This window comes from Cellulomonas sp. Y8 (assembly GCF_008033115.1).
In the GTDB taxonomy this organism is placed as follows: domain Bacteria; phylum Actinomycetota; class Actinomycetes; order Actinomycetales; family Cellulomonadaceae; genus Cellulomonas.
In genome coordinates this window covers 2002355-2919659 of sequence record NZ_CP041203.1, presented here as the reverse complement: position 1 = coordinate 2919659, position 917305 = coordinate 2002355, and the positions used below count along the sequence as shown (strand labels likewise).

Annotated in this window: 818 protein-coding genes, 10 tRNA genes, 31 pseudogenes and 5 riboswitches (1 of these 864 only partly in view); of the genes and pseudogenes, 338 read left to right on the top strand and 521 right to left on the bottom strand. The window is 75.2% G+C overall.

What is annotated here, in order from left to right; translation table 11 throughout:
- Window positions 1–68 precede the first annotated feature (68 nt).
- The gene (locus FKM96_RS13240; RefSeq protein WP_147795629.1) at window positions 69–509 is read right to left on the bottom strand and encodes a very short patch repair endonuclease; all 441 of its coding nucleotides are present in this window, start codon (window positions 507–509) and stop codon (window positions 69–71) included.
- Here FKM96_RS13240 and FKM96_RS21635 point away from each other — a divergent pair.
- A pseudogene (locus tag FKM96_RS21635) lies at window positions 508–1338 on the top strand (NaeI family type II restriction endonuclease); the annotation flags it as partial. The gene FKM96_RS13240 and the pseudogene FKM96_RS21635 sit on opposite strands and share 2 nt — an antisense overlap.
- A gap of 126 nt (window positions 1339–1464) precedes the next feature.
- Here the strand turns inward: FKM96_RS21635 and FKM96_RS13230 are convergent.
- Both FKM96_RS13230 and FKM96_RS13225 read right to left on the bottom strand, forming a co-directional pair.
- On the bottom strand, window positions 1465–2601 hold the full coding sequence (locus FKM96_RS13230) for a DNA cytosine methyltransferase (RefSeq protein WP_210417270.1): 1137 nt from the start codon (window positions 2599–2601) through the stop codon (window positions 1465–1467).
- A gap of 145 nt (window positions 2602–2746) precedes the next feature.
- Window positions 2747–3973 (bottom strand): aldose epimerase family protein, encoded by a 1227-nt coding sequence (locus tag FKM96_RS13225; protein ID WP_210417269.1) that lies wholly within the window; start codon window positions 3971–3973, stop codon window positions 2747–2749.
- A gap of 349 nt (window positions 3974–4322) precedes the next feature.
- Between FKM96_RS13225 and FKM96_RS13220 the strand changes: the two genes are divergently transcribed.
- The 9 genes from FKM96_RS13220 to FKM96_RS13180 all read left to right on the top strand — a co-directional run bounded on the left by FKM96_RS13220 (window position 4323) and on the right by FKM96_RS13180 (window position 15025).
- Entirely contained in the window at window positions 4323–5117 is a 795-nt protein-coding gene (locus FKM96_RS13220) for a protein NO VEIN domain-containing protein (RefSeq protein WP_147795627.1), read from the top strand.
- 65 nt (window positions 5118–5182) lie between these two features.
- A complete protein-coding gene (locus tag FKM96_RS13215; protein WP_147795626.1) occupies window positions 5183–6391 on the top strand; it encodes a DNA cytosine methyltransferase in 1209 nt (402 codons plus the stop codon).
- 41 nt (window positions 6392–6432) lie between these two features.
- Window positions 6433–7545: a hypothetical protein gene (locus FKM96_RS13210; protein WP_147795625.1), complete on the top strand. Its 1113-nt coding sequence runs from the start codon at window positions 6433–6435 to the stop codon at window positions 7543–7545.
- Complete coding sequence (locus tag FKM96_RS13205) at window positions 7542–8459, top strand: hypothetical protein (RefSeq protein WP_147795624.1); 918 nt, start codon at window positions 7542–7544, stop codon at window positions 8457–8459. Before FKM96_RS13210 ends, FKM96_RS13205 begins: the two co-directional genes overlap by 4 nt.
- A 205-nt stretch (window positions 8460–8664) precedes the next feature.
- A complete protein-coding gene (locus tag FKM96_RS13200) occupies window positions 8665–9840 on the top strand; it encodes an ROK family transcriptional regulator (protein WP_147795623.1) in 1176 nt (391 codons plus the stop codon).
- 16 nt (window positions 9841–9856) lie between these two features.
- Window positions 9857–10663, top strand: a complete 807-nt coding sequence (locus tag FKM96_RS13195; RefSeq protein WP_147797112.1) for an ATP-binding cassette domain-containing protein — start codon at window positions 9857–9859, stop codon at window positions 10661–10663.
- 258 nt (window positions 10664–10921) lie between these two features.
- The gene (mmsA, locus tag FKM96_RS13190) at window positions 10922–12469 is read left to right on the top strand and encodes a multiple monosaccharide ABC transporter ATP-binding protein (RefSeq protein ID WP_147795622.1); all 1548 of its coding nucleotides are present in this window, start codon (window positions 10922–10924) and stop codon (window positions 12467–12469) included.
- A gap of 32 nt (window positions 12470–12501) precedes the next feature.
- Entirely contained in the window at window positions 12502–13797 is a 1296-nt protein-coding gene (mmsB, locus tag FKM96_RS13185; RefSeq protein ID WP_147795621.1) for a multiple monosaccharide ABC transporter permease, read from the top strand.
- Window positions 13798–13915: 118 nt separating this feature from the next.
- Entirely contained in the window at window positions 13916–15025 is a 1110-nt protein-coding gene (locus FKM96_RS13180) for a sugar-binding protein (RefSeq protein ID WP_147795620.1), read from the top strand.
- Window positions 15026–15128: 103 nt separating this feature from the next.
- Here the strand turns inward: FKM96_RS13180 and FKM96_RS13175 are convergent, their stop codons facing one another.
- Window positions 15129–15851: a hypothetical protein gene (locus tag FKM96_RS13175; RefSeq protein WP_147795619.1), complete on the bottom strand. Its 723-nt coding sequence runs from the start codon at window positions 15849–15851 to the stop codon at window positions 15129–15131.
- The gene (locus FKM96_RS21085; protein WP_210417268.1) at window positions 15848–16480 is read right to left on the bottom strand and encodes a helix-turn-helix domain-containing protein; all 633 of its coding nucleotides are present in this window, start codon (window positions 16478–16480) and stop codon (window positions 15848–15850) included. Before FKM96_RS21085 ends, FKM96_RS13175 begins: the two co-directional genes overlap by 4 nt.
- Window positions 16481–16681: 201 nt before the next feature.
- On the opposite strand from FKM96_RS21085, the gene FKM96_RS13165 reads away from it, so the two are divergent.
- Window positions 16682–17308 carry a hypothetical protein gene (locus FKM96_RS13165; protein WP_147795618.1) on the top strand — a complete coding sequence of 209 codons (627 nt, stop codon included), beginning with the start codon at window positions 16682–16684 and terminating at the stop codon, window positions 17306–17308.
- Between the two features lie 54 nt (window positions 17309–17362).
- Here FKM96_RS13165 and FKM96_RS13160 read toward each other — a convergent pair whose 3' ends face one another.
- From FKM96_RS13160 to FKM96_RS13115, 12 genes and pseudogenes are all read right to left on the bottom strand, one after another.
- The gene (locus FKM96_RS13160) at window positions 17363–18094 is read right to left on the bottom strand and encodes a hypothetical protein (protein WP_147795617.1); all 732 of its coding nucleotides are present in this window, start codon (window positions 18092–18094) and stop codon (window positions 17363–17365) included.
- A gap of 26 nt (window positions 18095–18120) precedes the next feature.
- Window positions 18121–20367 carry a hypothetical protein gene (locus FKM96_RS13155; RefSeq protein WP_147795616.1) on the bottom strand — a complete coding sequence of 749 codons (2247 nt, stop codon included), beginning with the start codon at window positions 20365–20367 and terminating at the stop codon, window positions 18121–18123.
- Window positions 20364–20630, bottom strand: a complete 267-nt coding sequence (locus FKM96_RS13150) for a hypothetical protein (protein WP_147795615.1) — start codon at window positions 20628–20630, stop codon at window positions 20364–20366. Before FKM96_RS13150 ends, FKM96_RS13155 begins: the two co-directional genes overlap by 4 nt.
- Before the next feature lie 254 nt (window positions 20631–20884).
- Window positions 20885–21334, bottom strand: a complete 450-nt coding sequence (locus FKM96_RS21840) for a low temperature requirement protein A (RefSeq protein ID WP_256375917.1) — start codon at window positions 21332–21334, stop codon at window positions 20885–20887.
- Window positions 21335–21407: 73 nt separating this feature from the next.
- A pseudogene (locus tag FKM96_RS21835) lies at window positions 21408–21578 on the bottom strand (low temperature requirement protein A); the annotation flags it as partial.
- A gap of 106 nt (window positions 21579–21684) precedes the next feature.
- A pseudogene (locus FKM96_RS21830) lies at window positions 21685–22038 on the bottom strand (low temperature requirement protein A); the annotation flags it as partial.
- A 452-nt stretch (window positions 22039–22490) separates the two neighbouring features.
- A complete protein-coding gene (locus tag FKM96_RS13140) occupies window positions 22491–23813 on the bottom strand; it encodes a hypothetical protein (RefSeq protein ID WP_147795614.1) in 1323 nt (440 codons plus the stop codon).
- The gene (locus FKM96_RS13135) at window positions 23810–26071 is read right to left on the bottom strand and encodes an NACHT domain-containing NTPase (RefSeq protein ID WP_147795613.1); all 2262 of its coding nucleotides are present in this window, start codon (window positions 26069–26071) and stop codon (window positions 23810–23812) included. The genes FKM96_RS13140 and FKM96_RS13135 overlap by 4 nt, the downstream gene beginning before the upstream one ends.
- Window positions 26072–26215: 144 nt before the next feature.
- A complete protein-coding gene (gene uxuA, locus FKM96_RS13130) occupies window positions 26216–27388 on the bottom strand; it encodes a mannonate dehydratase (RefSeq protein ID WP_147795612.1) in 1173 nt (390 codons plus the stop codon).
- A 95-nt stretch (window positions 27389–27483) separates the two neighbouring features.
- Window positions 27484–28788, bottom strand: coding sequence for an ABC transporter substrate-binding protein (locus FKM96_RS13125; protein WP_147795611.1), 1305 nt, complete (start codon window positions 28786–28788; stop codon window positions 27484–27486).
- 78 nt (window positions 28789–28866) lie between these two features.
- Window positions 28867–29667 carry a carbohydrate ABC transporter permease gene (locus FKM96_RS13120; protein ID WP_147795610.1) on the bottom strand — a complete coding sequence of 267 codons (801 nt, stop codon included), beginning with the start codon at window positions 29665–29667 and terminating at the stop codon, window positions 28867–28869.
- Between the two features lie 2 nt (window positions 29668–29669).
- The gene (locus tag FKM96_RS13115) at window positions 29670–30539 is read right to left on the bottom strand and encodes a carbohydrate ABC transporter permease (protein WP_147795609.1); all 870 of its coding nucleotides are present in this window, start codon (window positions 30537–30539) and stop codon (window positions 29670–29672) included.
- Between the two features lie 196 nt (window positions 30540–30735).
- Here FKM96_RS13115 and FKM96_RS13110 point away from each other — a divergent pair, with 196 nt between their 5' ends.
- A complete protein-coding gene (locus tag FKM96_RS13110) occupies window positions 30736–31746 on the top strand; it encodes a LacI family DNA-binding transcriptional regulator (RefSeq protein WP_246854972.1) in 1011 nt (336 codons plus the stop codon).
- Window positions 31747–31853: 107 nt separating this feature from the next.
- Here FKM96_RS13110 and FKM96_RS21630 read toward each other — a convergent pair whose 3' ends face one another.
- Together FKM96_RS21630 and FKM96_RS21625 are read right to left on the bottom strand one after the other, a co-directional pair.
- Window positions 31854–33095, bottom strand: coding sequence for a beta-galactosidase domain 4-containing protein (locus FKM96_RS21630; RefSeq protein WP_246855383.1), 1242 nt, complete (start codon window positions 33093–33095; stop codon window positions 31854–31856).
- 187 nt (window positions 33096–33282) lie between these two features.
- Window positions 33283–34740 (bottom strand): annotated as a pseudogene (locus tag FKM96_RS21625) (glycoside hydrolase family 2 TIM barrel-domain containing protein); the annotation flags it as partial.
- A gap of 265 nt (window positions 34741–35005) precedes the next feature.
- Here FKM96_RS21625 and FKM96_RS13100 point away from each other — a divergent pair.
- Entirely contained in the window at window positions 35006–36523 is a 1518-nt protein-coding gene (locus tag FKM96_RS13100; RefSeq protein ID WP_147795608.1) for an alpha-N-arabinofuranosidase, read from the top strand.
- Between the two features lie 155 nt (window positions 36524–36678).
- On the top strand, window positions 36679–37053 hold the full coding sequence (locus tag FKM96_RS13095) for a hypothetical protein (RefSeq protein WP_147795607.1): 375 nt from the start codon (window positions 36679–36681) through the stop codon (window positions 37051–37053).
- A gap of 29 nt (window positions 37054–37082) precedes the next feature.
- Here FKM96_RS13095 and FKM96_RS20730 read toward each other — a convergent pair whose 3' ends face one another.
- On the bottom strand, window positions 37083–37235 hold the full coding sequence (locus FKM96_RS20730; RefSeq protein ID WP_168216978.1) for a hypothetical protein: 153 nt from the start codon (window positions 37233–37235) through the stop codon (window positions 37083–37085).
- A gap of 252 nt (window positions 37236–37487) precedes the next feature.
- Here FKM96_RS20730 and FKM96_RS13090 point away from each other — a divergent pair, with 252 nt between their 5' ends.
- On the top strand, window positions 37488–39620 hold the full coding sequence (locus tag FKM96_RS13090) for a serine hydrolase (RefSeq protein ID WP_246854971.1): 2133 nt from the start codon (window positions 37488–37490) through the stop codon (window positions 39618–39620).
- Window positions 39621–39740: 120 nt separating this feature from the next.
- Here FKM96_RS13090 and FKM96_RS13085 read toward each other — a convergent pair whose 3' ends face one another.
- From FKM96_RS13085 to FKM96_RS13065, 5 genes are all read right to left on the bottom strand, one after another.
- Window positions 39741–41204, bottom strand: a complete 1464-nt coding sequence (locus FKM96_RS13085) for a glycoside hydrolase family 1 protein (RefSeq protein WP_147795605.1) — start codon at window positions 41202–41204, stop codon at window positions 39741–39743.
- Window positions 41201–43141, bottom strand: a complete 1941-nt coding sequence (locus FKM96_RS13080) for a glucose PTS transporter subunit IIA (RefSeq protein WP_147795604.1) — start codon at window positions 43139–43141, stop codon at window positions 41201–41203. The genes FKM96_RS13085 and FKM96_RS13080 overlap by 4 nt, the downstream gene beginning before the upstream one ends.
- Window positions 43142–43202: 61 nt before the next feature.
- Window positions 43203–44027 (bottom strand): PRD domain-containing protein, encoded by an 825-nt coding sequence (locus FKM96_RS13075; protein WP_168216977.1) that lies wholly within the window; start codon window positions 44025–44027, stop codon window positions 43203–43205.
- A 249-nt stretch (window positions 44028–44276) separates the two neighbouring features.
- Entirely contained in the window at window positions 44277–46442 is a 2166-nt protein-coding gene (locus FKM96_RS13070) for a DEAD/DEAH box helicase (RefSeq protein ID WP_147795602.1), read from the bottom strand.
- Between the two features lie 248 nt (window positions 46443–46690).
- Window positions 46691–46763: transfer RNA gene (locus tag FKM96_RS13065), tRNA-Arg, on the bottom strand.
- A 339-nt stretch (window positions 46764–47102) separates the two neighbouring features.
- Here FKM96_RS13065 and FKM96_RS13060 point away from each other — a divergent pair.
- The 3 genes from FKM96_RS13060 (at window position 47103) to FKM96_RS13050 (ending at window position 51388) form a co-directional block, all read left to right on the top strand.
- Entirely contained in the window at window positions 47103–47996 is an 894-nt protein-coding gene (locus FKM96_RS13060; protein ID WP_147795601.1) for a ribokinase, read from the top strand.
- Window positions 47997–48220: 224 nt separating this feature from the next.
- Window positions 48221–48595: a hypothetical protein gene (locus tag FKM96_RS13055; RefSeq protein ID WP_147795600.1), complete on the top strand. Its 375-nt coding sequence runs from the start codon at window positions 48221–48223 to the stop codon at window positions 48593–48595.
- A gap of 252 nt (window positions 48596–48847) precedes the next feature.
- Window positions 48848–51388, top strand: coding sequence for a metallophosphoesterase (locus tag FKM96_RS13050; protein WP_210417267.1), 2541 nt, complete (start codon window positions 48848–48850; stop codon window positions 51386–51388).
- Window positions 51389–51476: 88 nt separating this feature from the next.
- Here FKM96_RS13050 and FKM96_RS13045 read toward each other — a convergent pair whose 3' ends face one another.
- On the bottom strand, window positions 51477–52799 hold the full coding sequence (locus FKM96_RS13045) for a threonine/serine exporter ThrE family protein (RefSeq protein ID WP_246854970.1): 1323 nt from the start codon (window positions 52797–52799) through the stop codon (window positions 51477–51479).
- A 139-nt stretch (window positions 52800–52938) separates the two neighbouring features.
- On the opposite strand from FKM96_RS13045, the gene FKM96_RS13040 reads away from it, so the two are divergent.
- From FKM96_RS13040 to FKM96_RS13015, 6 genes are all read left to right on the top strand, one after another.
- A complete protein-coding gene (locus tag FKM96_RS13040; RefSeq protein WP_147795599.1) occupies window positions 52939–54516 on the top strand; it encodes an MFS transporter in 1578 nt (525 codons plus the stop codon).
- A gap of 41 nt (window positions 54517–54557) precedes the next feature.
- Window positions 54558–55634: an aminopeptidase P family protein gene (locus tag FKM96_RS13035; protein ID WP_147797109.1), complete on the top strand. Its 1077-nt coding sequence runs from the start codon at window positions 54558–54560 to the stop codon at window positions 55632–55634.
- Between the two features lie 12 nt (window positions 55635–55646).
- A complete protein-coding gene (locus FKM96_RS13030) occupies window positions 55647–56990 on the top strand; it encodes a dipeptidase (protein ID WP_147795598.1) in 1344 nt (447 codons plus the stop codon).
- 165 nt (window positions 56991–57155) lie between these two features.
- Window positions 57156–59318 carry an Ig-like domain-containing protein gene (locus tag FKM96_RS13025; RefSeq protein WP_147795597.1) on the top strand — a complete coding sequence of 721 codons (2163 nt, stop codon included), beginning with the start codon at window positions 57156–57158 and terminating at the stop codon, window positions 59316–59318.
- Between the two features lie 61 nt (window positions 59319–59379).
- Complete coding sequence (locus FKM96_RS13020; protein WP_147795596.1) at window positions 59380–60423, top strand: LacI family DNA-binding transcriptional regulator; 1044 nt, start codon at window positions 59380–59382, stop codon at window positions 60421–60423.
- 311 nt (window positions 60424–60734) lie between these two features.
- Window positions 60735–61112 carry a hypothetical protein gene (locus FKM96_RS13015; protein WP_147795595.1) on the top strand — a complete coding sequence of 126 codons (378 nt, stop codon included), beginning with the start codon at window positions 60735–60737 and terminating at the stop codon, window positions 61110–61112.
- A gap of 180 nt (window positions 61113–61292) precedes the next feature.
- Here FKM96_RS13015 and FKM96_RS13010 read toward each other — a convergent pair whose 3' ends face one another.
- The 6 genes from FKM96_RS13010 to FKM96_RS12985 all read right to left on the bottom strand — a co-directional run bounded on the left by FKM96_RS13010 (window position 61293) and on the right by FKM96_RS12985 (window position 72240).
- Window positions 61293–64724 carry a GH92 family glycosyl hydrolase gene (locus FKM96_RS13010; protein WP_246854969.1) on the bottom strand — a complete coding sequence of 1144 codons (3432 nt, stop codon included), beginning with the start codon at window positions 64722–64724 and terminating at the stop codon, window positions 61293–61295.
- The gene (locus FKM96_RS13005; RefSeq protein ID WP_147795594.1) at window positions 64721–65956 is read right to left on the bottom strand and encodes a glycosyl hydrolase; all 1236 of its coding nucleotides are present in this window, start codon (window positions 65954–65956) and stop codon (window positions 64721–64723) included. Before FKM96_RS13005 ends, FKM96_RS13010 begins: the two co-directional genes overlap by 4 nt.
- Window positions 65953–69021, bottom strand: coding sequence for a glycoside hydrolase family 38 C-terminal domain-containing protein (locus FKM96_RS13000; RefSeq protein ID WP_147795593.1), 3069 nt, complete (start codon window positions 69019–69021; stop codon window positions 65953–65955). The genes FKM96_RS13005 and FKM96_RS13000 overlap by 4 nt, the downstream gene beginning before the upstream one ends.
- Window positions 69022–69087: 66 nt before the next feature.
- A complete protein-coding gene (locus tag FKM96_RS12995; protein ID WP_147795592.1) occupies window positions 69088–69999 on the bottom strand; it encodes a carbohydrate ABC transporter permease in 912 nt (303 codons plus the stop codon).
- Window positions 70000–70004: 5 nt separating this feature from the next.
- The gene (locus FKM96_RS12990) at window positions 70005–70961 is read right to left on the bottom strand and encodes a carbohydrate ABC transporter permease (protein ID WP_147795591.1); all 957 of its coding nucleotides are present in this window, start codon (window positions 70959–70961) and stop codon (window positions 70005–70007) included.
- Window positions 70962–70971: 10 nt separating this feature from the next.
- Window positions 70972–72240 (bottom strand): ABC transporter substrate-binding protein, encoded by a 1269-nt coding sequence (locus FKM96_RS12985; RefSeq protein ID WP_147795590.1) that lies wholly within the window; start codon window positions 72238–72240, stop codon window positions 70972–70974.
- A gap of 248 nt (window positions 72241–72488) precedes the next feature.
- Here FKM96_RS12985 and FKM96_RS12980 point away from each other — a divergent pair, with 248 nt between their 5' ends.
- Both FKM96_RS12980 and FKM96_RS12975 read left to right on the top strand, forming a co-directional pair.
- Complete coding sequence (locus FKM96_RS12980) at window positions 72489–73163, top strand: helix-turn-helix transcriptional regulator (protein ID WP_147795589.1); 675 nt, start codon at window positions 72489–72491, stop codon at window positions 73161–73163.
- Window positions 73164–73166: 3 nt separating this feature from the next.
- A complete protein-coding gene (locus tag FKM96_RS12975; protein ID WP_147795588.1) occupies window positions 73167–73400 on the top strand; it encodes a hypothetical protein in 234 nt (77 codons plus the stop codon).
- Window positions 73401–73540: 140 nt separating this feature from the next.
- Here FKM96_RS12975 and FKM96_RS12970 read toward each other — a convergent pair whose 3' ends face one another.
- The 3 genes from FKM96_RS12970 to FKM96_RS12960 form a co-directional block, all read right to left on the bottom strand.
- Window positions 73541–74221: a response regulator transcription factor gene (locus FKM96_RS12970; RefSeq protein WP_308281612.1), complete on the bottom strand. Its 681-nt coding sequence runs from the start codon at window positions 74219–74221 to the stop codon at window positions 73541–73543.
- Complete coding sequence (locus FKM96_RS12965) at window positions 74209–75459, bottom strand: sensor histidine kinase (protein ID WP_147795587.1); 1251 nt, start codon at window positions 75457–75459, stop codon at window positions 74209–74211. The genes FKM96_RS12970 and FKM96_RS12965 overlap by 13 nt, the downstream gene beginning before the upstream one ends.
- 127 nt (window positions 75460–75586) lie before the next feature.
- Window positions 75587–76807 carry an EAL domain-containing protein gene (locus FKM96_RS12960; protein WP_147795586.1) on the bottom strand — a complete coding sequence of 407 codons (1221 nt, stop codon included), beginning with the start codon at window positions 76805–76807 and terminating at the stop codon, window positions 75587–75589.
- Window positions 76808–77006: 199 nt separating this feature from the next.
- Between FKM96_RS12960 and FKM96_RS12955 the strand changes: the two genes are divergently transcribed.
- Both FKM96_RS12955 and FKM96_RS12950 read left to right on the top strand, forming a co-directional pair.
- Window positions 77007–77486 (top strand): OsmC family protein, encoded by a 480-nt coding sequence (locus tag FKM96_RS12955; RefSeq protein ID WP_147795585.1) that lies wholly within the window; start codon window positions 77007–77009, stop codon window positions 77484–77486.
- Entirely contained in the window at window positions 77486–78226 is a 741-nt protein-coding gene (locus FKM96_RS12950) for a hypothetical protein (RefSeq protein ID WP_147795584.1), read from the top strand. Before FKM96_RS12955 ends, FKM96_RS12950 begins: the two co-directional genes overlap by 1 nt.
- Before the next feature lie 140 nt (window positions 78227–78366).
- Here the strand turns inward: FKM96_RS12950 and FKM96_RS12945 are convergent, their stop codons facing one another.
- Window positions 78367–79359, bottom strand: coding sequence for an aldo/keto reductase (locus FKM96_RS12945; protein ID WP_147795583.1), 993 nt, complete (start codon window positions 79357–79359; stop codon window positions 78367–78369).
- 192 nt (window positions 79360–79551) lie between these two features.
- On the opposite strand from FKM96_RS12945, the gene FKM96_RS12940 reads away from it, so the two are divergent.
- The 3 genes from FKM96_RS12940 to rocD all read left to right on the top strand — a co-directional run bounded on the left by FKM96_RS12940 (window position 79552) and on the right by rocD (window position 82385).
- Entirely contained in the window at window positions 79552–80100 is a 549-nt protein-coding gene (locus tag FKM96_RS12940; protein ID WP_147795582.1) for an SRPBCC family protein, read from the top strand.
- Window positions 80101–80247: 147 nt separating this feature from the next.
- Window positions 80248–81078 (top strand): dimethylargininase, encoded by an 831-nt coding sequence (gene ddaH, locus FKM96_RS12935; RefSeq protein ID WP_147795581.1) that lies wholly within the window; start codon window positions 80248–80250, stop codon window positions 81076–81078.
- Window positions 81079–81137: 59 nt separating this feature from the next.
- A complete protein-coding gene (gene rocD / locus FKM96_RS12930; protein WP_147795580.1) occupies window positions 81138–82385 on the top strand; it encodes an ornithine--oxo-acid transaminase in 1248 nt (415 codons plus the stop codon).
- A 40-nt stretch (window positions 82386–82425) separates the two neighbouring features.
- Here rocD and FKM96_RS12925 read toward each other — a convergent pair whose 3' ends face one another.
- The gene (locus tag FKM96_RS12925; protein ID WP_147795579.1) at window positions 82426–83715 is read right to left on the bottom strand and encodes a hypothetical protein; all 1290 of its coding nucleotides are present in this window, start codon (window positions 83713–83715) and stop codon (window positions 82426–82428) included.
- A gap of 325 nt (window positions 83716–84040) precedes the next feature.
- Here FKM96_RS12925 and FKM96_RS12915 point away from each other — a divergent pair, with 325 nt between their 5' ends.
- Window positions 84041–84517, top strand: coding sequence for an Lrp/AsnC family transcriptional regulator (locus FKM96_RS12915; protein ID WP_147795577.1), 477 nt, complete (start codon window positions 84041–84043; stop codon window positions 84515–84517).
- Between the two features lie 52 nt (window positions 84518–84569).
- Here FKM96_RS12915 and FKM96_RS12910 read toward each other — a convergent pair whose 3' ends face one another.
- The 4 genes from FKM96_RS12910 to FKM96_RS12895 all read right to left on the bottom strand — a co-directional run bounded on the left by FKM96_RS12910 (window position 84570) and on the right by FKM96_RS12895 (window position 88275).
- Window positions 84570–85541: a universal stress protein gene (locus FKM96_RS12910; protein WP_147797106.1), complete on the bottom strand. Its 972-nt coding sequence runs from the start codon at window positions 85539–85541 to the stop codon at window positions 84570–84572.
- A 127-nt stretch (window positions 85542–85668) separates the two neighbouring features.
- On the bottom strand, window positions 85669–86178 hold the full coding sequence (locus tag FKM96_RS12905) for an HNH endonuclease (protein WP_246854968.1): 510 nt from the start codon (window positions 86176–86178) through the stop codon (window positions 85669–85671).
- Window positions 86179–86399: 221 nt separating this feature from the next.
- Window positions 86400–87182 (bottom strand): C40 family peptidase, encoded by a 783-nt coding sequence (locus tag FKM96_RS12900; RefSeq protein ID WP_147795575.1) that lies wholly within the window; start codon window positions 87180–87182, stop codon window positions 86400–86402.
- A gap of 2 nt (window positions 87183–87184) precedes the next feature.
- Window positions 87185–87353, bottom strand: a riboswitch (cyclic di-AMP (ydaO/yuaA leader).
- A gap of 223 nt (window positions 87354–87576) precedes the next feature.
- Window positions 87577–88275 carry a metal-dependent transcriptional regulator gene (locus FKM96_RS12895; RefSeq protein ID WP_147795574.1) on the bottom strand — a complete coding sequence of 233 codons (699 nt, stop codon included), beginning with the start codon at window positions 88273–88275 and terminating at the stop codon, window positions 87577–87579.
- Between the two features lie 88 nt (window positions 88276–88363).
- Here FKM96_RS12895 and serC point away from each other — a divergent pair, with 88 nt between their 5' ends.
- Window positions 88364–89503, top strand: coding sequence for a phosphoserine transaminase (gene serC, locus FKM96_RS12890; RefSeq protein WP_246854967.1), 1140 nt, complete (start codon window positions 88364–88366; stop codon window positions 89501–89503).
- A 51-nt stretch (window positions 89504–89554) separates the two neighbouring features.
- Here the strand turns inward: serC and FKM96_RS12885 are convergent, their stop codons facing one another.
- The 4 genes from FKM96_RS12885 to FKM96_RS12870 all read right to left on the bottom strand — a co-directional run bounded on the left by FKM96_RS12885 (window position 89555) and on the right by FKM96_RS12870 (window position 94326).
- Window positions 89555–90307 (bottom strand): LPXTG cell wall anchor domain-containing protein, encoded by a 753-nt coding sequence (locus FKM96_RS12885; RefSeq protein ID WP_147795573.1) that lies wholly within the window; start codon window positions 90305–90307, stop codon window positions 89555–89557.
- A 154-nt stretch (window positions 90308–90461) separates the two neighbouring features.
- A complete protein-coding gene (locus FKM96_RS12880) occupies window positions 90462–92480 on the bottom strand; it encodes a DUF4012 domain-containing protein (RefSeq protein ID WP_147795572.1) in 2019 nt (672 codons plus the stop codon).
- Between the two features lie 84 nt (window positions 92481–92564).
- Window positions 92565–93887, bottom strand: coding sequence for an MFS transporter (locus FKM96_RS12875; RefSeq protein WP_147795571.1), 1323 nt, complete (start codon window positions 93885–93887; stop codon window positions 92565–92567).
- Between the two features lie 10 nt (window positions 93888–93897).
- Window positions 93898–94326: a MarR family winged helix-turn-helix transcriptional regulator gene (locus FKM96_RS12870; protein WP_147795570.1), complete on the bottom strand. Its 429-nt coding sequence runs from the start codon at window positions 94324–94326 to the stop codon at window positions 93898–93900.
- Between the two features lie 218 nt (window positions 94327–94544).
- Here FKM96_RS12870 and FKM96_RS12865 point away from each other — a divergent pair, with 218 nt between their 5' ends.
- Window positions 94545–95459 (top strand): endonuclease domain-containing protein, encoded by a 915-nt coding sequence (locus FKM96_RS12865; RefSeq protein ID WP_147795569.1) that lies wholly within the window; start codon window positions 94545–94547, stop codon window positions 95457–95459.
- 114 nt (window positions 95460–95573) lie between these two features.
- Here the strand turns inward: FKM96_RS12865 and FKM96_RS12860 are convergent, their stop codons facing one another.
- From FKM96_RS12860 to FKM96_RS12635, 46 genes are all read right to left on the bottom strand, one after another.
- Window positions 95574–96899 (bottom strand): UDP-glucose/GDP-mannose dehydrogenase family protein, encoded by a 1326-nt coding sequence (locus tag FKM96_RS12860; RefSeq protein ID WP_147795568.1) that lies wholly within the window; start codon window positions 96897–96899, stop codon window positions 95574–95576.
- 147 nt (window positions 96900–97046) lie between these two features.
- Window positions 97047–98531: an NCS2 family permease gene (locus FKM96_RS12855; protein WP_147795567.1), complete on the bottom strand. Its 1485-nt coding sequence runs from the start codon at window positions 98529–98531 to the stop codon at window positions 97047–97049.
- A gap of 122 nt (window positions 98532–98653) precedes the next feature.
- Entirely contained in the window at window positions 98654–99142 is a 489-nt protein-coding gene (locus FKM96_RS12850; RefSeq protein WP_147795566.1) for a hypothetical protein, read from the bottom strand.
- Window positions 99139–99501, bottom strand: coding sequence for a response regulator (locus tag FKM96_RS12845; protein WP_147797104.1), 363 nt, complete (start codon window positions 99499–99501; stop codon window positions 99139–99141). Before FKM96_RS12845 ends, FKM96_RS12850 begins: the two co-directional genes overlap by 4 nt.
- 67 nt (window positions 99502–99568) lie before the next feature.
- The gene (locus tag FKM96_RS12840; protein ID WP_147795565.1) at window positions 99569–100024 is read right to left on the bottom strand and encodes a chemotaxis protein CheX; all 456 of its coding nucleotides are present in this window, start codon (window positions 100022–100024) and stop codon (window positions 99569–99571) included.
- Window positions 100021–100404 carry a response regulator gene (locus FKM96_RS12835; protein ID WP_147795564.1) on the bottom strand — a complete coding sequence of 128 codons (384 nt, stop codon included), beginning with the start codon at window positions 100402–100404 and terminating at the stop codon, window positions 100021–100023. Before FKM96_RS12835 ends, FKM96_RS12840 begins: the two co-directional genes overlap by 4 nt.
- Complete coding sequence (locus FKM96_RS12830; protein WP_147795563.1) at window positions 100401–101411, bottom strand: protein-glutamate O-methyltransferase CheR; 1011 nt, start codon at window positions 101409–101411, stop codon at window positions 100401–100403. Before FKM96_RS12830 ends, FKM96_RS12835 begins: the two co-directional genes overlap by 4 nt.
- Window positions 101408–102601 (bottom strand): chemotaxis response regulator protein-glutamate methylesterase, encoded by a 1194-nt coding sequence (locus tag FKM96_RS12825; protein WP_147795562.1) that lies wholly within the window; start codon window positions 102599–102601, stop codon window positions 101408–101410. Before FKM96_RS12825 ends, FKM96_RS12830 begins: the two co-directional genes overlap by 4 nt.
- 103 nt (window positions 102602–102704) lie before the next feature.
- Window positions 102705–104342, bottom strand: coding sequence for a methyl-accepting chemotaxis protein (locus FKM96_RS12820; protein ID WP_147795561.1), 1638 nt, complete (start codon window positions 104340–104342; stop codon window positions 102705–102707).
- A complete protein-coding gene (chvE, locus tag FKM96_RS12815) occupies window positions 104342–105463 on the bottom strand; it encodes a multiple monosaccharide ABC transporter substrate-binding protein (RefSeq protein ID WP_147795560.1) in 1122 nt (373 codons plus the stop codon). Before chvE (FKM96_RS12815) ends, FKM96_RS12820 begins: the two co-directional genes overlap by 1 nt.
- 276 nt (window positions 105464–105739) lie before the next feature.
- Entirely contained in the window at window positions 105740–107344 is a 1605-nt protein-coding gene (locus FKM96_RS12810) for a methyl-accepting chemotaxis protein (RefSeq protein ID WP_147795559.1), read from the bottom strand.
- Between the two features lie 234 nt (window positions 107345–107578).
- Window positions 107579–109309 (bottom strand): methyl-accepting chemotaxis protein, encoded by a 1731-nt coding sequence (locus tag FKM96_RS12805; RefSeq protein ID WP_147795558.1) that lies wholly within the window; start codon window positions 109307–109309, stop codon window positions 107579–107581.
- 169 nt (window positions 109310–109478) lie between these two features.
- Complete coding sequence (locus FKM96_RS12800) at window positions 109479–111080, bottom strand: methyl-accepting chemotaxis protein (RefSeq protein WP_147795557.1); 1602 nt, start codon at window positions 111078–111080, stop codon at window positions 109479–109481.
- 229 nt (window positions 111081–111309) lie between these two features.
- Complete coding sequence (locus FKM96_RS12795; RefSeq protein ID WP_147795556.1) at window positions 111310–111726, bottom strand: chemotaxis protein CheW; 417 nt, start codon at window positions 111724–111726, stop codon at window positions 111310–111312.
- Window positions 111723–114071, bottom strand: coding sequence for a chemotaxis protein CheA (locus tag FKM96_RS12790; protein WP_168217082.1), 2349 nt, complete (start codon window positions 114069–114071; stop codon window positions 111723–111725). Before FKM96_RS12790 ends, FKM96_RS12795 begins: the two co-directional genes overlap by 4 nt.
- A gap of 260 nt (window positions 114072–114331) precedes the next feature.
- Window positions 114332–114631, bottom strand: coding sequence for a carbon storage regulator CsrA (csrA, locus tag FKM96_RS12785; protein ID WP_147795554.1), 300 nt, complete (start codon window positions 114629–114631; stop codon window positions 114332–114334).
- Window positions 114632–114807: 176 nt separating this feature from the next.
- Window positions 114808–116106 carry a hypothetical protein gene (locus tag FKM96_RS21970; RefSeq protein ID WP_147795553.1) on the bottom strand — a complete coding sequence of 433 codons (1299 nt, stop codon included), beginning with the start codon at window positions 116104–116106 and terminating at the stop codon, window positions 114808–114810.
- Window positions 116084–118147: a flagellar biosynthesis protein FlhA gene (gene flhA / locus FKM96_RS12775; protein WP_147795552.1), complete on the bottom strand. Its 2064-nt coding sequence runs from the start codon at window positions 118145–118147 to the stop codon at window positions 116084–116086. The genes FKM96_RS21970 and flhA overlap by 23 nt, the downstream gene beginning before the upstream one ends.
- Window positions 118148–118205: 58 nt before the next feature.
- Complete coding sequence (locus FKM96_RS12770) at window positions 118206–119363, bottom strand: flagellar biosynthesis protein FlhB (RefSeq protein WP_147795551.1); 1158 nt, start codon at window positions 119361–119363, stop codon at window positions 118206–118208.
- Entirely contained in the window at window positions 119363–120118 is a 756-nt protein-coding gene (locus FKM96_RS12765; RefSeq protein WP_147795550.1) for a flagellar biosynthetic protein FliR, read from the bottom strand. The genes FKM96_RS12770 and FKM96_RS12765 overlap by 1 nt, the downstream gene beginning before the upstream one ends.
- Before the next feature lie 7 nt (window positions 120119–120125).
- Window positions 120126–120398: a flagellar biosynthesis protein FliQ gene (gene fliQ / locus FKM96_RS12760; protein WP_147795549.1), complete on the bottom strand. Its 273-nt coding sequence runs from the start codon at window positions 120396–120398 to the stop codon at window positions 120126–120128.
- Window positions 120398–121201: a flagellar type III secretion system pore protein FliP gene (fliP, locus tag FKM96_RS12755; protein WP_210417449.1), complete on the bottom strand. Its 804-nt coding sequence runs from the start codon at window positions 121199–121201 to the stop codon at window positions 120398–120400. Before fliP ends, fliQ begins: the two co-directional genes overlap by 1 nt.
- A gap of 131 nt (window positions 121202–121332) precedes the next feature.
- On the bottom strand, window positions 121333–121926 hold the full coding sequence (gene fliO, locus FKM96_RS12750; protein ID WP_147795548.1) for a flagellar biosynthetic protein FliO: 594 nt from the start codon (window positions 121924–121926) through the stop codon (window positions 121333–121335).
- Window positions 121926–122639: a flagellar motor switch protein FliN gene (gene fliN / locus FKM96_RS12745; protein WP_147795547.1), complete on the bottom strand. Its 714-nt coding sequence runs from the start codon at window positions 122637–122639 to the stop codon at window positions 121926–121928. The genes fliO and fliN overlap by 1 nt, the downstream gene beginning before the upstream one ends.
- Entirely contained in the window at window positions 122639–123574 is a 936-nt protein-coding gene (locus FKM96_RS12740) for a FliM/FliN family flagellar motor switch protein (protein ID WP_147795546.1), read from the bottom strand. Before FKM96_RS12740 ends, fliN begins: the two co-directional genes overlap by 1 nt.
- Before the next feature lie 200 nt (window positions 123575–123774).
- Entirely contained in the window at window positions 123775–124296 is a 522-nt protein-coding gene (locus FKM96_RS12735) for a flagellar basal body-associated FliL family protein (RefSeq protein WP_147795545.1), read from the bottom strand.
- Between the two features lie 5 nt (window positions 124297–124301).
- Window positions 124302–125222: a flagellar motor protein MotB gene (locus FKM96_RS12730; protein WP_147795544.1), complete on the bottom strand. Its 921-nt coding sequence runs from the start codon at window positions 125220–125222 to the stop codon at window positions 124302–124304.
- The gene (locus tag FKM96_RS12725) at window positions 125219–125986 is read right to left on the bottom strand and encodes a motility protein A (RefSeq protein ID WP_147795543.1); all 768 of its coding nucleotides are present in this window, start codon (window positions 125984–125986) and stop codon (window positions 125219–125221) included. Before FKM96_RS12725 ends, FKM96_RS12730 begins: the two co-directional genes overlap by 4 nt.
- Before the next feature lies 1 nt (window position 125987).
- Window positions 125988–126311: a flagellar FlbD family protein gene (locus FKM96_RS12720; RefSeq protein WP_147795542.1), complete on the bottom strand. Its 324-nt coding sequence runs from the start codon at window positions 126309–126311 to the stop codon at window positions 125988–125990.
- A 213-nt stretch (window positions 126312–126524) separates the two neighbouring features.
- Entirely contained in the window at window positions 126525–127718 is a 1194-nt protein-coding gene (locus FKM96_RS12715; RefSeq protein WP_147795541.1) for a flagellar hook protein FlgE, read from the bottom strand.
- Between the two features lie 36 nt (window positions 127719–127754).
- A complete protein-coding gene (locus FKM96_RS12710; RefSeq protein WP_147795540.1) occupies window positions 127755–128237 on the bottom strand; it encodes a flagellar hook assembly protein FlgD in 483 nt (160 codons plus the stop codon).
- Window positions 128238–128252: 15 nt separating this feature from the next.
- A complete protein-coding gene (locus FKM96_RS21965) occupies window positions 128253–129665 on the bottom strand; it encodes a flagellar hook-length control protein FliK (protein WP_147795539.1) in 1413 nt (470 codons plus the stop codon).
- Window positions 129662–130924 carry a C40 family peptidase gene (locus tag FKM96_RS21610; RefSeq protein ID WP_246854966.1) on the bottom strand — a complete coding sequence of 421 codons (1263 nt, stop codon included), beginning with the start codon at window positions 130922–130924 and terminating at the stop codon, window positions 129662–129664. Before FKM96_RS21610 ends, FKM96_RS21965 begins: the two co-directional genes overlap by 4 nt.
- Window positions 130921–132372, bottom strand: a complete 1452-nt coding sequence (locus FKM96_RS12695; protein ID WP_147795538.1) for a FliI/YscN family ATPase — start codon at window positions 132370–132372, stop codon at window positions 130921–130923. Before FKM96_RS12695 ends, FKM96_RS21610 begins: the two co-directional genes overlap by 4 nt.
- Entirely contained in the window at window positions 132369–133055 is a 687-nt protein-coding gene (locus FKM96_RS12690) for a FliH/SctL family protein (RefSeq protein WP_147795537.1), read from the bottom strand. The genes FKM96_RS12695 and FKM96_RS12690 overlap by 4 nt, the downstream gene beginning before the upstream one ends.
- The gene (gene fliG / locus FKM96_RS12685; RefSeq protein ID WP_147795536.1) at window positions 133045–134052 is read right to left on the bottom strand and encodes a flagellar motor switch protein FliG; all 1008 of its coding nucleotides are present in this window, start codon (window positions 134050–134052) and stop codon (window positions 133045–133047) included. The genes FKM96_RS12690 and fliG overlap by 11 nt, the downstream gene beginning before the upstream one ends.
- On the bottom strand, window positions 134052–135650 hold the full coding sequence (gene fliF / locus FKM96_RS12680) for a flagellar basal-body MS-ring/collar protein FliF (RefSeq protein ID WP_147795535.1): 1599 nt from the start codon (window positions 135648–135650) through the stop codon (window positions 134052–134054). The genes fliG and fliF overlap by 1 nt, the downstream gene beginning before the upstream one ends.
- Window positions 135650–135991: a flagellar hook-basal body complex protein FliE gene (locus tag FKM96_RS12675; RefSeq protein ID WP_147795534.1), complete on the bottom strand. Its 342-nt coding sequence runs from the start codon at window positions 135989–135991 to the stop codon at window positions 135650–135652. The genes fliF and FKM96_RS12675 overlap by 1 nt, the downstream gene beginning before the upstream one ends.
- Window positions 135988–136392: a flagellar basal body rod protein FlgC gene (locus FKM96_RS12670; protein WP_147795533.1), complete on the bottom strand. Its 405-nt coding sequence runs from the start codon at window positions 136390–136392 to the stop codon at window positions 135988–135990. The genes FKM96_RS12675 and FKM96_RS12670 overlap by 4 nt, the downstream gene beginning before the upstream one ends.
- Window positions 136392–136733 (bottom strand): flagellar basal body protein, encoded by a 342-nt coding sequence (locus FKM96_RS12665; RefSeq protein WP_147797101.1) that lies wholly within the window; start codon window positions 136731–136733, stop codon window positions 136392–136394. The genes FKM96_RS12670 and FKM96_RS12665 overlap by 1 nt, the downstream gene beginning before the upstream one ends.
- Window positions 136734–136972: 239 nt before the next feature.
- Window positions 136973–137416, bottom strand: coding sequence for a hypothetical protein (locus tag FKM96_RS12660; RefSeq protein WP_147795532.1), 444 nt, complete (start codon window positions 137414–137416; stop codon window positions 136973–136975).
- Window positions 137406–137849 carry a flagellar export chaperone FliS gene (fliS, locus tag FKM96_RS12655; protein ID WP_147795531.1) on the bottom strand — a complete coding sequence of 148 codons (444 nt, stop codon included), beginning with the start codon at window positions 137847–137849 and terminating at the stop codon, window positions 137406–137408. The genes FKM96_RS12660 and fliS overlap by 11 nt, the downstream gene beginning before the upstream one ends.
- 25 nt (window positions 137850–137874) lie before the next feature.
- Window positions 137875–139230 carry a flagellar filament capping protein FliD gene (gene fliD, locus FKM96_RS12650; protein ID WP_147795530.1) on the bottom strand — a complete coding sequence of 452 codons (1356 nt, stop codon included), beginning with the start codon at window positions 139228–139230 and terminating at the stop codon, window positions 137875–137877.
- Window positions 139231–139424: 194 nt separating this feature from the next.
- A complete protein-coding gene (locus FKM96_RS12645; RefSeq protein ID WP_147795529.1) occupies window positions 139425–140600 on the bottom strand; it encodes a flagellin in 1176 nt (391 codons plus the stop codon).
- Between the two features lie 113 nt (window positions 140601–140713).
- Window positions 140714–142267: a glycosyltransferase family 2 protein gene (locus FKM96_RS12640; protein ID WP_147795528.1), complete on the bottom strand. Its 1554-nt coding sequence runs from the start codon at window positions 142265–142267 to the stop codon at window positions 140714–140716.
- 196 nt (window positions 142268–142463) lie between these two features.
- Window positions 142464–143339 carry a sigma-70 family RNA polymerase sigma factor gene (locus FKM96_RS12635; protein ID WP_246854965.1) on the bottom strand — a complete coding sequence of 292 codons (876 nt, stop codon included), beginning with the start codon at window positions 143337–143339 and terminating at the stop codon, window positions 142464–142466.
- 376 nt (window positions 143340–143715) lie between these two features.
- On the opposite strand from FKM96_RS12635, the gene flgN reads away from it, so the two are divergent.
- The 6 genes from flgN to FKM96_RS12605 are packed head-to-tail and all read left to right on the top strand — an operon-like array spanning window position 143716 to window position 148591.
- The gene (gene flgN, locus FKM96_RS12630; protein WP_147795527.1) at window positions 143716–144201 is read left to right on the top strand and encodes a flagellar export chaperone FlgN; all 486 of its coding nucleotides are present in this window, start codon (window positions 143716–143718) and stop codon (window positions 144199–144201) included.
- A 49-nt stretch (window positions 144202–144250) separates the two neighbouring features.
- Window positions 144251–145687 (top strand): flagellar hook-associated protein FlgK, encoded by a 1437-nt coding sequence (gene flgK, locus FKM96_RS12625; protein ID WP_147795526.1) that lies wholly within the window; start codon window positions 144251–144253, stop codon window positions 145685–145687.
- Window positions 145684–146601 (top strand): flagellar hook-associated protein FlgL, encoded by a 918-nt coding sequence (gene flgL, locus FKM96_RS12620; protein ID WP_147795525.1) that lies wholly within the window; start codon window positions 145684–145686, stop codon window positions 146599–146601. The genes flgK and flgL overlap by 4 nt, the downstream gene beginning before the upstream one ends.
- A complete protein-coding gene (locus FKM96_RS12615; RefSeq protein ID WP_147795524.1) occupies window positions 146598–147023 on the top strand; it encodes a flagellar assembly protein FliW in 426 nt (141 codons plus the stop codon). Before flgL ends, FKM96_RS12615 begins: the two co-directional genes overlap by 4 nt.
- A 31-nt stretch (window positions 147024–147054) precedes the next feature.
- Entirely contained in the window at window positions 147055–148305 is a 1251-nt protein-coding gene (locus FKM96_RS12610) for an EAL and HDOD domain-containing protein (RefSeq protein WP_147795523.1), read from the top strand.
- 43 nt (window positions 148306–148348) lie between these two features.
- The gene (locus FKM96_RS12605; RefSeq protein WP_147795522.1) at window positions 148349–148591 is read left to right on the top strand and encodes a DUF2530 domain-containing protein; all 243 of its coding nucleotides are present in this window, start codon (window positions 148349–148351) and stop codon (window positions 148589–148591) included.
- A gap of 62 nt (window positions 148592–148653) precedes the next feature.
- Here the strand turns inward: FKM96_RS12605 and FKM96_RS12600 are convergent, their stop codons facing one another.
- The 7 genes from FKM96_RS12600 to FKM96_RS12570 form a co-directional block, all read right to left on the bottom strand.
- Window positions 148654–149898 (bottom strand): MFS transporter, encoded by a 1245-nt coding sequence (locus FKM96_RS12600; RefSeq protein ID WP_147795521.1) that lies wholly within the window; start codon window positions 149896–149898, stop codon window positions 148654–148656.
- On the bottom strand, window positions 149895–153260 hold the full coding sequence (locus FKM96_RS12595; RefSeq protein ID WP_147795520.1) for a sacsin N-terminal ATP-binding-like domain-containing protein: 3366 nt from the start codon (window positions 153258–153260) through the stop codon (window positions 149895–149897). The genes FKM96_RS12600 and FKM96_RS12595 overlap by 4 nt, the downstream gene beginning before the upstream one ends.
- The gene (locus FKM96_RS12590) at window positions 153257–154129 is read right to left on the bottom strand and encodes a DUF3027 domain-containing protein (RefSeq protein ID WP_147795519.1); all 873 of its coding nucleotides are present in this window, start codon (window positions 154127–154129) and stop codon (window positions 153257–153259) included. The genes FKM96_RS12595 and FKM96_RS12590 overlap by 4 nt, the downstream gene beginning before the upstream one ends.
- 2 nt (window positions 154130–154131) lie before the next feature.
- A complete protein-coding gene (locus FKM96_RS12585) occupies window positions 154132–154515 on the bottom strand; it encodes a cold-shock protein (RefSeq protein WP_147795518.1) in 384 nt (127 codons plus the stop codon).
- A gap of 130 nt (window positions 154516–154645) precedes the next feature.
- On the bottom strand, window positions 154646–155923 hold the full coding sequence (locus tag FKM96_RS12580; protein ID WP_168216974.1) for an EAL and HDOD domain-containing protein: 1278 nt from the start codon (window positions 155921–155923) through the stop codon (window positions 154646–154648).
- A gap of 152 nt (window positions 155924–156075) precedes the next feature.
- Window positions 156076–157293 carry a M20 family metallopeptidase gene (locus tag FKM96_RS12575; RefSeq protein ID WP_147795516.1) on the bottom strand — a complete coding sequence of 406 codons (1218 nt, stop codon included), beginning with the start codon at window positions 157291–157293 and terminating at the stop codon, window positions 156076–156078.
- A gap of 1 nt (window position 157294) precedes the next feature.
- Window positions 157295–158626: an MFS transporter gene (locus FKM96_RS12570; protein ID WP_147795515.1), complete on the bottom strand. Its 1332-nt coding sequence runs from the start codon at window positions 158624–158626 to the stop codon at window positions 157295–157297.
- 72 nt (window positions 158627–158698) lie between these two features.
- On the opposite strand from FKM96_RS12570, the gene FKM96_RS12565 reads away from it, so the two are divergent.
- From FKM96_RS12565 to FKM96_RS12550, 4 genes are all read left to right on the top strand, one after another.
- The gene (locus tag FKM96_RS12565; RefSeq protein ID WP_147795514.1) at window positions 158699–161203 is read left to right on the top strand and encodes a helicase-associated domain-containing protein; all 2505 of its coding nucleotides are present in this window, start codon (window positions 158699–158701) and stop codon (window positions 161201–161203) included.
- The gene (locus tag FKM96_RS12560) at window positions 161200–162894 is read left to right on the top strand and encodes a DNA repair helicase XPB (protein ID WP_147795513.1); all 1695 of its coding nucleotides are present in this window, start codon (window positions 161200–161202) and stop codon (window positions 162892–162894) included. Before FKM96_RS12565 ends, FKM96_RS12560 begins: the two co-directional genes overlap by 4 nt.
- Window positions 162895–162964: 70 nt before the next feature.
- On the top strand, window positions 162965–165076 hold the full coding sequence (locus tag FKM96_RS12555) for a TPM domain-containing protein (RefSeq protein WP_246854964.1): 2112 nt from the start codon (window positions 162965–162967) through the stop codon (window positions 165074–165076).
- Between the two features lie 42 nt (window positions 165077–165118).
- Window positions 165119–165883 carry a PspA/IM30 family protein gene (locus FKM96_RS12550; RefSeq protein WP_147795512.1) on the top strand — a complete coding sequence of 255 codons (765 nt, stop codon included), beginning with the start codon at window positions 165119–165121 and terminating at the stop codon, window positions 165881–165883.
- Window positions 165884–165950: 67 nt separating this feature from the next.
- Here FKM96_RS12550 and FKM96_RS12545 read toward each other — a convergent pair whose 3' ends face one another.
- The gene (locus FKM96_RS12545) at window positions 165951–166679 is read right to left on the bottom strand and encodes a type 1 glutamine amidotransferase (RefSeq protein WP_246854963.1); all 729 of its coding nucleotides are present in this window, start codon (window positions 166677–166679) and stop codon (window positions 165951–165953) included.
- Between the two features lie 121 nt (window positions 166680–166800).
- Here FKM96_RS12545 and FKM96_RS12540 point away from each other — a divergent pair, with 121 nt between their 5' ends.
- The 4 genes from FKM96_RS12540 (at window position 166801) to FKM96_RS12525 (ending at window position 170348) form a co-directional block, all read left to right on the top strand.
- The gene (locus FKM96_RS12540) at window positions 166801–167532 is read left to right on the top strand and encodes a response regulator transcription factor (protein ID WP_147795510.1); all 732 of its coding nucleotides are present in this window, start codon (window positions 166801–166803) and stop codon (window positions 167530–167532) included.
- Entirely contained in the window at window positions 167529–169169 is a 1641-nt protein-coding gene (locus FKM96_RS12535) for a HAMP domain-containing sensor histidine kinase (protein ID WP_246854962.1), read from the top strand. The genes FKM96_RS12540 and FKM96_RS12535 overlap by 4 nt, the downstream gene beginning before the upstream one ends.
- Before the next feature lie 85 nt (window positions 169170–169254).
- Entirely contained in the window at window positions 169255–170073 is an 819-nt protein-coding gene (locus tag FKM96_RS12530) for a hypothetical protein (RefSeq protein WP_246854961.1), read from the top strand.
- Entirely contained in the window at window positions 170070–170348 is a 279-nt protein-coding gene (locus FKM96_RS12525) for a DUF4031 domain-containing protein (RefSeq protein ID WP_147795509.1), read from the top strand. Before FKM96_RS12530 ends, FKM96_RS12525 begins: the two co-directional genes overlap by 4 nt.
- 283 nt (window positions 170349–170631) lie before the next feature.
- Here FKM96_RS12525 and groL read toward each other — a convergent pair whose 3' ends face one another.
- Window positions 170632–172257, bottom strand: coding sequence for a chaperonin GroEL (groL, locus tag FKM96_RS12520; protein ID WP_147795508.1), 1626 nt, complete (start codon window positions 172255–172257; stop codon window positions 170632–170634).
- Window positions 172258–172522: 265 nt separating this feature from the next.
- Here groL and FKM96_RS12515 point away from each other — a divergent pair, with 265 nt between their 5' ends.
- On the top strand, window positions 172523–173812 hold the full coding sequence (locus FKM96_RS12515) for a glycoside hydrolase family 15 protein (RefSeq protein WP_147795507.1): 1290 nt from the start codon (window positions 172523–172525) through the stop codon (window positions 173810–173812).
- A gap of 81 nt (window positions 173813–173893) precedes the next feature.
- Here FKM96_RS12515 and FKM96_RS12510 read toward each other — a convergent pair whose 3' ends face one another.
- From FKM96_RS12510 to FKM96_RS12500, 3 genes are all read right to left on the bottom strand, one after another.
- A complete protein-coding gene (locus FKM96_RS12510; protein WP_147795506.1) occupies window positions 173894–174097 on the bottom strand; it encodes a cold-shock protein in 204 nt (67 codons plus the stop codon).
- A 119-nt stretch (window positions 174098–174216) separates the two neighbouring features.
- Entirely contained in the window at window positions 174217–174846 is a 630-nt protein-coding gene (locus tag FKM96_RS21960) for a LytR C-terminal domain-containing protein (protein ID WP_147795505.1), read from the bottom strand.
- Between the two features lie 83 nt (window positions 174847–174929).
- Window positions 174930–175256 (bottom strand): DUF3263 domain-containing protein, encoded by a 327-nt coding sequence (locus tag FKM96_RS12500; RefSeq protein WP_147795504.1) that lies wholly within the window; start codon window positions 175254–175256, stop codon window positions 174930–174932.
- A gap of 158 nt (window positions 175257–175414) precedes the next feature.
- On the opposite strand from FKM96_RS12500, the gene FKM96_RS12495 reads away from it, so the two are divergent.
- Both FKM96_RS12495 and FKM96_RS12490 read left to right on the top strand, forming a co-directional pair.
- Entirely contained in the window at window positions 175415–176092 is a 678-nt protein-coding gene (locus FKM96_RS12495) for a uracil-DNA glycosylase (protein ID WP_147795503.1), read from the top strand.
- A gap of 55 nt (window positions 176093–176147) precedes the next feature.
- Entirely contained in the window at window positions 176148–177026 is an 879-nt protein-coding gene (locus FKM96_RS12490; RefSeq protein ID WP_371300423.1) for an SGNH/GDSL hydrolase family protein, read from the top strand.
- A 25-nt stretch (window positions 177027–177051) separates the two neighbouring features.
- Here FKM96_RS12490 and FKM96_RS12485 read toward each other — a convergent pair whose 3' ends face one another.
- From FKM96_RS12485 to FKM96_RS12465, 5 genes are all read right to left on the bottom strand, one after another.
- Complete coding sequence (locus FKM96_RS12485) at window positions 177052–177489, bottom strand: hypothetical protein (protein ID WP_147795502.1); 438 nt, start codon at window positions 177487–177489, stop codon at window positions 177052–177054.
- Between the two features lie 447 nt (window positions 177490–177936).
- The gene (locus FKM96_RS12480) at window positions 177937–179025 is read right to left on the bottom strand and encodes a hypothetical protein (protein WP_147795501.1); all 1089 of its coding nucleotides are present in this window, start codon (window positions 179023–179025) and stop codon (window positions 177937–177939) included.
- On the bottom strand, window positions 179022–179696 hold the full coding sequence (locus tag FKM96_RS12475; protein WP_147795500.1) for a S24/S26 family peptidase: 675 nt from the start codon (window positions 179694–179696) through the stop codon (window positions 179022–179024). The genes FKM96_RS12480 and FKM96_RS12475 overlap by 4 nt, the downstream gene beginning before the upstream one ends.
- Window positions 179697–179774: 78 nt before the next feature.
- Window positions 179775–180245 carry a hypothetical protein gene (locus FKM96_RS12470; protein ID WP_147795499.1) on the bottom strand — a complete coding sequence of 157 codons (471 nt, stop codon included), beginning with the start codon at window positions 180243–180245 and terminating at the stop codon, window positions 179775–179777.
- A gap of 253 nt (window positions 180246–180498) precedes the next feature.
- A complete protein-coding gene (locus FKM96_RS12465) occupies window positions 180499–181248 on the bottom strand; it encodes a sensor histidine kinase (RefSeq protein ID WP_246855380.1) in 750 nt (249 codons plus the stop codon).
- A gap of 677 nt (window positions 181249–181925) precedes the next feature.
- Here FKM96_RS12465 and FKM96_RS12460 point away from each other — a divergent pair.
- Both FKM96_RS12460 and FKM96_RS12455 read left to right on the top strand, forming a co-directional pair.
- On the top strand, window positions 181926–182423 hold the full coding sequence (locus FKM96_RS12460) for a response regulator transcription factor (protein ID WP_246854960.1): 498 nt from the start codon (window positions 181926–181928) through the stop codon (window positions 182421–182423).
- 98 nt (window positions 182424–182521) lie between these two features.
- Window positions 182522–182893 carry a nuclear transport factor 2 family protein gene (locus FKM96_RS12455; RefSeq protein ID WP_147795497.1) on the top strand — a complete coding sequence of 124 codons (372 nt, stop codon included), beginning with the start codon at window positions 182522–182524 and terminating at the stop codon, window positions 182891–182893.
- Between the two features lie 141 nt (window positions 182894–183034).
- Here the strand turns inward: FKM96_RS12455 and FKM96_RS20725 are convergent, their stop codons facing one another.
- The 8 genes from FKM96_RS20725 to FKM96_RS12420 form a co-directional block, all read right to left on the bottom strand.
- Window positions 183035–183199, bottom strand: coding sequence for a hypothetical protein (locus FKM96_RS20725; RefSeq protein ID WP_168216972.1), 165 nt, complete (start codon window positions 183197–183199; stop codon window positions 183035–183037).
- 184 nt (window positions 183200–183383) lie between these two features.
- On the bottom strand, window positions 183384–183920 hold the full coding sequence (locus tag FKM96_RS12450) for an alpha/beta hydrolase (RefSeq protein WP_147795496.1): 537 nt from the start codon (window positions 183918–183920) through the stop codon (window positions 183384–183386).
- 5 nt (window positions 183921–183925) lie between these two features.
- Entirely contained in the window at window positions 183926–184897 is a 972-nt protein-coding gene (locus FKM96_RS12445; RefSeq protein ID WP_147795495.1) for an acetylxylan esterase, read from the bottom strand.
- A 50-nt stretch (window positions 184898–184947) separates the two neighbouring features.
- Window positions 184948–186534, bottom strand: a complete 1587-nt coding sequence (locus tag FKM96_RS12440) for a glycoside hydrolase family 43 protein (RefSeq protein WP_147795494.1) — start codon at window positions 186532–186534, stop codon at window positions 184948–184950.
- Window positions 186531–188942, bottom strand: coding sequence for a glycoside hydrolase family 3 N-terminal domain-containing protein (locus FKM96_RS12435; protein WP_147797096.1), 2412 nt, complete (start codon window positions 188940–188942; stop codon window positions 186531–186533). The genes FKM96_RS12440 and FKM96_RS12435 overlap by 4 nt, the downstream gene beginning before the upstream one ends.
- A gap of 175 nt (window positions 188943–189117) precedes the next feature.
- Complete coding sequence (locus tag FKM96_RS12430) at window positions 189118–190008, bottom strand: carbohydrate ABC transporter permease (protein WP_147795493.1); 891 nt, start codon at window positions 190006–190008, stop codon at window positions 189118–189120.
- Window positions 190008–191027: a carbohydrate ABC transporter permease gene (locus tag FKM96_RS12425; protein ID WP_147795492.1), complete on the bottom strand. Its 1020-nt coding sequence runs from the start codon at window positions 191025–191027 to the stop codon at window positions 190008–190010. The genes FKM96_RS12430 and FKM96_RS12425 overlap by 1 nt, the downstream gene beginning before the upstream one ends.
- Window positions 191028–191034: 7 nt before the next feature.
- On the bottom strand, window positions 191035–192330 hold the full coding sequence (locus FKM96_RS12420) for an extracellular solute-binding protein (protein ID WP_147795491.1): 1296 nt from the start codon (window positions 192328–192330) through the stop codon (window positions 191035–191037).
- A 223-nt stretch (window positions 192331–192553) separates the two neighbouring features.
- Here FKM96_RS12420 and FKM96_RS12415 point away from each other — a divergent pair, with 223 nt between their 5' ends.
- Window positions 192554–193561 carry a LacI family DNA-binding transcriptional regulator gene (locus FKM96_RS12415; protein WP_147795490.1) on the top strand — a complete coding sequence of 336 codons (1008 nt, stop codon included), beginning with the start codon at window positions 192554–192556 and terminating at the stop codon, window positions 193559–193561.
- 157 nt (window positions 193562–193718) lie between these two features.
- Here the strand turns inward: FKM96_RS12415 and FKM96_RS12410 are convergent, their stop codons facing one another.
- Both FKM96_RS12410 and FKM96_RS12405 read right to left on the bottom strand, forming a co-directional pair.
- The gene (locus FKM96_RS12410) at window positions 193719–194438 is read right to left on the bottom strand and encodes a GPP34 family phosphoprotein (RefSeq protein WP_147795489.1); all 720 of its coding nucleotides are present in this window, start codon (window positions 194436–194438) and stop codon (window positions 193719–193721) included.
- The gene (locus FKM96_RS12405; RefSeq protein WP_147795488.1) at window positions 194435–195211 is read right to left on the bottom strand and encodes a MerR family transcriptional regulator; all 777 of its coding nucleotides are present in this window, start codon (window positions 195209–195211) and stop codon (window positions 194435–194437) included. The genes FKM96_RS12410 and FKM96_RS12405 overlap by 4 nt, the downstream gene beginning before the upstream one ends.
- Window positions 195212–195316: 105 nt before the next feature.
- Here FKM96_RS12405 and FKM96_RS12400 point away from each other — a divergent pair, with 105 nt between their 5' ends.
- Window positions 195317–195919: a sugar O-acetyltransferase gene (locus tag FKM96_RS12400; RefSeq protein WP_147797095.1), complete on the top strand. Its 603-nt coding sequence runs from the start codon at window positions 195317–195319 to the stop codon at window positions 195917–195919.
- A gap of 13 nt (window positions 195920–195932) precedes the next feature.
- Here the strand turns inward: FKM96_RS12400 and FKM96_RS12395 are convergent.
- From FKM96_RS12395 to FKM96_RS12375, 5 genes are all read right to left on the bottom strand, one after another.
- A tRNA-Thr gene (locus FKM96_RS12395) sits at window positions 195933–196006 on the bottom strand.
- Between the two features lie 43 nt (window positions 196007–196049).
- Window positions 196050–197333, bottom strand: coding sequence for an MFS transporter (locus tag FKM96_RS12390; RefSeq protein WP_147795487.1), 1284 nt, complete (start codon window positions 197331–197333; stop codon window positions 196050–196052).
- A gap of 147 nt (window positions 197334–197480) precedes the next feature.
- Window positions 197481–198344, bottom strand: a complete 864-nt coding sequence (locus FKM96_RS12385) for a thioredoxin domain-containing protein (protein ID WP_147795486.1) — start codon at window positions 198342–198344, stop codon at window positions 197481–197483.
- Between the two features lie 38 nt (window positions 198345–198382).
- The gene (locus FKM96_RS12380) at window positions 198383–198934 is read right to left on the bottom strand and encodes a hypothetical protein (protein WP_147795485.1); all 552 of its coding nucleotides are present in this window, start codon (window positions 198932–198934) and stop codon (window positions 198383–198385) included.
- 94 nt (window positions 198935–199028) lie between these two features.
- Window positions 199029–201056 carry a serine/threonine-protein kinase gene (locus FKM96_RS12375; RefSeq protein WP_147795484.1) on the bottom strand — a complete coding sequence of 676 codons (2028 nt, stop codon included), beginning with the start codon at window positions 201054–201056 and terminating at the stop codon, window positions 199029–199031.
- A 165-nt stretch (window positions 201057–201221) separates the two neighbouring features.
- Here FKM96_RS12375 and FKM96_RS12370 point away from each other — a divergent pair, with 165 nt between their 5' ends.
- The 5 genes from FKM96_RS12370 to FKM96_RS12350 all read left to right on the top strand — a co-directional run bounded on the left by FKM96_RS12370 (window position 201222) and on the right by FKM96_RS12350 (window position 207776).
- The gene (locus FKM96_RS12370) at window positions 201222–202655 is read left to right on the top strand and encodes a trehalose-6-phosphate synthase (protein WP_147795483.1); all 1434 of its coding nucleotides are present in this window, start codon (window positions 201222–201224) and stop codon (window positions 202653–202655) included.
- Between the two features lie 11 nt (window positions 202656–202666).
- Window positions 202667–203539 (top strand): trehalose-phosphatase, encoded by an 873-nt coding sequence (otsB, locus tag FKM96_RS12365; RefSeq protein WP_246854959.1) that lies wholly within the window; start codon window positions 202667–202669, stop codon window positions 203537–203539.
- Between the two features lie 9 nt (window positions 203540–203548).
- Entirely contained in the window at window positions 203549–205138 is a 1590-nt protein-coding gene (locus tag FKM96_RS12360) for a PQQ-binding-like beta-propeller repeat protein (RefSeq protein ID WP_147795482.1), read from the top strand.
- Between the two features lie 159 nt (window positions 205139–205297).
- Window positions 205298–206422, top strand: a complete 1125-nt coding sequence (locus tag FKM96_RS12355) for an ABC transporter ATP-binding protein (RefSeq protein WP_147795481.1) — start codon at window positions 205298–205300, stop codon at window positions 206420–206422.
- Between the two features lie 82 nt (window positions 206423–206504).
- Window positions 206505–207776: a DUF4032 domain-containing protein gene (locus FKM96_RS12350; RefSeq protein ID WP_147795480.1), complete on the top strand. Its 1272-nt coding sequence runs from the start codon at window positions 206505–206507 to the stop codon at window positions 207774–207776.
- On the opposite strand, the gene FKM96_RS12345 is transcribed toward FKM96_RS12350, so the two are convergent.
- From FKM96_RS12345 to FKM96_RS12330, 4 genes are read right to left on the bottom strand one after another with little or no spacing between them, the layout of a single operon-like run.
- Complete coding sequence (locus FKM96_RS12345) at window positions 207777–208262, bottom strand: pyridoxamine 5'-phosphate oxidase family protein (RefSeq protein ID WP_147795479.1); 486 nt, start codon at window positions 208260–208262, stop codon at window positions 207777–207779. It lies immediately after the preceding gene.
- Window positions 208263–208317: 55 nt separating this feature from the next.
- A complete protein-coding gene (gene rlmB, locus FKM96_RS12340) occupies window positions 208318–209316 on the bottom strand; it encodes a 23S rRNA (guanosine(2251)-2'-O)-methyltransferase RlmB (protein WP_147795478.1) in 999 nt (332 codons plus the stop codon).
- Window positions 209316–210755: a cysteine--tRNA ligase gene (gene cysS / locus FKM96_RS12335; protein WP_147795477.1), complete on the bottom strand. Its 1440-nt coding sequence runs from the start codon at window positions 210753–210755 to the stop codon at window positions 209316–209318. The genes rlmB and cysS overlap by 1 nt, the downstream gene beginning before the upstream one ends.
- Before the next feature lie 11 nt (window positions 210756–210766).
- Window positions 210767–211702, bottom strand: a complete 936-nt coding sequence (locus FKM96_RS12330; RefSeq protein ID WP_147795476.1) for a LysR family transcriptional regulator — start codon at window positions 211700–211702, stop codon at window positions 210767–210769.
- Window positions 211703–211774: 72 nt separating this feature from the next.
- Here FKM96_RS12330 and FKM96_RS12325 point away from each other — a divergent pair, with 72 nt between their 5' ends.
- On the top strand, window positions 211775–212704 hold the full coding sequence (locus FKM96_RS12325; RefSeq protein ID WP_147795475.1) for an EamA family transporter: 930 nt from the start codon (window positions 211775–211777) through the stop codon (window positions 212702–212704).
- Window positions 212705–212837: 133 nt separating this feature from the next.
- Here the strand turns inward: FKM96_RS12325 and ispF are convergent, their stop codons facing one another.
- Window positions 212838–214127: a 2-C-methyl-D-erythritol 2,4-cyclodiphosphate synthase gene (gene ispF, locus FKM96_RS12320; RefSeq protein WP_147795474.1), complete on the bottom strand. Its 1290-nt coding sequence runs from the start codon at window positions 214125–214127 to the stop codon at window positions 212838–212840.
- Window positions 214128–214166: 39 nt separating this feature from the next.
- Window positions 214167–214649 (bottom strand): CarD family transcriptional regulator, encoded by a 483-nt coding sequence (locus FKM96_RS12315; RefSeq protein WP_147795473.1) that lies wholly within the window; start codon window positions 214647–214649, stop codon window positions 214167–214169.
- Between the two features lie 368 nt (window positions 214650–215017).
- On the opposite strand from FKM96_RS12315, the gene FKM96_RS12310 reads away from it, so the two are divergent.
- Window positions 215018–215635, top strand: a complete 618-nt coding sequence (locus tag FKM96_RS12310) for a hypothetical protein (RefSeq protein ID WP_210417266.1) — start codon at window positions 215018–215020, stop codon at window positions 215633–215635.
- Window positions 215636–215773: 138 nt separating this feature from the next.
- Here the strand turns inward: FKM96_RS12310 and pstB are convergent, their stop codons facing one another.
- From pstB to FKM96_RS12280, 6 genes and pseudogenes are all read right to left on the bottom strand, one after another.
- Window positions 215774–216553 carry a phosphate ABC transporter ATP-binding protein PstB gene (gene pstB / locus FKM96_RS12305; protein WP_147795472.1) on the bottom strand — a complete coding sequence of 260 codons (780 nt, stop codon included), beginning with the start codon at window positions 216551–216553 and terminating at the stop codon, window positions 215774–215776.
- Window positions 216554–216600: 47 nt separating this feature from the next.
- Entirely contained in the window at window positions 216601–217557 is a 957-nt protein-coding gene (gene pstA / locus FKM96_RS12300) for a phosphate ABC transporter permease PstA (protein WP_147795471.1), read from the bottom strand.
- A gap of 1 nt (window position 217558) precedes the next feature.
- Entirely contained in the window at window positions 217559–218569 is a 1011-nt protein-coding gene (pstC, locus tag FKM96_RS12295) for a phosphate ABC transporter permease subunit PstC (RefSeq protein WP_147795470.1), read from the bottom strand.
- Window positions 218570–218705: 136 nt separating this feature from the next.
- Complete coding sequence (pstS, locus tag FKM96_RS12290) at window positions 218706–219824, bottom strand: phosphate ABC transporter substrate-binding protein PstS (RefSeq protein ID WP_147795469.1); 1119 nt, start codon at window positions 219822–219824, stop codon at window positions 218706–218708.
- A gap of 164 nt (window positions 219825–219988) precedes the next feature.
- Window positions 219989–220709, bottom strand: a pseudogene (locus FKM96_RS12285) (response regulator).
- A 4-nt stretch (window positions 220710–220713) separates the two neighbouring features.
- Complete coding sequence (locus tag FKM96_RS12280) at window positions 220714–221961, bottom strand: cell wall metabolism sensor histidine kinase WalK (protein WP_147795468.1); 1248 nt, start codon at window positions 221959–221961, stop codon at window positions 220714–220716.
- 208 nt (window positions 221962–222169) lie between these two features.
- On the opposite strand from FKM96_RS12280, the gene phoU reads away from it, so the two are divergent.
- Window positions 222170–222832, top strand: a complete 663-nt coding sequence (gene phoU / locus FKM96_RS12275; protein ID WP_147795467.1) for a phosphate signaling complex protein PhoU — start codon at window positions 222170–222172, stop codon at window positions 222830–222832.
- 177 nt (window positions 222833–223009) lie between these two features.
- Here phoU and FKM96_RS12270 read toward each other — a convergent pair whose 3' ends face one another.
- A complete protein-coding gene (locus FKM96_RS12270; RefSeq protein WP_147795466.1) occupies window positions 223010–223750 on the bottom strand; it encodes a phosphoglyceromutase in 741 nt (246 codons plus the stop codon).
- A gap of 89 nt (window positions 223751–223839) precedes the next feature.
- Between FKM96_RS12270 and FKM96_RS12265 the strand changes: the two genes are divergently transcribed.
- On the top strand, window positions 223840–224280 hold the full coding sequence (locus FKM96_RS12265; protein WP_147795465.1) for a nitroreductase family deazaflavin-dependent oxidoreductase: 441 nt from the start codon (window positions 223840–223842) through the stop codon (window positions 224278–224280).
- A gap of 4 nt (window positions 224281–224284) precedes the next feature.
- Here the strand turns inward: FKM96_RS12265 and mshA are convergent, their stop codons facing one another.
- From mshA to FKM96_RS12245, 4 genes are all read right to left on the bottom strand, one after another.
- The gene (gene mshA / locus FKM96_RS12260; protein WP_246855378.1) at window positions 224285–225520 is read right to left on the bottom strand and encodes a D-inositol-3-phosphate glycosyltransferase; all 1236 of its coding nucleotides are present in this window, start codon (window positions 225518–225520) and stop codon (window positions 224285–224287) included.
- Window positions 225521–225668: 148 nt separating this feature from the next.
- A complete protein-coding gene (locus tag FKM96_RS12255; RefSeq protein ID WP_147795463.1) occupies window positions 225669–227048 on the bottom strand; it encodes a sugar porter family MFS transporter in 1380 nt (459 codons plus the stop codon).
- A 47-nt stretch (window positions 227049–227095) separates the two neighbouring features.
- The gene (locus FKM96_RS12250; protein ID WP_246854958.1) at window positions 227096–228160 is read right to left on the bottom strand and encodes a lactonase family protein; all 1065 of its coding nucleotides are present in this window, start codon (window positions 228158–228160) and stop codon (window positions 227096–227098) included.
- A 58-nt stretch (window positions 228161–228218) separates the two neighbouring features.
- Complete coding sequence (locus tag FKM96_RS12245; RefSeq protein WP_147795462.1) at window positions 228219–229526, bottom strand: ROK family protein; 1308 nt, start codon at window positions 229524–229526, stop codon at window positions 228219–228221.
- A gap of 79 nt (window positions 229527–229605) precedes the next feature.
- On the opposite strand from FKM96_RS12245, the gene xylA reads away from it, so the two are divergent.
- The gene (gene xylA, locus FKM96_RS12240) at window positions 229606–230793 is read left to right on the top strand and encodes a xylose isomerase (protein WP_147795461.1); all 1188 of its coding nucleotides are present in this window, start codon (window positions 229606–229608) and stop codon (window positions 230791–230793) included.
- 125 nt (window positions 230794–230918) lie between these two features.
- Window positions 230919–232349 (top strand): xylulokinase, encoded by a 1431-nt coding sequence (xylB, locus tag FKM96_RS12235; RefSeq protein WP_147795460.1) that lies wholly within the window; start codon window positions 230919–230921, stop codon window positions 232347–232349.
- A gap of 78 nt (window positions 232350–232427) precedes the next feature.
- Here the strand turns inward: xylB and FKM96_RS12230 are convergent, their stop codons facing one another.
- The 19 genes from FKM96_RS12230 to dacB form a co-directional block, all read right to left on the bottom strand.
- A complete protein-coding gene (locus FKM96_RS12230) occupies window positions 232428–232769 on the bottom strand; it encodes an Lsr2 family protein (RefSeq protein WP_147795459.1) in 342 nt (113 codons plus the stop codon).
- 119 nt (window positions 232770–232888) lie between these two features.
- Window positions 232889–233065 carry a hypothetical protein gene (locus FKM96_RS20720; protein ID WP_168216971.1) on the bottom strand — a complete coding sequence of 59 codons (177 nt, stop codon included), beginning with the start codon at window positions 233063–233065 and terminating at the stop codon, window positions 232889–232891.
- A gap of 78 nt (window positions 233066–233143) precedes the next feature.
- Window positions 233144–234595, bottom strand: coding sequence for a lysine--tRNA ligase (gene lysS, locus FKM96_RS12225; RefSeq protein ID WP_246855377.1), 1452 nt, complete (start codon window positions 234593–234595; stop codon window positions 233144–233146).
- A gap of 122 nt (window positions 234596–234717) precedes the next feature.
- Window positions 234718–235635 carry a carboxylating nicotinate-nucleotide diphosphorylase gene (nadC, locus tag FKM96_RS12220; protein ID WP_147795457.1) on the bottom strand — a complete coding sequence of 306 codons (918 nt, stop codon included), beginning with the start codon at window positions 235633–235635 and terminating at the stop codon, window positions 234718–234720.
- Between the two features lie 70 nt (window positions 235636–235705).
- Window positions 235706–237409 (bottom strand): L-aspartate oxidase, encoded by a 1704-nt coding sequence (locus FKM96_RS12215; protein ID WP_147795456.1) that lies wholly within the window; start codon window positions 237407–237409, stop codon window positions 235706–235708.
- Window positions 237406–237981, bottom strand: a complete 576-nt coding sequence (gene panD / locus FKM96_RS12210; protein ID WP_147797092.1) for an aspartate 1-decarboxylase — start codon at window positions 237979–237981, stop codon at window positions 237406–237408. The genes FKM96_RS12215 and panD overlap by 4 nt, the downstream gene beginning before the upstream one ends.
- Window positions 237982–237983: 2 nt before the next feature.
- Entirely contained in the window at window positions 237984–238874 is an 891-nt protein-coding gene (panC, locus tag FKM96_RS12205; protein ID WP_147795455.1) for a pantoate--beta-alanine ligase, read from the bottom strand.
- Complete coding sequence (locus tag FKM96_RS12200) at window positions 238871–239974, bottom strand: Rossmann-like and DUF2520 domain-containing protein (RefSeq protein ID WP_147795454.1); 1104 nt, start codon at window positions 239972–239974, stop codon at window positions 238871–238873. Before FKM96_RS12200 ends, panC begins: the two co-directional genes overlap by 4 nt.
- Complete coding sequence (locus FKM96_RS12195) at window positions 239971–241587, bottom strand: PH domain-containing protein (RefSeq protein WP_246854957.1); 1617 nt, start codon at window positions 241585–241587, stop codon at window positions 239971–239973. Before FKM96_RS12195 ends, FKM96_RS12200 begins: the two co-directional genes overlap by 4 nt.
- Complete coding sequence (locus FKM96_RS12190; RefSeq protein ID WP_147795453.1) at window positions 241584–242180, bottom strand: PH domain-containing protein; 597 nt, start codon at window positions 242178–242180, stop codon at window positions 241584–241586. Before FKM96_RS12190 ends, FKM96_RS12195 begins: the two co-directional genes overlap by 4 nt.
- 76 nt (window positions 242181–242256) lie before the next feature.
- Complete coding sequence (locus FKM96_RS12185) at window positions 242257–242754, bottom strand: DUF3180 domain-containing protein (protein ID WP_147795452.1); 498 nt, start codon at window positions 242752–242754, stop codon at window positions 242257–242259.
- Window positions 242754–244106: a 2-amino-4-hydroxy-6-hydroxymethyldihydropteridine diphosphokinase gene (folK, locus tag FKM96_RS12180; RefSeq protein ID WP_147795451.1), complete on the bottom strand. Its 1353-nt coding sequence runs from the start codon at window positions 244104–244106 to the stop codon at window positions 242754–242756. The genes FKM96_RS12185 and folK overlap by 1 nt, the downstream gene beginning before the upstream one ends.
- A complete protein-coding gene (gene folP / locus FKM96_RS12175; RefSeq protein WP_371300422.1) occupies window positions 244103–244987 on the bottom strand; it encodes a dihydropteroate synthase in 885 nt (294 codons plus the stop codon). The genes folK and folP overlap by 4 nt, the downstream gene beginning before the upstream one ends.
- Window positions 244988–245040: 53 nt before the next feature.
- On the bottom strand, window positions 245041–245643 hold the full coding sequence (gene folE / locus FKM96_RS12170; RefSeq protein ID WP_210417265.1) for a GTP cyclohydrolase I FolE: 603 nt from the start codon (window positions 245641–245643) through the stop codon (window positions 245041–245043).
- A gap of 2 nt (window positions 245644–245645) precedes the next feature.
- On the bottom strand, window positions 245646–247673 hold the full coding sequence (gene ftsH / locus FKM96_RS12165; RefSeq protein WP_147795450.1) for an ATP-dependent zinc metalloprotease FtsH: 2028 nt from the start codon (window positions 247671–247673) through the stop codon (window positions 245646–245648).
- A gap of 130 nt (window positions 247674–247803) precedes the next feature.
- Entirely contained in the window at window positions 247804–248358 is a 555-nt protein-coding gene (gene hpt / locus FKM96_RS12160; RefSeq protein WP_147795449.1) for a hypoxanthine phosphoribosyltransferase, read from the bottom strand.
- Window positions 248355–249476: a tRNA lysidine(34) synthetase TilS gene (gene tilS / locus FKM96_RS12155; RefSeq protein ID WP_147795448.1), complete on the bottom strand. Its 1122-nt coding sequence runs from the start codon at window positions 249474–249476 to the stop codon at window positions 248355–248357. Before tilS ends, hpt begins: the two co-directional genes overlap by 4 nt.
- 1 nt (window position 249477) lies before the next feature.
- Complete coding sequence (locus tag FKM96_RS12150; RefSeq protein WP_147795447.1) at window positions 249478–250551, bottom strand: zinc-dependent metalloprotease; 1074 nt, start codon at window positions 250549–250551, stop codon at window positions 249478–249480.
- 44 nt (window positions 250552–250595) lie between these two features.
- On the bottom strand, window positions 250596–251984 hold the full coding sequence (gene dacB, locus FKM96_RS12145) for a D-alanyl-D-alanine carboxypeptidase/D-alanyl-D-alanine-endopeptidase (RefSeq protein ID WP_246854956.1): 1389 nt from the start codon (window positions 251982–251984) through the stop codon (window positions 250596–250598).
- A gap of 191 nt (window positions 251985–252175) precedes the next feature.
- Between dacB and FKM96_RS12140 the strand changes: the two genes are divergently transcribed.
- Complete coding sequence (locus FKM96_RS12140; RefSeq protein WP_146835884.1) at window positions 252176–252673, top strand: inorganic diphosphatase; 498 nt, start codon at window positions 252176–252178, stop codon at window positions 252671–252673.
- Window positions 252674–252774: 101 nt separating this feature from the next.
- Here FKM96_RS12140 and FKM96_RS21080 read toward each other — a convergent pair whose 3' ends face one another.
- Window positions 252775–254142: an NlpC/P60 family protein gene (locus tag FKM96_RS21080; RefSeq protein ID WP_147795445.1), complete on the bottom strand. Its 1368-nt coding sequence runs from the start codon at window positions 254140–254142 to the stop codon at window positions 252775–252777.
- 536 nt (window positions 254143–254678) lie between these two features.
- On the opposite strand from FKM96_RS21080, the gene FKM96_RS12130 reads away from it, so the two are divergent.
- The 5 genes from FKM96_RS12130 to FKM96_RS12110 all read left to right on the top strand — a co-directional run bounded on the left by FKM96_RS12130 (window position 254679) and on the right by FKM96_RS12110 (window position 260280).
- Complete coding sequence (locus FKM96_RS12130) at window positions 254679–255998, top strand: bifunctional o-acetylhomoserine/o-acetylserine sulfhydrylase (RefSeq protein WP_147795444.1); 1320 nt, start codon at window positions 254679–254681, stop codon at window positions 255996–255998.
- An 86-nt stretch (window positions 255999–256084) separates the two neighbouring features.
- Entirely contained in the window at window positions 256085–257290 is a 1206-nt protein-coding gene (locus FKM96_RS12125; protein WP_147795443.1) for a homoserine O-acetyltransferase, read from the top strand.
- A 47-nt stretch (window positions 257291–257337) separates the two neighbouring features.
- Entirely contained in the window at window positions 257338–258162 is an 825-nt protein-coding gene (locus FKM96_RS12120) for a maleylpyruvate isomerase N-terminal domain-containing protein (protein WP_147795442.1), read from the top strand.
- 154 nt (window positions 258163–258316) lie between these two features.
- Window positions 258317–259279 (top strand): zinc-binding dehydrogenase, encoded by a 963-nt coding sequence (locus FKM96_RS12115; RefSeq protein ID WP_147795441.1) that lies wholly within the window; start codon window positions 258317–258319, stop codon window positions 259277–259279.
- Window positions 259280–259311: 32 nt separating this feature from the next.
- Entirely contained in the window at window positions 259312–260280 is a 969-nt protein-coding gene (locus FKM96_RS12110) for an alpha/beta hydrolase (RefSeq protein WP_147795440.1), read from the top strand.
- An 18-nt stretch (window positions 260281–260298) separates the two neighbouring features.
- Here the strand turns inward: FKM96_RS12110 and FKM96_RS12105 are convergent, their stop codons facing one another.
- Both FKM96_RS12105 and FKM96_RS12100 read right to left on the bottom strand, forming a co-directional pair.
- Entirely contained in the window at window positions 260299–261414 is a 1116-nt protein-coding gene (locus FKM96_RS12105; RefSeq protein WP_147795439.1) for a hypothetical protein, read from the bottom strand.
- 202 nt (window positions 261415–261616) lie between these two features.
- Window positions 261617–261910: an MTH1187 family thiamine-binding protein gene (locus tag FKM96_RS12100; RefSeq protein WP_147795438.1), complete on the bottom strand. Its 294-nt coding sequence runs from the start codon at window positions 261908–261910 to the stop codon at window positions 261617–261619.
- 191 nt (window positions 261911–262101) lie between these two features.
- Between FKM96_RS12100 and FKM96_RS12095 the strand changes: the two are divergent.
- A pseudogene (locus FKM96_RS12095) lies at window positions 262102–262479 on the top strand (DUF4383 domain-containing protein); the annotation flags it as partial.
- A gap of 559 nt (window positions 262480–263038) precedes the next feature.
- Window positions 263039–263272, top strand: coding sequence for a hypothetical protein (locus tag FKM96_RS20710; RefSeq protein ID WP_168216820.1), 234 nt, complete (start codon window positions 263039–263041; stop codon window positions 263270–263272).
- 293 nt (window positions 263273–263565) lie between these two features.
- Here FKM96_RS20710 and rplA read toward each other — a convergent pair whose 3' ends face one another.
- From rplA to FKM96_RS12070, 5 genes are all read right to left on the bottom strand, one after another.
- Window positions 263566–264285, bottom strand: a complete 720-nt coding sequence (gene rplA, locus FKM96_RS12090; protein ID WP_147795437.1) for a 50S ribosomal protein L1 — start codon at window positions 264283–264285, stop codon at window positions 263566–263568.
- Between the two features lie 110 nt (window positions 264286–264395).
- Entirely contained in the window at window positions 264396–264827 is a 432-nt protein-coding gene (rplK, locus tag FKM96_RS12085) for a 50S ribosomal protein L11 (protein ID WP_147795436.1), read from the bottom strand.
- Between the two features lie 94 nt (window positions 264828–264921).
- On the bottom strand, window positions 264922–265734 hold the full coding sequence (gene nusG / locus FKM96_RS12080; protein WP_147795435.1) for a transcription termination/antitermination protein NusG: 813 nt from the start codon (window positions 265732–265734) through the stop codon (window positions 264922–264924).
- 71 nt (window positions 265735–265805) lie between these two features.
- Complete coding sequence (gene secE, locus FKM96_RS12075) at window positions 265806–266090, bottom strand: preprotein translocase subunit SecE (protein WP_246854955.1); 285 nt, start codon at window positions 266088–266090, stop codon at window positions 265806–265808.
- Window positions 266091–266204: 114 nt separating this feature from the next.
- Window positions 266205–266277: transfer RNA gene (locus FKM96_RS12070), tRNA-Trp, on the bottom strand.
- 178 nt (window positions 266278–266455) lie between these two features.
- Here FKM96_RS12070 and FKM96_RS12065 point away from each other — a divergent pair.
- The 6 genes from FKM96_RS12065 to FKM96_RS12040 all read left to right on the top strand — a co-directional run bounded on the left by FKM96_RS12065 (window position 266456) and on the right by FKM96_RS12040 (window position 272699).
- On the top strand, window positions 266456–267694 hold the full coding sequence (locus tag FKM96_RS12065; RefSeq protein ID WP_147795433.1) for a pyridoxal phosphate-dependent aminotransferase: 1239 nt from the start codon (window positions 266456–266458) through the stop codon (window positions 267692–267694).
- 98 nt (window positions 267695–267792) lie between these two features.
- Complete coding sequence (locus tag FKM96_RS12060; protein WP_147795432.1) at window positions 267793–268695, top strand: ABC transporter ATP-binding protein; 903 nt, start codon at window positions 267793–267795, stop codon at window positions 268693–268695.
- On the top strand, window positions 268692–269531 hold the full coding sequence (locus FKM96_RS12055; RefSeq protein WP_147795431.1) for an ABC transporter permease: 840 nt from the start codon (window positions 268692–268694) through the stop codon (window positions 269529–269531). The genes FKM96_RS12060 and FKM96_RS12055 overlap by 4 nt, the downstream gene beginning before the upstream one ends.
- Before the next feature lie 19 nt (window positions 269532–269550).
- Complete coding sequence (locus FKM96_RS12050) at window positions 269551–270852, top strand: sensor histidine kinase (RefSeq protein WP_147795430.1); 1302 nt, start codon at window positions 269551–269553, stop codon at window positions 270850–270852.
- Window positions 270853–270932: 80 nt separating this feature from the next.
- Window positions 270933–271499: a response regulator transcription factor gene (locus FKM96_RS12045; RefSeq protein ID WP_246855376.1), complete on the top strand. Its 567-nt coding sequence runs from the start codon at window positions 270933–270935 to the stop codon at window positions 271497–271499.
- Window positions 271500–271658: 159 nt separating this feature from the next.
- The gene (locus FKM96_RS12040) at window positions 271659–272699 is read left to right on the top strand and encodes an adenosine deaminase (protein WP_147795429.1); all 1041 of its coding nucleotides are present in this window, start codon (window positions 271659–271661) and stop codon (window positions 272697–272699) included.
- Between the two features lie 138 nt (window positions 272700–272837).
- Here FKM96_RS12040 and FKM96_RS12035 read toward each other — a convergent pair whose 3' ends face one another.
- The 3 genes and pseudogenes from FKM96_RS12035 to FKM96_RS12025 all read right to left on the bottom strand — a co-directional run bounded on the left by FKM96_RS12035 (window position 272838) and on the right by FKM96_RS12025 (window position 276729).
- Window positions 272838–273821, bottom strand: coding sequence for a UDP-N-acetylmuramate dehydrogenase (locus tag FKM96_RS12035; RefSeq protein ID WP_371300421.1), 984 nt, complete (start codon window positions 273819–273821; stop codon window positions 272838–272840).
- Window positions 273822–274050: 229 nt separating this feature from the next.
- A pseudogene (locus tag FKM96_RS12030) lies at window positions 274051–275163 on the bottom strand (MFS transporter); the annotation flags it as partial.
- A 66-nt stretch (window positions 275164–275229) separates the two neighbouring features.
- A complete protein-coding gene (locus FKM96_RS12025) occupies window positions 275230–276729 on the bottom strand; it encodes an MFS transporter (protein WP_246854953.1) in 1500 nt (499 codons plus the stop codon).
- A 986-nt stretch (window positions 276730–277715) separates the two neighbouring features.
- On the opposite strand from FKM96_RS12025, the gene FKM96_RS22255 reads away from it, so the two are divergent.
- Window positions 277716–278087, top strand: coding sequence for a substrate-binding domain-containing protein (locus tag FKM96_RS22255; protein ID WP_371300420.1), 372 nt, complete (start codon window positions 277716–277718; stop codon window positions 278085–278087).
- A 157-nt stretch (window positions 278088–278244) separates the two neighbouring features.
- Here the strand turns inward: FKM96_RS22255 and FKM96_RS12015 are convergent, their stop codons facing one another.
- The 6 genes from FKM96_RS12015 to FKM96_RS11990 all read right to left on the bottom strand — a co-directional run bounded on the left by FKM96_RS12015 (window position 278245) and on the right by FKM96_RS11990 (window position 279832).
- Window positions 278245–278667, bottom strand: coding sequence for a MaoC family dehydratase (locus FKM96_RS12015; protein ID WP_147795427.1), 423 nt, complete (start codon window positions 278665–278667; stop codon window positions 278245–278247).
- Window positions 278667–279116, bottom strand: coding sequence for a MaoC family dehydratase N-terminal domain-containing protein (locus FKM96_RS12010; protein WP_147795426.1), 450 nt, complete (start codon window positions 279114–279116; stop codon window positions 278667–278669). Before FKM96_RS12010 ends, FKM96_RS12015 begins: the two co-directional genes overlap by 1 nt.
- 17 nt (window positions 279117–279133) lie before the next feature.
- Window positions 279134–279304, bottom strand: coding sequence for a 50S ribosomal protein L33 (gene rpmG, locus FKM96_RS12005; RefSeq protein ID WP_147463597.1), 171 nt, complete (start codon window positions 279302–279304; stop codon window positions 279134–279136).
- 83 nt (window positions 279305–279387) lie between these two features.
- Window positions 279388–279461: transfer RNA gene (locus FKM96_RS12000), tRNA-Met, on the bottom strand.
- Between the two features lie 48 nt (window positions 279462–279509).
- Window positions 279510–279581: transfer RNA gene (locus FKM96_RS11995), tRNA-Thr, on the bottom strand.
- Between the two features lie 169 nt (window positions 279582–279750).
- A tRNA-Tyr gene (locus FKM96_RS11990) sits at window positions 279751–279832 on the bottom strand.
- Between the two features lie 126 nt (window positions 279833–279958).
- Here FKM96_RS11990 and FKM96_RS11985 point away from each other — a divergent pair.
- The 5 genes from FKM96_RS11985 to FKM96_RS11965 all read left to right on the top strand — a co-directional run bounded on the left by FKM96_RS11985 (window position 279959) and on the right by FKM96_RS11965 (window position 283822).
- A complete protein-coding gene (locus FKM96_RS11985) occupies window positions 279959–280459 on the top strand; it encodes a YajQ family cyclic di-GMP-binding protein (protein ID WP_147795425.1) in 501 nt (166 codons plus the stop codon).
- A gap of 159 nt (window positions 280460–280618) precedes the next feature.
- Window positions 280619–281089 (top strand): WXG100 family type VII secretion target, encoded by a 471-nt coding sequence (locus FKM96_RS11980; RefSeq protein ID WP_147795424.1) that lies wholly within the window; start codon window positions 280619–280621, stop codon window positions 281087–281089.
- On the top strand, window positions 281086–281907 hold the full coding sequence (locus tag FKM96_RS11975; RefSeq protein ID WP_147795423.1) for a hypothetical protein: 822 nt from the start codon (window positions 281086–281088) through the stop codon (window positions 281905–281907). The genes FKM96_RS11980 and FKM96_RS11975 overlap by 4 nt, the downstream gene beginning before the upstream one ends.
- Window positions 281904–283406, top strand: coding sequence for a hypothetical protein (locus tag FKM96_RS11970; protein ID WP_147795422.1), 1503 nt, complete (start codon window positions 281904–281906; stop codon window positions 283404–283406). The genes FKM96_RS11975 and FKM96_RS11970 overlap by 4 nt, the downstream gene beginning before the upstream one ends.
- Window positions 283403–283822, top strand: a complete 420-nt coding sequence (locus FKM96_RS11965; protein ID WP_147795421.1) for a hypothetical protein — start codon at window positions 283403–283405, stop codon at window positions 283820–283822. Before FKM96_RS11970 ends, FKM96_RS11965 begins: the two co-directional genes overlap by 4 nt.
- A 22-nt stretch (window positions 283823–283844) precedes the next feature.
- Here the strand turns inward: FKM96_RS11965 and htpX are convergent, their stop codons facing one another.
- Entirely contained in the window at window positions 283845–284720 is an 876-nt protein-coding gene (gene htpX, locus FKM96_RS11960; protein ID WP_147795420.1) for a zinc metalloprotease HtpX, read from the bottom strand.
- Between the two features lie 118 nt (window positions 284721–284838).
- On the opposite strand from htpX, the gene FKM96_RS11955 reads away from it, so the two are divergent.
- Genes FKM96_RS11955 through FKM96_RS11945 form a run of 3 tightly spaced genes read left to right on the top strand, consistent with a single transcriptional unit; the run spans window position 284839 to window position 287383 of the window.
- Window positions 284839–285696 carry a transporter substrate-binding domain-containing protein gene (locus FKM96_RS11955; RefSeq protein WP_246854952.1) on the top strand — a complete coding sequence of 286 codons (858 nt, stop codon included), beginning with the start codon at window positions 284839–284841 and terminating at the stop codon, window positions 285694–285696.
- Window positions 285697–285722: 26 nt separating this feature from the next.
- Window positions 285723–286610 carry an amino acid ABC transporter permease gene (locus FKM96_RS11950; RefSeq protein ID WP_147797086.1) on the top strand — a complete coding sequence of 296 codons (888 nt, stop codon included), beginning with the start codon at window positions 285723–285725 and terminating at the stop codon, window positions 286608–286610.
- Window positions 286607–287383, top strand: coding sequence for an amino acid ABC transporter ATP-binding protein (locus FKM96_RS11945; RefSeq protein WP_147795418.1), 777 nt, complete (start codon window positions 286607–286609; stop codon window positions 287381–287383). Before FKM96_RS11950 ends, FKM96_RS11945 begins: the two co-directional genes overlap by 4 nt.
- Before the next feature lie 90 nt (window positions 287384–287473).
- On the opposite strand, the gene FKM96_RS11940 is transcribed toward FKM96_RS11945, so the two are convergent.
- Window positions 287474–288889, bottom strand: coding sequence for an FAD-dependent oxidoreductase (locus tag FKM96_RS11940; RefSeq protein ID WP_147795417.1), 1416 nt, complete (start codon window positions 288887–288889; stop codon window positions 287474–287476).
- A 123-nt stretch (window positions 288890–289012) separates the two neighbouring features.
- Between FKM96_RS11940 and rarD the strand changes: the two genes are divergently transcribed.
- Window positions 289013–290008, top strand: a complete 996-nt coding sequence (gene rarD / locus FKM96_RS11935; protein ID WP_147795416.1) for an EamA family transporter RarD — start codon at window positions 289013–289015, stop codon at window positions 290006–290008.
- A gap of 37 nt (window positions 290009–290045) precedes the next feature.
- Here the strand turns inward: rarD and FKM96_RS11930 are convergent, their stop codons facing one another.
- From FKM96_RS11930 to FKM96_RS21595, 4 genes and pseudogenes are all read right to left on the bottom strand, one after another.
- Complete coding sequence (locus FKM96_RS11930) at window positions 290046–291317, bottom strand: S8 family serine peptidase (protein WP_168216970.1); 1272 nt, start codon at window positions 291315–291317, stop codon at window positions 290046–290048.
- On the bottom strand, window positions 291314–292714 hold the full coding sequence (gene eccB, locus FKM96_RS11925) for a type VII secretion protein EccB (protein WP_147795414.1): 1401 nt from the start codon (window positions 292712–292714) through the stop codon (window positions 291314–291316). Before eccB ends, FKM96_RS11930 begins: the two co-directional genes overlap by 4 nt.
- 3 nt (window positions 292715–292717) lie before the next feature.
- Complete coding sequence (locus tag FKM96_RS11920) at window positions 292718–293608, bottom strand: hypothetical protein (protein ID WP_246854951.1); 891 nt, start codon at window positions 293606–293608, stop codon at window positions 292718–292720.
- 256 nt (window positions 293609–293864) lie between these two features.
- Window positions 293865–294068 (bottom strand): annotated as a pseudogene (locus FKM96_RS21595) (EsaB/YukD family protein); the annotation flags it as partial.
- Between the two features lie 377 nt (window positions 294069–294445).
- Here FKM96_RS21595 and FKM96_RS11915 point away from each other — a divergent pair.
- From FKM96_RS11915 to FKM96_RS11890, 6 genes are all read left to right on the top strand, one after another.
- Window positions 294446–294757 (top strand): WXG100 family type VII secretion target, encoded by a 312-nt coding sequence (locus FKM96_RS11915; RefSeq protein ID WP_147795413.1) that lies wholly within the window; start codon window positions 294446–294448, stop codon window positions 294755–294757.
- An 18-nt stretch (window positions 294758–294775) separates the two neighbouring features.
- On the top strand, window positions 294776–295060 hold the full coding sequence (locus FKM96_RS11910) for a WXG100 family type VII secretion target (RefSeq protein WP_147795412.1): 285 nt from the start codon (window positions 294776–294778) through the stop codon (window positions 295058–295060).
- A gap of 149 nt (window positions 295061–295209) precedes the next feature.
- Complete coding sequence (locus tag FKM96_RS11905) at window positions 295210–295581, top strand: hypothetical protein (protein WP_147795411.1); 372 nt, start codon at window positions 295210–295212, stop codon at window positions 295579–295581.
- Window positions 295581–296873 carry a S8 family serine peptidase gene (locus FKM96_RS11900; RefSeq protein WP_147795410.1) on the top strand — a complete coding sequence of 431 codons (1293 nt, stop codon included), beginning with the start codon at window positions 295581–295583 and terminating at the stop codon, window positions 296871–296873. The genes FKM96_RS11905 and FKM96_RS11900 overlap by 1 nt, the downstream gene beginning before the upstream one ends.
- On the top strand, window positions 296866–298326 hold the full coding sequence (locus FKM96_RS20705) for a hypothetical protein (protein WP_168216969.1): 1461 nt from the start codon (window positions 296866–296868) through the stop codon (window positions 298324–298326). The genes FKM96_RS11900 and FKM96_RS20705 overlap by 8 nt, the downstream gene beginning before the upstream one ends.
- Before the next feature lie 28 nt (window positions 298327–298354).
- A complete protein-coding gene (locus FKM96_RS11890) occupies window positions 298355–299713 on the top strand; it encodes a S8 family serine peptidase (protein ID WP_168216968.1) in 1359 nt (452 codons plus the stop codon).
- Between the two features lie 145 nt (window positions 299714–299858).
- Here FKM96_RS11890 and FKM96_RS11885 read toward each other — a convergent pair whose 3' ends face one another.
- Together FKM96_RS11885 and FKM96_RS11880 are read right to left on the bottom strand one after the other, a co-directional pair.
- Window positions 299859–301310: an RDD family protein gene (locus FKM96_RS11885; protein ID WP_168216967.1), complete on the bottom strand. Its 1452-nt coding sequence runs from the start codon at window positions 301308–301310 to the stop codon at window positions 299859–299861.
- A gap of 85 nt (window positions 301311–301395) precedes the next feature.
- Entirely contained in the window at window positions 301396–302763 is a 1368-nt protein-coding gene (locus FKM96_RS11880) for a hypothetical protein (protein ID WP_147795407.1), read from the bottom strand.
- Window positions 302764–303023: 260 nt separating this feature from the next.
- Here FKM96_RS11880 and eccCa point away from each other — a divergent pair, with 260 nt between their 5' ends.
- Window positions 303024–307001: a type VII secretion protein EccCa gene (gene eccCa / locus FKM96_RS11875; RefSeq protein ID WP_147795406.1), complete on the top strand. Its 3978-nt coding sequence runs from the start codon at window positions 303024–303026 to the stop codon at window positions 306999–307001.
- A gap of 640 nt (window positions 307002–307641) precedes the next feature.
- Here the strand turns inward: eccCa and FKM96_RS11870 are convergent.
- The 19 genes from FKM96_RS11870 to FKM96_RS11780 all read right to left on the bottom strand — a co-directional run bounded on the left by FKM96_RS11870 (window position 307642) and on the right by FKM96_RS11780 (window position 329584).
- On the bottom strand, window positions 307642–308100 hold the full coding sequence (locus FKM96_RS11870; protein WP_147795405.1) for an FHA domain-containing protein: 459 nt from the start codon (window positions 308098–308100) through the stop codon (window positions 307642–307644).
- A gap of 22 nt (window positions 308101–308122) precedes the next feature.
- The gene (locus FKM96_RS11865) at window positions 308123–309472 is read right to left on the bottom strand and encodes an RDD family protein (protein ID WP_147795404.1); all 1350 of its coding nucleotides are present in this window, start codon (window positions 309470–309472) and stop codon (window positions 308123–308125) included.
- A 28-nt stretch (window positions 309473–309500) separates the two neighbouring features.
- Complete coding sequence (locus tag FKM96_RS11860) at window positions 309501–310508, bottom strand: polyprenyl synthetase family protein (protein ID WP_147795403.1); 1008 nt, start codon at window positions 310506–310508, stop codon at window positions 309501–309503.
- Window positions 310509–310612: 104 nt separating this feature from the next.
- Window positions 310613–312361 (bottom strand): NADH-quinone oxidoreductase subunit NuoN, encoded by a 1749-nt coding sequence (nuoN, locus tag FKM96_RS11855; protein ID WP_147795402.1) that lies wholly within the window; start codon window positions 312359–312361, stop codon window positions 310613–310615.
- Entirely contained in the window at window positions 312358–313977 is a 1620-nt protein-coding gene (locus FKM96_RS11850) for an NADH-quinone oxidoreductase subunit M (RefSeq protein ID WP_147795401.1), read from the bottom strand. The genes nuoN and FKM96_RS11850 overlap by 4 nt, the downstream gene beginning before the upstream one ends.
- A 10-nt stretch (window positions 313978–313987) precedes the next feature.
- Window positions 313988–315898: an NADH-quinone oxidoreductase subunit L gene (gene nuoL, locus FKM96_RS11845; protein ID WP_147795400.1), complete on the bottom strand. Its 1911-nt coding sequence runs from the start codon at window positions 315896–315898 to the stop codon at window positions 313988–313990.
- A gap of 13 nt (window positions 315899–315911) precedes the next feature.
- Complete coding sequence (gene nuoK / locus FKM96_RS11840; RefSeq protein WP_147795399.1) at window positions 315912–316211, bottom strand: NADH-quinone oxidoreductase subunit NuoK; 300 nt, start codon at window positions 316209–316211, stop codon at window positions 315912–315914.
- Window positions 316208–317125, bottom strand: a complete 918-nt coding sequence (locus FKM96_RS11835) for an NADH-quinone oxidoreductase subunit J (protein WP_147795398.1) — start codon at window positions 317123–317125, stop codon at window positions 316208–316210. The genes nuoK and FKM96_RS11835 overlap by 4 nt, the downstream gene beginning before the upstream one ends.
- Window positions 317122–317874: an NADH-quinone oxidoreductase subunit NuoI gene (nuoI, locus tag FKM96_RS11830; RefSeq protein WP_147795397.1), complete on the bottom strand. Its 753-nt coding sequence runs from the start codon at window positions 317872–317874 to the stop codon at window positions 317122–317124. The genes FKM96_RS11835 and nuoI overlap by 4 nt, the downstream gene beginning before the upstream one ends.
- Window positions 317867–319279 carry an NADH-quinone oxidoreductase subunit NuoH gene (gene nuoH, locus FKM96_RS11825; RefSeq protein WP_371300419.1) on the bottom strand — a complete coding sequence of 471 codons (1413 nt, stop codon included), beginning with the start codon at window positions 319277–319279 and terminating at the stop codon, window positions 317867–317869. Before nuoH ends, nuoI begins: the two co-directional genes overlap by 8 nt.
- Complete coding sequence (locus FKM96_RS11820) at window positions 319276–321945, bottom strand: NADH-quinone oxidoreductase subunit G (protein ID WP_147795396.1); 2670 nt, start codon at window positions 321943–321945, stop codon at window positions 319276–319278. Before FKM96_RS11820 ends, nuoH begins: the two co-directional genes overlap by 4 nt.
- Complete coding sequence (nuoF, locus tag FKM96_RS11815) at window positions 321945–323285, bottom strand: NADH-quinone oxidoreductase subunit NuoF (protein WP_147795395.1); 1341 nt, start codon at window positions 323283–323285, stop codon at window positions 321945–321947. The genes FKM96_RS11820 and nuoF overlap by 1 nt, the downstream gene beginning before the upstream one ends.
- Window positions 323285–324208, bottom strand: coding sequence for an NADH-quinone oxidoreductase subunit NuoE (gene nuoE / locus FKM96_RS11810; RefSeq protein WP_147795394.1), 924 nt, complete (start codon window positions 324206–324208; stop codon window positions 323285–323287). Before nuoE ends, nuoF begins: the two co-directional genes overlap by 1 nt.
- Window positions 324208–325557 carry an NADH-quinone oxidoreductase subunit D gene (locus FKM96_RS11805; protein WP_147795393.1) on the bottom strand — a complete coding sequence of 450 codons (1350 nt, stop codon included), beginning with the start codon at window positions 325555–325557 and terminating at the stop codon, window positions 324208–324210. Before FKM96_RS11805 ends, nuoE begins: the two co-directional genes overlap by 1 nt.
- 52 nt (window positions 325558–325609) lie before the next feature.
- On the bottom strand, window positions 325610–326407 hold the full coding sequence (locus tag FKM96_RS11800) for an NADH-quinone oxidoreductase subunit C (RefSeq protein WP_147795392.1): 798 nt from the start codon (window positions 326405–326407) through the stop codon (window positions 325610–325612).
- On the bottom strand, window positions 326404–326955 hold the full coding sequence (locus FKM96_RS11795; protein ID WP_147795391.1) for an NADH-quinone oxidoreductase subunit B family protein: 552 nt from the start codon (window positions 326953–326955) through the stop codon (window positions 326404–326406). Before FKM96_RS11795 ends, FKM96_RS11800 begins: the two co-directional genes overlap by 4 nt.
- A 1-nt stretch (window position 326956) precedes the next feature.
- The gene (locus tag FKM96_RS11790) at window positions 326957–327325 is read right to left on the bottom strand and encodes an NADH-quinone oxidoreductase subunit A (RefSeq protein WP_147795390.1); all 369 of its coding nucleotides are present in this window, start codon (window positions 327323–327325) and stop codon (window positions 326957–326959) included.
- Window positions 327326–327440: 115 nt separating this feature from the next.
- On the bottom strand, window positions 327441–328748 hold the full coding sequence (locus tag FKM96_RS11785) for a geranylgeranyl reductase family protein (protein ID WP_147795389.1): 1308 nt from the start codon (window positions 328746–328748) through the stop codon (window positions 327441–327443).
- A gap of 134 nt (window positions 328749–328882) precedes the next feature.
- On the bottom strand, window positions 328883–329584 hold the full coding sequence (locus FKM96_RS11780; RefSeq protein ID WP_147795388.1) for a demethylmenaquinone methyltransferase: 702 nt from the start codon (window positions 329582–329584) through the stop codon (window positions 328883–328885).
- Window positions 329585–329641: 57 nt separating this feature from the next.
- Between FKM96_RS11780 and FKM96_RS21825 the strand changes: the two are divergent.
- Window positions 329642–330978 (top strand): annotated as a pseudogene (locus FKM96_RS21825) (isochorismate synthase MenF).
- A gap of 147 nt (window positions 330979–331125) precedes the next feature.
- Here FKM96_RS21825 and FKM96_RS11770 read toward each other — a convergent pair.
- From FKM96_RS11770 to FKM96_RS11755, 5 genes are all read right to left on the bottom strand, one after another.
- Window positions 331126–332910, bottom strand: coding sequence for a trypsin-like peptidase domain-containing protein (locus FKM96_RS11770; RefSeq protein WP_210417263.1), 1785 nt, complete (start codon window positions 332908–332910; stop codon window positions 331126–331128).
- A 117-nt stretch (window positions 332911–333027) separates the two neighbouring features.
- Window positions 333028–334854 carry a 2-succinyl-5-enolpyruvyl-6-hydroxy-3-cyclohexene-1-carboxylic-acid synthase gene (gene menD / locus FKM96_RS11765; RefSeq protein ID WP_246854949.1) on the bottom strand — a complete coding sequence of 609 codons (1827 nt, stop codon included), beginning with the start codon at window positions 334852–334854 and terminating at the stop codon, window positions 333028–333030.
- Window positions 334851–335801, bottom strand: coding sequence for an o-succinylbenzoate synthase (locus FKM96_RS11760; protein WP_246854948.1), 951 nt, complete (start codon window positions 335799–335801; stop codon window positions 334851–334853). The genes menD and FKM96_RS11760 overlap by 4 nt, the downstream gene beginning before the upstream one ends.
- A 5-nt stretch (window positions 335802–335806) precedes the next feature.
- The gene (locus FKM96_RS20700) at window positions 335807–336409 is read right to left on the bottom strand and encodes a TetR family transcriptional regulator (protein ID WP_168216966.1); all 603 of its coding nucleotides are present in this window, start codon (window positions 336407–336409) and stop codon (window positions 335807–335809) included.
- The gene (locus FKM96_RS11755) at window positions 336409–336732 is read right to left on the bottom strand and encodes a multidrug efflux SMR transporter (RefSeq protein ID WP_147795387.1); all 324 of its coding nucleotides are present in this window, start codon (window positions 336730–336732) and stop codon (window positions 336409–336411) included. Before FKM96_RS11755 ends, FKM96_RS20700 begins: the two co-directional genes overlap by 1 nt.
- 117 nt (window positions 336733–336849) lie before the next feature.
- Between FKM96_RS11755 and FKM96_RS11750 the strand changes: the two genes are divergently transcribed.
- Window positions 336850–337818, top strand: a complete 969-nt coding sequence (locus FKM96_RS11750) for a 1,4-dihydroxy-2-naphthoyl-CoA synthase (RefSeq protein WP_147795386.1) — start codon at window positions 336850–336852, stop codon at window positions 337816–337818.
- A 42-nt stretch (window positions 337819–337860) separates the two neighbouring features.
- On the opposite strand, the gene FKM96_RS11745 is transcribed toward FKM96_RS11750, so the two are convergent.
- Complete coding sequence (locus tag FKM96_RS11745; protein ID WP_147795385.1) at window positions 337861–338922, bottom strand: DUF3048 domain-containing protein; 1062 nt, start codon at window positions 338920–338922, stop codon at window positions 337861–337863.
- Between the two features lie 85 nt (window positions 338923–339007).
- On the opposite strand from FKM96_RS11745, the gene menE reads away from it, so the two are divergent.
- Both menE and FKM96_RS11735 read left to right on the top strand, forming a co-directional pair.
- Window positions 339008–340210: an o-succinylbenzoate--CoA ligase gene (gene menE / locus FKM96_RS11740; RefSeq protein ID WP_147795384.1), complete on the top strand. Its 1203-nt coding sequence runs from the start codon at window positions 339008–339010 to the stop codon at window positions 340208–340210.
- A gap of 100 nt (window positions 340211–340310) precedes the next feature.
- Entirely contained in the window at window positions 340311–341180 is an 870-nt protein-coding gene (locus FKM96_RS11735) for a 1,4-dihydroxy-2-naphthoate polyprenyltransferase (protein ID WP_147795383.1), read from the top strand.
- Here FKM96_RS11735 and FKM96_RS11730 read toward each other — a convergent pair.
- A complete protein-coding gene (locus FKM96_RS11730; RefSeq protein ID WP_147795382.1) occupies window positions 341177–341470 on the bottom strand; it encodes a DUF4229 domain-containing protein in 294 nt (97 codons plus the stop codon). The genes FKM96_RS11735 and FKM96_RS11730 overlap by 4 nt on opposite strands.
- A gap of 139 nt (window positions 341471–341609) precedes the next feature.
- On the opposite strand from FKM96_RS11730, the gene FKM96_RS11725 reads away from it, so the two are divergent.
- Window positions 341610–341999 carry a PLD nuclease N-terminal domain-containing protein gene (locus tag FKM96_RS11725; protein ID WP_147795381.1) on the top strand — a complete coding sequence of 130 codons (390 nt, stop codon included), beginning with the start codon at window positions 341610–341612 and terminating at the stop codon, window positions 341997–341999.
- A gap of 354 nt (window positions 342000–342353) precedes the next feature.
- Here FKM96_RS11725 and ccsB read toward each other — a convergent pair whose 3' ends face one another.
- The 6 genes from ccsB to FKM96_RS11695 form a co-directional block, all read right to left on the bottom strand.
- Window positions 342354–343469, bottom strand: coding sequence for a c-type cytochrome biogenesis protein CcsB (gene ccsB / locus FKM96_RS11720; protein WP_147795380.1), 1116 nt, complete (start codon window positions 343467–343469; stop codon window positions 342354–342356).
- 6 nt (window positions 343470–343475) lie between these two features.
- Window positions 343476–345185, bottom strand: a complete 1710-nt coding sequence (locus FKM96_RS11715) for a cytochrome c biogenesis protein ResB (RefSeq protein WP_147795379.1) — start codon at window positions 345183–345185, stop codon at window positions 343476–343478.
- A 1-nt stretch (window position 345186) separates the two neighbouring features.
- Window positions 345187–346089 (bottom strand): cytochrome c biogenesis CcdA family protein, encoded by a 903-nt coding sequence (locus tag FKM96_RS11710; protein WP_147795378.1) that lies wholly within the window; start codon window positions 346087–346089, stop codon window positions 345187–345189.
- Entirely contained in the window at window positions 346089–346706 is a 618-nt protein-coding gene (locus FKM96_RS11705; RefSeq protein ID WP_147795377.1) for a TlpA disulfide reductase family protein, read from the bottom strand. Before FKM96_RS11705 ends, FKM96_RS11710 begins: the two co-directional genes overlap by 1 nt.
- Complete coding sequence (locus FKM96_RS11700) at window positions 346703–347359, bottom strand: histidine phosphatase family protein (RefSeq protein WP_147795376.1); 657 nt, start codon at window positions 347357–347359, stop codon at window positions 346703–346705. The genes FKM96_RS11705 and FKM96_RS11700 overlap by 4 nt, the downstream gene beginning before the upstream one ends.
- Before the next feature lie 63 nt (window positions 347360–347422).
- A complete protein-coding gene (locus tag FKM96_RS11695; protein WP_147795375.1) occupies window positions 347423–347968 on the bottom strand; it encodes a MarR family winged helix-turn-helix transcriptional regulator in 546 nt (181 codons plus the stop codon).
- A gap of 135 nt (window positions 347969–348103) precedes the next feature.
- Here FKM96_RS11695 and FKM96_RS11690 point away from each other — a divergent pair, with 135 nt between their 5' ends.
- Window positions 348104–348661 (top strand): YceI family protein, encoded by a 558-nt coding sequence (locus FKM96_RS11690; RefSeq protein WP_147795374.1) that lies wholly within the window; start codon window positions 348104–348106, stop codon window positions 348659–348661.
- A gap of 161 nt (window positions 348662–348822) precedes the next feature.
- Here the strand turns inward: FKM96_RS11690 and FKM96_RS11685 are convergent, their stop codons facing one another.
- A complete protein-coding gene (locus FKM96_RS11685; RefSeq protein WP_147795373.1) occupies window positions 348823–349557 on the bottom strand; it encodes a redox-sensing transcriptional repressor Rex in 735 nt (244 codons plus the stop codon).
- A gap of 9 nt (window positions 349558–349566) precedes the next feature.
- A complete protein-coding gene (locus FKM96_RS11680) occupies window positions 349567–349887 on the bottom strand; it encodes a glutaredoxin family protein (protein ID WP_147795372.1) in 321 nt (106 codons plus the stop codon).
- A gap of 34 nt (window positions 349888–349921) precedes the next feature.
- Between FKM96_RS11680 and FKM96_RS11675 the strand changes: the two genes are divergently transcribed.
- Complete coding sequence (locus FKM96_RS11675; protein ID WP_147795371.1) at window positions 349922–350758, top strand: HAD family phosphatase; 837 nt, start codon at window positions 349922–349924, stop codon at window positions 350756–350758.
- Complete coding sequence (locus tag FKM96_RS11670) at window positions 350755–351405, top strand: N-acetyltransferase family protein (protein ID WP_371300418.1); 651 nt, start codon at window positions 350755–350757, stop codon at window positions 351403–351405. The genes FKM96_RS11675 and FKM96_RS11670 overlap by 4 nt, the downstream gene beginning before the upstream one ends.
- 49 nt (window positions 351406–351454) lie before the next feature.
- Here the strand turns inward: FKM96_RS11670 and FKM96_RS11665 are convergent, their stop codons facing one another.
- Together FKM96_RS11665 and FKM96_RS11660 are read right to left on the bottom strand one after the other, a co-directional pair.
- On the bottom strand, window positions 351455–352534 hold the full coding sequence (locus tag FKM96_RS11665) for an arabinan endo-1,5-alpha-L-arabinosidase (protein ID WP_147795370.1): 1080 nt from the start codon (window positions 352532–352534) through the stop codon (window positions 351455–351457).
- Entirely contained in the window at window positions 352527–354035 is a 1509-nt protein-coding gene (locus FKM96_RS11660) for an alpha-N-arabinofuranosidase (RefSeq protein ID WP_147795369.1), read from the bottom strand. The genes FKM96_RS11665 and FKM96_RS11660 overlap by 8 nt, the downstream gene beginning before the upstream one ends.
- A gap of 288 nt (window positions 354036–354323) precedes the next feature.
- Here FKM96_RS11660 and FKM96_RS11655 point away from each other — a divergent pair, with 288 nt between their 5' ends.
- The 6 genes from FKM96_RS11655 to FKM96_RS11630 all read left to right on the top strand — a co-directional run bounded on the left by FKM96_RS11655 (window position 354324) and on the right by FKM96_RS11630 (window position 361138).
- Window positions 354324–355676: a sugar ABC transporter substrate-binding protein gene (locus tag FKM96_RS11655; protein ID WP_147795368.1), complete on the top strand. Its 1353-nt coding sequence runs from the start codon at window positions 354324–354326 to the stop codon at window positions 355674–355676.
- A gap of 93 nt (window positions 355677–355769) precedes the next feature.
- Window positions 355770–356759: a carbohydrate ABC transporter permease gene (locus tag FKM96_RS11650; protein ID WP_210417262.1), complete on the top strand. Its 990-nt coding sequence runs from the start codon at window positions 355770–355772 to the stop codon at window positions 356757–356759.
- 17 nt (window positions 356760–356776) lie between these two features.
- Window positions 356777–357637, top strand: coding sequence for a carbohydrate ABC transporter permease (locus tag FKM96_RS11645; protein WP_210417261.1), 861 nt, complete (start codon window positions 356777–356779; stop codon window positions 357635–357637).
- Window positions 357634–359031 (top strand): arabinan endo-1,5-alpha-L-arabinosidase, encoded by a 1398-nt coding sequence (locus tag FKM96_RS11640; protein WP_147795367.1) that lies wholly within the window; start codon window positions 357634–357636, stop codon window positions 359029–359031. Before FKM96_RS11645 ends, FKM96_RS11640 begins: the two co-directional genes overlap by 4 nt.
- The gene (locus tag FKM96_RS11635) at window positions 359028–359714 is read left to right on the top strand and encodes a YesL family protein (protein WP_147795366.1); all 687 of its coding nucleotides are present in this window, start codon (window positions 359028–359030) and stop codon (window positions 359712–359714) included. Before FKM96_RS11640 ends, FKM96_RS11635 begins: the two co-directional genes overlap by 4 nt.
- 146 nt (window positions 359715–359860) lie before the next feature.
- Complete coding sequence (locus tag FKM96_RS11630; RefSeq protein ID WP_168216965.1) at window positions 359861–361138, top strand: glycosyltransferase family 4 protein; 1278 nt, start codon at window positions 359861–359863, stop codon at window positions 361136–361138.
- Window positions 361139–361304: 166 nt separating this feature from the next.
- Here the strand turns inward: FKM96_RS11630 and FKM96_RS11625 are convergent, their stop codons facing one another.
- Genes FKM96_RS11625 through FKM96_RS11610 form a run of 4 tightly spaced genes read right to left on the bottom strand, consistent with a single transcriptional unit; the run spans window position 361305 to window position 365432 of the window.
- Entirely contained in the window at window positions 361305–362165 is an 861-nt protein-coding gene (locus tag FKM96_RS11625; protein WP_246854947.1) for a glycosyltransferase family 2 protein, read from the bottom strand.
- Window positions 362162–363184, bottom strand: coding sequence for a glycosyltransferase (locus FKM96_RS11620; protein ID WP_147795364.1), 1023 nt, complete (start codon window positions 363182–363184; stop codon window positions 362162–362164). The genes FKM96_RS11625 and FKM96_RS11620 overlap by 4 nt, the downstream gene beginning before the upstream one ends.
- Window positions 363181–364299 (bottom strand): glycosyltransferase, encoded by a 1119-nt coding sequence (locus tag FKM96_RS11615; RefSeq protein WP_147795363.1) that lies wholly within the window; start codon window positions 364297–364299, stop codon window positions 363181–363183. Before FKM96_RS11615 ends, FKM96_RS11620 begins: the two co-directional genes overlap by 4 nt.
- The gene (locus FKM96_RS11610; protein WP_147795362.1) at window positions 364296–365432 is read right to left on the bottom strand and encodes a glycosyltransferase; all 1137 of its coding nucleotides are present in this window, start codon (window positions 365430–365432) and stop codon (window positions 364296–364298) included. Before FKM96_RS11610 ends, FKM96_RS11615 begins: the two co-directional genes overlap by 4 nt.
- Window positions 365433–365548: 116 nt before the next feature.
- Here FKM96_RS11610 and FKM96_RS11605 point away from each other — a divergent pair, with 116 nt between their 5' ends.
- Window positions 365549–366637: a hypothetical protein gene (locus FKM96_RS11605; RefSeq protein WP_147795361.1), complete on the top strand. Its 1089-nt coding sequence runs from the start codon at window positions 365549–365551 to the stop codon at window positions 366635–366637.
- Window positions 366634–367905 carry a glycosyltransferase family 2 protein gene (locus FKM96_RS11600; protein ID WP_246854946.1) on the top strand — a complete coding sequence of 424 codons (1272 nt, stop codon included), beginning with the start codon at window positions 366634–366636 and terminating at the stop codon, window positions 367903–367905. The genes FKM96_RS11605 and FKM96_RS11600 overlap by 4 nt, the downstream gene beginning before the upstream one ends.
- A gap of 5 nt (window positions 367906–367910) precedes the next feature.
- Here the strand turns inward: FKM96_RS11600 and FKM96_RS11595 are convergent, their stop codons facing one another.
- The 9 genes from FKM96_RS11595 to FKM96_RS11555 all read right to left on the bottom strand — a co-directional run bounded on the left by FKM96_RS11595 (window position 367911) and on the right by FKM96_RS11555 (window position 376716).
- The gene (locus FKM96_RS11595; protein ID WP_147795359.1) at window positions 367911–368612 is read right to left on the bottom strand and encodes an NADPH-dependent F420 reductase; all 702 of its coding nucleotides are present in this window, start codon (window positions 368610–368612) and stop codon (window positions 367911–367913) included.
- The gene (locus tag FKM96_RS11590; protein ID WP_147795358.1) at window positions 368609–369649 is read right to left on the bottom strand and encodes an LLM class flavin-dependent oxidoreductase; all 1041 of its coding nucleotides are present in this window, start codon (window positions 369647–369649) and stop codon (window positions 368609–368611) included. The genes FKM96_RS11595 and FKM96_RS11590 overlap by 4 nt, the downstream gene beginning before the upstream one ends.
- A gap of 110 nt (window positions 369650–369759) precedes the next feature.
- A complete protein-coding gene (locus FKM96_RS11585; protein WP_147797078.1) occupies window positions 369760–370797 on the bottom strand; it encodes a LacI family DNA-binding transcriptional regulator in 1038 nt (345 codons plus the stop codon).
- Window positions 370798–370949: 152 nt separating this feature from the next.
- On the bottom strand, window positions 370950–371876 hold the full coding sequence (locus tag FKM96_RS11580; protein WP_147795357.1) for a carbohydrate ABC transporter permease: 927 nt from the start codon (window positions 371874–371876) through the stop codon (window positions 370950–370952).
- Window positions 371866–372837 carry a carbohydrate ABC transporter permease gene (locus FKM96_RS11575; protein WP_147795356.1) on the bottom strand — a complete coding sequence of 324 codons (972 nt, stop codon included), beginning with the start codon at window positions 372835–372837 and terminating at the stop codon, window positions 371866–371868. The genes FKM96_RS11580 and FKM96_RS11575 overlap by 11 nt, the downstream gene beginning before the upstream one ends.
- 17 nt (window positions 372838–372854) lie before the next feature.
- Window positions 372855–374147, bottom strand: a complete 1293-nt coding sequence (locus FKM96_RS11570; protein WP_168216964.1) for an extracellular solute-binding protein — start codon at window positions 374145–374147, stop codon at window positions 372855–372857.
- 515 nt (window positions 374148–374662) lie between these two features.
- Window positions 374663–374761: a 30S ribosomal protein bS22 gene (locus FKM96_RS11565; protein WP_003792170.1), complete on the bottom strand. Its 99-nt coding sequence runs from the start codon at window positions 374759–374761 to the stop codon at window positions 374663–374665.
- A 179-nt stretch (window positions 374762–374940) separates the two neighbouring features.
- On the bottom strand, window positions 374941–375189 hold the full coding sequence (locus FKM96_RS11560; protein ID WP_147795354.1) for a helix-turn-helix domain-containing protein: 249 nt from the start codon (window positions 375187–375189) through the stop codon (window positions 374941–374943).
- A gap of 345 nt (window positions 375190–375534) precedes the next feature.
- Entirely contained in the window at window positions 375535–376716 is a 1182-nt protein-coding gene (locus FKM96_RS11555) for an acetoin utilization protein AcuC (protein WP_147795353.1), read from the bottom strand.
- Window positions 376717–376850: 134 nt separating this feature from the next.
- Between FKM96_RS11555 and FKM96_RS11550 the strand changes: the two genes are divergently transcribed.
- The 5 genes from FKM96_RS11550 to FKM96_RS11530 all read left to right on the top strand — a co-directional run bounded on the left by FKM96_RS11550 (window position 376851) and on the right by FKM96_RS11530 (window position 382696).
- Window positions 376851–378227, top strand: a complete 1377-nt coding sequence (locus tag FKM96_RS11550) for a TrkH family potassium uptake protein (RefSeq protein ID WP_147795352.1) — start codon at window positions 376851–376853, stop codon at window positions 378225–378227.
- Between the two features lie 109 nt (window positions 378228–378336).
- Window positions 378337–378972, top strand: a complete 636-nt coding sequence (locus FKM96_RS11545) for a TrkA family potassium uptake protein (RefSeq protein WP_147797077.1) — start codon at window positions 378337–378339, stop codon at window positions 378970–378972.
- Window positions 378969–380210 carry an ROK family transcriptional regulator gene (locus FKM96_RS11540; RefSeq protein ID WP_246854945.1) on the top strand — a complete coding sequence of 414 codons (1242 nt, stop codon included), beginning with the start codon at window positions 378969–378971 and terminating at the stop codon, window positions 380208–380210. The genes FKM96_RS11545 and FKM96_RS11540 overlap by 4 nt, the downstream gene beginning before the upstream one ends.
- Before the next feature lie 272 nt (window positions 380211–380482).
- Complete coding sequence (locus FKM96_RS11535; protein ID WP_147795351.1) at window positions 380483–381619, top strand: PP2C family protein-serine/threonine phosphatase; 1137 nt, start codon at window positions 380483–380485, stop codon at window positions 381617–381619.
- 48 nt (window positions 381620–381667) lie between these two features.
- The gene (locus FKM96_RS11530) at window positions 381668–382696 is read left to right on the top strand and encodes a magnesium and cobalt transport protein CorA (RefSeq protein ID WP_210417260.1); all 1029 of its coding nucleotides are present in this window, start codon (window positions 381668–381670) and stop codon (window positions 382694–382696) included.
- Window positions 382697–382870: 174 nt separating this feature from the next.
- On the opposite strand, the gene mmsB (FKM96_RS11525) is transcribed toward FKM96_RS11530, so the two are convergent.
- The 18 genes and pseudogenes from mmsB (FKM96_RS11525) to FKM96_RS11440 form a co-directional block, all read right to left on the bottom strand.
- Window positions 382871–384052: a multiple monosaccharide ABC transporter permease gene (gene mmsB / locus FKM96_RS11525; RefSeq protein WP_147795350.1), complete on the bottom strand. Its 1182-nt coding sequence runs from the start codon at window positions 384050–384052 to the stop codon at window positions 382871–382873.
- Window positions 384049–385587 carry a multiple monosaccharide ABC transporter ATP-binding protein gene (gene mmsA / locus FKM96_RS11520; RefSeq protein ID WP_147795349.1) on the bottom strand — a complete coding sequence of 513 codons (1539 nt, stop codon included), beginning with the start codon at window positions 385585–385587 and terminating at the stop codon, window positions 384049–384051. The genes mmsB (FKM96_RS11525) and mmsA (FKM96_RS11520) overlap by 4 nt, the downstream gene beginning before the upstream one ends.
- A gap of 110 nt (window positions 385588–385697) precedes the next feature.
- On the bottom strand, window positions 385698–386840 hold the full coding sequence (gene chvE / locus FKM96_RS11515) for a multiple monosaccharide ABC transporter substrate-binding protein (RefSeq protein WP_147795348.1): 1143 nt from the start codon (window positions 386838–386840) through the stop codon (window positions 385698–385700).
- Window positions 386841–387256: 416 nt separating this feature from the next.
- Window positions 387257–388765, bottom strand: coding sequence for an L-arabinose isomerase (gene araA, locus FKM96_RS11510; protein ID WP_147795347.1), 1509 nt, complete (start codon window positions 388763–388765; stop codon window positions 387257–387259).
- A complete protein-coding gene (locus tag FKM96_RS11505; RefSeq protein ID WP_147795346.1) occupies window positions 388762–389508 on the bottom strand; it encodes an L-ribulose-5-phosphate 4-epimerase in 747 nt (248 codons plus the stop codon). Before FKM96_RS11505 ends, araA begins: the two co-directional genes overlap by 4 nt.
- A gap of 26 nt (window positions 389509–389534) precedes the next feature.
- Entirely contained in the window at window positions 389535–391148 is a 1614-nt protein-coding gene (locus FKM96_RS11500; RefSeq protein ID WP_147795345.1) for a xylulokinase, read from the bottom strand.
- 265 nt (window positions 391149–391413) lie between these two features.
- A complete protein-coding gene (locus FKM96_RS11495) occupies window positions 391414–392454 on the bottom strand; it encodes a LacI family DNA-binding transcriptional regulator (RefSeq protein WP_371300417.1) in 1041 nt (346 codons plus the stop codon).
- A gap of 7 nt (window positions 392455–392461) precedes the next feature.
- Window positions 392462–393172 (bottom strand): pyrroline-5-carboxylate reductase, encoded by a 711-nt coding sequence (gene proC, locus FKM96_RS11490; protein WP_371300416.1) that lies wholly within the window; start codon window positions 393170–393172, stop codon window positions 392462–392464.
- 215 nt (window positions 393173–393387) lie between these two features.
- A pseudogene (locus FKM96_RS11485) lies at window positions 393388–393721 on the bottom strand (YnfA family protein).
- A gap of 123 nt (window positions 393722–393844) precedes the next feature.
- Window positions 393845–396052 (bottom strand): biotin/lipoyl-binding protein, encoded by a 2208-nt coding sequence (locus FKM96_RS11480; protein WP_147795344.1) that lies wholly within the window; start codon window positions 396050–396052, stop codon window positions 393845–393847.
- Window positions 396045–396935 (bottom strand): hypothetical protein, encoded by an 891-nt coding sequence (locus FKM96_RS11475; RefSeq protein WP_147795343.1) that lies wholly within the window; start codon window positions 396933–396935, stop codon window positions 396045–396047. Before FKM96_RS11475 ends, FKM96_RS11480 begins: the two co-directional genes overlap by 8 nt.
- A 50-nt stretch (window positions 396936–396985) precedes the next feature.
- Entirely contained in the window at window positions 396986–398218 is a 1233-nt protein-coding gene (locus FKM96_RS11470; RefSeq protein WP_147795342.1) for an ABC transporter permease, read from the bottom strand.
- Window positions 398215–398946 carry an ABC transporter ATP-binding protein gene (locus FKM96_RS11465; RefSeq protein WP_147795341.1) on the bottom strand — a complete coding sequence of 244 codons (732 nt, stop codon included), beginning with the start codon at window positions 398944–398946 and terminating at the stop codon, window positions 398215–398217. The genes FKM96_RS11470 and FKM96_RS11465 overlap by 4 nt, the downstream gene beginning before the upstream one ends.
- Complete coding sequence (locus FKM96_RS11460) at window positions 398939–400216, bottom strand: efflux RND transporter periplasmic adaptor subunit (protein WP_147795340.1); 1278 nt, start codon at window positions 400214–400216, stop codon at window positions 398939–398941. The genes FKM96_RS11465 and FKM96_RS11460 overlap by 8 nt, the downstream gene beginning before the upstream one ends.
- 286 nt (window positions 400217–400502) lie before the next feature.
- Window positions 400503–402065 carry a methyltransferase gene (locus tag FKM96_RS11455; protein ID WP_147795339.1) on the bottom strand — a complete coding sequence of 521 codons (1563 nt, stop codon included), beginning with the start codon at window positions 402063–402065 and terminating at the stop codon, window positions 400503–400505.
- Window positions 402066–402107: 42 nt separating this feature from the next.
- Window positions 402108–402770 (bottom strand): histidine phosphatase family protein, encoded by a 663-nt coding sequence (locus FKM96_RS11450; RefSeq protein WP_246854944.1) that lies wholly within the window; start codon window positions 402768–402770, stop codon window positions 402108–402110.
- Window positions 402767–403219 carry a hypothetical protein gene (locus tag FKM96_RS11445; RefSeq protein ID WP_147795338.1) on the bottom strand — a complete coding sequence of 151 codons (453 nt, stop codon included), beginning with the start codon at window positions 403217–403219 and terminating at the stop codon, window positions 402767–402769. The genes FKM96_RS11450 and FKM96_RS11445 overlap by 4 nt, the downstream gene beginning before the upstream one ends.
- A 107-nt stretch (window positions 403220–403326) precedes the next feature.
- A complete protein-coding gene (locus tag FKM96_RS11440; RefSeq protein ID WP_147795337.1) occupies window positions 403327–405621 on the bottom strand; it encodes a sodium-translocating pyrophosphatase in 2295 nt (764 codons plus the stop codon).
- Window positions 405622–405884: 263 nt separating this feature from the next.
- Here FKM96_RS11440 and FKM96_RS11435 point away from each other — a divergent pair, with 263 nt between their 5' ends.
- The 4 genes from FKM96_RS11435 (at window position 405885) to FKM96_RS11415 (ending at window position 410005) form a co-directional block, all read left to right on the top strand.
- Window positions 405885–406418 carry a SigE family RNA polymerase sigma factor gene (locus FKM96_RS11435; RefSeq protein ID WP_147795336.1) on the top strand — a complete coding sequence of 178 codons (534 nt, stop codon included), beginning with the start codon at window positions 405885–405887 and terminating at the stop codon, window positions 406416–406418.
- On the top strand, window positions 406415–407827 hold the full coding sequence (locus tag FKM96_RS20695) for a hypothetical protein (protein ID WP_168216963.1): 1413 nt from the start codon (window positions 406415–406417) through the stop codon (window positions 407825–407827). The genes FKM96_RS11435 and FKM96_RS20695 overlap by 4 nt, the downstream gene beginning before the upstream one ends.
- Before the next feature lie 256 nt (window positions 407828–408083).
- Window positions 408084–408620, top strand: coding sequence for a SigE family RNA polymerase sigma factor (locus tag FKM96_RS11420; RefSeq protein WP_147795334.1), 537 nt, complete (start codon window positions 408084–408086; stop codon window positions 408618–408620).
- On the top strand, window positions 408617–410005 hold the full coding sequence (locus tag FKM96_RS11415; RefSeq protein WP_147795333.1) for a hypothetical protein: 1389 nt from the start codon (window positions 408617–408619) through the stop codon (window positions 410003–410005). The genes FKM96_RS11420 and FKM96_RS11415 overlap by 4 nt, the downstream gene beginning before the upstream one ends.
- A gap of 34 nt (window positions 410006–410039) precedes the next feature.
- Here FKM96_RS11415 and FKM96_RS11410 read toward each other — a convergent pair whose 3' ends face one another.
- The 4 genes from FKM96_RS11410 to FKM96_RS11395 form a co-directional block, all read right to left on the bottom strand.
- Complete coding sequence (locus FKM96_RS11410) at window positions 410040–410990, bottom strand: diguanylate cyclase domain-containing protein (RefSeq protein ID WP_147795332.1); 951 nt, start codon at window positions 410988–410990, stop codon at window positions 410040–410042.
- Window positions 410991–411486: 496 nt separating this feature from the next.
- On the bottom strand, window positions 411487–411834 hold the full coding sequence (locus tag FKM96_RS11405) for an STAS domain-containing protein (protein WP_147795331.1): 348 nt from the start codon (window positions 411832–411834) through the stop codon (window positions 411487–411489).
- A gap of 68 nt (window positions 411835–411902) precedes the next feature.
- Window positions 411903–413726: an urea amidolyase family protein gene (locus FKM96_RS11400; RefSeq protein ID WP_246854943.1), complete on the bottom strand. Its 1824-nt coding sequence runs from the start codon at window positions 413724–413726 to the stop codon at window positions 411903–411905.
- A 13-nt stretch (window positions 413727–413739) separates the two neighbouring features.
- Window positions 413740–414513 (bottom strand): LamB/YcsF family protein, encoded by a 774-nt coding sequence (locus tag FKM96_RS11395; protein WP_147795330.1) that lies wholly within the window; start codon window positions 414511–414513, stop codon window positions 413740–413742.
- A 91-nt stretch (window positions 414514–414604) separates the two neighbouring features.
- On the opposite strand from FKM96_RS11395, the gene FKM96_RS11390 reads away from it, so the two are divergent.
- Entirely contained in the window at window positions 414605–417259 is a 2655-nt protein-coding gene (locus tag FKM96_RS11390) for a DEAD/DEAH box helicase (protein WP_371300415.1), read from the top strand.
- Between the two features lie 156 nt (window positions 417260–417415).
- Here FKM96_RS11390 and FKM96_RS21580 read toward each other — a convergent pair.
- The 7 genes and pseudogenes from FKM96_RS21580 to FKM96_RS11355 form a co-directional block, all read right to left on the bottom strand.
- Window positions 417416–417625 (bottom strand): annotated as a pseudogene (locus tag FKM96_RS21580) (Rv3654c family TadE-like protein); the annotation flags it as partial.
- Window positions 417626–417738: 113 nt separating this feature from the next.
- Entirely contained in the window at window positions 417739–418056 is a 318-nt protein-coding gene (locus tag FKM96_RS11380; protein WP_246854942.1) for a TadE family type IV pilus minor pilin, read from the bottom strand.
- Between the two features lie 35 nt (window positions 418057–418091).
- Entirely contained in the window at window positions 418092–418304 is a 213-nt protein-coding gene (locus FKM96_RS11375) for a DUF4244 domain-containing protein (protein WP_246854941.1), read from the bottom strand.
- A gap of 252 nt (window positions 418305–418556) precedes the next feature.
- Window positions 418557–419099, bottom strand: coding sequence for a type II secretion system F family protein (locus FKM96_RS11370; RefSeq protein WP_147795326.1), 543 nt, complete (start codon window positions 419097–419099; stop codon window positions 418557–418559).
- Window positions 419092–419874, bottom strand: coding sequence for a type II secretion protein F (locus FKM96_RS21075; RefSeq protein WP_210417259.1), 783 nt, complete (start codon window positions 419872–419874; stop codon window positions 419092–419094). Before FKM96_RS21075 ends, FKM96_RS11370 begins: the two co-directional genes overlap by 8 nt.
- A complete protein-coding gene (locus tag FKM96_RS11360; RefSeq protein ID WP_147795325.1) occupies window positions 419871–421121 on the bottom strand; it encodes a TadA family conjugal transfer-associated ATPase in 1251 nt (416 codons plus the stop codon). The genes FKM96_RS21075 and FKM96_RS11360 overlap by 4 nt, the downstream gene beginning before the upstream one ends.
- Complete coding sequence (locus FKM96_RS11355) at window positions 421118–421855, bottom strand: pilus assembly protein FlpE (RefSeq protein ID WP_147795324.1); 738 nt, start codon at window positions 421853–421855, stop codon at window positions 421118–421120. Before FKM96_RS11355 ends, FKM96_RS11360 begins: the two co-directional genes overlap by 4 nt.
- A gap of 181 nt (window positions 421856–422036) precedes the next feature.
- Between FKM96_RS11355 and FKM96_RS11350 the strand changes: the two genes are divergently transcribed.
- Window positions 422037–422912 (top strand): HAD family phosphatase, encoded by an 876-nt coding sequence (locus tag FKM96_RS11350; RefSeq protein WP_147795323.1) that lies wholly within the window; start codon window positions 422037–422039, stop codon window positions 422910–422912.
- Between the two features lie 311 nt (window positions 422913–423223).
- Here the strand turns inward: FKM96_RS11350 and FKM96_RS11345 are convergent, their stop codons facing one another.
- Window positions 423224–424147, bottom strand: a complete 924-nt coding sequence (locus tag FKM96_RS11345) for a Fic family protein (RefSeq protein ID WP_246854940.1) — start codon at window positions 424145–424147, stop codon at window positions 423224–423226.
- 88 nt (window positions 424148–424235) lie between these two features.
- On the opposite strand from FKM96_RS11345, the gene FKM96_RS11340 reads away from it, so the two are divergent.
- The 8 genes from FKM96_RS11340 to FKM96_RS11300 all read left to right on the top strand — a co-directional run bounded on the left by FKM96_RS11340 (window position 424236) and on the right by FKM96_RS11300 (window position 433947).
- Window positions 424236–425681, top strand: a complete 1446-nt coding sequence (locus FKM96_RS11340; protein ID WP_147795322.1) for an NAD-dependent malic enzyme — start codon at window positions 424236–424238, stop codon at window positions 425679–425681.
- A 61-nt stretch (window positions 425682–425742) separates the two neighbouring features.
- Window positions 425743–426867 (top strand): 23S rRNA (uracil(747)-C(5))-methyltransferase RlmC, encoded by a 1125-nt coding sequence (gene rlmC, locus FKM96_RS11335; protein WP_147795321.1) that lies wholly within the window; start codon window positions 425743–425745, stop codon window positions 426865–426867.
- 62 nt (window positions 426868–426929) lie between these two features.
- Entirely contained in the window at window positions 426930–427772 is an 843-nt protein-coding gene (locus FKM96_RS11330) for a formate/nitrite transporter family protein (RefSeq protein WP_147795320.1), read from the top strand.
- Between the two features lie 233 nt (window positions 427773–428005).
- The gene (locus tag FKM96_RS21955) at window positions 428006–429343 is read left to right on the top strand and encodes a hypothetical protein (protein WP_147795319.1); all 1338 of its coding nucleotides are present in this window, start codon (window positions 428006–428008) and stop codon (window positions 429341–429343) included.
- 243 nt (window positions 429344–429586) lie between these two features.
- Entirely contained in the window at window positions 429587–431536 is a 1950-nt protein-coding gene (gene acs, locus FKM96_RS11320) for an acetate--CoA ligase (protein WP_147797070.1), read from the top strand.
- A 281-nt stretch (window positions 431537–431817) separates the two neighbouring features.
- Window positions 431818–433239 (top strand): dicarboxylate/amino acid:cation symporter, encoded by a 1422-nt coding sequence (locus FKM96_RS11310; protein ID WP_147795318.1) that lies wholly within the window; start codon window positions 431818–431820, stop codon window positions 433237–433239.
- A gap of 25 nt (window positions 433240–433264) precedes the next feature.
- Entirely contained in the window at window positions 433265–433513 is a 249-nt protein-coding gene (locus FKM96_RS22250) for a type II toxin-antitoxin system HicA family toxin (protein ID WP_371300414.1), read from the top strand.
- A 26-nt stretch (window positions 433514–433539) separates the two neighbouring features.
- On the top strand, window positions 433540–433947 hold the full coding sequence (locus tag FKM96_RS11300; RefSeq protein ID WP_210417257.1) for a hypothetical protein: 408 nt from the start codon (window positions 433540–433542) through the stop codon (window positions 433945–433947).
- Between the two features lie 160 nt (window positions 433948–434107).
- Here FKM96_RS11300 and FKM96_RS11295 read toward each other — a convergent pair whose 3' ends face one another.
- The 4 genes from FKM96_RS11295 to FKM96_RS11280 all read right to left on the bottom strand — a co-directional run bounded on the left by FKM96_RS11295 (window position 434108) and on the right by FKM96_RS11280 (window position 438495).
- Entirely contained in the window at window positions 434108–435295 is a 1188-nt protein-coding gene (locus tag FKM96_RS11295) for a glycoside hydrolase family 1 protein (RefSeq protein WP_147795315.1), read from the bottom strand.
- 64 nt (window positions 435296–435359) lie between these two features.
- Window positions 435360–436253: a carbohydrate ABC transporter permease gene (locus FKM96_RS11290; protein ID WP_147795314.1), complete on the bottom strand. Its 894-nt coding sequence runs from the start codon at window positions 436251–436253 to the stop codon at window positions 435360–435362.
- Between the two features lie 8 nt (window positions 436254–436261).
- Window positions 436262–437218 (bottom strand): carbohydrate ABC transporter permease, encoded by a 957-nt coding sequence (locus tag FKM96_RS11285; RefSeq protein WP_147795313.1) that lies wholly within the window; start codon window positions 437216–437218, stop codon window positions 436262–436264.
- 5 nt (window positions 437219–437223) lie between these two features.
- Window positions 437224–438495: an extracellular solute-binding protein gene (locus FKM96_RS11280; protein ID WP_147795312.1), complete on the bottom strand. Its 1272-nt coding sequence runs from the start codon at window positions 438493–438495 to the stop codon at window positions 437224–437226.
- A gap of 168 nt (window positions 438496–438663) precedes the next feature.
- On the opposite strand from FKM96_RS11280, the gene FKM96_RS11275 reads away from it, so the two are divergent.
- Window positions 438664–439758 carry a LacI family DNA-binding transcriptional regulator gene (locus tag FKM96_RS11275; RefSeq protein WP_246854939.1) on the top strand — a complete coding sequence of 365 codons (1095 nt, stop codon included), beginning with the start codon at window positions 438664–438666 and terminating at the stop codon, window positions 439756–439758.
- Between the two features lie 19 nt (window positions 439759–439777).
- Here the strand turns inward: FKM96_RS11275 and FKM96_RS11270 are convergent, their stop codons facing one another.
- Window positions 439778–440671 carry a LysR family transcriptional regulator gene (locus FKM96_RS11270; protein WP_147795310.1) on the bottom strand — a complete coding sequence of 298 codons (894 nt, stop codon included), beginning with the start codon at window positions 440669–440671 and terminating at the stop codon, window positions 439778–439780.
- 116 nt (window positions 440672–440787) lie between these two features.
- Between FKM96_RS11270 and FKM96_RS11265 the strand changes: the two genes are divergently transcribed.
- Window positions 440788–442104 carry an MFS transporter gene (locus FKM96_RS11265; protein WP_147795309.1) on the top strand — a complete coding sequence of 439 codons (1317 nt, stop codon included), beginning with the start codon at window positions 440788–440790 and terminating at the stop codon, window positions 442102–442104.
- Here FKM96_RS11265 and FKM96_RS11260 read toward each other — a convergent pair.
- Entirely contained in the window at window positions 442089–443378 is a 1290-nt protein-coding gene (locus tag FKM96_RS11260) for an NAD(P)-binding domain-containing protein (RefSeq protein WP_147795308.1), read from the bottom strand. The genes FKM96_RS11265 and FKM96_RS11260 overlap by 16 nt on opposite strands.
- A 220-nt stretch (window positions 443379–443598) precedes the next feature.
- Between FKM96_RS11260 and mshD the strand changes: the two genes are divergently transcribed.
- The 3 genes and pseudogenes from mshD (at window position 443599) to FKM96_RS11245 (ending at window position 448015) form a co-directional block, all read left to right on the top strand.
- The gene (gene mshD, locus FKM96_RS11255) at window positions 443599–444498 is read left to right on the top strand and encodes a mycothiol synthase (protein ID WP_168216961.1); all 900 of its coding nucleotides are present in this window, start codon (window positions 443599–443601) and stop codon (window positions 444496–444498) included.
- A 324-nt stretch (window positions 444499–444822) separates the two neighbouring features.
- Window positions 444823–447032 (top strand): annotated as a pseudogene (locus FKM96_RS11250) (RNA degradosome polyphosphate kinase).
- Window positions 447029–448015, top strand: a complete 987-nt coding sequence (locus tag FKM96_RS11245; RefSeq protein ID WP_147795306.1) for an NUDIX hydrolase — start codon at window positions 447029–447031, stop codon at window positions 448013–448015. The pseudogene FKM96_RS11250 and the gene FKM96_RS11245 overlap by 4 nt, the downstream one beginning before the upstream one ends.
- Before the next feature lie 78 nt (window positions 448016–448093).
- On the opposite strand, the gene FKM96_RS11240 is transcribed toward FKM96_RS11245, so the two are convergent.
- Window positions 448094–448582, bottom strand: a complete 489-nt coding sequence (locus FKM96_RS11240) for a septum formation family protein (protein WP_147795305.1) — start codon at window positions 448580–448582, stop codon at window positions 448094–448096.
- A gap of 170 nt (window positions 448583–448752) precedes the next feature.
- Between FKM96_RS11240 and FKM96_RS11235 the strand changes: the two genes are divergently transcribed.
- Window positions 448753–449076, top strand: coding sequence for a hypothetical protein (locus tag FKM96_RS11235; RefSeq protein WP_147795304.1), 324 nt, complete (start codon window positions 448753–448755; stop codon window positions 449074–449076).
- A gap of 5 nt (window positions 449077–449081) precedes the next feature.
- Complete coding sequence (locus tag FKM96_RS11230; RefSeq protein WP_147795303.1) at window positions 449082–449840, top strand: hypothetical protein; 759 nt, start codon at window positions 449082–449084, stop codon at window positions 449838–449840.
- On the opposite strand, the gene FKM96_RS11225 is transcribed toward FKM96_RS11230, so the two are convergent.
- From FKM96_RS11225 to FKM96_RS11215, 3 genes are all read right to left on the bottom strand, one after another.
- Window positions 449815–450819, bottom strand: coding sequence for an inorganic phosphate transporter (locus FKM96_RS11225; protein ID WP_147795302.1), 1005 nt, complete (start codon window positions 450817–450819; stop codon window positions 449815–449817). The genes FKM96_RS11230 and FKM96_RS11225 overlap by 26 nt on opposite strands.
- Window positions 450820–450825: 6 nt before the next feature.
- Window positions 450826–451446, bottom strand: coding sequence for a DUF47 domain-containing protein (locus FKM96_RS11220; RefSeq protein WP_147795301.1), 621 nt, complete (start codon window positions 451444–451446; stop codon window positions 450826–450828).
- 350 nt (window positions 451447–451796) lie between these two features.
- The gene (locus tag FKM96_RS11215) at window positions 451797–452402 is read right to left on the bottom strand and encodes a hypothetical protein (protein WP_147797069.1); all 606 of its coding nucleotides are present in this window, start codon (window positions 452400–452402) and stop codon (window positions 451797–451799) included.
- Window positions 452403–452665: 263 nt separating this feature from the next.
- Here FKM96_RS11215 and FKM96_RS11210 point away from each other — a divergent pair, with 263 nt between their 5' ends.
- Entirely contained in the window at window positions 452666–454123 is a 1458-nt protein-coding gene (locus FKM96_RS11210; RefSeq protein ID WP_147795300.1) for a sugar porter family MFS transporter, read from the top strand.
- Window positions 454124–454273: 150 nt separating this feature from the next.
- A complete protein-coding gene (locus tag FKM96_RS11205; RefSeq protein WP_147795299.1) occupies window positions 454274–455035 on the top strand; it encodes an ABC transporter ATP-binding protein in 762 nt (253 codons plus the stop codon).
- Between the two features lie 28 nt (window positions 455036–455063).
- Here the strand turns inward: FKM96_RS11205 and FKM96_RS21570 are convergent, their stop codons facing one another.
- Entirely contained in the window at window positions 455064–456941 is a 1878-nt protein-coding gene (locus FKM96_RS21570; RefSeq protein WP_168216960.1) for an ATP-binding cassette domain-containing protein, read from the bottom strand.
- Window positions 456938–458011, bottom strand: a complete 1074-nt coding sequence (locus FKM96_RS11195; protein WP_147797068.1) for an ABC transporter permease — start codon at window positions 458009–458011, stop codon at window positions 456938–456940. Before FKM96_RS11195 ends, FKM96_RS21570 begins: the two co-directional genes overlap by 4 nt.
- A 117-nt stretch (window positions 458012–458128) precedes the next feature.
- Here FKM96_RS11195 and FKM96_RS21060 point away from each other — a divergent pair, with 117 nt between their 5' ends.
- Window positions 458129–458758, top strand: a complete 630-nt coding sequence (locus FKM96_RS21060; RefSeq protein WP_147795297.1) for a TetR/AcrR family transcriptional regulator — start codon at window positions 458129–458131, stop codon at window positions 458756–458758.
- A gap of 34 nt (window positions 458759–458792) precedes the next feature.
- Here the strand turns inward: FKM96_RS21060 and FKM96_RS11185 are convergent, their stop codons facing one another.
- From FKM96_RS11185 to esaA, 8 genes are all read right to left on the bottom strand, one after another.
- A complete protein-coding gene (locus tag FKM96_RS11185; RefSeq protein ID WP_147795296.1) occupies window positions 458793–459164 on the bottom strand; it encodes a hypothetical protein in 372 nt (123 codons plus the stop codon).
- Window positions 459161–459571 carry a hypothetical protein gene (locus FKM96_RS11180; RefSeq protein WP_147795295.1) on the bottom strand — a complete coding sequence of 137 codons (411 nt, stop codon included), beginning with the start codon at window positions 459569–459571 and terminating at the stop codon, window positions 459161–459163. The genes FKM96_RS11185 and FKM96_RS11180 overlap by 4 nt, the downstream gene beginning before the upstream one ends.
- 189 nt (window positions 459572–459760) lie before the next feature.
- On the bottom strand, window positions 459761–460054 hold the full coding sequence (locus tag FKM96_RS11175; protein WP_147795294.1) for a WXG100 family type VII secretion target: 294 nt from the start codon (window positions 460052–460054) through the stop codon (window positions 459761–459763).
- Between the two features lie 82 nt (window positions 460055–460136).
- Complete coding sequence (essC, locus tag FKM96_RS11170) at window positions 460137–464651, bottom strand: type VII secretion protein EssC (RefSeq protein WP_147795293.1); 4515 nt, start codon at window positions 464649–464651, stop codon at window positions 460137–460139.
- Window positions 464648–465874, bottom strand: a complete 1227-nt coding sequence (gene essB / locus FKM96_RS11165) for a type VII secretion protein EssB (protein ID WP_147795292.1) — start codon at window positions 465872–465874, stop codon at window positions 464648–464650. Before essB ends, essC begins: the two co-directional genes overlap by 4 nt.
- On the bottom strand, window positions 465874–466122 hold the full coding sequence (locus tag FKM96_RS20685; protein ID WP_168216959.1) for an EsaB/YukD family protein: 249 nt from the start codon (window positions 466120–466122) through the stop codon (window positions 465874–465876). The genes essB and FKM96_RS20685 overlap by 1 nt, the downstream gene beginning before the upstream one ends.
- The gene (locus FKM96_RS20680) at window positions 466115–466540 is read right to left on the bottom strand and encodes a hypothetical protein (RefSeq protein ID WP_168216958.1); all 426 of its coding nucleotides are present in this window, start codon (window positions 466538–466540) and stop codon (window positions 466115–466117) included. The genes FKM96_RS20685 and FKM96_RS20680 overlap by 8 nt, the downstream gene beginning before the upstream one ends.
- 52 nt (window positions 466541–466592) lie before the next feature.
- Window positions 466593–469454, bottom strand: coding sequence for a type VII secretion protein EsaA (esaA, locus tag FKM96_RS20675; RefSeq protein WP_168216957.1), 2862 nt, complete (start codon window positions 469452–469454; stop codon window positions 466593–466595).
- Window positions 469455–469903: 449 nt separating this feature from the next.
- Between esaA and FKM96_RS11145 the strand changes: the two genes are divergently transcribed.
- Both FKM96_RS11145 and FKM96_RS11140 read left to right on the top strand, forming a co-directional pair.
- Window positions 469904–470959 carry a hypothetical protein gene (locus FKM96_RS11145; RefSeq protein WP_147795289.1) on the top strand — a complete coding sequence of 352 codons (1056 nt, stop codon included), beginning with the start codon at window positions 469904–469906 and terminating at the stop codon, window positions 470957–470959.
- The gene (locus tag FKM96_RS11140; protein ID WP_147795288.1) at window positions 470956–472935 is read left to right on the top strand and encodes a DUF2974 domain-containing protein; all 1980 of its coding nucleotides are present in this window, start codon (window positions 470956–470958) and stop codon (window positions 472933–472935) included. The genes FKM96_RS11145 and FKM96_RS11140 overlap by 4 nt, the downstream gene beginning before the upstream one ends.
- A gap of 31 nt (window positions 472936–472966) precedes the next feature.
- On the opposite strand, the gene FKM96_RS11135 is transcribed toward FKM96_RS11140, so the two are convergent.
- The 3 genes from FKM96_RS11135 to FKM96_RS11125 all read right to left on the bottom strand — a co-directional run bounded on the left by FKM96_RS11135 (window position 472967) and on the right by FKM96_RS11125 (window position 477507).
- Entirely contained in the window at window positions 472967–473662 is a 696-nt protein-coding gene (locus tag FKM96_RS11135) for an alpha/beta fold hydrolase (protein WP_168216956.1), read from the bottom strand.
- A 17-nt stretch (window positions 473663–473679) separates the two neighbouring features.
- Entirely contained in the window at window positions 473680–474717 is a 1038-nt protein-coding gene (locus FKM96_RS11130; protein ID WP_147795286.1) for a LacI family DNA-binding transcriptional regulator, read from the bottom strand.
- A 207-nt stretch (window positions 474718–474924) separates the two neighbouring features.
- Window positions 474925–477507 (bottom strand): ATP-dependent Clp protease ATP-binding subunit, encoded by a 2583-nt coding sequence (locus FKM96_RS11125; protein WP_147795285.1) that lies wholly within the window; start codon window positions 477505–477507, stop codon window positions 474925–474927.
- A gap of 157 nt (window positions 477508–477664) precedes the next feature.
- On the opposite strand from FKM96_RS11125, the gene FKM96_RS11120 reads away from it, so the two are divergent.
- A complete protein-coding gene (locus FKM96_RS11120; RefSeq protein ID WP_147795284.1) occupies window positions 477665–478033 on the top strand; it encodes a DUF488 family protein in 369 nt (122 codons plus the stop codon).
- 32 nt (window positions 478034–478065) lie between these two features.
- Here the strand turns inward: FKM96_RS11120 and FKM96_RS11115 are convergent, their stop codons facing one another.
- Window positions 478066–479685 carry a methyl-accepting chemotaxis protein gene (locus FKM96_RS11115; RefSeq protein ID WP_371300413.1) on the bottom strand — a complete coding sequence of 540 codons (1620 nt, stop codon included), beginning with the start codon at window positions 479683–479685 and terminating at the stop codon, window positions 478066–478068.
- Between the two features lie 166 nt (window positions 479686–479851).
- The gene (locus FKM96_RS11110; protein WP_147795282.1) at window positions 479852–480673 is read right to left on the bottom strand and encodes a hypothetical protein; all 822 of its coding nucleotides are present in this window, start codon (window positions 480671–480673) and stop codon (window positions 479852–479854) included.
- Window positions 480674–480882: 209 nt separating this feature from the next.
- On the opposite strand from FKM96_RS11110, the gene FKM96_RS11105 reads away from it, so the two are divergent.
- Window positions 480883–481752, top strand: coding sequence for a Cof-type HAD-IIB family hydrolase (locus FKM96_RS11105; RefSeq protein WP_147795281.1), 870 nt, complete (start codon window positions 480883–480885; stop codon window positions 481750–481752).
- Between the two features lie 34 nt (window positions 481753–481786).
- Here FKM96_RS11105 and FKM96_RS11100 read toward each other — a convergent pair whose 3' ends face one another.
- The 3 genes from FKM96_RS11100 to FKM96_RS11090 form a co-directional block, all read right to left on the bottom strand.
- Window positions 481787–482260, bottom strand: a complete 474-nt coding sequence (locus FKM96_RS11100; protein WP_246854937.1) for a thioesterase family protein — start codon at window positions 482258–482260, stop codon at window positions 481787–481789.
- 28 nt (window positions 482261–482288) lie between these two features.
- Window positions 482289–482768 carry a VOC family protein gene (locus tag FKM96_RS11095; RefSeq protein ID WP_308161104.1) on the bottom strand — a complete coding sequence of 160 codons (480 nt, stop codon included), beginning with the start codon at window positions 482766–482768 and terminating at the stop codon, window positions 482289–482291.
- A gap of 68 nt (window positions 482769–482836) precedes the next feature.
- The gene (locus tag FKM96_RS11090; protein WP_147795280.1) at window positions 482837–483463 is read right to left on the bottom strand and encodes a TetR/AcrR family transcriptional regulator; all 627 of its coding nucleotides are present in this window, start codon (window positions 483461–483463) and stop codon (window positions 482837–482839) included.
- A gap of 187 nt (window positions 483464–483650) precedes the next feature.
- On the opposite strand from FKM96_RS11090, the gene FKM96_RS11085 reads away from it, so the two are divergent.
- Together FKM96_RS11085 and FKM96_RS11080 are read left to right on the top strand one after the other, a co-directional pair.
- Entirely contained in the window at window positions 483651–484661 is a 1011-nt protein-coding gene (locus tag FKM96_RS11085; RefSeq protein ID WP_147795279.1) for an ATP-binding cassette domain-containing protein, read from the top strand.
- Window positions 484658–485500: an ABC transporter permease gene (locus tag FKM96_RS11080; RefSeq protein WP_147795278.1), complete on the top strand. Its 843-nt coding sequence runs from the start codon at window positions 484658–484660 to the stop codon at window positions 485498–485500. Before FKM96_RS11085 ends, FKM96_RS11080 begins: the two co-directional genes overlap by 4 nt.
- A gap of 39 nt (window positions 485501–485539) precedes the next feature.
- Here FKM96_RS11080 and FKM96_RS11075 read toward each other — a convergent pair whose 3' ends face one another.
- Together FKM96_RS11075 and FKM96_RS11070 are read right to left on the bottom strand one after the other, a co-directional pair.
- A complete protein-coding gene (locus tag FKM96_RS11075; RefSeq protein ID WP_147795277.1) occupies window positions 485540–488809 on the bottom strand; it encodes a BTAD domain-containing putative transcriptional regulator in 3270 nt (1089 codons plus the stop codon).
- Between the two features lie 28 nt (window positions 488810–488837).
- Window positions 488838–490415, bottom strand: a complete 1578-nt coding sequence (locus tag FKM96_RS11070; protein WP_147795276.1) for a methyl-accepting chemotaxis protein — start codon at window positions 490413–490415, stop codon at window positions 488838–488840.
- Between the two features lie 298 nt (window positions 490416–490713).
- Between FKM96_RS11070 and upp the strand changes: the two genes are divergently transcribed.
- The 3 genes from upp (at window position 490714) to FKM96_RS11055 (ending at window position 493015) form a co-directional block, all read left to right on the top strand.
- Window positions 490714–491349: a uracil phosphoribosyltransferase gene (gene upp / locus FKM96_RS11065; protein ID WP_147795275.1), complete on the top strand. Its 636-nt coding sequence runs from the start codon at window positions 490714–490716 to the stop codon at window positions 491347–491349.
- 274 nt (window positions 491350–491623) lie between these two features.
- Entirely contained in the window at window positions 491624–491935 is a 312-nt protein-coding gene (locus FKM96_RS11060; protein ID WP_147795274.1) for a hypothetical protein, read from the top strand.
- 414 nt (window positions 491936–492349) lie between these two features.
- The gene (locus tag FKM96_RS11055; RefSeq protein WP_147795273.1) at window positions 492350–493015 is read left to right on the top strand and encodes an NAD(P)H-binding protein; all 666 of its coding nucleotides are present in this window, start codon (window positions 492350–492352) and stop codon (window positions 493013–493015) included.
- A 129-nt stretch (window positions 493016–493144) separates the two neighbouring features.
- Here FKM96_RS11055 and FKM96_RS11050 read toward each other — a convergent pair whose 3' ends face one another.
- The 7 genes from FKM96_RS11050 to FKM96_RS11020 all read right to left on the bottom strand — a co-directional run bounded on the left by FKM96_RS11050 (window position 493145) and on the right by FKM96_RS11020 (window position 500437).
- Entirely contained in the window at window positions 493145–493444 is a 300-nt protein-coding gene (locus tag FKM96_RS11050; RefSeq protein ID WP_147795272.1) for a DUF1540 domain-containing protein, read from the bottom strand.
- A 180-nt stretch (window positions 493445–493624) separates the two neighbouring features.
- Entirely contained in the window at window positions 493625–495985 is a 2361-nt protein-coding gene (locus FKM96_RS11045) for an HAD-IC family P-type ATPase (protein WP_147795271.1), read from the bottom strand.
- Window positions 495986–496015: 30 nt separating this feature from the next.
- Window positions 496016–497296: a YihY/virulence factor BrkB family protein gene (locus FKM96_RS11040; RefSeq protein ID WP_147795270.1), complete on the bottom strand. Its 1281-nt coding sequence runs from the start codon at window positions 497294–497296 to the stop codon at window positions 496016–496018.
- 93 nt (window positions 497297–497389) lie between these two features.
- A complete protein-coding gene (locus FKM96_RS11035; RefSeq protein WP_147795269.1) occupies window positions 497390–497962 on the bottom strand; it encodes a TetR/AcrR family transcriptional regulator in 573 nt (190 codons plus the stop codon).
- 3 nt (window positions 497963–497965) lie between these two features.
- Complete coding sequence (locus FKM96_RS11030; protein ID WP_147795268.1) at window positions 497966–498550, bottom strand: sugar O-acetyltransferase; 585 nt, start codon at window positions 498548–498550, stop codon at window positions 497966–497968.
- 97 nt (window positions 498551–498647) lie between these two features.
- Entirely contained in the window at window positions 498648–499697 is a 1050-nt protein-coding gene (locus FKM96_RS11025) for a zinc-binding dehydrogenase (RefSeq protein WP_210417254.1), read from the bottom strand.
- 110 nt (window positions 499698–499807) lie between these two features.
- Window positions 499808–500437: a Type 1 glutamine amidotransferase-like domain-containing protein gene (locus FKM96_RS11020; RefSeq protein WP_147795267.1), complete on the bottom strand. Its 630-nt coding sequence runs from the start codon at window positions 500435–500437 to the stop codon at window positions 499808–499810.
- A gap of 85 nt (window positions 500438–500522) precedes the next feature.
- Between FKM96_RS11020 and FKM96_RS11015 the strand changes: the two genes are divergently transcribed.
- From FKM96_RS11015 to FKM96_RS11000, 4 genes are all read left to right on the top strand, one after another.
- Window positions 500523–500885 (top strand): PadR family transcriptional regulator, encoded by a 363-nt coding sequence (locus FKM96_RS11015; RefSeq protein ID WP_147795266.1) that lies wholly within the window; start codon window positions 500523–500525, stop codon window positions 500883–500885.
- Window positions 500878–501633, top strand: a complete 756-nt coding sequence (locus FKM96_RS11010) for a hypothetical protein (RefSeq protein ID WP_147795265.1) — start codon at window positions 500878–500880, stop codon at window positions 501631–501633. The genes FKM96_RS11015 and FKM96_RS11010 overlap by 8 nt, the downstream gene beginning before the upstream one ends.
- Before the next feature lie 80 nt (window positions 501634–501713).
- Window positions 501714–502349, top strand: a complete 636-nt coding sequence (locus tag FKM96_RS11005) for a DedA family protein (RefSeq protein WP_246854936.1) — start codon at window positions 501714–501716, stop codon at window positions 502347–502349.
- Between the two features lie 99 nt (window positions 502350–502448).
- The gene (locus FKM96_RS11000) at window positions 502449–502754 is read left to right on the top strand and encodes a hypothetical protein (protein ID WP_246854935.1); all 306 of its coding nucleotides are present in this window, start codon (window positions 502449–502451) and stop codon (window positions 502752–502754) included.
- A 222-nt stretch (window positions 502755–502976) separates the two neighbouring features.
- Here the strand turns inward: FKM96_RS11000 and FKM96_RS10995 are convergent, their stop codons facing one another.
- From FKM96_RS10995 to nrdH, 5 genes are all read right to left on the bottom strand, one after another.
- Complete coding sequence (locus FKM96_RS10995) at window positions 502977–503801, bottom strand: TIR domain-containing protein (RefSeq protein ID WP_147795263.1); 825 nt, start codon at window positions 503799–503801, stop codon at window positions 502977–502979.
- 439 nt (window positions 503802–504240) lie between these two features.
- On the bottom strand, window positions 504241–505215 hold the full coding sequence (gene nrdF / locus FKM96_RS10990; RefSeq protein WP_147795262.1) for a class 1b ribonucleoside-diphosphate reductase subunit beta: 975 nt from the start codon (window positions 505213–505215) through the stop codon (window positions 504241–504243).
- A gap of 134 nt (window positions 505216–505349) precedes the next feature.
- Window positions 505350–507494, bottom strand: coding sequence for a class 1b ribonucleoside-diphosphate reductase subunit alpha (gene nrdE / locus FKM96_RS10985; protein ID WP_147795261.1), 2145 nt, complete (start codon window positions 507492–507494; stop codon window positions 505350–505352).
- Entirely contained in the window at window positions 507491–507907 is a 417-nt protein-coding gene (gene nrdI, locus FKM96_RS10980; protein ID WP_147795260.1) for a class Ib ribonucleoside-diphosphate reductase assembly flavoprotein NrdI, read from the bottom strand. Before nrdI ends, nrdE begins: the two co-directional genes overlap by 4 nt.
- 81 nt (window positions 507908–507988) lie before the next feature.
- Window positions 507989–508234: a glutaredoxin-like protein NrdH gene (gene nrdH / locus FKM96_RS10975; RefSeq protein WP_147795259.1), complete on the bottom strand. Its 246-nt coding sequence runs from the start codon at window positions 508232–508234 to the stop codon at window positions 507989–507991.
- A 765-nt stretch (window positions 508235–508999) separates the two neighbouring features.
- Here nrdH and FKM96_RS10970 point away from each other — a divergent pair.
- The 7 genes from FKM96_RS10970 to FKM96_RS10945 all read left to right on the top strand — a co-directional run bounded on the left by FKM96_RS10970 (window position 509000) and on the right by FKM96_RS10945 (window position 515979).
- Window positions 509000–509743, top strand: a complete 744-nt coding sequence (locus tag FKM96_RS10970; protein ID WP_147795258.1) for a GntR family transcriptional regulator — start codon at window positions 509000–509002, stop codon at window positions 509741–509743.
- Window positions 509740–511419 (top strand): allophanate hydrolase, encoded by a 1680-nt coding sequence (gene atzF, locus FKM96_RS10965; RefSeq protein WP_246854934.1) that lies wholly within the window; start codon window positions 509740–509742, stop codon window positions 511417–511419. Before FKM96_RS10970 ends, atzF begins: the two co-directional genes overlap by 4 nt.
- Entirely contained in the window at window positions 511313–511579 is a 267-nt protein-coding gene (locus tag FKM96_RS22245) for a hypothetical protein (RefSeq protein WP_371300532.1), read from the top strand. The genes atzF and FKM96_RS22245 overlap by 107 nt, the downstream gene beginning before the upstream one ends.
- Before the next feature lie 94 nt (window positions 511580–511673).
- A complete protein-coding gene (locus tag FKM96_RS10960; protein WP_246854933.1) occupies window positions 511674–512639 on the top strand; it encodes an ABC transporter substrate-binding protein in 966 nt (321 codons plus the stop codon).
- Between the two features lie 61 nt (window positions 512640–512700).
- Window positions 512701–513624 (top strand): ABC transporter permease, encoded by a 924-nt coding sequence (locus tag FKM96_RS10955; RefSeq protein ID WP_147795256.1) that lies wholly within the window; start codon window positions 512701–512703, stop codon window positions 513622–513624.
- A 31-nt stretch (window positions 513625–513655) separates the two neighbouring features.
- Window positions 513656–514471 carry an ABC transporter ATP-binding protein gene (locus tag FKM96_RS10950; protein ID WP_147795255.1) on the top strand — a complete coding sequence of 272 codons (816 nt, stop codon included), beginning with the start codon at window positions 513656–513658 and terminating at the stop codon, window positions 514469–514471.
- A 77-nt stretch (window positions 514472–514548) separates the two neighbouring features.
- On the top strand, window positions 514549–515979 hold the full coding sequence (locus FKM96_RS10945) for an ATP-binding protein (protein ID WP_147795254.1): 1431 nt from the start codon (window positions 514549–514551) through the stop codon (window positions 515977–515979).
- Here the strand turns inward: FKM96_RS10945 and bla are convergent.
- From bla to FKM96_RS10915, 6 genes and pseudogenes are all read right to left on the bottom strand, one after another.
- Entirely contained in the window at window positions 515967–516962 is a 996-nt protein-coding gene (gene bla, locus FKM96_RS10940) for a class A beta-lactamase (protein WP_147795253.1), read from the bottom strand. The two genes, FKM96_RS10945 and bla, sit on opposite strands and share 13 nt — an antisense overlap.
- Window positions 516952–517402 (bottom strand): annotated as a pseudogene (locus tag FKM96_RS10935) (heat shock protein transcriptional repressor HspR). Before FKM96_RS10935 ends, bla begins: the two are co-directional and overlap by 11 nt.
- A 64-nt stretch (window positions 517403–517466) precedes the next feature.
- Window positions 517467–518477 carry a DnaJ C-terminal domain-containing protein gene (locus FKM96_RS10930; RefSeq protein ID WP_147795252.1) on the bottom strand — a complete coding sequence of 337 codons (1011 nt, stop codon included), beginning with the start codon at window positions 518475–518477 and terminating at the stop codon, window positions 517467–517469.
- 127 nt (window positions 518478–518604) lie between these two features.
- Window positions 518605–519234 (bottom strand): nucleotide exchange factor GrpE, encoded by a 630-nt coding sequence (locus FKM96_RS10925; protein WP_147795251.1) that lies wholly within the window; start codon window positions 519232–519234, stop codon window positions 518605–518607.
- Window positions 519231–521100 (bottom strand): annotated as a pseudogene (gene dnaK, locus FKM96_RS10920) (molecular chaperone DnaK). Before dnaK ends, FKM96_RS10925 begins: the two are co-directional and overlap by 4 nt.
- 205 nt (window positions 521101–521305) lie before the next feature.
- Window positions 521306–521737: a MarR family winged helix-turn-helix transcriptional regulator gene (locus tag FKM96_RS10915; protein WP_147795250.1), complete on the bottom strand. Its 432-nt coding sequence runs from the start codon at window positions 521735–521737 to the stop codon at window positions 521306–521308.
- A gap of 95 nt (window positions 521738–521832) precedes the next feature.
- Here FKM96_RS10915 and FKM96_RS10910 point away from each other — a divergent pair, with 95 nt between their 5' ends.
- The gene (locus FKM96_RS10910; protein ID WP_147795249.1) at window positions 521833–522717 is read left to right on the top strand and encodes an alpha/beta hydrolase; all 885 of its coding nucleotides are present in this window, start codon (window positions 521833–521835) and stop codon (window positions 522715–522717) included.
- A gap of 16 nt (window positions 522718–522733) precedes the next feature.
- Here the strand turns inward: FKM96_RS10910 and FKM96_RS22240 are convergent.
- The 4 pseudogenes from FKM96_RS22240 to FKM96_RS22225 all read right to left on the bottom strand — a co-directional run.
- Window positions 522734–522865 (bottom strand): annotated as a pseudogene (locus FKM96_RS22240) (cold-shock protein); the annotation flags it as partial.
- A 159-nt stretch (window positions 522866–523024) separates the two neighbouring features.
- Window positions 523025–523231 (bottom strand): annotated as a pseudogene (locus tag FKM96_RS22235) (cold-shock protein); the annotation flags it as partial.
- A 105-nt stretch (window positions 523232–523336) separates the two neighbouring features.
- Window positions 523337–523459: pseudogene (locus FKM96_RS22230) on the bottom strand (cold-shock protein); the annotation flags it as partial.
- Window positions 523460–523489: 30 nt separating this feature from the next.
- Window positions 523490–523693: pseudogene (locus FKM96_RS22225) on the bottom strand (cold-shock protein); the annotation flags it as partial.
- Between the two features lie 101 nt (window positions 523694–523794).
- Here FKM96_RS22225 and FKM96_RS10900 point away from each other — a divergent pair.
- The 8 genes from FKM96_RS10900 to FKM96_RS10865 all read left to right on the top strand — a co-directional run bounded on the left by FKM96_RS10900 (window position 523795) and on the right by FKM96_RS10865 (window position 530229).
- Window positions 523795–524178: an HNH endonuclease gene (locus FKM96_RS10900; RefSeq protein ID WP_147795247.1), complete on the top strand. Its 384-nt coding sequence runs from the start codon at window positions 523795–523797 to the stop codon at window positions 524176–524178.
- Between the two features lie 40 nt (window positions 524179–524218).
- Window positions 524219–525253 (top strand): hypothetical protein, encoded by a 1035-nt coding sequence (locus FKM96_RS10895; protein ID WP_246854932.1) that lies wholly within the window; start codon window positions 524219–524221, stop codon window positions 525251–525253.
- A gap of 112 nt (window positions 525254–525365) precedes the next feature.
- Entirely contained in the window at window positions 525366–526916 is a 1551-nt protein-coding gene (locus FKM96_RS10890; RefSeq protein ID WP_147795246.1) for an SDR family NAD(P)-dependent oxidoreductase, read from the top strand.
- Between the two features lie 28 nt (window positions 526917–526944).
- Complete coding sequence (locus tag FKM96_RS10885; protein ID WP_147795245.1) at window positions 526945–527802, top strand: arginase family protein; 858 nt, start codon at window positions 526945–526947, stop codon at window positions 527800–527802.
- A gap of 82 nt (window positions 527803–527884) precedes the next feature.
- Window positions 527885–528292 carry a PadR family transcriptional regulator gene (locus tag FKM96_RS10880; protein ID WP_147795244.1) on the top strand — a complete coding sequence of 136 codons (408 nt, stop codon included), beginning with the start codon at window positions 527885–527887 and terminating at the stop codon, window positions 528290–528292.
- A 1-nt stretch (window position 528293) separates the two neighbouring features.
- Window positions 528294–528659, top strand: a complete 366-nt coding sequence (locus FKM96_RS10875) for a DUF1048 domain-containing protein (RefSeq protein WP_147795243.1) — start codon at window positions 528294–528296, stop codon at window positions 528657–528659.
- The gene (locus FKM96_RS10870) at window positions 528656–529456 is read left to right on the top strand and encodes an ABC transporter ATP-binding protein (protein WP_147795242.1); all 801 of its coding nucleotides are present in this window, start codon (window positions 528656–528658) and stop codon (window positions 529454–529456) included. The genes FKM96_RS10875 and FKM96_RS10870 overlap by 4 nt, the downstream gene beginning before the upstream one ends.
- Window positions 529453–530229, top strand: coding sequence for an ABC transporter permease (locus FKM96_RS10865; RefSeq protein WP_147795241.1), 777 nt, complete (start codon window positions 529453–529455; stop codon window positions 530227–530229). The genes FKM96_RS10870 and FKM96_RS10865 overlap by 4 nt, the downstream gene beginning before the upstream one ends.
- A gap of 14 nt (window positions 530230–530243) precedes the next feature.
- On the opposite strand, the gene FKM96_RS10860 is transcribed toward FKM96_RS10865, so the two are convergent.
- The 5 genes and pseudogenes from FKM96_RS10860 to FKM96_RS10840 all read right to left on the bottom strand — a co-directional run bounded on the left by FKM96_RS10860 (window position 530244) and on the right by FKM96_RS10840 (window position 534380).
- A complete protein-coding gene (locus FKM96_RS10860; protein ID WP_147795240.1) occupies window positions 530244–531083 on the bottom strand; it encodes a class II glutamine amidotransferase in 840 nt (279 codons plus the stop codon).
- 95 nt (window positions 531084–531178) lie between these two features.
- The gene (locus FKM96_RS10855; protein WP_147795239.1) at window positions 531179–531397 is read right to left on the bottom strand and encodes a hypothetical protein; all 219 of its coding nucleotides are present in this window, start codon (window positions 531395–531397) and stop codon (window positions 531179–531181) included.
- 126 nt (window positions 531398–531523) lie between these two features.
- A complete protein-coding gene (locus tag FKM96_RS10850) occupies window positions 531524–532192 on the bottom strand; it encodes a TetR/AcrR family transcriptional regulator (RefSeq protein WP_168216955.1) in 669 nt (222 codons plus the stop codon).
- Window positions 532193–532390: 198 nt separating this feature from the next.
- Window positions 532391–533630: pseudogene (locus FKM96_RS10845) on the bottom strand (Nramp family divalent metal transporter).
- Window positions 533631–533726: 96 nt separating this feature from the next.
- The gene (locus FKM96_RS10840; protein WP_147795237.1) at window positions 533727–534380 is read right to left on the bottom strand and encodes a hypothetical protein; all 654 of its coding nucleotides are present in this window, start codon (window positions 534378–534380) and stop codon (window positions 533727–533729) included.
- Window positions 534381–534507: 127 nt separating this feature from the next.
- Between FKM96_RS10840 and FKM96_RS21945 the strand changes: the two genes are divergently transcribed.
- The gene (locus FKM96_RS21945) at window positions 534508–535635 is read left to right on the top strand and encodes a GNAT family N-acetyltransferase (RefSeq protein ID WP_147795236.1); all 1128 of its coding nucleotides are present in this window, start codon (window positions 534508–534510) and stop codon (window positions 535633–535635) included.
- 37 nt (window positions 535636–535672) lie between these two features.
- Window positions 535673–536134: an SRPBCC domain-containing protein gene (locus FKM96_RS10830; protein WP_147795235.1), complete on the top strand. Its 462-nt coding sequence runs from the start codon at window positions 535673–535675 to the stop codon at window positions 536132–536134.
- Window positions 536135–536256: 122 nt separating this feature from the next.
- Here FKM96_RS10830 and FKM96_RS10825 read toward each other — a convergent pair whose 3' ends face one another.
- The 3 genes from FKM96_RS10825 to FKM96_RS10815 all read right to left on the bottom strand — a co-directional run bounded on the left by FKM96_RS10825 (window position 536257) and on the right by FKM96_RS10815 (window position 540236).
- Entirely contained in the window at window positions 536257–537267 is a 1011-nt protein-coding gene (locus FKM96_RS10825; RefSeq protein WP_246854931.1) for an ABC transporter ATP-binding protein, read from the bottom strand.
- A gap of 68 nt (window positions 537268–537335) precedes the next feature.
- The gene (locus tag FKM96_RS10820) at window positions 537336–539108 is read right to left on the bottom strand and encodes an iron ABC transporter permease (RefSeq protein WP_147795233.1); all 1773 of its coding nucleotides are present in this window, start codon (window positions 539106–539108) and stop codon (window positions 537336–537338) included.
- A 15-nt stretch (window positions 539109–539123) separates the two neighbouring features.
- Window positions 539124–540236 carry a thiamine ABC transporter substrate binding subunit gene (locus FKM96_RS10815; RefSeq protein ID WP_147795232.1) on the bottom strand — a complete coding sequence of 371 codons (1113 nt, stop codon included), beginning with the start codon at window positions 540234–540236 and terminating at the stop codon, window positions 539124–539126.
- A 73-nt stretch (window positions 540237–540309) separates the two neighbouring features.
- Window positions 540310–540443: riboswitch (TPP riboswitch) on the bottom strand.
- A gap of 113 nt (window positions 540444–540556) precedes the next feature.
- Between FKM96_RS10815 and FKM96_RS10810 the strand changes: the two genes are divergently transcribed.
- The gene (locus tag FKM96_RS10810) at window positions 540557–540841 is read left to right on the top strand and encodes a DUF4235 domain-containing protein (protein ID WP_147795231.1); all 285 of its coding nucleotides are present in this window, start codon (window positions 540557–540559) and stop codon (window positions 540839–540841) included.
- A gap of 152 nt (window positions 540842–540993) precedes the next feature.
- Window positions 540994–541731: a class I SAM-dependent methyltransferase gene (locus tag FKM96_RS10805; RefSeq protein ID WP_210417253.1), complete on the top strand. Its 738-nt coding sequence runs from the start codon at window positions 540994–540996 to the stop codon at window positions 541729–541731.
- Between the two features lie 7 nt (window positions 541732–541738).
- On the opposite strand, the gene mnhG is transcribed toward FKM96_RS10805, so the two are convergent.
- From mnhG to FKM96_RS10775, 6 genes and pseudogenes are all read right to left on the bottom strand, one after another.
- Window positions 541739–542143 carry a monovalent cation/H(+) antiporter subunit G gene (gene mnhG, locus FKM96_RS10800; protein WP_147795230.1) on the bottom strand — a complete coding sequence of 135 codons (405 nt, stop codon included), beginning with the start codon at window positions 542141–542143 and terminating at the stop codon, window positions 541739–541741.
- Entirely contained in the window at window positions 542140–542763 is a 624-nt protein-coding gene (locus tag FKM96_RS21545; protein WP_246854930.1) for a monovalent cation/H+ antiporter complex subunit F, read from the bottom strand. The genes mnhG and FKM96_RS21545 overlap by 4 nt, the downstream gene beginning before the upstream one ends.
- Window positions 542760–543341 carry a Na+/H+ antiporter subunit E gene (locus FKM96_RS10790; RefSeq protein ID WP_147795229.1) on the bottom strand — a complete coding sequence of 194 codons (582 nt, stop codon included), beginning with the start codon at window positions 543339–543341 and terminating at the stop codon, window positions 542760–542762. Before FKM96_RS10790 ends, FKM96_RS21545 begins: the two co-directional genes overlap by 4 nt.
- Window positions 543338–544888, bottom strand: a complete 1551-nt coding sequence (locus FKM96_RS10785; RefSeq protein WP_147795228.1) for a Na+/H+ antiporter subunit D — start codon at window positions 544886–544888, stop codon at window positions 543338–543340. The genes FKM96_RS10790 and FKM96_RS10785 overlap by 4 nt, the downstream gene beginning before the upstream one ends.
- Window positions 544885–545427 carry a Na(+)/H(+) antiporter subunit C gene (locus FKM96_RS10780; RefSeq protein WP_147795227.1) on the bottom strand — a complete coding sequence of 181 codons (543 nt, stop codon included), beginning with the start codon at window positions 545425–545427 and terminating at the stop codon, window positions 544885–544887. The genes FKM96_RS10785 and FKM96_RS10780 overlap by 4 nt, the downstream gene beginning before the upstream one ends.
- Window positions 545424–548527 (bottom strand): annotated as a pseudogene (locus FKM96_RS10775) (Na+/H+ antiporter subunit A). The gene FKM96_RS10780 and the pseudogene FKM96_RS10775 overlap by 4 nt, the downstream one beginning before the upstream one ends.
- Before the next feature lie 308 nt (window positions 548528–548835).
- On the opposite strand from FKM96_RS10775, the gene FKM96_RS10770 reads away from it, so the two are divergent.
- Entirely contained in the window at window positions 548836–551064 is a 2229-nt protein-coding gene (locus FKM96_RS10770; RefSeq protein ID WP_371300531.1) for a (Fe-S)-binding protein, read from the top strand.
- Between the two features lie 219 nt (window positions 551065–551283).
- Here the strand turns inward: FKM96_RS10770 and FKM96_RS10765 are convergent, their stop codons facing one another.
- Complete coding sequence (locus FKM96_RS10765; protein ID WP_147795225.1) at window positions 551284–552834, bottom strand: MFS transporter; 1551 nt, start codon at window positions 552832–552834, stop codon at window positions 551284–551286.
- A gap of 82 nt (window positions 552835–552916) precedes the next feature.
- On the opposite strand from FKM96_RS10765, the gene FKM96_RS10760 reads away from it, so the two are divergent.
- Together FKM96_RS10760 and FKM96_RS10755 are read left to right on the top strand one after the other, a co-directional pair.
- Window positions 552917–553435 carry a TetR family transcriptional regulator gene (locus FKM96_RS10760; protein WP_147795224.1) on the top strand — a complete coding sequence of 173 codons (519 nt, stop codon included), beginning with the start codon at window positions 552917–552919 and terminating at the stop codon, window positions 553433–553435.
- A 482-nt stretch (window positions 553436–553917) separates the two neighbouring features.
- Window positions 553918–557265, top strand: a complete 3348-nt coding sequence (locus FKM96_RS10755) for an HAD-IC family P-type ATPase (RefSeq protein ID WP_210417252.1) — start codon at window positions 553918–553920, stop codon at window positions 557263–557265.
- 63 nt (window positions 557266–557328) lie between these two features.
- On the opposite strand, the gene FKM96_RS10750 is transcribed toward FKM96_RS10755, so the two are convergent.
- The 9 genes from FKM96_RS10750 to FKM96_RS10710 all read right to left on the bottom strand — a co-directional run bounded on the left by FKM96_RS10750 (window position 557329) and on the right by FKM96_RS10710 (window position 565116).
- Window positions 557329–558129: an SDR family NAD(P)-dependent oxidoreductase gene (locus tag FKM96_RS10750; RefSeq protein WP_147795223.1), complete on the bottom strand. Its 801-nt coding sequence runs from the start codon at window positions 558127–558129 to the stop codon at window positions 557329–557331.
- A gap of 71 nt (window positions 558130–558200) precedes the next feature.
- Window positions 558201–560081, bottom strand: a complete 1881-nt coding sequence (locus FKM96_RS10745) for a glycoside hydrolase family 15 protein (protein WP_147795222.1) — start codon at window positions 560079–560081, stop codon at window positions 558201–558203.
- A 13-nt stretch (window positions 560082–560094) separates the two neighbouring features.
- Window positions 560095–560988 (bottom strand): SDR family oxidoreductase, encoded by an 894-nt coding sequence (locus FKM96_RS10740; RefSeq protein WP_147795221.1) that lies wholly within the window; start codon window positions 560986–560988, stop codon window positions 560095–560097.
- Window positions 560989–561134: 146 nt separating this feature from the next.
- The gene (locus FKM96_RS10735) at window positions 561135–562232 is read right to left on the bottom strand and encodes a hypothetical protein (protein WP_246854929.1); all 1098 of its coding nucleotides are present in this window, start codon (window positions 562230–562232) and stop codon (window positions 561135–561137) included.
- A 7-nt stretch (window positions 562233–562239) separates the two neighbouring features.
- Window positions 562240–562815, bottom strand: a complete 576-nt coding sequence (gene dcd / locus FKM96_RS10730; protein ID WP_147795220.1) for a dCTP deaminase — start codon at window positions 562813–562815, stop codon at window positions 562240–562242.
- Between the two features lie 112 nt (window positions 562816–562927).
- Window positions 562928–563185 carry a hypothetical protein gene (locus FKM96_RS10725; RefSeq protein ID WP_147795219.1) on the bottom strand — a complete coding sequence of 86 codons (258 nt, stop codon included), beginning with the start codon at window positions 563183–563185 and terminating at the stop codon, window positions 562928–562930.
- A complete protein-coding gene (locus FKM96_RS10720) occupies window positions 563182–564417 on the bottom strand; it encodes a toxin glutamine deamidase domain-containing protein (RefSeq protein ID WP_147795218.1) in 1236 nt (411 codons plus the stop codon). The genes FKM96_RS10725 and FKM96_RS10720 overlap by 4 nt, the downstream gene beginning before the upstream one ends.
- Window positions 564414–564731, bottom strand: a complete 318-nt coding sequence (locus tag FKM96_RS10715) for a type VII secretion target (protein ID WP_168216953.1) — start codon at window positions 564729–564731, stop codon at window positions 564414–564416. Before FKM96_RS10715 ends, FKM96_RS10720 begins: the two co-directional genes overlap by 4 nt.
- 4 nt (window positions 564732–564735) lie before the next feature.
- Window positions 564736–565116 (bottom strand): YbaB/EbfC family nucleoid-associated protein, encoded by a 381-nt coding sequence (locus FKM96_RS10710; RefSeq protein WP_210417251.1) that lies wholly within the window; start codon window positions 565114–565116, stop codon window positions 564736–564738.
- 186 nt (window positions 565117–565302) lie between these two features.
- Here FKM96_RS10710 and FKM96_RS10705 point away from each other — a divergent pair, with 186 nt between their 5' ends.
- The 3 genes from FKM96_RS10705 to FKM96_RS10695 all read left to right on the top strand — a co-directional run bounded on the left by FKM96_RS10705 (window position 565303) and on the right by FKM96_RS10695 (window position 568917).
- Window positions 565303–567795: a GH36-type glycosyl hydrolase domain-containing protein gene (locus FKM96_RS10705; RefSeq protein WP_147795216.1), complete on the top strand. Its 2493-nt coding sequence runs from the start codon at window positions 565303–565305 to the stop codon at window positions 567793–567795.
- 121 nt (window positions 567796–567916) lie between these two features.
- Window positions 567917–567987 (top strand) — tRNA-Gly (locus tag FKM96_RS10700).
- Between the two features lie 177 nt (window positions 567988–568164).
- Complete coding sequence (locus FKM96_RS10695) at window positions 568165–568917, top strand: hypothetical protein (protein WP_147795215.1); 753 nt, start codon at window positions 568165–568167, stop codon at window positions 568915–568917.
- Here the strand turns inward: FKM96_RS10695 and FKM96_RS10690 are convergent.
- Window positions 568879–569391, bottom strand: a complete 513-nt coding sequence (locus FKM96_RS10690) for an Lrp/AsnC family transcriptional regulator (protein ID WP_147795214.1) — start codon at window positions 569389–569391, stop codon at window positions 568879–568881. The genes FKM96_RS10695 and FKM96_RS10690 overlap by 39 nt on opposite strands.
- 134 nt (window positions 569392–569525) lie before the next feature.
- Between FKM96_RS10690 and FKM96_RS10685 the strand changes: the two genes are divergently transcribed.
- Complete coding sequence (locus FKM96_RS10685) at window positions 569526–570056, top strand: DUF2000 domain-containing protein (RefSeq protein ID WP_147797059.1); 531 nt, start codon at window positions 569526–569528, stop codon at window positions 570054–570056.
- Window positions 570057–570928: 872 nt separating this feature from the next.
- Here FKM96_RS10685 and FKM96_RS10680 read toward each other — a convergent pair.
- Complete coding sequence (locus FKM96_RS10680) at window positions 570929–571489, bottom strand: DinB family protein (RefSeq protein WP_147795213.1); 561 nt, start codon at window positions 571487–571489, stop codon at window positions 570929–570931.
- A gap of 176 nt (window positions 571490–571665) precedes the next feature.
- Between FKM96_RS10680 and FKM96_RS10675 the strand changes: the two genes are divergently transcribed.
- The 3 genes from FKM96_RS10675 (at window position 571666) to FKM96_RS10665 (ending at window position 574487) form a co-directional block, all read left to right on the top strand.
- Entirely contained in the window at window positions 571666–572367 is a 702-nt protein-coding gene (locus FKM96_RS10675) for a heme oxygenase (biliverdin-producing) (protein ID WP_147795212.1), read from the top strand.
- An 82-nt stretch (window positions 572368–572449) separates the two neighbouring features.
- Window positions 572450–573085 carry a TetR/AcrR family transcriptional regulator gene (locus FKM96_RS10670; RefSeq protein WP_147795211.1) on the top strand — a complete coding sequence of 212 codons (636 nt, stop codon included), beginning with the start codon at window positions 572450–572452 and terminating at the stop codon, window positions 573083–573085.
- Between the two features lie 76 nt (window positions 573086–573161).
- Complete coding sequence (locus FKM96_RS10665) at window positions 573162–574487, top strand: diguanylate cyclase (protein WP_246854928.1); 1326 nt, start codon at window positions 573162–573164, stop codon at window positions 574485–574487.
- A gap of 130 nt (window positions 574488–574617) precedes the next feature.
- On the opposite strand, the gene FKM96_RS10660 is transcribed toward FKM96_RS10665, so the two are convergent.
- Both FKM96_RS10660 and FKM96_RS10655 read right to left on the bottom strand, forming a co-directional pair.
- Window positions 574618–576666 carry an NHL domain-containing thioredoxin family protein gene (locus FKM96_RS10660; protein WP_147795210.1) on the bottom strand — a complete coding sequence of 683 codons (2049 nt, stop codon included), beginning with the start codon at window positions 576664–576666 and terminating at the stop codon, window positions 574618–574620.
- Between the two features lie 135 nt (window positions 576667–576801).
- Entirely contained in the window at window positions 576802–577032 is a 231-nt protein-coding gene (locus FKM96_RS10655) for a DUF6458 family protein (RefSeq protein ID WP_147795209.1), read from the bottom strand.
- 156 nt (window positions 577033–577188) lie between these two features.
- Here FKM96_RS10655 and FKM96_RS10650 point away from each other — a divergent pair, with 156 nt between their 5' ends.
- Window positions 577189–577479: a hypothetical protein gene (locus FKM96_RS10650; protein WP_147795208.1), complete on the top strand. Its 291-nt coding sequence runs from the start codon at window positions 577189–577191 to the stop codon at window positions 577477–577479.
- Between the two features lie 58 nt (window positions 577480–577537).
- Here FKM96_RS10650 and FKM96_RS10645 read toward each other — a convergent pair whose 3' ends face one another.
- The 3 genes from FKM96_RS10645 to FKM96_RS10635 form a co-directional block, all read right to left on the bottom strand.
- A complete protein-coding gene (locus FKM96_RS10645; protein WP_147797057.1) occupies window positions 577538–579583 on the bottom strand; it encodes an alpha/beta fold hydrolase in 2046 nt (681 codons plus the stop codon).
- 96 nt (window positions 579584–579679) lie between these two features.
- The gene (locus FKM96_RS10640; protein ID WP_147795207.1) at window positions 579680–581785 is read right to left on the bottom strand and encodes a cytochrome c oxidase assembly protein; all 2106 of its coding nucleotides are present in this window, start codon (window positions 581783–581785) and stop codon (window positions 579680–579682) included.
- On the bottom strand, window positions 581785–582567 hold the full coding sequence (locus FKM96_RS10635) for a copper resistance CopC family protein (RefSeq protein ID WP_168216952.1): 783 nt from the start codon (window positions 582565–582567) through the stop codon (window positions 581785–581787). Before FKM96_RS10635 ends, FKM96_RS10640 begins: the two co-directional genes overlap by 1 nt.
- A gap of 222 nt (window positions 582568–582789) precedes the next feature.
- Here FKM96_RS10635 and FKM96_RS10630 point away from each other — a divergent pair, with 222 nt between their 5' ends.
- From FKM96_RS10630 to FKM96_RS10615, 4 genes are all read left to right on the top strand, one after another.
- Entirely contained in the window at window positions 582790–583479 is a 690-nt protein-coding gene (locus FKM96_RS10630; protein WP_147795205.1) for a RadC family protein, read from the top strand.
- 5 nt (window positions 583480–583484) lie between these two features.
- A complete protein-coding gene (locus FKM96_RS10625) occupies window positions 583485–583892 on the top strand; it encodes an NUDIX domain-containing protein (RefSeq protein WP_168216951.1) in 408 nt (135 codons plus the stop codon).
- A 79-nt stretch (window positions 583893–583971) separates the two neighbouring features.
- Window positions 583972–584898 (top strand): DUF2207 domain-containing protein, encoded by a 927-nt coding sequence (locus tag FKM96_RS10620; RefSeq protein ID WP_147795203.1) that lies wholly within the window; start codon window positions 583972–583974, stop codon window positions 584896–584898.
- Between the two features lie 74 nt (window positions 584899–584972).
- Window positions 584973–585449 (top strand): PPOX class F420-dependent oxidoreductase, encoded by a 477-nt coding sequence (locus tag FKM96_RS10615; protein WP_147795202.1) that lies wholly within the window; start codon window positions 584973–584975, stop codon window positions 585447–585449.
- A gap of 152 nt (window positions 585450–585601) precedes the next feature.
- Here the strand turns inward: FKM96_RS10615 and FKM96_RS10610 are convergent, their stop codons facing one another.
- The 7 genes and pseudogenes from FKM96_RS10610 to hisC form a co-directional block, all read right to left on the bottom strand.
- On the bottom strand, window positions 585602–587155 hold the full coding sequence (locus FKM96_RS10610) for a dihydrolipoamide acetyltransferase family protein (protein WP_147795201.1): 1554 nt from the start codon (window positions 587153–587155) through the stop codon (window positions 585602–585604).
- 78 nt (window positions 587156–587233) lie between these two features.
- Window positions 587234–588211, bottom strand: a complete 978-nt coding sequence (locus FKM96_RS10605; RefSeq protein ID WP_210417441.1) for an alpha-ketoacid dehydrogenase subunit beta — start codon at window positions 588209–588211, stop codon at window positions 587234–587236.
- 11 nt (window positions 588212–588222) lie between these two features.
- A pseudogene (gene pdhA / locus FKM96_RS10600) lies at window positions 588223–589354 on the bottom strand (pyruvate dehydrogenase (acetyl-transferring) E1 component subunit alpha).
- A 231-nt stretch (window positions 589355–589585) separates the two neighbouring features.
- Window positions 589586–589963: a response regulator gene (locus FKM96_RS10595; protein WP_254630915.1), complete on the bottom strand. Its 378-nt coding sequence runs from the start codon at window positions 589961–589963 to the stop codon at window positions 589586–589588.
- Between the two features lie 65 nt (window positions 589964–590028).
- A complete protein-coding gene (locus FKM96_RS10590; protein WP_246854926.1) occupies window positions 590029–591567 on the bottom strand; it encodes an ATP-binding protein in 1539 nt (512 codons plus the stop codon).
- A 75-nt stretch (window positions 591568–591642) separates the two neighbouring features.
- Window positions 591643–592878: a PP2C family protein-serine/threonine phosphatase gene (locus FKM96_RS10585; RefSeq protein ID WP_246854925.1), complete on the bottom strand. Its 1236-nt coding sequence runs from the start codon at window positions 592876–592878 to the stop codon at window positions 591643–591645.
- 114 nt (window positions 592879–592992) lie between these two features.
- A complete protein-coding gene (hisC, locus tag FKM96_RS10580; protein WP_147795197.1) occupies window positions 592993–594057 on the bottom strand; it encodes a histidinol-phosphate transaminase in 1065 nt (354 codons plus the stop codon).
- Window positions 594058–594170: 113 nt separating this feature from the next.
- Between hisC and FKM96_RS10575 the strand changes: the two genes are divergently transcribed.
- The 3 genes from FKM96_RS10575 (at window position 594171) to FKM96_RS10565 (ending at window position 597622) form a co-directional block, all read left to right on the top strand.
- Window positions 594171–594554, top strand: coding sequence for a phage holin family protein (locus FKM96_RS10575; protein WP_147795196.1), 384 nt, complete (start codon window positions 594171–594173; stop codon window positions 594552–594554).
- A gap of 173 nt (window positions 594555–594727) precedes the next feature.
- Complete coding sequence (locus tag FKM96_RS10570) at window positions 594728–595993, top strand: hypothetical protein (protein WP_147795195.1); 1266 nt, start codon at window positions 594728–594730, stop codon at window positions 595991–595993.
- 108 nt (window positions 595994–596101) lie between these two features.
- Complete coding sequence (locus FKM96_RS10565) at window positions 596102–597622, top strand: DUF320 domain-containing protein (protein WP_147795194.1); 1521 nt, start codon at window positions 596102–596104, stop codon at window positions 597620–597622.
- Window positions 597623–597838: 216 nt separating this feature from the next.
- Here the strand turns inward: FKM96_RS10565 and FKM96_RS10560 are convergent, their stop codons facing one another.
- The gene (locus FKM96_RS10560) at window positions 597839–599392 is read right to left on the bottom strand and encodes a methyl-accepting chemotaxis protein (RefSeq protein WP_210417249.1); all 1554 of its coding nucleotides are present in this window, start codon (window positions 599390–599392) and stop codon (window positions 597839–597841) included.
- Window positions 599393–599652: 260 nt separating this feature from the next.
- Here FKM96_RS10560 and purB point away from each other — a divergent pair, with 260 nt between their 5' ends.
- Window positions 599653–601119: an adenylosuccinate lyase gene (purB, locus tag FKM96_RS10555; protein ID WP_147795192.1), complete on the top strand. Its 1467-nt coding sequence runs from the start codon at window positions 599653–599655 to the stop codon at window positions 601117–601119.
- Between the two features lie 121 nt (window positions 601120–601240).
- Here the strand turns inward: purB and FKM96_RS10550 are convergent, their stop codons facing one another.
- Window positions 601241–602482 (bottom strand): glutamyl-tRNA reductase, encoded by a 1242-nt coding sequence (locus tag FKM96_RS10550; RefSeq protein WP_246854924.1) that lies wholly within the window; start codon window positions 602480–602482, stop codon window positions 601241–601243.
- A gap of 64 nt (window positions 602483–602546) precedes the next feature.
- Here FKM96_RS10550 and hemE point away from each other — a divergent pair.
- From hemE to FKM96_RS10500, 10 genes and pseudogenes are all read left to right on the top strand, one after another.
- Window positions 602547–603702: pseudogene (gene hemE, locus FKM96_RS10545) on the top strand (uroporphyrinogen decarboxylase).
- Between the two features lie 52 nt (window positions 603703–603754).
- Window positions 603755–605272 carry an NAD(P)/FAD-dependent oxidoreductase gene (locus tag FKM96_RS10540; RefSeq protein WP_147795191.1) on the top strand — a complete coding sequence of 506 codons (1518 nt, stop codon included), beginning with the start codon at window positions 603755–603757 and terminating at the stop codon, window positions 605270–605272.
- Between the two features lie 66 nt (window positions 605273–605338).
- A complete protein-coding gene (hemC, locus tag FKM96_RS10535; protein WP_147795190.1) occupies window positions 605339–606325 on the top strand; it encodes a hydroxymethylbilane synthase in 987 nt (328 codons plus the stop codon).
- Entirely contained in the window at window positions 606322–607269 is a 948-nt protein-coding gene (locus FKM96_RS10530; protein WP_147795189.1) for a uroporphyrinogen-III synthase, read from the top strand. The genes hemC and FKM96_RS10530 overlap by 4 nt, the downstream gene beginning before the upstream one ends.
- An 89-nt stretch (window positions 607270–607358) precedes the next feature.
- Window positions 607359–608315, top strand: coding sequence for a porphobilinogen synthase (gene hemB / locus FKM96_RS10525; protein WP_246855371.1), 957 nt, complete (start codon window positions 607359–607361; stop codon window positions 608313–608315).
- A complete protein-coding gene (gene hemL, locus FKM96_RS10520) occupies window positions 608312–609649 on the top strand; it encodes a glutamate-1-semialdehyde 2,1-aminomutase (RefSeq protein ID WP_371300412.1) in 1338 nt (445 codons plus the stop codon). The genes hemB and hemL overlap by 4 nt, the downstream gene beginning before the upstream one ends.
- A 296-nt stretch (window positions 609650–609945) precedes the next feature.
- A complete protein-coding gene (locus FKM96_RS10515) occupies window positions 609946–611613 on the top strand; it encodes an ABC transporter substrate-binding protein (RefSeq protein WP_147795187.1) in 1668 nt (555 codons plus the stop codon).
- A gap of 73 nt (window positions 611614–611686) precedes the next feature.
- On the top strand, window positions 611687–612820 hold the full coding sequence (locus FKM96_RS10510; protein WP_147795186.1) for an ABC transporter permease: 1134 nt from the start codon (window positions 611687–611689) through the stop codon (window positions 612818–612820).
- A 1-nt stretch (window position 612821) separates the two neighbouring features.
- A complete protein-coding gene (locus tag FKM96_RS10505) occupies window positions 612822–613895 on the top strand; it encodes an ABC transporter permease (RefSeq protein WP_147795185.1) in 1074 nt (357 codons plus the stop codon).
- Window positions 613892–615613 carry an ABC transporter ATP-binding protein gene (locus FKM96_RS10500; RefSeq protein WP_147795184.1) on the top strand — a complete coding sequence of 574 codons (1722 nt, stop codon included), beginning with the start codon at window positions 613892–613894 and terminating at the stop codon, window positions 615611–615613. Before FKM96_RS10505 ends, FKM96_RS10500 begins: the two co-directional genes overlap by 4 nt.
- 97 nt (window positions 615614–615710) lie before the next feature.
- Here the strand turns inward: FKM96_RS10500 and FKM96_RS10495 are convergent, their stop codons facing one another.
- Both FKM96_RS10495 and FKM96_RS10490 read right to left on the bottom strand, forming a co-directional pair.
- Window positions 615711–616100: a VOC family protein gene (locus FKM96_RS10495; RefSeq protein WP_147795183.1), complete on the bottom strand. Its 390-nt coding sequence runs from the start codon at window positions 616098–616100 to the stop codon at window positions 615711–615713.
- Between the two features lie 32 nt (window positions 616101–616132).
- Window positions 616133–616906: a hypothetical protein gene (locus FKM96_RS10490; protein ID WP_147795182.1), complete on the bottom strand. Its 774-nt coding sequence runs from the start codon at window positions 616904–616906 to the stop codon at window positions 616133–616135.
- 205 nt (window positions 616907–617111) lie between these two features.
- Between FKM96_RS10490 and FKM96_RS10485 the strand changes: the two genes are divergently transcribed.
- Window positions 617112–618032: a nuclease-related domain-containing protein gene (locus FKM96_RS10485; RefSeq protein ID WP_168216950.1), complete on the top strand. Its 921-nt coding sequence runs from the start codon at window positions 617112–617114 to the stop codon at window positions 618030–618032.
- A gap of 102 nt (window positions 618033–618134) precedes the next feature.
- Window positions 618135–619259 carry an NADH:flavin oxidoreductase/NADH oxidase gene (locus FKM96_RS10480; RefSeq protein ID WP_371300411.1) on the top strand — a complete coding sequence of 375 codons (1125 nt, stop codon included), beginning with the start codon at window positions 618135–618137 and terminating at the stop codon, window positions 619257–619259.
- 41 nt (window positions 619260–619300) lie between these two features.
- Here the strand turns inward: FKM96_RS10480 and FKM96_RS21055 are convergent, their stop codons facing one another.
- The gene (locus FKM96_RS21055; RefSeq protein ID WP_210417248.1) at window positions 619301–620023 is read right to left on the bottom strand and encodes a DUF2510 domain-containing protein; all 723 of its coding nucleotides are present in this window, start codon (window positions 620021–620023) and stop codon (window positions 619301–619303) included.
- A gap of 182 nt (window positions 620024–620205) precedes the next feature.
- On the opposite strand from FKM96_RS21055, the gene FKM96_RS10470 reads away from it, so the two are divergent.
- The 4 genes from FKM96_RS10470 to FKM96_RS10455 all read left to right on the top strand — a co-directional run bounded on the left by FKM96_RS10470 (window position 620206) and on the right by FKM96_RS10455 (window position 624895).
- A complete protein-coding gene (locus tag FKM96_RS10470; protein WP_147795180.1) occupies window positions 620206–622401 on the top strand; it encodes a glycoside hydrolase domain-containing protein in 2196 nt (731 codons plus the stop codon).
- 56 nt (window positions 622402–622457) lie between these two features.
- The gene (locus FKM96_RS10465) at window positions 622458–623783 is read left to right on the top strand and encodes a glycosyltransferase (RefSeq protein WP_147795179.1); all 1326 of its coding nucleotides are present in this window, start codon (window positions 622458–622460) and stop codon (window positions 623781–623783) included.
- Window positions 623784–623928: 145 nt separating this feature from the next.
- Window positions 623929–624129 carry a hypothetical protein gene (locus FKM96_RS20670; RefSeq protein ID WP_168216949.1) on the top strand — a complete coding sequence of 67 codons (201 nt, stop codon included), beginning with the start codon at window positions 623929–623931 and terminating at the stop codon, window positions 624127–624129.
- Window positions 624122–624895: a hypothetical protein gene (locus FKM96_RS10455; protein ID WP_147795178.1), complete on the top strand. Its 774-nt coding sequence runs from the start codon at window positions 624122–624124 to the stop codon at window positions 624893–624895. Before FKM96_RS20670 ends, FKM96_RS10455 begins: the two co-directional genes overlap by 8 nt.
- A gap of 38 nt (window positions 624896–624933) precedes the next feature.
- Here the strand turns inward: FKM96_RS10455 and FKM96_RS10450 are convergent, their stop codons facing one another.
- Window positions 624934–625389: a hypothetical protein gene (locus FKM96_RS10450; protein ID WP_147795177.1), complete on the bottom strand. Its 456-nt coding sequence runs from the start codon at window positions 625387–625389 to the stop codon at window positions 624934–624936.
- A 184-nt stretch (window positions 625390–625573) separates the two neighbouring features.
- Here FKM96_RS10450 and FKM96_RS10445 point away from each other — a divergent pair, with 184 nt between their 5' ends.
- From FKM96_RS10445 to FKM96_RS10435, 3 genes are all read left to right on the top strand, one after another.
- Window positions 625574–625999, top strand: a complete 426-nt coding sequence (locus FKM96_RS10445; RefSeq protein WP_147795176.1) for a hypothetical protein — start codon at window positions 625574–625576, stop codon at window positions 625997–625999.
- Window positions 626000–626072: 73 nt separating this feature from the next.
- Window positions 626073–627131, top strand: a complete 1059-nt coding sequence (locus FKM96_RS10440; protein WP_147795175.1) for a TIGR03885 family FMN-dependent LLM class oxidoreductase — start codon at window positions 626073–626075, stop codon at window positions 627129–627131.
- Window positions 627128–628888 carry an alpha-amylase family protein gene (locus tag FKM96_RS10435; protein ID WP_147795174.1) on the top strand — a complete coding sequence of 587 codons (1761 nt, stop codon included), beginning with the start codon at window positions 627128–627130 and terminating at the stop codon, window positions 628886–628888. The genes FKM96_RS10440 and FKM96_RS10435 overlap by 4 nt, the downstream gene beginning before the upstream one ends.
- Window positions 628889–628993: 105 nt before the next feature.
- Here the strand turns inward: FKM96_RS10435 and FKM96_RS10430 are convergent, their stop codons facing one another.
- Window positions 628994–630274: an alpha/beta fold hydrolase gene (locus FKM96_RS10430; RefSeq protein ID WP_210417440.1), complete on the bottom strand. Its 1281-nt coding sequence runs from the start codon at window positions 630272–630274 to the stop codon at window positions 628994–628996.
- Window positions 630275–630409: 135 nt separating this feature from the next.
- Here FKM96_RS10430 and FKM96_RS10425 point away from each other — a divergent pair, with 135 nt between their 5' ends.
- The 3 genes from FKM96_RS10425 (at window position 630410) to FKM96_RS10415 (ending at window position 632892) form a co-directional block, all read left to right on the top strand.
- Window positions 630410–631234, top strand: a complete 825-nt coding sequence (locus FKM96_RS10425) for an SDR family NAD(P)-dependent oxidoreductase (protein WP_147795173.1) — start codon at window positions 630410–630412, stop codon at window positions 631232–631234.
- 164 nt (window positions 631235–631398) lie between these two features.
- A complete protein-coding gene (locus tag FKM96_RS10420) occupies window positions 631399–632484 on the top strand; it encodes a phosphotransferase enzyme family protein (RefSeq protein ID WP_147795172.1) in 1086 nt (361 codons plus the stop codon).
- A gap of 30 nt (window positions 632485–632514) precedes the next feature.
- Window positions 632515–632892: a nucleotide pyrophosphohydrolase gene (locus FKM96_RS10415; protein ID WP_210417247.1), complete on the top strand. Its 378-nt coding sequence runs from the start codon at window positions 632515–632517 to the stop codon at window positions 632890–632892.
- A 7-nt stretch (window positions 632893–632899) separates the two neighbouring features.
- Here FKM96_RS10415 and FKM96_RS22220 read toward each other — a convergent pair whose 3' ends face one another.
- The 8 genes and pseudogenes from FKM96_RS22220 to FKM96_RS10385 form a co-directional block, all read right to left on the bottom strand.
- Window positions 632900–633388: an MBL fold metallo-hydrolase gene (locus FKM96_RS22220; RefSeq protein ID WP_371300409.1), complete on the bottom strand. Its 489-nt coding sequence runs from the start codon at window positions 633386–633388 to the stop codon at window positions 632900–632902.
- A 127-nt stretch (window positions 633389–633515) separates the two neighbouring features.
- Window positions 633516–633791, bottom strand: a pseudogene (locus FKM96_RS22215) (MBL fold metallo-hydrolase); the annotation flags it as partial.
- A 132-nt stretch (window positions 633792–633923) separates the two neighbouring features.
- Window positions 633924–634385, bottom strand: a complete 462-nt coding sequence (locus FKM96_RS10405; protein ID WP_147795171.1) for an HIT family protein — start codon at window positions 634383–634385, stop codon at window positions 633924–633926.
- A 61-nt stretch (window positions 634386–634446) separates the two neighbouring features.
- Entirely contained in the window at window positions 634447–634911 is a 465-nt protein-coding gene (locus FKM96_RS10400) for a hypothetical protein (RefSeq protein ID WP_147795170.1), read from the bottom strand.
- A gap of 178 nt (window positions 634912–635089) precedes the next feature.
- Window positions 635090–635473, bottom strand: a complete 384-nt coding sequence (locus FKM96_RS10395; RefSeq protein WP_246854923.1) for a hypothetical protein — start codon at window positions 635471–635473, stop codon at window positions 635090–635092.
- Window positions 635474–635540: 67 nt separating this feature from the next.
- A pseudogene (locus tag FKM96_RS21540) lies at window positions 635541–635657 on the bottom strand (TetR/AcrR family transcriptional regulator); the annotation flags it as partial.
- Complete coding sequence (locus FKM96_RS10390) at window positions 635657–636124, bottom strand: nuclear transport factor 2 family protein (protein WP_147795169.1); 468 nt, start codon at window positions 636122–636124, stop codon at window positions 635657–635659. The gene FKM96_RS10390 and the pseudogene FKM96_RS21540, both read right to left, overlap by 1 nt.
- Window positions 636125–636354: 230 nt before the next feature.
- The gene (locus FKM96_RS10385; RefSeq protein WP_147795168.1) at window positions 636355–636777 is read right to left on the bottom strand and encodes a DUF2809 domain-containing protein; all 423 of its coding nucleotides are present in this window, start codon (window positions 636775–636777) and stop codon (window positions 636355–636357) included.
- Window positions 636778–636885: 108 nt separating this feature from the next.
- On the opposite strand from FKM96_RS10385, the gene FKM96_RS10380 reads away from it, so the two are divergent.
- Window positions 636886–637653 (top strand): HNH endonuclease family protein, encoded by a 768-nt coding sequence (locus FKM96_RS10380; protein WP_147795167.1) that lies wholly within the window; start codon window positions 636886–636888, stop codon window positions 637651–637653.
- Window positions 637654–637675: 22 nt separating this feature from the next.
- Here FKM96_RS10380 and FKM96_RS10375 read toward each other — a convergent pair whose 3' ends face one another.
- The 4 genes from FKM96_RS10375 to FKM96_RS10360 form a co-directional block, all read right to left on the bottom strand.
- Complete coding sequence (locus tag FKM96_RS10375) at window positions 637676–638269, bottom strand: PIN domain-containing protein (RefSeq protein WP_147795166.1); 594 nt, start codon at window positions 638267–638269, stop codon at window positions 637676–637678.
- 48 nt (window positions 638270–638317) lie between these two features.
- Window positions 638318–638740, bottom strand: coding sequence for a helix-turn-helix domain-containing protein (locus FKM96_RS10370; protein ID WP_147795165.1), 423 nt, complete (start codon window positions 638738–638740; stop codon window positions 638318–638320).
- A gap of 75 nt (window positions 638741–638815) precedes the next feature.
- Window positions 638816–639559, bottom strand: a complete 744-nt coding sequence (locus tag FKM96_RS10365; protein ID WP_246854922.1) for a M50 family metallopeptidase — start codon at window positions 639557–639559, stop codon at window positions 638816–638818.
- The gene (locus FKM96_RS10360) at window positions 639556–640263 is read right to left on the bottom strand and encodes a DUF2993 domain-containing protein (RefSeq protein ID WP_168216948.1); all 708 of its coding nucleotides are present in this window, start codon (window positions 640261–640263) and stop codon (window positions 639556–639558) included. Before FKM96_RS10360 ends, FKM96_RS10365 begins: the two co-directional genes overlap by 4 nt.
- Window positions 640264–640504: 241 nt before the next feature.
- On the opposite strand from FKM96_RS10360, the gene FKM96_RS10355 reads away from it, so the two are divergent.
- The 3 genes from FKM96_RS10355 to FKM96_RS10345 all read left to right on the top strand — a co-directional run bounded on the left by FKM96_RS10355 (window position 640505) and on the right by FKM96_RS10345 (window position 644194).
- Window positions 640505–642436 carry an FAD-dependent oxidoreductase gene (locus FKM96_RS10355; RefSeq protein WP_147795163.1) on the top strand — a complete coding sequence of 644 codons (1932 nt, stop codon included), beginning with the start codon at window positions 640505–640507 and terminating at the stop codon, window positions 642434–642436.
- A 97-nt stretch (window positions 642437–642533) separates the two neighbouring features.
- Entirely contained in the window at window positions 642534–642773 is a 240-nt protein-coding gene (locus FKM96_RS10350; protein WP_147795162.1) for an antitoxin, read from the top strand.
- 8 nt (window positions 642774–642781) lie between these two features.
- The gene (locus tag FKM96_RS10345) at window positions 642782–644194 is read left to right on the top strand and encodes a glucose-6-phosphate dehydrogenase (RefSeq protein ID WP_147795161.1); all 1413 of its coding nucleotides are present in this window, start codon (window positions 642782–642784) and stop codon (window positions 644192–644194) included.
- On the opposite strand, the gene FKM96_RS10340 is transcribed toward FKM96_RS10345, so the two are convergent.
- Together FKM96_RS10340 and FKM96_RS10335 are read right to left on the bottom strand one after the other, a co-directional pair.
- Window positions 644181–646721, bottom strand: a complete 2541-nt coding sequence (locus FKM96_RS10340) for an ABC transporter permease (protein WP_147795160.1) — start codon at window positions 646719–646721, stop codon at window positions 644181–644183. The two genes, FKM96_RS10345 and FKM96_RS10340, sit on opposite strands and share 14 nt — an antisense overlap.
- Complete coding sequence (locus tag FKM96_RS10335) at window positions 646721–647515, bottom strand: ABC transporter ATP-binding protein (RefSeq protein WP_147795159.1); 795 nt, start codon at window positions 647513–647515, stop codon at window positions 646721–646723. Before FKM96_RS10335 ends, FKM96_RS10340 begins: the two co-directional genes overlap by 1 nt.
- Window positions 647516–647702: 187 nt before the next feature.
- Between FKM96_RS10335 and FKM96_RS10330 the strand changes: the two genes are divergently transcribed.
- Entirely contained in the window at window positions 647703–648146 is a 444-nt protein-coding gene (locus tag FKM96_RS10330; protein WP_147795158.1) for a hypothetical protein, read from the top strand.
- 51 nt (window positions 648147–648197) lie between these two features.
- Here the strand turns inward: FKM96_RS10330 and FKM96_RS10325 are convergent, their stop codons facing one another.
- The 4 genes from FKM96_RS10325 to FKM96_RS10310 form a co-directional block, all read right to left on the bottom strand.
- Window positions 648198–651287, bottom strand: a complete 3090-nt coding sequence (locus FKM96_RS10325) for an AAA family ATPase (protein WP_147795157.1) — start codon at window positions 651285–651287, stop codon at window positions 648198–648200.
- A complete protein-coding gene (locus tag FKM96_RS10320) occupies window positions 651287–652480 on the bottom strand; it encodes an exonuclease SbcCD subunit D (protein ID WP_147795156.1) in 1194 nt (397 codons plus the stop codon). Before FKM96_RS10320 ends, FKM96_RS10325 begins: the two co-directional genes overlap by 1 nt.
- Before the next feature lie 76 nt (window positions 652481–652556).
- Window positions 652557–652916, bottom strand: coding sequence for an STAS domain-containing protein (locus FKM96_RS10315; protein WP_147795155.1), 360 nt, complete (start codon window positions 652914–652916; stop codon window positions 652557–652559).
- Between the two features lie 213 nt (window positions 652917–653129).
- The gene (locus FKM96_RS10310; protein ID WP_147795154.1) at window positions 653130–653642 is read right to left on the bottom strand and encodes an aminoacyl-tRNA deacylase; all 513 of its coding nucleotides are present in this window, start codon (window positions 653640–653642) and stop codon (window positions 653130–653132) included.
- 440 nt (window positions 653643–654082) lie between these two features.
- Between FKM96_RS10310 and FKM96_RS10305 the strand changes: the two genes are divergently transcribed.
- Window positions 654083–656815 (top strand): glycoside hydrolase family 3 C-terminal domain-containing protein, encoded by a 2733-nt coding sequence (locus FKM96_RS10305; protein WP_147795153.1) that lies wholly within the window; start codon window positions 654083–654085, stop codon window positions 656813–656815.
- A gap of 155 nt (window positions 656816–656970) precedes the next feature.
- A complete protein-coding gene (gene hrpA / locus FKM96_RS10300; RefSeq protein ID WP_147795152.1) occupies window positions 656971–661515 on the top strand; it encodes an ATP-dependent RNA helicase HrpA in 4545 nt (1514 codons plus the stop codon).
- 140 nt (window positions 661516–661655) lie between these two features.
- Here the strand turns inward: hrpA and FKM96_RS10295 are convergent, their stop codons facing one another.
- Window positions 661656–663044, bottom strand: a complete 1389-nt coding sequence (locus FKM96_RS10295) for an MFS transporter (protein ID WP_147795151.1) — start codon at window positions 663042–663044, stop codon at window positions 661656–661658.
- A gap of 237 nt (window positions 663045–663281) precedes the next feature.
- Here FKM96_RS10295 and FKM96_RS10290 point away from each other — a divergent pair, with 237 nt between their 5' ends.
- Window positions 663282–663887, top strand: coding sequence for a DNA-3-methyladenine glycosylase I (locus FKM96_RS10290; RefSeq protein ID WP_147795150.1), 606 nt, complete (start codon window positions 663282–663284; stop codon window positions 663885–663887).
- A gap of 533 nt (window positions 663888–664420) precedes the next feature.
- On the top strand, window positions 664421–664744 hold the full coding sequence (locus tag FKM96_RS10285) for a helix-turn-helix domain-containing protein (protein ID WP_210417246.1): 324 nt from the start codon (window positions 664421–664423) through the stop codon (window positions 664742–664744).
- A gap of 13 nt (window positions 664745–664757) precedes the next feature.
- On the opposite strand, the gene FKM96_RS10280 is transcribed toward FKM96_RS10285, so the two are convergent.
- Window positions 664758–665687: an SMP-30/gluconolactonase/LRE family protein gene (locus FKM96_RS10280; protein ID WP_168216947.1), complete on the bottom strand. Its 930-nt coding sequence runs from the start codon at window positions 665685–665687 to the stop codon at window positions 664758–664760.
- A gap of 136 nt (window positions 665688–665823) precedes the next feature.
- A riboswitch (SAM riboswitch) is annotated at window positions 665824–665932 on the top strand.
- On the opposite strand from FKM96_RS10280, the gene FKM96_RS10275 reads away from it, so the two are divergent.
- Together FKM96_RS10275 and metE are read left to right on the top strand one after the other, a co-directional pair.
- Window positions 665926–666987, top strand: a complete 1062-nt coding sequence (locus FKM96_RS10275; protein WP_147795148.1) for a methylenetetrahydrofolate reductase — start codon at window positions 665926–665928, stop codon at window positions 666985–666987. (Overlaps the previous riboswitch by 7 nt.)
- 8 nt (window positions 666988–666995) lie before the next feature.
- Window positions 666996–669344, top strand: coding sequence for a 5-methyltetrahydropteroyltriglutamate--homocysteine S-methyltransferase (gene metE / locus FKM96_RS10270; protein WP_147795147.1), 2349 nt, complete (start codon window positions 666996–666998; stop codon window positions 669342–669344).
- A 91-nt stretch (window positions 669345–669435) separates the two neighbouring features.
- Here metE and FKM96_RS10265 read toward each other — a convergent pair whose 3' ends face one another.
- The 6 genes from FKM96_RS10265 to FKM96_RS10240 form a co-directional block, all read right to left on the bottom strand.
- Window positions 669436–669894, bottom strand: a complete 459-nt coding sequence (locus tag FKM96_RS10265) for an Hsp20/alpha crystallin family protein (protein ID WP_147795146.1) — start codon at window positions 669892–669894, stop codon at window positions 669436–669438.
- A 162-nt stretch (window positions 669895–670056) separates the two neighbouring features.
- Window positions 670057–670500 carry a (deoxy)nucleoside triphosphate pyrophosphohydrolase gene (locus FKM96_RS10260; protein ID WP_147795145.1) on the bottom strand — a complete coding sequence of 148 codons (444 nt, stop codon included), beginning with the start codon at window positions 670498–670500 and terminating at the stop codon, window positions 670057–670059.
- A 119-nt stretch (window positions 670501–670619) separates the two neighbouring features.
- Window positions 670620–671963, bottom strand: coding sequence for an ABC transporter substrate-binding protein (locus tag FKM96_RS10255; protein WP_246854921.1), 1344 nt, complete (start codon window positions 671961–671963; stop codon window positions 670620–670622).
- Window positions 671964–671993: 30 nt separating this feature from the next.
- Window positions 671994–672905, bottom strand: coding sequence for a carbohydrate ABC transporter permease (locus tag FKM96_RS10250; protein WP_147795144.1), 912 nt, complete (start codon window positions 672903–672905; stop codon window positions 671994–671996).
- On the bottom strand, window positions 672902–673801 hold the full coding sequence (locus FKM96_RS10245; protein ID WP_210417245.1) for a carbohydrate ABC transporter permease: 900 nt from the start codon (window positions 673799–673801) through the stop codon (window positions 672902–672904). Before FKM96_RS10245 ends, FKM96_RS10250 begins: the two co-directional genes overlap by 4 nt.
- Before the next feature lie 330 nt (window positions 673802–674131).
- On the bottom strand, window positions 674132–675154 hold the full coding sequence (locus FKM96_RS10240; protein WP_147795142.1) for a YeiH family protein: 1023 nt from the start codon (window positions 675152–675154) through the stop codon (window positions 674132–674134).
- A gap of 123 nt (window positions 675155–675277) precedes the next feature.
- Between FKM96_RS10240 and FKM96_RS10235 the strand changes: the two genes are divergently transcribed.
- Window positions 675278–676192 carry a LysR family transcriptional regulator gene (locus FKM96_RS10235; protein ID WP_147795141.1) on the top strand — a complete coding sequence of 305 codons (915 nt, stop codon included), beginning with the start codon at window positions 675278–675280 and terminating at the stop codon, window positions 676190–676192.
- On the opposite strand, the gene FKM96_RS10230 is transcribed toward FKM96_RS10235, so the two are convergent.
- The 13 genes from FKM96_RS10230 to FKM96_RS10170 all read right to left on the bottom strand — a co-directional run bounded on the left by FKM96_RS10230 (window position 676189) and on the right by FKM96_RS10170 (window position 688954).
- Entirely contained in the window at window positions 676189–676557 is a 369-nt protein-coding gene (locus FKM96_RS10230; protein ID WP_147795140.1) for a hypothetical protein, read from the bottom strand. The two genes, FKM96_RS10235 and FKM96_RS10230, sit on opposite strands and share 4 nt — an antisense overlap.
- Window positions 676558–676611: 54 nt before the next feature.
- On the bottom strand, window positions 676612–676851 hold the full coding sequence (locus FKM96_RS10225) for a helix-turn-helix transcriptional regulator (RefSeq protein ID WP_147795139.1): 240 nt from the start codon (window positions 676849–676851) through the stop codon (window positions 676612–676614).
- A complete protein-coding gene (locus FKM96_RS10220; protein ID WP_147795138.1) occupies window positions 676851–677459 on the bottom strand; it encodes a hypothetical protein in 609 nt (202 codons plus the stop codon). Before FKM96_RS10220 ends, FKM96_RS10225 begins: the two co-directional genes overlap by 1 nt.
- 164 nt (window positions 677460–677623) lie before the next feature.
- Window positions 677624–677863 (bottom strand): helix-turn-helix transcriptional regulator, encoded by a 240-nt coding sequence (locus tag FKM96_RS10215; protein WP_147795137.1) that lies wholly within the window; start codon window positions 677861–677863, stop codon window positions 677624–677626.
- A 250-nt stretch (window positions 677864–678113) separates the two neighbouring features.
- Complete coding sequence (gene gcvH, locus FKM96_RS10210; protein ID WP_147795136.1) at window positions 678114–678485, bottom strand: glycine cleavage system protein GcvH; 372 nt, start codon at window positions 678483–678485, stop codon at window positions 678114–678116.
- 71 nt (window positions 678486–678556) lie between these two features.
- On the bottom strand, window positions 678557–679639 hold the full coding sequence (gcvT, locus tag FKM96_RS10205; protein ID WP_147797047.1) for a glycine cleavage system aminomethyltransferase GcvT: 1083 nt from the start codon (window positions 679637–679639) through the stop codon (window positions 678557–678559).
- Window positions 679640–679725: 86 nt separating this feature from the next.
- Window positions 679726–682740 carry an aminomethyl-transferring glycine dehydrogenase gene (gene gcvP / locus FKM96_RS10200; protein WP_210417410.1) on the bottom strand — a complete coding sequence of 1005 codons (3015 nt, stop codon included), beginning with the start codon at window positions 682738–682740 and terminating at the stop codon, window positions 679726–679728.
- A gap of 200 nt (window positions 682741–682940) precedes the next feature.
- Window positions 682941–683054: riboswitch (glycine riboswitch) on the bottom strand.
- 78 nt (window positions 683055–683132) lie between these two features.
- The gene (locus FKM96_RS10195) at window positions 683133–683654 is read right to left on the bottom strand and encodes a hypothetical protein (protein ID WP_147795135.1); all 522 of its coding nucleotides are present in this window, start codon (window positions 683652–683654) and stop codon (window positions 683133–683135) included.
- Window positions 683651–684736: a lactate dehydrogenase gene (locus FKM96_RS10190; protein ID WP_147795134.1), complete on the bottom strand. Its 1086-nt coding sequence runs from the start codon at window positions 684734–684736 to the stop codon at window positions 683651–683653. The genes FKM96_RS10195 and FKM96_RS10190 overlap by 4 nt, the downstream gene beginning before the upstream one ends.
- A 53-nt stretch (window positions 684737–684789) precedes the next feature.
- Entirely contained in the window at window positions 684790–685218 is a 429-nt protein-coding gene (locus FKM96_RS10185; protein WP_147795133.1) for a zf-TFIIB domain-containing protein, read from the bottom strand.
- Between the two features lie 100 nt (window positions 685219–685318).
- Window positions 685319–686503 carry a pyridoxal phosphate-dependent aminotransferase gene (locus FKM96_RS10180; protein ID WP_147795132.1) on the bottom strand — a complete coding sequence of 395 codons (1185 nt, stop codon included), beginning with the start codon at window positions 686501–686503 and terminating at the stop codon, window positions 685319–685321.
- 284 nt (window positions 686504–686787) lie between these two features.
- Window positions 686788–687300, bottom strand: coding sequence for a low molecular weight protein-tyrosine-phosphatase (locus tag FKM96_RS10175; protein ID WP_147797045.1), 513 nt, complete (start codon window positions 687298–687300; stop codon window positions 686788–686790).
- A 106-nt stretch (window positions 687301–687406) separates the two neighbouring features.
- A complete protein-coding gene (locus tag FKM96_RS10170) occupies window positions 687407–688954 on the bottom strand; it encodes a SulP family inorganic anion transporter (RefSeq protein ID WP_147795131.1) in 1548 nt (515 codons plus the stop codon).
- A gap of 154 nt (window positions 688955–689108) precedes the next feature.
- Here FKM96_RS10170 and FKM96_RS10165 point away from each other — a divergent pair, with 154 nt between their 5' ends.
- Window positions 689109–689993 (top strand): SDR family oxidoreductase, encoded by an 885-nt coding sequence (locus FKM96_RS10165; protein WP_147795130.1) that lies wholly within the window; start codon window positions 689109–689111, stop codon window positions 689991–689993.
- 238 nt (window positions 689994–690231) lie between these two features.
- On the opposite strand, the gene map is transcribed toward FKM96_RS10165, so the two are convergent.
- The 3 genes from map to FKM96_RS10150 are packed head-to-tail and all read right to left on the bottom strand — an operon-like array spanning window position 690232 to window position 692508.
- Entirely contained in the window at window positions 690232–691002 is a 771-nt protein-coding gene (map, locus tag FKM96_RS10160; protein ID WP_147795129.1) for a type I methionyl aminopeptidase, read from the bottom strand.
- Window positions 691003–691034: 32 nt separating this feature from the next.
- The gene (locus FKM96_RS10155) at window positions 691035–691640 is read right to left on the bottom strand and encodes a TetR/AcrR family transcriptional regulator (protein WP_147795128.1); all 606 of its coding nucleotides are present in this window, start codon (window positions 691638–691640) and stop codon (window positions 691035–691037) included.
- Window positions 691633–692508 carry an alpha/beta fold hydrolase gene (locus FKM96_RS10150; protein ID WP_147795127.1) on the bottom strand — a complete coding sequence of 292 codons (876 nt, stop codon included), beginning with the start codon at window positions 692506–692508 and terminating at the stop codon, window positions 691633–691635. The genes FKM96_RS10155 and FKM96_RS10150 overlap by 8 nt, the downstream gene beginning before the upstream one ends.
- A gap of 63 nt (window positions 692509–692571) precedes the next feature.
- Between FKM96_RS10150 and FKM96_RS10145 the strand changes: the two genes are divergently transcribed.
- Both FKM96_RS10145 and FKM96_RS10140 read left to right on the top strand, forming a co-directional pair.
- The gene (locus tag FKM96_RS10145; RefSeq protein ID WP_147795126.1) at window positions 692572–693147 is read left to right on the top strand and encodes a GNAT family N-acetyltransferase; all 576 of its coding nucleotides are present in this window, start codon (window positions 692572–692574) and stop codon (window positions 693145–693147) included.
- 376 nt (window positions 693148–693523) lie between these two features.
- Window positions 693524–694159 (top strand): NADPH-dependent F420 reductase, encoded by a 636-nt coding sequence (locus FKM96_RS10140; RefSeq protein WP_147795125.1) that lies wholly within the window; start codon window positions 693524–693526, stop codon window positions 694157–694159.
- 43 nt (window positions 694160–694202) lie between these two features.
- Here the strand turns inward: FKM96_RS10140 and FKM96_RS10135 are convergent, their stop codons facing one another.
- Window positions 694203–694598, bottom strand: coding sequence for a winged helix-turn-helix domain-containing protein (locus tag FKM96_RS10135; protein WP_147795124.1), 396 nt, complete (start codon window positions 694596–694598; stop codon window positions 694203–694205).
- 238 nt (window positions 694599–694836) lie between these two features.
- Here FKM96_RS10135 and FKM96_RS10130 point away from each other — a divergent pair, with 238 nt between their 5' ends.
- Together FKM96_RS10130 and FKM96_RS10125 are read left to right on the top strand one after the other, a co-directional pair.
- Window positions 694837–697356: an Ig-like domain repeat protein gene (locus FKM96_RS10130; RefSeq protein ID WP_147795123.1), complete on the top strand. Its 2520-nt coding sequence runs from the start codon at window positions 694837–694839 to the stop codon at window positions 697354–697356.
- Between the two features lie 186 nt (window positions 697357–697542).
- Complete coding sequence (locus FKM96_RS10125) at window positions 697543–699822, top strand: Ig-like domain-containing protein (RefSeq protein WP_147795122.1); 2280 nt, start codon at window positions 697543–697545, stop codon at window positions 699820–699822.
- Window positions 699823–699988: 166 nt separating this feature from the next.
- On the opposite strand, the gene FKM96_RS10120 is transcribed toward FKM96_RS10125, so the two are convergent.
- Together FKM96_RS10120 and FKM96_RS10115 are read right to left on the bottom strand one after the other, a co-directional pair.
- The gene (locus FKM96_RS10120; protein ID WP_147795121.1) at window positions 699989–700897 is read right to left on the bottom strand and encodes an endo alpha-1,4 polygalactosaminidase; all 909 of its coding nucleotides are present in this window, start codon (window positions 700895–700897) and stop codon (window positions 699989–699991) included.
- Window positions 700894–701841 carry an LLM class flavin-dependent oxidoreductase gene (locus FKM96_RS10115; protein WP_147795120.1) on the bottom strand — a complete coding sequence of 316 codons (948 nt, stop codon included), beginning with the start codon at window positions 701839–701841 and terminating at the stop codon, window positions 700894–700896. The genes FKM96_RS10120 and FKM96_RS10115 overlap by 4 nt, the downstream gene beginning before the upstream one ends.
- 93 nt (window positions 701842–701934) lie before the next feature.
- Between FKM96_RS10115 and FKM96_RS10110 the strand changes: the two genes are divergently transcribed.
- Entirely contained in the window at window positions 701935–702498 is a 564-nt protein-coding gene (locus FKM96_RS10110; protein WP_147795119.1) for a dihydrofolate reductase family protein, read from the top strand.
- Window positions 702499–702560: 62 nt separating this feature from the next.
- Here the strand turns inward: FKM96_RS10110 and FKM96_RS10105 are convergent, their stop codons facing one another.
- The 3 genes from FKM96_RS10105 to FKM96_RS10095 form a co-directional block, all read right to left on the bottom strand.
- Window positions 702561–703157, bottom strand: a complete 597-nt coding sequence (locus tag FKM96_RS10105; RefSeq protein ID WP_147795118.1) for a dihydrofolate reductase family protein — start codon at window positions 703155–703157, stop codon at window positions 702561–702563.
- A 70-nt stretch (window positions 703158–703227) separates the two neighbouring features.
- A complete protein-coding gene (locus tag FKM96_RS10100) occupies window positions 703228–704850 on the bottom strand; it encodes a methyl-accepting chemotaxis protein (RefSeq protein WP_147795117.1) in 1623 nt (540 codons plus the stop codon).
- A 201-nt stretch (window positions 704851–705051) separates the two neighbouring features.
- Window positions 705052–705822, bottom strand: coding sequence for a DUF1206 domain-containing protein (locus FKM96_RS10095; protein WP_147795116.1), 771 nt, complete (start codon window positions 705820–705822; stop codon window positions 705052–705054).
- Window positions 705823–706029: 207 nt separating this feature from the next.
- Between FKM96_RS10095 and FKM96_RS10090 the strand changes: the two genes are divergently transcribed.
- Window positions 706030–706467, top strand: a complete 438-nt coding sequence (locus FKM96_RS10090; RefSeq protein ID WP_147795115.1) for a hypothetical protein — start codon at window positions 706030–706032, stop codon at window positions 706465–706467.
- A gap of 3 nt (window positions 706468–706470) precedes the next feature.
- On the opposite strand, the gene FKM96_RS10085 is transcribed toward FKM96_RS10090, so the two are convergent.
- From FKM96_RS10085 to FKM96_RS10065, 7 genes are all read right to left on the bottom strand, one after another.
- The gene (locus FKM96_RS10085; RefSeq protein WP_147795114.1) at window positions 706471–707049 is read right to left on the bottom strand and encodes a YdeI family protein; all 579 of its coding nucleotides are present in this window, start codon (window positions 707047–707049) and stop codon (window positions 706471–706473) included.
- Between the two features lie 36 nt (window positions 707050–707085).
- Window positions 707086–708042: a universal stress protein gene (locus tag FKM96_RS10080; RefSeq protein ID WP_168216946.1), complete on the bottom strand. Its 957-nt coding sequence runs from the start codon at window positions 708040–708042 to the stop codon at window positions 707086–707088.
- Window positions 708039–708185, bottom strand: coding sequence for a hypothetical protein (locus FKM96_RS20665; protein ID WP_168216945.1), 147 nt, complete (start codon window positions 708183–708185; stop codon window positions 708039–708041). Before FKM96_RS20665 ends, FKM96_RS10080 begins: the two co-directional genes overlap by 4 nt.
- Entirely contained in the window at window positions 708179–708337 is a 159-nt protein-coding gene (locus tag FKM96_RS20660) for a hypothetical protein (RefSeq protein ID WP_168216944.1), read from the bottom strand. The genes FKM96_RS20665 and FKM96_RS20660 overlap by 7 nt, the downstream gene beginning before the upstream one ends.
- A 34-nt stretch (window positions 708338–708371) precedes the next feature.
- Complete coding sequence (locus tag FKM96_RS10075) at window positions 708372–709100, bottom strand: GTP pyrophosphokinase family protein (protein WP_147795112.1); 729 nt, start codon at window positions 709098–709100, stop codon at window positions 708372–708374.
- Window positions 709101–709262: 162 nt separating this feature from the next.
- Window positions 709263–709865, bottom strand: coding sequence for a response regulator transcription factor (locus FKM96_RS10070; RefSeq protein ID WP_147795111.1), 603 nt, complete (start codon window positions 709863–709865; stop codon window positions 709263–709265).
- Complete coding sequence (locus tag FKM96_RS10065) at window positions 709862–711103, bottom strand: sensor histidine kinase (protein WP_147795110.1); 1242 nt, start codon at window positions 711101–711103, stop codon at window positions 709862–709864. The genes FKM96_RS10070 and FKM96_RS10065 overlap by 4 nt, the downstream gene beginning before the upstream one ends.
- 152 nt (window positions 711104–711255) lie before the next feature.
- On the opposite strand from FKM96_RS10065, the gene FKM96_RS10060 reads away from it, so the two are divergent.
- A complete protein-coding gene (locus FKM96_RS10060) occupies window positions 711256–711753 on the top strand; it encodes a small multidrug efflux protein (RefSeq protein WP_147795109.1) in 498 nt (165 codons plus the stop codon).
- Between the two features lie 87 nt (window positions 711754–711840).
- A complete protein-coding gene (locus FKM96_RS10055; protein WP_147795108.1) occupies window positions 711841–712611 on the top strand; it encodes an SRPBCC family protein in 771 nt (256 codons plus the stop codon).
- 48 nt (window positions 712612–712659) lie between these two features.
- Here FKM96_RS10055 and FKM96_RS10050 read toward each other — a convergent pair whose 3' ends face one another.
- Genes FKM96_RS10050 through FKM96_RS10035 form a run of 4 tightly spaced genes read right to left on the bottom strand, consistent with a single transcriptional unit; the run spans window position 712660 to window position 717564 of the window.
- Window positions 712660–714360 carry a glycoside hydrolase family 13 protein gene (locus tag FKM96_RS10050; RefSeq protein WP_147795107.1) on the bottom strand — a complete coding sequence of 567 codons (1701 nt, stop codon included), beginning with the start codon at window positions 714358–714360 and terminating at the stop codon, window positions 712660–712662.
- A 59-nt stretch (window positions 714361–714419) separates the two neighbouring features.
- Window positions 714420–715310: a carbohydrate ABC transporter permease gene (locus FKM96_RS10045; RefSeq protein ID WP_147795106.1), complete on the bottom strand. Its 891-nt coding sequence runs from the start codon at window positions 715308–715310 to the stop codon at window positions 714420–714422.
- Window positions 715310–716236: a carbohydrate ABC transporter permease gene (locus FKM96_RS10040; RefSeq protein ID WP_147795105.1), complete on the bottom strand. Its 927-nt coding sequence runs from the start codon at window positions 716234–716236 to the stop codon at window positions 715310–715312. The genes FKM96_RS10045 and FKM96_RS10040 overlap by 1 nt, the downstream gene beginning before the upstream one ends.
- Complete coding sequence (locus tag FKM96_RS10035) at window positions 716233–717564, bottom strand: extracellular solute-binding protein (RefSeq protein ID WP_147797044.1); 1332 nt, start codon at window positions 717562–717564, stop codon at window positions 716233–716235. Before FKM96_RS10035 ends, FKM96_RS10040 begins: the two co-directional genes overlap by 4 nt.
- A gap of 117 nt (window positions 717565–717681) precedes the next feature.
- Here FKM96_RS10035 and FKM96_RS10030 point away from each other — a divergent pair, with 117 nt between their 5' ends.
- The 3 genes from FKM96_RS10030 to FKM96_RS10020 all read left to right on the top strand — a co-directional run bounded on the left by FKM96_RS10030 (window position 717682) and on the right by FKM96_RS10020 (window position 721778).
- A complete protein-coding gene (locus tag FKM96_RS10030) occupies window positions 717682–718905 on the top strand; it encodes an ROK family protein (protein ID WP_147795104.1) in 1224 nt (407 codons plus the stop codon).
- 85 nt (window positions 718906–718990) lie between these two features.
- On the top strand, window positions 718991–720235 hold the full coding sequence (locus tag FKM96_RS10025; protein ID WP_147795103.1) for a hypothetical protein: 1245 nt from the start codon (window positions 718991–718993) through the stop codon (window positions 720233–720235).
- A 193-nt stretch (window positions 720236–720428) separates the two neighbouring features.
- On the top strand, window positions 720429–721778 hold the full coding sequence (locus FKM96_RS10020) for an acyltransferase (RefSeq protein ID WP_168216943.1): 1350 nt from the start codon (window positions 720429–720431) through the stop codon (window positions 721776–721778).
- A gap of 98 nt (window positions 721779–721876) precedes the next feature.
- Here FKM96_RS10020 and FKM96_RS10015 read toward each other — a convergent pair.
- Window positions 721877–721959 (bottom strand) — tRNA-Leu (locus tag FKM96_RS10015).
- Between the two features lie 235 nt (window positions 721960–722194).
- Here FKM96_RS10015 and FKM96_RS10010 point away from each other — a divergent pair.
- The 8 genes and pseudogenes from FKM96_RS10010 (at window position 722195) to pknB (ending at window position 731071) form a co-directional block, all read left to right on the top strand.
- On the top strand, window positions 722195–722908 hold the full coding sequence (locus FKM96_RS10010; RefSeq protein ID WP_147795101.1) for a DUF3662 and FHA domain-containing protein: 714 nt from the start codon (window positions 722195–722197) through the stop codon (window positions 722906–722908).
- A gap of 21 nt (window positions 722909–722929) precedes the next feature.
- Complete coding sequence (locus FKM96_RS10005; RefSeq protein WP_147795100.1) at window positions 722930–723430, top strand: FHA domain-containing protein; 501 nt, start codon at window positions 722930–722932, stop codon at window positions 723428–723430.
- Window positions 723431–723546: 116 nt separating this feature from the next.
- Window positions 723547–724071, top strand: a pseudogene (locus FKM96_RS22210) (PP2C family serine/threonine-protein phosphatase); the annotation flags it as partial.
- A 527-nt stretch (window positions 724072–724598) separates the two neighbouring features.
- A complete protein-coding gene (locus FKM96_RS22205) occupies window positions 724599–724775 on the top strand; it encodes a hypothetical protein (RefSeq protein ID WP_371300514.1) in 177 nt (58 codons plus the stop codon).
- A complete protein-coding gene (locus FKM96_RS09995; protein ID WP_147795099.1) occupies window positions 724775–726250 on the top strand; it encodes an FtsW/RodA/SpoVE family cell cycle protein in 1476 nt (491 codons plus the stop codon). The genes FKM96_RS22205 and FKM96_RS09995 overlap by 1 nt, the downstream gene beginning before the upstream one ends.
- The gene (locus tag FKM96_RS09990) at window positions 726247–727704 is read left to right on the top strand and encodes a penicillin-binding protein 2 (protein WP_147795098.1); all 1458 of its coding nucleotides are present in this window, start codon (window positions 726247–726249) and stop codon (window positions 727702–727704) included. Before FKM96_RS09995 ends, FKM96_RS09990 begins: the two co-directional genes overlap by 4 nt.
- A complete protein-coding gene (locus FKM96_RS09985; protein ID WP_147795097.1) occupies window positions 727701–729083 on the top strand; it encodes a serine/threonine-protein kinase in 1383 nt (460 codons plus the stop codon). Before FKM96_RS09990 ends, FKM96_RS09985 begins: the two co-directional genes overlap by 4 nt.
- A complete protein-coding gene (pknB, locus tag FKM96_RS09980) occupies window positions 729083–731071 on the top strand; it encodes a Stk1 family PASTA domain-containing Ser/Thr kinase (protein ID WP_147795096.1) in 1989 nt (662 codons plus the stop codon). Before FKM96_RS09985 ends, pknB begins: the two co-directional genes overlap by 1 nt.
- 187 nt (window positions 731072–731258) lie before the next feature.
- Here pknB and FKM96_RS09975 read toward each other — a convergent pair whose 3' ends face one another.
- The 5 genes from FKM96_RS09975 to FKM96_RS09960 form a co-directional block, all read right to left on the bottom strand.
- A complete protein-coding gene (locus FKM96_RS09975; RefSeq protein WP_147795095.1) occupies window positions 731259–732173 on the bottom strand; it encodes a hypothetical protein in 915 nt (304 codons plus the stop codon).
- 364 nt (window positions 732174–732537) lie between these two features.
- Entirely contained in the window at window positions 732538–733161 is a 624-nt protein-coding gene (locus FKM96_RS09970) for an aminodeoxychorismate/anthranilate synthase component II (RefSeq protein WP_147795094.1), read from the bottom strand.
- A 2-nt stretch (window positions 733162–733163) separates the two neighbouring features.
- Entirely contained in the window at window positions 733164–733325 is a 162-nt protein-coding gene (locus FKM96_RS20655; RefSeq protein WP_166938077.1) for a hypothetical protein, read from the bottom strand.
- Complete coding sequence (locus FKM96_RS09965) at window positions 733325–734176, bottom strand: class E sortase (RefSeq protein WP_147795093.1); 852 nt, start codon at window positions 734174–734176, stop codon at window positions 733325–733327. The genes FKM96_RS20655 and FKM96_RS09965 overlap by 1 nt, the downstream gene beginning before the upstream one ends.
- A complete protein-coding gene (locus FKM96_RS09960) occupies window positions 734173–735174 on the bottom strand; it encodes a DUF881 domain-containing protein (protein WP_246855300.1) in 1002 nt (333 codons plus the stop codon). The genes FKM96_RS09965 and FKM96_RS09960 overlap by 4 nt, the downstream gene beginning before the upstream one ends.
- 121 nt (window positions 735175–735295) lie before the next feature.
- Here FKM96_RS09960 and FKM96_RS09955 point away from each other — a divergent pair, with 121 nt between their 5' ends.
- Window positions 735296–735544: a cell division protein CrgA gene (locus FKM96_RS09955; RefSeq protein ID WP_147795092.1), complete on the top strand. Its 249-nt coding sequence runs from the start codon at window positions 735296–735298 to the stop codon at window positions 735542–735544.
- 258 nt (window positions 735545–735802) lie between these two features.
- Here the strand turns inward: FKM96_RS09955 and FKM96_RS09950 are convergent, their stop codons facing one another.
- Together FKM96_RS09950 and FKM96_RS09945 are read right to left on the bottom strand one after the other, a co-directional pair.
- Complete coding sequence (locus FKM96_RS09950; protein WP_371300513.1) at window positions 735803–736498, bottom strand: rhomboid family intramembrane serine protease; 696 nt, start codon at window positions 736496–736498, stop codon at window positions 735803–735805.
- Window positions 736499–736661: 163 nt separating this feature from the next.
- Window positions 736662–737204, bottom strand: coding sequence for a peptidylprolyl isomerase (locus tag FKM96_RS09945; protein ID WP_147795090.1), 543 nt, complete (start codon window positions 737202–737204; stop codon window positions 736662–736664).
- Window positions 737205–737353: 149 nt separating this feature from the next.
- Here FKM96_RS09945 and FKM96_RS09940 point away from each other — a divergent pair, with 149 nt between their 5' ends.
- A complete protein-coding gene (locus FKM96_RS09940) occupies window positions 737354–738274 on the top strand; it encodes a hypothetical protein (protein WP_147795089.1) in 921 nt (306 codons plus the stop codon).
- 121 nt (window positions 738275–738395) lie between these two features.
- Here the strand turns inward: FKM96_RS09940 and FKM96_RS09935 are convergent, their stop codons facing one another.
- The 12 genes from FKM96_RS09935 to dnaA all read right to left on the bottom strand — a co-directional run bounded on the left by FKM96_RS09935 (window position 738396) and on the right by dnaA (window position 751482).
- Complete coding sequence (locus tag FKM96_RS09935; RefSeq protein WP_147795088.1) at window positions 738396–738953, bottom strand: hypothetical protein; 558 nt, start codon at window positions 738951–738953, stop codon at window positions 738396–738398.
- Window positions 738954–739071: 118 nt separating this feature from the next.
- Window positions 739072–739147 (bottom strand) — tRNA-Ala (locus FKM96_RS09930).
- A gap of 65 nt (window positions 739148–739212) precedes the next feature.
- Window positions 739213–739332 carry a DLW-39 family protein gene (locus tag FKM96_RS21050; RefSeq protein ID WP_210417409.1) on the bottom strand — a complete coding sequence of 40 codons (120 nt, stop codon included), beginning with the start codon at window positions 739330–739332 and terminating at the stop codon, window positions 739213–739215.
- A gap of 25 nt (window positions 739333–739357) precedes the next feature.
- Window positions 739358–739431 (bottom strand) — tRNA-Ile (locus FKM96_RS09925).
- Between the two features lie 69 nt (window positions 739432–739500).
- Window positions 739501–740247 (bottom strand): DUF3566 domain-containing protein, encoded by a 747-nt coding sequence (locus FKM96_RS09920; RefSeq protein WP_210417408.1) that lies wholly within the window; start codon window positions 740245–740247, stop codon window positions 739501–739503.
- Window positions 740244–742859: a DNA gyrase subunit A gene (gene gyrA, locus FKM96_RS09915; RefSeq protein WP_147795087.1), complete on the bottom strand. Its 2616-nt coding sequence runs from the start codon at window positions 742857–742859 to the stop codon at window positions 740244–740246. The genes FKM96_RS09920 and gyrA overlap by 4 nt, the downstream gene beginning before the upstream one ends.
- Window positions 742860–742931: 72 nt before the next feature.
- Complete coding sequence (gene gyrB / locus FKM96_RS09910) at window positions 742932–744932, bottom strand: DNA topoisomerase (ATP-hydrolyzing) subunit B (RefSeq protein WP_246855370.1); 2001 nt, start codon at window positions 744930–744932, stop codon at window positions 742932–742934.
- 278 nt (window positions 744933–745210) lie between these two features.
- Window positions 745211–745819 (bottom strand): DUF721 domain-containing protein, encoded by a 609-nt coding sequence (locus FKM96_RS09905; protein WP_246855299.1) that lies wholly within the window; start codon window positions 745817–745819, stop codon window positions 745211–745213.
- Window positions 745820–745823: 4 nt separating this feature from the next.
- Window positions 745824–747086 (bottom strand): DNA replication/repair protein RecF, encoded by a 1263-nt coding sequence (gene recF, locus FKM96_RS09900; protein ID WP_147795085.1) that lies wholly within the window; start codon window positions 747084–747086, stop codon window positions 745824–745826.
- A 10-nt stretch (window positions 747087–747096) separates the two neighbouring features.
- Window positions 747097–748029: a phosphogluconate dehydrogenase (NAD(+)-dependent, decarboxylating) gene (gnd, locus tag FKM96_RS09895; RefSeq protein ID WP_147795084.1), complete on the bottom strand. Its 933-nt coding sequence runs from the start codon at window positions 748027–748029 to the stop codon at window positions 747097–747099.
- Window positions 748030–748193: 164 nt separating this feature from the next.
- Entirely contained in the window at window positions 748194–749324 is a 1131-nt protein-coding gene (gene dnaN, locus FKM96_RS09890; RefSeq protein ID WP_147795083.1) for a DNA polymerase III subunit beta, read from the bottom strand.
- A gap of 721 nt (window positions 749325–750045) precedes the next feature.
- Window positions 750046–751482, bottom strand: a complete 1437-nt coding sequence (gene dnaA / locus FKM96_RS09885) for a chromosomal replication initiator protein DnaA (RefSeq protein ID WP_246855369.1) — start codon at window positions 751480–751482, stop codon at window positions 750046–750048.
- A gap of 499 nt (window positions 751483–751981) precedes the next feature.
- On the opposite strand from dnaA, the gene rpmH reads away from it, so the two are divergent.
- The 8 genes from rpmH (at window position 751982) to FKM96_RS09845 (ending at window position 759917) form a co-directional block, all read left to right on the top strand.
- On the top strand, window positions 751982–752119 hold the full coding sequence (rpmH, locus tag FKM96_RS09880; RefSeq protein ID WP_010849920.1) for a 50S ribosomal protein L34: 138 nt from the start codon (window positions 751982–751984) through the stop codon (window positions 752117–752119).
- A gap of 13 nt (window positions 752120–752132) precedes the next feature.
- Window positions 752133–752513, top strand: a complete 381-nt coding sequence (rnpA, locus tag FKM96_RS09875; protein ID WP_147795081.1) for a ribonuclease P protein component — start codon at window positions 752133–752135, stop codon at window positions 752511–752513.
- Entirely contained in the window at window positions 752510–752833 is a 324-nt protein-coding gene (gene yidD / locus FKM96_RS09870; protein WP_147795080.1) for a membrane protein insertion efficiency factor YidD, read from the top strand. The genes rnpA and yidD overlap by 4 nt, the downstream gene beginning before the upstream one ends.
- A 19-nt stretch (window positions 752834–752852) precedes the next feature.
- Entirely contained in the window at window positions 752853–754109 is a 1257-nt protein-coding gene (gene yidC / locus FKM96_RS09865; protein ID WP_147795079.1) for a membrane protein insertase YidC, read from the top strand.
- 50 nt (window positions 754110–754159) lie between these two features.
- Window positions 754160–754672, top strand: coding sequence for a R3H domain-containing nucleic acid-binding protein (locus tag FKM96_RS09860; RefSeq protein ID WP_147795078.1), 513 nt, complete (start codon window positions 754160–754162; stop codon window positions 754670–754672).
- Between the two features lie 2256 nt (window positions 754673–756928).
- Entirely contained in the window at window positions 756929–757705 is a 777-nt protein-coding gene (gene rsmG, locus FKM96_RS09855) for a 16S rRNA (guanine(527)-N(7))-methyltransferase RsmG (protein ID WP_246855298.1), read from the top strand.
- The gene (locus tag FKM96_RS09850) at window positions 757702–758691 is read left to right on the top strand and encodes an AAA family ATPase (RefSeq protein ID WP_305764248.1); all 990 of its coding nucleotides are present in this window, start codon (window positions 757702–757704) and stop codon (window positions 758689–758691) included. The genes rsmG and FKM96_RS09850 overlap by 4 nt, the downstream gene beginning before the upstream one ends.
- Complete coding sequence (locus FKM96_RS09845; RefSeq protein WP_147795077.1) at window positions 758688–759917, top strand: ParB/RepB/Spo0J family partition protein; 1230 nt, start codon at window positions 758688–758690, stop codon at window positions 759915–759917. The genes FKM96_RS09850 and FKM96_RS09845 overlap by 4 nt, the downstream gene beginning before the upstream one ends.
- A gap of 130 nt (window positions 759918–760047) precedes the next feature.
- On the opposite strand, the gene FKM96_RS09840 is transcribed toward FKM96_RS09845, so the two are convergent.
- The 8 genes and pseudogenes from FKM96_RS09840 to FKM96_RS09810 form a co-directional block, all read right to left on the bottom strand.
- The gene (locus FKM96_RS09840) at window positions 760048–761010 is read right to left on the bottom strand and encodes a D-alanine--D-alanine ligase (RefSeq protein WP_147795076.1); all 963 of its coding nucleotides are present in this window, start codon (window positions 761008–761010) and stop codon (window positions 760048–760050) included.
- Window positions 761011–761145: 135 nt separating this feature from the next.
- Window positions 761146–762486 carry a PLP-dependent aminotransferase family protein gene (locus FKM96_RS09835; protein WP_246855297.1) on the bottom strand — a complete coding sequence of 447 codons (1341 nt, stop codon included), beginning with the start codon at window positions 762484–762486 and terminating at the stop codon, window positions 761146–761148.
- A gap of 129 nt (window positions 762487–762615) precedes the next feature.
- Window positions 762616–762882: pseudogene (locus FKM96_RS21535) on the bottom strand (thioredoxin family protein); the annotation flags it as partial.
- Window positions 762883–763044: 162 nt separating this feature from the next.
- A pseudogene (gene trxB / locus FKM96_RS09830) lies at window positions 763045–764028 on the bottom strand (thioredoxin-disulfide reductase); the annotation flags it as partial.
- Between the two features lie 97 nt (window positions 764029–764125).
- Entirely contained in the window at window positions 764126–766927 is a 2802-nt protein-coding gene (locus FKM96_RS09825; protein ID WP_147795075.1) for a protein kinase family protein, read from the bottom strand.
- Window positions 766928–767070: 143 nt separating this feature from the next.
- The gene (gene murJ / locus FKM96_RS09820; protein WP_147795074.1) at window positions 767071–768783 is read right to left on the bottom strand and encodes a murein biosynthesis integral membrane protein MurJ; all 1713 of its coding nucleotides are present in this window, start codon (window positions 768781–768783) and stop codon (window positions 767071–767073) included.
- On the bottom strand, window positions 768780–771089 hold the full coding sequence (locus FKM96_RS09815) for a DUF6049 family protein (RefSeq protein WP_147795073.1): 2310 nt from the start codon (window positions 771087–771089) through the stop codon (window positions 768780–768782). Before FKM96_RS09815 ends, murJ begins: the two co-directional genes overlap by 4 nt.
- The gene (locus FKM96_RS09810) at window positions 771086–771634 is read right to left on the bottom strand and encodes an NUDIX hydrolase (RefSeq protein ID WP_147795072.1); all 549 of its coding nucleotides are present in this window, start codon (window positions 771632–771634) and stop codon (window positions 771086–771088) included. Before FKM96_RS09810 ends, FKM96_RS09815 begins: the two co-directional genes overlap by 4 nt.
- Before the next feature lie 242 nt (window positions 771635–771876).
- Here FKM96_RS09810 and FKM96_RS09805 point away from each other — a divergent pair, with 242 nt between their 5' ends.
- On the top strand, window positions 771877–773325 hold the full coding sequence (locus tag FKM96_RS09805) for a CCA tRNA nucleotidyltransferase (RefSeq protein ID WP_246855366.1): 1449 nt from the start codon (window positions 771877–771879) through the stop codon (window positions 773323–773325).
- Window positions 773326–773337: 12 nt separating this feature from the next.
- Here the strand turns inward: FKM96_RS09805 and FKM96_RS09800 are convergent, their stop codons facing one another.
- Complete coding sequence (locus tag FKM96_RS09800) at window positions 773338–774633, bottom strand: MFS transporter (protein WP_147795071.1); 1296 nt, start codon at window positions 774631–774633, stop codon at window positions 773338–773340.
- Window positions 774634–774694: 61 nt separating this feature from the next.
- Between FKM96_RS09800 and FKM96_RS09795 the strand changes: the two genes are divergently transcribed.
- Complete coding sequence (locus tag FKM96_RS09795; protein ID WP_147795070.1) at window positions 774695–775171, top strand: hypothetical protein; 477 nt, start codon at window positions 774695–774697, stop codon at window positions 775169–775171.
- 25 nt (window positions 775172–775196) lie between these two features.
- Here FKM96_RS09795 and FKM96_RS09790 read toward each other — a convergent pair whose 3' ends face one another.
- The 4 genes from FKM96_RS09790 to FKM96_RS09775 form a co-directional block, all read right to left on the bottom strand.
- Window positions 775197–775769 (bottom strand): hypothetical protein, encoded by a 573-nt coding sequence (locus tag FKM96_RS09790; RefSeq protein WP_147795069.1) that lies wholly within the window; start codon window positions 775767–775769, stop codon window positions 775197–775199.
- Entirely contained in the window at window positions 775766–776107 is a 342-nt protein-coding gene (locus FKM96_RS09785; RefSeq protein ID WP_168216940.1) for a DUF4333 domain-containing protein, read from the bottom strand. Before FKM96_RS09785 ends, FKM96_RS09790 begins: the two co-directional genes overlap by 4 nt.
- A gap of 100 nt (window positions 776108–776207) precedes the next feature.
- On the bottom strand, window positions 776208–777302 hold the full coding sequence (locus FKM96_RS09780) for an inositol-3-phosphate synthase (protein WP_147795067.1): 1095 nt from the start codon (window positions 777300–777302) through the stop codon (window positions 776208–776210).
- Window positions 777299–777955, bottom strand: a complete 657-nt coding sequence (locus FKM96_RS09775; RefSeq protein WP_147795066.1) for a PadR family transcriptional regulator — start codon at window positions 777953–777955, stop codon at window positions 777299–777301. Before FKM96_RS09775 ends, FKM96_RS09780 begins: the two co-directional genes overlap by 4 nt.
- Window positions 777956–778296: 341 nt before the next feature.
- On the opposite strand from FKM96_RS09775, the gene FKM96_RS09770 reads away from it, so the two are divergent.
- From FKM96_RS09770 to FKM96_RS09745, 6 genes are all read left to right on the top strand, one after another.
- Window positions 778297–780663, top strand: coding sequence for a transglycosylase domain-containing protein (locus FKM96_RS09770; protein WP_147795065.1), 2367 nt, complete (start codon window positions 778297–778299; stop codon window positions 780661–780663).
- A 191-nt stretch (window positions 780664–780854) separates the two neighbouring features.
- Entirely contained in the window at window positions 780855–781148 is a 294-nt protein-coding gene (rpsF, locus tag FKM96_RS09765) for a 30S ribosomal protein S6 (protein ID WP_147795064.1), read from the top strand.
- A 69-nt stretch (window positions 781149–781217) separates the two neighbouring features.
- A complete protein-coding gene (locus tag FKM96_RS09760; protein ID WP_147795063.1) occupies window positions 781218–781757 on the top strand; it encodes a single-stranded DNA-binding protein in 540 nt (179 codons plus the stop codon).
- 113 nt (window positions 781758–781870) lie between these two features.
- Entirely contained in the window at window positions 781871–782107 is a 237-nt protein-coding gene (rpsR, locus tag FKM96_RS09755) for a 30S ribosomal protein S18 (protein ID WP_013772910.1), read from the top strand.
- A gap of 14 nt (window positions 782108–782121) precedes the next feature.
- Complete coding sequence (gene rplI, locus FKM96_RS09750) at window positions 782122–782571, top strand: 50S ribosomal protein L9 (RefSeq protein ID WP_147795062.1); 450 nt, start codon at window positions 782122–782124, stop codon at window positions 782569–782571.
- Between the two features lie 132 nt (window positions 782572–782703).
- Entirely contained in the window at window positions 782704–782979 is a 276-nt protein-coding gene (locus FKM96_RS09745) for a hypothetical protein (RefSeq protein WP_147795061.1), read from the top strand.
- A gap of 31 nt (window positions 782980–783010) precedes the next feature.
- On the opposite strand, the gene FKM96_RS09740 is transcribed toward FKM96_RS09745, so the two are convergent.
- Together FKM96_RS09740 and arsM are read right to left on the bottom strand one after the other, a co-directional pair.
- On the bottom strand, window positions 783011–783442 hold the full coding sequence (locus FKM96_RS09740) for an arsenate reductase ArsC (protein ID WP_147795060.1): 432 nt from the start codon (window positions 783440–783442) through the stop codon (window positions 783011–783013).
- Window positions 783439–784224, bottom strand: coding sequence for an arsenite methyltransferase (arsM, locus tag FKM96_RS09735; RefSeq protein WP_147795059.1), 786 nt, complete (start codon window positions 784222–784224; stop codon window positions 783439–783441). Before arsM ends, FKM96_RS09740 begins: the two co-directional genes overlap by 4 nt.
- 101 nt (window positions 784225–784325) lie before the next feature.
- Here arsM and FKM96_RS09730 point away from each other — a divergent pair.
- Window positions 784326–784574: pseudogene (locus tag FKM96_RS09730) on the top strand (metalloregulator ArsR/SmtB family transcription factor); the annotation flags it as partial.
- Between the two features lie 143 nt (window positions 784575–784717).
- On the opposite strand, the gene FKM96_RS09725 reads toward FKM96_RS09730, so the two are convergent.
- Window positions 784718–786034 carry an MATE family efflux transporter gene (locus tag FKM96_RS09725; protein WP_246855296.1) on the bottom strand — a complete coding sequence of 439 codons (1317 nt, stop codon included), beginning with the start codon at window positions 786032–786034 and terminating at the stop codon, window positions 784718–784720.
- A 342-nt stretch (window positions 786035–786376) separates the two neighbouring features.
- Between FKM96_RS09725 and dnaB the strand changes: the two genes are divergently transcribed.
- Window positions 786377–787747, top strand: coding sequence for a replicative DNA helicase (gene dnaB, locus FKM96_RS09720; protein WP_147795057.1), 1371 nt, complete (start codon window positions 786377–786379; stop codon window positions 787745–787747).
- 22 nt (window positions 787748–787769) lie between these two features.
- Here dnaB and FKM96_RS09715 read toward each other — a convergent pair whose 3' ends face one another.
- Window positions 787770–788216: a MarR family winged helix-turn-helix transcriptional regulator gene (locus FKM96_RS09715; protein WP_210417407.1), complete on the bottom strand. Its 447-nt coding sequence runs from the start codon at window positions 788214–788216 to the stop codon at window positions 787770–787772.
- An 87-nt stretch (window positions 788217–788303) separates the two neighbouring features.
- On the opposite strand from FKM96_RS09715, the gene FKM96_RS09710 reads away from it, so the two are divergent.
- Complete coding sequence (locus tag FKM96_RS09710; protein WP_147795056.1) at window positions 788304–789185, top strand: alpha/beta fold hydrolase; 882 nt, start codon at window positions 788304–788306, stop codon at window positions 789183–789185.
- Between the two features lie 77 nt (window positions 789186–789262).
- On the opposite strand, the gene FKM96_RS09705 is transcribed toward FKM96_RS09710, so the two are convergent.
- Complete coding sequence (locus FKM96_RS09705) at window positions 789263–789865, bottom strand: TetR/AcrR family transcriptional regulator (protein WP_147795055.1); 603 nt, start codon at window positions 789863–789865, stop codon at window positions 789263–789265.
- A 96-nt stretch (window positions 789866–789961) separates the two neighbouring features.
- On the opposite strand from FKM96_RS09705, the gene FKM96_RS09700 reads away from it, so the two are divergent.
- Window positions 789962–790984: an NADP-dependent oxidoreductase gene (locus FKM96_RS09700; RefSeq protein ID WP_147795054.1), complete on the top strand. Its 1023-nt coding sequence runs from the start codon at window positions 789962–789964 to the stop codon at window positions 790982–790984.
- A gap of 109 nt (window positions 790985–791093) precedes the next feature.
- On the top strand, window positions 791094–792086 hold the full coding sequence (locus tag FKM96_RS09695; protein ID WP_147795053.1) for an SDR family oxidoreductase: 993 nt from the start codon (window positions 791094–791096) through the stop codon (window positions 792084–792086).
- Between the two features lie 413 nt (window positions 792087–792499).
- Here FKM96_RS09695 and FKM96_RS09690 read toward each other — a convergent pair whose 3' ends face one another.
- Window positions 792500–793132: a nucleotidyltransferase domain-containing protein gene (locus FKM96_RS09690; protein ID WP_147795052.1), complete on the bottom strand. Its 633-nt coding sequence runs from the start codon at window positions 793130–793132 to the stop codon at window positions 792500–792502.
- Window positions 793133–793297: 165 nt separating this feature from the next.
- Here FKM96_RS09690 and FKM96_RS09685 point away from each other — a divergent pair, with 165 nt between their 5' ends.
- From FKM96_RS09685 to kdpC, 6 genes are all read left to right on the top strand, one after another.
- Window positions 793298–794191: an aldo/keto reductase gene (locus FKM96_RS09685; RefSeq protein WP_147795051.1), complete on the top strand. Its 894-nt coding sequence runs from the start codon at window positions 793298–793300 to the stop codon at window positions 794189–794191.
- 94 nt (window positions 794192–794285) lie between these two features.
- Window positions 794286–794459, top strand: coding sequence for a hypothetical protein (locus FKM96_RS21530; RefSeq protein ID WP_168216938.1), 174 nt, complete (start codon window positions 794286–794288; stop codon window positions 794457–794459).
- Window positions 794456–794545 carry a potassium-transporting ATPase subunit F gene (locus FKM96_RS21525; protein WP_147795050.1) on the top strand — a complete coding sequence of 30 codons (90 nt, stop codon included), beginning with the start codon at window positions 794456–794458 and terminating at the stop codon, window positions 794543–794545. The genes FKM96_RS21530 and FKM96_RS21525 overlap by 4 nt, the downstream gene beginning before the upstream one ends.
- Entirely contained in the window at window positions 794545–796215 is a 1671-nt protein-coding gene (kdpA, locus tag FKM96_RS09675) for a potassium-transporting ATPase subunit KdpA (RefSeq protein WP_147795049.1), read from the top strand. Before FKM96_RS21525 ends, kdpA begins: the two co-directional genes overlap by 1 nt.
- 5 nt (window positions 796216–796220) lie before the next feature.
- A complete protein-coding gene (gene kdpB / locus FKM96_RS09670; protein ID WP_147795048.1) occupies window positions 796221–798398 on the top strand; it encodes a potassium-transporting ATPase subunit KdpB in 2178 nt (725 codons plus the stop codon).
- Between the two features lie 25 nt (window positions 798399–798423).
- Complete coding sequence (gene kdpC, locus FKM96_RS09665; protein ID WP_147795047.1) at window positions 798424–799032, top strand: potassium-transporting ATPase subunit KdpC; 609 nt, start codon at window positions 798424–798426, stop codon at window positions 799030–799032.
- 107 nt (window positions 799033–799139) lie between these two features.
- Here the strand turns inward: kdpC and FKM96_RS09660 are convergent, their stop codons facing one another.
- Complete coding sequence (locus FKM96_RS09660; protein ID WP_147795046.1) at window positions 799140–800024, bottom strand: DMT family transporter; 885 nt, start codon at window positions 800022–800024, stop codon at window positions 799140–799142.
- A 39-nt stretch (window positions 800025–800063) separates the two neighbouring features.
- On the opposite strand from FKM96_RS09660, the gene FKM96_RS09655 reads away from it, so the two are divergent.
- The 8 genes from FKM96_RS09655 (at window position 800064) to FKM96_RS09620 (ending at window position 805888) form a co-directional block, all read left to right on the top strand.
- On the top strand, window positions 800064–800564 hold the full coding sequence (locus tag FKM96_RS09655; RefSeq protein WP_147795045.1) for a MarR family winged helix-turn-helix transcriptional regulator: 501 nt from the start codon (window positions 800064–800066) through the stop codon (window positions 800562–800564).
- A gap of 92 nt (window positions 800565–800656) precedes the next feature.
- On the top strand, window positions 800657–800983 hold the full coding sequence (gene fdxA, locus FKM96_RS09650) for a ferredoxin (protein WP_147795044.1): 327 nt from the start codon (window positions 800657–800659) through the stop codon (window positions 800981–800983).
- 1 nt (window position 800984) lies between these two features.
- Window positions 800985–802364 carry an FAD-dependent oxidoreductase gene (locus FKM96_RS09645; RefSeq protein ID WP_147795043.1) on the top strand — a complete coding sequence of 460 codons (1380 nt, stop codon included), beginning with the start codon at window positions 800985–800987 and terminating at the stop codon, window positions 802362–802364.
- A 1-nt stretch (window position 802365) separates the two neighbouring features.
- Window positions 802366–802920, top strand: coding sequence for a redox-sensitive transcriptional activator SoxR (gene soxR / locus FKM96_RS09640; protein ID WP_305764247.1), 555 nt, complete (start codon window positions 802366–802368; stop codon window positions 802918–802920).
- 35 nt (window positions 802921–802955) lie between these two features.
- Window positions 802956–803516: a hypothetical protein gene (locus FKM96_RS09635; RefSeq protein WP_147795041.1), complete on the top strand. Its 561-nt coding sequence runs from the start codon at window positions 802956–802958 to the stop codon at window positions 803514–803516.
- A 1-nt stretch (window position 803517) separates the two neighbouring features.
- Entirely contained in the window at window positions 803518–804621 is a 1104-nt protein-coding gene (locus FKM96_RS09630) for an amidoligase family protein (RefSeq protein ID WP_246855295.1), read from the top strand.
- Complete coding sequence (locus FKM96_RS09625) at window positions 804618–805217, top strand: RNA polymerase sigma factor (RefSeq protein ID WP_147795040.1); 600 nt, start codon at window positions 804618–804620, stop codon at window positions 805215–805217. Before FKM96_RS09630 ends, FKM96_RS09625 begins: the two co-directional genes overlap by 4 nt.
- Window positions 805214–805888 carry a hypothetical protein gene (locus tag FKM96_RS09620; RefSeq protein WP_147795039.1) on the top strand — a complete coding sequence of 225 codons (675 nt, stop codon included), beginning with the start codon at window positions 805214–805216 and terminating at the stop codon, window positions 805886–805888. Before FKM96_RS09625 ends, FKM96_RS09620 begins: the two co-directional genes overlap by 4 nt.
- Before the next feature lie 9 nt (window positions 805889–805897).
- Here FKM96_RS09620 and FKM96_RS09615 read toward each other — a convergent pair whose 3' ends face one another.
- From FKM96_RS09615 to FKM96_RS09605, 3 genes are read right to left on the bottom strand one after another with little or no spacing between them, the layout of a single operon-like run.
- Complete coding sequence (locus FKM96_RS09615; RefSeq protein WP_246855294.1) at window positions 805898–806605, bottom strand: glycosyltransferase; 708 nt, start codon at window positions 806603–806605, stop codon at window positions 805898–805900.
- A complete protein-coding gene (locus FKM96_RS09610; RefSeq protein WP_147795038.1) occupies window positions 806602–807960 on the bottom strand; it encodes a bifunctional PIG-L family deacetylase/class I SAM-dependent methyltransferase in 1359 nt (452 codons plus the stop codon). Before FKM96_RS09610 ends, FKM96_RS09615 begins: the two co-directional genes overlap by 4 nt.
- Window positions 807954–809021 carry an acyl-CoA dehydrogenase family protein gene (locus FKM96_RS09605; protein WP_147795037.1) on the bottom strand — a complete coding sequence of 356 codons (1068 nt, stop codon included), beginning with the start codon at window positions 809019–809021 and terminating at the stop codon, window positions 807954–807956. Before FKM96_RS09605 ends, FKM96_RS09610 begins: the two co-directional genes overlap by 7 nt.
- Window positions 809022–809305: 284 nt before the next feature.
- Between FKM96_RS09605 and FKM96_RS09600 the strand changes: the two genes are divergently transcribed.
- A complete protein-coding gene (locus tag FKM96_RS09600; RefSeq protein ID WP_147795036.1) occupies window positions 809306–809800 on the top strand; it encodes a peptidase S9 in 495 nt (164 codons plus the stop codon).
- Window positions 809801–809899: 99 nt separating this feature from the next.
- Here FKM96_RS09600 and FKM96_RS09595 read toward each other — a convergent pair whose 3' ends face one another.
- The gene (locus tag FKM96_RS09595; protein ID WP_147795035.1) at window positions 809900–810886 is read right to left on the bottom strand and encodes an aldo/keto reductase; all 987 of its coding nucleotides are present in this window, start codon (window positions 810884–810886) and stop codon (window positions 809900–809902) included.
- A 72-nt stretch (window positions 810887–810958) separates the two neighbouring features.
- A complete protein-coding gene (locus FKM96_RS09590) occupies window positions 810959–811870 on the bottom strand; it encodes a helix-turn-helix transcriptional regulator (RefSeq protein WP_147795034.1) in 912 nt (303 codons plus the stop codon).
- 146 nt (window positions 811871–812016) lie between these two features.
- Here FKM96_RS09590 and FKM96_RS09585 point away from each other — a divergent pair, with 146 nt between their 5' ends.
- On the top strand, window positions 812017–812427 hold the full coding sequence (locus FKM96_RS09585) for a cupin domain-containing protein (RefSeq protein WP_147795033.1): 411 nt from the start codon (window positions 812017–812019) through the stop codon (window positions 812425–812427).
- Window positions 812424–812804 (top strand): DUF2255 family protein, encoded by a 381-nt coding sequence (locus FKM96_RS09580; RefSeq protein ID WP_147795032.1) that lies wholly within the window; start codon window positions 812424–812426, stop codon window positions 812802–812804. The genes FKM96_RS09585 and FKM96_RS09580 overlap by 4 nt, the downstream gene beginning before the upstream one ends.
- Before the next feature lie 32 nt (window positions 812805–812836).
- Here the strand turns inward: FKM96_RS09580 and FKM96_RS09575 are convergent, their stop codons facing one another.
- Window positions 812837–813259 carry a GNAT family N-acetyltransferase gene (locus FKM96_RS09575; protein WP_168216937.1) on the bottom strand — a complete coding sequence of 141 codons (423 nt, stop codon included), beginning with the start codon at window positions 813257–813259 and terminating at the stop codon, window positions 812837–812839.
- A 124-nt stretch (window positions 813260–813383) separates the two neighbouring features.
- On the opposite strand from FKM96_RS09575, the gene FKM96_RS09570 reads away from it, so the two are divergent.
- Together FKM96_RS09570 and FKM96_RS09565 are read left to right on the top strand one after the other, a co-directional pair.
- On the top strand, window positions 813384–814868 hold the full coding sequence (locus FKM96_RS09570) for an amidase (RefSeq protein WP_147795030.1): 1485 nt from the start codon (window positions 813384–813386) through the stop codon (window positions 814866–814868).
- Between the two features lie 39 nt (window positions 814869–814907).
- Complete coding sequence (locus FKM96_RS09565) at window positions 814908–815495, top strand: sugar O-acetyltransferase (RefSeq protein WP_147795029.1); 588 nt, start codon at window positions 814908–814910, stop codon at window positions 815493–815495.
- 187 nt (window positions 815496–815682) lie between these two features.
- On the opposite strand, the gene FKM96_RS09560 is transcribed toward FKM96_RS09565, so the two are convergent.
- The 5 genes from FKM96_RS09560 to FKM96_RS09540 all read right to left on the bottom strand — a co-directional run bounded on the left by FKM96_RS09560 (window position 815683) and on the right by FKM96_RS09540 (window position 819571).
- Window positions 815683–815880: a hypothetical protein gene (locus FKM96_RS09560; protein ID WP_147795028.1), complete on the bottom strand. Its 198-nt coding sequence runs from the start codon at window positions 815878–815880 to the stop codon at window positions 815683–815685.
- Between the two features lie 360 nt (window positions 815881–816240).
- A complete protein-coding gene (locus FKM96_RS09555; protein ID WP_246855293.1) occupies window positions 816241–817713 on the bottom strand; it encodes an HNH endonuclease signature motif containing protein in 1473 nt (490 codons plus the stop codon).
- Window positions 817710–818147, bottom strand: coding sequence for a hypothetical protein (locus FKM96_RS09550; protein ID WP_147795026.1), 438 nt, complete (start codon window positions 818145–818147; stop codon window positions 817710–817712). Before FKM96_RS09550 ends, FKM96_RS09555 begins: the two co-directional genes overlap by 4 nt.
- Before the next feature lie 114 nt (window positions 818148–818261).
- Entirely contained in the window at window positions 818262–818756 is a 495-nt protein-coding gene (locus tag FKM96_RS09545; RefSeq protein WP_246855292.1) for an NUDIX domain-containing protein, read from the bottom strand.
- 2 nt (window positions 818757–818758) lie between these two features.
- On the bottom strand, window positions 818759–819571 hold the full coding sequence (locus FKM96_RS09540) for a DeoR/GlpR family DNA-binding transcription regulator (protein WP_147795025.1): 813 nt from the start codon (window positions 819569–819571) through the stop codon (window positions 818759–818761).
- Between the two features lie 271 nt (window positions 819572–819842).
- Between FKM96_RS09540 and FKM96_RS09535 the strand changes: the two genes are divergently transcribed.
- From FKM96_RS09535 to FKM96_RS09510, 6 genes are all read left to right on the top strand, one after another.
- The gene (locus tag FKM96_RS09535) at window positions 819843–821138 is read left to right on the top strand and encodes a sugar ABC transporter substrate-binding protein (protein WP_147795024.1); all 1296 of its coding nucleotides are present in this window, start codon (window positions 819843–819845) and stop codon (window positions 821136–821138) included.
- A gap of 78 nt (window positions 821139–821216) precedes the next feature.
- Window positions 821217–822200, top strand: a complete 984-nt coding sequence (locus FKM96_RS09530; RefSeq protein WP_246855291.1) for a carbohydrate ABC transporter permease — start codon at window positions 821217–821219, stop codon at window positions 822198–822200.
- Between the two features lies 1 nt (window position 822201).
- Window positions 822202–823086, top strand: coding sequence for a carbohydrate ABC transporter permease (locus tag FKM96_RS09525; protein ID WP_147797031.1), 885 nt, complete (start codon window positions 822202–822204; stop codon window positions 823084–823086).
- A 58-nt stretch (window positions 823087–823144) separates the two neighbouring features.
- Window positions 823145–824011 carry a ketose-bisphosphate aldolase gene (locus FKM96_RS09520; protein ID WP_147795023.1) on the top strand — a complete coding sequence of 289 codons (867 nt, stop codon included), beginning with the start codon at window positions 823145–823147 and terminating at the stop codon, window positions 824009–824011.
- Between the two features lie 587 nt (window positions 824012–824598).
- Window positions 824599–825345 carry a hypothetical protein gene (locus FKM96_RS21515; RefSeq protein WP_371300511.1) on the top strand — a complete coding sequence of 249 codons (747 nt, stop codon included), beginning with the start codon at window positions 824599–824601 and terminating at the stop codon, window positions 825343–825345.
- A gap of 5 nt (window positions 825346–825350) precedes the next feature.
- Window positions 825351–826376 carry a class I mannose-6-phosphate isomerase gene (locus FKM96_RS09510; RefSeq protein ID WP_147795022.1) on the top strand — a complete coding sequence of 342 codons (1026 nt, stop codon included), beginning with the start codon at window positions 825351–825353 and terminating at the stop codon, window positions 826374–826376.
- Window positions 826377–826386: 10 nt separating this feature from the next.
- Here FKM96_RS09510 and FKM96_RS20645 read toward each other — a convergent pair whose 3' ends face one another.
- The 6 genes and pseudogenes from FKM96_RS20645 to FKM96_RS09480 form a co-directional block, all read right to left on the bottom strand.
- Complete coding sequence (locus tag FKM96_RS20645) at window positions 826387–827106, bottom strand: hypothetical protein (protein ID WP_168216936.1); 720 nt, start codon at window positions 827104–827106, stop codon at window positions 826387–826389.
- Between the two features lie 64 nt (window positions 827107–827170).
- Window positions 827171–828027, bottom strand: a pseudogene (locus tag FKM96_RS09500) (PhzF family phenazine biosynthesis protein).
- Between the two features lie 41 nt (window positions 828028–828068).
- Entirely contained in the window at window positions 828069–829046 is a 978-nt protein-coding gene (locus tag FKM96_RS09495) for a MerR family transcriptional regulator (protein WP_147795021.1), read from the bottom strand.
- The gene (locus FKM96_RS09490; RefSeq protein WP_147795020.1) at window positions 829043–830353 is read right to left on the bottom strand and encodes an MFS transporter; all 1311 of its coding nucleotides are present in this window, start codon (window positions 830351–830353) and stop codon (window positions 829043–829045) included. The genes FKM96_RS09495 and FKM96_RS09490 overlap by 4 nt, the downstream gene beginning before the upstream one ends.
- 126 nt (window positions 830354–830479) lie before the next feature.
- Window positions 830480–831337 (bottom strand): hypothetical protein, encoded by an 858-nt coding sequence (locus FKM96_RS09485; RefSeq protein ID WP_147795019.1) that lies wholly within the window; start codon window positions 831335–831337, stop codon window positions 830480–830482.
- 99 nt (window positions 831338–831436) lie between these two features.
- Window positions 831437–832258, bottom strand: coding sequence for an alpha/beta fold hydrolase (locus FKM96_RS09480; RefSeq protein WP_147795018.1), 822 nt, complete (start codon window positions 832256–832258; stop codon window positions 831437–831439).
- Between the two features lie 160 nt (window positions 832259–832418).
- Between FKM96_RS09480 and FKM96_RS09475 the strand changes: the two genes are divergently transcribed.
- Together FKM96_RS09475 and FKM96_RS09470 are read left to right on the top strand one after the other, a co-directional pair.
- Window positions 832419–834839, top strand: a complete 2421-nt coding sequence (locus FKM96_RS09475; protein ID WP_168216935.1) for a helix-turn-helix domain-containing protein — start codon at window positions 832419–832421, stop codon at window positions 834837–834839.
- A gap of 10 nt (window positions 834840–834849) precedes the next feature.
- Window positions 834850–835842, top strand: a complete 993-nt coding sequence (locus FKM96_RS09470) for a Gfo/Idh/MocA family protein (RefSeq protein ID WP_147795016.1) — start codon at window positions 834850–834852, stop codon at window positions 835840–835842.
- A gap of 9 nt (window positions 835843–835851) precedes the next feature.
- On the opposite strand, the gene FKM96_RS09465 is transcribed toward FKM96_RS09470, so the two are convergent.
- Both FKM96_RS09465 and FKM96_RS09460 read right to left on the bottom strand, forming a co-directional pair.
- Entirely contained in the window at window positions 835852–836451 is a 600-nt protein-coding gene (locus tag FKM96_RS09465; protein ID WP_147795015.1) for a DUF664 domain-containing protein, read from the bottom strand.
- A gap of 49 nt (window positions 836452–836500) precedes the next feature.
- Window positions 836501–837766, bottom strand: coding sequence for an APC family permease (locus FKM96_RS09460; protein ID WP_147795014.1), 1266 nt, complete (start codon window positions 837764–837766; stop codon window positions 836501–836503).
- Between the two features lie 154 nt (window positions 837767–837920).
- On the opposite strand from FKM96_RS09460, the gene FKM96_RS09455 reads away from it, so the two are divergent.
- The gene (locus tag FKM96_RS09455; RefSeq protein ID WP_147795013.1) at window positions 837921–838409 is read left to right on the top strand and encodes a nucleotidyltransferase domain-containing protein; all 489 of its coding nucleotides are present in this window, start codon (window positions 837921–837923) and stop codon (window positions 838407–838409) included.
- Window positions 838410–838512: 103 nt separating this feature from the next.
- Here the strand turns inward: FKM96_RS09455 and FKM96_RS09450 are convergent, their stop codons facing one another.
- The 4 genes from FKM96_RS09450 to FKM96_RS09435 form a co-directional block, all read right to left on the bottom strand.
- Entirely contained in the window at window positions 838513–839808 is a 1296-nt protein-coding gene (locus tag FKM96_RS09450) for an MFS transporter (protein WP_210417404.1), read from the bottom strand.
- Between the two features lie 284 nt (window positions 839809–840092).
- On the bottom strand, window positions 840093–841127 hold the full coding sequence (locus FKM96_RS09445) for a phage tail protein (protein WP_147795011.1): 1035 nt from the start codon (window positions 841125–841127) through the stop codon (window positions 840093–840095).
- Between the two features lie 9 nt (window positions 841128–841136).
- Complete coding sequence (locus FKM96_RS09440; protein WP_147795010.1) at window positions 841137–841634, bottom strand: phage tail protein; 498 nt, start codon at window positions 841632–841634, stop codon at window positions 841137–841139.
- Window positions 841635–841649: 15 nt separating this feature from the next.
- Window positions 841650–842006 (bottom strand): hypothetical protein, encoded by a 357-nt coding sequence (locus tag FKM96_RS09435; protein ID WP_147795009.1) that lies wholly within the window; start codon window positions 842004–842006, stop codon window positions 841650–841652.
- Between the two features lie 114 nt (window positions 842007–842120).
- Between FKM96_RS09435 and FKM96_RS09430 the strand changes: the two genes are divergently transcribed.
- Window positions 842121–843767, top strand: a complete 1647-nt coding sequence (locus FKM96_RS09430; protein ID WP_147795008.1) for a right-handed parallel beta-helix repeat-containing protein — start codon at window positions 842121–842123, stop codon at window positions 843765–843767.
- A 2-nt stretch (window positions 843768–843769) separates the two neighbouring features.
- On the top strand, window positions 843770–845830 hold the full coding sequence (locus FKM96_RS09425) for a hypothetical protein (protein WP_147795007.1): 2061 nt from the start codon (window positions 843770–843772) through the stop codon (window positions 845828–845830).
- Between the two features lie 11 nt (window positions 845831–845841).
- On the opposite strand, the gene FKM96_RS09420 is transcribed toward FKM96_RS09425, so the two are convergent.
- The 5 genes from FKM96_RS09420 to FKM96_RS09400 form a co-directional block, all read right to left on the bottom strand.
- Window positions 845842–846765: a cation transporter gene (locus FKM96_RS09420; protein ID WP_210417403.1), complete on the bottom strand. Its 924-nt coding sequence runs from the start codon at window positions 846763–846765 to the stop codon at window positions 845842–845844.
- Between the two features lie 26 nt (window positions 846766–846791).
- Window positions 846792–848171 carry a UTP--glucose-1-phosphate uridylyltransferase gene (locus FKM96_RS09415; RefSeq protein WP_147795006.1) on the bottom strand — a complete coding sequence of 460 codons (1380 nt, stop codon included), beginning with the start codon at window positions 848169–848171 and terminating at the stop codon, window positions 846792–846794.
- An 87-nt stretch (window positions 848172–848258) separates the two neighbouring features.
- Window positions 848259–848540, bottom strand: a complete 282-nt coding sequence (locus FKM96_RS09410) for a hypothetical protein (RefSeq protein ID WP_147795005.1) — start codon at window positions 848538–848540, stop codon at window positions 848259–848261.
- Entirely contained in the window at window positions 848537–848794 is a 258-nt protein-coding gene (locus FKM96_RS09405) for a hypothetical protein (protein WP_147795004.1), read from the bottom strand. Before FKM96_RS09405 ends, FKM96_RS09410 begins: the two co-directional genes overlap by 4 nt.
- A 173-nt stretch (window positions 848795–848967) precedes the next feature.
- Window positions 848968–849558 carry a TetR/AcrR family transcriptional regulator gene (locus tag FKM96_RS09400; RefSeq protein WP_246855289.1) on the bottom strand — a complete coding sequence of 197 codons (591 nt, stop codon included), beginning with the start codon at window positions 849556–849558 and terminating at the stop codon, window positions 848968–848970.
- A gap of 143 nt (window positions 849559–849701) precedes the next feature.
- Between FKM96_RS09400 and FKM96_RS09395 the strand changes: the two genes are divergently transcribed.
- The 5 genes and pseudogenes from FKM96_RS09395 to FKM96_RS22195 all read left to right on the top strand — a co-directional run bounded on the left by FKM96_RS09395 (window position 849702) and on the right by FKM96_RS22195 (window position 855081).
- Window positions 849702–851354: an ABC transporter substrate-binding protein gene (locus FKM96_RS09395; protein WP_246855288.1), complete on the top strand. Its 1653-nt coding sequence runs from the start codon at window positions 849702–849704 to the stop codon at window positions 851352–851354.
- Window positions 851351–852409 (top strand): ABC transporter permease, encoded by a 1059-nt coding sequence (locus FKM96_RS09390; RefSeq protein ID WP_371300530.1) that lies wholly within the window; start codon window positions 851351–851353, stop codon window positions 852407–852409. Before FKM96_RS09395 ends, FKM96_RS09390 begins: the two co-directional genes overlap by 4 nt.
- Complete coding sequence (locus FKM96_RS09385; RefSeq protein ID WP_371300510.1) at window positions 852406–853323, top strand: ABC transporter permease; 918 nt, start codon at window positions 852406–852408, stop codon at window positions 853321–853323. Before FKM96_RS09390 ends, FKM96_RS09385 begins: the two co-directional genes overlap by 4 nt.
- Window positions 853230–853994: pseudogene (locus tag FKM96_RS22200) on the top strand (ATP-binding cassette domain-containing protein); the annotation flags it as partial. The gene FKM96_RS09385 and the pseudogene FKM96_RS22200, both read left to right, overlap by 94 nt.
- A gap of 301 nt (window positions 853995–854295) precedes the next feature.
- Window positions 854296–855081, top strand: coding sequence for an ABC transporter ATP-binding protein (locus FKM96_RS22195; RefSeq protein WP_371300509.1), 786 nt, complete (start codon window positions 854296–854298; stop codon window positions 855079–855081).
- 105 nt (window positions 855082–855186) lie between these two features.
- On the opposite strand, the gene FKM96_RS09375 is transcribed toward FKM96_RS22195, so the two are convergent.
- Window positions 855187–856110, bottom strand: a complete 924-nt coding sequence (locus FKM96_RS09375; RefSeq protein WP_147795003.1) for an NADP-dependent oxidoreductase — start codon at window positions 856108–856110, stop codon at window positions 855187–855189.
- A 181-nt stretch (window positions 856111–856291) separates the two neighbouring features.
- Between FKM96_RS09375 and FKM96_RS21510 the strand changes: the two genes are divergently transcribed.
- Window positions 856292–856738: an SHOCT domain-containing protein gene (locus FKM96_RS21510; protein WP_246855286.1), complete on the top strand. Its 447-nt coding sequence runs from the start codon at window positions 856292–856294 to the stop codon at window positions 856736–856738.
- A gap of 10 nt (window positions 856739–856748) precedes the next feature.
- On the opposite strand, the gene FKM96_RS09365 is transcribed toward FKM96_RS21510, so the two are convergent.
- The 3 genes from FKM96_RS09365 to FKM96_RS09355 form a co-directional block, all read right to left on the bottom strand.
- A complete protein-coding gene (locus FKM96_RS09365; protein WP_168216934.1) occupies window positions 856749–857348 on the bottom strand; it encodes a potassium channel family protein in 600 nt (199 codons plus the stop codon).
- Between the two features lie 65 nt (window positions 857349–857413).
- Window positions 857414–857821 (bottom strand): ATP-binding protein, encoded by a 408-nt coding sequence (locus tag FKM96_RS09360; RefSeq protein WP_147795000.1) that lies wholly within the window; start codon window positions 857819–857821, stop codon window positions 857414–857416.
- A gap of 85 nt (window positions 857822–857906) precedes the next feature.
- Window positions 857907–859250, bottom strand: a complete 1344-nt coding sequence (locus tag FKM96_RS09355; protein WP_147794999.1) for a hemolysin family protein — start codon at window positions 859248–859250, stop codon at window positions 857907–857909.
- Window positions 859251–859551: 301 nt separating this feature from the next.
- Here FKM96_RS09355 and FKM96_RS09350 point away from each other — a divergent pair, with 301 nt between their 5' ends.
- Together FKM96_RS09350 and FKM96_RS20640 are read left to right on the top strand one after the other, a co-directional pair.
- Entirely contained in the window at window positions 859552–861486 is a 1935-nt protein-coding gene (locus FKM96_RS09350; protein WP_246855285.1) for a penicillin-binding transpeptidase domain-containing protein, read from the top strand.
- A 171-nt stretch (window positions 861487–861657) separates the two neighbouring features.
- A riboswitch (cyclic di-GMP riboswitch) is annotated at window positions 861658–861733 on the top strand.
- A 13-nt stretch (window positions 861734–861746) separates the two neighbouring features.
- The gene (locus tag FKM96_RS20640; RefSeq protein WP_168216933.1) at window positions 861747–861917 is read left to right on the top strand and encodes a hypothetical protein; all 171 of its coding nucleotides are present in this window, start codon (window positions 861747–861749) and stop codon (window positions 861915–861917) included.
- An 88-nt stretch (window positions 861918–862005) separates the two neighbouring features.
- Here the strand turns inward: FKM96_RS20640 and FKM96_RS09345 are convergent, their stop codons facing one another.
- Complete coding sequence (locus tag FKM96_RS09345; protein ID WP_147794998.1) at window positions 862006–864573, bottom strand: lysylphosphatidylglycerol synthase transmembrane domain-containing protein; 2568 nt, start codon at window positions 864571–864573, stop codon at window positions 862006–862008.
- Window positions 864574–864763: 190 nt separating this feature from the next.
- Between FKM96_RS09345 and FKM96_RS09340 the strand changes: the two genes are divergently transcribed.
- Complete coding sequence (locus tag FKM96_RS09340; RefSeq protein WP_246855284.1) at window positions 864764–865369, top strand: HdeD family acid-resistance protein; 606 nt, start codon at window positions 864764–864766, stop codon at window positions 865367–865369.
- 4 nt (window positions 865370–865373) lie between these two features.
- On the opposite strand, the gene FKM96_RS09335 is transcribed toward FKM96_RS09340, so the two are convergent.
- Complete coding sequence (locus FKM96_RS09335) at window positions 865374–866114, bottom strand: CPBP family intramembrane glutamic endopeptidase (RefSeq protein WP_168217076.1); 741 nt, start codon at window positions 866112–866114, stop codon at window positions 865374–865376.
- A gap of 291 nt (window positions 866115–866405) precedes the next feature.
- Here FKM96_RS09335 and FKM96_RS09330 point away from each other — a divergent pair, with 291 nt between their 5' ends.
- The 4 genes from FKM96_RS09330 to FKM96_RS09315 are packed head-to-tail and all read left to right on the top strand — an operon-like array spanning window position 866406 to window position 869150.
- Window positions 866406–867113 carry a hypothetical protein gene (locus FKM96_RS09330; protein WP_246855283.1) on the top strand — a complete coding sequence of 236 codons (708 nt, stop codon included), beginning with the start codon at window positions 866406–866408 and terminating at the stop codon, window positions 867111–867113.
- On the top strand, window positions 867110–867412 hold the full coding sequence (locus FKM96_RS09325; RefSeq protein ID WP_147794996.1) for a transcriptional regulator: 303 nt from the start codon (window positions 867110–867112) through the stop codon (window positions 867410–867412). Before FKM96_RS09330 ends, FKM96_RS09325 begins: the two co-directional genes overlap by 4 nt.
- The gene (locus FKM96_RS09320; RefSeq protein ID WP_147794995.1) at window positions 867409–868350 is read left to right on the top strand and encodes an ABC transporter ATP-binding protein; all 942 of its coding nucleotides are present in this window, start codon (window positions 867409–867411) and stop codon (window positions 868348–868350) included. Before FKM96_RS09325 ends, FKM96_RS09320 begins: the two co-directional genes overlap by 4 nt.
- The gene (locus FKM96_RS09315; RefSeq protein WP_147794994.1) at window positions 868347–869150 is read left to right on the top strand and encodes an ABC transporter permease; all 804 of its coding nucleotides are present in this window, start codon (window positions 868347–868349) and stop codon (window positions 869148–869150) included. Before FKM96_RS09320 ends, FKM96_RS09315 begins: the two co-directional genes overlap by 4 nt.
- A 31-nt stretch (window positions 869151–869181) precedes the next feature.
- Here the strand turns inward: FKM96_RS09315 and FKM96_RS09310 are convergent, their stop codons facing one another.
- The 11 genes from FKM96_RS09310 to FKM96_RS09260 all read right to left on the bottom strand — a co-directional run bounded on the left by FKM96_RS09310 (window position 869182) and on the right by FKM96_RS09260 (window position 880001).
- Window positions 869182–869937, bottom strand: a complete 756-nt coding sequence (locus FKM96_RS09310; RefSeq protein ID WP_147794993.1) for a copper homeostasis protein CutC — start codon at window positions 869935–869937, stop codon at window positions 869182–869184.
- Between the two features lie 103 nt (window positions 869938–870040).
- A complete protein-coding gene (locus tag FKM96_RS09305) occupies window positions 870041–872551 on the bottom strand; it encodes a cation-translocating P-type ATPase (RefSeq protein ID WP_147797021.1) in 2511 nt (836 codons plus the stop codon).
- A gap of 74 nt (window positions 872552–872625) precedes the next feature.
- A complete protein-coding gene (locus tag FKM96_RS09300; RefSeq protein WP_147794992.1) occupies window positions 872626–872859 on the bottom strand; it encodes a heavy-metal-associated domain-containing protein in 234 nt (77 codons plus the stop codon).
- Between the two features lie 32 nt (window positions 872860–872891).
- On the bottom strand, window positions 872892–873173 hold the full coding sequence (locus FKM96_RS09295) for a metal-sensitive transcriptional regulator (protein ID WP_147794991.1): 282 nt from the start codon (window positions 873171–873173) through the stop codon (window positions 872892–872894).
- A gap of 50 nt (window positions 873174–873223) precedes the next feature.
- Window positions 873224–873523, bottom strand: a complete 300-nt coding sequence (locus FKM96_RS09290) for a type II toxin-antitoxin system Phd/YefM family antitoxin (RefSeq protein ID WP_147794990.1) — start codon at window positions 873521–873523, stop codon at window positions 873224–873226.
- A 511-nt stretch (window positions 873524–874034) separates the two neighbouring features.
- Window positions 874035–875165 carry a type 2 isopentenyl-diphosphate Delta-isomerase gene (fni, locus tag FKM96_RS09285; RefSeq protein ID WP_147794989.1) on the bottom strand — a complete coding sequence of 377 codons (1131 nt, stop codon included), beginning with the start codon at window positions 875163–875165 and terminating at the stop codon, window positions 874035–874037.
- Window positions 875162–876286: a phosphomevalonate kinase gene (locus tag FKM96_RS09280; RefSeq protein ID WP_246855282.1), complete on the bottom strand. Its 1125-nt coding sequence runs from the start codon at window positions 876284–876286 to the stop codon at window positions 875162–875164. The genes fni and FKM96_RS09280 overlap by 4 nt, the downstream gene beginning before the upstream one ends.
- Entirely contained in the window at window positions 876283–877278 is a 996-nt protein-coding gene (gene mvaD, locus FKM96_RS09275; RefSeq protein WP_147794988.1) for a diphosphomevalonate decarboxylase, read from the bottom strand. Before mvaD ends, FKM96_RS09280 begins: the two co-directional genes overlap by 4 nt.
- Window positions 877275–878297, bottom strand: coding sequence for a mevalonate kinase (gene mvk / locus FKM96_RS09270; RefSeq protein WP_210417402.1), 1023 nt, complete (start codon window positions 878295–878297; stop codon window positions 877275–877277). Before mvk ends, mvaD begins: the two co-directional genes overlap by 4 nt.
- A complete protein-coding gene (locus FKM96_RS09265) occupies window positions 878294–879646 on the bottom strand; it encodes a tripartite tricarboxylate transporter permease (protein WP_147794987.1) in 1353 nt (450 codons plus the stop codon). Before FKM96_RS09265 ends, mvk begins: the two co-directional genes overlap by 4 nt.
- A 94-nt stretch (window positions 879647–879740) precedes the next feature.
- The gene (locus FKM96_RS09260; protein WP_147794986.1) at window positions 879741–880001 is read right to left on the bottom strand and encodes a hypothetical protein; all 261 of its coding nucleotides are present in this window, start codon (window positions 879999–880001) and stop codon (window positions 879741–879743) included.
- 226 nt (window positions 880002–880227) lie between these two features.
- On the opposite strand from FKM96_RS09260, the gene FKM96_RS09255 reads away from it, so the two are divergent.
- On the top strand, window positions 880228–881121 hold the full coding sequence (locus tag FKM96_RS09255) for an SDR family oxidoreductase (protein ID WP_147794985.1): 894 nt from the start codon (window positions 880228–880230) through the stop codon (window positions 881119–881121).
- Between the two features lie 6 nt (window positions 881122–881127).
- Here FKM96_RS09255 and FKM96_RS09250 read toward each other — a convergent pair whose 3' ends face one another.
- From FKM96_RS09250 to FKM96_RS09235, 4 genes are all read right to left on the bottom strand, one after another.
- Complete coding sequence (locus FKM96_RS09250; protein WP_305764245.1) at window positions 881128–881877, bottom strand: uracil-DNA glycosylase; 750 nt, start codon at window positions 881875–881877, stop codon at window positions 881128–881130.
- 5 nt (window positions 881878–881882) lie between these two features.
- On the bottom strand, window positions 881883–882503 hold the full coding sequence (locus tag FKM96_RS09245) for an L-threonylcarbamoyladenylate synthase (RefSeq protein WP_147794984.1): 621 nt from the start codon (window positions 882501–882503) through the stop codon (window positions 881883–881885).
- A gap of 58 nt (window positions 882504–882561) precedes the next feature.
- On the bottom strand, window positions 882562–883161 hold the full coding sequence (locus FKM96_RS09240; protein ID WP_147794983.1) for a bifunctional 2-polyprenyl-6-hydroxyphenol methylase/3-demethylubiquinol 3-O-methyltransferase UbiG: 600 nt from the start codon (window positions 883159–883161) through the stop codon (window positions 882562–882564).
- An 81-nt stretch (window positions 883162–883242) separates the two neighbouring features.
- Window positions 883243–883707: a hypothetical protein gene (locus FKM96_RS09235; protein WP_147794982.1), complete on the bottom strand. Its 465-nt coding sequence runs from the start codon at window positions 883705–883707 to the stop codon at window positions 883243–883245.
- Between the two features lie 107 nt (window positions 883708–883814).
- On the opposite strand from FKM96_RS09235, the gene FKM96_RS09230 reads away from it, so the two are divergent.
- Together FKM96_RS09230 and FKM96_RS09225 are read left to right on the top strand one after the other, a co-directional pair.
- Window positions 883815–884837, top strand: coding sequence for an aldo/keto reductase (locus FKM96_RS09230; protein WP_147794981.1), 1023 nt, complete (start codon window positions 883815–883817; stop codon window positions 884835–884837).
- 19 nt (window positions 884838–884856) lie between these two features.
- The gene (locus FKM96_RS09225) at window positions 884857–885273 is read left to right on the top strand and encodes a MerR family transcriptional regulator (protein ID WP_246855281.1); all 417 of its coding nucleotides are present in this window, start codon (window positions 884857–884859) and stop codon (window positions 885271–885273) included.
- 14 nt (window positions 885274–885287) lie between these two features.
- Here FKM96_RS09225 and FKM96_RS09220 read toward each other — a convergent pair whose 3' ends face one another.
- The 3 genes from FKM96_RS09220 to FKM96_RS09210 form a co-directional block, all read right to left on the bottom strand.
- Window positions 885288–887369, bottom strand: coding sequence for an elongation factor G (locus tag FKM96_RS09220; RefSeq protein ID WP_147794979.1), 2082 nt, complete (start codon window positions 887367–887369; stop codon window positions 885288–885290).
- A 123-nt stretch (window positions 887370–887492) separates the two neighbouring features.
- Window positions 887493–888422, bottom strand: a complete 930-nt coding sequence (locus tag FKM96_RS09215) for an FKBP-type peptidyl-prolyl cis-trans isomerase (RefSeq protein ID WP_217614810.1) — start codon at window positions 888420–888422, stop codon at window positions 887493–887495.
- Window positions 888423–888516: 94 nt separating this feature from the next.
- Window positions 888517–888912, bottom strand: a complete 396-nt coding sequence (locus FKM96_RS09210; protein ID WP_147794977.1) for a helix-turn-helix domain-containing protein — start codon at window positions 888910–888912, stop codon at window positions 888517–888519.
- Window positions 888913–889032: 120 nt separating this feature from the next.
- On the opposite strand from FKM96_RS09210, the gene FKM96_RS09205 reads away from it, so the two are divergent.
- The 5 genes from FKM96_RS09205 (at window position 889033) to FKM96_RS09185 (ending at window position 893714) form a co-directional block, all read left to right on the top strand.
- Window positions 889033–889896 carry an SDR family oxidoreductase gene (locus FKM96_RS09205; protein WP_147794976.1) on the top strand — a complete coding sequence of 288 codons (864 nt, stop codon included), beginning with the start codon at window positions 889033–889035 and terminating at the stop codon, window positions 889894–889896.
- Between the two features lie 57 nt (window positions 889897–889953).
- Window positions 889954–890964 carry a TIGR03557 family F420-dependent LLM class oxidoreductase gene (locus tag FKM96_RS09200; RefSeq protein WP_147794975.1) on the top strand — a complete coding sequence of 337 codons (1011 nt, stop codon included), beginning with the start codon at window positions 889954–889956 and terminating at the stop codon, window positions 890962–890964.
- Window positions 890965–891025: 61 nt separating this feature from the next.
- Window positions 891026–891391 carry a hypothetical protein gene (locus FKM96_RS09195; RefSeq protein WP_147794974.1) on the top strand — a complete coding sequence of 122 codons (366 nt, stop codon included), beginning with the start codon at window positions 891026–891028 and terminating at the stop codon, window positions 891389–891391.
- A 161-nt stretch (window positions 891392–891552) separates the two neighbouring features.
- The gene (locus FKM96_RS09190) at window positions 891553–892683 is read left to right on the top strand and encodes a VIT1/CCC1 family protein (protein WP_147794973.1); all 1131 of its coding nucleotides are present in this window, start codon (window positions 891553–891555) and stop codon (window positions 892681–892683) included.
- A gap of 89 nt (window positions 892684–892772) precedes the next feature.
- The gene (locus tag FKM96_RS09185) at window positions 892773–893714 is read left to right on the top strand and encodes a siderophore-interacting protein (RefSeq protein WP_147794972.1); all 942 of its coding nucleotides are present in this window, start codon (window positions 892773–892775) and stop codon (window positions 893712–893714) included.
- Between the two features lie 60 nt (window positions 893715–893774).
- Here FKM96_RS09185 and FKM96_RS09180 read toward each other — a convergent pair whose 3' ends face one another.
- Together FKM96_RS09180 and bsh are read right to left on the bottom strand one after the other, a co-directional pair.
- Window positions 893775–894281: a hypothetical protein gene (locus tag FKM96_RS09180; RefSeq protein ID WP_147794971.1), complete on the bottom strand. Its 507-nt coding sequence runs from the start codon at window positions 894279–894281 to the stop codon at window positions 893775–893777.
- Between the two features lie 61 nt (window positions 894282–894342).
- A complete protein-coding gene (gene bsh, locus FKM96_RS09175; RefSeq protein WP_147794970.1) occupies window positions 894343–895290 on the bottom strand; it encodes a choloylglycine hydrolase in 948 nt (315 codons plus the stop codon).
- Between the two features lie 185 nt (window positions 895291–895475).
- Between bsh and FKM96_RS20635 the strand changes: the two genes are divergently transcribed.
- Entirely contained in the window at window positions 895476–895652 is a 177-nt protein-coding gene (locus FKM96_RS20635; RefSeq protein WP_168216932.1) for a hypothetical protein, read from the top strand.
- Window positions 895653–895683: 31 nt separating this feature from the next.
- Here FKM96_RS20635 and FKM96_RS09170 read toward each other — a convergent pair whose 3' ends face one another.
- From FKM96_RS09170 to FKM96_RS09150, 6 genes are all read right to left on the bottom strand, one after another.
- The gene (locus FKM96_RS09170) at window positions 895684–895863 is read right to left on the bottom strand and encodes a hypothetical protein (RefSeq protein ID WP_147794969.1); all 180 of its coding nucleotides are present in this window, start codon (window positions 895861–895863) and stop codon (window positions 895684–895686) included.
- A 63-nt stretch (window positions 895864–895926) separates the two neighbouring features.
- A complete protein-coding gene (locus tag FKM96_RS09165) occupies window positions 895927–896856 on the bottom strand; it encodes a sensor histidine kinase KdpD (RefSeq protein WP_210417401.1) in 930 nt (309 codons plus the stop codon).
- Window positions 896853–897578 carry a response regulator transcription factor gene (locus tag FKM96_RS09160; RefSeq protein ID WP_147794968.1) on the bottom strand — a complete coding sequence of 242 codons (726 nt, stop codon included), beginning with the start codon at window positions 897576–897578 and terminating at the stop codon, window positions 896853–896855. Before FKM96_RS09160 ends, FKM96_RS09165 begins: the two co-directional genes overlap by 4 nt.
- The gene (locus FKM96_RS09155) at window positions 897575–897859 is read right to left on the bottom strand and encodes a DUF4190 domain-containing protein (protein ID WP_147794967.1); all 285 of its coding nucleotides are present in this window, start codon (window positions 897857–897859) and stop codon (window positions 897575–897577) included. The genes FKM96_RS09160 and FKM96_RS09155 overlap by 4 nt, the downstream gene beginning before the upstream one ends.
- 58 nt (window positions 897860–897917) lie before the next feature.
- A complete protein-coding gene (locus FKM96_RS20630; RefSeq protein ID WP_168216931.1) occupies window positions 897918–898478 on the bottom strand; it encodes a DUF3060 domain-containing protein in 561 nt (186 codons plus the stop codon).
- Window positions 898475–899680, bottom strand: a complete 1206-nt coding sequence (locus FKM96_RS09150; RefSeq protein ID WP_147794966.1) for an OmpA family protein — start codon at window positions 899678–899680, stop codon at window positions 898475–898477. The genes FKM96_RS20630 and FKM96_RS09150 overlap by 4 nt, the downstream gene beginning before the upstream one ends.
- A gap of 192 nt (window positions 899681–899872) precedes the next feature.
- On the opposite strand from FKM96_RS09150, the gene nhaA reads away from it, so the two are divergent.
- From nhaA to FKM96_RS09115, 8 genes and pseudogenes are all read left to right on the top strand, one after another.
- Window positions 899873–901159, top strand: a complete 1287-nt coding sequence (nhaA, locus tag FKM96_RS09145) for a Na+/H+ antiporter NhaA (RefSeq protein WP_147794965.1) — start codon at window positions 899873–899875, stop codon at window positions 901157–901159.
- 57 nt (window positions 901160–901216) lie between these two features.
- Complete coding sequence (locus FKM96_RS09140; RefSeq protein WP_147794964.1) at window positions 901217–902254, top strand: LacI family DNA-binding transcriptional regulator; 1038 nt, start codon at window positions 901217–901219, stop codon at window positions 902252–902254.
- Window positions 902255–902422: 168 nt separating this feature from the next.
- Window positions 902423–903682: an ABC transporter substrate-binding protein gene (locus FKM96_RS09135; protein ID WP_147794963.1), complete on the top strand. Its 1260-nt coding sequence runs from the start codon at window positions 902423–902425 to the stop codon at window positions 903680–903682.
- A 70-nt stretch (window positions 903683–903752) separates the two neighbouring features.
- Window positions 903753–904721 (top strand): carbohydrate ABC transporter permease, encoded by a 969-nt coding sequence (locus tag FKM96_RS09130; RefSeq protein WP_147794962.1) that lies wholly within the window; start codon window positions 903753–903755, stop codon window positions 904719–904721.
- On the top strand, window positions 904721–905620 hold the full coding sequence (locus tag FKM96_RS09125) for a carbohydrate ABC transporter permease (protein WP_147794961.1): 900 nt from the start codon (window positions 904721–904723) through the stop codon (window positions 905618–905620). Before FKM96_RS09130 ends, FKM96_RS09125 begins: the two co-directional genes overlap by 1 nt.
- Window positions 905617–906924: a family 1 glycosylhydrolase gene (locus FKM96_RS09120; protein ID WP_147794960.1), complete on the top strand. Its 1308-nt coding sequence runs from the start codon at window positions 905617–905619 to the stop codon at window positions 906922–906924. The genes FKM96_RS09125 and FKM96_RS09120 overlap by 4 nt, the downstream gene beginning before the upstream one ends.
- Window positions 906912–907139: pseudogene (locus FKM96_RS21505) on the top strand (alpha-N-arabinofuranosidase); the annotation flags it as partial. The gene FKM96_RS09120 and the pseudogene FKM96_RS21505, both read left to right, overlap by 13 nt.
- Before the next feature lie 121 nt (window positions 907140–907260).
- Window positions 907261–907944 (top strand): family 43 glycosylhydrolase, encoded by a 684-nt coding sequence (locus FKM96_RS09115; RefSeq protein WP_246855280.1) that lies wholly within the window; start codon window positions 907261–907263, stop codon window positions 907942–907944.
- A gap of 156 nt (window positions 907945–908100) precedes the next feature.
- Here the strand turns inward: FKM96_RS09115 and FKM96_RS09110 are convergent, their stop codons facing one another.
- Entirely contained in the window at window positions 908101–909204 is a 1104-nt protein-coding gene (locus FKM96_RS09110) for a DNA glycosylase AlkZ-like family protein (protein ID WP_147794959.1), read from the bottom strand.
- 117 nt (window positions 909205–909321) lie between these two features.
- Between FKM96_RS09110 and FKM96_RS09105 the strand changes: the two genes are divergently transcribed.
- Genes FKM96_RS09105 through FKM96_RS09095 form a run of 3 tightly spaced genes read left to right on the top strand, consistent with a single transcriptional unit; the run spans window position 909322 to window position 912478 of the window.
- Entirely contained in the window at window positions 909322–910389 is a 1068-nt protein-coding gene (locus FKM96_RS09105) for a DUF418 domain-containing protein (protein WP_147794958.1), read from the top strand.
- A gap of 40 nt (window positions 910390–910429) precedes the next feature.
- On the top strand, window positions 910430–911911 hold the full coding sequence (locus FKM96_RS09100; RefSeq protein WP_147794957.1) for a gluconokinase: 1482 nt from the start codon (window positions 910430–910432) through the stop codon (window positions 911909–911911).
- A 3-nt stretch (window positions 911912–911914) separates the two neighbouring features.
- Window positions 911915–912478, top strand: a complete 564-nt coding sequence (locus FKM96_RS09095) for a putative glycolipid-binding domain-containing protein (protein WP_147794956.1) — start codon at window positions 911915–911917, stop codon at window positions 912476–912478.
- 18 nt (window positions 912479–912496) lie between these two features.
- Here FKM96_RS09095 and FKM96_RS09090 read toward each other — a convergent pair whose 3' ends face one another.
- Window positions 912497–912922, bottom strand: coding sequence for a pyridoxamine 5'-phosphate oxidase family protein (locus FKM96_RS09090; protein ID WP_147794955.1), 426 nt, complete (start codon window positions 912920–912922; stop codon window positions 912497–912499).
- A 149-nt stretch (window positions 912923–913071) separates the two neighbouring features.
- Here FKM96_RS09090 and FKM96_RS09085 point away from each other — a divergent pair, with 149 nt between their 5' ends.
- The 4 genes from FKM96_RS09085 to nirB all read left to right on the top strand — a co-directional run.
- Complete coding sequence (locus FKM96_RS09085) at window positions 913072–913638, top strand: pyridoxamine 5'-phosphate oxidase family protein (RefSeq protein ID WP_168216930.1); 567 nt, start codon at window positions 913072–913074, stop codon at window positions 913636–913638.
- A gap of 50 nt (window positions 913639–913688) precedes the next feature.
- Complete coding sequence (locus FKM96_RS09080; RefSeq protein WP_147794953.1) at window positions 913689–914249, top strand: dienelactone hydrolase family protein; 561 nt, start codon at window positions 913689–913691, stop codon at window positions 914247–914249.
- A gap of 33 nt (window positions 914250–914282) precedes the next feature.
- On the top strand, window positions 914283–915209 hold the full coding sequence (locus FKM96_RS09075; RefSeq protein WP_147794952.1) for a pseudouridine synthase: 927 nt from the start codon (window positions 914283–914285) through the stop codon (window positions 915207–915209).
- A 92-nt stretch (window positions 915210–915301) separates the two neighbouring features.
- Window positions 915302–917305, top strand: the 5' portion of a protein-coding gene (gene nirB / locus FKM96_RS09070) for a nitrite reductase large subunit NirB (RefSeq protein ID WP_147794951.1). It continues 588 nt past the right edge of the window; only the first 2004 of its 2592 coding nucleotides appear in the window; its start codon is at window positions 915302–915304; its stop codon lies beyond the right edge, outside the window.

Here is a 917305-nt window from a genome sequence, read left to right as displayed (position 1 = left end):
GGCTTGCTATGCGTCTCGAGAACCACCGTCAACCTCGGCGGGCGCGGGCGCATGACGCTTTCGACGCTTCACGACCCACCGCAACACGAACATGCCGTCTGCAGCTCCTGCTTGGCTCGGGTCAACTCAGCCTCTACGCGGTCGCAAGCGGACGCCACACCCTCGTGCTCCCACACACGCACAACGCGCCACCCGGCATGGTGGAGATCCGCGTCAGTTTGACGGTCGCGGGCGACGTTCCGAGCTAGCTTCTGCGCCCACCACTCGGCGTTCGTCTTCGGCGTGGAAGCATGCTGTGGGCACGAGTGCCAGAAGCAGCCGTCCACGAACACGACGACGCGGAGGCGCGGGAAGACGAGGTCGGGCCTACGGCGGCCCGGGAGTACAGCTCGCTGGACGAAGAAGCGACGTCCGCGGCGATGCAGCTCACGGCGGATCGCCATCTCCGGAGCCGTGTCGCGGTTTCGAACTCGCGCCATCCGGGCACTGGTCGCCTGGTCTGTCTTCATGGTCCCATCGCCCCGCGGCTCCGTCAGATACGGTCCACTCGTGACCCTCCCATCGACCTCAAGGGTGCCACCGGCTGCGCCGGGCCATGTCTGCACGCCGGACCCGCGCCCGGGACGCGAGCGCGAAGCGCACTCGATCTCGGCTCCTGGGGAAGATCTCGAGCTGCAACGCGTACTCTCCTGGCTCGCCCCGTCTCCGCTCGAGGATGCGTTCACTCGAGCGGTGGATGACGCGGTCAAGTACGTGCTCGATGGATCTCGAACCGGTCGATTCGATCTGATGAGCCCTGACGTGGACTCGGACGAGCGCGCTTCCGTGGGTACGAAGCTCCAGTATCGCGTGCTCAACGAGCTGAGTCTCATTAAGGAACCACCGCTGGACACCACGATCATGGGCGTCCCGGTTGAGTTGAAGGCCACCGTCGGCTCCAGTTGGATGATTCCGACCGAGGGGCAATGCGAAATCTGCCTGCTGCTCCAGGTCGACGCACGGGAGGCCAGACATAGGGCCTTCCTTATGCGCACCCATAGGGCATGGCTTCGCGAAGGAGCGAACAAGGATGGCAAGCGCGGCATCATGAGTGCCGCCCTCGCGCGATACGCCATACGGCTGCTCGATTGGACACCGCTTCCACCAGAGCCGCTCAAACAGCTCACTCGTTCGCAGCGAGACGTCGTCTTCGCGCCGCGAGTTGGTCAAACCGAGCGCCTCACTGAGCTGTTCGGGTTCCTGCCCAATGTCGTCATCCCGCGGTCCTCAATCGAGACGGTCTGCGCGGGCAACCGCGATCCCATGCGCCGAGCGCGTCAGGCGAAGCCACTCGTGGCACAGCGGCATGGCCTCACGTTGCTTTGTGGCACCTGGAAGCAAGATGTCGAGACAGCGTCTGCTCGTGGCTTCGACATCTCCGGGGATGCGTGGGTGGCCCTCACGCCTGTCGCCCTCGAGCGGGGCCTACATCAGATAGGGCTTGACCTGCCGAGCGATCGCTCGGGCAAGGCCGCCAGGCACGGCGTTGCCGATCTGCCGCGCGATCTGGATCTTCGTCCCCACCCACTGGTAATCCTTGGGGAAGTCCTGGATCAGTGACGCCTCGTAGTGGGTGATCACGCGGTCGACGCTGCGGGACACGTCGCCCTTGATCCACCGTGATTCGGGGTCCTGCACCGCAGCCGGCTCCCACTGCGGGTGGAGGTACTGACCCTTCTCCGGCTTGAAGAACTCGGTCCTGATGGTGACTGACGGAGCGTCCCAGCGCCCGCGCCCCATGACATCGGTGGTTCCCGTCGGCTTCTCCCTCCAGCAGCGCGGGAGCAGATCCGTCGGTACGTCGAAGCGTCCCCCACCGGGCGGAACGTACGAATAGCGCTCTCGACTCTTGGGAAGCGGGTTGCGCTTGATGTGGATGTCGCGCGCCTTGAAGGTGCCAGGCATCGACTCGCCGAAGAACGTCGTCGTCGACGCGGGCAGCTCGGTCGACGCCGGGTCCACGGGGAGCCCACCGATCACGTCACGAAGCGTCCTCCACGGAGCGAGGCCGCTGCCGTCGACCGGCTTCTGCGCGTGAGTCGGGGTCGGCATCTCGATCTTGCCGACTCGGGATCCGATGACGATCGTTCGCTTCCGCCTCTGCGCGACGCCGTAGTCCGCTGCGTTGAGCACGGCGTGGGTCAGCTCGTAGCCCTGGAGCGCACCGTGGTCCTGCTCGGCGAGCAGCATCTGGAACTCGGGGCTCTTGGAGAAGCGATCGACGTTCTCGATCACGAACACCTCAGGATTCGCGGCAGCCACGAAGCGCATGTACTCGCGCCAGAGCTGGTTCCGCGGGTCGTTGAGATCCTTCAGCCCGAGATTGCTGAACCCTTGGCAGGGCGGGCCGCCGATGACGACTCGCGCCTCCGGGATCTGCGCGGTGGGTACCTGGGCGATGTCGCCAGCGATCACGTGATCCTCGCCGAAGTTCGCCGCATACGTGGCCGCAGCTGCTCTGTCCCACTCGACGGCGAGCAGCGGTTCGAACCCCTCATCGACGAACCCCTGAGTCATGCCGCCGCAGCCAGCGAAGAGGTCGATCATGGGGATGCCGGTCATGGCGATGATCGTACGTGCCCCCACCGACACATCCGAGTGCTCACGCCTGGGTGATCGACAAGTGGCCCGGCCCGATCACCTCGGAGGGGCTCCCGGGGTCATCCGATTCGTAACGGATGACCCCGGGAGCCGGAGATGAGCCTGCCTACCGCCGCCCGCGCGACAGGTCGAACACGGTCGTCGTGTCGTACGTCTCCCCCGGCCGCAGCGTCGTGCTCGGGAACTGCGGCTGGTTCGGCGAGTCCGGGAAGTGCTGCGTCTCGAGCGCCAGCCCGTCCGACTGCCGGTACACGTGCCCGCCGGTGCCGACGAGCGTCGCGTCCAGGAAGTTGCCCGAGTAGAACTGGATGCCCGGCTCGGTCGTCCACATCTTCAGCGTCCGCCCGGAGTCCGGGTCACGGAGCTTCGCCGCCAGCTGGAGGCTGCCGTCGTCGGGCCGGTCGAGCACCCAATTGTGGTCGTAGCCCTGCCCGAACAGCAGCTGCTCGAACGGCTCGCGGATGCGCTCGCCGATCGGCGTCGCCGACCGGAAGTCCATCGGCGTGCCCGATACGTCGGCGATCTCGCCGGTCGGGATCAGCGTCGAGTCGACCGGCGTGTAGCCGCTGGCCGGCAGCGTGAGCTCGTGGTCGAGGATCGACGACGTGCCCTCGCCCTGGAGGTTCCAGTACGTGTGGTTCGTCAGGTTCACGACCGTCGGCGCGTCCGTCGTCGCGGTGTAGTGGATCTCGAGCTTCTGGTCGCGGGTCAGCGTGTAGGTGACCTGGACGTCGAGGTTGCCCGGGTAGCCCTCCTCGCCGTCGGGGCTCAGGTAGTTGAGCTGGAGCCCGACGGTGCCATTGTTCTGGATCGGTGTCGCGGTCCAGACCTTCGTGTCGAAGCCGTTGAACCCGCCGTGGAGGCTGTTCGGGTCGTTGTTGATGGGCAGCTGGTAGGTGGCGCCGTCGAGCTCGAACTGGCCGTTCGCGATGCGGTTGCCGTACCGGCCGATGAGCGCGCCGATGTACGGGCCCGGGTTGTTGTTGTCGAGGTAGCCCTGCAGGTCGGCGAAGCCGAGGACGACGTTGACCGGGTCCTTGCGCCCGTTCGGGACCTCGAGCGACTGGATGATGCCGCCGTAGGTGAGGATCCGGACGGTCATGCCGCGGTTGCTGAGCGTGTACCGCTCGACGGCTGTGCCGTCCTCGGTGGCGCCCCACGGCTCGGAGGTGATGGTGGCGGTGTCGTGGTGGCCGCCGCCCTTGTCACCGCCCCAGCGGTCGGTGGTGTCGTCGGCCCCCAGTGCGGCGGGACCGCCCGAGACGAGCAGTGCGGCGACCGCGAGCGGGGCTACCACGCCCACGAGGCCGCGACGGAGTTGACGCATGCGCATGTGACTCCCCCTGTCCACGTCGGCCGGCGCCGCCCCCTGGGACGTCGGTGTCCCGCGGCGCGGCGACCCTGGCGCGTGACGTGGATGGGGTCGGGCGCCCGGAGGGGCGGTGCGGTCGGGATCGACGCTAGGGACCCACGTCCCTCACCGTCAACGACAGCCACTCGCGGGCACGCCCCGCAGGTATCCATCGCCTCCTCCGCGGCGTGGTGACCAGACAGTCCCGCCTTGATGGGAGGCCGGCGCCTGCGGAGCCAGTAGAGTGCTCCAACATCTCAAACCTCTCAAACCGGGCACGCGCGCCTGTGAGACAGGCGCGGCACCAATCCGGCTGCCCGAACGGAGCGCTATGCCCATCGTGCTGACCACCGGAGCTCCCACGGCGTCCGGTCGCACATATCGCGATATTGTCGGGAAGCAGTACGAGTTCCCAATTCGGTATCGACACCTTGTCGTCACCGGGACGCCGTTCGTCTATTATCGCGGTCGGCGCGGGACCAGGCTCGGAGAACCTCAATATTTCGGAGACGGCGTCGTCTCCTTTATTGAAGAGCCTGACGCAACCTCGGACACCATGATCGCCCACCTGGCCGACGTCAGACTATTTGACACCCCTATAGCCGCAAAGAACCGTGATGGAACCTATATCGAGACTGGAACATCCAAAGGAACGAACTGGGCGAATGGCGTCCGAAAAATAGATTCAGGCACTTACCGATATCTCATCGCGAGGACATCGAATTCGCAGCCCGACGCCATTCGATCCAAAGCCACCCCAGACCACGCCTCGAGGCTTGAAAGATATTCGGTGAATGTTGCCCTTCAGATGCTCGCGACAGAGTTCGGGCGCGATAGCGTGGAAGAAATGCCCCCGGGGAACCCGGGGTACGACATTGCCGTCAAATCCGGCCCGTCCGTATTGCACGTAGAGGTTAAGGGGACGGTCCTACCAAGTCCCGTTTTCCATCTTTCCGAGGGGCAAAGGCGCCACTCGGAACTGCTGGGCGACCGATTCATGCTCGTCGTTATCTATGACGTCGATCTGCACCGATCGACTCACAAAGTGGTGACGCTTCGCGGCAGCCTCGATAGGCAAGATCTCGACCTGCAGCCGGACTCCTGGATCGGCCGACTGATGGTCTAAGATGTCCGCCGATCGCCCAGTTGGTTGACGGTCTCCCCTCAGCGTCATCACGAACGAAGGATCGCATGACCCACCTCGCCCTTTCCTGCTTCAGCGGAGCTGGCGGCATGGACATCGGGCTTGAAGCAGCAGGCTTTACTTCCGTTGGCGCAATCGAACTCGATCATCTTGCCCGACAGACTCTAGCGGCAAATCGGCCCGAATGGCCGATTCTGGACCTTCATGACGTAGTTGAGGCTGGCGAAGTGCTCATGCCGGCCGACCTCGGCATGGAACCGCGGGAACTCACCGTGCTCGCAGGCGGCCCGCCGTGCCAACCTTTCAGCATGGCTGCGCAGTGGAGCCAGCCAAAGCGGGGAATCGACGACGACCGCGGCAAGACTGTCGGTGGTATGCTCAAAATCGCGGAGCGCTTCTTGCCACAAGCGATCCTCATCGAGAATGTCACCGGCTTCCTCCAGGGCAGGAATTCCGCGGCAACGATCATTTCAGATCACCTCGATCGAATCAACGTGGCGCACGGCACGCACTACCGCCTTAACCACTGGGTCCTGAACGCGGCCGACTTTGGGGTGCCCCAGAACAGAAGGCGGGCGATCGGGGTAGCGTTCCGCGACCTAGACGAGAGCGACGCGATTCCTGCCCCTATCGGCCCATTCGAGGGCGCTCATCTGACCGCTTGGGACGCCATCGGGCACCTTCGTCCTTCGGAAGTGCCCGCCGCGGAAGGTGGCTATTCTGACTTGCTTCCATCCATCCCGGAGGGCGCGAACTATCAGTACCTCACGGCGCGCGGCGGGGGACCCGAAGTTGAACTTTTCGGGTATCGGACGCGATACTGGTCGTTCCTGCTCAAGCTTCGGCGCGACGCTCCTGCGTGGACTCTTCCGGCCAGCCCGGGCCCGTCCACTGGACCGTTTCATTGGGACAATCGGCCCCTCGCCATCGAGGAACGCCTGGCTCTGCAAGGGATGCCTCACACCTGGAAGCTCGCCGGCACACACCGTGATGCGGTAAAGCTCACCGGCAACGCGACACCCTCCCCGCTCGCCGAGTCCATGGGGCGCTACATCCTCGCAAAGCTGGAGAGTCCAGCACTCGCGCCTTCGCCCGATGAGATCCGCCCGACGCTCGCTCCGAAGCGGCGCAGCGGTCCACCAGCTCCGACACCACCAACCGCGCTTCCCGACAGGTGGAGGTCGCAGGTCGGGTCAAAGGCTGCGCACCCCGGAGCAGGTGCGGGACCGTCCCGGCACCTGCGCCCATCCGAGTGACGGGAGCGCCGCCACAGCCGTGAACGTGACAGTCTAGTCGCGTGATCGGACTGGGCGAAGTGCCGCTTGTCGAACTCGAACTCGACCCTGAAAACCCCCGGTTGCCGGAAGAGGTCCAGGGCGCACCGCAGGCCGAAATACTCGCCTACTTATTCGAGCACGACGTTCTGACCGAACTCGCGGAGAGCTACCTAATTAACGGGTTCTTCGCGAATGAGGCCCTCCTCGTACTTCCGCCGGACGATCGCGGAATTCGAGTCGTCGTCGAGGGCAACCGTCGGCTCGGCGCGCTCAAGTACCTAACTCGAGACGCGACGGCCGTTGAAGGCAAACTTCCCGAGCACCAGGTTGATCCAGCACCGGATCCGGCCCTGATTGCTTCGCTCAGGAGCGTGCCTGCCATCGAGGTAGAAGACCGCGATGAGCTATCATCCTATCTCGGCTTCCGCCATATTAGCGGCTTGAAGACTTGGGCTCCTGAAGCGAAGGCCCGCTACCTCTACTCGGAGGTGGAGAAGGCTCACGCACAAGGCGTCACCGACCCATTCTATGTGATCGGACGGCGCGTCGGAAGCAACGCTCTCGGCGTTCGCAATGCGTACTTTGCATACAACGTCCTCCGAGTCGCGCGTGACCATCTCGGTTTGAGAGGGCTCGCGAGTCACGTCCTCAACGAACGCTTCGGCGTATGGACGCGTCTTCTCGGCACCGCGAACGTCTCCAAATACGTTGGTATCAGGCCTGCCGCGAACACATATTCCGAGGTATCAAGTAGCACTGACGGGATCGACGTCAATCGTCTTCGCGAAGTCCTGCAGGACCTAACGCCTGTCGAAGGCTCTAAGAGGGCATTGCTGCACGACAGCCGCGATGTAACCGACTACTCGGCAGTTCTCGCCAACCCCTCGGCCCTTGAGGTAATGCGGCAATACGGGCGCCTAGACATAGCTGCAGAGGCTGCAAACGGATCCGATTTCGACAACCGTGTTCAGCGGATCCTCGAGATGGTGCAAGTAGCCACTCAAGAAGTATTGTCGGGAGTTACAGTCACGCCCGAGTCGGCACGAATAACTGCTGAACTCGCGAAAAGCGCTCGCGGCTTAAACGTCCTAGTGCAGGCCGAGGTGTCCGACGACGACGGCGGCGATGCATGACCGTCCTGGAGCAGCGGATCGATCCACGCATCGACATCTACGGAGGTGACGGCAGGTCCGGGGCGCTAGCTGACTTCGTGGAATTTCGCGCGCTGAATGGGGTCCACAACTCCGTTGCCGATCTCGCCGACCTCGTCAAGGACATGGGTTGGAGCTCGCGGCCACTTCGTCAGATCATCACGACGCCTGACGATGAAGGCGATGACCCAGACAGCATGGCGGAGCAGGCGTTCGGCCTCCTTGCGGAGCGTCTGGACGTTCTTCAGGAGCGCTATCCGTTTGAGTTTCGATCTGGCCGACTGTACGTTCGCGCGCTGTTCGACGTGCGAGAAAGCTCCTATATTCAGCTTCTGGCGATCACGATGGCACACGCGTGGAAACTCGACTCGGGAGAGGCCAAGCCAACCGAGGTCCTCGAGTTTGTTGTAAGGGATGCACTCACCACCCTGGTGCCAGCTGTGAGCATGGGGACAGCCGACCGCAACGGAAAGACGTTCAAGGAAAATCTGAGGGAGAGCGCTTCTGCGCTCGGACTTACTGCGACCCCGAACCCAACGCCGATCCGGGTGAAAGCGAAGGACGCGGGTGTTGACACGCTGGCGGGGCAGGTTTGGCGGGATGGTCGGCCGGGTCACTGGGTGTTCATCGGTCAGGTAACTTGTGGCCAAACTGGGACCTGGGCGGCCAAGCTCGGAGAGCCTAAGTCCGCGATCTGGCGAGATTACCTCCAGGAGCGCCTGCTGCCCCAGCGCTTTCTCGCTGTCCCTCACCATGTTGACGCGAGGGTGCTGTATCTCCTTCATTCGAGCGAAGAGGGAGTCGTTCTCGATCGCTTGAGGCTGGTCTTGATGAGTGACTCGGTGGTTCCACAGGCCGCGCCAGTCATCGATTGCTTCTTGAGTGCTTCGGCGTAGTTTGCTGAAGCCAAGCGACCGGATGGCCGGCGCATCACTTCGACCCTCCTTGCGGCTCCGTCCTTTCGCGTCCGGACGCGCCCCGGGCCGTACGTAGGATGACTGGACGGTCGCAGGCGTCGACCCCAGATCCCGAATCGTGCCTGGAGTACCCTCCCCCCAGCACACAGCGACGGCGCAGCAGGACGGGAGGGCCCACACCCACATGGCCGGCTCCCAGACAGCCCTGCGCGAGGCCAACCGCGCCACAGTCGTCGACACGATCCGCCGCTACGGCGGCCTCACCCAGGTCGAGCTCGCCTCCACCACGGGCCTGAGCGCCGCGACGGTCAGCAACATCGTCCGCGAGCTCCAGCAGGCGGGCGAGGTCGACGTCCGCGCCACGATCCACAACGGCCGCCGCGCCATGCTCGTCACGATGGTCCACCGCACGGGCCTCGCGGCGGGCGTGCACGTCGGCACCCGCCACATGAGCATCACCCTCACCGACTCGGCCCACCAGGTCCTCGTCGAGCAGGCCCTCCCCCTCCCCCACGAGCACCGCGCCGACACCAGCCTCGACCGCGCCGCCCTGCTCATCGTCGAGATCCTCGAGCGCGTCGGCTCCGGCCTCGACGAGCTGCTCGGCATCGGCATCGGCCTGCCCGCCCCGGTCGACGCCGCCACCGGCACCGTCTCGGTCCCCGGCATCCTCCGCGGTTGGGACGACGCCCCCGTCGCCCAGGTGATGTCGAAGCGCCTCGGCGTCCCGGTGTTCGTCGACAACGACGCCAACCTCGGCGCCCTCGCCGAGAGCCGCCTCGGCGCGAGCCGGCACTTCCAGGACTCCGTCTACGTCCGCGCCTCCCACGGCACCGGCGCCGGCATCTCCCTGCACCAGAACCTGCACCGCGGCTTCGCAGGCACCGCGGGCGAGATCGGCCACGTCCAGGTCGACGCCCAGGGCCAGGTCTGCCTCTGCGGGAGCCGCGGCTGCCTCAACACCGTCGTCGGCGCCCCGGCGCTCATCGAAGTCCTCCGGGCCAGCCGCGGCAGTCTCACCCTCCGCGACATCGTCGCCCTCGCCAACGACGGCGACCCCGGCTGCCGCCAGGTCGTCGAGGACGCCGGCGCCACCATCGGCGCGGTGGTCGCGGGCCTGGCCATCGCCGTGAACCCGCAGTGCGTCGTGGTCGGCGGCGAGCTCGCGGAGACCGGCGAGCTGCTGATCGGCCCGATGCGCGAGGCGATCCGCCGCCGGGTGCCGCTCAACCACATCGCGCCGCTCGAGGTGGTCGCCGCGGAGCTCGGCCCGAACGCCGAGGCCATGGGCGCGGTGCTGCTCGCGCTGGAAAACACCCGCACCACCCTCGCCACATACGCCCGGCCGGACGGAGACTGAGACCGTGGCACTCGACGTGGAGTGGACGACGACGCAGCAGCAGGGCCGATCGAAGCCCGGCGGCCCGCCCCTGCTCGCCCTGCGCACGGTCACCAAGCGGTTCGGCGCCGTCGAGGCGCTGACCGACGCCGACCTCACCGTGCACGCGCACGAGGTCGTCGCGCTGGTCGGCGACAACGGCGCCGGGAAGTCGACGCTCGCCCAGATCATCTCCGGCGTGCTGCAGCCCGACAGCGGCACCATCGAGATCGACGGCGACCCCGTCGCCATCCCCAACCCCGCCAGCGCGCACGCCCTCGGCATCTCGACGGTGTTCCAGGACCTCGCCCTGTGCGAGAACCTCAGCGTCGCGGCGAACATCTTCCTCGGCCGCGAGCTGCGCGCCTCCAAGCGCAGCCCGATGGACATCGACGGCATGGAGCTGGCGTCCGCGCAGATCCTCCGGGACCTGACGATCACGGTGCCGTCGGTTCGGACGCCGGTACGCGAGCTGTCGGGCGGGCAGCGGCAGGCTGTCGCGATCGCCCGGACGCTGACCACGCGGCCGCGGATCCTCGTGCTCGACGAGCCGACCGCCGCGCTGTCCGTCGTGCAGACCGCCGAGGTGCTGATGCTGGTCGAGCGGCTGCGCGAGATGGGCCTCGGCGTCGTCATCATCAGCCACAACCTGGCCGACCTGCGGGCGGTGTCCGACCGGATCGAGGTGCTGCGGCACGGCCGGAACAACGGGTCGTTCGACGCGGCGACGTCGGCGCCGGAGGAGATCATCGGGGCCATCGCCGGGGCGACCCGGGCCGTCCGCCCGGCGTGGGCGACGCGCTAGCCAGGCTTCAATCACAACACCAAATTGCCTTCAGAGGTTGTCGGCAATCGCCCAGCCGGGCCCGCGACCACGCCCGAGCCGCCCCGGTTCGCCCGCATCCCGACCACCCGAACCGCATTCGGTTGCGGTTTGGTCACGCCAAGGCGCGGCGTTGCCTTCAGAGGTTGACGCGTAGGCCTCGGCGGTCCTAGCGTCCACCCGAGCTCGACAGACCGGCACCGACGCCGGCCGTGCAGCGCGGCACAGAGAGCAGGCACGATGCTGGACACCCCCGTCGTCCTCGAGATGAGGTCGATCACCAAGACCTTCCCCGGCGTGAAGGCGCTGGACCAGGTCCGGATGACGGTGCGCGAGCGCGAGATCCACGCGATCTGCGGCGAGAACGGCGCCGGCAAGTCGACGCTGATGAAGATCCTGTCCGGGGTGTACCCGCACGGGACCTACGAGGGCGAGATCGTCTACCGGGGCGAGGAGGTCCGGTTCAAGGACATCAAGTCCAGCGAGCGGGCCGGCATCGTGATCATCCACCAGGAGCTGGCGCTCATCCCCGAGCTGTCGATCGCGGAGAACATCTTCCTCGGCAACGAGGTCGCCGGGCCGCTCGGCATCGACTGGGACGCCACCCGCGAGAAGGCGGCGGAGCTCCTGGCCCGGGTCGACCTGAACATCTCCCCCGACGAGCAGGTCAAGAACATCGGCGTCGGCCAGCAGCAGCTCGTGGAGATCGCCCGGGCGCTCGCCAAGGACGTCAAGCTGCTCATCCTCGACGAGCCGACGTCGGCGTTGAACGAGGAGGACTCCGCGCACCTGCTGGACCTGCTGCGCGACCTCCGCGCGAAGGGCATGACCAGCATCATGATCAGCCACAAGCTCAACGAGATCGCCGCCATCGCCGACTCGATCACGATCATCCGGGACGGCAAGACCGTCGAGACGCTGGACGCCGGCGCGGGCGAGGTCGACGAGGACCGGATCATCCGCGGCATGGTCGGCCGGTCGCTCGACCACCGGTTCCCGGACCACACGCCGAACATCGGCGAGACGTTCTTCGAGGTGCGGGACTGGTGGGTCGAGCACCCGACGGTCGCGGACCGGATGGTCTGCAAGGGGTCGGCGTTCGAGGTCCGGCACGGGGAGATCGTCGGCTTCGCCGGGATCATGGGCGCCGGCCGCACCGAGCTCGCGCGGTCGATCTTCGGCCGGTCGTACGGGCGGTTCCGCGGCGGGGAGATCCTCATCGACGGGAAGCCGGTCGAGCTGCACACCGTCCAGCAGGCCATCGACCACAAGATCGCGTACGTCCCGGAGGACCGGAAGGTCCAGGGCCTCAACCTGCTGGACAGCATCCTCGACACCATCGTGTCGGCCGACCTGCGGCGGATCACCAAGCGCCGGGTCCTCGACACCGACCTGGCGTTCCTGGCCTCCGAGCACTACCGGAAGTCGCTGAACATCCGGACGCCGTCGGTCCGGCAGGGCGTCGCCAAGCTGTCGGGCGGCAACCAGCAGAAGGCGCTGCTCGGGAAGTGGATGTTCCCGGAGCCGGACCTGCTCATCCTCGACGAGCCGACCCGCGGCGTGGACGTCGGCGCGAAGTACGAGATCTACGGCCTCGTGCAGCGCCTCGCCGACGCGGGCAAGGGCGTCGTCGTCATCTCCTCCGAGCTGCCGGAGCTGCTCGGCCTGTGCGACCGGATCTACACGATCTTCGAGGGCCGGGTCACCGGCGTCCTCGACCGGGAGCAGGCCGACCAGGAGGCCCTGATGCGGCTCATGACCGGCACCAGCCCGGCGCTCACGAACTGATCCAGCGGAACCCGACGAAGGACTACCGGACGATGACGTCTCTCAAGCAGCTGTTCGGCGGCGGCGCCCGCCAGTTCGGCATGGTGTTCGCGCTGATCGCGCTGGTGATCATCTTCCAGATCGCCACCGGCGGGAAGGTGCTCACGCCGACCAACGCGCAGAACATCATCAACGGCAACTCGTACGTGCTGATCCTGGCGATCGGCATGGTGCTGGTGATCATCGCCGGGCACATCGACCTGTCGGTCGGGTCGGTGGCCGCGGTGGTCGGCATCATCGTGGCGCTGGCGATCCGCGACTGGGGCATCCCCTGGTGGGCGGGCATCCTGCTCGGCCTGGCCGTCGGCGCGGTGATCGGCGCCTGGCAGGGGTTCTGGGTCGCCTACGTCGGCATCCCGGGCTTCATCACCACGCTCGCCGGGATGATGTTCTTCCGCGGCGCGAACCAGTACATCGGCAAGTCGAACACCGTCCCGGTCCCCGAGGAGATCCAGACGCTCGGCGCCGGCTACCTGCCCGAGTGGGGCCCGAACACCGGCCTGAACAACTGGACGCTGCTGCTCGGCATCCTCGCCGTCGCGGGCGTCGTCTACGGCGAGCTCCGCAAGCGCCGGTCCGCCCGCCGCCTCGGCGGCACCCCGGTCCCGCTGTGGGTGTCGATCACGCGGATGGTCGCCCTCGGCGCCGTCATCGCCTACGCCACCGTCCTGTTCGGCAGCGGCCGCGTCGGCACCTCGTTCCCGGTCTCCGGCGTCATCCTCGGGGTCCTGGTCCTGCTGTACGGCTTCGTCTCGAGCCGCACGATCACCGGTCGGCACGTGTACGCGGTCGGCGGCAACAAGGTCGCGGCGGCGCTGTCCGGCGTCAACATCCGCCGCACCAACTTCTTCGTGATGATGAACATGTCCGTGCTGGCGGCGCTGGCGGGCATCGTCTTCATCGGTCGGTCGACCGCCTCGGGGCCGTTCGACGGCACCAACTGGGAGCTCGACGCGATCGCCGCGGTGTTCATCGGCGGCGCGGCGGTCTCGGGCGGCGTCGGCACCGTCGTCGGGTCGCTCATCGGCGGCCTGGTCATGGCGGTGCTGAACAACGGCCTGCAGCTCATGGGTGTCGGCTCCGACAGCACCCAGATGATCAAGGGCCTGGTGCTGCTCGCCGCGGTCGCCTTCGACGTCTACAACAAGGTCCAGGGCCGGCCGTCCATCGTCGGGCTGCTGATGAAGGGCGCCCGGCGCGGCCGACCCGAGGGACCCGGGCCCGACGACAGCAACGCGGGAACCGGCGCGGTGCCGGTGTCGCAGAACGAGACGCTGGCGCGGAGCTGAGCGGGCGCCGCCGGCGCCGACCCCTAAACCCACACCTGTACCCCATCGTGCCGACCCCCGGCACGACGCTCGACCGCACCCAACGACGGGTGCCCAACCAGGAAGAGTGACACCACCCATGAAGAAGCTGACTGCGGCGCTGGTCGCCGCCGGGGCCGCCGGAGCACTGCTCCTGTCCGGCTGCTCGTCCGAGCGTGGCGGGTCGTCCACCGAGGAGACCGCCGGGTCGTCCGAGAGCGGCGGCGGCTTCGCGGCCGACGCCACCATCGGCGTCGCCCTGCCGCAGAAGACGTCGGAGAACTGGGTGCTCGCCGAGCAGCTGTTCAAGGACGGGCTGACCGAGGCCGGGTACAACCCGATCGTGCAGTTCGCGAACAGCGGCGTCACCGAGCAGCAGAACCAGATCCAGGCCATGACCGAGCAGGGCGCCAGCGTGATCGTCGTCGGCGCCATCGACGGCTCGCAGCTGGGCTCCCAGCTCGAGGCGGCGGTCGACTCCGGCGCCCACGTCATCGCCTACGACCGCCTGGTGAAGAACACCGACGCCGTCGACATGTACGTGGCGTTCGACAACTACCAGGTCGGCGTCCTGCAGGGGCAGGCGCTGCTCGAGGGCCTCGCCGAGCGCAAGGGCGAGGGCCCGTACAACATCGAGCTCATCGCCGGCTCCCCCGACGACGCCAACTCCACGCCGTTCTTCGAGGGCGCGATGAGCGTCCTGCAGCCGAAGATCGACGACGGCACCCTGGTCGTCGTCTCCGGCCAGACGTCGTTCGAGCAGGTCGCGACGCAGGGCTGGAAGGCCGAGAACGCGCAGAAGCGCATGGACACGATCCTCGCCGGCTCGTACGGCTCCGAGGAGCTCGACGGCGTCCTGTCGCCGAACGACACCCTCGGCCGCGCGGCGCTCACGTCCGTGTCGCAGGCCGGCAAGGAGACCCCGGTCGTCACCGGCCAGGACTCCGAGGTCGAGTCGGTGAAGTCGATCATGGCCGGCGAGCAGTACTCGACGATCTACAAGGACACCCGCGAGCTCGTGGCGCAGACGATCAAGGAGATCCAGGCGCTGCAGAAGGGCGAGGAGCCGGAGATCAACGACACCGAGTCGTACGACAACGGGGTCAAGGTCGTGCCGTCGTTCCTGCTGACGCCCGTGATCGTGACGAAGGAGAACGCGGCCGACGTGTACAAGGACGACGACACGCTGGCGCCGCTGACGCAGGGGTGACGAGGGTCGGCGTCCGGTAGGGCGGCGGTCGAGGCGAGGGGCGGGCCCGTGCGGTGGGTCCGCCCCTCGCGGCGTGCGGGCGGGGGGCGCCGGGCGTGCGGGGTCAGGCGTCGAGGACGTCTCGCAGCGTGGCGACGCCCTCCGCCGCGCCGTCCACCCGGAGCACCGTCCGCCGGTCGTCCGCGAGCGCCGCGAGCATGCCGCGGAGGTAGCGGCGGTCCCGCGGGCCTGCCTCGTCGATCCGGTCGGACGGCGCGATCAGCGTCGTCAGGACCGCGAAGTCCGCGCGGTGCCGTGCCCGCGCCTGGTCGAGGACCACGGTGTGCGCCGCCGCCTTCGCGACGAGGGCGCCGAGGAGGCTCGGCCTCCGGACCTGCCCGGAGACGCCGGCCACCTCTACCGCGACGGCGGCGCTCCGGTCCAGCGCCTGCTGCGCGGCCGGCGTCTCGAGCGTCGTCCCGCCGTGCACGCCGCGGCGCGCGGCCGCGCGCTCCCCCACCCGGCGCGGGATGAGGACATCGATCTGCGCCGGCCCGCGCGTCCAGCGGTGCTGGTGCCCGGCCGGGCTCGTCCCCGCCGACGAGAACCCCAGCGCGACGAGCACGCTGGTGAACCGGTGCAGGATCCGGCCGTCGGCCCGGACGTCCAGCACCGCGTCCAGGTCGTCGGTGGGCCGCGCCGGGGCGGCGCCCCGCTCGGCGCAGTGCAGGTGCACCATCTGGCCGCCGACGAGCGTCCAGCAGCCGGGCAGCCGGTCGTGCACCTCCAGGAGCGCGTGCCACCCGGCCGTCTGCGCGACGGTCGTGGGCGGCAGCGCGATGGTCACGCGGCCCGCACCGCCTGGGCGATCAGCTCGCTCGCACGGGCCAGCTCGCGCGGGCCGTCGTGCTCCGCGAGGTCGGCGGCGAGCACCAGCGGCGGGACCGGGTCGGCGGGGAGCACCGCGACGACGTGCAGGACGACGTCGGGACGGCCGGTCGCGGGGCGCAGCAGGTGTCGCCGGCGGACCGCGTCGAGGTCGTCGCGGCGGACGTAGCCCTCGGCGAGGTCGGTGGCGCTGATGCCCGCACGGGGGTCGGAGAGGCCGGAGCGGACGACGGCCGGGTCGTCGAGCAGGCCGCCGGGCTCGCGGGTGGCGAACAGGAGCCGGTCGCCGCGCGCCGCAGCCCAGGACGCGAGGAGGGTCTCCGGGGACGGATCGGTCCGGAGCCGGTCGCGGCGGTCGCGCCACCTGCCGGGCCGTGCGCCGGACGCCTGGTCCGCCGCGAGCAGGAGCCACGCCTCGGTCGGACTGAGCGGTCGGCTGCGGCGCGGCGCGATCGGGAGGGAGGCGCCGTCGACGAGCCACTGCGATCCCACGCGGCGGGCGCGGATGCGCCCCGAGGCGACCAGCTGGCGCACGCGGCGGTCGCTGACGCCGAGCGCGTCGGCTGCCTCGCGGACGGACACTTCCATGACCACATGTCTACCGGGTGCGGAAGGGAAGTGGCAACGCCTCTTTCGCCGCGCACGGTGCGGCTGCTCGGGCGGTGCGGGCCCCGGCCCCAGTTGCACCCGCCCCTGGTCTCGTTACGTTCGAGGTGAGGGGCGTGCCGAGCGCCCCTCGCGGCTACCACCGATCGAGCAGCGGTCGGGCCGACCCGCTGGAGGACCACCGTGATCACGACCCCCACCCGCCGCCCGCGCACCCACGCCCGGACGTTCGCGCTCGCCCTCGCGGCCGGCGCCCTCGTCGTCGGGACGTCGGCGTGCACCGGCGGCACCGCGGAGGCCGAGGACACCACCGACACCGCGCCCGCGCCGGACCCGGTCGCGACGACGGCCGACGCCGGGGCCGGCGACGACGCCACCGTGGGCGGCGACCTGCTGGACGGCACCCACCAGGTCGACATCCAGGCCTACGGCGGCGAGTGGGTCACCACGACCGCCGAGGGCGGCGTCACCACGGTGGCCGACCCCGCCGAGGCGGGCGGCGTCCCGACGACCTGGGTGTTCCAGCCCACCGGCACGACGTTCCAGGTGCGGACCACGGCCACCACCGACGGGCAGCCGTCCTGCCTGAGCCTGCCCGGCGACGACGTCATCACCGTGGCGCCGTGCGACCCGGCGGCGCCGGACCAGCAGCTCGACGTCACGGCGCTGGACCAGCCAGAGCAGGTGAACGTCTCGTCGGCCGCGGGCGTCGTGGTGGCGGACCAGGAGGGCGGGCTCGCGCTCGACCCGGACCCGTCGAGCCCGGCCAGCGTGTTCACGCTGGTGGACCGAGGCGCGGCGGAGGGGTGATCGCGCGCCGCCGGCGGCGTGAACGCACCGACAGGCGCTCACTGGAGTCGCCGTTCACGGCTCCTCCTCCAACGGCCGGGCGAAGCTGTCGAGCAGACGCTCCCGCACCGACCGCGGCTCGACCACCCGCCCGTCCGGACCGAGCACGGCGTCGAGCGGCTCACCATACGGCGGCGCAGGGTCGAAGTACCCCACCACGGCACCGGCGATCGGGCAGCGGTCGTACATGTCTCCCGTGAACGTGACGTCGACGACGCGGCGGGTGCCGTCCGCCCGCCGTTCGAGTTCCCAGGTCACGTCGCTCCCGCTCCCGGACCGGAACTCGTCCAGCTGTGAGACGTACTCCTCCTCGGTGGTTGTCCACGACCAGGCACTGCAGACCCTGACATGCGCGGTGTCCGCGTGAGAACGGACCTCGAGCACGACGAAAGGTCTCGGTCCGGGCATGTAGTAGGCCGGGTCGGCTGACTGCGCGGTGTCTCGGGCGTCGCGCCTCAGGAGCTCGACGGAGAACGCCTCGGCCAACAGCTCGCTGGAGTAGTCGCCCTGGTTGTTCGCGGCCGCACGCAGCACCTGAGCGTGGCGCAGCGCGATCACCCACGGGTCCCTGTCCCAACGACCGGTGCCCCGCCCTTCAGGCCAGTACACGGACGGCACGTGCAGCTCACCGGTGATCGGTGGATCGGTGACCGGTGCTCGGGCACGCTGGTGGCGCCACAGACCGGTACCAACCACCACGAGAACCACGACCAGCGCGGCGACGAACCATCTCAGGCGAGGGCGCATCCGTGCGCCTCCACGGTCGGAAGCCGTCACTCCGATCCCCGAGCCTGAGTCGCCGCGTCCCTGTACAGCGAGCGGTAATCGGCCAGCAGCGAATCGACGTACTGCTCCGTGTGCCCGCCGTGCTCCGCGAGGCGGTCAGACCCGAGGATCTCCACCCATTTCTCCAGCGAGTCGCGTAGCTGCTCCTCGCGATCGGACCTGTCCGACGTGTCCGCCGTGCTCTCGCTGTAGGTGCTGGCCCACGCGTCGCTCGCCCGGTTCGCGAGACCGTCAGTGATCCTGTCCCGCGCCAGGTCGACCGCGGCACCACCCGCCCACGAAGCCACGCCACCCCGACGCAGCCCCATGGCTTCCCGCGCCAGTACCTCCGCTGCCTTGCCCACCCCCGGGAGGGGAACGAGGCCCGCCGCCGTGACGGCTGCGTCGATGAGCGACTGGACGCGCTCGTCGTGCCGCAGCGCGACACCCTCAGCCGAGCCCTTGAGTGCTCCGTCGAGCATCGCCTGCAGAGCTGCCACGGCACTGAACGCCGTGTCCGTGCTGTACCCGCTCCCGTCGGAGGCAGCACCGAGGAACGCGCTCTGCATGAGCGACGTCGAGCGGCGCAGCGCGTCAGCGCCCGCGTCGGACCCGCCAGCCAGTCCGAAGAGAACCGCGAGGTCGTCGCGGGTGATGTTCGCGAGCGCCATGTTCCGGTCGTGCTCGACCATGAAATCGGCGACGGCCAGGTCCTCCGTCTCACGGATCAAGCGCATCAGCGGCACCTCGCACAGCAGCGGCAGCTGCCGGGTGATCGCCACGACGAGGTTGATGCGCGCCTCGTCGCAGAGGTGCTCGGGCAGCACGTGCGGGTTGCCGATGAACGCCGCCGTGAACGCGGAGTTCGCCTCCGCCAGGGCCTTCCAGGCGTCGTCCTTCCAGCCTGCCGGGTCGTTCGGTCCGCCGGTCGCCAGCTGCATGCCGGCCCACAGCGCGGTGACCGCGGTGTACCCGTCCGCCTCGGGCCAGACGCGTTCGCCCACCCAGTAGGCGATCCGGGGGAAGGCACCGGCACGGTCCGCACCAGCGACCGGACCGCCGGCGGTGAGCCAGGACAGCGCGGCGTCGGGGTAGTTCCCCAAAGTCTGCAGGACCGCCCCGGCGGGGTCGGCTCCTCTCCCGGGCCGGTCGGGGAACTGCAGGTTGCTGAGGGTGAGGGCGCCGGAGGCGAGCGCGGCACCCCACTGCCCCTCTCCGAGCCGTTCGCGCCGATCGACGAGGTCGGCCATCGCCACCGTGAAGTGCTCGCCCATGGGGGCGGTCCACGGGTTGCCGAACAGGAACCCGACGACCGCAGCGCCGTCGGAGGCACCGACGAGGTCGCGGGCGAAGACCCGCGCCCGCCCCGCAGTCCACAGCGACGAGGCGGCCGACAGCGCCGACTGCAGGGTGACGGCCAGCCGCAGCCCGTCCGCATCGTCGATCTTCCTGGTGATCACAGCGGTCCCGATCCGGGAGACCAGGTCGGCGGTGCCCTTGCCGCCCAGGCGCTGGAAGAACGCGCCGAGCAGTGCGGGTTCGTCGGCGCAGGCGTCCAGCAGGCTCTGCAGAGCAGCGAGCGTCGCGGCCGAGGAGTCGCCCTGCAGGATGTCACGGGCGAGGTCGAGCAGGGCGTCGCGCAGACCGGCCGTGCTCAGGTCGCTCGGTCGGTGCACGCCGGCCGCGGTGAGCCCCGCCCCGACGGCGGACCAGTCCGAGATCTCGGCGAGCCCGTGCAGGTCGAACAGCAGGCGCGCGTCCGCACTCGCACGCTCGTCCGCCAGCGCCTGCAGCGTGTGCCCGGCGGCCGTCAGCCGCTCCTTGGCCGCGTCGCGCGCGGTCCGCTGCGCGGCGATGCTGCGGTCCGACACCGTGCCGGAGGGCACGGAGGTGTACTGCGAAATCAGGCGCAGGGCCCTTGCGTGGTCGCTCGCGGCCTCGTCGCGCCGGGCACGGGCCAGGACGGCGTCCTCGGCGATGCGCTGCACGGCGCCCGCGTAGACGTACATCGCGCTGGCGCACGGCCCGACGGTGTCGACGAGGCGGGTGAGGTCCGCGAGGTGCCGCGCGCTGGTGCTCCGGAGCGCGTCAGCCGCGCTCCCCGTCCACACGTCGGGGCCGAGCGCCTCGCAGTGTCGGCGGAGGACGGAGCAGGCCTCGGCCAGCTGCCGCGTGAGGCTGTCCAACCGGGCGCCCTGGACCCGCAGGCCGTCGGGGTCGCCGGCGCCCGGGTCGTCGACCGTCCACTGCGTCATCGCGTCGTCCCCAGCGCCCGGTCGGCGGCGGCGTACTCGGCGCTGGCGTCGAGCACCCGCTGACCGACGCGGAACATCTCAGCGGCGGCGCCCAGCACCTGCCGCGACACCAGCGCCGCGGCGTGCTCGATCGTCACGGCCACCTGGTGCGACCCCGGATCGGACGTCGCGACCCAGCCGGATCCGGGCAGCGACTGCGCGCACGTCTGGATGCCGCTGCCGGCGGTCCTGAGCGAGGCATGGTCCACCACGAGCTCGGCCACGAGCTGCCCTCCCCTGCGGATCACCGCGAGGCCAGGTCGACCTCGGCTCCAGCGCCCGTCCCTCTGCGGACGACGCCCGACCGACGCTAGGAGCCCGTTGCGTGGAGTCGGTGGTGCTGAGTGGGCGACCCGGCGTCACGGGGCCGGGGAACTGAGTGGTCCCGGACACGGAGGATGAGTGCCGCGCTGCGCGTCGGACGACGCCGGGGAACGAGCTCGTCCTCAGCGACCACCCAGATCCGGGGTTTGCGCGATCAGCGGCCGCCCTCGTCAGCCTCGGTCACGGACGTCGCGCCCAGCACCTGGCTCTCGCGGCGGCCGGCCAGCCCGTGCCCGACGACGGTCACCCACGGCGTCGCCGCGAGCACCAGCAGGCACCACACCAGCGCCACCCCAGCGGCCGCCAGCGCCACGCTCGCCAGCACCACCACCGCCGACACCCCGACGAGCACCACGTGGAACCGGGCGTGCGCCCGGCTCAGCACGGCGAACAGCGCGTAGAACGTCCCCACGTACACGGCCACCGGCACGGCGACGGTCAGCGCCGTCCCCACGGCGGACAGCGAGCTCTCCCCCTGCAGGTAGAACGCCCCCGCGTGCAGCCCGCCGCCGATCGCGATGATCGCCCCGAACAGCACGATGTGCCCGTACCCCCAGGTGAACGACCGCCGGCTGCGCGCGGCCAGCAGCTCGCCGCTCGGCATCACGTCGTACGCCCCACCACAGCCCGAACGTCAGCGCCACGCCCGCCAGCCCGAGCAACGCCGTCTCGACGGTCCAGCCGGACTCCTCGATGAGCGCCGCCAGCGCAAACGTCGTGCCGGTCAGCCCCTCGCCCACGGCGATGATGACGACCAGGCCGTAGCGCTCGGCGATGTGGTGCGGGTGCCACGGGGTGCCACCGTGCACGCGCTCGGCGACGACCGGCCCGACGAGCTCCAGCAGCACCAGCGGGACGACGAAGGCGAACGTCGTCGTGGTCGGCAGATCGAGCAAGGGCGAGCGTCACCCAGCCCACCTGCGCCGCGAGCAGGGTCGTGATGAACACGGCGACACTCGGCCGGCGGGCGGGGTCGGCGACCGCGGCGCGCGCCCACTGCAGCACCATCGGCACACGCATGACGACGTACCCGAGCACCAGCACCCGGTTGTCCAGGTGCTCGCCGGCGGCCAGCGACTCGAACATCGGCGGGACGCCCAGCGCGAGGATCAGCACGCCGACCATCTGCACCATCGTGGTGAGCCGGAACAGCCAGTCGTCGGTGTCGTAGGCCGAGGCGAACCACGTGAAGTTGATCCACGCCCAGGACACGGCGAACGTCGCGAAGGCGAACCCGATGATCGCCGGGCCGACGTGGCCGTCCGCCACCAGGACGGCCAGCTCCTCCGCGGTGCGGCCGAAGGCGATGACGAAGGTGAGGTCGAAGAGGAGCTCGAGCGGGGTGGCGGCGCGGCGTTCCTCGCGGGGGGTCGCGGCCGGTCATGCGGATGCGCAGGGGGGCGACGCGGGGGCGCATGATCGGTGCGGCGGGCCTCGTCACGAGTCGGATCTTGCCACGCGCCGTGGACGCGCGAACTGACGCACGCACGATCACCTGTACCGCCTGCGCTGCAATGCAGACGCGAGCTGCGGTGCGAGCATCGACCGCGTGGCCCACTTCGGACACGAGGAAGCAGACACGCAACCCACTCATCAGCCGGCGCGCAACCCATGCACCCTCCCCGGCTACCTCAGCCGAAATCTCCACGAGCGAGTGCGAGTTCGTGTCCGACGCGGTCAAGCACAACACCGCCGACCATGGGCGGCGCGCGATCCGCGCCACAGATCTTATCGAGGCGCCCCTCAGCTGCCGAAATACCTCATCTCGCGCACAGGTGAGGCCTGAAGACTGGCGTCACCGAGACCATCATTTCGCTAATCTGCAGCACGCCCAACTCGCACAGCGTCTGGACCAAGTTCTCGTCAACCTCCCTCAGCGCGCTCACAGCTTCGTGAGCGAGTTCGCCCTGAGGCAGAGTTGGAAAACGTGCAAGCACGTCTTCGAAGAGCCCAGCAACTTTCGGATTTTCGGCCACGAATGCGGTTTCGTACTTCTCAGATGCGAAAGCGCGAAGCGCCGCCGTCAGCACCCCCGAGCGCGGCAGTGTGAGCGCCTCGTCCGCGGATCTACCGGTGGCCCTGTGCGCAGAGAGCGTCAAGCGCTGCACGTGCGACAAAACCTGGAGCGCATCACGAGGATTTACACCGAGGCTGCCATTTCCAAGATGTTGGTCGGCAATCGAGGCCACCGAGACGCCGCCCAGGCACAGTTCACGGAACGCATCCGAGGAGTCCCCGAGGCGGATTTCGCAGACAGCCTCCACTTCACTCGGGGTCCAGTCGAGTGGGTATAGGTAGGGCAGCACATGTGATGCCTCTGGCCACCCTTGACGACGACACGCGTAGAGCACCTCGGAGCGAACTGGTACGTAAGTCGACACTACTCCCGCTTGGTGCAAACCAATAATCGCACGAAGTGCGCCAGGAAGCACCGATATGAGCAGGTCCGACCCGAGAGCGTCGAGGCGATCGAGCAATACGACCAGTCGACCACTATCACACAACAGGCGCCTCAGTTCAGCACAGTAAGCTATCAATCCGGAAAGAACGTCCTCAGAAGGATCGTCATTCGAGAGATCACCGGCTCCTAGCCCGAAAACAGGTTGCCCCTGATCGTCGAATTGCATCTCGACACGGAGCGCTTTGACGAGACTCGCGAGCGAGTTCCTTCGCCTTCCAACCGGGGAGGCGAATCGGGCTCCATCGGCTTGCAGCTTTTTCGGGACGGTGATGTTCAGATCGCGGACACACCAGCCAAGAATCAGCATTTCCCATACGGCTTGCGCGGCCGCCCCTTCCAAACCGGCGAGGGCTTCGAGGACAATGGGGTCAGAGAACTCAACCGAGTTTGCGATAGTCACCACAGTGGCACCCCGAGCCAACTCTTGTTGTTGGAGATCGAGAAGCAATCGGGACTTGCCCACGCCTTTAGACCCTGTTACGACGAGATACTCACCATCGAGAACATCAACGGCCGCGCCCGAGTTCCAGTACGAAACCGGGTCCGCGTCGACCCCTTGTGCTTCCGTGAGCCCTTTACCGAAACGAATTCCCCGCAGTTCGCGCGCGGTCAGCGGACTCACCGGCCAACCTCGACGATGTTGACGTCGATCGCCGCCCAAAAATCGATCACACGACCACGCAAGTCGCTGGAAAGGTGATCAAGATTGGCACTGAGCGCGAGAGCAGCAGCTAGCCCTTCCTGTGGCCGAAAAGCCAATGAAGACGTACCCGCTGACGAAACGTTTACTCTCGCGACTAGGCCGTTGTCGTCCAAGGCCTCAACGACGTCTCGCACACCACGCCCAAGGCGATCCAACTCGCTGTCTACGCCGCCGTGGAGGATCGAGGACCGGTCGAAGTGCCGCCTCAGAGATTGCAGGGCACGCGTTACCACTGGCGGGGCTTCGATCACGAACTCCGGCGCAGCCGCTGCAGGCAGGCCACACGCAGCAAGCAACCGACGACCTTGGTCACTCGTACCCGGCTCCAGAACCGTGCGCCCGTCTCGATGCATGTACCGAAGCCGAGCGAAATTCTCGCATTCTGCGCCTCGTATCTCCAGACGCGTATACTCGGTAAGCGTCACGGAAGTGAATGAGACATCCTCCGCCGTGCAGTCAACGAATACCGTGCCCTGCAGATCCGTGCTATCAAATGTGACACGCTGCATGTCGCATGAGACAACGGATCGTCGCTTCATTGCCACATCGCCGAGGTAGATATCGCGGACGTCGAGACGAGACTCATCAGATTGTTGGCGCGCGCACATCACTTCCGACACGATCGAGGCACGCAACAGCGGAAGCGGCATATCGACCATCCCGTCGACCAAGTCCTGTCGTGACATGGTCTTGAGGAGACGGCGCGCAGCAACAGCTCCGCTGTCGATCGGGATGCGACGCTCCGGGATCCCGAACAGCTCACTCCCGGAATCTTGAAAGAGCACCGCCGAAACCTCGCGCCCCAAGAACACGTTCTGGAAGAGTTCGTGCTCGAACGCCACCGTGTGGGGGCGCGGTCCCGCCTGCAAGCACGCCCGCGAGACCGCAATTTCGCGGAAAGCCCCGCGCCCCTCTTCGGTGAACTCGAGCATCTCCGCCCAGATCTCCGCGACCTCATCGACTTCGGTCTGGGAGAGGAATGTCGTCTCCTGTGTCCACATCGTCCGTGCGAGCTCCTGAAGAAACCCGGCGAACTCGCCGAGTCCAATCTTGTCGCGCTCTCCGACTGCAATCTTGCTTTCAACTTCTCGACGGATGTAGGAATCAACCAGCGATTCGATCGGATCGTCAGGCCCAGTTAGTGGCGGGAGGGCGTCACCCGAAAGCGCCATCTGATTGACAAAGAGCGGCTTCTTGAGCACCTCACGCTCGCCTGGCAGATCGCGGTAGAAATGCTTGAGCGACTCCGCGCGTTGACTCGGGATCACACCCGCTTCGACGACACGATCGAGATAAATCGAGATGTCGTCGAACGACCAGTCGATCACCTCCGCTGGCTCGAACGCCAGCGTGGCAGCAACCTTCTCGGAGTCCAGCCGGTCAACCTCGTCTATGAACTTTTGCTCGTAGTATGACGACCGAGCAGCAGCCACAAGGGATCCCGAGCCGTCGAGTTGATCGATCAGCGAAGCAAGCGAACCGAACGCTTCGGCGTACGTCCCCTGCCCCCCGACCATCTCGTCAAATCCGTCCACCACAAGGCGAATGAGGCGCGCGCGGACCAATACGACGAGTCGGCTATAATTGATATATCCGACGTCGAGGTCATTGGCCAGAACGGACGTGATCGCGTCGCTCATCTGCACGAGCGCTCGGTCCTTTGCGCTGACAATGAGGAAGAGATGCTCGGCGGTGCCGGAGAGGAAGTCAGTGGCCGCTTGCCTAGCAACCTCTTCCAACAGGTAGCTCTTCCCCACACCCGGATCGCCCATCAGGAACAGAAGGCGTGTGGAATCGCCCCTCGGCTCCGTGAGCTCCAAGATCGCCTGAGATCCGGTAAGGAGTTGCGGTCGGCCATTTTCGTCGGTGGATCGAATGGGCGGATCGACGAACACACGAGATCGGTCGGGAGAATCCCCAAGCATCTGGCGTGCCACCTTCTCCAGGTTACCCATGTACCGATGGGCAAGGAACTGCTGGTACGTCAGCAAGTCGCCGCAGAAGCTGATGGCCGGCGTCGCTTCATCGACGTCGAGGATGTTTGCCTTGAGGCGTCGATCACGAAAAGTCCATGACAACTCGACACCCTCGGCCGTTGTCGCGTACTCGACTGCGGTTCCACGGTCCGCAAACCGCACCACGTCGTCCCGCACCCGCTCGATGAGTGAAACCGTCATGGCCGGATCGTATCGGTTCCAGCCGTTCTCGTGGCCGGATCCATTACGACCTCGCTGGCGAGTGCGCACCGAGGCCGAGAAGACTCCTCGTCGGTCCCCATACGCCGTATGGACGGTAAGTCGCCCGGAGCCGACTCCGCTCGGTCATCGAGTCGCCGTCCGCACCGCCCGCTCCACCCCCCGCAGCTCCGCCAGCCCCCGCATCCGCCCGTACAGCGAGTACCCCGGGTTCGTCACCCGCGCCCGGTCGTCCAGCAGCACGTGCCCGTGGTCCGGCCGCATCGGGATCGGCGCGGCACCAGGCCCCCGCCGAGCCTCCTCAGCCACCAGCTCCGAGATCACCGCCACCATGTCCGCGTCCCCGTCCAGGTGCGCCGCCTCCGTGAACGACGCCCCATCCGCGTCCAGCCTCACCGACCGCAGGTGCGCGAAGTGGATCCGCGACGCGAACCGCAGCGTCATCTCCACGACGTCGTTGTCCGCCCGTGACCCGTACGACCCGACGCACATCGTCAGCCCGTTGAACTCCGACGGCGCCGCCTCCAGCACCGCAGCAGCATCCGACGCCGTCGACACCACCCGCGGCAGCCCGAACATCGGCCGCGGCGGGTCGTCCGGGTGGATCGCCATCCGCACGCCGACCTCCTCGGCCACCGGGATGACCGCCGAGAGGAACGACCCCAGCCGCGCCCGCAGCACCGACGCCGGCACGTCGTCGTACGTCGCCAGCGCCTCCCGGAACCGCCCGAGGTCGTAGTGCTCCTCGGCCCCCGGCAGGCCGGCCAGGATCGTCGAACGCAGCCGCGCCCGCGCCCCATCGTCGAGCCCGTCCCACAGAAGCGCAGCCGCCTCGGCCTGCGCCGCCGTCCAGTCCCCCGCAGCCCCCGGCCGCGCCAGGTCGAACAGGTCGAACGCCGCCAGCGCCACCGCGTCGAACCGCAATGCCAGCGCCCCGTCCGGCATCTCGTAGGACAGGTCGGTCCGCGTCCAGTCCAGGACGGGCATGAAGTTGTAGCAGACGACGTCGAGCCCGCACGCGGCCAGGTTCCGCAGCGTCTCCTGGTACGCCTCCACCGCCGCCGAAGCCAGCGGCCCGCCCGTCTTGATGTCCTCGTGCACCGGCACGCTCTCCACCACGTCCCACGACAGCCCGGCCGCCTCGATCTCGGCCTGCCGCGCGCGGATCTCGTCAACGGGCCACACGGAACCGTTCGGGATGTGGTGCAGCGCGGTCACGATCCCGGTCGCGCCGGTCTGCCGGACCTCGGCCAGGGTGATCGGGTCGGCGGGGCCGAACCATCGCCAGGTGTGCTTCATCGCAGTTCCCTCCACTGGTTCACAGGACAGACAAAACGGCAGCCCGGGGCCCCAGCACACAGGGACCCCGGGCCGTCGTCACGCACGGAACGCGCTCACATGTTCAGCGTCGCGAGCTCCGTGGCCGGGTCCGCGCCGTTCGCGATGTTCTGCAGCACGACCCCGAGGTCGTTCTCCAGGCCGTCGTTCTCCGAGGTGAGCTTCCGCGGGAACTCCGCGTCGGCGAGCGCGTCGGTGACGATCTGCACGGACTCCAGCGCGACCGGGTTCTCGTCGGCCGACAGCTCGGCGGACACACCCTCCGCGGCCGGGAAGCCCTGCATCGTGTTGACCCAGATCTGCTGGCCCTCGCCGACGGCCAGGAACTCCGCGAACTTCTGCGCGGCCTCGAGCTTCGGGCCCTCGAGCTCGGCGCTCAGCGCGATGGAGTAGTCGACGCCGGAGACGGCCTTGGCCTCGTTGTCGCCGAGGGTCGGCATCGGCGCCATGCCGAGCACGTCGTCCGCGACCGCGGAGCCCGGGGTCTCGGCGTTGCCGGACAGGGTGGCCGACACGTGCCACGAGCCGGTCGGCATGGCGAGCGCCTTGCGGGCGAGCAGGTAGTCGTCGCGGGCCGACGGGTAGATGGTCGTCGACGTCGCTCCCTCCTGGAAGACGCCGTTGTTGAAGAGCTCCGCCCAGCGCTCGGCCGCGGCGACCAGCGGCTCCGCGTCCCACGAGCCCTCGCCCGACGCGGCCTCGTAGATCGCCTCGCCGTCGCCGAACTGCGTGCTCAGCCAGACGAAGAAGTCGTCCGCGTGCCACGCGTCGGCGGCCCCCATCGCGAACGGCGTGTAGCCGGCGGCGCGGGCGGCCTCGGACACGGCGAGCAGCGACTCGTAGTCGGTCGGCAGCTCGAGGCCGAGCTCGTCGAACAGCGTCTGGTTGTAGAGGTAGAACTCGGAGCCGGCGGTGAGGATCGGCACCGCGGCGACGACGCCGTCGGAGGTGGTGACCGAGTCGAGCAGCTCGGGCTTGATGCCGTCGATCCACTCGCTCGCGTACTCCTCGGTGTCGAGCGCGTAGTCGGCGTAGTCGTCGAACGCCGAGCCGACCTGGATGCCGTAGATGTCCGGCACCTCGCCGGCCAGGATCAGGTTGTCGAGCTCGCCCAGGTAGTCGCCGGCGCCCTCGGCACCCTCGTACTGGATGGTGATGTCGGGGTTCTCGGCCTCGAAGGCGTCGATGATGTCGGCGGCCTGGTCGACGGTCGGGATCCACGACCGGTAGACGAGGGTGACGGAGCCGTCGTCGGCCACGCCGTCGTCGCCGCCCGAGCCGCAGCCGGCGAGGAGCAGGGCCGCGGAGGCGGTGGCCGCCCCGGCGAGGAGGAAACGCCGGGAGGTGCGGGTGGTGCGCATCGGTTCTCCTGAGGGGTTCGACGTTGAACTGCAGGTCAGCGCGCCGCGTGGGTGCGGCGCTGGGAAAGGAAAGGAGCGTCAGCTCTTCACCGCGCCGGCCGTGAGGCCCGACTGCAGGTAGCGCTGGCTGAACAGGTAGACGATCACGGACGGGATCGTCATGAGGACGAGGCCGGCGTACAGCTGGCCGATCTGCTCCTGGGACATCCGCTCGTACTGCAGGAGAGCGACGGCCGCGGTCACCGGGAACTTCGACTCCGAGGACAGCAGCAGGTTCGGGAGCAGGTACTCGTTCCAGCAGTACACGAACGACAGCACGGAGACGTTCGCGAGCACCGGTCCGGAGAGCGGCAGGAAGATCTTCGTGAACACGCCGAACGGCCGGGCGCCGTCGATCGTGGCCGCCTCGACCAGCTCGGCCGGGATGCCGTCGAAGTGGTTCTTCATCAGCAGCAGCATCACGAGCACGTTGAACGCGACCAGCGGGATGATCACGCCCACGTAGGAGTCGCGCAGGCCGAGGTCGTTCATGGTCGCGAACAGCGGGGTCACCACGGACGCGACGGGGATGGCCATGCAGGCGAGCAGCGCGCGGTACAGGAACGTCCGCCCGCGGAACCGCATCCGCGCGAACGCGAACCCGGCGAGCGAGGAGATGATCACGATGATCACCGTCGAGCCGCCGGCCAGCAGGAAGCTGTTCCCGATCGCCGACCAGTAGTCGAACCGCGGGTGGTTCAGGACCGCCTCGTAGTTGCCGGCGCCGCCGACCTTGAACGACTCCACGAACGCGATGACGATCGGGTAGATCCACATCGCGGCGAGGACGCACAGGACGGCGTACATCACCGTCCACATGAGGGTCTTCTGGTTGCGCACGACTACTTCTCCCTGCTGCTCAGGCGGGTCTGGACCAGGGACAGGACGAACGCGGCGACGAGGATGAAGATCCCGATGGCCGACGAGTAGCCCGCGTCCCGGTTGAGCCGCTCCTGGTAGAGGAACGTGCTGAGGAAGTGCGTCGAGACGCCGGGGCCGCCCTGGGTGGTGAGCCAGACCGTGTCGAAGGTCTTCAGCGAGCCGACGATGCCGAGCAGGATCAGCACGCCGGTCGTGCCCTTGAGCGACGGGACGGTGATCGAGAACAGCCGCCGCCACCAGCCGGCGCCGTCGAGGGACGAGGCCTCGTAGAGCTCGTCGGGGATCGACATCAGGCCGCTGAAGTAGACCATCATCGAGAAGCCCATCCAGGCGAACACGTTGATGACGACGATCGACCAGACGCCGAGGTCGGCGCCGAGCCACAGGATCGAGTCGTTCTCGCCCAGCACGCCGAGCGCCCGCAGCGTCTCGTTCAGCGAGCCGTAGTTCGCCTCGAACATGTACTTGAAGACCGTCGCGATGATCGCGGGGGCCATGGCGATCGGCAGGAAGAAGATCGCCTTGAAGAAGTTGGCCCCGGGCATCCGCTCCTTGGCGATGACCGCGATCAGCAGGCCGAGGACGGTCTGCAGGAAGACGGTCGCCACCATGAACACGAGCGTGTTCCGCAGGGCGATGTAGAACGTGCGGTCCTGGAACAGGCGCTCGTAGTTCTCGAGCCCGATGAAGTCCATCCGGGTCAGGCCGTTCCAGTCGGTCAGGCTGGCCCAGACGGCGAAGCCGACCGTGTAGTACAGGAGCGCGCCGGCCAGCACGACGATCGGGGCCACGTACAGGTAGGGGGCCCATCGGCCGCCGAACTGCCGCATCGCGGTTCTCCTAGGTCATCGTTGAACTAAGGCCTCCCGGCCGAGGCGCGGGAGGGTGGGTGGTTCAACGTCGTAGTTCGACGTTGAACGTTGGGACCGTAGCACAGGTACGATCAGCCCGACGAGCCCGCCGCCGGGTGGTTCCACTGGTCGAGCAGACCGGGACGAACCGGCACCGATCGGGCGCAGGGGCACGATGACGAGGGGATTCTCGATGGCGCGAGTGCGGCTCGCCGACGTCGCCGAGCGGGTGGGCGTCAGCACCAAGACGGTGTCGAACGTGGTGAACGGCACCGGCTGGGTGAGCGCGCCCGTGCGCGAGCGGATCCTCGCCACGATCGCCGAGCTCGGGTACCGGCCGAACCTCGCCGCGCGGCAGCTGCGCAGCGGGCACAGCGGGCTGATCGGCCTGTGCGTGCCGAGCCTGCGCGAGCCGTACTTCGCGGAGTTCGCGTCGGAGTTCGTGTCCGCCGCGGAGGCGCGCGGGTCGACGGTCCTCGTCACGCAGTCGAAGGGCAACCGGCAGGTCGAGCTCGCGATGCTCGAGAACGAGGATCTGCCGGCCATCGACGGCCTGGTGTTCAGCCCGCTGACGCTGACCCGCGAGGACACCGAGGCGCGCCGGTCGACGATCCCCCTGGTGCTGATCGGCGAGCACGGCGAGGCGCTCGCGTCCGACGCCATCGCGCACGTCGGGCCGGACAACGCCGCGGCGGCCGAGGTCGCGACCCGCCACCTGATCGAGCAGGGCCGCACGCGGATCGCCGCGGTCGGCCTGCAGCAGGGCGACGAGGACACCACCGGCCACGTGCGGTTCGAGGGCTACCGGCGCGCGCTCGCCGCCGCGGGGATCCCGCTCGACCCGGCGCTGCTGGTCGAGGTCAAGGACTACCACCGGTCCGAGGGCTCCGCCGCGATCGAGCAGCTGCTGGCCGACGGCATCGACTTCGACGGGGTGTTCTGCTTCAACGACTCGCTGGCGTTCGGGGCGCTCTACACGCTCGGCGTACACCGGGTCGCAGTGCCGGACAAGGTCGCCGTCGTCGGGTACGACAACATCGAGGAGGGCGGGTTCCTGGTCCCGCCGCTGACGACGATCGACCCCGGCCTGGCGACGTCGACCGGGCTGATCCTCGACCTGCTGATCGGCGCACGGAAGGGCGAGGGCGGGCACATCGGGACGCCGTTCAGCCTCGTGGAGCGCTGACCGCACACGCCCCAAACGCCGAGCGGGCAGTTGATGTCGCCTTCCGGGGTGCGGAAAAGACATCTACTGCCCGCTCGGCGAGCGGGGCGCGGGACGGGCGCGGGGCGTCAGCCCGCGGTCAGGCGCAAGGTCAGCTCGGCCGGGGCCGGGCGCAGGACCGCGTTCGGGAGCACGCCCGGGCCGCACGCGGCCGAGCCCAGGCCGTGCTGGGCGGCGTCCAGGTGCACGTAGAGCTTCCCGTCCGGGGTGAGCTCGTGCGGGTGCGCCGCCACGTCCAGCGCGCGGTCGGACCACGGCCGCAGCGACAGCTCGACGCCCGCGCGCGGGACCCCGCCGTAGACGGTCGGGCCCGCGTCGAGCGTCAGCGACGAGCCGTCCGCGAACGCCAGCGCCGCGTGCGTGACGCCCCGGCGCGCGCCGTTCTCCTGCGGGTGCGTGTACCGGGTCTGCAGGTCGCGCACGGTGTGCGACCACGCGCCGGCCACGGCGGCCTTCGCGGAGTCGGCGTACGACTCGTCCGGACCCAGCCCGAGCCACGAGACCGCCACGTCCTCCGCGGCCGCCTCGTCCAGCGTCAGCAGCAGGCCCAGCCGCGCGATCGACCCGTCCCACCGCCCGTCGGGCACGATCCGCACCCGCAGGTCGACCGACCCGGCGGCCCCCGACGACCACACGTACGTCGTCCGGAACCCGTTCCGGGTCCGCGGGCCGGCCGTGCGCGCCTCGACCACGAGCGCCCCGTCGGCGTCGAGCGCCGCCGAGATCTTGCGCTCGGCGAGCAGGTGCAGGCCGTGCTCCTTCCAGACCGCCTCGTCCGACGGCCCGACCCACATGCCCGACCGGCGGTCGTTGTCGGTCGGCGCGCGCCAGGCGTCGACCCGCAGCTCGGCGACCCGGCGGCCGTGCAGGGCGACCAGGTTGCCGACCTCGTCGAACCGCGCGGGCCCGACGACGTACGAGCCGTCCGCCTCCTCCCGCGCGCCGCCCGGGGCCACGTCCGCGAGCGGCACCGCCGGGACGACGGCCACCTGCCCGGTCGCGACGGTCCACGGGCCGCCCTCGAACCAGGACGCGTCGAGGTCGTCGGCCGCGTGCTGGACCGCGCGCAGGGTCCAGGAGGTCGGCGTGTGGTCGGCGGCGGGGAGCGGAAGGTCGACCGGCGGCCGCACCTCGCGCGACTCCCCCGGGGCCAGCGCGCCCAGGTCGAGCACCCCCGTCGCCAGGACGTCGGCTCCGTGCGCCAGCGTCCACTCGAACGCCAGGTGCGCCGTGTGCCGGAACGCGTACCGGTTCCGCACCAGCAGCGCGTCGCCGCCGTCGACGGCGTCGATCCGCACCGGCGCGAACACCGCCGCGACCTCGCGCAGCGACGGCGACGGGGTCCGGTCCGGCAGGACCAGCCCGTCCGCGACGAACGTGCCGTCGTGGAACAGCTCCCCGAAGTCGCCGCCGTACGCCGCGAACTCGTGGCCCTCGGGCGTCGCGCCGGGACAGGCCGTGGTCGATCCACTCCCAGATGAACCCGCCCATGAGCCGCGGGTAGCGGTCGAACAGGTCGTCGTAGTCCGACAGCCCGCCCGGGCCGTTGCCCATCGCGTGGGCGTACTCGCACTGCACGAACGGCATCAGCCGGCGGCGCGCGTCGGCCTCGGGCCGGGCCAGCTGCGGGTCCACACCGCGGCCGATGAGCTCGGTGTGCTCGCTCGTCGCGTACATCCGGGAGTAGACGTCGACCTCGTCGGACGACCAGTCGCCCTCGTAGTGGATCGGCCGAGTCGGGTCGAGCGCCCGGACCGCGCGGGCCATGGCGCCGACGTTGCAGCCGCCGCCCGCCTCGTTGCCGAGCGACCACAGGATGATGCTCGGGTGGTGCGCGTCGCGGCGGACCATGCGGGTCACGCGGTCGACCAGCACGTCCTCCCACGCCGGGTCGTCCACCGGGTTGCCCGGCCAGCGCCCGTCCTCCTGCTCGAACCCGTGCGTCTCGAGGTCGTTCTCGTCGATGACGTACAGGCCGTGCCGGTCGCACAGGTCGAGGAAGTGCGGGTGCGGCGGGTAGTGGCTGGTCCGCACGGCGTTGACGTGGTGCCGCTTCATGAGCAGCACGTCGGCCTCCATGAGCTCTGCGCCGACGGACCGGCCGCGCAGCGGGTCGAACTCGTGCCGATTGACCCCGCGCAGCTTCACGGGCGCGCCGTTGACCAGGAAGACGCCGCCCTCGATCGCGATGGTCCGGAAGCCGGCGTGCAGGACGATCCGCTCCCCCGGTGCCTGGACGACGACCTCGTACAAGTGCGGGCGCTCGGCGCTCCACGGCTCGACGGCGGCGGTCGCGGTCTCCCCCGGCGCCAGGTCGAGCCCGAGCGCCGGGACGGTGACCCGCGTGCCGGGGGCGGCGTCCTCGACGTCGACGCGCAGCGTGCCGGTGCCGGTCGCGTGGTCGTAGTCCGCCGTGATCCCGACGTGGCCGAGCCCGGCGGTCGGGCGGTGCTCCAGGGTCACGCTGCGGAAGATGCCCGACAGCCACCACTGGTCCTGGTCCTCGACGTACGAGTACGCCGACCACTGGGTGACCCGCACGGCGAGCAGGTTCTGCCCGGGCTGCAACGCGTCGGTGAGGTCGATCTCGGTCGGCAGGCGCGAGCCGTGCGACGTCGCGACGACCGTGCCGTTCACCGCGACCTCGAACCAGGAGTCGACGCCCTCGAACCGCAGGTAGGTGCGGCCGTCGACCGGCCAGTCCTCCGGGAGCTCGATCGTCCGGCGGTACTCGCCCGTCGGGTTCTCGTCCGGCACGAACGGCGGGTCGATCGGGAACGGGAACAGCTTGTTGCTGTACGCGGGCGTCCCGTACGGCCAGGCGTCCGGCGCCTGCGCGAGCTGCCAGTGGCTCGGCACCGCGATCGTGTCCCAGTCGTCGCCCGGGTCCTTGGGGTCGGCGCCGGTGCGAGCGGTCGGGTGCAGCCGGAACCGCCAGGGGCCGTCCAGGCTCACGCTGCGGGCGTCGGACGCGCCGGCCGGCGGCCGGAACCGCGCGGGGACGACGCCGGTGGGCGGTCGGACGGTGACGTGGTCGGTCACGGGCACTCCTCGTCGGGTGGGGTCGCTGCGGTGCGATCCGCCTCCGCAGTGTGCCAGCGGTCGGCGTCGTCGCGCTGTCTCGGCACCTAGGGTGGCCGGGCTAGTTCAACGATGGACTATAGTCGCCGGTGCCGCCGTAGTTCAACGCTGAACGCATCTCGACGAAGGGTCTCTCCCCATGCACTCCGCCACCGTCGTCATCGACCCCGCCTTCACGGTCGCCCCGGTCCGCCGCGGCACCTTCGGCACGTTCGTCGAGCACCTGGGCCGGTGCGTCTACACGGGCATCTTCGAGCCCGGCCACCCCACCGCGGACGCCGACGGGTTCCGCGGCGACGTGCTCGCGCTCGCCCGCGAGATGGGCGTCTCGACCGTGCGCTACCCCGGCGGCAACTTCGTGTCCGGCTACAACTGGGAGGACGGCGTCGGCCCGGTCTCCGACCGCCCGGAGCGGCTCGACCTCGCGTGGCACTCGACCGAGACCAACGCGTTCGGCCTGCACGAGTTCATGAAGTGGACCGAGGCGGCCGGCGTCGAGCCGATGATGGCGGTCAACCTCGGCACCCGCGGGCTGCCCGAGGCGATCGAGCTGCTGGAGTACGCGAACCAGCGCCGCGGCACCGCCCGCGCCGAGCAGCGCCGCGCCAACGGTGCCGACGAGCCGTTCGGCATCTCGTTCTGGTGCCTCGGCAACGAGATGGACGGCCCCTGGCAGCTCGGCCACAAGACCGCCCGCGAGTACGGCCGGCTCGCCGCCGAGACCGCGCGCGGCATGCGGCAGATCGTCCCCGACCTGACGCTGGTCGCCTGCGGGTCGTCGTCCTCCGGCATGCCGACGTTCGGCACCTGGGAGCGCGAGGTGCTCGAGGAGTGCTACGACCAGGTCGACCTGATCTCGGCGCACGCGTACTACCGCGAGCAGGACGGCGACCTCGGCTCGTTCCTCGCGTCGGCGCAGGACATGGACCACTTCGTGGCGACCGTCGCCGCGACGGCGGACGCGGTGGGCGCGGCGCGCAAGACCGCCAAGCGGATCAACATCTCGTTCGACGAGTGGAACGTCTGGTACCACGAGGACGAGTCCAAGCTCCCGAAGGGCGAGGACTGGCCGGTCGCCCCGCGGCTCGAGGAGGACGTCTACACCGTCGCCGACGCGGTGGTCGTCGGGAACCTGCTCATCTCGCTGCTGCGGAACTCGGACCGGGTGCACTCGGCGAGCCAGGCGCAGCTCGTCAACGCGCTCGCGCCGATCATGACCGAGCCCGGCGGCCCGGCGTGGCGGCAGACGACGTTCCACCCGTTCGCGCTGACGTCGCGGTACGCGCGCGGCGAGGTGCTGCGGGTGGCGGTGGACGCGCCGACGTACGAGAACGCGCGGTTCGGCTCGTCGGCCCTCGTCGACGCGGTGGCGACGTACGACGCGTCGACCGGGGACGTCGCGGTCTTCGCGGTGAACCGGGCCGTCGACGGGCCGACGACGCTGCGGGTGGACCTGCGGGGCGTCGGGGCGGTCGAGGTCGTGGAGGCGCTGACCTACGCGCACGACGACGTGCACTGGCGCGCGACGCAGGAGGACGCGGAGACGGTGCTGCCGCGGGCGAACGCGAGCGCGGCTCTCGGGGAGGACGGCGTCCTGACGGTCGAGCTGCCGGCGGTGTCCTGGTCGGTCCTGCGCCTGCGCGGCGCGGGCGCCTGACGCCCGCGGCACGGCGGCCGCCGCCGGCCGCGCGCCGCGGCTGACGCCGAGTGCCTATCGGACACGTCGAGTGCCTATCCGCTGGATAGGCACTCGACGTGTCTCATGCGCACTCGCCGCCGCCCGCGGCAACCGGCCACCGCTAGCCTGGCGCGATGCTGCCCGCGGACTGGATCGAGCACCGGCGCGCCGACGACCGCGAGCTGCTGGGCTGGATCCGCCCGGCGGGCGAGGAGTTCGTCGCGGTCGACCGGCTCGGGCGCGAGGTCACCGGCGCCGTCGACTGGCTCGCCGCCGAGGAGGCCCTCGACGAGCGCGGGCTGCGGTGGCTCGCGGAGCGGTGGTCGCTGATCCTCGACGACGGGACCGAGCAGCGCGTGCGGTTCGCGGAGGTCAGCCCGGAGCAGGTGGTGGTCGTCGCGGAGCAGTGGGGCGCTGTGCTGCCGGGCGCGCCGACCTGGACGCTGCCGTTCCCGGCGCCGGACACGCTGCGTCCGTTCGAGGGTGACGCGCACGTGTACGACGCCTGACCCCGCGGGCGCGGCGCCCCGTCGGCGCGTCAGGCGCGGCCCGCGGCACCGCCCCGCTTCGTGACCCGGCCCAGCAGCTCCTTGGCCTTGCGCTGGTTCTCGGGCTTCGACATCTCCCGGATCGCGACCTGCGCCGCCTTGGCCACGACCGCGCTCTTCAGCAGCTTGCCGACGTATCCCATGTCGTGCCTCCGATCGTTCGAGGGAGCGGCGACCGTAACCCGCCCTGCGCCCGAGCGCCCGCCGGGCGACGGGCTCCCCCGCGACCACCGGAACGTCCCTCCTCCGGCGCAGCGTTGCGTCCAAAGGCGCAACCTGCGGACCCCGCCCCGCGCCCGATGTGCCGCGCCGGCCCGCTCACGAGGCTGGAGGTGCAGGCCAGGGGTGCCGCCACCGGGACCTCCCGGACACCGCCCGGCCGCGAGGAGGCCGCCGTGCGCACCATCGACCGCGCGACCACACCCGGCGACGAGACCGCCGCACCGTCCGATCGTCGGCGCCCGGCCCGCCGCCGTACCGCTGCCGCCGCTCTCGCCGGTGCCGCGCTGCTCGTGGGGCTCACCGCGTGCGCCCCGGCCGCCCCGGCGCCGACCCCGGCCCCTGCGCCCGAGGCACCGGTCGCCGGCACCGCGCCCGAGACCCCTGCCGACCCCGCAGACCCCGCCGCGGACGCCGGCGCCCCGCCCGAGAGCCCCGCGACCCCCGCGCTCACCCGCGCCGACGTCGACGCCTGGCTCGACGGCTTCCTGCCCGCCGCCCTGGAGCGCACCGACATCCCCGGCGCGGCCGTCGCGGTCGTGCACGACGGCGAGGTCGTCACCACCCGTGGCTACGGCTGGGCCGACACCGGCACGGAGTCCGGCGAGGCCGTCCCCGTCGACCCCGACCGCACGCTGTTCCGCCCGGGCTCGGTGTCGAAGCTCGTCACCGCGACCGCGGTGCTGCAGCTGGTGGAGTCCGGCGACGTGGACCTGGACACCGACGTCGGCGCGTACCTCGACATCGACGTCCCCCGGTCGTTCGACGACCCGATCACGCTGCGCCACCTGCTCACGCACACCGCCGGGTTCGAGGAGCGGATCCGCGGGCTGATCGGCGCCGAGGGGACGCCGGTCGACCTGCGCGCCGCGCTCGCCACCGACCCGCCGGAGCAGGTGTACCGGCCCGGGACCGTGCCCGCGTACTCGAACTACGGCAACGCGCTGGCCGGGTACGTCGTCGAGCGGGTGAGCGGCGAACCGTTCGAGCAGTACGTCCAGGAGCACGTCCTGGCGCCCGCCGGGATGACGACGGCGACGTTCGACCAGCCGGTGCCCGAGGACCTGCGCGACCGGCTCGCGCTCGGGTACGGCACGGCGTCCGGCCCTGCGACGGGGTTCGAGGTCGTCGGGGTGCCGCCCGCCGGTGCCCTGTCGGCGTCGGCCGCGGACATGGCCCGGTTCATGCTCGCGCTGCTCGGCGAGCCCGCGACCGGCGAGCAGGTGCTGGCCGCCGGCTCGCTCGCGCTCATGCAGGAGCCCGCCCTCGACCAGGACGAGCTGGGCACGCTGGCCGGGGGCGCCCGGATGGGCCTCGGGTTCTTCCAGGAGGACCGGAACGGGCACCGGATCGTCGGCCACGGCGGCGACACCAACGCCTTCCACTCGCACCTGCAGCTGTACCCGGACGAGCGCACGGGCGTCTTCGTCAGCGTCAACGGCTCGGGCGCAGGGGCGCTCGACAGCATGGAGCTGCGCGAGCAGCTGACGCACGGCTTCGCGGACCGCTACTTCCCGCCGACCGACGCCGCCGACGCGACCGCCACCGACGCGACCGCCACCGCCGTCGACGCCGGCACCGCCCGCGAGCACGCCGCCGCCCTCGCCGGCGCGTACACCGACTCCCGGGCGATGCGCAGCACGTTCCTGCACGCCACCGAGCTGCTCGCGGTCACCCAGGTCACGGCCCAGGACGACGGCCGCGTGCTGGTCGCTCCCGGCCCGCTGACGGACCGCCCGGTCCTCTACGAGGAGGTCGAGCCGTGGGTGTGGCAGGAGGTCGGCGGCCAGCGGACCATCGCCGCGCGCGCCGAGGACGGCCGGGTCACGGCGATCGGCTACGACTCCGCGTTCACGCTGCTGCCCGCGGGCGCGGCGACCGGCGTCACGCTGCCGGCGCTGGGCGTCGCCACCGTGGTGCTGCTGGTGGGCGCGCTCGCCGGGCCGGTGGCCGCGCTGGTCCGCCGCGTCCGGCACCGCGCGCCCCGCGACCGGGCCGGGCGTCCCGCCCGGGTGCTGACCCGGATCGCCGCGGCGAGCGCCGTGCTCGCCGTCGCCGGCTGGGCGGTCGCGATCACGACGATCATGGGGCTGGTCGACCTGCCCGAGGGCGGCCTGCGCGTGCTGCAGGTGCTGCAGGGCGTGGGGATCCTCGGGCTGGTGCCGGCGACGGTCCGCGTGGTGGGTGACGTGCGGCGCCGCGCCGGCGGCTGGCGGGTGGCCGGCGGGGTGCTGGTGCTGCTCGCGCTGGGCGTGGTGGCGTGGTTCGCGGTGACGTACCGGCTGGTCGCGCCGAGCCTGTCGTACTGAGCGCCCGGGGCCCGCGACGCACGAAGCCCTACGGTCTCCGGCCGAGCCACCCGCGACAGGCGGTGGGCTCGCCGGAAACCGTAGGGCTCGCGGCCTGGGACGGGCAGCAGCGGCCGCGCGTCAGCCGCGCAGCGACTCCCCGTTCGTCCGGATGACCTCCTGGTACCAGTCGAACGACGCCTTCGGCGTGCGGGCCAGCGTCCCGTGACCCTCGTCGTCCTGGTCCACGTGGATCAGGCCGTACCGCTTGGACATCTGCGACGTCGACGCCGCGATGATGTCGAGCCCGCCCCACGCGGTGTACCCGAGCACCTCGACGCCGTCCTCGATGGCCTCGCCGATCTGCTCGATGTGCGTGCGCAGGTAGTGGATCCGGTACGGGTCCTCGACCCGCCCGTCGGGCCCGACCTCGTCCTTCGCGCCCAGGCCGTTCTCGACGACGAACAGCGGCACCTGATAGCGGTCCCACATGTCGCGCAGCGCGATCCGCATGCCGACCGGGTCGTGGTGCACGCCCCAGTCGGTGACCTCCAGGTGCGGGTTGCGGATGCTGGAGAAGATGTTGCCGCCGGTGATGCCGTACTTCGACGGGTCGGCCGCCGACACCAGCGACATGTAGTAGCTGAACGACAGGAAGTCGACCGTGCCCGCGGCCAGCTCCTCCGCGTCGCCCTCCTCCATCGCCACCGTGATGCCCTTGCGGGCCAGCAGCCGCGGCACGAACGTCGGGTACGCGCCGCGCACCTGGACGTCGGTGTGCAGCAGGTTGAGGTCGTTCGCCTCCAGCGCCTCCAGCACGTCGTCGGGGGCGCTGGTCGCCGGGTAGTGCAGCATCCGGGCGAGCATGCAGCCGACCTGCGCCGTCGGGTCGATCGACTTGATCAGCCGCACGGCGCGCGCGCTGGCCACGAACTGGTGGTGCAGCGCCTGCCAGGCCTTGGCCTCGGTGTGCTCGCCCTCGCGGGTGACGACGCCGCCGCCGGTGTACGGCTCCAGCAGGGTCGTGTTGATCTCGTTGAACGTGAGCCAGTAGGTCACCAGCGGGTGCAGCTCGCGCACGACGGTCTCGACGTACCGGGTGTACATCTCGATGACGCCGCGCTCGGACCAGCCGCCGCGGCCGTCGGCCACGAGCGCCAGCGGCATCTCGTAGTGCGACAGCGTGACGATCGGCTCGATGCCGTTGTCCCGCAGCCGGGTCAGCAGGTCCCGGTAGTAGTCGATCCCGGCCTGGTTCGGCTCCGCGTCGTCGCCGTTCGGGAAGATCCGGGTCCACGCGATCGAGATGCGCAGGGCCTTGATCCCGAGCTCGGCGAACAGCGCGATGTCCTCGCGGTACCGGTGGTAGAAGTCGACGCCGTACCGCTTCGGGTAGCCCTGGCCGCCCTCGACGGTCCGGGCGACGGCGATCTCCTCGTCCGAGGCCCGCATGAGCGCCTCGAGCGCGGTGTAGTTGCGCGCCTCCGGGGAGCGGAACGGCACGACGTCGGCGGTGGACAGCCCCTTGCCGTCGGCGTCGAAGCCGCCCTCGACCTGGTTGGCGGCGAACGCGGTGCCCCAGAGGAACCCGTCGGGGAAGGTCATCGGGTGGTCTCCAGTGCGTGCTCGAGGGTCTCGACGGCGAGCAGGCCGGCGCCGGCGGCCACGGTGCCCGCGGCGATCGGCTCGACGCCCGCGTACGCGGTCGCGTTGGTGACGACGACGACGGTGGTCGTGTCGTGGGTGGCCGCCACGGCGGGCAGGTCGACGGTGAGCAGGCGGTCGCCGACGGACACGCGGTCGCCGTCGGCGACGTGGGCCGTGAAGCCGCGCCCGCCGAGGTTCACGGTGTCGACGCCGACGTGCACCAGCACCTCGACGCCCTCGTCGGACTTCAGCCCCACGACGTGCTTGGTCGGGAACACCGTGACGACGGTGCCGGACACGGGGGCGACGACCTCGCCGTCGGTCGGCAGGACGCCGACGCCCTTGCCCATCGCGCCGCTGGCGAACGCACCGTCGCCGACCTCGGCCAGCGGGACGACGGTGCCGGCGACCGGGGAGGCGACGACCGGGCCGCCGTCGAGGGCCACGGCCGCGCCGGTCGCGGCGGCGGGGGCCGGGTCGGCCACGCCGGTCGAGCCGGCGGCGGCCGCGCCGCGGGTCAGCGGCGACTCGTCGAAGCCGATCACCAGCACGGCCACGAGCGCGCCGACGAACGACACCGCGATGGCGGCGACGGACCAGCCGAACGCCGGGCCGGCGAGCCCGGGCAGGCCCGGCAGGCCGGAGTTGCCCACGAGGGCGTACGCCTTCGCGCCGAACCCGAGCGCGATCGCGCCGCCCGCGGCGCCGCCGATCATGCTGGCGAGGAACACGCGGCGCATCGGGAGCAGCAGGCCGAACAGGCCGGGCTCGGACACGCCCATGAGGGCGGTGAAGCCGGTCGACAGCGACGTGGCGCGCACCTGGCGCGAGCGGGCGCGGATCGCGACGCCGAACAGCGCGCCGGCGACGGAGAAGATCTGCACGTAGGTCAGCGGCAGGAACGGGTCGTTGCCGAGCGTCGCGAGGTTGCCGAGGATGAACGGCACCAGGGCCGCGTGCATGCCGGTCATGATGATGAGCGACATGACGGCGCCGAGGAGGATGCCGGAGAACACGCCGCCGTGGGTGAGGAGCCAGTTCAGGCCGCCGGAGATCTGGTCGCCGATGATGGCGCCGAGCGGGCCGAGGGCCACGAGCGTGACCGGGCCGACGACGAGCATGCTGACCAGCGGGACCACGCTCAGGTGCAGGGCCGCGGGCAGCACCTTCTTGAGCCCGCGCTCCACCCAGGACAGCGCCCACACCGCGAGCAGCGCCGGGATCACCGTGTACGAGTAGGTCGTCGCGGTCACCGGCAGGCCGAGGAACGTGACGGGGTCGCCCGCCGCGAGCAGCGCGGCCAGGTTCGGGTATACCAGCGCCCCGGAGAGCGCCGCGGCCACGAACACGTTCGTCTGGAAGACGCGCGCAGCCGAGATCGCGATCATCACCGGCAGGAAGAAGAAGAACGCGTCACCGAGCGCGAACAGCAGCTGGTAGGTCTGCGTCTCCGTCGACATCCAGCCGAGCCACACGGCGAGCGCCAGGAGGCCCTTGATGAGGCCCGCGCCGGCGATGGCCGGCAGCAGCGGCGGGAAGGTCTTCGACAGGAAGCCGAAGAACCGGTCGCGGATGGTGCCGCCCGACGCGGCGGGGGCGCCCGCGGCGTCCGCGTCGTCCGCGTTCGGGTCGTTCACCTTCGCCACGAGGCCCGGGTGGGTCTCCTTGACCGCGGCGAACACCTTCGGCACGTCGTTGCCGATGATGACCTGGAACTGCTGCCCGCTGTCGTTGATCGCCTGCACGGCGCCGACGGCGCGGACCGCGGCCTCGTCGACGCGCGCGCGGTCGACGAGGCCGAACCGCAGGCGGGTGACGCAGTGGTAGAGCGAGGTGATGTTGTCCTCGCCGCCGACCGCCGCGACGATCGCGGCAGCGTCCTTCTCGTATGTCACGGTGCTCTCCTGAGCTGTCCCCGCGGGTCGCCGGAGGGGCGCCGCGGGGTGGGAGGGGGTGTCAGAGCAGGTTCGACAGGTGCAGACCGAGGTAGGTCCGCTCCTGCAGCGTCATGACGTGTCCGTGGCGCTCCTCGACGACCGCCGCCACCTTGTCGACGACCGCGAACGCCCGGGGCTGCTGCTCCACGAGGAACGCGTGCAGCGCGGGGTCACCGCCGTCCTCGACCTCGCCGTCGACGACCCGCTGCGCGAGGAAGCGCAGGTGGGTCGCGAACCGGAGGTAGGCGTGGCGCTCGTCGTCGTCCGCGATGGCCAGCTCCTCGCGCACGACGCCGAGGACGTCGCGCATGAACTCCATGAGCCGGGCGGTCTTCTCCGACGAGCCGCCGACCGTCGCGTTCACGAAGTGCAGCGCGATGTTCACGGCCTCGTCGTCGGTGAAGGTCACCCCGAGGTGCTTGTTGAGGATCATCACGGCCGACCGCGCGAAGAGGTACTCCTCGCGGTGGATCGTGCGGACCTCGACGGCCAGCGGGTTCGCGAGGGAGATCCCCTCCCGCACCCGCTGCACGGCGTAGACGAGGTGGTCCGCCAGGGACGCGAAGATGCCGTCGCCGAACTCACGGCCCAGCGACCGGCGGGCGACCGTGACGATGTCGGCCGTGACCTGGAGGATCTCCGGCGGCACCGTGCCCACGATCGAGGCGAGGTGGTTGCCCACGGCGTCGTCGCGGATCCGGAAGACCGACTCCACGCGCTTCTCGTCGATCGTGTCGCCGGGCTTGCCCTGGAAGCCGATGGCCTTCCCGACCACGATCACGTCGCGCCCGGCGGCGTCGACCGCGGACACGACGTTGTTGTTGAGGATGCGCCGCACCTTCACGCTGTACACCTTCGTTGCAGACCTGCTCTACCGGGGCCCTCTTTGGCCTCGGCGGTGGTGTTGCCTGCAAGAGCAGTGACAAGCCGAGCGGGACGCTAGCACCGGGATCTGTGCGAAAACAACAGACCTGGTCAGGATCACCCGGTCCCCGTGCCCGGGCCCGCGCCCGGGCCAGGCGGCGACTGGAACGTCGTGACCGACACGCCCACGGCGTGTCGGTCACGACGTTCCACTCCAGAAGCCCCGCCGTCAGGCCGCTGTGGCGCCGCCCTCCGCCGCCAGCGCGTCGGTCAGCAGCCCGACCAGCGCCTCGAGCTGCACGTCCGCGGCCGCCCCGTCCTCCACGTCGGCCCCGTCCAGCGCCCGCGCCGCGAGGCCGGACTTGCTGTCGATCAGCTCGGCGATCCGCGAGTCGACGGTCTGCGCCGCGATGACCCGCCACGCGGTGACCGGCTCGGACTGCCCGATGCGGTGGATGCGGTCGATCGCCTGGGTCTGCTCGGCGTCGGTCCACGACAGCTCGGCGAGCACGAGGTTCGACGCGACCTGCAGGTTCAGCCCCACGCCTGCGGCGGTGAGCGAGCAGACGACGATCTGGACCTCGGGGTCCTCGACGAAGGCCTTGACGTTCTTGTCGCGCTGCCGGGTGGTCTGGTCGCCGCGGATGGACGCGTACTTGATCCCGCGCTCCGCGAACGCCTGCTCGGCGTGGTCCATCACGTCGACGTGCTTGGCGAAGAACACCACCTTGCCGACGTTCCGGGCCAGCTGGGCGGCGTAGTCGGCGGCGGGCGCGGCCTTGGCCTGCCCGATCCGGCGGACCATCGCGAACACGTTGTCGCCCTTGGTCTTGCCGCTGGAGTCCTTCAGCTCCGCGGCGGCGACGCGCCGGGCGATCTCGTGGTCGTTCCCCAGGACCAGGCCGGACTCCCGCGCCTCGACCGCGCTGCGGAACCGCTGCATCAGCCGCTCGACCAGGGCGGCCTCGGCCTCGCGGATCGACCGGCCCGCGGCGCCGTCGAGCTCGACCAGCAGGTCGGCGACCCGGCGGGCCGGGATGTCGGCGACGACGTCGGCCTTGCGGCGGCGCACGATGCCCATGTCGACGACGCACTGCCGCGCGGCGGCGGAGAAGCCACGATCGGCGGGCGTGAGGCCGATCTCGTCCAGCGCGGTCATCAGGCGGCCGAGCGGCTTCTCGTCGTCGATCCAGCCGAGGTACTGCCAGATCGCGCGGAAGTCCTCGATGTCGTTGATCAGCGGGGTGCCGGTCAGCGCCATGAGCAGCGGGCGGGCCGCGCGCTCGCGGATCTTCTCGGCGATCGACAGCACGTGCTGCGAGCGCTGGGAGCGCTTGTTCTTGATGAAGTGCGCCTCGTCGACGACCATCCCGCGGAAGCCGTGCTCCCCCAGCCAGCCGACGTGTCGGTCGAGGATCTCGTAGTTCACGATCACGACGTCGGCGAACCCGTCGACCCGCTCCCCGTCGCCGTGCACGACCGTCGCGCGGCGCTCGGGGGTCCACAGGCCGACCTCGTGCGCCCAGTTCGTCTTCACGACGTTGGGGACGACGACCAGCAGCGGGTACGCGCCGGCCGTGCGCGCGGCGAGCAGGGCCTGCGCGGTCTTGCCGAGGCCGGGCTCGTCGGCGAGCAGGAACGTGCGGTGGCCCTCGGCGGCCGCGGTGACGACCTGCGCCTGGTGCGGCATGAGCTCACGGCCGGGCGGCGTCGGCACGTGCGCCGGCTCGGGCAGCGGCATGCAGGCGGGCACGCCGTCGCCGGACTGCTCGAACGACCGGAACAGCGGCTCGAGCAGCTCCCAGCCGGCCAGCCGGCGGGGCTTCGCCGCGACGCGCTCGGCGGCGGCCTCGAAATCGGGGGCCAGGAAGGGGTTCGCGAGCCGGCGGGAGATCACGGACTGCGGGACGACCTGGCGGTCGGCGCCCGGCGCGGGGGCGACCGGGCCGGGCGCCTCCTCGGGCTCCGGCTCGGCCGGGACGTCCATGCCGGCCGCGCGCTGGACGGTCGCCTTGTAGGCGCGGGCGGCGTCCGACACCTTGGCGTCGTCGGCGAGCAGCGCCAGCAGCGTGGTGTCCCGCGCGGCGATCCGGGCCAGCTGCGTGGCCACGCCGTCGAGTCGCTTCATCAGCTCGGTGCGCTTGGCCTGCGACAGCTCGCCGTCGGCCATCGCCCGCGCGCGCTCCTCGCGGACCAGCAGCGCCACGACCTGGAACTTCGTCCGGACGGCCGGCCGCACCGGCGGGCGCTGCACGGCGCCCTCGATCTCGCGCACCACCCCGGCGAGGACGGGGATCAGCCCCTGCTCGCTCGGGCGGGCGGTGCGGCGGCGCTGCCCGCCGGGGGCGGTGCTGCTGCCCCCGCGGGCGGGTCGGCGCTGGCCGGTTCGTGCCACTTCGTCTCCTTCGTGCCTGCGTGCCGCGGCGAGGGCACGCGGGCGTGGTGCCGTCGCCGCGCGGGTCCGGCGCGGACGCCGGGTGCGCGCGACGCGTCGCCGCGTGCGCCGCCCGCGGGCCCCGGGCTCGCGCCGGGGGCGGCGGGCGCCGGTGCTGCGGGCGCGCCGTGGGGCGTCCCCGCCTTGTCACGGCGGGGTGCCTCGGCGGACGACCGCGGGCCGCTGGCGGCGCACGCGGACGTCCGTTGTGCGCCTGGGCAGATTCGAACTGCCGACACCCGCTTTAGGAGAGCGGTGCTCTATCCACTGAGCTACAGGCGCGCCGCCGGGACCCTCGGGCCGGCCGGCCGGCCGCCGTCCCGTCGTCGGTTCGACGGGGCGGACGCGCCCACCTTACCGGGGCGCGGCGCGGTGGCGCTCCGGGCGCGCGGGGTGATCGGCCTCCGCGGGGCGGGCGCGGGGAGCTCCGGGGTGGGACCGGCCCGGCCGTCCGTCCGGATTCCCACCCGGTTCTCGCGCCGCACCCTGATCCATCGGGGGGCGTCGCGAGAATCCGCGGGGGATCCGAGCGGGGCGCCGGCCGTCCGCCGCCCACGGGCGGGCGCGGAGGGGCAGGATGGGCGGCAGGCACCCGGGACCGCAGCGTGGGGGGAGACGGACGTGGCGCGAGACGTCGTCGTCGTGGGGTCGGTCAACGCGGACCTCATCGTGCAGGTCGAGCGCCACCCGCACCCCGGGGAGACCCTGCTCGGGCACACTTCGAGCGTCCTGCCCGGCGGCAAGGGCGCCAACCAAGCGGTGGCGGCCGCGCGGCTCGGCGCCGAGGTGGCGCTGGTCGCCGCGGTCGGCGACGACGTGAACGCCGGGATCGCCCTCGCCGGTCTGCGCGACGCGGGCGTGGACCTGGACCACGTGACCGCGGTCGACGCGCCCACCGGCCTCGCCGTCGTGACCCTGGCGGACGACGCGGAGAACACCATCGTCGTGGTCCCGGGTGCCAACGCGTCCGTCTCCCCGCGGCTCGTGGACGCCGCGGCCGACCTGATCGCCGGGGCGCGCGTGTGCGTCGTGCAGGCCGAGATCCCGCTCGCCACCGTCGCGCACGTCGCCCGGGTCGCCGCCGCGGGCGGCACCCGGCTGCTGCTGAACGTCGCCCCCGCCGCCGAGCTCCCGACCGAGACGGTGCGCGCCGCCGACCCGCTGGTGGTCAACGAGCACGAGGCGGCGATCCTGCTCGGCCGGCGCGACCGGGAGCCCGCGGACGCCGCCGCCGAGCTCGCGGCGCTGGGCGTGCGGTCGGTCGTCGTGACGCTCGGGGCGGGCGGGGTCGTCGGCATCGAGGACGGCGAGGCGTGGTCGCTGCCGGCGCGGCGGGTCGACGCGCTCGACACGACCGGCGCGGGCGACGCGTTCGTCGGGGCACTCGCCGCGGGGATCGCGGACGGGCTGCCGGTCCGGCAGGCGGCGGCGCTGGCGACGCGGGTGGCCGCGGCGTCGGTGACCCGGCTCGGCGCGCAGCCGTCCTACCCGTGGCAGGGCGACGACCTGCCCTGACCGGCGCGGGCCGCTCCCCCGCCCGCGTCGAGCGCGGTGGTTCCTGCCGAGCGCGGTGGTTCTCGTCGAGGGCGGTGGCAGGAAGTCCCGCGCTCGACGGGAACGGCCGCGCTCGGGCGCTCAGGACGGGTTCGAGACGGCGCGGGCGCTGCGCGGGCGGAGGGCGCAGCGCGCGCGGGCCGGGCGCAGCGCGGGCCGGATCGACGCGCCGCTATCGTCGTCCGGTGCCCGAGACCCCCGACGCGCCCGGCCCCGACGGCGACGTCCCCGGGCTCACGGCCTGCGGGCTGTGCGCGGGCGAGACGCTCGGCGTCGACGACCCGCTGCCCGGCGGCCAGCTGGCCCGCCTGCGCGCGCTGGCGGCCCGCGGCGCCGCCCGGCTGACCGAGGTCGACTGCCTCGACGCGTGCGAGCGCGGCGACGTGGTCGTCGCGCGCCCGACCGGGGCGGCCCGGCGCGCGGGCGCGGGTCCGGCGTGGTTCGAGCGGCTGTGCGGCGACGCCGACACCGCCGCCCTGGAGGCGTGGCTCCGCGCGGGCGGCCCGGGCGGGGGCGCGCTGCCGTCGCCCCTGCCCGAGCGCGTGATCCGTCGCGGCTGACCGCGCACCGCCGCCGCCCACCCCGCGCACAGCCCGCCCTCAGCCACCGTTTCACCCGCGGGCCACGCACGGGTCCGCCGGACGTCACGCGGAGTTCAGAACCGCTGGCCACGGTGGTGCGGCGCGGCCGGACCGGCGCGCCCACCCCCACCCACCGGAGACCCTCCCGTGCGACCTCACCCTGCCCCGACGCCCCCGCGCGCGTCGCGGCGCGCCCCTGCCCGCGCCCTCGCGACGCTCGCCGCCGCAGCCGTGGCCGGCACCCTGCTCGCCGCCGCCCCGCCGGCCGCGAGCGCCGCCGTCCCGGCCGCGGCGTCGGACGAGCCCGGCTCGCGCTTCACGCTCGCCGTGCTGCCGGACACGCAGTTCTACTCGCGGTACTCGGCGGACCAGTTCCTCCCCCGCTACGGCACGGACCCGTTCCGCGAGCAGACGCGGTTCCTCGTGGAGCACGCCGACGAGCTCAACATCCCGTTCGTGGCGCACCTCGGCGACGTCGTCGACCGCGTCGGGCAGACCGGGGAGTGGCAGGCGGCCGACACGGCGATGCGGACGCTCGAGCAGGGCGGGCTGCCCTACTCGATCCTCCCGGGGAACCACGACGTCCGGAACTCGGACGACACCCTGGACGACACCGACTACGACCCCGCGAACGAGCCGTTCCTGCAGTACTTCGGTCCCGCGCGCGCGGCTACCCAGGCGACCTACGGCGGCAGCGACCCGACCGGGCTGAGCCAGTACCACGTCTTCGAGGCCGAGGGTCAGGAGTTCATGGTGCTCGCGCTCGCCTGGCGGGTGTCGGACCAGACGATGCAGTGGGCGAAGGACACCATGGCGGCGCACCCCGACGTCCCCGTCATCCTGACCACGCACTCGCTGCTCAACATCGGCCCCGACCAGACCTCGCCGCGCGACACGGAGTACGGCGAGGAGCTCTGGGACAAGCTGATCCGCAGCAGCGACCAGATCTTCCTCACGTTCAACGGCCACTTCCACGGCGCGACCCAGCAGACCCGCACCAACGACTTCGGGCACTCGGTCACGAACGTGCTGATCGACTACCAGATGGCCTACGAGGGCGGGAACGGCTACCTCGGCCTGGTCGAGTTCGACCTCGCGCACGACACCGTGACGATGCAGACGGCGTCGCCGTGGGTCACCGCCAAGCCGCAGGAGACCCTGACGAGCTACGACCAGCCGTTCCTGGACGGTCCGAACCAGCGGTTCACGCTCGACCTCGACTTCTCGGAGCGGTTCGGCGGCTTCGACCCCGACTTCGGCCCCGGCGCGGGCGTCTGGCCGTCGCTGACCCAGCGGGCGCGCGACGTGCTGCTCGACGGCTTCGTCGGCCCCGACCCCGTCACCACGGAGCTGCCCGGCAACGCGCTCGACTTCGCGGAGGCGGAGGGCACCGTCGCGCACTGGCGCATGAACGACCTCCCCACCGGCGTGCTGCCCGAGGGCGGCACGATCCCCGACGTCGCGGCGGGCAACGACCTGACCCGCGCGACGATCGCCGGCTCCGGCTCGGCGACGGCGCAGGCCGGCGACGTGACGATCGTCCGGGACGACGTGCACGGCTACTCGTCCGACGGCGCCGCGGTGTGCTTCGCGAACTCGTCGGCGGCCCGGTTCAGCTACCTGACCACGGCCTCCGACGCGCCCGTGAACGCCGAGACGTTCCCGGAGGGCTACACGATCGAGACGTTCCTCCAGCTCGACCCGTCCTGGGACGCGGGGGTGAACGGCTGGTCGAAGGCCGTCGTCCGCTCGGGCGACCGCTCGCAGCTCCCCGGCATGCCCTGGTCGCAGTGGGACTACACCGCGTCCCCGGTCGCGCTCGGCATCTCGAACCTGCGCGAGTTCCAGTTCACCGAGGTCCCGATCGCCACGACCAAGGGCGACCGCACCGCGTGGTCCGGCGAGATCATGGTCGACAGCTGGTCGCACGTCGCGATCGTCAACGACCCGGCGTCGTCCACGACCACGATGTACATCGACGGCGCGCCGGTGCTGCGCAACGCCACCGACACGCTCGGCCACTCGGTCCAGGCGGACATGCCCTGGCTGCTCGGGTCGGACTGGGTCGACGGCGCGGCGCGCAACGGCTGGAACGGCTGCATCGGCGAGACCCGCGTGATCGACCGGCCCACCGGCCCGGCGGAGTGGCTGACGCAGCGCGCCGACCTCACCGGCCTGGCCGTCACCGACGCGCCCGCCGGCGACCTCCCGGCCGGGGCGCAGGTCACCTCGCTGTCCGGCACCGGGTTCCCCGGCGCCGTGGTGCGGGTCGCCGACGTCGCGACGGCGGGCGGCGCCGAGCTCCGGACCGCCGCGCTGGCCGCGGCGGCCGCGGCGCCGGCCTCGCTCGCCGGCGAGACCGTGGTCGGCGCGGACGGCCGGTGGACGCTCGCGTACGCCGGGGCGCTGCCCGCGGGCCGCTACGCCGGCTCCGTCGTGCAGGCGCTCGGCGCGCGCGAGTCCGCGCCGGTCGGCGTGGCGTTCGCCGTCTCGGCGGCGCCGGCACCGGGCGCGCCCGACCCGGTGGACCCGCCGGTCGGCGGCGGCACCGGCGGTGGTACCGGCGCCGGCACGGGCGCGGGGGCCGGGACCGGCACCGGCACCGGCACCGGCACCGGCACCGGCAGCACGTCCGCCGGCGGCCGCGGGGCGCTCGCGACCACGGGCGCCGAGGTGTCCGCCGCCGTCGCGGCCGCGCTCGCCCTGCTGGCGCTCGGCGCGGGCGGTGTGGCGCTGCGGCGCCGGTCGGTGCGCGAGGCGCACGAGGACTGAGCTCCGCTCGGGCCGGGCGCGGTGGTGCGGGCCGGGGGCGGCGGCTGCGGCTGCCGCACCCGGCCCGCGCCGCACCCGGCACCCGCCGTCACAGCCCCCGCCACCCCCCGGTCGCCCGGCCGACGCGCTCCGACACCGCACTCCCCACCAGCACCCCCGCGGCGATCGCCACGATCGTCAGCAGCGCGTTGAGGAAGTCCCCCAGCCCGGCGGCGGCGTCGGCCCCGACGATCTCGGTCACCCCCTCCAGCCCCAGCGCCCCGGGCACGAGCAGCCAGAACGCCGGCAGGAACGTCACCGGCACCGGTGGCCCGCTGGGCCGCTGCTGGATCGCGTACGCCACCGGCAGCACCACGACCCCGGCGGCGAACGACGCCCCGAGCGGGTTCAGCACCAGCCCTGCCCCGGCCTGCACCCCGTACGCGACGCCGAGCACGGCCAGCAGCCACGGCAGCGAGCGCGGCGGCACCGCGGACGACAGGAACACCCCGAGCCCGAACACCGCCACCCCGACCCACGGCGCCCACGCCCCCAGCGGCGCCTCCGCCTGCGGCGGCGGCCCCGGCAGCCCGGCGAACTCCACCCCGAGCGCGATGCCGAACGTCAGCAGCAGCAGCCGCTCGAGCCCGTAGACCAGCCGCGCCGAGCCCGACAGCATCGACCCGGACGCCAGCTCGATGGTCGCCATCGTCAGCGCGGCCCCGGGCAGCATCGTCACGAGAGTCGGGATCACGATGTCGAGGGGCGCGGACCCGAGCACGGGCTCGGAGAGCCGGAACACCAGCCAGGTGACCACGCCGGCGGTCAGCATCGGCAGCACGACCGCGACCGCGTGCGACCGCTCGCCCCACAGCGTCAGCACACCGACCAGCACGCCGAGCACCAGGTACGCGGGCAGGGCCGACGCCGTGGGGTTGAGCAGCAGCCCCAGGCCGAGCACCATCACGCTCGTCCCGGCGACCCGCAGCCAGGCCGGCAGCCGCGGGCGCGTGCTGAGCAGCGCCTGCAGCCGACCGACGGCCTCAGCGACGCCGAGCTTCGCGTGCCGGATGTCGTCGATCAGCCGGTACAGCGCGTCGACCTGGTCCAGCCGCAGCGAGGCGTTGGGTGCGGGCGCGAAGTCGACGCGGGTGGAGTCGCCGGCCACGATCCGGACGAACACGCCGGTCGGGAGCACGAAGAACCGCACCCCCGACGCCGCGTAGACGGCCGCGACGTCGTCGAGGATCGCGGTCACCCGGTCCGCGGCGTCGCCGGCCCGCTGCATCGCGACGCCCAGCCGCCGCAGCAGGTCGAGCACGGCCTCGGGCGGCTGCTCGGGGACCCGCGGCGCCTCGGCGGGCAGCGGCGACAGGCGCCGGGCCAGGGCGGCCCTCGCCCGTGCGAGCCCTCGACGCCCCGGGTCGGCCACCTGACCAGGATGTCGACGACCGCCGGTGGAGCGCTCACCCCCGCGGGGTGATCGGCGGCGGGGTCCGGCGGCCTACGGTCGAGCCAGCGAGCCACCGGGCCGCCGCAGGGGCGCGGCCCGCCGGACGTGGGGGTCGACGATGAGCGGTGCGACGGCGGGGACCGCCGGGGCGGGCACGACGGCACGGGGCGCGCGGAGCGTGCTCATCGCGACCTGCCTGTCCACGCTGGTGGTGAACGCGAACACCTCGGCGGTCAGCATCCTGCTCCCGGCGATCAGCGCCGACACCGGGACCTCCGTCGACACCCTGCAGTGGGCCGTCACCGGCTACTCGCTGGTCGGCGCGGCCGTCATCATCACGGCCGGGTCGCTGGGCGACGTCTTCGGGCGCAAGCGGGTGTTCCAGCTCGGCCTGCTGCTGTTCGTGCTGTCCTGCGTGCTCATCGCGCTCTCCCAGGACGGCACCGGGGTGATCGTCGGCCGGCTGATCCAGGGCGCCGCGGGGTCGACGATCCTGGCGTGCGGGCTGAGCCTGCTGTCGGTGGCGAGCGACGGCGAGGACCAGCTGCGGTCGGTGTCGCTCTGGGGTGCCGCCGCGGCGGTCGGGGCGGCCGCGGGGCCGCTGCTCGGCGGGGTGCTGGTCGACCTGACCGGGTGGCAGGGGCTGTCCTGGATCGACGCGGGGGTGGGCGTCGTCTGCATGGTCCTGACGTACCTCACCGTCGCCGAGTCGAAGGACCCGAACCGCCCCCGCACCATCGACTACCTCGGCACCGTCCTGATCGCGCTGACGCTGGCAGCCCTGATCCTCGGCGTGAGCAAGAGCGGCGACTGGGGCTGGCTGTCCGCGGCGACGATCGGCTGCCTCGCGGTCAGCGTGGTCGCCGGCTGGCTGTTCGTCGTGGTCGAGAAGCGGGTGGCGGTGCCGCTGCTCGACCTGGCGCTGCTGCGGAACCGGATCCTGGTCGGCGCGACGCTGGCGATCCTCATCGGCGCGGGCACGATCAACGGCCTGATGTACCTGCTCAGCCTGTACTTCCAGGACCCGGCCGCGCTCGGGTTCTCGTCCTTCCAGGCCGGCCTCGCGACCCTGCCCGCGACCGTGGGCCTCGTGGTCGTCGCGCCGCTGGTGCCCCGGATGACGAAGCGGGTCGGCGGCCGGCAGGTGATCGGCGTCGGGTTCCTGCTGACGACGGCCGGGTTCGTGATCGTCGGGTTCGTCCAGGCCGGCTGGGGGTACGGGGCGTTCCTGCTGCCGCTGCTCGCGATCGCGGTCGGCATGGGCCTGTCGAACGGGCCGTCGTCGTCCGCCGCGACCGCCGTGGTCCCCGAGGAGCAGGTGGGCGCCGCGTCCGGCGTGTCCAACATGGCCCGGTATGTCGGCGCCGCGGTGGCGACCGCGATCGCGGCCACCGTGTACGCGTCGGTGGGAGCGGACCGCACCTCCGCCGGCGCGTCGCCCTCCGACGCGCTCGCGTCCGGTCTCGCCGCCGCGGCGTGGGTCATGGCGGTGCTGAGCGCGCTCGGCATCCTGCTCGCGGTCGTCGCGATCCGGCGGCACCGCGCGGCGCAGGGCACCGTGCAGGACGCGGCAGCGGCCGCCGCGGCGCACCTCATCACCATCCCGACCTCGGCCGCCGGGGCGGCGTCCCGGCCCGCGGCCGGCCCCGCCGTCGGCGACCGCCCCGCGCCCACCTCCCCGGGAGACCCCTCGTGACCGACCCCGCCCCGTTCACCCGCGACGACTACGCCGCCCGCATGGCCCGGGTCGTCGCCGACGCCGGCGCGGCCGGCCTGGACGGCGTGCTCGTCACCCCCGGCCCCGACCTGGTGTGGCTCACCGGCTACCAGCCGACCGCGATCACCGAGCGGCTGACCCTGCTCGCGCTCACCGCCGACCGCGAGCCGACGCTGGTGGTGCCGGCCCTGGAGCGCCCCGACGCGGAGGGCGCCGCGGGGACGGCCGCCACGGCGGTCGTCGACTGGTCGGACGGCAGCGACCCGTACGCGGCCGCGAGCGCCGTGCTCCGCCCCGGCGCGCGGTACGCCGTGTCCGACAGCGCGTGGGCGCTGCACCTGCTCGGGCTGCAGGCCGCGCTGCCCGGGACCGGCTTCCACGCCGTCACCGAACGGCTGCCGATGCTGCGCGCGGTCAAGGACGCCGACGAGCTCGCGCGCCTCGCCGCCGCGGGGGCCGCCGCGGACGCGACCTACGAGGAGATCGTGCACGTGCGGTTCGCGGGCCGCCGGGAGACGGACGTCGCCGCCGACCTCGCCGACCTGCTGCGGCAGCACGGGCACGAGCAGGTCGACTTCACGGTCGTCGGGTCCGGGCCCAACGGGGCGAACCCGCACCACGAGGCCGGCTCCCGGGTCGTCGAGGACGGCGACTGCGTGGTGCTCGACTTCGGCGGGCTGCTCGCCGGCTACGGCTCGGACACCAGCCGGACCGTCAGCGTCGGCGAGCCGTCCGCGGAGGTCCGCGAGGTGCACGAGCTGGTCCGGCTCGCGCAGCAGGCCGGGGTCGACGCGGTGCGGCCGGGGGTCGCGTGCCAGGAGATCGACCGGGCGGCGCGCGCCGTGATCGCGGACGCCGGGTACGGGGAGCGGTTCATCCACCGCACCGGGCACGGCATCGGGGTCACGACGCACGAGCCGCCCTACATGGTGGAGGGCGAGGAGCTGCCGCTCGTCCCGGGGATGTGCTTCTCCGTCGAGCCCGGGGTCTACCTGCCGGGCCGGTTCGGCGTGCGGATCGAGGACATCGTGACCGTCACCGCCGACGGCGTGCGGCGGCTGAACACGACGACGCGGGAGCTCCGCGTCGTGGAGTGAGGGGAGCACGACGTGGACCTGAGCGAGCGGGTGGCCGAGCAGATGCCGCGCGTCCGAGAGGAGCTCGCCGCCCTGGTGGCGATCCCCTCGGTCGCCGACCCGCGGCAGTTCCCGCCCGAGGCGTGCGCGGAGGCGGCGCGGTGGGTGGCGGACGCGTTCCGCGAGGTCGGGTTCGCGGACGTCGCGCTGCACCGCACCGCCGACGGCAGCGACGCCGTCGTCGGCTCGCGGCCGGCGGCGGACCCGGGTGCGCCGACCGTGCTGCTGTACGCCCACTACGACGTGCAGCCGCCGCTCGACGACGCCGCCTGGCGGACGCCGCCGTTCGAGCTGACCGAGGTCGGCGGGCGCTGGTACGGCCGCGGCGCCGCGGACTGCAAGGGCAACATCCTCATGCACCTGGCGGCACTCCGGGCGCTCGGCGACGACGTCCCGGTGAACCTGCGGCTGGTGGTCGAGGGGTCCGAGGAGCAGGGCACCGGCGGGCTCGAGGACTTCGTCCCGGGGAACGCCGACCTGCTGCGCGCGGACGCCGTGCTGGTCTGCGACACCGGGAACGCCGCCGTGGGGGTGCCCGCCGTGACCGTCAGCCTGCGCGGCATGGTCAACGTCGTGGTGCGGGTCGACGCGCTGCCGACCGAGCTGCACTCGGGGATGTTCGGCGGTCCGGCGCCGGACGCGCTGGCGGCGCTGGTCGCCGTCCTCGCGTCCCTGCGCGCCCCGGACGGCGACACCACCGTGCGGGGCCTCGACCACGCCCAGACCTGGGGCGGCGCGCCCTACGACCCGGACACGTTCCGCGCCGACGCCCAGGTCCGGCCGGGCGAGGCGCTGCTCGGCTCCGGGACCGTCTCGGACATGCTCTGGGCCCGGCCCGCGCTGACCGTGCTCGGCATCGACTGCCCGCCGGTCGTCGGGTCGACGGCCGCGATCGTGCCGCGCGCCGCGGCCCGGCTGAACCTGCGCATCCCGCCGGGGACCGCGCCGGCCGACGCGCTCGCGGCGCTCACCGCGCACATCACCGAGGCGGCGCCGTGGGGGGTCGCGGTGTCGGTGGACGTCGAGGCGACGGGGTCGCCGTTCCGGGCCGCGACCGACGGGCCCGCGTACGACGCGATGCGCTCGGCGATGCGGGAGGCGTTCGGGCGGGACATGGTGCTGCTCGGGCAGGGCGGGTCGATCCCGCTGTGCACGGTCTTCGCGTCGACGTACCCGGACGCGGAGATCCTGCTGATGGGGGTCGAGGAGCCGCAGGCGCTCATCCACGCGCCGAACGAGAGCGTGGATCCGGCGGAGATCGAGCGGCTGGCGACGGCGGAGGCGCTGTTCCTGACCCGGTACGCAGGGCAGGGCTAGCCGAGGGGTGACCGAGGTCCCTGGCGCGGGCCGCCTGCGTCCGATAGGGGGAAGCCCCTGCTCACGGGTGCACCCGCCGACGTACGGTGACCGCACCCCCGCACGCCGCCGCGACCCGCCCGGGTCGACCCGCGGCCTGCGACGACCCCGAACGGGACCCGCCGCATGCGCCGCACCCCCGCCGCCGTGACCCTCGCGCTCGCCCTCGTGGCCGCGCCCGTCCTCGCCGCCTCCCCCGCCGCGGCCGCGCCGCCGACCGCCACGATCCGGGTCGAGACGACGAGGCTGAAGGCCGGTGACACGTCGGTCGTGACGTTCACGTTCTCCGAGCCGGTCGAGGGGTTCGACCGGGACGACCTGGCCGTGTCCCGGGGGACGCTCTCCGTCCCGACCACCTCGGACGGCCAGGTATTCACCGCGGTGCTCACCCCCCAGGACGGGGTCACGTCCTCCGGCGTCGTGGTGCTCGACAACGCCGGGGTCACCGACACCCAGGGCACCCCGGGGAGCGGCACCACCACGTCGAACACCTTCGACGTCGACACCGCACGACCCACCGCGACGGTCTCCGTCAGCCAGAGCTCGTTCCGTTCCGGGACCACGGGAACCGTCACCCTGACGTTCTCCGAGGCGGTCATCGACGTGACCACCGCGGCTCTCACGGTCGATGCCGGCACCGTGTCCTGGCTCGCCAGCACCGACGGCGGCCTGACGTGGACCGCGACGCTCACCCCCGCCGGCGACACCGAGATGTTCGGGGCCGTGGTGACGCTGAACCTGGCCCTCGTCCACGACGCGGCGGGGAACACCGGCCAGGGGACCGCGTCCTCCGCGGCCTACGCCGTCGACACCCGCCGACCGACGGCGACGGTCGGCCTCAGCACGACGACGCTGGGCATCGACGGATCCGCGACGCTCACCACGGTCTTCTCCGAGCCGGTCCTCGGGTTCGACCTCGGCGACGTCACCGTGCGCGGCGGCACGGTGGGCGCCCTGACCACGGCCGACAACATCACCTGGACCGCGACGTTCGTCCCGGCCGCCGGGACGAACGTCAGCGGCCAGGTCGTCACCGTCGACCTGGCGGGTGTCATGGACCAGGCGGGCAACGTCGGCTCGGGCACCGTCGACTCGCCCGCCTACACGGTCGACAGCGTGCGGCCGGTCGGGACCGTCAGCGCCGACCGGGCCGTCGTCCGCGCGGGCGAGACGGCCACCGTGACGATGACGTTCTCCGAGCCCGTCCGCGGGGCGGGCGGCGCCGGCCCCGGGCTGTCGCTGGTCGCGGGCGGCGGCACGCTCACTGCGCCGACCTCCTCGGACGGGGGCCTGACCTGGACGGCGACGTTCACGCCCGACGCGGCCGCGCGCACCACCGCCGACCTGGTCCTGGACCTGACGACGGTCGTCGACGTGGCGGGCAACGCCGGCACCGGGAGCGCGGTCGGCCCGTCGCTCACCGTGCGGACGACGCGCCCGACCGCGACCGTCTCCGTCTCCGAGCCGGTGCTGACCACCACCACCGACGCCGTCCTCACGCTGACGTTCTCGGAGCCGGTCTCCGTCGGCCTGTGGCGGGCCCTCAGCACGCCCGGCGCCTCCGTGCCCGTGCTGACCTCGTCCGACGGCGGGGTCACCTGGACCGGCCGGCTCACGGGCGCGGCCGGCACCGAGTCCGGGCCCGCGGCGGTCACGCTCGACCTCGCGCAGCTCGTGAGCGACGACGGCGACGCCGGGGTGGGCACGGCCACGTCGGGGGCGTACACGGTGGACACCGTCCGGCCGACGGCGACGCTCGCGCTCGCGGCGACCCGGGTGACCGGGCCGACGACGCTGACGATCACGTTCTCGGAGCCCGTGCCGACCCTCGCGCTGACCGACCTGGTCGCCGACGCGGGCACGCTGTCCGGCCTGGCGACCGCCGACGGCGGGCTGACCTGGACCGCGACCTACACGCCGGACGCCGGCGCGCGGGTGGGGGCGGCCACGATCCGACTGGCGCTGGCGGGGGTGACGGACCTGGCGGGGAACGCCGGGGTCGCCGCGGCGCTGTCGGTGCCGTTCGCCGTCGAGGCGCCGGCCGCGCCCGGGACGCCCGTGCCCGCGGTGCCGCTCCCCGGGGCTCCGGTCGTGCCCGGCGTACCCGCCGCCGTCCCGCCGGCGGGTACGGCCGTCACGGCCCCGGTCGTCGCGGCCCCGGCCCGGACCCTCCCGCGCACGGGGTCCGAGGCCGGCGCGGCGCTCGCCGTCGCCGCGGGCCTGCTGCTCGCCGGTGCCGCCGCCGTCGGCGCCCGCGGCCTCGCCCGGTCGCGTCGCGGACGGGCGTGACGGTCCCGCCGGCCGCCCCCTAGAGTCCGCAGACAGCACCACTGCGGCGGGAGGACCACCGATGGCCAGGACGCGGCGCCCGAGCACCCGGCCTGCCCGGACGACGATCGCCGACATCGCCCGGCACGCCGGGGTCTCCCCCACCGCGGTGTCGTTCGCCCTGAACGACCGCCCCGGCCTCAGCGACGAGACCCGGCAGCGCATCCTCGACGCCGTCGCCGAGCTGAACTGGCGCCCGAGCATCGCGGCCCGCGCGCTGACCGGGATGCGGTCCGACACCGTCGGCCTCGTCGTCGCCCGGCCGGCGCGCACGCTCGGCATCGAGCCGTTCTTCGCCCAGCTGACCTCGGGTCTGCAGGCCCGGCTGTCGACGCACGTGGTGGCGCTGCACCAGCTCGTCGTCGAGGACGTCGCCGCGGAGCTCGAGGTGTACCACCGGTGGGCCGCGGAGCAGCGGGTCGACGGCCTCGTGCTGGTGGACCTGGAGCAGGGCGACCCCCGGCCCGAGGCAGTCCGCGGCCTCGGTGTCCCCGCCGTCGTGCTCGGCGGGACCGGCGAGCCCGGGCCGCTCCCCGCGGTGTGGGTCGACGACTACGCGGCGATGGCGCAGATCGCCGAGCACCTCGCCGGCCTCGGCCACCGGCGGATCGGGCACGTCGGCGGCATCCCGGCGTACGAGCACTCGGTCCGGCGGGTCGCCGCCCTGCACGACGCCTCGGGCCGGCTCGGGATCACGGTCGACCACGAGGACACCGACTACTCGGAGCGCGCCAGCGCGGCCGCGACCCGACTGCTGCTGGACCGCCCCGAGCCGCCGACGGCGATCGTCTACGACTCCGACGTCGCCGCGCTGGCCGGCCTCGGCGTCGCGTCGACGCTCGGGGTGCGGGTGCCGGACGACCTGTCGGTCGTGTCGTTCGACGACTCCGAGCTGGCCCGCCTCGTGCACCCGGCGCTCACGGCGCTGAGCCGGGACACCCACGCCCTCGGGATGCTGGTCGCCGACACGCTGCTGGACGTCGTCGCCGGCCGGGAGGTCCCGCCAGTGGTGGTCGCGCCCGGCCCGGTGCTCACGCCGCGGGCGAGCACCGCGGCACCCCGCTGAGCGCGACTCATCGGTCTCTTGTGCCGCGGCGGCGGACGCGAGACGTGGTTCTCGCACGTGCGCGACGTGCTCCGCGCGCCGGCGGCGGTCGAGCCCGGGACGATCGCCGTCGAGCACGGGACCGTCGCGCCGGGCGGTGCGCAGGCCGTTATGGGCCGGGGGTTCGTGCCCGGCGAGGAGGTCGCGCTGACGGTGACCGGGCCGGGGCGGGTGGCACGGCGGCCGACGGCACGGCTGCCGACGGTACGGCGGCGGACGGCACGAGGGCGGAGGCCACGGGGTCCGACGGCACGCCGGCGGACCTCGCGACGGTGACCGCCGACCCGGACGGGGCGTTCCGGCTCGGGTACGGGGTCCCGGCCGACGCCGTGCCCGGTGCGTACACGGTGACCGCGACCGGAGCCGGGGGCGCGGCGCGCGCCGCGTACACCGTGTACGCCGCCCCGGTGCCGGACCCCGACCCGGGCGACAGCGTCCCCGGACCGGGTGACGGCGTGCTCGACCCGGGCGGCGAGGCCGCCGGTGCCGGCGTCGCGCCCGGCGACGGCCCCGCCGCCTCGGGCGCCGACCCGGCCGGTCGGCTCGCGCGCACGGGCATCCCGGCGGGTGCGTGGCTCGGCGCCGCCGCCGCGCTGATCGCCGCGGGGACGACACTCCTGCGCCGAGCCCGCCGCCCCGAAACGGCCTGACGGCCGGATCCCGCGGATCTCGGCCGGACCTCGCCGAGATCGGTGCTTCTCCCCGAGATCGGTGGTTGCACGCACCGATCTCGAGCGAAGGCACCGATCTCGGCGCCCGCAGGCGTGGCACCGATCTCGGCGCCCGCAGGCGTGGCGGCGGACTCGCCGCGGCCGCCAGGCCCGGTCGGGTCAGCGGTGCGGAGCCACCAGGAGCTCCAGCTGGGCCAGGTGGCCCGGCGGTCCGACGACGACCAGGCGGACCTCGCCGAGCGGCGTCGGGGAGTCGAGCACGAACGGGCGGAGCTGTCCCGGCCACGGGAACTCCTCCCCGGTGCGCTCGTCGAGCACGCGCCACGTGCCGGACGACGCGTCGCGGGCCTCCAGCCGCCACGCCGTCGGCGCGAGGGCGCCGTCGGCCGCCGATGTCAGCGTGTAGGCGACCAGCGGCGCGCCGCTCGCGGCAGCGGAGACCCCGGACGGCCCGGTCCCGGGGGTCGGGGGGTCCCCCTGCTCCGGGGTCCCCGGCGACCACGTCAGCGCACCCTCCCCGTCCAGCACCGCGGCCAGGTCGACCGCCGACCCGAGGTCGTCGTCGCTCAGCCCGGGGACCGCCCCACCCGCACCACGCCACGGCCCCCCGCCGTCGGCCGGCGCCGTCGCATCGCGCCACGGCGCGGGCACCCGGGTGGCGCCGGGCCACCCCGCACCCCAGCGCGTCGGCTCCGGACCGGTCGTGAACCGCAGGGTCGTCCCGCCGAGCAGGTCGCCGTGCGCGACCCACGGCTCCGTCACCGCCCGGCCCCCGACCGTCAGGCCGTGCACGTACGGGGTCTGCCGCCCGGCGTCCGGTGCCTCGACCACGAGGTCGCCCGACGGGTGGTGCACGACGGCCCGGCGGAACAGGGGCGTCCCGATCGCCCACCGGTCGGTGCCGGCCTGCAGCGGATACAGCCCGAGCGCGGACAGCACGTACCAGGCGGACATCTCGCCGTTGTCCTCGTCGCCGTGGTAGCCCTGCCCGATCTCGCTGCCGGTCCACAGCCGGTCCAGGACCTCCCGCACCACCTCCTGCGTCCGGTCCGGCCGACCCGCCGCGAGCCACACGTAGGGGATGTGGTGCGAGACCTGGTTGCTCTGCCCGAGCTGCCCCAGCCGGACGTCGCGCGCCTCCACCATCTCGTGGATCGTCTGACCGTAGCCCCCGGGGCGGTCCGCGCGCTCGGGGGTCGCGAAGAACCGGTCCAGCACGGCGGCGAGCCCGTCGGGGCCGCCGTGCGCCGCCGCGAGGCCCGCCGGGTCGTGCGGGGCGTGGAACGCGAAGTTCCACGCGTCGGACTCGGTGTAGTCGCCGCCCCAGTCCCGGGGGTCGAAGCCGGCCGGGTCGGCGAACGCCCCGGACCGGTCCCGAGCGCGGAAGAAGCCGGTGGCCGGGTCGAGCAGGTGGACGTAGCCCGCGCCGCGCTGCGCGAGGTACGCCGCCTCGTCGGCGAGCGCGCGACGGCGAACGGCAGGCGTGCGCGGGTCCTCGGCGAGGCGGCGCGCCATGCCCGCGAGCGCCGCGTCGTTCACGCAGCCCTCCAGGTGCCAGGAGACGCTCTCCTCGACGTCGCCCGGCACGTACCCGTGCACCAGCGCGTGCGCCTGACCCTTGCGGCCGACCCCGGGTCCGGTGGGCAGCGCGGTGGCGTTCCGCAGCCCGGCGTCGTAGGTGCCGAGCGGGTCGCGCAGGCCGACGCCGCGCGCGTGCAGGTCGGCGAACGCGACGTCCGAGGAGGTGCCGGTCATCAGGTCCGCGTACCCCGGGGACGACCAGCGGGCGACCCAGCCGCCCTCCCGGTGCTGCTGCACGAACCCGTCGGCCAGCTCGGCCGCGATCTCCGGGTGCAGCAGCGCGTACGCCGGCCAGCAGGTGCGGTAGGTGTCCCAGAAGCCGTGGTCGACGTACACCCGGCCGGGCAGGACGGCGGCGCCGGTGTGCTCGGCGGTCGACGACCCGGCGGGCACGGCGACCGGCGACGCGTGCCACGGGTCCGGCGCGCCGGGTCGGCCCGCGTCCTCCCACTGCGACGACGGGTAGAGGTTGAGCCGGTACAGGCCGCCGTACAGCGTCGCGCGCTGCGCCTCGGTCGCACCCTCGACCTCCACGACCGCGAGCCGCCGCTCCCACGCCGCCCGCGCCTCCTCCTCGACCTCGGCGAACGTCCGGTCGGCCAGCTCGAGCCCCCACGTGTGCCAGGCCTGGTCGAGGCCGATGAACGACGTGGCCACGCGGAGCTCCACCACGGGGTCGTCGCCGAGGTCGAACGTCGCCGCCCGCGCGCGCGGCCGGTCGCCCGCGGCCGGGCGCACCGTGCGCGGGGCGCGCGAGAACCGGCCGACGACGTACATCCGGCTGCGGCCCACGGACAGCCCGCTGCCGGTCTCGACCCAGCCGGTGAGGGCGCCGTCCGGGTCGACCGCCACGTCGAGCGGCCCGTCCGGTCCGGCGCCCTCGGTGCTCACCGCGTCGAGGAGCACGTGCCCCGTCGTCGACCCGGGCGGGAAGGCGAACCGCAGGACGCCGCCGTGGTCGGTCGGCGTCACGTCCGCCCGGAGCCCGCCGTCCAGCGCGACGCCGTAGTGGTGCGGGCGGGCGAGCTCGTCGTCGTGGTCGAAGGCCGCCGCCCGGGCGGGGAGCGACGCGTCCGGCTCCCGGTCGCCGGCCACCGGGTGGAACGCGACCTGGTTCCGGTCGCCCATCCAGGGGCTCGGCTGGTGCGACACCGCGACGCCGTGCAGGCGCGGTCGGTTGTCGGGACCGTTGTGCCCGGCCCACGAGTAGAGCCACCGGTCGGTGGCGCCGTCGGTCAGCGGGGTCCAGGAGACGAAGCCGTTCGGGACCGAGGTCGCCGGGAAGGTGTTGCCCCGCGAGTAGGCGCCGCTGGAGTGCGAGCCCCGCCGGGTGTCCACCTCGTCGACGAGGCCGCGCCGCGCCGGCTCGGCCCGGACGCCCAGGGCGACGTGGTCGAGCCACGCCTCGGCCGGGCCGGCACCGTGGCCGTGCGCGGCCACCGTGACCGCGAGCGCCCGGACCCGCCGTCCGGCGAGCGCACCGAGCGCGACGCGGACCAGGTTCCAGTGGTCCGGGAGCAGGATCCGGGCGCTCCCCTGACCGCCCGCCGACGCAGGAGCGCCGTGCTGGTCGGTGAGCGGGTGCACGTCGGACCAGGTCCCGTCGTCCAGCTGCGCGGCGACGGCGACGGCGGTGGACCGGTAGGAGAGGTCGGCGTCGAGCACGGGGCAGACCGCCCAGCGCAGCTCGGTGCCTGCCTCGACCTCGACGTCGAGCCCGTCGAGCAGCACCCGCCGGCGCGGCGCCTCGGCGGTCCCGCCGCCGTCGACGCCGACCCGGAGCGCCCGGGTCCCCGTGAGGCCGACGCCGGGCCGGCCCGCGGGGACGTGCGCCGGGCCCGGCCCGATCTCGACGCGGAGCCCATCGCCGGGCACGACCTCGTCTGCGGGCAGCGGGTCCCCGGCGGCGAAGTCCGTCCCCGCGTCCACCCGCGCCAGCGCGTACCCGTGCCCGGCGTCGCCGCACGGCGCGGCCGGACGGTCCGGCCCGAGCCCGGTCCGCGCCGTCACGCCGGCCCTTCCTCGACCACCGCGACGGCCCCCTCGGGCACCGCGATCCGCGGCGGCACCCCGGCGACCGCACCGTCCAGCCACGCCGCGAAGAACGGCGACCCCGGTGCCGTGTCCGAGCGGCGCACGAGGCCGTCCACGCTCGGCACCGTCAGCACGTCGCGCGCCGCGGGGGCGCGCGCCGCGGCCGGGACCCCGGACTCCCGCAGCCCCGCGACGGTCTCGGCGACCGCCCGCCCGAGGGGCTTCACCCGGCGCTCGGCGTCGAGCAGGCCCAGGGTGTACTCCAGCTCGGGGAAGTCGGCGAGCGACCGGTCCACGTCGTGCGAGCACCACCACGTCACGCCCCACAGCATGTCGTGCTCCGCGGCGCGCCGCACGGTCTGCTCGGCGAACCCGGCGATCCGGTCCGCCCCGAGGTGCGGCAGGGGCGCCCCCACCTCCTGGAGCCAGGTCGCGCGACCGGGCGGGCCCCAGGCGGCGGCGAGCTCCAGGAGGTACCGCGCGAACCAGTCGTGCGCGGGGTGCTCGGGCGGGTAGTGCGCGGCGACCCCGGTGAACACCCAGGAGTGCACGGTGGTGACGTCGCCGATCCCGACGGCGTGCGCGGGCGTCACCGCGCTGTCGTCCACGAACCACACGTCGTCGTCGAACGAGTGCGCGTGCATCCGGCCGGGCGCGGAGCCCGCGGCGGCGGCGAGCAGCCGGCCGAGCCACGCCCCGGCGGTCGCGGGGTCGAGCGGCTGCGGATCGGGGTGCCGTCGCTTGGCGAACTGGTTCGTCTCGTTCCCGACGGTCAGCCCGAGGAACGCCGGGTGCCCGGCCAGCGCGCCGCCGAGCGCCCGGACCAGCCGTTCCTGCGCGTCGACCACGTCGGGGTCCGTGAACAGCCCGCGCCGGTGCCAGGACAGCAGCCAGGCCGGCAGGAAGTCGTACGACGACAGGTGCCCCTGCAGCACGTCCACGCTCGCGTCGAGGCCCGCGGCGGCGGCCGCGTCGACGACCGCGACCACGTCGGCGACCGCGCGCGCCCGGATCATCGTCCGGTTCGGCTGCAGGACCTCCCACAGCGGGAGCACCCGGACGTGGTCCAGGCCCAGCGCGGCGATCGAGTCCAGGTCCCGCCGCACCTCGTCCAGGTCGAGGTCGTGCCAGGAGTGGAACCAGCCGCGGCTCGGGGTGTAGTTCGCGCCGAACCGCAGGCCCCCGGCGCCGGCGCTCCCCGCCGTCACGGCGCCGCCACCCGCAACGTGACGACCTGGAACGGCCGCAGCGCGAGGGCGAGCGGCCCGGCCGTCCCGTCCCGCCCCAGCAGCGCCGCCGGCTCGCCGAGCGGCCGCTCCAGCAGGTCGCACTCCCGGACCACGCCCGCCGGCAGCGCCAGCCGGGCGCCCCCGCGGCGCCCCTCGGCCTCGTAGAGCCGGACGACCACGTCGCCGGAGCGGTCGTCGGCCAGCTTCACCGCGGACAGGACGGCGGACCCCTCCGCCACGCGCGCCAGCGGCTCGACCACGCCCTCGGCCCCCGCGGTGACGGAAGCCGCGCCCGGCGCCGGGCGCAGCGGCAGGCTGAGCCCCCACCCCTCGCGCACCGCGTCCCGGACCTCGGCGCCCGGCGCGATCGCGTACGCGAACTCGTGCCGGCCCCGGTCGGTGTCCGGCTGCGGGAACTGAGGCCCCCGCACGAGCGACAGCCGGACCGTCGTCGTCGTGCCGCCCCCGTCCCGGGCCTCGCGCCGCACGTCGTGGCCGTAGGTGTCGCGGTTGACGACCGCGACGCCGTACCCCGGCTCCGCGACGTGCACGAACCGGTGCGCGACCACCTCGAACCGCATCGCGTCCCACGAGGTGTTCTCGTGCACCGCACGGCGGTGGTGGCCGAACTGGGTCTCGAACGCCGCGTCGAGCGCGTGCACGTCCAGCGGCACGGCGACCTTCAGCAGCCGCTCCCGCTCCTGCCAGTCGACCTCGGTGCGCAGGTCGACCCGCCGCGCGCCCGACCGCAGGGTGACGTCCTGCACGACGGTCGAGGCGCCGAACGACCGCCGCACCCGCACGGTCGCCGTGTCCGGCCCGTCGAGCACCTCCACCGCGTCGGCCGTCGTCAGGTCCTCGACGACGTTCCGGTAGTACCGGTCGACGTCCCACGCGTCCCACATCACCGGGAAGTCCGGGTGCACCTGGAGCAGGTTGGCTCGGGCGCCGGGCGGCAGCACCTCGCGGTCCGCGACCAGGTCCCGCAGGCCCGCGACCAGGCCGTCGGCGTCGACCTCGACCCGCAGCAGCCCGTTGTCGAGCACGGTGCCGCCGCCGGGCACGGGCGCCACCGCGACGGCGCCCCGCTCGACCGCGGGGCCGGCGCCGAGGGCGGGCACGCCCGCGCGGTCGTGCGGCGCGGCGTTGAACGCGAGCGCGTCGCCCGCCCCCGCCGCGGCCGCCAGCGCGCCGGTCGCCCGGTCCACCAGTGCCGTCAGCCGGTCCCGCATCGCCGCGTACTGCTCCGCCGCCTCCCGGTGCACCCACCCGATCGAGGTGCCCGGCAGGATGTCGTGGAACTGCAGCAGCAGGTGCTGCTTCCAGATCGCGTCCAGCTCCTCGTACGGGTAGTCGACCAGCCCGCGGGCCGCGGCGGTGGCGGACCACAGCTCGGCCTCGAACAGCAGGTGCTCGCCCCGGCGGTTTCCCTGCTTGGTCGCGACCTGCGAGGTGAACGTGCCCCGGTGCAGCTCCAGGTACAGCTCGCCGACCCAGACGGGGGCGTCCGGGTACTCCGCCTCCGCGGCCTCGAAGAACGCGGTCGGCGCCTCGACGGCGACCCGCGGCGACCCCTCGAGGTCCGCGGTGCGCCGGGCGCGGGCCAGCATCTCGCGCGTCGGCCCGCCGCCGCCGTCGCCCCAGCCGAAGGGGGCGAGCGACCGGGTCGCCCGACCCTTGTCCCGGAAGTTCCGCGACGCGTGCGCGAGCTGGGTGCCGGACAGCTCGGCGGCGTAGGTGTCGATCGGCGGGAAGTGCGTGAACACCCGGCTGCCGTCGATCCCCTCCCAGCGGAACGTGTGGTGCGGGAACGGGTTGACCTGGTTCCAGGAGATCTTCTGGGTGAGGAACCACCGGGACCCCGACAGGTGGATGAGCTGCGGCAGCGCGGGCGAGTAGCCGAACGAGTCCGGCAGCCACACCTCGCGGGTCTCGATGCCGAAGGTGTCCAGGAAGTAGCGCTTGCCGTGCACCAGCTGCCGCGCCAGCGCCTCCGAGCCCGGCATGTTGGTGTCCGACTCGACCCACATGCCGCCCACCGGGACGAACCGGCCGCCCTCGACGTGCTCCCGGACCCGCGCGAACACCTCGGGCCGGTGCTCCTCGATCCAGGCGAACTGCTGCGCCGAGGACATCGCGAACACCAGGTCCGGGTCCTCGTCCAGCAGGTTCACGACGTTCGACGCGGTGCGCGCCACCTTGCGGACCGTCTCCCGCACCGGCCAGAGCCAGGCGGAGTCGATGTGCGCGTGCCCGACCGCGGAGATCCGGTGCGCGGACGCGGCGGCCGGCCGGGACGCCACCTCCACCAGCTCCCCGCGCGCCGCGGCCGCGGTGCCGGCGACGTCGGCGAGGTCCAGCGCGTCCAGCGACCGCTCCAGCGCGCGCAGCACCTCGTGCCGCCGCGGGTCGCCGACCGCGAGCTCGCGCGCCAGCTGGTCCAGCACCTCCAGGTCCTGCACCAGCTCCCAGACGTCCTGCTCGACCACGCACACGTCGGCCCGCGCCAGCCGGTAGAGCGGGGCGTCACCGGCGGTCGCCTTCTCCCCCAGCGTCGTCGGCCGGAACGGGTCGTAGCCGAGGATCAGCGGGTTCGCCGCGGCCTCGACGAAGAGGTCGACCGCGTCCTCGTCGACCGGCACCCAGACGTTGCGGGGGTTGAGCCCCTTCACCACCGACCCGTCCGGGCGGTAGACCAGGCCCTCGGCCTGGAAGCCCGGCGAGTGGTCCTCCCACCCGAGGTCGACCACGAGCTCGACCCGGTGACCGGCCGCCTCCGCGGGCACGGTGCCGGTCAGGTGGAACCAGGTGGTGCCCCACGCCGGCCCCCACGGGTCGCCGACGCGGAACGGGCGGTAGTCGACGTCGGCCCCGCGCCCCGGGCCGGGAAGGGCGTGCGCCGGCTCGACCGGCTCCCCCTGGCCGCCGGCGACGTGCCAGGCCTCGACGTCGAGGGGGCCGACCGTGCGGAAGACGGCGGGGCGGAGACGGTGGGCGAGGACGCGCTCGAGGCGCCCCTCGACGAGGGTGCGGTCGTCGTGCACTGGGGTGGTCCTTCCGGGGTGGAGCGGGCGTGCGGGATCGTGGAGGTGGGCGAGGGGCGGCGCGCGTCAGCCCTTGATGGCGCCCTGGTCGACCCCGCGGAAGAAGTACCGCTGCAGGACCGCGAAGAAGATCACGATCGGGATGAACGCGATCATGGTCCCGGCGGCGATCACGCGGGGGTTGGCGGAGAACGTGCCGGACAGGTACTGCAGGCCCACGGTGAGCGTGAACTTGTCCGGCGTGGTGAGGACGATCAGCGGCCAGAGGAAGTCGTCCCAGGCGCCGATGAACGCGAAGATCGTGACGACGGCGAGCATGCCCTTGGCGTTCGGCAGGCCGATCCGCCAGAACCGCTGCCAGACGTTCGCGCCGTCGACGATGGCGGCCTCGTCGAGCTCCTTCGGGATCGCGAGGAACGCGGTCCGCATCAGCAGCACGTTGAGCATCCCGACGGCGCCCGGCAGGGCCACCCCCAGCAGGGAGTCGGCCAGGCCGATCTGCCGGATCGTCAGGTACTGCGCCACGATCGTCGCCTCGCCGGGCAGCAGCATCGTCGCGAGCATCGCGCCGAGCAGCAGCTTGCGGCCGCGGAACTGCAGCCGGGCCAGGGCGTAGCCGGCCATCGTGGTGCCGATCGCGTTGCCCAGCACGACGATCCCGGCGACCACCAGCGAGTTCCGCATGAAGCCGAGGATCGGGACGGTCTGCGCCGCCTTGACGTAGTTGCCGAGCGTCGGCTCGGCCGGGATCAGGACCGGGGTGGCGGTGTAGATGTCCTCGCCCGGGCCCTTGAGCGACGTCGAGAGCTGCCAGAGGAACGGCCCCACCGTGATGACGAGGACGAGCAGGAGCAGCAGGTAGCGGACGACCAGCTCGCGCCGGCCGATGCTGGAGAACCCGCGGCCGCGGCGCCGGCGGGGCGCGGGCGTGCGCGTGGCGACCCGCGGCGCGGGCGCGCTGACGGTCGGTGCGGCCATCGCCCTCACCCGGCCTTCCGGTTGATGCGGGCGATGAGCAGCAGCGGCCCGAGGGTGATGAGGAACAGCAGGATCGACAGCGCCGAGGCGTAGCCGAGGTTCCCGTTGAACCCGCGGGCGTACATCTGGATGAGCATCACGACGGAGACGTTCGCCCCGCCGATGCCGCCGGTCCCGTTGGTGAGGATGAACAGCTCGGAGAACACCCGCAGGGCCGAGACCGTGATGAGCACGGAGACCAGCAGCATGGTGTTCCGGACGCCCGGGACCGTCACGCTCCAGAACCGGCGCCAGGCGGACGCGCCGTCCACCGCGGCGGCCTCGTGCAGCTCGCGGCCGACCCCGCCCAGGGCGGACAGGTAGATGATCATGTAGTAGCCCAGCCCCTTCCAGATGGTGAGGCTGATGGCGCTGAACAGGATCAGCCAGCGGTCCGTGAGGAACGGGATCGACTCGGTGATGATCCCGAGCTGCTTGGCCATCCCGTTGATCACGCCGCGGTCGTCGAGCATCCAGCCCCACATGAGGGCGACGACGACCGCCGAGGCCACCACCGGGGTGTAGAAGGCGGTCCGGAAGAACGAGATGCCGGGGATCTTCTTCTCGACCAGCAGCGCCAGCGCCAGCGGCACCAGCAGCAGGAACGGCACGCAGACGAGCATGTAGACGATCGAGTTGAGCAGCGCCGTGGTCAGCTGGTCGTCGCCGATCATCCGGCTGAAGTTGGCGAACCCGACGAACTCGCCGCCGCTGAGCGGCTTCACGTTGGTGAACGCGAGCATGACGCCGTTGATCGACGGCCAGAGGTTGAACGCCAGCAGGAACACGACGGCGGGCAGGCAGAGCAGCCACGGCGCGAACCACGCGTGGGTGCGGGTCGCCCCGGTCGCCCGGACCCGCCGGCCGCGAGGGCCGGCGGGCGCGGGGACCGAGGCGGCGGTCGCCTCGGGTGCGGTGGTCATGGCGGACCGGTCAGTCGGCCAGCAGCTGGTTGCACTTGGCGACCGCGGCGTCGAGGGCCTGCTGGGCCGTGATCTGCCCCGCGATCGCCGCCGCGACCTGCTGGTCGAAGTACGTGGACATGGCCTCGGTGACCTCGACCGGCTGGAGCACCTCCGCGTCCGGCAGGCCGGTGAACGCGATCACCTTGGCGTCGCCCTCGGCCGTGCCGTCGCTCTCGGAGAACGACGGGTTGTCCTGCGACGCGACCGTGGACGGGAAGATGCCGGGCACCAGCTCGGCGAACGCCTCCTGGTTCTCGGCGTTCGTGAGGAAGCGCGCGAGCGCCAGCGCCGCGGGCAGGTTCTTCGACGCGGCGGGCACCGAGACGCCCTGGACGTACATCGGGGTGATCCCCATGTACGGCGACGGCACGATCGTCCCCTCCAGCGACGGGTTGTTCTCGAGGACGCCGGCGATGAAGTTCCCGCCGCCCGTCGACCACGCGGCCTCGCCCTTGGTGAACAGCTCGCTGTTGCCGAGGTAGGCGTCGGTCAGCACGTCCTGGGGCATGAGCCCGTCGGCGTAGGCCTCGGCGTACCGCTCCACCAGGGCGACCGCCTCGGGGCTGTTGAACACGAACTCCTCGCCGTCGTCGGACAGCACCGGGATGCCGTTCGACACCAGGTCGTTCATGCCGGGCTTGCGGCTCATGAGGTACGCGCCCGTGGCGTCCTTGAGCGTCCGGGCCTGCTCGACCAGCTCGTCGAAGCTCGTCGGCGGGTCGGCCGCGTCGAGCCCGCCGGCCGCCATCATGTCCGCGTTCCAGTAGTTCAGGTCGGTCGTCAGGTACCAGGGGTAGCCGTACGTGCCGTCGAGCCCCGCGAACGCGTACGCGCCGAGACCGCCCTCGACGTACGTCGCCGCCAGGTCGTCCTCGACCTGGCCGAGGTCGAGCAGCACCCCCTCGCGCGCCAGCGGCAGCGCCATGTCCGGGGGCAGGTTGGTGACGTCGGGGAGCTCGCCGGCCGTCGCCTGCGACAGCACCTTCTCGGAGTAGCCCTCGCCCGGCTGGTCGAGCCAGGTCACCGAGGTGCCGGGGTACTCCTCCTCGAAGGCGGCGATCACCCCCTCGACGTACTCGGTGAACCGGGGCTTGAGCGCCCAGGTCTGCAGCGAGACCTCGCCGGTGACCTCGCCCTCGGCGTCGACGGGATCGCGCGTCTCGGTCGTCGTGCCGGACAGCGCGCAGGAGGAGAGCAGGAGCCCGGCCGCCAGGGCCAGGCCGATCGTGCGCCTCATCAGGAACCTCTTTCGGTGTGCGTCGTTGCATCACGGTCAGGGGACTAAAGCGTTTTAGTAGCATCGAACTGTGCCGCCATCGGTGTCAAGAGCGACTTGGTGCGGCCTGCCGCGGCGTCGTTCCACGGTGCACGGTGAGTGCGGGCACTCATGCCACCGAGGGCGGGGCCTGGGTGGACCACTCACGCACAACAGGTCTTGCGCAACACCTCTTGCGCAAGACCTGTTGTGCGTCTACGGTTGCTGCCATGAGCACCGCCGAGCACGACGCCTCCGAGGCCGGCACTGCGCCGGACCCGGCCACCCGGCCCGCCACCCTGCGGGTCACCGACCCGACGCGGGTCCGGGCCCTCGCCCACCCGGTGCGGATGGACCTGCTGTCGTTCCTCGACGACGTCGGCGAGGCGACCGCGACGGAGTGCGCCGCGCACCTCGGCCAGACCGTCGCCAACTGCTCGTTCCACCTGCGGACCCTCGCGAAGGCCGGGTACATCGAGCCCGCCGAGCCCCGCGGCCGCGAACGCCCCTGGCGCGTCGTCGCCCGCGAGCGCAACATCACGCCCGACCCGCTGGACCCGGCCTCGCGGCGCGCGGTGCTGGAGCTCGGCGAGATCTCGGTCCGCCGCGAGGCCGAGCGCTACATCGACCACCTCCGGCACGTCGACCACGACGGCGCCGTCGACCCCGGGCTCATCCCGCTGACCCAGCTCACCACGTCCGCGTTCTGGGCCACCCCGGAGGAGACGGCGGAGCTGATCGAGGGCATGCACGCGCTGATGAAGCGGTTCGACGGGCGGACCGTCGACCCCGCGATCCGACCCGGTGGCGCCCGCCTGATGCGGCTGTTCACCGCGATCAACCCCGACATGGCCGTCGAGCCCCACGCCGAGGCCACCCCGACCGCACCGCAGCAGGAGGACTGAGCCATGACCACGGTGACCTTCGACGTCAGCTACGGCACCCGCGCGGTGCCGCTCCGCCTCCCGTACCTCTCGGTGCGCCGCCGCCGGGCCGCCGCCGCGGTCGCCCGGGCGGTGGCCGTCCCGGCAGCGGTCGACCCGCACGCCGCGGCCCGCGCCCGGTCGACGGCCCGCGCGCTCGCCGACCGCGAGGCCGCGGTGGACCGCGCGCTGGCCCTCCGCGCCGGCATCGGCGTCTAGCCGAACGGCCCCGCTGACTTCGCCGGGTGATCAGCCCGCGAGCGGGTAACCGACGCGCCGAGCGAGTAGTCCGCGACTGCTCGGTCGGCGTGTCGGTTGCCCTCTCGCGCCTCGCTGGCCGGCGGCGCGCGCCCGCGCGGTCAGCCCAGGCCCGCGTCGTGCACCAGGCGCGCGATCTGCACCCGGTTCGCCACGCCGAGCTTGGCGAACAGGTGCGCCACGTGGGTCTTGACCGTCGCCAGGCCGAGGAACAGGCGCTCGGCGATCTCCTGGTTCGACAGCCCCTCGGCCACCGCGACCGCCACGTCCCGCTCGCGCGGGGTCAGCACCTCCAGCGCCCGCAGCGCGTCCGCGCGCCGCTCGGCGTCCTCGGGCTTCGCGACCGACGCGATGAGCTGGGCGGTGACGGTCGGCGACAGGATGGGCTCCCCCGCCGCGACCCGGTGGATCCCGTCGACGAGCTGCGCCGGCGGGGTGTCCTTCAGCAGGAACCCGGCGGCGCCCTCGCGCAGGGCGCGCAGCACGAGCTCGTCCGCGTCGAAGGTCGTCAGCACGATGACCCGGGCCGTCGACCCGGCCGCCGCCAGCGAGCGCAGGGCGGTCAGCCCGTCCACCCGCGGCATCCGGACGTCCATCAGCACGACGTCGGGGCGCAGCCGCTGCACGACCGTGACGGCCTCCGCGCCGTCACCGCACTCGGCGACCACCTCGAGGCGCGGGTCGCCGCCGAGGATCATCCGCAGGCTCGCCCGGACCAGGGCGTCGTCGTCGACGACCACCACGCGCACGACGTCGGCGGGGGTCGGGGTCAGCTCGGCCACGGCAGCCACACTCTCACGGCGAACCGCCCGTCCTGCTCGATCCCGTGCTCCAGCGACCCGCCGAGCAGCTCGGCGCGCTCGGCGGCGCCGATGAGCCCCAGCCCCGCCCCGGGGGCGGTGACCCCGGCCGCCACACCGACGGGCACGGCGTTCCGCGCCTCGACGAGCAGCCGCTCCCCCGGCGCCCCCGCCAGCCGCACCCGGACCTCCTGCCCCGGTGCGTGCTTGCGGGCGTTCGTCAGCGCCTCCTGCAGCACCCGGAACGCCGTGCGGGACGCGGTCTCGGGCAGGGCGGCCAGCGCCGAGCGGTCGCCGCCGGGCAGGCCGGACACGTCGAGGCGGGCGGGCGTCCCGGCCTCGTCGGCGTCGGCGAGCAGGGCCGGCAGCTCGGCGAGCGTCGGCTGCGGCGCCTCGTGCTCGGTCGGGACCACGGTCTCGTCGTCGGCGCGGAGCACGCCGAGCACCTCGCGGAGCTCGCCGAGCGCCCGGTGCGCGCTGTCGCGGATCGTCTCGGCGGAGGCGGTGATCTGCGCGCGGGTCAGGTCCTCCCGGTACGCGAGGCCGCCGGCCTGCATCGCGACCAGCGAGATGCGGTGCGCGAGCACGTCGTGCATCTCGCGGGCGATCCGGGTGCGCTCGGCCTGGCGCGCCTCGGCGGCCCGCGACTCCTGGGCCCGCTCGGCGGCCTCGGCGCGCAGCCGCAGCGTCTGCAGCAGCTCCCGGCGGGCGCCGATGTAGAACCCGGTGGCGACGAGCAGGCCGAGGAACAGCAGGCTCAGGCCGATCGCGAGGAGCAGCAGCGGCACCCCCAGGTCCTCGGACGCCGAGGTGCCCTGGTAGGTGAGCTCGTACGCCACGGTGGCGAGCGCCCAGACAGCACCGGCGACCGCGACCTCGCGCCACCGCCGGCGGGTGGCGAGCGAGACCAGCGCGAGCATGCCGGGCCCGACCGCGAACGACGACAGCGAGGTGAGCGCCGCGATCAGGACCGCGGTCAGCAACGGGCGCCGGCGCCGCATCGGGAGCAGCCCGACCGCCACCAGCCCGAGCAGGAGGTCGAGCAGCACCATCGCGCCGACGACGCCCTCGTCGGCGACCGGGGAGCCGGTGACGTCGGAGGCGACGAACACCCAGATCACGAGGCCGGCGCCCACGGCGACCAGGTAGCGCCAGGTCCGGGACCACGGTCCGAGACGGGGAGGCGCCAGGGCGGGGTCGGGCGCGGGGTCGACGGGCATGTCGTCGAGCGTAGGGTCGCGGTCGCGGCGGCCGGATCGGCCGTCGGGCTGGACCTCCTCCACCCCACGGCGGAGGCGCACCCACCCGGGCCCGAGGTGTCCGCCGGGCACCGCCGAGCCGCGGCCCTCAGCCGCGCGGGACCCCGCGCAGCGCGTCCGCCAGCGCCGCCGGCCGCCCCAGCAGGTACCCCTGCCCGTAGTCGACCCCGAGCTCGCGCAGCGCGGTCCGCTCGTGCTCGGTCTCCACGCCCTCCGCGACCAGCCAGGAGTCGATGCCGCGCGCGAACTCCGCGACGGCCCGGATGAGCGCGCGCCGCACCGGGTCGAGGTCGCAGCCGCGCACCAGCGCCAGGTCGAGCTTGATGGCGGTCGGCCGGAGCTGCAGCACGTGCCGCAGGCTGGCGAACCCGGCGCCGGCATCGTCGACCGCGACCTGGTGGCCCGCGGCGCGCAGCCGGTCGGTCACGGAGGTCAGGGCCTCGTAGTCGTGCACCGGCGTGTGCTCGGTGACCTCCACCGCGACCGCGGGGCCGTGCGCGAGCAGCAGGTCCGTGGTCCGCGGGTCCGCGAGCGCCTCCGCCGACAGGTTGATCGACATCCGCACGCCCGGGGGCAGGTCGCCGAGCCGGGCGAGCGCGCACTCCGCGGCCAGCAGCTCCAGCTCGACGGCCTTCCCGGCCGCCGCCGCGGCGGCGAAGGCGTGCACCGGGGTCGGGAACCGCTCGGGGTCGAACCGGGACAGCGCCTCGACGGCGACCACCTCGCCGGTGCCCAGGTGCACGACCGGCTGGAACACGGTCCGGACGGCGCGCTCCGCGAGCACGGACCGGATCCAGCGCACCCGGTCGGAGACCGCGGGCCGGTGCGGCAGCCCGAACGCGCCCATCCGGTCCTCGACGAGCGCCGCCGCCAGGCCGAGCACCCGCAGCGCGTCCTCGTCGAGCAGCGGGTTCACGCCCCGGGCCAGGCAGCAGAGCATCCCGACGGGCTCGCCGTCCGGGCCGCGGAGCGGGGCGCCGAGGTACGCGCCGATGCCGAGCTCCGCGGTCACCGCGAGCTCGCGGGCGACGGGGTGCCGGCGCGCGTCCGGCAGCACCGGCGGGATCAGCCCGGACAGCACGCGCACGCAGTAGGTGTCGTCCAGGTCGTGCTCGTCGCCGACCGCCATCTGCATCGGTCCGGTCTCGGTGCTGGTGGCGAGGACGACCTCGGCCGACGTCGTCAGGCCGGAGAGGAACGCGATGTCCATGCCGAGGTGCTCGCGCACCCGGTCGAGGATCTGCCGCACCCCCGGCTCGCCGGGCGCGCCCGTCGTCGGCGCCACGTCCCGGTCCTCGTCCACGCTCATGCGGCCCCCGCTCGCCCCCGCCGGGCCCGCCGCTGGACCCGGCACGACGTCGGCCAGCCTAGTGAGCGCCGCCCGCGGTGCGCCCGCCGGACGGGCGACGTCGCCCGCCGAACCACCCGTCCGGGCGAGCGGGCGCCACGCCGTCCGCCCACGGCTGATCCCCGCTGCCGACCGGCGGGCCGCGTGACAGGATCGGCCCATGGAGTCCCCGAACACCGGGCTCGCGCCGGAGACCGACGTGCCCGTCACCCCCGCCTCCCCCGCCGCCCCGCCGTCCCGGCTCTGGGTCGAGCGCACCGGCACCCGCACCTACACCGGGCGCAACGAGCGCGGCGCCGAGGTCCTGATGGGCCCGGCCGAGGCCGGCGCCGTCTTCACCCCGGGCGAGCTGCTGAAGGTCGCGCTCGCCGGCTGCTCCGGCATGTCCGCCGACACCGCGCTCAGCCACCGGCTCGGCGACGACGTCGAGGTCACCGTCGAGGTCAGCGGCGACAACTACAAGCCCGAGGACCGGTACCCCGAGCTGCACGAGCGGATGGTCGTCGACCTGTCCGGGCTCGACGAGGCCACCAAGGAGCGGCTGCTGCGCGTGGTGCACCGCGCCGTCGAGCAGCACTGCACGGTGGGCAACACGCTCAAGGCCGGGGCGACCGTCGACCTCGAGATCACGGGCGAGTGATGGCGCTGCGCCGGACCCCGATCGTCGACGCGGCCCTGGACCGGGCCGTGACGATCCCGTCCGCCACGATCCACGCCCACGTCGACTCCGTCCGGCGCCGCAACCCCGAGGGCACGCCCGCGGAGATCATCGGCCTGCTGGAGCGCGAGTACCTGCTGGTCGTCCAGGGCACCGGCGGCGCGGTCGGCGCGGCCGCGGCGGCGCCCGCGGTCGGCACCGGCGTCGCCATGGCGCTGACGATCGGCGACGTCGCGACGTTCTTCGGCGCGTCCGCGGCGTTCTCGCTGGCCGTCGCGAGCGTGCACGGCATCGACGTCGAGGACGCCGAGCGCCGCCGCGCGCTGCTGCTCGCGACGATCCTCGGCGAGTCCGGGGCCAAGGCGGTCACCGACGTCGGCGAGCTGACCGGCCTGCGGGGGCTCAACGTCGCGCGGGCGCTGCTCACCCGGATGCCGACCGGCACGATCCGGCGGGTCAACGCACGGCTCACCCGGCAGCTGTTCCGCAAGCAGCTCGCGCGGCAGGGCGGCCTGGCGCTGGGCCGCATGGTGCCGTTCGGCGTCGGCGCGGTCATCGGCATCACCGGCGGCCGGGCCCTGGGACGCACGGTCATCCAGGGCGCGCGCAAGGCGTTCGGCCCCGCGCCCGACCGCTGGAGCGACAGCGTCCTCGTGGTCGAGGCCACGGAGGGCACCCCGCGCGTGATCGAGCACCCCCGCAAGCAGCTCCCGCACCGCTGACCCCCCGCGCCGAGGGGCTTCCCCGCCGGGCATCGGACTCGCCGAGATGGCAACTCTCGGCTGCCCGAGCACGTCGCACGACAGCCGAGAGCTGCCATCTCGGCGCACGGGAGGGCGCGGCGCGCGTCAGCGCCTGCGGGTCACCAGCGGTCGTGGACGTGGGGGCGGATGCGCTCGTCGTAGATCTCGCGGAAGCGGTCCAGGGTCCAGTCGTCGAGGGACGGGATCCGGGCCGCGTCCGCGTTGCCCCGGGCCTGCTCGGCGTTGCGGGCGCCCGGGATGACCGTCGAGACGCCCGGCTGGTCCACGATCCACCGCAGCGCGAGCTGGGCCGTCGTCGCACCCGCCGGGGTCAGCGCCGCCACCTCGCGGGCGGCGGCCACGCCGACCTCGAACGGCACGCCGGAGAACGTCTCGCCGACGTCGAACGCCTCGCCGTGCCGGTTGAACGACCGGTGGTCGGTCGCGGCGAACTCGGTGTGCTCGTCGTACTTCCCGGACAGCAGCCCGGACGCGAGCGGGACGCGGGCGATGATGCCGACGCCGGCCTCCGCGGCCGCGGGCAGCACGCGCTCGAGCGGCTTGCGACGGAAGGCGTTGAGGATGATCTGGATCGTCGCGACGTGCGGGCGGGCGATCGCGGCCAGCGCCTCGTCGACGGTCTCGACCGAGACGCCGTAGGCGGCGACCCGACCCTCGTCGACCAGGGTGTCCAGCGCGTCGTACGTCGCGTCGCGGTCCAGCACCTCGCTCGGCGGGCAGTGCAGCTGCACCAGGTCGAGGGTGTCGACCCCGAGGTTCGCCCGGGACCGGTCGGTCCAGGCGCGGAACGCGTCGAGCGTGTAGGCCCCGGCCACGTGCGGGTCCGCGCGGCGGCCCATCTTCGTGGCGACCGTGATCCGGTCGGCGCCGGCGGGGCGCTCGCGCAGGAACCGCCCGATCAGCGTCTCGCTGCGGCCGTCGCCGTAGACGTCGGCGGTGTCGAAGAACGTCACCCCCGCGTCGGCCGCGGCCGCCAGCACGGCCAGCGCGTCGTCCTCGGCCACCTCGCCCCAGTCGGCGCCGAGCTGCCAGCAGCCCAGCCCCACGACCGAGACGTCCCGTCCTGTCCTGCCCAGCGTCCTCGTCTGCACGGCCCCGAGGCTACCCCGGGTCTTTCACCCGGGCGCGCCTGGGTGCCTGCACCCAGCACGGACCCGCGGGACCGCAGTTCACCGCGACGGGTGACGATCCCAGAGGGGACGATGTCGGGACGCGCCCGGGGCCGACGCGGGGCGAGTGGCCCCACCCCGTCCGCGACGCACCGACCGGGGACGAGGGCGACGATGATCACGCGAGACCGGGACCGCACGCCGTGGGCGCGCGCGTCCCGCGTGCTGCCCCTGGACGCCGAGCGCGCCTGGGACCTCGTCGCCGACGCCCGGCACCACACCCGGTGGGTCCCGCTGACCCGGGTCGACCTGACGCGCCCGGGCGACGAGGCCGCGGGTCCCGGCTGGGAGCGCTGGCCCGGCCGCACGGCCCCCGAGGTCGGCGACGAGATCCTCGCGGTGAGCGGCCCGACCGCGCGCCGCGGCGGGCCCGGCCTGGTCGACCGGATGCGGATCGAGCGCTACGAGCGCCCGCTCGGCGCCGTGCCCGGCGTGGCGGTGTTCCAGAAGCTCGGCCCGGTGCTGCTCGGCACCGCGCGGATCGAGGTCGAGGCGGCCGGCTCGTCGGCCCGCGTCACCTGGAGCGAGTCCGTCCACCTGCGCGGTCTGCCGCCGGGGGCGACGCGCTGGCTCGGCGCACTGCTCGTCGACGCGATGCTGCGGCTCGTCCTGGACCGCGCCGTGCGCGAGGCCGAGGGTGGCACGCAACGAACCGCCGCCTGAAGGCTTCATCGCGCAACGAACCGGTGGTGGCTGCGCAACGTCGCGCCATGATGCTCCGCTCGGGCGGCTCGTAGGCTTGCCCGGACGCGCCCCGACGAGGCGGCCCGACGTCCGACCACGCCGTCCCCGGACACCTCGAGGAGCACCATGCCCGCGACCCCGCAGCAGACCCGCCGCCACTACCTGATGTGCGAGCCGACGTTCTACACGGTCTCCTACGAGATCAACCCGTGGATGGACTCGACGCGGTACACGGACGCGGGCCTCGCGGTGCAGCAGTGGACGGTGCTCAAGGACACCTTCGAGTCCCTCGGCCACACGGTCGAGACGATCGACCCGATCCCGGGCCTGCCGGACATGGTCTACGCCGCCAACGGCGCGACGATCGTCGACGGCCTCGTGTACTCCGCGAAGTTCCGGTACCCCGAGCGGCAGCCCGAGGGCCCGGCGTACGAGAAGTGGTTCGCCGACCACGGCTACGTCACGCACACCGCCGAGCAGGTCAACGAGGGCGAGGGCGACATCCTCGGCGTCGGCGACGTGCTGCTGGCCGGCACCGGCTTCCGCACCGACCGCGCCTCGCACGACGAGCTCGCGAAGGTCACCGGCCGCGAGGTCGTGACGCTGGAGCTCGTCGACGCGCACTACTACCACCTGGACACCGCGCTGGCCGTGCTCGACTCGACGGCCGGCCGCGAGCAGGTCGCCTACTACCCGCCGGCCTTCTCGGACGCCTCGCGCGCCGAGCTGGAGCGCCGCTACCCCGACGCCGTCATCGCCTCCGAGGCCGACGCCGCGTGCCTCGGCCTCAACGCGGTGAGCGACGGCCTGAACGTCGTCGTCGCCCCCGGCGCGACCGCCCTGGCCGCCCAGCTGACCGACCGCGGCTTCCGCCCGATCCCCGTCGACACCAGCGAGCTGCTCAAGGGCGGCGGCGGGGCCAAGTGCTGCACGCTGGAGATCCGTCCCGCGCGCTGACCCCCCTCGGCCGGCCGGGGTCCCCCGGCCGGCCCCGCCCCGGCCGGAAGGTGACCGCCATGACCGCCACGATCCCCAGCCGGGACGCCGAGCGCGCCGCCGCCGGCCCGCTCGCGCCGAACTACCACCCGCTGCCCGTCACGCTGACGACCGGCGAGGGGGCGTGGGTCCGCGACACCGAGGGCCGGACGTACCTCGACCTGCTCGCCGGGTACTCGGCGCTGAACTTCGGGCACCGGCACCCCGCGCTGATCGGGGCCGCCCAGGCGCAGCTCGACCGGCTGACGCTGTCGTCCCGGGCGTTCGACCACGACCTGCTGCACCCGTTCGCCGAGGCGCTGTCCGACCTGGCGCGGCCGGTGGTGGCGGGCGTCGCCGGCGCGCCGCACCCGCAGCCGATGGTGCTGCCGATGAACACGGGCGCCGAGGCCGTCGAGACCGCGATCAAGGCCGCCCGGAAGTGGGGCTACGACGTCCGCGGCGTGGCGCCGGAGCGCGCGACGATCGTCGTGGCCGCCGGGAACTTCCACGGCCGCACGACGACGATCGTGTCGTTCTCCACCGACCCCGAGGCGCGCGACGGGTTCGCCCCGCACACCCCCGGCTTCCGGGTCGTGCCGTTCGGAGACGCCGAGGCGCTGCGGGACGCGGTCGACGAGACGACGGTCGCCGTGCTGCTCGAGCCGATCCAGGGCGAGCAGGGCGTCGTCGTGCCGCCCGCGGGCTACTGGCCCGCCGTGCGGGCGATCTGCGACGACGCCGACGTGCTGCTGATCGCCGACGAGATCCAGTCAGGGCTCGGCCGCACCGGCACGACGTTCGCGCTCGAGCTCTGGGGGGTCCGCGCCGACCTGGTGACGCTGGGCAAGGCGCTCGGCGGCGGGGTGCTCCCCGTGTCCGCGGTCGTCGGGCGGCCGGACGTGCTGGGCGTGCTGACGGCCGGCACCCACGGGTCGACCTTCGGCGGGAACCCGCTCGCGTGCGCGGTCGGGATCGCGGTCGTCGACCTGCTGCGGCCCGGCACGTTCCAGGAACGGGCCCGCACGCTCGGCGCCCACCTGCACGAGCGGCTGGCGACGCTGGTCGACACGGGCCTGCTCGTCGGCAGCCGGGGCGTCGGCCTGTGGGCCGGCCTCGACGTCGACCCGGCCCGGATGACCGGACGGGAGCTCTGCGAGCGGCTGCTCGGCCTGGGCGTGCTCGCCAAGGACACCCACGGGTCGACGATCCGGCTGGCCCCACCGCTCGTGGTGGAGGCCGACGACCTGGACCTGGCGCTCGACCGCCTGACGCAGGCGCTGCGCTGACCCGGGCGGCGCGCCCCGATGCCGGGGCGCGCGCCCGCGGTCAGGAGAACCGCATCGCGGTGTAGAGCCGGCCGTCGATCGTCACGGCGCCGATCGACACCGACGACCTGCCCTCCTTGAGGATCCACGCGCGGTGGCTCGGCGAGTTCATGTACGCCGCGATCATCTGGCTGTCGCTCGCGGGCTGCACCCACCCCACGATGTGGTCGCTGCCGGAGTGCCAGATGCTGCCGGCCGCGGCCATCGCGGCCGCGTGGTTCGCCAGCGACGACGAGCCCGACACCGAGAGCGCCGGCAGCCCGTTCGCGGCACGGGCGGCGTTGAGCGCCGCGCCGAGCCCGCCGACCCCGTAGGAGGAGACGCCCGGCGCCCAGGCGGACGCGGCGGGGGCGGCCGCGGCGGGTGCGGACGCCCCGCCTCCGGAGGACGCCGGGGCGGCGGCCCGGTTCGACCGGGCGGTGGTGGAGCGCGGCGACGCGGACCGCTGGGCGGCGGCACGCTGGGCGGCCTCCGCGGCGGCCCGCTCGGCCGCGGCGCGCTCGGCCGCGATCCGGGCGGCCTCCGCGGCCTGCCAGGCGGCCTCGGCGTCGACCGCGGCCTGCTGCGGCGCGGCGACCGAGGCGGTGGCCGCGGCGAGGGCGGCCGGGCTCACGCCGGTGCCGGTGCCGTCGGCGGCACGCTGCGCGACGTCGGCCGCGGTGCGCAGGGCGGCGAGGGCGGCGTCGCCGGCGTGCGGGGACGCGTCCGCCGCGGTGCGCGCGGCGGTCACGACGGCGCCCGCGTCCCGCACCGCGTCCGCCACGAGCGCGTCGTACCGGGCCGTCGCCTGCGCGGCGCGGGCATCGGCGAAGAACGCCTCGTCCGCGAGCTGCGCCGCGTACTCGACCGCCACGCGCTCCCGGGCATGTGCCCACGCGGTGGCGCGTGCGTCGGCGCGCAGCTGCAGGACCACGCCGGCGGCGACCCCGCCGACCAGGGCGAGGGAGAGCGCGGTGACGGCGACCGCGCGGCCGCGGGCGGTGCCGGGGCGGGCACCGCGGGCCGTCCGGGCCGCGGGGCGACCGGGCGCGCCGAGCGCGAACGGCGCACGGGCGGCAGGGACCTCGGCGGGAGGGGCGTCGAGCACGGGGACCGCCGGAGCGGGCGGCGCGTCGAGCACCGCGGTCGCCGCGCGCGCGGTCGCCGCCGCGCGCGTGCGCTGCGTCGGGATCGTGCCGGGCGCGGCCTCACGACGCAGGTCCTCGTCGCGCGGGCGCGGCTCCGCGGCGGAGCGGGCGGGCGGCGGCGTCGTGGGGTCCGGCGTCGTGGGGTCCGGGCGTCTGCCGGTCACCGGCATGACTGGTCCTTCCTCGGTGCGGTCGCTGGGCCCCCCTGTCCCCGCTCCCATCGACTCCCCGCGGGGGGCGCTGAACGCCCGGCCTCGGCGTTCACCCCCGCCTCGTCGTGAACCCGCAGGTCAGGCGCTCCAGGTCCCCCGCACGGGTGAACCGGCCACCCGGGTGGCCGTCACCCGCCCGCCCCCGGGCTCATCCGCGCCGGGACCCGTCCGCGGCGGTCGCGGCTCCGGTCCCGCGCCCCCGCCGGCCCCGCGACGCGGCCGCGCCCCGGGCCGGCACGTGCCCACCGCGGCGCGCGCCGTGCGCGAGGATGGGCCCGTGCCCCCCACCCGTCCCGGCGACCTCGACCCCATCGACGAGGCGATCCTCCGCGAGCTCGCCGTCGACGCCCGGGCGTCGTACGCCGACATCGGGCACGTGGTCGCCCTGTCCGCGCCCGCGGTGAAGCGCCGGGTCGACCGGTTGCGGGAGCGCGGCGTCGTGCGGGGGTTCACGGTGCTGCTCGACCCGGCCGCGCTCGGCTGGGAGACGGAGGCGTTCATCGAGCTGTTCTGCCACGGCTCGACCAGCCCCGCGACGATGCGGGCGGGCGTCGAGCGCTACCCCGAGGTCGTCGCGGCGAGCACCGTCACCGGCGACGTCGACCTCGTGGTCCAGGTGCGCGCGCGGGACATGCGGCACCTCGAGCAGGTGGTCGAGCGCCTCGCGGCCGAGCCGTTCGTCGCGCGGACGCGGTCGACCATCGTCCTGTCGGCGCTCGTCCGCCGCCCGGACGTCCCCCCGCCCCCGGCCTGACCCGGCCCGGGTGCCCGCCCGGACCGGCCCCGCGCCCGGCCGGCCCCGCACCTCAGCCCGCGGCCTGCTCCGCCGACCCGCCGCCCGCCGCGGCCATCCGCTCCTGGCACCGGTTCGTCACGACCATCACCGGGCACGCGGCGTGGTGCAGCACCGCCTGGCTGGTGGACCCGAGCAGCAGCCCGGCGAACCCGCCGCGGCCGCGCGACCCGACGACGATGAGGTCGGTGGCCGTGGAGAACTCGGTCAGCAGCTCGGCGCCGGTGCCGTCGAGGACGACCCGCTTGACGGTCGTCCCGGGCCGGTCGGCCAGCGCGCGGTCCACGACCACGTTCAGCCCCTCGGTGACGTCCGCCAGCACCTGGGTCTGGTCGATCGTCGCCGGCAGCCACGCCATGACCCCGGAGCCGCTGCCGACGGGCACGCCGGCGACCGCGGTGAGCTCGGCGCCCCACGCCTCCGCCTCGTCGATCGCGTGCCGCAGGGCGAGGTCGGCCTGCGGGCTGCCGTCGACGCCCACGATCATCCGTCGCACCGGCCGCACGACCGGGGTCGACTCGTCGGCCGGGACGACCCCGCCGCGGCGCTGGTCGCGCAGCGGGACCACCACGGTCGGGCAGTAGGCGTGCGCGGGCAGCGTGGAGGACACGGTGCCGAGCAGCCGGTCGGCGAACCCGCCCTTGCCCCGGGTGCCGACGACGGCGAGCGACGCGTCCCGGGACATCTCGACGAGCACGGCCGCGGCGTCGCCGGTCGCGACGGTCGTGACCACCTCGAGGCCCGGCGCCTCCGCGCGCTGCCGCGCCTCGGACAGCACGGCGCGCGCGCCCTGCTGGATGGCGGTGTCGTCCAGGGCGGCGTACCCGCCGTCCAGCGACGCCGCCGTGAACGACGGCAGCGTGTACGAGCACACGACGTGCAGCGTCCGGCCCCGCGTCCGGGCCTCCGCCGCGGCCCAGTCGAGGGCGTGCATGCTCGCCGCCGACCCGTCCACGCCGACCAGGATCTCCGCGTCCCGCTTCATCGCCACGACCTCCTTCGGTGCACGTCCCAGTGTGCCCCCGATCATGCCCGTTCCGCACTCGCCGTGGGGTCCGGCGTGGCGTGGGCTTGACGGAGGCTTGGGGCGACGGGGCGAGCGGCGCGGCGCGTCAGGCGGCCAGGTAGGGCGACCAGGCCGGCTCGTCGACCGCCGCCCCGTGCAGGAACGCCGTCGCGCCCCGGGGGGCGGACGGCGTCCAGGCGAGCTCCCAGCCGATCTCATGCAGGAGGTGGTCGGCCTTGCGGTGGTTGCACCGGCGGCAGGCCGCGACGACGTTGCCCCACTCGTGCCGCCCGCCGCGCGAGCGCGGGTGCACGTGGTCGACCGTGTCGGCGTGCGCGCCGCAGTACGCGCACCGGTGGTCGTCGCGCTGCAGCACCGTCCGGCGGGTGGGCGGCAGCGGTCGGCGCATCGGCACGTGCACGTAGCGGGTCAGCGACAGCACGACCGGCAGGGGCACCGCGACGTGCTCGGAGTGCAGCACGCGGCCGTCGGACTCGAGCACGGTGGCCTTGCCGGACATCACGAGCGTCACGGCGCGGGGCAGGCCGACGACGCAGAGGGGCTCGAGGCTGGCGTTCAGGAGCAGCGTCCTGGGTGGGGCGGGCAGCAGCAGCACGGCGTCACTCCTGGGTCCTCGGGGACCCGCCTGGCTGGCGGGCCCGCTGGGGGAGGCAAGCAAGAGCAGGGTACGCGCACCTGGCCGGAGTGACCCCATCGTTTGTGCCGCACGTCACGTCGCCGGCCCGGCGCCCGGCGCGGCCGCGCGGCCCGGGGACGACGCGACCCCCACGGCCGCGCGGGCCGTGGGGGTCGGGTCGGGAGAGGCTGCGGAGCGTGTCAGCCGATGCGGATGAACGTCGGGTTGCTCTGCCAGATGCTGCGGAACTGGATCGTCTTGCCCGGGCGGGGCGAGTCGATCTGCTGGTCGCCGCCGGCGTAGATCGAGATGTGGCCGGGGCTCCAGATCAGGTCGCCGGGCTGGGCCTCGGACGCGGAGATCACGGTGCCGGCCGCCTTGATCGCGGACGACGTGCGCGGCAGGGAGATGCCGAGCTGCGCGTAGACGTAGGACACGAAGCCGGAGCAGTCGAAGCCGGCCGGGGTGGTGCCGCCGGAGACGTACGGGACGCCCACGTAGCGGGCGGCGACCTCGAGCACGGCGTTGCCGGCGACCGACTGCGGGACCGCGGCGGCGGCGACCTCGGTCGCGGCGGCGGTCTCGACCGTGGCGCGCTGCGCCGAGCGGGAGGTGGTGGTGCGCACCGGCTCCGGCTCGGGCTCGGGCTCCGGGACGACGGCCGTGACGGCCGGGGTCTCGAACGACCACGCGGCGTCCGCGGGGGCCGTGACGACCGGCGCGGTCTCGAGGACCGTCTTCGCCGAGGCCGTCAGGGCGGCGGTGTCGACCGACGGCAGCGCGGCCTGGTCGCCGGAGGCGGTCGCGGCGCTGGCGGCCGGGACGGCGACCGCGGAGACCATGAGCCCCGTGGTGGCCGCGACGACGGCGGTGCGGCGACCGGCCAGGGCGAGCGTGCCCGTGGCGGCGGTGGCGAGATCGGTCAGGGGGGTGACGGGGCGACGCGCGGAACGGTGTCGAGCGCGCACAGCACTAGCGGTCACGTACAGCCTCTCCTGGCGCCTACGAGGTGAGCTGTCGGGTTCGGGTCGGAGATACCCGGCCGCGATCCGCTCCCGGTCACCCGGTCGCGTCACGCGGCTTCACCCCAAGGACACCGTCTCCGGTGCCCGCATGTGGTTCCCCCGCCCCTGCCGGCGAAGTGTGTACGGAACCTCGGGCGGCGGCAGGGCTCGGCGTACCGTCCAAGGGCTCGCACGGAGGAGGGTTCCGACGAGCAGGACCGAAGGTACCCGACCCCCGAGCCGATTGTCACGTTCCGGTCACGGGCTGTTTCCCGGCTCCGGGAGAACGCTCACATCGCCCAGCAGGTCACCGACGCACGAGGGCCCCGCGGGTGGCGTGCGCCACAACCCACGGGGCCCTCGGGGACGTCGGTCAGGAGGTGCGGAGGGACACGTGCCGCGCGACCTCCTGCGGCAGGTCCAGGACGGTCTCCGCGCCCGGGGCGCCGACCGTCACGGTGTTGCCGGTCTTCTCCACCGCGATCTCGTTCCCGGGCCGGACGCCGGCCTGGGACAGCCGCGCGAGCAGCTCGACGTCGGTCTGGATCGGCTCGCCGATCCGGGCCACGACGCCCTTCGTCGCGCCGCCGGCCTCGACCGCCACCGCGACCACCGGGGCGACGCCGTCGAGGAACCCGACGGGGGTGCGCTCCTCGCCGATCTCGTCGAGGCCCGGGATCGGGTTGCCGTACGGGTCGAAGTGCGGGTGGTCGAGCAGCCCGGCCAGGCGCCGCTCCACGCGCTCGCTCATGACGTGCTCCCAGCGGCACGCCTCCTCGTGCACGTACTCCCAGTCGAGCCCGATGACGTCGGTCAGCAGGCGCTCGGCCAGGCGGTGCTTGCGCATCACCCGCATGGCCTTGCTCTGGCCGGTCTCGGTCAGCTCGAGGTGCCGGTCGCCGGACACGACCAGGAGCCCGTCGCGCTCCATCCGGGCGACGGTCTGCGACACCGTGGGGCCGCTGTGCCCGAGGCGCTCGGCGATGCGGGCGCGCAGCGGGGTGATGCCCTCCTCGGTGAGCTCGTAGATCGTCTTCAGATACATCTCGGTCGTGTCGATCAGGTCACTCACGCCGGTGCCCTCCTGTCGTGCGCGGACGTCCGTCCACAGGCTAGTCGGCTCCGGCCCCGCGCGGACGCGCCTGGGTATCGTGCGGCTCGTGACCGCGACCACGCCGCCCGCCGTGACCATCCCGGACCACCTGCTGCCCGCCGACGGACGGTTCGGCTCCGGCCCCGCCAAGGTGCGCGACGCGCAGGTGCGCGCGCTGGCCGCCGCCGGGCGCACCCTGCTCGGCACGTCGCACCGCCAGCCGCCGGTGAAGCACCTCGTCGGCCGGGTGCGCGCCGGGCTCGGCGAGCTGTTCTCGCTGCCCGACGGCTACGAGGTCGCGCTCGGCAACGGCGGGTCGACGGCCTTCTGGGACCTCGCGACGCTCTGCCTGGTCGAGCGCCGGTCCGCGCACGCGGTGTTCGGGGAGTTCGGCTCGAAGTTCGCCGCCGCCGCGGCGCGCGCGCCGTTCCTCGACGAGCCGGTGCTGACGTCGGTCGCCCCGGGGACGTCGGCGGTCCCGGCCCTCGCCGAGGGCGTGGACGCGTACGCCTGGCCGCACAACGAGACGTCGACCGGCGCCGTGGCCCCGGTCCGCCGGGTGCCGGGCTCGGCCGACCAGGGCGCCCTGGTGCTCGTCGACGCGACCTCGGGCGCCGGCGGGCTCGCCGTGGACGTGTCGCAGACGGACGCGTACTACTTCGCGCCGCAGAAGTCGTTCGCCTCCGACGGCGGCCTGTGGCTCGCGGTGCTGTCCCCCGCCGCCGTGGACCGCGCCGCCCGGGTCGAGTCGTCGGGCCGCTGGGTGCCGGAGTTCCTGTCGCTCACGACCGCCGTGCAGAACTCGCGCGCGGACCAGACGCTCAACACCCCGGCGCTCGCGACGCTCGTGCTGCTGGCCGAGCAGGTCGACTGGATGCTCGCGAACGGCGGCCTGGCGTGGTGCGCCGAGCGGACCGCGACCTCCGCCGGCCACCTCTACGGCTGGGCCGAGGCCCGCGACTGGGCGTCGCCGTTCGTCGCCGACCCGGAGCAGCGCTCGCCCGTCGTCGGCACGATCGACCTGGCCCCCGAGATCGAGGCACCGACCGTCGCGAAGATCCTCCGTGCGCACGGCATCGTCGACGTCGAGCCGTACCGGAAGCTCGGGCGGAACCAGCTCCGGGTCGCGATGTTCCCCGCGGTGGAGCCGGACGACGTGCTCGCGCTCACGGCCTGCCTCGACCACGTGGTCGACCGCCTGGTCTGACCCGGCCGCGGCGGAGGGCGCCGGGCCGGCCCCGGCGCCCTCCCGCCCGCGTCAGCCCTCGTGGTGCCGGCGGCGCACCGGGATCGCGACCAGCACCCCGCCGACCAGCAGGAGCAGGCCCGCCGCGAGCAGCAGCGGCGTCGCGTCCGCGCCGGTGACCGCGAGCACCGCCGAGGCCGCCTGCACGTCCTCGGGTGCGGCGAGCACGTCCGACGTGACGACCACGCCCGCGACCTGCTGCTGCGGCGGGTTCGCGCACACCGCGGAGGCCGGCGGGTACGAGACCACCGTCGAGGCGCTCGGGTTGACCTCGAAGGTCACCTCGATCTGCGGCCGGCTGTAGTCGTACGCGTCGTGCTCGGTCCACGACCCGTCCGGCAGCTGCGTCCAGCCCGGCCAGTCGACGACCACGCCGTCCACGACGACGGTCCCCGGCCAGTACACCTGCCCGCTCAGCGGCAGCCCGGACTGCACCAGGTCCTCGCCGCCGGGGTTGTGCCAGGTGATCGTCACGGTCGAGCTGGACGTGCCGACGGGCTCGACCGCGTAGGACAGCGCGGGCGCCGACGCGAGGCACACCGCCTCCGCGCGGGCGATGCCGAGCTCGCACCGGGTGGGCGGGGCGTAGCCGTCGGCGGGGACGTCGGTCGGGGTCTCGCAGTCGCCGATCGGCACCGCGGGGACCGGGGCGGCCGGGGCCGCGACGGCGGGGGCCGTGGGCGCCGCGAGCGCCGGGGCGACCGGGCCCAGGACGGCGGCGGCCGCCGCGACCAGGCCGATCAGGATGCGTCGCCGGTGTGCCATGTGCTCCCCCAAGGACCGGGCGCCCGGCGTCGTTGCCGGACTCGGGCCCGATTCGTACAAATCGGACATTTCGGTCATGGTAGGCACGCGTCGGGCGGGGCCGCGCGGCCGCCAGGGGGTGGAAGTTCCGCGTCATCACGCGGATGTCGCGGGGTCAGGGGCGGCTCGACGCGTCGACGGGCGGCCTGACCTGCGCGGAGGCCCGGACGGCGGGGCCGCGGGGTGCCGCCGGGGCGGCGAAAGGGCGGCGGGTGAAATCACGCCGACGGGCGACGGCGCGGGGCGGGCGCGGGCGGGCGCGGGGCGGTGCCGAGCGCAGCACCGAGCGCACCGCGGACCGATGGCGGGGGCCGACCGCGGCACGACGCGCGCCCCTCGGCCCCGGGCGCGTCAGCCGGCCGGGCACTCCCCCGTCACCACGCCCGGCCCTGTGAGCGTCGGCGTCGTCCACACCGTCAGCGCCCCGCCGGGCGCGGGGGACGCGCACGCTGTGCGTCTCCGCGGACCCGGGCGCGAGCCGGGACGTCAGCACCGCCACGTCCCGCCGCGCGGCGGACGCCTGCTGCCCGCCGACCACGACCCCGTCGCGGGACACGGGACCCACCCGGCCGTCGCGCGGCGACCAGAACGACACGTTGGTCGCCAGCCAGCCCGCGGGCACCCCCGACCGGCCGTCGCCCAGCACCTGCGCCGGGTAGCCCGCCACGTCGGCCGGCGGCCGGTAGTCGAGCGCGAGGTCCACCCGGGCCGTCGGCTCGGCGGTGCCGCAGCCCTCCATCGTCACGGTGACCGTCGTGGTGAGGTCGTAGTCGAGCTTGCCGGCGGTGGCGTCGTCGAGGAACACCCCGAGCGCGCCGCCGACCCGCCCCGTGGGCGTCGCGGCGTCGCCGGTGAGGAACGCGCCGCCGAGCGGGGTGCGCGCGAGGACGGTCTGGTCCGCGGGATCGGCGGTCCACAGCGCCACCCGGCGCTCGTCCACCGCGTCGAGCAGGGTCTGACCCGCCACCCGCGCGGTCGCCGGGTCGGCGGCCGCGTCGCGCAGCACCGCGAACGCCGCCGTCGCCACCTGCGCGTAGAACGCGTCGCCCCACCGCGGGTCGCCGTACGCCAGGTACGCGTCGCGCAGCAGCGCCTGCAGCAGGGTGTCCCCACCCAGCTCCTCGCCGTCGGCCTGCACCGTGCGCCCGGTCGCGGACAGCAGGTCGGCCACCACGACCGGGTCGGTCGCGATGACGCCGTCGACCACCTGGCCCGTCGACCGCTGCCAGAAGGCGGCCGCGAGCGCCGCGGCCCGCGGGAAGTCGGGGACGAGCACGGAGTCCTGCACCCAGCGCCCCGGCCGGTCGCCGTACAGCGCGGCCTCGGCGTCGGACAGCGGCAGCGCGGGCGCGGCGAGCTCCGGCAGGTCGACGGTGCTGCGCTGGCCGACCAGCCCGACCGCGCCGTCCGCGACCTGGAGCACGGCGACCGCGCCGACGATGCCGCCCTGCGCCCGCAGCTCCGCCGGGTTGAGCGACAGCAGCAGGTAGGTGCGCGGGCCGTCCGCGCCGAGCAGGTCGGGCAGCACGGCGGCGACCTCGCCGACCGCCTGCAACGACCCGGACGCCCCGTCGAGCGCGGCCTGCAGCTGCGCGACCGGGCCCGCGACCGGGCCGACGAGCCGGTCGGGGTCGATCGTCGCGAGCTCCGCGCGCAGCGTGTCGACCACCGTCGCGGCCCGCGCGGCGGCCGGGGCGGCGGTGGCGACCGGGGCCAGGTCGACCCAGCCGGCGGGCACGGCCTTCGCGGGCTGCGCGCCCGTGTCGACCACCGCGCCGAGGGCGGTCAGCAGGTCGGGCGCGGCGTCGTGGGCGAGCCGGTCGGCGGCGGTCGCCACGACGGCCACGGCCCGGAGGTCGTCGCCGAGGAGCGGGAGGTGCTCGGCGAGCCGCCACACCGGGTCGTCCACCGCGTCGGCGGCGCGGGCGGCGGCGTCCTGCGCCCCGGGCAGCCGGGCCTCGAGCGCCGGCACGTCGAGCGCGTCGGCCTCCCCGCGGGCGCCGTCCGCCGCGGCCTGCAGGTCCCGCAGGGCCGTGCCCGCCTGGTAGACCCGGAACGCCAGCCAGCCGCCGAGCAGGAGCGCGCCCGCGAGCAGCGTCGCCACCGCGAGGAGCACCCGTCGTCGGACTGCCATCCGTCGATCGTCACATATCGGACAAATCGGGCAAGGGGTCGGGCGCGGGTTCACCCGCTCGGGACGGCGCGGAGCCGCGGGCGGCTACAGCGCCGCGTCCGCCGCCTCGCGCGCCGCCACCTGGTCGACCCCGCGCCGCGGTGCCGGGACCTCCGGGTGCAGCACCTCGAGGTGCGGGCGGCTGAGGAGCCGGTACCGCACCTGCACCTGCCAGCGCTTCCGCGCCCACAGCGCCGCCGCGACCGACACCAGCAGCGCCGTGATGGAGCCGATGCCGATCGACCAGCGCGGGCCGAAGTGCTCCCCGATCCAGCCGACGATCGGCGACCCGATGGGCGTCGCCCCGAGCATGACGATCATGTAGAGCGACATCACCCGGCCGCGCACCACCGGGTCGGTCGACATCTGGATGGTCGTGTTCGCGGCCGTCATCATCGTCAGCGAGGCCAGGCCGACCGGGATGCACGCCACCGCGCAGGACACGTAGGTCGGCATGAGCGCCTGGACGCCCGTCGCGACCCCGAACGCGAACGCCGCGCCGATCACCAGCCGCACCCGGGGCCGCTCGCGCCGGGCCGCCAGCAGCGCGCCGGCCAGCGAGCCGATCGCCAGCACCGAGCCGAGGATCCCGTACTCCCCCGCGCCCTTGCCGAACTCCGCCCGGGCCATGAGCGCGCTGGTCATCTGGAAGTTCAGGCCGAACGTCGAGACGACGCCGATGACCGCCATGATCACGAGGATGTCGCTGCGCCCCCGGACGTACCGGATGCCCTCCCGGATCTGGCCCTTCGCGCGCGGGGCGACCGGCATGGTGTGCAGCTCACCGGTCCGCATCAGCATCAGCGCCAGGATCGTCGCCGCGAACGACACCCCGTTGATGACGAACACCCAGCCGGTGCCGACCGCCGCGATCGCGAGACCCGCGACGCCCGGGCCGATCAGGCGGGCGGCGTTGAAGGACGTGCTGTTGAGGCCGACCGCGTTCGACAGCCGGTTCGCGGGCACCAGCTCCGCCACGAACGTCTGCCGCACGGGCTGGTCGAGCGCCGCGACCGCCCCGAGCGCCAGCGCGAACAGGTAGACGTGCCACAGCTGCGCGTGCCCGGACAGCACCAGCGCACCCAGCCCGAATGCGAGCACGCCCTGGGCGCCCTGCGTGATCATCAGCAGCTTGCGGCGGTTGACCCGGTCGGCGAGCACGCCCGCCCACGCGGACAGCAGCAGCGTCGGGGCGAACTGCAGGGCCGTCGTGATGCCGACCGCGAGGCCGGAGTCGTCGGACAGGTCGGTCAGGACGAGCCAGTCCTGGGCGACGCGCTGCATCCAGGTGCCGACGTTCGCGACGAGCGCGCCGGCGAACCACAGCCGGTAGTTGAAGTAGCGGAGCGACGCGAACGTCGAGTTCATGCGGGCGGCCTCATCCTGCCGCGATCCGGCGCAGCAGCACGGCGGCCTGCGCGAGGGTCCGGCGTTCGTCGTCGGTCAGGGTGTCGAGCTGGGCGGCGAGCCACGCGTCGCGGCGGCGGCGGGTCTCGCGGACCTCGGCCTCCCCCGGCGCGGTCAGGCTCACGACGACCTGGCGCCCGTCGGTCGGGTGCTCGGACTTCTGCACGAAGCCCAGCTCCACCAGCGCGTTCACGGTGCGGGTCATGGAGGGCGGCTGCACGTGCTCGGCGTCGGCGAGCGCGCCCGGGCTGAGCGGGCCCTCCCGCAGCAGGATCGCGAGCACGTTGAACTGCGGGTCGGGCAGGTCGGCGCCGCCGCGCCGCGAGCGGATCCGTCGCGTCGACTTGGCGAGCGCGACCCGCAGGTCCCCCGCGAGCTCCCCGGGGCTGTCGCTGGTCATAACAGTTACCTTACGTCATTACCTTCGCTAACAAAACCGGCTCGCCCCTCGCCCGGGCCGTCCTCGCCGAGATGGCAACTCTCGGCTGCACGAGGGGGCGCAGACACAGCCGAGAGTTGCCATCTCGGCGAAGGGTCGGGCGCGAGGGGCAGGCATCTGTCCACAGGCGGCCGGGCGAGGGGTGCGGCGCCAGTCCGCGAGAGGGCACCGTGGCTGACATGCCCCGTCCCCCGCGCACGCTTCCGGCCGTCCTGCGTCGCGGGCCGTTCACGGTCACGGACGGCCTCGCCGCCGGCACTCCCGAGGACGCGCTGCGCCGCGCCGGCCTTCGCGTCCCCACCCCCTCCGTGCGTGCTGCTGGTCCCGCACCCGCTGCGAGCGACGTCCTGGCGCGGTGCCAGGAGTTCGCGCCGGTGCTCCCTCCGGACGCGGTGTTCTGCCACGGCACCGCGTTCGCCCTCCTCGGCGCCGACCTGCCGTTCGACGTCGACGCGACGGGCGACCTCCACGTCGAGGTGGGCCCGGGCCGGTCGCTTCCTCGTCGGCGAGGCCTGGTCGGCCATCGCCGATCGTCGACCGGTGTCCCCTTCCTCCGGTTGCCCCTCGGCGTGCGTGTCACGCTCCCCGAGGCCGCGTGGATTCAGCTCGCGACCGCGGTCCCTCCGCGCGAGCTCGTGGTCGCCGCGGACGCCCTCATGCGCCGCCGGACCCCGCTGTGCCGACCCGAGCACCTGGAGCGCGCCGTCTCGGCCCTGCCGGCGGGCGCCCGCGGTGTCCGCCGGCTGCGCAATGCGCTCGTCCACGCACGCGCCGGCACGGACTCGTCCATGGAGACGCGGCTGCGCTGGACCCTGACGGACGGCGGCCTTCCTGCCCCGTCAGTCAACGCCCTCGTCCGCGACACCGACGGACAGGTCGTCGCGATGCCCGACCTGTCGTACGAGGAGGAGCGCGTCGCGATCGAGTACGACGGGGACGTCCACCGGACGGACCGCCGTACGTGGTTGCGCGACGGGACGCGCCGCGCCGCGCTGGAGTCGCTCGGCTGGCGCGTGATCAGCTGCACCGCCGACGACGTGCTCCGCCACCCCGACCGACCCGTCACGTGGGTCCGTCGCGCCCTCCGCCGATGACCCCCGCCGAGATGGCAACTCTCGGCTGCACCCGAGGGTCCTCGCAGAGCCGAGAGTTGCCATCTCGGCGAACGGGAGGCGGCAAGCAGGGGCGGGCGCGGAGGAGCGCGCGGGTCAGGGGCGGCCCAGGGCGCGGTAGGTCCAGCCCGCGGCGCGCCACGCGCGTGGGTCGAGGACGTTGCGGCCGTCCAGGACGGCCCGGCGCGCGACCAGGGCGCCCAGCGCCACCGGGTCCAGCGCGCGGTACTCCGCCCACTCCGTCGCCAGCAGCACCACGTCCGCGCCCGCGACCGCCTCCTCGACCGTCGCCGCGAACGCGAGCCCGGGCCACGCGCGCCGCGCGTTCTCCACCGCCTGCGGGTCGGTCACCACGACCTGCGCGCCCTGCAGCTGCATCTGCGCGGCGACCGACAGCGCGGGCGAGTCCCGGATGTCGTCCGAGTCCGGCTTGAACGCCGCGCCCAGCACCGCGATCCGCCGGCCGACGATCGAGCCGTCGCACACCTCGCGGGCCAGGTCCACCATCCGCACCCGCCGCCGCATGTTGATCGCGTCGACCTCCCGGAGGAAGGACAGGGCCTGGTCGACGCCGAGCTCGCCCGCGCGCGCCATGAACGCCCGGATGTCCTTGGGCAGGCAGCCGCCGCCGAACCCGAGCCCCGCGTTGAGGAACCGCCGCCCGATCCGGTCGTCGTACCCGATGGCGTCCGCGAGCCGGGTGACGTCCGCACCGGTCGCCTCGCACAGCTCGGCCATCGCGTTGATGAACGAGATCTTGGTCGCCAGGAAGCTGTTGGCCGCGACCTTCACCAGCTGGGCGGTCGCGTAGTCGGTGACCACGAGCGGCGTGTGGTCCGCGAGCGGCGCGGCGTACACCTCGTCGAGGACCCCACGGGCCCGCTCGCCCTCGGCGGTCGGGGTGCCGTCCTCGTCGGCCGGCAGGCCGTAGACGAGGCGGTCGGGGTGCAGCGTGTCCTGCACGGCGAAGCCCTCGCGCAGGAACTCCGGGTTCCACACCAGCGTGGCGCCGGTGCCCTCGAGCCGCTCCGCCAGCGCCTCGGCGGTCCCCACCGGGACGGTCGACTTGCCGACGACCAGGTCGCCCGGCTGCAGGTGCGGCAGCAGCGCCGCGAACGCGTCCTCGACGTAGGTGAGGTCGGCGCGGAACTCGCCGTGCTTCTGCGGGGTGCCGACGCACAGGAAGTGCACGGTCGCGCCGGCGACCGCGGCCATGTCGGTGTCGAACACGAGGCGCCCGTCGCCGCCGACCTCGGCCAGCAGCTCCGGCAGGCCCGGCTCGAAGAACGGCGCGGTGCCCGAGGCGAGCAGGGCGACCTTCGCGGCGTCCACGTCGACCCCGACCACGGTGTGCCCGAGCTTCGCCATGCTCGCGGCGTGCACCGCGCCGAGGTAGCCGCAGCCGATGACGGAGACGCGCATGGGGAACCCTTTGTCAGATCGCGGAGGACGTGTGTGAACCTACCGCGGCCCGCCACCTACCGCCGGGCCCCACCGAGCCCCCACCCACGACGACGCCCGCCCGGACGCGAGGTCCGGGCGGGCGCGGTCAGGGTGAGACGCGGCTGGTCAGACGCCCAGCCAGGACTTGATCGGGCCGATGAGGAAGTACACGACGAACAGCGCCGCGGCGACCCACATGAGGGGGTGCACCTTGCGCACCTTGCCGAGCGCCAGCTTCAGCACGACGAACGAGATGACGCCCGCGCCGATGCCGACCGTGATCGAGTACGAGAACGGCATCAGGACGATCGTCAGGAACGCCGGGACCGCGACCTCGAAGTTCTTCCAGTCGATCCCGGACACCTGCATGACCATGAGGAAGCCGACGACGACCAGCGCCGGGGTGGCCGCCTCGAACGGCACCATGCCGACCAGCGGCGCGAGGAAGGTCGCGAGCAGGAACGCGACGCCGGTCGTGACCGACGCCAGGCCGGTGCGCGCGCCGTCGCCGACGCCCGCGGCGGACTCGACGTACGAGGTGTTCGACGACACCGAGGCGGCGCCGCCCGCGGCCGCGGCGATCGAGTCCACGACCAGGATCTGCCGGGTGCGGGGCGGGTTGCCCTCCTTGTCGAGCAGGCCCGCCTCGCCGCCGACGGCGACCATCGTGCCCATCGTGTCGAAGAAGTCGGCGATCATCACCGAGAACACGAGCAGGATCACCGCGACGACCCCGATCTTCTCGATCGAGCCGAACAGCGAGAACTGCCCCAGCAGCGAGAAGTCCGGCGCGGCGACGACGGAGTCCGGCACGGCCGGGACGGCCAGCGACCAGCCGTCGGGGTTGTCGGCCGAGCGCTCGCCGAGGTTGCCGACGGCCTCCACGACGATCGCCAGCACCGTCGAGGTGGCGATGGCGATGAGGATCGCGCCGTGCACCTTGCGGGCCATCAGGATGATCGCGAGGAACAGGCCGACGACGAACACCAGCAGCGGCCAGGAGCCCAGCGAGCCGCCGATGCCCAGCTCGACCGGCGTCGCCTGGCTGAACGGGATGCGCACGAAGCCGGCGTCGAACAGCCCGATGAACGCGATGAACAGGCCGATGCCGACGCTGATCGCGGTCTTGAGCTCCATGGGGACCGCGCGGAACACGGCCTCCCGGAACCCGGTGAGCACCAGGACGAGGATGATCAGGCCCTCGAGCACCACGATGCCCATCGCGTCGGCCCAGGTCATGTCGGGCAGCGAGGCGATCGAGTACGCGACGACGGCGTTGAGGCCGAGGCCCGCGGCGAGCGCCAGCGGGAAGTTGGCCACGACGCCCATGAGGATCGACATGACGCCTGCGACCAGGGCGGTGGTCGCGGCGATCATCGGGATGTTCGGCTCGGAGCCGCCGCCCAGGAAGTTGCCGGAGCCGTCCTGGACGGTCCCGAGGATGAGCGGGTTCAGCACGATGATGTAGCTCATCGTGAAGAAGGTGACGAGACCGCCGCGGATCTCGGTGCCGATGGTCGACCCGCGCTCGGAGATCTTGAAGAACCGGTCGACCGCGTTCTTCGGCGCGGCGGACGCCGGAGCGGTCGCCCGCGGGGAGGTGGTGGACATGGGGGGAAGTATGGCGGACGGGTGACCCCTCGGTCGCCGGTGTCCGGGAAGCGTTCACCGGCCCGGAACACGCGACGGCCCGGGCCCGTCGCCGGACCCGGGCCGCGTCGCGGCGGGAGGTGTCAGATGACCAGCACCGACGCCGTGCCCTTGCCGTAGCCGGACACCTCGACCTCCAGGTCGAGCCGGCGCACGTACGCCAGCACCCACTGCGCCACGTCGGCCGGCAGCGGCTCGCGCGGGGCGTACCACTTGTCCAGCTTGAGGTGCGGGGCGTCGCCGACGTTGAACAGCGCGGCGGTGACGTTGAGGATCTCGCCGGCGTTCTCGGCCAGGGCCGAGGGCAGCTGCTCCTCCTCGACGGCGGTCTGCGCGGTGCGGGCCGGGACCAGCGCGATCGACGCGCCCAGGTGGGCGGCGAGCGGCAGGTCGAACAGCACGAGCGCGGACAGCTTCATGAGCTTGTCGACGTAGACGCCGACCAGCGCCCCGCCGTTCAGCACCGGGTCGACCATCGGGCCGCCGGTCGTGACGGTGATGTCCCGCCCGACCAGGCCCTCCCAGTGCTCGCGCACCTCCATGGCCGCGGGCAGCGGCGTGGCGTCGCTCATGCCAGCACCGGGTCGATCGCCTCGCGGAAGGTGTCCGCGGTGAACGGCTTGGCGATGAGGAACAGCGCGCCGGCCTCCTCGGCCGTGGTGCGCATCTCCTCGGAGCCCTCGGAGGTCACGAACCCGAGCGGGGTGCCGAACCCCTCGGCGCGCAGGGCGCGCAGCAGGTCGATGCCCGTCAGGTTCGGCATGTTCCAGTCGGACAGGATGACGTCGGGCTCGTCGGCCCGCACGGCCTCGAGGGCCTCCTGGCCGTCGGACGCCTCGCGGACGTCCCAGTCGTAGCCGGCCTGGCGCAGCGTGCGGATCACGATCTGCCGCATCACCCGGCTGTCGTCGGCGATGAGCACGCGGATCATGCTCGTCACTTCCCTTCGGTGGCGGGTCCCGCGACGGTGGACGCGGGGGTCTGGGTGGTGCCGGGGCTCACTGGAACAGCGAGACCACGACGACGATCGGACGGCCGCGCCAGTCGAGGCGCAGCTCGTGCGTGAGCGACCCGGCGGGAGCCGCGGGGAGCGCCGACTCGACCTGGGGCAGCCCGAGGGTGCCCTGGGTCGGGAGCAGCGCCTTGATGTTCCCGCCGACGACGTTGGCGACCTCGCCGAACGCGTCCTGCAGGTCCTCGGGGCCGACGGGCTCGTCCGCGCCCATGCCGAGCAGGGCGCGGGTCAGCTCGTGCGCGGTGGGGACGTCGGTGGTGACGGCGGCGCGCCCGGCGAGCTCGCCGTGCACGTCCACCCAGGCGGCCAGGGGCTCCGCGGGGGCGGGCACCTCGCCCTCCCAGGGGCGGAGGTAGCCGGGCTCCCCGTCGATCATCGCCGCGAACACCTCCTCGGCGATCGCGAACACCTGGTCCTGCTCCACGGCGGCGGCGGTCATACGGGCTCCTCGGCGGGGACGAGCCCGAGCAGGTCGAGCTTGTCGCGGATGGCATCGGTGGTGAACGGCTTGATCAGGTACTCGTGGGCGCCCGCCGCGAGCGCGCGCACGATCTGCCCGTGCTCGCTCTCGGTGGTGACCATCATCAGCGTGATGTTGCGCCAGGCCGGGTTGGCCCGGACCTTCGTGACGAACGTGAGGCCGTCCATGACCGGCATGTTCCAGTCGATGCAGGCGAGGTCGACCTCCTCCCCGGACTCGAGCAGGTCCAGCGCCTGCTGCCCGTCCCCGGCCTGGACGGTGCTGAACCCCAGGTCCTCCAGGGCGCCCGCGACGATGCGTCGCATCGTCCGCGAGTCGTCGATGACCAGTGCTCTCATCGCGTCACTCCTTGTTCGAATGCCGGTCCGGCAGGGCGCCTCGGCGCGGTGGGCAGGGTGGTGGCCGGTCGGGGCTGGACGGGCCAGGTGGTCGTGGGGGTCGCGGCGACGGGCACGCGGGGTGCCGCCGCCGGGACCGCGACGGCGGCGCCGGTGAGGGTGCCGAGGGCCGGCCGGGGGGCCGGCACGGCGCCGGCCTGCACCGGGCGGTACACGGACCCGCGCTCGACGGGGACCCGCTCCCAGTCGCCGTCGACGCCGATGGTGGTCTCCGCGGCGCCGAGCACCAGGTACCCGCCGGGGCGGAGGGCGCGGTGCACCCGGCCGAGGATCGAGCGCTTGGTCTCGAGGTCGAAGTAGATGAGCACGTTGCGCAGGAACACGATGTCGAACGGGCCGGGGGGCGCCGGGTCGAGCAGGTTGTGCTTGGTGAACGCGATCGTGCGGCGCAGCTCGTCGGCGATCTGCCAGTCGTGGCCGTTGCGCTGGAACCAGCGGACCATCATCGGCGCGGGAAGGCCCCGGTTGACCTCGAGCTGCGAGTACCGGCCGGACCGGGCCTGCGCCAGCACCTGGTCGGACAGGTCGGTGGCGGTGATGTCGAACCGGGCGCCGGGGCCGAGCACGTCGGTCAGGGTCATCGCGATGGAGTACGGCTCCTGCCCGGTGGAGCAGGCGGCGGACCACACCCGCAGGCCGTCCAGCACCGTGCGCTCGGCGCGCAGGCCCGGGACGATGTGCGTCCGGAGCGCGGAGAACGGCGTGTTGTCCCGGAACCACGAGGTCTCGTTGGTGGTGAGCGCCTCGACGATGTCGGCCAGGTCGGACTCGCGGCGCGCGGCGCGCACCTCGCGGACGTAGGCGTCGACGCCGGCGTGGCCCCCGTCGCGGGCGAGCGGCAGCAGCCGGCTCTCCACGAGGTACTCCTTGCCTGCCTCCAGCTGGATGGCGCTGCGCCGCCGCACGACGTCGGCGACGAAGGCGAAGGTGTCCTGGGTCAGGCTCACGGCCGACCTCCGATCGGGGCTGCTGCGGGGCGTCCGGAGCCGGCGCGGGCCAGCACGGACTCGAGGGTGGGGGCGACCTCGCCCAGGGGGAGCACGCGGTGGGCGAACCCGGCGGTCGCGACCGCACCGGGCATGCCCCAGACGACGCTGGTGGGCTCGTCCTGCACCACGACGGTGCCGCCGGCGCCGACGACGTCCTCGCACCCGGTGCGGCCGTCCGCGCCCATGCCCGTGAGCACGAGGGCGAGCAGCTGGCCGCCGAGCTCGCGGACCGCCGACCGGAACAGCACGTCGACGGCGGGACGGCAGAAGTTGACCGGCGGGCCGTCGGTGAGCTTCACGCGGAGCTGGCCCGCGGACCGGCTCAGCTCGAGGTGGTGGTCGCCGGGGGCGATGTAGACGGTGCCGGGCTGCAGCAGGTCGCCGTCGGCGGCCTCCACGACGGTGGCCGGGCCGAGCCGGTCGAGCCGGGCGGCGAGCTGGCGGGTGAACACCGGCGGCATGTGCTGCACGACGAGCACGGGCACCGACGGCGGCGCCGACAGGGCGCCGATGACCTTCGACAGCGCCTCGGGGCCGCCGGTCGACGAGCCGATGATCACGGCGCTGACCGGGTGCGGCGCGGGTGCCTGCCGGGTGACGACCGGGCGGCGGGCGTTCGCCGAGGAGGCGATCGGGGCGGCACCCGCGGCGAGGCGGGCGCGCGGCGCGGGGGCACCGGCCGGTGCCGCGCCCCCGGCCGGGCCGGCGGCGGACGGGAGCGCCCCTGCGGCCCCCGCCCGGTGCGGCACGAGCGCCTTGATCTTCGGGATGAGCTCGCTCGCGACGCGGTCCAGCGACTCCTGGACGCTGCCGACGTTCGCGGGCTTGGTCACGTAGTCCGTCGCGCCGGCGACGAGGGCGTCCAGGGTGGCGGACGCGCCGCGCTCGGTGAGCGTGGAGAACATGATGATCGGCATGGTGTGCCGGTTGCGGCGCAGCGCGCGCACCGCCTCGATGCCGTTCATCTCCGGCATCTCGATGTCCATGGTGACGAGGTCGGGGGCCAGCTGGTCGACCTTCGCGAGCGCGATGCGCCCGTTGGAGGCGAAGCCCACCACCTCGATGTCGGGGTCGCGCGAGAGCGAGTCCGTCACCAGCCGGCGGACGACGACCGAGTCGTCGACCACCAGCACACGGATCCTGGTCACGTCGTTCCCCTCACATGCGGACCGGCCGCACCGGCCGGGTTCGTGGTTCTGATCGGTCGGTGCGGCCGGTTCCTGAGCCGCCGGGGCGGCCCGGTGGGTGCCGTCAGTAGGTGAAACGCGCGACCCGCTCGTGCAGGTCGGCGGACAGCGACGCGAGGTCGTTGACCTGCGAGGACACCCCTCCAAGGACGTCCGCGGAGCGCGCCGCGGCGCCCGCGACGCCGGTGATGTTGCTGGCGATCTCACCCGACCCCGTGGCGGCCTCCTGGACGGACCGCGACATCTCGGTCGTGGTGGCCGTCTGCTCCTCCACCGCGCTGGCGATCGTCAGCTGGTAGTCGTTGATCGACGCGATGATCTGGGAGATCTCCCCGATCGCCGTGACGGCCGCCGTGGTGTCGTTCTGGATGGCCTCGACCCGGCGGGCGATGTCCTCCGTGGCCTTGGCGGTCTCCTGGGCGAGCTCCTTCACCTCGCCGGCGACGACGGCGAAGCCCTTGCCGGCCTCCCCCGCCCGGGCCGCCTCGATCGTCGCGTTCAGCGCCAGCAGGTTGGTCTGCTCGGCGATGCTCGTGATGACCTTGACGACGTTGCCGATCTCCTGGCTGGACACGCCCAGGCGGGCGACCTGGTCGTTGGTCGCGGCGGCGACGTCGGTCGCCTGGCTGGCCACCTTGGCGGCGTGCGAGGCGTTCTGCGCGATCTCCCGGATGCTGGCGCCCATCTGCTCCGCGCCGGCGGCGACCGCCTGCACGTTGCGGGACACCTGCTCGGCCGCCGCGGCGACGACGCCCGCCTGGGCCGAGGTCTCCTGGGAGCCCGCGACCACGTCGCCGTTCGACGCGGTGAGGCTGGCGGCGGTGGTCTCCACCGAGCCGGCGGCCTCCACCACGCCCGCGAGCGTCGTGCGCAGCGACTCCTGCGCCTGGTCGAGCGCCTCGGCCATCCGACCGGTCTCGTCCCGCCACGGCACCGCCGTGGTCACGGTGAGGTCGCCGTCGGCCATCGCCTCGAGCGAGCCCTGCACGCTGCGCACCGCCCGGGTGATCCGGCGGATGACGAGCACGGCAAGCAGGCCGGACAGGGCCGCGCCGACGACGAACGCGGCGATCAGCGCGAGGATCGTGCGGTCCACCTCCGCGCGGCTGTCGGCGAGGATCTGGTCCACCTGGGCGTCGACCTGGCCCTGCGCCAGCGCCAGCGCGCGGCCCGCCCAGTCGGGGTCCGCCGAGGCGTCGGCCGCGAGCGCGGTGCGCAGGCCGGGCAGGTCGCCCGCCTGCACGAACGGCAGCAGCGTGCCGTCGCGGTAGGCGGTCCACGCGTCCCAGCGGGTCACGAAGTCGGCCCACTGCCGGGTGTCGGACTGCGGGTAGGCGTCGATGGCGTCGATCTGCGCGGCGACGTCGCGGTCGTTCCACGCCGAGGACTCGAGCAGCTGCGCCTTCACCGAGTCGTCGGTCGCCTCGGCGGCGCGGTGCACCAGCAGGTGGCTGCGGGTCTGGGCGGTGCGCAGCTCGGACATCGCCGACTGCAGGTCGCCGGTCAGGCCGGACATCTCCTCCAGGTGCTGGCCCGCACGGTACAGCGCCACGGCTCCGACGCCACCGACGAGGGCGAACGTGCCGCCCAGGACGAGCAGCGAGACGGAGATCTTGAGCGCGATCGGGCGGTCCCAGAACCAGGACGCGCGGCTGCGCCGGGTGCCGGCCGGGGCGTCCGGGGTGTGGTCGGTGGTGCGCATCAGCCCAGCTCCTCCGGCGAGTAGTAGCCGCCGTCCACGAGGACCTGGCGGTAGTTCTGCGACGTGACCACCTGCGGCGACAGCAGGTACGACGGGACGACCTTCACGCCGTTGTCGTACGAGGCGTTGTCGTTGGTCTCGGGCTCGGCGCCGTCCAGCAGCGCGCGCACCATCGAGACGGCGACCTCCGCGAGCTGGCGGGTGTCCTTGTAGACCGTGCCGTACTGCTCGCCCGCCGCGATCGACTTGGCGGAGGCCAGCTCGGCGTCCTGGCCGGTCACGACCGGCAGCGGCTGGTCGACCGAGCCGTAGCCGATGCCCTTCACCGCGTCGAGGATCGCGATCGAGATGCCGTCGTACGGCGACAGCACGCCGTCGAGCCGCCGGTCCGCGTACCGCGGGAGCAGGGTCTGCATCCGGGCGGTGGCGTTCTTCGGGTCCCACGCGGCGGTGGCGATCGTCTCGAAGTCGGTCTCGCGCGACGGGACGACCAGCACCCCGGCGTCGAGGTACGGCTGCAGCACCTGCATCGCCCCGCTGTAGAACACCGACGCGTTGTTGTCGTCGGTCGACCCGGCGAACAGCTCGACGTTGTAGGGGCCGGTCGCGCCGGTGGGCTCGCCGCCGGCGTCCAGGACGCCGAGGCCCTGGAGCAGCTGCGTGGCCTGCAGGACGCCGACCCGGGCGTTGTCGAACGTGGCGTAGTACGCGACGTCGGGGGACTCGCGGATCAGGCGGTCGTAGGCGATCACCGGGATGTCCGCCGCGGCCGCCTCCGCGAGCACGTCCTTGAGCGCGACGCCGTCGATGGAGCCGATCACCAGCGCGTCCGCGCCGGCCGCGATCATGTCCTCGAGCTGCTGCACCTGGGTGGGCACGTCGTTCTCGGCGTACTCGAGGTCGACGTCGTAGCCGAGCGCCTGCAGCTGGTCCTGGACGTTCTCGCCGTCCGCGATCCACCGCTCCGACGTCGTCGTGGGCATCGCCACGCCGACCAGCGGGCGCGCGTCCGCGCTCCCCCCGGCGTCCACGGACCCGCAGCCCGCGACCGTCACCACCGCCGCCAGGGCGAGGGACGCGGCGAGCGCATTCCCCGCACGGCGACGCTTCCCGTGCCTCATCTCGACTCCCTCGTCCGATCCGGCGTGGGCGCCCCCTGGCGCCGCCGTGCCCCCTGGATCGACCGGGATCACGCGGATGTGAGCGCTCCCGCCGGGGGAAACGCCGGGTGAACACGCGGCGTCCGGCCCGGCCGGCGCCGGCACCGGCGTCCCGCGAAGGCGCCGCACCTCTCCCGCGAGTGGGGAGGAGACACGTCGAGTGCCTGTCCGGTGGACAGGCACTCGACGTGTCGGATGTGCACTCGGCGCGGGCCGGGCCGGTCGGGCCCGGTGGCGTCAGTACGTGAAGCGGGCCACCCGGCCGCGCAGGTCCTCGGACATGCGCGCGAGCTCGCCGATCGAGTCGCCCATCTGGCCGAGCGTCTGCGAGGACGTCGCGGTCGCGGACGCGACGCCGGTGATGTTGGTGGCGATCTCGCCCGAGCCGGTCGCGGCCTCGGCCACCGAGCGGGACATCTCCGTGGTGGTCGCGGTCTGCTCCTCGACGGCCGACGCGATGGTCAGCTGGTAGTCGTTGATGCTCGCGATGATGTGCGAGATCTCGCCGATCGCGGTCACGGCGGCGCCGGTGTCGGCCTGGATCGCCTCGACGCGCCGGACGATGTCCTCGGTCGCCTTGGCGGTCTCCTGGGCGAGCTCCTTGACCTCGCCGGCGACGACGGCGAAGCCCTTGCCCGCCTCGCCCGCGCGGGCCGCCTCGATGGTGGCGTTCAGCGCCAGCAGGTTGGTCTGCTCGGCGATGCTGGTGATGGCCTTGACGACGTTGCCGATCTCCTGGCTGGACTCGCCGAGCCGGGTGACCTGGTCGTTCGTGGCGGCCGCGACGTCGGTGGCCTGGCCGGCGACCTTGGCCGCCTGCGACGCGTTCTGGGCGATCTCGCGGATGGAGGCGCCCATCTCCTCGGCGCCGGCCGCGACGGTCTGCACGTTGCGGGACACCTGCTCGGCGGCGGCCGCGACGACGCCGGCCTGCGCCGAGGTCTCGTCGGAGCCGGCGACGACCTGGTGCGAGGCCACGGACAGCTCCTCGGCGGCCGCGGCCACCGTCTGGGCGGTCTCGACGACGCCCGACACCAGGCCGCGGAGGCTGGTCTGGGTGCGCTCGAGGTCGACCGCGAGGGTGCCGATCTCGTCCCGCCCGGTGACGCCCGACGGCACGGTCAGGTCGCCGTCGCCGGCCGCGGCGAGGGCGTGCGAGACGCCGCCGATCCGGCGGACGATGCCGCGGGCGACCACCCAGGCCAGGGCGGTCGCGGCGAGCGCGCCGACCAGCGCGACCAGCACCGTGATCCACACCGACCGGGCGCCCAGGGCGTCCGTCTCCTTCGCGAGCGCAGCCGCCTGGTCGCCCTGGGACGTGGTCTCGACCTGCATCGCGTCCATCACCGCGGTGGTCAGCGGTCGCACGGTGTCGTTGAAGTACGTGCCGAACTCCTCGGTGTCCCCCGCGTCGGCCATCGGGAACAGCGTGTCCTCGGCCGCCGCGTAGTAGTCGTCCAGCGCCGCGACCATCGTGTCGACGTCGTCCTGGCTGACCGCGTTGGCCCGGTACTCCTCGATCAGCGCGGCCAGGTCGCCCTGGCGCTCGGTGAGCTCGTCCGCGAGCGTGGCGCGGGTCTCGGCGTCCGCGATGCCGTACTGGATGACGCGGGCGCGGTCGCCCTGGAACGAGCGCTGGATCTCGGTGAGCTGCTGCAGCGGCGTCACGTTGCCCGTGTACATCTCGGCCGCGTCGGCACGCAGCGTGCGCAGCGAGCCGATCGCCACGGCGGTCACGACCGCGGTCATCGCGACCATCACGAGCACCGCGGTGAGGATCTTGACCAGCACCGGGCGGTCGGCCCAGAGCCGGCGCGGGGAGCCGTCGTGCTGCACGCTCATCTGTCGTTCCTTCGTCGAGAGGGGGACCTTCGTCCTCTCCATCGGCCGCGACGGCGGGCGCGCGAGCGGTTCTGCCGCTCAGCAAGCGGGTGGAATGCGCGTCACCCGTCCGCTCCTGGCACGCCGAGGGGGCAACCGACACGTCGAGCGAGCAGCCGGTGGCTGCTCGCTCGACGTGTCGACTGCTCGCTCGGCGCGGGGCCTGGGCAGGGACCGGGCGGGGCCCGGGCGGGGTCAGTAGCGGAAGCCCGCCACCCGGGCGCGCAGGTCCTCGGACATCCGGGCGAGCTCGCCGATCGAGCCGCCCATCTGGTTGAGCGTCTGCGAGGACTCCGCGGCTGCGGCCGCGACCCCGGTGATGTTGGTGGCGATCTCCCCCGAGCCCGTGGCCGCCTCCGCGACGGACCGCGACATCTCGTTGGTGGTCGCCGTCTGCTCCTCGACCGCGCTGGCGATCGTCAGCTGGTAGTCGTTGATCGACGCGATGATCTGGGAGATCTCGCTGATCGCGGCCACGGCGCCGGTGGTGTCGCCCTGGATGGCCTCGACGCGGCGGGCGATGTCCTCCGTGGCCTTGGCGGTCTCCTGGGCGAGCTCCTTGACCTCGCCGGCGACGACCGCGAAGCCCTTGCCGGCCTCCCCCGCGCGCGCCGCCTCGATCGTGGCGTTCAGCGCCAGCAGATTGGTCTGCTCGGCGATGGTCGTGATGACCTTGACGACGTTGCCGATCTCCTGGCTGGACACCCCGAGGCGCGCGACCTGGTCGTTGGTCGTCCGGGCGACGTCGGTGGCCTGGCCGGCGATGCGCGCGGCCTGGGTGGAGTTCTGCGCGATCTCGCGGATCGAGGCACCCATCTGCTCGGCGCCCGCGGCCACGGTCTGCACGTTGCGGGACACCTGCTCGGCCGCCGCGGCGACGACGCCCGCCTGCGCGGAGGTCTCGTCCGAGCCGGCGACCACCTGGTGGGACGCGGCGGACAGCTCCTCGGCCGCGGCGGCGACCGTCTGCGCCGTCTCGACCACGCCCGACACCGTGGCGCGCAGGTTCTCCTGGGCGCGGGTCACGGCCCGGGCCATCTGGCCGAGCTCGTCGGCGGAGTCGACGGCGGGGACGACCGTCAGGTCGCCGTCGGCCATCGCCTCGACCGCGCGCTGCACCTCGGTCACCTGGCGGCGGATCACCTGGGCGATCACGAGGCCCACCGCGGCGACCAGCAGGACGCCGGCCGATAGCACGAACAGCAGCACCCGGGCACCCGAGGTGGCCTGAGCCGCGGCGCTGTCCGCGGTCTGCCGCAGGAAGTCGTCCGCGCTCTTCTCGGCGGCGTCGAGGCCGGCGATCATCGCGTCGACCGCGGTCCGGGCCTCGCCCTCGTTGACGGCGTCGAACGCGGCGTCGTCGCCGGCGAACGCCGCCGGCACCAGCTGCTCGTCCCGGATCTGCCGGTACTGCGCCCACGCGGCCTGGAAGTCGGCCCACCCCGGCACCTCGATGCCGCCGAGGCCCTCCTCGAACGCGTCCGCCGCGGCCTGCAGGTCCGCGTCCGTCGCGGCGATCTCGTCCAGGGCCTCCTGCTGGTCGGCCTCGGTGGTCGACTCGCCCGCGCCCGCCTCGGCGATGACCATGCGCGCCTTGATCTCCTCCTGGTGCACCAGGGCCAGCGGCGCGATGACGTCGGAGGCCACGCCCTGCACGGTCCCGGTCTCGTCCGCCAGGGCTCCCATGCGCACGGAGGCGAAGGCGCCCGTGCCGGCGACCACCGCGACCACGAGGGCCAGCAGCAGCAGGATCTTGGTGCGCACCCCCCGGTCGACGAACAGGGCCGCGGTGCGGCCGGTACGGCGACCCGGCGAGGCCGGCGTGCCGGCGGTGCGTGCGGGCACGGACCCGCCCGGGCCGCGCGGCGTGGGCACGCGGTCGAGGGCGGCCGTCGACGGCTTCCTCGACGTCGTGGTGACGCTCATGGTGGCTCCTCAGAACTGGGCGTTGTCCCCTGCTGCGCCTCCGATCGTCCGGCGGGGGCCGCGCGTGAGGCCCGGCCCGGGGTGAACCCGGGATGAAGGCCCCCTGAACCACCGCCGGCCGCGGCGCCCCCTCGTCGGGGGTGCCGCGGCCGGGTCGGGGGCGGGGGGCTCAGTAGGTGAAGCGGGCCACGCGTCCGCGCAGGTCCTCGGACAGCCGGGCGAGCTCGCCGATCGAGTCGCCCATCTGGTTGAGGGTCTGGGAGGACTGCGTCGCGGCCGACGCGACACCGGTGATGTTGGTGGCGATCTCGCCCGAGCCGGTCGCGGCCTCGGCCACCGACCGGGACATCTCCGTGGTCGTCGCCGTCTGCTCCTCGACCGCCGACGCGATCGTCAGCTGGTAGTCGTTGATGCTCGCGATGATGTGCGAGATCTCGCCGATCGCGCCGACCGCGCCGCTGGTGTCGGCCTGGATCGCCTCGACCCGGCGCGCGATGTCCTCGGTCGCCTTCGCCGTCTCCTGCGCCAGCTCCTTGACCTCCCCGGCCACGACCGCGAAGCCCTTGCCCGCCTCACCCGCGCGCGCCGCCTCGATGGTGGCGTTCAGCGCCAGCAGGTTCGTCTGCTCCGCGATGCTCGTGATGACCTTGACGACGTTCCCGATCTCCTGGGACGAGGTGCCCAGGCGGGCGACCTGGTCGTTCGTGACCGCCGCGGCGTCGGTGGCCTGCCCGGCGACCTTGGCCGCCTGCGAGGCGTTCTGCGCGATCTCCCGGATGCTGGCGCCCATCTGCTCCGCGCCCGCCGCCACCGTCTGCACGTTGCGCGACACCTGCTCCGCGGCCGCCGCGACCACGCCCGCCTGCGCGCTCGTCTCGTCGGAGCCGGCGACCACCTGGGTCGACGCCGCCGACAGCTCCTCGGCCGCCGCGGCGACGGTCTGCGCCGTCTCGACGACGCCGGACACGACACCGCGCAGGCTCTCCTGGGCGGTGGCGAGCGAGCGGGCCATGTCGCCCAGCTCGTCGGCCGTGCGCACGTCGGCGCGGACGGTGAGGTCGCCCTCGGCCATCGCCTCGAGCGCGTGCCGCACCTGGCCGGCGCCCTGCGCGAGCCTCCGCGACACGGCGAACCCGATCGCCAGGACGAGCGCCAGGCCCACGACCAGCAGCACGACCACGGTGACCAGGGTGCGGGTCACCGTGGCGGACGCCTCGTCGGTGCTCGCGTCGGCGACCTCGGCCACCGACTGGTTCTCGAGCGCGATCGCGTCCGCGGCGATCGTCGTCTGCGGCAGGATCTCGGCGCGGTAGAACGCCGCCGCGCCGGTCACGTCGCCCTCGTCGGCCATCGGGAACAGCTCGTCCTGCGCCAGGCGGACCATCTCGTTCCAGCCCGAGTCGAAGTCGGACCACGCCTGGTCGTTCACCGCGAGGTCGTCGTACGCGGCCTGCTGGTCCTGGATCTTCGTCACGTACTCCGCGAGCTGGTCGCGCAGGTCGGCGCGCACGTCGGTCGACGCCGCCGGGTACTCGACCATCCGCGCGCGGCCCGCCTGGAGCGCCCGCTGCAGGTCGCTGACCTGGCCGAGCTGGGCGACGTACGCGCCCTCCTTGGCGACCTCGTCGCGCAGCTGCACGAGGCTGGTCGCCGCGGCGACCACGACGAGCACGGCCACGAGGCCGGCGGCCGCGAGCAGGCCGAGCACCTTGCCGGCGATGGACAGCCGCAGCCCGCGGGCGCGGGACGGGGCGGTGGCGGTTCGGGACATGGACGCTCCAGGCGCGTGCGGGGCGACGCGACCCGCGCGACTGCGCGCGGGCCGGGCGCGTCGCCGGGTCGCCCCTCCCATCGGCAGGCCGCTGACCTGCATGACCATCGTCCCGGGTGAAGCCGCGCCGACCGGGGGACGCGGACGGGCCGGCCCACCGCGGCCGGGCAGCACGACGGCCCTGCCGGGCACGCGTGCTGCGTGCCCGGCAGGGCCGTCGTGCTGTCGGTCAGGCCGCGGTGGCCTGGTCGACGTCCAGGACCAGCAGCAGCCGGCCGTCGAGCTTGTGCGCCCCGAGGATCAGCGGGCGCAGCGCGGCGTCGAGCGTCTCCGGCGGGGCCTCGAACGTCTCGGGGCCGACCTCCATGACGTCGCCGATCTCGTCGACCAGCAGGCTCACGGGCTCCCCCGCCACCTGCACGACGACCATCATCGGCTCCGCGTCCTCGCCCAGCGGCTCCAGGCCGAGGCGGGGGCGCAGGTCGACCGTCAGGACGACCTGGCCGCGGAGGTTCACCAGGCCGGCGACGGCCGGCGGGGACAGCGGCACGCGGGTGCGGACGTGCGAGCGCAGCGCCTCCTGGACCCGGGTGACGTCGACCCCGTACAGGCTCCCGCCGAGGCTGAACGTGACGTACTGGCTCATCGGGTGGCTCCCACCAGCTCGGACCCGCCGACCTGCGTCGGGAGGTCGTCGTACGTGGAGCGGTGCTCGGGCCGCTCGTCGTAGAACGCCGCGTCCGCGGCGAGGATCGCGCGGCGCACGTCCAGCAGCTCCGTGACCTTCTCCCCGAGCACCGTGGAGCCGACCAGGCCGGCGTCCTCGATGTCGGAGTGCCGGGCCGAGTCGTCGTCGACGATGTCCACGATCTCCTTGACCACCAGGCCGACGCTGCGGCCCGCCCGGCTGTAGACCACCAGCAGCAGCTCGGACGACTCCTCGGACCCGTAGGCGCCGAGGATCCGGTCGAGCCGGGCCAGCGGCAGGATCGTGCCGCGGTACTGCACGACCTCCCGGCCGCCGACGTACTCGACCTGGTCCGCCTGCACGTGCTCCAGGCGGGCGACCGACGCGAGCGGCATCGCGACCTGGCGGCCGCCGCCGATCCCGACCACCAGGACCTGCTGGGTGTCGCGGATCGCGGTGGCCGCGGCCTTGTCGTGCGCGTCGCGGGCGGCGACGTCGAGCTCGCCGGCCAGGGCGCGGCGGGCGATGGCCTGCACGTCGAGGATCAGCGCGACGTGGCCGTCGCCGAGGACGGTCGCGCCGGAGTACGCGCCGATCGCCTTGAGGCGGGCGGACAGCGGCTTGACCACGATCTCCTCGGTGTTCAGCACCCGGTCGACCAGCAGGCCGAACCGCTGCTGGTCCGACTGGACGACGGCGATGACCGCGTTCTCGGGGCGCTCGCCGCCGACCTCGAGGACCTCCGAGAGCGACACCAGCGGCAGCAGCTCCCCGCGCAGCCGGTACACGGCCGCCTCGTGGATGTGCTCGATGCCGGACTCCGAGCGCTGCGAGTCGAGCGCCACGAGCTCCAGCAGGTTCACCTGCGGGATCGCGTACAGGTCGCCGCTGCACTCCACCGTCAGCGCCGGCATGATCGCCAGCGTCAGCGGGATGCGCAGCCGCCACGTCGTGCCGCGGCCCACGACCGAGTCGACCTCGACCGCGCCGCCGATCGACTCGATCTTGGTGCGGACGACGTCCATGCCGACGCCGCGGCCGGAGACGTTGGACACGACCTCGGCCGTCGAGAAGCCCGGCAGGAACAGCAGCTGCAGCAGGTCGGCCTGGCCCATCGACGCGACCTGGTCGGCCGTGCGCAGGCCCTTCTGGACCGCCTTGGCGCCGATCTTCTCCGGGTCGATGCCCCGGCCGTCGTCGGCGACCTCCACGACCACCTGGCCGGACGCGTGGTACGCGCGCAGGCCGAGGACGCCCTTCGGCGCCTTGCCGGCCGCGACGCGGTCCGCCGACGCCTCGATGCCGTGGTCGACCGCGTTGCGCACCAGGTGCGTCAGCGGGTCCTTCACGGCCTCCAGCAGGCTGCGGTCGAGCTCGGTGTCACCGCCGGACAGCTCCAGCTGCACCTCGCGGTGGCACGCGGCCGCGACGTCCCGCACCATGCGCGGCATCTTCGACCACAGGTGCTCGATGGGCTGCATGCGGGTCTTCATGACCCCCTCCTGCAGCTCGCCGGCGATGAGGTTGAGGCGCTGCGCGGAGCGGGCGAGGTCGACGTCGTCGGTGCCCGTCGCGAGGCGGCTGATCTGGTTGCGGGCCAGGACCAGCTCGCCGACCTGGCGCATGAGGGCGTCGAGCAGGTCGACGTCCACGCGGATCGACGCGTCGGCGGCACCGCCGCGGAGCGAGCCGAGCTCCTCGGTCGGGGCCGCGGGCGCGGCGGCGGCCGGGGCCGGGGCCGGGGCCGGGGCGGGCGCCGGGGCGGGGGCCACGGCCTCGACGGCGGGGGCCGGCGCGGGCGCCGGGACCACGGCCGCGGGCGCGGCGGCCACGGGGGCGGCCGGCGCGGGCTCGGGCTCCGGGGCGGCGGGCGCGGGGGCCGCGGCTGCCGGTGCGCCGGCCTCGGCGGCCGGCTCGGCGCCGGGCTCGGTCGCCTGGATCGCCTCGATCGCGGCGATGACCGCGTCGATCTCGACCCCGCCCTCGCCGCCCTCGACCTCGATCGCCCGCAGGATCTCGCGGATCGTGTCCACCAGCCGCAGCAGCACGTCGGTGGTCGCCTGGTCCATCGACCGGCGGCCGTCGCGCAGCTCGACCAGCAGGTTCTCCCCCGCGTGGGCCACGCGCTCCAGGCGCGAGAACGCGAGGAACCCACTGGTCCCCTTGATCGTGTGGATCGTCCGGAACACGCTCGCGATGAGCGAGCGCGACCCCGGTTCGCTCTCCAGGGCCACCAGGTCCTGGTCGAGCTGGTCGAGGTTCTCGTGGCTCTCCACGAGGAACTCGCGGACGATCTCGTCCATGTCCTCCACTGCTGCCTCCTACCGGGTGCGGACCCGTCTGAGGTGAGGATCGGCGGGTCCGGGGGCGGCGTGAGGCTTTTGGCGGGCGACGGGGCCCGTACGCCGGGTGAAGGCGCGGCCGTCACCCGGACGGGTGGCCGCCGGGGCCGGTCGCCGGAGCGCGGTGGAGCGCTCTGCCCGACACGCACCGGCGCGTCGGGCGGATCGCTCCACCCGCGACCGGTCGGCCGGTCCGGGCGCCGGCGGGGCGGTCGGGCGCGTCAGCGGCCGGGGCGGTCCTCGTCCGAGGGCGTCGGCTCCGGCGCGGCGGCCGGGGCGGGCTGGCCCGCGACGAGGCCGCGCAGGGACTCGACGGCGTCGTCTCCGGCGTCGGTCGCCGCGTCGGTGGCGGCGAGGTTGGCCGCGGTGACGGCCTCCAGCACCTCGGCGCGGTGCACGGCGACGGAGCGCGGGGCGTCGATGCCGAGGCGGACGCCGTCGCTGCGCACCTCGATCACGGTCACGACGATGTCGTCCCCGATCACGAGGCGCTCGCCGACCCGTCTGCTCAGCACCAGCATGGCGCCGACCCTACCTTCCGCACGCAAGCGGCCGGTGCACCGCCCACCCGCGCGGCCCTTCCGGCTGGGTGGATCCACCCGACCGTCCCGGCAGTGGAAGGTTCTGCCCGACACGCCGCCGGCGTGTCGGGCAGAACCTTCCACCCTCGGACGGGCCGAGCCCGCGCGGGCCGGGGTCAGCCCCAGACGGTGCCCTCGGGGAGGTGCTCGCCCAGGGCCGCGGCCCAGGCGACGCGCGAGGCCGGGACGCCGTCGATCCACGCGACCGGGACGCCGAGGCCCAGGACGGTGCCGGGCTCGCTGGTGTCGAACAGCCCGCCGACGGCGAGCGCGTCGAGCGGCCGGCGCGCGCCGACGCCCGCGATCCACCGCGCGCAGTCCCGGGTCTTGCTGCGCGCGTCGACGACGCCCCACGCCTGGTCGGGCGCCAGCGCGGCCAGCAGCTCGGCCGCGGCGTCCTCGCGCGCGCGGCCCGGGCGGACCCCGAGCGCGACGACGGTGACGCCGTCGCCGGCGACCAGCTCCGCGCGCCACCGGGCGGCGGCCGAAGCGGTCGTCAGCCGGCGCCCGGCCGCACCGGCCGCGCCACCCCCGCCGACACCGCCGCCACCGGCACCCGCCTCCGCGTCCCCGGCGACCACGACCGGGCCCGAGCCCGATCGCAGCGCCAGCAGCTCCGCGACCCGCGCGGCGTCCTCCGGCGGACCGGCCACGACCAGCACCGTCCCCGGGTCCCTCGGGACCGGCGGGGCAGCGGGCACGGCGGCCAGCAGCCGCGCGAGCTCGACCGGGCCGTCCCCGACCGCGGCCAGCAGCGGCGCGGGCACGCCGAGCTCGGCGAGCGCGTCGCGCGGCACCCCGCCCGTCGCGGGCCGCGCGTCGGCGGGCACCCGCTCCACGGCCGGCGCCGGCGCGGGCGCGGGCAGCACCGGCGGGGCGGCGGGCTCGAACGCCCGCCCCGCGGCGCCGGGGGCCTGGGCCGGGACCCCCGCCGGCGCCGCCGGGGCGGGCACCTCCAGCTGGTGGTCCGGCGCCACGGCCCCGGTCATCGCCCGCATCTGCTCGAGCACGGAGGCGAACGCCTCCTCGCCGGTCGACACCCGCGGCGGCGCCTCGGGCACCGCGCCCCCGCGCGCCGGCGCGAGCACGTCGGACCCGGGCGGCCCGTAGCCGTCCAGCCCGGTGTCCGCGGCGTCGGCGGCCGCGAGCAGCGCGTCGATCCCGCCGGCGCCCGCACCGGCCCCGGCCGCCGGCACCGGCACGCCCCGGCGCCGCAGCAGCCCGGTGGTCGGCGCGGCCGGGGCGTCCGGCACGTCGATCGTCAGCTCGTACCGCTCGCGCGCGAAGAACCCCGCGAGCCCGCCGGTGCGCACGCGCTCGGCCCGCACGATCCGCGCGGTCGGCCCGAACTCGGCGCGCACGTGCACCATGAGCTCGGCCAGGTCGGCGCCCTCAAGCAGCAATCGCGTGGGCACCGCTCACCACCCCGACGGTCTCGATCCGGACGCCGCCGCCGGTGACCTCGGCGTACGACAGCACGGGCAGCCGGTCGAGCGCGAGGATGACGACCTTGCGCAGGGCGGGCCGCAGCGCCGGGGCGCAGACGAGCACGACGGACCGGCCGGTGGCCTCGGCGTCGGCGACCTGCGCACGCAGCCGCTCCAGCATCGCCTCCAGGCGGGTCGGGTCGGTGACGATCTGGGTGCCCGACTCCGACGGCCGCAGGGCCTCGACCAGGGACTGCTCGAAGACGGGGTCGAGCGTGAGCACCCGCAGCGCGCCGTCCTGCACGTACTGCGCCGACAGCGCGGGGCCGAGCGCGCCGCGCGCGGCCTCGACCAGGCCCTCGGGGTCGGTGCTGACCTTGGCGCGCAGGGTGAGCGCCTCGTAGATGCGGCCCAGGTCGCGGATCGGCACCTCCTCGGCCAGCAGCCCCTGCAGCACCCGCTGCACCTCGCCGAGCGTGAGCAGCCCGGGCACGAGCTCCTCGACCACGGAGGGGTTGACCTGCTTGACGCCCTCGGTGAGGACGCGGACGTCCTCGCGGCCGAGCAGCCGGGGCGCGTTCCGCGTGATGATCGAGCCGAGGTGCGTGATGAGCACGGACACCCGGTCGACGACGGTGGCGCCGGCCATCTCGGCGGCGTGCCGGAGCTCGGCGGCGACCCACTTGCCCGGCAGGCCGAACACCGGCTCGACGACGGACTGCCCGGGCAGCGCGGCGAGGTCGTCGCCGAGGGCCAGGATGCGCCCGGGCGGCACCTCGCCGCGGCCGACCTCGACGCCGGCGATCCGCACGACGTAGGTGGACCGGGGCAGGTCGACGGAGTCGCGGGTGCGCACCGGCGGGACGACGATGCCGAGCTCCATGGCGATCTTGCGGCGCAGGCCGCGCACGCGGTGCAGCAGGTCCTGGTCCGGGCCGTTGCCGACCATGTCGACCAGGTCGGGCGCCAGCAGGATCTCCAGGGTGTGCACGCGCATCTGCTCGATGAGCGCCTCGGGGGTGTCGTTGCTGGTGGGCGCGGCGGTCGCGGTGGACGCGGCGGCGAGCTCGGCGGCGGCGGCCTCCTTGGCCTCGGCGGCCTTGATCCGCTGCGCGACGATCAGCAGCGACGCGCCGACCAGCACGAACGGCAGCTTCGGCATGCCGGGCAGCAGGGCCAGGGCGAGCGCGCCGCAGCCGGCGATCAGCAAGGCCGTGCGGGACTGGGACAGCTGCTTCGACGCCGCGGTGCCCATGTCGCCCTCGGCCGTGGCCCGGGTGACGACGATGCCGGTGGAGACCGAGAGCAGCAGCGCGGGGATCTGGGTGACCAGGCCGTCGCCGATGGTCAGCAGGCTGAACCGCTCGAGCGACTCGGTGACCGACAGGCCCATCTGGACCATGCCGATGACGAACCCGCCGATGAGGTTGATCAGCGTGATGATGATGCCGGCGATGGCGTCGCCCTTGACGAACTTCGAGCCACCGTCCATGGCGCCGTAGAAGTCGGCCTCCGCGGTGACCTCCGCGCGCCGCTTGCGGGCGGTGTCCTCGTCGATCAGGCCGGAGTTCAGGTCGGCGTCGATGGCCATCTGCTTGCCGGGCATCGCGTCGAGGGTGAACCGCGCGCCGACCTCGGCCACGCGGCCGGCGCCGTTGGTGATGACGACGAACTGGATGACGACCAGGATCAGGAAGATCACCAGGCCGATGACCAGCGACCCGCCGACCACGAAGTGCCCGAACGCGTCGATCACGGCGCCGGCGTAGCCGTCGCGCAGCACCAGCCGGGTGGACGCGACGTTCAGGCCGAGCCGGAACAGCGTGAACACCAGGATCAGCGACGGGAACACGCTGAAGTCCAGCGGCTTCTGCACGTACATGCTGGTGAGCAGGATGACGAGCGCGGCCGTGATGTTCACGGCGATCAGCACGTCGAGCAGCGCCGCGGGCAGCGGCACCACCAGGAGCAGCACGATGCCCACGACGCCCACCGGGACGGCGAGCTGGGAGATCTGCCGGTTCTTCATCGGAGGTCCTCGTCAGTGGTGTGCGGTACTGCTCTGGTCATCGGCAGGTGCGTCGGGTTCATGCGGCCTTCTCCTGCCGGGCTCGACGCCGGGCGGCTGCCACGGTGGTCGGTGCGTCGTCCGGGGCGACCGAGCCGCCCGGCATCGTGTGCCTGCCCATCGCCGCGCCGCGGCGCTTCAGCTGCATGACGAAGGCCAGCACCCGGGCGACGGCGGTGAACAGGTAGGCGGGGATCTCCTGGTCGACGGCGCACGCGGCGTGCAGCGACCGGGCGAGCGGGATGTCCTCGACCATCGGGACCCGGTGCTCGGTGGCCTGCTCGCGGATCTTCGCGGCGACGGCGCCCGCGCCCTTGGCGACGAGCCGCGGGGCGCCGGTTCCGGCGACGTACTTCAGCGCGACGGCGACGTGGGTCGGGTTGACGATCACCACGTCCGCGTCGGCGACCGCGGCCATCATCCGGTTCCGGCTCATCGCCATCTGCTTGGACCGGATGTGCCCCTTCACGAGCGGGTCGCCCTCGGTGCGCTTGTTCTCCTCCTTGATCTCCTGCTTGGACATGCGCGTCTGCTTGCGGTTGCGGCGCACGACGACGAGCAGGTCGATCGCGGCGAGCAGCACGCCGGCCCCGATGCCCCAGACGATCAGCTGCTTCACGCCCGCGCCCGCGACGCCGAGCATGTGCTCGAGCGGGATGCGGCCGGTGCCCATGAGCTGCGGCACGAGCGCCTGCACGGCGAGGTAGAGGACGAGCCCGACGACGGCGGTCTTGAGCAGCGTCTTGGCGCCCTCCCACCAGGCGTTCGCGCCGAACAGCCGCTTGACCCCGGACACCGGGTTGAACTGCTTGACGTTCGGCTTGAACTTCTTGACGTGCACGCCGCCCTGGGCGACGGCCACCGCGATGATCACGCCCGCGACGACGGCCATCAGCGGGCCCAGCGTCGCCACGGTCGACCACAGGCCGTCGCCGAGCAGGTCGACGACCGTGCCGGCGTCGGGCGCGGCGATCGCCTCCCGGACGGCGGCGAGCTGGTCGCGGGCGGCGTCGGCCGCGCGGGTGGCGGTGCTCGGCAGCATGACGGCGGCGGCGGCCAGGCCGACCCACGCGGTGAGGTCCTGGGACCGGGAGAGCTTCCCGTCCTTGTGGACCTCCTTCATCCGCTGGGCTGTGGCCTTCTCGGTCTTCTCCCCGGCGTCCCCTCCCCCGGCCATCAGGCGACCCCGAGGACGGCCTCGACGGCCCGGCGCGCGAGGTCGTCGACCACACCCGGCAGGGCCAGGTACGCGAAGCCGGCGAACGTCACGGTCATCAAGATCTTGAGCGGGAAGCCCATCGCGAATGCGTTCAGCGCGGGCGACACCCGGGTCAGCAGGCCGAGGCCCACGTCGGTGAGGAACAGCACGACCAGCAGCGGGCCGGCGATCTGCAGCGCCGCGAGGAACATGTCGGACAGCCCGGTGGTGACCACCTGGGCCATCGCCGCGAGGTCGAGCCCGGCACCCGGCGGCACGGCGTCGAACGACCGGGCCAGGCCGCCGATGAGCAGCTGGTAGGCGCCGGAGACGAACAGCAGGACCAGGCACGTCATGTTGTAGAGCCGGGCGAACTGGGCGCCGGAGGTCATGTTCTGCGGGTCGAACGCCTGCGCGAGCTGGAAGCCGCCGAACAGGTCGATGAGGTTGCCCGCGGCCTGCACGGCCGAGAACACCAGCGACACGAGGAAGCCGAGCGCGGCGCCGACGACGGCCTCCAGCACCAGGTCCCCGACGAACTCCCCCGTCGACTCCGTCGCGACGAGGTCGAGGCGGGGCAGCACGGCGAGCGCCAGCCCGACCGCGAGCATCGCCTTGACGGCGCCGGGGATCCCGCGGTGCGCGAACGGCGGCGCGATCATCAGGAACGCGGCGAACCGGACGCCCGCGAGCATCGCGGTCTGCACGGCGGCCAGGGAGAGGGTCACGTCCATCGCGCGGTCAGCCCCCGAGCAGCGCGGGGATGCGCTCGAACAGCTGGTGCGTGAAGGTCACCAGCTCCGCGATCATCCAGTGCCCGCAGACCAGCAGCGCCACGGCGGCGGCGATGGCCTTCGGCACGAAGGACAGCGTCACCTCCTGGATCTGGGTGACCGACTGCACGAGCGAGACGGAGAACCCGACGACCAGGGCGGTGATGAGCACCGGCGCCGAGAGCTTGGCGGCGATGATCAGGGCGTCCAGCCCGATGTCGAGGACGGCCGAGGTGTCCATCAGCCACCCCCGCCCGACGCGGCGCCGACCAGGGCGGTGACGATCAGGCCCCATCCGTCGACGAGGACGAACAGCAGCAGCTTGAACGGCAGCGACACCATGACGGGCGGCAGCATCATCATGCCCATGCTCATCAGGACCGAGGACACGACCAGGTCGATGACGAGGAACGGGATGAAGATGACGAACCCGATGATGAACGCCGACCGCAGCTCCGAGAGCATGAACGCGGGGATGAGCGTGAGCATCGGGACCGACGCCGGGTCCTCCGGGTTGGGCTGGTCGGCCGCCCGGGTGATGAGCGCCAGGTCGGCCTCGCGGGTGTGCCCGAGCATGTACTCGCGCAGCGGGGCCGAGCCGGCGTCGAGCGCCGTGGTGAAGTCCATGCTGCCGTCGAGGTAGGGCTGCACCGCGACGGTGTTCACGTCGGACAGCACCGGGGCCATCACGAACAGGCTGAGGAACAGCGCGAGGCCGGCGATCACCTGGTTCGGCGGCACGGTCGTCAGGCCGAGGGCGTTCCGGGTGAGGGACAGCACCACGAAGATCTTGGTGAAGCCGGTCATCATCAGCAGCAGCGACGGCGCGACCGACAGCAGCGTGATGCCGATGAGCACGACGATCGAGCTGCTCGGGGTGCCGTTCACGCCGTTGATCGCGACCGACACCTCGCCGGTGCCGGGGTCGGCCGGGCCGGTCGGTGCGGCGGGGCCCTCCGGCGGGACCGGCGCGGCGTGCGCGCTGCCCGAGCCGAGCACGACGAGCGCGACGACCAGGCCGAGGACGGCGAGGACGACGAGCAGCCAGCGGCGGCGGTCGGCGGCGTCGGCGGCCGCGAGGGCCTCGGCGCGGGGGCCGGACAGGACGAGGTCCACGTCGGCGGTCTCGGTGGCGGGGCGCGCGGGACGCGCGGGGCCCGCCGTCAGGGCGGCGGTCACCGGCGCACCGTCCGCTCACGCAGGACCGCGACGGCCTGCTTCCAGGTGGACGGCGCCAGCACGGAGCCGTGCAGCGCGCCCTGCGCGGCGGGCGCGGCCATGCGCTCGAGGCGGGCGGCGTCCACGTCGGCGACCTCGAGGCCCACGAGACCCGGGACCGGGGCCGCGGCGGCCTCGGCGAGGGCGTCCTCGAACACGGGCGCCGGCGCGGCCGGGGCGGCAGCCGGCTCGGCCGCCCGCGTCCGCCGGGGCGTCGGCAGCACGGCGGCGGCGAGCGCCCCGAGCGTGAGCGGCGCGGCCGGGGCGGCGGCCTCCTCGTCGGAGGCCTCCTCCTCGGCGACGGCGTCGAGCTCGGTGAGCATCGTGACGTGCTGCTCGCCGTAGCCGAGCAGCAGCCGGCGGTCGCCGACCGCGACCACGACGACCCCGGCGTGGCGGCCGAGCGCCTGGCGCCCGACCACCTCGACGGCCGGGCCCGCGGGCCGGCGACGGCCCTTGCCCCACCCGGCGCGGCGCGCGAGGACCCAGATCAGGCCGATCACGCACGCGAGCGCCAGGAGGACGCGCAGGCCCAGGACGAGGGTGTCCATCAGATGGTGCCGTCCTCGCGCGCGATCTCGGTGATGCGGATGCCGAACTCCTCGTCGATCACGACGACCTCGCCGCGGGCGATGAGCCGGCCGTTGACCATGACGTCGGCCGGGCTGCCGGCGGCGCGGTCGAGCTCCAGGACGGCGCCCGGGGTCAGCTCCAGGACCTGGCGGACCGGCAGCTTGGTGCGGCCGAGCTCGGCGGTCAGGGTCATCTCGACGTCGTAGAGCACGTTGAGGCTCGCGCGCTGGGTCGGGACGCCCGGCGCCTTCGCGCTCGGCTCGGTGCGCAGGCGCAGGCCGAACCAGGCCTGGACGCCCTCGTCGGTGCCGAGCGCGACGAGGTGCGCGTCGGCGGGCAGCGCGGTGGCGACCGTCTCGGTGCGGGCGGCCTCGAGCACGCCGGCGCCGAGCTCGGCCACCGCGGCCTCCAGGGCCGGGCGCAGCGCGGCGGCCAGGTCGAGCGGGCTGCCGTCGGGGGCGCCGGCGGCGAGCGCGTCGCGCACGGCCTCGTCGGCGACCAGCACCACGTCGGCGCTGTTCGGGCCGACGAACGAGGCGACGACGGCGAGCGCGTCGGCGTCCGGACGGGCGCCGGCGGGGGCCGGGGCCGGCACCAGCGGCGCGGCGGCCGGCAGCAGGCGGGCGGCGGCGGTGGCCGCGGCGAGCGCGACCGCGGCGTCGGTGGTCTCGGCGGTGGGGACGGCGTTCATCAGTGCTTCTCCTCGACGGTGACGACCATGCAGGCGAGGCGGGAACCGTTGTTCCCCGCGGCGGCTCGCGCGAGCACGACCCCGTCCACCACCACGTCGAGCGGCTGGGACGACGGGTGGGACAGGGGGACGACGTCGCCGACGGCCAGGCCGACGACGTCGCGGGGGCGGACGACGACCGGCGCGAACCGGACGGCGACCTCGACGGGCACGTCCTCGACGGCGGCCTCCAGGTCGAGCACCGCGAGCTCGTGGGCCCGCTGGTCCTCGACGGAGCGGCTGCCGACGCCGTCGGCCTGCCGCACGGCGGCGAGCAGCACCTCGGCGGGGAACATGACGGAGGCGACGTCCTCGCGCTCCCCGACCCGCATGAGGAACGTGGCGACCAGCACCGCGTCGGAGGCGGGGACCGCCTGCACGAACTGCGGGTTGTACTGGACGGAGCGCAGCGTGACGTCGAGCGGCGTCAGCGAGGAGAAGGCGTAGCCGAGGTCGCCGAGGGCCGCGCCCATGACGCCGCGCAGCAGCGTCAGCTCGATCTCGGTGAGCTCGCGGTCCTCGCGGACGTCGCCCGTGCCGGGACCGCCGAGCATGTAGTCGATCCAGACCATCGTGGCGCTGACCGGGACCTGCACGACGGCGGTCTGCCGGGTCTGCTCGATGGTGCACAGCATCATCGCCGTGGTGCCCGGGAGGCCGCGCACGTACTCGTCGTACGTCTGCAGGCTCAGCCCGTCGAGCGTCACCTGGGCCATCGCGCGGAGGCGGGCGGTGAGCTGGTTGCCCCACTGGCGGGCGAACGTCTCGAACGCCATCTCGAGCACGCGGGCGTGCTCGCGCGCCATCGTCATGGGGCGGCGGAAGTCGTAGGGCTCGGGCACGTGCGTGCGCCGCCTGGAGCGCGCGGGGGCCTGACCCGTGGTGTGGACCGTCACGCCCACCCTGATCGGCGCGCGACCGGGTGATGTGAGAGGTCGCGGCCGGACTTTCTCCGCCCTCGGCCCGTCGTGGGCCGGCGTGCTGCGGAGCGATGTGGCGCCCTCCGTGGCGCCGTGGTTCACCGGATCGGGTGACGCCCCTGGTCAGGGGCCCCGGAAGGTCCGGTCGGACGGGGCGCGCGTCGCCGCGCGCGCCGTCACTGGGTGACGTAGTTCGTCAGGAAGACGTCGTACACCTCCCCGTGGTAGAGCTCGTCGAGCTGGGTCTTGAACTCCGCCTTCAGCTCCTCGCGCTTCGCGGGGTCGCTGACCTCGGACACGCTCCGGCCGGAGAACAGGGCGATCGCGGCGTCGACGGCCGGGCCGGTCTCCGGGTCGCCGTGGCCCGCGGCCTCGACGGTGAACTGCAGCTCGAAGCCGAGCCGCAGGTAGTGGCCGTCGGCCAGGTTCAGGCTCACGGGCTCGACCGCGACCACCGCGCCGGGCTCGGGCTCGGGCTCCGCGGCGGGTTCGCCGCTCCCGCGGCCCAGCAGCAGGTACGCCGCCGCCCCGGCCGCCACCAGGACGACCGCCCCGATGATCAGGAGCAGCTTCTTCTTGCCGCCGCCCTTCTTCTTCTCCGGCTCCGCGGCGGGCGCCGGAGCCGGGCTCCCGCCGCCGATCTTCTGGCCACCGCCGATCTTCTGACCGCCGCCGACCACGCGCTGCTCGATGGGCATCGCCCCTACCCTCCCGTCGTGCTTCCGGCTGCCACCGCGGGCAGCAGGGCGCGCACCGCCTCGGGTGCCGCGCTGAGAATGACCATGTCGACCCGCCGGTTGGCGGTCATCGCGTCCTCGCCGGTCCCCTGCACCAGGGGCCGGGTGTCGCCGTAGCCCACCGCCTGGATGCGGGTGCCCGGCATGCCGTCGCGCTCCACCAGGTACCGCAGCACCTGGGTGGCGCGGTCGGAGGAGAGCTCCCAGTTCGTGGCGTAGCGCCCCGAGATCGGGATGGTGTTCGCGTGGCCCTCCACCGAGATCTGCTCCTGGAGGGCCACGAGCGTGGGCGCCGCCAGGTCCAGGACCTGCCCCGCGGTGGGGGTCAGCGTCGCCGACCCCTGCGCGAAGAACACGTCGTCCGCGACCAGCCCGAGCACCAGACCGCGCTCGTCCACCCGGAACCGGACCTGGTCCTGCAGGCCGGCGCCGGTCAGCGCCTGGAGGATGTGCTCGCGCACCTCGTCGAGGTGGGCCGCCTCGGCCTGGGCCGCCGCGAGCACGCTCGGGTCGACCTGGGTCGGGTCGGCGGAGGTCTGCGGCGCGGGGTCGGACGCCTGCAGGCCGAGGCCCTCGTCGGCGTCCACGATCCCGGAGGTGCCCGCGTCGGGCTGGTCCTCGGTGATCGAGAGCCCGTCCAGCGTGCCGTCCGTGCCGTCGAGGACCGACTGGTTCACCGACCCGTCGCCGAACCCGGCCGCCAGCGACGCCTTGAGGGCGACGTACTTCTCCTGGTCGACCTGGCTGATGGCGAACAGGACGATGAACAGCGCCATGAGCACGGTGATCATGTCCGAGTAGGACACGAGCCAGCGCTCGTGGTTGACGTGCTCCTCCTCGTGCCCCCCGCGGCGGCCGCGGCCGCGGCCGCCGTGGCCGGAGCTCACGCGGCTTCCTTGGCCGCGGGCTCGTCGGGCAGCAGGCTGCGCAGCCGCTCACCCACCAGGCGCGGGTTGGCGCCGGCCTGGACGGCCAGCAGGCCCTCCAGCGTGACCTCCATCTGCGCGCACTCCAGGTCGGAGAACCGCTTGATGCGGGCGCCGATCGGCAGCCAGACGACGTTGGCCGACAGGATGCCCCAGAGGGTGGCGACGAACGCCGCGGCGATCGAGTGGCCGAGGGAGGCCGGGTCCGAGAGGTTCTCCAGCACGTGCACCAGCGAGATGACCGTGCCGATGATGCCGATGGTCGGCGCGTAGCCGCCCATGTCGGCGAAGTACTTGGACCAGACCTTCTCCTTGGTCCGCTTCGTCGCGATCTTGTCCTCGAGGATCATCCGCAGGTCGTCGGGGTCCGTGCCGTCGATCGCGGCCTGCAGGCCGCCGCGCAGGAACGGGTCGTCGATGTCCTTGGCGGCGTCCTCGAGCGCGAGCAGGCCCTCGCGCCGGGCGCGGTCGGCCAGGTCGACCAGGGTGTCCACGGTCGTGGTCGGGTCCGGCACCTTCTTCAGGAAGGACCGCGGCACCGCCTTGTAGGACTCGATGACGTCCTTCAGCGTGTGACCGGCGATGCCGACGCCGATGGTGCCCAGCCACACCAGGATGAGCGGCGGCAGGAGGAAGATCGACATCGGGTCCGCCCCCTCCATGATGAGGGCGGTGAAGATCGCGCCGAAGGCGACGACCAGTCCGATGAAACCGGCGGGATCCATGTCAGCGGCTCCTCGGTCGCAGGGGGACGGGGTCGGCGAGCGGCTCGTCGCCGTCGTCCTCGGCGGGGCCCGGCGCGCCGCCGGCGGCGGTGTCGCGGACCAGCTCGACCGTGGGCGTCGGCGCGGCCTGGATCTCCTGGGCGCGGGCCAGGAGCTGGGCGCGGTGCTCGTTGACCCGCGCGATGACCTCGGCCATCGACTCGCGGACGATGTACTTCGTCCCGTCGATGAGGGTCAGGATGGTGTCGGGCGCGCTGTCGACGCGCTGGAGCAGGTCGGGGTTGACCCCGAACTGGGCCCCGTTGAGGCGCGTCACGATGATCACAGCGGTGTCCCGTCCCTGGTGGTGCGTGTGCGGCGTGGCGCCGCCGCGGCCCGTCCGTGTGCCGCTCCCCCTGCCCATCGGACGCGGGGCCCGGTCGCTGAGGGGTTCTGCGCGGTTCGGAGGCTGGATTCCGGGGCCGTGCGGCCCGCGGTGGAGGCACGCTCCCGGCCCCGCCGACCGCGTGGGTCGGCAGGGCACGGGCGGCGGTGCGCGTCAGCGCTTGAGGTTGACGAGCTCCTGGAGCACCTCGTCCGAGGTGGTGATCACGCGGGAGTTCGCCTGGAAGCCGCGCTGCGCGATGATCAGCTGCGTGAACTCCGTGGACAGGTCCACGTTGCTCATCTCGAGCGAGCCGGACGACATGGTGCCGCGGCCGCCGGTGCCGGCGGAGCCGATCTGCGGGTCGCCCGAGTTCACCGTGGTGGTGAACAGCGAGCCGCCCGCCTTCGACAGGCCGGAGGGGTTGGTGAACGACGCCATGGCGATCCGGCCGAGGTCCTGCTTGAGGCCGTTGCTGAACGCGCCGTTGATCGTGCCGTCCGAGCCGAGGGTGAACGACTCGAGGATGCCGGCGGCGTAGCCGTCCTGCTTGTCCGCCGCGATGGTGTCGACGCCGGCCATGCCCGTGATGCCGGTGAGGTCGACGGTCACGCCGCCGAGCGCGAACGTGGTGTCGGCGAACGTCGGGTTGCCCGCGGCGTCGAAGGTCAGCGCCACGGAGCCCGTCGCCGGGTAGGTCGCGGTGCCGTCGGTCGCCGTCATGGTCCAGCCGGTGGCGCCCTTGACGAACTCGAGCTCGACCTCGCGGGCGTTGCCCAGCGCGTCGTACGCCTTGACCGAGACGGTCTTGGTCTTGCCCGTCTCGGCGTCCGCCTGCAGGTTGCCGGAGAACGGCGTGCGGGTGGTGGCCTTGGCCGGCATGACCGTGCCGACGCCGACCTTGATGTCGCCGACCGCGCGGGAGGTGTCGATGACGCCGTTGGCGTCCGCGGCCCAGCCCTGGACCATCGCGCCGTCGCCCGGCAGCACCATCTGGCCGGTCGAGTCGAAGTCGAACGAGCCGGCGCGCGTGTAGTACTGCTGCGTGCCCTGGCGGACGACGAAGAAGCCGTCGCCGGAGATCATCATGTCGGTGCTGCGGCCGGTGAGCTGCGCGGCGCCCTGCGTGAAGTTGGTGGTGATGCCCGCGACCTGCACGCCGAGGCCGACCTGCGCGGGGTTCTGGCCGCCGACGCCGTCCTGCGGGCCGGAGGCCGCGTTGAGCATCTGGCTCAGGGTGTCCTGGAACTGGATCTGGGACGCCTTGAAGCCGGTCGTGTTGACGTTGGCGATGTTGTTGCCGGTGACGTCGAGCATCGTCTGGTGGCTGCGCAGACCGCTGATGCCGGAGAAGAGGGAGCGGAGCATGGTGGTTCCCTTCGGGTGGGGTGGGCCGGACCGCGGTCAGGCGGTGGTCGTGGAGTCGGTGGGGGTGGTCGCGTCGTCGTCCGCGGCGGGCGGCGTGCTGCCGGCCGGGGTGACGGTCGCGACGGCGTCGAGCGGGAGCTGGGTCTTCCCGACGGTCAGGGTCGGCACGCTGGCGGAGTAGTCGACGCCGGAGACGACGCCGGTCTGGGTCTTCCCGTCGGCGTCCTTCCAGGTGACCTGCTGGCCGACGAGGTCGGCGGCGGCCATCCGCATCTGGAGCCCGAACTGCTCGCGGGACGACGCCTGGATCTCCGAGAGGGACTCCATCATCGACAGCTGCGTGGTCTGCGCCATCATGTCGCTGGTGTCCATCGGGCTGCTCGGGTCCTGGTTGGACAGCTGCGCGACCAGGAGCTTGAGGAACGTGTCCTTGTCGAGCGTCTTGCTCGGGGTGCTGGTGGTCGCCGCGGTCGCGTCGGCGGTCGAGCCACCGATGTACGAGACGGGGATGGCGGTCACGGGGGATCCCTCCGGTCAGACGAGCAGGTCGAGGCCGCCGGCGTGCGCCGACGTGCGGGTGGGTGCGGGGACGTCGGCCGCCGGGGCGCCGGGGCGGGCGCCGTCCGGCAGGCCCGCCGCGCGGCGGCCGGCGGCGTCGGTGCCGGCGCGGTCGCCGGCGCCGGAGCCCGCGCCGTCGGCGCCGAGCCGGACGTCCGAGGACAGGCCGGTGGCGGCGAGGTCGCGGCGCAGGTCGGGCAGCGACTGCTTGAGCGCGTCCCGGGCGGCGTCCGTCGCGCCGACCAGCTCGACGCGCACGGCCTCGGCCGTGATGTGCGCGACGACCTTGACCGGCCCGAAGTGCTCCGGGTCGACGTGGAGCGTGAGCACGTGCTGGCCGTTGCCCGCGGCGCGGAGCGCGGGGAGCTGCTCGCCGATCTTGGCGGTCAGCTGGTCCGACAGCGGGGCCGGCGCGGCGGCGGCCGCGGCCACCCGGTGCTGGACGGTGCCGACCTGCAGCGCCGCCGGGGCGGCCGCGGGGGCGGTCGGCGCCGGCGCGGGGGCCGCGTCGTCCGCCGGTGCGGCGGCGCGGGCGGGCTCGGCGGCCGACGCGGTCGCCGGGGTCTCGACGGCCGGTGCGGCGGGCGCGGTGGCCGTCGCGGCGGCCGCGGCGTCGGCGGGACGGCCGGCGGGAGCCGGGGTCACGGGGGCCGCGGCGGGCGCGGCCGCCGGGGCACCGGCGGGAGCCGGGCTCGCCGGGGCGGCGTCGGCGGCGGCCGGCTCGGCGGACGTCGCGGCCGCGGGTGCGGCGGGGGCGGTCGCGGGGACCGGGCCGGCGGCCTGCGCGACCGGGGCCGGGCCCGCGGAGGTCGCGGTACCTGCCGTGGCCGCGGGCGCCGGCGTGGCCTCGGCGTCGGCGGGGGCGGCGGCGGGCGCCTGGGCGGCGAGCGCGGCGGCGACCTCGGGGGCGACCGCGGCGGCCGGTGCCGGGGCCGCGGCGGCCGGCAGCACGACCGGCTGCGCGGCGGTCGCGGCGGCGGGGTCGACGACGGTCGCGGCGTCGGCGGCGGCCGGGTCGGCCTCGGCGCCGGCGTCGGGTCCCGCGGCGGCGTCCGTCGCGGGCTCCGTGCCGGCGCGGTCGGCGCGGTCCGTGCCGTGCCCGCGATCGGGGCGGCCGGCGCGGTCCGTGCCGCGCGTCCGGTCGGCCCCGGCGCGGTCGGCGCCCGGGCGGTCGGCGGGCCGGCCCGCGGTGCGGTCGGCGGCGGTGCGGTCGGCGGCGGGGCGGTCGGCGGACGACCGGTCCGGCTGCGCGGCCCGGTCCTGCGGGCCGGCGGCGAGCGCACCCTGCAGGACGGCGTCGAACCCGGTCGAGGCCGAGCGCCCGGCGGCGCCGGCCGACGCGGCGCCGGCGGCGCGCGCCGGGGCGGCGGGAAGCGTGCTGATGGTCACGAGGCGGCCCCCCAGAGGGACGTGAGCAGGGACGAGGTCGAGGTGCCGGCGCCGGCCGAGCCGGAGCCGAGGGCGCCGAGCGCCTGGGTGAGCGAGCCGGTCGCGCCCGACGCGGCGGTCGAGCCGGCGGAGCCGGTGAGCAGCGCCAGCGCGTTCTGCCCGGCGGCGGTGCTCGCGAGCGCGGAGGACAGCGCGGCGGAGGCCGGGGCGGCCGTCGGGGTGGCGGCGGCCTGCGGCAGGACCCGCCGGATCGTGGTCGGCTCGGCGTACACGTCGCGGATGGTCACCGACTTCCCCGGCTTCGGGGCGTCGATCATCTTCCCGTCGCCGACGTAGATGCCGATGTGCTTCCCGCCGTTGAGCACGACCAGGTCCCCGGGGAGCGCCTGGTCGAGCGACGGCACCGACTCCCCGAGGGTCGCCTGGTCGCGGGCGACCCGGGGCACCCCGGAGGTGATGCCGAGGTCGGCGAGCGACCGGAGCACCAGCCCGGAGCAGTCCAGGCCGCCCTCCGCGAGCGACTCGCCGCCCCAGACGTAGGGCGTGCCGAGGTACTTCTTCGCGGCCTCGACCAGGTCCTGGCCGGTGACCGTCGTGGACAGCGCGTTCTTGGGCACGGTGCCGAGGTCGGCGCCGGCGGCGCCGGTGAGCTGCGCGAGCGCGGTGGCGAAGTCGGTGCCGGCGGTCACGGACCCGGAGGCCGACGTCGCCGAGGACGCCGTCGAGGACGTCGACGCGACCGCCACTGCCGCCGGCTCCACGTACGCGCGGATCTCCGCGATGCGGGCCTGCACCGCCGCCACTCCCCCGGTCACCGGTCCCCCTCCGCGTCGGCCCCGGCGGGCACCGCGGCGCGGCGGCGGCCGGCGACCTCGTCCAGCACGACCTGCTCGGCCCCGCTGCTCCTCGGCGCGGACGACCGTCTCGTGCTTCTCCTGCAGCTTCTCGAGCGTGCGGGTCTGCGTGCGCGCGGCGGACCACGCCGCGTCGGCGGCGACCTCGTCCTGCGCGACGAGCACCTGCGCGCGCCGGTCGACCAGCAGCGCGGACAGCGCGAGCCGGCTGGCGACGACGGCCTGCACGCCGCGGGGGTCGGCGCCCTGCGGGAACACCGCGGAGCCGAGCGCGGCCTCGGTCGCGGCGGCGCGCGCCACGGCGGCGTCGCGGCCGCGGGCACTGGTCGCGCGCTGGGCGGCGGCCTGCTCCTCGGCGAGCGCGCGGAGGCGCAGCAGCCCGGCCAGCCGGAAGGCGCGGCTCACGGCAGGTCCCCCATCGCGGCGACGAGCGCACCGAGCCGCGCCCAGGAGTCGGCCGACGGCGCGCGCTCGTCCATGCCCTGCCGGAGGAAGGCGTCGATGTCCGCGCCGTGCGCGACGGCGGCGTCCACCAGCGGGTTCGACCCGGCGACGTAGGCGCCGACGTCGAGCAGGTCCTGGGCCTGGCGGCGCGCGGCCATCACGCGGCGGAGCCGGGTGGCGGCGGCCTTCTGGTCCGGGCCGGTCACGCGGGAGGCGACGCGGGAGATCGAGGCCAGCGCGTCGACGGACGGGAAGTGCCCGGCGACCGCGAGCGACCGCTCCAGCACGACGTGGCCGTCGAGGATGGACCGCGCGGCGTCGGCGATCGGCTCGTTGTGGTCGTCGCCGTCCACCAGCACGGTGTACAGGCCGGTGACCGAGCCGGTCGCACCGGTGCCCGCGCGCTCCAGCAGCTGGGCGAGCAGCGCGAACGTGCTCGGCGGGTAGCCGCGGGTGGCCGGGGGCTCGCCGACGGACAGACCGATCTCGCGCTGCGCCATGGCGACGCGGGTCAGCGAGTCCATCATCAGCACGACGTCGTCGCCGCGGTCGCGGAACCACTCGGCGATCCGGGTCGCGACGAACGCGGAGCGCAGCCGGACGAGCGGCGGCTCGTCGGAGGTCGCCACGACGACGACCGACCGGGCCAGGCCCTCGGGGCCGAGGTCGTCCTCGAGGAACTCGCGCACCTCGCGCCCGCGCTCGCCGACCAGGGCGATCACGGAGACCTGCGCGTCGGTGCCGCGGGCGATCATCGACAGCAGGGACGACTTGCCGACGCCGGAGCCGGCGAACAGGCCGAGGCGCTGACCGCGGCCGGCGGTGACCAGGGTGTCGAGCACCCGCACGCCGAGGTCGAGCGGCTGGGCGACGCGGGCGCGGGCCAGCGGGTGCGGGGCGTGCCCCGTCACCTCGGCGGCGCCGACGCCCAGCAGCGGGCCCTTGCCGTCGATCGGCCGGCCGAGCCCGTCGAGCACCCGGCCGAGCAGGCCGGGGCCGACCGGCGCCGTCAGCGCGGTGCCCCGCGGGCGCACCGGCATCCCGGCACGCAGGCCGTGCGTCGGGCCGAGCGGCATCGCCTGCGCGGAGCCGTGGCCGGTCGCGACGACCTCGGCGGGCACCTCGGTGCCGTCGCCCGGGTCGATGGCGACGAGCTCGCCGACGGCCGCACCGGTGCCGGCGACCTCGACCGTCAGGCCGACGACGCCGCGGACGGTGCCGACGCGCTCCGGCCGGGCGGCGCCGAGCGCCGCGCCCCACGCGGGGGTGCGCAGCAGCGCGGCGTCGTGCGCGGCGGGCGCCGGGGCGACGACCGGCGCGGTGCCGGCGGTCCCGGGCGCGGCGGCCGCGGGCGCGGCGGCCCCGTCGCGCGGGGTCGGCAGCACGGCGGCGGCGGTGGGCGTGCTCATGCGGCTCCGGCCTCCCCGGCGCCGGCGGCGAGGGCCGCCCGGGCGCGGTCGAGCGCCGCGCCGAGGCGCGCGTCGAGGTAGCCGTCGGGGAACTCGCCCACGGCGTCGCCGGGCGCGAGCGACGGGTCCGCGACGAGCTCGACGCCGGTCAGGTCGGGCAGCCCGGCCAGGACGTCGCCGCCGGCCGGGGCCTCGCCCTCCGGGAGCCCGCCCACGAGCGCCGCGCGCAGCACCGCGAGGTCCCGCGGGTGCAGCCGGACGGTGTGCACCTCCCGCGCCGGGTCCAGCGTGCGGACCCGGGCGAGCGCCGCCGCGGCGGACGTCGGCGCGTCCGACAGCTCGGCGCCGAGCAGGGCCGCGGCCAGGTCGAGCGCGGCCGCGTGCAGCGCGTGCTCGGCGGACGCGAGCACCGGCGCGCTGCGGTCGGCCGCGGCCCGGGCGCTCCGGGCCAGCACGGCGAGGGCGTCGGCGTGCTCGGCGGCGCGCCGCGCGTCGGCCTCGGCGCGCTCGCGCTGCACGCGGGCCGCCTGGGCCTCGGCGGCACGGGCGGCCTCCCGGGCGCCCGCGGCGTAGCCGGCCGCGTACCCCGCGGCGTAGCCCTCGGCGCGCGACGGCTCGGCCGTCGCGAGCCCGGCCGCGGAGCCGCCGAACGCCTGCGTGAAGGTGCGGGGCTCAGGAGACATACTCGTCCTCGCCCTCGCGCCGGATCACGATCTGGCCCGACTCCTCGAGGCGGCGGATCGCCTGGACGATGCCCGCACGGGCCTCCTCCACCTGCGAGAGGCGGACCGGGCCGAGCAGCTCGATCTCCTCCTCGAGGTTCTCCCGGGCGCGCTCGGACAGGTTGCGCAGGATCTTGTCCCGCACCTCGGGCGACGCGCCCTTCAGGGCGACCGACAGCTCGTTGGTCTCGACCTGGCGCAGCACCAGCTGCATCGCGCGGTCCTCGAGCAGCACGATGTCGCCGAAGACGAACATCCGGCTGCGCACCTCGTCGGCCAGCGCCTCGTCGCGGCTCTGCAGCCCCTCGAGGATGAGCTTCTCGGTGGTCGGGTCGGCGCGGTTGATGATCTCGACCAGCGGCTGCACGCCGCCGACGGCGGACAGCTCGTTCGGGGTCAGCACGGTGGAGGCCTTGCGCTGCATCGACTCGGCGATGACCGCGACGACGTCCGGGGACGCGCGCTCCATCAGGGCGATGCGGTGCGCGACCTCGGACTGCTGGTCCGACGGCAGGCCGGCCAGGATCGCGGACGCGTGCTCGGGGCGCAGGTGCGCGAGCACCAGCGCGACGGCCTGCGGGTGCTCGCCGTTCAGCAGGGACAGCACCTGGCGGGCGTCGGCGTGCTGCAGGAACTCGAACGGCTGGCCGGCCATCGAGGTCTGCAGGCGCTCGATCATGCCCGCGGCCTCGTCGCGGCCGAGGGCGCCCTCCAGCAGCTGGGTGGCGTAGCCGAGGCCGCCGTTGACGCTCGGGCCGATGGCCGACGCGGCGTAGAACTCCTCGACGACCTCGTCCGCGACCGTCGCGTCCACGCGCTCCAGCCGCATGATCTCGGCGGTGAGCTCCTCGATCTCGGCGGTCTCGAGCTTGGCCATGACCTTGGCGGCGCGCTCCCGGCCGAGCTGCAGCAGCAGCATGGCGGCCTTCTGGGTGCCGGTCAGCGTGGCGGTGGACATCAGCGCCGCCCGGCGGGGGTCAGCCAGCCGCGCAGGAGGTCCGCGACCTCCTCGGGCTGCTCGTCGGCGAGCGCGGCGATCTCGGCGCGCTTGACCGCGAGCGACTCGGCGACCGGGTCGATCTCGGCGGGCCCGGGCAGGGCCGGCGGGATCTCGGGCAGCTCGTCGAGCTCGGCGGCCGGGTCGGGGCCGTCCATCAGCGGGAGCTCGCCGATGTCCAGCGCCTCGCGCTTGCTCCGCCGCGAGCGACGGGCCAGCACGATCGCGACCACGATCACGACCAGCAGCAGGGCGCCGGCGATCACCGCCTGCCGGAGCAGGTCCGCGCGGCGGTCGGCCTCGGCCTGGGCGTCGGCGGCCGCGAGGGCCTCCGCCGCGGCGTCGGCGCCCGTGGTGTCGAAGGCCATGGCCTGCACCGCGATGGTGTCGCCGCGCGTCGTGTCGATGCCCGCGGCGGCGGTCAGGGTCGCCGTGAGCTGGTTCAGGTCGATGCCGGCCGCGGCGTTCTGGTCGACCAGCACCGCGAGCGACTGCTTCTCGACCGTGCCCGGGGCCACCGTGGTGACCTCGGTGACCTTGTTCACCGCGTTGCTGACGTCCTCGGTGGTGTTCGTGTAGGAGCCGGTGCCGTCGCCCTCGCCCGTGGGCACCGCGATGTTGTCCGGGCCGAGCACGCCGGTGGCGGTGCCGGAGCCCGAGCCCGTGTACTCCTCGGTCGTCGTCGAGGACACGAGCGGCGGGGTGTTCTCGGTGGCCGAGAACTCCTCGGAGGTGCGCTGGGTCTGGTCCTGGTTCAGCGAGGCGGTGACGGTCACGGCGGACTTGCCCGCGCCGACGACCTGGTCCAGCAGCGCCTGCACGGCGCCGGTGACCCGCTGCTCGTAGGCCGAGGTGGCCTCGTCGCCGGTGCCGCCGGTGAGCCCGGTGCCGACCTCGGACAGCACCTTGCCGGTGGAGTCGACGACGGCCACGTCGGTGGCCTTCATGCCCTCGATGCCGGCCGACACCAGGTGGACGATCGCCTCGACCTGGTCGTTGCTGAGCTGGGTGCCGGTCTTGGTGCGCACGAACACCGACGCCGTCGGGTCCTGCTGCTGCGAGACGAACACCGAGTCCTCGGGCAGCGCGAGCTTGACCGTGGCGGCCTCGACGCCGGACATGGCGCCGACCGTCTTCGCGAGCTCGCCCTCCAGGGCGCGGGTGTAGGTGGTCTGCTGCTGGAACTCGCTGGACGTCATCGACATCCCGTCGAGCAGCGAGTAGCCGTCGCCCTCGGCGTTGGCGGGCAGCCCCGCGGCGGCGAGCTTGAGCCGCATCGAGTACAGCTTGTCCTGCGGCACCATGACCGTGCCGCCGCCGTCGGTCAGCTCGTAGGACACGCCCTCGGCCGACAGCTGGTCGACCACGGCCGACGCGTCGGTGGCGGACAGCCCGGAGAACAGCGGGGCCAGCGTGGGCTTCGAGGCCCACGAGTAGATCGCGAACCCGCCGAGCAGGATCGCGGCGACAGCGATGATCGCGAAGGTCTTCTGCGGGAGCGAGAACTGCTTCACCGCGCCGCTCATGCGGCCGAACAGGGACTTCACCTGGGCGGGCATCAGGCCTGCATCCTCATGATCTCGGTGAACGCGTCGACGGCCTTGTTGCGCACGGCGGCGGTGAGCTCGAGGGCGAGCTTCGCCTCGGACGACGCGATCGTGTAGTCGTGCACGTCGTCGAGGTCGCCGGTGACGGCCTGGACGGCGAGCGCCTGGCTCGTGGACTGGAGCTGCTGGACGTGGTCGACGGCGCCGAGCGCCGCGGCGAACCCGCCGTCGGCCCCGGCGGTGCCGGTCGCGCCGGTCGCGCCGAGGCCCTGCAGGCCGGCGAGGTCCGACAGCTCGGAGAGGGAGGAGGGTCCGGTCACGCCGGACACCCCGCTGACGGGCTGGATGCTCACGAGTTCCGTCCGATCTGCAGCGCCGCCTCGTAGGACGACTTCGCGCGGTCCACGACCGCCGCGTTCGCCTGGTAGCCGCGCTGCGCCATGATCAGCTGCGTCATCTGGGAGGCCATGTCGACCTCGGGGTACCGCACGTAGCCGTCCTCGTCCGCGAGCGGGTTGGTCGGCTCGTAGACCACGCGGCCCTCGGCGGGGCCGAGCGCGATGCCGGACACCTGCGCGCCACCGCCGTTCGCGGAGGAGATCTCCGACGCCACGACGTACTTGGCCTGGTAGGCGGCCTCCGAGGTGGCGGTCGCGTTGTTCATGTTGGCGAGGTTGTCGCTGACCGCGTCGATCCACTTGCGGTACACGGTCATGCCGGTGCTGGCGATGCCGATCGCCCCGAACGTCGTCATCAGGAGGTCCTCATCGCGGTGCGGACGCCGGAGAACGTGCCGTCCACGGCCTGGGTCGCGAGCTGGTAGCGCAGCTGGGTGTCGACGTTCAGCAGCGTCTCCTCGTCGAGGTTGACGTTGTTGCCGTCGAGGCGGGTGGGCTCGAGGGAGCGGGCCGTGGTGGCCGACGCGGCGCCGGTGCCGGCGGAGACCGCGCGGGCGAGGGCGTCCTCGAACTGGACCTTCTTGGCGTGGTAGCCAGGGGTCTGGATGTTCGCCACGTTCTCGGCGATGGCGCGCTGGCGCGCGGCCAGGCCGTCGAGCGCGCTGTTGATCGCGACGTAGCTGACGGAGTCGAACATGCCCATGCAGGGTCACCCTCACCCGAGGTTGGTCCTGGTCGGCCTAATCCGTGGCCTGCTGCGCGAGCGATCCGTGCTCACGCGTCCCATCGGCGGGGCGCGGGTCGTGCTGAGGCGTGCGCCCGAGAAATGTCGCGGATCACTCGCGCGGCGGACGCGATTCGAACGGGTTGTCCGAATTTGCCGGAGAATGTCCGGCGGCCTTTGTGGGTGCTGGCACCCAGGCCCGCGGGCCGGTCTCAGCCCTCGACGTCGAGGTAGGCCGGGGCCGGGGCCGGGCGCGTGCGCAGCCCGTCGGCGGTGCGCAGCCGGCGGCGGTGCTCGGCGAGCTGGTCGGCGGTCCGGCGCACGAGGTCGCGCTGGCGCTCGACCAGCGCGGCGGCCCGCGGCGCGAGCGCGACGGGCAGCGGGCCGAGCCCGCGGGGGGTGCGCCAGGGCGCGGTGAGGGCGACGTCGGCCTCCGTGGGGGCCTCCGCGCTCTGGGCGCCGGCCAGCAGGACCTCGGCGCGCTCGGCCTCGAGCTCCATCTCGGCGAGCGCCGCCACCCAGGCGGCCTCGCGGCCGGCGCGTCCGGGGTCGGGCGCCTCGCGGTCGGCCGCGTGCTGCGCGGACCGGCCGTCGGCGTCGAGGGCGGTCCCGGCGGTGCTGCGCTCGACGGGCGCGACCGCCGTGTCAGCCGACACCGAGCACCCCGGTGCCGGTCTCGGCCGTGTCGAAGGCGGGGGCGCGACGCTGCGTCGGGACGTCGTTCGCGACCGTGAGCGCGGCCTCGCGCCAGGCGTCGGCCAGCGGCGCGACCAGGCCGCGGCACGCGGCGGCGCGGTCGGCGTCGCCGGCCATGCTCGCGCCGATCATCTCGGAGAGCAGGAACGTGTAGACCGAGAGCAGCCGGTCGCCGCCCTCCCACTCGGCCACGTTCAGGTTCGCGATGAACTCCGCGACGATCTCCTGCGCGTGGGCCAGCTGCTGCGTCCCCGTGGCGCGGTCGCCCGCGCGGAGCGCGACCTCCGCGCGCTCCAGATCGAGCAGCAGCCGGTCGTACAGCATGGTGAGGAGCTTCGCCGGTCCCGCGGTCGCGACCGCGTCGGCGAGGAACCGGGTCCGGGCGTCGTACACGGCGGTCCTTCCTGCAGGGCTCGGGTCAGTCGGAGGAGCCCGAGAGCTGCTTCAGCTGGGTGGTCAGGTAGTCGGACTGGGAGTTCAGGTTCGACAGCTGGACCTCCATCGCCGCGTACATCTGGGTCAGCGAGGCGCGTCGCGCCTCCAGCCGGATGTCCCAGTCGGCGATGCGGTCGGTGAGGTCCTTGACCTCGCTGTCGTAGCTCTGGACCTGCAGGGTCAGCGTGCCCTTGGCGGAGTCGGACGCGACCTCGCCGATCTTCTGCAGCGAGCCGGCGACACCCTGCACGGCCTTGCTCACCGCGTCGGGGTCGTTCGTGAGCGCCGTCTGGAACACGGTGGCGTCGAACGCGAAGGTGCCGTCCTTGCCGAGCGAGATGCCGATGCCGGCCAGCGAGGTGTTGCTCGCGGAGTTCGACCCGGCGGCCAGCAGCGACTGCTGCAGGGCGCGCACCGTCGCGTTCCCGGAGAACAGACCCGCGGTGACGATCGCGGTGCCCTCGTCGTTCGTCCCGGTCTTGCTGGTCGTGTAGGACGTGATGTCGCCCAGCACGGCGTTGAGGTTGTTCACCAGTGCCTGCGCGAGCGCGGACAGCTTGGAGTCGTCCCGGGTCACGTCGACGGTCACCGGGTCGGTCGTCTTGGCGGTCACCGTGACGTTGACGCCGGTGACGAGGTTCTCGAAGACGTTCTTGGACGACTTCACCTTCTGCTCGGCGCCGCTGCCGGGCCACAGGACGATCTCGGCATCCGAGGCGGGGCGGATCGTCTTCTCCTCGAACGTCGTGTCCGACCCGGCGTTGTCCACCGTCATGCTGAAGGTGTTCCCCTTGCCCGTCTCGGTCCCGGTCAGCTGCAGCCGGTACTCCGGCGCGGCGGCGGTGCCGACGTTGAGGGCGGACGCCTTGACGCCGGTGCCCTCGGCGTTGAAGGCGGCGACGATGTCGCCGATGTTGCTGCTCAGCGCCTTGACCGAGACGGTCTCGCCGTCGGCACCGGTCAGCGTGAAGGTCGGGGTGTCCGAGGAGTAGGCCGTCGGCAGCGTGTACAGCGTCGACTGCGACGCCGCGACCGAGTCGACCCGGAACGAGACGCTCGACGGGCGGGCGTCGGAGGTGGTGGTCGCGGTGACCGACTCGGCGGAGGACTTCGCCTTGACGGCCTCCCAGGACGAGGCGGTCGCCGCGGCCTTGGCGGCGGCGGTCAGCGACGCGACCTTGGTGTTGAGGGCCTGCAGCGCGGTGGACTGCGACGACAGCGTGCTCTTCTTCTTCGAGAGCAGCGTCTGCTGGTTGGCCTCCAGCGCGATGGTGGAGTCGATCAGGTCTGCCGTGGGGAAGTTGCTGATCAGCCCGGTGCTGAAGGTGATGCCGGCCATCGGGGGGTGTCCTCCTGGTGCGGGGTCCTGCGGGTGCCCCGGGGATCGGGGCCGAGATGCGACGCGGGCGGCGGTGGACGGTGCGTCCACCACCGCCCGGGTCGGTCGTGCTGGTCCTGCTTCACGTGCGCCCTCGGCGGGACGCCGACCCCGGCCCGCTCACCGCGAGGGTGGACGGGCCGGAGCCGGACGGCTCACTGGAGGAGCTGGAGCACGCTCTGCGGGATCGACTTGGCCTGCGCGAGCATCGCCGTGCCGGCCTGCGAGAGGATCTGCGCCCGGGTGAACGAGACCATCTCGGACGCCATGTCGGTGTCGCGGATCCGGCTCTCCGAGGAGGTCAGGTTCTCGACCGCCACGTTGAGGTTGTTGATGGTGTGGTCGAAGCGGTTCTGGACCGCACCGAGCTGCGAACGCACCTTCGACACGTCGGTGATGGCCGCGTCGATCTTCTGGATGGCCTCGGTCGCACCGGACTTCTGGCTGAAGACCGGGGACGCCGCCGCGACCTCGGAGGCCGTGGCCCCGGTGGCCGGGGTCTGGCCCGTGAAGGAGACGCCGGTGGTGCCGGCGGCCGCCACCGTGACCGAGGTGCCGAACACCTTGGCCGCCGCGGCGGTGATCTTCGTCAGCGCACCGGCCGCGTCCGTGACGCCGGTGTAGTCCACCGAGGCCAGGTCGAAGGACTTGGAGCCGACCGTCACGGTGCCGTTCAGCGCCTTCAGGGCCTCCAGGTCGGTCGGGTCGGCCGTGACGGCGACCGAGCCGGCGGTGCCGACGACCGCGTTGGTCACGACGGCCGAGCTCGCGTCCGTCGCGACAGCGGTCACGTCGATGCCGTTGACGTCCAGGCCCGTGGCGGACAGGCCGCCGGTGCGCTTGAGGTCGACGGTGATCTTGTCCTGGTCGGACGTGTTGGCGCCGACCTGGAACGTGCCCGAGTAGTTGCCGTCCAGCAGCTTGGTGCCGTTGAACTGCGTGGTGTCGGAGATGCGGGTCAGCTCGGTCTTGAGCTGGTCCATCTCGTCCTGGATGTTGCCCTTGGCGGTCTCGGAGAGGCCACCGTCGTTCGCCGCCTGCACGGACAGGGTCCGCATGCGCTGCAGGATCGAGTGCGTCTCGGTGAGCGCGCCCTCAGCGGTCTGGACGACGGAGATGCCGTCCTGGGCGTTGCGCACGGCCTGCTTGGTGCCGCCGATCTGGGCACGCAGGCCCTCGGAGATCGCCAGACCAGCAGCGTCGTCCGCCGCGCGGTTGATGCGCAGGCCGCTCGACAGCTTCTCGAGCGACTTGCTCAGGTCGTTCTGCGTGTTGGACAGGTTGCGGTACGAGTTCAGCGCCGCGATGTTCTGGTTGATCGAGAGAGCCATGATGGTTCTTCCTCCGTGAGTGGGCTCAGGGGCGGCCCGTCCGTGGGCACACCCTGGTCATCGGATGCCCGCCGGGACCTCTGAGAAGTTTTCCGCGACGGATCCGAAGTTCGTCAGGCGGCGGCGCCGACCAGGCCGGGGGCCACGATCTGCAGCTCCGCCAGCAGCTCCGCCTCGTCCTCGGCACGCACGTGCGCGAGGGCGTCCTCCAGGCCCGCGAGGCCGCGCTCGTCGCCGTAGGCGCTGTACGCCAGGGCGCCGGCCAGCGCGCGCTGGCGCGGGTCCCCCTGCGGGTCGGCCGCGATCAGCACCAGCGGGCACGCCTCGGCCCGGCCGGCGCCGCGCAGGTCCGCGGACCACTCGGCCGCCTCCTCGAGCGGCATGGTCGGCGCGAGGTGCGCCGCGCCGGCCGCCACGGCGGCGTCGCCGGGCCGCACCTCCTGCATCCAGCCGAGGAATGTGCGGGCCTCGGCGGTCGCGTCCATGGCGCACCATGTCACGTACTGCCGCCACATCGCGTCGGGCATCTCGGCCAGCAGGCACCGGCACTCGTCCGGGGTGAGCACGCGCACCAGCCCCCCGGCCGCGCCCGGGGCGACGCCGCGCCGGATCGCGTGCAGCGCCGCGAGGACCGCGCGCCGGCGGTCACCCGTGACCGTGCGCGCCCACAGCTCGGTCGTCACCAGAGTCGCCCGGTCGACCCGTTCGCCGTGGCCGTTGACCGTGGTGGTCGGGATCCGCTCGAGCGCGGCGAGCGCGCCGACGGCGTCCCCGCGCTCCGCCAGCACCTGCGCGCGGGTCGCGAGCGCGAACGCCGGGTTGTCGTCGTTCGCCTCCCAGACGCCGAGCCAGCGGTCCGCGGCAGCGTCGTCGCCCAGCACGACACCGGCCAGGTAGACCGACCGCGCGAGGAGCACCGCGTTGCGCGGGGAGGCGAATCCCGCGGCGCGCAGCGCGTCCGCCTCTGCCAGGGCACCGGCGTGGTCCCCGGACATCTGCAGCGAGCGCGCGAGGTCGACCCGGTGCAGCTCGAGCGCGACGGCGTCGCCGGCCTCCCGCGCCGCGGCGACCTGCGCGCGGGCGAGCTCGACGTTCCGGGCACCCTTGTCCTTCTCCGCGACGACGTCAGGCCGGTAGCCGCTGTGCCGCAGCTCGATGCCGGCGGCGGGGCGCTGGACGTCGGCGGGGCGCCCCGTCGCGAGCAGCACGGGCTGCTCGTGCAGTCGGCCCGCCCAGGCGTGCAGGTCGCGCCGGAACACGCGGGACCCGGCCAGCACGGTGTCCGCCGCGCCCAGGCCGAGCGGCAGCGCGGGGCCCGCGGCCAGGTTCCGGATCAGCACGGTGTGCGCCACCCCGCCGTCCCGGCCGAGCGCGGCGCGGAACGCCTCGGCGTCGCCCGTCACCACCTCGTCCGCGTCGACGGAGAGCACCCAGTCGCCGGTCGCGTGCGCGAGCGCGCGGTTGCGCGCGGCGCCGAAGTCGTCGTCCCAGTAGCCCTCGACGACGACGCCGGTGTGCCGCCGGGCGATCTCGACGGTGCGGTCCGAGGAGCCGGTGTCGTAGACGACGACCTCGTCGGCCCAGGCGACGGACGCGAGGCACTCGTCCAGCACGGCCTCCTCGTCCTTGACGATGAGGACGGCGGAGACGGTGGGGCGTGCAGGCATGACGTTCCTCCGGTCGGGTGACTGCCCTGCCGATCGGCGCCGTCACGCGGCTCCTGAGCGTTCGGACGGGGCACGCCCGGCCCCGGCGGTCCCCGGACGCGACGAGGGCGCCGCCCGCGTGCTGCGGACGGCGCCCTCGGGCGTGCGTGAACGTGCTGCTGCTGCTGCGCGCCGGCGGCCCGGCGCGCGGGCGGTCTCAGACCGCGGCGGTGGTGATGCGGTCGGAGCCCTCGAACGGCGTCGGGACGGTCCGGGCCTCCTCGGCGCGGTGGCCGGCGGCGGTCATGGCGGCGCGCGAGGCGACCGCGGCGAAGTAGGTCCGGCGGCGACGCTCGGCGACACCGTCCGGGCGCTCGGCGACCGGGACCAGCTCGGGGTCGAGGCTGGCGTTCAGCCCGTCGCGCATCAGGGCCAGGCCCTCGGTGCGCAGCTGGCTGATCCGGGACTGGGTGACGCCCAGCTCGTCGGCCAGCTCCGCGACCGACCGGTCCTGCAGGAACAGGCCCTCGATGACGGTGCGCAGCCGGTCGGGCAGCGTGTCGACCGCGGCGCGCAGGTAGCGCAGCCGCTCGCCGATGATCACGTTGTCCTCCGGGCCGGGCGCCTCGTCGCGGACGAGGTCCGCGACCGGGTGCACGGTGGCGTCCATCGACAGCACGCGGCGCTCGGCGTCCTGGCGGGCCTGGTCCACCGCGGCGAGGTCGGTGCCCAGCGCGCTCGCCAGCTCCTCGCGGGTCGGGGTCCGGCCCAGCGTCGCGGTGAGGCGGTCGCTCGCCGCGGACAGCTCGCGGGCGCGGTGCCGGGCGCCGCGGGACGCCCAGTCCATCGAGCGCAGCTCGTCGATCAGCGCGCCGCGGATGCGCAGCGCGGCGTACCGGGGGAAGGGGACGCCCGTCTCCGGGTCGTACGCGCGGGCGGCGAGCACCAGCGCGAGGTGGCCGGCGGACACGAGGTCCTCCCGGCTGACGGTGGCGGGGACCCGGGAGAGGACCTCGCTCACGTGGTACCCCACGATCGGCATGTGCGCGACGACGAGGTCGTCGGCGGCGGGGGTGGCTGCAGAGCTGTTCACGAACCGGTTCTCGGCGGGGGTGAAACCCGGCTTGAGCCTTTGTTCTGAAGTTCCTGAGGACCCGATCTATGCGACTTCCGCGGCCATTTCGGACGTACCGGAAAGACAAATCGGACATCCGCCGACATAGTTCCGGCCACAGATGAGGAGTTGTGACACACGTCACACTCTGGACATCGCTGTCCTGTCAGATACACGGACTGACCAGTCGGTTCAACCCGGCCCGCCGGGGCGGCGACGCGCGGGTGACCACGAGGTGTCCGGTTTCGCTCAGGACCCCCCGCCCCGTCCCGATAGGAGAGGCATCACGCCGCGGCCGGCACCCCGAGCCGGGCGTCCCGACCGCACCACCGCTGCTTCGAAGGGGGAACGCCCGATGGCCCTGAGCCAGCTGTCCGACGTCCTGTGGACCGAGCGCCGCCTGCTCGAGCTGCTGCTGTTCAAGCTCGAGGAGGAGCAGCTCGTGCTCACCAGCGGGCGCACGCGGTGGCTGGCCCACGCCACGCGGGAGGTCGAGACGGTCCTGGAGCAGATCCGGGACGCCGAGCTCGGCCGCTCCGTCGAGGCCGACGCCGTCGCCCTGGAGCTCGGCCTGGAGCCGGGCGCCACGCTGCGGACCCTCGCCGAGCACGCCCCCAGCCCGTGGGACGACCTGCTGCAGGCGCACCGCGACGCCTTCGTGCAGCTCACCACCGAGATCGGCCAGCTGGCTGACGGCAACCGCGAGCTGCTCGCCATGTCGCACCGCGCCACGCAGGAGACGCTCATGTCGCTGCAGGAGTCGGTGCAGACGTACGACCCCCAGGGCCACACCACGGCCGAGGCCGACCGCAGCGCGCAGCTGCTCGACCGGTCCTTCTGACCCGGCCGCCTAGGCCACCCGACCTGAGACACCCGAGGAAGAGGACCCGTTGAGCACCTTCTCCGGACTGGGCACCGCCCTCAGCTCCCTGATCGCGCAGCGCCAGGCGCTCGAGGTGTCGGGGCAGAACATCGCGAACGCGAACACCGTCGGGTACACCCGGCAGCGCGCCGCGATGGCCTCCCTGCCGGCCGCCACCGTGCCGTCGATGTTCTCGACGAGCAACGGCGTCGGCATCGGCACCGCCGTGACCGGCATCGACCGGCTCGGGGACGCGTTCCTCGACGCCCGCGTCCGCAACGAGACGTCCGGCGCCTCGCGGCTCGCCGCGGTGGCCACCGAGTACAAGACGCTCGAGACCACGATCGGCGAGCCGAGCGCCACGGGCTTCTCCAAGGACCTGTCGGCCTTCTGGAGCTCCTGGTCCGACGTCGTGAACGACCCGACCTCCGACTCCGCGCGCTCCGTGCTGCTCCAGCGCGGCAAGGCCGTCGCCGACCGGCTCTCGACGATGCACCAGGACATCGGCACCCAGTGGCAGCAGGCGCTGACCACCACCTCGGCGCTCGTGACCCAGGTCAACACCACCGCGGCCAACGTCGCGGACCTGAACACCCGCATCCTCGCGATCACCAACGCGGGCGGCTCGGCGAACGAGCTGATGGACCAGCGCGACCAGCTCGTCACGCAGCTGTCCGGCCTGGTCGGGGCCTCCGCGCGGATCCGCGACGACGGCTCCGTCGACGTCATGGTCGCCGGCAACGCCCTGGTCTCCGGGAGCACCGCCAACCAGCTCGCCGTCTCGGGCAAGAGCCCCGCGTCGCTCGGCGACGCGATGAAGGCCGGCGCCGAGCCCGTGTCGATCGTCTGGGCCCGCAACGACAACCCCGCCGGCATCGAGGGCGGGCGTGTCGCGGGCCTGCTGACGACGCTCGCCCCGCAGAGCGAGGGCGGCGTGCTCACCAGCGCCGCGGCGCAGGTCGACGCCGTCGCCCAGACCCTCGCCGACTCGGTCAACAAGATCCACACGACCGGCTACACGATCGACGGCTACGGCGGCCCGACCACGGGCGGTGCCTTCTTCACGTACGACACGACGAACCCCGCCCGCAGCCTGGCCGTCGCCATCACCGACCCCGCCGGCGTCGCGGTCGCCGCGGCCGGCAAGGGCGCGCACGACAGCAGCGTCGGCCGGGAGCTGGCCGCGCTGGCGAAGTCCACCTCCGGCGCCGACGCCACCTGGGCCGCCTTCGTGGTGGACCTCGGCGTCCAGTCGGCCAGCGCCTCCTCGCGGGCCACCGTCGCCGAGGCGGCGCGGTCCACCGCGTCCGCCGCGCAGCTCGCGCAGACCTCCGTCGACACCGACGAGGAGACCGTCAACATGCTCGCGTTCCAGCGGGCCTACGAGGGGGCGGCCCGCGTGCTCACGGCCGTCGACGAGATGCTCGACACGCTGATCAACCGGACGGGGGTGGTGGGCCGATGACCACGATCGGCCGCGTCACGCACTTCACGGTGCGGAACTCGACGCTCAACAACGTGCAGGGCAACCTGCAGCGGATGGCGGACCTGCAGGCGCAGATGTCCTCCGGCAAGAAGATCAACGCCGCGTCCGACGACCCGTCCGGCACCGCGGACGTGCTCCGCCTGCAGGGCGAGCAGCGCCAGCTGGCGCAGTACGACCGGAACGCCTCCGACGGCGAGGCGTGGCTCACGACGATCAACGACGCGCTCACCACCTCGCTGTCCACGCTGCGCAAGGCCCGCGACCTCACGGTCCAGGGCGGCAACGGCGCGCTCGGCATCAACTCGCGGGTCGCGCTCGCCCAGGAGATCGAGGGCCTGCGGGACAACCTGCTGGCCCAGGCCAACACCACCTACCTCGGGCGCTCCGTGTTCGCGGGGACGACCGCGGGCACCGCGTTCACCGACGGCACCACGCCGGTCGGCGCCCCGGACCCCGCGTACACGTTCTCGGGCGCCGGCGTCGACGGCACGGTCACCCGCACGGTCGCCAGCGGCACGAACATCCGGGTCGACTCCTCCGGGGCGGCCGTGTTCGGCGAGGGCACGGACTCCGTGTTCGCGCTGCTGGACTCCATCGCGGCCACGCTCCGCGCCGGCGGCGACCCGTCGGACCAGCTGGACGCGATCGACGGCCACCTCGACGCGATGACGACCGAGGTCGCCTCGGTCGGCGCGCGGCAGAACCAGATCGACGCCGCCCAGGACCTCATCTCGCAGAGCACGCTGACCGCGACCACGCGGCTCAGCGCGGTGCAGGACATCGACCTCGCCCAGATCATCCTGGACCTCGGTGCGCAGGAGGTCGCCTACAAGGGCGCCCTCGCCGCGGGCGCCAAGGTCCTCCAGCCGACTCTCCTGGACTTCCTCCGATGACCGCTGAGCTCGCCGACGCCCCGCGTCGCACCCACCTGCCCGAGCACCTCCACCTGCGCGCGCCCATGCCGGGCCTCGCGGGGTACGAGGACTTCACGCTCACCCCGCTGGACGACGTCGGCGTCCTGTACGCGCTGCGCGCCGAGCCCGCGGGCGCCCGCCCGGTCCGGCTGTTCGTCGTCGACCCCGACGCGTTCTTCCCCGAGTACGCCCCGGCGATCGCCGGCGACGTCCTCGCCGCGATCGGCGCCGACCGCGAGCACGCCGTGCGCCTGGTCGTCGTGCGCCCGGCCGACGGCGGCGAGCCGCCCACCGCGAACCTGCTGGCCCCCCTCGTCGTCGACCCGGTGACGGGCGCCGCCGTGCAGACCGTCCTCACCGAGGACTGGCCGCTGCGGGCACCGCTCGCGCCGGCCGCCTGACCCCTCGCCCCGACCCGACCTGGAGATCGTGATGACCTCGACCCTCGGTGCCGACGCCGGGTCCCCGCGCGCCGCGAGCGGCAGCCCGATCCCCATCGGCGGCGGCGAGACCACCGTGCTGCGGCAGCCGGTCGTGCACCACGACCGCTCCGTGTACGGCTACGCCGTGCGGGTCCTGGTCAGCGGGCCGACCGGCGCGTCGCTGCCGGACGAGAGCACCGAGGTGGCCGTCGAGGCCGCCTACCGGCGCCTCGACCTGACCGGCCTCGCGGGCGACAAGCCCGTGCTGCTCCGCGCGACCGCCGGGCTGCTGTCGGGCACCGCGGCCGTCTGGTACGACGCCGACCGGCTGATGCTCGAGATCACCCCGTCGCTCGCCCGGCGCCCCGACGTCGACGAGCTGCTCGCCGCCGCCACGGCCCGCGGCAGCCGGCTCGCGCTCGCCGACTACGACGGCTCCCTCGCCCAGGACCGGCTCCTGGACCGGGTGCAGATCGTCAAGGTCGACCTGCAGCGCGGCGCCGACCACTGCGCCGAGCTGGTCGCCCGCGCGCACGCCGCCGGCGCGACGGTCGTCGCCGAGCACACCGACACCACCGAGCGGCTCGAGATCGCCCAGTCCATCGGCGCCGACCTGCTCCAGGGCCCGATGTTCCACCGCGACCCCCCGGTCACCCGCCGGTCGTTCTCCGCGGGCGAGCTGCAGTGCCTCGAGCTGCTGCGCGTGCTGTCCGAGGAGCAGGTCGACCAGCAGACCGTCGTGCGCACCGTCGCCTCCGACCCCGAGCTGTCCATGCGGGTGCTGCACCTGGTGAACTCCTCGGCGTTCGGGCTGCGGCGCGAGATCGACTCGGTGCTGCAGGCCGTCGTCCTGGTCGGCCCGCGGCAGCTGCACGCGCTCGCCATCGCGTCGCTCATCGACGCCAAGCCCGCCTCGGTCGGCACGCTGTGGTCGATCCTGACCCGCGCCATGACCTGCCACACGATCGCCGCGGACGACGCCGGGTACACCGTCGGACTGCTGTCCGCGGTCGCCGCCCAGCAGGGCATCGACCTCACCGAGCTCGTCGCGCGCACGGGCGTCTCCGACGCGCTGAGCTCGGCGCTGCTGCGGCGCGAGGGCCGGCTGGGCCAGGTGCTGGCCGCCGTGCTCGCGCACGAGGAGAACGACACCGCGGCCGTCGCGGCCACCGGCCTGGAGCCGTGGGACGTCGCGCACGCGTACCTCGCCGCGGTCCCGAGCGCCCTGGCGACGGCGACGGCCCTCGCCTTCGGCGAGTAACCGCCCGGTTCCGGGCTCCACCGGAGCGCATAGGGTGGTGGCCGTGCCGTCGTTCATCCACCTCGCCCTGCGCCCGGAGAGCCGCAAGCCCGCCCCGGAGCCGGTGCCGGTGAGCATGCGGCCGGTGTTCCTGGTGGGCATCGCCGCGTGGCTGGTGGCCCTGGTCGTCGCCGTCGTGCTGTGGCTGACCGACGCCGCAGGCCCGCACGGCGTCTGGGCGTGCGTCACCGGCGCCGCGCTGGGCGGGCTGGGCCTCGCCTGGACCCGCCGTCGCCCGGGCCGCTGAACCCGGCACCTCCTCCGCCGAGCGGACACTCGACGTCCCCACCCGGGCCGCGGTAGCGACGTCTACTGCCCGCTCGGCGGGTCCGTCGCCCCGGCGCGCGCGGCGGCTGCGCGGGCCGCGGCCGCGCGGGCCCGGGTGCGGGCAGTGGCGTGCTCGGACCAGCGCGGCACGGTCGCCGCGAGGGCGCCCGCCGCCAGCAGGCCGGCCGCGCCCATCGTGACGATCCCCGCCGCCAGGCTGCCCGCGGCGGCGACCGCCGACACCACCAGCGGACCGGCCGCGGCCCCCGAGTCCTGGAACACCCGCCACACCCCGAGGAACTGCGCCCGGGCGTCCGGCGGCGCGACGTCGGCACCGAGCGTCATGAGGATGCCGGATCCGATGCCGTTGCCGAACCCCATGACCATCGCCACGACCGCCAGGCCCCCGAGCGTCGACGTCAGCGGCAGCACCGCGATCGCGCCGCCGAGCACCAGCATCGACGGCACCGCGACCCACAGCCGACCCCGCCGGTCCATGACCTTGCCCGCCGGGTAGAACAGCAGCATGTCGACGGCGCCCGAGATGCCGAACACGAGGCTCGTGGTCGCGGGGGCGAAGCCCAGGTGCTCGGACCAGAGCGGCAGGACGACCTGCCGGGTGGCCCGCACGGCACCGACCAGCACGACCGCGAGCCCGAGGGTCGCGAGCAGCCGCCGGTGCCGGCGCACGAGCCCGGCGGTCGACACCCGGGGCCGGCCCCGCGGGGCGGGGTGCCGGTCGTCGACGTCCCGGGCCAGCCCCACGACCGCCGCGGCCGCGACCGTGGTGCCGACCGCGAGCCAGAACACCGCGCGCAGGTCCGCCACGTGCAGGACCGCCGCGCCGAGGAACGGCCCGAGGAACACGCCGATCCGGGACACCCCGCCCAGGGTGGACAGCGCCCGCGCCCGGTTCACCACCGGCACCACCTCGGTCAGGTAGGCCTGCCGGGCGAGGTGGAACACCGCGGACGCGGCACCGGTCAGCAGGACGCCGACCGCGAGCACCGGCAGGGTCGGGGCCAGCGCGCCGATCGTGAGCGCGACGCAGGCCACCAGCGCGGCGACGAGCATGGCCCGCCGGTCGCCGACCCGGGCGGCGAGGGCGCCCGCGGGCACGTCGCCGAGGATCTGGCCGACGCCCACCAGCGCCACGATCAGCGCGGCCTGGTCGAGCCGGGCCCCCATCCCCGCGGCCACGAGGGCGACGACCGGGGTGACGGCACCGAGGCCGGTCTCGTAGAGCAGGGCGGGCAGGTAGGCCGAGGTGAGCAGGCTGCGGTTCATCGGCCGTCCATCATGCCCCCGTCGTCGGCGACCTGCTCCACGGCGAGCTCGGCGGCCCGCGCCGGCTCCACCAGGGCGAGCTCGGCGGCGTGCCGGAGCCGCCACGCGCCGCACGCCTGCGCCAGCCCGCGCGCGAGGCCGGCCAGGTGGGTGGCGTGCACGATCGCGTCCGGCCCGGAGCCGTCCACCCACCAGTCGACCGGGACGCCGTCCACCCGCAGCTGCTCGTGCTCGATCCAGGTGTCCGGCGCCCCGGGCAGCAGCACCCGCACCGCGTCGGGGGTCGCGGACAGGGTGCCGGCGTCGTCGCCGTCCCGCTCGTCGACGACGCCGTCCGCGAGGTCGCCCGCCACGGGGACGCCGAGCAGCTCGGCCAGGTCCTCCGGGTCCGCCGGACCGGTCACCGGCACCATCGCGGCGACGTCGGTGCGCTGCCACCACATCGGCGCCGGGGCGACGGCGGCGTCCTCCGCGTGCACCAGGACGACCCGGTCGGGCGCGACGAGGGCGGGCAGCACGTCGAGGTCGGGCAGCGCGTCCGCGTCGGCGTCCGCGGCCGCGAGCCCGGCCCAGGCGGACCACACCGCCGCGGCGAGGTCGAGGTCGACGCGCCCGCCCACCGGCGCGGCGGCCCGCAGCAGCGCGTCCCATGCGCCCGGCGGGACCGCGGCCAGGGTCGTGACACCGCCCAGCGCCGCCTGCGCGGCGGGGTCGAGCCCGGAGACCTCCGCGGGCGGCGGCGGCAGCAGCCGGGCGACCGCGGGCTCCGCCCCGTCGACCGCGAACCGCGCCGCCAGCGGCAGCCCGGACCGGTGCCGCAGCCACCACGCGGTGTACCCGGGGGCGCGGCGCCCGGCGGGGCCGCGCACCTCGTCGAGCAGCGCGCGGCGCAGCGGCCCGGGCTCGGCGAGCCGGGCGAGCACGGCGGGCCAGGCGCCCGGGTCCGTGGCGTCGAGGTCGGCGACCGCCAGGACCTCGGGCAGCGTCTCCCCCTCCCCGACGACCGCGGCGACCTCGGCGATCCAGGCGTCCCAGCCGTCCAGGGCCTCGGTGACCAGGTCGGCGTCGTCGTCTGCGTACGGGTCGTCCGGCGCCGCCGCGACGTCGGTGAGCAGCAGCGGCACCAGGTCCGCGCGGACGCCCGCGGCGGCGAGGACGTCGGCGCCCCACCGCTCGACGGCGTCCGCGGCGACCGGGGCCAGCACGCGCGGGTCGAGCAGCCGCTCGGCGCGCGAGCCCGGCAGCACCAGGCCGTGCGCGGGCGTCGGCTCGTCGTCCGCCGCGCGCAGGGTGAGCAGCCCGAGGACGGCCCGCCCGGGCGCGACCGGCTCGCCGTCCGGCGCGACCGACCCGTCCGCCACGGCCGCGTGCACCAGCGCGAGCACCGCGTCGCTGACCTGCTCCGCCACGGCGACGTCGTCCTCGTCGGCCTGGTCGAGCACGGCCTGCCGCACGCCGGGGTGCGCGAGCAGCGCCGCGGGGTCGGCGGGCGCCGCACCGAGCCGCTCCAGCACCTCGTGGGCGGCGGCCGGGTGCACCAGGCGCACGCCCCACCGGCCGAGGACTGCCAGCGCGCCGGCCACCGGGCCCGCGGCGTCGAGCGCCCCCGCCACCGGGAGCAGCAGGCCACGGGCGCCCCGGACCACCCGGCCGTCGGCCAGCGGGACCGGCAGCGCCGCGAGGGCCTCGCGCGCGAGCGGGTCGCCCGCGGCCGGGGCGAGCGCGGCGTACAGGGCGCGCCACCGCGCGGGCGGCAGGCCGGAGGCGGCGGGCAGCTCCTCGACGTACTCGGCGGCCTCCCGGACCTCGACGCCCAGGGCGCGGGCCGCGGCGAGGCGGCCCTCGGGCAGCACGACGAGGCCGGCGAACCACGGGGCGAGGGCGCGGGTCAGCTCGGGCGCGTGCGGGCCGGCGAGCGCGACGGCGCGGTGCGGCTCGACGAGGTCGGCGGCGTCCGGCGCGGCAGGGCGGTCGTCGTCCGGGGCCGCTCGGTCGTCCCCGCGGTCGGGGTCCGGCACGTCGTCGGCCGGGGCGCCTCCGGCGGGGGCGGCGGCGTGCGCGGGCGGCAGCAGCGGCGTGCGGGACAGCGCCTCGACCAGCCGCCCCCGCAGCGCGGCGTCCAGGTCGCCCGCCGGCAGCCCGAGCGGGACCAGCCGCAGGGCGTCGTCGCCGTCGACGGCGCACGCGGCGGCGAGCCGGGCGTACGCCTCGGCGGCGACGTCGAGCAGCGCGTCGGTCGCGGGGCCGCGGGCGGCGCGCCGCCGGGTCGGGTCGAGCGGGACGGTCGCGACGAGCAGCGCCGGCAGGTCGAGGGCGTCGTCGGTGGGCGTGGGCGCGTGCAGCACCCGCGCCCAGGCCGCCTCGCCGCCGGCAGCCCCGGTGAGCGCGGCGAACAGGTCCCCGGCGGCCCCGGTGCGGTCGTCGGGCCCGTCGCCGCGGACCGGCAGCGCCCACGTCACGCGCCAGCGGCGGCGGGACCGCTCCTCGACGGGGCGGTCCGCGACCAGCGCGGGGTCGAGCTCGCCCTCGACGGTGAGGCGCCGCCAGCGGCGGTCGACGTCGGCGACCCGGCGGCGGTGGCCGGCGAGGTCGTCCTCGACCACCACCTCCGTCAGCCCCGGCAGCGCCAGCAGCAGCGCGTCGCCGACCTGGGCGAGCATCGACCGCACGGCGTCCACCGCCGCGTCGTCGCGCAGCGCGAGCACCACGGCGGTGTCGTACCCGCCCGGCGGGCGTCCCTCGTCCTCCCGGGGCAGCCGGAGCGCGGGCAGCGACCCCTCGCGGCGGGCGACCTCGTCGGCCAGCCGCGGCTCGTCCCCGGCGGCGAGCGCGAGGTCCCGGCGGGTGTCGTCGAGCGAGAACCGCACCGCGCCGGACGTGGACAGCACCCGGACGTCGTCCGACACCGCCCGCACGGCCGCGAAGCCGACGCCGAACCGGCCGACCAGGCCCGGGCCGCCGGCCCCGGCGCCGTCGTGGCCGGGCCAGTCCCGGCTCGCCGAGGCGCGCATGGCCGCCATCGAGTGCACGCCGGCGGCGTCCAGCGGGGCGCCGGTGTTCGCCGCGACCAGGACCGCGCCACCCGGCGCCGCCGCGCCGCCCCCGGCGACGCCCGGGCCGTCGCCGCCCGCCTCCGCGGCGCCCGCCGTCGTCAGCCGCAGCAGCAGCCGCCCCGGCGTCCCCGCGCGCACCGCGGCGTCGGCGGCGTTCTGCGCGAGCTCGACCACCACCCGGTCGCGGTAGTAGCCGCGGGCGTGGTCCTCCTCGGTGTTCGCGTCCTCGCGCAGGCGCGCCGGGTCGGCGCGCCACGTCCCCAGCACCCGCTCGCGCAGCGCGCGCGTGCCGAAGACGTCGCCGGTCACGACCGGGGCTCGTCCTCCGCGGGCGGCGCGTCCTGCGCCGCGTCGTCGGTCGCGACCTCGTCCTCGGCCACCTCCGCGACCGGCGCGTCCTGCGCCGGCGCGTCGACCGCCCCGGACCCGACGACCTCGGCGGTCGGCAGCACGTCCAGCTCCCGCGCGACCGGCACGTCCGGCCACTCGGACGGCCGCGGCTCGACGTCGGTCTCGGAGTGCGCGCCGCAGCCGTGCTCCAGCGCGACGACCTTGCCGTCGTCCGGGGACCACGCGTTGACGCACACGCCGAACACGGTGCCCAGCGCGCCCTGCAGGGGCACCAGGAACCCGCAGGTCATGCACGGCTCGGCGGACGCGACGGCGCCGGCGGACGCCGGGCCCTGCTTCGAGCGGTACCAGCGCTCGGCGGCCTCGGAGATCCCCACGGGCGACAGCACCCGGTTGCGGGCCAGCGCGAGCTCGCCGATCGCGACCTCGTCGACCTCGGGGTCCCCGGTCGGGGTGAAGCCGGGCTCCAGGCGCGGGTCGTCCGCGCGGAACGGCAGCACGTCGCCGGGGCCGAGGTCGCCCGGGCGCAGCCGCTCGTCCCACGGCACCCAGGCGGGCGCGAGGACGGCGTCGTCGCCGGGCAGCAGCACGGCCTCGCAGACGGTCGCCTTCCGGGCGCGCGGCACCCGGGACAGCGTCACGGTCCACACCCAGCCGCGGTAGCCCTTGGCGGTGCAGGCGAACCGGTGCGAGACGAGCCGGTCCGCGTCCACGGTCCAGCCGAGGTGCTCGCCGACGTCCTGGGGGTGCTCGGCCAGCTCGAGGGCGGCCTCGCGGGCGAGGTCGACGGCGCCGCCGAGCACGGCGTCCTGGGTCGCGGTCGCCATGCTCAGGCCTCGAGGTCGTCGGCGACGGCGCGCAGCAGGGTGGCGACCTGCTCGGCGCGGGACTTCTCCGGGCGGCGGCCGCGGCGCAGGTCGTTGCCGACCCGGTCGAGCACCTTGATCAGGTCCTCGACGATGACGGCCATGTCGTCGGCCGGCTTGCGCTGGACCGCGGCGACCGAGGGCACCGGGTCGAGCAGCTTGACCGCGAGCGCCTGCGGGCCGCGGCGGCCGTCGGCCACGCCGAAGTCCACCCGGGTGCCGGGCTTGGGCGTGCCGATCCCCGCGGGCAGCGCGGACGCGTGCAGGAACACCTCGGTGCCGTCGTCGGCGGCGATGAAGCCGAAGCCGCGATCGGTGTCGAACCACTTGACCTTGCCGGTGGGCACTGCGATCCCCTGTGCTCGTCGGAACTCGCGCGGCGTCGCGCCGCACGTCACCAGGCTACCGGTCGCACCGCCCGCGCAGCGCGCCGCTCCGCGGCCGGCGAACCCCTCCCGGGACCCCGCCGCGCCCGGCTCAGCCGAACGCCACGTCCTGGACCCCGCCCGGCACGGCCTGCAGCCGCGGCACGGGCTGGTAGACGGTCGCGAGCAGGGCCCGCGCCTCGCGCAGCGCGGTCAGGTAGACGAGCGACACGTGCAGCGCGGAGTACGGCGACCGGATCGACGGCACCGCCTCCTCCGCGATGGCGTCCAGGTACGCGTCGAGCACGTCGCACGCCGCGACCACGCGGGCGCTCGGCTGGGACCGGTGCAGCTCGGGGTCGAGCTCGGACACGGGCACGTCGAGCAGCTCGGACACGATGCGGACCAGCGCCTCGGTGGACGCCTCCAGCGGGTCCTGCGGCGCGAGGATCTCGGCGGCGCGGGTGCGGGCGAGGGCCATGAGCGGGATCTCGTCGTCGTGGTGGCCCGCGGTGGCGAGCACCTCGAGCACGAGCATCGCGCGGAACCGCTCGCGCCCGAGCAGCACCAGCGCCTGGTGCAGGTTGCGCACGGTGCGCCCGGCGCCGGACACGGAGTTCACGACCCGGAACACCTTGAGCGCGATCGCCGGGTCGGCGGCGGTGAGCCGGGCCAGCCGGCGGTAGGACACCTGCGGGTCGCCCAGCTGCACGAGCAGCCGGCCCGCGACCATCGCGTGGTGCGCGAGCGCGGGCCGGGTCAGCACGGTCGGCCGGCGGAAGTGGTAGCCCTGGAACAGGTCGAAGCCCGCGTCCTGGGCGGCGAGGAAGTCGGCCTCGTCCTCGACGTGCTCCGCCACGAGCGCGGCGTGCGGGGCGACCGCGCGCAGCTCGTCGGCGAACTCGGCGAGCCGGTCGCCGACGTCGGACATGTCGACCTTGACGTAGTCGCACAGCGGGAGCAGGTCCCAGCGCTGGTCCCCGGGCACGAAGTCGTCGAGCGCGATGCCGAACCCGAGCCGGCGCAGCCGCTCGACGCCCGCGACCACCTCCTCGTCGGCCGGGACCTTCTCCAGGACCTCCAGCACGACGCGGTGCGGGTCGAGCGCCACCGGCAGCTCGTCGACGATGAACGACCGAGGGACGTTGACGAACAGGTCGCCGTTGCCCGCCAGGTCCTCGACGCCGAACTCCGTGAGCGTCGCGACGATGACGGTCGCGGTGGCGCGGTTGTCGTCGATCCCGGGCCGGACGCCGGACTCGAGGGCGTCCGGGCTGGCCCGGAACAGCAGCTCGTGCCCGATGGGCCGGCTCAGCACGTCGTAGATGCCCTGGCGCGCGACGCACACCTCGCGCGTGGCCGGGGGCAGGTGCCCCGCCGTGATCGACATGCGTGTCCCTTCGGCTCGAGAGCGCGGGCGCCCGCCCACGGGCGCGTCGAGACCTGTCATCGGCACAGGTGAAGCGGACCTGAGCGCTCGGGCGGGTGGAGCCGCTGATCAGGCGGGGATCCGGACCCGATCGGGTGTCGGGAGGGCGCGTCTCAGCCCTCCGCGAGCCGGTCCAGCGCCAGCGCCGCGAGCACCGCCGGCCCGACCGCGAGCGCCCCGTCCTCGAACCGCGCCTGCGCGGAGTGGTTGTACGGCGCGGTCCGCGGGTCGGCGTCGGCGGGCGTCGCCCCGACGCCCAGGTAGGTGCCGGGCACCTCCTGCAGCACGTAGGAGAAGTCCTCGGAGCCCGCGAGCGGCTGCGGCGCGTCGACGTAGGACCGCTCGCCGAACAGCCCGGCCGCCAGCCGCGCCAGGCGCGCGACCTCCTCCGGCCGGTTCGACGTGACCGGGTACCCCCGCCGGTAGTCGACGGTGACGGACAGCCCGTGCGCGGCGGCGACGCCCTCGCACACCCGCGCGATCCGCTCGGGCACCACGCCGTGCACCGCCTCGGAGAACGTGCGCACCGTGGCCTCGATCCGCGCCTCGGCGGGGATGACGTTGTCGGTCGTGCCCGCCTCGATCCTGCCGACGGTGACGACGACCGGGTCGAACACGTCGAACTGCCGGGTCACCATCGCCTGCAGCGCGAGCACGATCTCGGCGGCGACCGGCACCGGGTCCTGCGCGAGGTGCGGCATCGACCCGTGCCCGCCGCGCCCGTGCACCGTGACGTGCACGGTGTCCGCGGCGGCCAGCAGCGTGCCGGGGCGGCTCGTGATCGCCCCCGTGGGCAGGATCGCGGACAGCACGTGCAGGCCGTACGCCGCGACGACCCGCTCCCCCGCGGCGTCGAGCACGCCCTCCTCGATCATGAGGCGCGCGCCGTGGTCGCCCTCCTCGCCGGGCTGGAACATCAGCACGACCGAGCCGGCGATCTCCTCGCGCCGGGCGGCCAGCAGACGGGCGGCGGCGACCAGGCCGGCGACGTGCAGGTCGTGGCCGCAGGCGTGCATCGCGCCCGGCACCTCGCTGGCGAACGGCTCGCCGGTCTCCTCGGTCACGGGCAGCGCGTCCATGTCGGCCCGCAGCAGCACCGCCGGCCCGGGGCGCGCGCCGCGGAGCACGGCCACCACCGACGACAGGCCGGTGCCGGTGCGGACCTCCAGGCCGAGCGGCTCCAGCGCCTCGAGCACGAGCGCCTGGGTGCGGGGCAGGTCGAGCCCGATCTCCGGGGTGCGGTGCAGGGCGTGCCGGAGCGCGGCGGTGTCGGGCAGCAGCGCCCGGGCGTCGGCGCGCAGGGCGTCCAGGGCGGGGTGGTCGAGCGGCATGTCAGACCTCCGTGGGGTGCGGTGCTGCCGGGCCGGCGGGGCGCGGCGCCGGGGACGGCTCGGCCCGGGTCCCCGCGAGCGTCTCGACGGGGTAGAGCAGCCGCTCGCCCACCAGCCACGAGCCGACGGCGGACACCGTCAGCCCCGCCGCGGCCCACACCGGGACCAGGCGCAGCGCGTCGCGGGAGATCAGCCACTCGGCCACGAACAGGAACGTACCGCCGAACAGCGCGATGGCGGCGCCCGCGGGGACGCCCAGCGCGACGGCCCGGATCGGCACCGGGAACAGCCGCGCACCGGCGACGGGGGTGACGCCGAGCTGCAGGCCGACGCAGATCGTGAACAGCGGCGCGGCCACCAGGTACGGCACGGCGCCGGCCGCCAGCCCGAGCATCAGCGGGACGACCAGCACGGCCGCGGCGGTGAACCCGGTGCGGATCAGCACCAGCGGCCCGAACCGGTCGGCGAGGAACCCGGAGGCGATCATCGCGACCAGCAGGCAGATCAGCGCCACGGTGTGCTGCGACGCCGCCTGGGTCTCGGTGTACCGCCCGGTGTGCCCGGCGAACTCCGGCAGGTACACCGACCCGAAGTAGACGCCCATCGTGGACCCGATGGTGAGCATGAACGCGAGCGCCATCCGCCCCGCGTGCCGGCGGAGCAGCGGGCCGGTGGGCTCGACCCCGGCGTCCCGCGCCCGCTCGAACACCTCCGACTCCGGCACCCCGCGCCGGATCCACAGCGCCAGCAGCCCGCACAGGGCGGCGATCACGAACGCGATCCGCCAGCCGCCGTCGCGCAGCCCGTCCGGGCCGAGCACGCCGAGCAGCACCGCGAGCACCACCGTGCCGCCGAGCGTGCCGAGCGCGTCGCCGGAGTACGCGAACGCGCCGTACCGGTGCCGGCGCTCCGGCGGGGCGACCTCGACGACGTAGGTCGCCGCCGTGGCGACCTCGCCGCCCATCGCGATGCCCTGCAGCATCCGGGCGAGCACGACCACGACCGCGGCCCACCAGCCGGCGACGGCGTAGGTCGGGGCGGCGGCGATGACCGCGGCACCCAGGGCGATCAGCGACACCGACGCCAGCAGGCCGGTGCGCCGGCCCTTCGTGTCCGTGATCCGGCCCATGACGTACGACCCCAGCGGCCGGACCACGAAGCCGACCGCGAACACGACGTACGCGCCGAGCACCCGGGTCACCGGGTCGTCGCCCGGGAACACCTGCCCCGCGAAGTACGGCGCGAGCAGCGCGTACATGGTCCAGTCCAGCGACTCGACGAAGATCCCCGCGGTGCTCGCCACCACGACCCGTGCCCTGCGCACCCGTGCCATCGCTGCCTCCCGGCGGCTCGCCCCGGCGGACCCGGCCCCGCGCCGGACCCGCCGGAACGTATCGTGGTGCGGATGGCCACGTTCAGCGAGCACCTGCGCGGCAGGTCGGACGACGAGCTGGTGCGCCTGCTGCTGCGGCGCCCCGACCTCGCGCACCCGTCGCCCGCCACGCTCGCCTCCCTCGCCGCCCGCGCCACGAGCCGGCCGAGCCTCGAGCGCGCGCTCGCCGGGGTGGACGCGGCGGTGCTGCAGGCGGTCGAGGCCGTCGTCGCGCTGCTGGCGGGGTCGTCCGACCCGGCGACCGGGGTGCGCGCGCGCGACGTGGTGGCCGCGGTCGGCGCCGGACGCCCGGAGGCCCCCGCGGTCCGCGCGGCGCTGGCGACGGCCACCGACCTGGCCCTGGTGCACCCCGCGGGCGGGCGCGCCGCCGACCCGCTGCTGCGCCCGGCGCCCGGCGTCGCCGAGCTGCTCGGCTCCGCGACCGCGGGGCTGGCCGCCCCCGCGCCGCACGACCCCGACCCCGCCGCCGTCCCCGGGCTGCTCGCCGACGCCCCCGCCGCCGGCCGCGCCGTGCTGGACGCGCTGACCTGGGGGCCGCCCGTCGGCGTGCGCCCGGCGTCCGGGCCCGCGGCGGAGGCCGTCACGGAGCTGGTCCGCGCCGGGCTGCTGGTCCGGGCCGACGAGCGGCACGTCGTCCTCCCCCGCACGGTCGCCCTCGCGCTGCGCGACGGCCGCACGCACCGCGCCCCGGCCACGCCGCCCGCGCCGGAGGACCTGCCGCGCCGGGACGCCGCGCTGGTCGAGGCCGAGCACGCCGCGGGCGCGGAGCGCGCCGTCCGGCTGGTCGCGGGGCTGCTGCGGCTGTGGGGCCAGGCCCCGCCGCCCGTGCTGCGCGCCGGCGGGCTCGGCGTCCGCGACCTCCGGCGCACCGCGAGCGCCCTGGAGGTCACCGAGCAGGAGGCGGCGTTCGTCGTCGAGCTGGCCGGCGTGGGCGCCCTGGTCCGGGACGACGGCGAGGAGTCGCCGCACCACGTCCCGACCACGCTCGCCGACGAGTGGCTGGCGCTGGACCTCGCCGACCGGTGGGCGCGGCTCGCGTCCTGGTGGGCCGCCACCCCGCGGTGGCCCGCCCTGGTGGGTACCCGCGACGAGCGCGGCGCGGTGCGCCCCGCGCTCGGCCCCGAGCTCGGCCGGCCGTGGGCGCCGCGGCTGCGGCACGTGGTGCTGGGGCTGCTCGCCGACGCCGGGCCGGGCGCCGCGCCGGACGCCGCCGCGGTGCGCGCGGGCCTGGCCTGGCGCACGCCCCGGTCGGTGCCGCCGCTCGAGGCGGTCGCCGCGGTGCTGCGCGAGGCGGGCTGGCTCGGCGTGCTCGGCGCGGGCGCCCTGCCGGTCGCCGGCCGCGCGCTGCTGGACCCCGACACCGACCCCCGCCCCGCGCTGGCCGCCGGCCTCGGCGCCGCGCTCCCCCCCGCCGTCGACGACCTGCTGCTCCAGGCGGACCTCACGGGCATCGTCCCCGGCCGCCCGAGCCAGGAGCTCGAGGCGCTGCTCGACGCGTCCGCCCGGGTGGAGTCCCGCGGCGGCGCCGTCACCGTCCGGTTCACGCCCGAGTCGGTCCGGGACGCGCTGGACGCCGGTTCCACCGCCGACGACCTGCTCGCCGACCTCGCCTCGCACGCCCGCGGCGGGGTGCCGCAGCCGCTGGAGTACCTGGTCCGGGACGCGGCCCGCCGGCACGGCCGGCTGCGCACCGGCGCGGCGTCGTCCTACGTCCGCACCGAGGACCCCGCGCTGCTGGCCGGGCTCGCCGAGGACCCGCGGCACGCCGACCTCGGGCTGGTCCGGCTCGCGCCGACCGTGCTCGCCGCGCAGGCGCCGCTGCACGAGCTGCTCGCCGCGCTGCGGGCGCACGGGCTGGCGCCGGTCGCCGAGACGCCGGACGGCCAGGTGCTGCACGCCGCACCCACCGTGCGCCGGGTCGCGGCCGCGCGGCCGCGGTTCGCCCCGGAGGACGGCGGGCGCGGGGCGCAGCCGCCGGCCGAGCGGGCGGCGGCGCTCGTGGGCGTGCTGCGCCGGGCCGAGGAGGCGCGGGCCGCGGGCGGGTCGACGGGCGGCGCGGGAGCCGTGGTGCGCGGAGCGGCGGCGGAGGTCGCGGGGGCCGCGGCGCGGGCCGAGGCCGACGGCTCCCCCACGCTGCGCGACCGCGCCTCCGGCGTCGCCGCGGCCACCGCGGCCGCGCGCGCGGACCGCCCCACGACCGGGACCCGCGGCGGCCCGCGCCCCGCCGCGGGAACAGCCGACCCCGCCGAGGCGTTGGGGCTGCTGCGCGAGGCGGCCGCCGGGCACACCGAGGTGTGGCTCGACGTGGTCGGCTCGCGCGGCGCCCTGGAGCGGCGGCGGGTGCTGCCGGTCCGGGTCGACGGCGGACGGGTGCGCGTGGTGGACACCGCCCGGGACGCCGAGATCGTGGTCGCGGCCCACCGCGTCGCCGCGGTCACCCCGGTCGACGCGGCGGGTACCGAGCCGGCCGCCGACGACGACGCAGCAGCCGACCCCCGGAGGACGGACACCGCATGACCGACGGACCCCTGATCGTCCAGAGCGACAAGACCCTCCTGCTCGAGGTCGACCACGACCAGGCGGAGGCCTGCCGCCGCGCGATCGCCCCGTTCGCGGAGCTGGAGCGCGCGCCCGAGCACGTGCACACCTACCGGCTGACCCCGCTGGGCCTGTGGAACGCCCGGGCCGCCGGGCACGACGCCGAGCAGGTCGTCGACACGCTGCTGGAGTACTCGCGGTACCCGGTGCCGCACGCGCTGCTGGTCGACGTCGCCGAGACCATGTCCCGGTACGGGCGGCTGCAGCTCGTCGCGCACCCCGTGCACGGCCTGGTGCTGCACGCCCTCGACGCCGCCGTGATGGCCGAGGTGCTGCGGTCCAAGCGCACCGCCGGCCTGGTCGGCGAGCGGATCGACGAGCACGACGTCGTGGTGCACGCCTCCGAGCGCGGCACGCTCAAGCAGGCGCTGCTCAAGCTCGGCTGGCCCGCCGAGGACCTGGCGGGCTACGTCGACGGCGAGGCGCACCCGATCGACCTCGACACGTCCGGCGAGTCGAACGTCGGCACCGACGGCGCCCCGCGCCCGTGGCAGCTGCGGCCGTACCAGGCCGAGGCGGCCGACGGGTTCTGGCACGGCGGCTCCGGCGTCGTCGTCCTCCCCTGCGGCGCGGGCAAGACGCTCGTCGGCGCGGCCGCGATGGCCCGGTCCAAGACCACCACGCTCATCCTCGTCACCAACACCGTGTCCGCGCGGCAGTGGCGGGACGAGCTGATCCGGCGCACCTCGCTGACCCCGGACGAGATCGGCGAGTACTCGGGCTCCCGCAAGGAGATCCGGCCGGTCACGATCGCGACGTACCAGGTCCTCACGCTCAAGCGGAAGGGGATCTACCCGCACCTCGAGCTGCTCGACGCCCGCGACTGGGGCCTGATCGTCTACGACGAGGTGCACCTGCTGCCGGCGCCGATCTTCCGGATGACCGCCGACCTCCAGGCGCGCCGCCGCCTCGGCCTCACCGCCACCCTGGTGCGCGAGGACGGCCGCGAGGACGAGGTGTTCAGCCTGATCGGCCCGAAGCGGTACGACGCCCCGTGGAAGGACATCGAGGCGCAGGGCTACATCGCGCCCGCCGACTGCGTCGAGGTGCGCCTGACCCTGCCCGAGCGCGACCGGATGCTGTACGCGACCGCCGAGCCGGAGGACAAGTACCGCCTCGCGGCCAGCGCGCCGGGCAAGACCGAGGTGGTCAAGCGGCTGGTGGCGAAGCACCGCGGCGAGCCGCTGCTGGTCATCGGCCAGTACATCGACCAGCTCGAGGAGCTGGCCGCGGACATCGACGCGCCCGTCATCACCGGCGGGACGTCCGTGACCGAGCGGCAGCGGCTGTTCGACGCGTTCCGCGCCGGGGAGATCTCGACGCTCGTGGTGTCCAAGGTCGCGAACTTCTCGATCGACCTGCCCGAGGCGTCGGTCGCCATCCAGGTGTCGGGGTCGTTCGGCTCCCGCCAGGAGGAGGCCCAGCGCCTCGGCCGGCTGCTGCGCCCCAAGGGCGACGGCCGCACCGCGCACTTCTACGCCGTGGTCGCGCGGGACACCGTCGACCAGGACTTCGCGGCGCACCGGCAGCGGTTCCTCGCGGAGCAGGGATACGCGTACCGGATCGTCGACGCGGAGGACCTCGAGCAGGCGACGGAGGAGCCGGCCTGACGCGCTGACGGGAACCCGGCGCGTGCGCCCCTCGTTGCGAGGGGTGCACGCCCTGAGAAAGGATCGTCGGGTGCCGTCGTCGTCCCGTGGCTGGTCAGCCGCCGTCCCGCTCCTCTCCGCGCTGCTCGCCGCCCCGCTGCTCGCCGGGGCCGCCCCGGCGGTGGCCGCCGCGCCGGCCGCGGTGCCGGCCTCCGCGCCCGCCGCGACGCCGCTGCCCGCGGCCGACCCGCAGGCCCTGACCGGCGAGATCACCGACCAGGTCGGCGCGCTGTCGGGCGGCGACGAGGCGACCGTGCAGGCGGCGCTGGACCAGCTGTCGGACGAGACGCAGTACCAGCTGTACGTCGTGTACGTGGACGAGTTCAGCACCGAGCGCATCTCCTGGGTGGACCAGACCGCCGAGCTGACGGGCCTGGGCTCGAACGACCTCGTGCTCGCCGTCGCCACGGACCAGCGGTCCTACGTGCTCGCCCCGCAGGAGGTCCCCGGCCTGTCGGGCGGCGACCTGGACCGGATCGCCGCGGACGTCGAGGACCACCTGAGCGAGGACGACTGGGCCGGCGCCGCGGTGACCGCCGCCGACGGGGTCCGCGAGGCCGCGACCGGCGGGGGCGGCGGCTCCGCACTGGGCTGGCTGTTCGTCGGCGGCCTGGTCGTGATCGCCGCGATCACCGCGGTGGCCTGGGCGTCGTCGCGCCGCCGCGCGTCCCGGCAGACGATCGCCGCCGGCGCACCCGGCCGGTTCCCGGGCGGCCCGCAGGTCCCCGGCGGCCCGGCCGGCGCGCTCGCCGCGCTGCCGACCGCCGAGCTCGACCGCCGCTCGGCCTCCGCGCTGGTCGGGATCGACGACGCGCTGCGCGCCTCGGAGCAGGAGCTCGGCTTCGCCCAGGCGCAGTTCGGGCCGGACGCCACCCGCGAGTTCGAGCAGGTGCTCACCCGCGCCAAGGCGGACGTGACCGAGGCGTTCCGCCTGCGGCAGACCCTCGACGACGACGTCCCGGACACCGAGCCGCAGGTCCGGGACACCGCGACCCGGATCCTGCACATGGTCGGCTCCGCCTCGGCGGCGCTCGACGCCCAGAAGGACGCGTTCGACCGGCTGCGCGACGTCGAGTCCCGCGCCGGCGAGGCCCTGGACGCGCACGAGCGGACCGCGACGGAGCTGCGCGCCCGGGTCGAGGCGGCCCGCACCACCCTGGGCACGCTCGCCGCGCAGTACCCCGCGGACGCGCTCACCTCGGTGCAGGGCAACCCGGACCAGGCGCTCGCGCTGCTGGCCGAGGTCGGCACCGCGATCGAGCAGGGGCGCGCGGCCGTCGCGGGCGGGGACCGCGGGGTCGCCGTCCGGTACGCCCGCGCCGCCGAGGAGGCCCTCGGTCAGGTCACGAAGCTCCTCGACGCCGTGGACCGCGCCGGCACCGAGCTCGCCACGATCGGCTCGCGGCTGGACGCGGCGATCGCGTCCATCTCCTCTGACGTCGACGACGCCCAGCGGCTCGCCCCGCGGCACCCCGAGGTGTCCGCCCGCGCCGAGGCCGCGCGCGCCGCGATCGCCACCGGCCGGGCCGCGCGCGCCGGCGACGGCGACCCGCTGGCCGCCCTGGCCGGGCTCACCGACGCCGAGGCCGCGATCGACCGCGCGCTGGCCCCGATGCGCGAGGCGCAGGACCGCGCGGGCCGCGCCCGCCAGCTGCTCGACCAGACGCTCGGCCGGGTCGACTCCGCGCTGCGCGGCACCACCGACTACATCGAGACCCGGCGCGGCGCCGTCGGCCCCGAGGCGCGCACCCGGCTGGCGGAGGCGGGCCGGATGTTCCGCGCCGCCGTCGACCAGCGGGACACCGACCCCGAGGCCGCGCTCGGCCAGGCGCAGCAGGCCGACCGGCTCGTGCGGGAGGCCCAGCAGCTCGCCCAGCGCGACGTCGACTGGTACGACCAGCAGCGGCGCGGCGGCCCGGGCAACCGCGGCGGCGGTGGCGGGCTGGGCGACATCGGCGGCATGGTGCTCGGCGGCATCCTCATCGACTCGATCCTGCGCGGCGGTGGCGGCGGCTGGGGCGGCGGCGGCGCGCACGGCGGCGGCTGGGGCGGCGGTGGCGGCGGCTTCGGCGGCGGCGGTCGCGGCGGCGGCTTCGGCGGCGGTGGCGGCTTCGGCGGCGGTGGCCGCGGGGGCGGTTTCTAGGACATGTTCGGCAGACGCAAGACACGAGAGAGGCACCAGGCGATGACCGAGAAGCAGAGCATCTTCGGCCGGATCACCCAGCTCGCGCGGGCGAACATCAACGCCCTGCTGGACCAGGCCGAGGACCCGCAGAAGATGCTGGACCAGCTCGTCCGGGACTACACGAACTCGATCGCCGAGGCCGAGAAGGCCATCGCGCAGACGATCGGCAACCTGCGCCTCGCCGAGCAGGACTACAACGAGGACGTCGCCGCGGCCCGCGAGTGGGGCAGCAAGGCCCTCGCCGCGTCCGCGCGCGCCGACCAGTACCGCCAGGCCGGCGATGCCGCCAACGCCGACAAGTTCGACAACCTGGCCAAGGTCGCGCTCGGCAAGCAGATCACCGCCGAGGGAGAGGTCCGCGACGCCGAGCCGCTCATCGCCTCGCAGCGCGAGACGGTCGACAAGCTCAAGTCCGGCCTGGCCCAGATGAAGGACAAGCTCGGCCAGCTCAAGCAGCGCCGCGACACCCTGGTGGCCCGGCAGAAGTCTGCCCAGGCGCAGCAGACGGTGCAGACCGCGATCTCGTCGATCAACGTGCTCGACCCGACCAGCGAGCTCGCCCGGTTCGAGGAGAAGGTGCGCCGCGAGGAGGCCCTCGCGATGGGCCAGGCGGAGATCGCCGCGTCCTCGCTCGACTCGCAGTTCGCCGAGCTCGAGGCCGACGGCGCGCAGATCGAGATCGAGGCCCGGCTCGCCGCGCTCAAGGGCGGCGGCCAGCCGCAGCAGCTCGGCAGCACCCCGGTGACGCCGCAGATCGAGGCCTGAGCCCGGCGCACGCACGACGGCCCGGCACCCCGCTCGCAGGGTGCCGGGCCGTCGCGTCGTCGGGGGGTCAGGCGGCGGTGCGCTCCACGGAGCGCACGGCCACCAGGCCGGCGAACGCCCGCGCGATCCGCGCGCCCTCGGCGCGGACGACCTCGTCGGCGGCCGTGACGGCCTCGGCGATCGCGGCCCGCTCCTCCGGCGCGTCGCCCGCGTCCGCGGACCAGGCGTCCATCAGCTCGGGCGAGGCCTCCGGGTGGAACTGCACGCCCCAGGCGGAGTCGCCGATCCGGAACGCCTGGTACGGGTAGACGCGCGAGGCGGCCAGCCAGGTGGCGTCCCGCGGCAGGTCGACGACCGCGTCCGCGTGCATGGTCGGCATCGGGGTGCTGCGGGTCCCGGCGCGCTCCGCGTCCGCCGCCAGCGGGCCGAGCAGCGGGTCGGCCACGGCCTCGGGGCGCCAGCGCACGTCCACGACCCCGGCCTCGCGCCCGGGAGGGGCGGCGACGTCGACCCGGCCGCCGGTGGCGACCGCGAGCAGCTGCGCACCCAGGCAGATGCCGAGCGTCGGCACGCCGGTCCGCGCGGCGTCGGCGAGCAGGGCGCGGGTCGCGGGGATGCCGGGCTCGTGCTCGTCGTGGGCGGACATGTTCCCGCCCAGGACGATCAGGCCGTCGAGGCGGTCGGCGGCGCCCGGCTCCTCGCCCGCGTACGCGCGGACCAGGCGGACGTCCACCCCGTCGAGGTGGTCGGCGAACCGGTCGAGCGGCACCGCGGCGTCGAGCTGGACGACGGTCACGACGGGCGTCAGGGAACCGGTGGGAGAATCGGCTGCACTCACGGGGCGGTACGGTACCGCGAACCCGGCACGACCAGTTCGCTCCCAGGAATCCTCCAGGGTCGAGGGGCACACTGGGACCGTGACCGCAGCAGACCGCACCCCCGAGGCGACGCTCCTCGTCGTGGACGACGAGCCGAACATCCGCGAGCTCCTCGCCACCTCGCTGCGCTTCGCCGGCTTCGAGGTGCACGCGGCCGCCGACGGCGGCGCCGCGCTCCGCCTCGCCAAGCAGGTGCAGCCCGACCTGCTGGTGCTCGACGTCATGCTCCCCGACATGGACGGGTTCACCGTCACCCGGCGGCTGCGCGACAAGGGCCAGCACGTCCCGGTGCTGTTCCTCACCGCGCGCGACGACACCGCCGACAAGATCACCGGCCTGACCGTCGGCGGCGACGACTACGTCACCAAGCCGTTCAGCCTGGAGGAGGTCGTCGCGCGGATCCGGGCGATCCTGCGCCGCACCCAGGCCGAGGTCGCGTCCGCCAGCGTGCTGTCCTACGAGGACCTCGAGCTCGACGAGGACAGCCACGAGGTGCGCCGGGCCGGGCAGGTCGTCGACCTGTCCCCCACCGAGTTCAAGCTGCTGCGCTACCTGCTGCTCAACCCCGGCCGCGTGCTGTCCAAGGCGCAGATCCTCGACCACGTGTGGCAGTACGACTGGGGCGGCGACGCCAACATCGTCGAGTCGTACATCTCCTACCTGCGGCGCAAGGTCGACCAGGTCGAGCGCCCCGACGGCTCCAAGGTGGACGCCCTCATCCAGACGAAGCGCGGCGTGGGGTACATGCTGCGCCGGCCGAGCGGGTCGTGACGACGACGTCGGAGCAGCAGGCGACGTCCGAGCGCCCCGGGGACGACGCCCCGGCGGAGACCGGGCTCCCGCGGCAGGGCCTCGCCGACGGCGTGGTCCGCCGGGTCCGCGACGTCTGGACGCGGACGCCCCTGCTCGCGCGGCTCGTCGGGATCACGACGGCGCTGCTCGCCCTGGGTCTCTCGTTCGCGGGCGCGATCACCACGACGTCGCTGTCCGGCTTCCTCGTCGAGCAGGTCGACGACCGCCTGCGGGTGCAGGCCGAGACGTCCCGCGAGGGCCTGTACAAGGCCTACCAGGAGGGCGGCAACAGCCTCGACGGCGTCACCCTGCAGTCCTGGGGCGACCGCGACTTCGCCCTCGCCGTCCGGATCCTCGGGTCGTCGACCACGTTCACCCCGCAGGGCACGACGCTCGACACGGAGGGCTCGCCGCGGCTCCCGGCGGTCGACCTGGACGCGCTGGACCACACCACGACGACCACCGTCGGCAGCTCGGAGCGGGGCGCGACCTGGCGGGTCGCCGTGGCGCCCATGCGCCTGAACGGGACGACGATCGGGTACGTGATGTACGCCGAGCCGCTGGCGGACGTCCAGAAGACCGTCCGGCAGGCGGCGTTCCTGCTGTGGACCAGCGCGCTCGCGATCCTCGTCATCGGCGCCGTCGTCGGCACCTGGGCCGTGCGCCGCTCGCTGCGCGGGCTGCGCGAGATCGAGGGCACCGCCGCCCAGATCGCCGCCGGCGACCTGTCGCAGCGCGTCCCGCCCGCCCCGGAGACCACCGAGGTCGGCCGGCTGGGCGCGGCGCTGAACTCGATGCTCGCCCAGATCGAGACCGCCTTCGACGCCCGCACCCGGTCCGAGGAGCGGATGCGCCGGTTCGTCGCCGACGCGTCGCACGAGCTGCGCACCCCGCTGGCCGCGATCCGCGGCTACGGCGAGCTGTACCGGATGGGCGCGCTCACCGAGAAGGACCAGGTCGACGACACGATGCGGCGCATCGAGCAGTCCGCGACCCGGATGGGCGGTCTGGTCGAGGACCTGCTGTCGCTCGCCCGCCTGGACGCCGACCGGCCCGCCCGCACGGAGCCGGTCGACCTCGCGGTGCTCGCGACCGACGCCGCGCACGACCTCCGGGCGATCGACCCCGCACGGGAGGTGCGGGTGGGTCCGCTGCCCGACGGGGCCGCCCCGAGCCCCGACGGCGCCCAGCCCGCCACGGTCGTCCCCGGCGACGAGGCACGGCTGCGCCAGGTCGTCGCGAACCTCGTCGGCAACGTCGCCCGGCACACCCCCGCCGGCACGCCGGCCGAGCTCGGCGTGGGCCGCGTCGGCGACCGCGTCGTCCTCGAGGTCCGCGACCACGGTCCCGGCATCGCCCCCGAGCACGCCGCGCGCGTGTTCGAGCGGTTCTACCGGGTGGACGCCAGCCGCACCCGCGAGGGCGACGGCACCGGCGGCGGCGCGGGCCTCGGGATGGCGATCGTCGCGGCGATCGTCGAGGCGCACCGCGGCGACGTCGCGATCACGCAGACCCCCGGCGGCGGGGCGACGATCCGGGTCTCGCTGCCCGCGACGGGTGGCGGACCGGGCGGGACGGCGCCGTCGGACGCGGCCGAGGACCACCCGGTCGGCTGACGGCGACCGCGTGGCGGAACCCCGTCCGGATGGGTCTACGATGGCGCGTCCGAGCAGGGTCGTCTGTCGCAGTGAGGCTGTTCCCATGGGCGTCTACGACGCGCCACAGTGGCTGTTGTCCGCGTTCGTCCGCAGCGCGAAGGGGGCGGGAGCGACCGCGCCCGAGGACGCGGTCCGGGCGGTCGGCTCGGACCTCGTGGAGCGCTGGACCGGCCCCGGCCGGACGTACCACAACCTCCGGCACCTGACCGACGTGCTGGCCCGGGTGGACGAGCTCGCCGAGGAGACCCACGAGCCCGACCTGGTCCGGCTGGCCGCCTGGTACCACGGCGCCGTCTTCGACGGCCGGCAGGTCGCGGCGTACGCGAACCGCGGCGGCGAGGACGAGGTCGCCTCGGCCCGGCTGGCGCGCGAGCAGCTCACCGACCTCGGCGTCCCCGCCGGGCGCGTCGAGCGCGTGCACCAGATGGTCATCGCCCTGGTGCGGCACGTCGCCGACCCGACCGACTTCGACTGCGCGGTGCTGTGCGACGCCGACCTGGCGATGCTGGCCGCCGAGCCGCAGCGCTACAAGGCGTACCTGCACGACGTGCGCGAGGAGTACGCCGACATCCCGGTGCAGGACTACCTGCGCGCCCGGGAGCGGATCGTGCGCAAGCTGCTCAAGCGGCCCAGCCTGTTCGTCAGCCCGCTGGGCGCGGCGTGGGAGGAGCCCGCGCGGCAGAACCTCGGCGCCGAGCTGCACAAGCTGGAGAAGGTGCTGGCGGAGCTCGACGCGGCGGGCGAGGGTCCGGGCGAGGGTCCCGCGACCTCGCCGACCGAGCCGCCCGGCCCGTCCGACGCGCCCGGGAGCGCCCGGCCCGCGCAGCCCGCCGAGCGGCACCCCGTCCGGCCCGGGGCGTGACGGTCCTCGTCGACCCGCCGCTCTGGCCCCGGCACGGCCGGTCCTGGTCGCACCTCGTCAGCGACGCCTCGCTGGCCGAGCTGCACGCGTTCGCCGAGCGCGCCGGCCTCCCCCGCCGCGCGTTCGACCTGGACCACTACGACGTCCCGGACGAGATGCACGCGGACCTCGTCGCGCTGGGCGCGGTCCCGGTGTCGGCCGGCGAGCTCATCCGCCGCCTGCGCGCGAGCGGCCTGCGCATCCCGGCCCACGCCCGCCCGCGCCACACGCACTGACCGCGCGCACCCGCGCGCCCCCGCGCCCCGCCAGCCTCCTTCGCCGACTCTCCACCGTGCGCCTGCGCGCGACCCGTCGCGCACAGTCCGACTCTGCAGGTTCGCCGAGATGGCAACTCTCGGCTGTGCGGGTGCGGGTCGGCACAGCCGAGAGTTGCCATCTCGGCGGGGTGGCGGCGCGCGGCGAGCGGCGCGTGGATGCAGAACGGGCCGGTCACCCCGGAGGGTGACCGGCCCGTTCAGGCGCGGTGCGGAGCGCTCACGCGCCCCGCTGCGGCGGGACTCAGAAGTCCATGCCGCCCATGCCGCCGGCGTCCGGAGCGGCCGGGGCCGACTTCTCGGGCTTGTCGGCGACGACCGCCTCGGTGGTGAGGAAGAGCGCCGCGATGGACGACGCGTTCTGCAGCGCGGAGCGCGTGACCTTGACCGGGTCGTTGACGCCCGCGGCCAGCAGGTCCTCGTACACGCCGGTCGCGGCGTTCAGGCCCTGGCCGGCGGGGAGGTTGCGCACCTTCTCCGCCACGACGCCGCCCTCGAGGCCCGCGTTCACGGCGATCTGCTTGAGCGGGGCGTCGATCGCGACCTTCACGATGTTCGCGCCGGTCGCCTCGTCACCGACGAGCTCGAGCTTCTCGAACGCCACGGCACCGGCCTGGATGAGCGCCACGCCACCACCGGCGACGATGCCCTCCTCGACGGCCGCCTTCGCGTTGCGCACGGCGTCCTCGATGCGGTGCTTGCGCTCCTTGAGCTCGACCTCGGTCGCCGCGCCGGCCTTGATGACGGCCACGCCGCCGGCCAGCTTCGCGAGGCGCTCCTGGAGCTTCTCGCGGTCGTAGTCCGAGTCGGAGTTCTCGATCTCGGCGCGGATCTGGTTCACGCGGCCCTGGATCTGCGCCGCGTCGCCCGCACCCTCGACGATCGTGGTCTCGTCCTTGGTGACGACGACCTTGCGCGCCTGGCCGAGGACCTCGAGGCCCACGGTGTCGAGCTTGAGGCCGACGGTCTCGGAGACGACCTGGCCACCCGTGAGGATCGCCATGTCCTGCAGCATCGCCTTGCGGCGGTCGCCGAAGCCCGGGGCCTTGACGGAGACCGACTTGAAGGTGCCGCGGATCTTGTTGACGACGAGCGTGGCCAGGGCCTCGCCCTCGACGTCCTCGGCGACGATGAACAGCGGCTTGCCGGACTGGATGACCTTCTCCAGCAGCGGCAGCAGGTCCTTGACGTTCGAGATCTTCGACTCGACGAGCAGCACGTAGGCGTCCTCGAGGACGGCCTCCTGGCGCTCCGGGTCGGTCACGAAGTACGCCGACAGGAAGCCCTTGTCGAAGCGCATGCCCTCCGTGAGCTCGAGCTCCAGGCCGAGGGCGTTGGACTCCTCGACCGTGATGACGCCCTCCTTGCCCACCTTGTCGAGGGCCTCGGCGATGAGCTCGCCGATGGCGGTGTCGCCGGCGGAGATGGACGCGGTGGCGGCGATCTCCTCCTTGGTCTCGATCTCCTTCGCCTGCTCCAGCAGGGCGGCGGTGACGGCCTCGACGGCCTGCTCGATGCCGCGCTTGAGGGCGATCGGGTTGGCGCCGGCCGCGACGTTGCGCAGGCCCTCGCGCACGAGCGCCTGGGCGAGCACGGTGGCGGTGGTGGTGCCGTCGCCCGCGACGTCGTCCGTCTTCTTGGCGACCTCCTTGACGAGCTCCGCACCGATCTTCTCGTACGGGTCCTCGAGCTCGATCTCCTTGGCGATGGAGACACCGTCGTTGGTGATCGTGGGGGCGCCCCACTTCTTGTCCAGGACGACGTTGCGGCCCTTGGGGCCGAGGGTGACCTTGACGGTGTCGGCGAGGGTGTTGAGACCCCGCTCGATGCCGCGACGGGCCTCCTCGTTGAAGGCAATGATCTTGGCCATGGGGCTATCGATCCTTCACTCTGGCTCGTGGTTCGGCCGGTCGGTGCCCGCGACGGACGGCCGCGCCGGCCCGGCGGTCATGTCCCGTCGGGCGGCGGACCTCACCGGGTCGGCCTGGGTTGTCATTCTGTCACTCTCGACCCGAGAGTGCTAAGCACATGGTTAGCACTCGACCCCATCGAGTGCAAGGCGCTCCGCCCTCGGCGGACAGCCGCCCGCCGGACCCGCGGCCGCCCCCGGCGCCCGGCCGGATAGCCTGCCGGGCATGCACCGCCGCCCCCTCGTCGCCGCCGTCGTGCTGGCGTCCCTCGCGGCGGGGCTGGTCGCCTGGGGCGCGACCGGTCCGCGCACCCGCACGATCGACCTGTACAGCGAGGGCGTCGTCGCGACGCCGGCCGGCCCGGAGCTCGTCCCGGCCGGCGGGCAGCCGCTGCTGCACGAGGGCACCCGCGTCGAGGTCGACCCCGCGACGACCGCCGACGACGACCTCGCCGCCGAGCAGCGCGCGTGGCTCGCCGCGGGGACGGTGCCCGGCGCGGACGGGCCCTACGCCGGCATGGTCACCGACGCGCTGCTGGACCTGCGCACGCTCGTGCAGGACGGCGGCGCCGCCGTCGCGGCCTGGACGCCGTACTGGCGGTACGTGTGGCCGCGGGACGCGTCGTTCGTGGCCGTCGCCCTCGCCCGGACGGGCCACCTGGCCGACGCGCGCGAGGTCCTGGGATTCCTGACCCGCGTGCAGGCCGCGGACGGGTCCTTCGAGGCCCGGTACCTGCCCGACGGCTCCGGGGCCGTGCCGGACGACCGGGCGCCGCAGACGGACGGCACCGGCTGGTCGCTGTGGGCGGCGGGCCAGGTGGTGGCCGCCGCGCCCGAGGCGGAGCAGGCGGCGGTGGCGGCCGAGCTCGCGCCGCTGGTCCGACGGGGCGCCGCCCACGCGGTCGCGCTGGTCGCGGGCGACGGGCTGCCGCCGGCGTCGCCGGACTACTGGGAGGTCGCCGAGGACGAGCTGACCCTCGGCACGGTGGCGCCCCTCCTGGCCGGGCTGGAGGCCGCGGGGCCGGTGCTCGACCTGCTGGGCGACGACGCCGCCGCGCAGGACGCGCGCGACGCCGCCGAGCGGACCCGGGCGGCGGTCGAGCGCGAGTTCGGCGACGACTCGGACTACGGCCGGTACGCGAGCAGCAGCGTGGCCGACGCGGCGAGCGCGTTCGTGCTGCCGCCGTTCCAGCCGACGGCGCTCGACGGGGCGGAGGACGCCTGGCGGGCGTCGGCGGCGGCGATGGCGCGACCCGCGGGCGGCCTGGCCCCGGGCGCGGGCTGGCGGCAGGACGGCATCTCGTGGACGCCGCAGACGTCGCTGTACGCGCTGACCGCGGCCGCCGCCGGCGACGACGTCCAGGCGCACGCCCGCCTCACCTGGCTGGACGCGCACCGCACCACGATGGGCGCGCTGCCGGAGAAGGTGCTCGCGGACGGGTCGCCCGCGGCCGTCGCCCCGCTCGCCTGGACCGCGGCGTGCGTGGTCCTCGCGGTGGCGGCGCTCGACGGCTGACGCCGCGCGCGCCGGGAGACGGGCGCGGGACCGGGACGGCGTGCCCCGGTCCCGCGGCGGCGCCTCAGCGCGCGGACCGGCTCAGAGCGGGCGGACCTGCTCGGCCTGCGGGCCCTTGGTGCCCTGCCCGACCTCGAACTCCACCGACTGCCCCTCCTCGAGGCTGCGGTACCCGTTGGTCTGGATGGCGCTGAAGTGGACGAACAGGTCCTGGCCGCCGTCGGCCGGGGTGATGAACCCGTAGCCCTTCTCGGCGTTGAACCACTTGACGGTTCCCTGCGACATGCGTGCTCCTGAAGAAGGCGTGATCGGTGCGACGCAGGGGCCGTGGCCTCCCCCGGTTCTGGAGAGCGGTCACCGCGACGCGGCCGACACTAGCCCCGCCCCCCGACCTGCGGAAGGGGTCAGCGCCCGAAGTCCGCCAGCAGGAGGACGACGACGCCCTCGGGCGCGGTCCCCGCGTCCTCGACCACGTTCGTGATGCCGAGCGAGTCCGCGACCTGCTGCGCCGTCGGCGCGAGGTCGGCGCTCCCGTAGAACACCGTCGTCTGCTGCAGCCCGCCGGCGTTGCCGTTGCCGGTCGTGACGGCGGTGAACCCGGCGTCCTCGAGGTCGCCCGCGGCACCGGCCGCGAGGCCCGAGCGGTTCGACGCGTTGAGCACCCGCACGTCCGTGGTGAGGTCGGCCGTGGGGGCCGGCTCCTCCTCGACCGGCGGCTCCTCGGTCTCCACCGGGGCCTCGGCGCCGGGGTCCTCGGTGGCCGGGGTCTCCTCGGCGGGGGCGGACGACTCCGGCTCGCTCGGCGCCGCGGCGGCGGGCTCCGTCGAGTCGCCGAACCCCGGCAGGCGCCCGTCCCAGGACGACGCCCACGCGACGAGGCCGACCGTGACGGCGGGCACCAGGACGACCACCGCGACGAAGGGCCACCACCGGCTCCACCAGGTGCGGGGTGCACGGTGCACGCCGATCGGCGCGTCGGGCGCCGGCTCGGCGTCGAACTCGTCCTCGGGGTACCGGTCGCTCGCCTTGGTCACGGCGGACAGGCTAACGGCTCGGCCTGTCCACCCCGGCACGCACGGCGCGCCGCGGTGCCGGTCACCGGCCGGTCACCGGCCGGTCAGGCGTCGGTGCCGAGCCGGCGGGCGCTGCGGGCGCGCTGCCGGGTGGACCGCATCCGGCGCAGCCGCTTGACCAGCATCGGGTCGTGCGCGAGCGCGGCGGGCGCGTCGATCAGGGCGTTCAGCACCTGGTAGTACCGGGTCGCCGACATGTCGAACAGCTCGCGGATCGCCTGCTCCTTGGCGCCCGCGTACTTCCACCACTGCCGCTCGAACGCCAGCACCTCGCGGTCGCGCTCGGACAGCCCGGTCGCCGCGTCGTCCGCGCCGCCCTCGACCGCCACCAGGGCGGGCCGGTCGGCAGTGCGCTCAGCCGTCGCGTCCATCGGTGCCCGTTCCTCCCGCTCGCCCGTCGTCCGTGCGGCGCCATCGTACGGCCGGAATCACAGGCGTGTCATTCCTCGCCGGGCGGTGTCCCGCGACCCTCCTGGGTGGCGCTCGGGCCCCGGTGGGCGCCCGCCGGGGTCCGCTAGCCTCGGGCCCCGTGACGTCCGCACCCCTGTCCGAGCTGGTGGCCCCCGACTGGGCGGAGGCGCTCGCCCCGGTCGAGCCCCTGGTGCACGCCGCGGGGGAGTTCCTGCGGGCGGAGGTCGCCGCCGGCCGCGACTACCTGCCGGCCGGCCCGGACGTGCTCCGCGCGTTCACCCGGCCGCTCGCCGACGTGCGCGTGCTCGTCGTCGGGCAGGACCCCTACCCCACCCCCGGGCACCCGATGGGGCTGTCGTTCTCCGTCCAGCCCGACGTGCGCCCCGTGCCGCGGTCGCTCGCGAACATCTTCACCGAGCTGCGCGCCGACCTCGGCGTGCCGCAGCCGAGCACCGGCGACCTGTCGCCCTGGGCGGACCGCGGCGTCATGCTGCTCAACCGCGTGCTCACGGTGCGGCCGGGCGAGCCCGCGTCGCACCGCGGCCGCGGGTGGGAGGCCGTCACGGACCGGGCGATCGCGGCCCTGGTCGCCCGGGGCGGGCCGCTGGTGGCCGTGCTGTGGGGCCGGGACGCGCAGTCCCTGACCCCCGCGCTCGGCGACGTCCCGGTGGTCGCGAGCCCGCACCCCAGCCCGCTGTCCGCGAGCCGCGGGTTCTTCGGCTCCCGCCCGTTCTCGCGCGTGAACGCGCTGCTCGTCGAGCAGGGCGCGGAGCCGGTCGACTGGTCGCTTCCCTGACGCCTGCCGGGGATCTCCCTGGAACCGCGGGCCGCGGCGGGGGCACACTGCGGGGGTGACGACGCACGAGGGGGCCGGGGCGACGGCCCCGACGCAGGACAGCACGCAGCACCGCAGCACGCCGGGCGGCACGACGCCCGACCCGGCCGGCGCCCCGCCGTGGCGGCGGTACGTCGCGGTGGGCGACTCGTTCACCGAGGGCCTGTGGGACACCCCGCACGGCGAGGACGGGCCGGTGCGCGGCTGGGCCGACGTGCTCGCCGGGCTGCTGTCCGAGCGCCGGCGGGCCGCGGGGGCCGAGCCGCTGCAGTACGCGAACCTCGCGATCCGCGGCCGGCTGCTGCGGCCGATCGTCGTCGACCAGGTGCCCGAGGCGCTCGAGATGGAGCCCGACCTGGTCAGCCTCGTCGGCGGCGGCAACGACATCCTGCGGCCGACGGCGGACCCGGACCGGCTCGCGCACGGCCTGGAGCAGGCGGTCGCCCGGATCCGCGCCACCGGCGCCGACGTGCTGCTCGCGACCGGCTTCGACGCGTCCGGCTCGCCGATCGTCTCCACCACCCGCCCGCGGGTCGGCGTCTACAACGCGCACATCTGGTCCATCGCCCGGCGGCACGGCGCGCACGTGCTCGACCTGTGGGGCATGCGGCACCTGCACGACATCCGGATGTGGGCGCCGGACCGGATCCACCTCACCTCCGAGGCGCACGCCCGCGTCGCGCAGGGGGCGCTGGTCGCGCTCGGGCTCGAGCCGGACGACCCGGGCTGGGACTCCCCGCTCACGCCGCTCCCCCGGCCGTCCCGGGCCGTGCAGGCGCGCCAGGACGCGCAGTGGCTGCGGCTGTACGCCTACCCGTGGGCGACCCGGCGCCTGCGCGGCACCTCCTCCGGCGACACCCGGCGGGCGAAGCTGCCGACGCTGACCGAGGTCTGAGGCCCGGGCGCCGGCGCGCGCACCGTCAGCCGGCGGGCAGCAGCCCCGCGCCCGGTCCGGCGTCGCCGTCCGTGACCAGCGCGAGCGACACCCCGCCCAGCTGCTCGACCGGCACCGGATCGCCCGGCACCCGCACGGTGGTCGTCGGGGCCGTCACCGGCGCGCGCGCCTCCGCGAGCGCCGCGTCGTCCGACCCGTGCAGCGTGACGGCGACCTCCCGCCCGGCGCAGTCGTCCGGCACGTCCGAGAGCGACGTCGCGACGACGCCGTAGCCGCCGAGGCCCGGGACGTAGTCGACGTCGTAGTCCACCGAGATCCGGCTGACCACGCACGCGCCCGCGGGGGCGTCGTCGCCGCCCTCCCAGGTCATCGCGCGCGCCATCGAGACGGCGAGGCCGGCGCAGCCCAGCCACGCCAGCGTGACCCCCGCCGCGCGGCGGGCCCGGACGTGCTCGTGCGCCATCGGCGCCCCCTCCGTGGACGTGCCCCGGTCGATCCGTCGACCTGTGGCGCCCCCATCGTCGGGCGGGGCGCGCGGTTGAGCATCCGGGGCGGCGCTCCACCCGGACGGGCGAACGCCCGGCGCCCGGCTCACCCGCCCGCCGCGCCGCCGCACCCGGCGCCCCGCCACCGGCGCCCCGCACCGCGCGCTCCCCTCGCCCGGACCCGCGCGCGCACCCCGTCGCGCGCACCCCGTCGCGCCGAGTGAGTACCCGACACGTCGAGCGCCTATCCCCTGGATGCCCTCTCGAGGTGTCGGTTACCCACTCGCGGTGGCGGCGGTCAGGGGTGCCGGCGGCGCGGCGGGGCTGTCGACGCGCGCGGACGAGGTCGCTCGCGGCGGTCGGGCGCGCGCCCGGCCTCAGGTGCGCGTGGGGTCAGGTGCGGGCGGCGTCAGGTGCGCGCGGGGTCAGGTGCGGGCGCAGAGCTGGAACGTGCGCGGGGTGTCGTCGCGGACGCCCCAGGTGTCCCAGGCGGTCGGGGTGACGCGGTACGTCGTGCCCCCCTGGGTGGCGAGCGCGTAGTTGCCCTGCGGGGTCAGCGTCGTGAGGTCGGCCCGCATCCCGCGGGCGGTGAACCAGGCGACCAGCGGCGCGACGTCCACGTCCGCGCGCCAGCCCGCGTAGAACTGCGAGGTCCCGGCGACGCGGACCGTGGTGCTCTGGCACGCCCAGGCGCCCGTGCCGGTGACCGCGCCGGCGGTCTGGGTGTACGTGAGGGCCGGGTCGTACGCGGGCGCGGGCAGGGCGTAGTGGCAGATGGTCACGGTCGCGGACGCCGTCGCGAACGCCGCCTGCGCGGGCCGGGCGCCGACCGAGACCACGCCGTCGACGGGCGTCGGGTCGAGCACCCCGGCCCACCACGGGCTGACCGAGAGGCCGGACCCCGAGACGACCCCGTTGAACGGCCGCTGCTGGAGGTGCAGGTCGATCCGCCAGGAGGTGCCCGAGGCCCCGGAGACGTCGACCGTGACGCAGGCCTGGGTCCCGGACGACGCCAGCTGGGACCAGGTGAGCGTGCCGAAGGTCGTGCCCGAGCCGGGTGTCACCGGGCCGCTCGCGGTGCCGGCGGGCGCGGTCCAGGTCACCGGCAGCGACCAGGTGCCGACGGTGACGGCGACGCCCGCCACGCGGGTGGCGGCGTAGGAGGGGACGGCCACGGCGGTGGTCGAGGACGCGGCGAGCGTCGCGGAGGCGTCGGTGGTGGCCAGCGCCGTGCCGTCGGCGGCGTAGAGCCGCAGCGTGGCGACCTGGCCGCGGCACGCCGCCGGGACGCCGGACAGCACCACCTGGGTGGCGGTGCCGGACGCGGTCGCGGTGCCGGCGGCGGCGGCGAGCGCCGTGGCCGCGCACGGGGCGGCGCTGCCGGTCGTGACGGAGGGGCCGCGCACGGCGAGGCCGGCGGCGCTCGCCGGGGCGAGCGCGAGGGCGGCCAGCACGGCGACGACCGCCAGGACCAGGACGACGGGGGCCGCGGCGCGCCGGGCGGCGGGGCTCACGGGGTCGCCCCCGCGGGCGTGCGCGCGCCCTCGGCGGTCGGCACGTCGTCGGCCGCCGGTCCCGCGTCCGCGGTCACGGCGTCCGCACTCGCGCCGTCGGCGTCCGCGCCGCCCACGGCCACCGCGTCCGCTCCCGCGGCGTCGACCGGCTCCGGGCGCGACGGCCACAGCAGCACCCCCGCGGCGACGACGAGCAGCGACGCCCACGCCCACGGGTCGAGCAGGATCGAGGCCACCCGGCCGAGCCCCGGGACGTGCAGCCGGGCGATGCCGAGCACGTCCGCCGCGTGCGGCCGCCACGGGTCGAGGAAGTCGTTGTTGTCGCCCTGGATCACCCAGCCGTCGTCGGCGTCGCCGCCGACCACCCGGTGGATGATCCGGCCGCGCTCGAGCCCGGGCGGGGTGTAGACGACGACGTCGCCGGCGGCGGGCGTGCCGCAGCGGGAGACCACGAGGTCGCCCGTGTAGTACGTGGGCTCCATCGAGTGGCCGGACACGATGGTCAGGGTCGTGCAGCCGCCCAGGGTGCTGGGCCAGCCGAACCAGACCAGGACCCCGACGAGCACCGCGGTGCCGGCCCAGCCGAGCACGCTCCGGGCGCGCTCGCGCCGGCTCCGCGGGGCCCGCTCCCCGGGCGCGGGCCGGCGCGGCCGGAGGATGCCCGCGGGCACGCCGAGGCGCCGGCGCGGGGCAGGTGTGCTGCCCGCGCCGGCCGCCTCGACGGGCCGGTCGTGGATGGTGCGCTCGCGTCAGCCCGCGATGACGACGGCGACGCCCTTGACGTCGGCCGCCTTCACCGAGCCGGTGACGGAGAGGGTGACGCTGCCGCCGCCCTGGGGGACGGTGCCGGTGAGGTGGCTGACCGAGGCGCCGGTCGAGCCGTCGGTCGGGTCCGTGTTGAGCAGGTCGATCCCGATCGTCTGGCCCTGGCAGCCGGCGGCGACGTCGTTCAGCGTGACCTGGCTGACCGTGTAGCCCTTGACCGACGCGGTGAACGCGTTGGTGAACGCGACGGCCACGCCGTTGGAGTCGCAGGACGCCACGACGGTGGTGCCCGCGCCGAGCGCGCCGGCGGTCAGGTTGAGCTGCGCGGCGGACGCGAGGCCCAGGCCGGCGATGCCGAGGCCGGCGACGGTCAGGGCGACGACCTTGCGGCGCACGGAGCGGCGCGGGGCGGCGGGGGCGGCCGGGGCGACGGCGGGGGCGGTGGCGACGGACATGGCACTCCTGGACGGGCGCGGCTCGGCGGGTCCGGCGCGGCCCGCGGAGCCGGGAGGCGGGGGCGCTGGTCCGCGTCGTCGGAGCAGGGGGTCCCGGCGGTCGCGGCTCGCGCACACTAGGGCCGCCGCAGCACCCCCTGGAACGCGCTTCCTGGGTGGCAGCACCCCCGTGACTGCACGTCAACACCGACCTTGCAACATTTAGCAGGACGAATCGGACAAACCGGGTGGGTGAAAAACAGAACCCCCCAGGTCAGAGCGCCGCGTCCCGGATCGATTCCACCGGAAGGTGAGCGACCACCTGGGTGCCGTCGCCGGGCACGGAGGTGACGCGGAGGTCGCCGCCCACCAGCCGCAGCCGGTCGGCCAGCCGGGCGGTCCCCGACGGCGTCCCCGCGTCCTCGCCGAAGCCGTGGCCGTCGTCGGAGACCCGCACCTCGAGCGCGTCGCCGACCAGCGAGACGCGCACGTCGACCACCTCCGCCTGGCCGTGCCGCAGCGCGTTGCTGATCGCCTCCTCGACGACGCGGACGGCCAGCAGCCGCTCGCTGCGGGTCAGCCGCGGGTCCGCGGGGTCGTCGACGACCCGCACCTCGTCCGAGACGCCCAGCCGCGTGTTGACGCTCCGGGGGATGCGCCCGAGCAGCGCGCGGATCGCGGGGACCATGCCGACCTCGAGCTGCTCGGGGTAGAGCATCCGGCTGGTGGTGCGGACGTCGGCCTCGCGCACGGTCTCGATCTGCTCGCGGACCTCGCGCAGCAGAGCGACGTCCTCGGCGGTGACCGCGCGCCGGTCGCCCGCCTCCCCGAGCTCCGCGACCAGCGCGTCGAGCCGGGCGACCACCAGGACCAGCCGCTGCTGCATGCTGCCGTGCAGGCCCTCCGCGACCTCGCGCCGGACCCGCACCTCCTCGTGCTGCAGCGCGGCGAGCGCCAGCTCGATCTGCAGCCGCGCCTGTGCGCGCTCGGCGACCTCCGTGCGCAGCCGGCGCTGGGACAGCATCGCCACCAGCCCCATCGTGGCCGCGATCCACGCGACGACGGCCCCGCTGGCCAGCTCGGCGCTGATGACCTGCTGGGACGGGGTCCACGTAGACGTCGAGCAGCAGCTGGAACGCGAACCGCACGCCGGACGCCGTCACCCCCGCGCTCAGCACGCCGACGACGACGGCGAGCGGCCCGCGCTGGGGCAGGGACACCCCGGTCACCGCCAGGATCACGAGCATCGACGCGACGGCCGTCAGGTTGGCGAGGATCCGGGTGCCGACCGGCACCACCCCGCCCTGGTTGCCGTACACCCAGGCGGTCTGCGCGGCCGCCCCGATCGCGAACACCGTCATGATCGTGCCCGCCGCCAGCAGCAGCGTGCGGCGGTCGGCGCGGACCGCGGCGGCGTCCCGCGTCAGGGCCGTGGGCATCGCGTGCGGTCCTCCCGCGGTCGTCCGGGCGCGGGTCGTCCGCGTGCCGTCGCCCGCTCCGCGGGCCGGGCCACCATACTGTCCGCGATGTCCGATTCCGCAGCCCGAACGACCCGCGTGGTGGTCGTCGAGGACCAGCCCCTGTTCCGGTCGATGCTCGAGCTCACCCTCGGGGCGGCCGACGACGTGCGCGTCGTCGCCTCCGTGGGCACCCGTCAAGGAGGGCGCCGCCGCGCTGCGGCCCGGTGCCGCCGACGTCGCCGTGCTCGACATCGACCTCCCCGACGGCAACGGCATCGCGCTGGGCGTGACGCTGCGCCGGAACCAGCCCGACCTCGGCATCCTGCTGCTGTCCGCGCACGACGCGATGGACCTGCTCCTCGACCTGCCCCCGGATGTCGCGGCCGGCTGGTCGTACCTGTCGAAGACCTCGTCGACCGACGCGGCCACGCTGGTCGCCGCCGTCCGGGCCGCGGCCGAGGGGCGCACGACGCTCGACCCCGCGCTGCTCGACCGGGTCGCGCCGCGCGCCGGCTCGGCCGTCTCGCGGCTCACCGACCGGCAGTACGCCGTGCTGCGCCTCCTGGCGCAGGGCCTGTCCAACGCCGGGATCGGCGAGGCGCTGCGGATCACCGAGAAGTCGGTGCAGAACCACATCAACGGCATCTACGCGACGCTGGGCATCGACGCGGACCCGTCGCGCAACCCCCGGGTCACGGCCGCGCTGCGGCTGCTGGAGGAGACCGGCCCCGTCTCCTGAGGACCGCGCCACCGCCGCCCGCCTCGCCCCTGCCCCCTCGACGCCGCCCCGCACCGCGGCGCACGATGGTCCGGCTGCACCGACCACGAGGGGGACGCATGGACCGCGCCGACGTCATGGGCTGGGTCGCCGCCTACGAGCGGGCGTGGCGGGAGGACGACGCCGGGTCGCTCGGCACGCTGTTCACCGACGGCGTGCGGTACCTGCGCTCGCCCTACGAGCCGGCGCTCGAGGGGCTGGCGGCGGTGCAGGAGTTCTGGCCCGACCCGACCCCGTTCACGCTGGACGCGCAGGTAGTCGCCGTCGAGGGCGCGGACGCCGTCGTGCGCGCGGAGGTGCGGTACGGCGGCGACGAGCCGCAGGAGTACCGGGACCTGTGGGTGCTGCGGTTCGCCGCCGGCGGACGGGCCGAGCACTTCGAGGAGTGGGCGTACTGGCCGGGGAAGTCGTTCACCGCGAGCGACGGCTGACCCACCGGTCGGGATCGTTGGCGTCCGATCGGGTGAGCCGGTTGGCCCCGGCCGCCGGACCTGGCTAGAGTGGGCAGCGCCCTCGGTCGCCTGCCCCCTGCGCGGCCGAGGGCTTCTTCGTGCCCGGGACGCGCAGGCGGCTCAGCGCTCGCGCCACTCCACCGCACCGCACAGCGTGCAGCGCGCGACGACCATCCCGAACCGCAGCGGGCTCGTGTCGAGGTGCCAGCCGGGGCGGGTGCACGACGGCGCGTGCTCGGCGGGGTCGAGCGGGTGCAGCGGGCGGCGCGCGAGGGTCGCGGTCATGGTGGCCTCCAGTGGGTGTCGACCGCCATGTTCGACCGCCGCGGCGCGGATGTGAGCGGTCCGCGCCGCGTGTCCGGGTGCTGGCACCCAGCCGCCCCGGAACCGCCATCCCCCGGACACCGCGCGGCCACCCGCGGGCCGCGCACCGGCCGCGCGGCCACCCGCGAACCGCGCGCCGCCCGCGTCAGAGCACCAGACGCTCCAGCAGGCCGAACTCCGGGTAGGGCTGGTCCCAGTCCCCGAAGTGCCCGTCGTCGCGGACGACGAGGGTGCCGCCCAGCCGGTCGAGGAGCTCGCGCCCCTGGGTCGCGTCGCAGCCGTACGGGTCGACCACCGAGTTCACGTAGACCAGGTCGCCGGCGTGCGCGCGGATCCGGTCCCAGTCGTACGTCTCCTGCAGCACCGGCTCCTCGGCGTCGTCCGGCCGCCGCCAGTACCCCGCGACCAGCACCGCCTGCGCCACGGGGGCGTCCAGGTGCTCCAGCAGGGCCAGCAGCAGCGCCGCTCCCCCGGAGTGCCCGACCAGGACGGTGTCGGCGTCGAACCGGTGCGCCGCGAGCACCCGCGGCAGGAACGTCGCGACGGGCTCCACGTTGAGCGCCGGGTACGCGGGGCGCTCGACGGCGTAGCCGCGGGCCTCCAACCGGTCGGCCAGCCACGGGTACCAGACGTTCTCGGGGTTGCCGCCGGTGCCGTGGAACACGATCGCGCGCGTGGGCATGGCGCTCAGTGTGGCCCGGCGCCCAGCTCCCGCGCCACGAACTCGACGGCCTCGCGGTCCTGCTCCGGCCCGCCGGACTCGTGCCCGTTGTACCGCCAGACCCGCAGCTCCTTCGGCCCGCCCCACGCGCGGTGCGCCGCGACGACGGTCGACGGCGGCACGATCACGTCCATCAGCGCGACCGAGAACCGCGCCGGGGCCCGCCCGCGCCGCGCGAGGCCGACCCCGTCCACGTAGGACAGCGTGCGCAGCACCCGGTCCTCCGCGCCGCGGTGCACCCGCAGGTACTCGACCACCTCCGCGAACGGCCGGTTGTCGGTGATCCCGACGGCCCGGGCGACGTCGCACAGGAACGGCACGTCGGCGACGACGGCGGAGACGTCGGCGAGCGCGCCGGCCGCGATCGCCATCGCGCCGCCCTGGCTGCCGCCGACCACCGCCACCCGGTCCGGGTCGACGCCGGGCAGGGCGCGGGCCGCGTCGACGGCGCGCACGGCGTCGGTGAGCAGCCGCCGGTAGTAGTAGGTCTCGGGGTCCTCGATCCCCCGGGTCATCACGCCGGGCGCCTGCGGGCCGGTGCCCCACGGGTCGGGCGTCTCGCCGCGGCTCCAGCCGGAGCCCTGGCCGCGGGTGTCCATCTGCAGGTGCGCGAAGCCGGCCGACGCCCACAGCAGGTTCTCCCACGGCGCGCCGCGGCCGCCGCCGTAGCCGACGTACTGCACGACGACCGGCAGCGGGCCGACGACCCCGGCGGGCCGCCGGTACCAGGCGCGCACCGGGTCGCCGCCGAAGCCGGGGAACGTCACGTCCCAGACGTCGAGCGTGGTCAGCGGCGTCGGCTCCGCGACGAGCACGGGCGGCGCGTCGTGCCGGCGGCTCTCCGCGAGGGTGCGGGCCCAGAACTCGTCGAGGTCGGCGGGCTCCACCAGCGCGCTCGCGTGGTCCCAGAGGGCGGGCTCGGGCAGGTCCTGGAACACGGGTCTCCTGTCGGTGGTCCGGGGCGCGGCGGTGCGGTCGTCCGGGTGCGTCAGCGCACGGGCGAGTACACCACGGACCGCACGTGCGCCACGGTCGTCGTCGCCCGGCCCGCGCTGGTGGCGAGCACGCCCGCCCAGAGCCCGAGGAACCCGCCGGTGGCGACGCTGTCGAGGGTCCGGGCGTCCGCGGTGGCGACGAGCACCGGGGCGTCGTCCCCGGCGGCGACCAGCAGCCGCAGCTCGGGCCCGCGGGCCTCCAGCCGGAGCGTCAGGTCGGCGTCGGCCGCCCCGTCGAGCGCGACCTCGCCGAGCACGCGCTCCGCGGCGCCGCCCCGCACGTGCCGCACCCGCGCGGTCCGCGCACCCGCGGGACCGGCCGTCACCGCGAGCAGCACGTGGTCCTTCTCCGACTGCCGGACCGCGAGCGCCACCTCCTCGCCCTCGACGAGGTCGGCCGCGACCCGGACCGCCAGGTCGGCGTCCGGGTGCTCGAGCCGCAGCCCGAGGTAGGCGGGCACGTCGAGGTCGGCGAGGGTCGCGGGGCGCAGGGGCAGGTGCCAGCCGTCGCCGGCCGGCGTCGCGACGTCCTCGGGCAGCGCGCGCACGGCCGTCCACCGGAGGTCGCCGGGCGGCACCGGCCCGGACTGCCGGCCGGAGACCACCCGGTCGCCCGGCCAGCCCGGGACTGCCGGGACGTCGACCACCGGCGGGATCCGGCCCACGCCGGGCGCGAGCACGGGCCAGCCGTCCTCCCAGGCCACGGGCACCAGGAACGTCTCCCGGCCGAGCGGGTAGTGGTACCCGCCGGAGGTGCGCATCGCGAGCAGCACCGCCCACCAGGACCCGTCGGGCGCCTCGACCAGGTCGGCGTGCCCGGCCGCCACGACGTCGACGCCCCGACCCAGGTGCCGGTGGGTGAGCACCGGGTTCGACGGGTTCCCCCGGTACGGGCCCTCGACCGTGTCGGCGCGCGCGACGCACACCGCGTGGTGCACCTCGGTCCCGCCCTCGGCGGCGACCAGCAGGTACTCCCCGCCGACCCGGTACAGGTGCGGGCCCTCGGCCCAGACCGCGCCGCGCACCGCCCCGGTCCAGATGACGTGCTCGGGGCCGACCAGCGCGCGGGCCACGGGGTCGAGCTCCCGGAGCCACACCTCGGTCTGGCCCGGCCACTCCGGCTCCCGCGCGGGGCGGGTGGCCAGCACCCAGGCGCGCCCGTCGTCGTCGAAGAACAGCGACGGGTCGATGCCGTCGCCGCCCAGCCACGCGGGCTCGGACCACGGGCCGGCCGGGTCGGCCGCGGTCACCAGGAAGTGGCCGAGGCCGGGCCGCCGCTCGTCGGCCGCCGCGCCGTCGGCCCGCTGGTCCACGAGCGTGCAGACGACCCAGAACAGCCCGTCGTGGTGCCGGATCGTCGGCGCGTACAGCCCGCTCGACGACGGCAGCCCGGACAGGTCGAGCTGGCGCCGCACCGCGTGCCCGACCGGCTCCCAGTGCGCCAGGTCGCGGCTGCGGAACACCGGCAGGCCGGGGAGGTACTCGAAGGTCGACGTCACCAGGTAGTAGTCGTCGCCCACCCGGCACACCGACGGGTCCGGGTGGCAGCCCGGGAGCACCGGGTTGGCGACGGCCGTCACGGGGCGGTGACCTTCACCTCGACGACGCGCGGGTCGGCGGCGGTCACCTCGTGCACGCCGCCGGTCACGGCGACCGCGCGACGCTCCGTGGCGGTGCCGGCGACCGCGCGCTCGGCGCGGGCGCGGGCCATCCGGATCGCGCCGTTGGTGCCGGCGACCTCGGCCGAGCGGGCCGCCGCCTCGGCGTGCGACGCCACCCACACCTGCACGTCGCCGGGCTCGACCACCCGGGTCAGCCGGCGGTCGGCGAACGCGAGCCGCGTCGTCGGCACCCGGAACGTCACGCGGCGCGACTCCCCCGGCGCGAGGTCGACCCGCGCGTAGCCGAGCAGCTGCGCGACCGGGCGGGTCACCGTCGCGACGACGTCGTGGCCGTACAGCTGGACGGTCTCCGTGCCGGCGACCGCACCGACGTTCGTCACGGTCACCGCGGCCTCGAACGAGCCCGCCGAGTCGACGGACGGGTCCACGGCGAGGTCCCCGTACGCGAAGTCGGTGAAGCCGAGCCCGAAGCCGAACGGCCGCACCGGGGTCGGGTCGGTCGACGTGACGTCGGACGGCCCGCCGAGCACCGGGTGCAGGTAGCGGTACGGCTGCGTGCCCGCGGACCGCGGCAGCGACACCGGCAGCCGGCCGGACGGGTTCACCGCGCCGGTGACCACGTCGGCGATCGCGTCGCCGCCGCCCTCGCCCGGGAAGAACGCCTGCAGCACCGCGGCCGGGCGGGGGCCCTCGCCGTCCAGCGCCCAGCCGATCGCGTACGGGCGGCCGGTCAGCAGCACCAGCACGACCGGGGTGCCGGTCGCCACCAGGGCCTCGACCAGCTGCCGCTGCACGCCGGGGAGCTCCAGGGACTCGGCGTCGTTGCCCTCGCCGACGGTGCCGCGGCCGAACAGCCCGGCCTGGTCGCCGACCACGACGACCGCCACGTCGGCGCCCGTCGCCGCCTCGACCGCCGCCGCGAAGCCGGAGGTGTCGTCGCCCTCCACGGCGCAGCCCTCGGCGTGCACGACCTCGGCGCCGTCGGCGCCGTCGGTTCCGCCCGCGAACGCCGCCGCGAGCGCCTCGCGCACGCTGCGGATCTCGAAGCCCAGCGGCACACCGGGGTGGTGCGCGAGCACGTGGTTCGCGAACGAGTAGCAGCCCATCAGCGCCTCGGGCCGGTCGGCGTTCGGGCCGACGACGGCGACCCGTCGTGGTGCACCCGGGGCGCCCGCGGGCGGGAGCGGCAGCACGCCGTCGTTCGCCAGCAGCACCACCGACTCCTGCGCCAGCCGCCGCGCGAGCTCGCGCTGCCGGGGCGAGTCGAGGTCGACCTCGGCCGGCGGCTCGTCCGCGAACGCGTCCGGGTCCAGCAGGCCGAGCTCCTCCTTCTGCGCCAGCACCCGGAGCACGGCGCGGTCGACCAGCCGCTCGTCGGTCAGGCCCGCGCGCAGCCGCTCGATCAGCGGCTCCAGGTACGCGTCGCCGGTCGGCAGCTCGACGTCGATGCCGGCCTCCAGGGCCAGCGCCGCCGCCTCGCCGCGGTCGGCCGCGACCCGGTGCATGACCTCGAGGAACGCCACGGCGAAGTAGTCGGCGACCACGACGCCGTCGAAGCCCCACTGCTCGCGCAGCAGGTCCGTGAGGTACTCGGCGCTCGCCGCCAGCGGGACGCCGTCCACGTCGACGTAGGAGTTCATCACCGAGCGGGCGCCGCCGTCCCGGACCGCCATCTCGAACGGCGGCAGGTACACGTCGAGCAGCTCCCGCGGCCCGGCGCTCACCGGGGCGTGGTTCCGGCCGGCCGCCGACGCCGAGTAGCCCACGAAGTGCTTGAGGGTGGCGTGCACCCCCGCCTCCTGGAGCCCGCGCACGTAGGCGGTGCCGATGGTGCCGACCAGGTACGGGTCCTCGCCGATGCACTCGTCGACGCGGCCCCACCGCGGGTCGCCGACCACGTCGAGCACCGGCGCCAGGCCCTGGTGGATCCCGAGCTCGCGCATCGAGTCGCCGATCGCCCGGGCGGCCTCCTGCACCAGCTCGGGGTCGAACGACGCGCCCCACGCCAGCGGGGTCGGGTAGGTCGCGGCCTGCCAGGCGGCGAGGCCGGTCAGGCACTCCTCGTGCACCAGCGCGGGGATGCCGAGCCGGGTCTCCCGCTGCAGCCGTCGCTGCTCCGCCCAGAGCCAGGCGGCGCGCTCCACCGGGTCGACCGGGCGGGTGCCGTACACCCGGGTGTAGTGGCCCAGGCCGTGCCGGGTGATCTCCGGCAGCTGCCCGGAGTCCTTCTGGCCCGCGGCCATCTCGGACTGCATCGGGGCGACGGTGCCGTTCTGGTCGAGCCAGTAGCCGACCAGCTGGGCCAGCTTCTCCTCGAGCGTCATCCGGGCGTGCAGGTCGCGGACCCGGTCGGAGACGACGGGCATCGCGGGGACGGGCGGGGCGGCGGGCGCGGGCGCGGCGTCGGGGCGGGCGGAGGCGGGCGCCGCAGCCGGGGCGGCGGTGCCGGTGGTGTCGGACACGCGGGGGTGCTCCTGTTCGGGGACGTACGGGTGGCGGGCGGGGCGGCGGGGCGGCGCAGGGGGCGCCCCGCCGCCGGCCTCAGCCCTTGACGGCGCCGGTGAGCCCGCCGACGATCCGCCGCTCGAAGAGCGAGAAGAAGATCAGCGCGGGGATCATCGACAGCGACGTGAACGCCAGCACCCGGGCGGTGTCGACGGAGTACTGCGAGGCGAACGCCTGGACGCCGAGCGGCAGCGTGTACTGCCCCTCGTCGTTCAGGATGAACAGCGGCAGCATGTAGCTGTTCCAGCTCGCGACGAACGCGAGGATGCCGACCGTCACGACGCCCGGGACGGACAGCGGCACGACCATCCGGAAGAAGAACCCGAGCCGGCTGGCGCCGTCGATCGACGCGGCCTCCTCGAGCTCCTTCGGGATGGCCCGCAGGAACGGCACCAGGATGATGATCGTCGTCGGCAGCGCGAACGCGATCTGCGGCAGGATGATGCCGGCCAGGCTGTTCATCAGCCCGAGCTGGCGGATCATGATGTACAGCGGCGTGATCGCGACCGTCATCGGGAACATGAGCCCCGCGGCGAACAGCGAGTACATCGCGCCGCGGCCCCGGAACTCGTACCGGGCGACGACGAAGCTGGCCATGACACCCAGGATGACGACGCCGATCGTGGTCGCGATGCCGCAGATCGCCGAGTTCGCGAACTGCTGCCAGAACAGCGAGCTGGTCAGCACGTCGACGTAGTTGCCGAACTCCCACGTCGTCGGGAAGCCGGACGGGTCGACCGTGATCTGCGAGTTGGTCCGCAGGCCGCCGAGCACGATGTACGCGACGGGGCCGATGCAGATCCCGACGAGCAGCCACGCGACGACGTAGACCAGCGGGTTGACGCGCTCGAGCGAGCGGCCGCGGCGACGGCGGGGCTCGGGGCGCGAGGCGGGCAGCGGCGGCGCCTGGAGCGCGGTGGCGGCCATCACTTCTTCCTCTCGGTGAGCGCGCCCTCGGTGTCCCGGCGGAGCACGAAGCGCTGGTAGGTCAGCGCGATGACCAGCGAGATGAGGAACAGCACGACCGCGACGGCGTTGCCGAAGCCGTAGTTCCCGGCCAGGCGCCCGTTGGACACCATGTAGGTGGCCATCGTCGACGTCCCGGCGGTGGCGGAGACGTACTGCCCCCAGATGATGTAGACGAGGTCGAACAGCTGCAGCGAGCCGATGATCGACAGGAACGCCCAGATCCGGATGGTCGGGCCGAGCAGCGGCAGGGTGATCGCGCGCTGGGCCTGCCAGTAGGACGCGCCGTCGATGGCCGCGGCCTCGTGCAGCTCCTCGGGGATCGACTGCAGGCCCGCGAGGAACAGGATCACCGCGAAGCCGATGTACTTCCAGGTGATGATGAGCATCAGCGACCAGATGGCGATCTTCGGGTCGGACAGCCAGTCGACCGCCCAGCCCCCGAGCCCGATCTTCTCGAGCAGGTCGTTCACGGCGCCCGTGGTCTGGAGCATGAGGCTCCAGCCGGTGCCGACGATGACCTCGGAGATCACGTAGGGCACGAAGATCAGCACCCGGATCAGCGAGCGGCCTCGGATCTTGCGGTTGAGCAGCAGCGCCAGGATCACGGCCGCCGGCCCCTGCAGGACCAGGGACATCACGACGATGAACCCGTTGTGCCGCAGCGCGTCGTGGAACGTCGGGTCCTTGAGGATCGCGACGTAGTTGTCGAGCCCGACGAAGTCGGTGGGCGGGCCGAAGCCCTTCCACTTGAAGAAGCCGTAGTACGCCGCCATCACCACGGGGAAGATGACGAACGCCAGGAAGACCAGGATGGCCGGCCCGGACAGGAGGCCGATCTCGAGCCGCTGACGCCAGCTCCCGCGCCGCCGGCGCGGGCGGGGCGCCGGGGACGGTGCCGCGACGGCACCGCCCCCGGTCGCCGAGCGACCCTCGGGCGACGAGATGACCAGCGGGCCCACGCCCTGCGAGTCGCTCATGGTGCTGCTACTCCTTGGCCGCCGCGGCGTTGACAGCCTCGACGATCTTGTCGGGGCTGCCGCTGCCGGCGAGCATCTCGACCACGCTGGTGTTGAGCGCGTTGCCGATGTTCTGGCCGAACAGCGTGTCGAGCCAGACGGACACGTAGGCCGCGTCGTTGTAGGACGCCAGGACGTCCTGCAGGGCCGGGTCGGTCACGACCGACTGCGCGTCCTTGCTCGCGGGCAGGGTGACGAACGCCTCGGCGTAGCCCTCCTGGTTCTCCTTCTCCGCGATGAAGTTGAGGAAGTCGGCGCACGCGGCCGGCGCGTCCACGAAGCAGGTGAAGCCGTCGACGCCGCCCATCATGGCCGTGGCGTCGCCGTCACCGCCGTCGACCGCCGGGAACGGGAACCAGCCGAGGTCGGCCAGCGGCTGCTGGTCCGGCGTGAGCGAGGCGATGACGCCCGGGTCCCACGCGCCCATGAGCTCCATCGCGGCCTGGTGGTTCGCGATGAGGCCCGCCGACGAGCCGGCGCCCTGCTGCGCGGTCGTGGTCAGGTAGCCGTCGTTGAACGGCTCCGTGCCCGCGAAGTCCTGCAGGTCCTCGCCGGCCTTCGTCCAGCACGCGTCGTCGAAGGACATGTCCTTGGCGGCCTGCGCCATGGTGTCCTGCGAGCACTCGCGCAGGGCGAAGAAGTAGTACCAGTGCGCGGCCGGCCACGCGTCCTTGGCGCCCAGCGCGATCGGCTGGATGCCCGCGGCCTTGAGCTTGTCGACCGCGGCGCTCAGCTCGTCGACGGTCGTCGGGGTCTCGGTGATGCCGGCCTGCTGGAACAGGTCCTTGCTGTAGTAGATGCCGCCGGGGAGCACGGCGGTCGGGACGCCGTACACGCCGCCGTCGACCGTGAACGCCGCCAGGGACGCCTCGCCGAGCGCGTCGCGCGTCTCCTGGGTGAGCGCGTCGCTCAGGTCCATGGCCTGGCCGGCCTCGACGACGTCGGCCAGCTTGCCGCCGCCGCGCGCCATGAAGATGTCCGGCGCGTCGCCCGAGTTCAGCGCCGTCTGGAGCTTGCCGTCCATGTCCTCGTTCTGGATGGACTGGATGTTGATCGTGACGCCCGGGTTGGCCTCCTCGAACGCCGCGACGGTGTCCTCCCAGTAGGCCTTCCCGTCGCCCGTCGTCGAGTTGTGCCAGAACGTCATGGTGACGTCCCCGCCGTCCTCGCCACCGGACCCCGAGTCGCCGCCGCCGCAGGCGGCCAGGGTCATGGCCGCGACGATCGCCGCGGCCGTGACCGCCAGCGTCTTCCGTGCCTTCATGATCTGCCCTCTTCGTTGAGTTGACCGTGGTCCTCCCCGCCGGGGCCGGACCGGTTCGCCGTCGGCGGGTGACCGCCGCGCGTCGTGCTCCTGACGCCGGTCCCCGCGTCTGCGCCGGGGCCGGACCTGCTCGTCATCAGTGACTGCACGAGGGACTCTGGCAGCCGTCGCGACGACGTGTCAACCGTTGTCGATAACGTTTTAGCAACCTAGGATCACGGCCATGGCACAGCGGGTGACGATCACCGACGTCGCCCGCGAGGCCGGTGTCTCGGTGGCGACGGTCTCGAAGGTGGTCAACCAGCGGGACGGCATCGCGGCCGGCACCGCGACGCACGTGCGCGCCGTCGTCGACCGGCTCGGCTACGAGTCGAGCCTCGTCGCGCGCGGGCTCCGCTCGCACCGCACCGGCGTCATCGGGGTGCTGGTCGCGGAGTTCGAGCCGTTCAGCTCGGAGATCCTCAAGGGCGCGGGCGCGGCCCTCCGGGACACCGAGCACGCGCTGCTCGCCTACACCGGCGGCGGCTCCGGCCGGGCCGGCTGGGAGCACCGCTACCTCGCGCGCCTCAGCGGCACCCTCATCGACGGCGCCGTGCTGGTGACCCCAACCGTCCTGCACCCCGGGTCCCCGGTGCCCGTGGTCGCCGTCGACCCGCACGCCGGCCCGGGCGGCCTGCCGACCGTCGACTCCGACAACCTGCACGGCGCCGTCCTCGCCGTCCGGCACCTGCTCGGGCTGGGGCACCGGCGGATCGGGTTCCTCGGCGGGCGCACCGACCTCGAGTCCTCGCGGCTGCGGGAGGCGGGCTACCGCGCGGCGCTCGCCGAGGCGGGCATCGCCGTCGACCCGGCGCTGGTGCACGTGGCCGAGTACCGCCGCGACGCGGCCGACGCGCCGACCGCGGCGATGCTCGCGCTCGACGACCCGCCGACCGCGCTGTTCGCGGCCAACGACCTGTCCGCCATGGGCATCCTGGACGCCGCCGCGCGCCTCGGGGTCCGGGTGCCGACCGACCTGTCCGTGGTGGGGTTCGACGACGTGCCCGAGGCCGCCGCGACGACGCCGCCGCTGACGACCGTGCGGCAGGAGATCCAGGGACTCGGGCGGGCCGCGGTGGCGATGCTGCTGGAGCTGCTCGGGCCAGCCGGGGGCCCGGCTGCGGCGGCGGAGCACCAGCGGCTGCCGACGCAGCTGGTGGTCCGCGGCACGACGGCGGTCCCGCGCCGCTAGGTGGTGCCGGCGCCGCCCGCCCGGCGCCGGCGGCGCACCCGCGCCCGGCACCGCCGGACGTCGAGTGCCTACGCGACACGTCGAGTGCCTATCCGCTGGATAGGCACTCGACGTGTCGGCTACTCACTCGCGGCGGGCGCGGGTGGGGCGGGGTGGGTCAGCGGGCCTGGCCGGCGGCGGTCGCGGTCACGACCATCGTCGCGAGCGCGGCGACCACGGTGCGGCGGACCGCCTCCGCGGCCTCGGCGGTCCCGCGGTCGGCCTCCTGGAGGGCGCGGCCGCGGTCGTGCACCGCGCCGGACCACGGGATCTCGCGGTGCAGCGCGGGCAGGGAGCCGCTCGCGGAGAGCAGCCCCGCGAGCGCGGCGGTGCGGGCGTCGGGCTCGGCGCCGTCGACCAGCGTGGCGCGCACGGCGGCGACCAGCTCCGCGCGGCGGGGCGTCCCGCCGTCCGCGAGCGCCGTCACGGGCAGCAGGCCGAGCACCTTGCGCCGCTCGCGCCGCAGGTGCCCGCGCTCGACGAGCCGGTCGACGGTCGCCGGCCGTAGGACGGGCCCGGTCTCGACGATCAGCTGCTGCACGTCGACGGGCGAGCGGGCGACCCGCTCCCAGGTGGGCCGCAGCAGCGCGTCGGCGGGCGGGGCGTCGCCGCGGGCCGTGACCGGGCGCCCACGCCAGGTCGGCGTCGCCGCGACCTCCACCCGGTCCTGCTCGGCGAGGTCGACGAGCACCGCGCCGGCGAGCACGTGGAACAGCGGCACCCCCTCGCCGTGGAACACGCCGTTGCGCGGGTCGAACAGCAGCAGGAGCAGGTCCTCGGCGAGCGTCGGGGACGCCGGGTCGGTCGGGTCGGACGGGTCGGTCGGGACGGTGCTCATCGGTCCTCCTCGGTGGGCGGCGCGAGGTCCTCCGGCGCGCTCTGCGCCCGGATCTGCTCCGCGCGGGCCAGGGTTCGCAGCTGCGCGGGGTTGTAGAGGTGCGCCATCGCGGGCAGCACGGTGCGGCGGGCCTCCTCGGCGCCGCGCAGGCCGAACGCGCCGGGGTCGCGCACGGAGACGTACCGCTCGCGGGCCTGCGCGATCACCCGGGCGAGCCGGACGGCGAGCGCCTCCACCGTCGCGTCGTCCGCGTCCGGGGGCAGCGCGTCGAACTCGTCGTCGCCGTCGGAGCGGGTCTGCATCATGTCCCGCAGCTCCGCCATGGCCCGCTCGTCGAGCACGCGCGACCAGATGAGCAGCATGGCCCGGTCCGCCTCCGACAGCGGGCCGGCCACCTCGGCGAACCCCTCGGGCACGTCGACGGGGGCGCGGTCGCGCAGGACGACGGCGAGCTCCGCCCGGACCCGCTGCAGCCGCTCGATCGTCGCGGCGAGCTCGGCGTCCAGCACGCGGATGGCGTCGTCGGGCCGCTGGTCCGCGCGGCACAGCGCGGCGATCTGCGCGAGCGGCAGGCCGAGGTCGCTCAGCCGCTTGATCTGCAGCAGGCGCACCAGGTGCGGCACGCGGTACTGCTTGTAGCCGTTGCCGGCGCGCTCGGGCTCCTCGAGCAGCCCCACCTCGTGGTAGTACCGCACGGCCTTCACGGTCGTGCCGGCCAGCTCGGCGAGCTGCCGGGTGCTCCACGCACGGCCGACGGCCTCGGATGCGTCCATCGGGACCAGTGGAAACCGTGCCCCCGGGGCAGGGTCAAGAGGTCCCGGGCGGGCGGCCGCCGCAGGCTGGGAGACTCGTCGCTCACGACGAAGGAGGACCCTGTGGTGGATCTCGACCTGGCGGCCGCGCTCGCGGACGGCCGCACGGAGTACGAGAAGATGGTGGCCGGAGACTGGTACCGCTACCGGTCGGGCCCCGAGCTGGCGGACCTGACGACGAGCACCCAGCGCACCTGCCGCCGGATCACCGCCCTCTACGACGAGGACCGGGCCGCGGCGGAGGCGCTGTTCCGCGACCTGCTGGGCACCGTGGGCGAGGGCGTCGACTTCCGGCCGCCGTTCTACCTGGACTACGGCCACCGCCTGCACCTCGGCGACCGGACCTTCGTGAACGCGGACTTCCTGACCCTGGGCGGCGGGGAGATCCGGGTCGGCGCGGACGTGCTGATCGGCCCGAGCGTGCGGCTCTACACCCCGACGCACGTGCTGGACCCGGAGCTGCGCCCGCAGGGCTGGGAGCGCGTCTCGTCGATCACGATCGAGGACGGGGTGTGGCTGGGCGGCAGCGTCGTGGTGTGCCCGGGCGTCACCATCGGGGCGCGGTCCGTGGTGGGCGCGGGCTCGGTCGTCACGAGGGACGTGCCGCCGGACGTGGTCGTGGCGGGGAACCCGGCGCGGGTCGTGCGGTCGCTGCTGCCCGAGGGCTGAGCGGGCGGTCCGGAGCCCCCTGTCGGATTCGAACCGACGACCTGCTGTTTACAAGACAGCTGCTCTGGCCAGCTGAGCTAAGGAGGCGTCGCGCTCCCGCGGGAGCGCGGCGCCCAGCCTACCGGCCGGGTCAGGGCTGCGGGTCGAGGGCGTCGTACCGCCAGAACCCGCGCTGCGCCCGCACGAGCACCCACAGGATCACGACGCAGGCGAGGCCCCCGACGACGGCCGCCCCGCCCTCGCCGAGCGTGCCCGACAGCCAGCCGAGCAGCAGCTCGCCGAGCCGGGGCCCGCCCGCGACCACCACGACGAACACGCCCTGCAGCCGGCCGCGCATGTCGTCCGGCGTCGCGGTCTGCAGGATCGTCTGCCGGAACACCGCGCTGACGGCGTCGGCCGCGCCGGCGGCGGCGAGGGTGACCACGGCCAGCGCGAGCGCGGCCCACAGCACGTGGTCCGGCCCGGACCGCCCGGCGGCGACGAGCACCGCGCCGAACGCCGCGACGGCGAGGCCCCAGATCGTGATGGCGACGACGATGATCCGCCCCTGCCAGCGCACGCGCGCGAGCCCCCCGGAGAACAGGCCCGCGAGCATGGCGCCCGCGGCGACCGCCGCCGTCAGCACGCCCGCCGTCGTCTCGCCGCCGCCCAGGTAGACCAGGCCGACCGCCGGGAACAGCACGCGCGGCGACGACGTGATCATGGCGACCAGGTCGACCAGGAACGTCATGCGGACGTTCGGCCGGGTGCCCAGGTACCGCAGGCCGTCGAGGACGGACGCGAGCCCGGCCCGGGACCGGCGGGTCTCCGACGGCTCCGGGAGGATCGGCGGGAGCCGCAGCAGCGCGGTGAACGCGAACGTGAACAGCAGCGCGTCGAGCGTGTAGACGATCCCGTAGTCGAGCAGGGCGACCAGCCCGGCGCCGAGCAGCGGGCCGAGCGTGAGCGCGACGTTCCAGCCGACCGTCTGCAGCGCGTTCGCGGCGGGCATCAGCCGGGGCTCGAGCAGGCGCGGGATGATCGCCGACCGCGCGGGGCTGTTCACGGCCCCGGCGCCGGACTGCAGCGCGACCAGCGCGTACAGCACGCCGACGTGGGTGTTGTCCGACCAGCCCTGGATCGCCAGCCCGACGGTGGCGACCCAGCTCACCGCGGACGCGACCAGCGCGACCTTGCGGCGGTCGGCGTGGTCGACGATCGCGCCGCCGTACAGGCCGAACACGACGAGCGGGACCAGCGCGCACAGCCCGACGACGCCGACCGCGAAGGTCGACCGGGTCAGCTCGTACACCTGGAGCCCCACCGCGACGACGGTGAGCTGCGCGCCGAGGTTCGCGACCGAGAGGCCCCACCAGAGCCGGCGGAACTCGGGGCTGACGCGCAGCGGGGTCACGTCCACGAGCAGGGAGGGCACCGCGGGAGTCTACGTGCGGTCTACAGCGATCCGCCCCGGGGCGTCCCGCGGGCCGGGACGCGCGAGGCCCCGGCGCCCGGGTGCGTACCCGGGCCGCCGGGGCCTCGCGCGGTGGCGCACCGTCCGGCGCGCGGGATCAGGCCCGGGTCAGGAGCCGACCGCCTGCAGCAGGGCGTTCGGGTCGGTCCAGTTCTCGGTCCAGATCTCGCCGTCGACGGTGATCGTCGGCGTGCCGAAGCTGCCGTTGGCCTCGTTCACCAGGTCCGGGTTCGCCGTGACGTCGTTGGTCGCGGAGGTCACCCACTGCCCGAACCGGTCGAGCGCGCTGCCGTCGGAGATCTTGTCCGCGACGCTGCCGGACACCCCGGCGTCGCGCGCGATCGAGGCGATCTCCGCGTTGGTCAGGCCGTCGGTGCCCTCGTCGGGCTGGCCCGCGAACAGCTGCTCGTTGAACGCGGCGAACTGGTCGGGCGCCTCGTCGGCGACGAGCGCGGCCGCGGAGGCGGCGCGGGTCGAGTAGCCGGTGCCGTTCGAGTACCGGTTGAGGATCGCGATCGGGTGGTAGACCACGGTGGCGGCGCCGTCGGAGGCGAGCGCGATGAGGTTGTCGCCGTTGGTCTCCTCGAAGGCGCCGCAGGCGGGGCACATGTAGTCGAGGTAGACGTCGACGCGGGTCGCGCTGTCGTCGACCTCCCCGCCGACGCCCGAGGCGCTCACGGGGATGCCGCCCTCGGGCAGCGCCGTGCTCGGCACGTCGGCGACCTCGCTCAGCGGGGTGTCCGGGTAGTCCGGCAGGGCCTCGTCGCTGCTGCCGCCGCCCTGGGTGAGGACCCAGACGAGGACGCCGCCGAGCGCGAGGACCGCGACGGACAGCATGCCGATGCCCAGGAACCTGTTGCGGCGGTCGCGCTTGGCCTGCTGCTCGCGCAGGGCGCGCGCCTGCTCGCGGGCGGCGTCGCGCCGCTCGTTCTTCGACGGCCGGCCCTTGCCGGGGCTCGGGGTGGTGCTCATCTGTCCTGCTCTCCTTCGGTCGGGTCTGCTGCGGGTGCTCAGGCGAGCGCCGCAGGCGGACCCCGGTGCGGGTGCAGGGCGCGGGCCAGGACGGCCGGGCGCGGGTGGTGGGAGGAGCCCGCGGGCGCGGGGCGCGGGGCGCCGGCCGGGCGGGGGCGCACCGCGCGGGGCAGCGCGTGCAGCACGGCACCCAGCACGGCCCGCACGGGGCCGGCGGCGCGGAGCAGCAGGGCGACCAGGCCGAGGCCGAGCGCCCCGAGCGCCGCGTGCAGGGCGACGACGGGCAGGACGAGGCCGAGCGCGAGCACCGCGCCGTGCGACGCGGCGGGCGTCAGCGCGACACCGGTCGGGCAGTCGGCCGCGTCCTGGAGCACCGAGAGCCGGACGCCCAGGACGGCGAGGGGACCGTCGATCGTCACGCACGGGTGCACGACGGTGCGCGCGGCCCCGAGCCAGGCGGCGCCACCGAGCACCGCGAGCGACGCGGCCGCCGTGAGCAGCGGCGCGAGGGCGGCGCGGTGCGCCCGGCGCCGGGACTCGGATCCGGGCGCGACGGGGCCGGGCACGCGCGGGGCGGCGGTCCCGGTCATGCCGGCCAGCGTACGGGGTGCGGCTGGACCGGACCTGGGTCTTCCCGTGACCGGCCTGCGGCGATCCGGGGCAGACACGCCGTCGGCGCGCCGGTCAGGCCCCGACGGGCAGCGCCGGCGCCGCGAACGGCGCCCAGTCCACCAGCGTCCCCGTGGCCGCGAGCGCGACCAGCGCCCCCGCGCCGAGCAGCGCGAGCAGCACGACGACGGTCGCCCCGCCGCGCCGGGGCGCCACCCCGCCGAGCAGCCAGCGCGCCCCGTCCCGCGTGGTCCGGGCGGCGGGTCCCCACCACAGCCCGGCGAGCCCGGCGGCGGCCGCCACCACCAGCAACGTCGCCACCGACTCCGGGGCGGGCGCGTCGCCCACCGCGCGCAGCGGCCCGGCCTCCAGCGCGCCCGAGCCGACGAGCCACCAGCCGACGCCGAGCAGGATGACGACGAGGCTCGCGGCGACCAGCAGCGAGGGCAGCAGGGTCACGACCGCGCGCAGCAGGTGCCACGGGCTCGACGCGACGGCGCGGAGCGCGTCCGACCGCCGGGCCCCGACCCGCTCGCGCCGGCGGCCGACCGCGTCCGCCACCGACCCGACCGTCCGGGCGAGCAGCAGCAGCGGCACCAGCACGAGCAGCGTGGCACCCGGGCGCACCGCGGCGCCGGTCAGCGCCAGCAGCGCGAGGGCGAGCAGGGTTCCGGTGCGCCGCGGCGGCTCCGGGGCGGGCGGCGGTCCGGCGTCCTCGCCGTCGGGCCACGCGCCGGGGTACGGCTCGGGGTGGTCGCCGGACGCGGGTCCGCCGTGCCCGGCCCCGCCGTACCCCTCGCCGTACGGCCGGGTGTCCCAGGCCTGCGTCGGCGACTCGCCCGTGGCCCACCGGTCGTCCTCGCCGGTCGCGTCCCAGGACGGCGGCGCGGCCGAGGGCGGCACGGCCGGGCGCGGCGGCACCGACGGCGGCGCGGGCGCGGCGGCGGGCGCGCCGAACGCCCGCGTGCTCCCGTCCTGCGCCGACGCGCCCCACGTCCCGCCGGGCGCGGGGAGCACGGCCGTCCCGTCCTCCCCGGCCCCGAGCACGGCCGTCCCGTCGCGCCCGAGCACGGCGGTCGCGCCGGTCGCGGCCGCGGCCCCCGCGGGCAGCGGGCCCGTCCCCGCGGGCTGCGCCAGGGTCGGCGTGCCGTCCGACGCCCCCAGCGCGACGGTCGCCGCGGTCGCGGCACCGAGCGCCACGGTCCCGCCCGCGGCCGTACCGCCGCGCAGCGCGCCGCCGCCCCGCGGTCCCGCCGCGAGCGCCGCGGCGGCCGCGTCCGCGTCGTAGGCCTCCCCGCGCCGCGCGGCCTCGGCGAGCGCCGCCACCACCTCGTCGGGCTCGGCCCGGTCGGCGGGGTCGGCGGCCAGCGCGTCCCACAGCGCCCCGGCGGTCACCGGCCCCAGGCCCGCCAGGTCCGCGTCGCCGCTGCGCGTCCGGACCAGCACCGCCTCCAGCGGCCGGGTGCCGAACGGCGCGCGGCCGGTCGCGGCGTACGCCAGCAGCGCCGCCCAGCCCCACCAGTCCGTGGCGGGTGTCGGCTCCGCCCCGTCCACGAGCTCGGGCGCGAGGTAGCCGGGGGTGCCGACCACGAACCCGGTCGAGGTCACCCGGGTCTCGTCGACCGACTGGGCGATGCCGAAGTCGATGAGCACCGGCCCGTCGGCGGTGACGAGCACGTTGCTGGGCTTGAGGTCGCGGTGCACCACGCCGGCCGCGTGCACCGCGCCGAGCGCGTCCCGCAGGCCGTCGGCCAGCCGGTGCAGGGCGGCGGCGTCCAGCGGCCCGCGCTGCCGCACGTGCTCGGCGAGGTCGGCGCCCGGGACCAGCTCGGTGACGAGGAACGCCTCGGTCGAGTCGGCCTCCGCGTCCAGGACGGCCGCGACCCCCGGGTGCCGGAGCCGCTGCAGGGCGAGCACCTCGCGGCGCAGCCGCTCGCGCGAGGACGGGTCGGCGCCGATGTGCGGGTGCAGCAGCTTGAGCGCCACGGGGGTGCCACCGCCGTCGACCGCCCGGTACACCGTGCCCATGCCGCCGGAGCCGAGCGGCGCGAGGATGGTGTACCCGCCGATCTCGGCGCCCGGCGACAGCCCGATGCGCTCCATGCGGGCACGGTAGCCGCCGCTCGCGCGGGGGTCGTGGTGCCGCGCGGCGGGACCCGTGAAGGTACCCGGACGCCGGGCCGCGACGACCAGGGGGCCTGCCCGGTCCCCGGGCGGTCGGTGCTCGGTCACGTTAAGGTCGAGCCGACACCAAGGAGATGGACTTCAGTGGATTCTGCTGGTTATGACCTGGTCGTCGTCGCGAACCGCCTCCCGGTCGACGTGACCGTGGGCGAGGACGGCGCGCCGAGCTGGACCCGCTCCCCGGGCGGCCTCGTGACCGCCCTCGAGCCCGTCGTGCAGAAGTCCGACGGCGCGTGGGTCGGCTGGGGCGGCTCGGCCGACCTCGAGCTCGAGCCGTTCGACGCCGACGACATGCGGCTCGTCCCCGTGAAGCTGACCGAGGACGACCTCCGCTTCTACTACGAGGGCTTCTCCAACGACACGCTGTGGCCGCTCTACCACGACGTGATCCAGCCCCCGACGTTCCACCGGCAGTGGTGGGACGCCTACCAGCGGGTCAACCGCCGGTTCGCGGACGCGGCGGCGGCGCAGGCCGCGCCCGGCGCGACGGTGTGGGTGCACGACTACCAGCTGCAGCTGGTCCCGAAGTTCCTGCGCGAGCTGCGCCCGGACGTCCGGATCGGCTACTTCCACCACATCCCGTTCCCCCCGCTGGAGATCTTCGCCCAGCTGCCGTGGCGGCTCCAGGTCGTCGAGGGCCTGCTCGGCGCGGACCTCATCGGGTTCCAGCGCGGCGGCGACGCGGCCAACTTCGTCCGGGTGGTCCGCCGGCTCACCGACCGCACCACGCGCGGGCAGATGATCACGCTGACCGACGCCGACGGCCGGGTCGAGCGGCACGTGCGCGCCGCGGCGTTCCCCATCTCCATCGACTCCAAGGCGTTCGACCGGCTCGCCCGCACCCCCGAGGTGCAGCAGCGAGCGAAGGAGATCCGCGCCGAGCTCGGCGACCCGGAGGTGCTGCTGCTCGGCGTCGACCGGCTCGACTACACCAAGGGCATCCGGCACCGGATCAAGGCGTTCGAGGAGCTGCTCGAGGACGGCCGGATGACCGTGCCGGAGTCGACGCTGGTGCAGGTCGCCTCGCCCAGCCGGGAGAACGTCGGCGCCTACCAGCAGCTCCGCGAGGAGGTGGAGGCGCAGGTCGGCCGGATCAACGGCGAGCACGGCGAGCTCGGCCACGCGGCCGTGCACTACATGCACCACTCCTACCCCATGGAGGAGATGGCGGCCCTGTACCTGGCGGCCGACGTCATGCTGGTCACCGCGCTGCGCGACGGCATGAACCTGGTCGCGAAGGAGTACATCGCCGCGCGGTCCGACGACCGGGGCGCCCTGGTGCTCAGCGAGTTCACCGGCGCGGCCGACGAGCTCGGCGGCGCGGCCATCCTGGTCAACCCGCACGACATCGCCGGCCTGAAGAACGCGATCCAGCACGCCGCGAACATCGACCCGCGCGAGGCCCGCAAGCGGATGCGCCGCCTGCGCCGCCGGGTGCTGGAGAACGACGTCGCGCACTGGTCGGAGTCGTTCCTGTCGGTGCTGACCGCCGTCCCGGTGCGCGAGCGCCACGTCTGAGGAGCCCCGCAGTGCCCGCAGCACCCACCCCGCCCGCCGAGCCCGCCGGCACCGACGACCTCCGCGCCGCGCTCCGCGCGCTCGTGGCCGACCCCGCCCGCCGCCCGCTGCTGATCGCGCTCGACTTCGACGGCACGCTCGCGCCGCTGCAGGACGACCCCGAGGCGTCGCGGCTGCTGCCGGAGGCCGTGGCCGCGCTGCGCGAGCTCGCGGGGCACCCGGACGCGGTGCGCCTCGCGCTGGTCTCCGGCCGCCCCGCCGCCGACCTGCACCGGCTGGCCGAGGTCCCGGCCGGCACGGTGCTGATCGGCAGCCACGGCGCCGAGCGCGCCCGGGTCGGCGAGCACGGTCTGGACCGCGACGTCCTCACGCTGACCGACGACCAGTCCGACCGGCTGACCCGGCTCGGCGGGGAGATGCAGGCGGTCGCGCGCGGCAGGGACGGGGTCTGGGTCGAGACGAAGCCCGCCGCGGTGGTGGTGCACACCCGCATGGCGGACCCGGGCACCGGCGACGCCGCGGAGCGGGAGGCGCTCGGCGTCGGCCAGCGTCTCGGGTCCGTGACCCTGCACGGCAAGAAGGTCGTCGAGGTGTCCGTGCTGGACGCCGACAAGGGTGCCGCGCTGGTGGCGCTCCGGGACGAGCTCCGGGCCGGGTCCGTGCTGTCCGCCGGCGACGACGTCACCGACGAGCACGCCTTCGAGGCGCTCGGTCCCGACGACCTCACCGTCAAGGTCGGCGACGGCCCGACCGCCGCCCGGTACCGCGTGCCGGACCCCGAGGCGCTGTCCGCGCTGCTGGCGGGGCTGGCCGCGGACCTCGCGCCCGGGGCCGCCGGCGCCGGCGGGGCCGATCCCGCGCGCGGAGCGCCCCCCGGGGCGTAGGTTCCGGTCGTGGGGCGACGACGCGAGCCGATGCAGGACGTCGAGCTGGTCGACGTCGGCACCGACCTGCCGCTCGCCCCCGAGGCCGAGGACCCCGAGGCGGAGGCCGCGCGCGCCCGCCGGGTCGCCCGGCGCCGGCGCGCGCTGCGCCGCTGGTGGCCGGTCCCGGTCGTCGCCGCGCTCGCGCTCGTCGGCGCGCAGGCGCTCCTCGACGCCCGCGAGGACGGCCGGGTCGCCGCCCGGCAGGAGGTCGCCGGGGTGCTGCGGACCGTCGCGCCCGGCCTGCCCGCCGCGCACCGGTACAGCCAGGAGACGGCGTCGGTCGTGCTCTCCGGCATCCCGGTGGGCGACCTGCGGATCGGCGTCGCGTCCCCGCCGTGGGACGCCGCGCGCGAGCTGGTCGCGCTCGACCGCGACGGGACCCAGGTCTGGTCGACGTCGCTGGAGGACGGCGGCCGGGCCGAGCCCGACGTCGGCATGGAGTACCCGACCTGCGCGCCCGACGCCGAGCCGGTGGCGACCGTCCGGTGCCTCGTCCTCGACCGCGGCGCGGCCGACGCCGCCGACGACTCCGGGAGCTGGGCGCCGGCCGCGCCCAGCGCGGCCCGCCTCGTGGCGCTCGACGCCGCGACGGGCGAGCTGCGCGCCACCCGCCAGGTCGCGCCGATGTCGGGCTGGGGCGGCGCCGACGGCCTCCAGGTGCTGGCGTCGATCGCCGACGGCACCCTGCGGGTCTCCGCGTGGGACACGGCGGCGGACCGGGGCGCGCCCGACGACGGCGGCGCGGCCCCGTTGTGGCGCACCGACGTCCCGCTCACCGACCCGGAGGCCGCCGCGCGGCTCTTCTACCCGCCGGGCGTGTCCGTCGCGCCGGGGCGGGTGCTTGTGCAGGGCGAGCTCGGCTCCTGGGCGTTCGACGCCGCCGACGGGCGGCTCCAGGCGTCCGGGGCCGACTACCTGTCCGTGTCCCGCACGGGGCACCTGCTGGCGAGCGGCGGCGCCGGTGCGCGCCTGCTCGACGACGACGGGGAGCCCCTGACCGACCTGCCCGGCCAGCCGCTGTGGCTGTCCGTGGACGACGGCTCGGTGCCCGGCGTGGAGCTGGTGGCCTCGTCGACCTCGGAGGGCCGGGTCCTGGTGGGCGTGGACGCCGAGTCGGGTGCCGAGCTGTGGACGTCGCCGCACCCCCGCTGGTCGGACCCGGCGGCGGTGCTGCTGGAGGGCACGCTGTACGGCGCGGACACCGACGGTCTGTGGGCGTTGGACGTGGCGACCGGCCGCGAGGTCTGGCGCACGGTCGTGGAGGTGTCCGGCGACGGCGCGTCGGTGATGACGGACGGCCGGTACGTCCTGGTGCTCGCCCGGCCGGACGCGCTGGCGGAGCTCGGCCTGACGGTCGGCGCCGCCCCGACGGCGTCCGGCCGCGCCGACGACGGCCGCGACCCGGCCCTGTCGTCCCAGCGCGCGCTCGCGGCGTTCGCGCTGTCCTCCGGCGCGCCCGCGTGGGCGACGCGGCTGCCCCCCGGCGTGCAGGGCGTGTGGCCCTACGGCGGCGACCTGCTCGGCTACGGCGACTCGGACGTCGTGGTCCTCAACTGACCGCCGCGAGTTCACCCGCAGGTCAGCCTGGTGTGGTTGGATGTCCGTGGACCGAGGGGGGTCACCCGACCTCCCTCGACCCGTGTCAGCGAAGACACTCTGACACTCTTCACGACGGATCGTCCGGCACGTACCTGCCGGTGAAGGGATCGATGAACCATGGCTACGGTCACGTTCGACAAGGCCACCCGGGTGTACCCGGGCACGGAGCGTCCCGCGGTGGACGCCCTCGACCTGCACATCGAGGACGGCGAGTTCCTCGTCCTCGTCGGCCCCTCGGGCTGCGGCAAGTCGACCTCCCTCCGCATGCTGGCGGGCCTGGAGGACGTCAACGCGGGTCGCATCCTCATCGGCGACCGCGACGTCACCGACGTCCAGCCGAAGGACCGGGACATCGCGATGGTGTTCCAGAACTACGCGCTGTACCCGCACATGACGGTCGCCGACAACATGGGCTTCGCGCTCAAGATCGCCGGCACCCCGAAGGCGGAGATCCGCACCCGCGTCGAGGAGGCCGCCAAGATCCTCGACCTGACCCAGTACCTCGACCGCAAGCCGAAGGCCCTCTCGGGTGGCCAGCGGCAGCGCGTCGCGATGGGTCGCGCCATCGTCCGCCAGCCGCGCGTGTTCCTCATGGACGAGCCGCTGTCGAACCTGGACGCGAAGCTCCGCGTGCAGACCCGCACCCAGATCGCGTCGCTCCAGCGCCGCCTGGGCGTCACCACGGTCTACGTCACGCACGACCAGACCGAGGCGCTCACCATGGGCGACCGCATCGCGGTCCTCAAGGACGGCCTCCTGCAGCAGGTCGGCACCCCGCGCGACATGTACGACACCCCGGCCAACGTGTTCGTCGCCGGCTTCATCGGCTCCCCGGCCATGAACATCGGCACGTTCCCGATCACCGACGGCGTCGCGAAGGTCGGCTCGGCCGGCATCGCCGTGCCGCGCGACGTGCTCGGCACGCTGGCGTCGGACGACAACAACTCCATCACCATCGGGTTCCGCCCGGAGGCGCTGGACGTCGTCCCGCAGGGCACCCCGGACTCGATCCCGGTGTCGGTCAACATCGTCGAGGAGCTCGGCTCCGACGCGTTCGTGTACGGCTCGCTCGTCGGCGAGGCCGGCGCGGCGGACGTCCACTCGGGCGCCGGCGACGCGCAGGTCATCGTGCGCGTCGACCCGCGGCAGGTCCCGGCCAAGGGCGAGACCATCCACGTCCGCATCCGCACCGGCGAGCAGCACCTGTTCCACGCCGGCTCGGGCGAGCGCATCGCGCACTGACGCACCACATCTCCACGCCGTAGGGGCGGGGCCGGCACGCACCGGCCCCGCCCCTTCGTCGTCCGGATGGGAGAATCGACCCATGACCCCTCGCACGCGCCTGCAGATCACCGCGGCCGCGCCGGACCCGGCCCTGCTCGACCTGCCCTGGGACGTGCCGCTGGCCGACTGGCCGGCCGAGCGCCTGGCCGCTCTCCCCCGCGGCATCTCCCGGCACACCGTGCGGTTCGCGCGGCTGTCCGGCCGGGTCGTCGCGATCAAGGAGATCGGCGAGACCGTCGCGTACCGGGAGTACGAGCTGCTGCGCCAGCTCGGCCGCCTGGACGTCCCGAGCGTGGAACCGGTCGGCGTCATCACCGGGCGCACCGCGCCCGACGGCGAGCCGCTCGAGGCCGTGCTCATCACGCAGCACCTGCGGTTCTCGCTGCCGTACCGCGCGCTGTTCAGCCAGGCGCTGCGGCCCGACACCGCCACCCGGCTCATCGACGCCCTCGCCGTGCTGCTGGTCCGCCTGCACCTCGTCGGCTTCTACTGGGGCGACGTGTCGCTGTCGAACACGCTGTTCCGCCGGGACGCCGAGACGTTCGCGGCCTACCTGGTCGACGCCGAGACCGGCGACCTGCACGACGAGCTCACGCCCGGCCAGCGCGCGTACGACCTCGAGGTCGCGCGGGTCAACATCATCGGCGAGCTCATGGACCTGCAGGCCGGCGAGTTCCTGGACGAGGACGTCGACGCGGTCGCGATCGGCGACGCCCTGGCCGAGCGGTACGAGGAGCTGTGGTCCGCGCTGACCAGCTCCGAGTCGTTCGGGCTGAACGAGCGCTGGCGGGTGCAGGCCCGCATCGAGCGGCTCAACGACCTGGGCTTCGACGTCGGCGAGCTCGACATCACCACCGACATCGACGGCACCACGGTCCGCATCCAGCCGAAGGTCGTCGACGCCGGGCACCACTCGCGCCGGCTCATGCGGCTCACCGGGCTCGACGTGCAGGAGAACCAGGCGCGCCGGCTGCTCAACGACCTCGACCAGTACGTGGCCGCGATGGACCGGCAGAACGACGACGAGACGTTCGTCGCGCACGACTGGCTCACCGAGGTGTTCGAGCCCGCCGTCCGCGCCGTGCCGCGCGACCTGCGGCCCAAGCTCGAGCCCGCGCAGCTCTACCACGAGCTGCTCGACCACCGGTGGTTCCTGTCGGAGGCGCAGAAGCGCGACGTCCCGATGCGCGAGGCCGTGAGGTCCTACACGCAGGACATCCTGCCGAACCGCCCCGACGAGGAGTCGATCCTGGGCGTCTCGGCGGCGGACCTGCGCGAGGACACGGACGTCATCCCGGTCGTCCGGGACTGACTAGAGCTCGACGCGCTCGTTCTCGCCCTCGAGGCGCTCGCCCTTCGCCTTCGCCTTCACGAAGCTGAGCAGCGTCGCGACCCGGCCGCCGGGGGCGTCCCAGTACTCCGCGGACTCGGCGCGCACGCGCAGCAGCACGGCCTGCGGGGAGTCCGGGCCGTCGGGCAGCCACGCCTCGACGCCGGCGCTCCACAGCTCGCGCTTCTTCGCGACGTCCTCGACCGGCTCGGCGACGCCCGCCACCGACACCCAGGTCGCGCCCGACCCGACGGTCACGTTGACCCGCGGGTCGGCGGCGACGTGCGCGAGCTTGCGGGAGCCGCGCTCGGCGAAGAACCACAGGTCCCCGTCGAACTCGACCTCCTGCAGCGCCATCGGGCGCGCGATCAGGGTGCCGTCCGGGGCGACGGTGGTGAGCACGCCGAGGCGCTCGTCCTTCAGCATCCCGGCGACGGTGCGGACGGGGTCGGTGGTGTCGTGGCTCATGCGACCACTGTCCGCCCGCCCCGGGGTGACCGCACCCCGGGGACGGCCGGGCGGGTCAGGAGGCGCGGGTGCGGGCGACCTCGTACAGGGCGATGCCCGCGGCGACGCCGGCGTTCAGGCTCTCGACCTCGCTCGCGATCGGGATGGACGCGATCGCGTCGCAGTGCTCGCGCACCAGGCGGGACAGGCCCTTGCCCTCCGAGCCGACCACGAGCACCAGCGGGTCCGCCGAGTACGGCAGGTCCGCGACCGCGACGTCGCCGCCGCCGTCCAGGCCCACGATGAAGCAGCCGGCCTCGTGCAGCCGCTCCAGCGCCCGCACCAGGTTCGTGGCCCGGGCGACCGGGACGCGCGCGGCGGCGCCCGCGGACACCTTCCAGGCCGACGCGGTCACGCCGGCGGACCGGCGCTCGGGGACCAGCACGCCGTGCGCGCCGAACGCGCCCGCGGAGCGGAGCACGGCGCCGAGGTTGCGCGGGTCGGTCACGCCGTCGAGCGCGACGATCAGCGGCGCGCGGTCGCTGGCGGCGGCGACGTCCAGCAGGTCCTCGACGTCGCCGTAGTCGTACGGCGGCACCTGGATCGCGACGCCCTGGTGCACCGAGCCGTCGGTGAGCCGGTCGAGCTCGGGCTTCGTGACCTCGAGCAGCGGGTAGCCGGCCTCGGTCGCGGTGCGCAGGATCTCTCGGGTGCGGTCGTCGGCCTCGAGCCGGGTCGCGATGTACACCGCGGACACCGGGATGCCGGCGCGCAGCGCCTCGACCACGGAGTTCCGCCCGGCGACGACCTCCGTCGCGCCCGCGCCCCGCGCCTTGCCCGCGGCGCCGCCGCCCCGGCCGGCCGGGCGGTTGCCCGAGCCGCGGGTGCCCGCGACCGCGCGGCGCTCGGCCGCGGCCTTCTTCTTGGCGGCGGGGTGGTAGGACCGCTCCTCCGCCTTCGGGGTGGGCCCCTTGCCCTCGAGCCCGCGGCGGCGCTGGCCGCCCGAGCCGACGGAGGCGCCCTTCTTGGAGCCCGGCTTGCGTGTGGCGCCGCGGCGCTGGGAGTTCCCGGCCATCAGTCCTCGTCCTCGGTGGTCTGGCGCGCGGCGAGTGACCAGCGCGCGCCGGTGGCGTTGTCCTCGACGGCCACGCCCGCGGCCGTCAGGCGGTCGCGGATCGCGTCCGCGGTGGCCCAGTCGCGGGCCGCACGGGCGGCGGCGCGGGCGTCGAGCTCGGCGCGCACCAGGGCGTCGAGCGCCTCGGCGTGCCGGTCGTCGGCCGCGGCCGCGCCCCACTGCTCGCCGGCCGGGTCCAGGCCCAGCACGTCGAGCATGGCGCGCACGGCCACGAGGCCCGCGCGCACGGCGGCGTCGTCCCCGGCGGCCAGGGCGGTGTTGCCCGCGCGCAGGTGCTCGTGGACGACGGCGAGCGCCGCCGGCACGTTCAGGTCGTCGTCCAGCGCGGCGCCGAAGCCCTCGGGCAGCTCCGCCGTCGCCAGCTCCGCGGCCTCGACCGCGCCCACCCGCTCGGTGGCGCGCTGCACGAAGCCGGCGAGCCGGTCCCAGGTGGCCTCGGACTCGGCGAGCGTGTCCGGGGTCCACTCCAGCATCGACCGGTACTGCACCGCGGTCAGCGCGTACCGCACCACCGCCGGGCGCACGGTCTCCAGCAGCGTGCTGACCAGCAGGCCGTTGCCGAGCGACTTGCTCATCTTCGCGCCGGCCTGGGTGACCCAGCCGTTGTGCAGCCAGTACCGGGCGAACCCGTACCCCGCGGCGCGGGACTGGGCCTGCTCGTTCTCGTGGTGCGGGAACCGCAGGTCCAGGCCGCCGCCGTGGATGTCGAAGGTGTCGCCCAGGTAGCGCTGCGCCATGGCGGAGCACTCCAGGTGCCAGCCCGGTCGGCCGCGGCCGAACGGGGTGTCCCAGGAGGCCGTCTCCGGCTCCCCGGGCTTGGCGGCCTTCCAGAGCGCGAAGTCGTGCGGGTCGCGCTTGTCGTCCCCCGCGCCGTCGGGCGCCGGGGCCATGTCGTCGAGCCGCTGGCTGGTGAGCGAGCCGTAGTCGGCGTACGAGCGCACGTCGAAGTAGACGTCGCCCTCGGCCGCCACGTAGGCGTGCCCCGTGTCGACCAGGCGCTGCATCAGGGACACCATCGCGGGCACGTGACCGGTGGCGCGGGGCTCGTAGGTGGGCGGCAGCACGCCGAGCGCGTCGTAGGCGGCGGTGAACGCGCGCTCGTTCTGCATCGCCCACGCCCACCACGCGACGCCGGCCTCGGCCGACTTCGCGAGGATCTTGTCGTCGATGTCGGTGACGTTCCGGACCAGGGTCACGTCGTGCCCGGTGCGGCGGAGCCAGCGGACCAGGACGTCGAACGCGACCCCGGACCGGACGTGGCCCACGTGCGGGGGCGCCTGGACCGTCGCGCCGCACAGGTAGATGCCGACCGCGCCCGGGGTCACGGGGACGAAGTCGCGCACCTCGCGGGTGGCGGTGTCGAACAGGCGCAGGCTCACGAGGGTCAAGGCTACCGGTCGGGGCGCTCCGGGCCGGTGGCGACCGGCTCCCGGTCGTCGGCGAACCGGGCGGCCTCCGCGCTCAGGGCGTCCAGCACCCGCCGCACGACCCGGCGCGCACGGCGGTCGGGGCGCACGAGGGCGTCCACCCGCCGGCCCGCGCGGACTCCGGCGAGCGGCACCAGCACCGCGCCGCGGCGCCCCGCGGTGTGCCGGGGCAGCAGGCTCACGCCGTGCCCCGCGGCCACCAGCGCCTCGACGACGCCGAAGTCGTTGAACCGCTGCACGATCCGCAGCGGCCGCCCCGCCACCGCGCCGACGGCGTCCAGCACGCCCGCGACCGGGAACCCGGCCCGCACCGCGATCCACGGCTCGTCGGCGAGGTCGGCCGGGGTGACGGTCGCACGTCCGGCGAGGCGGTGGCCGGGCGGCAGCGCGACGTCGAGCGGCTCGCGCAGCAGCGGGACGACGTCGACGCCCGCCGGCCATTCGGCGCCCGCGTCCGGGCGGTGGGCGACGACGAGATCGAAGTCGGCGGCCAGCGCGGGGAACTCGTCCTGGGCGACGTCCTCGTCCCCGAGCTCGACCCGCACCCCGTCCATCGCGGCGACCCGCCGGAGCAGGCCCGGCAGCAGCAGCTCGGCGCCCGACTGGAACGCGGCGACCCGGACCAGGCCGTGCGGGGCGGACCGGAACGCGTCGACGGCCGCCTCGGCACGCTCGAGGGCGACCGCCACGTCCGCGGCGGCATCGGCCAGCGCGTGCCCGGCGCCGGTGAGCCGCACGCCGCGGCCGGAGCGCTCGACCACCTCGGCCCCGGCGTCCCGGGCGAGCACGCGCAGCTGCTGGGACACCGCGGAGGGGGTCAGGTGCAGCGCGGCGGCGGCCGCGGTCACGCCGCCACGGTCCCGGACCGCCCGGAGCGTCGCGAGGTGGCGGGTGTCCATGCAGCGACGCTACAGGGAGGGTGCGCGATCTTTCGATGGTGCTGCACGGTGCGCGCGGGCGAGGATCGGCGCATGCCACCCCGGGACCGCCTGCTCGCCCTCACCGTCGCCGTGCTCTGGGGGCTGAACTTCCCGGCGATCCACCTGTCGCTCGAGCAGTTCCCGCCGTTCTTCCTGGTGGCCCTCCGGTTCGCGCTGCTCGCCGTGCCGACGCTGCTGCTCGTGCCGCGCCCGCGGGTCCCGGTGCGCTGGCTGCTCGGGTACGGCATCGGGTTCGGGGTGCTGCAGTTCGCGTTCCTCTACCTCGCGATGGACACCGGCATGCCGACAGGGCTGGCGTCCCTGGTGCTGCAGGCCTCGGCCCCGTTCACCGTGCTGCTGGGCGCGGCCTGGCTGCGCGAGCGGATCACCGCGCGGCAGGCGGTCGGCGTGGCGGTCGCGATCTGCGGGCTGGGCGGGATCGCGGCGCTGCGCGCCGGGGCCGGGGCGTCCGCGGGGCTGCTGCCGGTGGTGCTGACGCTGTGCGGCGGGCTCGGCTGGGCGTTCGGCAACGTGTCCAGCCGGCAGGCCCGCCCGGACAGCCCGCTGCGGTTCATGCTGTGGATGTCGGTCGTGCCGCCGCTGCCGATGCTGGCGCTGTCGCTCGTGCGTGAGGGCCCCGCGGCGATCGGCCGCTCGCTCACGACCCTCGGGACCGCGACCGGGGCCTGGGCGCTGGCGGGGCTGGCGTTCACGGTCCTCGTGGCGACCGTCGTCGGCTCGGGGATCTGGACCGCCCTGCTGGCGAGGCACCCGTCGGGCGTGGTGGCCCCGTTCTCGATGCTGGTCCCGGTCGTGGGCATCGCGGCGTCCTGTGCGTTCCTGGGCGAGCGCCCGTCCCCGCCGGAGCTGGCCCTGGGCGCCGTGGTGGTCTCGGGCGTCCTGATCGCCACCCGCCCCGCACCGCCCACGCCCGCCGTCGCTCTCCCGGCCACCCCCACGCGAGCGTCCACGCCGAGATGACAACTCTCGGCTGTCCCGCGGCACGCGCGCACAGCCGAGAGTTGCCATCTCGACGAGCAGGGGTCGTCGAGGCGCGCGGTGGAGACTCGGCGCGCGGGTGGCGCGGGCGCGGGTGGCGCGGGCGCGCGGGGGGCTAGGCGCGCGGGGCGATCAGGGCCGTCGCGATCGCGGCGATGCCCTCGCCGCGGCCCGTGAGGCCGAGGCCGTCCGTGGTCGTGGCGGAGACCGAGACCGGGGCGCCGGCCGCGGCCGTCAGCGCGGCCTCCGCCTCGGCCCGGCGCGGGGACAGGCGGGGGCGGTTGCCGATCACCTGGACCGCGACGTTCCCGACCGCGAACCCCGCCTCCCGCACCAGCCGCGCGGCCTCAGCCAGCAGGGTCGTCCCCGCGGCCCCGGCCCACTCCGGGCGGGACGTGCCGAACACCGAGCCCAGGTCGCCGATCCCCGCCGCGGAGAGCAGCGCGTCGGCCGCGGCGTGCGCGGCGACGTCGGCGTCGGAGTGGCCGGCCAACGGCGCCTCGCCCGGCCAGGCGAGGCCCGCGAGGTGCAGGACGGCGCCGGGCGCGGGCTCGGGGTCGTTCGCGTGCACGTCGACGCCGACCCCCGTGCGCGGCAGGCCCGGCACGCCGGTGCCCGCGCCCTCGGGGACCCCGCCCGCCGGCCCGGCGGCCGCTGCCGTCACGCCCGCGCCCCGTCGCGCGCCGCGGCGTCCCGCGCCAGCAGCTCCGCCACCGCCAGGTCCCGCGTCGTCGTGATCTTCATGGCCTGCTCCTCCCCCGGGCACGACCCACACCTGCTCCCCCAGCGCCTCGACGAGCGAGGCGTCGTCGGTCGCGGCGGTCGCCTCGGACGCGGCCCGGTCGGCCCCGGCGGTGTGCGCCGCGTCGAGCAGCGCCCGGTCGAACCCCTGGGGCGTCTGCACGGCGCGCATGGTGGCACGCGGGACGGTCGCGACCACGGGGGCGCCGCCGTCGACGGGCTCGCCGACCTGCTTGATGGTGTCGGCGACCGGGAGCCCGGGCACCACGGCCCGGTGCCCGGCGCGGACGGCGGCCTCGACGGACCGGATCAGGGCGGGCGACGCGAGGGCGCGCGCGGCGTCGTGCACGAGGACGACGTCGACGTCGTCGGCGAGCGCGGCGAGCCCGGCGGCGACGGACGCCTGCCGCGACCCCGCGCCCTCGACGACGGTCACCGGCACGCCGATCCCCGGCCGCACGGGACCGCCGAGCAGGGCCCGGAAGCCCCCGGTCCGGCCGGGCGGGACGGTGACGACCACGGACAGCACGACGCCCGACGCAGCGAGGCGTCGGGCGGCGTGGACGACCAGCGGGACCCCGGCGAGCTCGACGAGCGCCTTCGGTCCCGGCAGGCCGAGCCGCGTACCGCTGCCGGCGGCGGTCAGGATGGCCGCGGTGGGCATGCGGGCGCGGTCGGCCGGTGTCGGAGGGTCAGCGCGCCGTCAGGACGCGAGCACCTCGTCGAGGATGGCCTCGGCCTTCTCCTCCTCGGTGTGCTCGGCCAGCGCGAGCTCCGAGACGAGGATCTGCCGGGCCTTGGCGAGCATGCGCTTCTCGCCCGCGGACAGGCCGCGGTCGGCGTCCCGGCGGGAGAGGTCGCGGACGACCTCGGCGACCTTGATCACGTCGCCGGAGGCGAGCTTCTCGAGGTTGGCCTTGTAGCGGCGCGACCAGTTGGTCGGCTCCTCGGTGTAGGGGGCGCGCAGCACGTCGAACACGCGCTCCAGGCCCTCGGCCCCGACGACGTCCCGCACACCCACGAGGTCGACGTTCTCCGCCGGCACCTCGATGGTCAGGTCACCCTGGGCGACCTTCAGCTTGAGGTAGATCTTGTCCTCGCCGCGGATGGTCCTGGTCTTGATCTCCTCGATCAGCGCTGCACCGTGGTGCGGGTAGACAACCGTCTCCCCAACAGTGAAAGTCATCTGCAGGTGTCCCCTTTCGCGGAAGCCCAGTCTACCACGCGGCAACGGGGGGATTTCGTGGAGATCAGCCGCGTTTGCGCAGGTCAGGGCGTTGTCGGCCACGTCAGAGATTCGACACGCCGCGCGGCGTGGTGGCGGGACGCCCCCGGGTGGATAGTCTCCGACGAGGGCCCCGTGCGACCCCGTCCCCGGCCGCGCACCCCGCTGACCTGCGACGACGCCGTCCGTGGGACCGAAGGCCCACGCAGCCGCCGAGAGGCCGTGCACGGCACCCCCGCGCCCACGTAGGCTCGGCCTCGCACGCCCGCGCGCGTGCCGCAGCCCCCCGCGCACCGCAGCGCCCGCCCCACCGCACCGAGGAGTCCACCGTGGCCCGCAGCCGCACGTCCGCCCGCCCCGTCGTCGTCGGGGCCGTCCTGGCCCTCGCGGCGGCCCTGTCCGGCTGCTCGGTGACCAACCAGATCACCACCGAGGTCGCGTACTCGGCGTCGGACGGCGTGCGAGCGACGCTCGGCGACCTGACGGCGGAGAACCTGCTGATCGTCGCGGAGGCGGCCGACGCTCCCGGCGCGCTGCAGGGCGCCCTGACCAACCGCGGCGACGAGGCGCTGACCGTCGAGCTGTCGCTCGAGGGCTCGTCCGAGCGCGTGCGCGTCGAGTCCGGCGCCACCGTGCTGCTGGGCGGCGGCTCCGGCGAGGGCGGCGCGGACGGCGACGAGCGCGAGCAGGTCGTCTTCGACGCCGCGGGCGCCCCGGGCTCGACCGTCGAGCTGACGCTGAGCACCGGCGCGGCGGGCGACGAGACCGTCCCGGTCCCCGTCCTCGACGGCACGCTGCCGGAGTACGCGGACCTGGTCCCGGAGCTGGTCGAGGAGACCCCCGAGCCGACCGCCACCGAGACCGCGTCCGCCGAGGACACCACGGAGCCCGGCACCGAGGAGACGACGGCGCCGACCGCCGAGGCGACCGCCGGCACCGAGGGCTGACGCTCCGGCGGGTCCGTCCCGCCCCCACGCACGGCACAGGCCCCGTCCGGACGGACGGGGCCTGTGTCGTACGGCCCGGGCGGTCGGCGCGCGGTTCCCCTCCCGACCCGCGCGCCGGTCGCCGTGCCCCGGAGCGGCTCAGCCGAAGCGGCCGGAGATGTAGTCCTCGGTCGCCTGCTCCTTGGGCGACGAGAACATCGTGGCGGTGTCGTCGATCTCGATGAGCTTGCCGGGCTGGCCGGTGCCGGCGATGTTGAAGAACGCCGTCCGCTCCGAGACGCGGGCCGCCTGCTGCATGTTGTGCGTGACGATGACGATCGTGTACTCGCTCTTGAGCTCGGCGATCAGGTCCTCGATGGCGAGGGTCGAGATCGGGTCGAGCGCGGAGCACGGCTCGTCCATGAGCAGCACCTGGGGCTTCACCGCGATGGCGCGGGCGATGCACAGGCGCTGCTGCTGGCCGCCGGACAGGCCGGAGCCCGGGCGGTCCAGGCGGTCCTTGACCTCGTTCCACAGGTTGGCGCCGCGCAGCGAGGCCTCGACGAGGTCGTTCGCGTCGCCCTTCGAGATCCGGCGGTTGTTCAGCCGGACGCCGGCGAGCACGTTCTCCGCGATCGACATCGTCGGGAACGGGTTCGGGCGCTGGAACACCATGCCGACCTGGCGGCGCACGGCCACCGGGTCGATCTCGTCGCCGTAGAGGTCCACGCCCTCGACCGCGACGGTGCCCTCGACGCGCGCGCCGGGGATGACCTCGTGCATGCGGTTGAGCGTGCGGAGGAACGTCGACTTCCCGCAGCCGGACGGGCCGATGAACGCGGTCACCGAGCGGGGCTCGATGGTCATGTTCACGTCCTCGACGGCCTTGAAGGCGCCGTAGTAGATGTTCAGGTCCTTGACGTCGATGCGCTGAGCCATCTCGGTCGTCTCCTTGGGCTTGGTGAAGGGGAGGTGGGGGCGGCGGGTCAGCGGATCTTCGGGGCGAAGATCCGCGTGACGAGGCGCCCGATGAGGTTCAGCACCATGACGATGAGGAAGAGCGTGAGGGCGGCGGCCCAGGCGCGCTGCAGGTTGATGTCCGGGATGCAGCTCGCGTCGCCGTCCGAGCACGGGACCAGGCCCTGAGCGTACTGCCGGTACACGTAGACGGGCAGGGTCATCATGCGGCCCTCGAACAGGTTGAAGTTGATCGAGTCGACCACCCCGACCGTGAGCAGCAGCGGGGCCGTCTCGCCGATGACGCGGGCGATCGCCAGCATCACGCCGGTGGTGAGGCCGGCGACCGAGGTGCGCAGGACGACCTTGATGATGGTCAGCCAGCGCGGCACGCCGAGCGCCAGGGAGGCCTCGCGCAGCTCGTTCGGGACGAGCCGCAGCATCTCCTCGCTGGACCGGATCACGACCGGGATCATCAGCACGGACAGGGCGACCGAGCCGATGGCGCCGAACTTCGCGCCCGGGCCGAGGAGCAGCGCGAACAGCGCGTAGGCGAACAGGCCGGCGACGATGGACGGGATGCCCGTCATCACGTCGACCAGGAAGGTCACCACGCGGGCGAGCGGCTTGCCGTTGCCGTACTCGACCAGGTAGATCGCGGTGAGCAGGCCGATCGGCACCGAGATCAGCGCGGCGAACAGCGTGATCTCGAGCGTGCCGACGATGGCGTGGTAGATGCCGCCCGCGTCCATGCCGCCGAACACGCCGCGCATGGAGTTGAGCAGGAAGTAGGAGTCCAGCCGGCCGATGCCGCGGGACACCACGGTCCAGGTGAGCGACAGCAGCGGGATCATCGCCAGCACGAACGCGGAGATGATCAGCACGCGCATCGTGACGTCGGTACGGCGCCGGCGGCGGTCCGTGGCCTGCAGCGCCTCGCGCAGCGACGCGCCCGCCGGGGTGGTGGTGGTCGGGGTGGTCGTCATGTCAGTTCGCCCCCGAGAAGTCCTTGCGCCGCGCGACGATCGCGCGGGCGGCCATGTTCACGGCCAGGGTGATGATGAACAGGGCGAGACCGGTGGCGATCAGCGTCGCGACGCCGGTCTGGTTGGCCTCGGGGAACTGCGCGGCGATGTTCGCGGCGATCGTCTGCTGCTGCCCGGCGGCGAGCAGCTGGAACGAGTAGAGGAACCCGGGCGACAGGATCATCAGCACGGCCATCGTCTCGCCGAGCGCGCGGCCCAGGCCGAGCATGGCGGCCGACACGATGCCGGACCGGGCGAACGGCAGCACGGCCATCCGCACGACCTCCCACTGCGTCGCGCCGAGGGCCAGGGCGGCCTCCTCGTGCAGGCGCGGGGTCTGCAGGAACACCTCGCGGCAGATCGCGGTGATGATCGGCAGGATCATCACGGCGAGCACGACGGCCACGGTCATCATCACGCGGCCGGTCGGCGAGACCACGCCGCCGAAGAACGGGATCCAGCCGAGGTACGTCCCGAGGAACTCCCACACCGGCTGCACGACCGGGCTGAGCACCAGACCGCCCCACAGGCCGTAGACGACCGAGGGGATGGCGGCGAGCAGGTCGACCACGTACCCGAGCGCGCTCGCGAGCCGCCGCGGCGCGTAGTGCGAGGTGAACAGCGCGATGCCGATGGCGACCGGGGTCGCCAGCAGCAGCGACACCGCGGCCGCGAGCAGCGTGCCGAAGATCAGCGGGCCGACGAAGCCCAGCAGGCTGGTGTCCTCGGGGAACCAGCTGACCGCGTCCGACAGCTCGGACGAGTCCGCGGTGAGGGCCGGCCACGCGCGCTGGACCAGGAACACGGCCACGGCGGCCAGGATCACGAGGATCAGGACGCCGGCCCCGGTGGCGAGCCAGCGGAACGCCAGGCTGCCGCCACGGTCGCCGTGGCCCGAGCGCAGCCTGCGGGCCGTCGTGCCGGGCTTCACCGGCTCGGTGGGCCCCGCGGTGCGGGACTGGGTGCTGGTCACGCGGTCTCCAGGGGGAGGGGGAGGAGAGAGGTCGTGTCTCGCGCCGACGGCCGGCCCACCGCGAGGTGGACCGGCCGGGGTCCGGGCGGGAGGGGCGGCCGACGGGTCACGACGGCCGCCCCTCCCCCCGGGGTGATCAGGACGCCAGGGTGATCGCGTCGATCGACGCCTGGACGTCGGAGCGCAGGTCGTCCGAGATCGGCGCGGAGCCCGCGGCCGACTCGGAGGCCGCCTGGCCCTCGGCGGAGGCGACGTAGGTCGCGAACGCCTTGACCAGGTCGACGTCGTCCTGCGAGTCGTAGGACTGGCAGACGACCAGGTACGAGGCGAGGATCAGCGGGTAGGCGCCGGCCTCGGTCGTGGTGCGGTCGATGTCGATGACGATGTCACCCTCCTCGCGCGAGTCGTCGCGCGGGGAGACGTCGAGCGCGGCCGCGGCGGCCTCCTCCGACGGGGCGACGAACTCGTCGCCGACCTGGATCGAGACCTTGCCGAGCGAGCCGGCCTTCGAGGCGTCCGCGTAGCCGATGGTGCCCTGGCCGCCCTGGACGGTCTGGATCAGGCCGGAGGTGCCCTGGCCGGACTCGCCGCCCTCGACCGCCCAGTCGCCGGAGGCCTCGGCCGTCCACGCGCCGTTGCCGGCCTTCGCCAGGTAGTCGGTGAAGTTCTTCGTGGTGCCCGACTCGTCCGAGCGGTGCACGGTGGTGATCGCCAGGTCCGGCAGCGTCACGTCCGGGTTCGCCTCGGCGATGGCCGGGTCGTTCCAGTTCGTGATCGTGTTGTTGAAGATGTTCGCGATCGTCTCGGCCGAGAGGTTCAGCTCGGTGACGCCCTCGAGGTTGAAGACGACGGCGATCGGGGAGATGTAGACCGGCAGGTCCACCGCGCTGGCGCCGAAGCAGCGCTCCTGCGCCTGGGCCAGCTCGTCCTCGTCGAGCGCGGAGTCGGTACCCGCGAACTTCACGGAGCCGTCGAGGAACGCGGTGCGGCCGCCACCCGAGCCGACCGGGTCGTACGAGACGGTGACGTCGGGGTTCGCGTTCTGGAACCCGGCGCGCCAGGCCTCCATCGCGGACTCCTGCGACGAGGCGCCCGAGCCGGCGAGCTCACCCGAGAGGGAGCTGGTCGAGCCGGTGTCGGATCCGCCGGAGGTCTCGGCGGCGCCCGTCGGGTTGTCCGAACCACATGCCGTGAGGGAGAGGGCGACGACGCCGGCGAGGGCGAGGGCACCCGTACGACCGCGGTTGAGCTTCACAGTGTTGTCCGTCCTGTCGTGACGCGGCGCGCACCCGTCTGTGCGCGACCTGGCGCCGACGCTAAGGAGCGCAGGTGACCAGGCTCCCGTAGCCGGGTGAACGGACGGTGAACGAGCGGACAATCCTGGCGGGGACCCGCGTGGCGCGCGTCACGCCCGGCCGGTCAGGCCGGGTCGTCGTCGAGCAGCTTGTAGCCGAGGCCGCGCACGGTGACCAGGAGCGTCGGGTTCCCCGGGTCCGGCTCGATCTTGGCGCGCACCCGCTTCACGTGCACGTCGAGGGTCTTGGTGTCGCCGACGTAGTCGGTCCCCCAGACGCGGTCGATGAGCTGGCCGCGGGTGAGCACCCGGCCCGCGTTCCGCAGCAGCAGCTCGAGCAGCTCGAACTCCTTGAGGGGGAACGCCACGGGCTGGTCGTCGACCGTGACGGTGTGCCGCTCGACGTCCATCCGGACCCGGCCGGCGGCGAGCACGCCGTCGTCCTCGACCTCGTCGTCGGAGCCCGCCCCGCCCGTGGCAGGCGCCTGGCGACGGCGCAGCACCGCGCGCACCCGCGCCAGCAGCTCGCGGGACGAGTAGGGCTTGGTCACGTAGTCGTCGGCCCCGAGCTCCAGGCCGACGACCTTGTCGATCTCGCCGTCCTTCGCGGTCAGCATGATGACCGGGACGTCGGAGCGCTGCCGGATCCGGCGGCAGACCTCGGTGCCGGACATCCCGGGGAGCATGAGGTCGAGCAGCACGAGGTCCGCGCCCTCGGACTCGAACGCCTCGACGGCCTCGGTCCCGGTGGCGGCGGTGGTGACCTGGAACCCCTCGCGGCCGAGCAGGTACGCCCAGCGGGTCGCGGTAGGACTCCTCGTCCTCGACGAGCAGGATGCGGGTCACGGGGTCAGGCCTCCGGTGCGGTGGTGTCGGGGTGGGCGGCGGCGGCGCGCGGGGCGGCCGGGCCGGTTCGGTCGGGGACGACGAGGGGCTGCGGACGGTCGTCCGCGGTCGCTGCCGGCGGCTGGCCGACGGCGACCGGGAGCCGCAGGGTGAACGTGGAGCCGCGGCCGGGCTGCGACCACACCTGCACGTCGCCGCCGTGGTCGGCCGCGACGTGCTTGACGATCGACAGGCCGAGGCCGGTGCCGCCGGTCTCGCGGCTGCGGGCCGGGTCGACGCGGTAGAACCGCTCGAACACCCGGTCCTGCTCCTCGGGCGAGATGCCGACGCCCTGGTCGACGACCGCGATCTCCACCAGGCCGTCGCGGCTGCGGACGCCGACGCCGACGGTGGTGCCGGCCGGCGAGTAGCGCACCGCGTTGTCCAGCAGGTTGCGCACCGCCTGGACGAGCATCGTGGGGTCGCCGAACACGCGGGTGCCGCGCTCGCCGCCGACCTGGAAGCCCATGTCCTTCGCGGCGGCGCCGGTCCGCGCGCGGTCGACCGACTCCGCCACGACGGCGTCGACGTCCACCACGGCGATGTCCTTCAGCGCGCCGGCCACCTGCAGCCGGGACAGCTCGAGGATCTCGTGCACCAGCTCGGAGAGCCGGTGCGCCTCCCCGACCATCCGGCCCGCGAACCGGCGGACGGCCTCGGGGTCGTCCGCGGCGTCCTGCACCGTCTCGGCCAGCAGCGAGAGCGCGCCGACCGGGGTCTTCAGCTCGTGGGACACGTTGACGACGAAGTCGCGGCGGATCGCCTCGAGGCGCCGGGCCTGGGTGTTGTCCTCGGCGAGCACCAGCAGCAGACCCGGCGCGACCTGCGCGACGCGGACCTGCAGCATCACGGTGCCCGGACCCAGGGGCCCGCGCGGCAGCTCCAGCTCCTCGTCGCGGATCAGCCCGGTGCGGCGGACGTCGGCGATCAGCTCGCGCACGGCGGCGTGCACGACCATGCCGTCCCGGACGACGCCGAGCGCGAACGCCGGCGGGCTCGCCCGGACGACGCGGTCCTCGTCGTCCAGCACCACCGCGGCGGAGCGCAGCACCGCGAGCGTCCGGACCACGCCGTCGTCGACCTCCGGCTCAGGGCGCGGCGGGATGCTGCGCTGCGCGCGCTCGCTGAACCGGAACGCCAGCGTCGCCCCGATGCCGGTGAGCAGACCCAGCACACCCACGAGCAGCGCGCCGAGACCGTTGAGACCGTCCACGGCGCCAGCGTACGGTCGTCGGTGCCGTGCCACGGACCGGCACGGCACCGCCGCGGCGGCGCCGGGCGGAGTGTTCATCTCCGTTCACCCCGAGGCGACCTGCCGTTCACCGGCGCGTTCACCGGAGCGTGCGACCGTGGGCGGCCGGGACCAGACTGGTGCACCCACGCACGCCCGCGCGCGGACCGCGCGCGAACGAGAGGAAGCCATGCGGGAGATCTTCGAGGCCGAGCTCAAGCAGCTCGGGGACGACCTGGTGGCGATGAGCCGCCGGGTCGAGCACGCGATCGGGGCCGCCGGTGAGGCGCTGCTCCGCCAGGACCTGGCCCTCGCCGAGTCGGTGATCGCGGACGACCTCGCCATCGACGCGCTCGAGCGCGACCTCGACGAGCGCTGCGTCCTGCTGCTCGCCCAGCAGCAGCCGGTCGCCACCGACCTGCGCGTCGTCGTGTCCGCGCTGCGGATGAGCGCGACGCTCGAGCGGATGGGCGACCTGGCCCGGCACGTGGCCCAGGTGGCCCGCGGCCGCTACCCGAACGCCGCCATCGACCCCGCGCTGACCGGTGTGTTCACCGAGATGAACGAGGCCGCGCGCCGCGTCGCCCAGCGCACCACCCACGTGCTGAGCTCGCACGACCTCACCGAGGCCGAGGGCATCGAGCGCGACGACGACCTGCTCGACTCGCTGCACGAGGAGACGTTCCGCGTGCTGCTGAGCCCGACGTGGGCCGGCACCGCGCAGCAGACGGTCGACGTCACGCTGCTCGGCCGGTACTACGAGCGGTTCGGCGACCACGCGGTGTCCGTCGCGCGCCGCATCGTCTACCTGGTCACCGGCGAGTTCGCGGGCGACGGCAGCGGCATCCGCTGACCCCGCCCGCGGACGGCCGTCCGCGCACGAGGCCCGTCTCCCCCGCCGCACGGGGGGACGGGCCTCGTCGCGTCCGGGGCGCGCCGCGCGAGGACGACGAGGGCCCGGGAACGACGAAGGGGCCCGGGCCGACGTGGTGTCGGCCCGGGCCCCTTCGTGCGTGCGTCGTGCTGCCGGTCAGCGGCCCTGGTTCGCGACCGCGGCGATGGCCTCGGCGGCCGCGTCGGGGTCGAGGTACGTGCCGCCCGGGTTGGTCGGCTTCAGGGTCTCCTCGTCCAGGTGGTAGACGAGCGGGATGCCGGTGGGGATGTTGATCCCGGCGATCGTCGCGTCGTCCACGTCGTCGAGGTACTTGACGATCGCGCGGATCGAGTTGCCGTGCGCGGCCACCAGGGTGGTCTTCCCGGCCTTGAGGTCGGGCACGATCTGCTCGTCCCAGTACGGCAGGGCGCGGTCGAGCACCTGCTTGAGCGCCTCGGCGCGCGGGATCGGCTCACCGGCGTAGCGCGGGTCGCTGTCCTGCGAGAACTCCGAGCCGAGCTCGATGTCCGGCGGCGGGACGTCGTAGGAGCGGCGCCAGAGCATGAACTGCTCCTCGCCGTACTCCTGCAGGGTCTGCTTCTTGTCCTTGCCCTGCAGCGCGCCGTAGTGGCGCTCGTTCAGGCGCCACGAGCGCTTGACCGGGATCCACAGGCGGTCCGCGGCGTCGAGCGCGTAGTTCGCGGTCGTGATGGCGCGGCGCAGCAGCGACGTGTGCACGACGTCCGGCAGCACGCCGGCGTCGGTGAGCAGCGTCCCGCCGCGCTTGGCCTCCGCGACGCCCTTCTCGGACAGCGCGACGTCGACCCAGCCGGTGAACAGGTTCTTCGCGTTCCATTCGCTCTCGCCGTGGCGGAGCAGAACGAGGGTGTAGGTCATGGGTCCCATCCTGCCGCACGCGGCGCCCGGGCGTCGGGGGACGTTCGGCCCGCGGAACACGGACCGCGTCCCGGGGCGTTGCACCGGGCATGCCGATCACCGGGGAGTACCAGCCCAGCACGGACCAGCGCTCGCGCGACCAGGTGGAGCTCATCGAGAGCTCCGGCGGGACGCGGGGCACCACGATGCGCGGGATGCCCGTCGTCGTCGTGACGATGCTCGGCGCGAGGTCCGGCAAGGTGCGCAAGATCCCCGTGATGCGCGTCGAGCACGACGGCGCGTACGCCGTGGTCGCGTCGCTCGGCGGGGCCCCGAAGCACCCCGTCTGGTACCACAACCTCCTGGCGCACCCGCTGGTCGAGCTGCAGGACGGGCCCGCGAAGGCCGACTACACCGTGCGCGAGGTCTCCGGCGCGGAGCGCGAGCTGTGGTGGGCGCGGGCGGTCGAGGCGTACCCCGACTACGCGGACTACCAGACCCGCACGTCCCGGGTGATCCCGGTCCTGGTCCTGGAGCCGGTCGCCGCCTGAGGGATCAGACCGCGAGGCGCGCGCGGCGCTCGGCGGCCAGGGCGTAGACCTTGAGCACCTGCTCGGCGGTCGCGTCCCAGCCGTACTGCTCGGCGACCCGCCGGGCGCCCGCCCGCCAGGTGGTGCGCGACGCCGGGTCCGCGAGCGCCGTCGCCAGCGCGTCCGCCCAGACCGCGGGGTCGTGCCCGCGCACCTGCCGCCCGGACACGCCGTCCTGCACGACCGACCGCAGCCCGCCGACCGCGGACGCGACGACGGGGGTGCCCGTCGCCTGCGCCTCGACGGCCACCAGCCCGAACGACTCGCTGCGCGACGGCACGGCCACGAGGTCCGCCGCGGCGAACCACCGCGCGAGGTCGGCGCGCGCGACCGGCGGGTGGAACCGCACGTCGTCCGCGACGCCCGACGTCGCGGCGAGCGCCTGCAGCTCGGTGAGCGCCGTCGCCCGCCCGCTCGGCCCGCCGAGGACGACCAGCAGCGGGACCGGCCGGCCCGTCGCGCGGAGCACGCCCAGCGCCCGCACCAGCACGTCGGGCGCCTTGAGCGGCTGCACCCGGCCCGCGAACACGACGACGTCCCGGTCGACGGGCAGCCCGAGGTCCCGGCGCAGGGCGGCGCGGTCGGCGCGCGGCCGGAACGTGCTCAGGTCGACGCCCGGCGCGACGACGTGCACCCGCTCGGGGTCGGCGTCGTACATGCCGACGAGGTCCTGGCCCTCCTCCGCGGTGCTCGCGACCAGCGCGTCGGCAGCCGCGACCACCTGCTCCTCGCCGATCACCCGGGTCGCCGGCTCGGGGCTGTCCCCCGGCGCGAGCGCGGCGTTCTTGACGCGGGCCATGGTGTGCATGGTGTGCACCAGCGGCACGTCCCAGCGCTCCGCCGCGAGCCAGCCGACCTGGCCGGACAGCCAGTAGTGGCTGTGCAGCACGTCGTACCAGCCGGCGGGCCGGGTCGCGCCGACGCGGAGCACGCCGGCGGTCACCGCGCACAGCTGGCCGGGCAGGTCGTTCTTGTCCAGCCCCTCGTACGGGCCGGCCGGCACGTGGTGCACGAGCACCCGGTCGTCGTGCTCGTCGAGGTGCACCGACTCCGGCAGGGCCGAGGAGGTGGCGCGCGTGAAGATCTCGACCGCGGCACCGCGGCGGGCCAGCGCCCGGGCCAGCTCGGCGATGTAGACGTTCATCCCGCCGGCGTCGCCCGTGCCGGGCTGATCCCGGGGCGAGGTGTGCACGGACAGCATGGCGATGCGCTGCGGCTCGTGCGGCACGACGGGGCTCCGGGAGGGGGGGACGACAGGCGGACTCCCCCCATTGTCGGTCATCTGGAGGGGTACGCACCGCGTGACGCCGACCACCCGGGTGGGATCGAGGGTGCCCGGGTGCCGAGGCTCAGGGGCGCGCGGCCCGGAAGTCCTCCTCCAGCTGCTCGAGCGACCGGTCCCGGGTCTCGGGGAGCACGAGGCGCACGAACAGCCAGGACAGCACGTTCAGCGCCGCGAACAGCAGGAACGTCCCGTTGACCCCGATGCCGGCGACCACCGACGGGAAGAAGCCGGAGATGACCGCGTTGGCCGCCCAGTTCCAGAACACGCAGAGCCCGATCGCGAAGCCGCGGACCCGCAGCGGGAACAGCTCCGCCAGGATCACCCAGCAGACGAGCCCGACGGACGACTGGTTGAAGCCCACGAACAGCACCAGGAAGAACGTGACGGCCACCGACCGGCCGGTGCCCTCGGGGATCGCCGCCGAGCACAGCGCGATCATCAGGTGCGACGCGATGATCCCGGTGAGGCCGACCAGCAGCAGCCCGCGCCGGGTGACCCGGTTGATGACGCGCAGGCCGATCAGCATGCCGAGCACCGAGAACACGCCGTTCAGCACGTTCGCGACGAGGGCCACGTCCCCGCTGAACCCCGACTGCCGGAGCAGCTGGGTGCCGTAGTACATGACCGCGTTGATGCCGCCGAGCTGGTTCACGACGGCCACGCCGACGCCGATCAGGACCAGCCGGCGCACCCAGGCGAGCCGCAGCTCCCCCCAGCCGCCCTGCCCGCGCGCGGCGTCGGTGCGCTCGAGGGCGACGAGGTCGCGGACCTCGCGCAGCTCGGCGGCCGCCCGCCCCGGGTCGCGCACCTGGCGCAGCACCGCGAGCGCGTCGTCCTCCCGGCCGCGGGCCAGCAGCCAGCGCGGCGACTCGGGCATCCGGAGCATCCCGACGAACAGCGCGACCGCGGGCACGGCCTGCACCGCCAGCATGTACCGCCAGACGCCGGGGTGGTCCGACCACACGGTGCCGATGACCGCGTTGATCACGAACGCGGCCAGCTGCCCGACGACGATGGCGATCTCGTTGCGCCCCGTGATCGCGCCGCGGCGCTCCGTGGGCGCGAGCTCGGCCAGGTAGACCGGCACCGTGACGGACGCGCCGCCGACCGCGAGGCCGAGCACGAACCGGGTCGCGGCCATGACCTCGAACGACGGGGCGACGACGCTGCCCAGCGCGCCGACGAAGAACACCACCGCGAGCGCCACGAGGGTGCGGCGGCGGCCGACCCGGTCCGCGAGCCGGCCGCACAGCAGCGCGCCGAGCGCCGCGCCGACGAGCAGGCTGCTCGTGACCAGGCCCTCGGTCGCCGGGGTGAGCCCGAGGTCGGCGACCATCGGGTCGAGGGCGCCGTTGATGACGCCGGTGTCGTAGCCGAACAGCAGGCCGCCGAACGTCGCGACGACCGTGATGACGTCGAGCCGCCGCAGGTGCGGTCCCGGCATCAGGGGCGGGAGGGTGCGGGCGCCCGGCGCGCCCGCGGGGCCCGCGGTCACGCCGGCACGACGCACGCCGGGGCGGGCAGCGCCGCGGTCGACACGACGGCCCCGTCCCGGAGCACGGTGAGCGAGTCGCCGCGCTGGTCCGCCACGACGGTCCAGCCCTCGACGACCGCGAAGTGCCGCGGCCACGCGCCGGGCAGCGCGGTCTGGCCCGCGGGCGCGAGCGTGCCGTCCGGCCCGGGCGCGAAGGTCGCGAGCACGTCGGGGCCGCGGGTCGCGACGAGCACGCGGTCGCCGGCCCGGTCGATATGCGAGGGCAGCGGGCGCTCGCCGGCGCGCGGCGCGGCCCCGTCCTCGGCGGCGGGGACGTGCTGCACCACCCGGCCGGACGCGGTCGCGGCGTCCCAGGCCAGCACGGCGACGGTCACGTCGAGCTCGCAGGCGACGTACGCGATCCGGCCGTCCGCGGAGAACACCAGGTGCCGCGGGCCGGAGCCGGGGCGCAGCGTCGCGGCGATCCCGTCCTCGGTCAGCAGGCCGGTCGCCGGGTCGCGCCGGTACCGGCGGATCTCGTCCGTGCCGAGGTCGCAGACCAGGAGGTGCGCGCCGTCCGGGGTGAGCGCCGCGAAGTGCGCGTGCGACGCCTCCTGGCGCTCGGCGTCCGGGCCGGAGCCGGTGTGCGTCAGCACCTGGGCGGGGGCGTCCGCGGCGAGGCCGTCCGGGCCGAGCTCCAGGACCGCCAGCGAGCCCGAGGAGTAGTTGGCGACGTAGGCCACCCGTCCCTCCGGGTCGAGCAGCACGTGGCAGGGGTCGTCGCCGCCGCTGCTCGCGGTGCCGGCCCGGACCAGGGCGGGCCGGCCGTCGGCGCCGGACCCGACCCGGAACGCGGACACCGTGCCGCCGGCGTGCTCGCCCACCGCGAGCAGCAGGCCGGCCTGCCGGTCCACGGCCAGGAACGAGGGCGCGTGGGTCTCGGCGACGAGCACGGGGTCCACGAGGCGACCGGTGCCCGCCTCCAGCCCGACCCGCCAGATGCCCTCGCCGAGCCCGGCGGGGGTGCCCGCTCCGGCCGAGGGGTAGGTCCCGATCCACAGGTCGCGCAGGTGCTCCGTCACGGCGAGGACTGTAGGCGACGGCACCGACGACCCGCGACCGCCCGGGGCGGGCGAGGGGTCAGGCGACGGGCGCGGGCAGCCAGGCGGCCGGGTCGTCGGCGACCGCGCGGAGGACGACCAGGGCGGCGCCGTCCATCGCGGCGTGCTCCCCGCCCGCGGCGACGCCGACCCGCGCGTCCGCCCAGGCCGCCGCGAGCACCCGCGACCGCAGCTGCGCCACCACCGCGTCCGTCAGCCACGGCGCCAGCGGCGCGTAGATCCCGCCGAGCACCACCCGCTCGACGTCCACGAGGTTGACGAAGTTCGCGAGCGCCACGCCCAGCGCCTCCCCCGCGGACCGCAGCGCCCGCGCGGTGCGCTCGTCGCCGGCGCCGGCCGCGGCCAGCAGCGCGTCGACCGGCTCCTCGACGTCGCGCCCGGCCGCGCGCAGCAGCGCGTCCTTGCCGGCGTACTGCTCGAGGCAGCCGCGCGCCCCGCAGGTGCACCGCGGCCCCTGCTGGTCGACGACGGTGTGGCCGAGCTCGCCGCTCCAGCCGTGCCGGCCCGCGAACACCTCGCCGTCCAGCACGATCGCCGCACCGATGCCGACCTCGCCGGACACGTACAGGAACGACTGCCCGGCCGCACCGGCGCGCGCCTCGGCCCGAGCGGCGAGGTTGGCCTCGTTGGCCAGCCGGACCGCCAGGCCGTCGACCTCCGGGTGGCCGGCCAGCAGCGCCACGACGTCGACGTCCCGCCAGCCGAGGTTCGGGGCGAGCCGCAGCGGGCCGGTGCCGCGGTCCACCAGGCCGGGGAGCGCGAGGCACATGCCGGCCAGCCGCGCCCCGGCGGGCAGGGCGGCGCGCACCTCCCCCACCAGCGCGGCGAGCACGCCGAGCACCCGCGCGGGATCGCTGTGCCGGTAGTCGCCGCGGGTCTCGCGGTGCGCGACCACGTGCCCGGCGAGGTCGAGCGCGCGCACCCCGACGTAGTCGACGTTCACCTCGGCCCCGAGCCCGACGACGGTCCCGGCCGCGGGCACCAGCGGCACGGCGGGCCGCCCGGCGCGAGCGGTGGCGGCGGGCGGCAGCTCGGCGACCAGGCGGGCGCCGATCAGCAGGTCGACCAGGGCGGACACCGCGCCGCGGGTCAGCCCCGTGGCGGTGGCGACGTCCGCGCGGGACGGCGGCGCGGCGGGCGCGGCACCGGCCGGGCCCGGGCCCGCGGCGTCCAGCACGTGCCGGAGCACGAGGGCCAGGTTGTGCTCGCGCAGCGAGCCCTGCCGTGCCGGGACCCGGCGGCGCGCGGCCGGACCCGTGGCGGCCGAGCGGGTCGCGCCGGGGCCGGCGGCGGGCGCCTCTCGCGGCGCGGCTGCGGGGTCGGTCACGCGGTTGACCCTAACCGGTCCCGCGTATAAGTTCACTCACAAGACAAACCCCGCAGGGTTACTCGACGAGGAGCAGACGATGGTGCGCACGCCCACCCGCGACGACAAGTTCTCCTTCGGTCTCTGGACCGTCGGCTGGAACGCCCAGGACCAGTTCGGCTCCGCGAGCCGGCCGTGGCTCGACCCGGTGGAGTCGGTGCACAAGCTCGCCGAGCTCGGCGCCGCGCACGTGACCTTCCACGACGACGACGTGGTGCCGTTCGGCTCGGACGACGCGGAGCGCGAGCGCATCCTCGGCCGGTTCAAGCAGGCCCTGGCCGACACCGGCATCACGGTCGAGATGGTCACGACCAACACCTTCAGCCACCCGATCTTCAAGGACGGCGCGTTCACCTCGAACGACCGCCGCGTGCGCCGCTACGGCCTGCGCAAGGTCATCCGGAACGTCGACCTGGCCGCCGAGCTCGGCGCCGACACGTTCGTGATGTGGGGCGGCCGCGAGGGCGCGGAGTACGACTCCGCCAAGGACCTCAACGCCGCGCACGACCGGTACGCCGAGGGCATCGACACCGTCGCCGCGTACATCAAGGAGAAGGGCTACGGCCTCCGGATCGCCATCGAGCCGAAGCCGAACGAGCCCCGCGGCGACATCCTGCTCCCGACGATCGGCCACGCCCTCGCGCTCATCGCGAAGCTCGAGCACGGCGACATCGTCGGCCTGAACCCGGAGACCGGCCACGAGCAGATGGCGGGCCTGAACTACACGCAGGGCATCGCCGAGGCGCTGTGGGCCGGCAAGCTGTTCCACATCGACCTGAACGGCCAGCGGTCCATCAAGTACGACCAGGACCTCGTGTTCGGCCACGGCGACCTGTTCTCCGCGTTCGCCACCGTCGACCTGATCGAGAACGGCTTCCCGTCCGGCGGCCCGCGCTACGACGGCCCCCGGCACTTCGACTACAAGCCGTCCCGCACCGAGGACTTCGACGGTGTGTGGGAGTCGGCCAAGGCCAACATGGCGACCTACCTCCTGCTCAAGGAGCGCGCGCAGGCGTTCCGCGCCGACCCGGAGGTCCAGGAGGCCCTCGAGGCGTCCGGCGTGCTCGAGCTGTCGCAGCCGACGATCGGCGAGGGCGAGACCCTGGCCGACCTGCTGGCCGACCGGTCCGCGTACGAGGACTTCGACGTCGAGGGCGTCGCCGCCCGCGGCTTCGGCTTCGTCCGCCTGAACCAGCTGGCCCTGGAGCACGCGCTCGGCGCCCGCTGACCCGAGCACCGCACCACCGCCGAGGTCGAGGGTTTCCGCCGAGGTCGAGGGTTTCTGCCCCCGGTTTCGCGTGGAACCCTCGACCTCGGCGCTTCGTCCCGTACCAGCAAGAGCGAGGAAGCAGCATGGCCCTGGTCGCCGGGGTGGACTCCTCCACCCAGTCCTGCAAGGTCGTCGTGCGCGACGCCGAGACCGGGGCGCTGGTGCGCTCCGGCCGCGCGTCGCACCCGGACGGCACCGAGATCGACCCGCGGCACTGGTGGGACGCGCTGCAGACCGCCGTGCGCGACGCCGGCGGGCTCGACGACGTCGACGCCGTGGCGGTCGGCGGCCAGCAGCACGGCATGGTCGCGCTCGACGCCGACGGCGAGGTCGTCCGCGACGCGCTGCTGTGGAACGACACCCGGTCCGCGCCCTCGGCGCTGGCGCTGATCGACGAGCTCGGCGGGCCGCAGGCCTGGGCCGACGCGATCGGCTCCGTGCCCGTCGCCTCGCTGACGGTCACCAAGCTGCGCTGGCTGCGGGACCACGAGCCGGACGCCGCCGCGCGGGTCGCCGCCGTCGCGCTCCCCCACGACTGGCTGACCTGGCGGCTCGCCGGGTACGGCCCCGGCAACGCCGACCTGACCGCGCTCACGACCGACCGGTCCGACGTGTCGGGCACCGGCTACTGGTCGCCGTTCACCGAGGACTACCGCCGCGACCTGCTGGAGCTGGCGCTCGGCCACGACGTCGTGCTGCCGCGGGTCGTCGGCGCGGGCGAGGCGGCGGGCGTCGCCGGGGGCACCGGGCTCGTGCGGGCGGGTGCGGCGCTGGGGGCCGGGGCGGGCGACAACGCCGCCGCCGCGCTCGGGCTCGGCATGGTCGCCGGCGACGTCGCGATCTCCATCGGCACCTCGGGCGTCGTGTCCGCCGTGTCCGCCACGCCGACGGCCGACGGCTCCGGCCTCGTCACCGGGTTCGCCGACGCGACCGGCGCCTACCTGCCGCTCGCCTGCACGCTGAACGCCTCCCGGGTGCTCGACGCCGCGGCGCGGATGCTCGGCGTCGACCACGCGGGCCTGTCCGCGCTCGCGCTGTCCGCGCCCGCCGGGGCCGACGGGCTGGTGCTGGTCCCGTACCTCGAGGGCGAGCGGACCCCGAACAAGCCCGACGCCACCGGCGCACTGCACGGGATGCGGCTGGCCAACACCACGCCCGCCCACCTGGCCCGGGCCGCGGTCGAGGGCATGCTGTGCGCGCTGGCCGACGGCCTGGACGCGCTGCGCGCGCAGGGCGTGCCGGTCGAGCGGGTGTCGCTCATCGGCGGCGGCGCGCAGTCCGAGGCGGTCCGGCGGATCGCGCCGGCCGTCCTCGGGACCGACGTGACCGTGCCGACGCCGGGCGAGTACGTCGCCGACGGCGCCGCGCGCCAGGCCGCGTGGGTGCTCGGCGGGTCGGAGCAGCCGCCGGCGTGGACCGCCGCGGGCGAGGCGGAGGTCTACGAGGCCGATCCCGCGCCGCGCGTGCGCGAGCAGTACGCCGCCGTGCGCGAGCTGACGGCGACGCGCGGCTGAGCCCGGCGCGGCCCCGGACGCAGGACGGCCCGACACCCCTCGCGGGGTGCCGGGCCGTTCGCGTGCGTGCCGCGGGCGTCAGCCCTGGGCGGCCTCGTAGGCGTCGCGGATCTCGGCGGAGATGCGGCCGCGCTCGGAGACCTCGTAGCCGTTCTCCTTGGCCCAGGCGCGCACCGCGCCGGCGTCGGAGGACCGACGCGGACGGCTGGCGCCGCCACCGCTGCTGCGGCCCGCGGAGGAGCGGCCGCCGACCTTGCGCGCGTGGCCGACCCAGGTGCCGAGCGCGTCGCGCAGCTCGGCCGCGTGGGCGCTCGTGAGGTCGATCTCGTAGGAGACGCCGTCGAGCGCGAACGTCACCGTCTCGTCCGCCGTGCCGCCGTCAATGTCGTCGACCAGCAGGACCTGAACCTTCTGTGCCATTTCGCCCTCCCGAGCATCGGCCGCCGTCGCAGGCCCCCGATCGGCGAGCGGCGAATATGTGCGTACGGGAAAAGCATGGCAGCCGAATGGCGTCTCGTCAAAGGACGCGTGTCAATGGTTCAGATTTCGGGCGAAGTGCCCGCCTCATTCGCGCGGGCCGCGTCCTCGCGGTCCATGCGCGCCAAAGCCGCGCGTTCCGTGCGATCGGCGTTGATGAGCGCGCGGATGGCGATCCAGAAGATCACCCCGACGCCGACGGACGGGATGAGCGCGGCGAGCGCAGGACCGATGTTCATGCGGACCAGGGTACGCCCGGGTACGGCACCGCCCGGCGGCCCACGGAGGGCCGCCGGGCGGGTGCGCGACGCGGAGGATCAGGCCTGGGGCTTCACCAGCGGGAACAGGATCGTCTCCCGGATGCCGAGGCCGGTCAGCGCCATGAGCAGGCGGTCCACGCCCATCCCCATGCCGCCGGTGGGCGGCAGCGCGTACTCGACGGCCGCGAGGAAGTCCTCGTCGAGCTGCATGGCCTCGTCGTCGCCGGCCGCCGCCAGGATCGCCTGCGCCTCGAAACGCTGCCGCTGGATCACCGGGTCGACCAGCTCGGAGTACGCGGTGGCGAGCTCGAAGCCGCGCACGTACAGGTCCCACTTCTCGACCTGGCCCTTGATGCTGCGGTGGTCGCGGGTCAGCGGGCTGGTCTCGACCGGGAAGTCGCGCACGAAGGTCGGCGCGTGCAGGTGGTCGCCCACCCGGTGCTCCCAGATCACCTCGACGAGCTTGCCGTGGCTCACCCGGTTCGGGTCGAGCTGCACGTCGAGGCGGTCGGCGATCCTCTGGAGGTGCGCCACGGAGGTCTCGGGCGTGATCTCCTCGCCGAGCGACTCGGACAGCGAGCCGTACATGGTGAGCTGCGCCCAGTCGCCGCCGACCTCGTACTCCTCGCCGTCCGGCAGCGTGATCGTCGTGGTCCCGAGCACGTCCTGCGCGGCGGTCTGCACCAGGTCCTGCGTGAGCGCCGCCATCGTGTCGTAGTCGCCGTAGGCCTCGTACGCCTCGAGCATCGCGAACTCCGGCGAGTGCGTGGAGTCCGCGCCCTCGTTCCGGAAGTTCCGGTTGATCTCGAACACGCGCTCCAGGCCGCCGACCGCGGCGCGCTTGAGGAACAGCTCCGGCGCGATCCGCAGGTACAGGTCGATGTCGAACGCGTTCATGTGCGTGACGAACGGCCGGGCCGTGGCGCCGCCGGGCTGCGTCTGCAGCATCGGGGTCTCGACCTCGAGGTAGCCGCGGCGGTGGAAGTTCTCCCGCATCGAGCGCACGACGCCGGCGCGCAGCCGGACGGTGTCCCGGGCGGCCGGCCGCACGATGAGGTCGACGTACCGCTGGCGGACGCGCACCTCCTCGGACAGCTCCGGGGCCTCCTCGTCGCCCTTCGCGTACAGGTTGGGCAGCGGGCGCAGCGACTTGGCCGCGAGGGTCCAGGCGTCGGCCATCACGGACAGCTCGCCGCGGCGGGACGCCACGACGGTGCCGTGCACGAACAGGTGGTCGCCGAGGTCGACGTCGGCCTTGAACGCGGCCAGACGGTCCTCGCCGACGTTGGCCAGGCTGAGCATCGCCTGCAGCCGGTTGCCCTCGCCGTCCTGCAGCGTGGCGAAGCAGAGCTTGCCGGTGTTGCGCAGGAACACGACGCGGCCGGCGACGCCGACGACGTCCTCGGTCTCCTGGCCGGGCTCCAGGTCGGGGTGCGCGGCGCGGACCTCGGCGATGGTGTGGGTGCGGGGGACGCCGACCGGGTACGGCTCGACGCCCTCGGCCAGCATCCGGTCCCGCTTCTCGCGCCGGACCCGGAGCTGCTCGGGGAGGTCGTCGGCGGCGGGGACGGCGGGCGTCTGCTGGGGCTCGGTCACGCCGGAATCCTACCGAGCGGGCGGAGCCCCGGCCGTCACGCGGCCGGTCCGGGCGCGCGGACGCCCTCGACCAGGTCCAGCGCCAGGTCGAGGATCGGCGACGAGTGCGTGAGCGCCCCGACCGACAGGTAGTCGACGCCCGTCGCGGCGACCTCGGCGGCCCGGTCGAGCGTGAGGTTGCCGGTCGCCTCGAGCTCGACGCGCCCCGTGGCCGCCTCCCCCGCGCGGACCGCCTCGACGGTGGCGGCGAGCACCGGCGTCGGCATGTTGTCGAGCAGCAGGAACCGCGCGCCGACGCCCACGGCCTCCAGCGCCTGCTCCACCGTGTCGGCCTCGACCTGGATCGCCACGTCGGGGAACCGGGCGCGCACGGCCTCGACCGCCGCGGCCACGCCGCCCGCCGCCACCACGTGGTTGTCCTTCACCATCGCGACGTCGTGCAGGCCCATGCGCTTGTTGGTGCCGCCGCCCCGGCGCACCGCGTACTTCTCCAGCTCGCGCAGGCCGGGGGTGGTCTTGCGGGTGTCGAGCACCTGCGCGCCGGTCCCGGCCAGGGCGTCGGCCCAGCGGCGGGTGTGCGTCGCGACCCCGGAGGCACGGGACGCGAGGTTGAGCGCGGTGCGCTCCGCGACCAGCAGCGCCTGCACGGGGCCGGTGAGCACGGCCAGGACGTCGCCCGGCGCGACGGCGGTGCCGTCCTCGACCCGCTGGTCGACCGTGGCCGGGGCGAGGCCGAGGCGGTCGGTGACCTGACGCAGCACCTCGGCGACGACCGGCAGGCCGGCGACGACCCCGGCCTCGCGGGCGACGAGGTGCGCGACGCCGGGCACGTCCGGGGCGACGGTGGCCTGGGTGGTGACGTCGCGGCCCGGCGCGGGGCCGAGGTCCTCGTCGAGGGCGACCGCGACGGTGCGGGCGAGCCAGGCGGGGTCGAGGGCGTCGGGCGTGGTCACGCAGGAAGCCTAGGGCCGCGCGCGAGGTGCTCGTCGCGAGCCGGGCCGCTCCACTCGGGCCCCGTGTCCGTCAGTCCTGCGGGGCCAGGCGCTGGCTGAGCTCGCCGTCCGGGGTCAGGGTCGCCTCCACGCGGACCAGCCACGTGGCGTCGTCGCGGTCCGGGTGGTCGCTGCGCAGGTGGCCGCCCCGCGTCTCCCGCCGGGTCGCCGCCGTGGCGGTCAGCACCGTGGCGACCTGGTGCACGTTCGTGGTCTCCCACTCCGCGACCTGGGGGTCGGCCACCGGCCGCTCGCCGCCCTCGACGGCGCGGTGCGCGTCCGTCCGCACGGCCGCGAGCGCCTGCGCGGCCGCCGCCAGCCCCGCCGCGGACCGCAGCACGCCCGGCCCGTCGGTGGCGATCCGCTGCACCCGGGACCGGGCCGCACCGGCGACCAGGGCCTCGGGCCCGGGACGCTCGACGGGCTCCGCGGGGCGCAGGACGCCGGTCTCGACCCGGTGGGCGATGTCGTGCGCGGCGCGGTGCGCGAACACGAGGCCCTCGAGCAGCGAGTTCGACGCCAGCCGGTTCGCGCCGTGCACGCCGGTGCACGCGACCTCGCCGACCGCGTACAGCCCGGGCAGGGTCGACCGGCCGACCAGGTCGGTGACGACGCCGCCCGAGTGGTAGTGCTGCGCGGGGGCGACCGAGACCAGGTCGGTCGCGAGGTCGAGGCCGTGCTCGGCCAGCCGGGCACCGATCGTCGGGAACCGGCGGCGGATGCGCTCGGCCCCGAGGTGCCGGGCGTCGAGCAGGACGTGGTCGGCGCCGGTGCGGGCCAGCTGCCGGACGATCGCCTTCGCGACGACGTCCCGCGGCGCGAGCTCGGCCAGCGGGTGCACGCCGAGCATGAACCGGTGCCCGTCGACGTCGACGAGGTGCGCGCCCTCGCCGCGGACCGCCTCCGAGATGAGCGCGAGCTGGCCCTTCACCCCGGCGCCGAGCCACAGCACCGTGGGGTGGAACTGCACGAACTCCATGTCGCCGACCGCCGCGCCCGCGCGCAGCGCCGCGGCCAGGCCGTCACCGGTCGCCTGGACCGGGTTGGTCGAGGACCGGAACACCTGGCCGATGCCGCCGGTCGCCAGCACCACGGCGGGCGCGAGCACGGCGCCGACGCCGTCCCGGCTGCCCTCGCCGATCACGTGCAGCGTCACGCCGCACACCGGCCCGGGCCGGCCGTCGCGCCCGGGGGCGCCGGTGAGCACGTCGAGCACCAGGGCGTGCTCGATCACCTCGATGCCCGGGTCCGCCTGCACGGCCGCGAGCTGCGCGACCAGCGCCCGGGAGATCTCGGCGCCCGTGGCGTCCCCGCCCGCGTGCGCGACCCGGTCGGCGTGGTGGCCGCCCTCCCGGGTGAGGCTGAGGGTGCCGTCGGGCTCGGTGTCGAACACCGCGCCGCGCGCGACGAGCTCGCGGACCCGCGCCGGGCCCTCGGTGACCAGCACCTCGACGGCCCGGGGGTCGCACAGGCCGACGCCCGCGACAAGCGTGTCCCGCAGGTGCGCCTCCGGCGAGTCGGCGGGGTCGAGCGCCGCGGCGATGCCGCCCTGCGCCCACACCGTCGACCCCGAGACCAGCCGGTCCTTGGTCACCAGCAGCACCCGCGGCACCCGCGTCCGCAGCTCGAGCGCCGCGGTGAGGCCGGCGATGCCGGAGCCGACGACCACGGCGTCCGCCCGGGCGGTCCAGCCCGGGGCGGGCGCGGCGAGCCGGCGAGCCAGCCGCGTGGTCACCGTCCGGCGCCCGCGTCCCGCCCGGCGTCGTTCGCCCCCGCCCCCAGGTCGTCGCGCACCGGGTGGTCCTGCCGGTCGCGCGCTCCGTCGGCGTCGGGCCCGGCCGCCCCGTCCCGCTCCACCAGCGTCCGCCCCTGGTCGAACGGCACGCCGCTCGGGTGCAGGCCCGACGCCGCGGTCCAGGACTCGGGGACCGTGCCCGGGTCGTGCCCGGTGTCCATGATCCGGTTCTCGGCGTCGACCAGGACGACGTGCGGCTCGTACGTCCGGGCCTCGGCGTCCGAGAGCATCCCGTAGGCGATGAGGATGACCACGTCGCCCGGGTGCACCAGGTGCGCGGCGGCGCCGTTGATGCAGATCTGCCCCGACCCGGCCTCGCCGGCGATCACGTAGGTGGTGAGCCGGGCGCCGTTGGTCACGTCGACGACGTCGACCTGCTGGCCGGGCAGCAGGTCGGCCGCCGCCAGCAGGTGCGCGTCGACCGTGATCGAGCCGACGTAGTGCAGGTCCGCCTGCGTCACGGTCGCGCGGTGGATCTTGCCGATCATCATCGGCCGCTGCAGCGAGGTCATGGTCACGCCCACCCCACGTCGGAGTTGTCGATCAGCCGGGTCGCCCCGACGGTGGCCGCGAGCGCCAGGACGGCCGTCCGCCCGGCGAGGTCCGCCGCCGTGCCCGTCACGTCCTCGAAGGTCAGCGGGTCCACCACGGCCACGTAGTCGGTGCCGACCGCGGCGCCGTCCAGCAGCGCCCGCGCCGCCGCGAGCACCGCGTCCGGGTCGCCGCCCGAGTCCGCCACAGCGCGGCCCGCGGCGAGCGCGCGGCTCAGCGCCAGCGCCTGCTCCCGCTCGGCCACCGACAGGTAGGCGTTCCGCGAGGACAGCGCGAGACCGTCGGCGTCCCGCACCGTGGGCACGCCCACGACCTCGACGGGCACGTCCAGGTCCCGCACCATGCGGCGCACGGCCGCGAGCTGCTGCACGTCCTTGCGGCCGAACAGGGCGACGTCCGGCGCGACCAGGTGCATCAGCTTGAGCACCACCGTGAGCACGCCGTCCAGGTGACCCGGGCGGGTCGCGCCCTCGTAGACCGTGCCGACCGCGCCGGCGGACACCCGCACGCCCGGGTCGCCGTCGGGGTAGACCACGTCGGGCGCCGGGGCGAACACGACGTCGCCCTCCCCCAGCAGGTCCGGGCCGGTGAGCGACGCCAGGTCGCCCTCGAGGTCGCGGGGGTAGCGGTCCAGGTCCTCCGACGGGGCGAACTGCAGCGGGTTCACGAAGATCGTCACCACCACCTGCTCGCCGCGGGCGCGCGCCTCGCGCACCAGCGACAGGTGGCCGGCGTGCAGCGCGCCCATCGTCATCACGACGGCCCGGCCGCCGGCCGGGCGGTCCGCCAGCGCCGCCGCGAGCTCGGGGCGTGTGCGCGCCAGCGTGGGGGCACCCGTGCGTGCCTCGGTCATCCCTGGTCCTCCTGGTCGGCGCCGGGGTCGTCCGTCCCGCCCGCGCCCTCGTCGTCCTGCGCGCCGTGCACCGTACTCCCGTCCGGGCCCCCGGTGTGAGCCGGGCCGGCACCACCCGGGGTGCCGCCGGGGGTGGCGCCCGGGTCGCGCGGCGTGGCCTCCGCCGCGGGGTCGCCCGTCGCCAGGGCGTCGAGCAGCGCCCGGCCCTGCTCGGCGCGCAGCAGCCCGGCCGCGAGCGCCCGCCCCGTCGCCGCGCGGGACAGCGCCCGGTAGGACGCGGCGACGTCGGTCGCGCCGGTCCGCACCCCGAGGTCGGTGAGCACCTCGAGGTGGTCGGCGACCGTGCCCGCGTCGCCGCGGCGCACCGGGCCGGTCAGCGTGGTGACCGCGCCGTTCGTGACGTCGCCCTCCGCGTCGCGCCCGCCGCCGGCCGACTCGGCCCGCAGCGCCCCGTCGAGGGCCGCGGTGAGCAGGGGGCGCAGGACCGCGCCGGGGTCGGCGACGCCCGCGGCCGCGAGCGCCTGCCCGGCCTGCGCGACCAGCACGACCAGGTGGTTCGCACCGTGCGCCAGGGCCGCGTGGTAGAGCGGGCGCGCCGCCTCGTCGAGCACGACCGGCTCCCCGCCCATCTCCACCACCAGCGCCTGCCCGATCGGCAGCACCGGCGTCGGCGCGGTCACCGCGAACGTGCAGCCGACCAGCCGGGACAGGTCGAGCGACGTGCCGGTGAAGGTCATCGCCGGGTGCAGCGCGATCGGGATGACGCCCTGCGCGCGCGCCGGGTCGAGCACCGCGGCCCCGTACCGGCCCGCGGTGTGCACGACGATCTGCCCCGGCTGCCACGCGCCGGTCGCCGCGAGGCCCGCCACGAGCTCCGCCAGCGCGTCGTCCGGCACCGCGAGCAGCACCAGCTCGGCGCGGCGCACCACCTCGGGCACGTCCAGCACCGGGACGCCCGGCAGCAGCGCGTCCGCCCGCTCGCGGGACGCCTCGGACACCGCGCTCACCCCGACCACCGGGTGCCCGGCCGCGCGCAGGGCGCTGCCCAGCACCGCGCCGACCCGGCCCGCGCCGACGACGCCGATCCCCAGCCGCGTCATGCCTGGCGCATCCACTGCTCCGGCCCCGCCCCGGCGCGCGCGGTGCGGGCCCGCGTCGCCTGCTCGTCGAGGAGGCCCGCGGCGACCCGCTGGTCGAGGTGGTCGACCCGCGGCGACACCGGCCCGGGCGTCGAGTGCAGCTGGAACGACGCCAGCCCCAGCCGGCGCTGCAGCGGCCCCTGCTCGAGCCCCAGCGACTGGGTGCGCTCGTGCGGCACGACGACGAGCTGGCGCACCAGCACCCCGGAGCGCAGCACCAGCGCGCGGTCGGTCACGGTCACGCCGTGCCGTCGCCAGCCGATCGGGTCGAGCCACCGCGACCGGCGCGGGGCCACGGCCCAGCCGCCGTCGGCGGTACGGCCGACGAGCCCGGCGTCGACCAGCGCACGCGGGTCCTCGGTGCCCAGGTCCGGCAGCACGAGCCACAGCGCGAGCATCGCCTCGTCGCGCGTCCCGACGGGCAGCAGCACGTTCTCGGTCTGGGTCTGGTCGCCGCTGCTGCCGTAGCCCGCGACGTTCACCTCGACCCGCCACCAGTCCGGCTTGCGCCACAGCAGCCCCTGGGTGACGCGCACGGCCTGCACCCGGCCCGGCGGGACGGTCTGCGCCCGCGACTCGGTCAGGCCGTGCCGCAGCCGGATGCCGTCCGGGGAGATCGCCGCGCGGAAGTTCGCGCCCCGGTTGAACCGGGTCCACGTGTACGACACGACGCCGAGCAGGGCGGGCAGCAGCGCGAACGCCGAGCCGACCTGGCCGGTGCCCGCGATCAGGGCGCCGACGGCGCCGAGCATGACGACCAGCCAGATCGTCGCCGAGGACAGCAGCGTGGAGGCCAGCAGCCGGCCGACCGGGACCTCGTAGACCGGGTGCTCGGGCGCGACGGGCGCCGGGCCCTCCCAGCCGCCGTCGGCGTCGGGCTCGACGGGGAGGGTCAGGGCGGCGTCCGGGTCGGCGGTCGCGGGGTGGTCGGTGGCCGGGACCGCGCCGGGGGCCGTGGTGGCGAGCGGCGGGGCTGCGGGGGTGCCGGGCGCCGCCGGGGCGGTCGGGGCGGCGGACGGCGCGGGCCGCGGCCGGCGCCCGGGGTGCAGGCCGGCCGCGCGCGCCAGCAGCTCGGCGCGCAGCTGCTCGGCCTCGGCCTCGCGCAGGAACGCGAGCGACACCGCGGACCCGGCGCCGCCGGCGACCTCGAGGCGCAGCTCGGACAGCCCGATGATGCGCGCGAGCAGCGGCTGCACCACGTCGACGGCCTGCAGCCGGTCCAGCCGGGCCTGGCGCTGCTGGCGGAACACGACGCCGGAGCGCAGGTGCACGGCCTCGTCGGTGACGGCGAACCGGGTCATGCGCCACGCGATCGCCGAGTAGCCGAAGCCGATCAGCGCGACCAGCACGACGACGCCCGCGATGACGAGCCACGCCCGGCCGCCGAGCCACTCGGCGAGCTGGCGCACGTCGTCGGCCGCGTTCCACGCGATGATCGCGAGCACGGCGGCCAGCACCTTCCACCCCTTCACCGCGGGGGTGACCGGGTGCATGCGGCGCCAGGCGAGGTCGTCGGCGGGTTCGGGCTCCGGGGCGGGGATGGCGGCCGCCGGCAGCGGGCGGTCCTCGGTCACAGCCCCGCCAGCCGGGCCTCGCCCCGGGACGCCAGCTGGTCGCGCAGCCGCGCGGCCTCGGCCGTGGGCAGGCCGTCGATCGAGGCGTCGGTGCCGGGCGAGGCGGTGTGCAGCTGGACGGACGCGATGCCGAGCTTCCGGGCCAGCGGCCCGGCGGTCACGTCGACGTACTGCATGCGGCCGTACGGCACCACGACCATCGAGCGGAACAGGATGCCGCGCCGCAGCAGCAGGTCGTCGGCGCGCTCGGCGTACCCCATCGCGCGCACCTGGCGCGGCACCAGCCACAGGACCCAGACGACGAGCGCGACGACGAGCGCGGCGGACGCCCACACCCAGACCGAGCCAGTCAGGGCGGCCACGACGACCAGCACGACCAGCGGGACGCCGAGCCACGCGAGCGCGACCACCAGGCGGGCCGACGCGAGCCGCGGGGACACCGGGGTCCAGTCGACGCCGGCGGGCTCGAACGGCTCGCTCTCGCGCACCGGGGCGGCCCCGGGCACGGGCGTCGCGCCGGGCGCGGGGGCGATCCCCGGCGCGGGCGCGGCGTCGGGCTGCGGGTGGGCGGCGGCACCCTCGGGCGTGCTCATGCGCACCATCCTCGCATCGCGCGGTGCGGCGGCGCCCGGGACCCCGCGCGGGCCGGCACGCGGGCGCACGGCGAGGTCAGCCGGCCGCGGCGTCCGGCGACGCGTCCCGGGGCGACCCCGGCGCCTTCTCCGGGTCGTCCCCGGGCGGGATCCGGCAGATCCACTCGACGACCAGCCCGGCGGCGGCCAGCACGAGGGCGCCGAGCACCGCGAGCCCCGCGGCCAGCGCCCGCTCCCGCTGCGCCTCGATGCCGAGGTCGCCGAGCACGTCCAGCACCTGCGCCGCGTACCAGCCGGCGAGCAGCGCGCCGGTGTAGCAGGACGCCTTGGCCAGCACGGCGGTCCGGGCCGCCCGCATCGGGTCGAGCGTCGGGTGCCTGCCGCGCAGGTACTGCCGCACCGACCAGCCCATCGCCAGCACGACGGCCGCGATGAGCACGAGCACGCCGACCATGAGCCACGGCACCTGCGGCAGCACGACGCCCCGGCTGCCGAGGGCGCTCACGACGAGCCAGCCGACCGCTGCCGCCACGACGGCGACCAGCACGAGGGTGCGGACGCGGGTGCGCTGCATCAGGGGTCCTGCCGCCCGGTGCGGGTGCCGCCCGGCGGGTCGGCCCACGCGACGGGCCCGCCGCCGAGCGGGTCGCCGCCGAGCCGGTCGCCCGCGGCGCCGTCGTCGTCGCCCGCGCCGCCCGGGTCGGGCTGCGCGGCCAGCACCGGCGCGGTCAGCCAGTCGAGCGCGAGCCAGCGGACCCCGTCCCGGTCGGGCGCCGTGGCGGCGAGCTGCGCGACGGGTCCGCCGCCGAGGCCGTGCAGCACGGCGTCCGGCTGCACCTGCGCCCACGGCTGCAGCACGAACGCCCGCTCGTGGGCCCGGGGGTGCGGCAGCTCCAGGTCGTCGGTCACGGCCGAGACGTCGCCGTACACGATGATGTCGACGTCGAGGGTGCGCGGACCCCAGTGCACGAGGCGCTCGCGCCCGTGCCGCCGCTCGACCTCGGAGGTCGCGCGGAGCAGGTCGCGGGGCGACAGCGTGGTGCGGGCGATCAGCACCGCGTTGAGGAAGTCGGGCTGCTCCGGGCCGCCGACGGGCGCGGTGCGCGCCAGGGCCGACACGTCGAGCACCTCCAGGCCCGGGACGGCGGCCAGGTCGGCGACGGCGTCGCGCAGCGTGTCCTGCGCCGCGCCCAGGTTCGAGCCGATGGCCAGCACGACCTCGACCGGGGCGTCCGGCGCGGCGTCCAGGGCGTCCTGCACCAGCTCGGCCTCGACCACCTCGTCGGCGTCCCAGGCGTCCGCCGGGTCGCTCGGCACGGGACCGGGGGGCGCCGGCGGCAGGTCGAGGTCGCCGGGCACGGGCACCGCGGCGAGCGGCAGGACGGCGGTGGCCCCGGGCGCGACGGGCTCGGCCGGCGCCGTCGGGGGCACCGGCGCGGGCACGGCCGCGGGCAGCGCCGGCGCGCCGGCCCCCTCCGGCAGCCACCGCGGCGCGTCGTCCGGCACCGGCTCCGCGGCGGGCAGCCACGTCCGGTCCCGGCGCACCTCCACGACCACGTCGCCGAACGGCACGGTGATCGGCGCCTGGGGCTTGTGCACGGCGACGTCGACGCACTGCACCTGCGGGTGCGCGAGCACGGTCGCGGCGATCCGCTCGGCGACCGTCTCGACCAGGTCCGCGGGCTCGCCCGCGAGCACCGTCACGACCTGCTCGGCGAGCACGCCGTAGTTGAGGGTGTGCCGCAGGTCGTCGGTCGCCGCGGCCCGCCGGGTGTCGAGGTGCGCGACCACGTCGGCCACGAACGTCTGCCCCTCGCGGCGCTCGTGCTCGAACACCCCGTGGTAGCCGGTCGCCGTGACGCCGGTCAGCCGGATCCGGTCCAGCCGGTGGCCGTCCCGCCCGGGCACGTCCGCCTCGTCGCTCATCCCTCGTCCTCCCCGGACGGCGCCGCCGCCCTCCACCGGGCCGCGACGCGCACCGCGTCGGCCGTACCCCGTACCTCGTGCACCCGCACGCACCACGCCCCGGACGCGGCGGCGAGCGCGGACACCGCCGCGGTCGCCGCGTCCCGCTGCTCCGGGGGGACCGGCACGCCGTCCTCGCCGGCCAGCAGGTGGCCGAGGAACCGCTTGCGGGACGCGCCGACCAGCACCGGGAACCCGTCGGCGACGAGCTCCGGCAGCCGCGCGAGCAGCGGCCAGTTCGCGGAGCCCGGCTTGGCGAACCCGAGCCCCGGGTCGAGCACGACCTGGTGGTCGGCGACCCCGGCCGCGCGCAGCTCGGCGACCCGGTCCGCGAGCTCGCGCCGGACGTCGGCCACGACGTCGTCGTACTCCGCCAGCGAGTCCATGACGTCGGCGTGCCCGCGCCAGTGCATCGCCACGTACACCACGCCGGTGCGGGCGACGACGCCGCGGATCTCCGGGTCGGCCAGGCCGCCGGACACGTCGTTGACGACCACGGCGCCCGCCGCGACGGCGGCCTCGGCCACCTCCGCGCGCGTGGTGTCGACGCTGACCGCCGCGCCGCGGGACGCGAGCTCGCGGACCACGGGCAGCACCCGGTCGAGCTCCTCGGCCACCGGCACCCGCGCGGCGCCCGGCCGGGTCGACTCGCCGCCGACGTCGAGCAGGTCCGCCCCGTCGGCGAGCAGCGCCAGCCCGTGGGCCACCGCGGCGTCGGGCGCGAACCACCGCCCGCCGTCCGAGAACGAGTCGGGCGTCACGTTCACCACCCCCATGACCAGGGTCCGGCCCGCACGACCGGCGGCGGTCGGCGCGGGCGGGAGCGGCGAGGGGGGACGCACGTCCGTCAGCCTAGGCGGTCGACCGGGGCGCACGGGAACGGGCTCCGGGCCCCTCAGCGGCCGAGGACGAGGCTCATCGCCTCGGCCCGGGTGGCCGGGTCCCGCATCTGCCCGCGCACCGCGGACGTCACGGTGCGGGAGCCGGGCTTGCGCACGCCGCGCATCGACATGCACAGGTGCTCGCACTCGACGACGACGAGCACGCCGCGCGGTTCGAGCACCTCGACCATCGCGTCGGCGATCTCGCCCGTCATCCGCTCCTGCACCTGCGGCCGCCGCGCGTACACGTCGACGAGCCGGGCGAGCTTGCTCAGGCCGGTGACCTTGCCTGACTGGCCCGGGATGTAGCCGATGTGCGCGACGCCGTGGAACGGCACGAGGTGGTGCTCGCAGGTCGAGTACACCTCGATGTCCTTGACCAGGACCATCTCCTCGTGCCCGATGTCGAACGTCGCGCTCAGCACGTCGTGCGGGTCCTGGCGCAGCCCCGCGAAGATCTCCTGGTACGCCCGGGCTACGCGGGCCGGGGTGTCCCGGAGCCCCTCGCGCTCGGGGTCCTCCCCCACCGCGAGCAGCAGCTCCCGGATCGCCGCCTCGGCGCGCGCGGCGTCGTAGGGCGGGACCTCGCGGCGCCGGCCGCGGCCGTCGGCCGCCACCGTCAGGCGTCCGGCGTCTGGCTCGGCGGCACCTCGACCGCGATCGCTGCGGGGTGCTCGTCCTTCGCCGCGGCGGCCTCGTCCTGCGGGACGACGGAGCCGTTCTGCTCCGCCTTCTCCTTCGCGGTGAGCACCGGCGGGCGGTCGGAGACGGAGCGCTGCTCGCTCGACAGCCACACCTCGCGCGGCGGGCGCTTGGTGATCGGCTCGAAGATGACGGCCAGCTCCTGCTGGTTGAGGGTCTCCTTCTCCAGGAGCTCCAGCACCAGGTGGTCCAGCACGTCGCGGTACTCGATCAGGATCTCCCACGCCTCGGTGTGCGCGGCGTCCATGAGCTTGCGGACCTCGACGTCGACCGTGCCGGCGACCGTCTCGGAGTAGTCGCGCCCGTGGCCCATGTCGCGGCCCATGAACGGCTCGCTGCCGTCGGTGCCGAGCTTCACGGCGCCGACGCGCTCGCTCATGCCGTACTGCGTGACCATCTTGCGGGCCGTGGCGGTGGCCTTCTCGATGTCGTTGCTGGCGCCGGTGGTGGGGTCGTGGAACACGAGCTCCTCGGCCACCCGGCCGCCCATGGCGTACGCGAGCTGGTCGAGCAGCTCGTTGCGGGTGGTGGAGTACTTGTCCTCCGTCGGCATGACCATCGTGTAGCCGAGGGCGCGGCCGCGGGGCAGGATCGTCACCTTGGTCACCGGGTCGGTGTACCGCAGCGCCGCCGCCACCAGGGCGTGGCCGCCCTCGTGGTACGCGGTGATCTTCTGCTCCTTGACCTTCATCACGCGGGTGCGCTTCTGCGGGCCGGCGATCACGCGGTCGATGGCCTCGTCCAGCGCGCGGTTGTCGATGATCTGCGCGTTCGACCGGGCGGTGAGCAGCGCGGCCTCGTTCAGCACGTTCGCCAGGTCGGCGCCGGTGAAGCCCGGCGTGCGGCGGGCGACGGCCTCGAGGTCGACGTCGGTGGCCATCGGCTTGCCCTGCGCGTGCACCTGGAGGATCCGCTCGCGGCCCTTGAGGTCCGGCGCCTCGACCGACACCTGCCGGTCGAACCGGCCCGGGCGCAGCAGCGCGGGGTCGAGGATGTCGGGGCGGTTGGTCGCCGCGATGAGGATGACGTTCGTCTTGACGTCGAAGCCGTCCATCTCGACCAGCATCTGGTTGAGGGTCTGCTCGCGCTCGTCGTGGCCGCCGCCCATGCCGGCGCCGCGGTGCCGGCCGACGGCGTCGATCTCGTCGATGAAGATGATCGCCGGGGCGTTCTGCTTGGCCTGGTCGAACAGGTCGCGCACGCGGCTGGCGCCGACGCCGACGAACATCTCGACGAAGTCCGAGCCGGAGATCGAGTAGAACGGCACGCCCGCCTCGCCCGCGACCGCGCGCGCCAGCAGGGTCTTGCCGGTCCCGGGCGGGCCGTACAGCAGCACGCCCTTCGGGATCTTCGCGCCGACCGCCTGGAACTTGTCCGAGTCGGACAGGAACTCCTTGATCTCGTGCAGCTCCTCGACGGCCTCGTCCACGCCGGCGACGTCCGCGAACGTGACCTGCGGCGTCTCCTTGGTGACGAGCTTGGCCTTCGACTTGCCGAAGGACATCACCCGCGAGCCGCCGCCCTGCATCGACGACATCAGGAACCAGAACAGGCCCAGGATGATGACGAACGGCAGCACCAGCGTCAGCAGGCTGCCCCACCACGACTGCTGCGGGACGTCCGAGGTGTACCCGCCGGACGGGTCGGCGTCGGCGATGGCCTCCACCACGGTCGGCCCCTGCGGCACGACGTAGTAGAACTGCACGTTCTTGCCGAGGTTGTCCCCGTCCTTGACGAAGTCCTCGGACAGCGTGAGGTCGACCCGCTGCGAGCCCTCGGTGACCAGGGCCTGGTCGACCTTGCCGTCCTTGAGCAGCTCGAGGCCGTCGGAGGTGTCGATCCGCTGCACGCCGGAGGACATGAAGGCGCTGGCCGCGATCCACAGGATCACGACGGCCACGATGATCCACAGGACGGGTCCGCGGGTGAGGCGCTTGAGTGTCATGGGCAGACGGGGGCAGGCCCCCTCGTCCCTCCGGTCGCAGGGGTGGAGTCTTCAGAAGTTACACGCCGAACCTGGCCGCACGGCCCGTGTTCGCCCAGGGCGGGACGCGCCCCTGCGCGCCCTGCCGCGGTCAGGACGAGTAGACGTGCGGCGCCAGGGTGCCGACGCACGGCAGGTTGCGGTACTTCTCGGCGTAGTCGAGGCCGTAGCCGACGACGAACTCGTTCGGGATGTCGAACCCGACGTAGCGCACGTCCACCTCGACCTTGGCGGCCTCGGGCTTGCGCAGCATCGTCGCGATCTCGACCGACGCCGGACCGCGGCTCCGCAGGTTCGCGAGCAGCCACGACAGCGTCAGGCCGGAGTCGATGATGTCCTCGACGATCAGCACGTGCCGCCCGGTCAGGTCGGCGTCCAGGTCCTTGAGGATCCGCACGACGCCGGACGACTTGGTGCCGGAGCCGTAGGACGACACCGCCATCCAGTCCATCGCGAGCGGGGTGCTGATCCGGCGGGCCAGGTCGGCCATCACCATGACGGCGCCCTTGAGCACGCCGACGAGCAGGATCTCCCGGCCGGCGTAGTCCTCGTCGATCCGGGCCGCGATCTCGTCCAGGCGGGTCCCGAGCTGCTCCTCGGTCAGGAGCACCCGCTCCAGGTCCGCGCCCATGTCCTCCACGTTCACCGCTGCGGGTCTCCCTCGTCGTCCGGCTCGACGGCCCGGCGCTGCGCCCGGACCCGCGCGCGCACGACGTCGTCCGGGTCGGTCGACGGGGCTGCTGCGCGCAGCGCAAGCCTGCCACACGCGCGGGACGCCGCCACGCGCCCGGGCAGGTGGACCGGGCCCTGGCCGCGCCAGTGGGTCACGAGCGCGGCGACCGCGGTGACGTGCGCCCGGGTGACCGAGCCGGCGGGGGCGCCCGCGCGGACGGCGGCGGCCCGGAGCGCGCGGTGCCGCAGGGCGGCGGGCGCGGCGGCGAGGACGGCGGCGTCGAGGACGAGGCCGGGGGCGCCGTCCTCCGCCTCCGCGCGGGCCAGCAGGTCCGCCGCCAGGGCGTCCAGCGCGTCCGCGTCCTCGCGCAGCAGCTCCGCCGAGCGCGCCAGCGCCGCGGCCACCCCCGGGCCGAGCTCCCGCTCCAGCACGGGCAGCACCCGGGCGCGCACCCGGGACCGGGCGGGCGCCCCGGCGTCCCCGTCGGCGGGCGTGTTGGTGGGGTCGTGCCACGGGTCCAGCCCCTCGGCGGCGCACGCGGCGAGCGTCTCGGCCCGGGACACCCCGAGCAGGGGTCTCCGCAGCAGCCCGCGGACGGCAGGCATCCCGGCGAGCGACCGCCCCCCGGAGCCCCGGGCCAGGCCGAGCAGCACGCCCTCGGCCTGGTCGTCGCGGGTGTGGCCGAGCAGCACGGCCGCGGCCCCGAGCCGCGCGGCCTCGGCCTCCAGCGCCGCGTACCGGGCGTCCCGCGCGGCCGCCTCCGGCCCGCCGCTGCCCGCGCCGGCCGTCGCGTCGACCGCCACCACCGCGACCGGGTCCAGGCCCAGCGCCCGGCAGCCGGCCGCGGCCCGGGCCGCCACCGCGGCGCTGCCGGGCTGCAGACGGTGGTCGACGACGACCGCCCCGACCCGCCACCCGGGCTCGCCCCGGCGCGCGGCCGACGCCGCGGCGAACGCCGCCGCGGCCGCGAGCGCCAGCGAGTCGGGGCCCCCGGAGCACGCGACCAGCACCCGCGCGCCGGCCGGCAGGTCCGCGAGCGCGGCCGCGACGGCGCCGCGCACGGCCGCGACCGCGGGGTCGAGGCGCGCCACGTCAGCCGTGCACCCGGCGCACCCAGGCGGCCGGGTCCGCGATCTCGGCGGCCGACGGCAGCGCGTCCGCCTCCGCCCACACCGCGTTCAGCCCGTCGGTGCCGACCCGGCGGCGCACCCCGCGCACGAACGCCGCGCCGTCGCGGTACTGGGCGAGCTTCACGTCCATGCCGAGCACGGCCCGCAGCGCCTTCCGCATGCCGCCCGTGCCGGCGGCGCCGTCGCGGCGGGCCTCGAACCGGCGCCGGATGCGCCGCACGGACGGCACGACCGCGCGGCCGACCGCGTCCATCGTCACGTCGGCGTGCCCCTCGAGCAGCGCCATGACCGCGCCGACCTCGTCGAGCACGACGCGCTGGCGGGGGTCGAGCAGGTCGAGCAGCGAGCGCGGCCGACCCCCGCGCGCCGCGGCACCCGCGTCGCCCGACGGGTCGTCGTCGCCGGCGTCGCCGTCCGCCGCGTCGGCCCCGTCCGTCCCGTCCCCCCGGCCCGACCACGGCCACCGCGGCCGGGACCCCTCCTCCGCGAGCAGCACCCGCAGCCGGTCGCTCAGGTGGCCCGCCAGCCAGGGCGCGGACGCGAACTGCTGGGCGTGCGTCTGCTCGTGCAGCGTCACCCAGAGCCGGAAGTCCGCGGGGTCGACCCCGAGCGCGCGCTCGACCGCCAGCACGTTGGGCGCGACGAGCAGCAGCGTGCCCCGGCCGCCCCAGGGGTCGTACTGGCCCAGCACGGCCCCCGACAGCAGCCCGAGGACCGCGGCGACCTGCCCGGCGCCGGCCGCGCCGCGCAGCCCCCGGTCGGCGGGCACCCCGACCCGCGCGGTCAGGCCCTCCAGCGCCCGCACGTTGGCGCGCGCCCAGGACGCGCGGTCGACCACCCGGACGTCGTGCGCGGGAGCGGCCGGGTGGGCGGGCGCCATCCGGGTGATGCGCGCGACGTGCTCGGCCGCGACGGGCGCCGCGGCGCGCAGGTCGGCGACGACCGCGGCCCGCTCGGCGCGCGTGGCGGCGGGCCCGGACCGCACCGCGCGCGCGGCGAGCCGGGCGGCCAGGTCCCAGTCCACGGCCGGCTGCACCCGCCCACCGTAACCACGCGGCCGCGCGGGGTCGCCGGACGGCGTCACCCGCGGCAGCCGCACCCCGCGAGCTGCGAGACGAACCCGTCGAGCGCCTGCCGCGGCTGGTACTGGCCGACCGCCCCGGTCTGGTCGGCCATGAGCACGAACAGCAGCAGCCGCCCGTCGGCGTCCAGCACCGAGCCGGCGAGGGAGGTGACGCTCGTGAGGCTGCCGGTCTTGGCGCGCACCAGCCCGGTCGCGTCGCCGGAGCGGAACCGGTCGGACAGCGTGCCGGTCAGGCCGCCGATCGGCATGCCGTTGCTGACCTCGCGCAGCTCGGGGTGCGCGGGGTCGACGACGAGCTCGAGCAGCCCGAGCAGCATCCGCGGGGGCAGCGCCGAGCCGTCGGCGAGCCCGGAGGCGTCGGCCAGCGTGGCGCCCGCGGTGTCGACGCCCAGGGTCTGCGCGGTGCGCAGCACGGCCTGGGTCGCGCCCTCGAAGCTGCCCGGCAGGCCGAGGTCGAGCGCGACCATCCGGGCGACGACCTCGGTGATCGTGTTGTCCGACGTGTCGAGGAAGTACTGCGCGACCTCCGGCACCGGCGCGGAGGAGACGACGCCGAGGACGTCCCCGGTCGCGGGCGCGGACACCCGCGCGGGGGTGCCGGTCACCGTGATCCCCGCCTCGCCCAGCCGCGCGGCGAACTCCGTGGCGGCGTGCATCGCCGGGTCGGCGCGCCGCGGCGGGTACTCGCCGGCGGAGATCTTCGCGATGTCGACGGCGAGCGGCGCGACCGGCGCGACGAACCCCATGGCGATGTCCGCGGGGTCCCAGCCGGGCGCCGTGGCGGGGCCGCTGAACAGCGTGTCGTCGAGCCCCAGCGTCACCGTGTCCCGGCCCGCGAGCCGCAGCTGCACCGCGACGAGCGCCGCGAGGTCGGCGAGGCCCGCGCGGCCGTTCACGGCGTCCGGGTCGCCCACGCCGGCCGCCAGCATCATGTCGCCGCCGCCGACCAGCACGATCTGGTCCCCCGCACCCTGGCGCACCGTGGTGTCGAAGGTCCGGTCCGCCCCGAGCCGGGTCAGCGCGGCCACGCCGGTGACGAGCTTGGCGGTCGACGCCGGGGTCCGGGCGTCGTCGCCCGCGTGCTCCCCCAGGACCTCGCCGGTGAGCGCGTCCGCGACGAGCACGCCGACCGTCGGACCCAGCCGCGCGTCGCCCGCGAGCCCCTGCACCAGCGCCTGCACCTGGTCCGCGTCCGGCGCGGGGGTGGCGGCGTCGAGGTCGGCCAGCACCGTCGCACCGGCCCCGGTCGTCGTCGCGCCGGGCGCCTCGGGGAACGGGGCCGCCGGGGCGGGCTCGGGCGCGAGGGTCACGAGACCCGGCACCACGTCGTAGGCGTCCGCGGTGACGTAGGCCCCGCCCGCGAGCACCACCACGAGCGCCGCCACGCCGATCGTCCTGCCCGCGCGCGCCACCGCACCTCCCGTTCGCGTCCCGTTCTCCCGGCCCGGGCCACCGCCGAGCCGTCCGTGCGTCACACTAGGGGCTTGAAGGCGACGCGCCAGCACCTGGCACGCCGCCGTGATCAGCTGCCCGCCGCGGCGCCAGGGTCGCCGGCGGCGGAGACGAAGGAGCAGGTGTGGAGTTCGACGTCACGATCGAGATCCCCAAGGGCCAGCGGAACAAGTACGAGGTCGACCATGCGACCGGACGGATCCGGCTGGACCGCATGCTGTTCACCTCGACGCGGTACCCGGACGACTACGGGTTCATCGACGGCACCCTCGGCGAGGACGGCGACCCGCTGGACGCGCTGGTGCTGCTCGAGGAGCCGACGTTCCCGGGCTGCCTGATCCGGTGCCGCGCGCTCGGCATGTTCCGCATGCGCGACGAGGCCGGCGGCGACGACAAGGTGCTCTGCGTGCCGACGGGCGACCAGCGTGCCGCGTGGCGCCAGGACATCGACGACGTCTCGGATTTCCACCGCCTGGAGATCCAGCACTTCTTCGAGGTCTACAAGGACCTGGAGCCCGGCAAGTCGGTCGAGGGCGCCCACTGGGTCGGCCGCGCCGAGGCCGAGGCCGAGATCGAGCGCTCCCGGCAGCGCGCGATCGACGCGGGGTACGACCAGCACTGACCCGCGCCGCCGCCCCCGCGCGGGGCGGCGACCCGGACGACGGAGGGCCCCGGGGCGCAGCGCGCGCTCCGGGGCCCTCCGTCGTGGTGCGGGGTCGGCGGTCAGCCCACCCGGCCCGCGTAGGCCATCGAGTTCGAGTACCGCATGGGCGAGATCTTGACCGGGACGCCCTCGCGCGGCGCCTCGAGGATCTGGCCGCCGCCGATGTAGAGAGCCACGTGGTAGACGCTGCTCGCGTCGTTCTTGTTCGTGCCCCAGAACACCAGGTCGCCCGGCTGCAGGTCGCTGTACGCGATCTTGGTCACCTGGCGGTACTGGTCGCGGGACGTGCGGTTGAGGCTGACGCCGGCCGCACGCCACGCGCCCTGGGTGAGGCCGGAGCAGTCGTACCCGTTGGGGCCGGTGCCGCCCCAGACGTAGGGCAGGCCGAGCTTGGTCCGGGCCCACGCGATCGCGGTCTCCGCCTTGCTCGCGGACACCGGCGGCGGCGTCGTGACCGGCGGGGTCGTGACCGGGGGCGTCGTCACCGGCGGCGTGGTGGCCGGCGGGGTCGTCGCGGGCGGGGGCGTGCTCGGCGTCGACGGCGTGCTCGGGGTGGACGGCGTCGACGGCGCGGCCGACCCGCCCCCGGCCGCCGGGGTGCCGCCGCCGCCCGCGGCCGGCGTGCTCACGGCCGGCACGGTGGTGCGCTCGGCCTGCGCGGCGGCCTCGGCGCGCTGCCGGCGCTCGGCGTCGATCTGGTCCTGGCGGGCCTGCTCGACCTCGGCGCTGGTGTTCCGCGCGACCGCGAGCTGCTGGATGAGGCCCGCGCGCTCGGTCTGCGCGGAGGCGACCGCGGCGTCGGCGTCCGTCTGGGCCTGCTCGGCCGCGCCCAGGGCGTCCTGCGCCTCGGCGGCGGCCGACTCCTGCGCTGCGGCGGCCTCGTCGGCCTTCGTCTTGAGCGTGGTGGCGACCTGCTCGGCCGCGAGGTAGCCCTGCACGGCCTGGTCGGCCTTGGAGCTGACGTGCGACAGGGCCTCGCTGCGGGCGACGACGTCCTCGAACCCGTCGGCGGACAGCAGGGCCTGCACGGTGTCCATCGAGCCGCCGGAGCGCGCCGCCTCGCGGGCGATCGCCACGAGCGTGGCCCGGGCGTCCGCGAACTTCTCCTGCGCCTCGTCGTACTGGTCGGACGCCTGGGCGGCCTGCTGCTGCGCGGACGCGAGGTCGGCCTGGGCCTGGGCGTACGCCTCACCGGCCTGCTGGACCGCGACCTGGCTGGTCTCCGCCTGCGTGCTGAGCTCGGCCAGGCGGACCTCGATGCCCGCGACGGCCGACGACGCGGACGACACGGCCCGCCGGGCGTCCCGCACGTCCTGGTCGCTCACGTCGGGGTCGGCCAGCGCCGCGCCGCTCGCCGGCAGCAGCAGCACCGCCGCCGTGATCGCCGCGGCTGCACCGCGCGCCGCGCGCGCTCGTCTCGTCCGCACCTGCTCGCCTCTCGTCAGCTGTCCGCCACCCCCCGCGCACCGCGTGCGCGACCGGGGCCGGCGGAGTCCCGCGCCCCGCTGAGGGACGCTACCGGGGAAAATCACAGAAGTGAACACGAGTCACACCGTTCACACGAGTCACATCGGCGTTGTTCGGGACGAACCGGACACCGGATGGGACGAATCACCCGCGCGGGCGACCTCCGACCCCCGTGACGTGCCGCTCGGCACCATCGCGACCGCCCGCCGTGGACAGCGCGTCTCACATCGCGGGACGGCTGTTCCACGCCCCGGCGCCCGCTCCGTACTGTGGGCGGCATGTCCCGCCGAATGTGTCGCTGACCAGCGCACGCTCGGCTGTGCCCGCAGGCCCTCGTCGGGCCGCGGCCCCGGCGCCCCGCTGACGGCGACCGCCCGTCGCCCCGGGGGCGCCGCACACCGGCACCGGCCGCCCGGGACCCCTCCTGGCACGACGCGCGTGCGCACCGCCCACCACCCCGCACCGCCAGCCCCCACGCACCGCCAGGAGACAGCAGATGACCCAGTCGCAGTGGTCCTTCGAGACCCGCCAGATCCACGCCGGCCAGACGCCCGACAGCGCCACCGGCGCCCGCGCGCTGCCGATCTACCAGACGACGTCCTACGTGTTCCCCGACGCCGGCGTCGCCGCCGACCGGTTCGCGCTCAAGGACCTCGGCCCGATCTACACCCGGATCGGCAACCCCACCGTCCAGGCCGTCGAGGACCGGGTCGCCTCCCTGGAGGGCGGAGTGGGCGCGCTGCTGCTCGCGTCCGGCCAGGCCGCCGAGACGTACGCGATCCTCAACATCGCCGAGGCCGGCAGCCACGTCGTCGCCAGCCCCAGCCTGTACGGCGGCACGTACAACCTGCTGCACCACACGCTCCCCCGGTTCGGCATCGAGACGACGTTCGTCACCGACCCGCACGACCCGCAGGCGTGGCGCGACGCGGTCCGCCCGAACACCAAGGCCTTCTTCGCGGAGACGGTGCCGAACCCGAAGCAGGACGTCCTCGACATCGAGACCGTCGCCGGCGTCGCGCACGAGGCGGGCGTCCCGCTGATCGTCGACAACACGGTCCCGACGCCGTACCTGATCCGGCCGCTGGAGTGGGGCGCGGACGTCGTCGTGCACTCCGCCACCAAGTACCTCGGCGGGCACGGCGCGGCGATCGGCGGCGTGATCGTCGACGGCGGCACGTTCGACTACGGCGCCGACCCCGACAGGTACCCCTCGTTCAACACGCCCGACCCGTCCTACGACGGCCTGGTGTTCGCGCGGGACCTCGGCAAGGACGGGGCCTTCGGGGTCAACCTGTCCTACGTGCTGCGCGCGCGGGTGCAGCTGCTCCGCGACCTCGGCGCCGCGATCAGCCCGTTCAACGCGTTCCTCATCGCCCAGGGCCTCGAGACCCTGTCGCTGCGCGTCGAGCGGCACGTCGCCAACGCCCAGAAGGTCGCCGAGTGGCTGGAGGCCCGGGACGACGTGCTGTCGGTGACCTACGCCGGCCTGCCCTCGCACCCGCAGTACGAGCTCGGCCGCAAGTACGGCCCGAACGGCACCGGCGCGGTCCTCGCGTTCGAGGTCGAGGGCGGGGCCGCCGCCGGCCAGGCGTTCGTCTCGGCCCTGGAGCTGCACTCCAACGTCGCGAACATCGGCGACGTGCGCTCGCTGGTCATCCACCCGGCGTCGACCACGCACAGCCAGCTGACCCCCGAGGAGCAGGCGCTGTCCGGCGTCACGCCCGGGCTGGTCCGGCTCTCCGTCGGCCTGGAGGGGATCGAGGACATCCTCGCCGACCTCGACGCCGGCTTCCGCGCCGCCAAGGGGGCCTGAGCGACCCCGTGCCCACCACCCGATCCACCCCGACGGGCGCCGCGACCCCCGCGGCGCCCGTCGGCGCACCCACGTCAGGACGGCCCGTGCCCGACCGCAGCACCCGCACCACCTCCGCCGCCGGTCCGGGCGGCCCCACGGGCGACCACAGCGGGCGGCCCGCGCCGAGCGTCCCGCCCCGCGCGTCGTCCGCCTGGCGCGAGGGCGACCCGGTGGGCCGGCGCCGGTTCGTCGACGTGGGCGCCCTCGACCTGGAGGCCGGCGGCCGGCTGCCCGGCGTGCGGATGGCCTACGAGACCTGGGGCACGCCCGCGCCCGACGGCTCGAACGCCGTGCTCGTGCTGCACGCGCTCACCGGCGACTCGCACGTCACCGGTGACGCCGGACCCGGCCACCCGACGCCCGGCTGGTGGTCGACGCTCGTCGGTCCCGGGGCGCCGATCGACACCGACCGGTGGTTCGTCGTGGCGCCGAACGTGCTCGGCGGCTGCCAGGGCAGCACCGGCCCGGCGAGCACCGCGCCCGACAGCCGGCCGTGGGGCAGCCGGTTCCCGCAGCTGACCGTCCGCGACCAGGTCGCGGCCGAGCTGCGGCTCGCCGACGCGCTGGGCATCGGGTCCTGGGCGCTCGTCGTGGGCGCGTCGATGGGCGGGCAGCGCGCGCTGGAGTGGGCGGTCACCGCGCCGGACCGGGTCCGCCGGCTCGCCGCGATCGCCACCTCCGCGCAGACCTCGGGCGACCAGATCGCCTCGTTCCACACCCAGCTCACCGCGCTGACGGCCGACCCGCGGTTCCGCGGCGGCGACTACTACGACGCGCCCGACGGCGAGGGCCCGCACGTCGGGCTCGGCCTGGCGCGGCAGATCGCGCACCAGACCTACCGCAGCGCCGCCGAGCTCGACGCGCGGTTCGGCCGGATCCCGCAGGGCGGGGAGGAGCCGCTGGACGGCGGCCGGTTCGCGGTGCAGTCCTACCTCGACCACCACGGGGACAAGCTCGCGCGCCGGTTCGACGCCAACACCTACGCCGTGCTGACCCGGTCGATGATCACGCACGACCTGGGCCGGGACCGCGGTGGCGTCGAGGCCGCACTCGGGACGGTCACCGCGGACACGCTGGTGGTCGCCGTCGACTCGGACCGGCTGTTCCTGCCTGAGCAGTCCGCTCGGATCGCCGCGGGGGTGCCGGGGGCGCGGCCGCTGCGCACGCTGCGGACGCCGTACGGGCACGACGGGTTCCTCATCGAGCACGAGCAGCTCGGGCCGCTGGTCCGGGAGCACCTGGAGAGCTGAGGCGGACCGCGCTCCGGGAGCGCGTCGGCGTCTGGCACGCTGGCCCCATGCAGACCGGGATCGGGGACCTCACGGAGCGCACCGAGGTGCTGCGCCGGCAGTGGGACGCGCTGCGCGACTGGGTCGGCGACGTGCTGGACGCCGACACCGCGCGAGCCGCGAGCGTGCTGGACGGCTGGAGCGTCGCCGAGCTGGTGGCGCACCTCGGCCGGGCGATGGACGCGCTCGCCGTGTGCGAGCCCGCGCCGGCCGGCACCGTGCCGCTCAGCCTCGCCGAGTACCTGGGCTCGTACGCGGGCCGGGCGGCGGACATCGACCGGGTCACCAAGGAGCTCGCGGCCGAGATCGCCGGCGACCCGCTGCGGCACGTCGACGCCCTGGTCGCGCGGGCGCTGCGCCGGGCCGACGAGCTCGGACCCCAGGACCGCGTGGTGCAGGCCCGCCGGGGCCCGGTGCTGCTGTCCACGATGCTGGCGTCCCGCATCACCGAGCTCGTGGTGCACGCCGACGACCTCCAGCGCTCCCTGGCGCGCGCCCGCGGCGCCGCACCGGGGTCGCGCGCGGAGCTCGGCACCGGGGTCGGCCCGTTGCGGGGCGTCCCGGGCGGGCTCGGGCCGGAGGGCGGGCTCGGCGACGGCGTCACCTCGGCGGGGCCGGTCGACGGCGACGCGCTGGACCTCGTGGCGACCGAGCTGCTGCGGATCGTGCAGGCCCGCGGCGGCTGGGACCTCGACGTGGTGCAGCCGCTGACCTGGGTGCGCCTCGCCGCGGGCCGGGTGCCGTACGACGTCGACGTCCTGGCGGCCGCCCTGGCGCCGCGGTTCACGTCGGACTCGGTCCCGGACCTGGGCCGCATGCTCCCGCTCCTCTGACTGCGGGCCCCTGCTCCGCCGAGATGGCGACTCTCGGCTGTCCCGCGGCGCCTCGACACAGCCGAGAGCTGCCATCTCGGCGGGGTATCGGGGAGGGCGGGGTGTCGGGCGAGGTCCCGAAGCGCGCCGCGGCGCGCGGGCTAGGGTCGGGAGCATGCTCGCCGCGATGGTCACCCGGTTCTCGCCCGACGACCCCCTGGCGGGGCTGACCGTCGGGGAGCACCCCGAGCCCGACGCCCGCGAGCACTGGACCACCGTCGACGTCCGCGCGGCGGCCCTCAACCAGCACGACCTCTGGTCGCTGCGCGGGGTGGGCCTCAAGGCCGAGCAGCTGCCGATGGTGCTCGGCACCGACGGCGCCGGCGTGACCCCCGACGGCCGCGAGGTCGTGCTGCACGCCGTGGTCGGCGGCGCGTCCGGGCACGGCGTCGGCCCCGCGGAGCCGCGGTCGCTGCTGTCCGAGCGGTACCCCGGCACGATCGCGGAGCGCGTCGCGGTCCCCACGTGGAACCTCGTCGCGAAGCCGGCTGAGCTGTCGTTCGTCGAGGCGGCCTGCGTCCCGACCGCCTGGCTCACCGCCTACCGGATGCTGTTCACGACCGGCCGCGCGCAGCCGGGCCAGCGGGTGCTGGTGCAGGGCGCGGGCGGCGGCGTCGCGACGGCCGCGATCCGGCTCGCCGCGGCCGCCGGTCTGGAGGTGTGGGTGACCAGCCGGGACGAGCGGCGCCGGGCGCGGGCGCTGGAGCTCGGGGCGGCGGGCGCCGTCGCGTCCGGCGAGCGGCTGCCCGTCCGCGTCGACCTGGTGATCGAGACCGTCGGCGCCGCCACGTGGTCGCACTCGGTGCGCTCGGTGCGGCCGGGCGGCACGATCGTCGTCGCCGGCGCCACCACCGGCGACCCCGCCGCCATGGAGATCCAGCGGGTGTTCTTCCTGGAGATCGCGGTGCTGGGCGCCACGATGGGCTCGAGGCAGGACCTGGAGCAGCTGCTCGCGTTCCTGGCGCGCACCGGCGTGCGCCCGGTCGTCGACTCGACCGTCCCGCTGGCCCGGGTCGGCGACGGCCTGGCACGCTTGGCGCGCGGCGAGCAGTTCGGCAAGGTCGTCGCCGAGGTCTGACCGGGCGAGGGGTCGACGAGAGGGGGCGCGCGATGGCCGGCCGCTGGCGCGAGGACGTCCTGGGCGAGGACTACCGCGTGCGGACGATCGACCTGGCGCCCGACGACGAGGGCGAGGTCGTCGCGAGCCTCGTCCGGTACGCCCCGCCGACGCCGGAGCCGCTGCGGCCGTCCCGCGCGGTGCTGTACCTGCACGGCTGGTCCGACTACTTCTTCCAGACCGGCCTGGCCGAGTTCTGGCACGCGCAGGGCGCCGCGTTCTACGCCCTCGACCTGCGCAAGTACGGCCGCAGCCTGCGCCCGCACCAGACGCCCGGCTACGTCGACGACCTGCGCACCTACGACGAGGAGATCGAGGCCGCGCTCGACCAGGTGCACCGCGACCTCGGCCGGTTCGCGCGCGTGATGATCATGGGCCACTCCACGGGCGGCCTGGTCGGCGCGCTGTGGGCGAACCGGCACCCCGGCCGCCTCCACGGTCTGGTGCTCAACTCGCCCTGGCTGGAGCTGCAGGGCGCCGCGGTCGTCCGGCACGCGAGCGCACCGGCGATCGCCCGGCTGGCCCGGCTGCAGCCCAAGGCGCCGCTGCCGAACATCGACCCGGGCTTCTACGGCCGCACGCTGCGCGCCGCGGACGGCGGGGAGTGGACCTACGAGGACGCCTGGCGGCCCGTGCCCGCGTTCCCCGTCCGCGCCGGCTGGCTCGCCGCCATCATCGCCGGGCACGCGGAGGTGGCCCGGGGGCTGCACATCCGGGTGCCGGTGCTCATGCTCGCGTCCGACCGCACCGTGATCAGCCCGCGGTGGAGCGAGGACATGCGCGCCGCCGACGTGGTGCTCGACGTCGAGCTGCTGGCCCGCCGCGCGGTGCAGCTCGGGCCGGTGGTGTCGGTGGTGCGGATCGCGGGCGGGCTGCACGACCTCACGCTGTCGCCCGCCCCGGTCCGGGCACGGCTGTACGCGGAGATCGGCCGGTGGACGGCGGCGTACGGCTGGTCGTGAGCGACCGCCGGGCCCGGCTCAGGCGCCGACGGCCTCGCCGAGAGTCGGGCCGTCCTCGCCGAACCGCCACACCCGCCAGCCGTCGGCCGGCCGCTCCAGGTCCGCGGCCGCGGTCGCGGCGCTGCTCGGGTCGGCGTGCACGGTGCCGTCCTCGAGCTCGATGAGACCGTCGACCCGCAGCGTCGCGACCAGGCGCTGGTTGCGGCGCACGCGGTGCCACACGAGCTCCAGGTCCCGACGCTCCGCGGCGGCGAGGGCCTCCAGCTCGGGCAGCGGCTCGGAGGCCACCGCGGTCGCGTCGCCGTCGCGCGGGGCCGGGACGTCGTCGACGACCGGCGGGATGAGCGTGGTCTCGTCGGTGCGCGGCGCCGGCCCGGGCGCGGCGTGCCGGTGGTGCTCGGCACCCTCGGGCGCGGCGGGAGCCCCCGCGGCGCCGGCGCGGTCGGCGGCGCCGGTCCGGACCACCGGCGTCGGGTCGGTGGGCGCCGTCCCGCGGTGGCCGCCCGAGGTCGCCGTGCGGGCCGCGGCCACCGGGACCGCGCCCGTGCGCGGCCCGGGCTCGACCGCGCGGCGCTGCCCGCCGGTGGTGCGCAGCGGGGACACGTCGACGTAGCGGCGCCCGCCGGGGCCCTGGGTCACGCCCAGCCGCAGCACCTCGACGCCGCCGCCCGCGGTCACGTGGTCGACGGCCTCCAGCACGTCCTCCGCGACGTCCGCGCACACCACGACCAGCCGGGCACCCGGCGGCACCGGGCCCTGCGACCGCAGCACGGGGGCACGGTCGCGGAACACGGCGAGCTCGGCCTCGAACGCCTCCGGGCCGCCGCGGTACATCCGCGCCAGGTCCGCGCGGCTCAGCCGGGCGGCGCCGCCCGCGTGCCGCAGCGCGCGCACCAGCGCCGCCTCGTCCAGCAGCTGCACGACCTCGACGACGACCGGGCGCGAAGCCGCGTCGAGCGCCAGCAGGTGGGGGCCGCCGTGGGCGCCCTCGCGCACCGTCAGCACCTGCTCGCCCAGCAGGTCCGACGCGTGCTCCGCCACGAGCGCGGACGAGTCGGCCTCGAACGCGTCGGCCCGGGGCCGCATCGGCTGGACGAGGGTCCCCTGGCCGCCGTCGAGCTCGAAGATCGCCATCAGTCCGCTGCATCCCTTCTCGCGGCCCCCGATCGGACCGCCCCACCGCACCGCACGCACCGCTGCCGGGCGCCCGGCACCGCCGGGCGCTCCACCCCGCGGAAGTCTTCCATCGCCGGGACCGCACCGGGTCCCGGCCCCGCCCATCTGCACGAGATGTCCACGCCGGCGCGTCCCGGCCGCCGGCCGGACGCGCGCGCCGTCACGCGGACAGGTGCTCCTCCAACCGCTCGACCTTGCCCGTCAGCTCACCCGTGCGCCCCGGCCGGATGTCCGCCTTGAGGACGAGGCTCACGCGGCCCGCGTGCCGGCCGACCGCCTCGGACGCCCGCCTCACCACGTCCATGCACTCGTCCCACTCGCCCTCGATCGTCGTGAACATGGCGTCCGTGCGGTGCGGCAGGCCGGACTCCCGGACCACGCGCACCGCGTCGGCGACGGCCTCGGTCACGGACTCACCCGCACCGAGCGGGGACACGGAGAACGCCACGAGCATGCCTCCCACCCTGGTGCACGGGGCGGGGGTCCGTCCAGCCCCCGGACGGGTACGGGGTCCGCGCGGACGGGTGCGGGGCGCTTCACCCGCAGGTCGGACCCATCCGGCCCCGCCCCCGCTCCGAACCCCCACCAGCGCACGCCCCGTGCGCCACGTCAGCGGGGATCGTCACCCCGGGAGGAGAGATCACCATGGGCCAGTCTGCCAACCGCCTCGTCGGCGGGATCTTCGGCGCCGTCTACCTGCTCGTCGGGATCGCCGGGTTCTTCGTCAGCTCCGGCGCGGACTTCGCGGGGACCGAGGGCGGGACGCTGATCTTCTTCGAGGTCAACCCGCTGCACAACATCGTGCACCTGGCGATCGGCGCCGCCCTGCTGGGCGCCGCGCTGTCCTCGGTGCGCGCCGCGCGCGGCGTGAACACCACCGTCGGCGCCGTCTACCTGCTGGTCGGCCTGCTCGGGCTGTTCCTGGTCGGCTCGTCGGCGAACATCCTCGCCCTGAACGGCGCGGACAACGTGCTGCACTTCGCCAGCGCGATCCTGCTGCTCGGCGTCGGCCTGGGCGCCGACCCGCGCCGCCACCGCCCCGACCGCGGCGCGCCGGGCGTGAGCGGGTCGCTCGCCGGCCGCGTCCCCGGGTCCGCGCGGGGGCTGCTCGGCCGCGCGCACGCACCGGCGCGGCCGGCGGGCGGCACCGTCCCGGCGGCGGTCGTGCGGCCGCCCGCCGCTGCGGGACCTGCCCGGGACGCGCACCCCACCGCCGCCGGACGGGGCGGTGCGGTGGCCGCGGGCTCCGGCGCCGCCGTGGGCGCCGATACCGACTCCGGCACCGCCGGCGCCGAGGGCGCGCTCCAGGCGCTCACCCGGCAGTGGGCCTCCCTCGCGGCTCTGGGCCTCGGCCTCGTCGCCTGCGGCGTGGGCGCCGGCCACCTGGTGCACCACCTGCCGGTCGGCGTCGCCCTGGCGACCCTCGGGCTCGTCGCCATCGGCTGGGGTGTCCTGGCGCTGCGCGGGCCCGCCCCGGCGCCCCGCGCGGCCGCCGGCGTCGCACTGGCGGCCGGTCCGGCGGTGCTGCTGAGCTCCCCCGCTGACCGGCACCGCCACGACCGCCGCCGAAGCCGCCGCGCTGGTGCTGGCGCTGGCGGCCGGGATCCTGCTCGCCCTCGGGCAGCGCGCCGGGACCGCCCCCGGGGCCCGTCGGCGCGCGCCAGGCGGCGCCGGCCAGGCGGCCACGCTCGCGGCGGGCGCGCTGCTGGTGGCGCTGGTGACCGTGCCGGGCCTCGCCGCGACGGAGGCGGGCGCGCACGCGGTGCCGCACGGCTCGCACGGCCTGCCCGCCGAGACGGGCCACGCGGGCCACTAGGCACATCCGCCGGGGGGGGCAGCCCCCGGCCCCACGACCGCCGCGCGGCGTCGGCAGGGACGGCTCCCCCGGCGCCGCGCGGCTCACCCGCGCCGCGCGGCGACCCCACCCCCCGGGTCCCCACCCGATTCTCGCGTCCTCCCCCGAACGATCGGGGGGCGGCGCGAGAATCGGAAGGGGACCAGGGCGACGCGCGGGACGCCCGCGCCCGCGGCACACGCCCGCCCGCACCGACGCCGGAGGCCCGGCACCCCCTCAGGGGTGCCGGGCCTCCGCGTACCGGGTGAAATGGCTCAGGCCGCCTCGTCCTCCGAGGTGAGGTTCCGGGTCTTGTTCTGGTCGACCAGGATGCCGGGGCCGTTCGTGGTCGAGATGGTCGCCTTGGTGATGTAGCGGCCCTTCGACGCGGACGGCTTGAGACGCAGGATCTCCTCGAGCGCCGCGGCGTAGTTCTCCACCAGCTGGACGTCGGAGAACGACGTCTTGCCGATGATGAAGTGCAGGTTCGCGTGCTTGTCGACGCGGAACTCGATCTTGCCGCCCTTGATGTCGGACACGGCCTTGGCCACGTCCATCGTCACGGTGCCGGTCTTCGGGTTCGGCATGAGGCCACGCGGACCGAGCACCTTGCCGAGGCGGCCGACCTTGCCCATGAGATCCGGGGTCGCGACCGCGGAGTCGAAGTCGGTGTAGCCCGCCGCGACCTTCTCGATCAGCTCGTCGCCGCCGACCTCGTCCGCACCGGCGGCGCGGGCCTGCTCGGCACGCTCACCGGTCGCGAAGACGATGACGCGGGCGGTCTTGCCCGTGCCGTTCGGCAGGTTGACCGTGCCACGGACCATCTGGTCGGCCTTGCGCGGGTCGACACCGAGGCGCATGGCGACCTCGACGGTCGCGTCGTACTTGGTGGTCGACGTGGCCTGCGCCAGGCGGATCGCCTGCAGCGGGTTGTAGGTGGTGCCGGCCTCGATCTTCTCGGCCGCGGCGCGGTACGCCTTGCTGTGCTTCGCCATCTGCTCTCTCTCCTTCAGCAGTCGTGGTCGTCGGGCCGCACAGGGCCCTGCCACTGGGGCGCCCGCCCCGGAGGTCCCGGGGCGGGCGGTGGTTCAGTCGAGCCGGGGGCTCAGCCCTCGACCTTGATGCCCATCGAGCGCGCGGTGCCGGCGATGATCTTCTCGGCGGCGGCGAGGTCGTTGGCGTTCAGGTCCTCGAGCTTGGTCGAGGCGATCTCGCGGACCTGGTCCGCGGTCAGCGTCGCGACCTTGACCGTGTGCGGCGTGGGCGAGCCCTTCGCGACACCGGCGGCCTTCTTGATGAGCTCGGCGGCCGGCGGGGTCTTCGTGATGAAGGTGAAGGAACGGTCCTCGTAGACCGTGATCTCCACCGGGATCACGTTGCCGCGCTGCGACTCGGTGGCCGCGTTGTAGGCCTTGCAGAACTCCATGATGTTCACACCGTGCTGACCCAGCGCCGGACCGATCGGCGGGGCGGGGGTCGCCGCACCGGCGTTGATCTGGAGCTTGATGAGGCCGGTGACCTTCTTCTTCGGGGGCATGAGCCACCCTTTCTTCTCTCGTGGGCCGACGCCGTGGGCGATGACCCGGTTGCAGTGCTGCGTCCGCGCGCGCCCCGGTCCCGGGGCGGGCGGCTCAGATCTTGGCGACCTGGCTGAACGACAGCTCGACCGGGGTCTCCCGGCCGAAGATGGAGACGAGGACCTTGAGCTTCTGGTTCTCGGGGCTGATCTCGGAGATCGTGGCCGGCAGCGTGTCGAACGGGCCGTCGGTGACGGTGACCGACTCGCCGACGGTGAAGTCGACCTCGATCGGGGCGGCGGCCTTCTGCTGCGGCGCGGCGGTCGGGGCCTTCGCCTCGATCGTCGGCGCCAGCATGGAGAACACCTCGTCGAGGGTGAGCGGCACCGGCTGGTGGGTGTGGCCCACGAAGCCCGTGACGCCCGGGGTGTGCCGGACGGCGCCCCACGACTCGTCGGTGAGGTCCATGCGCACGAGGACGTAGCCGGGGATCCGGACGCGGCGCACGACCTTGCGCTGCGCGTTCTTGATCTCGACGACCTCCTCCATGGGGACCTCCACCTGGAAGATGAAGTCCTCCATGTTGAGGCTCTGGATGCGGTTCTCGAGGTTCGTCTTCACGCGGTTCTCGTAGCCCGCGTAGGAGTGGATGACGTACCAGTCGCCGAACTGCGACTTCAGCTGCGCCTTGAACGCGGCGACCGGGTCCTCGTCGACGTCGACCTCGTCGGACTCGACCTCGTCGGTCTCCTCGGCGTCGTCGGTCTCCTCGACCGGGGCGGCCTCGGCCGCGTCGCCGGAGTCGCCGTCGACCTCGTCCGCGGGCTCGCCGGCGGCCGGGGCCTCGACCGCCTCGACCGACGCCAGGGCGTCGTCGAGCTCGGACTCGGCGGCACCCAGACCGGGCTCCTGCGATTCCTGCGACACGGGCGAACCTGCTTTCTGCTGCGGAAGGTGGTGCTGAGGTGACGTGCGCCCCGCGGGGGCGCCGCGGAGGCTCAGCCCCCGAAGATCCAGAACGTGGCGCGGCCGATGCCGAAGTCCACGACGGTCACGAACGCCATCACGACGGCCACGAAGACCAGCACGACGCCGGTGTAGGTCACCAGCTCGGAGCGGGTCGGGCGGACGACCTTCTTGAGCTCCGCCACGACCTGGCGGACGAACAGGGCGATGCGGGCGAACAGGCCGCGCTTCTTCTCCGGGCGAGCGGCCTTCTTGCCGCCGGTCCGCTCCGCGGGCTCGCCCGCGTCGGACGCCGCCACGGGTGCCGAGTCGCTCACCTGATCGATTCCCCTACGTCTCGCGACGCCGACCGTCGCCGGGCGCCTCATGTCGTCCGGCGGCCGCGCCCCGGGAGGTCCCCGGGGGAGCCGCGCGGTCCGTGACCACACGCGCAGGGCAGGCGAGACTCGAACTCGCAACCGCCGGTTTTGGAGACCGGTGCGCTACCAATTGCGCCACTACCCTACGGCGGCGGCGTCCTGGTGAGCCTCCCTCGCGGGCGCGGCTCATCATGGTGGACGTCAACCACCGAGGGACCACTGTACGCGACGCGCGGGCCGGGGTCGAACCGCCCCTGTGGGCGACCTGCCCGCGCCGCCTCGCCTCGGACGCGCACTGCAGCCGCGCCGCCCGGTCTGCGAGGATGGCGGGCGTGAGCGCGCCCGCCCCCGCCCAGCCCGCCCAGCCCCGCCGCGTGTCCGCCCGCGTCGGGGGCATCGCCGAGTCCGCCACCCTGGCGGTGGACGCGAAGGCCAAGGCCCTCAAGGCCGCCGGCCGGCCCGTGATCGGCTTCGGCGCCGGCGAGCCGGACTTCCCGACGCCCGACTACGTCGTCGAGGCCGCGGTGGCCGCCGCGCGCAACCCCGCGAACCACCGCTACTCCCCCGCGGGCGGGCTGCCCGCGCTCAAGGAGGCGGTCGCGGCCAAGACGCTGCGCGACTCCGGCTACGCGATCTCCCCCGCCGACGTGCTGGTGACCAACGGCGGCAAGCAGGCCGTCTACCAGGCGTTCGCGACCCTGCTCGACCCGGGCGACGAGGTGCTGCTCCCGGCCCCGTACTGGACCACCTACCCCGAGGCGATCCGCCTGGCCGGCGGCGTGCCCGTCGAGGTGGTCGCCGGCGTCGACCAGGGCTACAAGGTCACCGTCGAGCAGCTCGAGGCCGCGCGCACCCCGCGGACCAAGGTGCTGCTGTTCTGCTCGCCGTCCAACCCGACCGGCGCGGTGTACTCGCCCGAGCAGACCGCGGAGGTCGGCCGCTGGGCGCTGGAGCACGGCATCTGGGTCGTCACCGACGAGATCTACGAGCACCTCACCTACGACGGCGCGGTGGCGACGCCGATGCTGTCCGCGGTCCCGGAGCTCGCGGACACCACCGTCGTGCTGAACGGCGTCGCCAAGACCTACGCGATGACCGGCTGGCGGGTGGGCTGGCTCGTCGGACCGTCGGACGTCGTCAAGGCCGCGACCAACCTGCAGTCGCACCTGACGTCCAACGTCGCCAACGTCTCCCAGCACGCCGCGATCGCCGCGCTCACCGGCGACCTGTCGGCCGTCGCCGCGATGCGCGAGGCGTTCGACCGCCGCCGGCGGACCATGGTGTCGATGCTGGCGGAGATCGACGGCGTCGTGATCCCCGCGCCGGAGGGCGCCTTCTACGCCTACCCCGCGGTGCACGGCCTGCTCGGCCGCACGTTCCGCGGCGTCACCCCGACCACGTCCGCCGAGCTGGCCGCGCTGCTGCTCGACCAGGCCGAGGTCGCGGTCGTCCCCGGCGAGGCGTTCGGGCCGAGCGGGTACCTGCGGCTGTCCTACGCGCTGGGCGACGCCGACCTGGCCGAGGGCGTCGGGCGGATCCAGGCGCTGCTCGCCGAAGGCTGACGCACCCCGGCTGACCCGCCAGTCCACCGATCGGTGGACGGGCGGTCCCGTCCCCCGGTCGTCCCGCCGGGCCGCTGCCCTCCGCGAGGCTGGCTGCCATGGACGACAGCGACCTGGCGGTCCGGGTGACCGGCCTGCAGAAGCGGTACGGCGAGAAGCGCGCCGTCGACGGGCTCGACCTCACGGTGGCCCGCGGCGAGATCGTCGCCGTGCTCGGCCCGAACGGGGCGGGCAAGACGACCACCGTCGAGATCCTCGAGGGCTACCGCCGGCGGGACGGCGGCGACGTCCGCGTCCTCGGCGTCGACCCCCAGACCGCGGGCCGCGAGTGGCGCGCCCGGATCGGCATCGTGCTGCAGGGCACGAACGACCTCGCCGAGGCGACGGTCTCCGAGCTCGTGCACCACTTCGCCCGGTACTACCCCGACCCGCGGGACCCCGAGGAGGTCATCGACGCGGTCGGCCTGCGCGAGAAGGCCCGCACGCGCAGCCGGCAGCTGTCCGGCGGCCAGCGGCGCCGGCTCGACGTCGCGCTCGGCATCGTCGGGCGGCCCGAGCTGCTGTTCCTCGACGAGCCGACGACCGGCTTCGACCCCGAGGCCCGGCACGCGTTCTGGGACCTGGTGTCCGGGCTGCGCGACGGCGGCACGACGATCCTGCTGACCACGCACTACCTGGAGGAGGCCGAGCACCTGGCCGACCGGGTGGCCGTCGTCCGGTCCGGTCGCGTGGTCGCCGTCGACACCCCGGCCGACCTCGGCGGGCGCTCGGCGCGCCAGGCGGTCGTCCAGTGGAGCGAGGGCGGCCAGGTCCGCCGCGAGCAGACCGACGCCCCGACCGCGGTGGTCGCGGCGCTCGGCGCCCGGCTCGGCGGCGAGGTCCCCGCCCTGCAGGTCGTCCGGCCGACCCTCGAGGACGTCTACCTCGGGCTGATCGCGGCGGACGAGGACACCACCCCGGCGGCTCTGCCCGCCCTGGCGACGACGGAGGCCGCGCGATGAGCACCACGACCCTGGACCGGCCCACGGCCGGCCGGCTGCCGGGCACCCTGCGCCTCGGCGTCGACCGGGCCCGCTACGAGATCCGCGGGTTCTTCCGCGAGCGGGACGCGATCATCTTCATCTTCGCGTACCCGATCATCATGCTGGCGATCTTCGCGACGGTGTTCGGCCAGGACGGCGCCGAGGTCGCGGACGGCGTGCCGTTCGCGCAGTACTTCCTGCCCGGGATGATCGCCACGGGCGTGCTGCTGTCCTCGTTCCAGTCGCTGGCGATCTCGATCCCGGTCGAGCGCGACGAGGGCGGTCTCAAGCGGCTGGGCGGCACGCCGCTGCCGCCGGCGGCGTACTTCCTGGGCAAGGTCGGCCAGGTGCTCGTGGTCTCGGTCGTGCAGGTCGCGCTGCTGCTCGCGGTCGCCGGCCTGGTGTTCGACGTCGACATGCCGGACGCCTCCGGGTGGGCCACGTTCGCCTGGGTGTTCCTCCTCGGTGCCGCCGCCGGCGCGGTGTGCGGGGTCGGGTTCTCGTCGCTGCCCCGGTCGGGCCGGTCCGCGAGCGCCGTGGTCACACCCGTGGTCCTGGTGCTGCAGTTCATCTCCGGCGTGTTCTTCGCGTTCTACGACCTGCCGTCCTGGATGCAGCAGGTGGCGTCGGTGTTCCCGCTCAAGTGGATGGCCCAGGGCATGCGGTCGGTGTTCCTGCCGGACGAGGCGGCCGCGCTGGAGCCGTCCGGGTCGTGGCAGCACGGCGCGACCGCGGCGGTCCTGCTGGCCTGGCTGGTCGTCGGCCTCGTCGTCGGGGTCCGGACGTTCCGGTGGCGGCGGCGTGACGACGGCTGAGCTGCGCCACACTGGGCCCGTGACCAGCGACGCGCGACCGGGGGACGGGGCTGCGGCCCCGGCCCCCGGCGGCGCGCGCGCAGAGGCCGAGCGGACCCTGTTCTGGCGGCGCGCCCTCGCCGGCTGGGACGCGGCGTTCTACGCGCTCCTGGCCATCAGCGCGATCTCGATCCTCACCGTCGCGGACACGTTCCCGCCGGACGGGGGGACCTGGGCGGCGCTCGGCGGGCTGACCCTGCTGCTGCTGGCCTACGTCCTCGTCGGTCGCCGGGGGGGCGCCCAGGCCGGCGTCCGGCTCACCCGGGCCTACCTGGTCGTGCTCGTGGTGGTGGTCTCGCTGTGCAGCGGGGTCAGCACCATCGGCTCGATCCTGCTGTTCGTCGGGTTCTCGCAGGTGTGGTTCTTCGCGGCCTCGATGCGGGAGGGCGTGGTGGCGTCCGTCGTCCTGGCGGTCGCCTCGTGCGCGGCGATCGCGACGGCGGCGTTCGCGGCGGGCGAGGACCCCACGGCGCGCGACCTGGTGGTGCTGGGCGCGCAGATGGCCGTCGGCCTGATCTTCTCGCTCGCGCTCGGGGTGTGGATCACCCGGGTCGCCGAGCGGTCCGAGGAGCGGGCCTGGCTGCTGGAGCAGCTGGAGTCCGCGCAGGCGCAGCTCGCCGCGAGCAACCACGCCTCGGGCGTCCTCGCGGAGCGGGAGCGGATGGCGCAGGAGATCCACGACACCCTGGCGCAGGGGTTCACCAGCGTCGTGATGCTCGCGCAGACGGCGCAGGCCCAGCTCGACGCCGGGCGCGCCGACCAGGCGCGGGACCGGCTCGACCAGGTGGAGCGGGTCGCCCGCGAGAACCTGGCCGAGGCCCGCGCGCTCGTCGCGGCGTTCGGGCCCGCCGCGCTGGCGGACGCCACGCTGGCCGAGGCGCTGGAGCGGCTCGCGGAGCGGTTCCAGGCGGAGACCGGGGTCCGGGTCGAGGTCGCCCTCGGCGACGCCGGCGCCCCCGACCGGGACACCGAGGTCGTGCTGCTGCGCGCCGCGCAGGAGGCGCTGGCGAACGTCCGCAAGCACGCGGGCGCGCGGCGGGTGCTGCTCCGGCTGGTCCGGGACGACGGGGTGCTCGCCCTCGAGGTGCTCGACGACGGGCAGGGGCTCGCCCCCGGCACCGCCGAGGGCGTGGGGCTGCGCGGGATGCGCGCGCGCGTCACCGCCGGCGGCGGGACGCTCGACGTGGCCGGGGAGCCCGGCCGCGGGACGCGGGTGCGGCTGGCGATGCCGCTCCGCGACGAGGACGGGCCGCTCGGCGACCCGGGGACGGGGACGGCGTGACCGCGCACGAGCAGGGCACGACGGCGGTCCGGGTGCTGGTCGCGGACGACCACCCCGTGGTGCGGTCGGGGCTGGTCGGCATGCTGACCGTCGAGCCGGACGTCGAGGTGGTCGGCGAGGTCGGCGACGGGGCCGCCGCGGTCGAGGCCGCGCGGGTGCTCCGCCCGGACCTGGTGCTGATGGACCTGCGGATGCCGGTGCTGGACGGCGCCGCGGCGACCGCGCGGATCGTCGCGGAGGTGCCGGGCGTGCGGGTGCTCGTGCTCACCACCTACGAGACCGACGCCGACATCCTGCGCGCCGTCGAGGCGGGGGCCACCGGCTACCTGCTCAAGGACACCCCGCGCGACCAGCTCGTGGCCGGCGTGCGCGGGGCCGCGCGGGGCGAGTCGGCGCTGTCGCCGTCGGTCGCCTCCCGGCTCGTGCAGCAGATGCGCGGCGAGGGCGAGCGGCTCACGGCGCGCGAGCTCGAGGTCCTGGCGGGGGTCGCGCGCGGCCTGTCGAACGCCGCCGTGGGCCGGGAGCTGTACATCACCGAGGCGACCGTGAAGACGCACCTGCTCCGGGCGTTCGCGAAGCTCGGCGTCGACGACCGGACCCACGCGGTGACGGTCGCCATGCAGCGGGGCCTGCTCCCGGCGCCGTGACCCCCCTCCCCCCTCCCCCCCCGCCTGCCGAGGTCGAGGGTTTCGCGTGGAACCGCCCGCGCAACCCCTCGACCTCGACGCGAACCCTCGACCTCGCGCCGGCGGGGCGCCGGCGCGGCGGAGGGGGCGGGGCGCGCGGGGATCAGGCAGACTCGCCGGGTGCGCGACCTGGCCCTGCTCCCGAAGGCCCACCTCCACCTGCACTTCACGGGGTCGATGCGCGTGCAGACCCTGGGCGACCTGGCGGCCGAGCGCGGCGTCCGGCTCCCGGCGACGCTGCTCGACGGCGAGGGCCTGCGGGTCCCGGCCGACGAGCGCGGCTGGTTCCGGTTCCAGCGGCTGTACGACGCGGCGCGTGCGTGCGTCCGCGGCGAGGCCGACCTGCGGCGGATCGTCCGCGAGGCAGCGACCGACGACGCCGCCGAGGGCTCGGGCCGGCTCGAGATCCAGGTCGACCCGACGTCGTACGCCCCGCCGGTCGGCGGCATCACGCCCGCGCTGGAGATCGTGCTGGACGAGGCCCGGTCGGCGAGCGCGGACCTGGGCGTCGAGGTCGGCGTGGTCGTGGCGGCGTCCCGGATGCGGCACCCCCTCGACGCCCGGACCCTCGCGCGGCTGGCCGCCCGGTACGCCGGCGACGGCCCCGGCGAGGTGATCGGCTTCGGCCTCAGCAACGACGAGCGCCGCGGCGACACCCCGGAGTTCGCCCCGGCGTTCGCGATCGCCCGCCGCGCGGGCCTGGCGTCGGTGCCGCACGGCGGCGAGCTGCTCGGCCCGCCGCACGTCGAGGACGTCCTGGAGGCGCTGGCGCCCGACCGGCTCGGCCACGGCGTGCGGTCGGCGGAGGACGGCGCGCTGCTGCGCCGGATCGTGGACCGCGGGATCGCCCTGGAGGTGTGCCCGGCGTCGAACGTGTCGCTCGGGGTCTACCGCCGGGCCGAGGACGTGCCGCTGCGCCGGCTCGTCGACGCGGGCGCGACGGTGGCGCTGGGCGCGGACGACCCGCTGCTGTTCGGGTCCCGGCTGGTCGAGCAGTACACGACCGCGCGCGAGGTCCACGGGTTCACCGACGCGGAGCTGGCGGACCTGGCGCGGGCGTCGATCCGGGCCAGCAGGGCCTCCGACGGCACGAAGACCCGTCTGCTGTCGGGCGTCGACGCCTGGCTAGCCGCGGACCCGGTTGCGCAACCCGCAGGTTGACCAACCGCGGCCGCACAGACGCCGAGACGGCAACTCTCGACTGTGTCAGGCACCGGCCGCACAGCCGAGAGTTGCCATCTCGGCGAGAGGGGTCGGCGAGCGAGGGGTGCGGGCACGGGCGCGGCTCGCACCAGGGCGTCAGAGATCGGCGCCCACCAGGACCGGCTCCGGCTCGAGGGTGAGGCCGAAGCGCTGCGCCACGCCGTCCCGGACGGTGCGCGCCAGCGCCAGCAGGTCGCCCGCGTTCGCGCCGCCGCGGTTCGTCAGCGCCAGCGTGTGCTTGGTCGACAGCGCCGCCGGGCCCGGCAGGCCGTAGCCCTTCGAGAACCCCGCCTGCTCGATCAGCCACGCCGCGCTGGTCTTCACCAGACCCTCGCCTGCCGGGAACCGCGGGGCGTCCTCGGGCAGCTCGGCGGCGTCCGCCTCGGTCAGCACCGGGTTGGTGAAGAACGAGCCGGCCGAGCGCGTGTCCGGGTCGGCCGGGTCGAGCACCATGCCCTTGCGCGCGCGCAGGGCGAGCACCGTGGCGCGCACCTCCGGCAGCGGCGCACGCTCCCCCACCTCGATGCCGAGGGCCCGCGCGAGCTCGCCGTACCGGATCGGCTCGGACAGGTCGGCGACGCGCAGCTGGAAGGTCACGTCGAGCACCACGTACCGCGGGGTCGGGAACCAGGGGGCGCCGGGGTCGGCCTCGTCGGGCAGCGCGCGCATCGACCGCTTGAGCAGCGACGTCCGGTAGCCGAACTGCAGGTCGACGACGGGCAGCGTGCGCGCCCGGCCGCGCACCCGGTCCCAGACCCGCACGGTCGCGATCGTCTGGGACACCTCCTGGCCGTAGGCGCCGACGTTCTGCACCGGCGTCGCGCCCGTCGACCCGGGGATGCCGGACAGCGCCTCGATCCCCTTGAGCCGGTGCGCGGCGGCGTGGGCCACCACGTCGTCCCACGGGGTGCCCGCCGCGGCCGTCACGGTCACGCCGGCGCACGCCGAGTGGTCGGGGGTCGTCAGGTCGCGCCGGACGTCCCGGACCACGAGGCCGTCGAAGCCCGCGTCCGACACCAGCAGGTTCGACCCGCCGCCGAGCACCAGCAGCGGGACGCCCTCGGCGTCGGCGGAGCGCACCGCGTCGATCAGCTCGGCCTCGGTGGTCGTCTTCCACGAGCCGGCTCGCGGGCCCGCCCACCCCGAGGGTGGTGAGCTCGCTGAAGGTCGCGGACTGGACGTCGGTGGTCACGGGACGAGCGTAGGCCGCTCCGCGGGCTCCTGCCGCGCCGGTGCCGCGGCGTTCACCGAGCAGGCCGACGACGATCGGCACCGCGATCGCCAGCAGCGCGTGCCGGTAGCCGACCTCGTGGGCGAGCAGGCCGAGCAGCGGCGGGCCGGCGAGGAACGCCGAGTAGCCGATCGTCGACACGACGGACACCCGGGCGGCCGCGCGCAGCGGGTCGTCGCTCGCCGCGCTCATGCCGACCGGGAAGCCGAGCGCCGCGCCCATGCCCCACAGCACCGCGCCGACGAGCGCCAGCCACAGCAGGTCGTCCGGCACCAGGCCGAACACCAGCAGACCGACCAGCGCCAGGCCCGCGCACAGCCGCAGCACCGCGACCCGGCCGAACCGGTCGAGCAGCGCCGTGCCGAGGAACCGCATGACGGTCATCGCGGTGACGAACACGCCGAACGAGATCGCCCCCACCGCGTCGGACCTGTCGAAGCCGTCGACGACGGCCAGGCTCAGCCAGTCGTTGCCGGCGCCCTCGGTGAGCGCCGCGGCGAGGACGACCAGGCCGATGAGCAGCGTGCGCGGCTCGAGCCACGCGGCGAACACGGACCGCGGGGCGTGGGCGGCGTGCTCGCCGTCGCCGGCCGGCGCGTGCTGCCCCGCCGGCAGGAACGACCGCACGGCCACCAGGACCGCGATCGACGACAGCAGCACCGCGACCGGCACGTGCACCTGGACCGGGACGTGCGCAGCGGCCACGACGGCGGCGATCCCGGCGGCGACCACGGTGCCCAGGGAGAACCCCGCGTGGTAGCGCGGCATGACGGTCTTCCCGAGCTTCTGCTCGACGATCGCGCCCTCGAGGTTCATCGCCGCGTCCCAGACGCCGGTGCCGACGCCGAACACGACCAGGCCCGCGGCGGTCACGACCACCTCGCCCAGCGCCGCGCCGAACGTCGCGATGGTCAGACCCGCGGCGTTGAGCAGGGCGAACCCGGCGACCGCCTTGACCGCGCCGATCCGGGTGACGACGAGTCCGGAGAGCGGCAGCGCCACGAGCGAGCCGCAGGACCCGACGAGCAGCAGCAGGCCCATCTGCGCCTCGGACAGCCCGAGCGCGTCCCGGACCGCGGGCAGCCGCGCCGCCCAGCTGGAGAAGTTGAACCCGGACAGGGCGAAGACCACGAACACGGCCACCGAGGCGGTGCGGACGGCGGCCGGGGCGGCCGGGGCGGGGTGCGTCATCGCGAGGCTCCACGGGGGTCGTGCGGGTCGGGGTGGGGATCGGGGCGCGGCGGCCCCGGGTCGGGGTCAGGCCGGACGGGCCGGCTCCGGCACGTGGTCGCCGGAGGGCTCGCGTCGGACGCTACCGGAGGGCACGCACACGGCGTCCTCCCCCGGTGCGTGCGACGCGGGGACCGCGACCGGCTCGGCGGTGGTGACCACGGGGGCGCCGGGGTCGTCGGCGGGCGCGGTCGGCGCGGCGCCGGCGAGCCCGTCGGGGCGGCGCACCGTCCGGGCCAGCTGCACCGACGCGACCATCGCCGCGGTGATGAGCAGCAGCGCGTGCCGGGTGCCCATGAGCTCCGCGGCGAGGCCCAGCAGCGGCGGGGCCGCGAGCGACGCGGTCGAGGAGAACGACGAGATGACGGCCACCCGGCTCGCCGCGCGCAGCGGGTCGTCGGACGCGGCCGCGATGCCCAGCGGGACGGTGAGCGCGGCGCCGCAGCCCCACGCGACGATGCCGACGGCCGCGAGCGGCAGCGACGGCGCGAAGCCGAACAGCAGCAGGCCGCCGAACGACACCAGGCCCGAGGTGCGCAGCACGGTCACGCGGCCGTACCGGTCGATCAGCTTCGTGCCGAGCAGCCGGACCAGCGTCATCGCGCCGACGAACACGCCGAACATCGCGGCACCCACCGCCTCGACCTGGTCGAAGCCGTCGACGACCGCGATCGCCAGCCAGTCGTTGGCGGCGCCCTCCGACAGCGCCGCGGACATGATGACGACGCCGATCAGCAGCGTGCGGGGCTCGCGCCAGGCGCCGAGCGCCGAGCCGGGCCGGGCCACGCGGCGGACCCGGGCGGCGCGCAGCCGGCCGGCGAGGCCCGCCTCGCGCGGGGTGCGGCCCTCCGCGCGGGCGTCGCGGGCGGCCGCGAGGGCGGCCCGGTCCGGCGGCAGCGACTCGATGACCGCGCCGGGCACCGACAGCAGCCGCCAGACGGTGCCGACGACGGCGGTGGCGACGAACTGGGCGAGCAGCGGGACGTCCGCCGCGGCGCACAGCGCGCCGATGCCGGAGCCGAGCACCGAGCCGATCGAGAACGCGGCGTGGAACTGCGGCAGCACCGTGCGGCCCATGCGCCGCTCGACGGCCGCGGTCTCGACGTTCAGCGGCACGTTGCCGATGGCGAAGCCGACGCCCGACAGGAAGATGCCGACCGTCAGCACCGGCACCGACCCGATGGTGGGTCCGACACCGATCAGCACGTAGGCGGCGGCGAACGCCACCATCGACACGTAGAGGACGGCGCGCCCGCCGAACCGGTTCACCAGGACGCCGGCGACGGACACGGTGGCGAGCGAGCCGATCGAGCCGGCGATGAGCAGGCCGCCCAGCTCCGCGGTGCCCAGGTCGAGGGCCGCGCGGACGGCGGGCAGCCGGGCGAGCCAGCCGGACAGCATGAGGCCGCTCAGCGCGAACAGGCCCATGAGCAGCCACCGGGCGCGGTGCACCGCGGGGTCCACGGGCAGCCGCGGGGTCGACGACGTCGCCCGGCCGGACCGGCCCGGCCGGCGGCCGCCGGTCACGGGGGCCTCAGGGCGGGGTCGGCGGTTGGCCGGGCGGAGGGGGGCGCGCCCGGTGCGGGCCCGCTGCTGGCTCACGGCAGCTCCAGATCGGTGCAAGGGGGTGGTCAAGACGAGGTCCCGGCCGGGTCCAGGCCCGGTTCGAATCGATTCGATCCGGGCGCCGGAGCGGGCGGTCGAATCGATTCGGGGGAGGTCACCAGTGTGCGGGTACGCTGGCGGCGGCGTCAACGACTCACGGGGGGCGGTGACGCCCCTCACCCCCGAGCCCCGGAACCCGGAGGCGCCGCGGTGTCCCAGCGACCCACCCTGGCCGACGTGGCCTCCGCCGCCGGGGTGTCGGTCTCGACCGCGTCGCTGGCTTTCTCCGGGCGCAGGCCCCATCGCCGAGGCCACGAAGCAGCGCGTGCTCGACGCCGCCGCGGACCTCGACTACGCCGGCCCGAACCCGCTCGGGCGCCAGCTGCGCAGCGGGCGGTCGGGCATCGTCGGCGTGGTGGTCGGCGACGCCCTGCGGCGGTCGTTCCGCGAGCCGGTGTCGGTGCAGCTGCTCGACGGCCTGGTCGACACCATCAGCCCGCTCGGCCTCGGGGTGCTCCTGGTGCCCGGGTCGCTCGAGCCCGGCGCCCCGGCGGTCGACCCCCTCGTCGAGTCCGCCGCCATGGACGTCGCCGTGCTCATCTGGGGCGGGACGCTGGACGACCCGACGCTGCAGGCGCTGCAGCGCCGCGGGATCCCGCTGGTCGTGGTCGAGGGGCAGGACCTGCCCGGCATCGTGACGGTGGGCATCGAGGACCGGGGCGGCGTCGCCGACATCGCCCGGCACCTCGTCGGCCTGGGCCACGAGCGGATCGCGACGGTGACGCTGCCGTTCGGGGCCGGACCGGCGCAGCGGGCTCGCGGACGCGGAGCGGCTCGGGCAGATCACCTGGTCGATCGCGCGGCGCCGGCTGGACGGGCTGACCGACGCGGGCGTCACGCCGGTCGCGGTGTACGAGACCCCCGCCTCGCTCGTCGAGCACGGGCACGCCGCCGCGCAGGCGCTGCTCGCCGGCCCTGCGTCGACCCGGCCGACGGCCGTCGTCGCGCAGTCCGACCTGCTGGCCTCGGGCGTCGTCCTCGGCGCGCGGGAGCTCGGGCTGCGGGTGCCGGAGGACGTGTCGGTCGCCGGCTTCGACGGGCTGGACCTGCCGTGGCTCGCGCCGGACGTGCTCACGACCGTCACGCAGCCGATCACGGAGAAGGGCGCGGTGGTCGGCCGGGCGATCGAGGCGCTCCTGGCGGGCGGGACCCCGGCGGACGAGGTCCTCCCGGTCGAGCTCCGCCTCGGCACGACGACGGGGCCGGCGCCGGGCGCCTGAGGCGCGCCGGGCGCCGACTCCCACCCGGGCGCAGGCGCGTCCCCACCCGATTCTCGCGCGACCACCCCGCGCATCGGGGGACGGCGCGAGACTCGGGAGGGGACCACCGGGTCCACCCGCCGCGCGTGCGGCCGCCCGGCGGGTGCGGGAGGGCGGGTCAGCCGAGGCGGACGAGCGCCTGGCACTTGGCCAGGACGCGCGCACCCGCGGCGGTGACCGTGAGGTCGATCCGCGCGGTGCGGGTGTCGGCGTCGAGCGCACCGACGACGGCCACGACCTCGACGGACGCCTCGCCCGGGTCCGGCACCGGCACGGGCCGGGCGAACCGGGTCTGGTAGTCGACGACCGCGCCGGGGTCGCCGGCCCAGTCGGAGACGACGCCGACGGCGGCGCCCATCGTCCACATGCCGTGCGCGATGACGCCGGGCAGGCCGACCTCGGTCGCGAACCGCTCGTTCCAGTGGATCGGGTTGAAGTCGCCGGACGCACCGGCGTACCGCACCAGCCGGGACCGGTCGACGGCGAGCTCGCGGCGGCCGACCTCCTGGCCCACGGCCAGCGTCTCGAACGCGGGGGCCATCAGGCGTCCTCTCCGCGGACCGCGAGCGTCGACGTCACCGTGGCGACGGGCTCGCCGCCCTCCGCGTGGATCACGGCGCGGGTCGTCACCATCGACAGACCGGCGCGCTCGGTGACCGCGTCCACGTGCAGCACGGTGACCAGGCGGTCACCGGCGTGGATCGGGCGGTGGTGGATGAACCGCTCGTCGGCGTGCACGACGCGGCTGAAGTCGATGCCCGCCTCGGGGTCCTCGATCAGCTGCGCCTCGGCGCGCTGCGCCACGACGACGGCGAACGTCGGCGGCGCGATCACGTCGGGGTACCCGAGTGCTCGCGCCGCGGCGGCGTCCGTGTGGGCCGGGTGCGTCGCCCCGACCGCCTCCGCGAACGCGCGGAGGTGCTCGCGGCCGACCTCGTACGCCTCGTTCGGCGGGTACTCGCGTCCCGCGTACTCGGGGTTGACGGCCACGACGGTGTGCTGAGAGGTCAGCGGGTCTCGCGGTGGACGGTGTGCTTGCCGTCGCGCGGGCAGAACTTCTTCATCTCGAGACGGTCGGGGTCGTTCCGACGGTTCTTCTTCGTGATGTAGTTCCGCTCCTTGCACTCCGTGCACGCGAGCGTGATCTTCGGACGGACGTCCGAGCTCTTGCTGGCCATGATGTTGCCACCTCTCGCGCCGGGACAGCGCTTGCGATCCTCGTCGTCGCGCGCCGGCGGACGCGCGACTGGTTCAGTCCTTGTAGCGGGGGCGGGGCTCGAACCCGCGACCTCACGATTATGAGTCGTGCGCTCTCGCCAACTGAGCTACCCCGCCTCGGGTGCGCACGCCTGCCAGACGATCCTGGCCTGCGACACACCGCAGAGCCCCGAACGGGATTCGAACCCGTGACCTCTTCCTTACCAAGGAAGTGCTCTACCACTGAGCTATCGGGGCAGCGCGGACCAGGCTACACGGTGCTCCTGGCCGGTGCGAAATCGGCTCCCGCGCCCGCGTGATCGCGCAGGTCGGGGACCGCTTCCGTGCCGGCCCGGAGCAGGTCGAGCCCGGTCCGTGCGTGGCGACGGGGCGCCCTCCGTGAGGAGGACGCCCCGTCGTCCGTGCGTGGCGGGTGAGGGATTCGAACCCCCGTAGGCGATGCCAGCTGATTTACAGTCAGCCCCCTTTGGCCACTCGGGTAACCCGCCAGGGTGCGCGCCTCGGTGACTGCGTCTCCGGGGTGCGGATGGAAGGATAGCAAGGGTTCGGGCCGGTTCCGAAACCGGCCCGTCGTCGGCACAGCAGCACCGGAGCACCACAGGTCAGGAGGAGTCATGGCGAGCGAGTCGTCGTTCGACGTCGTCAGCAAGGTCGACCGCCAGGAGGTCGACAACGCGCTGAACCAGGCCGTCAAGGAGATCGCGCAGCGGTACGACTTCAAGGGTGTCGGCGCCTCGATCGCGTGGAGCGGCGAGAAGATCCTCATGGTCGCGAACTCCGAGGAGCGCGTGCGCGCCGTCCTCGACGTGTTCCAGACCAAGCTCATCAAGCGCAACATCTCGCTCAAGGCACTCGACACCGGCGACGGCGACCCCAAGCCGTCCGGCAAGGAGTACCGCCTCGAGGCCTCGATCAAGGAGGGCCTGTCCTCCGAGATCGCCAAGAAGGTGACCAAGCTCATCCGCGACGAGGGCCCCAAGGGCGTCAAGACGCAGATCCAGGGCGACGAGGTCCGGGTCTCCGCGAAGGCCCGCGACGACCTGCAGGCCGTCATCGCGCTCCTCAAGGGCGCCGACGACATCGACGCGGCGCTGCAGTTCATCAACTACCGCTGACGCGCCCCGCCGCTCCGGCGTCGAGATCGCAGGAGGCGTGGGGTTCCGGGTGCCGGAACCCCACGCCTCCTGCCGTCCCGGCGGGAGGGGCGTCGGTCGTCCACAGGCGGCGCAGGTGGGCCTGTCGCGGGGCCGTGACCTCTGCTTCGATCGTGTGGCATGACGGCAGGGGGAGATCCGGAGGCGATCCGGCAGCACGCCAGACGGCTGCGCGCGACCGCGGACGCCGTGGCGCGCACCGGTGACCGCGTGCGGGCCGGCGCGGGCGTCGAGTGGGTCGGCGTCGCGGCCGACCGGTTCCGCGAGCGCCTCGCCGACCACGCGCAGCGCGTGACGACCGCGCAGGACGAGCTGCTCGGCACCGCGGGCGCGCTCGACCGGCTCGCCGACGAGCTCGAGGCACGGCAGGCGGCGATCCGCCGGGCGATGCAGTTCGTCGAGGACCGGCTCGACGAGGCCCGGCGCACGGTCGGCCGGCTCGTCGGTGTGGCGGACGACGTGCTCACCGTCGCCGAGCAGGCGGCGCGCCGGACCGCGCACGGCGTGCTCGGCACCGTCGCCGGCGGCCTGCCCTCCCCCGGCTCGCCCGACTGGTCGGGGATCGCGGACCGCATCGGGCGGATCGGGTGACCGCCGTGCTCGCGCCGCTCGACGGCGCACTGCGGACGCGCCTGGGCGAGCGGGACTGGGCTGTCGCGAGCGCCGGCGTCCCCGGCCTGCCCGGGTGGGCCGAGGTGCTGCCGGTCGACCGGGACGGATCGCCCGTCGCACCATCGGCTCCGCCCGCCGACGACGCCGCGGCACCCGAGCGGGTGGACGCGGTGCTCCGCGCGGCGGTCGAGGGCGGCGCGGCCGCGCTGGTCGCCGTCGAGGTGGCCGCCGCCGCGGGCGAGCGGGCGCTGCTGGCCGTGCTGTGGTCCGACGCGGAGGCCGGCTCGGGCGTGGCGCGCGGCGTCGACGTCGTGCCCGGCGCCGGTCTGGCCGGGACCACGCCGCGCCCCGGGGTGGAGGTGAGCGCCTTCCCGGCATCCAGGCTCGTGGACGAGGCGCTGCGGCACGTCCCCGACGCCCCGGTCCGCGTGGCGGCCGCCCCGGCGACCGTCCCGGAGGAGCTGACGATCGCACTCGCCCAGGCGATCCGCACCGGCGACAGCGGCACCGTCGACGCGCTGTGCGCCGAGCTCGGCACCGACGGGCCGCCCGCCGTGGTCGAGGCGGCCGTGCGCGGCACCGACGGCAGCCTGGTGGTGTCGGTCGCCAGCCGTGGCCGCACGGACGTCTCGACGCTCAGCCTGCTCCGCACGGATGCCGGCTGGGTCGAGCTCACCCGCACGGCCGACGGCCAGGTCGTGCACACCCCGCGCAGCCGCGAGGACGTGCGGGCAGCGCTGCTCCACGACCTGGCCGGCCGGTTCACGAGCGCGCCGGCGACGGAGGACGACGCGTGAGCATCAGCGTGAGCGGCGGCGCGGGCGGGATGGGAGCGCGCCTGCAGGACCTGCGCTCCGAGGCCGGGCTGCTCGACGCCGCAGGCGACGACGTCCGGCGGTGGAGCGGGTCCGTCGCGGCCGTCGCGGTGCACCCGGACGTCACCGTCGCGACCCTGCTGTGCCCCGGGGAGGTCGCGGCCGTCGCCGGCTCGGTCGCCGCCGCGACGATCGGCGCGAACGGGCTGCTCGTGGTGAGCACCCGGCTCGAGGGCACCGCCGTGGTGCTGCGGGCGTCCGCGACGACGTACGAGCTCGTCGACGCCACGCAGCAGCGGGTGCTGGAGGCGCTGCAGAACGCCGCGGGGTTCGCGCTCGGGGCGGCGCTGCCGTTCCTGGCGGTCGGCGGGGGCCTCGTGCTGCTGGGCGGGGCGGGGGCGGTGCTCGCGAGGCCGGCCGGCTGGCCCGCGCTCGTCATCCTCGCCCGGGACGTCGACCCGGCCGCGCTGGGTCGGGCCGGGATGGACGGGCTGTACGACAACCCGTGGCTCCTGGAGTCGCTCACCCGCATGGCGCCGAGCCTGGTCCAGGGGACGACGTGGAGCCTCGGCACGCTGCTCGGCGGGCCCGCCGGGGGGCTCGCGCTGCCGTTCGCGCTGTCGGGCGGTGCGTGGCCGACCGGGACGTACGAGGACGCGGTCGGCGGGCTGGTGAACGCCGGCGGGCTGTTCGGGATGCTCCAGGACACGGGGGCGGTGGGGGTCGACGAGGTCGACGGCGACTGGGCCGGCAACGAGCCGCGCTCCGTCGCGGACATCTTCCGGGAGCAGTACCGGCTCGGCCAGGACGAGGGGCAGGTGCAGATCGTGCGCGTCGCGCAGCCCGACGCATCGTTCGCGTGGATCGTCCAGATCCCCGGCACCCAGGAGTGGGGTGCGCAGCGCGGGGACAACCCGGTCGACCTCACCACGAACGTCCGGCTCATGGCCGGGCAGAACACGCACATGCAGGCTCAGGTCCGGGAGGCGATGCGGATGGCCGGCGTCGGCCGCCACGAGCCGGTCATGCTCACCGGCCACAGCCAGGGCGGGATCACCGCCGCCGCCCTCGCCTCGGACCCCGCGTTCCGCTCCGAGTTCGACGTCCGGAGCCTCGTCACCGGCGGCTCGCCGATCGCGCGGTTCGACATCCCGGACTCCGTCTCGGTCCTGTCGCTCGAGCACGACCAGGACGCCGTCCCGATGCTCGAGGGCCGCGAGAACCCCGACCGCGCGAACTGGGTCACGGTCGAGCGCTCGCTCCCGCGTTCCGACTTCACGGTGCAGGATCCGCTGTCGGACCGTCCCGCTCTGACGACGGTCCAGCCGGGAGTCGGTTCCGCGCACGGCACGGACGTGTACTCGGACACCGGGCGGGCCGTCGACGCCTCGACTCATCCGGGCCTGCAGCGCTGGCGGGACCTGCAGTCGCCGTTCTTCGCTGGTGAAGCCGAGATCACGCGCTGGGACGTGACCCGATGACCCCAACCCGGCTGATCGCGGCGTCGACCGCCGTGGCGGCGGCTCTGGCACTGTCCGGATGCGTCACCACGACCTCCGGCCGCGACACGGGCGGCGTCCCGGACGAGGAGATCGCACAAGCCATCGCGGACCTGGACGGCGTCGAGGCGACGGACGTCGAGTTCGATGACTCGTTCGGCTACGGCTCCCGGTACAGCGGGGTCATCGAGGTCACCGCGAGCGCCGATGCCGGCTGCGTCCTGGTCCGATCGCTCGGGCTGCTCAAGCAGGGCCGACCGGGTGTCGCGCTCTCCAGCGTCGAGGTCCACCACGGCGACACGACGTTGACCATCAACGACCTCGCGTCCGATCAGCTCCAGGCGTTGAACGCGACGACGGCTCCCGCCGACGGCACGCTGCGGGTCCCCGTGTGCTAGGCGCCGCGGGTGCGGACGCCGCTCAGTACCGCTCCACCCCGCCGTACCCCGCCATGCGCTCCAGGCGCTGGATCCGGTCCGCCATCGGCGGGTGCGTCGCGAACATCCGCCCGATGCCCGCGCCCTTGAACGGGTTCGCGATCATCAGGTGCGACACGTCCACGAGGTCCCGCTCCTGCGGCAGCGGCCGAGCCGCGGTGCCCTGCTCGAGCTTGCGCAGCGCCGAGGCCAGCGCGAGCGGGTCCCCGGTGAGGGCGGCGCCGTCCTCGTCGGCGTCGTACTCGCGGGTGCGGCTGATCGCGAGCTGGATGAGCGTCGCGGCGAGCGGGGCGAGGAACACCATGAGCAGCGCGGCGATGGGGTTGCCGCCGCGGTCGCGGTCGTTGCCCCCGCCGAAGAACAGGGCGAACTGCGCCACCGAGGTGATGACACCGGCCACGGCGGCCGCGATCGACGACGTGAGGATGTCCCGGTTGTACACGTGCATGAGCTCGTGGCCGAGCACGCCGCGGAGCTCCCGCTCGTCGAGGATCTGCAGGATGCCCTCGGTGCAGCAGACGGCGGCGTTGCGCGGGTTGCGACCGGTGGCGAACGCGTTGGGCGCGGCGGTCGGCGAGACGTACAGCCGCGGCATGGGCTGGCGCGCGGCGGTGGAGAGCTCACGGACGATCCGGTACATGGCGGGCTGCTCGATCTCCGACACCGGCCGCGCGTGCATGGCGCGGATCGCGATCTTGTCGGAGTTCCAGTAGGAGTACGCGGTCATCGCGAGCCCGGCCAGGGCGAACAGGAAGATGTACCGCCCGTTCGCCACGAACGCGCCGATGCCGAGCAGCACGGCCCACAGCACGCCGAACAGCAGCGCCGTCTTCAGGCCGTTGTAGTGCCGGTGACCCATGTGCGTCCTTCCTCCCTCGCGGCCGACAACTCGTCCCGCGCTCCAGACAACGCTGCAGGCCGTCCGGCAGTTCCCCTACCCTGACCCCGCACATCCCGCCGTCCCCCGAGGAGACACCGTGCGTACCGTCCGCATCCTTGCCCTGGCCGCTGCGAGCGCGCTGGCGCTCGCGGCCTGTGCGCCCGTCGACGAGGGGAGCGACGCGCCCGCGTCGACGTCCGCCGCGGCCGACGGCGCGCTCGACACCCTGACCGACGGCGTGCTGACCATCGGCACCTCCGACCCGGCCTACGAGCCGTGGGTCGTCGACAACGACCCGAGCAGCGGCGAGGGCTTCGAGGCGGCGGTGGCCTACGCGGTCGCGCAGCAGCTCGGCTACGACGCCGACCAGGTCGAGTGGGCCCCGGTCACGTTCGACCAGATCATCGCCCCGGGCGCCAAGTCGTTCGACTTCGCGATCAACCAGGTGTCGATCAGCCCCGAGCGCGCCGAGAACCTCGACTTCTCGTCGTCGTACTACGACACCGCGCAGGCCGTCGTGACGCTGGAGGGCTCGTCCGTCGCCGGCGCGACCTCGCTGGCCGAGCTGAAGGACGCGAAGCTCGGCGCGATGGTCGGCACCACGAGCCTCACGGTCGCGCAGGACGCGATCGACCCGAGCACCGACATCCAGGTGTTCAACGACAACGACCAGGTGAAGCAGGCGCTGCAGGCCGGCCTGGTGGACGCGATCGTCGTCGACCTGCCGACCGCGCTGTACATCACGGCGGCCGAGCTCGACGGCGGAGTGCTCGTCGGCCAGCTGCCCGCGGACGACGCGGCCGGCGCCGACCAGCTCGGCCTGGTCCTCGACAAGGGCTCGTCGCTCACCGAGCCGGTGACCGAGGCGGTCGACACCCTGCGCGAGGACGGCACGCTCGCCGACCTCGAGTCGCAGTGGCTCACCGACGCGGCCGGCGCGCCGGTCCTGCAGTAGTGCCCGCGGGACCCGCGGACCCCGCGATGCCGCCGGACGGCACCCGCCCCGCGTGGGTGCCGTCCGACCGGCAGCGCGAGCGCGACGCCTACCGGCGCGGGCAGACCCGCCGGTCGACGGTGGTCGCCCTGGTCAGCACCGTCCTGGTGGCGGCCGTCGCCGTGCTCGGGCTGGTGAGCTCGCCGGGATGGCCGCGGGTCAAGCAGTCGTTCCTCGACCCCGAGGTCGCCTGGGCGTCGCTGCCGAAGGTGCTCGAGGGCCTGTGGCTGAACGTGCGCGTGATGGCCGTGTGCGCGGTGATCATCGTCGTCGTGGCGATGCTGCTGGCGCTCGCGCGGACGCTGCGGGGGCCTGCGTTCTTCCCGCTGCGCGCCCTCGCCACCGGCTACGTCGACGTGTTCCGCGGGCTCCCGCTGATCCTCGTGCTGCTGCTGGTCGGGTTCGGCCTGCCGGGCCTGCGGCTGCAGGGCATCCCGACGTCGGCGGTGGTGCTCGGCGGGCTGGCGCTGGTCCTGACGTACTCGGCGTACGTCGCGGAGGTGTTCCGCGCGGGCATCGAGTCCGTGCACCCGTCGCAGGTCGCGTCCGCGCGGTCGCTCGGGCTGACCCGCGGGCAGACCCTGCGGCACGTCGTGCTCCCCCAGGCCGTGCGCCGGGTGGTCCCGCCGCTGCTGAACGACCTGGTGTCGCTGTCGAAGGACTCGGGCCTCATCTCGATCCTCGGCGCCGTGGACGCGGTGCGCGCCGCGCAGATCCAGACGGCGACCTACGCCAACTTCACGCCGTACGTCGTGGCGGGCGTGCTGTTCGTGCTGCTGACGATCCCGCTGACCCGGTTCACGGACGCGCTCGCGAAGCGCGGCGGCTGGCTGGGGTCGCAGAGCGGGTTGGCCGGCGCGGGGGCCATGCGATGACCGGGCCGGCCACCCCCACCCCCGACGTCGTCCCCGCCGGATCCCCGCTGCTGCGGGTCGACCGGGTCCGCAAGGCCTTCGGCGACCACGTCGTCCTCGACGACCTGTCCCTCGACGTCGCCGAGCACCAGGTCGTCGTGCTGATCGGCGCCTCCGGCTCCGGGAAGTCGACGCTGCTTCGGTGCGTCAACCTGCTGGAGGAGGTCGACGACGGCGTCATCGAGGTCGCCGGCCAGGAGGTCACGGACCCCCGGGTCGACGCGAACGCGGTGCGCGCGCGGATCGGCATGGTGTTCCAGGCGTACAACCTGTTCCCGCACCTGCGGGTGCTCGACAACGTGACGCTGGCGCCGCGGCTGGTGCACAAGGTCGGCAAGCGGGAGGCCCGGGAGCGCGCCGCGGCGATGCTGGAGCGGGTCGGGCTCGGAGCCAAGGCGCAGGCCTTCCCCGACGAGCTGTCCGGCGGTCAGCAGCAGCGCGTGGCGATCGCGCGGGCGCTGGTGACGCAGCCCGCGCTGATGCTGCTCGACGAGGTGACGAGCGCGCTCGACCCGGAGCTGGTCGGCGAGGTGCTGGATCTCCTGGGTGAGCTCAAGGACGAGGGCACGACCATGGTCGTCGCGACGCACGAGATGGCGTTCGCCCGGCACGTCGCCGACGAGGTGTGCTTCCTGCACCAGGGCCGGATCCTCGAGCGCGGCCCGGCGGAGCAGGTGCTGGGCGCCCCGCGCGAGCCCCGCACGCAGGAGTTCCTCCGCCGCTTCACGGGCTGACCCGGGGCGGCCCACGCCGCGACAGTGGAAGGTTGTGACGGACACGCCGTGCGCGTGTCCGTCACGACCTTCCACTGTCAGCCGGGCTGGTCAGGCCTCGCCGGCCGCCTCGGCCAGCGCGATCCGGACCATGTCCTCGCGCGGCACGACCTTGACCCGCTCGCGCCCGTGCGGCTCGCCGAGCGCCCGCTCGTACGCGTCGAGCAGCTCCCACCCGGCCCAGTGGATCGGGCGGGCACCGCGCGCGGTGAGGAAGTCGACGACCGCCTGCGGCTCCGGCTCGGTGGCGGACAGGAACGGGTTGCCCTCCGCCGTGACGTCGCCGGCGTCCTCGACCAGGTGCCGGATGGTCTCGCTGGCGTCGGACTTGGTGTGCCCGATGAGGCCGACCGGACCGCGCTTGATCCAACCCGTGGTGTAGACGCCGGCAACGGGCTCGCCGTCGACGTCCACGACCCGGCCCTCGCGGTTGGCGATGACACCCTTGGCCTCGTCGAACGGCACGTCCACCAGCGGCGAGCCGAAGTAGCCGACCGCGCGGTACACGGCCTGCACGGGCCAGTCGTGCGTGGTCCCGGTGCCCGCCACGGTGCCGTCGCCGGCCAGCGCGGTCCGCTCGGTCCGCAGCCCGACGACCTTCCCGTCCTCGCCGAGCACCTCGACCGGCTTGTGCAGGAAGTGCAGGTGGATGCGGCGGCTCGCCGTCAGCTCCTCCGGCTCCTTCAGCGTCCAGTCGGTCAGCGTCTTGACGACCTGCTTGGTCTGGTTCGACGAGTGGATGGCGGCCATCGAGCCCTCGTCGAAGTCGAAGTCCTCCGGGTACACGACGACGTCCACGTCCGGGACGTGGCCGAGCTCGCGCAGCTCCAGCGGGGAGAACTTGGCCTGGGCCGGGCCGCGGCGCGCGAACACGTGCACGTCCGTCACCGGGCTGGCCTTGAGGCCCTCGTAGACGTTCTGCGGGACCTCGGTCGGCAGCAGGTCGTCGGCGTGCTTCGCGAGGATCCGGGCGACGTCGAGCGCCACGTTGCCGGCCCCCAGCACCGCGACGTGCTGCGCGGTGAGCGGCCAGGTGCGCGGCACGTCGGGGTGGCCGTCGTACCAGGACACGAAGTCGGCGGCGCCGTACGACCCGTCCAGCTCGATGCCGGGGATCGGCAGGTCGGCGTCCCTGATGGCGCCGGTCGCGAAGATGACCGCGTCGTAGTGCCGGCGCAGGTCCTCCAGCTTGAGGTCCACCCCGTAGTCGACGTTGCAGATCAGGCGGATGTCGCCGCGCTCCAGCACCTTGTGCAGGGCGACGATGATCTGCTTGATCCGCGGGTGGTCGGGGGCGACGCCGTAGCGCACCAGGCCGAACGGGGCGGGCAGCCGCTCGATGAGGTCGATGGAGACGTCCAGGCCCGAGCGGCTCAGGATGTCCGAGGCGTAGATGCCGGCGGGGCCGGCGCCGACGACGGCCACGCGGACAGGGCGGTTCGAGGTCACGCAGGTGCCTTCCTTCATGGGGTCCGCCGACCAGTGTAGGACGACCTAACCTCTGCCGATCTGCCCCGACTTCCCGCCGTTCTGCCCGCGGGGGCGTGGACGGGGCCCGGGCGCGTGGGTGGGCGGCGCTAGCGTCGGGTCGTGAGCACGCCCTCCCCGTCCGCCCCCGCCGGCCCGCCCACGACCGCCGCGGCGCCCGTGACCACCGGCGCCCTGGACCCCCGCGGCCTCGCCGCCGGCGTCGGCGCCTACCTGCTGTGGGGCGTCCTGCCGCTGTACTTCGAGCTGCTGAAGCCGACGGGCGCCGTCGAGGTCGTCGCCCACCGCGTGCTCTGGTCCCTGATCTTCTGCGCCGTCGTGCTGTCGGCCACCCGCACCTGGCGCGCGCTCGGCGTCGTGCTCCGCTCGCGCCGGACCATGGCGCTGGTCGCGGCCGCGAGCGTGCTGCTGGCCGTGAACTGGCTGACGTTCGTGTTCGCCGCGCTCGGCGGGCACGTGGTCGACGCCGCGCTCGGCTACTTCATCAACCCGCTGGTCACCGTGCTGCTCGCGGTCCTCGTGCTGCGCGAGCGGCTGCGAAGGACGCAGTGGGTGGCGCTCGGGTTCGGCGCGGCCGCGGTCGTCGTCATCACGGTCGGGCTCGGGCGGCTGCCGTGGGTGGCACTCACGCTCGCCGGGTCGTTCGGCCTCTACGGCCTGCTGAAGAACCGCGTCGGCCGCAGCGTCGCCGCCGCGCCCGGGCTTGCCGCGGAGACGCTGGTGCTCGCGCCGCTGTCCGCCGGGTACCTGATCTGGCTCGGGGCGTCCGGCGGGTCGACCTTCGCCGCCACCGGGCTGTGGCACGCGCTCGCGCTCGCCGGGACCGGCATCGCGACCGCGCTGCCGCTGCTGCTGTTCGGGGAGTCGGCGCGCCGGCTGCCGCTGAGCGTCGTCGGCAGCCTGCAGTACCTCGCGCCGGTGCTGCAGCTGATCATCGGCGTGCTGGTGCTGCACGAGACCATGCCGCCGGCGCGCTGGTGGGGCTTCGGGCTCGTGTGGGTGGCGCTCGTGCTGCTGACGGTCGACGGGGTGCGGACCCAGCGCGCGCAGCGGCTGGGTGCGGCGGCCGCGGCACCCGCACCCGCCGTCGCCTCCTGACGGTCCCGGCCACCCGGCAGGGCCCGCGCGGCGACGGTCAGCCCCTCCGACGCCGCCCCGCCACCCGCGCGGCCAGCGCCGCGAGCAGCACCACGGCGGTCCCGCCGATCCCCCACCACACGGCTCCGGCGCGCGCGCCCGCCAGCGGGTCCGCCCGCGGCGACACGTCGACGGTCCGCACGTCGGCCGCCTGCGCGTCGGGGCGCCCGTGCACCGGGCTCACCGGTCCGAGGGCCGTGCCGTCGTCCACGAACGCCAGGGCCTCGTCCGGCCGCACCACGCCCCAGCCGACCAGGTCGTCCCGCTCGGCCGGCTGCGCGCGGGCGGCGGTGACCTCGAGCCGGTACGCCCACTGCGCGGGCGTCTCCTCGGGGTACCGCTCGGCGAGCAGCGCCACGGCGGCGCTGACGTAGGCGGTGGCGAAGCTGGTGGAGGTGCCCTCGCCGGACAGCATGCAGTCGCCGGCCGCGTGGAAGGTCGTGAGCACGTTGGTGCCCGGCGCGGCGACGTCGACGTGCTCGCCGTGGATCGCGTCGCCGGCGGGCCGGTCGTCGACGTCGACGGCGGTCACCGACAGCACGCCGTCGTACGCGGCCGGGTACCGCGGGCCGTCGGTCTCGTCGCTGCTGGTGTTCCGGTTCCCCGCGCTGGCGACCACCAGGGACCCGGCCGCGGTCGCCCGGCGGACGGCGTCGGCCAGCGCCGGGGTGTCGTTCGGCGTGCTCATCGAGACGTTGACGACCCGGGCGCCCGCGGCGACGGCGGCGTCGATGCCCGCCGCCATGCGGCCGGCGTCGGGGGCGACGCCCTGCTCCCGGGCCTGGTCGTCGTCGGCGTAGTAGACCCGCACCGGCAGGATCGTGGCGGCGGGCGCGAGGCCGACGACGCCCGAGTCGAGGTCCGGCAGCGCCCGGGCCGCGATCTGGCCCGCGACCGCCGTGCCGTGGCCGGCGGTGTCCGTGCGCCCGGCCGGGTCGCCCGCGGCGCCGACCAGGTCGACCCCGGCGACGACGGCGTCGGTCAGGTGGGCGTTGCCCGGGTCCACCCCGGAGTCGACGACGGCGACCAGGACGCCCTCGCCGGTCGCGGACTGCCAGGCGCGCTCGGCGGCCAGGCGGGCCAGGGCGGGCGGGGCCTCCGCCACGTACTGGGTCTTCTCCTGGGTGCACTGCGCGGTCGTGGCTGCGGGCAGCCGCGCGGGCGCCGGGCCCGCCGCGAGGGCGGCGCCGGCGCCGGGGCCGGTCAGCAGGAGCGCGGCGGCCAGGCCGGCCAGGACCGGCCGCCCGCCCCGCGCAGGTCGGGGCGTCACGGGGCCTCGGTGCTCGCGCCCGTCGAGCCCGTCGTCGCGCCGAGGCCGGACGCCGCCGTGCCGCCCGAGACCTCGGTCGCGGCCGCCTCGACGGTCAGGTCCGGCCCGGCCGGCAGCAGGTCGGCCCACGCCGGGGGCACCCGGGTCACGTCGTCGGGCGCGTACCCGAGCCGGGCCAGCACCTCGTCGCCCGCGTCCGGCACGGGGTACGCGCGGCCCGAGCCGTCCACCAGCCGCACGGTCGCGGCCGCGCCGTCGGTCGTCTGCGCGCGCACCAGGGCGCCCGACCCCGGGGCCACCCGCACCCCCGCGGCGACCTCGGCCCCGTCGCGCAGGACCAGGTCGACCCGCTCGGCGTCGCCGGTGGTGAGCACGACGCAGGCGGTCGACCCGGCGGCCGGGAGCGTCGGCACGGTGGCCGGGAGGTCCGCCGGCGCCACCGGCGTCGCCGAGGTGCGCACGGCGGCGATCTCCGAGGCGGTGACCTCGAGCGGCTGCGCGGCGAGCTCGCCGGCGACGAGCAGGTACAGCGGGTACGCGAGGTCGGACAGCGGCGCGAGCTCGCCCCGCGCGTCGACCACGTAGCGTCGCGCACCGTCGCCGACCCCGGTCACCTCGACCAGCGTGCCGACCCGGGTGTCGATCGGCAGCCCGCCCTCGGGCAGCGCGGCGTCCCCCGCGCCGTCGACCGTGAGCGGCGCGAGGTCCGAGCCGACCGGCACCAGGTTCAGCCAGTCGGCGCCCGCGGTGAGCGGCGTGGCGGTGTCCAGGCCGAGCGCGCGGAGCACGGCGGCCTCGTCGCCCGCGGGGATGCGGTGCCGGGTGCCGTCGGACACGAGGTACAGGGTCCCGGCCGCCTGCACGAGCGCGCCGGCTCCCGGGTCCGCGACCGGCGCGGGGGCGTCGGGGTCGATGGTCAGGGCGGTGCCGCCGTCGGGCGCGACGCACGCCTCCCAGCCCGTCGCCGCGAGCCGGCTCGCCAGCGGCAGCTCGTCCGGCGCCCCGGCGATGCCGATGGTCGCGCCGCGCGGCGCGTCCGTGATGTCGTCCTCGCTGACGTCGACCACGTGGAACGAGCCGGAGTCGAGCACGAGGCGCGCGCTCGTCACGTTGAGCACCGGGTGGAGCGTGCCCTGGATGCCGACGTACCGGCTGCCGTCGCCCTCGACGATGATCAGCGACTGGTCGTCCCAGCCGTCCGGGAGCGTCGGGCTGAGCAGGCCGAAGCCGAGGCTGCCCAGCACGAGCAGCACCGACAGCGAGACGCCCGCGACGACGCCGCGCAGCGGCTTGGTGGGCTCGAGCTCCCGCCCGCCGGGCGCGCCGCTGGTGAACGCCGTGAGCAGCCGCCGACGGCTGTAGGACTGGGCCTCGACGAGGTCGCGCTTGGACGCCACGGGTCAGACCAGGCCCGCCGCGACGACGCCGAGCGGCAGCAGCAGGGCCAGGCAGGCGATCTCCAGGAAGTCGCCGAGCCGCGCCAGGCCGACCCGGCGGCGCGGGGCGACCAGGCCGAGGCCGACGACGACCGCGGCGGCCGCACCGGCGACACCCACGAGCGCCGGGCGCCAGCCCGGGTGCTGCGCGGCGGCCACGACCGCGACGACCACCAGCAGCGCCACGGACAGGCCCACGGTGAGCAGCACGTCGAGCCGCGAGTAGGTCTGCCGCGTCGCGAGCAGCAGGCCCGCCGCGGCGAGCACGAGCAGCACGGTCCCGGCGACGCCGGTCGCGACCACCGCGGGCGCCGACACCAGGGCGAGCACCCCGATCGCGACCCGCAGCGCCACCTGGATGCGGTGGCCGGCGGCGAGCTGCGCCCGCACCCGGGCGGACTGCACCGCGGGCGGGTCGGCGAGGATCTCGGCGTCGTTGCGCGGCGACACCACGCGCAGCGGCGTGCTCGACAGCGCGAGCCACGGCACGCCGATGCTGGCGGTGGCGACGACGGCCACCACGACGGCGAGCACCTCGCCGGGGCGGGCGTCGGTCAGGGCGATCGCGGTCCCGGCCACGGCGAGCGCGAGGCCACCGGCCAGCGGCGCGGCGCTCAGCTCGCGGCGGTCGACCAGCGCGGGCATGCCCAGCAGGCCCGCGACGAGCACCCCCGTCCCGGCGAGCGCGGCGGGCCAGCCCCAGGACGGCGGCGCGGAGGTCGCGGTCAGCCCGGCGACCGCGGCCAGCACCGGCGCGGTCAGCACGAGCACCCGGCCGGCGGCCGGCTCGGTGCCCACGCGTCCGACGACGGCGCCCGCGACCAGGGCGAGCAGCGCCGCGAGCGCGGCGACCACCGGCGGGACGAGGGACGACTGGTCGGCGCCGAGCAGCAGCGCGGCCCCCGGCGAGCAGCAGCGCGCCGGCCGCCCACGCGGCGCTCAGCGCGGAGTCGCGCGGCGTCCACGGGGCGTACTGGTTCTCCACGGCGTCGGCGACGGCCTCCACGACGTCGTCGTAGATCCGCTCCGCCTCGCGGCGCGCGCCGGACTCCAGCGTGAGCACGGCGCCGTCCTCGACGCCCTCGGCGAGCAGGCTGCGCGCGGAGTCGATCGGCGTGCCGTCGGCCCGCACCAGGCGGTAGCCGCCGTGCGCGGTGGCGGCGTCGAGCAGGCCGAGCGCGCGGGCCAGGCCCGGGACCACCTCGGCCATCGGCACGGCGCCCGGGATGCCGAGGTCAAGACGGCGGTCCCCGGCGGTCACCGACACCCGCACGAGCGTCCCCACGGACGTCGTGCTGGCGGGTGCGTCTGTCATCGGGTCCCCTGTACTCCCTGGGCAGGTCGGCGGTCAGCATAGCGACGGCAGCCGATCCCGCCCGCGGGGCGCACGGGTGGGCGCGGCCGTCCGGGTGGACTCGCGGGGCCGGGGCCCGGACGGCCGTCCCCCGCGAGGAGGGCGATGCGCCCGGCAAATCGGACGAGGGGTGACAGAACACGCCGGATGACTGGGCCGAACGGGTGATCCATGACACCAGTCAGCGTGGTTGTCCACAGGGCGGGTGATCCCACCTGACGTGTCCGCGACCTGTCGGATAGCCTCGTCGCGGTTCCGGGGTCGAAGAGCTCGGGCACAGGCGGCGCCGCAGGGGTGCACGTCAGGCAGGCCCACCGGGCCGTGTAGGGGGAGGTGACATGGCAGCAGAGGTCTCCGCAGCAGACGGCGCGCTCAAGCAGGGCGCCGACGCCGTGGTCCAGAGCCGTGGGGAGCTGCAGCGCGAGCTGAGCGCTCTCGAGGGCAAGCTGTCCGGCATCGGGTCGCACTGGCAGGGCCAGGGCGCCGTCGCGTTCAACGCGCTGATGGCCCGGTGGCGCGAGGACGCGAACAAGATCGTGTCCGCGCTCAACGAGTTCGAGGCCAACCTGCTCACCTCGCAGTCGACGTACACCGCGTCGGACGAGTCGCAGCAGTCCACCTTCAGCCGCCTTCAGGGCCGGCTGGGCTGATCGGGAGAGGACGAGACGATGGCTGACCTCAAGGTCAACTTCGGTGGCCTGTCCACCGCCGCCGCCGACATCCAGTCGAGCGCGAGCAACATCGAGTCCCGCCTGGCGGACCTCGACCGCTCCCTGCAGCCGCTCCGGGCCAACTGGTCCGGCGAGGCGTCGACCGCCTACACCGCCGCCAAGGCGAAGTGGGAGGCCGCGCTGACGGACATGAAGGCGCTGCTGGCCGACGTCGGCCGCGCGGTGTCGACCTCCGGCGAGGAGTACCAGTCCACCGAGCGGGCCAACGCCGCCCGCTGGTGAACCACCCCGGCCGCGGCGCCTGAGCGCCGGGCCGACCCAGCACGACCCGCGCGGTCGCGCCCGCCGTCACCCACGACGGCAGCGGCGCGACCGCGCGGCCATCGCGTCGCAGGGGGCGACGCGGACGAGACTTCTTGCGGAGGACGGACGTGGCAGGCGACGTCGGGCTGCGGATCGACGAGATCAGCGCCAACCTGAACAAGCTGATCAGCATGCACACGCAGGTCCAGCGCATGCGCGACCAGGTGGCCGGCCTGCGGGCGGCGCAGACCGGCGACGTGTGGCCGGCGATCGACAGCGTCTCCCAGTTCGCCGGGACGTACCGCAGCGCGCTCGACGGCGCCGAGTCGACGATCCGCAGCATCGAGCAGGAGATCGAGGACTGCCGGCTCGCCCTCGCGGAGAGCGCACGGTCGCTGCAGAACCAGGACGAAGCCGTGGAGGAGCGTCTGCTCGCGCTCGCCGCTCGACTCGAGCAGACGGCCCAGGTCACCTCGCACTACACCCCGCGCGCCGTCTGATGCGGACAGGCTTCCGCTCACGCCGCGCCGCCCTCGTCGGGGCCATCGCCCTCGCGGCCACGCCGGTCCTCGCGCTGCCTGCGTCCGCGAGCAACGACATCGACGGCGGCCTCTGGTACTACACCGCGACCGGGATGGACGAGGTCCACCAGCGGACGACGGGCGAGGGCGTGCACATCGCTCTCATCAACGGTCTCATCAACCCGGACGTGCCCGACCTCCAGGGAACCGGGCTCGTCGTCCGGGAGCCGTCGTACTGCGCGGCCGAGGACGGCGGGCCGGCCCTGCAGGCCGCCAGCACCGTCCCCGGCGCCCAGCACGCCACCGGGATCGCGTCGGTGCTGCTCGGGAACGGCACCGGTCTCGGCGGCCAGCCAGGGGTCCGCGGCATCGCGCCGGGAGCGACCGTGACGGCCTACGCGGTCAACGGTCCCGAGGAAGGCTCCTGCCGCACGATCGAGGACGCCACCATCAGTCGTGGCGACGCGTTCCGCGACGCCGTCGCGGACGGGGCGGACATCGTCGTCGTGCCGGGGACGATCAGCATGAGCACCGCTGACTACGTCGCGGCGCTCCGCGCGGGCGTCATCGTGGTCGGCGCCGGTGGCAACGACGGTCTGACGGTCAGCGGCTGGCCCGCGGCCCTCAACGGCGCCGTCGCCACCGGCACCGTCGGCCCCGGTGCCGTCCTGGACCCGGGCAGCGTGACCGGCGAGCACCTGGGCGTCGTCGCACCCGGTGCGGACATCCGGACGATCGACCCCACCTTCAGCACGTACGGGATCTCCACCGGCTCCTCGAACTCCTCGGCCTATACCGCGGGTGCGCTCGCCCTGCTGTGGTCCGAGTACCCGGACGCGACCGCCAACCAGATCCTCCAGGCGCTCGTCCGGACCACCGACGGGACCGAGCACGAGCCGAGCTGGGACGAGGACTACGGGTTCGGCAGCGTCCACGTGCGCGCTCTCGTGGACGCCGACCCCACCTCGTACCCCGACGAGAACCCCTTCGTGTCCGACGGGAGCGACGAGGTCCCGACCGCCGATGAGCTCGGAACCCCGGTGCCGGCCGACAGCCCGACCAGCGGTGCACCGGACGCTGGTGCGACCGAGCCCGACGACAGCGCCGCTGCGGATCCCTCGGAGGACGGCGAGGGGGCTCCGGTCACCATCATCGCGATCGCCGCTGCGCTGGCCGGGGCCGCGATCATCGTCACCGCCGTGGTCCTCACCCGGCGGCGACGCGTACCGACACGCACCGACGACCTGCAGCACGGGGGGCACCATGGGTGACAAGGCGGATCAGCTGCGGCTGACACTTGATGCCGATCTCGGCACGATGACCTCGACCGGCGACGCCCTGCGGAGGCACGCAGAGAGCGCGGGCCGCACGGCGACCGGCATCGGGAACGTCGCGAGCGAGCTCGGGCTCGACGGGGACACCGCGGTGGCGGCGGAGGGCCGGCTCGCGCAGGTCGCTTCGAACATCCAGGCGATGGTCACCCGGCTCGAGCAGCTCGAGTCCGCCGCGACCTCGGCCCGGGACGCGATCTCGCGCGCTCAGGACGCGTTCCACGAGCTCCCCCCGGGAGAGTTGTCGTTCGCGGAGCGCGCGGGGATCACAGCGGCAGCGACCGTCGCGCTGCCGGGGGTCGGCACGGTCACCGGCCTCGCCGCGTCCGAGATCCTGTCGCGTCAGCGCGAGGCCACGCGGGAGCAGGAGGCCAACGCGGCCCTGAACCAGCTCGCGTCAGACCTCGAGCTCATCCAGATGGACTCGACCGACCGATTCGGGTTCGAGGCGCTCGACACGAGCGCCCACGACACGCCGTCCGGCCCCGGCTCGACCGGGGGCCCGGGGGTGCGCGGTGTCGGTCCGGCCACCTCCGGCTCGACTGGCGGCTCCGCCGGTGGGAGCTCGGGCACCGTCACCACCGGGTCGGCCGCGATCGTCTCCCCCACATGGCACTCACCGGGTGCCGGTGTGGTAGGTACCGAGGGTGGCGCCGGTGGGACGCCTTCCGGCTCGACCGGCGGCGGCCACATCTCGCCGGGACCGAACCTCGGTGGCGGCGGCTCGGGCAACGGCAGCGGCCTCGGCGGCGGTCACGTCCCCGGGTCCGGCGACGGCACGTCCTCGGACGGCCTCATCGGCGGCACGATCCCCGGCGGCTCCGGCAGCGGCGGCGGCGCGTTCCTCGGCGGCTCCGGCTCGTCGGGCGGCGGCGCGAACAGCCTCGCCGGCCTCGGCGCGGGCGGGCTCGCGGGCGGCCTGACCATCGGCGGCGCGGCCCTCGGCGGCGCGGGCCTCAACCGGCTCGCCGCCGGCGGCGCGGGTGGCATGGGCGGAATCGGAGGGCTCGGCGGCGCGGGCAGCGTCGGCGGCCTCGGCGCTGCGACGGGCGTCCCGCTCGGGACGGTCGGTGCTGGCACGTCCGGCTCCGGCCTGTCCGGCTCGACCTCCGCCCTCGTCCAGGGCTCGCAGGCCGGCGCCGCGGGCGGCGGCGCGTCCGGTGCCCGCGCGGGCGGCATGATGGGCGCCCCGATGGGCGGCGGCGGCGGTGCGGGAGCCGCCAAGGGCTCCAAGCGCCGCGGCTCCGGCGGGCTGCTCGCCCCGGACATCGACGTCGAGGAGGGCGCCGAGCGTCCCGACCTGGGCGCGGCTGCCCGGGCCGGCGGGCGCGACTCGCTGCGGTCCGCCGCCCCGGTGCCCGGCGTCGTGGACGACGACCAGGACGACTGGTGAGTTCGGCGCGCGGCTGGCGGGCGGCCGCGTGCGCGATCCCGAGCGCTCCTGCGACCTCGCGGCTGTGAGACCCGCCTGCTCCTGGGGTATCTCCCGCTTGGTCGTGGGTGCCGTGATCGCGGTGCTACTCGGCCTCCCCGGCACGGCCGCCGCGTCTGCCGTCGCACCCAACGCCGACGACGGCCGCTGGTACTACTCGGCGACCGGCCTGGCCGAGTTGCACGAGCGCACTACCGGGGACGGCATCACGGTCGCGCTCCTGGACGGCCCAGTGAACCCCGCGGTGGCTGATCTCGCCGGGGCGGACATCCAGCCCCACGAGCCGTCGTACTGCGCGGCCGAGCAGGGTGGGGCCGCTTACCCGGCGACGTCCGCCGGGGCGGACGCCGAGCACTCGACGTCCATCGCCACCATGCTCGCCGGACAGGACGTCGGCATCGGGAACGAGCGCGGCATCCCGGGGGTGGCCCCCGGCGTCACGCTGCGCACCTACGCGATCATCGTCGACGGAGCGCCCTGCGAGACTCCCGCTGGCCAGGAGCACCGCCAGGACGACGCATTCCGCGACGCCCTGGCGGACGGTGCGGACATCATCGCCGTGCCGGGCAACAACAACTTCTCCGCGACGGCGATCGCGGAGGCGCTCCGCGCCGGGGCGATCGTCGTCGCCGCGGGCGGCAACGACGGTGCCCTCAGCGGGCTGCCCGCCGGCTTCAACGGCGTCCTGTCGGTCGGCACGGTGACCCCGGACGTGACCCTGGCCGAGGGCAGCCCGTACGGCGAGGGTCTCGGCGCTGTGGCACCGGGCGCCTTCATCCGTGAGCTCTTGCCGACGTGGGACACGTACTGGATGACGACCGGGTCGTCCAACGCCACCGCCTACACCGCCGGCGCTCTCGCGCTCCTGTGGTCGCTCTACCCGGAAGCGACGAGCGGGCAGCTGCTGCAGGCTCTCATCCACACGACCGACGGGCGTGTCAGCGAGGCGCCCGCGCAGGACGCCGCGTGGGGTTACGGCACCGTCAGCCCGCGCGCGCTGCTGTCAGTCGACCCCACGACGTACCCCGACGAGAACCCGTTCCTGCTGGCCGACGAGGACGCCGCGCCGTCGATCGCCGAAGTGCTCGGGACACCGGCCGAGTCGGCGTCCGCGGAACCGGCTGATGCCCGAGCGGATCACACCGGCCCCGAGGACCAGAGCGAGGTCGACGTCGCGGCGCAGACGGACGCCGCCGGGACCCCCTGGGCCGCGATCGTCGGCGGCACCGCCGCGATCATCCTGGTCGGCGGCGGGCTCGCGATCGTCCTGGCTCGACGTCGGGGGCACCGCTCCGACCTGCACTCCGCTCACGACGCACCGCCCGCTGCTTTCCGAGGGAATCGGTGACTCCGCAGCACTCTCCCCGAATGCCGAGGTCCTGAAGGCGACAGTGTGTCTGCCCGCGGCGGACGTGGAGTCCGCCTGAGCGCGGGTGTACCAGGCTGTCGGAGGCGGCGGTGCGCCCGGCGGTCCCGTGTGGACCCGGCGTTCCTCAGCCCCGCGCCGCCCCCGGCGCGTCGATCCGCACCCCGCGGTCGCCCACCTGGATCGTCGACCCCGACGGCACCAGCACCCGCTGGTCCGCCGGCACCGGCACGACGCGCCCGCCGGGCAGCCGCAGCGTCGTCCCGTTGCCCGACCCGGCGTCCGACACCCAGAACGTGCCGTCGTCGATCCCGAACCGCGCGTGCGTGCGCGAGACGCTGCGCTCCGGGTCGTCCACCACGATGACGTGGTCGCAGCGCTCGCCGGCGGCCGGACGCGGGGCGCGGCCGATCAGCCCGGGACCGGTGACGGACATGACCTGGCCGGTGTCGAGGGTGACCAGGAACGGGGACGGCTGCGCCTGGTGGTGCACCACGCGCGGGGCGGCGGGCTCCGGGGCCGGCTGGGCCGGGACCACGGGGCGGATGCCGACCGACGCGGCCTCGGCGGCGGGCTGCGCCGCGGCGGCCGGGGGCTGCTGCGGCTGGTCCACCGCCGGGACCGCGGGCATCTGCGCGGCGGCGGCACGGGCGGCGCGCCGACCGGTCGGGGCGCCGGTGGCACCGTCGGCGGGCGTGGCCACCGGGGCGGACGGCTGCGCTGCGGCCGGCTGCGCGGGCGCGGCGGACGGTGCCGGCACGCCGGCGGCCGGCCCGACCTGCGGCGGCCGAGGCGGCTGCGGCTGCTGCGGCTGCACCGGCGCAGCGCCGGCCGGCGCCTGCGCGACCCCCGGCACCGCTCCCGGCTGCTGCGGCACCCCCGCGCCACCCACCTGCACGCCCGCCCGCGGCGCCGCCCCCACGGCCACGGCCCCCGCGCGCTCCGCGGCGTCCGCGGCCGCCTCGACGGCCCGCTCGTGCGCCCGGACGTCCACGACGACGGCCCGCCCGACGCGGTCGTGCCACGCCTGCGCCCGCCCGGTCTTGTCGAACGCCCCCGACGCCACGACCAGCCACTGCCCGAGCCCCGCGGCGGCGTGCCCGGCGGCCAGCACGAGCCCGCGCAGGAAGCCGCGCGCGGGCCCGACCGAGTACGGCGTCTCCTCGCGCGCGGTGCGCAGGCCGAGGACGGTGTTGCCGAGGGTCCGGCCGGTGTGCGCCTCCCAGACGAGCAGGCCGACGGCGAGCTCGACGACGACGAGCGCCGCGAGCAGCCACGAGCCGGTCCAGGCCAGCAGACCACCCGCGACGGCGCCCACGGCCACGGCGTCGAGCGCGTAGGCCAGCACGCGCCGCCCGGGGCCGGCCGGGGTCGCGTCGCCGAACGCGGGGTGCAGCACGGCGGGGCGCGGCTCGTGGGGCCGGGCGTCGGCGCGGGTCCGGCCCTGGGCGCCCTCGACGACCGTCACGGTGGCGTCGGGCTGCGCCGGGGCGCCGCACGCGGTGCAGAACCGGGCGTCCTCCCGCAGCGGCCGGTGGCAGCTCGCGCACGCGCGGACGGCGACGGTGCCGACCGGCATCGCGCTCATCGTCTGGTCCACGTCGGCTCCCCCGTCGTCGCTGTCGTCCTGCCCCTGCCCGGTCGCGCGGCTGCGCGCGCCCGCCTCACGACGTCACCCGCCGCAGCGTCTCGATGAGGTCGGCCGCCACCAGCGCCGCGGGCAGCGCCATGACGACACCCAGACCCTCGACGAAGTCCGCGAACCGCGACGCCACCACCGACTGCCACCCGCGCCCGAGCGCCACGCCGATCGCCGCGGCGGCCAGCGCGATCACGAGGCACCCGGCGGCCAGCAGCACCGCGTCCGGCCCGAGCCGCGGCGCGCCCAGCGCCGCGAGCTCGACGAGCACGAGCGCCGCGGCCACCCGCGGCGCCCAGCGCGCGACCGGCCCCCGCGCCGCGCGCGGCTGCAGGGACAGCACGGCGACGAGCGCCGCCACCAGCGCCACCGCGGCCCAGCCGCGCAGCGTCGCCCGCTGCGGGTCGCCGAGCGCCGCGACGAGCACCAGCGGGACCAGCACGGGCGGCAGCGCGCACACCAGCAGGACGCCGGCGTCCGTGCGGCGCTCGGCGGAGTCGACGGTGCGGACGACCTGGCGCTCGTTGACCCGGCCCAGCCCCCGCGGCCGCGGTCCGCGGACGGACGGCGCGGTGCGGGCGACGTGCGCGAGGTCGACCAGCTGCTCGTCCGGCACGGACAGCGCCATGACGGGGATCGCCCGCAGCCCGACCGGGGTCAGGCCCAGCAGCACCGCCGCGGCGACGACGCCCGGCAGCCCGGCCAGCAGCACGGCGAGCGCCAGGCCGGCCACCACGCCGACGGCGACGACCAGCACCCCCGCGACGTCCTGGCCGCGCCGCTCCGCGCGGGTGGCGACCCAGCGCACCGCGGCCGCGGCGGTCGCCGCCACGAGGCCCGCGACGAGCGCGAGCCGCCGGTCGGCGGACCCGGCGGGGTCGACGGCGGCCACACCCGCGGCGAACGCCAGCACCGGCGCGGCGAGCGTGGCGGCGGTCGCCGACGCCACGGGCAGCACGGCCAGCGCGAGCCCCGCGGCCCCCAGGAGCACGGCGGCGGCCAGCGCGAGCCACCCCCGCGCGACGGGGTCGATCAGCGCCACGGCCGCCAGCACCCCGGACGCGGCCGCGGCGGCGCCGAGCAGCGCGGGCTGCGGGTCGGGCCGGCGGGCGACCCAGCCGGCGCGGGCGCGCGCGGCCCGGCCCCGGGGGCGCGGCGCGGGCGCGACGACGTGCACGACCGCGCCGTCGGCCACCTGCGCGGCGACCGGCGCGGCGAGGTCGAGGACGCGGCCGGACGAGTCGAGCGCGAGCATCCCCGGGACGAGCGGCACCCCGGCGGCGGCCAGCAGCTCGCCGAGCGTGCGAGCGGCGTCCAGGGCGACGTCGAGGCGGCGGGCACCCAGGTGCACGGCGACGCGCGTCAGGGGCGCGCCGGTCGACTGCACCGTCACGCGCTCTCCCTCCGCCGGTCGCGCGCCCGGCGGGGCGTCGGCGGCGGTCCCGCCCGCCCCCGGGCGCGGCGCCAGTCATGCTATGCGGTCAGGGCCGGTCAGCACCCCGGTCGTCCCCCCGTCCGGGGGGACCGCGGCCAGGATCGCCCGGACGGTGGAACGCCGACCGCCCCGCGCGCGCCCGTGCGGGTAGGTTGACGCCACAGGAACGTCGGGGGGCGTCTGGCTCCCCGCCCGGCAGGAGGGACCGAGCGCCGACGATGTCGATCGCGCCGCAGCAGGGGACGCGCCTCGAGCCGCCCGCCGTCCCCAGCGGACAGGTCGTCCTGCAGCCCCCGCCCGAGATCCAGGCCTCCGACGGCATCAGCGGCATGCTGGCCAACGCGATCCCCATGCTCGGCTCGGTCGGCTCGATCGTGTTCGTCGCGACCACCCAGCCCGGGCCGCGCGGCTTCATCACGGCCGGCATGTTCCTGCTGGCGTCGCTCGGGTTCGTCGGCGTCAACGGCTGGCGGCAGCGCTCGCAGCACCAGGCGCAGGTCGTCGGCGCCCGCCGCGAGTACCTGGCCTACCTGTCCGACCTGCGGAACTCGGTCCGCCAGGCCGCGGGTGCCCAGCGCCGCGCCGCGGAGTGGACCTCCCCCGAGCCCCGCGCGCTGCCCGCCGTCGCCGAGGAGCGCACCCGCGTGTGGGAGCGCCGGTCGCAGCACGACGACTTCCTGGTCGCGCGCGTCGGCGTCGGGGCGCAGCCGCTCTGCCTCGACCTCGAGGCCCCGCAGACCCCGCCGCTGGCGCAGCTCGACCCGGTGGCCGCGTCCGCCGCGCACCGGTTCCTGGTGACGCACCGCGTCCAGCAGGGCGTGCCGATGGCCTTCGACGTGCGGTCGGTCGCCCGCATCGAGGTCACCGGTGCCGCCGCGGAGTCCCGCGCGCTGGCCCGGGCCGTCGTCAGCCAGCTCGCCACGTTCCACGCGCCCGAGGACCTGCAGATCGCCGTCGTCGCGAGCGACGCCGCTCTGCCCGAGTGGGACTGGGTCAAGTGGCTGCCGCACGCGCACTCGACCCGGTCCCGGGACGCCGTCGGCGCCGCCCGGATGATCGGCACCACGCTCGCCGACGTCGAGTCGCTGCTCCCGGAGGACCTGACGGACCGCCCGCGGTTCGGCTACGCCGCCGAGGCGCCCCTCCCCCACGTGCTGGTCGTGGTCGACGGCGGGCACGTGCCGGTCGGCAACGCGATCCTCACCACCGACGGCGTGCTCGGCGTGACCGTCCTCGAGCTGCCGGACCGCTGGGACGAGCTCGACGAGCCGACGACGCTGCGCCTCAACGTCGGTGGCGCGGTCGCCACCGAGGACGCCGTGCGCGCGCCGGTCGACGTGCTGCGGCTCGGCAACCCGCCCGTGCGGGTCGAGGGCGACCAGATGTCCGTCGCGGACGCCGAGGCCACCGCCCGCCGCCTGCTCCCGCTGCACGTCGAGTCGGGCCCGGAGCGCGGCGACGAGGAGGTGTCGTCCGAGCTGGTCGACCTGCTCGGCGTCGGCGACGTCCGGGACCTCGACCTGGACGTGGCCTGGCGGCCGCGCCTGCCCCGTGACCGGCTCCGGGTGCCGATCGGCGTGACCCCGCAGGGCCAGCCCGTCGCGCTCGACATCAAGGAGTCCGCCCAGCAGGGCATGGGCCCGCACGGCCTGATCATCGGGGCCACCGGCTCCGGCAAGTCCGAGGTGCTCCGCACGCTGGTGCTGGCGCTGGCGATGACGCACTCGTCCGAGGACCTCAACTTCGTCCTCGTCGACTTCAAGGGTGGTGCGACGTTCGCCGGCATGGCCGACATGCCGCACGTCTCCGCGATCATCACGAACCTCGGCGAGGAGCTCACGCTCGTCGACCGCATGCAGGACGCCCTGCAGGGCGAGATGGTCCGCCGCCAGGAGCTGCTGCGCGCCGCGGGCAACTTCGCGAACGTCGCCGACTACGAGAAGGCCCGCAAGGGCGGCCGGACCGACCTGGCGCCGCTGCCCGCGCTGCTCATCGTCTGCGACGAGTTCTCCGAGCTGCTGTCCGCGAAGCCGGAGTTCGTCGACCTGTTCGTGACGATCGGCCGCCTGGGCCGGTCGCTGCAGATGCACCTGCTGCTGTCCTCGCAGCGGCTGGAGGAGGGCCGGCTCCGCGGTCTGGAGTCGCACCTGTCCTACCGGATCGGCCTGCGCACGTTCTCGGCCGCCGAGTCGCGCACCGTGCTCGGCGTCCCCGACGCGTACACGCTGCCGCCGGTCCCCGGCATGGGCTACCTCAAGCCCGACACCACGACGATGATCCAGTTCCGCGCGGCCTACGTCTCGGGTCCGCCGAAGGCCCGCCGCCGCACCGCCACCGGCGGCACCGTCGCGGGCACCGGGCTCGCCCGGCTGGAGTCGTTCACCGCCGCGCCCGTGCTGGGCGGCGTCGTCGCCGAGCCGGCGTCCACCGAGGTGGTCGCGACCGAGCCCGAGGAGTCGCGGGCGACGTTCGACATCGCGGTGCAGCGGATGAAGGACCAGGGGCCGCCCGCGCACCAGGTCTGGCTGCCGCCGCTGGTCGTCCCCCGCACGCTCGACGAGCTCATGCCCGACCTGGTCGCCGACCCGCGGCTCGGCCTGGTGTCCCCGGGCTGGCGGTCCGCCGGCACGCTCACGGTCCCGCTCGGCACCGTCGACCGGCCGCTGGAGCAGCGCCGCGAGAACCTCACCGTGTCGCTCGGCGGCGCGGCCGGCCACATGGCCGTCGTCGGCGCCCCGCGCACGGGCAAGTCGACCGTGCTGCGCTCCGTGGTCACGGCGCTCGCGCTCACCCACACCCCGCTCGAGGTGCAGTTCTACGTGCTCGACTTCGGCGGCGGCACGTTCGCCCCGCTCGCGGGCCTCGCCCACGTGTCGGGCGTCGCGTCCCGGGCCGAGCCCGACGTCGTGCGCCGCACCGTCGCCGAGGTCGAGTCGATCGTCGACGAGCGCGAGCGGTACTTCCGCGCGAACGGCATCGACTCCATCGAGACGTACCGCACCCGCCGCGCGCAGGGCACCGCCGACGACGGCTACGGCGACGTGTTCCTGCTCGTCGACGGCTGGTCCACCATCCGGGCCGAGTTCGACGAGCTGGAGCCACGCATCCAGGCGCTCGCCGGCCGCGGCCTCACGTTCGGCGTGCACCTCGTGGCGTCCGCCGCGCGCTGGATGGACTTCCGCACCCAGGTGAAGGACCTGTTCGGCACCCGGCTGGAGCTCCGGCTCGGCGACCCGATGGACTCAGAGATCGACCGCAAGGTCGCCGTCAACGTCCCCAAGGACCGCCCGGGCCGCGGCCTCGCCGTCTCGAAGCACCACGTGCTGACCGCACTGCCCCGCGTCGACGGCGACTCCTCGCCCGACACCCTGGGCGCCGGCGTCGCGCACCTCATCGAGACCGTGAACGCCGCGTGGCAGGGTCCCGCCGGGCCCAAGCTGCGGCTGCTGCCCGACGAGGTCACGCTCGACCACGTCCGGTCCGACGCCCGCGCCGACGCGCGCCGGCTGCTGCTCGGCATCGACGAGGCCGCGCTCGCGCCGGTCGGGATCGACGTCGCCGAGGAGCCGCACCTGTACGCGTTCGGCGACGGCGGCTCCGGGAAGTCCGCGCTGCTGCGCGCCGTGGCGTCCGAGGTCCGGCGGCTGCACACCCCGCAGGAGGCGCAGATCTTCGCGGTCGACTTCCGGCGGTCGCTGCTCGGCGAGATCCCCGACGAGTACCTGGCGGGCTACTTCACGACCCAGGACCAGGCGGCGTCCGAGATCGCGGGCCTCGCCGACTACCTCCGCAGCCGGCTGCCCGGCCCGGACGTCACCCCGGAGCAGCTGCGGTCCCGCTCGTGGTGGACCGGCGCCGAGGTGTACGTGATCGTCGACGACTACGACCTGGTCTCGACGACCACCGGCAACCCGCTGCAGCCGCTGGTGCCGCTGCTCGCGCAGGCCGGCGACGTCGGCCTGCACCTGGTGCTGGCCCGCCGGTCCGGCGGCGCCGGGCGCGCGATGTACGAGCCCGTGCTGCAGGCGCTCCGCGACCTGGCGGCGCCGGGCATCGTGATGTCCGGCAGCCCGGACGAGGGCGCGCTGGTCGGCGGCGCGAAGCCCGTGCCGTCCGTGGCGGGCCGCGCGCAGCTGGTGACCCGCGACGAGGGCCGCCAGGTCGTCCAGCTGGCCTGGACCCCGCCGACCCTCTGACGCGGCGCGGCCGCGGCGCGGCCGCTCGCCCGTGCGCGCCCTGTGCGGCGGGCGCGCGTCGTGCGTCCCGCTCTGCGCGCCGCGAGGGGGCAACCGACACGTCGAGCGAGCACCCGCGGACTACTCGTTCGACGCGTCGGTTGCTCGCTCGCGCCGTCCTGGTCGGGCGAGGCCGCAGGCGGCGCTGCCGTCGAGTGCCTACCCGGCGGATAGGCACTCGACGTGTCGGGTAGGCGCTCGAGGCCCGGGGCCCGGGGCGCGGGGCGCCGCGCGGGGAAGAGGAGGCCGGGCTCGGCGCGGAGCGACGGCGGTCCGGCGTCGAGCACGGCGCGGAGGGCGGCGCGGCCGGCCCCGGTCCCCCCGGCCCCGGGGCGGCGCGCCTGCCGGGAGACCCGGCTGCGACCATGCTGCCGCCGGGGACGCGCGCGTGACCTCATCCGCACGGGGTGAGCGTCGCCCCCGCCGACGGCGGCTGCGCGACCAACGCGGTACCTCCCGCCGAACGCGGTACCTCCGACTGCCGCGCTCGGCGCGGACGACCGCGCTCGACGCGCGTGCCTGCCCGGGCGGCGAGGTCGACGGTGCTCGGCCAGGTCGAGGGGTCCTGCGGAGCTCGGGCGAGAACCGCTCGACCTCGGCGTCAGGCCGGGATGACCGTGATGCGGCGGCTGCCCAGGACGAGGGTCCAGCCCGCGCCGACGCGGGCCGGCTGCCCCGGCGGGAGGCTCCACGGCTTGCCGGCGGCGTCCAGGAGGACGGTGCCGTTGGTGGAGCCACGGTCGACGACGTCGAGCCCGCCGTCGACCGGCCAGAACGCCAGGTGGGTCGACGACACCGACTGCTCCGGGTCGTCGACCGTGACGAGGTGGGCCCAGTGCTCGGCCCCGGGCACCGGGCGGCGTCCGACGAGGCCCGGGCCGGTCACGGCCACCCGGTCGCCGGTGTCGAGCACCAGGGCGAGCGTCGACGACGCCGCGTCCAGCGAGCCCGCCCAGCGGCCGACGCGGGTGTGCTCGAGGTCGCCGAGGTCGCCGAGGTCGGCCGTCGGGACGGTCGTGTCCGGGAGACCGAGCGGGATGTCGTCCGCCGGGGCCGGCACGGCGGGCAGGGCAGAGGTGGCGTCAGTCGCCGGGGGCGGGCGTCGGCGGCGCGGCGACGGAGGGCGCGGGGGCGGCAGGGGTCGGCGCCGCGTGCCGCGGAGGGCGAGCGCCGCCGTCCGCGACGGGCGTCGGGGGTGGGTCGAGCGCGACACCCGGGGCCGGAACCGTGGTCGCCGGGTCGGGCAGGGCCGGCGTCGAGGCGGCTGCGAGCGGTGCCGGACCCTCCGACGCGGCGGCGGGCGCCGACGGGGCGGCTGAAGCAGCGGGGTCGACCGGCGCGGAAGCGACGGGCGCGGCGAGGTCCTCGCGCACGGCGGGCGCCGGCTCGGGGCGGACGTGCACCTCCGGCACCGGGGTCGGTACGACCGGGGCAGCAGCGACCGGCGCGGGCACCGGCTCGCGCGGAGCGTCTGACGCCTCGCGGTCGGTGGGCGCGTCCGGCGACCGGGTGGGGACGTCCGCGTCGGCCGGAGCGGCGTCCGGAGTGGGCACGTCCACGTCGGCCGGAGCGGCGTGCGGGGTCGGCGCGGCGGACGCGGGCGGGCCCGAGGTCGGGGTGATGCGCGGCGCGGCCGCGGCAGGCGCGGCGACCTCGCCGGACGACGGGGCCGCCGCCGGGCGCGGCGGGCCGGACGTGGGGCCCGACGGTCGGGCGGCGGGCGCAGGCGCGGCGGTCGTGGGGGTCGCCGCGGGCGCGGGGTCCTCGCGGCGGGGCGCTCGGGCGCGCAGCACGAGGGTGCCCGCGGCCTTGTCGTGCCAGCCGCGCTGCTCCGGGCCCTCGTCCCAGGCACCCGAGCCCGCGACGACGTACACCCCGACGCCGCCGAGCAGGACACCGAGCGCCTGGACGACGCTCCGGACCAGCACCGCCCACAGGCCGGGCGCGCGGCCCGTCCGGGCGGACACGGTGCGGGTGCCGAGCAGCGCGCCGCCGACGGTGCGACCCCCGAACGCCTCGGCGAACCACTGTCCCGCGGCGAGCAGCAGCAAGAGCAGGCCGGGCACCAGCAGCGCGCCGACCGAGCCGTCGGAGTGCAGCGCGGGCAGCACGGCGAGCAGACCCGCGCTGCCGACGAGCACGGCCAGCGCCTGGTCGACCAGCAGCGCCACGAGCCGGCGCCACACGGGCGCGACGGCGTCGTCGACGTCGGCGCCCAGCGTCCAGCCCGGCGCGGCCGCCGCCCCGGCCCCGGCCCCGGACGCGTGCCCTGGCCCCAGCCCCGTCCCGGGCCCCGGCGCAGCCGCCGCCGGCACCCGCGTCCCACACGTGCCGCAGAACGCCGCGCCCGGCTCCAGCCGCGCGCCGCACACGGCGCAGACCTGCGCCCCGGCGCCGCCCCCGGCCACGCCCGCCACGTCCGGCGTGCTCATCCCGCTCCCCCCCGAAGCCGTCAGCGGGTCAGGACGCCCGGTCGACCAGCGCGTCCGCGAACGACACGAACGAGTCCTTCACGGGCCCGTCCGGCAGCGGCGCGAGCAGGTCGACGGCCTCGGTCACGAGCGCGGCGGCCCGCTCCCGGGTCTCGCGGACCACGTCGTGCGCGCGGAGGTCGGCGAGCACCTGGGCGAGCACGGCGTCGTCGGACAGGTCGCCGTCGAGGCGGGCGACGAGCTCGGCGTCGGCGGGGTCGGCGCCGGTGGCGGCGCGCTCCCGGAGCAGCAGCACCGGCATGGTCGGCACCTGCTCGCGCAGGTCGGTCCCGGGGGTCTTGCCGGAGACGTCGCCCGCGGAGGTGAGGTCCAGGACGTCGTCGGCGAGCTGGAAGGCCACGCCGATCCGCTCGCCGAACGCGGCGACGGTCTCGACGGCCTCCGGGGACGCGCCGCCGTACATGGCGCCGAGCCGCGCGGAGGTGGCGATGAGGGACGCGGTCTTGTCGGCGAGGACGTGCAGGTAGTGCTGCACGGCGTCGTCGTCCGCGCCGGGGCCGGTGGACTCGTGCAGCTGGCCGAGGCACAGCCGCTCGAAGGTGCCGGCCTGGATGATGACGGCCTCCGGGCCGAGGTGCGCGACGGTGCTGGAGGCGCGCGCGAACAGCAGGTCCCCGACGAGGATCGCGACGTTGTTGCCCCAGACCTCGTGCGCGGCGGGGGCGCCGCGGCGCAGCGGCGCGGAGTCCATGACGTCGTCGTGGTAGAGCGACGCGAGGTGCGTGAGCTCGACGACGACGGCCGCGTCCAGGACGTCGTCGGAGCCCGCGGTGCCGCCGAGCTCGGCGGACAGCAGCGTCAGCAGCGGGCGCAGGCGCTTGCCGCCGGCGTTCGCCAGGTGGTGCGCGGCGTCGTCGACGAGCGGGTCCGCGTACGCGACGGCGGCGCGCAGACGCTCCTCGACGACGTCGAGGCGTCCCGCGATGCGCTCGGCGAGCACGGGGTCGGCGAGCGGCAGGGCGGTCGGGGAAGTCACGGGTCGAACCTATCTGGCCGCACGGGCCGGGGCAGAACCGACGCGGCCGTGCGCCCGGCCACGCGAGTGGTCGGGCGCACGGCCGCGTGCGGACGGGAGAGCGGTCAGGGCAGGAGCTGGGCGACGCCCGCGACGGCGTCCAGGACCGGGCCGGGCAGCACGCCGAGCAGCACGGTGAGCACGGCGCAGGCGCCGATGGCGACGACGGCGAACCCCTGCGACGCGACGACCACGGCGCCCGGGCGGGCCTCGTCGTCGGCGTCGTCGCGCGGGCCGCCGTGCGGGCTGGTGAAGAACATCAGGACGATGATCCGCACGTAGAAGAACGCGGCGGCCGCGGAGGCCACGACGCCGACCACCGCGAGCGGCCACGCGCCACCCTCGACGGCCGCGGAGAACACCGCGAACTTCCCGGTGAACCCGGCCGTCAGCGGGATGCCCGCGAACGACAGCAGGAACAGCGCGAACGTGGTCGCGAGCACCGGGTTGGTCCGGCCGAGGCCGGCCCACTGGGACAGGTGGGTGGCCTCGCCGAGGATCGGGCCCTCGGCCTCGACCGGCGGCTCCTCGCCGTCGGCGGCGACGGCCGCGACCTCGGTGTCGGTACCTGCCCCCGTGCCGACGACGTCCGCCGTCGACCCGGCGGACGCGGCCGACGCCAGCGCCGGCACCCGGGCCGTCGCGCCGGCACCCGACCGCACCGCCCCGCGCTCCCGCACGAGCGACACGATCCCGAACGCCCCCACCGTCGCCGCGCCGTACGCGAGCAGGTAGAACAGCACGGCCGTGATCCCGGACTGCACCAGGGCGACCACGCCGGTGAGCACGAAGCCCGCGTGCGCGATCGACGAGTACGCGAGCACCCGCTTGACGTCGGTCTGCACCAGAGCGACGACCGTGCCGACCGCCATGGTGGCGATCGCGACGGTCCACATCACCGGCTCCAGGTCCCAGCGCAGGTCGGGCACCACCGTGTAGAACACCCGGACCAGCGCGCCGAACGCGGCGACCTTGGTGCAGGCGGCCATGAACCCGGTGATCGGGGTGGGCGCGCCCTGGTACACGTCGGGGGTCCAGGAGTGGAACGGCACGGCGCCGACCTTGAACAGCAGCCCCGCGAGCACGAGCAGCGACCCGGCGAGCAGCAGCCCGTCCATGCCGGAGACGGTCCGCACGGCGTCGGCGATCTCGGCGTACCGGAGCGACCCGGAGAACCCGTAGAGCAGCGCGATGCCGAACAGCAGCAGCGCGGACGCGAACGAGCCCAGCAGGAAGTACTTCATGGACGCCTCCTGGCTGAGCAGGCGGCGCCGCCGGGACAGCCCGGACAGCAGGTAGAGCGGCAGCGACAGCACCTCGAGCGCCACGAACAGCGTCAGCAGGTCGCCCGTCGCCGGGAAGATCAGCATGCCGCCGGTGGCGAACAGCACGAGCGGGTACACCTCGGTCTGCTCGAGACCCGCGGCGCGCGCCGCCTCCTCGTAGCCGGAGCCGGGCACCGCGGCGCCCTGCGGGGCGAACGCGTCCTCGCCGGTGGCGGTGCGGTCGGCGATCACGAGCACGGCGAGCAGCGCCAGCACGGCGGTGGTGGCCCACAGGACCAGGGTCGGGCCGTCGACCAGCAGCGACCCGCCGAGCACGTCGGTTCCGCCCGTGTCGGCGACGCCGTTCCAGAGCGCGGCGACCGCGACGACGGCGCCGGCAAGCGCGACCAGGGTCAGCGTCAGCTGGACGACCCGGCGCACGCGCCGCGGCACGAGGGCCTCGGCCAGCACGCCGACCACGGCGGCGCCGAGGACGATGAGCACCGGCGTGAGCTGGGCCCACGCGATGTCGGGCACGGTGAAGCTCACTGCTCGCTCCCCTCGGAGTCGCCGTCGACGGCGATCGGCATCTCGACCGCGGGCGGCTCGCCGCCCACGTGCTCGATGGTCTGCGCGGCGGGCTCGTCGACCAGGCGCAGCGCGGGCGCCGGGTAGAAGCCGAGCACCAGCATGATCGCGATGAGCGGGCCGACGACCCACCGCTCGCGGCCGCCGATGTCCCGGGTGCCGGCGAGGTCGCCGCGCACCGGGCCCGTGAAGACGCGCTGGTAGGTCCACAGGACGTAGATGGCGGCGAGCACGACGCCGAGCGCCGCGACCACCGCCGCGCCGCGGTTGGTGCCGAACGAGCCGACCAGGACCAGGAACTCGGACACGAAGGTCGACAGGCCGGGCAGCGACAGCGCGGACAAGCCGGTCACCAGGAACACGCCGGCGAGCACCGGGGTGACCTTCTGCAGGCCGCCGAAGTCCTCGATCCGGGCGGAGCCGCGGCGCGCCGCGAGGAACCCGACCAGCAGGAACAGCGCCCCGGTCGAGAGCCCGTGGTTGACCATGTAGAACGACGAGCCGGCGACGGAGGTCGACGTGAAGGCGAAGATGCCGAGCACGATGAACCCGAAGTGCGACACCGAGGTGTACGCCACCAGCCGGAACAGGTCCTGCTGGCCGATCGCGAGCAGCGCCCCGTAGAGGATCGAGACGACGGCCAGCGCGATGATCACCGGCGCCGCCCAGCGGGACGCCGCCGGGAACAGCGGCAGGCAGAGCGTGAGCATCCCGAAGGTGCCGACCTTGTCGAGCACGCCGACCAGCAGCGTGGAGGTGCCGGCGGGCGCCTGCTCGGCGGCGTCGGGCAGCCAGGTGTGCACCGGGAACATCGGGGCCTTGATCGCGAACGCGAGGAAGAACGCGAGGAACAGCCAGCGCTCGGTCCCCACGGGCAGGTCGAGGCCGGTCAGGTTGTCGGTCAGGAAGCCCTGCGGCCCGCCGGGGCCCTGCAGGTAGAGCGCGATGACGCCCGCCAGCATGATGAGCCCGCCCGCGAGCGAGAACAGCAGGAACTTCACGGCCGCGTACCGCCGCCGGGGCCCGCCGAACGCGCCGATCATGAAGTAGACCGGGATCAGCATCGCCTCGAACAGCACGTAGAACAGGAACACGTCCCGGGCGGCGAACACCGCGACCATGAACGCGGTCAGCACCAGGACGAGCGCCAGGTAGTGCCGCAGCCGCTCGGTGGGCAGCGCGCCGGAGCCCTGCTCCCGCCAGGCGGCGAGGATCACGACCGGCACGAGCACGACCGAGAGCAGCACCAGCGCGAGGCCGACGCCGTCGACGCCGACCGCGTACGAGACGCCGAGCTGCGAGATCCAGGCGTGGGTCTCGCTCAGCTGGTGCACCCGGGCGGCACCGGTGTCGAACGCCAGCAGCGCGCCGACGCCGAGGGCGACCTCGACGAGCGCGACGCCGAGGGCGATCTGGCGGGTGTACCGCCGCGGCCCGGCGGCGATCACCTCGGCGTCGGCCGACCCCGCGGCGCGCGAGCCCCGCGGCAGCAGCCACAGGACGAGCGCGCCGACGAGCGGCCACACGATGAGGAGGGTCAGCCACGGCACGTCCGTGGTGGCGACGGTGGACGACATCGACTTCCCCTCAGATCCGAGGTGCCAGGACGACGACGGCCAGCACGACGAGGCCGAGCAGCATCGTGGCGGCGTACTGGCGGGCGTAACCCGTCTGCAGCCTGCGCACGAGCTCCCCGATCCCGACCGTGAGGCGGCCGAGCCCGGTGAACGTCCCGTCGACGGCGGTGCGGTCGCCGTAGACGAGCGAGCGGGTCAGGTGGCGGCCGGGCTCGACCAGCACGGCGTCGTTGACGGCGTCCTGGTAGAGGTCGACCCGGGCCGCGCGGGTGAGCGGCGACCCCTCCGGCGCCGTCTCCGGCACCGGCAGCGAGGCGTACTGCCGCCAGGCGAGCACGAGGCCCACCGCGACGGCCAGCAGCGTGACGACCTGGATCACCAGGACCGGCAGCACGGGCTCGTGGTGCTCGACGTGCCCGGTCACCGGCTCCAGCCAGGTGGTGAACCCGCCTGCCTGGAGCACGAAGCCGAGGCCGACCGAGCCGATCGCGAGCACGACCATCGGGATGGTCATCAGCGCGGGCGACTCGTGCGGGTGCGGCTCGTGCCCCTCGGCGTCCTTGGTCCAGCGCTTCTTCCCGTGGAAGGTCATGAAGAACAGCCGCGACATGTAGAACGCGGTGATCCCGGCGCCGATCAGCGCGACCGCGCCGAACAGCCAGGCCCGCCACTCGCCGGCACCCTCGGGCACGACGAACGCGGACTCGATGATCTTGTCCTTCGACCAGAAGCCGGAGAACGGCGGGACGCCGAGGATCGCCAGCCAGCCGAGGCCGAACGTCACCCAGGTGATGACCATGTACTTGCGCAGCGCCCCGAACCGGCGCATGTCGGTCTGGTCGTCCATCCCGTGCATCACCGACCCGGCGCCGAGGAACATGCCGGCCTTGAAGAAGCCGTGGGTGACGAGGTGGAAGATCGCGAACGCGTACCCGACCGGGCCGAGGCCGGCGGCGAGCACCATGTAGCCGATCTGGGACATCGTCGACGCGGCGAGCGCCTTCTTGATGTCGTCCTTGGCGCAACCGACGATCGCCCCGAACACCAGGGTGATCGCGCCGACGATCGTGACGACGAGCTGCGCGGTGGGCGCGCCCTCGAACACCGGCGCGGACCGGACGATCAGGTAGACGCCGGCCGTGACCATGGTCGCCGCGTGGATGAGCGCGGACACCGGGGTCGGGCCGGCCATGGCGTCGCCGAGCCAGGACTGCAGCGGGAACTGCGCCGACTTGCCGCACGCGGCGAGCAGCAGCATGAGGCCCGTCGCCGTGAGCGTGGCGGTGGAGGCGAGCCCGCCGTCGATGCCCGCGGAGACCGACGCGAAGTCCACCGAGCCGAACGTCGCGAACATGAGCATGAGCGCGACCAGCAGACCGATGTCGCCGATGCGGTTGGCGACGAAGGCCTTCTTGGCGGCGACCGCGTACGGGGTGTGGTGGTTCCAGAACCCGATGAGCAGGTACGACGCCAGGCCGACGCCCTCCCAGCCGACGAACAGCAGCAGGTAGGAGTCCGCGAGGACCAGGATCAGCATCGCCGCGATGAACAGGTTCAGGTAGGCGAAGAACCGGCGGCGCGCGGCGTCGTGCGCCATGTACGCGACCGAGTACAGGTGGATCAGCGAGCCGACGAACGTCACCAGCAGGACGAAGGTGAGCGACAGCGGGTCGACCAGCAGCCCGGCCGACAGGTCGAACCGCCCCGCGGAGATCCAGTCGAACAGGTGCACGTCGATCGAGCGGTCGTCCGCGGGCCGGCCGAGCAGCTCGACCAGCAGCAGCGCGCCGACGACGAACGCCGCGGTCGACGCCAGCAGGCCGAGCCAGTGGCCCCAGCGGTCGGAGCGCCGCCCGAGCAGCAGCAGCACCGCCGCGCTCGCCAGCGGCACCGCCACCAGCAGCGGGGCGAGGGAGTTCACGTCCACAGTCCCCTCAGCTCTTCAGCAGGTTGATGTCGTCGACCGAGGCCGACTTCCGGGTGCGGAAGATCGACACGATGATCGCCAGCCCGACGACCACCTCCGCGGCGGCCACGACCATGACGAAGAAGGCCATGACCTGGCCGGTCAGGTCGCCGTGCAGCCGGGAGAACGTCACCAGCGCGAGGTTGGTCGCGTTGAGCATGAGCTCGACGCCCATGAACACGATGATCGCGTTGCGGCGCAGCAGCACCGTCGCGGCGCCGATCGAGAACAGGATCCCGGAGAGCACCAGGTAGTTCGTGAGGGTCACCGCTCGGTCTCCGTCCGGGTCGAGCCGCCGCCGAGGTCGATGTCGGCCGTCGGGCCGGTCGTGGTCCCCGGCGGTGCCGCGGCGGGCCGCGGGTCGTCCTCGACCGTGCCGAGCGCCGCGTCCACCTCCCCGTCCGTGACGGCCGTGCCGCGCTCCGCGAGCACCGCGGTGACCGCGCGCCGGTAGGTGTCCGCGCGGTACTCGGCCGTGCCGGCCTCCTGGCCGCGGATCCGCAGCACGCGGGGCACGGAGTCCTCGATCGGGTTCCCGTCGGGGTCCAGCGCGGGGACGTCCATCGCGTTGTGCCGCGCGTACACGCCGGGGGCGGGCAGCGGGGTGAGCCGGGCGCCGGCGGCCACGCGGGCCGCGGCGCGCTCGGGCTGCTTGACCAGCGGCTTGAGGCGCTGCCGGTGGGTCAGGACCAGGGCCCCGAGCGCCGCGGTCACCAGCAGGGCGCCGACGACCTCGAGGCCGAACACGTGCTGCCCGAAGATGATCCGCGCGACGCCGGTCGGGTTGCCGGGCGCGTTCGCCTCGGCGAGGCCGACGGCGTCGGGGTAGGTGGCCCGGCCCACGACGCCGACCAGCACCACGCCCAGGCCGAGCGCGCCGAGCCAGCCGACCCAGCGCTGGCCCTTCAGCGTCTCGACCAGCGAGTCGGACGCGTCGACGCCGACCAGCATGAGCACGAACAGGAAGAGCATCATCACGGCGCCGGTGTAGACGACCACCTGGACGACGCCGAGGAACGGCGCCTCCTGGGCGACGTACAGGAACGCGAGCGAGATCATCACGGTGATGACGCACAGCGCGGCGTGCACCGCCTTGCGGGCGAACAGCAGCCCGGAGGCGGCGAGCACCATGATCGGGGCCAGGACCCAGAACAGGACCGTCTCGGCGGTCGACGGCGTCATCGGGGCTCCCGCCCCACGGGCGCGGGCGCCTCGGCCGACGCGGTCGCGGGCGCCGACCCGGCACGGCGGCGCGCGGCCTCCAGCGTCGGGTCGTCCGGGCGCTGCTCGGCGACCCAGTCCACCTGCGCCGGCGTCGGGCCGGTGACCTCGCCGCGGTAGTACTCGGTGTCGGTCGTGCCCTCGACCATCGGGTGCGGGGCGGCGAGCATGCCCTCGGCCAGCGGCGCGAGCAGGTCCTGCTTCTCGTAGATCAGGCCCTCGCGGGTCGGGCCCGCCAGCTCGAAGTCGTTGGTCATGGTCAGCGCGCGCGTCGGGCAGGCCTCGATGCACAGGCCGCAGAAGATGCAGCGCAGGTAGTTGATCTGGTAGACGCTGCCGAACCGCTCCCCAGGCGACATCTGCTTCTCGGGGGTGTTGTCCGACGCCTCGACGTAGATCGCGTCCGCGGGGCACGCCCACGCGCACAGCTCGCAGCCGATGCACTTCTCCAGCCCGTCCGGGTACCGGTTGAGCTGGTGCCGGCCGTGGAACCGCGGCTTCACGGGCGCCGTCTCGAACGGGTACTGCTCGGTGACGGTCCGGCTGAAGAAGTTCTTGATCGTCACGCCGAACCCGGCGGCGGGCGCGAGCGCGTCGGCGACCGGGCTCCGCTTCGGGATCAGCGACTCGTACGGGCGGACCTGGGCGGGCCGGGCGACCTCGCCACCGCCGCCCTTCCGCTCGACGGACTTGTCCGGCGTGTCAGCCACGCGGCACCTCCTGGGTGGGGGACTCGGGGGCGTCGCCGTCCGCGCCCTGGCCGCCCGACGCGGGCCCGCCGACGAGGGCGGGCGACGCGGGCGGCTGGGCCTCGCGGCGCGCGGCGCGCGGCGACGGCGGCAGGCTCTGGCCGGGCAGCGGCGGGACGGGGAAGCCGCCGGCGAAGGCGTCGAACGGCTCGTCCGACGGCGCCGGCTCCGGAGCGGCCTTCTTCTCCGGGATGAGGAAGGACAGCGCGACGATCACGAGGATCGCGCCGCCGAGCCAGGGCAGCATCGCCATGACGTCCGCGCCGCCGAACTGGCGGACGCCCTGGACGACCGCGACGCAGACCAGCCAGACCAGCGCGGCCGGGATCAGCACCTTCCAGCCGAACTTCATGAACTGGTCGTACCGGAACCGCAGCAGCGTGCCGCGGATCCACACGAACAGGAACATGAACAGCCAGACCTTGGCGACGAACCACAGCAGCGGCCACCAGCCCGTGTTGAGCACGCCGTCACCGATCCAGGACAGCGGCCACGGGGCGCGCCAGCCGCCGAAGAACAGCGTGGTCGCCACGGCCGAGACGTTGAGCATGTTGATGTACTCGGCCAGGAAGAACCAGGCGAACTTCATCGACGAGTACTCGGTGGTGTAGCCGCCGACCAGCTCGCCCTCGGCCTCGGGGAGGTCGAACGGCAGCCGGTTGGTCTCGCCGACCATCGAGATGACGTAGATGACGAACGCCGGCGCGAGCGGGATCAGCCACCAGATGGTCGTCTGCGAGGCGACGATCTCCGAGGTCGACATCGACCCGGCCAGGATGAACACGCTGACCAGGGACAGGCCCATCGCGAGCTCGTACGAGATGACCTGCGCGGTGGACCGCACGGCGCCGAGCAGCGGGTAGGTCGAGTTGGACGACCAGCCGCCGAGGACGATGCCGTACACGCCGACCGAGGCGCAGGCCAGGATGTACAGCACCGCGACCGGGAAGTCGGTGAGCTGCAGCGGGGTGAGCACGCCGAAGATCGACACCTCGGGGCCGAACGGGATGACCGCCATCGTCAGCAGCGAGCAGAACACCGCGATGAACGGCGCCACCAGGTAGACCAGCTTGTCGGCCGCCTTGACGGTGACGTCCTCCTTGAGCAGGAGCTTCATCGCGTCGGCGAGCGACTGGAACAGGCCGAAGGGGCCGTGCACGTTGGGGCCCGGGCGCAGCTGCATCCGGCCGACGACGCGGCGCTCGAACCAGATGGCGATGAGCACGCTGAGCAGCAGGAACACCAGGATGCCGACGGCCTTGAGCAGCCAGACCCAGAACACGTCCTGGCTGAAGTCGGCCGCGCCCCCGTCCGCCGCGGCGGCGGGGAGCACGGTGGGCAGCACGGCCGCGAGGGTCGCGGTCACGCGGTCACCTCCTCGTCGGTGGCGGTGCCGTCCGCGGGTGCGTCGGCGGCGGGCCCGACCCGGACCAGGTCGCCCGGCACCGCGCGCAGCGCGTCCCGGACCTGGCTGCCCGCCGAGGCGGTGGGCAGCCAGACGACGTGGTCGGCCATGTCGGTGACGACGGCCGGCAGCGTGATCGACCCGGCGTCGGTGGCGACGGTCAGCAGCGCGCCGTCCAGCACCCCGGCGGCCGCGGCCGTCGCGGGCGACAGCCGGACGACGGGGCGCTTGGCGGTGCCGGCCAGGAACGGCTCGCCGTCCTGCAGCCGGCCGGCGTCGAGCAGCTGGTGCCAGGACGCCAGGACCGCGTGGCCCGCGGCGACGGCCGGCGGCTCGGCGGCGGCGACGTCCGGGGCGGCGACGCGGGCGCCGTCCCACTCGCCGGTCAGCGGGTCGGCGTCGGCGTGCACCTCGGTGACGGTGCGCAGGCCGAGGGTCACCCCGAGCTCGTCGGCCAGCGCGTCGAGGACGCGGTGGTCCGGCATCGCGGTCGAGGTGAGCGCCTGCGGGAACGGCCGCACCCGGCCCTCCCAGGACACGTACGTGCCGGGGCGCTCCACGGGCGGGGCGACCGGCAGCACGACGTCGGCGAGCGCGGTGACCTCGGAGGCCCGGACCTCGAGCGAGACGACGAAGCCGGCGGCGGCCAGCGCCGCGCGGGCGGCGGCCGGGTCGGGCAGGTCGCGCACGTCCACGCCGCCGACCAGCAGGCCGCCGAGGGTCCCGTCCGCGGCGGCCGCGAGGATCGCGGCGGTGTCGCGGCCGGGCTCGGTCGGCAGGTGCTCGACGTCCCAGGCGGCGGCCACGTCCACGCGCGCCGCGGCGTCGGCGACCGGGCGGCCGCCGGGCAGCAGGGTCGGCAGCGCACCGGCCTCGACGCCGCCCCGCTCGCCGGCGCGGCGCGGGATCCACGCGACGCGGGCGCCGGTGCGGTCGGCCAGCCGGAGCACGGCGGACAGGGCGCCGGGCACCGCGGCGAGGCGCTCGCCCACCAGGACCAGCGCGCCCTCGGCGCCGAGCGCGGCCCCGAGGTCGGCGAGGTCGCCGGTGCCGACGGCGTCCAGCACCTCGGGCTCGGTGCCCGGGGCGGCGCGCAGCAGCGTGCCGTCCAGGCGCTCCAGCCCGCGGCTGGCCAGCGGCGCCACCGCGTGCACCTTCGTGCGGCCCGCGACCACGCCCTTGCGCAGCCGCAGGAACACGATCCCGGCCTCCTCCTCGGCCTCCAGGCCGGCGAGCAGGACGGTCGGCGCGGCCTCCAGGTCGCGGAACGTGACGCCCAGGCCGGTGCCGGCGACCGCGTGGCCGAGGAACGCGAGCTCCTCGTCCGAGTGCGGCCGGGCGCGCAGGTCGACGTCGTTGGTGCCGAGCACCACGCGGGCGAACTTGCCGTAGGCGTAGGCGTCCTCGACGGTCAGCCGGCCGCCGGGGAGCACCCCGACGCCGCCCGCGGCGCGTGCCTGCTCCAGCCCGTGCGCCGCGACCTCCAGGGCCTCGGCCCAGGACGCGGGGTGCAGCTCGCCGCGGCCGCCGTCCTCCGCGCGGTCCCGCACCAGGGGCGTGGTGATCCGGTCGGCCTCGGACTGCCAGGTGAAGGCGAACCGGTCCTTGTCGGTGATCCACTCCTCGTTGACCTCGGGGTCCTCCCCCGCGAGCCGGCGCAGCACGACGCCGCGGCGGTGGTCGACGCGGATCGCCGCGCCGGACGAGTCGTGCTCGGCCACGCCGGGGGTCGACACCAGGTCGAACGGGCGGGCGCGGAACCGGTAGGCCGCGCCGGTCAGCGCGCCGACCGGGCAGATCTGCACGGTGTTGCCGGAGAAGTAGGACGCGAACGGGGATCCAGATCGGTCGTCGTCCACTGTGGGCGCAGACGGACCCACCGGGATGTCGGCGCCGAGGAAGACCCGGTCGTCGAACGCGAGCGTGCCGTCGGCCGCCCCGTCCTCGCCGTCGACCCCCGCGCCGGCGAAGCCCAGCACGTCGGCGTCGAACCGGCCGATCTGCTGCATCGCGCCGCGCTTCTGCAGGTCGATGAACGGGTCGCCGGCGATCTCCCGGGAGAACCGGGTGCACCGCTGGCAGAGGATGCACCGCTCGCGGTCGAGCAGGATCTCGGTCGAGACGGCGATCGGCTTGGGGAACGTCCGCTTGATGTCGACGAACCGGGTCTGGCTGCGGCCGTTCGACATCGCCTGGTTCTGCAGGGGGCACTCGCCGCCCTTGTCGCAGACCGGGCAGTCCAGCGGGTGGTTGATGAGCAGCAGCTCCATGACGCCGTGCTGCGCCTTGTCCGCCTCGGCGGAGGTGCGCTGGGTGCGGACGTCCATGCCGGGCGTCGCGGTGAGCGTGCAGGAGGCCTGCGGCTTCGGCATCTTCGCGACCTTGCCGTCGCGGCCGGGGGCCCAGACCTCCACGAGGCACTGGCGGCAGGCGCCGGCCGGGGCCAGCAGCGGGTGGTCGCAGAACCGGGGGATCTGGATGCCGAGCTGCTCGGCGGCGCGGATGACCAGGGTGCCCTTCGGCACGGTGGTCTCGATGCCGTCGATCGTGAACGTGACCCCGTCGGGCTTCGGCTCGGGCGGCGGCGTCGCGCCCGACCCGGCGGGCTTCGATGCGGTGACGGTCATCAGTGGGCTCCCGCGAGCTGGCCGCTGCGGCGCGGCGTGTAGGGGAAGAGCGAGGCGCGCTCCGGCGGGAACAGCACGTCGGCGGGCGTGTGGGTGCCCGCCTCGAACTCCTCCCGGAAGTACTGGATCGCCGAGGTGATCGGGCTGGTCGCGCCGTCGCCCAGGGCGCAGAACGCCTTGCCGAGGATGTTGTCGCACAGGTCGAGCAGCAGGTCGATGTCGCCCGACGTGCCCTGGCCGGCCTCCAGGCGGCCGAGCACCTGCGCGAGCCAGAACGTGCCCTCGCGGCACGGGGTGCACTTGCCGCAGGACTCGTGCTTGTAGAACTGCGTCCACCGGGACACGGCCTTGACCACCGACACCGAGTCGTCGAACACCTGCAGCGCGCGGGTGCCGAGCATCGAGCCGGCGGCGCCGACCTCCTCGTAGGTGAGCGGGACGTCGAGGTGCTCGGCGGTGAAGATCGGCGTCGACGAGCCGCCCGGTGTCCAGAACTTCAGCTCGTGGCCCTCGCGGACCCCGCCGGCCATCGCCAGCAGCTCGCGCATGGTGATGCCGAGCGGCGCCTCGTACTGGCCCGGGTTCCTCACGTGCCCGGACAGCGAGAACAGGCCGTGGCCGGGCGACCGGTCGGTGCCCATGGTGCGGAACCAGTCGGAGCCGCCGACCACGATGCCGGGCACCGAGGCGATCGACTCGACGTTGTTCACGACGGTCGGCCGGGCGTAGAGGCCGGCGACCGCGGGGAACGGCGGCTTGAGGCGCGGCTGGCCGCGGCGGCCCTCGAGCGAGTCGAGCAGCGCGGTCTCCTCGCCGCAGATGTACGCGCCGGCGCCGGCGTGCACGGTGACGTCCAGGTCGTAGCCGCTGCCCAGGATGTTCTTCCCGAGGTAGCCCTTCGCGTACGCCTGCTCGACCGCGTGCAGCAGCCGGCGGTAGACGTGCACGACCTCGCCGCGCAGGTAGATGAACGCGTGGTGGCAGCCGATCGCGTAGGACGTGATGGCCACGCCCTCGACCAGCAGCTGCGGGTCCGCCAGCATCAGCGGGATGTCCTTGCAGGTGCCCGGCTCGGACTCGTCGGCGTTGACCACCAGGTAGCGCGGGCCGCCGTCCGGCGCGGGCAGGAAGCCCCACTTCATGCCGGTCGGGAAGCCTGCGCCGCCGCGGCCGCGCAGGCCGGAGTCCTTGACGGTGGTCACGACGTCGCCGGCGTCCATCGTCAGGGCCTTGCGCAGCCCGCGGTAGCCGCCGCGGGCCTCGTACGTGCCGAGGTCCCACGGGCGGTCGGCGTCCCACCGGTCGCTCAGGACCGGGGTCAGGGTCGTCGCGTCGGCCATCACGACTCCTTCTCGCTGTCGGCGGGCTTGCTCGTGTCGTCGGCGCGGTGCTCGGCCTTCTCCTGGTCGGCGGTCCGCTCGGGGGCGCCGGCCGCGGGGCGGTCGACGGAGGACTGCTCGCCGCCGGGCTGCGGCGCGGAGGCCGCGGGTGCGGCGGTGCCGGCGGCGGGCGCCGCGGGGGCCGCGTCCTCGGCCTGCGCGGCGTCGCGCTCGCCGGCGTCGACCGACGGGGCGGTCCAGCCGTTCTCCCGCGCGAGCCGCAGCCCGCGGAGGGTCGGCCCGCCGGCCGCCACGCCCTCGTCCGCGAGGCCGTCGTCGAACCCGGCCAGCACGCGGGACACCTGCTTGAAGGTCTGCACCCGGGCCGGGCCGCGGGTCGGGGCCACCGGCTCCCCCGCGATGAGCCTCCCGACCACCTCGGCGGCCGAGTCCGGCGTCTGGTTGTCGAAGAACTCCCAGTTGATCATCATCACCGGCGCGTAGTCGCAGGCGGCGTTGCACTCGATCCGCTCGAGCGTGATCCTGCCGTCGCCCGTCGTCTCGTCGTGGCCGATGCCGAGCCGGTCGGTGAGGTCCTCCCAGATCGCGTCGCCGCCCATGATGGCGCAGAGCGTGTTGGTGCAGACGCCCACCGTGTACTCGCCGTTCGGGCGGCGCTTGTACTGGGTGTAGAACGTCGCGACCGCGGACACCTGGGCCGTCGACAGGTCGAGCGTCGCCGCGCAGAACGCGATGCCCGCCGGGCTCACGTAGCCGTCCTCGGACTGCACCAGGTGCAGCAGCGGCAGCAGGGCCGAGCGCGGGTCGGGGTACCGGGCGACGACCTGCGCCGCGTCGGCGGCGAGCCGCTCCCGGGTCGCGTCGTCGTAGGCCGCGCGCGGGCGCCCCGAGCCGGGGATCCGCGGGTGGTCGATGGCGGTCATCAGCGGTCCACCCCTCCGAGCACCGGGTCGATGGAGGCGACGGAGCAGACGACGTCCGCCACCTGCCCGCCCTCGCAGAGCACCGAGACGGCCTGCAGGTTGTTGAACGACGGGTCGCGGAAGTGCGCCCGGTACGGCTTGGTGCCCCCGTCGGAGACGAGGTGCACGCCGAGCTCGCCGCGGGGGTGCTCGACGGTCTGCCACGCCTGGCCGGCGGGGACCCGGAAGCCCTCCGTCACCAGCTTGAAGTGGTGGATCAGGGCCTCCATCGAGGTGCCCATGATCTCCCGGATGTGGTCGAGCGAGTTGCCCATGCCGTCGCTGCCGATGGCGAGCTGGGCGGGCCAGGCGATCTTCTTGTCCTCGACCATCACGGGCGTGCCGGCCGAGGCCTGCAGCCGCTCGACCACCTGCTCGACGATCCGCATCGACTGGTAGCACTCCTCGATCCGCAGGACCATCCGGTCCCAGCAGTCCGAGCCCTCCGAGACCGGGACGTCGAAGTCGTAGGTCTCGTAGCCGCAGTACGGGGCGGCCTTGCGGACGTCGTACGGCAGGCCGGTGGACCGGAGCATCGGGCCGGTGATGCCGAGCGCCATGCAGCCGGCGAGGTTGAGCACGCCCACGTTCTGCAGCCGCCCCTTGAGGATCGGCTGGCCGAGCATGAGGTCCTCGAGCTGCGTGAGGTAGCGCCGCACGCCGACCAGCGCCTCGCGCACGGAGTCGAGCCCGCCCGGCGGGATGTCCTGCGCGACGCCGCCGGGGCGGATGTACGCGTGGTTCATCCGCAGGCCGGTGACCATCTCGAAGATCCGCAGGATCTCCTCGCGGGCGGTGAACCCGATGGTCATGATCGTGGTGGCGCCGAGCTCGTTGCCGCCGGTCGCCAGGCACACCAGGTGCGAGGAGATCCGGTTGAGCTCCATCATCAGCACCCGGATCTCGCTGGCGCGGACCGGGATGTCGTCGGTGATGCCGAGCAGCTTCTCCACCGCGAGGCAGTAGGCGGCCTCCTGGAACAGCGGGGCGACGTAGTCCATGCGGGTGCAGAACGTCACGCCCTGGGTCCAGGTGCGGTACTCCATGTTCTTCTCGATGCCGGTGTGCAGGTAGCCGATGCCCGCGCGGGCCTCGGTCACCGTCTCGCCGTCGATCTCGAGCATGAGGCGGAGCACGCCGTGCGTGGACGGGTGCTGGGGGCCCATGTTGACGACGATGCGCTGCTCGCCGAGCCGGGCCGCCTCCTCCGCGATGTCGGACCAGTCGCCGCCGGTCGCCTCGAAGGTGCGCAGGCCGACGGTCTCGTCGTCGACGAGGTGGCCGGTCGCCCTGGGGGTCGTCGTGCTCATCTCGGGGCCCCCGCGAGATCGGGAGCGCAGCGAGCGATGTCGTGGGGTGAGTTCACGAGTAGGTCCTCCGCTGGTCGGCCGGCGGGATGGTGGCGCCCTTGTACTCCACCGGGATCCCGCCGAGCGGGTAGTCCTTGCGCTGCGGGTGGCCGGGCCAGTCGTCCGGCATCTCGATCCGCGCCAGGTCGGTGCGACCGGTGAAGACGATGCCGAAGAAGTCCCAGGTCTCGCGCTCGTGCCAGTCGTTGGCCGGGTAGACCCCGACCGTGCTGGGGATGGTCGGGTCGCCCTCGGGTGCGGCGACCTCGAGCCGGAGCCGGCGCCCGTGCGTCACGGACACCAGGTGGTAGACGGCGTGCAGCTCGCGGCCGGTGTCGTGCGGGTAGTGCACGCCGCTGACGCCGAGCGACAGCTCGAACCGGAGGTCCTGGTCGTCGCGCAGGTGCCGCGCGACCTCGACCACGTGCTCCCGGGCGATGTTCAGCGTGAGCTCGCCGCGGTCGACGACCACCGACTCCAGCGCGGCGGCCGCGCCGGTGCCGGAGCCGTCCAGCAGCTCGGTCAGCACGTCCACGACCTCGTCGAACCAGCCGCCGTACGGCCGCTCGCTCGGGCCGGGCAGCGCCACGGTCTGCACCAGGCCGCCGAACCCGGAGGTGTCGCCGGAGCCGTGCACGCCGAACATGCCGTGCCGGGTCTGGACGACCTCGAGCGGCAGCGACCGGTCGGCCGGGACGTTCTGCGCGCCGGCCTCCAGGGCCGCCTCGCTGGTCGTCTGCGCCCCGGCGTCCGCGGAGGCGGCGTCCCCGGCCTTGGCGGCCGCGGCGGCGTCCTGCTTCTCGTCGCTCATCGCAGCAGCCCCGTCATGTGGGAGGTGGGCTCGGCGCGCAGCGCGGCGGCCTCGACCTCGCGGGCGATGTCGGCCCGGTTCTTGCCGAGGGGCTCGGCCTTGATCTGCTCGTGCAGCTCGAGGATCGCGTTGATCAGCATCTCCGGCCGCGGCGGGCAGCCCGGCAGGTAGATGTCGACCGGCACGACGTGGTCGACGCCCTGGACGATCGCGTAGTTGTTGAACATGCCGCCGCTGCTGGCGCACACGCCCATCGACAGCACCCACTTGGGCTCGGCCATCTGGTCGTAGACCTGCCGCACCACGGGCGCCATCTTCTGGCTGACCCGCCCGGCCACGATCATGAGGTCGGACTGGCGCGGCGAGGCGCGGAACACCTCCATGCCGAACCGGGAGATGTCGAACCGGGACCCGCCCGTCGCCATCATCTCGATCGCGCAGCACGCGAGGCCGAAGGTCACCGGCCAGAGCGAGGCCTTCCGGACCAGGCCGGCGAGCGTCTCGACCGACGTCAGCAGGAAGCCGCTGGGAGCCTCTTCGATACCCATCTCAGTCCTCGTCCCACTCGAGACCGCCGCGCCGCCACTCGTAGAGGAACGGCACGGTGATCAGCGCGAGGAACCCCACCATCGCCACCAGCCCGAAGACGGCCAGCTCACCGAAGCTGACGGCCCACGGGTAGAGGAACACGACCTCGATGTCGAAGATGATGAAGGTCATCGCGACCAGGTAGTACTTCACCGGGAACCGGCCGCCGCCGACGGCGTGCGGGGTCGGCTGGATGCCGCACTCGTAGGCCTCGAGCTTGGCGCGGTTGTAGCGCTTGGGGCCGATCACGGCGCTGGCGGCGAGGCCGCCGACCGCGAGGACGGCGGCCACCCCCATCATGACGAGGAGGGGGACGTACGGGTTGGTCATCGGTGCTCTCCCGGTGGGGGGTGGAGTGCTTCCGTGGGGCTGCGGGGGCGGGGCGCGTCCGGCGGGCGAGGCCGGCGCGCCGCCCGTCAGGGCGGCCCGGTGCGGGCGGCGGCCGTCACGAGGCCGGCGCCAGACGCGCGAGGGCGGCGATGGTCCGGTCGGCCCAGTCGCCGCCGTGCGGCTCGTAGCAGTCCGCGAGCAGCTTGTGCGTGAGCTTCATGACCAGCGGGCGAGGCAGGCCGTACCTCGTGCAGGCCCGCATGATCTCGGGGCGCTCGATCAGCTTCACGAACACCCGGCCGAGCGTGTAGTACCCGCCCAGGTCGTCCTTCATCCGCGCGCCGTAGGTGGTGAGCGCGCGCTCCCGCCCGGCGGCGGTGCCCCGGGCGGCGGCCTGGACGATCGCGTCCGCGGCGACCCGGCCGGCCTGCAGGGCGTAGGCGATGCCCTCGCCGTTGAACGGGCTGATCATCCCGGCGGCGTCGCCGACGAGCATGAGCCCGCGGCCGTACAGCGGGCCGCGGTTGAAGCCCATCGGCAGCGCGGCGCCGCGCACCGGGCCGAGCTGGTGCTCCGGGGTGAACTCCCAGTCCGCGGGGGCGTTCGCCATCCACTTCGCGAACAGGTCCTTGTAGTCGACCTTGGTCGCGGCGGCGGTCGAGGACACCGAGCCGAGGCCGACGTTGGCGGTGCCGTCGCCGAGCGAGAAGATCCAGCCGTAGCCGGGCATGAGGTCCGACTCGCCGGGCCTGCCGTCCCAGAGCTCGAGGTGGCTCTCCATCCACGGGTCGTCGTGCCGCGGGGTCTCGAAGTAGGTGCGCACCGCGACGCCCATCGGGCGGTCCTGGCGCTTCTCGAGGCCGAGACCGGTCGCGAGCCGGGCGGACACGCCGTCGGCGGCGATGACGACGGGGGCGCGGTACTCGACCGGGCCCCCCGCGCGGCGGCCGTCGGCGTCCACCGGGCGGGCCTGGACGCCGACGACGCGGCCGGTGCGCTCGTCGACCAGGGGGCCGGTGACGTTGGTCCGCTCCTGCACCTTGGCGCCGGCGGCGCGGGCGTGCTCGAGCAGCAGGTGGTCGAGCGAGGTGCGCGCGCGGGCCAGGCCGTACGACGGGTAGGAGGACAGCTCGGGCCACGGCAGCTCGACCACGTGGCCGCCGCCCAGGACCCGCAGGCCGACGTTCCGGATCCAGCCGTCCTGCTCGCGCAGCGGCACGCCCATCCGGACCAGCTCGGCCACGGCGCGCGGCGTCAGGCCGTCGCCGCAGATCTTGTCCCGGGGGAAGCTCGCCTTGTCGAGCAGCAGGACCGACAGGCCCGCGGCGGCGCAGTGGTACGCGGCGCTGGACCCGCCGGGTCCGGCGCCGACGACGATGACGTCCGCGTCATCGCTCTTGCCACTGTGCACAGTTCGCCCCATTTGTGAATGCCTTCACACGTGTTGACAGGGCGAGTCTAGTGATACGACCAACGATCTGTCTGCGAAGGTTTGCCTCAGTAGCGTCGCTGCTCCTGACCAGGGGTTATGCGGGACTTTCGTCCCACCATTCCGCGCTAATTGATCCCAGGATTCGTGGCGCGGTGCAGGGCGACGATGCCGCCGGACAGGTTCCGGTAGGCGACCGAGCCCCAGCCCGCCTCCTTGAGGAGCTTCGCCAGACCCAGCTGGTCGGGCCAGTCCTGGATCGACTCGGCCAGGTAGTCGTACGCGGCCGTCTCCCGCGCGACGACCTTCGCCACCGCCGGCAGCGCCTTGACGAGGTACCCCGAGTACACGGTGCGGAACGGCGCCCAGGTCGGCGTCGAGAACTCGCACACCACGAGCCGGCCGCCCGGCCTGGTCACGCGGCGCATCTCCTCCAGCGCGCCGACCGTGTCCACCACGTTCCGCAGGCCGAACGAGATCGTCACGGCGTCGAACACCCCGTCCGCGAACGGCAGGGCCGTCGCGTCGCCCGCGGTGAACGGGAGGTCGGGGCGGCGGCGCTTGCCGACCGTGAGCATCCCCGTCGACAGGTCGCACGGGACGACCTTCACGCCGGCGTCCGCCAGCGGCTCGCTCGAGGTGCCGGTGCCCGCGGCCAGGTCGAGGACGGTCTCCCCCGGCAGCGCGTCGAGCGCCTTCAGGGTGGCCGTGCGCCACATCCGGTCCTGGCCGAGCGACAGCACGTCGTTGGTCAGGTCGTAGCGGCGGGCGACGCCGTCGAACATCGTGGCGACGTCGTGCGGGTCCTTGTCGAGCGAGGCGCGGGGCATGGGCCCATCGTGTCAGGTCGCGCGGGCGCCTCGCGCGCGGTCGTACCCTGGTCGGCGATGACCAGCCCCCTCGACGACCGCCAGGCTGCGGCGTCCTCGCACCCCGAGCCGCTCGTGGTGCGCACCGTCCGGATCGACGCCCCGGACGACCTGCTCTCCCTGCTCCCCGAGGACGCCCCGCTCACCTGGGTGCGCCGGGGCGACGGGCTCGTCGGGTGGGGCGAGGCCGCGCGGATCGACGTCCGGGGCGCCGACCGGTTCGCCGACGCCGAGCGCTGGTGGCAGGACCTCGTCCGGCACGCCGTCGTCCGGGACGAGGTCGGGCTGCCCGGCACCGGGCCGGTGGCGTTCGGCTCGTTCGCGTTCGACGACCTGTCCGCCGCGGGCGGCGCGCTCGTGGTGCCGCGCGTGGTCGTCGGCCGCCGGGACGGGCGGTCCTGGCTGACGGTCGTCGAGACCGCCGGCACCCTCGGCCCCGCGCCGGACTGGGCGCTGGTCGCCCGGCACGTCGCCGGCCTGACCCCGGTCCGCGCCCCCGGGGCCGTGACCTACGCGTCCGGCGCCGTCGAGGCCGGGCACTGGCCAGCCGTGGTCGCCCGCGGCGTCGCCGCCATCCGCGCCGGCGAGGTCGACAAGGTGGTGCTGGCCCGCGACGAGGTCGCCACGACCGCCGAGCCGCTGGACGTCCGGCACGCCCTCGGCCGGCTCGCCGACCGGTACCCGACCTGCTGGACGTTCTCCGTCGACGGCCTGATCGGCGCGACCCCCGGAGCTGCTGGTCCGCTCGGACCAGGGCCTGGTGACGTCGCGCGTCCTCGCCGGCACGATCCGCCGCACCGGTGACGACGACGCCGACCTGGCGCGCGCCGCGATCCTCGCCCACTCGTCGAAGGACCTCGAGGAGCACGAGTACGCGGTGTCCTCGGTCGCGCAGGCGCTCGCGCCGTTCTGCTCGTCGACCAACGTGCCCGACGTCCCGTTCGTGCTGCACCTGCCGAACGTGCTGCACCTGGCGTCCGACGTGACCGCGGTGCTCCGCGGGACCGGGGCGGACGCCGACGGCGGCCCGCACCCCACGTCGCTCGCCCTCGCGGCCGCGCTGCACCCCCACCGCCGCGGTCTGCGGCACGCCGACCGCGGCCGCCCGCGACCTCATCCGGGCGATCGAGGGCATGGACCGCGCCCGGTACGCCGGCCCCGTCGGCTGGGTCGGCGCGGACGGCGACGGCGAGTGGGGCATCGGGCTGCGGTCCGCGGAGCTCGACCCGGACGACCCGCACCGCCTCCGGCTGTTCGCGGGCTGCGGCATCGTCGCGGCGTCCGACCCGGCGGCCGAGCTGGCGGAGTCCCGCGCGAAGCTGGTCCCGATGCGCACGGCCCTCGCCTCGGACTGACCCCGGACGCGGGACGACCCCCGCGGGCGCCAGGGGTGCGCGCCGCGGGGGCCGTCGGTGGGGGTGGCGAGGTGCGGGCCCGCCGCCCCCGTGCCCGTCGGGCGGGGCAGGGGATATCCCGCCCGAGGGGCCGTCGTGGGGCCGGCGTCAGTTCTGACCGCCGCCCTGCTGCTGCTGGAACCACTGCCAGAGCTCGTCCGGGGTCATGTTCCGCGGGTCGGTGCTGCCCGAGCCGCCCGAGCCGGAGTCGCTCGACGTCGTCTCCTGGCGCACCGCGAGCGTGACGTCCACGTCGAGGGACTTGCCGTCGCGCACCAGGGTCAGGGTGACCTTGTCGCCCGAGGCGTAGGCCCGGACGTAGCCGGTGAGCGACTCGGCGCCGCCGACGGCCTTGCCGTCGATCGCCACGATGACGTCGCCCTGCTGCACGCCGGCGTCCGCGGCGGGCGAGCCGGAGGTCACGCTCTGCACCTCCGCGCCGGCGCGGGTGACGCCGTCGGCGGTCGCCGTGTTGTCGGTCAGCCCGACGCCGAGGAACGCGTGCTCCGCGGTGCCGTCCTCGATCAGCTGGCCGGCGATCATGTCCGCGAGGTCCACGGGGATCGCGAAGCCGAGGCCGATCGAGCCGGACTGGCTCGACGTGGTGGCGATCGACGAGGTGATGCCGATGACCTGACCCTGCGCGTCGAACAGCGGGCCACCCGAGTTGCCGGGGTTCACGGCCGCGTCGATCTGGATCGCGTTCGTGACCACGGCCTCGTTGCTGCCGTCCTCGGTGGTCGACACCGGGCGGTCGACCGCCGAGACGATGCCGGTGGTCACGGTGTTCGCCAGGCCGAGCGGGTTGCCGACGGCCATGACCGGGTCGCCGACCGTCACGTCGGCGGAGGCGCCGAGCGCGGCGGGCTTGAGGTCGTCGGGCGCGTCCTGCAGCTTCACGACCGCGAGGTCCGTGGTGGGGTCGGTGCCGACGACGTCGGCCGTGAAGATCCGGCCGTCGGTCAGCGTGACCTGGACCTTGCCGTCCTGCGCCCCCGAGACCACGTGGTTGTTGGTGACGACGTGGCCCTCGGTGTCAACGATCACGCCGGAGCCCTGGGCCTCGCCCTGGCTGGTGGTGACGGTGATCGCGACCACGGAGTCCTTGACGGCGGACGCGACCGCCTGCCAGTCGGGGTTGTCCGACGTGGAGCCGGAGACCGGGACGCTGTCGTTGCTGCTCTGGCCGATCGAGGCGATGCTCGCCGCGCGGGAGGAGCCGTCGTTCTCGAACGCGCCGGTCAGCGCGGCCGTGCCGAGGCTCGCCAGGACCGCGGCGGCGACGCCGACGCTGGCCACGGGCAGCCAGATGCGGTCGCGCGCGGTCCGGGTGCGGGCGGGGGCGCCGCCGGGCTCGCCCGGGGCACCGAAGGCGGCGGGGTACTCGGGGCCGCCGGTGGGGCCCTGGGGACCGTGCGGGCCCTGGGGACCACCCGGCAGCTGGGCGCCGGGGCCGGCGGGGGCGCGGAACGCCGCCAGCGGGTCGTGCCCGTGCTGCGGGGCGTGCTGCTGCGGACCGGCGGGCTGCTGGTGCGCCGCCGGCTGCTGGTGCGCCTGCGCCGGGCCCTGCTGCGGCGCGTACTGGCCGTAGCGCGGCTGCTGCGGCGCCGGGGCACCGGGGTGCTGCGGCTGCGCGGCCGGCTGCTGCGGCGCGGCGTGCTGGTACGGCTGCTGCGGGGCGCCGGGCGCGGCCGGGGTCGCGGGCTGCGCCGGGGTCTGCGGGAGCTGCTGGGTGGGCGCCGGGGCGATGCGCTGCGTCTCGTCGGCGGACGGCGTCACGTCGGTCGTCGGCGTGGCGGGGACGGCCTCGGTCGCAGCGGTGCCGTCCTCGGTGCGCTGCGGCTCCGGCGCGCCCTGGGCGTCGCGCGGACCCTCGGGGGTGCTGCTGCTCATGGGGTGTACCTCCTTCTTGCCGACCATCAGACTCCCTGGAACTGGAGCGATGCTCGGCAGAACCTGGGAGTCCGCTGCGAATCCACGATGACGTGGTCCGCGGCGGGTCGCACCCCGTCAGCCGGTGGCGCCACCGTCCAGCGCGGCGCGCGCGGCGTCCCGGGCCGCCGCCGCCAGTCGCTCCCCCAGCGCCCGCCGGTCGGCGCGGTCGACCCGGACCTCGACGACGGAGGTCCCCCGACCCGGCGCCGCGAGCGCGGCGGCGAGCGCGGCCTCGTCCGAGACCCGCACGTGCCGCACGCCGTACCCCGCGCACAGGGCGGCGACGTCGACGTCGTGCGGCGTGCCGAACACCCGCTCGAAGGTGCGGGCGCGCTCGGGCGCCCCGTGCTCGAGGGTCGCGAAGATCGACCCGCCCGCGTCGTTCAGCACCACGACCTGGAGGTCGGGCTCGGGCTCGGTGGTCAGCCGCAGCAGGCCGCCGACGTCGTGCAGGAACGTCAGGTCGCCCACCAGCGCGCGCACGCGGCGGCGCGGCAGGCCGAGCGCGACCCCGGCGGCGGTGGACAGCATCCCGTCGATGCCGGCAAGCCCGCGGTTGGCGAGCACGAGCGGCGGCTCCGCCCAGCGGGCGACCAGGTCCAGGTCCCGCACGGGGTTCGACGAGCCGACGACGAGCACGTCGCCGGGCAGCGACGCCTCCGCGACGGCCCGCACGGCACGCGGTCCGGTGAGCGGCGGGGTCGCCCGGGTGGGCGGGGCGGCGGGGTCGTCGTCCAGCGCGGCGTCCACCGCGGCACCGGCGGCGGCGTCGGCGCGCTGCCACGCGGCGAGCCACGCGGGGTCGTCGGCCGGCCCGTCGAACCAGGCGTCGGGCACGCGGGTGAGCACCCGGTCGGCGGCACGGCCGGCGTCCGGCCAGCCCGAGCCCGCTGGGGCGACCACGGTCAGGTCGACGTCGTCCCGCGCGAGCAGCGCCGACACGGGCCGGGTGAGCGTCGGGCGGCCCAGCAGCACCACGGAGCGGACCCGGCCGCCCAGGGCGGGGTCGCCGAGGAGCACCCGGTAGGTCGCGGGCGCGTGCGGGCCGCCCCGGGCGCCGGAGGACGGCTCCGCGAGCAGCGGCCAGCCCGCGGCCTCCGCCAGCCGGCGGGCCACCGGGCCGGCGCCGTCGCCCGCGACGACCACGACGGGGCCGGGCAGGTCCGCGCGGGCGGGGACGCCGGGGTCGCCCGCGGCGGGTGCGGCGACGGGCCGCGGCGGGACGACGACCCGCCCGGCCGCGCCGTCGGCGGGCCACGGCTCCGGCCCGGGCACCAGCGGCTCGCGGTACGCGAGGTCCAGGTGCACGGGACCGGGGTCACCGGTGCGGGAGCCGAGCGCCGCCGCGACGGCGCGGGAGACCAGGTGCCGCAGGTCGCGGTCCTCCCCGGCGCGGCCGGACGGCGCGGGGACGTCGGCCTCGAGCCGGGTCGCGGCGCCGAAGATCCCCGGCTGCACGGTGGTCTGGTTGGCGCCGGTGCCGCGCAGCTCGTGCGGGCGGTCGGCCGTGAGCAGCAGCAGCGGGGCGCCCGCGTGGTGCGCCTCCAGCACCGCCGGGTGCAGGTTCGCGACGGCGGTGCCGGACGTGGTGACGACGGCCACCGCGCGCGGCTCGCCCTCCGCCGCCGCGGCCCGGGCGAGCCCGAGCGCGAGGAACGCGGCGTCCCGCTCGTCGACCCGCACGTGCAGCCGGACCGCCGGGGCACCGGCCGGGCGCTCCGCGTCGGGCAGGGCGGCCTCGGCGAGCGCGTAGGCCAGCGGGGCGCTGCGCGAACCGGGGGCCAGGACGACGTCCCGCACGCCGTGGGCGGCGAGCTCCTGGACCAGGACCCGCGCGGCCTGCGCGGCGGGTGCGCCGCGCACCGGCCCGCGCGGCCCGCCGCCGACGGCCGGGGCCGTCACCGCGACACCGCCCGCACCGCGGCCAGCCGCTCCGCCCAGCGCGCAGCGGTCGCCGCGTCGGCCTCCGTGGCGGCGAGCCGCTCGTCCGTCGGGACGACCGCGCGCGCCGCCGCGACGGGCAGGGCCCCGTCGACGGGCAGCAGCGGGGGGTCGGCGACGTCGTCGGAGAGCAGCTGGGCGGTCGCGAGCCCGCACGCGTACGGCAGCTCCGGCAGCGCGGCCGCGAGCGCCACGCCCGCCGCCAGCCCGACCGACGACTCCAGCGCCGAGGACACGACGACCGGCAGGCCGACCCGCTCGGCGAGGTCCAGGCAGGCGCGCACGCCGCCGAGCGGCTGCACCTTGAGCACCACGACGTCGGCGGCCTCGGCGCGGACCACCGCGAGCGGGTCCTCGGCGCGGCGGATCGACTCGTCGGCCGCGATCGGCACGTGGGTCGACCGGCGCACGCGGGCGAGGTCGCGCACGGACGCGACCGGCTGCTCGGCGTACTCGAGCCCGCGGGCGGCGCGGTCGAGGACCTTGAGCCGCTCCACGGCGGTGTCGACGTCCCAGGCGGCGTTCGCGTCGACCCGGATCGCGCCGCCGGGGCCGAGCGCCTCGCGGACGGCGGCCAGCCGGTCGGCCTCCTCCGCGGCGCCCTGGCCGGGCTCGGCGACCTTGACCTTGGCGGTGGTGCAACCGCCCGACGCGAGCACGATCCGCCGCGCGGCGTCCGGTCCGACGGCCGGGACGGTGACGTTCACCGGGACGCGGTCGCGGACGGGCTCCGGGAACCCGAGGTCCGCCGCCTCCCGGGTCGCGCGCCACCAGGCCGCGGACTCCGTGGCGTCGTAGTCCCAGAACGGGCTGAACTCGCCCCAGCCGGCCTCGCCGCGGACGAGCACGCCCTCGCGCACCGTGATCCGGCGGAAGCGCGTCCGCAGGGGGATCGCGTAGACGTGCACGCGGCTCAGCGTAGAGGTTCGCGCGCACCGAGCACGGCGAGCAGCAGGTCGCGGGCGGCGTCGCGGACCGGGCGGCCCTCGCTCGTCGCCGCGACCACGGCCCCGTCGACCACCCCGAGCGCGACCGCCGCGGGCACGGGCAGCCGCAGCTCGGCCAGCAGCGCCGCGAGCACCACGTCCAGCCGGGCCCGGCCCGCTCCGAGCGCCGCCGCGAGCGCCGGGACCCGGCCCGCCGCGAGCAGCTGCTCGTAGTGGGCGCGCACGGCCGCGTCGTCGCCGGGCGGCAGCACGGCGTCGACCACGACGGCGGCGGGGTCCTCGACGGCGACCCCGCCGGCACGGGCCCGGACCTGCGCGAGCACCCCGTCCGCGTGGGCGACCCACGCGTCGACCAGGGCCGCGCCCGCCGCGGCCGCGAGGTCGTCCAGCCCGGCGTAGTAGTACGTCGTCGCCGACAGCGACAGCCCCGCGCGGGCCGCGACGGCCCGGTGGCTGAGCGCCGCCGGGCCGTCCTCGCGGACCAGGTCGGCGGCGGCCCGGGCGAGCTCGGCGCGGCGCCGCACGCCCTTGGCGGTGCCGCCCGCGGCACCGGGCGCGCCCGGGGTCATCAGTGCCCGCCGCCCGACAGGTTCAGCCCGACCACGCCCGCCACGATCAGCACGAGCGACACGACCTTGAGCACCGACACCGACTCGCCGAACAGCACGATCGCCAGGACCGCCGTCGTGGCCGCCCCGATGCCGACCCACACGCCGTACGCGGCGCCCACCGGCAGCGACCGGAGCGCCCAGCTGAGGCCGGCGAACGACAGCACCGCCAGCACCGCGAACGACACGCTCGGCCACAGCCTGGTGAAGCCGTCCGACGCCTTGAGGCTCAGCGCCCAGCCCGCCTCGAGCAGTCCGGACACGACGAGCACGACCCACGCCATGGGTGATCCCTCCCCCGGGACCGGGCGCGCCGGGTGGCAGCATCCGCCGTCCCGCGCCCGTTTCTGGTACGAGCGTACCAGAATTCCGCCTCGGCGTCCCGCCCTACGCTGGGCTCCGTGACCGACCCCGCCGCCGCCCCGCTGCCCCCGCGCGTCTCCGACACCTTCGACCCGAGCCGCTGGCGCACGGTCACCGGCTTCGAGGACCTCGCCGACCTCACGTACCACCGGGGCGTCGCCCGGTCGGCGGACGGCGTGCGGGACCTGCCCGTGGTGCGCGTCGCGTTCGACCGGCCCGAGGTGCGCAACGCCTTCCGGCCGCACACCGTCGACGAGCTGTACCGGGTGCTCGACCACGCCCGGATGACCTCCGACGTCGGCACCGTGCTGCTCACCGGCAACGGACCGAGCCCCAAGGACGGCGGCTACGCGTTCTGCTCCGGCGGCGACCAGCGCATCCGCGGGCGCGACGGCTACCGGTACACCGGCTCGACCGGGGCCGAGACCGCCGACGCGATCGACCCGGCCCGCGCCGGGCGGCTGCACATCCTCGAGGTGCAGCGCCTCATCCGGACGATGCCGAAGGTCGTCGTCGCGGTCGTGAACGGCTGGGCCGCGGGCGGCGGGCACTCGCTGCACGTGGTCGCCGACCTGACGATCGCGTCCCGCGAGCACGCGCGGTTCATGCAGACCGACGCCAACGTCGGGTCGTTCGACGGCGGGTACGGCTCGGCGCTGCTCGCCCGGCAGACCGGGCAGAAGCGGGCGCGGGAGATCTTCTTCCTGGCGCGCGAGTACTCCGCCGAGCAGGCCTACGCCTGGGGCGCGGTCAACGACGTCGTCGACCACGCCGGGCTCGAGGACGCCGCGCTGGAGTACGCGCGGATCATCGCCACCAAGTCGCCGCAGGCGATCCGGATGCTGAAGTTCGCGTTCAACCTGGCGGACGACGGCCTCGCGGGCCAGCAGGTGTTCGCGGGCGAGGCGACCCGGCTGGCGTACATGACGGACGAGGCCGTCGAGGGCCGGGACGCGTTCCTGGAGCGCCGCGACCCGGACTGGAGCCGGTTCCCCTACGCGTTCTGACGGTCGACGCCCCGGGCCGGGCGACCGGCCCGGGTGCGCCGGTCAGGAGATCGCGAGCGACCCGGTCCCGGCGGGCACCAGCTCCACCCAGGTGTTGCCCGGCGCGAGCAGCGCGGGCGCGCCGTCGGCGGTGAACAGCTGCATCGGGGCGTCGCGGGAGTCCTTCTGCCAGCGCACCGGGATCGTCTTCCCGCCGGTCGCGAGCGTGCCCTCGCCCGAGCCGACGAGGGTGTAGGTCGGCACGACCGCCCCGTTCTGCGCCCCGAAGGGGGTGCCCGGGTGGTCGGCCACGATCGACACGACGTTGGTCGCCGACAGCCGGGCGCCCGAGGCGGCCACCGCAGGCGTCGAGCCCTCCGACCGCTCCCAGACCGTCCCGTTCCACGTCCACGAGGGCTTCGACTGGCTGGACAGGTCGAACGCCAGGGTCGTCGCCGGGGTGCCCGCGGCGACGGCGGTCGCTCGCTCCGCGGTCCGGGCGAACGCGAACTGCTCGCCCGGGCTGCTCTGGTGGTTCGCGTCGGCCTGCGCCCAGAGCGCGGCCGGGTCGGCGTACACGTTGTGCGGGGCCGAGCGCGACGAGATCCGGTACAGCCCCGCCGCACCGGCGTCGTGGCTGATGACCTGCACGGGGCTCGCCGCGACCAGGTCGAGGATGCCGGGCTGGCCGCCGGAGAACGTCAGCAGGCCGTTCATCGGCGAGACGATGTCCGGGTCCATCGGGCGGACCGAGCGGACCGGGCCGAGCTCCTCGGGCACCTGCGAGTGCCACACGGCGACGAACCGGGACACCTCGAACTCGACGATCGTCTCCCAGACGACGTCCGCCTGGTCCAGGCCGGACTGCGGGCGCGCGGTCGCGGTGTTCTCGATCTTGACCGCGAGCGCCGGCCGGTTCACGGGCTCGCCCGCCACGCCGGTCAGCGGCCAGGTCGGCGCGACCACGGGGTCAGGCGCGGCGGCCTTCTGCGGCTCGAGGGTCGGGGCGACCGTGGCGGCCTCCGGCGCCGGGTCCTGCCCCTGCGAGCAGCCGGCGACCAGGAGGGTCGTGGCGACGACGGCCGCGGCGGCGCGCCGCAGCCCCCGCCTCGTGCTGTGAACCATCTCGACCCTTCCGTGCCGCCTGCGTGCGCGGCGGCTCCCCGCCGCGCGTCCCGCGCCACTCTACGGGCGGACCTACCCTGGCCGGGTGAGCCGTCCCGTCCGCGTGGTCCCCGCCTCCCCGACCACGGTGCCGGCGCTCACCGCCGCCCTCGCCGCCGCCCTGGACGGCACCGGCCCGGCGGTGCTGCCGGTCGAGGCGCCCGACGCAGGCGACGCCGGGCACGCCGGGGAGGTCGCGGGCGAGGTCCCCGACGACGTGGCGCTGCTCGTGCGCACCTCCGGGTCCACCGGCGCCCCGCGGGAGGTGATGCTCACCGCGGCCGCCCTGCGCGCCTCCGGCAGGGCGACCGAGTCCCGGCTCGCCGGCCCCGGCCGCTGGCTGCTGCCGCTCCCGCCCGCGCACGTGGCGGGCCTCCAGGTGCTGGTCCGGTCCCTCCTCGCCGAGACGGAGCCGGCCGTGCTGGCGGCGCCGTTCCGGCCGGACGCGTTCGCCGCCGCGGTGGCGCGGATGCCGGCCGCCGACGGCCCGCGGTACACCTCGCTCGTCCCGACCCAGGTGCACCGCCTGCTCGACTCGGCGCCCGGGCGGGACGCGCTCGCCGCCTTCGACGCGGTGCTGCTCGGCGGGGCAGCCACGCCGTCGGGACTGCTCGACGCGGCCCGGGCCGCGGGTGCGCGGGTCGTGACCACGTACGGCATGTCCGAGACGTGCGGCGGCTGCGTCTACGACGGCGTCCCCCTCGACGGGGTGACGGTCGACCTGGACCCCGACGACGGCCGGGTGCGGATCGCCGGACCCGTGCTCGCCGCCGGCTACCGCGGGCGCCCGGACCTGGACGCCGAGCTGTTCGAGGTCCGGGACGGCACCCGCTGGCTGCGCACCAGCGACCTCGGCCGGTGGGGCGACGACGGTCGGCTCGAGGTCCTCGGCCGCGCCGACGACGTGCTGGTCACCGGCGGGGTCAAGGTGCCGCCCGCGGCCGTCGAGCGGGTGCTCGCGGGGCTGCCCGGGGTCGGCGAGGTGCTCGTCGTCGGCGTGCCGGACCCCGAGTGGGGCCAGGCGCTGGTCGCCGTGGTCGTCCCCGCGGCGGGCGCGCCCGCGCCGGAGCTCGCCGACCTCCGGGACGCCGCGGCGGCGGCGCTGGGCGGGCCGGCCGCGCCCCGGCACCTCGTCACCGTCCGGGCGCTGCCGCTGCGCGGCCCGGGCAAGCCCGACCGGCGGGGGGCGGCCGACCTCGCGGCCCGTGCGCTCGGCCGGACCACCGCCGCCGGCGACGCGGCGCCCTGACCCTCACGCGGTGCGTGCCCGGTCCGCGTTCCGGGTTACCGTCGCTGCACGCCGAACCACCCGCCGCGGCCCCACGCCGCGGCCCCACGACAGGAGCACCATGGCCACCGCCGCCGAGTGGGTCGCCGGAGCACGCCCGCGCACCCTGCCCGCCGCCGCCGCCCCCGTGCTGGTCGGCACCGGCGCCGCCGCGCAGATCGAGGCGGCGCACCTCGGGCGCGCGCTGCTCGCGCTGGGCGTGGCCCTCGCGCTCCAGGTCGGCGTCAACTACGCCAACGACTACTCCGACGGCGTCCGCGGCACCGACGCCGACCGCGTCGGCCCCATGCGCCTGACCGCCAGCGGCGCGGCCTTCCCGAAGCAGGTCAAGGCCGCGGCGTTCGCGGCGTTCGGCGTCGCGGGCCTGCTCGGCCTCGGGCTCGTCGCGCTGAGCGGCCAGTGGTGGCTGCTCGCGATCGGCGCCCTGTGCGTCGCGGCGGCCTGGTTCTACACCGGCGGCCGGCGCCCGTACGGCTACCTCGGCCTCGGCGAGGTCGGCGTCTTCGTGTTCTTCGGCCTGGTCGCGGTGCTCGGCACCACCTACACCCAGTCCGGCACCCTGACCTGGCCCGCGTGGGTCGGCGCCGTCGCGGTCGGCCTGATCGCCTGCGCGCTGCTCATGGTCAACAACCTGCGCGACATCCCGACCGACGCCCTGGTCGGCAAGCGCACCCTCGCGGTGCGGCTCGGCGAGCACCGCGCCCGCCGCGCCTACGCGGTCATGGTCGTGCTGCCCGTGCTGCTCGGCGTCCTGTGCGCCCTGGCGAACCCGTGGGCGCTGATCGTCATGCTGCTGGCGCTGCCCGCGGGCGTCCTGGCGTTCACGGTGCTGGTCGGCGCGCGCGGCATCGCGCTGGTGCCGGTCCTCGCGGGGACCGGCATGTACGAGCTGGCGTTCGGCGTCCTGCTGGGCCTGGGCCTGGCGCTCTAGCCGTCGGCGCGGGCCTCGCGCTCGGCGGCCTCGACCGCGGCGTCCTCCTCCGCGGCGTCCGCGGTGGCGGTGCGGGACAGCCGCGGACGGTCGCCGCGCGCGTCGGACCGGGCCTGCAGCCACAGCGCCGCCCGGTCGCGCGGGCCGCGGAGCAGCACGTAGGACAGCAGCGCCGCGAGCAGCGCCGCGCCGACCACGCCCAGCAGCCAGCCGGTGCCGGCGAGCACGAGGCCGACCAGGCAGACGACGAACAGGGCGAGGCGGAGCAGCGAGTAGGTCACGACGGGCACGGGTCCAGGGTAGGCCGATCGCCGGGACGGTCCGAGCCGGGACGCCCGCTGTGCGGCCGGATGTGACGACCTCGTGCCCGTTCGGGCGATCACCCGGCCCGGGGCGGGGTGCGCGTGCGCCCTCTGGTTAGGGTGGAGCATGGCACGCGCGCTCTTCTTCCTCGTGATCATCGGCCTGGCGGTGTACGCCCTCGCCGACATCGCCACGAGCGACGAGCGCGCCCGCCGCGGCCTCCCGAAGGGCGCGTGGTTCCTCATCGCGCTGGTGCCGATCGCCGGCCCGCTCGTGTGGATCCTCACCAGCCGCGCCCAGCCCGCGACCGGCGGCGCCGGCCCCGCCCAGGGCCGCCGCCCCGGCGGGTCCGGCAGCCCCGGCCGTCCCGCCCCCCGCCGCCCCGGCCCGGTCGCGCCCGACGACGACCCCGAGTTCCTGTGGCGCCTCGACCAGGAGCGCCGGCGACGCGAGCGCGAGAGCGGCACCGGGGACGGCAGCAACGGCGACGTCCCCGACGAGGGCGCGCGCGGCTGACCGCGCGGCACGCCCACCGGGTCGAGCGCGGCGAGCCGGGCGAGCCGAGCCGCGCGAGCCGAGCCGCGCGAGCCGAGCCGGCAAGTTCGATCCGAGCATGCGTACCCGGCGTACTCGGTGACCGAGGCGTACGCACGCGCCGGACCAGGCCCGCTTCTCCCACCGGACACCGCGTACGCACCCACCGGACAGAACCCGGGACCCCCGGGCGGACACCGCGTACGCACCCACCGGACAGAACCCGGGACCCCTGGGGCGGACACCGCGTACGCACCCACCGGAGGAACGTCCCGGTCCCCTCCTGGGGTCACCGGGGCCGCACCCGCCGAGCGGTCGCCCCGGCGGCGAGGGCGGTCAGATGCCGGAGTAGGAGTGCTTGCCGGTGACGAACAGGTTCACGACGGTGAAGTTCGCGAGCACCACGGCGTAGCCGACGTAGACGAAGTACGCCGCCTTGCGCCCGGCCCAGCCGCGCGTCGTCCGCGCGTGCAGGTACGCCGCGTACACGACCCAGGCGACGAAGGTGCCGACCTCTTTGGGGTCCCAGCCCCAGTACCGGCCCCAGGCGTGCTCGGCCCAGATGGCGCCGCCGATGAGCGTGAACGTCCACAGGACGAAGCCGATGGCGTTGAGCCGGAAGGACAGCGCCTCCAGCCGGCGGGCGGACGGCACCGTGCGCAGCCAGGACCAGGCCGGGCCGGTGACCCGCCAGCGGGCCAGCGAGCGGCGCAGGCCGTCCGCCGACCGCCACGGGTGGTCGAGGTGCGAGCGACCGGTCTCGCGGCCGTCCTGCAGCACCTGGAGGACCGCGGTGGCGAACGCGACGGTGAAGATGCCGGTCGCCGCGATGGCGACGCCGACGTGGATGATCAGCCAGTAGCTCTGCAGCGCGGGCTGCACGGCGTCGGCCTGGACGTAGAACACGAGCAGCCCGAGGGCCAGGGCCAGCACGCCGATCCCCATGACGACGACGCCGAGGAACGGGATGACCCGCTTCCGCTGCACGACCGCGAGCACCACGGCGGCGACGAACGTGCCGACGAGCGTGAACTCGTACATGTTCGCCGTCGGCCAGCGCCCGGCCGCGACGCCGCGCAGCACGATGCCGGCGCCGAGCAGCAGGATGCCGAGGTAGGTGGTGGTCCGGGCGATGCCGGTCGTGGCCGAAGGCGCCGTCATGGGGCGCTCGGGCTCGGCGTCGTCGATCCGGCCGGACCGCGGCGCGGCGGCCGGCTCGTCGTCCGCGTCGGCCGGGACCACCAGGCCGGACGGACCGCCGGCGCCGACGGTCGCGCGGGCCGCGGCGCGCGCCTCCTTGGCGGCGGCGACCCGGGCCGCGCGCTCGGCGCGGTGCTCCGTGGACGCGGCGTCCGCCAGCCGGGCCAGGGCCGAGGTGTAGGCGATCAGGGCGATCGTGAACGCGGTCGCCGCTCCCCACACGAGCAGGGTGCTGATGTCGCCGATTGCCATGTCCCTCTACCTTCCGGTCCGGCCGGTGGGCCCGTCGACGTCCGCTCCGCGGAGCCGGTCCATCGCCCGGTCGAGCTCCGCCTGCAGGCCCACGTCGTCGCCGCGCGCCAGCGCGGCGGCGGTGACCACTGTACGGCCTGACCCGGGACCTTCGTCCCCCGCGCGCATCCGCAGCCAGACCCGCCGGCGCGGCACGAACAGGGACGTCGCGAGCCCCGCGAACGCCAGCAGCGAGAACGTCAGCACCCACGCGAGCGACGGGTCGTGCCGGAGGTCCAGCGCGACGAAGCGCGGCAGCTCGTCGAACGTCAGCGTGCCCAGGCCGTCGGGCAGGTCGACGGTCTCGCCGGGTCGCAGGTAGAGCGTGACCGGCCGGCCCTCGTCGTCGAGCGCCTGGGTCAGCCCGGTCTCGTCGAGCTGGTAGACGTTCTGCGGGACGCCGTCGTCCAGACCGAGGTCGCCGGTCCACACCGCGAGGGCGAGCAGCGGGTCGGTGGGCTGCGGGTCGACGGAGCGGTAGATGCCGTCGCCGATCTGCTGGGCGGTCGGCAGCAGCACGCCCTGCAGGCCGATCTGCGGCCCCGAGGTCACGTCCGGCACCTTGATGACGCCCTGCGACGTGTAGACGGTGTCCTGCGGGAGGAACGGCACGGCACCCGAGAACGTCACGTCGCCGTCGGGGTCCCGCACGGTCACCTGCGGCGCGTACCCGTTGCCCTGCAGGTAGACCTTCGCGTCCGCGATGTCGAGCGGGTGGTTGACCTTGATCTGCTCCTGGACGCCCTCGGCCCCCGGCTCCGTGATGGTCACGTGCGCGGTGAAGTCCCGGGACTGCAGGGTGTCGGGGTCGAAGGACGACTCGAAGGAGTCGAGGCGCATCGAGAAGGGCTCGAGCGACGACGCGCTGAACCCGGAGCCCGACTCGAACGTGTCGTAGTCGCTCTGGGTGTTCGCGAACGCGCGGCCCTCGACGATGATCGCCTGGCCCCGGTAGTGCAGCAGCTGACCGGTCGCGACGGAGACGAGCAGGCCGACCAGCGCCAGGTGGAACACGAGGTTGCCGGTCTCGCGGAGGTACCCGCGCTCGGCGGCGACGCTCCAGGTGCCGCGACCCTCGTCCCGGACGTCGACCCGGAACCGGCGCCACCAGCGCGGCCCGCCCAGGGCGGCGGCGGCGCGCTCGGCGACCTCCTGCGGCGCGCCGTCGAGCTCGGCGGACGCCTGGGCGGGGAACCGGTCGAACCGCCGCGGGGCGCGCGGCGGCCGGCCGCGCATCGCCCGCAGGTGGGTGCGGCTGCGCGGCAGGATGCAGCCGACCAGCGACACGAACAGCAGCAGGTAGATCGCCGAGAACCAGACCGACGAGTAGACGCCGAAGAACCCCAGCCGGTCGAGCAGCGGGCCGAGGTCCGGGTGGTCGGTCAGGTAGGTGGCGACCTTGTCGGGGTCCTGGGCGCGCTGCGGGAACACCGTGCCGGGGACGGCCGCGACGGCCAGCAGCATGAGCAGCAGCAGGGCCACGCGCATCGAGGTGAGCTGCCGCCACGCCCAGCGCAGCCAGCCGACGACGCCGAGCGACGGCAGCTGGGGCGACGCGCCGCCGGGTGCGCCCGGGCCGCCGGCCGGGGGCTGCTGCCCGGCGCTGAACGCGTCCTCGAGCCCCTCGGGGGTGTACCCGCGGGGCGAGGTCTCGGTGGTCTGGGGGTCGCGCGTCATCTCACACCGCCGGGACGAAGGGCTCGGCGCCGGTGAGCAGGCCCTGGAGCCAGCCCGCCCACGCGGACCAGAGGCCGGTGACCAGAGCGGCACCGAGCAGGAGCAGGAGGGCGCCGCCGACGCGCATCACCGCGAGCCGGTGCCGGGCGAGCCAGTCGAGGGCGCGGCGGCTGCGCTGGAGGCCGAGCGCGACGAGCACGAACGGCAGCCCGAGCCCGACGCAGAACGCGAGCGCGAGCAGCGCGCCGCGGCCGGCGGACCCGCCGTCGAGGGAGAGCAGGAGGATAGCGGCCAGCGTCGGGCCGATGCATGGGGTCCAGCCGATGCCGAAGGTCACGCCGAGCACCGGCGCGCCCCACAGGCCGGCGCGGGGCGCGAGCACCCGGCGGCTGTCCCGCTCCAGGAACGGCACGAGCCCGAGGAACGCCAGGCCCATGACGAGCACGCCGACCCCGAGCACCCGGGACACCGGGTCCTGCCAGCGCAGCAGGAACGAGCCGAGCGACCCGGCGAGCGAGCCGTAGGCGAGGAACACCGCCGTGAAGCCGGCGACGAACAGCAGGACGCCGAGCACGAGCCGGCCGCGGGACGGGGCGGCCGGGGCCGCCGGGGTCTCGTCGGCCGCCGGCCGGGTCAGCGCGGGCTGCGCCGGCAGCGCGCCCGCGAGGTCGAGCGTGGTCGCGCCGGCGCCGGCCGCGGCGGCCCGCACGCGCGGCGCCCGGGCGGTCCCCGGCGCGGAGGCGGCGGACATCCCGCCGAGGTAGCCGACGTAGGCGGGGACCAGAGGCAGCACGCAGGGCGAGGCGAACGACACCAGCCCCGCGAGCAGCGCCACGGGGACCGCCGCGAGCAGCGAGCCCGAGGTGGCCGCCTGCGCGAACGAGTCCCCGACGTCGGCGAGCATCACGCGGAGGCCCCGCCGTCCTCGGCGAGCACCTCGTCGATCAGCGCGCGCAGCGTCGAGCCCTCGGCCAGGCCGACGATCCGCGCCGCGACCTTGCCGTCCCGGTCGAGCACGACCGTCGTCGGCGTCGCCTGGATCGGCACGATGCCCTGCAGCGCCGCGATGGCGTGCTTGTCGCGGTCGTCGATGCTCGGGTACGGCACGTCGAAGTTCTGCTGGAACGGCTCGGCCGCCCCGGCGTCGTCGACCCCGTTGATGCCGAGCAGGTGCACGCCGGAGTCCGCGTACTCGTTCGCGATGTCGACGAGGTCGGGCGCCTCCTCCCGGCACGGCGGGCACGCCGCGTACCAGGTGTTGAGCACGACGACGTCGCCCCGCCAGTCCGCGATGTCCACGGCGTCCCCGGCGTAGTCCGTGCCGGCGACCTCGACGGGGCCCTGCCGGTCGGCGACCGCCCACTGGGTGAACGACCCGTCGCCGGAGACGTAGCCCTGGTCGGCGACGTCGGTGTCCGAGCCCGTGCCGTCGCCCCCGCCGGAGCACGCGGCGAGCGCGAGGACGGCGCCGAGCGCGACGGCGGTCGCGGCGGCGCGACGGGCGCGGCTGCGGGTCGTCATGCGCCCGCCACCGCCGAGGCCCCGGGCAGCAGGTCGGCCGCGGGCTCGGTGTAGCCGATGCGCACCAGGCGGTCGTCCTCGTAGGTCAGGGAGGTCAGCGACGCGAGCGAGCACTGCCGGCGGCGCGGGTCGTGCCAGAGCCGGCGGTCCTCCAGCGCGAGCCGGGTGACCCAGATCGGCAGCTGGTGGCTGACGAGCACGGCCTCGTGCCCGCGGGCGGCGTCGCGGGCCCGCTCGACCACCGCGAGCATCCGGCCGACCTGCTGCCGGTACGGCTCGCCCCAGGACGGCCGGAACGGGTTGACCAGCAGCGGCCAGTGCCGCGGGTGCCGCAGCGAGCCGTCGCCGACGCCGAACGTCAGGCCCTGGAACTTGTTCTCGGCCTCGAGCAGGCGCTCGTCGGTGGTGACGGGCAGGCCGAGCGCCTCGGCGATCGGGGCGACCGTCTCCTGGGCGCGCGTCAGCGGCGACGCGAACAGGGCGGTGACGTCGCGGCGCGGCCCGTCGAGCGTGCCGGCCAGGTGCGCGGCGACGCGCTCGGCCATCTCGCGGCCCCGCTCGGACAGGTGGTACCCGTCGAGCCGTCCGTAGAGCACGCCCTCGGGGTTGTGCACCTCGCCGTGCCGCATGAGGTGGATGGTGGTGGCGACCATGGGGTCAGTCTCGCAAACCCGGCTGGGTGGTCGGACCGCGCCGGGGCGCGGGGACCCGACGGATCAGCGTCCGGCGGCCTCCGCGTCGGCCTCGACCTGGGCGCAGCCGGCCTGCAGCGCGGCGCCGACCGCGGCCATCGCGTCGCCCAGGGCCTGCATCTGGACCGGCGTGAGCACGTCGACGAGGTGCGCGCGCACGGACTCGACGTGCGAGGGCGCGGCGTCCACGAGCCGGCGCCAGCCGGTCTCGGTCATGGTGCAGTTCACACCGCGGGCGTCCTCCAGGCAGGGGGCGCGCTCGACCAGGCCGGCGGCCTCCATGCGGCGGACGGTGTGCGTGAGGCGGCTCCGAGAGTGCGCGAGCTCGCCCGCGAGCTCCGACATGCGGAGCGTGCGCTGCGGCGCCTCGGACAGCCGGACCAGCACCTCGTACTCGCCGAGCGACAGGCCGGAGTCCTGCTCCAGCTCGTGCGCGAGCACGTCGAGCAGCCGGGCGGTGCCGTCCCGGTACGCGCGCCACGCGCGCTGCTCGTCCGCCGTCAGCCAGCGGACGTCATCGGGGTCCCGCGGCGCCCTGGTCGTCGCGCTCCCGGTGGTCGTGGTGCTCATCGCCGTCCTCCTCCCGCGCCCGCCTGTGACGTCGGTGGCTGATCGTCCCACAGGCCTTGCGCAGCAGGCTCCACTGTAGTAGAAATCTCAACTAACCGCAGTTGATGCTTCAACCAATACTTCGCAGGAGGCACCATGTCGACCACGACGCTCCCCACCGCCCTCACCGCCGGCACCTGGGCGATCGACCCCTCGCACACCGAGGCGTCCTTCACCGTCCGCCACGCGGGCATCTCCAAGGTCCGCGGCACCGTCGCGGTGACCTCCGGCACCATCACCGTCGCCGAGGACCTCACGCTGTCCGGTGTGACCGCCTCGCTCGACCCGTCGACCATCGCCACCGGCGACGCGAACCGCGACGGCCACCTCAAGGGCTCGACCGACTTCTTCGACCTGGAGAAGTTCGGCGAGTGGACCTTCGCCTCGACCTCGGTCGCCGCGGACGGCGAGGACTACGTCGTGACCGGCGAGCTCACCATCAACGGCGTGACCAAGACGGTCGAGCTGGCCACCGAGTTCGGCGGCGCCGCCACCGACCCGTTCGGCAACCAGCGCGCGGGCTTCTCCGCCTCGGTGACCATCTCCCGCAAGGAGTTCGGCATCACCTGGAACGCGGCCCTCGAGGCCGGCGGCGTCCTGGTGTCCGACAAGGTCGTCATCAACCTCGAGGTCTCGGCCATCAAGCAGGCCTGAGCCTCCGCACGACCCGCCGCCCCCGGCCGCGCCCCGCGCGCACGCCGGGGGCGGCGCACGTGAGGGCCCGGTCGACCGCGCACCCCTGCCGCGGTCGACCGGGCCCTCTCGTGCGTCCCGCGTCGACCGGGTAGCCGACGCGTCGACCGAGTACCCGCCGACTACTCGCTCGACGCGTCGGCTGCTCGCTCGGCGGGCCCTGGCGCGGGCGCGGTCAGTCGGCGGCGGGGGACCGGCTCGGGCTCGGCGACCACGGCCGGCGCGGCCGCGGCGCCCGAGCGCTGGCGCGCGTGGAAGCCCAGGATCTGCAGCTCCGACCCGAGGTCGACCTCGCGGACGTCCACCCCGTCGGGCACCCGCACCGTGCGCGGCGCGAAGTTCAGCACCCCGGTCACGCCCGCGGCGACCAGCCGGTCCGTGGTGGGCTGCGCGGCGGACGCCGGCGTCGCGACGATCGCCACGCTCGCCTCCTGCTCCTCGACCGCCCGCTCCAGGCCGTCGACGTGCTGCACGACGTGCCCGCCGACCTCGGTGCCGACCAGCTCCGGGTCGGTGTCGAACAGGCCGACCAGCACGAACCCGCGGTCCGCGAAGCCCGAGTAGGTCGCGAGGGCGTGCCCCAGGTTGCCGATGCCGACGATGACGACGCGGCGCTCCTCGGTCATGCCGAGCGCCTGCGCGATCTGCCGGCGCAGGTGGTCGACCTCGTACCCGACGCCGCGGCGGCCGCCCGCGCCCAGGTACGACAGGTCCTTGCGGAGCTGCGCGGGGGACGCGCCGACGAGCTCGGCGAGCTGGTCGGACGACGTGGTGGTCACGCCCTCCGACGCGAGGCCGCCGAGGGAGCGCAGGTATCCCGGCAGGCGGGCGACGGTGGTCGGCGGCAGGGCTCGCACGGCGACAGCCTAGGCCTGCGGGGCCGCCGCGAGGGCGTCGACGAGCCGGTGGCGGTCGATCTGCCAGTAGCCGACCCGCGCACCGTCGACCTCGACGACCGGCAGCAGCTCGCCGTAGGCCGTCGCGAGCGGTCGCCCGTCGCGGGCCGTGCCGCCCGCGTCGACGTCCACCTCGGCCCAGGACGCGCCGCGCTCGGCGGCCACCTCGGCCACGAGGTCGCGGGCGGCGTCGCACAGGTGGCACCCCGCGCGGGAGTAGAGGACGACGCGGGGCGGGGTCTCGGCTGGCGGGGTCTCGGCTGGCGGGGTCTCGGCTGGCGGGGTCGGCACGGCACGAGCCTAGGTCCGTGACTACAGTGGCGGCGTGCCCGAGCCCACCGAGCCCCTGACCGGCGCGCCCGCGCCGACGGCGCCGACGGGGCGCGTGGCCGCGTTCTTCGACGTGGACAACACGATCATCCGCGGCGCGAGCTCGTTCCACCTCGCCGTCGGCCTCTACCGCCGCGCCTTCTTCCAGCGCTCGGACATCGTCCGGTTCGCGGTGCACCAGATCCGCTACCTGACGTTCGGCGAGAACCGGCAGCAGATCGACGAGGTCCGCCAGCGCGCGCTCGAGATCATGCACGGCCGCTCGGTCGCCGAGGTCGTGGCGATCGCCGAGGACATCTACGACGAGGTGCTCGCGCTCCGGATCTTCCCGGGCACGCAGCGGCTGCTGGACCAGCACCTGCGCGCCGGGCACGAGGTCTGGCTGGTCACGGCCACCCCGGTCGAGATCGCCGACATCATCGCCCGCCGGCTCGGCGCGACCGGCGCCCTCGGCACGATCGCGGAGCACAAGGACGGCTTCTACACCGGCCGGCTCGTCGGGGACCTGCTGCACGGCCGCGCGAAGGCCGAGGCGGTCCGGGCGCTGGCCGAGCGCGAGGGCCTGGACCTGGAGCGGTCGTTCGCCTACGGCGACTCCACCAACGACGTGCCGATCCTGTCCGAGGTCGGCTTCCCGTGCGCCATCAACCCGGACGGCCGGCTGCGCAAGCACGCGGCCGAGGTCGGCTGGCCGATGCGCGAGTTCCGCGGTCGCCGCAACGCCACCCGCCGGGGGGTCGACGCGGCGACGGTCGCGGGCTCGGTGTGGGTGCTCGGGCTGGTGGTGCGGACCGCGCGGCGCGCGATCCGGGCCCGCTGGGGCGCGCGGTGACCACGGCCGGGACCGCCGGGGCGCCGGACGCGCCCGCGACCGCCGCCCCGCCGGTGGTCCGCCGCGCCCGCGCCGACGAGGCCGCCCCGCTCGCCGACCTCGCCGCCGCGACGTTCCCGCTCGCCTGCCCGCCGTCGTCCACGCCCGAGGACCACGCGGCGTTCATCGCCGGGAACCTGACGCCGGAGCACTTCGCGACCTACCTCGCCGACCCAACCCGGGACCTGCTGGTCGCCGACGCCGACGGCGAGCTGGTCGGCTACACGATGCTGGTCGCGGGCGAGCCGTACGCCGCCGAGGTCGCCGCGGCCGTGCCGCTCCGCCCGACGGTCGAGCTGAGCAAGTGCTACGTGCTGCCCGGCCGGCACGGCGGCGGCGTGGCCGGCGCGCTCATGGCCGCGAGCCTCGACGCCGCCCGCACCCGGGACGCCGCCGGGGTGTGGCTGGGCGTCAACGGCGAGAACCTGCGGGCCCAGGCGTTCTACCGGCGCTCGGGGGTTCGAGGTCGTCGGCGAGCGCACGTTCCAGGTCGGCGACCAGCGGCACCACGACCTGGTCCTGCACCAGCCCCTCTAGCCCCGCCTGCCGGACGAGTGGAAGGTTGTGACCGACACGCCGTCGGCGTGTCGGTCACAACCCTCCACTGACGGGCCGGAGGGCCGGGGGGGCGGGCCGGACCAGGCGGTCGGGCTCGGGTCAGCCCGCCTGCTCCTCCTCGGTCGTCAGCACCGGCCAGCCCTCGGCGTCCCACGCGATCTCGCGCAGCCCGAGGGTGGGCGTCCCACCCGTGGCCGCGTCGTAGTAGTGGTACGCCAGCACGCCGCCCGACGCCGACTGCCCGCCCGGGCCGACCCGGTCCCCCGCGGTCTCCAGCAGCACGTCGCCGCCGTCGAGCAGCAGGTCCGTGCCGTCCCGCGTGACGTACGGCCCGGTGACGTCCCGCGACCTCCCGACCGCGACCTTGTACGTCGAGTCGGTGCCCTGGCAGCACGCGTCCTCGGACACCAGCAGGTAGTACCAGCCGTCGTGCTCGACGACGTACGGGGCCTCGATCGCGTGCGGCGAGGCCAGCCGGCTCGCGAGCCCCACGGGCGACGCCCCCGCCGCCGGCAGCCCGTCCGGCCAGGCCAGCTCGACCACCTGGATGCCGGACCAGTACGACCCGAACAGCATCCAGGGCGTGCCGTCGGCGTCCTCCACGATGCCGGGGTCGATCGCGTTGTAGTCGTCGGCCGGCTCCGACCGCCACACCTCGCCGCGGTCGACCCAGCCGTAGTCCGGGTCCTCGGGGTCGAGCGTCGGGCTGGTGCGCAGGCCGATGACCGAGCGGTTCGAGCCGAAGGTCGACGCGGCGTAGTAGAGGTACCAGGTGCCGTCGTGCTCGTAGAGCTCGGGCGCCCAGTAGTTCACGACGCCCGGGACGGCCTCCTGGGCCCACCGCGGGGAGTCGGACGGCCCCCACGCGGTGCCGAGGTACTCCCAGGTCGCGCCGCGGTCGGTGGACCGGCGGACCTGGACGGCCCCGGCGTTCTCCCGCTGGTCGCCGGTCGAGTACACGTACCAGGGGTCGTCGCCCTCGCCCACGGCGAGCGCGGGGTCGTGCACGCCGACGTCGCCCGCGACCGGGATCTCGGTGGCGGCGGGCGCACCCGAGCGGGTCGCGACCGCCGCACCCCCGGCCCCCACGAGGGCGACCGCCGTCACCGCCGCCGCGACCAGCAGGCCGCGGCGGCGGGGACGGGGCGCGCGGGCGCCGGCGGCGTCGCCCTCAGGCACCGAGCCGGACGACGTTCCACGACACCGGCGGCACCCGGACGGTGAGCCGGCCGCCGTCGATCGTCGCGGAGTCGTTGTCCCGCGGCAGCACCGCGGTGTCGTCGTCGGCGGTGGCGACCCACGTGTGGTCCGGGTTCGACAGGCTGGTGGCGCCGAGCACCCGCAGCCCGGGGATCGACCGGGTGTCGACCTCGAGCGTCACCGTCTCCGTGGTCGAGCGGTTGACCGCGAACAGCGCGACGGCGCCGGTCTCCGGGTCCCGGGTGGCCACGGCGTCGACCAGCGGGGCGTCGCCGAACTTCGCGGTCTCGTACGTCGGGGCGTCGATCGCGACCTGCAGCACCTCGCCGGTCGCGTACTGCGACGCCTGCGCGAACGGGTGGAACGTCGTCTGCCGCCAGACGCGGCCGCCGGGCTCGGTCATGATCGGCGCGATCACGTTGACCAGCTGGGCGAGCGACGCGGAGTGCACCCGGTCGGTGTGCCGGAGCAGCGAGATGAGCAGGTTGCCCACCACGACGGCGTCGGCGACGTTGTACTTGTCCTCGAGCAGGACCGGCGCGACCGGCCAGTCGTCGCCCGACGGCGGCACCGACTCGGCGCGCTTCTGGTACCAGACGTTCCACTCGTCGAACGAGATCTGGATCCGCTTGGCGACCTTCTTGTGCGCCCGGACGCCGTCGGCCACCGCGGTCACCGAGTCGATGAAGTGGTCCATGTCGACGGCCGAGGCGAGGAACGACCCGAGGTCGCCGTCCTCCTCGGCGTAGTACGCGTGCGCCGAGATCATGTCGACGTGCTCGTAGGTCTCGGAGAGCACCGTCTGCTCCCACTGGCCGAACGTCGGGATCGGCACGCCGGACGAGCCGCAGGCGACCAGCTCGAGGTCGGGCTGGATCATCCGCATCGCGCGGGCGGTCTCGGCGGCGAGCCGGCCGTACTCGTGCGCGGTCTTGTGCCCGATCTGCCACGGGCCGTCCATCTCGTTGCCCAGGCACCAGAGCTTGATGTCGTACGGCTCGGCGGCGCCGTTGGCCCGGCGCTGGTCGGACAGCGCGGTGCCGCCCTTCACGTTGCAGTACTCCAGCAGGTCGAGCGCCTCCTGGACGCCGCGGGTGCCGAGGTTGACGGCCATCATCGCCTCGGTGCCGGAGGCCTTGGTCCAGCGCATGAACTCGTCGACGCCGACGAGGTTCGGCTCGGTGGAGTGCCAGGCCAGGTCGAGCCGGCGGGGGCGCTGGTCGCGCGGGCCGACGCCGTCCTCCCACCGGTAGCCGGAGACGAAGTTGCCGCCGGGGTAGCGGACCGTCGAGACGCCCAGCTCCTTGGTCAGCCCGATGACGTCGGCGCGGAACCCGTCGGCGTCCGCGGTGGGGTGCTCGGGGTCGTGGATGCCGGTGTAGACGCAGCGGCCGAGGTGCTCGACGAACGCGCCGAACGTCCGGCGGCGGACCGGCCCGACGCGGAACGCCGGGTCGAGGGTGAGGGTGACGGTGGTCATGTGGGGCACAGCTCCTTCGCTGTCCGATCTACATCGTTGTAGGACGATCGTGCCCGCCGCGGCGGGACCCGTCAACCATGGCACCGCGAGGCGCCCACTCAGAGCACCACGACCGTGACCAGACCGTTACTTGACCGTCCGACGTGACCCGTGCCACTCTCTCCAACGTTGTAGTGCAACGATGTAGAACACGAGGCCAGAGCCGCCCTCACCCAGTCCGGTCCGCCACCGACGGCCGACCGGCGCGCGCTCGACCTCGCCCTGTCCACCAGTGGAGGCAACGGCGCGATGACCACGAAGACCCTGCGGGCGGCGGCCCTGGCCCTCGCCGGGGCGCTCGCCCTGACGGCGTGCGGCTCCGGCGGAAGCGACGACGGCGGCGGCTCCGGCGACGGAGAGAGCCTGACGTTCATGTTCCGCGGCGGCGCGGACGAGAAGGCGGCGTACCAGGCCGCGATCGACAAGTTCACCGAGGACACCGGCGTGAAGGTCCAGATGACCGTCACCGACGCCGACCAGTACGCCACCAAGCTCCAGGCGGCGGTCTCGGGCAACAAGGTGCCCGACGTGTTCTACATCGAGCAGGCCAACCTGCAGTCCTACGTGGCGTCCGGCGTGCTGCTGGACATCACCGACCAGGTGGAGGAGGCCGGCGTCGACCTCGACAACATCTGGGCGTACGGCGTCGACTCCTACCGGTTCGACGGCACGCTGCAGGGCACGCCCGAGGGCCGGCTGTACGGCCTGCCGAAGGACGTCGGCCCGTTCGCGTTCGGCTACAACAAGACGATGCTCGAGGCCGCGGGCATCCCGCTGCCCGACCCCGACGTCCCGCTGAGCCTCGACGAGTTCCGCGACATCGCGAAGCAGCTCACCACCGACACCGACGGCGACGGTGCGGTCGACCAGTGGGGCACCGGCCTCAACGTGCAGTGGAACCTGCAGTCGATGGTGTGGAGCAACGGCGGCGACTGGACGAACGAGGACCGCACCGAGGTCACCGTCGACACCCCGGAGTTCGCCGAGGCGCTGCAGTACTTCGCCGACCTCACCACCGTCGACGGCGTCACCCCGAACGCGTCCGAGGCCGCGACGCTCGACACCTACCAGCGCTGGATGGCCGGCGAGATCGGCTTCTTCCCGGTCGGCCCGTGGGACGTCAGCGTCTACAACGACCTGGACTTCGAGTACGACCTGATCCCCTGGCCCGCCGGCAGCACCGGCGAGTCCGCCACCTGGGTCGGCTCGCTCGGCATCGGCGTCTCGGCCACGTCCGGGAACCCCGACGCCGCGGTGCAGCTCGCGACCTACCTGTCCGCCGACCCCGACGCCCAGCAGACGCTGGTCGACGCGAACGTGCAGATCCCGAACCTGATCGACGTGGCCGAGGAGTGGGCCGGCGCCGCGGACGCGAAGCCCGCCAACCGCCAGGAGTTCCTCGACATCGTGCAGGACTACGGCCGCGCCATGCCGGCCTCGTTCACCTACGGCGCCGAGTGGTACGACGAGCTCTGGGTGAACATCCAGCCCGTGCTCGACGGCAAGCAGAGCGCCGCGGACTACCTCGCCGAGGTGCAGCCCAAGATGCAGGCGCTGCTCGACGAGTCCAACGCCAACGCCGAGATGGCCGGCGGGGCCTGACCACCCCACCCCCGCTCCCCCGCCGCGCCGGCGCGCCGCCCCTCCTCGGGCGGGCCCGGCGCGGCGGGGCCGCCCTCGTGAAGGAGCACCGGGATGTCACGGACCACCGCTGAGCCCACCCCCGTCCCCACGGCGCCCGCCGCCGGCATCGTCCCGCCCGACGGCGACGACCGCGGCTCCGCGCTGCACGCCCGGCAGGCCATGCGCCGCCTGCACCGCACCGAGCACCGCTGGGCCGCCGCGTTCGTCGCCGCCCCGGTCATCGGCTTCCTCGTCTTCACGCTGTACCCGCTGGGCTACGCGCTGTACGCGTCGCTGACCCGGTGGAACGGCCTGACGGCGCCGCAGTTCATCGGCCTCGACAACTACGCGGCCCTGCTCGGCGACGAGTACTTCCGCAAGACGCTGTGGAACACCGCGTTCTACATGATCGGCATCCCGATCGGCCTGGTGCTGGCGCTGCTGCTGGCGATCGCGCTGAACCGGAAGATCCCCGGGCAGACCGCGTTCCGGACGATCTACTACGTGCCGGTGATCTCCTCGCTCGCCGCCATCGCGATCGTCTGGCAGTTCGCCTACAACGGCGACTTCGGCCTGGTGAACCAGGTGCTGTCCTGGTTCGGCATCGACGGGCCCGACTGGCTGCAGAACACCGCGACGGTGAAGCCCGCGATCATCCTCATGGCCGTCTGGAAGGGCCTCGGGTACTCGATGCTGCTGTACCTGGCGGCCATCCAGTCCGTGCCCCGCTCGCTCTACGAGGCGGCGTCCCTGGACGGCGCGAACGGCTACCACCGGTTCCGGTGGATCACGCTGCCGATGGTGCGCCCCGTGACGTTCTTCCTGGTCGTCACCAACGTCATCGCGGGGTCGCAGATCTTCACCGAGATCAACATCATGACGCCGACCGGCGGGCCCGAGTTCAGCTCCGCGTCGATCGTCTACTACATCGTCCGCAAGGCGTTCAAGTACCAGCAGATGGGCTACGCCACGGCGATGGCCGTCGTGCTCGGGCTGATCGTCCTCGTCGTCACCCTCATCCAGTTCCGCCTCAACCGGCGCAACTCGTTCAGCATCGACTGAAGGGGCTCCGAGCACTCATGAGCCGCAAGACCCCGATGGGCACCACCGCCCAGAACCGCGTGGTCAACACGATCCTGTTCGTCGTGCTCGCGCTGGGCGCGGTCGTGATGATCGCGCCGCTGCTGTGGATGGCCACCACCGCCCTCAAGACCAAGGCCGAGGTGTTCGCGCTGCCGCCGGTCTGGATCCCGGACGCGCCCCAGTGGGACACGTTCGTCCGGATGTGGACCGAGGCGCCGATCCTGTCCGGCTTCAAGAACAGCATCATCGTCGCGGGCACCGTGACGATCGTCGGGTCGATCACCTCGTCGCTCGCCGCGTTCGCGCTGGCGAAGATGCGGCTGCCGTTCAAGAACGCGATCTTCCTCGGCCTGCTGACCGGGCTGATGATCCCGTTCCCGACGCTGATGATCCCGCAGTTCGTGATGTTCTCGAAGATCGGCTGGGTCGACACCCTGCTGCCGCTGATCGTGCCGCTGCTGTTCGGCAACATCGTGATGATCTTCTTCCTGCGGCAGTACCTGTCGAGCGTGCCCGACTCGATGGTCGAGGCCGCCAAGATCGACGGGGCGTCCTACCTGCAGGTGTTCCGGAAGATGATCTTCCCGCTCATCCGCCCGGCCATCGCCGCGCAGTTCATCCTCTGGTTCATGACGATCTGGAACGACTACCTCGCGCCGATCCTCTACCTGAACACCGAGTCCAAGCAGACGCTGCAGGTGGTCATCGCCAACCTCAACGTCGAGTACGCCACGCAGCGGGACTACCCGCTGATCATGGCGGCGTCGTTCGTGGCGCTGCTGCCGATCCTGGTCGTGTTCCTGATCTTCCAGCGGCAGATCATCGAGTCGGTCGCGCTGACGGGGGCCAAGGGATGACGCTGACGGAGCCGGCCGCGGCGGTCGCGGACGCCGCGCTCGAGGTGACGGCGGGCTGGGGCGCGCGGCACGCGCACGACCCGACCGCGGTGCGCGACGACGACGGCACCTACTGGCTGTTCTCCACGGACGCCTCGGGCGCGGGGCCGCTGCCCCGGGCCGGGGTGCAGGTGCGCCGGTCCGAGGACCTGGTCGCGTGGACCTTCCACGGCTGGGCGCTGGACGGCGTGCCCGCCGACGCGGCGGCCTGGACCGGTGCCGGGGGGCTGTGGGCGCCGGACGTCGTGCGGGTGCCGGACGCCGTCGCGGTGCCGGACGACGGGCGGTGGCGGATGTACTACTCCGCGTCGAGCTTCGGGTCCCGCACCTCGGCGATCGGGCTCGCGACGGCGCCGCACCCCGCGGGGCCGTGGACCGACCGCGGGCTGGTCGTCACCAGCCGGCACGACGTCGACGGGCCCAACGCGATCGACGCCAACGCCGTGGTGGACGCCGACGGCCGGCACTGGCTGGTCTACGGCTCGTTCTTCGGCGGCATCCACGCGCTCGGGATCGACCCCGCGACCGGGTTCGTGCTCGGCTCGGGCGGCCGTCCGCGGCCCGGCCCGGGCCTGCTGCTGGCCCGGCGGCCGCACGCGGTCGAGGCCGCGGTCGAGGGGGCGTTCGCGCTCCCCCGGCCGGGCGGCGGCTACGCCCTGCTCACCTCGTTCGACTCGCTGTTCGGCACCTACCACCTGCGGGTCGTCGCCGGGCCGTCCGTGACCGGGCCGTACGCCGACGTGCGCGGGCGGTCCGCGACCGACGTCGCGGCCGACCCCGTCGGCAGCACCGTGCTGGCCGGGCACCGGCTGGCGGGCGGGCGCGGCTGGCTCGCGCCCGGGCACGCGTCGGTGCTCACCGAGCCGCTCCCGGGAGGCTCCTCGCGGCAGCTGCTCGTGCACCACGTGCGCGACGCCGACGACCCGACCCAGCACGAGGTGCAGGTCCGGCGGCTGGTGTGGACGGCCGGCGGCTGGCCGCTGGTGTCGCCCCAGCCGTGGGCCGGTCCCGGCCGGGAGCAGGACGACGAGGCGGCGTGGCCCGCGACCGTCGCCGAGCTCGCGGGCACCTGGGAGGTGGTGACGTTCGCGCGCGGGGACGCGTTCACGGCGTCGGCGTCCCGGGTCGTGGGGGCCGAGGGGCCGCCCGGGGCCGTGGCGCTGGGACGCGGGCGGTTCGCGTGGGACGGGTCGGTCGGCGGAGGCGGTCGGCCCGTGGAGGCCGTGGCGTTCCCCGCGTGGGACGGGGTGCGCGAGCGGGCGACGCTCGCGTGCGCCGCGCTCGACACCGGGACCGGGGTGGTGACCGTGGGGACGCTGGTCGAGCCGGCGGCGGCCGTGGAGCCCGCACCGTGAGCGCCGCGACCGAGGCCCGGCGGCGCGTGCCCGTGCACGAGGGCGGCGAGGACGTCGGCGGCTGGGCCGGGGCGGTGATGCGCTGGCTGCGCGTCGCGGCCCGGCTGGTCGCGGTGAACCTGCTGGTCCTGGCCGGAACGCTGCTCGGCGGCGTCGTCCTGGGCCTGCTGCCCGCGCTCGCCGCGGCGGCGACGGTGCTGGGGGCCGTCGCCGCGGGCGAGCCGCCGGAGTCGGTGTGGCGCGCGTTCTGGTCGGAGTACCGGGCCGGGTTCCGGCGCGCGAACCGGCTGGGCTGGCCGCTGCTGGTCGTGGGCGCGGTGCTCGTCGCGGACGCGCTGGCGCTGCCGGTGCTCGCCTCGGCCACGGGGTCGACCGGGCCGGCGGCGGTGGCCGCCGCGGGGCTGCTGGTGCTCGGCGCGGGGCTGCTCGTCGTCGGCGCGTGGTTCCTCGCGGTGCTGCGGCGCTACGACGAGCCGTTCGGCCGCACGTGGCGGTTCCTCCTGCTGGCGCCGCCGACGTCCCCCGGCACCGCGCTCGCGGTGCTGGTGACGCTGTGTGCGCTGGCGTTCACGGGCTGGCACCTCACGTTCCTCGTCCCGCTGGCGGGCGTCTCGGCGGCCGTGCTCCTGACGGGCGTCCTGGTCGACCGCCGCCTGGACGCGATCGACACCCCGAACCGCTGACCCGGGGTCCTCCCCTCGAGTGGAGCGTTCTGCCCGACACGCCCGGGGTGTGTCGGGCAGAACGCTCCACTCGTCTCCACCCGGGGGCGGGCCCGGCGGGCGAGGCGTCGACGGGCGGGGTGCGGCGCGGTCGGCGAGCATGGGGCGTGGCCTCCGACCTGCACGCGAGCACGCCCGAGAGCACGACCGGGAGCACCCCGGCGTGCCCCGCCGAGCACGGCGGGCGCCCGACCCGCGGGCGGTGGCTCGTCGCCACGACCGAGTACGCCGGGCTCACCCCGTACACCGGCGGCATCGGGCGGCACTACGCCTCGCTGCTGCCGGCGCTCGTCCGGCAGGGCGCGGCCGTCGACCTGCTGGTGCTCGCGGACGGCGCCCTGCTGCCGGACCCCGACCTCGGCGGCGTCCGGCTGGTCGGCCACGTCCGCCCGCCGCGTGCCAGGGTCCCCGCGCTGCTCGCGCGCGCGGCCGCCGTGCGCCGCGTCGTCCGCGCCGGCCGCTACGACCGGGTGTTCCTGCCCGAGTGGGCCGCGCTCGGGGTCGGGCTGCCGGCCGGGGCGCCGCTGCTGACCAACCTCGCGACGAGCACCCGCTTGGCGAACGAGGTCGCGGGCTTCACGCCGCGCTCCTTCGGGCTGCGCGGCGGGGCGGTCGTCGCGCTGCAGAGCCGGCTCGAGGACCGGCAGGTGCGGCGGTCGGCGGGCCTGGTGGCGATCTCGCGCGCGATGCTGCGGTGGACCGAGGGCGCCTTCCCCGCGCTGCCGCCCGCGCGGGTCGTGCGGAACTGCATCGGCGTGGCGCACGTGCGCCGTGCGGCGGGGACCGCGGCGCTGCCCGCCGGCTGGCCGCAGGACGGGTCCCCGGTCGTGCTGTTCCTCGGCCGGCTCGAGCGGCGCAAGGGCGTCACGGACGCGTTCGCGGCGTTCGCGGAGGTCGCTCGGCAGCACCCCACGGCGCGGCTGGTGCTGGCGGGCGCGAGCGGGGACCGGCGCTTCGAGCCCGACCGTCCGACCCTGCTCGCGATGCTGCCGCCCGAGGTCCGGGACCGCGTCACCTGGCTCGGGCACGTCGACGACGACACCCTGTACCGGGCGGTCCGGGAGGCCGCGGTGACCCTGTGCCCCTCGCGCTGGGAGGGGTTCGGCAACGCCGCGCTGGAGGCCAAGGCGATCGGTGGCGCGGTCGTCGTGACGACCGGCAGCGGCTACGACGACTTCTGCACCGACGGCGAGGACAGCCTCATGGTGCCGCCCGCCGACCCGGCCGCCCTGGCGGCCGCGGTGCGCCGCCTGCTCGACGACCCGCTGCTGGCCGCGACCCTCGGCGCCCGGGCGGCCGCGGGCGCCGAGCACTGGACCGCCGACCCGGTGGCGGCCGACCTCCTGGACGCGGCGGACGCCCTCCTGGGCGCCCCCCGCGACTGACCCCGTCCGCCGCCGCGCGCCCGCCCCGACCGCGCGCCGAGAGTGCAGCCGACACGTCGAGCGAGTAGCCGGCGACTACTCGCTCGACGTGTCGATTGCACTCTCGCGATCGAGAGGACGCGCGCGATGCGCGGAGGGGCGACGCGCGCCGGGCAGGCCCTGGGAGTCAGGCGCGGTGCCAGGTGGTGCCGTCCCAGCGGATCGCGCCCGCCTCCGCGAACGCGCGCAGCCAGCCCTCCATCGGCCACCGGCCCCAGCGGCGGGCGAACCGCGCGCCGTTGCGCAGGACGTCGTCCAGGTGCCGCCACGGCGGGCTGCTCGTCGGGTGGTGCTGGTGGTAGGCGTGCGCCCCACCGACCCAGGCCAGCGGCACACCCGCCGCCCGCAGCGCGTAGCCGTAGTCGGTGTCCTCGCCGCCGTAGCCCTCGTACCCCTCGTCGAACCGGGGCCCGTCCGCCCAGCGTCGCGCGGTGAGGGCGAACGACAGCGACCAGAACAGGTCGTACTCGCCGTCCTCGGCCACGACGACCTCGCCGTCCGCGGGCGCAGGCCGCGCCGGGTGCGGGCGGGTCGCGGCCGCGAGCGCCGCCGGGTCGTCGACGACCGCGCCGGCCCGCAGGTAGGTGACCGGCCCGCACAGCACGGCGTCCGGGTGCACGTCGGCCGCGGCGGCGTACCGGTCGAGCAGCTCGGCCCCGGGCACGCAGTCCGCGTCGAGCAGCACGAGCAGGTCGGCGCCGAGCGCCACCGCCCGGTCGGCGCCCGCGTTCCGCGCCGCCGCGAGCCGCAGGCCGTCCGGGCCGGGCGGCACCCGGAGCACGTCGTCGGCGTCGAGGGCAGGCGGCTGGTCGGCGCCGACCCACACGACGACCGCGAGCACCGCCGGGCCCCGCCGGACCGCCGCGAGCTGGCGCCGCAGGTGGTCGACCCGCGGGGCCGAGCACAGCGTCACGACGGCCCGCCGACCCGTCGGGCGCGGCGCCTCGCTCCCGGGCACGCCGGACGCGGTCTCCCCCGCCCCGGTCACCACGCGCCCCGTCCGCGTGCCACGTCCGCGATCGCCTCCGCGGCCCGCGCCGCGGCTCCCGCCGTCCCCCACACCGACCAGTCGGGCTCCAGCGCCTCGGCCCGCTCGAGCACCTCGGGCCAGCGCGCCGGCTCCGGCCACGCCGGCTCGACGACGGCGAGCCCGGCCCGCCCCAGGGCGCGGGCGGTGACCGCCTGCTCGTCGAACGGCCGGTCCTGCGGCACGACCACGGCCCGGGCCCCGGCGACCGCCAGGTCCGCGACCGAGTTCTGCCCCGCGAACGACACCACGGTCCCCGCGGACGCCAGCGCGTGCCACGGGTCGTCCGTCCACGTCCCGCCCGCCCCGAGCGCCGTCCACCGGTGACCGGGCGTCACCCGCGCCGCGGCATCGAGGTGCTCCGCGGTCACGCCCGAGCCGCCGCGGCCGCCGAGCACCAGCACCCCGCCGCGCTCGCCGGCAGGCACCTCGCGGCCGTCGAACCGGCTGATCCCGCCCGTGAACACGACCCGGTCGCGCACGGCGTCCAGGTGCGGGGCGGGGACGACGTCGGCAGGCCACGGCGCGAGCACCCGGGCGGCGGCGCGCAGGCCGAGGGCGTGCGGCTCGTCGTCGCGGACCCCCGGCTGCGCGACGAGCACCGGCGGGACGCCGAGCAGCCGGGCGAGCACGGTGACCTCGACCGACACGTCGACGACCACCGCCGCGGCGCCCCGGGTGTCGAGCTCGCGGGCGATCCGCGCCAGCCGCCCGCGGTGCCCCGGGTGCAGCAGCGGCGCCCAGTGCAGCAGCCCGCCCGCGGCGGGGTCGGCCTCGGCCGGGCTGCGGCCGGTGCCGGGGTCGGGCTCGTCGTCGCGGTCCAGGCGCACCCAGTCGACGTGCGCCGGCAGCCCCGCGGGCTCCGGCAGCGTGCTCAGGGCCACGACGTCGGCGTCGAGGTGCGGCGCGACGGCGCGCAGCCGGCCGAGGTGCCCCGACCCGTGGTGGTGCACGTACCAGGCGACGGTCGGCCGCGTCACGCGATCAGCTCCGCGCCGGTGCCGCGCTGGGCGACCAGCGCGCGGAACACCCGTTCCAGGGCGTCGACCCGGGCGTCGAGCCCGTAGTGCCGGCGGGCCGAGGCGCGCACGGCCACGCGGAAGCCCGGCTCGGCCGCCGCCCGGGTGGCGAGCCGGCCCGCGGCGTCCGCGAGCGCGGCCACGTCGCCCCGGGGCACGGCCGACATGCCGGTCGCGGTGCGCGCGATCTCCCGGATGCCGCCCGCCCCGAACGCCGCGACCGGCGTGCCGCACATCAGCGCCTCGGGGCCGACGAGCCCGAACGGCTCCTCCCAGGCCGGCGTCCCGAGCGCGCACGCGCTGCGCCCGATGAGCCGCGCGAGGGCGGGCTGGTCCAGCAGGCCGACGTACCGGACGCCGTCGCCGACGTGCGGGAGCACGTGCCGCTCGGCGTACTCCCGGTCGCCGATCCGGCCCGCGATGGTCAGCTCGCGGCCGAGCAGCCGCGCGGCCTCGATCGCGAGGTGCGGCGCCTTCTCCGGCACGAGCCGGCCGGACCACACCAGGCCGTCGCCGCCCGGACCGGCGGGCCAGTCGGCGGCGTCGATCCCGTTCGGCAGCACGGTGGCGTCGACGACCGGCGCCCACTCGCGCCGGGTGTGCGCGCTGACCGCGAGGAACCGGGTGCCGCGGGCGTGCGCGGCGGCGTCCACCAGCTCCGGCTCCAGCGGCGTGTGCAGCGTCGAGACCATCGGCACCCCGAGGTCCGCGGCCCGGCGGAGCGGCAGCCCGTGCAGGCAGTGGTTGGAGATGACGTCGTACCGCCAGGGCGCGCGGGCGATCACGTCGAGGGCCCGGCCGAGCGCGGGGACGGACCGCTCGAGGTAGGCGTCGGGGTAGTGCGAGTCGGTGGCGCGGGCCCCCGCGGGCCAGTCGAGGGTCGGGAGCGCGAACTCGGCCGGCCCGCCGTCGAGGAAGTCGGAGCCCTGCACCGCGATCAGCGACACCTCGTGCCCGCGGGCGCGCAGCGTGCGCACCTCGTTCCACACGGCCGACTCCAGGCCGCCGGCGTGCGGCTGCCGGATCGGGAAGCGCAGCGGCGCGACCACGACCACGCGCAGCGGCGAGCCGGTCACCGGGGCCCCCCGGCGAGCAGGTCGCGGTACAGCGCGGCGTGCTGCTCGGCGGCGGCGCGATCCGCCGTCAGCCGGCGCTCGCGCCGGTCGCGGACCAGCGCGGCGCGCTCGGTGGTCCCGGGGCGGGTCGACGTCGCCGCGCCCAGGAGCCCCCGCAGAGCGGTCGCGAGCCCCGCGGCGTCGCCGACCGGCCCCGACGTCGCGACCGAGCCGTCGGGGTGCTGCTCGGCGTAGTAGCCGACGGCCGGCGCCGCGACGGGGACGCCGAGGTCCCAGCAGAGCTCCAGCCAGCCGGAGTGCGTGCCGTGCGCGTAGGGCAGGACGCACGCGTCGAGCCCGGCGAGCGCGGCGGCGAGGGCGGCGTCGTCCAGCCGGTGGTGCTCGACCAGGTCGACCGCCGGGCCGGCCGCGGCGCACAGGGCGCGGACCTCCGCGCGCGCCGCCTCGTCCCGGACGGCGCGGTGCAGCCGCACCTCGGCCCGGACGGCCACGCCCGACGCGCGCAGGTCGGCCACGGCGGCCAGCAGCGCGCGGGTGGCGGCGGGGGCGTCGACGTTCGGCCGGAGGTCCTTGAGGTGCAGGCCGACGACGCGCTCGCCGCCGGGCGCCGGCGCCCCGCCGTCGTCGGGGATCTCGCCCAGCAGCCGCGGGTGCGGCACGACCAGCGCGTCCCGTCCCCACCGCGCGCGGATCTCCGCGGCCGCGCCGGGCGTGAGCGTGACCACCGCGTCCGCGCCGGGGACCAGCACGTCCAGCTGCGCGCGGTACCCGTCCTGGTCGGTGAGCTGGGGGTGCTCCAGGTCGTGCACCGTGACCACGACGGGCCAGCCCTGCTCGCGCGCCGCGGCCAGCGTGCGGGCCAGGTGCTCGGGGGCGAACGACTCGGTGCCGAAGTGCACGTGCAGCAGGTCCGCCTCGGCGGCGTGCTCCCGGACCCACGCGGGGTCGAGCACGACGGGCGGCCACCAGCGACCCGGCTCCGCGCCGGGCGGGGTGGGGTCGGGCAGCAGCTCGACCCCGGGCGCGGCGGTGACCCGCGCGACGTACGGGTGCCCGGCGGGCACGGAGGCGATGCGGACCGTGCGGCTCGTGGACCGCGGCGAGCCGGCGGTCGGTGCGAGGAGCTGCGACATGCGGTCCTCTCGTCGTCGCGGGCGCGCTGCCCGGTCCCCGAGCAGCGCGGCGTCGCGGTGGTGCGGGAAGTGTCGCGCGGTTGCCGCCTCCCCGCGACTCGACCACGATTGCCGCGATGACCAGGACCGACACCCCCGCGCTCCTCCTCACGGGCCCGCCGCGGCACGGCGTCGTCCGGTACGCGGGCGACCTCGCCGCGCACGTCCGCGCCCTGGACGCGGACGTGCGGGTGCTGCGGGTCGACGACCCCGCCGGGCTGCCCGCCGCGGCCGCCGGGCTCGGCCGGGCGCACCTGCACGTCACGGACCGGCTGCTCGGCTCCTCGCCCGACGCGGCGGCCGACCTCGTCGAGCGGCTGGCGGCGGCGTGCCGGCTGACGGTCACGCTGCACGACGTGCCGCAGGAGTCGGACGGCCCGCGGAACCTCCCCCGGCGCACCGCCGCCTACGCCCGGGTCGCCGCCGCGGCGGCGGGGGTCGCGGTGAACAGCCGGCACGAGGCGCTGCTGCTCGCGGAGCACGGGGTGCTGGCGGACGGGCGCGCGCGGGTCGTGCCGCTGGGGGCGACAGCCGCGGGCGGCGGCGCCGGTCCCGCCGCGGATCCCGCCGCCGGCCCGACGGGGTCCGGCGCCCCGCTGGTCGCCCTCGTCGCCGGCTTCCTCTACCCGGGCAAGGGCCACGACGACGTCGTCCGCGCCGCCGCCGACGCCGCGGACCTGCTCCGCGCGGCCGGCACCCCGCCGGGCGAGGTGGCGGTCGTCGCGGTGGGCGGCCCGTCCCCCGGCCACGAGGACGAGGTCGACCGGCTGCGGGCCCTGGCGGAGGGGCGCGGCGTCGCGCTCCGGGTGACCGGCGGGCTGGACGACGACGCGTTCCACGCGGCGCTGCGGGGGCCGGGCGTCCCCGTCGCGGCGCACCGGCACCTGTCGGCGTCGCGCACGCTGCTCGACTGGGGCGAGGCCGGGCGGCGGCCGCTCGTCGTCGACTCGCGGTACGCCCGCGAGATGGCCGCCCTGCGACCCGGGACGCTCGCGCTGTACCCGCCGGACGACCTGCCCGCCCACCTCGCGCGCGCCTGGGCCGACCCGGCGGCGACCGCGCTGCCCGCCGGAGCGTCGCTCGCGCCGACGCTCCGGGACGCGGCGGCGGCGTACCTCGCGTGGTGGGCCGGCGACGCCGGCGCGTCCGGCGGGGCCGCCGCGTGACACCCGCCGGCCGCCCGCTGCCCGGCAACCGGTGGGACCTGCTCGACGGCGTGGTCCCGGAGGCGCCGCCGACGGTCTCGGTGGTCGTCGTGCACTACGACCAGCAGGCCGAGCTCGACCGCACGCTGCACGCGCTGGCCCGGCAGGACCACCCGGCCGACCGGACCGAGGTGATCGTGGTCGACGACGGGTCGCCGGAGCCCCCGCGCGTGCCCGCCGGCGTCCGGTTGCTGCGCCAGGAGGACCGCGGGTTCCGGGTCGCCGCCGCGCGCAACCTCGGCGCCGCGGCCGCCACGGGCGACGTGCTGGTGTTCCTCGACGCCGACACGGCGCCCGAGCCGGGCTACCTCCGCGCGCTCACCCGGCTCCCCGCGCTCGCCCCCGACTGCCTCGCGGTCGGCCGGCGGCGGCACGCGGACCTGGGCGGGGTGCCCGTGGACGCGCCGGTCGAGCACGCCGGCCCGGAGCACGAGCTGCCCGAGCCGGCCTGGCTCCTGGACGGCTACCGGCGCAGCCGCGACCTGCTCGACGCGGACGACCGGTCCTACCGGTACGTGATCGGGGCCGTGACCGCGTGCAGCCGCGTGCTGTTCACCGAGGTCGGCGGGTTCGACGAGGGGTTCTCGGCGTACGGCGGCGAGGACTGGGAGTGGACCTACCGCGCCTGGCTCGCGGGCGCCGTGCTCGCGCACGTCCCGGAGGCGGTCGCCTGGCACGACGGGCCGGACTGGTCCGGCCGGGACGAGGCGTCGCGGGCCGCGAAGAACGCCGAGACGCTGCGGCTCGCGGACCTGGTGCCGGTGCCGGGATCCCGCCCGCGGGGCCTGCCGTCCGGGCGGGTCGACGTGCTGGTGCACCCGCCCGCCGGCGACGCGTCGGCGGCGCAGCGGTTCGTGTCGGTCGACTCGGTGCTGGCCGCGCTGCCGGGCGCCGAGCCCGCGCCGGACCCCGGCAGCCCCGGCGGCACCGCCGACGACCCGCGTCTCGACCGCGTCCGCCTCGACGTCGTCCTGGACCACCCGCTTCGCGTCACCGACCCGCGCGCGGTCGCCGCCGCGGTCGGGCGGGTGGCCGCCGAGGGCCTCGGCGAGCTCGCCCTGCTGACCCCGGACGGCGCGCCGCTGCTCCGGGTGGTGTCCCGGCGCGCCCGCGCCCGCGAGCGCCGCTGGGGCCGGGACGACCTGTTCCCGCGCGCGACGTCCGCGGCCGAGGGCCTGGTCCCGCTGACGGACGAGCCGGACCTGGAGGCCTACCTCGGCGGCTGGTGACCCGGTCAGCCCGCGGCGTCCACCGCCGCGTCCGCGCGCGCCGCGGCCACGACCGCGCCCCGCTCCGTCGCCGGGAACCGGGCCAGCACGGCGGCCAGCGTCCCGGCGTCCTCGTTCGCGCCGAACGCCTCGGCGTGCGGCTGGAGCGCCACGCTGTCCGCGAGCGACCCCGCGGGCACCGGGTCGAAGCCGAGCGCGTCCACGAACGCCGCCACCTCGGCCGCGGCCGCCGCGTCGTCCGCGGCGACCGCGATCGCCCGCCGCCCCGGCGTCCCCGCGGGCAGCGGGCCCTCGTCGAGGTCGTGGTACCCCATGTGGTTGAAGGCCTTGACCACCCGCGCGCCCGGCAGCGCCTCGGCCACGAGGGCGCTGGTCGCCACCGCGGGGTCGGCGAGGTCGGGGCGCTCGCCGTCGGTCTCCCACCAGTAGTTCATCGCGTCGACGACGAGCCGCCCCGTCAGCGCCTCCCCGACCGTCCCGACCACCTCGGGCAGGCGGCCGAGCGGCAGCGCGAGCACCACGAGGTCCGCGCGCGCCGCCTCGCGCGCGTCGACGGCCCGGGCGCCCGGCGCCAGCACCTCGACGATCAGCCGGATGCGCGCCGGATCGCCCGAGCCCGCGACCGCCACGTCGTACCCGGCCGCCACCGCGAGCCGCGCCAGCACGGTGCCGACCTTGCCGGCCCCGAGGATCCCGACGGTCGTCACGCGGCGCCCTCCGCGAGCAGGTCGCGGACCATCGGCGCGACGCGGCTGCCGAACAGCTCGACGGCGCGCAGCCGGTCGCTCACCCGCAGCGGGCCGCCGGTGTAGACGAGGTCGAACCGGCTCACGTCGAGGCTGGACACCGTGCGCGCGATCTTGCGGGCGACGGTCTCCGGCGAGCCGACGTAGAGCGAGCCGTGCGCCACCTCGGCGTCGAACTCCGCGCGGCGCAGCGGCGGCCAGCCGCGGTCGGCGCCGATCGCGTCGCGCATCTGCTTGTACGGGCCGTAGTACGCCTCGAGCGCGGCCTCGTCCGTCTCGGCGACCAGGCCGTGCGAGTGCACGCCGACCCGGCCCTCGGGGGTGCCCAGCTGCGCGGTGGCCCGCCGGTACAGGTCGACGTACGGCCGGAACCGGTCCGGCTCGCCGCCGATGATCGCGAGCATGAGCGGCAGGCCGTAGTGCGCAGCGCGGACCACCGACTGCGGCGAGCCGCCGACGCCCACCCAGGTCTCCAGGCCGCCCGCCGTCTTCGGGTAGACGTCGGCCGCCTCCAGCGGGGCGCGGGTCGTGCCCGACCAGGTCACCGGCTGCTCGCGGAGGAGCTGGGAGAACAGCTCGATCTTCTCCTCGAACAGGACCTCGTAGTCCTGCAGGTCGAACCCGAACAGCGGGAACGACTCCGTGAACGACCCGCGGCCGAGCATCACCTGGGCGCGCCCGCCCGACAGCGCGTCGACGGTGGCGAACCGCTGGAACACGCGCACCGGGTCGTCGGAGCTCAGCACCGTGACCCCGGACGCGAGCCGGATCCGCTCCGTGCGGGTGGCGATGCCGGCGAGCACGGTCTCGGGCGACGACAGGGCGAAGTCGGGGCGGTGGTGCTCGCCGAGCGCGATGACGTCGAGGCCGACCTGGTCGGCGAGCACGGCCTCGTCGACCACGCGGCGGATCGCCTCGGGGTGGCTGAGCAGGCGCCCGGTGGCGTCGTCGGTCGGCAGGTCGCCGAAGGTGTCCAGGCCGAGCTGCAGGGCGGTCATGACGGGGTCCTCCCGGGTCGTCGTCGGCACCCATCGTGCGCGATGCTGATTGAACAATCAACTATCGCCAGGGATTCCGCCCTGGGGACGCCCCTCGGGCCGGGACGCCGTCAGGCCACGACCGTGCGCGCCGGCGCCGCCGACCGCACCGCGCTGCCCACCGTGGACTCCCGCGCCACCACCTCGAAGTCCGTGATCACCTCGACGTGCTCGTCCGGCGCCGTGCCCGCGACCCGCGCCAGCAGCAGGTCCACCGCGGTCTGCGCGATCTGCTCCCGCCCCGGAGCGACGGACGACAGCGGCGGCGACGCGTACGCCGCGTCCTCGATGTCGTCGAACCCGATCACGGCGACCTCCTCGGGCACCGCGATCCCCCGGTCGTGCAGGGCGTGCAGGGCGCCGATCGCGAGGGCGTCGTTGAGCCCGAACACCGCGTCGATCTCGGTGCCGGAGTCGAGCATCCGCTCCATCGCCTCCGCGCCGGTCGACCGGTGCCACAGCCCCGCCTCGCCGAGCAGCGCCGGGTCGAGCGGGAGGCCCGCCTCCGCGAGCGCCTCCTCGTACCCGCGCTGCCGCAGGGCGGCGCTGCCGACGGTCTCGCCCTCGTGCGACCCGATGAGCGCGATCCGCCGGCGTCCGGTCTCGATGAGGTGCCGGGTCGCCGCGCGGGCCGCCTCGACGTTGCTCATCGTCACGTGGTCGGCGGGGCCGCCGAAGATCCGCTCGCCGAGCAGCACCATCGGGAAGTCGACGGCGAACGACGCCCGGTCGTCGGTCCCGAGCGCGAGCGGCGAGAAGATCAGCCCGTCGGTCAGGTGCCGGCGCTGGCCGTGCAGCACCTCGAGCTCGCGCTCCCGGCTGGCGTTGGTCTGCTCGATCAGCACGATCACGCCGCGGCGCTCGGCGGCCTGGATCACGGAGTCCGCGAGTTCCGCGAAGTACGGCAGGCTCAGCTCGGGCACGGCCAGGCCGATCATCCCGGTCCGGCCCTGGCGCAGGTTCCGGGCCGACAGGTTCACCCGGTAGCCGAGCTGCTCGATGGCGGCCTCGACGCGGTCCTTGGTGCCCGGGCGGATGTACGGGTACCCGTTGATGACGTTCGAGACCGTCTTGATGGACACCCCGGCCAGCGCCGCGACGTCCTGCATGGTCACGCCCGCCTGGCGCCGCTTCCCGGTCACCGGACCACCTCCTCCGCCACGTGTCGCCCGACCCGGTCCCTGCCGATGCGGCCGCGCCGCGCCCCAGCGTAGGGGCGCGGCGCGGCCGACGGGTCACGCGTCCGGGGTGGGTGCGGTCGTCACCGGCCGCCGAGCCCGGTGGTGGCGACCGCCTTGACGATCTGCCGCTGGAACAGCATGAACAGCAGGATCAGCGGCAGGGCGGCGATCACGGCCGACGCCATGGTCTGGGCGTAGATCGTGCCGTAGGCGTTCTTGACCGTCGACAGACCCACGGGGAGCGTCATCAGGTCGGGGTTGTTGGTGACGATGAACGGCCACAGGAAGTTGTTCCACGCGCCGATGAACACGAAGATCGCGACCGCCGACACGATGGGCCGGGAGATCGGCAGCACGATGGACCAGAAGGTCCGCCAGTGCCCCGCCCCGTCGACCCGCGCCGCGTCCTCGATCTCCTGCGGCACCTCCGCGAAGAACTTGCTGAAGATGTAGACCATCACCGGCGCCACCAGCTGGGGCAGGATCACGCCCTGGTAGGTGTCGACGAAGCCCAGGGCCTCCATCTGACGGAACAGCGGCACGATGAGGATCTGGCCGGGGACCGCGATCAGCGCGATGGTGGCCGCGAACAGCAGGTTCTTGCCGCGGAACCGGGTGCGGGCGAACCCGTAGCCGGCCAGCGCGCACGCCGCGACGGTGAGGATCGTGACCGACCCGGCGACGAGCAGCGTGTTCGCCATCCAGCGCGGCACCTCGCCGCGCTCGAACACGGTGCGGTAGTTCTCCAGCGTGAACCCGCCGTCCGGGAACCACTGGAGCGGTACGGACTGGGCCTGCGCCTCGGTCTTGAACGAGGTGTCGACCGCCCAGAGCATGGGCAGCAGCCAGGACAGCGCGAGCACGACGAGCAGGACCACCGACAGGACGGTGGCGACCTTGCTGCGGCCGAGCACCAGGCTGCGGGTGCGGCGGTTCTCCTCCCGGCGCTCCGCGTAGGCGCGGCGGAACCCGCCCGTCGCGGGGGCGGTGAGCGTGTCAACGGCCACGGCGCTGCTCCTTCCGGCGAGCGGTGGTCAGCACCTGGAACCCGACGGCGACCACGATGATGAGCGCGAAGTAGATGTAGGACATCGCCGAGGCGTAGCCCATCCGGTACCCGGTGAAGCCGGTGTCGTAGATGTACTGCAGGATCGGCCGGGTCACGCCGTCCGGGCCGCTGCCGCCGTTGAAGGCGATGAACATCTGGTCGAACACCTTGAGCGACGCCAGGACCTGCAGCACGGTGATGAGCACCGTCGTCGACCGGAGCTGGGGCAGCGTGATCGACCACAGCCGGCGCCAGGAGCCCGCGCCGTCCAGCGCCGCGGCCTCGTACATCTGGTCCGGGATGGCCTGCAGCGCCGACAGGTACAGCAGGAAGTTGAAGCCGACGGTCCACCAGAGCGTCAGCAGGGCCATCGACCACATGGCGACGCTCGGGTCGGTCAGCCAGCCGACCTTGTCCAGCCCGAGCCGGTCGAGCCAGTAGTTGAAGAAGCCGATCTCGGGCTGGTAGAGCCAGACCCAGATCTGCACGACGACCGCGACGGGCAGCATGTACGGCGCGAAGAACGCCAGGCGCCACACCCACTGGCCCGGCAGGCCGGTGTAGACCAGCAGCGCCATCGCCAGCGCGATCACCACCAGCGGGATCGTGCTCATCAGGGTGAACGCGACGGTGTTGCCCAGCGTGGACCACATGACGGGGTCGCCGAAGGCCTCGGCGTAGTTGTCGAGCCCGACCCAGCCGCCGTTGCCCATCAGCGACTGCTCGGTGAAGCTCAGGCCGAGGCCCCACAGCGTCGGGACCACCAGGAACAGCACGGCGATCACGACGAACGGGATGACGAACGGCCAGCCGCTGCCCTCGCGGCGGCTGCGGCCGCGGCGGGTGGGGCGGTCGGGGGTGCGCGGCGGCGAGACGGTGCCGGTCGCCTGCGACTGGGACGGTGTGGTGACGGTGCTCATGTCTGCGATCCCTTCCGTCACGCCGGCGGCTTGGTCTTGAGGGCGGCGTCGAGGCTGCCGATCAGCCGGTCGACGGCGGCCTCGGGGGACGACTTGTCGAGCCAGGCGCCCTGCAGCGCCTCGCCGACGCGCGCCTGGAAGTCCGACCCGGAGCCGGTGAACCAGGCCTGCGGGTCGAAGACGGCCTCCTCGCTCGCCGCGGCGTAGTGCGACTGCGGCACCTTGGCCTGGTACTCGGCGGACTCGGTGACCTCGCGGTTGGCGGGGATGTGCCCGCCGTCGGACCAGAGCAGCGACTTGTTGAGCATCGCCGCGACCGTCGCGTAGGCCGCCTCGCGCTTCTCCGGGTCGAGGTTGACCTGGTGCGGCAGCACGAACACGTGCGAGTCGCCGTAGGTGGCGGGGGTGCCGAAGATGTTCGGCATCGGCATGGCGTCCACGTCGACGCCCGCCGTCAGGAACGACTGCAGCTCCCAGTTGCCGTTGAAGCACATGCCGACGCGGCCGGTGGAGAAGTTCGCGACGGCCGACGGGTAGTCGGAGTTCGCGATGGCCACGGTGTCGTCGAGCCAGGACTGCACCCAGCTCACCGACTCGACCAGCGCGTCCCGGTCGAGCTCCGCGGGCTGCCCCGGGTTGAGCACGACCTCGTTGCCGGTCTGCGCGTACAGGCCCCAGAGCATCCGGGACATCTGCGCGCCGTCGCCGGTGTAGCCGTAGCCGACGCCCGCGTACCCGGTGACCTCCGCCATGGCCCGCCCGGCCTCGATGAAGCCGTCGGGCGAGTCGACGCCCGCCAGCTTCCCGTCCGGACCCAGGATCCCGGCCTGGTCGGCCAGCCCCTTGTCGAAGAACAGCAGGAACGCGTGGAAGTCGAGCGGGACCGCCCAGAGCTTCCCGTCGATCGTCGCCCGGTCCCACAGCGCCGGCGGGAACATGTCCTCGGTGACGCCGTGCTCGGCGAGCAGGTCGAGGTCCCAGGGGTCGAGCACCCCGCCCGGGACCCAGCCGGCCACCCGGGTCAGGTGCATGACCGCCAGGTCGGGGGCGCGGCCGCCGACCGACGCCATGATGAGCTTGGTGTAGTACGGCGCGCCCCAGGTGAGCACCACGGGGTCGATCCCGATGGCCGGGTTCTCGTCCTGCACCTCGGTCATCATCTGCTGGAAGATGCCGCCGTCACCGCCCGTGAACAGGTGCCAGAGCTGGATCCGCGTCTGGTTCGACGCAGCTGCGGCGTCGCCGCCGCACCCGCTCAGCGCCCAGGCCGTCCCGAGGGCACCGGCCCCCGCCACGGCTCCCCGGAGCACGGACCGGCGGCTGTACGCCGCTCGCCCCGGACCCCCGCGAGCTCCTGAGATCATCCTCGACCTCCCGCCTCCGCCGGCGCGCACGGCACCGGAGGGTTTTCATCGTTGAAGAACCGCTCGGCAGTGAATCAGGACGGGACAAACCCCGTCAAGGGGTGACGATCCACCCCGGTGTGCCACGTGGCAACACGGCGCGCCGGTGCGCCCGGGAAGCGGTGCCCGCGGGCGGCCCGAGCGCCCCGGCGCGGGGCCCCGGACGCCGGGCGCCCCGGCGCCGCGCGCCCGGAGGCCGCCGAGGGGCGACCGCGCGGACGCCGCGCGATCCCCACCCGATTCTCGCGGCGCCACCCGATCGATCGGGGTGCACCGCGAGAATCGGGTGGGAACCCGGCGGGCGGCCGGAACGCGGCCGGCCGACCCGGGCACAGGTCCCGGGCCGCGCGCCCCGGGCACGACGAGGGGCCCGGCACTCGGTGCCGGGCCCCTCGTTCACGACGCCGCTCGCGCGGCGGCCGTCACTTCTTGTTGCGACGCTGGTGACGCGTCTTGCGCAGCAGCTTGCGGTGCTTCTTCTTCGCCATGCGCTTGCGGCGCTTCTTGATGACGGAGCCCATGGGGTCCTCGCTTCCTGTGGCGAGCGCTCGCAGCGCCCCGCCGGGTCGTGGTCGATCGACGCGCGGCACGACGAACGCCCACGCACGGGAAAGTCCGCCCCTACCTTACGCGATCGGCGACGCCGTCCGCGACGCGCCGGTGCGCGACCGCCCCGGGGCGGGCTCGCGATCGGTGCGGGTCAGGAGGACAGGCGGCCGGCGCGCGGCCCGCCCTCGTCCGCCTCGCCCTCGGCCTCGAGGTCGAGCCGGGCGGTCGCGAGGTAGTGGTCGAGCGCGTCCTGGGGCACCCGGAACGAGCGGCCGACGCGCACCGCGGGCATCTCGCCCGAGTGGAGCAGCCGGTACACCGTCATCTTCGAGACGCGCATGACCTCGGCGACCTCGGCGACGGTGAGGAACCGCACCCGCGGGGGCTGCTCGCTGGTCATGGCCGCTCTTCTCGCTCGTGCGCGCACGACCTGTGCGCGGAACTGGGTGCACACAGGTGCCGCGACGACACCTTAGAGCCTGCTGAGGCTGGTGTGAAAGGGGAGACGGGTGGGACCACTCCCCGGGGTGCATCCACCCTCCCGCACCACCCTCGCGGGCGCCTCCCGGGGCCGGCCGGGGACGCGCGACGGGCGGGAGCCGGCCCCGCGGCGGCGAACGAGCAGCCGACACGTCGAACGAGCAGACGCCGACTACTCGCTCGACGCGTCGAGTGCCCTCTCGAGATCGGCGCGCGGCGCGGCGGCGCGGCGCGGCGGCGCACCGGGGGCGCGCGGCGGGCGGGGTCAGTCGTGCAGCGGGTCCAGGCCCAGGAGCGGGAAGGCCGCCGAGCGGGTGGCCCGGACGGCGCGGTCGACGTCGTCCGCCGGGTCGAACCCGTCCGTCCAGGGGCGCCACGCCGGACCCGCGCCGTCGGACATCGACCCCGGGGCCTCCCGGCCGTAGAGCGCGACGACCTGGTCCAGCCACGCCTGCGGCATCCGCGTCGCCGGGTCGACCGGGGCGTGCGCCGCGACCCCGAGCAGGTGGGTCCACGCGCGCGGCACCACGTCGACGACCGCGTACCCGCCGCCGCCGAGCGCCAGCCACCGGCCGCCGGACACCTCGTGCGCCAGGTCGTGCAGCCACTCGGACACCAGCCGCTGCGCGTCGACGGAGACGTCGAGGTCGGCGATCGGGTCCTCGACGTGGGTGTCGCAGCCATGCTGCGTGACCAGCACCTGGGGCGCGAACGCGCGGAGCACCGGCGGCACCACGGCGTCGACCGCGCGCAGCCAGCCGGCGTCGCCGGTGTGCGAGGGCAGCGCCAGGTTCACCGCGGCGCCGGGCGCCCCCGGCCCGCCGGTCTCGTCCGGGAAGCCGGTCCCGGGGAACAGGGTCGCGCCGCTCTCGTGCACCGAGACCGTGAGCACCCGCGGGTCGTCCCAGAACGCGCGCTGCACGCCGTCGCCGTGGTGCGCGTCGACGTCCACGTAGGCCACCCGCTCGGCACCGGCCGCGAGCAGGGCGCGGATCGCCACCGCGGCGTCGTTGTAGACGCAGAACCCGGACGCCGCGCCGGGCATCGCGTGGTGCATCCCGCCGGTGAGGTTCACGGCGTGGTCGGCGCGGCCCTCCCAGACGGCGAGCGCCGCCTCGCGGCTGCCGGCCACGATGCGCGCCGCCGCCTCGTGCATGTGCGGGAACACCGGGTCGTCCTCGGTCCCGATGCCGCGGGCCGGGTCGCCGGCGCCGCCCGCGGACGCCCGTCGGACGGTCGCGACGTACTCCGGCTCGTGCACGGTCTCGAGCTGGGCGTCGGTCGCGGGCTCGGCGCCCACCACCTCGACGCCCGGCAGGTCCAGCAGCCCCAGCGCCCGCGCGAGCCGCACCGTGAGGTCCAGCCGCAGCGGCGCCATCGGGTGCCCGGGGCCGAAGTCGTAGTCGAGGAGCTCGGGCGTCCACACCACGCGCACCCGGGCCGTCATGCCCACACCGTAGCCGCTGACCGGCCGCACCCACCCGCTCGTGCCACAGTGGTGCTCCCCGCGCGCTCGCACGCACGGGCGCACGCGGCGGCGACCCGCCCCGCGGGCGGACGCGGTGCACGGCAGGAGGGCGGATGGCACGGGGTCTCCCCGGGGTGGTCTGGTCCGGGCGCGAGCTCGTCGACCGGCTGGCCCGCCAGTCCCCCGCCCGGCTGGCGCTCGGTGTGTTCGCGTCGGTGATCGTGGTGTTCACGGCGCTGCTGTCGATGCCGTGGGCGACCGCGTCCGGCGAGCGGGCGCCGTTCGTCGACGCGTTCTTCACCGCGACGTCGGCGGTCTGCGTCACGGGCCTGGTCACGGTGGACACCGGGACGTACTGGTCGACCGCGGGCCAGGTGACGATCCTGGTCGGCATCCAGATCGGCGGCCTGGGCGTGATGACCCTGGCTTCGATCCTCGGCCTCGCGGTGTCGCGACGGATCGGGCTGACCCAGAAGCTGCTGGTCACCTCGGAGACCAAGACGACCCGGCTCGGCGAGGTCGGCTCGCTGGTGCGCACGGTCATCGTCACGTCGGTGGTGCTGGAGGTCGCGATCGCCCTGGTGCTGATCCCGCGCCTCCGCGTGCTCGGGGACTCCTGGGGCGAGGCGGTCTGGCACGGGGTGTTCTACGCGGTCTCGGCGTTCAACAACGCCGGGTTCATCCCGACGACCGAGGGCCTGGCGCCGTTCGCCGCCGACTGGTGGGTGCTGCTGCCGATCATCGTGGGGGTGTTCATCGGCTCGCTCGGCTTCCCGGTGATCCTCAACGTCGCCCGCACCTGGCGCCGGCCCCGCCGGTGGAACCTGCACTCCAAGCTGACGATCACCACCAGCCTGGCGCTCGTGGCGTTCGGCGCGGTGGTCGTCGCGGCGTTCGAGTGGACGAACCCGAGGACCCTCGGCGGCATCGGCTGGAACGAGACGCTGCTGGCCGCCCTGTTCGCCGGCGTCATGCCGCGGTCCGGCGGGTTCTCGACCGTGAACGTCGCCGACATGCACGAGGGCACCTGGCTGCTCAACGACGCGCTGATGTTCGTCGGCGGCGGCTCCGCGTCGACCGCGGGCGGCATCAAGGTGACGACCCTCGCCGTGATGCTGCTGGCCATCGTCGCGGAGGCGCGCGGCGACCGGGACGTCGAGGCGTACGGCCGGCGGATCCCGCGCGAGGCCCTGCAGGTCGCGATCGCGGTGTCGCTCGTCAGTGCGACGATCATCCTGGTGGCCTGCCTGCTGCTGCTCGCGATCACCGGGCTGACCCTGGACGTGGTCCTGTTCGAGGTGATCTCGGCGTTCGCGACCTGCGGGCTGTCCACCGGGATCACCGCCGACCTGCCCGACGCCGGCAAGTACGTGCTCGCCGTCCTGATGTTCATCGGCCGGACCGGCACGATGACGCTCGCCGCGGCCCTCGCGCTGCGCAGCCGTCGCCGTGTCGTCCGGTTCCCCGAGGAGAGGCCGATCATTGGATGACCTGACCCGCACCGGCGCGACCGGCCTGAGCCCGCTGCCCGGCGACCCCCGGCGCGGCGACCGCCGCGGTCCCGAGGGCCGCGCGAAGGGCCCCAAGCGCGAGGCCGGCATCCTCGTCATCGGCCTCGGCCGGTTCGGCTCGGCGATCGCCGCGACCCTGGACCGGCTCGGCCAGGACGTGCTCGCCGTCGAGCGCGACCCCGACCTCGTCGCGCAGTGGACCGGCCGCATCCCGCTCGTCGAGGCGGACGCCGCCAACCCCGAGGCGCTCGAGCAGGTCGGCGCGCGCGAGTTCTCGGTGGCCGTCGTGGGCGTCGGGTCCTACCTGGAGGCGTCGGTGCTCATCACCGGCAACCTCGTCGACATGGGCACGCCGCAGATCTGGGCCAAGGCCGTCAGCACCGAGCACGCCCGCATCCTGCAGCGCATCGGCGCGCACCACGTGGTGCTGCCCGAGGCCGACGCCGGGTCCCGGGTCGCGCACCTGGTGTCGGGGAAGATGCTCGACTACATCGAGGTCGAGGACGGGTTCACGATCGTCAAGATGAAGCCGCCGCGCGAGACGCAGGGCTTCACGATCGGCCAGTCGAAGATCCGCGAGCGGTACGGGGTCACGGTCATCGGGGTGAAGAGCCCCGGGGTCGACTTCGTGTACGCGACGCCGGACACCCGGATCGCGGCGAACGACCTGCTGATCGTCTCGGGCCACGCGGAGCTGCTCGAGCGGTTCGCGGCCCGGCCGTGACGGCCGCGCCCGCGGACGACGGGCGCACCGGCCGGACCGCGCGCCCGGAACCGGCCCCGCCGGGCCGCGACCTGCCGTCCGACGCCGCGCCCGCGCCCCGCGACAGCCGCGGGCTGCTGCTCGCCGCGCTCCGCCGCGAGGACGCGCGCACGCAGGTCGAGCTCTGCCGGGCGACGGGCCTGTCGCCCGCGACGGTGTCGACCGCCGTAGCAGCCCTGGCGGCGGACGGCCTCGTCCGGGTGTCGCCGACGACGCGGTCCGGCCGCCGGGCCACCCAGGTGCAGCTCGCCCCGGCGGGCGCGCTGGTCGGCGTGCACTGCTACCTCGACGAGGTCCGCGTCGTGCTCGACCGCGGCGACGGCGAGCCGGTCGAGGCGGCGATCCCCCTGCCCGCCGTGCCGGGGGCGGGGCAGCAGCGGGCCGAGCACGCGGTGCGCGCGGCGCGGGCGCTGCTCGACCGCGTGCTGCGGGACACCGGCACCGATCCGGCCGCGGTCGCGGCGGTCGGCGTGGGCGTCCCGGCACCCGTCGAGGTGCGCACCGGCCGGGTCGCGGGCGCCGGGGTGCGCGCGGGCTGGGGCGGGATGGTCGCCGCGCCCGCGCTGCTGGCGCCGGCGCCCGGGGTGCCCGTGCTGTTCGACAACGACGGGAACCTCGGCGCGCTCGCGGAGGCGCGGCTCGGCGCGGGACGCGGGCGGTGGTCCGTCGTGCACGTCGCGCTGGGCGAGGGCGTGTCCGGCGGCGTGGTCGTCGGCGGGGAGGTGGTGCACGGCCGCACCGGCACCGCGGGCGAGCTCGGCCACCTCACCATCGACCCGGACGGCCCGGTGTGCTCGTGCGGCAACCGCGGCTGCCTCCAGGTGCTCGCGGGGGCGTCGGCGGTGCTGGACCTGCTCGCGGCGAGCCACGGGCGCCTCACGGTGCCGGAGCTGCTCGCGCAGGCCGCGGCGGGCGACCCGGGCTGCCGCCGGGTGCTGTCCGACGTGGGCCGGCACCTCGGCACCGCGCTGGCCTCGGTGTGCACCGTGCTGGACCCCGACGTGCTGGTGGTCGGCGGGGCGCTCGCCGGCGCCGGGGACGTGCTGCTGGACCCGCTGCGCGAGGTGCTGGCCGAGCGGACCGCCGTGACGGCGGGCGCGGTCGTCGAGGTGGTCGCGGGGCGGCTCGGCGTGGGGGCGCCGGCGCGGGGCGCGCTGCTGCTGGCCCGGGACGCGGCGCTCGGGCGCGTCGGGGGCTGACCGCCGGCCGCGGGCCGGCGCCGTGCGGCCGGCGCCGCACGTCCGTGCACGTGTCCGGGAGCACGCACCCCCGGCCTCATCCCGCGCCGCGGGATGCCGATGTATCCGGGAGAGCAGGACCGTCGCGCACACCCCGGGAGGTGATCGGTGCCGACCCGCACGACCACCCCCTCGGTGCCGACCCCGCGCGAGCCCGCGCGCGACGGCGCCGACACCGCGGCGCCGGCCGTGCTGCCCGCGCCCGTCGCCGACGCGCCGCCGGCCCGACCGTCGTGGTCGCTCCCCTCGACACGGCCGCGCCCGCCGCGCGCAGCCTCCCCCAGCGCCTGGCCGCGCTCGAGCGGCTCGGCACCGTCACCGGCGCCGTCGAGCCCCGGTTCGACCGGGTCGTCCGGCTCGCGCGGCAGCTCTTCGACGTCCCCACCGCCACGGTGTCGCTCGTCGGCGCGGGTGAGCCCGCCCCGGCGCCGGTGGTCGTGCCCGCGGAGCTCGCCGGGACCCCCGCGCCCGGGCGCGACGGCGTCGCGGTGCTGGAGGACCGCGGCCCGGAGGCCCGGCTGCGGTTCTACGCCGAGCACCCGCTCGTCGGCGCCGACGGCCGGACCCTCGGGACCCTGTGCATCGCCGACACCCGGCCGCGCCGGTTCACCGCCGACCAGTCCGCGCTGCTCCGCGACCTCGCGCACTGGGTCGCCAAGGAGCTGAGCGTCGACGCCGAGCTCGAGCGCGCCCAGCAGGTGCAGATGGGCCTGCTCCCCCGGGAGTCGCCGCGGGTCGACGGCTACGACCTGGCCGGCGCGTGCCTGCCGAGCAGCCAGGTCGGCGGCGACTTCTACGACTGGTACCCGGCCGCCGACGGCGTGGTGATCACGCTCGCCGACGTCATGGGCAAGGGCCCGGCGGCCGCGATCCTGGCCGCCGCCGTGCGCGCCGTGCTCCGCGGCTCCGCGCTGGGCGAGTCCGTCGACCGCGCGATGCTCCAGGCGGGCGCCGTGCTGCACGCCGACCTGTCCGGCGCGGGCCTGTTCGCGACCGCGTTCCACGCGCGGCTCGAGGCCGCGACCGGCCGCGTGACGTACGCCGACGCCGGGCACGGCCTGACGCTGGTCGTGCGGGCCGACGGGTCCTGGGAGCGGCTGGACGCGCTCGGGCTGCCGCTCGGCGTCACGGACGAGGCCACCCGGGACCTGGGCGAGACGCACCTCGGGCCCGGGGACCTGCTGCTCGCGTTCAGCGACGGGGTGCTCGACCTGTTCGACGGGTCGCTGCGCTGCGTGCCCCTGCTCGTGGGCGAGCTCCTGGACTGCCCGAGCGCGGACGAGGCCGTGCAGCGGGTGCTGCGGCTGGCGGCCGTGAGCGCGAGCCGGCCGGACGACGTCACGGTCGTCGCGCTGCGCCGCGCCGCCTGACGCGGTCCGCGCGAGGACGGCCGCGCCCGGCGGACCTATCGTGAGGGCGTGACGGACGTGCAGCGCACCGGGGCCGACGCCGTGATCGGCGACTGCGGCCTCTACACCGGCGGCGAGCGGGTGCCCGGGCGGGTCCCGCTGCGGAAGGCCGCGCACGTCGCCGACGCCACCGACGGCTACGTCTGGGTCGGGCTGCGCGAGCCCACGGACGCCGACATCGCCGAGGTGGCCGACGAGTTCGCGCTGCCGGCGCTGGCCGTCGAGGACGCCGTGCACGCCCACCAGCGGCCCAAGCTGGAGGTCTACGACGACGTCGTGTTCGCCGTGCTCAAGCCCGTCCGGTACGTCGACCACGTGGAGGTCGTCGAGGTCACCGAGATCGCGATGTTCCTCCGGCCGCAGGCGGTCGTGTCCGTCCGGCACGGCGAGGGCGGCGTGCTGCGCCAGGTGCGCGCGGAGCTCGACGCCGGCGTGCCCGCCGAGGAGGACTTCGGCCCCGCGGGCGTCCTCTACCGGACCGCCGACCGCGTCGTGGACGCCTACGAGGTCGCGATCGGCCACATCGACCTGGACGTCGACGAGATCGAGCTCCAGGTGTTCGGCCCCGGCGACGACGACCACTCCGAGCGCATCTACAAGCTCAAGCAGGAGGTCGCGGAGTTCCGCCGGGCGATGCTGCCCCTGCAGCGGCCGCTGGAGCGGCTGGCGGCCGGCGAGGTGCCCCACGTGCCCGCCGCCGCCGAGCCGTACTTCCGCGACGTGCACGACCACCTGCTGCGGGCCGTCGACCAGATCGAGGTGATCGACCGGCAGCTCACCGACGTGCTGCAGGCCAACACCGCGCGGGTCACCACGGGGCAGAGCCGGGTGGCGCTGCGGCAGAACGAGGACATGCGGAAGATCTCGGCCTGGGCGGCGATCGCGCTGGTGCCCACGGCCGTCGCCGGGATCTACGGCATGAACTTCGAGCACATGCCGGAGCTCGGCACGCGGTACGGGTACTTCGTGGTGCTGGCGGTCATCGCGGGCGCGTGCGTGGCGCTGCACCGCGCGTTCCGCCGCAACGGCTGGCTCTGACTCTCCCCGGGTGCACCGGGGCGGTGGAAGGTTGTGACGGACACGCCGTCGGCGTGTCCGTCACAACCTTCCACCGCCCGGTGCCAGGCCCCGCGACCCGGACGCAGCGAGGGCCGGGACCCGGGGTCTCCCCCGCGCGCCCCGGCCCGCGCCGGCCGTGCGATGCGCCCGAGGTCAGCGGGCGGCGCCCGCGCGGCGCTTGTTGTAGATGTCGAACGCCACGGCCAGCAGGAGCACGAGGCCCTTGACGATCTGCTGCGTCGACTGCGGCACGCCCATCAGCTGCATGCCGTTGGACATCACGGCCATGATCAGACCACCGACCATGGCGCCGGTCACGCGGCCGACACCACCGGTCGTCGACGCGCCGCCGATGAAGCAGGCGGCGATGGCGTCGAGCTCGAACATGTTGCCCGCGCCGGGCTGCGCGCCGTTGGAGCGGGACGAGTAGATCGCACCCGCGACACCGGCCAGGAAGCCCATGTTGACGAAGATCCAGAAGTTGACCTGCTTGACCTTCACGCCGGACAGCTGGGCGGCGTTGAGGTTGCCACCGATCGCGTAGACGTGGCGGCCGAAGACCGTGCGGGTGGTGACCGTGTTGTAGGCCAGGATCAGCACCGCGAGGATGATCAGCACGATCGGCAGGCCGCGCGAGTGCGCCAGCTGCCAGGCGAACGCCATGACGACGACCGCGATCGCGACGATCTTCAGGATGAACAGCGGGAGCGCCTCGACCGACTGCTGGTAGCGGACGCGGCCCATGCGGGACCGCCAGGCGGAGTACGCGTAGCCGACGATGGCGATCGCCGCGATGATCAGCGTGAAGGCGTCGAAGCCGTTGCCACCGAGCAGGCCGTTGATGAAGCCGCCGGCGACCTTCTGGTACGAGGAGGGGAACGGCGACAGCGAGATGTTGTTCAGCACCTCGTAGGTGAGGCCGCGGAACAGGAGCATGCCGGCCAGCGTCACGATGAACGCCGGGATCCCGACGTACGCGACCCAGAAGCCCTGCCACGCGCCGACGAGGAGACCGACCACGAGGGCGGCGAGGATGCCGACCCACCACGGCTGGCCGTTCTTGATGACCAGGATCGCGGACACCGCGCCGGTCAGCGCCACCACGGAGCCCACCGACAGGTCGATGTGCCCGCCGATGATGACGATCACCATGCCGATGGCGAGGATCAGGATGTACGAGTACTGCAGGACGATGTTCGTGATGTTGCCCGGTGCGAGCAGCACGCCGTCCGTGAGGATCGCGAAGAGCGCGATGATCGCGACGAACGCGATGTAGATGCCACTCGTCCGCAGGTTCTTGGTGAAGATGTCCCGCAGGCCTTCCACAGCCGTCATCGAACCGTTTCCTTTTCCTTCGTCATGAGCTCCATGAGGCTCTCCGGGGTGGCGACCGCACGCTCCTGCACGCCGGTGATCCGGCCGAACGCGAGCGTGTAGATGCGGTCGCAGATGCCCAGGAGCTCGGGCAGCTCGGAGGAGATGACCACGACGGCCTTCCCCGCGTCCGCGAGCTTGTTGATGATCGTGTAGATCTCGTACTTGGCGCCGACGTCGATGCCGCGGGTCGGCTCGTCCAGGATCAGGACCTCGGGGTCCGTGTAGATCCACTTGGACAGCACGACCTTCTGCTGGTTGCCGCCCGACAGCTTGCCGGTCAGCGCCATCACGGTCGGCGACTTGATGTTCATGGACCGCCGGTACTCCTCGGCGACCTTGATCTCCTCGTTGCCGTTGACCCAGCCGGCCTTCGACAGCTTGCCCAGGGCAGCCGCCGAGATGTTCCGGCGGATGTCCTCGATCAGGTTGAGGCCGTAGGTCTTGCGGTCCTCGGTCGCGTACGCGAGCCCGTGGCCGATCGCCTCGCTCACCGAGCGGGTCTTGATCTCCTTGCCGTGCAGGAAGACCTTGCCCGTGACGTTGCGTCCGTAGGACCGGCCGAAGACGCTCATGGCGAGCTCGGTGCGGCCGGCACCCATCAGGCCCGCGATGCCGACGATCTCGCCGGCGCGGACGGTGAAGGACGCGCCGTCGACGACCACGCGGCCCGGCTGGGTGGGGTGCTCGACGTGCCAGTCCTCGACCCGGAACACCTCCTCGCCGACGTGCGAGACGTGCTCGGGGTACCGGTGCTCGAGGTCCCGGCCGACCATGCCCTTGATGATCCGGTCCTGGGTGACGTTGTCGGCGACCATGTCGAGGGTCTCGATGGTCTTGCCGTCGCGGATGATCGTCGTGGAGTTCGCGATGTCGGCGATCTCGTTGAGCTTGTGCGAGATCATGATCGACGTGATGCCCTGGCCCTGCAGGTGCCGCAGCAGGTTGAGCAGGTGCTCGGAGTCCGAGTCGTTGAGCGCCGCGGTGGGCTCGTCGAGGATGAGCAGCTTCACCTTCTTGGAGAGCGCCTTGGCGATCTCCACGAGCTGCTGCTTGCCGACGCCGAGCTGACCGATCGGGGTGGTCGGGTTCTCGTCGAGACCGACCCGGGCGAGCAGCACGGCCGCCTCGGAGTTGGCCCGGTTCCAGTCGACGAGGCCGTGGCGCGCCCGCTCGTTGCCGAGGAAGATGTTCTCCGCGACCGAGAGGTACGGCACCAGAGCGAGCTCCTGGTGGATGATCACGATCCCCTTCTCCTCGGAGTCGTTGATCGAGCTGAACTCGACCGTCTCCCCGTCGAAGCGGATCTCCCCGTCGTAGGTGCCGTGCGGGTACACGCCCGACAGCACCTTCATGAGGGTGGACTTGCCGGCCCCGTTCTCCCCGCAGATCGCGTGGATCTCCCCGCGCTTGACGTTCAGGTTGACGTCCTGCAGCGCCTTGACCCCGGGAAAGGTCTTGGTGATGGAGTGCATTTCCAGGATGTGGTCGCTCATGCGGCCTCGACCGTCCTCAGTCGTGTCGGGCGATGGAACACGTCGCCGCGGGACCGGCCGGCACGCGTGGTGCCGGCCGGCCCGCGTCGGTCACGCGGTGGGTCGGGGGGTCAGGAGGCCTGACCCGCCGCGACCTCCTCCTCGGTCCAGTAGCCCGAGTCGATGAGGAGCGACTGGATGTTGTCGGCGTAGACGATGTCCGACTCCAGCAGGAACGACGGGACGACCTTCACGCCGTTGTCGTAGTCCTCGGTGTTGTTCGCCTCGGGCTCGTCGCCCTCGAGGAACGCCTGGGCCGAGACGACGGCCTGCTCCGCGAGCTTGCGGGTGTCCTTGAAGATCGTCGAGAACTGCACGCCGTCCTTGATGAGCTTGACGGAGGCGATCTCGGCGTCCTGGCCGGTCACGATCGGCAGGCCGGCCTCGATGCTGTCGCCGTAGCCGGCGTTCTGCAGCGCGGTGATGATGCCGCGGGAGATGCCGTCGTAGGGCGAGAGCACGCCGTCGACCTTCGAGCCGTCCGAGTACGTGGAGGTCAGCAGGTCCTCCATGCGCTTCTGGGCGGTCTCCTGGAGCCAGCGGAGCGTGGCGACCTGCTCGATCTCGGTCTGGCCCGACTTCACGACCAGCGTGCCGTTGTCGATGTACGGCTGCAGCGTGTCCATCGCGCCCTTGAAGAAGAAGTGCGCGTTGTTGTCGTCCAGCGAGCCGGCGAACAGCTCGATGTTGAACGGGCCGGCCGCGTCGGCCTCGTTGCCCTCGGCGTCGAGGATGCCCAGGCCGACGAGCAGCGAGGTGGCCTGCTGGACACCGACGTTGTAGTTGTCGAACGTGACGTAGAAGTCCACGTTCTCGGTGTCGCGGATCAGGCGGTCGTAGGCGATGACCGGGATGCCCTGGTCGGCCGCGGCCTGCAGCTGGTTGGCCAGCGCGGTGCCGTCGATCGAGGCGACGATCAGGAGGTCGGCGCCCTTCGTGATCATCTGGTCGATCTGCTGCGCCTGCGTCGGGATGTCGTCGGCCGCGTACTGCAGGTCGACCGTGTAACCGGCCTCCTCGAGCTGGCTCTTGACGGCGTCGCCGTCCGCGATCCAGCGCTCCGAGGTCTCGGTCGGCATCGCGACGCCGATCGTGAGGTCGCTGGGGTCCGCGTTGGTCTCGTCGCCCGTGGTGCTGCCGGCGCCGCCGCCGGAGCACGCCGCCAGGCCGAGCGCGAGAACGCCGCCGAGCGCGACGAACCGGATGCTCTTCATGTCCTTCTCCTCCTCGAGAGGGTTGCTGACCTCGTCGTCATGGGCGCGGAAACCGCACCGTCGCCCGTCCTGCCCTGCGCCGCGTGCCGGGGTCGTTCTCCCCCGCCACCGGCGAGCACGTGCACACTCTCGCGGCCTTGACTTCAAGAAGTCAAGCCAAAGGGACGGGGCCCAGGTTGCAGATGGGTAACGGTCCGAGACCCGCCGACGATCGACGACGTCGGCGCAGGTCAACGGCGCTTTTTCGTGTTCTCGGCCGGGCCGGTCGGGCGCTCGGATCACCCGCTCGGCGCAGGCCTTTGGATTCGCTCACCGAACTCAGAGGGCCGAACGGGCGAAAGCCAGGTGAGCGCTCACACGGCGACGGCCCGCCCCCGCAGCAGCGGGGACGGGCCGTCGGGACGGAGGGGCGGGGCTCAGAGACCCTGCGCGATCCGGTAGTACACCTGGTTCCAGCGCACCTGGTCGCGGAAGCCGCGGCGGGTGGTGTCCTGGTCGATGACCAGCAGCTCGGTGCCGGCGATGTCGGCGTAGATCTCGAACGCCTCGACGCCCGCCGCGGTCGACATGACCGTGTGGTGCGCGCCGCCCGCGGTCAGCCAGGCCTCCGCCGACGTGGCGAAGTCCGGACGGGGCTCCCAGACCGCGCGGGCGACCGGCAGGTTCGGCAGCTCCTGGGTCGGGGGCACGACGTCCACGACGTTCGCGGTCATCCGGAACCGGTCCCGCATGTCGGCCAGCGACACGACCACGGCCTCGCCCGGGTCGGCGTCGAACACCATGCGGACCGGGTCCTCCTTGCCGCCGATGCCGAGCGGGTGGATCTCCACCTTCGGCTTCGACGTGGTCAGGGAGGGGCAGACCTCGAGCATGTGCGCGCCGAGGATCTTCTCGGCTCCCGGGGTCAGGTCGTAGGTGTAGTCCTCCATGAGCGACGCGCCGCCGGGCAGGCCCTCGCCCATCACCTTGGCCGCGCGCACCAGGACGGCGGTCTTCCAGTCGCCCTCGGCGCCGAAGCCGTAGCCCTTCGACATCAGGCGCTGGACGGCGAGGCCCGGGAGCTGGCGCAGGGCGCCGAGGTCCTCGAAGTTCGTCGTGAACGCCTTCGCGCCCACGGACGTCAGGAACGTCTCGAGCGCGATCTCCTGGCGCGCGGCGTAGCGCAGCGACTCGTGGCGGTCTCCGTCGCGGCGCAGCTCGGGCACCACGTCGTAGAGGTCCTCGTACTCCGCGACCAGCGCGTCGACGTCGGCGTCCGCCACGGCGTCAACGGCAGCGACGAGCTCGTTGACGCCCCAGGTGTTGACCGAGACGCCGAACCGCAGCTCGGCCTCGGTCTTGTCGCCCTCGGTGACCGCGACGTTGCGCATGTTGTCGCCGAACCGGACGAGCTTGAGCTCGTGCGTGGCGGCCCAGCCCGCGGCGGCGCGCGCCCAGGTGCCGACGCGCTTCGCGACCGCCGGGTTCGACGCGTGGCCGACGACCGTCGTGCGGGCGACGCCCAGGCGGGACGCGATGTACGCGTACTCGCGATCGCCGTGCGCGGCCTGGTTGAGGTTCATGAAGTCCATGTCGATGCTGTCCCAGGGCAGCTCGACGTTCGCCTGCGTGTGCAGGTGCAGCAGGGGCTTGCGCAGCTGGTCCAGGCCGGCGATCCACATCTTGGCCGGGCTGAACGTGTGCATCCAGGTGATGACGCCCAGGACGCGGTCGTCGGAGTTCGCGTCGAGCATCGCCCGGCGGATCGACACGGAGTCCTTGAGCACCGGCTTCCACACGATGCGGACCGGCACGTCGGCGGCCTCGTCGAGGGTGCGGGCGACCTCCTGGGACTGCTCGGCGACCTGACGCAGGGTGTCCTCGCCGTAGAGGTCCTGGCTGCCGGTGAAGAACCAGACCTCGCGGTCGGCGTAGGGCTTGGTCATGCGTCCTGCTCCTTCGTGGCCGCAGCGGCGCTGCTCTGGCCGTAGACGTTCTGGTACCGGGCGTACAGCGAGTCGACCTGGTCCTGCGGGATGCGGGTGGGCTCCCCGAGCTGGCGGGAGATGTGCACGGTGCGCGCGACCTCCTCGACCATGACGGCGGCCTTGACCGCGGCCTTGGCGTCCTTCCCGATCGTGAAGGGGCCGTGGTTGCGCATGAGCACCGCCGGGCTGCGCGACTCCCGCAGCGTCTCGACGATGCCGCGGCCGATCGAGTCGTCGCCGATGAGCGCGAACGGGCCGATCGGGATGTCCCCGCCGAACTCGTCGGCCATCATCGTCAGCACGCAGGGCACCGGCTCGGCGCGGGCGGCCCAGGCCGTCGCGTAGGTCGAGTGCGTGTGCACGACGCCGCCGATCTCGGGCATGTGCGTGTAGACGTAGGCGTGCGCCGCGGTGTCCGAGGACGGGCTGCGGGTGCCGTCGACCAGGTTCCCGTCGAGGTCGCACACGACCATCGACTCGGGGGTGAGCTCGTCGTAGGTCACGCCGGACGGCTTGATGACGAGCAGGTCGGCGGCCGACGGTCCGGCCGGGTCGACCTGGACGCGCTGGGACACGTTGCCCGCGGTCCAGACGACGAGCTCCCAGCGGGGCAGCTCCGCGTGCAGCGTCGCGACGACCTCGCGGGTGCGAGCGACCGCCTCCTGCACCTCGGCCGGGTAGTCGGCGAGGGTCCGGGTCATGGGGTCTCCTCCTCGGGAGTGGGTGGTCAGAGGGCCTCGGTCGCCGCGCGCTCGACGGCCAGGCCGGCGCGGTAGCGGTCCAGGAACTGCTCGTAGCCGGCGACGTCCGCCGGGTCCGGCGCCACGGTGTCGACGTCCGCACCGGCGAACACGCGCTCGGTCAGGTAGGTCGGCAGGTCCTGCTCGGCCGCGGCGTCGAGGTACGCGGCGAGCACCGCGATGCCCCAGGCGCCGCCCTCGGCCGCGGTCTCCCCGACCGCGACTGGGGCGTCGATCGCCGCCGCCAGCAGGCGCTGCGCGACGCCCGCGGTCCGGAACATCCCGCCGTGCGCGAGCATCGCGTCGATGGCGACGCCCTCGCCCTGCAGGACGTGCATGCCGAGGCTCAGCGTGCCGAACGCCGAGTACAGCTGGGTCCGCATGAAGTTCGCGAGGGTCAGCCGGCTGTCGGGGGTGCGCACCACGAGGGGGCGGCCGGCGTCGAGGCCGGTGATCGGCTCGCCGGAGAGGTAGTTGTAGGCGAGCAGGCCGCCGCCGTCCACGTCGCCCTCGAGCGCGGCGCGGAACAGCGCGCCGAACACGTCGTCGGCCGCGGCGGGCGCGCCGAGCGCGGTGGCGAACTCTCCGAACAGGCCGGCCCAGGCGTTGAGCTCCGAGGCGCCGTTGTTGCAGTGCACCATCGCGACCAGATCGCCGGCCGGGGTGGTCACGACGTCGAGCTCGTGGTGCACCCGCTCCAGCGGCTTCTCCAGCACGACCATCGCGAAGATCGACGTGCCGGCGCTGACGTTGCCGGTGCGCGGGGCGACCGAGTTGGTCGCCACCATGCCGGTGCCGGCGTCGCCCTCGGGCGGGCACAGCGGGATGCCGGCCCGCAGCGTGCCGGTCGGGTCGAGCAGCGCGGCGCCCTCCTCCGTGAGCCGGCCGGCGTCGGCGCCCGCGGGCAGCACCTCGGGCAGCAGCGCCTCGACCTTCAGGCCGGGGCGGCGGGTCGCGACGATCTCGTCGACCTGGGCCAGCATCGTCGCGTCGTAGCCGCGGGTGGCCGGGTCGATCGGGAACATGCCGGACGCGTCGCCGACGCCGAGCACCTTGCGGCCGGTGAGCCTCCAGTGCACGTAGCCGGCCAGCGTGGTGGCGAAGTCGATCTGCGGGACGTGCGGCTCGTGGTCGAGGATCGCCTGGTAGAGGTGGGCGATCGACCAGCGCAGCGGGATGTTGAAGCCCAGCTTGTCGGTCAGCTCCGCGGCGGCCCGGCCGGTCGAGGTGTTGCGCCAGGTGCGGAACGGCACCAGCAGCTCGCCGTCGGCGTCGAACGGCAGGTAGCCGTGCATCATCGCCGAGACGCCGAGCGCGCCGAACGTCGTCGGGCGGACGCCGTACCGCTGCTCGACGTCGGCCAGCAGCGTGGCGATCGACTCCTGGAGGCCGGCCCACACCGCGTCGAGGGAGTAGGTCCACACCCCGTCGACGAGCTGGTTCTCCCACTCGTGGCTGCCGGTGGCGACCGGCGCGTGGTCCGGGCCGATCAGGCAGGCCTTGATCCGGGTCGAGCCGAGCTCGATGCCCAGCGAGGTCCGGCCGTCCGTGATCGCGGCGGCGATCTCGTCGTGGCGTGCGTCGTCGTGGTCCTGCGCCATTGCGTGCTCCGTCCTCGCCGTCCGGGCAGCACTGCCCGCGTCTCTGCGATGTTCCCGCACGCGGCGGTCCGCCGCGTCCTCCCGCCGATGTTAGCGCTCACACGTCCGTGCGCCAACCGCCCTGCTGACGCGCCCGGCCACCGCCTCTCCCCGGCCGCCCGACCCGCCGAGATGGCAACTCTCGGCTGTGCGCTGGGCCCGCGTCACAGCCGAGAGTTGCCATCTCGGCGAGGAGACGTGCGGGAAGACGGGTCGGCGTGCGGGGTCAGCGGGCGGGCGGGGGTGCGGTGCTCGCGCGGGGGACCAGGGTCGCCGGGAGCAGGGTGCGGGGCGGGAGGTCGCCCGCGAGGGCGGCGACCAGGGCGCGGATCGCGCTGCGGCCGAGCGCCGGGAAGTCCTGCCGGACGGTCGTCAGCGGCGGCACGAAGTACGCGGCGCCGGCCTCGTCGTCGAAGCCCACGACCGACACGTCCTGCGGCACCCGCAGCCCGCGCTCCCAGAACGCCCGCAGCAGCCCGAGCGCCAGCTGGTCGTTGGCCGCGAACACCGCGGTCGGCGCGCCGGCGTCGGCCAGCCGCAGCCCCTCGCGGTACCCGGACTCGGCGGACCAGTCGACCTCGACCGGCTCCGGGGCCCCGACCCCGGCCGCCGCGCACGCCTCGCGCCAGCCCGCGAGCCGCTCCTGCGCGTCGAACCAGTCCTGCGGCCCGGCCAGGTGCACGACCTCGCGGTGGCCCAGGTCGACGAGGTGCCGGGTCGCGGCCCGCGCGCCCTCGCGCTGGTCGACCCCGACCGCCACGACGTGCGCAGGCCCGGGCACCGGCTCGCCCGAGGTCACCGACACGACCGGCACCGGGACGTCGAACGCCGCGACCGCCTCGGCCACGTCGACCTGGGGCGCGATGATCGCGATGCCCTCGACGGCCTGGTCCAGGAAGTGGTCGAGCGCCCCGCGCATCGTGCCCGCGTCGAACGTGTCGATCGCCGCGACGCTCACGTAGTAGCCCACCTCGCGCGCCGCGCTCTCCAGCCCGATGAGCGTGCTGGTCGGGCCGTGGTGCACCGACGACGTGGTGACGACGCCGAGCGCGCCGGACCGCCGGGTGACGAGCGCCCGGGCCGCGCTGTTCCGGCGGTAGCCGAGCTCGGCGATCGCTGCGAGCACGCGGTCGCGGGTCTCGGGCCGGACGCTCGGGTGGTCGTTGAGCACGCGCGACACCGTCTGGTGCGACACCCCGGCGAGCGCGGCGACGTCGCTCATCGCGGGCGGCCGCCGGACGGCCGGGGCGCCGGGCGTGCCGGTCACGGCGGGCCTACCGGTCCCCGCGGGGCGACGGGGCCGCCGCCGCGCCGAGCTCCCGCGACCGGTCGTGCGCCGCCCGCGCCGCCGCGACGACGCCCGCCCGGACGCCGTGCGCGTCGAGCTGCGCGACGCCCGCGACGGTCGTCCCGCCGGGCGACGACACCCGCTCGCGCAGCACGGCCGGGTGGTCGCCGGTCTGCGCGGCCAGGGCGGCCGAGCCCTCGACGGTCGCGACCGCCAGCCGGGTCGCCAGGTCGCGGGTCAGCCCGAGCAGGACGCCGGCCTCCGCCATCGCGTCGATGAGGTAGAACGCGTACGCCGGGCCCGAGCCGGAGATCGCGGTCACGGCGTCCAGGTCCTTCTCCGCCACCCGGACGACGAGCCCCGTCGCGGCGAGCGCGCGCTCGGCGAGGTCCAGGTGCTCGTCGGTCGCGTGCGTGCCGGCGGCGATCGCGCTGGCGCCCTTGCCGACCAGCGTCGGGGTGTTGGGCATGACCCGGACGACCGGCGTGCCCTCCGGCAGCGCCGCCTCGTACACCGCGACGGGGATGCCGGCGGCGACCGAGACGACCAGGGTGCCGGGCCGCAGCGTCGGGGCGATCTCCGCCAGCACGTCCGGCACGACCTGCGGCTTGACCGCGATCAGCACCAGCCCGGCGCCCTTGACCGCCTTGGCGTTCGGGTCGGCCGCGCGCACCCCGTACCGGCCGGACAGCTCCATGGCGCGGGCGGCGCGCTGCGCTCGGTGACGTCGACGTCGTCGGCGGTCCAGCCGGCCGCGAGCAGGGCCGTGACCAGGGCCTCGCCCATGACGCCGCCGCCGAGGACCGCCGCGTGCGGTCGTGCCGTGGTCTGCGTCATCGGGTGTCCTCCGGTGGTGGTCGTGCGGGTGGGGCTGGCGGCGAGCCTAGCCCCGGTGGCGGTCGGCCCGGCCGCTCAGGCCGGCCGCGGCGCGTACATGATGACCGCGACCCCGGCGAGGCACAGCAGCGCGCCGAGCACGTCCCACCGGTCGGGCCGGAAGCCGTCGGCCACCATCCCCCACGCCAGCGAGCCGGCGACGAACACCCCGCCGTACGCCGCGAGGATCCGGCCGAAGTGCGCGTCCGGCTGGAGCGTCGCGACGAACCCGTACAGCCCGAGCGCGATCACGCCCGCGCCCGATCCACGCCCAGCCCTTGTGCTCGCGCACGCCCTGCCAGACCAGCCACGCGCCGCCGATCTCCAGCAGCGCGGCGAGCGCGAACAGCAGCACCGACCGCAGCGGCATGCGGAGCCCTCCCCCCGCCGGGCCGCGGGCGGGCGCCGGCGGGTCCAGGGTGGCAGAAAGGCGCCCGGCCGGTGCCGCGCAGGGGGTACGCAGGACCGGCCGGGCGCCGTCGAGGGCCCGGGATCAGCTCCCGGGCGGGCCGCCGGCCGGGAGCTGGCCGCCGCCGAAGCCGCCACCGCCGGGGAAGGACATCTGGCCCTGCCCCGACGACGAGTCGTCGGTGCTGCCGCCCAGGCCGCTGAGCCCGCCGCCGGACTCCGAGTCGTCCGACACCAGCGACTGGCTCAGGTCCGCCAGCACCACCTGGTCGCCTTCGGACAGGCCGGACACGATCTCCGTGAGCTCGGCGCCGACGGCCCCGCGCTCCACCTCGACCGACTCGACCGTCCCGCCGCTCAGCACCTGCACCGTGGCGGTCGAGCCGTCCAGGTGCACCGCCGACGACGGCACGGTGAGCGTCTGCTCGGACGCGGCGACCGCGATGGAGACCTGGGCCGAGGAGCCGTTGTAGAGCGTGACGTCCTCCGGGTCGACGGCGATGTCCACGGTGTACGTCGGGTCGGACGACGTCGTGGACGCGTTCAGGATGCCGATGCCGGTGACCGTGCCGGTCAGGTCCTCGTCGCTGGTGCGGACCGAGAGAGCCGCCTCCTGGCCCACCTCGACCAGGTCGACCTGGCTGAGCGTGACCGTGGTGGACACGGTGTACCCGTCGTCGCCGATGACGGTGATGACGGCGGACGTCGAGGACGCCTCGACCTCGTCGCCGGCGGCGATCGACACCGCCGCGACGGTCCCGGCGATCGGGCTGGTGAGGTCGACCAGGTCCAGCTTGCTCTGCGCGATCGCGAGCTCGGCCTCGGCCTGGTCGATCGCGGCCTGGTCGGCCAGCAGGTCGGCGGCGGTGGCGACGGTCGAGCCGCCCGCGGCCGCCGAGGTGCCGGAGAGCGCCGAGCCCGTCGCGGCCGAGGAGCCCGTGCCGGACGACGACCCGCTGGGCAGCGCCGTGCTCTGGTCGGCGGCGCCGGAGCCGTCGGTGCCGGTCGTGCCGCCCGTCGTGCCGCCCGCCGCGCCGCCCGCCGTGCCGCCCGTCGTGCCGGTCGTGCCGGTCGTGCCGCCGGTCGACGGCGCCGCGCTGGTGCCGTCGCTCGAGCCCGAGGCAGCCGAGGCCAGCGCGTCCTGCGCCGCCGTCACCGCGGTGTCGAGGTCGGTCACGAGGGTCATGAGGCCGGTCTGCGCCTCGTCCACGGTCGTCTGCGCCGCGAGCACGGCGGTGATCGCGTCCTGGCACGACGTGAGGTCGTCGGTGGTCGTGCTGGTGGTGAACGCGGTGCCGGTGATCACCGCGCCCGCCGTCGCCGCGGCACCGGCCGCGGTGGCGTCCTCCGGGGCGGCGTCCTCGGTCGGCGCGTCCTGCGTCGGCTCCTCGCTCGGTTCCGTGCTCGGCTCCGTGGTCGGCTCCTCGCTCGGCGCGGTGGTCGGCTCCTGCGTCGAGCCGTCGCCGGACCCGTCGCCGTCGAGCACCGCCTGGCACGCCTCCTGAGCGGCCGCCGTCGCGGCGGACGCCTCCGCCAGCGCCGCCTGCGCGGTCTGGTACTGCGCGAGCAGCGCCTGCTGCGCGGCCTTCACCGCGGCGATCGCCTGCGTCACGGCGGGGTCCGCGGCCGACTCGCCGCCGCCGGTCGAACCGTCTCCCGTCGACCCGCCGGCCTGCGCGTCCCCGTCGGTGGCCGCGGCGTCCGGGGCCGAGCCCGTCGAGCCCGTCCCGGACGACCCGGACCCCGTCGACCCGGTCGTCGACGACCCCGCCCCGCCCGAGGCGGACGAGCCGGTGCCGGACGAGCTGCTGCTGCTCGAGCTGCTGCCCGAGGTCTGGGAGTCGATGTCGTCCTCCAGCTGCTGCTGCGCGTCGGCCACCGCCTGCTCGGCCTCCTCGACGGCGTCCTCCAGCGAGGCCGTGCCGAGCGTGGCGAGCACCTGGCCCGCCGTGACGGTGTCGCCGACGGCCACGTCGACCGCGCCGACGGTGCCCGCGACGGAGAACGCCCGGTCGTACCGGCTGGCCGAGGCGACGGTGCCGGTCGCGTCGATGGTCTGCTCGACGGTGCCGAGCTCCGCGGTGGCGGTCCGGTAGCCGCTGCCCTTCGCGCTGGTGACGGCGATCGCCACGCCGCCGCCGACCAGGCTGAGCGCGGCCGCTGCGGCGACCCCGCCGAGCACGAGCCGTCGGCGGCGCGTCGCGCGCCGGGCCAGGGCCTTCGGGGTCAGGGGCGTCGCGGGGGCCGCGTCGGCCCGCCGGCGGCCCACGCGCCGCCGCAGGCTGTCACGCATCGTCGCCCTCGCTCCCGGTCGAGCCGGACACGCCCGGGACGCCGCCGCGTCCGCCGAACCCGGTCGAGCAGCCGTCGTCGGTCGCGTCGGACAGCGTGAGGCTCGTCGCGGCGACCTGGCCGCTGCTGTCGGCCTCGCCCTGCGCCGTGACGCACCGGCCCACCGCGACGGCCGAGGCGTCCGCCGCGACCGTGCTGGTGAACGTGGTGGCGTCGTCGACGGTGATGGTCGCGGTCGTCGTCGTCGCGTCGTCGGCGCCGGGCGCCCCCGTCGACTCGACCGTGATCGTGCTGCCGTCGACCGCGGTGACCAGACCGGCGGTCGCGCCGCCGAACCCGCCCCCGGAGCCGCCGCCCGGCGCGTCCGTCGGAGCGCCGTCGGGCATCTCGGCCCCCTCGGGCAGGTCGGTCGGCCTCCCGCTGGGCATGCCGCCGTCCGCCGGGAACCCGCCGCCCGAGCCGCCGCCGAAGCCGCCCGTGCAGCCGTCGTCGGTCGCCGCGGTGATCGCGACGGAGGTCGCCGCCGCGCCCTCGTCGCCCGAGGTGAACGCGACCACGCACGACCCGACGGTGACGTCGGGCAGCGCGCCGGTGACGGTCTGGGTGATCGTCGTGGTGGCGTCCCACGCGACGGCTGTCTGGCCGTCGTCGCCCTGCACCTGCAGGAGGGCGTCGGTGACGGCGGCGATCTCGCCCGAGGTGCCTCCGCCGCCGGGCATCCCCCCGCCGCCCTGGCCGGACGGCGCCTGGGCCTGCGCGGCGTCGCCGGCGTCCGCGGTGCCGGTGGACCCGGCGTCGGCGGTGCCGCTCGAGCAGGCCGCGAGCAGGACCAGGACCGCCGCGGCGGCGGGGGCGGCCAGCAGGCCGGTACGGGTGCGGGGCATGTCTCTCCTCGTGGTGGTGGTGCCGAAGGGGGCCGCGGGTCGCACGGGCCTCACTCCGACCGCAGGGCGTCGATGGGCGCGAGCTTCGCGGCCCGGGTGGCGGGGTAGACCCCGAACACGAGGCCGATGGCCATCGCGATCGCGACCGAGCCGCCGACGGCGGCGCCCGAGATGACGATCGACGTGTCGAGCAGGTCCGGCAGGACCTCGGCGGCGACGACGCCGAGCGCCGCGCCGAGCAGGCCGCCGGCCAGGCCGAGCACGCCGGCCTCGACCAGGAACTGCCGCCGGATGGCCCACGGCGGGGCGCCGAGCGCCTTGCGCAGGCCGATCTCGCGGGTCCGCTCGGTGACGGAGACCAGCATGATGTTCATGACCCCGATCCCGCCGACCAGCAGCGACAGCGCCGCGATGCCGGTGAGCAGGACCGTCAGCGTCCGGTAGACCGAGGTGGCGGTGCTGACCAGGGAGTCCTGGCTGTCGATGCTGAAGTCCGCGCTGTCCGCGTCGGTGATGTCGTGCAGGTTGAGCAGGAGCTGGTTCGCCTCCTGGTACGCCGCGCCGAGCTGGTCCGCCGACGCGGCCTGGACGTAGATCGTGGTGAGCGAGTTGCGGTCGAAGCCGCCCGACACCGTGTCGGACGCGGTGGTCAGCGGGATCACGACCAGGTCGTCCAGGTCGGTGTCCGTGCTGGAGCCCGCGGTGTCGAGGACCCCGACGATCGTGAACGCGGTGTCCGCGATGGTGAGCTGCTGGCCGACCACGTTCGTGGTGCCGAACAGCTCGGTCGCGGTGGTCGCGCCGATGACGGCCACGGTCGCGCCACCGGCGTCGTCGTCCGCCGTGAGGAACTCCCCGGAGGTGACCGCGCGGGACCGGACGTCGAGCCAGTCCTCGGTGGTGCCGACGACGGTCGTGGTCCAGTTGGTGTCGTTGGCCTCGACGGACAGCGACGACTCCTTCTCCGGGACGACGGCGCCGATGTCCGGCGCGTTCACCTCGGAGGACAGCGCGTCGGCGTCCGACCGGGTCAGCGTCGCGCCGGTGCCGAACCCGCCGCGCACGCCGTCGGAGTCGGTCGACGACCCGGGCGTGACGATCAGCAGGTTCGACCCCAGCGCGCTGATCTGCTGGCTGACGTCCTTCTGCGTGCCCAGGCCCAGGCCGACGGTGAGGATCACCGCGGCGATGCCGATGAGGATGCCGAGCACGGTCAGCATCGAGCGCAGCTTGTGCCCCCGCACCGCGGCCCAGCCGGTGCGCAGGGTCTCGGACCAGGTCATCGCGGGTTCACCTCGTCGGACTGGATGAGGCCGTCCCGGACGAACACGATGCGCCGGGCGTGCTCGGCGACCTCGAGCTCGTGCGTGATGAGCACGATGGTGCGGCCCTGGGCGTGCAGCTCGTCGAACAGCGCGAGCACGTCCTCGGTGGACCGGGAGTCGAGGTTGCCGGTGGGCTCGTCCGCCAGGATCAGCGCGGGCTCGCCCACCAGGGCGCGGGCGACGGCGACGCGCTGCTGCTGGCCGCCGGACAGCTCGCCCGGGCGGTTGTCCAGCTTCTCGCCCAGCCCGACCCGCTCCAGGGCGGCGACCGCGCGCTCCTTGCGCTCGGCCGCCGGCACCCGGCCGTAGACCAGGGGCAGCTCGACGTTCCGCCACGCGCTGAGCGCCGGCAGCAGGTGGAACTGCTGGAACACGAACCCGAGCCGCCGGTTCCGGACGTCGGCGAGCTCGACCTCGTCCAGCTCCCCGACGTCCTCCCCCGCCAGCCGGTACGCGCCGGCGGTCAGGACGTCCAGGCAGCCCACGATGTTCATCAGCGTCGACTTGCCGGAGCCCGACGGTCCCATGATCGCGACGTACTCGCCGGCGCCGATGGCCAGGTCGACGCCCCGCAGGGCCTCGAACTCGATGCTGCCGGTGCGGTAGGTCTTGCGGGCGCCGACGAGCTCGATGACGGTCCCCTGCGGGTCGGCCTCCGCCGGGCGGTCCAGGACGAGCTCAGCCATTGCCGCCGCCCGGGAAGCCGCCCTGCGAGAAGTCGGGCATCTCGCCGGACGAGAAGTCCGGCATCTCGCCGCCGCCGGGCCACTGCTGCGTGTCGCCCGAGCCGTCGCCGGAGCCCGAGGCCCGGGGGCTGAACGTGGTGACCAGCACCTCGTCGCCCTCGGCCAGTCCCTCGGTGATCTCGACGAGGTCGCCCGACGTCTCGCCGACGGTGACCGCCGTGGTGACCGTCGCGCCGTCCGCACCCTCCTGCGTGACGACGGACCGGCCGTCCTCGGTGGTCACCGCCGACGCGGGCACGGTCAGCACGTCGGTGCGGCGCTCGTAGATGATCGAGACGTCGACCGACTCGCCGTCGTGCAGTCCCTCGGGGTCGCCGGTGACCGCCACGGTCACCGGGTAGGACGCGACGCCGCCGGAGCTGCTGGACAGCAGCCCGATCTCGGTCACGGTCCCGTAGATGGTCTGGGTCGAGCTGCTGGTCGTGAGCTCCGCCTGGTTCCCGACGGAGAGCAGGGCCACGTCCGACTCGCTCACGCTGACGCTGGTCTGCCACGCGTCCGTGCCGACGACGACGAACTGCGCGGTGCTGGTCGACGTGGTCGAGGACGACCCCGTCGACCCCGTGCTGCCACCCATCCCGCCGGTGCTGCCGGTGCTGCCGCTGGTGGCGGAGCCGCTGCTGCCCGAGGACGAGCCCGACCCGGTGACGGCGTCGCCGACCTCGACGTCCACCGTCGTCAGCAGGCCCGACACCGGCGCCGTGAGCGTCGCGCCGGCCATGTCCGCCTCGGCGTCGTCCACGGCGGCCTGGGCCACGTCCACCTGCGCGGAGAGCGCGGCGACCTGCGCGTCCGAGGAGTCGGAGCCGTCGGCCTCGTCCTGGGCGTTCGACAGCGACGCCTGCGCGCTCGCCAGCTCGGCCTTCGCCTGGAGCAGCGCGGCGTCCAGCTGCAGCGTGTCGACCGTGGCGAGCTGCTGGCCCGCGGTCACGGTGTCGCCAGCCGCGACGTCGACCGAGGTCACGGTGCCGCTCACCGTGAACGACACGTCCTCCTGGACCGTCGGGGTCAGCGTGCCGGATCCCGAGACCGACTGCTGGATCGTCGACAGGCTCGCGGCCACCGACGTGGTCGTCGACTCCGGGGTGGCGGCCTGCGCAGGCGACTCGCGGAACCCGAACCAGTACACCCCGGTCCCGGCGACGCCCACCAGCAGCGCGACCGCCACCACCCGCACCCACGGTCGGGTGCGCCTCCACAGCGACAGCATGTTCTCCCTCGGTCCGTCGGGGACGGACCGCGCTCGCGGGCGGTGCCGCGGGGCCGTCCCGGCTGGTCAGGACCGTAGGGAGCGAGCCTGGACCGGCCGTAGCACCACCCTGTGCCCAGCCTGTGCGGGAGGCGCTGCGGCGCGGGCGGGACCACCAGGACCCGAGCACCCCGAGTGGATGGTTGTGACCGACACGCCGTCGGCGTGTCGGTCACGACCATCCACTCTCGCGTCGGGCCGGCCGGGCCGGCCGGGCCGGTCGGCCGGGTGGCGGCTCCCCCGGGGGTCAGGCCGGGAGCAGGAGACCGTCCGCCACCAGGCCGCGGACCTCGGGCAGCACGTCCGCCGCCACCGCATCCGCGTCGACGCCGAGCAGCGCCCCCAGGGCGCCGACGATCTGCCCGACCGTCAGCTCCCCGTCGCACGCGCCCACCAGGCCCGCGAGCGCCGTCCCCGCCTGCACGGTCCGCCCGAACCCGCCGCCCTGGCGCAGCAGCACGATCTGCGGGTCGACGTCGCCCGGCCGCAGGTACCGCTCTTCGGTGACGTCCGCGGGCACGAGCAGCCGCTCGGCCGCGAGCGCCGCGTCGTCCCGGCGGCGCAGCCAGTCGTGCGCGGCGAGCGACGCCCCGATGGCCGGGCCGAGCGGCTGCCGGACGGTGCCGGTGACCTCCTCGAGCCGCCGCAGCCGCGGGGCGTCCGCCAGGTCCGCGGCCGGCCGACGCAGGACGACGATCCCGAACCCGATGCCCTCGACGTCCCGGGACGCGAAGTCGGCGAGCCAGGCGGCGTACCGGGCGCGCCAGGCGGCGGGGTCCCGGTCGGGGGTGGTGCCACCGTCGCGGATCCAGGTCTCGGCGTACTGGGCGGGGTCCTGCAGCTCGCGCTGCACGACCCACCCGTCCAGCCCGGACGCGTCGAGCCAGGCGCCGACGCGCTCGTCCCAGGACTCGCCGCGGCGCACCTCCCAGTTGCCGAGCAGCTGGGCCACCCCGCCCGGGGCGAGCACCGACCCGACCGACGTGATGAGGTCGGACACGATCGCGTCGCCGGTGCGGCCGCCGTCCCGGTACTCGTAGGTCGGCACGTCCGCGCCCGCGCGCGGGGTGATGACGAACGGCGGGTTGCTCACCACGAGGTCGAACCGCTCCCCCGCGACCGGCTCCAGCATCGAGCCCAGCCGCAGGTCCAGCGCGGCCGGCGCCAGCCCCGCCAGCGCCGCGTTGAACCGGGCGAACCCGAGCGCGCGCGCCGAGATGTCCGTGCCGACGACCACGTCGCTGTGCCGGGCCGCGTGCAGGGCCTGGATCCCGCAGCCGGTGCCGAGGTCGAGCGTGCGCGCGCTGGGCTCGCGCACCGTGACCTGCGCGAGCGTCGTGGACGCGCCGCCGACGCCCAGCACGTGGTCGGTGCGCAGCGCGCCGCCGGTCGCGAGCTCGCCGAGGTCGGACGCCACCCACCAGTCGACGGGGCCGGCGGCGTCCTCCGCCTCGTAGGGCCGCAGGTCGACCCGGGCCCGCACCGCGTCGTCCGCGCCCGCACCGGCCGCGGCGACCAGCCCCAGCCGCTCGGCGCCCTCGACGCCGAGCGACGGCAGCGCCCGGGCCAGCGCGGCCGCGGGGACCGGGACGCCGAGCACGAACGCGCGGACCAGCGCCGCGCGGGGCTCGTCGCCCGCCGTCGCCAGCAGGGCGGGGACCGGCTCCTCGCGGTGCAGCGCGGCGCTCGCGACCGGGCCGAGCAGCTCCTCGACCCCGGGCACGGTGAACCCGGAGGCGGCGAGGTCGGCGCGCAGGGCGGCGACGAGCGCGGGGTCGGCGGTCAGGGGCTCGGTCGGTGCGGCGTCCACCGGACCATCCTCCCCGACGCGACCCGGCGCGTCGGCCCGGCGTCAGACCGGCAGCGGCTCCCCGCCCGGCCCGTCGCCCCCGGCAGGCGCGGCGTGCGGCACGACCTCGTCCTGCCAGCGCGTCGCGTACCAGCCGGTCGGGCCGCCGGACTCCAGGGTCACCACGCCCGTGTTGTCGAGCGGCCAGCGCCCGGACGTGGCGGCGTCCAGGTTCGCGGCCCGGGTCAGCGTCCAGAGCCGGATCATGGCGCCGTGGCTGACGACCGCGGCGGTGCCCGCGCCGGTGCCGAGCAGCTCGTCCACGACCGCGTCGAACCGGTCGAGCGTCTCCTGCCCCGACTCCCCGCCCGGCATCGCGGCACCCAGGTCCCCTGACGCCCAGGCCACCATCGTGGACAGGTACCGGTGCACCGACTCCTCGTCGGTGCGCATCTCCAGGTCCCCGGCGAGCACCTCGCGCAGGCCCTCCCGGACCTGGACGTCGAGGTCGTGCGGCCGCGCCACCTCCGCGGCGGTCGCCCGCGCGCGGTCGAGCGTCGACGCGTACACCGCGTCGAGCGGCTCGGCGGCCAGCGCCGCACCGACCGCGCGCGCCTGCCGCTCGCCCTCGGGGGTCAGCGGCGCACCCGGGGCGGCGGTGTCGAGCGCGTGGACCAGGTTGGACGGGGTCTGGCCGTGCCGGACGAGGTGCAGCCGCACGGTCACTCGCAGTTCTCGGTGGTGAACGCGCTCAGGTCGTCGCTCGCCGTGGCGAGGTCCTCGGAGTCGGCCTGCTCGGCGAACTGCTGCAGGGCGGCGGTGAACGCCTCCTGGTCCGTCGGGTCGACGTCGGCCAGCGCGTCGTCCAGCTCGGCGAAGGTCGAGGTGAACACGCCCCACGAGTCCGCGATGTCGTCCGGCGCCTCGACCTCGTCGAACTGGTCGCGGGCGTCCGAGATCGCGTCGGCGAACGCCTGCGGGTCGTCGGTGAGCGACCCGGCGGCGGTGATCTCCGTCATCGCGTCCTCGCCCGCCGAGCAGAACGCCTGGACCTTGTCGTCGTCGCCCGAGCAGCCGGCGAGCGGGACGACGAGCGCCAGCAGCGCGGCACCCGCGAGGGCGCCGCGAGCGGCGCGGCGGGACGGACGGAGGGCGGCGGCGCGGCGCGAGGTCATGGCCCCCACCCTGCCGGACGGTCCGCCGGGCGTCGAGGCGGGCGCCGGACCGCCGCCGGGCGGACACCTCCGGGCCACGTCCGGCTCGTCCGGCGGCGCGCCCCGGGTCACGCCCGCAGCGGCACCTCGCGCTCCAGCCGCGCCTCCTCGTCCACCCGCGCCGCCCGCAGCCGGGACAGCACAACCGCGGTGAGCGCGACGAGCCCCGCCGCGATCGCGATCGACAGCCGCACCACGTGGTTCGCCCCGTCGCCGAGGCTGACCGTGACGACGGCCGGCGCGATGAGCAGGGCCACCAGGTTCATCACCTTGATCAGGGGGTTGATCGCCGGCCCGGCGGTGTCCTTGAACGGGTCGCCGACGGTGTCGCCGATGACCACCGCGTCGTGCGCCGGCGAGCCCTTGCCCCCGTACCGGCCGTCCTCGACCAGCTTCTTCGCGTTGTCCCAGGTGCCGCCGGAGTTCGCCAGGAACACCGCCATGAGCACGCCGGCGCCGATCGCCCCGGCGAGGAACCCGGCGAGCGGCCCGATGCCCAGCCCGAACCCGACCGCCACCGGCGCGGACGCCGCGAGCAGCCCGGGGGTGGCGAGCTCGCGCAGCGAGTCCCGGGTGCAGATGTCGACGACCTTGCCGTACTCCGGGCGCTCCGCGCCGGTCATGATCCCGGGGTGCTCGCGGAACTGCCGGCGCACCTCGAACACGATCGCCCCGGCCGCGCGGGTCACCGCGTCGATCGCGAGCCCGGAGAACAGGAACACCGTCGCCCCGCCCAGGATCACGCCGACCAGGGTCACCGGGCTGATCACCTGGTAGTCGGTCATCGCCAGGACGATGTCGCCCGGCACCTGCGTCAGGTCCAGACCCCGGACCGCCCCGGCCACCGCGTCGGCGTACGACCCGAACAGCGCCGTCGCCGCCAGCACGGCCGTCGCGATCGCGATGCCCTTGGTGACGGCCTTGGTGGTGTTCCCGACGGCGTCGAGGTCGGTGAGGATCTGCGCGCCCTCCTCGGTGACGTCGCCCGACATCTCGGCGATGCCCTGGGCGTTGTCGCTCACCGGCCCGAAGGTGTCCATCGCGACGATCACGCCGACCGTCGTCAGGAGCCCGCAGCCCGCGAGCGCCACCAGGAACAGGGACAGGGAGATCGACCCGCCGGCGAGCAGGAACACCCCGCAGATCGCCGCCGCGATGGTGCCCGCCGTGTAGACGGCCGACTCCAGCCCGACGCCGATGCCGGACAGCACCACGGTCGCGGCCCCGGTCTGCGAGGTGCGCGCCACGTGGATCGTCGGCTTCGAGGTCGTGCCCGTGAAGTAGCCGGTCAGCCAGAGGATGACACCGGCCAGCACGACGCCGATCGCGACGGCCCCGGCCGCGACCGCACGCGGGTCGCCCGGGTGGTCCGCCAGCCCGGCCGTCCCCGCGAGGTCCGCGAACGACGACGGCAGGTACGCGAACGCCGCGACTGCCGCGAGCACCGCCCCCGCCACCGCGGCCACCGCGAAGCCGCGGTTGATCGCCGTCAGCCCGCTCTCCTCGCCACGGACCCGGGTCACGACCACCCCGAGCGCCGCGACGACGGCGCCGATCGCCGTCACGATCAGCGGGAACACCAGCCCCTCCTCGCCGAACGCCGCCCGGCCGAGGATCAGCGCCGCCACCAGCGTCACCGCGTACGACTCGAACAGGTCGGCCGCCATGCCCGCGCAGTCGCCGACGTTGTCCCCCACGTTGTCCGCGATCGTCGCGGCGTTGCGCGGGTCGTCCTCGGGGATGTGCTGCTCGACCTTGCCGACCAGGTCGGCCCCGACGTCGGCCGCCTTGGTGAAGATGCCGCCGCCGACCCGCATGAACATCGCGAGCAGCGCGGCCCCGAAGCCGAAGCCCTCCAGCACCGCGGGCGCCTCGCCGCGGTACAGCAGGACGACCACCGCGGCGCCCAGCAGGCCCAGCCCGACGACCGACATCCCGACGACGCCGCCCGTCCGCAGCGCGATCCGCGCCCCGGCCGCGCGGCCGCCCGGCAGCGACGCCGCCGCAGCGACCCGCACGTTCGCCCGCGTCGCGAGCCACATCCCGAGGTAGCCGATCGACGCCGAGAACCCCGCGCCGATCAGGAAGAACACCGAGCGGCCGATCTTGACGCCGGCATCTCCCGGCAGCAGGAACAGCAGCGCGAACACCACCACCGCGAACAGCACCAGCGTGCGCAGCTGACGGGACAGGTACGCCGCAGCGCCCTCCTGCACCGCCGCGGCGATCGCGCGCATCGACGCGGACCCCTCGTCCGCCGCCAGCACCTGCCGGCGCAGCACCACCGCCACGACGAGGGCGGCGACCGCCACGGCCGCGATGACGGCGACCACCACGAGGCTTCCGGACCCGAGCTCGACCATGCATCCTCCTCGGACGCGGGCACGGCCCTGCCCCGGCCGCCCCCGGTACGCGCCGCTCCGTTGCCGCGCGAGAGGACGCCACTGTAGCCAGATATGTCCGGTTGGGAAGGGGTGCGGGCGCACCCCTTGCGACGCCGGGATGGGCCGAACGGGTGACGCACGGCCGGCACCCCAACGGTCGGGGCCGCTGCCACGTCCACCGCACGACACTCATCCCCGGGGGGAGCGCCGGCACGACCCCGGACATCAGCTGCGGAGGACCCGTGACCTGGCAGGACGACCTGGCCGCCTTCGCCCGGGAGCGCGGCCCCGCGCTCGTGGGCTACGCGCGGCTGCTCACCGGCGACACCGCGGCCGCCGAGGACCTGGTCCAGGAGGCGATCGTCCGCGCCTGGTCCCGGCGCCGCTCCGGTGGCGACATCACCTGGCTCGAGGCGTACGTCCGGCGTGCCGTCCTCAACGGGTGGGTCGACAACGTCCGGCGCGAGCGGGCGTGGCGGGACCGCGCCCACCTCATGGTCGACGACCCCGCGACCCCGTCGCCGGAGGGCACCACCGTCGACCGGGCTCGGGTCGCCCGGGCCCTCGACCGGCTGTCCCCGCGCGAGCGGGCCTGCACGGTGCTCCGCCACTACGACGACCTCACGATCCCCGAGATCGCGCGGCGGCTCGACCTCTCCGAGGGAGCCGTCAAGCGCTACCTGTCCGACGGTGCGCGCCGCCTGAGCCGCCTGCTCGGCGTCGCCGACGACCTCGACACCGAAGACCTCTCGACCACGAACGGAGGCCCGCGATGAGCGACGAGCTGCGCCGCGCCCTCGACGACCTCGTGCAGGACGTCGCCGCCGAGCAGGACTCCCGGGCGCGCTCCGGGGGCGGCCTGCCCGTCGGCGCGATGACCGCGCGAGCCCGCCGGAACCGCATCCGGCACACCGCGCTCGTGTCCGCCGTGACCGCGTGCGCGGTGCTCGGTGTCGCCGCCGGGGGGGTGGCCGTGGCGTCCTGGGACCGCCCCGAGTCCGCCCCGGCAGCGCCGCCCACCCGGACCTCGGCGCCGTCCCCGACGCCGACGTCGAGCCCGTCCCCGACCACGTCGTCCGTGGTGCTGCCCTCGGGCGACCCTGCGCTGCCGTTCGGGACCTGCGGGTCGTTGGTCGGCGCACCCACGGCAGCACCTGCCGGCGAGGGACTCGCGCTCGAGCTGGCAGCGACGCCCTCGGTGCTCGGCGGCGCACCGGTCGACGTACGGACGACGCTCGCCGCCACCTCGGGCGACGTGGGCGCAGTCGCCCCGCAGACGGGTCCGACCGTGCTGTTCTCGCGGGACGGTGTCGTGGTCGCCACGGCCCTCACCTACCCGGCCGGTACGACGGTCGACGCCGTGGCCTTCGTCTACGACGACCCGGACCACCCGTCGCGCTCGACCTTCGTCAGCCACGTGACCCCGACCGTGTGCGACGCGCCGGGCGCCTCGGCGGGCGAGCCGCTGCCCGCCGGGGACTACGCGGTGATCGCGGTCGCCGGGACGTGGACGACCGGGCGCGACGCGCTGCGCGGCGTGGCAGGGGACGGCGTCTGGACCGCGGCGGACATCGCTTCCTCCGTGCCGCTCGAGGAGCGCTCCGTGGTGTCCGCCGCGGTGCCCGTCCGGGTCGAGGGGCAGGATGCCGACCCTGCGACGCTCCCGCAGGCACCGACGGGGCCGCCGAGCCTCGACGGCGTCGGCGTCGCGGACGACCTGAACCCCTACCCCGACAGCTGCGACACCGTCGTCACGCCGGACCCGGCCGGGGGCCTGCTCGCCGTGACCGGCCCACGGGGCACCGTCACCGCGGGGACGGAGGTCGAGGTCGCCACCACCTACGGCGGCTCCGGCCGGATCTCGCTCGGCCGAGGCAGCCTGCTCCGGCTGGTGCGCGACGGCGCGGTGGTCGCGGCCACCGCGGTCGGGTACGACCTGGAGGACGTCGACTTCGGCAGCACGGTCACGACGGCCGTGCCCACCGCGTCCTGGGGGACCTGCGCGGGCGGGACGACGACGGCGTACGGGGTCGCGCTCGAGCCCGGCACGTACACGGCCTACCCGGTGGTGCTGGCGAGCCCGTACGGGCTCGTCGGCCCCGACGGGACGGAGATCGTGCCGCGCGGGTCGGAGGTCACCACGCGCCAGCTCGTCGGGGAGCCGTTCACGCTCGTCGTGCCGTGAGGCGTGCTCGCCTTCTCCCTGACGCTCCGGGGCTACGACGTCGAGGTGACCGAGCAGCCCGGGCCCGGTGGCAGGAACAACCTGGTGCACCGCGTGACGCGCTGACGAGGACCGGACCCGCCGCGTCGGAGCCGGCGGAGCCGCTCCGCCGACCGGGTGAACGTCGCCCGCACCCCAACGTTGCGCAGCCGGTCCTCGTCTCACCTCACGACAGGATCACCCCGGCCGTGCCGGGCGGGACGACGAGGGGGGCCACGTGGCGTGGCAGGACCAGGTGACGGAGTTCGTCACGACACGGGGCCCGGCGCTGGTCGGGTACGCCCGGCTGCTGACCGGTGACCACGACAGCGCGCAGGACCTGGTGCAGGACGCGCTCGCCAAGGCGTGGTCCCGCCGGCGGGCGGGCACCGACATCGAGTCGCTGGAGGCGTACGTCCGCAAGGCCGTGCTGACGACCTACCTGGACCAGTACCGGCGCCGGCGCCTCTGGCAGGGACGGGCCCACCTGCTCGTCACGCCCGAGGCCCAGGCGCCCACCGCTGCGGCGACGGAGACCGCGACCGACCTGGAGTCCGCGCTGCGGCACCTCGGGCCGCGCGAGCGGGCGTGCGTGGTCCTGCGGTTCTACGAGGACCTGACGGTCGCGGGCATCGCCGACCGGCTCGGGATCTCGGACGGTGCGGTGAAGCGTTACCTGTCGGACGGGACCAAGCGCCTCGGCGCGCTCATGGGGGAGGTGCGCCCGGTCGCGGAGACGGTCGAGGTGCGGACGGCGACGGAGGACCGGCGATGAACGAGCACGACCTGAACGCCGCGCTCGGCGACCTGGCCCGGCGTGGGGCGGACGACCAGGCGGCCCGGATGCGCGACGGCGACGGGCTGTCGGCGGGGCGCGTCGCATCCGTGGCGGGCCGGCGACGGCGCCGCCGCACGACCGTCGCCTCGGCGGCCACCCTCGCCGTCGTCGGCGCCGCGGTGGTCGCGGGCGCCGCGCTGGGGAGCGCCCCGGAGCCGCAGCCCGCGGCCCCGCGGCCGACCGCGACGAGCACGCCGACGCCGGCGTCCACGAGCCCGGCACCGGCGCCGACCGCGACGTCGGGGGACGCCGGCACCCTGCCCGCGGGCGACCCGACGCTGCCGTTCGGCGCCTGCGGCGCCCTGGCCGACGCGGTGCCGGACGTGCCGTTCGACGACCGGTGGTCGATCGCGACGACGCTCGCGTCGCCCGAGGCGGCGGTGGGCGGCGGGCTGCAGCTCACCACCCGGATCGACGTCGACATCCCCCAGGACTGGTCGCCCATCGGCGTCGGCACCGGCATCTGGCCCGGCTCCGGTCCGGAGCTCCTGGTGCTGCGGGACGGCGTCGTGGTCGGGACCGGCGACCTGTACGGCGACGTGCCGGCCGGGCTGGAGGGGTACGACGTGGCCGCGAGCGCGCACTCGGCCGTGTACCAGGGGCTGCTGCCGCTGGTGTCCTGCACGGACGGGCGACCGCTGCCCGCCGGGCAGTACGCGCTGGTGCCGACGTCGCTGGTCCTGCCGCTCGGCGACGACCCCGCGACGGCGGAACGCGTCCGGACCGAGGGCGCCGACGCCGTGGCCGCGCAGCACCCGGACGCCTGGCGCCGGGTGGTGGGCGCGTCCCTCGACGTCGTCGTCGTCGACGGCCGGCCCGGGAGGCTCCCGGACCCTGTCGAGAGCGACGACAGGGCGATCGTCCCCGAGCCGTCGTGCGGCGCACCCCTCGTCCCGTCCGCCGGGAGGATGCTCACCGTGGACGTGCTGGCACCCGGCACCGTGCGATCGGGCGTGACGGGCAGCTCGGCGGGCGCTCTCACGTACGCCGGCCCGGGCCGGCTCCGAGCCGCCGCGCAGACCTCACCCGCGTACTGGGTCCTCCAGGACGGGCTGGTCGTCGGCGGGCCCCCGGCGATGACGGACGGCGACCACGCGGTCGTCGACGTGGACCGGAGCGCCCCGCTCGCGATCGCGGGTCCGATGGACCTGCGAGCCTGCGACGCCTGGGGCACGCCCGGCGACGCCCCGCTCCCGGCCGGTGAGTACACGGTGGTCCCCGCGGTCCAGGTGACCGGGGGCGAGGTGCGGACCGCCGAGGGCGCGCGCGAGCTGGCGTGGGGCGTCGTCACCGGGAAGCCGTTCACGCTCGTCGTCGAGTGAGCGCGGCACCGGCACGACGACACGGTCGCGGCCGTCAGCCCGGCGGCGCCACAGCGGGCAGGGGGTCCGCCTTCCGCGCGAGCATCCGCCGCTGCGCCTCCTGCACGAGCGCGTCGGCGTCCGCGGCGCCCGCCGGCGACACCACCCACGCCAGCCGGACGGGCGGCTCGTCGAGCGCCTGCGGCAGCAGCGCGCGGCCGACGCCCTCGACCACCCGGGCCACCTGCTCCTCGGCCTCCGTACCGGGCACGCCGGGAAGCAGCACCACGGCCATGAGCTCGTCGCTCCCGGTGCGGCCGACCGACGCCCCCGTCGGCACCCCGTCCGTGAACCGGTCGGCCAGCACCCGGAGCAGCGCGTCGCCGGCCGCGCCGCCGAACCGCGCGTTCACCCGGGCGAACCCGTCGACGTCGGCCTGGACGAGGAGCAGCCGCCGGTTGCTCCCGGGCAGCAGCCGCGCCCACTCCCGCGCGGTGTGCAGCACGAGCTCGCGCCCCGGCAGCCGGGTGAGCGGGTCGTGCAACGAGCGCTCCGACAGCGCCGCCACCAGGGCCCGCACCAGGTCCGACGTCGCCACGGCGCCCCAGGTGCCGGACCGGACCAGCACGTCGTCGTAGCGGGTCTCGCCGGACCGCTCCATCGCCCGGGTCGCCGACTCGACGATGCCGGTGCGCTCGTCGACCACCAGCGGGGACCAGTCCGCGACCTCGCCGACCGGGCGGCGCGCCAGCACCGCCCGCCCGTAGCCGAGCCGACCGGTCTGCGCGTCGGTGAACCGGCTCCGGGACACCATGCCGATGCTGCCGTCCCGCTCGTCGACCACCGCCAGGCACGGCAGGTGCGGCGACCGGAACAGGACCTCGACCTCGCTCATCGGCAGGCTGCGGTCCACCACCTCGACCGGCACGGCGATCTCGCCCACGGAGCGGTGCACGCCTCCGACAGCGCGGGAGGTGCGGACCAGGAGGTCGACGTCGTTCGGCACGACGGCATGGTGCCGCGGCGGGCGGGGCGCGCCGCGCGCGGGGCGGCCGAGGCGCCGAGACTTCCCCCTGTGTTCACCGGGACGTCGTCGTGGGCCACCCGTCCGGGTGGGGAGTCCCTCACGGTCGGAGGGCGACTTACCGGTCTCGGCAGCGTAGGTGTGCCCGGAGACCGACCCCCGCGTCTAGGTGGACCGACCGGAGGCGAGGATCGGAGGAAGGGGTGACGGGACCCCGCTCGAGCTGTGGAGGAGTGTGTCGCCATGCGCGAGACCCCGGCCGCGACCATCGCGATCCTCGGTCGGCTCCGGCGACGGGCAGGAGGGCTCGCCGCGGCCGGTGACGCCCGCCTGACCAGGGTGACGTACGAGCCGGCTGCCTCGGACGGGCTGACGTCCACCTCGCAACCGCGAGACACGGCAGACCCACCACCGACTCGGGATCGGCACGACCTCGATGCGGGCGAGCCCGCGGGCTGAGCGGCTCCTCCGCGCGAGGTCAGCCCTCGCGGTCGGCGGCGAGCGCCTCGTCCACCGTCTCCCGGATGGTGAACACCTGGGTGAGCGCGGTGATGCGGAAGACCTTGAGCAGCCGCTCGGAGTCGATGACGAGCTGCAGCCGCCCGTCGAGCCCCCGGACGCGCTTGAGCACGCCGACGAGCAGCCCGAGCCCCGTGGAGTCCATGAACCGCACCTCGGTGAGGTTCACGACCAGGTCCACGTGCCCGGCGTCGACCAGGCCGGTGAGCTTCTCGCGCAGCGCGGGCGCGGTGTACACGTCGATCTCGCCGGTCACGTCGACGACGGTCCTGCCCTCGACGGTCCTGCTGGCCACGCTGACGTCCACCGGAGCTCCCCTCTGCCTTCCGGGAGCATTCAAACAGACGGCGCGCCCGTGGCCCACGTGTTGCGTGCTCACGCGTGTCCGGCGGACCCCTCGGAGCGGGTGAACGTCACCGCGTCGCCGGGCCGCAGCTGCGCCGCCAGGTCGCGGGACCGGGGCTCGACGACGGCGACCACCGGGTAGCCGCCGGTCACCGGGTGGTCCGCGCCGAACACGACCGGCCGACCGTCCGGCGGCACCTGCACCGCGCCGGGGACCAGGGGCTCGGAGGGCAGCTCGCCGCGGTCGACGCGCTCGACCGGCGGACCGTCGAGGCGCAGCGCCACGCGGTCGCTGGCCGGCGCGACCGCGTAGCGCCCGGCGAGCAGCCGCTCGAACGCGCCCGGGGCGAACCAGTCGGCGCGCGGCCCCGGGGTCACGCGGAGCGCGGCCGTGCCCGGCCAGTCGCGGGCCGGGTCCGCCCAGGGCTGCGCGGCGTCGACCACCTGCGCCCCGACCGGCAGCGCGTCGCCGGCGCGCAGCGGCTCGGGGCCGAGGCCCGCGAGCCGGTCGGCGGAGCGCGAGCCGAGGACGCGCGGCACGTCGATGCCGCCGCGGACCGCGAGGTACAGCCGGAGGCCGCGCGTCGCCGTGCCGGTGCGCAGCACGCCGCCGGGCGGGACGCGGGTGGCGGCGTGCGGGGCGACCGGGACGCCGTCGACGTCCGCGGGCACCTCGGCCCCGGCGAGCGCGACGACGCCGCCCGTCGGGAACCGGAGGGACAGGCCGCCGAGCAGCACCTCCAGGCCGGCGGCGTCGGGGGCGTTGCCGACGAGGCGGTTCCCGAGCCGGAGCGCCCCGGCGTCGGCGGCGCCGGACCGGCCGACGCCGACGGCCGCGAGGCCGGGGCGGCCGCGGTCCTGGACGAGGGCGAGCGGGCCGGGGGCGAGGACCTCGACGACGACGGGGGCGGTGGCGCGGCCGAGGTCGGGAGCGGTGCGGCCCGCCGGAGGGGTCGGAGCGCCCCGAGCAGCGACGGCCGCGGGGTCTCCGGCCGGGCGGTCGGCGGAGGCGTCGGCGGGTGCGAACCGCACCCGGGTGCCGGGGCGGAGCAGGGCGGGCGGGTCCCGGTCGACGTCGAACAGCGGCACGTCGCACGTGCCGAGCAGCATCCAGCCGCCCGGGGTCGCCGCCGGGTAGACGGCGGCGAACTCGCCGGCTACCGCGACCGCGCCCGCGGGGACCCGCTCGCGCGGGGTCGACCGCCGGGGGACGTGCAGGGCGGGGTCCAGCCCGGTCAGGTAGGCGAACCCCGGCATGAAGCCGCCGAACGCCACGGTGTACTCCGCCGCCGCGTGACGGTGGACGATCTCGTCCTCGCTCAGGCCGGTGGCGCGGGCGACCTCGGCCAGGTCGGCGCCGTCGTACCGCACGGGGAGGACGACGGGCACGTGCGGGGGCGCGGCGTCCGGGTCGGCGGTAGGCCGGTCGGTGCGGTCCGTGCGGCGAGGGTCGTCGGTGGACCGGTCGGCGTCGCGGTGAGTGCCGGCCGCGACGGCAACCGCCTCCTGGAGGCCGTCCAGGGCGGCGCGCGCGTCGGACGGCGTCGCGAACCGCACGAGCACCGTGCGGGCGGCCGGGACCACGTCCACCACGCCGGGGAGCGGGCTCGACCGCAGGGCGTCGTCCAGCGCGCGGACGGCGACGAGGTCGGGCAGGTCGGCGAGCAGGGCGTCGACGCCGTAGGGGACGACGCGGCGCGTCGACGTCACCGCGCCCACGGCGGGAGCGGTGGTGGACCCGCCCTCGACGGCGGTCACGCGTCCCGCGGACGGCGCGGTCGGTGCCACCGACGCGGGCTGCGCGGTGGCGTCCGGGTCCGTGGGGAGCGTCGTGCCCGCCGGGTCCGACGTCACGACAGCGCCCCGCTCACGCCGCGGCGGGGCGCAGCTCGACCCCGGCGGCCTCGAGGGCGGCGCGGACGGCGCGCGCGACGGGCACCGCCCCGGGCGTGTCCGAGTGCACGCACAGCGACGCCGCGTCGAGACGCACGAGCGTGCCGTCCACGGCGACCACCGTGCCCTCGGTGGCCATCCGCACCGCGCGCCCGGCGGCCTCGTCCGGGTCGGTCACCAGCGCCCCCGCGCTGCCGCGCGGCACCAGCGTGCCGTCCGCGAGGTAGCCGCGGTCGACGAACGCCTCGGTCACCGTCGGCAGCCCGGCGTCGCGCGCGTGCCGGAGCACGGCGGAGCCGGGCAGACCGACGACCGCGAGGGTCGGGTCGACCCCGGCGACACCCGCGACGACAGCGGCGGCCTGCTCCTCGTCGCGCACGATGCGGTTGTAGAGGGCGCCGTGCGGCTTGACGTAGCCGACGCGCGCGCCGACGGTCCGGGCGACGGCCTGCAACGCGCCGACCTGGTAGGCGACCTCGGCGGCGAGCTCGCCCTGCGGCACGTCGAGCCGGCGGCGCCCGAACCCGACGAGGTCCCGGTACGAGACGTGCGCACCGACCGCCACGCCGCGGGCCAGCGCCGTCGCGCACCGGGACGCCATGATCGACGGGTCGCCGGCGTGGAACCCGCAGGCGACGTTCGCGCTGGTGACCACGGACAGCAGGGCGTCGTCCGCGCCGGGCTCCCCCAGGCTCCACGGGCCGTAGCCCTCGCCGAGGTCGCAGTTCAGGTCGATGTACGTCGCCACGTGCCCATCCTGCCCCGCCCGCCACGAGCGCCGGGAGCCGCGGCGGAGGCACCGGTACGCCGCAGCGCCGTCGAGGGGCGAGGATGGTCCCGTGGTGGGGACCGGTGAGCTGCTCGACGTGCTGCTCGCCGCGGGCCGCCGCGCCGACCGGCTGACCCACGTCCGGCACCTGCCCGCCCGAGAGGGCACCCCGGTGGACTGGCCCGCCTGGGCGGACGCCGACCTGGTGGCGGGCTACCGCGCGCTGGGCGTCGAGCGCCCGTGGCGGCACCAGGCGCTCGCGGCGGACGCGGCGTGGTCCGGGCGGCACACCGTGCTGTCGACGTCCACCGGGTCCGGCAAGTCGCTGGCGTTCTGGCTCCCGTCGCTGTCGGCGGTCCGCGCGCAGGCCGCGGCGCGGGCGCTCGACCCGGGGCGGATCGAGACGGTCGCCCGCCGCGGGTCGGTGCTGTACCTCTGCCCGACCAAGGCGCTCGCGGCGGACCAGCGGCACGCGCTGGACCGGGTGCTGCACGCCGCCCGGCTCCGGGACGTCCGCGTGGCCACCTGCGACGGCGACACGGCGCAGGAGGAGCGGCGCTGGGTGCAGGAGCACGCCGACGTCGTGCTCACGAACCCGGACTTCCTGCACTTCGCCCTGCTGCCGCAGCACCGGCGCTGGGCACGGCTGCTGGGGTCGCTGCGGTACGTCGTCCTGGACGAGTGCCACGCGTTCCGCGGGGTGTTCGGCGCGCACGTCGCGGCAGTCCTGCGGCGGCTGCGGCGCGTCGCGGGTGTCTACGGCGCCGACCCGGTGTTCCTGCTCGCGTCGGCGACGACGGCGGAGCCCGCGGTGAGCGCGGCGCGGCTGATCGGCGTCGCGCCCGAGGACGTCGTGTCCGTCGCGGACGACGCCTCCCCCGCCGGCCGGAAGACGGTGGCGCTCTGGCAGCCGCCCGAGGTCGCGCCCGCCGAGGGTCCGTGGAGCGGGCTGCTGCCCGAGGACGACCCGTGGGCGCTCCCCCTCGACGAGCCTCCGGTGGACGTGGACCGCGCGTCGCCCGACGTGGCGGCCGGCACCGAGGCGGACGCCGAGGCCGGGGCCCGGGCCGAGAACGAGCGCACGGCTGCCGGCGCCGACGGCGACGGGGCGGCCGGCGCCGACCCCACCGCGCGCACCGCCGCCCCGGCGCCCGGCCCGGACGCCGGCACGGTCGGACCGGCGCGGGAGGGCTCGGGCCCGCTGGGCACCGGCGAGGACCTCGTCGCCGACGACCCGGACCGACCGCGCCGCTCGGCGACGGCCGAGGTGGCCGACCTGCTCGCCGACCTCACGGCCGCAGGCGCCCGGACGCTCGCGTTCACGCGGTCGCGGCGTGCCGCGGAGTCGGTCGCGACGGTGACCCGGGAGCACCTGCGGGAGGTGGACCCCGAGCTCGCGGTGGCCGTCGCCGCCTACCGGGGCGGGTACCTCCCCGAGGAGCGCCGCGAGCTGGAGGCCGCGATCCGCACCGGGCGGCTGCGCGCCCTCGCCACGACGAACGCGCTGGAGCTCGGCGTCGACATCTCGGGGCTCGACGCGGTCGTGATCGCGGGCTGGCCGGGCACGCGCGTGTCGCTGTGGCAGCAGGCGGGGCGCGCGGGCCGGGCGGGCGCCGACGGCCTGGTCGTGCTCGTCGCCCGCGAGGACCCGCTCGACACCTACCTGGTCCACCACCCCGAGGCGGCGCTCGACGCCCCCGTGGAGGCCACGGTCTTCGACCCCGGCAACCCCTACGTGCTCGCCCCGCACCTGTGCGCCGCCGCGGCGGAGACCCCGCTGCGCGCCGAGGAGCTCGACCTGTTCGGTCCGGGGACGCGGGAGCTGCTGGACGTCCTGGTCGCGCGGGGCGCGCTGCGTCGCCGGCCGTCGGGCTGGTACTGGACGCACGCCGAGCAGGCGGCGCGGCTCACGGACCTGCGCGGGACCGGGGGCGACCCCGTCCGTGTCGTCGAGTCCACCACGGGCCGGCTGCTGGGCACGGTGGACTCGGCCGCCGCGGACTCGACCGTGCACGCCGGCGCGGTCTACGTGCACCAGGGCGTGACGTACGTCGTCGACGAGCTGCGGCTCGAGGACGGGGTGGCCCTGGTCGACCGGCGCGACGTCGACTATGGGACGTGGGCCCGCTGGGTGACCTCCACCGAGATCCGGTTGGTCACCGCTGAGCGCCGCTGGGGGCCGGTGACCTGGGGCTTCGGGGCGGTGGACGTCACGACGCAGGTGCTGAGCTTCCAGCGCAAGCGGATCCCGGACATGGAGGTGCTCGGCTCCGAGCTGCTCGACCTGCCGGCCCGCACGCTGCCGACGACGTCGGTCTGGTGGACGGCACCCGTCGAGGTGCTGGAGCGCGCCGGCATCACCGTCGAGACCGCTCCGGGAGCGCTGCACGCCGCGGAGCACGCGTCGATCGGGCTGCTGCCGCTGCTCGCCACGTGCGACCGCTGGGACCTCGGCGGGGTCTCGACGGCGCTGCACGCCGACACCGAGCAGGCGACCGTGTTCGTGCACGACGCCTACCCGGGTGGGGCGGGGTTCGCCGAGCGCGGGTACGGGCTCGGGGCGACGTGGCTGCACGCCACCCGGCAGGCGATCGCGACCTGCCCGTGCCGCACCGGCTGCCCGGCGTGCGTGCAGTCGCCGAAGTGCGGCAACGGCAACAACCCGCTCGAGAAGGCGGCCGCCGTGCGGCTGCTCGACGCGGTCCTCGCGCACGCCCCCGCCTGAGCCGGGGCCGGGGCCGGGGCCGCGGACGCGGACGCGGACGCCCGCACGCTGCCCGACGGCACGCCGCCCGTCCGGGCGCCGCCCGACCGCGCGGCGCGGACCGGCGAGCGCCTCGGCCACCGCGTCGCCGACCACCGTCGGCACGGTCGTGCGGACGTGGACGTCGCCCTCCCCCATGCCGCTGCAGCGCGCGAGCGCGGCGCCGTTGCGCGCCGCCACCTCCCTGGCGAGGCCGCACGGGTCGGCGTGCCCGCGGAGCCGACGCTCCGCCGCGGCGAGGGCGGCCAGGTCGGCCGCGGCCTGCGCGCGTCCTCGCGCGGCCTGCACGACGCCGAGGAGCCCGAGCGTCCCGGCGAGCAGCGCCACCACCCCGACGAGCCCGATCACGAGCACCGAGGCGGACCCGCGGTCCCGCGTGCCGCCCCCACCGCGCGGCCCGGCACGGCGGGGCGCACGGCGCGGCGCCTCGCGGAGGACGGTCACGGCTCGACCCACGCCGTGGCCGCACCCCGCACCGTGAGGCCGCCGACGAACGGGAGCGCCGGTCCGACCGTCGCCTCCACGGTCACGGCGACCCACGCGTCGTCCCGGACGACCGCCGTGCGCGCACCGGCGCCGGCCACGCGGCGTGCCGCCGACGCGACCGCCGCGTCGTCCTCGCCGATGGCCGCGACCCGCGCCGCCACCCGGGCGGCGTCCGCGCACCGGAGCTGCGCGGACGCGCACGCCGCGAGCGCCACCACCACCCCCAGGAGCAGGGCGACGGCCGGGAGCAGGACCGCGAACTCGGCGGTCACCGAGCCGCGCTCCCGCTCCGACCGCGGGGCACCGGTCACACCGACAGCGCGTCGCGGACCAGGTTCGTCAGGGTCTCCCGGATCTCCGCGCTGCGCAGGATCACCACCAGGAGCCCCGCGAACCCCACCGCGGCGATCATCACGACGGCGTATTCCGCGGTCGCCAGACCCGCGTCCCGGGTCGTGCCGGCGAACCGCGCCCTCGCACGCCGCAGTCCCGCCGGCACCCGCCCCGCCACGCCGGCCACGCGACCGCGCCCTCGCGCCCACGCCGCCCGCGCGCTGCTCACCTGCTGCATCTCGGATCTCCCGTCCTCGCTGCCGGCCGCCCGTCGACCGGCACCACCGACCCTGGCGAGAACCGCGGGTCCCGCGGCGGCCCGCGAGGCACCAGCTGGGGACCGCGCACCCGGACCGCGGCTGTGGAGGACTCGGCGCCCGCTCGCCGTCCGCCCGCGCAGGACGTCGTCGGCGGAGAGGGCGTCCCTCGCGCGACCGGTTCACAGCAGGCCGCGACCCAGCGACGCGAGGACGGGCACGAGACCGACCAGCACGAACGCCGGCAGGAAGCACAGCCCCAGGGGCACCACCAGTCGGACACCGAGGCGCCCGGCCGCCTCGCGGGCGGCGCGCTCGCGCGTGCGCCGGAGCCCGGCCGCGGACGCCCGCAGCGCCGGGCCGGCGGGCGCCCCGGTCCGCCACGCGGCCTCGAGACCGTCGAGGACGGCGGCCACGTCCGTTGCGTGCGCCCACGCCGCGACCCACGGCTCCCCCAGCAGCAACGCGTCCCCGGCCCGGACGAGCTCCCGGCCGAAGCCGCCGCCGAGCGCGGCTCCGACGGCGGCGAGCGCCCCGGGGACGCTCGCCCCGGCGCTCACGGCCATCGCGAGGAGGTCGACCACCGTCACCAGGTCGACGTCCCCGGCGTCCACGTCCGCGAGGTCGGGGGGCCGTCGCGGACCGGGGCCGGTGCGCCGCGCCCGAGGACGCGGCAGCAGGCGCGCGGCGGCCGCGGCGAGCAGCGCCAGCAGCGCCTCAGGCACCGCGCTCGTCCGCGACGACCCGCACCCGCGCGCCACCACCGGCCGCCGTCCCCGTTCCGGCCGCGCGCGCGTCGGCCACCATGCGCCCCGTCCACCGGCGGCCCAGCAGCGTCAGCACCACCCCGCCGACGCCGGCCGCCGTGCCCGCCCCTCCGCCGAGGAGCGTGCCGAGCGGGTCGGCGCCGAGCAGGGTGCCGAGGGCGACCCCGAGGGCGGGCAGCCAGGTCAGGAGCGCCGTGGTCTGACGCGGCCCCGCGAGGGCGGCGCGCACGGCGGTCTCGGCGTCGGCGTCCGCCGCGAGCGCGCGGGCGCACTCGTCGAGCACGCCCGCGGTCGGCGCGCCGAGCTCGGCCGCGAGCCTGCCGGCGGCGAGCACGCCGGACACCCGCCGACGCACCACCGCGGCGTCGGGTCCGCCTCGCCGGAGCCCGGGGCGCCCCGGCGCGACCGCCGCCAGGACGTCGGCGGTCGCGGGGACCCCGTCGGCGCCCACGGGGACGCCCAGCACGAGCCGCCACGCGTCCGCCGGCGACCGGCCCGCGCGGACCTCGGCCGCGACGCCCGTCACGACGGCGCCCAGGAGCGCCGCCGGGTCCGGGCCGGCGTGCCGTCGGCCGCGCGACCACGGTGGCCGGTCGTGCCGCCTCGACGCGGTCGCCGTCGGGTGCCCGAGCCGTCCCGCGCGCCGTCGGGCCGACGCACCCCGCGTCCCGCCGAAGAGCGCGGCCGCGGCGGTCAGGACCACCACGAGCACGCCGGCGGCCGTTCCTCTCACCCCGGGGCCCTGTCCACCGGGGGCACGTCCGCCGAGACCGGGCTCCCCGCGGGCAGCACCCGCTCCAGGCGCCCGGCGAGTCCCGCCCACCCCGGCCCCGCGACGACCTCCCCGTCGGACCCGGCCGCGAGCGCGGTGCGGACCACCAGCGTCCCGCTCCCGGGGTCGCGCCCGACGGTCGCGATCTCGGCGAGCCGGCGCCTACCCCCGTCCCGGCGCAGGTGCAGGACGGCGTGGATCGCGCTCGCCGCCTGGGCCGCGAGCGCCTCCCGCGACAGCCCCGCGAGCGCGCCGAGCGCCTCCAGCCGGGCCGGGACGTCCGCCGCCGCGTTCGCGTGCACGGTGGTGCAGCCCCCGTCGTGGCCGGTGTTGAGCGCGCTGAGCACGTCGCGGACCTCGGCCCCGCGGCACTCGCCCAGCACCACCCGGTCGGGTCGCATCCGGAGCGACTCGCGCACGAGGTCGCCGAGGTCGACGCCCCCGGAGCCCTCGACGTTGGGCCGACGCGCGAGCAGGCGGACGACGTGCGGGTGCCGGGGCGCGAGCTCGCCCGCCTCCTCCACCAGGACGATCCGCTCCCCGGGGTCGGCGAGCGACAGCAGCGTCGAGAGCAGGGTGGTCTTGCCGGTGCCCGTCGCGCCGGAGACGAGCAGGTTCGACCGGCTCGCGACCAGCGCGCGGAGCACCCCGCGGGCGTCGGCCGGCACCGTGCCGTCCCGGACCAGGTCGTCGAGGGTGAAGGCCCGGTGCCGGAGCACCCGCAGCGACAGCAGCGCGCAGCCGTCGGCCACGGGCGGCAGCACGGCGTGCAGGCGGGTGCCGTCGGGCAGGCGGGCGTCGGCGGCGGGTCGCGCGTCGTCGAGGCGCTGACCGGCCGCCGCCGCCAGCCGCACCGCGAGCGCCCGGACCCGCGCGGCGTCCCCGAGGTCGACGGCCGCCCGCTGCAGCCGCCCGTCCCGCTCGACCCAGACGTCGCGGGGGCCGTTCACGAGCACGTCGGTCACGGCCGGGTCGTCGAGCAGCGCCTGCAGCGGTCCGGCTCCCACGATCTCGGCGCGGACGACCGCGTCCAGCTCCGTGAGCGCGGCGCTGCCGAGCACGCGCCCGCTCTCCCGCAGCGCCGCGGACACCCGGGCGCCGGTCACCGGTCCGCCCTCCGCGGCGAGCCGCTGCCGGACGCTCGCGACGAGGCCCCCGACCCCGTGCCCGTCGTCGCCGAGGTCGCGGCCGACCGCGCCGCCCGTCACGTGAGCCGCCGCGCGAGCCGCTGGACCGCCCGGGCCGCCGCCGACGGCAGCGCGGGGCCGACCCCGCTGTCGACCGCCGCGCCCAGCCCGCGCGCCCAGGGAAGGGACGCCACCACCGGCAGCCCGACGGCGGCTGCGACCTCCTCGACCCCGAGACCGCCCGGGGCTGGCGCCCGCGCGACGAGGCCCACGCGCCGCCCCGCGCCGACGAGCCCGTCCCGCAGCAGCCGCGCGCCCGCGACGGCGGGGACGTCGCGCGGCACCACCACGAGCACCGTCCGGCAGGCGGCGAGCAGCGTCGCCCCCCGCACCGCCGGGCCCTCACCCGCGCCGAGCACCGCCGCCCGGTCCAGGTCGAGCACCACGGACCCGTGCGCGGCGGCGAGCGCCCGGACCACGTCGCCCAGCGCCCCCGGCGGAGGCGGACCGGGGCGGCCGTCGTCGGTGGGCAGCACCCCGCACCGGCCCCAGCGCATGAGGTTGCCGGCGAGCAGCGCCGGGTCGACCGCGCCGCGCGCGCCGTCCAGGTCCGGCCAGCGCAGCCCGGGGTGCGCCTCGAGCCCGAGCACGGTGTCGACCGACGGCCCTGGCCCCGTGTCGACCAGCACCGCCGTGCCGCGCCGTGCGAGCTCGGCCGCGAGCGCCGCTGCCGTCACCGTGGCCCCGGCACCGCCGCGCGCGCCGACCACGCCCACCACCCCGGCCCCGGACGCCGGCCGCCCGCTCCTCGCCATCGCACCTCCCGGTGGTCACCGGCCCGGCCGACCCGGACCGCTCCCGCGTCCGCCGAGGCTGCCGTCCGTGCGCCGCCGCCCGAGGTCCGACGTCCCCGTCCCTGGGGACGACGCACCCGCGGTGCCCCTGTGGTCGTCCCGGTGGGGCTCGATACCCTCGGTCCAGGAGGCACCCGTCCCGATGACCCACCGCCCCACCTCGTCCGCGCCCCCCGTCGGCGGAGCACCGCCCACGCGCGCCGCCGCGTTCTTCGACCTCGACAAGACGGTCATCGCGACGTCGGCGGCGAGCGCGTTCGCGCGCCCGTTCCTGTCCGGCGGGCTGCTCACCCGTCGGGCGGCGCTCCGCTCGGCGGCGGCCCAGCTCGCGTTCCTGCTCGGCAGCGCCACCGAGGGCAGGACCGAGCGCGTGCGGGCCCAGCTGTCCGCGATGGTGGCGGGCTGGGACGTCGAGCGGGTGTCGTCGATCGTGTCCGCCAGCCTGCAGGACGCGATCGGCCCGGTCGTGTACGCCGAGGCGCTGGACCTGGTGGCCGAGCACCACGCGGCCGGCCACGACGTCGTGGTCGTGTCGGCGTCGAGCGCGGAGCTCGTGGAGCCGATCGCGGAGCTGATCGGGGCGGACGAGGTGATCGCCAGCCGGATGGGCGTCGCCGACGGGCGGTACACCGGCGAGATCGCGTTCTACGCCTACGGCCCCGCGAAGGCGCGCGCGATGCGGGAGCTCGCGGAGCGGCGCGGGTACGACCTCGCCGCGTCGTCGGCGTACACGGACTCCGACACGGACGCGCCGATGCTGCGCGTGGTCGGCCACGGGTTCGTCGTGAACCCGGACCGTGCGCTGCGGCGGCTGGCGGAGCGCGAGGGCTGGACGCCGCTGGTGTTCCGCCGGCACGTGGCGGTCGCGGCCGGTCGACGGCGGGCCGCCCTGCGGCAGCTCACCGGTCCGGCGGGGCGGGACGGCCTGGTGCTGGCGGGGGTGGCCGCCGTGGTCGCCGGCGCGGGACTGATCGCGTGGGCCTCGCGCGCCGCCCGCGACCGTCGCCGCCGCGCCTGAGCCCCGGCACCGTCCGGCATCCGGTCAGCCGTCCCGCCATCCGGGCGGCGGCTCGGACCGACCTGGGAGTTCGCCATGAGCCCTTCCCAGACGGCCCGCCGGCGGCTGTGATGGGCAGCACAACAGAACGGCCCGAGGGAACCCACGCGCGATCCGTCCACGCATAGGACGCGTCGAACGGGCTCGACCCCGTCTCGACTGACCCAGTGCACGCCTGATAACCCCCGCGGTCGTCCGTTCGGCAACGGCGTCCTCCCCGGGCGCCGTTGTTCGTTCCCGGGCGAGCCCGCCGGCCCGCGACCGGGTCCCCGTCAGCCCAGCCGGCCCGCCAGCACCGCGTCGGCCACCCGCCGCCCCTCGGCCGCGCCCGCGACCACCGCGTCGGCGCACGCCCCGATCCACGCGGCCACGCCCTCCGGCGTCCCCGTCGCGAACCGCGCCGCGGTGGCGAGGTAGGGCAGCGGCGCCGCCGCCCACGCCGACTCCGGCACGACCGCGCCGGTCGGGTCGAGCCCGCGCGCGCAGACCAGCAGCCGCGCCGCCGCCCGCGCAACCGTGCCGTTGCCCGCGGCGAACGGCCGCACCGCCAGGAGCTCTCCGTGCACCACCGCGGCGACGACGAGCGCGGGCGCCCGGGTGGCGCCGACGGTGCGGGTGAGCAGCGCGAGCCGCTCGGCCGCCCCGGCACCGTCGGGCGCCGGTCCCGGCCCGGTCAGGTCGCGGGGTGCCGCGTCCCCGGAACGCACGCGGCCCAGGTCCGCCTCGGGCAGCCACCCGGCGCCGGCCGCGGCGTGCAGGCGCGCGAGCACCTGGCCGAGCGGGGGCGGCGCGGCGGCCGTGCGAGCGCCGAGGTCGGGCCGCCAGGTGGCCGCGAGCACGGTCGCCCGCAGGGCGCCGACGGCCACGCGCAGGTCGGCCGGGTCGCCGCCCGCCGCCTCGCCCGGGACGCCTCCCGAGCCGTCGCCCGACCCCACCCGGTCCACACCCGTCGCGACCCCGCGCAGCACGTCCAGCGGAACCCGGGCCCCGTCTACCGCCGCCCCGGCGCACGCCGCCCGCACGTCGGCCTCGGCCCTGACCTCGCGCCACCGCCGTCGGAACGCCTCGTGCCAGCGCAGCTCCTCGCAGGCGGTCCGCGCCCGGTCGACGGACTCGCGCACGCCGGCGAGGTCGAGCAGCGGCGCGAGCGGGTCGTCGCCCGCGGGCGGGAGCGAGGACGGGACGACGGGCAGCACGCGGCCACCCTACGAGCGACGGCCCGGCGGGCGGCTCGCCGGGGCGCCGACCTGGGCGCGCGAGCGTGTTCCGGGTCACACTGACCCCATGCCCTCGACGCCGAGCGTGTCCTCGTCCATCACCGCGCGCCTGCACGTGGAGGCCCGGCCGACGGCCGTCTCCGAGCTGACGTCCGCCATCGAGCAGACGGGCGGCATCGTGACCGCCCTCGACGTCACCGCGTCGGGGCACGAGCGGCTGACGGTCGACGTCACGTGCGCCACGAGCGGCGAGGAGCACGCCGCGCAGATCGTCGCGGCCCTGCGCGCGCTCCCCGGCGTGGACGTCGAGCGGGTCAGCGACCGGACCTTCCTCATGCACCTCGGCGGCAAGCTGTCGATCGAGTCCAAGGTGCCGCTGCGCAACCGCGACGACCTGTCGATGGCCTACACCCCCGGCGTCGCGCGGGTGTGCGAGGCGATCGCGGCCCGCCCGGACGACGCCCGCCGCCTCACGATCAAGCGGAACACCATCGCCGTGGTCACGGACGGCAGCGCGGTGCTGGGGCTCGGGGACATCGGGCCGCTGGCGTCGCTGCCGGTGATGGAGGGCAAGGCGGCGCTGTTCAAGCGGTTCGCCGGGATCGACGCCTTCCCGCTCGCGCTGGACACCCAGGACGTGGACGAGATCGTCGAGACGGTCGTGCGGGTCGCACCGGTGTTCGCCGGCATCAACCTCGAGGACATCTCGGCGCCGCGGTGCTTCGAGGTCGAGCGCCGGCTGCGCGAGCGCCTGGACATCCCGGTGTTCCACGACGACCAGCACGGCACGGCGATCGTCGTGACGGCGGCGCTGACCAACGCGTTGAAGGTCGTCGGCAAGCAGATCGACCAGGTCCGGGTGGTGCTGTCCGGAGCGGGCGCGGCGGGCACCGCGGTGCTCAAGCTGCTGCTGTCGGCGGGCGTGCACGACGTCGTGGTCGCCGACATCGACGGCATCGTGCACACCGGCCGCGAGCTGGCGTCGCCGGAGCTGCGCTGGATCGCCGAGCGCACGAACCCGCGCGGCGTCACCGGGGAGCTGCGCGGCGCCCTGGCCGGCGCGGACGTGTTCATCGGGGTGAGCGCGCCGAACATCCTCACCGGCGAGGACGTCGCGACGATGGCCCGGGACGCGATCGTGTTCGCGATGGCCAACCCGCGCCCGGAGATCGACCCGGCCGAGGCGGCCCGGTACGCGGCGGTCGTCGGCACCGGGCGCAGCGACGTCGCGAACCAGATCAACAACGTGCTCGCGTTCCCGGGCGTGTTCCGGGGGCTGCTCGACGCGCGGTCGCACGTCATCACCGACGCGATGCTGCTCGCGGCGGCGCGGGCGCTCGCCTCGGTGGTGACCGACGACGAGCTGAACCCGGCGTACATCATCCCGAGCGTGTTCCACCCCGACGTCGCGTCCACGGTGGCCGCCGCGGTGGCGCAGGTGGCGGGCGCGATCGCCGGTCCCCGGGGGGCCGACACGGGCTCGGTCGCGGTCGTGCCGGTGCCCGGGATCTGAGCCCTCCCGGCCACCGCCGCGACCGGGGGTGCGCGCCCCCGCGCGCCCGTAGGATCGACCGGTGCAGTGCCACCACTTCGACGCCGCCCGGTGTCGCTCCTGCACCTGGATCGAGCAGCCCTACGCCGACCAGCTCGCCGCCAAGCAGGAGCGCTGCCGCGACCTGGTCGACCCGTTCGGGCCCCTCGACTGGCTGCCCCCGGTGGCGAGCGCCGAGTCCGGCTTCCGCAACAAGGCGAAGATGGCCGTCGGCGGCACGGTCGACGCCCCCACGCTCGGCATCCTCGACCCGGGCGGCGTCGGGGTCGACCTGCGCGACTGCGGCCTGTACCCCGCCTCGCTGCAGGCCTCGCTGCCGGTGCTGGCGGAGTTCGCGACCCTCGCCCGGCTGGTGCCGTACGACGTGCCGACGCGGCGCGGCGAGCTCAAGTACGTGCTCGTCACCGAGTCGCCCGACGGCGAGCTCATGGTGCGGTTCGTCCTGCGGTCGTCCGAGGCGCTGCCCCGGCTGCGGAAGCACCTGCCGTGGCTGCTGGCCACGCTGCCCCGCGCCGTCGTGGTGTCGGCGAACCTGCTCCCCGAGCACAAGGCCGTCCTCGAGGGCGACACCGAGGTCGTGCTCACCGAGCGGGCGACGCTGCGGATGCGGGTGAACGCCGTCGACCTGCACCTGCGGCCGCAGAGCTTCTTCCAGACGAACACCGCCGTCGCGGCGGCCCTGTACCGGATCGGCCGGGACTGGGTGGATGCCGCCGACCCGCGCTCGGTGTGGGACCTGTACTGCGGCGTCGGCGGCTTCGCGCTGCACGTCGCGCGGCCGGGGCGCACGGTCGTCGGCATCGAGACGTCGGCCGAGGCCGTCGCGAGCGCCGAGCAGAGCCGGGACGACCTCGGCCTCGCGGGCGTGCGGTTCGCCGCGGGCGACGCGACCGCGTTCGCGCTCGGCGCCGCGGCCCCGCCCGACCTGGTGGTCGTGAACCCGCCGCGGCGCGGGATCGGGCCGGCGCTCGCCGGGTGGCTCGAGGAGTCGGGCGTGCGGGACGTCGTCTACTCGTCGTGCAACGCCGCGTCGCTCGCGCGGGACCTCGCCGCCATGCCGTCGCTCCGGCCGCGCCGGGGCCGGCTGCTCGACATGTTCCCCCAGACCGGGCACTACGAGGTCGTCGTCGCGCTGTCCCGGGACTGACCCGCCCGCGGCCGTGCCTTTCGTCCCACGTCTGGGGCCGCGCGGGGCAGGACCCTGATCGCATGCTCAGCGTCGCCGAGGCCCTCGACTACCAGACGCAGGCGGCCCGGGCGAAGACGGACCTCGCCCGCCGCCCCGGCGTCTACCTCGTGAACACCATGCTCGCCGGCGCGTACATCGGGCTCGGCGTGGTCATCATGGCGACGGCGGGCGGGCCGCTGGCCGACGTCGGGTCGGGCTTCACGCCGCTGGTGCAGGGCCTGGTGTTCGGGGTCGCGCTGACGATCGTCGTGGTCGCCGGCGGCGAGCTCGCCACCTCCGGGATGATGGTGTTCACCCAGGGCGCGATGCGCGGGGCGATCTCCTGGGCGCGCGCCGGCGCGACGCTGCTGGCCTGCCTGGTCGGCAACCTGCTGGGCGCGTTCGTGCTGGCGGTGATCCTGCACCTGTCCGGCGCGCTGGGGCCCGACCGGCCGGCGGGCCGGATGATCGCGTCGATGATCGCCCACAAGGCCGAGGAGTCCGGCACCGAGCTGTTCTTCCGCGGCGTCATGTGCAACCTGATGGTCTGCCTGGCGATCTGGTGCGCCGGCCGGCTGCAGAACGAGGTCGCCAAGATCGTCGTGATCTTCGCGTGCGTGATGGTGTTCATCACCTCGGGGTTCGAGCACGTCGTCGCCAACATGACGACGTTCTCGTTCGGCCTCGTCGGCGGGCTCGAGGGCGCGACCGTCGCGGAGTTCGCGCGGAACGTGCTGCTCGTCGGGCTCGGCAACCTGGTCGGCGGCGGGCTGCTGGTCGGCGCGGCGAACGCGGTCGCGGCGGCCCCGCCGCGGGAGCCGGCCGCCCCCGCCGACCCGGCGGCGGCGCCGGAGCCCGAGGCGCTGGCGGCCGCGACGCGCTGAGGCCGGTCCGGCCAGACCTTCCACTCCACGCGCTCGGCACCGAGTCCAGACTGGACATCACCCCGGGATTCGGACATCTCGGGCGCGCCGTGGGGCGGGCGGCGACCCGGCGCTCTACGGTCGGACGGAGCACCGACGTGACCAGCGCGGCCGCGTCGACACCGAACCCGCTGCGCGGGAGGCGCCCGACGCTCCTGCCCCGCGCACCGTGAGCCGGCGACAAGGGAGCAGACATGAGCAGCACCTCGGACCGCGAGCAGGACGACACGCCGTCGACCGCGCCCGACACCGCGGAGCAGCGCGCGTCGGAACCGGGTACCCCCGACGCCGCCGGCACGGACGCGGGCGCCCCGCGGCCGCAGGGCGCTGACGCGGCGCCGACCGGCTCCGGCCCGGCCGATGCGACGCGCCCGGCGACCACGCCGACCGAGCGGGTGCCCGCCGTCCCGACGGCCGAGGCCACCTCCGCCACGGGCACCGCCCCCACCGCCCGCGCCACCGGCACCCCCTCCCGCGGCACCAGCGCGCACCGCGCGACCCGCCCCGCGCCCACCCCGCCCGCGCCCGACGACGCACCGGCCGACCTGCCCGGCGCCGCGGCCCTGCACGCCCCCGGCGTCCCCGGGACCCCCGGCGGTCCCGGCACGCCGGGCGGTCCGGGCACCCCGGGCGGACCCGGCACCCCGGGCGGACCGGGCTCCGCGCGGTTCGCCGCCGACGGCGCGGGCGCACCGACCGCCCCGCTCCCGACGACCCCGGCGGGCGGTGTCGCCCCCGGCGCGGCCACCACCGGCACGGCCACCACCGGCGCGGCCGCCCCGACGCCGACCGAACCCGTGCGTCGCACGAGCATCCGCGGGGCCGAGGCCCGCGCCGCCGCGGTGCTCACGCGCGACCCCGATGCGACGACCGACGCCCCCGACGCCGGGCTGCCCGGCACCGGGCCCTCCGACGCCACGGTGCCGTACGGCGACCCGTCCGCCCCGGCACCGGCCGGCCCGGCCGCCCCCGCCATCCCCGGCGCGCAGCACACCGCGCCCGAGGACGAGCACGCGACCCGGTCCCGGGGTCGCCGCGCTGCCGCGGGCACCCTCGAGCCGGTCGCCGAGCCCGCGCACCGCCCTGGCGGCGGCGCGCTCCGGCACGTGCTCGGCGCGCTGGTCGGGCTGGTGGTCGGCGCGATCGGCGTCTGGACGGTCCTGTTCGGGCAGTCGCGCGTGCTGGCCGCGCAGGCGCCCGGCTGGGACGCGTCCTACGACGTGCTCGGCGTGGTGCTGGTGACGGCCGGCGTGCTGGTGCTGGCGGTGGTGCTGGGCCTCGGCCTGTGGACGCCCGCCGTCCCGGTCACCGCGGGCCTGGTCGCCTCGGTGGTGGGCGTCGTGCTGCTGTACGTGCCCGCGACGACGCACGTCGACATCGTGCGGTGGATCGCCACCGACGGCACGGAGTACTCCGTGGTGCGGGCGACCGTGACCGCGACGTCCGGATCCGTGTTCGTCGTGGGCGCGCTGCTGCTGGTCGCGGGCCTGGTCCTGGCCGCCGCGCGCCGGCGCCGGCTGCCCCGGGCCTGACCCGAGCCACTCGGAACCACGGCCCCGAGCCCAGGCGCGGACCACACTCGCCAGGGACGAAAGTCCTACTAGAGTGCCGGGAGACGCGGCATCCGAGCCGCGCCAGATCGCACCGACGTCGTTGCGCTGGAGGCACACGTGGCCCTCGACAGCTCCACCCCGCAGTCCGCACCCGACGGGGCCCCCACCCCCGCGGACGGCACCGCCCCCGACAGCACCACCCCGGACGCCCCGGCGCCGGGCCTGGAGAACCTCCTCACCGAGGACCGCCGGTTCCCGCCCGACCCGGCGTTCGCCGCGCAGGCGAACGCGCACGCCGAGCTCTACGCCTGGGCCAACTCCGCGCGGCTCGAGTTCTGGGCCGAGCAGGCGCGCTCGCTCCTCGACTGGGCCGAGCCGTTCCACGAGGTGCTCGACTGGTCGGGCGCCCCGCGGGCCCGGTGGTTCGGAGACGGCCGGCTCAACGCCGCGTACAACGCGGTGGACCGGCACGTCGCGGCGGGCCACGGCGACCGGGTCGCACTGCACTTCGAGGGCGAGCCCGGCGACACCCGCACGCTGACCTACGCGGACCTGCAGCGCGAGGTGTCCCGGGCCGCGAACGCGCTCACGGCGCTCGGCGTGCAGACCGGCGACCGGGTCGCGATCTACCTGCCGCTGATCCCCGAGGCCGTCATCGCCATGCTGGCGTGCGCCCGGATCGGCGCCCCGCACTCGGTGGTGTTCGGCGGGTTCTCGGCCGAGGCGCTGCACACCCGGATCCTGGACGCGGACGCCCGCGTGGTCATCACGGCCGACGGCGGCTACCGGCGCGGCGCCCCGAGCGCGCTCAAGCCCACGGTGGACGAGGCGCTCGCCAAGGGCAGCGGCGACGTGGTCCGGAGCGTGCTCGTCGTCCGGCGGACCGGCCAGGAGGTGCCCTGGACCGAGGGCCGCGACGTCTGGTGGCACGACGCCGTCGACGGCGCGTCCGACACGCACGAGCCGGTCGCGGTCGAGGCGGAGCACCCGCTGTTCATCCTCTACACGTCGGGTACGACCGGGAAGCCGAAGGGCATCTTCCACACCACGGGCGGCTACCTGACCCAGGCGGCGTGGACGCATCTCAACGTCTTCGACCTCAAGCCCGAGACCGACGTCTACTGGTGCACGGCCGACGTCGGCTGGGTCACCGGGCACACCTACGTCGTCTACGGGCCGCTGATCAACGGCGCGACGCAGGTCATCTACGAGGGCACCCCCGACACCCCGCACCGCGGCCGGTGGTGGGAGATCGTCCAGAAGTACGGCGTGTCGATCCTCTACACCGCGCCGACGGCGATCCGGACCTGCATGAAGTGGGGCGAGGACGTCCCCGGCCAGTTCGACCTGTCGAGCCTGCGGGTGCTGGGGTCGGTCGGCGAGCCGATCAACCCCGAGGCCTGGACCTGGTACCGCCGGGTCATCGGCGGCGACCGCACCCCCGTCGTCGACACCTGGTGGCAGACCGAGACCGGCGCGATCATGATCAGCCCGCTGCCGGGGGTCACCGTCGCCAAGCCGGGCTCCGCCCAGACCCCGCTGCCGGGCATCGCCGCGGACGTCATCGACGACGACGCGCACCCGGTCCCGAACGGCTCGGGCGGGTACCTCGTGCTCACCGAGCCGTGGCCGGCCATGCTCCGCGGCATCTGGGGCGACGAGCAGCGGTTCCGGGACACGTACTGGGCGCGGTTCCCCGGGATCTACTTCGCGGGGGACGGCGCCAAGAAGGACGAGGACGGCGACATCTGGCTGCTGGGCCGGGTGGACGACGTGATGAACGTGTCCGGGCACCGGCTGTCGACCACCGAGATCGAGTCGGCGCTGGTGTCGCACCCGTCGGTCGCGGAGGCGGCGGTCGTCGGCGCGCACGACGACACCACCGGGCAGGCCGTCGTGGCGTTCGTGATCCTGCGCGGCGGCGCGGCCGAGCAGTCGGCCGAGGAGACCGCGACCGAGCTGCGGGCGCACGTCGCGCAGCAGATCGGCCCGATCGCCAAGCCGCGGACGATCCTCGTGGTCCCGGAGCTGCCGAAGACCCGGTCCGGGAAGATCATGCGGCGCCTGCTGCGGGACGTCGCCGAGCACCGGCAGGTCGGCGACGCGACGACCCTGGCCGACTCGTCGGTGATGGACCTGATCCAGCAGGGCCTGGCGGCCCCGAAGGGCTGACCCGGCGCCCCCGCCGTAGACTGGACGCGTGCCCCGCCGCCGTGCGGGGCACGCGTCGGTCCGCCGCCGCCCCACCGGGGCCGCGCCGGCCGACCGGGACCGAGCAGCAGGGGGCGTCAGTGACCGGGTGGGACCTCACCGCGCGTCGCGCCGTCGACCTGCGCCGGGTCGCCAGCGCGCTCTGTCGCTGAGCAGCCGCCTCCGTCCCCCTCGCCCGCGTCGCGCGGGCCTCCTCCCACCCCACGGGCGCGCCCTGACGCGCGCCCGCGAAAGGCTGCTGCATGTCCTCCACCGCCCCTGCGGTGCGGGAGCGCTCGCGCGCCCGCACCCTCCTCGGCAACTTCGGCTTCCAGATCATCGCGGCGCTCGTGCTGGGCGTCGCGCTCGGCTGGGTCGCGCTCGCGATGGGCCCGGTGAACGCGGGCACCGACGCCGAGTCGCCGAACTGGCTCACCAGCACGCTCGACACCGTCGGCTCGTCGTTCGTCACGCTGCTGCGCGCGATCGTCCCGCCGCTGATCTTCGCCGCGATCGTCGCATCGGTCGCCAACCTGCAGAACGTCGCCAACGGCGCGCGCCTGGCCTGGCGGACCCTGCTCTGGTTCGCGATCACCGCGCTGATCTCCGTGGTCATCGGCATCGGCCTGGGCCTGGTGCTGCAGCCCGGCAACCACACCACCCTGTCCGTCGAGGACGGCTACGAGGCCGGTCGCACCGGCTCCTGGACCGACTTCCTCGACGGCCTGATCCCGGGCAACCCGCTCGGCCTCGGCGCGAGCACCTCCGCGGCGGAGGACGGCTCGCTCAGCACGTCCGTCAGCTTCAACGTCCTGCAGATCGTCGTCATCGCGATCGTCGTCGGCATCGCGGTGCTGCGCACCGGGTCGAAGGCGCAGCCGTTCCTCACGTTCGTCCGGTCCGCGCTGGCCGTGATCCAGAAGGTGCTGTGGTGGGTCATCCGCCTGGCGCCGCTCGGCACGCTCGGCCTGGTCGGCAACGCGGTCGCGTCGTACGGCTGGGACTCGCTCGCGTCGCTCGGCCGGTTCGCGATCGCCGTGTACGTCGGACTCGCGCTGGTGCTGTTCGTGGTCTACCCGGTGATCCTGCGGGCCAACGGCCTCGGCGTGGCCCGCTGGTTCCGCGGCGCCTGGCCGGCGATCCAGCTGGCGTTCGTGTCCCGGTCGTCGATCGGCACCCTGCCCGTGACGCAGCGCGTGACCGAGCGGAACCTCGGCGTGCCGTCGGAGTACGCGTCGTTCGCCGTGCCGCTGGCCGCCACGACCAAGATGGACGGCTGCGCGTCGATCTACCCGGCGATCTCCGCGATCTTCGTCGCGCAGATCTTCGGCATCGACCTGTCGGTGCTCGACTACGTGCTGATCGCGTTCGTGTCCGTCGTCGGCTCCGCGGCGACGGCCGGCCTCACGGGCGCGATCGTCATGCTGACGCTGACGCTGTCGACCCTCGGTCTGCCGCTCGCGGGCGTGGGCCTGCTGCTCGCGATCGACCCGATCCTCGACATGGGCCGCACCGCGGTGAACGTCGCCGGGCAGACCCTCGTGCCGACGATCGTCGCGAAGCGCGAGGGCATCCTCGACCGCGCGCAGTACGACACCGCCCAGGCGGAGGACCTGTTCACGGACGACGAGCCGGCGACCGAGCAGACCCCGACCCGGGACCCGGAGCCGGCCGCCGCCCGCTGACCCCGGCCGGGCACCCGTTCGGCTAGTGCCCTTGCCGATCTGCGGCAAGGGCACTAGCCTTGCCGGTGTGGTGAGCGATCAACCGACCCGACGGGTGCTCGCCGAGCTCCGGGCCGCGGGGTTCTCGCCACGACGGACCAGTGGCTCGCACACGCTGTGGGCGCATCCGGGCGGCGAGGCGGTCGCGGTCCCCGACGGGCACCGCAGGATCTCTCCGGGCGTCTACCGGAAGGTCCGGACCGCGATCGACCGGTCGGCCGACGACGAAGGGTGAGGGACGACATGCACGACGATCAGCCGGTGACGGTCCCGACGCGGCCGCGCTACACCGCGCACGTGACCCGCGAGGGCCGGTGGTGGATGGTCGCCGTCCCCGAGGTCGACGGGCTCACACAGGCGCGACGCCTGTCGGAGGCCGTCCCGATGGCCCGCTCCCTCGTCGCCGTCACGCTCGACGTCGACCCCGAGGACCTGGACATCGCGCTCAGCATCGACCGCGTCGGCGACGTCGACGTGGCGGACCGGCTGGCCGAGATCACCCGCGAGCGCGCCGCCCTGTCCGAGCTCGAGCGCAGCCTGGCGGAGCACACGCGGTCGCTCGCCCGGGACCTCGCGGAGCGCGACGTGCCTCAGCGCGACATCGGTGCGGTGCTGGGCGTCTCGCACCAGCGGGCGCAGCAGCTGCTCGCGTCGCGCCGCGCGTCCTGAACCACCGGGGTCGCCGGGCAGGTCGGGCGGCGGACGCCCGCACGCCGCACGTCCCGCCGAGAGAGGACCGCCGCGCCGAGAGAGGACGCCCGATGGCCCGATCTCGGCGAGGGCGTCCTCTCTCGGTGGGGCAACGCCGCCGCAGCGCCGGCGAAGCGTGTCAGCGGGTCGGGTGCGTCAGCGTCCCCGTGCGGGCGACCTCGCCCAGCCAGTGCGCGCTCGGCTTCGGGGTGCGCTCGAACGTGTCCCGGTCCCAGGCGATGAGCCCGAACGTCGGCGCGTACGAGCCCCACTCGTAGTTGTCGAGCGCCGACCAGTGCAGGTACCCGCGCACGTCGATGCCGTCGGCCATGGCCTCGTGCACGCCGACCAGCGCGTCGTGCGTGTAGTCGATCCGGCGCGCGTCGTCCTGCGTGGCGATGCCGTTCTCGGTCACCACGACCGGCACGCCGCCGGTGCGCTCCCAGGCGTTGCGGATGCCGATGCCGATGGCGGGCGGGAAGTACTCCCAGCCGGTCAGCGTGGTCTCGGCGCCCTCGGGGACGGGCAGCGGGTTGCCCTGCGGGTCGACGAACGTGCGCAGGTAGCCCTGCACGCCGATCCAGTCGTCGCCCTTCGCGGCGTCGAGGAAGATGTCCTCCCGCGGGTACCCGTAGGCCTTCGTGGCCTCCTCGGCGCCGGGCGCCGCGTGGTACGCCTGCGTGGCGACCGACCAGCCCGACCGCACCTGCGGCAGCTGCGCCAGCACCCCGCGGGACCGGCGGTGCGCCTCGATCAGCGCGTCGGTGATCTGCGGGTCCGGCGCCGGGAGGCGGGACGCCGTCATCTCGGTGCCCTCCTCGCCGCGGGTCATGGCGACCATGTTGGGCTCGTTGATGGTGCACACCCACTCGACGTCGTCGCCGAGGACGGGCAGCGCGATCTCCGTGAACCGCTCGAACAGCTCCGGCGCCTGCGGGTTCCGCCAGCCGCCGAGCCGCGCGAACCAGCGCGGGTGCGTGAAGTGGTGCAGCGTCACCGACGGCGTGAGCCCGTGCTCGCGGCAGGTGTCGACCATGCGGCGGTAGTGCGCGAGCTGCGCCTTGGAGACGAAGCCCTGCTCCGGCTCGATCCGCGCCCACTCGATGCTGAACCGGTACGAGTTCATCCCGAGCGACGCGAGCAGCGCGATGTCCTCGGGGTACCGGTGGTAGGAGTCGGCGGCGTCGCCGGACGGCTCGGCGAGGTCGGTGCCCGGCGCGTGCTCGCGCACCCACCAGTCGGAGTTGACGTTGTTCCCCTCGACCTGGTGCGCGGCGGTGGAGGCGCCCCAGAGGAAGCCCTCGGGGAACTGGCGGCTGACGGACATGCGGGGTCCTTCCGGTGGTGCGGGTGGTTCGGAGCGCGGCGGGGAGCGCCCGGCGCGCCCGGGGTCACTTGAGGCCGACGGTGGCGATGCCCTGGACGAAGTACCGCTGCAGCGCGACGAACAGCAGGAGGATCGGCGTGATGACCAGCACCGCGCCGGCCAGCAGCAGGCCGTAGTCGGTCGCCTGCTGGCCCGTGGAGTACAGGGACAGCGCGACGGGCAGCGTGTACATGTCCTGGCTCTGCGCCGCGACGAGCGGCCACAGGAAGTTGTTCCACGAGCCGAGGAACGTGAGGATGCCGAGCGTCGCGAGCGGCGGACCGCACAGCGGCATGACGACTCGCGCGAAGATCCGCAGCTCGCCGGCGCCGTCGATCCGGGCGGCCTCCATCAGCGGCTCGGGGATGCCGAGCATGAACTGCCGCATGAGGAACACCCCGAGCGGCTGGGTCAGGAACGGCAGGATCAGCGCCGGGTACGTGTTCAGCAGGCCGAGCGAGGTGACCTGCACGAACAGCGGCACGAACGTCACGACGCCCGGGACCATCAGCATGATCATCACGAGCGCGAACAGCGCCTTCTTGCCCGGGAAGTCCATCTTCGCCAGCGCGTAGCCGACCATCGAGCAGAACAGCAGGTTCCCGAGCACGGTCACGACCGCGACGACCACCGAGTTGGTGAAGAACTGCCCGAAGTTCAGGTCGGTGAACCACCGCCCGAAGTTGTCGAACGTCGGGTCCTGCGGCCAGATCGTCGGCGGCTTGGTGAGGATCTCGCGCTGCGTCTTGACCGAGCCGAGCACCATCCAGACGAACGGCAGCAGCCAGAGCAGCACGCCGACGACGAGCACGGTGTAGGTGAGCGCGCGGCCCGTGGGCCGCCGGCGGCGGCGCGGCGGAGCAGGCTGCGCGAGCCGGTCGACGGCCGGGTGCGGCGACGGCGGGGTGATCGTGGACATGGTTCCCCCTAGTCCTGCGACCGCAGCAGCCGGAACTGCAGCAGGCTCATGAGCGCGATGGCCAGGAACAGCACGTACGACGCCGCCGACGCGAACCCGTACTTGCCGAAGCCGAACTGCTCGAACGTGTAGAACGCGGTCGACAGCGTGGAGTCGAGCGGGCCGCCCTGCGTCATCACGAAGGCCTCCTCGAAGAACTGCAGGTAGCCGACCGAGATGAGCACCGCGCCGAGCAGCAGCGTCGGGCGCAGCAGCGGCAGGGTCACGCTGCGGAACCGGCGCCACGGGGACGCGCCGTCCATGACCGCGGCCTCCTGGACCTCGGCGGGCACGGCCTGCAGACCGGCCAGGAAGATCACCATGAGCGTGCCGACGTTCCGCCAGACGGCCATGAGGATCAGCGACGGCAGCGCCCAGGTGGTCGAGCTCAGCCAGTTCGGCCCTTCGATCCCGACCCAGCCGAGCGCCGTGTTGAGCAGCCCGTCGGGCTGCAGGATGTACCGCCACACCACCGACACCGCGACGATGCTGGTGACGACCGGGGCGTAGAACCCGACGCGGAACGCCGACCGGAACCGGCTGATCCCGGAGTTCAGCGCGACGGCGAGCGCCAGGGCGACCGCCATCGTCACGGGGATGCCGACGATCACGAACGTGCCGGTCACGCTGAGGGACTTCAGGAACCGCGCGTCGCCGAACAGCGCGACGTACTGGTCGAGGCCGACGAAGTTCACCGCGAACGGCGTGCGCACGTCCCGCGACGTGAAGTCCGTGAACGACATCGCGAACGACGACACCAGCGGCACGAGCATGAAGAACCCGAACACCAGGACGAACGGCAGCGCGAACATCCACGCGACCATCCCCTGGCGCCGGCGGCGGGCGGCGGCCGGCCCGCGGGAGGGGGCCGGCGCCCGGCCGGGTCGCGTGGACCCGGCCGGGCGGGGTGCGGCTGTGGTGGTCATGGGGGTCAGCCCACGCCGATCGACGTCGCCTGCTGCTGCAGCTCCGCGAGGGCCTCCTCGGGCGCCTCGCCGCTGACGGTCATCCGCTCGAGCACGGAGTCGGCGGCCGCGCCGACCTGCACCCACGCGGTGTTCACCGGCGGGGCCTGCGTGTCCTCGAGCTGCTCGCCGAACACGGCCAGCTTCTGGTCGTCGGCCAGCGACGGGTCGTCCCACGCGGACTGCTGCGACGGCAGGTCGCCGGTCACGTCGTACCACTTCACCTGGACGTCCGGCTGGGTCAGCCAGTCGACGAGCTTCCACGCGGCGTCGGCGTTGTCCGAGTCCTGGAACACGACCAGGTTGGAGCCGCCCGCGAACGAGGTCGACGACTCCCCGGCCGGGATGCGCGCGGTGGCGTACTTGTCCTCGAAGCCCTCGCCGCCGAGCGTGGCGAGCTGGCCCATCATGAACGGGCCGTCGATGAGCATCGGCGTGGTGCCGGCGACGAACTCCGCCTCCTGGGCGCCCGCGCTCCGGTCGGCCGAGGCGTTCGCGACGCCGTCCGAGAAGAACGACGTGTAGTAGTCGTAGGCCTCGACCATCTCCGGGGTGTCGAGCGTCCACTCGGTCTGGTCGTCGTTCATCAGGCTCGCGCCGTTCGACCACGGGGCCCACAGCGAGCCCTGGAACGAGTCGTTGCCAGCGGACTGCAGCCGGATGCCGTAGTCGGCGCCCGCCTTGGCCTGCATGTCGGCGGCCATCTGCTTGAGGTCCTCCTGCGTGGCCGGCGCCTCGGTCCAGCCCGCCTGCTCGGCGAGGTCGGTCCGGTAGTACAGGACGCGGGTGTCCACGTACCACGGGACGCCGATCGCGGTGCCGTCGAGCTCCGCCGTGCCGAGCGAGCCCTCGAAGATGCCGCTGGTGTCGATGGCGTCCGGGACGGCGGCGAACGCGTCGCCGAACTCGGCCATCCACGTGGTGCCCATCATCGCGACGTCCGGCGTGGTGCCGGCGGCGATGGCGGTCTGGAACTTGTCGCGCGCCGCGTCCCACGGGATCGGCACGACCTCGATGTCGACGTCCGGGTTGGCGTCGGTGAACTCCTGGACGAAGTCGGGCAGCGCCTCGCCCTCGGCGCCCATGGCCCAGACGGTGAGCTCGCCGGAGGCGGCCCCCTCGGACAGCGTCGCGGCGTCGGTGGCGCCGCCGCCGGTGTCGTCGGAGCGGCCGCACGCGGTCAGCGCGGTCACGGCGAGCGCGGTCACCACGGCGACGCGCGCAGCGGGACGGATCATGGTTCGTTCCTCCTCGAACGGACGGGTGGCGCGTGCGGCGGGCGCCTCGCGCTTCTATGCGCTTAGATGCACAGGTCATGTTAAGCGCATAGAATGAACCGCGCAAGGGGGCCCGGTCCGGGGCGCCGGAACCCCTACCATCGTGCGGGGCCCCGAGGAGGTGGTGCAGTGCCGCGTCGACCGACCGTCTACGACGTCGCCGAGCGCGCGGGGGTGTCGATCGCCACCGTGTCGTTCACCTTCCGGCAGCCCGAGCGGGTCCGCGACTCCACCCGCGCCGCGGTGCTCGTCGCCGCGGGCGAGCTCGGCTACGTGCCGAACGCCAGCGCGCGCGGCCTCGCCCACGGACGCACCGGGGCGCTCGGCCTGTACTCGTTCGACCTCATGCTCGCCGCACCGCAGAAGGGCGCCGACGGCGCGCTGCCGGTCGCCACGCCGACGCCGGTCGACGACACCGACCCCGACGCCGACCCGCGCGCCTTCCCGCTGTACGTGGACGAGGTGCAGCGCGGCTTCGAGCTCGAGTGCTGGCAGCGCGGCCAGGCCCTGCTGCTGAGCAGCGGGAGCGGCTCGGGGGCGTCGGTGACCGAGGTCGCGGGCCGCGTCGACGGCCTCGCGGTGTTCCCGGGCCCGACGCCCGTCGGCACGCTGGAGAACGTCGCGCGGCGCATCCCCGTCGTCGCGTTCAGCACGCCCCCGGTCGCCGACGGCCTGCACCACATCGGCGTCGACAACCGTGCGGGGATGCGCGACGTGGTCGACCACCTGGTCCGGGACCACGGGCTGCGCGACCTCGGCTTCGTCGGACGGCTGACCACCCCCGACTACGGCGAGCGGTTCGCCGGCTTCCGGGAGGCCGTCGCCGCCGCCGGGCTGCCCGAGCCCGCCGAGCCGCTCGACCCGACCGACCTCGCCGAGCCGCACCGGTTCGAGGTGCTGGCCGCGCTCGCCGCCGAGGACCGGCTGCCGCGGGCGCTGGTCTGCGCGAGCGACCAGCTGGCGCTCGGCGTGCTCGACCTGCTCGCCGCGCGCGGGGTGCCCGTGCCGGAGCGGGTCGTGGTCACCGGGTTCGACGGCATCCTCGCCGGGCGGCTGGCCCGACCGTCGCTCACCACGGTGCGGCAGCCGATGGCGGCGATGGGCCGGCTGGCCGTGCAGGTGCTCGTGCGGCACGCCGGGGCCCCGGCGGAGGAGCCGGAGTCGCACCGGCTGCCCGTGCGGGTGGTGCGACGCGAGTCCTGCGGCTGCCCGCCGCCCGCCTGAGCCGGCGGGCCCGCTGCGGTCAGCCCGCCGCGTGCTCGCGCACGTGCCGGACCAGCGCCGCCGTGGCCGCCGACGGCCGCCGGTCCCGCGGCACCGCGAGCGCCAGCGGCCAGCGCGGCCCGGCGGCGAGCGCGACCACCGGGAGGTCGGGCGCGGCCTCGGCGGTGAACCGCGGCACGATCGCGACCCCCAGCCCGTGCCGCACGTAACCCGCGACGGTCCCGATGTCGGCGACCTCCACCGTCACCCGGCGCTCCAGCCCCGCGGCGTCGAACGCCGCGTCGGTCGCCGCGCGGTTGCCGTACCCCGCCGGCGAGTCGATGAAGTCGAGCCCGGCGAGCTCCCCGAGGTCGACGGGACGGCCACCGTCCCGCGCCGCGAGGTCGTGCCCCGCCGGGAGCAGCAGGTCCATGGGCGCCGAGGCGAGGTCGATCAGCGGCACGCCCGGGGCCGCCCCGGCGGGCAGCGACACGAACGCGAGGTCCAGGTGCCGGTCCGCCACCGCCCCGGCCAGGCCCGCGGAACCCGAGGTCGACGCGCTGAGCCGGAGCGCGACGCCGGGGTGCGCGCGGTGGAACGCACCCAGCAGCGCGGGCACGTCGACCAGTCCCACCGACGGCATGGTCCCGACCCGGACCGTCCCGGACAGCCCGCCCCGCACCAGGTCCACCGCCTCGCGGGCGTCCCGGGCCGCGTCGAGCGCGGCGCGGGCGTGCGGGAGCAGCGCGGCGCCCGCGTCCGTCAGCGCGACCCGGCGCGGGCCGCGGGCGAGCAGGGGCGCGCCGACCTCGCGTTCCAGCGCCTGGACCGACGCGGACACCGCGGACTGCACGAGCAGCAGCCGCCCGGCCGCCGCCGTGAACGTGCCCTCCTCCACGACGGCGACGAACGCGGCTAGCTGCCGGAGCTCCATGCGTCGATCCTATCGATGCTGTCGATGGCGACCAGCGAGAACCAATGTTGGACGCGATGCCACCTCCGGGCGCACGGTGGGCGGAGCACGCACCCGACCGAGAGGACGGCCGCCCGATGTCCACCCCCACGCTCCCCCGCTCCCACCGGACGCCCCGCACGCCCGCGCCCGCGCACCCCGGCGACGAGCACCTTGCCCGCCCCTCGGACGCCCGCACCACCGGCCCCCGGCCCGCCGCCTCGCCCGCCCGGCACCGCGCCGGCTTCTGGCTCGTCGCCGCGGCCTTCCTCGCCACGATGGCGTTCTCCACGGTCCCCGCGCCGCTCTACCCGCTGTACCAGGCGGCGGACGGGTTCTCGACGTTCACCGTCACGGTCGTGTTCGCCGCGTACGCGGTCGGCGTCGCGCTCGCGCTGGTGCTGGCCGGGCACGTGTCCGACTGGCTCGGCCGCCGGCGCGTGCTGCTCCCCGCCCTGGCGCTCGAGCTCGCCGCGGCCGCGCTGTTCCTGTCCGGCACGGGGCTCGCCACGCTGCTGGTCGCCCGGTTCGTCAGCGGCCTCGGCGTCGGGATGCTCACCGCCACGGCGACCGCCCACCTCGCCGAGCTGCACGCCGCGCACCGCCCCGGGGACGCGGGGCACCGGCCGCAGGTCGTCGCCGTCGTCGCGAACATCGGCGGCCTCGGTGCCGGCGCGCTCGCCGCGGGGGCCCTCGCGCAGACGGGGGTGGCCCCGCTGCGGCTGCCCTACCTGGTGTTCGTGGCGCTTCTCCTGCTGGGCGTCGTGGGCGTGCTGATCGCTCCGGAGACGGTCAGCCGTCCCGCGGCGCGCCCGGCGTACCGGCCGCAGCGCCCGCGCCGAGCGGGCGGCGACCCCGCGGCGCAGCGCCTGGCGTACGCGGCCGCGTTCGCGTCGTTCGCGGTGTTCGGGGTGTTTACGTCGGTGGCGCCGGGGTTCGTGGGCGGCACCCTGCACCACACGTCGCGGCTGCTCGCGGGGCTGGTGGTGTTCGTCGTCTTCGGCGCCGCGGCCGCGGTCCAGGCGGCGACCACCCGGGTGCGGCCGGCGACGCGGCTGCGGGCCGGCCTCGCGACGCAGGCGGCCGGGCTGGTGGTGCTGACCGCCGGGATGCTGGCCGAGCGCCTCGACGTGTTCCTCGTCGGCGGCCTCGTCACCGGCGCCGGCGCGGGTCTGCTGTTCGCGGCAGCGTCGGGCACGATCGCCGCGGCGGCGGCGCCGCACCAGCGGGGCGAGGCGCTGGCCGGGCTGTTCCTGGTCGCGTACCTCGGGCTGAGCCTGCCCGCGATGGGGCTCGGGCTGATCGCCCGCGCGCTCCCGCAGTCGACCGCCATGGCCGTGCTGGCGGGCACCCTGCTGGCGCTGCTCGCGGCGCTGGCGGTCGCCGCCCGTCGCGCGGGTCAGACGCCGAGGTAGCGGCGGAGCTGGCGGACCGCGGCGCGGCCGGCGCGGTTCGCGCCGACCGTGCTCGCGCTCGGCCCGTACCCGACCAGCTGGACGCGCGGGTCGGCGACCACGCGGGTGCCGTCCATGACGATCCCGCCGCCGCTGCCCCGCAGCCCGAGCGGCCGCAGGTGGTCGAGCGCCGCCCGGAACCCGGTGGCCCACAGCACCGCGTCCGCCTCGACGTGCTCGGGGCCCGTGACCCAGCCGTCGGCGAGCGGCCCGCGCGCGGCGGCCTCGTCCCAGTCGGCCCCGTCCGGCACGAGCCGGGCGAACATCGGCCGCGCCACGAGCACCCCGCGCGCGATGCCGTCCCGGTACGTGTCGGTGAGCGGCAGGCCGGTGGCGGCGACGATGCTCTGCGGCGGCAGCCCGGCCCGGGTGCGCTCGTCGACCCGCGTCACCGCCTCGCGCCCGAGCTCCGGGCTGAACTCGGCGTCCCGCCAGTCCGGCGGACGGCGGGTGACCCAGGTCGTCGACGCCGCCACGGGGTGGATCGCGAGCAGGTGCTGCACCGCGGAGATGCCACCGCCCACGACGACCACCCGGCGGCCGGCGAACTCCTCCGGCGACCGGTAGTCGTGGGTGTGCCGCTGGATGCCCGCGAAGGAGGCGGCGCCCGGGTACGTCGGCCAGAACGGCCGGGTCCACGTCCCGGTCGCGTTCACCAGGGCGCGCGTGTGCCAGGTCCGGGTCACCCGGCGGCGCGCGGTCGCGGCCTCCGCCCGGCAGGCGCCGACGCCGCCCCCGAGGCCGTCGTCCGGGTCGGGCGCCGCGACCGGGACGCGCTCGGTCTCCTCGGTCTCGACGGCCAGCAGCCGCCCCGGCCCGCCGACGTCCCGGACGCGGCGCACCTCGACGGGCCGCCGGACGGCGAGGCCGAGGTCGCGCTCGTAGGAGCCGAAGTACCGGGTCAGGGCGCGGCTCGCGGGCTCGTCGGCGTCGAAGGTCGGCAGCGGGCGGCCGGGCAGCTCGTACACGCCGTTGACCGTGGCCATCGTCAGGCCGGGCCAGCGTTCGCGCCAGGCGCCGCCGGGTCCGGCGGCCGCATCGAGCACGACGTAGGTGGGGCGGCCGTCCGCGGCGGGGCGCGCCGCGCGGCGGCCGGGGGCGGGGTGGTCGGGACCCGTCGGCGCCGCCGGGATGAAGCCCGAGCGCTCCAGGTGCGCCGCCACGGCGAGCCCGGCCTGCCCGGCGCCGACGACCACGACGTCCGCCGAGGCGGGGGTCGGGTTCTCGTCGGGCATGCCTGGTGCAACGCGGCACCCCCGCCGGTCGTTCCCCCGGCAGCGCCCCGTCGTGCGCGCCGACCGGGGTCGTCCGCGCCGAGCGCGGCAGATCGCGCCGACCGCGGCACCTCCAGCCACCGCGCTCGGCGGCACCGACCGCGCTCGGTGCGTGCGCCCGGCGCTGCCGCGTCCGCGCCCGGTGCGCGCGCCCAGAGCGCCCGGGTGGTGGGATGAGGCCGTGCCCGATCTCACCAGCCGTCCCGGCGCCCTGCCCGCCGCCACCGCCGCCGCCGTCCGCGACCTCGCCGCCGCAGCAGCGGCCCATGACGGCGTCGCCCCCCTGTCCGAGCAGCCGCTGCTCTGGCTGACCGGCGGCGGCCCGGACGTCGTGCACGTCCTGGCCGGCGATGCGGACGCCTCGACGGGCTACGCCCAGGTCGACCTCCGCGACCCGGCGCTCGCCACCGCCGAGGTCGTCGTGCACCCGGACGCGCGCCGCCGCGGCACCGGCACCGCCCTGCTCGACGCCGCCCTGGCCGCGGCCCGCGCCCGCGGCGGCGACGCGGTGTCCGTGTGGGCGCACGGCGACGTGGCCCCGGCCCGGGCGCTGGCGACGTCGCGCGGCCTGCCGGTCGTGCGCGAGCTGTGGCAGATGGCGCTCGACCCGCTGACCGCACCCGACCCCGACGCGGCCCCGCTCCCCGCCGGCGTCACGGTCCGCACCTTCGAGCCGGGCCGCGACGAGGACGCCTGGGTCGCCGTGAACGCGCGCGCCTTCGCGCAGCACCCCGAGCAGGGCCGGCTGACCCGCGCCGATTTGGAGGCCCGCGAGTCCGAGCCGTGGTTCGACCCGGAGGGGTTCCTACTGGCCGAGGAGGGTGGCACGCTGTTGGGCTTCGGCTGGACCAAGGTCGCCGAGCCCGGCGAGGGCGAGATCTACGCCCTCGGCGTCGACCCCGCGGCCCAGGGCCGGCGGCTCGGGCCCGCGCTGACCGCCCGGATGCTCGCACACCTGGCCCACCGCGGGGTCCCGCGCGTGGTGCTCTACACCGAGGGTGACAACGCGCCGGCGATCCGGGTCTACCGGGCGGCGGGGTTCGAGCGGTCGGCGGTGGACGTGGTCTACCGCGTGGGCTGAGGCCCCAGGTCGCCCTTCGGTCACCCGTCGGACACCTCCTGGTGCCACCATGTGGGGATGACCGACGCCACCGCCTCCGACGGCGCGCCCCGCAAGCCGCGCGCCCGCCGCGCCGCGCCTGCCGCCACGGCGGCCGCCGGGCGCACCAGCACGGGCCGGACCGGCGCCCGGTCCGCGGGCACCCGCACCGCCGCCTCGCGGAGCCGCGCGGCCACCACGCCGGCCACCGCCGAGGCGGACGGCCAGACCACCGCGCCCGCGGCATCGCCGCGCCCCCGGACGCTGGCCCCCGAGCTCGCCGCGCACATCGCCGAGCACATCGAGATGGGCGACGGCGCCCGCGGCGAGCAGCCCGCGCCCGAGGCCCCGCTGCCCGCCGACCGGTTCCTCGACCGCGAGGTCAGCTGGCTGGCCTTCAACCAGCGCGTCCTGGAGCTCGCGGAGGACGAGACCCAGCCGCTGCTGGAGCGGGTGCGGTACCTCGCGATCTTCGCGTCCAACCTGGACGAGTTCTTCATGGTCCGGGTCGCCGGCCTGAAGCGGCGCATCGCCACCGGCCTGGCCGTCACGGCGGCCTCGGGCCTGAGCCCGCGCCAGGTGCTGGAGGCGATCAGCCAGCGCGCGCACGAGCTCGCCGCCCGGCACGCGCAGGTGTTCGCCGACCAGGTGCAGCCCGAGCTGGCGACGCAGGGCATCACGCTGGTGCGCTGGGAGCAGCTGGGCGAGGCCGAGCAGGACCGGTTGCGGAAGTACTTCCGGAAGCAGATCTTCCCGGTGCTGACCCCGCTGGCGGTCGACCCCGCACACCCGTTCCCGTACATCTCCGGGCTGTCGCTGAACCTGGCCGTCGTCGTGGTGAACCCGTCGACGGGCAAGGAGCACTTCGCCCGGGTCAAGGTGCCGCCGCTGCTCCCCCGGTACATCGCGGTCGACTGGCGCGGGCGCCCGACCGACGCGTCCGGCTCGGCCTCCGACCGCGGCCCGATGTCGTTCGTGCCGGTCGAGGACGTCATCGCGCAGCACCTCGACCAGCTGTTCCCCGGCATGGAGGTCAGCGAGCACCACACGTTCCGCGTCACCCGGAACGAGGACGTGGAGGTCGAGGAGGACGACGCGGAGAACCTGCTCCAGGCGATGGAGAAGGAGCTGCTGCGCCGGAAGTTCGGCCCGCCGGTCCGCCTCGAGATCGCCGACTCGATCAGCCCGCGCATCCGGTCGCTGCTGGTCCGCGAGCTCGGGGTCGCGGAGGACGAGGTCTACGAGATGCCCGCGCCGCTCGACCACACCGGCCTCAACCTCATCGCCGACCTGGACCGCGCGGACCTGCAGTACCCGCGGTTCGTGCCGACGACGCACCGGTTCCTGGCCGAGGTCGAGAGCGCCAACCCGACGGACGTGTTCGCCGCGATCCGGGCCCGGGACATCCTGCTGCACCACCCGTACGACTCGTTCTCGACGTCGGTGCAGACCTTCCTGGAGCAGGCCGCGGCCGACCCGAAGGTCCTGGCGATCAAGCAGACGCTCTACCGGACGTCGGGCGACTCCCCGATCGTGGACGCGCTGATCGACGCCGCCGAGGCCGGCAAGCAGGTCCTCGCCCTGGTCGAGATCAAGGCCCGGTTCGACGAGCAGGCCAACATCGAGTGGGCCCGCAAGCTGGAGCAGGCCGGCGTGCACGTGGTCTACGGCATCGTCGGGCTGAAGACGCACGCGAAGCTGTCGCTGGTCGTGCGCCAGGAGTCGGACGGCCTGCGCCGGTACTGCCACGTCGGCACCGGCAACTACAACCCGAAGACCGCGCGGATCTACACCGACCTGGGCCTGCTGACCTGCGACCCGGACGTCGGCCAGGACCTCACCCGGCTGTTCAACCAGCTGTCCGGCTACGCGCCGAAGTCGCGGTTCCACCGGCTGCTCGTCGCGCCGCGCTCGGTGCGCTCGGGGCTGATCGAGCGGATCGACCGCGAGGCGGAGGCCGCTCGCGCGGGCCGGCCGTCCTGGATCAAGCTCAAGGTCAACTCGATGGTCGACGAGGAGACCATCGACGCCCTGTACCGCGCCTCGCAGGCGGGCGTCCCCGTCGACCTGTGCGTCCGCGGCATCTGCGCGCTGCGGCCCGGCGTCCCGGGGCTCTCCGAGACGGTGCGCGGGTGCGCTCGATCCTCGGCCGGTTCCTGGAGCACTCCCGCGTGTACGCGTTCGCGGCGGACGCGGGCGTCACCGAGGAGGTCGCCGACATCGGCCGCGAGGGCAGCACCCTGCTGCCCGGCCCGGAGGTCTACATCGGGTCGGCCGACCTCATGCACCGCAACCTCGACCGGCGCGTCGAGGCCCTGGTCCGGCTGTCCGACCCGGACCAGGTCGCGGAGCTGGTCGGCCTGCTCGACGAGTCGATGGCCGACGAGACCTCGTCGTGGCACCTCGGCCCGGACGGCGCCTGGACCCGGCACGCGCAGGGCCCGGACGGGCCGCTGCGCGACCTGCAGTCCACCCTGATCTACCGCCAGCGCCGCCGCCTGGGCTCGGGCCGGTGAGCGCCGGGCCGACCGCGCTCGTCCGTGCGGCGGGCGCCCTTGTCTGGCGCGTCCGCCAGGGCCGCCTGCAGGTCGTCCTCGTGCACCGCCCCCGGTACAAGGACTGGTCCTGGCCGAAGGGCAAGCTCGAGCCCGGGGAGCACGTGACGACCGCCGCGGTCCGCGAGGTGGAGGAGGAGTCCGGGCTCGAGATCGTGCTCGGCCGCCCCCTGCCCGGGCTGGAGTACAAGCTCGCGGACGGGCGGCGCAAGCGGGTGCACTACTGGGCGGCGCAGGTCGCCGGCCGTCCCGACCGCCCCGCGGTGCACGCCCGCCCCCCGGCCGTGCACGCGTCGCGGGACGAGATCGACGCCGTGCGCTGGGCGGACGTCGACGTGGCGCGCAAGCGCCTGACCCGCGAGGACGACCGCATCCCGCTCGACGCCCTGGTCGCCGCGCACGAGGCGGGGACGCTGGACACCCGAGCGGTCCTGGTCGTCCGGCACGGCCGCGCCAAGAGCCGGTCGTCGTGGAAGGGCGAGGAGGGCACGCGCCCGCTCACCGACGTCGGCCGGCTGCAGGCCGGGGCGCTCGTGCCGGTGCTGTCCGCCTACGGCGTCGCCGACGTGGTCACGAGCCCGTGGCTGCGGTGCTGCGCGACCGTCGAGCCGTACACGACGGCGGCGGGGCTGACCCCGGACCGGCGCGAGCCGCTCACCGAGGCGGAGCACGCCGACTCGCCGGAGAAGACCGCCGAGGCGGTGGCCGCCGTCCTGCGCACCCGGTCGGACCTCGCGCTGTGCACCCACCGGCCCGTGCTGCCGACGGTGCTCGACGTCGTGCGCGCGCACGCCCCCGAGGACGTCCGCGACCGGCTGCCCGCCGAGAACCCGTACCTGCGGCCGGGCCAGGTGCTCGTGTGCCACGTGGTGCGGACGGACCGCGACGCCCCGGACGAGGTGCGCGTCGAGGACGTCGAGCTGCACACGCCGCTGGGCAGCTGACGCCCCCACGCACGACGACGGCGCGCCACCCCGGCGAGGGGCGGCGCGCCGTCGTGCGTCGCGCGAGAGCGGGGTCCCTCAGACCGCGGCGCCCTCGAGCGTCCCGGTGACGGGCTCCTCGACCATGAGGATGCACTGCACCTCGCGGTCGCCGTCCGCCCACGACACCTCGCTCGGGGTCAGCGGTCCGGCGCCGATCGTGGAGGTCTCGTAGGCCATGCCCACGAACGGCTCGAAGGCGTCGTAGCAGAACTGCTCCGCCTGGGTGTCGATGTCGGCCGGGTACTCGTCGCCCTTCAGGCGGGTCTCGGCGTAGACCTCGCCGTCGTGCGGCTCGCTGCACGGGACGGTCGGCAGCGACTCGACCTGGGTCTCGGTCACGTCGGCCACGTTCAGGCAGTCGCCGACCTCGAGGGAGAAGACGTTCACGTCGGCCGCCTCGGTGATCTCCCCGGACGCCTCGTCGCGCTGGCCGTCGCCCGCGCCGCAGGCGGACAGGGCGAGCGCGGCGCCGGCCGCCAGGGACACAGCGGACATCCAGCGCACGGTCAGGTTCTTCGCAGTCATGGGACGAGTGAATCGCGTCCTCGTCGCGAATGTCCAGTTCGCGCCCGTTCGGGAACGTTCGGGCAGCACCTAGGGCGCACCACTCACCGCCGTGTTCAGGCACCCACGGGCTGGGCCACACCCTACGGTCGTCGCCACGAGGACCCACCGGCCGACGACGAGGACGTGCCATGGCAGACCTGACCACCGACCGCGCTGCCGTCGACGTGGCCGCCTCACGGCTCGCCGGGTACGGCCACACGCTCCCGAGCCCGTGGGCCGCCGACGTGGACGGGTGCGGCAGCAGTGCGGTCGCCGAGGCGGCGAGGGCGGTGAACACCACCGTCGGGGCTTGCGAGGCCCTCCGCTCGATCGACGACCAGCAGCTCCGCGAGGGCGTCGTAGTACGGCGCGTGGCCGCCCAGCTCGCCGAGCTGTTGGGCGGTTCCGAGGACCGGGCGATGCGGATCTACACCGACACGCGCGACGCGTTTCGCTCGCCGGCGAGGAGCTGAGCCCGGTGACCCGACGCCGACGTGCGCTCGTGCTCGGCGCGCTCGGCGCCACGCTCCTGGTCGCGGTCCTGGCGTGGCACCCCTGGGCGGGGTACACCGTGCCCCCGCGCGGAGTCGAGGAGAGCACCCCGGCCGAGGCATCCGGACCGGCTCCGGTCCCCGCGATCATCTGGCCCTACGGAACGCCCGACGACGGCCCCTGGGCCGACGACGAGTGGGTCCTGGCCCTGCGCCAGTTCGACCTGCTGACAGCGGCGGCCAACTACCACCACGACTACTCCGATCCCCGCCTGACCGCCTTCGCGTCCGAGCAGTCCCTGCAGTCGCGCGCGGTCGGAGCGTTCAATGCGGCGCTCGGTGCTCGGGACCCCGACCACCGCCTCTTCCGCCCGATCACGTACCGGCCCGGGCCGCGACCGTTGGTCGTCCTGGCCGTGGAGCCCGGCAAGATCGGCGCGACGATCCGGGTCTGCGTGCCCGAGAGCTGGGGGGCTACCTCGACCGACGACGTCCACGACCCACCCGACACCGGGATCGTGCGGCGGTGGGAGATGTACCGCACGCCCACCGGCGACATCTGGCCGACGGACCCACACCCCGAGGTCTCCCGCGGTGGCGGCACGACCCCGTGCGACCTGTCTCGCGTGCGCTTCGGGTACTTCGACCCCGCCCCGCCCTACGGCGAGGCCGTCGACCCGGGCACGGTCATCGGACCCGACGGCACCCCCGTCGCCCCAATCAGTTCAGGAACGGGCTCAGCATGAAGTACACCAACGCGGCGACCGCGGCGGCCGCGGGGATGGTGAGCACCCACGCGATGCCGATGTTCTTCGCGACGCCCCAGCGGACCGCGGACAGCCGCTTGGTCGCGCCGACGCCCATGATCGCCGAGGTGATCGTGTGCGTGGTCGACACCGGTGCGTGCAGCGCGAACGCGTTCACGTAGAGCACCACCGCGGAGACCGACTCGGCGACGAACCCGCGGGCCGGGTCGAGCTCGATGATCTTGCGGCCGAGGGTGCGCATGATGCGCCAGCCGCCGGAGTAGGTGCCGAGCGAGATGGCGGTGGCGGCGGCCAGCTTCACCCAGAGCGGGATGCCCTGCTCCGGGTTCGCCCAGCCCACGGTGAGCAGCGCCATGAAGATCACGCCCATGGTCTTCTGCGCGTCCTGCAGGCCGTGGCCGAGGGCCATCGCGGCGGCCGACACGGTCTGCGCTAGGCGGAACCGGCGGGTCGTCCGCGACGGCGACGCGTTCCGGATGAGCCACAGCAGGCCGACCATGACGAGGAACGCCAGGAAGAACCCGATGAGCGGCGAGAAGACCATCGGCAGGACGACCTTGTCGACGATCGCCGAGCCGTAGATCATCAGCCCGCCCGCGAGGCCGGCGCCCACGAGGCCGCCGATGAGCGCGTGCGTCGAGGACGACGGCAGGCCGAACCACCACGTGATGAGGTTCCACACGATCGCGCCGACCAGCGCGCAGAGCACGACCACGAGGGCCTGGTGCGGTGACGCGTCGCCGAGGTCGACGATCGAGGTCGCGATCGTCTCCGCGACCTCGGTGCCGAGCAGGGCGCCGGTGAAGTTCATGACCGCGGCCATCAGCAGCGCGGCCCGCGGCGTCAGCGCGCGCGTCGACACCGAGGTGGCGATGGCGTTGGCGGCGTCGTGGAAGCCGTTGGTGTAGTCGAAGCCGAGGGCCAGGGCGACCACGACCACGACGAGCGCGAGTTCCACCGGGACTCAGGACTCCTTGAGCGCGATGGTCTCGACCATGTTCGCGACCTTCTCGAACGCGTCGGCGGCGTCCTCGAGCTTCTCGACGACCTCCTTGAGCTTCATCAGGAGGATCGGGTCGGTGATCTCGTCGAACATCTGCGCGAGCAGCTTGCGGTGCGACTTGTCGGCCTGGTTCTCGAGCCGGTTGACCTCGACCCAGTACTCGGCGAGGTTCTCCATCGAGCGCAGCCGGGGCATCGCCTCGGCGGTCAGCTCGGCCGAGCGCTGCAGCACCTGCACCTGGTCGGCGACCCGCGGGGGGAGCTCGTCGATCTTGTACAGGACGATGAGGTCGGCGGCCTCCTCCATGAAGTCCATGCAGTCGTCCAGCGCGGACGCGAGGCCGTAGATGTCGTCCCGGTCGAACGGGGTGACGAACGTCTGGTTCAGCCGCCGCATGATCTGGTGGGTCGCCTCGTCGGCGAGGTGCTCGACGTCGCTCATCTGCTTGGCGAGCGCCTTGCGGGTCGCGCGGTCCGCGCCCAGCAGCTCGGCGAGCAGGTTGGCTCCGGTGACCAGGTGCGCCGCCGACGCGGCCAGGAGGTCGAAGAACGAGGTGTCGCGCGGGGTGAGGCGCAGGCGCACGAGAGGCTCCGCAGGAGAGGGGCTTGGTCAGGCACAGGCTAGGGCAGCCGCGGGGTGAACTCACAACCCCGCAAGTGAACCCAGGGTGAACGCACAGCATCCTCAGCGTGACGCACGACCGCCCGGCCCGCGCGTGGGACGGAGGTCACACGCCGGGGCCGGGCGGGGAGGGTGAGGACGCCGGACCGGGAAGCGCCTCTCGGCGCGCGGCCGCTCGGAGCGGCTTGAGTTGGAGCCCGGGGCTACCGCGGCCCGGCGTCGGGTTCGAGTTTACGCGCCGCGACCGATCACGTCCTGGGCGCGGACGGGTGAGCATCGCCACGGCCGGTGCGGGAACAACCCCGCGCGGCTCACTCGAGGGAGCCGGACCGCCACAGGTGGGCCGCCTGCTCCAGCTCCTCGGCGGTGCGCACGAGCGACCCCGCGCTGCGCGTGAGCCGGGCGGAGGCGTCGTCGCCCGTGAGGTCCAGGTGGTCGGCGTCGAAGGCCGCGCCGGTCGCGAGCACCCGGCAGAACGCCGCGCCGCGCTCCAGCGTCACCGCGAGGTCGCCGGTCCACACGCCCGACAGCACGGCGTCCAGCAGCACGCGCAGCTCCTCCGGCCCGGGCGGGCTGACGACCCCGACGACGACGTGGTGCACCGGCGCCGCGTCGAGCCCGAGGCGGTACCGGTCGGCGAGGGTCGCCGGGTCCCGGCGCACCCACTCGCGCAGCACGTACAGCCGCCACAGGGTGCCGGGCAGGGTCGTCGCGGGGCTGTCGGACCACAGGGCCGCCACGACGTCGAGCCCCTCGGTCTCGACGAGGCGCACCAGCCGCTCGACGAGCGCCGGGTCCTCCTCGCCCTCGGCCCGCCCGCGGTGCACGATCGCCGCCGCCGTGGTGTGCGCGACCTGCGACCGCAGCGCGGGGTCCATGTCGCCGGGCAGCTGGTCGGCGTCGCGCGGGTCGAGCATGGCGGGGCGGCGGAACCGCGGGCGGTCGTGGGGGGTCACCCGTCGATTGTCCGCCGGAACGCGGCGCGCGTCGCGGTCGGTCCCCGCCGGCGCGCGGACCGCCGCGGGACGGGTTACGGTTCCCGCCGCGCACCGAAGCCCGGCCTTCCGGGTGCGGGATGCGCTGCGCGGGTGAAAGGTGAGAACGCCTCGACCGGCGCCCGACGATGTGCTCCGGCCCAGGTGTTCTCTTCGCAGGACGAGCGGAGCAAGGAGAAGACGTCATGGCCGAAGGCAGTGCCCGACCCTCGACGGGGAGGCACCCGTCGCACAACAAGGCGATCGGCCTCGCGGTCGCCGCCGCGGTCGGCGGGTTTCTGTTCGGGTTCGACTCGTCCGTCATCAACGGCGCCGTCGACGCGATCCAGGGCCAGTTCGACCTGGGCGCGACCCTCACCGGGTTCGCCGTCGCCGTCGCGCTGCTCGGCTGCGCCGTCGGCGCCTGGGCGGGCGGCCGGCTCGCCGACCACTGGGGCCGCACCAAGGTGATGGTGCTGGGCTCCGTGCTGTTCTTCGTGTCCTCGATCCTGTCCGCGATCGCGTTCAGCGTCTGGGACCTGATCATCTGGCGCGTCCTCGCCGGCGTCGGCATCGGCATCGCCTCGGTGATCGCCCCCGCCTACATCGCCGAGATCGCGCCCGCGGCGCTGCGCGGCCGGCTCGGCTCGCTGCAGCAGCTCGCGATCACGCTCGGCATCTTCGCCGCTCTGCTGTCCGACCAGCTGCTGCAGGAGGCCGCGGGCGGCGCGTCCGAGGAGCTGTGGCTGGGCTGGGAGGCCTGGCGCTGGATGTTCCTCGTCGCCGTCGTGCCCGCCGCCGTCTACGGCATCCTCGCGCTGCGGATCCCCGAGTCGCCGCGCTACCTGGTGGCCAAGGGCCGCCGCGACGAGGCGGTCGCCGTCCTCGAGAGCGTGCTCGGCCCCGACGAAGACGCCCGCGAGCGCGTCGCCCAGATCGAGAAGACCATCGAGAAGGACAAGGCGCTCGAGGCGCAGGCCACGCTGCGCGGCCCGCGGTTCGGCCTGCTGCCCGTGGTCTGGGTCGGCATCCTGCTGTCGGTCTTCCAGCAGTTCGTCGGCATCAACGTGATCTTCTACTACTCGACGACCCTCTGGCAGGCCGTCGGGTTCGACGAGAGCCAGTCGTTCCTCGTCTCCACGATCACCTCGGTCACCAACGTGGCCGTCACGTTCATCGCGATCGCGCTCATCGACAAGGTGGGCCGCCGCCCGATCCTGCTCACCGGCTCGGCGGGCATGACCGTCTCGCTCGCCGTCATGGCGCTGGCGTTCACGCAGGCGTCCGGTTCGGGCGAGAACGTGTCGCTCCCGTCGCCGTGGGGTCCGGTCGCACTGGTCGCCGCGAACGCCTTCGTCGTGTTCTTCGGGGCGTCCTGGGGCCCGCTGGTCTGGGTCCTGCTCGGCGAGATGTTCCCCAACCGGATCCGCGCCGCCGCGCTGGGCGTCGCCGCCGCCGCGCAGTGGATCGCGAACTTCGTCATCACGGTGACGTTCCCGCCGCTGCTCGACACCTTCGGCGCGACCGGGCCGTACCTGATGTACGCCGTGTTCGCCGGCCTGTCGTTCTTCTTCGTGCTCGGCAAGGTCCCGGAGACCAAGGGCGTCGAGCTCGAGGACATGGAGGACCTGCCCCCGGCGCGCCGCCGGGAGGCGCGCGCCTGACGCGCTCGTTTGCGCCCGACCGAGCCCCTCGCGGAAACTTCGCGGGGGGCTCGGCCGTTGTCACGACGGCCGTCATCGCTCGAAGGGACACGCTGTGGGTACGCCGCACGACCACGCCGACCGGACCGACGCCGCGCGGGAGGTGACCCGATGAGCGCCGCGCTCGCCGCGCACGACGTCTGGGCCGGCTACGGCGGCGCCGCGGTGCTCCAGGGCGCCTCGCTGTCCGTCGCCCCGGGTGAGACCGTGGGCCTGATCGGCCGTTCCGGCGCGGGCAAGTCGACGCTCGCGCAGGTGCTGCTCGGCCGGCACAAGCCGACGCAGGGCCGCGCGACCTACGGCGCCCGCCCCGTCACCAAGATGTCCCGCAAGGAGACCAAGGCGTTCCGCTCGACCGTGCGCGCCGTGCACCAGGAGGGCCTGGTGGGCGTCGACAGCCGCACGTCGGTCGCCAAGGTGCTCCAGTCCACGCTGAACGACTCCCGCAAGGCGGGGCGGGCCACCGGGCTGGAGCCCGCGGACGTGCTCGCGCGCGTGGGCCTGGAGCCGCGGTTCCTCGACCGCACGCTGCACTCGCTGTCCGGCGGCGAGAAGCAGCGGCTGGCGCTCGCCGACGCGCTGGCGACGCGCCCCGAGATCCTCGTGCTCGACGAGCCCGCCACCGCGCTCGACCCGGCGCTCCGCGAGGCCGTCGCCGACCAGGTGGCCGCCATCGCCGCCACCGGGGTCGGGCTGCTCGTGGTGTCGCACGACCTGCGGCTGGTCGACCGGCTCGCCGACACGGTGCACGTGCTCGGCGAGGGCCGGATCGTGGAGTCGGGGTCGATGCGGTCGCTGCTGTCCGACCCGCAGGCCGCGGAGACGCGGGAGCTGGCCGAGGCGTACCCGGAGGCCGTGGGCGCGTTCCGCTGACGGCGGGCGGGCCGCCCGGGCCGCGGGCTCAGAGCGAGCCGAGCGTGAGCACCTCCTCCAGCCGCGCGGGCACGGGGCGGGCGTCGCCGCGCACGCCCGCCGCGGCGAGCGCCCGGGCGACCTCGTCGGCGTCCGCCCCGGCCACCCGCACGGCGCGGCCGGCCACGGTCACCGGGAGCCCCGCCGCGCTCAGCGCCCCGAACGCCGCCTGCCAGTCCGGCGTCCCGACCTCGACCGCCGTGGTCCCGTCCAGCACGTCCGCGAGCGTCCCCGCGGCGACGCGCCGGCCCCGGGACAGCAGCACGAGCGCGTCGCACTGCTCGGCCTCCTGCATGTAGTGCGTGGTCACGAGGACCGCGACTCCCGCCTCGGCCTGCTCGTGCACCGTGTCCCAGAGCGCCGCGCGGGCCAGCGGGTCGACGCCGGACGTCGGCTCGTCCAGGACCAGCAGCTCCGGCGCGTGCGACAGCGCCGCGGCGAACGCGAGCCGCCGCTGCAGGCCCAGCCCGAGCGACCCGACCAGCCGGTCCCGCTGCGCGGCCAGGTCGGCGGGCGGCTCCGGGACGTCGTCCAGCCCGTACGCCGCCGCCACGAACGCGAGGTTCTCCGCCACCGTGAGGTCCGCGGCCAGCCCGAGTCCCTGGGGGACGTAGCCGATCCGCCGGCGGACGTCCCGGGACGGCGCGCCGCCGAGCACCCGCACGGTGCCGGACGTCGGGGCGAGCAGGCCCAGCACGGTGCGGATCAGCGTCGTCTTGCCGGCGCCGTTCGCGCCGAGCAGGCCGAGCACCTGGCCGGGACGCACGGTCAGGGAGACGTCGTCGACGGCGCGGAACCCGCCGAAGGCGGTGACGACGTGCGCGGCCTCGACCGCCGCGGCTGCGGCGGCCGAGGCGGCGGGGCCCCCGGCACCGGCGCGTTGGTGCACATGCGCCGAGTGGACACCCGACACGTCGAGCGAGTAGTCGGCGGCTACTCGCTCGACGTGTCGAGTACCCCCTCGGTGCGCGGGGTGTGCGGCAGCGGGCGCGGCTTCGGTGCCGCGCCGCTCCAGGGTCAGCGCGATCACCGCGTCCTCGAGGTCGGCCGGGGCCTCGCCCTCCCCGGGCGCGACGAGCGCGTGCACGGCGCCCCCGCGGCGCCACTCCGCGACCGGCACCGCCCCGACCGGCCCCGCCTCCGGCACCGCCGCCGGGCCCCCCAGGCGACTGTCCGCTCCGACCGCGCGGACCGCGATCGACCCCCGAACCCGGGACGCCGCCTCCGACGGGTCGCCGCGGTAGACCGCCACCCCGCCGTCCAGCACCAGCACCGTCGCCGCGCGCTCCGCCTCGTCGAGGTACGTCGTCGTCACCAGCACCGCGGTGCCCCCGGCCGCCGCCGCGGACAGCATCCGCCAGAGGTCGACCCGGCTCACCGGGTCGACGCCCGTGGACGGCTCGTCCAGCACCACGAGCTTCGGGTCGGGGAGCACCGCGAGGCAGAACCCCAGCTTCTGCCGCATGCCCCCGGACAGCTCCCGTCCCAGCCGGTGCGGCACGTCGGCCAGCCCGGCCGCGCCCAGGAGCCGGTCGCCGCGGTCGCGGGCGGTCGCGGCGTCGAGCCCGTAGGCCCGCGCGACCAGGTCGACGTTCTCCGCCACGCTCAGGTCGGCCCACACCCCGGAGGTCGCGGGCAGGAAGCCGGTGCGGCGCGCGCCGGCCCGCCGCACCTCGCCCGCGTCGGCGACCTCGCGCCCGACCAGCAGGCGGGCCAGCGTGGTCTTCCCCGCGCCGTCGCCGCCCACGACCGCCGTGATCTCCCCCGCCGGCACCGGCAGCGTGACCGCGTCGAGCGCGACGTGCCCACCGCGGCGCACCGTGACGTCGCGGACGCCCCAGGTCGCCGTCGTCGCCACGGCGGTCACCGCCCGACCTCGGCCGGCGCGGCGGAGGCGGCCGCCGCCCCCCGCGGGCGGCGGGGCGTGATCGACGCGCGGAACCGCCAGACCGCGGCGCCGAACACCAGCACGGCCATGCCGGCCAGCACCGTGATCGGGAGCCACAGCGCGTCGATCCCGGCGCCGCGCAGCATCACGCCCTGCGACACCTGCGTGAAGTAGGTGAGCGGCAGGCAGTACCCGATCCAGCGCACCCCGAGCGGCATCGCGTCGAGCGGGAAGATGATCCCCGACAGCAGGATCTGCGGCAGCAGCACGAGGATCGCGGCCTGGATCGCCTGCCCGGCGTTCTGCGACACGGTCGAGATGAACACCCCGATGCCGAGCACCACGAACAGGAAGACCGCCCCGGCGAGGGCGAACAGCGCCACGTTCCCGGTGAACGGCACCCCGAAGATGAGCATCCCCAGCACCGTCACGACGACGAGGTCGAGCGCCGCGAGCAGGAAGTACGGCGCGATCTTGCCGACGATGACGTCGATCGGCCGCAGCGGCATCACCGCCAGCTGCTCCAGGGTCCCGGCCGCCCGCTCCTTCACCAGGCCGATGCTCGTGATGATCGTGCCGATGAACGTGAGGATCAGGCCGATCAGCGCGGGCACCATGACCCACGACGTCTCCAGGTCGGGGTTGAACAGGATCTCGGGCTGCACGGCGTCGCCGAGCCGCGCGACCACGACGTTCGCGGCCTGGGCGGCGAACAGGTTCGTGCCGTCGATCAGCACCTCCGGGACCGTCGCCGCCCCCTCCCCGGTGACGACCGCGACGTCGTACCGGTTGGCGGCGAGCGCGTCGACGGCGTCGGCCCGGTCGTCGCCCGGCAGCACGTCCCGGACGTCGAGCGTGCCGCCCGCCGGAGAGCCGGCGATCCGGTCCGCCGCCTCGGTGGCGCCCGGCCCGACGACCAGCGTGGTCAGGCTGTCGACCGTGAAGTTGGCCGCGAAGCCGAAGATCGTCAGCAGCAGCAGCGGCAGGACGACCAGCATCGCGACGGTCCGGCGGTCCCGGCGCAGCTCGCGGAACTCCTTGAGGATCATGGCGCGCACGGCGCTCGCCTCCCGGCATCGGGGCGTCTCCGACGGCGCCCGTCCACGTCCCACCGTAGCACCGAACCGGAACCTCCGATTCCGCTTACGGGCACCTATCCTGAGCCGGTGAGAGCGGACGCGGCACGGAACCAGCAGCGGGTGCTGGACGCCGCGCGCACCCTGTACTCGGCGCGGGGGCTCGACGAGCCGATGGAGGCGGTGGCCCGCGCCGCCGGCGTGGGCGTCGGCACCGTCTACCGGCACTTCCCCGACCGGTCCGCGCTGGTGCGGGCCGTCGTCGCCGACCGGCTGGCCCACGTCGGCGGCCTGCTCGACCGGGCCGGCGCCGGGCTCGCGGGCGACGACCCGCACACGGCGTGGGAGCAGTTCCTCACCGGCTTCCTCGAGTCCGGGCTGCCGCTGCTGCTGCCGGTGCTGGTGCCGCGCGCCCGCGACGCGGACGTGTTCACCCCGGAGCTCGTCGAGCGCCGCACGGCCACGGCGCTCGCCGCGGGCGAGGTCGTCCGGACCGCCCAGCGGCTCGGGCTCGTGCGGGATGACATCGGGGTCCCGGAGATCCTGCTGACCTTCGCGTCCGCGCTGCGCCCGCTGCCCGGGCTCCCGGACGAGCTCAACGCGGCGCTGCTCGCGCGGCGCGCGCCGCTGCTGCGGGCCGCGCTGCGGCCGGGCGGGGACCCGCTGCCGGGGCGGCCGGTCGAGGTGGCGGACCTGCTGGCGGCGATCGGCGGGCCGTGACCCGCACGCTCACGTCCGCGCCGACCTCGGTGGTTCAGTACCCCCGGTAGAACGCCATGATGCCCAGCCACAGCAGGAACGGGCCGCAGCACATCAGCGCCAGGACAACGGCCGAGACCGCCACCACGATCGCCTGGAAGGCCGCGTCGTCGGGCACCAGCCGGTTCGACCGGACCCCGAGCACCACCCCGGTGACCGCCACCGGCAGAGCGAGGAGCCCAGCCGCCCACAACGGACCCCAGTTGAAGTCGTGGTACGCGTTCGTGAACCCGCCGACGACCCCGAGCGCGACGATCGCGAGGACGACCGCGGACAGGACGTGCGCCGAGCGGCGCCACCTCTGCGCGGTGCGCAGGTCACGGGGGTCGACGGGGACGTCGCCGGCCGCCGGCTGCCCGGCGCTCAATGGTCGACCGCCGGGCTGACGACGGTGAAGAACACGCGCTGCGGGACTGGCGGCGGGCTCCCCCAGCCCCCGAGCGCCACGGTCCACGACCCGCCCACGTCCCGCGTGCGCAACGTCGTGTCCACGCCACTGACGTCCGGATCGTGCCGGCTGCCCGAGACCCACCCCTCGGCCCGAAGCAGCCGGATCATCTCCTCGGCCACCTGCACCGGCGACGTCGGCCAGTCCTGCGCCAGCTCCAGATCGACGCGGATCTGCCAGTACCGCCACGGGTCCGACGCACTGGTCTCGACCTGCCGCGTCCCCGATCTGACGATGTCGTCCTGGTACCGCGGCACCCCCTCCGCCGCCGTCAGCAGCAGCTCGGCGATCTCCTCCGCCCGCTCCCGCACCTCGTCCTCGCTCACCGCACTCCTCCCACACCCCGAGACCACGAGGGCGCCGACCAGAGCCAGCACCGAGCCCACCCGCACGCGCGACGGTGCTCGCCCCGGGGTCGCGGTTCGCCGCACCCGGCGCCACTCGCTCCGCGCGCCGGAACGCGTTCCGGCGGGCGGGTGGCCGACGACCGGGCCGCCGGCCACCCGCGCCACGGCTCAGCCCCGGATCTGGGACGCGATGTCCGCGTCGGTCTGCTCGATGATCTCGGCGACCTTGTTGAGCTGCTCGTTGATCGCCTGCAGCAGCTCCGCGAACTCCTTGATCTTGGGAGAGAGCTCGTTGAACTGCTCGTCGAAGCTCTCGAACGCCGACCCCTCCCAGTTGTCACTGATGACGCCCTGCTCCGTGGTCAGGGTCGAGAGGATCTCCTCGATGCCCTGGGAGCCGTCCGTGTACTTCTGCGCGGAGGTGCGCAGCTCGTCCGGCGTGAGCTTGATCTGTCCGGCCATCGTTCTCTCCATCTCCTCGGTGGCGTCCCCGGACCCCGGGGACGTGTGCGCGGTCCGAACGACCCCGCCGATCTCGCGCCTGTCACCCCGGCGCCGGGAGCTTCACCCGCGTGGCCCGCCCGTCGACGACGACGTACCCCTCGCGGTCCCCGGGGTCCGGCTCCCGGCTCGCGAGGTTCGCGGCCTTCAGCACGGACTGGTCGCCGAACCTGCCCACGACCAGGCCGGCCGTGATCTTCTTGACCACCCGGCCCAGGCCGTCGAAGCTCTTCCCCGCGGTGGCCGACGTGCCGCCGAGGAGGATCGGCATCCCGAACGCCGGTCCCTCGGCCAGCAGCCGCACCAGGTCGGCGAGGCGCGCCTCCCCGAGGTGCTCCGGCGCTCCCGCCACGTCGGCGAGCACGACGAGCGCAGCCTCGAGCCCCCGCGCGTGGTCCGCGAGGCTCGGCGGATCGGGCACCTCCTGCGTCTGGTGGTAGGCCTCCTGGCGCGCCGCGAGCTCCGCGAGGGCGGCCTCCAGCACCGCGGCCGTCCCGGCGGGCTCTCCCTCCGGTCGGGTGCGGCGCACCAGCTCGCGCAGCGCGCCGGCCTGGTCGTCCAGCACGAACGCTCCGCCCGGGAACGCGGCCGCTCCCGTCTCCCACAGCAGCGTCAGGGTGCGGCCGACCCGTTCCGCGTCGCCCGCGAGCACGAGCGCCTGCCGGCACCGCATCAGGGGGATGCCGACGGGATGCACCGTCTTGAGGTCCAGACCGACGGGCAGCCCGCCGGAGGCGACGAGCAGCGCGGTCTCCGGCCGACCGACCAGGTCGCCGACCTCGAGCCGGTCGGGGACCACGGGGAGGGGCTCCGGCCGTCGACCGCGCCAGCGCTCGTCCATCGCGCGCGCCTCCGCCTGGATGGCCTCGATCACGGCCAGCGCGTCCGCACCGTCGGCGGGCAGCGCGGTCTGAAAGGTCTCGGGCTGGTCGAGCCGGACGAGGCCGCGGCCGGGGACGTCGTCGATCTGCAGCGCGGTCCGGCCGACGATGCCGCGGGCCTCGCCGTCGTCGTTGAGCCGGAGCGCGATCTGCGTCTTGATGTTGGCGGAGAGGGTGGTGCGCAGGCTGGCCTGCCGCCCGGCGGTGAGCGCGAGGTGGATCCCCAGCCCCGCCCCCTCGCGTGCGACCGACGTGAGCAGCCCGGTCAGGGCCTCCTCGCCCGGCATGTCCTTCAGCCCTTCGAACCCGTCGACGACCAGCAGGACGTGCGGCAGCACCTCGCCAGACGCCCGCTCGAACATCTCGAGGCTGGCGACCGAGTGCTCGCCGAGCCGGCGCTTGCGCCGCTTGATCTCGGCCTCGAGGCGGGTGGCGAGCTTCTGCGCCTTCTGGGCGTCCTCGCTCGTCAGGGTGTCCGCGACCTGCGGCAGGCCGCGCAGGGGCAGCAGCCCGTTGGTGCCGAGGTCGAGCAGGTAGACGTGGAGGTGCTCCGGGCTGTGACCGCGGGCCAAGCCCATGACGAGGGTCTGCAGGAACGTCGACTTCCCGTACCCGGGGCTCGCGAACAGCGCGAGGTGCCCGTCGCGGGAGAGGTCGAGCCGGAGGGTGTCCTGCCGCTGCAGGCTCGGGACGTCGACGGTGCCGACGACCGGCCGCAGCGCGGACTTCGCCCCGGACCACGCGAGATCGGGATCGCACGGGTCCAGGTCCGTGACGTGGATGCGCTCGGGGAGCGGCGGCAACCACGGCCGAGGCAGCGGCGGCACGGACTCCTCGCGGGCGGCGCGGGCGACCTCCGCGACGACCGCCTCGAGCTCCGTGGGGACCCGCTGCACCGAGTCCGCGCGGTCCAGCCCGGAGAGGTCCGGGCTGAGGATCTCGTACTGGCCGAGGTCGTTGATCGCGGAGATGCTGACGTCCTCCTGCGGGCCGGCATCGCGGTCGGGTCGGTAGTCGGCGCCGCTCCACGCGCTCTGGAAGAGCTCGTAGATCTCGTTGTTCCCGACCTGCAGGTAGGCGCGCCCGGGCAGCGTGATCTCGGCGGCGTCCGGCGTCTTGATGATCTCCGTCGAGTCGGCCTTGTCCGCGACCTTGAGCGCGAGCTTGAACTTCGAGTTCGACCAGATCTGGTCGTTGACGACTCCCGACGGCTTCTGCGTGGCGAGGATCAGGTGGACGCCGAGCGAGCGTCCGATGCGTGCCGTGGACACGAGCTCGTCCATGAACTCGGGTTGCTCCGACTTCAGCTCGGCGAACTCGTCGGAGATCAGGAACAGGTGCGGCATCGGCTCGGCCGCGTCGCCCTGCTTCACCAGCTTCTGGTACTGGTTGATGTGGTTGACGTCGTGCGCCGCGAACACGCGCTGCCGCCGCTTGAGCTCTGCGTTGATGGACACGAGCGCCCGCATGCTCTGGGCGCCGTCGAGGTTGGTGATGGTCCCGAGCAGGTGCGGGAGGTCGGCGAACAGGTTCGCCATCCCGCCGCCCTTGTAATCGATGAGCAGGAACGCGACGTCGTGCGGGTGGAAGGTGACGGCCAGGCTGAGGATGTAGCTCTGGATGATCTCCGACTTGCCGGAGCCGGTCGTCCCGGCCACGAGTCCGTGCGGGCCGTGCGCCTTCTCGTGCAGGTCGAGCCGCACGACGTCGTCGGGGCCGCGAAGTCCCAGGGGGACGCCGAGCGTGCGGTGCGGCGCGTTGGCCGCCCAGCGCCCGGGCACGGCGAGCTGCTCCACGCGCTCCACGCCGTAGAGCTCCAGGAACGTCACCGACTCCGGGATGCTGCTGCGCACGTCCTGGAGGTGGTTCAGCGCACCGATCATCCGCGGGAGGCGTTCGCGGTCGAACCCGGGGGGAAGCCGGTCCGGGACGAACCGGGTGTCCTGGAGCTCGCCCTGCTCCAGCACCAGGACGCCCGTCGCCTTGTCCCGGATGTCGATGACCGTCGTCACGGAGTCGGACAGGCCGGACATCGTCTCCTGGACCACCACGACGCTGCAGCCCAGGTCCACGGGGTCGCCACGGAGGAACTCCATGACGACGTGGTCCGTCACCAGCGTCTCGTCCAGGATCACCACGACGAGATGCGGGACGAACATGGTGCTGCGGCCGGCGCGGTGCTCCGACCGGGCCTTCTGGCGCGCCTTGAGGATCTGGTCGAGGCTGGCAAGGACCTGGTCGCGGGACCGCTGGTCGTGCACGAACCCCCGGACGTTCACGTCCCGCAGGCTGGAGTGCCGGTACCAGCGCATCCACTCCCAGTCCGGCTCCTCGGACTCCGGGAACACGACCACGAACTGCAGGTCGTGGTAGCTGTGGAAGAACGCCAGCTGGGCGACGAGGATCTGCAGCTGCTCGACCACCAGCCTGCGAGGCCCGACGTAGCCGACCGGGCCGTGCCGGAGATCGGCGGTGACGGGCATCAGGTCGAGCGCCGCCGTGCTGTCGCAGAGGTGCCGGGCGAGCGCGTCGAGCTCGGCGCCGGTCGCCACCTTGGCGCGGTCGGCGAACTCGGCGGTCGTGGCGGCGGGCACCGTCCCGAGCCCCAGCCGGAAGTGCAGGAAGTCGACGTGCGACGGCGCCTTCTCGAACACCCGCGGGCTGAACCCCGCGGTGAGCCGGTCGAGCGTCGCGACGTCGGGGTAGTGGTAGAAGGCCCCGGAGCGCTGCCCCTCGGCCGCCGCGTGGATCTCCACGGCGCTGTCGCGCAGGTGCTCCCGGAACGCCCCCTCCTGCGCGGCTCGCTCTCGCTCCTGGGTGCGTCGGTCCCTGCGGTACCCCACGACGGAGAACACGACCGTCACCAGCGAGGTCGCGCCGGACGCGAGCACGAACAGCGGGTTGCCCTGGAGGAACGCCATGCCGGCCGTCACCCCGAGCATCAGCAGCGGCGGGACGATCAGCTTCGCGAGCTGGCCCGAGCGCTTGTCGTCGTGGGTCGGGACGCCGTTCACGGCGACGGTTCCCTCCGGGGCCCGGTGCACCAGGCGCGGCGACCGCCGGACGTCGGGATACCCCGTCGGCGGCGTGCGGGCGGCGGTCGCGCGGGCAGGCAGCCGCGAGGCACGCACGGCTCCGGCGTCGGCGTGCAGCTCGTCGTCGAACAGGACGAGGTCGTGCGGACCGGACCCCAGATGGTCGCCGTCGCGCAGCACCACCCGGCCCGGCGCCTGCCGCACGTTGTTGACGAAGACGTCGCTGCCCGTGATCGACGCGACCCAGCCGCTCCGGCCCGCCCGCCGTGCCGTCAACGACATCCCCGGCTGCGCCGCGGTGAGGCAGTCGCCCGCGCGAGGACCGACGACGAGCTGGTCGCGCCCGCGCAGGTCGTACACGACCCGCGCTCCGTCCGGGGTGTGGCACGCCTCGACCCGCGTGCCGGCGGCGTCGACCGAGACCCACGCGTCTCCGGGTCCCGAGGCCTGGCGCTCGCCGACGGCGAGCGCGAGCACCTCCCCCACCAGGCGCACCGTGATCGGCGGGACGTCCACGGCCGGCGGCAGGTGCGCGTCGCAGTCCGGCCCGTGGCCGAGCCGCACCTCGGTGCGGCCACCCAACGCCACGAGGTATCGCACGCCGTCGATCGCGACCGCCACGGTCCCGCCCGCCGGGCTCACGCCTCCTCCGCGTCGGGCGCGCTGCCGCCGGCGTCCTCGCCGTCCGCGCCTCCGTCGACCGCGGAGCCCCGAGCATGGAGGTACCGGTCGTACTCGGACTGCAGGTCGTCCAGGCGGGCCTCCCGCTCGGAGCCGTTCAGCGCCCCGTCCGCCCGGACCTGCTCCTGGAGCAGCGTCAGCGCGTAGAGCACGAGGTCGACGTCGTCGAGGCCCTTGGCGCGGTCGAGCGCGTCCTCGAGCTCGCCGCGACCGACCTGGACCCAGTACGACAGGAAGTCCCGCTCCGAGCTCAGGGACAACCCGTTCTCCACCGCGGCCCGCTGCGCCTCGCTGAGGTTCGCGTTGCGCAGGTAGCTGGTGGCGAGCGCGAACCGCTGCGTCAGCGGCAGCCGCTCCTGGTCGACCGGGCGCAGGGTCTCGATCACGCCCTCGTAGTCCCCGGCGACGTACCGGCTGTCCGCCTCGAGCATCCGCGCGTCGAACGGTGCCTGCACGAACAGCGCGTACCCGGCCACTGCCGTGGCACCGAGCGCCAGGACCCCCAGCCACACGGCGGCGTGCCGGAACCCCGCGTGGGCGCGCCGGCTCACGCGCACGCGCGTGGCCCGGTCGTCGGCGGCCGTCTCGTCGTAGAGCGTGGTCAGGTACGCGACCAGCTCGTCGACCGATGCCGCACCGACCACCGCGCGCTCGAAGGCGTTCGCGCGTCGCAGGGTGAGCGTCCCGTCGACCAGCTCGGTGAACGACTGGCCCCGGTCCATCGTCGCGAGCACCAGCGCCTGGTACTGCCGCAGCAGGTGCCGGGGACCATCGCCGCGCGGCGGCATCACGCCGGCGATGCCCCGGTACGCGAGCCGGGGACGCAGGTTCCGGTCGACCAGCAGGTTGCCGGGGTCGAGCAGGACCGCGTAGCCGCGGTCGGCCAGCGTCACGCACGCACGCACGTTGACGAGCGCGCGGAGCCGGTCGGCGCGGGGCATGCGCGTCACCTGCGCCCACTCCACCGTCCCCTCGCCGGGCACGAGGTGGAGCGTGACCTCGTCCTCCCCGTCCGAGACCCGGCACGGGAGGAGCGCGTCGTCGTCGTGCGCCAGCAGGTCGAGCTCCGCCCGGTGCCGCACCGGGACCAGCGAGTGCCGCAGCACCAGGCGCCACTCGTCACCGCCCGTCTCGAGGACGCACGGGACGCCGTCGAGCTCGAGACGCACCTCATCAGCAGCCATCAGCCGTACCTCCGGATCAGCTCGACCACGTCGCCGTCCGTCACCGGGTGCGCAGCCAGGACGTCCTCCTCCGTCAGCAGCAGGCCCTTGGCGAGGACCTGGAGCTGGTACTTGGGCAGCCCGGCGTCGAGGCCGGGGAAGATCGCGGCGAGCTCTCCGACGAGCCGGTGGACCGTCACGCGCGTGGGGACGCGCAGATCCGCGCGCCACTCCCCGGCGGTGAGCGTCACGTCGACGTGACTAGCCATCTGGGCACTCCTCTCGGTGGCGCAGCACGACCGAGAGCACCGCCCCGGCGGCCAGCAGGGCGACGGCTGCGAGCGGTCCCGCGGACCACCCGGGGTCGTCGTCCGCTCCGCCGGGGTCGCGGGTGGTCGTCGCTCGCGGGTACGCCTCGGTGTCGAACAGGTGCGAGGTCGGCACCGGTGTGCGGGAGGGCGCGCTGCCGCCCAGGAACAGCCGGGCGCTCGTGGCGCGCGCTGAGCGGCGTCGTTCCTCGGCCGCGGCGAGCGTCGCCGCCCGGTGCTCCGGGTCGAAGAGCATCGCTCTGTCGTCCGACCCGACCACGTCGGCCTGCTCGGCACGCTCCAGCCTCTCGACCCGCAGCCGCAGGTCGTTGACCCCGGGCTCCTCCGGCTCGTCCGCGGACGACGCCGCAGGGAACACCGTGAGCAGCGCAGCGCAGCGACCGCGGCGGCCGCCGCGGCTCGGCGACACCTCATGCCGGCACCGCCCTCCGTCGACGGGGCAGCAGCCGCGAGAGGTCGTCCTGCACCAGGAGGTCGAGCACGGCGCCTACCGCGAGCACGAGGAGCAGGGGCGCGATGGCGACGACGCCTCCGGGCTCGCCGCCCAGCACCGCCGACAGGGTCGACTCGGTGTGGCTGAGCGGGTTGACCGCAGCGACCGCGGCGGACAGCCCCGACGTGACGCCGGTGCCCACCGCGTCCGAGACGAAGACGTAGCCGACGAGCGTGAGCAGGCACAGCCCGACCCCCGACGACCGGAGCTGTCGGACGGACCAGTGCGCGAGCACCGTCAGCCCGACAGCGCTGAGCACCACCGCGGCGCTCCAGGTCAGCTGCGACTCGCGCGGCACGCCCAGGTCGGCGCCGCTCGCCCAGGCGAGCCCGATGCCGAGGAGCGCCCCGACGAGCGACGCCGTCCCGAGCGCGCGCGCGTTCGGCGCCAGCCACTGCGCGCCGCGCCGGGCGAACGCCGACCGCTGCCGGCGACCATCCGTCACGCCGGACACGAGGTAGCCCGACACGAAGCAGACCGAGAACACGATGAGCACCCACGGGAACGGTCGGGTCACGTCCGCCGACACCACGGGCTCGCGCCCCTGGGGCTCGACGGGATCCACGAGGAACCGCAGCAGGCGCTCGTTCAGGACCCCGGCGCTGTGCGCGTTCGAGAGCACCCCGCCGAACGAGTCCGCGAACGCCTGCGAGTCGTCGACCTGGCCGACGAGCGCCCGCGTGAGCAGATCGCTCCGCTCGTCGAGGTCCGCGGCGTCGCCGAGCAACCGGTCGACGTCCGCCCGCAGCCCGCGCATCAGGTCGGCGACGCGGCGCGCGTGGTCGGCGCCGACGAGCGCCGACGCCGCGAGCGACTCGCTCGTCCCGAGCAGGCCCCGCGCCTCGACCGCGACGGAGCGCGTCAGCGCGTCCGACTCCGCCACGGACCGCGCCGCCGTCCGCTCGCCCTCACGGATCTCCGCCATGGACGAGCGCAGGTCCGCCAGCGAGTCGAGCTGCCGCACGACGTTCTCCGAGAGCGTCTCGCGCGTCGCCTGGAGGAGAGCCAGGGACCACGCGAGCTCGTCCGCTGCGTCGACCATCCGATCGGCCAGCTCCCGGGCACCGACGAGGTGCAAGCGCTCGGACGTGATCTGCTGCTGCACGGCCATGGTGATGACCGCGTCCACGGCGAGCACCACGTCTGCGTCGGCGGGCAGCCCGCAGGTGGTCGCGCACCCGTGCGCGAGGCGGACGAGCTCGGCTGCCCGCTCGTACGCCGCCGCGACACGGGTGAGGGTGGCGCCGTACCGGGCAGCAGGTGCCGCGACGTCCGGCGCGGGGTCCGCGGGGTGCGCCGGGTCGCCGTCGCCCTCGGTGGGGTCCGCGTCGGGATCGGGCTCGGTGGCCGGCTCGGGGTCGGGGTCGGGCCCCGACGGCAGCGCGTCGAGCAGATCGGCGATCACGACGTCGAGGTCCCCGCCGACGACGCCGTCCGGGCTGACCGGCACGTCGGCGTGGCCGGCCCAGGTCATGACCTCGGCGAGGTCCTGCCTGATGTCCGACGCGACGTCCTCGAACTGGCCGCTCGCGTGCTCGAAGACGCCCTCGTCGACCGCCGCATCCAGCGCGCCCTGCGAGCGGTACGGCAGCACCGCGATCCGAGCTGCGACGAGCTCTGCCAGCCAGGGCACGAACTCCGGCTCGTCCCCCGACGTCGATCCGCTCTCCTGGGCGAACCGGAGGACGGCCGCGAGCGAGAGGACGCCGTGCTGGTCCGCACCGAGCGCTGAGCGGATGGTGGCCCCGTACTCCTCCAGGATCCGGTCCGGACCCAGCAGACCCAGCGCTCGGGCGCGGCCGGCGACCGACGCCTCCGCCTCGTCCGTGAGCTCGCGGACCGACCCCACCGCGGTGACGTGGTTGCCGCTGCCGTCCGTGTCGAGCTGACCACGCAGCGAGTCGGACGTCGCCACCAGCTCGTCGTACATGTGCTGCACCTCGTCGCTGAGCAACCGCGCGTCGGTCGCCAGCAACGACTCCAGGAAGGCGCCGTACGTCAACGCGCCGGCCTCTCGTGCAGACAGGAGATCGGCCAGCGAACCATCGTGCGCGCTGGCGCTCTCGACGCCGGACCGCAGGTCCCCGCCGAGGCGGTCGAGCGCGTCGACGAGCCCGAGGTGGGCGGTGACCGAGCCCTCCGAGACGTGCGTGAGGTCGGAGAGGCCGGTGCCGATCGCCCGCGCTGCCGGATCCACCTCCTCGACGAGGACGCCGACGTGACCCGCTTCCGCGTCCGCGACGAGCCGGACGTTCTCCTGCGCCTGGCGCAGGTTGCCGAGGATGGAGGCCACGTACATGTCGACCAGCTGCCCGTTGAGCTGACCGACGATCCCCCGCGCGCGGGAGTCGGCGACGGTCTCGACACGGGCGTTGCCGTTCCCGTTCACCTGGTAGGTGATGCCGATCGGTCCAGGCTCCTCCGCCTCGAGGTCGAGCAGCTTCTCCGAGAACTCCGCGGGGATGAGCACCAGGACGTGGTAGCTCCCCTGGGCGAGCCCGCTCTCGGCTACGCCCCGGCTCACGACCCGCCACACCGCCGACGTGTCGCTCTCGATCTGCCTCACGTAGGCGCGACCCAGGTTCACCTGCTCACCGCCGGCCTCGGCGCCCCGGTCCTCGTTCACCAGCGCGATGTTGAGCGACACGGGGCGGGCCGCCTGCGCGCCCGCTGTCGCCAACCCCTCCTGGTACTCGCTGTTCAGCGGGAGCAGCACCGAGGCGGTCAGTCCGACGGTGAACACGAGCACCACCAGAAGGCGAGCCAGCCGCGAGTTCACGATGCCCCCCTGCCCATCCACCCCACCCCTGTCGGTGCCGTCGAGCGATGCGGGCCCGCGCATGCGCGAAATCCGCGATAAAGGCGCGGCACGGCTGAAAGAGAATTCCTCGCGCCTCGTCTCTTGCGAACTATCTCCATTGCGCGCGTCGACCGACCCAGACCTGCGCACTTACCGGCGAGCGTAGGGCCGGGCGCGGAGACGAGGTCAACCTCGCACGGACATCTGTCCGAATAGTCACGTAGGCCGCTCGGCGGACCACCCGCTACTAGGTGGCGTCCGAGAAGTGGTATCGAGGCCACCCAGTTCGCACAGATTGGGGCAACTTGTGCCGCTCGCGCAGTTCGCGTCGTTTGTGAAGTCGGTCAACCCGCTCTGGAAATGTGCCGCGCGACGCTGCTAGCGTCGCGATCCGGTGCAATTCACGGGAAGCGCGGAAGGGGCGACCGATGGCGGACAGCGACCTCGACGGCGACTCCCTCCGAGGGCGAGCCCAGCCGCGGGCGGTCGGTCCAGGGCCGTCCGCACGGGCACGGCTCACCGCCCGACGACTCGGCCCGCTCGCCCTCGCGCTCACCCTGATCACCGGAGGCTGCATGCCACCCGACGCCACCCACACCCAAGACGACGCACCCGCGCTGGTCACCATCGCCGAGAAGGAGGCCCTCGGCTACGACCAGCCCGAGGGCAAGCGCAACCCCGAACTCCAAGCCCTGGCCAACGCCAACCGCGACCAGATCTACGCCATCGTCGAGCCCTACCTCCAGCGCACCCTTCGCCGCGACGTCGAGCTCACAGGCATCAACGCCTACCACCCCAGCCTCATGGTCCAGGTCACCTGGCGCACCCTCGACGAGCCCTACGTCGCCGGCGCCGAAGACGTCCGCCTCCAACCCGACGGCACCCTCACCTCCGAGGCCTACATCGGCCCCAGCCTCACCGCCATCGAAGCCGAGACCGTCTCCGGGATCCTCGCCATGGCCTACCGCGACGAGCTCGACGCCATGCGCGACCACCTCCTGACCGCACACCCCGAAATCGGCGGCGGACTACCGCGCGGGTACATGGACCGCGCACGCCTGGCCGACCCAGTTTTTGACGCCTCGCCGGGAACGCTTCTCTGGCGAACCCCAGAGCAGAATTTGCGCGCGCCCGAGGCGCGAGATCGGATTTATCAGGAATACCTCGCCAACCCCGACTTACCTGCCGACCAGTGGCGCAAGTTCGTCGACAAGGCGATTCATGACGTCCCGTTGAGCGTTGGCGTGCATCTCGTGTTCGCGCCAGGGGCAGAGCTGAGCGAGAAGCTCGCGCGCCGCGTGGCGGACGACATCCGCTCCAATCCATTGTTCGATATGTTCGACGAATGGACGGTCTTTACCTACAGCAACTTTATAGACCTCAGGAGCAACAAGTTCCACCGGTCCTTCACGATGACCGCCGATAAGGCCGACGCTGACTGGTGGATCAGCGAGTGGGTCGACGGGGCGACGGTGGACCGATGAGCAGCTGGACGGGCACCAGCCACGACGACCTGATGGACCTGGGTTCGCGTTGGAGCTACGCCGATCTCGCGCGTCGCGTCAACGTGCCCGTCAACGGCACGATGTTCGAGGTGGTCCACGTCAAGACGGACGAGGCGACCGGGCTCGACGCGTACACGTTCCGCAACCAGGACACCGGCGAACTCACCATCGGCTTCCAAGGCACCGACGGCGCCCTGGACATCCTCGCCGACGCCACCCTCATCACCTCACTCACCCCCGCGCAGTACGCCGCCGCCGACCGCTACGTCGACGCGGTCGAACGCGACCTCGGCCCCGTCAGCTCCGTCTGCGGCAACTCCCTCGGCGGCGGCCTCGCCGCCTACGTCGCCACCACCCGCCCCTACCTGCAGGCCGTCACCGTCAACCCGGCACCCGTGCCCTGGGGAAAAGAGCGCGGGGACGTCCGCAACGTCACGAACTACATCACCGAGACCGACGTCCTGCACCGCGTCCTCCAGGCGGGACGGCTGGACCACCGCCTCGTCGGCAGGAACGTCACGGTGCCGGGCACCAGCTTCCACCTCGATCATCTGCTCTCGAACCACACCGGCAGCGACCGCGGCGACGCAGCGCTGGCCCCTTACGACGCGAGCATGGCGGTGCCCTTCTCGCTGTTCCACGCCGACCGGGTGCTCGGCGGAAGATCCTTCGGCGGCAAGGTGGACATCGACGTCGACAACCTCGCCCTGATGACGGCCGGCCTGCGCAGTCAGCGCGAGGAGCTCCTCGCCGTGCTGGCCGTCGAGCTCACCGGCGTCGAGGGCGCCCTGCGGGTGTACACCTCCGACCTGCCCCAGCGCGCTGCGCAGATGGGGCAGACGGTCGCGGACCTGATCGACGATGCGTACCGACCGGTGCGCGCCGCCGCCCGAGCGGCCGACGACAGCGTCGCCGTCGCCCTCCGCGACTCGCTCGCCTCCTTGCCGTCCGCGCCGGTCCCTGTGGCGCTCATCTGGCGCCCGGTCCTGGCCCAGGCGGTGAGCGCCGTCAGCTCCGTGCGGGAGGTCCTCCGGGACCTCGTCGCGTTCTCGGCACGTGAGGCCGCGCGCCGGGCCTGGCAGGGCGCGTGGGAGATCATGCTCCCGGAGTCGCGCGCCCTCACCGAGGCGCTGATCAAGGGTGCGGGCCGCCTCCGGAAGGACGCGAGCCTGGTGGACACCAAGTGGGCGTCTTTCGCGAAGTCCGCGGACGCGGTCGCCCGCGCGGTGGCGGAGGTGGACGACGCTGCCGCATCCGCGATCGCGGCGAGGCGTGCGCCGCAGGCCACCGTCTCGGTCCGTGCGGCTACGTGGCCGTCCGGGACCGTCGGCCCTCTCCCGGAAGACCAGGTCCGACGGTTCCACCAGACCGTCGTGGACATGCGGCAGACGATCGCGGGAGAGGCGGTGGCGAGCCTCGCCCGGTACATCACCCGCACCTGCACGCCGCTGTCCGACCTCTGCGCAGCTGCCATCAGCATCGTGTCCACCGCGGACCAGGTGTTCGCGGCGGCGGCCCGGCAGATCCGGGTGGCCGCTGAGGTGGCCTCGTTGAGCGGCCCCGGCCAGGCGGTGACGCTGATGACCGGCGACGGACTGCGGACGTTCGCGTCGTCCGTCGGGGCCGCGAGCCTCGCCTTCTCCCGGCGCGCCGCGGAGCTCTGCGGCGAGCTGCTGCAGGTGAAGCTCGCGCTCGACCGCATGCCCGACCTCGTGCACCACCTGCACCCCAACCTCACGGAGACCTTCTTCTCCGACGCCATGGTCGAGGCCGCCTACGACTCGTTCCTCAAGTGCCGGAACCTCGTCCGCCGCTCCGAGACCGCGTTCGACGAGGTCCGCTTCCAGCTCGAGGACCACGAGGCGACGATGATCCAGGCACTCGCGCGAAGGGCGGAGAACCTGCGCGCCGACCTCGCCACGACCAGCGAGAGCCTGACGACGATGGTGTCGTGACGAGCGGTCCGAGCCGGCAGGACGCCGGACGTCAGCCCGCGTGCGCCGCCCAGAACGCCCGCACCACCCGCGCGAACGCCTCCGGGTCGGACATCGGCAGCCCGTGGTCCGCGCCCGGCACGACCGCGCACTCCCCCGCCGGCAGCGCCGCCGCGACCGCCTCGGTGTGCGCGCGCCGGATCACGTCGTGCTCGCCCGCGGCCACCAGCACCGGCACGCGCACCCGCGCGAGCGCCCGCAGCGGGATGCGCGGCTGCCGGACCATCAGGTCGGTGACCTCGGCCCGGGCCCGCGCCGCCGGGTCGACGAGGCCGCGCGCCCGCTGCCCGAGCCAGGCCGCGGTGACCTCCGCCCGCGCCCGGGCGGTGAGGCCGCCCGGGTCGACATTGGCACCGTAGGCGACCAGCGACCGCACGAGCCCGGGGTGCCGGAGCGCCAGCATGAGGCCGACGTTGCCCCCGTCCGAGTAGCCGACGACGTCCGCGGCGCCTGCCGCCGCGGCCGCGAGCACCGCCGCCGCGTCGTCCGCCATCCGTGCGATCGTCAGCGGCCCCGTCCCGCGCGGCGACCGCCCGTGCCCGCGCGCGTCCGGCGACAGCACCCGGTGGTCCCGCGCCATGTCGGCGGCGACGGGCGCCAGCGAGGCGCCGTCCTCGCCGTTCCCGTGCAGCAGCAGCACGACCGGTCCGGACCCGCTGTCGGCCACGTGCAGCAAGGTCGCGTCCACGTGCCCGACCGTACCGGTCAGCGGGCGGGGATCCCCGGGGTGGACCCGCGGAGCACGACGTCGCCCACCAGCGGCACGAGCTCGGCCTCGGCCGCGGCCGGTCGCAGCGCGAGCCGGGTCGCCTCCTGCCCGATCCGCGCGAGCGGCAGCCGCACGGTCGTCAGCCCGGGCAGCACGTCCTGCAGCACCTCGACGCCGTCGAACCCGGCGAGCGCGAGGTCGTCCGGCACCCGCAACCCGGCCACGTGCGCCGCGGCGAGCGCGCCGGCGGCCATCACGTCCGTCACCGCGAACACCGCGTCGACGTCGTCGGCGCCCGCGGCGATCAGCCGCGACATCGCCTCGTGGCCGCCGTCGCGCGTGGTGGCGGCGGCCGACAGCACCCGCGACGACGGCACCGGCGCGCCGAGCGCGGCCAGAGCCGCGAGGAACCCGTCCCGCCGGTCGTCCGTCGCGGCGTGCCCCTCGGGCCCGCCCAGCACCGCGAACCGCCGGTAGCCGCGCGCGTGCAGCGCGCGGGCGAGGTCCGCGGCGTCGTCACGGTTGGCGAGCACGACGCTGTTCACGCCGAGGGCGTCGCCGCCGACGGCGGAGACGGCGCCGCCGATGCCCCGGAACGACTCCAGCGCGGCGCGCACGGGCTCGTCCTGCGCCGCGTCGCCCGCGCGACCGCCCGCCAGGACGACACCGCGCGCCCGCTGCCGCTCGAGCTGACGGACGATCTCCACCTCGCGCGCGGCGTCCCCGCCGGTCGACGCGAGGGTCAGCGTGAGGCCCGCCAGGTCGGCGGCCTCGGCGACGCCCGCGGTGATCGCGGCGTAGTAGGGGTCGGCGATGTCGGGCACGACCAGCCCGAGCGACGTCGTGCGCCCGCGGGCCATCGCCTGCGCGATGCCGTCCGGGGAGTAGCGCAGCCGCGCGGCGGCGGCGTGCACCCGCTTGCGCAGGTCCTCGCCCACGGTGCGGTTCGCGGAGCCGTTCAGGGCGCGCGAGGCCGTCGCGAGGGAGACGCCCGCCTCGCGGGCCACGTCGCTCAGCGTCACCTGTCCCGGCATGATCGCCACGGTAGGCGTATTCCTCCAGGCCCTCCTGGGACCGGTGGGTGCAGGCACCCAGGTCCCGGTCGCACGACCGGGTGAACCGCTCCCGGGGCCCGTTCGCCCTGGTCACCCGCCCGTGCGCGGGTCGGCCGGGTCCCGGACGCACGGAGGGCCGGGCCGCACCCCGTGGGGTGCGACCCGGCCCTGGCGTGGGTCGGTGCGTCAGGCGGGCATGAGGCCCGTGCCGCCGTCACCGGACGACGCGATCGGCGGCGCCGGCGGGACGTCCGTGCCGGAGCCCGGCGTCCCGGCCGTGCGGGCGCCCGCGCCCACCGGCTCCTTCGAGCGGGGACCGCGCGCCTCGCCGCGGAACACGAACTCGCCGAGGATGCCCTCGCCGTGCGCGTCCACGATCACCTGCTGACCCGCGTGCAGCTCGCCGAACAGGATCTTCTCGGACAGCGCGTCCTCGATCTCCCGCTGGATCGCGCGGCGCAGCGGCCGGGCGCCCAGGACCGGGTCGTAGCCCTTCTCCGAGAGCAGCTTCTTGGCCGCCTCGGTGAGCTCGATGCCCATGTCCTTGTCCCGCAGGCGGGCGTCGAGCTTGGCGATCATCAGGTCGACGATCGCGAAGATCTCCGGCTGCGAGAGCTGCGGGAACACGACCACGTCGTCGACGCGGTTGAGGAACTCCGGACGGAAGTGCGTCTTGAGCTCGTCGTTGACCTTGGCCTTCATGCGCTCGTACGACGTCGACAGGTCGCCGCCGGCCTGGAAGCCGGTCTGGACGCCCTTGGCGATGTCCCGGGTGCCGAGGTTGGTGGTCATGATGATCACGGTGTTCTTGAAGTCGACCACCCGGCCCTGCGAGTCGGTCAGGCGACCGTCCTCGAGGATCTGCAGCAGCGAGTTGAAGATGTCCGCGTGCGCCTTCTCGACCTCGTCGAACAGCACGACCGAGAACGGACGACGGCGCACCTTCTCCGTGAGCTGGCCGCCCTCGTCGTACCCGACGTAGCCGGGGGGCGAGCCGAACAGCCGCGACACGGTGTGCTTCTCCGAGAACTCGGACATGTCGAGCTGGATCAGCGCGTCCTCGTCCCCGAACAGGAACTCGGCGAGCGCCTTGGCCAGCTCGGTCTTCCCGACGCCGGTGGGGCCGGCGAAGATGAACGACCCACCGGGGCGCTTCGGGTCCTTCAGACCCGCACGCGTGCGGCGGATGGCCTGGGAGAGCGCCTTGATGGCCGCCTCCTGGCCGACGACCCGCTTGTGCAGCTCGTCCTCCATCTTGAGCAGCCGGCTCGACTCCTCCTCGGTGAGCTTGAACACCGGGATCCCGGTGGCCAGCGCCAGCACCTCGGCGATGAGCTCCTCGTCGACCTCGGCGACCGCGTCCAGGTCGCCCGACTTCCAGGCCTTTTCCTTCTCCTGGCGCTTGAGGCCGAGCTGCTTCTCCTGGTCGCGCAGGCGCGCGGCCTTCTCGAAGTCCTGCTCGTCGATCGCCGACTCCTTGTCGCGGCGCGTGTCCGAGATCTGCTCGTCGAGCTCGCGCAGCTCCGGCGGGGCCGTCATGCGGCGGATGCGCAGGCGGGCGCCGGCCTCGTCGACCAGGTCGATCGCCTTGTCCGGCAGGAACCGGTCGTTGACGTACCGGTCGGCCAGGGTCGCGGCGGCCACGAGCGCGCCGTCGGTGATCGACACGCGGTGGTGCGCCTCGTAGCGGTCGCGCAGGCCCTTGAGGATCTCGATGGCGTGCTGCAGGTTCGGCTCGGAGACCTGGATGGGCTGGAACCGGCGCTCGAGGGCCGGGTCCTTCTCCACGTACTTGCGGTACTCGTCCAGGGTCGTCGCGCCGACGGTCTGCAGCTCGCCGCGGGCCAGCATCGGCTTGAGGATGCTCGCGGCGTCGATCGCGCCCTCGGCGGCACCCGCACCCACGAGGGTGTGGATCTCGTCGATGAACAGGATGATGTCGCCGCGGGTGCGGATCTCCTTGAGGACCTTCTTCAGGCGCTCCTCGAAGTCACCGCGGTAGCGGGAGCCGGCGACCAGGGCGCCGAGGTCCAGCGTGTAGAGCTGCTTGTCCTTCAGCGTCTCCGGCACGTCGCCCCGGACGATGTCCTGGGCCAGGCCCTCGACGACGGCGGTCTTGCCGACGCCGGGCTCGCCGATCAGCACCGGGTTGTTCTTGGTGCGGCGGGACAGCACCTGCATGACCCGCTCGATCTCCTTCTCGCGCCCGATGACCGGGTCGAGCTTGCCCTCGCGCGCGGCCTGCGTCAGGTTGCGGCCGAACTGGTCGAGGACGGCGGAGCCCGAGGGCTGGCCCTCCTGCGGGCCGCCGGCGGCCACGGGCTCCTTGCCCTGGTAGCCGGACAGCAGCTGGATGACCTGCTGGCGGACGCGGTTCAGGTCGGCGCCGAGCTTGCCGAGCACCTGGGCCGCGACGCCCTCGCCCTCGCGGATGAGGCCGAGCAGGATGTGCTCGGTCCCGATGTAGTTGTGGCCGAGCTGCAGCGCCTCGCGCAGCGACAGCTCCAGCACCTTCTTGGCACGCGGCGTGAACGGGATGTGCCCGCTCGGGGCCTGCTGGCCCTCGCCGATGATCTCCTGCACCTGGGCGCGCACCGCGTCGAGCGAGATGTTGAGCGACTCGAGCGCCTTGGCCGCGACACCCTCCCCCTCGTGGATGAGACCCAGGAGGATGTGCTCGGTGCCGATGTAGTTGTGGTTGAGCATCCGCGCCTCTTCCTGGGCGAGGACGACCACGCGACGGGCTCGGTCCGTGAATCTCTCGAACATGTGCACTCCTCACGAGCGGCGTGCTCGCCGGCGCGGTCGGGCTCTGCGGCCCGGTCTCCCACGCACGGCGAGGCGGCGTTGTTCGATGCTAACGGCGGGGGGTGCGTCGGGCGTCCCGTGTTCGCCCCTGGCGTGACGGCGCCGGGTCCGCGGCAGGATGGGGACCGTGGACGAGGTCGGGGTCGGGCGGGTCTACGAGGCCGGGGACGGCACGCGGCGGCGGGTGCTGGTGGACCGGCTGTGGCCGCGCGGCGTGCGGCGGGACGACCCGCGGGTGGACGAGTGGCTGCCGCGGGTCGCGCCGAGCACGGAGCTGCGCCGGTGGTACGGGCACCGGGCGGAGGTCCACGACGAGTTCGCCCGGCGGTACGCCGCGGAGCTGGCCGACGGCGAGGGCGCCGAGGCGCTGGCCCACCTGGTGGACGCGGCGGCCGCCGGCCCGGTGACCCTCGTGACCGCGACGCGCGAGGTGGCGCTGAGCCACGTGCCGGTGCTCGCCCGCCTGCTGGCCGACCGCATCCGCTGAGCCCCTCACGGGGCCCTCGACGCCCGCCGCGCTCAGTACGTGAAGCGCGCGACCCTGCCGCGGAGGTCCTCGGACATGCGTGCGAGCTCGCCGATGGCGTCGCCCATCTGCCCGAGGGTCTGCGAGGAGGTCGCCGTCGCCGATGCCACGCCGGTGATGTTGACCGCGATCTCGCCCGATCCTGTGGCGGCCTCGGCGACCGAGCGGGACATCTCGGTCGTCGTGGCGGTCTGCTCCTCCACGGCCGAGGCGATCGTCAGCTGGTAGTCGTTGATGCTCGCCACGATCCCCGCGATCTCGCCGATCGCCGCGACCGCACCGGCGGTGTCGCCCTGGATGGCCTCGACCCGCCGCACGATGTCCTCGGTGGCCTTGGCGGTCTCCTGCGCGAGCTCCTTGACCTCACCCGCCACGACGGCGAAGCCCTTGCCGGCCTCCCCGGCCCGAGCCGCCTCGATCGTGGCGTTGAGCGCCAGCAGGTTCGTCTGCTCGGCGATGGAGGTGATCACCTTCACCACGTTGCCGATCTCCTGCGACGAGGCCCCGAGCCGCGCGACCTGCTCGTTCGTCACCGCCGCGGCGTCCGTGGCCTGCCCGGCCACCTTGGCCGCCTGCGAGGCGTTCTGCGCGATCTCGCGGATGCTGGCGCCCATCTCCTCCGCACCGGCCGCCACCGTCTGCACGTTCCGCGACACCTGCTCCGCCGCCGCCGCGACCACACCCGCCTGCGCGCTCGTCTCGTCCGAGCCGGCAGCCACCTGCGACGAGGCCACCGACAGCTCCTCCGCCGCGGCCGCGACCGCCTGCGAGGTCTCCACGACCCCGGCCATCGTGGCCCGGAGGCTGGTCTGCGCCGACGCCAGCGCGGTCGCCATCTCGCCCAGCTCGTCGCGCGACCGCACGCCGGGCTCCCGGGTCAGGTCGCCGGTCGCCATCGCCTCGACGGACGCCCGCACCCGGGACGCCGCGCGGGCCATGCTCCCCGACACCCGCAGGCCGGCGAGCAGCGCGGCCACCACGCCCGCGACGAGCAGCACCGCGGTGACGACGCGGCCGGTCGCCGCGGCGGACGCGGCGTCCTCGGTCGCCCGCACGGTGCGGTCGCCCAGCGAGCCGAGGAGCTCCGTGGTCGCGTCGCCGATCGCGTAGTACACGTCGTAGCCGTCGCCGGTCACGAGCGCGTCCCCGGCGTCCAGCGCCTGGGGCGTGCCCTCCTGGTACGCGGCGACCACCTGGTCGTCGACCGCGAAGAAGTCCTCCCAGAGGGCGGCGACCCGCTCGAACGTCGCGGCCTCGTCGGCCGTCAGCCCGTCGGAGTCGACGGCGTCGAGCGCCGCCCGGAGCCGCTGCGCCGAGTCGAGGTAGCCCGCGCGGTTCGGGCTGTCCGCCGCGACCGCCTCCGGGCCGCCGATCCGGCGGGTGTCCCACGCGTACGCCACCTGCCAGCCCGACACGTCGGCGTTCATCGTCCGGACCTCGCCGACCTCGGTCGACACCTCCTGGAGCCCGGCCAGCCGCTCGTTCGCCGCCGAGACCCGACCCAGGAACACCTGGGACCCGACCCCGGCCACCACGGCCGTCGCCACGCCGATCGCCGCGACCCCCAGGACCTTCGCCCGGAGCCCGCTCCACCGGTTCCGCCCGTCCGCCACCGCACCCATCCGCCGACCTCCGCTCGCCCGCCCTGCCGACGTCCGGATCGGCCCGGGCGGCAGCGCCCTGAGCGGATCGGCCGGGCGAACGCGCGATGCGTGCCTCACAGACGACGGGCCGGGCACGCCGCGGAGGCGTGCCCGGCCCGTCGCCGGAGCGGGGTGCTCAGAACCCGAGGCTGCTCATGTCGGTGAGCTGGTCGGCGGACGGCGCGGTGATCTCCACCGGCTCGCCCCAGCCCGAGAAGGTGACGTCCGTGCTGACGCCCGCGACCTCGGTGGTCACGCGGCGCATCTGGTCGTCGGCGTCGATCCAGTAGCTGTAGGTCAGCTCCGGCGGCAGGGACGTGCCCGCGGCGGCGAGCTCCTCGGCGACGGCCGGGTCGGACAGCACGGCCGAGTCGATGACGACGGCGTACTCCTGGGCGAGGGCGCCGCCCACCTCCTGCGGCTCGCCGACCTTCTCGAACGACTTCACCGCGTCGCCGAGGCCGGCGAGCGTGCCGGTCGGGTCGAACTGGCCCTCCATGCCGGCGAACGACTGCGACAGCGGGTTGCTGGTGTCGTCCGGGTCGATCTGGAGGTACTTGTCGCCCGTGAGCTCGGGCATCTGCATGTAGACGACGCCGCCGACCATCTTGAAGTCGACGGTGCCGGCTCCCGGGACCTCCATCGTCATGGCCAGGTCCTGCGCGCCGTCGGTGTAGCGGATGACGCCCGAGGCGGTCTGCGTGACGCCGGAGCCCGTGGTGGTCATGTCCATCGTGACGGTGCCGGCGGCCTGGGCCGCGGCGGTCACGCGCTCGACGAAGTCGTCCTTCGTGAGGTCGAAGTCGGAGCCGACCTCGGCGACCTCCTCGGCGGGGGCGGACGCCTCGGCCCCGGCGGCGGGCTTGTCGGCCTTCTCGGAGTCGGAGGAACAGGCGGACAGGCCCAGGACGGCGACGGCCGTCAGGGACAGGGCGGCGATGCCGCGCGAGACGCGCATGGGGAGACTCCTCGGTCGTGGGGAGCCGTCCGGCGCCGGCGCGGCACGGGTGCGCGACGTCGCCGCGCCCCCTGCGCGCCGGCCGCGCGGCGCGGCTCGGTGCCCGACGACCGTATCGGGTGCGGGCGGTCCCCGTGACCCGGCTGTGCGCGCGCTGGGTGCCGCGTCACCCGGACGGACGACCGCGGCGCGGCTGCGAGACTGGGGACATGCCCGCCGCGACGACCACCGAGCCCGTCCTCGACCCGCCCGCCCTGCCCGACGTCGACCAGGTGCGCCTCGTGGTGTCCGACATGGACGGCTCGCTCCTCGACGAGCACGGCCGGGTGCCGGACACGTTCTGGCCGGTGCTGGACGAGCTCGAGCGACGCGGGATCGCGTTCGCGCCGGCGAGCGGGCGGCAGTACGCGAACCTCCGGGAGCTGTTCGGCGCGCGCGGCGACGACCTCGTGTTCATCGCCGAGAACGGCTCGTACGTGGCGCAGCACGAGCAGACGCTGTCCACCGACCCGCTGCCCGCCGAGGCCGTGCCCGAGGTCGTCGCGCGCGTCCGCGCGCTCGCCGGGCGGGGCGCCGACGTCGGCCTGGTGCTGTGCGGGCAGCGGGCCGCGTACATCGAGCGGGTGGGGGACGCGTTCGCCGAGCACGCGGGGCGGCACTACGCGCGGCTGGTGGAGGTCCCCGACGTCACGGCGGTGGACGACGTGGTGCTGAAGGTCGCCGTCTTCGACTTCGGGTCCGTCGAGGAGGCCACCGCGCCGGCGTTCGACGACCTCGCCGACCGGCTGCGTGTCGTGGTGTCGGGGCAGCACTGGATCGACGTGATGAGCCCCGCGGCGGACAAGGGCCACGCCCTGCGCCGGGTGCAGGACCGGCTCGGCGTGACACCGGAGCAGACGATGGCGTTCGGCGACTACCTCAACGACGCCGGCCTGCTCGACGCCGCGCGCTGGTCGTGCGCCATGGACAACGCGCACCCGGACGTCCGGGCGCGGGCCCGGTACGTGGTGCCCGCGAACAGCCGCAACGGGGTGACCCGGACGCTGGCCGCGGCGCTCGGGATGACGCTCGCGGGCTGACGTCCCGCTCGGGGGCGGGCCGCGGCCCGCCCGGTCACCAGCCGTGCAGGACCGGCGCCTCGCCCGGGTAGGTCTCGAACACCGCGCGCTCGTCCGGCGTGAACGGCCGCGACTGGTGGGTGCCGCGGTCGAGCTGCACCATCCGGGACCGGGCGCGCAGGTAGACGACCGGCTCGGCGCCGCCCTGACCCGTCACGTCCAGCACCTCGTACCCGAAGTCGACCGACGACCGGCCGGTGCGCGGCACCCACACGTCGACGGCGATGGGCTCGGGCCGGAACGGCAGCGGGGCCAGGTACTCGATCTCGTGCTTCACGACGACGAGCAGCGAGTCGGTGGGCCGGCCCGCGGGGTCGACGCCCATCGACGGGAACAGGGCGAACCGGGCGTCGTCGAGGAACCGGAGGTAGGCGGCGTTGTTGACGTGCGCGAAGAGGTCGACGTCCGACCACCGCACCTGCATCGTCACGCGTCCGCGCCGGCCGGGGGTGGGGGCGGTCTCGGTCACCGCCCCAGGGTAGGTCGCCGCGGCCCGGTCAGCCGTCGGCCGCCGCGCGGAGCGCCGCCACGTCGAGCTTCTGCATCGCGAGCATCGCCTGCATGGCCCGCTGGGCGCGCGCCGGGTCCGGGTCGCCGAGCAGCTCGTCGAGCACGCGCGGCACGATCTGCCAGGACAGGCCGTACGGGTCCTTGAGCCAGCCGCACTGCGACGGCTCGCCGCCGCCCGCGATGAGCCCGTCCCACAGCCGGTCGACCTCGTCCTGGGTGTCGACCGAGACGAAGAACGAGAACGCCTCGGTGAACCGGAACTGCGGGCCGGCGTTCAGCGCCTCGACCGGCAGGCCGTCGAGCTCGAACGACACCGACATGACCTGCCCCGCCATCCCGCCCGGGGCGCCCTCGGGGTACCGGCGGGTCGCGGTCACGCCGGAGTTCGGGATCAGCGAGGTGTAGAGCGCGGCGGCCTGCTCGGCCTGGGTGTCGAACCACAGGAACGGGTGCACGCTGGTCAGCACGGGAGGCCTCCTCGACTCGGGTGTCCCGCCCAGTGTGCCCCGGCGCCTCGTCGCGCGCCGGGTCGGGGCTACGCCGGCTCGGCCAGCGCCGCCAGCGCCCGCGCGGCGAACCGGGCGGTCCGGCGGGCCGCCTCGGTGTCCCGGTCCGCGAGCCAGACGGTGGTCAGCCCCTCCGTCGTCATCACGAGCGCCCGTGCCACCTCGTCGAGCGGCACCGTCCACCGGCTGCGGGCCGCGAGCGCCGCGGTCGACAGCGAGGCGCGCGCCGACTCCTGGTACACCGCGTACTGGGCGACGAGCGCCCCGCGCTGACCGGTCCGCATCGCGTGCAGCGCGAGCTCCAGCAGCGCCTGCTCGCGCTCCGGGCGCTCGGCGAGCAGCTCGACGTAGCGCTCCAGGCCGGTCGCGATGACCTCCTCGAGCGCGGGCGGCCCCGCGGACCCGTCCTGGGCGGCCGTCGCCACGGGGAGCAGCCCGCACTCGGCGGCCCGGCGCTCCTGCGCGGTCACCTCGGCGATCACCGCCTCGATCAGGTGCTCCCGCGAGGGGAAGGCGTAGTGCAGGCTCGCGAGCGACATCCCGGCCTCGGCGACGACGGCGCGCGTGGTCGCCGCGGCCACGCCGTCCCGCGCGATCACCCGGACCGCCGCGTCCACGAGCTCGCGCCGTCGTTCCGCCACCGCCATGCGCGGCATACCAGCCACCCCCTTGACCTGCCCGGGAGTCTGGCGCACCCGTCGGCGCACGTCACGGCGCCGCGCGGACGCCCGGGCGGACCTCACCCGCGCTCACGCCCTCCCGCGAGCGGTGTCAGCGGGACGTGAGCGCCGTGTGAGCGGGGCGCCGGAGAGTGGTCGGCGTCAACCAGGGAGGACCACCACCATGACCACATCCACCGGCGGCAGCACGTGGGCCGTCGAGGCCCGCGGGCTCGTCAAGACGTTCGGCGACAACCGCGCGGTCGACGGCATCGACCTGCAGATCCGGACCGGGGCCGTCTACGGCTTCCTCGGCCCGAACGGCGCCGGCAAGACCACCACCATCCGCATGCTCGCGACGCTGCTGCGCCCGGACGCCGGCACGGCCACCGTGTTCGGCCGGGACGTCGCCCGCGAGGCGCAGGCCGTGCGGTCGCTCATCGGCGTCACCGGCCAGTACGCCTCGGTCGACGAGAGCCTGTCCGCCACCGAGAACCTCGTGCTGTTCGCGCGGCTCCTCGGCCTGTCCCGCGCCGACGCCCGGCGCACCTCCGCGGCCCTGCTCGACGAGTTCGGCCTGGCCGAGGCCGCCGCCCGCCCGCTGAAGAACTTCTCCGGCGGCATGCGCCGGCGCCTGGACCTCGCGGCCTCGCTCATCGCGCAGCCGCCGCTGATCTTCCTGGACGAGCCGACCACCGGCCTCGACCCGCGCACCCGCCTGCAGATGTGGGACACCGTGCGGCGCCTCGTCGCCGGCGGGTCCACCGTCCTGCTCACCACCCAGTACCTCGACGAGGCCGACCAGCTGGCCGACCGGATCGCCGTGATCGACCGCGGGCAGCTCGTGGCCGAGGGCACCGGCACGGAGCTCAAGGCCTCCGTCGGCACCTCGCGGCTGCAGATCGGGCTGGCCGAGGCCGCCGACGAGCCCGAGGCGCTGCGGATCGCCCGCTCGGTGCTCGGCGTCGAGCCGACCCGCGCGCCCGACGGCCGGCTCTCCGCGCCCGTCCCCACCGCCGACTCCGCCGGGGACCTGCTGGTCGCCCTGCGCTCCGCCGGCATCCCGCTGCACGACATCGCCGTGCAGGAGCCCACGCTCGACGAGGTGTTCCTGACGCTGACCGGGCACGCCTCCGCGGCGCCCGCGCCCGCCGACGACACCCAGGCCCGCGACCTCGAGGAGGCCCGCGCATGACCACGCTCACCCCGACCCGGCCGGCGCGCCCGGCGGTCGACCCGCAGGCCCTGGCCCGCGCCGCCAGCAACCGCGTCACGCTCGGCGCCACCGTGCGGCAGTCGTTCTCCATGGGCTGGCGCGGGCTGCTCAAGGTCCGCCGCACGCCCGAGCAGCTGTTCGACGTGACGCTGCAGCCGATCCTGTTCACGCTGATGTTCACGTACATCTTCGGCGGCGCGATCGCCGGGGACGTGCAGTCCTACCTGCCGTTCTTCATCCCCGGCATCCTCGTGCAGACGGTCATCACCACGTCCGTCGTCACCGGCGTCCAGCTCCGCGAGGACATGGACAAGGGCGTGTTCGACCGGTTCCGGTCGCTGCCGATCGCCCGGATCGCCCCGCTCGCCGGCGCGCTGCTCGCCGACACCATCCGCTACCTCATCGCCACGACCCTGACGATGGTCATGGGCCTGATCATGGGCTGGCGGCCGGACGGCGGCGCCGTCGGCGTGGTGACCGCGGGGCTGCTCGTGATCGTCAGCGCGTGGGCGCTGTCCTGGATCTTCGCGTTCTTCGGCGTCATCGCCCGGTCCGCGTCGTCGGTGCAGGGCATCTCGATGATCGTGCTGTTCCCGCTGACCTTCGCGTCGAACGCGTTCGTCCCCGCGGACACGCTGCCCGGCTGGCTGAAGTCGTTCGTCGACGTGAACCCGGTGTCGCACCTGGTGACGGCCGCGCGCGACCTGACGGTCGGCAACGGGATCACCGCGGACGCGGGCTGGGCGCTGCTCGGGGCGGCGGTGGTGGTGGCGGTGTTCGCGCCGCTGACGGTCCGGGCGTACATGCGCCGGGCCTGACCGCCGGCGCGCGGCGGGAGGACGGGGGCGGGCCCGCGATCAGGCCGCGCCCACCCCCGCCGCGCGCAGCAGCGCGAGCGCGCGCAGGACGTCGTCCCCGTGGCCGAGCGCCGCGGCCGCCGCCCGCGCGCGCTCGACCGCGTCCGCGCCGTACCGCCCCGCCGCGAGCGCGAGGTGCGGCGCCAGCACCCCGCACGGGAAGTCCTGCCGGGCGCCGACCCGCTCGGCGAGCGCGAGCAGCTCCAGCCCGCCCGGGTCCTCGGGCGCCACGGCCACCCGCCAGGTCCCGACCCCCGTGAGCAGCGTGCCGAGCACCGGCCGGTCGGTGAACCCGGCCCGGCCGGTGAGGTCGTCCTCGCGGATCGACCGCACGGCGTCGGCGAGCGCCGGCTCGTCGGCCCGGCCCTCCAGCACGTGCGCGGCGAGGCTCGCCCCGACGGCCACGAGCAGCCAGGGTCCGGAGCCGTCCCGGCCCGAGGTGCGCGCCAGCAGCGCCCGGTACCGGGCGAGCCCGCGCGCCACCTCGCCCCGGCCGCGCTCGGCCTCCGCGAGGCCGAGGCCGGACATCACCTCGGCATCCCGCACGTCGGTCGTCGCGCGGGCGACGTCCTCGAACACCCGCTCCGCCTCGTCCCACTCCCCCAGGCCGAGCAGCGTCACGCCGTACACCTGCTCCAGGCTGTCCTCGAACGCCTGCACCATCAGGTCGCGGTGCGTGATCTGCGGGGCGGCCAGCGCCGTCCGGGCGGCGGTCAGCCAGTCCATCGCCTCCCGCGGGCGCAGGCTCTGGCTGTACGCGCCCGCCAGCGACACCGCGGCCATGACGGCGGTCCACGGGTCGTCGGTGTCGACCGCGAGGTGGTAGGCCTCGCCCGCGTACCCGATCGAGGCCTCGACGTCCGAGTCGTTCTCGGCGAGCGACCAGGACGCCAGCAGGCCGAGCCGCCGGCTCGGCAGGTCCGTCGACCCCCGCGCGTCCTCCAGCAGCCGGACCAGCGCGGCGGGGTCGGCGAACCGCTCGACGGCGTCGGCCAGCATCCGCGCCACGGGGCGCAGGCCGCCGGCCGCGGCGGCGCGGCGCACCGCCAGCCGCGCGCGGGCCCCGGCCCGCAGGTCGCCGAACATCAGCTCGGTCCCCGCGAGCAGCGCGAGCGCGAGGACGGCGGGCTCCGGGTCGCCGTCGGGCACCCAGCCGTCGGTCGCCGCCAGGACACCGCGCTGCACGTCCTGCAGCTCGTCGTGCGCGCCCTGCAGCATCCACCGGAGCCCCACCACCGCGAACAGCGCCAGCACCGCGTCCGGGCGGCTGGTGCCCTCCGCGAGCTCCCGCCGCAGCAGCGCCACCAGGTTGTCGTGCTCGACGTCGCCGACCGGGTCGAGCAGCACCCGCTCCGGGCTCCCGGCGCGGTGGACGATCCCCGACGCGACGTCCCGGGCCCAGCCCAGGACGGCGTCCCGCAGCCGGTCCCCCTCGCCGAGCGCCTCGACCTCGCGCTGCCCGAACTCGCGGACCGTCTCGAGCATCCGGTAGCGGACCTCGCCGGTCCGCGGCTCCTCCTCGACCCGGAGCAACGACTGCGCGACCAGCGCGTCCAGGTCGTCCAGCACCGCCGGCTCGTCGGACTCGCCGGCGACCACCGCGAGCGCCGCGGGCAGCCCGAAGCCGTCCGGCAGCACCGCGGCGCGGCGGCACAGGGCCCGCTCCCGCTCGGTGAGCAGGTCCCAGGACCACGCGATGACCGCCCGCAGCGTCCGGTGCCGCTCCGGGGTGCCCGCACCCCCGGACACCAGCAGCGCGAACCGGTCGGACAGCCGGCGCTCGACCTCGACGACCGTGAGCGAGCGGGTCCGCGCGGCGGCGAGCTCGATCGCGAGCGGCAAGCCGTCCAGGCGGGCGCACAGCCGCTCGACCACGTCCGGGGGCAGCGTCACGCCCGGGCGGACCGCGGTCGCGCGCTCGGTGAACAGCCGGACCGCCGCGCCCGGGCCGCCGTCGTCGTCGCGGGTCGGCAGCGGGTCGAGCGGGTGCACCCGCTCCCCCGGCACCCCCAGGGGCGCGCGGCTGGTCGCCAGCACCTGGACCCCGGGCAGCGTGCCGACGACGTCGGCGACCCAGGTCGCGACGCCCTCGAGCACCTGCTCGCAGTTGTCCAGCACCAGGAGGGTCGGCTGCTCGCCGAGCCGGTCCAGCACACGCTCGGCCAGCGGCCGCATCCGCTGGTCCGCCACGCCGGCGCGCCGTGCCGGGCCCTCGGGCACCTGGAGCGCGCCCGCGAGCGCCGGCAGCACGTCCGGGTCGTCCCGGACCGACGCCAGCTCGGCGACGTAGACCGCGCGGGCGCCGCCCGCCGCGCGCCGGGCGACCTCCTGCACCAGGCGGGTCTTCCCGAGGCCGCCGGTGCCGAGCACGGTCACGACCGGCGCGGCGCCGAGCAGCGCCTCGACCGCGGCGACGTCGGCGTCCCGGCCGATGAGCGCGTTGGGCGCGACGCGGAGCCCGTGGGCGGCGGGGGCGGGGCGGGCGACCGGCCGGTCGGCGAGCGAGGGCGGCGGCGCGGCCCCGTCCAGCAGCTCCAGGTGGAACGCCGCCACCTCCGGCGCCGGGTCGGTCCCGAGCGCCTCGCGCAGCCGCTCCCGGTAGGCGCCGAACGCCGCGACCGCCTCGGTGCTCCGGCCCGCGGCGTGCAGCGCGCGCATCCGCAGCAGGTGCGCCCCGTCGTCGAGCGGCGCGAGCGCGAGCAGGTCCTGGGCGGCCGCCAGCGCCCCGCCGTCGCCGAGGTCGAGGAGTGCGGCCGCCCGGACGCGCAGCAGGTCGCGGCGCAGGCCGTCCGCGCGCGTGGCCAGGGCGGCCACCAGGTCGGGGGCCGTCGCGCCGGCCCCGGGCTCGCCGTCCCAGAGGTCGAGCGCGGCCCCCGTGCCGGCGGCGGCCGCGAGCGCGTCCCCCGCCGCCAGCGCCGCGCGCCCCGCGTCGAGCGCGTCCGCGGCCCGGAGCAGGTCCACCGCCCCGCGGGCGACGCCGAGCACGTAGCCCGCGGCGGTGGACGCGAGCAGGCCCGGGTGCGCGCCGCGGAGCCGGGACACCAGCGTCTGGAGCGCCGCGCGGCCCGACGCCGGCGCCCCGTCCGGCCAGGTCTCGTCCACCGCGCGGGCGCTCGACAGCCCGCGCGGCTCGAGCGCGAGCGCCAGCAGCAGGTTCGCGCCCAGGCCGGCCACGGGCAGCAGCGCGCCGTCGGGGCCGGCCGCGCGGACCTGGCCGAGGACGGCCAGCCGCAGCGGCTCGGCCGCGGGCTCGGGCGCAGGACCAGGCACCGCGGCAGTCTAGGTCGCGCGCCGCCACTCAGAAGGTGAAGGCGGCCACCCGGGTGCGCAGGTCCTCCGAGGTGCCCGCGAGCCCGCGCACCTGGGTGTCGACCTGGCCGACCACGGACGCGACGTCGGCGGTGGCGTCGGTGAGGCCGGTGAGGTTGGCCGCGATCTCCCCCGAGCCGGCCGCGGCCTCCGCCACACCGCGGCTCATCTCCGCCGTCGTCGCGGTCTGCTCCTCGACGGCGGACGCGATCGCGACCTGGAAGTCGTTGATGTCGCCGATGATCCGGGCGATCTCCCCGATCGCCGTCACGGCCTGGTCCGAGTCGGCCTGGATCGCCTCGACGCGGCGCGCGATGTTCTCGGTGGCCTTCGCCGTCTCCTGCGCCAGCTCCTTGACCTCGCCCGCGACGACCGCGAACCCCTTGCCCGCGTCGCCCGCCCGGGCCGCCTCGATCGTCGCGTTCAGCGCGAGCAGGTTGGTCTGCTCCGCGATCGTGGTGATCACCTTGACCACGTTGCCGATCTCGGTCGAGCTGGTGCCGAGCTGCGCGACCGTGCCGTTCGCCGTCTCCGCGACCTCCGTGGCGTGCGCCGCGACCCGGGCCGCCTCGTTCGCGTTCTGCGCGATCTCCCGGATGCTCGCGCCCATCTGCTCCGCGCCGGCGGCGACCGCCTGCACGTTCCGCGAGACCTGCTCGGCCGCCGCCGCCGTGACGCCGACCTGCGCGCTGGTCGCGTCGGAGCCCGCGCCCACCCGGGTCGAGGCCGAGGACAGCGCGGCGACCGCGCTCCCCACCTCGTCGGTGGTCCGGACCACGCCCGCGAGGGTGTCCCGCACCGCGGCCTGCGCCACGTCGAGCGACGCCGCGAGCCGGGCGAGCTCGTCGGACCCGCCCAGGTCGCAGGACCGGGTCAGGTCGCGCGCGGCGATCCCGTCGACGACGTCCTCGAGCGCGGCGAGCCGGCTGCGCACCCGGCGCCCGAGCCCGAGCCCCAGGCCCAGCGACAGCACCGCGCCCACCCCGATCAGCGCGCCGACCTCGACGGTGGTGCGGGTGCTCGTCGAGGACGCGGCCTCGATGGAGGCGTCGATCGCGCCGTACGCGTCGCCCAGCAGCACGCCCAGGGCGTCGGTCAGGTCGGCGTTCGCCGCCTGGTACCGCTCGGTCACGGGGGCGATCTCGGCGGGCGGCAGCGCGGACAGGTCGTCCAGCACGATCTGGCGCACCACGCCCCACTGGGTGCCCACCTCGTCGAGCGCGGGCTGCTGGTCGGCCGGGATCGCCAGGCCCTGCAGCGTCGCGAGCGCGGCGTCGGCCGCGGCCACCTCGGCGTCGCGGTCCTGCTCGGCGGTGGGGTTCACCTCCGGGGCCAGGGTCAGCGCGGTGTTGTAGGCGACGGCCCCCTTGATGCCCGACTGCAGCTCCCCGGCCGCCTGCACCAGCTCCACCTGCGTGTCGCGCAGGTCGGCGAGCGTGCCGCGCTGCTCCGCGAGGGCCTGCAGGCCGACGACGCCGGCCGCACCTCCCGCGACGACGGCGACGGCCACCGCCCCGACCATCGTGGTCGCGAGCGAGCGGCGGAGCGGGGTGGCGTGACGGTCCATGTCGAGGCCTTCCTCCTTCAGGGGGTACAGCAGGAAGGTTCGACCGGCGAGGGCCCGTCCTGAGGGGTTCGGCCGGATGAATGCGCAGGTCAGAGGCACTTTGTGCCCTCAGCGCATGCGGCCGCCCGGGCCCTGCTCGGGACCCTCGTCGGTCCCGGCGCCCGCGGCGTTGGGTGCGCAGCGGCGACGGTGCAGGCAGGGGGCTGCGCCGTCGCCGCGCGCTGCCCGCCATCGTGGTCCCCGTCACCCCGCGCCGACCGGGACGTCGGTCCCGGGGCGCGCACGGTAGGTTGAGCCCATGCGCCTGCACGTCGCCGACCACCCGCTCGTCGCCCACAAGCTGTCGGTGCTCCGGAACAAGGACACGTCGTCCCCCACGTTCCGCAAGCTCGTCGACGAGCTGGTGACCCTGCTGGCGTACGAGGCGACCCGCGAGGTCCGCACCGAGCCCGTCGAGGTCGTGACCCCTGTGGCCACCACCACCGGCGTGAAGATCGCCGAGCCGCTGCCCCTCGTGGTCCCGATCCTGCGCGCAGGCCTCGGCATGCTCGACGGCATGACCCGCCTCATGCCGACCGCGGAGGTCGGGTTCCTGGGCATGCAGCGCGACGAGACGACGCTCGAGGCCATCACCTACGCCAACCGGCTGCCGGAGGACCTCACCGGCCGGCAGTGCTTCCTGGTCGACCCGATGCTCGCCACGGGCGGCACGCTGGTCGCGGCGATCGACTACCTGTTCGCCCGCGGGGCCCGCGACGTGACGGCGGTCTGCCTCCTCGCGGCGCCCGAGGGCCTCAAGGTCGTCGAGGACGCCGTGGGCGACCGGGGCGACGTGACCGTCGTGGTCGCGGCCGTGGACGAGCGCCTGGACGAGAACGCGTACATCATCCCGGGCCTCGGCGACGCGGGCGACCGGCTGTACGGCGTCGTCTGACGCCCCGGACGGGGCGGACGCCCCGTCCCCCGCGCCGAGGTCATCGGGTCTCGGCCGCTGAGACCGCGCGCGGAAAGCCCTTGGCCCCGGGCGCGGCCGCTGCCACCATCGGGGGCGTGAGCCTCCACCGACGCCCGACCGACGCCTCCCCGGCGTCCGTCGGCGTACGCCCGGGAGCGCCCCGCACGCGCTGTTGGTCCTGACGCCCCGCCGTCCCCCGACCACCACCCCGGCCGCCGCTCGCTGCGGCCCCCGCGCACCCCCGGAGATCCCCGTGGCACGTCACCGCACCCCCGCACCCCCGCCCGCCCCCGCGCCGCCCCGCGGCGACGGCGCCGCCGACCGGGCCGGCTTCGTGCTGTACGTCGGCCTGCAGGCCGACTCCCCGGCGCTGGACGCCGCGCACGCCGCCGACCTGGCCGAGGTCGCCGAGGCGCTGCGCGACCTCGCGCGCGACCTGCTGCCGACCGCCGAGACCTTCACGGCGCTGTCCCTGGTGCCCTCCGGGCGTGAGGACGACGTGCAGAGCATCCGGCGGCGGCTCGCCGGGCTGCAGCCGCTCGAGGCCGCCGCCGGGACCGCCTGACCCGGCGCACGCCCCGCGCCCGAGCACCCAGCCGCCCGCACCGCCGGGCCCCGGGGCAGCACCTGGGTGCCCACCCGGTCGCGCGTCCTACCCCTCAGTCCGCGCCGGTTCACCACCCAACGAGGCCCGAGATGCTACTCATCGGTCGTCGAACGGGTGTCGATCGGGCCTAGCGTGAGCAGTGCGACGACCACCGCGGACCGGTCCCCCGGGACCGACCACCGCAAGGTCCCGCAGCCGTCCGGCGTTCGCCCCCCTGGCGTCGGACGGCACTGGCCGGCCCCCGGTCCGAGCACGACATGGCCCCCTGCCACGGGCCGGGGACCGGCCACCTCGACGTGCGGTGCCACCGGCGCCGCACGCGCGGCCCGGGCAGCGGGTGCGGCGCCCGGGCCGCGCTCCTACCGTGGGGGCATGCGCATCGCCATCGCCGGAGGCCACGGTCAGATCGCCCGCCGACTGAGCAGGCTGCTCGCGGAGCGGGGTGACACGCCGCTCGCGATCGTCCGGAACCCGGACCACGTCGCCGACGTCGAGGCGGACGGCGCGACCGCGGTGCTGCTCGACCTCGAGTCCGCGGGCGTCGACGCGCTCGCCGCGCAGCTCGCCGACGCGGACGCCGTCGTGTTCGCGGCGGGCGCGGGCCCGGGCAGCGGGGCCGAGCGCAAGGACTCCGTCGACCGGGGCGCCGCGGCGCTGCTCGCCGACGCGGCCCAGCAGGCCGGGGTGCGGCGCTACCTGCTCGTGTCGTCGGTCGGCGCGGGCGCGGAGCCCCCGGCCGGCACCGACGAGGTGTTCGCCGCGTACCTGCGCGCCAAGACCGCCGCCGAGGACGACCTCCGCGGCCGGGACCTCGACTGGACGATCCTCCGCCCCGGCGGCCTCACCGACGACGCCGGGACCGGGCACGTGCGCCTGGGCGCGGAGGTCCCGCGCGGGCAGGTGCCGCGCGACGACGTGGCCGCCGTGCTGGTCGGGCTGCTGGACGAGCCCCGCACGGCGGGCCTGGTGCTCGAGCTGTCCGAGGGCGCGACCCCGCTCGCGGCGGCGGTCGCCGCCGCGACCGAGCGCGAGGACTGACCCGGTTCCCGCGACCTCCCCCGCTCCCCCGGTGGAAGGTCGTGACGGACACGCCGTCGGCGTGTCGGGCACGACGTTCCACTGTCGCGGCGCGCATCGCGGCCCGGGGACGGGCGCCGCCCGGTCGGATCAGGCCGGGGCGTAGGTGAGGCAGTCGGCCAGGTCGTGGCCGGCGCCCACGCGCACGGCGTCCGCCGCGCAGGTCAGGTGCTCGTTGTGCGTGCAGTCCGTGCGCTGGCAGGCGCCGACGTGCGAGACGACGCGGTCGAGCCCGCCCTTGACGTTGAGCGGGATGAACGTCGCGCACTTCGCGTCCCCGGCCGAGCCGGCGATCGTGATGGCGGCGGCGCTGCACGCGTGCTCGTGGTTGTACGAGCACCCGTCGACGGAGCACTCGGAGACGGGGGGCTGGTCCATGAGGGTGCTCATCGCGGGACCTCCGGGGTCGGTGGGGGCGTGCCTGTCCTGACCCGGCCGACGGTAGGCCGCGGATTTCCGCGCGTCTAGAAAGGAAGGCCTGGCTTACCGGCGAAACCGCACGTCAGGGCGACGACATACGTCGAGAAAAGTGCCCGACGTGAGGGTCGGCTGCATTTCTCAACACCGTCGTCACCTATTTCCGCCAGGCCCGGTCCGCCGCAGCAGCGCCGCGGTCACCCGGCGCAGCAGCACCCCGACGACGGCCGCCGGCACCGCCACCGCCCACACCCGCGCGTCGGTGGGGTCCAGGACGAACAGCCGCTGCCCGAGCGGCGTGCCGACCGCGAGCGCCATGCCCAGCACCATCGCCGCGACCAGCCCGACCTTCCAGGGGCGCAGCGGCCGGGCCACCTCGACGAGCACGTCGAACGCCGTGAGCACGAGAGCGAGGAACGCGGCCGTGGCCGTCAGGACGTGCGTGGTCTGGCCGTCGCCGATGACCGCGCGCGCCGCGACGTACGCCCCGTAGGTCGCCGCGGCCACCGCTACGCCCCCGGGGACAGCGGCGGTCAGCACGCGCCGCACGAAACCGGGCCGGGCGGCCTCCTGGTTGGGCGCGAGCCCGAGGACGGTCGCCGGGATGCCGATCGTGAACCAGGCGATGAGCGTGACGTGCCGGGGCAGCAGCGGGAACGGCACCGCGCTGACCGCGACGACCAGCGCCAGCAGGATCGAGTACACCGTCTTGGACAGGAAGAGCGTCGCGACCCGCTCGATGTTCGCGATGACCCGCCGGCCCTCGGCCACCACGTGCGGCAGCGTCGCGAAGTCGCTGTCGAGCAGCACGATCCGCGCCACCGCCCGCGCGGCCGGGCTGCCGTTGCCCATCGCCACGCCGACGTCGGCGTCCTTGAGCGCGAGCACGTCGTTCACGCCGTCGCCGGTCATCGCCACCGTGTGCCCGCGCGCGGTCAGCGCCCGCACCAGCCCGCGCTTCTGCTCCGGCGCGACCCGGCCCAGCACGACGGCCCGCTCCGCGGCGTCGGCGAGCGCCTCCTGCTCCTCCGGCAGCTCGCGGGCGTCCAGCACCGCGCCGGCGGGCAGCCCCACCTGACCGGCCACGGCGGCGACGGCGTTCGGCGCGTCGCCGGAGACGACCTTCACGGCCACCTGCTGCCGCGCGAAGTACGCGAGCGTGCCCGCGGCCTCGGGGCGGATGCGCTGGTCGAGGACCACGAGCGCGGCGGCGCGGCGACCGGCGGGGAGCGCCGCCGCGTCCGGCGCACCGTCCAGGCCGGCCAGGGCCAGCACCCGGCGGCCCTGCCCGGCCTCCTCTGCGACCCGCCCGAGCGCCGGGTGCCCGGGCGGCAGCAGCACGTCCGGCGCGCCGAGCGCCCAGGACCGGCCGTCCGCGGTCTGCACCGCGGCCCAGCGGCGGGCGGAGGAGAACGGCACGACGGCGGCGGTGGCCGCGGGCGCCCGGTCGCCGACGTGCTCGACGACCGCCCGCAGGCTGGCGTTCGGCCGCTCCTCGGCGGCGCCCAGCGTGGCGAGCGCGGTCGCGACCTGCTCCGGGGCGAGCGCCGGGTCCAGCACCTCGACCGACCGGACCCGCATCCCGTCCTCGGTGAGCGTGCCGGTCTTGTCGAAGCACACCACGTCGACCCGGGCGAGCGACTCCATCGCGGGCAGGTCCTGCACCAGGCACTGCCGGCGGCCGAGCCGGATGACGCCGACCGCCATCGCGACGCTCGTCATCAGCACGAGGCCCTCGGGCACCATCGGCACGACGGCCGCGACCATGCCGCGCAGGGCGTCGCTCGGGGCCTGGTCGTTGATCCACAGCTGGTTGACCACCGTGAGCGCCGCGACCGGCACCAGCGCCCAGGTGATGTAGCGCAGGATCCGGTCGATGCCCGCGCGCAGGTCCGACGACGGCTTCTTGAACGCGGACGCCTCGCGGGACAGCCGGGCGGCGTACGCGTCCTCCCCGACGCGGCTCGCGCGCAGCACCCCCGCGCCGGCCACCACGACGCTGCCCGACAGCAGCCGGTCGCCGGGCGCGGGGAGCACCGGCTCCGACTCGCCGGTGAGCAGGGACTCGTCGACCTCGAGTCCCACCGTGCCGACCAGCTCGCCGTCGACCGGCACCTGGTCGCCCGCGGCCAGCCGGACGAGGTCGTCGACGACGAGCTCGGCGGGGTCGAGCTCCACGACACCCGCGGCCCTCTGCACCGTCACCGGCGACCGGTTGAGCAGCGCCAACCGGTCCAGCGTCCGCTTGGCGCGCACCTCCTGGATCATGCCGGCGGCGCTGTTGACGACGATGAGCAGCCCGAACAGGCCGTCGAGCAGGTGGCCCGTGCTCAGCACCACGAGGAACAGCACCAGGTAGATCGCGTTGACCCGGGTGAGGGTGTTGCTGCGCACGATCTCGGCCAGGCTGCGGCTGGTGCCGGTCTCGACCCGGTTCACGTCGCCGCGGGCGACCCGCTCGCGGACCTCGTCCGCCGTCAGCCCGCCGACGACCTCGGCCTCCTGGTGCACCATGCGTCGACGGTAGCCGGGATCCCGGGCCCCTCAGGCGCCGGGTGCGCCGGCGACCGGCGCGCCGGCCTCCGCGCGGCGCGCCCGAGGCCGCGCGGCGTCCACCTCGGCGTTCAGCACGCCGCCCAGCAGCACCGCGATGCTCGACAGCCAGATCCACAGCGCGGCCGCCAGGACGAGGCCCAGCATCTGCGCGGCGGCCTGGACGACGGCCGCGCTCCCGGCGTCGGCACCGGGCGTGTCCGGCACCGCCACGGCGACGTAGGCCACGAACCCGGTCGAGACCAGCAGCACGCCGAGCGTCCCGGCCACCGCGCCGGGCAGGCAGCGCCGCCAGGTGCTGACGACATTCGGCGCGTACCGGTACAGCAGGGTGAGGAACGCCCCGCCCAGCACGAGCACCGCCGGCCAGCGGAGCACCGACCAGGCCGCGCGGAACGCGTCCCCGAGGCCCAGACGCGCCGCGAGCGCGTCGCCCCCGCCCAGCAGCGGCCCGACGACGACCAGCAGGAGCACCGTCACGAGCGTGACCAGCGCGCCGACCGTGAACGCGAAACCGAGCAGGTACTGCGTCACGACGTTCTGCCGGGACTCCACGCGGTAGGCGTCGTCGAGCGCCCGCACCGCGGCGCGGAACACCCGGCTCGCCAGGTACAGCGTCACGGCGAGCGCCCCGAGGGCGAACCCGCCGCGCCGCTCGTCCAGGAGGCCGTCGACGAGCGGCGCCAGCACGTCGCTCGCCACCTGCTGCGCGAACACCGTCGCGAGGCCGTCCACGACGCTCGTGCGGATCTCGTCCACCTGCTCGTCGCCGAGCAGCGGCCGCAGGTACCCGAGGCTCGCGCCGAGCGCCGTGGCGATCGGCACCAGCGAGATCAGGGCGTAGTAGGTCATCTCGGCGGCCAGACCGGTGATCCGCACCTCGCCCGACCGCACGACCGAGCGCACCGCGAGGGAGGCGACGCCCCACCCGCGCACCGTCAGCGGGTGCCGGTCGGCCAGCGCGACCGCCCGCTGCGCCACCGGCGGGCCACCGGCGCGCCGCGCCCGGCGGCGGGCCAGGCGCGGGCGCGCGAGGCCGACGAGCCACCCCGCCGCGGCGACGGCCAGCACCCCGACCACGACCGCGACGGCGCCGGAGAGCACGGTGCGCCCCGTCCCCCCGCCGACGTCCGCCAGCCCGAGGCCGACGGCCCCCGCCGCGCACCACGCCAGGATCGTCGTCGCCGGCACGGGCAGCCGGTCCCGCACCCACGCGGAGCGCCGCGACATCACGGCGACGGCGAGGCCGGCGAGCACGAGGACGAGGAGCACGGCGGCGGCTCAGGCCCCGGCGGCCGGCGCGGAGGGCGGAGTCGTCATGCGGCGACCCTACGTCGCGGTCGTCCCGCCCGCGGCGCGCAGTCGTCAGGCGCGCACGATGCGGCGGACGGCCAGCTCGACGTCGGCGTCGTCGTGCGGCTCGTTGTCGAGCGCCCGGTGGATCGTCATGCCCTCCACCAGGGCGTCCAGGACGCGCGCCGTCACCGGGTCGAAGCACCGCTCGAGCGCCGCCCGGCTGCCGCGCATCCAGGTGTGCGTGAGGGTGCGGTAGGACGCGTCCCGGGCGGCCAGCGTGTACAGCTCGTGGGTCAGGACCAGCTCGCGCGACGTCGGGAACACGTCCTGCAGGATCGAGTCCACGACCGCGCGGATCCCGGCCTCGACGTCCCCCGCCGGGACCGCCTGCATCCGGGCGGTCACCCGGTCCGCGACCGTCTGCGCGAACCGGGTGAACGCCTCCCGGAGCAGCTCCTCGCGCCCGGTGAAGTGGTACGTCATCGAGCCCAGCGGCACGCCCGCGGCCTCGGCGACGCGGCGGTGCGAGGTGCCGTCCACGCCGTCCGTCGCGATCACCTCGATGCAGGCGTCGATGATCCGGTCGCGCCGGCCGGGGTCGACGCGACGGGTGCGGGCGGGCGCGGGCTCGGTCGACGTCATGCCTCAGATGATCTCGCGGATCACCCGGGCCGGGTTCCCGACGGCCACCACGTTCGGCGGGACGTCCTTGGTGACGACGGAGCCGGCGCCGACGACGGAGTTCTCCCCGATCGTCACGCCGGGGCACACGATGACGCCGCCGCCGAGCCAGACGTTGTCGCCGATGACGATCGGCTTCGCCGCCTCGAGCTTGTCCCGGCGCGGCTGCGGCTCGACCGGGTGGGTCGGGGTGAGCAGCTGCACGTGCGGGCCGATCTGGCAGTCGTCGCCGATCGTGATCGGTGCGACGTCGAGGGCGGTCAGGCCCATGTTGACGAACGTCCGCGCCCCGACGGTGATCCGGTCGCCGTAGTCCACGTGGACGGGCGCGCGCACGTGGGTGCCCTCGCCGACGCCGCCGAACAGCTCCGCGAGGACGGCCTGGCCGGCGTCGGGGTCGTCGGCGTACGCGGCGGCGAACCGGGCGGCGGTCTGCACCGCCTTCTTCTGGGCGGCGGCGATGGTGGGGTCGTCGGCGATGTACAGGTCGCCTGCGAGCATCCGCTCGTGGTTCGTGCGCGGGTCGCCGGCGAAGTGGTCGGTCGTCATGCGTACGATCGTACACGTCACCTGTCGCGCCGGTCCGGGACACCCGCCCCCGGGGCGGCGTCGGCGCTCGACGTCACCCCGGGGTCGGCGGCACTGATCAGGGGCGGAGCATGACCTTGAGCGCCTCGCGCGCGTCCATGGCCCGGTAGCCCTCGGCGGCGTCGTCGAGCGACAGGGTCCGGTCGAACACCCGGCCGGGCTCGATCGTCCCGTCCAGGACCTGCCGGATCGCGTCCTCCAGGTACGCGCGGACGGGAGCGGGACCGCCGTTGAGCGTGATGTTCCGGCCGAACAGCGACCCGAACCCGACCGGCGCGTCCTCGTACTGCGGGACGCCGACGCGGGAGATCACGCCGCCGGACCGCGCGACGCCGTAGGCCTGCTCGTACGCGGGCATGTGCCCGACGGCCTCCAGCACGACGTGCGTGCCCTCGCCGCCGGTCAGGTCGAGGACGCGCGCGACGCCCTCCTCGCCGCGCTCGGCGACCACGTCGGTGGCGCCGAGCTCGCGGCCCAGGTCGGTGCGCGCGGCGTGCCGGCCCATCAGGACGATCCGCTCCGCGCCGAGCTGCTTCGCGGCGAGCACGGCGGAGAGGCCGACCGCGCCGTCACCGATCACGGTGACCGACTTCCCGGGCTCGACCCGGCCCATGTGCGCGGCGTGGTAGCCGGTCAGGTACACGTCCGACAGGGTGAGCAGCGAGGCGAGCAGCGACTCGTCCGCGGCCGCGGGGTCCACGTCCGGGACCACGACGAGGCTGCCGTCGGCCAGCGGGATGCGGGACAGCTCGGCCTGCAGGCCGTTCGTCTGCGGGGTGGCGTAGAACCCGCCGTGCGGGCACGCGGTCTGGAAGCCGTCGCGGCAGATCGGGCAGGTGTTGTCGCTGAACGCGAACGGGGCGATGACGAAGTCGCCCTTCTTCACCGAGGTGACGGCCGAGCCGGTCTCCTCGACGACGCCGATCAGCTCGTGGCCCATCGACTGGCCGCGCTCGGAGGCGGGCATCGAGTGGTACGGGTGCAGGTCCGAGCCGCAGACGCACGCGCGGACCGTGCGGACGATCGCGTCGGTGGGCTGCTGGATGACGGGCTCGGGGGTCTGCTCGACGCGGACGTCGCCCGCGCCGTACAGGAAGGTGGCACGCATCGGGTGGGGGATCTCCTTCAGGAGTGGATCGGGATGCCCCTCCACCCTGCCCGCTCCGCGGCGCGGTCTCACGCCGGGAGCGGGGCCCTGTCAGTACCCCTCTCGACGGGTCAGGCCGAGGCGACGACCTTCCACCCGGGCCCGGTGATCAGCAGCGCCTCGTCGTCGCACAGCGGGACCAGCTCGTGGTCCGAGCCGTACCGGTCGAGCGTCCGGCCGATCAGCTCCAGCGGGTACGGCGGCAGCTTCCCGTCGGCGTGCGGCACCACGACCGCGTCCGTCAGCCCGAGGCCGCGCCGGTCGGTCAGGCCCGAAGCCTCGGCCGGGTCGTCCATGAGCGTCGCCGGCTCGGTGCTCGGCCCGGCGACGATCGACCCCGCGCTGGAGCCGATGTAGGGCAGCCCGCCGCGGACGCGCTCGGCGACCACCGCGTCGGCCCCGGAGGCACGCAGCGCGTCGAGCAGGGCGAACGTGTTGCCGCCGGCGACGTAGAGCGCGTCGACGCCGTCGAGGGCGTCGGCCACCTGCTGCGCCGTCGCACCGGTGAGGCGGACGTCGACCACCGCGTGCCCGAGGCCGACGACCCGGTCCCGCTCGGCGACGGCCCACGGCGCGGCCGCGTCGGCGCGGGCCGCGTCGGGGACGTAGCCGAGGGTCAGCGGGTGGTCCGCGGGCGCGCGGTCGGCGAGGAAGGCGGGCACGGCGCCGTGGCCGAGGGAGAGCAGCAGCAGGGAAGGCACGGGGGCGACGGTACGCGGTGCGGCGCGGGGCGCAGCGGTCCGCCGCTAGGTTGCGCGCCGATCTAGTCAGCCGTACGATCTAGTCGTGACCGAGGACCGGGAGTGGCCGGGCGAGTGGCTCCGCGGAGTGCTCCCCCAGGCGGTGCTGCGCGTGCTCGACGACGGGCCCACCTACGGGTACGCCCTCGCGGCGCGCCTGGCGGAGGCCGGCATCGGCGACATCAAGGGCGGCACGCTCTACCCGCTGCTCGGACGCCTGGAGGCCGCCGGCCACCTGACCGTCGAGTGGCGCGCCGGCGACGGCGGCCCGGGCCGCAAGTACTACGAGATCACCCCGGAGGGGCGGCGCCACCTGCACGACCTCGTGGGGCGTTGGCGGCGGTTCGCCGCGGTCGTGGACACCCACCTGACCGCACCGCCTCCCGGACGAGAGGACACCCGTGCCTGAGACCCACCGCCCGAGCGACGCGCAGCGGATCGCCCCCGACGTCGACCCACGCTGGGTGGACGCGTTCGTCCTCGAGGCGCGGCTGCGCGACGTCCCCGGTGACCGCATCGGCGACGCGCTGGCCGAGGTCGGCGCCCACTGCCGGGACAGCGGCGAGCCCGCGGACGTCGGCTTCGGCGACCCGACCGCCTACGCCCGCGCCGTCGCCGAGACGTTCCCCGCCCCGCGCCCGTCGTGGCTGCCGCACCTCGCGCCGCTCGTGGTCGAGATCGCCGGGATGGTCGTCGTGATCACCGCGGTGGGCGAGCTCGCCCGGGGCCGCGACGTGACCGTCACCTGGGGGCTGCTCGCCATGCTCGCCGTGCTGGTCGCGGGGTGCGGGGTGGTGGCGCTGCTCGGCGGCCGCCTCCTGGAGCTGGTCGTCCGGCGCCCCGTCGTCGCCGCGGTCGGCCTCGGCGCCGCGGCGACCGCCGTCCTCGTGCCCGCCGCCCTGCTGCTGCAGATCGACGCGCGGGTCGCCGTCCTGCCCGCCCCGGTCGCCCTGGCCGGAGGGCTGCTGCTGCTGGCCGCGGGAATCACGGCCGACGTGACCCTCGCCCGCCGCGGCCGGACGGCCGACCCCGTCGTCGGCCCGGGTCAGGAGCCGACGCCGCGCCGCATCGGCACTCTCCTGCCGTTCACGGTGCTCGCGTGGACCGCGATCGGCTGCGTCGTCGTGGGCGTCGTCGGGGCGACGACGGGGAGCTGACCCGCGAGGGAGGCGCGCGTCACCCCGGGCTCACCCGTCCGCGTCATCCCATGTCTCGCGGGCGGGCGGATACTGGACGGGTGAACCTCCTCGACCCCGGCAGCCTCCTCACGGCGTTCGGGGTCGGCGGGATCTTCGTGATCCTGCTCCTCGAGACCGGCCTGCTCGTCGGGTTCCTGCTGCCGGGCGACACGCTGCTCCTGGCCGCGGGCGTGTTCGCCGCCGGTCCCGATCCGCGCCTCCCGCTGGCGGGCGTGCTGCTCGCCGCGACCGCCGGCGCGCTGCTCGGCGCCCAGGGCGGCTACCTGCTCGGCCGCGCGGGCGGGCGGTGGGTCACCCGGACCTCCCCCGACGGGCGGCTGCACGCGGCGCTCGACCGCGCCGGCGCGATGGTCGAGCGGTACGGGACGGCGCGCACGATCGTGCTGGCGCGGTTCATCCCGGTCGTCCGGACGGTGATCAACCCGCTCGCCGGCATGACGCAGGTCCCGGCGCGCACCTTCACGGTGTGGCAGGTCGTGGGCGGCGCCGTGTGGGCGTGCGCGATCCCGCTGGCCGGCTGGGCGCTCGGTACCCGGGTGCCCGGGCTCGAGCGCTACGTCACCGGGCTGGTGGTCGTCGCGGTCGGGCTCACCGCGGTGACGAGCCTGGTGCAGTGGCTGCGGACGCGCCGCCGCGCGGGCGTCGCGACGGACGACGTCGCGGGCGGGCGGTAGCACAGCCGACCGCCCGGGGATCACGACCTTCGGGACCCGATCGCGCCTCCGGGGCCGGGAGACTCGACGGACCCACCCCCGGACGTCAGGACCGCTCGCGTGACCGCCCCCCAGCCCGACACCGCGTCGGACCCGACCGCTGCCCGCACCATGTCCGTCACCGTGGTCGCGCCCGACCGGGTGCTGCTGGCGGGACCGGCGGTGCGCGTCACGGTGCCGTCCGTCGCGGGCTCGCTCGGCATCCTCGCGCGGCACGAGCCGGTGGCGGCACTGCTCGAGGCGGGCGCGGTGCGGGTCGTGCCGGCGGACGGGCCCGAGGTCGAGGTGCACATCACCGGCGGGTTCGTGGTGGTCGACGACGACCAGGTGACGGTGCTCGTCGACGCGACGCGCGCGGCCGGCTGACCGCCCCGTCGAGCCGCCGCCGAGTGCGGGGCGCGACGGGGGGGGTTACCGGGTGACAGCGCGCTCTGGCTCCGGGTCCAGGCGATACGCCTGGCGTCCAACGCGTGCTGCCACCGGTTACGCGTCCGGAGTGGCAGATATGTCTGGACAGACCGAGGGCAGCCAGCCGATCAAGCACGGCGTACAAGCTGCGCGCGGCTCTTGCGCGGGTGGGGTTCGGCTTCAGGTGCCGCTGATCGGGTCCGGGGGCAGGACGGCCGCGGCGATCTTCTCAGCGATGACCTCGATGCTGTCACGGGCGGTCTCGAAGCCGGCGAGGTCGGGCAGGAAGCCGCTGTACTCGGCGACCTGCTCGAAGGTCACGTTGTGCAGGACGGGGATCAGCATCGGCTTGTGCAGGAGAGCGCCGAGTTCCCGCTCGGTCCAGAACCGGCCGGCGAGGTAAGCGGGGGTGAGCAAGGCGATGCCGGACCGCGCGGAGGCGAGGCCCCTGTCCATCTGACGGGACTGGCTGACACCGGGCTTGATCCCGACCTCGTCGAACCACACGTCGACACCGAAGATGTCCGTGAGGGCACGGTACAGCGCGGCACCGACCTCCTGTCCGTCGATCTGCGCGTAGCTGAGGAACGCGTCGTGCTCGCGGTCCGGCAGCTGGGCGGCGTGCTCCTGGACGCGGTCCGCAAGAGAGCGCTCAGAGGGGGTGTAAACGGGCCCGGCGGAAGCCGCAGACCGGAGCCGGCGGTTCAGCTCGCTCACCGTCGCCCGGTTACGGGCGTCGGCCTGGCGGTTCTGCGCGTTGACGCGGCTGTTGTGCGCGTTGACACGAGCGATCTCACGGTTCTGCGCGTCGACCTGCCGCTGGACCGCGGCGTTGTGCTGCCGCACCCGCCGATTGTGCTCGTCGATGGCGCGCTGGTTCTGGCGGTTGACGCGGTCGACCTCGGCTTGCAGCTGCCTGACGGCGCGCTGCTGAGCCATTCGCGCGCGCTGCTGAGCGGCGCGCATTTGCGCCTGCAGCTGTGCAGTGTTGATCCTCGTGGCCATGGGCGTGAACTCCGGTTCCCGCACCCAACCAGCTGGCCGGGGTGTGACGCACCGCCGGTTGACGGCGCGCCCCTCCCCCGGCGTAGTGTCAACCCGTTCCGCCAAGAACCAGGACGACCCCGCGCCGGCCGTGACCCGTATCGGTCAACGGTTGACCGGGGTCGTCGTGCGTTAGCGGTCAGGACGCTACACCTGGGGTCTGACACGACAAGCGGCCACAACCAGTTGTGTTACGCCGTGGTAGTTCTATCCACAAGCACACGAGCACCCGTCCACAGCGCATGACCCGCGCGCCTGCGCTTCCCGCGGGTCGCGCCCGGCATCCGAACGCGTGTCCATCCACAACCCGAGCCGTCCGCCGGTCGACCCCGCTGACGACGACGCCCCGCCGAGCGCGGGGCTCGACGGGGCGGTCGGTGCTGCGGGGGTCAGGCCGGGATCAGAAGTCCCAGTCCTCGTCCTCGGTGTTCACGGCCTTGCCGATGACGTACGAGGAGCCCGAGCCGGAGAAGAAGTCGTGGTTCTCGTCGGCGTTCGGGGACAGGGCCGAGAGGATCGCCGGGTTGACGTTCGTCTCGTCCTTCGGGAACAGCGCCTCGTAGCCCAGGTTCATCAGGGCCTTGTTGGCGTTGTACCGCAGGAACGCCTTGACGTCCTCGGTGAGGCCCAGGGGGTCGTACAGGTCCTGGGTGTACTCCACCTCGTTGTCGTAGAGCTCGAAGAGCAGCTCGAAGGTGTAGTCCTTCAGCTCCTGGCGCTCGGGCTCGGTGAGCTTCTCGAGGCCCTTCTGGAACTTGTAGCCGATGTAGTACCCGTGCACGGCCTCGTCGCGGATGATGAGGCGGATCAGGTCGGCCGTGTTGGTGAGCTTGGCCCGCGAGGACCAGTACATCGGCGCGTAGAAGCCGGAGTAGAACAGGAACGACTCGAGCATGGTCGAGGCGACCTTGCGCTTGAGCGGCTCGTCGCCCCGGTAGTAGTCGAGGACGATCTCGGCCTTGCGCTGCAGGTTCGGGTTCTCCTCCGACCAGCGGAAGGCCTCGTCGATCTCGCGCGTCGAGATCAGCGTCGAGAAGATCGACGAGTAGGACTTGGCGTGCACCGACTCCATGAACGCGATGTTGGTGTACACCGCCTCCTCGTGGGGGGTCAGCGCGTCCGGGATGAGCGAGACGGCGCCGACGGTGCCCTGGATCGTGTCGAGCAGGGTCAAGCCCGTGAACACGCGGGTCGTCATCTGCTTCTCGACGTCCGACAGCGTCGCCCAGGACTGGATGTCGTTCGACACCGGCACCTTCTCGGGGAGCCAGAAGTTGCCGACGAGCCGGTCCCAGACCTCGACGTCCTTCTCGTCCTCGACGCGGTTCCAGTTGATCGCCTGGACCCGGTCGACCAACTTCAGCTTCTCGGCCATCACTGCTCCATGTCGTGTCCGGTGCCGCGCCCTCCGCGGCTCGTGCGGGTCGGTGCCCGCCTCGGTCTGCCCCCTATGGTGCACCCTCGCGCGAGCGCGCCGGCCGGGTCAGGACCCGGCCGGCGCACGTCGCGTCAGAGCATGCAGGAGACGCAGCCCTCGACCTCGGTGCCCTCGAGCGCCATCTGCCGCAGGCGGATGTAGTAGATCGTCTTGATGCCCTTGCGCCAGGCGTAGATCTGCGCCTTGTTGATGTCGCGGGTGGTGGCGGTGTCCTTGAAGAACAGCGTCAGCGACAGGCCCTGGTCCACGTGCTGCGTGGCCTCGGCGTACGTGTCGATGATCTTCTCGTAGCCGATCTCGTACGCGTCGTCGTAGTACTCCAGGTTGTCGTTCGTCATGAACGGCGCCGGGTAGTACACGCGGCCGAGCTTGCCCTCCTTGCGGATCTCGATCTTCGACGCGATCGGGTGGATCGACGACGTCGAGTTGTTGATGTACGAGATCGAGCCCGTCGGCGGGACCGCCTGGAGGTTCTGGTTGTAGATGCCGTGCTCGCGCACCGACTCCGCCAGCTCCCGCCAGTCGTCCTGCGTCGGGATGTGCACGCCGGAGGTGGCGAACAGCTCGGCGACGCGGGCGGTCTTCGGCACCCAGGTGCCCTCGATGTACTTCTGGAAGTACTCGCCGGTCGCGTACTTCGAGTCCTCGAAGCCGGCGAACGCCTGGCCCCGCTCCTTGGCGAGCAGGTTCGAGGCGCGGATGGCGTGGTACGCCACCGTGTAGAAGTAGATGTTCGTGAAGTCCAGGCCCTCCTCGGACCCGTAGAAGATCCGCTCGCGCGCCAGGAACCCGTGCAGGTTCATCTGCCCGAGGCCGATGGCGTGGCCGCCGCGGTTCGCCCGCTTCACGGACGGCACCGACTCGATGTCGGTCTGGTCGGACACCGCGGTGAGCGCGCGGATCGCGGTCTCGACCGAGCGGCCGAAGTCCGGCGAGTCCATCGCGAGCGCGATGTTCATCGAGCCGAGGTTGCAGGAGATGTCGCGGCCGACGTGGTCGTACGACAGGTCCTCGTTGAAGGTCGAGGGCGTCGAGACCTGCAGGATCTCCGAGCACAGGTTCGAGTGCGTGATCTTGCCCTTGATCGGGTTGGCCTTGTTGGCCGTGTCCTCGAACAGGATGTACGGGTAGCCCGACTCGAACTGCAGCTCGGCCAGCGTCTGGAAGAAGTCGCGGGCCTTGATCTTCTGCTTGCGGATCTGGCCGTTGTCGACCATCGCGCGGTAGTTCTCGGAGACGTTCACGTCCGCGAACGGCTTGCCGTAGACGCGCTCGACGTCGTACGGCGAGAACAGGTACATGTCCTCGTTGTTCTTGGCCAGCTCGAACGTGATGTCCGGGATGACGACGCCGAGCGACAGGGTCTTGATGCGGATCTTCTCGTCCGCGTTCTCCCGCTTGGTGTCGAGGAACCGCATGATGTCCGGGTGGTGCGCGTGCAGGTAGACGGCACCGGCGCCCTGGCGGGCACCCAGCTGGTTCGCGTAGGAGAAGGAGTCCTCGAGCAGCTTCATCACGGGGATGACGCCGGACGACTGGTTCTCGATGTGCTTGATCGGCGCGCCGTGCTCGCGGATGTTCGAGAGCAGCAGGGCCACGCCGCCGCCGCGCTTGGACAGCTGCAGGGCGGAGTTGATGCCGCGGGCGATCGACTCCATGTTGTCCTCGATGCGCAGCAGGAAGCAGGACACGGGCTCGCCGCGCTGCGCCTTGCCGAGGTTGAGGAACGTCGGGGTCGCCGGCTGGAAGCGGCCGGACACGATCTCGTCGACGAGCTGCAGCGCGAAGGTCTCGTCACCCTCGGCGAGCGCGAGCGACACCATCGCGACGCGGTCCTCGAAGCGCTCCAGGTACCGCTTGCCGTCGAACGTCTTCAGCGTGTACGAGGTGTAGTACTTGAAGGCGCCCAGGAAGGTCTGGAAGCGGAACTTCTTCGAGTAGGCGTGCTTGAACAGCGCCTTGACGAACTCCGGGCTGTACTGCGCGAGGACGTCCGCCTCGTAGTACTTGTGCTCGACCAGGTACTCGAGCTTCTCCTCCAGGTCGTGGAAGAAGACCGTGTTCTGGTTGACGTGCTGCAGGAAGTACTGCCGCGCCGCCTCCCGGTCCTTGTCGAACTGGATCTCCCCGTTCGCGCCGTAGAGGTTCAGCATCGCGTTGAGCGAGTGGTAGTCCATCTCGGGCGTGATGGTGATGACCTCGGTCGCGTCGGTCATGCCGGCGTCGGTGAGTGTCGCTGCCAAAATCGTCCCCATCCCTCTCGGACGCGTCGCACGTCCTCGGTCGTTCCCATGAGCTCGAAGGCGTACAGGTACGGGACCTGACACTTCGCCGCGATGATGTCTCCGGCCATGCAGTAGTGCGCGCCGAAGTTGGTGTTCCCCGCCGCGATGACGCCGCGGATCAGGGAGCGGTTGGTCGCGTCGTTGAGGAACTTGACGACCTGCCGCGGGACCGCGCCGCCCTCGTTGCCGCCGCCGTACGTGGGGACCACCAGGACATAGGGGTCCCGCACGTGCAGGAACGGCTCCGACGGACGGAGCGGGATCCGCGTGGCGTCGATGTCCAGCTTGTCGACGAACCGGCGGGTGTTCTCCGAGACGGAGGAGAAGTAGACCAGGGAGCTCATCGCCCCACCCCTCCTCGCCCCGGGTGGATCGTGGACCCGTGCGGCCGTGCCGCCCGGGTCACCGGGCGGCGCACGGCCGCGTCAGGCGACGGAGACCGCGGCGCGGTCGGCGAGCGCCTTGATCTGGTCCGGGCGGTAGCCCGACCAGTGGTTGCCGTCGGCCACGACGACCGGGGCCTGCAGGTGGCCGAGGGACATGACGTAGTCACGCGCGTCGGCGTCCTCCGTGATGTCCACGACCTCGTACTGCAGGCCGGCCTTGTCCATGGCGCGGTAGGTCGCGTTGCACTGGACGCAGGACGGCTTGCTGTAGACGGTGATGGTCATCGCTGTCTCCCCGGTGTGAAAAGGCCTGGCTGGTACGTGCGCCCCCGCGCCCGCCCCGCATGCTGCTGGTGGTGCTGTGGTGCCGCTCTCGGGCCGCTGCGGCCGGGCCGGTCGGGCGTCTCTCGACGTCCCCGGGCCCCTCGTCCAGCGGCGAGTCACGACACTACACCTAGTGGTGCGTCCGGCAAGAGACCACTAGGGCTGGTGTTACACACATGTCGTTTCCACAGGCTGTGCACCGCCGTCCCGGTGTCCGACTTCATCCACAGGCTACGGGCGACCACTGACACTCCCCCGCGTGGCGAGGCCTGCTGGAAGGCCTGCTCGTCCACAGGTGTCCCCAGGTCACGCACAGGGCGACGCACATGTGGACGGGCGCGTTTCACCCGCACGGCGGGGTGACGCACGTCGCCCGCGGAGCCGGGCGGGACCTCGTCGCGGGACGGCGTGTCGTGCGCCCACCGGCGTGTCGCGGCACGCCGGCCCGACGGTCGCGTCAGCCGGTCGACCCGGCTGGCTCGCACCTCTGGAGTGGAAGGTTCTGACGGACACGCCGTCGGCGTGTCCGTCAGAACCTTCCACTCAACCCGGGCCCCCCGCGCAAGCCCCCCCGGGGCCCTCGCGCGCGCCTCCGCCTCTCGCGCGCGCCTCCGCCCCTCGCGCGCGCGGGCGCGGTGAGCAGCTGTCGGCCCCCGCGCTGATCGTCACCTGCCCGCAACATCCATCGCCACGTGCGGAAACATGTACCCGGTTCTGTATACAGACATGAGTACAGACGTGGTCCCCGGCGCGGGACAGGCAGCCGCGGCCGGCCCCGAGGGGTCCGCCACCTCCCGCCGCGAGCGCGTCTACCTGACCATCCGCGACGAGCTGATGAGCGGCCGGGTGTCCCCGTACGAGCGGCTCACGGAGGAGCGGCTGGCCGAGCGGCACGGCGTGTCCCGGACCCCGGTGCGCGAGGCCCTGGCCCGGCTGCTGGCCGACGGGATCGTCGTGAAGCGGGAGAGCGGCCTGCACCTGTACGTGCCGAGCTTCCGCGAGCTGACCGACCTGTACGAGCTGCGGATCACGCTCGAGCTGCGCGGCCTGACCCGGGCGCTCGAGGACCCGACGGTGCACCACGACCGCACCCGGCTCGAGGGCGAGCTCGCGCACTGGTACGGCTTCCGCGACGACCGGCCGGCGCCGGACGCCGGGTTCGTCAGCCAGGACGAGCGGTTCCACTTCACGCTCCTCGACGCCTCCGGCAACCCGGCGCTGACCCAGGCGCTGGCGCAGACGAACCGCCGGATCCGGTCGGTGCGGATGTACGACTACCTCACCGAGGACCGGATGGCGGCCACCATCGCCGAGCACATCGGCATCGCCGAGCTCGTGGTGCGCGACCGGCTGCCGCAGGCGCTGGAGGCGCTGCGCGCCCACGTCGGCGCCTCGCGGGAGGTCGTGATGGAGCGCGCCGCCGCCGCGCTGGAGATGACCCGCCTGATGGCCCGCGAGGAGCAGCGATGACCGCCACGACCACCACCCCGACCACCGGCGGCACCGCCCTCGACCGCGTCGACCGCGCCTTCGCCGCCCTGGACGCGGCCGGCCGCCCCGACGTGTGGACGCTGGTCCGCGACCGCGCCGACGTCGAGGACGAGGCCCGCGCCGTCGACGCCCGGCTCGCCGCCGGAGAGGCGCTGCCGCTGGCCGGGCTGGTGCTCGCCGTCAAGGACAACATCGACGTCGCCGGCCTGCCGACCACCGCCGCGCACCCCGCGCACCAGGTCGTGGCCGCGCGGTCCGCCACCGTCGTGGACCTGCTGCGCGCCGCCGGCGCCGTCGTCCTGGGCAAGACCAACCTCGACCAGTTCGCGACCGGGCTCACCGGCAGCCGCAGCCCGTACGGCGCGGTGGCGAGCGCCGTGGCGCCGGACCGGGTGTCGGGTGGCTCGTCCTCCGGCTCGGCCGTCGCGGTCGCGCTCGGGATCGCCGACCTGGCCCTGGGGACGGACACCGCCGGCTCCGGCCGCGTCCCCGCCGCGTTCAACCGGGTCGTCGGGATCAAGCCGACGCTCGGTCTGGTGCCGAAGGACGGCGTGGTGCCGGCGTGCGCGTCGTACGACTGCGTGACGGTGCTGGCGCAGGACCTCGACCTGGCCCGGCGGGCGATGGCCGTGATGGCCGCGCCGAGCGCGCTCGACCCCTCGTCGCGCACCTGGCCCGCGGACGTCCGGCTGGCGGCCCCCGCGGCGCCGGTGGTCGCGGTGCCGCGCGACTCCGACCTCGCCGAGGTCGCCCCGGGCGTGCGGGCGCAGTTCGACGCCGCGGTCGCGCGGCTCGTCGAGGCGGGCGCCACCACCCGGGTCGTCGACCTCACGCCGTTCCTCGCCGCCGCCCGGCTGCTGTACGGCGGCGGGCTGGTCGCGGAGCGGTACGCCGCGTTCGGCGCGTACCTCGCGGAGCACCCGGACGGCGCGGACCCGTCGGTCGCCAGGATCGCCGCCGACGCCGGCCGGGTGTCCGCGGCCGAGTACCAGGCGGCGCGGGACGAGGTCGCCGCCCTGCGGGCCACGGCGCTCGCCGCGCTCGACGGGTGCGACGCCCTCGTGGTGCCGACCGCGCCGGAGCACCCGACGCTCGCGGAGGTGGCCGCCGCTCCGCTGACCACGAACGCGCGGCTCGGGGTGTTCACCAACTTCGTCAACCTGTTCGACATGGCGGGCGTCGCGATGCCGCTCGGCCCGGCCGGTGCCGGCGAGGCGGGGGCCACCGTCCTCACCCGGGCGTTCGACGACCAGGTCGCGCTCGACCTCGCCGCGCTGCTGGAGAAGGACGGCCGGGCCGACGACGCCGGGTGGCGCCCGCTGCCCGCCGCCGACGCGCCCGCGCCCGCTCCCCTGCCGACGGCGGGCGTCCCGGTCGTCGTGTTCGGCGCGCACCTCCGCGGGCAGCCGCTGCACCCGGAGCTGCTGGCGCTCGGCGCCCGCTGGGTCGGGCCGGTCCGCACCGCGCCCGACTACCGGATGCTCGCGCTCGCCACGACCCCGGCCAAGCCGCTGGTGCACGCCGTCGCCCCCCGGGACCGGCGGGTCGCTGGAGGGCGAGGAGTGGCTGCTCACGCCCGACGCCCTCGGCCGGCTCCTGCTGTCGATCCCGGCGCCGCTCGGCCTCGGCCGCGTCCGGACCGACGACGGCCGTGAGCTCGTCGGCTTCGTCGGCCAGCCGGGTGCGGCGCCGGACGCCACGGACGTGACGCACCTCGGCGGGTGGCGCGCGGCTCGCGCCGCGAGCGCCGCCGCCCTGCCCACGGCTCCCGGCGCGGCCACCGCCGACCGGAGTGGGCCGGACCGGAAGCCGTAGGCCGCGCCACCCCCCTCACGACCCCCGACCCGACCCCTCCCGCCCCCTGCACGCCGAGAGAGAAGAGATCCCCGTGCGCCTCAGCCGCCCCCTCGTGACCGCCTCCGCCGTCCTGCTCGTCGCCGGCCTCGCCGCCTGCTCCCCCGACTCCGCGGGCGCCGCCCCGGCCGACGGCGACGGCCCCACCGTGGTCACCGTCGGCACCCTCAAGGGCCAGCCGCACCTCTACGCCCCGTTCCTCTACGCGGACCTGGCGCCGGAGGGAGTCGAGTTCGAGGTCGTGCAGTTCGACACCTCGCCCGACATCAAGAACGCCGTGGTCAGCAGCGGCAACATCGACTTCGGCGTCGCCGGCGTGCCGTCCGCGGTGTCCGGCGCGGCCGCGGGCCAGGACGTCGTCGTGGTCGCCGCGGCGGCCGACGGCGGCTCCGGCATCATCGGCCGCGAGGGCCTGGACGGCGTCGAGTCGCTGGCCGGCCTGACGGTCGGGTACCCGCAGGGCTCGTCGCAGGAGATCCTGCTCCGCCTCACCCTCGAGGCAACCGGGATGGACGCCGACTCCGACCTCGAGCTCGTCAACCTGCCGTTCTCCGACATGGCCGGCGCGCTGGCGGCCGGGCGGATCGACGCGTTCGCCTCCGCCGAGCTGGGCCCGTCGACCGCGCTGCAGGCCGGCGCCGTCGAGGTGGCCTCGCCGTACGACACCCCGGTGGGCCGCGTGAACATCGGCCTGTACACGACCGGCGAGCTCGTCGAGAGCGACCCCGAGCTGGTGCAGCAGGTCGTCGACACGCACGTGCGGGCCACCGAGCAGATGGCCGCCGACCCGCAGGCCTGGGCCGACGGCGTGGTCGCCGAGTTCGGCATCGACCAGGCCGTCGTCGACACCGCGGTGCAGAACATCTGGCCGCGCTGGGAGATCGACGACGAGTACGCGGCCCAGGTCGGCGCACTCGTCGAGCAGATGGCCCTGCTGAAGCAGATCGACGGCGAGGTCGACGTGGACGCGCTGCTCGACACCACGTTCGTCGAGGCCACCGAGGCCGGCGGCGACTCCTGACCACCCGGTGCGCCGGCCCCGCCCGTCCGGGCCGGCGCACCCCGCCCGCGAGGGAGACCCCATGACCAGCACCGAGGCCACCCCGGCCGCCCCGGCGACCGCCACCGCGCCGCCCGCCGGCGCCGCGCGGACCGCCGCGTCCGCCGCCCCGGCGACGGCGCGCCCGGAGCGCCCCGCCCGTCGCCGCCCCCGCGTCGGCCCGCTCCTGCTCGCGCTGCCCGTGCCCGCGCTCGTCCTCGTCCTGTGGACCGTCGGCGTGCAGCAGGCGTGGGAGCTGCCGTTCGGCATCAAGATGGGCTTCCTGCCCACCCCGTTGGAGGTCGGCCGCCGGCTGGTCGACCTGGCGGTGGGCGGCATCGTGGACGACGCGTTCAGCGGCACCCTGCTCGCCCACCTGTGGGCGTCGACGCAGCGCGTGCTCGCCGGCTTCGCCCTGGCGGTCGCCCTGGCGGTGCCGCTCGGCGTCGTCATGGGCCGGTTCTCGCTCGCGTTCCGGATGCTGGAGCCGACCGTCAACCTGGCCCGGCCGATCCCCGTCACCGCGTGGGCGCCGCTGACGCTGCTGATCATCGGCTACGGCGACGGCTCCGCGATCTTCCTGGTGTTCCTCGCGGCGTTCTTCCCGGTGCTGCTCAACACGATCGCCGGCGTGCGCCAGGTGCCGGTGCGGCTCCTGGAGGCGGCCGCGATGCTCGGCACCAAGAAGGCCCAGGTCCTCTACAAGGTGGTGCTGCCCGCCTCGATGCGGTCGATCGCGAGCGGGCTGCGCGTGGCCCTCGGCCTGGCGTGGGTGATCCTCGTGGTCGGCGAGACCGTCGGCATCAACACCGGGCTCGGCGCCATGATCACGCAGGCCCGCGACCAGTCGAAGACCGACCTGATCGTCGCCGGGATGGTCGTCATCGGCCTGTGCGGCTTCGTGGCCGACCGCCTGCTCACCGGCCTCCTCGCGCTCGCGACCCGCGGCCGCCCCACCCTGACCTGACGCGCCCCGCCCGACCCGACAGGAGACGACCATGCCCCGCATCGGCACCGTCCGCCCCCGCCAGCCCGCCGACGTGCGCGTCGCCGGTCTCGGCAAGCAGTACCCCACCCGGTCCGGCGGCTCCGTGGCCGCGATGGCCGACGTCGACCTCGAGGTCCCGGCCGGCGAGTTCGTCTGCGTGGTCGGCGCGTCCGGCTGCGGCAAGAGCACGCTGCTGCGGATCCTCGCCGGCTTCGAGGACGCGACGTCCGGCACCGTCGCGGTCGCCGGCGCCCCGGTCACCGGGCCCGACCCGGAGCGCGGCGTCGTGTTCCAGGACTACGGGCTCTTCCCGTGGCTGTCCGTCCGGGAGAACATCGCGTACGGCCCGAAGCAGGCCCGGCTGCAGCGCTCCGTCGTGGCCGAGCGCACCGACCGGTTCCTCGCCGCCGTCGGCCTGACCCGGTTCGCGGACACGTACCCGAGCGAGCTGTCCGGCGGCATGCAGCAGCGCGTCGCCATCGCCCGGGTGCTCGCCAACGACCCGTCCCTGCTGCTGATGGACGAGCCGTTCGGCGCGCTCGACGCCCTCACCCGGTCGACGCTGCAGGGCGAGCTCTCCCGGATCCACCGGGAGACCGGCACGACCGTCCTGTTCGTCACGCACTCCATCGAGGAGGCCGTGTTCCTCGCCGACCGCGTCGTGGTGATGGCGGGCGGCGCGTCGCACGGGGTCCCGGGCCACGTGAAGCAGATCGTCCCGATCGACCTCGCGGGCGAGCGGGACGTGACCTCCGCGGAGTTCAACGCCCTGAAGCGCCGGATCTCCGCCCTGGTCCACGAGGAGGTCGCGGCCCAGGCGGCGTGACCCGGTCCCCCGCCGCACCCGAACGCGGTCCGGGAAAGCGCCCGCGCGCGAGCCGGTCGGGTGGCTAGCGTCGGGCCATGACCGACGGAACCCCGGGGGTCGTGGCCCCCGACCTGGACCCTGCCCGCACCGACGCGTTCCTCGACGCCGTCGGCACGCTGATCGAGCGGGTCAACGACCGCGCGCAGCGGCGGCGGTCCGGCGACGCCACGCCGATCGCCGAGGTGCTGCGCGAGCACCTCGGCACCGACCCGCGCGGCCTGGCCGTGCTGACGGAAGAGGTCGGGGCGCTCCGCGCGGTCGACGCCGACGTCGCGCTCGAGGTCGTGGTCGGTGCGGCCGGCGGCGGGCGGCTCGTCGGGGTCGGCGGCGGCGAGCAGCGCCGGCACTCGTCGTTCTCCGAGATCGTCGAGCACTCCGGCGCGTGGGCGCAGTTCCCCGTCGGCGCCGTCGACTACGTCCGCGTGCCCGTCGGACCCGACGCCGACCGCCGGGTCGTCGCGTTCGGCGTGCACCTGTTCCGGTTCGGGGGCGCGCCGGTCGCCCTGCTGCAGCGGGCGGCCGCGCCCCAGCAGGGGCAGGAGGCGAAGCTCGAGGCGATGTCGCCGAACGAGGACGCGGCGGCGGCCGCGCTGGCCGCGGTCCGGGAGGCGATGCTGAGCCACTCGGTGCTGCGCGGCCAGGTGGTGAGCTTCACGCCCAGCCCCTACGGCCAGTCGGCGGGCGGGGTGACGTTCCTGCCGCGGGTGCGGGTCCCGGCCGAGGACGTCGTGCTGCCCGAGGGCACCCTGGAGCGGGTCGAGCGGCAGGTGCTCGGGGTCGCCCGGCACCGCGACCGGCTGCGGGCTGCCGGCCAGCACCTCAAGCGCGGCGTGCTGCTCTACGGGCCGCCCGGCACGGGCAAGACCCACACGGTCCGGCACCTCCTCGGGGCCGACGCGGGGACCACGGCCATCGTGCTGGCGGGCCAGTCGCTGGGCCTGGTCCGGCTCGCCACGGAGACCGCGCACGCGCTGCAACCGGCCGTCGTCGTGCTGGAGGACGTCGACCTCATCTCCGAGGACCGGTCGCTGCACGCCGGTCCGCAGCCGCTGCTGTTCGAGGTGCTCGACGCGATGGACGGCCTGGGCGGGGACGCCGACGTGGCGTTCCTGCTCACCACCAACCGCGCCGACCTGCTGGAGCGGGCGCTGGCGCAGCGCCCCGGACGGGTGGACCTCGCGGTGGAGATCCCGCTGCCCGACGACGACGCCCGGCTGCGGCTGTTCCGCCTCTACGCCGACGGCCTGCCGCTCACGCCCGGGGCGCTGGACGACGCGGCCGGGGCCACGGCCGGCGTGACCGCGTCGTTCGTGAAGGAGGTGATCCGGCGCGCCGTGCTGCTGGCCGCGGAGGAGGACCGCACCGTGGACGACGCGGCCCTCCGCGCGGCGGTCGCCGAGCTCACGGACGACACGCAGCGCGTCACCCGGTCGCTGCTGGGGGCCGGGCCGGATCAGCCCGAGTAGGCCGCGAGCACGGACCGGGCCGCCGCGGCGAGGACGGCGTCGTCCGGCTCGGCGGCCTCGTCCGGGTGGTCGGTGAGCACCGCCAGCACGATCGGGGCGCGCCCGGGCGGCCAGAGGACCGCGACGTCGTTGCGGGAGCCGAACCGACCGGCGGTGCCGGTCTTGTCGCCGACCACCCACCCGTCCGGCGTGCCCGCGCGGACGGCGTCGAGCCCGGTCGTGCTGGCCGTGAGCCAGCCGACGTACGCCTCGCGCACCGCGGGGCCGAGCGCGTCGCCGAGGGCGTAGGTCGCCAACCCCTCCGCCAGGGCGCGCGGGGTGGAGGTCCGGGCCGGGGCGCCCGGCGTGAACCGGTTGAGCTCCGGCTCGGCGGCGTCGACCCGGGTCGTGGCGTCGCCGCGCGCCGCCAGCGCCGCCTGCAGCGCGGCCGGCCCGCCCAGGTGCCGGAGCAGCACGTTGAGCGCGCCGTTGTCGCTGTCGGAGACCGCCGCCCCGCCGAGCGCGCCGATCGTGAGGTCCGTGCCCGCCGCGTCGGCGGTGACCGGGGCGTGGCCCACGTCCGCGACGTCCTCGGCGGTCACGGTGAGCGGCCGGTCGAGCACCGACGCGGGCTGCCCCGCCAGCACCTCGCCGGCCGCGAGCGCCTTGAGCGTCGACGCGTAGCCGAACCGCTCGTCGGCCCGGTACGTCACGGTGTCGCCGCTGCCGGTGTCGCGGGCGTAGACGCCGACGCGGTAGCCGGTCGACCGCTCGAGCGTCGTGAGGTCGACCTCGACCACGGAGGTGAGGTCGGCGGGCGCGGCGGCGGGCGCGGGGCCGGTGGGCGCCGCGGTCGGCGACGGTGCGTGGACCTCGGTCGCCCGCCCGTCGCGCCCGTCGGGCGTGCACGCCGCGACGGTCAGCGCGAGGGTCCCCGCGAGCACCGCACGGGCCAGCGCCGCCACGGGTTTGCGCGCGACGTCCACCCGGCGCTCAGCGCGCACCCGGCCGCCAGAGCACGATCGCCCCGCGCGCGCCCACGGCCCTCGGGTCCTCGGCGGGCGCGGCGCCGTCCGCGGACCCGCGCCGGCGCTGCCCGCGGCCCATCGCCACGACGTCGCCGGACGGGTGGGCGGTGAACACCCGCCTGCCGGGCTCCGCGAACGCGCGCAGGTACTCCACCTGGCGCCGCAGCCGGTCGACCTCGGACTCGAGCTCGAGGATCCGCTTGATGCCGGCGAGGTTCACGCCCTCCTCCTGGGGAGAGCCGCTGCACCTCGCGCAGCGTCGCGATGTCGCGCAGCGAGTACCGGCGGCCGCGCCCGCGGGTGCGGCCGGGCTGCACCAGCCCGAGCCGGTCGTACTGCCGCAGGGTCTGCGGGTGCATGCCCGCGAGCTCGGCGGCGACCGAGATCACGTAGACCTGCGCGTCCTCCGAGACCATCTCCGCCACCTCCTCCGGTCGGTCGGCCGGCGCGCCCGGGGCCTGTGCCCCGGGCGCCGGCCCGTCAGTCCTTGGCCCGCGCCAGCAGGTCGGCCCGCGGGTCCTCGCCGGACGTCGCGATGCCGAACGCCTGCACGGCCTCCTTCGCGGCGGCGCTGAGCCGCTGCGGGACGACGACCTGCACCGTGACCAGCAGGTCCCCGGTGCCGCTCGCCGTGGTGACGCCGCGGCCCTTGACCCGCAGCGTCCGGCCCGACGGGGTGCCCGCCGGGATCTTCAGGCGCACCTGCCCGCCGTCGAGGGTCGGCACGGGCACCTCGGCGCCCAGCGCGGCCTCGTCGAAGGCGACCGGCAGGGTCACCCGGAGGTTGTTGCCGTCCAGCGCGAACACCGGGTGCGGCGTCACGCGCACGGTGACCTCGAGGTCACCCGCGGGCGCGCCGTTCTCCCCGGGGCGGCCCTTGCCGCGCAGCCGGATCTTCTGGCCGTCCCGGACGCCGGCGGGGATGCGGGCCTTGACGGTCCGCCCCTCGACGCCGAGCGCGACGGTCGAGCCCTCGACCGCCTGCCGGAACGGCAGCGTGGTCACGGCCGCCAGGTCGGCGCCGCGCCGGGCGGTGCGGCCCTGGCCGAAGCCGCCGCCCCCGCCGAACAGGCCGCCCAGCAGGTCCTCGAACCCGCCGTTGCCGCCCGCGGTGCCGCCGCCCGCGCCCTGCGGGAACCGCACGCGGGTGCCGCCGGCGCCGCCGCCGAACACCCCGCCGAACAGGTCCTCGAAGCCGCCGTTCGCGCCGCCGGCACCACCCGGGCCGCCCGCGCCCGCGCGGAACCGCGCGCCGCCGGCCATCGCCCGGAGCTGGTCGTACTGCTGCCGCTGCTCGGGGTCGGAGAGCACCGCGTAGGCCTCGCCGACCTCCTTGAACTTCGCCTCCGCCGCCGCGTCCCCCGGGTTGTGGTCGGGGTGCATGGTGCGGGCGAGCTTGCGGTACGCCTTCTTGATCGTGGCCGCGTCCGCGTCCTTGGCGACGCCGAGCACGGCGTAGAAGTCCTTCTCCAGCCAGTCCTGACCGCTCACGACGCCTCCTTCCGCTCTCTCGTCCGGTCCCCCGGGGCCTGCGTCCGGCCCCGGACCGGGGTGGACCCCACGGCCGGGGCCGCGCCGTGACGACGCGGCCCCTGCCGGTGGGTCCTGATGATGCCCGTCACGCCTCCGGGTCGACGACCGCCACCCGGGCGGCGCGGATCACGCGCTCGCCCATGCGGTAGCCGGGCTGCAGCACCTGCTGCACCGTCGGCTCCGTGACGTCGGCCGAGTGCCCGTGCATGAGCGCCTCGTGCACCTGCGGGTCGAACGGCTCGCCGGCGGCGCCGTAGCGCTCGATGCCGAACCGCCCGAGGGTGCCCTCGAGCTTCTCCGCGATCGACGCGAACGGGCCGACCAGGTCGCCGTGCTGGCGGGCCAGCTCGATGTCGTCGAGGACGCTGATGAGCGCCTCGGCGACGGACGCGACGCCCTGGTCCCGGGCGGTGACCGCCTCGGACTTGGACCGCTTCACGTACGCGGAGTACTGCTGCTCGAGGTTGAAGTAGTCGGCGTTCCGCCGCTGCAGCTCGTCGAGCCGCTCGGCGGCGAGCTTCTGCGCCTCGACCAGGCCCTCCAGCACCACGGCCTCCTCGGCGGCGGTCGCCGCCGCCTCGGCCTCGGCCAGGACCTGCTCCTCGGCGGTCGGCTCGCGCAGCTGCCCCGTCTCCGGGTCGATGCGCCGCTTGTCGGTCACGCGCGGGGCCTCCTCCTCGGGATCGCGCCCCTGCGGGTTCGGCTGGTCGGTCACTTCTTGTCGCCCTCGTCGTCGACGATCTCGGCGTCCACCACGTCGTCGTCCTGCGCGGACGACGCCGTCGGGCCGTCGGCCGGCTGCTCGCCGGCCGGGGCGCCCTCGGGCTGCTGGTTCGCCGAGTACAGCGCCTCGCCGATCTTCTGCGACGCGGTGACCAGGGCGGTCTGCTTCGCGGTGACCTCGGCCAGGTCGTCGCCCTCGAGCGCCTTCTTCAGGTCGTCGACGGCCGAGCGGACCTCGGTCTTCACGTCCTCGGACAGCTTGTCGTCGTTGTCGGTGAGCAGCTTCTCCGTGGAGTAGACCAGCTGCTCGGCGGAGTTGCGGGTCTCCGCCTCCTCGCGACGCTTCTTGTCCTCGGCGGCGTGCGCCTCGGCCTCCTTGACCATGCGGTCGATCTCGTCCTTCGGCAGGCCGGAGCCGCCGGAGATCGTCATCGACTGCTCCTTGCCCGTGCCGCGGTCCTTGGCGGACACGTGCACGATGCCGTTCGCGTCGATGTCGAAGGTGACCTCGATCTGGGGGACGCCGCGCGGGGCCGGCGCGATGCCGGTCAGCTCGAACGTGCCCAGCGGCTTGTTGTCCCGCGCGAACTCGCGCTCGCCCTGGAACACCTGGATCAGCACCGACGGCTGGTTGTCCTCGGCCGTCGAGAAGATCTCGCTGCGCTTGGTCGGGATGGCCGTGTTGCGCTCGATGAGCTTGGTCATCACGCCGCCCTTGGTCTCGATGCCCAGGGACAGCGGGGTCACGTCGATCAGCAGGACGTCCTTGCGGTCGCCCTTGATGACGCCGGCCTGGAGCGCGGCACCCACGGCCACGACCTCGTCCGGGTTGACGCCCTTGTTCGGCTCCTTGCCACCGGTCAGCTCGCGCACGACGTCGGCCACGGCCGGCATGCGGGTCGAGCCGCCGACGAGCACCACGTGGTCGATGTCGGCCAGCTTGATGCCCGCGTCGCGGATGACCGCGTTGAACGGCGCCTTGGTCCGCTCGAGCAGGTCGGCCGTCATCTGCTGGAACTGCGCCCGGGTGAGCTTCTCGTCCAGGTGGATCGGGCCGTTCTCGGACATCGAGAGGTACTGCAGGCTGATGTTGGTGCTGGTCGCGGACGACAGCTCCTTCTTGGCCTGCTCCGCCGCCTCGCGCAGCCGCTGCAGGGCGATCTTGTCCTTCGACAGGTCGACGCCGGTCGAGTTCTTCACCTGGCCGACCAGCCACTCGACGATCCGGTTGTCCCAGTCGTCGCCGCCGAGGCGGTTGTCGCCGGAGGTCGCGCGGACCTCGATCGTCGAGAAGTCGTCGTCCTTGCCCACCTCGAGCAGGGAGACGTCGAACGTGCCGCCGCCGAGGTCGAAGACGAGGATGAGCTCGTCCTCCTTGCCGCGCTCCAGCCCGTAGGCGAGGGCGGCCGCGGTCGGCTCGTTCACGATGCGCAGGACGTTGAGCCCGGCCACCTGGCCGGCGTCCTTGGTCGCCTGGCGCTCGGCGTCGTTGAAGTACGCCGGGACGGTGATGACCGCGTCGGTGACGGGCTCGCCCAGGTACTCCTCGGGCGTCGCGCTTCAGCTTGCCGAGCACGCGGGCCGAGATCTCCTGCGCGGTGTACTTCTTGTCGTCGATCTCGACGGACCAGTCCGTGCCCATGTGGCGCTTGACGGACGAGATCGTGCGGTCGACGTTGGTGACGGCCTGGCGCTTGGCCACCTCGCCGACGAGCACCTCGCCGGTCTTGGAGAACGCGACGACCGACGGGGTCGTCCGCGAGCCCTCCGCGTTGGCGATGACGGTGGGCTCCCCGCCCTCGAGGACGGCGACCACGGAGTTCGTGGTGCCCAGGTCGATGCCGACTGCTCGTGCCATGTCTGTGCTCCTTCGTTCGTGCTGCGTGGTCCGGCGCTGCGGCCGTCCCGAGCCGGGGCGGTGGCGCCTTGAGCCTGCTGCGCTCAAGTCTGCGCCGCGGTCGGTCGCGGTGCAACTCCACGGCTGCGAACTTGAGTCTGCTGGGGCTCAACTCCGCTGCGGGGCGGATTGTTCCCGCCATGCCCGCACGCCCCTCCGGGAGCGCTCAGGGCGCCAGGGCGCCCCGGAGCGTCCGCAGCAGCCGCCCGAGCTGCACGAGGTCGTCCGCGGGCAGCAGTGCCGCGAGCGCCGCGCGCGACGCCTCCTCGAACACGGGAGTCGCGCGCTCGACCGCGGCGACGCCGAGCGGCGTGAGCGACAGCGTGGACGAGCGCCGGTCGTCCGGGTCGAGCGTGCGCCGGCACCAGCCGCTCGCCTCGAGGCGGTCGACGGCCTTGCTCGCCGCGCCGACGGTGATGCCGATGGCGCGCGAGACGTCGAGCACCCGGCAGCCCGGGACGTCGCGGACGACGCCGAGCAGCTCGAGCTGGGGCAGCGCCAGGCCGCCCGCCTCCTTGAGCCGGACGTCCACGGCGTTGTAGAGGCGCGTCTCCACGCGCACCAGGTCGATCAGCACCGCGCCCGCGTCGACCGCCACGCGCTCTCCTCTATCGAGATGGATTCCCAGGAATACATCTCCATCCCGGGTAGTTGCCCAGGAATCTACTCCGTCACGCCCGCCAGGAGGTCGCCATGTCCCGGGATCAGCTCGCCGCCGTCGACGCCGCGCTGCGCAGCGCGCCGCCCGGCCCCCACGACCTCGCGGAGCAGCGCGCCGGCTTCGAGAGCTTCGCCGCCCGGCCTGTCGCGGACGACGTCACCGCGACCGAGACCCGCCTCGGCGGGGTGCCGGTGCTGCGCCTCGCCGCGCCGGACGCGGTGGGCGCCGCCGTCCTCTACCTGCACGGCGGGGGCTACGTCATCGGCTCCGCCCGCTCGGGCTCCGGGATCGCGACCGCGCTCGCACGCCGGACGCGCGCGGTGGCGTACTCGGTCGACTACCGGCTCGCGCCCGAGCACCCGTTCCCGGCCGCGGTCGACGACGCGCTCGGCGCCTACCGGGCGCTCCTGGACGGGGGCGGGGACGCGAGCCGGGTGGCGGTCGCGGGCGACTCCGCGGGCGGCGGCCTCGCCCTCGCGCTGCTGGTGGCGGCGCGCGACGCGGGTCTGCCGCAGCCGGCCGCGGCGGTCCTCATGTCGCCGTGGGTGGACCTCACGCTGAGCGGCGACAGCCTGCGCGGCAAGGAGGCGGACGACGCGATCTTCGACGCCGCGGACGTCGCCGCCCACGCGACCCGCTACCTCGGCGGGCAGGACCCCGCGCACCCGCTCGCGAGCCCCCTGCTGGCCGACCTGGCCGGGCTGCCCCCGCTCCTCGTCCAGGTCGGGACCAACGAGGTGCTGCTCGACGACGCCACCCGGCTCGCCGCGCGCGCGGCGGCAGCGCACCTGGACGTCACGCTCGAGGTCGTCGCCCGCGCGCCGCACGTCTTCCAGCACTTCGCCGGGCAGCTCCAGGAGGCCGACGACGCGCTGGACCGGGCGGGCCGGTTCCTCACGGCGCACCTGTCGCGGTGACGGGCCGGGCGCGAGGTCAGATCAGCTCGACCCGGTCGGCCTGCGGGCCGCGGTCGCTCTGCCGCACCTGGTACCGGACGCGGTCGCCCTCGTAGAGCGCCTCCTCGCGCTGCAGGACCGACACGTGGACGAACAGGTCCGGCCCGCCGTCGTCGGGCGCGATGAACCCGAAGCCGCGCTCCGCGTCGTAGCGCGCGACGACGCCCTGGCCGCCGCGCTGCGGCGTGCGGGACGAGCGGTCCTGGCCGCCGTGCGACGGGCGGTCGCCGCGGGACGGCGCGCCGCGCCCGCCGCGACCGGAGCCGCCGACCAGGCGCACGCCCTGGGCCTGCAGGCCCTTCTCGCCCTCCGAGGCGCGGTAGCTCACCCGGTCGCCCTCGGCGAGCTCGGTCAGCCCGCCGGTGAGCGTGCGGGCGTGGACGAAGATGTCCTGGTCGCCGGAGTCAGGGGTGATGAAGCCGAAGCCCTTGCCCGCGTCGTACCAGGTCACGGTGCCGTCGGCGCCGTCGTTCAGCGCGGCGCCCCGGGGCGCGCCCACGCCGGCGCCGGCCGCGAGCGGCAGCACGTGGTCGGCCTGCGGGCCCTTCTCGCCCTCGACGACCAGGAACGCGACGGGCTGGCCGTCGGTGAGCACGCCGCCACCGACGATCGCCGAGCTGTGCACGAAGATCTCCTGGCCGTCCTCGCGGGTGAGGAAGCCGTAGCCCTTCGCCGGCTCGTACCAGTTGACGGTGCCGAGCACGCCGAGCGCGGCGTCCGCCGGCACGTCGCCCGTGACGCGGACCTGGCGCGCCTGGGGGCCGCGGTCGCCCTCGCCGACCTCGAACTCGACGGACTGCCCCTCGCGCAGCGACGTCGGGCCCTCCTGGCCGACGATCTCGGACGCGTGGACGAACAGGTCCTCGGCGTCGTCGCCGAGCGCGATGAAGCCGAACCCTCGCTCGGTGTCGAACCAGCGGACGGTTCCCTGCGGCACGGTGGTACTCCTCGTGGTGATGGCGGTTGCTGCCCCCAGTGTCCCCCCGACGCCCGCGCGGGACGAACTGCCCCGGGGTGGCGGGGCGGTAGCGTCGCGGCGTGGTCCGCCGTCGCAAGGTCTCGTCCGGGGCGTCGCCGTCGACCCGCGCGCGCTACGCGAAGCGCCGCCGGCGCCGGGTCGCGCTCGCCGACAACGACCTGACCGCGACCGACTGGGCGGACCTCGTCGCCGCGTGGGGCGGCGCGTGCGCGTACTGCGGGGCCCCCGGCCCGGCTCTGCAGCGCGACTGCGTCCTGCCGATCTCCCGAGGGGGCCGCTACACGCTCGAGAACGTCGTGCCGGCGTGCGCGTCCTGCAACGCGAGCAAGCACAACGACGAGGTCACCGGCTGGTTGCGGCGCAAGAAGCTCGACGAGCGGGCGTTCCTGGTCCGGCACGCGACCGTCCTGCGCACCCTCGCGGGGTCGTCCGACCCGGCCTGAGCGGTCGCCGCCGGGGCGGCCCGCGGATACGTTGACGCGGGTGGACCCGATCCGCGTCGGCCTGGTGGCCGATCCCGCGTCACCCACCGAGATCGCCCAGCAGATGGGCGACCTCGACCCGCCGCGCGGACCGGACCGCGCGACCTGGGACGTCGACGTGGTGAGCGAGCCGTTCACCGTGGGCTCGGAGGAGGTCGGCACCGCGATCGACCGGCTGGCCGAGCACGCGAGCCGGCACGGCTGGGACCTCGTGGTCGGCCTCACCGAGCTGCCGCTGCGCGACGACGACGGCCGGTACCTGCTGACCAAGGTGGACCCGGGCGGCCGGGCGGCGGTCCTGTCGCTGCCCGCCCTCGGCGGCCTCCGGATGCATGCGCGTGCCCGGCACGCGGTCCGGGAGCTCGTCGGCGGCATGGCGGACGCCACCTCGTCCGACGACGAGCGGGTGCCGCTGCCCCGCGTCCGGGGCCGCGGGCGGCTCCTCGTGGGCATGGTGCTCGCCAACCGGCCGTGGCTCCTCGTCCCCGGCCTGAAGTCCGCGCTCGTCGCGGCGCTCGCGACCGGCGCCGTCGCCACGATCAACTCCACGGTGTGGCTCCTCGCCGGGTCCCTGTCGACGTGGCGCCTCGCGGTGGCGACGGTCGCCTCCGTGGCCCTGGTCGTCGGGTGGCTCGTGGTCGACGGGCAGCTGTGGGACCGGCCGGACGACTCCTCCCCGGAGGCCCGCGAGCGGTCCCGCCTCTACAACACCTCGACGCTGGTGACCCTCGTCATCGGGGTGGTCGTCTGCTACCTCATGCTCTACGTGGTCAACCTGGCCTGGGCGCTGTTCGTCCTCGACCCCGCCGTCATGGGCGGCTACCTCGGCAGCACGCTGGGGTACGGCGACCTGTTCCTGCTGTCCTGGTTCGTGGCCTCGGCCGCGACCGTGGGCGGCGGCCTCGGGTCGGGGCTGGAGTCGGACGACGCGATCCGCGCGGCCACGTACTCGAAGCGCGAGGAGGAGCGCCGGGCGCGGCTCGCGGGCGGGCGGCGTGGGCGGCGCGGGCGGCGGGGTCGCGAGCGCCAGGGTTGAGCCGGCCGCGGTGTGACCAGACGCACCGTGGGCTCGCGGCGGTCCGCGCCGTAGGATCCTCCGGGCCCCGCGCGACCGCGGCGCCTTCTCCCCACCCCAGGACGGACGGCGCATGAGCGCGCAGACGACCACGCCCGCGCAGCACCCGGACGGGCCCGACGAGGACCTCGACCTCGCGTCCGCCGACCTCGTCGCGGCGGCCGACGCGCCCGGCGTCGACCCCGCCGAGTTCGCCACCTTCCTGCGCGTCGCCGACCAGGTCGCCGCCCTGCCGCAGACGCACCCGCAGCACGCCGCCGCCCGCCGCGCCGCGTCCGCGATGTTCAAGGCCGCCAAGAAGCACCGCCGCGGGGAGAAGCGCCGGCTGGTCGCCGAGGCCGACGCCGCCGTCGTCGCCGCCACCGCGACCGGCAGCCCGGGCCGCATCGACGACGAGACCGCCGGCATCCAGATCACGTCGTCGGCGACCGGCGCCATCGCCGGGACGCTCATCCGGCCGCGCGCCTGCTACGTCTGCAAGCAGGACTACACGGTCGTCGACGCGTTCTACCACCAGCTGTGCCCGGACTGCGCGGCGCTGCACCACGCCAAGCGCGACGCCCGCACCGACCTCACCGGCCGGCGCGCGCTGCTGACCGGCGGCCGCGCCAAGATCGGCATGTACATCGCGCTGCGGCTGCTCCGTGACGGTGCCGACCTCACGATCACCACCCGGTTCCCCAAGGACGCGGTCCGCCGGTTCAGCGCGATGGACGACTCCGCCGACTGGATCGACCGGCTGCACGTCGTCGGCATCGACCTCCGCGACCCGGCGCAGGTCGTGTCCCTCGCCGACCACGTCGCCGCGCAGGGCCCGCTGGACATCCTGATCAACAACGCCGCGCAGACGGTGCGGCGGTCGCCGGGCGCGTACGCGCGGATCGCCGACGCCGAGGACGCCCCGCTGGACGCGGACGCCGCGCGGATGATCACCACCTTCGGTCGCACGAGCGACGCGCACCCCCGCGCGCTCGCCGGGTCGGTCAGCGAGCTGAGCAGCCCCGCGCTGGCGATCGAGCGGGCCGGGCGCGCCGCCGCGGAGGAGCTGACCGCGCTGTCGCTGACCGCCGAGGCCGCGAGCCTGGAGCGGCTGGTCGCCGGGACCTCGATCGACGCCGGCGGGCTCATCCCCGACGTCGCCGAGACCAACTCGTGGGTCGCGACCGTCGACGGCGTGGACCCGATGGAGCTGCTCGAGGTCCAGCTCTGCAACCAGACGGCCCCGTTCATCCTGGTCAGCCGCCTGCGCGGCGCCATGGCCGCGTCGCCGGCGCGGCGCACCTACGTCGTGAACGTGTCGGCGATGGAGGGCGTGTTCGCCCGCGGCTACAAGGGCCCGGGCCACCCGCACACCAACATGAGCAAGGCCGCGCTCAACATGCTCACCCGGACCAGCGCGGCCGAGATGTTCGCCGACGGCATCCTCATGACGGCGGTCGACACCGGGTGGATCACCGACGAGCGCCCGCACCCGACCAAGGTGCGGCTCGCCGAGGAGGGGTTCCACGCGCCGCTCGACCTGGTCGACGGGGCCGCGCGGGTGTACGACCCGATCGTCCGCGGCGAGGCGGGCGAGGAACTGTACGGCTGCTTCCTCAAGGACTACGCGCGCTCCCAGTGGTGACGGCGGCCCGCTGGGCCATGCTGGCGGCATGCCGCAGCGGATCCGCCTGATCGAGGTCCCGTACGACTCCGGCCGCCGCGGCGTGCGGCACGGCGCGGGGCCGGAGGCGCTGGTCGCCGCCGGGGCGGCCGCGCGGCTGGGCGCGCACGGCGCCGACGTCGCGCACGCGGTCGTGACGGTGCCGGACGCGTTCGCGGTGGAGGCGGCGCACGGGACGGCCGTGATGGGGGCCGTGGCGCGCGAGGTCGCCGCGCACCCGGCGGAGCTGCCCGTCGTGCTCGCGGGGAACTGCGGGGTGACGCTCGGCGCGCTCGCCGGCCTGCGCGCCCAGGACCCGGGCCGGCGCGTGGCCGTGCTGTGGTGCGACGCGCACGGCGACCTGCAGCTCCCGGGCACGTCGACCAGCGGGTTCTTCGACGGCATGGCCCTGGCCATGGCGACCGGGCGGGCCTGGCAGGCCCTCGCCGCGAGCGTCCCCGGCCACGCGCCGGTGCCGGACGAGCGGGTGCTGCACGTCGGCGGGCACGACCTGGACGACGCGGAGCGCGACCTGCTCGCCACGTCGCGGATCGGACGGCTCGGCGTGCCGGACGTCCGGGCCGGTCGGACGGCCGCCGCCCTCGACGCGCTCGCTGCGCGCTCCGACGCCGTCCACGTGCACGTGGACCTCGACGTCCACGACCCCTCCGTGGCCCCTGCCAACGGGTACGCGGCACCCGGCGGGCTCCTGCCGGAGGAGGTCCGCGACGTGATCGCGGCCGCGGCGGCCCGGCTGCCGGTCGCGTCCGCGACCGTCGCGTCCTGGGACCCGGCCTGCGATGTGGGCCACCGGATGCGGGGCACGGCGCTCGACCTGCTGACGCTGCTGGGGCGGCTCGCCGGCTAAATCGGTATTCAGTGTTGCCAAGTACCGGTACCTAGCGTTACGTTGTACCGGTAGTCAGCGACACCGAATACAGGAGCCCACGATGGCCAACCAGATGACCGAGATGCTCAAGGGCACGCTCGAGGGCATCGTCCTCGCGATCCTCGAGGCGCGGCCGGCGTACGGCTACGAGATCACCGCGCAGCTGCGCGACGAGGGGTTCGCCGACCTGGCCGAGGGCACCGTGTACGCGCTCCTGGTCCGGATCGAGCAGCGCGGGTTCGTCGACGTCGAGAAGGTCCCGTCCGAGAAGGGTCCGCCGCGCAAGGTCTACTCGCTCAACGCCGCGGGCCGCGTCCAGCTCGACGAGTTCTGGACCACCTGGGCCTTCCTCGCCGGGCGGATCGAGCACCTCCGCGCCGCGCACGCCGACCGCACCGGCACCGGCTCCACCCGCACCGACTCCGGCACCACACACCGCACCACCGACCGCACCGAAGGGGACGACTGACATGGTCGCGAAGTGGATCGAGGCCCTCACCGGCTCGCTCGAGCAGAAGAAGCAGTACCGGCAGGACATGGCGCGGATCAAGGCGCTGCCCGAGCCGTACCGCGCCGCCGCGAAGGCCACGCACCGGTACCTCATGTACTCCGGCGGCGTCACGGACGGCGACACCATGGTCACGATGTTCACCGACCTCGCGGACCTCTGGGAGCGCGCGGCGACCGACGGGACCCCGGTCCGCGACGTCGTGGGCGACGACCCGGTCGAGTTCGCGGAGACGTTCGCCCAGGCGTACGTCGGCGACCGGTGGATCGACAAGGAGCGCGCCCGCCTGACGAAGGCGATCGACGAGGCCGAAGGGGACGCCCGATGACCGCCGGGGCCGCGGGCGCACCCGGCCCGGCCGTCGCCGCCCGCGGCGTCGAGAAGTCGTTCGGCGACCTGCGGGTCCTGCGGGGTGTCGACCTCGAGGTCGCGCCCGGGACGATCGTCGCCCTGCTCGGGTCGAACGGGGCCGGCAAGACCACCCTGGTCCGCATCCTGTCGACGCTGCTGAAGCCCGACGCGGGCACCGCCACGGTGCACGGGTTCGACGTCGTCGCGCAGGCCCCCGACGTCCGGGAGTCCATCAGCCTCACCGGCCAGTTCGCGGCCGTCGACGGGATGCTCACCGGGCGGGAGAACCTCCGGCTCGTCGCCCGGCTCCGGCACCTGGCCGACCCGGGCGCGGTGGCGGACCGGCTGCTCGACCGGTTCGCGCTCACCGAGGCGGGCGGGCGCCGGGCGTCGACCTACTCGGGCGGCATGCGGCGCCGGCTGGACATCGCGATGAGCCTGATCGGCGACCCGCCGGTGATCTTCCTCGACGAGCCGACCACCGGGCTCGACCCGCAGGCCCGCAACGAGGTGTGGCGGACCGTCGAGGAGCTCGCCGGCGGCGGCACCACCGTCCTGCTCACCACGCAGTACCTGGACGAGGCGGAGCGCCTCGCCGACCGGATCGCGATCCTGCACGAGGGGACGATCATCCAGGACGGCACGCTCGCCGAGCTCAAGCGGCTGCTCCCGCCCGCCCGGGTGGAGTACGTCGAGAAGCAGCCCACGCTCGAGGACGTCTTCCTCGCCCTCGTCGGCGCCGGCAGCACGCCGGCCGGGAAGGACCCGCGATGAGCGCCACCGCCACCACCCACGTCGTCGGCGACACCGTCGCCCTCACCGACCGGTCGCTGCGGCACATCCTGCGCAGCCCGGACACGATCATCACGACCGCGGTCACCCCGGTCGCCCTCATGCTGCTGTTCGTCTACGTGTTCGGCGGGGCGATCCACGGCGGGTCCACCGCGTCGTACGTCGACTACCTGCTGCCCGGCATCCTGCTCATCACGGTCGCGTCCGGCGTCGCGTACACCGCGTACCGGCTGTTCCTCGACCTGCAGGGCGGCATCGTCGAGCGGTTCCAGTCCATGCCGATCGCCCGGCCGAGCGTCCTGTGGGCGCACGTGCTGACGTCGATGGCGGCCAACCTGACGTCGGTCGTCCTGGTCGTCGGGATCGCCCTGCTCATGGGGTTCCGCACGGGGACGACCGTCCTCGCGTGGCTCGCCGTGGCCGGCATCCTGGTCCTGTTCACGCTCACGCTGACCTGGATCGCCGTCCTCGCCGGGCTGTCCGCGAAGACCGTCGACGGGGCGAGCGCGTTCTCCTACCCGCTGATCTTCCTGCCGTTCATCAGCTCGGCGTTCGTGCCGACGGACTCGATGCCGACCGCGGTCGCGTGGTTCGCCGAGCACCAGCCGGTCACCGCCGTGGTCGACTCGATCCGGGCGCTGTTCGCCCAGGAGCCGGTCGGCGGCGACCTGTGGGTGGCGCTGGCGTGGCTGGTCGGGATCCTGGTGCTCGCGTACGCGCTGTCGGTGCGGGCGTACCGGCGCAAGGTGGGCTGACGCCGGGCAGAGGGTCAGGCCGTCGCCAGGACGGGCGCGAAGGGCACCAGCTCCTCACGCCCGTCCTCGACGATCAGGCAGGTGCTCTCCGGGACCTCCAGCCAGGCGCCTTTGAGGTCGCCGAGCGGCTCCGAGACCACGATCCGGGTGTCGTCCGACAGGCCGTGCAGCACCGGGTTGTCCGGGTACTGCGCCCGCAGCACGGCGACGTCCCGGTTCCGGAACAGCGACCGCGACCGGCCCTCGGAGGAGTACCGGAACGTCCACAGCCGCTGCCCGTCCGTCGTCGCGAACGTCCCCTGCACCGGGAACGCCACGCCGTGCCGCAGGGCGACGTCCTCGATCAGGCCGACGGCCTGGGCGACGGCGGACGGCGGGTCGTCGGTCAGCCCGAAGGTCAGCGCCAGGTAGAACAGCGTCTCCGAGTCGGTCGAGCCCTCGATCAGCGGGTAGAGCGTCGGGTCGACGGCCATCCGCAGGTCCCGCTTGAGGGTGCTGAACCCGTTGATCACGCCGTTGTGCGCGAACAGCCACTGCCCGTGCCGGAACGGGTGGCAGTTGGTCTGCTGCACGGCGGTCCCGGTCGTCGCGCGGATGTGGGCGATGACCATGCCGGACCGGATGTGCTGCGACAGCTCGCGCAAGTTCCGGTCGCTCCACGCCGGCTCGATGCTGCGGAACAGCCCGGGGATCGGCGAGTGGTCGTCGTACCAGCCGACGCCGAACCCGTCGCCGTTCATCGGCTCGACGCCCAGCCGGCTGTGCCGGCTCTGCATCACGAGCGAGTTCTCCGGCTTGTAGAGCAGCTCGTCGAGCGTCACCGGCGAACCCGTGTACGCGAGCCATCGGCACATGGCGGCCTCCCGTGTGGGGTGGGCCCGCGCCGTCGCCGGCCCCTCGGGGCCACTGTGCACCGGGGCCTCGCAGGTGGACCCCGGTGCGCCCGGGGTCAGTCCTCGGTGGGCGCCTGCTCGACGGCCGGCGCGGGCCGCCGGCGACGCATCAGGACGGAGCCGAGCGAGACCGCGGCGGCGGCGCCCATCGCGGCCAGCACGAGCCAGGTGCCCGCCTCCCGCTGCATCGCGACGACGCCGAGGAGGAGCAGGAGGCCGCCGAGGCCGAGCAGGGTGGTGGCCGGGTCGGTCGTGGTGTTCTTGTCGGTGTTCATGCTGGTCAGCCTAGGTTCCGGCCCGCGGCGCGCGCCTCGGGCCGGCGGCGGATCTTCGCGCTCGGCCGCGCGGGCGAGGCGCACCCCGCGGGGTCCGTCCCGCGGCGGAGCGGCGGCGCGCCCGGCCTACGCCTCGGGGTCCCAGCGCGACGGCACGAGGTCCGCCAGGAGGGTGCGGTGCGCCCACCGAGCCCAGGCGAGCGCGCTCCACCCGCCCCGCCGCACGAGCGCGTTCCAGGTCTCCGGGCCCAGCACGAGCGCCACCACGTCGGTGGCGCGCTCGACGTCGAGCCCCGGCCGCAGGACCCCGTCCCGGTCGCACGCCTCGACGAGCAGCCGGTGCACCGCCCGCCGGCGCGCCTCGTCCCGCTCCCACGCCGCGTGCAGCACCGGGTCGCCGACCGCGTGCACGCGCACCAGGTCCTGCACCCCGGCCGCGCGGCCGAGCAGCTCGGCGGCCCCGCGCGCGTGCAGGAAGACCCGGCGGGCGGGGTCCGGCTCGGCGACGACGGCGCGCACCCACGGCTGGTCGGCGAGGTCGGGCGCCGCGTCCCGGCGGTCGGCGCCGTCGGCGGCGTGGTCGAGGCAGCCGACGAGGATGTCGGACTTGGACGGGTAGGAGTAGTAGACGGTCTGCACCCCGAGGCCTGCGGCACGACCGACGGCCGTGATCGTCGTCGGGCCGTACCCGTCGGCGAGGAACAGCCGGGTGGCGGCCTCGGCGATCCGGGCCCGGGACGCAGCGGCCCGGGCGGCACGCCCGTCCCGTGGTGGTGCGGTGTCGCTGCTGGTCACGTGGGTAACCGTAGCAGCGCTACGCATTCCTTTCGGTAGCGCCACTCCCACAACCGCACGCCCTCGTCTCGCCCTCTGCCCCGGAACCACGCCGAGATGGCAGTTCTCGGCTGTGATCAGGGCCTTCGCGACAGCCGAGAGTTGCCATCTCGGCAGGCGTGGATGCGCGGGAAGTCGGAGTTGCGCTACGGAAACAGGTCAGTGGCCCGTTGCCAGGAGCAGGAGCAGGGCCAGGTTCAGGGCCACCACCAGGACGACCACGACCACCAGGGCCGCCTGCAGCCGGGGGCCGTTCGCGTGCCGACCCATGAGCGACCGGTCCCGGTTCAGCCGCACGAGCGGGATCACCGCGAACGGGATGCCGAAGCTCAGCACGACCTGGCTCACCACCAGCGTCCAGGTCGGGTCCGCGCCGACGCCGAGCAGCACCAGCGCCGGGACCAGCGTGATCGCCCGGCGGACCAGCAGCGGGATGCGCTTGTGGATCAGGCCCTCCATCACGGCGGCCCCGGCGTAGCAGCCGACCGACGTGGACGCGAGGCCGGACGCGAGCAGCCCGATCGCGAACACCACGCCGACGACCGGGCCCAGGGCCCCGCTGATCGCCGCGTGCGCACCCTCGATGGTGTCGGTGCCCTCGACGCCGCGCAGGTTGGCGGCCGCCAGCAGCAGAAGACCGATGTTCACGGTGCCGGCGAGCGTCAGCGCCGCGCCGACGTCCCACCGGGTCGCCCGCAGCAGCCCGGACCGCGCCGACTCGTCCGGGACCCGGCCGAACCGGTCCCGGCTCAGCGCGGAGTGCACGTAGATGGCGTGCGGCATGACCGTGGCGCCCAGCATCGACGCCGCGAGCAGGACGGAGTCGGTGCCGGCGAACCGCGGGACCAGGCCGCCCAGCATCTCGCCCGGGTCCGGCGGGCCGACCACCAGCCCCGGCGAGGAACCCGACCACGATCACGAGCAGCAGGCCGACGATCACCGTCTCGAACCGCCGCTGCCCGTACCGGTTCTGCGTGGCCAGGAGCAGCATCGAGACGGCGCCGACGATCACGCCGCCGAGCACCAGAGGCAGCCCGAAGAGCAGGTTCAGCGCGATCGCACCGCCGACCACCTCGGCGATGTCGGTGGCCGCCGCGACCACCTCGGCCTGCGCCCAGTACGCCAGCCGCGAGCGCCGCCGCAGCCGCTGTCCCAGCACGCCCGGGAGCGAGTCGCCGGTGACGATGCCGAGCTTGGCCGACTGGTACTGGACCAGGACGGCCATGACGTTCGCGCCGACCAGGACCCAGAGCAGCAGGTAGCCGTACCGCGCGCCGGCGGTGAGGTTCGCCGCGACGTTGCCCGGGTCCACGTAGGCGATCGCCGCCACGAAGGCCGGGCCGAGCAGGGGCAGCACGCGGCCGCGCCGCACGGCCTGCCGATCGGTCGTGGTGGTCACCGCACCTCCAAGTTCGGACGTCCGAACTCAGTTTAGGCACGCGAGTTCGGATGCCCGAACTCTGCGCCGCTCGACGGCGGCGCGCACGCCGGCCGCTCAGGCCGCGGCGGCCTCGACCTCCCGGCGCCACCGGCCGTCGACCCGCGCGAACCCGACGCGCTCGAGGTACGGCCCCGTGTCCCGCGCGTCCTCGGCCACGACGAGCGACCGCAGCCCCGTCCCGGCGAACGCCCCCGACCGCCGGTAGACGAACTCGCCCGGCGCGAAGTCGCGGAACCGCGGCGTGACCCAGTCGAGCTCGACCTCGCCGACCCCGTCGCCGGCGTCCCGGACGACCACGACGCCGACGGTCTCGTCGCCACGCAGGACGAGGTACGCCCAGCGGGAGCCACCCGCATCCTCACCCGCGGCATCACCCGGAAGGCCGAACGACGGGTAGTACCGCGCGATGTCGTCCGCGTGCACGCCGAGCACGTGCCGCAGGTAGTGGTCGCCCGCGCCGACCGGCACCACCTCGTACACGTCGGCGTCGTGCCGCTCGCGCGTCAGCCGCCACAGCCAGTACGCGTCGATCACGGCGATCACGGCGTTCATGGCGGCGAACGGCCAGATGCCGACGATCGTGTTGTACGCGGTCGCGATGACGGAGCCGGCGAAGTTGAGCCACCGGAACCGCAGGACGCGGGCCTGCATCAGCGACACGACGACGAGGACGGACCCGACCCACCCGATGATCTCCAGGACTGGCATGGCGCGAACCGTACCGGTCGGCGGGGCGCCCGGCCCCGGACCCGGTTCTCGTAGCGGCGCTCCGGGAACCGCGGGGCGACCCGGAAATCCGTGGCCCGCCGCGACCGCCCCGACGACCATGGGCGGCATGACCGCCTCCGCCGCCACCCGGCCGCACCTGGTCCCGCTCCCGGTGCCCGCCGACCTCGACTCCCCGGACGCCTGGCTGCTGCACGGCCTGGTGGAGGCCGCGAACGCCGCAGTGCTCGACGCCTGGGGCGACCTCGACCACGCGCGCACGCCCGGCGAGGTCCTGGCGGGCCTGCGGCACCAGGAGTACGACGAGAAGCTGCGGTTCGTCGCGCTCGACGCCCCGGTCGACGACGGGCCGGCGGACCCGGCGCGGGTGCTCGGCTACCTGGCGCTCAACCTGCCCCGGCAGGACAACACCCACACCGGCTGGCTGCAGCTCGACGTCCGGCCGGAGCACCGCGGGCGCGGGGTCGGCTCCGCGCTGCACGACCTCGCGGTGGCCACCGCCCGCGACCGCGGGCGGAGCATGCTGACGACGTCGACCGACCAGGCGGCGGAGCCCGACCCCGAGGCGGACGCGCTCGTCCCCAGCACCGGCACCGGCCGCGTCCCCGCCACGGACCCGGGGGTGGCGTTCCTGGTGCACCGGGGCTGGGACCTCGAGCAGGTCACCCGCCGGTCCGTGCTCGACGTCCCGCTCCCGGCGGACCGCCTGGCGGCGCACGCGGCGGAGGCGGCAGCGGCGGCCGGTCCCCGTTACCGGGTCGTCCTCTGGGAGGGCCGGTGCCCCGACGAGCTGCTCGACCGGTTCGCCCTGCTGCAGACCCGGATGAGCACCGACGCCCCCGCGGGCGGCCTCGACCTGCGCGAGGACGTGTGGGACGGCGCGCGCGTGCGGGACGCGGAGCGCGCGTTCGTGGAGCGCGGGATGACGTACCGGGTCGCGGCGGCGCTGCACGAGCCGACCGGTGTGCTCGCCGCCTTCACGGCGCTGGTCAGCCGCCCCGACACGGACACGTACGTGTTCCAGGACGACACCCTGGTGCTCCGCGACCACCGCGGGCACCGGCTCGGGATGCTGGTCAAGACGGCGAACCTCGCCCGGCTGGCCGAGGTGCAGCCGGGCGCGCGCCGGGTCGGCACCTGGAACGCCGAGGAGAACGCGCACATGCTGGCGATCAACGTCGCGCTGGGCTTCCGGCCGGCCGGCGGCGCCGGCGAGTGGCAGCTCCGGCTGGGGTGACCGCCCCGGGCCGGCGCTCGTCGGCTAGCGTGCGGGCGTGGGCCGGACCGATCGCGCGAGCCTCCTCGTGCACGTGAGCACCGCCGAGGCCTTCGCGGCCCTGACCGACCGGGACGCGCTGCTCGCCTGGCTGCCGCCGGCGGGGATGCGGGGCCGGTTCGACCGGTTCGACATGCGCACGGGCGGGTCGTACCGGCTGGTGCTCACCTACGCCGACGCGTCCGGGTCCCCGGGGAAGACCACGGCGGGCTCCGACGTGTCCGAGGTCCGCGTCGTCGAGGTCGTCCCGGGCGAGCGGGTCGTCCAGGAGGTCGAGTTCGCCTCCGACGACCCGGCGTTCCGCGGGACGATGCGGATGGAGTGGCGGCTGCGCCCTGCCGAGGACGGGACCGAGGTCGAGGTGGTCGCGCGGGACGTGCCGCCCGGCGTCCGCGCCCGGGACCACGCCGAGGGGATCCTCTCGTCGCTCGCGCAGCTCGCCGCGCACCTCGAGCCCTGACCCGCGCGGCGGTGGGCAGGAGGGCCCACCCCGCTCGACAGTGGAACTTCGTGCCGGACACGCCGACGGCGTGTCCGGCAGAACCTTCCACTCGAGCCGGGCCGACCCGCGCCCGGCCCGGGTCAGGCGCCGACGACCGCGACCGCGCCCTCCTCGGCCGCGACCCGCACCCGGTCCCCCGGCTCCGGCGCCCCGGCACCGCCCGCGGGCAGCGCCGCGGTGACCCGGGCGTCCTCGGGCTCGAGCACCGCGACGAGCTCCGCCCGACCGCGCCGGGTCCGGCGCTCCGCGACGACAGCCGCGCGCACCGGGGTCGCCGAGCCGGGGTCCGGGTCCGCGGGGCCGAGCACCCGCCAGCCGCCGGCGGCCACCGCGAGCGCCGCGCCGTCGCCCGCCGCGTCGCCCGCCGCGCCCAGGAACGTCCGGTACCCCAGGAACTCCGCCACCTCCCGGGAGGCCGGCCGCCGCCACAGCGCCTCGGGCGCGTCGACCTGCAGCAGCCGCCCCGCCGACATCACCGCGACCCGGTCGGCGACGGTGGCCGCCTCGTCCTGGTCGTGCGTGACGAACAGCGCGGTCGTGCCGGTGGCGACGAGCGCCCGGCGCAGGTCGTCGGCCAGCCGCTCGCGCAACGACCGGTCGAGCGCGGACAGCGGCTCGTCGAGCAGGAGCAGCCGCGGCCGGGGCGCGAGCGACCGGGCGAGCGCCACCCGCTGCCGCTCGCCGCCGGACAGCGTGGCGACGGGACGCCGGTCGTAGCCGGGCAGGCCGACGAGGTCCAGCAGCTCCGCGACCCGGGCCGCCCGGGCGTCCCGGGACAGCCCGCGCAGCCCGTAGGCCACGTTGCCCGCGACGTCCCGGTGCGGGAACAGCTGTCCGTCCTGGAACACCAGCCCGAACCCGCGCCGGTGCACCGGCACCGCGGCCAGGTCGATTCCGTCCCAGGTCAGGGCACCGGAGGTGGGGGGCTCGAGCCCGGCGACGGCCCGCAGCAACGACGACTTCCCGCAGCCCGACGGGCCGAGCAGCGCCAGGACCTCGCCGACCGGCACGTCGAGCGTGACCCCGGCGACCGCGGTCACCTCGGGCGCGCCGCGGCCAGCCCCGGGGTAGCGCACGACGAGGTCGCGCACCGCGAGACCCGCCCCCGCCGGTGCGGCCGTCCCCCGCGCGCCGGTCCCGCCCCCGGACCCCGTCCCCGTCACAGCTCTCCTCCCGCCGGCCCGCGGAACCGCTCCGCGAGCGCCATCACCCCGGCCGTCAGCACGGCGAGCACCACGCTCGCCGCGAGGGCCATCCCGTAGTTGTCCGCACCCGGCTGCCCGATGAGCCGGAAGATCACCACCGGCAGCGTCGGCAGGTCGGGCCGGGCGAGGAACGACGTCGCGCCGAACTCCCCCAGCGACACCGCGAACGCGAACCCGACGGCCAGCCCGATCGACCGCGCCGCGAGCGCGCCGTCGACCCCCAGCAGGACGCGGCCCGGCCCCGCGCCGAGCGTGCCCGCGGCCTCGCGCAGCCGGGGGTCGATCGCCCGGAGCACGGGAAGCACGGTCCGCACCACCAGGGGCACGGCCACCACGGCCTGCACGATCGGCACCAGGATGCCGCTGCTGCGCAGGTCGGTCTGGATGCCGAACGGGTGCCCGAGCGTGAGCAGCGCACCGAACCCGACGGTCACCGCGGACACCCCGAGCGGCAGCATGAACGCCCCGTCCAGCACGCCGACCGCGCGGCGCGCCGCCCGGGCCCGGGGTCGCCGCGACACCACGAGCGCGACCAGGCAGCCGACCAGCAGGGCCAGCAGCGTCGCGTCGACGGCGATCCGCAGCGAGTTGCCCAGCGCCTCCCACACGGTCACCGTCAGCGCGTTCCGGCCGCCGGTGGTGCCGAGCGCCCGGTAGTGGTCCAGCCCCCACCCGTCGCCCGTGCGCAGCGATCCGAGCAGCAGCGCGCCGAGCGGCAGCGCCAGCAGCACCAGGACGACCCCGGTCACGGCCGCGGGCACCCCGTGCGGCCGGGTCGGCCCCGCGCCGGCCGACCCCGGCGCCACCAGGGACAGCGCCCGCTCGCGCCGCGCCCGCGCCCGCCCGGCGACCGCCAGCGCCGCGACCACCACGACCACCTGCACCACCGACAGCACCGCGGCGGCCCGCAGGTCGAGGAACTGCGTGGTCTGGATCCAGATCTCGGTCTCGACGGTGCCGTACCGCATCCCGCCGAGCACCAGCACCGTGCCGAACGCGGTCGCGCAGAACAGGAAGACCAGCGACGCCGCCGACACGATCGCGGGCGTCAGCGCCGGCAGCGTCACCGTCCAGAACGCCCGGGCCGGCGACGCGCCGAGCGAACGCGCGGCCTGCTCGGGGCGCGGGTCGAGCCGCTGCCAGAGCCCGCCGACCGTCCGCACCACGACGGCGTAGTTGAAGAACACCAGCGCCGCGACGATCGCCGCGAACGTGCCGTCCAGGTGCAGGAAGCCGAGCGGTCCGTTCTCCCGGAGCAGCGCGCGGAACGCCACGCCGACCACCACGGTCGGCAGCACGAACGGCACGGTCACGAACGCCCGGAGCGCGCCCACCCCGCGGAACCGGCACCGGTACAGCACGTACGCGCCGGGCACGCCGAGCAGCACGGACAGCACCGTGCCGATCGCGCCCTGGGCCAGGGTCAGCCCGACGATCCGCCAGGTCCGCGGCCGGGAGAACACGTCCGCGAACCCGGACAGGTCCAGCGCGCCGTCCGGCAGGAAGCCCCGCCCGACCAGCGACAGCACGGGCCACGCGAAGAACGTGCCGAGGAACACCAGGGGCACGGCGGCGGCGAGCGCCCACGACCCGGCCCGGCCGAGCGCCCAGGCGCGGGAGGGCGCACGCAGCGGCGGCCGACCCGGCGCACCGCCGGCGGCGCCCGGGCGCGCGGGCACCCCCGGCCGGCCGGTGCCGGTCGGGGGCGTCCGCGTCGCGGTGCTCATCGGGTCAGCCGCGCCTCAGCCGACGACCAGGTCGGTCCACTCGCGGACCCAGGTGTCGCGGTTCGCCGCGATGTCGTCGAGCGGCACCTCGTACGGCGCGTCCGACAGCGGCGCCCACTGCGCCCACGCCTCCGGCAGGTCGACGGCCGTGCTCACCGGGTACATGTACATGGACCCGGGGATGTCGGCCTGGACCGCGTCGGACAGCAGCCAGTCGACCAGCTGCTGCGCGCCCTCGGGGTTCTGCGCCCCGGCCAGCACGCCCGCGTACTCGACCTGCCGGAAGCAGGTGCCGAGCAGCGCGCCGGTCGTCGGCTCGCCGCCGCCCTCCGGGATCGTCTCGGGCGGGCTCGACGCGTAGGAGAGCGCGATCGGCCGCGGGCCGCCGCCCCCGCCGCCGGAGAAGTCCGTGTAGTAGGCGTCGGACCAGCCCTCGGCGACCTTCAGCCCGTTGGCCGTCAGGTCCGTCCAGTACTGCTGCCAGCCGTCCTCGCCGAACGCGCCGACGGTCGCCAGCAGGAACGCGAGGCCCGGGCTGCTGGTCGCCGCGTTGGTGACGACCGTCAGGTCCTTGTACTGCGGGTCGGTGAGGTCCTCGAGCGACGTCGGCTCCGCGATCCCCCGCTCGGCGAACCAGGCGTGGTCGACGTTCAGGCAGACGTCGCCCGTGTCGACGGCGGTGAGCGAGTGCGACGCGTCGGGCGCGTACTGCTCGGCGTCGGCCGCGGCGGGGGCCTGCGACTGGTACGGCTCCAGCACGCCCTCGTCGATCGCCCGCGACGCGAAGGTGTTGTCGATGCCGTAGACCACGTCGCCGAGGGGGGCGTCCTTGGTCAGGATCAGCTGGTTGACCAGCGCCCCGCCGTCGCCGGGCGCGACCTGCTTCACCGTCAGCCCGGTCTCGGCCTCGAACTGCTCCAGCAGGCCGTCGCTCACGTGGAACGAGTCGTGCGTGACCAGCGTGACGGTCCCGGACGTGTCGCCCGTGCCGGAGCCGGACGCCGCGTCCGAGCCCGAGCCCGACCCCGTGACGGAGCAGGCCGTCAGCGCCAGGACGCCGGCGACCGCGGCCAGGCCGGCCGTGGTGGTCCGCCGGGGTGCCCGGCGGCGTGCGCGCGTGCGCGCCATGGTGGTTCCTCCTCGATGTGCACCGAGGGGGCCGCACCGCGTCGGCGCGCCCCGGGGAGCACGACGGCACGGGGCGACTGAGATCCCGACTCCCTACGCCGGTGCTAACCGGATCAGGTGCGAGGGTCTGCGGATTCCGTCCGCACTCTCAGCGTCGGTCGGGCCGCGGTGTCACGCACGGCCCGGGACGCTCCCCTGTCGTTCGGGGCCGACCCTACACCGGCGCGGCGCGCCCCCGGCCCGGCACCGGCTGACCTGCGGTGCGGCACCGGCGGCGCTAGCGTGGGGCGGAGCACAGCCGTCCCGACGCAGGAGGTCCCGTGGCCGACGAAGAGACCCAGTCCACGTTCGCGAAGATCACCGGCCTGGTGGTCGCGGGCGCCGTCGCCTGGGCTGCCGGCAAGGCGGTGGACGCGGCGTGGAAGGCGGCGTCCGGGCACAAGCCGCCGAAGCCCGAGGACGACGACGACCCGCGCATCGCCGAGGTCGTCGCGGCCGCCGCGATCACCGCCGCCGCCGTCACGGTCGCTCGGGTGTTCGCGACCCGCGGCACGAAGAAGTTCGTCGAGCGGGTGGACAAGAACCGCCGCCTGCCGAAGGCCTGACCGCCCGCACGTCGACGGCCGGAGGTCCCGCCCGCGGGGCCCCGGCGCGGCCTAGCCTGAGCACCCCGTCCACCGACGAAGGTGCAGGTCAGCCGTGCCTCAGACTCCCGCGCAGCCCTCCCCCCCGACCCGCCGTCGGCGCCGGCCGCTCCGTGCACACCGTCGACGACGTCCTGGCCCTGATGGACCTGCTGTTCGCCGAGCGCGCCGACCGCTGGACGGACCGGGGCGGCGCCGACTTCTGGGACGGGTTCTACGCCGACCGCGACCGCCCCGTGCCGTTCTTCCGGTGGGCGCCGGACGAGAGCCTGGTCGCCTGGGCCGCCGACGGCCGCCTGCCGCTCGGCCCCGGCACCCGCGTGCTCGAGCTCGGCTGCGGCCCCGGCCGGAACGCCGTCTGGCTCGCGCAGCAGGGGTGCGCCGTCGACGCGCTGGACCTGTCCGCGACGGCCGTCGCGTGGGGCCGGGAGCGGGCCGCCGAGGCCGGGGTGGACGTGCGGTTCGCCCGCGCCGACATCTTCCGGTGGCAGCCGCCCGCCGAGCCCTACGACCTGGTCTACGACTCCGGCTGCTTCCACCACCTGCCGCCGCACCGCCGGGTGTCGTACCGCGCGCTGCTCGAGCGCACGGTCCGGCCCGGCGGCCGGTTCGGGATCGCGTGCTTCGCGGCGGCCGACGACGGCCACGACGACCGCGGCGGCACCGGGGCCGACGACGTCGACCTGTACCGCGAGGGCGGCCTGGGCGGCGGGCTGGCCTACGCCGCCGACGACCTGCGCCGGGCGTTCGGCTGGCTCGACGAGGTGGAGCTGCGCCGGATGCGCCCGGCCGTCGACGGGGGCGACGCCTTCGGCGAGGACTTCCTCTGGGCAGGGCTGTTCCGCCGCTGACGCCCCGTCAGCCCCGGTCGCCCGAGCCCGGCGCGTCCTCGGGAGGCGTGCCGCGCAGCGTGGCCTGGTCCTGCGCCTCGGTGAGCTCGTCGACGACCAGCAGGTCCCGGCGCACCTTGCCCGTGCGGTAGCCCGCGCGGCCGACCAGGTGCGCCGCCACCGGCGCGGTCAGCATCTGGAACAGGGCCACCAGCACCAGCGCCCACACCGCCCCGCCGGAGCGCAGCCGGAGCGACAGCCCGATCAGCACCAGGATCAGTCCGAGCACCTGCGGCTTCGTCCCCGCGTGCATCCTCGACAGCAGGTCGGGGAACCGCAGGACGCCCACGCCGGCGGCGAGGGCGAGCAGCGCCCCGCCGATCAGGCAGATCGAGGCCACGACGTCGGCGACCACGTCCCAGTCCCAGCTCATCGGTCGCTCCCCTCGTCGCGCGCGCCGCGGGCGGCGGCGTCCTGGTCGGCGGCCGCGTCGTCGGCCTCGAGGTCGTCCCCCCGGTGCTCACCGGGTCCGTGCTCGTCCACGTGCGGCTCGTCGCCGTGGTCGCGCCGGTCCTCGTCGGCCACCACCTCGGCACGGTGGGCCTCGTCGCCGTGCGCGGCGTGCTCGGCGCGGACCTCCTCGGGGTCCGACGCGGGGCGCGGCGCGTCGGTCGCGGCCCCCTCGGCCTCGCGGGCCCGGCGCGCGCGGCGGGCCTCCTCGGCCTCCTCCTCGGCGCGGATCCGCTCGGCCTCCTCGGCGGCGATCTCCTCCCGGGTGCGCACCCGGCCCTCGCCCGCGGGCTCGACGGACGCGAACCGCGCGATGGTGGTCGAGCCGACGAAGCCGACCAGGGACAGCACCACGAGGATCGGCACCACGTCGGTGCGGCGCTCGGCCGCGGCGTAGAGCGCCACGGCCGCGACCACGACGGTCACGATGATGTCCAGGGCGACCGTCCGGTCGAGCATCGACGGACCGCGCTCGGCGCGGATGAGGGCGAGCACGCCGGCGGCGGTCAGCAGCACGGCGCAGATCAGCAGGACCGCGGTCACGCGCGCACCTCCTGGCGTCGGGACGACCGGCCGCCGGGCAGCAGGCCCGCCTCGCGGAGCTCGTCGTCGGAGGCGAACGCGCGCAGCACCCGCTCCTCCTGGTCGAGCACGTTCTGCCGGGCGCGCTCGACGCCGCCCGACTGCTCGACGTCGAGGACGTGCAGGTAGAGCATGCCCGTCAGCCGGTGCGCCTCGACGACGAGCGAGCCGGGCACGAGCGAGCACAGCTCGGCGGTCATGGTCAGGTACAGGTCGGAGTGGTTCCGCAGCTGGACGCCGATCACGGCGCCGCGCGGGGTGTGCCGGGGCCGCAGCGCGACCCAGGACACCTCGACCGACGCGTGCAGCAGGTCCCAGGCGAACCGCCCGATCAGCACGAGCAGCGGCCAGGGCCGCACGGTGCCGTGGAAGTCGATCGGCGTCATCCGCAGCAGCCCCGTCACCGCGACGGCGATCACGGCACCGGCCAGGACGTTGCCCACGGACAGGTCGCCCCAGAGCAGGACCCAGACGACGACCAGCCAGACCATCGTCGGCCACTGGGCCGCGAGCTTCTTGCGGCGCGGGTGCAGGCTCACGCGTCGTCACCCCCGTGCGCCACGTCGACGGACTCCCCGGAGCCGCGGCCGCCCTCGGGCAGCACCGACTGGATGTACACGGACCGGTCGGCCAGCGCCCCGGCGGCGCGCTCGGCGTAGCCGTACAGCGGGCCGGCCCCGACGGTCAGCGCCAGGCCGAGCACGACGAGCGCGGCGGCGGAGCCGACCATGCCCTTCGGCAGCGTCGCGTCGGGCAGCGGCTCGGGCGGGGTCTGCCAGAACGCCTTGTTCCACGCCTTGATCAGGGCGTAGAGCGTGAGCAGCGAGGTGGCGACACCGCCGACCACCAGGGTCAGCGCGAGCCACGAGCCGTCGGCGACGCCGGCCTGCAGCAGCCCGACCTTGCCGAGGAACCCGGACAGCGGCGGGATGCCGCCGAGGTTCATCGCCGGGATGAAGAACAGGATGGCCAGCACCGGCGCGAGCTTGGCCAGGCCGCCCAGCGAGTCGAGCGACGTGGACCCGCCCCGCCGTTCGATCAGCCCCGCGACCAGGAACAGCCCGGTCTGCACGATGATGTGGTGCGCGACGTAGTAGATCGACGCGGACCAGCCGGCCTCCGAGGCGAGCGCGATGCCGAAGAGCATGTAGCCGATGTGGCTGACCAGGGTGAACGACAGCAGTCGCTTGAGGTCGTCCTGCGCCACCGCGCCGAGGATGCCGACCACCATGGTCGCGAGCGCCGCCCACATGAGGACGTCGTCCATCCGGCCCTCGGGGAACAGGAGGGTCTGGGTGCGGATGATCGCGTAGACGCCGACCTTGGTGAGCAGGCCGGCGAACACCGCGGTCACCGGCGCGGGCGCCGTCGGGTAGGAGTCGGGCAGCCAGGCGGACAGCGGGAAGATCGCGGCCTTGATGCCGAACGCGAGCAGCAGCAGCACCTGGAGCAGCAGCCGCACCCCGGGGTCGATCTCCGGCAGCCGCTCGGCGAGCTGCGCCAGGTTGACCGTGCCCGCGGCCGCGTAGGTGAGGGCGATCGCGATGAGGAACAGCAGCGACGACAGCAGCGCCACGACCACGTAGATGCTGCCGGCGCGGATGCGCTCGCCGGTGCCGCCGAGCGTCAGCAGCACGTACGAGGCGGCCAGCAGGATCTCGAAGCCGACGTAGATGTTGAACAGGTCGCCGCTGAGGAACGCGTTGGCGACGCCCGCGGCGAGGATCAGGTACGTCGGGTGGTAGATCGACACGGGGGCGGCCTCGTCGCCGTCGGCCTCGCCCTGGGCCAGCGAGTACAGCTGGACGCAGAGCGTCACCGCCGCCGACACCGTGAGCATGAGGGCCGACAGCCGGTCCGCGACGAGGTCGATGCCCACCGGTGCGGCCCAGCCGCCGATGTCGACCACCAGCGGGCCGTCGTCGGCGAGGACCAGGAGCGTCGCGGCGACGACCAGCACGATGCTCAGCGCGATGACGCTGATGATCCGCTGCAGCCGCGGCCGCCGGTACAGGGCCAGCGCGAGGCCGGCGCCGAACAGCGGCACGACCACGGGCAGCGGCACGAGCCAGGTGTACTCGGTCATCGGCTGCCCTCCCCGCGGTCGTCGGTCGGTCGGTCGTGCTCCCCGGCGGCGCCCCCGACGCCGGCCGGCGAGGGTTCGCCCTCGTCCGTCTCGTCGCGGGTCTCGGCGGCCTCCTCGTCGAGGGTGGTCGTCGACTCCTCGGTGTCGTCGTCCTCGAAGGCGCGCTCGTCACGGGCGGCGAGCCGGGCGATGCGGCGGTCCTCGACGTCGTCCTGCACCTCGTCGTGCCGGTGCAGCTGCCAGGACCGGTAGGCCATCGCGAGCAGGAACGCCGTCATGCCGAGCGTGATGACGATGGCGGTGAGCACCATCGCCTGCGGCAGCGGGTCGGCCATGTCGCGCTCGAGCTCCAGCCCGACGATCGGCGGCCGGCCGGCGGCGCCGCCCGCGACGAGGAACAGCAGGTTCGCGCCGTTGCCGATCAGGACGACCCCGATCAGCACCCGGGACAGGCTGCGCTCCAGGAGCAGGTACACGCCGGCGGTCACCAGGACGACGATCAGGCCGACCAGGACCAGGTTCGGGCTCATGTCGATCATCGCGGGCCCTCCCGGTCGTCGTGGTGCTGCGGGGCGACGCGGCCGGCGGCCACCGCGTCCACCCGGACCTCCTCGGCGGGCTCGGCGTCGCCGCCGACCGCCTCGGGGTCACCGTCCTGCTCGGCCTGGCGGTCGATCTCGGCGCCGAGGCTGCGCAGGATGTCGAGCACGAGGCCAACGACCACGAGGTAGACGCCGACGTCGAAGAACAGCGAGGTCACCAGGTGGAGGTCGCCGATCAGCGGCAGCGAGACGTCGATGATCCAGGACTGCAGGACGGTGCCGCCGAAGATCAGCGCGCCCAGGCCGACGCCGGCCGACAGGAACAGGCCGCTGCCCAGCAGCAGACCCGGCTGCACCGGGGCCGCCTCGCCGAGCTCGTACCGGCCGCCCGCCAGGTAGCGCACGATCAGCGCGATGCCCGTGACGAGGCCGGCCGCGAACCCGCCGCCCGGGGCGTTGTGCCCGGAGAACAGCAGGAACAGCGAGTACACGATCATCGTGTGGAACAGCAGCCTGACCACGACCTCGAACACCACGGACCGGCGGCGCGGGGCCAGGGTCCGGCCCGCGCGCAGCCACTCGCGCGGCTGGTAGCCGGCGCGCGCCTCGACGGGCCTGCGCAGCGCGGCCTGCGGGTCGTCCTCGCTGCCCCACACCGCGCGGTGCTCGGGGGCGTCGCCGGCGCGGAAGATCGCGCCGGACCGCTTGCGGAGGAACACGAGCGACGCGACGCCGGTGGCCGCGACCAGCAGCACCGAGATCTCGCCCATCGTGTCCCAGGCGCGGATGTCGACCAGCGTCACGTTGACGATGTTCTTGCCGCCGCCGAAGGAGTAGGCCTCCTCGGCGAAGTCGACCGACACCGGGATGTGGATGCGCGCGCTCGGCACGATCAGCGCGAGCGCGCCGACCGTCAGGCCCACGGACAGCGCCACGACGAGCCGGACCCAGCGGGACGCCACCAGCGGCCGGTCGGAGAAGTACGGGGGCAGCCGGCGCATGACGAGCACGAACACCACGAGGGTGACGGTCTCGACCAGCACCTGGGTCAGCGCGAGGTCCGGGGCGCCCTGGAGCAGGAACAGCGCGGCGATGCCGTAGCCGGAGACGCCGAGCAGGATCACGGCCTTCAGCCGGCGGCGCGCGCGGGCGACCAGCACGGCGGCCACCGCGACGAACGCGCCGATGACGAGCTGCGCCGGGCGGTCCCAGGCGCGGGTCTCCGTCGGCAGCGAGGTGAACCGGATCAGCGGGACGCCCACCGTCACGACGAACACCACGAGGATGCCGCCCAGGTAGAACGGCAGCGAACCGCGCTGGGTGATCGCGGTGACGTCGGCGGCCACGTCGTCCAGCCGGCGCATGAACCGGCGGTACATCCGGTCGGCCTCGGGGACGTGCGGCACCGCGGCCTGCGCGGCCTCGACGGGCCCGCGGAAGAGGAACAGCAGCACGCCGACCGCGAGCACCGCGACCGTGATCGCCAGCGTCGGCGTGAACCCGCCCCAGAGCAGCAGGTGGCCGGGCTCGCCCTCGGGGTAGAGGTCGGCCTGCGGGGCGAGCAGCTCCTCGCCGAACGACGGCACCAGCGCGACGGCGAGCCCGAGCACCGCGAGCAGCAGGGCGGGCCAGACCAGCAGCAGCGACGGCCGGCCGACCGCGGCGGGCTCCGCGCGGTCGTCCTCCGCGGGGGCGTCGAGCTCGGGGACGCTGCGCTCGTCGCGCGCGCCGGGCTCGTCCTTCGCGGCCTTCGCCTCGCGGGCGATCGTCAGCGCCTTGACCGCCGCGGGCGACAGCACGGGCTTGGTGGCGAACGCGCCCCACCAGAGCCGCAGGCCGTAGGCGACCGTCAGGGCGGAGCCCACCGCGACCAGCACGAGCACCACGAGGTCGAGCGGGTGGCCGCCGTGGCCCAGCGCCTCGAGCGCGGCCTCCTTGGCGACGTACCCGGCGAACGGCGGCGCGCCGATCATCGACAGCGTGGCGAGGCCGCCGGCGACCGCGGTGATCGGCAGCGCGCGCCCGACGCCGGACAGCCGGCGCAGGTCGCGGGTGCCCGTCGCGGCGTCGACGACGCCGACCACGAGGAACAGGGCGGCCTTGAACATCGCGTGGGCGCCGACCAGGGCGAGGCCCGCGAGCGCGGTCGCCTTCGTGCCGTAGCCGACCAGCAGCACGATGAGGCCGAGCTGGCTGACCGTGCCGAACGCGAGGATCAGCTTGAGGTCGTGCTGGCGCAGGGCGCGGTAGCCGCCGAGCAGCAGCGTGCCGCCGCCGAGGACCACGACCATCCAGCGCCAGGCCGGCAGCTCGGAGAGTACGCCGGGGCGAACCGCGCGACCAGGTACACGCCGGCCTTCACCATCGCGGCGGCGTGCAGGTACGCGGACACCGGCGTCGGCGCGGCCATGGCGGCCGGCAGCCAGAAGTGCGTCGGGACGAGCGCGGCCTTGCTGATCGCGCCGACCAGCAGGCAGACGACCGCGGCGGTCACCATCGCGCCGTGCGGCGGGTTCGCGAGCGTCTCGGAGATCCGGTACGTGCCCGCGGCCTCGCCCAGCAGGATCACGCCGACGAGCATCGTCAGGCCGCCCGCGGTGGTCACGACGATGGCCTGCATCGCCGCCCGGCGGCTGGCCTTGCGCTCGTGGTAGTGCCCGATCAGCAGGTAGGAGAAGACCGTGGTCAGCTCCCAGAAGACGAACAGCAGCAGCGTGTCGTCGGCGGTGACGAGGCCGAGCATCGCGCCGGCGAACGCGACCAGCACCCCGCTGAACCGCCCGAGCCCGCTCGCGCCCGCCTTGAAGTAGGCGGAGCAGTAGACCAGGACGATCGCGCCGACCCCGCCGACCAGGAGCGTCATCAGCCAGGACAGCGTGTCCAGCCGGAACGAGAGCTCCATGCCGAGGCCGGGGATCCACTGCACGACCTGCGTGGGCCCGTCGCCGTCGAGCACGCGGCCGGTGAGGGAGAGCGCCCACACCGCCACCGCGGCGGGGGCGAGCGCGAGCACCCAGAACGCCCTGCGGCCGATCCACGCGACGAGCGCGGGCGCGACCAGGGCAGCGACGAGGTGCACCGCGAGGAGCTGCAGCACGTCCGCTCCGTCCTGTCGTGGGCGGGTGGTCGGTCGGTCGGTCGCGCCGACCCGGGCCCACGGTGGCCCTGAGGCTCGCCCGCGGCGGTTCGACGACTGTGGTGTTGTCAGCGGGCAGGTACAGGGACGCACGGCGACACGGCGCACGCAAGCGTGCGGAGGCCGACCGTGGTCGAGGGATTACCTGGACTCTATCAAGTGATGGCCCAGCACGACGGGGCGCACAGGGGCTGGGACCTCACCCGGGACCTCCGGTCGCGGGCCCCGGCGGCCGGGGCGATTAGCGTGATCGCGTGGACCTGCTGCGGATGACCTGCCTCGTCGTGGTGCTCGTCGCCACCGTCGTCGGGGTCGCGACGTTCGCTCTCGGCGCACGGCGGCTCACCCGCACGATCCGGATCGGCCGCCCGGCGCCCGGCCGGCTCCGGCCGGCGGGCCCGCGGGCGTGGCTCGTCGTGCGGGAGATGGTCGGGCACGGCCGGTTCCAGCACACGCCGGTGGTCCGCGCCGCGCACTGGGTCGTCATGGTGTCGTTCCCCGTCCTGTTCTTCACGCTGGTCGCCGGGTACGCGCAGGTGGTCGATCCGCGGTGGGCGCTGCCCCTGCTGGGGCACCTGGCGCCGTGGGAGTGGCTGACCGAGGGGATCGCCTGGCTGTCCCTCGCCGGGATCCTCGCGCTGATCGCGGTGCGGGTGCGCCGGACGCCCCGGGGGCTGCCGGCGACGCCCGCGCGGGCCGTGGCCGCCGTGGGCGCGGGGACCGGCGACGGGTCCGGGCCGGTCACCGAGCCGGGCGCGCTCCCGCAGCGGCGGTCCCGGTTCTTCGGGTCGAGCACGGCGCAGGCCGTCGTCGTCGAGGCGACCGTGCTGCTCGTCGTGCTCGCGGTGCTGCTGCTGCGCGGCCTGGAGCACGAGCTCGCGGTGCGCGACGGCTCCGCGCTCGCGAGCGCCTGGCACTTCCCCACGACCGCCTGGATCGGCGGGCTGTGGTCGGGGGCGTCGACCGGCGCGGTCGAGGCGGCCGTGGTGGTGTGCGCGACCGTGAAGATCCTGGTGTCGATGGCGTGGTTCGTCGTCGTCGGCCTGCAGCCCACGATGGGCGTCGCCTGGCACCGGTTCCTGGCGGTGCTCAACGTGTACGCGCGCCGCTCGGTGACGGGCGCGCCGGCGCTGGGACCGCTGGAGCCGGTGCGGGTCGGCGACGTCGCGCTGGACGTGGCGGCGCTGGAGGACCTGCCGGACGACGCCCGGCTCGGCGCCCGCGCGGTCGAGGACCTGACCTGGAAGCAGCTGCTCGACGTCACGACCTGCACCGAGTGCGGGCGGTGCCAGGACCAGTGCCCGGCGTGGGCCACGGGCAAGCCGCTGTCCCCCAAGCTCCTGACGCTGGCGCTGCGGGACCACGCGGCCGCGACCGCGCCGTACCTGCGGGCCGCGCGCGCCGGGGCCGAGGTCGAGCCGGGGCACGTCGACGTCGACCTGGTCGCCTCGGGCGTGATCGACGCGGACGCGCTCTGGGCGTGCACCACCTGCGGCGCATGCGTGCAGCAGTGCCCCGTCGACATCGAGCACGTCGACACGATCGTCGACATCCGGCGGTACCAGACCCTCATGGAGTCGGCGTTCCCCGCGGAGCTCGGCGGGACGTTCACCAAGCTCGAGCGGCGCGGCAACCCCTGGGGGCTGCCCGCGCGGCAGCGGCTGGACTGGGCCAAGGGGCTGCCGTTCGACGTGCCGGTGGTCGGGGCCGACGTCGCCACGGCCGCCGAGGTCGACTACCTGTTCTGGGTCGGCTGCGCCGGGGCGTACGAGGAGAAGGCGAAGCGCACGACGCGGGCCGTGGCCGAGCTGCTGCACACCGCGGGCGTGACGTTCGCGGTGCTCGGCGACGGCGAGGGCTGCACCGGCGACCCGGCCCGGCGCGCCGGCAACGAGGTGCTCTACCAGATGCTCGCCGCCGCGAACGTGGAGACGCTGGCCGCCGCCGAGGCGCGCGCCGTGGTCGTCACCTGCGCGCACTGCTTCAACACGCTGTCCCGGGAGTACCCGCAGCTCGGCGGGCGGTACGACGTCGTGCACCACACCGAGCTGCTGGACCGGCTGGTCGGCGAGGGCCGGCTGACGCCGGTGGCGGCGCCGGACGCGGAGCAGCGGCGCGTGACCTACCACGACCCCTGCTACCTCGGTCGGCACAACGAGGTCTACGAGCCGCCGCGTGAGCTGCTCGGCGCCCTGCCCGGGGTCGAGGCCGTCGAGATGCCCCGCACGCGGGAGCGGTCGTTCTGCTGCGGCGCCGGCGGGGCGCGGATGTGGCTGGAGGAGTCGATCGGCACCCGGATCGGGACCGCCCGGGCCGAGGAGGCGATCGCGACCGGCGCCGACGTCGTGGCGACGGCGTGCCCCTACTGCACGGTGATGCTGACGGACGGGGTGGCGGCTGCGTCGGGGACGGGCGACGTCGACCGCGCGGCGGTCGGCGTCCCGGAGGTCACCGACATCGCCCTGCTCCTCCTGGACCGCGTCCGCGCCGCCCGCTGACGCCCCGCGCCCGCCCGACCCACCCGCGCGCGACCCCGCCGAGATGGCAACTCTCGGCTGCGTCGAGCCCCTTGCGCACAGCCGAGAGTTGCCATCTCGGCGAGTCTCCGGAGCGTGTCTGTCTACGAGCGCGGCGGCAGAGGCCCAGTTCGGAGACTCGGCGCGGGTGCGAGGGTGCGCGGGTGCGGGCGGACGGGCGGCGCCGCGCGCCGCGCCGCGTCAGAGCGCCGTCGCGCGGCGGAGGGTGACGAACGAGACGACCGCCGCGCCCACGGCCACGACCGCGCCGACCGCCGCGGCGTGCTGCGTGCCCGCGTCGAACGCCAGGCGCGCCGACTCCAGCAGCGCCTCGCCCCTGCCCGCGCCGACCTCGCCCGCCACCCGGGTCGCGCCGCCGAGGGTCTCGGCCGCGGCGTGCGCCTGGTCGGTCGTCAGCGTCCCGGGGAGCACCACGCGCGCCCGGTAGGTCGCGTTGAGCACCGAGCCGAGGATCGCGACGCCCAGGGTGGTGCCGAGCTCGTACGCCGTCTCGGAGATGGCGGACGCGGCGCCGGCCTTCTCCGGCGGGACGGCCGTGGTGATCTGGTCGTTGGTCAGCGTCTCCGCGAGGCCGACGCCGAGGCCCATCACCACGAACGTCACGGCCACCGTCACCGGCGTCGGCACGTCGCCGACCAGGGTGAGCACGCCGTAGCCGACCGCGGCCAGCAGGAAGCTCGACCCGATGAGCACGCCCGGCCGCACGTATCGCACCAGGCGCACGGCGAGCAGGCCCGCGGCGACGGACGCGACCAGCCCCGGCAGCAGCACGAGGCCCGCGTCCATCGGGCTGAGCCCGGCCGCGAGCTGCAGGAACTGCGACACGATGACCAGCAGGCCGGAGAACCCGAGCACCGAGAGCAGGTTGGCCGACACCGCCCCGGAGAACACCGGGTTGGTGAACAGCCGGACGTCGAGCATCGGCGACGGCAGCCGGCGCTGGCGGCGGACGAACGCCCACCCGGCCACGAGGCCCACGAGGACCGCGCCGGTCGTCGTCGGCGTCAGGCCGTGCTCGCCGGACGCGATGATCGCGTAGACCAGCGGCAGCATCGTGGCGAGGGCGAGCACGCTGCTCCACGGGTCGAGCGGCCCCGGCGCGGGGTCCTTCGACTCGGGCACGAGCGCCGCGGCGAGCGGCAGCAGCACGAGCAGCACCGGCACGTTCAGCAGGAACACCGAGCCCCACCAGAAGTGGGTGAGCAGCGCGCCGCCGACGATCGGGCCGAGCGCGGCGCCGCCGGCGAACCCGGACGCCCAGATGGCGATGGCGAGCCGGCGCTGCGCGCGGTCCAGGAACACGTTCCGGATGAGCGACAGCGTCGACGGCATCAGCGTCGCGCCGAACAGGCCGAGGGCCGCGCGCGCCGCGACCAGCATCACCGGGCTCGTCGACCACGCCGCCAGCAGCGACACGACCGCGAACCCGGTCGCGCCGATCATCAGCAGCCGCTTGCGCCCGACGCGGTCCCCGAGGCTGCCCATCGGGACCAGCAGGCCCGCGAGCACGAGGGGGTACGCGTCGACGATCCACAGCAGCTCCGACCCCGAGGCGCCGAGCGCGGCCGTGATCGAGGGCAGCGCGAAGCTCAGCACCGTGTTGTCCACGGAGATGAGCAGCACGGGGAGCATGAGCACGACCAGCACGGCCCAGGGGCGGACCGGGCGGCCGCGGTGCAGGAGCGCCGCCGGGACGGCGGCGGTGGGACCGGTGGTGACCGGGGCGGACATGACGCGACCTCGTTCGTTCGGGGAAACCGGCGCAACTGTACCGTCTGGACGGTAAAGCGTCACGGCCGGTACGGTCATTCCCATGTCCGCGACCCGCGACCGCCTCCTCGACGCGTTCGAGGGCCTGCTGATCGCGCACGGGCCCCGCGCCGCGACCCTGGACGCCGTCGCCGCCGCGGCCGAGGTGTCGAAGGGCGGGCTGCTCTACCACTTCCCCAGCAAGGCCGCGCTGGTCCAGGGCCAGCGCGAGCGGCTGGCGGAGCTCGGGCAGGCGGACGTCGCCGCGATGCGCACCGCACCGGAGGGCGCGGCGGAGTACTACCTGCGCGAGTCGCAGCAGTCCGGCGGTCCGCTCGACCGCGCGCTGATCGCGTTCGCCCGGCTCGCCGAGGAGGCGGGCGACGACGCCACCGCGGTGCTCGACGACCTGCGGCGGCACTGGTTCGAGGCGCTGGCGGACGAGCTCGGCGACCCGGCGCTCGCCCACGTGGTCCAGCTGGTCGGCGACGGCATGTACTACAACGCGGTCACCGGCGTGCGGGACGACACCGCGCTCGCCGACGCGCGGGCCGTGCTCGGCCGGCTGCGCGCCGGCGCCTGACCCGGCCGGCGCCCCGGCTCACGCCCCGAGCACGACGACGGCCCCGCGGCGGGAGCCGCGGGGCCGTCGGAAGCGGTGTGCCGCCCCGTGCGGAGGACACGGGGCGGGACGGGTCCGGCGCGTCAGATCCGCACGCGCCGGGGGTTGCTCACGCTCGTCCAGCGCACGTCGTCGAACTCGGCCTCGGACGCCTGCTGGTCGTTCGTCGTCATCTCCATGACTACCCCCTCGATCCGTTCCGGAGTGCCATCCTGCGGTCTCGGGCCGCACGGCGCACCCCCTCCGGGTGAACTCCGCGTAAAACCTCGCGCGGCCACCTCACCCCCGGCCCGGTAGGACCGACGTCCCGCCGGGACCGTCTGACGCTCATGGCATCACGCGCGTGATCAGCGCCGCCTCGCACCGAGACACCCCGTCTGCGCTCGATCGGCGGCGACCTCGCGTGCCACCATGTCTCGGACGCCGAACGGTCAGGTGGTGACATGACGACCTCAGCCCTCACGACGCCCTCGCCCGCGGACCCCGCGGACGTGAGCCCTCCCCCGGGTCCCCGGCCCTACGCCGAGCCCGCGGATTCCGTGCTCGCCGAGCTCCGCAGCACGCCCACGGGCCTGCGCGAGGCGGAAGCGGGACGCCGCCTCGCGGAGCACGGGCCGAACCGGCTCCCGGACCCGCAGGGCAGGAGCTGGCTGCGCCGGCTGCTCGGGCACTTCGACGACGTGCTCATCTACATCCTGCTGGCCTCGGCGGTGCTCAAGGCGCTCCTGGGCGACTGGATCGACTTCGCGGTGATCCTGGCCGTCGCGGTGATCAGCGCGGCGCTGGGCTTCCTGCAGGAGGGCCAGGCCGAGCGGGCGCTCAAGGGCATCCGGACCATGCTCTCGCTCGACGCCCAGGTCCGCCGGGACGGCGAGTGGCAGGTCGTCGACGCCGACTCCCTCGTCCCGGGCGACGTCGTGCGCGTACGGTCCGGCGACCGGGTGCCCGCCGACGTGCGGCTCATCGAGTCGACCAACCTGCAGGTCGAGGAGGCCGCCCTCACCGGCGAGTCCGTCCCCGCGAGCAAGCACGTCGACCCCGTGGGCGCCGACGCCGGCCTGGGCGACCGCGCCTCGATGCTGTACTCGAGCACGATCGTCACGGTCGGCACCGGCACCGGTGTCGTCACCGCGACCGGCGCCGGCACCGAGATCGGCCGGATCCAGTCGCTCATCGCCGACGCCTCCGACGACCTCGACACCCCGCTGTCGCGCAAGCTCGCCCAGTTCGGCAAGACGCTGTCCCTGGGCATCCTCGGCATGGCCGCGTTCATGCTGGTCGTCGGGCGGGTCATCCACGACTGGGACGTGCCGGAGCTCATCTCGGCGGCCATCGGCTTCGCGGTCGCCGCCGTCCCGGAGGGCCTGCCCGCGCTGGTCACCGTGACCCTGGCGCTCGGCGTGCAGCAGATGGCCCGGCGCAACGCCATCACCCGCAAGCTCACCGCGGTCGAGGCGCTGGGCTCGGTGACCACGATCTGCTCGGACAAGACCGGCACCCTGACCAAGAACGAGATGACGACGCGCACCGTCGTCACCGGGGCCGGGGCCTACCAGGTCGAGGGCCTCGGCTACGCGCCCGACGGCAGGATCACCCGGGACGGCGCCCACGCCACGCTCGGGGCGCACCCGGACCTCGCCGCCCTGATCGCCGCCGCGGCGTCCGCCAACGACGCGAGGATCGTCCAGGACGGCGGCCTGTGGAAGGTCGTCGGCCAGCCCACGGAGGGCGCCGTCGCGACCCTGGCGCTCAAGGCCGGGCTGGATCTCACGGGCGTCGAGCGGGTCGCCGTGCTGCCCTTCGAGTCGGCCACGAAGTACATGGCCACGCTCGACCGCGTCCCCGGGGCCGGCACCCGGATCCGCGTCGTCGGCGCCCCGGACCGGCTGCTCGACCGGTGCAGCCACCAGCGCGCCGCCGACGGCGGCACCGAGCCGCTCGACCGCGACCGCTGGGAGGCCGTCATCGACGAGCTCGCCTCCCAGGGGCTGCGCACCCTCTCCGCCGCCGAGCGGGCCGTCGCGGACGGGACGACCACGCTGAGCCCGGACGACGTCGAGGACGGCCTGGTGTTCCTCGGCCTGTTCGGCATCGTCGACCCGCCCCGGCCCGAGGCGGTCCAGGCGATCGCCGACTGCCACCGCGCGGGGATCCGGGTCAAGATGATCACCGGCGACCACGTCGGCACGGCCACGGCCATCGCCCGCGAGCTCGGCATCGTCGCGGCGGACGGCGACGTGCACGCCCTGACCGGCGCCGAGCTCGAGGCGATGACCCAGGAGCAGCTGCGGCAGCGGGTCCGGGACGTCGACGTGTACGCGCGCACCAGTCCCGAGCACAAGATCCGGATCGTGCGGGCCCTGCAGTCGCACGACGAGGTCGTCGCGATGACCGGGGACGGCGTGAACGACGCGCCCGCCCTCACCCGGGCGGACATCGGCATCGCCATGGGCATCAAGGGCACCGAGGCCACCAAGGAGGCCGCGGACATCGTCCTCGCCGACGACAACTTCGCGACCATCGAGCGGGCGGTCGAGGAGGGGCGGCGGATCTACGACAACATCGCGAAGTCCGTCGTCTTCCTGCTGCCCACGAACGGTGCGCAGTCGCTGGTCATCCTCGTCGCCGTGCTGTTCGGCCTCACCCTGCCGCTGTCCCCGGTGCAGATCCTGTGGGTCAACCTCGTCACGGCCGTGACGCTCTCGCTCGCGCTGGCCTACGAGCCGGCCGAGCCGGGCGTGATGTCCCGGCCGCCCCGCGCACCCGGGGGGTCGGTGATCTCGGGCCGGTCGCTCCGGCACGTCGTCGTCGTGTCGCTGCTCATCGGCGGCGCCACCCTGGCGGTGTTCTTCATCGAGGACGCCCGGGGCACGGACTACGCGGTCGCCCAGACGACCGCGGTGACGATGCTCGCCCTCGGGCAGCTGGCCTACCTGTTCAACTGCCGGTTCCTCGGCGAGTCCAGCCTCACCCTGCGGGTGCTGCGCGGGAACCGCGTGGTGTGGATCGCGACCGGCGCGCTGGTCGCGCTGCAGGTGTTCTTCACCTACGTGCCGTTCATGAACTCGTGGTTCGACTCGGCGCCCATCGGCCTGCGGGAGTGGGCGCTCACCCTGGGCTTCGCGATCCTGGTGTTCCTGCTCGCCGAGGCGATGAAGGCCGTGACGCGCGCGATCGACGCGCGGGCCGACGCCCGGCCCGCCGAGGCGACGGAGGCCGCCGCCCTGCCGGGCGCACCCGTCCCCGCCGGGTCGGTCACGCTCGCCGACGCCGCGTCCCGGCTCCCCGCCCTGGTGCACGCCGTCGAGCACGGCGACGAGGTCACGCTCACCCGGGACGGCCGCCCGGTCGCACGCATCGTCGCGGTGACCGGCGCCGCGCGGCGCACCAGCGGCCGCGGGGCCGCCGCCGGGGAGACGGTCGCCGCGAACGTGAGCACGACCGCGATCCAGCTGACGCCGCCCGACGGGGCGCAGCACGGCGCCTCGGAGGCGGCGGACCCGGCCGCGCAGCCGGCGGGCGCGCCCGCGGCGTCCCCGGTCGGCACCCCCGCCGCGCCGGAGGAGGGGGCGCCGACCCGGGTCAGCACGCGCCCGGCCGCCGAGGGCGGGGCCGGCGCGGACGCACCGGGTCCCGGGGCGGCGGACGCGACGATCGTCCTCGACCCGGTCCCCGCCGCCGGCGACGACGCCCCCGAGCCCCCCGCGCCGCCGCGTCGCCGGTCGCGCCGGGACGCCGCTGCCGCGACCGAGCCGCTGGGCACGGTGGCACCGGAGGCCGACCGGGACTGACCGCCTCCGGGCGTCCGGGGTGCCGTCACCGCGGGGTGACGGCACCCCGGACCCGGCGCGACGTCAGATCGTCGCGACCGACCCCGAGTCGACCCGGTAGTTCGAGCCGGTGACGAAGCTCGCGCGCTCGGACACCAGGAACGCGATCACGGCGGCGACCTCCTCGGCCTCGCCGCGCCGCTTCAGGACCATGCCCGGGCGCTCCTCGTCGAGGAACGACGCGATCGCCTCGTCCCGGTCCGTGCCGCGCTCCTCGGCGCGCTTCGCCATCATCGCGTCGGTCATGGGGGTGGCGATGAACGCCGGGGACACCGCGTTGACCAGCACGCCCTCGGCGCCGTACGCCTTCGACAGCCCCTTGGCCAGCGACAGCACGCCGGCCTTCGACGCGCAGTACGGCAGCTCGTCGACGTAGGGCTGCACGCCGTCCTCCGAGGCGAGCAGCACGATCCGGCCGCGGCCGGTCTCCCGCATCGGGCCGAGCACCGCGCGCACGACCCGGACCGCCGCGAGCAGGTCGACCTCGATCGTGCGGGCCCAGCCCTCGTCGTCGATCTCGTGGAACAGCCCCTGCGCGCCCGTCACGCCCGCGGCGTGCACCAGGATCTCCGGGGCGCCGAACGCGTCGTGCGCCCGGGCGACCAGCGCCTCGACCGCGGCCGGGACCGTGAGGTCGGCCAGCACTGGCACCAGCCGGTCGGGCCCGGCGCCGAGGTCGGCGACCGCCCGCTCGAGCGCGGGCGCGTCCTGGTCGGTGAGCACGACGCGGGCGCCCTCGGCGAGCAGCAGGCGGGCGGTGGCGAGGCCGATGCCGGAGTCGCCGCCGGTGATGAGCGCGACGCGGTCGGTGATGCCCAGGTCCATGGGTCCTCCTCGGGGTGCGGGGTGGCGCCGGCCGGTCGGCGGGCGCCGGTGGTGCGGTGCGGCGGAGCGGGTCAGCCCGCCGCGTCGTGGTCGTCGCCCAGCGCGGGCGCCAGGGTGAGCGCGGCCTGCACCAGCGCGAGGTGGCTCAGCGCCTGCGGCAGGTTGCCGAGGAAGTCGCCGGTCGCCGGGTCGATCATCTCCGGCCACACGCCGACGTCGCTCGCGAGGTCGAGCAGCTCGCCCATCCACTGCGCCGCCTCGTCGGTCCGCCCGACGAGCGCCAGCGCGGCCACGCCCCAGAACGCGCAGGCGACGAACGCGCCCTCCTCCTGGGGCATGCCGGTGTACCGGTGCAGCAGCGGCCCGGAGCCGAGCTCGGCGCGCAGGGCGTCGACGGTGCGGCTCATGCGCTCGCCGGTGTCGAACCCGCTGCGCGCGTGCAGCAGCACGGACGCGTCGAGGGCGTCGGAGCCGGGGTGCATCACGTAGGCGCCGCGCTCCTCGGACCAGCAGTGCTCGCCGACCCAGCGGGCGATCCGGTCCGCCTCGGCGCGCCAGCGGTCGGGCTCGCCGGGGATCTGCCCGAGCTCGGCCAGGTGCACGGCGCACCGCAGCGCCTGCCAGCAGCCGAGCTTGGACGACGTGTAGTGCCGCTCCTCGGTCAGCTCCCACATGCCGGCGTCCGGGCGGTGCCAGGCGTCGGCGGCCTCGTCGGCGACGGCGGCGAGCAGCCGGCCGGTCTCGGCGTCGAGCAGGTTCCCCGCGTCGACGTACCCGCGGACCACCGCGAGGACGTCGCCGTAGACGCCGAGCTGCAGCTGGCCGTCCGCGCGGTTCCCGGTGACGACGGGGCCGATCCCCCGCCAGCCCGGCACGTCGTGGCGCTCCGGCTCGGGCGGCAGCGCGCCGTCGAGCCCGAAGAAGATCCGGACCCCGTGCTCGCGGAGGGTGCGCAGCGTCCACGAGATGGCGGCGTGCACCTCCTCGCGCAGGCCGAAGCCGATCCACGCGTCCAGCGTGTACGCGGCGTCCCGGACCCACGCGTACCGGTAGTCCCAGTTCTTGCCGCCCGCCAGGCTCTCGGGCAGCGAGGTGGTGCCCGCCGCGGCGATGGCGCCGGTCGGCTCGTGCAGCAGCAGCTTGAGCGCGAGGGCGCTGCGCTGCACCGCCTTGCCCCACGGCCCGTCGTAGTGGAACTCGCGGGTCCAGGCGCGCCAGTTGTCGACCGTCCGGTCGATGCCGCGGTCGACGTCCTCGGGGTCGGGCAGCATGACCGGCTCGCGCTCGGTGCCGACCACCGCGACGAGGTGCCGCGACCCGGCGGTCGCCTCGAACGCACCCGTGCAGGCCTGGTCGTCGACGACCGTCGTCATCTCGCCGAGCGTGCGCACGGTCAGCGTCACGCCGTCGACCCGCAGCACCGGGCCCTGGACCGTCCGCTGCACCCACGGCGACGCCGTGCCGAGCACGGTCCCCGGCGCGACGCGCCAGGCCATCGGCACGGAGCCGGACAGGCCCTCCACCCGCGCGGCGAGCTCGCTCCACGGCAGGCGCCCGGCCACGCCGGTGTTCATCGCCTGCGTGACGCGCGCCCGGCCGTCGTCGGTGTCGTACGTCGTGACCAGCACGTTCGTGCCGACGACGTACTGCCGGCGGAGCCGGTACGGCACGGTGGGCGCGAGCTCGACGTAGCCGCCGGCGTCCGCGTCCAGCAGCGCGGCGAACGCGGGCGGCGTGTCGAGGTCGGGGACCGGGAACCAGTCCACCCGGCCGTCGTCCGCGACCAGCGCGACGGTCCGCCCGTCCCCCAGCACCGCGTACGAGCGCAGGTCGGCGTAGCCCGCGGTGCGGGGGGTCGGGTCGCGCGGCTCGTCCGCCGCCGCGTGACCCGACCCTTCCGTGCGCGTGCCGGCGTCGCCGTCCAGGTTCTCGAGGCCCGGCTGCTCCGTCATGCGCGGGTCGCCGTCACGGGGTCGGCATCCCCCCGTTGACGTTCAGCGTCTCGCCGCTGACGTAGCTCGACTCCTGGGAGGCCAGGTAGACGTACGCCGGGGCGAGCTCGGCCGGCTGTCCCGCGCGGCCGTAGGGCGTCTGCTGCCCGAACTCCGGCAGCGCCGACGGCGGCTGGCCGCCCGCGGTCTGCAGCGGCGTCCAGATCGGGCCCGGCGCCACGACGTTGACCCGGATGCCCTTCGGCGCGAGCTGGCCGGCGAGCGCCTTCGAGATCGTGTTGATGGCGGCCTTCGTCGTGGCGTAGTCGACCAGGATCGGGGCCGGCTGGTACGCCTGGATCGACGACGTCGTGATGATGCTGGAGCCCTTCGGCAGGTGCGGCACCGCCTCCTGGACCAGCCAGTACAGCGCGTAGACGTTCGTCTTGAACGTCTCGTCGAACGACTCCGGGGTCAGCTCGGTGATGTCCTCGACGTACTGCTGGCGCCCGGCGATGATCGCGAGCGTGTCCAGGCCTCCGAGCTCGTCGAGCGCCGTGCGCACCAGCGACCGGCTGTAGGCCTGGTCGGCGACGTCACCGGGGGCGAGCACGACCTTCCGGCCGGCGTCGCGGACCAGCTGCGCCACGTGCTCGGCGTCCTCCTGCTCCTCGGGCAGGTACGACAGCACGAGGTCGGCGCCCTCCCGGGCGAACGCGATGGCGACGGCGCGGCCGATGCCGGAGTCGCCGCCGGTGACGATCGCCTTCCGGCCCTCGAGGCGGCCGGACCCGCGGTAGGTGTCCTGGCCGTGGTCGGCGAGCGGCTGCAGGTCGGCGTCGAGGCCGGGCCCGTCCTGGCTCTGCTCCGGCGGCTCGGGCATCGGGTACTGCGCGATCGGGTCCTGGAACGTGTACTGGTCGGCCATGCGGCGTCCTCCGTCCTGGGCGGTGAATGCGAAAGGCGACGCCCGCCTGGCGTGGAGACCGGCGGGCGTCGACCCGCGTCCATCGTCAGCCGGGGTCGGGAGGGTCGCAACAGGGAGCGCGTCCCGCGCGGTCCCGTCGGCCCCCGTCAGAGGTCGGCGGGGTCCACCAGGAAGCCCGCCATGTCGGCGATCTCCCCGCCCACCTCGGCGTGCACCTCGCGCGCGATCCCGCGCACCACCCGCGCCGCGCGCCCGCGCGCGACCCGGTGCGGCAGCGACGGCCGCTCGGACTCCAGCTGCTCCACGTCCGGCGCCTCCCAGCGCACCCGGTACGCGACCACCTCGCCCTGGGCCCAGTCGACCGCGGCGAGGACCTGCGGCACGTCGGCCTCGGCGGCCACCTCGACGACCACGATGCCGTCGACCCCGAGGTCGACCTGCAGGCCGAACGCCTCGGCGGCCGGCGGGTTCTCGCGCATGTGCGCGTCGAAGGCGTCCGCCTCGGCGTGCAGCCGGCGGCGCTCCTCGGCGTCGGCGACGCCCGCGCCCACCCGGTCCCGGGCGGCGAGCGCGGCGCCGGCCTGCTGCGGCGAGGCCCTCCGGGGGTCGGGGGCGCGCGGCACGTCCAGCGCGGCGCGGGACGACACGCGGTGCGCGGCGGCGAGCACCGTCTCGGGCTCCACCCAGCGGTCGCTGAGCACGGCGAGGTCGAGCGCCGCATCCATGTCCGGCTCGAGCACCACGCCGGAGTCGACCCGGAGCGCGCCACCCAGCCGGCGGGCCACGGCGACGAGCCACAGCACGACGCGCTGCTCCTCCCGCACCGGTCCGGCGGTCCCGAACGCGCGGCGCAGGCCGTCCCGGTCCCCGCCGAACGCGGGCTGCTCGGCGCGCTCGCGCGGGCAGTCGACGACCCAGGCGACCCGCGCGTCGGACGGCAGCCCCCACCGAGCCAGCTGCGCGGGCTCCAGCGCGAACGGCCCCGTCAGGGTCGACAGCCGCCCGAGCCGCAGCACGCCGGGCGTGGCCGCGGGCGCAGGTGCGCGGCTCGCGCCGGACGCGCGCCGGCCGGACGGCACCCGCGGCGGGCGCTCCCACCTCGCGGCGGGGAACCGGCTGCTGGCCAGCACGTCGACCTCGTCCGGCGCGACCCCCTCGGGCAGGACCAGCAGGTGCCGCCCGGGCGGCGGCGTCACGCCCGCGGTGGCGGGCACCTCGGGCAGCGGCGGCAGCGACGCGGTCACGACCGGGTCAGACCTGGGTGCGGTGGAAGTGCTGCCACGAGCGCGAGGCGGTCGGGCCGCGCTGGCCCTGGTACCGGGAGCCGGTGGCGCCCGAGCCGTACGGGGCGAGGGCCGGCGACGACAGCCGGAAGAAGCACATCTGCCCGATCTTCATGCCGGGCCACAGCGTGATCGGCAGCGTCGCGACGTTCGACAGCTCCAGGGTCACGTGGCCGGAGAACCCCGGGTCGATGAACCCGGCGGTCGAGTGCGTGAGCAGGCCGAGCCGCCCCAGCGAGGACTTGCCCTCCAGGCGCGCGGCGATGTCGTCGGGCAGGGTCACCTGCTCGAACGTGGACCCCAGGACGAACTCGCCCGGGTGCAGGACGAACGGCTCGTCGCCGTCGACCTCCACCAGCCGCGTGAGGTCGGGCTGGTCCTGGGACGGGTCGATGACCGCGTACTTGTGGTTGTCGAACAGCCGGAAGAACCGGTCGAGGCGGACGTCGACGCTCGACGGCTGCACCATCGCGGGGTCGTGGGGGTCGAGGACCACCCGGCCGGCGTCGAGCTCGGCGGTGATGTCGCGGTCGGAGAGCAGCACAGGACCACGGTACCGGGGTCGGCAGGGCCCTCCGAGCGCGCCGGCGGACCCGGCGCCGACGCACCCGCCCCGTCCAGCGGCTCCGGTCCGTCCCCTGTGCCGCTCCTGCGACTCAGTCCCAGGCGCGCGGATCGGTCCGCCGACCCGCCAGGAAGGCGTCGAGCATCTGCTCGAACGTGAGCACGGACGCTCCGAAGAGGACGGATCCGTCGCGATGCACGAGAAGTTGACCACCGCCTCGGACGGGCTGCCAGAAGAAGTACGCCTCGGCTTCGGGAACGGCACGGCAGTACTGCCTGGCGTCCTGCTCCGCCATCGCCAGGAGCCTGGATGCGATCGCCACCGACGCCTCGCGCTCCGCGTCGTTCATTGCGCCCTCCTGATGGCCGCGTCCCAGTGCACCGCTCCGTAGTCCGGTGGCCAGTCGATGATCCGTCCCGACTGGCCGTCCACCGCGACGACCTTCGTGCCGTCGTAGTAGGCGTTGAACCAGTGTCCGGCCCCCTGCGCCCGATCGATCCCGATCACGGCGTGGGACCCGGGTCCGCCCGCTCTGAGCGCATCGGCGATCTCCGTCGGGGTCATGGTGACCTGCGGCAAGCCCGTGATCTTCTCCATCTGGGGAATGCTCAAGGTGCCCGTGTCCGCCTCGCCGAGCGGCCCGCCACGCAGCGAGCTGTGAACGGCCGCCGTGCAGTTGCCGCAGTTGACCGACCTCGGGTCGAACGGATCTCCCGTGAAGCCGGGGTTGATCTTGTCGAGCCATGACCTGATGTCGTCCAACGACTGCGGCCTGACCGCGGGGACGTCGGGCACGCCACCGGGAGCCGACGTGCCCCGAGCCCCCGGCAGCGCGCCGCGGACGCCGCCGGCCAACCGCGCCAGCGCCTCCTTCATCGCCTCCAGCAGGTTCTTCAGGGACTTCCCGGTCGAGATCACGTCGATGACGGACCGCCCGACCCGGGTCGCGATCGACGACACCCGCGTCGCCACCTGCGACGCCACGTGGGGCGTCGCCAGCCCCGCGGTGACCACGAGCGTCGACACCCAGGAGATGATCGAGCCCACCAGCTGCGCGAGGGTGTCCCGGACCAGGTCGTGGACGACCTGCACCACGGTGGAGCAGGCGCGCAGCGCCGACGCCATGGAGGACGCCGACGTCCCCGCGGCCCGTACCCGGTCGGCCAGCCCGTTGGCGTACGCGCCGTAGGCGACGATCGACGCGCCGGACATCGCCTCGAGGTCGGCGGTGACGATCCGGTGCAGCTCGTCGCCCGCACCGTTCATCGCGGTGGCGACGTTGTCCCACGTGCCGGCGAACCCGAGCACCGCGCCGGCGTCGCCCGTGAGGTCGTTCAGCCAGCCCTTCAGCGGCTCCAGGTGCTCCATCAGCCAGCCCAGCCCTGCCGCGATCAGCGAGCCGAGCGGGTCGACGGCGGTGGCGACGGCGTCGAGCGCGACGCCGACCCCGGACAGGCCGGCGGCGACCCAGTCGCCCGACTCCAGCGACGAGCTGAGCTGCGACAGGGAGTCCAGCAGCATGGCGCCGCCGAACGCCGTCGAGGTGTCGACCGGCCCGACGACGAGCGGGTTCGCGGTCACCCGAGCACCCGGGTGATCTGCTGCATCCGCGACTCGACGGCCTGGTCGGTCTCGTCGACGGAGCGCGCCATCGCGCCCAGCTCGGCCACCACGCCGTCGGTCGCCTCGCGCACCGCCGCGATCGCGTCCCTGGCGGCGGCGTCCGTCCCGCCGATGATCCCGGGCAGGAACCCGCACAGGACGCCGAACGCACCGCCGTGCAGGTCGGCCGACCCGGCCGCCGACTCGGCCGTGCCGAGGTCACCTGCGACCTGCTGCACCCGGGCCGCGTGCTGCCGCAGCACCCCGGTGTCGATCTGGAAGCCCCCGCTCACGCGGTCACCGCAACCGGGACGCGAGCTCGTCGCGCAGCTGCGCGGTGACGGGTGAGGTCTCTCCGAACGCGTCGGCGGCGACCGCCAGCGCCTGCCGGCCCGCGTCCTGTGCGGCGGCACGGACCGTCTCGACGATCAGCGCCGACAGGTCGCGCGCGGCGATGCTGGTCGCGTCGTCCGCCAGGTGCAGGTCGACGAGCTGGCCCGACGGGTCGACCTCGGCGGTCACCTCGCCGCGCGGGCTCCGGGCCCTGCCGCGGAGCCGGTCGAGCGTCTGCTTGACCTCGGCCGCCTTGAGGGCGCGCTCCTGCGCTGCGGCGATATCGGCCTGGACCCGCTCGATGGCAGCGTCCGGGTCGTCGAAGTAGGACGGCACGGACGGCACGGACGGCACTGTAACCGGCCTGCCCGGTGCGCTCCCGGCGCCTGCCCCAGCACCACCTGGTCGGCCCTGTCCAGCTCCGGGACCAGGGCCCGCCGGAAGCGTTTCGACCGTGCGCTACGCTGACCGACGCACGCCGCGTGGGAGCGCTCCCGCAGCGGCCCACACTGACGACCGGAAGGCGCGACGATGCGGTACGGCCACTTCGACGACGAGGCACGCGAGTACGTCATCACGACGCCGCGGACCCCGTACCCGTGGATCAACTACCTCGGCTCGGAGGAGTTCTTCTCGCTGCTCTCGCACACCGGCGGCGGCTACTCGTTCTACCGGGACGCGAAGATGCGCCGCCTCACGCGCTACCGGTACAACAACATCCCCGCCGACGAGGGCGGCCGGTACTTCTACGTGCACGACGGCGGCGACGTCTGGACGCCGGGCTGGCTGCCGGTCAAGGCCGAGCTCGACCACTACGAGGCGCGGCACGGCCTGGGCTACTCCCGCATCACGGGCGAGCGCGGCGGCCTGCGGGTCGAGACGCTGTTCTTCGTGCCGCTCGGCGAGACCGCCGAGGTCCAGCACGTCACGCTGACCAACACCTCCGACGCGGAGAAGACGGTCTCGCTGTTCTCGTTCGTCGAGTTCTGCCTGTGGAACGCCCAGGACGACCAGACGAACTACCAGCGCAACCTGTCGCTCGCCGAGGTCGAGGTGGAGCTGGACGGCCCGCACGGCTCGGCGATCTTCCACAAGACCGAGTACCGCGAGCGCCGGGACCACTACGCGGTGTACGGCGTGAACACCCGCGCCGACGGCTTCGACACCGACCGGGACTCCTTCACCGGCCCGTACAACGGGCTCGGCGAGGCGGCCGAGCCGCACGCCGGCCGGGCCACCGGGTCCGTCGCCTCCGGCTGGTACCCGATCGGGTCGCACCAGGTCGACGTCACGCTCGCCCCGGGCGAGAGCCGGTCGCTGACCTACGTGCTGGGCTACGTCGAGAACCCGCACGACGAGAAGTGGGCGCCCGCCGACGAGGCCGCCGGCGTCCCGGCGATGCAGCGGGTCAACCGCGAGCGCGCGCACGCCCTGCTGTCCCGGTTCGCCACCACCGAGCAGACGCTCGCCGCCTTCGAGGCGCTGCGGACGTCGTGGACCGACCTGCTGTCCACCTACTCGGTGACCAGCACGGACCCCAAGCTCGACCGGATGGTCAACATCTGGAACCAGTACCAGTGCATGGTCACGTTCAACATGTCCCGGTCGGCGTCGTACTTCGAGACCGGCATCGGCCGCGGCATGGGCTTCCGTGACTCGAACCAGGACCTGCTCGGCTTCGTGCACCTGGTCCCGGAGCGCGCCCGGCAGCGGATCATCGACATCGCGTCGACCCAGTTCCCCGACGGCTCCGCGTACCACCAGTACCAGCCGCTGACGAAGCGCGGGAACAACGACATCGGGTCGGGCTTCAACGACGACCCGCTGTGGCTGATCCTCGGCGTCGCCGCCTACGTCAAGGAGACCGGCGACTGGGGGATCCTCGACGAGCCGGTGCCGTTCGACAACGAGCCCGGCTCCGAGGTGCCGCTGTTCGAGCACCTGACCCGGTCGTTCGAGTTCACGGTCGCGAACCGCGGCCCGCACGGCCTGCCGCTCATCGGCCGGGCCGACTGGAACGACTGCCTCAACCTCAACTGCTTCTCCACCGAGCCGGGCGAGTCGTTCCAGACGACCGAGAACCAGGCCGGCGGGGTGGCGGAGTCGGTGTTCATCGCCGCGATGTTCGTGCACATCGGTCCGGAGTACGCCGAGCTCGCGGAGCGCCGCGGCCTGGCCGACGTCGCGGCCCGCGCGCGCACCGAGATCGAGGCCATGCGGACCGCGGTGCTGGAGCACGGCTGGGACGGCGAGTGGTTCCTGCGCGCCTACGACTTCTACGGCAACCCGGTCGGCACGGACGCGTCGCCCGAGGGCAAGATCTGGATCGAGCCGCAGGGCTTCGCGGTCATGGCCGGCATCGGCGTCGACGCCCAGAACCCGGCCGACCCCGCCTCCCCCGCGGTGCGCGCGCTCGACTCGGTGCGCGAGCACCTGGCCACGCCGCACGGCATGGTGCTGCAGTCGCCCGCCTACACGAGCTACCAGATCGAGCTCGGCGAGGTCTCCACCTACCCGCCGGGCTACAAGGAGAACGGCGGCATCTTCTGCCACAACAACCCGTGGGTGATCATCGGCGAGACCGTCCTCGGCCGCGGCGAGCGGGCGTTCGACTACTACCGCCGGATCACGCCCGCGTACCGCGAGGACATCTCCGACGTGCACCGGCTCGAGCCGTACGTGTACGCGCAGATGATCGCGGGCAAGGAGGCGGTGCGGCACGGCGAGGCCAAGAACTCCTGGCTCACCGGCACCGCGGCGTGGAACTTCGTCGCCGTCTCCCAGTACCTGCTGGGCGTCCGGCCGGAGCACGACGGCCTGGTGGTCGACCCCCAGATCGGGCCCGACGTGCCGTCGTTCGGCGTCACCCGGGTCGCCCGCGGCGCCCGGTACGAGATCACCGTGACCAACGCCGGGGCGCCGGGCGCGCGCGGGCGGCTGGTCGTGGACGGGGTCCCGGTCGAGGGGTCGACCGTGCCCTACGCGCCCGCGGGCAGCACCGTGCGGGTGGAGGTCACCGTCTGACGACGCGTGACGCGCGCTCCGGGCGTCCGCGCGTGCGGGCGTCCGGAGCCGCTATGCTGGACGCGCGCTCCCCTCGTGGGGGCGCGTCGACCGCCCGGCTCGAGCAGCCGGGGACGGTCACGCGGGTGTAGTTCAATGGTAGAACTTCAGCTTCCCAAGCTGATAGCGCGGGTTCGATTCCCGTCACCCGCTCTCCCGAGAGGGCCAGGCCGGCACCGCCGCGCCTGGCCCTTCGTCGTCGCCCCGCCGGACCCGGTCGTCCGGCCCTTTCGGGCCTCCCCCCCTATTAAGTAATTTCCCCTACTCAACGGTCGGGGGGTCGACGGACCCCCGCCTACCTTCCCAGGGCCAGCCCGACGGAAGGACCGCATGAAGCACGAGATCTCCCGCATCGACCTGCGGCTGCCTCCGCGGTGGTGCGGGTGGCGACCCGGCGACGCCCCGCGGGTCGCCCGGCGGTTCGCGGACGACCTCGCCGGCGGCCCGGTCGCGGTGGCCCGGCTGCGCTCCGCCCTCGAGGCGGTGGACCGCGCCGTCGTCGGCCTGAACGCGCGGCACGTCCGCGCCGGCGCGTGGGTGCCGGAACCTACCGGCGACGTGGTCGCGGGGCTCGCGTGCGAGATCCTGGTCGAGGTCCCCGTCGGGGCCGACGCGGCCGCCGCCTACCTGCACCGGGTGCAGCGGAAGATCGCGCGGTCCCGGCACACGGCCACCCGCATCACGTACCACGCCGCGTCCCTGCGGGAGCTGCCGGCGGGCCAGGCGGTCGTGGCGCTCCGGAGCCACGGCGTGCTGCGCCACGAGGTGATCTGGACGGTGTTCCCGGCCGGGGCGAGCGAGGCCGTCGAGCTGCGCTTCGACACCCGGTCCTCGGAGCGCTACCAGGACCTCGTCACGCACGCCGAGACGATCGCGCACCGGCTCCGGGTCGGGCTGACCGGGCGACGGCCGCCGGTACCGCGGCCGGCGGCGAGGGCCGCGACCGCGCCGCCGGGGACCTCCCGGGCGCGGACCGCGGTCACGGGCCCGCCGACGAGGGCCGCGGGCGCTGCCGGCAGCGGGGGTGCCGCCGGCACGGACGACTCACCGCCCGCGGTCGCCCTCGCCACCCCCGCGCGCTGACCGCGCCGCGCCCGGGGCCGGGTCGACCCGGCGCTTGCGCAGGTGCTCGAACACGACGGAGGTGCGCACGTCGACGACCTCGGGGCGCTCGGTGAGCCGGTCGATCACGAACCCGTAGAGCGCCTCGTTGTCCGGCACCGCCACGTGGACGAGGAAGTCCTCGGTGCCGGTCGTGACGAACACCCCGAGCGTCTCGGGCAGCGCCACCACCCAGGCGCGGAAGCCCTCGATGTTCCGGCGGGTCGGCGGCCGGATCCGCACGGCGACGAGCGCCTGGACCGGCCGCCCGATCGCGGCGAGGTCGACGTCCAGCGTCGCGCCGCGGATCACCCCGCGCTCGCGCAGCGCCCGCGTCCGGTCGAGCGCGGTGGTGGGCGCGACGCCCACGGCGGCCGCGACGTCGCGGTTGGTCCGCCGTGCGTCCGCCTGCAGCTCGCGCAGGATCGCCGTGTCGAGTGCGTCGAGATCGGCCATGCGGCCACGATATCCGTACGTCGTACGGCGAGCGTGGACAGACCTCGTACCGGTGCCTAGCGTCTCGGTTCGTCGTCGGACGACGACCGCCGCGGACCGTCCGTGGTGCCGTCACCCGGGAGGTCGTCGTGACCATGTCCCCCGCACCCGCCGCCAGTCCCGTCACCCCGTCCGCCACCGTCGCCACGGATCCCGCCGCGGCGCCGGCCGCCGGCTTCGCGCCCGACGAGATCCGCCTCGACGAGCCGACGCGCTCCGCACGGCTGAAGTGGGTCGTCGTCGTCGACGAGGCACTCGAGCCGGGCCGCGCCGCCAACGCCGTCGCCTGCGTGACCGCGGCCACCGCCACGGGTGTCCCCGGGCTGATGGGGCCCGCCGCGCCCGACGCCCGGGGCGACGCGCACACCGGACTGCCCTGGACCGGCTGCACCGTGCTGGGCGCTCCCCGGGCGACGCTGGCGGAGCTGCGCGCGAAGGCCGCGGCGGCACCCGGCGTGCACGTGGCGGACATGCCCGCCATCGCCCAGCAGATCCGCGTGTACACGGAGTACCTGGCCGCCATGGCGGAGCGCCCCGCGGACGGCCACGACTACCTCGCCGTGAGCATCGTCGGCCCCCGGAACCGTGTCGACCGGCTCGTCGGGAAGCTGCGCCTGCTGCCCTGACGGCGCCCGTCCCCAGGGGGGACCCGCGCTGACGGGCGCCGATCCCCAGCCGCGCACCACGCGTGCACACCGCGTCCACAGGTCGCGGGGCCCGTCACCCGCTCGATCCACGGACTCGTGCACAAGGTGGGGACAACTCCTGTGGACAGAGCCCGACATATCGCCCTCTCGGGTGGTCGGAGGGGCCGTTCGGGGGACGACGACGTGTGGACAACCCCGACCACCCTGTGGGTAACCGCGCCCGGGCACGGAGAAGGGCCCCTCGGAGTAAGCGTCCGAGGGGCCCTCCCCGATCGTCGTCCCTGTGCCCCCGACGGATCGGGGACCGGCGGCCGCTCTGACGGTGCGGCTCCGCCCCGGCACCCGGCGGCGACCTCGGGGGGCACCAGCCGCGGGCGGGACGGCGACGATCCGACCCTCGGGGTCCTAGCGGGCCTCTGCGTCGTCATCCGCAGCTCGCCGGGTCGCCCCGCCGAGGTGGTCCGTCGTTCTCCCTCCGGTCCCGGCCCCGCCGGCTCCGCCCCGCCGGGCACCCGTCGAGGCGGGTCTCCCTGCGGTGGTCGGTGCGTCCGTCGAGGTCGTTGGAAGAGTTCTAGACCCCCCGCGACGACGCCCGCAAGGGTCTGCGCCGGAGAATTCTCGTCCACCGCGGGGTGCACATGTTGTCCACAGCGTCACCTGCAGGATCATGCGGTGTTCACAGGGTTGTGCACAGAATCTGTGGACGACGGTGCGGTCTCGCGGCCGTCAGGGACGGGTCCGGCGCGCCTGCGTCCCGCCGAGCCCGCCGGCCCGTAGCGTCGTCCCCGGATCGAGGCCCCTCGGAGTAAGCGTCCGAGGGGCCTCGCCGCGTCTCCCGTGCCGCCGCGCGGTCAGGCCCGGACGTCGTGCAGGTGGTGCACCACATCGTGCAGGAAGTACTGCCCGAGCGTCGTGACCGTGAACGAGGACCCGTTCGACCGGCGGCCCGCGCGGTCCCACTGGTCGGGGCGCACCGCGGCGAACCCCGCCGCGAGCGCGGCCGCGGCGTCGGCCAGCTCGTCCGCGACGCGACCCGGGTCCTGCCGGTCGTAGCGCTCCTCGGCGGCGGTGGCGTCCTGGTCCCAGTTGGCGAACAGCGGGTCGTCCTGGGTGAGCATCAGCTGCAGCCGCTCGGCGAACACCCGGTGCACGTCCCGCACGTGCGCGCCGTACTCGAGCGTCGACCACACGCCGGGCGCCGGGCGGTCCCGGGCGTCCAGGCGGTTGAGCGCGGCGCGCCACCGCGGCACCAGGTCGTGCACCGTGCCGGCGACGTCGGGCCCGGCCACGTCGGTGCCGGCGAACCCGCACTCGGGGCAGCGCCCGGCGATCACCCAGGTCCAGTCCTTGGCGTCCGGGTCGGCGGGGCGGTAGTCGTCGGGGTCGGGCTCCGGGGGCGTCGCGGCGGTCACGCCACGCACGGTAACCCGCCCGGACCGCCGCCGGGGACGCCCTCCCCCGGCATGGGGCGGCCGGGGCGGGCCGGTGGACGACGACGAGCCAGGCGAGGGTAGGCAATCCTTACCTGGTGCGGTACGTTCTGACGCGTCGTCATCTCGACGGCAGCCGCGCGCCCCCGGGAGCAGACATGACCACCACGCACGACCTGCCCGCCGCCGCGCCGCGCGCCGACGACCCGGCCGCCGGGTCCGCCGCCGCACCGCTGTCGCTGCTGCTGCGCGAGGGCACCCGTCCGGAGCACGAGGCCGCCGAGGGCTCGTCGTTCGTCGAGGACCTGCTGGGCGGCCGGCTCACGACGGCGGCGTACGTCGACCTCGCGCTCCAGCTGCACGCCGTCTACGTGGCCCTGGAGGAGGTCGGCGAGCTGGTCCGCCGCACCCCCGCGGGCGCCGGGGTCGTGTTCGACGAGCTGAGCCGCGTCCCGGCGATCGAGGCGGACCTCGCGCACCTCGCCGGCCCGGGCTGGCGCGAGCGCGCCGTGCCGCTGCCCGCCACCGCGGCCTACGCCGCCGCCATCCGCGCGGGCGGCTCGGACGTCGGCCCCTACGTCGCGCACGCGTACACGCGGTACCTCGGCGACCTCTCGGGCGGGCAGGTCATCGGCCGGATGGTGCAGCGGCACTACGCCGTCGCGGAGGAGGGCGTCGGCTTCTACGCGTTCCCCGCGATCCCGAAGCCCAAGCCGTTCAAGGACCTGTACCGCGCGCGGGTCGACGCGCTCGACCTGACGGAGGCCCAGCGGGCGGCGGTGGTCGACGAGGCGCGCGCCGCCTTCCGGCACAACCGCGCCCTGTTCGCCGCGCTGGCCGAGGCGCACCGCACCGCCTGACCCGCGATCCCCGCGCCACACCTGCACGCGTCCGACACACGGCGGCGGCTCCGATGATGACAGGTCGTGCGATCATGTCAGCATGCCCAAGATCATCGGCGGCTCGCTGCACGAGCACCGGGAGCAGACGCGGCTGCGCCTGTTCGGCGCGCTGTCCCGGCTGATGGCCGAGCGCGGGTTCGACTCGATCACCCTCGCCGACATCGCCCAGGCGGCCGGCGTCGGCCGCACGGCGGTGTACAACCACTTCGCCGACAAGGAGTCGATGCTCGTCGGCTTCATCATGCACGAGACCGAGCAGTACGTCGCCGCGCTGGAGGCCGAGCTCGCCGGCATCGACGACCCGACCGAGCAGCTGCGCGCCTACGTCCGCGCGCAGTGCGAGCTCAAGCGCGACTACCACCTGGCCCCGGGGCCGGACCTGCGGTCGGTGCTGTCCCGCAGCACGCAGCAGCGCGTGCGCGAGCACGTCGTGCTGGTCGAGGCCATGCTGCGCCGCGTGCTGTCCGCCGGCATCGAGTCGGGCGCCTTCCCCGAGCAGGACCTGGGAACGACGGTCTCCCTGGTCAACGCCTGCCTGAGCAGCCGCGGCCTGCCCGACGACCAGCCGGCCCGCGAGCGGGCGATCGAGTCGACCGTCCTGTTCGTGCTCCGCGCCGTCGGCGCCGGCGAGCGGGCCGCGACCGGTGCGTTCGAGCCGGAGGCCGTGCCCGCCTGAGCCGCGCGTTCACCCGCACGGAGGACCCGCGGTGCGCCCGCGTGTGGGCGGGAGCCCGACACGCGATGATGTCCTCGTGACCGACGCCCCGCCGCCGGCCCGGACGAGCGCGCCCCGCGGTGACGGGGACGACGCCCGGCACTTCGCCCTGCTCGCGCACCGCCTCGGGGCCGCGGCCTCGCTCGGCGAGGTGCACGAGGCCGCCGTGGTCGCCGCCCGCGACCTGCTCGACGTCGAGGTGGCCGCCGTCGCCCGCCTCGAGCAGGACGACTGGCACGTCCTCGCCGCCGAGCCGACCGACGAGCTGCCCGCCGCCGAGGAGGCGCTCCGCGACGGCGACGCCGTGCGCGCCCTCGTGCGGCGGCGCGAGACGTGGCTGTCCGCGCCCGGGGACGACCCCGCCCGGCCGCGGCCCGCGCTCGTCGCGCCCGTCGTCGTCAACGGCGACCTCTGGGGCGTGCTGTGCGCGGTGCGCGACGAGCGCGCGCCCGTCTTCACGCCGGACGACGCCGCCCGCGGCGAGGTCCTGGGCGCGCTGCTCGGGGCGCAGGTCGCGCGGCTCGACCTCGCGGAGCAGGTGCGGCACCTGGTGTCCGACGACGCGCTGACCGGCCTCAGCACGCGCCGGGTGGCCGACGAGGCGGCGCAGGCGGCGATCGACTCGGGCGACGAGACGTGCATCGTCATGTGCGACGTCGACGGCCTGAAGCGCGTGAACGACGAGCTCGGCCACGACGCCGGCGACGAGCTGCTCCGGAGCGTGGCGGGGGTGCTGCGCCGCGCGGGCGGGGGCCTGCCGGGCTCGACGGTCGCCCGGATCGGCGGCGACGAGTTCTGCGTCGTGACCTCCGGCATCCCGCGGACCACGGTCGTGCAGGTGATGGACGCGACGGTGGGCGACAGCGCGCTGCCGTTCGGCGCCTCGTTGTCCTACGGCATCGCGTCCTCGGCGCGCGGCTCGCTCGGGGCGGCGCCGACGCCGCGGTCGCTGTTCCGCCGGGCCGACGCCGCGCAGTACCACGCCAAGCGCAGCCACGCCGCGGCCCGGGCCCGGCAGTACCGCGCCGACGACCCGGGGGCGGTGCTCGGCCGCACCGTGGCCGCCTCGGTGACGGCGCTGTCCGCCACCGGCCCCGCCCCGCTGTCCCGGCTGTGCGCCCTGGCCTCCGCCGCGACCGAGGCGATGGGCGGCTCGGGCTGGTCCGTGCAGCGGCACGACGGCGGCGACCCGGTGGTCGTCGCGCGCGGCGGCACGGCGTCGCTGCACGTGTCGGGCGTGCGCCAGGTGGAGCTCCGCCGGGCGCCGTGGTCGGTCACGGTGGAGTCGACCCTCCCGGACGACCGCACGGTCACGACCACGCTCCAGACCCTGCTCTCGCTGGCGGTCCTGGGCGCCTCCTGACGCCGCCGCGCGCCGACCCCGCCCGTCGAGTGCCTACGCGACGCGTCGAGTGCCTACCCGGCGGACAGTCGCTCGACGTGTCGGATGTGCACTCGGCGGGCGCGCGGGGGGCGGGCCCGCGGGCGGCGCGTCAGCCGTGCAGCGGGAGGGAGAGGTCCGCCGGCGCGCCCGCGGCCACGCGGACCGGGACGCCCCAGTCCTGCGAGTTGAGGTGGCACGCCGGGAACTCGATCGCCGGGTCCGCGTCGCAGCTCGCCGCGCGGGCGGTGATGTGCAGGACGCCCTCGGCGACCTCGGGGTTGATCCGCAGGGTGCGCGTCAGCGGCACGTCGTCGCCGGCGCCGTCGAGCAGCAGCTCCGCCGGGGTCGCCGACACCCGGAGCATCGTCGACGGCCCGAACCGGTCGTCGTACTTCTGCCCGGCGGCCGGCGTGAACACGACGTCCAGCGCCAGCTCGCCCGGGGCGATGTCGGTGACCGGCCGCTGCGTCCGGTGGGCGCCTGCGTCGAGCACCTCGCCCGCCAGCGTCGCCGGGAGCGCGATCCGGGTCAGGCGGTGCGCCGCCGACTCGACGACGAGCAGCGTCACGCCGCCCGCCTCCGCGTCCGCCTGCACGACGATGCCGCTCGGCTCGGCCAGCCCGGTCGCGAGCGTGCTGACCTCGCCCGGTCCGTCGCCGCCGGCCGCGGGCGACCAGCGGCGGACCGCGCCGTTGTAGGTGTCCGCGACGACGACCGAGCCGTCGGGCAGCACCGCCACGCCGAGCGGGTGCTGGAGCAGCGCCTGGTCGGCCGCACCGTCCCGGTGGCCGAAGTCGAACAGGCCCGCGCCGACCGCGGTGCCGACCACTGCACCGGACCAGGCGTCCGCGGGTCCGGTCGGCGCGGTCCGGGCGGCGGCGAGCGCGGCGCCCGCACCCACCAGCCCTGCGAACCCGCCGGTCGCCGGCGCGGCCTCGGCCGGGGCCGCCACCGGCGTGCCCGGGTCGATCCACCTCAGCGCCGACACCTCGGAGTCCGCCAGCCACACCCGGCCGTCGGCCGCGAGCGCCGTGCCGGAGGTCTGGGCGAACCACGCCTCGCGCGGGTCGCCGTCGGTCAGGCCCTCGTTCATCGTGCCGGCGACGGGCTCGACCACGCCGTCCCGCGGGTCGAACGCCCAGAGCTGGTGGTTGCCGGCCATCGCGACGAGCGCGGTCCCGGTCTGCGGCGACCAGACGACGTCCCACGGCGAGGACAGCGGCACCGACGTGGCGGCGCGCGCACCGCCGGCCCGCCACAGGTCGGTGCGGCCGGGCAGCGGGGACGGCACGGTCGGCTCGCCGACCAGGTACTGCACGCCGGTCCCCGCGACCGTGGTCACGGCGCCGTCGGACAGCCGGACGCCGCGCAGCGCGTGGTTCACGGTGTCCGCGACCAGCACGTCGTAGCCGGCGTCGGCCGCGACGTCCTCGGGCAGCAGGGTCAGGCCGTTGGGCTCGCTGAACCGCGCCTCGTCGGGGCCCCCGTCGACCAGGCCGCGCTCGCCCGACCCGATCCGCCGGACCAGGGTCTCGCCGTCCGCGGCGAGCTCCGCGAGCGAGTGGTGCCCGGCGTCGGCGACCAGCAGCGTGCCGCCCGGCAGCGCGACCGCCTTCGCGGGGAACCGCAGGGTGCCCGCGGTGGGCTCCGGCGGGACGTACGGGCCGCCGCCGCGGTGCAGCGTGCCCTTGGCGTCGTGCTCGGCGACCAGGTCGCGGACCAGGCGCTCGACGTTGCTCTGGTGCCCCTCGCCCGCCATCTGGGCGACGATGTAGCCCTCGGGGTCGATGACGACGAGGGTCGGCCAGGCGCGGGCGGTGTACGCGGACCAGGTGACCAGCTCCGGGTCGTCCAGCACGGGGTGGTGCACCTCGTACCGCTCGACGGCGGCGGCCAGCGCGAGCGGGTCGGCCTCGTGCACGAACTTCGGCGAGTGCACCCCCACGATCACCAGCACGTCGCGGTACTGCTCCTCGAGCTCGCGGAGCTCGTCGAGGACGTGCAGGCAGTTGATGCAGCAGAACGTCCAGAAGTCGAGGAGGACGATCTTGCCGCGGAGGTCCGCGAGGGCGACGTCCCGGCCGCCGGTGTTGAGCCAGCCGCGGCCGACGAGCTCGGACGCGCGGACCTTCGGGAGACGGGTGCTGCTGGTGGTCACAGGAGTAGTGAACACGACGCGGCCCGCGGATCGTCCCGCGGGCCGCGTGCTGGTCGAGTGGAGACGAGTGGAGCGTCCTGCCGGACACGCCAGCGCGTGTCGGGCAGAACGCTCCACTCGAGGGGGCTCCCGGGGTCAGGCCGCCGGGGGCGGGGTGCGGCCCTCGTAGCGCTCGACGACCTCCTCGCGGTGCGAGGTGTGCGCCCGCTGGCTGTTGAGCACCAGGGCGAGGATCAGCGCGAGCACGCCCGCGCCCATGCAGATGTAGCCGATGACCGTGAGGTCCACGTTCGCGATGTTGTCGCTGACGCCGAACGCGAGGATCGCGCCGATGACGATCAGGGCGATGCCGCCGCCGATGCCCATGGTCGGACTCCTTCCCGGCCCGGGCGGGGGTGCCCGGGGCTCCGGGACCGAGTCTGGCGGTGGACCCGCAGTTCCGCGCGCCGGGCGGCGGGCCCGGACGGGTGACGTCCGCCGCGACCGGACCCGCTCGGGGGCGGCGGCTGCCACGATGCCTGCGTGACGCATCCCTCCGACGGCGGCCCGGGCAACCGGCCGAGCCGCCGCGCCCTCGGCTGGCTGCTGGTCGCCGGCGCGCTGATGGTGGCCGCCGCCGCGATCGGCGTCCTGGACCTGGTCGGGACGCTGCCGGCCGGCGCCGTGTGGGCGTGGGCGGCGCTCGTCGTCGCAGGCGCCGCGTCGGCAGGGGCCGCGGCCGTCGTCGCCGCGCGAGACAGCGGCGCGTCGGTGGCCCGCACGATCGGGCGCGCCCTGCTCGCCCCGGTGCGCTTCCTGCTCGAGCTGCCCTGAGTCGGGCCGTCCGGGGCCGCACCGCCGAGGCGACGGCGCGGCCCGCGGGCGGCGCGTCTCAGCCCAGGACCTCGGGCAGCGGCGGGAGCTCCTCGCCGGTGAGGCCGAGCACGTGCTCCGCGAGGAACGCGTCGACCACCTGGTACCAGACCTTGGCGTGCTGCGGGCTGAGCACCCAGTGGTTCTCGTCCGGGAAGTACAGGAACCGGTGGGGCGTCTCGCCGTTCTCGTCCGCGGCGAGCGCCGACCTCGACAGCAGCTCGTACCAGAGCCGCAGGCCCTCGCCGATCGGCACCCGGTAGTCCTTGTCGCCGTGCACGACCAGCATCGGGGTGACGATCTTCTCGACGGACAGGTGCGGGGAGTTCGCCAGCGCCATCTCCGGCGTCATCTCCCGCTCCCAGTAGAAGGAGTGGTCGGTCGTCGGGCCGAACTGGTCGAGCGCCCACAGGCTCGCGTGCGTCACGATCGCGCGGAACCGGTCGGTGTGCCCGGCGACCCAGTTGGCCATGTAGCCGCCGAACGAGCCGCCCATCGCGGCGGTGCGGGTCTCGTCGACGTCCGCGCGCGCGACGGTGGCGTCGGTGATCGCCATGAGGTCGGTGTACGGAGCCGCGCCCCAGGCACCCCAGCCGCGCTGCACGAAGTCCTGGCCGTAGCCGGTGGACAGCGCCGGGTCCGGCAGCAGGACGGCGTAGCCGCGGGCCGCCATGATCCACGGGTTCCACCGCCAGGACCAGGCGTTCCACGAGTTCAGCGGGCCGCCGTGGATCCACAGCAGCAGCGGGGCCGGCGACGCGGCGGAGGCACCCTCGGGGAGCACCAGCCAGGCGCGCACCTCGGCGCCGTCCTCGGCGGTGGTCGACACCTCGGTGAGCGTGCCGGGCAGCGCGGGCAGCGGCGCGGGCGCCGGCAGGGCCACCGCCTCGACCGGCTCCCCGGTCGAGAGGGCCGCCGCGAGGTCGATCCGGACCGGGTGCGACGGGGCCCCGTAGGACACGCGCAGGGCGTACAGCGTCGCGCCGTCCGGGCTGACCCGGAGGTCGCTGAACACCGCGTCGTCGGCGGTCACCTGCGTGACGACGTCCGAGCCGAGCGCGACGTGGAACACCGGGCCGCGGCCCAGGTGGTCGGCGCCGACGAGCAGGCCCGCGCCGTCGCGGGTCCAGGCGATCTCGTGCGGCCAGCGGTCCCAGCCCGCGGCGACCCGGCGCGGGGCGGGGTCGGCGGCGTCCAGGTCGGCGACCCAGAGCTGCACCTGCGGCGCGGCGGTCGGCGTCGTGATCGTCTCGCGCACGTAGGCGACCCGCCGGGAGTCGGGCGACACGACCGGACCGGCGAGGTCCGCCGTCGGGTCGTCGACGAGCACGCGGCGGGTGCCGGTGGCGACGTCGACGGCGACGAGCTGCTGGCGGAGCGTGCCGCGCGCGCCGGGCCTCGCCCACGAGGTCACCAGCGTGCGGCCGTCGGGCGACAGCACCGCGTCCTGGTGCTCCAGCGCGGCGCCGGCGTCGGGGGCGAGGTCGCGCAGCGCGAGCCTCGGCGCGGCGGCCCCGGCCTCGGGGGACGCGGCGACGGTCGTGAGGTCGCCCGCGAACAGCCGCGGCCGCGCGGGGCCCAGGTCGTGGTCCCAGTACCGCACCGGGTAGGAGGAGTGCAGGATCGCGGCGACCTTGGCGTCCTTGCGGGCGCCGATCAGCCGCTCGTCGTCGGCGTCGTCCGCCGCGCTCGGCAGCACGTTTGACGGGACGACGACCACGGGCGCGTCCTCCGCGGCCACGACGCCGCCGATGCCGGCCCTCCGGGACGCGACCACGCGCGCCTCGGCGCCGTCGGCGGGCAGCAGCCACAGCGCGGCGGGCGGCTCGTCGTCGGGCGCGTCGGCGTCGGCGTCCGGGCGGGCGGAGGTGAACAGCAGGTCGCCCGTCGAGGCGAACCGGGCGGCGGACTCGCCCTTCGCGGACCGCGTCAGGCGTCGGGCGGGGCGGACGCCCTCGGGGTCCACCTCCCACAGCGCGGTGACGTACCGGGTGCGCTCGGCGTCCAGCGTCGACACCGCGGTGACGAGCCGGGTGCCGTCCGGGGACAGCGCCAGCCCGGACATCCGGGGCAGGGCGACGTAGGCGTCGAGGTCGTGGAACGGGGTCGGGGGCGTGGTCTCGGGCGTGGGGTCAGCAGCGTCGGTCACCCCGCCGTCCTATCACGGCTCCCGGGGCACCTCACGGGAACTCGGCGCCCCGCCCTCGTCCCGCTCCGCCAGCCGCGCGAGCATCGCGTTGTACTCGTCCATCTCCGTGTCGCCGTCGCGCGCGACCTTGCGGTCCCGGCGCTTCGCGGTGCGCTCGTCGTCCCGCGCCCAGGCGAACGCCACGGCGATCGCGAGGGCCAGGGTCGGCAGCTCGCCGATGCCCCAGGCCACGCCGCCGCCGCGCTGCTGGTCGACGATCGCCGACGGCCCCCACTCGCGGCCGAGCAGGCCGAACCAGTCCGGCACCAGCAGCACGTCGCCGGTGGTGAGGGCGACGCCGAAGAACGCGTGGAACGCCATCGTCGCGAACAGCAGCAGCAGCCGCTGCGGGTACGGCGGGCGGTTCGGGCCGGGGTCGATGCCGACCAGGGCGTTGACGAACAGGTACCCGGCGAGCGAGAAGTGCACCACCATCGCGTAGTGCCCGACCTCGGAGGTCAGCGCCCAGCGGAACACGTCGGTGTAGTAGAAGACGATCATCGACCCGGCGAAGTTCACCGCGGCGACGACCGGGTTCGCGAGGAACCGGCCCCAGCGGCTGTGCACCAGGCCCAGCAGCCACTCCCGCGGCCCGCGCGAGGCGTCCGGGGAACCGCGCCCGGCGCCGGCGCGGCCGCCCCGGGACGGCAGCGCGCGCAGCGCCAGGGTCACCGGCGCGGACAGCGCGAGCAGCACCGGGATCACCATCGCCAGGATCATGTGCTCGACCATGTGCGCGCTGAACAGCACGTGCCCGTACATCGCCGGCCCGCCGGAGGTGGTCCAGAAGAACAGCACCATCCCGGCGACCCAGGACGCGGTGCGGGCCCACGGCCAGGCGTCGCCGCGGCGGCGCAGCCGGAGCACCCAGCGCAGGTAGACGACGATCCCGGCGACGGCCGCGGACGCGAGCAGCACGTCCCAGCGCCACTGCGTGATCCAGGACAGCGTGGTCGGCTCGGGCGGCAGCAGGTGGCCGGTGACGATCTCGGCCGGGGTCGGGTCGGTGATCGGGTCGTCCGGCACGGGCGGCGGCGACGAGCCCAGCGCGACGGCGACGCCCGAGACGGCGCCCATGACCGTGAGCTCGACCAGGACCAGCCGCCAGAACAGCCACGTGGCGGGGGCGCGCGCATCGCCGGCCAGCCGGCCGACCACGCGGCGCCGGTGCGCCAGGCCGAGCAGGCCGAGGACGCCGAACAGCGCGATCTTGACCAGCAGCAGCACGCCGTACCGGGTCGTCCAGTCCGACCACGAGCCGAGGCGGATGACGGAGTTGACCGCCCCCGACACCGCGACGGCGACGAAGCACCACGCGGCGATGACGGAGAACCGGGCGACGGCGGGCGCGAGGTCGGCGCCGAGCCGGTGCGCCAGCGGGGACAGCGCGAGCAGCGTCCCGATCCACAGGGCGGCGCCGACGAGGTGCAGGAACATCGACGACGTGGCGAGGTCGTGGCTCGCGGCGCCCGCGGCGTGCCCGGTCTGGGCCGACTGCCACAGGGCGACGACGACGAGCAGGGCCGTCCACGCGGCGCCGAGCGGGGACGTCGTCATGAGGGCGAGCGCCGTGACGACCGCCGCGACCACCGCGACCGTCAGCAGGACGCGGCCGAGCTCGAACTGAGTCACGAACTGGCCGAGCTCGCCGCCGAACGCGGGGTCGGTGGGCGACAGGCCGGCGACGTTCGCGTAGGTGAGGACGAGCTCGACGACGGCGGTGAGCGTCCACACCGCCGCCGCCACGGCCGTGATCCCGGACGCCGCGCGCACGATCGCCTCGTCCCGCCGGACCAGGACGGTCGCCAGCAGCACGAGGCCGCCGAGGGTCGCGGACGCGGCGAGCTCGGCTCCGGTCGACGCGATCGGCAGGCCCCAGCGCACGAGGGCACCGGGGTCGCGCAGGGCGGTCGGCGCTGCCGCGCCCGTGAACGCGATGCCCGCGACGACCGCGGCCACGGCGGCGACGGCGAGCGCGGCGATGCGCAGCCAGTCGGCCTGGCGCCGCTGACCGCCGTCCGCGGTGCGGGGGCTGCGGGCCGGGCGCGGACCGGCGGGTGCGGCGACGCCGGGGGCCATCAGCCCTCCGCCCGGCCGTCCCCGCCGGTGGTGCCGGTCGGGCCGTCGGTGCCGTCGGTGTCGCCCGGCGACCCGGTGCCGTGCGACCGGCGGCGCTCGCGCACCACGAACACGGCGACCGCGCCCGCGGCCAGCACGGCCACGACGATCGCGGCGACCACGCCGGCCGCCACCCCGGCGTCCTCGTCCTCGGCGAGCTCCTGCTGCGGCGCGAGCGTCGCCGAGACCGTGGCCTCGGGCGCCGGCTCCTCGGCCGGGGTCGACGTCGTCGGCTCGGCGGTCGGCTCGATCGTCTCGGGCGCCGCCGGGGCCGCGGCCGCGGCCCCGGACGTCGCGGTGAACGCCAGCGTGCCGGACAGCGGGTGGCCGTCGGCCGAGGTGACCCGCCACTCGACGGAGTAGGCGCCGGCGGGCAGGTCGGCGGCGAGCGCCTGGGAGACCGTGTTGTCCACGAGCTCGGCGGTCCCCTCGCTCACGGTGCCGCCGTCCGGCCCGAGCACGACGATCTCGGTGCCGAGCGACTGCGCCGGCTGGTCGAACGTCAGCGTGATGCGCGCGGGCGGGGCGTCCACGGTCGACCCGTCGGCCGGGTCGGTGCCCAGCAGCGCGTTGTGCGCGTCGGCGCGGCCCGCGGTCAGCAGCACGGCCGCGAGCGCCAGCAGCAGCGCGGCGACGGCGGCGAGCGCGCGGGGCGCCGGGGCCGGCGCGGCGGCCACGCGGGCGCGGGCGCCGTCGCGGACGGGGCGGGCGAGGGCGGGGGTCGGGCGCTCGGAGGGGATCACGGCTCCATCATCACCCGCACGGGCCGCCCGGTGCGCCACGGGTGGCGCGGATCACCCGGCCGACCCCGCCTCCGGTTCCCGGCGCCGCCCACGCCGATCGGGGGTGGGCGCACCGGAATCCGGAGGCCGGTCGGCCGGCGCACCGGAGGGCGCGGCCGGGCACGGGCCGGGCCTGTGGACAACTCCGACCGCCGCGGAGGCGCCGCCCCTAGGGTCGAGGAGATGCGGACCCCGATGCTCGCCGACCTCGACCCGGACCAGCGCCCCCGGGAGCGGATGCTGCGCCTGGGCGCCGACGCGCTGTCGGACGTCGAGCTGGTCGCGCTGCTGCTCGGCTCGGGGCGGCGCGGAGCCAGCGCCCTCGACACCGCCCGCGACCTGCTGGTCGCGCACGGCGGGCTGGCCGGTCTCGCGCACGCGGACCCGCCCGCGCTGCTGCGTTCCCCCGGCGTCGGCCCCGCCAAGGCCACGCGCGTGGTCGCCGCCCTCGCGCTGGCCCGCCGGTTCGGGACGTCGACCGACCGGCGGGCGACGGTCCGCACCCCGGCCGACGTCGCCCGGCTCGCGGCCCCGCTGCTCGCCGGGCCGGCGGACGGCCGGGTGGTGGCGGTCGCCGGCGACCGGGCCGCACGGCTGCTCGGCGCCGTCGTCGTGCCCGGGGCGTCCGCGCACGACGAGCCGTTCGCGGTGCGCGAGGTGCTGGCCGAGACCCTGCGCCGCGGCGGGGTCACGCTCGCGCTCGCGCACCGGCACGACCCGGAGGACCCGGACCCGCACCCCGCCGACGGCCGGGCATTCGCCGCGCTCGCCGAGGCCGCCGCGCACTGCGGCGTCCGGGTGCTCGACAGCCTCGTCCTGCGCGGCGACGTGTGGACGTCGGCGGCGGCCACCCCCGCGCCGGGGGCAGGATGAGTGCCGTGACCGACGCCCACCCCGTCCTCCGGATCGCCGCGGCGGTCATCGTCGACGACGCGGGCCGGTGGCTCCTCGTCCGCAAGCGGGACACCGCCGCCTACATGCAGGCGGGCGGCAAGATCGAGCCCGGCGAGGACCCGCGCGCCGCGGTGGTCCGGGAGATCGGCGAGGAGCTCGCCGTCGTCGTGGACCCGGCACGGGTCCGGGACCTCGGCCGCCGGGACGCCCCCGCCGCGAACGAGCCCGGCCACCACCTCGAGGCGCACGTGTTCGCCGTGGACGGGGTGACCGGCGCGGTCCCGGCCGCGGAGATCGCCGAGGCGGTGTGGGTGACGCCGGCCGAGGCCGCGCTGCTGCCGCTCGCGCCGCTCACCGTCGACCTGCTGCGCGAGGCGGGAACGGCGGCGTAGCGACCACGGCCGGCCGAGCCGGCCAGGACGCCGTCACGCCGACACCCCGCGTTCACCCGGACGTGATCGGCTGCGACCGATGGAACCGTCGCCCGACATGCTCGGCCCCGCGCTGGTCGTCCTCGCCGTGGGCTTCGCGATCGAGGTCGTCCGCATCGTCCGGGAGCAGCCGCCCGTCGACCCGAGCCGCCCGACCTGGCCGCCCCGGCAGCCCGTCCCGCCCGCCGGGGTGAGCGTGCTCGTCGGCGCGCACGTGCTCCGGTGGCGTCGGCGCAGCGCCACCGCGCAGGTCGCCGAGCTCGTGCGCCGGGGCGCTCTCCGGCTCGACCCCGCCGACCCCGCGCGCGTCGAGGTGGTCGACCCGCGCGCGCTGGACCCGGTCGAGCACGCGTTCGTCGCCGCGCTCGTCGGCACCGAGCCCCGCATCGGCAGTCGCGCGCACCTGCGGGCCGACGACGTCGAGCTCGCGGGCCGGGTGCGGGAGGTGCAGGCCGCGGTCAACGCGCTCGTGCTCGACCTCGGCCTGCGGTACCGCCCGGCGCGGCGCCCCGAGCGGGTGCCGCTGCGGCTGGCGCTCGTGGCGCTCGCCGTCGTCGCCGCCGCGATGGCGGTGCAGGACCCCCGCGCCTGGTTCGTGGTGATCTCGCTGGCGTTCCCGGCGCTGCTCGGGCGGCGGCGCGAGGTGGTCCGGCCGCTGACCGCCGCCGGCGCGGCCCTCCGCGACGACCTGCGCGGCCTCAAGGACTGGCTGCGGTTCGCCGACCTCGACGAGCCCGCCGACCTCGGGCCGCTGCTCCCGTGGGCCGTCGTGTTCGGCGAGCTGGGGCCGTGGCGGGCGCGCGGCGGCGACGAGGGGCCGGCGCTGCGCGCGCTCCTCGTCGCGCTCGGCGGTGACCGGCCGGAGCAGGGCACGGACGACGAGCAGCCCGGCGACGCGTGGCAGGACCAGGCCACCGGCGGCAGCCGCGCCGAGCACGACGGCGCGTACGTGCCGACGTCGGACTGACGACGCGGGACCGACGACGCCGGAACCACGACGCCGGACCGGCGGCCCGCCCGGTCGCGGCCTAGGGTCGGGGCATGGCCCGCTCCGTCGCGACGAACACGACCGTCGACCTGCCCGAGCTGCTGGACTTCGTCCGCACCCGGCACCACCTGCTGCTCGCCACGTCGCGGCGCGACGGCCGCCCGCAGATCTCCCCGGTGAGCGGCGGCGTCGACGACCAGGGCCGCATCGTCATCTCGACCTACCCCGGCCGCGCCAAGACGGTGAACGCCGAGCGCGACCCGCGCGTGTCCGTGCTCGTGCTCTCGGACGACTGGGACGACGCCTGGGTGCAGGTCGACGGCGACGCCGAGGTGCTGCACATGCCCGAGGCCGAGGACGCGCTGGTCGACTACTACCGGTGCATCGCCGGCGAGCACCCCGACTGGGACGAGTACCGCGCCGCCATGCGGGTGCAGGGCAAGAGCCTGATCCGGGTCACGCCGACCCGCTGGGGCCCGGTCGCGACGGGCGGGTTCCCGGCCGAGGTGGCCGAGCGCCTGGACGGCTGAGCTGCCGGCGGGCGCGGCGCGCCCGGCGAGTGTGGCGCCCGCCCGCCGAGTGCGGCAGGTCGAGCCGAGCGCGGCAGCTGGAGCCACCGCGCTCGGCTCGGACTACCGCGCTCGGCGCGAGCCACCGCGCTCGGCGCGGGCTTCGCGGCCGCTCAGCCCCAGACCAGCGCCTGCGCCGGGTCCTCGAGGACCGCCGCGACGTCCGCCAGCACCATCGAGCCGAGCGCGCCGTCCACGAGGCGGTGGTCGACGCTCAGCGCGAGCTGCGTGACGTGCCGGACCTTGATCTTCCCCTTGTGCACCCAGGGCTGCTCACGGATCGCGCCGAACGCGAGGATCGCGGCCTCGCCCGGGTTGAGGATCGGGGTGCCGGTGTCGATGCCGAACACGCCCACGTTGGTGATGGTGATGGTGCCGTCGGACATGTCGCGCGGCGTGACCTTGCCCGCGCGCGCCGTGGAGGTCAGCGCGGCGAGGCCCTCGGCCAGGTCGTGCAGCCCGAGCCGGTGCGCGTCCTTGATGTTCGGCACGACGAGCCCGCGCGGGGTCGCCGCGGCGATGCCCAGGTTCACGTAGTGCTTGTAGACGATCTCCTGCGCGGCCTCGTCCCAGGACGCGTTGACGTCCGGGTGCCGGCGCACGGCGAGCAGCAGCGCCTTGGCGGCGATCAGCAGCGGGGTGACCCGGACGTCCGCGAACTCCTTGTCCTGCCGGAGCCGCTGCACGAGCTTCATCGTGCGGGTGACGTCGACGGTCTGGAACACCGTGACGTGCGGCGCGGTGAACGCGGAGGTGACCATCGCCTCCGCCGTCCGCTTGCGGACCGACTTCACCGGGACCCGGGTCTGCCGCCCGTCGGGCGACACCGTGCCGGACGCGAGCCAGGGCTGGTCGTCGGCGGGGTAGGTGGCGAGGACCCGCGCCTCGGCGGCGGCCTGGTGGGCGAGCACGTCCTCGCGGGTCACGATCCCGCCCGGGCCGGTCGGCACGACGGAGTCGAGGTCCACGCCGAGGTCGCGGGCGAGCTTGCGCACCGGCGGCTTGGCCAGGGCGCGGCGGCCGGAGACCGCGGCGGGCTCGCCCGTCGGCACGGCTCCCGGCCGGACGGTGGGCATGGCCGCGGGCGCGGCGGGCGCCGGCGCGGCGCCGCGCGAGGCACCCGGGCCCGCGGTCGTGGGCCGGACCTCGGCGGCACCCGCGCCGGTCGCGTCCGGGCCGGCCGCGCCCGCGTCGACGTCGCCCTCGGCGGAGGTGAACCGGGCCCGGCGCGCGGTCGGCGCGGCCGCGGTGCCGTAGCCGACCAGCACCGCACCGCCCGGCTCCTCGGCCTCGGCGGCCGGCGCCGACGCGTGCCGCGCCACCGGGGCCCCCGCCTGCACCGGGTCGGCGTCCGAGGTCGGCCCGTGCACCGGCACCTCGGGTCCGGCGCCGGGCGCGAGGTCCGCGGGGGCGTCCCCGGTCGGGTCGGTGTCGATCTCGATGATCGGGGTGCCGACCTCGACCGTCGTGCCCTCCTCGACCAGCAGCCGCGTCACCACGCCCGCGTACGGGCTCGGCAGGTCGACCAGCGACTTCGCCGTCTCGATCTCCACGATCGTCTGGTTGATCGCCACGGTGTCGCCGACGGCGACGTGCCAGGCGGCGATCTCGGCCTCGGTGAGGCCCTCGCCGGCGTCGGGGAGGCGGAACTGCTGGAAGGACGGCACGGTCGGTGCTCCTCGGGATGGTGCGGGCGATTGTCGGCGAGGGCGCGGGCCGCGCGGGCGGCGCGGCGCGCCCGGCGGTCAGGAGGCGAGCACGCGGTCGACGGCGTCGAGGACGCGGTCGAGCCCGGGCAGGTACTCGTGCTCCAGCTTGGCCACGGGGTACGGGGTGTGGAACCCGCCGACCCGGAGCACGGGCGCCTCGAGGTGGTAGAAGCACTCCTCGGTGACCCGCGCCGCGACCTCGGCGCCGGTGCCGTACAGGACCGGGGCCTCGTGCACGACGACGCACCGGCCGGTGCGCCGCACCGACTCGGCGACCGTGGTGATGTCGAGGGGCGAGATCGTGCGCAGGTCGACGACCTCCACGCTGCGCCCCTCGGCGGCGGCCGCGTCGGCGACCCGCAGGGCCGTGGCGACGGTCGGGCCGTGCGCGACGAGCGTGACGTCGGTGCCCGGGCGGAGCACGCGCGCGCCGTCCAGGACGGAGGCGGCGGCGAGCGGGTCGGCGTCGGTGTCGACGTCGCCCTTCTCCCAGTACCGGCCCTTGGGCTCGAAGAACATCACCGGGTCCGGCGAGGCGACCGCCTGCTGGATCATCGTGTACGCGTCCTGCGGGTCGGACGGGCTGACCACGCGCAGGCCGGCGGTGTGCGCGAACAGCACCTCGGGCGACTCGCTGTGGTGCTCGACCGCGCCGATGCCGCCGCCGAACGGCACCCGGATGACGACCGGGAGGTTCAGCCGGCCGCGGGACCGGTAGTGCATCTTCGACAGCTGGGTCGTGATCTGGTCGAACGCCGGGAAGATGAACCCGTCGAACTGGATCTCGCACACCGGGCGGTAGCCGCGCAGCGCGAGGCCGATCGCGGTGCCGACGATGCCGGACTCCGCGAGCGGGGTGTCGACGACCCGGTCGGTGCCGAAGTCCTTCGCCAGCCCGTCGGTCACCCGGAACACGCCGCCGAGGGCGCCGATGTCCTCACCCATGAGCAGGACCTTCGGGTCCCGCTCCAGCGCGGCCCGCAGGCCCGTGTTGATCGCCTTGGCGAACGTCATCCGCTGCGTGCTCACCGGTGCTCCCCTCCCGCGAACGAGGCCTCGTACCGCTCGAACCAGGCGCGCTCGGCGTCCACCACGGAGTGCGGGGTCGCGTACACGTGGTCGAACATCGTGCTGGTGGCGGGACGGCCGAGCGCCCGGACGTACGTCCGGATCTTCTCGCCGAGCGCGTCGGCCTCCGCGGCCAGCCCCGCCCGGAACTCCTCGGACAGCTCGCCGGTCGCGGCGAGGTGCTTCTCCAGCCGGTCGATCGGGTCGCGCTGCCGCCAGTAGTCCTCCTCCGCCGCCGACCGGTACCGGGACGGGTCGTCGGAGGTGGTGTGCGCGCCCATCCGGTAGGTGAACGCCTCGACCAGGGTCGGGCCGCCGCCGGACCGGGCGCGCTCCAGCGCCTCGGCCGTCACGGCGTAGGTCGCGAGCACGTCGTTGCCGTCGACCCGGACGCTCGGCACGCCGAAGCCCGGGCCGCGCGCGGCGAGCGGGACGCGCGCCTGGCGGGTCGTGGGCTCGGAGATGGCCCACTGGTTGTTCTGAAGGAACAGCACCAGCGGGGCGTTGTTGACCGCGGCGAACACCAGCGCCTCGTTCACGTCGCCCTGGGCGGTCGCGCCGTCGCCGAAGTAGGTGACGACCGCGGTGTCGCGCTCCGGGTCGCCGGTGCCGACCCGCGCCGTCGCGCTGGACGCCCATCGCGTACCCCGTGGCGTGCAGGGTGTGCGACCCGATCACCAGCGTGTACAGGTGGAAGTTGAACTCCTCCGGGTCCCAGCCGCCGTGGTCGACGCCGCGGAACAGCTGGAGCAGCTGCGTGAGGTCCAGGCCGCCGCGGGTGTGCGCGACGCCGTGCTCCCGGTAGGAGGGGAACACGTAGTCCTGGGGGGCCAGCGCGCGGCCGGAGCCGACCTGCGCGGCCTCCTGGCCGAGGCACTGCGCCCAGAGGCCCAGCTCGCCCTGCCGCTGCAGGGCGGTCGCCTCGGTGTCGAAGCGCCGCACGAGCACCATGTCGCGGTACAGACCGCGCAGGGCGTCGGCGTCGAGGTGGGCGACCCGGGCGCTGTAGTCGGGGTGGTCGACGCGCTCGCCCGCGGGCGTGAGCAGCTGGACCAGGCCGTCGTCGGTGAGCGGACCGCTGGTGCTCACGCGGTTCTCCTTCGGGCTGGGGGGTGGCCCCGGGCTTCCCCGTGGCCGTGTCTAACCTACGCCAGCGTAGGCTACGCCACCGTAGGTCCAGGGCCCCGGGCGCCGTCAAGACGGGCGTACCCCCGTTGTGGGGTCCCGACAACCCCACCGTGGACCCGCTGCCGCCCCCACGCACGACGACGGCCCGCCGCCCCGGGTGGGGGCGACGGGCCGGCGCGGCGTCGGACGAGGTCAGCGCTGCGGCAGCCGCACGACCTCGACGAAGAACTCGTCGATCTGGCGGACGACCTCGATGAACCGCTCGAAGTCGACGGGCTTCGTCACGTAGGCGTTGGCGTGCAGCGAGTAGGAGCGCACGACGTCCTCCTCGGCCTCCGAGGTGGTGAGCACGACGACCGGGATGCTGCGGAGCGCGTCGTCGTTCTTCATCGCCTCCAGCACCTCGCGGCCGTCCATGCGCGGCAGGTTGAGGTCGAGGAGCACGAGGTCCGGCGTCGGGGCGTCGGCGTGCTCGCCCTCCTTGCGCAGGAACGCCAGCGCGCTGACGCCGTCGGAGACGACCGCCAGCCGGTTCGCGACCTTGTTGTCCTCGAACGCCTCGCGCGTCATCAGGACGTCGCCCGGGTCGTCCTCGACCAGGAGGACGTCGATCACCTTGCCGTTGCGTGCCACGCTCACTCCGATCCCTCGGCCTCTCGGCCGTCCTGGTCCAGGCGGTCGTCCGCCGGCTCGTCGACCGCCGGGAGCGTCCAGCGGATGCTGGTGCCCGGGCCGTCGGGCTCGCCGAGCCAGATCCGACCGCCGTGGTACTCCACGATCTTCTTGCACAGGGCGAGGCCGATGCCGGTGCCCTCGTACAGGTCCTTGGGGTGCAGCCGCTGGAAGATCACGAACACGCGCTCCGCGTACTGCGGGTCGATGCCGATCCCGTTGTCCCGGCACTCGAGCTCCCACGAGTCTCCCACCCGCCGGGCGCTGATCCGGACCACCGGCGGCCGCTCGGGGTCGCGGAACTTGATCGCGTTGCCGACGAGGTTCTGCAGCAGCTGGACGAGCAGCGGGCGCTCGCCGCGCACGACCGGCAGCTCGTCGTACGTGACGACGGCCCCGGTGTCCTCGACCAGGTTGTCCAGGTTGTCGAGCGCGGCACCGAGCGCGTCGGCCAGCGGCACGTCCGCGAGCTCGCCGCCCAGCCGGCCGACCCGGGAGAACCCGAGCAGGTCCTGGATGAGCTGCTGCATCCGCTTCGCCCCGTCGACGGCGAACGCGATGTACTGGTCCGCTCGCTCGTCCATCTGCCCGCCGTACCGCTTCTGCAGCAGCTGGGTGAACGAGGCGACCTTGCGCAGCGGCTCCTGCAGGTCGTGCGAGGCGACGTAGGCGAACTGCTCGAGGTCGCGGTTGGACCGGCGCAGCTCCTCCGCCTGGTCCGCGAGCCGGTCGTGCGCGTCGGCGATCTCGGCACGCTGGGCCTCGACCGCCTGCACCTGGGCGACCAGGCCCAGCCGCATCCGCTCGACCGCGTCGGCGAGGTCGGCGATCTCCCCCGGGCCGGTGGTCCGCACGACGTGGTGCAGGTCGCCCTCGCTGACCGCGCGCGCGTCGGTGGCGAGCGCGTCCAGCGGCTCGGCGATCCACGAGCGCAGCGTCCGCCACAGCACGGCGCCCGCGACGGCGCCCGCGATCACGAGCGCGACCAGCGAGCCGATGACGACCCGCGTCCACATGGCGAGGTCCGACGCCGCCTCGAGGCGCCGCTCGCGCAGCACGTCCAGGTAGTCCTGGACCGCGGTGCGCGTCTCGTCGAACAGCGTGCGGCCGCCTTCGATCTCCTCCGCGGTCACCGCGGCGGGGCCGCCCGCGGCGACGGCGGCGATCGTCGGCTGCGCGAACTCCTCGTCCCAGCGCTCCGCCGCCGCGACCGCGGCCGCCGCCGCCTCGCGGACGGGCTCCGAGGCCCCGCCCGCGGCCACGGCGGCGAACGCCTCGGTCGCGTCCTGCGCGTTCTCGTACGGCTCGAGCGTGCCGTCGAAGCCGGTGAGGGCGTAGCCGCGCACCGCGGTCTCGCCGTCGACGAGCTGCGTGTACGCCGTCTCGCCGTTCGTGATGGCGGTGAAGTACCGCTCGGTCACCAGGTCCTGGGCGTCGAGCATCCGCCAGAGGGCGACGCCCGAGCCGACGAACACCAGGGCCAGCACGACGCCCGCGACCACGAGGGCGGCGCCGAGGCGGCGGCGCAGCGTCGTGCGGGGCCCGCGCGGCCGGGCCGGCGGCGAGGGGGGCGGCCGTCACGCGGGGGCCCCGCCCCAGCCGAGCACGACGACGGCGGTGTCGTCGACGAGCTCGCCGCCGTGCCGGCGGCGCACCTCGCGCAGCACCTCGTCCACCGGGTCCGCCGGCGCGCCGGCCAGCACCCCGTCCACCAGCTCCAGCAGGCCGGCCTTGCCGATCCGCTCGTGGGTCCCGCTGATCGTCGCCTCCAGCACGCCGTCCGTGTACATCATGAGCCGCCACCGGTCGCCCAGCTCCAGCCGCCGGGGCCGCCAGGCGCCGTCCACCGGGATGCCGAGGGCGCGCCCGCGCAGCTCGCGCGGCAGCAGCTCCGACGGCCGCCCCGCGCCGGGGTCGCCGAGCAGGAACGGCACCGGGTGGCCCGCCAGGTACAGGTCGACCGTCGAGCGGTCGGGCGCGATCTCGACCATCGACATCGTGGTGAAGACCTCGTCGCGGGCCCGCTCGGACTCGAGCACCCGCTCCAGCAGGGGCAGCAGCTCGGGGGTCGTCGTGCCGGCGAGCACCAGGGTGCGCCAGGCCGTGCGCAGCACCGCGCCGAGCGCGGCCTCGTCCGGGCCGTGCCCGCAGACGTCCCCGACGATCGCGAGCACCGTGCCGTCGGGGCGCTCGATCACGTCGTAGAAGTCGCCGCCGAGCACGCCGTCCCGGCCCGCGCGGTAACCCACGCGCACCTCCAGGCGGTCGTCCTGGACGGACGGGCGCGGCAGCAGCGCGCTCTCCAGCCGCACGGTCTCCTCCGCCCGGACCATGCTGCGGTACAGCTCGCGGTCGACGGCCTGCAGGCGGCGTCGCTGCACCGCGTACCGCACCGAGCGGCCGAGCAGCTCGCCGTCGACCTCGCCCTTGACCAGGTAGTCCTGCGCGCCGGCGGCGACCGCCTGCAACCCGGTCTCGGTGTCGGTCCGCCCGGTGAGCACGACCACCGCCGGGGCGCCGGCCGACAGCAGGGTCTGCAGCGCGCCGAGACCCACGGAGTCGGGCAGGCCCAGGTCGAGCAGGACGCAGTCGACGTCGAGGCGCGCGGTGGCCTCGTCGAGCGTCCGCGCCCGCACCAGGCGCGCGTCCAGGCCCGCGTCGGACAGGTGCTCCTCCACGAGGAGCGCGTCGCCGTCGTCGTCCTCGACCAGCAGCACCGCGATGGGGCCGCCGTCCAGGGGGTCGGCGGGGCGACCGGCGCGGCCGGGCCACGCGGGCGGCGTCACCACGCCCGGCGTCGTGCTCTCGGTCACCCCTCCACCTCTCTGCGCTCGTCGCAGCATAGGCGAGCGGGCGGCGGCCGCGCGGTGGGACCCACCCGCGACGACGCCGCGTGACCTGCGGACTCGCCCGGGCGGGCGCCCCGGTCAGTGACGAAGGTCGCGCGCGACCCGCAGGACGACGTCGGTCGCCTCGGGCTCGCCGACGCTGATCCGGACGCCGTCGCCGGCGAACGGCCGCACGAGCACACCCGCCGCCGTCGCCGCCTCGGCGAACCGCGCGGTGCCGTCGCCGAGCGCCAGCCACACGAAGTTCGCCTGGCTGTCCGGGACGTCCCAGCCGTGCTCGCGCAGGCCGGCCAGCAGCCGGGTCCGCTCCCGCACGATCCCGTCCACGCGCTCGAGGAGCTCGTCCCGCGCGCGCAGCGACGCCACGCCCGCGAGCTGGGCCAGGTGGGACACCCCGAACGGGGTCGACGCCGCGCGGATGCCCGCGGCGAGGCGGGCGTCGGCGACCGCGTAGCCGACCCGCAGCCCCGCCAGGCCGTAGGCCTTCGAGAACGTCCGCAGCAGGACGACGTTCGGGTGCGCGGCCAGCACGGCTAGCCCGTCCGGGGCCTGCGGGTCGCGCACGAACTCCACGTACGCCTCGTCGAGCACCACGAGCACGTCCCGCGGCACGGCGGCCAGGAACGCGTCGAGCTCGTCGGCGTGCACGGCGGGCCCGGTCGGGTTGTTCGGCGTGCACACCAGCACCACGCGGGTCCGCTCCGTCACCGCGGCCGCGAGCGCCGGCAGGTCCAGCCGGCCGTCAGCCCCGACCGGCACCGGGACGCCCGTCGCGCCCGCGAGGGTCACCGCGATCGGGTACGCCTCGAACGACCGCCAGGGGTGCACCACCTCGTCGCCCGCGTCGCAGAACGCCGCGAGCACGTGGCCCAGCACCGCCACGGAGCCGCAGCCCGCGACCACCTGGTCGGCCTGCACGCCCAGGTGGTCCGCGACCGCCTCGACGAGGTCGGTGGCGTACATGTCCGGGTACCGGTTCACGTCCACCGCGCCGTCCGCGATCGCCGCCACCACCGACGGCAGCGGCGGGTACGGGTTCTCGTTCGACGACAGCTTGAACGCGGCCGCGCCGACGGGGACGCGGGCGCCCGGGACGTACGGGGGCAGGCTCGCGAGGGCGGGGCGCAGGGGCACGTGCTTCACGCCGCCAGGATGCCACCGCGCAGACCTCGTCGGGACGGGCGGTCGCGGGGTGGTCGGCGGGCCGCCGCGCGACGGGGCTGCCGCGGTGGCGGACCGGATGGCAGGATCGGCCCATGAGCTTCGTGCTGCGGGTCCTGATCAGCGGCGTCGCCCTGTGGCTGGCCGAGGTGCTGCTGCCGGGCATCTCGATCGTCGGCGCCGACAGCACGTGGGGGCGGATCGGCGTGATCCTCGCGGTCGCGCTGGTGTTCGGGATCGTCAACGCGATCGTGAAGCCGATCGTGAACATCATCTCGATCCCGCTGTACATCCTCACGCTGGGCCTGTTCACGCTGGTCGTCAACGCGCTGATGCTCATGCTCACCGCGTGGATCACCGAGCAGACCGACTGGGGCCTGCGGATCGACGACTTCGGCGACGCGTTCATCGGCGCGCTCATCGTCTCCGTGGTGTCGTTCGCGCTGAGCGTCGCGATCCCCCGCAGCCGCGACCGCTGAACCGGGCGGGCGTCGCCCTCGGCGTCGCCGCAGGTCACCGCCGCGCGGTCACCCGGACGGGCGATATCACCCGCCCCCATCTGTTGCCTGCCCCGCCGGGCGCTCCTACCGTCGACGGGGTCAGGGCCCGCCAGAGACGGTGGGCCCGCCGGGGAGACTCAGGGGGAGTCGCCATGACAGCGCGACCGGGTGCCGCACGGCGTGCGCGCTCGCTCGCGTCGCGATGGGCCCGCCGGGGCCTGTACGCGGCGGGCGGGCTGACGCTCGCCGGTGCCGCCGTGGTCGCGCTCGCCCCCGCCGCCTCCGCCGACGAGGCACCGCCGCCCTCCGCCGGACCCGTCTCCTCGCTGCTCGGCGGGGTCGGGGACCTGGTCGGCTCGGTCGCGCAGCCCGTGACGGAGCACGTCGTGGCGCCCGTGGTGCACGCGGTGCTGCCGCCGGCCGCGGCGACCGCACCGACCCCCGCGCCGGCCGCTCCCCCGCACCCGGGACCCGCCGCGCCGGCGCCCGCCGACCCCGGACCCGCCGCGCCGGCGGCCCACGCCGAGCACCCCGACACCCCCGCGGCCGAGGTCGTCGCCTCGACGCCCGCGGTGACCACCCCCGCGGCCGAGGCGCCCGGGCTGGTCGGCGCCGTGACCTCCGCGCTGGGCGACGAGGTCGTCGCACCTGTCGTCGACGCGGCCGCGCCGCTGGTCGACGGCCTGGTGGACGGCGTCGTGGCGCCGGTCGCGCAGGCGACCGAGCCGCTGGCGCCGGTCCTCGGCGCGGTGACCTCCGTCGTGGTGGCCCCGGTCGCCGAGACGGTCCTCGCCCCGGTGCTCACCGCGATCGCCCCGGCGGTCACGCCGCTCGCCCCCGCCCTCACGCCCGTGGTCGCGCCGGTGGTGACCGGCGTGCTCGACCCCGTCCTCGACGGGGTGGGCGGGACGCCCGTGGGCGACGCGCTCGCGCCCGTGGTGGGCGTGCTGCGCCCGGTCACCGGCACCCCGGTGCCGCCCACCGGCACGCCGCCGACCGCCCCCGCCGCGCCCGGCGCCGCGGGCGCCACCGACCCCGCCCCCGTCGGGGCGCCGCTGCCGTGGGCGGGCGCCCGGCTCCTGGCGGACGCCCCCACCGGCACCGGCGCGGCCGCGGCCTCCGCCGCGGCCCCCTCCGACGTGGTCCTCCCGGCCGCCACGGGCACCGACGACGCCGCCCGGTCGGCGTCCGCTCCCGTCGGCGGCGGCGACCGCCCGGTGCCGCCGGCGCCCAGCGCCCCGGCCCCGTCCGGCACCGGCTCCGCCGGCAGCCCGCTGCGCACCCCCGCCGGCCAGGACGTCCTGGCGGTCCTCACGACTCTCGCGCTGGTCCTGGGCGGGTCGCGGCTCCTCGCCGCCGCCCGCGACCGCGTCGAGCTCCCGCTCCGTCTCCGCGACGTCCCCGTCTTCCCCGCCTGAGTCGGGCCCCGGCGCCCGCGGCACCCGTGCCGCCGCGCCCCACGGGCCCTCGCGCCGCACGCCGGCGCACCGACTCAGAAGCAGGGGAAGACGATCATGCACACGAACATGAGGCGAGCGGTCCACACCGCTCTGCTGACCGGCGGCCTCGTCGTCGCCGGGGCCGTGTCGGCCTACGCCGCCGACGACGACGGCCTGCTGTCCGGCCTCGGGATCGAGGCACCCGTCGACGTCTCCGTGGACGTGACCGGCCTCGCCGCCGGCGTCCTCGGGGATGCGACGACCACCGCCGCGGCACCCGCGGCCGCGCCCGCCGCCCCGGCGGCGCCCGCCCCGGCGGCCGACGCCGGCGGGGGGAGCTCCGAGGGGGTGGCCTCCGGCACCGCCGTGGCCGCCCCGGTCAGCGTCCCGGTGGACGTCTCGACGGTCGCCGTCGGCGTCCTCGGCGACGCGTCCGCGACGGCGCTGGCCGCTCCGGCCGCGCCCGCCACCGCCCCGACCGCCACGGCCGGGGGCGGGGACGGGGGGATCGCCTCCGGGACCGGCGTCGCCGCCCCGGTGAGCATCCCGGTCGACGTCGACGGGGTCGCCCTCGGCGTCCTCGGCGACGCCAGCACCACCGGTGGCACTACGCCCGCCGTCGGCGGCACCGCGGCACCGACCGCCACGTCCGGCGGCGGGGACGCCGAGGGCATCGGCTCCGGCACCGCGGTGGCCGCGCCGATCAGCGTCCCGATCACCGTCGGGAACGTGGCGCTCGGCGTGCTGGGCGACGGAACGGTGTCGTCCACCGGCACCGGCACCGGGAGCACCGCCGGCGGCCCCACGGCCGAGGCCGGCACCGGGAACGCCGACGGCGCGCTCGCGGGCACCAGCGTCGCGGCTCCGATCAGCGTCCCGATCACCGTCGGGGACGTCGCGCTCGGCCTGATCGGCGACGCGAGCACCACGTCGACCGGCACCGGCACCACCGGCACCGGTGGCCCGACCGCCGAGGCCGGCACCGGCGACGCCGACGGCACCGGCTCCGGCATCGCCGTGGCCGCGCCGATCAGCATCCCGATCACCGTCGGCGACGTCGCGCTCGGCCTGGTCGGCGACGCGAGCACCACGTCGACCGGCACCGCCGGCACCGGCACCCCCACCGCCGAGGCCGGCGACGGCGACACCGACGGTCCGCTGTCCGGCATCGGCATCGCGCTGCCGGTCACCGTGCCGGTCTCGATCGGCGACCTCGCGCTCGGCGTGGCCGGCGACGCGGCGGTGGTCGACCCGGGCACCGGGACCGCCCCGGGCACCGGCACCGACCCCGGCACCGGCACCGGCACCGACCCGGGCACCGGCACCGGCACCGACCCGGGCACCGGCACCGACCCCGGCACCACGGGCCCCGGCGCCACCACCGACGACGGCACCACCACGGTCGCCGACGTCGGCTTCACCTCCGAGGTCCTCGCCGCGGCCGACCTGGCCGCCGCCCTGGACCGCTCGGCGGCGACGGCGGCGGCGACCGTGCCGGCCGCGCTGGCCCCGACGGGCGCTCCCGCCGCCCTGACGGTGCTGGCCGCGCTCGGCCTGGTGGGCCTCGGCCTGCTGCTCCGCCGCATCCCGCGGGTGGCGCTCACCTGACCGCCCGCCACTGAACCCGTCGGCCGGCGGCGGATGCGGGTCCTCCGCCGGCCGACGGACCTCGTGGTCCCCGGACCCCGCAGCTCGGGGCGGCTCTCGCTGACGCCGACCCCGGAACCGAAGGAAGGGAGTGGAACCGGCCACCGCGGCCGGCGACGGGTGCGGGCCCGTCGCCGGCCCGCGGCACGCCCACGAGGCGTGCGAGGGACCGCGGCGTCAGGAGGCGCGGAAGGACCGCGCCATCTCGCGCTGCTCGTCGAGCACCTCACCGATCCGGGCCTGGACCTCGTCCATGCGCCGGATCGTCGTGCTGACCGACTCGATCCCCCGGGACACCGCGGCGGTGTTCGCCTGGATGTCCGCGACCTGCTGCTCGACGCGCGACGTCGCGGTCGACGTGCCGCCGGCGAGGTCCTTCACCTCGGTGGCGACGACCGCGAACCCGCGACCGGCCTGCCCGGCGCGGGCGGCCTCGATCGTGGCGTTCAGGGCGAGCAGGTTGGTCTGGTCCGCGATCGACGAGATGACCCGGATGACGTCCCCGACGGCGGAGGACGACGCCTCGAGCGTGCGGACCTCCTCGGCCATGGCGGCGGTCTGCGCGACGGCCTCCTCGGCGACCCGGACGGCCTCGGACGCGCTCTCCGACAGCCGGGCGACGCTGCCGAGCAGCGCCTCGGACGCGGCGCGGTCCCGCTGGGCGGCGCGCAGGATGTCGACCCGCTGGGACACCAGGCGCGCCACGTTGCGGAGCGAGCCGCGCCGGCTGTCGGTGAGCTCGATGGTCGCGGTGGTGAAGAAGTCCATCGTCCCGAGGACCTCGTCGCCGACGATCACCGGGATGCACACCCCCGAGCGCACGCCGGCGCGCTGCGCGGCGGGTGCCCGCACGCAGTCGGTGAGCTCGCCGAGGTCCCGGACGAACACGAGGTCCCGGGCCCGCCAGGCGCGCCCGGCCAGCCCCACGCCCTCGGCGAAGCTCGCCGCGAGCGTGACGCGGCGGAACTCCTCGCCCGCGGTGCCGGACTCCACCTGGAACCGCAGCACGCGCGCCTCGGGATCGACCGCCCAGTAGGAGCCGTAGTCCCAGCCGAACTCCTCGCGCACCGTGTCGAGGGCGACGCGCAGCGCCTGCTCCTCGTCGGTGCACTGGCCGACCTTCGAGACCGACGCGGTCACGGCCTGCTGGTCGCGCGCGACCTGGGCGATCTCGTCCGCGGCGCGGCGCGCCTCCAGCGCCTGCGAGACCGTCCGGGCCAGCACGTCGAGGACGAGCACCTGCGCGGGCCCCTCCGAGCGGCGCTCGGTGGACAGGAAGTCCAGCACCGCCACGACCTCGCCGCGGTGCCACAGCGGCATGGTCATCGCGCCGCGGGCACCGGCCCGCAGGAACGCCTCGCCGCGGGTGCAGTTGGTCGCGTGCTCGTTCAGGTCCGCGACCGGCAGCACGCCGTCCCGCTGCCACGCGAGCCCGCACAGCCCGACGCCCTTGGGCATCCGGTAGCCCGGCGTCATCTCGGTGAGCTCGCGGGACAGGTGCCCCGTCTGCGCGACGAACACGAGCGCGCCCTCGGCCGGGTCGACCCGCCAGGCCGACGCGTACGCGAAGCCGAGGGCGCCCCGGATCGTCTCGACGATGTCCCCCAGGTCGCCGTCGCCCGACGAGCCGAGCGCGCGGACCACGTCGTCCAGCGCCCGGAGCTCCCGCTCCACGTCGGCGCCCTGCGCCGGCTCGGCCGCGGATCCCCGCCGCCCCCTGAGACCCGCCATGTCCGTACCCCTCGCTGCTGTGCCCGTGCGCCTGGTGCGTCTGCTCCGCACGGCTCCCCCGAGTGGCCTCCGCATCGGCAGCCACGGTCGCCGCGTGAGGGATCGGGCGAGCGCTCTCCCCGTCCGGCCGCACGGCGTCACCCGCCCGAGCGCGGCTCCGGGGTCGTTCCCGGCCGCCTGACCTGCCCCGACGGGGGAGGGCGGTCCGCGGGGCGTCGGCCGCGGATCACCCGATCGCCCGTCGTGGGAGGATGCGGCCCATGCCCGCGCACGAGAGCAGCCCGTCCGCCGCGCCCGCCGCCCGCACGTCGCTCGCCGACGTCGAGCCGCCGATCGCGCTCGGCCCGCTGGACGGCCGGTACCGCCGGACCGTCGCGGCCCTGGTCGACCACCTGTCCGAGGCGGCGCTGAACCGCGAGCGGGTGCACGTCGAGGTCGAGTGGCTGATCCACCTGACCACCCACGGCGTGGTCCCGGGCGCCCCGGCGCTCTCCGACGCGGAGCAGGCGTACCTCCGGGCGGTCGTCACGGGGTTCGGCGCCGACGACGTCGCCCGCCTGGCCGAGATCGAGCGCACCACCGTGCACGACGTGAAGGCGGTCGAGTACTTCCTCAAGGAGAAGATCGCCGCGGCGCCGTCGGTGCTCGGCGAGGGCACGGTGCTGCCGTCGGTCTCCGAGCTCGTGCACTTCTGCTGCACCAGCGAGGACATCAACAACCTGTCGTACTCGCTCATGGTCCGCGGGGCCGTGCGGGACGTGTGGCTGCCCGCCGCGACCGGCCTCGTCGACGACCTCGCCGCCACGGCGCGCGACCTCGCCGACGTGCCGATGCTCGCGCTGACCCACGGCCAGCCCGCGACGCCCACCACGCTCGGCAAGGAGCTCGCGGTCCTCGCGCACCGGCTGCGCCGCCAGCTGCGTCGGGTCGAGGGCGCGGAGTACCTGGGCAAGCTCAACGGCGCGACCGGCACCTACGGCGCGCACGTGGTCGCGGTCCCCGGCGCGGACTGGCCCGAGGTCAGCCGCACGTTCGTCGAGCACCTGGGCCTCACCTGGAACCCGCTGACGACGCAGATCGAGTCGCACGACTGGCAGGCCGAGCTGTACGCCGACGTGGCGCGGTTCAACCGGGTGCTGCACAACCTCGCGACCGACGTGTGGTCCTACATCTCCCGCGGCGTGTTCACCCAGATCCCGGTCGCCGGGGCGACGGGCTCGTCGACGATGCCGCACAAGGTGAACCCGATCCGGTTCGAGAACGCCGAGGCGAACCTCGAGCTGTCCTGCGCCCTGCTCGACTCGCTCGGCGCGACGCTGGTCACCAGCCGCCTGCAGCGCGACCTCACCGACTCCACCACGCAGCGCAACATCGGGCCCGCGTTCGGGCACTCGCTGCTCGCGGTCGACAACGTGCGCCGCGGCCTCGCCGCGCTGTCGGTGGACCGCGACCTGCTGGCGCGGGAGCTCGACCAGAACTGGGAGGTCCTGGGCGAGCCCGTCCAGTCGGCGATGCGCGCGGCCGCGGTCGCGGGGGTCACCGGCATGGAGAACCCGTACGAGCGGCTCAAGGAGCTGACCCGCGGCCGCCGGCTCACGGCGGACGACATGCGGGAGTTCATCGCGGGCCTGGGCCTGCCGGCGGACGTCGAGGCCCGCCTCCAGGCGCTGACCCCGGCCGGCTACACGGGCCTGGCGGCCGACCTCCTCCGGTACCTGGACGCCTGACCCCCGCTCGGCGCGGGACCGCCGCGTTCGGTGGCTCCCGCCCGGTTCGGTGGCTGGAGGTACCGAACTCGGCGGCAGGCACCGAACTCGCGCGATGCGCGGGCCGCGGCGGGCCCGCGCGTCAGCGCGCCTGGGTCGAGAGCGCCGGGCGCGGGACCTCGACCGCCGCCAGGTCCGCCAGGGCGGCGGCGTACGCCGCGGCGTCGCCCGCGCGGGCGGCCTCGCGGGCGCGGACGGTCGGGGCGTGCAGCGCGGACCGCACCCGGCGACGCAGCGCGCGGGCCTCGCGCTCGGGCAGGCCGTCGGCGGCGAGCCCCAGCTCCTCCAGCACCCGGCGGCGCTCGGCCACGACCGGCGGGTTCCACTGCCGGGTGCGCAGGTCGCGCTCGAAGGTCGCGGCCTGCTCCTCGACCAGCGCGCGCGCCTCGGCGACGGTGGCGGAGTGCCCGTCGGGGGCGTGCTCGGCGACGGTGGTGAGGCTGACCAGCCGGACGCCGGGCAGCTCGCCGACGGCCGGGTCGACGTCGTGCTGCAGGGCGAGGTCGAGGACGGCCAGCGGGCGGGCGCCGAGGGCCGCCTCGGCCGACCGGGCCCGGATCAGCGCGTCGACGTCGAGGACCGCGCCGGAGGCGCCGCTGCACGCCACGACCAGGTCGACCCCGGCGAGGCTGGCCGCGAGGTCGTCGGTGGCGGCGGTGACCCCGCGCTGCGCGGCGAACTGGCCCGCGCGCCCGCTGGCCGAGTAGACGAGCACGTCCTGGCAGCCGCGGGCCTTGAGGGCGGCGAGGCTGGCGCCGGCGTAGGAGCCGGTGCCGATGAGCAGGCAGCGGACGTCCGACCAGTCGGGCAGGCCGTCCTCGACCAGGTCGAGCGCGACGCCCACGACCGAGCGGCCGGCGGCGCCCAGCCCCGTGCGGCCCTCGACGGCGCGGGACGCGCGGGAGGCGGACTGGAACAGGCCCTCGAGGTCGGAGGTCGTCGTCCCGTCGCGGCGGGCGGCGGTGAGCGCGCGGCGGACCTGGCCCGCGATCTCCCGCTCCCCGACGACCATCGACTCCAGGCCGGAGGCGACCGCGAACAGGTGCTCGACGACCCGGGGTCCGGTGGCGGGGGCGAGCGCGTCCGCGACGCGCTCCGCGGTGTATCCGGAGCGGGCGGCGACCGTGCCGGCCACGGCGGTGCGGGCGGCGCCGGCGTCGGCCGCGTCGGCGACGTCCAGGTACAGCTCGAAGCGGTTGCAGGTCGCCAGGACGACCGCCCCCGCGATCGACTCCGAGGCCGTCACGATCTCCCGCCCGACGGCGTGGGTGTCGGCGGACAACCGCTCCAGCACGGACAGGTCGAGGTCGTGATGGCTGGCCACCAACGACAGCATCACCACGCCAAGAATTTAATCACTCCAGGGAAGACGGGGCACAATCGTCCCGATGTCGACTCCGTCACGCCCCGACGCGCCCGCGAGCGCCCCGGCGACCCCCGCCCCCGCCCTCCCGTCGCTCCCCGACGGCACCGGCCTGCCCGCCGACCACCCGCTGGTGGACGGCCGCACGGCGCACGCGCCGCTGGTGGACGCGTACCGCGGCCGCACGCCGGGCCGCCGCCCGGTGTGGTTCATGCGCCAGGCCGGCCGGTCGCTGCCGGAGTACCGGGAGGCCCGGAAGGGCACCGCGATGCTCGACGCCTGCCTGACCCCGGACCTGGCGTCGGAGATCACCCTGCAGCCGGTCCGCCGGCACGGCGTGGACGCGGCGATCTTCTTCTCCGACATCGTCATCCCGCTGCGCCTCGCGGGCGTGGACGTCGACATCCAGCCGGGCGTCGGCCCGGTGATGGGCTCCGCGGTGCGCACGGCGGACGACGTCGCGCGGCTGCGCGCCGAGCACCCCGCCGAGTCGCTGACCGCCGAGGTGCTGGCCCCGGTCGTCGAGGCCGTCCGGCTGACGACCGCCGCGCTCGGGTCGACCCCGCTGATCGGGTTCGCGGGCGCGCCGTTCACGCTGGCCGCCTACCTGGTCGAGGGCCGGCCGTCCCGGGACCACCTGGCCGCGCGCACCCTCATGCACGCGGACCCGGGCACCTGGCGCGCGCTCACCGAGTGGGCCGCCGACGTGACCGGCGCGTTCCTGCGGGCGCAGGTGCTCGCCGGGACCAGCGCGGCGCAGCTGTTCGACTCCTGGGCGGGCTCGCTCTCGCTCGCGGACTACACCGCCCGCGTGGCGCCCGCCTCGACCCGGGCGCTGTGCGCACGTCGCCGACGTCGGCGTGCCGCGCGTGCACTTCGGCACGGGGACCGGCGAGCTGCTGGCCGCGATGCGGGACGTGGGCGCCGACGTCGTCGGCGTCGACCACCGGATCGGCCTCGACGAGGCGGTCCGTCGGCTCGACGGCCGCGTGCCGGTGCAGGGCAACGTCGACCCGGCGCTGCTCGCCGCCCCGTGGCCGGTGCTGGAGGCGCACGTGCGGGACGTCGTGGCGCGCGGCGCCTCGGCCCCGGGCCACGTGGTGAACCTGGGCCACGGCGTGCCGCCGGAGACCGACCCCGACGTGCTGACCCGCGTCGTGGCGCTGGTGCACGAGCTCTGAGGTAGGGGTCCGGTCCCACCCCCCGGTCACCGGGACGCGGCAGGCTGGACGGATGAGGAAGGACGCGGACACGAACGACGACGACCGGGCGCCCGGCACCGCACGCCCCGCCGACCCGGCGGCACCCCCGGGAGCGGCCTGGGACGCGCTCGTCGTCGGTGGCGGCGTCGCGGGCCTGGTCGCGGCGCGCGAGCTGGCCCTCGCCGGCCTGCGCCCGCTGGTGCTCGAGGCGTGGGGGTCGCCCGGCGGCGTCGTCGGGCGGCACGAGGTGGACGGCCTGTCCCTCGACGCCGGCGCCGAGTCGTTCGCCACCCGCGGCGGCGTGGTCGCGGCGCTGGCCGACGAGCTCGGGCTCGCCGACCGGGTGGTGACGCCCGAGAGGCACGGCGCGTGGGTGCGGCTGCCCGGCGGCGCCGGCCCGCTCCCCCGCACGGGGCTGCTGGGCATCCCGGCCGACCCGTGGGCGCCGGACGTCCGCCGCACGATCGGGCTCGCGGGCGCGCTGCGCGCCTCGCTCGACCGCGTCCTGCCCGCGCGGGTCGGGACCGCGGACGGCACGACCCTCGGCGCCCTCGTGCGCGCCCGGGCCGGGCGGCGGGTGCTGGACCGGCTGGTCCGGCCGGTCGTGGCCGGCGTGCACGCGGCGGAGCCCGACGACGTCGCGGCCGACGCCGTGGCCCCCGGACTGGTCGCGGCCGTGCGCCGCGAGCGGTCGCTCGGCCGCGGGGTGGCGGCGCAGCGCGCGCTCGCCCCCGCCGGCTCCGCGGTCGCGGGGTTCCGCGGCGGGCTGCACGTGCTGGTCGACGCGCTCGTCGCGGACGTCCGGGCGCGCGGCGGCGCGGTGCGCACCGGGGCGTCCGTCCGGTCGGTGACCCGCGACGGCGAGGGGTTCGTCGTCGCCGTCGACGGGCCGGACGGGTCCGCGACGCTCGCGGCCCCCCGCCTCGTCGTCGCCACCCCCCGCGCCGTCGACCTGCTGGCCGGCGTCGCCCCGGGCGTGTCGGGCCTGACGACGGACCCGGGCGCGGACATCGTGCTCGTGACCCTGGTGCTGGACGCCCCGGAGCTGGACGCCGCCCCGCGCGGCACCGGCGTCCTGGTCGCCCGGGGCGTCGCCGGCGTGCGGGCGAAGGCGCTGACGCACGCGACGGCGAAGTGGGCGTGGCTCGCCCAGGCGGCGGGCCCCGGCCGGCACGTCGTGCGCCTGTCCTACGGCCGGGCCGGCGAGGACGGGGCGGACGCGCTGCCGCGCGACCTCGACGCGCTCACCGACCTCGCGGTGCGGGACGCCGCGGCCGTGCTCGGCGTCCCCCTGCGCCGCGAGCAGGTCCGCGCCGCCGCCCGCGTCCGCTGGCGCCAGGGGCTGCCCGTCCCCAGCGCCGCGCACCGGGCGACCGTGCGGCGGGTCCGGGAGGCCGTCGCCGGCGTGCCCGGCCTCGCCGTGGTGGGCGCGTGGGTGTCCGGCAACGGCCTCGCATCCGTCGTCCCCGACGCCCGCGCGACCGCGGCGGCGCTCGCCTCGTCCGCCCTGCCCGCCGACCCCACCCGCACCCCACCCCCGGAGGCCTGACCCGTGCACCGCAGCCCACGACCCGCGGTTTCGACAGATCCGCGCGGGGTGGCCGAGACTGGGGACATGCCCCAGACGGTCCGGGTCGGCACCCGTGCGAGCGCGCTCGCCCTCACCCAGACGGGGCACGTGGCCGACGCGCTGACCGCGCTCGGCGCCGGCCCGCACGAGCTGGTGCGCGTCCGCACGGACGGCGACCGGCTCACCGGGTCGCTGGCCACCCTGGGCGGCACCGGCGTGTTCGTGACCGCGCTGCGGGACGCCCTGCTCGACGGGCGCTGCGACGTCGCGGTGCACTCGTTCAAGGACCTGCCGACCGCCGTGGCCCCCGGGCTCGTGGTCGCGGCGGTGCCCGTCCGTGAGGACCCGCGGGACGCGCTGTGCGCGCGCGACGGCCGCACGCTGGCGACGCTGCCCGAGGGCGCGGCGGTCGGCACCGGCTCCCCCCGGCGCGCCGCGCAGCTGCGGGCCGCGCGCCCCGACCTGCGGGTGGTCGACATCCGCGGCAACGTCGACACCCGGCTGCGCCGGATCGAGGACGACCTCGACGCGGTCGTGCTCGCCCGCGCGGGCCTGGCGCGGCTCGGGCGGCTGGACGCCGTCACCGACGCGCTGCCGTTCGACGTGATGACCCCGGCGCCCGCCCAGGGCGCGCTGGCGGTCGAGGTCCGCGCCGAGGACGCCGCCGCCGGCACGCCCCTCGCCCGGGCGCTGGCCGCCCTGGACCACCGGCCCACGCACCTCGCCGTGCTCGCCGAGCGCGCGCTGCTCAGCCGGCTCGAGGCGGGCTGCGCCGCCCCGGTGGGCGCGCACGCGCGGCTGGGCGCGGACGACGTGCTGGCGCTGGAGGCGGTCGTGCTCCGCACCGACGGCACCGAGGCGCTGCGCCGCACCGCGTCGACGACGCTGGCGGGCGGCGCGACGGGTCCGGCGGACGCGGACCCCGCCGCGGCCGCCGGCCGGGTCGCGCTCGCCGCGGCCGCCCTCGGCACCCGGCTCGCCGAGGACCTGCTCGACGCGGGCGCCGCCGAGCTCGCGGAGCTGGGCGCGTGACGGGCGCCGACGGCACCCCCGCGACCGCGCACGCCCGCCCGGCCGGACCGCTGTCCGGCCGGACCGTCCTCGTCCCGAGGGCCACCGAGGGGCCGGACCCCCTGGTCATCGCCCTGCACGCGGCCGGCGCCCGGCCGCTGGTCGTCCCGCTGATCCAGACCGTCCCGCCGTACGACCCCACCGAGCTCGACGACGCTCTGCTCGCGCTCGAGGTCGGCTACTACGGCTGGGTCGCGGTCACGAGCGCCGCGGCGGTGCCCGTGCTCGAGGACCGTGCGGAGGAGACCGGGCACACGCTCGCGGCGCTGCTCGACGGCGTCCGGGTGGCCGCCGTCGGCGGCAGCACCGCCCGGGCGCTGCGCGAGGCGGGCGTCCGCGTCGACCTGGTGCCGACCGGGCGGTCGTCGGCCGTCGCGCTGCTGGCGGCCTGGCCGGCCCCCGGCGAGGACCCGGCCCGGGTGCTGCTGCCGCTCGGCGACCTCGCCGCGCCGACGATGGCCGAGGGCCTGACCGCGCGCGGCTGGCCGGTCGACGTCGTCGTCACCTACCGCACCGTCCCCGGCCCGGCCCCCGAGCCGGAGGTGCGCGACGCGTACGCCGCCGGGCAGGTGGACGCGGTCCTGCTCACCTCGGGCAGCACCGCCCGCAACCTGCTCGCCATGCTCGGCGCCCCGCCCGCGGGCACGCTGGTGTGCTGCATCGGCGACTCGACCGCGGCCGAGGCCCGGCGCGCCGGGCTGCCGGTGCACGCGGTCGCCGACGACCAGACCCCGGGCGGCCTCGTCGCCGCCCTCGCGCGCGCCGCCGCGGCGCGGGACGACGCCCAGGACGCGGGCGCCCCCACCCCCACCGACGAGAGCCCGGCCGCGGCCCACCCCGCCGCGCCGGACGACACCCCCGCCGCCGCACCCCGGGCGGCCCACCCGGACGGAGAGCACGCATGACCGCACCCGCACCCGACACCCCGACCCTCCCGCTGTCGCCGGCCGCGGCCGTCGCCGCCGCGCGACCGGGCCGGGTCCGCCCGCGCCGGATGCGCGGCACCGCCGCCCTCCGCCGCTCCGTCAGCGAGGTGCGGCTCCACCCCGCCGACCTGGTGCTGCCGATGTTCGTCAAGGAGGGCCTGGACGAGCCGGCGCCGATCGCGTCGATGCCCGGTGTCGCCCAGCACACCCGCGACTCCCTGCGCCGGGCCGCCGCCGAGGCCGCCGCGGCCGGGGTCGCCGCGGTGAACCTGTTCGGCGTCCCGCTCACCCGGGACGCGGTCGGCTCCGGGGCGACCGACCCCGACGGCGTGCTCAACCGCGCGATCGCCGACGTCCGCGCCGAGGTCGGCGACGCGCTGGTGATCCAGGCCGACCTCTGCCTCGACGAGTTCACGGACCACGGCCACTGCGGCGTGCTCACCGCGGACGGCCGGGTGGACAACGACGCGACGCTCGAGCGGTACGCCGAGATGGCGCTGGTCCAGGCCGAGGCAGGCGCCCACGTGGTCGCGCCGAGCGGCATGATGGACGGCCAGGTCGGCGTGATCCGGGACGTCCTCGACGCCGCCGGCCGGGACGACGTGGCCGTGCTCGCCTACGCCGCGAAGTTCGCGAGCGTCCTGTACGGCCCGTTCCGCGACGCGGTGGAGTCGACCCTCGAGGGCGACCGCCGGACGTACCAGATGGACCCGGCGAACCGCCGCGAGGCGCTGCGCGAGGTCGCGCTCGACATCGAGGAGGGCGCCGACCTCGTCATGGTGAAGCCCGCCGGCGCGTTCCTGGACGTGCTGGCCGACGTCGCCGCCGTCAGCACCGTGCCGGTCGCGGCGTACCAGGTGTCCGGCGAGTACGCGATGGTCGAGGCCGCCGCCGCGCAGGGCTGGCTGGACCGCCGCCGCGCGATCACGGAGTCCGTGCTCGGCATCCGCCGAGCGGGCGCCGACCAGGTGCTGACGTACTGGGCCGTCGAGCTGGCCCACTGGCTGCGGGAGGAGTGGCGGTGACCGGGGTGACGAGCAGGGGCACGTCGACGAACGAGGGGCTGTTCGAGCGGGCGCAGGGTGTCGTGCCGGGCGGCGTGAACTCGCCGGTGCGGGCGTTCGGGTCGGTCGGCGGCGCGCCCCGGTTCCTGGCGAGCGCCCGCGGCGCGTACGTCACGGACGTCGAGGGCCGCGAGTACGTCGACCTCGTCGGGTCCTGGGGGCCCGCGCTCCTGGGGCACGCGCACCCGGAGGTCGTCGAGGCCGTCCGCGAGGCCGCCGGCCGGGGCCTGAGCTTCGGCGCGCCGACGCTCGCCGAGGTGGAGCTCGCCGAGGCGGTCCGCGCCCGGGTGCCGGCGGTCGAGCGGCTGCGCCTGGTGTCCACGGGCACCGAGGCGACCATGACCGCGATCCGCCTGGCGCGCGGCGTCACCGGCCGGGACACGGTCGTGAAGTTCGCCGGGCTCTACCACGGGCACTCGGACGGCCTGCTGGCGGCCGCGGGCTCCGGCCTCGCGACGTTCGCGCTGCCCGGGTCGGCCGGCGTCCCCGCCGCGATCGCGGCCGAGACGATCGTGCTGCCGTACAACGACGTCGCCGCCGTGGAGGCCGCGTTCGCCGAGCACGGCACCCGGATCGCCGCCGTCATCACCGAGGCCGCGCCGGCGAACATGGGCGTCGTCCCGCCGGAGCCCGGCTTCAACGCCGCGCTGTCCCGGATCACCCGCGCGCACGGCGCCCTGCTGATCCAGGACGAGGTGCTCACCGGGTTCCGCGTCGGCCCCGCCGGCTGGTGGGGCCTCGAGGCGGCGCGCGAGGGCTGGTCGCCCGACCTGCTGACGTTCGGCAAGGTCGTCGGCGGCGGCATGCCGGTCGCCGCGCTCGGCGGCCGCGCCGAGGTGATGGACGCGCTGGCGCCGGTCGGCCCGGTGTACCAGGCGGGCACGCTGTCGGGGAACCCGGTCGCCGTGGCGGCCGGCCTCGCGACGCTGCGGCTCGCCGACGACGCGGTGTACGCGGCCGTCGACCGGGCGTCCGCGGTGCTGCGCGCGGCCGTGGACGAGGCCCTGACCGCCGTCGGCCTGCCGCACGCGGTGCAGAACGCCTCCAACCTCTTCAGCACCGTGCTCGGCACCGACGCGGGCGCGCGCGACTACGCGCAGATGCTCGCGACCGAGTCGTGGCGCTACCCGGCGTTCTTCCACAGCCTGCTGCGCGACGGGGTGTACGCGCCGCCGTCGGCCTTCGAGGCGTGGTTCGTGTCCGCCGCGCACGACGACGCGGCGCTCGGCCGGGTCGTCGAGGCGCTCCCGGCGGCGGCCCGCGCGGCGGCCGAGGCGGTGCCGCCCGCGGCGTGACCGCTGGCGCACCATTGCCGACCGAGGGGTAGGAATTGCCCTGAGAATGGTTCCTACCCCTCGGTAACATCCCCGATCCCAGGCCGCTGACCTGCACCTTTTCAGGTGTGAAATGTCCGCGTAACACGGGAATGTTCGAAAATCTCAGATCCTGTGCTACTCCTATGACCCACGTCACGGGCGCGCGAGCGCGCTCGTGGTCACGCGACCATCCCCCACGCGGCCGGGGACGCGCCGCCGGGTCACCCCGGGCGGCCGCGCCCCGGCTGGACCTCCTTCAGGGAAGAGGTACACGCATGACTGCGGTTCCCCTCGGCCGCCGGCGCGGCATCGTCTCCGCGGCCGGCCTGGCCGCCACCGCCCTCGTCCTCGCCGCGTGCGGCGGCGGCTCCGACGGCGGCGACGACACGTCGGACGGCGGCGGCTCCGGCGGCGGCTCGCTGCTGATCGGCACGACCGACAAGATCACGACGATCGACCCCGCGGGCTCCTACGACAACGGCTCGTTCGCCGTGATGAACCAGGTGTACCCGTTCCTCATGAACACGCCGTTCGGCAGCCCGGACGTCGAGCCGGACATCGCCGAGTCGGCCGAGTTCACCTCGCCCACCGAGTACACGGTGACCCTGAAGCCGGGCCTCACGTTCGCCAACGGGAACGACCTCACGTCCTCCGACGTGAAGTTCACGTTCGACCGCCAGCTCGCGATCTTCGAGTCGGGCGCGGACGACGGCAACGGCCCCGGCTCGCTGCTCTACAACCTGGACAGCGTCGCGGCCCCGGACGACACCACGGTCGTGTTCACCCTGAAGTCCCCGGACGACCAGGTGTTCCCGCAGATCCTGTCGAGCCCCGCGGGCCCGATCGTCGACGAGGAGGTCTTCGCCGCCGACGCGCTGACCCCCGACGACGAGATCGTCGACGGCCAGGCGTTCGCCGGCCCGTACACGATCACCGGCTACAGCCAGAACGACCTCGTGTCGTACGAGGCGAACCCGGAGTACCAGGGCCTGCTCGGCGCGCCGAAGAACGAGGAGGTCTCGGTCACGTACTACGCCGAGGCGTCCAACCTGAAGCTGGCCGTGCAGCAGGGCGACGTCGACGTGGCGTTCCGCAGCCTGTCCGCGACCGACATCGAGGACCTGCGCGGCGACGACAACGTCAAGGTCGTCGACGGCCCCGGCGGCGAGATCCGCTACATCACGTTCAACTTCAACACGCAGCCGTACGGCGCGACGACGCCGGAGGCCGACGAGGCCAAGGCGCTCGCCGTCCGCCAGGCCGTGGCCGACCTGATCGACCGCGAGGAGATCGCGGACCAGGTCTACAAGGGCACCTACACGCCGCTGTACTCGTACGTCCCGGAGGGCCTGACCGGCGCCACCGAGTCGCTCAAGCCGCTGTACGGCGACGGCGAGGGCGGCCCGGACGCCGACAAGGCCGCGTCGACCCTCGAGGCCGCGGGCGTCGAGACCCCGGTCCAGCTGTCGCTGCAGTACAGCAACGACCACTACGGCCCGTCCTCCGGCGAGGAGTACGCGCTGATCAAGGACCAGCTCGAGTCCACCGGCCTGTTCACGGTCGACCTGCAGACCACCGAGTGGGTGCAGTACGCCAAGGACCGCACCTCGGACGTGTACCCGGCCTACCAGCTCGGCTGGTTCCCGGACTACTCGGACGCGGACAACTACCTGACGCCGTTCTTCCTCACGGAGAACTTCCTGGGCAACCACTACGACAACCAGGAGGTGAACGACCTGATCCTCCAGCAGGCCGTCACCGCCGACGCCGGCGAGCGCACCGCGCTCATCGAGCAGATCCAGGACGCGGTCGCCGCGGACCTGTCCACGGTGCCGTACCTCCAGGGCGCCCAGGTGGCCGTCGTCGGGGCGGACGTGACCGGCGCCGAGGACACCCTCGACGCCTCGTTCAAGTTCCGCTACGGCGCGCTCTCCCTCGGCTGATCCGACCGACACCACGCCCGGCGCGGGCCGCTCACCCGAGCGGCCCGCGCCGCGGCGTCACCGGGAAGAAGAGATGACCTCCACCTCCACCACCGGTCCGCTGCAGCCCACAGGCGCAGCGGACGCGACCGCCGCCGGGGGCGGCGCCACGCCCGGCCGCAAGGAGCCCCGCACCCGGGGCACCGGCGGCGGGCTCGGCCGCTACCTGCTCGTGCGGTTCCTCCTGATCATCCCGACCGTGTTCATCCTGGTCACCGTCGTGTTCGTGCTGATGCGCGCGACCGGCGACCCGATCACGGCCGCCCAGGGCGGGCGCCTGCCCGCCGACCAGCTCGCCGAGCGGATCCACCAGGCCGGCTACGACCGGCCGATCCTCGTGCAGTACGGCGAGTACCTCGGCAACATCCTGCGGGGCGACTTCGGCACCACGCTCAGCGACAGCCGGCCCGTGACCGAGGTGCTCACCACCTTCGGGGCGGCCACCCTGGAGCTCGCGTTCTACGCGCTGCTCGTCGCGTTCGTGGTCGGCATCCCCCTCGGCCTGCTCGCCGCGTACTTCCGCGACCGGTTCCACGACGCCGTGCTCCGCGTGTTCGCCATCGCCTGCTACGCCACGCCGGTGTTCTTCGCCGGCCTGCTGCTCAAGCTCGTGTTCGCGGTGCAGCTCGACTGGCTCCCCGTCTCGGGGCGCGCGTCGACCCGCTCCGAGATCGAGATGCGGCAGCTCGACGACCCGACCGGCATCTACCTGATCGACGCGATCCGCACCGGCAACGGCGAGGTCGTCGCGGACGTGCTCCAGCACGCCGTGCTCCCCGCGATCGCGCTCGGCCTGCTCACCGCGGGCGTGTTCCTGCGGCTCGTGCGCACCAACGTCATCGGCACCCTCGGCTCGGGCTACGTCGACGCGGCCCGGTCGCGCGGCGTCCGCGAGTCCCGGCTGCTGCGCAAGCACGCGTACAAGCCCGCGCTCATCCCGATCATCACCGTGGTCGGCATGCAGGTCGCGATGCTGCTCGTCGGCGCGGTGCTCACCGAGACGACCTTCGAGTGGCGCGGCCTCGGCTTCCAGCTGTCGCAGTACCTGCAGGCGCGCGACTTCGTCGCCGTGCAGGGCATCGTCGTGCTGCTCGCCGTGATCGTCGCCGTGACGAACTTCCTCGTCGACGTGATCGCCGCGCTCATCGACCCGAGGGTGAGGTACTGACATGGCGACCACCCCCGCCGCCCCCGAGGCGGCTCCGGCCGCTCCCGCCGCCCCGGCCCGCCGCGGCTGGCGGCGGCTGCCCGTCGTGCACCAGCTCCGGCAGAGCGTCGGCCTCCAGCGCGGCATGCTGATCGCCGGCCTGGTGCTCACCGGCCTGCTGGTCCTCACCGCGCTGCTCGCGCCGCTGCTCGCCCCGTACGGGTTCAACCAGCTGCGCGACGCCGACGGCCCGTTCGGCGCCCAGCAGCCGCCCTCGGCCGAGCACTGGCTCGGCACCACCGTCGGCGGCTTCGACGTGCTGTCCCGGGTGATCTACGGGTCGCGCACCGCGCTGCTCGTCATGATCATCGCGATCGCCGCCTCGCTGTTCATCGGCGTGCTGCTCGGCCTCGTGTCCGGCTACTTCGGCGGCTGGCTCGACCGGGTGCTCGTCGTGATCGCGGACGCCGTGTACGCGTTCCCGTCCCTGCTGCTCGCGATCGTGCTCGCCATCGTCATCAGCGGCGGCCAGTCCGACATGTGGGGCGGCGTCCTCGCCGCGGCGCTCTCGATCACCGTCGTGTTCACGCCGCAGTACCTGCGGGTCGTGCGGGCGGAGACCATCCGGATCAAGTCCGAGGCCTTCGTCGAGTCGGCCCGCGTCATCGGCGCGAGCAACACCCGGATCATGCTCAAGCACGTGCTGCGCAACGCGACGCGCACGCTGCCGCTGATCATCACGCTGAACGCGTCCGAGGCCGTGCTCACCCTCGCGGGCCTCGGCTTCCTCGGGTTCGGCATCGAGCCGACCCAGGCCGCCGAGTGGGGCTACGACCTCAACCGCGCCATCGCCGACGTCACGTCGGGCATCTGGTGGACCTCGGTGTTCCCGGGTGTCGCCATCGTGCTGTCCGTCCTGGGCATCACCCTGGTCGGCGAGTCCCTGAACGACCTGGCGGACCCGCGGCTGCGCACGCGCCGCGCGTCGGCCGACGTGACCGGGGACGTCGCGGCGACCTCGGTCGTCCCCGGCGGCGCGCTGACCGCCCCCGGTGGCCTGGAGGGCCTCGAGCCCGGGACGGAGGCGGCCCGATGACCGCACGCATCGACACCGCGCCGCACCAGGGCGCCCCGGCCGAGCCGGTCGTCGAGATCACCGACCTGTCGGTGTCCTTCGCGACCGACGCGGGCGACGTCCGCGCCGTCGACGGCGTCTCGCTCAGCGTGGCGGCCGGCGAGGTGCTGGCGGTCGTGGGCGAGTCCGGCTCCGGCAAGTCGGTGACGGCCAAGACCCTCCTGGGCCTGCTGCCGTCCACCGCCACCACCCGGGGCGCCGTCGTGCTGTCCTCCCGGGACGGCGCGGTCCGCAGCGACGTGGTCGCGCTCGACGGCTCGGCGCTCCGCCAGGTGCGGGGCCGGGACGCCGCCATGGTGTTCCAGGAGCCGTCGACCGCGCTCAACCCGGTCTACCCGATCGGCTGGCAGATCGTCGAGGGCCTGCGCGCCCACCAGAAGATCAGCCGGTCCGAGGCCCGGGCCAAGGCCGTCGACATCCTGCGCCGCGTCGGCATCCCCGACCCCGAGCGCCGGATCGACCACTACCCGCACCAGTTCTCCGGCGGGCAGAAGCAGCGCATCGTCATCGCCCAGGCGCTGGTGCTCGACCCCGGCGTGATCATCGCCGACGAGCCCACCACCGCCCTGGACGTGACCGTGCAGGCCGAGATCCTCGACCTGCTCCGGCGCTGCCGCGACGAGTTCGGCGCGGCCATCGTGCTCATCACGCACAACATGGGCGTGGTCGCCGACCTCGCCGACCGGGTCGCCGTGATGTACCAGGGGAAGATCGTCGAGCAGGCGCCGGTGCGCGACCTGTTCGGCGCCCCGCAGCACGCGTACACCCGGTCGCTGCTGGACGCCGTGCCGCGGATCGGCGGCGGTGGCGCGCACGCCCGCGCCCGGGCCGCGGCCCGGCCCGCGGGCTGGGCCGAGCAGGCGCCGGTCGTCGAGGCGCGCGACCTGGAGATCGTCTACCCGGGCCGGCTCCGGCAGCCCGGTTTCCGGGCGGTCGACAAGGTCTCGCTCGCGATCCGGCCGGGCGAGGTCGTGGGCCTGGTCGGCGAGTCCGGCTCCGGCAAGACCACGATCGGGCGGGCGATCGCCGGCCTGACCCGGGTCACCGGCGGGTCGCTGCAGGTGCTCGGGCTGGAGATGAACGGGGTGCGCGAGCGCGCCCTGCGGCCCGTGCGGCCGCGCATCGGGTTCGTGTTCCAGGACCCCGCGACGTCGTTCAACCCGCTGCTCACCATCGCCGAGTGCGTGGCCGAGCCGCTGGTCGTGCACGGCCGGGCGCGCGACGCCCGCGCCGCCCGCGCACGGGTCGACGAGCTGCTGGAGTCCGTCCAGCTGCCGCGGTCCTACGGCGACCGGTTCCCGCACGAGCTGTCCGGCGGCCAGCGCCAGCGCGCGTCGCTCGCCCGGGCGCTCGCGCTCGACCCCGAGCTGCTGATCGCGGACGAGCCCACCTCGGCGCTCGACGTGTCGGTGCAGGCGCGGGTGCTCGAGCTGTTCTCCGAGCTGCAGGAGCAGCTCGGGTTCGCCTGCCTGTTCATCAGCCACGACCTGGCCGTGGTGGACCTGCTCGCCGACCGGATCGCGGTGCTGCACCGTGGCCGGCTGGTCGAGGAGGGCACCGGCGAGGAGGTGCTGGGCGCACCCCGCGAGGAGTACACCCAGCGGCTGCTGGCGAGCCTCCCCGTCCCGGACCCGGACGAGCAGGCCCGGCGGCGCGAGGCGTGGCGGGCGCTCGCCTGACCCAAGCCCCGCCGCGGCACCCGCAGGGGCGCGCACCCGGGACACCCCGGGGGCGCGCCCCTGCGGCGTCCCGCCTCCGGGGGCCTGGCGCCGGCGGTCAGGCGGGGAAGACGCAGAACTCGTCGCCCTCGGGGTCCGCGAGCACGACCCACCCGTCGTGGTGGGCGACCACCGCCGCGCCGCGGGCCACCAGGTCCGCGACGCCCGCAGCGAGGTCCGGCACCGTCAGGTCGAGGTGCACCCGGTTCTTGCCGGTCTTCGGCTCGGGGACGCGCTGGAACCAGATCCGCGGCCCGGGCCCGGGCGGAGCGGGCTCGACGAGCACCGTGGGGTCGTCCTCCGGGTCCTCGACCCCCTCCGCGCGCAGCCGGGCGAGCTCGGCCTCGTCGTACGGCGCGACGCGGTAGCCGTCGAGCGTCCCCGCCCACCAGCGCGCGAGCGAGGCGGGGTGCCGGCAGTCGACGACGACGTCGCGCAGGGCGGCCATGCGCCGAGCCTAGAGCCGGCGGCGCGCACCCGTCAGGCGTCCTCGCGCAGGCAGAGGTAGCCGCTGTCGTCCGCCTCCACGTACCAGGCGGCCTCGAGCGGGCAGGAGTCGAGGACCTCGACCTGCTCGACCGCGAGGAAGGCGTGCGGGTCGCCGCAGTCGACGGGCTCCAGGAACTCGCCGTCGGCCTCGTCCCAGCACGACCCGACGCCGGTGGCGACGTGCGGGAGCACCGTGCCCGGCGCGGCGTAGGACACCACCGCCACGACGCCGACCGCCACGCAGGCGACGAGGCCCCCGGCGGCGCCGAGCCAGCCGCGCGACGAGTACGCCGGCGCGCCCGCGCGGCGCGCGGCCCGGTAGGCGACCGCGGCGCGGACCAGCAGCACGAGCCCGAAGACGAAGCCGCCGGTCCAGATGATCCCGCCGGAGTCGCCGGACGCGAGGATGGTGCTGACGGTCGCGCCGACCAGCACGGCGATCGCGATCCAGAAGGTCCGGGTCGCGCCGCGGCGCGCGTGCAGCCCCTCCTCGGACGCGGGGCCCGGGAACGTCCCGAACGCGGTCGGCTGCGGGAACGCCGCCGGCGCGGGGGCCGCCAGACCAGGGACGGTCTCGCCGGCCGCCGGCGCGGCGGGCCACGTCCCCGCGGTGGCGGACGTCGCGGCCGGGTCGTCGGGCAGCCACAGCTGCCACCCCTCGGGGACCGGCGGCAGGTTCGCGAGGTCCGGCTGCCAGCCGGGCGGGGGCGTCCACCCGGCAGGCGGCTGCGGCCAGGACGGCGGCGGGTTGAAGCGCATGGTCACCTCGGGTGGCTGGCTCGGGCCGGGGCCCGGTGCGCCCCGGCGCGGAGCACGCCGGATCGTTGCACCGGGCAACGGGCGCCCGTGGCGGGATCCGCGTCGATTCATCCGGACGGCGCAGTCGCACGACGTCGGGCGAGTCCCCCCCTGCGCACCGGGATGCCCCGTTCCGCTCAGCACCCGGCCCCCACGTGTCGATAGGTCCCGTGTGGAGCAGGGGACCGGCACCGAGCCCGTCGCGCGGCGCGTGCGCCGCCGCGGCCTGTGGCGCACGGCGCGCCGGGCGTCGGGCGTGCCCTCGGCGCGCCCCGAGGCCGACCGGGCCGACGACTGGTTCGACACCTGGCTGACCGACGCGGTCGACGCGGTCGGCTCCCGCCGCGCGCTGGCGACCGCCGAGGCCGCCGGCTGGACCGTGCTGCACGACCTGCACCGCCCCGGCAGCACCGACGCCACGGTCGAGCACGTCGCCGTGGGCCCGGGCGGGGTCGTCCTCGTCGAGACGCTGCGCTGGACCGGCGAGGTCACCGTGCACGACGGCACGCTGCGGCACCGCGGCTACGGCCGGACGGCGGACGTCGTCGCGGTCGCCGACGCCGCCGGTGCGGTCACGGCGCTGCTGGCCCCGGCGCACCGTCGAGCCGTGCTCGCGGTGGTGTCGCTCGCCGGACGGGACCTGGAGCCCGCGGCGGTGCGGGGCGGGGCGACGGCGGTGGGCGAGCCGCAGCTCGCCGCCCACCTGACCGCGCTGCCGCCGGTGTTCTCCCCGGAGGACGTGACCCTGGTGGCCGAGTACCTGGCCGCCGAGCTCGGCGGCGCCGCGAGCCCCGAGCAGCTGACGGTCGACGACGTGTTCCGGCCCGCGGAGGTGTGGGCGGCCGGCGAGCGCGCCGCCGCCCCGGCCGCTCCGGCGACCCCGGCGACCGGCGCGACGCCGCGGTACACGCAGCCGGCCAACCGGGAGGTCGCCGGGCTGCACGCGGGCCAGGACGAGGACGCGCCCGCCCGGGCCGGGTCGGCCACCGGGCGCGGTGCCGTCGGCGACGGCGTGCTCCGGGTCGGGCTGCTGGTGCTCGGACTGCTCACGGTCGGCAACGTGCTGCTGGCCTGGCTCGACGTCGCCGGCTGACCGCCGCGCGCCGCACCCGCCGTCGCGGCAGCGGGCTGTGACCTGCGTCACGACCGCGCGCCAGCGGGATGAGGCGGCCCGGCCCCGGGGTTCGATCCTCTCGTGAGCCTCCTGATGAGCCCCCTGACGCTGCGCGGCACCACGTTCCGGAACCGGGTCTGGCTGGCGCCGATGTGCCAGTACTCCGCGGACGGCGACGGCGTCCCCACCGACTGGCACCTCGCGCACCTCGGCGCCCGCGCGGTCGGCGGGTTCGGCCTGGTGCTCGCCGAGGCGACCGCGGTCGTCCCCGAGGGCCGGATCTCCCCGGAGGACGTCGGCATCTGGGGCGACGAGCACGTGGTCGCGTGGCGCCGGATCACCGACTTCGTCCGGAGCCGCGGCGCCGTCGTCGGCGTCCAGCTCGCGCACGCCGGGCGCAAGGCGTCGACCTACCGCGGGTTCGGCGAGGGCTCCGGCACCGTCCCCGCCGCGGCCGGGGGCTGGGACACCGTCGCGCCGTCCGCCGTCGCGTTCGACGGGTACGCCGCACCGCAGGAGATGACGCCGGAGCAGGTCGCCGCGGTGCCGGGGCAGTTCGCCGCCGCCACCCGCCGCGCGCTCGACGCCGGCTTCGACCTCGTCGAGGTGCACGCGGCCCACGGGTACCTGCTGCACCAGTTCCTGTCCCCGCTGTCGAACCACCGCGACGACGCCTGGGGCGGCGACCTGGCCGGACGCGCCCGGCTGCTGCTCGACACCGTCGACGCGGTCCGCGCGGAGCTCCCGGAGGACCGCCCGCTGCTCGTGCGCGTCTCCGCGACCGACTGGACCGAGGGCGGGCTCACCGTCGAGGACGTCGCGCAGGTGGCGGTCTGGCTGCGCGAGCACGGGGTCGACCTGGTCGACGTCTCGACCGGCGGCAACGTGCACGCACGCATCCCGGTCGGCCCGGGGTACCAGGTGCCGGCCGCCCGGACGATCCGCGAGGCCGCCGGGATCGCCACCTCCGCGGTCGGCCTCATCACGACGCCGGAGCAGGCGGAGCAGGTGCTCGCCGAGGGCTCCGCCGACGTCGTCATGCTGGGCCGGCCGGCGCTGTTCGACCCGCACTGGCCGCTGCGCGCCGCGCACGCGCTGGACGACAAGACGCCCACGCTCGAGCACGCCGGGGACGCCGCGGCGACGGTGCTGCCGGGCCAGCCGACGGGCTGGCCGGTGCAGTACGCGCGGGGCTCCTGGGGCTGAGCGGGCGAGCCCTCCGACCGGTGAGGTCGTCGCGCCCGCGCTCAGGCCGTCAGGGCACCCGAGGCGAGCAGGTAGGCGAGCAGCGCCGTGGCGGCCGCGCCCACGACGACGGCGAACACCGCGCGCCCGCGCCCGTGGCCGCCGGTCCGCGCCCTGCGGAGCCCCCACAGCCCGAACCAGACCGCGAACGGGCCGAGCGGCCAGATCAGCAGCGCGAACAGGCCGACGTAACCGGCGACGATCGACTGCCAGGACCGGCCCGTCGGGAGCAGCCAGTGCACGGCGTCGCGAGGGCCGGCGCCGAGCCGGGCGGGCTCGGGGTACCAGGGGCCGGCGGGGGCGGCCGCGGCGTAGGCGGGACCGGCGGCGGCGTAGGCGGGACCGGCGGCGTGCGGCGCGGCTGCGCCCGGGCCGACGGCGTACGCCCCCGTGGTCGCGCCCGCGAGCGCGCGGGCGGGCACGACGGCGCTCGCACCGGCGGTCGGAGCGGACGCCGCGCGCTGCCGGGCGTGCGCCGGGGCCCCGGCCGCACGGGCGGCGTGCGCGCCGGGCGACCGGTGCGTGGGGGCGTCCGGGATCGGTCCGCCCGGCAGCGGCGCGGGGACGGGCGCGGGAGTCGGGACCGGCGGGGGCGCCGCGGCGCGCGCCGCCGGGTCCGGCGCGGTGTGCTCGGTCCACGCCGCGCCGTCGAACCAGCGGAGCACCGCGGGCGTCACCCCGTCGGGGTACCACCCGGCGGGCGGGAGCGGCTGCGCCTCGGTCATGCTCTCCCTCTCGGCCGCTCGGGGCCGGGTGATGACCCCCGGACGACCCCGGTCCCCCGTTCGGAGCAGCGGCCGACCCGCTGGCGCGCCGTAACCGTCCGGACACCTTCGGCGCGTACGTTCCCCTCCACCGGTCGCGCGGACGCGCCCGGACGGCCGGACCCGACGGGAGGTGACGCGAGGTGTTCGAGCACGTCGACCCGTTCATCGGCACCGAGGCCACGTCGCTCCCCCCGCAGTCCGGCCTCGCCGCCACCTGGTGGTGGCCGAAGCCGCAGGTGGGCAACACGCACCCCGGCGCGACGTACCCGCTCGGCATGGTCAGCGCGTGCGCGTACTCGGGCGCCTACCCCACGGGGTACGGCCGGTACGACCTGTCGACCGAGGGGCTCCCGCCGGCCCTGCACGCGAGCCAGCGGGCCTCCGGCTTCACGCACTTCCAGCAGTCCGGCACCGGCGCGATCCGCAAGTACTACAACTACGTCCGCGTCACGCCGATGCTGCAGCCGCTCGACGACCTCGGGCAGCTCTGGGAGGTGTCCGACGAGCGCGCCGAGCCGGGCTACTACGCCGCGACCCTCGACTCCGGCATCCGGTGCGAGATCACCGTCGGCCCGAAGTCCGCGGTGCACCGGTACACGTTCCCCGCGCACCGCGACGCCCGGCTGGTCATCGACCTCAGCCTCGGCGGCCTCGACATCCCGTACGGCCGGACCGTGCCGCTGCGGGCGCACCTGGAGTCGGTCGAGCCGGGCGTCGCGCAGGGCGAGATCACCGTCGAGGGCGCGCCGCTCGCGGTGCACGTGGAGTGCGACACCCCGCAGTGGCGGCAGCTGCTCTGGTACGACCGCCGCCTGATGCCGGGCGGTACCCGGCTCGACTTCGACCGGATCCGCCCGACGACGCTGCGGCCGTTCGGCCTCATGTGGGCGGGACCGACCGAGCCGGGCCAGGTCGTCGAGCTGCGGTTCGGCTTCTCGCTGCGCGGCGTCGAGCAGGCGCGCGCCAACCTCGTGCGCGAGTGCGGACCGGGGCCGTCGTCGTTCGCGGAGCGCCGCGCCCGCACGGCGCACGAGTGGCGCCGGCAGCTCGGCAAGGTGCAGGTCGACACCCCGGACCCGGCCAAGCAGACCGTCCTGTCGACGGCGCTGTACCACTCGCTGATCAAGCCCTGCCTGGCGCCGGACGAGAGCCCGTTCTGGCCGACGGACACCCCGTTCGCCTACGACATCGCGACGATGTGGGACATCTACCGCACGCAGCTCCCGCTGCTCACGGCGCTGGTCCCGGACAAGGCCGTCGAGCTCGCGACCGCGATCCTGCACATCGCCGAGGAGGAGGGGAACTTCCCCATCGGCTACCGCATGGCGCGCGGCGCGGACCGGTTCTCCCGGCAGGGCAGCGCGCTCGCGCACACGTTCCTGGCCGACCTGTGCGCGCTGGGCCTGCCGTTCGACTGGGACTGGGCGCTCGTGCACCTGCACAACGACCTGCGCCGGACGTACGGCGAGGAGTTCCTGCTGCACGGCCGCACGCACCCGATCAGCCACACGCTGGACCTCGCGTTCGGCTACTTCTGCACCTCGGTCATCGCCCGGCAGGTCGGCGACCGGACGCTCCTCGACCAGTTCGCCCCGCTCGCCGGCCGGTGGCGGAACGCGTTCGACCCGGCGACCGGGCTGCTCCGCGACTCGACGTTCTACGAGGGCGGCCGGTGGAACTACTCGTTCCGGCTGCTGCACGACATGGCGGCGCGGATCGACCTGGCCGGCGGCGACGACGCGTTCGTGGCGCTGCTGGACCGGTTCTTCGGCTACGGCGCCGACCCCGTGAAGCAGCCCGGCCTCGCGCCGTCCGAGGACGAGATGCTCGCCGGCTACGCGCTGCACCGGTTCGAGGGCCTGAACAACGAGCCGGACATGGAGGCCCCCTGGGCGTACCAGTACGCCGGGCGCCCCGACCGCACCGCCGAGGTGGTGCACGCCGTCACGCAGCAGCAGTTCGGCACCGGCCGGGGCGGCATGCCCGGCAACGACGACTCCGGCGGGCTCTCGTCCTGGTACGTCTGGGCGACTCTCGGGCTGTTCCCGGTCGCCGGCCAGAACCTGTTCCTGGTCAACGCGCCCGCGTGGCGCGAGGCCCGGATCGACGTCGGCGGCAAGCCGTTCACGATCGAGACCAGCGGGTTCGTGGAACCCGAGCCCGACCGCCCGGCCCAGTACGTGCAGCGGGTGCGGCTCGACGGGGTCGAGCTCGACCGCACCTGGCTGACCGGGACCGAGCTGCACGCCGGCGGGCGGCTCCAGGTCGACCTCGGCCGGGAACCGGGGCCGTGGACCGCCTCCGGGCGGCCCCCGTCCCTCAGCACGGGCGCCTGACGGCCCGCACCCCGCGCTCCCCATCCCCTTCCGCACGACCCTCCCGGAGGCCTGCCGTGACCGACGCGACCCTCAGCCCCACCGCCGACGCGGCACCCGCGCGCCGGGTCGACCGCCGCCTGGTGATCGTCGTGCGCGCCGACCCGGTGATCTGCGGCCACTCCGGGGAGGCGCGCAACCTCGCCGAGGCGGCGCTGGACCGCGGGTTCGACGAGGTCCGGATCGTCACGTGGCCGATCGACCGGCTGCAGGCCGCCGGGCTGCCGCTCAAGCCGCTCGACCGGGTGCTGCCCTACCGCGACGGCGTGGTCGTGGAGCGACCCGGGCCGGTGGGCGACTACAAGGTGCCGGACGGCCGCTACGTGGCCGGGCTGATCGGCCGGCTGGTCGAGCTGTTCACGGACGGGGTGCCCACCGTCGCGCTGTCGCTGTACCTCAGCCCGCACGCCACGGCCGTCGCCGACGCGGTGCACGTCGCCCGGCGCACCGGCCTGCCGGTGAACGTCACGACGGTCGCCGAGGCGGTCGGCTCGGACGTCACCAACGTCGTGCGCGCCTGCGTCGAGGCCGACCAGTTCGGTGCCGCCGCGCACGTGCTCGCGTCCTACCTGGAGCACGACGTCTGCCTGGCTGTGTCCGAGTACACCCGCGACCTGATCGTCTCCGAGGCGGAGGCCCTGGACGCGAAGCACGGCACGACGTTCGCCGCGCAGTGCCGCGAGCGGGTCCGGATCTCCTACCCCGCCGTCGACGTCGCGCAGTACCTCGCGCGGGACGACACGGAGACGGACGCGGTGCTCGGCGCGCGGGGCCTGGACCGCGACGGGTACGTGCTCTACCTGTCCCGGCTCGCGGCGGCGAAGGGCGTGGACGACCTGATCGACGGCTACGCCGCCAGCGGCGCCCCGACGACGCACCGCCTGGTGATCGCGGGCAACGGGCCCGAGGCGGCGCAGCTGCGCGCGCACGCCGCCGCGTCGCCCGTCGCGGACCGCGTGCTGTTCCTCGACGACGTGTCCGACGACGAGAAGCCGCACCTCATGGCCGGCGCTGCCGCGTACGTGCTGCCGAGCAAGCCGCGACCGGAGTTCGTCGAGACGTTCGGCATCGCGCTCGTGGAGAAGATGCTCTCCGGCGGCGGCCCGGTCATCACCACCGACACCGGCGGCATCCCGGAGGCCGTGGGCGACACGGCGATCATCGTGCCGGTCGAGGACCCCGCTGCGATCGCGGCGGCCCTGGACCGGGCGCTCGGCGTCGCGGGTGCCGAGCGCGAGGAGTGGGCCGACGCGGCGCGGGAGTTCGCGCTGCAGTTCGACCGCGCGGTGGTGCTGGACAAGATCCTCGAGGCGGTCGACGCGGTGGTCCCCGTGCGGGGGTGAGCGCAGTCGGCGGGGCGGCGGCGCGCCGCTCCGCCGCGCGTGGAGATGGGGCTGGACAGCGCAGAGCGCGGTGCGGCTAGCGTGATCGGCGTCGGTCCGGCAGCCGCCCCGAGGGACCGTTCGTCGACGTCGAGGAACGACGACCATGCAGGTCATCCCGAAGAGCTACGGCCGCCTGATCATCATGACCGAGGAGGAGATGCGCGAGAAGCAGGAGCAGGAGCTCGCGAGCATCGGCCTCGACCTGGAGACGATCGAAGAGCGGTACGAGACCTGGCAGCTCTCGCCGGAGCAGCGCATCGCGTACGAGGAGTACCTCACGCTGGGCAGGATGCTCGGTGAGTGACGACGCTCCCGGCCCTCCCGCGAGTCCCGACACCACGGACTCGCGGGAGGGTGTGTCCCTGGCGGACCTGACGGAGCTGTTCGCCGCAGACCTCCGGAGCACGCTGCACGGCGTCGTGCCGGGCGAATCCAGCACGTTCGAGATCCGTCGGACGGCGACCCCGCGGACCCACCAGATGGTCCAGCAGGTCCCGCCCAAGGGGATCCCGCTGACGGTCGACGGCCTCGTCGTGCTCCGGCTGCGCGCCACCTTCGACTGCGGCTGGGACCGCACCGGCCGCTTCCTCGCCGTCCGCCGGTCGACCGTGTCCGTCGCCGCGGAGGGCACCGACGAGCCGCTGTTCCGGTACGACTACGACGCGAGCTCCGACGACAACGTCCCGGCGGCGCACCTCAACGTGCACGGCCACCGCGACGAGCTGGTGTTCGCGATGATGGCGGCCGGGCACCGGCTGCGCGGCCGGGCCCGCACCTCGTCGGTCCGCCGGGGTCGGGTGCCGCGGGTGTCGACGTTGCACTTCCCGCTCGGCGGGCACCGGTTCCGGCCCTCGTTCGAGGACGTGCTCGAGATGCTGGTCCGGGAGTTCGGCCTCGACACCCGGCCCGGCTGGCGCGCGGCGGTCTGCGCGGGGCGGACCCGGTGGCGGGCGGTCCAGCTCCGCGCCGCGGTCCGGGACGACCCGGCGGGCGCGGCCGAGGCGCTCGTCGACCTCGGGTACGCGATCCGGCAGCCCGCGCCGGGCGGGGCGTCGGCGGTGTCGCGGTAGCGACGCAGCCCCAGCGACGGCTCAGTCGCGCGAGCGGCTCAGTCGCAGTAGTCGCAGATCCCCGTGCCCGGCAGCACCATCGAGCACGTCGGGCAGGTCTTCGTGAACTCGACCGGCTCCGGCTTCCTCGCCCGCGGGGTCGCGGCGGCGCGGGGCGCCCGCGGCGTCTTCGGGGCGGCCGACCGCGTCCGCGCCGGGGCGGCGGCACGCGCGGCGGCAGCGGCCTGCGGCACGTCGAACCCGCGCCGGGCCAGCAGCGCCTGCGCCGCGTCCTCGCCGCCGTGGAACTCGTCGGCGCCGGCGAGCCGCCCGGTCGCGAACCGGTGCGCCACCCCGAGGATCGCCGTCGCCGGGTAGGGACGGTCCTCGTGGAGGAAGAAGCCGCCACCGGCGGGGAAGCCGTAGACGCCGAGGAAGGCCTCGGCGCCGCGGGAGTCGTGCTCGGCGATGGCCTGGAGGATGTGCGCGCGCGTCACGGCGGAGAAGGTCGCCACGTCGCAAGAGCCTACGTCGTCCCCTCGGACCGATCCGCGGCCGAAGGGCCCGGGGCGCTGTGACGTCCCTTGCACCTCGCCCGGTGCCGACGAGGACGCCCCCGCGCTGCGACCCCGGCCGCTACCGTCGCGACCGTCGGAGGGGGACGGCCATGACGGCGCGATCGCGAGGGGGCGGGATCCGGTGAGCACCCGACGCGTCCGCCCCTGGCCGCTGCGGCACAGCGCTCGTCCGACCATCGACCTGACGGCCGACGTCCCGCCGGAGGAGGCGCTCGCGACCTTCGTCGCCGTGACCCGCGCGAGCCGCTACCGCGTGACGACGCCCTCCCCGACGACGGTGCGCGCCGTGCTCGGCCGCGGCTGGCTGCGGGCGGTCGCGGACCTGCTGAACCTGCCGCCGTCGGGCCCGTTCCTGCACGTCGAGCTGCATGCCGCCGCCGACCGGGTCGTCGAGGGCGCCCGGCTGCGCGTCACCTGCCGGCACGGCGGGCAGGAGGTGAACGCCGGCACCGCGGTGGCGGCGCTGCTCGACGCGGTGCTGGACCGGCTGGACACGCCGACCCGCGCGGCGGAGGCCTCGGCCTGGGGCGTCGGGCAGCCGATCTGACCGCGGTCCCGCCCGGCGGCGGCGTGCCGGTTCGCCGCGCGGACCGGTCCCGCAGCCGGTAGGAACAGGAGGCATGACCACCCGCGTCGGCTTCCACAGCTCGCACGAGCAGGTCCATCCGTCCGCCCTCCTCGCGGCGGTCCAGCACGCGGAGGAGGCCGGCTTCGACGCCGCCATGTGCTCCGACCACTGGGCACCGTGGGGCACGAACCAGGGCCACTCCGGCTTCGCCTGGACCTGGCTCGGCTCCGCCCTGGCCACCACCCGGCTGCCGTTCGGCACCGTGAACGCGCCCGGCCAGCGCTACCACCCGGCGATCATCGCCCAGGCGGCCGCCACCCTCGCCGCGATGTACCCGGGGCGGTTCTGGGTCGCGCTCGGCTCGGGCGAGAACATGAACGAGCACATCACCGGCGACCCGTGGCCACCGAAGCGGGAGCGGGACGCCCGGCTGCGCGAGTGCGTGCAGATCATCCGCGCGCTGCTCGCCGGCGAGGAGGTCACGCACCACGGGCTCGTCACGGTCGACCGCGCCCAGCTCTGGACGCTCCCCGAGGTGCCGCCCCGGCTGATCGGCCCCGCCGTGACGCCGGAGACCGCCCGGTCGCACGCCGACTGGGCCGACGGCCTGGTCACGGTCAACCAGGACCTCGAGACGATGCGCCGGGTCGTCGGGGAGTACCGGGACGCGGGCGGCCGCGGGCCGATCGCGCTGCAGGTGCACGTGTCCTACGCGTCGGACCCCGACGAGGCCTGGCGGCTGGCGCGCGAGCAGTGGGCGGGCAACGCCGCCGGGCCGCCGGCCTCGTGGGACATCGCGACGCCCGAGGCGTTCGACGAGCTGGCCGCCACCGTGGACGACGACACGCTGAGCACGGGGGTGGTGATCGAGCACGACCCGGCGCGGCTCCGGGACCGCCTGGTCGAGCTGGTCGAGGTCGGCTTCGACGAGGTCTACCTGCACCAGGTGGCCACCGACGTCCGGCCGGACCACGGCAAGCACGACGACGCCGCGCCGACGGTGACGCACCCGCCGTCGTCGCTGGACGCGTTCATCGACCTCGCGGCCGAGCACCTGCTCCCGGCGCTGCGGGCCGTGGACGCCGGCACCGAGGGGACGGACGCCGCATGAGGATCCGCGACACCGGCGACCTGTGGTGGAAGAACGCCGTCGTCTACTGCCTGGACGTCGAGACGTTCATGGACTGGAACGACGACGGCGTCGGCGACCTGCCGGGCCTGGTGCAGCGGCTCGACCACCTGGCCGACCTCGGCGTCACCTGCCTGTGGCTGATGCCGTTCTACCCGACCGCCGACCGGGACGACGGCTACGACATCACCGACTTCTTCGGCGTCGACCCGCGGCTCGGCGACGCCGGCGACCTGGTCGAGCTCATCCGGACCGCGAAGGACCGCGGCATCCGGGTCATCGCCGACCTGGTCGTCAACCACACCTCCGACCGCCACCCGTGGTTCAGGGCCGCGCGGAGCAGCCCGGACAACCCGTTCCGCGACTTCTACGTCTGGCGCACCGAGGAGCCGCCGCCCACGGCGGACGAGGTGATCTTCCCCGACCAGGAGCAGGGGATCTGGACGTACGACGAGCAGGCCGGCGCCTGGTACCGGCACCGGTTCTACCGGCACCAGCCCGACCTCAACACGGCGAACCCGCAGGTCCGTGACGCGATCGCCAAGGTCGTCGGCTACTGGGCGGAGCTCGGGCTCGCGGGGTTCCGGGTGGACGCGGTGCCGTTCATGCTCGCCGACGCCGCCAACTCCCCGCACGACGACATCGAGCACCCGCACGAGTTCCTCAAGGCGCTGCGGTCGTTCCTGAGCCGGCGGACCGGCGACGCGATCCTCATGGGCGAGGTCAACCTGCCGTACGAGCAGCAGCGGATGTTCTTCGGCGACCAGGACGGCGACGGGTCCGCCGAGGGCGACGAGCTCAACCTCCAGTTCGACTTCGTGGCCATGCAGCAGATGTACCTGTCGCTGGCCCGGCAGGACGCCGGCCCGCTGGCGCAGGCGCTGCGCGACCGCCCGCACATCCCGCACGACGCGCAGTGGGCGACGTTCGTCCGGAACCACGACGAGCTGACCCTGGACAAGCTGTCCGACGACGAGCGCGCCGAGGTGTTCGCGGCGTTCGGCCCCGACGAGGACATGCAGCTCTACGGCCGCGGGCTGCGCCGCCGGCTGCCGCCGATGCTCGACGGGGACCCGCGCCGGATCCGGATGGTCTACTCCCTGCTGTTCACGCTGCCCGGCACGCCCGTGCTGTTCTACGGCGAGGAGATCGGCATGGGCGAGAACCTCGCCGCCGACGGCCGGCTCGCCGTCCGCACGCCGATGCAGTGGACGTCCGGGCGCAACGGCGGGTTCTCGGCCGCGACCCCGCGCCGGCTCGCCGGCCCGGTCACCGACGGCGGGTACGCCCCCGCGCACGTCAACGTCGCGGACCAGCGGCGGGACCCGGACTCGCTGCTGTCGTTCGTGAAGACCCTCGTCCGCCGGTACCGGGAGTGCCCGGAGCTCGGCTGGGCGGAGCGGGCGGAGATCCTCGACCAGCCGCACCCGGCGGTGCTCGCCCACCGGTCGACCTGGCAGGACGCGTCGATGATCGCGGTGCACAACCTCGGCCCGGAGGCGGTCACCGTGCCGCTGCGGCTGCGGGACCTGGTCCGTGAGCCCGGCGACGCGGGACCGGCGGACGGGACGGCCACCGAGCGCAGCGCGGCGGGCGACGACGACCCGGTCCGCCTGGTCGACCTGCTGGAGGACGGGGCGTGCGAGGTCGACCCGGACGGCCGGGTCGAGGTCGAGCTGCCCGCGTACGGGTACCGCTGGCTCCGGGTCGTGCGCCCGGGCTCCCGCCGCCTGCTCTGAGGCAGGTCCGCCGAGCGCGGGGGTCCGCGCCGAGCGCGGTGGCTCCGGCTGCCGCGCTCGGCGCGACCTGCCGCGCTCGGCGGGCGCACCGGCGCGCCCCGCGGGTCAGGGGCGGGTGACCGTCCAGCGGCCCGCGGCCAGGTCCACCAGGCGCGGCAGGATGACGTCGCCCGCGGCGCGGAGGCCGTCGTGCAGGTACTCGTTGGTCACCCAGACCTGCGCGTTCCCGACGGCGTCCGCGGTCGCCGTCGCCAGGTCGAGGTCCACGTACGGGTCGTCGACGTACTGCACCGCGGCGACGGGCACCTCGTTGGCCGCGAGCCGCTCCGCGTCGTACAGGGCGGGCCAGGACGTCCGGGCCGCGAGCGCCTCCGCCGCGGCCCGGAACGGCCGCAGCGCCCGGATGTCGTCGAACATCCACGGGAACACCGCCTCCCCGGTCAGCGCGAGCGGCCGGGCGTCGGGCGCGTGGTCGGGCCGGCGGTCGAGCTCGGCCTGCGCGGCCCAGCCGCCGTCGCGCTCCCCCTGGTGGTAGATGACCTCCTGGAGCACCGCGTACAGCGGGTTCGCGTCGAACCCGGTCTGGGTCTGCACGGCGAGAGCGAACGCGTCGTCGGGCGCGCCGTCCGCGTCGAGGTCGACGGTGTCGAGCAGCCAGTGCAGCGCGTCGACCCCGGTGCTCATGCCGAACGGCATGCCGAGGGTCTGCAGCCGGTGCACGGTGAACGGGTCGCCGTCGGGCAGGGCGACGTCGCCGGCGGCGAGCCGGTCCGCGAGCGCCCCGAGCAGCTGGACGTCCTCCGGGTACCGGCGCGCGAACGCGGCGACCCGCGCGGCCTGCCGCGGGAACGTCCGCGCGTAGACGTCCTCGGCGCTCGCCGCGACGCCCGGCAGGCCGCCGGTCACGTAGCAGGCGGTCAGCGCCTCGGGGTGCCGGGACAGGTAGGTGAGCGTGAGGAACCCGCCGTAGGACTGGCCGAGCGTCGCCCACCGCCGCCCGCCGTACACCGCGCGGCGCACCGCCTCGGCGTCCTCGACGATCGCGTCCGCCCGGAAGCACGCCAGGTAGTCGGCCGCCTCCTCGCCCGTGCCGAACCGCGCGATCGACCGGCCGTCGACCCGGGACGACCGCCCGGTGCCGCGCTGGTCGAGCAGCACCACCCGGTGCGTGCGCAGGGCCGTCGACCACCAGCCGCCACCCAGAGGGCGCGGGCCCATGCCGCCGGGGCCGCCCTGCAGGAACAGCAGCAGCGGCAGGTCCTCGCCGTCGCGGGCCGGGTCGACCAGCTCGCGCGCGAACACCTCGATCGTCGGGTACCGGGACGGGTCCTCGCGGTCGACGGGCACCCGCACGCGGTGGTCCCGGACCAGCACCGGCGGCACCAGGCGCGGCTCGGAGGTGCGGACGGCGGACGTGCGGGCGCGACGGCGGGCGGCCGGGGAGGCGGGGGTCACGGCAGCACCCTAGGGTGTCGCGGACCGGTCCGGACCCGGCTCGGCACCCCGACGGCGGAGGACCCCGTGCCCGGACGGACCATCGTGATCACCGGCGCCAGCGACGGCATCGGCGCCGCCGCCGCGCGCCGGCTGGCGGCCCAGGGCGAGCGCGTCGTGCTGGTCGGCCGCGACCCGGCGCGCACCGCCGCCGTCGCCGCGGAGCTCGGCGCCCCGCACCACCTCGCCGACTTCGCCGAGCTCGACCAGGTGCGCCGCCTGGGCGCCGAGCTGCGCGGGGCCCACCCGCGCATCGACGTCCTGGCGAACAACGCCGGCGGCATCATGGGTCCGCGCGCCGTCACCGTCGACGGGTTCGAGCGCACCCTCCAGGTGAACCACCTCGCGCCGTTCCTGCTCACGCACCTGCTGCTGCCGACGCTCGTCGCGAGCCGCGCGTCCGTCATCGCCACCTCGAGCGTCGCGGCCGCGCGCTGGGGCCGGATCGACCTCGACGACCTCGGGAACGCGCGCGGCTACCGCCCCGAGCGGGCCTACGGCGACGCCAAGCTCGCCAACGTCCTGCACACGGTCGAGCTCCAGCGCCGGTACGGACCCGAGGGCCTCGCCGCGGTCGCGTTCCACCCGGGCGTCGTCGCCACCAGCTTCGCGAAGGAGACGAGCAGCCTGATGCGGTTCGTCTACCACACGCCCCTGCGCCGGCTGCTGACGATCACCCCCGAGCAGGGCGGCGGCTACCTGGCGGCGCTCGCGGCCGGCACCCCGGGGGTCGACTGGGAGCCCGGCGGGTACCTCGAGCAGGGCCGTCCCGCGGTGCCGCCGCCCGCGGCCGCGGACGCCGACCTCGCCCGCCGCCTCTGGGACGCCAGCGCGGCCCTCGTCGGCGTCTGAGGCGGCCCGGGGACGGCGGTGTTTCCGCGGCGTCACCGGCGCCGGTCCCGGGTGACACCTGCGTGAAATCCCGGGCGGGCCCCTGTCCCGGCGCTCCCCGGTCCCTCGACACTCGGCTCGGGCCGCACGGCCCGGCGACGACGCGAGCACCCCGGGGGCAGACCATGACGACCGACGACTCTCCCGGGAGCACCGGGCTCGCGGAGCCGGACCCGCCGTTCGGGCGGCTGGCCGTCGGGGCGCCGGCACCGCGGTGGCTGCACGCCGCCCTGTGCGCGGCGTGGGGCTGGGACCCGGCCCGGACGACGGTCGCTCTCCTGGCGCTGTCGCACAACGCGACGTTCCGGGTGTCGGTCGACTGGCAGCCGGTCGCGGTGACCCGGGTCGCGCCGCCCGCCTACATGGAGGACACCGCGGCGGTCGAGTCGGAGGTGGCGTGGATGACCGCCCTCGGGGAGGCGGGCGCCGTCCGGGTGCCCGTCGTGGTCCCGCCGGTGGACGGCCGGGACGTCGCCGTGGTGCCCGACGACGAGGAGCGGCACTGGGTCTGCCTGACCTGGCGGTACGTGCCCGGGCCCTCGCTGGAGGACGCGCTCGCGGGCGCTCGGCCCGGCGCCGCGGCCCCGGAGGTGTGGCACCGCCGGGTCGGCACCACCGCCGCCCTGCTGCACGAGCACGCCCTCGGCTTCCACCGGCCCCGCGACTTCGTCCGGCCCACCTGGGAGCCCGCGGACCTGGTCGGGCCGGGCAGCCGGTGGGGCGCGTGGGAGCAGGCCCGCCTGCCTCCGGCGGACCTCGCGCTGCTGGGACGGGCCCGCGACTCCGCCCTGGACGCCCTGCACGACGCGTCGCGTGCCCCCGACTCCTGGGGACTCGTGCACGCCGACCTGCGGCCCGGGAACCTGCTGCTCGACGGCGACGACGACGCCACGCTGATCGACTTCGACGACTGCGGGTTCTCCTGGTTCGTCCTCGACCTGGCCGCGGCGCTGTCGTACGTCGAGCACCTGCCCGACGCGCCCGACCGCGCGCAGGCCTGGGTGTCCGGGTACCAGGAGGCGCGCCCGCTGACCCGGCAGGACGCCCGGACCGCGTGCGCGCTGTCGATGCTGCGCCGGCTGCAGCTGCTGGGTCGGACGGTGACGGACCCGCGCGGCGGACCGTCCGGCGCGCTCCGCGCCGAGCAGCCGGCGGGCTCGGTCCTGGTGGCCGAGCGCTACCTGCGCTCGCCCACCTGGCTCCTCGCGTGAGCCGACGCGCGGTCGTGCCACGCTGAGGGGGTGACCGACGCATCCACCGCCGGGGGCGGGACCGGCGACCTCGCCCGGCTGACCGCGCTCATCCGCGAGTTCAGCGAGGAGCGGGACTGGGAGCAGTTCCACGACCCGAAGTCGCTCGTGCTCGCGCTGGTCGGGGAGGTCGGCGAGCTCGCGGAGCTCGTGCAGTGGCTGCCCGCCGGCGACGCGGTCGCGCACTTCGCCGATCCCGACCGCCGGCGGCGCGCCGGGGAGGAGATCGCCGACGTCCTCGTCTACCTGCTGCGGCTCGCGGACGTGATCGGGGTCGACGTGCTTGCCGCGACGCTCGACAAGCAGGCCGAGGCGCGGCGGCGGTTCCCCGTGGACGACGTGCGCGGGGTGGCGCCGCGGCGGGACTGAGCCCGCGTCACGCCGTCGCGCGGCGCCGGGGCAGGCCGAACCGGTCCAGGTCGTGCGCGACGTGCACGACGGCGGACCCCGCCGTCGCCCGCGCCCGCTCCCCCAGCGGCCCGAGGTCCTCGTAGCGCCCGGAGAAGTGGCTGAGCACCAGCGTGCGCGCGCCGGCCCGCGCCGCGAGTGCCCCCGCCTGCCCCGCGGTCAGGTGCCGGTACTCCGCGGCGAGCTCCGCGTCCTCGTCGGCGAACGTGCACTCCGCGAGCAGCAGGTCGGTGCCGTCCGCGAGCGCCTCGGCGCCCGGGCACGGGGCGGTGTCCATGACGACCGCCACCCGCTGGCCCCGCCGCGGCACGCTGACGTCCGCGAGCCGGACCGCGCCGAGCCGCCCCTCGCGCTGCAGCTCGCCCACCGCGGGCCCGGTGATCCCTGCCGCAGCGAGCCGGTCCGGCAGGAGCGTGCGCCCGTCGGGCTCCGCCACCCGGTAGCCGAACGTCTGCACCCGGTGCCGCAGCGGCTCGACCGCCAGTCCCGGGGCGACCTCGCCCGCCGCCCCCGTGCGGGTGCAGCCGGAGGTCGAGCCCCGGCGTCGCGAGCCCGACCAGCGCCCGCACCACCGCCTCGCCCTCCGCCGGGTAGTGCAGGTGCACCGGGTGCTCCACCCGGTCCAGCACCATCCGGGACAGCACGCCGGGCAGGCCGTAGCTGTGGTCGCCGTGGACGTGGGTGAGGCAGATGCGGGTGATCGACGGCGGCGCGACGCCCGCCAGCGTGAGCTGCCGCTGCGTGCCCTCCCCCGGGTCGAACAGGTACGCGTCCCGGTCCCAGCGGAGCAGGTAGCCGTTGTGGTTGCGCGTGCGGGTGGGGACCTGGGAGGCCGTCCCGAGGACGACGAGCTCGCGCACCACGCGGTCAGTGTGGCCGGGCGGGCGGACGGGCGCGAGGCGATTCTCGCGGGGTCACCGGCCGCTCGGCGCACCCGGGGCGGGTCCCCGCGGCGGAGCGACGGCGCGTCTGGACCGCTGAGCCCCACACGCCTAGGCCATCGAGTCGAACCGAGCTCGGAGCGAGGCTGCCAGGCGACCCAGCTCCTCGACCCGGAGGTGAGGGCACTCGTCCCAGGACCCGGGGTCGTACCACGGCACCGTCGGGGGCGTTCCTGGATGCCGGACGAACACGTGCTGGTGGAAGTGCGGCACCCGCAACCCGACGATGGCGCTGAACACCTGGTCGGTACCGAAGTGGTCGGCGAGCACGCGGGCCGCCCCCCAGCTCGCGCGAGCGACGGCAGACGCCTGCGTCCGGCTCAGATCCTGCCAGCGCGCGACATGCTCTCGGCTCTCGACGAAGAGGTAGCCGGCGATCGCCAGACCGGTCCCCAGAGCGGGCGGCCGATGGCTGACAACCGCGTGATCGTCCGTCCACAGGATGGGTCCCACCAGCTCCCCGACGCCGCGGTGCTTGTCGCAGATCGCGCATGGGACCGTAGGAGTGGCCATGCCAGCACGGTAGCCGGGCCGGCGAGCGACCCTGAGCGGCGCGGCGCACGAGCATCTCGGGTCAGGTCGGGGACGCGGAGTCCTCGGACGCCGGCGCCGTGTCCCCGACCCCGGCCCACTCCTGCAGCCGCGGGATCAGCACCCGGGCGTGCACCTCGAACCCCCCGAGCCGCACAGGCCGGTCCCGACCCGCCACGGTGACGACCACGGACTCCGACCAGGAGGGCCGGCCGTGGATGTTGCCGTCCACCGCCAGGACCGCCTCCCGGGGGACGCGCAACGGGCGCCACCGCCGCTCGAGGAGCAGGGCGTCGTCGGTGAGCACGAGCGTCGCCCGGAGGTCGGTGACGGCGAGGACCACCGCCATCACGATGAGCAATCCGGAGAGGCACACGAAGACCACGGCGAGGCCATGGTCCTCGCCGCCCAGGCGTGGCACCCAGGACGCCAGGAGGAGAGCCTGCCCGGCTGACCCGGCCCACAGCCAGCGCCCAGGACGCGCGGTCCTCGCGACGACCTCGCGCATCGGCCCTCCTCGTGTCGCCCGGCGGGCTGCGGCGCGGGCTGACGGCGTCGCAGCCATGATGCCGCGGGCGCACCGGGCCGACCACAGGACGGTCGCCGCGCCGGCCTCCCCGGGGCATGCTGCCTCGCCCGGGCGCGGGCCGGCCCCACACGCCGCGCGCGGGTGAACGGGGCGCGCCTCAGGCCAGCGCGGCCAGCAGCCGCTGCTCCGTGCGGCCGACGATGCCGAGCAGCGTCGCGTCGTCTCCGTACGCGCGGGCGAGGATCAGCCCGCCCTGGATCGCGGCGACCGCGTCCAGCGCCTGCGCCGCCGCCTCCTCGCGCCCGAGGCCTCCGGTGCGCAGCGCCTGGGCCAGCGCGTCCACCCAGTCGGTGAAGTACGCCCGCACCTCCTCGGTGAAGGTCTCCTGGCCCTCCCCGAGCGTCATCGCGGCGAACAGGCAGACGCGCTCGCGGGAGACGAAGTAGTCGGCGACCTCCCGCGACACGGCCTCGACCGCCTGCTGCGCGTCGTCGGCCGACCGGAGCGGCGCGAAGACCCGGTCCTCGAACCACTCGCGCACCCTGGTCGAGCACGGCGCGGGCCATGTCGGTCTTCCCCTCGGGGAAGAAGTGGTAGAGGCTGCCGCGGCCGATGCCGGTCTCCTGCTGGATGACCGACAGCGAGCCGCTCTCGAAGCCGCGCGTGCGGAAGACCCCGGCGAGGGCGAGCACCGCGTCCGCGCGGTCGAGGACGGTCTTCGCCATCAGAGCCCGAGCTCGCTCAGCCCCGGGTGGTCCGCCGGGCGGGGGCCGGAGACGTCCCAGAAGAACTTCCGCTCCGACGCGTCGATGGCGACGTCGTTGATGCTCGCGTGGCGGTGGGTCATGAGCCCATCCTCGTCGAAGCGCCAGTTCTCGTTGCCGTAGGCGCGGAACCACTGCCCGTCGGCGTCGCGGTACTCGTACGCGAACCGCACCGCGATGACGTCCCCGGTGAACGCCCACAGCTCCTTGATGAGCCGGTAGTCGAGCTCGCGTTCCCACTTGCCGGCGAGGAAGTCGACGATCGCGGGACGACCCTGGACGAACGTGGAGCGGTTCCGCCACCAGCTGTCCTCGCTGTACGCGAGGGAGATGCGCTCGGGGTCGCGGGTGTTCCACGCGTCCTCGGCGGCGCGCACCTTCTGGACGGCGGTGGCCTCGGTGAACGGGGGGACCGGAGGACGGGACATGGCGGGCTCCTTCAGATCAACTCTGTACCGATCGGTACGTCGTGTACTGAAAGGTACAGCGTCGACACCACCGGGTCAACAGGTCGCCCCGACGCCGCTCCGACACCGCGGGCCCCGCGTCGTGCGCGCCACCCGCCGCGAGTCCGCGACGCCGGGACGACCACAGCCCGCAGAACCGTCGTCGTCCCCAGGCCACGGGTACGCGCCCTGGCGTCGAGCGATGGGTCGCGTCAGCCTCGGGAGACCGCGGCGCGCCGGGCGTCGCCGACCCGGGAGGCGAGCACCGTGCCCCACGTGGCCAGCAGCACCCCGACCGCGTACCAGAGCAGGTCGGTGGCGACGAAGGTCGTGCCGAGCAGGTACCGCAGCGGCGGCCACGCGTCCGTGGCGGCGGCCGGGGCGCCGGTGAGCTGCGCCAGCTCGACCGCACAGCACAGCCCGACCGCGAGGCCGGCCCGGGCCGGGGTCGACCACCGGGGCACGGCGAGCCCGACGAGCAGCGTCACGAGCGCCGCGTACAGGGCGTCCCCCAGCGCGTCGGCGACGGCCCCGGAGCCGTACCGCGCGGTCGCGAGCCCCGCCGCCACGACGAGCGCGGCCGCCACCGCGGTTCCCGCCCACGGGCGTCCGCCCTGGTCACGCCTCGTGCGCACCGCGCCACCTCCCGCACCGACGCTAGGCCGCCCCCGTTGTTCCGGGGCGGCGCGCCGAGCCGGACCGGGAGGAGGTGTCGTGTCGGTCCCGTGTGCGACCGTTCCGCGGTGACCCGCACCGCCCGCTCCGCCCGCGCCACCCTCCCCGCCTCGCCCCGACGCCGCCCGCCGGCGACGAGCCGGCGGGGTCGCGCCGGCCGGCGGCTGGGCTGGGCGTGGCTGGTGCTGGTGGTCGCGGTGGCGCTCGGCGCCGGGATCCCGGTGTGGTCGGACGCCCGCGAGTCCGCGCGGTTCCCGGTCACCGCCGCCGATCTCGACCGCGCCCGCTCCGAGCTCGCCGGGCTCGACGTCAAGGGCCGTGCCCCGAAGACGGGCTACGACCGCGAGCAGTTCGGCCCCGCGTGGGCGGACGTCGACCGCAACGGCTGCGACACCCGCAACGACGTGCTCGCGCGTGACCTCACGGACGTGACGTTCGAGGAGGGGACGCACGACTGCGTCGTCCTCACCGGCAGGCTCGCGGACCCGTACACCGACGAGGTGATCGATTTCGAGCGCGGGCCCCGCAGCGCGGAGGTGCAGATCGACCACGTCGTCGCGCTGTCCGACGCGTGGCAGAAGGGCGCGCAGCAGTGGGACGCGGAGACCCGCCGCCAGTTCGCCAACGACCCCGCCAACCTGCTCGCGGTCGACGGCCCCGCCAACGGCGCGAAGGGCGACGGCGACGCCGCGACCTGGTTGCCGCCGAGCACCGGGTACCGGTGCGCGTACGTCGTCCGGCAGGTCCGGGTGAAGGCCGCCTACGGGCTGTGGGTGACGCAGGCCGAGCACGACGCGATGGGCCGGCAGCTCGACGGCTGCACGGTGGCGGGCTGACGCGACATCCCGCGCGCGGGACTCATCGGCTCGCTCCGGGCTCCAGGGCTATCGCCGCGAGGTGGTGCACCACCCGGCCGGCGAAACCCGGACAGCCGGCCCTCCGAAGCGCGTCGGCGAGCCCCACCCCTCCACTGTGCGCACGGTGGTAGGCCTCCTGGGCTCGCGCGGCCGCGCGCACCAGGTGAGGTGCCAGGTCGTCGATCGCGAGGAAGAACGCGTCAGGCGGATACACCTCGTACGGCGCCATCGCCCGCACGTCCGGTGCGGTGAATCCGCCGTCGGCGGTGAGAACGATGTCCACGCCGCCTGCGACCGCAGCCGCGTGCACGTGCTGGTCGTCCCTGTCCCCGGGAAACGATCCGTCGACGGTGAAGTCCTCGATCCGCCCGCCCTCGAGGGACCCGCAGATGCCGTCCCGGACTCGAGCAGTGCGCGCCCCGTCCCACTCCGGGTGCGCGCGGCGCTGGCGGTAGAGGACCTCCGCGAGGATGTCCTCGGTCCAGTAGGTCCGGTACGGCGGTGTCTCGCTCTGCAGCTGCACGAGGATCAGCCAGTCGCGGAGCGTGCGCGAGTACAGGACGTTCGCGTCCGCCAGGACCCGCAGGGTGCGCACGCCCGCACGTTAGGCGTCCGCCCGCGCACTCAGCCGCGGCCCCGCCACCTACTCGTCCTCGGCAGCGAGCAGCTCTTCGAACGCGCGCCGCTGCCGCTCGAGCCGCGCCCGGCGGAACGCCACGACGTCCGCAGTCCGGAGTCTCGTGTGCGTCCCCACCTTGCGGGCCGCGATCTCGCCGCCCGCGACCAGCTTCATGAGCGTCGGCCGGGAGACGCCGAGCAGCTCCGCCGCGGCCGTCGTCGTCAGCTCGTCCGGCTGCGCGCCGACAGTCACGGTCCCGCCCGCCGCGACCGCGTCGACCACGGCGGTGATGAGCCGGGAGAGCTCTGCCGGTGCGGCGCCCGCGACGCCTCGGGCGTCCAGCACGGCCCAGCCCTCACCCCGCGCAGCCAGCGCCGCCACGTCGCGGGCCTGCTCGCGCTGACGGGCGCTCGTCACGAGCCGCCGCGCGTCCGTCGCCGTCGCCATGGGTCACCTCCGGGGTCTCCGGATACGAGTGTCGCGGGTTGCAGATGTAGGTGCAACCCCCGTCTGCTTCCGATCTCAGAGCAGCGGCCGCTCCAGGATCCACGAGCCGCCCAGCACCAGCGCCCCGCCGCACACCAGCAGGAACACCGTCACCCACACGCCGCCCGGCACCCGGGTCAGCCGCGCCAAGATGTCCGCGTCCGAGGTCCCGCGGCCGCGCGCCCGCCGGCGCTGGGACTGCATCTCCAGCACCGCGCGCGGCGCCCCGAGCAGCAGGAACCAGGTCACCGCGTACGCCACCGCGACCTGCACGGCGGCGCTCCCCCACCACGAGACCCCCACCAGCACGACGCCCGTCGCCAGCACCGCCCACAGGCCGTACCAGTTCCGGATCTGCACCAGGACGAGCACCAGCACGACGAGCAGCGCCCACAGCAGCCCGACCGCGTACCCCCGCCCGAGCAGCCACGCCGCCGCGAGGCCGAGCACCGCGGGCCCGACGTAGCCGGCGAACGCCGTCGCCACCATCCCGGCGCCGCGCGGCTTGCCGACGGACACCGTCAGGCCCGACGTGTCCGAGTGCACCCGGATGCCCGACAGCCGCCGCCCGGACAGCACCGCGACCAGCCCGTGCGCCGCCTCGTGCACGATCGTCAGCAGGTGCCGGGAGACGTGCCAGAGCGTCGGGACGGCCAGGCAGAGCAGCGCGGCGGCCAGCGTGCCGAGGAGCACCACCTGGCCCGGGGCGGGCTGAACGGTGGTCGCGCGGTCCCAGATCTCCCCGGGCAGCGTGCGCAGGGCGTCGAGGAACCCGCTCACAGGCTGTCGAGGGTCACGTCGGCGAGCTCGACGGTCAGGTGCAGGCCGTCGGCCTCGACCGCGGCGCCCGTCACCTCGGCGCCGGCCGGCAGCTGGTCGGTCACGTCGACCTCGGCGATCCGCGAGGCCAGGCCGTCGGGGAGCAACCCGGCGTCGATCGTGAACCCGCCCAGCGAGGCGCTGGTGATGGTCGCGACGAGACCGTCGGCGCCCGCGGGCGCGAGGGTCAGGGTCACGCCGACCGGGACGCCGGCCACGGCGCCGGTGGCCACCAGGGCCTCGCCGTCGACCGCGAGCGCCAGGTCCCAGCCGGTGCGCTCGCGGAGCAGGGACTCCAGGGCGGCGGTCGGCACGGTCGCGGTCGCGACCACGTGCTCGGCGCCGCGCGGCTCCCGGACCGCGACGCCGGTCGCGACGACGTCGAGGTCCGTGACGTCGAGCCCGCGCAGCGTCGCGCCGGTGGCGGTCAGGTGCACGTCGTCGAGCGTGCCGCGGGCGAGCTGGGTGAGGAACGGGAAGCCGGTGACGTCGACCTGCGGGTCGGTGGCGCCGAGCTGGGACCGCACCGCGTCGGCGGCCACGTCCTCGGCGATCGAGTGGGTGACGCGATCGGCGAGCAGGGTCCCGCCGACGAGGACGAGCACGGCGGCGGTCAGGCCGACCACGCATCCGACGCGACGGCGGGGGCTGCGGGTGCGGGTCACGCCCCGAGGGTACGGGCCGGCCACGCCCGCGCGGGTCCCGGACGTGGCCCGGCGCAGGACCTTCACCCCGCCGACGCATCCGGGTGGTGGCGCGCAGCCACGGGCGCGAACCCGTCCGGATCGGGACGAACGACCCTGCCGACCGCCCGGTCGGTATCCGACGATCGAGAAGTCTCGCTGATCCGTCAGGAACCCCGGCGCCACCCCCAGCCGCGCCGCACCCGCCCCAGGAGGACCCGACATGACCGCCACCTTCGACCACGTCCTGCAACCGGGCCGCATCGGCTCGCTCGACCTGCCCAACCGCGTCGCCCTCGCCCCCATGGGCACCGAGATGGGCACGCACGAGGGCCTCATCACCGAGCGCGAGATCGCGTACTACACCGAGCGCGCCAAGGGCGGCACCGGCCTGGTGATGACCGGCATCTCGGCCGTCTCGCAGGACTACGAGGTCATCAACCCGGGCCTGTGCCGCGTCGACACCGACGCCGCGCTGCCGGGGCTCACCGCGCTGGCGGAGTCGGTCCACCGCGTCGGCGGGAGGATCTCGCTCCAGCTCACGGCCGGCCTCGGCCGGAACATCAACAACGTCGACCCGGAGCGGCTGCCGATCTCGGCGTCCGACAACCCGCACTACGCGCACCCCGAGGTGCTGTGCCGACCGCTCGAGGTCGACGAGATCCGGGTGATCGTCCGCCGGCACGCCGAGGCCGCCGCCCGCGCCGCGCAGGCCGGGATCGACGCCCTCGACATCCACGGCCACACCGGCTACCTGGTCGACCAGTTCATGAGCCCTGTGTGGAACCGGCGCACGGACTCCTACGGCGGCTCGACCGAGAACCGGTGCCGGTTCGCCGTCGAGATCATCCGGGCCGTGAAGGAGGCCGCACCGGGCCTGCCGGTGTCGTTCCGGCTGTCCGTCGACCACCGGTTCCCGGGCGGCCGCACCGTCGAGGAGTCGCGGAAGATCGCCGTGGTGCTCGAGGCCGCGGGCCTGGACCTGCTCATCGCCGACGACGGCTCGTACGAGGCGATGGACTACGTGTTCCCGCCGTACTACCTCGGCGACGCGTGCATGGCGCCCGCCGCGAAGGCGATGAAGGAGGTCCTGTCCATCCCGGTGATGGCGGTGGGCAACCTGACCCCGGAGAACGCCGAGGCCGTCATCGCGGCGGGCGAGGCCGACTTCGCGGGCATCGGCCGCGGCCTGATCGCCGACCCCGAGTGGGCGAACAAGCTCCGGGAGGGCCGCCGGGGCGACGTGCGCCCCTGCATCCGGTGCAACGCGATGTGCGTCGGCCACGCGTTCTTCGCCGAGGCGCTGGGCTGCGCGGTCAACCCGCAGGTCGGCTTCGAGCGCGAGCGGGTGCTGACCATCGCGCCGCGGCCGAAGCACGTCGTCGTCGTGGGCGGCGGCCCCGGCGGGCTGGAGGCGGCCCGGGTGGCCGGGCTGCGCGGCCACCGCGTCGACCTGTACGAGAAGGGGACGAACCTCGGCGGCGTGCTGTGGCCCGCCGCGACGCCGGAGTTCAAGAAGGAGCTGCGCGGCATGGTCGGCTGGTGGGAGCGGCAGCTCGCCGACCTCCCCGTCACCGTGCACCTCGGCACCGAGATCACCGCCGACTCCCCGGAGCTCGACGGCGCCGACCAGATCATCGTCGCGACGGGTTCGCTGCCGGTCGTGCCGCGGTCGATCCCCGGGATCGACGGCCCGAACGTGGTCGAGGTGCTCGACTTCCACCTCGGCACCCCGGTCGGGCAGCGGGTCGTCGTCGCCGGCGGCGGGCTGTCCGGCGCGGACTCCGCTCTGGAGCTCGCCCAGGCCGGCCACGAGGTGACGATCGTCGAGATGGCGTCCGAGATCGCGAAGGACATGATCGTCATCAACCGGATCACGCTGCTCCGGCAGCTGGCCGAGGCGGGCGTGCGGATCCTCACCGGCCACACCGTCACCGCGGTCGACGAGAAGGGCCTGTCCGCCACCGGCCCCGACGGCGAGGAGGTGCACGTCGACGCGGACACCGTCCTGTCGGCGTTCGGCGTCCGCCCGGACACCGCGCTGCCCGAGGCCCTGGGCGGCCGCGCGAACGTGGTCCCGGTGGGCGACTGCGTCAAGCCGGCCAAGGTCGGCGAGGCGATCAACGCGGGCTTCCTGGCGGCCTACGCGATCTGACCGGGGACGTCGCCCCGGACCCCCGCCCGGTTGCGGGGGTCCGGGGCCCGACGTTGACTCGTGGCAGGCATCCACCTGCGCCACGACGGGAGCGGACATGGGCATCGGGGACTTCGTCGACAAGGCCAAGAAGGCCGTCGCCGGCAACGAGGACAAGATCGCCGGGGCGATCGACAAGGCCGCCGACGCGGTGAAGTCGCGCACCTCGGACTCCACCGACCGCAAGGTCGACCAGGCCACCGCGAAGGCGCGCGACTTCCTCGAGAAGCAGAAGCGCGAGGGCACCCACGAACCGCCGGTGCGGCACCCGGAGCGCACCGACCCGCCCGCCCTCTGAGCCGCGGCATGGCACCCACGACGCCGGTCGAGACGCCGGTCCTGTTCGTCCTGCACGGCGCCCGCGGCGACCTCGCCGAGCGCATGGTCTACCCGGGGCTCGCCCAGCTCGCGACGCGCGGGCTGCTGCCGGAGCGCTGGGCGCTCATCGGCACCGGCCGCAAGCCGATCGGCGACGACGAGCTCGCCGACCTGGTCCGGTCCTCGCTCGAGGAGCACGGCGAGCCGGGGCACGCCGACGCCCTCGACGGCCACGTGTCCTACGCGCTGACCTTCACCGAAGACGAGCCGGGCGAGCTCGTCGACGCGGTCCGGGACGCCCGGCGCGACCTCGCCGCCGGTGACGACGGGGACGTGACCGTCGTCCACTACCTCGCGGTCCCGCCGTCGGCGTTCGCCCCGACGACGCGGGCCCTGCGCGCCCACGGCATGGCCGAGGGCGTCCGCGTGGTCTACGAGAAGCCGTACGGCACCTCGCCGGAGTCGTTCGAGGAGCTCGACGCCCTGGTGCACGAGGTGCTCGGCGAGGACCAGGTGTTCCGGATCGACCACTTCCTCGGCAAGGAGGCGACCCAGAACCTGCACGTGCTCCGGTTCGGCAACGAGCTGTTCGGCGGGGTGTGGAACCGGCGGCACGTGGCGCAGGTGCAGGTCGACGTCCCCGAGACGCTGGACGTGGCCGACCGCGCGGACTTCTACGACGAGACCGGCGCCGCCCTGGACATGCTGGTCACGCACCTGTTCCAGATCGCGGCCGAGGTCGCGATGGAGCCGCCGGCGGCGCTCGACGCGGACCACCTGGCGACGGCGCGCGAGGCCGTGATCGGGTGCTTCCGGCCGCTGGACCCCGCCGAGGTCGTGCTGGGCCAGTTCGACGGCTACCGGGACATCGACGGCATCGCCGACGACTCGACGACGGACACGTTCGTCGCCGCGCGGCTGTGGGTGGACAACGACCGCTGGCGCGGCGTGCCGTTCCTGCTCCGCACCGGCAAGCGCATGGCCGTGTCCGCGCAGCGGGTCACGCTGGTGCTGAAGACGCCGGACGAGCTGTTCGGCGAGCCGGCGGGGCCGGGCCGGATCAGCCTGTCGCTGGCGGGCGACGGCGCCATCGACATCACGACGACCGTCAAGCAGCCGGGGCCGGACCTCCGGCTCGCCACCGGGACGGCCTCGCTCGGGCTGGACGACGTCGAGCCCGGCGACCCGATCACGCCGTACGCGTCGCTGCTGCACGACGTGCTGGTCGGCGACCGGACGCTGTTCACGACGCCGCACGGGCTCGAGGCCGCCTGGCGGGCGTTCGCGCCGCTGCTCGGACCGGACCGGCCCGACCCTGAGCCGTACGAGCCCGGCTCGTGGGGCCCCGTCCGGGCCGACGACCTGGCCGGCCCGGACGGGTGGGTCCTCACTCGTAGCTGACGGCGTCCAGCACCCGCATCCGGGCCGCCCGGGTGCCGGGCCACAGCGCGGCCAGCACCCCGACGACGACGGCCAGCCCGAGCATGCCCACCAGGTTCCCCCACGGGATCACCAGCTCGGACAGGCCGTCGTCGGCGTACACCGACGGCAGGGCGGAGGCGAGCGCCACCCCGACGACGAGCCCGACGACGGTGCCGAACACCGCCGTGAGCACGGACTCGACGGTCACGGTGCCCGCGAGCTGGAGCCGGCCCAGGCCGACGGCCCGGAGCAGCCCGATCTCCCGGGTGCGCTCGATGACGGACAGCGCGAGCGTGTTCACGATGCCCAGCACCGCGATCACCACGGACAGGCCGAGCAGGGCGTACAGGATCACGAGGACCTGGTTGACCTGGTCGGCGAGGTTCGAGACGAACTCGTCCTGGGTCAGCACCGAGACGACGACGTAGGGCGCCACCGCCGCGGTGACGGCGTCCTTCAGCTCGTCGACCCCGACCCCGGCGGCGGCGTCGACCGCCAGCAGGTCGACCATCTGCTGCTCGGGCGGCACCAGGGCGTCCAGCACCTCGGTGCCGACGACCACCGGGGCGCCGATCACGTTGGTCGTGAACACCGCGCCGACCGTCACGTCCCGGGGCCCCGTGGCGCCGGTGATCCGCAGGGTGTCCCCGACGGCCCAGCCCTGCTCCTTCGCCGGGTCCTCCTGGACGGCCGCCTCGCCGTCCGCGAGCGACGCGAGGTCCCCCTCGATCGTCGTCGCCTCGATCGTCCGGTCGAACAGGTCGTCGCGGACGCCCGCGACGATCTGCGTCCCGGACCCGTCGCCGTCCGAGGACACCTCGAGCGGCGCGAACGCGAACGCCGCCGTGCCGCCGACCTCGGGCAGCGCGTCGACGTCGGCGATCGCGCCCTTGGGGAGGTCCCGGGTGGCGGACTGCAGCACCACGTCGGCGTGCAGCTGCGACTCGACGACCCCGGCGACCGAGGCCTGCGCGGAGGTCGCGATCACGGACACGCCGCCGACCAGCGCCATGCCGATCATCAGCGCGCCCGCGGTGTTGGCGGTGCGGCGCGGGTTGCGCACCACGTTCCCGCGCGCCAGCCGTCCGACGGGTCGCAGCAGCCGCACGAACGGCCACGCGAGCGCCCCGACGACGGTCCGCGCGAGGCTCGGCGCCAGCATGAGCACGCCGACCAGGACCGCGCCGGCGCCGGCGCCGAGCGCGGCGTCCAGCGTCTCCTCGCCGGTGTTCAGCACGGCGGCGAGCACCGCCGCGACGCCGAGTCCCGTGAGGAGCGTGCCGAGGACCGCGCGCACCCGGATCGAGCGCTCGGGCACCGCGACGTCGTCGCGCATGGCCTCGACCGGCGGCACCAGGGCGGCGCGGCGCGCGGGCACGGCGGCGGCGAGGACGCTGACCACGGTCCCGACGACCAGCGAGACACCGATCGTCGCGCCGTCGACCGGGATGTCCCCGGCCAGGTCCATCCCCATCGCCTCGAAGACGGACTTGAGCCCCTGCACCAGGCCGAGCCCGCCGGCGATGCCGAGCGCGGACCCGATGAGCCCGACGACCGCCGCCTGGACCAGGATCGACGTGAACACCTGCGCCGGCGACGCCCCGACCGCGCGGAGCAGCGCGAACTCGCGCATCCGCTGCCGGACCGACATCGCGAAGGTGTTGGAGATGATGAACGCGCCCACGAACAGCGCGATCGCGGCGAACACCAGCAGGAACGTGGTGATGAAGCCGAGCATCTCGCCGATGGCGTCCTTGTTCTCGTCGCGCAGCTCCTGCCCGGTGACGACCTGCAGGTCGCCGGGGACGAGCGGGGCGATGGCGTCGACGAGCTCGGCCGGCGTGGTGCCGTCCTCGGCGTAGACCGCGATGTCCGCGACGTCGCCGTCGGGCGCGAACAACGCGTAGCCCGTGCCCGGGTCGACGACCACGAGCGTCGCGCCGGCCATGGGCGCGCCCATGTCGAACCGGCCTACGACCTCGGCGTCCGACAGCTGCCCGCCGAGGACGACCTGCGTGGTGTCGCCGACCTCCAGCCCTGAGGACGCCAGCGTGGCCGTCTCGAGCGCGATCTCGCCCGGGCGCTCCGGGCCGCGGCCCTCGACGACGTCGAGCGACGGGTCGTCCGGCAGGTAGGAGAACACCAGGCTGGGCGCCTGCGTGCTCTGCACGGCTGTGCCGTCCGCGCCGACCAGGACGATCGAGCCCTGCGCCTCGGGGATCGCGTGGGCGACCCCGTCGAGGGCGGCGATCTCGTCCGCGAGCGTCATCGGCACCGCCGGGCCGGCCGTGGTGCCCTCGACCACCGACGAGCCCTCGGCGGGCTCCGCGCGGACGTAGGCGTCGCCGGGGGTGCCGGCGTCGACGATGCCGTCGAAGGTGCTCGACATCATCGTGCGGAGGGAGAACGTGCCCGCGACGAAGGCGACGCCCAGGGCGACCGCCAGCAGGGAGAGCAGGAACCGGACGAGGTGGGCGCGGATGCCGCGCAGCGCCACCCGCAGCATCAGCGCGACCCGTCGGCGGCCGCGACGGCGACCGACGCGACGGCACCGGCCGGGGCCGGGCGCAGGGCCGCGAGCGCGGCGAGGACGGAGTCCGGGGTGGGGTCGGTGAGCTCGCCGACCAGGCGCCCGTCCGCGAGGAACAGCACCCGGTGCGCGTAGGACGCCGCGGTCGGGTCGTGGGTCACCATGACGACGGACTGGCCCAGGTCGTCGACCGAGCGGCGCAGGAAGCCCAGCACCTCGCCGGACGACGTCGAGTCCAGGTTGCCGGTCGGCTCGTCCGCGAACACCACCGAGGGCCGCGACACCAGGGCGCGCGCGCAGGCCACGCGCTGCTGCTGACCGCCGGACAGCTCCGTCGGCTTGTGCCCCAGCCGGTCCGCCAGGCCCACGGCCTGCACGACGGCGTCCAGGTGCGCCCGGTCGACCGGGCGGCGCGCGATGTCCAGCGGCAGCGTGATGTTCTCCAGCGCCGTCAGGGTCGGGACCAGGTTGAACGCCTGGAACACGAAGCCGAGGTGGTCGCGGCGCAGCCGGGTCAGCTTCCGCTCGTTCATCGCGCTGACCTCGAGGCCGTCCACCACCACGGTGCCGGCGTCCCCGCGGTCCAGGCCCGCCATGCAGTGCATCAGGGTCGACTTGCCGGACCCCGACGGGCCCATGATCGCGGTGAGCTCCCCGCGGGCGAAGTCCACGTCGACGCCGTCGAGTGCCCGCACCGCCGCCTCGCCCGTGCCGTACGTCTTCACCAGACCGCGCGCGCTCGCGATCGGCGTGCCGTCGTTCGTGGCCATGATCCTCATCCCTGGTCGTGGTCGCTCCCCTGCCAACCTGTGGATCGTCCCGCCCTCCCCTCGCACGCGGGCATCCGGGAGCACCCTGGTCCGCCCCTGATCCCGCCCCCGAGGGACCGAGGTCCCGACGCAGCCGGACTGTGGCGCGGGTCACACCCGCGGCCTACGCTGGTGCCGAGGTGCTCCGATGGCGTGGTGGCTGGTGCTCTGGCTCGTGCTGCCGGCGCTGACGTTCGCCGTCGTGCTCAGGCTGATCCCGGGGGCGGAGTCGTCGCCGCGGCGGCGCGCTGCGCGCGAGCGCCGTCGGGCCCGGGTGGCCGGGCTGCTCGACCGGGTCGCCACCCGGGTGCGGCACGGCCGGCACGGCGCACCCCCGCCGCCCGACCCGTTCGACGCCCTGCACGTGCAGGTCCGGCTCGGGATCGTGGCCGACCACCTGCGGCGGCTCGAGGAGGACGCGCACGCCTGGGCCCGGGCGGAGCGGATCATCGCGAGCCAGCTCGCCTACGACGCGCTGCTCGCGGAGGCGTGCCGGCTCGCGGGGGTCGAGGTGCTGCCGCGGGCGAAGGGCGACCCGTGGGAGCGGATGCGCGAGGAGGTGGAGCTGGCGTCGCGCGGGTGGACGTGGTGAGGCGCGGCCGGTCCCAGCGCGGCGGCCGGCGTCCGGCGACCCCGGGGCGCCTCAGCCCGCGACGACCGTGAGCGTGCTCGACCCGTCGGTCCGCCGGCGCACCTCGATCCGCTCCGCGACCGCCTGCTTGAGCGCCTCGACGTGCGACACCACCCCGACGACCCTGCCGCCGGCGCGCAGCTTCCCGAGCTCGCCGAGCACGGCGTCGAGGGTGTGCGGGTCGAGCGTGCCGAAGCCCTCGTCGATGAACAGCGTGCCCAGCTCGACGCCGCCCGCCTCCGCGGTGACGACGTCGGCCATGCCGAGCGCGAGGCACAGCGACACGTAGAACGTCTCGCCCCCGGACAGCGTGCGGGGGTCGCGCGCGGCGCCGGTCGTGTGGTCCACCACCCGCATCGCCAGACCGGTGCGCCGGGTGCGCACGTCCTCGCGCTCGTCGCTGCGCTCCAGCTCGTACCGGCCGTCGGACATCTCGCGCAGCCGGTCGTTCGCGGCGGCGACGACGTCCTCGAACCGGCGGACGAGCACGTAGGTCGCGAGCGACAGCGCGCGGGCGTTGTCGGCGTCGGCGCCGCCGGCGAGCCGGGCCATGCGGGTGACCGGGGCGGCGTGCTGCTCGGCCGTGGCGAGCGCGGCGGCGGACTCCGTGACGTGGCGTGCCGCGTCCGCGGCGCGCGCCGCCCGGTCGCGGACGGAGCCCAGCTGCGCGCCGGCGGCGTCGGCGGCACCGACGGCGTCGGCGAGCGCCTGCTCGAGCTCCGCCACCTCGGCGGCGAGCGCGCGCGGGTCCCCCGCGGCGAGGTCGGCGAGCTCCGGGTCCCGGAGACCCTGCTCCACCCGGGCCACGGCGGTGCGGTACGCCTCGACCGCGCGCTCGGCGGCGGCCACGTCGGCGGCCTCCGCGATCGCGGCGCGGGCGGAGTCCTCGTCCCCGAGGTCCTGCTCGGTGAGCACGCGGGCGACCTCGGCGACCCGGTCGGCCACGGTACGGGCGGCGGCCGCGCGCCGGTCCAGCGCCGCGAGCAGGCCGTCGGCCGCGTCCACCCGGGCCTGCTCGGCGCCCTGCCGGGCGAGGACCGTGGGGTACCCGTCCCGCGCGACCTCGACCTCGGCGGCGTCGCGCACGAGCTCGTCCTCCACCCGGGCGAGGGCGTGCCCCGCGGCGACGTGCTCCTCCCCGAGCGCGGCACGGGTCAGCCGCAGGTCGTCGGTGACGCGGTCGTGCTCCGCGACGTCCGCGCGGAGCCGCTCGCGGGCGGCCTCGGCGTCCCGGGCCGCGGTGAGCGCGGCGCGCGCGGCGTCGACCGCCGCGGCGGCGACGGCGCCCTGGTCGGCGCGCAGGCCGCCGGTCCGCTCGCGGAGCGCGGCGCAGCGCTCGGTCCGGCCGACCACGCGGGCCTCGGCGGCGCGCACGGCGTCCTCGGCGGCACGGCGGGCGTCCTCGGCGGCCGCGACGTCCTCCTCCGCCACCGGCTCGTCGCCGGCCGGCGCGGGGTGCGGGTGCTCGGTGCCGCCGCAGACCGGGCACGGCTCCCCCGGCGCGAGGCCGGCGGCGAGCTCGCCGGCGAACCCGGCGAGCCGGGCACGGCGCAGGCGCGACTCCTCCTCGACCGCGGCGACCGCGGCGTGCGCGGCGACCGCTCGCGCGTCGGTGGCGGCGGCGAGCTCGGCCTCGGCCGCACCCAGGTCCCGCACGGCCCCGGCCACGGCCTCGGCGTCGGCGAGGTCGCGGGCGCGGGTCGGCGCCGTGGCGGCGAGCGCGGCGGCCGCGTCCAGGTCGGCCACGAGCGCGGCCCGGCCCTCGGGGCGCACCGCGAGCAGGTCGTCTGCCTCCGCCATCGTGCGGGTCCGCACGGCCTGCACCTCGCGGAGCCGGTCCCGGTCGCGGGCGCGCTGGGGGAGCGTGCGCTCCAGCCCGACGACGCGTGTCAGGGTCGCGACCTGCGCGGCGGCGGCCTCCCGCACCCCGGCGAGCGCGGTGGGCAGGCCGACGTCGGCGAGCGCGGCCTCGGGGTCGGCGGGGGCGAGCCCGGCCGGGGCGGCGTCGAGCGCGGCCCGCAGCTCCTTGTCCGCGCCGGCGAGGGCGCCGCGGGCGTCGTCGAGCCCGCGCAGGACCGGCCGGGCCACGGCGGCGCGGCGGGCGCGGTCCACCCGGGCCACGTCGGCGGCGTGCTGCTCGGCCCCGACGGCCAGCCGGGCACGCTCCTCCTCCAGCGCCGCCCGGCGCCGGACCAGCCGCAGCCGCGCGCCGGCGCCGTCGGACGCCGCGCGCGCCTCGGTGACCCGCCGGTTGGCCGCGTCGGCGACCGCGCGGACCGCGTCCTCGTGCGCCCGGAGGGCGGCGAGCCGGTCGGCGACCAGGGACTCGAGCCCGGTGGCGTCCTCCGCGGCGGCGGTGCGCAGGGCCAGGACCCCGTCCTCGTCGGCCGCGGACGCGCCGGCGAACCGCGCGGTGCACTCCTGCACCTCGGTCCGGGCCTCGGTCACGACGCGCTGGGCCTCGCGGCGCAGCTCGTCGAGGCGCTGCTGGACCCGCTCGTAGACCTCGGTGCCGAAGATGCGCTGCAGCAGCCCCCGGCGCTGCTCGGGGTCGGCGCGCAGGAACGCGGCGAACTCGCCCTGGGGCAGCACCATGGTCTGCACGAACTGGGCGCGGTCCAGGCCGACGACCCGGGTGAGCTCGGCACCGGCCTCGTCGAGGCGGGTCGAGAGCAGCTCGCCGGGCGGGTCCCCGGCGTCGACGTCCTCCCGGTCCGGGGCGGGGCCCTCGGGCGCCGCGGTGAGCCGCCAGAGCTTCACGGTGGCCTGCTGCTTGGCGCGGCCGGTCCCGCGCTTCTTGGCGCGCTCGTAGGCCGGCGTCCGCCGCACCCGGTACACGCCCGACCCGGTCTCGAACACCAGGTCGACGACCGTCTCGACGTCGTCCGCGGCGAACGCCGAGCGCAGCCGGTCCTCGCTCGCCGACGCCGACGCGACCTTGCCGTACAGCGCGAACACGACGGCGTCGATGACCGTCGACTTCCCGGCACCGGTCGGTCCCTCGAGCAGGAACAGCCCCCCGGCGGAGAGCGCGGCGAAGTCGACGGTGTGCCGCCCGGCGAACGGGCCGACCGCCTGGAGGGTCAGGGTGTGCAGCCGCATCAGGCGCTCCGCTCCGCCGCGACGACCTGCTCGTAGGCGCGGCGCAGCACCGCGGCCTCGGCGTCGGTCGGCCGGGACCCGCTCACGTGCTGCACGAACTCGGCGGCGACCTCCAGCGGGTCGCGCGCGGCCGTCACCTCGGCGGCCCGAGGGCCGGCGTCGCGCGCCGGCGGCTGGTGCTGCACCACCAGCGCGTGCGGGAACCGGGCCCGGACGCGGCGGTACAGGTCGGCGGGGCGGTGCGCGTCGGTGACGGTCACGCGGACCCAGTCGTCGAGGTGCTGCTCGCCGGCAGCGCCGAGCAGGTCGTCGAGCGGCCCGGTCAGGTCGGTCAGGCGGCGCGGCACGGGGGCCGGGACCAGGCGGACGTCCGGCGCACCCGAGGGGCCGAGGTCGACCAGCACCGTGGACTTGGCGTGCCGGGCCTCCGAGAACGAGTACGCGAGCGGCGAGCCGGAGTACCGCAGCACCGTCGCGCCGGCGCCGTCACCGACCCGCTGCGGGCCGTGCAGGTGGCCGAGCGCGACGTAGTCCACGCCCTCGAACACGGAGGCCGGCGCGTGGTCGACCCCGCCCACCCGGATGTCCCGCTCCGACTCGCTGGCGGCGCCGCCCACGACGAACGCGTGCGCGAGCACCACGGAGCGGGGCGCACCCCGGCCGGCGCCGGCGGCCTCGGCCGCGCGCGCGGCGAGGTCGGCACGGACCCGGTCCATCGCGGCGCCGAGCACGGCGGCGTGCGAGCGCGGCAGCGGCCCGTCGGCGTCGGGCGCGGCGAGCGCGTGCCGGGCCGCGTCGGGGTCGAGGTACGGCAGGCCGTAGACCAGGACGTCGTGCCCGTCGCCCGGCAGCGCGACCGGCCGCGCCAGGTCGTCGAGGCGCGCGAGCACCCGGACCCGGTCCTGCATGAGGTCGGCGCCGAAGCCCAGCCGGATCGCCGAGTCGTGGTTGCCCGGGGTCAGGACGACCGCGGCGTGCTCGGACAGCCGGCGGAGCGCGTCGGACAGCTGGGCCACCGACTCGACCGGCGGGATCGCGCGGTCGTACACGTCGCCCGCGACGAGCACCGCGTCCACCCGCTCCGCGCGGACCACCTCGATGAGGTGGTCGAGGAAGGCCTGCTGGTGCGCCGTCAGGTCGACGCCGTGCAGGGTGCGGCCCAGGTGCCAGTCGGAGGTGTGCAGGAGCCGCATGCCTCGAAACTAGCCGCCGGCACCGACATCCCCGCGCACCGCGGGCGTCGCCTGTGGACGACGGGCGTGGCGGCCGTCAGGCGATCGCGCGCTCCGGCGCGGCGTCGGGCTCGAGGGCGAACTCCCCGGCCATGCCGAGCATGTCGAGCTTCTCCAGCACCTGCCGGTGCGGGTCCCGCAGCGTCAGGCCCTGCGCGGTCTCGCCGGCGGCCAGGTTCAGCTGCAGCACGAACGCGAGCCCGGACGAGTCGATGAACGTCACGTCGGTCGCGTCGACCACGATCGGCGCGGTGCTCGCGAGCGCCTGCGCCATCGAGGTGCTGGCCTCGGCCCGCAGCGCACCGTCGACCTCGCCCCACAGCCGGACCACCGTGCGCCCGTGCGCGGCGGTCACGTCGATCCCCCCGATGGGGGTGGGATCCTCGGTCAGGTTCATGTCCTCGTTCTCTCCAAGTCTGCGTGGGGCCGCCCGATCATGGACCCCCGGCGTCGCGCGCGCATGCCGAGCGCCCGGCCCGAGGTCCGCGGGAGGCGCGACCAGCGCGTGCTCCGTCAGGGACAACGCACCCGTCGCCCGCTTCGTTCCCGCTCCCGGGACGCGATCTTGACCGAACCTTGACCGTCCGGTCGGGATGGCGGCGTCGGGCGGTCAGGCCGTGCCGTCGGGCATCGGCTCGGTGACGTCCGCCACGGTGGCCCCCAGCGCCCGGACGAGGTCGTCCCCGTCGACCCGGGCACCGACCCCGTGCCCGCCCCCGCCGATGGACGCGGGGCGGCCGGGCACCCGCGCGTCGGCCACCACCGGCCAGGCGCGCAGCGAGCCGAACGGCGTGATGGTGCCGCGCTCGTACCCGGTGACCTCCTTGGCGGTCGCCGCGTCCGGCATCGACATCCGGCTCACGCCGAGCAGCGCACGCAGCTTGGGCCACGAGATCGTGCGGTCGCCGGGGACGAGCACGAACAGGTAGTCGTCGTCGCCGCGCCGCACGACCAGCGTCTTGACGATGCCCGACGGGTCGATGCCACGAGCCGCGGCCGCCTCGGCGAGGGAGCGCACCGGGCCGTGCCGGACGATCTCGTGCGCGATGCCCGCGTCCGCGAGCGCCTGCGCGGCGCGCCGCTCGCCCTCGGTGGCCGCGCCGTGGTCCTGCTCGCTCGTCATGCCCGCCACCCTACGAGCCGGGTCCGACAGGGGCCGCGGCACGGCGCTCCCGACCGCTGCTCACCAGGTCAGCGAGGCGGTCGCGCGGTGCGTCCGTCGCCGCCCCCGATCGCGGCCGGCGTGCCGACGCAGGTCAGGGCGCGCGCAGACCACGCACCGGTCGACCGGCTCCGACCCGCGCGTCCACCACGTGACCCGCATCCGTCCGGTGACCGGACCGCCCGGACACGCGCCACCGCGGCCTCGCCGGGAGGTCCGGGGCGCCGGTCGTCGGTGACCCCGGTGGTCAGTCGCCCGCCGCCGCCCGGCACGCCCTCGCCGCGCCCGGTTGCCCCCGGCACCCACCCCTTGACCCTCACCCGAACGGGTGACCTACTGACCCGACCAGGCGACGACGCCCGCGGGACGTGCGGGCGACCCGTGATCCAGGGGGTTCGACGATGCACCCACGTACCCGGCGCGCCAGCGTGCCCGCGATCCTCGCGGCACTGGCGCTGACAGTCCCGGTCGGAGCCGCCGCGGCGGCCTCTCCCGACGACGACCCCGCGGTGGAGACCGCGGTCACCGAGGCCCTGCAGGAGGCGCAGTCGTTCCCGTCGGACTTCTGGTGGGACGAGTCGCCGGACGACACCGCCCGCGCGCGGGCGATCCTGCGGCGGATGACCCTCGACGAGAAGGTCAACATGATGCACGGGGAGCTGAACAACTTCTTCGGCTTCTACAACGCCCCGATCGAGCGGGTCGGCATCCCGGCCCTGACCATGGCCGACGGGACGGCGGGCGTGCGGATCGCCAACCCCGACGTGAACGGGAAGCTGTCGACGCAGCTGCCCTCGCCGCTGGCCCTGGCCGCGACGTGGGACGCGTCGCTCGCGCAGGAGTACGGCCGGCTGGCCGGCGACGAGGCGCACCGCACGGGGCACAACGTGCTGCTGGGCCCGGCGCTCGACATCGGGCGCGTCCCGCAGGGCGGCCGCAACTTCGAGGGCTTCGGCGAGGACCCGCTGCTGTCCGGGGACATGGCCGCCGCGGAGGTGCGCGGCATCCAGTCGAACCCGGTGATCGCCGACCTCAAGCACTACAACGTCTACACGCAGGAGCAGAACCGGCTGATCGGCGGTAACGCCGTCCTCGACGAGCGGACGCTGCAGGAGATCTACACGCGGCCGTTCGCGATCGCCCAGGACGAGGGCCGCGCCGGGTCGGCGATGTGCTCGTTCAACGGCATCAACGGCGTCCGCGGCTGCGAGAACGACGAGACCCTCAACCAGATCCTCAAGCAGCAGCTCGGGTTCCAGGGCTGGGTGATGAGCGACTACGGCGCCACGCCGAGCACGGTGCAGGCGGTCCTCGCCGGGATGGACCAGGAGATGCCCGGGAACTTCACCCCCGAGGTGGGGCCCGGCGACTGCTTCTTCTGCGGGCCGCTGCTCGACGCGGTGCGCGCGGGTCAGGTCCCGACGTCGCGGATCGACGACGCCGTGCTGCGGATCCTGCGCCCGATGGTCGCGCTCGGGCTGTTCGACAACCCGCCGACCATCAGCCCGCTGCCCGAGGACGCCAACTCGGCCTTCGCGCGGCAGGTGTCCGAGCGGGCCTCGGTGCTGCTGAGGAACGACGGCGCGCTGCCGCTGGGCCCGGGCGTCGGGTCGATCGCGGTGATCGGAGCCGACGCGGACGTCGTCGTCCAGGGCGGCGGCTCCTCGCTGGTGAACCCGACGCGGACGATCAGCCCGCTGCAGGGCATCCAGGACCGCGTGGCCGCCGGCGTGACCGTCACGCACACGCCGGGCAACGACCCCGTCACCTCCACCTCGCTGCTGGCGGGGCCGGACCCGATCCCGTCCGACTTCCTCACCTCCGCGCTCGGCGACGGGGCCGGCGTCCGCGTCGAGTACTTCGACAGCGACGACCTGTCGGGCGCCCCGGCGGTCGACCGGACCGAGCCGTACGTCGGCATCAACGGCGGGTTCTACCTGTTCGAGGGGCTGAACTCGCAGTCGCCGCACTTCCCGCTGCAGGACAACGACCACAACGCGTCGATCCGCTGGACCGGCACGCTCACCGCCCCGGTCACCGGCACGTACGAGCTCGCCGCCACGACCAACGGCACCAGCACCGTCTTCCTCGACGACCAGCCGGTGCTGACCACCGGGCCGTCCGGCGACCCCGCCGCCGTCACCACGGCGCCGGTGGACCTCGTCGCCGGCCAGACCTACGCCCTGCGGGCCGAGTACACCAACGACTCCCCAGGGGGCACCGACGCCGGTGCCGCGTTCAAGCTGGGCTGGACCCCGCCGGAGCCGGTCGTGACGCCGAGCGTCCAGGCGGCCGCGCAGGCCGCACGGTCCGCGCAGGCGGCGGTCGTCGTCGTGCGGGACTACTCCTCCGAGGGCGGCGACCGGCCGAGCCTCGACCTGCCGAACGGGCAGGCGGAGCTGATCCGCCAGGTGGCAGCGGCCAACCCGCGCACGATCGTCGTGCTCGAGGTGGGCAGCGTCGTGCAGACGTCCGACTGGGACGGCGGCGTGGGCGCCGTGCTGCACAACTGGTTCGGCGGGCAGGAGCAGGGGGCGGCGGTCGCCGGCATCCTGTTCGGCGACGTCAACCCCTCCGGCCGGCTGCCGGTGACGATCCCGGTCGACGAGGCCTCCACGCCGGTCAGCGACCCGTCGCAGTACCCGGGCGACGGGCTGGACCAGCAGTTCAGCGAGGGGATCTTCGTCGGGTACCGCGGGTACGCCGAGAACGGGATCACGCCGCAGTACGCGTTCGGTCACGGCCTGTCGTACACGACCTACCAGTACGCGAACCTGCGCACCGCGGTCGTCCCCGGCGCCGACGGCGGCTCGCAGCTGCAGGCCACGGTCGACGTGACCAACACCGGCACGGTCGCCGGCACCGAGACCGTCCAGGTCTACGTCGGGAACCTGCCGACCCGCCGGGTCAGCAGCGCCCCGATCAGCCTGGCCGGTTTCGGCACCGCGACGCTCGCGCCGGGGCAGACGCAGACCGTCACCGTGACGCTCAGCCCGGAGTCGCTGTCCTACTGGGACGTCGACCTCGACGCGTGGCGCACCCCGACCGGCACCATCCCCGTGCTGGTGGGGGCGGCGTCGGACGACATCCGGCTCCGCGGCACCCTGGCGATCTCGGACGCGATCGTGCGCTGAGCCGCCTGCCGGTCGTCGAGATCGGTGCTCCCGCCCGAGATCGGTGTCTCCTGCCACCGATCTCGGCGCGAGGCACCGATCTCGGCGTCCGGGTGATCGCTCTGCGCGAATCGAGATCGCGTCCGCGGCTCGGGTGCGGTGACAATGGACCGCCGATGACAGCCGCCGACCCCACCAGCCCCGCCCCCGCCCCCCGTCCCGCGAGCGGCGACGGCGGCGACGACGCCGCACCCGGGCGTCCCCGGCGGCGACGCGGCGGACGCGGGCGGCGCCCCGCCGGCGACGGCCGCGCGCCGGAGCAGCGCCACCACGACCAGGCCCCGGGTGACCGGGCGGCCGACGACCCCGACGCCCGCCGCGGCGGCCGCCGCACCCCGGACGCTCCCCGCGCCCAGGACCCCCGCCGCGGCCGCGAGTCCCGCGCCCGGCGCCTGACGGCCCTCGCCGACGCGCGCCGAGCCGTGCTCCTCCCCCCGGTCGTCTACCCGGAGCAGCTGCCGGTGTCGGCGCGCCGGGCCGAGATCGCCGCCGCGATCCGCGACCACCAGGTCGTCATCGTCGCCGGCGAGACCGGGTCCGGGAAGACCACCCAGCTGCCCAAGATCGCCCTGGAGCTCGGCCGCGGCCGGGACGGCCAGATCGGGCACACGCAGCCCCGCCGGATCGCCGCCCGCACGGTCGCGGAGCGGATCGCGGAGGAGCTGGGCACCACGATCGGCGAGCTCGTCGGCTACCAGGTCCGGTTCACCGACGAGTCGTCGGACCGCACGCTGGTGAAGGTCATGACCGACGGCATCCTGCTCGCGCAGATCCAGCGCGACCCGGAGCTCCGCGCCTACGACACGCTGATCATCGACGAGGCGCACGAGCGGTCGCTCAACATCGACTTCATCCTGGGCTATCTGGCGCAGCTGCTGCCGCGCCGCCCGGAGCTCAAGGTCGTCATCACCTCGGCGACGATCGACTCCGCACGGTTCGCGGCGCACTTCGCCGGCCCGGCGGACACCGAGCACCCCGACGGCGTCCCGGCGCCGGTCGTCGAGGTCACCGGGCGCACCTACCCCGTCGAGCTCCGGTACCGCCCGCTGTCCCCCGACCGCCCCACCGACGACCCGGACGACCTCGACGCGGACGACGGCACCCGCCCGCGCGCCGGCTCCCGCGGCGCCCCGGCGAAGGGCGCGCGGACGCCGCCGCCCGCCGAGGACCGCGACCTGATGACGGCGATCTGCGAGGCGGTCGACGAGCTCGCCGCCGAGGGGCCCGGCGACGTCCTGGTGTTCCTCTCCGGCGAGCGGGAGATCCGCGACGCCGAGGAGGCGCTGCGCGGCCACCTGGGCCCGCGGGTCCAGGACCAGCGCCGACCCGACGCCGTCGAGCTGCTGCCGCTGTACGGCCGGCTGTCTGCCGCGGAGCAGCACCGGGTGTTCCAGCAGCACGGCACCCGCCGCGTCGTGCTCGCCACCAACGTCGCGGAGACCTCGCTGACGGTGCCGGGCATCCGGTACGTCGTCGACCCCGGCACCGCGCGCATCTCCCGGTACTCCAAGGCCACCAAGGTGCAGCGGCTGCCGATCGAGCCGATCTCGCAGGCGTCGGCGAACCAGCGGTCGGGCCGGTGCGGGCGCGTCGCCGACGGCATCGCGATCCGGCTGTACTCCGAGGACGACTTCGCGTCCCGGCCGCGGTTCACCGAGCCCGAGATCCTGCGCACCTCGCTCGCGTCGGTGATCCTGCAGATGGTCGCGGTCGGCGTCGCGACCGGGCCGGACGACGTGGCGTCGTTCCCGTTCGTCGACCCGCCGGACACCCGGGCCGTGCGCGACGGCGTGCAGCTGCTGACCGAGCTCGGCGCGCTCGAGACCGGCCCGTCCGGCACCCGGCTGACCGACACCGGCCGCGCGCTCGCCCAGCTGCCGATGGACCCGCGGCTGGCCCGGATGATCGTCGAGGGCGGTCGGCGGGGCGTGGCGCGCGAGGTGATGATCGTCGCCGCGGCGCTGTCGATCCAGGACCCCCGCGAGCGCCCGGTCGAGACCCGCGCCCAGGCCGACCAGCTGCACGCCCGGTTCGCCGACCCGACGTCCGACTTCCTCGCGTACCTCAACCTCTGGCAGTACGTCCGCGACGCGCAGCGGGACCTGTCGGGCTCGGCGTTCCGCCGGCTCTGCAAGGCCGAGTACCTGAACTACCTGCGGCTGCGCGAGTGGCAGGACGTCGTGACGCAGCTCAAGGAGCTCGCGAAGCCGCTCGGCATCACGATGAACCCGCCGCGGACGACGGACCGCGACCTGTCCGAGGAGCGCGACCCCGCGACCGAGGGCCGCGGCGCGCACCGGCTGGAGTGGGACGCCGACCGGGTGCACGTCGCGCTGCTGTCCGGCCTGCTGTCGCAGATCGGCATGCAGGAGGCGTCGGACCTGTCCGGCGGCGGCGCGCAGGCCCGCGGCAAGGGCCGTGGTGACGGCGGGCGCACCCCGGACCGGCGCGGCCGCAACGAGTACCTGGGCGCGCGCGGCGCGAAGTTCGCGATCTTCCCCGGCTCCGGGCTGGCCAAGAAGCCGCCGGCCTGGGTGATGGCGGGCGAGCTCGTCGAGACCTCCCGGCTGTGGGCCCGGGACGCCGCGCGCATCCAGCCCGAGTGGGCCGAGGACCTGGCCGGGCACCTGGTGAAGCGGTCGTACTCCGAGCCGTCCTGGTCGTCCAAGCAGGGCGCGGCCATGGCCCTGGAGCGGGTCCTGCTCTACGGGGTCCCCATCGTCACCGGGCGGCGGGTGCTGTTCGGGAAGGTCGACGCCGAGCACGCGCGCGAGCTGTTCATCCGGCACGCGCTCGTCGAGGGCGACTGGACCACGCACCACGCGTTCTTCGCCGAGAACCGGCGGCTCCTCAAGGAGGCGGAGGACCTGGAGGCCCGGTCCCGGCGCCGCGGGCTCGTCGTCGACGACGACGCGCTGTTCGACTTCTACGACGAGCGGATCCCCGACGACGTCGTGTCCGCGCGGCACTTCGACCAGTGGTGGAAGGGCGCCCGCCGGAGCGACCCCGACCTCCTGACGTTCACGCGCGAGCTCCTGGTGACGGACGAGGGCGGCGTGGACGAGTCGTCGTTCCCGTCGACCTGGCCGCAGGGCGACCTCGCGCTGCCGCTGACCTACCAGTTCCAGCCGGGCACCGACGCGGACGGCGTCACCGTGCACGTGCCGCTCGTGGCGCTCGCCCGGGTGCGGCCGGAGGGCTTCGACTGGATGGTGCCGGGCCTCCGCGAGGAGCTGGTCACCGCGACGATCCGCGCGCTGCCGAAGCCGGTCCGGGTGCAGCTCGTCCCCGCGCCGGACGTCGCCCGGGACGTGGTGGGCTGGCTCGACGCGCACACCGCCTCGTGGGAGGACACCGTGCGGGCGGCCGACGCCGCGCCGTCGTACGAGACCGCGTTCCGGCAGGCCGTCCGGGCGCTCCGCGACGTCGTCGTGCCCGACGGCGCCGTCGACCTCGACCGGCTCCCCCCGCACCTGCGGATGACGTTCCGGGTCTCCGACGACCGCGGGCGCGTGCTCGACGAGGGCAAGGACCTCGCGGTGCTGCAGCGGAAGCTCGCGGCCCGGACCCAGGACGCGGTCTCGACGGCCGTGCGGAGCGCGGTGCGGGACGCGATGGCGGACGCGCGGGCGCGCTCGGGCGAGGCGGGCGGCGACGGCGGCCCGGTCGCTGCGGCCGCCCGCGACGGGGCGGCTGCCGTCCCCGGTCCCGGGGCCCGGGCCGCGACGCCCGCGCTGCCGGGCTTCGACGGCACCGACCTCGGCACCTGGCCCGCCGACCTGCCCGGCGGCGCGCTGCCGGAGCGCGTGGAGACGCAGGACGCGAGCGGGCTCACGGTGCGCGGCTACCCGGCGCTCGTCGAGCACGGCTCCGGGCCGGCGGCGACCGTCCGGGTCGAGGTGCTGGCCGACGCCGGCGACCAGGCCGTCCGGCACCGCCGCGGGCTGCGCCGGCTGCTGGTGCGCGACGTGGGGCTCGCGCCGGGCCGGATCACCTCGCGGTGGTCGGGCACCCAGGCGCTCACGCTCGCGGCCAGCCCGTACCCGAGCACCGAGGCGCTGGTCGCCGACGTGCAGCTCGCCGCCGTCGACCGGCTGCTCACCGAGCACCTCGCCGGGCGCCCGGCGACGGTCGTCCGGTCCGCCGACGCCTACGCGGCCGCCCGCGGGTTCGTCCGGGACCGGCTCGAGGACGCCGTGCACCGCGTGGTGCAGGACCTGGTCGCCGTGCTCGCCGCGGCGCGGGACCTCGACGGCGCCGTCCGCGGCACCCGGTCGCTCGCGCTGCTCGGCACCGTGCGCGACGTGCAGGAGCAGGCCGAGCGCCTGGTGCACGACGGGTTCGTCTCCGAGACCGGCGCGGACCGGCTGCCGCACCTGGCGCGGTACCTGCGCGCCGCGGCGTACCGGCTCGACAGGGCGGCGGGCAACCCCGCGCGCGACGAGCAGCTCGCCTGGCAGGTCCGGGACCTGGAGCAGCTGCTCGGGCAGACCCGTGCCCGGGTGACGAGCCGGACCCTCGTGCCCGCCGACCTGGCGGCGCTCGACGACGCGCGGTGGCTGCTGGAGGAGCTGCGCGTGAGCCTGTTCGCCCAGCAGCTCGGCACGCCGGTGCCGGTGAGCGAGAAGCGCATCCGCAAGGCCCTGGCGGCGCTGGCCTGAGCCCGGCGCCCCGGAGGGCCGGCGTCCCGGAGACGACGCGAGTTCGGTGCTCCCGGCCGGGTTCGGTGCCTCGGAGCACCGAACCCGGCGGGAGCCACCGAACTCGCGGGTCGTGCGGGGTCAGGCGGGGTCAGGCGGGGTCAGTCCGCGTGCGAGGACCTCGCGTAGTCCTGGTCCTTCGTCTCGCGGGACAGGATCAGCGCGAGCAGGGTCAGCACGCCCATCGCCGACAGGTACACGCCGACGAGCCAGGTGCTGCCGTCGGCCGCGGCCCACAGCGCGAGCGCCACGATCGGGGCCAGCGCCGCGCCGAGGATCGACGACACGTTGTAGGCGACCGCAGAACCGGTGTACCGGACGTTCGTCGGGAAGAGCTCGGGCAGCAGCGCGCCCATGGGGCCGAACGTCGCGCCCATCAGCAGGAAACCGAGCACCAGGAACGCCTGGGTGAGGGCGCCGGTGAACACGAGGTCGTCCCGGACGGTGAGGAACAGCGGGAACGAGAACCCGAACACGATGATCGCCGACGTGACGCCGATGAGCAGGCGCCGGCGCCCCAGCCGGTCGGCCAGCGGGCCGGACAGCATCGTGAAGATGCCGAAGAACAGCACGCCGATGATCTGCATGAGCACGAAGTGCACGTACGGGATCCCGAGCCCGCCGGGCTCGCCGTCCTCCGGCGCGACGGCGCGGGTGCCGTAGGTCAGCGTGAAGTTCGTCATCAGGTAGAACAGCACGTAGGTCGCCAGCATGATGAACGTGCCGAGCAGGGTCTCGCGCCAGTGGAACTTGAGCGTCGTGCCGAGCGGCACCTTGGTGATGGTGCCCTTCTTCTCGGCCTGGGTGAACGCCTCGGACTCGACCAGCTTGAGCCGCACCCACAGGCCGATGATCACCATCACGGCGGAGAACAGGAACGGCACGCGCCAGCCCCAGGACATGAACGCGTCCGAGCCCTGGCCGAGGACGCCGTTGATGACGAGGAAGATCCCGTTGGCGATGATGAAGCCGAGCGGGGCGCCGAGCTGCGGGAACGTCCCGTACCAGGCGCGCTTCCCCGCCGGGGCGTTCTCGGTGGCGACCAGCGCGGCGCCCGACCACTCGCCGCCGAGCGCGAAGCCCTGCGCGAGCCGCAGCACCAGCAGGGCGACCGTGGCACCGACCCCGATGTGCCCGAACGTCGGCAGCAGCCCGATGAGGAACGTCGCGACGCCCATGGTGAGCAGCGAGTAGACCAGCGTCGTCTTGCGGCCCCGGCGGTCGCCGAGGTGGCCGAAGAAGATCGCGCCGATCGGGCGCGCCACCATCGCGGCGCCGAACACCGCGAACGACGCGAGCAGCGCCGTGGTGTCGTTCCCGGTGGGGAAGAACAGCTTCGGGAACACGAGGACGGCGGCCGTCGCGTACACGTAGAAGTCGTAGAACTCGATGGTGGTGCCCACGAGGCTCGCCGCGATGACGCGGGACGGCGAGTTGAGCGGCCGGGACTCGGCCGGCGGCGTGGTGGTGGGCACTGCGGTGGCTGACATGCGGGGCTCCTCGACGATCCGGGTGGCGCGGACCACCGGCGGTCGTCGGGGTCGGCTCCAGGTCGGCTCGCGGGACGGTCGGTGCTCCAGCGCTCGGGCGACCTTACGCCGTCTCACGTGGCAGACGAGTCGCGACCGCATGGTGGACGCCCGGGCCTGTCGTCCCCAGGCTCCGGGTGCGGTGCGGCCTGTGGAGGGCGGCGACCGGGTGTCGCACCGGTGCGGCAGAGTGGCGGCATGACGAGCAGCGACGCCCCGGACACCCTCCCCGCCCTCGCCGGCCGCCGCTGCTTCGGCGACGGCGACCCGCTCTACGAGCGCTACCACGACGAGGAGTGGGGCGTCCCCGTGCACGGCGAGCGGGAGCTGTTCGAGCGCATGACGCTCGAGGCGTTCCAGTCGGGCCTCGCGTGGATCACGATCCTCCGCCGCCGCGAGGGCTTCCGTGCGGCGTTCGCGGAGTTCGACCCGGCCGTCGTGGCGGCGTTCGACGAGCACGACGTCGAACGGCTCATGGCGGACACCGGGATCATCCGGAACCGCGCCAAGATCACGGCGGCCGTCGCCAACGCCCGCGCCCTGCTCGACCTGCACGGCCGCGGGCTCAGCCTGGGCGAGCTGTTCTGGTCCGCCGCGTCCGCCCCCGGCACCCGGCCCCGCCCGCGGACGTTCGCCGAGGTCCCGGCGACCACCCCGGAGTCGGCCGCGCTCGCGAAGGAGCTCAAGCGGCAGGGGTTCCGGTTCGTCGGGCCCACGACGGCGTACGCGGCGATGCAGGCGTGCGGGATCGTCGACGACCACCTGGCGGACTGCCCCGTCGTCCTGGCGCGCGCCGGGGGGTGAGGTCGTGGGCCACCGCGGGCACGGGCCGGCACCAACCGGAGAGGGCGGGCGGTGGCAGGTCGAGGTCTGGAGGGACGACCGGACGGGCACCGCGCCGTTCGAGCGATGGTTCCGGCGGGCGGATCCGTACGTCCAGGCCGTCGTCGACGCGGTGCTGACGGAGGTGGTCGAGCCGTACGGCATCGACCTCCTCGGCACGCCGTGGTGTCGCGCTCTGGGCGAGGGGCTGTTCGAGATCCGCGTCCGCCAGTCCCTGCGCGCGGTGCGATCGCGCCGGGCCGGACCGGCGGCACGCGCGGACGTGCCGGAGACCGCGGGGCACCGCACCGTGCTGCTCCGCCTGTTCGTCACGTTCCACGGCGCGCGGGTCGTCCTGCTGCTGCACGCGTACGACAAGGGCCGGGACCCGTCCGAGCGCCGCCAGCGCCGCGAGATCGACCGCGCGCGACGCCATCTGGCGACGTGGCGTCGGTCGGGTTTGACGCATGATGTGCCACGGCACATGATCAGAGGACACCGATCGGAGGAGCACCGTGGCGACCACCCCCTACCGCAGGATCGCCGACGAGGCGCGGTCCCATTGGGACGAGGACGTCCGCGACGCCGCCGCGGACCTCGCGGCGGGGCTCCGCGCGCAGCTCGCGGCCGAGGAGCTCCTCGGGGCGGAGATCGCGCACCTGCGACGCACCCACGGGCTGAGCCAGGCCGCGCTCGCCGCGCGCGCCTCGGTGCAGCAGGCCGACATCAGCCGGATCGAGCGAGGGCTCGGCAACCCGACGCGGGACACGCTCGTCCGGCTCGCCGCCGCGCTCGACGCCCGGCTCACCCTGGAACGACGCGCCGACCTCGCGGAGTGAGGCCGAGGGCCGCTCAGCCCTCCCCGAACGCCCGCGCCGGCAGCCCCTCCGCCGCCACGTCCACGCCGAACACCGCCCCCGCCAGCGGGTCCCCGTCCGCGTGCGCGGTCGTCACGTACGCCCGCCCCGACCCCGGCGCCCCGAACCCCAGGCAGGTCACCTGCGCCGTGGGCACCCGGACCGCGCCCAGCGGGGTCCCGTCCGGTGCGAACCGCAGCACCGCGCCCCCGCCGTACAGCGCCACCCACAGGCCACCCTGGTCGTCGACCGTCGTGCCGTCGGGCTGCGGCCCGTCCGGGTCGAAGGACAGGAACGGCTCGGGGGCGCCGGCCGTGCCCGTCGCCGCGTCGTAGGGCATCCGGTACACGGTCGCCGCACTGGTGTCCGTGACGTAGAGCGTCGCGCCGTCGGGGCTCCACTGCAGGCCGTTGCCGACGCCCACCCCGGTGAGCACCGCGTCGACCTCGAGACCGTCGTCCCCGGCGACCACCCGGTACACCGCCCCGTCGCCCGGCGACCCGTCCCGCGGCATCGTCGCGACCCACAGCCGGCCGGCGCCGTCGACACCGCCGTCGTTGAACCGGTAGTCGCGCGGCATGTCCGCCGGCCGGGTCAGCGGACCGAGCGTGGTGCCGTCGTGCACGCCGAGGCCGTCCGCGGTCGCGAGCAGCAGCCCGCCCGCGGCGGCCGGCCAGGCCAGCGAGACCGGGGACGGCACGCTGACCACGGCATCGCGCGCGTGGTCGCCCTCGGCCCAGCGGTGCACGCTGCACGCGTCGATGTCGACCCAGACGACGGAGCCGTCCCGCGCGTCGTGCACCGGCCGCTCCCCCAGGCGGGCGCGGACCTCGCCGAGGACCACGGCCTCGGGCGCGTCCCGCGGCACCAGCGCCCGGGCGTCGGTCCGGCGGTCGGGCAGCGGGACGGTGCGCAGGTCGGTCACCCCACGCAGCCTGGCACGGCGCCGTCGCGCCCGCCCGGCCGCAGGTGCGGCACCCGGCCCGGGTGTGAGCCCGGTCACCGAAAGATGACGCGTCAGGGGCAGTGGACGGCGGCGGCCGCCGGGCCTAGTGTGGCGGCACCCATCCAGAGCGACCGAGAGACCTGGCTCGTCGACGTCGCAGCAACCCCCCTCCTCACCGAGGGTGCGGGTGCTTCCGCCAGGTTCGATGGAGCTGACGATGAGCAGTCACGACGTCCCTGCACACCTCGCGGGCACCGCCGTGCCGGACGGCCTCGGGGCCGTGGACCGCCCGACCGTGTCGTTCGAGCTGTTCCCGCCGCGGAACCCGGACGCCGCGCCCCGGCTGTGGTCGACGGTGCAGCAGCTCGCCGCGGCCCGGCCCGACTTCGTCTCGGTCACGTACGGCGCCTCGGGCAGCACCCGGACCACCACCCGGCAGCTCGTCCGGCGGCTGCTGCGCGAGACGTCGCTGACCCCGATCGCGCACCTGACCTGCGTCGCCAGCTCGCGCGAGGACCTCGCCGCGACGATCGAGGAGTTCCTCGACGAGGGCGTGCGGTCGTTCCTGGCCCTGCGCGGAGACCCGCCCGCCGACCGGTCCTGGGAGCCGCACCCCGAGGGCCTCCCGACCGCGAGCGCCCTCGTGGAGCTGCTGCGGGACGTCGAGCGGCGACGGTGCGCCAGCAGCCCCGCGCAGGCGGTGCGCGCCGCCACCCGGCCGCTGTCCGTCGCCGTGGCGGCGTTCCCGCGCGGCAACGCGGGGGCCGGCAGCACGCGGGAGCAGGACGTCGCGGCGCTGCTCGCCAAGCAGCAGGCCGGCGCGGACTTCGCGATCACCCAGGTGTTCTACGACGCCGGGTCGTACCTCGAGCTCGTCGCCCTGGCGCGCGACGCCGGCGTCACGATCCCCATCCTCCCGGGCGTCATCCCCACCACCGACCCCGCCCGGCTCCGCCGCGTGGCGCAGCTGACCGGCGTGCCCGTCCCGGAGGAGCTGCTCGCGCGGCTCGACGCCTTCGACGCCGACGACCCGGCGGAGGTCGCGGCGCGGCACCGCCTGGGCACGCGGCTGGGCGTCGACCTGGTGAACGCCGTCCTCGACGGCGGCGCGCCGGGCGTGCACCTCTACACGTTCAACGCCCACGGCCCGGCGCTCGACCTGCTGGACGGCGCGGGACTGGGCGGCGACGCCCCCCGCGCGCACCTGCGCGTCGCCCCCGAGCCGGCGGCCGTCGCGGCCGCCCCCACGACCACCCCGACCCCCGTTCCCACCAGCTGAGGCGAGAGATGACCGACCTGACGCACCCGTTCCCCGCCGGCACCGTCCTGGGCTACCCCCGGATCGGCCCGCGCCGCGAGCTGAAGAAGGCCCTCGAGGCGTTCTGGGCCGGCCGCGCGAGCGCCGAGGAGGTCGAGGCCACCGCCGCCGACCTGCGCCGCCGCACCCGCACCCGCCTGGCCGAGCTCGGCCTGGACACCCGGCTGCCCGCGATCCCGAGCGCCTTCTCGTTCTACGACCACGTGCTCGACGCGGCTGCCGTGCTCGGCGCCGTGCCCGAGCGGTTCGCCGACCTGCTCGCCGCCGACGGCGGCCTCGACCTCGCGGGGTACTCGACCGTCGCTCGCGGCCGCGGCGACGACCTGCCGCTCGAGATGACGAAGTGGTTCGACTCGAACTACCACTACCTGGTCCCGGAGATCGGCCCCGCGACGCCGTTCCGGTACGCGAGCGACCGCCCGGTGCGCGAGCTCGCGGAGGGCCTCGCGGACGGCGTGCTCACCCGCCCGGTGCTGGTCGGCCCGGTGACGTTCCTCGCGCTCGCCAAGGCCGCCGAGGGATCGCCGGAGGACTTCCTCCCGATCGACCGGCTCGCCGACGTGCTGCCGGTGTACGCCGCGCTGCTCCGCGACCTCGCCCGCGCCGGCGCCACCTGGGTGCAGCTGGACGAGCCCGCCCTGGTCTCCGACTCGACCGGCGTCCCGGCCGACCGGCTGCTCGCAGCGGCCGCCGAGGCGTACCGCGTCCTGGCGACCGAGCTGCCCGCCGCCGAGCGCCCGGCGATCCTGGTCGCCGCGCCGTACGGCGACCTCCAGGACGCGCTGCCGGTGCTGGCCGGCACGGACGTCGAGGGCCTCGCGCTCGACCTGGTGCGCGGCGCGCTCCCGGCGGGACCTGTGGAGGGCCTGGCGTCGAAGGTGCTGGTCGGCGGCGTGGTCGACGGCCACAACATCTGGCGCGCGGACCTCGACGCCGCGCTCGGCTCGCTCGAGTCGCTCGAGGGCCTGGGCGCCCGGCAGGTCGCCGTCGCCACGTCGACGTCGCTGTTCCACGTCCCGCACGACGTCGAGGACGAGCCGCAGCTGGACCCCACGCTGCGCTCCTGGCTCGCGTTCGCCGACCAGAAGGTCGCCGAGGTGGTCACCCTGGCCGCCGGGCTGACCGAGGGCCGGGAGGCCGTGCACGCCGAGCTGCTCGCCGCGGCCGACGCGCGCCGGTCCCGCGCCGCGGCGCCGGGCGTCGTGCGGCCGGAGGTCCGGGACCGGCTCACGGGCCTGCCGGCGGACGCGTTCCGCCGCGGCGACTTCGAGGGGCGCCGGGTCGCGCAGGCCGAGCGGCTGCAGCTCCCCGCGCTGCCGACCACGACGATCGGCTCGTTCCCGCAGACGCCGGAGATCCGCGTGGCCCGCGCCGCTTTCGGCCGGGGGGAGCTCACCGCCGCGCAGTACGAGGACGAGATGAAGGCGGAGATCCGCCGGGTCGTCGAGCTGCAGGAGGAGATCGGCCTCGACGTGCTCGTGCACGGCGAGCCCGAGCGCAACGACATGGTGCAGTACTTCGCCGAGAACCTGGACGGGTTCGCGGTGACCGCCAACGGCTGGGTCCAGTCGTACGGCTCGCGCTGCACCCGCCCGTCGATCCTGTGGGGCGACGTGTCCCGGCCGGCGCCGATCACGGTGCCGTGGACGACGTACACGCAGTCGCTCACGGCCAAGCCGGTGAAGGGCATGCTGACCGGTCCGGTGACGATCCTCGCGTGGTCGTTCGTCCGCGACGACCAGCCGCTGGCCGACACCGCGAACCAGGTGGCCCTCGCCCTGCGGGACGAGATCGCCGACCTCGAGGCCGCGGGCACCGCGATCGTCCAGGTCGACGAGCCCGCGCTGCGGGAGCTGCTGCCGCTGCGCGCCGCCGACCACGACGCCTACCTCGACTGGTCGGTGCGCTCGTTCCGGCTCGCGACCTCGGGCGTGCGCCCCGACACCCAGATCCACACGCACCTCTGCTACTCGGAGTTCGGCGAGATCTTCGGCGCGATCGACGGCCTGGACGCCGACGTCACGTCCATCGAGGCGGCACGGTCGAAGATGGAGATCCTCGGCGACATCGCGTCCGAGGGCTACCCGCGGGGCATCGGCCCGGGTGTCTACGACATCCACTCGCCGCGCGTGCCGAGCGAGGCCGAGGTGACCGAGCTGCTCACCGAGGCGGTGCGCGTCGTCGACCCGGCGCAGCTCTGGGTGAACCCGGACTGCGGCCTCAAGACCCGCCGGTACGCCGAGGTCACCCCGTCGCTCCAGCACGTCCTGGCCGCCACCCGGACGGTGCGCGCGTCGCTGGCGGTGCCGACGGCCTGACGCGCCGCCGGCCCGGTGCGACCCGGACGCACGACCGCCCCGGTCCCCCACGCGGGGGGCCGGGGCGGTCGTCGTGCAGCCGCGTCGCCGGTCAGGCGCTCGCACGCTCCTGCGGAGCGGCGTCGGCGCCCGCCTCGATGGTCGCCGGCGTCCCACCGGTGCTGACCTCGATGCGGCGCGGCTTGGCCTCCTCGGCCACCGGGATCGTCAGCGACAGCACGCCGTCCGCGTACGACGCGGTGATGGCGTCCAGGTCGAGCCCGCGCCCGACGGTGAGCTGCCGCGCGTAGGTCCCGACGGGGCGCTCCTTGGCGAGCCACTGCACCCCGTCCTCCGTGCGCGCGGTGCGCTGCGCGCGGATCGTGAGGGTGCGGTCGTCGACGTTCACGTCGATCGAACCGGGGTCCGCGCCCGGCAGGTCGACGCTCAGGACGTAGTGGTCGCCCGAGCGGAACAGGTCCATCGGCATGGTCGCCGACGCGCGCTGCTGACCGAGGACCTGGTTCATCAGCCGGTCCATCTCCTGGAACGGGTCGAATCGCGTAGCCACAGCCCGTCACCTCCTCGAAGCGTCACGGCGGTCCGGACGGTCCGGGACCGCTGCTGCCCCGGCGCTGCCGCGCCAGGAGGGCTACGAGAGATGTTCTAGCACTCGACAGGTGCGAGTGCCAGATCAAGCGGGGTCGTGTTCGCTGACAGATGAACCTGCAGGTCAGGCAGTGCGCCGAGCGGTGTCCGCCGGGTCCGTCGCCGCCGCCAGCGCCTCGACGATCCGCACGTCCGCGTCCAGCCAGGGCACCGTGAGCCACCGCCCGCGCGGCAGCCAGCGCAGGTCGTCGTGCTCGACCAGGGGCCGGGGTTCCCCGGCCGTCACGCGGGCCAGCCAGAGCCGCATCACGTACCGCTCGTTGAGCCACCAGGCGCCGTCGTCGGGTCCGACGAGCTCCGCGCCGAGCTCGACGGCGACACCCAGCTCCTCGCGGATCTCCCGGTGCACGGCGTCCTCGGGGGACTCGCCCGGCTCCACCTTGCCGCCGGGGAACTCCCACCGGCCCGCGAGGCTCACGGGCGCGCGGCGGCGGGCCGCCAGCAGGGCGCCCGGGGCGGCGAGGTCGTCGACCAGCGCGGCGGCGACGACGAGGACGGGGCGGGTCATGCCGCCCAGTCTCCCAGGCGCGCGTGTCGCGCGCGTGACGCGGCCGTGGCCCGCGCGATGGATCCACTCGCACCGGCACGCCCACGCGCGTCGGTGCGAGTGGATCCGTCGGCCGGAGCTCAGCCCTGCCGCAGCTCGTTCCTGAGCTCGCGCTGCGCCTGCTCGAGCGCCTCGCGCGCCGGCACACCGGATTCGTAGATCTCGGTGAGCGTCACCGTGCCGAACCGGCTGTTCACCGCCGGCAGGTCGGGGCTGGCGAACGACTCGAAGTGCCCGATGCCGTCCTTGACCTCGTTCAGCACGTCGAACAGGTTGGTCGTGAAGTACTGGTTGAACTGGTTCTCCGGGTTCCGGGTGACCTCCTCGTCCTCCCACACCGCCATGTTCACGGGGTCGAACCCGAGCACCTCCCACACGGCGACGTTGGCCTCCGGGGAGAGCTTGGCGAACGCGAGCCACTCGGCCGCCAGGTCACGGACGGGCGAGTCCGCCGCGACCGCGGTGCCGGTGCCCCCGCCGCCGATCGTCCGCGTGTCCGACCCGGGCACGACCGGCGCGGGCGCGATGGCGATCTTCCCCGCGAGGTCGGGCATGTAGTCGACGAACCGCGAGGTGTACCAGGCGGGGTAGACGATCGCGGCGTAGTCGCCGCGCGCGATGGCCCCGTACGCCTCCTCGTCGTCGGGGCTCGATCCCGGGATCGGCGAGATCGCGCCCGCGTCGACCATGGCCTGCATCATCTCGAAGGACTCGACCACGACCGGGTCGTCGACCTGGACCGTGCCGTCCTCGGCGAACAGCTCGCCACCGTTCTGGGCGATCACCAGCGGCTCCACGAAGAACACGTCGGTGTTCGCCGTGCCGAACGCCCGCCCCGTGGCGGCGCTGTACTCCGCACCCGCTGCGGCGAAGTCGTCCCAGGTGGCGATCGTCGTGTAGTCGACGCCTGCCTCGTCGAGCAGCTCGGTGTTGTAGAACGTGACGAACGCGCCGACGTGGGTCGGGAGCCCGTAGACCGCGTCGCCGCGGCTGTACAGGTCGAGCCGCGCCTCGACCACGTCCTCGCGGTAGGGCTCGGCGACGGCGGACAGGTCCATGAGCGGCGGGGTGTCGCCGCGGACGAAGTTGGCGAACTTCGTCACCTCGATGTCGACCAGGTCCGGCATGCCGGTGCCGGAGTTGGCCGCGAGCTGCAGCTTGTTGTGCATGTCCTGGTACGGGTACACGGTGAGGCGGAGATCGATCGCGCGGTCCGGGTTCAGCTCGTTCCACCGGTCCGCCATCTGCTCGTACAGCACCCCGTGCAGCTCGCCGAAGATCCACATCTCCACCGGCGTCGAGCCGTCCGCGTCGCTCGGGGCGTCCCGCGGGCTGTCCGCCCCGCCCCCGGTCCCGCACGCGAGGCACGCCGCCAGCACCATCGCCCCGGCGACCACGGACGCCGTCGTCCTTGTTCGTGACATTCTGCTTCTCCTTTGTGTGCGTCGCACGGGTCAGCCCTTGACGGCGCCCGCGGTCATTCCCTCCACGAAAAAACGCTGGAAGGCGAGGAAGAGGACCAAGATCGGGACGAGCGAGAAGAACGACCCGACGATGAGGAGGCCGTAGTTGTTCGCGTACGGCGTGATCAGGGTGTTCAACCCGATCGGCAGCGTGAACTTCTCGGAGGAGCGCAGCACGAGGAGCGGCCACAGCAGGTTGTTCCAGCACATCATCCCGTTGAGGATCGCCATGGCGGCGATCGCGGGGCGCGCGATCGGCAGGACCAGCCGGAAGAAGATGCCGAACTCCGTGACGCCGTCCACCCGCCCGGCCTCGAGGATCTCCTTGGGCACCCCGAGGAAGTACTGCCGGAAGAAGAAGATCGTCACGGCCGCGGCGAGGAACGGGATCACGATGACCGCGTAGGTGTCGGCGAGCCCCATCTCGTTCACCTGGACGTACAGCGGGAGCATGACCATCTCGAACGGGACGGCCATGATGGCGAGCACCGCGATGAACAGCGGGGTGCGGCCGCGGAAGTCGTACATCGCGAAGCCGTAGGCCACGAACGAGCTGACCAGCAGGGTCCCGACGACCTGGACCACCGTCACGACGAGCGAGTTGGCGAACCACCGGAAGTACGGACCGGAGTCGGTGAACAGCATCGTCCAGTTGTCCAGGCTGAGCGTCGCCGGGTCGACGGCGAGCGTGATCCCGCCGCGCATGATGTCGGCGCCCGACTGGAACGTGGCCACGAGGATCGCGGCGAGCGGGACGAGGGCGACGAGCGCGATCGCGATCAGGGCGGCCGACTGCAGGGCCGACAGCGCCCGGACGCCGCGCGGGGCGGGCCGGCGGGGACCCGCGCCGGACACGGGCGGGGCGGGGGACGCGGGGCGGGGGCGTGCGGGGGCCGCGGTCATCGCACGTGCTCCTTCCTGAACGTGCCGGAGAGGGTCAGCTGCGTGATGTTGATCGCCATGACCACGACGAGCAGCACGATCCCGACGGCGGACGCGAAGCCGAGGTCGTTCTGCTCGATGCCGCGGCGGTAGAGGTAGCCGACGACGGTCAGGCCCTGGTTGTTGGGGGACGCGTTCCCGCCGTAGAGCATGAAGCTCTCGAGGAACATCGCGAGGCCGCCGTACACGCTGATGGTGGTGACGTAGACCATCGTCGGCCGGAGGTTCGGCACCGTGATCCGCAGGAACTGCTGGCGCTTGTTCGCGCCGTCGATCGACGCCGCCTCGTAGTACTCGCCGGGGATCGACTGCATCCCGGCGATGAAGTACATGGTGTTGACGCCGGTCCAGCGCCAGACGGCGAGCGCCAGGAGCGCCGCCAGCCCGGTGAGGTCCTCGCGCAGCCACCGGACGGGCCCGAGCCCGACCAGCTGCAGCACCTGGTTCATCACCGCGTTCTCCGACTCGGAGAACATGAGCCGGAACACCAGGCCGGCGACCACCACCGAGGTGAGCGCGGGGACGAAAAGGGACGCCTTGAAGAACGCCTTGACCCGCGGGCTGCCGATCCGGGAGTTCACCACGGCCGCGAGGAGCATCGGGATCGGGATGAGGAGCGCCAGCGTCAGGACCATGTACCGCGCGCTGTTGAACATCGCGGTCCAGAAGACGCTGTCGTTCCACAGGCGGGCGTAGTTGTCGAGGCCGACCGAGGTGGTCTGGCCGTAGAGGACCTCCTGCGTCGACATCACGACCGACCGGGCGACCGGGATGATCCAGAACAGCGCCAGCGTGGCCACGAACGGCAGGATGAACAGGTACGGCGCGAGCCGCTGGGAGTACAGGAGCCGCCGCACGGGGGCGGCACCCCCTCGGCCGGACCTCCGGGCGGTGACGGGCATGACGGCAGGACCTCCTGGGCACGGGGCGTCAGGGGCGCGCTGGACGCGACCCTCGGGCGCACCGCCCGGGCACGGCTGAGACCGTGAAACGGATGCCAGGACGGACATGCGGCGCACGCCTGCGTGCGCCGGACTGTCGAGAAAAACTTTCGCTCTCTTGTGAGCTGTCGGCAACGTATCGGCGTGCCGAGAGGCCTGTCAACGCGCATTCTGGAGCCGCTCACCGACCGATACGCAAGCGTGAACTGTGCGGAAACTCTTTCCTCGTCAGGGGCGGTCGGGCGGTCAGCCGATCGCCAGCAGCCCCGCCAGGCTCACCGCCATCGCCACGACCGTCGCCGCCGCGCCGAGCGCCAGCGGCCGACCTCCGGTCCGCACCAGCCGCCCCAGGTGGATCTGCGTCCCGAGGGCCGTCATCGCCGCCCCGAGGAGCAGCGTGGTGACCGGCTTCACCGCCGGCAGGACGAGCTCCGGGACGAGGCCTGCCGACCGCACCGCCACCGCGACGACGAACCCGACCACGAACAGCGGCACGAGCGGCGCCGCGCCGCGCCGGCGCCCGCGAGCACCCCCCGCCGCACCGCCGTCGTCCCCGCCTCGGGCGGCCGACCGCCGCCGCACCAGACCGACCCCCGCCACGAGCGGCGCGAGCAGCACGACCCGGGCGAGCTTCGCGACGACCGCGACCGACAGCGCCGCGGCCGACACGGTCCCCGCCGCGGCCACCACCTGGGCGACCTCGTGCACCGCCATCCCCGCCCAGAGCCCGGCGGTCCGGTCGGCGAGCCCGAGCGCGCCCGCCGTGAGCGGCACCACCAGGATCGCGAGGCTGCCGTAGACGGTCACCAGCGCGACGGCGGTGGCGACCTCGTCCTCCTCGGCCTCCGCGACGGGGCTCATCGCCGCGACCGCCGCGGCCCCGCAGATCGAGAACCCGGTCGCGACGAGCAGCGTCAGGCGCCGCCCGACGCCGAGGACGCGGCCGAGCCACAGCGTCGCGGCGAACGTCGCGGACACCGTGGCCAGCAGCACGACCGCCTCGCCCGCCCCGAGACCCAGCAGGTCCCGGACGGACAGCTGCAGCCCGAGCAGGACGACCCCGGCGCGGAGCACCCGCCGGCCCGTCCACGCGAGCCCGGGCTCGAGCACCGCCGGGACCAGCCCCGCGGACCGGGCGATCGCGCCGAGCACGATGGCGACCAGCAGGCCCGGCAGCACGGGGACGAGGGCCGTCAGGCCGACGCAGGCCGCGCCGACGAGCAGCGCGGCGGCCAGCCCGGGCACGACGGCCCGGTCGAGGCCGAGCACGTGCCGACGGGCGGCGGGCGGAGCGGTCGAGGCGGGGGGCGGAGCGGGCAGCACCCTCCCAGCATCCGGCGCCGCGCGCCGCCGCGGAACGCCGACCTGCCTGCCGCGCTCTAGCCTGAGGCTATGGACTCCGTCCCCCCACGACGCATCCCGCTCGGCGCCCTCGAGCTGCTGGAGGCGGTCGACGCGCACGGCTCCCTGTCCGGCGCTGCGCGGGCCCTCGGGCTCGCGCAGCCGTCGGTCAGCACCGGCCTGCGCCGGCTCGAGCGGCAGACCGGCCTGACGCTGGTCACGCGCGCGGCGTCCGGCACGCGGCTGACCCCGTCGGGCACGGCCCTGCTCGGGCGGGCCCGGGACGTCCTGGCCGCCTCCGACGCGCTCGAGCGCGAGGTGCAGGCGCTGCGCAGCGCCCAGCAGGGCCGGGTCCGGGTGGCCGCCAGCCTGAGCGTCGCCGAGTACCTCGTCCCGGGATGGCTGGCGACGCTGCCCGCCGGGGCCGCGGTCGTCGACCTGGTGGTCGCCAACTCGCGCGACGTGATGGAGGCGGTCCTGCACGGCCGCGCCGACCTGGGGTTCGTCGAGGGCCCGGGCGTCGCCGACGGCCTGGACGCCCGGTCGGTCGGGGACGACGAGCTGGTCGTCGTCGTCGCGCCTGGCCACCCGTGGGCGCGCCGGCGGCGACCGGTCACCGCGACGGAGCTCGCGCGCGCACCCCTGGCCGTGCGCGAAGCCGGGTCCGGCACCCGCGCGGTGCTGGAGCAGGCGCTGACCGCCGCGGGCCACCCGCTCGCCGGCTCCCCCGCGCAGCTCGGGTCGACGTCCGCGGTGAAGAACGTGGTGCGCGGCGGGAGCGCCGCGGCCGTGCTGTCCCGGCTGACGGTCGCCGACGAGATCGACCGCGGCGACCTGGTCCGCGTCGCGGTCGAGGGTGTCGACCTCACCCGCACGCTCCGCATGGTCTGGGCGCGGTCTCGGCGGCCGACCCCGTCCGCGCACGACCTCGCCGCGCACGTCCTGCGCGCGACGACCTCCGGCTAGCCCACGCCGGCCTGGTCGCGCAGCTCCGCGTACCGGTCCGCCTGGTCGGGGCACAGGTGCTCGACGGCGGCGTCCCAGACCACGAGCGCGTACTCCTCGTCCTCGGCGAGCCAGCGCGCGAACGCGCTCTCGCCGCCGTCCCCCTCGACGCCGTCGATGCCCGCCATGGCCCGGCACGGCTGGCTGCCCATCGCGAGCGTGTCCCGGGTCAGCCACTCCTCGCTGAGGTCGACGCCCTCGTGCTCGGCGATCGCGTCGACGAACGCCTGCTCCCGCTCGGCCTCCGACGGACCGCCGCAGGCGGCGAGCAGCAGGGCACCCAGCAGCGCCCCGAGGAACACCGTCCCGGTCCGCACGGTCGTCATCCGTCCCCCTCGTCCCACCGGACCGGCTCCGTGCGCCGGACCGCGGGGACGAGGCTACTGGTCACGACCCTGCGGCACGACGACGAGCAGGTCGCCGACCTGGCAGCCGAGCACGTCGCACACGGCGGTCAGGGTCGAGAACCGGATCGCGCGCGCCCGGTCGTTCTTCAGCACCGACAGGTTCACCACGGTCACGCCCACCAGCTCCGCGAGCCGGGCGAGCGTCATCCCGCGCTCCGCCAGCAGCTCGTCCAGCCGGCAGTGGATCCGCCCGGCGTCGTCCTCGGGTGGCATCAGACCAGGCCCTCCGTCTCGCGCTCCAGCCGCTCCCCCGCGTGGAAGGCGGCCGCGAGGGCGCCCACGGCCATGGACGCGAGGATCGGCGTCCACGACACCTGGAACGTGATCTGCTCCATGACCGCCCGGTCGGCGATCTGCGCCAGCACCCCGTTCGACGCCAGCACCGAGCAGCCGAACCAGGCGACCCACCCGCCGGCGATCAGCAGCGACACCGCGGTGATCAGGCGGGTCGTCGTGCGGGAGAAGAACTGCCCTGCCAGCATCCGCCGGGACAGCAGCAGCACGCACACGGTGACGCCGATCGTGGCGAGCGGCGGCACCGCGGCGGCACCGAGCGCCGCCACGTAGGTGGCGACCGGCAGGTCCGACACGGTGAGCGTCGCCGTGTCCACCGTCGCGGCGACCGCGGCGCCGTCCGGGCCCAGCGGGAGGTCGACGGTCGCGCCCATGATCATCACGTCCACGGGGGCGTCTTGGTTCGGCAGGATCCGCGCCACCGACGCGACGAGGCCGATCGCCTGCCAGACGATCACGGCGGCGCCCACCACGAGCAGGGACAGCAGGTCGGACCGGCTGGTGAACCAGGGTGTCCGGGTCGTCATGGCGCCTCCCAGGCGTATCGATGATCGATGTTATCGATTGACGATATGCCATCGGATGCGCCTCGTCGACCCGCGCGGGGACGACGCAGGGCCGCGACCCCCGGCGAGGGGGGTCACGGCCCTGGTGGTGCCCGTCGTCCCCCGGCGAGGGGGGTCGCGGTGCGTCAGCGCATGCCGGCGGCCTGGGCCCAGGCGACGGCCTCGGCCCGCGTGGAGACGCCGATCTTGCGGTACACCGACCGCACCTGCGACTTCACGGTGTTGCGCGTGACGAAGAGCTTGCGGGCGATGTCCTCGAGGGTGACGTCCTCCGCCAGCTCGGCGAGGACGACCCGCTCACGCGTCGTGAGCGGCTCACCCAGGATGCTGGTGGACGCGGTGGGGGCGATCTCCAGGGTGGCCATGCTGTCCTCCGGTCTGCGTGTGGCGAGTCCCGGCTGCTGGGGGTCTCCGGCTGCCGTCTACCGGTGTTGATCGGCAAGTGTGGCGGCCTCGATCGCAGTTGGTTTCTCACCCGTTCCCGGGGACGTGCGGACGATGCGGGACGGACCGCCCATGTGCTAGGACCGAAGGCCCAGGTCACCGTCCGGCAAGCGGTCTCCTGAGAGCCTCCTCAGAAACACCCGAACGGGCTAACCGCCGTCCGGGGGAGTCTCAGTCCGTGAGCGTCGCGGCGTACTCCTCGGCGGACAGCAGCGGGCCGGCGCTCGTGACGTCCACCTTGAACAGCCAGCCGGCGCCGTACGGGTCCCCGTTCACGACCGACGGCTCGTCGACCGCCTCCTGGTTGACCTCGACCACGGTGCCCGCCACCGGGGAGTACAGCTCGGACACGGACTTGGTCGACTCGACCTCGCCCACGACCGCGCCCGCCGCGATCTCGCTGCCGACGGTCGGCAGCTCGAGGTAGACGATGTCGCCGAGCGCGTCGGCCGCGTTCTTGGTGATGCCGACGGTGGCCGGCTCGGCGCCGTCGATCCACTCGTGCTCGGCGGTGTACTGCAGGTGCGTGGGGACGTCGCTCATGGTGCTCTCCGGGGGTCTGCTCGCGAGCGGGCGCTCGCCGGCGGGTGGGGGGTGGTCGGGAGTCCGTCGGATCAGGACCGACGGTAGAACGGCAGCGCCACCACGCGGACCGGCTCGCGCCGGCCGCGCACGTCGACCGCGAGCTCCGTGCCCTCGGCGCTGACCTCGGGGGTCACGTACGCCATGGCGATCGGGGTGCCGAGCGTCGGCGAGGGCGCACCCGACGTGACGCGGCCGACCGTGACGGCGTCCTCGGCCGTCGTGGTCAGGACCTCGTAGCCGTGCCGGGCGGCGCGCCGGCCGGAGCCCACCAGGCCGACGAGCACGCGGGACGGGGTGGCGTGCGCCCGGGAGGCGAGCGCGGCGCGCCCGACGAACGGCAGCGGCTCGCCGTCGGCGGTCGTCTTGTCCAGGCGGACCACCCGCCCGAGGCCCGCGTCGTGCGGGGCGGTGGTGGTGTCGAGCTCGTTGCCGTACAGCGGCATGCCCGCCTCCAGCCGCAGGCTGTCGCGCGCCGAGAGCCCGGCGGGCACCAGGCCGAGCGGCGCGCCCGCGGCGAGCAGGTCCCGCCACAGGCCGGGCGCGGCCGCGGCGGGCACGAACAGCTCGAAGCCGTCCTCGCCGGTGTAGCCCGTGCGGGCCACCAGCGCCTCGACGCCGCCGACGGTGGCGGGCACGCCCGCGTAGTACTTCACGTCGCGGACCGCGTCGGCGTGCGCGGGGTCGGTGAGGCCGACGACGATCTCGGCGGACCGGGGGCCCTGCACCGCGATGAGCGCCGTCTCCAGGGACCGGTCGGTGAGCGAGGCCTCGAACGGCGCCAGCCGCTCGGCCAGCGCGGCGGCGACCACCGCGACGTTCGAGGCGTTCGCGACGACCAGGTAGGCCTCGTCCGCGAGCCGGTAGACGATCAGGTCGTCCAGGATCCCGCCGTCCTCCTGCACGATCATCGTGTAGCGCGCGCGTCCGACCGCGAGGCCGGAGATGTTCCCGACCAGCGCGTGGTCGAGGCCGGTGCCGGCCCCGGGGCCGTCCACGTGCAGCTCGCCCATGTGCGACAGGTCGAACAGCCCGGCGGCGGTGCGGACCGCCTGGTGCTCCGCGAGGTCGCCGGCGTAGCGCAGCGGCATCATCCAGCCGGCGAACGGCGTCATCGTGGCGCCCAGGGCGACGTGCTCCGCGTGCAGCGGGGACAGCACGGCCCCCGTCGCGTCGTCGGTGGTCGGGGTGGTCGTCTCGGTCACAGCGCGGCTCCCTCGGCGTAGGCCTCGATGGGCGGGCAGGCGCAGACGAGGTTCCGGTCCCCGTGCGCGCCGTCGATCCGCCGGACCGGCGGCCAGTACTTCCCGGCGCGGAGGCCCGCGACCGGGTAGGCCGCGAGCTCGCGGCCGTAGGGCTTGTCCCAGGCGTCCGCGACGAGCGACGCCGCGGTGTGCGGCGCGTTCCGCAGCGGCGACTCCGCCACGGCCCACCGCCCGGCCGCGACCGCGTCGATCTCGGCGCGGATCGCGACCATCGCCTCGACGAACCGGTCGAGCTCCGCGACGTCCTCCGACTCCGTGGGCTCGACCATCAGCGTGCCCGCCACCGGGAAGGACAGCGTCGGCGCGTGGAAGCCGTAGTCCATCAGCCGCTTCGCGACGTCCTCGGCCGTCACGCCGGTCTGCTTGGTGATCGCGCGCAGGTCGAGGATGCACTCGTGCGCCACCAGACCGGCGGGCCCGGTGTAGAGCACGGGGAAGTGCGGGGCCAGGCGCGAGGCCAGGTAGTTGGCGGACAGCACGGCGGTCTCGGTGGCGCGGCGCAGGCCGTCGCCGCCCATCAGCGCCACGTAGGCCCAGGAGATCGGCAGGATGCCGGCGGACCCGAACGGTGCGGCCGACACGGCCGGGGCGGCCCCGCCGGTCAGCGCGCCGGTGTCGCCGGTGAACACCGCGTCGGTCGCCGGCAGGTACGGCACCAGGTGCGCCGCGACGCCGATCGGGCCCACGCCCGGGCCGCCGCCGCCGTGCGGGATGCAGAACGTCTTGTGCAGGTTGAGGTGCGAGACGTCGCCGCCGAACTCGCCCGGCCGGGCCAGCCCGACCAGCGCGTTGAGGTTGGCGCCGTCGATGTACACCTGCCCACCCGCCGCGTGCACCAGGTCGCAGACCTCGCGCACGTCCTCTTCGTAGACGCCGTGCGTCGACGGGTAGGTGATCATGATCGCGGCCACCCGGGGGCCGTGCTGCTCGAGCTTGGCGCGCAGGTCGTCCAGCTGCACCGAGCCGTCCTCGGCGGTCGCGACGACGACCACCCGCATCCCGGCCAGGGCGGCCGACGCGGCGTTGGTGCCGTGCGCGGACGCGGGGATGAGGCAGAGGTCGCGCACCGGGACGTCCTCGGGCGCGGCGCCGGCGGCGATCGCCTCCGCCCGCCGGCCCTCGTGGTACCCGCGGATCGCGAGCAGCCCGGCGAACTCGCCCTGCGAGCCCGCGTTCGGCTGCACCGACACCGCGGCGTACCCGGTGATCTCGGCCAGCCAGCCCGTGAGGTCGCCGATCAGCTCGGCGTAGCCCGCGGCCTGCTCGGCCGGCACGAACGGGTGCAGGCCGGCGAACCCGGGCCAGGAGATGGCCTCCATCTCGACCGTCGCGTTGAGCTTCATCGTGCAGGAGCCCAGCGGGATCATCGTCCGGTCCAGCGCGAGGTCCTTGTCGGACAGCGCGCGCAGGTACCGGAGCATCGCGGTCTCGGACCGGTGCCGGTGGAACACCGGGTGCGTGAGGTAGTCCGAGGTACGGCGCAGGTGCACCGGGATCGCCGGGGCGTCGAGGCCGTCGGCGGGCCCGGTGGCGAGCGCGCCCGCGTCGGCGTCGCCGAAGGCCGCGAGCACCTCGGCCACGTGCGCCTCGGTGGTCACCTCGTCGCAGGTCACCTGGACGTGGTCGTCGTCCGCCGCCCAGACGTTGATCCCCCGGGCGGCCGCGGCGGCGACCACGGCGCGCGCCCGGCCCGGCACCACGGCGCGGACGGTGTCGAAGAACTGCGCGTGCTCGACGGCCACGCCGCCGGCGCGCAGCCCGTCCGCGAGCGCGACGGCCCGCGCGTGCACCCGCTCGGCGATCTCCCGCAGGCCGTCGGGCCCGTGGTAGACCGCGTACATCGAGGCGACGATCGCGAGCAGGGCCTGCGCGGTGCAGATGTTGCTGGTCGCCTTCTCGCGGCGGATGTGCTGCTCGCGCGTCTGCAGGGCGAGCCGGTACGCGGTGGCGCCGTCGGCGTCGATCGACACCCCGACCAGGCGGCCGGGGAGCGAGCGCTCCAGGCCGGTCCGCACGGCCATGTAGGCGGCGTGCGGGCCGCCGTAGAACAGCGGGACGCCGAACCGCTGGGCCGAGCCGACCGCGATGTCGGCGCCCTGCTCGCCCGGCGGCGTGAGCAGCGTGAGCGACAGCAGGTCCGCGGCGACCGTGACCAGCGCGCCCGCGTCCTTGGCGGCGGCGATCAGCGGCGCGAGGTCCCGCACGGCGCCTGACGCGCCGGGCGCCTGGAGCACGAGGCCGACCAGCGCCTCGTCGCCGAGGTCCGGCAGCCCGTCGGTCAGGTCGGCGACCCGGACGCCCAGGCCCGCGGCCTCCGCCCGGCCCAGCGTGACCGCGAGGGTCTGCGGCAGGCAGTCGGCGTCCAGCACCACGACTCCCGTGCGGCCCTTGGCCGCGCGGTGCATGAGCGCGACCGCCTCGGCGACCGCGGTGGCCTCGTCGAGCAGCGACGCGTTGGCGACCGGCAGCGCGGTGAGGTCGGCGACCACGGTCTGGAAGTTGAGCAGCGCCTCGAGCCGCCCCTGGGAGATCTCCGGCTGGTAGGGCGTGTACGCGGTGTACCAGGCCGGGGACTCGAGCACGTTCCGGCGGATCACCGGCGGCGTCACGGTGTCGTGATAGCCCAGCCCGATCATCTGGGTCAGCACGGTGTTCTTGTCCGCGATCGTCCGCAGCGCGGCCAGCACCTCGGACTCGCCCCGCGCCTCGGGCAGCGCGAGCGGGCGGTCCGTGCGGATGCTCGCCGGGACCGCCGCGTCGATCAGCGCGTCCAGGCTCGGCCAGCCGTCGCCGACGTGCGCGAGCAGGCCCGCGACGTCGCCCGGGCGGGGGCCGACGTGCCGGTCGGCGAAGCCGCGCGCGGCGTCGGTGCGGTCCGCGGGCACGGCGGCGCGCGGGGTCCCGGCGGCCGTCGTGCGGGCGTCGGTGGGGAGGTCCTCGAGGTGGGTCACGCGGCTGCTCCGGGCGGGTCGGACGTGCAAGGCGGACGGGCGGGTGGTGCGCGTCTCCCCGCTCTGTCATCCGCCGGCCGCGGGCGTGCCGCGGACGTACGACCTGAGAGTTTTGCCGGTCCGCCGTGCCCGTGAGGGCCGGGGCGCGCCGACTTGCACCGTCGGTGGGCCGGCGTGCGCCGGCCGCTTTCCAGAGTTGCCTCGCCACGGCGGTACGGGGGCCTGAGAGATTCCCGGGGAGGGTTGCTCCTTCGGCGCCTCGCGGTCACGACCGCCGGGGCGGTCGCGCGGGAGGGCTCTCCCGCCGCGGTTCGAGCAGCGTGTTGAGTTGTCTGGGTCACAGCCTAACCGCGGACGTGGGCCGTTCGTCCCGCGCGTCCGGTCTGCGGGCGTTACGGCTCCGTGAACTCTGCCGCGGGCAGCGGCAGCACGACCGTGGCGGCCGAGTCGGCGCCGCGGGCGCGGGCGTCCGCCACCACGCGCTCGACCTCGGGGAGCGGCCCCTCGACCAGCACCGGCTGGCCCGCGCCGGGGTCGCCGGACCAGCGCACGGCCGCGCCGTCGGGCGGCACGAACGTCCCGGACTCGCGCGGCAGGTGCACCACCGCGGCCGCCCGGACCGCCGGGTCGTCGACCGCGCGCACCTCGGCCGACCGGACGGCCGCGAGCCGCCGCAGCGTGCGCAGGAGCAGGCGCTGCCGGCGCTCGGAGGCCGTGAACGTCACCACGATGAGGCCGACGCCGTCGGCCACGTCGCCGGTGGTCAGGGAGTCGAACGAGACGCCCCGGGTGGAGAACACGCCGGTCAGCGCGGTGAGGGTGCCGGTCGCGTCGGCACCGGCCACGAAGGCGACCCAGCGGCGGTCGGCCCCCGGGGCGGCCGCGGCGGCACCCGCGGGCCCGACGGCGGTCACCGGCCCGCCCCCGCGCCCAGGCCCCACGGCGCGAGCATCGCGTCGATCCGCGCCGCGGAGGCCAGCAGCCGGCGCGCCTCGTCCGGCTCGGGCTCGTCCAGCAGCACCCGCGTCCAGCCCTCGGGTCCCAGCACCACCGGCACCCCGAGCACCCCGCGCAGCGGCGTCCCCGCCACGGCCACCTCCCCGTCCAGCGCGACCTGGCCGGCGACGACGATGTCCCGCCCGTCGAGCACGGTGTCCACCAGGTCGACCGTCGCGTTCGCGGTGGCCGCCGCCGTCTTGGCGCCGCTCTGGTGCGTGAGCCACGGGCGCGCGACGCCGCGCAGGTCCGGCGGCCAGGTCTCGACCAGGTCGAACGCCGCGGCCACGTCGTCGGCCATCAGGCCGCCGAGGTCCCGCTTCGCGTCCTCGATCTCGGCCGCGAACCCGTCGAGGGTCCGCCCGCCGCGCAGCGCCGCCACCGCACGCCGCCGCTCCTCGACGTCGAGCCCGCTGATCCGGACCGTGGACCACAGCGGCACGAGGTCGTCCCCGTGCTGCCCCGCGACGAACCCGCCCACCCGGTGCCGGCGCACGCCGAGGGACACCGCGACCTCGCGGCGGAACCGCAGCGTGTCCAGCCAGGCGCCCATGCCGATCACCCGGTGCCGGCCCAGCTCGCGGGCCACGACGGCCACGCCCAGCTCCACGGGGTTCGACACCACGACGACCACCTCGTGGCCGGAGCCGTGCCGCGCGATCGCGCGGGCGTAGGAGGCGAACACCTCGTGGTTCTCCGCCGCGAGCGCCGCCCGGTCCGTCACCGCCCCGGCGCGCGCCGGCGCCGTCCGGCCGGCGGTCAGCACGACGACGTCGGCGACCACGTCCTCCGGGTCGAGCGCCACGTCGATGAGCGGGGCGTGCTCGTCGTACGCGTCGACCAGGTCCGCGCGCAGCCCGTAGGACGCCCGCCCCGACGCACCGCCCGGCCGCCCGACGAGCTGCAGCCGCGACGTCGTCGGCAGCACCCGCCGCTCGATGAGCTGCGCGCACACCTGCCGCCCGACGTCCCCCGTCGCTCCCAGCACCGCCACGTCCACGCGCCCGACCCTAGGTCACGGGGCCGGGAGGCGCGGCGGGACCTCGGCCGGTCTCAGTCGAAGTCGAGCAGGTCGCCCAGCCAGGACTCCCGCTTCTTCTTCTTGCCGTACGGGTACCGCGGGTCGCGGCGGTCGTCGTACCGGCGGTCGTCGGGGCGGCGGTCGTCGGGGCGGCGGTCGTACCCGCGGTCGTCGCGGTAGCCCCGGTCGTCGCGGTAGCCGCCGTCCCCGCGGTGGCCCGGGTCGCGGTAGCCGTCGTAGCCCGGGGCGGGCGGGTACCCGGGGGCGGGCGCCGACGGGTAGGCGGGGGCGGCGGGGCCGGGGTCCGGCGCCCCCGGCGCGGGCGCCCCGGCGGCGCGGTCGAGGATCTTGTCGAGCTCGCCGCGGTCCAGCCAGATCCCGCGGCACGACGGGCAGTAGTCGATCTCGACGCCCTGCCGCTCCGCCATCACCAGCTCGGCCCCGTCCGTGGGACACCTCATGTCGCCCTCCTCGCCCGTGCGCGCCCCGGGGACGCGCGTCCTGCCCGGCCCAACGGACGGGGGCGGGGCTCGGTTCCGGGCGCCGGGGGCGTGGGCGGCGCTAGAGCGTCCGCTGCCAGGCGACGACCCGGTCCACCGCCTCCGCCACGACGGCCGGCGCGGACGCGAACGACAGCCGCACCCAGTCGTGCCCGTCCACCGAGTCGAAGTCGGTGCCGGGGGTGAGCGCGACGCCGGCCTCGTCGAGCAGCCGGGCGCACCAGGTCCGCGAGTCCAGCCCGGTCGCCGACACGTCCGCGTACACGTAGAACGCCCCGTCGGCGGGCGCGACCCGGGACCAGCCGAGCTCCGGCAGCCGGTCCAGCACCGACCGGCGGGACGCCGCGTACTGGGCGACGTTCGCCTCGGCGGCGGCGTACCCCTCGGGCGTGAACGCCGCGACGCCCGCGTGCTGGGCGAGCGCCGGCGGGCACAGCGCCACGTTCCCGGCGAGCGCGTCGACCGGTGCCGCCAGGTCCTCGGGCAGCAGCAGCCAGCCGAGCCGCCAGCCGGTCATCGCCCAGAACTTCGAGAACGAGTTGACCACGACGGTGCCGGTGCCGAGCGACGTCGCGGCGGTGGGCGCACCGGCCGGGCCGGGCTCGGCGGCGACCGCGTCGGCGTAGGTGATGCCGTGGTAGATCTCGTCCGACACCAGCCGGACGCCGTGCTCCGCGCACCACCCGGCGAGCCCGTCGAGCGACGCCCGGTCGATCAGCGTCCCGGTCGGGTTCGCGGGGCCGGCGACGACGAGCCCGTCCACAGGGCGGTCCAGCGCCTCCAGCTGCTCGACCGTCGGCTGGTACCGGGTCTCCGGACCGCACGGCAGCTCGACGACCTCGCACCCGAGCGAGGCGAGGATGTTCTTGTACGCGGGGTACCCGGGCCGGGCCAGCGCCACCCGGTCGCCGACGTCGAAGGCCGCCAGGAACGTGAGCATGAACCCGCCCGACGACCCGGTGGTGACGGCCACCCGCGCCGGGTCGACGTCGACGCCGTACCAGGACCGGTAGTGGCCGGCGATGGCCGCACGCAGCGCCGGGCTGCCGAGCGCCTCGGTGTACCCGAGGTCGCCGCCCGAGAGCAGCTGCACGGCGCGCTCGCGCACCACGTCGGAGGCGCCGGTCGACGGCTCGCCGACGCACAGGTTGAGCACCGACTGGCCGGCGGCGCGGCGGGCGTTGGCAGCCGCGACGATGTCCATCACGGCGAACGGGGGCACCTGGGAGCGCGCGGAGACCTTCACCCGCCCCATCCTGCCCCGGCCCGCGCCCAGCGCGCCCGCCCCGCGGCGCCGGGGCGCCCGGGCGCGCGCCGAGCGCGGCACCTCGCGCCGAGCGCGGCACCTCCAACCGAGCGCGGCACCTCCAGCCACCGCGCTCGCCGCGCGCTGCCGCGCTCGCAGCGAGCCGCCTGCGGTTTCCTGCGCGGACACCCCCGATCCGCACGAGCGGTGCCGGAAGGCGTAGGCCGCACCCGCCGCCGCGCCGCGCCCGCAGCACCCGCCGTGGGCCGCGCCCGCCGCCGCGGTCAGGCGCGCGCCGCGTCCCGGTCCGACAGCGCCGCGCGGACCGCGTCGACGACGCCGTCCGCCGCCGCCTCGATCTCGTCCAGGCAGTGCTCGAAGTTCTCCGGCCCGCCGTACCACGGGTCGTCGACGTCGAGCAGGTGCTCGTCCGCGCGGTCCGCCACCCGCGGCGCCGCCGGGTCGAACGTCCGGAACATCACCACCCGCCCGGCCGCCTCGTCGTCGTCGGCGATCCGCCGCAGCGCCCGGGCGTGCGACGCGGTCATCGCCAGCACCAGGTCGCGGTGGGCCAGGTCGCCCGCCCGCACCTGGCGAGCCTCCCGCCGGGGCACGTCGTAGCCGCGCGAGGCCAGCGCCGCGCGGGCCCGGCGATCGATCGGGTTGCCGTGCTCCTCGTCGCTGACCCCGGTCGAGTCGACCACCACCCGGTCGCCGAGCCCGGCGTCCTCCAGGCGGGCGCGCAGCACCACCTCGGCCATCGGGGACCGGCAGATGTTGCCGGTGCACACCGTCATCACGCGGTAGCGGTCGTCCGTCACGCCGGGTCCTCCCAGGGGGTCGTCGGGTCCGGCGTCCATCCTGGCACCCGGACCGGGACCCCGGCCCGGGCGACCGGCCCGCTCAGTGCCCGCCGCCGCCGAGAGCCTCCGCCAACCGCCCGAGCCGCCGCGCGCTGTCCGCGTTCAGCCCGACCACCTCCGCCGTCTTCCCCTTGGCGGCGTACTTGGTGACGATCGCGTCCAGCGTGGCCGCCGTCGACGCGTCCCAGACGTGCGCGTCCGCCAGGTCGATGACCACCCGCGCGGGGTCGCCGTCGTAGTCGAACTGGTAGACGAGGTCGTTCGACGACGCGAAGAACAGCGCCCCGGACACCGCGTACCGCCGCACGCCGGGGTCCTCCCCCGCGTCGAGCCGGGTGACGGTCGTCAGGTGCGCCACGCGGCGGGCGAACAGGACCGTCGCCACCAGGACGCCCGACACGACGCCGTACGCGAGGTTGTGCGTGGCGACGGTGACCGCGACCGTCACGAGCATCACCGCGGTCTCGCTCAGCGGCATCCGGCGCAGCGTCGACGGCCGCACCGAGTGCCAGTCGAACGTCGCGACGCAGACCATCACCATGACGGCCACCAGCGCGGCCATCGGGATCGCCCCGACGACGTCGCCGAGCACCACGACCAGGACCAGCAGGAACGCCCCGGCCAGGAACGTCGAGATCCGGGTGCGGGCACCCGAGACCTTCACGTTGATCATCGTCTGGCCGATCATCGCGCAGCCGCCCATGCCGCCGAACAGGCCGGAGAGCACGTTCGCGGCGCCCTGTCCCCAGGCCTCGCGGGTCTTGTCCGAGTGGGTGTCGGTGACGTCGTCGACGAGCTTCGCGGTCATCAGCGACTCGAGCAGCCCGACCAGCGCGAGCCCGACGGCGTACGGCGCGATGATCCGCAGCGTCTCCAGGTTCAGCGGGACGTCGGGCAGCACGAACGCGGGCAGGCTGTCCGGCAGCTCGCCCTGGTCGCGCACCCGCGGGACGGCCAGCCCCGCCACGACGGTCACGACGGTCAGCAGCACGATCGCCACCAGCGGCGCCGGCACCACCGTCGTGAGCCGCGGCAGCAGCGCGATGATCGCGATCCCCGCCGTCACCAGCGGGTAGACCACCCACGGCACGTCGACCAGGTGCGGCAGCTGCGCGACGAGCACCAGGATCGCCAGGGCGTTGACGAACCCGACCATGACCGACCGCGGGATGAACCGCATGAGCCGCGCCACCCCGAGCAGCCCCAGCGCCACCTGGATCACGCCGCCCAGGACGACGGTCGCCAGCAGGTACTGCACCCCGTGGTCCCGCACGACCGGGGCCACCACCAGCGCCACGGCGCCGGTCGCGGCGGAGATCATCGCCGGCCGGCCGCCGAGGAACGCGAGCGAGACCGCCATCACGAACGACGAGAACAGCCCGACGCGCGGGTCGACGCCGGCGACGATGGAGAAGGAGATCGCCTCCGGGATCAGCGCGAGGGCCACCACCAGGCCGCCGAGCACCTCGGTGCGCAGCCGGGCCGGCGAGCGCAGCGCCGTGCGCACCGACCACGAAGCGTCGGCCTCGGGGACGGCGGGGTGCGCACCGTCGGGCGGCGCGGGGGCGGGCTGGGGGGTCGCGGGCACGCGGGATCCGTTCGAGGTCGGGTGGGGGCCGACGGGATCGTACTCTCACGCGGCGTCAGGGTTGCCCCGCACCCCCGTCGCCGACGAGCCCCCGCACCGCTACCGTCGCTGCCAGCCGGGGCACGCGCCCCGCCGACCGGTGCGGAGGAGACGCATGGACGACGACCTGATCGTGGTGACGGGCGCCTCGGGCCGGGTGGGCCGACGGCTCGCCGTCCGGCTCGCCGCGGAGGGGGCGCACCAGCGCCTGGTGGTCCGCTCCCCCGACCGCGCCCCGTCGATCCCGGGCACCGAGACCGAGGTCGCCCTCAGCCCCGGGTACCGCGACGTGGCGTCGATGCGGGCGGCGTTCGCGGGCGCGCGGACCGTGTTCCTCGTGTCCGGGCGCGAGTCCGCGGACCGGGTCGCCGAGCACCGGGCCGCCGTGGACGCGGCCGTCGACGCCGGGGTCGAGCGGCTGGTCTACCTGTCGTTCATGGGCGCGGCGCCCGACGCGACGTTCACGTTCGCCCGCGACCACTGGGTCACCGAGGAGCACATCCGCGCGTCCGGCCTGCGGTTCACGTTCCTGCGGGACTGCCTGTACCACGACGCGATCGTGCACTTCGTGGGCGAGGACGGCGTGATCCGCGGGCCGGCGGGCGACGGCCTGGTCGCCGCGGTCGCGCACGACGACGTCGCGGACGTGGCCACCGCGGTGCTGCTCGACGAGCGGGCGCACGCGCACGACGGGACCACCTACGACGTCACCGGCCCCAGCGGGTACACCCTCGCCGAGGCGGCGCAGGTCCTGTCCTCCGCGACCGGTCGGGAGATCACCTACCACCCGGAGACGGTCGAGGAGGCCTACGCGTCCCGTGCCGTGTACGCCGCCGAGCCGTGGGAGGTCGACGGCTGGGTGTCCTCGTACACGGCCATCGCCGCGGGCGAGCTCGCGACCCCGTCGCCGATCGTGCGGCGCCTGTCGGGCCGCCCGGCGCAGTCCCTCGCCGAGTGGCTGACGGTCAATCCGCAGGAGTGGGCGCACCTGCGCGCCTGACCCGCGGGCCCCGCGGCCACGACGCGACGGGGGCGGCGCCCGACCTCCCCCGAGCGCGCGCCGCCCCCGCCCGTCCAGGCGTCCGCGCGACCGCGACGGGCGTCCACGTCACGGTCGCCGACCGCGCTGGCCGGGGGGCGTCGGCGGGGTGAACGCGGGGCGTCGGTCGCGCGTCGGCTCCGCGGCGCGACCGGCTCGGCGGCGCGACCGCGCGCCGGCGGGCGCGCCCCGACAGGGGTCAGCCCTTGCGGGCGGTGAGCACCAGCGGGCCGTCGGCCGTGATCGCGACGGTGTGCTCGGCGTGCGCGGCGCGCGAGCCGTCGGCGGTCCGGATCGTCCAGCCGTCCGGGTCGATCACGTAGCCGTCGCTCCCGGACATGAACCACGGCTCGATCGCGATGACGAGTCCGGCCTTGAGCTTCAGACCGGTCCCGCGGCGGCCGAGGTTCGGCACGTGCGGCTCCTCGTGCATCGTCCGCCCGACGCCGTGGCCGCCGAAGTCGGCGTTGATCCCGAGACCCGCAGCGCGGCCGACCTCGCCGATCGCCGCGGAGATGTCCCCCATCCGGTTGCCCGCGCGCGCCTGCGCGATGCCCGCCGCGAGCGCCTCCTCGGTGACCCGGATCAGCCGCTGGGACTCCGGGTCGGGCGTACCGAGCTGGAAGGTGAGCGCCGAGTCGGCGACCCAGCCGTTCACCTGCGCCGCGAAGTCGATGCTCAGCACGTCGCCGTCCGCGAGCACCTGCTCCGACGGCAGGCCGTGCAGCGCGGCGTCGTTCACGCTGGTGCAGAGCACGCCCGGGTACGGCATCGCACCGAACGACGGGTGGTAGCCCAGGTAGACGGAGTGGGCGCCGGCGTCGTCGATCAGGCGGTGGGCGTGCGCGTCGAGCTCCTTCAGCGTCATGCCCACCCGGGCGACGTCCTGCAGGCTGCTCAGCACGCGGGCCACGAAGGCACCCGCCGCCCGCATCGCCTCGATCTCGCGGGGTGTCTTCAGCTCGGCCACGCGCCCACCCTAGACGCGCCGGGGCGCTCGGCTCAGCCCGTGGCGGCGCTGCCGTCGGCCGCGAGCGCCGCGACGCCCGCCACCAGCATCCCGACCAGCACGTCGAAGCTGCGGTCCCGGTCCTGCGGCATCCGGAAGCCGCCGCCGAGCTCAAGGGCCACGAACCCGTGCACGCCCGCCCGGACCGCCCGCACGGCGTCGACCGACCGCTCCTCGGGCAGGTCGAACCCGCGCAGCGCGGCCGCGATCACCTCGACGGTGCGCGCCGCAGCGGCGGCCAGCGCGGCCGAGTCGGGGTCGGCCGGGTCCGGCGCGACCTGGACGGCGGCGTACCGGCCCGGGTGGGCGTGGGCGTAGCCGCGCATCGCACCCGCCAGCGCCCGGAGCGCGTCGGGGCCGGAGCGGCCGACGGTCGCGTCGACGAGCCGCGCGCCGAGGTCCTGCACCGTGAGGACGGCGACCTCCCGGCGCAGCGCGGCCAGCGAGCCCACGTGCTTGTAGAGGCTCGGCGTCGCGACGCCGGCCTCGGCGGCGACCTTGGCGAGCGTGAGGTCGGCGAAGCCGGTGGGTCCGCCGTCGTCCACCAGGTCGAGCGCGATCCGGGCGACCGCCTCGCGGGACAGGCCGGCCCTAGGCACCGGCGACCCCGTCGGCCGGTGCGGCGGGGGCCACCGGCGCGACCTCCCCGAGCAGCCCGAGCACCGCCTCGGCCACGACCTCCGGCGTCTGGTGCTGCGGGTAGTGCCCGGCGTCCTCGACCAGGACCGCCCGGGCGCCGATCGCGTCCCGGATCCACGCGAGCTCGGCGGCGGGGTCCTTCCAGTCGGGGTCGAGCGCTCCGACCACCGCGAGCGCGGGCGCCTGGATGCGTGGCACGCGGGCCTCCACGGGGGCGTGCGTGAGCGCCAGCGTCAGGTCGCGGAACTGGCCCAGGTAGCCGGGGCGGCGCAGGCTCGCGCGGATCGCCGCCGTGTGCGCGGCCAGCCGCGGCGACCGGGCGCCCTTGTTGAGCGACCGGTAGTAGCCGGCCCAGGCGGCGGCGCCCCACGGGGCGGCGAGCATCGCCCGGTAGACCAGCGGCATCACCGCGCGCACCGCACCGGGGAGCTGCGGGTCGCGCAGGAACGGCGCCAGCAGGACCAGCCCGCGGACCAGGTCCGGCCGGTCGGCCGCGACCACGGCCGCCGCCGAGGAGCCCATCGAGTTGCCGACGAGCACCGCGGGCCCCGCGGCCAGGTGCTCGACCAGCGCGACGACGTCGCCCGCCGTCGCCTCGTCGCCGTGCGTCGTGAACCCGGCGTCGGAGTCGCCGTGGCCGCGCAGGTCGGTGGTGACGACCCGGTAGCCGGCACCGAGCAGGGCGGCCCGGAGCTCGTCGTAGGTGGACCGCAGGTCGCCCATCCCGGGGACCATGACGACGAGCGGCCCGGTGCCGGCGTCGTCGTAGGCGACCCTCCCCTCGGGCCGCGGCAGGTGCAGCGTGCGTCGTACGTCTTTGTTGTCCATAGCCCGTAGGCTAATGCCATTAGCTTTCGACCGCAAGGGGGTCGGGTGCGGCATGCTCACCGGGTGCTGCACGACGTCATCCTCGAGGGCCACGGCGCCCGGCTCGTCCCGCTCGACCTCCCCCACGCGGAGGCGCTCGCCGCGTTCGTCGACGCGCGGGTGTGGGCCGGGATGTCGTCCGCGCTGCCCGTCGGCGTCGACGCCTGGCGCGCCGAGATCGACGGAGCCCGCGCGGCGCCCGGCCGGCTGGCGTTCGCGGCGCTCGACGCCGAGACCGGCGAGGTCCGGGGCAGCACGTCGTTCTACGACCGGGACCTCCGGGTGCCCCGCGTCGAGATCGGGCACACCTTCTTCGCCCCGCAGTGGTGGGGCACGTCGAACAACCCGGCCTGCAAGCTGCTCATGCTGGAGCACGCCTTCGACGTCTGGGGCTGCGCGCGGGTCGCGCTGCGGGCCGACACCCGGAACACCCGCTCCGTCGCGGCGATCACCCGGCTCGGCGCCGTCCCCGAGGGCGTGCTGCGGAACCACCGGCTCGCGCCGGACGGCTCGCGCGGCGACACCGCGTACTTCTCGATCCTGCCGGACGAGTGGCCGGCGGTGCGCGCGGGGCTGCGGGCGCGGCTCGGCGTCGCCTGAGCCCCGTCCCGCGTGCCCGGGCGTCCGCGCCCGGGCAGGGAACAGCCCGTGGGCCGGGCCTCCTGCTGGAGGGCCCTGCCGCGAAGGACGAGCTCGCGGCTCCCACGGGCTGCGGTGACTGCAGGGATTCGCCCGTCGCGGTCGCCGGTCGGACCGGCGGCGCGGCGAACGGATCGCAATCCGTCCGAACACTGCTGTCCGCGACTAGCGGGCAGTCACCTCACGCGTCCAAGAAGACTTCATGTCTCGGACCGCCTCCTTCCCGTGTGCCTCGACCGTACGTCCGCCCCGCGGCGCGCACCAACAGATTTTCCCCACGGCGGAACCAGGTCGGTTGACCAGGAACAACGGGTGCCCTCCTCGGCGTTGGCCCGGCATGACCACGATCGGATTCATCGGCGCCGGCCACATCGGCGGCGCGCTCGCCCGCCTGGCCGTCCAGCACGGGCAGACGCCCGTCCTCAGCAACTCGCGCGGTCCGCACACGCTCGTGGACCTGGTGTCCGAGCTCGGCGACGGCGCGCGCGCCGGCACCGCCGAGGAGGCCGCGACGGACGGCGACGTCGTCGTCGTCACCGTGCCGTTCCACGCCTACGCGCAGGTCCCCGCCGCGCCCCTGGCCGGCAAGGTCGTCATCGACACCAACAACTACTACTGGGAGCGCGACGGCCACGTGGCCGCGCTCGACGACGGCTCCACCACCAGCGCCGAGCTGCTGGCCGACCACCTGGGCGGCGCCCGGGTCGTCAAGGCGTTCAACCACATCACCGCCGCCGACCTCGGGTCGAAGGGCACGCCCGCCGGGACCCCCGGCCGCCGCGCGCTCGCGATCGCCGGCGACGACGCGGACGCCAAGGCCGAGGTGACCGCGCTCATCGACCGGTGGGGCTTCGACGTCGTGGACGCGGGCACGCTGTCCGAGGGCTGGCGGTTCCAGCGGGACACCCCCGCGTACGGCGCCGAGCTCGACGCCGAGGGGCTGCGCGCCGCGCTCGCCGCGGCGACCCGCTGACCCGACCTCCGCGGCGCCCGGTCCGGCGCGGCGGCGGCGCGGCTCAGCCCGCGGTGCCGTCGCGCTGCTCCGGGACCCGCACCTCGGGCGTCAGCCGGTAGCCCAGGCCCCGGACGGTGCTGATCGCGGTCCGGTCGCCCGACCCCTCCGCGAGCTTCCGGCGCAGGTTCGCCATGTGCACCTCGATGCTGCGCCGGTCCGCGTCCGTCGGCGTCGGCACCGCGTGCGGCCCGTGCACCGCGACCGCCACCGCGAGCTCGTCCTTCGACACCGGCTGACCCGCGCGCTCCGCGAGCGCCACGAGGATCTCGAACTCGCTGCGGGTCAGCGGGACCGGGCGGTCCGCGACGCGCACGCACCGCGCGGGCACCTCGACCACGAGGTCCCCGCGCACCAGCACCCGGCCGTCGTCGAGGCCGGAGTCGTCTCCGATCGCCATCGGTTCACGGTACGTCGGGGACGTCGCGCCGTCGCGCGGTGCCGCGTCCCCACCGGTCGGCGCCCCGCCCTGCGCCGGGGTCGAGGTGGTACCACCCACGCCCCCGGAACCGAACCTCAGAATCCCTGACGCGTCGCCCCCTCGCGTCGATGAGGCCCCCGTTCAACGAGCACGGGGATCGCTCCCCGTCCGACAGGGGGAGAACCCAGTGCACACTTCGCGCACGCGATCGGGGCGCATGCGGCGTCCCGTCGCCCTCGCGACCGCCGCGGTCGTCGCGGCGATGCTGATCCCGGCCGGGGCCGCGGTCGCCGACGAGGGCGAGACCGACCCGAGCGCCGTCGTCGAGACGCAGCCCGTCGCGGACCCGGAGCAGACCGCCGACCCGCAGCCGCAGCCGGACCCGCAGCCCGACTCCCCGGAGCAGGGCTCGACCACGCCGGTCGAGTCGACCCCGGTCACGACCGGATCCGGATCCGAGGAGGACACCTCGCCGACGCCGGACACCCCGACGCAGGGCGACTCGTCCGACACCGACGTGCCGTCCGACACCGACGTGCCGTCCGACAGCACGCCGACCACCGAGCAGCCGTCGAGCGGCAGCACCACGCCCGAGCAGGGCACCCCGGACACCGACCAGGACTCCGGCGAGACCGGTCCGTCGTTCTCCGCCGGCGGCTTCCGCGTCTCCGGCTACTCGCTCGACCAGCACGGCAACCGCGTCGCCGTCGCCGGCCAGACGCTCACGCTCGAGCGCACCGAGCCGACGCCCGAGGGCACCGAGTACTCCTGGGACTGGCGCACGAACGCCGGCTGGCGCGGGGCCTCCGCCCAGTTCACCCCGACGTCGGACGACATCAACAAGCAGCTCGTGCTCACGGTGATCGCGTACACCGACGGCGGGTGGTACCCCGTCCTCACCGAGAACCTCGGCATCGTCCTCGCCGAGGCGCCCGCCTCCGGCCCGGTCACGACGCAGCCGACAACGCCGGTCGAGAACACCCCGGTCGACGGTGGCCCCCAGGCGGACGACCGCGTCGAGGCGCCGGACGAGTGGACCGACTTCGTGTTCTCCGGCACGACCACCGACGAGGACGACTTCCCGATCGCCGTCGTCGGCACGCCGATCACCGTGCGCCCGACCACCAACTGGGCGGCCGGCACGACCTTCACGTACGAGTGGCGCCTGGACGACTTCGACGGCCCGGTCGTCGGGGAGGGCACGACCTACGTCCCGACGGACCTCAACCGGTCGATCTACCTCGTCGCCGACCCGACCCCGGTGGACGACAGCACCCTGGGCGCCGGCACGATCGTCGCCTGGAACACGATCGCCCCCACCGTCCCGGGTGACTCCGACGACTCGGACGACTCCGACTCCGACGACGACGCGGGCCTGAAGCCGATGCCCGAGGGCTGGTTCCAGATCGACGCCGCGAACGGCTACGAGCTGGCCTACGGCAAGGAGTACACCGCCACGCCGACCGGCTTCGCGCCGGGCGCCGAGTACACCGTCCGCTGGACCGTCGACGGCGTGCAGGTCGGCTCGGGCCGCACCTTCACCCCGGCCGCCGGACAGATCGGCCAGTTCGTCGACCTCGAGTTCGAGGTGCGCGCCGAGGGCTACGAGACGTACAAGTCCGTGCGCTCCGCCGGCTGGGTCCAGGCGCAGCCCACGGTCACCGTGTCCGCCCCGACGATCACGGCCGGCGCGACCGCGACCGTGACCATCTCGGTCAAGGGCCCGGCGAAGGGTCCCCAGGTCACCGGCCCGGTCGACCTGTACGTGCACGGCAACGGGTACAGCCAGCCGCTCACCGGCCGGTCGCTCCAGAACGGCGTCGCGACCTACAGCGTCCCGAACCTCCCGGCCGGCTCCTACCAGCTGACCGCGTCCTACACGGGTGACCAGATGTGGGCCCGCTCCTTCTCGATCCTGAGCGCGTCGTTCGGCGGCTACACGTTCGCGCAGGGCGAGGGCACCCTGAAGGTCCTGCCCGCCGCCGCCACGGTCAGCGCCCCGGCCACGCTCACGGTCCCGGTCGCGATGCGCTCGACGTTCGACGCGAAGGTCTCCGTGCCCGGCTCCGTGCTCCCCTCCTCGTGGACCCTCCGCGAGGGCACGACGGTCCTGAGCCACGGCGCGACCCACGACGGCCGGTTCGCCGTCACGGTCCCGGTGCTCGCCGCGGGCACCCACACCCTGGTGCTCGAGGTCCCCGCCACGGAGCTGTCGGCCGCGGGCTCCGCGACCATCACGGTCACCGTCGTCGGCGAGCCCGTCCGGACCGGCACCACACCGTCCGCCGCGCTCGACACGCCCCAGGCCGCCACGGCCCCGGGCCAGCAGATGGAGCTCGTCGCCGAGGGCTTCCAGCCCGGTGAGACCGTCGCGTTCTACCTGCACTCCGACCCGGTGTTCCTCGGCACCGCGGTCGCGGACGCGAACGGCGTCGCCCGCCTGATGGCGACCGTGCCCGGCGACGTGCCCACGGGCGCGCACACCGTGTACGCCACCGGCGGCACCACCGGCCGCTGGGCCACCCTCGCGGTCCAGCTCGCGGTCCCGGTCCCGGCCACGGTCACCCCGGTGTCCGCCCCGGTCGCGGCGGCCCCGGCGGCCGTCACGCCGGCGGCGACCGGCGAGCTCGCGGTGACCGGCTCCGAGGGCGGTGCCCTCGGCCTGGCCGCGGCGTTCCTCGTCGCGGTCGGCGGTGCCCTGGTGCTCGTCACCCGCCGGGTGCGCGCGCTGCGCTGACGCCCTGCCGCACGACGGCCCCTCGACCCGCGGGTCGGGGGGCCGTCGTCGTGCGGCCTGGGTGCTAGCACCTCCTGGGCCGAAGGTCCCGTGCCGATTCCCGCGCCGGGCCGCGGCCGGTGCCGATCAGGGGGTCGACCGGATCGTCGCGGGACCGCGGTCCCCGCCCCCCCCCTGGGAGCCACCTTGTCCACACCCCTGACCGGACGACGGCCTCGTGCCACGCGGTCCGCCGCCGTCGCGGCCGTGCTCGCGCTCGCCGCCGTCCTCGTGCCCGCACTTCCCGCCGCTGCGCACAGCGGCTCGGTCACGCCGCTCGAGCCCGAGGTCGCCGGCACCGCGGTCGACTACGCGTTCGAGTGCACGCTCGACGACCCGGACGGCGGTCCGCTCGGCGCGACCTGGCGTCTGCAGACGTTCCCCGGCTCCGCGATGGTCAAGGGGGGCACCGTCACCCAGCTCACCGAGAACACGGCCTCCCGCCGCACGGGCATCTTCACCGTCGACTACTCCGACATCCCCGCGGGCCACTACACGGTGTACGCCGACTGCACCATGAGCGGCGGCTTCACCTACCCCCGCTGGCACCAGGTGGAGCTCACCGCGGGATCGCAGGCCACCACCACGACCCTCACCGCGTCCCGCACGACCGGCGTCGTGACCGGCGACCAGGTCACCTTCACGGCCACGGTCCCCGGCGCCCCCGCGGGTGACGTCGTCTTCACCATCGGCGGCACCGAGAACGTGCCGGTCGCGCTGTCCGGCGGCACCGCCACGATGACGCGCACGATCACCGGCCCCACCAGCGTGGTCGCGGCCTACACCGGCACCTCCGGGTACGCGCCCTCCGCCTCCGGCTACGTCGGCATCGACCCGGTCACGGCCATCACCCCGGGCGTCGTCGGCCTGACCAGCACGCCGACGGTCGGCGCGCCGGTGACGGTCGGCACCCACGGCTGGGCGCCGTCCGAGGCGGACGGGCTCACGCTCACCTACGCGTGGAAGGACGCCGACGGCACCGTCCTCGGCACCGGCCCGACGTACACGCCCGCGGCTGCCGACCTGGGCAAGGCGATCCACGCCGAGGTCACCGGCACGCGCGCCCCGCTGGCGCCGCGCACGGCCAGCACCAACGCCCCCGTCGTGCTGCCGGGCACCATGTCCGGCGCGGTCGCCATCACCGGCACCACGGACGGTGTCGCCACCGCCGGCACCACGCTCACCTCGGTGCCGTCCGGCTGGCCCGCCGGCGCCTCCTTCGCGCACCAGTGGTACGTCGACGGCGAGCTCCGCTCCGAGCAGGCCACCTTCACCCCCGGCACCCGCGACCTGGGCCAGGAGATCTGGCTCGAGGTCCGCGTGACCGCGCCGGGCTACGGCCAGGAGATCGGCACCGCCTGGGCCTCCGTCGCCCAGGCCACCCCGACCGTCACCGTCGGGTCCTCGACGATCGTCGTCGGCCGGGACGCCACCGTGCCCGTGACGGTCGCCGGCCCGAAGGGCGGTCCCGTCCCCGCCGGCGGCGTGCAGGTCACCCTGACCCCGCAGGGCGGCGGCGCGCCGGTCGTCCTCGACGAGGTCGAGCTCGGCGCGAAGGGCACCGCCTCGGTCGTGGTCCCGGGCCTGGGCGTCGGCCGCTGGATCGCCACCGCGACCTACACCCCTGCGAGCGACCAGCACAGCTACGCGCGGGCCGCGTCCGGCTCGTCGGGCCCGTACCGCGCCGCCACCGGCACCGGCACCGTGACCGTCACCAAGCCGGCGGCCACCGTGACCGCGCCCGAGCGGCTCGACGTCCCGGTCGCCACGCCGGGCACCTTCGAGGTCACCGTCAGCGGCTCGCCGCGGCCGACCACGTGGCTGGTCCGCGAGGGCGACACCGTCCTCGTCCGCGGCGACGTCCCGGCCGACGGCCGCGTCCGGGTCACGCTCCCCGTCCTGGCCCCGGGCACGCACACCCTGGTCCTGGAGCTGCCGGAGACCTCGGCCGCCGCGGCCGCGACCCGCACCATCACGGTGACGGTCGCGGGCGAGCCCGGCCGCGTCGGCGCCCTGCCCGGCGCCACGCTGGACACCCCGAAGGCCGCCACGGCCCCGGGGCAGCAGATGCAGCTGGTCGCCGAGGGCTTCGAGCCCGGGGAGACCGTGGCGTTCTACCTGCACTCCGACCCGGTGTTCCTGGGCACGGCGGTCGCGGGCGCCGACGGCGTCGCGCGGCTGCTCGCCGACATCCCGGCCGACGTGCCGTCCGGCGCGCACACCGTGATCGCCACCGGCGGGACCTCCGGCCGGTGGGCGACGCTCCCGGTCGAGCTCGCGGTGCCGGCGGCGACGCCCGCCGTCGCGGGCCCGGAGCTGGCCGTCACCGGCGCGCAGTCCGGGCTCGTGATGGCCGGGGCGTGGCTGATGCTCCTGACCGGCGGCGCGCTCGTGCTCGTCGCCCGCCGGGTGCGCGCGCAGCGCTGACGCCCTGCCGCACGACGGCCCCTCGACCCGCGGATCGGGTCGGGGGGCCGTCGTCATGCAGGGCGCCCTGGTCCCCAGCCCTTTCTCGCACGGTCGCCCGATCGATCAGGGTGCGGCGCGAGAACCGGGTGGGGATCACCCCGGCCGCCGTCCGGGCGTGGCCCCGTCAGCAGGCGCCGAAGACGTACGCCGGGTCGTCCGGCGTGCCCAGGTCGCGGTCGCGGCGGATCGTCGACGGCGGCTGGTCCGGGTCGGCGCAGGCCGCGGCGAAGCCGTCGTCGGTGTACTCGATGTCCAGCACCGCGTCGCCGTAGACGTCCGTGTACGCCGCGCACTCGTCGTACTGCGCGCACTCCTCCGCCACCGCGAAGTCGAACCCCGCCTCGTCCCGCCCGCGGGTCCCGAGCTGCGGGGTGTTCTTCTGCCCCGCCGCGAGCCCCGCGTCGTGCGCGACGGAAACCAGCCGGGCCGCCAGGTCGACCGCCCCGTCCTCGTCGAGCCGGCCGCCGGACCGGGTCCAGGAGTCGAGGTTGTCGAGCTCGACCGCGGCGAACCCGCGCTCGGCGCACGCGCGGACCTGCGCCCCGACGAGCTCCGCGAGCGCCGCCCGGTCGGCCGCGGTGCTCGTGTCGAGCAGCAGCTCGTCCGGCCAGCCCTCGTCGACGACGGGCTCCCCCGCGTCGTCGCGCAGCACCAGGTCGGGGTGGTCGGTCAGCCACACGTCGCGGTCGCCGGGCTGGGTCTGGAAGCCGTTGACGTAGCAGGCCGACCACAGGCCGGGCTCGGGCTCGTCGGTGACGTCGCGGACCACGCCGCCGACCCCGTCCGGGGCCGGGTAGCCGCCCGCGAGCTGGTAGTCGACGACGACGCCCGCCGGGGGACCGCCGGGGTGGGGCGGGTCGGCGGCCCGGCTCGGGTCACCCGCGTCCGCACCCGCAGAGCCGGACCCGCCGGCGGCCACGTCCGCACCACGCGCGCCGTCGTCCGCGCCGTCGCCCGCCGCACAGCCCGCGACCAGCGCGAGCGCCAGCGCCCCGGCCGGTGCCGCACGGACCAGCCGGGCGAGCACGCTCACAGCACCGCCGCGAGCCCCTCGAGGGCCGCGAGCGGGTCGGGGCCGGTCGGCGCGAGCACCACCGCGTCGGCACCGGCCAGCGCGAGCCCGTCCAGCCGTGCCCGCGCCTGCTCCGGCGTCCCGACGACCGCGAGCCGGTCGACCCAGGCGTCCGGCAGCGCGGCCGCGAACTCCGCCCGGTCCGGGGTCCGGTCGCGCAGGTCGCGGAACTCCGCCGCGAAGTCCATCGGGTCGATGTGCGGCGCCCAGCCCGGGTCGCCGATCCAGGCCAGCGCGGGGCGTACCCGGTCCCGCGCGGCGGCCGCGTCGGCGTCCACGGCCGCGACGTCGTAGGCGACCACGCGGTGGTCGGGGGCGTGGCCGATCTGCGCGATCGCCGCGGCGAGGTACTCGGGGCCCACGGGCTCGGCGAGCACCGTCCCGTCGGCGCACCGGCCGGCCGCGGCGAGCGACCTCGGCCCGCGGACCCCGGCCAGCACGGGCGGGACCTCGGCCGGCGGGTTCTCCAGCCGAACGCCGTCCAGCCGGACGTACCGGCCGTCGACGGTCACCTCCTCGCCCCGCAGCAGCGCGCGCAGCGCAGTGACGTACTCCTCGAACGCGGTCAGCGGGCTCGAGGGCCACGCGCCGACCTGGCGCATCCAGTCCGGCATGCCGTGGCCGATGCCGAGGTGCAGCCGACCCGGGAACAGCTCCGCGACGGTCGCCGCCTCCATCGCCGCGAACGCCACGTTGCGCGCGCCGACCGGCAGGATGCCGACTCCCACGCGGATCCGCTCCGTCACCGCGAGCGCCGCCGCGGCCTGGGCCATCCCGCCGCGGAAGCCGAGGTCCTCGACCACCCACAGCTCGGCGAACCCGAGGGCGTCGGCGCGCCGCGCGTACGGCAGCACCTGGTGGGCGGGCAGGTCACGGGGCAGCAGGACGCCGACGTCGAGGCTCATGCCCCGACCCTACGGGCGGGGCGCATCCCGGTGTGCTGTCCTGGTGCCCTGACCCGCGACGTCGCGGGACCCGCCCACGCCGGGAGGTCGGCCATGGCCAGGCTCGTCTACTCCGCGATCACGTCCCTCGACGGGTTCGTCGCCGACCGTGACGGCCGGTTCGACTGGAGCATGCCGGACGAGGCGGTGCACCAGCGGGTCAACGAGCTGCACCGCGGCGTCGGGACGTACCTCTACGGGCGCCGGCTCTACGACGTGATGGTCGCGTGGGAGACGATGGAGACCGCCGACGAGCCGCCGGCCGTCCAGGAGTACGCCCAGCTCTGGCGCGCCGCGCACAAGGTCGTCTACTCGACCACCCTCACCACCCCGCGCAGCGCGCGCACCCAGGTCGAGGCCACGTTCGACCCGGAGGCGGTGCGCCGGCTGCTGCACAGCTCGCCGCACGACGTGCTGATCGGCGGCGCGCACCTCGCCGGTCTGGCGCTGCGCGCCGGCCTGGTGGACGAGGTGCACCTGTTCGTGTCGCCGGTCCTGGTCGGCGGCGGGACCCGGGCGCTGCCGCGGGACGTGCGCGTCGACCTGGAGCTGCTGGACCTGGAGCGGTTCGCGAACGGGGTGGCGCACCTGCACCACCGGGTGCACGAGGTCCACTGACCCCGCGGCGCCGCGGCGAGGCCGTCGGACGTTCGTGACGACCTCGCCGTCTTCCGCCGACCTCAGCGCCGGACGGGGAAGCTCAGGTGCGTGACCCCGCGCGACGGCACCACCGCCGTGGGGTCGCCGAGCGCCACCGGCCCGCCGGCCTGCGCCGTGAAGTACGGCCGCCCCGACCCGAGGAACACCGGCACCAGGTCGACGTTCACCGCGTCGAGCAGCCCGGCCGCGTGCACCTGGGACGCGATCGTCCCGGCCGCGACGCCGACGACCCTGTCCCCCGCGAGCTCCTGCGCCGCGGCGACCGCCTCCAGGACGCCCTCGTGCATGACCACCAGGTCGGGCGACCCCAGCGCCGCCGACTCCCGGACCGGCCGGTGCGTGAGCAGCACGAACGGGACGCCCAGCGGGTGCCTGCCGCCCCAGCCGTCGGTGAGGTCGAACAGCTCGCGCCCCACGACCAGCGCGCCGAGCTGCTCGCGCCACGCCAGCCAGTAGGCGGCGCTCTCCTCCGTCAGCCGGAACGGCGGCAGGTCGCCGTGGTTCTCCACGACGACGTCGCCGGCGTCGTACCAGCCGAACAGCTCGTCGATCCCGTGGTCCTGCCGCGCGATGAAGCCGTCGAGCGACGTGGTCGCCGAGGCGATGACCTGGCCCATGGAGCCGACGGTAGACCGCCTCGGGCCCCGCGGTGAAGGGTGCCCGGGCCGCGGCCCGGGCACCCCGCCGTCAGAAGGTGAACACCGCCACGTCGCCGCGGAGCGCTCCGGCGAGACCGGCCAGCTCGTCCACCGACTGCCCCATCTGCGTGATCACGGCCGCCGCGTCCGTCGCGGTCGTCGCCACCGCGGTGATGCCGGACGCGATCTGGCCGGACCCGGTCGCGGCCTCCTGCACCCCGCGGGCCATCTCGTCCGTGGTCGCCGTCTGCTCCTCGACAGCGCTCGCGATCGTCAGCTGGTAGTCGTTGATGCTCGCGATGATCTGGGAGATCTCCGCGATGGCGGTCACCGCGGCGACGGTGTCCGCCTGGATCGCGTCGACCCGGCGCGCGATGTCGTCCGTCGCCTTCGCCGTCTCCTGGGCGAGCTCCTTCACCTCGCCGGCCACCACCGCGAATCCCTTGCCCGCCTCGCCGGCCCGGGCCGCCTCGATGGTGGCGTTGAGCGCCAGCAGGTTCGTCTGCTCGGCGATGCTCGTGATCACCTTCACCACGTTGCCGATCTCCTGGCTCGACTCCCCGAGCCGGGCGACCCGCTCGTCGGTCGTCGCCGCGGCCGCGGTCGCCCGCTCCGCCACCCGGGCCGCCTCCGTCGAGTTCCGCGCGATCTCCTGGATGCTCGCGCCCATCTCCTCGGCGCCGGCCGCGACCGCCTGGACGTTCCGGGAGACCTGCTCGGCGGCGGCGGCGACGACACCGGCCTGGTCGCCGGTCTGGTGCGCGCCGGAGGCGACCTGGGTGTTCGCCGTGGACATCTGGTCCGCCGCGGCGGCGAGCGTCTCGGCCTTGCCGACGACGCCGGCCATCGTGCTCCGCAACGCCCCCTGTGCCGCGCCCAGGTCAGCGGCCATCAGCCCGATCTCGTCACGGCTGCGCACCGGCGCCGCGACCGTGAGGTCGCCGCGCGCCATCGCCGCGAGCGCGCGGCGCACCATGCTCACGCTGCGCCGCATCGAGCCCGCCACGACGAGCGCGAGCCCGAGGGCGGCCGCCAGCGCGACCGCCAGCGTCACGACGAGCAGGACGGTCGCGGACCGGGACTGCGAGGCGGCGCGGGCAGCCAGGTCGCCCGACAGGGCGATGAGGTCGGCGTCCAGGTCGTCCAGGTCGGCGGCGAACGCGCTCGCCATCGGGACCGACACCTCGGCGAGCAGCGTCTCGTACGCGTCGCTCGCCGGGCTGGCCAGCGCCGCGGGCGTGAGCTGCTCGTCCCGCGCCTCGAGCCAGGCCGCGTAGTCCCGCTGGAACGCCTGCCAGGAGGGCAGGTCCGCGGCCTCGGTCGCGTTGAACTCGTCGATCTTCTCCTGCTGGGTGGCGTCGTTGTCGACCTGCTTCTGGAGCCACTCGTCCTTCGCCTCCGGCGACTGCACCGCGGCCAGGTTCGCGAGCGTCATCCGGGCACCCTGCTGCTTGATGTGGATCTGGCTGCGGATGTAGACGGGCCCGGACTGGATGTCGGCGAGGTGAGCCGTCGTCTCCGCCAGCGAGCGCAGCGACGAGACGGCGATGAGCCCCGTGCCGACGGCGACGGCCCCGAGCAGCCCCACCACCGCGAGGATCTTCGTGCGGATCGACCAGTCGCGCGGGTGCGGACGGCGGGCGGTCCGTCCGGTCGTGCCGGTGGTGCTCATCGGGCTCTCCATGTTCTCCAGAGCCGCGGGGCGGGCGCCCGGCGGCTCTGGAGGGATCGCGCGTCGCAGCGCGGCTGTGAGCGCACGGTGCCTCCGGGCCCGCGACATCACCCGGGTGCGCGGACCACCAGCGCAGGTCACGGGCCCGGGCGTGGGACCAAGGGGACGTGCGGCGGGTGAAACCCGACGTCCCGGGAGCCCTCAGACCTTCGCGTGCCGCGCCCGGCCGAACGCGTACACCCCGTACGCGGCGAAGCCGAGCGCGACGAGCGTCAGCAGCACCGCGCCGAACGGCAGGTCCGCGAGCGTGTGCAGCGCCGCGTCCAGGCCCTCGGCCTTCTCCGGGTCGGCCTGCACGGCGGCGACCACGAGCAGCACCCCGACGACCGCGAGCGCCGCGCCCTTGCCGATGTACCCGACCTTCCCGGCCTTCCGCACCCACGGCGCGGGTCTGGACTCGAGGTCCTCCAGGAACTTCTCCTTCCAGCCCTTCACGACGTGGTAGCCCGCCACGACGACGACGCCCAGCCCGACGAGCCCGACGAGCACCCGCCCGAACCCGGAGGACAGCAGCCCGGACGTCGCTCCGCCCGACCCGCCCGACGACTGGTCCGTCAGCACCGACACCGTGGTGAACGCCAGCACCGCGTAGGTCACGGCCTTCGCCGCGGCCTTGAGCCGGTCGGCGGTCTCGCCCCAGGCGATCGCCTCGGTCGCCTGCCACAGCGCCAGCAGCACGAACCCGACCAGCAGCACCCACAGCAGCACCTGGCCGAAGCCGTTCCCGGCGACCTGCTGGAGCGCGCCCTGCTGGTCGGCCTGCTCGCCGCCCGACGTCCAGGCGAGCTGGACGGTCACCCAGGCGAGGAGCAGGTGCAGGACCCCGCTGGCGGCGTAGCCGAGGCGGGCGCCCTTCTCCAGGAGCGGGTGGTCACCGGCGCGGGCGGCTGCGTGCTGGACGTCTCCGGTCATGAGGCGAGCGTGGCATCGGGTCCGCGCCGGCGCGCGGCGAGCGGGTCCCGGCTCCGGTGTCCGAGGCGCGCGTCACACGCCACCTGGGCCGATGGTCGCATCCCGCGGCCGGCGACGGGGCTACGCCCACCGCCGAGAGGCCGCCCCTCGGGACGACAGCGCTTCCCGGGTTGACCCCCGCCCCCGCCCGAGGAGCAGGGTGGGCCCGTGCAGTCGGACGAGTGGGTGCAGCGGGACCTCCCAGGGCAGGACGGCGTGATCGAGCAGGCGCGGCACCGCGCCGAGGTGGTGCGCGACCACGTCGAGCACGCCATCGACCTGGCCGAGCGCGACGGCGGCCCGTTCGACTTCCTGTCCATCGCGATCGCCGCGCACTGCTCGGTGACCTACCTGCGCCAGCACCGGGAGTTCGCGGCGCGGATCCGGGCGCTCCAGGCCACGGTCCCGCCCGAGCCCGCCGACCGGCAGGACGCCGCGCTGCGCCGCCGGCTCGCGGACGCGCAGCACCGCGCGGCCTCCCTGGGGGGCCGCGTCGCGCAGCTGGAGGCGGAGAACGCGCGGCTGCGCGACCGCCTCGCGCAGACCCGGCGGGCGGTCCCGGTCCGGCTGGGTCCCGGGGCGCGTCGACCCGGGGCCGCTCGGTAGGCCCTACTCCCCCGCCAGCCGCGCCACCGCCCGCGCGACCCGCTGCGCCCGCACCTCCGGCGTCGGCGCGACCATGAGCGGGTGCAGCACGGAGTACCGCGCCTGCCGGTCCAGCGCGTCGAACGCCGCTCGGGCGGCGGGGACCGCGTCGAGGGCCGCGAGCAGGTCGGCCGGGACCTCGGCGGTCGCCGAGCCGGCGTACGCGCGGTCCCACCGCCCGTCGGCGCGCGCGAGGTCCACCTCGGCGTGCCCGCGCGGCCGCATCCGGCCGTCCGCGACGAGCCGGGCGACGTGCTCGACGTTCCGCTGCGACCAGATCGACCGCGCCCGCCGCGGCGTGAACCGCTGCAGGAACGTCGCGTCGTCGCGGCTGCGCTTCTGCCCGTCGATCCAGCCGCTGCACAGCGCCTCGTCCAGGGCCTCCGCGTAGGTCAGCGAGGTCGGCTCGACCGTGCCCTTCTTCGCCAGCACCAGCCACACGCCGTGCGTCTCGTGCTCGTGGGCGTCGAGCCACGCGCGCCACGCGGCGGCGTCGCCGACGACGAGCGGGGCGTCGGCCTCGGCCGGGACGGGGTCGGTCATGCGCCCAGCATCCCCGACCGACGCCCCGCTCGTGGCTCACGCGGTCGTGAGCTCCACGGGCAGGTGCTCCGCGGGGAGGTGCCCGGGGTGCGGCCGCGCGACCAGCACGGGGCAGTGCGCCCGGTGCAGCACCTGCTGGCAGGTGGACCCCAGGAGCAGGCCGCGGAACCCGCCGATCCCTCGCGAGCCGACGACCAGGAGGTCCGCCGACGACATGCGCTCGAGCAGCGCACCCGGTGCGGCCGCCTCGACGACGGTGCCGTCGACCGGGACGTCCGGGTGCTCGGCGCGCAGCCGGTCGGTCACCCGCGTCAGCTCGGCCCGGGCCGCCGCGACGAGCTCGTCGCGGACGCCGGAGCGCTGCCACGGTGCCCGCCGCCACGTCCCGGTCGGGAGCGCCCGCACCACGAGCAGGGTCGACCGCCAGGCCCGCGCCTGCTGCACGGCGTGGTGCAGCGCGGCCTGGGAGCCCGGCGACCCGTCGACGCCCACGACGACCCGCCCGTGCCGGGCGGGCTCCGTCCGGGAGGCGGGGGACCCCCGCCGCACGGGGTGGTGCCGGGCCGGCACCACGACGGTCGGGCAGTGCGCGTGCGCCGGCAGGGTCACGGAGACCGTGCCCAGCAGCCGCTCCGCGACGCGACCCGGGCCGCGCGCGCCGACGACCACGAGCGCGTGCTCGGCCGAGCGGTCCACGAGGACGCGCGTCGGCTCCCCGTCGGCGAGCTCGGTCGACACGGGGACCCCGGCGCGCTCGGCGCGCTCCCGGCCCTCCTCCAGCACCCGCTCGACGCGGCGACGGACCGCGCAGTCCTCGATCAGCGGGTGCGCGTACGGCCAGTCGCCGCGGACGTGCGTGTCGGGCAGCTGGTAGCTGCACACGAGGTGCAGCGCGCGGCCGGTCCGCCGCCCGTACGCAGCCGCCCAGTCGAGCGCCTGCAGGCTCGGCGACGTGCCGTCGAAGCCGACGAGCACGGTGTCCTGCCGGGTCACGGCCGCCACCCCCCTCGGGGCGCGGGGGCGACCGAGGCACCGCGCAGCGTGTGCTGGGGGTCGCGCATCAGGGTGGTCCGCACGCGGTGGGCCACGGCGAGCAGGGAGAGCAGACCGCCGAGGACGGCCAGGTCGGTCAGCACGGGGTCACCTCCTGGAGGACGACGGGGACGGGCTCCGTGGCGGGCGCCGCCGAGGCGCCGGCGTGGTGCAGCGCGACGGCGGCGCCGACGAACCCGGCGACGACCGCGCCGAGCGCCACGGTGAAGGCGGTGGTGGACAGGGTGAGGGACATCGGGACCTCCTCGGGTGGGGTGGGTGGGCAGGGGTCAGGCCGCGCGAGACGACCCGAGCGCGGGCGCGGCGGCCGCGCCCGCGGTGCGGGACCACAGCCGGTCCAGGGCGAGGTCGAGCGCGTTCGTGACGGCGGCCGCGCGCCGCAGCGTGGCCGAGACCGTGACGGGGGCCGGCGCGTGGTGCCGGTAGGCGAGGCGGTGCTCCAGGCACGCCCAGAAGTCCATGGCGACGGTGCGGAGCTGGATCTCGACCGTGACGTGGCCGGCGCCCCGGACGGGCACGCCGACGACGAGGTGCAGGCTGCGGTAGCCGCTGGCCTTCGGCCGGGTCGCGTAGTCGCGCTCCTCCAGCAGGACCAGGCCGGGCAGGGCGAGCACCGCGTCCCGCACGTCGCGCACGTCCGAGAGGAACGCGCACACGACCCGGAGCCCGGCCAGGTCCTGCAGCCCGCCGCGGAGTGCGTCGTCGTCGAGCGGGATGCCCTTGCGCCGGGCCTTGGCCTCGATGGACGCGGCGGACTTCAGCCGCCACGTCATGTGCTCGACCGGGTCGTGCTCCCGCCCGTCCCGCACCTGGTCGCGCAGCCCGGCGATGCCGAGCAGGAGCTGCGCGAGCGCGTGGCGGTGGTCGCGCAGGAGGCGGTCGGTGTCGACGGCAGGGGCGGCGGGAGGGACGGGGGCCGGGACCCGCACTGCGGTGGTCGAGAGGCTGCCGAGCGCGGTCGGGGCGACGGCGGTCGGGACGGTCAGGGTGGCGTGCACGGCTGTTCCTCGGTGGTCGTCGGGGACGATGACTCCCCGATCTCACGCGAGGGCGCGGCACCGCCGGCCACGCTCTGCGTGGAACCACGCACGCGACGTCCGGCTACCCGGTCCCGGCGGCGCGTCCGGGCGCCGGGCGGGCCGACGCGCGACCCGCCGGGCTCAGATCCAGCCCCGCTCCTCCGCGGCGAGCACCGCCTGCTGCCGGGTCGCCACGCCGACCTTCCCGAGGATCGACGACACGTGGTTCCGCACCGTCCCAGGCGACAGGTGCACGGCGGCCGCGATCTGCGCGATCGTCTCCCCGCGGCGCCCGGCCCGCAGCACGTCGAGCTCGCGGTCGGTCAGCGGGCTGCGCTCGTCGGCGAGGGCGTCCGCCGCGACCTCGGGGTCGACGTAGCGCCTCCCGGACGCGACCAGCCGGATCACCTCGGCCACGTCCTGCGCCGGGCGGGACTTCGGCAGGAACCCGTCGACGCCCGCCTGCAGCGCGCGGCGCAGCACGCCGGGGCGCGCGTGCCGGGTCACCACGAGGCACCGGGTCGGCACCGTGCGGGCGAGCCGCGCGGCGGTGTCGATGCCGTCGATCCCGGGCATCTCCAGGTCCAGCAGGCACACGTCGGGCCGGGCGCGCTCCGCCACCGTGAGCGCCTCCGCGCCCGACGCGCACTCCGCCACCACGTCGAGGTCCGGCTCCAGCCGCAGCAGCGCCGCGAGCGCCGTGCGGATCATGTCCTCGTCGTCGGCGATGAGCACCCGGATCACGCGCCGGCCTCCTCTCCCGCGCCGACGGGCACCGCGACCGTCAGCTCGAACTCCTCGTCGCGGCGCACGCGCACCTCGCCGCCCAGCGCCCCGATCCGGTCCCGGATCGCGGCGATGCCGGTCCCGTCGGGCGCCGGGGCGTCCCGGCCCGACCCCGGGTCGCGGTCGTTGACGATGGCGTACCGCCACCGGTCGCCGTCGCGCCGCAGGCTGATCCGCGCCCGGGTCCCGCCGCCGTGCTTGAGCACGTTCGTCACGCTCTCGCGGACGAGCGGGCCGAGGACGTCCACCGGGGCGTGCTCGGCGCCCGGGCCGACCTGCACGTGCACCTCGTGGCCGGCGGCGCGGAGCAGGTCGGCGGCGTTGGCCAGCTCGTCGGGCAGCGGGACGCCGCGGAACCGGGTCGCGAGGTCCCGCGTGCCGGCCCGTGCCTCGTCGACCGACGCCCGCGCGGTCCGGATCTGCTCGGCGGCGGCGGCCGGGTCGCGCTCGATCAGCCGCTCCGCGAGCTCGAGCTGCAGCGCGACGACCTGCAGGTGGTGGCCCTGGAGGTCGTGCACCTCGCCCGCCAGCCGGAGCCGCTCGCGCATCGCCGACACGGCGCCCGCCGCCTCCCGCGCGCGGTCGAGCTCCCGGACCAGGTCCCACCACCACAGCGAGAACGCGGACAGCGCGGGCAGCAGCAGGATCAGCGTCGGCGGCAGGGTCGAGAGGTCGGCGTCGTCGGTGTCGATGCCGAGCCGCGGCGCGTCGACCACCCAGAGCGCCGCGAGCACCAGGGTCAGGACGGCGATCAGCCGCCAGCGGACGCCCTTCGGCCACGGCAGCAGGCTCAGGAGGAACGCGAGCACGCCGGACCCGAGCATCCAGGACCCGGTCGTCACGCCGAGCAGGACCGCCCCGGCGACCCCGACCACCAGCGCGACCGCGCGCCGGCCGCGGCGGCTGCGGTCCGGACCGCCGTCCTCGTCCTCGGTGGTCCCGGGCGCGCCCACCGGGTAGTCGCAGACCAGCACCGTGGCGGCCGCGAGCTGGAGCACCGCACCCAGCGCCGCGAGCGCGGCACCGCCCGGCAGCACGACGTGCTCGGGCAGCTCGCCCAGCCAGAGCCACCAGTTCATCAGCACGACCAGGTCGAGGAACACCAGGCCGGCGACGGTGTACCACCAGGTCGCGCGCACGCCGCCGGCGTACGGGCCGGCTGCTCCCGCCCACGTCGCCCGCCTCCGCTCCGCCATGGACCCGACCGTACGGCCATGACATCCGTCACGGGGCGACCCCCGGGACCTCACGGACGCCGATGACACCGCGCCACTGCCGCTCGCCGGGCCCCGGACGTGGGATGGAGGCACGGAGAAACACCCGTCCGCACCGCACCCCGGAGGTCACCATGGCTGGTCTGCCCGACGTCGTCCCCCAGTTCCAGGAGTTCGTCGCCCAGCTCCCCGACTGGCTCCAGCCCGCGGGCGTCGCGCTCGCCGGCGCCGTCCCGTTCGTCGAGGGCGAGGGCGCCGCCGCGATCGGCGTGGTCGGCGGGATCAACCCCGTGGCGGCCGCAGCCGCGGCGATCGCGGGCAACTTCCTCGCCGTGCTGCTGGTCGTCGCGGTAGGCGCCCGCACCCGGCAGGCCGTGGTCACGCGCGGCGGCCGGACCCCGTCGGCGCCGAGCGCGAGCCGGCAGAAGTTCGACCGCGCGTTCGCCCGGTACGGGGTCGCCGGCGTGAGCCTGCTCGGCCCGCTGCTCATCCCGACCCACTTCACCGCGGCGGCGCTGGCCGCCTCGGGCATCTCCCGCGGGCGCATCCTCACCTGGCAGGCGATCGCGATCACGCTGTGGACGATCGCGATCAGCCTGGTCATCACGGGGGTCATCGCCTTCGCGGGCTGACCGCGGGCGCTCCCCGGCCGCGGCGCGCATGCTGGACCGGCCGGGTGCAGCGCCGCCGCCCGTCGCGCAGTCGGACGAGGAGACGTCATGACGACGAAGGTCGAGGAGTCGGTCCTGGTGAACGTGCCGGTGAGCGTCGCGTACAACCAGTGGACCCAGTTCGAGGACTTCCCCCGGTTCATGGGGGGCGTGCAGTCGGTCACCCAGCTCGGCGACGACCGCCTGCGGTGGGTCGCGGAGATCGCCGGTGTGAAGCGGGAGTGGGAGGCGCGGATCCTCGAGCAGGTCCGCGACGCGAAGGTCGCCTGGGCGGCCACCGAGGGCGCGACCAACGCGGGCGCCGTCACGTTCGAGGACCTGGGCGGCGGGCAGACCTCCGTGCACCTCTCGCTGGAGTACGCGCCGGAGGGCCTGGTCGAGAAGGTCGGGGACGCGCTGGGCGTCGTCGAGGGCCGCGCCAAGAAGGACCTCGAGCGGTTCAAGGCCTTCATCGAGGACGAGGGGTACGCCACGGGCGCGTGGCGCGGGGAGGTGAACGCCGGGGCCGGGGTCGGCACGCCGGGGGTCGAGGCCGCCGCCGCGTCCGAGGGCGACCGGGGGAAGGCCGGGTTCTCCGGCAAGGCCGTGGCGGCGGGACTCGGTGCCGCCGCTGCGGGGGCGGCCGCGGCCGTCGTCGGCGCCGCGAAGGCCGGCAGGGACGCGGACGCGGCGGAGGTCGACCCGGTGGCGCCCGCGACCGCGGAGCCGCTGCCGCCGGCCGAGCCGGTCGCCGGCGAGACCGCGCCCGTGGTCGACGTGCCGCCGACGCGGACCGCGCCGGTGGCCGACGACGGGACGGATCCGGCCGCGCAGATCTGACGCGCCGGCGCCCCCGGTCGGGACCCGCCCGACCGGGGACGCGGTGCGTCAGGCCTCGTCGGCCAGGAGCCAGGCCGTCGTCCACCCGGGCACGACGCCGTCCGTCCCGGCGCCGGGCCCCGCACTCGTCAGCACGGTGCGACCGGCGTCGACCCGGTACGGCTCGGCCCCGAAGGTGGTGACGACGTGCCACCCGCCGGGGCGGACGTAGTGCAGGACGTCGTCCCGCCCGGTCTCGACCCAGACCAGCTCCTCGGCGCCCTGGAGCCGCCGCCGGGCGGCGAGCGCCCGACGGTAGAGCCCGAGCGTCGAGCCGGGGTCCGCCTCCTGGGCCGCGACCGCGTGCTCGGCGAACCACGCCGGCTGCGGCAGGTGCGCGTCCCCGGCGCCGAAGCCGAACGAGCCGCCGTCGGCGGTCCACGGGATCGGCACCCGGCAGCCGTCGCGGCCGACCTGGGTCCCGCCGGTGCGGAAGAAGGTCGGGTCCTGCCGCTGCTCCGCGGGGATGTCCGCCACCTCGTGCAGGCCGAGCTCCTCGCCCTGGTAGAGGTAGGTCGACCCCGGCAGGCCGAGCACCAGCAGCGTCGCGGCACGGGCGACCCGCAGCCCGTGCTCCCGGTCCAGCCCGGACTCCGGACCGCCCTCCAGCAGCCAGCGCGCGGCCCGCTCCCGCGGGGCGAGACCGTCGCCGCGCGGCGCGATGCCGTAGCGGGTCGCGTGCCGCACGACGTCGTGGTTCGACAGCACCCAGGTGCTCGACGACCCGGAGCGCGCGGCCAGCTCGAGGTTGTCGGTGATGATCTGCCGGAACTCGCCGGCGTCCGGCTCCGCGAGCAGCAGGTCGAAGTTGAACGACTGCCCGAGGCTCTCCGGCCGGGCGTACAGCGGCACCCGCTCGGAGTCGACCCAGGCCTCGGCGACGGCGGCGCGCGGCGGGTCGTAGTCGTCGAGGACGGTCCGCCACTCGGCGTACACCTCGTGCACGTCGTCCCGGTCGTACAGCGGGTGGTTCCCGTCCCGCGGCAGCGCCTCGATCTCCGCGGCCGAGGGCAGCGGCTCGGTCAGGTCCTTGGTCAGCATGTGCGCGACGTCGATCCGGAAGCCGTCGACCCCGCGGTCCGACCAGAACCGCAGGGTCCGGACGAAGTCCGCGCGGACATCCGGGTGGTCCCAGGCGAGGTCGGGCTGCTCGGTCGCGAAGCTGTGCAGGTACCACTGCCCGTCCGGGACCCGCTCCCAGGCCGGCCCGCCGAACGTCGACTCCCAGTCGGTCGGCGGCTCCGACCCGTCGGGTCCCGCCCCGTCCCGGAAGATGTACCGCGCGCGCTCGGGCGACCCCGGCCCCGCCGCCAGCGCCGCGCGGAACCAGGTGTGCTGGTCGGACGTGTGGTTGGGCACGATGTCGACGACGACCCGGATCCCGCGGGCGTGCAGCGCCTCGACCATCGCGTCGAAGTCGTCGAGCGTGCCGAGCCGCGGGTCGACGTCGCGGTAGTCGGCGACGTCGTAGCCGCCGTCGGCGAGCGCCGACGGGTAGAACGGGCTGAGCCAGACGGCGTCCACCCCGAGCTCGGCGAGGTAGCCGGCCCGCCGGGTGACCCCGGCCAGGTCCCCGAGGCCGTCCCCGTCGGCGTCGGCGAAGCTGCGCGGGTAGACCTGGTAGACGACGGCCTGCCGCCACCAGGCGGGGACGTCCCCGGGCGGGGTGCTCGCGGCCGGGGCCGGGGCGGTGGTCTGCTGTGCGGTCATGCGGGTGCGTCCTCCTGCGGGTCGGGGTGCTCGACGGGGTGCGGGTCGGCGGGGCCGGGTCAGCCCTTGACGGCGCCCTGGGTGACGCCCGCCATCACCCAGCGCTGCGTGAACAGGTAGGCGACGATCGCGGGCGCCATGGCCATCAGGTACGAGGCGAACGCCACGTGGTAGTTGTTGCTGAACTGGTTCTGGAACAGGTTCTGCCGCACCGGAAGGGTCTGGAGCGCCGGGTCGGAGATGATCAGCGACGGCATCATGAAGTCGTTCCAGGCGTACAGGAACGCGAAGATCCCGACGGTCGCGCTCATCGGCGCCAGCAGCGGGAAGATCAGCCGCCAGAACGTCTGCCACGTCGTGGCGCCGTCGAGCCGCGCGCTCTCCTCGAGCTCCTCGGGGATCGACCGCAGGAACGCCGTGAACAGCAGCACGCTGAAGCTGAGCTGGAACATCGTCGCCAGCAGGATCACGCCGAACGGGTTGTCCAGGCCGACGCGGCCGGTGAGCTGGATCTGCGGCAGGGCGACGACCGGGAACGGGATGAACATCGCCGCGAGCAGGTAGTAGAAGGAGTACCGGAACAGGCGGTGGTCCCAGTTCCGCATGATCGCGTACGACGCGAACGCGGCGAGCAGGATCGTCGCCACGACCGTCCCGGCCGTGACGAGCAGCGAGATCCCCGCGCCGACCGGGAACTTCGTGAGGTTCCACGCCTCGACGAACCCGTCGATGCTGAACGGCGCGGGCAGCGAGAACGCCTGGCCGTCGACCGCCTGCCCCTGGGTCTTGAACGCCATCGACACCGTCACGTAGAGCGGCAGCAGGACGGTGACCGCGCACAGCACCAGGACGACCGTCCCGGACCAGTTCGTGCGCTCGGACCGGACGTGGCCGGTGGTGCGGCCGGTGCCGCGGGCGGCCTCGACCGCCGTCGTCGTCTGCGTCGCCATCACGAGGCCTTCCGGGTGCGCGTCAGGGAGAGCTGCAGGAGGGAGATCAGGACGGCGACGACGAAGAAGATCGTCGCGTTCGCCATCTGGTAGGCGTAGTCGCCGCCGTTGAAGCCGGCGATGATCGTCATCGCGACGCTGCGGGTCTCGGTGCCGGGGCCGCCGTTGGTGAGGCCGACGATGATGTCGTAGGCGTTCAGGTACCCCTTGAACCCGAGGATCACGTTGATGACGACGTAGCCGGCCACCAGCGGCACGGTGATCCGGAGCAGCTGCTGGACCTTGCTCGCGCCGTCCAGGTCGGCCGCCTCGTACACGTCGCCGGGCACGGACAGCAGACCCGCGATGTAGATGAGCATCGTCCCGGGGATCGACTGCCACGCGGTGACGAGGACGATCGCGACCCAGGCCAGGTCCGGGTTGGCCAGCAGGCTCGTCTCCAGCCACCCGATCCCGGTGGCGGCGCCCGCGGCGGGCAGCGAGTTCGAGAACAGGAAGTTGAAGACGTACGCGATGATGATGCCGCTGATCACCATGGGGACCACGAACACGGTCCGCAGCGCCGTCTTCATCCGGATCCGCGAGGTCAGCCCCACCGCGAGCAGGAACGCCACCAGGTTGACGACGACCACCGTGGCGACGGCGAAGCCGAAGGTGAACAGGTAGCTCTGCAGGATCGCCGGGTCGCTGAACATCGCGACGTAGTTGGTCAGCCCGACGAAGCTCCAGTCCCCGATGCCGATCGAGTCGGTGAAGCTGAAGAAGATGCCGATGATCCCCGGCACCGTGATCGCCAGGGTGAACAGGACGACGGTGGGCAGCAGGAGCAGGTAGTAGATCGGCTCGACCCGGCGGCGGGCGCGCCGGGGTGGTGGGGCGGTGGCCGCCGCGCGGGCGGCCGTCCCGGTGGTCACGGTGCTGGTCATCGCGTCGACTCCTTCGTCTCCGTGACCGGGGCCGGCTGCCGGAAGGCGAGCCGCGCCCAGTCCGCGTCCAGCGTGCGGAGCATCCCGGCGGGGTCGCCGCCGAGCAGGACCGCCTGCGCGTAGTTGTTGACCGGGATGGTCTTGGGGATGAGGACCGACGGCCCCTGGTACACCCGGTTGTCCTCGTAGTACGACGCCATCCCCGCCACCCGCGGGTCGTCGACCGGCGCGGCGTCGGTGGTCGGCGTGAAGCCGAGCTGCGAGGCGTTGTAGGCCTCGATGACCTCCGGGCGGTACAGGTACTCGAGGAAGTCCCGCGCCGCCTCCGGGTGCTTCGCCTCCACCGGGATCCAGGCCGCGAGGTCGACGTTCACCCGGACCGCCAGGTCGTCCGGGTCGTCGGTCATCGGCAGCGGGAAGGTGCCGAGCGGGAGGTCCGGCGACGTCTTCGCGATCTCGCTGAACGCCCACGGCCCCTGGAGGTACATCGCCGCCTCGCCCTGCGCGAAGGCGAGGTTGCCGTCGCCGTAGCCGCGGCTGGCGGCGTCCGGGTTGACGTACTGCGCGAGCTCGGTCGCCTGCTCCAGCGGGCCGGTGAAGTCCTGCTCGAACGACACCGCGCTGCCCGGGCCGACGTCGGTGCCCTGCTCGGCGAGCCGGTCGAAGAAGTCGAGCACGTCGACCTGCCCGCCGACCGCGTAGTCGAACCAGCCCTGCGCGACCGTCCAGTCGTCCTTGAACGTGGCGTAGATCGGCGTGATCCCGGCGGCCTGCAGCGTCTCGCAGGCGGCGATCAGCTCGTCCCAGGTCTGCGGGACCTCGATCCCCTGCTCCGCGAAGATCTGCTCGTTGTAGATGACCGACGCCGCCATGACGGAGTACGGCAGCGCGCTCGTCCGGCCCGGGTACGACCCGTACTGGTCCATCAGCGGCTGCAGGTCCGGGCGGATCCGGGTGGCCGCCTCCGTGTCCGACAGGTCGCTCAGCGCCCCGCGCTGCACGAACCGCGCCGACTCCATGTTGTAGTTCGCGAGCGCGATGTCCGGCGGGTTGCCCCGGACGAAGCTCGCCGACACCACGTCCACGCCGGAGGTGTCGAGCACCACCCGCACGTCGGTCTGCGCGGCGTTGTACTCGTCGACCAGCTCCGTCATGAAGCCGATCGCCTCGCGCTTGCTGAACGCGAACCGCACCTCGTCGCGGCCGTCGCCGGCGCACGCAGCGAGCAGCACCCCGCTCGTCAGGACCACGAGCGCGGACGCGACGGCCCGGCGTACGCGCCGCACCCGCCCCGTCCGCCCCGCGGGTCGAGAGATCCCCTGCACCATCGTCCCCTCCGTCGCGGACACCGGTCGGGCGAACGTCATCGTCGCCCACTAGATCTACTTGGCAAATCAACTCGCCTCGGGCAGTGTGTCAGCGCCGAGGAAGGGCGGTCAAGACCTGTGACGACCCAGCACCACCGCGCGGCGCCGCGACCCGCGAGCCTGGACGCCGTGCTGTCCTGCGCGTGGGACGCCGCCGAGCTCACCGCCAGCGAGGTCATCGCGGCGACCGGGCTGACCCGGTCCACCGCGATCGAGGCCCTCGACGCCCTCACCGCCACCGGGCTGCTCCGCGAGCTGCCGAACGCCCGTGCCGCCGGGGCGTACCGCAAGGGCCGCCCGGCGCGGCGGTTCGGGCTCGTCGCCGACGCCGCCGTGCTCGTCGGGGTCGACAGCGGGCAGGTGCACGTCACTGCCACCGTCGCCGACCTGCGCGGCGCGCCGCTCGGCACCGCCCGGGCGGTGCTGGGCCCGCTGCACGACGACCCCGCGGTGCGGAGGACCGCGGTCCTCGCCGCGGTCGACGAGGCGCTCGCCGCCGCGGGGCGGACGCGCGTGGACGTGCTCGCCCTGTGCGCCGGCGTGCCCGCCCCCGTCAACACCCACGGCGACTCGCCCCCGCACCCGGACGGCTTCTGGGACCGGATGAACCCCGGGCTGCGCGACGCGTTCGCCTGGGCGCCGCTGGTCCGCGTCGAGAACGACGCCTCGCTGGCCGCGGTCGCCGAGGGCACGCGCGGTGCAGCGGTCGGCAGCCGGAACTACGTGGCGCTGCTCGCGGGCGAGCGCCTGGGTGCGGGGGTCGTCGTCGACGGCCGGGTGCTGCACGGCGCGCACGGCGGCGTCGGCGAGATGGTGGCCTTCGACCTGGTCGAGGGCGTCGGCGCGGCGTACGGGCTCGGGGCCCGGGCGGCCGAGTGGGCGGCCGACGCCGTCGCGCGCGGCGAGGTCGTCGCCGGCGGCCCGCTCGCGGAGGTCGCCGCCGAGGACCTCGACGGGCGCCGGGTGCTGGAGCTCGCCGCCGACGGCGACCCGGACGCCCTGCAGGTCGTGCAGCGGGTCGGCGCGATGCTCGCGCGCGTCGTCAGCGTGCTGGGCAGCATGTTCGACCCGGAGCGCATCGTCGTGTCGGGCGCCGTGTCCGCGGGGGTGCAGCAGGTGGTCGAGGCCGCCCGCGCGGCGCTGCCGCCGGGGCTGCACCTGCCCGCGCCGGCGCTCGAGATCTCGCCGCTCGGGGCGGACGTGGTGGTGACCGGGGCGATCGCCGAGGCGCGCTCCGCCGCCCGGGCGCACGCGCTCGACGTCTTGGCGTCGCGCGAGGCCGCCGTCGTCGGCCCGGGATAGCGCCCCGCGGGAGCGGCGGCGCACGCGGCGACCACTCCTCCGAGGAGGCTGGCCTCGGTCCGCCCGACCAGCGAGGATGCGGCGGGTGACCGCACCCACGCACGCCGCCCTCATCGCCGACCTGCGCCCCGCCGAGGCGGGGAGCCGGGTGCCGGGGCAGCCCGGCCCCGCGCACGACGACGCGGTCGCGGCGCTCCGCGCGCACGCGGCGCGGTGGTCGCTCCAGGACGCCGCGTCCGCCTGGGCGGCGGGGTTGTGGTCCGCGCCGTTCGGCTGGCGCAGCGCGCTGACCGGCGTCGCAGTCGGCAGCGTCCTCCCGGTGCACCCGGCGGAGCCGTACTCCGCCACCTCCGACGTGTGCCGGGTGTGCGGGCACCGGGAGGGCCACGGGCTCGACGTCGCCGAGGAGCGCTGGCAGCGCCACACCCAGGGCGCGCCGATCGACGGCGCCGTCGCCGAGCACGTCCTCGCGCTCGACGACGTCGCCGGTCACGCCGGCCCCGAGCCGACCGACTACGACGTCTGGGCGCTGCGCGCGCTCCTCACCACCCTGCGCACCCTGCCGCCCCGCACCCGCCCGTCGAAGGCGCGGGACGCGCTGAAGCGGACCGGGGTGCTGCCGACGGCGTCGGTGTGGGCGTACCAGTCGGTGCTCGAGGAGCTGGCGCTGGTCGGGGTCGTCGCGACGGCCGGGCGCCCCGGCATGGTCGAGCGGTGGACGACCTTCGCCGAGCGCGACCAGCGGCCGAGCGTGCGGGTGGAGGTGCAGGCGCCGCTGGCCTGGTGGGACTCGGACCACGGGCTGCGGGAGGACGTGGTGGAGCGGGTGTTCGGCCACCTCGGGACCTCGGCCGTGGACCTGGACGCCCCCGGGCCGACGCCCGTGCCCGAGCGGGCCGCGACCGCCACCGTCGCGATCCCTGCGCTCCTGCGTACGCCGCGGACGGGGGCCGCGCTGCCGCCGCACGTGGGGACCGGGCAGGCCGAGGCCGGCGACGTGTACGCGATCCGCCTCGCGGACGACCGGTGGGTCACCGCGTACGTGCACGGCGAGGCGCTGACGGAGCCCCGGCGGTGCGTCCTGGTGGAGTACCTCGCCGGCGTGCACGCCGCGTTCCCGTCGCCGGACGCCGTCGGGACGGCCGTGCAGCCGCGGCGGGACGGGCGCGCGACGTTCCGGGTGCACTCGCTGGAGAAGTTGCCGCGCGCCCGCCGGATCGCCCGGGAAGTCCCGGCCCCGTCGGCGGCGGAGCCGCTGCCTGCGAGCTCCCCGACGGGGGGCGCGGAGACCGTCCGGCAGATGGCCGGCTGGTTCTTCCCGGACGCGTGACCACCGGCCTCGATGCCGGACGGGCGGGCGGGCGGGACGTCGGTGATCCGCGCACCCACGGCGACCAGGGGAAGGACCGCGACAGGTCCGTTCAGGTGAACCGCACCCGCGGCTACGCCTGATATGTCCGCTTTGTGACAGGGTGCCCTCACCAGCAGCGAGGCACGGGCAGGGCGGGACGCCAGGGGGCGACGTGACGATCGAGACCACCACGAGTGCGCGCGTCGAGGGGGTCGACGCCCTGCGCGGACTGGCCGCGATCGCCGTGTTCATCTGCCACATCGGCGGCTACTGGGGCTTCCTCGACCTGCCGGGCAAGCTCCCGCAGCTCGTCGCGGCCGGAGCGCACGGCGTCGACGTGTTCATCGTCATCTCCGGGTTCTGCCTCGCCCTCCCGCTCGCCGGGCATCGGCGGCCGCTGCGGGTCCCGCAGTTCTACGGCCGCCGCGCGTGGCGGATCCTGCCGCCGTACTACGTCGCCCTCGCGATCGCCGCCGTGCTCGCGCTGCTCCCGGCGACCTGGCACCTGACCGTCGCCCGGCAGGCGTCCCTCGGGGACGTCCTGCTGCACCTCGTCACCGGGCAGGCGTGGGTGCCCGGCGAGGTCGGCACCATCAACGGGTCCCTGTGGTCCGTCGCGCTCGAGGTGCAGCTCTACCTGCTGTTCCCGCTCCTGGTCCTCGCGTGGCGCCGCTGGGGCATCGTCCCCGTGCTCATCGGGGCGGTCGCGCTCGACCTGGCCTGGCGCGGGTCGGGCGCGCTCGGCGGCCCCGCGCCCCTCGGCTCCGACCTCGTCGTCCCGGCCCGGCTCGACCAGTTCGTCGCCGGCATGGCGTGCGCCGTGGCGATCCGCGCCGGCTTCACCTGGTCGGTTCGCCGCGGCCTGGTCGTGTTCGCGATCGCCACCCTGGCCGCGCTCGGCACCTCGACCCTCGACCTCGGGGTGTTCACCGGCGTGGCATGGGCCGCCGCTGGGTCGAGCGCGGTGCTGCTGCTCGCCGGGCCGCTCGGCCGGGCGCTCGGGGGCACGGTCCTGGACCGGTTCGGCGCGCGGTCGTTCAGCTTCTACCTACCTGCTGCACCAGCCGGTCCTGCTCGTCGGCGCCCCGGTCGTGGCGCTGCTGCCCGGCGGGACGCCGGTCCAGCTCGTCATCGGCGGGCTCGCGGCGTTCGGCGTCACGGCTCTGCTCGCGGATCTGATGTACCGCGGGGTCGAGCTGCCCAGCCACCACGCCGGGCGTCGACGCTTCCCGGTCACCGTCGCGCTGCCGCCGCGCACGCCGGCCGCCACGCGGGACGACCGGCGCGACGACCTCCCCGAGCCGACGCCGGTGTGATCGTGCCCCGGCCGGATGAGCCGCGAGAGGCGACGCGGACTGCTCGTGCTGCTGAGCGTCGCGTCGGCGTGCTGGGTCGCCCTGCTCGTGGTGGCCGTCGCCACCCGCGACCTCCCGTCCTCCAGACGGTGACGACGTCCACTGTGCTGGCGATCGCGTGGATCTCGTGGGCGGTCGACGTCCGTCGCGGTCGCCGCGATCCGTGAGCCGGTCGCTCCGGCGCGATCCTGGCGACCGCACGCTCGACGCCGGACGCGAAGAACCCCCGGCCGGATCTCTCCGACCGGGGGTTCCCCGTCATGTGTGCGCGAGGGGGGATTTGAACCCCCACGCCCTTTCGGACACTGGCACCTGAAGCCAGCGCGTCTGCCGTTCCGCCACTCGCGCGCCGCAGAAGATTAACACGATTCCGGGGGCCCTCCTGACCACCCCCTCGGCGGCGCCCCGGGGCCCTGCCTGCACGCCCCGCGCACACCCCGCCGCGAGCCCTTCACCAGGGACGCGCCACACCCGTCGTCCCCAGGGAGAGCCTCCGGACCTGGTCCGCGGCTACCATCGACGCAGTGTGTCGGGTGCAGGTTCGCGCCCGACCGTTCGCGCGTGCGGTGAGGAGGTGGTGGGCGTGGGCATCCTGGACCGGTTCGAGCACGGTGTGGAGCGCGTGGTGAACACCGCGTTCGCCAAGGCCTTCCGCAGCGAGGTGAAGCCCGTCGAGCTGGCGAGCGCGCTGCGCCGCGAGGTCGACGACCGGGCCGCCGTCGTCGGCCGCGACCGGACGGTCGTGCCGAACGAGTTCACGCTGGAGCTGTCGCCGTCGGACTACGACCAGGTCGAGGCCTGGGGCGCCGAGGCGCTGGCCGACGAGCTGGCCGCGAACGTCACCGAGCACGCGACGGGCCAGCGGTACGCGTTCGTCGGCCCCGTGACGGTGGCGTTCCACGAGTACGAGGACCTCGAGACCGGCCGGTTCCGGGTGAAGTCGGCGACGGTGCGCGGCGCGGCCGCCCCGGCGACGACCGCCGCCCCGAGCCCGCGGCACCCCCTCATCGACATCGACGGCCAGCGCTACCTGCTGACCGGCCCGGTCACGGTCATCGGCCGCGGCTCGGAGGCCGACATCGTGGTGGACGACCCGGGCGTGTCCCGCCGGCACCTCGAGATCCGCGTCTCGTCGCAGGGCGTCGTCGCCTCGGACCTCGGGTCCACCAACGGGTTGTTCGTCGAGGGCCACCAGGTCCCCGCCGCGACACTCCTGGACGGGAACACGCTCACCATCGGCCGGACCCGCATCATGTTCTGGACGGGCGACGGCGACGGACAGGACCAGGACGAGTGAGCCACGGCACGCAAGGCACGCATGAGTGAGCTGACGGTCACCCTGCTCCGCCTGGGCTACCTCGTGCTCCTGTGGGCCTTCGTGCTGTCCGCGATCGGGGTGCTGCGCCGGGACCTGTACGGGACCCGCATCACGAGCCGCCGCAAGCCGCGCGCCGCGGCACCGGCCGCGGGCCCCGCCACGGCCCCTGCCGCGGCCCCGGCGCCCGAGCGCGGCCGCGGCCGCAAGAGCGGTCCGACCCGCCTCGTCGTCACCGAGGGCCCGCTGCGCGGGACGACGCTCCCGCTCGGGTCGTCGGCCGTGCTGATCGGCCGCGCCCCGTCCTGCACGCTGGTGCTCGACGACGACTACTCGTCCTCCCGGCACGCGCGGGTGTACCCCGAGGGCGGTCAGTGGCTGGTCGAGGACATGGGGTCGACCAACGGCACCTTCCTGGACGACCAGAAGGTCACGGACGCGGTGCCGGTCCGCCCCGGTGCGCAGATCCGCATCGGCCAGAGCGTCCTCGAGCTGCAGGGGTAGCGGGGATCGTGGGCATCGCGCTGCGGTACGCCGCCCGGTCCGACGTGGGGCTGGTCCGGTCGAACAACCAGGACTCCGCCTACGCCGGTCCGCACCTCCTGGTCGTCGCGGACGGCATGGGCGGGCACGCCGGGGGCGACGTCGCGTCGTCCGTGGCGATCGCCGCCCTCGCCCCGCTGGACGGCGAGTCGCACGGCCCGGACGACGCGCTGGACGAGCTCGAGCGGGCGCTCGAGGAGGCCCGCGAGGAGATCATCAGCCGCTCGGAGTCGAACCCCGAGCTCGCCGGGATGGGCACCACGGTCACCGCGATCCTGCGAGCCGGCAACAAGCTCGCGATGGTGCACCTCGGCGACTCCCGCGGCTACCTGCTGCGCGACGGCGTGCTCACCCAGGTCACGACCGACCACACCTTCGTCCAGCACCTGGTCAACACGGGCAAGATCACGCCCGAGGAGGCCGAGACCCACCCGCAGCGCTCCGTCGTCATGCGCGTCCTCGGCGACTTCGACGTCGACATCGCCCCGGACCTGTCCGTCCGCGAGGCGCGCGCGGGCGACCGCTGGCTCCTGTGCTCCGACGGGCTGTCGGGCTTCGTGAGCGGGGAGACGATCGCCCGGACGCTGTACGAGCTGCCGGACGTCGACACGTGCGCCGAGCGGCTGGTCCAGCTCGCGCTGCGCGCGGGCGGCGGCGACAACGTGACCGTGGTGGTCGCCGACGTGCTGGAGCTCAACGAGGTCCGCGACGGCGCCGGCCCGACCACGAACGCGGTGGTCGTCGGGTCGGCGGCCGTCTCGCGCAACCGCCCGACCGCCGCGCAGGACGGGCCCGCCGCGCGCGCCGCCGAGCTGTCCCGGCAGGCCAGCACCCCCGGCGGGGGCGTGGCCGTCGTGGACGACGCCGACGACGCGGAGGACGACCCCGACGAGCGCCGCACGCGCCGGCGGCGGCGGGCGCGCCGCGTCGTGCTGAGCCTGCTCGCCGTCGTGGTCCTGGCCGGGGCCGCGTTCGGCTTCTACCGGTGGACGCAGACCCAGTACTACGTCGGGGTCGACGGCGAGGTGGTCGCGATCTACCGCGGCATCCCGCAGTCGGTCGGACCGCTGTCCCTGTCGGAGGTCGTCGAGACCAGCGACGTCGTCGTCGACGACCTGCCCGCGCGTTCGTGCGCGAGCGCCTCGAGCAGACGATCCACACCGCGACGCTGGCCGACGCCCGCGAGCGCGTCGAGTCGCTCGCCGCGGACGCGGAGCCGGAGCCGGAGCCGAGCCCCACGCCCGCCCCGACCACCCCCGCAGCCCCGGTGGACCCGGCAGCCACCGCCCCGCCGGCGGGACCCTGATGGCCACGGTGGAAGCGCACCGCGTGCGCGCCGGCCGCGGCACCGAGCTGGCCCTGCTGGTCCTGGCGCTGGCGATCGCGATCGCCGCGTACGCGCTGGTCGGCCTGGGCGCGACCGACGAGCTCCCCGCCGACGTGCTCGGGTACGGCGCCGGTCTGGCCGGGCTGGCCCTGGTCGTGCACCTCGTGCTGCGCTGGCGCGCGCCCTACGCGGACCCGGTGATCCTCCCGGCGGTGATCGCGCTCAACGGCATCGGCCTGGCGATGATCTACCGGATCGACCTGGCCCGCGAGGCCCGCGGCGGCACCGAGATGTTCGCCGGGAAGCAGCTCGCGTGGTCGGCGATCTCGGTCGTGCTCGCGTGCGTGGTCCTCGTGGTGCTGCGCGACCACCGCACCCTGCGCCGGTACACGTACACCGCGATGGTCGTCGGCCTCGCGCTCATCGTGCTGCCGCTGGTCCCGGGGCTCGGCGTCACGATCAACGGTGCGCGGATCTGGGTCCGCGCGCTCGGGTTCTCCCTGCAGCCGGCCGAGCTGGCCAAGATCGCGCTGGCCGTGTTCTTCGCCGGCTACCTGGTCACGCACCGCGACACGCTCGCCCTCGCGGGTCCGAAGGTGCTCGGCCTCCAGCTCCCCCGCCTGCGCGACCTCGGCCCGATCATCGTCGTCTGGGCCGCCTCGATCGCCGTCCTGGTGCTGCAGAGCGACCTCGGCACCTCGCTCCTGCTGTTCGGCCTGTTCGTCGCGATGCTCTACGTCGCGACCGAGCGGCTGTCCTGGATCGTCATCGGCATGGTGATGTTCGCCGGCGGCGTCGCCTTCGCGACCACCGCGTTCGGGCACGTCGCGGCCCGGTTCCACATCTGGCTGCACGCGCTCGACCAGGACGTGTTCGAGCGGTCCCCGGGTGGCTCCGGCCAGCTGGTGCGCGGCCTGTTCGGGCTGGCCAGCGGCGGGCTGTTCGGCACCGGCTGGGGCCAGGGCCGGCCCGACCTGGTGCCGTTCGCCGAGTCGGACTTCATCATCGCGTCGCTCGGCGAGGAGCTCGGCCTGACCGGGCTCATGGCGATCCTCACGATCTACCTGGTGCTGTGCCAGCGCGGGCTGCGCACCGCGATCGGCGTCCGGGACGGCTTCGGCAAGCTGCTCGCCGCCGGCCTGGCGTTCGTCATCGCGTTCCAGTGCTTCGTCGTCGTCGGCGGGATCACCCGGATCATCCCGCTGACCGGCCTGACGACGCCGTTCCTCGCGTACGGCGGCTCGTCGCTCCTGGCCAACTGGATCGTCGCGGCGCTGCTGCTGCGCATCTCCGACGACGCCCGCCGCCCCGCGCCCGAGCCCGGCGGCGAGCTCCTGTCGACCCCGGCGGGCGGACTCCCGCTCGACGAGGACGCCCGCAACCCCGTCGCCGTCGCCGGCGACGACCAGCCCACCGAGCAGCTGCGCCGCACGTCCGGGGGTGGTCGCGCGTGAACACCGCCCTCCGCCGCCTGGCGACGGTCGTCGTCGTCATGTTCCTGGCCCTGCTCGCCGGCACCACGTGGGTGCAGTTCGGCCAGGCGTCCGCGCTGAACAACGACTCGCGCAACGTACGCACGCTGTACCGGGAGTACGGCAAGCCGCGCGGCCCGATCATCGTGGCCGGCCAGCCCGTGGCGCAGTCGACGGCGGTCGACGACCCGTTCGGGTTCCAGCGCTCCTACAGCCAGCCCGAGCTCTACTCGACCGTCACCGGCTTCTACTCGGTCGTGAACGGCGGCTCCCAGCTCGAGCGGTCGATGAACGACGTCCTCACCGGCCAGGCCGACTCGCTGTTCTGGACGCGCATCCAGGACCTGATCACGGGCGCGCAGCCGCAGGGCTCGTCCATCGAGCTCACCATCGACCCAGCGGCCCAGCAGGCGGCGGTCGACGCGCTCGGCGGCCAGCAGGGCGCGGTCGTGGCGGTGGAGCCGTCGACCGGCCGGATCCTCGCGATGGTCTCGACGCCGGGCTTCGACCCGAACGCCCTGGCCACGCACGACACCACGGCGGCGAACGCGGCGTACCAGCAGCTCCTCGCGGCCGAGGGCGACCCCCTGATCAACAAGACCACCAGCGAGAACTACCCGCCCGGGTCGACGTTCAAGCTGGTCACCGCCGCGGCGGCCCTGGAGTCCGGCGCCTACACGCCCGACTCGGTGCTGTCCGCGCCCGACGTCTACACGCTGCCCGGCACCCGGACCACCCTGCCCAACTTCGGTGGGTCGTCCTGCGGGGCGAACCAGCAGACGACGCTCGCGGACGCGCTGCGGATCTCCTGCAACACCGCGTTCGCGTCGCTGGGCGTGGACCTCGGGGACGACGCCATCCGCGAGCAGGCCGAGAAGTTCGGCTTCGACCAGACCGACCTCACCGTGCCGATGCGGGTCGCCGCGTCGCGGTACCCGGAGGACCTGAACGACGCCCAGACCGCGCTGTCCGCGATCGGCCAGGAGTCCGTCCGGGCGACCCCGACCCAGATGGCGATGGTCGCCTCGGCGATCGCGAACGGCGGCACGCTGATGACGCCGTACCTCGTCCAGACCGTGCGCACCGCCAACCTCGACGTCGTCAGCGAGGCGGACCCGACCGAGCTGTCGCAGGCGGTCTCCCCCGCGACCGCGCAGCAGCTGACCGACATGATGATCGGCGTCGTGCAGTCCGGGTCCGGCACGTCCGCGCAGATCCCCGGCGTGGCGGTGGCCGGCAAGACCGGCACCGCGCAGACGGGCGTCGAGGGCGACGCCCCGCACGCCTGGTTCACCGGCTTCGCGCCCGCGGACGACCCCCAGGTCGCCGTCGCGGTGATCGTCGAGCACGGCGGCTCCGTCGGCTCCGAAGCCACCGGCGGCCGCGTCGCCGCGCCGATCGCTAAGGCCGTCATGCAGGCGGTGGTCAACCCGTGAGGCCGGCACCGGGCGTCGTGCTGGGCGGGCGCTACCGCCTGACCCGGCAGATCGCCGTCGGCGGCATGGGCGAGGTCTGGGCCGCGCACGACGAGTCCCTGGCGCGCGACATCGCCATCAAGGTGCTGCGCGAGGAGTACGCCGGCGACACCGGGTTCCTCGAGCGGTTCCGCACCGAGGCCCGCAACGCCGGCAGCCTGTCGCACGCCGGCATCGCGGCGCTGTTCGACTACGGCGAGCAGGACGGGTCCGCCTTCCTGGCGATGGAGCTCATCGTCGGCGAGCCCATGAGCGACCTGCTCGAGCGCGAGCCCGTGCTGCCGCCGCGCCGGCTGCTGCCGATCCTGGCGCAGACCGCGCGGGCGCTGCACGCCGCGCACGAGGCCGGCGTCGTGCACCGCGACGTGAAGCCCGGGAACATCCTCATCACGCCCACGGGCAAGGTGAAGATCACCGACTTCGGCGTCTCGCTGTCCAGCAACCAGGTCCCGATGACCGCCACCGGCATGGTGATGGGCACCGCGCAGTACCTGTCGCCCGAGCAGGCCGTCGGCGGCCCCGCCACGGCGGCGTCCGACATGTACGCGCTCGGGATCGTCGCCTACGAGGCGCTGGTCGGGCACCGGCCGTTCACCGGGCCGACCGCCGTCGACATCGCGGTCGCGCACGTGAACACCCCCGTCCCGCCCCTGCCGCCCTCGGTGGACCGGCAGATCGCCCGGCTGGTCATGCGGCTGCTCGCCAAGGACCCGGCCGACCGGCCCCGGACCGCCGACGAGCTCGCGGACCTGTTCGACGCGCTCGTCCCGCACACGCCCGCCGGCGGCAGCCCGCCGGTGTCGATCGTGCCGGGGCGTTCTGCCTCCGGCGCCGGCGCGGGCGCCCGGTCGGGCGCGCGCGAGACGGCCGGCGAGTCGCGCGCGACCGGCTCGCGGCCCAGCGAGGCCGGTGCGATGCGGGTGCGCGGGTCGGCCTCCTCCCCGGCGGCGACCGCGACGGACACCCCGCCGTCGTTCGACCCGCGGACGGGACGGCCCACCACGGGCGCCCGCACGGCCGCGCCGGCGCCGACCTACCGCGCGACCGGTGGCCGCGGCGGCGCGCACAGCAACCCGACGACCCGCGCGCACGCCCGCGTGCAGCGGGGCGCCGGCGGCGGGCGGTTCCACGTCCGCTGGCCGCTCCTGGTGCTCGCCGTGCTCGTCGTGGCGCTCCTCGGCGCCGCGCTGGCCGACCGCCTGACGGGTGACACGGGGTCGCTCGCCCCCGTGGGTACCAGCGAGTACACCCGGGCAACCACCGAGGGTGGGATGATCTGGCGAGCACTGCCCGGCGCAACCGCGCCGGACGCGCAGACGACGACAGCGAAGGACGCCTAGTGGTGGACGACGGATCCCGGATCCTCGCCGGACGGTACGAGGTCGGTGAGCTCATCGGCCGTGGTGGCATGGCCGAGGTGCACATCGGGCACGACGCGCGCCTCGGGCGCACCGTGGCGATCAAGATCCTGCGCTCCGACCTCGCGCGCGACCCGTCGTTCCAGGCGCGGTTCCGCCGCGAGGCGCAGGCCGCGGCAGGCCTCAACCACCCGTCCATCGTCGCCGTGTACGACACCGGCGAGGACGTGTACACCGAGCCGACGGGCGCGACCGCGCACGTGCCGTTCATCGTCATGGAGTACGTCGAGGGCCACACGGTCCGCGACATCCTCCGCGACGGCCAGGCCGTGCCGATCGAGGAGGCCATCGAGATCACCGCCGGCGTGCTGTCGGCGCTCGAGTACTCCCACCACGCGGGCATCGTGCACCGCGACATCAAGCCGGCGAACGTCATGCTGACGCCGACCGGTGCCGTCAAGGTGATGGACTTCGGCATCGCGCGCGCCGTCGCCGACTCCGCGGCCACCATGACGCAGACGCAGGCCGTCATCGGCACCGCGCAGTACCTGTCGCCCGAGCAGGCCCGCGGCGAGACCGTCGACGCCCGCTCCGACCTGTACTCGGCCGGCTGCCTGCTGTTCGAGCTGCTGACCGGCCGACCGCCGTTCATCGGCGACTCCCCCGTGGCCGTCGCCTACCAGCACGTCCGTGAGATCGCCCCCGCCCCGTCCTCGGTCGCCTCCGACGTGCCCGAGGTGCTCGACCGGATCACGGCGAAGGCGCTGGCCAAGGAGCGGGACGCCCGCTACTCGTCCGCCGCCGAGTTCCGCGCCGACCTCGAGGCCGCCGCCCGCGGCGGTGCCGTGTCCGCGCCCGCCGTGGCCGCCGCGGCGCTGGGCGCCGGTGCCGCGACGCAGGTGCTCGCGCCCGACGCGGCCGCGACCCAGGTGATGCCCGGCGACGCCCCCGCGTGGGCGCCCACCGGCCCCGGCACGTCGGTGCTGCCCGCGCAGACCGACGAGGAGCCGGACGAGGAGAAGAAGTCCAAGCGGTGGCTGTGGATCACGCTCAGCGTGATCGCGGTCCTCGCCGTGGGCGGCCTCATCTGGCTGCTGACGCAGGACCGGGAGCCGGACGTCGTCATGGTCCCCGTGCCGACCGTCACCGGTCAGGCCGAGGCGGACGCGACCACGGCGCTGACCGGCGCGGGCTTCGAGGTGGACCGGCAGGCCGAGACCAGCGCCGACGTGCCCGAGGGCTCGGTCACCCGCACCGACCCGGCCGGCGGCACGGAGGCCGAGGACGGCTCCTCGGTCACGATGTGGGTCTCGACCGGGCCGAACGCCGTCACGGTGCCGGACGTCTCCGGGCTGACCCAGGACCAGGCGCGCCAGCAGCTCACCGACGCGGGGCTGGTCGTAGGCACCGTCCGCGAGGACGACAACCCCGCGCAGCCCGAGGGACGGGCGCTGGGCACCGAGCCCGCCGCGACGCAGTCGGTCGCCGAGGGGTCGTCGGTGACGCTCGTGATCTCCTCGGGACTCGTCCAGCTCCCGGACCTCGCCGGTCAGACCGAGGACGCCGCGAAGCAGACGCTGAACGGCCTCAAGCTGACGGCCAACACCTCGTCCGAGGAGAGCGCGGACGTCGCCCCCGGCACCGTGATCCGGCAGGACCGGGCCGCGGGCCTCGTGCCGCAGGGCACGACGGTGAACCTCGTGATCGCCACCGCCCCGACGACCGTCACGATCCCGAACGACATCGTCGGCAAGTCCGAGGCGGACGCCACCGCGCAGCTCCAGGGCCTCGGCCTCCAGGTCGACGCCGTGTCCTCCGACGACCCGTCCAACCAGCCGGCCGGGACGGTCCTGTCGTCCGACCCGCGCGCGGGCTCGACGGTCCCGCTCAACAGCACGGTCACCCTGACCCTGTCCTCGGGCCCGAACCCGACGGGCGGCAACCAGGGCAACGGCGGCAACAGCGGCTGAGCACCGACACCCGGCTCCGCGCGGGCCCCGATCCCCTCCGGGCGGATCGGGGCCCGCGTCGTCTCCCCGGTCCGCCTGCCTGCGCCGCTACCCCGACGAGTTCGGTACCCCCAGCCGAGTTCGGTGCCTGCAACCACCGAACCGGGCGAGAACCACCGAACCGACGAGGACCCGTGAGCGGGCCGGGTCAACCGCGCCGTCGGCGGGCGGATCGCAGAGCCCGGCGGACGCGCTGCACCACCTCTGCTGGTCGGTCCAGGTCACGCCAGGTGACGCGGAGGACCGTCCAGCCCTCGTCCTCGATCGCGTGCTGCCGTCGCTTCTCCTGGAACAGCGCGTCGGCTGCCGCACAGCCGTCCGTGCCGTACTTCACGCGGCCGTCGAACTCCACCGCCACCCGCTCCTCCGGCCAGCCCACGTCGACCCACCGCCACCCGCCGACGGTCCGGACGGGCACCTGCAGATCGGGGCACGGCGACCCGGACGCGGCGAGGATCCACCGGAGCCGGGACTCCCCGACCGACTCCGCCCGGGCGTCGGCCATGCCGAGCACGAGGCGCGCGCGCCGGATCCCGGGGCTCCCGGCCCGACGCTCGACGATCCGGCGGAGCTCGGCCGGGTCGGCTCCCGCGCGCAGCCCCGAGTCGGCGGCGGCGAGTCCTTCCGCGCCCGGGAGCGTCGCGGCGCAGTCGACGACGGTGCGCTCCAGCGAGGTGGTCGGAAGGGCGAGCGACCGGCTCACGTCACCTGTCGACATCACCGCGAAGTGGTCACGCACGCCGTCGGACCGATCCTTCGGGACCGCGCGCCGGCGGACGGGCCCGGTGACGTCCACGTGCCGGGGCACGGTGATCAGGGAGCACCCCCAGAGCACGGCTGCGGTGGTGTGGCTGAACCAGTGCTCCCCGGTCCGGCGTGCGTGCACCGCGGCCGCGCGGCACAGCAGCAGGTGCTGCGCGGAGGCGTGGGGGTCGAGGCCCTCCCACGACGGGGCGTACGCCCCGCGCCCGACGCGCACGAGCGTCCCGCGACGGATCCGTCGCTGCAGGTCCTCCACCGGTACGTCCGCGGCGAGCACGACCTCCGGGACCGCCGGTCGCACGACAACGGTCCACGCGCGACCGGGCGGCCGGTCATCAGGACGCCGCGCGGTCCCGGGGCGGGTGGTCGCTCCGACGGGGTCCCGTCGCTCGGCGGTCGAGGGCGGGTGGTTCACGACGGGGCTCGAGGGGCTCATGCCCCCAGGCTGGCGGCCCGGCCGCCGGGGACCTCCCCACGGTCCCCAGATCGGAGCCCCCGCGCGCGTCCCGCACCCCTGTGGACGGCTCGGTCGGCGCAACCGTCCACCGGCGGCGCCCGCGAGTTCGGTGACTTCAGCCGAGTTCGGTGCTTCCTGCCACCGAACTCGGCTGCACACACCGAACTCGGCGCTCAGCCAGCGCGCGGCGGAGGGCGAGCAGCTCGAGCTACGGGCGGACCAGGGGGTGCAGGCCCGCGGAGCGGGCGACCGCGTCCGCCTCGCCCGTCAGGGTCAGCCAGTTCGCCAGGAGGCGGTGGCCGCCCTCCGTCAGGACGCTCTCCGGGTGGAACTGGACGCCGTGCAGCGGCAGGGTGCGGTGCTGCAGGCCCATGATGATGCCGTTCGCCCGCGCGGTGACCTCCAGGTCCGACGAGACCGTGTCGTCCACGACCGCCAGCGAGTGGTACCGGGTCGCGGTGAACGGCGTCGGCAGGCCCTCGAAGACGCCGTGGCCCTCGTGGGACACCAGGCTGGTCTTGCCGTGCATGAGCTCCGGGGCGTGGGTGACGGTGCCGCCGAACACCTCGCCGAGCGCCTGGTGCCCGAGGCAGACCCCGAGCATGGGCGTGCCGGACTCGGCGCAGTCGCGGATCACCTGCATGGACGCGCCGGCCTCGGACGGCGTGCCCGGGCCGGGCGACACGAGGACCCCGTCGAACTCCCCGCGCTCGGAGACCGGCGGCACGGCGTCGTTCCGCACGACGACGGTCTCGGCGCCGAGCTGGTCCAGGTACCCGACGATCGTGTAGACGAACGAGTCGTAGTTGTCGACGACCAGGATGCGGCTCATCGTCAGCCCTCCCCCACGGTGGTGTCGTTGAACGGCATGTACGGGGCGAGCCAGGGGAACACCCACACGAAGCACGCGGCCAGGACGGCCACGGCGAGGACCAGCAGGATCAGGACGCGCACCAGGGCCGGTCCGGGCAGGTGCCGCCACAGCCACCCGTACATCAGGAGACCTCCGCGAGCTCGGCGGGCACGCCCTCGGAGACGGGGGCCCAGTAGTCCAGGACGCCGTGCACGATGTACCGCTCCCGCGCGGAGAACATCGGGTGGCAGGTCGTCAGGGTGATGAAGCGCTCGGTCGGCTCGGCACCGGGCTGGTCGGGCACCGGGGCGATCACCTGCACGTCGTCGGGCATGACGATCTGCGACGACGTCACGCGGTAGACGTACCAGGTGTCCTCGGTCCACACCACGATCGGGTCGCCCTCCTGGAGCTCCGCGATCCGGTTGAACGGCTTGCCGTACGTCGTGCGGTGCGCGGCCAGCGAGAAGTTCCCGACGCCCCCGGGCATCGCGGTGCCCTCGTAGTGCCCGACGCCCAGCGGGTTGAGCACGTTCGGCCGGTCGGTACCCTGCGTGATGGTGCGGGTCGGCTCGCCGTCCCAGCGCGGTACGCGCATGGACGCGAACGTCGTGAGGTACTCGGGCTCGGCCATGACGGGTGGCTCGTCGTAGCGCGGCGTGACGATCGCGGGGCCGTCGGACGCCTCCAGCGGTGCCAGGGGCTCGTCCCAGCCCTGCTCCTGGACGAGCTGGGCCTGCTCGCGGTTCGACTCGACGTCGGTCCACCACAGCTGCCAGGCGAGGAACGCCAGCAGCAGGACGCCTGCGGTGATGAGCAGCTCGCCCAGGACCCCGACGGCGCCGAGGACGACGCCGCCCCCGCGCGACGGCTGCCGGTCGCGCGACCGACCCGCGCGCCGCCCTCCGCCCGTGCCGGAGCCGGCCGCGCCGGACCCGCCCGGACCGGCGCCGCGGCCGTCCGCGTCGGGCCGGGTGATCTCGGTCCCGCTCATCCCTCGGTGTCCTCCTGACGCGCGGCGGGACCCGCCCCGGTGCTCGTGGCGGTGCTCCCGTCGGCGACGAGACCCGGGAGGACCTCGGTGCCGGACGGCACGCTGGCGTACCGCATGTCGACCGAGCCATCGTAGGCAGGCACCTGCACGCCCTGCTCGGGGCGGGTGACCTGGTACCCGAGCCCGACGGCGTCCACCCAGGACCGGTAGGCGCGCACGGCGGGGTCCTCGGCGAGCGCGTCGAGCAGCTCCTCGGGGTCGCCCACGGCGGTGACGACGTACGGCGGGGAGTACCGCCGGCCCTGGAGCGACAGCACGTTGCCGATGCACTGGAACGCGCTGGTGGAGATGACGCGCTGGTCCATGAGGGCCATCGCCTCCGCTCCCCCGGCCCACAGGGCGTTGATGACCGCCTGGAGGTCCTGCTGGTGCACGACGAGGTCGTCCGGGCCGGCGCCCGCGACGCGCGGGCCGTCGGGCGGTGCGTCGTCGAGGCTGACGGTGATGCCCGTCCCCGTCACGGCCACCTTGCCGGAGGCGATGTCGAACGCCTCCCCCGCCGACTGCCACTCGAGGCCCACCGAGTCGGTCTGGGTCTGCGTGAGCGCGTCGACCTCGGACCGCAGAGCGGCGACCTGGTCGGCCAGCCGCTCCCGGCGGAGGTCCTCGTTGGCCTGAAGCCCGGCGAGGTCCTGCGGCTGCCGGGTGTCCGTCCCGCTGGCGAGCCGGGCGTTCGCGGTGAACAGCGCGCCCGCCAGGGCCATGACCAGGCCGATCGACAGCGTGCCGCGCAGCGCGCGACCCCGGCGGTGCCGCTGGATGCGGTGCTGCGCGTGCTCGCGCGCGGCGCGCAGCCGGGCCGACGGCTGGGCGGGCGACGACGGTCCGGCGGCCCCTCCGGGCTCTGCGGACGGCCTCCCGGGCGCGCCCGTGTCGTCCGGCGCCGCCGGCGCCGCGTGGACCCCGTGGGCCCGACGCTCAGGGTGCTGCTCGGGCACGCTCATCCCCCTCGGTTCTCCGCCACTACGCTAGGCCACGTCCACGCGGGTCCGTGCGCGCGTCCGCAGCGCGGCGCGGGCCGGATCCGCCGAGCTAGACGGTCGAGGTCAGGAGCATCCCGTGCCCAAGTCCAGGACGCGGCAGAAGTCGCACTACACCGCGCCCACCGAGCGCTCGTCCGGTCCCACGGTCAACCCGCCGTGGTTCGTGCCCGTGCTCGGCGGCCTGCTCCTCGTCGGCCTGGCGTGGATCGTCGTCACCTACCTGACGAACTTCGACTTCCCGATCCCCGGGATCGGGTCGTGGAACCTCGCGATCGGCTTCGCGTTCGCGCTGGTGGGCCTCGGGATGGCCACCCGCTGGAAGTGACCGGGCCGTCGTGGCCGGGCGGACGGTGACGTCGCCCGGCCCGGTCCCGGTCACGCTCCCGCCGGCCGCGTGCCGGCTGCGCAGCGCGGCGCGGTCTCCGGCCGGTATCCCCAGGCCCGGCGCGGTTGTCCCCAGCCGGTTCCCGGTGAAACCGCGGCAGATCAGCGCGATCGGCGGCCCTGTCCCCAGCGGTGCACAACCCTGTGGATAACTACACCGGTGTAATTCCACACCTGTGAGCATCGCTGGGGATCGCCCTCAGACCCCCGCGTAGGTCACGACGGCGGCGCCGACCAGCAGGACGGCGACCGCCGCGCACGACCCGGCCGCGACGAGCGTCCGCCGCTCCCGCGGGGCGTAGGCGAAGGCCGCGCCGAGCGCGGCGCCCACGATCAGGCCGCCGAGGTGCGCCTGCCAGGCCACGCCCGGCAGGACGAAGCCGAGGACGGCGTTGATGGCGATGACGGCGACGATGCCGCCCGCCGAGCGCCCCACGCGGCGCAGGACGACCAGGACCGCACCGAAGAGGCCGAACACGGCTCCCGAGGCGCCGACGACGCCGGTCACCCAGGACAGCTCGACCGGCGACGCCAGCAGCAGCACCATCACCGAGCCGCCGACGGCGCTCAGCAGGTACAGCGCGAGGAAGCGCCACCGGCCCAGCGAGGCCTCGAGGAAGGGTCCGACCGACCACAGCGCGATCATGTTGAACGCGATGTGCGCGATGTTGCCGGTCGAGTGCAGGAACGCGGCCGTGAGGAACCGCCACGGCTCGGCCTCGCCGATGAACGGCGCGAACGCGAGGTCCCGGGTCCAGGTGTCGCTCGTGAGCTGGAGCACGTAGCTCACGACGCACAGCCCGATCAGCGTGAGCGTGACGACGGGGCGCCCCCCGGTGATGCGACCGCCGAACGCGGTCCGCGCCGGCCGCTGCTGGCGCTGGGCGTCGCGCACGCAGTCGACGCACTGGATGCCCACCGCAGCCGGGCGCTGGCACTCCGGGCAGGTCGGCCGGCCGCACCGCTGGCACCGCACGTAGGCGATGCGGTCGGGGTGCCGCGGGCAGACGGGCGGGGGTGTGGGCGCAGGGCCCGGCTGCGGTTGGGTCATCGAGGCGTCAGGACTCGAACGAGACCGACTCGATCACCACGTCCTCGACCGGGCGGTCGCCCGGGCGGGTGCGGGTGGTGGCGATCGCGTCCACGACGGCGCGGCTCTCCGCGTCGACGACCTTGCCGAAGATCGTGTGCTTGCCGTTGAGGTGCGGCGTCTCGGTCACGGTGATGAAGAACTGCGAGCCGTTCGTGCCGCCCACCTGGCCCGTGATCGGGTCGCGTCGGAGGCCGGCGTTGGCCATCGCGAGCAGGTACGGCTCGGAGAACCGCAGCTCGGGGTGGATCTCGTCGTCGAAGGTGTACCCCGGGCCGCCGGTCCCGCGCCCGAGCGGGTCGCCGCCCTGGATCATGAAGCCGTCGATGACGCGGTGGAAGATGACGCCGTCGTACAGCGGGGAGCCGGTGCGCGGCTCGCCCGTCGCCGGGTCGGTCCACTCCTTCTCACCGGTCGCGAGGCCGCGGAAGTTCTCCACGGTCTTCGGGGCGTGGTTCTCGAAGAGCTCCAGGCGGATGTCGCCACGGTTCGTGTGCAGGGTCGCGTGCATGCCCGCCATCCTGTCACGCGGACGTGTGGGTCGGCCGGGTGAGGAACCGGTGTTCTCCCCGGACGAACACAGCGCTGCCACCTGCGCGGGAGGCCGGACGGTGGCAGAGTGGGGAGCCACCTGACCAGCCCGAGCAGGAGAGTGTGGACATGGCCTTCCTGACCCGACGGAGCAAGATCGAAGCCGTCACCGATCACCTGACGTCCGAGCGCCTCAAGGGCCAGGCCGCCGCTGCCCTCGCAGACGCGGGCAGCAAGGCCGCTGAGGGCGCCGGCAAGCTCGCGGCGACCGCCAAGGTCCAGGCCGGTGAGGCCGCGGTCCTCGCCAAGGGCGCCGCCGGCCAGGCCGTCGAGTGGACGCAGCCCCGCGTGGAGGCCGCCGTCGAGTGGCTGATCCCGCGCATCGACCACCTGTACAAGGAGAGCGTCAAGGCCGCGGCGCCGCGCGTGGAGAAGGCCGCCGAGAAGGCGAGCCCCGTCATCGACACCGCGCACGACAAGCTCGTCGACGACCTGCTGCCCAAGCTCGTCCAGGCCGTGAACGAGGCGGCCGAGCGTGCCGGCGCCACGGTCGAGCAGGTCGTCGAGACCGGTTCGGGCAAGGCGAAGAAGCAGGCGGCGAAGGCGGCCGCCGCTGCCGCCGCCGCGGCGAAGGCTGCCGAGAAGAAGCAGCACAAGGGTGCCAAGCGCTTCTTCCTGCTCGCCACGATCCTGGGCGCCGGCGCCGCGGTGTTCGCGTGGACCCGCTCGCGCACGACGACCGACCCGTGGGCGGAGCCGTGGGAGCCCGAGGCCCCCGCCGCCGACCAGCTCCGCGCCCGCGCGGGCGACGCCGCGGACGCGGTCGGCCAGGCCGCCGGCGAGGCCGTCGCCCGCGGCCGCGAGGCGACCCACAAGGCCGCCGAGCGCGTCGCGGAGGTCCGCGAGGCCGCCGAGGAGCGCGTCGCCGACGCCACCGAGAAGGTCACCGAGGCCGCCAAGAAGGCGACCCCGCGCCGCGCCGCGCCGAAGAAGCCGGACACGGCCGCCGAGGGCACGTCGGGCACGGACGAGGGGTCCACGCCCGCCTGAGCACCGCGAGCACGACGCGACGACGGCCCGGCCACCCGCGAGGGTGCCGGGCCGCCGTCGTGCGTGGGCCGGGGAGCGTCCGGGGCGGGCGCCCGGGGTGGGCGCCCGGGGTGGGCGCCCGTCAGCGGCCCCGGAAGACGCCCGGCGCGCCCGCCGGGGCCGCGTGGCGGCGGCGGATGGTGCCGTGCGCCCAGATCCGGGCCCCGCCGGCGACCACCGCGCCGAGGACTGCCCAGGGCCACCCCGGGAAGTCGGCGTCCGCGAGCCCGCTCAGCACCACGATCGTGCCCGCGCCGCACCCGGCGCCGGCGAGCGCGTACGCCACCCCCGCGCCCGCCCGGGACGCCCCGACGGGCAGCAGCCGGCTCACGAACAGCCCGGCCGGGTACCCCACGACGAGCGTCGCCAGGGCGTGCACGAGCCAGGCGAGCCCGCCGATCCAGGCGATGCTCGTGATCGCCTGGCCACCCCCGCCGGCGGCGACGTCCGACACCAGGCCGACGGCTCCCGCGACGGCGAGCAGCCCGAGGAGGATGGCCAGGCAGCGGCTGACGACGGTCCACGCGTCGGCGGCGGCGAGGGACCAGCGATCGGAGCCGGGCGCGCTCGGCGGCGAGGTCCGGGCCGCGCCGGACGTCTCGACGGGACCGCGGGCGGGGGGAGCAGGCTGGTCGGTCACGCGAACGGCTCCCGCGGCGTCGGCCGCCGGGGCTGCTCCTCGGCGGCGGGACGCCCACGCTAGCGGCGGGTCGACGTCCGGCGGGCGGGATTCCGCGCGCGAGAAGGGGGAGATGCTGTGGTGGAGCCAAGGGGACTCGAACCCCTAACCCCCTGCTTGCAAAGCAGGTGCGCTACCAATTGCGCCATGGCCCCGTGCGGTCCCACCCGCGGGCGGGACGGCCGGGCTCCGGCCGCGCGGCAGGCGGCGGAGAGGAGGTCTACTCGACCGAGTCGGTGACCTCGGCCCACAGGTCGCGGTCGTCGCGCTCGGCGGCGTACCGCGTCCAGAGGACGTAACCCGCGGCAGCGACCGCCGCGAGGAGCAGCAGCTTCTTCATGGATTCCTCCACGGGGCTTCGGGAGTGGGCCTAAGAGGACTTGAACCTCTGACCTCTTCCTTATCAGGGAAGCGCTCTAACCGTCTGAGCTATAGGCCCTCCGCACACCAGCGTGCTGGCGTGCCGGACGAGACTACCCCAGCCGGGGCGTCCCGCCCAAACCGGGGGTCACTCGTCCGTCATGGTGACGTGCACGCCACCGACCAGCGCGGCGGTGATGTTGTACAGGAACGCGCCGATGGTGGCGAGCGCCGTGATGAGGAAGATGTCCACGACCGCGACCAGCGTGGCGATCGAGAGCACGCGGTCGAACTCGACGTACTGCATGAGGTCGATGTTCGAGTCGGCGAGGATCTCGGTGACGAGGTCGTTGATCGTCGCGAAGACGTGCAGCGAGTCGAGCGTGATCCACACGACGGCGGTCGCGACGACGATCATGATGCCGATCGCGACGGACATGAGGAACGACAGCTTCATGACCGACCACGGGTCGACGCGCGAGACCGCGAGCCGCACCCGGCGCGGGCCGGAGCCGCCGAGCGCGGAGGTCCCGGAGGGCCGCGCCGCGGTGGGAGTGGCCTTGCCGGCCCCGGGCTTGGGCGCAGAGGCACCCGCAGCGGCACCCGCGGCACCCGCCGCCGCACCGGAGGTCGACGACCCGCCCGCGGCGGCCGGCCGGACCGGCTCCTGCGTGGTGGTCGTCGCCGCGGCGGCGGACGGGCGCGCGGAGCCGCCCTGGGCGGCGGCCGGCGTGGCCTTGGTCGCCGGGCCCTTGGCGGCGGGGGAGGCCGCCGTCGGCGCCTTCTTCGCGGCCGGCGCGGTGGCGCGCTCGGCCTGCTCGGTGGCGGTGCGGCCGGTCGGCTTGTCGCCGGCGTCGCCCTTGCGGGGCGGGATCGACGGAGGCGTGTCGGTCACGCGTCCTCCTCGGAGGTCTCGTCAGCCACCGGGGCGTCCGGAGCTGTGGTGGCGCTGGTGTCCTCGAGGGCCGCGGACGTGGTCACGTCCGGCTCGCCCGACTCACCCACGGTACCCGCCTCGTCACCGAGGTGACGCTCGATGTTCCGCGCGACCGCGATGATCCGGTCCCCGTTGTCGGGCTTGGCGAAGATGACGCCCTGGGTCGTGCGGCCCGTGGCGTTCACCTCGGAGGTCGCGGAGCGGACGATCTTGCCGCGCTCCATGATGACCAGGACCTCGTCGTCCGCGTCCGTGACCAGCGCGCCGACCAGGTCGCCGTTCGCCTCGGGGAGGTTGGCGACCTTGATGCCGAGGCCGCCGCGGCCCTGGACCCGGTAGTTCTCCACGGTGAGGGCGGTGCGCTTCGCGATACCGCCCTGGGTCACCGTGAACAGGAACGCCTCCTCGCGGACGACGTCCATCGCGAGCAGCTCGTCGTCGGCGCGGAACTTCATGCCGGTGACGCCGGACGTGGCCCGGCCCATCGGGCGCAGCGCCTCGTCGGTGGCGGTGAACCGCAGCGACTGGCCCTTGCGGGACACCAGGATCAGGTCGTTGACCGAGTCCACGATCCGCGCCGACACCAGCTCGTCGGGCAGGCCGTCCTCGTCCTCGCGCAGGTTGATCGCGATGACGCCGCCGGAGCGGTTGGAGTCGTACTCCGCCAGGCGGGTCTTCTTGACCAGGCCGCGCTTGGTCGCGAGGACCAGGAACTCGGCCTGCTCGTAGTCCCGCAGGTCCAGGACCTGGGCGATCTTCTCGCCCGGCTGGAACGCCAGCAGGTTCGCGACGTGCTGGCCCTTGGCGTCTCGCCCGCCCTCCGGCAGCTCGTACGCCTTGGCGCGGTAGACGCGGCCGAGGTTCGTGAAGAAGAGCAGCCAGTGGTGCGTCGTCGTCACGAAGAAGTGGTCGACGATGTCGTCCTCGCGCAGCTGCGCGCCGCGCACGCCCTTGCCGCCGCGGCGCTGCGCCCGGTAGTTGTCCGAGCGCGTCCGCTTGGCGTAGCCGCCGCGGGTGATGGTGACGACCATCTCCTCCTCGGCGATGAGGTCCTCGACCGACACCTCGCCGTCGAACGGCAGGATCGTCGTGCGGCGCTCGTCGCCGTACTTGTCGACGATCTCGTCCATCTCCTCGCGGACGATCCCGCGCTGGCGCTCGGGCGACTCGAGGATCGCCCGGTAGCCGAGGATCTCCTGCTCGAGCTTGGCGTACTCGTCGAGGATGCGCTGGCGCTCCAGGGCGGCCAGGCGGCGCAGCTGCAGGGTGAGGATCGCGTTGGCCTGGACCTCGTCGATGTCCAGGAGCGCCATCAGGCCCGAGCGTGCCTCGTCGGCGTCGGGGGAGCGGCGGATGAGCGCGATGACCTCGTCGAGCGCGTCCAGCGCCTTGAGGTAGCCGCGGTAGATGTGGATCTGCTCCTCGGCCTTGCGCAGCCGGAAGCTGGTCCGCCGGACGATGACGTCGAGCTGGTGGGTGGTCCAGTGCCGGATGAAGGCGTCGAGGCTGAGCGTGCGGGGGACGCCGTCGACCAGCGCGAGCATGTTGGCGCCGAAGGTGTCCTGCAGCTGGGTGTGCTTGTACAGGTTGTTCAGCACGACCTTGGCGACGGCGTCGCGCTTGAGCACGATGACCAGGCGCTGGCCGGTTCGGCCGGAGGTCTCGTCGCGGATGTCCGCGATGCCCTGGACGCGGTTCTCGCGGACCAGGTCGGCGATCTTCTTGGCCAGGGTGTCCGGGTTGACCTGGTAGGGCAGCTCGGTGACGACGAGGCAGATCCGGCCCTGGATCTCCTCGACCTCGACGACGGCGCGCATCGTGATCGACCCGCGGCCGGTCCGGTACGCCTCCTCGATGCCCCGGTGGCCGAGGATCGTGGCGCCGGTGGGGAAGTCGGGGCCCTTCACGCGGGTGAGCAGCGCGGCGAGCAGCTCCTCCTTCGACGCCTCGGGGTTGTCCAGGTGCCAGCGGACACCCTCGGCGACCTCGCGCAGGTTGTGCGGCGGGATGTTGGTCGCCATGCCGACCGCGATGCCGGCAGAGCCGTTGACCAGCAGGTTCGGGAACCTCGACGGCAGGATCGACGGCTCCTGGGTGCGGCCGTCGTAGTTGTCCTGGAAGTCGACGGTGTCCTCGTCGATGTCCCGGACCATCTCCATGGCCAGCGGCGCCATCTTGCACTCGGTGTACCGCGGGGCGGCGGCCGGGTCGTCGCCGGGGGAGCCGAAGTTCCCCTGGCCGGCGACCAGCGGGTACCGCAGCGACCAGTCCTGCACCAGGCGGACCAGGGCGTCGTAGATCGCCGTGTCGCCGTGCGGGTGGTACTTGCCCATGACGTCGCCGACGACGCGCGAGCACTTGGAGAACTGCCGGTCGGGCCGGTAGCCGCCGTCGTACATGGCGTACAGGACGCGGCGGTGCACCGGCTTGAGGCCGTCGCGGACGTCCGGGAGCGCGCGGCCCACGATGACGGCCATCGCGTAGTCCAGGTAGGACCGCTGCATCTCGAGCTGCAGGTCCACCTGGTCGATGCGGCCGTGCTCGATGTTGTCGCCGGTCAGCTCAGTCACAGGTCAGGGTCCTTCGGTGGGACGGACCCGGCGCGCGGCGTGCGCCGGGGTCGTGCGGAGTGTCGGGCGCGGTCAGATGTCCAGGAACCGGACGTCGCGCGCGTTGCGCTGGATGAACGAGCGGCGGGACTCGACGTCCTCGCCCATGAGCACCGAGAAGATCTCGTCCGCCGCGGCCGCCTCGTCGAGCGTGACCTGCAGCAGCGTGCGGTGCTCCGGCGCCATGGTGGTCTCCCACAGCTCCGAGTAGTCCATCTCGCCCAGACCCTTGTACCGCTGGATGCCGTTGTCCTTCGGGATCCGCTTGCCGTTGGCCTGGCCGTCGGCGAGCACGGCGTCCCGCTCGCGGTCCGAGTACACGTAGTCGTGCGGCGCGTTCGACCACTTGATGCGGAACAGCGGGGGCTGCGCCATGTAGACGTGGCCCTTGAGGATCAGCTCCGGCATGTACCGGTAGAGCAGCGTGAGCAGCAGCGTCCGGATGTGCTGGCCGTCGACGTCGGCGTCGGCCATGAGCACGATCTTGTGGTACCGCAGCTTGGACAGGTCGAAGTCCTCGCCGATGCCGGTGCCGAACGCCGTGATCAGCGCCTGGACCTCGGCGTTGCCGAGCGCACGGTCGAGGCGCGCCCGCTCGACGTTGAGGATCTTGCCGCGCAGCGGGAGGATCGCCTGGGTCTGCGGGTTGCGGCCGCGGACGGCCGAACCGCCGGCGGAGTCGCCCTCGACGATGAAGATCTCGCACTCGGCGGGGTTGTTGGACTGGCAGTCCTTCAGCTTCCCGGGCATCGAGTTGGACTCGAGCAGGCCCTTGCGGCGGGTGGCCTCCCGCGCCTTGCGGGCCGCGAGGCGCGCCTGGGACGCCTGGATGGCCTTGCGGATGACGTCCTTGGCCTCGTTCGGGTGCGAGTCGAGCCAGTCGCCGAACTGCTCGTTGACCACGCGCTGCACGAAGGTCTTGGCCTCGGTGTTGCCCAGCTTGGTCTTGGTCTGGCCCTCGAACTGCGGCTCGCCGAGCTTGATCGACACGACCGCGGTCAGGCCCTCGCGGATGTCGTCGCCGGTGAGGTTGTCGTCCTTCTCCTTGAGGATGCCCTTGTCGCGCGCGTAGCGGTTGACCAGGGAGGTCATCGCCGCACGGAAGCCCTCCTCGTGCGTGCCGCCCTCGGTGGTGGAGATGGTGTTCGCGTAGGTGTGCACCGACTCCGAGTAGGCGCTGGTCCACTGCATCGCGACCTCGACCGAGATCTTGCGCTCGGTGTCCTCGGCCTCGAAGTCGATGACCTCGGGGTGCACGAGGTCGACCTTCTTGGCCGAGTTCAGGTGCTTCACGTAGTCGACGAGGCCGCCGTCGTACTTGTAGGTGACGGTGCGGGCCGCGGGGGCGTCCGTGGCGGAGGTGTCGTCGCCGGCGACCTCGTCCTCGGTGTCGCCGTGCTGCGGGCGCTCGTCGGTCAGCGAGATCTGCAGGCCCTTGTTGAGGAACGCCATCTGCTGGAACCGGGAGCGCAGCGTCTCGAAGTCGAACTCGACGGTCTCGAAGATGCTGGGGTCGGCCCAGAAGGTCTGCGAGGTGCCGGTCTCCTCGGTGGCCTCGCCCTGGCGGAGCTCGCCGTTCGGCTTGCCGCCGTCCGCGAAGTCCTGCTCCCAGGTGAACCCGTCGCGCTTGACGACGGTCTGCACCTTGGTGGAGAGCGCGTTCACCACGGAGATGCCGACGCCGTGCAGGCCGCCCGACACGGCGTACCCGCCACCGCCGAACTTGCCGCCCGCGTGCAGGATCGTCATGACGACCTCGACCGTCGGCCGGCCCTCGGTGGGGTGGATCGCGACGGGGATGCCGCGGCCGTTGTCGACGACGCGGACGCCGCCGTCGGCGAGCAGCGTGACCTCGATGTGGTCGCAGTAGCCGGCGAGGGCCTCGTCGACGGAGTTGTCGACGACCTCGTACACGAGGTGGTGCAGGCCGCGCTCGCCGGTGGAGCCGATGTACATGCCGGGACGCTTGCGGACGGCCTCGAGGCCCTCGAGGACGGTGATCGCGGACGCGTCGTAGGCGGGAGTCCCGTTCACCGTCCCCCCGGGTGCGGCGGAGGAAGGTCCGGTGGAGGGGCTCTGGTCAGCCACGGGCGGTGGTGCTCCTCAGTTCTCACACGCGGCGGAGGCGGCCGTCCTCCGCGCGGGAGGGCGGATCACTCCACGACGACGGAGATCGTGCGTCCTGGACCGGCGCAGACGCGCCAGAGATGTCGATTCCCAGTGTACCCGGCCCCGCGCCGGAAACCCCTGCGAACCGCCCTGCCTGTGGACGCGCTCCGCCGCGTCGTGGCGCGGGGGAGAGCGCCGTCCGGTCAGCCCCAGGTGTCCCGGGGCCCGCGGCCCTTCACGGAGCGACGGCCCTTGCCGAACCCCGGCCCCTGCGGGCCGAGCACCCGCACGTCCTTCACGACGCCCTCGCCCACGTCCTCGGCCATCCGCCGGACGAGCTGCGGCGCCAGCATCTTGAGCTGCTGCGCCCACGCCGAGGAGTCGGTCCGGACCACCAGCACCCCCTCGGTGAAGGTCTCCGGCGTGCAGTGGTCGGCGATCTGGTCGCCGACGACCTCGCGCCACCGGCCGACGACCCCGCCGACCGACACCTCCTGCACCCAGCCGCGGTCCCGGAACAGCGAAGCCATCGTCGCGGACACGGTCAGCGGGTCGCGCGGGTGCACGCCGGCGCCGCCGAGCTCCGCGGGGGAGAGCGGCGACCGCGCGCGGGGTGCCTGGCCCGGGCGGTAGCCCTTCGACCGGGCCACCGAGCGGAACCGGGCCAGCGAGAGCCGGGCCATCTGGGCGGCCGGCGTGACCTCGAGCTGCTCGGAGACCGGGACGGCGGGGTCGAACGTCGGGGCGTCGTCCGCGTCCGGGGCCGTCGCGGGGCCGCGGTCGGCGGCCTCCGCACCCCCGGGGGAGGTCACGTCCTCAGGCGACACGGGCGACCTCCGACGCCAGCACGTCGTAGCGCGAGCCGGCCAGCCGCTCGGGCACGTCGCCCGGGACCGCCGCCGTGACGAACACCTGCCGCGCGCCGGCCACCATCTCGGCCAGCCGCTCGCGCCGCTTCGCGTCGAGCTCGGCGAACACGTCGTCCAGCATGAGCACGGGCTCGCCGTCCGGCCCGGAGTCCGCGACCCACAGCTGTGCGGCGTCCTCGGTGGTGCCGGCCCGCGGGCCGTTCGTCAGCAGCTCGTAGGACGCGAGCCGCAGGGCCAGGGCGACGGACCAGGACTCGCCGTGGCTCGCATACCCCTTGGCGGGCAGGTCCCCGAGCGTGAGCACCAGGTCGTCGCGGTGCGGCCCGACCAGGCACACCCCGCGCTCGAGCTCCTTGGGCCGGACCCGGGCGAGCGCCTCGAGCATCTGGGCCTCGACGGCGCGGGCGGGCGTGGCGGAGTCCGCGCCGGGCTGGGCGGGGCCGGCGGCGGGCGGCAGCGTGTCGCGGTCGGCGTCCGCGCCGGCCAGCGCCGCGGCGAGGGAGGACCGGTAGCCGACCTGCGCGGCGCCCTGCCCGTCGCTGACCCGCTCGTACGCGTCCCCGACGTAGGGGTCGAGCGCGGCGACCACGGCCTGCCGGGCGACGATCACGTGCGCCCCGAGCTCCGCGAGCTTGGCGTCCCAGACGTCGAGTGTGCTGAGGTCGAGGTTCGACCGGGACCCCCGGAACCCGGCCGCGGACTTGAGCAGGGCGGTGCGCTGCTTCACGACCCGGTCGTACTCGGAGAACACACCCGCGAGCCGCGGCGTCACCTGCACCGCCAGCTCGTCGACGAACCGCCGGCGCCCGTCCGGGTCGCCCTTGACGAGCGCCAGGTCCTCGGGCGCGAACAGCACCGAGCGCAGCGCGCCCACCACGTCGCGGGCGCGGGACGGCGCGCCGTTGAGCTTCACGCGGTTCGACCGGCCGGAGCCGAGCTGCGCCTCGATGACCAGCGCGCGCTCCGAGCCGTCGTCCTGCGCGCGCACGATGCGCGAGCGCACCACGGCCGCCGACGCCCCGGCTCGCACGAGCGGGGCGTCGGTCGGCACGCGGTGGCTGGAGAACGTCGAGACGTAGCCGATCGCCTCGACGAGGTTGGTCTTGCCCTGCCCGTTCGGCCCGACGAGCGCGGTGATCCCGGGCTCGAAGGTGAGGTCGACCTGGTGGTACGACCGGAAGTCCGTCAGGGACAGGTGCGAGACGTACATCGGCGGGGCGTCAGCCCTCCGAGCGCACGCCGGACGGGGCGTCGCCGGAGATGGGGGCGCCCGCGGCCTTCACCGCGTGGCCGCCGAACTGCTGGCGCAGCGCCGCGACCGCCTTCATCGCGGGGGACTGCTCCTGGCGGGACTGGAACCGGGCGAACAGCGCGGCCGTGATGACGGGCAGCGGGACGGCGGCCTCGATCGCCTCGTCCACGGTCCAGCGGCCCTCGCCCGAGTCGGCGACCCAGTCGTCGATCGCCTCGAACTGCTGGTCCTCCTCGAGCGCCTTCACCAGCAGCTCGAGCAGCCAGGAGCGGACGACGGTGCCGCGCTGCCAGGCCTTCATGGTGCCGGCGACGTCGGTGACGATGTCCTTGGCGGCGAGCAGCTCGTAGCCCTCGGCGTACGCCTGCATGAGGCCGTACTCGATGCCGTTGTGCACCATCTTGGCGTAGTGCCCCGCACCGACGGCGCCCGCGTGCACGAAGCCCTCCTCGCGGGGGCCCTCGGGGCGCAGCGCGTCGAAGACCGGCATGACCCGCTCGACCTGCGCGGCGTCGCCGCCGACCATGAGGCCGTAGCCGTTGGCCAGGCCCCAGACGCCGCCGGAGACGCCGACGTCGACGAAGTGGACGCCCTTCGCGCCCAGCTGCTCGGCGTGGCCCTTGTCGTCGCCGAAGTACGAGTTGCCGCCGTCGATGACCAGGTCGCCCTCGGCCAGCAGGCCGCCGAGCTCCTCGATCACGGAGTGCGTGACGGCGCCCGCGGGCACCATGACCCACACGACGCGCTCACCGGCGGGCAGCGCCTCGACGAGCTCGGCCAGCGACGCGACGTCGGAGACCTCGGGGTTCCGGTCGTAGCCGGTGACCTCGATCCCCGCGTTCCGCATCCGGTCGCGCATGTTCGCGCCCATCCTGCCCAGACCCACCAGGCCGATCCGCATCGCTCCACCTCTCCTCGCCCGACCGCCGCCGGGACGGCTTCGCGTCCCGCGGCGTCCTTGTCGCCCGCCATTCTCCTGCGGCGACGAGGGTGCTGACGACCGGTGGGCTCGTCTCGCAGGTCACACCCGGTGAGCGCCCCGCCCCGGCCGGGCGCTCCCTCTCGTCAGGACGCGAAGCGGATGGGGACCAGCAGGTAGCGGTACTCCTTGAGGTCCTCGCCCTCGAGCGACTCCTGGCCGGTGAACTCGACCGGCTTGTTGGGGTGCGTGAACGACAGCCGGACGAACGACGTCGTCAGGGCGCCCAGGCCGTCGAGCAGGAACTGCGGGTTGAACGCGACCGCGATGTCCTCGCCGACGAGCGTCGCCTCGAGCGCCTCGGACGCCTGCGCGTCGTCGCCCTGGCCGGCGTCGAGCACCACCTGGCCGTCGGTGAACGTCAGGCGGATCGGGGTGTTCCGCTCCGCGACGAGCGCGACGCGCTTGGCGGCGTCCGCCAGCAGCTGGGTGTTCACGACCGCGTGGATCGGCGACTCGTCCGGGAACAGCCGGCGCACGGCCGGGTAGTCGCCGTCGACCAGCAGCGACGTGGTGTGCCGGCCGCCGGCCTCGAAGCCGATGAGGTCGACGCCCTGGCCGGTCGCCAGGCCGACGTTGACCGAGCCGGAGGCGCCGAGCGACTTGGCGGCGTCCGACAGGGTGCGGGCGCGGACCAGCGCGACCTCGGAGACCCCGGGGTCGGACGGGTGCCAGCGGAGCTCCCGCAGCGCGAGGCGGTACCGGTCGGTCGCGAGCAGCGTGACCTTCTCGCCCTCGATCTCGACGCGGACGCCGGTCAGCAGGGGGAGGGTGTCGTCGCGGCTGGCGGCGACCGTCACCTGGGCGACGGCGCGGGTCATCTCGTCGCCGTTCACCGTGCCGGTGAGCGCCGGCATCGCCGGGAGCTGCGGGTAGTCCTCGACCGGCATGGTGAGCAGCGTGAACCGGCTCGCGCCGCAGGTGACGGACACCTTGGTGCCGTCGAGCTGCACGTCGACCGGCTTGTTCGGCAGCGCGCGGGAGATCTCGGCGAGCAGGCGACCCGACACCAGCACCGTGCCGGGCTCGCTCACGTCCGCGGGGATCTCCGAGCGCGCCGAGACCTCGTAGTCGAAGGAGGCCAGGCGGAGCGTCCCGTCGGCCTCTGCCTCGATGCGGACGCCGGCGAGCACCGGGACCGGCGGGCGGGTGGGCAGGCTGCGAGCGATCCACGTGACGGCTTCTGCGAGGACGTCACGTTCGACGCGGAACTTCATGCCCCACCCTCTCGGTCTGGGGGATCGCGGGGATCCCGTGCGGTGCTGAACGACCCCGGCCGTGGGAGGGCAGGGGTCGCCCCGAACACTACGCGAGTGACCAGGGCTCCGGTACCGAAGCCGGGACGGGTTGTGGACGGCTGCGAGAGGCCCGGAACGTTCGCCAGGACGGCACGAGAGCGGCGCCCGTGCGCCCGCGTCGAGCGGCGCGACGCCGGGGGTCGTCGGCACGACGGCGCTGGGCGAAGGATTCCGGGCCTCGGGGGTCGTGCACAGCCCGGATCGTCCGGGGCTCCGTCTCCGGACCTGTCGGCAATCGGTCCGGTCGGTGCTCGGTCGGCCCGGCAGGGCATTGACGGGCTGTGGATCTCTCTTCTAGGGATCGGTCGTCGTCATCGTCGCTTCTGTGCACTCTGGGGATGACGCATCTTCGCGCTGGTCAGCGCATCGAGGGGCGTGTGCACGACGGCTGTGGACCGGTTGGGGACGACGCGGCCGGACGTGGACAGTGCTCCAGGCGTCCTTCTCCGTCCACCGCGGCCGCAGGATCCGTCCACACGAATCGTGGGGGTCGTCCACCGGTTTCCACAGACGTGTCCACAGGTGTGCACATTCGTCCCAGGCCTGATTCCTGCGCCCTGCGGGCACCAGAAGACGACGACCCGCCGCCGGCCGGTGCCGGGGCGGGTCGTCGGGGGTGCTGCGGGGTGCCGGGCCGGGCTCAGCCGCGGCTCTCCTGCTTGATCCGGTTGGTCAGCTCGGTGACCTGGTTGAAGATCGAGCGGCGCTCGGCCATCAGCTCGCGGATCTTGCGGTTCGCGTGCATCACGGTGGTGTGGTCGCGGCCGCCGAACGCCTGGCCGATCTTGGGCAGCGACAGGTCGGTGAGCTCGCGGCACAGGTACATGGCGATCTGCCGGGCCGTCACCAGCACCCGGGACCTCGAGGAGCCGCAGAGGTCCTCGATCGTCAGGCCGAAGTACGCGGCGGTCTGCCCGATGACGGCCGTCGCGGTGATGTCGGCCTGGTCGTCGTCGGTGATCAGGTCCTTGAGCACGATCTCCGCCAGCGACAGGTCGACCTGCTGCCGGTTGAGGTTCGCGAACGCGGTGACCCGGATCAGCGCGCCCTCGAGCTCGCGGATGTTGGTCGAGATCTTCGACGCGATGTACTCGTGCACGTCGTCCGGCGCCTGGAGCTTGTCGTTGGCCGACTTCTTCCTCAGGATCGCGATGCGGGTCTCGAGGTCCGGCGGCTGGACGTCCGTGATGAGGCCCCACTCGAACCGGGAGCGCATCCGGTCCTCGAAGCCGTTGAGCTGCTTGGGCGGCAGGTCGGACGTCAGCACGATCTGCTTGTTCGCGTTGTGCAGGGTGTTGAACGTGTGGAAGAACTCCTCCATCGTCTGCTCCTTGCCCTGCAGGAACTGGATGTCGTCGATGAGGAGCACGTCCACCTCGCGGTAGCGGCGCTGGAACGCGCCCGCCTTTCCCTCGGAGATGGAGTTGATGAAGTCGTTGGTGAACTCCTCGGAGTTCACGTAGCGCACGCGCACCGAGGGGTAGAGGTTCCGGGCGTAGTGGCCGATCGCGTGGAGCAGGTGGGTCTTGCCCAGGCCCGAGTCCCCGTAGATGAACAGCGGGTTGTAGGCCTTCGCCGGCGCCTCGGCGACCGCGACCGCAGCGGCGTGCGCGAACCGGTTGGACGAGCCGATGACGAACGTCTCGAACAGGTACTTCGGGTTCAGCCGCGCGGGCTCGACGCTCGGGGTGGGGCCCGCGGGCTCCCGACGGAACGGCTCGGCGCGGACCGGCTCGACCTGGGCCGAGTCGCCGGTGCTCGGGTGGCCGGTGGCGGCGTGCGCGACCACCGGCGTCGCACCGGACTCGGGACCGCGGGCCGGCGGGGCGGTCGCGAGCCCGGCGTCGCCGGTCTCGAGGGACGGGTCGACCGTGATCGCGAACCGCGCGTCGCGGCCGAGCGCGGCCGTCAGCGCGTCGGAGACCTCCTGGCGGACCCGGGTCTCCAGGTAGTCCTTGGTGAGGTCGTTGCCGACCGCGAGCAGCATCGTGCCGTCGAGCAGGCCGAGCGGCTTGGCCAGGCGCACGAAGGCGAGCTGGCGCGGCGTGATGTCGGGGCTCACCTCGAGCTGCGCCATCGCGGCCGACCAGACCTGCGTGAGCTGATCGTCCTGTCCTGACACCTGTACCTCGCTGCCGTCGTGAGTCGCGTGGTCGAGTGTCGCACGCCCCGGTGACGTGTCCACAGACTTGTCCACACCTGTGCGTGACGGTGGATCACGCAGGATCTCGGGCTCGCCGTGGCGCGACCGGGGGTCCGGGTGCGGCGCTGTCCACAGGGCCGGCCGGCTCTGTCCACGGGGTGGGGACCGGGTTGCTGCGGGACGCGTCGGGGGACGATGCTAGTAGCCGCCCCGACCGCGCGGGAGAGGGCCGGCCCGATCCGGGGCGGGCCGCGGGCCTCGCGGTTTGACCCCTGCGCGTGGGCGACGTAACGTTGACCAGCCTTGAGATGGCTCCTGCTGGCGTGCCCTGACGTCGGCCGCGTCGCACGACGTGGGTACCGGAGCAGTCGAGCAACGGGCACCGAGACCTGGCCGGACGTCGGCCGATGTACCGAAGTACTTGGAGACCATCGTGAGCAAGCGGACCTTCCAGCCGAACAACCGGCGTCGCGCCAAGACCCACGGCTTCCGTCTGCGCATGCGGACGCGTGCCGGCCGCGCGATCCTCGCCGCACGCCGGCGCAAGGGTCGCGCCGAGCTGTCGGCCTGACCCACCCGACGCGGTGCTGCCCGCCGCGCACCGGATGCGCCGGTCCGCCGACTTCGAGCGGGCCGTGCGCGGCGGTGCGCGGGCCGGGCGGAGCACGCTGGTGGTGCACCTCGTGACGCGAACCGACCCCGGACCTGGTCCGGCGGTCGGTTTCGTCGTGTCCAAGGGCGTGGGCAACGCCGTGACCCGCAACCGGGTCAAGCGGCGGCTGCGCGCCCTGGCCACCGAGCGGCTCGGCACCCTGCCGGCGGACGCGGACCTGGTGGTGCGTGCGCTCGCGCCCGCCGCCGAGGCCGACTACGCCACGCTCGGACGCGAGCTCGACGGGGCGCTGCGGACCGCGTCCCGGCGCCGGGCCGAGCGGGACGCGCCCGTCCCGGGCGCGTCCCGATGACCGCCGAGCAGGGGGAGCGCGGTGCCGTGGCCCGCGGCCTGCGCGCCGCGGTGCGGCTGCCGCGCCGTCTGCTCGTCCTGCTGATCCGCGGGTACCAGCGCTTCCTGTCCCCGCTCACCCCCCCGACGTGCCGGTTCTACCCGTCGTGCTCCGCGTACGCCGTGATCGCCCTCGAGCGGCACGGCGTCATCCGGGGCACGCGGCTGGCCGTCTGGCGGATCCTGCGCTGCAACCCGTGGAACCCGGGCGGCGTCGACGACGTTCCACCGGCGGGGTCGCACCGTCGACACCCGCACGGCGCGGTCGCCTCCGCGCACTGATCACCTGGAGAGTTCCCCGATGAGCTGGTTCGACGGCCTGCTGTACCCGATCATGGTCGCTGTCGCCTGGATCATGGTCCAGTTCCACTCGCTGCTGACGTGGCTGGGCCTCGACCCCGCCGGCGGCGCCGCGTGGGGCTTCTCGATCGTCGGCCTCGTGATCGTGATGCGGATCATCCTGATCCCGCTGTTCTTCAAGCAGATCAAGGCGTCCCGCGGCATGCAGATGCTCGCGCCGGACATGAAGAAGATCCAGGCGAAGTACAAGGGCAAGACCGATCCGGCGTCCCGCGAGGCCATGAGCCGCGAGACGATGGAGCTGTACCGCAAGCACGGCACGAACCCGTTCTCGTCCTGCCTGCCGATCCTCGCCCAGTCGCCGATCTTCTTCGCGCTGTTCCGGGTGCTCAACTCGCTGCCGCAGCTCGCGGCCGGCGACTACCCGCGGCCGAACCTCGGCCCGCTCACCCAGGAGCTCGCGGCCCAGGCGGAGAGCGCCACGATCCTCGGCGCCCCGCTGTCCGCGACGTTCATGAACGCGGCCGAGTTCGGCACCGCGGCGTCGAACGTCCGCTGGGTCACGATCATCCTCGTCGTCGCGATGTCGCTCACGACCTTCACGACGCAGCGCCAGCTCACCATGAAGAACATGCCGCCGGCCGCGCTCGAGGGCCCGATGGCGCAGCAGCAGAAGATGCTCATGTACGTCTTCCCGCTGATCTTCGCCTTCTCCGGCGTGAACTTCCCGATCGGTGTCCTCATCTACTGGACCACCACCAACCTGTGGTCGATGGGCCAGCAGTTCTACACGATCCGGAAGATGCCGGCGCCCGGGTCGCAGGCCGAGGCCGCGCTCAAGGCGCGCCAGGCCAAGAAGGCGTCGCACAAGGGCCTGTCGATCGAGGAGTCCGACACCCTCACCATCGAGGAGAAGCCGGTCGGCGGGCAGCGGCAGCAGCCCGTGGGCAAGGCGCGGGCGAAGAAGCAGCGTCCCGCCAGCACCCCGGGTGCGACGGGCGGCGCCCCGGCTCCGACGTCGGGCGCGACGGGCGGCGCGGCGAAGGCCGGCGGTCCCGCTGCCGGCGCGGCGGGCGAGGGCGGCGCGACGAAGGCGTCCGGGTCGGGCTCCGCCACGGGCGGCAAGGCCTCCGGTGCCGCCGGGTCGAGCCAGGCGTCCTCGGGCAAGAAGAAGCGGAGCGGCACCGGCCAGGGCGCCGGCGGTTCGGCGCAGGGCCGCCCCGGCTCCACCTCGCCGGGCACCGCGACCGACGACTGAGACCTCCGCGCCCCGGCGCGACCCGACCCTCCCAGCAAGGAGAGCCCCACATGACCACTCCCACCGACGCCGCCGGTGAGGCCGGCGCCGTGACCCGCCTCGAGGAAGAGGGCGAGATCGCGGCGGACTACCTCGAGGAGCTGCTCGACATCGCCGACCTCGACGGCGACATCGACATCGACGTCGACCACGGTCGCGCCGCCGTCGAGATCGTCGCGGAGGAGGGCACCGAGCGTGCGCTCCGCAAGCTGGTCGGCGAGGACGGCGAGGTGCTCGACGCCCTGCAGGAGCTGACCCGGCTCGCGGTCCAGGCGAAGACCGGTGACCGCAGCCGGCTCATGCTCGACGTCGCCGGGTACCGGGCCGGTCGCAAGACCGAGCTCGTCAAGGTGGCCGAGGAGGCGATCGCGGAGGTGCGGTCGTCCGGCGCCGCGGTGTCGCTCGACCCGATGAACCCGTTCGAGCGGAAGGTCGTGCACGACGCCGTCGCCGCTGCCGGGCTGACCTCGGACTCGGAGGGCGTGGAGCCCGAGCGGTACGTGGTGGTGAAGCCGGCGGGCTGAGGCTCGCGACGCGGTTCGGCACGAGCCGACGAGAGGCCGGTCCCGAGAGGGGCCGGCCTCTTGTGCGTTCTAGGAGGCGCCTCTCAGCGGCTCTGAGAGAAGTCGTTCGTACATGAAGGAACGGCAGGGATCGGTTTGCCTTAGTGTTTCTGCCACGTGACCCCTCAGGGACGCGTTTGTGCTGGGGTAACCGCCGGCGCCCGGCGGCGACGTGTGACAGCTCGTCGGCGCGAGCGGCGGGGATGCCGAGACGGTGTGGCGCGTGACCGGTCGGCGCGGCGTGCCTGTCGCCGACGTGCGGGGAGGGCTCCTCGGCGTCGGGCGAGGTCGTCGCTCGGCTCGGTCGGTCGGCCTGGTCGGCCGGGCGTGGTCGGCCGGATCGGTCCGCCGGCTTGGTTGCTCCGGATGCGTCGCGCTGGCGCTCGACGGCCCTGCCCCGGATGCTCGGCCGTGCTGGCTCGGGGTCGGGCGGGCTTCGGGGCGAGGCGGACGCAGCGCTCTCGCGGTCACCCCAGGCGCTCACGCTGCCGGCGTGGGTCCGCTCAAGGTCACCTCCCGGCGTTGCAGGACCATGCGGGGCGACCCTCTGGTCCTGGCTGCGTAGGGGTGCGTGCTGGGCGCCAGGGTGTTCCACGTGGAACGCGCGTCCGCCCGACTGAGTTCGGCTCGCCGGGGGACCGAGGGCTCGTGCCCCGCCCGCGGTCCGAGCCCGGGCGCGAGACCGGCGCCGGCGCCCCCGTGGAACCGCTACTCGTCGGGACGACGCAGAGGTCGAGTCTCGGGCTCGTCCCGCAAGCCGGTCGGCAGCCGCACGCCGACGGACCGGCGTCCCTGCGGACCGACCGGCACCGCATCGGGACTCCCGCGGTGACCGCACACCCCGAGGCGAGAGCCCCGACGCGGCGGCGTGCGGGCTCTCGCTCGGCGGGCGGACGCCGTCGGGGGCCGGGTGATCACACGAGCGAGAGGTGCGCGCCGGTGCGCGGAGCCGGACGGTGGCGTCGCCCCGGTGCGGGCGGGGTGCTCGCTGTGCGGGGCCAGCGCGTCCCGTCAGCGGGCTCGCCGCGACCCCGCGAGGTCGCACCGGGTCCGACTGTGACCATCGGCGGCATCCGGACCGAGCGCCGCCCCGGTCCGCTGTTCCACGTGGATCAGCGACGACCACGTCGCGGCGTGTGGTCTGCAGGTCGGCGGGTCAGCCGGCGTCGTCTCTGCTGGCCCGTGCCGCGCGTGCTGGCTCTCGCTTGGTTCGGTGGGCTGGAGCGCGCCCGCTGGCCGGTGCTGCGTCTGCTGGCGTGTGCTGACGGCGCGGGTTCGTTCGACTGGTGAGCGATGGCGGGCGGGGAAGGGCCTCTCGCGTCGGTGGGTAGGGGAGGGGTCCCCAGCCTGGCGTCCGTACCCCGACTCTCTCCGAACAGGTGACGGGTTGCCGCGCCTGGTCGTGAGCCGGCTCAGCCAGGCTGACGAGCGCAAGGCGGTTGCCGACGTCAGACATGGTGTCTCTGGCATCCGCGCCGACTGTGTGTTTCACGTGGAACCCCCCGTTCGTGCCCGTGTGGCGAGTGGGCCGAGGGAGGCTGCCCGTCGGCGCCCGTCCCGCTCGGTGTACACCGTTCAGAGCGGCCGCCCCTGCCCTGTGACGTCTGAGAGGGATCGGACAGCGGATCGGCAATGGCACGCTCCCATCGGGTGTGGTGCGTGAGGGTGCCCGACCATCTGTCGCCGTCGCCGTCGCCGTCGCCGTCGGTCGTAGTCGTGGCGGTAGGAAGTGGCGCGGGCGAGGGCTTGGGGGTCAGCCACCGTGCTTCTAACCGTTCCACGTGAAACAGCACCGACCACCGACGGCCAGTGAACACCGCGAGCCATCACGCGGACGTGCTGATGCCTTCCGGTGGACACATGTGTCGTGCGTAGGGCGCGTCACTCCGCGTTTCACGTGGAACAGCCCCGCTCCGCGTGCGGCAACGGCGCCCGCCGACGCGTCGCACCGGCCGGGCTCGTTCGGACGGCTCGCGGCGAACGCCACTCCTCGCCCGCGTGAAGACTCCACCCGTACCGGCCCAACCCGGCTGCAACGGGACAGAACCCTCGCGGTGCCGCGCCCGTCGATCCTCGTTCCACGTGGAACAGCCCCGCGCCACGGCCTCCACGAGCGCCGGGAGCGTCGGACCCGCGCGGTACCGTAGAGGCATCACGTGCGCACCGGTTCCGGAGAGGCCACCGCGCACCACCCGATCCCGAGACCAGGGGAGTGCTGTGCGGCCTGAGTCCGCCCCCGCGCGCGACGACGAGCGGCCCGACGCGCCCGTCGACCCGTTGGACGGCGACCCTCGCCTGCCCGAGCACTTCGGTGCGGCGTGGCCGGCGGTCGACGGGTTCCACGCGATGCTGCGCGACCAGGGCGTCCTCCGCGGCCTCGTCGGACCGCGGGAGGTCGCGCGCCTCTGGGAGCGGCACGTCGTGAACTCCGCTGCTGTGGTGCCGTTCCTCCCGGAGGCCGGGACCATCGTCGACGTCGGCAGCGGGGCCGGTCTCCCGGGGATCGTCGTCGCCGCGATGCGCCCCGACGCCGAGGTCGTGCTCCTGGAGCCCATGGAGCGTCGTACCGACTGGCTGACGGAGGTCGTCCAGACCATCGGCCTCTCCAACGCGCGTGTCCTCCGCGGACGGGCGGAGGACCAGGTCGGTGTGCTGCAGGCGGACGCCGTCACGGCCCGTGCCGTCGCGGCCCTGGACAAGCTGTACCCCTGGACGCTGCCGCTCCTCAAGGTCGGCGGTCGTCTCGTCGCGCTCAAGGGCGGCCGCGCGCAGGACGAGGCGGAGGCTGCCGTGCAGGTGGGGGAGCGGTTCGGCGGGGGCCCCGCGACCATCGAGGTCGCGCCCACACTGCCTGGTCTGGAGCCGACGAGCGTGGTCCTGGTGACCCGAACGAGCACCGGCACCGCGCCCGCGGCCCTGCCGGCGCGTGTTTCACGTGGAACGGAGGGCCGGTCGCGACGACCGCGCCGCTCGACGAAGGGACAGGGCGCGTGACGACCAACCCGACCCGCTGGGAGATCGAGGACCCGGACGAGCGGCGGCGCGCGGCGCTCGTCGAGAGCCTGCCGCCCGCGGACGAGGACACGCCCCTGATGGCGGAGCTGCGTCAGGACGCGCGCCGTCGCATCGAGCTGCGGGGCCGCACCTTCCCCCGGCCCGACCGCACCCGCGTGATCACCGTCGCGAACCAGAAGGGTGGCGTCGGCAAGACCACCACCACGGTGAACCTCGCTGCCGCCCTGGCCCAGTCGGGGCTGCACGTCCTGGTCATCGACAACGACCCGCAGGGCAACGCGTCGACGGCCCTGGGAGTGGACCACCGGGCCGGCGTGACCTCGGTGTACGACGTCCTCGTGGACGGCACGCCGCTCTCCGAGGCGGTGTACCCCAGCCCCGACGTGCCGAACCTCTGGTGCGCCCCGGCGACGATCGACCTCTCCGGCGCGGAGATCGAGCTGGTGTCGATGGTCGCGCGCGAGACGCGCCTCCGGAACGCGGTGCACGCCTACCTGGAGGAGCGCGACCGGCGGGGCGAGCCCCGGATCGACTACGTGCTCGTGGACTGCCCGCCGAGCCTCGGCCTGCTCACCGTCAACGCGTTCGTCGTGGGCGACGAGGTGCTCATCCCGATCCAGTGCGAGTACTACGCGCTGGAGGGTCTGAGCCAGCTCCTCAAGTCCATCGAGCTGATCCAGGCGCACCTGAACCGCGGGCTGCACGTGTCGACGATCCTGCTCACCATGTACGACGGCCGGACGAACCTCGCGCAGCAGGTGGCGCAGGAGGTCCGGGAGCACTTCCCCGACAAGACTCTCCGGACGACGGTGCCCCGGTCGGTGCGCGTCTCGGAGGCGCCGTCCTACGGGCAGACCGTCCTGACGTACGATCCCGGCTCGAGCGGCGCGCTGGCCTACCTGGAGGCGGCGCGCGAGCTCGCCGAGCGCGGCACCACGGCCGACCGGAAGAAGGAGGACGCGTGAGCGAGAAGCGGCGAGGTCTCGGGCGCGGCCTGGGTGCGCTCATCCCCACCGGGGCGGAGCCCCGCGAGGGGGACCGGCCCGTCGACGTTTTCTTCCCGGACCGCACGACCCCGGACGACCGCGACGACCGCCCGGCGCCGGTGGGCAGCGGGACCCGCGAAAGCCGCTCCGACGCTCTGACCAGCGGAAACGGGCTCGCTGCGGCCGACGCGACCCCCGCGGAGGCCACCGCGCCCGCGACCTCCACCACGCGGTCCAACGGCCGCAAGGGTGTCCCGTCCCTCACGGTCCGGCAGCCCACGCGCACCCGGGCCCGGACGGCCGCCGAGCGCGCCGTCGCCCTGGCCCCCGCCGCTGCCGCCGAGGTGCCGCCGATGCCGCCCACGGCCGAGGTCGACGACCTCGTCCCTGTGCCCGGTGCGACCTTCGCCGACCTCCCGGTCACCGCGATCCGGCCGAACCCGCGCCAGCCGCGCTCGGTGTTCGACGAGGACGCGCTCGACGAGCTCGTGGGATCCATCCGCGAGATCGGCGTGCTGCAGCCCGTCGTCGTGCGCGCGGTCGACGACGGCTACGAGCTCATCATGGGGGAGCGGCGCTGGCGCGCGACCCAGGCGGCGGGCCTCGACACCATCCCGGCGATCGTGCGGCAGACCGAGGACGGGGACCTGCTGCGCGACGCGCTTCTGGAGAACCTGCACCGGTCCCAGCTCAACCCGCTGGAGGAGGCGGCCGCGTACCAGCAGCTGCTGGACGACTTCGGCTGCACGCACGACGAGCTGGCGCAGCGGATCCACCGCTCCCGCCCGCAGATCTCCAACACGCTGCGCCTGCTCCGGCTGCCCCCGCTCGTGCAGCGCCGGGTCGCCGCGGGCGTGCTGTCCGCCGGCCACGCCCGCGCCCTGCTCGGCCTGAGCGACGGCGCGGCGATCGAGCGCCTCGCGCAGCGGATCGTGGCCGAGGGGCTGTCCGTGCGCGCGGTCGAGGAGATCGTCGCGCTCGGGGCGGAGGACGGGAAGCCCAAGCAGCGCCGTCCGCGCGCCGGGCTGCGGAACGAGGCGCTGGACGACCTCGCGAGCCGGCTCTCCGACCGCTTCGAGACCCGGGTGAAGGTCGACCTCGGCAAGCAGCGGGGCAAGCTCACGGTGGAGTTCGCCTCGGTGCAGGACCTCAACCGCATCCTGTCGAGCCTCGCGCCCGACGACCCGGGCATCCTGCGCTCCTGACGGCCGGGCGCGCCGCAGGTGCCCGGCCGGTCCGAGCGCCGCTCAGCGCCCCGCTGACGCCACGAGGCGCCGGCACCCCTCACCGGGTGCCGGCGCCTCGTCGTGCGGCTCCAGCGGGGCCTGGACGCCCTCAGCGCCCCGACAGCCCCGCCTCGACGAGCCGCCGGTACAGCGTCGGCAGGTGGTGCCCGCCGGCCTCGGCGCCCTGCGGGAAGAGCGACGTCTCCGTCATGCCCGGGGCGACGTTCACCTCGAGGAACCACGGCTGCCCGTCCGCGTCGATGATGAGGTCCGTGCGGGACAGGTGCCGCAGGCCGAGCACCTGGTGCGCGAGCACCGCGGCCTCGGCGGCCCGCGCCGCGAGGTCGTCGGTGAGGCGGGCCGGGGCGAAGTACTCCGTGCGGCCGGGGTTGTACCGGGCGTCGTAGTCGTAGGGCCCGTCGGTGACGACCTCGACGGCCGGCAGCGCGACGGGCGAGCCGTCCAGCTCGACGACGCCGACGGCCACCTCGACGCCGTCGACGGCGCGCTCGATCAGCGCGGTGTCGCCGTAGGCGAAGCAGGCGACCATCGCGCCGGGCAGCTCCTCGGCGGTGCGGACGAGGGTCACACCGAGCGCGGAGCCGCCCCGTGAGGGCTTCACCACGAGGGGCAGGCCCAGCTTGGCGACGACCGCGTCCATGACCCGCCCCGCGCCGAGCTCCCGGAACAGGCTCTGGGGCAGCGTGACGAACTCCGGGGTGGCGATGCCGGCCCGGGTGACGGTCGTCTTGGCGATCGGCTTGCTCCAGGCGACCCGGCTCGCGCGAGGGCCGGTGCCGAGGCTCGGCACGTCCAGCAGCTCGAGGACGTCGCGCACCGAGCCGTCCTCGCCGCTCGCGCCGTGCAGCAGCGGCCACACGAGGTCCGGGCGGGTCTCGGCGAGGGCGGGGACCAGGTCGGCGTCCACGTCGTGCACGGACACGTCGACGCCGGCGGTGCGCAGCGCCTCGGCCACCCGCCGGCCCGAGCGGATCGAGACGTCCCGCTCGTGCGACAGGCCGCCCGCCAGGACGACGACGCGCGGGGAGGCGGGAACGGGGTCGTGCGGCACGGTTCGGGTCCTCCTGGTCCGGCCGCAGGGGCCGGTCGTCGACGGGCGGTGTGGTGCCGGTGCGCGGGCAGCGGGCGCCGCCCCGACCGTACCGGGTCGCGGGCCGCGGCCGGTCGGTCCCGGCCGCGCCCCGCGTCAGGCCAGGTCGGGTCCGGGGGACTGCACGTCGCCGCGCGACGCGCCGCTGCCGGTGCCGAACAGCGACACGAGCTCGCTCTCGGCCGAGACGACGCCCGCCAGCCGGCGGACGCCCTCCCGGATGCGCTCCGGCGTCGGGAAGCAGAACGACAGCCGCATGTGGTCGGTGCCCTGCCCGTCGAAGTAGAACGCCGTGCCGGGCACGTAGGCGACCCGGGCGGTGACGGCGCGGGGCAGCATGGCCTTGGCGTCCAGGCCCTCGGGCAGCCGGACCCAGGTGTAGAAGCCGCCGTCCGGCACCGTCCACGTGGCGTCGGGGAGGTGCTCGGCGAGGGCGCCGATCATCGCGTCCCGCCGCTCGCGGTACAGCTCGCGGAACGCCTTCACCTGGCCCTTCCAGTCGCAGGTCGCGAGGTAGGCGCTGATCGCCAGCTGCGAGGCGTTCGACGGCGAGAGGATCGCCGACTCCGAGGCCAGCACGAGCTTCTCCCGGACGGCGTGCGGCGCGACGGCCCAGCCGACCCGGTACCCGGGGGCGAACGTCTTCGAGAACGAGCCGAGGTAGATGACGCCCTCGTCGCTCGTCGAGCGCATGGCCGGAAGCGGCTCGCGGTCGAAGCCGAGGAGGCCGTAGGGGTTGTCCTCGAGCACGAGGACGCCGTAGCGGGCGGCGATCTCGAGGATCCGAGGCCGCCGCTCGGCGGACAGCGTCACGCCGGCAGGGTTGTGGAAGTTCGGCACCGTGTACAGGAATTTGACCCGGCGGCCCTGGCGGGCGAGCTCCCCGAGGGTGGTCTCCAGCGCCTCGGGGATCAGGCCCTCGGCGTCGAGCGGCACGTGCACGACGTCGGCCTGGTACGCGCGGAACACGCCCAGCGCGCCGACGTAGGACGGGGCCTCCGCGACGACGACGTCGCCCGGGTCGACGAACAGCCGGGTCACGAGGTCGAGCGCCTGCTGCGAGCCGGTCGTCACCACGACGTCGTCGGGGTGCGCCTCGATGCCCTCGAGCCGCATCACCTCGAGGATCTGCTCGCGCAGCGTCTCGTCGCCCTGGCCGGAGCCGTACTGCAGGGCGGTGGTGCCGCGGGTGGCGACGACCCGCTGGGCGAGGTCGCCGATCACGTCCAGGGGGAGGCCCTCGAGGTACGGCATGCCGCCGGCGAGCGACACCACCTCGGGGCGGTTCGCGACGGCGAACAGCGCGCGGATCTCCGAGGCGCGCATGCCGTGCGTGCGTTCGGCGTAGGAGCCGAGCCAGCGGTCGAGCCGCGTGCCGGCGGCCGGGGTCGGGTGGGGGCCCGACGCCATGCCGTCGGGCCGCTCGAGAGCGGTCATCTCCCGAGTGTGCCACGCCACTCCCGGCACCCCCCGCCCCGTCCACCGCTGGCGCGCCGGACCCGCACGAGGCCTCCCCGCCCGGACGGGCGGGGAGGCTCCGGGGTCAGCGGGCGGCGCGGGGCGCCGTCACCAGGCGGCGATCTCGGCCAGCGCGGCGTCGAGCTCGGCCGCGTAGGCGCGCTTCTCGCGCGCCCCGACCAGCGTCCGGACCAGGTCGCCCTGGTGGAACACGTACAGCGTCGGGATCGAGACGACGTTGTACCGCGCGGCCAGGTCCTGCTCCGCCTCGGTGTCGACGGCGACGAACCGGAGCCGTCCCGCGTAGGTGACCGCGAGCTCCTCGAGCACGGGGGTCACCATGCGGCACGGCACGCACCAGGCCGCCCAGAAGTCGACGACCACGGGCAGCTCGGACCGCAGCACCTCCCGCTCGAAGGTGCCGGCGGTCACCGCGAGGGCGGCGGCCACGCCCGGGCTCAGTGCCCGGCGGCGGCCGCGGCCCGAGGCGGTGTCGGCGCCCTGCGCGTCCAGCGCGTCCGCGGCGTCGACGTCGGCCCGCTCGACGGCGGCGGGGATCTCGGCCGGGGAGGCCGGGTCCACGTCGCCGAGCGCGGCCAGGTAGTGCTGCGCGTCGAGCGCGGCGGAGCAGCCCGAGCCGGCGGCGGTGATCGCCTGGCGGTAGGTGTGGTCGACCGCGTCGCCCGCGGCGAACACGCCCGGCAGGTTGGTCCGGGTGGACCGGCCCTCGACGACGATGTAGCCGTTCTCGTCCAGGTCGACCTGGCCCGCCAGGAGCTCGGTGCGCGGGACGTGGCCGATGGCGACGAACACGCCGGTGGCGCCGTGCTCGCGGGTCTCGCCGGTCACGGTGTCGCGCAGGGTGACGCCGGTGACCTTCTCGTCGCCGTGGATGCCCACCACCTCGGAGTTCCAGGCGAACTGGATCTTCGGGTCGTTCTTGGCGCGGTCGGCCATGATCTTCGACGCCCGGAGCTCGTCGCGGCGGTGCACGATCGTGACCGACTTGCCGAACCGGGTGAGAAAGGTGGCCTCCTCGACCGCCGAGTCGCCGCCGCCGACCACGATGATGTCCTGGTCGCGGAAGAAGAACCCGTCGCAGGTGGCGCACCACGAGACGCCGCGGCCGGACAGCCGCTTCTCGTCGTCCAGGCCGAGCTCGCGGTACGCGGAGCCGGTCGACAGGATGACGGCGCGGGCGCGGATGGTCTCGCCGCCGCCGGTGACGATGGTCTTGACGGGGCCGGCCAGGTCGAGCTCGACGGCGTCGTCCCAGAGCACCTCGGCGCCGAACCGCTCGGCCTGCTTCTGCAGGTTGTCCATGAGGTCGGGGCCCAGGATGCCGTCGGGGAACCCGGGGAAGTTCTCGACGTCCGTGGTGTTCATGAGGGCGCCGCCGGCGGTCACCGACCCGGCCACCACGTAGGGGGCCAGGCCCGCGCGCGCCGCGTAGATCGCGGCGGTGTACCCGGCGGGGCCGGAGCCGACGATGACGATGTCGCGGACGGGGGTCTCGGTCACGGTGCTTCCTCGAGGTCGGGGAACTCTGCTGTCGCTGCGGAGAACAGATCCTAGGCGCGGGATGTTCCGCGCCGCGGTGCTGCCTGGTGGGACGCGGTCAGGACACCGCGAGGTTGGTGATCTCGATGCGGTTCTGGCCGTCGGGCGTCTGCGCGAGCGAGGGGAACCAGAGCACGATGCTCTGCGTCTCGGTCGGCTGGGCGAGGGTCAGGACGGTCTGCGGCGCGAGCGCGCCGGAGGCCAGGACGTCGCCCGCCGTCGGGTTCGCGGCGTCCGTCGACCGGACCTCCACGGCGCCGCCGGACCCGTTGACGTCGAGCGTGATCGCCGTGACGGTCGCGGGGGCCTGCAGCGTGATGACGAGGCCGACGGCGTCCTTGAACCCGGCGTAGTCGGGCCGGTTGTACGTGTGGGTGTACCAGGAGGTCGCCGGGTCACCGTCGGTGAGGCGGCCGACCAGCTCCTCGTGCTCCCCGTCCCCGTCGGACGGGTCGATGCTGTTGACCGCGGCGACGACGGGCGGGGCGGCGGCCGGTGCCTGCTCCTCGGCCGGGGCCTCCTCCGCGGGCGCCTCGGCGGCCGGGGCGGACGTCACAGGCGCGGGGGCGGCCTCGGTGCCCGAGTCGCCCGGTGAGCTGAACGGCGACAGCACGTTGCCGATCGCGATGACGACGCCGACGATCACGGCCAGCGCGACGCCGCCGAGCACCCAGCGGGTCGGGTCGATGCGCCGCTGGGACACGGGAACGGCCCGCTCCTCGGCGGCGAAGGGCAGGTCCCACGCCGGACGGTCGGCCGGGGCGTCGACGGGCTCGTCGGCCGCCGGCGTCGGCTCGGAGCCGAACGACGGGAAGACGGGCGGCTCGGCGGCGTCGGGGACGGCAGGACTCCAGCCGTCGGCGGGGCCGGCGGCGCCCGGTGCGGCCTCCTCGGCGGCGGGGGAGGCAGCCGCGGCAGCGGTGCCCGGGGCCGAGGCCGCAGCGCCGCGGGCCGTCGTGCGGCCGAACACCGAGCTGGTGCGACGCACGGGAGCGACGGCGGTCGTGGCCGCGCCGTCGGCGGCGTCGGGGGCGGGATCCGAGGGGGTCGGCTGCTCGCCGACGCCCGTGATACCGGCGACGGCGAGGTCCGCGGCGTCGGGCTCGTCGTCCCGGGGTGCGGGCGCGGCGGGCGCGGGCTCGGCGGGTGCGGGCTCGGCGGGTGCGGCCGAGCGCTGCTCGGAGGTGCCCGGGCCCGGCTCGCCGTCCTCGGTGCTCGCCGCGCCGGACCGCGCCGCGGACGTCGCGGCCGCCGCGGTGCTCGGCTCGGTGGCGGGAGCGGGCTCCGCCGGGGACCCGGACCGGGCGGGCGGGACGGCCGGCGGGGCGTCGGCGGGGGAGCGGGGTGCGTCCGCGGGAGCCGCGGCGTCCGGCGCCGAGAGCGGGGCCGGGCTGGTCGTCCCCGTCGACGAGGCGGCGGCGGGAGCGGCGTCCGCGGCCGGGTCGGTGCCCGCGGGCCGGGCGGCGGGCACCGCCGGGGTCCCGCGCGTCGAGGTGCGGACCGGGCCGCGGGCCGCCGGGGGGATGGACGCCGGCCTGCCGGACGGGGGGATCGCCGGCGGCGGGGTCCCCGGGCGGCGCGCGCCCGCGCTGGTCGCACCCGACCCGAAGGCGGAGCGCACCGACTGCCGGGCCACGCCGCCCGCTGCGGCACCCGCGGCAGCACCCGCGGCACCGGCACCGGCGGCGGTCGCCCCGCCCACCGCGCCGGCCTGCCCGGCGGCACCAGCGCCGGCCCCGGCACCCGCACCAGCGGCGGCACCCGCGCCGGCAGCGGCACCCGCACCCGCAGCCGCCGCCCCGCCCTGCGCCGGGGTCGTCGTGTCGTCCGCTGCGCGGTTCTGGTCGTCGGTCATCGGGCTGCTTCCCGTCGGAGGTGCGGTGGTGGTGCCGGAGCCGGTCGCGGTCGCGGCGGCCGCCGCGGCGGGCGGCTGCCCCGTGAGGGCGGGCCAGCGCCCGGCGTCGGCGGCACGGAAGATCTCGTCGGCGCGGACGGCGCGCCAGGGCTCGAGCTCGCGGACGAGCTCGCCGGGGCTGTGCGGCCCGTCGTCGTGCGGCCCGAGCGTCACGGCGCAGAGCGTGTCGAGGTCGGCCGGCACGCTCGGCACCAGGTCGACGGGCGGGAGCGGCGCGCCGTCGTGCTCGGGCGCGAGCGGCAGACCGGCGTCCAGCTCGACGGTCGCGCGCGCGGGCGCCGTCCCGGCGGCGGACCACTCGGCGAAGCTCGGCAGCGCGCCGGTCCCCGCGGCGGACACGGCCGGCCACCGGCCGGTGAGGGCGGCGTAGAGCACGCGCACCAGGCCGACGGCGTCGGCGCGGCTCATCGCGTGCGCGGTGCCGCCGGACGCGCCGACCAGCTCCCCGTCGACCGCGAGGCCCTCGAGGACGACGCGACCGCCCGCCGTCAGCACGACGGCGTCGGGGCGGAGCGCGAGGTGGTGCACGCCGCGGCGGCGCGCGGCCTCGAGCGCGGCGGCGACCTCGCCCACGACGGCGCGCGCCTGGTCCGCCGGCAGGGGGGCCCGGCCGGCGAGCGACGCGAGGCTGCGGCCGTCCACGGCGGCGGTCACCACGTAGCCGGTGCCCTCGGCCTGGCCGACGTCGAGGATCCGGGCCAGGCGGGGCTCGACGACGAGCGCGGCGCGGCGCGCGGCGTCCAGGACCGCCGCGGTCCGTGCGCCGGACACGAGCGTCACGGTCACGGGTCGCGCGAGGATCTGGTCGGTCGCGGTCCAGCGCTCGGCGGACGGCAGGTCGGTGGGGCGGCGCTCGTCCAGCCGGTACCGACCGGCGACGGTGCCGCCGAGCCGGCCGAGCGCGGGGGCGTCGGGGCGTCCGGGGTCGCCGGGGCGGGCCTGCACCACTCGTCCTCCGTCCGGTCGTCGGTGTGCGTCGAGCCCGGCCGGGTGGGGCCGAGGCTCCCCGTCATGCTAGACGGGCGGGCGGGTCCCGCGTCCGACGCGCGGCCGCCCGCGCACCGTCCCGCGGGGGCGCGCCCGACGGCTCACGACCGCCCGAGCCGCCGCAGCAGCGGGGCGGCGAGCGACCGCAGCTCGCGCACGCGCAGCAGGAGCAGGACGCCGACGTACACGGCCGACATGACCGCGGCGCCGAGCACGCAGGCCAGCACGGCGCGGCCCCAGGTGTCCACCGGGCCGAGCAGGGCGAGCAGGCCGAGGCCGGCGCCCGCGGCGAGCACCGCGCCGACCCCCGCCTTGAGGTGGAGCGCCAGCACACGCCGCCCGTCGATCCCGCCGAGACGCCGGTGCACGGACACGAGCGCCACGGCCGCGCCGACCGCGTAGGACACGGCCATCGAGAGGCAGGCCGCCGCGACCCAGTACCGGTCGTCGAGCGTGGCCCGCCCGAGCTCCGTGCCGCCGACGACCACGACCGCCATCAGCACCTGGACCGGCACCATCGACCGGGCGTCCTCGTAGGCGTAGTAGACGCGCTGGCACAGCGACCAGGCGCCGAACGCCACGAGGCCGAGGACGAGCGCGACCACCGTCGTCGCGAGCGCGTGCACCTCGGCGTCCGGCGACTCCGGGAACAGCGCCCGGCCGAGCGGGAACGCGAGGACCGCGATGCCCGTGGTGGCCAGCACGGTGAACACGCCGACCGTGCGCAGGCCCAGGGACAGGTCCGACCGGACCGCCGCGGTGTCGCCGGCCGCGGCGCGTCCCGACAGCCGGGTGAACAGCGCGGTCGCGAGCGACACGGTCACCAGCGAGTGCGGCAGCATGAAGATGAGGAAGGCCCGGTCGTAGACCGCGTTGCCCGCCGCGCCCTCCGTCGCCACGGAGCTCGCGACGACGCTGATCCGCCAGACGCCGACCTGACCGATCAGCAGCCCGAGGAACGTCCAGGTGGCGACCCGCCCCGCGCTGCCCAGGCCGGACCCGCGCAGACCCCACCGGGGCCGGTACCGGAACCCGCTTCGGTACAGCGGCACGAGGAGCACCAGCGCCTGCACGACGATGCCCAGGGTGGCGGCGCCGCCGAGGAGCGCGGTCTGGCCGGCGGTCCAGGAGCCGACGTCGGCGCCGGCGCTGTTCCGCCCGAACACCTGCGCGAGCACGAGCAGCCCGGCGATGAACACGACGTTGTTCACGACCGGCGCCCACATGTACGGCCCGAACGAGCCCCGCGCGTTGAGCACCTGACCCAGCAGCGAGTAGAGCCCGTAGAAGAACACCTGCGGGATGCACCAGAACGCGAGCGCGGTCGCGACGCGGGTGACCTCGGGGTCCGGGAACGAGGAGTAGAACGCCACGAAGAGGGGCGCGGCCGCGGTGAGCACGACCGTGAGCCCGCCGAGCAGCACGATGCCGACGGTGAGCAGGCGGTCGACGTACTGCTGCCCGTCGGCGCGCTGGTACGCGCGGACGACCTGCGGGACCAGCACCGCGTTGAGCACGCCGCCGGCGATCAGCAGGTACAGCGTGTTCGGGAGCTTGTTCGCGACCGAGAACGCGTTCGCGATGTGCCCGGTGACGCCGATGGCCCAGCCGAGCAGGGCGGTGTTGACGACGCCGAGCACCCGGGACGCCGCGGTGCCCGACGCCATGATGAGCGAGGACCGGCCGAGGCCCGGTGTGCGGACGGCGGTCCCGGCCGGGGCGCCGGTCCCGGCGTCCGTGCCGCCACCGGCCGTCGCGCCGGCCGCGGTGCCGTCCGGGTCGCCGGCGACCGGTCCGGTGGCGGGGGAGGTCATGGCTGGTCCTGTCGGTCGGGGGGCGCGGCCGCGGAGCGGTCGGCGGGGGAGTGCTCGGGCGCCGGCGCCGCGCCAGCCGGCGGGGGCGTCGCGTCGCCGTCGGCCGTCGCGTCCCGGACCACCCGGGCGCCGCGCCGCGTGGTCTGGCCGCGCCGCACGGTCCGCCAGATGCCGAACGCGAGCAGCAGGGCGAGCAGCACGCCGGCGACGATGCCGCCGACGCTCTCGATGGTCGGCGCGACCCGCGCGGAGAACTGCTGCGGCGTCGCGAGCTGGCGGCCCGTCTCGGACACCAGCGACACGTCGACCGTCACGTCGCAGTTGGCGCTGGCGCGCAGCGTCATCGTCACGGTGGTGTCGGCGTTCGGCGCGACCTCGGTGACCGGTGACCGCGCGGTGTCCAGGCAGGCCTTCTGCGGGCGCAGCTCGACCCGGACGCGCGCCGGCTGGTCCAGCTCGTTGCTCACGGCGACGCTGATCTGCGCGGAGCTGGAGATGACGGTGAACTGCTCGTTGAGCAGCACGTCGAGCCCGGACTGCCGCTGCTGCGACTCGGCGATGGCGTCGTTGATCGCCGTCGCCCGGCCGTCGGGGTCGTCGCGCCACGCGACCGCCAGCGGGGCCACGAGGTCGGCGTCCAGGCCGCGGAGCAGCGCGGCCGGGTCGGGGACGACCGCCGCGAACTCGCCCGCGGAGCGCCACTGCGCAGCCAGCGCGTTCACCCAGGCGGGGGTGAGCTCCGTGTCGGTGCGCTGCGACTCGGGCAGCGCGGCGCGCTCGGCGTCGTCCCCGTCCGCGCGGCCGGCGGCGTGCGCGGTGAGCATCTCGGCGACGGTGGCCGTCTCGACCCACGGTGCGGACCCCAGCGCGGCGAGCTGCGCCTGGGTGATCGCGGTCGAGGGCTGCCAGTCCCGCGGCGTCGTCGCCAGGACGTAGGTGCTGCGGGCGTCGTCGGACCGGGCCAGCACGGCGGTCTCCGCGAGCACGCGCTGCGCGGCGGTCGCGGCGGTGACGCCGGGCTGGGACGTCGCGGGGTCGGACAGCAGGTCGGACAGGGTCGGGTCCGGGACCAGGGCCGTCACGGAGCCGCCGGTGGTGTCCACCGTGGTGGGCGAGCTCGGCGCCTCGGACCCCCGCGCGGGCATGGCGTCGGGGCCGACGACCAGGGGCGTCCCGGGGTCGGACTGCGCCGCGCGGGCGGCCGTGACCTGGTCCGGCACGTCGTCCGCGGCCCAGAGGACCGGATCGGCGTCGGCCCACAGGTCGGCCTCGGACGTCGACGCGACGCCGCGGGCGAGGGCGAGCAGGTCGGCGGTGCCGTCGGCGGCGCCCGCGTGGGCCACCGCGGCGAGGTCGGGGTCCGCCCACGGGAGCCGCAGGACCTCGCGGTCCTCGGCCGCGCCGGTCAGCGCCGTGAGCCAGGCCTGGTCCGCCCGGGTCCCGGCCGCGGCGCCGTCGACGAGCGCGGGGTCGACCGCCCAGGACACGAACGGGTGGTCGGCCGTGGCCTGCAGCAGCTTGCTGAGCCGGCCGCCCGCGGCGGTGAGGGCGGTGAGGCGGTCGTCGGTGCCCGCCGTGTCGCCGCCCTGCTCCGTGGCGTCGTCGGAGGACGGGGACGGCGAAGGGCTCGGGCCGCTCGCCGCGTCGTCGCCGGCGTCGTCCGTCGCGTCGTCCACCGACGGGTCGGTCGCGGGTCCGACCACGGCGGACAGCACGCCGACGTGCGCGCTGGGCAGCTCGTCCGCGGAGTCCCACAGCAGGTAGCTGCGGTCCAGCCCGACGCGGCTGCGCCCGTCGCCGACGTCGAGCGTGATCCCGCGCGGGCCCCAGGCGTCCTCGGTGCGGAGCAGGCCGATGCTCTCGGCGGGCACCGTCACCTGCACCGTCGTGGTGGCGCCGGGCCCGAGCGGGGCGTCGAGCGTGGTCGTGGCGGCGACGTCGCCGATCGGGCTGGAGTCGCCGGCGTCGGCCCAGGCGGCGACCTGCTCCCGCGTGGACATCCGGTAGCGGTAGATGCGCACCGACGCGCGGGGCTGCTCGACGACCTCGTCGCCGTCGTTGCGCAGCGTGGCGGTCACCGTCAGGTCGTCGCCCGGTTCGAGCACCTGGGGCGCGACGGCGGTGATCGCGACGGACAGCGGCAGGTCGTCCGTCGAGGGGGCGGCGGGGGCCGGCACGCCCGCCGGGCCCGCGGCGGGGACCACGGCCGACCCGAGCGCGGGGGCGCCGGACAGCGCGACCACGCAGGCGGCCAGGACCGCCGCCGTGACCGCTCGTGCGCGCCCCGCCGTGCCGCGCAGCCTCATGCCTCGCCGACGAGGACCACGTGCGCGGCCTCGGCCAGTCGTCGCTCGTTGGGGTAGGCGAGGCGCCCGGGCAGGTCCACCACCGGTACCCACGCCACGTCCTCCGCCTCGCCGTCCGGGTCGTCCTCGACGGTCAGCTCGCCGCCGACCGCCCCGAGGAGATAGTGGTGCACCATCTTGTGCACGCGGCGGTCGTCCCCGGTGAACCAGTAGTCGATGACGCCGAGCCGGCGCACGATGCGGCCGACGATGCCGGTCTCCTCGGCGATCTCGCGGACCGCGGCCTGCTCCGGCGTCTCCTCGCCCTCGAGGTGCCCCTTCGGCAGGCACCACTCGAGGCGGCCGGCGCGGTTGCGGCGCGCGATCACCGCGGCGACGTGCAGCCCGCCGTCCAGCCGCACGACGAGGCCGCCGGCGGAGGTCTCCTCGACGACGGGCAGGTGCGGGTGCCGCGTGCGCGTCGACCGGGGGTCGATCCGCAGCGCGTGACCGCCCGGCGGCGCGGGGACGCCCTGCGGGGGCAGGGCGCGCGCGTGCTCAGGCATGCAGGCCACTGTAACGACTCCGTCACGGGCGCCGGACGGACTCGGCGTGGAGGACCTGTGCGCGCCGACCGGCGGCGGAGCGTCCCGGGACCTCCGCGTCGGCGGGCGGCGGCCCGGATCTGGCAGGCTTGGGCGTCGTGCCGTCCGACGACCTGACCCCCCGCACCGCGCCCGACCCCACCCCGGACGCGGGGACCGGTGCCGCCCCGGCGGGCGCAGGCTCCGCCGTCGACGCCGACGCGCTGCTCGCGCTGCAGAAGCGCGCGCTCGGCGTGATCGCGGGCCTCGCGCCGGCGGCGCTGGAGCTCGGCGACCTCTTCCAGGCGGCGGGGCACGAGCTCGCCCTGGTGGGTGGGCCGGTGCGGGACGCGTTCCTCGGCCGGCCGAGCGCCGACCTCGACTTCACGACGTCCGCGACCCCCGACGAGACCGAGCGGATCCTCGCGGCGTGGGGCGACGCGCACTGGGACATCGGGCGGGCGTTCGGCACCATCGGCGCGCGGCGGCACGGGCGCCGCGGCGCGGAGGACGTCGTAGTCGAGGTGACCACCTACCGCACCGACGCGTACGACCCGTCCTCCCGGAAGCCGGAGGTCGCGTTCGGGGACTCGCTCGAGGGCGACCTGTCCCGCCGCGACTTCACGGTGAACTCCATGGCGATCCGGCTGCCGGAGCTCACCTTCGTCGACCCGTTCGAGGGCCTGCGCGACCTGGCGCGCGGCGTGCTGCGCACCCCCGTCGACCCCCGGCAGTCGTTCGACGACGACCCGCTGCGCATGCTGCGGGCCGCGCGGTTCGCCGCGCAGCTCGGGTTCCACGTGGAACCGGCGACGCTCGCGGCCGCGACGGACATGGCGGACCGGCTGGCGATCGTCTCGGCGGAGCGGGTCCGTGACGAGCTGGTCAAGCTGCTGATGTCCCGGCAGCCCCGACCCGGCCTGCGCGTCCTCGTCGACACCGGCCTCGCGGAGCACGCGCTCCCGGAGCTGCCGGCCCTGCGGCTCGAGATCGACGAGCACCACCGGCACAAGGACGTGTACGAGCACTCGCTCACCGTGCTGGACAAGGCGATCGCCCTGGAGACCGGTCCCGACGGCCCGGTGCCCGGTCCGGACCTCGTGCTGCGCCTCGCCGCGCTGCTGCACGACATCGGCAAGCCCGCGACCCGCCGGTTCGAGTCCGGCGGCGGCGTCTCGTTCCACCACCACGAGGTCGTCGGCGCCAAGCTCGTCGCGAAGCGGCTCCGCGCGCTGCACTTCGACAAGGCGACCGTCCAGGCAGTCGCGCGCCTGACCGAGCTGCACCTGCGGTTCCACGGCTACGGCGAGGGCGCCTGGACCGACTCGGCGGTGCGGCGCTACGTCACCGACGCCGGCCCGCTGCTGGAGCGGCTGCACCGGCTGACCCGGTCCGACTGCACCACCCGGAACGTGCGGAAGGCCCGCCGGCTGTCCGAGGCGTACGACGACCTCGAGGAGCGGATCGCGCGGCTCGCCGAGGCGGAGGAGCTGGCGTCGATCCGGCCCGACCTGGACGGCACGCAGATCATGGCGGCCCTGGGCATCGGCCCGGGCCGCGAGGTCGGCGAGGCGTACAAGCACCTGCTCGAGCTGCGCATGGAGCACGGCCCGCTGGGGGAGCAGCGCGCCCGCGCCGAGCTCGAGTCGTGGTGGGCGGCCCGGCAGGCCTGACCGGGCGGGCGGTCAGGCGGTGACCGGGACCTCGGCCGGCTCCGTGGCGCGGGTGCGGTAGACCGCGGCGGTCGCGAGGTAGGCGACCGCGATCAGCGCGAAGACCCCGCGGGACCAGCCGGTGTCCGGCAGCGCGACCGCGGCCAGCGCCGCCGCGCCGACGAACGCGGCGTTGTAGAGGACGTCGTAGAGCGCGAACGCCCGGCCCCGGAACTCGTCGGCGGTGTCCCGCTGCACGATCGTGTCGACGGCGATCTTGGCTCCCTGCGCCGCCAGGCCCAGCACGAACGACCCGGCCAGCACGGCGGGGTAGGCGACCGTGATCGCGAGCAGCGCCTGGGTCGCGGCGGCGAGGACCAGGCAGATCGAGATCCAGCCCTGCGGGCCGACGAGCGGTGACACGATCGGCGTCGCGACGATGGCCAGGGCGAAGCCGGCGCCGGTGACGGCGGCCACGGTGCTGAACGTGACCAGTCCCGCCCGCGCGTCGCCGGGGTCCGACAGCAGGTTGCGCGAGATGAGCAGGCTCGCGATGAACACCGCGCCGTAGAGGAACCGGTGCACCGCCATCACGCCGAGGGCGCGGGCGGGGGTGCCGCGGCGGACCAGGTACCGGGCGCCGCCGACGAGCCCGCGGGCCAGGGTCCCCAGCGCGCGGCGCATCTCGGAGGCGTCGGCGCGGGCGTCCGGTCCCAGCAGGTCCTTCCCGAGCCGGGTGGCCACCAGCGAGGCCGTCGTCATCAGCACCCCCGCGAGCACCAGCGACGCGACGTCGCGGGTGGTGCCGGACGGCAGGACGAGCCCGAGCAGGAACCCGATGCCCCAGCCGACGCCGGACGACACCGTGCCGAGCGTCGGGGTGATCGAGTTGGCGGTGAGCAGCAGCGGACCCGCGACGACCCGCGGCTGGGAGGCGGACAGCGCCGACAGCAGGAACCGGTTGACCGACAGCGTCACGAGGGCCAGCACGTACACGGCCGGCCCGACCCCCGCCGTCGCCATCACCAGCGCGGTCAGCAGGGTCAGCCCGGTGCGCACCAGGTTGCCGACCAGCAGCACCTGCCGACGGCGCCACCGGTCGAGCAGGACGCCCGCCCACGGCCCGACGACGGTGAACGGCAGCAGCAGCACCGCGAACGCCGCGGCCACGCCGGTCGCGGTCGTCGCGTTCTCGGGCGAGAAGAAGAACAGCGTCGCGAGCCCCGCCTGGAACAGGCCGTCGGCGCACTGGCTGACCAGGCGGACCGTGAGGAGCCGCCGGAAGTCCACGAGGGGCCAGAGCTGCTTCAGATCGGAGACCACCTGCACCGGCTCAGGCTATCCGGGTGGCCGACCTAGACTCGACGGAGCCCCGGAACCGAGGAGACGCATGACCACCGATCCCCAGGACGCCGCCCCGCTGCCCGAGGGCTGGCACCTGATCCCGCCGGAGACGCTCGGCACGCCGGGCATCGCGTTCGCCGCCGCGCACGAGACCCCCGACGCGGGCTTCACCGCCAACGTCACCGTGGGCGTGCAGCGCTCGGCCGACCCCGGGCTGGTCGTCGCGCTGGGCGCCGAGGCGGTGCGGGCGATCGAGGCCACCGAGCAGGAGGTCGTGGTCGTGCGTCGCGAGCAGCAGGGCGAGTCAGCGGTCGCCCAGGAGGTGCACTTCACCACCACGGTCGACGGCGGCGCGGTGCCGATGACGCAGGTGCAGGAGTTCGCGGCCGTGCCCGTGGGGGACGGCGGCCCCGACCGGGTGTGGACGGTGTCGGCCACCGCGACCCGGGCGCAGGCCGAGGCGCTCGCCGACGGGCTGGCGACGCTGCTCGACCAGCTGCGGGCGGAGATCGCGGGGTCCTGACGCCGGCTGTCGGGCCGGCGTCGGGTCAGCCGAGCCGGCCCGTCGCCAGCCCCCACAGGATCGAGGCCAGCGTGACCAGGGCCCCGGCCCCGCCGACGACGCCGAGCACGAGGCCGACCTTCGCCGGGGTGTTCCACCGCTCCGACCAGCCGAGGGTCGTCGCGGGCTCCCGGATCATCCGCTGGCCCTCGGACGCCCGGAACACGTAGTCGACGACCACCTCCGGCTTCCTGGTCTCCGTGCCGACGCCGATCGTCTTCTCGAACGAGTGCTCCCACACCACCCGGCCGGTGACCCGCCGCTTCTCCCCGGACGCGACCAGGCGCGGGACCCGCCCACCCGCGACGTCCGCGCCGACGTGCCAGCGCACGTCGTACAGGTCGTCGAGGATCTCGTACCGCCTGCGCGCCTCGTCGAGCGTGACCCGGTGCTGCACGACGCGCTTCCGGCCGGCCGTGCTCAGCAGGCCGTACCAGCGCGCCTCCGCCAGCCGGATGCGCAGGTCGAAGCCGTCCTCGGTGCCGACCAGCTCGTACGGGGTCCCCGCGACGCGCGAGGCGACGGCGCGGCGCAGCTCGGACGCCGCGGCGCCGGTCACGAGGCCGCGCGCTCGTCCACGACCACGTCGAGCTCGAGGTCGCGGCCCTCCACGGCGGTCGCCGTCACGGTCGCGCCGACAGCGTCCTCGTCGACGGTGACCGAGCAGCGCACCTCGGCGCCCACCTCCGGGAGCAGGGGCTCAGGGCAGTCGATCGCCTCGGGCGCCCGGCCGAGGCGGTCCTCGAGCACCGCGTCGACCCGGGCCTCGACCTCGGAGCGGGACAGACCGGCGTCGCCGGTCGCCCGGACGGACACCGAGCACCCGGCGGTCGCGAGCGCGAGGCAGGCGACGGCGGGGACGACGGCGACGGGCGCGCTGAGCAGTCGGGCAGTCACGGCCGACCATCCTGGCACGCGCGGCGGCGGCCCGGACGCGACGAGGCCCCGGTGACGCGGACGTCACCGGGGCCTCGGGCTCGATCAGGTGATCAGCAGATCAGCGCTCGATCTCGCCGCGGATGAACTTCTCCACGAGCTCCCGGCCGTGCTGGTCCTCGTGCTGGACCGGCGGGGACTTCATGAAGTAGGTCGACGCCGACAGGATCGGGCCGCCGATGCCGCGGTCCAGCGCGATCTTCGCGGCGCGGACGGCGTCGATGATGATGCCGGCGGAGTTCGGGGAGTCCCAGACCTCGAGCTTGTACTCGAGGTTCAGGGGCACCTCGCCGAACGCGCGACCCTCGAGGCGGACGTACGCCCACTTGCGGTCGTCGAGCCAGGCGACGTAGTCCGACGGGCCGATGTGGACGTTGCGGTCGTCCTTCTTGCCGGCCAGCGGGCCGTCCTCGAGGTTCGAGGTGACGGCCTGCGTCTTCGAGATCTTCTTGGACTCCAGGCGCTCGCGCTCGAGCATGTTCTTGAAGTCCATGTTGCCGCCGACGTTCAGCTGGTACGTGCGGTCCAGGATGACGCCGCGGTCCTCGAACAGGCGGGCGAGCACGCGGTGCGTGATGGTCGCGCCGACCTGGGACTTGATGTCGTCGCCGACGATCGGCACGCCGGCCGCCTCGAACTTCGCCGCCAACTCCGGGTCGGAGGCGATGAACACCGGCAGCGCGTTGACGAAGGCCACGCCCGCGTCGATCGCGGCCTGCGCGTAGAACTTGTCGGCCTCCTCGGAGCCCACCGGCAGGTAGGAGACGAGGACGTCCACCTTCGCGTCCTTGAGCGCCTGGACGACGTCGACCGGCTCCGCGTCGGACACCTCGATCGTCTGCGCGTAGTACTTGCCGACGCCGTCGAGGGTCGGGCCGCGCTGGACGGTCACGCCGAGCGGCGGGACGTCGGCGATCTTGATGGTGTTGTTCTCGGACGCGACGATCGCCTCCGACAGGTCGAAGCCGACCTTCTTGGCGTCGACGTCGAACGCCAGGACGAACTCCAGGTCGGAGACGTGGTAGTCGCCGAACTGCACGTGCATGAGGCCCGGGACCTTGGTGCTCGGGTCGGCGTCGGCGTAGTAGTGCACGCCCTGGACAAGCGACGAGGCGCAGTTGCCCACGCCCGCGATCGCAACGCGGATGGCGGTCATCCTCGCTCCTTCTGAGGGGTTGGTGCCGCGACGATGGAGTCATCCTCGACAGCGTTCGTGCGGGCGTCGGCCGGCCGGCCGGCGCCGCGGGGACGGGCGCCGCGGTTGCTGCGCTCGTGGTCGATGAGGTCGTCGAGCCAGCGGACCTCGCGCTCGACCTGCTCGAGCCCGTGGCGCTGCAGCTCGAGGGTGTACTCGTCCATGCGGACGCGGGTGCGGGACACGGAGTCCTTGATCAGCTCCAGGCGCTCCGTCATCCGGGTGCGCCGGCCCTCGAGGATCCGCAGCCGGGTCTCGGCGTCGGTCTGCCCGAAGAACGCGAACCGGAACCCGAAGTTCTCGTCCTCCCACGCGGCGGGGCCGGAGGAGGCCAGCACGTGCTGGAACTGCTCCTTGCCCTCGGCCGTGAGCTGGTAGACGATCCGGGCCCGCTTGCCGGCCAGCCCGTGGGCCGGGGCCTGCTGCGGGTCGGACCCGGCGATGAGGCCGCGCGCCACCAGCGACTTGAGCGCCGGGTACAGCGACCCGTAGGACAGCGCGCGGAACGAGCCGAGCAGGAGGTTGAGCCGCTTGCGCAGCTCGTACCCGTGCATCGGGGAGTCGTGCAGCAGCCCGAGGATGGCCGACTCGAGCACGTCGGAACGTCCGCGCACCGTGGCCTCCCTTCCCGCTGTCCGCGCACCGATGTATCGAACTGATACATCGGGGAGGGTAGGACGAAGCGGGTGATCCGGGCAACACCTCGGGCTCGTCCGGCGTGGCGGGGCGGTGCACGGCGGTTCGGCGCGCAGGTCACGTGCCCGGCGGGCGCGCGGCTGCCAGGATGCTCATCGGGCCGGGAAGCCGGGCGGGGGGCCTCGTGGCGATCGTGTGCAGGTCGCCGGGAGGGGCTGTCCGCCCGCGGGCGGCGCACGGCCGCTCGCGCATACTGATCCGGGCCCGGACGGCTCCCTGCCGCCGGCCCTCCCCCAGCAGTCCACAGGAAGGCAGTGCCGTGGCAGGCTCGAACCGACGGTCCGCGGCGTCCGCCGCACGCGGTACCGCCGCGTCCGGCGGACGGCGGCGGTTCATCGACTACCCCCGGCGGGGCTACCGCGGTCTGCACCGCTGGCTGCCGTCGTGGCGGTTCGTCGTCGGGTCCGTCATCGGCTTCGTCTTCCTGTGCCTCGGGCTCGGCGTCGCCGCGTACGCGCTCACCGACGTGCCGGCGCCGGACGAGTTCGTCGAGGCGCAGAAGTCGACCGTGCTCTACGCCGACGGGTCGCCGATGGGCACGTTCCCCGGTCCGAACCGCACCATCGTCGAGTACGAGTCGCTGCCCGAGTTCATGGGCCAGGCCGTGGTGTCGGCCGAGGACCGCACGTTCTTCGAGAACCAGGGCATCTCCGTCACGGGCATGGCCCGCGCGTTCATCAACAACGTGCGCGGCGGCGCGACGCAGGGCGGGTCGACCCTCACCCAGCAGTACGTCGAGCGGTACTACGTCGGCCAGACCACGACGGGCTACGTCGGCAAGGCCAAGGAGGCGCTGCTCGCGATCAAGATCGCGCAGTCGGAGACCAAGGAGCAGATCCTCGGGCGCTACCTCAACACGATCTACTTCGGCCGGGACGCGTACGGCGTCGAGGCCGCGTCGCAGGCGTACTTCGGCCACCCGTCGGCGGACCTCACGGTGTCCGAGGCGGCGCTCCTGGCCGGCGTCATCCCCTCGCCGAACAACTGGGACCCCGCCGTCAGCCCGGAGAAGGCGCAGCAGCGCTGGGAGTACGTCCTCGACGGCATGGTCCGCGACGGCTACCTCACGCAGGCCGACCGGGACGCGCAGACGTTCCCGGCCATCGTCGAGTACCAGCGCAACGAGACCTACGGCGGCACGACCGGCTACCTGCTGCAGTACGTGAAGCGCGAGCTCACGGCGACCGGGTCGATCACCGACGAGATGATCAGCTCGGGCGGCCTGACGATCACGACGACGATCGACCCCGCGGTGCAGGGGAACGCGGTGGCCGCGGTGCAGAGCATGCGGGACGGCGGCCTGTCCGACGGCGAGCTCCCGTCCGCCGCGCTCAAGGTCGGCCTCGTCTCGATCGACCCGGCGACCGGCGGCATCGTCTCGCTGTACGGCGGTTCCGACTTCCTCGCCGACCAGATCGACCGCGCGAGCCGCGACGCCATCCAGGGTGGCTCGACGTTCAAGCCGTTCACGCTGATCGCGGCCCTCGAGAACGGGATCCCGCTGAGCAAGCGGTACTCGGGCGTCTCCCCGCAGGAGTTCGGCGACTGGAAGGTCAACAACTTCAGCGGCCAGGACTTCGGCAACATCGATCTGGTCAAGGCGACCGAGCAGTCCGTGAACACGGTCTACGCCCAGGTCAACCTCGAGGTCGGTCCCGAGAAGACCGCCGACGTCGCGACGAGAGCCGGCGTCACCACGCCGGTGTCGTCCGTCGACTCGAACGTGCTCGGCGCCGACGCCGTGCGACCGATCGACATGGCGTCCGCCTACGCGACCATCGCGGCGCAGGGGGTGTACCACAAGCCGTTCATGGTGGCGCAGGCCGTCTACCCCGACGGGGACGTCGCCTACGCGGGGCAGACCCAGCCGGTGCAGACGTTCGACGCCGGGGTCATGGCCGACACGACCTACGCGATGACCCAGGTGGTCCAGAAGGGTTCCGCGGAGAAGTACGTCAGCCCGCTGGACCGGCCGATCGCCGGCAAGACGGGGACCTCCCAGGAGAACAAGTCGGCCTGGTTCGTCGGCTTCACCCCGCAGATCGTCACCGCGGTCGGGCTCAGCCAGGTGGGCGAGAACGGCAAGGACCAGGTCACGATCACGCCGTGGGGCGGTGTCAAGGAGGTCACCGGCGGCACGTACCCGTCCGAGCTCTGGGCCGCCTACATGAAGCCGGTCTTCGAGCTGCCGCAGTACGCCGCCGTGGTCGACTTCCCCAAGCGGGCGAACGTCAACGGCGCCGCCGTGCCGACCTCCGAGCCGACCACGTCGGCGCCCGTCGAGACCCAGGCGCCCGAGCCCGAGCAGCCGACGACCGTCGCGGTGCCGTCCGGCCTCACCGGGCAGCTGTCGGGAGACGCGCAGGCCGCGCTCCAGAACGCCGGGCTCGTGCCCTCCGTCGCGGAGGAGTTCAACGCGGCGACGGCCGGCACGGTCCTGGGCGTGAGCCCGGGGGAGGGATCGCAGGTGGCCCCCGGGTCGACCGTGACCCTCCGCGTCTCCAAGGGCCCCCAGCCGCAGCCGCAGCCGACGCAGCAGCCGACCGGGCAGCCCGGCAACAACGGGCAGGCCGGGAACAACGGCCAGGCCGGGGGCAACGCCGGGAACCCCGGCACCGGCGGCTGACCGCCGCTGCACTACCAGGACCCACGCCGTCCACCCGGGCGCGCGACCCCGAGGGGTCGCGCGACCGGGTAGACTGGTGTGCTGCTGTGCCCGACCGACCGTCGCCATCGACGGACGCGCCCGGGGCAGCGACGCAACGACACCCTCCTGCCACGGAACGACCGTGGCCGCCGAGACCAGAGGAGGTGGGTATGAGCCTGCGTCAGTACGAGATCATGATCATCCTCGACCCCAGCATCGACGAGCGCACCGTCGCCCCGTCGCTCGACAAGTACCTGTCGGTCGTCAAGACCGACGGCGGCTCCGTCGACAACGTGGACATCTGGGGCCGTCGCCGCCTGGCGTACGACATCAAGAAGAAGTCCGAGGGCATCTACGCCGTCGTCGACTTCTCCTCGACGTCGGACACCGCCAAGGAGCTGGACCGTCAGCTGGGCCTGAACGAGGTCGTCCTGCGCACGAAGGTCCTCCGCAAGGAGTCCTGACGCGTCAGACCGCGCGCGTACCGTGCGGGACACCCCTTCGACGAGCATCGACGAGAACGAGGAGCTGGCATGGCTGGTGACACCACCATCACGGTGATCGGGAACCTGACCGCCGACCCGGAGCTGCGGTTCACGCCGTCCGGCGCCGCGGTCGCGAACTTCACCGTGGCGTCCACGCCGCGCACGTTCGACCGCCAGAGCAACGAGTGGAAGGACGGCGACACGCTGTTCCTCCGCTGCTCGATCTGGCGGGAGGCGGCGGAGAACGTCGCCGAGTCGCTCACCAAGGGCACCCGCGTGATCGTCAGCGGCCGCCTCGTCCAGCGGTCCTACGAGACCCGCGAGGGCGAGAAGCGCACCGTCTACGAGCTGCAGGTCGACGAGGTCGGCCCCTCGCTCCGCTACGCCTCGGCCAAGGTCACCCGGACCCAGCGGTCCGGTGGTGGCGGCGGCGGGTTCGGCGGCGGCGGTGGGGGCGGCTTCAACGGCGGCGGCGGCGGCGGTGGCGGGTTCAACGGCGGCGGCCAGTCCGCGCAGCAGGACGACCCGTGGGCCACGCCCGCGGGCGGCGGCGGCGCGGGTGGCTACTCCGACGAGCCCCCGTTCTGATCGAGCACCGCTGACCGCCAGGTCGGCACCGGCGCCGCGCGCGCCATCACGAACATCCCATCCCGGGGCATGGCAACGCCCCGGGCTCCGTACGTAGAACAAGGAGCACCACGATGGCCAAGGCCGTTGTCCGGAAGCCCAAGAAGAAGCAGAACCCGCTCAAGGCGGCGAAGATCGAGTCGGTCGACTACAAGGACACCGCCCTGCTGCGGAAGTTCATCTCCGACCGCGGGAAGATCCGCGCCCGCCGCGTGACCGGCGTGTCCGTCCAGGAGCAGCGCGCGATCGCGCGGGCCGTGAAGAACGCCCGCGAGATGGCGCTCCTGCCGTACTCGTCGTCGGCTCGCTGAGAAGGAGCAACAAGATGGCCAAGCTCATCCTGACCCACGAGGTCACGGGCCTCGGCGCTCCCGGCGACGTCGTCGACGTCAAGGACGGGTACGCCCGCAACTACCTCGTCCCGCGTGGTCTCGCGACCGCGTGGAGCAAGGGCGCGGAGAAGGAGATCACGGCGATCCGCCGTGCTCGCAAGACCCGCGAGATCGCGACCCTCGACGAGGCGCGCGCCGTGCGCGACTCGCTGCAGGGCAACCCGGTCACCGTGGCGGCGAAGTCCGGGGACGCCGGCCGCCTCTTCGGTGCGGTCACGACCGCCGAGATCGCCGACGCGGTCAAGGCCGCCGGCGGCCCGTCGATCGACCGCCGCAAGATCGAGGTCGCGCAGCCGATCAAGGCGACCGGCGAGTACGCGGTGCAGGTCCGCCTGCACCCGGAGGTCTCCGCGAAGCTGACCGTCAAGGTCGTCGCGGCCTGACGCCACGCGCCAGCGCGTACCGCGCCCCCGTCCCGGTCCCCGGGGCGGGGGCGCGGTCGTTCCCGGGGTCGGGCGAGGATCTCCGTCCCGCGGCGGAGGCGACCGGGGGTGCGGGCCGCCTACCGTCGAGGCATGGCTGATCAGCCCGAGCCCACGAACCCGCCGCAGCCGGAGCCCGTGTCCGACGACACGCAGGCCCGCGTCGCCTACCTGCCCATCGGGCTCGTGTTCCTCGTCCTCGGGTTCTCCGGGCTGTTCAACGACAGCCTGCGGTACGGGGCGATCGCGTTCCTGCCCGTCGGGTTCGTCTTCCTGGTCCTGGCGCTGCAGGGGCGGACGGGCGACGACGCGGGGAGCGGCGACGCGGGCCAGGGCCCGAGCGACGCAGACCGCCCGCCGGCCGGCTGACGCCCACGGCGCCGCGGGACCGCCCCTCGGGTCAGGCCCGGGCGAGCGGACCCGCCTGCGGCACGCCCAGCGACGCCAGGAGCGCCGCGACGCGCCCGCGGATCTCGTCCCGCACGCCGCGCACCATCGCCAGGTCCTGGCCGGCCGGGTCCTCGAGCACCCAGTCCTCGTACCGCGTCCCGGGGTAGTACGGGCACGCGTCGCCGCAGCCCATCGTCACCACGACATCGGACGCCTGCACGGCCTCGGGGGTGAGGACCTTGGGCCGCTCGGTCGCCAGGTCGATCCCGAGCTCGGCCATCGCCTCGACGGCCACGGGGTTGACCCGGTCCGCGGGCGCGGACCCGGCGGAGCGCACCTCGACCGCGCCCCCGGACAGCGACGCGAGCAGGCCCGCGGCCATCTGCGAGCGTCCGGCGTTGTGCACGCAGACGAACAGGACGCTGGGGCGGTGGTCGGTCATCGGTTCTCCTCGGTGGTCGGCGCGGCGGCCGGCTTGGTGGCGCGCACGAGGGCGCCGTGCATGCCGTCGGCGACGGCGTGGGTCGGGGCCACGTCGGCCTCCACGAACCCGGCCGCCGCCAGGAGCCCGAGGTACTCGCCCTGGGACAGGGCGCCCGCGATGCAGCCGACGTACGAGCCCCGCTCGGCGCGCTGGTCGGGTGTGAGCCGGTCCTCCGCCACGACGTCCGAGATGCCGAGGCGGCCGCCCGGTGCGAGCACGCGGAACGCCTCGGCCAGCACGCGCGGCTTGTCGGGGGACAGGTTGACGACGCAGTTCGAGATCACGACGTCGACCGACGCGTCCGGGAGCGGCAGGTCCTCGATGGTGCCGCGGTGGAACGCCACGTTGGTCGCGCCGGCGCGCGCGGCGTTGTCCCGGGCGAGCTCGAGCATCTCGTCCGTCATGTCCACCCCGTGGGCGAACCCGGTCGGGCCGACGCGCCGCGCGGACAGCAGCACGTCGATGCCGCCCCCGGACCCGAGGTCGAGCACGCGCTCGCCGGGGCGGAGGTCGGCGACCGCCACCGGGTTGCCGCAGCCGAGCGAGGCGAGCTGCGCCTCGACGGGGATGCCCGCCAGCGCCGTCGCGTCGTAGAGGGAGGCACCGAACCCGGTCTCCGCGGCGTCCGTGCCGCAGCCCCCGCCGCAGCAGTCCTGGGCGGGGGTCGCGGTCGCCGCGAGGGTCACCGACGTGGCGGCCTCCGCGTACCGGCGGCGGACCTCGTCGCGCACGTCGCCCATCGGTCGTCTCCTCGCATCGAAGGTTGTCGATGTGATCGTGACGCGCGCCGCCCTGCCTGTCAACCATCGACATCGATCGATGTCTGTTGCACGATGGTCCGATGGTCACCGCGACGCCCGCCTTGCTGCCGCTCGCCACGGACGGCTGCTGCGGCCCGGGCGGAGCGCCCGCGCTCGACGAGCCCGGCGCGCACGACCTCGCGCGCCGGCTGAAGGCGCTCGCCGACCCCACCCGGCTCCGGCTGCTGTCGATCATCGCCGCGCACGACGGGGGAGAGGCGTGCGTGTGCGATCTCACCGAGCCCGTCGGGCTCTCCCAGCCGACCGTCTCGCACCACCTGAAGCAGCTCGTGGACGCGGGCCTGGTGACCCGGGACAAGCGCGGGGTCTGGGCCTACTACGCGCTCCCGGCCGGGTGCGCTGGACGACGTCACGGCCGCGCTCGCGGCGGCGGTCCCGGGGCGCTGACCCCGGAGCGCCCCACCCGGGCGCCTCAGGCCCCGGTGACCATCCACGTGTCGCGTCGCGCCCGCAGCCCGGTCGTCACGGCCCGCGCGAGCATGAACACCCCCGCGAACGCCGCCCAGAGCCAGGCGAGCCCGGCCCAGCCGTCCGGCGCCCAGGCCCGCACCGCCAGGGCGAACGGCACGTAGACCGCGAGCGTCACCATCCCGGCCGCGGCGAGGAACCGGCCGTCGCCGGCGCCGATGAGCACGCCGTCGAGCACGAACACCCAGCCGGCCATGGGCATGAGGACCGCCGCGACCGCCAGGCTCAGGGTCACTGCGTGCCGCACGTCCGGGTCCGAGGTGAACAGCGCCGACAGCCACCAGCCGAGCCGGCCGGTCAGCACCCCGAGCACGACGCCCGCACCGACGCCCCAGGCGAGCGTGCGGCGCAGCAGCGCGCGCACCAACCCCGTGTCGCCGGCGCCGAGGGCGTGCCCGATGAGCGCCTGCGCGGCGATCGCGAGCGCGTCCAGGGCGAACGCCACGAAGCCCCAGACCGCGTTGACGACCTGGTGCCCGGCCAGGGCGACCGGGCCGAGGCCCGTGGCGACCCACACGGTCAGCAGGATCGCCGCGCGCAGCGACAGGGTCCGCAGCAGCAGCGGGGTGCCGGTGCGGACACCGGCGAGGATGCCGCCGGGCGCCGGCCGCAGCGAGGACCCGGCCGCCCGCGCGCCCCGGACCACGACCACGACGAGCGCCACGCCCATCGCGACCTGCGTGGCCGCGGTGCCCGCGCCCGAGCCGGCGATGCCGAGGTGCAGGCCGTAGACGAGCACGACGTTGAGCACGGCGTTGACCGCCGCGCCGACCCCGGCGACCACCAGGGGCGTCCTCGTGTCCTGCAGCCCGCGCAGCGCCCCGGTGGCGGCGAGCACGACCAGCATCCCCGGCAGCCCCGGGGCGGACGCGCGCAGGTAGAGCACGGCCTGGTGCGCGACGTCCCCGGTCGCGCCGAGCGCCCCGACCGCCCAGGGCGCCACCAGCATCGCGACCGCCGCCAGGACCACGCCCAGGCCGGCCGCGAGCCAGAGCCCGTCGACGCCGACCTGCAGCGCGCCGGTACGGTCGCCCGCGCCGAGCCTCCGGGCGACGACCGCCGTGGTCGCGTACGCGAGGAAGACGCACAGGCCGACGACGGTCACCAGGAGCGTCGAGGCGAGCGACAGCCCCGCGAGCTCGGTCGTCCCCAGACGTCCGACGATGGCCGAGTCGACCAGCACGAACAGCGGCTCGGCCACCAGCGCGCCCAGCGCGGGCACGGCGAGGCCGAGGATCTGGCGGTCGACGGTGGACGGCACCTGTCCGAGGCGTGAAATGGTGGCCAACTTCTTCCCGTCCACATGGGTTCACGGTGTTTGCGCCGGTGAGAACGCCCTGATCACAGGCGTGCCCGGCTTCATCCACACCTGTGTCCACGACCTGTGGACATCTCACGGTGCGTGTCCACAGCCTTCCACAACCCTGTCCCCACCCCCTGTGGACGTCTCGCTCGACGGACCGTCCCCCGGGGTCCTAACCTCGCGTCGGCGCGCGCACCGGACACGGTCGCCCGCCCTCCGCCGACGTGTCGGAGGGCGGTGCTAGAACGGGTGTTCGACGGCAGTCGCCGGGGGACGAGCGAAGGTGGGGCGGGCAGCAGCGTGACGATCGAGGAGCTCGAGTACGGGGCCCCCGCGGGCCAGGGCCGCGCGGCGTTCGACCGGACCCCGCCGCAGGACCTCGACGCCGAGCAGAGCGTGCTCGGCGGCATGATGATCTCGAAGGACGCCATCGCGGACGTCGTCGAGGAGATCCGCGGCAGCGACTTCTACCGCCCGGCGCACGAGGCGATCTACGACGCGGTCCTCGACCTGTACGGCCGCGGCGAGCCCGCCGACGCCGTCACCGTCGCGGACGAGCTGACCAAGCGCGGCGAGATCGGTCGCGTCGGCGGCGTGCCGTACCTGCACACCCTCATCTCGATGGTGCCGACCGCGGCCAACGCCGGCTACTACGCCCGCATCGTCCGGGAGCGCGCCGTGCTGCGCCGCCTCGTCGAGGCCGGCACCCGCATCGTGCAGCTCGGCTACGCGACCGACGGCGGCGACGTCGAGGAGATCGTCAACAACGCCCAGGCCGAGGTCTACGCGGTCAGCGACCGCCGCACCACCGAGGACTACCACCGCCTCGGCGAGGTCGTCGCCGGCACCCTGGACGAGATCGAGTCCGCCGGGCACCGCGGCGAGGGCATGGTGGGCGTGCCGACCGGCTTCGCCGACCTCGACCGCCTGACGAACGGCCTGCACCCGGGCCAGATGATCGTCATCGCGGCCCGCCCCGCCATCGGCAAGTCGACGCTCGCGCTGGACTTCGCGCGCGCCGCGTCGATCAAGCACCAGCAGGCGTCCGTCGTCTTCTCGCTCGAGATGAGCCGCTCCGAGATCACCATGCGTCTGCTGTCCGCCGAGGGCCGCGTGCCCCTGCAGAAGATGCGCAACGGCTCGATGGGCGACGACGACTGGCAGAAGCTCGCGCAGATCCAGGGCAAGCTCACCGAGGCGCCGCTGTTCATCGACGACTCGCCCAACATGTCGCTCATGGAGATCCGGGCGAAGTGCCGGCGGCTCAAGCAGAAGCACGACCTCAAGCTCGTGATCATCGACTACCTGCAGCTGATGTCGTCCGGCAAGCGCGTCGAGTCGCGCCAGCAGGAGGTCTCGGAGTTCTCGCGTGCGCTCAAGCTGCTCGCCAAGGAGCTCGAGGTGCCGGTCATCGCGCTGTCGCAGCTGAACCGTGGTCCCGAGCAGCGCACCGACAAGAAGCCCGCGATGTCCGACCTGCGTGAGTCCGGCTCCATCGAGCAGGACGCCGACATGGTCATCCTGCTGCACCGCGAGGACGCGTACGAGCGGGAGTCGCCGCGCGCGGGCGAGGCCGACCTGATCGTGGCCAAGCACCGTAACGGCCCGACCGACGTCATCACCGTGGCGTTCCAGGGGCACTACTCGCGGTTCGTGGACATGCAGGCCTGAGCAGCAGCAGCCCTGCGGGACGTCAGCCGGCGCCGTCGGGACGTCCGCCGGGGAGGTGCCGGAGCGCCTCCTCCACGACCTCGGCGGTGCCCGGCTCGAGTCCCGCCACCCAGCGGTCGCGGAGCACGTCGAACCGGGCGGCCCCGATCGCGGTCATCTCGTCGCCGCGGGCGGTGACGCGCAGCCGCTTGAGCCGGGCGTCGGCGGGGTCGTCGACGCGTTCGACGTAGCCGAGCTGTTCGAGCGTCGCGACCGTCTTCGCGGCCGCCTGCCGGGTCGTCCCGAGCCGACGGCCGAGCGCGGCGGCGCTGTCGGCGCCGTCGGCGACCGCGACGAGGGCGAACTCGAGCGTGGCGGTCACGCCGGGGTGCCCGCGCTCCGCCAGGTGGTCCACGACGTCGTCGACCATCGACTCGAACCCGCCGAGCAGCAGGAGGGCGAGCTGGACTCCGCGGGTGGGTTCGGGCACGACTCGAGCCTAGGCGGCACGCCCACCGTTGACAACGTGGTTGTCCATCTCCAAGATGACAACCACGTTGTCAACCAGGGAGGCGTCATGTCCGCCACGTCCGCACCCGCCGACCCCGCCGGCGTCCAGCACCACCGCGCCGAGCTCGGCGGCACCACGCTGCACTACGTCACGGCCGGCATGGACGGCCCGCCCGTCGTGCTGGTGCACGGGTTCCCCGAGTCCTGGTGGGCCTTCCACCGCGTCATCCCGCTGCTCGCCGCGGATCACCGCGTGACCGCGGTGGACCTGCGCGGCTTCGGGGACTCGACGGTCACCGACGACGCGTTCACCAGCGACGTCGCCGCCGACGACCTGCACGCGCTCGTCCAGCACCTCGGCCTCGGGCCCGTCCACCTGCTGGGGCAGGACGTCGCGGGGGGCACGGTCCTGCGGCTGGCGACCCGGCACCCCGAGGACGTGGCGTCGCTGGTCGCCGTCGAGATGGGCCTCGCCGGGTACGGCCTCGAGGCCTTCGCCGACGTGACGCACGGCGGGTCCTGGCACATCGGCGCGCTCGCGGCGCCCGGGGTGCCGGAGCTGCTGCTCGCCGGGAGGGAGCGCGCCCTGCTCGACTGGTGGTTCGGCGCGATGACGACGGTCGCGGGCGCGGTCACCGACTCCGACCTCGAGGAGCTCGCGCGCGGCTTCGCGCGTCCCGGGGGCTGGCGAGGCGCGGCCGGGCTCTACCGGTCGGTGCTCTCCGAGGGGGAGGAGAACCGGGCGCTGGCGGCCGCGCACCCGATCGCCGTCCCGGTGCTGGCGGTCGGCGGCTCCGGCGGCGGCTTCACCGCCGCGACGCTGCGGCAGGTCGTGCGGGGCGAGGTCCGGTCGGTGGTCGTCGACGACGTGGGGCACCACGTCGCGCTCGAGGCACCGCGGGCGCTCGCGGACGCGGTGCTGCCGTTCCTCCGGGACGTCGACGCCTGAGCACGGGGTGCCACCGGCCCGGACCCGGCGAACCGGGTCCGGACCGGCGCCGTGGGGGCGCCCACGGCGCCGGCGGCTCAGGCCGGGCTGCTGCCGGTGCCCGCGCCGGCGAGCACGGCGCGCGCGGTGTCCAGGGTCCGCGCCGCCTCCTCCGGGTTGACCCGGACGAGGGCGAACGCGGATATCACCAGGCCGACGCAGACGTCGGACAGCGTGCGTCGCGCGTCCGCCGGCAGGTGCGGGAGCCGAGCCCGGACGCCCGCGGCCATCGCTGTGCGCAGCTCGGTGGCGTACGCCTCGACGACCGCGGCGACGCCGTCCTCGTGCCCGATCGGCGCGTTGGCCGAGTTGACGAGCAGGCAGCCGCTGGTCGCCGGGAGCGTGCCACCGCGGAGCAGGGCGTCGCGGAGCCCGAGCAGGTAGTCGTCCAGCGCGCCGGGGGCGACGTCGTCCCCGGCGAGCGGGCGCAGGCGTGGCCGGATGACCTCGTCCAGGTAGCTGTCGACGGCGGCGTCGAACAGCCCTCGCTTGGAAGTGAAGGCGTGGTAGATGCTCGATCGGCTGAGACCGGTGGCCCGCTCCAGGTCGGGCAGCGCCGTGGCCTCGTACCCGCGCTCCCAGAACACCGCCCTCGCGGCGCGGACCGCCTCCGCGGTGTCGAACGCCTGGTTGCGCCCCATGGGATCCCTCCGGTGTGCGGACCGAGGGGTCCAGCATATAGTGGACCGGTCAGTCCAAAAACCGGAGGTCCCGGCGTCGTCGGGACGAGGAGATGCATGTCCCGCACCACCAGCACCCAGATCCAGCTCGTCGCGCGCCCGCAGGGGTGGCCGACCCACGACGACTTCCGCACCGTGACGGTCGAGTTCGGCGACCTCGAGCCCGGGCAGGTGCGCGTCCGCAACGCCTTCCTCTCGGTCGACCCGTACATGCGGGGCCGGATGAACGACGTCAAGAGCTACACCCCTCCCTTCGCGCTGGGCGAGACGATGACCGGCGGCGCCATCGGGCACGTGGTCGAGTCCGCCGCCGACGACGTCCCGGTCGGGTCGCTGGTGCAGCACGAGCTCGGCTGGCGCGACGTCGCCCAGGCGGACCGCACGGCCTTCCGGGTCGTCCCGGAGCTGCCGGGTGTGCCGCTCTCGGTGCGCCTGGGCATCCTCGGCATGACCGGTCTCACCGGGTACGTGGGTCTGACGGCGATCGCCGGGATGCGCGAGGGGGACACCGTGTTCGTCTCCGGGGCGGCCGGCGCCGTCGGCACCGCCGCCGGGCAGATCGCGCGGCTCCTCGGGGCGAAGCGCGTCATCGGGTCCGCCGGCTCGGCCGAGAAGGTCGCGCTGCTGACCGGGAAGTACGGCTACGACGCGGCGTTCAACTACAAGGACGCCCCGGTGCGGGAGCAGCTCGCCGCGCTGGCCCCCGAGGGCGTGGACGTGTTCTTCGACAACGTCGGCGGCGACCACCTGGAGGCGGCCCTCGACGTGATGAACCCCGGCGGGCGGGTGGCCCTGTGCGGCGCGATCGCCGGGTACAACGCCACCGAGAAGCCGGCCGGGCCGGACAACATGGCGAACATCATCACGCGCGGGCTCACCCTGAAGGGCTTCACGCTCGCCGGGTACGTGCACCTCGCCCCGGAGTTCTCCGAGAAGATGGCCGGCTGGCTCGGCGCCGGGAAGATCGCCTACGACGAGACGATCGTCGACGGGATCGAGAACGCCGTCGACGCGTTCCTCGACATGATGCGCGGGGCGAACACCGGGAAGATGCTCGTCCGCGTCGCCGAGGAGGGCTGACCGGGCCCGAGGCGCGCGGTACCGCCGCCCTGCCGCGCCCTCGCGCGCTCGGCCGGGCGGCGGGGTACCGGCCGGGCGCCGCGGGCTGCGCCCGGCTACCGTGCCGGGCATGGCAGCAACGCGGCTCCTCGTCATCGGCGGCACCGGCGTCATCAGCTCGGCCGTCACCCGGCTCGCAGTCGAGCGGGGGCTCGACGTCACGGTCCTCAACCGCGGGTCGAGCGCGACCCGCCCGCTCCCGGACGGCGTCGAGGTCGTCCAGGCCGACGTGCGCGACCCGGCGTCCGTGCGCGCCGCGCTCGGGTCCCGCGAGTTCGACTCCGTCGTCGACTGGGTGGCCTTCACCCCGGAGCACGTGCAGACCGACGTCGACCTGTTCGCCGGGCGGACCGGCCAGTACGTGTTCATCTCGTCCGCGTCGGCCTACCAGACGCCCCCGGAGCGGCTGCCGGTCACCGAGTCGACGCCGCTGCGCAACCCGTTCTGGCAGTACTCCCGGGACAAGATCGCGTGCGAGGACCTGCTGGTGCGTGCGTACCGCGACTCGGGCTTCCCGGCGACGGTGGTCCGGCCGTCGCACACGTACGACCGGACGCTCGTGCCGCTCGACGGCGGCTGGACCGCGATGGAGCGGATGCGCCAGGGCCGGGAGGTCGTCGTGCACGGCGACGGCACCTCCCTGTGGACGCTGACGCACCACGAGGACTTCGCGCGCGGCATGGTCCCGCTGCTCGGGAACCCGCGGACGCTCGGCGAGGCGTTCCACATCACCTCGGACGACGCGCTCACCTGGGACCAGATCGTGCGGGCGCTCGCGGCCGCCGCGGGCGTCGAGCCGCGGATCGTGCACGTGCCGTCCGACGCGATCGCCGCCGCCGACCCGGAGTGGGGCGCGGGGCTGCTCGGGGACAAGGCGCACTCGATGGTGTTCGACACGACCAAGCTCCGCCGGCTGGTGCCCGACTTCGTGACGACGATCCGGTTCGAGCAGGGCGCGCGGGAGATCGTCGACTGGCACGACGCCGACCCGGCGCGCCGCGCGGTCGACGCGCGCCTGGACGCGGTGATGGACGACCTGGTGGCCCGCTTCCGCGTGGGGTGAGGGGGACGGGACGCACGATCAGGTCGTGCGTGCCCGGGCCTCCTCGACCAGCGACCCCGCCGCGCGGAGCGCGGCCCGACGGTCCCGGTCGGTCAGGAGGCCGGTGCCGTAGTGGGCGGCCGGCTTGAGCGCGACCAGATCGCGCAGTCCCTTGCCGTGCCGGCTGTCGACCCGCGACAGCAGCTCGGCCGCCGCGGCGTGGTCCTGACCCGCATACCGCTCGCCCGTCGCGGCGACGCAGATCGCATCACCCGCGGCGATGCCTGCCAGGACGCACAGCCCGACGCAGACGTTGACCGCCGCGCCGTCCTCGGCCTAGATCAGCTCGGCCACCTCCAGGTACTTCTCCGCGATCCTCCGCCGCGCCGTCGCGTGCGGCGCGTCTTGCCGCCGGGTGGCGAGCCGCCGTGCGTTCACGACGGGCCGCTCCGTCCGCGCAGGAGCGCGTCGAACGCCGACCCGACGAGCACGAGGGCGTCGCGCGCGAGCTCGTCCACGAGCGGTTCCCCGGCGGCGGCCGCGGCGACGAGCTCGTCGGTGGACAGCACGAGGGGCTCGAGGGTGTTGCCGGTCCAGGTCAGCACGTCGTCCTCCAGGGCCCGCACCTGCGCGCGCCACGACTCAGCCTGCCGGTCCAGGCCGGGCGGTGTCACCACCAGAAGATCGAGGTCGGAGGCCTCGTCGCCCGCGCCGCGCGCGAAGGAGCCGAACAGCGACGCGTGCGCCGGCACGGGCGTCAGCGCCCCGACCGCCGCGCGGAGGCGGGACACGACCTCTCGGCGCGCGGCCACCGCGGATTCGACCGCCGGGGCGAGCACGTGGCGCCGGTTCAGGCGGTACATCGCTCCCGTGTTGGACGGCTCGGCGGTGATCAGGCCGGTCACGCTCAGGCGCTCCAGCACCAGCGACAGCCCGGCCCGGCTGCCCCGCCCTGCGAGGCGGGCCACCTGGCTGGCGGACAGCGCCGACTCCGTGCCCGCCAGCACCGCGAGGGCCGCGGAGTCGAGGCTGGGGATGAGCGAGCGGAGCGGGTCGGACAGGTCCATGCGCCGATCCTCGCGCTCGTGCAGCCTGGGTGCAACTATTCTGGCGCAACGCCAGTATTCTGACGAGCGGTGGACCGCGATGGCCCCGCTGCAGGAGCCGCGCCATGCTGGACCCCGGCCCCGCCGCAGCCCGCCGCGGGGCGCACCCGCCGCGAAGGAGCACTTGTGCAGCACCGCAGCATCGGCCCGTACACCGTCTCCGCGATCGGCCTCGGCGCCATGCCGATGTCGATGAACAACGACAAGGTCTACCCGGACCACGACGAGGCGGTCGCGACGGTGCACGCCGCGCTCGACGCGGGCGTCACGCTGATCGACACCGCCGACATCTACGCGCCGACCTGGGACCAGATGGGCCACAACGAGCGCATCGTCGCGGAGGCCGTCCGCACCTGGGGCGGTGACACCGACGGCCTGCTCATCACGACCAAGGGCGGCATCACCCGCAGCGAGGGGGAGCAGTGGGGCCGCGACGGCTCCCTCGCCTACCTGCGGTCGGCGGTCGAGAAGTCGCTGCGCGAGCTCGGCGTCGAGGCGATCGACCTGTACCAGTACCACCGCCCCGACCGGTGGCTCGTCTACGGCGAGATCATGGAGCACCTGGCGACGCTCAAGCAGGAGGGCAAGATCCGCGAGATCGGCATCTCGAACGCCAGCGTCGAGGAGATCGAGATCGCGCAGCAGGTGCTGGGCGAGGGCGGCCTGGTCAGCGTGCAGAACGAGTTCTCCCCGCGGCACCCCGGCAGCTACGACGAGCTGCGGTACTGCGAGGAGCACGGGATCGCGTTCCTGCCGTGGAGCCCGCTCGGCGGCACGGGCGGCGGCGGCCGCGGCGTCGGGGACCGGTTCTCCGTGTTCCGGGAGATCGGCGAGGCGCACGGGGTCAGCCCGCAGCAGGTCGTCCTCGCGTGGGAGCTCGCGCTGAGCGAGGTGCTGGTCGCGATCCCCGGCGCCCGGCGCCCGGCGTCCATCGCCGACTCCGCGCGGGCGGCCGACCTGGCGCTCACGGCCGAGGAGGTCGAGCGCTGCTCGCGCGCCGTGGGGCTCGACGTGGGCTGACCTGGAGGTCGTCCGCACGCGATCCGTCAGGAACCGGCCGCGGCCCGTATGGAACCCGTGAGGACGGCCGCCGGCGCGGCCCGGCGGGAGTCGGATGGGACACGGCCCGGGGAACCGACCCGGGTCCGCCGGCGCGGCGCCCACCCCGGGGCCCGCCGGCGCGGTTCGACGTCTGGAGTCCCCCGTGCTGGACCTGGTGTTCGTGGTGGCCGCGGTCGCCCTGTTCGCGCTCGTGAGCGCCGTCGCCGCGGGGGTCGAGAGGCTGTGATCGTCCTCGACCTCGTCGCGGCGGCGCTCGGCGTCGCGGCGGTCGTCTACCTGGTGTGGGCGCTCGTGAAGCCGGAGCGGTTCTGATGGCCGGCTGGCTGGCCGCGGGTCAGCTGCTGCTGGTGGCCGTCGTGATCGCGGCGCTGTACCGGCCGCTCGGCGACTACCTGGCCCACGTGTACACGTCGCCGCGCGACCTGCGGGTCGAGCGTGGCCTGTACCGGCTGGTGGGCGTCGACTCGCGGTCCGAGCAGTCCTGGCGCTCCTACGTGCGCAGCGTGCTGGCGTTCTCCGTGGTCGGGCTGCTGCTCGTCTACGTGCTGCAGCGGGCGCAGGCCTGGCTGCCCGGGGACCTGGGGCTCCCGGCGGTGCGCCCCGACCTGGCGTTCAACACGGCCGCGTCCTTCGTCGGCAACACCAACTGGCAGTCGTACTCGCCGGAGCAGACCCTCGGGTACTCCGTGCAGGTGCTCGGCCTGGCGGTGCAGAACTTCGTGTCGGCGGCCGTCGGCATGGCGGTCGCGGTCGCGCTGGTGCGCGGGTTCGCCCGCCGCCGCACGGGCACGATCGGCAACTTCTGGGTCGACCTCACCCGCGGCACGCTGCGGGTGCTGCTGCCGCTCTCGGTCGTCGGGGCCGTGGTGCTGATCGCGGGCGGCGTCATCCAGAACTGGGCCGCCCCGACGGACGTCACCACCCTGGCCGGCGGCGTGCAGTCGATCCCCGGCGGACCGGTGGCCTCGCAGGAGGTCATCAAGCTGCTCGGCACCAACGGCGGCGGGTTCTTCAACGCGAACTCCGCGCACCCGTTCGAGAACCCGACGGGCTGGACCAGCCTGTTCGAGGTCGTGCTCATGCTCGCGATCCCGTTCGCGCTGCCCCGCACGTTCGGCCGCATGGTCGGCTCGCACCGGCAGGGCTACGCGATCCTCGCCGCGATGGGCGCGATCTTCCTGGCCAGCACCGTGCTGCTGACGGTCGTGGAGAGCCACGGCGCCGGGGCGGCCCCGCAGTTGGCGGGTGCCGCGATGGAGGGCAAGGAGCAGCGGTTCGGCATCGCGGCGACCACGCTGTTCGGCAGCGTCAGCACGCTGACGTCGACCGGCGCGGTCAACGGCATGCACGACTCGTTCACCGCGCTCGGCGGGCTGTTCCCGATGATCAACATGATGCTCGGCGAGATCGCCCCCGGCGGCGTCGGGTCCGGGCTCTACGGGATGCTCGTGCTCGCGGTCATCGCGGTCTTCGTCGGCGGCCTGATGGTCGGCCGCACCCCGGAGTACCTGGGCAAGAAGATCGGCCCGCGCGAGATCAAGCTCGCGTCCCTGTACATCCTGGTGACCCCGACGCTCGTCCTGGCCGGCACCGCGCTGTCGTTCGCGGTCCCGGCGGTGCGGGAGTCCGTGGAGTCCACGTCGATCTGGAACCCCGGGGTGCACGGCTTCTCCGAGGTGCTGTACGCCTTCACGTCGGCGGCGAACAACAACGGCTCGGCGTTCGCCGGCCTGACCGCGAACACCCCGTGGTTCAACACCGCCCTGGGCGTCGCGATCCTGCTCGGCCGGTTCGTGCCGATCGTGCTGGTGCTGGCGCTCGCGGGCTCGCTCGCCGCGCAGGACAAGGTCCCGGCCACCGCCGGCACCCTGCCCACCTCCCGGCCGCAGTTCGTCGGCCTCCTCACGGGCGTCGCGGTGATCGTGACCGCCCTGACCTACTTCCCCGTTCTCGCGCTGGGTCCCCTGGCAGAAGGTCTGTGACGTCGATGAGCACTGCCCTGCAGCCCGACGCTGCCCCGACGACGGGCCCGGCCGACCCGGCCGCGCCCGCCCCGCGCCGCCCCCGCGGGCTGAGCCCCGCCCAGGCCCGGGAGGCGCTGCCGGACACGTTCCGCAAGCTCGACCCGCGCCTGATGTGGCACAACCCGGTGATGTTCGTCGTCGAGGTCGGCGCCGTGCTCACCACGGTCCTGGCCGTCGTCGAGCCGTTCACCGGCGGCCCCGAGCAGTCCGGCGGGACCGACACCCCGGCCACGTTCACCGCGGGCATCGCCGTGTGGCTCTGGCTCACGGTGCTGTTCGCGAACTTCGCGGAGGCCGTGGCCGAGGGCCGCGGCAAGGCCCAGGCGGACAGCCTCCGGCAGACCCGGTCGAGCACCACGGCCGCGGTGGTCGACGGGTACGACCCCGCGCGCGACCCGGGTGCCGAGCGCGCACGCACCCGGCCGGTCGCCTCGCCGGACCTGGCTCTCGGCGACGTCGTGGTGGTGACCGCCGGGGAGCTGATCCCCGGGGACGGCGACATCGTCTGGGGCATCGCCTCGGTCGACGAGTCCGCCATCACCGGCGAGTCGGCGCCCGTGGTCCGGGAGTCCGGCGGTGACCGGTCCGCCGTCACCGGCGGCACCCGCGTCCTGTCCGACCGCATCGTCGTGCGGATCACCTCGAAGCCGGGTGAGACGTTCGTCGACCGGATGATCGCGCTGGTCGAGGGCGCGGCCCGGCAGAAGACGCCGAACGAGATCGCGCTGAACATCCTGCTGGCGTCGCTGTCGATCGTGTTCGTGGTCGTCGCGCTCACGCTGAACCCGATCGCGGGCTACTCGGGCGCGTCGGTGAGCGTGCCGGTGCTGGTCGCCCTGCTGGTGTGCCTGATCCCGACGACGATCGGGGCCCTGCTGTCCGCGATCGGCATCGCCGGCATGGACCGGCTGGTGCAGCGGAACGTGCTGGCGATGTCCGGCCGCGCCGTCGAGGCGGCGGGCGACGTCACGACCCTGCTGCTCGACAAGACCGGCACCATCACCTACGGCAACCGCCGCGCGGTCGCCTTCCTTCCGCTGGCCGGCGTCGACGCGCACGACCTGGTGCGGTCCGCCGCCCAGGCCTCGGCGGCCGACCCGACGCCGGAGGGGAGGTCGATCGTCGACCTCGCCGCCGGGCAGGGCGTGGCGGGCGACGTCGCGACCATCGCCGCCGGCACCGAGGTCGTGCCGTTCACCGCGCAGACCCGGATGAGCGGCGTCGACCTGCCGGACGTCACCCGGATCCGCAAGGGCGCCGGCTCGGCCGTCGTCGCGTGGCTCGAGGAGGAGGGGACGCTGCCGGCTCCCGTGCGCCGGGAGCTGGACGGCCACGTGGAGCGCATCTCGTCCGAGGGCGGCACCCCGCTGGTCGTCGCGGCGAAGGACTGGTCCGGCGCGGGGCGGGTCCTCGGGGTCGTGCACCTCAAGGACGTCGTCAAGGACGGCCTGGCCGAGCGGTTCGCCGAGCTGCGCGCGATGGGCATCCGCACCGTGATGATCACCGGCGACAACCCTCTGACCGCCAAGGCCATCGCCGCCGAGGCCGGCGTCGACGACTTCCTCGCCGAGGCCACCCCGGAGGACAAGCTCGCGCTCATCAAGCGGGAGCAGGAGGGCGGCCACCTGGTCGCGATGACCGGGGACGGCACCAACGACGCCCCCGCGCTCGCGCAGGCGGACGTCGGCGTGGCGATGAACACCGGCACCTCGGCCGCCAAGGAGGCCGGGAACATGGTCGACCTCGACTCGGACCCGACCAAGCTGATCGACGTCGTCCGGATCGGCAAGCAGCTGCTCATCACCCGCGGCGCGCTGACGACCTTCTCCATCGCGAACGACGTCGCGAAGTACTTCGCGATCATCCCCGCGCTGTTCGCGGGGGTGTTCCCGGGCCTGGCGGCGCTCAACATCATGCAGCTGTCGTCGCCGGCGTCCGCGATCCTCTCCGCGATCGTGTTCAACGCCCTGGTCATCGTCGCGCTGATCCCGCTCTCCCTGCGCGGGGTGCGGTACCGCGCCGCGGCCGCCTCGACGATCCTCGGCCGCAACCTGCTGGTCTACGGCCTCGGCGGCGTCGTCGCGCCCTTCCTCGGCATCAAGCTGATCGACCTGGTCGTCAGCCTGCTGCCCGGCTTCTGACCCCCTCGGACTGAAGGAGAGAGCCGTGAGCTCCCCTCGCACCACCTGGTCGCACCTCGTCGTCTCCCTGCGGGCGATGCTGGTCCTCACCGTCATCCTCGGGGTCGCGTACCCGCTGCTCGTCACGGGGCTCGGCCGGCTGATGCCGGCGCGGGCCGACGGGTCCCTCGTGACCGGGGCGGACGGCGCCGTCGTCGGGTCGTCGCTGATCGGCCAGTCGTTCACCGACGCCGACGGCGCGCCGCTGCCGCGGTACTTCCAGTCCCGGCCGTCCGCGGCCGGCGACGGGTACGACGGTGCGGCGTCGTCGGGGTCGAACCTGGGGCCGGAGAACCCGGACCTGGTCGCCGCGATCGAGTCGCGCCGCGAGGCCGTCGCGGCCCTCGAAGGGGTCGACGTGGCGGCGGTGCCGGCGGACGCCGTGACCGCGTCGGGCTCGGGGCTCGACCCGCAGATCAGCCCCGCGTACGCCGAGCTGCAGGTGCCGCGCGTGGCGCGGGAGCGGGGCCTGCCGGAGCACGAGGTGCGCGCGCTGGTGGCCGCCGCGACGACGGGCCGTGCGCTCGGCGTGCTGGGCGAGCCGGCGGTGGACGTCCTGGAGCTCAACCTCGCGCTGGACCGCGCGGGGTCCTGAGCGCGGCGCGTCGACTTCGGTGCCTGTCGCCGAGTTCGGTGCCGGGGAGCACCGAACTCGGCGGGGAGCACCGAGCGCGGCGGGGAGCACCGAGCGCGGCGACAGGGCTACCGCGCGCCGACCACCTCCGGCACCCGGCGTCGCGCCCGGGTCGCGCCCAGCGCCATCGCCCCCAGCACCACCGTGATGCCCACGACCTGCCGCCACGACAGCACCTCCGCCGCGAGCACCGTCCCGAGCAGCACGCCCGTCACCGGGTTGAGCAGCCCCACGAGCCCGACCGTCGACGGTCCGAGGTGCCGCAGCGCCGCGAACCACGCCACGTTCGCCACGGCGGTCGCGACCAGCGAGACGTACGCGAACCCGAGCAGCGCCGTGCCGTCGAGCGCCGGCGGCGCCCCCTCGACGGCGACCGCGGCCGGCAGCAGCACGAGGGACCCGGCGACGAGCTGCCAGGCGGTCAGCGGCAGCACCTCGACCTCGCCCTGCCAGCGGTTCGCCAGCACGTACCCGATCGACGACATCAGCATGGCGGCCACCGAGGCGAGGATCCCGCGCGGGTCGAGCCCGGCGCCGTCTCCGCCGCCCAGCAGCATGACCGCCACGCCGACGATCCCCAGCACGCCGCCGACCACGGCCCGCAGTCGTGGACGCTGGCCGAGAAGCAGCCACGCCGCCAGCATCATCGCGACCGGCCCGACGGCCATCACGGTCGACGCGATGCTGCTCGGCAGTGCCTGCGCCGCCACGTAGACCAGCGCGAAGAACGCCCCGACGGTGAGCGTCCCGAGCACGAACGACCGCCACCACCACGACCCGCGCGGCAGCCGCCGGGCCAGTACGAGCAGCACGATCCCCGCCGGGAGCGCGCGGAGGACGCCGCCCCACAGCGGGCTGTCGGCGGGCAGCGCGTGCCGCGTGACGTAGTAGGTGCTGCCCCAGAGGACCGGCGCGATCGCGGCGATCGGCAGCCAGCGACGGTTGTCTTCCACGGAAGCGACTATACCTTCCGTGGAAGATATGATGGGCGCATGGCACCCGACCACGTCGACCGCATCCAGCAGGAGTGGGCCCGCGAGCGGCCGGACGTCGACGTGCGCCCGCAGGGGGTCATCGGCCGGCTGCACCGGCTCGCGCTCGCCCTCACCGCCGAGATCACCGAGGTCTACCGGGAGCACGGGCTCGGCGAGGGCGAGTTCGACGTGCTCGCCGCGCTGCGCCGGGCGGGGGAGCCGTACGAGCGGGCGCCGGGCGACCTCGCGGCGCACACGATGGTGACCACCGGGGCGATGACGAAGCGGGTCGACCGCCTGGAGCGCGCCGGCCTGGTCACCCGCCGACCCAGCGCCGTCGACGGCCGCGGGCGGGTCGTCGCGCTCACGCCGCGCGGCCGGGAGGCGATCGACGCGGCGTTCACCGCGCACATGGCGAACGAGCGGCGGCTGCTCGACCTGCTCGGCCCCGAGGAGGACGCGGCGGAGCTCGAGCGGCTGCTCCGCCGGTGGCTCGCGGCGCTGGACCGCGGGGTGTGACCTCGGCCACCGCGCCTTGATCTCGACCATGGTTGAGGTCCTAGCGTCGACGCGGGCCCGGCCGCCGGGGCGCGGGCCCGGACGGAGGCCTCGTGACGTACGTGATCGCCCAGCCCTGCGTGGACGTCAAGGACAAGGCGTGCATCGAGGAGTGCCCGGTCGACTGCATCTACGAGGGCAAGCGCTCGCTGTACATCCACCCCGACGGGTGCGTGGACTGCGGCGCCTGCGAGCCGGTCTGCCCCGTCGAGGCCATCTACTACGAGGACGACGTCCCCGAGCAGTGGAGCGAGTACTACAAGGCCAACGTCGAGTTCTTCGACACCCTGGGCTCGCCCGGCGGCGCCGCGCGGACCGGGGCGCAGACCTTCGACCACCCGGTCATCGCCACGCTGCCGCTCCAGGTGCACGGCGACTGAGGTGACGACGCCCCCGCCCGCGCCCTCCGCCGCCCGCGTCGCCGTCGTCGGCGCCGGCCCCGCGGGCGTCTACGCCGCGCAGATGGTCGCCCAGGGCCTGCCCGGCGCCGCGGTCGACCTGCTGGAGAAGCTGCCGGTGCCATACGGCCTGGTCCGGTACGGCGTGGCCCCGGACCACCCGCGCATCCGGGGGATCGTCGACTCCCTGCACGAGCTGCTGCACGGTTCCCCGGTGCGCGTGCTGTGCGACGTCGAGGTGGGTGCCGACGTCACCGTGCCGGAGCTGCTCGACCGGTACGACGCGGTCGTGCTCGCGACGGGCGCGGACCGGGCCGCGCCGCTGCCGGTGCCGGGCCACGACCTGCCCGGCTCGCACGGCGCCGCCGACTTCGTCGCCTGGTACTGCAGCCACCCCGACGCCCCCGCGGCCTGGCCGCTCGACGCGCGGGAGGTGGCCGTCGTCGGGGCGGGGAACGTGGCGCTCGACCTCACGCGGATGCTCGTCAAGCGGGCCGACGACCTGCTCACCACCGACACCCCGGACCACGTGCACGCGGCGTTCGCGGGCAGCGCGCTCCGGACGGTGCACCTGTTCGCGCGACGCGGCCCCGCGGACACCCGGTTCTCGCCGCTGGAGCTGCGCGAGCTGGGGGAGCAGCAGGGCGTGGACGTGCTCGTCGACCCCGCGGAGGTCGCGCTCGACGAGCACGGCCGACGGATGGTCGCGCAGTTCTCGCCGAAGCGGCAGGTGGTCGAGACGCTGACCCGGTGGGCCGAGCGCGACCCCGAGACGCTGACCGCCCCGCGCCGGGTGCACCTGCACTTCTACCGCGCGCCCGCGCGGATCGAGGGGGACCGCCGGGTCGAGGCGCTGGTCACCGAGCGCACCGTGCCGGACCCGCTCGGCCGGGTCACCGGGACCGGCGAGCACGAGACCTGGCCGGTGCAGGCCGTGTACCGCGCGGTGGGCTACCTGTCGTCGCCGGTGCCGGGCGCGCCGTTCGACCCGGTCCGCGGCGTGGTGCCGAACGACGAGGGCCGGGTGCGCGCCGCCGACGGCGGGCCCGTCCCCGGGCTGTACGTCACCGGCTGGGCCAAGCGCGGCCCGGCCGGGCTGATCGGGTCGACCAGGTCCGACGCCCGGCAGACCGTCGACCACCTGCTGGCCGACGTGGCGCACCGCGTCGCGGCCCGGGCGGCGACGGGCGCGACCCAGGCGCCGGGCGTCGACGACCTGCTGGCCGGCCGGGGCGGGCGGCACGTCTCGTGGGACGGCTGGCTCCGGGTCGACGCGGCCGAGGTCGCCGCCGGCGCGGCTCGCGGGCGGGAGCGGGTCAAGATCGCCACCCGGGCCGCGCTCCTCGCCGCTGCGCGCGGCTAGGGTGGCGGCCGCCGTCACGCCGAGGGAGGGGCCCGTGGAGCCGGAGGACACGCTGCCCGTCGGCGAGGTGAGCCGCCGCACCGGCGTGCCCGTCTCCGCCCTGCACTTCTACGAGCGTCGCGGCCTCATCGTGTCGACCCGGACGGCCGGCAACCAGCGCCGGTACGCCCGGCACATGCTCCGGCGGATCTCGCTGATCGTCGTGGCGAAGCGGCTCGGCGTCCCGCTGGCCGAGCTCGGCGAGGTGTTCGCCGCGGTGCCGCTCGACCGCGCCCCGACCACCGGCGAGTGGCGGCGGCTGTCCCGGGAGTGGAAGGAGCGGCTGGAGGAGCGCCGGCGCACCATCGAGCGGCTGGAGCGGGACCTCGCCGGCTGCATCGGGTGCGGCTGCCTGTCGCTCAAGGCGTGCGCGCTGCTCAACCCGGACGACGTGCTGGGGGAGCGCGGGGCCGGGCCGGTGCGGTTCGACGCGGAGGTGGCGGGGGCGCCCGTACCGGAGCCCGGCGAGATCCGTCCCGACCGGGACTCCACATCCGGGGGCCGGGCCGCGTTCTAGGGGGGCAAGCGCGTCCCACCACCTGGAGGTCCACCGTGACCAGCACGACCCGCCCCGCCCGCTCGCGGTCGATCCGCCTGCTGACCATCGGAGCCGCCGCGTCCGGCCTGTGCCTCGCCGGCGCCGGTCTGGCCGCCGCCACCAACGCCGCCGGCCCCGCCGACTCCCGCCCCGACCTGGTCGCCGAGTACGAGGCGGCCACCGAGGGCACCGAGTTCGGCGGGATGACCGCGGACTACACGGAGCAGCAGTACGGCGCGTTCTGGTCCTCCGGCTACACACTCGAGGACCTGGCCGCGCTCGAGGAGCTGTGGTCGGTCGACGAGATCGAGGCGAAGGCGCGCGTCGGCCAGGCGCTGCTGGACGGCGGCGAGCTCCCGTTCGCCCCGGGCACCCACACCACCCCGGAGCCCTCGCCCGAGACCCTGGCCGCGATCGACGCGGTCTTCGCCGCGGGGTACACCGGCGAGGACCTCTCGGAGCTCGCCGACCTGTGGAGCACCGACGTGGTCGAGACGAAGGTGCGCGCCGGTCAGCTCCTCATCGACGGGCAGACTGTCCCGGTCGCCCCGTCGGGAACCCCGGCGGGCGCCTGACGTGACCCCGGCACCGCGGACGGAGCAGGAGACCACCATCGCGACGCTGACCCTGCGCACCGGGTTCGAGGTCGAGCTGCTCGCGCCCGCCGGCTCCGACCGGCAGGTGCTCGCCGACGACCTCGCCGCCCGGTGCGGCGGGTCGGTGCGGCGGTCGTCCCACACGGACTCCGAGCCCTCCGCGGTGCCGGGCGTCGGCCTGTTCCGGCACCTGTCGCCCGCGTTCGACGTCGTCGGTCCGGACGGCGCCCCGGTCGCCCGGCTGGTCGACGACATCACGATCGAGGCCGACGTCGCCGCGGCCCCGCGCACGCCGCCGGGGCACCGCGGCTGGTACCGGGTGCTGTGCGACGACGCCCGGCTGCTGCGCCTGGTCGAGCGGCACGTCGACCCCGCGGCCGCGCTGCCGGACGTGCTCGCGCCGATCGCGGCGCTGTTCGGCACCGTGGTCGAGCTGGTCGGCGGCGCGGCGCGCGTCAACGACGCCACCGGGGCCACCGTCGCGGTCGCGATGCCGCTGCCCGGGGGCCGCGAGCGCCCGTGCGAGGTGATCACGCCACCGCTGACCCGGGACCACGGCGCCGCGCTCGACGCGCTGCTCGCACCGGCCCGGGCGCTCGGGTTCACCGTGCCGGTCGAGGCCGCGGTGCACCTGCACGTCGACGGCGCGCCGTTCCGGCGGCCCGCGGCGTTCGCGAACCTGGTCCGGCTGTTCGGGCGCTGGCGCGAGCCGCTGTGGGCGGCGCTCGGGACCAACCCGGCGTGCCGCCGGCTCGCGCCGCTGCCGGCCGACCTGGTGGCGCTGGTCGAGCGTGACGAGCAGACGGGCTGGGCCGACCTCGGGGCGGCGGCCCGCGGGACCGGTGTCACCAAGTACGCCGACGTGAACCTCACCCAGCTCGTCGCCGCGCGGCCCGTCCGGGACACCGTCGAGGTGCGGATCCTCCCGGGCTCGGACGAGGCGGCGGCGATCGTGGCACGGGCCGCGCTGGTCGAGCGGCTGCTGCTGCGCTGCCTGGACGACCGGCCGGTGCCTGCACCCGGGGCGGACGCCGTCCGCGACCCGGCCGGGGCGCTCGCCGCGCTCGCGGGGGTACCGGCGTGACGACCTACCTGCCCGTGCAGGGCCCCGAGAGCGCGCCGACGCCACGGGTGGTGCCGCTGCCGGCCGGCGGCGACGCCCGCGTGGCGGAGGCGGGCGCCGGCGGCCTCGACGACCTCGTCCGCACGCACCTCCCCGGCCTGCTCCGGTACGCGACGGTCCTGGTGGGCGACGAGCACACCGGGGCCGACCTCGTGCAGGAGGTGCTGCTGCGCGCGCACGTGCGGTGGCACCGCATCGCGCTGATGGAGCGGCCGGACCTGTACCTGCGCCGGATGGTCACCAACGAGCACCTGTCCTGGCGCCGCCGGTGGCACGTCCGCACGATCCGGCCCGCCGCCGACGAGGTGCTCGCCGCCCACGCCGGGAGCGCCGGGGACCACGCGCACGGCCTGGCCGAGGAGGACGCCATGTGGCGCCGCCTCGCCGACCTGCCGCCCCGGCAGCGCACCGTCCTGGTGCTCCGCTACTACGAGGGCCTCGCCGACGCCGACATCGCCGGCGTCCTCGGCACCTCCGCCGCCACCGTCCGCTCCCACGCCTCGCGCGCGCTCGTCACCCTGCGACGCGCCGACCCGACCTCCCCGGAGCCGTCATGACCGAGCACCGCCCGACCGAGGACGACATCGCCGCGCGCGTGGCCGCCGCGCTCCGATCCCGCGAGCCGGACCCCGCGGCCACCGCCGCCGTCGCCGACCGGATCGCCGCGACCGTCGCGGCCGCGCCCAGGTCCGCGCCGCTCGGGGTCGTGCGCGCGCTGCCGGTGTCCCGTGCGGGCCGCATCGCCGCCGCGGGCGTCGTCACGGGCACCCTCGCCGTCGTCGGGGCCGGCGCGGCTGCGGCGGCCAACCCCTACTCCGGGTTCGCCGTCGCCGTCGAGGACGCGGTGCGGGCGGTGGGCGTCGACTGGTCCGCGATGCCCGCGGGCTACACCCGCGAGCAGTACCAGGCGTTCTGGGGCCAGGGGTACACGACCGACGACGTCGCCGCGCTCGAGGACCTGTGGCAGACCGACGCGACGACCGCCAAGGCACGTGCCGGCCAGCTGCTGCTCGACGGGGCGGTCGTGCCGGTGGCGCCGCGCGAGGCCGGCCCCGGCGACGGGTCGACCGGTGACCCGATGTCGACGTTCTGGGACTCGGGGTACGACTTCGAGGACGCCGACCGGCTCGCCGAGCTGTGGCAGGTCGACGTCGGCGAGGCGAAGGCCCGAGCCGGGCAGCTGCTCCTGGACGGTGACCCGCTGCCGATCGCCCCGGGCGAGGGCTGAGGCGCCCGGTCAGGCGGGGAACGCGTCCCGCAGGTAGCCCGCGTAGCCGCCCGGGGTGCGGCCGACCGTGCGGCCGGACGTCACGACGTCCACCTCGTCGGACGCCCGCACCACGACCTCGGGGTCGGCCCGCAGCCGCGCCACGAGGTCGACGTCCTCGTGCTCGACGAGCGGGGCGAAGCCGTCCGCACGGAGGTAGGCGTCGGCGCGGATCCCCAGGTTCGCGCCGTGCACGTGCCCGTTCGGCCGGCCGGGGACCCGGGTGGCGCGCCAGGCGGCGAGCTGCCGCGGGGTGAGGTCGCGCGGGTCGGGGCGGACGGTGCCGACCACGACGTCGGCGCCGGCGTCCGCGAGCGCGCGGTGCCCGCGCAGCCAGTGCGGGGGCACGACGGTGTCGGCGTCGGTGCAGGCGATCCACACCGCGCGGGGATCGGTGTCCCGCTGCGCGAGGCCGGCCCCGACCCCGGCCGCCCGCGCCGCGCCGACCGCTCCCGTCCGCAGGGTCAGCGTGCGCACACCCGCGGCCGCGGCCACCGCGGCGGACCCGTCGCGGCAGTCGTCGAGCACGACCACGACGTCCACCGGGGCTCCCGCGGCGTCGGCGGCCGTCGCGACGGACGCCAGGCACGCGGCCAGCAGCTCCTCCTCGTCGTGGACGGGCACGACGACCAGCAGCCGCTCGACGGGCGGGCGCGCGGCGGCAGGTCGCCGGGTCACGGCAGCAGGCCCTCGCGCTCCGCCACGGACGCGGGGTCGGCGGACCACACGTCGAGCGCCACGTCCGCGTCCCGGTACGACGCCACGCGGGCCAGCCCCAGCGCGCGGTCGAGCGTCGCCTGGACGTCGTCGCCGGTCTGGGCGTGCTCGGCGACGGGGTGCCGCCAGTGGCAGCCGAGCACGGTGGCACCGGGCGCGAGCTCGGGGCGCAGCCGCTCCACCAGGTCGAGCAGCTCGGGTCGGGTGAGGTAGTACGCGACCTCGGACAGCACGACGAGGTCGAACGGCCCCGCGGGGACCCCGGACCGGGCGTCGTGCCGGCGCACCGTCACGTGCGGCTGGTCGGCGACCCGCTCCCGGGCGGCCTCGACGGCGGCCGGCACCACGTCGGTGGCCAGCAGCCGGTCGCTCCGTCCTGCCAGCTCGGCCGTGAGCGTGCCGACCGAGCAGCCGACCTCCAGCACCGAGCCGTACCGCCGGGCCGGCAGCGCCGCGAGCGTGAGCGCCCGCTTGCGCTCCTCGTACCACCGCGTCGCGAGCCCCCACGGGTCGTCGCGCCGCTCGTACTTCCCGGCGAAGTACTCCGTCGGGACGCCGGCGGGCAGGTCGTCGGCGACCACGAACGGCTCGACGTCCCGGTCGAAGTTCCGCAGGAACTCCGGGTGCAGCGGCGCGGCGTCCTCGGGTGCGGGCGACCAGGGCTGCGTCTGGGTGACGTGCTGCGCGAGCGCGCGGCGCTTCGCGGTGAGGTCCCGGTCGTCGAGGGGCAGCGCGCGCAGGCGGTCCCACGGCACGTCGGCGTGGTCCGGCGTCGCCCAGTGCCACAGCCACACGGGGTACTCGAGCAGCCGCGCGCCCGTCTCGGCCGCCAGCTCGGCGCAGACCTCCCCGACGACGCGGTGGTCCCGGTGGCCGTCTCCGCGCCACGGCGCGACCAGGACGGCGAGCGGCTCGTCCCCGACCGCCGCGCGCAGCGCCGCCGCGACCGCCTCGCGGTGCTCGCGCGTCCCGCCGTCGGGGAAGCCGAGCGTGGTGACGGTCGACCCCGGGGACAGCACGGCGACGCCCGCCGCCAGCTCGCGCGCCCGCATCGGGACCAGGTCCTCCGAGGCCAGGGTGACGGAGCCGGCGTGCGAGCCCGCCCCGTCGGTGACGACGACGACGTCCGCCGGCCGCCCGGCCTCCGCGAGGCGGTGCAGCAGGCCGCCGGCGCCGAGGGTCTCGTCGTCGGGGTGCGCCGCCACGACGACCGTGCGGCCCGCGGGCAGCGCCAGCCCGGGCAGGGCGGCGAACCGCGCGGAGGCCTCCCAGATGCCGGCCGGGGTGCCGCCCGCCCGGCCGTCGAAGATCACCACGGCGCCGGCCCTGCCGCGAGCAGGGCGCCGAGCGACGCGTCGTCGCGCTCCGCGTGCTGCTGCCGGACGTAGACCTCCAGGTCGGCGACGCGCTTGGCGTGCTCGGGCTCCTGGGTCAGCGGCCCGGGGCCGAGCGCGTGGCCGGCGAGCCGCAGCACGTCCTCGCAGGTGCGGGCCACGGTCGCGCGCACGCGCTTCGCGAGCACCCGGCCCGCGGCACGGTCCGCCTCCGGCTCCGGGTCGAGCCCGCCGCGGGTCGCGGCGCCCGACGCGTCGACGCGGGCGGCGGCGTCCGCGAGGACCACGCGCGCGGCGGCCAGCCGCTCGTCGACCGCGCCGAGGTGCATGGCGAGCAGCCGGTCGTCGGGGCGGGCCGCGGCGTGCGCGTGCAGGCGCCGTGCGACGCCGACGGCCCCGCCGAACCAGCACGCCGCGACGCCGATCGCGCCCCACCAGAAGCCCGGGCGGTCCAGGTACCAGGAGCCCTCGGCGACCGGCGTCGCGCGCGCTCGGTCGAACCGCACCGGGGTGCTCGGGATCTCGGCGAGGCCGCGCGACGGCCAGGGCGCGTCGACCGGCTGGACCTCCGGCGTCCGCAGGTCGACGGCGAACAGGCCGCGGCGGGCGTCGTCGTCCGCCAGGCGGGCGGTGACGAGGGCGGCGTCGAGCTCGCCGGCCAGCGAGCACCAGGGCTTGGTGCCCTCGAGGAGCCAGGCGTCGTCGACCGCGGTGGCCGTGAGCGCGGGGCCGGGGCCCTCGGCCGCGTACACGCCCCAGGTGGTCGCGGTGGCCCCGACCTCGCCGGTGCGCTGCGCCTGGTCGAGGATCGCGCGCGCGTCCAGGTGCGGCTCCACGGCCCGCGCGACGGCGAGGTCGTGGGCGGCGAGCGTGGCGAGGAGCTCCCAGAGCGCGGCCGTCGACCCGGCGCCGGGGCGCAGGTGGTCCGGCCAGGCGGCGGCCGCCCGGAGCGCGTCGGCGACGGTCGCCGGGAGCGGGGCGAGGAGCAGGTCCGGCGGCGGGCTGGTGTCCTGGAGGCGGACGGGGCGGGTGCCGTCGGGCATGGGTCTCCTCGCGGCTCGGGGATCGGCGGGCCCGCCGGGGGGCGGTTCCGGCGCGATCATCGCCCGCGCCCGACGTCGCCGCCAGCGGGGGGAAGCGCTGACCAGCCGATTCGCCCGACCGGGCGGTGCCGCTCCGGGGCACCGGTGCGGCGCGGGACACCGGCCCCGGCCGGCACGTGGTCCTCCGGACGGACCACGCCGCTCCGCCGCAGGACGGATGTGGGCCGCGCGGGTCGCTGGTTAGCGTGGCGGGACGACCCGTCGACCACCTCGGAGGATCCGTCATGCCGTCCACCCCGCCCGTCTCCCGCGTGCTGAACGCCGCGGTCGGCGGACTGGCCGCGACCGCCTACTACGCCGCGCCGGACCTGATCCGGTCCCGCGCCGGCCGCGGCTGGGCCAAGGCCGCCCTGACCGCCGTCGTCGTCGCCACGTCCGTGCCGGACATGCGCCGCGGTCTCGCCGAGGTGCGCGCGCAGCGCGAGGCGGACGCGCAGGACCCCCAGGCCGAGCAGGTCGACTGGGCGGCGATGTGGGGCTCGATGTCGCCGGGCGGCCGCGCCTCGGCGGTGTGCGCGGGCGCCGCGGTGCTCGCCGGATCCGTGGCGTCGGTCGTCGCGATCGAGCGCGCCGTGTTCCGCCGGGGCGAGCGCCGCCGGGCTGCGGGTGTGCGGTTCGCGCACACCCGCCCGGCGCTGGTGTGGGGCGTCCTCACCACGGTGGCCGCCCTGCTCCCGGACCAGCCGACCGCGCCCCCGCGCCCGCTCCCGCGCGCCTGACCCCGGGTCGCCGCGGGGGCGCGGCCTACCGTCTCCGGCCGTGCCCACGCCGATCGCGGGCGGTGGCGCGGGAGACCGTAGGCCGGGGTGCCGGCGCGCTCAGCGGCCGACCATCGCCATGCCCGCGTCGTCGTAGCGGTTGCCCGAGACGCCCACCGTCGTCGCGAGGGCGTCGAGCTCGGCCCGCTCGTCGGCCGACAGGGCCACCGTGGTCGCGTCCGCGTTCTCCTGCACCCGGGAGAGCCGCCGCGTGCCCGGGATCGGCACGACCCACGGGTGCTGCGCGAGCAGCCACGCGAGCGCGACCTGCCCCGGCGTGGCCCCGCGGGCCTCGGCCAGCGCCCGGACCCGGGCGACCAGGGCCTCGTTCGCGTCCCGGTTCTCGGCGGTGAACCGGGGGACCCGGTGCCGGATGTCGCCCTCCGCGAACGTCGTCGAGGAGTCGACCGTGCCGGTGAGGAACCCCTTGCCGAGCGGGCTGAACGGCACGAACCCGATGCCCAGCTCCGCGCACGTCGGCAGCACCTCGGGCTCGGGGTCGCGGGTCCACAGCGAGTACTCCGACTGCACCGCGGTCACGGGGTGCACGGCGTGCGCGCGACGGATCGTGGCCGCCCCCGCCTCGGACAGCCCGAGGTGCCGCACCTTGCCCTCCGCCACCAGCTCGCCCACCGTCCCGGCGACGTCCTCGACCGGCACGTCCGGGTCGACCCGGTGCTGGTAGAAGAGGTCGATCGCCTCGACCCGGAGCCGGCGCAACGACGCCTCGGCGACCGCGCGGATCTGCTCGGGGCGCGAGTTCAGCCCGACCATCCGGCCGTCGGCGATGTCCCAGCCGAACTTGGTGGCGACCACGACCCGGTCGCGCAGCGGCCCGAGCGCCTCGCCGACCAGCTCCTCGTTGACGTACGGGCCGTAGACCTCGGCGGTGTCGACGAACGTGACGCCGAGGTCCACCGCCCCGCGGAGCACCGCGATCATGTCGTCGCGGTCGCCGGGGTTCGGGCCGTAGGACATGGACATGCCCATGGCGCCGAGGCCGACGGCCGAGACCTCGAGATCCTGTCCGAGCGTGCGGGTGTGCATGGTGGTGCCTTCCGTGGGGTCGACGGGGAGCACCCCGCCGGACCGGCCGGGTGCGTGCGGGTGCGGCCGCGGTCAGCCGACGGCGGTCGTGGGGGTCGCGGGCGACGGCTCCGCCGCCGCGGTGGCGTCGGCGCTCGCGGACCAGCTCGCCAGGAGCTGCAGGGCGTCGGCCGACGCCGTCCCGGGAGCGGCGGTGTACACGAGCATCGTCAGGCCGGGTGCCTGCGCGATCGGCAGCGTGTCGTACATGAGGTCGAGCCGGCCGGCGACCGGGTGCTGGATGTGCTTGAGCCCGCCGCGGTGCAGGTGCACGTCGTGCCGGGCCCAGCGCTCGCGGAACTCCTCGCTGCGGGTGGACAGCTCGCCGACCAGGTCGTGCACCGCCTTGTCGTGCGGGTCGCGACCCGCGACTCCGCGCAGGATGCCGACCGTGTCCTTCGCGGCCTTCTCCCAGTCGACCCAGTAGTCGTGGGCGGCGGGGTCCAGGAAGGCGAACCGCGCGTGGTTGGCGGGGCGGCCCTCGACGTGGGACGGCCCGGTGAACAGCGGCGCGTAGAGCGCCCGGCCGAGCGCGTTGGTCGCGAGGATGTCGAGCCGGTCGTTCCGCACCACGGCGGGCGCCCCGGTCATCGCGTCGAGCATCACCTGGACGCTCGGCGGCACGGGCGGCGTGGGCCGGCGGCGGGCGCGGGTGGTGCGGGGGCCGGCGGCGCGGGCGAGGTCGTGCAGGTGCAGGGTCTCGGCCTCGTCGAGCTGCAGCGCCCGGGCGATCGCGCCCAGCACCGACTCGGAGACACCCGACAGGTTCCCGCGCTCGAGGCGCACGTAGTAGTCGGAGGACACCCCGGCCAGCATCGCGACCTCCTCGCGGCGCAGCCCGGCGACGCGGCGGTTCGACCCGTAGGCGGTGAGCCCGGCCTGGGCGGGCGTGATCCGCGCCCGGCGGGACGCCAGGAAGTCACGCACCTCGTCGCGGTTGTCCATGCCTCGACGGTACGTCCGGCGCCGCGCGGCTGGCAGGTCCTGCCAGTACCCGTCACGGCGGGGCCTCCCGGGTGCGACGGCGCGGGTGTCTGCTGGGACAGTGCGCCGCGGTCCGCGCGGCGCCGGAGCGCACCGAGGAGACCTGCGTGGAGATCCGCACCCAGGAGCCGACGACCGCCGGCCCGTCCGCCCTGTTCACCGGCGACGTCTGGTTCGACGTCCTCGCCGCCCCGCCCGCCCCGTCGCGGCTGCGGGTCAACGTGGTCCGGTTCGCGCCCGGCGCCCGCACGCACTGGCACAGCCACGCCGCGGGGCAGTCGCTGCGCGTGACCCAGGGCGTCGCCCGCGTCGGGACCCGCGACGGGCGCGTGGTCGAGGCGCTGCCGGGTCAGACCGTCTGGTGCCCGCCGGGCGAGGAGCACTGGCACGGCGCCGGCCCCGACGCCTTCATGGAGCACCTGGCGATGTGGGAGACCACCGACGCGCGGGACGGCTCGGAGACCACGTGGGCCGAGCCGGTCGACGACGCGCAGTACGCCGGGGGCGAGCCGCGATGAGCGGCTGGACCGCCGAGGAGCTCGACCGGGTGGGACGGGCGGAGGAGCTGCGGCTCGCGTCCTCCCGGCCGGACGGCACGCTCCGGCCGGCCGTGACGATCTGGGTGGTGCGGGTCGGCGACGACCTCGTGGTCCGCTCGGCGTACGGCCCGGGGAACGGCTGGTTCCGCCGTGCGCAGGCGTCCGGGCGCGGCCGCGTCGAGGCCGGCGGCGTGACCCGGGACGTGCGGTTCGTGGCCGCCGACCCGGCCGCGCACGACGCCGTCGACGCGGCGTACCACGCGAAGTACGACCGGTTCGGGCCGCGGATCGTCGGGTCCGTCGTGGGTCCGCAGGTCGTGGACGTGACGCTGCGGCTGGTGCCGGAGGACGCCTGACACGGCTCGGGGCGCCGTGTGCGCCGGTGCGCTCAGGGCCGGGGCTCGACCACGCGCACCATGCCCGTCATGTCGCCGACCTCGAACCCCGCCGCCCGGTAGAGCGCACTGCCCTCGGCCGTCGCGAACAGCGTGACGAACGCCGGCGCCGGCGCGCGCCGGGCGATCAGGTCCAGCACCCGTGCGACCAGCGCCCGCCCGAGGCCCTGCCCCTGCCGGCCGGGCAGCACGACGACGTCCTGGACCATGAAGTACTTCACGCCGTCGCCGACGACCCGCGCCATGCCGACGGTCTCGCCGTCGGCGGCCACGGCCACGACGCCCAGGGTCGAGCCGGCGAGCGACGCGGGCTGGGACGGCCAGTCGAACGCGTGGGCCCAGCCGACGGCCTCGGCCAGGCGGCGGTGCTCGTGCGGGGTGGGGAGGCGGTCCTCGAGCGTGACGGCGGCGGGCATGGGGCCCATGCTCGCGCGGGACGGTCGCACCTGGGTGCGCCGCGTGTCGCGCGAAGCGCCGCCGGGTAGGTGCTCGCTCCGGGGAGGCCCGTCCGCCCGGGCGCCGCGTGCCTAGGCTGGCCGGGTGACCGCGCTGCACGAGATGACCGCCCTGGCCCTCCGTGACCTGCTGGGGTCCGGCGAGCTCGACCCCGCCGACCTCGCCGAGCACTACCTGGCCCGCATCGCGGACCGCGACCCCGGGCTGGGCGCCTTCTCGACGGTCACGCCGGACCTCGCCCGGGAGCGCGCCGCCGCCCTGCGCCGCGACGGCCGCCCCGGACCGGACGCCCCGCTCTGGGGACTGCCCACGGCCGACAAGGACCTCACCGACCGGGCCGGCGTACCGACCGGCTACGGCTCGCGGGCGTTCGCCGGGCCCTACCGGTACGTGCCCGAGGTCAGCAGCGACATCACCCGGGTGCTCGACGACGCCGGCATCGTGTCGCTCGGCAAGACCGCGGCGCCCGAGCTCGGGTTCCCCTCGTACACCGAGACCCTCGTCGGCCCGCCCGCCCGGAACCCCTGGGACCCCTCGCGCGGGTCGGGCGGGTCGAGCGGCGGGGCGGCCGTCGCGGTGGCCGCCGGGCTGCTCCCGGTCGCGCCGGGGTCCGACGGCGGCGGTTCGGTCCGCATCCCCGCCGCGGCCTGCGGGCTCGTCGGGCTGAAGACCACCCGCGGGCTGCTGCCGGCCGGCGGTGGCGTGGAGTCGCTCGGCGGGCTGGTCGTGCACGGGCCGATCGCCCGGACCACCGCGGACGCCGCGCTGCTGCTCGAGGGCATGCTGCCGCGGCGCGCGGACGGGACCGCCGACCACCCGCGGACGCTGCGCACGGCCGCCGGTCAGCGGGGTTCCTACCTCGACGCCGCCCAGCAGGGGCGGACACCGGGCGGGCGCGCGGCCTTCCGGATCGGCGTCAGCACGTTCAGCGCGTGGGAGGGGGCGTACGACATCGTCCTCGGCCCCGAGGCGCGGGCCGCGCTCGACGCCGGGTCCGCCGCGCTCGACGGCCTCGGCCACGCCGTCGTCGACACCGGCACCTGGGAGCCCGACCCCGCGTACGCGCCGGCGTTCCGGACCCTGTGGATGGCCGGCGCCGCCGCCGTGCCGATCGACGACCCCGAGCGGCTGGCGCTGCTGGAGCCGCTGACGCAGTGGCTGATCGAGCGCGGCCGGGCGGTCCCCGCGCGGCAGCTCGTCGAGGCCGTCGGGGCGCTCGCGGCGTTCGAGCGGACCATGGTCGCCCGGGTCGAGGAGTACGACGCGGTGCTGCTGCCCGCCATGGCGCTCACCCCGCGGCCGCTCGGCTGGTACGACGCCGAGGACCCGGAGCGGAACTTCGCCCAGCAGTGCGAGTACACGCCGTACACGTCGATGCTCAACGTGTGCGGCCTGCCCGCGATCACCGTGCCGACCCACTGGACCGAGCCCGACGCCGGCGCCCCCGCGGGGCTGCCGATGGGCGTGCAGCTCGTCGGCCGGCCCGGCGGTGAGCACGTGCTGCTGGCCCTCGCGGCGCAGCTGGAGGAGCGGCTGCGGTGGCCGGATCGGCGGCCGCCGGTCTGGTGACGCGGCGCGGTCAGCACGGTGCTCCCTAGCATCGTCCGCATGACGACCGACTACTTCGCCGACGACCCACGCACCAACCTCGAGCGGATGCTCGCGGGCGACCTGTACGTCGCCGACGAGGAGATCGAGGACCTCACCCGCCGGTCAGCGCGGCTGACCGAGGCCTACGGCCGGGTCGCGCTCCTCGACGACGCGGCGGCCCGCGCGATCCTCACCGACCTGCTCGGCACCCTGGGCGAGGGCTCGGGCATCCGCCCGCCGCTCCACGTCGACCTCGGCACGAACATCCACGTCGGCGCCCGCACCTTCGTGAACTTCAACCTCACGGCCCTCGACGTCGCGCCGATCCACATCGGCGACGACTGCATGATCGGCCCGAACGTGCAGCTGCTGACCCCGATCCACCCGATCGAGCCGCAGCCCCGCAAGGACAAGCTCGAGGGGTCGAAGCCGATCACGATCGGCGACAACGTCTGGCTCGGGGGCGGCGTCATCGTGTGCCCGGGCGTCACGATCGGGGACAACTCCGTCATCGGCGCGGGGTCGGTCGTCACCCGGGACATCCCGGCGAACGTCGTCGCGGTCGGGAACCCCGCGCGGGTCGTCCGGGAGGACATCGACCGCTGACCCGGCCGGACGCGGGGCGAGCGGTGACCGGCCCCGTGAGGGAGACGGACGCGAGCACCGGCGCCGACGCGGAGGCGGACGGCAGGAGCGGCCGCGCCGCGGAGACGGACGGCAGGACCGGCGCCGTCGCGGAGGCCGAGTGCAAGAGCAGCCGCGTCGCGGAGGCGGGCGGCCTGGACCGGCCCGGTCAGCTCGCGCGGCGCAGCTGGGCGTACGTCGCGGACATCCGCTCGAACTCGTCCCGGGTCAGGCCCATCGCCTCGATGAGCTCGGCCTCGAGCCGGTCGTAGGCGTCCTGCTCCGCGAGCGTGCACGGCGGCGGCGTCGCCGAGAACCGCGCGTGGATCTCCCGGAGTCGCTCGTGGTCGATGGCCCGCCTGCTCATGTCCCGAACCGTACGACCCACCACTGACACGCCCCTGTGCGCGGGCCATGGCGAGCGCACGCACGCTCGGGGAGCGGCCGAGGGGCCCGGACACGCTGGATGCGGGCCCGCTGGACAGGAAGCGGACACGCTCGACCTTGGGCGGGACGCCTGGCCTGGGGCGGGCATGCCCGGATGGGCGCGGGCACGCCCGGATGGGTGCGGGCACGCCCGGATGGGTGCGGCGCGGCAGGGTCGGCCTGGGCAGCAGCCCGAGGCGCGGCAGGGTCGGCCTGGGCAGCAGCCCGAGGTGCGGCACGCCACTGGGGAGGGGCGCGCTCGTACGGGGACGGATGCGTCGGAGCGACCGACTCGCTGGGCTCAGAACGGGGGTGGCGCGTCATAGGGGTCGGCGGTCGCGTCGTGGCACTGCCCGGTGCCGGGACGGGTGAGGTATCGGTGTCCGGTGGGGGTGATCCACTCGTAGAGCCCGGGTTCGATCTGCCGCAGCCGGAACCCGCCGTCGGTCTTGAGCCGGTGGTGCCGGTGGCAGACCGGTCCGAGGTTGTCGGCGTCGGTGCGGCCCAGGGGCGCGTCGGGGTCACCGCCGGGTTGGGGGTGGAACTCCTGGGTGTGGTCGAGCTCGCATGCGCAGGCGGGGACCCTGCAGCCGGGTGCGGCGCACGTTCCGTCGCGGGCGCGGACGAGTTCGGCCAGGGCGGCGGATGGTCGGTATCGCTCGCGGCCGACGTCCAGGACCCGGGCGGTGAGCGGGTCGGTGACGACTCGCTGCCAGACCCCGCCGATCGCCAGGGCCCGGGCCTGGACGGCGTCGATGGGGCCGTGGCCGTCGAGGTGGGCGGGCTGGTCGTCCAGGCCGAGCAGGGTGGACGCCGGGATGGTGATGCGGACCTCGGCGCCGGGGCGGCCGGAGCAGCGGGTGCAGCCGCGGCGCGCGGGAGCGGGCGCGGGGGTCGTCGCGACGGTGCTCGGCGCAGCGGCTGGTGCAGAGGCATCTGTCGGCGCGCCCGGCGCGGCGGTTTCGCTCGGCGCGCCCGGCGCGACGGCGTCGGTCGGAGCGCCAGGCACCGCGGCTCCGGTACCGGTCTTGGTCGCCGTCGCGGGCGCGGTCTTCGTCTCCGTCGCAGTCTCGGTCGAGGTGGCGGGCGGCCCGGCCAGCACGCGGGGGTCATCCGAGCCGGGCACCGAGTGTGCACCTGAGTCGCCGAGCGGGATGAGCGTCGCGATCGGGATCGGCTCCACCGGGCGGGTGAGCAGCGCACCGTCCCGGTCGGTCATGGTCGCCCCGTTCCACGACCGTCGCGGCTCCGGCGGCACCGGCAGGCCCGGGGACAGACGGACCTCGAACGCCGGACCGTCCGACGCGGGGACGTCCCCGACCACCAGGTCGCGCAGACCATCCGCGCGCAGCTGGTCCAGGGTCCGGTCGTCACCCAGCGCCTTCGCGGTCTTCGCGGCGTGGGTCAGGACCCCGTCGACCCGGAGCGCGTCCGCCGCGTCGAGGACCAGCCACATCGAGGCGATGCCGTCCGGCTGCGGGCGCGGGTGGGAGACCCTCCTGGTGCAGCGGGCCCGCTCGCGGCGTGCGGCGGCGCCCTCGGGGTCGACCAGCCGGATCTCCCGTTCGACGCGCTGGCGAAGCTCGGCGACCGAGCACTGGTCGGCGTCGGGCAGCACTGCGTCCTCCACCGCGTGCGCGACCTGGAAGGACAGGTCCGCCAACCCGGCGGTCAGGACCTGGGCCTTGCCGGCGTCGAGGTGCCCGACCTCGAGGGCCTCCCGGGTGGCGCCGAGCATCCCGTCGAGCACCAGCGCCCGGTGCACGGTCTTCATCGCAGTGACCCGTGGCCACCCCAGCCGCATCGCCAGCTCGTCCCCGGCCACGCAGGTCTGCGTCGGCGGGGCACCGGCCAGCGGGGACCACTCGGGCTCATCTCGTCCCGGGAGGCGAGCTCGGCGATCATGGCCAGCTTGCGGGCGTGCTGATGACTCTCGACCCGGTCCTGCGCGGCGATCACCTCGACCAGCACCATCGAGGACAGCACCTGCAGGTCCAGCCCTCGCAGCCAGGCGTCCAGCTCGGGCCCCGGCGGGCACGCGGCGATCGCCTCGATCTGCCGCTGCTCACCCGTCCGAGGCACCCCACCGGCCGCCACCACGGGGTCCGGGCCGAAGTCCGTCAGGCACGTCCCGTCGGGCCCGTAGACCGGCAGCACCACGGCGGCGACCGGGTCGCCGTCGGGGTGTTCCTGCAGGTCAGATGCCATGGAACGACACTACCGACGCCCACCGACACGACCCCGGCGACCGACGCCCGCCTGGGGACGAGGCACGACCACGGCACCTGTGGACGACTCGTCGCCCGCACGACGGGCCCCGGCTCAGCGGCCGGTGAGGTGTGCCAGCAGCCGGTCCAGGAACTCCGCCTGGGCGGTCACGACGAGCTCCCGAGCCTCCGGCACCGGCACCCACCGCAGCTCGTCGAGCTCCGGGAACGTCACCGTGCGCCCGCTGCGCGGCGGCCAGTCGACCGTCACCTGGCTCACCGGTCCGCGCGGGGCGTCGAGGTCGAGGGTGGCGGCCCGCGCCCACACCCGGACCACCTTCCCCGCGCGCTGCCGGACCTCGCCGAGGTCGACGTCCTCCCCGTCGGGCGCGGGGACGCCGACCTCCTCGGCGAACTCCCGCAGCGCGGTGGTGTGCGGGTCCTCGCCGTCCAGCGGCTCGCCCTTGGGGACGGTCCAGCCGTGCGGCTTCCGCGCCCAGAACGGGCCGCCCATGTGCCCGAGCAGGACCTCGGGCGCGCCGGGGCCCCCGGCGCCCGGCCGGTGCAGCAGCAACCCCGCGCTCGTGCGGGCGGCAGCGGCGGCGGCCACGCTCAGGACTCCGGGAGCAGGACCTCGACGCCGGCCTCGTCCAGCGCCGTGCGCAGTTCGGCGGGCGGCGGGGCGTCGGTGACGAGGTAGTCCGCCCGGCCGAGCTCGGCGATCTGCGCGAACAGCCGCCGGCTGAACTTGGACGAGTCGGCGAGCACGGCGACCCGGTCGGCGCGGTCCATCATGTCGCCCATCATCGAGGCCTCGACCAGGTTGCTCGTCGAGTAGCCGACGTCGGCGGAGACGGCCCCGACGCCGATGAGCGCGAGGTCGCACCGGATGTCGACCTCGGGCTGGTGGGTCCACGCGGGCAGCCGCACCGGCCCGAGCGTGGCCTGGTCGGTGATCCGCACGCTGCCCCCGAACACGTAGAGGTCGCGGTACGCGGACGGGGCCAGCTCGGTGGCGCCGCGCAGGCTGTTGGTGGCGACGGTCAGGTCGCGTCGCTCGGCGAGCGCCCGGATGAGGGCGAGCGTCGTGGTGCCGGCGTTGACGATGATCGCCTGCCCGTCCCGCACCAGCGCGGCCGCCCGGGCGCCGATCCGCTCCTTGGCCTGCGTCTGCATGCGCATCCGCACGTCGAGCTCGGTGTTGGGGCGCGGGGCGGTGCTGAGACCGACGGCGCCGCCGTGGGTGCGGACGAGCACGCCGTCGGCGTCGAGCTGGTCGAGGTCGCGGCGGATCGTGTCCGCGGACACGTCGAACCGGTCGGCGAGCTGCGCGACGGTGACCTCGCCGGTCTCGGTCACGTACGCGGCGAGCTCGGCCTTGCGCCCTGCCGGGAGGCGGCGCGGTGCGGTGTCGGAGGACGACATGCAGAAACTTCTAGCACAAAACCGCGTGCTCTCGCAGGAAGTCGCGGATACCTACCGCATGGTCGCGCATCGTGCCGTCGCGGCTGCTCGCGACCGGTTTGCCCCGCGATCGCCCGGTACGACGGGCATGACCGTGGGACGGTGTCGTCAGGTCTCGGTGCGATAACGCGCGGGGATCCGCCCTTGACGACCGCAGAGACCCGCACTAGCGTGCTCAAACACGCAGAGAAGCGCACTCAGCCGCACAAAGCGGCATCCCGGAGGGAGAGTCATGAGCAACGGAGCTCGGATGCGGTACCTCAGTGCCGCGGCCATCGCCGGGGCCTCGGCCCTGGTCCTGACCGCGTGCGGCAGCGGTGGCGACGCCGCGGTCGGTGGCGGGTCGGAGGGCGGTCACGTCACGCTCGAGTTCGCGCAGTGGTGGGAGCCCGAGCTGCCCGACGGCGCGTTCCGCGAGCTGATGGACAAGTTCGAGGACGAGAACCCCGGCATCACCGTCGAGCTGCTGAGCGGCCCGTACGCGTCGACCAAGGAGCAGGTCCTCGCCGGCGCCGCGGCCGGCACGATGTCGGACGTGGTCGGCCTGGACGGCGCCTGGGTCAACGACTTCGCGAAGCAGGGCGCGATCGCCGACCTGTCCGCCCTGATGGCGGACGACGGGTTCGACGACGGACAGCTCGTCAGCCAGGTCCAGGTGGACGGCTCGACCTACATGATCCCGGTCGTGAACTTCGTGTACCCGATGTTCACGAACGACGACCTGCTCGCCCAGGCCGGCGTGGACGCGCCGCCGAGCACCCGCACCGAGTTCCAGGACGCGGCCGAGGGCATCACCGCCCTGGGGGACAACACGTACGGCTGGGTGCTGCCGCTGTCGCTGGAGGCCCCGAACGGCGTGCAGAACGACGTCATGTCGTGGGTCTGGGCGTCGGGCGGCTCGATGCTCGACGACGGCCAGCCCGCGCTGGCCGACAACCCCGACGTCGAGAGCGGTGTGCAGTTCGTCGCCGACCTCTGGGACGCGGGGGTCGTCGCGCCGGGCTCCTTCACGATGAAGGAGCAGGACAAGGTCGAGGAGTTCACGAACGGCCGGGTCGGCATGATGATCGACTCCCTGGCCCACGTGACCACGATCCAGGAGGCCAACCCCGACCTGCAGTTCTCGATCTCCGCGATCCCGGCCGAGGACGGGTACACGGGTGAGCGCGGCATCCCCTACGCCTCGTGGGGCATCGGCGTCGCCGAGAACTCGGAGCACAAGGCCGAGGCGATGAAGCTGGTCGAGTTCCTCATGAGCGAGGAGACCAACGCGGAGCTGTCGTCGATCGCGAACGCGTTCCCGGGCAACACGGAGTCCGTGCCGGACTTCGTCGAGGACAACGAGCTGTTCGCGACGGCGTTCGAGATCTACCAGGACGGCTACCCGGCCAACGAGTTCACCGGCCTGCCCGTCGCCGAGGAGCTGATGCGGCAGCTCGGCGAGCAGCTGCAGAAGAGCCTGAACGGCGACCAGAGCGTCGACGACGCGCTCGCCGCTGCGCAGGAGCAGTGGGAGAGCGAGTTCTGACCGACCCCCGAGCGACCGCGCCGGGCGGGGACCCCTGAACCCGCCCGGCGTGGTCCCCCCGGTCAAGGAGGACCGAGAGTGTTCACCTCGCACGTCGAGCGGCCCGTGGTCGCTCCCACCGCCGGCGGCTCGCCGGGGCCGGACCGCGCGGCCCCGGCCGAGCAGCCGCCCGCCCGCTCCGGCTGGGACCGGCTGAAGCGTCGGCTCACGCCCTACGGGTTCCTGACGCCGACCGGCGTCCTGATGGCGATCCTCATGCTCACGCCGATCGTCATGGTGATCTGGTACTCGCTGCTGGACGGCGTGATCACGACCAAGAACTCGGCGTTCGTCGGGTTCGCCAACTACGCCGAGGTGCTCACCGACCCGGTGTTCTTCACCGCGGTCCGCAACACCCTCGTGTTCACCGTCTCCAGCGTGGTGGCGCACTTCGCGATCGGCCTCGGCTTCGCGATGCTGCTCAACACCCCGCTGCTGAGCCACCGCACCAAGGCCTTCTTCCGCGTGATCTACGTCCTGCCGTGGCTGTTCACGGTGGCGATCATCGCGGTGCTCTGGCGGCTGCTGCTCAACCCGAACGGCGTCGTCAACTACCTGCTCGGCTCGCTCGGGATCACAGGCGGCCAGACCGAGTGGCTGGCCGACCCGAGCACCGCGCTCGCCGCGGTGACGTTCATCAACATCTGGTCCGGCTACCCGTTCTTCATGATCAGCCTGCTGGCCGGCCTGCAGGGCATCCCGAAGGACCTGTACGAGGCCGCCCGGGTGGACGGGGCCACGCCGTTCCAGCAGTTCCGGAACGTCACCCTCCCGCAGCTGCGCCCGATCATCATCTCGATGGCGCTGCTGGACTTCATCTGGACCACGCAGCAGTTCGCGCTGATCTGGATGACCACGGGCGGCGGGCCGATCAACGCGACCGAGATGCTCAGCACCTTCACCTACAAGCTCGCGTTCAGCCGCTACGAGTTCTCGGTGGCGTCCGCGTCCGCGGTGGTCGTGCTGCTGCTGTCGATGGTCCTCGCATTCTTCTACGTCCGGCACCAGAAGGCGCGTGACTGACATGGCGACCCTGACCCCGACCCCCGTCCGCACCGGCTCGGGCGAGCTGCGCCGCCCGCCCGCCAAGACCGGCCAGAAGGCGCTGGTGCTCCTCGCGCTGACGCTCGGCGCGCTGTTCGCCGGCCTGCCGGTGCTCTGGATGCTGTCGAGCTCGTTCAAGGCGAACCCGGAGATCTTCGCGTCCCCGCCGCGGCTGATCACCGAGGGGTTCTCGTTCGACGCCTACACGTCGATCCTCACGGACCCGGTCAAGCTCCGGTTCTTCGGGAACTCCTACCTCGTGGCAGGCGCGGTGACGCTGCTGACGCTGCTCGTCGCGGTGCTCGCGGCCTACGCGTTCAGCCGCTACGAGTTCCGCGGCAAGAAGGTCATCAACGTCGTGATCGTCAGCGTCCAGGCAGTTCCGCCCATCACGCTGCTGATCCCGTACTTCGGCCTGGTGGTGGCGCTGCGGCTCTACAACACCTACCCCGGCCTGATCCTCACGTACATGGTGTTCACGCTGCCCTACGCGATCATCATGATGACCGGCTACTTCAACACCTTGCCGCGGGAGCTCGACGAGGCCGTCAAGGTCGACGGCGCCGGGCCGCTCACCGCCCTGTGGCGCATCCTCGTCCCCATCTCGGTGCCCGGCCTGGTCTCCGTCGGGATCTACACCTTCATGATCGCGTGGAACGAGTTCCTGTTCGCGCTGACGCTCACCCGCACCGAGGACATGCGGACCGTCCCGATCGGCATCCAGCTCCTCATGGGCCAGCACTCGTACAACTGGAACGAGATGATGGCGATGAGCATTCTCGGGTGCATTCCCGTCCTCATTCTCTTCCTGTTCTTCCAGCGGTACTTCATCGGTGGGATGACTGCAGGGGCGGTCAAGGTCTGACGACCTCGGCCACGGCACGGCAACGACGCACGACCCGACACGAAAGAGGAGTCACCCCATGTTGATGAACGGCGCGGACCTGCTGGCCGTCGCGAACGAGCACAGCTTCGCGGTGCCGGCGTTCAACATCAGCGACTACGCGATGTTCAACGGCATCGTCGACGTCTCGGAGCAGCGGCGCGCGCCGCTGATCGTGGCGATCCACCCCGACGAGGTCAGCCACATCGGCCACGACGTCCTGCCCGCGCTGATCCAGCGGGCGCACAAGGCGACCGTGCCGGTGACGATCCACTGGGACCACGGCGGCACCTACGAGCAGATGCTCCGGGCGTTCCAGATCGGCTTCACCTCGGTGATGATCGACGGCTCGATGCTCCCGTACGAGGAGAACGTCGCGCTGACCGCCAAGGTCGTCGAGGCCGCGCACGCCGTGGGCGTCTCGGTCGAGGGCGAGCTCGGCACGATCGGCAAGCTCGACGAGCAGGCCGAGGCGGGTGTCGCGGTGTCGGACATCATCTACACCGACCCGGACCAGGCCGTCGACTTCGTGCGGCGCACCGGCGTCGACAGCCTCGCCGTCGCGATCGGCACGGCGCACGGCCTGTACCCGAAGGGCCTCACCCCGGAGCTCAAGCTGGACCTGCTGACCGAGATCAAGTCCCGGCTGCCCATCCCGCTCGTGCTGCACGGCGGGTCGGGCAACCCGGACGACGAGATCGGCCGCGCGGTGAAGCTCGGCGTGAACAAGATCAACATCTCCAGCGACATCAAGGTCGCGTACCACGACCGGATGCGCGAGGTCCTCGCCGACCTCACCCTGCGCGAGCCGAACACGATCCAGCCGCCGGCCATCGAGGCCATGAACGCCGTCGCTGCGCAGAAGATCGAGCTGTTCGACGCCGCGGGCAAGGCCGACCTGTACTGAGGTCGGCGCCACGGACGCCCCGGTCCGGGTCGGTTCACCCCGGCCCGGACCGGGCTGCACCACCACGAGCAGCGCCGCCGGCGGCTGCTGGCACCGCAGCACCGCACAACCGCACGGACCGCGAAGGAGCGGCAGATGGGCACGCGCTACGTCCTCGGGCTCGGGGGGACCGTCGACTACGAGATCGACTGGGACCCCGCGACGCTGACCCGGCTGGCGGCAGAGTGGGGCCTGCGGGCCGACGAGCTCGACGCCGGGGTGCCGATCCTCAGCGAGCGGGACCTGCTGCGGTCGCTGCTCGGGTTCGTCCGGGACGGTGTCGGGGGGGAGCGGTTCGTGGCGTCCTCGGAGATCGTCGAGGCATTCGCCCGTCGGTTCGAGCGCCGCGTGACCCTGGGCGGCACCTGCGTGCGCGCCGCCATCGCGATGGACCGGGTGCGCGACCTGCCGGCCCTGGTGCACCTCGTCAGCATCGACGACGACGTCCGGCGGCTGCTGCCGGCGTCGACGACCTACCTGTGCTCGGCGGACCGGGACACCACCGACCCGCACCTGATCGTGCAGACCCCGCGGCGTCGCCCGTGCGGGTGGCCGGCGAGGACGTGGTCGCCGCACACCCGAACCGGCTCATCTACGTCAACGACCCGCCGAACCGGGAGCTCGTGCTGCACCCGGGGCTGGGCAGCGCGGTGGCGGACGCCGACGTGACGCTGGTGTCGGGGTTCAACGTGATCCAGGACCGCGCGCTGCTGGTCGACCGGCTCGCGACCGTCGCCGCGGCGCTCGACGGCCGCGCGCCGGGGTCGTTCGCCTACTTCGAGGACGCCGGGTACCACGTGCCCGCCCTGCGCGGCGACGTGCGGGACGCCCTCGCCGGCCGGGTCGACGCCTGGGCGATGAACGAGGACGAGCTGCAGGCCTGGATCGGCCGGTCCGTCGACCTGCTGGACGCGGCGGACGTCGCGAAGGCGCTCGTCGACCTGCGGGCCGCGGTGCCCGCGCGCACCCTCGTCGTGCACACCAAGTACTGGGCCCTGGCGGCCGGGCCGGGCGCCGGGGACCTGCGCGCGGCGCTGCGCGGCGGCATCACGATGGCGAGCACCCGGTACCTGCACGGCGACGACTTCACGGTCGACGACTACGCCGCGACGGGCGCGCGCGAGCCGGGGCCGCTGGGCGCCCGGTTCGCGGCGGAGGTCGAGGCGGTCGCGGGCGCGGCGGCCGGCGCGGTGGCGTGCGAGCCCGCGTACGCGCTGGACGTGCCGCGCCCGACGACGATCGGGCTGGGCGACACCTTCGTGGGCGGGTTCCTCGCGGCCCTGGCGGGCCGGTGACCGCGGTGGGCGGTCCGCCCACCGGGCCGGTCGTGCTGCCGGCGAACCAGCCCGCGGACCGGTTCTACGCGGGAGGCGCGCGGATCGCGGAGTTCCGCGGGCCCACCGGCTCGCCGGCCGGGGGCGACCACGTACCCGAGGACTGGGTCGGCTCGGCGACGACGCTGTTCGGCGAGGACGCGGTCGGGCTGACGGTGCTGCCCGGCGGCACGACGCTCACCGACGCGGTCGCGGCCGACCCCGTCGCCTGGCTCGGCCCGGAGCGCGCGGCCGCGCGCGGGGCCGACGTCGGCCTGCTGGTCAAGCTCCTCGACGCGGGCGAGCGGCTGCCGGTGCACGCGCACCCCGACGTGCCGTTCGCCGCGCGGCACCTGGGGCTCGCCCACGGCAAGACGGAGGCGTGGGTGGCGCTGACCGCCGCGCCGGTGCACCTGGGGTTCCGCCGCGACGTCGGCGCGGCGGAGCTGCGCCGGTGGGTGGACGAGCAGGACACCGCGGCGGTGCTCGAGGCGATGCACGTGCTGGACCTGGAGCCGGGAGACGCGGTCCTGGTCCCGGCGGGGCTGCCGCACGCGATCGGCGCCGGGGCGTTCGTCGTCGAGCTCCAGGAGCCGACCGACCTCTCGATCCTCGTCGAGTGGGCGGGCTTCGCGATCGACGGGGCCGCCGCGGGGCATCTCGGGCTCGGGTTCGACGCGGCCCTCGCGGCGGTCGACCGGCGGGGCCGGTCGGCGACCCAGATCGCCGCGCTGCGGGGCGCCCGGGTCGTCGACAGCGGCGACCTGCTGCCCGCCGCCGCGCCGTTCTTCCGGGTCGAGCGGTGGCGCGGCTCGGGCGAGTGGGACGCGGGATTCGCGGTGGCGGTCGTCGTCGGCGGCGCGGGCGCGCTCGTGCAGCCGGGCGGCACGCGCACGGAGGTGCGTCGCGGGTCGACCGTGCTCGTGCCGTGGTCGGCCGGCGCGCTGCGGCTGGAGGCCGCGCCCGGGGCGGCGCTCGAGGTGCTGCGGTGCCGGCCGCCCGCGGTCGGTTAGCGGCGCGGGATCAGCAGCCGGCCTCGTCGTACGCGCAGAGCAGGCCCCACGCCTCCTGGGCCAGCCCGGTCGCGGTCGCGCGCTCCGTCGCGATGGTGCCCTCGCCGCCCTCGAACCCGACGAGCGTGATCGCCGGCCCGCGCCGGGTGAGCGCCAGGTAGCTGCCCACCGCGTCGTCGATCGAGCCCTCCGCGGACGCGCCGTAGTAGTCGGTCGCGAGGCCCAGGCCCTGCGCGCCGACCTCGACCTGCTCGACCACGTAGGTGGTCGCGCTGACGGAGGCGTACCGGGTGCAGGCGGCGAGCGCGGCGGTCAGCCGGTCGGCCTCGGCCACCGCGGCGTCCGCGTCCGGGAGGAGCACCACCTGGTGCACCCCGACCGGCGACTCCGCCTCGCCCGAGCCCTGCGCGACCGTGCGCATCGCGATCGCCTCCGTCGGCGTGCCCGCGTCGCAGGACTCCGGCAGCCGCCAGTCGACGACGCCCGCCGACTCCTCGCGCGGGCCCTCGGGTCCGGTGCCCTGCCAGGACGTCTCCGGCAGCATGACCTCCGGCGGGACGTCGGTGGCGACCGGCGCGGTCGGGTCGCCGGTCGGGGCCGCCCCGGACGACGTCGGCGCCGGCTCGGCCGCCGTGGTGCTCGGGTCCTGCGTGGTCGGGTCCGCCGAGGTGCAGCCCGCGAGGGCGAGGGCGCACGCGGCGACGGTCAGGGTCCGCGTGGTGGTCCGCATGCCGTCCAGCCAAGCAGCGATGCCGCAGGCCCGCGCGCCGGGGCCGGCTCGCGGGGCCGCGCGGTCAGTCGCGGACGGTGCCCTCGATGCACGTCACGGTGTCGCCGCCGACCCACACCGTGCCCTCGGCGTCCCGCTCGACGTGGACCCGGCCCGCGCGGCCGAGCGCGGTGCCCTGCGCCGCGACGTACCGCTCCGGGGCCCGGCCGGTGCGGATGAGCCACTGCCCGATCGAGGCGTTGAGGCTCCCGGTGACCGGGTCCTCGGTGAGCCCCATGCCCGGGGCGAACCCGCGCACCTCGAACGCCGTCTCGCCGCGCCCTCGGGGTGCGGCCCGACCACGCCGACGTCGACGCCCTCGATCGCGGCCCAGTCCGGGCGCAGGCCGAGGACGCGGTCCGCGGAGTCCAGGAGCAGCACGTGCCACCGCGGGCCGTTGTCGAGGAGGCGGTGGTCGACCACGGCGTCCGCGGGCAGGGCCAGGGCGGCGCGCACGCGGTCCAGGGTCGCCGCGTCGACCGGCGCGTCCTCCCGCGGCGCCGGGGCGGCGAACTGCAGACCGCCCGCGCCGCGGCGCAGGACGACCGGCCCGACGCCGCACTCCTGGACGATCGTGCCGCCGCGCGCCGGCCGGCCGCCCGCGGCGAGCCAGGCGTGGCACGACCCCAGCGTCGGGTGCCCCGCGAACGGCAGCTCGCCGCCGGGCGTGAAGATGCGCAGCCGGTAGTCCGCCGCGGCCGGGTCGGTGGGGCGGAGCAGGAACGTCGTCTCCGACAGGTTCGTCCACCGCGCGAACGCGGCCATCTGGGCGTCGGTGAGGCCGTCGGCGTCGTGCACGACCGCGACGGGGTTGCCGCGGTACGGCTCGGCGGTGAAGACGTCGACCTGGGAGAACGGGCGGGAGGCGGGGTCGTCGGGCATGGGGCCACCGTAGGGCGGGGAGCCGGGGACCGGCCGGTTGGTCACGCGCGCAGACGCACCGGCATCACGAGGCCCACGTCGCCCGGCCGGCCGGCTGGGGAGACGCCCAGCGGGGACCCGTCGTCGTCCAGCGCGAGGGTCAGGTGCTCGGCACGGGCCGCCCGCACGGCGTCGAGCAGGAACGTCCGGCAGAACGCGTGCGCGTCCCGGGGGCCCGGCGCGTCGATCCGCACGCGGCCGCCGCCCAGCCGCAGCACGACCAGGTCGTCCGCCTCGGCCGCCGCGGCGACCAGGGACCTCGTCGCGACCCCCGCCGTGGTCGTACCGGTCCGGAGGACCCGCTCGTAGTCGGGGTAGGCGCCGTCGGCGGGGTCGCCGGGCACGCCGAGCAGGTCGAGCGATCGGGCGCCGAGCACGACCTGCCCGGTGGGCGGCGGTGCGGCGGCGGCGAGCCGGTCGAGGTGGTCGAGCGTGGCGACGACCCGCACCTCGGGGCCCGAGGGCTCCCGCACGGGAACCGTCGCGACCGCGAGCCGGAACCGGTCACAGCCGACGACGCGCAGGGTGGCGCCGTCGAGGTGCAGGAGGACACCCGCGAGCGCGGGCCACGCGGGGTCGGCCCCCACGGCGTGCCGGACCGCCGCGACGGCCGCAAGCAGGTCGGCGGTGCCGAGCGTGCCCCGGCCCGGCTCGGCGAGCAGGTCCGCGGCAGCGTCGAGGTGCGCACCCGCGGCCGCGAGGTCGTCCTCCAGGCGGCGCCGGTGCCGGGCCAGCAGGTCGGTGGCGTCGTGCGGGGCGGCGAGGACGGCGACCAGGTCCGCGACCGGCAGCCCGGCCTGACGAAGGCGAGCGAGCAGGCGGGCGGTGTGCTGCTGTGCCGCGGTGTACCACCGGTAGCCGGTCGCCGGGTCGACGTGCGCGGGCCGGAGCACGTCGGCGGCGTCGTAGTACCGCAGGGCGCTCACGGGCAGGCCGCTCGCCCGCGCGAGCGCCCCGATGCTGAGCAGGTCGTCGGTCACGTGCCCGCTGTGGGCCCTCGACCTGCTCGAGGGTCAAGTGCCGGGGCCGCCGTCGCTGCGCGGGGGTCGTCGTACGGCTCCGGCGCCGGCGGGGCCGGGCGGCGTGCCCAGGCGGCGCAGGCGAGCAGGCCGCCGCCGGTCGCCGCGAGGGCCGCCGCCGGCGAGGCGTGCTCGGCCAGGGCCCCGAGCATCGCGTTCGTGATCATGACCGGCACGATCTGCGCGAACCCGACCAGCGCCTGGACGCGGGCGAGGTGCGTGCGGGGCGCGGTCCCGAGCACCAGCGGGGCCAGCCGGGCGACGAACACGCCCTGCCCGACGCCGAGGACCAGCGCGCCGACGCCGGCGACGACGGTGGCCGCGGGCGTCGCGAGCACCGCCGAACCGGCGAGGGCGAGAGCCCCCGCGGCGGAGGCGGCGAGGCCGCGGACGGCGGAGAGCGCCGACCCGGTCGCGCGGCGGCGCGTGAGCAGCAGCGCCGCGGCGATCGCTCCGATCCCGGCGGCCCCCGCGACCGCCCCGGTCGTGCCGGCGCCCCAGCCCGAGGCGCGGCCCTGGAGCGGGATGAGCAGGGACGGCACCGGGAGCATGAGGGCTGCGCCCGCCCCGGTCAGGACCAGCGCGGGGACGAGACCCGGGGTCCGTGCGGCGACGCGGACCCCGTCGGCGAGGTCGAGCCGCGGGCGTCGAGCCGCGCCCGGCCCCGGGACGTCGTCCGCCGTCCCGGTGAGCTCCCGGACCGCGACGAGGACGCCGAGCGACACGGCGAGCGCCGCGGCGTCTCCCCACGCCACGACAGGCAGCGACGCGGCGGCGACGACGACGCCGCCGAGCGGGGCAGCCGCCGTCGCGACGGCCTGGTTGGCGCCCTGGCGGGCGGCGAGCGCGCGGGTGAGGAGGTCGTCCGGGACCAGGCGCCGCGGCATCGAGCCCGAGGCGGGGAGGCAGAAGGCGGTGACGGTGCCGAGCGCCAGCGACGCGGCGAGCAGCAGCCAGGGTGGCGTGCCGTACCGCGCGAGCGCCACCGCGAGCCCGGCGGCCAGGACCACCAGCGTCGCCTCGCCGGCGATCAGGATGCGCCGCGCCCCGAACCGGTCCGCGACCGCCCCGCCGAGCAGGAGCAGCACGAGGCGCGGCAGCCCGCTCAGCGTGAGCACGAGCGCGGCGGTCGTCCCGCCGTGCCCGGCCGCGGCCCAGCCGAGCCCGAAGGCGAGGACGGCGTCGCCGAGGCGACCGACGGTGACGCCGCCGAGCCAGACGAGGAACGAGCGGGGGAGCGCCGGGGTGGGCGCGGGGGTCGCGGGCACGGCTGCACGCTCACGCCTCGACCGGCTCGAGGGTCAAACCCTCGCCCGGCGGACCCTCCGGTCGCGGCGCGCATCGCCGGTCGACGACGTCGAGCGCGCGTCGTCCCTCTGCTCGTCCGCGACTCCTCAGCCCCCGTACGGCGGGAGCCCCGCCGGAGGCTGGCGCGGGACGGCGCCCGGGGGGACGCCCGGAGCCGGGTCGGGGGTCCACGCGAGCGGCGTGCGCGGTGCCCCGTCGGTCGGCCAGGCGGCGGGGGCGTCGGGGGCCGCGGGGCCGCCCGTGCCGCCCGGCGGGTACCAGCCGGCGACCGCCGCGGCGGACCGCGACCGCCGGCGGCGCACGAGCAGCACCACGAGCACCACGGCGCCAGCGAGGAGCAGCAGCCCGGCCCCGCCCGCGACCGCGAGCCCGAGCCACGGGGCGCCGGCCTCCGACGCGACGGCCTGCAGCACGAGGTCCTGCGTGCCGTCGCCGGTCCACGAGACGGTGCGGGGGTCGTCCGGGTCGACCTGGCCGTTGGTCTCCTCGACGTCGCCGGGGAAGGTGAACGCGATCCGGATGTCGGCCCGCACGGACATGCCCAGGTCGGTGCCGCCCGTCGACGCGGGCAGCGTGCCGTCGAGCGTGTAGCGACCGTCGGCGTGCGCGAGCGTCATGCCCTCGCCGTTGAACACCGCGAACGGCACGGCGTCGAACACGTACCGGCGCCCGACGGCGTCCTCGTCCTCGTAGGGCTCCTCGCGGACCTGGCCCCCGCCGTCCTCGCCGAGCAGCCCGCCCGGGCCGTCCGCCCCGGTGCCGAGCAGCTCGTCGACGTCCTGGCCGGTCATCTCGAGCACCGACCGGTCGACCGCGACGACGTACGAGCCGGAGACGGTGTCGTCCTCGCCGACCTCCACCCGCATGTCGAACCGGAAGCAGCCGGACAGGGTCGCGACCGCGAGCAGGGCGACGGCGAGCGCGCGGATCGGGCGGGTCGTCATGCCTCACCCATCGGCGGGCCGTGAAGGGCCCTTGACGGGCGTCGCCCGATCGGCGCACAGCGGTTGCGCGGACCGGGCGACGGCCGCGGGGCCGGCGGTTCAGTCGGCGATGAACGCCAGGATGTCCTTGATCAGGGCCTCCTGGTACGCGCCGGAGATGCCGTGCGGGGCGCCCGGGTAGACCTTCAGCGTGCCGAGCTTGACCAGGTCGATCGACTTGTACGCCGCCGCCGCGATCGGGACGATCTGGTCGTCGTCGCCGTGCGCGATGAGGATCGGGACGTCCAGGGCCTTGAGGTCCTCGGTGAAGTCGGTCTCCGAGAACACCGCGACGCAGTCGTAGGCGGCCTGCAGCTCGGCGAGCATGCTCTGCCGCCAGAAGTCGTCGCGCAGGCCCTGGCTGATCGTCGAGCCCTCGCGGTTGGCGCCGTAGAACGCCTCGGAGAGGTCCTGGTAGAACTGCGAGCGGTCGCGCAGGACGCCCTCGCGGATGCCGTCGAACGCCTCGATCGGGGTGCCCTCGGGGTTGGTCTCGGACTCCAGCATGACCGGCGGGACGGCGCCCGCGGTGACGACCTTGGTCACCCGGCCCTTGCCGTGCTGCGCGGCGTACCGGACGACCTCGCCGCCGCCGGTGGAGTGCCCGACGACGGTGAGGTCCGTCAGGTCGAGCTGCTCGACGAGCGACGCGAGGTCGCGGGCGTACGTGTCCATGTCGTTGCCGCCGCTGGTGCGGGACGAGCGGCCGTGGCCGCGGCGGTCGTGCGCGATCGCGCGGTAGCCGGCGTCGGCGAGGACCTTGAGCTCGTAGGCCCAGGCCTCGGAGCTCAGCGGCCAGCCGTGGCTCAGCAGGACGGGCTTCCCCTGGCCGTAGTCCTGGTAGAAGATCTCGGCGCCGTCGGGCGTGCTGACGTAGGGCATGGTTCCTCCTCGGTCGGGGTCCGGACCGACCTGCCGCGGGGCACTTGCCCGGGGCGTCCGTCCCCGGTCACGATTGGACCGCGCAGCGCCGCGCGCGGACCAGGAAGAAGTCCGGCAGAACTCGGGGGAGCTCGCCGGCCGGCGGCAGAGGCGGGCGAGGGTGGACCACGACCTGGGAGCGCTCCTGCGCCGGCACCGGCAGGACGCGGACCTGACGATCGAGGACCTGGCCGCCGCCTCGGGGGTGAGCGACCGGGGCATCGGCGACATCGAGCGCGGCGTCAGCCGGGGTCCGCAGCACCGGACGGTCGAGGCGCTCGCGGACGCCCTGCGCCTGCGACCGGACGACCGCTCGGCGCTGCTCCGCCTGGCCCGGGAGGGCCGCCGGCGCCCCGCGGCCGCCGTCCCGCACGCCCTGCCGCTCCCGCGCCGGGTGGCCGACTTCACCGGTCGCGCCCAGGAGCGGGCCGCTCTGGGCCGGGTGCTGCGGGGCGGCGGCCCGGACGCCCCGGCCCCGGTCGCCGTCGTGACCGGACCGCCGGGCTTCGGCAAGACGACGCTCGCGGCGCAGGTGGCGCGCGACCTGCGGGACGACTTCCCCGAGCGCCTCTTCCTGGACCTGCGCGGCGTCGACCACGAGCCCGTGACGCCGGACGCCGCGGTGCGGCGGGTCGCGGAGGCGCTCGCGTCGGGGACCGTCCCGCCCGACCCCGACGAGGCGAGCGCGCACGTCCGCGGGCTGCTCACCGACCGGCGCGTGCTGCTGGTCCTCGACAACGCGGCGTCCGAGGAGCAGGTCCGGCCGCTCGTGCCGGCCGACGGGCCGTCCGCCGTCCTGGTCACCAGCCGGCGCGCGCTCGCGGGCCTCGACGGCGTGCAGCACCGCGCGGTGCTCGGCCGGCTCGCGCCCGGCGACTCGATCGGCCTGCTGGACGCGATCCTGCCCGGGCGGGGGTCCGCCGAGGACCTCGCGCGGCTCGCCCGGCTCTGCGACGACGTCCCGCTGGCGCTGCGGATCGCCGGCAACCGGCTCGCGGCCCGGGCCGGCTGGACGATCGACGGGCTGGTGCGCCGGATGGCCGCCGACGAGCGACGCCTCGACGCCCTCACCGCGGGCGACCTGCGGGTGCGGGCGGCGTTCACCTCCTCCTACGAGCAGCTCGGCCCGGGGGCGCAGCGGCTGTTCCGGCGGCTGGCCCTCGTGGACGCGCCCACCACCGGCGCCGGGCTCGCGGCCGCGCTCGTCGGCGAGTCCGTCTGGCGGACCGAGGACCTGCTCGACGAGCTGGTGGACCTCAGCCTGGTGCAGCACCTGCCCGGCGACCGCTACGGGCTGCACGACCTGCTGCGGCTCTACGCCCGCTCCGAGCTGGAGCACCAGGAGGACGCGGCCGCGCACGACGCGGTGCGCGCCGCGGCCGACGACTGGCTGCTCCGGACGACCGTGCGTGCGGGGTACCGGTTCGAGCCGGACCACGCCCACGAGGGGTCTGCCCCGCCGGGGGAGCGGGACGTCGACCTCCCCGACCAGGAGGCGGCGCAGGCCTGGCTGCGCGCCGAGTCGGCGAGCTGGCTGCCCGCGCTCCGCCGCGCGGCGGCCGCCGGCGCGCACGCGCGGGTCGCGGAGGTGGCGGACGCGCTGCACTGGTTCTCCGACCTGTGGGCGACGTGGGACCGCTGGGCCGAGGTGTTCGACCTGTCGGCCGACGCGGCGACCGCGCTGGGCGACGACCGGCTGGTCGCGGTGCACGAGGGCTACCGCGCGTGGGCGCAGTCGATCTGCCGCGGCGACCTGGTGCGGGCGCGCGCGGCCGCGGACCGCGCGCTGGCCGCGGCCCGGCGGTGCGGGGACACCACCCAGGAGGGCTGGGCGCTCAGCTACCGGTCGTGGATCGCGTCCCAGTCGGGCGACCTCGCGCACGCCGAGCGCGACGCCGGCGCTGCGGTGGACTGCATGCTGGCGGCGGGCGACCACGAGGGCGCGCCGCAGGCGATGCTGTCGCTCGCGAAGGCCCGGCAGCGGCTGGGTCGTCTCGACGAGGCCGCGGCGACCGTGCGCGCGACGATCACCCGCGTCGCCGACCCGCGCACCCGCCCCCGGGCGCAGGTCGCGCCGTTCACGGAGGCCAACGCGCACGTCTACCTCGCCTCGATCCTCGTCGAGGCCGAGCGGTGGGAGGAGGCGCGCGCGGTGGCGTCCGAGGCGCTGCGCCTCGCGGCGCCGCTCGGGGTGCCGCGGATCGTGGCGACGGCGCACCTGGCGCGCGGCCGCGCGCACGCGGCGCTCGGCAACACCGACGCCGCGGTGCTGGACATCGAGATCGCGGTGGCCGCGCGCCGCGAGCTCGGGATCGACGCGCCGCTCGCGGCCGCGGTGGCGGCGCTGGCGGAGGTGCGCGCCGCCGCCGTGGGGGCGCCCGCGACCGGGCCGGGCGCGCCGGACCGCGCGCCGGACCCCGCGCCGGACCGCGCGCCGGACCGCGCGCCGGACCGCGCGCCGGACCGCGCGCCGGACCCCGCGCCGGACCGCGCGCCGGACCTCGCGCCGGACCGCGCGCCGCAGCCGACCGCCGCGGGCTAGGGTGCGGGACATGTCGACGGTGCGTCTCGGGGTCCTCGGTGCTGCTCGCATCCTGCACGACGCGGTGGCCGTGCCCGCCGCGTCCGTCCCGGAGGTCGAGGTGACGGCCATCGCCGCCCGCGACCGGTCCCGGGCGCAGGAGACGGCCGACGCGGAGGGCATCCCGCGGGTGCTCGACGACTACGACGCGCTGCTCGCGGACCCGGACGTCGACGCGGTCTACGTGCCGACCCCGGCGGCGCTGCACGGCGTGTGGGTGCTGCGCGCGATCGCCGCGGGCAAGCACGTGCTGTGCGAGAAGCCGTTCACGGCGAACGCGGCCGAGGCCGAGGACGTCGAGGCCGCCGCCGCGGGGAGCGGGCTGGTCGTGATGGAGGCGTTCCACTCGCAGCACCACCCGTCGTGGGCGCGGCTGCGCGAGCTGCTCGCGGAGGGCGTGATCGGCGACGTGACGTCCGCGGAGGCCGACTTCTGCGTCGAGATCGCCGACCGCGGGGACATCCGGTGGCAGGAGTCGATGGGCGGCGGGGCACTGATGGACCTGGGCGTCTACCCGCTGCGGTTCCTCTCGCACGTCCTGGGTGCGCCGACGGTGCGGTCGGCCGAGGCCGTGGCGGTCGATGGGGTGGACGCGTCGATCGTGGTGCACCTGGACCTGCCGGGCGGGGTCGAGGGGACCGTGCGGGCCAGCATGGTCGCGTCGGAGGACCAGAGCGTGCGGGCCAGGATCGTCGGGACGACCGGGACGATCACCGTGCACAGCCCGTACGGGCCGCAGAACGGCGGCCGCATCGTGGTCGAGCACGCCGACGGGCGGGTCGTCGAGGAGCCCGTCGACCCCACAGCGTCGTACGTGTGGATGCTGCGCTCGTTCGCCGACGCCGTGCTGCGCGGCGGGGACCCGGTGTCGGGGACCGCGCAGGCCGTCGCGGCGATGCGGCTGGTGGACGACGCGTACCGCGCGGCGGGCATGGCGCCGCGGGAGCCGGCGCCGCTGGGCTGACCGCCCGGATCAGGTTGGGCGCTCCGGCAGCGGGTACAGCGCCGGCGCCGCCGGCGGGTCCTCCCCGACGAGGCCGTCGACCGCCTCGCGGTACAGGTCCGCGTGCCCGACGTGCCGCGCGTACTCCTCGACGAGGTCGACCAGCACCCGGCGCACGTTCGGCTGCGCGTCGGGGTCGTCGGACCAGGCGATCGGCCGGTCCAGCCCGCCGTCGGCGACCGCGTCCGCGAGCGACTCCCGGGCCCGCAGCACCGAGTCCCGCCACAGGCCGTAGAGCTGCTCGGGCTCGTCGTCGGCGGCCGAGGTCCACGGCCAGTCGGGGGTGGCGTCCCAGTCGACGCCCTCCCACGGGTCGCCCGGCCGGCGGCCGTTCACCCGCGTGCACAGGTGGAACACCTCGACGAACGCGAGGTGCTTCACCAGCCCCCCGAGCGTGATCGCGGACGGGCCGAGCGTGGCGGACAGCGCCGCGCGGTCCAGGCCGCCGACCTTCCAGGCGAACGTCGCCCGCTGCCGCTCGAGCGAGCCGACCAGCGAGGCGACCTCGTCCCCGGCGACGGGCGGTCCCCACCAGCCGTCCCGGTCGTCCCGCGCGACGTCGTCGGACATGGTGCCTCCCTCGTCGGAGCCGCCGGCGGGCCCGCCGGTGCGGGGGACGCTACGCCGGGCCACCCACACGCCGGGCGCGGGCCTGCACGACGGCGCGCCACGCGACCCCCGCCGCGACGACGGCGGCCCCGCCGGCGACCGACGCGGGCGGCAGCGTCGCGGCGAGCACGACGCACCCGACGGCGCCGAGCACCTGGAGCGCGCGCGGGAACCGCCGGTGCGCGCGGTCCTGGGTCAGCGCGGCCGCGTTCGCGACCAGGTAGTAGAGCAGGACGCCGAACGAGGAGAACCCGACGGCCCCGCGCAGGTCGACGGTGAGCACCAGGACGACGACCACCACGGCGAGCGCGACCTCCGCGCGGTGCGGCACCCGGTACCGGGGGTGCACGGCGGCGAGCGGCCGTGGCAGGTCGCCCTCGCGGGCCATCGCCAGCGTGGTGCGGCTGACCCCGGCGACCAGGGCGAGCAGCGCGCCGAGCGAGGCGGCGACCGCGCCGACGCGGACCACCGCGCCGACCCAGGGCCGGCCCGTCGCGGCGGCGGCGTCGGCCAGCGGCGCGGCGCTCGCGGCCAGGTCGTCCGGGCCGAGCACCGTCAGCAGCGTCACCGCGACCGCGGCGTACACGAGGACCGCGAGACCGAGGGCCAGCTGGATCGCGCGCGGGATCGTCCGGGCGGGGTCCCGCACCTCCTCGCCCATGGTGGCGATCCGCGCGTACCCGGCGAACGCGAAGAACAGCAGCCCCGCCGACCCGAGCACCCCGGACCAGGTCGCGTCGGCGCCGACCGCGACCCGGGCCCACGACGCGTCGCCGCCGGCCAGCCCGGCGAGGACGAGGGTGGCGAGGGCGCCGAGCGCGACCACCACCACGACGCGGGTCAGCAGCGCCGTCCGGGTGATGCCGCGGAGGTTGACGGCGGTGAGGGCCACGACGGCACCGGCCGCGACCGGACGTTGCCAGCCCGGGGGCACGGCGTACGCCGCGAACGTCAGCGCCATCGCCGCGCAGCTCGCGGTCTTGCCGATCACGAAGCACCAGCCCGCGAGGAAGCCCCACCAGGCGCCGAGGCGCTCGCGCCCGTAGACGTACGTGCCGCCGGACGCCGGGTACTGCGCCGCGAGCTGGGCGGAGGACGTCGCGTTCGCGTAGGCCACCACGGCGGCGAGTGCGAGCCCGACCAGCAGCGCGGAGCCGGCGGCCTGCGCCGCGGGCGCGAAGGCGGCGAACACCCCGGCGCCGACCATCGAGCCGAGTCCGATGACGACGGCGTCGCCCAGGCCGAGGCGCCGGACCAGGCCGGTGCTGCCGCTCATGCCGTGCTCCTCCCGGGTGCCGTCGTCGCGGCGCGTGCCCGGCCGTCGCGGGCCAGTGTGGCCGACGGAGGTGTCCGGGCGGTGTACGCCGTGCCCCCGGCGTCCGCGCGCTGGCACAGTGGGGCCGCACGGCGGCCGAGGGGAGGTGGCGCCGGTGGACGCCGACGAGGTGCACCGCGTGCTCGACGCGCTCGCGGCCGCGGGCTGCCGCGCGTGGGTCGCGGGCGGCTGGGGCGTCGACGCCCTCGCCGGGCGGCAGACCCGCCCGCACCGGGACCTGGACCTGGCCGTCGACGCGACCGGCGAGGGCGCCGCGCTCGCGGCGCTGGCCCGGCTCGGCTACGCCGTCGAGACGGACTGGCGCCCGGTGCGGGTCGAGCTCGCCGCCCCGGGCTCCCGCTGGGTCGACCTGCACCCGGCGGCGTTCGACGGCACGGGGCGCGGGACCCAGGCGGGCCTCGACGGGACGACGTTCGACTACCCGCCCGGGTGCCTGGTGACGGGGACGATCGGTGCGCGCGCGGTCGGCTGCCTGTCGGTGGCCCAGCAGGTCGCGTTTCACAGGGGCTACCCGCCGCGGGACGTGGACCGGGCGGACCTGTCGGTGCTGGGACGGCTGCCCGGGGGTGGCGCCGCGCTCTGAGCGCGGGCGGGCGCGAGACGCGCGGAGCCCCGGGTCGGACGTGCGTCCGGCCCGGGGCCTCCGTGGCGGGGTGGGGGCGGCGCGCGGCCGCCGCGGTGTCAGGTCAGCGGACCGACTTGATCCGCGTGATGAAGAAGGCGCCGAGGAGCGCGGCGACGATCGACACCGGGAACACCAGCCCGTAGCCGCCGGTCGCCACGACGAGGGCCGAGGTGATGAGCGGGCCGACGGTCTGGCCGGCGGTGGTCGACAGGTTGAGGATGCCGAGGTCCTTGCCGGCCTCCTCCTCGTTCGGCAGCACGTCGACGTTCAGCGCCTGGTCCACCGACGTGTAGACGCCGTAGCCGAGGCCGGCGATGCCGGCGAACAGGAACATGCCGGCGGGGGTCGGCCAGACCCACGGCATCGCGATACCGACGGCGAACAGCACGCTCGACAGCACCACGGGGAGCTTGCGGCGGCCGATCAGGTCCGAGATCGGGCCGGCGGCCACGGAGCCGACCAGCGACACGACCAGGGTGATGACGGCCATCGTGGCGATGGTGGCCGCGGACTCGGCGGTGGTCTGCCCGACGTGGTCCTGCACGATGTAGAGCTGGTACGCCATGATCATCTGGTACGAGACCAGCATGAACAGGCGGCCCGCGAACGCCAGGTAGAAGTCGGGCGCCTTGCGCGGCGGCCGGAACGACTTGAGCAGCTCGCCGAAGCCGGCGGCGGCCGGAGGCAGGTCGACGGCCGACTTCTCGCGCGGCCAGACGACCAGCGCGATGACCGCCGAGACGGCCATGAGCGCACCGCCGAGGACGAAGCCCGGCAGCGAGTTGGTGATGAACGCGGCGCCGACCAGCGATCCGATCGGGGCGCCGCCGGCCAGGCCGCCGCCGTAGAACGCGGACATGGTGCCGCGGACCTTCCCCGGCACGCGGTCCGCGAGGACGGCGACCGCGGGCGCCAGCATCATGTTCAGGCCGACCATGCTGATGCAGTAGGACAGCGTGATCAGGCCGGGGCTGGTCAGGACGCCGATCGCGAACAGCGAGACGCCGCCGAGGATGCCGCCCCCGAGGATCCACGGGGTGCGGCGGCCGAACCGGCCGCGGGTCCGGTCGGAGAGGTTGCCGAACACGAGGTTCGACACCAGCGACACGATCGCGGTGATCGCGCTGATGGAGCCCAGGAGGGTCTCGGGGGAGTCGACGCCGATGTCGCGCAGGCGCTGCGGGAGCAGCACGGCGGCGACGATCTGCAGGCCGACGATCCAGAGCAGGCCGTACGCGAAGAACCCGGCACCGAAGCGCAGGGTGCGGGCCCGCGTGAACGGGGCTCCCGTGTCGGGGGCGATGTCGTCCCGCGTCGAGGGGGTGCCCTCGGCGGCGACGGTGGCCTGGGCGTCCATGCGTACCTTCTTCGGCGTCATGGGAGTCGGACGGCTCCACGTTGAGACGTCGTGGCGCCGACGCTGCCGGCGCCACCACTACCTACCGCTTGGTAGGTACGGCAGAAATTACGACCGAGCGGTCGGGATGTCAACTCCGCCGGGGTGGCCTGCGGCGACGGCCGGCGCACCGGTGCCTCGGGGCCGCGGGCACGCGCGATCACGCGGCGCGCGAGGGTGCGGGGCCGCGGGGTGGGGGGAGACGTCGGGCCCGGGCCCGTGGCGTCCGTGACGGCCCGCGTCGCTCAGGGACGGGCCGGGAACACGCCGCTCAGCGCGATCATCGCCGTGACGCCGAGGTAGGGCGAGCGGTTCGTGTGCGGCTGCGAGCCGCCGGCCGGGCCGGTCGTGCCGATCCCCACGGTCGGTCCGGCCGCCGTGTACTGATCGCGCCGCGCGCGCCCCTGCTGGGCGACCGCCCAGGAGGCCCCGGACGGGTTCCCCGTGGTGCCGCGTGCGCCGGTCCCGCGGACGGCGTGGGTGTGCGGCGGCAGCTGCTCGGGGGTCAGCGCGACCGCCGAGGCCCCGCCCGGCTCGCCGATCGCGGTGTCCCGCCGGCCGGGGTTGCCCCGGCCGACGTGGACGGGGGTGCGGTCGCGGAGGTCCGGCAGGGCGAACGTGGTGCGCCCGTCGCCCCCGAACGCGGTGCCGAGCAGGGCGAACAGCGTGGTGTTCTGCGTGAGGGGCAGGAGCTGCCCGGCGCACGGCGCCCAGCCGCTCGGGACGAAGTTCCCTGCGAACAGCCGCACCTCGCCCACGAGGGCGGGGGCCGCGGGCCCGCCGTCGTCGCCCCGGCTCGGGAAGATCCCCTGGACGGCGATGCCGTAGATCAGCGCGAGGTACGGGGGTCGGTTCTCGTGCGCCTGGGACGCCCCGGAGGCCTGCACGGTCCCGGGCGCCATGACGACCTGGGCGGCCGAGCCGTACTGCGGCTCTGCCGTCGCCGCCCAGCGCGCGCCGGCCGGCTCCGCCGCGTCGGCGGGCGCCGCCGACCCGAGGACCGGGTGCGCGTGCTGCGGGATCTGCGCCGCGGTCAGGACGGTGCTCGCGGTGCCGCCGGCCTGGCCCACGGCGACCTCCGCGCCGGCGCCCACCGCCGAGCGGTCCCGCAGGTCCGGCAGCTGGAAGGTCGACACGCCGTTGCCGCCGTACTGCGTGCCGAGGACCGCGAACAGCGCCGTGTTCTGGTTGACCGCCACCGTCTGGCCCTCGCAGGGCAGCCAGCCGCGCGGCACGAAGTCGGTCGCGAACAGGCGGATCTCGCCGAGGTAGGGGTCCATGTCCAGCCGTCAGTCTCGGGTCGGGTAGATGCCGACGGTCGCGATGATGTGGATCATCCCGAGGAACGGCGGCAGGTTCTCGTGGGGCAGGCCGGACCCCACGGGCGCCAGCGCGTCACCGGCCATGGTCTGGGCGCCCGCGCCGGGGTCGCCGGGCAGGTAGGCCGGGGTGGCCACGGCGGCCCACACGCCGGGTGCGGTGCCGGTGGCCGCGGCGGCGGAGGCGTACGCGGCGTGCGTGTGCGCCGGGAGCTGCGGCACGGTGAGCGCGACCGTCTCCGCGCCGCCGGTCTCGCCGAGGTTCGCGCCGCGGCGGCCCACGGCCCACCGCCCGCGCAGGTCGGGGAGCGCGAACGTCGAGGTCCCGTCACCGCCGTACCGGGTGCCCAGCAGCGTGTACAGGGCCTCGTTCTCGCTGATCTGGAGGACCTGGCCGTCGCAGGCGGCCCAGCCCTCGGGCGCGAAGGTGCCCGCGAACAGCCGGATGTCGCCGAGGTACGGGTCCACGTCGTCCTCCTCGCCTCAGGCCGTCCGGCCGACGACGGCCTCGAGCGTGCTGCGCTCGGGCCCGACCGGCTCGACGTGCAGGACCAGGTCGCCGTCCGTGTGCGCGAACGACCGCGTGGCACCCGGCAGGTCGCCGGCCCCGGTGAACCGCAGCGCGAAGGCCGTCTCGGTGGCGGGGGCGCCACCCCGCCCGGTCACGGCCGCGAGCGTCACGGTGCGGCCGTCGACCTCGAACCGGTCGCCCACGAGGGGTCGGAGCGCCGCGAGGGTCAGCGGGATGGTCGGGCGGCGCGCCGCGAGCACCGAGCCACCCACGGCGGCGACGCCGGCGGCCGCGGTGGCGGCCACTAGCACGGTGCGGCGGGTGGGCACGGGGACTCCTGGACCTTGCGGGGGCGGCGAGCGGGGACGACGAGCGGGGTGAGCCTACGAGGATTCACCCGGACGACGGGTCCGCCGCTCGGGTGAAACACCTAGTCTTCCGGCGTGCACCCCCCGCGACCCGCCCTCCGGCGCGCCCTGGCGACCCTCGTGCTCGCCGCCGTCGCCGCCGGCGCCGGCACCGTCGCACCCGGCGTCCCGGCGCTCGGCGCGCCCGCGGCCCTCGCCGCCGAGCCGGTGGCGATCGCGGTGACGTCGGCCGCCGACGCCGCGCTCACCGCGGGGTGCGACGACGGCTCCGCGGGCACCACGCTGCGCGAGGCGCTCTGCCGCGCCGCCGGCGAGACGGACGCGGTCGTGACGGTCCCGGCGGGCACGGACGTCGTCCTCGCCGCGGGACCGCTGACCTTCGCGCCCGCCGCGCCGGCGACGCTCGTGGTCTCGTCCTCCGGCACCTGGACCGTCACGGCCTCGGGCCGGCGGATCCTCGACCTCGACCCCGGCCTCGTCGGCGGGGTGGACGTCACCGTGGAGAAGGTCGAGCTGCGCGGGGGCGTCCCGAGCCCGGCCGACGCGGCGGTGGTCGGGGGCGGTGGCGCGGTCCTCGCCGGCACCGGCGACCCCGACCGGCCCGACGCGCTCACCCTGCGCGACTGCGTCGTCACCGGCAGCGCGAACGCCGCCGGAGCGGGCGACGCCACGGCTCCCGGCGGTGCGGTGCAGATGTCCGGCGGCGCGCTGACGATCGACGGCTGCACGTTCCGCGGGAACACGGCCGACGGGGCGCCCGGCGGTGCGGTCGCGGTGCTCGGCGTCGACGACGCCGACACGGTCGTCGTCACCGGGTCGACGTTCGACGGCAACACGGTGACCGGCGGGAGCGGGTCCGGCGTGCTCGGCGGCGGCGCCCTGTACGTCGACGGCGCCGCGCTGACCGTGCAGGGCTCGACCTTCACCGGCAACACCGTGACCTCCGCGTCGGTCGCGGCGGCGCGCGGCGCGGCGGTGCTGGCGACGGGCAGCACCGCGGTCACGGGGTCCCGGGTCGAGGGCAACGTCGTCACCGGGTCCGGCGGGGCCGCCGACGGCGGCGCGCTCTGGCTCGCGGCGGGCTCGGTCGCGTCCTCGGTCCTGGTGGCCAACACCGACGGCGTCACCGGCGCCGCGCGCCCCGCGTCCGTGGTGGGCCCGGTGCCGGCCACGGAGAGCTGGTGGGGCTGCGCCGCCGGCGCGACCGACGCGACGTGCGGCGCGCTGGGCGTCACCACCACGGCCCCGCGGGCCGTGCTCGCGCTGGACGCGGCCCCGGACCGGCCGGTCACCGGCGACGCCGTCACCGCGACCGCCCGGGTGGCGCTCGCCGACGGCGCGCCGGCGCCCGCCGCGCTGCTGGGCGCGCTCGCGGACCGGGCCGTGGCCTGGGCGTTCCACCCGGTCGACGACGCGGCCGGGGTCCAGGCCGACCCGGCGCTCGCCGCGGACGGCACGGCCGGCGGCGCGGTTCACCCGGGGTGCCGGGGCCACGCTCGCGGTCCGGGCCACCGTCGACCAGAGCACCGCCACGGCGACCCTCGAGCAGCCCGTGCCGCCCACGGTCTCCGCGCCGGCGGGCGCCACCGTGCTCGAGGGCACCCGGGCCACCTTCGCCACGACCGTCGCCGGGTCGCCGGCGCCAACCGTCCGGTGGCAGCGCGCCGCCCCCCGGCTCCTCGTCCTGGGTCGACGTGCCCGGCGGGACCGGGACCGTGCTGACGGTGGACGCCACCCGCGCGGACGACGGCGCCCGGTACCGGGTGGTCGCGGGCAACGCGGCAGGGACGGCGACCAGCGCCCCGGCGACCCTCGCCGTCACCTGGGGACCCGAGGTCACCGACCCGCCGGCCGACGCCGCCGGGCTGCCCGGGACCACGGCGCGGTTCGCGGTCGGCGCGGCCGGGTCGCCCGCGCCCGCGATCCGCTGGCAGACGGCGCCCGCCGGCCAGGACGTCTGGACCGACGTGGCGGGCGCGACCGGCCCGACCTACGACCGCGTGCTGGGCTCCGGCGACGCGGGGCTGCGGGTCCGAGCGGTGCTGACCGGCGCGACCGGCGAGGTGGCGAGCGCCGCCGCCACGATCACCCTGCACGCGGCTCCGGTCGTCACGGCCGACCCGCAGGACCAGGCGGTGCCCGAGGGTGCCGACGCGACCTTCACCGTCGCGGTCTCGGGGACCCCGGCGCCTGCGCTGCGCTGGGACGTCCTCACCCCGGGCGGGTCCGGGTGGGTGGCCGTCCCCGGCGCCGGCTCCCCGACGCTCGTCGTCCCGGCGGAGCGCGCCGCCCAGGGGACCCGCTACCGCGCCGTGGCCACCAGCGCCGCCGGCTCGGTCGTGTCCGCCGCCGCCACGCTGACCGTCCTGTGGGGTCCCGAGGTCACCGACCCCGCCGACGCCACGGTGGTCGCGGGCGACCTGGCCCGGTTCGAGGTCGAGGCGGCCGGCGAGCCCGCGCCGGCCGTGCGCTGGCAGACCGACGACGGCGGCGGCTGGACCGACGTCCCCGGCGCGACGGGCCCCGTCTACGAGCGCACGGCCGACCCGCGGGACCAGGGCCTGCTCGTCCGGGCCGTGGCCACGGGCGCGACGGGCGAGGTGCCGAGCGCGGCGGCCACGCTGACGGTGCACACCCCGCCGACCTTCACGGCGCAGCCGACCGACGCGACCGCGGACGCGGGCGGCACCGCCACCTTCACGGTCGCCGCGTCCGGCTCGCCGACGCCCGCCCTCCGGTGGCAGGTCCGCGCCCCGGGCGGCGCGTGGACCGACGTCGCGGGCGGCACGTCCGGGACCCTGACCGTGCCGGCCACCGCGGACGCCGACGGGTCGTCGTACCGGGCGCTCGCGACCAACGCCGCGGCGGCCGACGTCGCCAGCGGGGTCGCGGTGCTGCGTGTCCTCACCCCGCCCGAGGTGGGCGATCCCGCCGACGTCACGGTGCCGGACGGGGGCACCGCGCGGTTCGAGGTCGCCGCGAGCGGCTCCCCGGCGCCCACGGTCACGTGGGAGCGGTCGGCGGACGGCGCCGCGTGGCTCCCGGTCCCGGGCGCGACCGGCCCCGTGCTGGAGCTCCCGGTCACGGCGGCGGACGACGGCACCCTCGTCCGGGCGGTCGCCGCGTCGACGCTGGTCGCCGGGCCCGCGACCGCCACCAGCGCCCCGGCCCTCCTCACCGTCGTGACGGCCCCGGAGGTGGTGTCCGAGCCCGGCGGCGTGGGCGCCGACGGCGTCCTCCCGGTCGTCGCCGGCCGGCCGGTCACGCTGTCCTGGGTGGTCGACGCGGACGCGGGGACCGCCACCTGGCAGTCGTCGCGCGACGGCGGGCGGACCTGGGGCGACCTCCCCGACGGGGCGCAGGTGTCCCAGGCGGGCGCCGCCGCTCCGCGCGCCCTCGCGCTCCGGGTCGCGGCCGCCCCGACCTCCGGCACGGTGCGGCACACCGTCACGTACACGCCGGCCGCCGCCGACGACGGGCTGATGATCCGGCTGGTGGTCGCGAACGCGGCGGCCACGGTGGCGACCGACGCGGTGACGCTGCGGGTGGCGGCGCCGGGCGGCGGGACGACGCCCGGTGCGACGACGCCCGGTGCGACGACGCCGGGGGGCCCGGCGCCCGGCGCGGACCCGGCCGGGTCGGGCGCCGCGGCCCCGACGGCCGGCGGCGCTCGTGCGGCGCTCGGCGTGACGGGCGGGGACGCCGTGGCGCTCGCGTCCGCGGCGGCGCTCCTGCTCGCGGCCGGCGGGGCCCTCCTGCTCGCGGCCCGGCGCCGCCGCGGCTGAGCCGCCCCGGGCTACGCCGTGAGGCCCGGGTCGGCCGTGAGCTCGACCGTCGCCCAGACGTCGAGCGGCAGGTCCCGGAGCCGGTCGACCACGGCGCGCCGGACGTCGTCCTCGTCGTCCACGTCCCACCGGCCCGGCTCGACGACGAAGTCGACCTCCACGTAGAGCCGCCGGCCGAGCTTGGTCGCGCGCAGCAGCGGCTCGGGCAGGTCGAACGCGGTGCGGGCGGCGTCGACGGCCGCGCGGACCGCCGCGTCGACCTCGGGCGGCGGGGCGCCCTCGAGCAGCTCGTGCATGCCGTCGCGCAGCAGCCGCACCGGGAGGCGCGCCACCACCAGCACGACGACCAGCAGCAGCACGGGGTCGACGTAGCCCGCGGCGGCGTCCCGCCCGCCCGCCTGCAGGACGGCGGCGAGCGCGCCGCCGAGGCCGACGCCCACGCTGATCGCCGCGCCGGCCCACCAGGACACGACCTCGGCGTCGACCAGCGCCGAGCCCCCGGACCGCCGGCGCAGCCGCCACGCCACGAGCGCGCTCACGACCGACGAGGTGCCGCCGTAGACCAGCATCGTCGTCGGGCTGGCGTCCGAGCCCCCGGCCAGCACCTTCCCGACCGCGTCGGCCGCCCCGTACAGCAGCGTGGCGACCAGCGCGGCGCCCTGGACGACCACGGCCAGCGGCGTGGCGGCGTGCCGCCCGAAGGGGTACCGCCCGCCGGGTCGCGAGGCCGCGGCGCGCGAGGCCAGCGCGGAGACGCCGACGAGAGCGATCCCGGCGACCGTGTAGAGGCCGTCGAACAGGACGACCGCCGACCCGGAGACCAGGCCCGCGACCACCGCGGCGGTGCCGAGCACCGCCGCGGCGACCGCGGACTCCAGCAGGGCGGACCGCTCGTGGCGCGCCCCGGCCTGCTCGGTCGGCGCGACGTCCGCCACGGGCGGCCCCCTCGGTGCGGTGCGGGTCAGCCGCCGATCGTGGTGCCGGCCGGGATGGTGCCGGGGGCGCCGTCCGCCTCGACGACGGCCTCGCCCGTCGCGACGACGCCCGGCTCGAAGGTCCAGTCGCCCTTCACCGTGAACGAGGACGCGCCGCGCAGCGACGGGGCGGCGGGGAACCGCTGCTCGAACTTCCCCACGGTCTTGTAGACCTTCGTGTCCAGGTCGACCAGCGGGGCCTTCTCGACCGCGAGCCGCAGCGTCGAGTCCTCGCCGAGGTCGTACGCGTCGGACCGGAGGAGCAGCAAATCGTTGGTCGTCTTGACCGGCAGGAACCGCTCGCGGCCCACGGCGATCGCGGTCGCGCCCTCGAACACCTCGATCGCCGCGCCCATGGCCGTCTCGATCTGGAACACCTCGGGCGAGGAGGAGTCGGTCGGGTCGACGGTCTTGACGTTGCGGATCAGCGGCAGGCCGAGCACCGCGCCCCGGGCCTCCAGCGCCGCGGCGATCTGCTCCAGGTCGAACCACAGGTTGTTCGTGTGGAAGTACGGGTGCCGGTGCTCGTCGGTGAAGTAGTCCATCTCGTCCGCGGGCGTCTGCGCGGTGTCGCGCAGGATCAGCCGGCCGTCGGACTTCCGGACCGCCAGGTGGCCGCCCTTGCGGTCGGCGGCGGTGCGGCGGCACAGCTCGGCGGCGTACGGCGCGCCCGAGGCGGCGAACCAGCCGGCGATGGTCGGGTTCGGCGCGGCGCCGAGGTTGTCGGAGTTCGACACCGACGCGTACCGGAAGCCCGCGTCCAGCAGCTGCTGCAGCACGCCGGACGCGAGCAGCGCCGTGTACAGGTCGCCGTGGCCCGGGGGGCACCACTCCAGCGTCGGGTCGGCCTCCCAGGTCACCGGGGTCAGGTCGTCCGTGCGGAGCTTCGGCTCCTGGTTCTGCAGGAAGTCCAGCGGCAGGCCGTCGACGGCCAGGCCCTCGTGCTCCGCCAGCGCGGCGAGCGAGTCGGCCTGGGTGCGGAACGAGTTCATGAGGATGAGCGGCAGGCGGGCGCCGGTCTCGGAGCGGGCGTGCTGCACCTGCTCGACGATGAGGTCGAGGAACGACTTCCCGTCGCGCACCGGGAGCAGGGACTTGGCCTTGTCCATGCCCATCGAGGTGCCGAGGCCGCCGTTGAGCTTGATGATCGCGGTCTTGGCGAACGCCTCGCGCGCCGCCTCGGGGTCGATGTCGACGTCCGCCAGCTGCGGGGGGTCGAGCAGGGGGTCGATGGTGCCCTCGGGGATGAGGCCGGTGGCCCCCGCCTCGAGCTCCCGGTAGTAGTGGGTGAAGACGTCGATCGCGGTCGGGGCCACCCCGGCCGCCGCCATCTTGTCCTGGGCCTGCCGCAGTCCGGTGTCGCTCATGGGGTCGATCCTAGGAACACCGGGTGAGACGCGGCCACACGCGCAGGCGGTGGCGCGCGGCGAGCAGGTGAACGGCGGGCGACGACGTCAACGCGCGGCGTGCCGGCCGTACCGCTGCCGAGCGGCCTCGCCGGACGTGCCGACGAGCTCACCCACCACCTTCCACGGGACGCCTGCCCGCCGGGCCTCCACCACGGCCTCCGCCAGGTCCCGCTCGGCGGCGGCACGCCGGGACGCCGCCAGCCAGAGGGCCGTCGTCGGGTCGACGGAGTCGCGGTCCGCCTCGGCCGGCTCGTAGGCCTCGAACCGGTCGGCGAGCGCGTCCGCGCTCGCGATGATCTCGTCGAGCGATCGGGGCACGGTGGTCATCTCCTCAGGAGCTTCGGGCGCGCGGGGCGCATGGCGTGGACCACGCACCAGCCGCCGGACATCGCGACGACACCGACCTCGATCAGCGCGCCGGTGCGGTCGGCACCGATCACCATGGTCATGCCCTCGCCCACGTCGAAGCCGGCGACCGAGTGGTCGATGGCGTGACGGACGTCCTCCTCGGGTACCCGGTGGCGGTGCGCGCTGCCGAGGATCAGCGGCTCATCGCCGTGCAGCCAAGTTATCTTGCTCATCGCGATCCCGCCACCCCCTCCTCGGGGCGTCGGTGGGAGTGCCCGGGAGCGGGGTGGCTGGTCATGCGCGAGACGCTAGGCGCCGTGCAGCCCCGGCCGCCGGCGTCATCCACAGGCGCCGCTCGGAGTGCGCCGGAGATGTTTCGAACGCCCTGGACCGTCCCCCGGGCAGGTCAGTCCAGCGCCCCCCGCACCGGCGCCAGCGCGTGGTCGAGCAGGTCCGGCAGCCGCGTCCGCCCGGCCCCCGCGAGCGCCCAGGCCTCGACCGCCGCGACGAGCGCCCCGGCCCAGGCCGCGCCCGCCACCCGCGCGTGCAGCGGGTCGACGCCGCGGCCCGCCGCGTACGCCGCGATGGTGGCGCCGAGGTCGGCGGTGCGGCGGGCGGCCGCCAGCCGGAGGTCGTCGCCGAGCCCCATCGTGTCGGCCTGGGTGAACGCCAGGGCGACGTGGTCCGCGGGCAGCCGGGCGGCGAGGTCGCGCAGGGCCGCCTCGACCACGGCGCCCGGCGTCGCGTCCGCCGGCCCGGCGGTGAGGGCGGCCCGCAGCGCCTCGACCCGCTCGTCGAAGGCCGCCCACAGCAGGTCCGACTTCGCGGTGAAGTAGTTGAAGAACGTGCTCCGCGAGACGCCCGCGCGCTGCGTGATGTCGGCGACCGAGGTGGTGGCGTACCCGCGCTCGAGGAACAGCTCGCCGGCGGCCTCCTCGAGCATCGCCCGCGACGAGGCGTGCGGGCGCCCCGAGCGGCGCGGGGCGGGGGTCGGCACGCGCCCATGCTAGGCGGGCCGTGGGACCGGGATCACAGCCGGTGGGGGGGATGCGTGCGCCACCTGCGCCTATTGTTGGACGCAGTGCAACAACCGGTCGGCGGGTGAGCCGCGGCCGGACCCCCGACGCCCGAGGTGGACCCGTGCCCCACGCCCTCCGTCCGACCCGCGCCCGCACGGGCGCCGCACTGGCCGCCGTCGCCGCCCTCGCCCTGGCGGCCTGCACCGGCTCCGGCGGGGACGCCGACGACGCCGCCACCCCGCGCGACGGCGGCACGCTGGTCTACGCGACCGGTGACGCCGAGCCCACCTGCCTCGACCCGCACGTCGGCGGCAACTACCCGCAGGCCCTGATCAGCACGCAGTACCTGGAGCCGCTGGTCGGCCGGGACGCGGACGGCACCGTCCTCCCGTGGCTCGCGAGCGGGTGGACCGTCAGCGACGACCTGCTGACCTGGGACTTCACCCTCGTCGACGACGTGACGTTCACGGACGGCACCCCGTTCGACGCGGCGGCGGTCAAGGCCAACATCGAGCACCTGCAGGACCCGGACACCGGCTCCTCCACCGGCTACCTCGCGGTGCAGAAGGTCGAGTCCGTCGAGGTCGTGGACGCGACGCACGCCCGGTTCCACCTCACCGAGCCGGACTCCGCGCTGCTGGAGTCGCTGAGCCAGCAGTGGACCGCTATGGAGTCGCCCGCCGGCATCGAGCGCGGGACGGACGAGAACTGCGCGGCCCCCGTCGGCACCGGCCCGTTCGTCGTGGACGAGTGGGTGCCGCAGCAGCAGGTGACCCTGGTGCGCAACGACGAGTACGTGCCGCTCGACCCGCAGGCGGAGCACGACGGCCCCGCCTACCTCGACGAGATCGTCTGGCGGTTCATCCCGGACGCGGCCACCCGGTACGCCGCGCTGCGCTCCGGCGAGGTGCAGGTCGTCGACAACCCGCAGCCCGACGCGATCGCGCAGGCCGAGGCGGGCGGCGACATCACGCACGTCGACGCCCCGCGGCCCGGCTCGTCCAACCGGATCGAGCTGAACAGCGCGCAGCCGCCGTTCGACGACGTCCGGGTGCGCGAGGCGTTCGTGCGCGCGGCCGACCCGGACCCGGGCATCGAGACCCTGTTCGCCGGCACCGCGACCCGGTCGTACTCCCCGCTGTCGAGCGTGGAGCCGACCGCGTACAGCGACGAGGACCTGTTCACCACGGACATCGACCGCGCGGAGCAGCTGCTCGACGAGGCCGGCTGGACCGGCACGGACGACGAGGGCTACCGGACCAAGGACGGGCAGCGTCTGACCGTGCGGTTCCCGGTGAGCACCAACCAGTCGGTGGCCGCGGAGCAGTCGCTGTTCGAGCAGATCCAGGCGAACGCGAAGGCGGTGGGCTTCGAGGTCGTCCTGACCCCGTCCGACCTGTCCGCCTGGTACGCCGCGCTCGGTGCGAACGAGTACGAGGCCGTGTCCGCGCCCTACACGAAGGTCGGTCCGGACGTGCTGCGGATCCTCTACCACTCGGACGGCACGGTCCCGGCGCCGAGCGGCTACTTCGCCAACCACGCGCAGGTGAAGGACCCGGAGCTGGACGACCTGCTGGACCGGGCCTCCGCGACGGCGGACGACGCCGAGCGCGCCGACCTCTACGAGCGGGCGCAGCAGGTCGTGCTGGAGGGCTACTCCATCCTCCCGCTCTACGACCAGCAGAACCACTTCCTCACCCGCGGCGTCTCCGGGATGCGGACGCTGGACACGGTGTCCACGCCGACGTTCCTCGACGCCCGCCTGGGGTCCTGACCGCCGTGCCCGCCGTCGCCGTTCGCCGGGCGGTCCGCCGCCCCTGGCTGCGGTGGCTGCTGGCGCGCATCGGCGCCGCGGCCCTCGTGGCCTGGGTGGTCGCGACCGTCGTGTTCTTCGCGCTCCGCGCGGCCGGCGGCGACCCGACCGAGGCGATCCTCGGCGGACCCGGCTCCCAGGCGGGGCCGGAGGCGGTCGCCGCCGCGCGGGCGCAGTACGGGCTCGACCAGCCGCTCGTCGTGCAGTACCTGGTGCAGCTCTGGCGGGTGGCGACGTTCGACCTGGGCGACTCGTACGCGCGCCGGGTGCCGGTCTCCGACCTGCTCGCCGAGCAGCTGCCCGGGACGATGCTGCTCGCGGTGCTGGCGCTCGCCCTCGCGTGGGTGCTGGCGCTCGCGGTGGCGACGCTCGCGGTGCGGGCCACCGGGCCCGTCGGCCGGGCGTGCGCGGCGGTGCTGCGCGGGGCCGAGGTCGTGGCGGCGGTGCTGCCGCACTTCTGGCTCGGGGCCGTGCTGATCGTGGTGTTCTCGTCGACGCTCGGCTGGTTCCCGGCGACCAGCAGCGGCACCGACCCGGCGGGGTTGGTGCTGCCGACGGTGACGCTCGCGGTGCCGGTCGCGGGGTTCCTGGGGCAGGTCATGCGCGACTCCCTGGAGGAGGCGGCGGTGGCGCCGTTCGCCACGAGCGCGCGGGCCCGCGGGGCGTCGCCGGTGCGGGTGCTCTGGCGGCACACGCTGCGGCACGGGGTGCTGCCCGCGGTCTCGCTGTCGGGGTGGGCGTTCGGGTCGCTGCTCAGCGGGGCCGTCGTCGTCGAGACGCTGTTCGGCCGCCCGGGGCTCGGCCGGCTGCTGCTCGACGCGACGATGCAGCGGGACGTGCCCGTGGTGGTCGGGGCCGTGGTCGTCGTCGCGCTGGCGTACGTCGTGGTGATGCTGCTGGTCGACGTCGTCGAGCGGCTGCTCGACCCGCGGCTGCGGGGCGCCGCCGAGGTGCCCGGGACGCCCGGCGGGGCGGCACCGGCCGCGCGCGCCGGGGAGCCGGCGGTGCTCGGGTGACGGCCGTGGCGGCGGAGCGCCGGGGCGCGGCGGGCGACGGCGGGCGCGGCGCGGGCGGGGGTGCGGGCGGCCCGGGCGGCGCGGGGGCGCGGCTGACGGCCGGTGCCGTCGGGGTCGTGCGCGGGCTCGGCGTCCCGGGCGTGCTCGCGGCGCTCGCGGTGCTGTGGATGGCCGTCGCGGTGCTCTGGCCCGACGTGCTGGCCCCGGGCGACCCGAACGCCATCGACGCGCGTGCGGCGTTCACCGCGCCGGAGCCCGGCCACTGGTTCGGCACCGACGAGTCCGGCCGCGACGTCTACACGCGCGTCGTGCACGGCGCGGCGGCGTCGCTCGGCATCGGCGCGGCCGCGACCGCGATCGGCGTCGGCGCCGGGCTGGTGCTGGGCTTCGCCGCGGGGCTCGGGCCGCGCTGGCTCGACGCCGGGATCGGGCGGGTGCTCGAGGTGCTGTTCGCGCTGCCGACGCTGGTGCTCGCCCTGCTGCTCGTGGCGGTCCTCGGGGCGGGCGTGGAGGCGTCGGTGCTGGCCGTCGGCGCGGCGACCGCGCCGGGGTACGCCCGGATGCTGCGCGCCCGGGTGCGGTCGGTGGCGACCAGCGGGTACGTGGAGGCGGCGCGGCTCGAGGGGCACCCGCCCCTCACCGTGCTGCGCCGGCACGTCGTGCCGAACACGCTCTGGCCGCTGGTGTCGGTCGCGACCCTCGGGATCGGGCAGGCCGTGGTGTGGGTGTGCGCGCTGAGCTTCCTCGGGCTGGGGACGCTGCCGCCGTCGCCGGAGTGGGGCGCGATGCTCAACGCGGGCCGGGTGTACATCGACACGGCGTGGTGGCTCACGGTGTTCCCCGGCCTCGCGATCACGGCGACCGCGGCGGCCCTGACGGTGCTGGGCCGGCGGGTCGGGGCGGTGGCGTCGTGACGGGGCGGGTCGGGGAGGTCGGCGGCCCGGGGGCGGCGCTCGGCGAGGGCGGCGGCGTCGCGGGCGACGGGGTGCCGGTGCTCGACGTCGCCGGGCTGCGCGTCGCGTTCCCGGGCGGCGCCGAGGTGCTGCACGGCGTCGACCTTCGGGTGGCGGCGGGCGAGTGCGTCGCGGTCGTCGGCGGGTCCGGCGCGGGCAAGTCGGTGCTGGCGCGCACGCTCGTCGGGCTGGCGGGCGAGGGCGCGCGCGCGGACGTCCGGGCGGACCGGCTCGCGCTGCTCGGCAGGGACGCGCTGCGGTTCACCGAGCGGGACTGGCGCGCGGCGCGCGGGCGGGACGTCGGCCTGGTGCTGCAGGACGCCCTGGGGTCGCTGGACCCGCTGCGCACCGTCGGCGCCGAGGTGGGCGAGGCGCTCGCGGTGCGCCGGCCGGGCGCCGGTAGCGCGCGGTCCGCGGGCGGCTTCTCGTTCCCCCGCGGATTCTCGCGCCGCCACCCGATCGATCCGGGTGCCGCGCGAGGATCCGGTGGGGACCCGGGGACGGCGCGGGTCTCCCGGGTCGACCGCGCCGAGCGGGTGCTGGCCGCGCTCGACGAGGCCGGGCTGCCCGACCCCGCGGTGCGCGCGCGGCAGCGCCCGGGGGAGCTGTCCGGCGGCATGCGGCAGCGCGCGCTCATCGCGTCCGCCGTGGTCGCCCGGCCACCGCTGCTCGTCGCCGACGAGCCCACGACGGCGCTCGACGCCACGGTCGCCGCCCGGGTGCTGGGCCTGCTCGGAGACCTTCGCGACGCGGGCACCGCGGTCGTCCTGGTGACGCACGACCTCGGTGCCGTGGCGCGGGTCGCGGACCGGGTCGTGGTGCTGCGGGACGGCCGGGTCGTCGAGGAGGGCGCCACCGCCGACGTGCTCGGCGCGCCCCGGCACGGGTACACCCGCGAGCTGGTCGCGGCGGCACGGCTGGGCGAGGGGCCCGGTGCGGTCCCGGAGCCGGGCGCGGCGGTGCTCGAGGGACGACGGGCTGCGCCGGGTGTTCCCGCTGCCCGGCGGCGGGGCGGTGACGGCCGTCGACGGCGTCGACGTCGCGGTCCGCGCGGGCGAGGCCGTGGGCCTGGTGGGGGAGTCGGGGTCGGGCAAGACGACGCTGGCCCGGCTGCTGCTCGCGGCCGACGCCCCGGACGCGGGAGAGGTCCTGCTGGACGGCCGGCCGTGGTCGGCGCTGCCCGAGCGGGAGCGGCGCGGGCTCCGGTCGGGCGTCCGCCTGGTGCCGCAGGACCCGCTGGGCACGGTCGACCCCCGGTCGACCGTGCGGGCGGTGCTGCGGGCGGCGCTCGCGACGGGGCCCCGACCGCCCGTCCGCGCCGACCGGGACGCCGCGGCGGCCGCGCTGCTCGCGCGCGTGCACCTGCCCGCGGCGGTCCTGGACCGCCGGCCCCGGACCCTGTCCGGGGGGCAGCGGCAGCGGGTGGCGATCGCCCGGGCGCTCGCCTCGGAGCCCCGGGTGCTGCTGCTCGACGAGCCCGTGTCCGCGCTGGACGTCCAGGTGCAGGCCGCGATCCTGGACCTGCTGGTCGAGCTGCGCCGGGACACGGGCGTGGCGATGGTGCTGGTGTCCCACGACCTCGGCGTGATCCGGCGGGTGTGCGACCGGGTGCTCGTGATGAGCGCGGGGCGGGTCGTGGAGCAGGGGCCGGTGCCGGACGTCTTCGGCGCCCCGGCCCACCCGGTCACCCGCGACCTCCTCGCGGCCCGCGCGGTGTGAGGCGCCGCCGAGCGCCGTCGTCCGCGCCGAGCGCGGCAGCCCGAGCCACCGCGCTCGGCGCCAGGCACCGCGCTCGGCTCGAGCCACCGCGCTCGGCGGCGCGGGTCAGACCGTGACGACGATCTTGCCGCGGGTGTGGCCGGTCTCCAGGGCGCGGTACGCCTCGGCGGTCTTCTCGAGCGGGTAGGTCGCCGCGATCTCGACCTTGACGACGCCGCGCGCGGCGAGGTCGGCCAGGTGCGCGAGGTCGCCGCTGTCGGGGCGGACCCACACGTACTGGCCGCCGAGCTCGTCGCGGGCGCGGGCGTCGGTGATCGACGCGATCGTGCCGCCCGGGCGCAGGAGCGCCGGCGCGGTCTCGACCGCCTGGCCGCCCACGTAGTCGAGCACGACGTCGAAGCCGTCGGGGGCGGCGGCGCGCGCGGCCTCGACCAGGCCGTCGCCGTACGCGACCGGCTCGGCGCCGAGCGAGCGCAGGTAGTCGTGGTTGCGCTCGGAGGCCGTCCCGACGACGCGGGCCCCGGCGTGCACGGCCAGCTGCACGGCGATCGAGCCGACCCCGCCGGCCGCCGCGTGCACCAGGACGGTCTGGCCCTCGGCGAGCCCGGCGCGGCGGATGGTCTGCAGCGCCGTGAGCCCGGCCAGCGGCAGCGCGGCGGCCTCCTCGAACGACAGCCCGGCCGGCTTCTTCGCCGCGGTCCGGACGGGGACCGCCACGTACTCGGCCAGGGTGCCGTCCTGCACGACGTCCTTGCGGGCGTAGGCCAGCACCTCGTCGCCGACCTGCAGCTCGGGGGTGTCGAGCCCGGCCTTCACGACGGTGCCGGAGACGTCCCAGGCGGGCACCGCCGGGAAGTGCACGTCCATCAGGCCGCGGAGGTACCCCTCGCGGATCTTGTAGTCGACCGGGTTCAGGGACGCGGCGGCGACCTTCACGACCACGGCGTCCGCCCCGATGTGGGGCTCCGGACGGTCGACGACCCGGAGCACGTCGGCCCCGCCGAACTCCTCGTACACGACAGCTCTCATACCGGTGCGAACGGGCCGCCGGTCCGGCGCATTCCGGGTCGTGGCGCGGGTCACGGCTCATCCCGACCGGGTGGTCCGGCCCGCGACCACCGGTCCTAGCGTGCGGAGCAGGGGCGTGCGCCCGGCGCCGCCCGCCGTCCCGGCCGCAGCGCCGGCCTGTCGCACGAGGAGCGTGGTGGCGGTGGAGTTCTGGTCCGACTTCTGGGACATCATCTGGTGGTTCGTCTGGGCGTTCGTCTTCATCGCCTACCTGTTCGCGCTGTTCTCGATCATCTCGGACCTGTTCCGGGACCGGGGGCTGAGCGGGTGGTGGAAGGCGGTGTGGCTGATCTTCCTGCTGGTGCTCCCGTTCGTGACCGCGCTGGTGTACCTGATCGCGCGCGGGCGGGGGATGGCCGAGCGCAGCGCCCGCTCGGCGGTCGCGGCGCGGCAGGCGGGCGACGCGTACATCCGCGACGTCGCCGGCTCGGGGTCCCCGGGCCAGCAGATCGCGCAGGCCAAGGCGCTGCTCGACGAGGGCGCGATCAGCGCGGAGGAGTTCGCCGCGCTGAAGGACCACGCGCTGGGTCAGGCGCGGGCTGCGACGACGGGTGCGGACGGGACGGGCGCGCACCGGGCACCCGCCTGACCGCCGGGCGTCAGGCGCCGCTCGCGGGCGGCGGGCCCGAGGGCTCCGGGCCGCCCGCACCGTCCTGCCCGTCCTGCGCGCGCCGGACCGCCGCCAGGAACTCCCGCCCCACGAGCGCCGCGAACGCGAACCCGCAGATCATCTGCAGCGTCACCACCATGCGCGCGGTCCCCGTGACGGGCGTGATGTCACCGAACCCGACGGTCGCGAGCACGGTCATCGTGAAGTAGATCGCGTCCAGCCGGTCGACGGGCTCGGTGAAGGCGCCCGGGGACGACTCCGACAGCGAGGTGTACCCGGCGGCGAACAGCACGACGAACAGCACGGTCGCGGTCGCGAAGGCCTCGATGGCGCGCAGCACCGGGTACGGGGACCGGACGACGCTGCGGATCTGCCAGCCGAGCAGCAGCACGAGCAGCGTGAGGCCGGCGACGAGCAGCACGAGCGTCGCCGGGGTCGCGCGGTCCAGCGGCCGGCCCAGGTACAGGCCGACGATGAGCGCCGTGCTGCCGACGGTGCGCAGGGCGGTGCGCAGCCGGGCGCGACGGCCGGACGGCCGCGTGGCGTCGTGCGGTCGGGACGGTACGGGCGGGGCCGGCTGCGCCTCCATCCGGCCATCGTGACGGCGCGGGGCCTGGAGCGGCATCCCCCGCCGCGGGCGGTGTCGTCAGGCGGTCAGGCCGTCAGCCCGTGGGTGCCCGCGGGGGTCTCGAACCAGACGGTCTTGCCGCGCCCCGGGTGCAGCTCGACGCCCCACGCCGTGGCCAGCGCGTCGACCAGCCGCATCCCGTGGCCGCCGATCCGGCGCGCGTTGCCCGGCTTGACCAGCGGCAGCGTGGGGTCGGGGTCGGTGACCTCGACCCGGACGCAGTCGTCGTGGCACTCGGCGGTGAGGGCGATGTGCCGGTGCGCGCGGGTGTGCACGACGGCGTTGGTGAGGATCTCGCTGGTCAGCAGCTCGACGGTGCGGGCCGCCTCGGCGGTCGCGTGGCCGAGCTCGGCCTCGTGCGCGGCCCAGCGGCGGCCGGTCGCGACGGAGCCGGGCTCGGGGTCGAGCACGAGGCGGTGCGGTCGGTGGCCCACGCGCGCTCCCTCCTCGTCGTGCCCGGTCCCGGCAGGTTGGCAACAGGGTGGGGCACGGAGGCGCCGCGCGCATCCCGGACGCGGGTCAGCCGCGGCCCTCCCCGGTCCCGTCCGGGGCGGTCCCGCCCGGGGCCGGCGCCGCCGGCTCCTCGGGCGGCGGCACGACCCGCACCCGCGCGATGCGACGGCCGTCGACCGCGGTGACCTCGACCCGGTGCCCGTCGACGTCCACGGCGTCGCCGACGTCGCCCAGCCGGCCGAGCCGCGCGATCACGAACCCCGCGACGGTCTCGTACGGCCCGTCGGCGAGCGGCACCCCGGTGAGCTCGGTGAACTCCTCGATGGTGATGCCGGCGTCGTAGGAGCCGGGCGCGCCCTCGCGGGCCTCGGCGCCCGAGGACCCCGGCATGTCGTACTCGTCGCGGATGTCGCCGACGAGCTCCTCGACCAGGTCCTCGAGCGTGACGATGCCGTCGGTGCCGCCGTACTCGTCGACGACGACCGCGATGTGCACGCCCTCGCGGCGCATGGACGACAGCGACGGCAGCAGCTTGTTCGTGCCGGGGAGCACCACGATCTCGCGCATGACGTCCCGGACCCGGACGCCGGTGCGGTCGGTGGCCTCGAGCAGCTCGCGGATGTGCAGGAACCCCAGGACGTCGTCGAAGTCCTCGCCGATGACGGGGTACCGGGACCAGGGCTGCTCGCGGACCTGGTCGAGCGCGTCGGCGAGGGTGAGGTCGGCCTCGAGGAAGTGCACCTCGGGCCGTGGGCGCATGACCTCCGCCACCGAGCGGTCGGTCGCGGCGAACACGTCGCCGAGGATGCGGCGCTCGTCCTCGGGCAGTCCCTGGTGGGCGATGACGAGGTCGCGGAGCTCGGCCTCGGACATCTCCTCGCTGGTGGCGTGCGGGTCGCCGCCGAACAGCCGGACGAGCAGGTTCGTCGACTTCGACAGCAGCCAGATCACCGGGCGCATCAGCGTGGCGAACCGGTCGAGGGGCGGGGCGACGGCCAGCGCGACCCGCCCGGACTGCTGGAGCGCGATGCGCTTGGGGACGAGCTCGCCCAGCACCAGCGACAGGTAGGCGATCACGAGGGTCAGGGCGACCAGCGCGATGGTGCCCGCGAGGCCCTCGGACACCCCGAGCGCCTCGATGACGGGCGCGAAGTCGGGGGCGATCGTCGACGCCCCGTACGCGGCGGAGAAGAACCCCGCGACGGTGACGCCGATCTGCACCGCGGCGAGGAACCGGTTCGGGTCGCGGGCGACGGACGCGACCCGCGCGCCGCGGGCGCTCTGCCGCTCGAGGTGGTTGATCTGGCTCTCGCGGAGCGAGACGAGCGCGATCTCCGTCCCGGCGAACACGCCGCCGATCAGGATGAAGAGCAGGACGAGGGCGATGTTGCCCCAGGTCTCGGAGTCCATCAGCGGCGAGCCCCCGTGCGGTCGGCGCGGGCCGTCGGGCCGGTGCGCGGGGTGGTGCGGGCTCGCCGCACGGGACTGCAGGGCTGGTCGGGAGGCGACATCGCACCATTCCAGAGGCGTCCGGGGCTGTCGTCAACCGCTGGCGGCGCGGGACCGGGTGCGCACAGGACGCGCACAGCACGTCCCCGGATCGGCACGCAGAACGGCCCGTCCGTGCAGGTCGGGATCCCTAGGCTGACGGTGCCGGCGGCGCGTCGCCCCCGGTGAGGCGGCGGACGACGGGGTGAGGCGTGTGAGGTCGGTGCGGGTCGCAGGGGGTCGGGGCGCCGCGCGGCGCGGGGTGGCGGTCGGCGTGCTGCTCGCGCTCGTGGGGGCGCTGGCGGCGTGCTCGGGCGGGCCGGACGACCGGCAGCGGACCGCGGACGCCCTCGCCGACGCCCTCGCGTCGGGCGACTTCGCGGACGTCCCGCTCGACGGCGCCACCGCCGCGGAGGCGGGCGAGGCGCGCACCGCCGCGTACGCGGGTCTGGACCCGTGGCAGCCCGAGGTCGCGGCCGGCGACGTGGTGGCGGCGGACGACGACGCGGCGGCGTCGGTCGAGCTGACCTTCACCTGGGACGTCGGCAGCAGCGCCACCACGTGGACGTACACGACGCACGCGAACCTGGCGAAGGTCGACGACGAGTGGCGCGCCCGGTGGTCGTCGATGCTGCTCGCGCCGGACCTCGCCGCCGGCGAGGCCCTGCAGGTGCACCGGGTGCAGGCGGAGCGCGCGGACGTGCTCGGGGCGGGGGACGCCGTACTCGTCGAGTCGCGCCCGGTGTTCCGGATCGGCATCGACAAGACCCGCGTCCCGGCGGAGCAGGCGGACGGGGCGGCGCGCGAGCTGGCGGCGGCCCTCGGCCTGGACGCCGACGCCTACGCGGCCCAGGTCGCCGCGGCGGGGGAGAAGGCGTTCGTCGAGGCGATCGTGGTGCGCGACGACGACCCCGCGTACGACCGTGGCGCGCTCTCGGTGGTGCCGGGCGTGAACATGATCGAGACCGCGCTGCCGCTGGCGCCCAGCCGCGCGTTCGCCCGCCCGGTGCTGGGGACGGTCGGCCAGGCGACCGCCGAGATCGTCGAGGAGTCGGACGGCGCCGTCGTCGCCGGCGACCTCACTGGCCTGAGCGGCCTGCAGGCGCAGTTCGACGATCAGCTGCGCGGCGAGCCCGGGTTGACGGTGGTCGCGACCGCCGGCGGCGCGCAGGAGCGGGAGCTGTTCCACGTGGAACCCCAGGTGGGCGCGCCGCTGCGCACGACGCTCGACCCCGCGGTGCAGCAGGCCGCGGAGGACCTGGTCGCCACCGTCGTGGGCAGCGCGAGCGCGATCGTGGCGATCCGGCCGTCCACCGGCGACGTGCTCGCCGCGGCCAGCGGACCGGGCGGCGGCGGGATGTCGACGGCCACGCTGGGCCTGTACGCGCCCGGCTCGACGTTCAAGGTCGCGACCTCGCTCGCGCTGCTGCGCGCCGGCCTGACCCCGGACAGCACCGTCACCTGCCCGGAGACCGCCACCGTCGACGGCCGGTCGTTCCAGAACTACCCGGGCTACCCGGCCGACGCCCTGGGCGACATCACGCTGCGGACGGCGGTCGCCGAGTCGTGCAACACCGCGTTCCTCACCGCGGCGGGCACGGCGCCGCAGGAGGCGCTCGCGGCCGCGGCGGAGTCGCTCGGCCTGGTGGCGGGCGCCGACCTCGGCTTCGCGGCGACGCTCGGCGAGGTGCCGGCCGAGGCCACCGGCGGCACCGACCACGCCGCGTCGATGATCGGCCAGGCCCGCGTCCAGGCGACGCCGCTCGGCATGGCGACGGTCGCCGCGTCGGTGGCGGCAGGCGCGCGGGTCACGCCGCGGCTCCTGCTCGACGGGGCGGCGGAGACCGCGACCGCCGTGCCAGGGCCCGCCCAGCCGCTGACGCCCGCCGAGGCGGACGCGCTGCGGTCGATGATGCGGGCCGTGGTGACCGAGGGCGGCGGCGACTTCCTGCAGGACGTGCCGGGGCCCGAGGTCATCGCCAAGTCGGGCACGGCGCAGTACGGGTCGGGGGAGGACCTGCAGAACCACGCGTGGATGATCGCGGCGCAGGGCGACCTCGCGGTCGCGGTGTTCGTCGAGACCGGGGACTTCGGCTCGACGACGTCGGGGCCGCTGCTGGAGTCGTTCCTGCGGGCTGTGGCGGTGCCGGCCGCCTGAGAACCAGGCTGACCTGCGCATTCACCGGAAAGCGGCGTCCCGCGGGCCGGGTGGGCGCTGTCCGCGCGTTTTGTCCGCTTTGGCCCGAGTGGGTGAAATGCGTGTTCTGGGCTGAAGTTTCCCGGCAGCACCCTTCCGCTCGGCCCGGCGCCGGGCCTACAGTCGCCGTGTCAGCGACAAGGGCAAACCCTCCGCGAGGAGGGGACGCAAAGCCACGGGACCCCCGCAGGTCAGCCGGGCTGCCGAACGAAGGATCTGCCATGGAACAGCGCGGCTTCTACGAGCCGGCCGAGCGTGAGGGCTCCGACCTCCGCTCCGACGTGACGGGGCGCAGCGCGACGCGCCTGTCCTCCTGGTCCCGCATCGCGGCGACCCTCGCGACGCACGGGGACCTCGTGCCCGCGCAGCGCGAGTGCACCTCCGCCTCCTGATCGCACGCCCCACGGGCGCCCGCGCCGCCGCGCCCCGGGCGCCCGTCGGCGCGCCCGGAGGCCGGACGCCGCGCGCCGGCGCGTGGGGTCAGAGCTCGCCGACGCGCTGCATGTACCGCATCGACGCCCAGCCGACCGGGATGCGCAGCCAGTAGGTCAGCACCCGGAACAGCACCGCCACGGAGGTGGCGACGCCGGGGTTCACGCCGATGACCGTCAGCGCGCCCGCGAGGGCGATCTCGGTGGTGCCGATGCCGCCGGGCGTCGGGGCGATCGAGCCGGCGGTGTTGCCCGCCAGGTAGACGATCGCGACCTGCACCAGGGACAGGTGCTGGTTGAACGCGAGCAGGCACACCTCGAACGCGAGGATGTAGCCGAACGTCGTGATGAGGTTGCCGGCGAGGCCGACCGCGAGCCGGAACGGCTGCCCGACCACCTCGATGAGCCGGGGCCAGGTCTGCTGCACCGTCGGCAGCGTCTTGGCGGCGACCCACTGCCGCACCTTCGGCACCAGGAGCGCGGCGCCGATCAGCGCCGCGAGCACGCCGATCACGACGACCACCGTCGGGGACACCGTGAACCGCTCGAGCTGGTTCGTGCCGGACGCGACCGACAGCACCAGCAGCATCGGCAGCGTCACGACGAAGTGGGACACCTGGACGAGCGCCACGGTCGCCGTCGCCAGCGAGGTCGAGGTGCCGCGGCGGGTCAGCAGCCGCAGGTTGATCGCGGCCGGGCCGATGCCCGCGGGCGCGGCGAGCGCCACGAACGTCGACGCCGACTGCGCGACCGAGGCGCGCCACAGCGACAGCTTGACGGGGGAGAACGCCACTAGCGACAGCGCCGCCCCGAACAACGTCGCCATGCCGAGCAGGAACGCGAGAACGCTCAGCCGCCAGTCGGTCGTCGAGAGCGCGTCGAGGATCGTCTGCAGGTTGATCGACGTCAGCAGGATGATGACGGCGGCCGTCGTCAGCAGGATCGTCAGCACGGCGCGCGCGCCGAACCGGACCAGCTGCACGGGCTCGACGTCGGCCTCGGGCAGCCGCGCCACCAGGGCGGACCGGAGCTCGGCGAGCACCTCCTTGTGCACGCGCAGCTCCTCGCGCGTGCGGCGGGGGAGCGTGATGGTCTGCAGCAGCGGGCCGATCGCCGCGATGTCGCCCTCGGGCAGCACCGCCACGGCGGACTCCAGGGCGCGGGCGGGCCCCACGCGGAGCGCGAGGAGCGCGACCATCTGGGTCCGGTCCATGCGCTGCGCGAGCTCGGACGAGGCGACGTCGCCCTGGTCCCAGCCGACGAGCCACACGGTCGGGTCGTCCGGGCCGTCTGCCACCAGGATCACGTCGCTGGTCAGCGCGCGGTGCGCCAGCCCCGCCTCGTGGGCGGTGCCGAGCTGGCCCCAGATCGCGCGGAGCACGTCGTCGGTGATGACCTCGGGGTCGAGGTCCGCGAGCGAGGTGGCGGCCGGGACGGGGTCCTGCACCAGCAGCATCGACGAGTCGGCCTCGGCGATGCCGCGCAGCGCGGGGTTGCGGACGCCGGCCGCGGTCGCGGTGTACGACAGCAGCGCGGCGCGCTCGGCGGCCTGCCGCAGCGACACGACCGACCGGCCGTCCAGGCCGCGCAGGCGGAGCGACCGCCACAGCCGGCTGAGGAAGCCGATCACCTGGCGGTCGCCGTCGAGCACGAGCACGTCGAGCTCCTGGCCGTCCTCGGTGACCATCTCGTACGCGCGGTGCTCGGCGTACCGGACCGCGGCCCGCGCGCCGGCGCTGGGCGCGACGGCGGGGGTCCCCGGGGTGGCCTGCAGCGCGGCGGGGCGGTGGTCGGCGTCGTCCGCCGCGTCGTCGTCCTCGTCGGGCACCCGCACGAGGACCCGCGGCTGCCAGCCCGCACGCCGCACGCCCGCCAGGAGGCTCGCGCCGTAGGCGCGCTCCGAGCGGACGCCCGAGACGTACCGGACGGCGAGGCCGGAGGCGCGGCCGAGCAGCAGCGCGACCGCCACGCCGGGCAGCGAGGCACCCGCGGTGATGACCATGACGCCGACCGCGACCCAGACCAGGTTCCACGACCACGAGACGGTCCGGCGGCGGCTGCGCGGGCCGGTCGCCGTCAGCAGGCCGGCGATGAGCGCGAGGTACTCGGGGATGGACAGCGTCAGCTGCCCGTTGAGCCGGACGGAGAGCCCGGCGACCAGCTGGTCCGAGCCGAGGTGCTGGACCAGCCACGCGACGCCCGCCGCCGCGAGCACCGCGACGATCGCGGCGATCGAGGCCTCGACCATCTGCCGCCCGAGCCGGCGCACCGCGAGCTCCGCCAGGACGGCGATCGGCACGAGGTAGGTGACGACGGTCTCGAGCAGGGTGACCGGCACGACGAGGATCTGCCGGAGCAGCGACGCGAAGCCCTGCACGTCCTCCGCGACGCCGGACGTCGTGTTGTGCGCGTACGTCGCGAGCGCCATGACCGCGACGGCGCCGACGAGGCTGAGCACCACGCCCAGCAGGTCGCTCGGGTGGTGCACCCGGACCGCGGGGGTGTCGAGCACCTGCGGGCGGCCCAGCCCGTCGAGCGGCACCTGCGTGCGCGCGCCCGCGGCGGGCCCGTCGGGTCGACCGGGCGCCGCCGGCGCGCTGGTCGAGGCGTCGGGCATGGTCGCGAGTCTAGGCAGCGCAGGGCGCCCCGGGTGGCCGCTGCGTGCGCGCCGTGCGGATTTCCGTCCGCGAGGATGACTCCCTCCGTGCGCCGTCTCCGTCGCGAGGATGACCCCCGGGGGCTAGCGTGACCGGCGAGGAGGCCGCCGGACGGGCGGCGCCCCACCGCACGACGACCGGGAGGCGCGCGTGGCTCAGGACGTGGAGGGCCGGGTCGCGGCGGTGCTGCGGTCGGTCTGGTGGCTGCCGGTGCTCCGGGGCGTGCTGATGATCGTGCTGGGCCTGCTGCTGCTGGTCGAGCCGCTCGGCACCCTCGTCGCGCTGGTCTGGGTGTTCGGCGTGTTCGCCGTCGTCGACGGGGCTGTCGTGCTGATGCAGGCGCTGCTCGCGCGCGGCCGGCCCGGGTTCGGCTGGCTGGTCGCCGAGGGCCTGGTCAGCATCGGGTTCGGCGCGCTCATCATGCTGTGGCCGGACGTGACCGCGCTCGTGCTGTTCTACCTGCTGGCGCTCTGGGTGCTGGTGCTCGGGGTGACCGCCGTGATCGTCGCGGTGACCCAGTACCGGGCGCGGGACCTGGCCTGGTCCGGGACCCTGGTGTTCGGGCTGATCGGGTTCCTGTTCGGCCTGCTGCTGGCGATCAAGCCGCAGGGCACCGTGGACGTGATCCTCACCGTGTACGGGCTGTTCGCGTTCGTCGCCGGCGTGGTGATGCTGGTGTCGGGGTTCGCGACCCGGTCGCTGAGCCGGCAGCTGGCCGCGGGCGGACGGGCGCCCACGGGGTCGACGCCCGTCTGAGGCGTCAGCGGATCCCGAGCGCCTCGCGCCACGCCGCCGGGAGCAGCGCGTAGCCCACGAACGCCACGACGTCGAGCACCGTGTGGGCCACCACGAGCGGCATGGTGCGCCGTCTGCGCCGGTAGTACTCGGCGAACACCAGGCCCATGACGACGTTGCCGAGGAACGGGCCGATGCCCTGGTACAGGTGGTACGACCCCCGCAGCACCGCCGAGGTCACGAGGATCGCGGGGGTCCGCCAGCGCAGCTCGCGCAGCCGCTCCATCAGGTAGCCGACGACGATCACCTCCTCGAGCAGGGCGTTCTGCAGCGCGGAGAGGATCAGCACCGGCACGGTCCACCACGCGGCGTTCAGCGCGGCGGCCTGCACCTCGACCGTGATGCCGACCGCCCGGCCCAGCACGTACAGCGCGAGGCCCGGCAGGCCGATCAGGGCCGCGAGCCCGAACCCGACGCCCAGGTCCCGGCCGGGGCGCGACCCGTCCAGGCCGATCCGGCGCGCGGCGCTCCGCCCGTTCGCGGACAGCAGGTACAGCGCCAGGGCGACCGGCACCAGCGCGAACCCGATCGACAGCAGCTGGTACGTCAGGTCGAGGTAGGGGCGCGGGGAGCGGCTGGCGTTGAGCGTGGTGCTCTGCGACGCCAGCGGGGTGCCCGCCGTGAGGCGCGCGGCGATGTTGACCACCGCGTACACGGCCGACTGGCCGAGGGACAGGCCGAGGACGATCCAGATCTCGGCCGTCAGGCGGCGGCGCCGGGCGCGCTCGGAGACCGGCGGGGTGCCGGGTGGCGGCGCCGTGGCGGCGAGGCCCCCGGGTGCGGCGGCGCCGGGCGCGTCCGGGGCGGGCTCGGCGGGCGGGCGCGGGTCACGGACGGTCACGCCCGGCAGCGTAGGCCCCGCCGCTGACCGTCGGCTGGACGTCGTCTGTGCGGGCGCTTGTGCACGCGATCGCCGTGGCGCTAGGTTTGCGCCGCAAAGTAGTTGGTGAGTCGCTCCCGCTCGGGTCCGCCGCCGCCGAGCCCGAGGACTGCCGCCATGCCGCACCCCGCCGACGCACCCGGCGCGCCCCGAGCCACCGACGCACCTCGTGGTGCCGAGCCGGTGGACGACGGCCCCCTCGACCCGGCGCTCGCCCGGGCGATCATCGACGCCCAGCGCACCCGGGTCCGCACGACCGCCTACACCGACGACCGCGTGATCTTCGGCGTCTGGTCCGTCGCGTGGCTGGTCGGGTACGGCGTGCTGTGGGCCACGAGCGGCCGCGGCGTCACGGCGATCCCCTGGTGGGCGTGGGCGGTGTTCGGCGTGCTGATCCTCAGCGGCGTCGCCACGACCGTGCTGCACTCCGTGCGCCGGATGTCCGGCATGGACGGCGTCAGCCGCCGCACCGGGCAGCTCTACGGCTGGTCCTGGTTCGTCGCGTTCGCCGCGGGCCAGACCCTGGTCGGCGGGCTCGCGGGCGCCGGCCTGCCGGACGAGGCGGTGACCCTCGCCGCCAACGGCATCTCCGCGCTGATCGTCGCGGTGCTCTACATGGCGGGCGGCGCCCTCTGGCAGGACCGGGCGCAGTTCGCCCTCGGGGTGTGGATGGCCGTGGTCGCCGCGGCCGCCACCGTCGTCGGGCTGCCCGGCACGTTCGTCGTCATGGGGCTGGCGGGCGGCGGCGGGATGGCCGTCGGCGCCCTGCTCGCGCACGTCGCGCAGCGCCGGGGCCGCGCGGCCCGCCGCGGGGCGGTCGCGTGACGGACGCCGACCTCGACCCGGTGATCCACGCGCAGTCCCGGCTGCGCGTCGTCGCCACCCTCGCGGCCCTCGCCCCCGGCGACCGGCTCGCGTTCCCCCGGCTGCAGCAGCTCCTCGAGATGACGGCCGGCAACCTGTCCACGCACCTGCGCAAGCTGGAGGAGGCGGAGTACGTGACCGTCGAGAAGACCTTCGAGGGCCGCACGCCGGCCACGTACGTCGAGCTGTCGCCGGAGGGCCGGGCCGCGTTCGCCCGGTACACCCGCGCGCTCACCGACCTGCTCGGCGGTGCCCGGTGACCGGCGCCCTCGTCGAGCTGGACGGCGTCACCCGCCGGTACGGCGACGTGGTCGCGCTGGACGACGTGTCGCTGGCCGTCGGCGCCGGGGAGATGGTCGGGCTCCTGGGCCCGAACGGCGCCGGGAAGTCGACGCTGCTGTCCCTGGTCAGCGGCCTGCGCCGGCCCGACGCCGGCACGGTTCGGCTGGCCGGCCGCGACCCCCGCGACCCGGCCGCGCGCGCCGGGCTCGGCACCACGCCGCAGGAGACCGGGCTGCCGTCGACGTTGCGGGTCGGCGAGGTCGTGGACCTCGTGGCCGGGCACTACGCCGACCCGATGCCGCGCGGGGAGGTGCTGGAGCGGTTCGGGCTCACCGACCTCGCGCGCCGGCAGACCGGTGGGCTGTCCGGCGGGCAGCGGCGCCGGCTGGCCGTCGCGCTCTCCCTCGTCGGTCGCCCGCGGGTCGTGCTGCTCGACGAGCCGACCACCGGGCTCGACGTCGAGGCACGCCACGTGCTGTGGGACGCGCTGCGCGACTACCAGTCCGGCGGGGCGACCGTGATCGTCACCAGCCACTACCTCGAGGAGATCGAGGCGCTCGCCCGCCGGGTGGTCGTGGTCGGCGGCGGCCGGGTGCTCGCCGACGACGACCTGCCGACGATCCTCGCGATGGCGGCCGCGCGGCGGGTCCTCGTCGAGGTGCCCGAGGCCGAGGAGCCGCGGTTGCGCGCGCTGGCCGGGGTGCTCGACGTCCGGCGCGAGGGCCGGCGCACCGTGCTGCTCGCCGGCGACGCCGACGCCGTCGTGCGGGCGCTGGTCCGCGAGGACGTGCCGTTCCGCGACCTCGAGGTCCGGGGCGCGTCGCTCGAGGAGGCGTTCCTCGCGCTCACCTCGTCTGCGTCGTCGGCCGCCTCGTCGCCCACCACGTCCGGCACCACCGACCGGGAGACCCGATGACCGCCGACGTGCCCGCCGCTGCCGCCGCCCCCGCGTCCACCGGGACCCGGTCCTGGCTCTCGCTCGCGCTGCTGCACACCCGGTTCCAGCTGCTGGAGTCCGTGCGCGTGCCGATCGCCGTCATCGGCAACCTGCTGTTCCCGTCGCTCGCGCTGCTGTTCTTCGTGGTGCCGCAGCGCGCCGTCGCCGACGACCCGCTCGCCTCGGTCGCCGCCGTCGCGCAGCTCGGGACGTTCGCCGTGATGTCGGCGTGCCTGTTCACCCTGGGTGCGGGGGTGTCGGAGGACCGGCAGCTGGCGTTCGACCCGTACGTCCGCACGCTGCCCGCGGGCGCCGGTCCGCGCCTGGCCGGGCGGATCGTGAACGCGATCGTGTTCTGCCTCGGCGCGCAGGTGCCGGTGATCCTGATCGCGGTCCTGCTGACCTCGGCGTCGGTGACCCCGGCGCGCGGGCTCGGCGGGCTCGCGATGGTGCCGGTCGTCGCGGTGCCGTTCACCCTGCTCGGCCTCGCGATCGGCTACGCGCTGTCGGCGAAGGCGGCGATCGCGGTCGTGCAGGCGGTGCTGTTCCCGCTCGCGTTCGCCGGCGGGCTGTTCCTGCCGCCGGAGGCGTTCCCGTCCTGGCTCGACGCGCTGTCCCAGGCCCTGCCGTCCCGCGCCACCCGCGACCTGGTCGTCGAGGTGACGACCGGGATCGAGGGCTCGCCCTGGGCGCTGCCGGTGCTGCTGGCGTGGACGGCGGCGTTCGCCGCCCTGGCGGTCCTGGCGTACCGGCGCGACGAGGGCCGCAGGTTCCGCTGACCCGGTACTCGCGCCGGTGGCCGGGTCGGGGTCAGGCGCGCGCCAGCGCCGCGGCCGCCTGGGCCACGAGGTCCGGGTCCGTGACCGTCCACCCACCCGCGGAGCCCCCGCCGCCCGGTCCGCCGTCGCCGGCCACCGCGCGGCTCGCGGACAGGTGCACGGCGTCCACGCCGGCCGCGACGAGCACGCCGACGTCGACGGGTCGCACGCCGCCCCCGGCCATGACCTGCACGGCGCCCGCGGTGTGCTCGACCATCGCGGCGAGGCGCCGGACGCCGTCGATGCTGCGGGCCTCGCCGCCCGAGGAGAGCACCCGGGTCACGCCCGCGGCGGCGAGGGCGTCCAGGACGGCGAGCGGGTCCGCCACGGAGTCGACGGCCCGGTGGAACGTGACCTCGCGGCCGTCCGCGGCTGCGACCAGCGCGGCGAGCGCGGGCTCGTCGACCCGGCCGTCAGCCGTCAGGGTGCCGACCACCACGCCGTCGACGCCGAGGTCGACCGCCGCGCGGACCTCGCGCACCTGGACGTCGAGCTCGTCGGCGTCGTAGACGAACGACCCCGGCCGTGGCCGGACCAGCACGTGCACGCCGGTCGGTGCGGCACCGCCGGCGGCGCGGGCCTCGCGCTCGGCGACCAGCGCCGCGAGCAGGCCGGCGCCCGGGGTCAGCCCGCCGGTCGCGGAGAGCGCGGCGCACACCTCGACGCGCGCGGCCCCGGCGTCGGCGGCCACGCGGTAGCCGGCCAGGTCCTGGACGGCGATCTCGAGGACGGGTCGGGACACGCTCACGGGCTCCTCCTGGGCGGCGGGGGTCGGTGCCGACCGTAGCGCCTCCGGGCGCCACCTCCTCGGGACGTCCGCGCCGGACGCCTCCGAGGAGGAGGTCGCCGGGTCAGGCGAACCGGCGCAGCCGGAGCGAGTTCGCGACCACCAGCACCGACGAGAACGCCATGGCGGCGCCCGCGATCATCGGGTTGAGCAGGCCGAGCGCCGCGAGCGGGATCGCCGCGACGTTGTACGCGAACGCCCAGAACAGGTTCTGCTGGATGACCCGGAGCGTGCGGCGCGCGAGCCGGACCGCCTGCGGGGCGGACCGGAGGTCGCCGCGCACGAGGGTCACGTCGGCGGCCTCGATGGCCACGTCGGTCCCGGTGCCCATCGCGAGCCCCAGGTCCGCGGTGGCGAGCGCCGCGGCGTCGTTCACGCCGTCGCCGACCATCGCGACCCGCCGGCCCTCGCCCTGGAGGCGCCGGACCACGTCCACCTTGTCGGCGGGCAGCACCTCGGCCACCACGTCCGCCTCGGCGATCCCGACCGACCGGGCCACCGCGCGGGCCGCGCCCGCGTTGTCGCCCGTGAGCAGCACCGGCCGGAGCCCGAGAGCGCGCAGGTCCTCGACCGCCTGCCGCGAGCCCTCCTTGACGGGGTCCCGCAGCACGAGCACGCCGCGGGCGGCGCCGTCCCACGCGACCAGCACGGCGGTCGCGCCGTCGGCCTCGGCGGCGGCGAACCGCGCGCCCAGGTCGCCGTCGGCGGGGACGCCCTGCTCGGCCAGCCACGCCGGCCTGCCGACCAGGACCCGCCGCGCCAGCCCGACGCCGGCGTGCGCCGCGCGGACCACGCCGCTGACGCCGCGTCCGGCCTCGGCCCGGAACTCGTGCACCTCGTCGGTGCCGATCCCGACGCCGTCGCCGCCGATGCCCGAGGCCTCCGGGGCGAGCCCGGTGGCGGCCTCGGCGACCGCGCGGGCGATGGGGTGCTCGGCGAGCGCCTCGACGGCCCCGGCGTACCGGAGCACCTCCCGCTGCGCGTCGTCCCGGGCGGGGCCGTCGGCCCCCGGGTCCGCGTCCCCGTCGCCGGGGGTGAGCACGGCGACCAGCGCCATGCGGCCCTCCGTCACGGTGCCGGTCTTGTCCAGCACGACGGTGTCGACCGCGCGGGTCTGCTCGAGGATCTCCGGGCCCTTGATGAGCACGCCGAGCTGCGCCCCGCGGCCGGTCCCGACGAGCAGGGCCGTCGGCGTGGCGAGCCCGAGGGCGCACGGGCAGGCGATGATCAGCACGGCGACCGCGGCCGTGAACGCCGTCTGCGCGGACGCGCCCGACAGCAGCCACACGGCCAGGGTGCCGACCGCGAGCACCAGGACGATCGGCACGAACACCGCCGAGATCCGGTCCGCCAGCCGCTGCACCGGCGCCTTGCCGGTCTGCGCGGCGGCGACGAGCCGGCCGATCTGGGCCAGCCGGGTGTCCTCGCCGACGCGCGTCGCCCGGACGACCAGGTGGCCGCCCGTGTTGATGGTCGCGCCGGTCACGTCGTCGCCGGGGCCGACGTCGACGGGCACGGGCTCGCCGGTCAGCAGGCTGGTGTCGACGGCACTGGTGCCGGAGACGACCACGCCGTCCGTGGCGACCTTCTCGCCCGGGCGGACGGCGAACTCGTCGCCCACGCCGAGCCGGTCCACGGGGACGCGCTGCTCGGTGCGCCGGCCGTCGGGGCCGGTCACGAGGAGCGCCACGTCCTTGGCGCCGAGGTCGAGCAGCGAGCGCAGGGCGTCCCCGGCCCGGCGGCGCGAGCGGTGCTCGGCGTACCGGCCGGCCAGCAGGAACGTCGTGACGACGGCCGCGACCTCGAAGTACAGCTCGGGCATGTGCGTGCCCATGCCGTCGTCGGCGGCGGGCCAGAGCGTCGGGGTCATGGTCATGCCGAGCTCGCCCGCGCCGCCGAGCAGCAGCGCCCAGAGCGACCAGCCGGTGGCCGCGACGATGCCGATCGACACCAGGGTGTCCATCGTCGACGCGCCGTGCCGGGCCGCCCGGACCGCGGCGCGGTGGAACGGCCAGGCCGCCCACGTCGCGACCGGGAGCGCGAGCACGGTGACCAGCCACTGCCAGCCGGTGAACTGCCACGCGGGCACCATCGACAGCAGCAGCACGGGGACCGTGAGGACGGCCGCGACCCGGAGCCGGCGGCGCAGGTCGGTGCCGCGCGCGTCCGTCGGGGCGGAGGTGTCCTCGTCGGGGTCCATGTCGTGCCCCGGGGGCATGCTGTGGCCGGACAGGGCGTGCTCGGTGGGGTCCATGCCGGCCATGTCGTGCCCGGCGTGCTCCGCGTCGTGGCGCGCGGCCGCGCCGTGCTCGGCACGCTCGTCCGTCGCCGTCGCCGTCGCCGTCGCCGTCGCCGTCGCCGCGGGTGCGGTCAGGTCGCGGCTCCCGGTCACCGTCGCGTCGTACCCGGCGGCGCGCACGGCGGCGACCAGCGCGTCGACGTCCGGCGTGCTGCCGTCCTCGGCGGCGGACACCTCGACGTGCGCGCTCTCGAGCGCGAGGTTCACGGTCGCCCGGGCGCCGGGGACGCGGTTGAGCCGCTTCTCGACGCGCGCGACGCAGGACGCGCAGGTCATGCCCTCGACGGCGAGGTCGACGGTGCCGACCGGGGCGACGGGCAGGTCGGCGGTGGTGCGCGGGTCGTCGGCTGTCACAGCAGCGACTTCCGCGGGGTGACGGCGTAGCCGGCCTCGTCGACGGCGGCGGCGATCGCCTCGTCGGTGAGCGGTGCGTCCGAGGTGACGATGACGGGCGACGACCCGCCTGCGACCAGGTCGACCTGCACGTCGGTCACGCCGGGCAGCGCGGTGAGCTCCTCGGTGACGTGGCGGACGCAGTTGCCGCAGGTCATGCCGTCGACGGCGAAGCTGGTGGTCTGGCTCATGGGTGGTTCCTCTCGCGATGCGGGTCGGGGGGTCAGGAGCGGACGAGCCGGGCGATGGCCTCGGAGGCCTCGCGGACCTTCTCGGCGCCGGCCTCCTCGGACTGCCGGGCCGCGTCGACGACGCAGTGGCCCAGGTGGTCCTCGACGAGGCCGATGCTGACGGCCTGCAGCGCCTTGGTCACGGCGGCGACCTGGGTCAGGACGTCGATGCAGTAGACGTCCTCGTCGACCATGCGCGCGATGCCGCGGACCTGCCCCTCGATGCGCTTGAGGCGCTTGAGGTAGTCGTCCTTGTCGCCGCTGTACCCGTGCATGTCCGCTCCCTCCAGGCGAGGCGCGACCGCACCCCGTCACGAGTGGAACGCTATACCCCCTGGGGGTATTCCGCGGGGACCGAGGTCCCGATGGGCGGCTGGTCGGTGCCGGTGTCGGGGGACGCCCGGATGCGCGCGGCCCACTCGTCGAGCGTCTCGACCTCGCGTGCGCCGGGGTCGTCCTCGAGCCGGCGGAGCAGCCGGAAGTCGTCGACGCCGATGAGGACCGCGACGAGCTCGCCGTAGCGCCACAGCCCCACGCGCCCGTGCCCGAACGCCACCTCGTTCACCATGGACGCGAGGTGGGTCCGGAACTCCCGCGCCGTCGCTTCTCTCGTGATCGTGTGCATGCCTCGACGCTAGGGCCCGGGAGCGGCGTCACGGCGGTCGTCCCCAGGCGGATTCGCCACTGCTGGTGGCGCTCGCGTCCGCTGGCGGGTGCACCGTGTACGCGGCGTGATCTGGCGGACGCGAAGTTCATTCTGGGCGCGAGTACACGAGGTACGCAGTGAGCGCCGTGCACACGAGCGCGAGCTCACGGGTTCCTCGACGACTTGGGGTGACACGGTGGACGCACGCGGAGAACGGACCCGGTACCGCCGCGCCGAGGCTGCCCGTGGGCAGGGTGCCGTCCGCCCGCGCTGCACGACACCGTGTACGCACTCTCGGGATGGGGGTCGGCTTCGCTGGGGTGCGCCGTGTACGCACTCTCGGGATGGGGGTCGGCTTCGCTGGGGTGCGCCGTGTACGCACTCTCGGGATGGGAGCCGACTCCGCTGGGGTGCGCCGTGTACGCACGCGGGGCGCGGAGCGCCGGCCGGGCCGGGGTGGGGTGCAGTGCGGGCGCGGCGGCCCGGGGGGTCAGAGACCGCTGCGGCGGGCGAACGCGCGGGCGTCGACGCCGCGGAGGTCGCAGAACTCGCGCACCGGGCCGGTCAGCAGCAGGTCCACGTGCCGGAGGTCGGCGACGGAGCGGGCGCCGAGCAGCGTCATGATGTCGCCGACCTGGGTCAGCCAGGACTCGATGCGGGCGACCAGGGCGGCCTCGCCGTCGGTGAGCAGCGTGCGGAGGAACCCGCCCGCGACACCGACCGCCGTGGCACCGAGCGCGAGCGCGCGCACGACGTCGAGCGGGTGTCGCACGCCGCCGGACGCCAGGAGGTCGACCCCGTCGACCGACGAGGCGTCGAGCAGACCCTCGACGGCGGACTGGCCCCACGAGGCCAGGTAGTCCATGCCGCCGTCGGTGCGGCGCGCGGACTCGATCGCGGTGAAGTCGGTGCCGCCGCGGCCGGAGACGTCGACTGCGGCGACGCCGAGGTCGCGCAGCCGCTCGACGGTGCCGCGGCTCATGCCGGCGCCGACCTCCTTGACGACCACGGGGACGTCCACGCCGTCGACGATGGCCGCGATGTTGTCGGCCCAGCGCGTGAAGTCGCGGTCGCCCTCGGGCATGACGATCTCCTGCGCGGGGTTCACGTGCACCTGGAGGCCGTCGGCGCCGAGGATCTCGACCGAGCGGCGCGCCTGGGCGGGCGTGAGGTTGGCGTTGACGTTCGCCAGCACGAAGCCGTCCGGGTTGAGGTCGCGCAGCACCCGGAACGACGGGATCGCGGCAGGCTCGCGGTGCAGGATCCCGGTGGAGCCGGACGCGATCGGGACGCCGGTCTCCCGCGCGGCGACCGCGAGGGCGCGGTTGATCGTCGCGGTGTGCGCGGTGCCGCCCGTCATGCCGTTGATGTAGAGCGGCACCGGCCAGTCCAGCACCCGACCGGTGGCCCGCAGCGACACCTGCGCCCGGTCGCCCGCGGCGAGCGGGTGGTTCATCGGGCGGACGTGGTCGAAGTCGCTCGGGCCGGGCTCGGCGTGCTGGGCGACGGCCAGGCGGACGTGGTCGTCCTTGCGGCGCGCGTCCTGCTCGGCCGGCGTCGCCACGTCGGCGTCGCCGACGGGCTGGTCCTGGCCCGACAGGGGGACGTCGTCGCGGGTCATCGCACGTCCTCGGCGTCGCACGGCTGCTGGACCCGCAGGGACAGGTGCCGCACGTCGGACAGCGCCCAGTCGCGCAGCATCGGCTCGAGGTCGGTGTCGGCGTCGACGAGCACGATGCCGCAGTCGCCGCCGCCCGCGCCCGACGACTTCGCCGCCGCGCCGACGCTCTCGGCCGTCTCGCACAGCGTGCGCAGCGCGGGGGTCTCGATGTCGACGCCGGCGGCGCGGGCCAGCGAGGTCAGCAGCCCGCGCGCGCGGTGGATCTGCGCCTTCGCGGCGGGGGCGTCGTCGCGCTCGATGGCGTCGGCCAGCGCGTCCACGCACTCCCGGGAGGCGGCGAGGAAGTCGGGGTAGTGGGCCTCGGCGGCGCCCTTGCGGGACTGCATCCGCTCGACCAGCCGGGTGGTCGACGCCGGGACGCCGGTCCAGCCGACGACGAGCCGCATGGTGCGGGGCGTCGGGAGCCGTCGGACGGACAGGCCGGGCCAGTCGGCGTCGAGCAGCGCGGACAGGGGCCGCCGGGCGCCCGAGGACTCGGCGGCGGCCTGGGCGGTGCGCAGCCAGTCGCGGTCGAGCGCGGCGTACCGGATCCACCCGCCGTACAGGCTCGCCGCGACGTCGCCGCCGGAGCCCATCGGGTTCACCGCGACCGTCGCGAGCAGCGCGAGCCGCAGCAGCCGGTCGGTCGGCAGGTCGAGCGCGTAGAACCGGTCGAGCGCCCGCACGGTCGCGGCGGTGACGGCCGCCGACGACCCGAGGCCGAACTTCCGGCCCGACTGGTCGTCGAGCTCGGAGGTGATCGTGATGTCGTAGAAGCCGAGCTCGCGGCCCTGCTCCGCGGCGAACCGCTCCACCACGTCGATCGCCGCGAGCACGTAGTCGAACGGGCGGCTGTCGTGGTCGAGCACGACCCGGCCGCCGTCCCGCCGCCACACGACGGGCAGCCGGCCGTACTGGTCGGACGCGATGGACCCGGCGCCCTCGGCGCGCGCCAGCCGGACGGTCACGTGCCGGTCGACGGCGACGAGCACCGCGGGGTACCCGGCCTCGACCACGGCGTACTCGCCGGCGACGAACAGCTTGCCGGGGGCGCTGACCTCGATGGCCTCGAGCGCGGTCACGCGGCACCTCCCGTCGTCACGCGCAGGTCCGGCCCGGGGCGCGCGGTCACCACGTGGCGGGTGCCGCCCTCGGACAGCGCCTCGGCGACGGCCGGGAGGTCGCGCCCGGCGCACAGCACCTTGACATTCGGGCCCGCGTCGATGGTCGCCCAGCACGGCAGGCCGTCGGCGCGCAGCGCCTGCACCTGGTCGAGCACGCCGACGGTGTGCGCGGTCCAGTACCGGACCGGCGGGCGCGCGCCGAGCATCGTCGCGTGCATCCGCAGGGCGTTCGACTCGGCCAGCGCGCCCAGGGTCGGCAGGTCGCCGGCGCGCACGGCGTCGAGCATGAGCGCGACGTCGACCTCGGTCGACCCGGTCCAGGACGGGAAGAACGGAGAGGTCTCGACGGTGCGGCGCATGGCCTCGCGCGACGAGATCGACTTGGGCCCGGCGTCGAGCACGACCACGGCCATCGCCGGGTCGAGGGGACCGCCCGCCTCGCCGCCCGGCACGGGCTCGGCGAACGACGAGGCGTCGTCGGTGCCCGCGTGCCAGACCACCAGGCCGCCGAAGACCGAGCGCGCCGCCGACCCGGAGCCGCGGCGGGCCAGCCGGGAGAGCGCGCGGGCGTCGAGGTCGAGCCCGTACGCGGCGGCCGCGGCCCCGGCGAGCGCGGCGAACCCGCTCGCGGACGACGCGAGGCCCGCACCGGTCGGCACGGTCGAGACGGACGTGACCGAGGCGTGCACGGACGAGCCGGCGAGCGAGCGCACCAGGTCGAGGAACCGCCGGACCCGCACGACCTCGCCGTCCGACATCAGCCGGCCGTCGAGCGCGCCGGAGTCCTCCGACGCGGCGGGGTCGAGCGTCACGGTGGTCGTCGCGTGGAACGCGTCGAGCGTCAGCGAGAGGCTGGACGTCGCGGGCAGCGCCAGGGCCTCGTCGCGCTTGCCCCAGTACTTGGCGAGCGCGATGTTCGCGTGCGCGACGGCGGTCGCGGAGTCAGTCATCCGAGGGGCACCTGGGCGGAGGGGGCGGCGGGGCGCCGCGCGTCGGTCCGGTGCAGCCACGTGCGCGCCGCTCCCGCGCGGCGCAGGGCAGCGGCGATCGTACCAGCGGAGGCCGCGTCGGCCGCGAGCGCCAGCATGCATCCGCCCTGGCCACCGCCCGTCAGCTTGGCGCCCAGCGCCCCGGCCGCGAGGGCCGCGCCGACCAGGCGGTCCAGCTCGGGGGAGGAGACGCCGAGCTCCGCGAGGGCGCCGTGCGCGCGGGTCATCCGGGCGCCCAGCTCCGCGGGTCGGTCGAGGGCCAGGTCGTCGACGACGTCCCGGGTGATCGCCCCGAGCTCCGCGATCAGCTCCGACCCGCGGGCCGGGTGCCGGTCCCGGAACGACCGGACGTCGGCGACCGCGACCCGGGTCCGCCCGTGCACGCCGGTGTCGGCGACCACGAGGTGCGCGCGCAGGGCCAGGTCGAGCGGCCGGATCTCGCCGGCCTGGAACCACACCGGCTCCGTGGAGGCGGTGGTGCGGGCGTCCAGCCCGCTGGGGTTGCCGTGCGCCACCCGCTCGCCGACCTGGACGAGGTCGAAGTGCTCCTGCGGGGTCAGCGTGCGGCCGGCGAGGTCCGCCAGCGCGAGCGCGAGCGCCCCGGCGGTGGCGGCGCTGGAGCCGAGCCCGCGGGCGGCGGGGATCGTCGACTCCGTGGACAGCACGACGTCCCGGTGCGGCAGGCCGAGGTGGTCGAGCGTGGCCTCGACGGCGGCGACCGGGGCGGCGAGCTGCTCGGGGGCGTCGGACAGCGCGCCGGAGTACAGCACGGACTCGAGCGACAGCGGCCCCTCCTCGCGCCGGGCGACGGCGCGCATCGGGAGGCTGGCGAGCGGCAGCGCGATCGCGGGCTCGCCGTACACGACGGCGTGCTCGCCGACCAGGATCGCCTTCGCGCGGGTGTGCCCCGTCCCGGTGGCGCGCGGGGCGCCCGGGCCGGTGCTGCGCGGGTTCGAGCTCGAGATGGTCCGACTCCTCACATCAGGTGCGCCACGAACCACGGGGCCGCGTACAGCGACATGAACTGCACCCCGAAGTTGACGCCCAACCGGTTCAGCGTGCCGCAGGTCAGCCCGACCAGCAGCACGGCGAAGACGTTGACGAGCCCCGCGTCCAGGTAGGCGAGGAGCAGGACGAACACGATGAACAGCGCCAGCACGGCCTCGTGCGGCACGTACCGGGTCACGAGCGCGGTGAGCCGGAACGAGTACCGGACCGCCAGCACGTAGGACAGCACCAGGGCGAGCGCCCCGCCGACCACCACCGCGACCACGAACTGCGACGTCGACAGCAGCTGGTGCAGGTTGTTGTCGAGCGTGAGCACGGGCGGCGCGTTGAACAGCGCGTTCGCGGGGCCGACGGCGACGGGCGACAGCGGCAGCCCGACCGCGAGGAGCGGGATGATCACGCCGGCCAGGTACGTCGAGTGCGCGAGCGCGGCCATCGACGTGATCGCCCGGGACGACCGCTCGACGGGCTGCTGGGCGCGTGCGCCGGACGCCTCACCCATGAGCAGCGTCAGCGCGACCGGGCTGAGGAAGAACAGCGGCGTCGACGCGGCGGACACGGTGGCCGAGGCGCCGAGCTCGGCGCGGGTCAGCAGGCGCCGCGGGCTCAGCGGGGCGCCCTTCAGCTCCGACCGCGTGATGACGACGGGCGTGCGGCCGGCGCGGGGGAGCGCGGCGCGCAGCGTCGGGTTGAGCAGCGTGGCCAGGCTGAGCAGCAGCGGGCCGGCCGTGATCGACAGGAAGAACGACACCGTGATCGTGCCGTCCTCGGGCAGCACGCCGGTCTGCCGGTACAGCGCCTGCACGCCCTGGAACAGCAGGCCGAGCGGGATGATCGCCAGCAGCGACAGCACCTTGTTCTTGCCGATCAGCGCCAGGACCACCGCGCCGCCGACGAACAGCAGCGCCCCGTACTCCCGGAGCTGGTCGGCGAACGGCGTGATGGCGCTCGCGATGAGCAGCGCCAGCGGCACCGAGATGAGCGTGCCGACCACCGACCCCGCCGCCATCTTGCGGATCGTCTCCGCGGCGCGGCCTTCCCGCTTGAGCAGGAGGGCGTGGTCGATCATCGGCGCGGAGAGCACGCCGCCGGGCAGCCCGACGAGCGCCGTCGGGATCGAGTTCGTGAGGTTCAGCGTCACGACCGCGGCGATGAAGAACGCCAGCACGACCTGCGGGTCCGTGCCCGCCAGGACGAGCGCGAGCGTCACGGGCAGCAGCACCGAGGTCTCGTCGGTGCCGGGGATGAACCCGATCAGCGTGTACAGCGCGACGGCCGCGAGGGCGGCGGCGACCATCGGCAGCAGCAGGGAGAGGTCCACGGAGGTCTTTCGGTGCGGGGCGCCCGTCCGGATGGGTGGCGGCGGGCGCGGCGGCTGGCGCGCGGGGGGTGCGCGCGGCGGGGTGCGGGCGGCGTCAGGCCGGTGGCGGCCCCGCGTCCACGTCCTCGTCGGCGACGATCCGCACGTCCCGCTTGGGCCGGATCAGCGCGACCGCGGCGACGAACCCGACGACGGAGCCGCCGAGGCCCCAGAAGAACTCGGACGAGCCGAGGGCGCGCCCGACGACGACGGCGCCGACCGTCGCGGCGGCGGTGACCGCGAGCGCCAGCAGCAGGTCGCGCATCGACACGCGGTCGCCCCAGATCTCGACGTACTGCTCGTCGCCTTGGCTCACGTTCCTCCTCAGGTCCGGACCGCCACCCTAGGACTCCCGCTGCGGGGAGCCTGTGCGGCGGTTGTGCGCGCGACGTGGACGTGCGGGTCGGAGCGCGGGTGGCCGACGGCCACTGTGGGGTGACCAGGCCCGCGGCGGCAACTCGGGGCGACGCGCCGGGGGTCGACACGCCGAGGTTCACCCGCTCCGGTGGCGGTCCGCCCCGGGGTGCGGACGATGGGTGAGCATGAGCGACCAGACGACGCCCCAGGACCCGCAGACCCAGCACCCGGAGCCCGAGCAGCCGGCGCAGAACATCCCGCACCCCGGCCTCACGGACGACATGCGGCAGCAGCCCGACCACGGCGAGGAGTCGTACGTCGGCTCCGGCCGGCTGGAGGGCAAGCGCGCGCTGATCACCGGCGGCGACTCCGGCATCGGCCGCGCCGTCGCCCTGGCGTTCGCCCGCGAGGGCGCGGACGTCGCGATCTCCTACCTCCCGGACGAGGAGGAGGACGCGCAGGAGACGGTCCGGCTGGTCGAGGACGCCGGCCGCCGCGCGCTGACCCTGCCCGGCGACATCCGCGACGAGGCGTTCTGCGCGGAGCTCGTGCAGCGCACCGTGTCCGAGCTCGGCGGGCTGGACGTGCTGGTCAACAACGCGGCCTTCCAGATGTCCCAGGAGAACGGGCTCCTCGACCTCACGACCGAGCAGCTGGACCGCACCTTCAAGACCAACCTGTACGCGATGTTCTGGATCACCAAGGCCGCGCTCCCGCACCTGCAGCCGGGGTCGAGCATCATCAACACCACGTCGGTGCAGGCCTACGAGCCCAGCCCGCAGCTCATCGACTACGCGACCACCAAGGCCGGCATCCTCAACTTCACCAAGGCGCTGGCGCAGCAGGTCGCCGAGCAGGGCATCCGGGTCAACGCCGTCGCACCCGGGCCGATCTGGACCCCGCTGATCCCCGCGACGATGCCGGTGGAGAAGGTGAAGGAGTTCGGCGCGGACACCCCGCTGGGCCGCGCGGGCCAGCCGGCGGAGCTCGCCCCGGCCTACGTGTTCTTCGCGAGCCAGGAGAGCAGCTACATCACCGGCGAGCGCATCGGCGTCACAGGCGGCCGCTCGCTGGCCTGAGCGGCGTCAGGCCGCCAGGGCGCGGGCGCGGAGCAGGACCGCGTCGAGCATGTCCGGGGTCAGGCGGCCGGTGAAGGTGTTCTGCTGGCTGACGTGGAAGCAGCCCAGCAGGGTCAGCCGATCACCGGTCGCCGGGCGGTCCAGCACCACCTCGGCGCCGTGGCCGAACCGCGGGCGCGGGCGCGGCACCGCCCAGCCCTGCTCGGCGAGCGTGCGGAGCAGCGCGTCCCAGCCGAACGCCCCCAGCACCAGGGCGACCCGCGGGCGGACGATCTCGAGCTCGCGCGCGAGCCAGGGACCGCAGCGGTGCCGCTCCTCGGGCAGCGGCTTGTTGTCCGGGGGCGCGCAGTGCACCGGCGCGGTGATCCGGACGCCGGTGAGCGTCAGCCCGTCGCCGGCGTGCGTCGAGGTGGGCTGGGAGGCCATGCCGACGCGGTGCATCGCGGCGAACAGGAAGTCGCCGGACCGGTCGCCGGTGAACATCCGGCCGGTCCGGTTGGCGCCGTGGGCAGCCGGTGCGAGGCCCACGACCAGCACCGCCGCGTCGGGGTCGCCGAACCCGGGCGCCGGGCGGGCCCAGTACTCCTGGTCCCGGTAGGCGGCGCGCTTCACGGTCGCGACGTGCTCCCGCCAGGCGACCAGCCGCGGGCAGGCACGGCACTCGACGACGGCGCCGTCGAGCTCGCCGAGGTCGCGCGCGCCGGGCGCGGTCGCGGCGGGGAACCCGGGGTCGTCGGGCAGCGCGGACGGGAACACGGGCGTCAGGCGAACCGGTCCGGGTCGCCCGCGCCCTCGCGGACCACCTCGGGGTAGCCCTCCGACCAGTCGACCACCGTCGTCGGCTCCGCGGACACCTCGCCGGCCTCGATCACCGCGTCGACGACGTGGTCGAGCTCCTCCTTGACCGTCCAGCCGTCGGTCTGCGGCTCGGTGTCGCCCGGGAGGATCAGCGTCGAGGACAGCAGCGGCTCGCCGAGCTCGCGCAGGATCGCCTGCACCACCCGGGAGTCGGGGATCCGGACGCCGACGGTCTTCTTCTTCGGGTGCGCCAGCCGCCGGGGGACCTCCTTGGTCGCCGGCAGGATGAACGTGTACGGCCCCGGCGTCGCGGCCTTGATCGCCCGGAACGGCGCGTTGTCGAGCCGCACGAGCTGCCCGAGCTGGGCGAAGTCGGTGCACATGAGCGTGAAGTGGTGCTTGTCCGTGAGGTGCCGGATCGCACGGATCCGGTCGGCGCCGGTGTGGCTCTCCATCCGGCACCCGAGCGCGTACCCGGAGTCGGTGGGGTAGGCGATCAGGGCGTCGTCGCGCAGCAGCTGCACGACCTGCCCGATCGACCGGGCCTGCGGGTCGTGGGGGTGGACGTCGAAGAACCGGGCCATGCGGTCGAGGGTGGCACGCCGCCCGCGCGCCGACCACCCCGGGATCGGCGGCCGCGGTTCAGCCCAGCACCGCCACCAGGAAGTCGGCGTCCGGCCCGAACGGCCGCAGGTCCCAGGTCGCGAACCGGTGCTGCACGACGAACCCCGCGGCCGCGGCGTCGGCGTCGAGCGCCTCGAACGCGTACCCGCGCCCCGCGCCGAACCCGACGACCAGCCGCCCGCCTGGCGCGAGGTGCGCGCGGATCCGCCGCAGCACCTCGGCCTCCGTCCCCGGGGCGACGAACGTCAGCACGTTGCCCGCCATGACCGCCACGTCGAACGGCTCGGCGACGCCCGCCGCCCTCAGGTCCAGCTCGGCGAGGTCGCCGACGTGCCAGTCGCCCTCGGGGTGGTCGGCGCGCGCGGCCTCGACGAGCAGCGGGTCGACGTCGACCCCGACGACGGTGTGGCCCCGGAGCGCGAGCTCGCCGCCGACCCGGCCCGGCCCGCAGCCGGCGTCCAGCACGCGGGACCCGCGGGGCACCATCGCGTCGATCATCCGGGCCTCGCCGGCCAGGTCGGCTCCCTCGGCGGCCATCGTGCGGAACCGCTCGACGTACCAGGCGGACCGGTCGGGGTTCTGCTGGCCGATCTGCTCCCACCGGGTGGGCTGGCGCATGGGGGCTCCTCGGGGACGGCGGCTGACGGGGCGCGGACCCGAGCCTAGGAGGGACGCAGCCGCGCTGCAGCCACCGGGACGTCAGCGGTGGACGGCCCTCGTCGCCTTCTTCGCCGCCTTCGCCCCGGCCTTCTTGGCCGACGACGTCAGGGTGTCGATGAGGTACGACGCCGCGGCGCCCAGGATGACGACGTCCTTCGCGATCCCGACCCCGTCCGGGTTCGGCCGCGGGTCGCCCTCGCCGCGGTGCAGCGCCGGCGTGCGGAGGTACATGCCGACGAGCGCGGCGGAGAACGCGGTGAACCCGGTGGCGACGACGACGCGCGGCAGCACCGGGACCAGCAGCGCGGTGCCGAGGCCGACCTCGGCCGCGGCGAGCCCGGTCGTGAACGTCTTCGGGTCCACGCCGGACAGGAACGGGTACGCGCCCGCGGCGGTGCCGTGCAGGCCCTTCGCGGTCTCCTCGTCGGCGCCGAGCTTGTCGAGGCCGGAGTTCAGGATGTACGCGCCGGCGCCCAGGCGCAGCGGCAGGTGGCGGAGCTTCACGCGGTCCTCCTCGGGGGTGGGTGGTGCCTCGACGCTACGACCGCGCGCCGGGAGCCGCAGGGCGACGCCTTGACTTCGAGCGCACTCCAAGGAGGACCGTCGCGGACATGAGCCTCACCACCCGCACCCTCGGCAGCGCCGCGCACGGCACCGCCCTCACCGTCTCCGCCCTCGGGCTCGGCTGCATGGGCATGTCCGAGTTCTACGGGGCCACCTCCGCGCCCGGCTCCGACCAGGAGCGCGAGTCGGTCGCCACGATCCACCGCGCGCTCGACCTGGGCGTCACGCTGCTCGACACCGCCGACATCTACGGCCCGCACACCAACGAGCGCCTGGTCGGGCGCGCGATCGCCGGCCGCCGGGACGAGGTCGTGCTCGCCACGAAGTTCGGCATCGTCCGCGACCCCGACCCGACGGTGACCCGCCGCGGCGTCGACGGGCGCCCCGAGTACGTGCGCGCGGCGCTGGACGCCAGCCTGCAGCGGCTCGGCGTCGACCACGTGGACCTGTACTACATGCACCGGATGGACCCGAAGGTCCCCGTCGAGGACACCGTGGGCGCGCTCGCGGAGGCGGTCCAGGCCGGCAAGGTGCGGCACCTCGGGCTGTCCGAGGCGGGGCCCGCGACGATCCACCGCGCGCACGCGGTGCACCCGATCACCGCCGTGCAGACGGAGTACTCGCTGTGGACCCGGGATGTCGAGGCGGAGGTGCTGCCGACGCTGCGCGACCTCGGCATCGGCCTGGTGCCGTACTCGCCGCTGGGTCGCGGCATGCTCACCGGCGCCATCGCGGCGCGGGACGACCTCGCGCCCGACGACTTCCGGCGCGCCAACCCCCGGTTCGCCGGGGAGGCGTTCGGCGCCAACCGCGCGCTGGTCGAGCGGGTGCAGGCGCTCGCGGCCGAGCGGGGCGTCACGGCGGCGCAGCTCGCGCTCGCCTGGGTGCTGGCCCAGGGCGAGGACGTCGTGCCGATCCCCGGCACCCGCCGGGTCCGCTACCTGGAGCAGAACGTCGCGGCCGCCGACGTGCGGCTCACCGCCGAGGACCTCGCGGCGCTCGCGGACGCCGTGCCGCCGCAGGCCGTCGTCGGCGACCGGTACCCCGACATGTCGACCATCGGGCGGTGAGCGGCGCATGCTGAGGGGCGTGACCGAGGAGAGCCGCACCCTCACCATCGCCGAGGCCGCCGCGGCGACCGGGCTGACCCCGCACACGCTCCGGTACTACGAGCGCGACGGGCTGCTGCTCGACGCGGTCGAGCGCGCGTCCTCGGGGCACCGCCGGTACACCGAGCGCGACCTCGGCTGGATCCACCTGCTCACCCGGCTGCGCGCCACCGGCATGCCGATCCGGGAGATCCGGGAGTACGCCGACCTGGTCCGGCAGGGCGAGGGCACCGAGCCGCAGCGGATGGCGCTGCTGCAGGCGCACCGGGACGCGGTGCGGGCGCAGCTGGCGGAGGTGACCGAGCACCTCGCGGCGATCGAGATGAAGATCGACGTCTACGCGGGGCGGCTGGGGTCGGGGGTCCCGGTGCCGGAGGCGGCCGCGGCGGCGGGCTGAGGGGCGCCGCCGCGTCACACCGGCGCCAGGTGCCCCGGCCGGACCTCGTAGTCGCCGGGCGCCAGCACCACCTCGCCCCGCCCGCCGGTGAGCGCCCGCAGGTCGAGCGCGTACCGGACGACCTCGGCCTCCGGGACGACCGCCTCGATCCGCACCCGGCCGTCGTCGGTGGTGCTGCTCGAGCTGATCCGCCCGCGCCGCCCGGAGAGGTCGCCGAGCACGTCCCCCTGCGCCTCGGGCGGCACGACGACCGTGACCCGCAGCGTCGGCTCCAGCAGCACGGTCCCGGCGGAGGCGAGCGCGGCGCGGACGCCCGCGGCGGTGGCGGTGCGGAACGCCACGTCCGAGGAGTCGACGGCGTGCGCCTTGCCGTCGTGGACCTCGACCTGGACGTCGACGACGGGGTGCCCGAGCGGCCCGCCCGCGGCCAGCGCCTCGGCGGCGCCGCGCTCGACGGCGGGCAGGTAGGACCGCGGCACCGCGCCGCCGACCACGGAGTCGACGAACGCGAAGCCGGACCCCGGAGGCAGCGGGCTGAGCCGCAGCTGCACGACGGCGAACTGCCCGTGCCCGCCGGACTGCTTCTTGAGCCGGCCCTCGGCCTCGGCGGCGCGGGCGATCGTCTCCCGGTAGGCGATCCGCACCGGCTCGGTGGTCACGTGCACGCCGAACACCCGGGCGAGCCGCTCGACGGCCACCGCGAGGTGCGCGTCGCCGAGCCCGCGCAGGACGGCCTGGTGCGCGGTGCGCTCGACGACCAGGGTCGGGTCCTCGGCGGCGAGACGGGTCAGCGCGCCGGACAGCTTGTCGTCGTCGGCCTGGCTGACCGGGACCAGCGCGAGGCCGAGCACGGGCGGCCGGGCGGGCAGCGTCGCGGGCCGGACCGGCTGGGCGCGCGAGGCGAGCAGCGTGCCGGTCGGGGCCGAGCCGAGCTTGGCGACCGCGGCGATCCCGCCCGCCGCGACCGCGTCGACCGGCAGGTGCTCCCGGCCCCGGAGCCGGAACAGCCCGTGCAGCCGCTCCTCGGTGCCGGCGGCTGTCGTCAGCCGGTCGCCCGAGCGCACGGTGCCGGACAGCACCTTGAACACCGACACCTGGCCGACGAACGGGTCGGCCACGGTGCGGAACACGTGCAGGACGGTCTCACCGGCCGGGTCGGCGGGCAGCTCGGTCTCCGCGCCGTCGTCGGGGCCGCCGCCGCCGACCCGCAGCCGCGCGGGCCGGTCGGTCGGCGCGGGGCCGATCTCGCACACGAGGTCCGCGAGCCGGTCGATGCCGACCCCGGTGGCCGCGGAGGCGACCAGGACGGGCACGGCGCCCCCGGAGGCGACCTCGCGGGCCAGCGTGCGCTCGAGGTCCACCGGGCCGGGCTCGTCGCCGGACAGGTACCGCTCCAGCTGGTCGTCGTCGTGGGCGACGATCTCCTCCGTGACCTCGCCGTGGAGGCGCTGCTCCTCGTCCGCGACGTCGGCGGGGAGGTCGCAGTCGCGGTGCCGACCGTCGGCGCCGTAGTCGAACCCGCGGTCGGAGAGCACGTCGGCGACGCCGTGCAGCGCCTGCTCCTCGCCGAGCGGCAGCTCCAGCGGCAGCACCGCGGCGGCGTCGTGCCCGGTGCGGACGGCGAGGTCACGGACCTGGTCGAGCACCCGGTGGAAGTCGGCGCGGGCGCGGTCCTCCTGGGAGACGACGACGAGGCGGGGGATCCCCGCCTCGTCGCACCGGCGCCACGCCGCCTCCGTCCCGGACTGGACCCCGTCGACGGCGCTCACCACCACCACCGCGAGGTCCGCGACCGCGAGGGCCGCGTCCACCGCCCCCGCGAAGTCCGGAGCCCCCGGGGTGTCCAGGAGGGTCATGCGGTGCGGGCGGCCCTGGCTGCACGTCCAGTCGAGGTCGGCCACGCCGAGCGCCACGGAGGAGCCGCGGGCGACCTCCTCCGGCTCGTGGTCGCAGACCGTCGAGCCGTCCTCGACCCGGCCGGCGCGGGGGACGGCCCCCGCGCGCAGCAGCAGGGCCTCGGCGAGTGTCGTCTTGCCGGATCCGGCGTGGCCGACGAGCGCCACGTTCCGGACCGTCGGCGTCGTTGCCGCGTCCATCGCACGTCCTTCTGGATCGGTGCCGGGACGGCCAGGCTAACCACGCGGGTCGCGGGAACGACAGGGACCTCGGTCGCTGGTGCGACCGAGGTCCCTGTGCTGCGCGTACCCCGCCGGGTGCGATCAGGACGCGGAGAGGATGTCCACCACGAAGACCAGCGTCGAGTTCGCCGGGATGCTGCCCGACTCCTGGTCGCCGTAGCCCAGCTCCGGCGGGATGATCAGCAGCACCTGGCTGCCGACCGTCTGGCCGACGAGGCCCTGCTGCCAGCCCTGGATGACGTTCGTCAGCGGGAAGGTCGTGGCCGAGCCGCGCTCCCAGGACGAGTCGAACGACGTGCCGTCCCACAGCCAGCCGCTGTACTGGACGGTGAGGGTCTGGCCCGCCTCGACGGCCGCGCCGGCGCCCTGGATCAGCGGCTGCACGACCAGCTCGGTCGGCGGGTCGGTGTCGAGCGGCTCGATCGACGGCGCGCCGTCCTCGTCGAGCGTGACGGTCGGCAGACCCTCGGGCAGCGGGGTGACCGCGGTGCCCTCGGCGCGGGTCGGGACCGCCTCGGTGCCGACGACCTCGACGGCGAGCAGCGACGTCATGCCGTTGGCGGGGTTCGCGAACAGCAGGCGGGCGCCGATCTGCTGGCCGACGAGCTCGTCGAGCAGCACCGGCGGCAGGTTGTCGCTGGTCGCGAGGTACTGCTGCGGCTCGGCGCCGTACGTGCCGCCGAGGGTGCTGCCGTCCTCGCCGCTCACCGCGGCGATGTTGACGGTGACCAGGTCGCCCTCGGCCACGGTGTCACCCGTGCCCGGGGTGACGACCCGCGCGACCGGGGCGGACACCGAGAACGGCTGCTCGAAGTCGAACGCGGGCTCCTGGCCGGCGTCGCCGGTGAGGGTCACGGCCTCGAGCGCGGCGACGTCCTCGGCGGACGCGGTCGCGGCGGCGGTGGCGGACTCGGAGGCGCTGGGGGAGGCGGAGTCGTCGGAGCCCCCGTCGCTGCACGCGGCGAGCAGCAGCAGGGACGCGGCGAGGAGGGTGGCGGCCGTACGGCGCACGTGCTCGTCCTTCGGTCGGGTGCGGGGGTTGCGGTGGGCCATCGTAGGCGCCCCGGCTGTGACACCCCCGGGACCGGTGCCCGGGGGCGGTGGTTCAGGGCCGCGCGACCATCGCGTCCGCGTGCCGCACGATCCAGCCCATCAGCGGCAGCAGGTGGTCGGCGAGCTCGCGGCCGAGCGGGGTGAGCGAGTAGTCGACCCGGGGCGGGATGGACGGGGTGGCCTCGCGGAGCACCAGGCCGTCGGCCTCGAGCGTGCGGAGCGTGGAGGCGAGCATCTTCTCGCTGATGCCCTCGACGAGCCGGCGCAGCTCGCCCCAGCGGAGCGTGCGCTCCGACAGCGCAACCAGGACGAGCACACCCCACTTGCTGGTCACGTGGTCCAGGACGACCCGGCTCGGGCACGCGGAGGCGAGGACGCCGTCTGTGAGCAGGTCACCCAGAACAGATCCGGGGGTGGCCGTGGCCGTGTCCTCGATGCTTACCGCCATGCCAGTACCTTACGCGAAAGTGGGTACCGGCGATCGGGAAGGGTGGGCGACGGCCGGCCGTTGGGGCAGGTGCCGGACGCGTCAGGCGGCCGGCCACGCCCACCTCGGAGGAGCTCCACCATGTCGATCGTCGTCACCGGCGCCACCGGCCACCTCGGCCGCCTCGTCGTCACCCACCTGCTCGCCGACGGCGTCCCGGCCGACCAGGTCGTCGCCGCCGGCCGTCGCACCGAGACCCTCGCGGACCTCGCCGAGCGCGGCGTGCGCGTCGCGACCCTCGACTACGGGCAGCCGGAGACCATCGCGGCCGCGCTCGAGGGCGCCGAGACCGTGCTGCTGGTGTCGGGCAGCGAGGTCGGGCAGCGCGTCGAGCAGCACCGCGCCGTCATCGAGGCGGCCAAGGCCGCGGGCGTGCGCCGCCTCGTCTACACGTCCGCGCCGAAGGCCGACACCTCGCCGCTGGTGCTCGCCCCCGAGCACAAGGCCACCGAGGACATCCTCCGCGCGTCCGGCCTGACCTTCACCATCCTGCGCAACGGCTGGTACACCGAGAACTACGTCGGCGACGTGCAGCAGGCGCGGGAGACCGGCGAGATCGTCGGCTCGTTCGGCGACGGCCGGGTGGCCTCCGCGCCGCGCGACGACTTCGCCGCGGCGGCCGCCGTCGTGCTGCGCACCGAGGGCCACGACGACGCCGTGTACGAGCTGTCCGGCGACGAGGCGTGGGGCTTCGACGAGCTCGCCGCGGCCGCGTCCGAGGTGCTGGGCCGCCCGGTCGTCTACCGCGCGGTGTCGCCGGAGCAGCGCGCCGCCGACCTCGCCGCCGCGGGCCTGGACGAGGGCACCGTCGGCTTCGTGGTCGCCCTGGAGGGGAACACCCGCGACGGCCTGCTGGCGGAGACCCCGGGCGACCTGTCGCGCCTGATCGGCCGCCCGACCACCCCGCTGGTCGAGGCCCTCCGCGCGGCCCTCGCCCAGGCCTGACCGCTCGGCCGGCCGCTCCGGATGCCGGGGCGGCCGGTCGGTGTGAGGCTCGATCGCATGACGCGATTCGGGTACACCCTCATGACCGAGCAGTCCGGGCCGAAGCAGCTCGTGGGGTACGCGGCCGACGCCGAGAAGACCGGCTTCGACTTCGTGGTCTCCTCGGACCACTACTTCCCGTGGGTCGACGAGCAGGGGCACGCGCCGTACGCGTGGTCGCTGCTCGGCGCGGTCTCGCAGGTGACGTCCCGCGTCGACCTGATGACCTACGTGACCTGCCCGACCGTCCGGTACCACCCGGCCGTCGTCGCGCAGAAGGCCGCCACCCTCGGCGTCCTCTCCGACGGCCGGTTCACCCTCGGTCTCGGTGCGGGCGAGAACCTGAACGAGCACGTGGTCGGCGAGCGCTGGCCCGCGGTCGGCGAGCGGCACGACATGCTCGAGGAGGCGATCGAGATCATCCGGTCGCTGCTCGACGGCGACCGCCTGACGTTCGACGGCGTGCACTTCCGCACCGACTCCGCGCAGCTCTGGGACCTCCCGGACACCCCGGTGGAGATCGGCGTCGCCGTGTCCGGCGCGCAGTCGGTGTCCCGGTTCGCGCCGCTGGCCGACCACCTGGTCGCCACCGACCCCGAGGCAGACCTGCTGCGGTCCTGGGACGAGGCCCGGGCCCAGGCCGCGGACGCGATCGGCGGCCAGACCCCGCCGCCGTCCCGCAAGATCGGCCAGATCCCGATCTCGTGGGATCCTGACCTGGCGACGGCGAAGGAGCGGGCGCACGAGCAGTTCCGCTGGTTCGCCGGCGGCTGGAGCGTGAACGCCGACCTCCCGACCACCGAGGCCTTCGCGGCCGCGAGCCAGTTCGTCCGGCCGGACGACGTCGCCGACACCATCCCGTGCGGCCCCGACCTCGACGCGATCGTCGCGAAGATCCAGCCGTACTGGGAGGCCGGGTTCACCGACATCGCGCTGGTCCAGGTCGGCGACCAGGCGCAGCAGCGGTTCCTCGACGAGGTCGCGGGCCCGCTGCTCGAGAAGCTCCGGGACGCCGCGCCGTCGTCCTGAACCCCGCGATTGCGCAACCGTACGGTTTCACACCCGAGCAGTTGAGAGGGAGGTGCGGCCGATGGCCGTCACCGCATTCCAGGACCTGCCGCTGGCCGACCGCGACCGCGAGTGGGACGGCGCCGCCGCCGAGAAGCGCGTCCGTGCGTGGGCGGGCGCCGAGGACGAGCCGAACGAGAAGTACCGGGACGCGCACGTCTGGTACGACGCCGACGCGAAGCAGAACTTCACCGCGTACAAGCTGCTGGTCGCCGACGTCGTGGGCGGGAGGCTCGTCGCGGTGCCGCGGGGCGTGTTCGCCGCGGCGGCCGTCATGCAGGGCTCGCGCGGCGGGGTCGACCTGCCCGCGAAGGACGTCGACCGCGTGAAGAGCCACCTCGCGAAGTACTACGCGAAGCTCGAGGAGACGCCGCCCTGGGAGGACTGAGACCGGGTCGGGCGGCCGCGGCCGTGCGCACCGCCTCGCCGCACCCGCTCACGGGGACGTCCGGGGCCGCGGCCGAGGGCGGTGCGGACGCCCCGATTCGGCCGCCCGAATCGGCGCGGATCGCGTGACTCCGGGCTCCGGTGCGCCCACCATGGAGCACCGTGCCACCCACCGACCAGGCCCCCGGGGCCCCCGCCGTCGCGCCCACCGCCCGCCAGATCCGCCGCTGGCGCCGTTACCTCGCGGACGAGCGCGCCGAGGCCGCCGCCTACCGCGACCTCGCCTCGCGCCGGACCGGCGAGGAGCGCGCGATCCTGCTCGCCCTCGCCGACGCCGAGAAGCGGCACGAGCAGCACTGGCTCGACCTGCTCGGTGACCGCGTCGGCCGCCCGCTGCCCGGCGACATCCGGTCACGGGTGCTCGGCGCGCTCGCGCGGCGGTTCGGGGGCGTGTTCGTCCTGGCGCTCGCCCAGCGCGCCGAGGCGCGGTCCGGCTACGGCGACGAGGCCGACGCCACCGCGACCATGGCCGCGGACGAGCGCATCCACGAGGAGGTCGTGCGCAGCCTCGCCATGCGCGGGCGCAGCCGGATGTCCGGCACGTTCCGCGCCGCGGTGTTCGGCGCCAACGACGGCCTGGTGAGCAACCTGGCGCTGGTGCTCGGCATCGGGGCGAGCGGCGTCGCGACGTCGACGGTCCTGCTGACCGGCCTCGCGGGTCTGCTCGCCGGCGCGCTGTCGATGGGCGCGGGCGAGTACGTGTCGGTGCGGTCGCAGCGCGAGCTGCTGGAGGCGTCCCGCCCGAGCGCGCAGGCGCGGGACGCGCTGCCGCACCTCGACCTCGACGCCAACGAGCTCGCCCTGGTCTACCGGGCGCGCGGCATGGGGGCCGACGAGGCGCAGGCCCGGGCGGCCACGGTGCTGGCGGACCTGTCGGCGGTCGGTGGTGCCGCCGCCGCGCTGCCGGCCCAGGACGCGGCGAGCGCGGGCGAGGAGGTCGACGAGCACGAGACCGTCGGCAGCGCGATGGGCGCCGCGCTGGCGTCCTTCTGCTTCTTCGCGGGCGGCGCGATCGTGCCCGTGGTGCCGTACCTGATCGGGCTCGAGGGCTGGGCCGCGGTCGCGCTGGCCTCCGGCCTGGTCGGCATCGCGCTGCTCGGCACCGGGGCGACCGTCGGCGTGCTCTCGGGGTCGTCGCCCGCAAAGCGCGCGCTGCGGCAGCTGGCGATCGGGTTCGGCGCCGCGGCCGCGACCTACGTGCTGGGGCTGGCGTTCGGGACGTCGACGGCCTGACGGGCCGTCGCCGGGGCCGGGGTGTCCAGCCTGTGGGATGTGTCACACGGGGGGTGAGGTAAGCCTTGCCTTCGGGTTACGGTGACGACATGACAGCGTCCACCGCCGCGCCGGCCGTCACCACGCCGTTCCGGTTCTTCGACGTCCGGGTGTCGCGGATCGTGGACCTCAGCCCCTCGTTCCGCCGGTTCACGTTCACCGGCGACGACCTCGACCAGTTCGCCGACAACGGCTTCGACCAGCGCATCAAGCTGCTGCTCCCGCTGCCCTGCGGCTACGACGTCGTCCCGACCGGCGAGTCCTGGTACCTGCAGTGGCGCGAGCTGCCCGACGAGCTCCGGCACCCGATCCGCACATACACCGCGCGGACCGCCCGCCACGACGTCCGCGAGCTCGACGTCGACATGGTGCTGCACGGCGACGCCGGCCCCGCGTCCGCGTGGGCCGGCTGCGCCCAGGTCGGCGACTCGCTCGTCATCCTCGGCCCGAACCGCGAGCACGCGGGCCCGTCCGGCGGCATCGACTTCGTCCCGCCGGCGCACGCCGACCGCCTGCTGCTCGCGGGCGACGAGACCGCCGCGCCCGCCATCGCCGGCATCCTCGAGCGGCTGCCCCGGGACGCCCGCGGCGAGGCGCTGATCGAGGTCCCGGTCACCGGCGACGCGATCCCGGTCGACGCCCCGACCGGCGTCACCGTCCGCTGGCTGCCGCGCGACGGCGCCGCGCACGGCTCGCTGCTCGTCCCGGCCGTGCAGGCCGCGTGCAAGCGGCTCATGCCGCACGACGCCCCGCTGCCCGAGGGCATGGAGCTCGAGGACGTCGACATCGACTCCGGCATCCTGTGGGAGGTGCCCGTCGACTGGTCGACCGGCGAGCCCCTGCGCCAGTCCGCCGCGCTGTACGCGTGGCTCGCGGGGGAGGCCGGGGCGATCAAGACGCGGCGCCGGCACCTCGTCGGGTCGTGCGGGGTGGACCGGAAGGCCGTGGCGTTCATGGGGTACTGGCGCGAGGGGCGGGCCGAGGGGGCCTGAGGGGCCCTGCCGACCTGATCGACCCCACCCCGACGCCGAGCGGCCCGGGCCGCGCCGACGTCAGACGCACGCCCAGCAGTACAGCGCGTCACCGCGCTCCCGCGCGCCCCGGGCGAGCCCGGCCAGGTCGCGCAGGAACTCCGCCAGCGACTCCGGGTCGGAGATCCCGGCGAGCTCGTCGGTCCGGGACCAGGGGACGGCCACCGCGGCCAGCGTCGCGGCGTCCGCCCGGGTGAGGGCGTCCACGACGACGTCGTCGACCCGCAGCACCACCTCCGCGCCGTCGTCCTGCATCGCCACCGGGTCGCGCCGGTCGGCGGCGGCGAGCACCTCGTCGAACGTCCGCCCGGTCAGCAGGGCGGTGACGGTGCCGAGCACCACCACCGGGTCGATGCTCCCGCCCGCCACGGTCGGGAACCCCGAGCCCGCGGCGGCCGCGGCCGGGAGGGGTTCCCCGTGCGGCCACCCGGCCGGCGCCGGGACGCCGGCCGGTCCGCCGTCCCGGTCCACGACCTCGGCGGCGGACTCGTCGGACGGCGCGGCGAAGTAGTCGCAGATCAGGCCCATGCCGACCATCCTGCCCGGTCACGCGGCCGGGGACGAGGCGCCCGTCGCCGCGCCGCGGGCGCTACACCTCGACCAGCTCCGCCCCGTCGGTCGGCTGGTCGCCCAGCGCGGCGCTCCGGACCGCCGGGTCCTCGTAGGTGTTCCAGTAGTACGTCCCGGTGCGCGACGAGAACAGCCCGGTGTAGATCGTCTTCTCGAACTCGCCGGAGGCCATGGCCGCGGCGCCGTCCACCATCGCCACCTGCTGCAGCGTGTGGAACGCGCGGCTGACGTTCTCCTCCTCCGTCGTCTTCTCGGGGTAGTGCGCGTGCACGTAGGCCGCGCGGACGAACCGCGACGGCGAGGAGTAGTCGCCCGGGACCCCGCGCATGTGCGAGCCCGAGCCGAACGGCGTCAGCTTCGCCCGGCCGACCACGGTCTCGTCGGGGAACTCCGGCGAGACGTTGAGGTAGTTCCGCAGGTTCTCGTGGTGCCAGCCGAAGCCGGGCTGGTTCGTCAGGACGTCGACGTCGTCGTCGAAGACGTGCAGGCCGTCGCTCGTGTGCTCCAGGACGATCGCGCGGTCCGCGTCCCCGACGACCCAGTGCAGCAGCGAGCTCGGGTAGCGCTCGTCGACCGGCCGGTCCACGACGACGACGTCGCGTAGCGCCACCTCGACCTCGTCGACCGACGAGAACTGCGCCGCCACCCAGAACGGCAGCTCGAAGGCGGCGACGTTCGTCGCGCCCTCGACCGGTCCAGTGGCGTACTGCGCGTACCCCGGGAAGTTGAGGCCCGCGACGGCGAGCCCGGCGTCGTTGCCGCAGTCGAAGTACAGCGGCGTGCCCGCCTCCACGATCCCCATGCCGATGACCGCGTGCCGGACCTCCGTGACGGCGCCGAACGGCGACCGCGGGCGGTACCCCGTCGGCGTCACCACGACGTGCTCGCCGTAGCCGCTGGTCCAGTCGAGATTCCGTGCCAGGTAGAGATGGCCCTGGCCGTCCGAGAACCGGATCCCTGTGCACATGTCGAAGCCCCCTGCCGGAGCGGCGCCTCGACCGGAGCGTCTCGCAGCCGCGGTCGGGCTCGCTCGTCGTCGGCGTCCGAGCCCCCTGCGTACCGCTCGGACGCGCGCGTCGAGCATCCCGCGGGCGGACACGGTCGGCATCTGGGCGGATGCGTCGACCCGCGCCGCGGGCCAGGGTGGATCCCATGAATCGGAAGCACCAGCGGCTTCTCGGCGCGGTCGGCGCCGTGGTCTTCGCCGTCCTGGCGGTGACGTTCGCGGTGCGCGGCGGGACGCTCGACCTCGTGATGGCGGTGCTCGCCACGGCGGTGGCGGCCGCCCACGCGTACACGGCGGTCAGGCGGCCGAGGCCGCCGCGCTGACGCGCCCGGCCGACCCGGGCACGGGTGTGGCCTACTCGCGCGGCAGCGGCGCCTCGCCCCGGGCCGCCCTGCGGCGTGCGTCGAGCTCGGCGAGCACCTGACCGAGGATCACGAACGCCATGGCCGCGGCGGTCCACCAGTTCCGGACCAGGACCGACCCCACGCCGATGACGACCGCCACCACCACGAGGCCCAGCCGGAATCCGCGCACCTCCTCAGCCTGCCACGCCCGGGGCCACCACGGGGCGGATCGCAGGTGACGGCACCGCGCCCGTCAGCCCGCCGGCATCCGCAGCCGCGCGCTCGTGCCCTGCCCCGGCCGCGACCGCAGGTCGACCGCGCCGCCGTGCCGCTCCGCCACCACCCGCACCAGCGCCAGCCCGAGCCCCGACCCCGGCGTGCCCCGGGCCTGCTCGCCGCGGGCCAGCTCGTCGAACACGGAGTCGAGCTCGTGCGCGGGGATCCCGGTGCCGGAGTCGGCGACCTCGACCTCCACGACCCCGTCGTCGTCCCGCCCGCGCACCTCGACGGTCGACCCGGCGGGGGAGAACTTCAGCGCGTTCGCCAGCAGGTTGTAGACGGCCAGGTAGAGCAGGTCGACGTCGCCGCGGACGTGCGGCAGCGGCCACGGCGCCTGCGGCAGCTGGACGGTGATCGCGCGCGGGACGCCCGACGCGGCGGCCTGGTCCCGGAGGTCGGCGACGGCGTCCTCGACCACCTGGGCGAGGTCGACGTCCTCGCGCTCCAGCGGACGCGTCTCGAGCTCGGCGATCTTGCGCAGCTCGGCGACCAGCGTCGACAGCCGGGCGGTCTGCTGCTGGAGCGTGTCGTGGGCGCGCGCCGCGGCCGGGTCGAGCGCCGACGGGTCCGGGACGACGCCCGGGAGCGCGGCGCGCAGCGCGGTCACCGGGTTCTTCATCTCGTGGTCGAGCCGCAGCAGGAACCGGCGGTGCGCGGCGCGCTCCTCCTCGCGACCCGCGCGGCCGGCCGCCTCCCCGGCGGCGGCCACGGCGCGGCGCCGGTCCCGCGCGGCCGCCAGCGCCAGCAGGACGACGGCGGTCAGCAGCAGGCCGGGCACGGCGAGCGCGACGGGCAGCGGCGTGCCGACCACCACGCGCAGGGACCGGCCCGACGCCAGCGCGACGACCGCCCCGAGCAGCCCGAGGACGGCGGGGACGAACGCGAGCAGGAGGCGCGCCCTCACGGCCGGGTCCCGCGCTGCACCGGGCCGCAGAACCGGTAGCCGCCCGCCGGCACGGTCTCGACGTAGCGCGGCGCGGCCGCGTCGTCCCCGAGGACGCGGCGGATCTCCGCGACCCGGTGGTCGACGGCGCGGCTGCTCACCGCGAGCTCGAAGCCCCACAGCGCCTGCAGCAGCCGCTCGCGGGTGTGCAGCTCGTCGGGGTGCGTCATCAGGTAGTCGAGCAGCAGCGACGCCTTGGGGGTCAGCGCGACCTCGCGGCCGGCGACCCACACGCGCCGTGCCGTCCGGTCCACGACCAGGTCGCCGCTGACCAGCCGCTCGGCCGAGGCGAGGGACGGCTGGCCCGGCACCGCCCGGCGGAGGACGGCGCGGACCCGGGCGTGCAGCTCCTGGGGGTCGAACGGCTTGTTCAGGTAGTCGTCGGCGCCCTCGTCGAGGGCCGCGGACCGCTCCGAGGACTCGCCGACCTGGGTCAGCAGGACCACCGGCGTCCAGTCGCCGGCCGCGCGCAGCCGGCGGACCACGGACCGGCCGTCGAGCCGCGGCATGAGCACGTCGCACACCAGGATGTCGGGGCGCCACCGGGCGTGCGCGACCAGGGCGGCCTCGCCGTCGGCGGCGGTCTCGACCTCCATGCCGCTCCGGGTGAGGAACGAGGCGAGGCCGTCGCGGATCGCCTCCTCGTCGTCGACCAGCAGGACGCGCGGCGCGCCCGCGGTCACCGCGTCCCGCCCCACACCAGGAAGCCGGTGATGACGAGCGCGACGACCACGTAGGTCGCGAGCGCCAGGTAGCCGAGGACCAGGCCGATCACCGCGCACGCGGTGCCGCCCTCGCCCCGGGTCCGGATCTGGCGCAGCGCGACGTGCCCCGTGACGACCGGGACGACGGCGAACCCGAGCAGGCCCAGGACGAGGGTGACGACGGCGAGGGCGTTGGTCGGCCGGGTGACGACCTGCGGGTACGGCTGCGGGGCGGGCCGGTACGGCTGCGGGGTGCTCATCTGCGGGCTCCAGGCGTCGTGACGGGTCGGTCGGAACGGGCCGGGCGGGCGGCGGGGGTCATCCCGGCGCCACCGCGCCGTAGGCGCTGCCCGGGGTGTCGCCGGACACCGTCGGGGTGCCCTCCTCCCAGGTCACGGTCACGGCGGACGACTCGATGGTCACGGTGGTGACGCTGCGGACCGCGACCTGGGCGCCGGCGCCGGCGACCACCAGGTGCCCGACGTCGCCGGCCACGACGACGGCGGCCGCGCCGTCGACCGTGAGGGTCTCGCAGTCGTCGGTGACCTCGACGGCCGCCCCCGCCCGGCTCACGGCCACGTCGCCACCGGCGCAGGTGACCTGGGCGGTGGTGACGGGCAGGAGCCCGGCGCGACCGGGGAGCGCGGTGCTGCCCGGGCCGTCGTCGGGGGCGGGGCCCCGGGTCTTCGTGCCGCCGGACGGGTTGGTCCCCGCGTCCGGGGCACCCGCCCCGGCCCCCTCCTGCGGCGCCCCGGACGTCGCGCGCGGCGACGCCGGCGTCGGGTCCGCGTCCACGACCTCGACGCTGCACCCGGCCAGGGCGAGGGCGAGGACGGCCGCGGCCGCGACCACGGGGCCCACCGCCCGGCGGCGCCTCACGACGTCACCCCGGGCAGCAGGATCTCCACCCGCCGGTTCAGCTGCCGGCCCGCCGGGTTGTCCTGCCCGTCGACCTCGTTCGGCGCGACGGGCCGGTCCTCGCCGTGGCCGACGACGTCGAACGCGGTGCCGACGCCGCCCCGGGCGAGGTGGTCGGCCACGGCCCGCGCGCGGTCCTCGGAGAGCCGCTGGTTGAACTCGGCGGACGACACGGAGTCGGTGTGCCCCTCGACGGACCCGTTGGGCGCCGCGACCCCCGCGAGCGCCGTCGCCAGCGCGTCCAGGGACTCCTCGGCGTCCGGCCGGATCTCCGCGGACCCGAAGTCGAACAGCACCCCGGCGTCGAGGGTGAGGGTGGCGCCGCACGACGGCACCGGGGCGATCGTGCCCATCGACGGGAAGGCGCCGAGCCGGGGCACGCGCGGCAGCGGGTCGACCTCGACCGGCACGCCGTCCACGGTCCCGGTGCCGTCGCCGAAGTTCTGCACGGTCAGCGTGCCGTCGGAGTACATCCCCGAGCCGTCGCCGTAGTTGACGATCCGGGTCTCCCCGTCGGACGCGACGCCGGACCCGTCCCCGTAGTTGACGACCGAGCGGTCGCCGCGGGACCAGCCGCCGCCGCCGTCGGTGTGCACGTAGACGTGGGTGGTCCCGTCGTCGTAGACGCCCGAGCCGTCGCCGTAGCTCACGACCGAGACCCCGTCGGCGGCGTAGGTGCCCGAGCCGTCGCCGTAGACGGTCACCGTGGTGCCGTTCAGCACGTAGGTGCCCGACCCGTCCCCGTAGTTCACGACCGACCCGTCCGGAGCGGTGAACACGCCCGAGCCGTCGCCGTAGGCCAGCAGCGCACCCCGACCGACCTCGACCGCGCCGCTCGCGTCGCAGTGCGTCGGCGTGACCGTCACGCCCGGGATGTCGCCGACGGCGGCGTCGACGTCGAGCGCGAACCCGGCGAGCGAGGCGTCGAGCATCGACAGGTCCGGCAGCACGATCAGCGGGACGGGCGGGATCTCCCCGGGCTCGTACCCGGCGACGGCGGGGAGCGTCGGCGTCGGCGCGGGCGCACGGGTGGTCGCCGCGGGCGAGGCGGCGGGGCGGTCCCGGTCGTCGGCCTTCTTCGGCGCGTCGGTGCCGCATGCGGTCAGGACGACCAGGGCGGCGGCGGTGAGCAGGGCGTGGCGGCCTCGCGGCTGAAGCGGCATGGCAGCACCGTAGGGGAGCGCGCCCCGGGGCGGGTCGCCGGTCTGTCGCAGCGGTGTCGCAGGTCTGCGACACCCCGGCGGGCGAGCCGCCGCGTCCCCCCGTATCCTGGGACGCGGTGTGCCGGGAAGTCTGGTCGGCTCCCTGCCCGGCGACCCTCCGGGCAGGTGGTCCAGCCGCCCCGGGAGTACCGCATGACGTCCTCGCCCCCGCACGCCCACGCCCCGTCCGCGCTGTCCCGCTGGGCGTCCCGCGAGACGACGGGCGGAGCCCTGCTGGTCGCCGCCGCGCTCGTCGCCCTGGTCTGGGCCAACTCGCCGTGGCGCGGCGCCTACGCCGACCTGTCCGGGTTCACGGTGGGGCCGGCCGCGCTGCACCTGGACCTGGACCTGGCGCACTGGGCGGCGGACGGGCTGCTGGCGATCTTCTTCTTCGCGGTCGGGCTCGAGCTCAAGCACGAGATCGTCGCCGGTAGCCTGCGGGATCCGCGCCGCGCAGCCGTCCCGGTGCTGGCGGCCGTCGGCGGGATGCTCGTGCCGGCCGCGCTGTACGTCGCGGTCGTGGTGGCGGCCGGGGACGACGACGCGCTGTCGGGCTGGGCGGTGCCGACGGCCACCGACATCGCCTTCGCCCTCGCCGTGCTGGCGATCTTCGGCCGCGGGCTGCCGATCGCGATCCGCACGTTCCTGCTCACGCTGGCCGTGGTCGACGACCTCCTCGCGATCACGGTGATCGCGGCGTTCTACTCCGACGGCCTGGCCTGGGGCCCGCTCGCGGGCGCGCTGGCGGCGGTCGCCGTGTTCGCGGCGCTCGCCCGCTCGCCGTACGTCCACCCGTGGCTGCTGTGGCCGGTCGGGCTGGTCGCCTGGGGGTTCATGCACGCCTCGGGCGTGCACGCCACCATCGCCGGGGTCCTGCTCGGGCTCGCCGTGCCGGCGCGCCCGGTCAACCGGGAGGCGGGCTCGCGCGCGCAGCGCTACGAGCACGCGATCAAGCCCTGGTCCGCGGTGGTCGCGCTGCCGGTGTTCGCGTTCTTCGCGGCCGGGGTGACGGTCGTGGGCGGCGACGGGTTCGCCGGGTTGATGGCGGAGCCGGTGGTGCCCGCGGTCGTCCTCGGCCTCGTCGCGGGCAAGGTGATCGGGATCCTGGGCGTCGTCGCGCTGGTGACGCGCGGGTCGGGCCTGCGCCTGCCGGACGGGATCGGCGTGCGGGACCTGGCGCCGGTGGCGCTCCTCGCCGGCATCGGGTTCACCGTGTCGCTGCTGATCGCCGAGCTCGCCTTCGCGGGCGACGAGCCGATGGTCGGCGCCGCGAAGATCGCCGTGCTCGGGGCGACCCTGGTCGCGGCGACGGGCGCGGCCGTGCTGCTGCGCCGGGACGCCCGCCGCCCCCGGGATGCCGACATGAACGAGGACGGCCGGGTGGACCGGGTCCAGCCGGCGGTCGGTGGCGGGTTGGCCGGTCCCGGAGCCGCGCGGTGACCGGTCCGCGCCCCGACTCGCGCCCCGAACGGGTTGCAACGTTGTAACCTCAGCCGCGTGGCGATCGAACCCGAGGGCAGGGGCGCACCGACGCTGCGCGACGTCGCGCAGGTGGCGGGCGTGTCGTTCAAGACCGTGTCCAACGTGCTCAACGACCACCCGCAGGTGCGGGAGGCGACGCGGGTCAAGGTGCTCGCCGCTGTCGAGCAGGTCGGGTACCGCCCCAACCTGGCCGCCCGGAACCTGCGCCTCGGGCGCAGCGGCGTCATCGGGCTCGCGGTGCCCGAGCTGAGCCAGGCGTTCTTCGCGCAGCTCGCCGACGAGGTGATCCGGGTCGCGGCGGAGCAGGACCTCGTGGTCCTGGTCGAGCAGACCGGTGGTCTGCGGGAGCGGGAGCTCGAGGCGCTGCGGAACCCGCGGCTGTCGCTGACCGACGGCCTGCTGCTCGCCCCGCTCGGGCTGACCCACGAGGACGTCACGCCCGACCCGGCGGGGCGCCCGCTGGTCGTCCTCGGCGAGCCGTTGTTCCCCGGCCCGGTCGACCACGTGACGATGCAGCACGAGGCGGCCGCCCGCGCCGCCACCGAGCACCTGCTCGGGCTCGGGCGGCGGCGGGTGATGCTGCTGGGCGCGCACGCCGCCGAGGAGACCGGCGTGGCCGCGCTGCGGTACGCCGGGTACCGGTCGGCGGTCGAGGCGGCCGGACTGGGGGTCGACGACGCGCTGGTGGTCCCCATCGAGACCTGGGACCGCAGCAGCGGGGCCGAGGCGATGGCCCGGGTGCTCGACGCCGGCGTGCGGATGGACGCCGTGTTCGCGATGAACGACGACCTCGCGCTCGGGGCGCTGCGCTCGCTCCAGGAGCGCGGGATGGCGGTGCCCGCGGACGTGGCGCTGGTCGGGTTCGACGACGTCGCCGACGGCCGGTACACCTACCCGAGCCTCACGACCGTGGAGCCCGGCCGGCACGACATCGCCCGGGAGGCGGTGCGGCTGCTGCGGGAGCGCATCGACGACCGGGCCCGGGGCGAGCTCGAGCCGCGGGTGATCGCGCCGGGCTTCCGGCTGGTCGTCCGGGAGTCGACGAGCGGCTGACCGGCCGTTCCGCCGGCCGGCCCGCTGCCCGGTCGGCCCGACCGGCGGCCGGCGCCCCGCGGGTCGCCCGCGGCCGGGTTGACACACCCCCGCCGCGTGGCCCAACATCCCACTTACAACGTTGTCTTACAACGTTGTATGCGGGCCCTCCCCGAAAGGACACACGCAATGAAGCGCACCCCCGCCCTCGTCGTCGCGCCGGTCTGCCTGGCGCTCGCCCTCGCCGCCTGCTCCGGCGGCGGCGGCTCCTCCGACTCCGACGGCCCCGTCGAGCTGAACTTCTGGCACGGCTACACCGAGGCCGACGGGGACGTGCTCCAGCAGATCGTCGACGACTTCAACGCCGCGCACGACGGCGAGATCACGATCACCACCCAGGTGAACCCCTGGGACGTCATCGACGACACGTTCCTGCCGGCGCTGTCGGCGGACAACGGCCCCGAGATCGTCGCGATGCCGGCGGAGCGGCTGCCGGTCTACGCCGACCGCGGCGCGTTCGTCGACCTGGACGACTTCTACGCCGACGACGAGGCCACGCCGGACCTCAACGCCGGCGCGCTCGACATGGTGACGGTCGACGGCACCGCCTACGGCGTCCCGACCGGCTTCGTGCCGCTCACGATGTTCTACAACAAGGCCCTGTTCGACGCCGCGGGCGTCGCGGTGCCGACGACGTGGGACGAGTGGGTCTCCGCCGCCCAGGCGCTGACCGTCGACGAGAACGGCGACGGCACCCCCGAGCAGTACGGCCTCGCGCTCGCCGACCACGCCACCGTCGGCAACGGCGTCTGGCCGTCGCTCTTCTACGGCAACGGCGGCGCGATCGTCGAGGACGGGGAGGCCGTCGTCGACTCGCCGGAGAACGCGGAGACTCTCGAGTTCTGGCACGACGCGATCACCGCCGGGAAGATCAGCCCGACGGGCGTCGACGGCGTGACCGGTGACGGCCTGTTCAGCAGCGGCCGCGTCGCGATGTACATCGGCGGCCCCTGGATGGCGACGGTCTCCGAGGAGAACGGCGTCGACTACGGCATCGCGCCGATCCCGGCCGGGCCCGAGGAGCAGGCGGCGTCCGCGATCGGCGTCTCGATGGCGCTGACCCGGCAGGCAGACCAGGCCCAGCAGCAGGCCGCGCAGGAGTTCTTCTCCTACTTCCTGTCCCGCGAGGAGTCGGTCGCCTGGGCGCTCGGCTCCGGCTGGCCCCCGCTGCGCACCGACATCGCCGCCGACGAGGTGGACGAGAACCCGGTGGTCGCCGCGCTCACCGAGCAGGCCGAGCTGGGTCGCCCGCTGCTGCCCGGCGTGGTGAACAGCACGGACGTCCTCACCGCCGTGGACGACCTGACCCAGCGCGCGATGGCGGGCGAGCCGGTCGACGATCTGCTGGCCCAGGCGCAGACCGCGATCCAGGCCGCGCTCGACGACTGACCCGAACCGGACCGGCCGCCCCCGGGACCCCCTGCTCCGGGGGCGGCCCTCCACCCGAGAGGCACCTGACATGACCACCGCCCCCGCGGCCGGGTCCCGCACGCGGGCCTACCGCGCACCAGCACCGCTCGGCGGGCGCGGCGGACCCGTCCGGCAGCGCACCCGCACCGGCAGCCGCCGCACCCGCACCGCCCTCGCGTTCCTCGCCCCCGCCCTGATCATCCTCGCGGTGTTCGTCGTCTGGCCGATGGTCTCGGCGCTGCAGATGTCGTTCACCGACGCCAGCGGGTTCGGCCAGGCCGAGTGGGTCGGGCTGGACAACTACACCCGGATCTTCACCGACCCCGACATCCGCGACGCGGTCGTCAACACGGTGGTCTACGCGCTGATCTTCACGCCGACCGCCGTCGTGGTGGCGCTGGCGCTCGCGCTGCTGCTGACGAACGACCGGCTGCCGTTCCGCGGGCTGTTCCGCACCTCGCTGTTCCTGCCCTTCATCATCTCGCTGGCCGTGGCGGCCCTGGCCTGGTCGTACCTGATCGACCCGCAGGTCGGGCTGCTGCACTACTGGCTGCGCGGTCTGGGGATCGACCTGGGCAACGTGCTGCAGGACCCGACGCTCGCGATGCCGGCCGTCGCGCTGGTCGCCGTGTGGAAGAACTTCGGCTTCTACATGGTGATCTTCATGGCCGGGCTCCAGGAGATCCCGGGCTCGCTGTACGAGGCCGCCAAGATGGACGGTGCGGGCGCCTGGTCCCGGTTCCGGCACATCACGCTGCCGATGCTGTCGAACACCACCGCGTTCGTCCTGATCTTCGCCATGATCGCCGCGCTGCAGGCCTTCGACCAGATCTACGTGATGACCGGCGGCGGCCCGTACGGGAACACGCAGACGGTCGTCATGGAGATCTACGAGTCCGGCTTCCGGAAGCTGGAGCTCGGGTTCGCCTCCGCGCTGTCCTACGTGCTCCTGCTCGCCACGCTCGCGCTGAGCATCGTCCAGTTCGTGTTCTTCGGGCGCCGCGAGGAGGAGTCCTGATGTCCGCCGCCACCCTCAGGGCCACCCCCGCGCCGGCACCGGCGCCCGAGCAGCGGCGCGTCGTCGCCGCGGGCCGCCGCCGGGTCCGGCTGTCCACGGTCGCGCTGACCGCCGCGGTCGTGGTGACGACGCTGATCGTGCTGCTGCCGCTGTTCATCGTGCTGTTCACGGCGTTCAAGCCGACGGCCGAGGTCAACGCCTACCCGCCGACGCTGCTGCCCGATGCGTGGACGACCGCGAACTTCGACCGCATCTTCACCGACCTGCCGTTCGCGCGGCTGATCGGGAACAGCTTCCTGTTCGCCGGCGGGGTGACGCTGTTCGCGGTCACGTTCGACGCGCTGGCCGCCTACGCGCTGGCCCGGATCGACTTCCGGGGCCGCCGGACGCTGCTGGTCGCGATCGTCGCGACCCTGATGATCCCGTTCCAGGCGACCCTGATCCCCGTCTACCAGATCGTCAGCGACCTGGGCTGGGTCAACACGTTCGCCGGCCTCATCGCACCGCGGGCCGCCGACGCGTTCGGGATCTTCTTCCTCCGGCAGTTCTTCGTGGCGCTGCCCCGCGACCTCGACAACGCCGCCCGGATCGACGGCGCGTCCGAGCTCCGGGTGTTCGCCCAGATCGTCCTGCCCAACGCGCGACCCGCGATCCTCACGCTCGCGATCTTCGTCTTCGTCAACAACTGGAACGACCTGCTCTGGCCGCTGGTCTTCACCACACAACGGGAGATGGGCACCATCACCTCCGGACTCACCCAGCTCACCGGCCCCGGCGGCATCGTGCCGTACGGCGTCATGATGGCCGGCGCGCTCGTCGCCGTCGTCCCGCTGGTCCTCGCCTTCATGCTCGTGCAGCGCAAGTTCATCGAGTCCATCGCCACCACGGGGCTCAAGTGACCGGGGCCGCGGCCGGTGGCCGCTGGTTCGAGGACGGGGCCCTGCACTTCGGGCTCGGCATCGAGGACACGTTCGTGCCGCAGGGCGGCCCGGGCGAGCGGCCGATCGACGAGTACGCGCTCACCGACCACTACGCGCGGTACGCCGAGGACCTCGGCCTCGCCTCGGACGCGGGGGCGAGGTTCCTGCGCTGGGGCGTGCCGTGGCACCGGGTCAACCCCGCCCGCGGGGTCTGGGACTGGTCCTGGGTGGACCGGGTCGTCGACCGGTTCGGCGAGCTCGGGCTGCGGCCGGTGATCGACCTGCTGCACTACGGCACGCCGCTGTGGCTCGACGGGCAGTTCGCGCACCCCGACTACCCGCAGGTGGTCGCGGAGTACGGCGTCGCGTTCGCGGAGCGGTACGGCGACCGGGTCACCGACTACACGCCCGTGAACGAGCCGATGATCCACGCGCTGTTCTGCGGCGTGTACGGCTACTGGCCGCCGTACCTCACGGGGGACGACGGCCTCACCACGATGGTCCGCGCGCTGGGCGAGGGGTTCGTCCGCACGCAGCGCGGCATCGCGGACGTGCTCGGCGACCGCGCCACGTTCATGCACGTCGACGCGTCCATGCGGTACGCGGGCGACGTGCACGGGGAGCACCGGGCGCAGGCCGAGCGGCTCACCCACCAGGCGCATCTCGTCGAGGACCTGGTGACGGGCCGCGTGGACGACGCGCACCCGCTGGTGGACCTGCTGCGCGCGCACGGGACCTCCGACGCGTCGCTGGCGTGGTTCGCCGACCACGCCGTGCGGCCGGACGTCATGGGGGTCAACTACTACCCGCGCATCTCCACGGAGGTGTTCGAGGAGGCCGTGCACCACGGCGGCGGGTTCGCCGACCCGCGCCCGGCGCAGGACGCGGGGGTGGCGGGTCTGGTGGAGGTGCTGCTCGAGGCCGAGCGGCGGCACGGGGCGCCCGTGATGCTCACGGAGACCGCCGTGACCGCTCCCGTCGCGGACCGGGTGGCGTGGCTGCACGAGTCCGTGGCCGCGATCCGCACGCTCCGCTCGGTGGGGCACCGCGTCGTGGGGTACACCTGGTGGCCGGTGTTCGACATGTACGAGTGGACGTACCGGCACGGCACCGCCGAGCGCGAGGAGTACCTGCTGACGATGGGGCTGTGGGACCTGGTCGAGGACGGCGCCGGCGGGCTGGACCGGCGCCGGACGCCGGTGGCGGACACCTACCGGGCGCTGGCGACGGACGCGCGCGCGAACGGCGCGGCACCGGCGGTCGAGCGGCGATGGGCGGCGTGACGGACGTCGGCGCCGGCGTGGGCGTGAACCCGATCGTGCTGCAGCGGGCGGACCCGTGCGTGCTGCGGCACGAGGGGCAGTACTACTTCACGGGGTCGCACCCGCTGTACGACCGGATCGTGCTGCGGCGGGCGGAGCGGCTGGAGGACCTGCAGGCGGCCGAGGAGGTGACGATCTGGACCCGGCACGCGTCCGGTCCGCAGTCGCACCTGATCTGGGCGCCGGAGATCCACCGGGTCGGTGGTGCCTGGTACGTCTACTACGCCGCGGCGCCGGACGACCACGGCACGGTGGACGTGCCCGGGGACCGCGGAGACGTTCAACCACCGGGTGTACGTGCTGGAGAACACCGCGGCCGACCCGTTCGAGGGCCAGTGGGTCGAGCGGGGTCAGGTCGACACCGGGTGGGAGTCGTTCGCCCTCGACGCGACGAGTGCGGTGATCGACGGGACGCAGTACCTGGTCTGGGCGCAGCAGGCGTTCGACGTGCGCGGGCACTCCAACCTGTACATCGCGCCGATGGCGAACCCGTGGACGCTGGCCGGCCCGGCCGTGGAGCTGTCCCGCCCGGAGTTCGACTGGGAGGTCAGGGGGTTCTGGGTCAACGAGGGCCCCTCGGTCCTGGTCCGCGGCGGCCGCGTCTTCCTCACGTACTCGGGCGCCGCGACCGGCATCGACTACGCGATGGGCGTGCTCACCGCCGACCTCGGGTCGGACCTGCTGGACCCGGCGTCCTGGACCAAGAGCCCCACCCCGGTGTTCGTCTCGGACCCCGCCGCGGGCCAGTACGGACCGGGCCACAACTCGTTCACCGAGCTCCCGGACGGCACGCCGGTGCTGGTCTACCACGCCCGCACCTACACCGAGATCGTCGGCGACCCGCTGCAGGACCCGAACCGGCACGCCCGGGCCCAGGTCCTGCCGTTCGACGACCACGGCGACCCCGTGTGGGGCAGCCCCGTGCCCGACACCCGCCCGGTGCCGACGAGCACGGATGTGCTGGGGCCCGCAGGTGTCTGAGCACGGGAGGCGGGCCTGGTGCTCGCCGGGGTCCTCGGGTCGCCGCTGGCCGGGCGGGTGCGGCTCCGGGTGAGCCGGCGGCGGGCGCGCGGGCCGGTGGCCTGACCGGCGCGGTCCCGCGGCCGGACTGCGGGCGGCCGGACCCCGGGCGGTGCCTCAGCCCGCGGTGAGGCGGAGCTCGCCCGGGTGCCCGAGCAGGCCGCCCAGCCGGGCGGCCTCCGCCTCGAGGGCGCTCGCCGGCGGCGCGCCCGCCTCGGGGAACCAGGCCACCTCGACCGCTCCCGGTCGCGCCGCCCAGGTCCCCGCGACCACCCCGCCGTGCAGCACGAGGGCCGCGCCGCGCGTGACCCCGGGCCGCCGGGTCGCGGGCACCACGCGCGTGTTGGCGGCCGTCCCCGGCCCGAGCACCCACTGGTCGTGCCCGGCGAGCAGCGTCACCGCGCCGGTCGGCTCCGTGGCCTCGACCTCGGCGACGTGCTCCCGCAGCAGCAGCGCGGGCGCGCCGTCGACGGACACCTCGGCGGCCGCGTCGCGGAGGACCTCGTCGGTCCAGCGCTCGACCCGGCGACGGCCGGCGCTCAGCCCGTCCGCGAGCCAGTAGTGCAGGTTCGCCCGGGTCGCCGGCCCGTAGGCCGCCAGGTAGCCGACGACGGCGCGGTGCCCCGCGTCGTCGAGGTCGGGCAGGCCACGCCACGCCGGGCTCGCGGCGGGCGAGGCGAACGTCGGGCGACCGTCCTCGGCGGGGCCGAAGCAGAGCTCCCCGTGCCAGGCGATCGGCTTGAGCAGCGTCATGCTCGGGTGCAGCAGCGCGGGCCCGAGGTGCGCGAACCGCGGGACGGCGGTCACCGCCGCGGCGAACGCCTCCCGGTCGAGCGGCCCGTCGGCGAGCGCGGTGCGCGCCGCGGCGAGCAGCGCCGGCCAGTCGTCAGGCCGCAGGTCGTAGTGCTCCTGCCAGCTGCGCAGCGCCCACTGCCGGCTCGCCGTCCGCACCGCGAGGTGCACCCCCGCGGAGTCGGCCGCCATCAGGTGCGAGGACCCGCGGAACGCGAACGTCCGGATCAGGTCGCCCGAGGCGACGGCGGCCGCGACGGCGTCCGGGGCCGGGTCGGCGAGCCGGCGGCGCACCGCGAGGTCGGGGTCCCCGGACCAGGCGGGGACCGCGCCGAGGCGGCGCACGACGTCGGTGGCGGTCGCCGCGCCGGAGCCGAGGTGCTGCCGGCCGAGCCGCCACGCCAGCGCCTGCGCCGACGAGATCGTCATGCCCCGCAGCGTAGGACCGGGGGCCGACACCCGGTCGTGCCGCGGTGGGACCTCGCCCGCCCGGGTCGGTCCCGCGGGCTGATCCGCGCCGGCCGCCCGTGGTGGTGACCTGGGGGCATGCCGCACCCGTCCCCGTCGCGCGCCGTCCCCGCGCCCGCCGCGCCCGCCCTGCCCGCCCCGGACCCGCGGCCGTCCCGCTGGCGGTTCCTCGACTCGCTGCGCGGGTTCGCGCTCTTCGGCATCCTGCTGGTCAACGCGGTCGACCTCACCGAGGCGACGACGCACCGCGCAGGCGCCGCCGTCGCCGACCCGGTCCGCGAGGCGCTGCACCTCGCGGTGCAGACCCGGTTCGTGCCGATCTTCGAGCTGCTGTTCGGCATGAGCCTGTGGTTCGTGCTGGCGGGGGCCCGGCAGCGCGCGGCACGGGCCTGGGTGGTGCCCGCGCGGCGGATGGCGGCGGTGGCGCTGATCGGCGCGGCGCTCATGGTCGGCTACCCCGGCAACATCCTCGTCGAGTACGGGGTGGTCGGCCTGCTCGTCCTGCCGACCGTGGCCCTCGTCCCGCGCGCGGTGGTCCTCGGTCTCGGGGTCGCGCTGACGGGCGCTGCCTACGCGCTCGCGGGCGGCGGTCTCGCCGCGACGCCCGGCCTGGTGCTCGCGGGGGCCGGGGCCGCGGCGTACGGGCTGCCGCGGGCGCTCGAGACCCGCACCCGCGGAGTCGCGCTCGTGTGCGCCGCCGCGGCGGTCCTCACGGTGCCCGCGCTGGCGTGGCAGCTGACGCAGCCCGGCGACCCGCGGTTCACCACCGCGGGCGGCCTCGCCGGGCTCGTGGTGGCGGTGCTCTGGACGACCGGCCTCGCGCTGCTCTGGCGCACCCCGGCGCGGCGCGCGATCGCCTGGTTCTTCGAGCCGCTGGGACGGATGGCGCTCAGCGGGTACGTCGGGGCGGCGGTCGTCCTGGCGGCCGCGGCCCGGGTGGTGGACTTCGGGGCGATGGCGACGGTGACGCCGGTCGTGCTGCTGTGCGTGCCGCTGATCGTGGCCCAGTCCCTGCTGAGCCGGGCGTGGCTGCGGCGGTGCGCGTACGGCCCGGTCGAGTGGGTGCTGCGGTGCGCGACCTGGTGGCGTGCGGTGCCGCTGCGGGTCGGCCGCACTCGGCAGGAGCCGCGCCCGGCCCGCGGCTAGGGTCGAGGGGACCCGCGCCGCCGACGACGAGGACACCCCGATGGCCCGGACCACTGACGACGTCGCCCTCGAGGACGCGCTCGACCCGCTCGTGGTCGCGATGGACATCGGCTCCACCGCGACCCGTGGCGGCGTGCACGACGCGACCGGCCGCCCGGTGCACGGCCTGCAGCACAAGGTGCCGCACGCGTTCACCGTCGCGCCGGACGGCACCTCGGTCATCGACCCGGACCAGGTCACCGCCGAGGTCGAGCAGGTCCTCGACGCGGTGACGGGGGACCGCCGGCTCGGCACCCGGGTCGCCGGCGTCGCGCTCGACACGTTCGCCGCGACGCTCGTCGGCGTGGACGCCGCGGGACGGCCGCTGACGCCGTGCCTGACCTACGCCGACTCCCGCAGCGCCGCCGCGGTCGCGGAGCTGCGTGCGGAGCTGGACGAGCACGCGGTGCAGCAGCGCACCGGGACCCGGGTCCACACGAGCTACCACGCGCCCCGGCTGCGCTGGCTCGCGACCGCCGACCCGCGGGTCGCCGCGGCGGCGGCCGCGTGGTGGTCGCTGGGCGAGTACGTGTACGCGCGGCTCGTGGGCGAGCCGCTGGCGGGGACGTCGACCGTGGCGTGGACCGGCCTGCTCGACCGGCGCACGGGTGCCCTGGACGCCGAGCTGCTGGCCGCGGTCGGCACCGACCCCGACCGGTTCTCCCCGCCGCGGGACACGGCCGACCCCGCGACGCCCACCGCCCCGGCCCGCTGGCCCGCGCTCGCCCGCGCCGCCTGGTTCCCGGTGATCACCGACGGCTACGCCAGCAACGTCGGCTCCGGCGCGACGGACGCGACGGTGGTGACCGCGTCGACGGCGACCTCCGGCGCGCTCCGGGTCCTGGTCGACGGGCCGGCGGACCCGCTGCCGTTCGGGCTGTGGAACTACCGCGTCGAGGCGGGACGGACGCTGCTCGGCGGGGCGATCAACGACGTCGGACGGGCCGTGAGCTGGGCGCAGGCGACCCTGCGGCTGAGCGAGGACCTCGCGCCGGTGCTCGCCGCCGCGCCCGCGGACGGGACGCCGCTCGTGCTGCCGTACCTCACGGGCGAGCGCGCGCCGGGCTGGGCCGGCGGGGCCCGCGCCGCGTTCACGGGCGTCTCGGCGGCGACGACCCCCGACGTCCTGTACCGCGGGATCGTCGAGGGCGTCGCGCTCACGTACGCCCGGGTCGCCGACGAGCTGCACCCGGCGGCGCCCGACGTGGTCGAGGTCGCCGCCTCCGGGCGGGTCAGCGGCGAGCAGCCGGGGTGGTTGCAGGTCCTCGCGGACGTGCTCGGCCGGCCGGTCACCCACGTGACGCGGAAGCGGGCGACGCAGCGCGGGACGGCGCTGCTCGCGCTGGGCGTCCTCGCGCCCGACGTCGAGCGGGCGCCGCGCGCCACCGGCGCGACGTACGAGCCGCGCCCGGAGCACGCCGACCACTACGGCGAGCGCGCAGCGCGGTTCGGGGCGGCGTACGACGCGCTGGTCGGGGGCTGAGCCGTGCCGGCGGCGTTCGCGGCGCTCCCGACGTGGGCCGCGTGGCGGTTCGTCGACGCGGTCGACGGCTTCGAGGTCGTCCACCCGACGCCGGGGCGGCTGCGCGGGCACACGTCCGCGCTCGAGGACGGCCGGACGTATGCGGTCCGGTACGAGATCGCGCTCGACGACGGCTGGCGGACCCGCGAGGCGCGGGTGTGGTCCGACACCGTCGACGGTCCGCGGTCGACGGTGGTCCGGTCGGACGGCGACGGCACCTGGACGGTCGACGACGCCCCGGCGCCGCACCTCGACGGGCTGGCGGACGTCGACCTGGAGGCGTCGGCCTGCACGAACACGCTCCCGGTGCACCGCCTGGACCTGCCCGTGGGCGAGGTCGTCGCCGCGCCGGCGGTCTACGTCCGGGCGCGAGACCTGGCGGTCGTCCGGCTCGAGCAGACCTACTGCCGCCGGCCGGACGGGCGGTTCGACTACACGTCGCAGGGCGGCGCGTTCCGCGCGGTCCTCACCTACGACGACGCAGGGCTCGTCCTCGACTACCCGGGCATCGCGGTCCGGGCCGGCTGAGCGGACGCACGACGGCGGTCAGTACACGAGCCGTCGGACGTCGTCCGGGTGCAGCACCAGCCGGACCTGGTCGTCTCGGAGCACGCCCGCCAGGTCCTCCTGCCGGGCCGGGTCGTCCAGGTCCCAGTACCGGTGCGCCAGCCGCTCGGCCAGCTCGTGCGCGCCGTCCTCCTCGATCGTGACCCGGCCGGCGATCGCGACCCAGTGCTCGCGCTCGGCGACCGGGGCGGCGACGACGAGGGAGGCCCGTGGGTCGCGGCGCAGACGCCTGACCTTGAGCGCGTCCGCCTCGCTGAACAGCTGGACGGTGCCCTCGTCGGTGACCTCGAACCACACGGGCCGTGGCTGCGGCGGCGTGGGTCCGGCGGCGACGGTGAGGAACCCGTGCAGCGGGCGGCGCAGCAGGTCGAGGTCCTCGGGGGTCAGGGTGGCGTCGGTGCTCATCACGGCCTCTCGGGGTCGGCGGCGGTCGGCGGCGTCGTCCGCCTCCATCCCACCGGGGGTGCGCGCGTGCCGCAACCGGCGCGACCGCCGTGACCTGCGCGCGCGCCCGCGACGCGCGATGCTGGCACCCCCCGACCCGGAGGAGCGCCGTGGACCCCGCCGCCGACCTGCCGCCCGTGCTGCACCCGGTCTGGGACGCCCTCGGCGCCGCGACCACCCGGCGCACGGCGTTCACGCTCGCCGGCCTGGCCACCGTGTCCGGGGACGGCGCCCCGCAGGTCCGCTCGGTGATCCTGCGCTCCTGGGACGGGGCGCGCGGCGTGCTCGGGTTCGCGACCGACGAGCGGTCCGCCAAGGTGCGCGAGCTCCGCGCCGACCCGCGCGTCGCGCTCGTGCTGTGGGACGACGAGGCCCAGGTGCAGGTGCGCCTCGCGGGGAGGGCGGCCGTCGTGGCCGACCCGGCGGAGCGGCGGCGCCGGTGGGAGGGCCTGGGCCCGGGCACGCGCCGCGGGTACGCGACGACGACGGCCCCGGGCTCGGCCGTCGACGGCCGCGTCGGGCAGGACGACGACGAGGCCGCGTGGTTCGCCCGGTTCGCCTGGGTCGAGGTCGTCGTCGACCGCGTCGACCGGCTCGACCTGGCGGCCGACCCGCACGACCGGATGGTGGCCGACCGCGGGGCGGGCGGCTGGCGCGCCCGGCGCGTCGCTCCGTGACGCGCCGTGGACCCCTGTCGGTCGGACCGGCGCCCGCGTAGCCTCGCCGCATGGCCGACGTCGTCCTCTTCCACCACTCCGGCGGCCTGACGGCCGGGGTCCGCGCGTTCGCGGACCTCCTGCGCGAGCGCGGGCACACGGTGCACACGCCCGACCTGTTCGAGGGGCGGACGTACTCCGACGTGGCCGAGGGCGTCGCGTTCGTGGAGTCCGTCGGCGAGGACGTGTTCGCCCGCCGCGCCGCCGAGGCCGTCGCCGGGCTGCCCGCCGAGGTCGTCTACGGCGGGATGTCGTTCGGCGCCGCCCGTGCGGGCGAGCAGGCGCTCGCCCGGCCCGGCACGCGCGGCGCGTTCTTCCTGTACGGCGCCGTGGCCCCGTCGTGGTGGGACGCGACCTGGCCCGACGCGGTCCCCGCGCAGGCGCACGTCGCCGAGGGCGACCCGTGGCGCGAGCCCGAGGCGGAGGACGAGCTGGTCGGGTTCGGCGGCGAGCTCTTCGTCTACCCGTGCGCCGGCCACCTGTTCGCCGAGGTCGGGCACCCGGACCACGACCCGGCCTGCGCGGAGCTCGCGACGGAGCGGGTGCTGACGTTCCTGGACGGCCTGGACTGAGGGCCCGCGGGGCGCGGCTCGTACCATCGGCCGGTGCCCCCTCGCTCCCCGCTGCCGCCGCGCCACGGCCTGGCCGCCGCGTGGCTGCGCACCCCGGACCGGGACCGCGCGCGGCCCGTGCACTGGACCACGATGGGCGCCTGGCTCCGCGACCGGCTCCCCGAGCAGGTCGACGTGGCGGCGATGCTCGCGGACGGCCGGTTCGTCGACGAGGACGGCCGCCCGGTGCGCGCGGACGACGCGTACGGGCCGCACCGGTTCGTCTGGTTCCACCGCGACCTCCGCGACGAGCCCGAGGTGCCCGGCGCGATCCACGTCGTGCACCGGGACGAGCGCCTGGTGGTCGTCGACAAGCCGCCGTTCCTGTCCTCGATCCCGCGGGGCCGGCACGTGCTGCAGAGCGTGGTCGTCCGGCTGCGCGCCGAGCTCGGGCTGCCGGAGCTGTCGCCGCTGCACCGGCTGGACCGGGTGACGTCGGGGCTGCTGATGCTCGCGACCGAGCAGCGGTGGCGCGGCGCGTACCAGACGGTGTTCGAGCGCCGGGAGGTGCGCAAGACCTACCGGGCGCTGGCGCCGGTGCGGGCCGACCTGGAGCTGCCCGTGGACGTGCGGAACCACATCCGCAAGGAGCGTGGGACCTGGCAGGCGGAGGTGGTGCCGGGCGCGCCGGTGAACGCGGAGACCCGCGTGGAGCTGGAGTCGACGCGCCCCGACGGCCTCGGCGTCTACCGGCTCGGCCCGCGCACCGGGCAGACGCACCAGCTCCGGCTGCACCTGCTCGGGCTCGGCATCCCCATCGTCGGGGACCCGCTGTACCCGGTGGTGCAGGACGTCCCGGTCGACGACTTCGGCACGCCGCTGCAGCTGCTCGCGGCGGAGATCGGGTTCACCGACCCGGTCGACGGGGCGGAGCGGCGGTTCGCGAGCGTCCGGCGGCTCCCGCTGGTGCCGGAGGCCTGAGAACCGCCTCGCGAGCCCCTGACCTGCGCGAAGACCGGGACCTGGGCCGTTCGGCCCAATAGACACGGCTCTGTCCGTCGAAAACTTGCCGCATGCACAGCGAGGGGACGGCCCGCACGGGTCCGGGACGTGTGGTGGTCGTGGGCGGCGGGATGGTCGCGCACCGGTTCGCGGAGCAGCTCGCCGCGCGGACCGACGCCGGGGAGTGGCACCTCACGGTGATCGGCGAGGAGCCGCACCTGCCGTACGACCGGGTGCACCTGTCGGAGGTGTTCGCCGGCCGGGCCGACGCGGACCTGGCGCTCGCGCCGGAGGTGTGGGCGGACCCGCGGGTCGACCTGGTGACGGGTGACCCCGTGGTCGCGCTGGACCTGGCCGCGCAGACCGTGACCACCCGCACCGGACGGGTCGAGCCGTACGACGCGCTCGTGCTGGCCACCGGGTCCCGGGCCTGGGTGCCGCGCACCGAGGGCGTCGACCTGCCGGGCGTGCTCTGCTACCGGACGCTCGGCGACGTCACCGACCTGCGCACCTGGGTGGCCGACCGGGCCGCCGCGCTGGGCCGCCCGCTGCGGGGTGCCGTGGTCGGCGGCGGCGTGCTCGGGCTGGAGGCCGCCGCGGCGCTGCAGACGCTGGACGTCGCGCCGACGGTCGTCGAGTTCGCCGACCGGCTGATGGCCGTGCAGCTCGACGCGGGCGGCGGCGAGGCGCTGCGCGTCCTGGTGACGGACCTCGGGATGGACGTGCGGACCTCCGCCGCCGCGACCCGGGTGGTCGCGGGGGAGGACGGCCGGGTCGCGGGTCTGGAGCTGTCCACCGGCGAGACGGTGCCCGCCGACGTGGTCGTCTACTCGACCGGGATCCGGCCCCGGGACGGCCTGGCCCGGGCCGCCGGGCTGGTGGTCGCCGAGCGCGGCGGCGTCGTGGTCGGGCCCGCCTGCCGCACCTCCGACCCGGCGGTGTGGGCGATCGGCGAGTGCGCGTCGTACGAGGGCGAGTGCGCGGGCCTGGTGGCGCCCGGCAACGCGATGGCCGACGTCGTCGTCGACCAGCTGTGCGGCGGCGTCAAGGGCTACAGCAAGGCCGCGGACGGGACGAAGCTCAAGGGGGTCGGGGTCGACGCGGCCAGCTTCGGCGACGTGCTCGCGCTCGCGCCGGGCGCGCTCGAGGTGACGTTCGCCGACCCGGTCGCGAAGACGTACCGCAAGCTCGTCGTCTCCGACGACGCCCGGGTGCTGCTCGGAGGCGTCTTCGTCGGCGACATCGAGCTGTACTCCGCGCTGCGCCCGATGCTGGGCCGCCCGCTCGGCGCGGACCCGTCCGCGTTCCTCGCCCCGCAGGGCGGCGGCGCCCCGGTGCAGACCGACGTGCCGGACGACGTGGTGCTGTGCTCCTGCTCCAACGTCTCGGCCGGGACCGTCCGGGCCGCGGTCACCGAGCACGGCTGCACCAGCGTCGCCGAGGTGAAGACCTGCACCCGCGCCGGCACCGTCTGCGGCTCCTGCGTCCCCCTGCTGACCACGGTCGTGAACCGCACGCTGGAGAAGGCCGGCATCGCGGTGTCCTCGGCGATGTGCGAGCACTTCGCGATGTCCCGCGCCGAGCTCTACGCGCTGGTCCGGGCCGAGGGGCTGCGCACGTTCACCGAGGTGGTGGCGGCGCACGGCACCGGCCGGGGCTGCGCGGTCTGCCGCCCGGTGGTCGCGTCGATCCTGTCCTCGCTCGGCATCGGCCACGTGCTGCAGCCGGACCAGGCCCCGCTGCAGGACACCAACGACCACCTGCTCGCGAACCTGCAGAAGGACGGCACGTACTCGGTCGTCCCCCGGATGCCCGGCGGCGAGGTCACGCCCGAGCGGCTGCTCGTGCTCGCGGAGGTCGCCCGCGACTTCGGCCTGTTCACCCGGGTCACCGGCGCGCAGCGGATCGCGATGTTCGGCGCCCGCCAGGACCAGCTGCCGGCGATCTGGCGGCGGCTGGTCGACGCCGGGTTCGAGTCCGGGCAGGCCTACGGCAAGTCGCTGCGCGCCGTGAAGACCTGCGTCGGCCAGGCGTGGTGCCGGTTCGGCGTGCAGGACTCCGCGAGCATGGCGGTG

Coding starts and splice junctions, on each gene's coding strand:
- FKM96_RS11590 (WP_147795358.1), bottom strand. CDS start 369,649: ATGACCGCCCTGCAGCTCGGCCTGGACACCTTCGGCGACCTGCCGACC.
- FKM96_RS12435 (WP_147797096.1), bottom strand. CDS start 188,942: ATGCCCGTCGTCTCCGACCGGGTCCGCGACCTGCACGCCCGGATGACG.
- FKM96_RS10765 (WP_147795225.1), bottom strand. CDS start 552,834: ATGTCCGCCCCGGTCACCACCGGTCCCACCGCCGCCGTCCCGGCGGCG.
- htpX (WP_147795420.1), bottom strand. CDS start 284,720: ATGGGTCACCGGCACTACAACGGCCTGAAGACGGCGCTGCTGTTCGGC.
- FKM96_RS11940 (WP_147795417.1), bottom strand. CDS start 288,889: ATGAAGGAAGGCACCTGCGTGACCTCGAACCGCCCTGTCCGCGTGGCC.
- FKM96_RS10605 (WP_210417441.1), bottom strand. CDS start 588,211: ATGACGTTCGCCAAGGCGATCAACACGGGCCTGCGGGCCGCGCTGGAG.
- FKM96_RS10005 (WP_147795100.1), top strand. CDS start 722,930: ATGAGTGAGCTGACGGTCACCCTGCTCCGCCTGGGCTACCTCGTGCTC.
- fliQ (WP_147795549.1), bottom strand. CDS start 120,398: ATGGACACCTCGGCCGTCCTCGACATCGGGCTGGACGCCCTGATCATC.
- FKM96_RS21050 (WP_210417409.1), bottom strand. CDS start 739,332: ATGAAGAAGCTGCTGCTCCTCGCGGCGGTCGCTGCCGCGGGTTACGTC.
- FKM96_RS12265 (WP_147795465.1), top strand. CDS start 223,840: ATGCCGATCACCGGGGAGTACCAGCCCAGCACGGACCAGCGCTCGCGC.
- FKM96_RS12810 (WP_147795559.1), bottom strand. CDS start 107,344: ATGAGCGTGCAGCACGACGGCTCCCCGCGCCGGCTCTGGGCCGACCGC.
- kdpB (WP_147795048.1), top strand. CDS start 796,221: ATGAGCACTGCCCTGCAGCCCGACGCTGCCCCGACGACGGGCCCGGCC.
- FKM96_RS09780 (WP_147795067.1), bottom strand. CDS start 777,302: ATGACCGCCATCCGCGTTGCGATCGCGGGCGTGGGCAACTGCGCCTCG.
- FKM96_RS20695 (WP_168216963.1), top strand. CDS start 406,415: ATGAGCGACGAGCTGCGCCGCGCCCTCGACGACCTCGTGCAGGACGTC.
- recF (WP_147795085.1), bottom strand. CDS start 747,086: ATGTACGTCTCGCACCTGTCCCTGACGGACTTCCGGTCGTACCACCAG.
- FKM96_RS12910 (WP_147797106.1), bottom strand. CDS start 85,541: ATGAAGCGGGACGCGGAGATCCTGGTCGGCGTGGACGGGTCGGCGGCG.
- FKM96_RS10995 (WP_147795263.1), bottom strand. CDS start 503,801: ATGGCCACGAGGATCAACACTGCACAGCTGCAGGCGCAAATGCGCGCC.
- FKM96_RS12185 (WP_147795452.1), bottom strand. CDS start 242,754: ATGCAGCGCACCCGCGTCCGCACCCTCGTGCTGGTCGCCGTCGTGGCG.
- FKM96_RS09185 (WP_147794972.1), top strand. CDS start 892,773: ATGACAGCGTCCACCGCCGCGCCGGCCGTCACCACGCCGTTCCGGTTC.
- FKM96_RS09155 (WP_147794967.1), bottom strand. CDS start 897,859: ATGAGCACCCCGCAGCCGTACCGGCCCGCCCCGCAGCCGTACCCGCAG.
- FKM96_RS12590 (WP_147795519.1), bottom strand. CDS start 154,129: ATGGCGACCGCGACCCAGGACGCCGTGCTCGGCGGCGCCGTCGACCTC.
- hrpA (WP_147795152.1), top strand. CDS start 656,971: ATGACAGCCGCCGACCCCACCAGCCCCGCCCCCGCCCCCCGTCCCGCG.
- bsh (WP_147794970.1), bottom strand. CDS start 895,290: ATGTGCACAGGGATCCGGTTCTCGGACGGCCAGGGCCATCTCTACCTG.
- FKM96_RS13225 (WP_210417269.1), bottom strand. CDS start 3,973: ATGCGCATGCGTCAACTCCGTCGCGGCCTCGTGGGCGTGGTAGCCCCG.
- FKM96_RS09795 (WP_147795070.1), top strand. CDS start 774,695: ATGACCACCGATCCCCAGGACGCCGCCCCGCTGCCCGAGGGCTGGCAC.
- pstA (WP_147795471.1), bottom strand. CDS start 217,557: ATGACGACCACCCCGACCACCACCACCCCGGCGGGCGCGTCGCTGCGC.
- FKM96_RS09220 (WP_147794979.1), bottom strand. CDS start 887,369: ATGGACGCGGCAACGACGCCGACGGTCCGGAACGTGGCGCTCGTCGGC.
- FKM96_RS12725 (WP_147795543.1), bottom strand. CDS start 125,986: ATGGATCCCGCCGGTTTCATCGGACTGGTCGTCGCCTTCGGCGCGATC.
- FKM96_RS09655 (WP_147795045.1), top strand. CDS start 800,064: ATGGCACCCGACCACGTCGACCGCATCCAGCAGGAGTGGGCCCGCGAG.
- FKM96_RS11835 (WP_147795398.1), bottom strand. CDS start 317,125: ATGACGCCGTCGACCGCCGAGACGGTCCTGTTCTGGGTCCTGGCCCCG.
- FKM96_RS11725 (WP_147795381.1), top strand. CDS start 341,610: ATGGCACGCGCGCTCTTCTTCCTCGTGATCATCGGCCTGGCGGTGTAC.
- FKM96_RS11330 (WP_147795320.1), top strand. CDS start 426,930: ATGCTCAGCGTCGCCGAGGCCCTCGACTACCAGACGCAGGCGGCCCGG.
- FKM96_RS20640 (WP_168216933.1), top strand. CDS start 861,747: ATGGAACAGCGCGGCTTCTACGAGCCGGCCGAGCGTGAGGGCTCCGAC.
- FKM96_RS11140 (WP_147795288.1), top strand. CDS start 470,956: ATGAGCAGCTGGACGGGCACCAGCCACGACGACCTGATGGACCTGGGT.
- FKM96_RS10690 (WP_147795214.1), bottom strand. CDS start 569,391: ATGGCCGATCTCGACGCACTCGACACGGCGATCCTGCGCGAGCTGCAG.
- FKM96_RS11110 (WP_147795282.1), bottom strand. CDS start 480,673: ATGCGCGTCTCGCGCGGCATCGCCGCCCTGTCCCTGACGGCCGTCGCC.
- FKM96_RS10780 (WP_147795227.1), bottom strand. CDS start 545,427: ATGATCGACATGAGCCCGAACCTGGTCCTGGTCGGCCTGATCGTCGTC.
- FKM96_RS11755 (WP_147795387.1), bottom strand. CDS start 336,732: ATGGCGTGGGTCGTGCTCGTCGTGTCCGGACTGCTCGAGGCGGGCTGG.
- FKM96_RS09555 (WP_246855293.1), bottom strand. CDS start 817,713: ATGAAGACCGTGCACCGGGCGCTGGTGCTCGACGGGATGCTCGGCGCC.
- FKM96_RS10165 (WP_147795130.1), top strand. CDS start 689,109: ATGGACGACGACCTGATCGTGGTGACGGGCGCCTCGGGCCGGGTGGGC.
- FKM96_RS10355 (WP_147795163.1), top strand. CDS start 640,505: ATGACCGCCACCTTCGACCACGTCCTGCAACCGGGCCGCATCGGCTCG.
- FKM96_RS09965 (WP_147795093.1), bottom strand. CDS start 734,176: ATGAGCGGGACCGAGATCACCCGGCCCGACGCGGACGGCCGCGGCGCC.
- FKM96_RS09860 (WP_147795078.1), top strand. CDS start 754,160: ATGACCACTCCCACCGACGCCGCCGGTGAGGCCGGCGCCGTGACCCGC.
- FKM96_RS11575 (WP_147795356.1), bottom strand. CDS start 372,837: ATGAGCACCGTCACCACACCGTCCCAGTCGCAGGCGACCGGCACCGTC.
- FKM96_RS10820 (WP_147795233.1), bottom strand. CDS start 539,108: ATGAGCACCGCGACGCGGACGCCCCCGACCGGCACCGGCCGGCCGGGG.
- folK (WP_147795451.1), bottom strand. CDS start 244,106: ATGAGCGACGAGGCGGACGTGCCCGGGCGGGACGGCCACCGGCTGGAC.
- FKM96_RS09195 (WP_147794974.1), top strand. CDS start 891,026: ATGGCCGTCACCGCATTCCAGGACCTGCCGCTGGCCGACCGCGACCGC.
- FKM96_RS12880 (WP_147795572.1), bottom strand. CDS start 92,480: ATGGCAGTCCGACGACGGGTGCTCCTCGCGGTGGCGACGCTGCTCGCG.
- FKM96_RS10150 (WP_147795127.1), bottom strand. CDS start 692,508: ATGGACAACAAAGACGTACGACGCACGCTGCACCTGCCGCGGCCCGAG.
- FKM96_RS12120 (WP_147795442.1), top strand. CDS start 257,338: ATGCAGACCGGGATCGGGGACCTCACGGAGCGCACCGAGGTGCTGCGC.
- FKM96_RS11610 (WP_147795362.1), bottom strand. CDS start 365,432: ATGTCGCAGCTCCTCGCACCGACCGCCGGCTCGCCGCGGTCCACGAGC.
- FKM96_RS12385 (WP_147795486.1), bottom strand. CDS start 198,344: ATGAGCACCACCCCGAGCCCCGGCAAGGGCCGGCCGTCGAAGAACGAG.
- FKM96_RS12835 (WP_147795564.1), bottom strand. CDS start 100,404: ATGAGAGCACTGGTCATCGACGACTCGCGGACGATGCGACGCATCGTC.
- nuoF (WP_147795395.1), bottom strand. CDS start 323,285: ATGGCCGACGCGACGACCCTGACCCCGGTCCTGAGCGACCGGTGGGAC.
- groL (WP_147795508.1), bottom strand. CDS start 172,257: ATGGCCAAGATCATTGCCTTCAACGAGGAGGCCCGTCGCGGCATCGAG.
- proC (WP_371300416.1), bottom strand. CDS start 393,172: ATGGAGCTGTCCGGCCGGTACGGGGTGCGCGCGGCCGACCCGAACGCC.
- FKM96_RS12350 (WP_147795480.1), top strand. CDS start 206,505: ATGACCCCTCGCACGCGCCTGCAGATCACCGCGGCCGCGCCGGACCCG.
- FKM96_RS13155 (WP_147795616.1), bottom strand. CDS start 20,367: ATGACGCAGTGGACGGTCGACGACCCGGGCGCCGGCGACCCCGACGGC.
- FKM96_RS11780 (WP_147795388.1), bottom strand. CDS start 329,584: ATGCCCCGCGCCTCGCTCGACAAGGACCCGCACGACGTCGCCACGATG.
- FKM96_RS11440 (WP_147795337.1), bottom strand. CDS start 405,621: ATGGTCGAGCTCGGGTCCGGAAGCCTCGTGGTGGTCGCCGTCATCGCG.
- FKM96_RS11045 (WP_147795271.1), bottom strand. CDS start 495,985: ATGGTGCACCAGGAGGCCGAGGTCGTCGGCGGGCTGACGGCGGACGAG.
- FKM96_RS13215 (WP_147795626.1), top strand. CDS start 5,183: ATGACCCACCTCGCCCTTTCCTGCTTCAGCGGAGCTGGCGGCATGGAC.
- FKM96_RS12330 (WP_147795476.1), bottom strand. CDS start 211,702: ATGGACACCCGCCACCTCGCGACGCTCCGGGCGGTCCGGGACCGTGGC.
- FKM96_RS10220 (WP_147795138.1), bottom strand. CDS start 677,459: ATGACGACCCGGACACCCTGGTTCACCAGCCGGTCCGACCTGCTGTCC.
- FKM96_RS12795 (WP_147795556.1), bottom strand. CDS start 111,726: ATGAGCCAGTACGTCACGTTCAGCCTCGGCGGGAGCCTGTACGGGGTC.
- FKM96_RS09480 (WP_147795018.1), bottom strand. CDS start 832,258: ATGCCCTACGTCAGCACGCCCGACGGCGCCGAGATCTTCTACCAGGAC.
- FKM96_RS10785 (WP_147795228.1), bottom strand. CDS start 544,888: ATGACCGAGTACACCTGGCTCGTGCCGCTGCCCGTGGTCGTGCCGCTG.
- FKM96_RS11480 (WP_147795344.1), bottom strand. CDS start 396,052: ATGCGTGACAGCCTGCGGCGGCGCGTGGGCCGCCGGCGGGCCGACGCG.
- FKM96_RS09560 (WP_147795028.1), bottom strand. CDS start 815,880: ATGAGCAGGCGGGCCATCGACCACGAGCGACTCCGGGAGATCCACGCG.
- FKM96_RS21840 (WP_256375917.1), bottom strand. CDS start 21,334: ATGCCGAGCGGCGAGCTGCTGGCCGCGCGCAGCCGGCGGTCGTTCACC.
- FKM96_RS13220 (WP_147795627.1), top strand. CDS start 4,323: ATGCCCATCGTGCTGACCACCGGAGCTCCCACGGCGTCCGGTCGCACA.
- nrdE (WP_147795261.1), bottom strand. CDS start 507,494: ATGACCGACGCGACCGAGGTCATCACCATCACGCCCGAGATGGACTAC.
- FKM96_RS10880 (WP_147795244.1), top strand. CDS start 527,885: ATGGCCAACCAGATGACCGAGATGCTCAAGGGCACGCTCGAGGGCATC.
- FKM96_RS11285 (WP_147795313.1), bottom strand. CDS start 437,218: ATGACCACCACAGCCGCACCCCGCCCGGCCGGGTCCACGCGACCCGGC.
- gnd (WP_147795084.1), bottom strand. CDS start 748,029: ATGCGGATCGGCCTGGTGGGTCTGGGCAGGATGGGCGCGAACATGCGC.
- FKM96_RS12870 (WP_147795570.1), bottom strand. CDS start 94,326: ATGACCAGCGACAGCCCCGGGGAGCTCGCGGGGGACCTGCGGGTCGCG.
- FKM96_RS09995 (WP_147795099.1), top strand. CDS start 724,775: ATGGCCACGGTGGAAGCGCACCGCGTGCGCGCCGGCCGCGGCACCGAG.
- FKM96_RS11910 (WP_147795412.1), top strand. CDS start 294,776: ATGGCTGACCTCAAGGTCAACTTCGGTGGCCTGTCCACCGCCGCCGCC.
- FKM96_RS09290 (WP_147794990.1), bottom strand. CDS start 873,523: ATGCACACGATCACGAGAGAAGCGACGGCGCGGGAGTTCCGGACCCAC.
- flgN (WP_147795527.1), top strand. CDS start 143,716: ATGGCCCTGAGCCAGCTGTCCGACGTCCTGTGGACCGAGCGCCGCCTG.
- FKM96_RS11465 (WP_147795341.1), bottom strand. CDS start 398,946: ATGGCTGAGCTCGTCCTGGACCGCCCGGCGGAGGCCGACCCGCAGGGG.
- FKM96_RS12860 (WP_147795568.1), bottom strand. CDS start 96,899: ATGCGCGTCTCCGTCATCGGCTGCGGCTACCTCGGCGCGGTGCACGCC.
- FKM96_RS10515 (WP_147795187.1), top strand. CDS start 609,946: ATGACTGCGGTTCCCCTCGGCCGCCGGCGCGGCATCGTCTCCGCGGCC.
- FKM96_RS11280 (WP_147795312.1), bottom strand. CDS start 438,495: ATGATCCGTCCCGCTGCGCGCGTCGCCGTGGTGACCGCGCTCGCCGTG.
- FKM96_RS09745 (WP_147795061.1), top strand. CDS start 782,704: ATGGCTGATCAGCCCGAGCCCACGAACCCGCCGCAGCCGGAGCCCGTG.
- FKM96_RS09525 (WP_147797031.1), top strand. CDS start 822,202: ATGGCGACCCTGACCCCGACCCCCGTCCGCACCGGCTCGGGCGAGCTG.
- FKM96_RS12355 (WP_147795481.1), top strand. CDS start 205,298: ATGGCTACGGTCACGTTCGACAAGGCCACCCGGGTGTACCCGGGCACG.
- FKM96_RS10235 (WP_147795141.1), top strand. CDS start 675,278: ATGGACTCCGTCCCCCCACGACGCATCCCGCTCGGCGCCCTCGAGCTG.
- FKM96_RS11645 (WP_210417261.1), top strand. CDS start 356,777: ATGAGCCGCAAGACCCCGATGGGCACCACCGCCCAGAACCGCGTGGTC.
- FKM96_RS09605 (WP_147795037.1), bottom strand. CDS start 809,021: ATGCCCGACGGCACCCGCCCCGTCCGCCTCCAGGACACCAGCCCGCCG.
- FKM96_RS10295 (WP_147795151.1), bottom strand. CDS start 663,044: ATGTCAGCCACCGCAGTGCCCACCACCACGCCGCCGGCCGAGTCCCGG.
- FKM96_RS13085 (WP_147795605.1), bottom strand. CDS start 41,204: ATGACCTTCCCCGACGGGTTCCTCTGGGGCACCGCGTTCGCCGCCAAC.
- FKM96_RS11105 (WP_147795281.1), top strand. CDS start 480,883: ATGCCCGCCGCGACGACCACCGAGCCCGTCCTCGACCCGCCCGCCCTG.
- FKM96_RS12510 (WP_147795506.1), bottom strand. CDS start 174,097: ATGTCGCAGGGAACCGTCAAGTGGTTCAACGCCGAGAAGGGCTACGGG.
- ddaH (WP_147795581.1), top strand. CDS start 80,248: ATGCCCGCGACCCCGCAGCAGACCCGCCGCCACTACCTGATGTGCGAG.
- FKM96_RS12055 (WP_147795431.1), top strand. CDS start 268,692: ATGAGCACCACGACCCTGGACCGGCCCACGGCCGGCCGGCTGCCGGGC.
- lysS (WP_246855377.1), bottom strand. CDS start 234,595: ATGCTGGCCGAGGGCGTCGAGCCGTACCCGGTCGGCGTCCCCCGCACC.
- FKM96_RS10050 (WP_147795107.1), bottom strand. CDS start 714,360: ATGACCGCACAGCAGACCACCGCCCCGGCCCCGGCCGCGAGCACCCCG.
- FKM96_RS12615 (WP_147795524.1), top strand. CDS start 146,598: ATGACCGCTGAGCTCGCCGACGCCCCGCGTCGCACCCACCTGCCCGAG.
- FKM96_RS13040 (WP_147795599.1), top strand. CDS start 52,939: ATGAGCGGTGCGACGGCGGGGACCGCCGGGGCGGGCACGACGGCACGG.
- FKM96_RS10310 (WP_147795154.1), bottom strand. CDS start 653,642: ATGACGAGCGAGCAGGACCACGGCGCGGCCACCGAGGGCGAGCGGCGC.
- FKM96_RS21530 (WP_168216938.1), top strand. CDS start 794,286: ATGGGACACGGCCCGGGGAACCGACCCGGGTCCGCCGGCGCGGCGCCC.
- dnaA (WP_246855369.1), bottom strand. CDS start 751,482: ATGGCGCAGCTCGAGGTGAGCCCCGACATCACGCCGCGCCAGCTCGCC.
- FKM96_RS21055 (WP_210417248.1), bottom strand. CDS start 620,023: ATGACCGAGGCGCAGCCGCTCCCGCCCGCCGGGTGGTACCCCGACGGG.
- FKM96_RS12600 (WP_147795521.1), bottom strand. CDS start 149,898: ATGAACCGCAGCCTGCTCACCTCGGCCTACCTGCCCGCCCTGCTCTAC.
- FKM96_RS10495 (WP_147795183.1), bottom strand. CDS start 616,100: ATGGCCGCCCTGCGCGACGTCGTCGTCGACTGCCGGCACCCCGCCTCG.
- FKM96_RS09305 (WP_147797021.1), bottom strand. CDS start 872,551: ATGACCTGCGCGTCCTGCGTCGCGCGCGTCGAGAAGCGGCTCAACCGC.
- FKM96_RS09695 (WP_147795053.1), top strand. CDS start 791,094: ATGGCAGCAACGCGGCTCCTCGTCATCGGCGGCACCGGCGTCATCAGC.
- mmsB (WP_147795350.1), bottom strand. CDS start 384,052: ATGACGGCTGTGGAAGGCCTGCGGGACATCTTCACCAAGAACCTGCGG.
- chvE (WP_147795560.1), bottom strand. CDS start 105,463: ATGAGGCACGGGAAGCGTCGCCGTGCGGGGAATGCGCTCGCCGCGTCC.
- FKM96_RS10290 (WP_147795150.1), top strand. CDS start 663,282: ATGACGAGCAGCGACGCCCCGGACACCCTCCCCGCCCTCGCCGGCCGC.
- FKM96_RS09810 (WP_147795072.1), bottom strand. CDS start 771,634: ATGCCTGAGCACGCGCGCGCCCTGCCCCCGCAGGGCGTCCCCGCGCCG.
- FKM96_RS12045 (WP_246855376.1), top strand. CDS start 270,933: ATGCTGACCGTCGAGCCGGACGTCGAGGTGGTCGGCGAGGTCGGCGAC.
- FKM96_RS12800 (WP_147795557.1), bottom strand. CDS start 111,080: ATGTCCCGAACCGCCACCGCCCCGTCCCGCGCCCGCGGGCTGCGGCTG.
- FKM96_RS10305 (WP_147795153.1), top strand. CDS start 654,083: ATGCACCCACGTACCCGGCGCGCCAGCGTGCCCGCGATCCTCGCGGCA.
- FKM96_RS09580 (WP_147795032.1), top strand. CDS start 812,424: ATGAGCGGCTGGACCGCCGAGGAGCTCGACCGGGTGGGACGGGCGGAG.
- FKM96_RS10185 (WP_147795133.1), bottom strand. CDS start 685,218: ATGAGGTGTCCCACGGACGGGGCCGAGCTGGTGATGGCGGAGCGGCAG.
- FKM96_RS13230 (WP_210417270.1), bottom strand. CDS start 2,601: ATGACCGGCATCCCCATGATCGACCTCTTCGCTGGCTGCGGCGGCATG.
- FKM96_RS10325 (WP_147795157.1), bottom strand. CDS start 651,287: ATGCGGCTGCACACCCTGACCCTCCAGGCGGTCGGCCCGTTCGCCGGG.
- mshA (WP_246855378.1), bottom strand. CDS start 225,520: ATGCTGTCCGTGCACACCTCGCCCCGGGATCAGCCCGGCACGGGCGAC.
- FKM96_RS10705 (WP_147795216.1), top strand. CDS start 565,303: ATGCGGTACGGCCACTTCGACGACGAGGCACGCGAGTACGTCATCACG.
- FKM96_RS12865 (WP_147795569.1), top strand. CDS start 94,545: ATGCCCCGTCCCCCGCGCACGCTTCCGGCCGTCCTGCGTCGCGGGCCG.
- FKM96_RS11735 (WP_147795383.1), top strand. CDS start 340,311: ATGGCCACCGCCGCCGAGTGGGTCGCCGGAGCACGCCCGCGCACCCTG.
- FKM96_RS11175 (WP_147795294.1), bottom strand. CDS start 460,054: ATGGCCGGACAGATCAAGCTCACGCCGGACGAGCTGCGCACCTCCGCG.
- FKM96_RS09710 (WP_147795056.1), top strand. CDS start 788,304: ATGTCCGCCACGTCCGCACCCGCCGACCCCGCCGGCGTCCAGCACCAC.
- FKM96_RS11980 (WP_147795424.1), top strand. CDS start 280,619: ATGACGGCAGGGGGAGATCCGGAGGCGATCCGGCAGCACGCCAGACGG.
- FKM96_RS13025 (WP_147795597.1), top strand. CDS start 57,156: ATGCGCCGCACCCCCGCCGCCGTGACCCTCGCGCTCGCCCTCGTGGCC.
- FKM96_RS09375 (WP_147795003.1), bottom strand. CDS start 856,110: ATGAGAGCTGTCGTGTACGAGGAGTTCGGCGGGGCCGACGTGCTCCGG.
- FKM96_RS10885 (WP_147795245.1), top strand. CDS start 526,945: ATGCCGCAGCGGATCCGCCTGATCGAGGTCCCGTACGACTCCGGCCGC.
- FKM96_RS11965 (WP_147795421.1), top strand. CDS start 283,403: ATGACCCCAACCCGGCTGATCGCGGCGTCGACCGCCGTGGCGGCGGCT.
- FKM96_RS09410 (WP_147795005.1), bottom strand. CDS start 848,540: ATGACCACCGTGCCCCGATCGCTCGACGAGATCATCGCGAGCGCGGAC.
- FKM96_RS11030 (WP_147795268.1), bottom strand. CDS start 498,550: ATGACGACCGACCACTTCGCCGGCGACCCGCGCACGAACCACGAGCGG.
- FKM96_RS11215 (WP_147797069.1), bottom strand. CDS start 452,402: ATGCTCGACCCGCGCGACGCCGACCAGCTGCCCGGCGACATGGACCCC.
- FKM96_RS09135 (WP_147794963.1), top strand. CDS start 902,423: ATGAAGCGCACCCCCGCCCTCGTCGTCGCGCCGGTCTGCCTGGCGCTC.
- FKM96_RS10230 (WP_147795140.1), bottom strand. CDS start 676,557: ATGACGACCGTGCGGACCGGGACGGTGTTCCTCGGGGCGCTGCTGGGT.
- FKM96_RS10275 (WP_147795148.1), top strand. CDS start 665,926: ATGAGCAGTCACGACGTCCCTGCACACCTCGCGGGCACCGCCGTGCCG.
- FKM96_RS11035 (WP_147795269.1), bottom strand. CDS start 497,962: ATGACGTCGACCGAGCCCGCGCCCGCCCGCACCCGTCGCGTCGACCCC.
- FKM96_RS09150 (WP_147794966.1), bottom strand. CDS start 899,680: ATGCCGCTTCAGCCGCGAGGCCGCCACGCCCTGCTCACCGCCGCCGCC.
- FKM96_RS13205 (WP_147795624.1), top strand. CDS start 7,542: ATGACCGTCCTGGAGCAGCGGATCGATCCACGCATCGACATCTACGGA.
- FKM96_RS11310 (WP_147795318.1), top strand. CDS start 431,818: ATGTCCTCCACCGCCCCTGCGGTGCGGGAGCGCTCGCGCGCCCGCACC.
- FKM96_RS10540 (WP_147795191.1), top strand. CDS start 603,755: ATGAGGAAGGACGCGGACACGAACGACGACGACCGGGCGCCCGGCACC.
- yidD (WP_147795080.1), top strand. CDS start 752,510: ATGACCGCCGAGCAGGGGGAGCGCGGTGCCGTGGCCCGCGGCCTGCGC.
- FKM96_RS12985 (WP_147795590.1), bottom strand. CDS start 72,240: ATGAGGCGCACGATCGGCCTGGCCCTGGCGGCCGGGCTCCTGCTCTCC.
- FKM96_RS12255 (WP_147795463.1), bottom strand. CDS start 227,048: ATGCCGGGACCGCACCTGCGGCGGCTCGACGTCATCACGGTCGTCGCG.
- FKM96_RS12850 (WP_147795566.1), bottom strand. CDS start 99,142: ATGAGCGACGCCACGCCGCTGCCCGCGGCCATGGAGGTGCGCGAGCAC.
- rplI (WP_147795062.1), top strand. CDS start 782,122: ATGGCCAAGCTCATCCTGACCCACGAGGTCACGGGCCTCGGCGCTCCC.
- FKM96_RS12325 (WP_147795475.1), top strand. CDS start 211,775: ATGCCACCCCGGGACCGCCTGCTCGCCCTCACCGTCGCCGTGCTCTGG.
- panD (WP_147797092.1), bottom strand. CDS start 237,981: ATGACCTCGCTGCAGCGGCCGATGATGATCGGCAAGATCCACCGCGCG.
- FKM96_RS09705 (WP_147795055.1), bottom strand. CDS start 789,865: ATGGGGCGCAACCAGGCGTTCGACACCGCGGAGGCGGTCCGCGCCGCG.
- FKM96_RS20730 (WP_168216978.1), bottom strand. CDS start 37,235: ATGGGATACGTCGGCAAGCTGCTGAAGAGCGCGGTCGTGGCCAAGGCG.
- FKM96_RS10570 (WP_147795195.1), top strand. CDS start 594,728: ATGACAGCGCGACCGGGTGCCGCACGGCGTGCGCGCTCGCTCGCGTCG.
- FKM96_RS11585 (WP_147797078.1), bottom strand. CDS start 370,797: ATGCAGGACGTCGCGGCGCTGGCCGGGGTGTCCATCAAGACGGTCTCG.
- FKM96_RS12975 (WP_147795588.1), top strand. CDS start 73,167: ATGACCACGGTGACCTTCGACGTCAGCTACGGCACCCGCGCGGTGCCG.
- fliN (WP_147795547.1), bottom strand. CDS start 122,639: ATGAACGCCGTCCCCACCGCCGAGACCACCGACGCCGCGGTCGCGCTC.
- FKM96_RS10390 (WP_147795169.1), bottom strand. CDS start 636,124: ATGTCCCGTCCTCCGGTCCCCCCGTTCACCGAGGCCACCGCCGTCCAG.
- FKM96_RS11210 (WP_147795300.1), top strand. CDS start 452,666: ATGGCCGAAGGCAGTGCCCGACCCTCGACGGGGAGGCACCCGTCGCAC.
- FKM96_RS21945 (WP_147795236.1), top strand. CDS start 534,508: ATGACCGCCTCCGCCGCCACCCGGCCGCACCTGGTCCCGCTCCCGGTG.
- FKM96_RS09540 (WP_147795025.1), bottom strand. CDS start 819,571: ATGTCGTCCTCCGACACCGCACCGCGCCGCCTCCCGGCAGGGCGCAAG.
- FKM96_RS09345 (WP_147794998.1), bottom strand. CDS start 864,573: ATGCCCGACGCCTCGACCAGCGCGCCGGCGGCGCCCGGTCGACCCGAC.
- FKM96_RS10670 (WP_147795211.1), top strand. CDS start 572,450: ATGCCCAAGATCATCGGCGGCTCGCTGCACGAGCACCGGGAGCAGACG.
- flgL (WP_147795525.1), top strand. CDS start 145,684: ATGACCACGATCGGCCGCGTCACGCACTTCACGGTGCGGAACTCGACG.
- FKM96_RS11055 (WP_147795273.1), top strand. CDS start 492,350: ATGCGCATCGCCATCGCCGGAGGCCACGGTCAGATCGCCCGCCGACTG.
- FKM96_RS10770 (WP_371300531.1), top strand. CDS start 548,836: ATGACCTGCCTCGTCGTGGTGCTCGTCGCCACCGTCGTCGGGGTCGCG.
- xylB (WP_147795460.1), top strand. CDS start 230,919: ATGGCCCTGGTCGCCGGGGTGGACTCCTCCACCCAGTCCTGCAAGGTC.
- FKM96_RS11745 (WP_147795385.1), bottom strand. CDS start 338,922: ATGGTTCACAGCACGAGGCGGGGGCTGCGGCGCGCCGCCGCGGCCGTC.
- rpsF (WP_147795064.1), top strand. CDS start 780,855: ATGAGCCTGCGTCAGTACGAGATCATGATCATCCTCGACCCCAGCATC.
- FKM96_RS12640 (WP_147795528.1), bottom strand. CDS start 142,267: ATGCCTGCACGCCCCACCGTCTCCGCCGTCCTCATCGTCAAGGACGAG.
- FKM96_RS12465 (WP_246855380.1), bottom strand. CDS start 181,248: ATGCTGTCCCAGCGCCGGCTGCGCACGGAGGTCGCCGAGCGCGCACAG.
- panC (WP_147795455.1), bottom strand. CDS start 238,874: ATGACCGAGGCACGCACGGGTGCCCCCACGCTGGCGCGCACACGCCCC.
- rpsR (WP_013772910.1), top strand. CDS start 781,871: ATGGCCAAGGCCGTTGTCCGGAAGCCCAAGAAGAAGCAGAACCCGCTC.
- FKM96_RS20725 (WP_168216972.1), bottom strand. CDS start 183,199: ATGACCGCGACCCTCGCGCGCCGCCCGCTGCACCCGCTCGACCCCGCC.
- FKM96_RS11340 (WP_147795322.1), top strand. CDS start 424,236: ATGCCCTCGACGCCGAGCGTGTCCTCGTCCATCACCGCGCGCCTGCAC.
- FKM96_RS20645 (WP_168216936.1), bottom strand. CDS start 827,106: ATGCGGACCACCACGCGGACCCTGACCGTCGCCGCGTGCGCCCTCGCC.
- FKM96_RS10405 (WP_147795171.1), bottom strand. CDS start 634,385: ATGGCCACTCCTACGGTCCCATGCGCGATCTGCGACAAGCACCGCGGC.
- FKM96_RS12670 (WP_147795533.1), bottom strand. CDS start 136,392: ATGACGACGTTCGGGGCGATCGGCATCGCCAGCACCGGCATGACCGTG.
- hemC (WP_147795190.1), top strand. CDS start 605,339: ATGCCCCAGACGGTCCGGGTCGGCACCCGTGCGAGCGCGCTCGCCCTC.
- eccCa (WP_147795406.1), top strand. CDS start 303,024: ATGTCGATCGCGCCGCAGCAGGGGACGCGCCTCGAGCCGCCCGCCGTC.
- FKM96_RS12560 (WP_147795513.1), top strand. CDS start 161,200: ATGACCGACGGACCCCTGATCGTCCAGAGCGACAAGACCCTCCTGCTC.
- mmsA (WP_147795622.1), top strand. CDS start 10,922: ATGCTGGACACCCCCGTCGTCCTCGAGATGAGGTCGATCACCAAGACC.
- FKM96_RS09600 (WP_147795036.1), top strand. CDS start 809,306: ATGCCGTCCACCCCGCCCGTCTCCCGCGTGCTGAACGCCGCGGTCGGC.
- FKM96_RS12580 (WP_168216974.1), bottom strand. CDS start 155,923: ATGTCGATCACGGCGGGGCACCTGCCCCCGGCCACGCGCGAGGTGTGC.
- FKM96_RS09970 (WP_147795094.1), bottom strand. CDS start 733,161: ATGAGCCGCATCCTGGTCGTCGACAACTACGACTCGTTCGTCTACACG.
- FKM96_RS11270 (WP_147795310.1), bottom strand. CDS start 440,671: ATGGAGCTCCGGCAGCTAGCCGCGTTCGTCGCCGTCGTGGAGGAGGGC.
- FKM96_RS10630 (WP_147795205.1), top strand. CDS start 582,790: ATGCGGACCCCGATGCTCGCCGACCTCGACCCGGACCAGCGCCCCCGG.
- FKM96_RS11900 (WP_147795410.1), top strand. CDS start 295,581: ATGCGGACAGGCTTCCGCTCACGCCGCGCCGCCCTCGTCGGGGCCATC.
- FKM96_RS09940 (WP_147795089.1), top strand. CDS start 737,354: ATGGCCTTCCTGACCCGACGGAGCAAGATCGAAGCCGTCACCGATCAC.
- FKM96_RS09330 (WP_246855283.1), top strand. CDS start 866,406: ATGCCGCACCCCGCCGACGCACCCGGCGCGCCCCGAGCCACCGACGCA.
- FKM96_RS11555 (WP_147795353.1), bottom strand. CDS start 376,716: ATGACGGCCCGGGTGCGCGTGGTGTGGACGCCCGAGCTCCTCGACTAC.
- FKM96_RS12015 (WP_147795427.1), bottom strand. CDS start 278,667: ATGGCCCCCGCGTTCGAGACGCTGGCCGTGGGCCAGGAGGTCGGCCGC.
- FKM96_RS12105 (WP_147795439.1), bottom strand. CDS start 261,414: ATGGCGATCTTCGAGCTCGACGGCGGCCAGGGGACCCTCGTCCAGCCG.
- FKM96_RS11025 (WP_210417254.1), bottom strand. CDS start 499,697: ATGCGTGCCACCTTCCTGTACGGCGCGGGCGACGTCCGCGTCGAGCAG.
- gcvH (WP_147795136.1), bottom strand. CDS start 678,485: ATGAGCGACGTCCCCACGCACCTGCAGTACACCGCCGAGCACGAGTGG.
- FKM96_RS21955 (WP_147795319.1), top strand. CDS start 428,006: ATGAGCAGCACCTCGGACCGCGAGCAGGACGACACGCCGTCGACCGCG.
- FKM96_RS11470 (WP_147795342.1), bottom strand. CDS start 398,218: ATGACCTGGTCCGAGACCCTGCGCACCGGCTGGGCCGCGGTGCGGGGG.
- FKM96_RS11950 (WP_147797086.1), top strand. CDS start 285,723: ATGCCGCCGGACGGCACCCGCCCCGCGTGGGTGCCGTCCGACCGGCAG.
- mnhG (WP_147795230.1), bottom strand. CDS start 542,143: ATGAGCTGGGACTGGGACGTGGTCGCCGACGTCGTGGCCTCGATCTGC.
- FKM96_RS10350 (WP_147795162.1), top strand. CDS start 642,534: ATGGGCATCGGGGACTTCGTCGACAAGGCCAAGAAGGCCGTCGCCGGC.
- FKM96_RS11355 (WP_147795324.1), bottom strand. CDS start 421,855: ATGGCGAGGAGCGGGCGGCCGGCGTCCGGGGCCGGGGTGGTGGGCGTG.
- FKM96_RS09130 (WP_147794962.1), top strand. CDS start 903,753: ATGACCACCGCCCCCGCGGCCGGGTCCCGCACGCGGGCCTACCGCGCA.
- FKM96_RS10695 (WP_147795215.1), top strand. CDS start 568,165: ATGAAGCACGAGATCTCCCGCATCGACCTGCGGCTGCCTCCGCGGTGG.
- FKM96_RS11705 (WP_147795377.1), bottom strand. CDS start 346,706: ATGACGACCCGCAGCCGCGCCCGTCGCGCCGCCGCGACCGCCGTCGCG.
- FKM96_RS12130 (WP_147795444.1), top strand. CDS start 254,679: ATGACCCAGTCGCAGTGGTCCTTCGAGACCCGCCAGATCCACGCCGGC.
- FKM96_RS10955 (WP_147795256.1), top strand. CDS start 512,701: ATGACCAGCACCGAGGCCACCCCGGCCGCCCCGGCGACCGCCACCGCG.
- FKM96_RS10040 (WP_147795105.1), bottom strand. CDS start 716,236: ATGACCAGCACCGTGACCACCGGGACGGCCGCCCGCGCGGCGGCCACC.
- FKM96_RS20700 (WP_168216966.1), bottom strand. CDS start 336,409: ATGACCCCGGGCGCGCCCGGTGCCGCGGGCGGCACCGCCAAGGGCGTG.
- FKM96_RS09565 (WP_147795029.1), top strand. CDS start 814,908: ATGACGACCGACTACTTCGCCGACGACCCACGCACCAACCTCGAGCGG.
- FKM96_RS10745 (WP_147795222.1), bottom strand. CDS start 560,081: ATGACGGAGCAGCCGGGCCTCGAGAACCTGGACGGCGACGCCGGCACG.
- FKM96_RS10565 (WP_147795194.1), top strand. CDS start 596,102: ATGAGGCGAGCGGTCCACACCGCTCTGCTGACCGGCGGCCTCGTCGTC.
- FKM96_RS09205 (WP_147794976.1), top strand. CDS start 889,033: ATGTCGATCGTCGTCACCGGCGCCACCGGCCACCTCGGCCGCCTCGTC.
- FKM96_RS13115 (WP_147795609.1), bottom strand. CDS start 30,539: ATGCGGCAGTTCGGCGGCCGATGGGCCCCCTACCTGTACGTGGCCCCG.
- FKM96_RS09835 (WP_246855297.1), bottom strand. CDS start 762,486: ATGACCGCTCTCGAGCGGCCCGACGGCATGGCGTCGGGCCCCCACCCG.
- nuoE (WP_147795394.1), bottom strand. CDS start 324,208: ATGACCGCCATCGACCACCCGCGGATCCCCGGCTCGGGGCGCCCGCGC.
- FKM96_RS10335 (WP_147795159.1), bottom strand. CDS start 647,515: ATGGCCACGAACGACGGCACGCCGATCGCGAGCGCGCGCGGTCTGGTG.
- FKM96_RS11130 (WP_147795286.1), bottom strand. CDS start 474,717: ATGCCGGGACAGGTGACGCTGAGCGACGTGGCCCGCGAGGCGGGCGTC.
- FKM96_RS11850 (WP_147795401.1), bottom strand. CDS start 313,977: ATGTCGTCCACCGTCGCCACCACGGACGTGCCGTGGCTGACCCTCCTC.
- FKM96_RS12565 (WP_147795514.1), top strand. CDS start 158,699: ATGGCCACGTTCAGCGAGCACCTGCGCGGCAGGTCGGACGACGAGCTG.
- FKM96_RS09445 (WP_147795011.1), bottom strand. CDS start 841,127: ATGGACCCCTACCTCGGCGAGATCCGCCTGTTCGCGACCGACTTCGTG.
- FKM96_RS11350 (WP_147795323.1), top strand. CDS start 422,037: ATGACCCACCGCCCCACCTCGTCCGCGCCCCCCGTCGGCGGAGCACCG.
- FKM96_RS10640 (WP_147795207.1), bottom strand. CDS start 581,785: ATGGCCCCCGGCGTCGCCGCACCCGCCGGTCCGCGCCCGGCCCGCAGC.
- FKM96_RS12770 (WP_147795551.1), bottom strand. CDS start 119,363: ATGGCCGGGGGAGGGGACGCCGGGGAGAAGACCGAGAAGGCCACAGCC.
- FKM96_RS12065 (WP_147795433.1), top strand. CDS start 266,456: ATGGCGGGCGTGAGCGCGCCCGCCCCCGCCCAGCCCGCCCAGCCCCGC.
- FKM96_RS09300 (WP_147794992.1), bottom strand. CDS start 872,859: ATGAGCCAGACCACCAGCTTCGCCGTCGACGGCATGACCTGCGGCAAC.
- FKM96_RS20685 (WP_168216959.1), bottom strand. CDS start 466,122: ATGGCTAGTCACGTCGACGTGACGCTCACCGCCGGGGAGTGGCGCGCG.
- FKM96_RS12060 (WP_147795432.1), top strand. CDS start 267,793: ATGGACGACAGCGACCTGGCGGTCCGGGTGACCGGCCTGCAGAAGCGG.
- FKM96_RS11770 (WP_210417263.1), bottom strand. CDS start 332,910: ATGAGCAGCAGCACCCCCGAGGGTCCGCGCGACGCCCAGGGCGCGCCG.
- FKM96_RS11085 (WP_147795279.1), top strand. CDS start 483,651: ATGACCACATCCACCGGCGGCAGCACGTGGGCCGTCGAGGCCCGCGGG.
- FKM96_RS11415 (WP_147795333.1), top strand. CDS start 408,617: ATGAACGAGCACGACCTGAACGCCGCGCTCGGCGACCTGGCCCGGCGT.
- FKM96_RS09295 (WP_147794991.1), bottom strand. CDS start 873,173: ATGCACGGGTACAGCGGCGACAAGGACGACTACCTCAAGCGCCTCAAG.
- FKM96_RS11660 (WP_147795369.1), bottom strand. CDS start 354,035: ATGACCACCGTCACCCTCACCCTCGACCCGGCGTTCCGCGTCGGGCCG.
- FKM96_RS12690 (WP_147795537.1), bottom strand. CDS start 133,055: ATGTCTCCTGAGCCCCGCACCTTCACGCAGGCGTTCGGCGGCTCCGCG.
- FKM96_RS09550 (WP_147795026.1), bottom strand. CDS start 818,147: ATGGCATCTGACCTGCAGGAACACCCCGACGGCGACCCGGTCGCCGCC.
- ispF (WP_147795474.1), bottom strand. CDS start 214,127: ATGCCCACCGCGGCCATCCTGACCGCCGCCGGCAGCGGTACGCGGCTC.
- FKM96_RS09355 (WP_147794999.1), bottom strand. CDS start 859,250: ATGGACTCCGAGACCTGGGGCAACATCGCCCTCGTCCTGCTCTTCATC.
- FKM96_RS11505 (WP_147795346.1), bottom strand. CDS start 389,508: ATGACCCGGACCCTCGCCGACTACCCGGCCGAGGTGCAGGAGGCGGTC.
- FKM96_RS12570 (WP_147795515.1), bottom strand. CDS start 158,626: ATGGCACGGGTGCGCAGGGCACGGGTCGTGGTGGCGAGCACCGCGGGG.
- FKM96_RS12805 (WP_147795558.1), bottom strand. CDS start 109,309: ATGAGCGTCACCACGACGTCGAGGAAGCCGTCGACGGCCGCCCTCGAC.
- FKM96_RS12450 (WP_147795496.1), bottom strand. CDS start 183,920: ATGCCCACGCGCGCGATCGTGTTCCACGGCACCGGCGGCAACCCCGAG.
- FKM96_RS10500 (WP_147795184.1), top strand. CDS start 613,892: ATGACCGCACGCATCGACACCGCGCCGCACCAGGGCGCCCCGGCCGAG.
- FKM96_RS20660 (WP_168216944.1), bottom strand. CDS start 708,337: ATGTCCCTCACCCTGTCCACCACCGCCTTCACCGTGGCGCTCGGCGCG.
- FKM96_RS11235 (WP_147795304.1), top strand. CDS start 448,753: ATGGCAGACCTGACCACCGACCGCGCTGCCGTCGACGTGGCCGCCTCA.
- FKM96_RS11800 (WP_147795392.1), bottom strand. CDS start 326,407: ATGAGCGACGAGAAGCAGGACGCCGCCGCGGCCGCCAAGGCCGGGGAC.
- FKM96_RS09575 (WP_168216937.1), bottom strand. CDS start 813,259: ATGCCCGCCGCCGTCACGCTCGAGGACCGCCTCCCCACCCCGCACGAG.
- FKM96_RS12485 (WP_147795502.1), bottom strand. CDS start 177,489: ATGGCGCACGAGCACGTCCGGGCCCGCCGCGCGGCGGGGGTCACGCTG.
- fliD (WP_147795530.1), bottom strand. CDS start 139,230: ATGGCCGGCATCACCTTCAGCACCGGGCTGATCAGCAACTTCCCCACG.
- FKM96_RS10045 (WP_147795106.1), bottom strand. CDS start 715,310: ATGGCGACGCAGACGACGACGGCGGTCGAGGCCGCCCGCGGCACCGGC.
- FKM96_RS09945 (WP_147795090.1), bottom strand. CDS start 737,204: ATGCACGCGACCCTGCACACGAACCGTGGCGACATCCGCCTGGAGCTC.
- FKM96_RS09110 (WP_147794959.1), bottom strand. CDS start 909,204: ATGACGATCTCGTCGGCGCAGGCGCTGGCGTGGCGGCTCGGCCGGCAG.
- FKM96_RS09255 (WP_147794985.1), top strand. CDS start 880,228: ATGAGCGACCAGACGACGCCCCAGGACCCGCAGACCCAGCACCCGGAG.
- FKM96_RS12200 (WP_147795454.1), bottom strand. CDS start 239,974: ATGACGCGGCTGGGGATCGGCGTCGTCGGCGCGGGCCGGGTCGGCGCG.
- FKM96_RS12765 (WP_147795550.1), bottom strand. CDS start 120,118: ATGGACGTGACCCTCTCCCTGGCCGCCGTGCAGACCGCGATGCTCGCG.
- phoU (WP_147795467.1), top strand. CDS start 222,170: ATGCGGGAGATCTTCGAGGCCGAGCTCAAGCAGCTCGGGGACGACCTG.
- rpmG (WP_147463597.1), bottom strand. CDS start 279,304: ATGGCCAGCAAGAGCTCGGACGTCCGTCCGAAGATCACGCTCGCGTGC.
- FKM96_RS12820 (WP_147795561.1), bottom strand. CDS start 104,342: ATGCGCACCACCGACCACACCCCGGACGCCCCGGCCGGCACCCGGCGC.
- FKM96_RS12955 (WP_147795585.1), top strand. CDS start 77,007: ATGGAGTCCCCGAACACCGGGCTCGCGCCGGAGACCGACGTGCCCGTC.
- FKM96_RS12990 (WP_147795591.1), bottom strand. CDS start 70,961: ATGACCACCGCACCCGAGGCGACCGCCGCCTCGGTCCCCGCGCCCGCC.
- rplK (WP_147795436.1), bottom strand. CDS start 264,827: ATGCCCCCGAAGAAGAAGGTCACCGGCCTCATCAAGCTCCAGATCAAC.
- FKM96_RS12430 (WP_147795493.1), bottom strand. CDS start 190,008: ATGGCCGCCACCGCGCTCCAGGCGCCGCCGCTGCCCGCCTCGCGCCCC.
- FKM96_RS10755 (WP_210417252.1), top strand. CDS start 553,918: ATGACGACCTCAGCCCTCACGACGCCCTCGCCCGCGGACCCCGCGGAC.
- FKM96_RS10175 (WP_147797045.1), bottom strand. CDS start 687,300: ATGACGGTGTGCACCGGCAACATCTGCCGGTCCCCGATGGCCGAGGTG.
- FKM96_RS12875 (WP_147795571.1), bottom strand. CDS start 93,887: ATGAACTCGACGTTCGCGTCGCTCCGCTACTTCAACTACCGGCTGTGG.
- FKM96_RS10615 (WP_147795202.1), top strand. CDS start 584,973: ATGGCCCGCTCCGTCGCGACGAACACGACCGTCGACCTGCCCGAGCTG.
- kdpA (WP_147795049.1), top strand. CDS start 794,545: ATGGCCGGCTGGCTGGCCGCGGGTCAGCTGCTGCTGGTGGCCGTCGTG.
- FKM96_RS10910 (WP_147795249.1), top strand. CDS start 521,833: ATGTCCCGGGATCAGCTCGCCGCCGTCGACGCCGCGCTGCGCAGCGCG.
- FKM96_RS11090 (WP_147795280.1), bottom strand. CDS start 483,463: ATGCCGCGCATGGCGGTGGCGGAACGACGGCGCGAGCTCGTGGACGCG.
- FKM96_RS10725 (WP_147795219.1), bottom strand. CDS start 563,185: ATGAACGACGCGGAGCGCGAGGCGTCGGTGGCGATCGCATCCAGGCTC.
- FKM96_RS10645 (WP_147797057.1), bottom strand. CDS start 579,583: ATGTCCGGGCTGGCGCTGTCCCCGGACGGCACCCGGCTCGTCACCGCG.
- FKM96_RS11460 (WP_147795340.1), bottom strand. CDS start 400,216: ATGCTGTCGCTGTGGAGGCGCACCCGACCGTGGGTGCGGGTGGTGGCG.
- FKM96_RS10655 (WP_147795209.1), bottom strand. CDS start 577,032: ATGGGCATCGGCGGCGGCATCGCCCTGATCGTCATCGGCGCGATCCTC.
- FKM96_RS10035 (WP_147797044.1), bottom strand. CDS start 717,564: ATGGTGCAGGGGATCTCTCGACCCGCGGGGCGGACGGGGCGGGTGCGG.
- FKM96_RS12855 (WP_147795567.1), bottom strand. CDS start 98,531: ATGTCCACCACCTCCCCGCGGGCGACCGCTCCGGCGTCCGCCGCGCCG.
- FKM96_RS11265 (WP_147795309.1), top strand. CDS start 440,788: ATGTCCACCCCCACGCTCCCCCGCTCCCACCGGACGCCCCGCACGCCC.
- dnaN (WP_147795083.1), bottom strand. CDS start 749,324: ATGAAGTTCCGCGTCGAACGTGACGTCCTCGCAGAAGCCGTCACGTGG.
- FKM96_RS09485 (WP_147795019.1), bottom strand. CDS start 831,337: ATGACGACCCGCCCGATCCGCGCGCTCGCCGTCGCCCTGCTCGCGGTC.
- FKM96_RS11650 (WP_210417262.1), top strand. CDS start 355,770: ATGTCACGGACCACCGCTGAGCCCACCCCCGTCCCCACGGCGCCCGCC.
- FKM96_RS11805 (WP_147795393.1), bottom strand. CDS start 325,557: ATGAGCACGACGACCCCCAGGGCGACCGGCCACCTCGTCGACGACGAG.
- FKM96_RS10215 (WP_147795137.1), bottom strand. CDS start 677,863: ATGGCCACCCTGGAGATCGCCCCCACCGCGTCCACCAGCATCCTGGGT.
- FKM96_RS09535 (WP_147795024.1), top strand. CDS start 819,843: ATGAGCAACGGAGCTCGGATGCGGTACCTCAGTGCCGCGGCCATCGCC.
- FKM96_RS12110 (WP_147795440.1), top strand. CDS start 259,312: ATGGCCGGCCGCTGGCGCGAGGACGTCCTGGGCGAGGACTACCGCGTG.
- FKM96_RS11785 (WP_147795389.1), bottom strand. CDS start 328,748: ATGGGGCGAACTGTGCACAGTGGCAAGAGCGATGACGCGGACGTCATC.
- FKM96_RS12960 (WP_147795586.1), bottom strand. CDS start 76,807: ATGAGCGTGGACGAGGACCGGGACGTGGCGCCGACGACGGGCGCGCCC.
- FKM96_RS11695 (WP_147795375.1), bottom strand. CDS start 347,968: ATGAGCACCACGACCACCGGGAGCGCGACGACCAGGGCGCCGCGGGAC.
- FKM96_RS09245 (WP_147794984.1), bottom strand. CDS start 882,503: ATGGCCCGGTTCTTCGACGTCCACCCCCACGACCCGCAGGCCCGGTCG.
- FKM96_RS09240 (WP_147794983.1), bottom strand. CDS start 883,161: ATGCGCCAGCCCACCCGGTGGGAGCAGATCGGCCAGCAGAACCCCGAC.
- FKM96_RS09315 (WP_147794994.1), top strand. CDS start 868,347: ATGACCGCCGACGTGCCCGCCGCTGCCGCCGCCCCCGCGTCCACCGGG.
- FKM96_RS10100 (WP_147795117.1), bottom strand. CDS start 704,850: ATGAGCACCACCGGCACGACCGGACGGACCGCCCGCCGTCCGCACCCG.
- FKM96_RS11715 (WP_147795379.1), bottom strand. CDS start 345,185: ATGACGCGCGACCCCCAGACCACCGAGACCTCGCCCCGCGGGTACACC.
- FKM96_RS09700 (WP_147795054.1), top strand. CDS start 789,962: ATGTCCCGCACCACCAGCACCCAGATCCAGCTCGTCGCGCGCCCGCAG.
- fliG (WP_147795536.1), bottom strand. CDS start 134,052: ATGTCCACCGCCACGCTGACCGGCACCCAGAAGGCCGCCATGCTGCTG.
- yidC (WP_147795079.1), top strand. CDS start 752,853: ATGAGCTGGTTCGACGGCCTGCTGTACCCGATCATGGTCGCTGTCGCC.
- FKM96_RS10330 (WP_147795158.1), top strand. CDS start 647,703: ATGGCGTGGTGGCTGGTGCTCTGGCTCGTGCTGCCGGCGCTGACGTTC.
- FKM96_RS10510 (WP_147795186.1), top strand. CDS start 611,687: ATGACCTCCACCTCCACCACCGGTCCGCTGCAGCCCACAGGCGCAGCG.
- FKM96_RS09760 (WP_147795063.1), top strand. CDS start 781,218: ATGGCTGGTGACACCACCATCACGGTGATCGGGAACCTGACCGCCGAC.
- FKM96_RS09465 (WP_147795015.1), bottom strand. CDS start 836,451: ATGTCCGACGACGTCGCGCGGGACGACCGGGACGGCTGGTGGGGACCG.
- FKM96_RS12470 (WP_147795499.1), bottom strand. CDS start 180,245: ATGTCCGTCGCCACCGCCCCCGCCGTCGCCCCGGCCGCCCCCGCCGCC.
- FKM96_RS12790 (WP_168217082.1), bottom strand. CDS start 114,071: ATGGACGAGATCGTCCGCGAGTTCCTCGTGGAGAGCCACGAGAACCTC.
- FKM96_RS09620 (WP_147795039.1), top strand. CDS start 805,214: ATGACCGAGCACCGCCCGACCGAGGACGACATCGCCGCGCGCGTGGCC.
- FKM96_RS12410 (WP_147795489.1), bottom strand. CDS start 194,438: ATGAGCACCGTCCCGACCGACCCGTCCGACCCGACCGACCCGGCGTCC.
- FKM96_RS20670 (WP_168216949.1), top strand. CDS start 623,929: ATGCAGGTCATCCCGAAGAGCTACGGCCGCCTGATCATCATGACCGAG.
- FKM96_RS12375 (WP_147795484.1), bottom strand. CDS start 201,056: ATGGAGCGCATCGGGCTGTCGCCGGGCGCCGAGATCGGCGGGTACACC.
- FKM96_RS12995 (WP_147795592.1), bottom strand. CDS start 69,999: ATGGCCGCACCGACCGTCAGCGCGCCCGCGCCGCGGGTCGCCACGCGC.
- FKM96_RS10435 (WP_147795174.1), top strand. CDS start 627,128: ATGAGGATCCGCGACACCGGCGACCTGTGGTGGAAGAACGCCGTCGTC.
- FKM96_RS10685 (WP_147797059.1), top strand. CDS start 569,526: ATGTCCCCCGCACCCGCCGCCAGTCCCGTCACCCCGTCCGCCACCGTC.
- FKM96_RS20655 (WP_166938077.1), bottom strand. CDS start 733,325: ATGTACGGGTGGCTGTGGCGGCACCTGCCCGGACCGGCCCTGGTGCGC.
- FKM96_RS10345 (WP_147795161.1), top strand. CDS start 642,782: ATGGCACCCACGACGCCGGTCGAGACGCCGGTCCTGTTCGTCCTGCAC.
- FKM96_RS10620 (WP_147795203.1), top strand. CDS start 583,972: ATGGAACCGTCGCCCGACATGCTCGGCCCCGCGCTGGTCGTCCTCGCC.
- FKM96_RS12845 (WP_147797104.1), bottom strand. CDS start 99,501: ATGATCCGCGTGCTCATCGCCGACGACAGCCGGGTGATGCGGCAGATC.
- FKM96_RS09815 (WP_147795073.1), bottom strand. CDS start 771,089: ATGAGGCTGCGCGGCACGGCGGGGCGCGCACGAGCGGTCACGGCGGCG.
- FKM96_RS13125 (WP_147795611.1), bottom strand. CDS start 28,788: ATGCGCACCACCCGCACCTCCCGGCGTTTCCTCCTCGCCGGGGCGGCC.
- FKM96_RS12190 (WP_147795453.1), bottom strand. CDS start 242,180: ATGAGCACGCCCGAGGGTGCCGCCGCCCACCCGCAGCCCGACGCCGCG.
- flhA (WP_147795552.1), bottom strand. CDS start 118,147: ATGAAGAACCGGCAGATCTCCCAGCTCGCCGTCCCGGTGGGCGTCGTG.
- FKM96_RS12840 (WP_147795565.1), bottom strand. CDS start 100,024: ATGACCGCCGCCGCCGTGGAGCAGGACCAGGTGTTCGCGATCGCCGAG.
- FKM96_RS10970 (WP_147795258.1), top strand. CDS start 509,000: ATGAGTACAGACGTGGTCCCCGGCGCGGGACAGGCAGCCGCGGCCGGC.
- FKM96_RS12315 (WP_147795473.1), bottom strand. CDS start 214,649: ATGACTTTCACTGTTGGGGAGACGGTTGTCTACCCGCACCACGGTGCA.
- mvaD (WP_147794988.1), bottom strand. CDS start 877,278: ATGACTGACTCCGCGACCGCCGTCGCGCACGCGAACATCGCGCTCGCC.
- FKM96_RS12530 (WP_246854961.1), top strand. CDS start 169,255: ATGGGCGTCTACGACGCGCCACAGTGGCTGTTGTCCGCGTTCGTCCGC.
- FKM96_RS09200 (WP_147794975.1), top strand. CDS start 889,954: ATGACGCGATTCGGGTACACCCTCATGACCGAGCAGTCCGGGCCGAAG.
- FKM96_RS11605 (WP_147795361.1), top strand. CDS start 365,549: ATGACCAGGACCGACACCCCCGCGCTCCTCCTCACGGGCCCGCCGCGG.
- FKM96_RS09210 (WP_147794977.1), bottom strand. CDS start 888,912: ATGGCGGTAAGCATCGAGGACACGGCCACGGCCACCCCCGGATCTGTT.
- FKM96_RS12950 (WP_147795584.1), top strand. CDS start 77,486: ATGGCGCTGCGCCGGACCCCGATCGTCGACGCGGCCCTGGACCGGGCC.
- FKM96_RS12500 (WP_147795504.1), bottom strand. CDS start 175,256: ATGGACGCGACGGCTGAGCGCACTGCCGACCGGCCCGCCCTGGTGGCG.
- FKM96_RS09125 (WP_147794961.1), top strand. CDS start 904,721: ATGTCCGCCGCCACCCTCAGGGCCACCCCCGCGCCGGCACCGGCGCCC.
- pstB (WP_147795472.1), bottom strand. CDS start 216,553: ATGGCTCAGCGCATCGACGTCAAGGACCTGAACATCTACTACGGCGCC.
- FKM96_RS13035 (WP_147797109.1), top strand. CDS start 54,558: ATGGCCCGGGTCGTCGCCGACGCCGGCGCGGCCGGCCTGGACGGCGTG.
- fliF (WP_147795535.1), bottom strand. CDS start 135,650: ATGCCCGCCCAGGTGAAGTCCCTGTTCGGCCGCATGAGCGGCGCGGTG.
- ftsH (WP_147795450.1), bottom strand. CDS start 247,673: ATGACACTCAAGCGCCTCACCCGCGGACCCGTCCTGTGGATCATCGTG.
- fliO (WP_147795548.1), bottom strand. CDS start 121,926: ATGGACACCCTCGTCCTGGGCCTGCGCGTCCTCCTGGCGCTCGCGTGC.
- FKM96_RS09450 (WP_210417404.1), bottom strand. CDS start 839,808: ATGGACGCCCAGGCCACCGTCGCCGCCGAGGGCACCCCCTCGACGCGG.
- FKM96_RS10595 (WP_254630915.1), bottom strand. CDS start 589,963: ATGACGCGCGAGGCGTTCGAGGACAACAAGGTCGCGAACCGGCTGGCG.
- FKM96_RS10945 (WP_147795254.1), top strand. CDS start 514,549: ATGACCGACGGAACCCCGGGGGTCGTGGCCCCCGACCTGGACCCTGCC.
- FKM96_RS20705 (WP_168216969.1), top strand. CDS start 296,866: ATGGGTGACAAGGCGGATCAGCTGCGGCTGACACTTGATGCCGATCTC.
- FKM96_RS11205 (WP_147795299.1), top strand. CDS start 454,274: ATGAGCGCCGCGCTCGCCGCGCACGACGTCTGGGCCGGCTACGGCGGC.
- FKM96_RS10130 (WP_147795123.1), top strand. CDS start 694,837: ATGCGGCGTCCCGTCGCCCTCGCGACCGCCGCGGTCGTCGCGGCGATG.
- FKM96_RS10440 (WP_147795175.1), top strand. CDS start 626,073: ATGACCACCCGCGTCGGCTTCCACAGCTCGCACGAGCAGGTCCATCCG.
- FKM96_RS10760 (WP_147795224.1), top strand. CDS start 552,917: ATGTCCGCGACCCGCGACCGCCTCCTCGACGCGTTCGAGGGCCTGCTG.
- FKM96_RS11240 (WP_147795305.1), bottom strand. CDS start 448,582: ATGACTGCGAAGAACCTGACCGTGCGCTGGATGTCCGCTGTGTCCCTG.
- FKM96_RS10065 (WP_147795110.1), bottom strand. CDS start 711,103: ATGGCGGAGCGGAGGCGGGCGACGTGGGCGGGAGCAGCCGGCCCGTAC.
- FKM96_RS11710 (WP_147795378.1), bottom strand. CDS start 346,089: ATGCTCGCCGACGTCGGGGACTCGTTCGCGCAGGCGGCCACCTCGGGC.
- mmsA (WP_147795349.1), bottom strand. CDS start 385,587: ATGAGCGACCACATCCTGGAAATGCACTCCATCACCAAGACCTTTCCC.
- FKM96_RS12645 (WP_147795529.1), bottom strand. CDS start 140,600: ATGGCTCTCTCGATCAACCAGAACATCGCGGCGCTGAACTCGTACCGC.
- FKM96_RS10865 (WP_147795241.1), top strand. CDS start 529,453: ATGAGCGCCACCGCCACCACCCACGTCGTCGGCGACACCGTCGCCCTC.
- FKM96_RS11640 (WP_147795367.1), top strand. CDS start 357,634: ATGACGCTGACGGAGCCGGCCGCGGCGGTCGCGGACGCCGCGCTCGAG.
- FKM96_RS09590 (WP_147795034.1), bottom strand. CDS start 811,870: ATGGACAACCGCGACGAGGTGCGTGACTTCCTGGCGTCCCGCCGGGCG.
- FKM96_RS10840 (WP_147795237.1), bottom strand. CDS start 534,380: ATGCCAGTCCTGGAGATCATCGGGTGGGTCGGGTCCGTCCTCGTCGTC.
- FKM96_RS11445 (WP_147795338.1), bottom strand. CDS start 403,219: ATGACCTCGCGCCGCGCCGCCGCCCTCCGTCCGTCCCGCCGCGCCGCT.
- nrdF (WP_147795262.1), bottom strand. CDS start 505,215: ATGGCCGAGAAGCTGAAGTTGGTCGACCGGGTCCAGGCGATCAACTGG.
- FKM96_RS11080 (WP_147795278.1), top strand. CDS start 484,658: ATGACCACGCTCACCCCGACCCGGCCGGCGCGCCCGGCGGTCGACCCG.
- FKM96_RS11655 (WP_147795368.1), top strand. CDS start 354,324: ATGACCACGAAGACCCTGCGGGCGGCGGCCCTGGCCCTCGCCGGGGCG.
- FKM96_RS10135 (WP_147795124.1), bottom strand. CDS start 694,598: ATGGCGATCGGAGACGACTCCGGCCTCGACGACGGCCGGGTGCTGGTG.
- FKM96_RS12455 (WP_147795497.1), top strand. CDS start 182,522: ATGGACCGCGCCGACGTCATGGGCTGGGTCGCCGCCTACGAGCGGGCG.
- FKM96_RS11690 (WP_147795374.1), top strand. CDS start 348,104: ATGTCGACCACGACGCTCCCCACCGCCCTCACCGCCGGCACCTGGGCG.
- FKM96_RS10255 (WP_246854921.1), bottom strand. CDS start 671,963: ATGTCACGAACAAGGACGACGGCGTCCGTGGTCGCCGGGGCGATGGTG.
- FKM96_RS10315 (WP_147795155.1), bottom strand. CDS start 652,916: ATGAACCTGACCGAGGATCCCACCCCCATCGGGGGGATCGACGTGACC.
- FKM96_RS09405 (WP_147795004.1), bottom strand. CDS start 848,794: ATGAGCAAGATAACTTGGCTGCACGGCGATGAGCCGCTGATCCTCGGC.
- FKM96_RS13110 (WP_246854972.1), top strand. CDS start 30,736: ATGACGAGGGGATTCTCGATGGCGCGAGTGCGGCTCGCCGACGTCGCC.
- murJ (WP_147795074.1), bottom strand. CDS start 768,783: ATGACCTCCCCCGCCACCGGACCGGTCGCCGGCGACCCGGACGGCACC.
- FKM96_RS20635 (WP_168216932.1), top strand. CDS start 895,476: ATGAATCGGAAGCACCAGCGGCTTCTCGGCGCGGTCGGCGCCGTGGTC.
- rlmB (WP_147795478.1), bottom strand. CDS start 209,316: ATGGCCGGGAACTCCCAGCGCCGCGGCGCCACACGCAAGCCGGGCTCC.
- araA (WP_147795347.1), bottom strand. CDS start 388,765: ATGACCAAGCCCTACGCCGACCGCGAGGTCTGGTTCTTCACCGGCAGC.
- FKM96_RS13100 (WP_147795608.1), top strand. CDS start 35,006: ATGCACTCCGCCACCGTCGTCATCGACCCCGCCTTCACGGTCGCCCCG.
- essB (WP_147795292.1), bottom strand. CDS start 465,874: ATGGCTGCTGATGAGGTGCGTCTCGAGCTCGACGGCGTCCCGTGCGTC.
- FKM96_RS10260 (WP_147795145.1), bottom strand. CDS start 670,500: ATGACCCGCCCCGTCCTCGTCGTCGCCGCCGCGCTGGTCGACGACCTC.
- FKM96_RS13200 (WP_147795623.1), top strand. CDS start 8,665: ATGGCCGGCTCCCAGACAGCCCTGCGCGAGGCCAACCGCGCCACAGTC.
- FKM96_RS09365 (WP_168216934.1), bottom strand. CDS start 857,348: ATGGAGGCGCAGCCGGCCCCGCCCGTACCGTCCCGACCGCACGACGCC.
- ccsB (WP_147795380.1), bottom strand. CDS start 343,469: ATGGCAATCGGCGACATCAGCACCCTGCTCGTGTGGGGAGCGGCGACC.
- FKM96_RS12405 (WP_147795488.1), bottom strand. CDS start 195,211: ATGGACGCATCCGAGGCCGTCGGCCGTGCGTGGAGCACCCGGCAGCTC.
- FKM96_RS10250 (WP_147795144.1), bottom strand. CDS start 672,905: ATGACCGCGGCCCCCGCACGCCCCCGCCCCGCGTCCCCCGCCCCGCCC.
- FKM96_RS10085 (WP_147795114.1), bottom strand. CDS start 707,049: ATGACCGACCCCGTCCCGGCCGAGGCCGACGCCCCGCTCGTCGTCGGC.
- FKM96_RS12665 (WP_147797101.1), bottom strand. CDS start 136,733: ATGTTCGACTCCGTCAGCTACGTCGCGATCAACAGCGCGCTCGACGGC.
- FKM96_RS11885 (WP_168216967.1), bottom strand. CDS start 301,310: ATGCCGGTCGGCACCGTCGCCGTCCGCGCGTGCGCGAGCTGCCACCGG.
- FKM96_RS10055 (WP_147795108.1), top strand. CDS start 711,841: ATGACGACGAAGGTCGAGGAGTCGGTCCTGGTGAACGTGCCGGTGAGC.
- FKM96_RS10320 (WP_147795156.1), bottom strand. CDS start 652,480: ATGCGGCTCCTGCACACCTCCGACTGGCACCTGGGCCGCACCCTGCAC.
- FKM96_RS11700 (WP_147795376.1), bottom strand. CDS start 347,359: ATGGTCGCCACCACCATCCACCTCATGCGGCACGGCGAGGTGCACAAC.
- FKM96_RS13180 (WP_147795620.1), top strand. CDS start 13,916: ATGAAGAAGCTGACTGCGGCGCTGGTCGCCGCCGGGGCCGCCGGAGCA.
- FKM96_RS10060 (WP_147795109.1), top strand. CDS start 711,256: ATGGCTGGTCTGCCCGACGTCGTCCCCCAGTTCCAGGAGTTCGTCGCC.
- xylA (WP_147795461.1), top strand. CDS start 229,606: ATGGTGCGCACGCCCACCCGCGACGACAAGTTCTCCTTCGGTCTCTGG.
- FKM96_RS11820 (WP_147795396.1), bottom strand. CDS start 321,945: ATGACCGTCACCGCATCGAAGCCCGCCGGGTCGGGCGCGACGCCGCCG.
- FKM96_RS12965 (WP_147795587.1), bottom strand. CDS start 75,459: ATGCCCGTCGACCCCGCGCCCGACCCCGCCCTGGCGCCTCCCCGTCTC.
- FKM96_RS10870 (WP_147795242.1), top strand. CDS start 528,656: ATGACCGCCGGGGCCGCGGGCGCACCCGGCCCGGCCGTCGCCGCCCGC.
- nrdH (WP_147795259.1), bottom strand. CDS start 508,234: ATGACCATCACCGTCTACAGCAAGCCGTCCTGCGTCCAGTGCAACGCG.
- FKM96_RS11560 (WP_147795354.1), bottom strand. CDS start 375,189: ATGACCAGCGAGCAGCCCCCGCGGGTGCGGTTCCTCACCGTCGCCGAG.
- FKM96_RS09460 (WP_147795014.1), bottom strand. CDS start 837,766: ATGAGCGGCAGCACCGGCCTGGTCCGGCGCCTCGGCCTGGGCGACGCC.
- FKM96_RS12100 (WP_147795438.1), bottom strand. CDS start 261,910: ATGCTCGTGGCGTTCTCCGTGTCCCCGCTCGGTGCGGGTGAGTCCGTG.
- FKM96_RS11260 (WP_147795308.1), bottom strand. CDS start 443,378: ATGCCCGACGAGAACCCGACCCCCGCCTCGGCGGACGTCGTGGTCGTC.
- FKM96_RS10115 (WP_147795120.1), bottom strand. CDS start 701,841: ATGAGCCTCGACGTCGGCGTCCTGCTGCCCCGTGACCTGCCCGCCCAC.
- FKM96_RS11050 (WP_147795272.1), bottom strand. CDS start 493,444: ATGAGCACCCTCATGGACCAGCCCCCCGTCTCCGAGTGCTCCGTCGAC.
- FKM96_RS09740 (WP_147795060.1), bottom strand. CDS start 783,442: ATGACCGACCACCGCCCCAGCGTCCTGTTCGTCTGCGTGCACAACGCC.
- FKM96_RS11795 (WP_147795391.1), bottom strand. CDS start 326,955: ATGGGTATCGAAGAGGCTCCCAGCGGCTTCCTGCTGACGTCGGTCGAG.
- FKM96_RS10750 (WP_147795223.1), bottom strand. CDS start 558,129: ATGGACCTGGGCATCACCGACCGCGTCGCGCTCATCACCGGCGGCGAC.
- FKM96_RS12735 (WP_147795545.1), bottom strand. CDS start 124,296: ATGCCCATCGAGCAGCGCGTGGTCGGCGGCGGTCAGAAGATCGGCGGT.
- nhaA (WP_147794965.1), top strand. CDS start 899,873: ATGACGTCCTCGCCCCCGCACGCCCACGCCCCGTCCGCGCTGTCCCGC.
- FKM96_RS10095 (WP_147795116.1), bottom strand. CDS start 705,822: ATGACCGGAGACGTCCAGCACGCAGCCGCCCGCGCCGGTGACCACCCG.
- FKM96_RS10890 (WP_147795246.1), top strand. CDS start 525,366: ATGAGCGCGCAGACGACCACGCCCGCGCAGCACCCGGACGGGCCCGAC.
- FKM96_RS10560 (WP_210417249.1), bottom strand. CDS start 599,392: ATGGCGGGTCTCAGGGGGCGGCGGGGATCCGCGGCCGAGCCGGCGCAG.
- FKM96_RS12415 (WP_147795490.1), top strand. CDS start 192,554: ATGGCACAGCGGGTGACGATCACCGACGTCGCCCGCGAGGCCGGTGTC.
- FKM96_RS12550 (WP_147795512.1), top strand. CDS start 165,119: ATGACCGAGAAGCAGAGCATCTTCGGCCGGATCACCCAGCTCGCGCGG.
- FKM96_RS10740 (WP_147795221.1), bottom strand. CDS start 560,988: ATGGCCGACCAGTACACGTTCCAGGACCCGATCGCGCAGTACCCGATG.
- FKM96_RS11290 (WP_147795314.1), bottom strand. CDS start 436,253: ATGTCCACGATCACCCCGCCGTCGCCGCACCCGGCCGTCGACCGGCTC.
- FKM96_RS12425 (WP_147795492.1), bottom strand. CDS start 191,027: ATGAGCGACTCGCAGGGCGTGGGCCCGCTGGTCATCTCGTCGCCCGAG.
- FKM96_RS10420 (WP_147795172.1), top strand. CDS start 631,399: ATGACGACCGACGACTCTCCCGGGAGCACCGGGCTCGCGGAGCCGGAC.
- FKM96_RS10505 (WP_147795185.1), top strand. CDS start 612,822: ATGGCGACCACCCCCGCCGCCCCCGAGGCGGCTCCGGCCGCTCCCGCC.
- FKM96_RS10575 (WP_147795196.1), top strand. CDS start 594,171: ATGAGCTTCGTGCTGCGGGTCCTGATCAGCGGCGTCGCCCTGTGGCTG.
- FKM96_RS10110 (WP_147795119.1), top strand. CDS start 701,935: ATGGCCAGGCTCGTCTACTCCGCGATCACGTCCCTCGACGGGTTCGTC.
- FKM96_RS11120 (WP_147795284.1), top strand. CDS start 477,665: ATGGGGACCGTGGACGAGGTCGGGGTCGGGCGGGTCTACGAGGCCGGG.
- FKM96_RS11295 (WP_147795315.1), bottom strand. CDS start 435,295: ATGTCCGTCAGCCGCCAGTTCCCCGAGGGCTTCCTCTGGGGCGCCTCC.
- FKM96_RS10675 (WP_147795212.1), top strand. CDS start 571,666: ATGACCACCACGCACGACCTGCCCGCCGCCGCGCCGCGCGCCGACGAC.
- FKM96_RS12345 (WP_147795479.1), bottom strand. CDS start 208,262: ATGAGCCACGACACCACCGACCCCGTCCGCACCGTCGCCGGGATGCTG.
- FKM96_RS09230 (WP_147794981.1), top strand. CDS start 883,815: ATGAGCCTCACCACCCGCACCCTCGGCAGCGCCGCGCACGGCACCGCC.
- FKM96_RS09690 (WP_147795052.1), bottom strand. CDS start 793,132: ATGGACCTGTCCGACCCGCTCCGCTCGCTCATCCCCAGCCTCGACTCC.
- chvE (WP_147795348.1), bottom strand. CDS start 386,840: ATGAAGAGCATCCGGTTCGTCGCGCTCGGCGGCGTTCTCGCGCTCGGC.
- FKM96_RS09470 (WP_147795016.1), top strand. CDS start 834,850: ATGTCGACGGTGCGTCTCGGGGTCCTCGGTGCTGCTCGCATCCTGCAC.
- rocD (WP_147795580.1), top strand. CDS start 81,138: ATGACCGCCACGATCCCCAGCCGGGACGCCGAGCGCGCCGCCGCCGGC.
- FKM96_RS09415 (WP_147795006.1), bottom strand. CDS start 848,171: ATGAGCGACACCGGACTGCGGCAGGCCCAGGACAAGATGGCGGCGGCC.
- FKM96_RS11145 (WP_147795289.1), top strand. CDS start 469,904: ATGGCGGACAGCGACCTCGACGGCGACTCCCTCCGAGGGCGAGCCCAG.
- FKM96_RS10225 (WP_147795139.1), bottom strand. CDS start 676,851: ATGCCACCCGAGGACGACGCCGGGCGGATCCACTGCCGGCTGGACGAG.
- FKM96_RS20720 (WP_168216971.1), bottom strand. CDS start 233,065: ATGAACATCGGTCCTGCGCTCGCCGCGCTCATCCCGTCCGTCGGCGTC.
- nrdI (WP_147795260.1), bottom strand. CDS start 507,907: ATGAGCTCCCTGGTCTACTTCTCCTCCGTCTCGGAGAACACCCGCCGG.
- FKM96_RS09595 (WP_147795035.1), bottom strand. CDS start 810,886: ATGCACACCCGCACGCTCGGACAGGATCTCGAGGTCTCGGCCGTCGGC.
- FKM96_RS10860 (WP_147795240.1), bottom strand. CDS start 531,083: ATGTGCCGATGGCTCGCGTACACGGGTTCGCCGGTGACGCTCGACGAG.
- FKM96_RS13095 (WP_147795607.1), top strand. CDS start 36,679: ATGCTGCCCGCGGACTGGATCGAGCACCGGCGCGCCGACGACCGCGAG.
- arsM (WP_147795059.1), bottom strand. CDS start 784,224: ATGGGCGACGTGCGCGACGAGGTCCGCCGCCGGTACGCGGAGGCCGCC.
- FKM96_RS10950 (WP_147795255.1), top strand. CDS start 513,656: ATGCCCCGCATCGGCACCGTCCGCCCCCGCCAGCCCGCCGACGTGCGC.
- FKM96_RS11790 (WP_147795390.1), bottom strand. CDS start 327,325: ATGACCAACCCGTACGTCCCCCTCCTCGTCATGATGGGGGTGGCCGCC.
- FKM96_RS11195 (WP_147797068.1), bottom strand. CDS start 458,011: ATGATCCTCAAGGAGTTCCGCGAGCTGCGCCGGGACCGCCGGACCGTC.
- FKM96_RS13160 (WP_147795617.1), bottom strand. CDS start 18,094: ATGCGCCCTCGCCTGAGATGGTTCGTCGCCGCGCTGGTCGTGGTTCTC.
- FKM96_RS12515 (WP_147795507.1), top strand. CDS start 172,523: ATGCACCGCCGCCCCCTCGTCGCCGCCGTCGTGCTGGCGTCCCTCGCG.
- FKM96_RS12420 (WP_147795491.1), bottom strand. CDS start 192,330: ATGAAGGCACGGAAGACGCTGGCGGTCACGGCCGCGGCGATCGTCGCG.
- metE (WP_147795147.1), top strand. CDS start 666,996: ATGACCGACCTGACGCACCCGTTCCCCGCCGGCACCGTCCTGGGCTAC.
- FKM96_RS11125 (WP_147795285.1), bottom strand. CDS start 477,507: ATGTTCGAGAGATTCACGGACCGAGCCCGTCGCGTGGTCGTCCTCGCC.
- FKM96_RS10875 (WP_147795243.1), top strand. CDS start 528,294: ATGGTCGCGAAGTGGATCGAGGCCCTCACCGGCTCGCTCGAGCAGAAG.
- FKM96_RS09100 (WP_147794957.1), top strand. CDS start 910,430: ATGGCCCGGACCACTGACGACGTCGCCCTCGAGGACGCGCTCGACCCG.
- FKM96_RS10855 (WP_147795239.1), bottom strand. CDS start 531,397: ATGAACACCGACAAGAACACCACGACCGACCCGGCCACCACCCTGCTC.
- gcvT (WP_147797047.1), bottom strand. CDS start 679,639: ATGACGCCGTTCGCCGGCTGGATGATGCCGCTGCGCTACGCCGGCGAC.
- FKM96_RS10105 (WP_147795118.1), bottom strand. CDS start 703,157: ATGGGCCAGGTCATCGCCTCGGCGACCACGTCGCTCGACGGCTTCATC.
- FKM96_RS09105 (WP_147794958.1), top strand. CDS start 909,322: ATGCCGCACCCGTCCCCGTCGCGCGCCGTCCCCGCGCCCGCCGCGCCC.
- FKM96_RS11945 (WP_147795418.1), top strand. CDS start 286,607: ATGACCGGGCCGGCCACCCCCACCCCCGACGTCGTCCCCGCCGGATCC.
- FKM96_RS12695 (WP_147795538.1), bottom strand. CDS start 132,372: ATGAGCACGCCCACCGCCGCCGCCGTGCTGCCGACCCCGCGCGACGGG.
- FKM96_RS09090 (WP_147794955.1), bottom strand. CDS start 912,922: ATGAGCACCGACGCCACCCTGACCCCCGAGGACCTCGACCTGCTGCGC.
- FKM96_RS11985 (WP_147795425.1), top strand. CDS start 279,959: ATGGCGAGCGAGTCGTCGTTCGACGTCGTCAGCAAGGTCGACCGCCAG.
- FKM96_RS10140 (WP_147795125.1), top strand. CDS start 693,524: ATGACCACGATCGGATTCATCGGCGCCGGCCACATCGGCGGCGCGCTC.
- FKM96_RS11475 (WP_147795343.1), bottom strand. CDS start 396,935: ATGCCCCGCACCCGTACCGGCCTGCTGGCCGCCCCCGCCGCCGCGGCG.
- FKM96_RS11865 (WP_147795404.1), bottom strand. CDS start 309,472: ATGAGCACGCCGGACGTGGCGGGCGTGGCCGGGGGCGGCGCCGGGGCG.
- FKM96_RS10400 (WP_147795170.1), bottom strand. CDS start 634,911: ATGCGCGAGGTCGTCGCGAGGACCGCGCGTCCTGGGCGCTGGCTGTGG.
- FKM96_RS10340 (WP_147795160.1), bottom strand. CDS start 646,721: ATGCTGCGGGTGGCGCTGCGCGGCATCCGCGCCCACCTCGTCCGGTTC.
- FKM96_RS12115 (WP_147795441.1), top strand. CDS start 258,317: ATGCTCGCCGCGATGGTCACCCGGTTCTCGCCCGACGACCCCCTGGCG.
- csrA (WP_147795554.1), bottom strand. CDS start 114,631: ATGCTGGTGCTGAGCAGACGGGTCGGCGAGCGCCTCGTGATCGGGGAC.
- uxuA (WP_147795612.1), bottom strand. CDS start 27,388: ATGAAGCACACCTGGCGATGGTTCGGCCCCGCCGACCCGATCACCCTG.
- FKM96_RS21085 (WP_210417268.1), bottom strand. CDS start 16,480: ATGGAAGTGTCCGTCCGCGAGGCAGCCGACGCGCTCGGCGTCAGCGAC.
- FKM96_RS13135 (WP_147795613.1), bottom strand. CDS start 26,071: ATGACGGTTTCACTCATCGAGCGGGTGCGGGACGACGTGGTGCGGTTT.
- FKM96_RS09080 (WP_147794953.1), top strand. CDS start 913,689: ATGGCCGACGTCGTCCTCTTCCACCACTCCGGCGGCCTGACGGCCGGG.
- FKM96_RS12940 (WP_147795582.1), top strand. CDS start 79,552: ATGATCACGCGAGACCGGGACCGCACGCCGTGGGCGCGCGCGTCCCGC.
- FKM96_RS13240 (WP_147795629.1), bottom strand. CDS start 509: ATGAAGACAGACCAGGCGACCAGTGCCCGGATGGCGCGAGTTCGAAAC.
- fni (WP_147794989.1), bottom strand. CDS start 875,165: ATGACCCGCGACGACGTCCCCCTGTCGGGCCAGGACCAGCCCGTCGGC.
- FKM96_RS12980 (WP_147795589.1), top strand. CDS start 72,489: ATGAGCACCGCCGAGCACGACGCCTCCGAGGCCGGCACTGCGCCGGAC.
- FKM96_RS12575 (WP_147795516.1), bottom strand. CDS start 157,293: ATGCCGCTCGACCACCCCGCCCTGGACGCCCTGCGCGCCGACGCCCGG.
- rplA (WP_147795437.1), bottom strand. CDS start 264,285: ATGGCGAAGCACAGCAAGGCGTACCGCGCCGCGGCCGAGAAGATCGAG.
- FKM96_RS10815 (WP_147795232.1), bottom strand. CDS start 540,236: ATGGCGCGCACGCGCGCACGCCGCCGGGCACCCCGGCGGACCACCACG.
- FKM96_RS11500 (WP_147795345.1), bottom strand. CDS start 391,148: ATGGCGCAGGACCACGACGACGCACGCCACGACGAGATCGCCGCCGCG.
- FKM96_RS12715 (WP_147795541.1), bottom strand. CDS start 127,718: ATGCTCCGCTCCCTCTTCTCCGGCATCAGCGGTCTGCGCAGCCACCAG.
- FKM96_RS12885 (WP_147795573.1), bottom strand. CDS start 90,307: ATGGCACACCGGCGACGCATCCTGATCGGCCTGGTCGCGGCGGCCGCC.
- FKM96_RS11550 (WP_147795352.1), top strand. CDS start 376,851: ATGGCACGGGGTCTCCCCGGGGTGGTCTGGTCCGGGCGCGAGCTCGTC.
- mmsB (WP_147795621.1), top strand. CDS start 12,502: ATGACGTCTCTCAAGCAGCTGTTCGGCGGCGGCGCCCGCCAGTTCGGC.
- FKM96_RS11915 (WP_147795413.1), top strand. CDS start 294,446: ATGGCAGCAGAGGTCTCCGCAGCAGACGGCGCGCTCAAGCAGGGCGCC.
- upp (WP_147795275.1), top strand. CDS start 490,714: ATGCGCCTGCACGTCGCCGACCACCCGCTCGTCGCCCACAAGCTGTCG.
- FKM96_RS10370 (WP_147795165.1), bottom strand. CDS start 638,740: ATGGCGACGGCGACGGACGCGCGGCGGCTCGTGACGAGCGCCCGTCAG.
- atzF (WP_246854934.1), top strand. CDS start 509,740: ATGACCGCCACGACCACCACCCCGACCACCGGCGGCACCGCCCTCGAC.
- FKM96_RS12380 (WP_147795485.1), bottom strand. CDS start 198,934: ATGACCGGGACCGCCGCCCCGCGCGTGCCCGGCCCCGTCGCGCCCGGA.
- FKM96_RS09520 (WP_147795023.1), top strand. CDS start 823,145: ATGTTGATGAACGGCGCGGACCTGCTGGCCGTCGCGAACGAGCACAGC.
- FKM96_RS09180 (WP_147794971.1), bottom strand. CDS start 894,281: ATGGGCCTGATCTGCGACTACTTCGCCGCGCCGTCCGACGAGTCCGCC.
- purB (WP_147795192.1), top strand. CDS start 599,653: ATGCCCGCGCACGAGAGCAGCCCGTCCGCCGCGCCCGCCGCCCGCACG.
- FKM96_RS12610 (WP_147795523.1), top strand. CDS start 147,055: ATGACCTCGACCCTCGGTGCCGACGCCGGGTCCCCGCGCGCCGCGAGC.
- FKM96_RS11070 (WP_147795276.1), bottom strand. CDS start 490,415: ATGGACCGTCACGCCACCCCGCTCCGCCGCTCGCTCGCGACCACGATG.
- FKM96_RS11565 (WP_003792170.1), bottom strand. CDS start 374,761: ATGGGCTCCGTCATCAAGAAGCGCCGCAAGCGCATGGCGAAGAAGAAG.
- FKM96_RS12270 (WP_147795466.1), bottom strand. CDS start 223,750: ATGACCTACACCCTCGTTCTGCTCCGCCACGGCGAGAGCGAATGGAAC.
- hemB (WP_246855371.1), top strand. CDS start 607,359: ATGCGCGGCACCGCCGCCCTCCGCCGCTCCGTCAGCGAGGTGCGGCTC.
- FKM96_RS12230 (WP_147795459.1), bottom strand. CDS start 232,769: ATGGCACAGAAGGTTCAGGTCCTGCTGGTCGACGACATTGACGGCGGC.
- FKM96_RS13020 (WP_147795596.1), top strand. CDS start 59,380: ATGGCCAGGACGCGGCGCCCGAGCACCCGGCCTGCCCGGACGACGATC.